This window comes from Pseudomonas chlororaphis subsp. piscium (genome assembly GCF_003850345.1).
In the GTDB taxonomy this organism is placed as follows: Bacteria; Pseudomonadota; Gammaproteobacteria; order Pseudomonadales; family Pseudomonadaceae; genus Aquipseudomonas; species Aquipseudomonas piscium.
In genome coordinates this window covers 573,127-1,495,872 of sequence record NZ_CP027707.1, presented here as the reverse complement: position 1 = coordinate 1,495,872, position 922,746 = coordinate 573,127, and the positions used below count along the sequence as shown (strand labels likewise).

The following is a 922,746-nucleotide window of genomic DNA, read 5'->3' as shown; positions in this document are numbered from 1 at the left end:
AAAACCAATAACAACAGGTTCGTCATCATGACCCCGCGCCCTGCCCGCTCCGGCTGATTCCGCTCCATCCACCCTCCCGGTTTCAACCTTGTCTGCAACCTGACGTTGCCGCAGCGCCCTGCCTCACCCCTAACAATTAGAGAGCCCGATCCATGAAGCCATCCATTCGCACTCCCTACTCCCTGCTGCCTGGCCTGCTGGCCGTCAGCGTTGCCGGCACGACCCTACCGGTCATGGCCGCGGAGTCCGGCTTTCTCGAAGACGCCAAGGTCAACCTGAACCTGCGCAACTTCTACATCAACCGCAACTTCACCAACCCGGGCAAAGCCCAGGGCAAGGCTGAGGAATGGACCCAGAGTTTCATCCTCGACGCCAAGTCCGGCTTCACCCAGGGCACCGTCGGGTTCGGCATGGACGTGCTGGGGCTGTACTCGCTGAAGCTCGATGGCGGCAAGGGCACCGGCGGCACCCAACTGCTGCCCCTGGATCACGACGGGCGTCCGGCCGACCACTTCGGCCGCACGGGCGTGGCGTTCAAGGCGCGCCTGTCGCAGACCGAAGTCAAGGTCGGCGAATGGATGCCGGTGCTGCCGATCCTGCGCTCGGACGACGGTCGCTCCCTGCCCCAGACCTTCCGCGGCGGCCAGATCACCTCGAAGGAAATTGACGGCCTGACGCTCTACGGCGGCCAGTTCCGCGCCAACAGCCCGCGTGACGACAGCAGCATGAGCGACATGTCGATGACTGGCAAAGCGGCCTTCACCTCCGACCGTTTCAACTTCCAGGGCGGCGAATACAGCTTCAACGACAAGCGCACCCAGGTCGGCGTGTGGAACGCCCAGCTCAAGGACATCTACAGCCAGCAATACCTCAACCTGATCCACAGCCAGCCGCTGGGCGACTGGACCCTGGGCGCCAATATCGGCTTCTTCTACGGCAAGGAGGATGGCAGCGCCCGCGCCGGCGACCTGGACAACAAGACCTGGTCGGGCCTGTTCTCGGCCAAGTACGGCGGCCACACCTTCTACGTCGGCCTGCAGAAACTCACCGGCGACAATGCCTGGATGCGCGTCAACGGCACCAGCGGTGGCACCCTGGCCAACGACAGCTACAACGCCAGCTACGACAACGCCCAGGAAAGATCCTGGCAACTGCGTCACGACTACAACTTCGTCGCTGTCGGTGTACCCGGCCTGACCCTGATGAACCGCTACATCAAGGGCAGCAACGTGCACACCGGCACCATCACCGACGGCAAGGAATGGGGGCGCGAGACCGAGCTGGCCTACACCGTGCAAAGCGGCACGCTGAAGAACCTCAACGTCAAATGGCGCAACTCGACCATGCGCCGCGACTTCAGTACCAACGAGTTCGACGAGAACCGCCTGATCATCAGCTACCCGATCAGCCTGCTGTAAGCACACTCGATCGGCATAGCCAGAACCAAGGCCAGCCCCATTCCCCGGGACTGGCCTTGTTTTTGGTAGGAGCGAAGCTTGCTCGCGATGATCGTCAACGATGGCACGTACTGACGGGCCAAACGCGGCGCTCTCAGGTTCATCGCGAGCAAGCTCGCTCCTGCAGGGAAAACGCAGCGGCGCCGAGTTTCTTTACAGGTCGTGGGTATCAGCCGCGGGATTCGACGCCCAGCTCGTCCCACACCGACTCGGCCAGGTGGAAGGTCGCGTTGGCCGCCGGAATGCCGCAGTAGATCGCGCTCTGCATGATCACTTCCTTGATCTCGGCGCGGCTCACGCCGTTGTTGGCGGCGGCACGCAGGTGCAGCTTGAGCTCTTCGTTGCGGTTCATGCCGATCAGCATGGCGATGGTGATCAGGCTGCGGGTGTGGCGTGGCAGGCCCGGACGGGTCCAGATATCGCCCCAGGCGTGCCGGGTGATCATTTCCTGGAACTCCGAGTTGAACTCGGTCAGGGTATTCAGGCTGCGATCGACATGGGCGTCGCCCAGCACCGCGCGACGTACTTGCATGCCTTCGGCGTAACGTTGTTTCTCGTCCATCGGGGCTTCCTCAAATGTTCTGGTCAGCCAGCAGAAATGCCACGACTCGCTCGCTGAACGCAGCACCGGCCTGGACGTTGGACAGGTGCGCCGCATGGAACTCGGCATATTCGGCGCCGCGCACGCGCTCCTGAATGAAATGCCCACCGGATGGCGGCGTGACCGCATCTTCGGTGCCGGACACCACCAGGGTCGGCGCTTCGATCGCCGACAGTTGATCGCGGAAATCCGCATCGCGCACCGCCGCGCAGTTGGCGGCATAACCCTGGGGCGAGGTGGCCGCCAGCATGTCGGTGATCAGCTTGGCCTGATCCGGGTGCGCCGCGGCGAAATCCGGAGTGAACCAGCGGGCGATCGAGGCATCGCGCAATGCGACCATGGCCGCCTGGCCGTCGCGCAGCACAGTCTCGATGCGCGGGTTCCATACCGACAGCTCGCCGATCTTCGCCGCGGTGTTGCACACCACCAGCTTGTGCAGGCGCTCGCCGGCATTGATGCCCAGCCACTGGCCAATCAGCCCGCCCATGGACAGGCCGCAGAAATGCGCGCGCTGGATATGCAGCGCGTCCAGCAGCGCCAGCACGTCACGGCCCAACTGCTCGATGCTGTAGGGCCCTTCGGTGACCAGGGACTTGCCGTGGCCACGGGTGTCGAAACGCAGTACCCGGAAGTGCTTGGTAAAGGCCGGAATCTGGATGTCCCACATGTGCAGGTCGGTACCCAGGGAATTGGACAGGACCAGCACCGGCGCATCGGCCGGGCCATCCAGTTGGTAATGCAGTTCGCCATCGGCGAGTTGTACGAATCCCACGGCAGTCTCCTTCAGGCGTTCAAGGCAAAATGTTCGGCCACGGCGCGCTCGACCCAGGCTTGCGCCTGGCCGAGGTAATGCGCCGGGTCCAGCAGGCGATCCAGTTCTTCCGCCGACAGCTCGGCGGTCACTTGCGGCTCATCCCCCAGCACCGCGCGCAGATGCCGCTGTTCGGCCACCGCGCGCTTGCAGCATTGCTCCAGCAGATGGTGCGCGGTCTCGCGGCCCAGGCGCTGGGCCAGGGCGATGCTCACGGCTTCCGCCAGCACCAGCCCCTGGGTCAGGTCGAGGTTCCTGGCCATCCGCGCGGCGTCGACTTCCAGCCCATCGGCCACCAGCAGCGCCTGTTGCAAGGCACCGGACACCAGGCAGCAGATCTCCGGCAGGGTTTCCCATTCGGCGTGCCACAGGCCCAAGCTGCGTTCGTGCTCCTGGGGCATGGCGCTGAACATAGTCGCCAGCAGCCCGGGAACCCGGGTCGCCGCGCCGATCAACACCGCCGCGCCCACCGGGTTGCGCTTGTGCGGCATGGTCGAGGAGCCGCCCTTGCCCGGCGCCGACGGTTCGAAGACTTCCGCCGCCTCGGTCTGCATCAGCAGGCTGATGTCACGGCCGAGCTTGCCGAGGCTGCCGGCGATCAGGCCGAGCACCGAAGCGAACTCCACCAGTCGGTCGCGCTGGGTGTGCCAGGGCTGTTCCGGCAAGCTCAGTTGCAGCTCCTCGGCCAGGGCCTGGGCAATGGGCAGTGCCTGCTCGCCCAGGGCCGCGAGGGTGCCGGAGGCACCGCCGAACTGCAGCACCAGCAAGCGCGGCTTGAGCTGCGCCAGACGCTCGCGGCTGCGGGTCAGCGCCCCCAGCCAGCCAGCGATCTTCATGCCAAGGGTGACTGGCGTGGCGTGTTGCAGCCAGGTGCGGCCGGCCATCGGGGTGGCGGCATAACGCTGGGCCTGCGCGGCCAGGATGCCGCCGAGACGCGCCAGGTCGTTGTCGATCAGGTTCAGTGCATGCCGCAGTTGCAGGACCAGCCCACTGTCCATCACATCCTGGCTGGTGGCGCCCAGGTGCACATGACGCTCGGCGCTGGCATCGCTCTTGGCGATCTGTTTGCCCAGGGCCTTGACCAGCGGAATCGCCGAGTTGCCCGCTGTGGCGATAGCCTGGCCAAGGGCAGAAAAATCATAGAGTCCGGCCCGGCAAGCCGCCTCGATCGGCGCCACCGCCTCGGCCGGTATCACCCCAACCCGAGCCTCGGCCCGGGCCAGCGCGGCCTCGAAGTCGAGCATGGCCTGGACCCGCCCCTGGTCGCAGAACACCGCGCGCATATCGCGGGTGGTGAAGTAGGCATCGAACAGTTGGTTGCTCGCCGGTGTACTCATAAACAATCCTTTGGGGCGTGCGTCCGCGACGGACGCACGCGGACAGGTCAAAGATCGTGGTGCAGGTACGCCGCCTGTTTAGGCAGACGCAGGCTGAACAGGAAGGCAATCGCCATCATCGCCGTCACGTACCAGTAGAAGGTGTTTTCCATGCCCAGGGATTTCAGGCCCAGGGCCACGTATTCCGCCGAACCGCCGAACAGCGCGTTGGCCACCGCATAAGCCAGGCCTACCCCCAGCGCCCGCACTTGCGGCGGGAACATCTCGGCTTTTACCAGGCCACTGATGGAGGTGTAGAAACTGACGATCGCCAGGGCCAGGGTGATCAGCACAAAGGCCAGGAACGGGCTGCTGATGGTTTTCAGGGTCAGCAGGATAGGCACGGTGCACAGCGTGCCCAGCGCGCCGAACCAGAGCATCGAGTTACGCCGGCCGATCTTGTCCGCCAGCATGCCGAACAGCGGCTGCATGCACATATAAAGGAACAGCGCGCCGGTCATGATGTAGCTGGCGGTCTTGGCGTGCATGCCGGCGGTGTTCACCAGGTACTTCTGCATATAGGTGGTGAAGGTGTAGAAAATCAGCGAGCCACCAGCGGTGTAGCCGAGCACGGTGACAAAGGCCTTGGAGTGATGCTTGAACAGCGCGGCAACGCTGCCGGCGTCCTTGTCTTCACGCATTTCCTTGCTGGTGGTTTCTTTCAGCGAGCGCCGCAGCAGCAGGGAGATCAGGGCGGCGATGGCGCCGATCACGAACGGAATCCGCCAGCCCCAGGCCTTGAGCTCCGCTTCGTCGAGAAACTGTTGCAGGATCACCACCACCAGTACCGCCAGCAGTTGCCCGCCGATCAGGGTCACGTACTGGAAGGACGCGAAGAACCCGCGCTGGCCCTTGAGCGCGACTTCGCTCATGTAGGTGGCGGTGGTGCCGTATTCCCCACCCACCGACAGGCCCTGGAACAGCCGCGCCATCAGCAGCAGTGCCGGTGCCCAGGCACCGATGCTGGCGTAGGTCGGCAGGAAGGCGATGACCAAGGAGCCTGCGCACATCATCAGCACCGAGATCATCATGGAATTCTTGCGCCCGTGCTTGTCGGCCACCCGGCCGAACAGCCAGCCGCCGATAGGACGCATCAGGAACCCGGCGGCGAACACGCCGGCGGTATTGAGCAGTTGCACCGTGGGGTCGTCGGAGGGGAAAAACGCCGGGGCGAAATAGATCGCGCAGAAGGCGTAGACGTAGAAGTCGAACCATTCGACCAGGTTACCGGAGGAGGCGCCGACGATCGCGAAGATCCTCTTGCTGCGTTCCTCGGTCGTATAGTGACTGGTTAACGTTGTCATGGCTTTTCACTCTTTGGGGACGTGGTGAGTCTAGACATACTTTGTAACAGTCCCGCTCCGCAAGACGACCTTGGGGGGAGCGGCCGGTTCAGCCTTATCGCGAACCAGCCCGCTCCCCCGGGCACACTCAATAATCGAAGAACACCGTTTCCGCGTCGGTCCCCTGCAGGATCACGTTCCACTGGTAGTGGCCCGCGGCATCGGCCTTGGCCAGCAAGGTGGCGCGACGCTCCTCGGGTACGCAGGCCAGCAGCGGATCGGTCGCGTTGGCCGGTTCGCCGTCGAAGTAGATGCGAGTCAGCAAGTGCTTGACCAGCCCCCGGGCAAACACCAGTACCACCAGGTGCGACGCCTGGGTCGAACCCTGCAGGCCAGGCACGGTGCCCGGCTTGATGGTGGTGAAGCGGAAACGCCCTTCCCCATCCACCGGCACCCGGCCGAAGCCCTGGAAGTTCGGGTCCAGGGCCTTGTCCTGATCGTCTTCCGGGTGGTCGTACTTGCCGACCGCGTTGGCCTGCCAGATTTCCAGCATGGCGTCGTTGACGAAATCGCCGTTGCCATCCACCACCTGGCCGCTGATCGCCACCCGCTCGCCGAGGGTCTCGGCCTGGGTCAGGTCTTCGCGGTTCAGCCAGGTCAGGCCGATGTGGTAGTAGGGGCCGACGGTGTGGGACGTGGTCGCAGTCAGCGTCATCTTATTTCTCCATCGGCGTGGCATCGCGGCCGCGCAAGACGATGTCCCAACGGTAGCCGAGGGCGTAGGACGGAATGGTTTTCTCCAGGTCGAAGCTGGCGATCAGGCGTTCCTTGGCGCTGGTGTCCGGCACGCAGTTGTAGATCGGGTCATAGGCCAGCAGCGGGTCGCCGGGGAAATACATCTGGGTCACCAGGCGCGTGAGGATGCTCGGCCCGAACAGCGAGAAGTGGATATGCGCCGGACGCCAGGCGTTGTGGTGGTTACCCCAGGGATAGGCGCCGGGCTTGATGGTCTGGAACTGGTACCAGCCATCGGCGTCGGTGACAGTGCGCCCGGTGCCGGTGAAGTTCGGGTCCAGCGGCGCATCGTGCAGGTCACGGTCGTGGTTGTAGCGACCGGCGGCGTTGGCCTGCCAGATCTCCACCAGGATCCCCGGCACCGGCAGGCCGTTCTCGTCCAGCACCCGGCCGTGGATGATGATGCGTTCGCCCTGGGGCTCGCCGGCATGCTGGGCGGTCAGGTCGTTATCCTTGTCCTGCAGGTAATCGGCGCCGATGGTCGGGCCGGTGATTTCCGACAGCGAATGGGGCAGGAACACCAGCGGCTTGGACGGCGAGCGGGTGTTGGTGGATTTGTAGGCCGGGTGCAGGTACTCAGGCTGAGTACCTGGTTGCGGGCGCCGGTAACCGGGCTTGTCGGTCATGCTCGATCCTCGTTCTTGTAAGAAGCGCGTCAGACGCGCTCAATGGCCAATGCCAGGCCCTGGCCGACACCCACACACATGGTCGCCAGGCCTTTCTTGCCACCGGTTTTTTCCAGGTGGTGCAGCGCGGTCAATACCAGGCGCGCGCCGCTCATGCCCAGTGGGTGGCCAAGGGCGATGGCACCGCCGTTGGGGTTGACCTGTGGCGCGTCGTCCGCCAGTCCCAGTTCGCGCAACACCGCCAGGCCCTGGCTAGCGAAGGCTTCGTTGAGTTCGATCACATCAAAATCGCTGACCGCCACGCCCAGGCGTTCGGTCAACTTGCGCACCGCCGGCACCGGGCCGATGCCCATCACCCGTGGCGCGACGCCGGCGCTGGCCATGCCCAGCACTCGGGCACGGGCAGTCAGACCGTGCTTTTTCACCGCCTCGGCCGACGCCAGGATCAGCGCCGCCGCCCCATCGTTGACACCCGAGGCGTTGCCGGCGGTGACGGTCTTGTCCGGGCCGTTGACCGGCTTGAGTTTGCTCAGGGTTTCCAGCGAGGTATCGGCCCGCGGATGTTCGTCCTGTTCTACAACGGTCTCGCCCTTCTTGTGGACGATACGCACCGGGACGATTTCCTCGGCGAAGAACCCGGCGGCCTGCGCCGCGGCGGTACGCTGCTGGCTGCGCAGGGCGAACGCGTCCTGGTCGGCGCGCGACACCTGATAGTCATCGGCGACGTTGTCGGCGGTTTGCGGCATGGCATCCACGCCGTACTGGGCCTTCATCAGCGGGTTGATGAAACGCCAGCCGATGGTGGTGTCTTCCAGCTTCATGTTGCGCGAAAAGGCGGTGTCGGCCTTGCCCATGACAAAGGGCGCGCGGGACATCGACTCGACGCCGCCAGCGATGGCCAGCTCCATCTCGCCGCTGGCGATGGCGCGGAAGGCGGTGCCGATGGCATCCATGCCCGAAGCGCACAGGCGGTTGAGGGTCACGCCCGGAATGGTTTCCGGCAGCCCGGCCAGCAGCAGCGCCATGCGCGCCACGTTGCGATTGTCTTCGCCGGCCTGGTTGGCGCAGCCGAGGAACACCTCGTCCACCGCGCTCCAGTCCACCGACGGGTTGCGCTCGATCAGCGCCTTGATCGGCGCAGCGGCCAGGTCGTCGGCACGGACGGTCGACAGGCCGCCACCAAAGCGGCCGATGGGGGTACGAATGGCGTCACAGATAAACACTTCGCGCATCAGGCTTCTCCCGGGGTTTGACCATGGGCCGCGGCGGTGCGGGCTTCCAGGTCGCGCAGGGCGGTCAATTCGATCTCGGTCGGCGCGGCGGTTTCCGCGACCTGGTCGGCGAAACGGATCGCCCAGCCGGTGGCGGCGACCACCTGCTCGCGGGTCACGCCCGGGTGCAGCGAGGTGACCACGAACTCATGGGTACCGGCTTCGGGCTCCATGATGCACAGGTCGGTGATGATCCCCACCGGCCCGGCCCCTGGCAGGCCCAGGCGTTTGCGCGAATCGCCGCCTTCGCCGTGACCGACCGAGGTGATGAAGTCGAGTTTGTCGACAAAGGAACGCGACGACTGCTTGAGGATGATCAGCACGCTCTTGGCCGAGCCGGCGATCTCCGGCGCACCGCCAGCACCTGGCAGGCGGACTTTCGGCTGGTGGTAGTCGCCGACCACCGTGGTGTTGATGTTGCCGAAACGGTCGACCTGGGCGGCGCCGAGGAAACCGACGTCGATACGCCCGCCTTGCAGCCAGTAGCGGAAGATCTCGCCGGTCGGCACCACGGTGTCCGCGGTCTCGGCCAGTTCGCCGTCACCGATGGACAGCGGCAGCACGCTAGGCTTGGCGCCGATCGGGCCGGATTCATAGATCAGCACCACGTCCGGCGACGAGGTCAGGCGCGCCAGGTTGGCGGCCTTGGACGGCAGGCCAATCCCGACAAAACACACCGAGCCGTTCTGCAGACGGCGGGCGGCGGCAACGGTCATCATTTCATTGGTGGAGTAAGTCATTATTTGGCCCCCGTTGCTGCGGCCAGCTTGGCCTGGAATTCGCTGAAGTCGGCGCTGCCGCGGATGTATTCGTTGATCCAGGCGGTGAAGGTTTCACGGTCGCGGGCGATCGGGTCCCAGGCCTGGTAGAAGATGTTGTCGCGCTCGGTGTAACCGTGGGCGTAGGACGGATGGGCGCCGCCCGGTACGTGGCAGACCGCGCTCAGGGCCCAGGTCGGCAGCACGCAGGCGTTCATCGGGGCGTTCAGGTCGTCGACGATTTCTTCCACGGTGACGATGCAGCGTTTGGCGGCCAGGGCTGCCTCCTTCTGCACGCCGAGGATGCCCCACAGCAGCACGTTGCCCTTGCGGTCGGCTTTCTGCGCATGGATCACGGTGACGTCAGGGCGTACCGATGGCACTGCCGCCAGCACTTCACCGGTGAATGGGCAGGTCACGCTCTTGATCAGCGGGTTGACCTTAGGCAGGTCGGAGCCGGCATAAGCGCGCAAGACCGCGAATGGCAGGCCAGAGGCGCCCGCCACGTAGGCATTGGCCAGGTCGGCGTGGCTGTGTTCTTCGATTTCCAGGGCATGGGGCCATTGCTTCTCGACCGCGTCCCGCAGGCGATGCAGGGAACCCACGCCCGGGTTGCCGCCCCAGGAGAAAATCAGCTTGCGGGCACAACCGGCACCGATCAACTGGTCGTAGATCAGATCAGGGGTCATCCGTACCAGGGTCAGGTCTTTTTTGCCCTGGCGAATGATTTCGTGACCCGCGGCCGTAGGGATCAGGTGGGTGAAGCCTTCGAGCGCGACGGTATCGCCGTCGTTGACGAACTGCTTCACCGCGTCGTGCAGCGAAAGGATTTCAGCCATGGAGGGATCTCCCGATTGTTATTGAGCGACTGGAAGAAAAAGGCGCATGGAATGCTGCCTGAGTGACTGAAGATTAAGCCGGGGGAAAAACCCAAACAATCCGATAATCGACTGAGCGTTCGTTTATCGAACGGATTGTTGTCTGACTATCGATTGCGCTGCAGCCGCTGCCGCAGGCTGCGATAAGGCCGAAGGCCTTCAGCGATCCAAAGATCTTCGCGACCGTTCTCCGAACGCGGCCCGGGTCGATCGCAGCCTGCGGCAGCGGCTACAGGTATTCAGCGCTCCCTTCAGGAGCGCTCATTCGCTCAGGTCGCATCCGCATGGCTGACCATGCCCTTGATCACCACCGCCGTGGTCGCCAGCGCCGCCGGGATCACCAGCGCGGTCAGCACCTGCTCGAAGTTCCAGCCCAGCCCCAGCAGCGTGGCGCCCATCCAGGCCCCGAGGATTGCCCCGAAGCGACCGATGCCGAGCATCCACGACACGCCAGTGGCGCGGCCCTGGGTCGGATAGAAGCGCGCGGCCAGGGACGGCATCGCCGACTGCGCACCGTTGACGCACATGCCGGCGACCAGTACCAGAGTCGCCAGCAAGGTGATGTTGCCCAGGCTTTGCCCGACCGCGTAGGCGAAGACCCCGGCCAGCAGGTAGAAGGTGCCGATGACCTTGTGCGGGTTGAAGCGGTCCATGGCCCAGCCCACCGCCACGGCGCTGAGTACCCCACCGAACTGGAACAGCGCGCCGATAAAGGCCGCCTGCTCCATGCTCGCGCCGCTGTCGCGCATCAGGGTCGGCAGCCAGCTGGTCAGCAGGTACACGATCACCAGCCCCATGAAATAGGTCAGCCACAACAGCAAGGTGCCAGCGCTGTAGGTGCCGGAGAAAATCACCGCAAACACGTTGCGCGCCTTCACCGTCTTCTGTTCCGGCACGCTGAAGCTCGCGGCCTGGCCGACCGTGCCTGGCTCGATTGGCGCCAGGGCCTTGCGCACCTTGTCGGTGCCACGATTACGCACCACCAGGTAACGCGCCGACTCCGGCAGCCAGGCCAGCAACACCACTGCCAGGATCAGCGGCAGGACCCCGCCGATCAGCAGCAGGCTGTGCCAGCCGAACGCCGGAATCAGCTTGGCGGAAATGAAACCGCCGCCGGCCATGCCCAGGTTGAAACCACAGAACATGCTGGTTACCAGCAACGACTTGTGGCGTTCGGGGGTGTACTCGGAGAGCAGCGTGGTGGCATTCGGCATGCCGGCGCCCAGACCCAGGCCGGTGAGGAAACGCAGTACCAGCAACTGGTCGACATTGCTGCTGTAGGCCGACGCCAGGCTGAAGGCCCCGAACAGCAGCACCGCCCCCACCAGCACCACTTTGCGCCCGAAGCGGTCAGCCAGCGGGCCGGAGCCCAGCGCCCCGAACACCATGCCGATCAGCGCCGCACTCATTACCGGGCCGAGGCTGGCGCGATCGATACCCCAATCCTGGGACAGCGCCGGCGCGATAAAGCCCATGGCCGCGGTATCGAGGCCATCGAGGAAGACAATCAGGAAACACAGGATCACCACCCGCCACTGATAGCGCGACAGCGGCTGGGCATTGATAAAGGACTGCACGTCGAGGCAGTTCCCTACAGCGGATTGAGGCTGGTTCATTATTTTTATTCCACGCGAAAAACGCAGGCGAACAGGTGCCAGCCAGGGCTGGTCGGTTCAGATCGAAAAGGGTCTTGCGGGATCAGGCCATCGGCAGGCGAAGGCAGGATAAAGGGGCGCGGCTGGACGCGCGGGCGATGCTCATGGGGGTTGGCCTCTTCATTATTATGGGGTCGCCACACGACCATTGGAGAGGCAGAGCTCCAATGGCCGGATGACGCTGCCGCGACATTAATGAGGCAAGGGAAAGAGCGTCAATTAAGCAAGCGCGTATCTGTGCGTTTATCGAACAGCTTAAGCAGGCAGCCTTCAAGCGAACAATTGGGCGCTGAGGTCGCGACTGGCGCTGAGCAGGCCCGGCAAAAAGCGCTGCTCCAGCTCGGCACGGCTGACGCGGCCGGCATGGGTACTGACGTTGAGCGCGGCCAGCACCTGGCCCGAGGCGTCGTACACCGGTACGGCGATGGAGCGCAGGCCTTGCTCCAGTTCCTGATCGACGATGCACCAGCCCTGCTGCCTGACCTGTTGCAGGCATTCGAGCAGCGCCTCCGGCGTGTGCAGGGTACGACTGGTCTTGGCTTGCAGGTCGGCATGGTCGAGGTATTCGCGCAACGAAGCGTCATCCAGCGCCGCCAGCAGGATCCGGCCCATGGATGTGCAGTAGGCCGGCAGGCGCCCACCGACCGAGAGATCGACCGAGATCAGGCGCTGGGTGGTGGCCGAACGGGCGATGTACAGAATGTCGTCGCCTTCCAGGGTGGCCATGTTGCAGGCTTCGTGCAGTTGCTCGCTCATGCGGTCCAGGTAAGGCTGGGCCGACACCGCCAGCGGCGTGGAAGACAGATAGGCGTGCCCCAGCGTCAGCACCTTGGGCAGCAACGAATAGGTCCGGCCGTCGGTGGTGGCGTAACCGAGCTTGATCAAGGTGTGCAGGCAGCGGCGCACGGCGGCACGGGGAATCTCCGTGCGATGGCTGATCTGGGCGATGGTCAGATGGCGCTTGCGCTCCTGAAAGGCCTGGACCACTGCCAGGCCGCGAGCCAGAGAGGTCATGAAATCCGGATCCCCCGTCAGCGCCTGAATCCGCTTGGCCGGCGAAGCGACAATCGGTGGCGCGGCGGAAGCGAAGGAATTACGCAATTGATCGTTCATTTCAGGTTCTCTGCGACGGAAGTCTGGCTTATTACAAGCCGTACTGGAAAGGATGCACAAGCCTGCACGGCCAACATTGGGCGATTATCGAACCGTCGACCGGTAATCGCAATCCATCCCGGGAGCGCTGCCTGCCCGACGCGACTTTTTTCCGCCGCCAATAAAACTCTCATGCCATGTGTTAGTTCGTGCAACTTGTCAGGCCTTGTTACAGAACTGCTGGATGACCACTCTCGTCATCCGGATTAAAACTTTCGTGTAACAAAACCCTGATATCAAGTTGATGATTTTTAACTTATTGCCGATAGAGTTATTCATGGCCGCCGCTATAATGAGTAGAGTGATCACCGACGCTTTTCTGCATTCGGCAGTATCATCAGGTGCGTCCAGGTAAGTGACGCTTCCTGCAGCAAGCGCTTGACGCTCATTCCAATATGCCCGGCCAATGCGTTTGCAAAAAAGAAACTGTTGCTACGACAGCTGTTCTTATCCGGTGGCGTGGCCGCATGCAACAAGAAGCGGTTTAGCGAACCCCATCGCACTCCTGGCTCCGTTAATCGAGGCGGGTACGCGGCGGTTTGATAAACCCGATCGAGGCAATGCGTATCGCCGGAATTATCTCAACTCAATTAGGTAACACTGTGACGAAAGACGAACTGCGCGCGGAACTTGAGCGCCAGGAACAACGTTACAAGGAAGTTTACGGAGGCGAAGTCACCACCTACGCCGCCCAGCCTGAACCGGAACGCAAACCTTGGCGCAAGCGCGCCAGCATTCTCGACCAGGCATTTACCCAAGAACTGCAAAAGATGGAAAAAGAGCTCAAGGCAGAACAGCCGTGATGCTGTTCGCCTGAAGCTTTCGCATTGCTCGGTGCCCTTGCGGATTAATGCCGATCGCAAGGCCGGGCAGGTGCCAGCCGCATAGCAGCGAATGGGCCTCAAGGACTCAAAAAGTGTCATGGAACTGAAATTTCATACAAGCGTTTGAGACGTTTGGCTGAGCATTGCGCCCCTGACCTTGAGGATGAGCCCCAGTAAAATCAATGGCTTGCCCATGCCCCGAAAAAAGGCATGGCCATTGGCCTGCCTCCGGTTTTTTCGTTGAAGAATGTTACCAACCAGCACCTAGTGCATCGATTACCAGGGTTTTCTGGCATAATCGCGCCCCCTTATGACCGGGTCAGAAAACCTTCATGATCGATTTATTCAGCGGACTGGATGCTTGGGTGCTTGTGAGCCTCTTGCTCGCCCTGGCTTTTGTCCTCGCCTACGAGTTCATCAACGGCTTTCATGACACCGCAAATGCGGTTGCCACTGTTATCTACACCAAAGCCATGCCGCCGCACCTGGCCGTATTCTTTTCCGGTGTATTCAATTTCCTCGGTGTGCTGCTGGGCGGCGTCGGCGTGGCCTATGCCATCGTCCATCTGCTGCCGGTCGAGCTGCTGATCAATGTCAACACCGGCCACGGCCTGGCCATGGTCTTCTCGTTGCTGGCCGCGGCCATCACCTGGAACCTGGGCACCTGGTACTTCGGTATTCCCGCCTCCAGCTCCCACACCCTGATCGGTTCGATCCTCGGCGTCGGCCTGGCCAATGCCCTGCTCAACGACATCCCGCTGGGCGATGGCGTGAACTGGCAGAAGGCGATCGACATCGGTGCTTCCCTGGTGTTCTCGCCAATGGCCGGCTTCCTGATCGCCGCCCTGGTGCTGATCGGCCTGAAGTGGTGGCGCCCGATCTCGAAGATGCACAAGACCCCGGAAGACCGCCGCAAGATCGACGACAAGAAACACCCGCCCTTCTGGAACCGCCTGGTCCTGGTGATCTCGGCCATGGCCGTGAGCTTCGTGCACGGCTCCAATGATGGCCAGAAAGGCATCGGCCTGATCATGCTGGTACTGATAGGTATCGTGCCCGCACAGTTCGTGCTCGACCTGAACAGCACCACCTACCAGATCGAACGTACTCGCGACGCTACCCTGCACCTGAGCCAGTTCTATCAGCGCAACCAGGACTCCCTGGGCGAGTTCCTGGCCCTGGGCAAAAGCGTGAAAGACGACCTGCCAGGCAAGTTCCGCTGCAACCCGCAGCAGACCGAACCGACCATCGAGGCGCTGCTGGGCACCCTCAAGGGCGTTGCCGATTACCACTCGCTGCCGGCCGAAAGCCGCATCGAAGTGCGTCGCTACCTGCTCTGCCTGGATGACACCGCGAAGAAAGTCGGCAAGCTGCCGAACCTCGCGGCCCGTGAAAAGGCTGACCTGGACAAGCTGCGCAAAGACCTGACCGCCACCACCGAATACGCGCCGTTCTGGGTGATCCTGGCCGTGGCTCTGGCCCTTGGCCTGGGGACCATGATCGGCTGGAAACGTGTGGTACAGACCATCGGTGAGAAGATCGGCAAGCAAGGCATGACCTATGCCCAGGGCATGTCGGCGCAAATCACCGCCGCTGGCCTGATCGGCATGGCCAATATCTTCAGCCTGCCGGTATCGACCACCCACGTGCTGTCTTCGGGTGTGGCCGGGACCATGGTCGCCAACAAAAGCGGCCTGCAAAGCGGCACCGTGCGCACCATCCTGCTGGCCTGGGTGCTGACCCTGCCGGCGACCGTGGCGCTGTCGGCCGGCCTGTTCTGGCTGGCCTCGAAAGCCCTCGGGACCTGATTCGCTCAGCCCGCGACAAAAAAGGTGCGCCCCTCGGGTCGCACCTTTTTTATGCCTGAAAGAAATGATCGGCTTCTGTAGGAGCGAGGCTTGCTCGCGATGGGCGGCAAGGCAGCCCTGAAACCTGGTTCCGCGTTCTACCTGGAGACCTGTATCGCGCAAACGGACGCCATCGCGGGCAAGCCTCGCTCCTACAAAACACGCAGGCAAAAAAAAGGGCAACCGAAGTTGCCCAAAATGCCTTGCGTGCTCGTTACCGGAAAGACTTAAGGTTTTTTGCGTTTATGCGCATCTTTCCAGATGAAAAATCCAAACCCAGCGAAAAACAGAACCATGAGGCCGACAGTCAGCACTCCGGCGATCACCACATTGTCGAAAAACATGACTGGCCTCCTGCTCTTGCCCTGTTGCGATGGGGCTAAGTTAACCAAAGAGGCGGCGGGGAAAATTGACCGGGGTCAATGGTCGCCCACGACAGGACGACAGGGAGGGGAAATAACTGACTTACATCAACAGATCGCGCCCGGTTCAGCGCTTTTTCGGCTTTTTCGGCTTCTTCTTCGGCTTGCCCAGGGGCATTGCCTGCTCGAATGCCTGGCGCACTTCATTCAGGCGCTTTTCCTTCAAGTCATGCACACGCTTGGTACGTTCGGCGTTCAGGTCGATCAGATTGTCGTCTTGGCTCATGGCGTTGGCTTGCATCATTCAGGTCAATGTCGACCGGAGCCTCTATATATAGATAGCGCGGCTACGGCCCTTGCGGGTTTGCCAATAATGCGGCGTGACGCGGCGGCTGACCAGTGATCGGCAGCTATTGAGCGCAATTAAAGGTGGAGGTCCGCCGCTTGACCAGCATCGCGCGGATTGCGGCGTGTGACTCCTCGTCCTGCTGTTGCAGGCATTAAAGAGCGGTATCTAGACCTCGACGTCGACCCACAGCCCCTGGCGTGGCGCGTCCTCGATCAGCGGCACCACCGGCACGGTGTTGTCGGCATTCAACTCGTCCCCGGGCACCGCCAGGTGCAGTTCGGGATCGTCCTCGGCTTCGGCTTCGCGCTGGCGTTTGTGTTTTTGCTGCTGGCGCTGCTGCTCTTCCCGCAGCAGCAGCGCCGACTGTTCGGCATCGCGCTTTTGCAGGTCGATGGTGCTTTCGTTGGAACTCTGTTGCACCGGTACCACCGGCGGGATATCCGGGCGCGGCCGGATCGGATCCTGCTGGGAGGTCACGGGCACGGCACTCAAGGGCAACATCGGGGGCAGCATATTATTGGTCTCCTGTCGGCAGGCTGTCGGCTGCTGCGGGGGCGACTTGAGCCATCGGTCGCAAACTTGTGACCCAGTCGTCACCCGATAGTGCCCCGAGCCCCGACAAATGCGCCCGATACGCTACCTTCCAGCGTAGTTGTTTTTGTTAGAGTCCTTTGGCCTGAGGGCGCCGATCCGTTAACATAGTCGGCTTTTTCAAGGCGGGAGTCAGGCAGCATGGCGCAGCAGTATCAACCGGGGCAACGCTGGATTAGTGACAGCGAAGCCGAGCTAGGTCTAGGCACCGTTCTGGCACAGGACGGCCGCTTGCTGACCGTGCTCTATCCGGCCACTGGCGACACTCGCCAGTATGCGCTACGGAATGCGCCCCTCACTCGCGTGAGGTTTTCCCCGGGTGACACCATCACCCATTTCGAAGGCTGGAAAATGACCGTGCGCGAAGTCGACGACGTCGACGGCCTGCTGGTCTACCACGGCCTCAACGGGCAGAACGAAGTCGTTACCCTGCCGGAAACCCAACTCTCGAACTTCATCCAGTTCCGTCTGGCCAGCGACCGTCTGTTCGCCGGGCAGATCGACCCGCTGGCCTGGTTCTCCCTGCGTTACCACACCCTGGAACACACCAGCCGCCAGCTGCAATCGTCGCTGTGGGGCCTGGGTGGCGTACGCGCCCAGCCGATCGCCCACCAGTTGCACATTGCCCGCGAAGTCGCCGACCGTATCGCACCGCGGGTTCTCTTGGCGGACGAAGTGGGCCTGGGCAAGACCATCGAAGCCGGCCTGGTGATCCATCGCCAGCTGCTGTCGGGCCGCGCCAGCCGCGTGCTGATCCTGGTCCCGGAAAACCTGCAGCACCAGTGGCTGGTGGAAATGCGCCGGCGCTTCAACCTGCAGGTCGCGCTGTTCGACGAAGAACGTTTTATCGAAAGCGATGCCGCCAACCCCTTCGAGGACACCCAGCTCGCCCTGGTGGCCCTGGAATGGCTGGTGGACGACGAGAAGGCCCAGGACGCGCTGTTCGCCGCCGGCTGGGACCTGATGGTGGTCGACGAAGCGCACCACCTGGTGTGGCATGAAGACCAAGTCAGCCCGGAATACGCGCTGGTGGAACAGCTGGCCGAGGTGATCCCGGGCGTCCTGCTGCTCACCGCCACCCCGGAACAGCTGGGCCAGGACAGCCACTTCGCCCGTCTGCGCCTGCTCGACCCGAACCGTTTCCACGACCTGGCCGCCTTCCGCGCCGAGAGCGAAAACTATCGCCCGGTGGCCGAAGCCGTGCAGGAGCTGCTGGATAAAGGTCGCCTGTCGCCAGAAGCGCACAAGACCATCCACGGTTTCCTCGGCAACGAAGGCGAAGCCCTGCTCGCCGCCGTCAACGAAGGCGATAGCGAGGCCAGCGCGCGCCTGGTGCGCGAGCTGCTGGACCGCCACGGCACTGGCCGCGTGCTGTTCCGCAATACCCGCGCCGCGGTGCAAGGCTTCCCCGAGCGCAAGCTGCACCCGTACCCGCTGCCGTGCCCGGACGAATACCTGGAACTGCCGCTGGGCGAGCACGCCGAGCTGTACCCGGAAGTCAGCTTCCAGGCCCAGCCGGACGCCAGCGAAGAAGAGCGCTGGTGGAAATTCGACCCGCGCGTCGAGTGGCTGATCGACCAGCTGAAAATGCTCAAGCGCACCAAGGTCCTGGTGATCTGCGCCCACGCGGAAACCGCCATGGACCTGGAAGACGCGCTGCGCGTGCGTTCCGGCATCCCGGCCACGGTGTTCCACGAGGGCATGAACATCCTCGAGCGTGACCGCGCCGCCGCCTACTTCGCCGACGAAGAATTCGGCGCCCAGGTGCTGATCTGCTCGGAAATCGGCAGTGAAGGTCGCAACTTCCAGTTCGCCCACCACCTGGTGCTGTTCGATCTGCCGTCGCACCCGGACCTGCTGGAGCAGCGGATTGGTCGTCTCGACCGGATCGGCCAGAAACACGTGATCGAACTACATGTGCCGTACCTGGAAACCAGCCCGCAAGAGCGCCTGTTCCAGTGGTACCACGAAGCGCTGAACGCCTTCCTCAACACCTGCCCGACCGGCAACGCCCTGCAGCATCAGTTCGGCCCACGCCTGCTGCCGCTGCTGGAAGAAGCCGACGATGGCGAGTGGCAAGCGCTGATCGACGAGGCGCGCACCGAGCGCGAGCGTCTGGAAGACGAGCTGCACACCGGTCGCGACCGTTTGCTGGAGCTCAACTCCGGTGGCGCTGGCGAAGGCGATGCGCTGGTGGAAGCGATCCTTGAGCAGGACGATCAGTTCGCCCTGCCGATCTACATGGAAACCCTGTTCGACGCCTTCGGCATCGACAGCGAAGACCATTCGGACAACGCGCTGATCCTCAAGCCGAGCGAAAAAATGCTCGACGCCAGCTTCCCGCTGGGCGACGACGAAGGCGTGACCATCACCTACGACCGTAACCAGGCGCTGTCTCGCGAAGACATGCAGTTCATCACCTGGGAACACCCGATGGTGCAAGGCGGCATGGACCTGGTCCTGTCCGGCTCCATGGGCAACACCGCCGTGGCGCTGATCAAGAACAAGGCGCTGAAACCCGGCACCGTGTTGCTGGAACTGCTGTACGTCAGCGAGGTGGTAGCACCGCGTTCGCTGCAGTTGGGCCGCTACCTGCCACCGGCCGCCCTGCGTTGCCTGCTGGACGCCAACGGCAACGACCTGTCGGCACGCGTCGCCTTCGAGACCCTCAACGACCAGCTGGAAAGCGTGCCACGGGCCAGTGCCAACAAGTTCATCCAGGCCCAGCGCGACCAGCTGACGCCGAAGATCAACGCCGGCGAAGCGAAGATCGCCCCGCGTCACGCCGAGCGCGTGGCCGAGGCGCAACGTCGCCTGGCCGCCGACACCGACGAAGAACTGGCGCGCCTGACCGCGTTGCAAGCGGTCAACCCGACCGTGCGCGACAGCGAGCTGGTGGCCCTGCGTCAACAACGCGAACAAGGCCTGGCCATGCTTGAAAAAGCCGCGCTGCGCCTGGAAGCGATCCGGGTACTGGTAGCGGGCTGATCCCCCTGCTCTCCCGGTAAATGAAAAGGCCCGCACAATGCGGGCCTTTTTTATCGGCTTCTGTAGGAGCGAGGCTTGCCCGCGATGGGTACGACGCGTTCCATCCGGCTCACCGCGTCATCGTTCATCGCGGGCAAGCCTCGCTCCTACAAAGCACTGTTCAAGCTGCAACCGCAGCCCCCGCCGGCGCGCCCGGCACCAACCCGTCCTTCATGCGCTGCGCATCGCGCACAAAGCAGCGCGAAGCCAGGAACAGGAACAGCATGGTCAGCAGCAACGCCACCGGGATCAGGTACATGGCGTCATGCAGGCCAACCGCCTTGAACGCCTCGGTCATCTGCTCGGCCCCGGCGGCGTACATCGCCGCATGGGCGAAGTGATCGGACAGCGCCCCCACCACCACCGGCCCCAGGCCACCGCCCAACAGATACAGGCCAGCGAAGAACAGCGCCATGGCCGTGGCGCGCAGGCGTGGTTCGACCACATCCTGGATCGCCGTGTAAACGCAGGTATAGAAGTTGTAGGCGAACAGCCAGCCGACACTGAACACCGCGACGAACACCCCGATCTCGACGCGCCCGGCATGCAGGGCCCAGGCGGTGCACAGGGTCGAGACCAGCATGCTAAAGGCGGCGAACAACAACCGACCGTTGGCGACACGCTGGTGAATCTTGTCGGCGACCCAGCCCCCCAGGGTCAGCCCAAACAGGCCGGTCACCCCGACTATCACCCCGGTCGCCACCGCGGCGTCCTGCAAGGGCATCAGGAAATAACGCTGCAGCATCGGCACCAGGAACGAGTTGCAGGCATAGGTGGCGAAGTTGAAGGTCAGCCCGGCCAGCACCAGCCAGAGAAAGGTCGGGATCGCCAGCACCCGGCGGATCGGCCGGTCGACGCGCTCCTGGGAAACCTTGACGGTTTCCGCCGCCCCGCGCTTGGGCTCCTTGATGAAGAACATGAACACCGCCAGCAACAGGCCCGGCACCGCGGCGATAAAGAAGGGTGCGCGCCAGCTGTCGAAGGCCTTGACCATGGCGCCGATGGTGAAGAACGCCAGCAACAGGCCCAGGGGCAGGCCGAGCATGAAGATGCCCATGGCCCGGGCCCGGCGATGAGCCGGAAACAGGTCGCCGATCAGCGAGTTGGCGGCTGGCGCATAGCTGGCTTCGCCGATGCCGACGCCCATGCGCACGATCAGGAAACTCCAGAAACTGCCCACCAGGCCGTTGACCGCGGTCAGCCCGCTCCACACCGCCAGGCCCCAGCCCATGAGTTTGCTGCGCGAGCCGGTATCGGCCATGCGCCCTAGGGGCAGGCCGGCAATGGCATAGACGATGGTGAAGGCGGTGCCGATGATGCCGATCTGGAAGTCGCTCAGGTGCCATTCCATGCGGATCGGCTCGATGATGATGGCCGGAATGGTGCGATCGAAGAAGTTGAACAGGTTAGCCAGGAACAACAGGAACAGAATGCGCCAGGCATTCGCCGCTTGGGTCGAGTTCTGCATGGGTCGGTCTCTTTATTGTTATTCGGCCAGACGCAACCGAGCCTGGAAGTTGCAATCTAATCAGCCCCGCCGCGGTTGTCTGTAATGATTCGTAATGCTGATATCAGGCAATCCGAAGCACAGGTCGTCGACCGCGCCCGACAGCCGCCCGAACGGCGCCAGCGCCCCCGCCAAAACCGCAGCAAGCCCCCGGATACCGGGGCTAAAACCAGATTTTTCAAGGGCTTGCACAGGGCCTGAAAAATACCTCGCGCGCCCCCTTCCCAAGGCCGTTGCGAAGCCTAGAATAGCGGCCTTGCTGCCCCCCTCATCAACCTCCTCCCCTTTGAATACGCCCATGTCCGAAGCCAGTCCGTGTCTGAATTGCGGTGCCTGCTGTTCACACTTTCGTGTGTCTTTTTTCTGGGGTGAATGCGCCTCTTCCGGCGGTACGGTCCCCGACGATCTGGTGGCGTCCATCAGCCCCAGCCGGGTCGCCATGCTCGGTACCGATTGCAAGCCGACCCGCTGCACCGCGCTGACCGGCGAGGTCGGCAAGGAAGTCAGCTGTTCGATCTATCACCAGCGTTCCAGCACCTGCCGCGAGTTCGAGGCCTCCTGGGAAAATGGCCAACAGAACGTCGATTGCGACGCCGCGCGCGCGGCATTCGGGCTCGCGCCCCTGGAACCGGCGCAGTACTTCGAACAGAGCGCTTAGCTCGATTGGCTATGAGCTGAATTCCAAAATCATTTAAGTCAATTTGCCACCATCGCTCCCGTCCTCGGCTCGGCTTCCTATACTCAGCCCCATTGGCCAGCTACCCAGTGCTGGCCTTGGATGACTCAAGAAACGGGGCATGCGATGGAATGGCTTGGTCTGCATTTTTTTACCGAGCTCCCCGAAGGCGGGCAGGTATTACTCACCTGCAACCACAACCCCGTGCTGGTGATCCTCGCCTATCTGGTGGCCTGCGCCGGCAGCTTCGCTACCCTGGACATGGCCGAACGGGTGCGCCACGTCGACCTGGCAGCGGCCCAGCAGCGCTGGCGCTGGGTCGGCGCCTTCTGCCTGGCCGGCGGCATCTGGGCCATGCACTTCATCGGCATGCTGGCGCTGCAGATCCCCATCGAAACCCATTACGACCTGCCCATGACCCTGCTGTCGCTGCTGATCGCGGTGGTTGCATCCTGGCTGGCGATGAAGACCCTCAGCCATGTCCAACTGCAGCTGTGGCGCTACCTGCTGGCGTCGATCTGGATCGGCCTGGGCATCTGCGCCATGCATTATGTCGGCATGGCGGCCATGCGCTCGCAAGCCACTGCCTACTACCAGCTCGACCTCTTCGGCCTGTCGATTGCCATCGCCATCAGCGCGAGCCTGGTCGCCTTGCTGTTGTCCCGCTACTTGAGCAACGGCAGCGGCATGTTCCACCAGTTGCTCAAATACGCGGCCAGCCTGCTGCTGGGGGGCGGCATAGTCGCCATGCATTTCACCGGCATGTGGGCGTTGAAACTGGTGATGCCAGCGGCGGGCACGCCCTCGATAGCGGTGGACGACAACCCCTTGCAACTGGGCCTGACCATCGCCGTCATCGCCCTGCTGATCATTGGCAGCAGCATCAGCGCGGCCCTGGCGGACAAGAAACTGCAGCACAAGGAGCAGGACCTGCGCCGGGTCAACACTCTGCTGAGCCAACTGGACCAGGCCCGGGTGGCGCTGCAACAGGTGGCGCATTACGACGCCCTGACCAACCTGATCAATCGTCGCGGCTTCAATCAGCTGTTCGCCGAAAAACTCATCGAAAAGACCGTGCAGGGCGGCATGCTGGCGGTGATGTTCCTCGACATCGATCACTTCAAGCGGATCAACGACAGCCTCGGCCACGATGCCGGCGACGAACTGTTGAAGGTGATTGCCGGCCATATCAAGAGTTCCACCCGCAGCCATGAAGACGTGGTGGCGCGTTTCGGCGGAGACGAGTTCTGCATCCTCATGAGCTTGAACGACCGCGACGAAGCCCAGCACATGGCGCAACGCATCATGAGCAAGATGAAGGAGCCCATCGAGCTGGCGGGACGGCGCATGGTGATGACCACCAGCATCGGCATCAGCGTCTTTCCCGACGATGGCAAGACCAGCGAAGAACTGCTCAAGCATGCCGACCTGGCGCTCTATCAATCCAAGGGCAGCGGTCGCAACAGTCTGCATTTCTTCAGCACCAACCTGAAGACCCGGGCGAGCCTGGAACTGCAACTGGAGGAAGAGTTGCGCAACGCCCTGCGCAACGAAGCCGGATTGACCCTGTATTACCAGCCCATCTACGACCTGAACAGCCGCAAGGTCAGCAAGCTTGAAGCGCTGGTGCGCTGGCGGCATCCGTTGCACGGGTTGCTGGCTCCGGATCGTTTCATCGGGATCGCCGAAGCCAACGGGCTGATTGCCGAACTGGACAACTGGGTCCTGCGCAAGGCCTGCGAGGACCTGGCCGCCCTGTCCCGCCACGGCTTTGCCGAGCTGAAAATCGCGGTGAACTGCTCGGCCCTGAACCTGGCCCGGGAGGAGTTGGCCGAGGAGATCGCCAACGCCCTGAGCAGCGCCGGTGTCGCGCCCCAGCGCCTGGAACTGGAGGTCACGGAAAACGCCCTGATGGGTAACATCGACAGCACCGTGGCCCTGTTGCGACAGATCCGCAATCTCGGCGTATCACTGTCGATCGACGACTTCGGCACCGGTTACTCGTCCCTTGCCTACCTCAAGCGCCTGCCGCTCAACACCCTGAAGATCGACCGTTCGTTCATCCAGGACGTGCCCCAGTCGACCCAGGACAAGGAGATCGTCCAGGCAATCATCGTCATGGCCCATACCCTGCACTTGCAGGTGGTGACCGAAGGCGTCGAGAGCGTGCAGCAGTACGAGTTCCTCGCCCAATACGGCTGCGACTTCATCCAGGGCTACCTGCTCAGCCGCGCAATGCCCCTGGAAGAGTTGCCCGGGATAATCGACGAGATCGAGCAGCGCATGCTGCCCACCGTTGGCGCGGTCAGCCCTCTGACGCCGGTTCGCGATACAGGCGGATCAGGGTCGCGGGATCCTGCTCCAGATAGCCCTGGCCGCCATGCAGGCGCATCAGTTGTGCGGCCAATCCGCTGATCGGTGTGGCCGAGCCCTGCTCACGGGAGAACTTTACCGCACCGTCCAGATCCTTGAGCAGGGTGCGCACATGCCATTTGATCGGTTCGAAGCGGCTTTCGGCCATCTGCGGGGCGAGAATCTGCAACGGCCTGGAATCGGCAAAACCACCGGCCAGCGCCTCGGCCAGCAATGACGCATCGACCCCGGAACATTCGGCCAGCGCCACCACTTCGGCGATCACCAGCGCATTGCAGGCGACGATCATCTGGTTGCAAGCCTTGGTCACCTGGCCGGCGCCGACACCGCCCATATGGGTCACCCGTTGCCCCAGATTGAGCAGGACCGGCCGAACCCTTTCGATATCCGCCGCCTCGCCGCCGACCATGATCGCCAGGCTGCCGGCCTCGGCACCGGGCGTGCCGCCGGACACCGGGGCATCGACCCAGCCCATGCCGGTGCTGCTCGCCAGTTGCGTGGCCATTTCCCGGGTGGCGGTCGGTTCCAGGCTGGAGAGGTCCACCAACAACTGGCCGGCCCGGGCTCCCTGGGCGATACCCTCGGCACCGAACACCACCTCACGCACCACCTCGGTGTTGGCCAGGCACAGCAGCACCAGGTCCGCTGCCTCGCACAGCCGGGCCGGGGTCTCGGCCAGTTGCGCGCCTGCTTCCAGCAGCGGCGAGCATTTTTCCCGGTTGCGGTTCCACGCCACCAGGGGATAACCCGCCGCCAGCAGACGGCGACACATGGGCAAGCCCATCAGGCCAATACCGGCGAACCCGAGGGTGGGTAACGTAGCCATCATCTTGCCTCCTTTTGATTAAAGATCACCGAAAACTGGCCGATTCATCTGAACTTAGGAAAGGATTCCCCCTAGCGGCCATCAGACTTATCCCTATCGCTGGGGCCAATATCGCACTGTAAAGTCGCGAGAACCCACTTGATGGCTCTTTGATATCTTGTCACCGAGCCGACCAGTCCAGGCACACGGCGCACAATGACTTCTAAAAACAATTCTGCCAACGCAGTATCCGAACTGACGCTGACCCCGGGCAGCCAGAGCTTTTCAGATTCGAAGCCATTGTCCAGCTCGCGCCCTCAGGCGCCCCAGCAGTACCTCTACTTCACCGAAACCAACACCGACCGCATCCTCGACAACCTCGACGGCCTGCGCGACTCGGTATTCCCCCGCGCGCCGCACCTGGAAGACGAACTCGAGGCGCGCCGCGAGCAGGAGTTTCCCTCGGTCTGCCTGATCGGCCTGGGCCGCTGCGGATCGAACATCGCCCTGGATGTGGCGGAGCTGGTGTACAACGCCCGCAAGTTCTATCTCAACGAGTTCAACAACGACGACAAGGCCTATGCCGACAAGGGCTACAGCCCCGCCCAGTGGATCCGCCACAACCTGCGCCTGGGCCAGAACAAGGCCAGCAAACCGGTGTTCCTGGTCGAGCCCCTGGTGATGCTGGGCGACCTGGACAAGGACATCGCCGGGCGCATCCGCTTCTCGCGCAAGGGCGAAAAAAGCGGCTTCATCCGCGACTACAGCAAGATGAAGATCATGGACCTCTCGGAAGTCCATGCCGGCGGCGCCGGTAACGCGCCGATCCTCGGCCAGTACCTGGCCAAGATCATCCTCAACAAGGACACCCAGCGTTTCTCCAGCCCCGACTGGAAAATGATCCACTCGTACCTGATCGACTCCTGCGGCATCAAGGCCAACCAGTCGCGCCTGTACTTCTCGATCTTCAGCGCCGGCGGCGGTACCGGTTCGGGCATGGCCTCGGAGTTCGGCCTGGCCCAGCAGTACTCGTACATGAACAAGACGTTCGACACCAAGCCGATCGACGAGCACGACAGCAAGAGCGGCCACTCCTTCGTCTTCGAGCCGATCTTCACCAGCGGTATCTGCGTACTGCCGAATATCTCCGACCACCGCAGCGAAATGTCCGAGGCGCTGCACATCAACGCCGGACGCCTGCTGTGCAAATACCTGTCGGAAGAATGGGACTTCTCCTACAACTTCGATAACGAAGACAGCAGCGAAGCCAGCGTCATGGGGCGCATCCGCCCATGGAACGCGATGATGCTGATTTCCAACGACATCATGCGTTATGCCGAAGAAAGCGATGACGGCAACATCCAGAACATCGACGTCAACGCCATGGAAAAGCACGCCAACCAGTACATCTCCCAGCAGATCTTCAACATCCTCACCGCCCAGGCGGTGACCACAGACTACGACCAGAACTACTTCCGCCGCGCCGGCATCGACATCGGCGAGACCATCCGCCTGGATGCCAACGACCTGTTCATGAGCCTGGCCGGCCCGGTGGCGATCGCCTATGCCGAGTCCGTGGTTCCGGAAACCCCGGTGCCGACCGGCGACAAGTTCAAGGTGTTCGAGAAAGAGCCGCAGCGCCTGAACATCGACGACCTGTTCTTCCGCTCCATCGACCTGCCGCACTTCAACAAGGTGACCCAGGCCATCGAAGGCATCAGCCTGCTGCCGATCGAGTCCAAGCGCTATCGCGCGGCGCTGGAGCAATACAAGGCTTCCGGTTACGACGCGGCCGCGCTGCACGACCTGCACTTCTTCAAGAACTGCTCGTCGGTGGTGTCGATCGTCTCCCTGCCAAAGGACTACAAGCTGTCGTACATGGACCTGAACCGGCTCAAGACCCACCTCAACAGCCTGTTCCCCAACACCACCCTCAAGCGTTATGCCCTGGTGATCGGCGCCTCGGCCAACCTGTCGCTGACCACCCTGATCGCCAAGAGCCCGTGCCTGTCGGACGACTTCCTGACCCTGATCGTGGCCTTTATCAAGCGTTGCTTCGCCCGCAACCCGTACCGCTTCGACGAGACCCTGGACAACTCGATCCTCGATTTCATCGTCAGCGAGGAGTTCGATGAAAGCCGCATCGACGAGCTGCTCAACGAGTTCGAGAACCCGGCGAAGATCCTCGATACCAACTGGTACGCGATCAAGCCGATGTACGAGAAGAAGTACCGCGAGCTGATCAACGACAAGGACAAGTTCGTCTCGATCAACGACATCCGCCTGTCCCGCGATTGCGTGAAGAAAGCCATCAAGTACCTGCGCGAGATCTATCGCCACCGCATCGGCAAGACCAAGGTCATCTCGCTGAACAACCATACGGGCAGGACGGCGTACTGAAAGCTACCCGTTCTCTTCTGTAGGAGCGAAGCTTGCTCGCGATAGCGTCCTGCCAGCCGACATCGCTTGAGCTTGATGCCGCTGATCGCGAGCAAGCTTCGCTCCTACAGGGGAATGGCGTTTACAGGGAAGTGTGTTAATACCCGGAAACAATCAGGCCGCCCTCAGGCGGCCTTGAAAACTGTTCCCATTCCGCTTACGTCACCGTCAGCCTGAAACGGGTGGGGCCTTTCTCCACGGGCAACTTGCCATCACCGTGATCGCGGTTACTCGGCTACACACTTTTAGCCGGAAAAACCAGGCACCATTTTGGCGCTCAACCTTCGGTCTGCGCCCTTTCCTGGACCAGAATCCACGGCGAAACCACCACCGCCCACAGCAGCGGATCACGCTCCACCAGATCCAGCGCCCGCGTCGCAGACACCTTGCCAACCTTCTCGGCGGCCAGCCAGGCAGAGACTTTCTCGGCCTGGTTCTCGGCCATGGCCTCGGCTACCTCGATCAAATCCAGGCCGGCGTCGACCCACAATAGGGCACCCTTGGCGAAGAACGGCTCCAACTCCTTCCAGGTAATAGATGCGGTTTCACCAAGCAGCTTGGCATAGAGGGTGCTAGGTTCTTGAGTCATGGGCCTGTCCCGAAAAGAAATCGGCGCAATGATAACGTCGGTGCTCTGGCAGACAAACCCGGTTGCAATTGCGTCAACGATAGAGAAGTGCAGGAGAGCCAAGGATTGCTCGCTGAATACGGTCAAAACCCCGCCGCGATTCTGTCTTTTTCTTTCAATAAAGCGACACCCCCTGATTTTGCCCCCTGGCGCCAGCTTCCCAGGCTAACAATCGGCGCTCTACACTGTACCGGTACAGTTGCCGGGGGCATTTTCCGGGGATATCCAAGAGATATCTGACCCGGTTCTGCAGCTACGGCGCCAGGACTATAAAAATTACAACAGTAAGAGTGGAGCACTATGAATAAGGCTACTAAGCAGATTTCCAAACTGTTTGCCGCTATGGTTCTGGCCGGAGTCGCCAGCCATTCGTTCGCAGCTGACACCATCAAGATCGGCATCGCCGGCCCCAAGACCGGCCCTGTAGCCCAGTACGGCGACATGCAGTTCAGTGGCGCGAAAATGGCCATCGAACAAATCAACGCCAAGGGCGGCGTCGATGGCAAGCAGCTCCAGGCCGTTGAATACGATGATGCCTGCGATCCGAAACAAGCCGTCGCCGTAGCCAACAAAGTCGTCAACGACGGCGTCAAGTTCGTGATCGGTCACCTGTGCTCCAGCTCCACTCAACCGGCTTCGGACATCTACGAAGACGAAGGCGTGGTCATGATCACCCCCGCCGCCACCAGCCCGGACATCACCACCCGTGGTTACAAGATGGTGTTCCGCACCATCGGCCTGGACAGCGCCCAGGGCCCTGCCGCCGGCAACTACATCGCCGACCACGTGAAACCGAAAATCGTTGCCGTGCTGCACGACAAGCAGCAATACGGTGAAGGCATCGCCACCGCCGTGAAGCAGACCCTCGAGAAGAAAGGCACCAAGGTTGCCGTGTTCGAAGGCATCAACGCCGGCGACAAAGACTTCTCCTCGATGATCGCCAAGCTCAAGCAAGCCAACGTCGACTTCGTCTACTACGGCGGCTACCACCCGGAGCTGGGCCTGATCCTGCGTCAAGCTCAGGAAAAAGGCCTGAAGGCCAAGTTCATGGGTCCGGAAGGCGTGGGTAACGACTCCATTTCGCAGATCGCCAAGGATGCTTCCGAAGGCCTGCTGGTGACCCTGCCGAAATCCTTCGACCAGGATCCGGCCAACGTGGCCCTGGCGGATGCGTTCAAGGCCAAGAAAGAAGACCCGAGCGGTCCGTTCGTGTTCCCTTCCTACTCCGCGGTTGAAGTCATTGCCGGCGGTATCACCGCCGCCAAGAGCGAAGATCCGGCCAAAGTGGCTGAAGCCATCCACGCCGGTACTTTCAAGACCCCGACTGGCGACCTGAGCTTCGACGCCAAGGGCGACCTGAAAGACTTCAAGTTCGTGGTCTACCAGTGGCACTTCGGCAAACCTAAAACCGAAGTCTCGCCTCAATAAGGCCCTGCCTTACTGACTGCCAATAAAGCCCACGGCGTGCCGTGGGCTTTGTTTTACGAACGTATTGGGCCTGTTTTCCGTGATCCGGAAGCCCGCCCACCTGAAAATCTCAAAACCGTCATCAGCGGTTCGCTGGCAAAACCTGACCCGAAGTGGATGCAGATCCACGGGGCGCAGGCGGGAAAATGACTCCACCAGTGAAATGCGTATCAGGTTTTTAGGAGCGCTGTAATGCCTGACCTCTATCACTTTTTCCAACAGCTGGTTAACGGTCTCACCGTTGGCAGCACGTATGCCCTGATCGCCATCGGCTATACGATGGTTTACGGCATCATTGGAATGATCAACTTCGCCCACGGCGAGGTGTACATGATCGGTTCCTATGTGGCGTTCATCGCCATCGCGGGCCTGACCATGATGGGACTCGACAGTGTCCCGCTGTTGATGACCGCGGCCTTCATCGCGACCATCGTCGTTACCAGTGCCTACGGCTACAGCATCGAACGGATCGCCTACCGCCCCCTGCGCGGCAGCAACCGTCTGATCCCGCTGATCTCGGCCATCGGCATGTCGATCTTCCTGCAGAACACGGTTCTGCTGGCGCAGGACTCCAAGGACAAATCCATCCCCAACCTGATCCCGGGCAACTTCTCCATCGGGCCAGGTGGCGCACATGAAGTGCTGATCTCCTACATGCAAATCGTGGTGTTCGTGGTGACGCTGATCGCCATGCTCGGCCTGACCCTGTTCATCTCCCGTTCCCGCCTGGGCCGCGCCTGCCGTGCCTGCGCCGAGGACATCAAGATGGCCAACCTGCTGGGTATCAACACCAACAACATCATCGCCCTGACCTTCGTGATCGGTGCCGCGCTGGCGGCGATCGCGGCCGTGCTGCTGAGCATGCAATACGGCGTGATCAACCCCAACGCCGGCTTCCTGGTCGGTCTCAAGGCCTTCACCGCCGCGGTACTGGGCGGCATCGGCAGCATTCCGGGCGCCATGCTGGGCGGCCTGGTACTTGGGGTGGCGGAAGCCTTCGGTGCCGATATCTTCGGCGACCAGTACAAGGACGTCGTGGCGTTCGGCCTGCTGGTTCTGGTGTTGTTGTTCCGGCCAACCGGCCTGCTGGGCCGTCCGGAGGTTGAGAAAGTATGACTAGGAATCTTCGACAGGCGTTCTTCAGCGCCTTGCTGGTGTGGGCCGTCGCCTATCCGATACTCGGTTTGAAACTGACCATCGTCGGCATCAACCTGGAAGTCCATGGCACCAGCCCCACCACGCTGATGATCATCGCCGCGTGTTCGGTGCTGATGTTTCTGCGGGTGCTGTTCGACCATCAAATCAGCGCGGCCTGGAAGGCCTCGCCCAATATGCCGGTGATTCCGGCCAAGGCCAGTAACTTCCTGACCCTGCCGACCACCCAGCGCTGGGTCATCATTGCGTTGATCATCGGTGCGCTGGTCTGGCCGTTCTTCGGCTCCCGCGGCGCGGTGGATATCGCCACCCTGGTGCTGATCTACGTGATGCTCGGCCTGGGCCTGAACATCGTGGTCGGCCTGGCCGGCCTGCTGGACCTGGGGTACGTCGGCTTCTACGCCGTGGGCGCCTACAGCTACGCGCTGCTGTCGCACTATTACGGGTTGAGCTTCTGGATCTGCCTGCCTATCGCCGGCCTGATGGCGGCCAGCTTCGGCTTCCTGCTGGGCTTCCCGGTATTGCGCCTGCGCGGTGACTACCTGGCGATCGTGACCCTGGGCTTCGGTGAAATCATCCGCTTGTTCCTGCGTAACCTGACCGGCCTCACCGGTGGTCCGAACGGCATCAGCAACATCGAGAAACCGACGTTCTTCGGCCTGACCTTCGAACGCAAGGCGGCCGAGGGCCTGCAGACCTTCCACGAGTACTTCGGCATCGAATACAACTCGATCAACAAGGTGATCTTCCTTTACCTGGTCGCGCTGTTGCTGGCGCTGTTCGCCCTGTTCGTCATCAACCGCTTGCTGCGCATGCCCCTGGGGCGTGCCTGGGAAGCCCTGCGTGAAGACGAAATCGCCTGCCGGGCACTGGGCCTGAACCCGACCGTGATCAAGCTGTCGGCCTTCACCCTGGGTGCCTGCTTCGCCGGTTTCGCCGGCAGCTTCTTCGCCGCGCGCCAGGGCCTGGTGACGCCGGAGTCCTTCACCTTCATCGAGTCCGCGACCATCCTCGCCATCGTGGTGCTGGGCGGCATGGGCTCGCAGTTGGGCGTGGTCCTCGCGGCCACCGTGATGATCCTGCTGCCTGAACTGATGCGCGAATTCAGCGAATACCGCATGTTGATGTTCGGCGCCATGATGGTGCTGATGATGATCTGGCGTCCTCAAGGCCTGCTGCCCATGCAACGTCCCGTCCTGCAACTGAAAGCGGAGCCGCGCAAATGAGCCGTGAGATCCTCAAAGTAACGGGCCTGAGCATGCGCTTTGGCGGCCTGCTGGCGGTCAACGGCGTGGCCCTGACCGTCAAAGAGAAACAAGTGGTATCGATGATCGGCCCAAACGGCGCAGGCAAGACCACGGTGTTCAACTGCCTGACCGGTTTCTACCAGCCCACCGCCGGCAGCATCCTGCTGGACGGCGAGCCGATCCAGGGCCTGCCCGGCCACAAGATCGCCCTCAAGGGTGTGGTACGGACCTTCCAGAACGTGCGGCTGTTCAAGGACATGACCGCGGTCGAGAACCTGTTGATCGCCCAGCACCGTCACCTGAACACCAACTTCCTGGCCGGCCTGTTCAAGACCCCGGCGTTCCGCAAGAGCGAGCGCGAGGCCATGGAATACGCCGAGTACTGGCTGGAAAAGGTCAACCTCAAGGAGTTCGCCAACCGTCCCGCCGGCACCCTGGCCTACGGTCAGCAACGGCGCCTGGAAATCGCCCGCTGCATGATGACCCGTCCGCGGATCCTCATGCTCGACGAACCGGCCGCCGGCCTCAACCCGCGGGAAACCGAAGACCTCAAGGCGCTGATCGGCGTGCTGCGCGAAGAGCACAACGCCACCGTGCTGCTGATCGAACACGACATGAAGCTGGTCATGAGCATTTCCGACCACATCGTCGTGATCAACCAGGGCACGCCCCTGGCCGACGGCACGCCGGAACAGATCCGCGACAATCCTGAAGTGATCAAAGCCTACCTGGGGGAAGCGTAAATGCTGCAGTTCGAAAACGTTTCCACCTTCTACGGCAAGATCCAGGCGCTGCACAGCGTCAACGTCGAGATCCGCCAGGGCGAGATCGTCACCTTGATCGGCGCCAACGGCGCCGGTAAATCCACCCTGCTGATGACTCTCTGCGGTTCGCCGCAGGCCCACAGCGGCAGCATCCGTTACCTGGGTGAGGAACTGGTGGGGCAGACCTCCGCGCAGATCATGCGCAAGAGCATTGCCGTGGTGCCGGAAGGTCGTCGGGTCTTCGCCCGCCTGACCGTGGAGGAGAACCTCGCCATGGGCGGGTTCTTCACCGACAAGGGCGATTACCAGGAGCAGATGGACAAGGTCCTGGGCCTGTTCCCGCGCCTCAAGGAACGCTTCAACCAGCGCGGCGGCACCATGTCCGGCGGCGAACAGCAGATGCTCGCCATCGGCCGCGCGCTGATGAGCAAGCCCAAGCTGTTGCTGCTCGACGAACCGTCCCTGGGCCTGGCGCCGATCATCATCCAGCAGATCTTCGACATCATCGAACAGCTGCGCCGTGACGGCGTGACGGTGTTCCTGGTGGAGCAGAACGCCAACCAGGCGCTGAAGATCGCCGACCGTGCCTATGTACTGGAAAACGGCCGGGTGGTGATGCAAGGCACCGGTGAAGCCCTGCTGACCGACCCCAAGGTGCGCGAAGCCTATCTGGGCGGCTGAGCACCTGCTGCAACAAAGAACGGCCCTTCGGGGCCGTTTTTTTTTGCCTCGCAAGACCATGAGAAATCTGGCTGCCGATGCATCCCATCGCGGGCAAGCCTCGCTCCTACAGGCCCGCGCGCCCCGCTTCTGTAGGAGCCAGGCTTGCCGGCGATGCAGGCGCCACGGCCTCCCGGACTGACTCCCAAGGCAGGCAAACCTCGCACCGCTGAATATTTTTCAGCGCTCGCTGTAACAAACCCCATCGGCCTTTCTCTAGAGGGATAAGCAGGCACACATGCCTGCCTTCCCAAATACCTTTTCTGGAGAAACACCATGACCGCTACCACTCGCACCCTGTCCGCCGCCGCCCTGGCCCTGGCCCTCGGTTCTGCCTTGAGCATGGCCGCGCTGCCGACCACCGCCCAGGCCGCCGACGACATGGAGAAATGCTTTGGCGTCGCCATGAAAGGCAAGAACGATTGCGCGGCAGGCGCGGGCACCACCTGTGCCGGTACTGCCAAGGTCGACCACCAGGCCAACGCCTGGAAACTGGTTCCTAAAGGCACCTGCGAGAAAACCGCCAGCAACACCTCGCCTACCGGTTTCGGCCAGCTGCAAGCCTACAAAGCCAAGTCGTAAGCCACCTGCCTGAGTGTCGATGATGAACATGGCCGTACCACTCCCCTTGCGTCCCGCCACTCAGGCGACCGCCTCCAGCCTGCCGCAACGCGCCGGGCTGGGGCTCAAGACCGAGCACTTTCGCCAGATTCTGAGGGAACAGCCCGATATCGGTTTCTTTGAAGTCCATGCGGAAAACTACATGGTCGCCGGCGGGCCGTTCCATCACTACCTGGGGCTGATCCGCGAGCAGTACCCGCTGTCGCTGCACGGCGTCGGCCTGTCGATCGGCGCTGAAGGTCCGCTGGACCAACAGCACCTGAAACGCCTGGCCGTGCTGATCGAGCGTTATCAACCCCAGTCCTTTTCCGAACACCTGGCCTGGTCCAGCCATGGCCCGGTGTTTCTCAATGACCTGCTGCCCCTGGCCTATGATCGGCCGACGCTGAACCGCGTCTGCGAACATATCGACCAGGTGCAGAGCACATTGCGCCGCCCCATGCTGCTGGAGAACCCGGCGACCTACCTGGAGTTTCGCCAGTCGAGCATGGACGAGGCCGAATTCATCCGCGAGGTGATAGGCCGCACCGGCTGCGGCCTGTTGCTGGACGTGAACAATGTCTACGTGTCGTGCATCAACCACCGACGCGACCCGCTGGCCTATATCGATGCCCTGCCGTTGCACGCGGTGGGCGAGATCCACCTGGCCGGGTTTGCCGAAGACACCGACAGCCTGGGCGACCGCTTGCTGATCGACGATCACGGCGCGCCAATCGATAACGCCGTGTGGGCGCTTTACCTGCGGCTGCTGGAGCGGATCGGACCGACCGCGACCCTGATCGAGCGCGACAACCAGGTCCCGGCGTTTTCCGTGCTGCACGCCGAGGTGCGCCAGGCGGATGAGCTGCTGCAATGCGCCAGGAGGCTGCCGTGAACACCCAAGCCAGCTTCGCCAGCGCCCTGCTCGACCCCGACCAGCCCTGCCCCGCGGACCTGTACTGCGGCAACGGCGCCGACCCGGCCAGCCGCTTCGCGGTGTACCGCAACAATGTGCAGAGCTCGTTGATCAATGCCCTGGCCGACGCCTATCCGGTGGTGGCGCAACTGGTGGGCGATGAGTTCTTCCGGGCCATGGCCGCGCTCTACGTCAGGCGCTTCCCGCCCACCAGCGCCGTGCTCAGCGACTATGGCCATGACTTCGCCGATTTCATCGGCGGCTTCCCTCCCGCCGCCGGCCTGCCTTACCTGGCCGATGTCGCGCGCCTGGAGCGCCTGCGGGTCACCGCCTATCACGCCGCCGACGCCTGCCCGGTCCAACCGCAGCAGATCGCCGCGGCCATGGCCGAGCCTGCGACCCTGGGGCAATTGCGCCTGGAACTGCACCCTTCGCTCGGCCTCCTGCAATCGGCCCACCCGGTGGTCGCCCTATGGGCCGCCCACCAGGGCGATGGCGACTGGCAGGCGATCGACCTGCAGCAAGGACAAAACGCCCTGGTACTGCGTCACGACCTGGAGGTCGAGGTGTTCGCCATCGACGCCGGAGTCGCCTGCTTCATCCACAGCCTGCACCACTCACAACCGCTGCAAGTCGCCGCGGCCAATGCCTTGGCCGCCGATCCGGCATTCGAGCCGAGCCAGGCCCTGGCACTGTTGATCGGTCGCGGCGCCATCACTCGCCTGTCTCCCCATTCCGAGGTCTGAACATGCACACCCACTGCACCAAACACCACACGCTCGCCCACGGGGTGAACCGGCTCATCCAGCTGCTGGAGCGTATTCCCCACAGCCTGATCGCCTTTATCGCGCGCTTCTCCATCGCCGCGGTGTTCTGGAAATCCGGCCAGACCAAGGTCGAGGGCCTGGCCATCGATCTGTTCTCCGGGACGTTCGAACTCGGTATGCCGCGCCTGGCCGACTCGACCATTCCCTTGTTCCAGAGCGAGTACCGGGTACCGCTGCTCTCCCCCGAACTGGCCGCGCACCTGGCGGCATTCGCCGAGCATCTGTTCCCGCTGCTGCTCCTGGTCGGTTTCGCCACACGCTTCTCGGCCCTGGCGCTGCTGGGCATGACCCTGACCATTCAGTTGTTCGTCTACCCCGACGCCTACCCGACCCACGGCACCTGGGCGGCGGTCCTGCTGTACCTGATGGCCCGCGGCCCCGGCAAGTTGTCCATCGACCACCTGATCGCCCGCCGCTACCAGCGACCTTGACCTTCTGTCCCTGTAGGAGCGCAGCTTGCGCGCGATGAACGATAATGCGGTTTTTCAGACAGTCCGCGGCGCCGCCATCGCGAGCAAGCTTCGCTCCTACAGAAGCAGTGTGGCGGAGAGATTGAGGGTTACAGGCGATCCAGCGCTTCGCCGCTGCGCTTGAACCAGCCGATCAGGTAATCGGCCAGGACCTGGGTGCGCTTGGGCAGTCCGCCCTGATACGGATGCACCAGGTACATCGGCATGCTGCGGGTCTGGTAATCGCGCAGCAGCCCGCGCAAACGCCCGTCGGCCAGTTCCGCCTGCAGCAGGTAGGACGGCAGTCGGGCGATCCCGGCGCCCACCAGCGCGGCCTTTTTCAGCAGGTTGTAGTGATTGCTGGCGAAAGGCCCCGACACCCGCACCCGCAACAATTCATGCTGCTGGTGATAGAGCCACTCCTCACGACCGCTGTAGTGGCTGTTGAGCAGGCAACGATGCTCGGCCAAGTCCCTGGGGGTCCGCGGCTCGCCATACTGTTCCAGGTAGGCCGGGCTGGCGCAGGTCATTTCGTGCCAGGCCAGCAGCGGCCTGGCCACCAGCCGCTGGTCATTGCCAACCTCCGAGCGGATCGCCAGGTCGAAACCGTCCCGGGTCAGATCGCGGTAGTTGTTGTTCAGCTCCAGCTCGATCTGCACCTCGGGATACTGCCGGGAAAACTCCAGCAACAGGCCTTCGAAGAAGGTCTCCCCCAGGGACACCGGCACCGTCAGCCGCACCGGCCCGGCCATGTCGTCCTTGAGCCGCGCCAGGGCCTGACGCGCCCGCTCGACCTGGACCAGCAGCGCCTGGGCCTGGGGCAACAAGGCGGCGCCCGCCGCGGTCAGGCTCAAGCGGCGCGTGGTGCGCTGCAACAGCACGACCGAGAACTGCGCCTCCAGGGCGCTGATGCGCTTGGACAATTGCCCCTTGCTGCAGCCCAGTTGCTGGGCGGCCAGGGTGAAACTGCCGGCTTCGATCAGCACGGCGAATGCCGCCAGGTCATCCATTTCGCTCATGGATTGTTTCCATTTGAAAACCAAAGGTTGCCTATTAGTGCGCTAATCAACAGGAAAAACCAGCACTAGACTGCAACCTCGTTCAACCCACGCGAGGAACAGCCCCATGAAAATTCTTCTGATCGGCGCCAACGGCACCATAGGCTCAGCGGTCGACAAAGAGCTGTCGCAACGTCATGAAGTCATCCGCATCGGCCGCACCAGCGGCGATTTCCAGGTGGACATCAGCGACAGCGCCTCGATCCGCGCACTCTTCGAGAAAACCGGCAAATTCGACGCGCTGATCTGCGCCGCGGGCAATGTCACCTTCGCGCCGCTGGGCGAGATGAGCGAACAGCACTTCGCCCTGGGCCTGCAAGACAAGCTGATGGGCCAGGTCAACCTGTTGCTGATCGGCCGCGAGTTCGCCAACGACGGCGCCTCGTTCACCCTCACCTCCGGCATCCTCAACCGCGACCCGATCCGCAGCGGCGCCTCGGCAGCCCTGGTCAACAGTGCCATCGACGGCTTCGTCCGCGCCGCCGCCATCGACTTGCCACGCGGCCTGCGGGTGAACTCGATAAGCCCGACCGTGCTGGTGGAGGCCATGGACAGCTACGCCCCGTACTTCCGTGGCTACAAACCGGTTCCCGGCGCCGACGTGGCACTGGCGTACGCCAAGAGCGTGGAAGGCCTGCAAACCGGCCAGACCTATATCGTCGGCTGACCCACATGCCTCTGTAGGCGCCAGGCTTGCTCGCGATGGCGCTGCACCAGGCACACCGCAGCGCCTGGATCGCCGGCAAGCCTGGCGCCTACAGAGACATGAGTGGATCCAGGGTTGTGATGAACGGTCAGGCTGCGTAACGTGGCGGCACTTGATTGGAGACCCGACGATGCGTGCCGCCCGTTCCCTTGTTTGTATTGCCCTGCTCCCCCTGTTTGCCGGTTGCCAGATGCTGTCGGTGTTCGATGGCCAGCCCCGGACGCAGTCCCAGGCCGGTCAGACCCGCATGCAGGGCACGCTGACCGCCGCCGACGGTCAACTGCTGTTCAAGCCTTGCGTCGGCGAGCAGCGTTATGTGGTCAAGGACAACGGCGGCACCAGCATCCTCCAGGAAGCCGCCAGCCTGGCCGACCAGCAGGGCACGCTGTTCGCCGACCTGCGTGGGCATTTCTCCCCGAGCAAGGCCGGCGGCGCCGACAGTGAAGTCGCGCTGAGCCAGCTATATCGCGTCGAACGCTCGAACGATGCCTGCGGCGATCCCGACTTCCCGCGCCTGATCCTGCGGGCCAGTGGCAAGGCTCCGGACTGGAACGTCGATGTCAGCGCCAAGGGCATGCGCATCGAACGCGCCGGCCAGCCGGCGCTGGCGCTGCCCTACTTGGAAGAGCAGCTGGGCGACGGCCGTTTCAACCTCAGCAGCGAAGCCAACAACCGCCATGTCGAACTCTGGGTTGCGCCGCAGCGCTGCGTGGACAGCAAGACCGGCAGCGTGCAACACCTGACCGCGGAACTGCGGGTCGATGGCCAGGTCCAGCGCGGTTGTGCCTATTTCGGCGGCTCGCGCAGCGACTGAGGCGACGGACAACCGTTTTAACCTCACGGGGTCCGGGCTTTGCGGCTTATAATCGCCGGTTTGTAAAACCGCCCTGACGCATTGGTGCGTCCCGCGAACCGGACCCTGTCATGTTACGAATCACCGAACTCAAGCTGCCGATCGACCATCCCGATGAAGACCTGCGCCCTGCCATCCTGCAGCGCCTGGGCATCGCCAGCGAGGACCTGCTCGACTTCACCCTGTTCAAGCGCAGCTACGATGCGCGCAAGAAGTCGTCCGAGCTGTGCTTCATCTACACCCTCGATCTGAACGTGCGTGACGAGGCCAAACTGCTGCACAAGTTCGCCGACGACCGTAACGTCAACCCGGCGCCGGATGTCAGCTACAAGGTCGTCGGCCAGGCGCCCGCCGACCTGGAGCAGCGCCCGATAGTGGTGGGTTTCGGCCCCTGCGGGATTTTCGCCGGCCTGCTGCTGGCGCAGATGGGCTTCAAGCCGATCATCCTCGAGCGCGGCAAGGAAGTGCGCCAGCGCACCAAGGACACCTGGGGCCTGTGGCGCAAAAGCGTGCTCAACCCGGAATCCAACGTGCAGTTCGGCGAAGGCGGCGCGGGGACCTTCTCCGACGGCAAGCTGTACAGCCAGATCAAGGACCCGAAACACCACGGCCGCAAGGTCCTGCACGAGTTCGTCAAGGCCGGCGCGCCGGAAGAGATCCTCTACGTCAGCAAGCCGCACATCGGTACCTTCCGCCTGACCGGCGTGGTTGAGAACATGCGCCAGCAGATCATCGCCCTGGGCGGTGAAGTGCGCTTCGAGCAACGGGTAACCGACGTGCTGATCGAAGACGGCCAACTGGTCGGCGTCGAGTTCAACAGCGGTGAACAGATTCACTCGAAACACGTGGTCCTGGCCCTCGGCCACAGCGCCCGCGACACCTTCCGCATGCTCCACGGCCGTGGCGTGTACATGGAGGCCAAGCCGTTCTCCGTGGGTTTCCGCATCGAACACCCGCAGTCGCTGATCGACAGCGCGCGCCTGGGCAAGTACGCCGGTCACCCGAAACTCGGCGCCGCCGACTACAAGCTGGTGCACCACGCGAAGAACGGCCGTTCGGTCTACAGCTTCTGCATGTGCCCGGGCGGCACCGTGGTGGCGGCGACCTCCGAGCCGAACCGCGTGGTCACCAACGGCATGAGCCAGTACTCGCGTAACGAGCGCAATGCCAACTCCGGCATCGTGGTCGGCATCACCCCGGAAGTGGATTACCCGGGTGGCCCGCTGGCCGGTATCGAGCTGCAAGAGCGCCTGGAATCCCACGCCTTCGTACTCGGCGGCAGCAACTACGAAGCCCCGGCGCAACTGGTCGGCGACTTTATCGCCGGTAAGCCGTCCACCGCCCTGGGCAGCGTCGAGCCATCCTACAAGCCGGGCGTCGCCCTGGGCGACCTGGCCCTGGCCCTGCCGGACTTCGCCATCGAGGCGATCCGCGAAGCGCTGCCGGCCTTCGAGCGGCAGATCAAGGGTTACTCCCTGCATGACGCGGTACTGACCGGGATCGAGACCCGCACCTCGTCGCCGCTGCGCATTACCCGCGACGAATCGATGCAGAGCCTGAACGTGAAGGGCCTGTACCCGGCCGGTGAAGGCGCCGGTTATGCCGGGGGCATCCTGTCGGCCGGGGTCGACGGGATCCGTATCGCCGAAGCGGTGGCACGCAACATCCTCGGCATCGAGGCGTAAAAAAGGCCCCTTTACAGGGGCCTTTTCACAAGCAGGCTCGCTCCCCAGGGAGCGGGCTTGCAGCCTCAGATGCCAGCGCGCAATACGCTGGCCGGCAACGGCTCACCCCGCTCCACACTCGCTGCCACCACCTCGATCAAGGCCGTCAACTGGTAACCCTGAGCGGTCAGCCAGTCCTGATCGTAATAGGTGGTCGCATAACGCTCGCCACCGTCACACAGGATGGCGACGATCGAACCACTCTCCCCGGCCTGTTTCATCTGCTGCGCCGCCATCAGCGCGCCGATCAGGTTGGTACCGCTGGAACCGCCCACCCGCCGTCCCAGGCGCTGCGCCAGGTAATGCATGGCCGCCAGCGACAGGGCATCCGGCACCTTGACCATCGCATCGATCACCTTGGGCAGGAACGACGCCTCGACCCGTGGCCGGCCTATCCCTTCGATGCGCGAGCCACAGTCCAGGCGCAGGCTGGCGTCACCGCTCTGGTAGTAATCGAAGAACACTGAACGCTCGGCGTCGGCGCAGAGTACCCGGGTGCAATGCTGGCGATAGCGCACATAACGCCCCAGGGTGGCGGTGGTGCCGCCGGTGCCCGGGCTGGAGATCAGCCATTTGGGCTCCGGGTAACGCTCGAAGCGCAGTTGCTGGAAGATCGACTCGGCGATGTTGTTGTTCGCCCGCCAGTCGGTGGCGCGCTCGGCGTAGGTGAACTGGTCCATGAAATGCCCGCCGCTCTCCCGGACCAGGCGCTCCGACTCGGCGTAGATCTGCGTCGGGTCCTGCACCAGGTGGCTCTTGCCGCCGTAGAAGGCGATCTGCGCGATCTTTTCCTGGGACGTGGTGGCCGGCATCACCGCAATGAACGGCAAGCCCAGCAGGCGCGCGAAATAGGCTTCGGAAATCGCCGTCGAACCGCTGGACGCCTCGATCACCGGCGCCCCGGGCTTGAGCCAGCCGTTACACAGCGCATAGAGGAACAACGAACGCGCCAGGCGATGCTTGAGGCTGCCGGTGGGATGGCTGGACTCGTCCTTGAAATACAGCTCGATGCCCGGCAAGCCTGGCAAGGGCAAGGGGATCAGGTGGGTGTCGGCGCTGCGCTGGAAGTCGGCTTCGATGATCCGGATGGCCTCACGGGCCCACTGACGGTTGTCGCTCATGGTGTTTTCTCATTGGCTCGAACGCCACACAGGACGCAAAAAGATGAAGTGCACCCAGCATAGGTGATCCAGGCACAAGGAAAATCAGGCGCTGCAACAGGCAAAAGTCCCCGGCCCGTCGGGCTGGGGCCGGACATGTTAGGAAACATCCCCGGTCTCTCACAGGTACAGTTTTGAATCAATTGGATACACAACTGCTAGGCTGGTTTTCCAGCAGGCCGCTGCTCTGCTACATATAACAAAAAAGAATATAACTTTTGTTTTAACAACTAACAGTACGGGTTAGGGTGTGCCACCTTTTTAGTTTTCTGATGGAGAGCGACCTTGCCTCTGCGTAGCACTTTCACGCGTTTCTTTCAGTTGGAAGCTGCCAGCGGTCTGTTATTGATTGCCGCTGCCGTGCTTGCCCTGATCATCAACAACTCACCACTGTCCTGGCTGTACAACGGCCTCCTGGACACTCCCGTGGTCGCCCAGATCGGCGCCCTGAAAATCGCCAAGCCCCTGCTGCTGTGGATCAACGACGGCCTGATGGCCATGTTCTTCCTGCTGATCGGCCTGGAGGTCAAGCGCGAGGTTCTCGACGGCCATCTGTCCAAGCCTTCGCAGATCGTCCTGCCGGGCGCCGCCGCCATCGGCGGCATGGTGGTGCCGGCGCTGATCTACTGGTTCCTCAACAAGGACAACCCGCCGGCGCTCAGTGGCTGGGCGATCCCCATGGCCACCGACATCGCCTTCGCCCTCGGCGTGCTGGCCCTGCTGGGCAAGCGGGTGCCGGTGTCGCTGAAGCTGTTCCTGATGACGCTGGCGATCATCGATGACCTGGGGGCCATCATCGTCATCGCGATTTTCTACTCCGGCGCCCTGTCGACCCTGTCGCTGATGCTCGCTGCGGCCTGCCTGGTGGCGCTGGTGGCAATGAACCGCCTGGGGGTGGTCAAGCTCGGGCCGTACATGATCATTGGCCTGATCCTCTGGGTCTGCGTGCTCAAGAGCGGAGTCCACGCGACCCTGGCCGGCGTGACCCTGGCCTTCTGCATCCCGCTGCGCACTCGCAATGCCGAGCCTTCGCCGCTGCTGAGCCTGGAGCATGCGCTGCATCCGTGGGTGGCCTACGGCATCCTGCCGCTGTTCGCCTTCGCCAATGCCGGCCTGTCGCTGCAAGGCATCACCGTGGAAAGCTTCACCCATTACGTGCCCATGGGCATCGCCATCGGCCTGCTGCTGGGCAAGACCGTCGGCGTGTTCGGCCTGACCTGGCTGGCGGTGAAGATGGGCCTGGCCGCCCTCCCCGGCGGCGCCAACTGGGGCCAAGTACTGGGCGTGGCGATTCTCTGCGGGATCGGCTTCACCATGAGCCTGTTTGTCGGCTCCCTGGCCTTTGTGCCCGGCAGCAGCGAATACGCCGGCATGGACCGCATGGGCATCCTCACCGGCTCGCTGTTCGCCGCCCTGATCGGCTACGCCGTGACGGCCGCGGCCAGCCGCAAGAACCCACAATTGCCGGTGTAACCACCGGCGTTGCCAGGGCTGAAAACACAAAACCCCGACCAGTTGCCTGGCCGGGGTTTTGTTTTGTAACGGTTAACGCTTAGTGGGCGACACGGCTGGTGCCGTTGACACTCATGATGCGCACGCGCTCGCCGACGCGGAACACTTCGTTTTCCTGAACCTGCTGCACATAGGCACGCATGCTGCCGTCGTCTTCACGCACGGTGATTTCCACGCCCTGGGTACGGGTCAGGCCTTCCTCTGTGGCGGAACCGATCAGGCCGCCAGCCACCGCGCCGACAACTGCCGCCACGATGCTGCCTTTACCGCCGCCGATGGCGCTGCCGCCAACGCCGCCGACCGCTGCACCGGCGAGGCCGCCGATCGGGGTCTTGGTGCCTTCGATTTTCACCGGACGCAGGGATTCGATGGTGCCCATGCGAACGGTCTGTACGCGACGCGCTTCGTCACGGGAGTAAGAGTCACCGGACAGGTTGGATTGGCAACCGGTGAGCAACATGGCCATCGTGGAAAAGGAAGCAACCAGCAAAACAGACTTACGCATAGGATCAACTCCAAAGGACAGATAATCATTAAACTCCGCAGCTTGACGCCTGTCACGGCATCGCCCGGATAAAATTGGTTCCATTCAGCAGCAGTACAGACTGCGCGAGTAGAAAAAACTCTTCACACGGTAGCGCTTATTTCCCGAGTTGCGCCACCGACCAAAGGATTTTCTATGGATTACTTCATCATTGTCGTGACCACCGTTGCCGGCCTGTACTTCCATTGGTGGCTGTATGTACGGATCAAGCGCTGGATGGACAGGGACCTGGCGCTGTCGCTGGCCGGCGGGGACGAGAAGAAAAAATCCTTCATGCTGCAACAGCTGGCGAATGCCCATCGCCAGAAAGTAAAACGCCGGGACCTGCCACGGTGGCTTGAAGCCGCCGCGGCCGGTTATCCCGGCGAATGACCTGACTCGTTCAGGGGGCCAGGCGCTCACGCACCCAGTCGGCACCTTGCAGGCGGTAGTTCAGGCGATCGTGCAAACGGCTCGCGCGCCCTTGCCAGAACTCGATGCGCTCCGGTAACAGGCGATAACCACCCCAGTGCTCGGGGCAATGGGGCTGGGTATCGCTGAAGCGCTCCTCGGTGTTCTTGAGCAAGGCTTCCAGCTCCTGGCGATCGGCAATCACCTGGCTCTGCGGCGATGCCCAGGCGCCCAGGCGGCTGCCCAGCGGGCGGACCTGGAAGTAGGCATCGGACTCCTCGGCGGTAACCTTGACCACCCGCCCCTCGATACGCACCTGACGCTCCAGGGCCGGCCAGAAGAAGGTCATGGCGGCAAAAGGCCGTGCGGCCAGTTGCTGCCCCTTGGCGCTGTCGTAGTTGGTGAAGAAGGTGAACCCCTGCGCATCCAGCCCCTTGAGCAGCAGGATGCGGCAATGGGGGCGCCCCTCTTCGTCAACGGTCGCCAGGGTCATGGCATTGGCCTCGACCGGCGGTTGTTCGGTTTTCAGTGCCTCCGCGAACCACCGATGAAACAGCGTGAAGGGCTCGACCGGAGCCTGGGCTTCGGTCAGTCCGTCACGGATGTAGTCGCGGCGCATGTCCGCCAGTCCCTGGGTCATTGCAGGTTCCTTTTACCCGATGCCTGATGAATCAGTTCTTCGCCTGTTCGGTCGCTGCCTTGGCCGGAGCCTTGGCAGTGGTGGTCTTCTTGGCGGTTTCTTTCTTCGCTACAGGCTTCTTGGCTGGAGCTTTTTTCGCCGGAGCGGCTTTCTTCGCGGCGACGGCTTTCTTCGAGGAGGCAGCAGGAACGACTGGTTTCACATCCTGCACGGCAACCAGTTCAGCCTCGGACGGGGTCGGCTGGTTGTACTTGCTCAGCAGGGCCAGCATGGTGCTGCGCTGGGTGACGATGATTTCCACGCGACGGTTCAGCGCACGACCTTCGACGCTGTCGTTGGCAGCGCGAGGCATGACCGAACCCATGCCACGCAGCATCAGGCGATCGCGCTTCAGGCCAGTGAGGCTGAAAATCGCGGCAACGGACTGCGCGCGGTCACGGCTCAGCTTCTGGTTGGCCGCCGCGGCACCGGTGGTGTCGGCATGGCCCAGTACCAGCACGGAAGTCTTGGCGTCGGTACCCACGGCCTTGGCCACGCGGGTAAACGGGCTCAGGGTGACCGGCAGCAACATGGCCGGGCGATCCGGGTTGAACGAACCGTCGACTGGAGCGGTCACCACCAGGGTGTTCTCGCGACGCTCCAGTTGCAGGCGGCTGTCCTTGATGGCTTCACGCAGGCGCGGCTCGTAGTCGTCCAGCCAGGCCTGGGTGATTTTCGGGTCCGGCATCGGAATGTCTTTAACATCTGCCTTGGTCGGAGACGTGGGCTGCTGATTGAAAGGCCACCACCAGTTGCCAGTCTCGGTCTTGGCGACCTTCGGCGCTGCGGTCGCGGCATCCGCCTTGGCCTTGGCGTCGGCTAGCGGCTCTTTGGCGGCGTCTTTGCTGGTGTCCTTGGAAGGGAACGGCCACCACCAGTTGGTGGTTTCGGCCTTGGCGGCCGGAGCAGCGGCGGAAGCGGCTACGGTTTCGACCTTGGCCGCGGTAGGAGCGGTCGCGGACTTGGCGGTGGATGTGGCGGCGGACTTGGCCGCGGAAACCTCGTTGGCAGCTACTTTTGCTACCGGTTGCACCGCTTCCTTGCTGGCGGCCTTATCGGAACCGAAAGACCACCAGTGCCCTCCTTCTGCGTCATTTTGTGGAGTTTGTGCACAACCGGTGACAGTGAGGCAAAGAGCCAAGGCTAAAGACTTGTTCGACGACATGGGATATCCACAAAATGAGATCAAAAATTACGGTCTCTACGAACCGTACAAACAGACGCTTTGAAAGTATAAAAGCCACAGGGTTCCTTTCTGATGCTTTTACTCATGTTTAGGCAAAAAAAATCCTGACAGCAACTTTTTTACAGACAATCCGACAGAACCCTCACTAACTTCTGCGCTCTTGGATCCATCAGCACGTACGGCCCCAGGGTATTGGTGACAAAACCGAAGGCCACATCGTACTCAGGATCGGCAAAACCGATGGAGCCACCCGCTCCCGGATGGCCGAAGGCCCGTGGGCCGAGACCGAAGGTCGCGTTGGCCACCTGCGGCTGGTCAAGCATGCAACCCAGGCCGAAACGGGTCTGGGTCAACAGGGTCTTGTCCATGCCGACGCTGTGTTCGCGCGTCAGCTCTTCGAGCATGTCCGCTTCCAGCAGGCTGCCATCGAGCAGGCCGCTGTAGAAGCCAGCCAGGCTACGGGCATTGCCATGGCCATTGGCCGCTGGCTGTTGCATGCGCCGCCATTCCGGCTTGTTGGTACTGGTCATGATCGACGGCGGGTTGGTGAACGCCCGGGTGGTCATGGCCGTGGGTTCGCGCATGGTCACTTGCAGCAGGCGCTGCGCGGCCGCGTCGCCGACATTGCCCTTGCCCCGGGCGATATGCGCCACCCGATAAAACTCCTCGTCGGGCAGGCCAACGAAGAAGTCCAGCCCCAGCGGTCTGGCGACCCGGGCCACGATGGACTCGCCGGGACCGCGTCCGTCAGCCCGACGCAGCAGCTCACCCACCAGCCAACCATAGGTAATGGCCGCATAACCGTGGCCTTCGCCCGGCGTCCACCAAGGGGCCTCCGCCGCGAGGGCATCGACCATGGTTTGCCAATCGTAGAGCGCTTCCGGCGCCAGCAGCTCACGCAAGGCCGGCAGCCCGGCCTGATGGCAGAGCAACTGACGCAGGGTGATCGCTTCCTTGCCGGCCGCGGCGAATTCAGGCCAATACCGGGCAACCGGCGCGTCCAGCTGCAACTTGCCTTCGGCCACCAGTTGCAGGGCGGTGACCGCGGTAAAGGTCTTGGTGCAGGAAAACAGGTTGGCGATGGTATCGCTGTGCCAGGCCTCGCTGCCGTCCTTGTCGGCGGTGCCGGCCCAGAGGTCGATCACGGTTTCCCCGCCGATCTGAATGCACAACGCCGCGCCGCGCTCCTGGGGATCCTCGAAGAGTGCCGCAAAGGCTTCGCGCACCGCTTCGAACTTAAGCTCGTAATGACCCTGAATCTGCACCCGTAACTCCCCGGACCATGCTCTACAAAGTGGTGCGCATTGTTCCAGCCCTTGAGGGTTTTGGGAACAGAAGCGAGCCCGGCGGCGATCCACCGGAAGAATTATTCAGAAATAGACGGGCATTGAACGCACCGCGGGCCGGCCCGCCCCTACGAGCGAGTGTAGAGGCGGACCGGCCCGCGGCACGATAAAGGCCCGGTTCAGCGATTAATGGCCATTGCCCGAATGACCGCCCGCATGGCCGCCGCCCTGCCCTGCGCCCTTGCCATCATGGCCCGGCTTGCCGCCGTCGGCGGCATGAGCAGCGGCCTTGTCAGCCTCTGCCTTGGCCTTCCCGGCTTCCTTGCCCAACTGCTCGAGGGCCTGCTGGTTGCTCTTGCGCACGCTGTCGACAAAACCCTGGTACGGCACATCGGTGATGCCCACCAGGCCGAAATGGCCGTTCTCGCCATCCAGCAGACGACCGGTGACCGGCTGATCGAGGTACTGGAACCAGTGCACGCCGACAATCGACGGCTCGCTCAGCGCCTGCTTGAGGAACTGGGCATAGGCCGGACCGCGGTCCTCTTCCCGCGCCAGCTCGGTCACGCCGCCCCAGAACGGGCCGCGATCCCTGGAGCCAAAGTTGAACTCGGTGATCAGTACCGGCTTGTCCAGGGTGTTCAACCGGGCAAAGTCGTAACCGTCCTGCGGCTTGAGGGTGTACATGTTGAAGCTCAACACATCGCAATACTGGGCGCAGGAAGCCACGGCCTCGGGGGTGCTGATGGCGAAGCGCCCGCCCAGCAGCAGGTGGTTCGGCGCGTGCCATTTCAGCGAATCGGAAATGGTCTTGAAGTAAGTGTCGGCAAAGACCTTCTGGAAGTATTTGAAGTCGGCTTCGATCTCCGGATGCTCAGGGCTAGGCAAAGGCGGCTCGAACCCCGGGTCTTCCATCAGCTCCCAGGCGGTCAGGTTGATGCCCCAGGCCTTCGACAGGCCCTCCTGGTTGCGGTATTTGTCACGCAGTTGCTTGAGGAACGCACGCTTGGCCGGCACGTCGGTGGTCATGCGCAACGTGCCGTAGGCCAGGGCATAACGCGCCTTGGGGTCATCGCCGGGACCGGCCCAGGCCAGTTCGTTGTCGGCGAAGTAACCAATCAGCCATGGATCGTCGCGGTGATCGCGGGCGGCAATGGCCACGGCACGCTCGGTGGCCATGGCGAAACGCGGATCGAACGGATCGGGCATGCCGCCCCACCAGTCGGTGCCGGTGCTGATGCTTGCATAGTCACCGACGATCGACAGCGGCAAGGTGTAGGGCACACGGTCGCTAAGGCCCAGCGCCGGCGCGCTCCAGTTGCCGATGGTGTTGAAGCCCCAGGCTTGCAGGCGATCCAGGGTATGGCTGGCCCAACGCTTCTGGTCCAGGCCTGCGACAGGACAAGCTGGCGCGGCTGGCGGCTCGGTGCCCGGCCCGGCCTGGGCCTCCTGGGCGTCGGCCTTGCTGGCATCCGCCACACCGGCCTTGGTTTCGCTACCCGGGGTGCACGGTACGCCGTAGGTGCGCTGCAGGTTGGCGCCATAGAAATCGTACCAGCGGCCGGCGTTATAGGCGCGGCCCTGGTCGGCGCCATTACCGCCGCGGTTGTCGCCTTCGCCGTAATAGCCGGCCAGCGGCTCGTCGGCGCTGGGCAGTGCCGCGAACATCCATTCACGACCGGCGACATAGGTCTGGCTGTTGTCCGCCGCGACCGTATTGACCCCCAGGGAATAGAACGGATGCCCCTGGGGCGTCACCAGATACCAGCGGCCATCGCGTTTCTCGGTACGAAAGAAACCACTGGCCTTGAAGGTCGGCCCGTTGCTCCAGCCACCGAAGGTGTCCAACGAGGCACGCTCGCGTTCGGCCAGCCAGGTTTTCAGCTGCTGCTGTTCCTTGGTCGCAGCGGCCTTGAGCTGCTCGTCGCTGGCGATCTTTTCCGGCCACTTGGCGCGGGTCGACTGGCCATAGGCATCCACCAGACCACCGTAGGCCGCCTTGACCACCGCCTCGCCGTCCTGCACGCCAAAACGTTCGAGCAGGATGCTCTGGGCGGCTTTCGGCTGATCCATGGACAAGGTCACCGACACCACCTGGCTGCGGTCCAGCTCGCCTTCGCTGTTGGCCAACAGCACGCGCTGGCCCTCGAAGGTCATCGGCATCGGCGGACCGGCCTTCATGCCCTGGCTCAGCGGCGAACTGGCAACCAGCGGCACCAGCAGGGTCTGCGCCGGGCCAGCCGGCAGGTCGATACGGCTGACCAGGGTCTTGCCGTCATTGCTCTGGATCTTCACGTACAGGGTCAGGGCCCAGTTCATCGCGCTCTGGATCCGCAGGCTCATGACCCCGGACTGCGACCAGTCCCAGGCACCGGTCTGCGGGGTCAGGCGCAAGCTGGGTTGAATCGCCGAATTGAATGTCACCCGGCGCAACACTTCGCCCTCGGCTGTCTGCTCCGCGTTGGATTGCGGCAGGCTGGCATCCTGTGTCGCCACCTGCACCACATCGGCAGGCCGGACAAAGTTGAACAGCGTCTGTTGCCCTGTGGGCGCGGCAAGCAGCGGCGTAGCGAACAACAAAGCAAAGACAGCGGGTAACGAACGGCGAATCATAGGGACCTGGTGCTCCTTAACGACCGATGAACGGTCTGTGCGCAATCAGTGACATGCAATAGACAACACGACCGGCCCACAGACCGGCCGCGCTCAGGAAATTTCCCGACGGAACGGCGGCAACGCATTGAGAATAGCCTTGCCATAACGCTGGGTGACCAGGCGCCGGTCCAGCAGGGTGATGGTGCCGCGGTCCTGTTCGGTACGCAGCAGGCGACCGCAGGCCTGGACCAGCTTGAGCGAGGCGTCCGGCACCGAGATTTCCATGAACGGGTTGCCGCCCCGGGCTTCGATCCACTCGGCCAGCGCGGCCTCCACCGGATCGTCCGGCACCGAAAACGGGATCTTGGCGATCACCACGTGCTCGCAGTAGGCACCGGGCAAGTCCACACCCTCGGCGAAGCTGGCCAGGCCGAACAGCACACTGGAATCGCCGCCATCGACCCGCGCCTTGTGCTTGTTCAGGGTTTCCTGCTTCGACAGGTTGCCTTGAATGAACACCTGCTTGCGCCAGTCGCGGTCGAGGCCGTCGAACACATCCTGCATCTGCTTGCGCGACGAGAACAGCACCAGGGTGCCCCGCGAACCTTCCACCAGCTCCGGCAGGTCACGGATGATCGCTGCGGTGTGAGCCGGCGCATCCCGTGGGTCGGCGTGCAGGTCGGGGACCCGCAGCACCCCGGCATCGGCGTGATGGAAGGGGCTGGGCACCACCGCGGTCACGGCCTTTTTCGGCAACCCGGCACGCATGCGGAAGCGATCGAAAGTGCCCAGGGCGGTCAGGGTGGCGGAGGTCACCAGCGCGCCATAGGCCACGTTCCACAGGTTTCGACGGAGCATCTCCGCGGCAAGGATCGGGCTGGCGTTGACCTCGATGTCGAACAGCGAGCCGCTTTCCGCCAGGGTCAGCCAGCGCGCCATCGGTGGGTTGTCTTCCGGGTCTTCGGTGGTGAAGGCGGTCCATAGCTCCCAGTTGCCCGAGGCGCGGGACAGCAGGCTGCCGAACAGCGGGTACCACTCTTCGGCCTGGTTGCTGGCGATGCCGATGTTGACCTCGCCGTCCATGCCTTCCTTGAGCAAGTCGGTCAGACGGGTGAACAGGTCGGTCAGGCGCGAAAAGCCTTTCTTCAGCTCGATACCCATTTCCCGCATATGGTCGGGGATCAGCCCGCCGACGAAACGATGGCGCGGCCGCTCGCGGCCTTCCATGTCTTCGCCGGTCTTGAAGTCGGCCAGCTGTTCGCAGGCGGTGAACATGAACTGCTGCTGGGTCTTGATCTCCCGCGCCAGCTCTGGCACCTGCTCGATCAGCTTGCCCAGGTCGCCCGGCAGCGGGTGCTGGGCCAACAGTTTGGTGAGGTTCTTGGCGGTCTGCTCCAGCCAGTCGGCGGTGGAACGCAGGCGGGTGTAGTGGGCGAAGTGGCCGATGGCCTTGTCCGGCAGGTGGTGGCCTTCGTCGAACACGTAAAGGGTATCGCGCGGGTCCGGCAACACCGCGCCACCGCCCAGGGCCAGGTCGGCCAGGACCATGTCGTGGTTGGTGACGATCACGTCGACCTTGCCCATGCCTTCGCGGGCCTTGTAGAAGGCGCACTGGCCGAAGTTCGGGCAATGGCGGTTGGTGCACTGGCTGTGATCGGTGGTCAGGCGCGCCCAGTCGGCGTCTTCCAGGGCGGTGGGCCAGCTGTCGCGGTCACCGTCCCATTTATTGCCAGCGAGCTTCTCGATCATGCTGGTGAACAGCTTCTGGCTGGCCTCGTCGACCTCGATCTTGAAGCCTTCTTCTTCGAATAGCTGGGCGGTGGCGGTTTGTGCGTGGCCTTCCTGCAGCAGCATGTCGAGCTTGGACAGGCACATGTAGCGGCCACGGCCCTTGGCCAGGGAGAAGGTGAAGTTCAGCCCGCTGTTGCGCATCAAGTCGGGCAGATCCTTGTAGACGATCTGCTCCTGCAGGGCGACGGTGGCGGTGGCGATCACCAGGCGCTTGCCAGCAGCCTTGGCAGTCGGGATCGCAGCCAGGCTGTAGGCCACGGTCTTGCCGGTACCGGTGCCAGCTTCCACGGCCACCACGGCCGGGTCGCCGGAACGCCGGCCTTCGTCATCGGTATCGACATCGCCCAGGACCTTGGCCACTTCGGCGATCATCAGGCGCTGGCCGTAACGCGGTTTCAGGCTCTTGGCTTCGAGAAAACGCGAGTAGGCGCCCTGGATCGTGGTTTTGAGTTCGTTGCTGATCATGGTTCTTCGGGCGCGAGAAACGCTGGATAAATTTTCAGTGGTTCGGATCGGCCGCTATCATACCCCGCTAATTCATCCCGCGCAGAACGGAGTACCCGAATGACAGCCTTTGCCCTTGCCTACACCCTGCATGTCCTGGCCGCCCTGGTCTGGGTCGGCGGCATGTTTTTCGCCTGGATGGTGCTGCGTCCGGCGGCGGTGGCCGCCCTTGAGGGCCCGGCGCGGTTGAAGCTGTGGGCAGCAGTGTTCCCACGTTTTTTCGTCTGGGTCTGGGTGGCGGTGGTGCTGTTGCCGATCAGCGGCGTCGGCCTGATCCACCTGCGTTTCAGTGGGTTCGAGACCGCGCCGCGTTATGTGCAGGTGATGATGGGCCTGTATGTGGTGATGACCGCGCTGTTTATCCGGATCCAGTCGTTGCAGCTGCCAGTGCTGCGTCAGGCGGTGGCGGACGAGGACTGGCCGACGGGCGCTACGACCCTGGGCAATATTCGGAAATTGGTGGGGATCAATCTGATCATTGGTCTGTTGCTGGTGGCCGTGGCGGCGGCTCGACCGATGTTCTAAAGGCGGATAGCGGGAAAAGCATCGCGGGCAAGCCTCGCTCCTACAGGGTTGTGTTGTCTGTAGGAGCGAGCGGGCGGCGATCCGACTTGCCCGCGATGGCGCTGGAATCAGCGCCGCCTATTTAAGGACTGTTTACAGGCGCTGTACCGTGACCGAACCCGCAGGGCCTGCCGGCCCTGGGTGGCCTTCGGCGCCAGGACGGCCGCTCTTGCCACCGTCGGCACGATAGACGAAGCAGCCCTTGGACTTGCCGCCGGCCCCGGGTTTGCCGCCAGCACCGGCCACACCGCCGGCCCCGCCATCAACCCAGACCTTGATCTGCTCCGCCGGGTAATCCCGCGGCAGCTCGACCCGCACCTGGGCTCCCGCCGCCCCCGGCTGGCCGTCACCGCCGTTGTCGCCATCGGCGCCACGCCCGGCCTGGCCCCAGGTGCAACCCGGCTCCTCGCCGTTGGCGCCATCGAGGCCGACATAACCCGGCGCGCCGGTGCCGCCGCGCGCATCCACCGAGAGTTCCCCGGCCTGCAGCGAGGTGATACGCAGAGTCAGGTTGCGCCCGGGTTTGGCCGCCTTCAGGTAAGTTCCGGGAGCCCCGCGAGAGGTGATCTGGCTGCCAGCCTCCAGATCGGCACGGGCGACGTTCAACTGCAGGCTTTGTTCGCCAGGAACGATAGTGATCCGCGCCTCGCGCCCCAGGCGCAACTCGCCGACCTTGACCTCGGTGACATTGGAAGGAATCAGCAAAGTGCCGTAATCGGCCACTTCCAGGCGTTCCAGTTGCAGGTTGCTGGTGGTGTTGGGCAGGCGCATCAGGGAGTTGGTCTCGACCGTCACCACCTGGGCCTGGGCCAGCGGGCTGCACAGTACCGCGAGCAGACAGAGCTTACGCATGGCCGACCTCCACAGGCTTCGCCGCCTTGAAGGTCTGCAGGTGGAAAATGCCGGTCAGGAGGATCTGCAGGCGGTCTCGCCAAGGGTGGGCGCGGCCCTTGAGGCTGCCGTTGAACAGCAACAGCTCCATCAGGTGGGTCAGCAGCAACAGGCTGCCTGCCAGATTGATCAACAGATGAATCGGATTAATCAGCGGGCTGACCAGATTGACCAGCACCAGCAACCAGAACAACAGCGTCAACAACTTGCCCAGCCCCCAAAACACCTTCATATGCCCCCCCTTTGCGAACTTTTTCTTTGCGCGCACAGTAACGACTTCGGCGAGGGATAAGCCAGAGGGCGGCGAAAATTCTCCCGCCGCCCCCTGTCAACCGCCGGATCGATGCTATTCGTCGCTCCGGCGCCTACGGCTCAACGCTGAATGTGCAGCTCCACCCGGCGGTTCTTCGCCCGCCCTTCTTCGGTATTGTTATCGGCGACCGGCTCGCTCTCGCCCTTGCCCTGGCTGGTCAGTTTGTCCGGCGCCAGGCCCTGGTTCAGGAGAAACGCGACGACGCTACTGGCGCGGCGTTCGGACAGTTTCTGGTTGTATTCATCCGCCCCCCGACTATCAGTGTGTCCGACCACCTTGATGCTCTGCACGTCGGCGCCCTGAAGCTTGGCCAGCAGCCCTTGCAGCTGGTTTTGAGCTTCCGGTGTCAGCTCCGCCGAGTCGAAGGCAAACAGCACATCGCCCTGATCGCTGAGGGTGATCACCTCGGATTGCGCCGCCGGCTCGGCTGCTGGTGCAGCCGGGTATTGCGGCAATGGGCAGCCACGGTTGTCGACCGGGGTATTGGCCGGGGTATCCGGGCAACGGTCACGGCGGTCGAACACGCCGTCATCGTCCTTGTCGCCATCCTGGGCGTAGCAGATCAAGCCGCCGGTCACCAGGCCCAGTGCCGCGCCACCCGCGGCCCAGCCGCCACTTTCAATGGCGCCCAGGCCGCCGCCCACCAGGCCGCCGAGCAGGCTGCAGATTGGCCATGTACGCTGGTTGAGGGGGGCAGTGCCGTCGCTGTGGGTAGCACAGCCTGTGAGCAGGCTGCCGAGCAGTAGAACCGGCAAGGCGGCTCGCGAGAGAAGACTCATCATGAATGCTCCTGTGTCACCGGCCCATACCGGTCACACAGGAGTAAAGACCCGCATGGGCGGCTGCACAAGCCGCCCATGCCAGGCAATCAGCGGTTGATTTTGATTTCCGTGCGACGGTTCATCGCCCGGCCGTCGGCGGTCTTGTTATCCGCGACCGGTTGGCTCTCGCCGGCACCGACTACCGAAACGAAACTGCTGCGGGGTACGCCCGCGCTGATCAGGTACTCGGTCACCGAGCGCGCGCGTTTTTCCGAGAGGCGCTGGTTGTAGGCGTCGCTGCCCACGCTGTCGGTGTGCCCGGTCACGCGCAGTTGCGCACTCGGGGCTTCCTGTTTCAGCCGCGTGGCGATGGTGTCGAGCTTGGTTTTGTCGGCGGCCGTCAATTTGGCCGAGTCGAATTCGAAATGCACGTCACGGATGACAATGGTCTCTTCCTTGACCACCACCACTTCCTCGACCACTGCCACAGGCGCTGGTGGGCAACCGTTGGCGTCCACCTGCACGCCTTTAGGCGTACCAGGGCACTTGTCGCGACTGTCCGGCACGCCATCGCCGTCTTCGTCGCCATCACCGTGCACCCAGCAATAACCGGCCGCGACACCCGCACCCAGCAAGGCGCCGTAACCTGCCCAGGACGAACTTTCAATCGCGCCCAACGCGGCCCCACCGACACCCCCGACAGCAGCGCAGGTTGGCCAATCGGTTTTCTGCAAACCTGCGCAACCAGTCAACACACTGGTTAGCAGAACCAAGGGTAATGCTGTCCGAACTATGCTCATCTAGTTATCTCCTGAGGGAATCGGCTTAGAACCGATTGGGGGAGTAAAGACCTGGCTTTAAATCTCCGCCAGCATGAGGCTGGCGGGCCTTCCCCCTGGATTTGCCCAGGAACGGCTGTCATTTCAGACAAAACGGCTCTAGGCCCGCGGGTCCGGGCAGGCTAGTCTTTGCCACTCAAAGATTGAGGAACTTCGATGACCGCAGGTATTTCTTCGCGCACGCCCCAGCAGGCCCTGGCCGCCCTGCTCGACCGCTACGCCCCACGACAGCTACTGCTGATCGGTGCCAGCGGGTTTCCGGCCCTGGAAGCGTTTCGCCAGGCACACCCCGAAACCGTCATCGCCCAGGTCACACCCGGCCCGTTGCCGGTGGAACTGGCGGCGCGCCGTTTCGACCTGGCGCTGGCGGTCGATTGCCTGGAGCATTTGCCCAAGCGCGACGGCCTGAACCTGCTCGGCGGGATCCGCAACCTCAACGCCAGCCGCATCGCGGTATTGGCCGACCTGAATGCCTGCGGCTGGAAGGAGACCGACTTTTTCTCCCTGGCCCTGCAGGCCAGCGAACGTTTCCAGCGCGACGAACAGGTCCTGACCCTGTTTACCTACGATCTGCTTGAATACAAACAAGTGCCCGACTGGCTCAACTCCAGGTTCTGGGCGAATCCGGAAAACTTCGGAAAGTACTGGTGGTAATGCGATGAGTACCTCTATTTGCCCCTGCGGCAGCGGCAACCTGCTGGACGCCTGCTGCGGCCACTACCACGCCGGCCACCCCGCACCCTGCGCCGAGGCCCTGATGCGCTCGCGCTACAGCGCCTACGTGCTGGGCCTGGTGGACTACCTGGTGACCACCACGCTGCCGGTGCAACAGAACGGCCTGGACCGCCAGTCCATCAGCGACTGGAGCGCGCAGAGCACCTGGCTGGGCCTGGAAGTCGAAAGCTCGGAAGTCTTCGGCGGCCAGCCGGAACACGCCTTCGTCACCTTCACCGCACGCTGGCACGACAACACTGGCGAACACAGCCATCGCGAACGCTCATCCTTCGTGCAGAACAGCGGGCACTGGTATTTCATCGACCCGACCGTGCAACTCAAGGCCGGCCGCAACGACGCCTGCCCCTGTGCCAGCGGGCAGAAATTCAAGAAGTGCTGCGCCAGCTACTTCGCCAGCTGAATACCCGCCCCTGAGCCTGTCCTTGCGCGCGCTCCACGGTTGCCAGGGTCTGTACGAAAAGTCGGCGAGCGAAGGTCAGGCAAGGCAAAAACAGGCGAGGAAGCGGAGTTTAGGTTCCTAAATGAGCATTCCGAGCCTGTTTTTAACGCAGCATGGCCTGCGTAGCGCCGAAGGCGCCCAGCGCGCAGCCACTTTTCGTACAGAGCCTAGACTGGGAGTTCAAACGGAGTAACCCCATGGTCGTTCAGCTGCGCGCACTACGGACCCTCGGACTGCTCACGGTGCTGGCGCTTTCGGGCTGCGCCTCGTGGTTCGTCGACGACACCCTCGACCCGCAGGTGCACCTGGTCAAGGTCGAGGTGATCAAGGCGAATTTGCTGGAGCAGCGTTTGCGCCTGCACTTTCGTGTCGACAACCCCAACGATGCCGACCTGACTGTCCGCGCCCTGGAGTACCGGATTCATCTCGGCGACGTGTTGCTGGCGGAGGGTGAGCATGAACACTGGTTCACCATCAGCCCCAAGCACAGCGCCTATTTCCAGGTCCCCGTGCGCACCAACCTGTGGCCACAGATACGCCAGGTGGTGAAATGGCTGAAGAAACCGCAACAACCGATCCCCTATCGTCTGGACGGTTTGCTGGAAACCGGATTATTCATCGGCCATGACGTGCACCTGACGCGCAAAGGCGAGATAATTCCCGCCGATTTTATTCCGGAGCAACCTCGATGACCCAGCAACCCCATGTCCATGGCCCTGACTGCAACCACGATCATGACCACCACGATCACGACCACGGCCATGTTCACGGTCCGCATTGCAACCACGCTCACCAGGAGCCGGTGCGCAACGCCTTGAAAGATGTCGGCCGCAACGACCCTTGCCCATGCGGCAGCAGCAAGAAATTCAAGAAGTGCCACGGCGCCTGATGCCGTAACGCCGTGCCTTCCTGCTTTTATGCAGGAGCAAGGGGGGGCCCAGCTCTTGCTCGCGATGCGGGCGACTCGGTTAATCAATGTGATCGAGTCGATTTCATCGCGAGCAAGCTTCGCTCCTACAGATCGCGTTGCAGGATCTGTCTCGAATCGATCACCGTCGCATACTCGCCATGCAGGTTGCCCAGCGACATCGCATGCACCTCCTCGGCACTGTGGGCCTGGCCGAAAAAGTCGGCCTTGTCGAAGGTGTAGCAGGCGTCTTCCACCACCCAGGTATCGAACCCCAGATTGCCGGCAGTCCGCGCCGTCGATTCCACCGAGTTGTGGGTCGCCACACCGACAATCACCAGTTGGCCGATCCCGGCCTGGCGTAAATCGGCCTCCAGGGTCGTGGCGCAGAAGGCGTCCGGCACCTGCTTCTGGATCACCGCCTCAGCGCCCCGCGGCATGAACCGCTGCTGAAACTCCACCCCCGACTGCCCCGGCCAGAACACCGACTGCTCGCTGTGGGACAGGTGCTGCACATGGATCAGCGGTCGCGCCGTCTGGCGCCAGTAAGCCAGCAACTCGGCGATGCGCTCCTCGGCCTGGGGGTTGTTACGCCGCCCAAGCCTGGGATGCAGGATGCCCTGTTGCTGATCGATCAGGATCAGCGCTGCATTGGTCTGAAGCTCCATGCTGACTTTTCTCATGTTGGGTCATTGAATTCCACGCACTTCAACATCACCTCTCCAGACAGGCAAGCCGTCGAACGTAGACCGGACGACCGAATACCGCTGTTGGCTATCCGTAACAGAATGTCCTTCGTTTACCTGGAGAGTTCCATGATCGATCTGTATTACTGGACCACCCCCAACGGCCACAAGATTTCCCTGTTCCTCGAGGAAACCGGCCTGCCCTACAGCGTGCACCCGGTCAATATTGGCCAGGGCGAGCAGTTCAAGCCCGAGTTCCTGAAGATCGCGCCGAACAACCGGATCCCCGCCATCGTCGACCATCAGCCGGCCGACGGCGGTGCGCCGCTGTCGCTGTTCGAGTCCGGGGCGATCCTGCTGTACCTGGCGGAAAAGACCGGGCAGTTCCTGCCCAAGGACCTGCGTGGCCGCCAGGAAGCCCAGCAGTGGCTGTTCTGGCAGATGGGCGGCCTGGGGCCGATGGCCGGGCAGAACCACCATTTCAGCCAGTTCGCCCCGGAGAAGATCCCCTACGCGATCAAACGCTACGTCGATGAAACCGCGCGCTTGTACGGGGTACTGGACCGACGCCTGGCGGACCGGGATTTCGTCGCCGGCAGCGAATACAGCATCGCCGACATGGCGATCTATCCGTGGGTCGTCTCCCACAAGTGGCAAAGCCAGAACCTGGAAGACTTCCCCAACCTGCACCGCTGGTTCAACCGCATCCTCGATCGCCCGGCGACCGCGCGCGCCTACGCCATCGCAGCGCGGATCAACCCACCCAAATCCTGAGGCCCAATAGTCCATAGCCGGCCAGCAAACAGCGGTGACTGCTCTGTTTCGGGCAGCCACCGAACGGCTGGCGCGGGCTATTTATCCGGCAACGCAGAAATACTCTCAGCCCCTGCTTGCGCGGCACTCGCCTGCTCACTAACGTAGCGCCTTTATCGACGCTACCCCCCCGCAGGAGCTTTGCCATGGCCTCGCCAGCCCTCTCACATTTTCTTCCCCGGTTCGGCGTTGCCGCGGCAGTGGCCGGCGTTCTCAGCCTGGCCGGTTGCCAGTCATGGAACACCCAGGACAGCCTGCCGCCGACTTCCGGCGTGCAACCGCTCAAGGGCCTGGCCCAGAACGTTTCGGTCCGCCGTAATGCCATGGGCATGCCGCTGATCGAAAGCAACACCTTCCACGATGCACTGTTCGCCCTGGGCTACGTGCACGCCAGCGACCGGATCAACCAGATGGTGACACTGCGCCTGCTGGCCCAGGGCCGGCTGGCCGAGATGTCCGGTGCCGATGTGCTGGACGTCGACCGCTACATGCGCGCGGTCAACCTGAAGAACAGCGCCGGCGAGCTGTACAAGGCCTCGTCCCCGCGGATCAAGCGCTTCTTCGAGGTCTACGCCCGCGGGGTCAACGCCTACCTGTTCCGCTACCGCGACAAGCTGCCGCCGGACCTGGCCGCCACCGGCTACAAGCCCGAGTACTGGAAACCGGAAGATTCGGCGCTGATCTTCTGCCTGCTGAACTTCAGCCAGTCGGCCAACCTGCCGGAAGAAATCAACGCCCTGGTGCTGGCGCAGAAAGTCGGCGCCGACAAGCTCGCCTGGCTGACCCCAAGCTACCCGGATGAAGCGCTGCCGCTGGCCGAGAGCGACAAGCTCAAGGGCCTCAACCTGAATGTCCCGGGCCTGAGCGAAATCAGCAACGCTGCCGGCAAGCTCGGCGAACTCAACCCGCTGAGCGTGGCCGGCGCCAGCAACTGGGCCATCGCTCCCCAGCGCAGCCGCGGCGGCAGAAGCCTGCTGGCCGCCGACAGCCACTCGCCGGCGTGGAACCTGGTGCAGATCCGCGCGCCCAAGTACCAGGCCGCGGGCGCTTCGATCGCCGGCCTGCCGATGATCGTCCAGGGCTTCAACGGCAAGGTGGCCTGGAGCATGACCTCGGTCGCGGGCGACAACCAGGACCTGTTCCTGGAAAAACTCAAGCGCCAGGGCAATGCGCTGTATTACGAAGCCAACGGCAAGTGGCTACCGGCTGTGGTGCGCAACGAAACCTACTTCGTCAAAGGCCAGCGGCCGATTCGCGAGGCGGTCTATGAAACCCGTCACGGCGCCCTGCTCAACAGCGCCAGCAACCTGAGCGGTGGCTACGGCTTGGCCCTGCAACAGCCGGACCTCAAGGACGACAAGAGCCTGGACGCGTTTTTCGACCTGTCGCGGGCGCAGAACGTGGAACGGGCCTCCGACGCCAGCCGCGAGATCCGCGCCATCGGCCTGAACATGCTGTTCGCCGACGCCAGCAATATCGGCTGGCAGGTCACCGGCCGCTTCCCCAACCGCCGTGAAGGCGAAGGCCTGCTGCCGTCGCCGGGCTGGGAAGGCTGTTACGACTGGGACGGTTATGCCGACCCGATGCTCCACCCCTATGACCAGGACCCGGCCCAGGGCTGGCTGGGCACCGCCAACCAGCGGATCATCCCCCACGGTTACGGCATGCAGTTGTCCAACTCCTGGTACTACCCCGAGCGTGGCGAGCGCCTGGCCGAACTGGCCGGCAGCGGCAAGCACGACGGGCGCAGCATGATCGCCATGCAGTACGACCAGACCACTACCTTCGCCGCCAAGCTGAAGAAGATGTTCGAAGCCCCTGGCATGGCGCAGCCCCTGAAGAAGGCCATCGACGCCCTGCCCGAAGCAGAGCGCAGCAAGGCCCGCGAGGCTTACAGCCGCCTGATGGCGTTCGACGGCAAACTCAGCCCGGTGTCGGCCGACGCGGCGATCTATGAACTGTTCCTGCAGGAAAGCGCCCGGCAGATCTTCCTCGACAAACTGGGCCCGGAATCCAGCCCGGCCTGGAAAGCCCTGGTGGCCAACGGCGCGCTGTCCTATTCGGCCCAGGCCGACCACCTGCTGGGCCAGGAAGACAGCCCGTTCTGGGATGACAGCCGCACCCCGCAGAAAGAAGACAAGCCGGCGATCCTCGCCCGCAGCCTGGCCGCCGCCATCAGTGCCGGTGAAAGCCTGCTGGGTGGCGACCGCAGGGCCTGGCAGTGGGGCAAGCTGCACAGCTACAACTGGAAGAACGCCAATGGCCAGGTCGTTCGCGGGCCGCTGCAGGCCGGTGGCGATCACAGCACCCTGAACAGTTCGCCGTACCGCTGGGGCCAGGACTTCAATGTGACCGAGGCTCCGGCGCTGCGCCTGATCGTCGATTTCGGCCAGAGCGAACCGCTGAGCGTCATGAACAGCAGCGGCCAGTCCGGCAACCCGGCCAGCCCGAACTACCTGAACGGCATCGACGCCTGGCTCAAGGGCCAGTACCTGAGCCTGCCGCTGCAAACGCAGAACTTCGACCGCCTCTACGGCAAGACCCGCCTGACCCTGGTGCCAGGCAAGTAACACCGGCCAGCCCGCCCCTCTGCACAAGGGGCGGGCTTGAGCCCTGTAGCGCTTCACCCCCCTCGCTGATCCCGCATTGCCACACTCCCGGCAGCCGCGCCCCTTCCTGCTTGAAATCTCCCACGCGCCCTATTGATGCAAGGCTTCCGGCACGCTCTTTTTTGGGGCGCGGCCGACGCACGGCAGGCTCTCGCACCACCTTTTAAAACACTTGTTCGGGACTCTGGTTCGGAAATTGCTACTTTCATTAAGTCTGATGCGTTGCAGTAACAGTACTAATGCGCCACAAGCGCTCATATTGGTTTTTAGGGATTTAATAATGAAAAAAGCATTGCTGACCCTTTCTGCACTGGCTCTCTGCATGGCCGCCGGTTCCGCGCTGGCCAAGGAATACAAGGAACTGCGCTTCGGCGTTGACCCGTCCTACGCACCTTTTGAATCCAAGGCCGCCGACGGCAGCCTGGTCGGCTTCGACATCGACCTGGGCAATGCCATCTGTGCCGAACTGAAGGTCAAGTGCAAATGGGTCGAAAGCGACTTCGACGGCATGATCCCGGGCCTCAAAGCCAATAAATTCGACGGTGTGATCTCGTCCATGACCGTCACCCCGGCCCGTGAGAAAGTCATCGACTTCTCCAACGAACTGTTCTCCGGCCCGACTTCCTTTGTGTTCAAGAAAGGTTCCGGCCTGACCGAAGACACCGCCTCGCTCAAAGGCAAGACCGTCGGCTACGAGCAAGGCACCATCCAGGAAGCCTACGCCAAGGCGGTGCTGGACAAGGCCGGGGTGAAGACCCAGGCCTACCAGAACCAGGACCAGGTGTATGCCGACCTGATCTCCGGGCGTCTCGATGCCTCGATCCAGGACATGCTGCAAGCCGAGCTGGGCTTCCTGAAGTCGCCACAAGGCGCCGATTATGAAGTGAGCAAGCCCGTGGACAGCCCGCTGCTGCCCGCCAAGACAGCTGTCGGTATCTCGAAAGGTAACAAAGAGCTCAAGGCCCTTCTGGATAAAGGTATCAAAGCGTTACACGACGATGGCACCTACGCCACCATTCAGAAAAAGCACTTTGGCGACCTGAATCTCTACAGCGGTAAATAAGGTCCTGGCGCCCATCCTCGATGGGCGCCTTTTTTATCGCCACAGGTCTCTGATTTATGTTCGAAGAACTTCTGCAAACCCTTGGGCTTTCTGCCTTCAGCCTCAAGGGGTTCGGTCCGTTGTTGCTGGAAGGCACCTGGATGACCATCAAACTCTCGGTATTGTCGCTGCTCCTGAGTGTCCTGCTCGGCCTGATCGGCGCCAGCGCCAAGCTCTCCCGACTGGGCCTGCTGCGCCTGCCCGCCCAGCTCTACACCACGCTGATCCGCGGCGTACCGGACCTGGTGCTGATGCTGCTGATTTTCTACAGCCTGCAAACCTGGCTGACCACCTTCACCAACTTCATGGAATGGGAATACATCGAGATCGACCCGTTCAGCGCCGGGGTCATCACCCTGGGCTTCATCTATGGGGCCTACTTCACCGAAACCTTCCGTGGCGCCATCCTCGCCGTGCCGCGTGGGCAAATAGAAGCCGCCACCGCCTACGGCCTCAAGCGCGGCCAGCGTTTCCGCTTCGTGGTGTTTCCGCAGATGATGCGCTTTGCCCTGCCGGGTATCGGCAATAACTGGATGGTGATGCTCAAGGCCACCGCGCTGGTGTCGATCATCGGCCTGGCCGACCTGGTCAAGGCGGCCCAGGATGCCGGCAAGAGCACCTATCAGCTGTTCTACTTCCTGGTCCTGGCAGCGTTGATCTACCTGGTCATCACCAGCGCCTCCAATGTCGTCCTGCGCTGGCTCGAACGCCGTTATGCCGCGGGCTCGCGGGAGGCGGTGCGATGATCGAGCTCCTGCAGGAATACTGGAAACCCTTCCTCTACAGCGATGGCTACAACGTCACCGGCCTGGCCATGACGATGTGGCTGCTCAGCGCCTCGATCTTCATCGGTTTCCTGGTGTCGATCCCGCTGTCCATCGCCCGGGTCTCGCCCAAGCTCTATATACGCTGGCCGGTGCAGTTCTATACCTACCTGTTTCGCGGCACGCCGCTCTATATCCAGCTACTGATCTGCTACACCGGGATCTACAGCATCGCCGCGATCCGCGCCCAGCCCATGCTCGATGCGTTCTTTCGCGACGCGATGAACTGCACCATCCTCGCCTTCGCCCTGAACACCTGCGCCTACACCACGGAGATTTTCTCCGGGGCGATCCGCAGCATGGCCCACGGCGAGGTCGAAGCGGCCAAGGCCTACGGCCTCAGCGGCTGGAAGCTGTACGCCTACGTGATCATGCCCTCGGCCCTGCGCCGCTCGCTGCCCTACTACAGCAACGAAGTGATCCTGATGCTGCACTCGACCACCGTGGCCTTCACCGCGACCATCCCGGATGTGCTGAAAGTCGCCCGCGACGCCAACTCGGCGACCTTCATGACCTTCGAGTCCTTCGGCATCGCCGCGCTGATCTACCTCACCGTGACTTTCGCCCTGGTCGGCCTGTTCCGTCTCGCCGAACGTCGCTGGCTGGCCTTCCTCGGGCCGACCCACTAGAACAAGGCAAATCATTATCCATGCGCCAACAGACTCATGATCTGCTCGCCCCGCTGCCGGGGACCTCGCGCCAGATCCACAGCTTTCACTTCGGCCCCGAGCGGGCCGAAGGCAAGATCTACATCCAGTCGTCGCTGCACGCCGATGAACTGCCCGGCATGCTCGTGGCCTGGCACCTCAAGGCGCGCCTGGCGGAACTGCAGGCCCAGGGCCGCCTGCACAGCGAAATCGTTCTGGTGCCGGTGGCCAACCCGGCCGGCCTGGAACAGGTGTTGATGGACGTGCCGCTGGGCCGCTACGAGCTGGAAAGCGGGCAGAACTTCAATCGCTGGTTCCTCGACCTTGGCGAAGAGGTCGGCAACGACATCGAAGGCCAACTGGGCGACGATCCGCGGCACAACCGCGAAATCATCCGCGCCAGCCTGCGCAATGCCCTGGCGCGGCAGACCGCCGGCACCCAGTTGCAATCCCAGCGCCTGACCCTGCAGCGCCTGGCCTGCGACGCGGACATGGTGCTGGACCTGCACTGCGATTTCGAAGCCGTGGCCCACCTGTACACCACCCCCGAGGCCTGGCCGCAGGTCGAGCCGCTGGCCCGCTACATCGGTTCGGAAGCCAGCCTGCTGGCCACCGACTCCGGCGGGCAGTCGTTCGACGAATGCTTCACCCTGCTCTGGTGGCAATTGCAGCAGCGGTTCGGCGAACGCTTCGCCATTCCCCAGGGCTGCTTCTCGGTCACTGTCGAGCTGCGCGGCCAGGGCGATGTCAACCATGGCCTGGCCAGCCTGGATTGCCAGGCCATACTGGATTACCTGACCCATTTCGGCGCCATCGCCGGCGAGGCTCCGCCCATGCCCGAGCTGCCCTACCCGGCCACGCCGCTGGCCGGCGTCGAACCTGTGGCCACCCCCGTGGGCGGCCTGCTGGTGTTCACCGCGCTGCCCGGGGAATACCTGGAAGCCGGGCAACAGGTGGCCGAAGTCATCGACCCGATCAACGATCGCGTCACCCCCATTCATTGCAGCTGCGCCGGCCTGCTCTACGCCCGCTCACTGCGCCGCATGGCCACGGCCGGCATGGTGATCGCCCATGTCGCCGGCCGCGAAGCCTATCGCAGCGGCTACCTACTTTCGCCTTGAGGATGCATGCCCCATGTACAAACTGACCATTGAAGGCCTGCATAAATGCTACGGCGACAATGAAGTGCTCAAAGGGGTTTCGCTCAAGGCGAAGACCGGTGACGTCATCAGCCTGATCGGCGCCAGCGGCTCGGGCAAAAGTACCTTCCTGCGCTGCATCAACTTCCTGGAAACCCCGGACGACGGCGCCATGAGCCTGGACGGCCAGCAGATCCGCATGGTCAAGGACCGCCACGGCATGCACGTGGCCGACGCCGACGAGCTGCAACGGATTCGCACGCGCCTGGCCATGGTGTTCCAGCATTTCAACCTGTGGAGCCACATGACGGTGCTGGAGAACATCACCATGGCCCCGCGCCGGGTACTGGGGATCAGCAAGAAGGACGCCGAGGAGCGCGCCCGGCGTTACCTGGACAAGGTCGGCCTGCTCCCCCGGGTGGCCGACCAGTACCCGGCCTTTCTCTCCGGCGGCCAGCAACAGCGGGTGGCGATTGCCCGGGCCCTGGCGATGGAGCCGGAAGTGATGCTGTTCGACGAACCCACCTCGGCCCTCGACCCGGAACTGGTGGGCGAAGTGCTCAAGGTGATCCAGGGCCTGGCCGAGGAAGGCCGGACCATGATCATGGTCACCCATGAAATGAGTTTCGCCCGCAAGGTGTCGAGCCAGGTGCTGTTCCTGCACAAGGGCCTGGTGGAAGAGGAAGGCGCGCCGGAAGAAGTGCTAGGCAATCCGAAGAGTGAGCGTCTGAAGCAGTTTCTCAGCGGTAACCTGAAGTAAGCCAGGCGCCTCTATAGACGAAGGCCAGCCCGCCGGTGGAGTCCGGTGGGCTGGCCTTTTTCGTGGGGTGGCGTCAATCAGGCGACAGGAGCGGGAGGAGGCTCGTCCGGCAAGGTCGGTTCGCCAGGTTCGCTCGGCTCGGTAGGTTGCGGGGTATCGGGGTCGGGTTGACCGGGAATGCCGCCTGCCGCGCTGGGGTGCGCCAGCAATGACCAGGCCAGGACGCCGACCTGATTGGGCTCAAGTCTGGCAAGTGTGGCGCTTATAAGCGGATCGATCTTCATGGGGCACTCCTGAGCGATGCACGATCCGCTGTGCGCAAACCGGGGCAGTCCTCTGGTTAGAGTATCTGCCCGCTGAGGAATTCCCGCTATTCGTCAGATCAGGTACGCGGCAGGGTCACGCCACGCTGGCCCTGGTATTTGCCGCCACGGTCCTTATAGGACACTTCGCACTCTTCGTCGGACTCCAGGAACAGCATCTGCGCCACGCCTTCGTTGGCGTAGATCTTCGCCGGCAAGGTGGTGGTGTTGGAGAATTCCAGGGTCACGTGGCCTTCCCACTCAGGCTCGAGCGGGGTGACGTTGACGATGATGCCGCAACGGGCGTAGGTGCTTTTGCCCAGGCAGATGGTCAGCACATTGCGCGGAATACGGAAGTACTCGACGGTGCGGGCCAGGGCGAAGGAGTTCGGCGGAATGATGCACACGTCGCTCTTGATGTCGACGAAGCTGCCGGCGTCGAAGTTTTTCGGATCGACGGTGGCCGAATTGATGTTGGTGAACACCTTGAACTCATCGGCGCAACGCACATCGTAGCCGTAGCTCGAGACACCGAAGGAAATCAGCCGATCAGAGCCTTCGCCACGCACCTGGCGCTCCACGAAAGGTTCGATCATGCCGTGTTCTTGCGCCATGCGGCGAATCCACTTGTCCGATTTGATGCTCATGGCGGGTGTCCTGAAATAGCGAGGTGGAAAAATTCTGTCCGGCATCTTACCGGGGTGCGCCTGCGGGTTCAAAGTCTGGACCGCTTTTCTCGCTGAAAGCCGCAATACTTGCGGGCTGGAGGGTATGTACGGCACCGCCAGTCACTAAAAGCGCGAATCCTTCGCAAAGAACATTGGCAGGTTCCGGAAAAAGGGTTAAGGTGGCGTCACTGTGCTGCTTGTGTCACTGAGAATCTCTACACGATGTTGAATTTCGATCCAACCATCTCCAAGAATTTTTCCTGCTCTTTGCACTCAGTCTCGGCCAGGGCTTTTCCTGAGTCGCAGTTAACTTTGTCCAAGGAGATACACCATGTCTAATCGCCAAACCGGTACCGTTAAGTGGTTCAACGATGAAAAAGGCTTCGGCTTCATCACTCCACAATCCGGTGACGACCTGTTCGTACACTTCAAAGCTATCCAATCCGACGGCTTCAAAAGCCTGAAAGAAGGCCAACAGGTTTCTTTCATCGCTACCCGCGGTCAGAAAGGCATGCAAGCTGAAGAAGTTCAAGTTATCTAACTTGTACTGAAACAGTAAAAAGCCCCGCCCTCAAAGCGGGGCTTTTTTGTGCCCGGATGTTTTTGCTTAATGGCACCCAGGCTATATGATCCGCCCCCTCGGACAATCATATGGAAACAGCAGGATGCCGTTCAGACACTGGAAGTTGTTGAGCGCAGCGGTGCTCACACTCACCCTCCCTCTCGCACTCAACGCCACGCCTCGCCCCGACCATCCAACGGTCATCGTCAGCATGGACAGCGGCGCCAGCTACATTGCCAAGGACTCGAAACAACAACCCGAGTTGCGGCGCGCAGTACTGCTGGAACTTTCCAACGCCCATCGTTGTGGCAGCAACGAGGTTTACCTCACGCCTGAATCTTCAGGCATCCCCACGGAGTCCTTCGGTCAGGCCCTGGAAGAAATCCAGCAACTGATCGATGACCAGACCCCACTCTTGCTGACACTTTCAGACTGCGACGGAAAACGAGCCTTTTTCGAAAAGGTCCGGCCCTGCACCGCCCAGGAATGCGCAGAACTGACTGCATCCCCGGTCGACGGCAAGCTCTACCTCGACGAGCAGTATGCCCCGACAGGCCAAGGCCAGGCCTCGTACTTCCTGACGATGCCGATGAGCTACGACGACCGGCAAAAGGCCTGGAACGCGAAAGTCTTCTACGTCGATTCAGGCGCCCTGCGCCGGGACTATTTCGTCAGCGCCAAGGACTTCGTTTCGGGCAAGGCCGTTCATGCCTCGAAAACCTACTATCCGGACGGCCAGGTCCGCCACAGCGCTCGCTATGACATCAATGGCAAACGCCAGGGAGAAGCGCTGACCTACTCCGAGAGCGGTGTCGTGGTTAAACGCTCGAACTATCGGGACGGACTCCTGGAGGGTTGGCAAAGCACTTACCACGACAATGGCAAAATCGCCGAGTCCTACAACTGGAGCCAAGGCAAACGAGTCGACGGCGAATACCATGAGTACGACGAGAACGGCAAGCGGGTCGGGCGCATCACCTACCGGGCGAATCTGCCGGACGGCCCAATTACCAGCTACTACCCGGATGGCAAGATCAAAGACAGCGGACAGTTCGTTGCCGGCAAGAAAGTCGGCCCCAGCCCGTCCTATTACCCTGACGGCACACTGGAAAGCACCGTCGATTACGTGAACAACCAGCCCGTGGGCTGGCAAATCCAGTACCACCCCAACGGCAAGGTAAAACAGAAGCAATTCAACGACGAACACGGCACCCAGCGCAGTTATGCCCTCTGGAACGAACAGGGCGTGCAAACCCTCCAGTGGCAATGGGATGAACAGCACCGCGAGCAGGGTGATTTCAAAGCCTGGTACGACAACGGCCAGCTCAAGGACCACAAGATCTACAAGGACGCGAAACTCGAAGGCCCCGCCGTCACCTGGTACGAAAGCGGACAGATGGAATCATCCACGGATTACCTGGATGGCAAAGCGCACGGCTGGATGCGCCTCTGGAACGAGGACGGCAGCCTGCAGAGCGAATGCCAGTACCAGACGGGCAGCCGTCATGAGGCATGCAGTTGAGCCGGGCATAACACGGCGCTATTGAGACAGCACTCTTCCCGCAGCCAAACAAAAAAGTCCCGCCGGTGCAAACCGCGGGACTTTTTCATTTCCAGGCCTGCGAGCTTACCAAGCCACGCCAAACCCCGCGGTATAACGGGTCTTGTTGAGGTCGCTGTCCTTGGTGCCGCTGATGATGTCCCGTTCGGCCTTGAGGTTGAGCGACGCCCATTCCGTGACCTTGTAGCGCAGGCCGATCTCGGCATCCAGGGCGTAATCGGCAATATTGGACAGTGGCCTGCCCACCTCGCCATTGGTAAACAGCTCGACCCGCTTGCCAATCAGGTAACGGTTGTAGTCCCACTTCATGGCCAGGGAATAGAAGTTGTCCTTGCCGCCGTCCTTGTACTCGTAGTCCGTGCGGTTGAGCAGCGAACCCAGGGAGAACGCACCCAATTCGTCATCCCAGAACTGGTAGCCCGGACCGGTACCCACCACGCGCTGGCGCGCCAGCTCCTCGACCTTGTCACGCTTGTAATTCAGCCGCCCCTGCCAGAACCACTTATCGGTGAGGAAGCGGTCCAGCGCGTATTCGGCGCGCCAGTTGTCGGTGGTGACCACATCGTTCTGGAATTCGCGGTTGTACTCGCCCTCCGCCGTGTGCCGCCATTTGCCGTGGCGCGCCGAGGTCTTGAAGTCGATGTCGTAGTCGTCGGTATCCTTTTCCGCCCGCTGATAATCCAGCGCCATGTCGACATTGCCCTTCCACACCAGATCCTCGACCACCGGCTTGGGCTTCATGATCTGCTGGATGCTCGCCAGCTCGACGGTCTTCGGCGTCTCGCCGTTGGCCAGGGTGACCTTGCCATCTTCCGCCGCCTGCAGGGATTTGGCCTTCTCGCCGGTGTAGGCATCCTGCTTGACCAGCAGCTCCTGATCGCTCTCCAGCGTCTTGACCTGCTTCCAGTCGATCGGGATGGCCCCGGCATACTCGGTCTGGATCAGTAATTTGCCGCCATCGAAGACTTTGATCTTGCCGCTCAGACGGTCACCGTTCTTCAACCAGACGGTATCGGCGAGCAAAGGCGTGGAGGCACTGAAAACGGCAAGGCACAACAGGGCTCTGGACAACATAAACAGATACAGGACTCGAGTTTGCGAAAAAAACCGGCATTATCCACATGAATAAAACCTCAGGTAGGGACTGACTCGACTATCTATAGTGAGTTCAATCCTCAACGGTTAATAAACCCTTTGTCCTACAGACGGTTTACAGGCCTGCATCAGGAACCCCCGAACGTGATCGAACCGCCCGACACCGGTCAAAGCCCCGCCGAAATCCGACGCACGGCGCTCTACCTGACCCTTGCCCAGGTCCCGGAAGGCAAGGTGGTCAGCTATGGGCAACTGGCGGAAATGGCAGGCCTGGGTCGCGCCGCGCGCTGGGTTGGGCGGACCCTCAGCCAGCTGCCCACCGACACCAGCCTGCCCTGGCACCGCGTACTGGGCGCGGGCGGGCGTATCAGCCTGCCCGTGGGCAGCGCATCGGGCGACGAACAGCGCGCGCGACTGCGTATGGAAGGTGTCTCGATCCTGAACAATCGTGTGGATATTCAGCGCCATGGCTGGCGCCCGGTAGAGCACAGCGGTTAGAGTGCGCGCTTTGTTTCCGTAATTCTTGAGGCAGACTCCAGCCCATGCCCCGTAAAACCTGGCGCGCCGCGCTCGCCGCCTATGCCAGCCCCTCGACGCTCGTGCTGTTGCTGCTTGGTTTCGCCGCCGGCCTGCCCTACATGCTGGTGTTTTCGACACTTTCAGTCTGGTTGCGCGAAGCCGGTGTGGCCCGCGAGACCATTGGCTACGCCAGCCTGATCGGCCTGGCCTACGCCTTCAAATGGGTCTGGTCGCCCTTGCTCGACCAATGGCGCCTGCCCCTGCTGGGCAAGCTCGGGCGCCGCCGCTCCTGGCTGGTCCTGTCGCAATCGCTGGTGCTGCTCGGGCTGATCGGCATGGGGTTCTGCGATCCGCAAAAACACCTGTCCTGGCTGATCGCCATTGCCGTTATCGTCGCCTTCGCCTCGGCCACCCAGGACATCGCGGTGGACGCCTACCGCCTGGAAATCGCCGAAGACAACCGCCAGGCTGCCCTGGCCGCCGCCTATATGTCCGGCTACCGCGTCGCCGCCCTGCTGGCCACCGCTGGCGCCCTGTTCTTCGCCGAAGGTTTCGGCTCCACCGGTTTCAGCTACAAACACTCGGCCTGGACCGGCACCTACGTGCTGTTCGGCGTACTGATGATTCCAGCCCTGCTGACCACACTGTTCATGCGCGAACCGCCCGTGCCACTGCGTACCCAGTTGTCGGCCGGGCGCTACAGTTTCCTGCACCAGCTGGTGTCGGTGTTCGTGCTGATCGTGCTGCTGGTGTCCGTGCCGGCGATGTTCACCCAGCTGTACAACACCGACTTCGCCAGCGTGCTGTTCGAAGGCGCCAGCCTGCTGGACCTGTTGCTGGAAGACCGGGCCTTCCTGCGCGCCATTCTCTACATCATCCTGACATCGCTGTGCCTGTCAGCCATGGGCCGCCGCGGCCTGGCTCCGGTGCTGACGCCTGTCAACGACTTCATCCTGCGCTATCGCTGGCAAGCCCTGCTGCTGCTGGGCCTGATCGCCACCTACCGGATGTCGGACACGGTGATGGGCGTGATGGCCAACGTGTTCTACATCGACCAGGGCTTCACCAAGGACCAGATCGCCAGCGTCAGCAAGATTTTCGGCCTGATCATGACCCTGGTCGGCGCCGGCATGGGCGGCCTGCTGATCGTGCGCTTCGGCATCCTGCCGATCCTGTTCATCGGCGGCGCCGCCTCGGCCGCCACCAACCTGCTGTTCCTGATGCTGGCCGACATGGGCCCCAACCTGCAGATGCTGGTGGTGACCATTTCCCTGGACAACTTCAGCTCGGGGCTGGCCACCTCGGCCTTCGTCGCCTACCTGTCGAGCCTGACCAACCTGAAGTTCTCGGCGACCCAGTACGCCCTGCTCAGCTCGATCATGCTGCTGTTGCCGCGCCTGATCGGCGGTTATTCGGGAGTCATGGTGGAGAAGTTCGGCTATCACGACTTCTTCCTGATTACCGCCCTGCTCGGTGTGCCGACCCTGATCCTGATCGCCCTGCACTGGTTCCAGGAAAGCCGCCGCGCCGAACCGCCGGAAACACCCGAAGCCGCACCGCCGGCCACTCCACCCACTACTGCGGTCAGCGAAGAACCCTAGGAAACCCCGGGGCGCACCGGCACTCATCCGGCGCCCCGACCTCCCCCGGCCGCAATCCTGTACGCCAAGGGTTCTCGCCCGTACAATGCTTCGTCACTTCTAGTCTTCAGCAACCGACAACGGCCTACCATGCGCACCAGTCAATTTTTGCTCGCCACACAGAAAGAAACGCCTTCCGATGCGGTCGTGATCAGCCATCAGCTGATGCTGCGCGCCGGCATGATCCGCAAACTGGCCTCGGGCCTGTACACCTGGCTCCCGATGGGCCTGCGGGTGATGCGCAAGGTCGAAGCCATCGTTCGTGAAGAAATGAACGCCGCCGGCTCGCTTGAAGTGTTGATGCCGAGCACGCAACCGGCTGAACTGTGGCAGGAATCCGGTCGCTGGGAGGAGTACGGCCCTGAACTGCTGCGCTTCAAGGATCGCCATGGTCGCGACTTCTGCGCCGGCCCGACCCACGAAGAAGTGATCACCGATCTGGCCCGCAACGAGCTGAGCAGCTACAAGCAGCTGCCGATCAACCTGTACCAGATCCAGACCAAATTCCGCGATGAAATCCGTCCACGCTTCGGCTTGATGCGCGGTCGCGAGTTCATCATGAAGGATGCCTATTCCTTCCACGCCGACCAGGCATCGCTGCAGGTCACCTATGACCGCATGCACCAGGCCTACTGCAACGTGTTCACCCGCCTGGGCCTGAAATTCCGTCCGGTCGAAGCGGACAACGGCTCCATCGGCGGCGCCGGCTCCCACGAATTCCACGTACTGGCCGAGTCCGGCGAAGACGACATCGTTTTCAGCAACGGCTCCGACTACGCGGCGAACATCGAGAAAGCCGAAGCCGTGCCACGGGAAACCTCGCGTCCGGCGCCGAGCGAAGAACTGCGCCTGGTCGACACCCCTGACGCGAAAACCATCGCGCAGCTGGTGGAAGGCTACAACCTGCCGATCGAAAAGACCGTCAAGACCCTGGTGGTGCACGCCGAGGAAGCCGGCAAGCTGATCGCCCTGATCATCCGTGGCGACCACGAGTTGAACGAAATCAAGGCCGCCAACCAGCCTGGCGTCGCCAGCCCGCTGGTCATGGCTTCGGAAGCCGAGCTGCGTGACGCCATCGGCGCCGGCGCCGGCTCCCTGGGCCCGCTGAACCTGCCGCTGCCCATCATCGTCGACCGTTCGGTGGCCCTGATGAGCGACTTCGGTATCGGCGCGAACGTCGACGACAAGCACTATTTCGGCTTCAACTGGGAACGCGACATGCCGGTCCCTACCGTGGCCGACCTGCGCAACGTCGTCTCCGGCGACCCGAGCCCGGACGGCAAGGGCACCCTGGAAATCAAGCGCGGCATCGAAGTCGGGCACATCTTCCAGCTGGGCAACAAGTACAGCAAGGCGATGAAGTGCGAAGTGCTGGGCGAGAACGGCAAGCCGGTCACCCTGGAAATGGGCTGCTACGGCATCGGCGTGTCCCGCGTGGTGGCTGCGGCCATCGAGCAGAACAACGACGAGAACGGCATCATCTGGAGCGACACCCTGGCCCCGTTCCAGATCGCTCTGGTACCGCTGCGCTATGAAACCGAGCAGGTTCGCGAAGCCACCGACAAGCTGTACGCGGAACTCACCGCCGCCGGCTTCGAAGTGCTGCTGGACGACCGCGACAAGAAGACCAGCCCGGGCATCAAGTTCGCGGACATGGAGCTGATCGGCATTCCACACCGGATCGTGGTCAGCGACCGCGGCCTCGCCGAAGGCAACCTGGAATACAAGAGCCGTACCGAAGCCGAGGCGCAAGCGCTGCCAGTGGCGGACGTGCTGTCCTTCCTCCAAGCCCGTATCCGTCGCTGAAACCAGATAGAGAAGTCATGTTCAAGCGAAACACCTTAAGCCTCGGTGGCGCCGCCTTGTGCGGCGCCCTGTTGCTCAGCGGCTGTGCCAACCAAATGTCGCAACGCAGCGAGCACGAGGAACGCGTCGAGCGCAAATTGCTCGACCACAGCCTGCAGATCGATGTCGGTGAGCCTAAGGTGCTTGAGCTGCCGCAACGCCGGGTACGCATCCACGAGCAGAAGACCTTCGAAGTCACCGAGTTCGAAGTCACGCGTCGCTACGATCGCTACACGCCCTATCAACCCTGGCGGGAGATCTACGAGATCCCGCTGGGCGCGGTAGCCGTGGTCGCCGGTATCGGCGCCAACGTGGTCAATGTGTTTGCCCTGGGCAACCTGCCGGACAGCGTCACCAAGGACTGGATCAGCTACGGCGTGGCCGGGCTCAACCCGTTCATGAACGTGCAGTCCCATGGTCGGGCGCAACAGAACCTGGCGGGGATCGATGAAGTCCAGCGCGACAAGCGCGTGGAGTATTCGAGCCTGCCCTGGAGCGAACGCCCGGTGCAGGTCAAGGCCGGCAAGGAAACCCATGAGCTGAGCACCGACCGCAACGGCATACTGCGCCTGAACCTGTTGGACAGCCCGTTTTCCGAGCAGGACCTGAACCACATCGGCAAGCTGCAGATCAGCGTCGCGGATGCCCAGGACGACGTGCATTCCGACTCGTCGCTGGCCATCAGCAACACCCTGCGCGGTAAGCTGCTGGAAGCGCACAACCTGATCTACGACGACCTCGAGGATGACGAAGTGAGCCAGTGGGTGCACCGGGTCAAGCGTCTCTCCGAACTGGGTCTGGAAGAAGAAGCCAGCGAACTGGAACAGAGCCTGATCGAGCTGACCCGCAACGATCCGGAGCTGCAAAGCGAATTTCTCAAGTCGCTGACCAAGAACGCCGGCCGCCTGGTCGCCGATCCCGGCGCCAATTGATCTGCAAGCCATCGCGAGCCAGCCTGCACTGCAGGAGTGGGCTGGATCGCGATGCTTTTTCAGGAACGGCTGAACAACTCCAGCTGTTCATGCCCGCCACGCATATCCTGCAAACGCACACCAATCCCCAATAGCCGCACCGGCCTGTCCCCGCGCTTGAACGCCTGGGTCAAAAGCTGCCGGTAACTCTCCAGGTCCCGCCCTGCCCCCGCCTGTTCGAGCGTGGTCTGGGTGAAATCGTGAAACTTCACTTTGACGAAGGGCTTGCCCGGACGATAACTGCTGTCGATTCGTTCGATCCGCCCGGCCAGGGTCTGCATCAGCTCCGGGAGTTTATCCAGGCAGCTCTGCAGATCGGGCAGATCGACGTCGTAGGTGTTTTCCACACTGATGGACTGCCGGCGGCTGTCGTTCTGCACCGGCCGCTCATCGATGCCCCGGGCCAAGTTCCACAGGCGCTCGCCAAAACTGCCGAACTCGCGCACCAGCGCCAGCTTGCTCCAGTCGCGCAACCCCTCGCAGTTGACGATACCCAGGCGTCCCAGTTTGTCGGCCGTGACCTTGCCCACGCCATGCAGCTTGTTCACCGGCAAGGCCGAAACGAAGTCCTCGACCTGGTCCGGGGTGATCACGAACAGGCCATTGGGCTTCTTCCAGTCGCTGGCGATCTTGGCCAGGAACTTGTTCGGCGCCACCCCGGCCGACACGGTGATATGCAGCTGGTTGGAGACCCGGCGGCGAATATCCTGGGCGATGCGCGTGGCGCTGCCGGCGAAGTTGGGGCTGTCGGAGACGTCCAGATAGGCCTCATCCAGGGACAAGGGCTCGATCAGGTCGGTGTAGTCGCGAAAGATCACATGAATCTCTTTCGACGCTTCCCGGTAGGCCTCCATGCGCGGCTTGACGATCAGCAAGTCGGGGCACAGCGTCAGCGCATGCCGCGAAGACATGGCCGAACGCACGCCAAAGGCGCGGGCTTCATAGTTGCAAGTGGCGATCACCCCGCGTCGCTCCGCCGAGCCACCCACCGCCATCGGCCTACCGGCCAATTGCGGGTCGTCGCGCATTTCGATGGCGGCGTAGAAGCAATCGCAGTCGATGTGGATGATTTTGCGCTGCGTCATATAAAGGCAGAGTTCATGGAAGCAAGAGGTCAATCGTGAGACAGGGCGACAGTATCTCACCGAGAACTGTATATAGCACCAGTAGTTTGATTTCTCCTGCCTGCCACCAGAAAAATCGGAAGATGAATTTATTTTCTCAATCGGTCAAAGCCCCTCAATAGAGCTGAAAGCCTTGTGTGGCATGCCCCCGAGGCCGATTCAAGGGCTGTCCTTTCAAGCTAAGCGATTGAACGAGAACAGTTTTTTTCGCCTGATCGGTTGACAGCCCGGCGATCCTCTGTAGAATGCCGCCACACAGACGCGGGATGGAGCAGTCTGGTAGCTCGTCGGGCTCATAACCCGAAGGTCGTCGGTTCAAATCCGGCTCCCGCAACCAAACATCAAAAAAGGCTACTCGAAAGAGTGGCCTTTTTTGTGCGCACCCGTTTTATCGCCGTGCCTTGCGCGAGTGTCGCGCAAAAAACAAAACCCTTTGCAGCTCCGGGACTTAACCCGCCCTGGGAGTCATTCAACACTTATTTGACTCAATGGACCATTAACGGTTGACACTCCGGCGTTCGTCTGTAGAATGCCGCCACACAGACGCGGGATGGAGCAGCCTGGTAGCTCGTCGGGCTCATAACCCGAAGGTCGTCGGTTCAAATCCGGCTCCCGCAACCAAACATCAAAAAAGGCTACTCGAAAGAGTGGCCTTTTTTGTATCTGTCGAAAAAATCTTTTCGCAACAATGACCTGGCAATCTCCCGTGAACCGTCAGTCACCTCCCCCACTCTTTCCAACCCGCTATGCTCATTGGCAGTCTGTCGCTTGAAAACGCTGGCCGTCCGGGCTCGCAGGGCCATGGTGAGACGCGTTAATATTTGAAACTATTTTTTCTGCAGGGATTGGTAACTTGGCTGGATACCCCCATCCTGTCGCGCACAATCCACGAGGTGATTGATGCGCGCCAACTCGTCTGATTCACAAGACACCGATACCGTTGCAGCGAACCCACCGGTTGCGGCCACCCGCTTGCGCTGGCTGGAGCTGTTGAGCAAATACCGCCAGCCCATCGGCATGGTCGTGACCCTGCTGCTGTTCGGCATCGCCCTGATTGCCTGTCGTCACCTGCTCAGCGAGCTGGATCTGTATGCCCTGCATGACTCGATCCTCGACGTGCCCAAACCGGCCCTGCTCGGTGCCCTGGCCGCAACCGTGGTCGGCTTCGTCATCCTGCTCGGCTACGAATGGTCCGCCAGCCGCTACGCCGGGGTGAACCTGCCGCCACGTACCCTGGCCCTGGGTGGCTTCACCGCTTTTGCCATCGGCAACGCCATCGGCCTGTCGCTGCTCTCCGGCGGCTCGGTGCGTTACCGACTGTATGCCCGGCATGGTGTGGGCGCCGGCGACGTCGCCCATATGACGCTGTTCGCCAGCCTGTCCCTGGGCTGCGCCCTGCCACCGCTTGCCGCCCTGGCGACCCTGAGCAACCTGCCCGCCGCCTCCGCCGCCCTGCGCCTGTCCGAAGGTCTGCTGGCCAGCATTGCCGGCGCCGTACTGCTGCTCTGCGCGATCCTGGTCATCGGTATCTACCGGCGCCGCCTGCCCGAACAGCCATTGCCGGACAATCTGCTGGTCAAGGCCGGGCGCCGCACCCTGCGCCTGCCGGGACGCCGCCTGACGCTCCTGCAACTGCTGATCACCGCACTCGACGTCGCAGCAGCAGCCACAGTGCTCTATCTGCTGCTGCCCGAAGCGCCGCCTTTCGGCGCTTTCCTGCTGGTCTACCTGCTGGCCCTGGCGGCCGGCGTGCTCAGCCATGTACCCGGTGGAGTCGGGGTGTTCGAAGCCATTCTGCTGGCCGCCTTCGCCGACAAACTCGGCGCGGCGCCACTGGCCGCCGCCCTGCTGCTGTACCGGTTGATCTACGTGATCCTGCCGATGCTGGTGGCCTGCGTCCTGCTGCTGATCAATGAAGCCCAGCGCCTGTTCCAGACCCGTCAATCGCTGCGGGTGGCCTCGGGCCTGGCGGCACCGATCCTCGCGGTGCTGGTGTTCCTGTCTGGCGTGGTGCTGCTGTTTTCCGGCGTGACCCCGGAGATCGACACCCGCCTGCAACACATCGGTTTTCTGATCCCGCACCGCCTGGTGGATGCCTCGCACTTCGGCGCCAGCCTGATCGGGGTGCTGTGCCTGCTGCTGGCCCAGGGCCTGCGCCGGCGCCTATCCGCGGCCTGGATACTCACCACCATCCTGCTGCTGGCCGGCGCCGTGCTCTCGCTGCTCAAGGGCTTCGACTGGGAAGAAGCCAGCCTGATGACCCTGACCGCCAGCCTGCTGGCGGTCTTCCGGCGCTCCTTCTACCGACCGAGCCGCCTCACCGAACTGCCGTTCTCGCCGCTGTACCTGGTGGCCAGCGTCTGCGTGCTGGGCGCCTCGATCTGGCTGCTGCTGTTCGCCTATCAGGACGTGCCTTACAGCCATCAGCTGTGGTGGCAGTTCACCCTCGACGCCGACGCCCCTCGGGGCCTGCGCTCGCTGCTGGGGGCCGCGGTACTGCTGGTGGTGGTGTCCCTGACCTGGCTGCTGCGCACCGCGCGCCCGGTGATTCACCTGCCCAATGGCGAGGAGCTGGACCGCGCGGCGAAGATCCTCATGGCCTCTTCCCAGCCCGACGGCGGCCTGTCCCTGACCGGCGACAAGGCCCTGCTGTTCCACCCCAACGACGACGCCTTCCTCATGTATGCGCGGCGCGGCCGCAGCCTGGTGGCGCTGTACGACCCGATCGGGCCGACCCAGCAACGGGCCGAGATGATCTGGCAGTTCCGCGACCTGTGCGACGTCCACCATGCGCGTCCGGTGTTCTATCAGGTGCGCGCGGAAAACCTGCCGTACTACATGGACATCGGCCTGACTGCGATCAAGCTCGGCGAAGAAGCCCGGGTTGACCTGAATCGCTTTGACCTCGAAGCCAAGGGCAAGGAGATGAAGGACCTGCGCTACACCTGGAACCGCGGCACCCGGGACGGCCTTGCCCTGGAAATCCATGAAGCCGGGCACGCGCCGATGGACGAGCTGAAAGTCATTTCCGACGCCTGGCTGACCGGCAAGAATGTCCGCGAGAAAGGTTTCTCCCTGGGACGTTTCAGCGAGGACTACCTCAAGCATTTCCGTATCGCGATCATCCGTTTTGAAGGACGTCCGGTGGCCTTCGCCAACCTGCTCGAGACCTACAGCCATGACCTGGCCAGCCTCGACCTGATGCGCGCCCACCCGGAGGCTCCCAAGCTGACCATGGAATTCATGATGGTCGGCCTGATCCAGCATTATAAAAACCATGGGTATGCCCGCTTCAGCCTGGGGATGGTGCCGTTGTCGGGCCTGCAACCCCGGCGTGGCGCGCCACTGACCCAGCGCCTTGGATCGATGGTTTTCCGTCGGGGTGAGCAGCTGTACAACTTCCAAGGGTTGCGCCGTTTCAAAGACAAATTCCAGCCTGACTGGGAACCTCGTTACATGGCCGTGCCCGCCGGACTGGATCCGCTGGTGGCACTGGCCGATACCGCCGCCCTGATTGCGGGCGGCCTGACTGGATTGGTGAAACGCTGATGATTCAACGCTCCTGGCGGTATGTATTAGCCACTCTGGTGGTGTTTGCCCTGATAGCGGGAGGCGGCTACTGGTACTGGAATCGTCCAGCGCCCCAACCGACCCTGGAACACCTGGCCCAGACCGATGGCTCGACCCTGACCCGTGTCACCCCGGCCACCCAGGCCAAGGCCCGGGTCGCCGTGGCCGTCCTCGCCGACGAAGCCCTGACCGATACCCAGCTCCTGGCCCTGAGCCGCGGCGGCGCGGCGCAGATCGTCCAGGTGATCCTGCCCAAGGACGACTGCAAGCTGCAGGAACAAGCCCTGCAAACCGCCCTTGGCCAACTCAAGGGCCCGGCGACCCTGGTCAGCGGCATCGGCCCTGGCGCCGCCCTGGCCTGGCGCTGGATCGCCACCCAGAACGACGACAAGGCCCAGGCCGTGTCGGTGGGCTTTACCATCAACCCGGCTCCAGGCTGCACCGATCCATTGCCCAAGACCCTGGCCCACGGCCATTGGCTGGTGGCCTGGAATGACAACCCGGATGACGAAAGCGCCGGTTTCGTGCGTGACACTCCCAATGCCAGCACCAGCATCAGCGACTACGACATTCACCTGCCCCAGGTGCTGAACAACGAGCTGCGCAAGCTGCTGGTGGGTTCGGACAACGGCGGCCTGAACATCCCGGTGGTCGAAGTGCCGGCCGGCCAGGCCAAGGACACCGTGACCCTGTTCCTCTCCGGTGACGGCGGCTGGCGCGACCTGGACCGCGACGTGGCCGGCGAGATGGCCAAGATCGGCTACCCGGTGGTCGGCATCGACACCCTGCGCTACTACTGGCAGCACAAGACCCCGGAACAGAGCGCCACCGACCTGGCCGAACTGATGCAGCACTACCGGCAGAAATGGGGTACCAAGCGCTTCGTGCTGACCGGCTACTCGTTCGGCGCCGATGTCTTGCCAGCTATCTACAACCGCCTGCCGGAAGCCGAGCAGCAGCGGGTCGACGCAATTATCCTGCTAGCCTTCGCCCGCACCGGCAGCTTCGAGATCGAAGTCGAAGGCTGGCTGGGCAACGCCGGCAAGGAAGCCGCCACTGGCCCGGAAATGGCCAAGCTGCCAGCGGCCAAGGTGGTGTGCATCTACGGTGAGGAAGAAGTCGACGAAAGCGGTTGCACCGACAAGACCGCCGTCGGCGAAGCCATGAAGCTGCCGGGCGGCCACCACTTCGACGAGAACTACCCGGCCCTGGCCCAGCGCCTGGTCAACGTCATCGAGAAGCGCCAGGGCAAGGACAAGGTCGCCGAAGAATGATCTGAGTGCCGTTGTATCAAAAGCCCCTGCAGCCTGATGGTTGCAGGGGCTTTTTTACGCCTGCTGAAAACTCAAGAGCGACCCGGTCTCCAGCACGGCTGGGCCATCCCGCCAGCATGCTGCCGGAACGCCTCAAGGCGCCAAACGAGGGCGGAACATCGCAATGCCGGATGACTCCCGCAGAGGTTGTAGGCAAACTCCGAACATTGCGTAAGGGGATGCGCTAGAGCACTTTGCTGCCTTGTTGGCCTTCGCTTCGACGGGATAGGCTCCAGACGTCGCTGACTATTCAGCGATCGGGCTTGGAAACCCGTTGAATACTAGCCGCAACAGCGCCCCATCACGATTACAGACATTCTTTGTGATCCTGAGTTATGGCAGCTGTGCGTGGGACGCCTTAGGGCGTGCCGGTTCCTAGTTTCCGGTTTTCCAACCTGCGTACAGCTGCCACCCATTTGCTTGGAAACGAATGCGGCAGCTCCTTAACTAGGAGTTTGATCATGTCCCAAACAAATCCGCCTGCACCTTGTGAACTGAAAACCATCGGCCTCACCCCTTTCATCTACCGCTCAGACCAGCCGCTGTTTCACGTCAGCGCCGGCGTCCCCATTGGCGACGCCCTGGCCCAAGCCTCCGACCTGTTGTTCCTCGCCAAGGCACTTGCCGAGGATGCCGCCTACACCAAAGACACCGACCGCCACGCCTGGGCCGCGCATTACCTGACGGCCATGAGCAAGGCGGTGATTGACGATGTAGTGCAGGTACTGACCCCGTAGCGCGAATCCATGCAGCTGCGGCCTGAAAGCCACTCAAGGCTCTGAAACGAAAAAGCCCCCGCTGCCGCAAGGCAACGGAGGCTTTTCGTTTTTGATTGGGCCTACATCTCGATCTGGGTACCCAGCTCGATCACCCGGTTCACCGGCAGCTTGAAGAAGCGCAAGTTGCCGTTGGCGTTCTTGAGCATGAAGGCGAACAGCGTCTCGCGCCAACGCGCCATGCCGACGATCTTGGAGGTGATGACCGTCTCGCGGCTGAGGAAGTAGGTGGTGCGCATCGGGCTGAAGTCCAGCTCGTCCAGATGGCACAGCTTCAGCGCTTCAGGCACGTCCGGCTCGTCGGTGAAACCGAAGTGCAGGATCACCCGGAAGAAGCCTTCGCCATAAGAGTCCACCTCGAAACGCCGTTGCGTCGGCACCCGTGGGATATCTTCATAGACCACGGTCAGCAACACCACTTGCTCGTGCAGCACCTGGTTATGCAGCAGATTGTGCAACAGCGCATGGGGTACGGCGTCGGAACGCGCGGTCAGGAACACCGCGGTACCCTGGACCCGATGCGGCGGTTGCACACGGATGCTGTTGATAAAGATCGGCAGCGGCAACGCGCCCTCGCCAAGGCGCTCCATCAACAGTTCCTTGCCGCGCTTCCAGGTGGTCATCAGGGCGAACAGCACAATCCCCGCCAATACCGGGAAAGCACCGCCCTGGAAGATTTTCGGCACGTTGGCGGCGAAGAACAGCCCGTCCACCAGCAGGAAGCCCACCAGGATCGGCACCGTCAGCACCGGCGACCACTTCCACAGCAACAACATCACCGCCGACACCAGGATGCTGGTGATCAGCATGGTCCCGGTCACCGCCACGCCGTAGGCCGAAGCCAGTGCGCCCGAGGACTCGAAGCCCAGCACCAGGAGGATCACACCGACCATCAGCGCCCAGTTCACCGCGCCAATGTAGATCTGTCCCTGCTCCGCGCTGGAGGTGTGCTGGATGTACATGCGCGGGATATAACCCAGCTGGATCGCCTGGCGGGTCAGGGAGAACGCGCCGGAGATCACCGCCTGGGAGGCGATCACGGTAGCCAGTGTGGCCAGCACTACCAGCGGGATCAGGGCCCAGCTCGGTGCCAGCAGATAGAAGGGGTTACGCGCCGCTTCCGGGTTTTCCAGGAGCAAGGCGCCCTGGCCGAAATAGTTGAGCACCAGCGCCGGCAGCACCAGGGCGAACCAGGCGCGGGCGATCGGCTTGCGGCCGAAGTGGCCCATGTCGGCGTACAGCGCTTCGGCGCCGGTCAACGCCAGTACCACGGCGCCCAGGATGGCCACGCCCATGCCCGGATGCACGATGAAGAACCGCACGCCCCAGACCGGGTTCAGCGCCTGCAGCACTTCCGGATGCTGGGCGATGCCGTAGACCCCCAGCCCGCCCAGGGTCACGAACCACAGGACCATCACCGGCCCGAACAGCTTGCCGATGCGATCGGTACCGTGTTTCTGGATCAGAAACAGCGCCACCAGCACGATCAGCGCCAGCGGCACGACCCAGTGCTCAAGCCCGTCGAAGGCGATCTCCAGCCCCTCTACCGCCGACAATACGGAAATCGCCGGGGTGATCATGCTGTCGCCATAGAACAAGGCCGCGCCGATCAGGCCCAGGATGACCAGGACCATCCGCAGCCTCGGATAGGGCGTCGACGCCCGCCGGGCCAGGGCGGTCAAGGCCATGATGCCGCCCTCGCCCTGGTTGTCGGCCCGCAGGATGAACAACACGTATTTGATCGAGACCACCCAGATCAGCGACCAGAAGATCAATGCAAGAATGCCGAATACACCGTCGTGGTTGACTGGAACCCCGTAATGCCCCGCGAATACCTCCTTCAAGGTATAAAGCGGGCTGGTCCCGATGTCGCCATAAACCACCCCGACCGCCGCCACCAGCATCCCCAGGGGCCTGGCCCTGGAATGCTCGCCGCCCACCGCCTGACTACTTGCCTGACCCATCCACCACTCCTACTACCCAGATCGGGGCTTCTTATAAAAGGCATGACATTCAAGACAACACTAAGCTTGCAAGACTCTCGTGAATGCCAATGCAGCATGCACCCATTTACTTACAGTTACAGACGTTCTGTTGACTATAAGAATTCACCTGGGCGCAACGGCGCGAAGCATAGCGCAGCACTCGTCGTATTTCCCTGCATAAAGCTGGTCAAGTGCGCCGGCCATCGCTAGAATTGCGCACTTTTTGATCAGAGGCGCCCCTAGCGCCCGTTCGTCGCCAGCGGTTTTATCCAAATCGCCGAGCGACCCGACACCTATACCGAGGTTAGACATGTCCACCCCTACCGCGCCAGCCAACCCCAAGGTCGGCTTCGTTTCCCTGGGTTGCCCGAAAGCGCTGGTCGATTCCGAGCGCATCCTCACGCAACTGCGTATGGAAGGTTATGACGTGGTGTCCACCTACCAGGACGCCGACGTCGTGGTGGTCAACACCTGCGGCTTCATCGACTCGGCCAAGGCCGAATCCCTGGAAGTGATCGGTGAAGCCATCAAGGAAAACGGCAAGGTCATCGTCACCGGCTGCATGGGCGTGGAAGAAGGCAATATCCGCGACGTGCACCCGAGCGTACTGGCCGTGACCGGTCCGCAGCAGTACGAGCAAGTGGTCAGTGCGGTGCACGAAGTGGTGCCGCCGAAACAGGACCACAACCCGCTGATCGACCTGGTACCGCCACAAGGTATCAAGCTGACCCCGCGCCACTACGCGTACCTGAAGATTTCCGAAGGCTGCAACCACAGCTGCAGCTTCTGCATCATCCCGTCGATGCGCGGCAAGCTGGTCAGCCGCCCGGTCGGCGATGTACTGGACGAGGCCCAGCGCCTGGTGAAGTCCGGGGTCAAGGAACTGCTGGTGATCTCCCAGGACACCAGCGCCTACGGCGTCGACGTCAAGTACCGCACCGGTTTCTGGAACGGCGCGCCGGTGAAAACCCGCATGACCGAGCTGTGCGAAGCCCTCAGCACCCTGGGCGTCTGGGTCCGCCTGCACTACGTCTACCCGTACCCGCACGTCGACGAGCTGATCCCGCTGATGGCCGCCGGCAAGATCCTGCCGTACCTGGACATCCCGTTCCAGCACGCCAGCCCGAAAGTGCTCAAGGCCATGAAGCGCCCGGCCTTCGAAGACAAGACCCTGGCCCGGATCAAGAACTGGCGCCAGATCTGCCCCGAGCTGATCATCCGTTCGACCTTCATCGTCGGCTTCCCCGGCGAAACCGAAGAAGACTTCCAGTACCTGCTCGACTGGCTGACCGAAGCCCAGCTCGACCGCGTCGGCTGCTTCCAGTACTCGCCGGTGGAAGGCGCGCCGGCCAACGACCTGGACCTGGAAGTGGTCCCGGACGAGGTCAAGCAGGACCGTTGGGAGCGCTTCATGGCGCACCAGCAGGCAATCAGCTCGGCGCGCCTGCAACAGCGCATCGGCAAGGAAATCGAAGTGCTGATCGATGAAGTCGACGAACAGGGCGCCGTGGGCCGCTGCTTCTTCGACGCCCCGGAAATCGACGGTAACGTGTTCATCGACGGTGCCGGCGACCTCAAACCAGGCGACAAGGTCTGGTGCCGGGTCACCGACGCCGACGAATACGACCTGTGGGCCGAAGTCCTGTAAGGCGTAAAAAACCGCAAAGCCCCGCTCTCTTCGCGAGATGCGGGGCTTTTTTACGTCTATCGTTTGCTCAGGACCACGGATGCGTCACCACACAGGAGCAGGCGGCATGCGCCATCATTCGGTCATCCATACCCCGAAACACAGTGACTACCCGGAACTGACCCGGGTCTGGGAAGCCTCGGTACGCGCCACCCACGACTTCCTGCCGGACAGCTACATCGAACTGCTGAGAAACCTGGTGCTGAACCGCTATCTGGATGCGGTGATGCTGATCTGCACCCGGGATCAGCGCCAGCACATCACCGGCTTCGCCGGGGTCGCCGCCGGCAAGATCGAAATGCTCTTCATCGACCCCGACCATCGCGGCCAGGGCCTGGGCAAGCAATTGCTCAGGTACGCCATCGAACACCTGAACGCCGACGAACTGGACGTCAACGAGCAGAACCCGCAAGCCCTGGGCTTCTACTTCAAGCAGGGCTTCGAGATCATCGGCCGCTCCGAGCACGACGGCATGGGCCAGCCCTACCCGCTGCTGCACATGCGTTTGAAACAGCCCCAGCAGCAGGCAGTGCGCGGCTAAAAGCCACAGCGGGCAAATGGACCCGCGATTAACCGGCGCCGGGCAGGTACAATGCCTGCCCCCTTTTGTTACGGCCCCTGTCATGACTGACCCGATTCGTCTCTCCAAACGCCTCATCGAACTCGTCGGCTGCTCCCGCCGGGAGGCTGAGCTGTTCATCGAGGGCGGCTGGGTCACCGTGGATGGCGAGGTCATCGACGAGCCGCAGTTCAAGGTCGACACCCAGAAAGTCGAGCTCGACCCGCAGGCCAAGGCCACCGCGCCAGAGCCGGTGACCCTGCTGCTGAACGTGCCGGCCGGCCAGGATGTCGACAGCGCCATGCAGTCGCTGAGCGCCGCCAGCCTGTCCGAGGAACACCGCTTCGGCAAACGGCCACTCAAGGGCCACTTCCTGCGCCTGACCGCCAGCGCCGACCTGCAAGCCAACGCCAGCGGCCTGCTGGTGTTCACCCAGGACTGGAAGATCCTGCGCAAGCTGACCGCCGACGCGGCCAAGATCGAGCAGGAATACGTGGTCGAGGTAGAAGGCGAGATGGTCGCCCACGGCCTCAACCGCCTGAACCACGGCCTGACTTACAAGGGACGGGAACTGCCGCCGGTCAAGGCCAGCTGGCAGAACGAAAACCGCCTGCGCTTCGCCATGAAGAACCCGCAACCGGGCGTGATCGCCCAGCTCTGCGAAGCGGTAGGCCTGAAGGTCGTCGCCATTCGCCGCATCCGTATCGGTGGGGTTTCCATCGGCAAGGTGCCGGTCGGGCAATGGCGCTACCTGTCCGCCAAAGAGAAATTCTAGGCCGACACCCATTCAGACGCCGCGCTTGCCTGCGGCGCTCAACGTGAACAGACCAGGACTGTAGACATGATTCATAACGATGTACTGCGCAGCGTGCGCTACATGCTCGACATCAGCGACAAGAAGGTCGTCGAGATCATCAAGCTCACCGGCTTTGAAGTGAGCCTGGACGACATCGTCGGCTACCTGAAAAAGGACGAGGAAGAAGGTTTCGTGCATTGCCCGGACGAGGTCATGGCGCACTTCCTCGACGGCCTGGTGATCTTCAAGCGTGGCAAGGACGAAAGCCGTCCGCCGCTGCCGATCGAACTGCCGGTGACCAACAACATCATCCTGAAGAAGCTGCGGGTCGCCTTCGAGCTGAAGGAAGACGACATGCACGCCATCCTCAAGGCCGCCGACTTCCCGGTGTCCAAGCCCGAGCTGAGCGCGCTGTTCCGCAAGTTCGGCCACACCAACTACCGCCCCTGCGGCGACCAGTTGCTGCGCAACTTCCTCAAGGGCCTGACCCTGCGCATTCGCGGCTGACTCCCCCTCGATCCGCGGTGGCCACCCTCGGCCACCGCCATGCATGATCCTTCATTCCCCCGCACAATAATGGCTCCGCTCACCGAGACTGACGACTAGGGTATGCACTGACCCTCAGCCCTCAGGATTCGCCATGCATCCCTACTTTTCCCTGCAAGGCCGTACCGCCCTGGTGACCGGCGGCACCCGCGGCATCGGCAAGATGATCGCCAAGGCGTTTGTCGAGGCCGGTGCCACTGTCTATGTCTGCGCCCGCGATGCCGAGGCCTGCCAGCAGACCGCAACGGAGCTCGGGGCCCTGGGCAGTTGCCATGCCCTTTCCGCCAACCTGGCGAATGAAGAAGGCATACAGCAACTCGTCTCCCGCCTCGAAGCCCAGGTCGATCGACTGGATATTCTGGTGAACAACGCCGGCACCACCTGGGGCGCGCCGCTGGAAAGCTACCCGGTCAAGGGCTGGGAAAAGGTCATGCAATTGAACGTGACCTCGGTGTTCAGCTGCATCCAGCAATTCCTGCCGCTGCTGCGCAAGGCGGGCTCCGCGGCCAACCCGGCGCGCATCATCAATATCGGCTCGGTGGCCGGGATCTCCTCCTTTGGCGAGCAGGCTTATGCTTATGGCCCGAGCAAGGCCGCGCTGCATCAGCTGTCACGGATCCTCGCCCGCGAACTGGTCAGCCAGCACATCAACGTCAACGTGATCGCCCCCGGGCGCTTTCCGAGCAAGATGACCCAGCATATCGGCAACGACGAGCAGGCCCTGGCCGAGGATACGGCGCTGATCCCGATGAAACGCTGGGGTCGCGAGGAAGAAATGGCCGCCCTGGCCATCAGCCTGGCAAGCACCGCCGGGGCCTATATGACCGGGAACATCATTCCATTGGATGGTGGCTTCAGCCTCTGACTCCACCTGTAGCCGCAGCCTGCGGCAGCGGCTACAGGTCAACGCGGGTTATCATGGCGGCCCCTACCCCGTCTCGACCCCAGACCATGACCTACAGCGTTTCCCCCATCGGCTTCGTACGCTCCTGCTTCAAGGAAAAGTTCGCCATCCCGCGCCAGCCGCAACTGGCCCCGGCGGCCCGTGGCGTGCTGGAGCTGGTGGCGCCCTTCGATCAGGGCGACGCGGTGCAGGGCCTGGAACAGGTCAGCCACGTCTGGCTGTTGTTTCTGTTTCACCAGGCGCTGGAAGACAAACCGCGGCTCAAGGTCCGCCCGCCGCGCCTGGGCGGCAACAAGTCCATGGGCGTATTCGCCACCCGCGCTACCCATCGACCTAACGGCATAGGTCAGTCGGTGGTCAAGCTGGACAAGGTCGAGGCCAACCGCCTGTGGATCTCCGGCATCGACCTGCTGGACGGCACGCCGGTTCTCGATATCAAGCCCTACGTGCCCTATGCCGACATCATCGACAGCGCGAGCAACAGCATCGCCAGCGCGGCGCCGGAGCTGATCCCGGTGCAGTGGAGCAACAACGCCCTGCAACAGGCCCATACGCACGCTCAACGCCTGCAGGAGCCACTGGTAGAGCTGATCGAACAATGCCTGGCCCAGGACCCGCGCCCGGCCTACCAGACGCCCACCCCGGAACGGGAATATGGCGCGCAGTTCTGGGACCTGGACGTGCGCTGGCATTACCCGCAGCCGGGCCTGATCCAGGTCCTGGAAGTGGTTCCCGCGCGCTGAGCGCCAGCCGGAAACGAAAAAGCCCGCGCTGCCTTCTTAGGCAACGCGGGCTTTTTCAGTGCTGCGAGTCGCTTACTTCTCGACGAAGGCGCGCTCGATCAGGTAGTCACCCGGCTCGCGCATGCGTGGCGAAACGGTCAGGCCGAAGCTATTGAGCACTTCGCTGGTCTCGTCGAGCATGCTCGGGCTACCGCACAGCATGGCGCGGTCGTCCTGCGGGTTGATCGGCGGCAGGCCGATATCGCTGAACAGCTTGCCGCTGCGCATCAGGTCGGTCAGGCGGCCTTCGTTCTCGAACGGCTCGCGGGTCACGGTCGGGTAGTAGATCAGTTTTTCACGCAGCGCTTCGCCGAAGAACTCGTTCTGTGGCAGGTGCTCGGTGATGAACTCGCGGTAGGCGACTTCGTTGACGTAACGCACGCCGTGGCACAGGATCACTTTTTCGAAACGCTCGTAGGTTTCCGGATCCTGGATGACGCTCATGAACGGCGCCAGGCCAGTGCCGGTGCTGAGCAGGTACAGGTGCTTACCAGGCTTCAAGTCGTCCAGTACCAGGGTACCGGTGGGCTTCTTGCTGATGATGATCTCGTCGCCTTCCTTCAAATGCTGCAGCTGGGAAGTCAGCGGACCATCGGGAACCTTGATGCTGAAGAACTCGAGATGCTCTTCCCAGTTCGGGCTGGCAATCGAGTAAGCGCGCATAAGCGGGCGGCCGTTGGGCTGTTGCAGGCCGATCATCACGAACTGACCGTTCTCGAAGCGCAGGCCCGGATCGCGGGTGCACTTGAAGCTGAACAGAGTGTCGTTCCAGTGATGAACACTGAGGACACGCTCGTGGTTCATGTTGCTCATGTACGGGGGACTCCTGGGAAGTTGTCGGCGCCTGCTCTGCGACAAGCGAGCCGAGCGCAATTGCACAGCATTCTAATGGCGGCGACAATATCTGTTAACTGGATTATTAAGATAAGGGTTATCGGTTATATCGATATGCGATTTACTCTCCGTCAACTGCAAGTATTCGTCGCCGTCGCCCAGCAAGAGAGCGTTTCTCGTGCTGCCGGCCTGCTGGCCCTTTCCCAATCGGCGGCGAGCACTTCGATCACAGAACTCGAACGGCAATCCAGTTGCCAGTTGTTCGATCGCGCCGGCAAGCGCCTGAGCCTCAACGCCCTGGGCAAGCAGCTGCTGCCCCAGGCAGTGGCGTTGCTGGACCAGGCCAAGGAAATCGAAGACCTGCTCAACGGCAAGTCCGGCTTCGGCTCGTTGTCGGTGGGTGCGACCCTGACCATCGGCAACTACCTGGCGACCCTGTTGATCGGCAGCTTCATGCAGGTCCACCCGGAGAGCCAGGTCAAACTCCATGTGCAGAACACTGCGCATATCGTGCAACAGGTCGCCCACTACGAAATTGACCTGGGTCTAATCGAAGGCGACTGCAGCCACCCGGACATCGAAGTGCAAACCTGGGTCGAGGATGAGTTGGTGGTGTTCTGCGCCCCGCAGCACCCCTTGGCCAAACGCGGCCATGCGAGCATGGAAGAGCTGACCCACGAGGCCTGGATTCTGCGGGAACAGGGCTCGGGAACGCGCCTGACCTTCGACCAGGCCATGCGTCATCACCGCAGCGCGCTGAATATCCGGCTCGAGCTGGAACACACCGAAGCGATCAAGCGCGCGGTGGAGTCGGGGTTGGGGATTGGCTGTATTTCCAGACTGGCGCTGCGCGACGCCTTCCGTCGCGGCAGCCTGGTTCCGGTAGAGACGCCGGACCTGGACCTGGCCCGGCAGTTCTACTTCATCTGGCACAAACAGAAGTACCAGACGTCGGCGATGCGCGAGTTCCTCGAACTCTGCCGCGCCTTTACCGCTGGGGTACAGCGCAGCGACGAGATCGTGCTGCCGAGCATTCCCTAAATCAGGATGACTGCCCAGACCACGGTAATCATGCTCAAGGCCACGAATTGCGCGGCGCTGCCCATGTCCTTGGCATTTTTCGACAGTGGATGGCGATCCAGGGAGATGCGGTCGATCGCCGCCTCGACCGCCGAATTGAGCAATTCGACAATCAATGCCAACAGGCAGACCGCGATCAGCAACGCCCGCTCGACCCGGCTGACATCCAGCAGGAAAGATACGGGGATCAGAATCGCGTTGAGCAGCACCAACTGACGGAACGCTGCTTCGCCGATGAAGGCGGCCCGCAGGCCATCGAGGGAATACCCCGAGGCATTGAGGATGCGTTTAAGACCGGTTTGACCTTTGAAAGGCGACATAAATTAGGCAACTAGAACAATAAGGAATGGGAAAGCTAGTTCAACCAAAGTCAAAAAAGCGTGAAGAAAGAGCCAGTTACTGGCTGGAAATTGACTCAAGTTGTTGCAGGAGCAGTGCCGCCTGAGTGCGGGTACGCACCCCCAGCTTACGGAAGATCGCCGTCACGTGGGCCTTGATGGTCGCTTCCGAAACGCTCAGTTCATAAGCGATCTGCTTGTTCAGCAAGCCCTCGCAGACCATGGTCAGCACGCGGAACTGTTGTGGCGTCAGGCTCGCCAGGCCTTCGCTGGCCGCCTTGGCCTCGGCGGAGACGCTGACTTGTTCAAAGGCCTGCGGCGGCCACCAGACGTCGCCGTCGAGCACGCTACGCACAGCCTGTTGAATGACTTCGAGAGAACTGGACTTGGGAATAAAACCGCTGGCACCAAATTCACGTGAACGCACCATCACTGATGCTTCTTCCTGTGCCGACACCATCACCACTGGAATCTGCGGGTACTGGCCGCGCAACAGCACCAGGCCGGAAAAACCGTAAGCGCCAGGCATGTTCAGGTCCAGCAGCACCAGGTCCCAGTCGGCCTTTTCGGTCAGGCGGGCTTCCAGTTCGGCAATGCTCGCCACTTCCACCAGACGGACATCCGGGCCGAGACCCAGGGTCACCGCCTGATGCAGTGCGCTACGAAAGAGGGGGTGGTCATCGGCAATCAGGATTTCGTATGTGGCCATTTTTCAAATGATCCTGTTTTTTATGGGAGAACCGATGCATTCGGTCCTCGCCAAGGCAACACAGGTGTCAGCCAGAATGCTGCACCCAAAGAGCACGATCAACGCCAAGAGCCCGGAAATGCGGTGTTTCAAGGATAGGTCGCGCCCTAATCGGCGCCAAGCATGCCCAGCGAAGCCGGGGTGGTCAAGCTTCGGGCTGTGCGGCATCTTAGCTTGCTAACTAACAAGAGTGCCATCATGCAAAGCCACGCCCTGCGCGGCTGTGCCTCGATGCCGAGCGGGATACTGATGGCGCAACTTTGGCCGGAAAAACTCCAGCCCCTTGCCTCAGGCCTTACAGAAAAGGCTTGAGGCGTGTGTGCGTATCGTCGTCCGGGTTGATCTCAAGCTGAAACTTGGCCGACAGATAATGAGTGCTGAACACATCCAGATAAGCATCCAGCACTTCGCCGGCCTGCCGGTCCGCGGCCAGTTCCAGACACAACGCCGCAACCTCCGCAGTACAGAAATGATCGTCGCGCTTGGAACGCCGCAGCTTGTAGCGCGACAACTGCTCGGGCTCCAGGCTCAATACCGGCAAGTGCTCAAGATAAGGGCTTTTGCGAAACATCTTGCGTGCTTCGCTCCAGGTCGCATCCAGCAGGATAAACAGCGGGCGCTTGCCCTCTTCCAGGCGGACTTCGCTCACCACCCGCTGAGGCGCGACAAACTCCCCGGGGAACACCACATAAGGCTGCCACTGGGGATCGGCCAGCAAGGCCAGCAACTGGGGATCGACCTCCGTCCGCGACCAGGGGAACGCCATGGTGTCCTCTATGACATCGGCGATCAGCCAGCCGGTATTGCTCGGCTTCATGGGTTCGACGTCATGCATGATCAGGCACATCGCCGATTGCGCGGAAACCTTGGGGCGCCAGGCGCACATGCAGTGGCTGGGAATCACCCGACAGCCCGCACAGCGTTCCGCCCGGGAACCCCGCGCGGTAAAAGGTCTGACAGCACGTGCGAGACGCTGGGCGCGCAGGCGGGAAACGGCGTGACTCATTAGAAGCCGCCCTGACAGAAAGAAGGAATCGACACGAAAGGAACTCGGAAAGCTGAAAATTCGCACAAGTTTATCAGAGCTCTCTGCTCAAACCTGTACCGCCTACCCTCGCTCCCCTATAATTCGCCGCCACTGAACGCACAGTCACGTGACTGGTCGAAGCATCAGTCACTGAACCAGGAGAGTTTCATGTTACGCTTTATCGTTCCCACCGCCGCCCTTCTGCTGGCCTTGCCGTTCAGTGCTCAGGCTGCATCGCTGCAAGACTTCGAACTGAACAAGACCCTGCAGAAAACCGCCGAGGAAAGTAACGTCGGCACGCCCCGGGAAGTCAACGAGAACATCCTCGACCAAGGTTATACCGTCGAAGGCAAGGAGCTGATCAACCACCTCAGCGTCCAGGCCGAACACGCTGAAAAAATGCGCGCCAACCCCAAGGCGGTGTACCTGCAACTGGGTGCCAGCGTTTGTCGTGACCCGAACTACCGCAAGCTGATGGCCAAGGGCGCGATCATGCGCTACGAATTCACCGAAAACCGCACCAACCGCCCGGTCGCCTCGGCGCGCTTCCAGGAGTCGGACTGCCCGGCCCCGACCAAGAAGAAAAAGTGATTCAGTGTCCTGCTGCGTGCCGCTGTTGATCATCGGCCCGCAGCTCCGCTAACAGGGCCTGCAAATAGCTCGAACGGCGCTCCCCACCTTCAAGCCGGCGTCGACACTCCTCTTCAAGAGTCAGATGATTGGCGTCTGCCGCTGACTTCAGCAGTTGATACAGCTGCGCATCTATATCCAGCACGACTTTGTGCATGACCAGCCTCCGTGCCCCCACTCGCCATTACCTGCGCGACAACCCCGACCCGTGCATCCTGACCTTTGACGCCAAGCTGTCTTGCTGGCGCTGTAACCTAGTAAATCAGAGCCTCCTGCGGTCGGTACGCGTTCAGACAGGCGGTGAAAACACTACGCGCCACCGTCAATAAGTGATTGCCAGCCCCGACTTTCAAGGGCCATGATCAAGTCAGCGCGAATCATCATGAAGGTCTAGATTTCAAAGTGTTCATGTTGAATTTTCCTGGGTGGATCCGGAGGCTGCCCAAGCGCGTCTTGCAGTGCAGATGCTTTCTAAATCAAGGAATAGCAGAACCTGTATGGATGGCCCGCTGGCCACGACAGGGTTTTTCCACCCTGGCGAATCAGCCGCCAAAACCGGGCTGACAGCGACACATGCAGTGTCGTGATACCAACGAATGCTTCGTTCGTGTCAAAGGTTCTGTGCAGAAGGAGAAGTTGAATGCCTTACGAACCGAATGACCTCCTCAGTCGTCATTTTCAGAGCAACGGTATCGACCTCAGCAAGGTCGAAGAACAACTCAACCTGATCGCCCCCAACAGCCCCAATATCCCTCTTTACCGCGACATGATTCTCACCGTCCTGCGCATGGCCCAGGACGACCTCAACCGCTGGAACGCAAAAATCACCCTGCAGGCCCTGCGCGAACTGGAACATGCTTTCCGTGTACTGGAACAGTTCAAGGGGCGACGCAAGGTGACGGTATTCGGCTCCGCGCGTACACCGATCGAACACCCGCTGTATGGCCTGGCGCGAGAACTCGGTGCAGCCCTGGCCCGCTCCGACCTGATGGTCATCACTGGCGCTGGTGGCGGCATCATGGCCGCGGCCCACGAAGGTGCCGGTCGCGATCACAGCCTGGGGTTCAATATCACCCTGCCCTTCGAGCAGCATGCGAACCCGACGGTGGACGGCACAGAGAACCTGCTGTCCTTCCACTTCTTCTTTACCCGCAAGCTGTTCTTCGTCAAGGAAGCCGATGCCCTGGTGTTATGCCCGGGTGGCTTTGGCACGCTTGATGAGGCGCTGGAAGTACTGACCCTGATCCAGACCGGCAAAAGCCCGCTGGTACCGGTGGTGCTGCTGGATGTCCCGGGAGGGACCTTCTGGCAAGGGGCGCTGGACTTTATTCACAACCAGCTCGAGAACAACCGCTACATCCTGCCAACCGACATGAAGCTGATGCGCCTGGCGCACAACACCGAGGAGGCGGTGAAGGAAATCAACCAGTTCTACAGCAACTTCCACTCCAGTCGCTGGCTGAAACATCAGTTTGTCATTCGCATGAATCACAAGCTCAGCGAACCGGCGCTCGAGCAGATGCAGACGGCTTTCGCCGACCTGTGCCTGAGCGATCGCTTCCATCAACATGCTTACAATGTCGAGGAACACAACGAACCGGAGTTCAGCCATCTGGCACGCCTGTCGTTCACCTTCAACGCCCGCGACAATGGTCGCCTGCGCGAACTGATCGACTTCATCAATTTGCCGGAAAACTGGGCGGTGAATCAGGCCAGGACGCCACAACGCAGCAGAGAACCGATCAAGGTCACTTGAACGGAAAAGCAGCGGCCCGCGCATTCGACTCGCGGGCCCTACAGGTCAGTCGTCCACCCTTCGGCCGCTCAACAAGCGGCCGATCATGTCCATCGAATATCCCCGATAACCCAGAAAGCGGCCTTGTTTGGCACGCTCCTTGGCATCTATCGGGAAATGCCCGGCAAACTTGCGCCGCCAGACCTCTTCCAGTTGCGCTTGCCAGTCGATACCGCTCTCACGCAAAGCGAGTTCGATATCGGCGCGCTGCAAACCGCGCTGGCTGAGTTCTTCGCGAATACGCATGGGGCCGTAGCCGGAACGGGCACGATAGGAAACGAAACTTTCGAGGTAGCGGGATTCGGATAACAGCCCCTCTTCCGTCAAACGGTCAAGGGCTGTTTCGATCATTTCGGGAGGGGCGCCGCGCTGACGCAGTTTACGCGTCAGCTCGACTCGACCATGCTCGCGTCGCGCGAGCAGGTCCATTGCGGTTCGCCGCACCGCGACGAGGGTATCGAGTACGGCGGTCATCGGATCGATCAGATATCCGCGTCGGCCATGTCATCGATGGTCTCGTTGACGGGCAGAGCCTTGGTATCTCCGCTCGGAGCCAGCAGCTTGTCGCGAATCTGCTTCTCGAGGGCATTACCGATTTCCGGATTGTCCTGCAGGAACTTGGCCGAGTTGGCCTTGCCCTGACCGATCTTGTTGCCCTGGTAGCTGTACCAGGCACCGGATTTCTCGAGGAAACCGTGCAGCACGCCCAGATCGATGATCTCGCCGTTCAGGTAGATACCCTTGCCGTACAGGATCTGGAATTCAGCCTGACGGAAGGGTGGAGCCACCTTGTTCTTGACGATCTTGACCCGGGTTTCGCTACCGACGACTTCGTCACCTTCCTTCACCGCGCCAGTACGACGGATATCCAGACGAACCGAAGCGTAGAACTTCAGCGCGTTACCACCGGTGGTGGTTTCCGGGCTGCCGAACATCACGCCGATTTTCATACGGATCTGGTTGATGAAGATCACCAGGCAGTTGGCGTTCTTGATGTTACCGGTGATCTTGCGCAGCGCCTGGGACATCAGGCGAGCCTGCAGGCCCACGTGCATGTCGCCCATCTCGCCTTCGATCTCGGCCTTGGGTACCAGTGCCGCCACGGAGTCGATCACGATCACGTCGATGGCATTGGAGCGCACCAGCATGTCGGTGATTTCCAGCGCCTGTTCGCCGGTATCCGGCTGGGAAACCAGCAGGTCGTCGACGTTGACCCCCAGTTTGCCGGCGTATTCCGGGTCCAGTGCGTGCTCGGCGTCGACGAAGGCGCAAGTGGCGCCCATCTTCTGTGCCTGGGCAATCACCGACAGGGTCAGGGTGGTTTTACCGGACGATTCCGGACCGTAGATTTCAACAATACGGCCTTTTGGCAGACCACCGATGCCGAGTGCGATGTCCAGACCCAGAGAGCCAGTGGAAATGGCCGGGATCGCCTGGCGATCGTGATCGCCCATACGCATTACGGCACCCTTGCCGAATTGACGTTCGATCTGACCCAGGGCCGCAGCCAAGGCTTTCTTCTTGTTGTCGTCCATTAAAGTCCTCACGTAATCAATAAGGCCTGACGGCCAACACCTGTATAAGTAGCCAGTATTATTCCACAGCGTTCGTGGATCGCCTACCCCTGTTTTGAGATTTCTGCCGCGGCATGTTGCAGCAAGCCCTCTAGCGCGGCCTTCACCGTTTGTCGGCGGACTTCGTCCCGATTCCCGGCGAAGTGTCGGCACTCGGTCGTTACCGCCTCTCCGACGCCCCAGGCCAGCCATACGGTGCCCACCGGCTTCTGCGGCGAACCGCCATCCGGGCCGGCCACCCCGCTGACCGCCACGGCATAACGCGCCCTGCTTTTGCCCTGCGCGCCCCGCACCATCGCCTCGACCACCTCGCGGCTGACCGCGCCGACGGAAGCGAAAAGTACTTCCGGCACCCCCAGTTGCTGGGTCTTCTGCCGATTGGAGTAGGTCACATAACCCGCCTCGAACCAGGCCGAACTCCCGGGAATGCGGGTGATGGCCTCGGCAATCCCGCCACCGGTGCAGGACTCGGCGGTGGTGACGTGGGTATTCAGAACCTGCAAGCGTCTGCCAAGTTCAGCGGCAAGCTGGGTGATTTCGTTCACGGTCCTCTCCTGATCGGGTTGGCGGAGGTCTTACCGTACACGAGCGATACGCGCTTGCAAGGCAGGGAGCGGATCAAAATGTTTAGCGGCCCAGCGCCCTGACATAGGCCTGACACGCCTGCAGGGCGATCAGTCCCTGGTCGCCGGCATCGGTGATGGCGACAATTCGTTGAGCATGCGCCGGGTCAAGTCGGGCTCGCGGGGCTCCATGAACCAGGCCGCCGGTGGCGGGGGTGGCAGGCACTGTGCAGCCGGCGGCGCTGTCATGGGCGTCGAGGAGGACTGACAGGCGCAGATCAGCAGTGGCAAGACGGTCGCGCAGGCGACCTTGATCACGTTGTGCATCGCTCAGGGCTCGGTAATGGGTTTGATCGCTGGCTTGTAGCTGTCGCTCCAGGGCCAGGCGTTTGTCCTGCTCGCCCCGCTGCCGGGCAGCGGCCGCCAGGTTCAGCTGATTCAGCGCGTCATCGTGCAGCCTGGCCTGCTCCGCCATCTGCCGACCAAAGCGCCAATCCTGAACCTGCCAGGCCAGTATCCCGGCAACGCCGGCCACCACGGCCAGCAACACGACGACAGCCATTGCCCGGTAAGACAGAGGCATCAGGCCGAAGGCTGGCATAACACCTCCCGCGCCCGCGCCCAGAGCTGCAGACGATCCTCCAGCCCGTTCAAGCCGCCGTTGATGCGCCGGGTGATGCTGTTGAACTGGTCGCGGTCGGCCAGCTCGTTAAGGCCGTTCTGCTGCCAGAACCAGGCGGCAGACTCGGCGGCCCATTGCGGCTGTTCCAGCAATTGCGGCAACGCCAGCAAACGCTCGTCGCCGAACAGGCCGAGGCTGCATTGCCGGTAGTTGTTGCGACCGGTGACCTGGATCAGACCCCGGCCCCGGTATTTCTGGCCGTCGCCATCGGCCTCCGGGGTATTGCCCAGACGGGCCGCCAGGCTGCCGGTGTCGTATTTGCTCAGGTACTGGTCATTGCCCAGCTCCCGCACATAACGCAACTGCCCCGACTCATGGCCAACCTGCGCGAGGAACGCGGCCATGCGCTTGGGTGTGTTGATATAGCGGTGCGCCATGGCGGTGTTAAGCGCAGAAACAAAAACGCCCGCTTGGGAGCGGGCGTTGGGCATGATCTTGAGGAGTTGTCCCTCGGTCACAGACATTAGTCTCTCCCTGACTTGGGTTCATTTACTACGGAAGAAGGAGCGCAGTGTTTTCAGCGGGCCGCGGGGGGCCTCAAGGTTGAGCACTGGCCACTCAACTTCAAACGGATAGCCCGGCTGCTGCTCGATACGGTTCAAGGCAACGCAATAGCGTTTCCACTCCAGCAAGGCGGATTGTTCCTCGGACGAGGCCTCTCCCAGCTCAAGGGCATATTGAAGTGGGGCTATGCGTAACGACGCTTCACGTAAACGACTATCGCGCTCCGCCTGGGCGTTTTTGCTCTCAGCAGCAGATTTCGCCACTTCATCCAGCTTCCAGTCACCCTCTACCCATATAAAGTGCTTACCCGGCCAAGGCTTGTCGGTAAAACCAACAGGTAACTCCCCGAGTTCTGTCCATTGCGTCAATGTGCCCGTTTGCATGTGGTAGATCGCGCCGCGCCGATCAGGCAACTGTATTGGAGCATTATCTATCCACGCCCATACGCAACCACTTTCAGGCTCCGGAAGCTCATGAGGCAGCTCCACCGCGTTACTCGGTAACTGCACTCCGAGACCGGGAATCGATGGAAACGTCACCGGCCCCACTAAGGCTTGTACTTGATTGATTAAATAATTAGCCATAAATATCTCAAATAAGCTTGATTCGCCCCGGATAGGCAATATTTCGAGGGCGAGCAACGCCACTGTGATTCATCAACTCCAAATCCGGTAGTTGTGTTACACCCGCCTGATCCGGCCAGATGTATTTAACGGTACATCCCGGATATGCAGCCAAATAGCCAATATCGAAGCCCAGTTGCTTCCTCTGGTTAAGCATGTCGGAGGCAAATATGATGTTATTTCCGATGCCATTGTCCCCATGCACCAGGGACCCCGCCTGCCATGAACCTGGAGTACGACCGGAATCGACTGTATTGTCCTCGGACCAGACCCGCAGAAACTCACCACGCGCCTCGGGTGTCCGGAAAGTAGTAGCCCCATCCCCGGGAGACCAAGCCCCAGCGCGATCACTTTCAGGACGTAACATTCCAGACTGCTGGGCGTGATCCCACAACCAGGGCCATTCCGTGCGCTTCAGGGTTGATCCATTCAAGGCACCATACCCACCAGGGGCCAGAACCACCGTAGTTTCAAATACAGGTCGTCCCAGAGCGGTGCCATCAAATCGTCCGACCGGCCACCAACTACCGCTCCCATCACTGCGTAAATGCCACCAGTCACCAGCCCCCATAAGCACCAGGAAGGGATAACCGGCAGAACGCAAATGAGTGTGGAACTTGATGTTGTCAGTCCCCGAACATTGCACGACCAAGCGGTTGCCGCTGTTGTCCACGCGACGCACAACAACGTCACGCACACCTAAACCTGCGTTGCTGGGAGGAAGCGTTATCGACACCGTATCTGCCGCACCATTGATGAGTAACAAACCCAGTTCGTCAGACCCCAGCGATCTGGAAACTGCAATATTTTTCACGACTGAAAGCATCGGGCTTGCTTTACCAACAATAACTTGCAATGCCTTCAGCAACTGAGCGTTATCGTTCTCATTCGGTGCTATTCCTGCGCTTTTTACTACCGACAGTATCTCTTGAGTTACACCATTGCCCCATGCTGCAGGAATCAATGATCCTGGAACACCAGAAATGGCATTTTCATCGATAAATCGGCCATCTACCAAGCCAACACTTGGAACACTATTCGGATAATCCATTATTTAACCTTCTGCCTCGAATATGACTGATATTACCCAGACAACTCCCCTCCGCCAGAACTGGTACGCATGAAACATGCTTCAACCCAGCAATACCATCGGACAAGAACGAATCAACCAGTACATCTGGGTAGAAAGTCCAGAAATCATTCAAATAAAAATACTAATATCCCGGCAACCACTCGGGTGGCGCTGGACGACTTTCTGGATTTGGAAAAACTGGGAGTGGGGCCAGTCACGTAAAGACTGAATACAATTCAGAAACTCATAAAGCTGAGCCTCGGGATGCGTTGTATTTCGATTAATCAGCTATTCATCAATATGGCATTCGCAAAGCGGGTTCAGTAATCAGCATGGATGAAAGTCCTCCAACGCAAACGCCTGCAGGCTGACCTTACTCACCGGGAGCCTCGGGCCACTCGACAACCGTTGGAAACCCTTCTTGCTCCTGCACCCGCGACAGCAGCACCCGGTACTTTTTCCAGGCACTCAGAGAGACCTTCTTGGTGGCCAAGGCTGCGATTTCCTTATCCGTGGCAATTTCAAGTTCCACGGAGTCTTGCAAGATATTCACGTCGACCTGCAATTTCTCGATCACGGAGTTGGCGACAGCCGTCAGCTCGGCGCGTTGTAGCAGCATATTGCCCTTAATCATATCCACCCCCGGCTCGGCGATATCACCAAATTCCAAAGCCACTGCACGATCAAATAAGTCCCGACCATGAGATTCCGGGTCATTTGGAGAGGCGGTAAATATGATTTCGCCAAGAGAGTCCTTGGTATCTTCAAATGTCACATACAGGTTAAGCGTTGTATGTGCCACGTCATTCCAGCAAGGTGTGTGAGCACTTAGTACTTTCATCATCTCAAGAAACCCTCAAGCATAGAGTTGTAGAATCGGAGCTCGCGCCGTCTGTATTTCTGACCCCACCCATAATTCGCCAAGTGCCAGCAGGTGCGCCGCCCCAGTCATTGCCATCCGAAGCGGCGTACCTGCAATTCACACCCGCCACGAGAGAGCTAGGCCCTATACCACCACCGCCGCCAAGAAGCAGGAGCGCATAGGAGCCAACCGCGCCCGTACCGGCCGTGGCCTGCGCAGCTACCGCCTTCCAGTTACCAATATGGTCGGTCCAGATAGCCCCAAGATCGGTAGCATCGACTTGCGCCTTGAGACCCGAGCCGTCGGACCAGCCCAGCATTACCACATTAGAAGTCTGACCATTCCCCCCACCCTGGCGTACCGGAGTAAAACCAAGCCGTGGCTGAAGATGATAAACGCCATTATCGGAAGCTCTTCTGAAGTAAGGGTAGTTCGGATCGTTACTTGCAAAGCCGGCATAGGTAATCGCATCCCTTAGAACGCGCTCACCTAAAAGCGAATCAACTTTAGCCGCTGTGTATGCGTCGGCAATGCCATACCCACCCAAAGTAGTCGCAGCCCTGGCCAGCCCCACATACTCGTTATTATTTTTATTGCGCATATAAGGAGCTGCCGAGTTACCGCTGGCAAAACCGGCAATAGAGCAAGCATCGGAACTGATCTTGGCATCCAGCAACGCATTGGCCGCTGTTTTGCTGTACACCTCGGAAACATCGGCCTTTTTGGCAGGGTCGAAGTTTCTCGAACACCACAGGTTGCCAAAGTTGGTGGCATCGACCTGGATAAGAACGTTCTGCCCATCCCAACCGATATAAACAGCGTTGGTTAATTGGGTACCGATCCCACCTTGCTTGACGAAGGCATTGTTCGCCGCCGTTTTGCTGTAAGCGTCAGTAATCGCATAACCGTCCAGGGTGGTCGGATTCGATCCCGACGTGACTTGGCCGCGTGCATTGACCGCTACTTTCCGATACTCCCCGGCAGCCACACCGGTGGCCCCGGCCATCAGTTCGAAAACCAAAGGCGTGGCACCGACGGTAATCGGCCCAGGAGTGGTCATTTGCCAGATACGCGACTTGTTAACCTGACCTTCATCCGTCCCGACAATAAAGTTAGAGGTCACCTGATAATCCAGCGCCGCATCCGGTGCTCGTGACCAGGAATCGGCCGAAACGATATAAAGCCCGTTCTGCGCCGCATTAGCCTGGTCCTTGACCAGCACACGATCGGCGACCGTGAGCTGCACGCCATCGATGGCTTGCAGACCGCTCAAGGCAACGGAGCCCGTGGTGGCAACACGCACGGAGTCCTTGAAATCTCGGGCAGCGAAACTCTGGATCGCCTGTAGCAACTGAGTGGTCGATGCCTCGTCGGGGACCAGACCGGCCGATTTGATGACGTTCAGGATCTCCTGGGTAACCGCATTGCCCCAGATAGCGGGAATCAATGATCCCGGGGTACCTGCCACCGGATTTTCGTCGACAAACTTCCCATTCAGCAGCCCGACACCGGGCACGCTCTTTGGATAATCCATTGCTCTATTCTCTAGTCATGATTGATGTTCACCAGCCCATGGGCCGGAGCACTGTGTTGAATCAGGTATTGCAGAGCACTGCCAGTGCCTGTCACGAAGCGCTGGGGCCGAAACGGCGGCCCGGCGACAGCTATCCGCCGGCGTTGAGGGGGCAAGTGAATTGCGCCCCAGGTACCGAAATGATCGAGCGCCCCATGCGAGGCGCATGGAGCCCGATAACAGAAGCGCTCGGATAACCCAGGCTGCGGGCAATTTCGACGAAGTACGCCGTGCTCTGATTGCCTATGGCGAGCAGACGCCGCGCCAACTGAAACTCACAGAACCGCTGGCCGCCTGGGTGGTCTTGGACGGCTGCTTGAAACGCAACACGGCGATCCAGATCAGTCGCTGGCAACCTTGCGAATCGCCTCAATCGCCGCCTCGCAGACGTCTTTCGCAGCCTCCTGCTTGCCCTTGCCGGCCTGAGCCCGGATGCGCTCTTTTGCCTGCAACCGCAGCGTGCGAAGTGTGAGCAGCTTGCTGTTGAGCTCGGCTGCCTTGTCGAGAATCTGGTCGGCCGCATCCTTGGCGGTACGACCTTTCACCACCCAGGCGCTTACCGCGAGGGGCACCGCCTTTTTCGGGTACCCGGCCTCCTTGAATGCCTGGGCGTCGCTGGCGGCCTGGGCATACTCCATGGCACGCAGCGGGTCACCGCCGATCACCTGCCGGGCGGTGTCAGCCTCCGCGTCCACTCGCAGGCAAAGTTGCTCCATCTCCTGTTCGGCGATTGCCGCGGCCTTCAGGGAGTCCAACGACCACTGGCTACCGTCCCAGTGGTGAGCGGCAGAGGGTGGAGGGACATCGACCCGAGTCAGCTCGCCATCCAGCACGAAATGCAGCGCGTCTTTGTGCTTCCATTGCTCGGCAGTGACCGGCAGCACCTTCATGGCCGGAGCAGGCGCGGCATAGGCAAACTGATCGAGGTCCTGCCAATCGATGACCATTCCCGATGTCACGCAATAAAGAATTTGTTTGCTCATGTTTTCACCACTCGATCAGCATGAAGCCGGGTGCCCCATTGCCACCTGGCTGGGCAAGACCGGCACCCGCGATGTAATAGCCACCCGCGCCGCTACCACCCGCGCCATAGCCGTAGGCGGGCTTGCCCGCGTACCCGGAAGTTGTGCCGGATCTGGAGATGCCCCCACCCGCACCATACGGACCACTTGCCCCCGGACCACCAATGCCGGCGACAGTGTTGGGTGAAACATCCGTGGCATCACCTCCCGCAGGAAAACCCGGTCCGCCCGGAGCACCAGGGACATAGCCGGAGAGATTGATCCCAGGGGCAGCTCCGTTCCCGCCAGACAGCGACAGCAGGGAGCCGGCTGTACCGACCAATGTATTTCCCCCACTGGTCGCCAATACCGCGCCATTGCCACCCACCCCGGCCGCCCCGATCACCACGGGAATGACCTGCCCCGGCGTCACGGTGACAGGAAAGCGGATAACCGGCTGCCCGGCACCGCCTCCACCGCCACCGGAAGACGTCGCACTCGTGCCTCCCGGGCAGGCGCCGCCGCCACCCCCACCCGCACACCCACTGAGCCAGATCTTCGTCACACCCTCCGGCACGGTGAAGCTGCCATTGGCGGTGAAGCGCTGAATGCCGAGCCCCGCGCTCTTGCGGCTGATGCTGCGGATCGCGCTCAGCAGTTGCGTCAGGTTCGCCTCGCTGGGCGTCAGGTCAGCCGCCGTGATCACGGCCAGCAGTTCCTGGGTCACCCCGTTGCCCCAGTCCGCCGGAATCAGCGATCCCGGCGTACCGGTCAGCGGGTTCTCATCGACGAACCTGCCATTGACCAACCCCGCACTGGGCACACTCTTCGGATAATCCATCGGTCTATCCCCTAGTCATAATTGATGTGCACCCGCGTATGGGCCGGAGCACTGCGGTGGATCTGGCACTCCAGGGCCGAGCCCGGGTTCATGCCGAAGCGTTCGCCCCAGTAGCTGGCGTTGAAACGCCGGCCCAGGAGCAGTCGCCCACCGGTATTGAGCGTCCACATGAATTGCGCCTGCCAGGTGCCGAAATGCGCTTCACCAAACCGTGCGCGACCCATGCGGGGGGCTTCGTGCTCGGTGATGGTGGCGTTCGGATAACCCTGGCTGCGGGCGATCTCGACGTAGTAGGCGAGCGCCTGGCTGCCGACGGCCAGCAGCCGCCGGCGCACGGCCAGGCGGCGGTCGTCGAACAGCGGGGTCGCACCCAGGCAGGGATCGGGCAGGTTCATCACCCGCTCCCAATCCGGTACCAGCTCGCTGGCGCCCGCCGGGTCCATTTCGTTGAGCAGGTCGGCGGCGCGGGCGTCGAGGCGGGCCAGTTCCTGGGAGATGCCTTCGAGCACCTCCTCGAGTTCCGGCACCCGCTCCGGGTCCCAGGCCGGGCCGCTGGGCAGCAGGCTGCGCAGCTGGCTCTGGTACTGCGCGGCGGTTCTTACTCCAGCCATACGCAACCTCCGAACGTCAGCAACTGGTTACTGGCGGCGGGGACATCCGCGGCCGGTGCGCTGAGCCGGTGATCGTTCTCGCCGGCGGCACTGCTGATGGCCTCGCGGATATGGCTGATCAGCAAGGTGTCGCCCAGGCCGGCCTCGCGGTTGTGCAGATCGCGCAACTGGGCCTCGACCGCCGCGCGTACCGCGCTGGTGTCCGGCGACAGCCGCAGGCTGTAGGTCACGGGCGACTGCTGCGGCGCCAGCACATGCAATTCGGCCGTCACCGGGCGCAGCGGTTCGATGTAGGCCTTTACCTCCGCCAGTTGCTCGGCATTCGGGATAGGTTGCGCATCGTCGTCGCGCATCACGAACAGCCCCACGGTGCCCGGCCCCAGGTAGCTGCCACGGCACCAGGCGCGGGTAATCCCCGGGCACTCCAGCGCCCAGGTTTCATAGTCCTGGGCCGAGCCGCCGTGAGGGATAATGCGGTAGGAGCGAATCACCCGCGCGCGCAGCGATTCCAGGCTTTCCGCGGCGACGCCGCCGCTCAGGCCGGGGGCGAGCACGGTGAAGCTGTTGCCGATGCCCTGGATCGGTTGCACCGGGATCAGCTCCAGGCCGGCCTCGGCATTGCCCAGGGTGCCGGCGTCGAGGGCCTGGACGGTGGTGCTGTTGTTGCCGGCGCTGGTGGTGCGGGCGGCGGTGACTTTGTAGGTGCGGCCGTCACTGGCCTGCAGCAGGGTATCGACGTCCAGCACCGCGCCTGCGGCGGCGCTGAAGCTCACCGAACCGCTGGCCGCCTGGGCGGCCTTGCGCGGCTGGTTGAGACGCAGCGCGGCGATGCGCTCCAGGGTCGACTCATCGGCCTTGTCCGGCAGGATCTGATCGGCGATCCAGTCCAGGTAACCGTAGAGGCCATAGGCGGCGCCACCGAGGGTGCGGGCCAGCACTTGCGCATCGGACTGGCGCAGCGCATCGCTGGCCAGGTCGCTTTGGGTGCGCTTGATCAGCACCGGCAGCGAAGGGGTATCAAAGGGCATAGGTCACCTGCCAACTGTTATCGGGGTTGATGTCCAGGCGTTCACCGTTGGCCAGGACCAGCGTCGTGCGCAGGTTCAGGCGCTGGTCGTCGAGACGTTCGCTGATGATCTCGACCGCGCTGCAATGGCCATCGTCGATCAGCCATTGCAGGGCTTCGCGGGCATAGAACTCGGCGTCGAGCTGGGTCTGGCGGGTGAGCTTGACCCGACGCAGCAGCCACAGCCGCGAGCCGATGCAGTCGTCGGCCACGGTGGGAAAACTGTCGCCCCACCAGCCGAAGCGCTCCTCGTCGTCCAGCGGGTCGTCGTCCGCCGCGCGGCGCCAGGTGAACAGGCTGATCAGTACGGAACGGGTCAGTGCGCGGTGCAGGTCTTGGCTGATAAACATCATTGGCCTCCCGCCGGCGCGCCGGTCTGCCCGCTACCCGACTGCACGCCGCCATGCACGTGCTTGATCTGGCTGATGCCGCCAGCGACCTGATCGCCCTGGGAGACGATCTTGCCGGTCTGGGTCAGGGTCGGGGTGTCGATGTGCACCGCGCTGCTGGCGCGGATATTGAGGGTGGCGGTCTCGATGTCGATGATTCGCCCGCGCTTGAAATGAATCTTGTCGCCTTCGTCGGTGTAGATCGCCACTTCGCCGGGGGCCAGGGCCTTGAGGCGGAAGCGGCGATCGGCGACCACCAGCACGACGGCATGGGAGCGGTCGCCGCCCAGAAAGGTGGCGATGCCTTCGGCGCCGGCCAGCGGGTTGCTGGTGAAGCCGTAGGGCTCGAAGTGCTCCATGTCGTCGTTCACTTCGCCGGCGGTCAGGCGCATTTGCAGCGATTGCAGTTTGTTGGCCGAGTTGGCGAGCACGACGGTGCCGCGCGCCAACAGGCGTGTCAGTAGGCTCATGGAAATGTCCTTGGCGGCGAAGCCTGCGCTTTCTGCAGGAGCGACTCCTGCAGATAGGGCGGCATCAGGTTTTGGGTGGCACGGGGCTGGCGTCGAAGGTATGGGGCGGCGCCACCTGCAGGGTGGTGATCGAGCCCTGCTCGGAGAGCGAATAGGTGACCTTGGAAATCAGCAGGTCCTGGTCGAAACCCAGCACCGGGTCGATCACCCGCACCAGGGTGTTGTGGCGCCACAGGTCACCGTTGCTCTGGCGCCAGCCCTGCACCTTGTAGGTGCTGGTCAGGGCCTTGCCGGTGCGAATGGCGCTTTCCCAGTCGGCCCGTTGCTGGGCCAGCTCCTGGGTCAACTGCGCCGGCTCGTTGATCACCGTGACCCGCTTGCGCTTGGCCGTGCTGTCGCTGGCCACGCCCGACACTTCGCTGACCGCGGCGCCGCTTTTCTGGTCGTTGCCCTTGTGCTGGCCGATCACCCGGTATTCGGAAAACACCTGGCTGAAGTCCATCGGCGCGCTGGCCGAGAGGATATTCTTGCCCAGTTCCAGCACATCCACCGCACGCCCGCCGCTGCCCGGCCGGGCCAACAGCACCCGGCCTTCGGCGTCGTCGGTGGAGAACACCCGGAACAACGTCAGCAGACGGTCGATGGACTGGAACACGGTTTCCCCGGGCACGATGCTGTGGCTGCTCAGCCGCGTGGTTTCGGCGATCTCGCTGACCACCCCGACGCCATAGGACGCGGCCAGGGCCTGGACGATTTTCAGCAGGCTCTGTTCGCGCCATTGGCCGGGCTGGTTGATCGCCGCGCAATCCACCAGGTCCTGGGTCAGGGAACTGCCCTCGATGCTCAGGCCGATCTGCCGACCGTCATAGCTGATCGGCGCCTTGAACACATGGCCGCTGAGCAACAGGTCGGCACCGATGCGCACCTGGCACTTGGCGCCGGGACGGATGCGCTGATCCAGGGTCTGCCCCGGCCATTGCCAGGTCACGTCGAGCTTGAAGGTGCGAAACTGGCGCTCCAGGTCGGCGCTGATTTCGACGCTTTTCCAGCCGCCGTAATCCTGGCCGTCCACCGTCAACAGCACCCGGTTATCGAAGTTGCTCATGGCTCACTCCCCCGCCACTTTGACGTTGGTCGGCGGCAGGAACCCGGGATGGGCCACGCCGTTGCGCTGCTGGACTTCGGCCGCCCGGGTGGCATCGCCAAACAGCCGATAGGCGAGCACCACCGTCGGCAGGCTCTGCATCGGGTTCTTGACCACCAGCCGCACGCCGGACGAAGCCACCGCGGTGAGGTGGCCGTAGACCAGCTGGCGCAGGCCGTTGAGCACCTCGTAATGCAGGGCGTCGGCTTTTTCCGCCGCCTGCCAGATCGCCTCGTTGATCGAGTTGCGCAGCGCCAGCACCTCATCGGCCACCGGCACTTCCGCACGGGTCACCGGCTGGATCGCCTGCTTGGCCAGCGACGGCGTGCCGCTGAGCTTGACCGCCGGGGTCGCCACCGGCAGCGACGCCACGGCCTGGGCGATCCGCACCAGCACGGCGTCCTGCACCAGGTCCGCCATGGCTTGCGCCGCGGCGGTGGTGTCCTTGCCGGTGGTGAGTTTCGGCGTGTCGATCTTCTTCACCGCCTCGACCTGCTGCGAGACGTTGGCCAGCACGCCGCGATAACCGTTGCGCGCATAGTCCTTGAGGTCCTTGATGTCCCCCAGCAAGCCCTTGAACTCGGCGCTCACTTCCTTGGGCAAGTCCTTGATCGCCCGCACCAGCAGGTTGAGATCACGGTAGGTGTCGATCAGCGGCTTGAGCTCCTGCTCGATGGTCTGGTAGACCTCCTTGAGGCTGTTGCGCAGATCGGCGATGCCGATGCGCGCGGCCTTGACCAGGGTCATGGCCTCCTCGAAGCGGCGCACTGCCGAGCCGATAAGGCTGTCGGCCGACACCAGCAACAGCTGGCGGGTGTTGACCGTGGCGCTGGGGAACTGCAACGGCTGGTCGGGGTAGAACTTCAGGGTGAAAGTCACCAGGCCGCCGTCCTGACGGCTCTGGGTCATCTCGCATTCGCCGACCTTGACCTGCAGGCGCCCCAGCCACGGGTGCACCAGCTCACCACTGCCCTCCTCCAGCGCCTTGAGCAGCTTGTCGCGCTGCTCCAGGCAATCGGCGCCGACGATGAACGCCGTCAGGTCGTGGGTCCGCGCCTGCCGTCCCAGGCTCTCGTAGAACGGCAGGTCACGCTGCGGGTACTCGTGCAACTGGCCCTTGTGGCCGACCGGGGTTTTCGCCTGGTCGACCCAGAACCCGACGCCACGAAACGACGCCGGCAACAAACGATCACGCCAGCTCATTGGAACCTCCTAGCGAAAGTGAGCGGTAGCCGACACGCGACGACAGCGCCACGCCGGGCTGGTTGATTTGCGGCGCGCTGGTACGCAAGCCCGCCGGGGCGTTTTCGAAACTCACCGTCAGCCCGCCCTGCAATTGCGTGCGGTTGTTGGCCGCGCTCTGTTGCAGCAGCGAGGTGGAGCTTTGCGACAGGCTGCCGGAAAGCGCCGAAGAACCCGGCGCCGGCTGGCCACCACCAAAAAACGCCGGCGCCAGCGCGCCTTTGCCTTCGGCATTGGTTTGCCGCTGTGCCTCGGTCAGGCTTTCGACCTTGCCGGTGACGCGGGCGACGAAGCCGGCGAAACCGCCGTCGAACAGTTCCCTGATCGGTGCGATCACCGCCTGCAGCCGTTGCCACAGGCCGCTGAACCACTCGGTGATCGGCTCCCAGTTCTTGATGATCTGCCCCAGGGGCGACCACTCGAACATGCCGCGCATAAACTCGATGGCCGGCGCCGCCAGGGCTTTCAACACCTCCCAGAGGGCCGCGAACACATCGCTGATGGGCTGCCAGTTGGCGATGACCTGCCCCACGGGCGACCACTCGAACAGGGTGACAAAAAAGTCCTTGATGACCTGCGCCGCGCTTTTCAGGGTTGCCCAGATGGAGTCGAAGTAGGTGCTGATGACGCCCCAGTTGTTGATCACCATCCCCAGTGGCGAGCTGTCGAACAGCCCGATGAAGAAGGCCTTGACCCGTTGCGCCGGACCTTGCAGGCCGGCCCAGAACGAAGCGAAGTAGGCGCTGATCGCGCCCCAGTTGTTGATCACCATCCCCAGCGGCGAGCTGTCGAACAGCCCGATGAAGAAGGCCTTGAGCCGTTGCGCCGGACCTTGCAGGCCGGCCCAGAGCGAGGCGAAGAAACCGCTGATCGCTCCCCAGTTGTTGATCACCATCCCCAGCGGCGTCCAGTCGAATAGACCTTTGAGGAAGTCCATCGCCGGAACGGACAACGCCTTGAGCAACTCCCACAGCGCCGAAAACAGGCCGCTCAGGGGCGTCCAGTTTTCAATCACCAGCCCCAGCGGCGTCCAGGAAAACACGTGCTTGAAGAAGTCGACCACTGACGCGGCCATCGTCTTGAGCTGTTCCCAGAGACCGGCAAAAAAGCCGGTGATCGATCCCCAATTGGCGATCACCATTCCCAGCGGGGTCCAGCCGAAGACAGTCCTCAACCCCGCCATCAGTTGCGTGGCGGCGTCCTTGATGCCCGCCCAGAGGGTGACAAAAAACGCCGACAGCGGCTCCCAGTTGGCCACGATCAGGCCCGCCGCCACCGCGATCCCCAGGGCGATCAGGCCGATGGGCGAGGCCAGCAGGCCGCTGCTGAACAGAGTCACGGCGGACGAGGCCAGGGTCATGGCGCCGCGGATCGCAGTGAAGGCCAGGGCCCCGGCGGCGAGGCCCTGGACCAGCTGCGGGTTGCTTTCAATGACCTTCGCCACAAAGCCCAGCAGCGGCTGCACGGCGGTCACTACCGAGTTGACCGCCGGCAGCAGCGCGCTGCCGAACTTTTGCGAAATATCGTCGACGCTGTCGCTGAACGCCTTCAGGTTGGTGCCCGTCTCGCCCAGCACATCCTTGGGCGGTTCGATGCCCTGCGCCACCAGCTTGGCCCGCGCCGCCTGGTTCTCGAATTCGATGGCGGAATTGACCCCCGCCACGAAGGGCGCGGCCAGGCCACCGCCCTTTATCAGGCCGGAAAAATCCAGCCCGCCCAGGCCGCTGTCTTCGATGCTTTTCTTGAAGTTGCTGACTTTCGAACGAACCTCGCCCAGCTCGGCGTCCAGTTTCTGCATGCCTTGCATGACCACCAGCATGTTCACCGTGGTCTGCACATTGGTCACGCTCAGGCGCTGTTTGATGCTCGTCTGATTCAAGCTTTGATTGATGTTCGCCATCACTGCACCTGCTGCATCGCATTGATCCGTTGCGCGTGCTCCAGGGACTCCCGGAGCACATCCAGTGGCCTGGCCATCATCTGTTCGGGGTCAACCTTCCAGAACCAGGCCAGGTCATAGGCAACCGCGATCAGGTCGCTGATGGCTCCGATGCCGCACTCATGAAAAAACTCGCGACCGCCCAGCTCAGGGCGTTGAGGTCAGCCAGGTCCAGCTGGTTGACCGAGGACGGAGGAATGCCGGCACAGACCGCGATGTACTTGGCCGCGACGTCCATGTCGAGGCTGACTTCTTCGCTCTTGTCGATCTTGTACGGCAGCGCCTTGATCGCCCGCACTTCCTGCACCGTCGGGCGGCGCAGGGTCAGTTCGGTCAGCGGTTCGCCGTGGGCTTCGATGGCCACACGCAGCTTTACGCTATCGCTCATTGCCAGGTCCCCTTGATGCCTTCGAACTTCAGTTCGATGCTCGCGTCGTCACCCTTGGAAACCGGCTCTTCCACCAGGTAGGCGCCGGCCAGGACGTAGACCTTGCCGTTGCTGAATTCGCAGGTGACGGTCATGTCGGAACCGGCCACCAGCTGCTTGAGCGGGAAGTCCGGGGTGTGCAGCGCCGTGACCTTGAAGGACGGGGCAATGTCGGTTTCCTTGTAGAAACCCGGCACGATGGTTTCCCGTTTCACGGACATCAGCGGTGCTTCGCAGCCGCCGTTGATGGTCAGTTGAGCGCCGTCCACTTTGACGTAGCAGGTGCCCGCAATCAGTTGACCCATGGTGTTTCTCCCAAAAAATGAGCCCGCGCGAGGCGGGCTGGAAAAGCGCAGTGAAAGAGGCTCGGCTTAGGCCGCCGCGTCGTACTGCAGACGGAATTGGTTGAGCAGCGCGAACACTCGCAGGCCGTTGATGTAGTCCGGCGGGAACAGCACGTTGACCCGGCTCGGGTCCTGGCTGTCGCGCTCGACGATCAGGTGCTCGGCGAACAGCTCGGCGTTCTCCACATGGCCTTCCAGTTCCAGCTTGGCGTACTGGGCGATCAGCTCGCCGCGGATGGTGCTCGGAGTCACGATCGGCTGGCCGGCGCCGAAGCGGGTACCGTCGGCGGCCAGTTTGTGGCGCCCGTACTTGCTGGTGATCACGCTTTGCAGGCGGCGCACGATAAAGGCCGACTGGTGCATGGTTTCGCTGTCCAGGTAGGAGTTGTCGGCCTGGCCGTAGGCGTTCTTCTGGTAGGTGGTGATCGAGCGCTGGATGCGCACGTAACCGCCTTCGTAGTAGGCGGTGGCGATGCCGTAGCTGAGCAGCGACTGACGCTCGGTCAGGGTGAAACGCTCGCTGGCCGGCGCCGGATCGACACCCGGCAGGCTGCCGCTCTGGGTCGGACGGCTGGCATCGGCGGAGATGAACACCGAGGTGCGCGCGGCCAGTGCGGCGGCCTGCACCCAGAACGGTTGCGGTACGCCCGGCTCCAGGGCCTGGATGGTGATGTGCTGGTCGTTGCGGGCCTGACCGGCCGCCACCAGGGTGCCGACGGTGCCGCGCTTGGCGCTGTAGACATGACCGAACAGTTGCTTGGCCCAGGACCAGCGACCGGTGCTGTCATCCATGACGGCTTGCCAGGCGTTGAGGGTCGCGGTGTCGGTCCACGGCATGCAGATGAACTCGAAAGGTTCATCGCCCAGGGCCGCCAGGGCAGCGACCTGATCCGGCACGCCGGCACCGCCGGCCATTTTGCCGACAGTCACGCTCAGGCCGGCCGGGGTTTCTTCGCCATTGCTCTTGCCCAGGCGGTTGAGCTGCAGGCTGATGTCGTTAGCGCTATCGCCGGTCCATTTGGCGGTCAGCGTCAGGGTGCCTTCGACCGCGGCGGCGCTCACCGGCAGGTCGGCGGCGGCATTGATTTTCAGCGCCAGCGCGCTGGCGGCCTGAGCCGCGGTGGCGGCGTTGACGATGGCGGCCTGAACCCGCACACCACCGACATACAGGTTGAGCACGCCGCTTTCGCTGGCGGCGCCGGTGAACTTCAGCTCGGCCTTGGCCACGCTGCCTTCGACGTTGTGCAGCGGCAGGCACCAGATCTCACCGATCGGGTCGGTCTTGCGCCAGGTCTCGTACATGGAGGCGAGCATCGAGCCCTGACCGCCGATGCTCTTGGCCAGCGCGACGCTGGACACCAGCACCAGCTTGCCGGTTTCGGCAGGCGCCACATTGTCGTTGACCTGGGCCACGATCAGTCGGCGCATGGCCGAAGAAGCGCTATTGGCCGCCGAATTGTCCATCTCGGCGTAGAACAGCGGCACACGAATGTCCGCCGGAATATTGCTGAATCCGATCGCCATTATTTGGCTCCTTGTGGTTTGGCCGCCTTCGCAGACTTGAGGGTGATATCGCCATCGGCCAGACGCCGGCGCCACCAGGCGTTGTCGTCGACTTCACGGCCTTCGAGGGGCAGCAGGTCGCCGGCTTCGGGGTCCGGCACGGCGCGGCCCGCGGCCGGCAGCACAGTGATGCGGTTGCTCATTGCGTTACGTCTCCAGAGAAAGTCAGTTCCAGGCGCCCGTCGGGCCCCGGGTGTTTCAGGTTGGGGTCCGCCGGGTCGATGGCATCGACCCGCACCGTGACCCCGGTAAAGGACGGCAAGCCGTCCAGTTCACGCTCACGCCAGGTTTCCGCCGGCTGGCTGGCCAGGTTGCGTCCCAGCTGGAACTCGGCGAAAAAGCGCAGCTGATAGAGCAACCGCGTGGCGCTGAGCGAAACCAGCTCGCCACCGTCGTATTCGATCGGGTTGTAGTCCGCGCCCGGCTTGAACCCCACCAGCGCCCGCCACGACTCGGCACGCAGGCCTTCGAGTTGCTCCAGGGCCTGCCGGCCGTCGCTGGCGTCCAGTACCAGGGTGATCACAAAGCGGTCACGGATGGCCTGGCGGGTAGCGTTCTGCACGGTGCTCGGGCTGGCCAGATCGGCGATCGGCGTCACATGGGCACTGGGGGTGGGCAACGCGGTATTGCTTTGCAGCAGCGCGAGATCGACGCCGACGGCCACCTGATTGGCCAGGCCGGGGCAGTGATCGCGCAGTTGCGTGAGGATCGGAGTGATCTTCATGAAGAAGCTCCAAAACTGAGTGAATGGGAAACCATCAGGCGCGGCCACAACGGATCGCCCAGGCAACGGGCGCCCGGGCAACAGGACGGAGTCGTAGAAAAAAGGACGCGGGAGAACAGGATGCCGAGCAAGGCCCGGCAATTAAGGCTGCTGCTCCAGGCAGGTTGCCTCGATCATGCAGCGATAGTTTTTCTCGCGACTGCCGCTGGCAGTCACCTTGTCGATCGACCAGGTGCCCTGCATGAACGCTGGCCAGCTGTTGTCCAGCAACACCAGTCCCTCGGCCGACAGGGCCGGATCGCCGGGACAGTCGAGCTTGAGCTTGATCGCTTCGCGCTCGATCCGGCGCATCGCCCCTTGGGCTGCGCTACGGGCCTCGCCCTCCCCCGGGTAACGCTGGCGCAAGGTCTGGAAGGGGGCCTGCCCCAACTTGACCACACGCTCCTTGCCGGCCGCCGAATCCCACCAGGTGGCCTGGCAGCCCTTGTGCTTGGCCCGGCCGTTCTCATCGATGCCGGCGGAGATGAACGCCGGATCCCCCGGGCGGTTATCCCGGGTGACGCTCAAGCGCACCGGTGAAAGGATTTTCCCCGAGAGCGACTTCGCCTGCCCCCGCAGCGCCAGCACATACATCTCGTTGAGCGGTTTGGTAACGGCATCGTGCGGCCGCGCAATGCGCGTCAAGAAGCTCATGTCGGTCTCGTTGCACTGATCGACATGCGGGACAGGTATCGAGTCCAGTTCGGGCGCCACCCGGGGTGAAAAACCGTGCCGGGAGGTCAGCTGGCGAAACAGTGCGCCGAGGGTCGTGGGGCCATGACTGGCGGAGCGGCGCTGCTTGAAGCCGGTCGCGTCCGCCACCTTGAAGGGTGCTGCCGTGGCCACCAGGGTCAGGCGCGGCGGAAACAGGTTGGGCGTGCGCCGGGTGATGATGAACTCGCCACGATCCACCAGTCCCGACTCCAGATAACCCACCCGCAGTCCGACTTTCCCACCCAGCTCGGGGAGCCCTTCCAGGCCTTCGATATCGAGGGTCAGCGTGAGCTGGTCGGACTCGATACCTGCCGCATCGATGTGCGTCCAGCTGATCAGTCGTTGGTTGAGGCGCGCGGCATTGGCGCCGTAGAGCTCAATGCTCGGGGTGAATCCCAGGGTCATATGCCCTCCTTAGTCCCAGGCCGAGACCGGGGTCGCGGCAACCGGCCGGGACTCGATCTCTGGCACTATCACCCAGACACCCGCCGGCAGCACCGGGCCCTTCTCGGCCAGCAGCGGATTGAGGCGCCAGAGCGCCTCCTCGACCGCATCGTCGCAACGCCCCACCTCGCGGTAGAGCAGCAGGTTGACCGAATCGCCGGCAATACTTCGAACCCTACGCATTGACGAATTCCTCGAGGTTGATGGTCCAGTTGATTACCAGCGCGGTGCCGTCATCGATGATGGAGGTCTGCACCTCCGTCACCAGGTTGACGCGCCAGCGCCCCCAGTTGCGGCCGATGCCATCCACCAGCGGCAAGGGCACACGGGCGGCCTGCAACTCGCGCAGCTGGTCCAGGCGCGCCATGCCCGTGGCGTACATCGACTTGCCACTGATCTGCAGCGTTTCCAGCTTCTGCCCGGCCTGCTGCGATTTCGGCTTGCTGGTGATGATGTCGATACTGGCCCAGCCACCGTCCGTCTTGCGTTCAAGCCGGTCGTAGGCGAAGCCGGTGGACAAGCCGAAAATGAAATTGCCCAACGCCATCTGCTGTCGCATCACATCACTCCATCGGTCAGGGCCACATCGCGCCGTACCGCGAGCGGGTTGGTCATCATCAGAGGCATGACCTGCATCTGCATTTGCTGGATCACCATGTCCACCAGTTGCCTGGAGGTAGCCTGATCCTGGCCATAGATATTGATGACCGGGGCGAAGGTAACCTGCTGGCAGGAAGTCGAGCTGGCTGCGAGGTTCTTGCTCACTTCATCCGGCGACTTCAAGCGGTCTCCAACCTCGCCCCCCAGCCGACTGAACGCCTCGCTGCCAAGCCATCCGCCAATGGCTCCACCCACCAGCCCGCCGACAGCCGTACCGAGGATCGGCACGACGCTGCCCAGGGCCGCTCCGAGCGCGGCACCGGATGTGCTGCCGGCCCAGGCGCCACCCAGGGTCCCCAGGCCGGAACCAATGGCCTTGGGATCGCGGTTACGCACGCCCCTGAACACATTCAGGCCGGCCCTGAGCAGCTTGAGCGGTCGACTGGCCACCCCGCCGGCCACGGAGCGCAGACCGGCGAAGCTGCCGCTCAATCCGCGGCCAATGCGCGAGATCAGGCCGGCGCGCGGTGCAGCTGCAGAGCTGGTTTTTGTTGCGGACCTCGCCGTATTGGCTTGGTTCTTTTGCCTATCTTTCTTTTCTTGCCTGTCCCGTTGCCTTCGCTCTCTTCTGTTAGGGCCGCGGGTTTCACCACCGCCCGGAGGGCCGCCGCAGCAGCCTCCGCCTTCGCCAAACAGCTTGCCAATACTCGACGGCAGGCGCGGAGCCGCGAGACTCAAGAGTTTCTTCGCCACCTGGGTAAAGACTTCGTCCAGCACCGACTTGAGCAAGCGCCCCACCACCGGTGCGATGGCCGCCCCAGCCAAGGCCAGGCCGGCGGCGATCTTCGGAAACTCCGTAGCCAGGCTGCTCAAGCCATCGACCACGCCACCGATAGGCACCATCGCCCCTTCCGCCACTGGCGCGAGGGCGGAGCCGAACGCGGTGTTCATCCGGTTCAAGCGGGCATCGAAGGTATTCGCCTGGGCCGATGCGGACTGACGTACCGAGCCCTTGTCGCCCAGCTCGGAGGTGGCGTACTGCTTCTTGTCGGCGACCTGCACCAAGGCCTTTTGAACTTCAGGCAGTTGTTGCGCCAGGCGCAACGCAGCTTCATTCGCGCTGCCGAACAGGGTAGCGGCCAACGCGGAGCGCTCCCGGCTCGACACGTCGGGCGCTTGCAGCGCCTCCAGCACCTTGGTCAGACCACCTGCCCCATCCAGCTTCAGCGGGTCGATGTGCAACCGTTGCAAGGCCACTTGCTGCGCCTCGGTCTTGGGTTCGCCCTTGCCCAGCACGGCAGCGATACCTTTCAGCGCGGCCCCGGCATCGGCCTTTTGCGTGCCGGTGTTGAGCAGTGCCGCCGTCAGTGCCGCCGCCTGCTCCGGGGCCAGCCCCGCCGCCGTGGCGGCAGCGCCATGCCGTTGCAGGATCACCCCGATGTCAGCTGCCTCCGCGTCTCCCGGACGCTTGCCGAGGTGGTTGGTCGCGTCCGCCAGATCGAGGGCCTGGTTGCGATCCAGGTTCATCGAGGTGCGCCAGCCGGCCAGCATGTCCCCGGCATCCTTGCCCGGCATCTTGAACGCGGTTGCCATGAGCGCAGCATCACCGCCGAATGCCGTCAGGGTCTGCCGTCGGGACGCGCCTTTATCGTTCTCGATCCCGGCCTTGGCAGCGGCGTATTCAAGCTTCGCCAGATCGACCGCCGTGGTTCCACCCGCGGCGATGCCTGGATAACTGGCCATGCGGTAGTTGTCTTTCGCGAGTTCCTCGCGTTCATTGCCGGGGAGAGAAACCACTCTTCCCAGATCGGCCAGCGCCGCATCCATCGCCATCGCCGACTTGAACAGGTCAGGCGCTTGAAGCCCACCAGAGGCCTTGTCCGTGGCTTTGGCGCCGCTCGCCTCGGTCTTGGCGCTGCCGGAGGATGCCAGCTGCAACGGGCGTTGCGACGACAGCGTCAATTTCAACGAGTCGATGGCCGTGGTCAGCAGACGAATGTCCACGCTGGCGGTATTCAGGGCCAGGATGAAACTGATGGATGACAGGCCGGCATTTGCCGGGCTCGCCACGGCTGTGCTCCGGTCATCTGGCTGGCCGGTACCGACAGGCGCCAGCCAGGACGGCTCCATGCTGGCGTTCTTGAGCGAAAACTGATTGTTCGCCATCCCGCTCTACTCCTCTTTCACGCCAAGGCGAGTAATCGCGATGTCGTAGCGGCGCAAGGCCTTGCCAGCGTCCCACTCCAGGATTTCCGCCTCACTTACCGAGTAAATGAGCGGCACCACATCGAGAATCACTTCGATGTCGCGCTCCGAAAGAAGGCCGCCGGTTTGTTTAAAAAATCGTCGATGCGCTCTTGCAACTGCGTCCAGTCAGGCACGCTGAGCAACGCCAGGTCGGGCAGCATCAGGCCGGTGCAATGCGCGGTGATGAATTCGGCGCGTTCCTTGGTGGTCTTGAGCTTCTTCATCACCTTGGTCGCTCGCAGCGCGGGCATTTCCAGAGTCAGGGAAGTCAGGCGCTGGCCCGCCACATCGAGTGGCAACAGCAGGTTCACCTGGTCCAGGTCATCCTGCGCCGGCCCATCGTCGAGGGTATCGCTGGCCGTTTCGGACTCGACACCCTGCTGGAGGAAGTACGCAGCCGGGCGTGTCGACATGTCATGGACGTATTGAGCGATGCTCACGTAGTCCGGACGCTTGAGCTGATCGAGCTCATTGGCCGACAGTCCGGTCGCCAGCTTGGCCAGCTCGAAGAACTGATCGTCCTCGTCGTCGCCGGCGCGGGCCAGCGCTTCTTTCTGCGCGGCGTAGAACAATGGCTTGAGCTGAATCTGCGCGATCTGCGACTCGTCGTCGGCAGTGATCGGGCACAGCAGGGCATGGATCGGAGGCGTCCAGGACATGAATGAATTCCTATGTAAAAGGTAGGAGCGAGCAGGCTCGCGATAGGAGATGAACAGCGCTTGCGATGCGGGCTGTCAGGCCGTCATCGCGAGCCGCTCGTGCCTACAGAGGGGAAGTGTCGCGGGTTACGGCATCAGTACGGCGCGACGGGCGTCGCCGAGAATGTCGACGCCGCTGAGCACGAACTTCTGGGTGCGCACGTCGATGTCGATCACCGGCACGCCGTTCTCGATGCGGTTGTAGGTACGGCAGGAGAGTTCCAGGGTGGTGGTGGGTTTTTCATTCATCTTCATGGCCGTTTCGGCCAGGGATTTCAGCTTGCCGCCCACGGTGTGGTAGGTGAACCAGGTCTTGCCATCCTGATCCTGGCCCGCCTCGCGGACATTGAGCAGGATGTCGTCACCCAGCTTTACGCCCAGCGCCAGCATGATTTCCGGCCCCAGTCCCTGCAGCTTGAGGGTGGCCGTCAGCGCCTTGCCGCTCTTGGCCATTTCTTCAGCGATGAAGCGTCCACCGGTCATCGCTTCCATTTCGAATTCGATCTTCGGCGGGGTGAACTCTTCCACGGTCGCCGACAACGGCAGGCCTTGCAGGGTGGCCGCGATGGCCTGTCTTACGCGGTTGGTAAACATTAGAGAACATCCTCCAGGAACTGCTCGATGATTTCATCGCGGGCGTTGAGCTGATACACCATGTGCTCGTTCGGCGCGTAGCGGCCGTAGTCGATGACCACGTACCAGGTACCGTTCTTGTACTTCTCGACGCTGTTCAACTCGGGGTGCAGGTACACGCTGCCGCCCGGGATGGTTTCGTCGGCGACCAGGGTCTGCAGCCAGTCGTTGATGCGCTTGACCTCCTGGTCCATGAAGGACTTGGTCAGGTTCTTGGCCATGGCTTTCTGCCCGGCCTTGACCAGCTTGCGGCTGATGGCGTCTTCCAGGCCGACATAGCTGATGAACTTGCCGGTGATGGAGCGGTTACCCAGCAGCGAGAAACCGCCGAGCACGGTGCGGGCGTAGTAGCTGACGCCGTAGCGGTTGAGCAGGTCGCCCTCGGTCGAGGTGTCGAGAATGTTGTATTCCACGGTGCGCGAAACGTCTTCGGCGTAGGTTACCTGGTTGCCCGGGCTCTCCCACTGCTTGACCTTGGCCAGCGCGGCGATGGCCAGGCTCGACGGCGCCAGGAACACGTTCTTCTTGGCCGCCTTGGAGTACACGGCCGGCATGTTGTGCACCACCAGGCAGCGGTCGAAACCCAGGTCCGCGCCGCCCAGCTCCTTGCTGTAAGTCACCTGGTCGGCGACCGAGGCGTCCTTGCCATCCAGCACCACACGGGCCTTGATGCGCTTGCCGAAGGAAGCGAACTCACCGGCCACCGCCTTGGTACCGGTGAAGCCCGGCGCGCCGATGATGGTCAGGTCTTCCGGGACGCTGCCCAGGGCAGCCAGGCCGAGCTTGCGGCCGGTGGTGGCGTCGACGCCGCCGATCACGTTGTTAACGGTGTCGGCCGGGGTCGCGCCCTCTTCGACGATCACCACATAGACCGGGACCTTGACCACTTTGAGGATCTGGTACACCGCCTGGAACAGGGTGCCTGACTCGGCGCCAGTCGGGTCCAGCAGGGCCTGGGTGGTGAAACTGTTGATGCGAAATGGCGCATTGCGCGGAATCAGCGGGTCGGCCTTCGGCGCGGTGCCGACCAGACCGATGACGTTGTCACCCAGGCCACCCATGGCCTCAGGGGATTCGGTGGCATTGACGGTAATGCCGTTGTGCTCGAAGTTCAGAACCTCAGCCATGGTTATTCAGCCTTCTTGGCAGCGGCCTTCAAGGCCTTGGTGGATGGGGTGGCCAACTCGGCCTGTTGGCGCGTTTCAAGAACGCGGGTCAGCTCCAGGCGGCCGGCGGCACGTAGGGCACTGGCCTCGACATCGAGCAGTTCCAGTTGCTGGCCGACGCTCGACCAGTGGCCACCACCGGTGGGGAACGGCACCAGGACGGTGTATTGCTGGCGGATGGACATGTGCGAATTTCTCCAGACACAAAAGCGCCAAAGCCCCTCGGCGGGGCTTTGTGCAGGCGAAAAAAAACCGCTTTCGCGGTGGAGGTCTTACTTCAGGAAATCCGGCTTGACCGGCCAGGCAACCGCATCCGGATCACTGCCCTGATCGGGAATATCGCGCAGCCCCTGACGATAGGCGGCAAACGCCGGACGATTGGTCTCGTTCATGGGGTAGTCGGGCATGGCCGCGTAATCACTCGCCGCCAAGTCTTCATCGCGAGCCTTGCGAATCATTTCCCACTTGATGATCGGGTGCAGTTCAGCAGGTACAAAAGTTGGTTTCATTGTGCTTTTCCTTAACTAATAGCGAGCATGGTGCCCCAGTCGCCCGGGTCGGTGACTACGCCGGTGCAGGCACCGGCCAGCATGATTTCAATCAATCCAGTGCTCGAAGTACGCATCGGGTGCAGGTGGAAATAGGCACCGAATGCTCCGGAAGGAGAAACCACCGCGGAGCACCAACGCCATTTGCCTTTCTGCGAGCCGATGCTCCAGGCGCCACTGACCGAGCCATCAACGACACGCACGAAAGCGCCCAGGGTCAGATAAGAGTTCAATGGCACCGCGGCGGCGCCATTGGCCAGCGTCTGGTCGGTGGCATAAGGAAAGGCGAGCCAGGGACTGCTATCGGCCTCCGTCCATTTCATTTGCCAGACGTTGATCGCCCCGCGCCAGTAGTCCGTTGCCCGGATATCAAAATTGGGGAACTGCTCCCGCACGTCGGCCTGGACCTTGAGCATGAACTCAACGTCTGCTGCCGGCCGACCGACTGCTTGGGACACCGAGGTGATCGAACGCAACTTCGTCGTGGTGACCTGCCCATGAATACCCCAGCTGTCAATCAACGTCCCGGCGGTATTGGGCAACAGGGTGAAGTTCTTGGTGACCGCCAGCCGCGGCAGTCGGCTTTTCAGATCCAGAAGCTGCGCATCGTATTGCAGCCTGGCATCCGCCAGTGCCTTGTCGATCTCGCCAACCTTGCCCGTGACAGTGTTGGTCAAATTATTCGCCGCGCTTACCACCGCGGCCAGTTGCTGTTCTGTACTCAAAGTCTTAACTCCTTAGATTCCATTGATCTTGCTCACAACGACACTTCCCATTCGGAGCCAAAGGACAGGCCATCGGCACCTGCGAAACCTGACTTGCTGATTTTCAAATGACCTTTTCTTCCAGCGCTCTCACACGAAAGAGCACCCCAAGCCCACGGGCCATGTTGTCGATGCTGGCCGCCGAAAGAGTGGCCAACTCCTCTGCCAGCAAGATGTTGAGATTCTCGGATCCCACCACTACCGTCACACTGTCCGCAGGCAACGGCGAAATATCCAGGGTGAACTTTTGCAGCACCCGTGCAGCAGCAGCCTTGTAAGTCAACAGCTTGCCGGCAACCGAATACACCGCCAGCAGGGTGCCACTGGCCAGGTAGAAACCGAACTCGCCGATCTCGTATTCGTCCGGACCGTCGAACAGCGCCGCCATCCGCAGCTGGCGCGAACCCAGGTCCTCGTAATCCACGATCGCCACTCGCTGGCGCTCGTTGCGCAAGGCGGTTTCCGTGCCGTCCGGGTTGTAGCGGCCGGTGCCGGCGCCGATGTGGGTGATCTCACCTTTCAAGCCTTGGTTCTTTGCCGCCAACACTTCATCCAGACCGGCGGAAGTGAAGCGAACCAAGCGCGTAATGTCTTCTGTCATAGCTGCGCCCTGAGGTCGTAGTCGTTAATGGTGTAGTGCTGGGAAACCCCGGCACTGTTAAACCGAGCGCCGAGCCCGAATTCAGGCAGTGCTCCGTCAAGACAGAGTTCGCCATCGCTCAGCGGTGTATATGCAACGCAACTCATGCTCAGCGATCCGTGCAGCTTGACCTCGGGCAAGGCCCCAGGCTGGCTGTCATCGCTGACGCTCAGGCCAGGATCGGCGCCAGCGGCCAGTCGCAACCCACCCGTGGTTTGATGGACGATGGTGATAGTGCCGTCGTCGCGCTCGCTCTTGGCGGCGTTGATGCGGCGTATCAAGCGATTGTGATCACCGCTGGACCAGTCCCGGACGATGATTGCCTGCACATCGAAGGTGTAGGGCTTGCCCAGCGGTCGCTGCTCATACCAGGCGGCGATGTTGGGCATGAAACCCAGGGATTCGACAGCGTGGCTCAGGGCCTTGTTGGTCCCGGCCTGCCGCTGGATCTGCCAGGACAGCGAGACGGTCAGGCGCTTTTCGGCCTCACTGGCCTCCGCGTCCCATTCGCTGACCCCGCGATCTGCCGCCAGATAAGGCAGGAAATACACAGGGGTCTGGGCAGGGCTCATCAGTTCGGGAAAGGGCGGATCCACACGTTCGAGCAAGCGGGCGAAACCGAGATCGAGTGCCTTCTCCAGCGCCGAGCTGTTGGCCGGCAGCAGGCTCAAGCGAGCAGTGTCGTCACTCATAAGATGCGCACCTCCACTTCAACCCCCGTGCAATACGGTGCCTGGAAAGCCGTGGTCACGATCGGTTGCAACGGCTCGAGAATCTCCAGCTGTACCGCACCCGCCGTATGCAGCGTGTAATCGATCCAGCTCGGATCCACCCGCCCTTCCAGGCGATGACAGCTGTCCGCGTAGGCCTGCAGTTGCCGCTGTGTGGCGACCTGGGTCAGCCCGGAATCGGGGCCCGGGTTGATCTTGGCCACCACGCGGATCTTGTAGGGTTTGATCTGCGCCGCCTGCACCGTCACCCGATCCGTTTCCGGCTTCACGTCCGGTCGGGCAAAGTGTCGGCGTACGCCTTCGAGCAGGTCCTCGGACGGCGTGCCGTCGCCTTCCCGGGAGAGCACGGTGACCTGCACTTCGCCCGGTGCGGTGCGGCGGCCGTTGCCATCCTTGACCTGAGCGGCGAAGCTGTCCGGATCGAAGGTGTAGGTGACGGTCACCACGCCCGCATCGGTGGAGTCCACCTTCACTGTCGGTCGCTCGCCGAGGGTGAAGACTTCGCGGCGGTACTGCATGCGCGAACCGGCGGCCGGCGCGTGGGGCGCCAGGTAGTAGCGCAGGCGGGCATCTTCGTCGCTTTCGTAGACCGCGGGGACCGGTGGAAAGGCCGCCGGGTCGCCCGGGTCGAGCAACTGCCGCTCCAGGCCCATGTCCGCCAGGCGCGCATCGAGGTTGCTGCCGGTGGCCCACCAGGCCAGCATCTGCTTGATGCGGGCGTTGTACTTGCGCTCATGGGTTTGCAGGCGCAAGCAGAAGGCTTCCAGCGCCAGGGTCAGCAGCTCGCTTTCGTTGGCCAGGCTGGCCTGTAGTTTCTGCGCATTGGCGGGGGAACGCTGGGCCACGTAATCGACGACAAAGGTCTTGAACTCGGCGAGCAGCGTCTCGAATTCTTCGACTGTGACAATGGCCGGCTCGGCCAACTGGTGTTCACCGGGTATCAGCATGCTCATGTCACGACCTCGAACGTCTGTTGGCGGTTTTTCCAGGTGCCGGCGAAACGCAACAACAGCCCGGCGCCGCGCCGGCTGGCGACTATGACCTGCGGCTCGAAATCGCCGATGCCGTTCTGCTCGTTGTAGAACGCCTGCGCGGCATGGCTTTGGGCGAGGATCAGCAGGTCATCGCCGAGGTTCTGGCCCAGCAGCTCGGGAATCAGCGAACCGTACAAAGGGCGTTTCTGCCGGGTGCCCAGCGGCGTGGTCAGGGCACGGGTCGCGCGCTGCACGAACTGCAGCCAGTCATCGACCGCGGCGCCGGTGTTTCTATCGACTCCAATCATGGAAAGCCTCTTATCAAGGGCTGATAACGCGGCCCTGGTGTTCCACCAAAGGGCCGCTGAAGTGGATGCCGGCGCTGTCGAGCAAGATGCCCACCGCGCCCAGCCGCAGCTCGATCGCTTCGGATCTCATCGCCAGCCGGGCGGGACCGATGCTCAACTCGACCGCCTCGCGAGAGGCGGTGAGCGCGGTCGGGCCGTTGCTCCAGCTCAAGACATGACCGGCATCGTCATAACTGCTTTGGGTGCCATCGGTATATTGGCGGCGGGTCAGCTCGGCCTGGGTCGACACCGGTGGAAAGCGGTCGCAGTTGAGGCCGAACAGCGCCACCGATTGAGCACTGCCATCGCCGCCACCGTAGTTGAACAGCAGGCACTGCTCGCCCACGGAAGGAATGCGCGATTCGCTTTGCGCGCCGGCACTGGGGTTGAAGAACCTGATCGCCGGCGTCAACAGCTCTCCATGGCTGACCCGACAAGTGTTACTGACCACATCGACCGACTGGCACACACCGATACGGCAGTGGTTTTCCGCGCGCCGGTGCAAGTCATCGAGTTCGGTTTCCATTTCGGCCAGGCGCTCGATGATCGGGCCCAACTGCATGCGCAGCAGCTCGTCAAACATGGCTCAGCCCTCAAGTACTTGGTATTGGTCGGGGTCATCGATGTTCGAGACTTCCCAGGTGCGGGCGAACTTCGGTATGCCGGTCGGGTCGTCCAGCAATGTCTGCCCGAGGTACAGCGTCTGGGTGAACGACAGCGTCCAGGCCGCGTATTGCTGATCGCCGCGAATCAGGGTCGAAGGCAGGCCCTCGAGGTTCATGGGCAGGTCGCACTGCGCTGCCGGTAGGCCCCAGCGGTTATCCGTGGCCAGGTCCTTCAGAGCACTCGCCAGATCGCAGGACTCGAACCCGGACCGCTCGGCCCCCACAGCCGCCACAGCTTGCAGCGAGACTGTCAGGACATGGGCGATACGCCCTTCCTGGCTGCGCATGCCCGGAGCATTGCGCTCGATCGCAATCAACACCCAGGCCTGGTCGAGCACGGCATCGAAGTCCTGGTGACTGCCAACCTTGAGGCCAAGGCCCGCCCCTCGCAGGATCTCGGCAATGGCGAAAAACAGTTGCGACGGCTTGTCGATGACGGCGGGCATAGGGGGGGCTTCCTGTTCAGATAGCAGGGTTGAGATTGCGCGGGGGTGTTGCGAATGTGGCGTGATATGGAGGGGCGACGAACGTCGGTTTGCCGCGTGTCGCGACACGACTTGATTGACTCGAGAAACGTGTCGCGACTTACGCTGGGGGCTCAAACAGCGTCGTTCTCAGCCGCATGGACAGGCGCACCCTCTTTCACCTGGAGCGCACTACATCCTGATGCGACGGAACATGACCTTGATCAGTGGGTGATCAGCATGTCGATGGTGCTGGAATCGCAGACGTAGTTAGCCTTCTTGTCGAGTACCAAATAAATGGCAGACGACTGGGTGACAGGCACTTTACTGGCCGAAAAAACAGCACCGGTGCCTCTGACCAAGCTTCCAGACTGAAGCACTGTGTCGCCCAGATTCAGGGACCAGGCCACGCCATCACCGCAGGAATCGTGGATGCTATTGACGCGCCCGAGGATGTTTATCTCTCCAGCCACGGGGCTCGCCCAGCGGATGACTGTCTGACTGTTCTGGCCAGGGTGAAAAGCAACGTTGCCGGCCGCGATCGAAAAGGTGCCGTTCGCGGTGTAGGTATAGGGTTTGAAATGAACCGACACATGAGCCCCAGATACCGGATCTTGCCAGCACGTCGCAGGCAAGCCGCTGCACGTATCGGCCTTGAAGTAGGGTAGCGCGGTGTAGTTTTCAGCCTTGTTCACCCCGGAAGAATTCTGCATGAACGACCAGGTAGAGTTCGGAGGAGAGCTCTCCTTCGCCAGGATTACATCCCTAGCCAGGTTCCAGGACATGGCGGTGTCTGCCGAAGCGTTCATGGCGGTACCCAAAAGCACCAGCAAGCCGAGCAGTGAGGCACTGACAACTTTCTTCATATTGGTTCACCTACTGAATCGAATGATTGGTTGCGGAGAACTCCGCTCTCATGTCGCTCACAGGCGATGGAGTTGAGTTCTCGGCTCTGAGATTCGAGGGCTAGACGCTTATCGCAACGAATCCGAAAGGGCGTAGCCCGACCAGGTCAGCTGATAAAGCTGCACACCATCGACGCCAAACCCGGTGTACGTGATATAGCCGGCATCAAGCAGCAGCTTCAGGTGCGCGTACTCGCTTTCATTGCCGTTGCGACCAAATTTGTTCTTGAAAACCGCGAGCGCGTCGACACCGCCGATTGGCGCGACAGTGCGGAAACCTTCCAAGATGTTCTTTACGGTGCTGGGGAAACGATCCATGTGTATCTCCTTAGAGTTGTCCCAGTCAGCCCTATGCCGAAAGGGGATCTGCAGTGTTAACCGCAGACAGGTCGCTCAAAGGCGATCGCTCGAGGCTCGTGGCCTTCTCATGATTCAACGTCCCGCATCGGGAACATTTGATCTGGAGCTCGGTAAACTCACCCACGCGGGCGAGAAGTCGTTTGCAATTACCGCATCTGCATTCTTTCAACATCTGCAAGTCCATTTGATTTGCTGCCATCCACCCCGCTCGTGCGAGCAGTGAAGGCCTTGGCAGGCTTGCAGGCTATCTCTGCGATCTGGCGTCTCTTTTGGGTGTTCATACCCCCTATTGAGTCGCCCTCTCTATTTTCCCGCGCTAACGAAAGCCCCGAACTTGTCGGGGCTTTTTGCATTCTTGCAGGCACAAAAAAACCCGACCCGAAGGCCGGGCTTTTTGTGTGGTGTCGCGCTGTAATAGCTGAACACCGGGCTATAAAAACTCAGGCGTACTTCTCGTTCAGCGCATAAAGAATCGCGCAGGTTTCCACGTCCAGTTTCCCGGTGTAATTCTTCGGCCTGAAGTGCATCTGGAATGCCCGCACCAGGGACTGGTAGAAGTCATCCGTTGCCTGGGCCGGCACGCCATAGCCGTAGGTGGCGAAGGCCTTGAGCACGTCGGCACGCTCGGGCAGCCCGGCAGCGCGGAATTGCTGGACGTATTTCTTCTTGGTCGGCTCGTCGTACCAGGCGCCAATCCCGGCTTTGTAGAGTTCTTTCCAGGGCAGCTTGGGGCCCGGATCGGATTTGCGGCCCACCGCGATATCGGAGTGGCCCACCACATTCTTCGGCGACATGTCCGGATAACGCTGGAGAATATTCAGGGCCAGCTGCTTGAGCGCCTCGACCTGGGAGCCTTCGTAATCCGGGAAGGTGAAGACACCGTTGACGTCGGTGGCCTCGTTGACGATCTCGATGCCGATGGAGGTGTCGTTCAAGCCGCTGCGACCGGCCCAGTCACTGACACCGGCATGCCAGGCGCGGTCTTCTTCGGCCACCAGGTTGAAGATTCGTTGTTCCTGGAAACCCGCGGCCTGATACGTCGGATCCTGCACCGCCGGGATCAGGTAATGGGCGCTCGCCGCGCCGGTGGTCAGGGCCTTGACCGACGCCTCGAAGTTCAGGGCCGTGTAATGCAGCACCAGAAAACGCACCCGCTTGTTGTAGGGTGCAAGGGTGCGATAGCTGTTGTAGTCGATTGGGATCATGGTTTGCCTCTCTTTAAAACGGATGGACGGACGGCGCTGGGCCGTACCTGGCGCCTCCCTGCCGGGAGGGCTGATTGAGCTCGTTCAATACGAGTACGCGTCCTGCGTCAGGCGGGTCTCACGGCAGCGTCGACTCAATGAATCGACGATCTGTTTTGGTCGTTATTCAGGAGTCCGAGCGGGAGTCCTTGGGCGGCACTTCGCACACACCCAGCCGCTTGGCCGCCCAGCGCTCGTAGAGCCCGATGGCCACGTCGGCGCCCGCCATGGCGGTCAGGCAACCGAAGGCGCCGGCGGTCCAGATCGATACGCCGGCGGCGTACAGCAGCATGATGGTCGAGACCCCGCAGATCACGCAGGCCCCGGAGCGCAGTGCCAGGCGCCTCAGCAGCAACCAGCCACGGGCGCCCTCCTTGTCGGCGCGCCACATTTCGCCGGACACCCCACCCACCAGGGCGAGGACGATGACAAGCCAGATCGGCATGTCCAGCAACGCTTGTTGCTCGTTTGTCATGTCACGCCTCCTGGGAGCGTTGATGAGTGCAGGGATTGAGTGCAAGACAGCACCGGGTCACCGGCGCTGTCTTCAACCCTGGAAAAGTCCGCTGAACGGGAGTTACAGACGTTCAACAATGACGTTGTCGATAAAGGCAAAGTTGGCGTACGGATTCTGCTCGTTGGAGAACGCCAGAGTCGTTTGCGTGGTAGTGGCCGTGAAGTCGTAGGTCAGGGTGCTCCACTCGATCGCAACGCCTTTGGCGGTCGGGGTATTGAAAGTGGCGGTTTGGCCAGCCACTTTGACCTGTACCACACCGTCGCCCGAACGACCGGCGAACTTCGAATTGCCGGCGCTGAACGTCAGTCGGTACTTGGCGCCAACGACAGTGGCAAAGTTCTGTTGAATGCCCCCGCCGTTGCCATAGACATAGTTCGCCAGGTCAACAATCACCAGACCATCCGCGGCTACGGAGCCGCCAATCGAAGCCGGCACGTTGAAGTACTCGGCACCGGACAGGAATGTCGTCCAGCCGGTAATGAAGTTGGTTTTTGCCGGGGTATCCAGAATACAGCTACCACTGCAACCGGGCTGTTCAAAGCTGCCGTTGACCAGCAGGTTGGCCGCAACAGCATTGGCTGCGGAGCCCAGCAGCACAACGGCGGCCAGAATGGGAGCGACGTATTTTTTCAAAACTTTCATGTGTTCACCTATGGCTGTGATTGATTGGGTCGTGCCGTCGAAGCAGCATTCATGTCGCTCACAGGCGATCGCTCGGGGCTCGCGGCCCTCACATGATTCAGCGTTCCACATCGGGAACATTTGATCTGGAGCTCTGCATACTCGCCGATCCGGGCGAGCAGTCTTTTGCAATGTCCACATCGGCAATCTTTCAACATCTGCAATGCCTTGTGATGTTCATCGGATCCTTCCTTTTGCATTGGCCATCCAGCGATGAAGCCTGATATGCCTGTGCGCTTCAGGTAGGCATTCCAAAAAGCCCGGCAATCCACCGGGCTTTTCAGAATGCGATCCTTCGCCTTCCTTTCATCCTGTGAACAAAAGGAAGCTGACTTTTCGGCGCTACTGGCGCGGTACGAGTCCATTCAAATTGTTTTTCCGACCGCGGTCCCTGCCCGCCGGATAACTGTTCACGGTGCTTTACGCTGCACACCCGGGTCAGTTGCCAACCCTCTGAACCGTCGAGGCCGGTTCATCGCTGCCTTTGCTTTTGCCACTAAAGAGCGGTGTTGCTCGCCGCTGTCGGGCGGCTTGGAACGAATAATATGCATGGATGCATATACAGTCAATGCACAAATGCATTTATTTATGCGAAAGAAATGCATGCGCGCATGAGAGCCGCATAAATAAAGGCGTGGGGGTTTTCCGCAGGCACAAAAAAGCCCGCTCGATGGCGGGCTTTGACGTTATGGGCTGCGGTTAACGGGCGTACATGCCCCACCAGAAGACGTGACCGAGGATGACGATCTGCTCTTCCTGCATTTCCTGGAAGCTGTAGTCCTCATCCGGGTGTTCGTCGCGGTTGAAGCTGCGCAGGCGAATACCGGAAGGCAGGCGATAGAGCTGCTTCACTCGCAGCTGGCCGTTGTGGTTGATGGCATACAGGTCGCCGTCGATGATGTCGCCGATACCGCACTTGCCGGCATTGACCCCCACCGTGGCGCCGTCACGCAGCACCGGCAACATGCTGTTGCCGCGTACCGTCACGCATTTGGCCTGGTCGAACTGCACGCCATTATGCCGCAGGCTGCGCTTGCCGAAGCGCAGACTGGAGCGCTCGCTTTCCTCGATGACGAATCTTCCTGATCCCGCAGCCAATTCAACCTCGCGAAGAAAGGGGACCGACACCTCGTCGTCATCGACGGGGGTATCGTCGTCCCACAGACTTATGTCCTTGAGTTCCGAATGCGGATCGGCCGACCGGACAGAGGCGACAGCCGCGCGCCCGCGCAGTTGATCGGTGCTCACCTGGAAGTACTCGGCGATCCGCGAGATGTGTTTGTCCGAAGGATCGACAATCTTGCCGCTGAGGATCCGCGAAAGGGTGGATTGAGGCACGCCGGTACGCCGATGGAGTTCCGTGGGGGAAATGCCATCGCGATCGAGCAGCTCTCTTAAGACGGTAGAAACGTTGCGCTTTTGCATAACGCGCATATTGCGGGTTATTTTCGCCGATGACAAATGCTAAAATGCATATTTCTGCATAAAACACCCGAAATCCAGCTGGGTTCATCCCTGCGAAGGTCGGACCGCCCATGGTAACCTTGCGCCCATCGCGAAAAAGCCGGGCCCATGCCCTCTGCTTTTGCCCACCCTTTCAACGAATCAACCTGACGACCCGATGAATAAAGCGCTCACCGATCTGTCCTCCCACACGCCGATGATGCAGCAGTACTGGCGCCTCAAGAACCAGCACCCTGACCAGCTGATGTTCTATCGCATGGGCGACTTCTACGAAATCTTCTATGAAGACGCAAAGAAGGCCGCCAAGTTGCTGGACATCACCCTGACCGCGCGCGGGCAGTCGGCTGGCCAGGCGATTCCGATGTGCGGGATTCCTTATCACGCCGCCGAAGGTTACCTGGCCAAGCTGGTGAAGCTGGGTGAGTCGGTGGTGATCTGTGAACAGGTCGGTGACCCGGCCACCAGCAAGGGCCCGGTGGAGCGCCAGGTGGTGCGGATCATCACCCCGGGGACAGTCAGCGACGAGGCCCTGCTCGACGAGCGCCGGGATAACCTGATCGCGGCGGTGCTGGGCGACGAGCGTCTGTTCGGCCTCGCGGTGCTGGATATCACCAGCGGCAACTTCACCGTCCTGGAAATCAAGGGCTGGGAAAACCTGCTGGCCGAGCTGGAACGCATCAACCCTGTGGAACTGTTGATCCCGGATGACTGGCCACAAGGACTGCCGGCGGAAAAACGCCGTGGCGTGCGCCGTCGCGCGCCTTGGGACTTCGAGCGCGACTCGGCCCACAAGAGCCTGTGCCAGCAGTTCTCCACCCAGGACCTCAAGGGCTTCGGCTGCGAGAACCTGACCCTGGCCATCGGCGCCGCGGGCTGCCTGCTGGGCTATGCCAAGGAAACCCAGCGCACCGCCCTGCCTCACCTGCGCAGCCTGCGCCACGAACGCCTGGACGACACCGTGGTGCTCGACGGCGCCAGCCGGCGCAACCTGGAGCTGGACACCAACCTCGCCGGCGGTCGTGATAACACCCTGCAATCGGTGGTCGACCGTTGCCAGACCGCCATGGGCAGCCGCCTGCTGACCCGCTGGCTGAACCGCCCGCTGCGTGACTTGAAGGTCCTGCAGGCGCGGCAGACCTCGATCGGTTGCCTGCTGGACGGTTACCGCTTCGAAAGGCTGCAACCGCAGCTCAAGGAAATCGGCGACATCGAGCGGATCCTCGCCCGTATCGGCCTGCGCAACGCCCGTCCCCGCGACCTGGCGCGCCTGCGCGATGCCCTGGCGGCGCTGCCGGAACTGCAAGTGGCGATGACCGAGCTCGAAGCCGAGCACCTGAGCCAACTGGCCGTGACCACCAGCACCTACCCGGAACTGGCCGCGTTGCTGGAAAAAGCCATCATCGACAACCCGCCGGCGGTGATCCGCGACGGCGGCGTGCTGAAGACCGGCTACGACTCCGAGCTGGACGAACTGCAATCGCTGAGCGAAAACGCCGGCCAGTTCCTCATCGACCTGGAAGCCCGGGAAAAGGCCCGTACCGGCCTGGCCAACCTGAAAGTCGGCTACAACCGGATTCACGGCTACTTCATCGAACTGCCAAGCAAACAGGCGGAACAGGCCCCGGCGGACTACATCCGGCGCCAGACCCTCAAAGGCGCCGAACGCTTTATCACCCCGGAGCTCAAGGCTTTCGAGGATAAGGCGCTGTCCGCCAAGAGCCGCGCGCTGGCTCGCGAGAAGATGCTCTACGAAGCCTTGCTGGAAACCCTGATCGGTCACCTGCCGCCCCTGCAGGACACCGCCGGTGCCCTGGCCGAGCTGGACGTGCTGAGCAACCTGGCCGAGCGAGCGCTGAATCTCGACCTCAATTGCCCGCGTTTCGTCAGCGAGCCCTGCATGCGCATCACCCAGGGCCGCCACCCGGTGGTCGAGCAGGTCCTGACCACGCCGTTCGTGGCCAACGACCTGAGCCTGGACGATCAAACCCGGATGCTGGTGATCACTGGCCCGAACATGGGGGGTAAATCCACTTATATGCGGCAAACCGCACTGATCGTGCTGCTGGCCCATATCGGCAGCTTCGTGCCGGCGGCGAGCTGCGAGCTGTCGCTGGTGGATCGGATCTTTACCCGGATCGGCTCCAGTGATGACCTGGCCGGTGGTCGTTCCACCTTCATGGTGGAAATGAGCGAAACCGCCAACATCCTGCATAACGCCACCGAGCGCAGCCTGGTGCTGATGGACGAAGTGGGTCGCGGCACCAGTACCTTCGATGGTCTGTCCCTGGCCTGGGCTGCGGCAGAACGTCTCGCCCAGCTGCGGGCGTACACCCTGTTCGCCACCCACTACTTCGAGCTCACCGTCCTGCCGGAAAGCGAACCTCTGGTCGCCAACGTGCACCTCAACGCCACCGAGCACAACGAACGCATCGTGTTCCTGCACCATGTGCTGCCAGGTCCTGCCAGCCAGAGCTATGGCCTGGCCGTGGCCCAGCTGGCGGGGGTTCCGAGCGATGTGATCGTCCGTGCCCGCGAGCACCTGAGTCGCCTGGAGACCACCAGCCTGCCCCATGAAGCGCAGTCTCCGGTATCGGGCAAGGCTTCAGTCCCGCAGCAAAGCGACATGTTCGCCAGCCTGCCGCACCCGGTCCTCGATGACCTGGCCAAGCTCGATCTGGATGACATGACCCCGCGCAAGGCACTGGAAATGCTCTATACATTGAAGACACGCATCTAACGCTGATGCTTTCAAGCTGTTAGAATCTCGCGCGGTTTGGGATGCTGCGGACTATTAGCCTGGTCCGCAGACTATCGCTCCCGAACCTGGCGACCCCGTCCTGAAGGGGCTCCGCTGCCGCCGCCTGAGGAGAGAATTAGAAATGACCTTCGTCGTCACCGACAACTGCATCAAGTGCAAGTACACCGACTGCGTAGAAGTCTGTCCGGTGGACTGCTTTTACGAAGGCCCGAACTTCCTGGTGATTCACCCGGATGAGTGCATTGACTGCGCGCTGTGCGAGCCTGAATGCCCCGCTGTAGCGATCTTCTCCGAGGACGAAGTTCCGGAAGAGATGCAGGAATTCATTCAGTTGAACGTTGAGCTGGCCGAGATCTGGCCCAATATCACTGAAAAGAAAGATTCCCTGCCCGATGCCGAAGAGTGGGATGGCGTCAAAGGCAAGATCAAAGATCTCGAACGCTGATCACCTCGCGTTCCCCAAAAAGGCCCCTTGTGGGCCTTTTTGCTGTTCCGGATTCATTTTTACGCAGGCAAAAAAAAGGGGCGGTATGACCCGCCCACCTTTTTTCCCTAGTCCCTGTGTTCCTTTTCATCGTCCTGATGAATCGCGTCCTGCGATGTCCTGACCATCATCCTTGATGGCTGTGTCTATCCGTCGACACAGGGCTGATATTAGAGAGTTTCCATGACAGAGCAATGGCACTGACAGCCAGAAAAAGTGTCGAGTACAGCTCTGAAACTTAAAATAATCCCTTATTAATCAACTAGATAACTAAAAACCTCAGGCTAAACAGACAACTTTCATACCGCATAAAAACCGAACACTTACGAAAGAGTAAGCCTTTACTTACATGCTCTTTCAGCTATTGAACATCCGCCTGCGAATTTCATCTGATGCCTATCGATCCCCCAATAAAAAGCCCCGAACCTGTCGGGGCTTTTCACGGCAGGATTGCTCGTACCGTTACTGGAACAGCGACTCGCTGGACAGGCCATTCTTCTCGAGGATCTCACGCAGACGCTTGAGACCTTCGACCTGGATCTGGCGTACCCGCTCTCGGGTAAGCCCGATCTCCAGGCCCACATCTTCCAGGGTGCTGCTCTCATGGCCGCGCAAGCCGAAGCGGCGAACCACCACTTCACGCTGCTTGTCGGTCAATTCGGAAAGCCACTGATCGATGCTTTGCGACAGGTCGTCATCCTGTAGCAGCTCGCACGGATCGGTAGGGCGATCGTCGGTGAGGGTGTCCAGCAGGGTTTTATCCGAATCCGGACCCAGCGAGACGTCGACTGAAGAAACCCGCTCGTTCAAGCCCAGCATGCGCTTGACCTCACCTACCGGTTTCTCCAGCAGGTTGGCGATTTCTTCAGGGGAGGGTTCATGGTCGAGTTTCTGTGTCAGCTCCCGTGCTGCCCGCAGGTAGACGTTGAGCTCTTTGACCACATGAATCGGCAGCCGGATAGTCCGGGTCTGATTCATGATTGCCCGTTCGATGGTTTGACGGATCCACCAGGTGGCATAGGTCGAGAAGCGGAAACCGCGCTCCGGATCGAACTTCTCCACCGCCCGGATCAAACCGAGGTTGCCCTCTTCGATCAGGTCCAGCAGCGAAAGCCCACGATTGACATAACGTCGGGCGATTTTCACCACCAGACGCAGGTTGCTTTCAATCATGCGCTTGCGCCCGGCCGGATCACCACTTTGCGACAGACGCGCAAAATGAACTTCTTCTTCCGGAGAGAGCAATGGGGAAAAGCCGATTTCATTGAGGTACAGCTGCGTTGCGTCGAGCGCTCGCGTGTAATCAATGTACTTGTGTTGTTTCAGTGAAGCGGAGTGTTTGGATTTGGCACGAACTGAAGGTACAGCAGATCCCTCATTCGACATCGAATCAGTGGCGATATCCGTCTCCATAAGGAGAACTTCATCGTCGATGTCAAACTCCGGCACTTCTTTACTGAGAGCCATTGTTATAGTCCTTTGGTGAGTTCGACCTCAGGCTCAAGCGACGCCTTTATCCTTGGCAACGCTGGAACCTGTTCCCTCTACGTGACGGAACAGGCTTGGTAACGGATCAACGACGTGGCAGGAATTGCAGCGGATCCACAGGTTTACCTTGTCGGCGAATCTCAAAGTGCAGTTTCACCCGGTCTGTACCAGTTGATCCCATTTCGGCAATTGTCTGTCCGACTTTGACCTGCTGCCCCTCCCGAACCAACAGCCTACGGTTGTGGCCGTAAGCACTGACGTAGGTATCGCTGTGTTTGATGATGACCAGTTCGCCGTAGCCCCTTAAGCCACTCCCGGCGTAAACCACCGTCCCATCAGACGCAGCTAAAACAGGCTGTCCCAAATCCCCGGCGATATCAATGCCTTTATTCAAACTACCGTTTGAAGAGAATTTTCCAATCAGAATACCGTTCGCAGGCCAGCCCCAGCCCTTTGGCGCGGGGCCTGCAGGCGGTAATGGAGCCGGCGCGGGCTGGCTCGCAATCGTTGGCGCGGCCCCTGCCGGACGACGAATTACCGTGGTTTTACTTGAAGAAGATGCACTGGAAGCCGACTTTGTAACCACCGCTGTCGGTGCCGAACCCGAGCGACCGTCGAAGCGGATGGTCTGCCCCGGGTGAATGGTGTACGGCTCGGCAATATTGTTGCGCGCGGCCAGGGCCTTGTAGTCCCAGCCATAACGAAAGGCGATCGAGAACAGGGTGTCGCCGCGACGAACCGTGTATTGCCCGGTGGTCACCGTCGGGCGCTGCGGTACCGCACTCGTACGATCGACGACCCGGGCGCTGCTCGACTTATTGCTCGAACACCCGACCAACAGAGAACTCAAGACAAGGCCAATCACCAGTCGCTGAAAGCTTGTTGTACCCATACGCTGCGCAATGACTGTGAGACTCACCCGCCGCTCCCTTTGTGGTGGTTGAAGATAAATAGTGCCTGGCTAAGGCATGAAATGTCGCAAGTATAACCGGCCATCCGCGCTTTACTCCCGGCAAAGCGAAATCGGCAGGTACTGGCTTATCGATCAGGGTTCAACGTTACTTAACCGATTGATCAAGCTGTAAGACCAAGCCGATCAAACAGAATTCACCCGTTCCAAACAAATGCTCAGGCCAACGGCCCGTTGAGCAAGGGAACGAAGCGAACCGCGCCGAGAACCTGCCGCGAAAACCCCTGCTCTTCACGAATGACCAGCATCAGTTGCTGTACTTCGCCGGCACCGACCGGAATCACCATCCGCCCCCCCGGCGCCAATTGGTCCAGCAGGGCCTGAGGGATGTCGGTGGCGACCGCCGTCACGATGATCCCGTTGTACGGCGCCAGCGCCGGCCAGCCTTCCCAGCCGTCGCCCCAGCGGAATACCACGTTGCGCAGGTTCAGCTCGACCAGACGTTCCTTGGCCCGGTCCTGCAACACCTTGATGCGCTCGACCGAGAACACCCGCTCCACCAGCTGCGACAACACCGCCGTCTGGTAACCCGAGCCGGTGCCGATCTCCAGCACCTTGTCCAACGGGCCGGCCGCCAGCAGTAGTTCGCTCATGCGCGCCACCATATAAGGCTGCGAGATCGTCTGGTTGTGCCCGATCGGCAAGGCCGTGTCTTCATAGGCCCGATGCGCCAGGGCCTCGTCGACGAACAGATGCCGCGGCGTACGCCGAATGACTTCCAGCACCTGGGTGTTGGACAGGCCTTCATCGTAAAGACGCTGGATCAAGCGTTCGCGGGTACGCTGGGAAGTCATCCCGATACCGCGACGCAGCAAATCGTCCTGTTCGCGAGCCATCAGCGCAGCCCCTCCAGCCAGCCATCAAGACTTCTGAAAGCATCGTTGAAGGTGCGATCGAGCTGCAACGGCGTGACCGAGACATAACCCTGCATGATGGCGTGGAAGTCAGTCCCCGGGCCGCCGTCCTCGGCATCCCCCGCCGCGGCGATCCAGTAACCGGCCTTGCCGCGAGGATCGACCGTCTTCATCGGCGCCGCCGCACGGGCACGGTGGCCCAGGCGGGTCAGCTGAATGCCGCGAATGTGGTCGAGGGGCAGATTGGGAATGTTCACGTTCAGCACGGTACGTGGTGGAAGGTTCAGCTGCCCATGGGCCTCGACCAGTTTGCGGGCGAAATAGGCAGCCGTCGGCAGATTATCCACCTGACGCGAGACAAACGAAAAGGCAAATGCCGGAAGCCCCAGAAAACGCCCTTCCAGGGCCGCGGCGACAGTGCCGGAATACAGCACGTCGTCACCCAGGTTCGCCCCGAGGTTGATTCCGGATACGACCATGTCCGGATCGCGTTCCAGCAGCCCGTTGAGGCCCAGGTGCACGCAGTCGGTGGGGGTGCCATTGATACTGATGAAACCGTTACTCAAGGTGTGCGGGTGCAACGGCCGGTCGAGCGTCAGCGAGCTGCTGGCGCCGCTTTTGTCCTGGTCCGGGGCGATCACCACACACTCGGCGTAATCCGCCAGCGCAGCATGAAGCGCGGCGAGACCGGGTGCTGTTACACCATCGTCGTTAGAAATCAGAATACGCATGGGCTGTCCGTCTGCCCCACCGGCACCAGATCGACGAGTTCACGCACCAATACGGTGGCGAAGCATCCGGCCGGCAGGACGAATTCCAGTTGCAGAATGTCAGGCTCGGGATAATGCCACGTCAACCCGCCAATGGGCAGCCGCAGGATGCGACGTTCGTGGCTCATTCCGGCTTTAATCAACCAATCGCGCAGATCCGCTTCGTCGGCAGCCACCTGCTGTTCCAGCAGATGAGTCGCCCCGCCGGCAGGCGACTCGCCTTCACCCCACTGCGGGCCGGTCGGGTGCAAGTCGAGGATGTCCAGGCGCGGATCGCTGCATTCGGCTTCGCCGGCCGGGAAAAAACTGCGGCTGTCGGTGAAGGCCAGCAGGTCGCCGACCTGGGCCCGCTGCCAACTGCCATCGGCCACTCGCGCCGCCAATACCCGGTTGAACAGGTAACTGCGCGCGGTGGAAAGCAGCCGCGAACGCACGTTGCGCTGTTCCGGCAAGGCATTGCGGGCGGCCCAATCGCGGGCATCGACCAGGTTGCCACCGTTATGGCCAAAACGTTGGGCGCCGAAGTAATTGGGAATGCCCTGTTTGGCGATCGATTGCAGGCGTTCTTCGATCCCCGCCTTGTCTGCCTTCAATTCGGTCAGGCGCAAGGTAAAGCCGTTGGCCGCGTGGGCGCCGCGTTGCAGCTTGCGCTTGTGGCGGGTCAGCCTGAGGATCTTCAGCGTGTCGTTTTCAGCAGCCGACAGATCGGGGTCGGCCTTACCGGGCAACTGCACGCTGAACCACTGCCGGGTCAGCGCCTGGCGATCCTTCAAGCCGGCATAGCTGACGGTGCGCAACGGCACACCCGCGGCCTTGGCAATCCGCCGCGCCGCTTCTTCAGTGTTCAGGCCGCGCTTTTCCACCCACAACCACAGGTGTTCGCCTTCGCCGGTCAGGGGAATGTCGAGGACTTCGTCGACCTGGAAGTCTTCAGCGGTGGCCTTCAGTACCGCGCTGCCCAAGGCTTCGCCATAGGCCCGCGGGCCCAACAGTTGCAGTTCGTTCATGCGCGCAGCAACAAGGCAACGGAATGCACGGCGATGCCTTCTTCGCGCCCGACGAAGCCGAGCTTTTCGGTGGTGGTGGCCTTGACGTTCACTTGATCCAACTCGACTTGCAGATCCGCGGCAATCAGCGCGCGCATCGTTTCAATATGGGGAGCCATCTTCGGCGCCTGGGCCACGATGGTGTTATCGACGTTGCCGACCTTCCAGCCCTTGGCATGGATCAGTGCGACGACATGACGCAACAGCGCGCGGCTGTCGGCGCCCTTGAACTGCGGATCGGTGTCCGGGAAATGTTTGCCGATGTCGCCCAGTGCGGCTGCCCCCAGCAAGGCATCGCTCAGAGCGTGCAACAGCACGTCGCCGTCGGAGTGGGCGAGCAGCCCGAAGCTGTGTGCAATACGCACACCGCCCAGAGTGATGAAGTCGCCTTCAGCGAAACGGTGCACATCGTAGCCGTGGCCAATACGCATAAAAAAACGCCCTGATTGAGTCAGGGCGTGATTCTACCTGCTTTGGCGGACATTAGGCGCTCAGAGCGCGCGCATGATGCTGCAGGTGGTCGCCAATGAAGCTGGCGATGAAGAAATAGCTGTGGTCGTAGCCGGGTTGCAGGCGCAACGTCAGCGGATGACCCGCGGCTTTCGCCGCCTGTTGCAGCACTTCGGGCTTGAGCTGATTGGTCAGGAAATCGTCACGATCGCCCTGGTCTACCAGCAACGGCAGCTTTTCGCTGGCCTCCTGGATCAGCACGCTGGCATCCCATTCGCGCCAACGGGAGCGCTCTTCGCCCAGGTAGCGGGAAAAGGCTTTCTGCCCCCACGGGCAATCCATCGGGTTGCTGATCGGCGCGAAGGCCGATACCGACTGGTAACGCCCCGGGTTGCGCAACGCGCAGACCAGAGCACCGTGGCCGCCCATGGAGTGCCCGCTGATGCCGCGCTTGTCCGAGGCCGGGAAATGCGCCTCGACCAATGCCGGCAGCTCCTGCACCACATAGTCATGCATGCGGTAATGCTCGGCCCAGGGCTGCTGGGTGGCATTCAGGTAGAACCCGGCACCCAGGCCGAAGTCCCAGGCGCCATCCGGATCGCCCGGCACACCAGGGCCGCGCGGGCTGGTATCCGGCGCGACGATGATCAACCCCAGCTCGGCGGCCAGGCGCTGGGCGCCGGCCTTTTGCATGAAGTTCTCGTCGGTGCAGGTCAGGCCGGACAACCAGTACAGCACCGGCAGCTTGCCACCCTGCTCCGCCTGCGGTGGCAGGTACACGGCAAACACCATGTCGCAACCCAGCACCTCGGAATGATGCTTGTAGCGTTTGTGCCAGCCGCCGAAGCTTTTCTGGCAGGACAGGTTTTCCAGACTCATGGCCGACCTCAGAAATGAATGACGGTACGGATGCTCTTGCCTTCATGCATCAGGTCGAAGGCCTTGTTGATGTCCTCCAGCCCCATGGTGTGGGTGATGAAGGTGTCCAGGGGGATTTCACCGGTCTGGGCCATTTCCACATAGCTTGGCAACTCGGAACGCCCACGCACGCCGCCGAATGCCGAACCGCGCCAGACGCGGCCGGTCACCAGCTGGAACGGACGGGTGGAAATTTCCTGGCCGGCACCGGCCACGCCGATGATCACCGACTCGCCCCAGCCCTTGTGGCAGCACTCCAGCGCGGCACGCATCAGTTGTACGTTGCCGATGCACTCGAAGGAGAAGTCCACACCGCCGTCGGTCATATCGACGATGACCTCCTGGATCGGCCGATCGAAGTCTTTCGGGTTCACGCAATCGGTAGCGCCCAGCTGTTTGGCGATTTCGAACTTGGCCGGGTTGATGTCTATCGCGATGATCCGGCCAGCCTTGGCTTTCACAGCACCGATCACCGCCGACAGGCCGATACCGCCCAGGCCGAAGATAGCCACGGTGTCGCCGGCCTTGACCTTGGCGGTGTTGATCACCGCGCCGATCCCGGTGGTGACGCCGCAACCCAGCAGGCAGACTTTTTCCAGAGGCGCTTCTTTAGGGATCTTGGCCACCGAGATTTCCGGCAACACGGTGTACTCGGAAAAGGTCGAGGTGCCCATGTAGTGGAAAATCGGCTGGCCTTTATAGGAGAAACGGGTGGTGCCGTCCGGCATCAGGCCTTTGCCCTGGGTGGCGCGGATCGCCTGGCACAGGTTGGTCTTGCCCGACAGGCAGAATTTGCACTTGCCGCATTCCGGGGTGTACAGCGGGATCACATGATCACCCACGGCCACCGAGGTCACGCCCTCGCCGATGGCCTCGACCACGGCACCGCCCTCGTGACCGAGGATCGACGGGAAGATGCCTTCCGGGTCGGCGCCGGACAGGGTGTAGGCGTCGGTGTGGCAAACGCCGGAAGCGACAACCCGCAACAACACTTCGCCGGCCTTGGGCATGGCGACATCGACTTCAACGATCTCAAGGGGTTTCTTGGCCTCGAAGGCAACGGCAGCGCGCGACTTGATCATCCTGGGTCTCCAGCGAATAAAAACGAGACAGGGAGTGTAAAACAGCGCCTGGCGATGAATAATCCGGACAAAAGCAAAACATTATTGCTGTACAGGGATAATCGTCATGAATGAGAACCGCTGGGAAGGTATCGATGAGTTCGTCGCCGTGGCCGAGTGCAGCCAGTTCACTGCCGCCGCGGAACGCCTTGGGGTGTCGTCTTCCCATATCAGCCGGCAGATCGTCCGCCTGGAAGAGCGGCTGCAGACGCGCCTGCTGTATCGCAGTACCCGCCGAGTAACCCTGACCGAAGCCGGGCAGACTTTCTTGCAGCATTGCCAGCGTCTGCAGGACGGGCGCGAAGAGGCGTTGCGCGCCGTCGGCGACCTGACCAGCGAGCCCAAGGGCATGCTGCGCATGACCTGCGCGGTGGCCTACGGCGAGCGCTTCATCGTGCCGCTGGTTACCAGTTTCATGGGGCTTTATCCGCAACTGCGGGTGGATATCGAACTGAGCAACCGCCCCCTGGACCTGGTGCACGAAGGCCTGGACCTGGCGATCCGCCTCGGCCGCCTGCAGGACTCACGGCTGGTGGCGACCCGCCTGGCGCCACGCCGCATGTACCTCTGCGCCTCGCCGTCCTACCTGGAGCGCTACGGTCGCCCTCACAGCCTGTCGGAGCTGAGCCGCCACAACTGCCTGATCGGCAGCTCGGACATCTGGCAGCTGGAGCAGGACGGCCGCGAGTTCTCCCAGCGGGTGCAAGGCAACTGGCGCTGCAACAGCGGGCAAGCCGTGCTGGATGCGGCGCTGCAGGGGGTGGGCCTCTGCCAGCTACCGGATTATTACGTGCTGGAGCACTTGCATCAGGGCACCCTGATTTCCCTGCTCGAAGCCCATCAGCCGCCAAATACCGCGGTGTGGGCGCTGTATCCGCAACAACGGAATCTGTCGCCCAAGGTGCGCAAGCTGGTGGATTATCTCAAGGAAGGGCTGGCCAAGCGGCCGGAGTACAAGGATTGATCTGTAGCCGCTGCCGCAGACTGCGCTCGGCTACGTAGTAGCCGTCGTAGCGGACAACGCGGCCGATCGGCTTGAAGGACCTGCCAAAAGCGCGTCCCGTTCCGGGCCGTTCACAGCCTGCGGCAGCGGCTACAGGGGCCAGCGAAACCTACGCTCAGCGGCGATTGGCCCAGCGCTGGCGCAACCACTCCAGATCTTCCGGACGGGTCACCTTGAGGTTGTCCGAACGTCCTTCGATCAATCGTGGTGCCTGACCGGCCCACTCCATCGCCGACGCCTCATCGGTAATCGCCACATCCGCCACCAGGCTGTCGGCCAAGGCGCGATGCAAGGCGCCCAGACGGAACATCTGTGGCGTATAGGCTTGCCAGATCAGGCTGCGATCCACGGTTTCCAGCACTCGCCCGTGCTTGTCGATCCGCTTCAGGGTGTCACGGGCCGGCACGGCGAGCAGGCCGCCCACAGGGTCATCCGCCAGTTCACTCAGCAACTTGTCCAGGTCATCCCGGGACAGGTTCGGCCGTGCGGCATCGTGGACCAGCACCCAGTCTTCATCGGCAGCGCCCTGGGCGTGCAGATGGAGCAAGGCATTGAGGACCGATCCGGAACGCTCCGCGCCACCTTCGACCCGCTGGATCCGTGGATCGTGGGCACAAGCCAGGGTCGGCCAATAAGGATCGTCAAGCGCCAGGCTGACCACCAGCCCCTTCAGGGAAGGATGGTCGAGGAAACAGCCGAGGCTGTGTTCGAGAATAGTGCGCCCGCCCAGTTGCAAGTATTGCTTGGGACGGTCCGCGGCCATACGGGCACCGACGCCCGCGGCAGGAATCACGGCCCAGAAGGCCGGTAACGACTGGATCATTGGGCCAACTGGTAGAGGGTTTCGCCCTCCTTGACCATGCCCAGTTCATGACGAGCCCGCTCTTCCACGGTCTCCATGCCTTTCTTCAATTCCATGACTTCCGCGTCGAGTACACGATTGCGCTCCAGCAGGCGCTCGTTTTCAGCACGCTGATCGGCAATTTGCTGAGTCAGGTCGGTTACCTGCGCCAAGCTGCCATTCCCCACCCACAGGCGGTACTGCAGGCCAGCCAGCAGCAAGAGCAAGACGAGGAACAACCAATTGGGACTGCGCATCGAATATCGGGTATCCAGTGAAAAAAGACAGCCATGCCAACAACTTCGAACCTACTGACAGCACGAAGCCTGGAAGAACCAGGCTTGTGCTCTTAAGGCATCAGATTAGTGGCAAAAACCTCGCTGATGCGATTTTTCTGACCCAATCCGGTGTCTTTGTACCATCTACCGCTTAACCGCGAAACTCGCTGCGGCCGTTGTACTTGGCTTTGCCATTCAATTGCTCTTCGATACGCAGCAATTGGTTGTACTTGGACACGCGGTCGGAACGGCACAGCGAACCGGTCTTGATCTGGCCAGCCGAGGTGCCCACGGCCAGGTCGGCAATGGTCGAATCTTCGGTTTCGCCGGAACGGTGCGAAATCACTGCGGTATAACCGGCAGCCTTGGCCATCTGGATGGCTTCCAGGGTTTCGGTCAGGGTGCCGATCTGGTTGAACTTGATCAGGATCGAGTTGGCGATCTTCTTGTCGATGCCTTCTTTCAGGATCTTGGTGTTGGTCACGAACAGGTCGTCGCCCACCAGTTGGGTCTTCTCGCCGATCTTGTCGGTGAGGATCTTCCAGCCAGCCCAGTCGGACTCGTCCAGACCGTCTTCGATGGAGATGATCGGGTAACGCTCGGTCAGGCCTTTGAGGTAGTCGGCGAAACCTTCAGCGGTGAACACCTGGCCTTCGCCGGACAGGTTGTACTTGCCGTCTTCGAAGAACTCGCTGGCCGCGCAGTCCAGAGCCAGGGTCACGTCGGTGCCCAGCTTGTAACCGGCGTTGGCCACGGCTTCGGAGATCACTTTCAGGGCGTCTTCGTTGGAAGCCAGGTTCGGCGCGAAACCACCTTCGTCACCCACGGCGGTGCTCAGGCCACGGGCCTTCAGCACGGCTTTGAGGTGATGGAAAATCTCGGTGCCCATGCGCAGGCCTTCGGAGAAGGACTTGGCGCCCACCGGCTGCACCATGAATTCCTGGATGTCGACGTTGTTATCGGCGTGCTCGCCACCATTGATGATGTTCATCATCGGCACCGGCATCGAGTAGACGCCCGGAGTACCGTTCAGGTTGGCGATGTGCGCGTACAGCGGCAGGTCCTGGTCCTGTGCTGCTGCCTTGGCCGCGGCCAGGGAAACGGCGAGGATCGCGTTGGCGCCCAGGGTTGCCTTGTTTTCAGTACCGTCCAGCTTGATCATCGCGTGATCGAGGGCCTTCTGGTCGCTTGGGTCTTTACCCAGCAGCAGGTCACGGATCGGACCGTTGATGTTGGCTACGGCCTTCAGTACGCCCTTGCCCAGGTAACGGCTCTTGTCGCCATCACGCAGCTCCAGCGCTTCACGCGAGCCGGTGGAGGCACCGGACGGCGCGCAGGCGCTACCGATGATGCCGTTATCGAGAAGCACGTCCGCTTCGACGGTGGGGTTGCCACGGGAGTCGAGAACTTCACGACCTTTGATGTCGACGATTTTTGCCATTGTTGTAAACACTCCAAAGTTGACGAAAACGACGCAGCTGAAGGGAATCTCTTTACCGCCGGCAAGCAGGGAACAAGGGGCAGACTTGCGGACGATAAGGCTCAAGCCCGAGGGCCTGAGCAATTAATCGTGCGGTACTTTACCGGAGAAATCGGCTTTACGCGGTCTCTACCGTCGGAAAACTCTTAACCAGTTCGTCCAGGGCCTTGAGCTGGGCCAGGAAAGGTTCGAGCTTGTCCAGACGCAGGGCGCATGGACCGTCGCATTTGGCGTTGTCCGGATCTGGATGGGCTTCCAGGAACAGGCCAGCCAGGGACTGGCTCATGCCGGCCTTGGCCAGGTCGGTGACCTGGGCGCGGCGACCGCCGGCCGAATCGGCACGACCGCCGGGCATTTGCAGCGCGTGGGTCACGTCGAAGAACACCGGGTATTCGAACTGCTTCATGATGCCGAAGCCGAGCATGTCCACCACCAGGTTGTTGTAACCGAAGCTCGAACCACGCTCGCAGAGGATCAACTGATCGTTACCCGCTTCTTCGCACTTGCTCAGGATGTGTTTCATTTCCTGGGGCGCGAGGAACTGGGCTTTCTTGATGTTGATCACCGCACCGGTCTTGGCCATCGCGACCACCAGGTCGGTCTGGCGCGACAGGAAGGCCGGCAGCTGAATGATGTCGCAGACTTCAGCGACGACCGCAGCCTGATGCGGCTCGTGGACGTCGGTGATGATCGGCACGCCGAAGGCTTGCTTGATGTCCTGGAAGATGCGCATGCCCTCTTCCAGGCCAGGACCACGATAAGAGGTCACAGAAGACCGGTTGGCCTTGTCGAAACTGGCCTTGAACACGTAAGGGATACCGAGCTTTTCGGTGACCTTCACGTACTCTTCGCAGACCTGCATGGCCATGTCACGGCTTTCCAGCACGTTCATGCCGCCGAACAGCACCATGGGCTTGTCGTTGGCAATCTCGATGTCGCCGACGCGGATGATCTTCTGTGCCATCGGGGTTACGCCTTCTTCTGGTGTTGAGCCAAAGCCGCCTTGACGAAGCCACTGAACAGCGGATGGCCGTCACGTGGAGTCGAGGTGAACTCAGGGTGGAACTGGCAGGCGACGAACCATGGATGGTCCTGCGCCTCGACCACTTCAACCAGCGCGCCATCGCCGGAACGACCGGAAATCTTCAGGCCGGCGTCAATCAGCTGTGGCAGCAGGTTGTTGTTCACTTCGTAGCGGTGACGGTGACGCTCGACGATCACGTCCTTGGCGTAGCAATCGTGCACCTTGGAGCCGGCTTCGAGCAGGCATTCCTGAGCGCCGAGACGCATGGTGCCGCCCAGGTCGGAGGCTTCGGTACGGGTTTCGACGGCACCGGTGGCATCTGCCCACTCGGTGATCAGGCCGACAACCGGGTGACCGCTGGCGCGATCGAACTCGGTGGAGTTGGCGTCTTTCCAGCCCATGACGTTACGAGCGAACTCGATCACCGCCACTTGCATGCCCAGGCAGATACCCAGGTAAGGCACCTTGTTTTCGCGAGCGTACTGGACGGCGGTGATCTTGCCTTCCACGCCGCGCAGGCCGAAACCGCCTGGAACCAGAATCGCATCGACGCCTTCGAGCAGCGCGGTGCCCTGGTTCTCGATGTCTTCGGAGTCGATGTAGCGCAGGTTGACCTTGGTGCGGTTGGTGATGCCGGCGTGGCTCATCGCTTCGATCAGCGACTTGTAGGCGTCCAGCAGCTCCATGTACTTGCCGACCATGGCGATGGTGACTTCGTGCTCGGGGTTGAGCTTGGCGTCGACCACTTTTTCCCACTCGGACAGATCGGCACCGTTGCATTGCAGGCCGAAACGCTCGACGACGAAATCGTCCAGACCCTGGGCGTGCAGCACGGCCGGGATCTTGTAGATGGTGTCGACGTCTTCCAGGGAGATCACCGCACGCTCTTCAACGTTGGTGAACAACGCGATCTTGCGACGCGAGGACACGTCCACCGGGTGGTCGGAGCGGCAGATCAGCACGTCCGGCTGCAGGCCGATGGAGCGCAGCTCTTTCACCGAGTGCTGGGTCGGCTTGGTCTTGGTCTCGCCAGCGGTGGCGATGTACGGAACCAGGGTCAGGTGCATCAGCATCGCGCGCTTGGAACCGACTTCGACGCGCAACTGGCGGATAGCCTCGAGGAAAGGTTGCGACTCGATGTCACCCACGGTGCCGCCGATCTCCACCAGGGCCACGTCGGCATCGCCGGCGCCCTTGATGATGCGACGCTTGATCTCGTCGGTGATGTGCGGAATCACCTGGATGGTGGCGCCCAGATAATCACCACGGCGCTCTTTGCGCAGCACGTGCTCGTAGACACGACCGGTGGTGAAGTTGTTGTTCTGGGTCATGGTCGTGCGGATGAACCGCTCGTAGTGGCCCAGGTCCAGGTCGGTCTCGGCGCCGTCGTGGGTGACGAACACTTCACCGTGCTGGAACGGGCTCATGGTGCCCGGGTCGACGTTGATGTACGGGTCCAGCTTGAGCATGGTGACCTTAAGTCCCCGCGCCTCCAGGATGGCCGCCAATGAAGCCGAGGCAATGCCTTTCCCCAATGAAGAAACAACACCGCCCGTGACGAATATGTAGCGCGTCATGAAAAACCCTAGAAGTCTGCGTTAAAGCGGTCCGAGCCGCCGGGGAAAGCGAAGGAAGGCCGAAGCCCCCGATCACCTGCATTAATCACAGTGCACCTTTCAAAAAAACCGCCGCGTTGGGACAGACCGGAAGAGAAAACACCGGTACGTTGCTCGCTACACATTTTTTGGAATCGCCCAGCAAAGACTGCTTGGTAATCGGCAACTCCTGCAATTCAGGCGAATCCACAGAAGTTGTATCAAGAAGGGAGCGTAGTCTACCGGAAAGGGACTTTCAGCTCAAACCTTGATCGCTCGAAGGCGGCTGCCAATGCAATTGCCAGCCTTCATGGGCATTTGCGTCAAGACCTGGCAGGTTCGCCACCGCGAGCAATTCTTCGCCTCGATACAGCAGCGGCAATCTGCCACGGGCGAAGGCTGGCAGACCCGCCTCGTTGAGCAGGCGCTTGAGGTCGCGGTGGCCGCGTCCGGGCAGTTGCATCACCTCGCCCCCCTGGCGGTAACGCACCTGCAAGGGCCCTTGCGGCGCCCCCCCGGTGAACTGCAATTGACCATTGCCCGGCAACGGCAGAGGCGCAGCGGTATCGACCCAGCTCGGTGCAGACAGCACGGGTTGCAGCCAGCTATCCGACAACCACCAGACACGCCCCGCCGCCCGCCGCAACTCGCCCTGCCCCAGCCGCCATACCGGACAGCTGTCGCCCGCGGCATCGCGCAGCGTCTGCCAGCCCGCCCAGTGGTCGCTGTCGGGCAATGTCGTAAGCTTGCTCAGCCAGTGGCTCAGGGCATTGCGCTGACGCGCCTCCGACAAGCCGACCAAAGGTGCCAGCGCCAGGGACGGCAACCCCAGCCACTCGAACTCGACGCCCAAAGCAGCGGCCTGCAGATCAATGATCGCCAGCTCATCCAGCAACTCCCGGGCCTCACGCAAATGCGCCGCGCTGCGCGCCATGCTGCTGGCCGCCTGCGGCCAACGAGCGGTCAGCAATGGGAACACCTGATGACGCAGGTAGTTGCGGGAGAACTGCCGATCCTGGTTGGAGGGGTCGTCGATCCAGTGCAACTGATGATCACGGGCATAACGCTCCAGCTCGTCGCGGGAGACGTCGAGCAAGGGCCGCAGCAAATGCCCCTGCCCCAGCGCACGCGACGCCGGCATGGCGGACAGTCCCCTGACTCCGGCCCCACGCAGCAGACGAAACAACAGGGTTTCCGCCTGATCGTCACGGTGCTGGGCGGTCAGCAACAGTTCATTACCGCCGGTAGCCTCTTCGAACGCGGCATAACGCGCTTCCCGCGCCGCGCGTTCGAGACTGGCCCCTGGTTGCACCTGTACCGCCACTATTTGCAACGGCACCCCCAAAGCCTCGCACTGGGTTCGACAATGCTCCGGCCAGGCGTCAGCCGCAGCCTGAAGGCCGTGATGCACATGGATGGCGGTCAAAGGGGGAAGTCTGTGTCGCTGCCTGAGTTGGGCAAGCAGGTGAAGCAGGACGGTGGAGTCGAGACCACCAGAGAACGCGATGCGCCAGGCCGATCGGTCCAGCCAGGGCAGGAGGCGTTGCAGCAGTTTTTGCGTAAGGACTGTATCGAATGGGCTCATGAATGGACCGGATCCTGAATAGAGACCGAGCTTGCTCGCAGTGCCTGAATGGCCGAGACGCCCATTTCGCGAGCAAGCCCGCCCCTACAAGGAGCGTCGATCTGTCAGAGACCGTAGCTCATCAGGCGATCGTAACGACGCGCCAGCAGGGTGTCGTTATCCATCTTCTTGAGCATCGCCAGCTGGGAAGTCAGCTCGGCGCGGATCAGGGCAGCAGCGGCAGCCGGATCACGGTGCGCGCCACCCAGTGGCTCTCCGATGACTTTGTCGACAATACCCAGGCCTTTCAGGCGCTCGGCGGTGATGCCCATGGCTTCGGCGGCATCCGGAGCTTTCTCGGCGGTTTTCCACAGGATCGAGGCGCAGCCTTCCGGCGAGATCACCGCGTAAGTGGAGTACTGCAGCATGTTCAGCTGATCGCAGACACCGATGGCCAACGCACCGCCGGAACCACCTTCACCGATAACAGTGGCGATGATCGGAGTTTTCAGGCGCGCCATGACGCGCAGGTTCCAGGCGATGGCCTCGCTCTGGTTGCGCTCTTCGGCGTCGATGCCCGGGTAGGCGCCCGGGGTGTCGATGAAGGTCAGGATCGGCATCTTGAAGCGTTCGGCCATTTCCATCAGGCGGCAGGCCTTGCGATAGCCTTCAGGACGCGGCATGCCGAAGTTGCGACGGACTTTCTCGCGCACTTCGCGGCCTTTCTGGTGGCCGATGATCATTACCGGCTGGTCGTCCAGACGGGCAACACCGCCGACGATCGCGGCGTCGTCGGAGAAGTGACGGTCGCCATGCAGCTCGTCGAACTCGGTGAAGATGTGCTCGATGTAGTCCAGGGTGTACGGACGACGCGGGTGACGCGCCAGGCGTGCGATCTGCCAGCTGGTCAGCTTGCCGAAGATGTCTTCGGTCAGGGTGCTGCTCTTGTCTTGCAGGCGGGAGATCTCATCGCCGATATTCAGCGAATTGTCATTACCGACCAAGCGCAACTCTTCGATCTTGGCTTGCAGGTCGGCGATCGGCTGTTCGAAATCAAGAAAATTCGGGTTCATAGGCGTCCGTCTTGGGTCGACGTCCAAGAGAGCTTGGGCCGGCCGGTTGTCTATTCGCGCCCTACCTTAAGGGAGAGGCGCGTTCAGGTCGAGATTAAAAATTCGGGTCGAGATCGGCGCACTTTTATGGCGCCTGACCGTCAACGGTATTGGAGGAAGACGTTGTCTCGCCCGAACTGGTCACGCAGGGCTTGAATCAAGGCATCCGCCGGGTCGATCCGCCAGGCTTCGCCGAACTGCAGCAAGGCCTTGGCGTCCTCCTTGGTGTACTCCATGGAGATCGGGCAAGCGCCGCGATGGCGTTTGCACAGTTCCCCCAGCCAGCGTAGCTGATCGCCCTTGAGGGCTTCGGTATGCACCTTCAGGCGCAGGCTTTCTGCCAGGTTGGTGCGGGCATCTTCCATGCTCATCACCCGCTTGACCCGCAGGCGCAAGCCGCCGGAGAAGTCGTCGTTGCTGACCTCGCCCTCGACCACCACCATTGCGTCGGTCTGCAGCAGGGACTGGGCCGAATGGAAGGCATCGGCGAACAGCGAAGCCTCGATCCGCCCGGAACGATCGTCAAGGGTGATGAACCCCATCTTGTCGCCCTTTTTGTTCTTCATGACCCGCAGGGCAATGATCATGCCGGCGACGGTCTGGGTATCGCGCGCCGGCTTCAGGTCGACGATGCGCTGGCGGGCGAAACGCCGGATCTCACCTTCGTATTCGTCGATCGGGTGCCCGGTCAGGTACAGGCCGAGGGTATCTTTCTCCCCTTTCAGGCGCTCCTTGAGGGTCAGTTCCTTGGCCTTGCGATGATTGGCGTAGACATCCGCATCCTCTTCGACGAAGACCCCGCCGAACAGGTCGGCGTGGCCACTGTCGGCGGTTCGCGCGGTCTGCTCGGCCGCCTTGACCGCTTCCTCCAGGGCCGACAACAGCACCGCGCGGTTGCGGTCGATGTTGGCCTGGTAGGCTTTGATTTCGTCGTGGAAGTGAGGCCCCAGGCGGTCCAGGGCACCACTGCGGATCAACGCATCGAGGGTACGCTTGTTGATGCGCTTGAGGTCGACACGGCTGCAGAAGTCGAACAGGTCCTTGAACGGGCCGCCTTCGGCACGGGCCTCGACGATCGCCTCCACCGGCCCCTCGCCCACGCCCTTGATCGCTCCCAGGCCATAGACGATGCGGCCGTCGTTGTTGACGGTGAACTTGAAGTCGGAACTGTTCACATCCGGAGCATCGAGGCGCAGCTTCATGCTGCGCACTTCTTCGATCAGCACCACCACCTTGTCGGTGTTGTGCATATCCGCGGACAGTACCGCCGCCATGAAAGGCGCCGGGTGATGCGTCTTGAGCCATGCTGTCTGGTAGGACACCAGCCCGTAGGCGGCCGAGTGGGACTTGTTGAAACCGTAGCCGGCGAATTTTTCCACCAGGTCGAAGATGTTGCCCGCCAGGTCGGCATCGATACTGTTGTTGGCGCAACCTTCGATGAAGCCGCCGCGCTGCTTGGCCATCTCCTCGGGCTTCTTCTTACCCATGGCACGACGCAGCATGTCGGCCCCGCCAAGGGTATAGCCAGCCATTACCTGGGCAATCTGCATCACCTGTTCCTGATACAGGATGATGCCGTAGGTCGGAGCCAGTACCGGCCGCAGGCCCTCGTACTGGTAGTCCGGATGCGGATAGGCCAGTTCGGCGCGACCGTGCTTACGGTTGATGAAGTCGTCCACCATGCCCGATTGCAACGGACCGGGACGGAACAACGCCACCAGTGCGATCAGGTCTTCCAGGCAGTCAGGCTTGAGCTTCTTGATCAGCTCCTTCATGCCTCGGGATTCGAGCTGGAACACCGCGGTGGTCTCGGCCTTCTGCAGCAGCTCGTAGGTCTTCTTGTCGTCCAGCGGGATGAAGTCGATGTTGACGTCGGGCAGGTTCTTTTTCACCTGCTCGCGGTTGATGGTCTCCATCGCCCACTTGATGATGGTCAGGGTCCGCAGGCCGAGGAAGTCGAACTTCACCAGGCCGGCGGCCTCGACGTCGTCCTTGTCGAACTGGGTCACCAGGCCGTCGCCGGCTTCGTCGCAATAGATCGGCGAGAAGTCGGTCAGCTTGGTCGGGGCGATAACCACGCCACCGGCGTGCTTGCCAACGTTACGCACCACGCCTTCGAGCTTGCGCGCCATCTCCCAGATTTCCGCCGCTTCTTCATCGACCTTGATGAAGTCGCGCAGGATTTCTTCCTGCTCGTAGGCTTTTTCCAGGGTCATGCCGACTTCGAAGGGGATCATCTTCGACAGACGGTCAGCCAAGCCGTAAGACTTGCCCTGAACCCGCGCCACGTCCCGCACCACAGCCTTCGCGGCCATGGAACCGAAGGTGATGATCTGGCTTACCGCGTTACGGCCATATTTCTCGGCCACGTAGTCGATAACCCGGTCACGACCGTCCATGCAGAAGTCGACGTCGAAGTCGGGCATGGAAACCCGTTCCGGGTTGAGGAAACGTTCGAACAGCAGGTCGTAGGCCAGCGGGTCGAGGTCGGTGATCTTCTGCACGTAGGCCACCAGGGAGCCGGCACCCGACCCCCGGCCTGGCCCCACCGGCACACCGTTGCTCTTGGCCCACTGGATAAAGTCCATAACGATCAGGAAGTAACCGGGGAACCCCATCTGGATGATGATATCCAGCTCGAAATTCAGCCGGTCGACATACACCTGGCGCTTGGCTTCATAGTCTTCGGTGGTGTCCTTGGGCAGCAGCACGCTGAGGCGCTCGTCCAGCCCGTCGAAGGAAACCTTGCGGAAATATTCATCGATGGTCATGCCATCGGGAATCGGATAGTCAGGCAAGAAGTGCTTGCCCAGCTTCACTTCGATATTGCAGCGTTTGGCGATCTCGACCGTGTTTTCCAGGGCCTCGGGCAGGTCGCTGAACAGCTCGGCCATTTCCTCGGCGCTTTTCAGGTACTGCTGATCGCTGTAGTTCTTCGAACGACGCGGGTCGTCGAGGGCGCGGCCCTCACCGATGCAGACCCGGGTTTCATGGGCCTCGAAGTCTTCGCGCTTGATGAAGCGCACATCGTTGGTCGCCACCAGCGGCGCGCCGATCTTGTCCGCCAGGGCCACGGCTGCGTGCAGCTGCTCTTCGTCGTTGGGACGGTTGGTACGCTGCACTTCCAGATAGAAACGGTCCGGGAACACCGCCATCCACTCGCGGGCCAGGGTTTCCGCTTCTTGCAGGTCGCCAGAAAGCAAGGCGATACCGATCTCGCCCTCTTTCGCGGCCGAGAGCATGATCAGGCCTTCGGCGGCCTCGGCCACCCACTCGCGCTCAATGATGATCTGGCCATTACGCTGGCCATCGATGAAACCACGGGAAATCAGCTCGGTCAGGTTGCGATAGCCCACGGCATTCATCACCAGCAGGCTGATGCGGCTCAGCGGGTTCTCGGGGTCCTTGTTCGACAGCCACAGGTCGGCGCCACAGATCGGCTTGATCCCGGTGCCCATGGATGCCTTGTAGAACTTGACCAGGGAACACATGTTGTTCTGGTCGGTAACCGCCACCGCGGGCATGCCCATGCCGGCCAACGTCTTGACCAGCGGTTTGATCCGCACCAGACCGTCAACCAGGGAATATTCAGTGTGCAGGCGTAGATGAACGAATGAAGCCGGCATAGTGATCCTGTAATGAGCGCAAAAACAACAAGGCCCGGATTGTACCGGGCCTTCGCTAAAACATCAGCCTCAGGACTGAATCTCGCCCGCGTTCTCACGGGCTTCATAGGCTTGGCGCACCGGTGCGAACGAGCGCCGGTGAATCGGCGTCGGCCCCAGGCGGGCCAGCGCTTCCAGATGAACGGGCGTCGGATAGCCCTTGTGCCCGCCGATGCCATAACCGGGGTAGATCAGCTCGAACGCCGCCATCTCGCGATCCCGGCTGACCTTGGCCAGAATCGATGCCGCGGCGATCGCCGGCACCTTGCTATCGCCCTGGACCACGGCTTCGGCAGGCATCGACAGTTTCGGGCAACGATTACCGTCGATCATCGCCAGTTTCGGGGTCACGCTCAGCCCTTCTACCGCGCGCTGCATGGCCAGCATGGTGGCATGCAGGATATTCAGTTCGTCGATTTCCTCGACTTCGGCGCGGGCAATGCACCAGCTCAGGGCTTTCTCACAAATCTCGTCGTAGAGCTTTTCGCGACGGGCCTCGGTGAGTTTCTTCGAGTCGTTCAGGCCAATAATCGGCCGATTCGGATCGAGAATGACCGCGGCCGTGACCACCGCGCCGCACAAGGGGCCGCGCCCTACTTCGTCGACACCGGCCACCAGGTCTTCGGCATCGGCCACCAGCGAGAAATCCAGTCCCATCTGCATCTTTTCGTTACTCATGCCGGTTTGCCAATCAGGTTCAACACCGCTTCAGCCGCCTGGTTGGAGGCGTCCCGGCGCAGGGTACGATGGATCTCGTCAAACCCGCGAGTCTGCTCCTGGCCATCTTCGATCAAAGGCGACAGGGTCTGGGCCAGGGCCTCTGCAGTGGCGTCGTCCTGCAGCAGCTCAGGAACCAGCAGGCGTTGGGCCAGCAGGTTCGGCAGGGAAATATAAGGACTCTTGACCATGCGCTTGAGAATCCAGAAGGTCAGCGGCGCCAGGCGATAGGCGACGACCATCGGGCGCTTGTACAGCAGCGCCTCAAGGGTCGCGGTGCCGGAAGCGATCAATACCGCGTCGCAAGCCGCCAGCGCCTGATGCGACTGGCCGTTGAGCAGGGTCAGCGGCAGGTCGCGACCGGCCAAAAGCTCTTCCAACTGAACGCGCCGTTCGGGACTCGCGCAGGGCATGACGAAACGCACCCCTGGACGCAAGGCGCGCAGGCGTTGCGCGGCATCGAGGAACAAGGCCCCGAGGCGCCCGACTTCGCCACCACGACTGCCCGGCATCAGGGCCACCAGCGGCCCCTCGGGCAAGCCCAGCTCAGCGCGAGCCGCGGCCCGATCGGCCTCCAGCGGAATGGCGTCAGCCAGGGAGTGCCCGACAAACCGCACCGGCACGCCCTTCTCTTCATAGAATTTGGCTTCGAACGGGAACAGCGTCAGCATCAGGTCGCAACCTTCGCGGATCTTCAGCACGCGCTTTTGCCGCCAGGCCCAGACCGAAGGGCTGACGTAGTGCACGGTCTTGATGCCGGCCTGACGCAACTGGAGTTCGATATTCAGGTTGAAATCGGGGGCGTCGATGCCGATGAATACGTCCGGCTTCTCGGCGATCAGGGTCTGAACCAGTTTCTTGCGCCGGGCCAGCAGTTCGCGCAAGCGTCCCAGGACCTCCACCAGCCCCATGACCGCCAGGCGCTCCATTGGGAAGTAAGAGGTCAGCCCTTCGGCCTGCATCAGTGGGCCACCGACACCGATAAATTCAACGGCGGGATGCTGGGCCTTGAGCGCGCGCATCAAACCGGCGCCAAGAATGTCGCCGGAAGCCTCGCCAGCCACCAGCGCAATACGCAGTTTGCTCATGATTAACGGGTGATGCCGCGAGTCGAAGACTGGATCGAGTCACGAAATACCGCGACTTCGGGAAATTGTGCAGCAGCCTCTGCCAGCTCGGCGAGTGCCTGGTCGACGGTCAAACCCTGGCGATAAACCACCTTATAGGCTCGACGCAGGGCGTGAATCGCGTCTTCGCTGAAACCACGACGGCGCATACCCTCGAAGTTCATGCTGCGTGCTTCGGCCGGGTTGCCAAAGACTGTGACAAAGGCCGGAACATCCTTGCCGATCGCCGTCCCCATGCCGGAAAAGCTATGGGCGCCGATATGGCAGTACTGGTGAACCAGGGTGAAGCCGGACAGGATCGCCCAGTCGTCCACATGTACATGGCCGGCCAACGCTGTGTTGTTGACCAGGATGCAATGGTTGCCGATCACGCTGTCGTGACCGATATGGGCGTACGCCATGACCAGGTTGTGATCGCCGAGGGTGGTCTCGGAACGATCCTGGACAGTGCCACGGTGAATGGTCACGCCTTCACGAATGACGTTGTGGTCACCAATTACCAGGCGGGTTTCCTCGCCCTTGTACTTAAGATCGGGAGTGTCTTCGCCTACCGAGGAGAACTGGTAGATACGATTGTGCTTACCGATCCGGGTCGGGCCTTTGAGAACCACATGCGGCCCGATCACCGTACCCTCGCCGATTTCCACACCGGCGCCAACGATCGACCACGGGCCAACCTCAACGTCGTCGGCCAGAATGGCCGTCGGATCGATGATTGCGCGAGGGTCAATCAAACTCATAGTTTGCGTTCCGCACAGATGATTTCAGCGGAGCAGACTGGCTTGCCGTCGACCGAGGCCTGGCATTCGAATTTCCAGATCTGGCGCTTGCAGCTGATGAACTTGGCTTCCAGGATCAACTGGTCGCCCGGCAGTACCGGCTGGCGGAAGCGCAGCTTGTCGGAACCGACGAAGTAATAGAGGGTGCCATCGGCCGGCTTCACGTCCAGCATCTTGAAACCAAGAATGCCCGCAGCCTGAGCCATGGCTTCGATGATCAGCACGCCCGGCATGATTGGATGCGCGGGGAAGTGACCATTGAAGAAAGGTTCGTTGATGCTGACATTCTTGTAGGCACGAATGCACTTGCCTTCAACATCCAGGTCCACCACCCGGTCCACCAACAGGAACGGGTAACGGTGAGGCAGGTATTCGCGAATCTCGTTGATGTCCATCATTTCGGGGGGAAGCCTGTAGTAAAGATTGGGAGCGCGCGACTAACGCACACTCCTCTAGCAAATCAAGGAGGCAGTCTAACGGCTGTGCACACTTGATATGGAAATGGTATCAGCCATCTGATGAAGCTTTACCGTCGGGGGTCACGTCCCCTACGCGCTTTTCCAGTTGTCGCAGGCGTCGCGCGAGATCATCGAGCTGACGGATGCGTGCCGCGCTTTTGCGCCACTCGGCAGCAGGCTGCATGGCTGTACCGGAAGAGTAGGAACCCGGCTCGGTAATCGAGTGGGTCACCATGGTCATCCCGGTCAGGAAAACGTTGTCGCAAATATCGATGTGGCCAACCAGCCCGACACCGCCGGCGAGCATGCAGTGCTTACCGATCCGGGTGCTGCCGGAAATACCGACACAGGCTGCCATGGCGGTGTGATCACCGACCTGGACGTTGTGGGCGATCTGAATCTGGTTATCCAGCTTCACACCATTGCCAATGACGGTATCGGCCAGCGCACCGCGATCGATAGCAGTATTCACGCCGATCTCGACATCATCGCCAATGGTGACACCACCAACCTGCGCGATCTTCTGCCAGATGCCCTTCTCGTTGGCGAAACCGAAACCTTCGCCACCAAGTACCGCACCGGACTGAATGACCACACGCTTGCCGATACGCACATCGTGGTAAAGCGTCACACGCGGAGCCAACCAGCCGCCCTCGCCAATCTGGCAACGAGCACCGATAAAACAATGAGCACCGATCGTCACACCCGCGGCGATTTGCGCGCCGCTCTCGATGACCGCAAACGCGCCAATACTGGCAGCCGTGTCGACCACAGCATCCTCGGCAATGACCGCAGTCGGATGAATACCGGCTGGCGCCTTGGGCTTGGGATCGAACAGGTGGGAAATCCGTGCGTATGACAGGTAGGGATCGGCCACTACCAAGGCATCACCGGCATAACCTTCGGCATCCGCCGCCTTCAGCAGCACGGCTCCTGCCTGACTGTCCGCCAGGTACTTACGGTATTGGGGATTTGCCAAAAAGCTCAACTGAGCTGGGCCAGCCTCCTGCAAGGTGGCTAGCCCAGTGATTTCTTTCTCTGCGGAGCCACGTAAAGTGGCTCCGAGGAACTCGGCCAGCTGGCCGAGCTTTATAGTCGCTGTCATGGGTTACTTCAGCTGATTCATGCGCTCGATAACCTGGCGAGTGATGTCGTACTGAGGTTTGACATCAATCACTGCACCGCGCTCGAACACCAGGTCAAAACCACCTTTCTTGATGACTTCTTCCACGGCGCTGTCGAGTTTCGGCTTCAGTTGCTTGAGCATTTCACGATCGGCAACGGCCTTGGCTTCGTTCAGTTCCTTGGACTGGAACTGGAAGTCGCGGGCTTTCTGCTTGAATTCGAGCTCCAGGCGCTCACGCTCGCCTTGCTGCATCTTGTCGCCACCGGCAACCAGACGATCCTGGATACCCTTGGCGCTGCTTTCCAGGGTTTTCAGCTTGTTCAACTGCGGGCCGAACTTCTTCTCGGCATCCACTGCATATTTCTTCGCAGCATCGGATTCCAGCAGAGCCATCTGATAGTTCAGTACGGCGATTTTCATGTCGGCGAAGGCCGGACCTGCTACCAGGACAGTCGCCAGGAGAACCAATTGAGTCAACTTACGCACGATGCACTCCTACAAAATCCATTGTCGTTATCTTGGGTCGGACTCTTAGAAAGTCTGACCGAGGGAGAATTGGAACACCTGGGTTTCAGCGTCGTCAGGTTTCTTGATCGGCATCGCCAGAGCAAAGCTCAGCGGGCCCAGAGCGGTTACCCATGTCACGCCGACACCCACGGAACTGGCCAGATTGCTCAGGCTGATGTCGTTACATTCTGTGTTGGCCGACGACGAAGCAATAGTGTTCGTAGTCTTCGTGCACTTGGAGTCAAACACGTTACCCACGTCCCAGAATACGGAAGTGCGCAGGGAGCGCTGATCCTTGACGAACGGCATCGGGAACAGAACCTCGACACCACCTTGAATCAGCACGTTACCACCGAACGGCAGCGGATCCTGATCGGGATCGCGCGAAGTACCAGCGTTACCTGTCACATCCGCACCACGACTCGGCGTACTACGCGGGCCCAGGGTACTGTCCTTAAAGCCACGAACCGAGTTGAAACCACCAGCATAGTAGTTTTCATAGAACGGCAAGCCGTCGGTCGAACCATAACCGTCGCCATAACCCAGCTCGGTGTGCAGGCGCATGGTGTATGTGTCAGTCAGCGGTTGGAACAACTGGCCACGGTAGTCGAGCTTGAAGAACGACAGGTCGCTGCCCGGAGTAGTGGTTTCCAGTACCAGGCTTTGGGAGTGACCACGGGTCGCCAGAACACCTTTGTTCAGGGTCGACTCGGACCAGCCGGCCGAAGCCTTGAAGTTCAGGTAGTTGTCGCCTTCGCGGTTAACGAAGTCGAAGATCTCGTCGACGGTATAACGACCGGTCTTGATCTTGTCTTGCTGTGCGGTCAGGCCGAAGGTCAGACGCGAAGTCTCGCTGATCGGGTAACCAACGCTGACGCCAGCACCCAGGCTGTCTACCGCATAGCTAGCCACGTCGACATCGAGGTCGTCGTAGTCAGTGGTGCGATAGAACGCGTTGTAACCCAGGCTCACGCCATCGGCAGTCCAGTAGGGGTCGACATAACCGAAGTTGTAACGGCTCTGGTATTCGCTGCGAGTCAAACCGATGCTGACCTTGTTACCGGTACCCAGGAAGTTGTTCTGGGTGATCGAGCCACCGAGGATCAAACCAGCGCTCTGGGCGAAACCGACGCTGGCGGTAATCGAACCGGAAGCCTGCTCTTCAACCGCGTAGTTGACGTCTACCTGGTCGTCGACACCTGGCACGGCCGGGGTTTCGACGTTGACTTCCTTGAAGAAGCCCAGGCGTTCCAGACGGGTCTTGGACTGGTCGATCAGGTAGGTCGAAGCCCAGCCACCTTCCATCTGACGCATTTCGCGACGTAGCACTTCGTCTTCGGACTTGGTGTTGCCGCGGAAGTTGATGCGGTTCACGTAGGCACGCTTGCCGGGATCGACCACGAAAGTGATATCGACCGTGTGATCTTCGTCGTGAGGCTGCGGAACGCCGTTGACGTTGGCGAAGGTATAACCCTCGTTGCCCAGGCGACGGGTGATCAGCTCGGAAGTGGTGGTCATCAATTTACGCGAGAACACCTGGCCCTTCTCGACCAGCAGCAGCGACTTGACCTGGTCTTCAGGCACTTTCAGGTCACCGCTGAGCTTCACGTCACGAACGCTGTACTTCTCGCCTTCGTTGACGTTCACAGTGATGTAGACGTGTTTCTTGTCCGGGGTGATCGAAACCTGGGTCGAAGCGATATCCATGTTGATATAGCCACGGTCCAGGTAGTAGGAGCGCAGGCGCTCCAAGTCACCGGAGAGTTTCTCACGGGCATACTTGTCGTCGTTCTTGAAGAACGACAACCAGTTGGTGGTTTTGAGTTCGAACAGTTCGACCAGGTCTTCGTCCGGGAATACGGTGTTGCCCACGACGTTGATGTGCTGGATGGCAGCTACGGTGCCTTCGTTGATATTGACCTTCAACGCCACACGGTTGCGCGGCTGTGGAACCACTTCGGTATCGACGGTGGCCGAGTAACGACCCTGAGCGACATATTGGCGCTGCAGTTCGTTACGAACACCTTCAAGGGTCGCACGCTGGAAGATTTCGCCTTCTGCGAGACCGGATTGCTTGAGGCCTTTCATCAGGTCTTCAGTGGAAATCGCCTTGTTGCCTTCGATTTCGATACTGGCGACGGATGGACGCTCGACTACCGTGATGACCAGGACATTGCCATCGCGGCCCAGCTGGATATCTTGAAAGAAGCCGGTTTTGAACAGCGCACGAGTGGATTCCACCAGGCGACGATCATCCGCCTGCTCACCGACGTTCAACGGCAAGGCCCCAAAGACGCTACCCGCGGAGACCCGCTGGAGGCCATTGACGCGGATATCGGAGATAGTGAAGGACTCGGCGTGAACTTCGGCGATCATCAATACGGAGAGAACCGCAGTTAGCAGCAGACGTTTCATGAAGTCCTTTCTTATTCCAACTGGCAATAAAGAAACTGCCGCAAAATGCGGCAGATTCGCAATTCAGCGAAGCGTTACAGACGACCCAGATCGTTGACCAAGGCAAGCAACATCACCCCGACCACCAAACTGATACCAATCTGTATCCCCCAACCTTGCACCCGATCCGACAAGGGACGACCACGCGCCCACTCGATCAGATAAAACAACAGATGCCCCCCATCCAGTACAGGAATGGGCAGCAAGTTCAGAACCCCTAGGCTAATACTCAGATAAGCAAGGAAATTCAAGAAATCAGCAACGCCCGACTGGGCAGAAGCGCCCGCCACTTTAGCAATGGTTATCGGTCCACTCAAGTTTTTTACCGAGAGCTCGCCGAACAACATTTTCTTCAGTGAATCGAGGGTCAGCACGCTCATGGTCCAAGTACGCCGGGCTCCCTCGCCAATGGCGGCCAGCGGACCATAACTGACCTCGCGAAGCATTTCCGGTGGCCAATCGACCGCCTTCACCCCAGCCCCAAGATAACCACTGGCAACCTTCTCTTTACCACGCGCGGCCAGGGTCACCGGGACGTCGATTTGAGCACCATCACGCTCGACGCGCAGCACAATTTTGGTATCAGGACGTACACGCACCCAGTCGACGACCTGCTGCCAATCGGTCAGCGCCTGACCATCCAGCGCCAGCAAGCGATCGCCGGTTTTCAGGCCAGCCGCCTGGGCCGGGCCTTTCGGATCGAGCTCGGCCAGAACGGGGGCGAGCGCCGGGCGCCAGGGACGAATGCCCAGGGAACGAATAGGATCAGGCTCATCGGTCCCCTTGAGCCAGTTGTCGAGCACCAGTTCGCGTGGCGAATCGGCGGTCGAACCCTGCTCGCGCACCAGCAACTGCAAGGTGCCGCTTTCGCCCAGACGCCGAATCAGCTGCAGGTTGACCGCCGACCACCCCACGGTGGGCTCGCCATCTATTGCAACAATTTCCTGACCAGAACTCAGGCCAGCCTTGGCGGCAATGCTTCCTGCCTCGACGCTGCCGATGACCGGACGCACCTGCTCGGCACCGAGCATCGCCAGCCCCCAGAAGAACACCAGCGCCAGTAGGAAGTTGGCGACAGGACCGGCAGCAACGATGGCGATACGCTGGCGCACTGACTTGCGATTGAATGACTGATCGAGCTGGTCGACGGGCACTTCACCTTCGCGCTCGTCGAGCATCTTCACGTAGCCGCCTAGCGGAATGGCGGCAATCACGAACTCGGTACCTTGCCGGTCATGCCAACGCAGCAGCGGCATGCCGAAGCCCACGGAGAAACGCAGAACCTTGACGCCGCAACGACGCGCCACCCAGAAGTGACCGAATTCATGGAAGGTGACCAGCACACCCAGGGCAATCAGGGTGCCGACAATCATATAGAGCGCGCTCATCTACTTTCTCCGCAATCCTATCCAGTACCGATACGCTCGGGCTTGTCGCGACTTTACCGGCTGTTGCGACCCAGCCACTGCTCAGCCAGGGCACGGGCTTTGGCGTCCGCCGCGAACACGGCGCTCAGCTCATCGACTGCAACAACCGGTTCAAGGCTTAATACTTCTTCGATGATACTCGCGATCTCGGGGTAGCGGATGCGCCGTTCGAGAAACGCGGCAACAGCCACCTCGTTGGCGGCGTTCAGCATGGCCGGCGCGCTGTTGCCAGCCTCGGCGGCCTGGCGCGCCAGGCGCAAGCACGGGAAACGCTCTTCATCAGGCGCCTGGAAATCCAGGCGCGCCACGGCGAACAGGTCCAGTGGCGGCACGCCGGAGTCGATCCGCTCCGGCCAGGCCAGGGCATTGGCGATCGGCGTGCGCATATCCGGGTTGCCCAACTGGGCCAGCACCGAACCATCCACATAGTCGACCAGCGAATGAATCACACTTTGCGGATGAATCACCACCTCGACCTGGGCAGGCTTGGCATCGAACAGCCAGCACGCCTCGATCAACTCGAGGCCTTTATTCATCATGCTGGCTGAATCGACGGAGATCTTGCGCCCCATGGACCAGTTGGGGTGGGCACACGCCTGCTCCGGCGTTACCTGCTCCAACTCGGACAGCGGAGTTTGCCGGAACGGACCACCGGAGGCAGTCAGCAAAATGCGTCGCACCCCCACATTGCTCAACCCGCGGGAAAAGTCCGCGGGCATGCACTGGAAGATGGCGTTGTGCTCACTGTCGATGGGCAGCAGCACCGAACCACTCTTGCCCACCGCTTGCATGAACAGCGCGCCAGACATGACCAGCGCTTCTTTATTAGCCAGAAGGATTTTCTTGCCAGCCTCGACGGCGGCAAGGGTCGGACGCAAGCCCGCGGCACCGACGATAGCCGCCATGACCGCGTCGACTTCAGGGGCGGAAGCCACTTCACACAAGCCCTCCTCGCCCACCAATACACGGGTGCGCGAGCCGGCATTGCGCAAATCTTCCTGCAGACTGCGCGCGGCAGCGATATGCGGGACGACGGCAAAACGGGGAGCGTGACGGATACAGAGCGCCAGCAACTCGGCCAGGCGACTGAAACCGCTCAGGGCGAAGACCTGATAACGCTCGGGATGACGGGCAATGACGTCCAGGGTGCTGAGGCCGATAGAACCAGTGGCCCCGAGAACCGTAATCTGCTGTGGGCGACTCACAATGCAGCCATCCACAACAGCACCGCGAATACCGGAATGGCCGCGGTCAGGCTGTCGATACGGTCGAGCACGCCACCATGACCCGGCAGCAGGTTACTGCTGTCCTTGATCCCGGCCTGGCGCTTGAACATGCTTTCGGTCAGGTCGCCGACCACCGAGATGAACACCACGACAGCTGCGCCCAGCAAGCCAAGGATGATCTGCCCGACGGACCAGCCTGCAACCAGACCGACCACAGCAGCGATCACCAGGCTCAGTAGCAGACCGCCATACACCCCTTCCCAGCTCTTGCCCGGGCTGACCTGCGGCGCTAGCTTGCGCTTGCCGAACGCCTTGCCGGAGAAGTAGGCGCCAATATCAGCGCCCCAGACCAGCACCATCACCGCCATGATCAACCAGTTACCCAAAGGCTGCTGCTTGATGAAAACCAGGCCTTGCCAGGCCGGCAGCAGAATCAGCAGACCGATCACCAGCTTGGCCGCGGCACCCGCCCAATGCTCGCTGGTACGCGGATAGGTGAGCACCAGGAAAGTCGCCAGCCCCCACCAGAGCACCGCTGCACCGAGCACCCAGGGCGCGATACCTGGCAACAATTGCATCAGGAACAACAGCGCAGCGACCACTACTGCATAGGCAATACGCGTCGGCTGAGCCTCGAAACCCGCCAGGCGCGCCCACTCCCAGGCCCCGAGGGTCACCACCAGCCCGATAAACAGGGCGAAGGTGGAACCTTCGAGCAGGAAAAAACCGCACAAGGCGATCGGCAGCAGGATCAGCGCAGTGATGATTCGTTGTTTGAGCATTAAACCCGGGCTCCAGCCTCGACCTGCTCGCTCGTTTTACCGAAGCGGCGCTGGCGAGAAGCGTAATCGGCCAGCGCAGCGCGCATGGCATCGTGTTTGAAGTCCGGCCAGAACAGGTCGGAGAAGTACAGCTCGGCATAAGCCAGCTGCCAGAGCAGGAAATTGCTGATGCGGTGCTCGCCACCCGTACGGATGCACAGGTCCGGCAACGGCAGGTCGCCAGTCGCCAGGCAGGCTTGCAACAACTCAGGGGTAATGTCGTCAGGACGCAGGTGCCCTGCCTGAACTTCCCGCGCCAGGCGCTGAGCGGCCTGAGCGATATCCCACTGACCGCCATAGTTGGCAGCGATCTGCAGAATGAAGCGGTCACTCCCCGCGGTCATCGCTTCCGCCTCGCGCATCGCCGCCTGCAACTCGGGATGGAAGCGCGAGCGATCGCCAATGATGCGCAGGCTGATGTTGTTTTCGTTGAGGCGCTTGGCCTCACGGCGCAACGCCTTGAAGAACAGGTCCATCAAGGCACTGACTTCATCGGCCGGCCGCTGCCAGTTTTCACTGGAGAAGGCGAACAGCGTCAGCACCTCGACCTTGGCCTCGGCGCACACTTCGATGACCGCACGAACAGCATCGACACCCGCTTTATGCCCGGCGACACCCGGCATAAAGCGTTTTTTTGCCCAGCGATTGTTGCCATCCATGATGATCGCGACATGGCGCGGCACCGAAGACGGTACAGGCTGCTTGGTCTTGTCCATGAAAACGTCCTGACCCTTATACGGCCATCAGGTCCGCTTCTTTTTGCTTCACAGCGACTTCAATTTCCGCCACGAACTTGTCGGTCAGCTTCTGGATGTCATCGGCGGCGCGACGCTCGTCGTCTTCGCTGATTTCTTTCTCTTTGACCAGGTCCTTGAACTGACTCAGCGCGTCACGACGCACGTTGCGCACGGCAATACGAGCGTCTTCGGCCGCTTCGCGAGCCTGCTTGGTGAAGCCCTTGCGGGTTTCTTCGGTCAGCGCTGGCATGGAGATCAGCAGCAGCTCACCCAGGTTGGTCGGGTTGAAGCCCAGGCCGGAGCTCTGGATCGCCTTGTCCACCGCCGCCAGCATGTTGCGCTCGAAGGCCACGACCTGCAGGGTGCGAGCATCTTTCACGGTGACGTTGGCCACCTGGTTGATCGGGGTATCAGCGCCGTAGTAAGGCACCATCACGCCAGCCAGGATGCTTGGGTGAGCCTGGCCGGTACGGATGCGGCTGAATGCATGCGCCAAGGATTCCAGGGACTTCTTCATGCGCTCTTGAGCGTCTTTCTTGATTTCGTTGATCATTGTTCGCCTTCCTCGATCAGGGTTCCTTCAGCGCCGCCATGCACGATGTTCAGCAGGGCGCCGGGCTTGTTCATATTGAATACGCGCAACGGCATCTTATGGTCGCGGCACAGGCAGATCGCCGTCAGATCCATGACACCCAGCTTGCGATCCAGCACTTCATCGTAGGTCAGATGATCGAACTTCTCGGCATGCGGGTCTTTGAATGGGTCTGCGGTGTACACACCGTCAACCTTGGTTGCCTTGAGCACTACGTCGGCATCGATCTCGATCGCCCGCAAGCATGCTGCGGAGTCGGTGGTGAAGAACGGGTTGCCGGTACCGGCAGCGAAGATCACCACTTCCTTGGAGTTCAGATGACGCATCGCCTTGCGACGGTCATAGTGATCGGTCACACCCACCATGGAAATGGCCGACATGACGATAGCCGAGATATTCGCACGTTCCAGCGCGTCGCGCATGGCCAGGCCGTTCATCACAGTGGCCAGCATGCCCATGTGGTCGCCTGTCACCCGATCCATGCCGGCCGCGCTGAGCGCCGCGCCGCGGAACAGGTTGCCACCGCCGATGACCAGGCCGACCTGAACACCGATGCCAACCAGCTGGCCGACTTCCAGCGCCATGCGATCCAGCACCTTAGGGTCGATCCCGAACTCTTCCGAGCCCATCAGGGCCTCGCCGCTAAGCTTGAGTAGAATGCGTTTATAGCGAGCTTGATAACCACTGCCCTGCTGAGCCATTGCGAATCTCTCCTGCGGCGTATTTAAAAAATTCTTTGCAAGCTGTTTGCAGCCTGCGTTCACTCTAGCTTGACGCTGTCACAGCGCCATCAGAACACGACTTTGTAAACCGGTTCCGAAGGCAACCAATTAAATTGGTTACCGCATTTGAAAAGAGGCTGCGCGCGTGAGCGGGCAGCCTCTTTCGGGCGACAGTTGAAAAACCGTCTTACTGTTGCTTGGCAGCAGCCAGTTGTGCGGCAACTTCTTCAGCGAAGTTGTCTTCTTTCTTCTCGATGCCTTCACCTACTGCGAAGCGGGTGAACGAAACGATTTCAGCGCCGCCTTTCTTGGCCAGGGCACCTACGGTGACTTCTGGATCCTTGACGAAAGCTTGCTCAACCAGGCTGGCTTCGGCCAGGAACTTGCTGATACGGCCGCCGATCATTTTTTCAACGATTTCGGCTGGCTTGCCTTTCATCTTGTCTTCGTTCAGCTGCAGGAACACGGCTTTTTCGCGTTCGATGGCTTCAGCGGAAACTTGCGATGGCAGCAGGAACTCAGGGTTGCTTGCAGCCACGTGCATGGCGATGTCCTTGGCCAGTTCTACGGAACCGCCTTTCAGGACAACCGCAACACCGATCTTGTTACCGTGCAGGTAAGTACCGACCACGTCACCTTCAACGCGAGCCAGACGACGGATGTTGACGTTCTCGCCAGTTTTACCAACCAGAACCAGACGGTCAGCTTCTTGAGCTTCGATCAGCGGAGCGGCGTCGGTCAGCTTGTCAGCGAAAGCTTTTTCCACGCTGGCAGCAACGAATGCCTTGAAATCGTCCTGCAGAGCCAGGAAGTCGGTCTGCGAGTTGACTTCCAGCAGAACGGCGGCTTTACCGTCGTCCTTGATGGCGATGGCGCCTTCAGCAGCGATGTTGCCTGCTTTCTTGGCAGCCTTGATGGCGCCCGAAGCACGCATGTCATCAATGGCTTTCTCGATGTCGCCGCCAGCCTTGGTCAAGGCTTTCTTGCAGTCCATCATGCCTTCGCCGGTACGCTCGCGCAGTTCTTTAACCAACGCTGCAGTAATCTCTGCCATTTTCAAATTCCTCTTGGATAGGTTTTCAACCATTCCACCCGACTCAACGGGCGATCGATTCTTGAGCTGCGCTCTCGAAAACCCTTGATAGCCGCCACACATGACAAGAACTGCAGGGGCGCCATCGGTAAATGATTTTCGAGGTGGCAAAAAGGGGGCCTAGCCCCCTTTTTGCGTACTGAGTAAACGCTAAGCGTCAGTTACTCAGGCTTCAGCTGCCGGCGCTGGAGCGTCTTCAGCGAATACTTCGGTGCCGCCAGCAACGTTGTTGCGGCCACGGATCACGGCGTCAGCCATCGAACCCATGTACAGCTGGATGGCGCGAATGGCGTCATCGTTGCCTGGGATGATGTAGTCAACGCCTTCCGGGCTGCTGTTGGTATCGACAACGCCGATGACCGGGATGCCCAGCTTGTTGGCTTCGGTGATCGCGATGCGCTCGTGGTCAACGTCGATTACGAACAGTGCGTCAGGCAGACCGCCCATGTCCTTGATACCACCCAGGCTACGATCCAGCTTTTCCAGATCGCGAGTGCGCATCAGCGCCTCTTTCTTGGTCAGCTTGGCGAAGGTGCCGTCTTCCGACTGAACTTCCAGGTCACGCAGACGCTTGATGGAAGCACGGATGGTTTTGTAGTTGGTCAGCATGCCGCCCAACCAGCGGTGATCGACGTACGGCGAACCGCAACGTGCTGCTTCTTCAGCAACGATCTTGCCAGCGGAACGCTTGGTGCCGACGAACAGAATCTTGTTTTTGCCCTGGGCCAGACGCTCTACGAAAGTCAGAGCTTCGTTGAACATTGGCAGGGTTTTTTCAAGGTTGATGATGTGAATCTTGTTACGCGCGCCGAAAATGTACTTGCCCATTTTCGGATTCCAGTAACGGGTTTGGTGACCGAAGTGCACACCGGCCTTCAGCATATCGCGCATGTTGACTTGGGACATGATAGTTCCTTAATAAGTCGGGTTAGGCCTCCACGTATCCCAATGACCAACCAACAGCTTGTGCTGAGGGCACCCAGGTCATCGTGTCGACACGTGTGTGGGTTTAGGCTTTTCGGGGCATCCCCGGAAAGCGGCGCATTTTATACCACAAGAAGGCTAAAAACGGAACCAGGATTCTCATTTCCCCCGGAGCGCTTTTTTGCTCCCCCCTTGGAATCGGGCCAGAATGCTCCACTGTTATAGAAAGAAGCGACGCACAGAGCCTCAGATTTGCCCCGGGGCTCTGTTAGAATCGCACCTTTGAGGCTTTTGAAAGCGCGGCGACCCCACAGCGGGTTCAGCCTTCGATACACCGTTTTCAAGCCATTCCTTGTTTATCCGCGCCACTGAGCGTCAAGAGAGCCTGTATGACCGTCACCCTCAAAACTCCCGAGGACATCGCAAAAATGCGTGTCGCCGGCAAACTGGCCGCCGAAGTGCTGGAAATGATTGCCGAGCATGTCAAACCCGGTGTGACCACCGAAGAGCTGGACCGCATCTGCCACGACTACATCGTCAATGTGCAGCAGGCGATTCCCGCGCCTCTGAATTACAAGGGTTTCCCCAAGTCCATCTGCACCTCGATCAACCACGTGGTGTGCCACGGCATCCCGAACGAGAAGCCGCTGAAGGATGGCGACACCCTGAACATCGACGTCACCGTCATCAAGGACGGTTACCACGGCGACACCAGCCGCATGTTCCACGTCGGCACCGTGCCGGTCTGGGCCGAGCGCCTGTCGCAGATCACCCAGGAATGCATGTACAAGGCCATCGAACTGGTCAAGCCGGGCTGCCGCCTGGGCGATATCGGCGAAGTCATCCAGAAGCACGCTGAAAAGAATGGCTTCTCGGTGGTTCGCGAGTTCTGCGGCCACGGTATCGGCAAGGTGTTCCACGAAGAGCCGCAGATCCTGCACTACGGCCGCGCCGGCACCGGCATGGAACTGAAAGCCGGCATGACCTTCACTATCGAGCCGATGATCAACCAGGGCAAGGCCGACACCAAGGTGCTGGGCGACGGCTGGACCGCGATCACCAAGGATCGCAAGCTCTCCGCACAGTGGGAACACACCCTGCTGGTGACCGAGACCGGCTACGAGATCTTCACCCTGCGCAGCGATGACACCATCCCCCGCGTCTCGGCCTGATCCACGCAACTGCGCCCTACCTATTAGATAGAAAGGAAAGCCAATCGATGCCGCAGGTGGATCCCGAATTGTTCGACCGCGGCCAGTTCCAGGCGGAACTGGCCCTGAAGGCAAGCCCTATCGCCGCCTTCAAGAAAGCCATTCGTCAGGCACGTGAAGTGCTCGACGAACGCTTTCGCAGCGGACGGGATATCCGCCGGCTCATCGAGGACCGCGCCTGGTTCGTCGATAACATCCTGCAAAAGGCCTGGGACCAGTTCGACTGGAGCGAAGACGCCGACATCGCCCTGGTGGCGGTCGGCGGCTACGGTCGCGGCGAACTGCACCCCTACTCCGACATCGACCTGCTGATCCTGCTGGACAGCGCCGACCACGAGATTTTCCGCGACTCCATCGAACGCTTCCTGACCCTGCTCTGGGACATCGGCCTGGAAGTCGGGCAAAGCGTGCGCTCGGTGGAAGAATGCGCCGAAGAGGCCCGCGCCGACCTGACGGTGGTTACCAACCTGATGGAAAGCCGCACCATCTGCGGCCCCGAACGCCTGCGCCAACGCATGCTCGACGTCACCAGCACCGCGCACATGTGGCCGAGCAAGGATTTTTTCCTGGCCAAGCGCGCCGAACAGAAGGCGCGGCACCACAAGTACAACGACACCGAATACAACCTGGAACCCAACGTCAAAGGCTCGCCCGGCGGCCTGCGGGACATCCAGACCATCCTCTGGGTCGCCCGTCGCCAGTACGGCACGCTGAACCTGCGGGCCCTGGCCGGCGAAGGCTTCCTGGTGGAAAGCGAGAACGCGCTGCTGGCCTCGTCCCAGGAGTTCCTGTGGAAAGTCCGCTACGCCCTGCACATGCTCGCCGGGCGCGCCGAAGACCGCCTGTTGTTCGATCACCAGCGCTCGATCGCCAAGCTGCTGGGGTTCGAAGGCAACGATGCCAAGCAGGCCATCGAAAGCTTCATGCAGCAGTACTACCGGGTGGTGATGAGCATTGCCCAGCTCAGCGACCTGATCATCCAGCACTTCGAGGAAGTCATCCTCGCCCCGGAAGACGAAGCGCCACCGCAGCCGATCAACTCGCGTTTCCAGCTGCACGATGGCTACATCGAGGCGATCAACGCCAACGTGTTCCACCGCACGCCGTTCGCCATGCTGGAAATCTTCGTGCTCATGGCCCAGCACCCGGAGATCAAGGGCGTACGCGCCGACACCATTCGCCTGTTGCGCGAGAATCGCCACCTGATCGACGACGATTTCCGCCATGACATCCGCAATACCAGCCTGTTCATCGAGCTGTTCAAGTGCGAGATCGGCATTCACCGCAACCTGCGGCGGATGAATCGTTACGGTATTCTCGGACGCTACCTGCCGGAGTTCGGCCATATCGTCGGGCAGATGCAGCACGACCTGTTCCACATCTATACGGTCGACGCCCACACCCTGAACCTGATCAAGCACCTGCGCAAACTGCAGTACACCCAGGTTTCGGAGAAATTCCCGCTGGCCAGCAAGCTCATGGCCAAGCTGCCCAAGCCCGAGTTGATCTACCTGGCCGGGCTCTACCACGACATCGGCAAGGGCCGGCACGGCGACCACTCGGAAATCGGCGCCGTGGACGCGGAAGCCTTCTGTATCCGCCACCAGTTGCCGCTGTGGGACACCCGTCTGATCGTCTGGCTGGTGCAGAACCACCTGGTGATGTCGACCACCGCCCAGCGCAAGGACCTGTCCGACCCGCAAGTCATCCATGACTTCGCCCAGGTCGTGGTCGACCAGACCCGCCTGGACTATCTGTACGTGCTGACGGTTTCCGACATCAACGCCACCAACCCGACGCTGTGGAACTCCTGGCGCGCCAGCCTGTTGCGCCAGCTCTACACCGAGACCAAGCGCGCCCTGCGCCGCGGCCTGGAAAACCCAGTGGACCGCGAAGAGCAGATCCGCCAGACGCAAAGCGCGGCCCTGGACATCCTGGTCCGCGCTGGCACCGATCCGGACGACGTCGAGCAGCTCTGGGCGCAACTGGGGGACGACTACTTCCTGCGCCATACCGCCGGCGACGTGGCCTGGCACAGCGACGCGATCCTCCAGCAGCCGGCCGACGGCGGCCCGCTGGTGCTGATCAAGGAAACCACCCAGCGCGAATTCGAGGGTGGCACGCAGATCTTCATCTACGCCCCGGACCAGCACGACTTCTTCGCCGTGACCGTGGCCGCGATGGACCAGTTGAACCTGAACATCCACGACGCCCGGATCATCACCTCGAGCAGCCAGTTCACCCTCGACACCTATATCGTGCTCGACAACGACGGCGGCTCGATCGGCAACAACCCGCAACGCGTCAAACAGATCCGCGATGGCCTTACCGAGGCCCTGCGCAACCCTGACGACTACCCGACCATCATCCAGCGTCGGGTACCGCGTCAGCTCAAGCACTTTGCCTTCCCACCGCAAGTGACTATCCACAACGACGCCCAGCGCCCGGTCACCGTGCTCGAACTGAGCGCTCCCGATCGCCCCGGCCTGCTGGCGCGCATCGGCAAGATCTTCCTGGAGTTCGACCTGTCGCTGCAAAACGCCAAGATCGCCACCCTGGGCGAGCGCGTGGAAGACGTGTTCTTCATTACCGACGCGAACAACCAGCAACTGTCCGATCCCCAGTTGTGCAGCCGACTGCAGGACGCCATCGTCGAACAGCTGAGCGTCAGCCACGAACCGCCTACCGCCTTGACGCGCCTGAGCATCTGACCACGCGCCACGACCCGCTTTGAGTGAGACACCGCACCGATGAACAACGCTCTGAACCAGCTGCAGCCTTACCCGTTCGAGAAACTCCGCGCCCTGCTCGGCGGCGTCCAGCCCAACCCGGCCAAGCGCCCTATCGCGCTGTCCATCGGCGAGCCCAAGCACCGCTCGCCAAGCTTTGTCGCCGAAGCCCTGGCCAACAACCTCGACCAGATGGCGGTATATCCGACGACCCTGGGCCTTCCGGCCCTGCGCGAAGCCATCGCCAGCTGGTGTGAACGGCGCTTTGGCGTGCCTGGCGGCTGGATCGACCCGGCGCGCAACGTGCTGCCGGTCAACGGCACCCGGGAAGCGCTGTTCGCCTTCACCCAGACTGTGGTCAACCGCGGCGACGACGCGCTGGTGGTCAGCCCGAACCCCTTCTATCAGATCTACGAAGGCGCCGCCTTCCTCGCCGGCGCCAAGCCGCACTACCTGCCATGCCTGGATGAAAACGGCTTCAACCCGGACTTCGACGCGGTACCGGCCGAGATCTGGCAGCGTTGCCAGATCCTGTTCCTGTGCTCGCCGGGCAACCCGACCGGCGCGCTGATCCCGATCGACACCCTGAAGAAACTCATTGCCCTGGCCGACCAGTACGACTTCGTGATCGCCGCCGACGAGTGCTACAGCGAGCTGTACTTCGACGAGCAGACCCCGCCACCCGGCCTGCTCAGCGCCTGCGCCGAGCTGGGACGCCAGGACTTCAAGCGTTGCGTGGTGTTCCACAGCCTGTCCAAGCGCTCCAATCTGCCGGGCCTGCGCTCCGGTTTCGTCGCGGGCGACGCGGATATCCTCAAGGGCTTCCTGCTGTACCGCACCTACCATGGCTGCGCCATGCCGGTTCAGACCCAGCTGGCCAGCATTGCCGCCTGGAACGACGAAGTGCATGTGCGCGCCAACCGCGCGCTGTATCGCGAGAAGTTCGATGCGGTACTGGAGATTCTGGCGCCGGTGCTCGACGTGCAGCGCCCGGACGGCAGCTTCTACCTGTGGCCGAACGTGGCGGGCGACGATACGGCGTTCTGCCGCGATCTGTTCGAACAGGAGCACGTGACCGTGGTGCCGGGCTCTTATCTTTCGCGCGACGTCGACGGCAGTAACCCGGGAGCCGGTCGGGTGCGCATGGCCCTGGTGGCGCCATTGGCCGAATGCGTGGAAGCGGCCGAGCGGATCCGGGATTTCGTTCAGCGCCGTAAATAACTCACGCCCCTGTAGGAGCGAGGCTTGCCCGCGATAGAGACGACGCCGTACACCTGATACACCGCGTTATCCTTCATCGCGAGCAAGCTTCGCTCCTACAGGAACAGAGGCGTTATTTCACCTGCCCCAGATTGGCCTCGCTGAGGTCCAGCTCGCCCAAGACCTCGCGCAACACGTCGTCGCCGATCTGGTGCTGGCGGCTCAACCGATACAACTCCAGCCGCTGCGCCCGCAGCGCCTTCAAGCGCAACTTGCGCTCCAGCAAGTCCATCTGAAACGCCAGCGCCTGGGCTTCGGCGGAATCGTTGAACACCTCCAGTTGATGGCGATACTCCGACATCAGCCGCCCCTTGAGCTCGGTGGCCAGCGCCGACTGGGCCGCATCCGGCGAATTCGCTGCGTCAGCCACTTCCTCGGCCTCCAGGGCATGGATCGCCGCCTCGGCGGTTTTGCGCCAGGCGTCACGCACTTCGGCATGGCGCTTCTCGTCGGGGCTCTTCTGGATGCCCCGCAGCAACAGCGGCAAGGCGATACAGGCGGCGATCAACGACAACAGGATCACCCCGGCGGCAATGAAGATCAGCAGGTCGCGCTCGGGAAAGGCTTCGCCCGCCCCCAGCAACAACGGCACCGACATGACACCTGCCAGGGTCACCGCCCCGCGCACCCCGCCCACCGTCAGCAACCAGCAGGAACGCGCGGTCGGCACCAGCGTCAGCTCGCCCTTGCCACGCCAGCGGCGCAACAGGCCGGACAGGCGCCAGATGCTTTGCACCCAGATAAACCGCAGTACCAGCAGCACCAGGAAAATCGCCCCGACATCCAGGCAGCGATAGAACAGGGTCGGCCACAAGGTGGTTTCGTGGCTGACCACGGCCTTGATGATGTCGGGCAGTTGCAGGCCCAACAGCAGAAAGATCAGGCCATTGAAGGCGAACTCCAGCAACGACCAGACACTGCGGTTGAGCAAGCGCGTGCTGGTCTGCCGTGGCAACAGATCGAGCCAGCTCTGCATCATCCCCGCCGCCACCGCCGAGAGAATGCCCGAGGCACCCAGGCGCTCGGCCAGCACGTAGGCGGCGAACGGCAGCAACAGCATGAACACCACATGGGTCGCCGGGTCATCCCAGCCGCGGGCGATCATCCAGGCACGCAAGCGCCCCACCAGCCAGCTCAGAGCCACGCCGACCGCCAGGCCACCCACGGCCACCAGGACAAAGGTCAGGCTGGCATTGGCCAGGGAAAACACCCCGGTCACGGCCGCCGCCAGGGCGAACTTGAAGGTCACCAGGCCAGACGCGTCGTTCATCAACGCCTCGCCCTGGAGCATGTGCATCAAGGGCGTCGGCAGGCGATTCTGGGAAATCGCCGAGACCGCCACCGCGTCGGTGGGCGACAAGACAGCCGCCAGGGCAAAGGCTACTGGCAAGGGAATGGTCGGCAGCAACCAGTGAATGAAATAACCGGCGCCCACCACGGTGAACAGCACCAGGCCCACGGCCAGGGTCAGGATCGGGCCGCGCAAGCGCCACAGGTCACGCTTGGGCATGCGCCAGCCATCGGAGAACAGCAGCGGCGGCAGGAACAGAAACAGGAACAACTCAGGGTCCAGGGCCACGTGCAACCCCAGGGTGGGCCAGGCCAGCAAGGCCCCGGCGGCGATCTGCAGCAGCGGCAACGGTAGCGGAATCACCCGTCCGACCAGCCGCGAGAGGCTCACCAGCATCAGCAGGATAAGGACGGTATAAGCGGTTTGCATAAAGCGGTTTCCCAATCGATCAGCAGCAGACTTCAGGCAACAGGTTACCGTCGAAGTGCCATATTAGCCGCTTAAGCTCGGGCCTCGCCGCTGCACAAAAGTCGCAAGCGGTCCATGCTGCTGTCACACAAAGCTACAAAGCCGGGCCTTCGCCGACGCCGAACCGGCGCGAGCATGGCATAATCCGTGACCTTTAACTCCAGCATCTCAAAAGGGGGCAATTCCTTGACCGCTTCAAGCAAAACGTTGCACCTTTTCGGCATCAAAGCCTGCGACACCATGAAAAAGGCGCGCACCTGGCTCGATGAACACGCTGTCAGCTACGACTTCCATGACTACAAAGCGGTCGGAATCGACCGCGAACACCTGGCCCAGTGGTGCAACGAGCACGGCTGGCAGGTGGTGCTGAACCGTGCGGGCACGACCTTTCGCAAACTCGACGACGAACGCAAAGCCGATCTCGACCAGGCGAAAGCGATCGAACTGATGCTCGCACAACCCTCGATGATCAAGCGCCCGGTGCTCGATCTCGGTAACCGAACCCTGATTGGCTTCAAGCCCGATATCTACGCGGCAGAAATCAAATAACGCCTGCCCGTTCAATTTTGTAAGAGGTAACAGCATGTCCACTACCCTGTTCAGCCTGGCCTTTGGTGTCGGCACTCAAAACCGTCAAGGCGCGTGGCTGGAAGTGTTCTACGCCGCTCCCCTGCTCAAGCCATCCGCGGAAATCCTTGCCGCCATCGCCCCGGTGCTGGGCTACAGCGAAGGCAACCAGGCCATCGCCTTCACCACCGCCCAGGCCTCGCAACTGGCCGAAGCGCTGAAAAGCATCGACGCCACCCAGGCCGCGCTACTGACCCGCCTGGCCGAGAGCCACAAGCCGCTGGTCGCCACCCTGCTGGCCGAAGACGCCCAGCTGACCTCCACCCCGGAGGCCTACCTGAAGCTGCACCTGCTGTCCCACCGCCTAGTCAAGCCGCACGGCCTGAACCTGGCCGGGATCTTCCCGCTGCTGCCGAACGTGGCCTGGACCAACCAGGGCGCGGTAGACCTCGGCGAACTGGCCGAGCGTCAACTGGAAGCCCGCCTGCGCGGCGAGCTGCTGGAAGTGTTCTCGGTGGACAAGTTCCCGAAAATGACCGACTACGTGGTACCGAGCGGCGTGCGTATCGCTGACAGCGCGCGTATTCGCCTGGGCGCCTACATCGGCGAAGGCACCACGGTGATGCACGAAGGTTTCGTCAACTTCAACGCCGGCACCGAAGGCCCGGGCATGATCGAAGGCCGGGTTTCCGCGGGCGTATTCGTCGGCAAGGGTTCCGACCTGGGCGGCGGCTGCTCGACCATGGGCACCCTGTCGGGCGGCGGCAACATCGTGATCAAGGTCGGCGAAGGCTGCCTGATCGGCGCCAACGCCGGTATCGGTATCCCGCTGGGCGACCGCAACACCGTGGAATCGGGCCTGTACGTGACCGCCGGGACCAAGGTGGCGCTGCTGGACGAGAACAACCAGCTGGTCAAGGTGCTCAAGGCCCGCGAACTGGCCGGCCAGCCGGACCTGCTGTTCCGCCGCAATTCGGAGACCGGTGCCGTGGAGTGCAAGACCCACAAATCGGCCATCGAGCTGAACGAAGCGCTGCACGCTCACAACTAAGCAGCGATTCGGTTCCACTGCGACCGGCCGGGCGCTTATCATCGGCGCCCGGCCTGTTCAAACGAGTTCTGCCACCATGCTTGTAGCCTCCCCCTGGCGTGCCGACTTCCCGGCCATCGCCGCCCTGCAACGGCAGGACCAGACCTACCTGGACAACGCCGCCACCACGCAAAAACCCCAAGCCCTGCTGGACGCACTGACGCACTACTACGCCAATGGCGCGGCCAACGTGCATCGCGCGCAGCACCTGCCCGGCGCTCACGCCACCCAGGCGTTCGAGAACAGCCGGCACAAGGTGGCGCAGTGGCTGAATGCCGGTGACAGCGGGCAGATCATCTTTACCCACGGCGCGACCTCCGCGCTGAACCTCCTGGCCTATGGCCTGGAACATCAATTCAACCCGGGCGACGAGATTGTCATCAGCGCCCTGGAGCATCACGCCAACCTGCTGCCCTGGCAGCAACTGGCACACCGTCGCAGCCTCAACCTGGTGGTCCTGCCACTGGACGACGACGGCCTGATCGATCTCGGCGCCGCGGCCCGCCTGATCGGCCCACGCACCCGGCTGCTGGCCGTCAGCCAGCTGTCCAATGTGCTCGGTGCCTGGCAGCCCCTATCGCAGCTGCTGGCCCTGGCCAAGGCTCACGACGCCCTGACCGTGGTCGACGGCGCCCAGGGCGTGGTCCACGGCCGCCACGATGTGCAGGCGCTGGGCTGCGATTTCTATGTGTTCTCCAGCCACAAGCTCTACGGCCCGGACGGCGTCGGCGTGCTCTACGGGCGCACCGAGGCGTTGCAAGGCCTGCGCCACTGGCAGTTTGGCGGCGAGATGGTCCAGCTGGCCGAGTACCAGCACGCCAGCTTCCGCCCTGCCCCACTGGGTTTCGAAGCCGGTACTCCGCCGATCGCCAGCGTGATCGGCCTCGGCGCAACCCTGGACTACCTCAGCGGCCTGGATCAGGACGCCGTCAGTGCCCATGAAGCCGCGCTGCACGACTACCTGTTGCACGGCCTGCTGGCCCGCAAAGGCCTGCGCCTGCTGGGCAAGCCGCAGCTGGCGCTGGTCAGCTTCGTGGTCGATGGCGTGCACAACGCCGACCTGGCCCACCTGCTGACCGAGCAGGGGATCGCCGTGCGCGCCGGTCATCACTGCGCCATGCCGCTGCTGAAAAGCTTCGGCCTGGCCGGGGCGATCCGCGTGTCCCTGGCGCTGTACAACGACTCCGAGGACCTGGAGCGCTTCTTCGAGGCCCTCGATCAGGCCCTGGAGCTGTTGCGATGAGCCTGCCCGCCGAAGCCCTGGCCGCCCTCGACAGTTTCCAGGGCGCTCCCGGCTGGGAACAGCGCGCACGCTTGCTGATGCAATGGGGCGAGCGCCTGGCGCCGCTGGCTGAAGCCGACAAGGTCGAGGCCAATCGGGTGCATGGCTGTGAAAGCCAGGTCTGGCTGGTGGGCACCTTGCAGGACGGTCACTGGCAGTTCGCCGCCAGCAGCGATGCGCGCCTGATCCGCGGCTTGGTGGCCCTGCTGCTGGCGCGGGTCAACGGCTTGTCCGCCGAGGAGCTGCAACGGGTGGATTTGCCGGACTGGTTCAATCAGTTGGGCCTGTCGCGCCAGCTGTCACCGTCGCGCAGCAATGGGCTGAATGCGGTATTGCAGCGGATGCGCGAACTCTCAGCCTGACACCCATCCCTGTAGGAGCGAGGCTTGCCCGCGAAATGCAGTGTGTCAGGTACACCGCTATCGCGGGCAAGCCTCGCTCCTACAGAATCAACTTGCTGCAGGCTTGACCCGATCCGCCGGGCGCCGCACCCCAGCCACCAGCTTGTCCACCGCCTTGGTCGCCGCGACCATGCCGAAGGTCGCGGTCACCATCATCACCGCGCCAAAACCGCCGGCGCAGTCGAGCTTCACGCCATCGCCGACAAAGCTCTTCTGCAGGCAGATGCTGCCGTCCGGTTTCGGGTAGCGCAGCTGCTCGGTGGAAAACACACAAGGCACGCTGTAGTGACGGGTCACGGTGCGGGAAAAACCGTAGTCGCGGCGCAGGGTCGAGCGCACTTTCGAGGCCAGCGGGTCGTTGAAGGTCCGGTTCAGGTCGCAGACCTGGATCAGCGTCGGGTCGATCTGCCCACCTGCGCCGCCAGTGGTGATGATCTGGATCTTGCGCCGCTTGCACCAGGCGATCAGCGCCGCCTTGGCGTTGACGCTGTCGATGCAGTCGATCACGCAGTCGATGTTTGGCGTGATGTATTCGGCCATGGTCTCGCGAGTGACGAAGTCCGCTACCGCGTGCACGGTGCAATGCGGATTGATCCCGCGCAGGCGCTCGGCCATGACCTCGACCTTGGCCTTGCCCACCGTGCTGTCCAGGGCGTGCAACTGCCGATTGCTGTTGCTGACGCAGACGTCGTCCAGGTCGAACAGCGAGATCTCGCCCACGCCGCAACGAGCGATGGCTTCCGCCGCCCAGGAACCGACACCGCCGACCCCGACGATCGCCACATGGGCGGCGCGCAAGCGTTCCAGCCCCTCGATGCCATACAAACGGGCGACGCCAGCAAACCGCGGATCTTCTGTACTCATGACCATTACCCCAAAAACCGGCGCGCATTATAGGGCCGATGCCCGCCAAGAGCATCTTTGCCCTATGAATGGCAGTCAGGGCTGCTTTAATGAAGGAACAATCTGAAAATTTCGTCGCCGAGAACTTAAATCGAGTTGGATTGCCCAACCTGCGGCTTTCCCCTGTGCGCTGTACGCTCAGTCGAAGGCCAGTGTAGGATGCGCGCCGCTTGGCGCATGCCGACCGTTCCCCCGTTCCACACCCTTTGGAACCCGAAATAGCTATGTCATCGCGTAAATTTGGACTCAACCTGGTGGTGGTTCTGGCAATCGCCGCCCTGTTCACCGGCTTCTGGGCACTGGTCAACCGCCCGGTCTCCGCCCCCAATTGGCCTGCACAAATCTCCGGCTTTTCCTACTCGCCTTTCCAACTGGGCCAGTTCCCGCAGAAAGACCAGTTCCCGACCGACGATGAAATGCGTCGCGACCTGGAGATCATGAGCAAGCTGACCGACAACATTCGGACCTACTCAGTCGATGGCACGCTGGAGAACATCCCCAAGCTGGCGGAAGAGTTCGGTCTGCGCGTGACCCTGGGGATCTGGATCAGCCCGGACCTGGAGCGCAACGAGCGTGAAATCACCCGCGCCATCGACATCGCCAACAACTCGCGCAGTGTGGTGCGCGTGGTGGTCGGTAACGAAGCCATCTTCCGCAAGGAAATCACCGCCGACCAGTTGAGCGTGCTGCTCGATCGCGTGCGCGCCGCGGTCAAGGTGCCGGTCACCACGTCCGAGCAGTGGCACGTCTGGGAAGAACACCCGGAACTGGCGCAGCACGTCGACCTGATCGCCGCCCACGTTCTGCCCTACTGGGAATTCATCCCGATGGACAAGGCCGGGCAGTTCGTCCTCGACCGCGCCCGCGACCTGAAGAAGATGTTCCCGAAAAAACCGTTGCTGCTGTCCGAAGTAGGCTGGCCGAGCAACGGCCGCATGCGTGGCGGCGCCGACGCCAGCCCGGCGGATCAGGCGATCTACCTGCGTAACCTGGTCAACAAGCTCAACCGCCAGGGCTACAACTACTTCGTGATCGAGGCCTTCGACCAGCCGTGGAAGGCCAGCGACGAAGGTTCGGTGGGCGCCTACTGGGGTGTGTTCAACGCCGCGCGCCAGCAGAAATTCAACTTCGAAGGCCCGGTGGTGGCAATCCCGCAATGGCGCGTGCTGGCCATCGGTTCGGTGGTCCTGGCGCTGCTGTCCCTGACCCTGCTGATGATCGACGGCTCGGCCCTGCGCCAGCGTGGGCGGACCTTCCTGACCTTCATCGCCTTCCTCTGCGGTTCGGTGCTGGTGTGGATCGGCTACGACTATAGCCAGCAATACAGCACCTGGTTCAGCCTGACGGTGGGCTTCCTGCTCGCCCTGGGTGCGCTCGGGGTGTTCATCGTGCTGCTCACCGAAGCCCATGAACTGGCCGAGGCGGTCTGGGTGCACAAGCGTCGGCGCGAGTTCCTTCCGGTCGAAGGCGACTCCAACTACCGGCCGAAAGTCTCGATCCACGTGCCGTGCTACAACGAGCCGCCGGAGATGGTCAAACAGACCCTCAATGCCCTGGCCAACCTCGACTATCCGGACTTCGAAGTCCTGATCATTGACAACAACACCAAGGACCCGGCGGTCTGGGAGCCGGTGCAGGCCTATTGCGAAACCCTCGGCCCGCGCTTCAAGTTCTTTCACGTCGCCCCCCTGGCCGGCTTCAAGGGTGGCGCGCTGAACTACCTGATCCCGCACACCGCCAAGGACGCCGAAGTGATCGCGGTGATCGACTCGGACTACTGCGTCGACCGCAACTGGCTCAAGCACATGGTGCCGCACTTCGCCGACCCGAAAATCGCCGTGGTGCAATCGCCACAGGACTACCGCGACCAGAACGAAAGCACCTTCAAGAAGCTCTGCTACGCGGAATACAAAGGCTTCTTCCATATCGGCATGGTCACCCGCAACGACCGTGACGCGATCATCCAGCACGGCACCATGACCATGACCCGCCGTTCGGTCCTGGAAGAACTGGGCTGGGCCGACTGGTGCATCTGCGAAGACGCCGAGTTGGGCCTGCGGGTGTTCGAGAAAGGCCTGTCGGCCGCGTACTACCACACCAGCTACGGCAAGGGCCTGATGCCGGATACCTTCATCGATTTCAAGAAACAGCGTTTCCGCTGGGCCTATGGGGCGATCCAGATCATCAAGCGCCACACCGCCAGCCTGCTGCGCGGCAAGGACACCGAGCTGACCCGTGGCCAGCGCTACCACTTCCTCGCGGGCTGGCTGCCATGGGTGGCGGACGGCATGAACATCTTCTTCACCCTCGGCGCCCTGCTCTGGTCGGCGGCGATGATCATCGTGCCGCAGCGCGTCGATCCGCCGTTGCTGATCTTCGCGATCCCGCCCCTGGCGCTGTTCGTGTTCAAGGTCGGCAAGATCATCTTCCTCTACCGCCGTGCGGTCGGGGTCAACCTCAAGGATGCGTTCTGCGCGGCCATTGCGGGCCTGGCGTTGTCCCACACCATCGCCAAGGCGGTGCTGTACGGCTTCTTCACCAGCAGCATTCCGTTCTTCCGCACGCCGAAGAATGCCGACAACCACGGCTTCTGGGTGGCGATCTCGGAAGCCCGGGAAGAGCTGTTCATCATGCTGCTGTTGTGGGGCGCGGCGCTGGGTATCTACCTGGTGCAGGGTGGCCTGCCGAGCAACGACATGCGCTTCTGGGTGACCATGCTCCTGGTGCAGTCGCTGCCGTATGTGGCGGCGCTGGTCATGGCCTTCCTGTCGTCGCTGCCAAAACCGCTTGCCGAAAGCGAACCGGTGGCGGCTGCATAAATCGCGGCAAAGCACTAAACGGCGGCCTCTAGCCGCCGTTTTGCTTTAAGATATCCGCCATTTTGCGCGCCTTGCCCATTACCGTAGGAGCGAGGCTTGCCCGCGATGAGAACCCTGCGGTGCCTCAGGCAAACCGCGTCGCGGCCATCGCGGGCAAGTCGGATCGCCGCCCGCTCGCTCCCACACATATACGCCTTGCACCGGAGTTTCCCCATGACGGCCCACGCCGACCTTTCGCCGACCCTGCAACTCGCCTGTGACCTGATCCGCCGCCCGTCGGTGACGCCGGTCGACGCCGACTGCCAGAAGCTGATGATGCAGCGCCTGGGCGATGCCGGCTTCAAGCTGGAGCCGATGCGCATCGAGGATGTGGATAACTTCTGGGCCACCCACGGCAAGCACGAAGGCCCGGTGCTGTGTTTCGCCGGCCATACCGACGTGGTGCCCACCGGCCCGGTCCAGGCCTGGCAGAACGACCCGTTCGACGCGCTGATCGACGAGCACGGCATGCTCTGCGGGCGCGGCGCGGCGGACATGAAAGGCAGCCTGGCGGCGATGCTGGTGGCGGCCGAGCGTTTCGTCGCCGACTACCCTGACCACAAAGGCTCGGTGGCCTTTCTGATCACCAGCGACGAAGAAGGCCCGGCCCACCACGGCACCAAGGCCGTGGTCGAGCGCCTGGCGGCGCGCAAGGAGCGCCTGGACTGGTGCATTGTCGGCGAGCCATCGAGCACCAGCCTGGTCGGTGACGTGGTCAAGAACGGCCGTCGCGGCTCCCTCGGCGCCAAGCTCAGGGTGCGCGGCGTGCAGGGCCATGTGGCCTACCCGCACCTGGCCAAGAACCCGATCCACCTGGCCGCCCCGGCCCTGGCCGAACTGGCCGCGGAACATTGGGACGACGGCAATGCCTTCTTCCCGCCCACCAGCTTCCAGATTTCCAACCTGAATTCCGGCACCGGCGCGACCAACGTGATCCCCGGCGAGCTGGTGGCGGTGTTCAACTTCCGCTTCTCCACCGAATCCACGGTCGAAGGCCTGCAACAGCGCGTGGCTACCATCCTCGACAAGCACGGCCTGGACTGGCATGTGGAGTGGGCGCTGTCGGGCCTGCCGTTCCTCACCGAGCCGGGCGCCCTGCTCGACGCGGTGTCGGCCAGCATCAAGGATGTCACCGGCCGCGAGACCAAGGCTTCCACCAGCGGCGGTACCTCCGACGGGCGTTTCATCGCCACCCTCGGCACCCAGGTGGTCGAGCTGGGCCCGGTCAACGCCACCATCCACCAGGTCAACGAGCGGGTGCTGGCCAGCGACCTCGACGTGCTGACCGAAATCTACTACCAGACCCTGATCAAGTTGCTCGCCTGATGCTTGCCTGCCCTATCTGCGCGGCGCCCCTGAGCGCCGTCGACAACGGTGTCGTGTGCCCGGCCGGGCACCGCTTCGACCGCGCCCGCCAGGGTTACCTGAACCTGTTGCCGGTGCAGCACAAGAACAGCCGCGACCCGGGCGACAACCAGGCCATGGTCGAAGCCCGCCGCGACTTTCTCAATGCCGGCCACTACGCACCGGTGGCCAAGCGCCTGGCCGAACTGGCCGCCGAGCGCGCCCCGCAGCGCTGGGTCGATATCGGTTGCGGCGAGGGTTACTACACCGCACAGATCGCCCAAGCCCTGCCCCAGGCGGACGGTTATGCCCTGGACATCTCCCGGGAAGCGGTCAAGCGCGCCTGCCGCCGTGCCCCGCAGCTGACCTGGTTGATCGCCAGCATGGCCCGGGTGCCCCTGGCCGACGCCAGCTGCCAGTTCCTCGCCAGCGTCTTCAGCCCGCTCGACTGGCAGGAAGCCAAGCGCCTGCTCAGCCCTGGCGGCGGCCTGATGAAGGTCGGGCCGACCAGCGGTCACCTGATGGAATTGCGCGAGCGCCTGTACGACGAGGTCCGCGAATATACCGACGACAAACACCTGGCGCTGGTGCCCGCGGGCATGGCGCTGCAACACAGTGAAACCCTGGACTTCAAGTTGACGCTGAGCAATCCACAGGATCGCGCCAACCTGCTGGCCATGACGCCCCACGGCTGGCGCGCCAGTGCCGAACGCCGGGCCAGCGTGATCGAGCAGGCCGAGCCCTTCGAGGTTAGCGTGTCGATGCGCTACGATTACTTCGTTCTGCAGTAACCCATTAATCCAAGGCCTCGAGCAGTGTCTCGAGGCCGAATAAATCCGCGAATGGATTTTTCAGACCCGCAGTGAGGACATCCATGCGCCAACCGGATATCGAGATTTACCTGAAAGACGCCGACGTCGACCACAAAGCCATCGCCGCCTGGCTCGGCGCAGCCCTGGGTCCGTGCAGCGACTGGGTACAGAAAGGCCAGACCTACAAATGCAAGGCCGGCAGCGTGCCGGTGACCTGGCTGCCGAAAGCCGTGGGCAAGTGGAACAGCCTGTACCTGGAAAGCGACCAGACGCCGTGGGACGACGACATCGCCTGCGCCCGCGCCGCCTTCGCCGCGCTGAACGTCGAAGTGCGCTGCGCACCGGGCAGCTGGGTCGAGGAAGAAGGCGAAGAATCGGCCGACCGCTGGATTCGCATCAGCGCCGACGGGGAAGAAGAGATTACCTGGCGTACCGCCTGAATCGCTTTGATCGAACCTGTAGGAGCGAGGCTTGCCCGCGATAGCGTCGTGTCAGGTAAAACGCTATCGCGAGCAAGAACTAGGCGTCCCCCTGCTCCTACAAAGGCATAACGCTTACAAGCCCACTACATCCTCTGCCTGCAACCCCTTCTGCCCCTCTACCACGGCGTATTCAACCTGCTGCCCTTCGGTCAGCGAGCGGTGGCCTTCACCACGAATAGCACGGTAGTGGACAAATACATCGGCACCACCTTCACGCTGAATGAAGCCGTAGCCCTTGGCGTCGTTGAACCACTTCACGCTGCCGGTCTCGCGAGTTGCCATCAATCCATCCTCCGTCTTTTTATTATCAGTCGGCTTACTGAAACGAAGCCGTGAGAACTTTCGCCTGGACCTGGGTTTCTCATTGATGGGTCCTGCATGCCCAGGCGTCAGTCGGGCGAGTATATGACAGGCACAAAAACTCTCAACTCAATCTTGTTTGCCGCTTTTTTGCCGATTTTCGGTGAATCCGGCACACTAGCCGCCCCGAGCAACTGCTCGGTTTTTTCCACTAAAGCAGAAGCCGTATGACCCGCTCCCCGTTCCGCCGTCTTGTGTTTGGCACCTTGCGCCGACTGTTGTACCTCTGGGTTCGCTCGGAGACGATCAACCAGTCGTCCTTCACCCTCAACCTCGACCGCAGTCGTCCGGTGTTCTACGTCCTGCAAAACCCTTCGCTCACCGACCTCGCCGTGGTCGATACCGAGTGCACCAAGGCCGGGTTGCCGCGCCCGGTGCTGCCGGTCTCGGTGGGCAACCTGCTGGAACCCGCCGCATTCTTCTACCTGACCCCGGCTCCAGACTGGCTCGGTCGCCAGGACAAGCGCGGCGCGCCACCGACCCTGACCCGCCTGGTCAGCGCCCTGAGCCAGAATGCCGCCGAAGACGCGCAGATCATTCCGGTCAGCGTGTTCTGGGGCCAGTCGCCAGACAGCGAATCGAGCCCGTGGAAACTGCTGTTCGCCGACAGCTGGGCAGTCACCGGGCGCCTGCGCCGGCTGCTGAGCATCATGATCCTGGGCCGCAAGACCCGGGTGCAATTCTCCGCGCCGATCCACCTGCGCGAGCTGATCGAGCACAACAAGGGCCACGAACGCACCGTGCGCATGGCCCAACGCATCCTGCGGGTGCATTTTCGCAACCTGAAGGCCGCGGTGATCGGCCCGGACATTTCCCACCGGCGCAACCTGGTCAAGGGCCTGCTGAACCAGCCGCTGGTCAAGCAGGCAATCCTCGACGAAGCCGAACGGGAAAAGATCTCCCCGGAAAAAGCCAAGGCCGTGGCCCTGCGTTATGGCAACGAAATCGCCTCGGACTACACCTTCACCGCAATCCGCTTCCTCGAAGTGGTGCTGAGCTGGTTCTGGAACAAGATCTACGACGGGATCAAGGTCAACCACATCGAAAGCGTGCAGAAAGTCGCCCCGGGCCACGAAGTGATCTACGTGCCCTGCCACCGCAGCCACATCGACTACCTGCTGCTGTCCTACCTGCTGTTCCGCAACGGCCTGACCCCGCCGCACATCGCAGCCGGGATCAACCTGAACATGCCGGTGATCGGCAGCCTGCTGCGAAGGGGTGGAGCCTTCTTCATGCGCCGCACCTTCAAGGGCAACCCGCTCTACACCTCGGTGTTCAACGAATACCTGCACACCCTGTTCACCAAGGGTTTCCCGGTGGAGTACTTCGTCGAAGGCGGGCGCTCGCGCACCGGGCGCATGCTGCAACCGAAAACCGGGATGCTGGCCATCACCCTGCGCAGCTTCCTGCGCTCCTCGCGCATGCCGATCGTCTTCGTGCCGGTGTACATCGGCTACGAGCGCGTGCTGGAAGGCCGCACCTACCTGGGCGAACTGCGCGGCGCGAGCAAGAAGAAAGAGTCGATCTTCGACATCTTCAAGGTCATCGGCGCCCTCAAGCAGCGCTTCGGCCAAGTGGCGGTGAACTTCGGCGAGCCGATCAAGCTGGCCGAGTTTCTCGATCAGGAACAACCGGGCTGGCGCGCTCAGGAACTGGGCCCGCAGTTCAAGCCGGCGTGGCTCAACGAAACCACCAACCGCCTGGGTGAAAAAGTCGCCCAGCACCTGAACGAAGCAGCGGCGATCAACCCGGTCAACCTGGTGGCCCTGGCGTTGCTCTCCACCAGCCGCCTGGCCCTCGACGACCGTGCCATGGCCCGGGTCCTGGACCTGTACCTGGCGCTGCTGCGCAAAGTCCCCTACTCGCCCCACACCACCCTGCCGGAAGGCGATGGCCGGGCCTTGATCGAACATGTGAAGGACATGGACCTGCTGTCCGAGCAGAGCGATGCCCTGGGCAAGATCCTCTACCTGGACGAGCAGAACGCCGTCCTGATGACCTACTACCGCAACAACGTGCTGCACATCTTCGCCCTGCCGGCGCTGCTGGCGAGCTTCTTCCAGAGCTCGTCGCGCATGAGCCGCGAACAGATCCTGCGCTACACCCGGGCGCTGTACCCCTACCTGCAGTCGGAGCTGTTCATCCGCTGGTCCCTGGACGAGCTGGACGGGGTGATCGACCAATGGCTGGAGGCCTTCGTCGAGCAAGGCCTGCTGCGCTTCGAGAAGGACCTGTACCTGCGCCCGGCGCCGAGCTCGCGGCACTTCGTGCTGCTGACCCTGCTGTCCAAGAGCATCGCCCAGACCCTGCAGCGCTTCTACATGGCCATCTCGCTGCTGCTCAACAGCGGCCAGCGCAGCATCAGCGCCGAGGAGCTGGAAGACCTGTGCACGGTCATGGCCCAGCGCCTGTCGATCCTGCACGGCCTGAATGCCCCGGAGTTCTTCGACAAGAGCCTGTTCCGCCACTTCATCCAGACTTTGCTGGAGCAGGACGTGCTGCGCCGCGACGAAGCCGGCAAGCTGAGCTACCACGAACTGCTCGGCGAACTGGCCGAAGGCGCGGCCAAGCGCGTGCTGCCGGCGGAGATTCGCCTGTCGATCCGCCAGGTGGCCCTGCATCGCAGCGAAGATGCCGCCGAACAGGTCGCCGCTCCGCAGCAAAGCGACTAGATTCTTATCGGCGCCAGGCGGTTTCTGGCGCCCCCCGATACGGAGATCCGTCATGAAAAAGCTCAGCCTGCTCGCCCTTACCACCCTGCTCGGGGCCTGTAACAGCATGCAACCTGCCAGCAAAGCCAGCCTCGATGGCGAAGTCTTCTACCTGCAACGCATCGCCCTGCCGCCGGCCGCCACTCTGAGCGTCAGCCTGCAGGACGTGTCGCTGGCCGACGCCCCCGCGGTGCTACTGGCCGAACAGAAGGGCCCGGTCAAAGGCCAGGTGCCGCTGCCCTTCCACCTCAGCTACGACCCGGCCCAGGTCAAGCCCGGGCACCGTTATTCGGTCAGCGCGCGGATCGAAGTGGCCGGCAAACTGCTGTTCATCACCACCGAGCACAACGGGGTGAAACTCGACGGCAGCGACCCGCAACCGCTGAAAATCCGCGTCGACGCGGTTCGTTAATCCCTTTTCTCGAACAAGGAAGCTGCCATGCTCCGTTCTTCCCTTCGCTTCACCAGCCTGTGCGCCGGCCTGCTGATCTCCGCCAGCGCTCTGGCGCTGTCCCTCGGCGACCTATCGCAACAAGACGCCACTGGCGGCCTCAAGGATGCCCTGACCCAGGGTGCCCAGGTCGCGGTCAAACAGCTGGGTACCGCCGGCGGTTTCAGCAACAACCCGGACGTGCGCATCGAACTGCCGGGCAACCTCGGCAAAGTAGCGAAGAAAATGAAGCAGTTCGGCATGGGCGCCCAGGTCGATGAGCTCGAGACCAGCATGAACAAGGCCGCAGAGGCCGCCGTGCCGCAGGCCCAGGCGCTGCTGGTGGATGCCGTGAAGAAGATGAGTGTGGAAGACGCCAAGGGCATTCTCAGCGGTGGCAAGGATTCCGCCACCCAGTACCTGAGCAAGACCAGCCGCGAGCAGATCCGCGTGAAGTTCCTGCCGATCGTCAAGCAGGCCACCGACCAGGTGGGCCTGGCCAAGCAGTACAACGCCTTCGCCGGCCAGGCCGCCACCCTCGGCGTGCTGGATGCGAAGAACGCGAATATCGAAGGCTACGTGACCGAACAGGCGCTCAACGGCCTGTTCGAGATGATCGGCAAGCAGGAAGCGACTATTCGCGAGAACCCGGCGGCAGCGGCCACCAGCCTGGCGAAGAAGGTGTTCGGTAGCCTGTAAAACCCTACCTGTAGGAGCGGTCGGTCGACGCTCGATTGCTCGCGATCTAGGCGCTGCGGTGTGTCAGGCACACAGCGGCGTCTAGATCGCGAGCAAGCTTCGCTCCTACAAACGCATCAGGTTTTCTTGACCCGGAACCAGGCCGCATACAACGCCGGCAAGAACAGCAGGGTCAGCGCCGTCGCCACAATCAGCCCGCCCATGATCGCCACCGCCATCGGCCCGAAGAACACGCTGCGTGACAGCGGGATCATCGCCAGTACCGCCGCCAGCGCGGTCAGCACGATCGGCCGGAAGCGCCTTACCGTCGCCTCGATGATCGCCTGCCACGGCTTGAGCCCGGCGGCGATGTCCTGCTCGATCTGGTCCACCAGGATCACCGAGTTGCGCATGATCATCCCCGACAGCGCGATGGTGCCGAGCATGGCCACGAAGCCGAACGGCTGGCGGAACACCATCAGGAACAGGGTCACCCCGATCAGCCCCAGCGGCGCGGTGAGGAACACCATCGCCGTGCGCGAGAAGCTGCGCAGTTGCAGCATCAGCAGGGTCAGCACCACCACGATGAACAGCGGTACGCCGGCCTTCACCGAGTTCTGCCCGCGGGCCGAGTCTTCCACGGTGCCGCCGACGTCCAGCAGGTAACCGTCCGGCAGTTCGGCGCGGATCGGCTCCAGGGTCGGCAGGATCTGCTGCACCAGGGTCGCCGGTTGTTCCTTGCCATAGATATCGGCGCGCACAGTGACGTTCGGCAGGCGGTTGCGGTGCCAGATGATGCCTTCTTCGAAGCCGTACTCCAGGGTCGCGACCTGCGACAGCGCCACGCTCTTGCCGTTGTCGGTAGGCACCGCCAGGCTCGACAGCAGCGACAGCTCGGTACGTTCATGCAAGGTCCCGCGCAGCAGGATCTCGATCAACTCGTTGTCTTCGCGGTACTGGCTGACGCTGGAGCCGGTCAGCGAGCTTTGCAGGAACTTCGCCAGGTTGGCCGTGCTCACGCCCAGGGCCCGCGCACGGTCCTGATCGATATTGAGGTAGACCACCTTGCTCGGTTCTTCCCAATCCAGGTGCACGTTGGTCACATGGGGGTTCTCACGCACCTTGGCCGCCACCTTGCGCGCCAGGGCCCGCACTTCTTCGATGTGCTCGCCGGTGACGCGGAACTGCACCGGGTAACCCACGGGCGGGCCGTTCTCCAGGCGAGTGACCCGTGAACGCAGGGCCGGGAACTGTTCGTTAAGGGTTTCGATCAGCCAGCTGCGCAGGCTTTCCCGCTCCTCGATGGTCTTGGCCAGCACCACGAATTGGGCGAAGCTCGCCGCCGGCAGTTGCTGGTCCAGGGGCAGGTAGAAACGTGGCGAGCCGGTGCCAACGTAGGCCACGTAGTTATCGATGCCCGCGTGATCCTTGAGCATCGCCTCCAGGCGCTTGACCTGATCGGCCGTGTTGCTCAGGGACGCACCCTCGGCCAGCTTCAGGTCGACCATCAGCTCCAGTCGCCCGGAAGCCGGGAAGAACTGCTGCGGCACGAAGCGGAACAGCATCACCGAGGCGATGAACAGCAGCACGGTCAGGGCAATCACGGTCTTGCGCCGGCGCACGCACCACTCCACCATCCGCCGCACCCGCTGATAGAACGGCGTGCCGTACGGATCAGGCTGGCCGTCGCCATTGCCGTGCTTGGCCGCGTGCAGCTTGGCCAGGTCCGGCAGCAGCTTCTCGCCCAGATAGGGCACGAACACCACCGCGGCGATCCACGAAGCCAGCAGGGCGATGGTCACCACCTGGAAGATCGAACGGGTGTATTCGCCGGTGCCGGACTGCGCCGTGGCGATCGGCAGGAAGCCCGCGGCGGTGATCAGGGTACCGGTGAGCATCGGGAACGCGGTGCTGGTCCAGGCATAGCTGGCGGCCTTGAGCCGGTCGTAGCCCTGCTCCATCTTGATCGCCATCATCTCCACCGCGATGATCGCGTCGTCCACCAGCAGGCCCAGGGCCAATACCAGCGCGCCGAGGGAGATCTTGTGCAGGCCGATCCCCAGGTAATACATAGTGGCGAAGGTCATCGCCAGCACCAGCGGAATCGCCAGGGCCACCACCATGCCGGTGCGCACACCGAGGGAGAAGAAGCTCACCAGCAGCACGATCGCCAGGGCTTCCACCAGCACCTGGACGAACTCGCCGACGCCGGTCTTCACCGCGGCCGGCTGGTCGGAGACCTTGCGCAACTCCATGCCAGCGGGAAGGTTTTTCTGGATCCGGGCGAACTCCAGTTCCAGCGCCTTGCCCAGCACCAGAATGTCGCCGCCGTCCTTCATCGCCACCGCCAGGCCGATCGCGTCCTGGCCCATGAAGCGCATGCGCGGTGCCGGTGGATCATTGAAACCGCGACGCACGTTCGCCACATCGCCGATACGGAAGGTACGGTCGGCCACCCGGATCGGGAAATTGCTGATCTGCTCGACGCTCTGGAAATTACCGGACACTCGCAGTTGCAGGCGCTCGCTGCTGGTCTCGAAGAAACCGGCGGTGGACACCGCGTTCTGCTCCTCCAGGGCCTGCTGCACCGCCGCCAGGGGCAGACCGAGGGTCGCCAGCTTGACGTTCGACAGCTCGATCCAGACCTTCTCGTCCTGCAGGCCCAGCAGGTCGACCTTGCCCACGTCCTTGACCCGCTGCAGCTGGATCTGGATGCGGTCGGCGTAATCCTTGAGCACCGCGTAGTCGAAACCGTCGCCGGTCAGCGCATAGATATTGCCGAAGGTGGTGCCGAACTCGTCGTTGAAGAACGGGCCCTGGATACCCGGCGGCAAGGTATGGCGGATATCGCTGATCTTCTTGCGCACCTGATACCAGAGCTCGGGGATCTGGTTCGAGTGCATCGAGTCGCGCGCCATGAAGGTCACCTGGGACTCGCCCGGGCGGGAAAACGAGACGATGCGCTCGTACTCGCCGGTTTCCATCAGCTTCTTTTCAATGCGCTCGGTGACCTGCCGGGAAACCTCCTGGGCCGTGGCGCCCGGCCAGTTGGTGCGGATCACCATGGCCTTGAAGGTGAAGGGCGGGTCTTCGCTCTGGCCCAGCTTGGTGTAGGACAACGCCCCGACAATGGCCAGCAACAGCATCAGGAACAGCACGATCTGGCGGTTACGCAACGCCCATTCGGAAAGATTGAAACCCATCGGGGATTACTCCTTGGCCGCCAGATTGACCACGCGGTTGGAGCGATCCACCGGGCGTACCTGCTGCCCCTCATGGAGCACATGCACACCCGCCGCCACCACCCAGTCGTTGACCCCGAGGCCTTCGAGTACCGGCACGCTCTTCTCGCCGAAGGCGCCGAGACGTACCGGGGTCTTTTTCAGGGTGTTGTTGGCGTCGACCCGCCAGACGTAGGCGGCACCGTTTTCCGCGGTCACCGCCGACAACGGCACCGACAAGGGCACACTGGCCGCGGCCTGGATGAACACCCGGGCGCTCTGCCCCAGTTCGGCCGGGACCTTGCCAGCGGTAAAGGCGATGCGGGCGGCGAAGGTACGGGAGCGTGGGTCGGCGGCCGGCGACAGCTCGCGGATCTGCCCGGCGAAGCGCTGGTCGGGCTGGCTCCACAGCTCCACCGATACCGGCTGGCCGATGTGGAAACGGCCGAAACCCTGCTCCGGCAGGCTGATCAGCACTTCTCGCTCGCCGTCGGTGGCGAGGGTAAAGACGGTCTGGCCGGCGGCGACTACTTGGCCGACCTCGACCGTACGCCGGGCCACGACGCCATCCTGGGGGGCGCGCAGCACGGCGTAACCGGCCTGGTTGCTGGCCACGTCGAACTCGGCCTTGATCTGCTTGAGCCGGGCCAGGCCGGAGCGATACAGATTCTCGGCGTTGTCGTACTGGGAACGGCTGACCAGTTGCCGATCCATCAAGGTCTTGTAGCGGTCGCGCTCGGAGCGCACCAGGTTCAGGTTGGCTTCGGCCGCCGCCACCTGGGCCCGGGTGGCTTCCAGTTGCAGCCGCACGTCCTGCGGATCGAGCTCGGCCAATGGCTGGTCGGCCTTCACCCGCTGCCCCTCATCGACCAGTCGTCGGCTGACCTTGCCCCCGATCCGGAACGCCAGGTCCGGTTCGTAACGCGCGCGGACCTCGCCGGGATAGCTGTCCATGGCCTGCGCCGCGGGCTCTGGTTGCACCACCATGGCCGGGCGAACGGTGGTTTGCGCCGTTTCTTCATGGCCGCACGCGGACAGCAGAACGGCCAGGCTGACTGGCAACGCGAGGGATAAGGCATAGCGGAACATGGTGAGGGACCTTTCGCTAAGGGTGCTTCGAATAATTATACTGACGGGTATGTTATTAATAGCAAACTCACCAGTCCAGTATTAAAGCGAAGAATGTCCGACAATCTTTCTACCCCAAACGGCCCCGGCCGCCCCAAGGATCTGGCAAAACGCCAGGCCATCCTCGAAGCCGCGAAAACGCTGTTCCTCAGCAATGGCTACGCCAGCACCAGCATGGACGCGGTGGCGGCTGAAGCCGGTGTTTCCAAGCTGACGGTGTACAGCCATTTCAACGACAAGGAGACCCTGTTCTCCGCCGCGGTGATGGCCAAGTGCGAGGAGCAGTTGCCGACGCTGATCTTCGAGCTGCCTGCCGGCATGCCGATCGAAAGCGTGTTGCTCAACATCGCCCGGGGCTTTCACCTGCTGATCAACAGCGAAGAATCCTTGAACCTGCATCGCCTGATCCTGGCCCTCGGCAGCCAGGACCCCAAGCTCTCGCAGATCTTCTTCGAGGCCGGCCCCCAGCGCATGCTGCAAGGCATGGAACGGCTGTTGGTCCGGATCGACCAGTGCGGCGCCCTGAGCATCGACAAACCGCGCAATGCCGCCGAGCATTTCTTCTGCCTGCTCAAGGGTGCGGCGAACTTTCGCCTGCTCTTCGGCTGCGGCGAGCCACTGAGCGACAAAGCCGCCGAGGAGCATGTGCGGGAAGTGGTGGGGTTGTTCATGCGGGCGTATCGGCCGGAGTCGGCCTGAGGTTGGGTGACGACGCAGCGAGCAGGACGCCAGATCCCTGCTCGCTATAAAGGCCCGAAAGCCCTGATGAAGATCAGGCCTTGAGCGCCTTCTTCGGATAGATATCGTAGCGGCTGGATTTGCCGTCCAGCGCATGGCTCGGCTTGGGGCCGGCGATGCACGGTGCCTTGCGCGGGCGCTTGACCACCACCCGGTGGCTGGCCAGGGCCAGGGCGGCCTCCAGCAGCGCCGGGGCATCCGGGTCGTCCCCGACCAGCGGGCGGAACAGGCGCATTTCCTTTTTCACCAGTGCGGTCTTTTCCCGATGCGGGAACATCGGGTCCAGGTAGATCACCTGGGGCGGCTCGCCCTCCCAGTTGCGCATCACCTCGATCGAGTTGCCCTTGAGCAGGCGCATGCGGGCCACGATCGGCGCCACCTCGAAATCCTCTCCCGCCCGGGCCAGGCCGTCTTCCAGCAAGGCGCCGATCAATGGCTGGCGCTCGATCAGGCTCATCTCGCAGCCCAGGCTGGCCAGGACGAACGCATCCTTGCCTAGCCCCGCCGTGGCATCCAGGATCCGCGGACGCACGCCCTGGGCGATCCCCACCGCCTTGGCGATCATCTGCCCGCTGCCACCACCGTACAGACGTCGGTGCGCCGCGCCGCCTTCGACAAAGTCCACGCGCACCGGCCCTGGCGCGTCGGCCCCGAGCTGCTGCAGCTGCAAACCCTGCTCGCCGACCTGGAGGGCGAACTCCGCCTCGTCGATCTGCAACGGCAGCCCCAGTCGCTCGGCCCAATGCGCCGCCTGCGGCTGGAATGCCTCGGCCAAGGCCTCGACTTTGATGCGGCAGGCCGCTGGTTGCTCACTCATCTGAAAACACGCTCAAAAAATTAATGATCGGCAAAAACTGCCGATAAAAGAACTATCCGGCATTTTGCCAGAGCTGAGCGTCGACCCGAGAGAAATGTCAGACATTCGAAGCCTATCCATTGGCGTCATATCGCCCCACGGCGATTACGGCCTCAAAAACTCCCAGGCACTGAGCGGCGTCAGCCATCTGTGGCAGGATTTTTTTGCCCAGGCGTTGGCCGAGCAACGCGGCGATGGCACGAAGGTCACTGACGACAATTCTCTGGTGGCGGTGGACGGCCCGACCGAACCCCATGGCGGCAGCGACCTGCTGACGCAAATCGTTACCCAGCGTCATTGCGACGTCCAGGACACCGAGATCCGCCCACCGGAGCCGCTGTTCCTGCCGATCGCCGAGTTCGAGACCGAGCTGCTGGACAAACCCTTCCCGCCCTTCCCGCCTGAAGAAATCGTCGCCCAGCAACACCAGCAAAACTTCGAAAGCGGCTGGGTACGCCCTATCGTCCTCAATGCCGGCCAGCCTGCGCCTGAGCCGAGCCCGGCGCCGCAACCACGGCCGTTGCACCTGCCGATTGCCGAATTCGAAATGGACCTGCTGGACAAACCCTTTCCGCCCTTCCCGCCGGAAGAGCTCATCGAGCAACAGAAACAGTTCGATTTCGATACCGGCTGGGCGCGTCCGCTGATCCTGCAGAACCTGCGGATCGCCGCCTAAACCTCAAGCTGCCACTACCTCAATGGCGCCCAGCGACAGCCTGGCCGCTCAGCCCTTGAACAACTGGTTGATCTGCCCGAACGGTATGGCCCGGTCGGCGAAGTCGAAGCTGCCGTGGTCGCGAATTTCCTGCGCCGCCTGGTAGAAGGCGCCATAGGCGGCCCGCGCCAGGGCCGAACCGACGCTGATCCGCTTCACCCCCAGCTCGCTCAACTGCGCCTGGGTCAATTTCAGGCCGCCCGACATCAGCACGTTGACCGGCTTCGGCGCCACCGCCCGGACCACCGCAATGATTTCCTCCGCCGAGCTCAGCCCAAGTGCATACAGCACATCGGCGCCGGCCTCGGCGTAGGCTTGCAGGCGGCGAATGGTGTCCGGCAGGTCCTGCCGGCCATGCAGCAGGTTCTCCGCCCGCGCCGTGAGCACAAAGGGAAAAGGCAATTGCCGCACCGCGGCGACCGAGGCCTCGATACGCTCGACCGCCAGCTTGAAGTCATAGATCGGATCATTGGCCCGCCCCGTGGCGTCTTCGATGGAGCCGCCCACCGCCCCGCTGGCGGCCGCTTGGCGCAGGGTCCGGGCACAGCCTTCGGGACTGTCGGAAAAACCGTTTTCCAGGTCCACCGCCACCGGCAGGCTGCTGGCCCCGACTATGGCGCGAACGTTGCCCAGGGTGTCCTCCAGGGACAAGGCGCCTTCAGCGTCGGGGCGGCCCAGGGAGAACGCGAAACCGGCGCTGGTGGTCGCCAGGGCCTCGAAGCCGAGGCTGGCCAGCATCTTGGCGGAACCCGCGTCCCAGGGGTTGGGAATCACGAACGCCCGATCACGCTCATGCAGGGCCTTGAAGGTTTGGGCACGGAGGGTTTGCGCATCCATTGGCGGACTCCTGGGCAGGAAAATGATTCCGCCTCAGAGCAAGCCGAGTTGCTCCGCGGCGGGCTCTCTGTATAGCTCAGGCAAGGCCGGCAATCCAGGCAGGCGCTCCATCAGGCGCGCGTGGAAACGCCGCGCCAGCTCGGCGGCCAGGCGGTTATCGGCGGTGTGCAGGAAGATGTAGGGGGTTCGCCCTTCCTCGATCCAGCCGGCAACCTTGTCGATCCAGGGCACCAGGAACGGATCGTTGGCCTCGAGCTCCGGATGGCCGATAAAACGTACCTGGGGAAACTGGGTGAAGGCGGCCGGGCGCGGCGGCACCTTGGGTTTCTTCGATTGCGCATGGAGCACGGACGGCTCGCTGGAAGTGCAACTGAACAAGGCGCGCGGGTCGAGGCAGATACGCTCCACGCCGCGATCCAGCAACAGGCGATTGAGCATGCGCTCGGCATCGCCCTTGGCGAAAAAGTCCCGATGCCGGACTTCCACCGCCAACGGCCGCTCCAGGCCATCGATAAAGCCCGCCAGCTCGGCCAGGCGTTGTGGTGTGAAGCTCGCGGGCAGTTGAAGCCACAGCGGCGAAACACGCTCGCCCAGCGGGCTGAGCAACTGCAGGAAGCTCTCGGCCGCGCCCAGCTGCTCGCGCAGATCGCCACCATGGCTGATATCGCCGGGAAACTTGGCGGTGAAGCGAAAATGCTCGGGCATGGTCAGTGCCCAGCGCTGCACCGTGGCCTCGGCGGGGCGCGCGTAGAAGGTGGTATTGCCTTCCACGGCATTGAAGACCTGGCAATACAGGCCGAGAAAATCCGTCGGGCGCGCGCTTTCCGGATACAGGTACTCACGCCAGGCGTTTTCGCTCCAGGAAGGACAACCGAGGTAATAAGGCAGCAACATCAGATATGCAGGTCGAGACCCACCACTTCCATATCCCAATCGACGAAACCGGCGGTGGTCAGGTAGCTGGCCAGGGCATTGGCCACGCTTCTTTTCATGGCGCGATGGAAGATCATGTCCTGCGGACGGGCGGGAAGATTGCTGGTGCTCCCAGCGGACTGGGAACGCGCCTGGGCAGGAGTCTCGGGTTGGACTTCGACGGCATCTGCGTCCTCCAGCGAGTCGTCCAGCAGCACGCCGCCTTTGCGAGGCTTGCGCTTGATGGGGTAGGACTGAGAGGAAATGCCGTCTATGCGCATAATCACATGCTCGATATCAATGATGGCAATTTAGCGGCACCTAGCCGACTACGCAAATGCCCGAGTGATAACTAGAACACAGAAAATGCAAAAGGTTTAAAAGCCGCCGGAAACGGCCACGAAAACCTGACGATTGGCACGCTCATCGCACGGATTCGTGCTGGCAGATGGCCCTGTAGCGCGGTCAGCGCGCCTTCGGCGTCGCCACCTTGTCCCGCAGGTACACCGGTTGCGCCTCGTCCGCCGGGATCGCCTCGCCGCGCTCCCAGGCGAAACGCGCCAGGCTCAGCAAATCTTCGGCGTGGGGCAGCATGCCCGCGTCCTGGCCGCTGAGATTGACCCCGATACGCTCGGCGTAGCCCCAGCCGGTGCCCGCGCCGAACCAGTCGCCGCTGGCGTCCGCCGGCAACGCGGCGGCTTCTGGCGGCAACACCGCTTCGGCCCCTGCCAGGCGCATCTCGCCGGCCACTTCGCGATAGCAACCCCAGTAGACCTCATCCATCCGCGCATCGATGGCAGCAGCCACCTGGGTCGCGCCGTGTTCGCGCAACGCCCGCTGCGCCAGCACCGCCAGGTTCGACACCGGCAGCACCGGGCGCTCCAGGGCGAAGGCCAGGCCCTGCACCACGCCGATGGCGATCCGCACACCGGTAAAGGCCCCCGGCCCGCGACCGAAGGCAATGGCATCGACGGCCTGCAGGCTGGTGCCGGCATCGGCCAGCAGTTTCTGGATCATCGGCAGCAGCTTCTGTGCATGCAGGCGCGGGATCACCTCGTAGTGGCTCGTCACCTTGCCGTCGTGCAGCAAGGCGACCGAGCAGGCTTCAGTCGCGGTGTCCAGGGCCAGCAAGGTGCTCATCGATGTTTCCATAAGGCAGAGGGAGTTGAAAAAAGTGACGCATTATAAACAGCAACGGCCCGCAAGCGGGCCGTTGAAGATGAAGCAAATCCGACTGATCAGTTCAGCGCTTCGAGCACCTTGCCGGTGATCGACTCGACCGAGCCGACGCCCGCGATGTGGCTGTACTTCGGCTTGCCCTGATTGGCGGCCAGGCCCTGGTAGAACTCCACCAGCGGCTTGGTCTGGGAGTGGTAGACCGACAGGCGATGACGCACGGTTTCTTCGGTGTCGTCTTTACGCTGGACCAGGTCTTCACCAGTGATGTCGTCTTTACCGGCGATTTTCGGCGGATTGTAGACGGTGTGGTAAACGCGGCCCGAGGCCTCGTGCACACGGCGACCGGCGATACGCTGGACGATCTCTTCGTCATCGACAGCGATTTCGACCACGTTATCCAGCTCGACGCCGGCTTTGACCAGCGCTTCGGCCTGAGGAATGGTGCGCGGGAAGCCGTCGAACAGGAAACCCTTGGCGCAATCCGCCTGGCTGATGCGTTCCTTGACCAGGTTGATGATCAGGTCATCGGAGACCAGACCACCGGCGTCCATCACGCTCTTGGCTTTCAGGCCCAGCTCGGTGCCAGCCTTGACCGCTGCGCGCAGCATGTCGCCGGTGGAGATTTGCGGAATGCCGAATTTTTCGGTGATGAACTTTGCCTGAGTACCTTTACCGGCCCCGGGAGCTCCCAGCAGAATTACGCGCATCGATGTGCTCCTCAATTTTTTATTTAGAAACGCTCGGATTCGCCTCGTGGGGCCAATCTCGGAAATGGGATAGTGGCCGCCCAAACGGCCAAAGGCTGATCAAGATACACAGCCGACACAGCGCACACAAGCAGCCGAAAGTCGGAGCAACCCGCTGCCTTTATGCCCTGGCGACAGGGTATTGCTGGTCGCAACCCCATAACAAAGTGTCGCCTGGCAACGGTCGCCAGCCCTTTCGGGCCAGCGCTCGAAGTACCGTGCCAAGCCACTGAAAACCCCGGCAATTACCTTAGCCGGTATTACGCAAACCGGCGGCAATCCCCGCCACAGACACCAGCAGCGCCTGTTCCACCGGGCTGTCCTGGGCGCCGTCCTGGCGTCGCGAGCGGGCCAGCAGTTCGGCCTGCAATAGATGCAGCGGGTCCAGGTAGGTGTTGCGCAGGCGAATGAACTCCAGGGTGTCAGGGCTATGTGCCAGTAACTGCGACTGACCGGTCAGCCCCAAGACCACCGAACACGCCTGCGACAATAAGTCGCGTAAATGCGCACCCAATGGCAGCAGCGCCGGTTCGACCAATCGCTCGTCGTAGGAACGGGCGATATCCGCGTCGGCCTTGGCCAGCACCATCTCCAGCATGTCGATGCGCGTACGGAAAAACGGCCACTGTTCGCGCATCTGCCCCAGCAACTCGCCTTCCCCGCGTTCCAGGGCCTTGCTCAAGGCGGTTTCCCAGCCCAGCCAGGCCGGCAACATCAGGCGCGTCTGGGTCCAGCCGAAAATCCACGGAATGGCCCGCAGGCTTTCGATGCCGCCGGCGCGACGCTTGGCCGGCCGACTGCCCAATGGCAGGCGCCCCAGCTCCTGCTCCGGCGTGGACTGGCGGAAATACTCGACGAACTGCGGGTTCTCCCGCACCACCGCGCGATAGGCCTTCACCCCATCGGCGGCCAGCTCGTCCATCAGGTCGCGCCATGCCGGCTGCGGCAGGGGCGGTGGCAGCAAGGTCGCTTCCAGCACCGCCGCCAGGTAGAGATTGAGATTCTGCTCGGCGATGTCCGGCAGGCCGAATTTGAAACGAATCATTTCCCCTTGCTCGGTGGTGCGGAAGCGCCCCGCCACCGATCCCGGCGGCTGCGACAGGATCGCCGCGTGGGCCGGGCCGCCGCCACGCCCCACGGTGCCACCGCGACCGTGGAACAGCAGCAGCTCGACCTGCTGCTCGCGGCAGATATCCACCAGTTTTTCCTGGGCCCGGTACTGCGCCCAGGCGGCCGCGGTGGTGCCGGCATCCTTGGCCGAGTCGGAATAACCGATCATCACTTCCTGCGGCCCCTGCAAGCGCGAGCGATAGCCCGGCAGAAGCAGCAACTGCTCGATCACCGGGCCGGCGTTGTCCAGGTCGGCCAGGGTTTCGAACAGCGGCACCACGCGCATCGGCCGCAGCACACCGGCTTCCTTGAGCAGCAGTTGCACGGCGAGCACATCGGAAGCGGCGCCGGCCATGGAGATGACATAGGAGCCCAGCGACGCCGCCGGGGCCGCGGCGACTTCCCGGCAAGTCGCCAGCACTTCGGCGGTATCGGCCGATGGCTTGAAGTAACCGGGCAGCAGTGGACGACGGCTGCCCAGTTCGCGCATCAGGAAATCGATGCGCTGCTCCTCGCTCCAGTCGCCGTAGCGTCCCAGGCCCAGGTAGTCGGTGATTTCGGTCATGGCCGCGGTGTGCCGCGAGGAGTCCTGACGCACATCCAGGCGCACCAGGAACAGGCCGAAGGTCACCGCGCGGCGCAGGCAGTCGAGCAGCGGACCGTCGGCGATTACCCCCATGCCGCATTCATGCAGGGACTGATAGCAGAGCTCCAGCGGGTCCAGCAGCTCGCGGTTGTTCTGCAACACCTGGGCAGTTGCTGGCACGCTACCGCTCAACGAGGCCTGGGCCCAGTTGCGGGTGGCCCGCAGGCGCTCGCGCAACTGCTTGAGCACCGCGCGATAGGGTTCGGCGCTGTCGCCGGCCAGGGTCCGCAGCGCCGCGTTGGCCTGCTGCATGGACAGGTCGGCAGCCAGTTGATCGACATCGCGCAGGTACAGGTCGGCGGCCATCCAGCGCGCCAGCAACAGCACCTCGCGGGTCACCGCCGCGGTGACATTGGGGTTGCCGTCCCGGTCGCCGCCCATCCACGAAGCGAAGCGGATCGGCGCCGCCTCCAGGGGCAAGTGCATGCCGGTGGCCGCATGCAGGGCCTGGTCGGCCTTGCGCAGATAGTTGGGGATGGCCTGCCACAGCGAGTGTTCGATCACTGCGAAGCCCCACTTGGCTTCGTCCACCGGGGTTGGCCGGGTTCGGCGGATTTCTTCGGTGTGCCAGGCCTCGGCGATCAGGCGCTGCAGGCGGGTCTGGATCTGCGCGCGCTCGGCCGAGGTCAGGTCGCGATGGTCCTGGGCGGCCAGTTGCGCGGCGATGGCATCGTATTTCTGGATCAGCGTGCGGCGGGCGACTTCCGTGGGGTGGGCGGTCAGCACCAGCTCGATCTCCAGCCGCCCCAGCTGCCGGGCCAGCGCCTCGGCGCCATGGCCTTCGGCCCGCAGGCGCGCCAGCAGTTCCGGCAGCACCCGCGACTCGAACGGCGCCGGCTGCGACTCTTCGCGACGGTGAATCAACTGGTACTGCTCGGCGATGTTGGCCAGGTTGAGGAACTGGTTGAACGCCCGCGCCACCGGCAGCAGTTCGTCCTCGCTGAGCTGGTTGAGGCTGGCGCTGAGCTCGGCATCCAGCGAACCGCGCCGGTCGGCCTTGGCGCCCTTGCGAATCTGTTCGATCTTGTCGAGGAAACCCTCGCCATACTGTTCACGAATGGTGTTGCCCAACAGCTCACCCAGCAGGTGAACATCTTCGCGCAAGCGCGCATCAATATCGGTCATCTACCTGTTCTCCAGCGGACTTGGGGCTCCTAGTAAGCCCCAAGAGTGCCGCCAGCACATGGCTATTAGCAAGGGCGGTCTTGACGCGAACGGGTCCGGGCAAGGCCGGCGCACGACGAAGCGCCTTTAAACCTTGCGTGATGGAGCTAGTCTCAAGAGTAAGCCGCACAACGGCTTAGCGCCGGCACAGGCCGGTCACTCACCAGGCCCTGCCACAAGCAGGCGTTCATTGAGGTTGCCATGAAAATCCGTGAGCTCGCGCAACACTGGGAAGAAAACGCCAAGGGTCGCCTGACCAAGACCGGCTACACGATCTATCTGGACGTCGAAGCCGCAGCACGCCTGGCGGCGATTTCCGAGATGTACCCCAAACGCCAGACCGAGGAACTGCTCGGCGAACTGATCGGGGCTGCCCTGGAGGAACTCGAAACCAGTTTCCCTTATGTCCAGGGCCAGCATGTGGTCGCCACCGACGAAGAAGGCGATCCGCTCTACGAGGACATCGGTCCTACCCCGCGTTTTCTCGCCCTGTCGCGGCGTTATCTGCACGATATGTCGGCTCAGGCCGAAGAACAGAAACACTGATCCACTCCCGCATTTCTCACCGATAAAAGCGTTATTCCTGACCCCGAATCGGGTCAGGAGTACCCCTGCGCATGGCAAAAGTTCCCGATTTAGAGCCTTGTCTTCCCGGTCAGAAAGTTTCTCGGCGACTGGCCATATTCTCTGAACTATTCAAAAAAGCTTCCGGTCACACCCAGTAACCATCACTGGAACGGCCGTTTCAATTCAGCACCCTCGGCAACACCGTCACTCAGCGTTACGGCAGCGGAACCGGGATGGTTTTGATGTTTTTCAGGAGTTATCCAATGGAGTTGAAGACCATGAAGATCAGCACTGCCAAATCCTCGTCAAACCCTCTGCGCGGGCTGAAGCTGGCCGCGCTGGCTCTCGGTAGCAGCCTGGTCCTGGCCGGTTGCGCCGGTAATCCGCCGAGCGAGCAATACGCGGTGACGCAATCTGCGGTCAACAGCGCAGTCAGCGCGGGCGGTACCGAGTTTGCCGCCGTGGAAATGAAGTCGGCTCAGGACAAGCTCAAACAAGCCGAGCTCGCCATGCACGACAAGAACTACGACGAAGCCCGGCGCCTGGCCGAACAGGCCGAATGGGACGCCCGCGTCGCCGAGCGCAAGGCCCAGGCCGCCAAGGCCGAACAGGCATTGAAGGACTCTCAGAAAGGCGTTCAGGAACTGCGCCAGGAAGGCATGCGCAGCGTGCAATGAGCCACGGGCGCCAATTCCCACGTATTCGCCATCGATAAAAGGACGAACCCATTATGCGTAAACAACTGATGATCCCTGCCCTGTTGGCCCTGAGCGTGGCGCTGGCGGCATGCTCCACCCCGCCTAACGCCAACCTGGAAAACGCCCGGACCAACTACTCCGCCCTGCAGGCCAATCCGCAGGCCACCAAGGTGGCGGCCCTGGAAACCAAGGACGCCAGCGAATGGCTGGACAAAGCCGACAAGGCCTACCTGAACAAGGAGGACGAAAAGAAGGTCGACCAACTGGCCTACCTGACCAACCAGCGGATTGAAGTGGCCAAGCAGACCATCGCTCTGCGCACCGCGGAAACCCAGCTCAAGGACGCCGGCGACCAGCGCGCCAAGGCGCTTCTCGATGCCCGTGACGCGCAGATCAAGCAACTGCAATCGAGCCTCAACGCCAAGCAGACCGACCGCGGTACCCTGGTGACCTTCGGTGACGTGCTGTTCGCCACCAACAAGGCCGACCTGAAGTCCAACGGCCTGGTCAACATCAACAAGCTGGCGCAGTTCCTGCGCGACAACCCTGACCGCAAAGTGATTGTCGAGGGCTACACCGACAGCACCGGCAGCGCGGCCTACAACCAGTCGCTGTCCGAGCGTCGCGCCACTTCGGTGCAGGTCGCCCTGATCAAGATGGGTGTCGATCCGGCACGCATCGTTGCCCAGGGTTACGGCAAGCAATACCCGGTTGCCGACAACGGCAGCGTTTCCGGGCGCGCCATGAACCGTCGCGTGGAAGTCACCATTTCCAACGACAACCAGCCGGTCGCGCCACGTTCGGCCATCAGCGCCAACTGAGGCCGGCCCCGCGCGATAAACCGTGCACCCAATAAAAAGCCCCGCCTTGATCGGCGGGGCTTTTTTATTGCGGCAAACGGATCACGGCTTGCGCTGGCAAGTCGTTCGATCACTGCTCCAGCTTCGGTGTTTCCTGGCCCATGCAGCGCACGGCGCGCTTCTTGTTGTTGACCAGCACGCCGGTCAGCCCCTTCTGCTCGGTGTCGAACAGCACCAGCACGCCATCGACGCACTGCGCCACCTCGGCCGCCGGCTCCAGGGAGACCTTGTAGTCCTCGCCGGGCACGGTCTTGAGCATGGTGAAATCGTTGAGCAGCAACGCATCCTCCGGTTTGGCGAAATGCAGGTAGCCGTAGTACCACAGGCACGCCACGGTGCCGAGGATGCTGCAGATACCGGTGATGATCATGGGGATGGCGTTACGTTCTTCGCTCATTGCGGACTCTCTGGAGGTTCTACGACTGGATTCAAAGGTGCGGGGTAATTCGGGATTTCGCCCAGGCGGCGCAAGCCGTTGAAATGCTGCGGATCTTCAAGGTAACGCAGCATCACCTGGCGCCAGACCGGGTCGGCGAAGGTCTGCACATGCCCGCCACGGGTCAGCTGCAGCACCCTGGGCGGGGGCGCAGCTTGATACAGACGGATGCCGTTGGAAAGCGGTACGAGGGAATCGTCGATGCTGTGGTAGATCAGCTTGGGCACACCATCCAGGCGCGCCATGGCCTTGATTGCACTGTCGCCATCCGGCACCAGCCAGGACAGCGGCACCTGGAACGGCCAGGTCATCCAGGACGTGCTCAGGGCAAAACGGCCCACCTCGCGGTAACTGGCCGGCACGCCGTCGAAGACGATGGCCTTGAGCTGGCGCTGGCGTTCCGGATGCTGCTCCACCAGATAGTGGATGGCCAGGGCGCCGCCCAGGCTCTGGCCCAGGACGATCAGCGGCTTGCCCTGGACTTCGGGCGCCCGGTCCAGCCACTGGAAGGCCGCGTCGACGTCCTGGTAGATCGCCGGCAGGCTCGGTTCGCCTTGCGACACCCCGTAGCCACGGTAGTCCACCAGCAGCACCTGGTAGCCCTGCTCCGGCAACCACCAACTGCCGCCGAGGTGCCCGGACAGGTTGCCGCCATTGCCGTGCAGGTGCAGCACCGTGCCCTTGACCGGCACCCCGGCCTTGGCCGGCAGCCACCAGCCGTGCAGGCGCGTACCGTCGGCGGCGGTCAGTGTGACGTCGCGGTAATCGAGCCGGGCCTTGTCCGGGGTGAACGGCAAGCCGCGCTCGGGATAGAACAGCAGCGAGCTGCAACCGCTCAAGGTCAGTAGCAGGCAGACAATGCTGAGGACTCGCATCCGTTTGAAGCCTCGCGACAGGGGGTGAAAAGGATACTGCTGCAGGAGCGAGGCTTGCCCGCGATAACCAACGATGCGGTGATGCAGAAAAACCGCGGCGCCTTTATCGCGGGCAATCGAACGTCGACCGGCCGCTCCTACAGGTATGCGTCAAAGGATGTTGGAGTAATCCGCCTCGATCCGGTCCAGGCTCAGGTGATTGAGGAAGTTGGAGAAGCACATCCAGGCCGACAGCGCGTTCATGTCGCGGAACTGGTCCGGCAGGTACTTGGGCGGCACCACCAGGCCTTCGTCCACCAACTGCCGTAGGGTACGCATGTCCTCCAGGGTGGTCTTGCCGCAGAACAGCAAAGGCACCTGCTCGAGCTTGCCCTTGCGCACGGCCAACTGAATGTAGTTGTAAACCATGATGAAGCCCTTGAGGTAGGACAAGTCTTTGGTGAATGGCAGGCCCGTCGGCACCGAACCGCGGAACACCCGGCTGGCGTTGCCATAGCTTTCGGCCATTTCGAAACCCTGCTCGCGGAAGAACTCGAACACCTGCATGAAGTCCGCGCCCTCTTCCACCATGTGAATGGCGCGGGTGCGGTTGGTCAGCTTGCGCAGACGGCTCGGGTAGGAGGCAAAGGTGATGATCTCCATCAGGATCGCTAGGCCTTCCTGGGTCACGGTCGACGAGGGCGGGCCCTTGGACAGGAAGGTGCAGATCGGCTGGTTCAGGCCGTTGAGGGTGGTGCCCACGTGCACCAGGCCTTCATGGACTTCCAGGGCCCGCACATCGCGCTCGTTGAACATGGCGTCGGCGCGGATCTTGATGTAGTCGGCGCCGGCCGCCGCGTCCGCGACTATGCCGTCGGACTCGAAGACCCGGATGGTTTCCTCGGCCTCGCCGAACACCTTGTTCAGCCGGCTTTGCAGCAGGTTGACGGCTTCCTTGGCGCTCAGGGTCTTGGGTTCGTCCTTGAGGTCGCCACGGCCGTCGATGTTGTTCAGGTAATCCGAGAGCATCAGGCCCAGGTCGGCCAGGGTCGGGTCGCCGGCATGAAAGGCGTCGGAGGCCGCGCCGTAGAGTTCCTGGGAAATCAGCCCGAAATCCTCGGTGCCACGGGCCTCGAGCATCCGCACCACCATGCGGTACTCCTTGCACATGCGCCGCATGATCTGCCCCACCGGGTTGAACTGGCCCAGTTGCCGGGTGATGTCACGCTCGATGTTCTGGAACTCCAGCTTCACCGCGCTGGAATCGAAAGACAGCGCCCGGCCTTCGTAATAGGCGCGGTCCACCGCCGGCATTTCCTTGCCCTTGGCCTTGAGGAAACCTTTGCGGATGTTGTCATCCCATTTCACCGCATCCAGTACGCGGATCGGCGTCTGTGCCAGCACAATGCGATCGGACAAGGTGCGTATCGTCTGCTGGTAATCGTCCACCACAAACTCCTGTTAAAACGTCTGTACTGCGTTTACTTGCCCGCCCGCTGGAAGCGCGCCGCCTCGACGAACACGTCGGAGTTGGCGGGGTCGTCCAGATAGGCGAAAACCTGTGGCAGCGCGCTGTCGATCAGCACGCCCTCGCCGTCCTTGGTGTCGAACGGCTCGCCCCGCAGGGCGTTCTGCCCGCGGGCCTGATTGATCTGCTCGAGATCGAGCTGGTAGAGCACCAGTTCGTGTTCGTCGGTCAACTCGAAACCGGCGATGGTGAAGTGCCCACCGAGCGCCTGGGGCACAGCCGCCGAGAGATACCAGCGGCTGCCATGGCGGGACACGGTAAATTCGTAAGTATCGTGCTGTTGCGGCCTGGCCTTGACGGAAGTGACGGCCTTGTAGCGGTTGTTGCCGGTGCGGCTCAGCTGCAGGGTGAGCGGTTCGCCCCAGGCATTCTTGCTGGTCCATTTGCCCAGCAACGCCGCGGGCGCTGCCTGATCGGCCGGCAAGGGTTCCTTGAAGGACACCAGGCAGCCACTGAGCAGCAGGAACGACAAGGCGATCACAACACGCCAGGCTTTCATTCAACACTCCCTATCAGCAGTCGACCGGTAACCGCTGGCGAAGCCTGCGTTCGGGCAGGCGGATCACACCGAGGCCAGAACCAGGTGCATGTACCGAGTAAGAATGCCCAGCATGTCTTCGTCGGCCTGAGGCTCTGCCCCGTTGAGCAGGCCCTGATATTCCATCCGTCCGATTATAGACGTCAACACTTTGGCATCCTGTTGCGGCTCGCGGGAACCCAATACCTGGAAAAACTGGCAAGTACCGTGCAGCAGGATCTGCTGGTGGGAACGCACCAGCAGCGCCAGGCGCGGGTTGAGCAGCGCTTCCTGGCGAAACGCCTGTTCGGCCATCAGATGCTCGCGGCGGTTGTGCAGTTGGCGCTGCACGTAGTCGGCGGTCAGGCGGGCAATGTCATCGGCCAGTTGCGCACGGGATTCCGGGCTGCCATCGCCATAGGCGACCATTTCCCGCAGCAAGCCCTCGTTGTTGGCCCAGAGCTTGGCCATGAAGGCGGCGCTGCGCTCGACGTATTGGGCGAAGGTATCGGTGAGCAGGTCATCGATATCCTTGAAGTAGTAGGTGGTGGCCGACAGCGGCACACCGGCTTCGGCGGCTACCGCGCGATGGCGCACAGCCCGCACGCCATCGCGCACGACAATGCGCATGGCCGCGTCGAGAATATCCTGGCGACGTTGCTCACTGCCCTGTCGGCTGGCCTTGCGACCCTGGTACTGAACACTTTCAGCGACCGCAGTGGCGATGCCAGCTGCACCTTCTTGAGCAATTGCACGGTTCACGACAGGTATTCCTCTCACATAAAAATGAAAAAAGCAGTACGTCAGTGCCACACAGACAATAAAAAGCCGCCTGTTAGCGGCGGCTTTTTATTCAACATATTTACGCTTGCGGCCGCATGTGCGGGAACAGGATCACGTCGCGGATCGACGGGGAGTTGGTCAGCAGCATCACCAGGCGGTCGATGCCGATACCTTCACCGGCGGTCGGCGGCATGCCGTACTCCAGGGCGCGAACGAAGTCGGCATCGTAGTGCATGGCTTCGTCGTCACCGGCGTCCTTGTCGGCCACCTGGGCCATGAAACGCTCGGCCTGGTCTTCCGCGTCGTTCAACTCAGAGTAGGCGTTGGCGATTTCACGACCACCGATGAACAGCTCGAAACGGTCGGTCACGTTCGGGTTCTCGTCGTTGCGACGGGCCAGCGGCGAGACTTCGAACGGGTACTGGGTAATGAAGTGCGGCTGCTCCAGCTTATGCTCGACCAGCTCTTCGAAAATCATCACCTGCAGCTTGCCCAGGCCTTCGAAGCCGAGCACCTTGGCACCGGCTTTCTTGGCGATGGCGCGAGCCTTGTCGATGTCGTTCAGGTCATCGGCGGTCAGCTCGGGGTTGTACTTGAGGATCGAATCGAACACCGACAGGCGCACGAACGGCTCGCCGAAGTGGAACACCTTGTCGCCGTACGGCACGTCGGTGCTGCCCAGGACCAGTTGCGCCAGTTCGCGGAACAGTTCTTCGGTCAGGTCCATGTTGTCTTCGTAGTCGGCGTAGGCCTGGTAGAACTCCAACATGGTGAATTCAGGGTTGTGCCGGGTCGAAACGCCTTCGTTACGGAAGTTGCGGTTGATCTCGAACACTTTCTCGAAACCACCGACCACCAGACGTTTCAGATACAGCTCCGGGGCGATACGCAGGAACATTTCCATGTCCAGGGCGTTGTGGTGGGTCTCGAACGGCTTGGCCGCCGCGCCGCCAGGAATGGTCTGCAGCATCGGCGTTTCCACTTCCAGGAAGTCACGCTTCATCAGGAAGCTGCGGATGTGGGCGATGACCTGGGAACGCACGCGGAAGGTTTCGCGTACGTCTTCGTTGACGATCAGGTCGACGTAGCGCTGGCGATAGCGCTGCTCGGTGTCGGTCAGGCCGTGATGCTTGTCCGGCAGCGGGCGCAGCGACTTGGTCAGCAGGCGCACGTTAGTCATTTCGACGTACAGGTCGCCCTTGCCGGAACGGGCCAGGGTGCCTTCGGCGGCGATGATGTCGCCCAGGTCCCAGGTCTTGACCGCGTTCAGGGTCTCTTCCGGCAGGGTCTTGCGGTTGACGTAGACCTGGATACGCCCGGTCATGTCCTGGATCACCATGAACGAACCACGGTTGAGCATGATGCGACCGGCAACCTTGACCGGAATCGCCGCCTCGGCCAGCTCTTCCTTGGTCTTGTCCGCGTACTGTTTCTGCAGGTCGTTGCAGTAGTTGTCGCGGCGGAAGTCGTTGGGGAAAGCCTGACCCTTGGCGCGCTCGGCAGCAAGCTTTTCCTTGCGCAGGGCGATCAGGGTGTTTTCTTCCTGTTGCAGGGCCTGGTCGAGTTGTAGGTCGCTCATGTCTTTAAAATTTCCATCACAGGTTCGTTGCCCCTTGCCTGTGGCAAGGGATCGCGGGCCAGCCTCGCTCCTACAGAAGCGCGCCGTGCCCGCGGCATGGGTGTCGCGGCTTACAGCCCCGATTTCAGGCTGGCCACCAGGTATTCGTCGATGTCGCCGTCGAGCACCTTGTCGCAGTCACTGCGTTCGATGTTGGTACGCAGATCCTTGATCCGCGAGGCATCGAGCACGTAGGAGCGGATCTGGTGACCCCAGCCGATGTCGGACTTGCTGTCCTCCAGCGCCTGGGAAGCGGCGTTGCGCTTCTGGATCTCCTGCTCGTACAACCGGGCCCGCAGCATCTTCATGGCGGTGTCCTTGTTGGCGTGCTGGGATCGTTCGTTCTGGCAGCTGACCACGGTGTTGGTCGGTACGTGGGTGATACGTACAGCCGAGTCGGTGGTGTTTACGTGCTGACCACCGGCACCGGAGGAACGGTAGGTGTCGATCCGCAGGTCGGCCGGGTTGATCTCGATTTCCACCTTGTCGTCGATCTCGGGCGACACGAACACGGCCGAGAACGAGGTGTGGCGGCGGGCGCCGGAGTCGAACGGGCTCTTGCGCACCAGGCGGTGCACGCCGATCTCGGTGCGCAGCCAGCCAAAGGCGTACTCGCCCTTGATGTGCACGGTGGCGCCCTTGATGCCGGCGACTTCGCCTTCGGACAGCTCCATGATGGTGGCGTCGAAGCCACGCTTGGAGGCCCAGCGCAGGTACATGCGCAGCAGGATGTTGGCCCAGTCCTGGGCTTCGGTGCCGCCGGAGCCGGCCTGGATGTCCAGGTAGGCGTTGTTCATGTCCATCTCGCCGCTGAACATGCGACGGAATTCCAGCTTGGCCAGGGCTTCGTCGAGACGGGTCAGTTCGGCGACCACATCGCCCACTGTGCCTTCATCGTTCTCTTCGACGGCCATGTCCAGCAGATCGCGGCAATCGGCCAGGCCACCGGACAACTCGTCCAGGGTCTCGACGATCTGCGCCAGCGCAGCACGTTCGCGGCCCAGTTCCTGGGCGTATTCAGGTTTGTTCCAGACGTTCGGATCTTCAAGCTCGCGATTGACTTCGGTCAGACGCTCATGCTTTTGATCGTAGTCAAAGATACCCCCGAATAGTTTCGGAGCGCTCGGACAGGTCCTTGATAGTGTTAAGGATCGGGTTGATTTCCATGGCAGGCAGCACTCGTTGGCGAACTTTTGAAAGCCGGCGAGTATAACGTAATCAAGCTGGCGCGGCAGCCCGCCTGGCGGCTTTAGGCCCCCGCGGTGGTGGTTTTTTTCACTCGATCCCCACCTGATTGCGACCATTGTGCTTGGCCAGATACAGGCCTTTGTCGGCGGCCGAGATCAATTGCCGGCAACTGGTGCTCGGCTGCGGCGTCATGGTGGACAGGCCGATGCTGATGGTCAGGCTGGCCCCTTCGGTCGGCGCGATATGCGGAATCTTCAGGGCGGCCACGGTCTGGCGCAGTTTCTCGGCCACCAGCCGCGCCCCGCCGGGCGAGGTGTTCGGCAGTACCAGGGCGAACTCCTCCCCGCCATAACGCGCCGGTAAATCCGACGGTCGGCTGCTGGCCTCGCGGATCGCCGTCGCCACCTTGCGCAGGGCTTCATCGCCTTCCAGATGACCGAAATTGTCGTTGTAGGACTTGAAGTAATCGACATCGATCATCAGCAGCGACAACTGGGTCTGGTCACGCATTGCCCGGCGCCACTCCAGCTCCAGGTACTCGTCGAAATGCCGGCGGTTGGACAGGCCGGTCAGGCCATCGGAGTTCATCAGGCGCTGCAGTACCAGGTTGGTATCGAGCAGCTGCTGCTGGCTGACCCGCAGCGCGCGATAGGCCGCATCCCGCTGCAACAGGGTCATGTAGGAGCGCGAATGGTAGCGAATGCGCGCCACCAGCTCGATGTTGTCCGGCAGCTTGACCAGGTAATCGTTGGCCCCGGCCGCGAAGGCCGCACTCTTGATCAGCGGGTCTTCCTTGGTCGAAAGCACGATGATCGGAATGTTCTGGGTAGCCGGGTGGTTGCGGTACTCGCGCACCAGCGTCAACCCGTCCAGGCCCGGCATCACCAGGTCCTGCAGGATCACCGTCGGCTTGATGCGGATCGCCTGGGCAATGGCCTGGTGCGGGTCGGCACAAAAGTGGAAGTCGATGTTTTCTTCATTCGCCAACCCACGCCGCACAGCCTCACCGATCATTGCCTGGTCGTCGACCAGCAGCACCATCGCAGCATTTTCATCGGTTTTAAAATCGTCGAGCTGTAAATCATTCATGGGTTGTCACCTGAGTTGCTACCTGGCCAGGACAGCTGCGTTTGTCGGTCATTTGGCAAATATCTCCAGCAATCGTGGAGCGATCTTGTCCAGTGGGCGAATCTCTGTGGCAGCGTCGATGGCAGCGGCCGCCTTGGGCATGCCATACACCGCACTACTATTCTGGTCCTGAGCGATGGTCAGATAACCTTGGTCGCGCATCAGTTTCAGGCCCTGGGCGCCGTCGCGGCCCATGCCGGTCAGCAGTACGCCGACCGCATCGCCATTCCAGTAACTGGCGACGCTTTCAAAAAACACATCGATCGATGGCCGATAGATCTCGTTTACCGGCTCGGCGGTGTAGGCCAGGGCGCCGTTCTTCAACAGCCGGATATGGTGGTTGGTCCCGGCCAGCAGCACCGTACCGCTCTGCGGTGGCTCGCCTTCGCGGGCCAGGCGCACCTTCAGCCCGGAAGCACTGCTGAGCCACTCAGCCATACCCGCGGCAAACACCTGGTCGACGTGCTGCACCAGCACGATGGCGGCCGGAAAATCGGCAGGCAACCCCTTGAGCAGCACTTCCAGCGCCGCCGGGCCACCGGCGGACGAACCGATCGCCACCAGGCCCTGGCGTTGCGCCATGGTGCGCATCGGCACCGGCGCCGAACGCACGTGGCTGCCGCGCTGCTGGCCGATCAGCCAGCCGATGTTGAGGATCTTGCGCAATAAGGGCGCCGCCGCTTCCTGCGCATTGCCGGCACCCAGGGCCGGTGTGTCGACCACGTCCAGCGCGCCATGGCCCATGGCCTCGAACACCCGATGCACGTTCTGCTGGCGGTCCACCGTGACGATCACGATGGCGCAAGGGGTTTCGGCCATGATCCGGCGGGTCGCTTCCACGCCGTCCATCACCGGCATGATCAGGTCCATCAGGATCAGGTCGGGCGTCAGCTTCGCGCAGTACTCGACCGCCTCGGCGCCATTGGTCGCGACCCACACCACTTCGTGCGCGGGCTCGAAGGCCAGGGCCCGGCGCAGGGCCTCCACGGCCATGGGCATGTCATTGACGATCGCGATTTTCATGCCCGCGCTCCTCCAATCAGCTCCACCACCGCATCCAGCAGGGCGTCATCATGGAAACTGGCTTTGGCTAGATAATAGTCGGCTCCGGCATCCAGTCCACGGCGCCGGTCCTCTTCGCGATCCTTGTAGGAAACCACCATCACCGGCAACGACTGCAGGCGATTGTCACGGCGCAGGAGTGTGACCAATTCAATCCCATCCATTCGGGGCATATCGATGTCGGTGATCAGCAGGTCGAAGTCTTCCGAACGCAGGGCGTTCCAGCCATCCATGCCGTCGACGGCGACCGCTACGTCATAACCACGGTTGAGCAAAAGCTTGCGTTGCAGCTCACGCACGGTGAGCGAGTCGTCGACCACCAGGATGCGCTTGCGCGCCGTCTCGGCCTGATGGCGGTTGTGGCGGGCGATGCGCTCCAGGCGGCCGGTATTGAGCAGCTTGTCCACCGAACGCAGCATGTCCTCGACATCGACGATCAGCACCACGGAGCCATCATCGAGCAAGGCCCCGGCGGAAATGTCCTGGACCTTGCCCAGGCGATCGTCCAGCGGCAGCACCACCAGGGTCCGCTCGCCGATGAAACGCTCGACCGCCACGCCATAGACCGCGTCGCGCTCGCGAATCACCACCACCTTGAGTGTGGATTCATTGTTCTGCCCCGCCGGGCGTTGCAGCAACTGGCTGGCCGCGACCAGGCCGACATGGCGGCCTTCGTGCCAGAAATGCTGGCGCCCTTCCAACTGGACAATATCGTCGGGCTCCAGGTCGCACATGCGTTCGATATGCGCCAGCGGGAAGGCGTAGGCCTCTTCGCCGACCTCCACCACCAGGCTGCGCACCACCGACAGGGTCAGCGGCACTTCGAGGTGGAAACGACTGCCCTGCCCCGCCACCTGCTCCAGCTGCACCGCGCCGCGTAGCTGGCGCACCATGTGCTGCACCGCGTCCAGGCCGACCCCGCGCCCGGAGACCTCGGTGACCTTGTCCCGCAGGCTGAAGCCCGGCAGGAACAGGAAGGTCAACAGTTCTTCTTCGCTCAACTGGGCAGCGGTCTCGGCCGGGGACAGCTGGCGCTCGACGATGCTCTGGCGCACCCGCTCCAGGTCGACGCCGTTGCCGTCGTCGCTGAGTTCCAGCACCAGCAGACCGGCCTGGTGCGAAGCGCGCAGGCGAATCAGGCCCTCGGCCGGCTTGCCCGCCAGCAGCCGCTGCTCGGGCGTTTCGATGCCGTGATCGACTGCATTGCGCAACAGGTGGGTCAGTGGCGCTTCGAGTTTTTCCAGCACGTCGCGATCGACCTGGGTCTTCTCGCCCTCGACTTCCAGGCGCACCTGCTTGCCCAGGCTGCGCCCCAGGTCGCGGACCATCCGCACCTGGCCCACCAGCACATCGGCGAACGGCCGCATGCGACAGGCCAACGCGGTGTCGTAGAGCACCTGGGCACGCTGGCTGGCCTGCCAGCCGAACTCATCCAGCTCGGCGGTTTTCTCGATCAGCAACTGCTGGGACTCCGCCAGCAGGCGCCGCGCATCTTCCAGGGCTTCGAGGGCCTCCAGGCCCAGCACCTGCTCCTTGAGATGCCCATTGAGGTTTTCCAATGCTCGCAGCCCGTTGCTCTGCATGCGCTTGAGGCGCTGCAGGGCCGCCAGGTAAGGCTTCAGGCGCTGGGTTTCCACCAGCGACTTGCTCGACAGATCCAGCAGGCTGTTCAGGCGTTCGGCCGTGACCCGCAATACCCGTTCACCACCCTCGGCGAGCTTCTTACCCTTCTGCGGAGTCGCCACGGATGCCTCTAGCGGCGTCTCCTGCAGGGGCTCCAGCGGCAGCTCGAACGGCGGGACCTGCGGTTCGGGCTCGACCCGCGGAGCTTGCAGCTGCAGCTCGGCCATGGGCGGCAGGCTCGGCTCGACCCTGGGCAGGCCAACGCCCGCCGCCGCGCCCGGCGAGCCGATCAACTGCTCCATGAGCGCCACGTAGCCAGCAATGTCCTGCTCACCCACCTGGCTGCTGCCCGGCGTGGCGATGCGCATCAACAAATCGGTGCCCTGCAACAGCGCATCGATATGTTCGGGACGCAGGTACAGCCGCCCTTCCTGGGCGCTGACCAGGCAATCTTCCATTACGTGGGCCACGCTGACCCCGGCGTCGACCCCGACGATCCGCGCCGCGCCCTTGAGCGAGTGAGCGGCGCGCATGCAGGCTTCCAACTGGTCGGCCTGGGTCGGATTGCGCTCCAGCGCCAGCAGGCCGGCACTGAGCACCTGGGTCTGGGCTTCGGCTTCCAGGCTGAAGAGTTCGAGCAGCGAGGCGTCGCGCATTTGATCGGGGGTCATGTCAGGCTCCGGGTCACGGCGGACAACAACTGCTCTTCATCCAGCCAACGCAGGCTGCGGCCCTTCCATTGCAGGACGCCACGGGTGTACTTGGCACTGGCCTGCTGGCCGGAAACCGCGGCGGCATTCAGGGTGCGCTCGTCGATGGCATGGATGCCCTCCACCTCGTCCACCGGCACCACCACCGGGCCGCCCTGGGCGGCGATGATCAACATTCGCGGAATGACCCGCGCACCCGGGGCGACCGTGCCGGTAGCGTCCAGCCCCAGCAGTTCCACCAACGACAGGCACGCCACCAGCGCGCCACGCACATTCGCCACGCCCAGCAAGGCCCGCGAGCGCTGGTGCGGCAAGGAATGGATCGGCTGCAGCGGCGCCACTTCCACCAGGCAGCGGGTGGCAATGCCCAACCATTCCTCGCCCAGGCGAAACATCAGTAACGAACGGGTGACGACATCCGTATCGGCCTCGACCGATTGCTCATGGCGCTCCTGCTGCAACGCATAGCGGTCGAGCAGACGGGTGGCCGCGGCGGAATACACCGAGCAGTTGCGGCAATGCACATGCCCGGCCAGCAACGGGCAACTCTTGTCGCCATGGATACCGATGCGGTTCCAGCAGTCGTCGATGGCCTGCGCATCTTCATGGGTCACGTTCAACGAAACAGAGCCGCTCATGATTTACGCTCACTGTCTGCTGCACGGCCGCTGCGGGCCGCACGCTCCTGCAATCGACGGGCCCCGGCCACGTCTCCCTGGGAGGCCAGTAAAGCAGCCAGGTGCACCAGCGCCTCGGCGTGCTGCGGGTCCAGGTACAGGGCCTTGCGATAGAAACCCTGGGCTTCCAGGGCGCTGCCCGCCACATCGCTGAGCAGCCCCAGCCAATAGAACACCTGCGCCACCGGTTCGTGGGTGTCCAGATAATGCTCGCACGCCACCCGGGCCTCGGCGCTTTTGCCTTCGTTGGCCAGGGCCGCGATGCTGGCCAGCAGGGTCGTGGCGTCGTTGGCCGGCCTGGTCGGCGCAGGACTTGGGCTCGGCGCCGCACTGGCAAACGGCCGGCTGCGCACAGGCGGCGCGATGCTGCGCACCGGTTGGCGCACCGGCAATGTGCTCGGTACGAAGACCGGTGCGGGCTCGGGCTCAGGTTCGGTATGCCGGCTGAAGGCAAAGGACTGGGCAATGCCGATCGAGCGCATGCCCAGGCGGCCCAGCAGGCTGCCTTCGGCCGGGCCGATGAACAGCACGCCTTCAACGTGAGTCAGGCGCTTGAGCACTTCGCACACCTGGCGCTGGGTCGGCTGATCGAAATAGATCAGCAGGTTGCGACAGAAGACAAAATCGTAGGGCGGCTCATTGGCCAGCAAGGTCGGGTCCAGCAGGTTGCCGACCTGCAGGCGCACCTGCTCGCGCACCCGCTCGCTGAGGCTGTAGCGCTCATCCTCGGCGGTGAAATGCCGCTCGCGAAAATCGCTGTGCTGGCCGCGAAAGGAGTTCTTGCCGTACACCGCCTGCCTGGCCCGCTCGACCGACAGCGGGCTGACATCGAAGCCATCGACCTTGAATTGATGGGGCGCGAGCCCGGCATCGAACAGCGCCATGGCAATCGAGTACGGCTCTTCGCCGGTGGAGCACGGCAGGCTGAGGATGCGCAATGCGCGCATGCCCTTGAGTTCGGCAAGGCGCGAGAGGGCGAGTTTGGCCAGGGTCGCGAAGGACTCCGGGTAACGGAAAAACCAGGTCTCCGGAACGATCACCGCCTCGATCAGGGCCTGCTGTTCATCCCGCGAGCCTTGCAGGGTCTGCCAGTAATGGTCGGTGCTGGGCGCCTGCTGGGCGATGCTGCGCTGGCGCACCGCGCGCTCGATGATCGCCGGCCCCACCGAGGCCACATCGAGGCCGATGCGCTCCTTGAGAAAATCGAAAAATCGCTGGTCGCTGCTCATGACGACTCCCCGAGCAGCGCCAGGTCCAGTGGCGGAGAAGGAAACAGCAGCGCGCGCACCTCGGCATCCAGCAGGTCGTCGACCCGCACCCATTGCAGCAGGCCCTGGGCGTCTTCATAGACCGGCCCCAGGTACGGCGCACTGCGGTTATCCAGGCCGTAGGCCTTGAAGTCCTGCGGGTTGCAACGCAGGGTATCGGTGGCCTGCTCGAGGATCAGCCCCAGCAACCGCGCAGGCTCTGCCGCCTGCGGGCGGTAGTGCACCAGCACCAGGCGGGTGCTGGTGCGCTCCTGCGCCGGCTCGCCAAAGGTCAGGGCACTCAGGTCGAGCACCGGCACCACCGTACCGCGATGGGCAAAGACCCCGGCGACCCAGGACGGCGCCTGGGGAATCGGCTTGAGCTGCAGGCGCGGCAATACCTCGACCACCTCGACGGCCTGCAAGGCGTAACGTTCGGTGCCGATGCGGAACACCAGGAACAGCGCGTCTTTGGCCGCCGTCCCTGCGCCGCTTTTCGCTGCGAGCTCGTTCATCAGACTTTGAAACGCGAGACGCCGCTACGCAGCCCCACCGCCACCTGGCTCAGTTCATCGATGGCGAAACTGGCCTGGCGCAGCGACTCGACGGTCTGGCTGCTGGCGTCGCCCAGTTGCACCAGGGCGTGGTTGATCTGCTCGGCACCGGTGGCCTGGGCCTGCATGCCTTCGTTGACCATCAACACCCGCGGCGCCAGGGCCTGGACCTGATGGATGATCTGCGACAGCTGCTCGCCGACCTGCTGCACCTCGGCCATGCCGCGGCGCACTTCTTCGGAGAACTTGTCCATGCCCATGACCCCCGCCGAAACCGCCGACTGGATCTCCCGGACCATTTGCTCGATGTCGTAGGTAGCGACCGCGGTCTGGTCCGCCAGGCGCCGCACTTCAGTGGCCACCACGGAAAAGCCGCGACCGTACTCGCCGGCTTTCTCGGCTTCGATCGCGGCGTTGAGCGACAGCAGGTTGGTCTGGTCGGCGACCTTGACGATGGTCACCACCACCTGGTTGATGTTACCGGCCTTCTCATTGAGGATCGCCAGCTTGGCGTTGACCAGGTCGGCCGCACCCATCACCGAATGCATGGTTTCTTCCATCCGCGCCAGGCCTTGCTGGCCGGAACCGGCCAATACCGACGCCTGGTCGGCGGCGGTGGAGACTTCGGTCATGGTGCGTACCAGATCGCGCGAAGTGGCCGCGATCTCCCGGGAAGTCGCGCCGATTTCGGTGGTGGTCGCCGCGGTCTCGGTGGCGGTCGCCTGTTGCTGCTTGGAGGTGGCGGCGATCTCGGTGACCGAGGTGGTGACCTGGACCGAAGAGCGCTGCGCCTGGGACACCAGGGAGTTGAGCTCGGTCATCATGTCGTTGAAGCCGGTTTCCACTGCACCGAATTCGTCCTTGCGCTCCAGGTTCAGGCGGCTGGTCAGATCGCCCGTGCGCATGACGTCGAGGATCTTCACGATACGGTTCATCGGCGCCATGATCGCGCGCATCAGCAGCAGGCCGCACAGGCCCGCCGCCAGCACCGCCACCAGTAGGGAAACGCCCATGGTGACTTTGGCCGCGGCCACCGCATCGTCGATCTGCAAGGCGGCCGAATCGGCGACCCCTTTGTTCTCGTCGATGATGTCGTTGAGTTTCATCCGACCGGCGATCCAGGTGGGCGTCAACTGGTCATGGAACACGCGGACAGCCTCGGCTTCCTGATTACGCCGATGCAGATCCAGGACCGTAGCCTGGATCTTGAGAAATTCCTGATGGTGTTTTTCAAACTCTTCGAACTCCTGCAGGTCGCTACCACCGCGAAGCGTGTCCTTGTAGCTGGCCATGTGTTTCTGCAGGCGTTGCTCGAAGCTCTTGAAATCGGCCTCATCCTTGGCACTGACGCCCTTGCCTTCGTTGAGGCCGATGATTTCCTGGGTGTGCAGGAAACTGTCGACCCACGAACCACGAATCATCGAACTGAAATAGACCCCGGGAATGGCATCGGAGCGCATGCGGTCTTCGCCGGCCTCGATCTTCAACAAGCGGGAGTACGAGGCTATGACCATCAGCAGCATGATGGTGATAATCACCGCAAAGCTCGCCAAAATGCGTTGGCGCAACGTCCAGTTCTTCACAGTCAGTCCTCGGGGCCATTCAAATGGTGGGGAGTATAGCCGAGGGCGTGCCATCATTTATCAGCGTATTGCGCACCACGTCTCACTCAGAGCGAAAGGCAGGGGCCGCTCTGGAGGGCTACTTTCCGCCAGATGACTCGAGCGCCGCCAGTGACGATCCGGCACAAGCAGAGGGCATTTCAGCCATCAGAAAGGGCGTGCGGAGCTTTCTCCAGCGCACGCCCGATTGGCGTCAAAAACTGGCCTGGCGAACCTGCTTTTCCAGTTCGAGTTTCAACCCCGGTTCCAGCTTGAGCTGACGCGACAGCTCATCCAGATACGCCTTCTCCATGAAGTTTTCCTCATCCACCAGCATCACGCTGGCGACGTACATTTCCGCGGCCATTTCCGGCGTGCCGGCGGCCCGCGCCACATCCGCCGGGTCCAGGGGTTTGTTGAGTTCGGCGTGCAACCAGTGTTGCAGCTCCTGGTCGTTGTCCAGCCTGGTGAACTCGCCTTCGATCAGGGCGCGCTCGCGCTCATCGATATGGCCATCGGCCTTGGCCGCGGCCACCAGCGCCTTGAGGATCGCCTGGCTGTGTTGCTCGACCTGCTGCGCGGGCAGGCGGTCGAGGGTCTGCGGCTCGCCTTTCGGCGCACCGGCCTGCTGCGCCTGCCAGTTGCCGTAGGCCTTGTAGGCGATCACGCCCAACGCCGCCAGGCCGCCATAGGTCAGCGCCTTGCCGCCGAACTTGCGGGCCTTTTTATTGCCCAGCAGCAAGCCCATGGCGCCGGCTGCCAGCGCGCCGCCTCCGGCGCCGGACAGCAGGCTACCCAGAGCCCCGGAGCCACCGCCCAGTAACCCGCCCAGCGCGCCCTTGTCGGCGCCGGATGCCTTGTTCTGCTGCGCCCCGGCCTTGTTCTGCAACAGTTCCTGGCCAGACTTGAGCAATTGATCGAGCAATCCACGGGTGTTCATCCAAACCTCCAGCAACTTGAGTTGATCGAATCAATAAGGCCATCAGCCTAGATCGAAGTGCCCCGATCCTGGGCTCGAGTGTGCTTCCAGATGTTGCTTCGCCGGGGCCGGCCATACGCCCGGGCGGTCCTTCGATTAAAAAGATATACACTCGAAAAAATCGACAAAACCGCCTAACCGGTGATTGCCCATGATGACCTTGCGCCAGATCCGTCACTTCATCGCCGTGGCCGAGACCGGCTCGATTTCGTCCGCCGCCCAGGCCGTGTTCATTTCCCAGTCGACCCTGACCCTGGCGATCCAGCAGCTCGAACAGGAAATCGGCGTCAGCCTGTTCAACCGCCATGCCAAGGGCATGACCCTGACCCACCAGGGCCACCAGTTCCTGCGCCAGGCGCACCTGATCCTGGCCACGGTGGACAACGCCAAGCGCAGCCTGCAGCAGAGCACCGACCAGGTGGCCGGCCAATTGATCGTCGGCGTGACCAGCCTGGTCGCCGGTTACTACCTGGCGGACTTGCTCACACGTTTCCAGCGCGCCTACCCCAATGTGGAAATCCGCGTGATGGAAGATGAACGCCCGTACATCGAACACTTGCTGGTCAGCGGCGAGATCGACGTCGGGGTGCTGATCCTCTCCAACCTCGAGGACCGCCACGCCCTGCAGACCGAAGTGCTGACTCACTCCCCCCACCGCCTGTGGCTGCCCGCCCAGCACCCGTTGCTGGAACACGACAGCATCAACCTGGCGGATGTCGCCCGCGAGCCGCTGATCCAGCTCAACGTCGATGAAATGGACCGCAATGCCCAGCGCCTGTGGTCCGGCGCCGGCCTACAACCGCGCGTCACCTTGCGCACCGCCTCCACCGAAGCGGTGCGCAGCCTGGTGGCGGCCGGGCTCGGGGTGTCGATCCAGCCGGACATGACCTATCGCCCCTGGTCGCTGGAAGGCGACATCATCGAAGCCCGGCCCATCGCCGACCTCAGCCAGACCCTCGACGTCGGCCTGGCCTGGCGTCGCGGCACGGCGCGCCCGGCGCTGGTGGACCCGTTCCTGACCGTGGCCCGCGAACAGCCCCACGGCGGGCGCAAGCCATCTATTTAATCGAACGCCGCATTCAGTATTTAGTATTTGTCGAGCACAGGCCCCGCCACTAGTCTCTGATCATCCGTCCAGAGAGGGCCGGCCCTCCGTCACTGGGGAGCACCATGGCCATACAAGAAAAGAGAACCCGGAAAATGGCTGGCGCGCAGACTCCGTTGTCCACCGCTTTGTTGATCGATGGCGAATTGGTCGCCGGCCAGGGTCTTGTCGAGCCGATCCTCAACCCGGCCACCGGCGAAGTACTGACCCAGATCGCCGAAGCCAGCACCGAACAGGTGGAAGGCGCGATCCTCGCCGCCCATCGCGCCTTTGCCGACTGGTCGCGAACCACGCCTCAGCAACGCTCGAACATCCTCCTGGCGATTGCCGATGCCGTGGAAAAGCAGGCCGACCACCTGGCTCGCCTGGAATCGCTGAATTGCGGCAAACCGCTGCACCTGGCGCGCCAGGATGATCTCGGCGCCACCGTCGACGTGTTCCGTTTTTTTGCCGGCGCCGTGCGCTGCCAGACCGGCCAGCTGGCCGGCGAGTACCTGCCGGGCTACACCAGCATGGTGCGGCGCGACCCCATTGGCGTGGTGGCGTCCATCGCGCCATGGAACTACCCGATCATGATGGCCGCCTGGAAGATCGCCCCGGCCCTGGCCGCCGGCAACACCCTGGTATTCAAGCCGTCGGAGCACACCCCACTGTCGATCCTGGCCCTGGCGCCAACCCTGGCCGAACTGCTGCCGCACGGTGTGCTGAACATTGTCTGCGGCGGTGGCGAAGGCGTGGGCAGCCACCTGGTCAGCCACCCCAAAGTGCGCATGGTGTCGCTGACCGGCGATATCGTCACCGGGCAGAAGATCCTCCAGGCCGCCTCGAAAACCTTGAAACGCACGCACCTGGAACTGGGCGGCAAGGCCCCGGTGATCGTCTGCAACGATGCCGATCTGCAGGCCGTGGTCGAAGGCGTGCGCAACTACGGCTATTACAACGCCGGGCAGGACTGCACCGCGGCTTGCCGGATCTACGCCCAGGCCGGGATCCACGATCGTCTGGTGGCCGAGCTGGGCGCCGCCGTCAGCAGCCTGCGGTTCGCCGGCAAGCGCGATGCCGACAACGAGATCGGCCCGCTGATCAGCCCCCGCCAGCGCGACCGCGTGGCCAGTTTCGTCGAACGCGCCTTGGGCCAGCCGCACATCGAACGGGTGACCGGCGCCGCGGTGCATTCGGGCGCCGGCTTCTATTACCAGCCGACCCTGCTGGCCGGCTGCCGGCAAAACGATGAAATCGTCCAGCGCGAAGTGTTCGGCCCGGTGGTCACCGTCACTCGCTTTGACGAACTGGCGCAGGCAGTGGACTGGGCCAACGACTCGGAATACGGCCTGGCCTCGTCGGTCTGGACCCAGAGCCTGGACAAGGCCATGCAGGTGGCGGCCCGCCTGCAATACGGCTGCACCTGGATCAACAGCCATTTCATGCTGGCCAGCGAAATGCCCCACGGCGGCTTGAAGCGCTCCGGCTACGGCAAGGACCTGTCCAGCGATTCGCTGCAGGACTACAGCGTGGTGCGGCACATCATGGCGCGCCACGGCAATGACCTGAAATAACGCACAAGGCGCTGTACGCAAAGCCGGCGCCAGCCACTTTTCGTACAGCGCCTAAGCTAATAACAAGCCATCACGGCGCGTTCCACCGTGTTCACAACTGCCCCGACCATAATTTGAAAAAGAGGGTTTTCCCATGTTCGTGCACAAGACCGCACTGCTCAGTGCAATCACCACCGCCCTGCTGGCCAGCGCCAGCCTCCAGGCCGCCGAACCGCTCAAGGCCGTCGGTGCCGGCGAAGGTCAGCTGGATATCGTGGCCTGGCCCGGCTACATCGAACGTGGCGAAAGCGACAAGAACTACGACTGGGTCACCGGCTTCGAGAAGGAGACCGGTTGCAAGGTCAACGTCAAGACCGCGGGCACCTCCGATGAGATGGTCAGCCTGATGGCCAAGGGCGGCTACGACCTGGTCACCGCGTCCGGCGACGCCTCCCTGCGACTGATCGTCGGCAAGCGCGTGCAGCCGATCAACACCGCGCTGATTCCCAACTGGAAAAACCTCGACCCACGCCTCAAGGACGCGCCCTGGTACGTGGTCAACAAGCAGACCTACGGCACCCCCTACCAGTGGGGCCCGAACGTGCTGATGTACAACACCAAGGTCTTCAAGCAGGCACCGACCAGCTGGAGCGTGCTGTTCGACGCGCAGAACCTGCCGGACGGCAAGCCCAACAAGGGCCGCGTGCAGGCCTATGACGGGCCGATCTACATCGCCGACGCCGCGCTGTACCTCAAGAGCACGAAACCGGAACTGGGGATCCAGAACCCCTACGAACTCACCGAAGCCCAGTACAAGGCGGTGCTCGAGTTGCTGCGCGCCCAGCAGCCGCTGATCCACCGCTACTGGCACGACACCACGGTACAGATGAGCGACTTCAAGAACGAAGGCGTGGTCGCCGCCAGCTCCTGGCCGTATCAGGTCAACGGCCTGATCAACGAGAAACAGCCGATCGCCTCGACCATTCCCAAGGAAGGGGCCACTGGCTGGGCCGATACCACCATGCTGCACAGCGAGGCCAAGCACCCCAACTGCGCCTACAAGTGGATGGACTGGTCGCTCACACCGAAAGTCCAGGGCGACGTCGCCGCCTGGTTCGGCTCGCTGCCAGCGGTGCCGGCGGCCTGCAAGGAAAGCGAGCTGCTGGGCGCCGAGGGCTGCAAGACCAACGGCTTCGACCAGTTCGACAAGATCGCCTTCTGGAAAACTCCGCAGGCCGAGGGCGGCAAGTTCGTGCCGTACAGCCGCTGGACTCAGGACTACATCGCGATCATGGGCGGACGATAACCCTGTAGCCGCTGCCGCAGGCTGCGCAAGGTCCGCAGAACCTTCTGCCCCCCCAGGATCGCCGCGCCCCTGCGGGGCGATCGCAGCCTTCGGCAGCGGCTACAGGCTCCTGCGCCAGGCCAGCTCCAGCAGGAGCGGCCTTCGCCGCCAGACCTGATCCCGCTTATTTCGACAGCGCGCTTTCCCGGAGCACCGCACCATGACGCTTGCAGTCCAGTTCACCAACGTTTCCCGGCAGTTCGGCGAGGTGAAGGCCGTTGACCGGGTTTCCATCGATATCCAGGACGGCGAGTTCTTTTCCATGCTCGGCCCTTCCGGCTCGGGCAAGACCACCTGCCTGCGCCTGATCGCCGGTTTCGAACAGCCGAGCGCCGGCTCGATCCACATCCACGGGGCCGAAGCCACTGGGTTGCCGCCCTACCAGCGCGACGTCAACACCGTGTTCCAGGATTACGCGCTGTTCCCCCATATGAACGTGCGCGACAACGTGGCCTACGGCCTGAAAGTCAAAGGCGTCGGCAAGGCCGAGCGCCTCAAACGCACCGAAGAAGCCCTGGCCATGGTCGCCCTGGAAGGCTACGGCGAGCGCAAGCCGGTGCAGCTGTCCGGCGGCCAGCGCCAGCGCGTGGCCCTGGCCCGGGCGCTGGTCAATCGGCCGCGGGTCCTGCTGCTGGACGAACCCCTGGGGGCGCTGGACCTGAAGCTGCGCGAACAGATGCAGGGCGAACTGAAGAAGCTGCAACGCCAGCTCGGCATCACCTTCATTTTCGTCACCCACGACCAGACCGAAGCCCTGTCGATGTCCGACCGCGTGGCGGTGTTCAACAAGGGCCGCATCGAGCAGGTCGACAGCCCGCGCAACCTGTACATGAAACCGGCCACCACCTTCGTCGCCGAGTTCGTCGGCACCTCCAATGTGATTCGCGGCGAACTGGCCGAACGCCTGAGCGGCAGCCAGAAGCCCTTCTCGATTCGCCCGGAACACGTGCGTTTCGCCGAAGGCCCGTTGAGCAGCCACGAGATCGAAATCAGCGGCCTACTGCACGATATCCAGTACCAGGGCAGCGCCACCCGCTACGAACTGCAACTGGACAACGGCCAGACCCTCAGCATCAGCCAGGCCAACGACCAATGGCTGGACAGCAGCGCCCAGCACCAGACCGGGCAACGCCTCAGCGCGCGCTGGGCCCGCGAGGCGATGATCCCGCTGACCGATACCCTGGCGAGCGGGGTATGACATGAACACCCTGGCGATCACTCCCCAAAGCCCCGGCGGCTCGCTGTTGCGGCGCTTTTCCAACCTGCTGTACCGGCGGCCGAACCTGTACCTGGCGCTGCTGCTGGTACCGCCGCTGATCTGGTTCGGCGCGATCTACCTGGGCTCCTTGCTGATCCTGCTCTGGCAAGGCTTCTACACCTTCGACGACTTCACCATGGCGGTCACCCCGGACCTGACCCTGGCCAACTTCGCCGCACTGTTCCAGCCATCGAACTTCGACATCATCCTGCGCACCCTGAGCATGGCCATCGCCGTCTCGCTCGCCAGCGCCGTGGTCGCCTTCCCCATCGCCTACTACATGGCGCGCTACACCAGCGGCAAGACCAAGGCGTTCTTCTATATCGCGGTGATGCTGCCGATGTGGGCCAGCTATATCGTCAAGGCCTACGCCTGGACCCTGCTGCTGGCCAAGGGCGGCGTGGCCCAGTGGTTTGTCCAGCACCTGGGGCTGGAGCCGTTGCTGCAGTTCATCCTGGGGATTCCCGGGGTCGGCGGCAGCACCCTGTCGACCTCGCACCTGGGGCGTTTCATGGTGTTCGTCTACATCTGGCTGCCGTTCATGATCCTGCCGATCCAGGCCTCCCTGGAACGCCTGCCGCCGTCCTTGCTGCAAGCCTCCGCCGACCTCGGCGCCAAGCCGCACCAGACCTTCATGCAGGTGATCCTGCCGCTGTCGGTGCCGGGCATCGCCGCCGGCTCGATCTTCACCTTCTCCCTGACCCTGGGCGACTTCATCGTGCCGCAGCTGGTGGGCCCGCCCGGCTACTTCGTCGGCAGCATGGTCTACGCCCAGCAAGGGGCGATCGGCAACATGCCGATGGCCGCCGCCTTCACCCTGGTGCCGATCGTGTTGATCGCCATTTATCTGTCCATCGTCAAACGCCTGGGGGCCTTCGATGCGCTCTGATTCAGCCAAGCACGGAGAACAAGCCTCGTTGGGCCTGCGCATCGCCGCGTGGGGCGGGCTGCTGTTCCTGCATTTCCCGATCCTGATCATCTTCCTCTACGCCTTCAACACCGAAGACGCGGCCTTCAGCTTTCCGCCCCAGGGCTTCACCCTGAAGTGGCTCAGCGTGGCCTTCGCTCGCCCCGACGTGCTGGACGCCATCAAGCTGTCGCTGCAGATCGCCGCCATCGCCACCCTGATCGCCCTGGTCCTTGGCACCCTGGCCTCGGCGGCACTGTACCGCCGGGACTTCTTCGGCAAACAGGGGATATCGCTGATGCTGATCCTGCCCATCGCCCTGCCGGGGATCATCACCGGTATCGCCCTGCTGGCGACCTTCAAGACTCTGGGGATCGAACCGGGGGTGTTCACCATCATCGTCGGCCACGCGACCTTCTGCGTGGTGATTGTCTACAACAATGTGATCGCCCGTCTGCGCCGCACCTCCCACAGCCTGATCGAAGCCTCGATGGACCTGGGCGCCGACGGTTGGCAGACCTTCCGCTACATCATCCTGCCCAACCTCGGCTCGGCGTTGCTGGCCGGCGGCATGCTGGCGTTCGCCCTGTCGTTCGACGAAATCATCGTCACCACCTTCACCGCCGGCCATGAACGTACCCTGCCGCTGTGGCTGCTCAACCAGCTCAGCCGGCCGCGGGACGTACCGGTGACCAACGTCGTCGCCATGCTGGTGATGCTGGTGACCATGCTGCCGATCCTCGGCGCCTATTACCTGACCCGCGGCGGCGAGAGCGTGGCGGGCAGCGGCGGCAAATAACCCCAGCTTGGAAGCCAGGTCTGTAGGAGCGAGGCTTGCCCGCGAAGAGGCCTGCACATTCGACATCGATGTTGACTGGTAACGCGTTTTCGCGGGCAAGCCTCGCTCCTACAGAGGCTCGTTTCCATAGAAAAACAATAGCTTCGAAGAGGACACGAACATGCAAACCAAACTCTTGATCAACGGCCAACTGGTCAGCGGCGAAGGCCCTGCCCAGCCGGTATTCAACCCCGCGCTGGGCAAGGTGCTGGTGGAAATCAACGAGGCCAGCGAAGCCCAGGTCGATGCCGCGGTGCGCGCCGCCGACGCGGCATTCCATAGCTGGTCGCAAACCGTGCCGAAAGAACGTTCGCTGCTGTTGCTCAAGCTGGCCGACAGCATCGAAGCCCACGGCGAAGAGCTGGCCCGGCTGGAGTCGGACAACTGCGGCAAGCCGCTGAGCGCGGCCTTGAACGACGAGATCCCGGCGATTGCCGACGTGTTCCGCTTCTTCGCCGGCGCCAGCCGTTGCCTCAACGGTTCGGCCGGCGGCGAATACCTGCCGGGCCACACCTCGATGATCCGTCGCGACCCGGTGGGGGTGATCGCCTCCATCGCGCCGTGGAACTACCCGCTGATGATGGTCGCCTGGAAAATCGCCCCGGCCCTGGCCGCCGGCAACACCGTGGTACTCAAGCCCTCGGAGCAGACCCCGCTGACCGCCCTGCGCCTGGCCGAACTGGCAGCCGGGATCCTTCCCGCCGGCGTGCTGAACCTGGTATTCGGCCGTGGCGCCACTGTGGGCCAGCCGCTGGTAACCCATCCGAAGGTGCGCATGGTGTCGCTCACCGGCTCCATCGCCACCGGCTCGAACATCATTTCCAGCACCGCCGACAGTGTCAAACGCATGCACATGGAACTGGGCGGCAAGGCGCCAGTGATCATCTTCGACGACGCCGACATCGACGCCGCCGTGGAAGGCATCCGCACCTTCGGCTTCTACAACGCCGGCCAGGACTGCACCGCCGCCTGCCGCATCTACGCGCAGGAGGGCATCTACGAACGCTTCGTCGAGAAGCTCGGCGCGGCGGTCGCCAGCATCAAGTACGGCCTGCAGGGCGACCCGGACACCGAGCTGGGCCCGCTGATCAGCGCCCAGCACCGCGACCGGGTGGCCGGGTTCGTCGAGCGTGCCATCGCCCAACCGCATATCCGCCTGGTCACGGGTGGCAAGACGGTGGACGGCAACGGCTTCTTTTTCGAACCGACGGTGCTGGCCGACGCCCAGCAGGACGACGAAATCGTCCGCCGCGAAGTGTTCGGGCCGGTGGTCTCGGTCACCCGCTTCGCCGACGAAGCCCAGGTCCTGGGCTGGGCCAACGACTCGGACTACGGCCTGGCATCCTCGGTGTGGACCGCCGATGTCGGCCGCGCCCACCGCCTCTCGGCGCGCCTGCAATACGGCTGCACCTGGGTCAACACCCACTTCATGCTGGTCAGTGAAATGCCCCACGGCGGGCAGAAGCTCTCCGGCTACGGCAAGGACCTGTCCCTGTACGGGCTGGAGGACTACAGCATCGTGCGCCATGTGATGTTCAAGCACTGATCCAAGGCATCGCTCCTACGGATAGCCCTAGCCCGTAGGAGCGAGCGGGCGGCGATCCGACATGCCCGCGATGGTCGCGACACTAATCAAAGAACGATGTGGCAAGGCCGCCTGCCCTGCTAGAAACAGTTGCCGTCGGTTTCCTGGCAAAACTCGTAGGGCGTGTTGCTGATGAACCAGTCGAGCCAGTGGTGTTGCCAATCCGGCCACTGAATGATGTAGGTCTTGGTGGCCTTGATGAATTCCAGGCCAAAGATGCTGATGCTTTTGTCGTCCTCGTACATCCGCAGGTCCAGCGACCAGTCCCGGATCAAGGGCGTGCGATAGACCCGCTGCGGGTCCTCGAGGTCGATGACCTGCAAATAGCCCTTACCGCCGAAAGGCACCAGCAGCCCCCCGGCCGAGGCATGCTGCAGCAAGTAACGACCGGAGGGGCTGGTCGCCGAATAGGGCTCGCGTTCGAGCATTGTGTAAAGTGCGCTGATGAACACCAGCGCACAGGCCCCCAGCAGGCCTCCCACGACCGCCAGGGTCTTCTTGTACTTCATCGTGCGCGCACCGAAAAACCGCAATTCATTTGCCTGATCTCCTTGAAAGGCGGCTATTGAACGAGGTCTGGCCAAGCCGATCAAGTTGCGGCACCATCCGCCGCCAGAAAGCCCCCGGCTGCCCAGCCCGCGGCGCTGAAACTTCTTCGGCAGCAAGGATGCGCCCATGCCCTCGCGAATCGTCAGCCTGATGCTGCAAGTGGCCGTCTGGCTGGTGCTGCCGTTCGCCGCCCTGCAACTGGGCCTGGTATTGACCCGCGCCGTCGCCGCGCCCTTTGTCTCGGCCCTGGCGATTCCCACCGGGGTCCTGTCCCTGGTGCTGATCCAGATCACCCTGGTGTATGCCGCCGCCAAAGGCTGGCACGCCTGCGGCATGCCTGCCCACTATCGCTGGCTAGGCCTGTGGCTGGGTTGCGTGCTGGTGCTGTATGCCGTGCCGCGGTTCATGCCGTTGGCAGGCAGCGGCCTATGAATCACCGGACTCACGGGTGCCTTGTCGATCCTCCTGCTCGGCCAGCGATAGACCTGGGAACACGTGACGGAAGTCATCCCGTCGACTGTTTTTTTTGCAGCCAAGGCTTGCCAAGCATTCAGGTTCATCCTTTAATTGAGTGGCCAGTCAATTAACTAATGAGCCCACATGCGCCCTGCCAATCCCCTGCAACGCGAAGCCAAGCGAACCGCCCTGCTGGATGCCGCTGCCCAGTGTTTTGCCGAAGCCGGTTTTGTCGCCACCCGCACCGCTGACATTTGCAGCACCGCGGGCATGAGTTCCGGCAATCTGTTCCATTACTTCAGCAGCAAGCACGAACTGCTGTTGGCGCTGATCGCCCGGGAAGGCGAAGAGACCGCCGCCGCGATGGCGGCACTGGTCGCGGCTGAAGACCCGATGGCGGCGCTATCGGGCTTCCTCGATCACGTCTGCCAACTGGCCAGCGACCGCCATTACGCCGGCCTGGCCCTGGAGATTTCCGCCCTCGGCCACCGCGACGAAGCCGTGGCGCACCTGGTCAAGGCCAACGACCTGGTGTTGCGCGAAGGGCTCGCCGCCCTGGTGGACGCCGCAGGCCGAGCCGGGCAATTGCACACCAACCTGAGCCCCGAGCAGGCCGCCACCTGGCTGGCCGCCCTGATCGACGGCCTGTTCGCCCGGGTCGCCGCCGACCCGCTGTTCAACCCGCAAGACCAATCCCAGGTGCTGCAACAACTGGTGGCCCACCTGCTGCAAGGACGCTGACCCAGATGAACAGCCCCGCTCGCCCCGGCCCCGAGAAAATCACATCAACCACTCGCCTGCTGCATATCGATGCCCTGCGCGGGTTCGCCTTGCTGGGCATCCTGGCGGTGAACATCTGGGTGTTCACCGACCCTTACTACGGCGCCTCGGTGAGCAATCCGGCCTACCCCGCCGCCATCGATCACGCCATCCGCTTCCTGATCTCGACACTGTTCGAAACCAAGTTCTACCTGCTGTTCTCCTTTCTTTTCGGCTACAGCTTCACCCTGCAACTGGCCTCGGCGCAGCGCTCGCAGAACGCCTTTGTGCCGCGCATGGTGCGCAAGCAACTGGCGCTGCTGGCGATCGGGCTGATCCACGGCGCCGTGCTGTTCTACGGTGAGATCCTGTCTCTCTACGCGGTGCTCGGCCTGGTATTGCTGGGGCTGCGCAACCTTTGCCCGCGACGCGCGCTCAAGCTGGCGGTGGGACTGCTGGTGTGCTCGGCGCTGATTTTCATGACGCTGGGCCTGCTGCAACTGGCCGAAGGCAATTACGTCGGCAGCATGGAATGGGAACCCGTGGACAAGGCCTTCCTGCTCGGTTCGAGCGCCTTGGGCACCTTGAGCTTCAACCTCAGTCACCTGCCAGAGACCATCCTGGCGTTATGGCTGTTGCAGGGCCCCAGTACCTTGGCGATGTTCCTGTTCGGCTATGTGGCCGGACGCCGCAGCTGGCTGGTGGCGCCCTACGTCTTCGACGCCTGGAAGGACAGGTTATTGAGCCTGATGCTGCCCATCGGCCTCGGCGGCGCGCTCATCTATGGCTATACCGCCGCCTATGCCCCCGGCGCCGGCCTGGAAGCCCTGGGATACGGCATAGGCCAGTTGACCGCGCCCCTGCTCAGCACAAGCTACGTGCTGCTGCTCCTTGGCGCGTTCAACTCGCCCCTGGGCGAACGCGTGTGCAGGTTGCTGGCCCCCATGGGACGCATGTCGCTGAGCAACTACCTGCTGCAATCCTTGCTCCTGAGCCTGATATTCACCGGCTACGGCCTGGGCCTGATCAACCAGCTGGACTCGGCCTGGATCCTGCTGATCGTGATCGCTCTCTACGCGCTGCAACTGTGGCTCAGCACCCTGTGGATGCGCAGCCATCAATATGGCCCTTGCGAATGGCTGTTGCGGGCCGTAACCATCCTCGCCTGGCCGGCCTGGTGCAAAACCCGCTGAAGATCAGGCCAGCCTGAGGTACAGATGGATGTCCTCGGGCTCCAGGCGATGCAGCTCTGGATCGGGGGCCGACAACAGCTCGCAACCCAGGCGGCGGTAGAAATCCACGGTATTGCGTGACGGCGTGGCCGAGACATACAGCCCTTCGCCGCCCATGCGCCGCGCCTGCTCGGTGGCCAGGCCGAACAGCCGCTGGCCCAGGCCGCGCCCGCGATAAGCCTGGCTGACATGCAGGAACTTCAACTGCCGCAGTTGCAAGCCGGCGTTGTGGATAACCAGGCAATCGACCACCGCCGCGGCCACCAGCCGCTGCTCGTCGAATACCCCATACAGCCAGCCCCCGCGCTGGTCACACGCCTGCAAGACCAGCGCGTCATGCTCGGCCTCGCCGGGCGGCCAGCCGCTCACCACTTCGCGCTGGAGATAACACAGCAATTGCCCGTCCTGCAGGCGGTAGAACGCTTCGATCAGTTCCGCGCGGTCGATGAGTTTGAACAGGGGGATGTCCTGCGCGGTCAAAAGGCGCTCGTTCAGCATGTCGGTTGTCCTGAAGCCGTCCGTGGTTTTATGTATCGATAGCTGGGCATTTTTTGCCTCGGGCGAACCGATCATTCTATCCGCCCGCTGTTAAAAGTCCGTTGAGTTTGGCCGAAGGCATGACCGAACCTCCATTTCCGATCCAGTGCAGCCAGGAAGGGCTCGGGATCTCCTGACAAGGTTCACTTATGCATCGCAGGCATCTTCTGAAAGCATCCATGGCGCTGGCAGCCTACACCGGCCTGTCGGCCACGGGTCTGTTGGCCACCCGGGCCTGGGCCGGCGCCGCCGACGGCGAAGCACAGGCCTTCGATTTCGAGATTCTCAAGGCCCAGGCCAAGCAATTGGCCGCCAAGCCCTACGTGGACACCAAGCAGGTGCTGCCGCCGACCCTGGCGACCATGACCCCGCAGAACTTCAACGCTATCCAGTACGACGGCAACCACTCGCTGTGGAAGGAGCTGAACGGCCAGCTGGACGTGCAGTTCTTCCACGTCGGCATGGGCTTCAAGCAGCCGGTGCGCATGTACAGCGTCGACGCCAAGAGCCGTCAGGCGCGGGAAGTGCATTTCCGCCCGTCGCTGTTCAACTACCAGAACACCAGCGTCGACACCGCGCAGCTCAAGGGCGACCTGGGTTTTGCCGGCTTCAAGCTGTTCAAGGCCCCGGAACTGGACAGGCACGACGTGGTGTCCTTCCTCGGCGCCAGCTATTTCCGCGCGGTGGACAAGACCGGCCAGTACGGCCTCTCGGCCCGCGGCCTGGCGATCGATACCTACGCCAAGAAACGTGAAGAGTTTCCCGACTTCACCAAGTTCTGGTTCGAGACCCCGGACAAGGACAGCACCCGCTTCGTGGTCTATGCCCTGCTCGACTCGCCCAGCGCCACCGGCGCCTACCGCTTCGACATCGACTGCCAGGCCGAGCGCGTGGTGATGGATGTCGACGCGCACGTCAACGCCCGTACCGCCATCGAACAGCTGGGCATCGCGCCGATGACCAGCATGTTCAGTTGCGGCACCCATGAGCGGCGCATGTGCGACACCATCCATCCACAGATCCACGACTCGGACCGCCTGGCCATGTGGCGCGGCAATGGCGAATGGATCTGCCGCCCGCTGAACAACCCGGCGACCCTGCAGTTCAACGCCTTCGCCGACAAGGACCCGAAGGGCTTCGGCCTGGTGCAGACCGACCATGAGTTCGCCAACTACCAGGACACCGTGGACTGGTACAGCCGGCGCCCGAGCCTGTGGGTCGAGCCGACCACCGCCTGGGGCGAAGGCTCGGTCGACCTGCTGGAGATCCCCACCACCGGCGAGACCCTGGACAACATCGTGGCCTTCTGGACCCCGAAAAAGCCGCTGGCCGCCGGGGACTCGCTGAACTACGGCTACAAGCTGTACTGGAGCGCCCTGCCACCGGTGGGCACGCCGCTGGCGCGGGTCAACGCCACCCGTTCGGGCATGGGTGGCTTCGTCGAAGGCTGGGCCCCGGGCGAGCATTACCCGCCGGTCTGGGCCCGGCGCTTCGCCGTGGACTTCAATGGCGGCGGCCTGGACCGGCTGCCGGAGGGCACCGGCATCGAACCGGTGGTCACCGCGTCGAACGGCCAGGTCAAGGATTTCCATGTGCTGAAGCTGGACGAGATCCAGGGTTATCGCGTGCTCTTCGACTGGTACCCGACCAACGACAGCGTCGATCCGGTGGAGCTGCGGCTGTTTATCCGCACCAACGATCGCACCCTGAGCGAAACCTGGCTGTACCAGTACTTCCCGCCGGCACCGGACAAGCGCAAGTACCCTTGACGAGGATAATTGGCGTTTGATCGATCGCTATCGCGGGCAAGCCTCGCTCCTACAGAAGCATGCGATCAATGTTTCTGTAGGAGCGAGGCTTGCCCGCGATGACGTCGTCATAGCCAACACAGCTCCCGAATCCAGACACAAAAAAACCGGCCCTCACAGGCCGGTTTTTTTATGCCTCGCTCACCTCACTCACGCAGATCCGACTCGTGGATCGGCTGGTCGCGATGGGTCGCGCGCTGGTATTGCGCCGGCCAGATCGCCTTGTGTCCGCTCAGGTCGTCGTCGGCGTGCAGCGGCCAGTACGGGTCGCGCAGCAGCTCCCGGGCAAGGAAGATGATATCGGCCTGACAGGTGCGCAAAATGTGCTCGGCCTGGGCCGGCTCGGTGATCATGCCCACGGTACCGGTGGCGATCCCCGACTCTTTGCGCACCCGCTCGGCGAAACGGGTCTGGTAGCCCGGGCCGGTGGGGATCTCGGCATTGACCGCGGTACCGCCCGACGAGACGTCGATCAGGTCCACTCCCAAGGTCTTCAGGCGGCAGGCCAGCTCGACGGTTTCGTCCGGGTTCCAGCCGTCCTCCACCCAGTCGGTGGCCGAAACCCGGACGAACAGCGGCAACTCTTGCGGCCAGACCGCCCGCACCGCCTCACACACCTGCAAGACCAGGCGAATGCGGTTATCGAAGGAGCCACCGTACTGGTCGCGGCGCTGATTGCTCAGGGGCGAGAGGAATTGATGCAGCAGGTAGCCATGGGCGGCATGCACCTCGACCACCTTGAAACCGGCGACCAGGGCGCGTTTGGCCGAGTCGACGAAAGCCTGGACGATCGCGGCGATCTGCGTCTCGTCGAGCTGGGTCGGTGGCGTATGTTGCGGGTCGAAGGCAATCGGCGAAGGGCCCACCGGCACCCAACCGCCCTCCGCCGGCTTGACGCTGCCATGCTTGCCCAGCCATGGCCGATGGGTGCTGGCCTTGCGCCCGGCGTGGGCCAGCTGGATGCCGGCGACCGCGCCCTGGGCGGTGATGAACCGGGTGATGCGTTGTAAGGGTGCGATCTGTTCGTCGTTCCACAGGCCGAGGTCCTGGGCGGTGATGCGCCCGTCGGCGGTGACCGCCGTGGCCTCGGTGAAAATCAGTCCGGCGCCGCCCACGGCACGACTGCCGAGGTGCACCAGGTGCCAGTCATTGGCCAGTCCATCTACGCTGGAGTACTGGCACATGGGCGATACCGCGATGCGGTTGAGTAAGGTCAGTTGACGAAGGGTATAGGGTTCAAGCAGCAGACTCATGGGGCACCTCTCGATCAGTGGTCAGGCTCCAGGGTTCTGTTTGAAAAGTCGACGAGTGACTGGAAAGGAACAGCGCCCGCCCCCGCGGGAGAAAAAGGACAAAACGTCACAAGGCCAATCAAGCAGTGTTTAGAGACTAGTCGACAATGGGGAAGGAAGCAGGTTCCTGTGCCCGGATCAGGCCCTGCCCGCCTTGGAGTGGTTCCTGAAGCACCGCGATGCCTGCATCGCCGGCAAGCCTGGCTCCTACAGAAGCAGAAGCAGGATCGCCATGGACCTGTAGGAGCGAGCGGGCGGCGATCCGACTTGCCCGCGATGGAGTCAGTCCTGACGCATCGCGGTGCCTGCATCACCGGCAAGCCTGGCTCCTACAGAAGCCAGGGGGCGCCGCGGGCCATCAACGCGGTTCGATATGGGCGATCATCAGTTGCACCGTTTCCTGGCCGCGGAACTCGTTGAGGTCCAGCTTGTAGGCCAGTTCCACCCAACGGATGGTCGGGTTCGGCCAGATATCGCGGTCGATGCCGAAGGCGATGCCGTCGAGCTTCACCGAGCCGCATTCGCTGCGCAGCACCACCTTGAGGTGGCGCTCGCCGACGACCCGCTGTTCCACCAACTGGAACACGCCATGGAACAGCGGCTCGGGAAAGTGCTGGCCCCAGGGCCCGGCATGACGCAGGGCGCGGGCCAGTTCGAGGTGGAACTCTTCCACCGCCAGGGTACCGTCCGACAGCAGGCGCCCGGTCAGGTCTTCCTCGCGCAGCTGGCGGCGCACCTCGGTATCGAAGGCCTCGGCGAAGGCCGGGAAGTTCTGCTCCGGCAGCGACAGGCCGGCCGCCATGGCGTGGCCGCCGAACTTGCTGATCAGGTCCGGATGCTTGGCCGCTACCGCGTCCAGGGCATCGCGGATATGAAAGCCCGGCACTGAGCGCGCCGAACCTTTGAGCATGCCTTCGCCGGCGTCGGCAAAGGCGATGGTCGGCCGGTGATAACGCTCTTTCAACCGCGAAGCGAGAATCCCGATCACCCCCTGGTGCCAGTCGGGCTCGAACAGGCACAGGCCGAACGGCATCGACTCCACCGGCAAGTCCTTGAGCTGGGCCAGGGCTTCGCGCTGCATGCCCTGCTCGATGGACTTGCGATCCTGGTTCAACTCGTCCAGCTGGCTGGCCATTTCCCGCGCCAGGGCCATGTCATGGCTGAGCAGGCATTCGATGCCCAGGCTCATATCGTCCAGGCGCCCGGCGGCATTCAGCCGCGGGCCAAGGATGAAGCCCAGGTCGGTGGAGGTGATGCGCGACGCCTCGCGCTTGGCCACTTCGAGGATCGCCTTGATCCCCGGCCGCGCGCGCCCGGCACGAATCCGCTCCAACCCCTGGTGCACCAGGATGCGGTTGTTGGCATCCAGCGGCACCACGTCGGCGACGCTGCCCAGCGCCACCAGATCCAGTAGCTCGCCGATGTTCGGCTGCGGCTTGGTTTCGTACCAGCCAAAGCTGCGCAGGCGGGCCCGCAGCGCCATCAGCACATAGAAGATCACCCCGACACCGGCCAGGGCCTTGCTCGGAAACTCGCAGCCGGGCTGGTTCGGGTTGACGATGGCATCGGCCGCCGGCAACTCGTGGCCTGGCAAGTGGTGGTCGGTGACCAGCACTTTCAGCCCGGCCGCCTTGGCCGCCGCCACGCCCTCGACACTGGAGATGCCGTTGTCCACGGTGATCAGCAGCTGGGGCTGGCGCTCCAGGGCCACCGCGACGATTTCCGGGGTCAGGCCGTAGCCGTATTCGAAACGGTTCGGCACCAGGTAATCGACATGGGCCGCGCCCAGCAGGCGCAGGCCGAGCATGCCCACGGTACTGGCGGTGGCGCCGTCGGCATCGAAGTCGCCGACGATCAGGATGCGTTCGCGCTGCTCCAGCGCCGTCACCAGCAGATCCACTGCCGCCTCGATGCCCTTGAGCTGCTGGAACGGGATCAACCGCGCCAGGCTCTTGTCCAGCTCGGCCTCGGACTGCACGCCACGGGCGGCGTACAGGCGGGTCAGCAACGGCGGCAGATCACCGAGAAACGGCAGGGTGGCGGGCAACTCACGAGGTTCGATACGCATGGGGTGACAGAAGCTTCTCTTCGATACAAGGGATACAGCGAAACAGCGCGCGGCGTGGCGAACTCAGCGCTCGCCCAACAGCCATTCCAGCTGGACTTCGTGCTGGCCACGATCGTCGGTGACGAAGATCGTGCCTTCGCTGATCATCACGTCCCACTTGATAACGCGTGGCATGTCCTTGGCCAGGACTTCCAGGACGTCCTGGGGCACGCCGGCGATATTGAGGTTCTTCAGGTTCTTCACCGCGTCCACCACCCGGGTCTGCCACACGCGCAGGCTGCCGTAAGCCAGCAGGCTGGTGCGCTCGGTACGGCGCGAGCACCAGGTCAGGCGCTCGGCGTCCGGCTGGCCGACTTCGATCCAGTGCAGCACACGGTCGTCCAGGCTTTTTTCCCACAGGGCCGGCTCATCCACTTCCGACAGGCCACGACCGAACGACAGGTGTTCGTTGTACCAAAGGGCGTAGGCCAGCAGACGCACGGTCATGCGCTCTTCGGTTTCCGACGGATGGCGGGCGATGGTTTGCTTGACGCTTTCGTACACCCCGCGATCGAGGTCAGTCAGGTTCAATTCAAACTTGTAGGTGGTAGACGGCTGGGCCATGGACGGGGCTTCTTGATACGAGGAAAGGCGGCAAGTCTAACCGATGCACGAGCCAATCCACGAATCGCGCACCATCATCCTTTGGCGAGGGAGCGCCGGGCTATGTTAAAACGCTCTACCGTCCAATCTTTGTCCTACAAGGATCTTCCATGCCGCTTACCGCCAAACCCCTTGCCGGCCTGAAAATCGTCGAACTCGGTACCCTGATCGCCGGCCCGTTCGCCTCGCGCATCTGCGCCGAATTCGGCGCCGAGGTGATCAAGGTCGAATCGCCCGATGGCGGCGACCCGCTGCGCAAGTGGCGCAAGCTGTATGAAGGCACTTCGCTGTGGTGGTTCGTCCAGGCGCGCAACAAAAAGTCCCTGACCCTGAACCTCAAGCACCCGGACGGCCTGGAGGTGCTGAAGAAGCTGTTGGCGGAAGCCGACATCCTGATCGAGAACTTCCGCCCCGGGGTCCTGGAGAAACTCGGCCTGGGCTGGGACACCCTGCACGCGCTCAATCCCAAGCTGGTGATGGTGCGCCTGTCCGGCTTCGGCCAGACCGGGCCGATGAAGGACCAACCCGGGTTCGGCGCGGTTGGCGAGTCCATGGGCGGGCTGCGCTACATCACCGGTTTCGAGGACCGTCCGCCGGTGCGCACCGGCATTTCCATCGGCGATTCGATTGCCGCCCTGTGGGGCGTGATCGGCGCGCTGATGGCCCTGCGGCACCGTGAGGTCAACGGTGGCCAGGGCCAGGTGGTGGACGTGGCGTTGTACGAAGCGATCTTCGCCATGATGGAAAGCATGGTCCCGGAGTTCGACGTCTTCGGTTTCATCCGCGAACGCACCGGCAACATCATGCCCGGCATCACGCCCTCCTCCATTCACACCAGCGCCGATGGCAAGCACGTGCAGATCGGCGCCAACGGCGATGCGATCTTCAAACGCTTCATGCAGGTAGTCGGCCGCGACGACCTGGCCAACGATCCGGCCCTGGCCAGCAACGACGGCCGCGACAGCCGTCGCGACGAGCTGTACGGGGTCATCGATCGCTGGGTCAATTCGCTGCCGCTGGAGCGCGTGATCGAATTGCTGAACCAGGCGGAAGTCCCCGCCAGCCGTATCTTCAGCGCCGAGGACATGTTCAGCGATCCGCAATTTCTCGCCCGGGAAATGTTCCTCCAGGCCAAGCTGCCGGACGGCAAGGCATTCAAGATGCCCGGCATAGTGCCGAAACTCTCGGACACCCCGGGCTCGTCCGAATGGGTCGGCCCAGCGCTCGGCGAACACAATGCCCAGGTGCTGGGCGCCCTGGGCTACGACGAGCAACAGATCAAAGGCCTGCGTGACAACGGCGCGATCTAGTTTTGAAAACGATGCTTTTTACCGACAAGGATCAGCAGCCTGATGACCCCATGCCGTAGCAGGCGAATGATTCGTGGCATACGCCTGTTGTCGATGCTGCTGGTGCTCGGCGCCTGGTCACCGGCCAGCCAGGCCCGGGACACACTGATCTGGGTATTGCGCGACCTGCCGCCGATGACGATTTTCGAAGGTCCGCAAAAAGGCCGGGGCGTGATCGACCAGGCCCTGCCCGCGCTGCTGGCCAGCCTGCCGGAGTACGACCATCAGTTCGTGCACGTCAACCGCGCCCGGGCCATGCAGATGCTCCGGGAGCTGCCCTTCGTCTGCGACCCGGCGCTGCTGTTCACCCCGCAGCGGGCGCAATGGCTGGCGTTTTCCATCACCACTTTTCGCATGTTCAGCAACGGCCTGGCGGTACGCCGCCAGGATCGTCCCGGCCTGCTGCCGTTTATCCATGACGGCCAGGTCGACCTGGGCGCGCTGCTGGTCAGCCCCCTGCACAATGTGGGCGTGGTGGCCGAACGCAGTTATGGCGAACCGATCGACAGCCTGCTCAAACAGGCTCCGCTCGGCACGCTGATCGCCCACTACGGCAACAGCGCCATCGGCAACCTGCTGCAGATGCAACGCCACGGGCGCCTGAAAGCCCTGATCGGTTACCAGACGGAAATTCGTTTCCAGGCACGACAGCAAGGCATCGACCCCGATGACCTGGAGTTCTACCCGATCCAGGGCATGCCCAAGTATCAATCGGTGAACGTCGGCTGCTCGAACACCCCGCAGGGCCGGCAGGCGGTGGAGCGCATCAACCGGGCGCTGCTCGAACTGCGCCCGGACACTTTGCTGGAGCTTTATGCCCAATGGCTGGAACCGTCGCTGCGCGAGCAATACCGCAGCGATGCCCTGGCATTTTTCCACGACGCGCCGCAGCGCTAGAAAATCCGGGCAAAAAGAAACCCCGAGCAGTGGGGAGACGGCTCGGGGTTAAACCTGGTCTGAAACCAGACCCGTGCAACAAGCGACAAGCACCGGAGCACAATGCTCGATCCTGTTGCCAAGGGTCTGACTGATGGGCTGAAGCGAAGGTTCCCGAAAATTTCCAATCAGCGTGCGCTGTCGAACGCCTTCTCCTGGGCCACATTGCGCAAGGCCGCGATGACACAGGGTTCCAGGCGACCTTCGGCGATCAATACGTCGCGATGCAGGCCGTCGACGACATCGGTCAACTGGCGCTTGTCGGTCAACTGGGCCTGACTGAATTCACGCTCGACCACTATGGCCCCCAAGGCATTCTTCAGGGTCACCAGGCATTCCCCCTGCGCGCGGGGGGTCAGAGTTACCTGATACGGGCTCAAGGCTTCACCCAACAATAGGCTGATACTTTCCATCTCGATCACCACTCAATAGCTGGAATTAAGGCTCGAATACACCAATGCCGGTAGCTTTCTGGCATTCAAGTGACCATCGCCCAGAGAAGAAAGTTCGCAACCGCCGAGGGTTGCCGACCTGAGTTGATCCAGCATGCCCGCAAAACATGACAGATAAAAAACAGCCCATATCAGACTAGAATCGGCACTTCAAACCAGAAACGAACGCGAGGGTGCCGGCTGATCGATCAGCGCCTCGACCTTCTTGTAGCGCGATACCGCCTGTTGGCAAGAGTAGCGCCGAGGGTCGATCCGGACCGGCATCGCAACCTGCTCCCGGGGCGGATTTTCAGGCCTTGTGCAGGTCTTTCTGGCAGGTGGGGGTGTGGCCATGGGGGCCCTCTCCTCAAGCGGTTGGCAAAGCCCGGCGGCGCAGCGATGACGGTTGCCCGGCTGCAGGGCCTGTCCGAAATGCTGCCTTCTCACCGGAGCGAGTCTTGAATCAAACATCCAATAAAAAACTGCGGATCGTCCTGGCCGACGACCACCCGATTTTTCTCATCGGCCTGCGGGCCGTCCTGGAGCGCGACTACAACCTGGAGATCGTCGGCGAAGCCAGCTCCCCGACAGCCCTCATCGAACTGCTGCAAAGCTGTCCCTGCGAAGTACTGGTCACCGACTTCATGATGCCGGGGGAACAGCAGAACGATGGCCTGCGCCTGATCGAGCAACTGCGCCGGCATCACCCCGAGCTGCCGATCGTGGTAGTGACCATGCTCAACAATGCCGGGCTGTTCCGCTCGATTCTCGACCTGGGCGTCATGGGCCTGCTGAGCAAGGCCAGCCTGGCCGATGAACTGCCGGCGGCGATCAGCCATGTGCGCCGGGACAAGGTGTTCGTCGCCCAGGCCATCCAGCAACTCCTCAGCCTGGCGGGCGAGGTCGGGCCGGACCGCTTGTTGTCCGGGGAACAGCTGTCGCCCCGCGAGCTCGAAGTGATCCGCCTGCTGGCGGCCGGGATGACGGTCGGGGAAATCGCCGCGAAGCTCAGCCGCAGCAAAAAGACCGTCAGCACCCAGAAGGTCAGCGCCATGCGCAAGCTCGGCCTGTCCAGCGCCGCGGCGCTGTACATCTACGTGCAGGAACACGGGCTCGCCTGAGTACGGGCTCAGCCAGCCAGTTCGTCGAGGTCGTCACGCAAGCGCCGGGCGATCCACTGGCGCACGGCGACCGCGCTCATGGGTTCGGCGATGAAGCAGCCTTGCAGGCGCGCCTGCCCCAGCTTTTTCGCCGCCTCATAGTCGGCGGCGCTCTCGATACCGGCCAGCACCAGGCCCAGCGACATGCGCCGGGCCATGCTCATGGCGCCGGCCACCACCGCCGACTTGCGCTCATCGGCCGCCAGCCCGCAGACGAAGGCCGGTGGGATCTTCAGCTCGGTGAACGGCAGCTCCAGCAGACGCTGCAGGCTGGTGCCGCCGGTGCCGAAGTCGCCAATCGACAGCTTGCAGCCGATCATGCGCAGTCGCAGCAAGGCCTCCACATGGGCGGTATCGGTTTGCAGCTCGGTGGTCTCGACGATTTCCAAGGTCAGCAGCCGTGCCGGTACTTCAAAACGGCGCAGCAGGGCTTCCAGCTGGCGCGCGAAGTTCGGCAGTTCCAGCATGCCCACCGGGATGTTCACCGAGATCGCCAGCGAACGGCCCATGACCAGGCGCACCCCGGCCGACAGCTGCATGGCCTGCTCCAGCATGAGCCAGGTGAAGGCCTCCTCCAGCCCGGCGAACTCGATCACCGGCAGGAACTCGGCGGGCAGCATCAGGCCATGCTCCGGGTGCTGCCAGCGCGCCAGCGCCTCGACGCCCTGGACCTCGCCGTCCTGGCTGACCACCGGCTGAAAGTGCGCGACCCCATGGCGCAGTACCGCCGCCTGCCCTTCCTCGGCAGTCGGCACTTCAGGCTGGAATACATCCAGCCCCAGGGTTTCGCGCACCTGGGCCAGAGACAAGGCTTGCGGGCCCGGCTCGAAACATTGCTGGTACAGGCTCAGCAGTTCATTGACCAGGGTGACCGAGGCCGGCTTGGGCAGGCAGCCCAGCACATTCAGGCCCTGCTGTCGGGCCATGGCCGCGGCGCCTTCGCGGACATCCGCTTGCGCGTCGCTGAGAATGATCAGCGCCTTCGCCCGTTGTTGCTCCGCCAGGTAACGAATCAGTTCCAGCCCGTCGGCCTGCTCCAGGTACAGATCGCAGATGGCGATGTCCACCGGCCCCTTGCTGTCCAGGGATTGCCGGGCGGCGGCAACGCTTTCGGCGTTCAACACGTTGAACACGCCGTTGGCGTTGAGCATCTGGTGCAGGGCCATCAACTGGAACGAATTGTCTTCAAGAACGAGCACTTTCAACGAGTGCATGCAACGACCTCCGATACGGCGAGAGCGGCGAGAATCCGCAGCGGGCCGGTACGTTAATCGCAGAGGGCAGGTCGCCCCATAAGACAAGTCTTAATCGCTACCCAGGTGCGGCTCGATATCGCTGCGCAAGCAGCCGATGGCTTCCTTAAGACGCAGCCAGTGCTCCGCCAGCACCGCCGTCGAGCGGGCCCGGGCAACGGCCTCCAGCTCGATGCAGACCTGGGCCAGCGGCAGCGCGTCGATCAGGCAGCACACACCTTTGAGGCGGTGCGTGGACGCGCCGATACGCCCCCAGTCCTGCTCCAGCACCGCCGACTCCAGGGCCGCCTGCTCCTGCCCCAGGTTGTTCCACAGCTCGCGCAGCATGCGTTGCAGGATCGGCTCGTCGGCCTGGGTCATGGTGCGCAGGGTCTGGATGTCGAAGGATGGCGGCGGCAAGAAGCGCGCAAGCATCTGCGCCAGCCGGTTCAGGGTCACCGGCTTGACCAGCAGCTCATCCATGCCGGCCTGCTCGCAGCGCTGTTGTTCATCCTCGAAGGCATTGGCGGTGCAGCCGATCAGCGGGCAGGCGTCATGCCCTTCCCGGGCCTCGATCTCACGTATCGCTTCGCTCAGCTGATAACCGCTCATGCCCGGCATGTGGCAGTCGGTCATCACCAGGTCGAACGTCTCGCCCTGCCAGCGCGCCAGCGCCGCCTCGGCACTGTCGAGCGCCACCACCTTGTGCCCGAGGAACATCAGTTGCTGGCTGAGCACCATGCGATTGGCCCGCACGTCGTCGACCACCAGCACCGACATGCGACGGCTCTGCGGGCGTTCGCTGGTCACCTGGGGCGACTGGCTGAAAGCCTCGACCACCTGTTCCGGGTAGAGTTCGAGGGTCACGGTGGTCCCCATGCCGGGTTGGCTTTGCAGCAGAATACGGCCGCCCATCAGTTCCACCAGTTGCTTGCAGATGCTCAGGCCCAGGCCGGTTCCGCCCTGCTCCGGCGTCGTCTGCACATGGGCCTGAATGAACGGATCGAACAGGCTCGCCTGCTTCTCCGGGCTGATACCCGACCCGGTGTCGGCCACGCTGATGCACAAGCGGTCGGCGCCATGTTCATCGGCCTGGCGCTCAACGGACACCCGCACCTCGCCGGCCTGGGTGAACTTCAGGGCGTTGCTCAGCAGGTTGTGCAGCACCTGGCGCAGGCGCAATGGGTCGAGCCAGTAGAACCCGTCCGCCGCCTTGTCGAAGGCCAGCGTCAGGTGCAGCCCCTTGTTGCGCGCGGTGACCTCGAACAATTGCTGTATGTCTTCGAAGAAGCCTCGCAGGGCCACGGTCTGCGGCGCCAGCTGCATATGCCCGGCCTCGATCTTGGCCAGGTCGAGGTTGTCGCCCATCAGGCCGACCAGCTCCTGCGCCGACTGATAAGCCACGCGCAAGGCATCGGAAAACGGCATGCCGCGCAGGCGTGCCTGTTCCTTTTCCAGCTCCAGCAAACCGATGATCGCGTTCATCGGCGTGCGAATTTCGTGGCTCATGGTCGAAAGAAAGGCGCTCTTGGCGTAGTTCGCCCGATCCGCCGCGCGACGCGCCTCCAGCAGCTCCTCCTCGAGACGCTTGCGCTCGGTGATATCGATCCAGCCCCCCAGCAGACCCTGCAACTCGCCCTGGGCACTGTAGAACGGCACCGTCCATTGATAGACCTGCACCGGTCCGTTCCTGGATTCGATCTGACGGTCGGCGAACACCGACGCCTGGGACTCCAACTGCTCCAGGAACTCGCAGTGCAGCTGTCGGGCCGTGGCCTCGGGCAGCACGTCCAGCTCGGTCAGGCACAGCCCCTTGATCTGCTCCAGGTGCATGCCGGTCTGGGTTTCGTAGCTTTTGTTGCAGGTGATCAGGCGCCCGGCCAGGTCGCGGACGAAGATCGGGTTGGGGATGCCGTCGAGCAAGGCGCGCTTGAACGCCAGCTGGTCGTTGAGCCGCTGCTCGGCTTGCAGGCGTTGGCGGATCTGCCCCTTGAGCCGGGTGTTCCAGGCCAAAGACAGCAAACCGAACAGGATCGCGGTGAAGGTGACCCAGTAGATCCACACCGGCACCCGCTGCCACATGGGCACCGGCACCGGCGTCACCCCCAGCCATTTCAGGCGGATGGCGCTGAGCTCGGCCACCGGGAAGGCTTCCAAGGCCTTGTTCAGGATACTCAGCAGCTCGGGCTGATCCCGGCGCACCGACAACTCGTCGGCCGACCACTTGCCCTCGACGCTGCGACCGATGCGCAGCCCGTTCGCCGGGTAGCCCTGCACCTCGACTTCGTTCTGGATGGTCGCGTCGGCTTCGCCGCTGGCCACCAGGGCCCGCGCATCCAGGTAAGTGTCGACCAGACGCAGGTGGACCTTCGGGTAGTTCTGCCGGACGTAACTCTCCAGCGCATGCTTGGCCGGAAGCGCCAGCACCTTGCCGGCCAATTGGTTGAAGGTATTGAGCTGGATGTCGTCGGCGCGGACCACGAACACCCAGGCCGAGCCGCCAAAGGCATGGGTGAAGTCGAGGAAGCCACAGCGCTCATCGTTGGCCGACAGCGTGGTGTTCATCTGCGCCCGGCCCTTGAGCAGCAGGTCCAGGGTGTGGGCCGTGGAGAAGGTTTCCTCCTGGACGAACTGCAGGCCGGTCATGCGCGAAATCCGGCTGAGCAGGTCGATGTTCAACCCGGCCCACTGGCCGTCCTTGTCCTTGAACACGTAGGGCGGAAACTGCTGGGACGCCACCACCACATGCTGATGTTCGAGCAGCCAGGCGCGCTCCTGCTTGCTCAGTTTGATCCGCTCGTCGCCGGTGCTGGCGCCCAGCCCGGTGGTCCAGCGGGCCAGGATCTCCCGCCGCGTGGAGTCGTCGATACTCTGTAGCGCCTGTTCGATCAGGCGGCCGAGCAGCGGGTCGGTCTGGCGCGTGGCGAAGGCAAAGCCGATCGGCGGCAGCCGGCTTTCAGTGCGGACCTGCAACCCCAGGTAAGGGCGCAGCGCCTTGTAGGCACGGACGATCACTTCATTGCCGATAAAGGCATCGACATCCCCCTGTTTCAGGGCTTCCAGGCCGCTGTACAGATTGGGCGAAAGAATGATCTGGCTGTTGGGATAGGCGGCATGGGCGATCTTGGCGTCCGCATAGCCCTCCAGCAGCACCACTTTCTTGCCGGCCAGGTCTTCGGGCATTTCCGCCTCGTCCCTGCGCACCACCACGACTGCGCGGTCGGGCATGTAGTCACTGGAAAAATGCAGCCCCGCGGCGCCACGCTCGTAGCCGTTGGCGCTGGTCAGGATGTCGATCGCCCCAGTGCGCAACGCTTCCACCGCCTGTTCGCGCTCGGAGAACCCCAGGACTTCCAGGGACACGCCCAGGCGTTCGCCCACCAGGCTCAGGTAGTCGGCGCTGATGCCCTGGTAACGGTTGCGGTCGCGGGTGATGTCGATCGGCTGATAGTCGTCGATCGAGATGCCCACCTTCAAGGTGCCATGGCCCGCCAGCCATTGCCGTTCGGCCGGTGCCAGGGTGAGCGGCTGCAGCTCGACGAAGGCCGGCACCAGCTTGAAGGGCAGGTTCTGCGCCGCCATCAGGCACGGGGCCAGGGACAGCATCGCCAAAACCATCAATGTGCGGAAAACCGGGCGCAGCAACATAAGCATCCTGTGAGTGATCCTCGACGCGGCGTCGCTCTGTCCTTGTGCTCTTTCCTTGAGCCCCGTCCTTAGAAGCCGCGCCGCGATAAACAGCCTGTGTATAAAAAGACAAGGCCCGTCAGAGACGGGCCTTGTTGACGATCGATGCCACTCGATCAGAGCGGTTTGCCGCGATTGCCGTGCTGGCTGACGAAGGCCTGGACAGCCTTCAGGTCGTTGGCCAGGACGGTGCAACGCTCTTCGCGCTGGAACAGATCGGACAGGTGCGCCGGCAACTCCAGGGCCTTGCCGACCCCGGCCTGCTCCACCGCTTCCGGGAACTTCACCGGATGCGCGGTGCCCAGCACCACCATCGGGATGTCCAGGCTGCGACGGCACTCACGGGCGGCTTTGACGCCGATCGCGGTGTGCGGGTCGAGCACTTCGCCGGTCTGGGCGAAGACTTCGGCGATGGTCTCGCAGGTCTGGGCGTCGTCCACGGCCAGGGAATCGAACAGCTTGCGGGCTTCGGTCCAGCGCTCCTGCTCGACGCTGAAACCGCCACCTTGCTTGAAGGAATCCATAAGCGCGGCCAGCGCGGCACCGTTGCGGCCGTGCAGGTCGAACAGCAGGCGCTCGAAGTTCGACGAGACCATGATGTCCATCGACGGCGACAGGGTGGCGTGCAGGGTTTCCTTGACGTACTGGTTGCCGCTCATGAAGCGGTGCAGGATGTCGTTGCGGTTGGTGGCGACGATCAGTTGGTTGATCGGCAGGCCCATGTTGCGGGCCAGGTAACCGGCGAAGATATCGCCGAAGTTGCCGGTCGGTACCGAGAACGCCACCGAACGCGCCGGGCCGCCCAGCTGCAGGGCCGCGTGGAAGTAGTAGACGATCTGGGCCATGATCCGCGCCCAGTTGATCGAGTTCACCGCCACCAGGCGAGTGCCTTTGAGGAAGCCCTGGTCGGCGAAGCTGGCCTTGACCATTTCCTGGCAGTCGTCGAAGTTGCCTTCGATGGCGATGTTGTGGATGTTCTCACCGAAGATGGTGGTCATCTGCCGACGCTGCACTTCGGACACACGGTTGTGCGGGTGCAGGATGAAGATATCGACGTTGTCGCAACGCTTGCAGCCTTCGATGGCGGCCGAACCGGTATCGCCGGACGTGGCGCCGATGATCACCACGCGCTCGCCGCGCTTCTCCAGCACGTAGTCCAACAGGCGACCCAACAGTTGCAGGGCGAAGTCCTTGAACGCCAGGGTCGGGCCGTGGAACAGCTCCAGGACCCACTCGTTGCCGTTCAGCTGGCGCAGCGGGGCAATGGCGTTGTGGGAAAACGCACCGTAGGTTTCCTCGAGGATTTTCTTGAAGTCGGCATCCGGAATGCTGCCGGTGACGAATGGGCGCATCACCCGGAAGGCCAGCTCGTGATACGGCAGGCCGGCCCAGGAAGCGATTTCCTCCTGGGTGAAACGTGGCAGGTTTTCCGGTACGTACAGGCCGCCGTCGCTCGCCAGGCCGGCCAGCAGGACGTCTTCGAAATTCAGGGCCGGTGCCTGGCCGCGGGTGCTGATGTAACGCATGACTGGCTCCTCTAAAAAGAGTTCTCAAGCGGGAGCCGCCGGGGCTCCCGCAACGAAGCGGATTAGTTCAGGTGCTCGACGCGGATCCGTACGACCGGACCGACCACGCCCTGCAGGGCCTCCAGCGCGGTGATCGCATCGTTGATGCGCTGTTCCACCACACGGTGGGTCAGCAGGATCATCGGCACCAGGCCGTCGTGTTCCTCGACCTCTTTCTGCATGATCGACTCGATGTTGATGCCACGCTCGGACAGGATGCTCGCCACCTGGGCCAGTACGCCCGGGTGATCCTTGGCCTGGATCCGCAGGTAGTAGGCACTTTCGCAGGCCTCGATCGGCAGGATCGGGTGCGCCGACAGTGAGTCCGGCTGGAAGGCCAGGTGCGGCACACGGTTTTCCGGGTCGCTGGTCATGGCGCGAACCACGTCCACCAGGTCGGCGATCACCGACGAAGCGGTCGGCTCCATGCCGGCGCCGGCGCCGTAGTACAAGGTCGAGCCGACGGCGTCGCCGTTGACCATCACCGCGTTGAACACGCCATTGACGTTGGCGATCAGGCGATCGGCCGGGATCAGCGTCGGGTGCACGCGCAGCTCGATGCCGGCATCGGTACGGCGGGCCACGCCCAGGTGCTTGATGCGATAGCCCAGGGCCTCGGCGTAGTTCACGTCGGCGGTGGTCAGCTTGGTGATGCCTTCGGTGTAGGCCTTGTCGAACTGCAGCGGGATACCAAAGGCGATGGACGCCAGGATGGTCAGCTTGTGCGCAGCGTCGATGCCTTCGACGTCGAAGGTCGGGTCGGCTTCGGCGTAACCCAGGGCCTGGGCCTCGACCAGCACGTCTTCGAAGGTGCGACCCTTCTCGCGCATTTCGGTGAGGATGAAGTTGCCAGTGCCGTTGATGATCCCGGCCACCCAGTTGATGCGGTTGGCCGCCAGGCCTTCGCGGATCGCCTTGATGACTGGAATACCACCCGCCACGGCGGCTTCGAACGCCACGATCACACCCTTCTCACGGGCCTTGGCGAAAATTTCGTTACCGTGTACGGCGATAAGCGCCTTGTTGGCGGTGACCACATGTTTACCATGCTCGATGGCCTTGAGTACCAGCTCGCGGGCAACGGTATAGCCGCCCATCAGCTCTATGACGATGTCGATCTCAGGGTTCGTGGCCACTTCGAACACATCGTTGGTAATCGCAATACCGGTCGTTTGGAACTGAGGCTTTGGCGTGCGCATGGCAATTTGTGCCACTTCGATTCCACGCCCGGCACGACGAGCAATTTCCTCGGCGTTGCGCTGAAGTACATTGAAGGTACCGCCACCGACGGTACCCAGCCCACAGATGCCCACTTTGACCGGATTCACTCTGAACTCCCCATGAAACGGCCGACACTAGGTCGGCCGTGGAAAACAGCCGCAAACCACACGGCTCTCTATTAATGACGCGTCGGCCACAACCGCCGCGCCATGATCGTCAAAGGCTCGACGACGCAGGATTATTTCGCGCCCAGCGCCAGTTTGGCGACTTGTGGCGCAGGCTGGTAGCCCGGAATCACTTGGCCGTCGGCCAAAACGATGGCCGGCGTACCGTTCACACCGATCGACTGGCCCAGGGCGAATTGCTTGGAAACCGGGTTGGCGCACTTGGCGGCCTTGATTTCCTTGCCATCGACCATCTTGTCCATGGCCGCTTTCTTGTCGGCCGAGCACCAGACCGCCTGCAACTGCTCGTCGCCCGGCGAACCCAGGCCCTGGCGCGGGAAGGCGACATAACGCACTTCCACGCCCATCTTGTTCAGCTCCGGCACTTCGGCGTGCAGCTTGTGGCAGTACGGGCAGGTGGTGTCGGTGAAGACGGTGATGTGGGTCTTGGTTTCGCCGATGGCCGGGTAGACCACGGTTTCAGCGACCGGAATGGCATTGATCAGCTTGGCCACGCCCAGGCGCTCGGTTTTTTCGGTCAGGTTGACCGGCTTGCCGTCCTTGAGCTGGAACAGGTAGCCCTGCATCACGAACTGGCCGTCGGCGCTGGCGTACAGCACTCGGCTGCCCTTGAGCTTGACTTCATAGAGGCCGGGCAGCGGGCTGGCGCTGATGCTTTCTACCGGGACTTCGAGTTGCAGGCCCTGGAGGCTTTTACGAATCGCTTTTTCGGCGGCGTCATCGGCCATAACAAAGGTACTGGCCAACGCAACGGCTGCGGCGGCGATAATCTGGGTCACGCGCATTGGGAACTCCTGAAGGCGGACAAATGGGACGGTCAGAACGCCCGTACTGGAACACCGGGTCATAACGGCCCACTTTGCAAACCGGCAAAGCCTACCACATAAGGCCCGCCTGGCGGGCTCCCGCTGAGCCAAGCCGGTCATTTGCCGATCGGCGCGGAGCCGCTGCCGGGTCATGACCGACACCTCACTCAACCGCGGGGATGGTGCTTGGCGTGCAGGTCCTGCAAACGGGCCCGGGCGACATGAGTGTAGATCTGGGTGGTCGACAGGTCGCTGTGGCCGAGCAGCATCTGCACCACCCGCAAGTCCGCGCCGTGGTTGAGCAGATGGGTGGCGAAGGCGTGCCGCAAGGTATGGGGCGACAGCGACTTGCCGATCCCGGCGACCTTGGCCTGATGCTTGATCCGGTGCCAGAAGGTCTGCCGGGTCATCTGCTCGCCGCGCAGGCTGGGGAACAGCACGTCGCTGGGCCGCCCGCCGAGCAGCTCGCCACGGGCATCGCGCATGTAGCGCTCGACCCAGACAATCGCTTCCTCGCCCATCGGCACCAGGCGTTCCTTGCTGCCCTTGCCCATCACCCGCAGCACGCCCTGTCGCAGGTTGACCTGCTCCAGGGTCAGGCTGATCAGCTCGGTCACCCGCAGGCCACAGGCATACAGGACTTCGAGCATGGCGCGATCGCGCTGGCCGATGGCCTCGCTGAGGTCGGGAGCGGCCAGCAGGGCTTCGACATCAGCCTCCGACAGGGACTTGGGCAACGGCCGCCCCAGCTGCGGCATATCGACTTGCAGCGTGGGGTCCACGGCAATCAGTTTTTCCCGCAGCAGGTAACGATAGAAGCCACGCACCCCGGAGAGAAAACGCGCGGTCGAACGCGGCTTGTAGGCTTGCTCTACCCGCCAGGCGAGGTGGTCGAGAATCAGCTCGCGGCCGGCACTCACCAGCTCCAGCCCCTTTTCCTGCAGCCAACCGTTGAACAACGCCAGGTCGCTGCGATAAGCCTCGCGGGTGTTGTCCGAAAGGCCCTTTTCCAGCCATAGCGCATCGAGGAAACGGTCTATCAGGGGATGGTCGATGGCGGGCATAAATACTCGAAAGGCGCGGGCTTGAGGCCGGGCGCAAATAAATAGTGAACTGTGCAGAGGGTCGCTAGTCTTTCATAGCCCGCTATTTCAAGGAACAGGGAGCTTCAATGAACGAGCAACAGATTCTGTTGGCCTTTGGCGGCATAGGCGTGGCGGCAGTAGGCTGCCAATGGCTGGCCTGGCGCCTGAAACTGCCAGCCATTCTGTTCCTGCTGTTGAGCGGCATTCTCGCCGGCCCGGTCCTGGGCTGGCTCGACCCACAAGAGTTGTTCGGACCGCTGCTGATGCCGCTGGTGTCGCTGGCGGTGGCCTTGATCCTGTTTGAAGGCAGCCTGACCCTACACCTGTCGGAATGGCGCGAGATCGGCAAGGTGGTGCACCGGCTGGTGACCATCGGCGCCCTTTCGACCTGGGCGGTGATCACCCTGGCCACCCACTGGCTGCTGGGTTTCGACTGGCTGCTGGCGCTGCTGTTCGGCACCTTGACCCTGGTCACCGGGCCCACCGTGATCGTGCCCATGCTGCGGGTGGTCCGGCCCAAGGCGTCGATCGCCAACATCCTGCGCTGGGAAGGTATCGTCATCGACCCGATCGGCGCCCTGCTGGCGGTGGTGGTCTACAGCTTCATCATCGCCAGCGCCGAGGGCCAGGGCCTGCAGCACAGCCTGATGACCTTCGGCGGGGTGATCCTCTGCGGCAGCCTGTTCGGCATCGTCGGCGGTTGGGTGCTGGGCACCGTCATGCGCCGCCAGTGGCTGCCGGAATACCTGCACAACCTGGCCACGCTCGCGGCGGTGCTGGGCATCTTCATCGGCGCCAACCAGGTGATGCATGAGTCCGGGCTGCTGGCCGTGACCCTGATGGGCATGTGGATGGCCAACATGAAGGACGTCGACGTCCGGCACATCCTGCACTTCAAGGAAAACCTCAGCGTGCTGCTGATTTCCGGGCTGTTCATCCTGCTGGCGGCGCGCCTCGACCTCAACGCCCTGATCGCTCTGGGGCCGCTGGTGTTGATTCTGCTGCTGGTGATCCAGTTCATCGCCCGGCCCTTGAACGTGCTGCTGTCCACCGCCGGCTCCAACCTGAGCTGGCGCGAGCGCGCCTTGCTGGCCTGGATCGCGCCGCGGGGCATAGTTGCCGCGGCTGTCTCGGCGATCTTCGCCATTCGCCTGGACCAGGCCGGCCATGAAGGCGCGCTGTTGCTGGTGCCGCTGACCTTTGCCGTGATCATCGGCACCGTGGTGCTGCAAAGCGCCACCGCGCGGCCGCTGGCCCGCCTGCTGAAGGTCGCGGAGCCGGCGCCGAGCGGCTTCCTGATCGTCGGGGCGAACGCTCCGGCGCGGACCATCGGCAAGGCCCTGCAACAACTGGGCAGTCGCGTGCTGCTGACCGATTCGAGCTGGGAAAACATCCGTGCCGCGCGCATGGACGGCCTGCCGACCTACTTCGGCAACCCCGCGTCGCAACACGCCGATGCCCACCTGGATCTGGTTGGGCTTGGCCATCTGCTGGCGCTGTCGCCCTCCGGCGAACTGAATACCCTGGCCTCCATGCGCTTCCGTCATGACTTCGGCCATCAGCGCCTGTTCGGCCTGGCCAACAGCCAGGAAAGCCGGCGCACCGACAAACACCGAGCCAGCCATGAACACCGCGGGCATCTGCTGGGTAGCGAGGCGCTGTCCTACAGCAAACTGGCCAGCCTGCTGGGACAGGGTGCGGAGTTGTACAGCACCAACCTGACCGAGGGTTTTGGCTGGGAGGATTACCAGGCGCTGCATGGTGAGCGGGCGACCTTGCTGTTCGCTCGCGACAACAGCGGCTGGGTGCATGTGGTGACGCCGGGCAGCGCCCTCAAGCCCACAGCGGGCTGGACCCTGGTGGCCTTGATTCAGAAGGATACGACGGCCTGATAGCCCATCGCGGACAAGCCTCGCTCCTACAGAAGGGTGAAATCCCGCAGGAGCGAGGCTTGCTCGCAATCAGTCCGCAAACCCCGGCAGCACCGGCACCGGGCGCTTGTCGTCATCGATGGCGACGAAGCTGAACAGGCCATGGATGGCCTTCTCCCGACCATCGCAACTCATGCTCTCGACGAAGACTTCAACCTCGACCTTGAGGCTGGTATTGCCGACCTTCACCACCCTTCCCACCAGCTCGACGATGGAGCCCGCGGCAATCGGGTGATTGAAGTCGATACGGTCGGTGGACACGGTGACCAGCGGCAGCCGGCAGAAACGAGTCGCGGCGATGAACGACACTTCGTCCATCCAGGCCAGCGCCGTGCCGCCGAACAGGGTGTTGTGGTGATTGGTGGTCGACGGGAATACCGCCTTGGTCACGCGGGTGACCGACAGCTCGGTCCGGCGTTGGATTTCTTGCTCGCGGGGGCTCATGGTTCTACTGCCTGAAACACAATTCGGGGATAAATGACGGGCAACAAAAAAGCAGCCCGTAGGCTGCTTTTTTCTGCATCGGAAGCTGGACTTAAGCCAGTTTTTCCTTGATGCGAGCTGCTTTACCCGACAGGTCGCGCAGGTAGTACAGCTTGGCTTTACGTACGTCACCGCGACGCTTGACAGCCATGCTGTCGATTTGCGGGCTGTAGGTCTGGAAAGTACGCTCTACGCCAACACCGTTGGAGATTTTACGAACGGTGAATGCACTGTTCACGCCGCGGTTACGCTTGGCGATTACAACGCCTTCGAACGCTTGCAGACGGGAACGATCGCCTTCCTTCACTTTCACCTGAACGACAATGGTGTCGCCCGGGGCAAAGGCTGGGATCTCTTTGGTCATCTGCTCTGCTTCGAGTGCAAGGATGATTTTGTTGGTCATGCTGTGCTCCTAAGGTAAATCGTCGGATCTACCATCGATACGTTGTTAACTATCGTCCCGCTCGCAGATGTATTCCTCGAGCAGCTTCTTCTCTTCTCCAGAAAGCGAGCGGCTTTCCAGAAGATCGGCGCGTCGTTCATAGGTCCGACCAAGGGACTGCTGTAAACGCCAACGCCGGATGTGTGCGTGGTTGCCACTCAGCAACACGTCGGGAACACGCTGATCCGCATACACCTCCGGTCGGGTGTAGTGCGGGCAATCCAGCAGACCATCCGTGAAGGAATCTTCCTCCGCGGAATCCGCATGCCCTAAAGCTCCGGGCAGCAGTCGCGTAACCGCATCAATCAGGACCATCGCCGGCAGCTCGCCACCGGAGAGTACATAGTCGCCAATCGACCACTCTTCATCGACATGAGCTTCAATAAAACGCTCGTCAATGCCTTCATAACGACCGGCAATCAGGATCAATGCATCCTCATTCGCCAACTCGCGTACCGCCGACTGAGTCAGTTTGCGGCCTTGGGGCGACAGGTAAATCACCTTCGCGCCCTCCCCGGCTGCCTGCCTGGCCTGAACCAGAGCATCTTCCAGGGGCTTGATCTTCATCACCATGCCCGGGCCACCGCCAAATGGGCGATCGTCCACAGTGTGATGTCGATCCGTGGTGTAGTCTCGCGGATTCCAACAGGTCAGCTGCAAGAGCCCCTGTTTCACCGCGCGGCTGGTTATGCCGTAGTCGCTGATGGCGGAAAACATCTCGGGAAACAAACTGATCACTTCTACGCGCAGGCTAGCCACGTTCAGAAGTCCGCGTCCCAATCCACCTTCATCTCGCCCGCTGCCAGGTCGACGGCCAACACGCATTGCTCGGTATAGGGCAACAGGCGTTCGCGATCATCCAGGCTGCCAGCGCAAGGCTTGACCACCATTACATCGTTCGAGCCGGTCTCCAGCAGGTGATCGATCTTCCCGAACAGTTGTCCGTGAGTGTCGATGACCTTGAGACCTTGCAGCTGGTACCAGTAGTACTCGCCGTCGGTCAGTTCAGGGAACAGGTTACGCGGCACGCAGATCTCATAACCGGCCAGAAGACGCGCTTCTTCACGATCATCGAGACCCTTGAGCTTTGCGACCAGGAATTTTTCATTCCCGCGTCCGCTGACCAGCTCAACCTGTTTCACGCTACCTTCGCGCTTGAGCGTCCAGGTTTTGTAATCCAACAGGTTTTTAATCGGATCAGTAAAGGAATAAACCTTCACTTCGCCGCGAACGCCGTGAACAGAGTAGATTTTGCCGATAACGATCAAATCATCAGCAGGAGCAGGCGTCGCGTTCATAGGGTTCAGGCTGCAGCCTTAGCCGATTCCTTCAACAGCTGAGCAACGCGCTCAGACGGTTGTGCACCAACGCTCAGCCAGTAGGCTACGCGCTCTTGGTTCACGGACAGGCGGACTTCTTGACCACGAGCGATCGGGTTGAAGAAGCCAACTTGTTCTTTGTGCGAACCGTCGCGTGGGTTGCGGCTGTCGGTCACGGTCAAGTGGTAAAACGGGCGCTTTTTGGAGCCGCCAAGGGCAAGACGGATTGTTAGCATGTGAACATCGTTCCTGTAGTCGGTGCTGCAAATCTAAATGCACAGCGGGCATGGGTGCCCGAAAGGCCGCATATTCTAAGGAATATCCGGACTTTTGCAAATGACTTTTTCCGGCGCCTACCGGCTGCCATCCAGATTTGCTATAGGGCCGTTGGCAACAACGGCGAGTCAGCTCCCGCCAAACGCGGGTTTGCTGGAGGTCCCGCGTCCCCGCGGGAAACGCCGGCATGGCTGCCGGCGCGGATTCTTCAGATCTTCGGCATGCCGCCGCCGGGCAACATCCCGCCCATGCCGCGCATCATTTTCGCCATTCCGCCCTTGGCGGAGAATTTCTTCATCATCTTCTGCATCTGCTTGTGCTGCTTGATCAAGCGACCGATGTCCTGCACCTGGGTGCCGGAGCCCATGGCGATCCGACGCTTGCGCGAACCGCTGATCAGCTCAGGGTCGCGGCGCTCGGCCGGGGTCATGGAGTTGATGATGGCTTCCATCTGCTTGAACTGCTTCTCGGCTGCGCCCTGGGCATTGCCCATTTGCGCCAGGTTCACGCCACCGATATTCGGCAGCTTGTCCATCAGGCCGCCGAGGCCGCCCATGTTTTTCATCTGTTGCAGCTGATCGCGGAAGTCTTCGAGGTCGAAGCCTTTGCCTTTTTTCAGCTTCTTGGCCAGCTTGTCGGCTTTTTCCTTGTCGAGGGTCTGTTCGGCCTGCTCGATCAGGCTGAGCACGTCGCCCATGCCGAGGATGCGCGAAGCGATACGCTCAGGGTGGAACGGCTCGAGCGCCTCGCTCTTCTCGCCCATACCGATGAACTTGATCGGCTTGCCGGTGATCGCACGCACCGACAGCGCGGCACCGCCACGGGCATCGCCGTCGACCTTGGTCAGGATCACGCCGGTCAGCGGCAGTGCGTCGCCAAAGGCCTTGGCCGTGTTGGCGGCGTCCTGGCCGGTCATGGCGTCGACCACGAACAGGGTTTCCACCGGCTTGACCGCCGCGTGCAACGCCTGGATCTCGTCCATCATGTCGGCGTCGATGTGCAGACGACCGGCGGTGTCGACGATGACCACGTCGATGAACTTGAGCTTGGCTTCCTTAATAGCTGCTTCGGCGATCGCGACCGGCTTCTGGCTCAGGTCGGACGGGAAGAAGGTCACACCAATGTCGTTGGCCAGGGTTTCGAGCTGCTTGATCGCCGCCGGACGGTAAACGTCGGCGGACACCACCATCACGCTCTTCTTCTTGCGCTCTTTAAGGAAGCGCGCGAGCTTGCCGGCGGTGGTGGTCTTACCGGCGCCCTGCAAACCGGCCATCAGCACGACGGCAGGCGGTACGGCGCTCAGGTTCAGGTCTTCGTTGGCCGCGCCCATCAGGCTTTCGAGTTCGGCCTGGACGATCTTCACGAACGCCTGGCCCGGGGTCAGGCTGCGCGACACTTCAGTGCCGACGGCACGTTCCTTCACCGAGTTGACGAAGTCCTTGACCACCGGCAGGGCAACGTCGGCTTCGAGCAACGCCATGCGCACTTCGCGCAGGGTGTCTTTGATGTTGTCCTCGGTCAGCTTGGCCTTGCCGGTGACATGGCGCAGCGTCTGCGAGAGACGGTCGGTTAGGTTTTCAAACATGCGCGATCCTTTCAGGCCCTAAGTAGACCGAGGTAATGGCGGCTCGGGCCCCTTATATAAAGAGGTGCTCCGTGGGCAGGTCGCGGATTATAGCGAAGACTGCGTGCGGCGCACAGCCGCCGTCTGGTTGCGCGGTCTTTCGTGTTTTGGCGGTTCTATGCCAAACTCAACGACTTTCGGGCTTGCCTAACAGGATTTATGCTCCCCTTGTCACCCAGCTTGCTAACCACTCTCGCCGCCGCCTGTCTCTATGCCGCTGCGACCCTCTATCAAGGCACTCGTCTGGCCCAAGCCGCCAAGACGAACAAGCGCCTGCTGGTCTCGCTCGGCATCCTTGCCCTGCTCGCCCACAGCGCCAGCCTGCTGACCCACCTGATGACGCCCGTGGGCCTGGGCCTGGATTTCTTCAGCGCCGCCAGCCTGATCGCCGCCGCGGTGATTGCCCTGACCCTGCTGGCCTGCTCGCGCATTCCGGTGGAGAACCTGCTGGTCCTGCTGTTTCCGCTGGGAGCGCTGACCGTGCTGCTGGCGCAGTTCGTGCCCACCGGCACGGTGCCGGTGATCGACGAAGAACCGGGCATCCTCGCCCATATCCTGCTGTCGATCCTCGCCTACGGCATGTTCACCATCGCCGTGTTCCAGGCCCTGTTGCTGCTGGTGCAGGACCACCAGCTCAAGCACAAGCACCCGTCCGGGCTGATCAAGAACTTTCCGCCGCTGCAGACCATGGAAAGCCTGCTGTTCGGCTTCCTCTGGGCCGGCTGGACCCTGCTTTCGCTGTCGCTGATCTCCGGCTGGCTGTTCGTCGAGAACCTGTTCGCCCAGCACCTGGTGCACAAGACCCTGCTGGCGTGCCTGGCCTGGGTGGTGTTCAGCGTGCTGCTGTGGGGCCGCAACCGCCTCGGCTGGCGCGGACACAAGGCGATTCGCTGGACCCTGGCCGGTTTCTGCCTGCTGATGCTGGCGTACTTCGGCAGCAAGCTGGTCCGTGAATACATCCTGCACATCTGACGAGCGGCGATAATGGACAACCTGCCCATAGAGCCGATGCTCGTGGTCCTGGCCTTGCTGGTGCTGTGGTCGGGGCTGTTCACCGCCATCGAAGCCGCCCAGCAACACCTGCTGACTCTGCGCACCGCCTCGCGCTCCGGCGACAAACCGCTGGCGCGCCTGAGCTTCCCGCGCGACAGCCTGATTCTCTGCAACACCCTGTGCCGGGTGCTGGCGGTCATCATCAGCACCTTGCTGGCACTCTTGCAGTGGGCGGAAAACGGCCCCTGGCTGGCCTGCCTGATCGCCACCAGCGTGTTGCTGGTACTCGCCGACTACCTCCCGCGCACCCTGGCTACCCGTTATCCAGACGCCATCCTCAGCCTGGGCAATACCCTGTTGGGCGTGCCGCTGAAGATCATCTACCCCGCGGCCTGGCTGCTCGACAGCATCAGCCAGCTGTTGCTGCGCCCCTTCAGCCGCAAGGCCGGCGCCGTCAAGCAGAGCGAAGACGAGCAGGCCGCCGACCCGGACGACGCCGAGGAACATGCCAACGGCCGCCCGCACCCGGTTTCGGGCATCCATGCGCTGGACAACATCACCGTCAACGACATCCTGGTCCCGCGCAGCGAAGTCGACGGGATCAACCTGGACGAGCCTATAGGCGAGATCATCGAGCAGCTGCGCCTGTCCAAGCGCACCCGCCTGCCGGTGTTCCACAGCGATATCAACCAGGTCGAGGCGGTCCTCAACACCCGGCAGATCCGCCATCTGCTGCCGGATGCCAGCCTGACCAAAGAGGCACTGCTGGCGGCCTGCCACGAACCTTACTTCGTGCCGGAAAGCACCCCGCTGCAGCTGCAACTGCTGAACTTCCATAAACAGCAGCGCCGCCTGGGCATGGTGGTGGACGAGTACGGCGAAGTGCTGGGCATCGTCACCCTGGAAGACATCCTCGAAGAAATCGTCGGCGAATTCGAAAGCGAACACAGCCTCGACAACCCGCATATCCACCCCCAGGCCGACGGACGCTTTGTCATCGAAGGCGCCGCCTCGATTCGCGAGCTGAACAAGAGCCTGGGCTGGCACCTGCCCTGCGACGGCCCGAAAACCCTCAACGGCCTGGTCACCGAAGCGCTGGAGACCATTCCCGACAGCGCCGTCTGCCTGAAGATCGGCCGCTACCGCCTGGAAATCCTCGAAACCGAGGACAACCGGGTCAGCCGTGTGCTGATCTGGCACACCAAGCCGGTCACCTCCCCGACTCTGTAGCCGCTGGCGAAGCCTGCGATCGACCGCAGAGCGGGCGCTGGCAGGGGCAGCGCAATCCGACGGAAGTACCGCGCCGCCTGGTTTACGACGGCTGCGCCGCCGATCGCAGCCTCGCGGGCTCGGCAGCGGCTACAGGGCGGCAAGTCGCGCTTGTTCGATCGTTAGGGGCCTTCCTATAATCGATCCGCTTACCCAAGCCCCGCAGCACCCGCGTGCTACCCGCACCCAGCGGCTTCTGCCCTGCTCCGCCCGCTTCTGGCAGGCTTCGCTCCCACCCCGAGCCACGCCCGCGCCAAACCCACATCCCTGGGTGCTCGACCATAATAATTCGCTCCGATGGAGCACATGACTGTCAGGGATAACCGCATGACGACCAGCACCACTTACAGCGCCTCCGTGCCTGCCCAGCCGACCAACTCCGCCAGCCGCGTGGCCACCGCCAGCTTTATCGGCACCGCCATCGAGTTCTATGACTTCTATGTGTATGCCACCGCCGCCGCGCTGGTGATCGGCCCGGTATTCTTCCCGCAGACATCCGGCACCGCCCAGATGCTCTCGGCCTTCCTGACCTTTGGCATCGCCTTCCTCGCCCGCCCCCTGGGCTCGGCGCTGTTCGGCCACTTCGGCGACCGGATCGGCCGCAAGTCGACCCTGGTGGCATCGCTGCTGCTGATGGGCGTGTGCACCACGCTGATCGGCGTGCTGCCCGGCTATGACAGCATTGGCGCCTGGGCCCCGATCCTGTTGTGCCTGCTACGTTTCGGCCAGGGCCTGGGATTGGGTGGCGAATGGGGCGGAGCCGCGCTGCTCGCCACGGAAAATGCACCCAAAGGCAAACGCGCCTGGTTCGGCATGTTCCCGCAACTGGGGCCATCGATCGGTTTTCTCGCGGCCAACGGCCTGTTCCTGACCCTGGCCATGAGCCTGAGCGACGAACAGTTCCGCTCCTGGGGCTGGCGGATTCCGTTCCTGCTCAGCGCCGCGCTGGTGCTGGTCGGCCTGTATGTGCGCCTGAAACTGCATGAAACCCCGGTATTCGCCAACGCCATCGCCCGCCAGGAACGGGTCAAGATGCCGCTGGTCGAGCTGTTCAGCCAGTACTGGCTGCCGGTGCTGCTGGGCGCCTCGGCGATGGTGGTGTGTTACGCGCTGTTTTATATCTCGACGGTGTTCTCCCTGAGCTACGGCGTCGCGACCCTCGGCTACAGCCGCGAAACCTTCCTCGGCCTGCTGTGCTTCGCGGTGCTGTTCATGGCCGCGGCCACGCCGCTGTCGGCCTGGGCCAGCGACCGTTATGGACGCAAGCCGGTGCTGATCATCGGCGGCCTGCTGGCGATTCTCTCCGGCTTCACCATGGAACCGCTGCTGACCCAGGGCTCGACCTGGGGCGTGGCGCTGTTCCTGTGCATCGAGCTGTTCCTGATGGGCGTGACCTTCGCCCCGATGGGTGCCCTGCTGCCCGAGCTGTTCCCGACCCACGTGCGTTATACCGGCGCGTCGGCGGCCTATAACCTGGGCGGCATTGTCGGCGCCTCGGCGGCACCCTTCTTCGCTCAGAAGCTGGTAGCGATGGGGGGATTGAGTTGGGTTGGCGGCTATGTATCGGCGGCAGCGGTGCTCAGCCTGATCGCTGTGCTGTGCCTGAAGGAAACGCGCAATAACGACCTGAATCAGGTCGGCTGACAGAACGTCATCGCGGGCAAGCCTCGCTCCTACAGAAGAGCACGCATTTTCTTCTGTAGGAGCGAGGCTTGCCCGCGATGCTTTTACAGCTCTACAACGACCGCCTGGGAAGCACGGGTCGCCTTGGCCCGGGCGGCCTCGATCGACTCGTCGCGCGCCAGGGCCACGCCCATGCGGCGCTGGCCGTTGACTTCAGGCTTGCCAAACAGACGCAGGGCAGTGTCCGGCTCGCTCAGGGCCGCGCCCAGGTTGGCGAAAGCGGTCTGGGTCGACTGGCCTTCCACCAGGATCACCGCCGAAGCCGATGGGCCGAACTGACGGATCAACGGGATCGGCAAGCCGAGGATCGCCCGCGCATGCAGGGCGAACTGCGACAGGTCCTGGGAAATCAGGGTCACCAGACCGGTGTCATGGGGACGCGGCGACACTTCGCTGAACCAGACCTGGTCGCCCTTGATGAACAGCTCAACGCCGAACAGGCCACGACCACCCAGGGCCTCGGTCACCGCCTTGGCCACGCGCTCGGACTCGGCCAGGGCTTTTGGACTCATGGCCTGGGGCTGCCAGGATTCCTGGTAGTCGCCCTTCTCCTGACGGTGGCCGACCGGCGCGCAGAAGGTGGTGCCGCCGACATGGCGCACGGTCAGCAGGGTGATTTCGTAATCGAAATCGATGAAACCCTCGATGATCACCCGACCCTTGCCGGCACGCCCGCCTTCCTGGGCATAGTCCCAGGCCTTCTGCACGTCGTCGACGCTGCGCAGCAGGCTCTGGCCCTTGCCCGAGGAACTCATCACCGGCTTGACCACGCAGGGGAAGCCCAGGTCGTCCACCGCCTTGCGGTAGTCTTCGAAGGTATCGGCGAAGTGGTAAGGCGAGGTCGGCAGGTCCAGCTCTTCGGCGGCCAGGCGGCGGATGCCTTCGCGGTTCATGGTCAGCTGGGCGGCACGGGCGGTCGGGATCACGGTGAACCCTTCGGACTCCAGCTCCACCAGGGTGGCGGTGGCGATGGCTTCGATCTCCGGCACGATGAAGTGCGGCTTCTCCGCCTCGATCACCGCACGCAGCGCGGCGCCGTCGAGCATGTTGATCACATGGCTGCGATGGGCCACCTGCATCGCCGGCGCATTGGCGTAGCGATCCACGGCAATCACCTCAACGCCCAGGCGTTGCAGCTCGATCACCACTTCCTTGCCCAACTCACCACAGCCACACAGCAAAACGCGGGTCGCGGTTGGCGACAATGGAGTTCCGATACGGGTCATCTGAAGGTCCTCAAAAAGGAGCGGATCATCGAGGGTCGCGCACCAGGCGGGCGGCCCATGGGGAAGAAAGCGCGGCATTTTACATGAACCGCGCGCTTTGGCCTCAGCTGGCGCACGTCGCCTTGCGCAAACGCCAGGCCATGGCCAGCCAGACCACGGTCACGCCGGCGAACTTCGACCCCAGCGCCGTGAGGATCACGCCCGGGGTCAAGGCGTCGATCAGTCCGAAAAAGATAAAGGTGTCCAGGGGAATGCTCAACGCCGAACTTATCCACAGGCGGTCGTGCAGCGGGCGCTTGGTAATGCTGAACACCAGCCAGTCGATGCACTCGGAGACCGCGAACGCCGTGGCGCTGGCCAGGGCGATGGCCGGCTCGGAGGTCACGTAGGACAGCACCAGCGCCACCAGCATGGCGACGAGCGCGCCATGGCCGAAGCGGGTCTGCACCATGTCCCGCAGGACGAACACCAGCCCGCCCCAGGCCGACCAGATGATGTCCAGGTGCGGAGCGGTGGAAAAGGCGTAGTTGATCAGTACGACACTGCCGATATAGGCGATCAGGAAGAGCATGGGGCGAAAAGTACCTGTCAGTAAGGCGCACAGGGTACTTCAGGTGGGTGGGATGGACCAGACAGGAGCTGGCGCCGATATCGCGGGCAGGCTCGCTCCTGCTGGGGCAAGCCTGCTCGCGACAGCCGTTTAGCCGGGCTTGCTGCCGATCATCCACAGCAGCCCGCTGGACTTGGCGCGCTCATGACACAGCGCCAGCACCTCGCGGCGCTCGGCGTTGTCCATGCGGCTCCAGCGGGTGATCTCGCTCACCGTGCGCTGGCAGCCGGTGCAGATATCATCATCGTCCAGCGCGCAGATGCTCACGCAGGGCGAGGGAACGGGTCTTTCGGGGGTGGTCATTATTCTTGCTCGGCCAGGTCGCGGGCGTAACGCTGGGAATTATGCACATAGTGCGCGGCGCTGGCTTCGAGCATCTTCTTCTGCAGCTCGGTCAACTCGCGCACCACCTTGCCCGGCGAGCCCATCACCAGCGAGCCGTCGGGGATTTCCTTGCCTTCGCCGATCAGCGAGTTGGCGCCGATGATGCAGTTCTTGCCAATCTTCGCGCCGTTGAGAATCACCGCGTTGATGCCGATCAGGCTGTAGTCGCCGACAGTGCAGCCATGCAGCATGGCGTTGTGGCCAATGGTCACGCCAGTGCCGATGGTCAGTGGAAAGCCCATGTCGGTGTGCATCACCGTGCCGTCCTGCACGTTGCTGTTCCTGCCGATCAGGATCAGTTCGTTGTCGCCACGCAGCACCGCGTTGAACCAGACGTTGGCCCCCTCCTCCAGCTTGACCTTGCCCACCAGCGTGGCATTGGGTGCGACCCAGCTTTGCGGGTGGGTTTCGACGCGGGCGTCGCCCAGGCGATATTTCATATTGTTGTCCTCAAGACCAGGCAGGTTCAGGTACACAGCAGGGTTCAGGCCATACGAGCGATGGCTTCAAATATTGATAAAGCTTTTGGGCGGTTGGTGCAGGCTGATCCTGGCGTCATACAGCAGGTTGATCAGGTCGACGATCATGATCGCCGTCAGGCCCCAGATCTTGTACTCGCCGAAGCGGTAGCTCGGCACGTACCAGCTGCGGCCCTGATAATCGATGCGGTGGGTATGTTCGCGCGGGTCCTGGCGGAAAAACTCCAGCGGCACGCTGAATACCGCGGCGATCTCGGCGTCATTGGCCAGGTATTCGACATAATCGGGAATCACCCCGACATAGGGCGTGACCTTGATCCCGTGCAGGGAAATCAGCGGGCTCAAAGGGCCGATCACTTCCACCAGCCCGGGAGGCAGGCCGATTTCCTCTTCGGCTTCGCGCAGGGCGGTAAAAACCAGGTCGGGATCTTCCGGGTCGCGGCGGCCGCCGGGGAAGGCCACTTCGCCGCCGTGGGTGGACAATCCTTTGGCACGCAGGGTCAGCACCAGCTCGGGCTCGTCACTGCGGGTAATGGGCACCAGCACGGCGGCCTCGGGGAAACGTCGATCCGTCTCCAGCGGTCGCGGCGTATGGTTGCTTACCCGGTGCAGTAGCTCGTCCAGCATGAGTCTTCTCGGTCTGTGCGCTACCCTGCATCATGCACCAAACAAACCGACCGCCCAACCCCCGATCCACGCCATGTCGCGTAACGACAACTTGCCGACAAAGCCCCGTGCACGCCAAGATAGGCGCAGCCTTTTCGGATACCCAGCATGAAATTCTGCAGCCAGTGCGGTCACCCGGTCACCCAGCGCATTCCCGAAGGCGATTCGCGCCTGCGTTTTGTCTGCGACAACTGCCAGACCATCCACTACCAGAACCCGAATATAGTCGCTGGCTGCCTGCCCACCTGGGGCACCCAGGTGCTGCTGTGCCGGCGCGCGATCGAGCCGCGCCGTGGTTACTGGACGCTGCCGGCCGGTTTCATGGAGAACGGCGAGACCGTCGAACAGGCGGCGATTCGCGAGACGTTCGAGGAAGCCTGCGCCCGGGTCCGCAACCTGAGCATCTATACCCTGATCGACGTCCCGCACATCAGCCAGGTGCATGTCTTCTTCCGCGCCGAGCTGGCGGACCTGGATTTCGCCGCCGGCGAAGAGAGCCTGGAAGTCCGGCTTTTCGAAGAAGCCGACATTCCCTGGTCCGAGCTGGCTTTTCGCACGGTCGGGCGTACCTTAGAATGCTTCTTCGCTGACCGGCGGAACGAGCAATACCCTGTGCGTTCCGAGTCCATTCCGCCCCTGGCTCAGCCGGCCCTCACTTAAACAACAAAACGTACGCGGCACCTGTGTACTCTTAGGGATATCGTTTCATGCGCTGGTTGCTCGCCCTTTTCTGCTGCTCGGTTATCGCTATCTCCCACGCCTCCGCGACGGATACCCTGGACGGCAAGGTCATCGAAAAAGTCCTGGTCCTCAAGTCGGCCCATCAGTTGCAACTGATCAACGACGGCAGACCCTTCAAGACCTACCGCATTTCCCTGGGCAAACAGCCCAAGGGGCCGAAGCTCATGGAAGGCGACAAGCGCACGCCGGAAGGCTTCTACTGGCTGGATTGGCGCAAGACCAGCGACCGCTTCAACCTGGCCATGCATATCTCCTACCCGAACATCAGCGATTCCGCGCGTTCGCGTCGCGAAGGCGTGGAGCCCGGCGGCATGATCATGATCCACGGCACCCCGGACAGCGAAGACTACCCCGAGCAGTACTTTCATACCCTGGACTGGACCGACGGCTGCATCGCCATGCGCAACATCGACATGCGCGAAGTCTGGGGCCTGGTCCCGGACGGCACGATGATCGAAATCCGCCCCTGATTCCTCGCTGAAACGCCGCTAAAACACCTCAGTTACAAAAAAAATCGCAGGTCGCGCCGGCTTCGAAAGGTGAATACCAATTCCCCCTCGAAGAACCGCCGCCCCTGCGATTTTCGCATTCACGGCCAGACCGCCCTAATACCACTTCGCCAAACCATCCCCACCACCCCCCGTAAAGCGCCCATTTTCGTGCGCTATCGCCGTACTACTGGCGTTGACATGGTATTTAAGTGGTATTAGTTTTCGCCACATTACCGGGCGACAACAAACCAATAACGCATCGGAACCTCGACAGATGAACCACATCCTGGCCCTGCGCCCCGACGATACCCAGCCGACCCCGCTGTACCTGCAACTGGCGCGCAACCTTGAAGCCGCTATCCATGCCGGCCAGTGGAAAGCCGAACAGGCCCTGCCCTCGGAACGCAACCTGAGCGAGATGCTCAACATCTCCCGGGTGACCGCGCGCAAGGCCCTGGAAGTGCTGTTCGAACAAGGCCTGATCCGCCGCAGCCAGGGCTCCGGCACCTTCATTACCCCACGCCTGGAACAACCGCTGTCGCGGCTGTCCGGCTTCAGCGAAATGCTCCGCCTCAAGGGCTTCGTGCCCGGTTCCCAATGGCTGGAGCGGGAAATCACTACGCCGACCCACGAAGAACTGATCCGCCTCGGCCTGTCGCCGAACGACAAGGTGGCGCGCCTCAAGCGCCTGCGCAAAGCCGACGACACCGTGATGGCGATCGAAATGAGCACCCTGCCGGCCTCGATCATTGCCCAGCCGGACGCCGTGGGCGATTCGCTCTACGCCTACCTCGATGGCATCGGCCGCCCGGTGGTCCGTGCCCTGCAGCACATCCAGGCGATCAACGCCTCCGCCGAGTTCGCCGCCCTGGTGGGCATCGCCCCCGGCACCGCGATGCTGCTGATGACCCGCGTCGGCTACCTCGAAGACAACACCCCGATCGAAGTCACCGACACCTATTGCCGCAACGACTACTACGACTTCGTCGCCGAGCTACGTCGCTGAGCCAGGCCACCGAGCCAGCCGCCGAGTCGCCAAGAACCCGTCCCAGAGAGCTGCCCATGTCCGAACACAACATCCTCACCCCACAAGGCTGGATTCGCGGCCGTCTGAACCACCGGGACGGCAAGGTCACCGGCATCGAAGGCAGCCCCTGCGACCCGGCGGACAACGACCTGCCGTACCTGCTGCCGGGCTTCATCGACCTGCATGTGCACGGCGGCGGCGGCAAGGACATCATGGAAGGCGCCCCGGCGTTCGAGACCATCACCCGCACCCATGTACGTTTCGGCACCACCTCGCTGCTGGCCACCACCATGACCGCACCGACCGAGGAGATCACCCGGGTCCTCGGCGCCATCGGCGAATACTGCGAGCAGCGTCCCAGCGGCAGCGCCCGGGTACTCGGCGTGCACCTGGAAGGTCCGTATATCAATCCAGGCAAACTCGGCGCCCAGCCCAATTTCGCCCATACCGCGCTGATGGCCGAAGTCGAGGCCTACCTGCGCCTGGCGCCGATCCGGGTGATCACCATCGCCCCGGAAATCGCCGGCCATGACGCGCTGATCCGCGCCCTCAGCGCCCGCGGCATCCGCATGCAGATCGGCCACACCCTGGGCAGCTACGAAGAAGGCGTGGCCGCGCTCGACGCCGGGGCCACCAGCTTCACCCACCTGTACAACGCCATGAGCCCGCTGCATCACCGCGAGCCGGGCATAGTCGGCGCCGCCCTGGCCCACGCCCAGTACGCGGAACTGATCCCCGACCTGCTGCACGTGCACCCTGGCGCCATGCGCGTGGCCCTGCGCTCGATCCCCTGCCTGTACTGCGTGACCGATTCCACCGCGGCCGCCGGCATGCCGGACGGCGAATACAAGCTCGGCAGCCACACCGTGACCAAATGCCTGGGCGGCGTGCGCCTGCCGGACGGCACCCTGGCCGGCAGCACCCTGACCATGGATCACGCGCTGCGCAACCTGGTGAAGATCGGCCTGCCCCTGGCCGAAGCTTCGCAACGCTTGTCACAGTTTCCCGCTGATTATCTCGGCCTGGCCGAACGCGGGCGTTTGCAGGTCGGCAGCTGGGCCGACTGCGTGTGCCTGGACCGCTCACTCACACTGACCGCCGTCATGGTCGAAGGAGAAGACATTGACTTCAAAAATGCTTGAAGAGGCGCTGTCCTCTGCCGCGGCCGTCGAAGGCCAGTTGCAGCACCTGGACCCGCAACTGATCGAAGTGGCCGGGCGCCTGAACCGCCAGCCGCCGCAAGTGGTGATGACTGTCGCCCGCGGCAGCTCCGACCATGCCGCCAGCTACTTCGCCTACCTGACCATGCAGCAGCTGGGCTTCCCGGTCGCGTCCTTGCCGATGTCGGTGGTGACCATGCAACAGGCGCCGCTGCGGGTCAGCGGCCAGGTGGCATTCGCCTTTTCCCAGTCCGGGCAGAGCCCCGACCTGGTCAACAGCATGCGGCTGCTGCGCAAGCGCGGGGCCTTGAGCGTGGCCATGGTCAACGCCCAGGACACCCCGCTGGAAGCCGCCAGCGAGTTCTGTCTGCCGCTGTATGCCGGCGCCGAACGCAGCGTGGCGGCGACCAAGAGCTTTATCGCCACCCTCAGCGCCAGCGCCCGCCTGATCGCCCACTGGAAACAGGACGCGCAGTTGCTGGAGGCCGGCCTCGCCCTGCCCCAGGGGCTGCGCGAAGCCGCGACCGCGGACTGGAGCCCGGCCGTCGAGGCTCTGCGCGATAGCCAGCGGCTGATGGTGATCGGCCGTGGCGCCGGTTTCGCCATTGCCCAGGAAGCGGCACTGAAACTCAAGGAAACCTCGGCGATCCAGGCCGAAGCCTTCAGCAGCGCGGAAGTTCGCCACGGCCCGATGGCGCTGATCGGCGACAACTACCCGCTGCTGGTGTTCGCCCCACGGGGCGCGGAACAGGCCGGCCTGATCAGCCTCGCCGCCGACATGCGCCAGCGTGGCGCCCGGGTGCTGCTGGCGGCGCCGGACGACATCGCCGAGCGCGACCTGACCCTGAGCCGGGCCGAACACCCGGCGCTCGATCCGATCCTGGCGATCCAGAGTTTCTACGGCATGGCCGCAAGCCTTGCCGAGGCCCGCGGCATGGACCCGGACCAGCCACGGCACCTGAGCAAAGTGACCCGCACCCACTGAGCCTTTCCTTCAACGGATGAGTACTGCGCCATGCACAACAACAATAAAGACCTGACGCTCGGCGCTCCCTTGAGCGGCCCGGTGCTCACCCTCGCCAGGGTCCCCGACCTGGTGTTTTCCAGCGGAGCCATGGGCGACGGGATCGCCATCGACCCGCTGAACAACACCCTGCACGCCCCCTGCGCCGGCGTGGTGGTGCATGCCGCCCGCACCGGCCACGCGGTGACCCTGCGCGCCGACAATGGCGCGGAACTGCTGCTGCACCTGGGCCTGGACACCGTCCAGCTGCAAGGCGAGGGTTTCTCCATGCTGGTGCAGGAAGGCGCCCGGGTCAGCAGCGGCCAGGCCCTGCTGCGCTTCGATCTCGATCAGGTCGCGCGGAACAGCAAAAGCCTGATCAGCCTGATGATCCTGACCAACGGTGAACACTTCCAGACCCTGCCCATCACCCTGAAATCGGTGAAAGTCGGCGAACCGCTGCTGCACATCGTGCCTCGCGCGACCAATGGGGCCCAGGCGCAAGCCAGCGACACCTCGACCGACGCGGTCGAAGGCCAGACCCGGGTCAATCACCGCGGTGGCCTGCATGCCCGGCCCGCTGCGCTGATCCGCCAGACCGCCCAGGGTTTCAGCAGCAAGGCGCAACTGCATTTCAACGGCAAGTCGGCGTCCTGCGACAGCCTGGTCAGCCTGATGGGGCTGGGGGTTGGCGAGCAGGACGAGGTGCGGGTCAGCTGCCAGGGCAAGGATTGCAAGGCCGCCCTGCTGGCCCTGCTGGACGCCCTCGCCACCCCGCTGGCCGAAGACGCCCATGCCGCGGCACCAGCGTTGAAGGCCGTCACCCCCCAGCGCCCCGCCGAAGCCGGGGTGATCCAGGGTGTCTGCGCCGCCTCCGGGCTGGTCTGCGGGCCGCTGTTTCACCTGACCGCCATGACCTTGCCCGAAGACCGCGGCGGTCACCCGCCACAGGAACAACTACGGGCGCTGGACCAGGCCCTGGAAAAGGTTCGCAGCGACATTCGTGGCACCCTGGACCACGCCCGGCAACGCAAGGACAGCCAGGAAGAAGCGATCTTCGCCGCCCACCTGGCCCTGCTCGAAGACCCGGCGCTGCTGGATGCCGCCCGCCAGAGCATTGGCCAGGGGCGCGCCGCCACCCACGCCTGGAGCGACGCCATCGGCGAACAGTGCGAGATCCTGCTGCAACTGGGCAATGCCCTGCTCGCCGAACGCACCAACGACCTGCGCGACCTGCAACAACGGGTGCTGCGCGCCCTGCTCGGCGAGGCCTGGCATTACCAGCTGCCGGCCGGTGCCATAGTCGCGGCCCACGAACTGACCCCGTCCGACCTGTTGCAACTGAGCGAGCAAGGCGCTGCCGGCCTGTGCATGGCCGCTGGCGGCGCTACCTCTCATGTGGCGATCCTGGCCCGGGGCAAGGGCCTGCCCTGCCTGGTGGCCCTGGGCCCGGAGCTTCTCGATGTGCCTCAAGGCCAGCCAGTGGTGCTGAACGCCGATAACGGTCGCCTGGAGCTGACGCCGGACAGCGCGCGCATCGAACAGGTGCAGCAGAGCCATCTACTCCATCAGCAGCGTCGCGAGCAACAACAGCAACAGGCCCATCTGCCGGCCAGGACCCTCGACGGCCTGGCGATCGAAGTCGCCGCCAATGTCGCCTCCAGCCAGGAAGCCCAGGGCGCCCATGCCAACGGCGCCGACGGCGTCGGCCTGTTGCGTACCGAGTTTCTGTTTGTCGACCGGCATATCGCCCCCGATGAACAGGAGCAGCGCCAGGCCTATCAGGCCGTGCTGGATGCCATGGGCGACAAGGCGGTGATCATCCGCACCATAGACGTCGGCGGCGACAAGCAACTGGACTACCTGCCGCTGCCAGTGGAAGCCAACCCGGTGCTGGGCCTGCGCGGCATTCGCCTGGCCCAGGCCCGCCCGGAACTGCTGGACCAGCAACTGCGGGCCCTGTTGCAGGTCAGCCCGCTGCAACGCTGCCGCATCCTGCTGCCGATGGTCAGCGAGCTCGACGAACTGCTGCATATCCGCGAGCGCGTCGATTGCCTGTGTGTCGAGCTGGGGATCAGCCAGCGCCCGGAACTGGGGGTGATGATCGAAGTCCCGGCCGCCGCCCTGCTCGCCGAGCAACTGGCCGAATACGCCGACTTCCTCTCCATCGGCACCAACGACCTGTCGCAATACACCCTGGCCATGGACCGTGACCATGCCGGCCTGGCCGCGCGGGTCGATGCGCTGCACCCGGCGCTGCTGCGGCTGATCGCCCAGACCTGCGCCGGTGCGGCCAAGCACGGCCGCTGGGTCGGTGTGTGCGGCGCGCTGGCCTCCGATCCGCTGGCGACGCCGGTGCTGGTCGGCCTGGGGGTCCGCGAGCTGTCGGTGAGCCCGCCGCAAGTGGGCGAAATCAAGGAGCGGGTCCGCCAGCTGGACGCCGCCGAATGCCGGCGCCTCAGCCACGACCTGCTGAACCTGAGCAGTGCCTCGGCGGTGCGCCATGCCTGCCACCAACACTGGCCCCTGAGCTGAACAACAAGAACACCGGGAGACACGCCATGTACCAATTATTCATCGAAGGCCTGCAGCGCCTGGGCCGGGCCCTGATGCTGCCGATCGCGATCCTGCCGATCGCCGGCCTGCTGCTGCGCCTGGGCGACACCGACCTGCTGAACATCGCGATCATCCACGATGCCGGCCAGACCATCTTCGCCAACCTGGCGCTGATCTTCGCCATCGGCATCGCCGTGGGCTTCGCCAAGGACAACAACGGCACCGCCGGCCTGGCCGGCGCCATCGGTTACCTGGTGATGGTGGCGACCCTCAAGGTGCTCGACGCCAGCATCAACATGGGCATGCTCGCCGGGATCATCAGCGGCCTGCTGGGCGGTGCCCTGTACAACCGCTTCAAGGACATCAAGCTGCCGGAATACCTGGCGTTCTTTGGCGGGCGGCGCTTCGTGCCGATCGTCACCGGCTTCAGCGCCGTCGGCCTGGGGGTGGTGTTCGGCCTGATCTGGCCGCCGATCCAGCATGGCATCAACAGCTTCGGCGCCCTGCTGCTGGACAGCGGCAGCTTCGGCGCCTTCGTGTTCGGTGTGTTCAACCGCTTGCTGATCGTCACCGGCCTGCACCATATTCTCAACAACATGGCCTGGTTCGTCTTCGGCAACTTCACCGACCCGACCACCGGTGCCCTGGTCACAGGGGATATCTCGCGCTACTTCGCCGGCGACCCCAAGGGCGGCCAGTTCATGACCGGCATGTTCCCGATGATGATCTTCGGCCTGCCCGCCGCCTGCCTGGCGATGTATCGCAACGCCTTGCCGGAGCGGCGCAAGGTGATGGGCGGGATCCTGCTGTCGATGGCCCTGACCTCGGCCCTCACCGGGGTGACCGAGCCGGTGGAGTTCGCCTTCATGTTCCTCGCCCCCTTCCTCTACCTGGTGCATGCCCTGCTGACCGGCCTCGCCATGGGCCTGACCAACTTCCTAAATATTCACCTGGGTTTCACCTTCTCCGGCGGCGCCATCGACATGGCCCTGGGCTGGGGCAAGTCCACCAACGGCTGGCTGATATTCCCCGTGGGCCTGCTCTATGCGGTGGTCTACTACACGGTCTTCGACTTCTGTATCCGTCGCTTCAACCTGAAAACCCCGGGCCGCGAAGACACCCCGGGCACCGAAAAAGCCGCCATGACCAACAATCAGCGCGCCGGTGCCTATATCCAGGCCCTGGGCGGCGCGGACAACTTGATTACCGTCGGCGCCTGCACCACCCGCCTGCGCCTGGAACTGGCCGACCGCACCAAGGCGTCGGACAGCGACCTCAAGGCCCTTGGCGCCATGGCCGTGGTGCGTCCCGGCAAGGGCGGCAGCCTGCAAGTGGTGGTCGGCCCACTGGCCGACAGCATCGCCGATGAGATTCGCCTGGCCATGCCCAGCGCCGGCAAGCCACTGGAGCAGCCAGGCCCGGCCGCCGCGGACTTCGAAGCACCGCCAGCGGTGAGCATTGCGCCCCAGGAAGCCGTGAAATGGCTGGACGCCTTCGGCGGCAGCGACAATGTGCTGCAACTGGACTGTGTGGCCATGACTCGTCTGCGGGTGCAACTGGGCGACAACAAGGCGCTGTCGGAATATCAGCTGAAGAACCTCGGCTGCCAGGGCTCGAGCCAGCTCGACGATGGCGTCTGGCACCTGCTGATCGGGGAACGGGCCGCAAGCCTGAGCCAGGCTCTGGACAGCCTGATCAACCGCAGCGAGGTCAGCGCGAAGGTCTGACGGGCTCGCATGCTGTAGGAGCGAAGCTTGCTCGCGATCAGGTCCACAGTGAAGAAGATGGCGCCTGGACGGGCGCTATCGCGAGCAAGCTTCGCTCCTACGGGGTTGGCGGCGAACCGGCACAAAAAAGCCCGCTGACCGTTACCGGTTCAGCGGGCTTTTTCATGGGTGGGGCCTTAGAAGTCTTCCAGACGCCAGACTTCGTAAGCCGGTGTCTCGTAGGGATGGCTCTGCTTGAGGGCCATCACCACGCTACGGATCAACTCATCGGCCACCACCAGCTCGACTTTCCATTCCTGCACCTGCTCGACCTGGCCGGTCTGCCCGAGAAACGGCTGGCTGCCGTCCAACGGGCGGAACTGGCCCTGGCCCAACACCTGCCACGCACACTGGTCGTAAGCGCCGATCCGTCCGCCACCGGCGGCGAATACAGCGTTCTTGACCACTTCCACGTGGCTGGGCGGGACAAAAAAGCTGAGCTTGTACACGGGCCTTAGTTCACCCACACACGAGCGTTACGGAACATGCGCATCCACGCCGCATCTTCGTTCCACTCTTCCGGACGCCAGGAGTTCTGCACGGCACGGAATACCCGCTCAGGGTGCGGCATCATGATGGTGACGCGGCCGTCGCGGCTGGTCAGGCCGGTGATCCCGCGCGGCGAGCCGTTCGGGTTGGCCGGATAGCTTTCGGTGACCTTGCCGTGGTTGTCGACGAAGCGCAGGGCCACGCAACCGGACAGGTCGGCTTCGAGCAGGGCTTCTGCGCTTTCGAATTCCGCATGGCCTTCGCCGTGGGCGATGGCGATCGGCATGCGCGAACCGGCCATGCCCTGCAGGAAGATCGAGTTCGACTCCTGGACCTGGACCATCGCCACACGGGCCTCGAACTGCTCGGAACGGTTGCGCACGAAGTGCGGCCAGAACTCGCTGCCCGGGATCAGCTCGTGCAGGTTGGACATCATCTGGCAACCGTTGCACACGCCGAGGGTGAAGGTGTCGCTGCGCTCGAAGAAGCCCTGGAAGGCGTCGCGGGCACGGCTGTTGAACAGTGCCGACTTGGCCCAGCCCTCACCGGCGCCGAGTACGTCGCCGTAAGAGAAGCCGCCGCAGGCAACCATGCCCTTGAACTCGTTCAGGTCGACACGACCGGCGAGGATGTCGCTCATGTGCACGTCGATCGCGTTGAAGCCGGCACGGTCGAACGCCGCGGCCATTTCCACCTGGCCGTTGACGCCCTGCTCGCGCAGCACGGCAACCTGAGGACGCACGCCTTTCTTGATGTAAGGCGCGGCGATGTCCTGGTTGACGTCGAAGCTCAGCTTGACGCTCAGGCCCGGGTTGTCTTCTTCCAGCAGGACGTCGAATTCCTGCTCGGCGCAGTCGGCGTTGTCGCGCAGGCGCTGGATCTGGTAGCTGGTTTCAGCCCACTGGCGCTGCAGCAGGCGACGCTCGCCGGCGAAAACCTCTTCGCCGTTGAAGCTGATGTTGATATGGCCGTTGTTGACCGGCTGGCCGATCACCGCCACGCAGTCGCCCAGGCCGGCGGCGCTGAATTGCGCCAGCACGTCCGGGGTGGCGTCCTGGCGCACCTGGATCACCGCACCCAGTTCTTCGTTGAACAGGATGGCGGCGATCTCGGTCGAGGTCTCGGCCAGGGCGTCGAGGTTCAGGTTCAGGCCGCAGTGACCGGCGAAGGCCATTTCCACCACGCTGGTCAGCAGACCACCGTCGGAACGGTCGTGGTAAGCCAGCAGGTGACCGTCGGCGTTGAGGCCCTGGATCACCGCGAAGAAGGCTTTCAGGTCTTCGGCGTCATCGACGTCCGGGGCCTGCTTGCCGAGCTTGCCGTGCACCTGGGCGAGGATCGAGGCGCCCATGCGGTTCTGGCCGCGACCGAGGTCGATCAGGATCAGGTCGGTGGTGCCCTTGTCCATGCGCAGTTGCGGGGTCAGGGTCTGGCGGATGTCCGCCACAGGCGCGAAACCGGTCACGATCAGCGACATCGGCGAGGTCACGGTTTTTTCTTCACCGTTGTCGTTCCAGCGGGTGGCCATGGACATGGAGTCCTTACCCACCGGAATGGTGATGCCCAGCTCAGGGCACAGCTCCATGCCAACCGCTTTCACGGTGTCGTACAGACGTGCGTCTTCGCCCGGGTGACCAGCCGCGGACATCCAGTTCGCCGACAGCTTGATGTCGGAGATCTTGTTGATGCGCGAAGCGACAATGTTGGTCAGGGTTTCGCCAATGGCCATGCGGCCCGACGCCGGAGCGTCCAGCAGAGCCAGCGGAGTCCGCTCGCCCATGGCCATGGCTTCACCGGTGTAGACGTCGAAACTGGTGGCGGTGACGGCAACGTCGGCCACCGGAACCTGCCATGGACCGACCATTTGGTCACGGGCCACCAGGCCGGTGATGGTGCGGTCGCCGATGGTGATCAAGAAGCTCTTGCTGGCCACGGCCGGGTGATGCAGGACGCGCTCGATGCTTTCGCCGATGTCGAGGTTCGACGGATCGAAATCGTCGCCCAGCTCGGCTTCGCGAACCACCGAACGGTGCATGCGCGGCGCCTTGCCCAGCAGCACTTCCAGTGGCATGTCCACCGGGTTGTTGCCGAAGTGGCTGTCGGTGACAGTCAGTTGCGGTTCGGCGGTGGCTTCACCCACAACGGCAAACGGGCAACGCTCACGCTCGCAGATCGCCTGGAAGCGCTCGAAATCGGCCGGGCCGACTGCCAGGACGTAGCGCTCCTGGGATTCGTTGCTCCAGATTTCGTGCGGGGCCATGCCCGGCTCGTCGTTTGGAATGTTGCGCAGTTCGAAGCGGCCACCGCGGTCGCCGTCGTTGACCAGTTCCGGGAAGGCGTTGGACAGACCGCCCGCGCCGACGTCGTGGATGAAGCTGATCGGGTTCTTGTCGCCCAGCTGCCAGCAACGGTCGATGACTTCCTGGCAACGGCGCTCCATTTCCGGGTTTTCACGCTGAACGGAAGCGAAGTCCAGATCCGCCGAGCTGGTGCCGGTGGCCATGGAGGAAGCGGCGCCGCCACCCAGGCCGATCAGCATCGCCGGGCCACCGAGGACGATCAGCTTGGAGCCGACGACGATCTCGCCTTTCTTGACGTGCTCTTCGCGGATGTTGCCCATGCCGCCGGCCAACATGATCGGCTTGTGGTAACCACGAACCTCATCGCCGTGCGGGGTGTTGATGGACTGTTCGAAGGTACGGAAGTAGCCGGTCAGCGCCGGACGACCGAATTCGTTGTTGAACGCGGCACCGCCCAGCGGGCCTTCGATCATGATGTCCAGCGCGGTCACAATGCGCTCAGGCTTGCCGTACGGCACTTCCCACGGCTGTTCGAAGCCCGGGATCTGCAGGTTGGATACGGTGAAACCGGTCAGGCCGGCCTTTGGCTTGGCGCCACGACCGGTCGCGCCTTCATCGCGGATCTCGCCACCGGAACCGGTGGATGCGCCCGGGAACGGGGCGATGGCGGTCGGGTGGTTGTGGGTCTCGACCTTCATCAGGATGTGCACCGGCTCCTGCACCGCGCCGTACTGGCGGGTTTCAGGGTTCGGGAAGAAACGGCCGGCGACATTGCCGACGATCACCGAGGCGTTGTCCTTGTAAGCCGACAGCACACCTTCGTTGTGCATCTGATAGGTGTTCTTGATCATGCCGAACAGGCTTTTTTCCTGGCTCTGGCCGTCGATATCCCAACTGGCGTTGAAGATCTTGTGGCGGCAGTGCTCGGAGTTGGCCTGGGCGAACATCATCAGTTCGATGTCGTGCGGGTTGCGCTTGAGGCCCTGGAAGGCATTGACCAGGTAATCGATTTCGTCTTCGGCCAGGGCCAGGCCCAGCTCGGTGTTAGCCTGCTCCAGCGCGGCGCGGCCACCACCGAGGATGTCGATGGCGGTCAGCGGCTTCGGCGTGGCATGGCTGAACAGGCCGGCAGCCTGCTCCAGGTTGCCCAGCACGATCTGGGTCATGCGGTCATGCAGCACATCGGCAATAAGCTGCGCTTGTGCGTCGTTGAATTCACCGGCCACGTAGAAGGCAATGCCGCGCTCCAGGCGCTGGATCTTGCTCAGGCCACAGTTGCGGGCAATATCGCTGGCCTTGCTCGACCATGGCGAGATGGTGCCGAAACGCGGCAGCACCAGGAACAGACGACCGGTAGGTTCTTGCACCGGTACGCTTGGGCCGTACTTCAGAAGGCGCGCAAGCACCTGCTGTTCGTCGCCGGTCAGGACGCCGGTAACTTCGGCGAAGTGAGCGAATTCAGCATACAGGCCACTGACAGCTGGAACCTTCTGGCTCAGTTGCTCAAGGAGTTTGCTGTGGCGAAAGGCAGAAAGGGCAGGAGCGCCGCGCAGGATCAACATCTTCGGGACAGCCTCGGGAAGGGGGTGTGCTTTGAGGCCGTGCATTCTAGCCTAAACCGCCCGCGACGGCACCCGAAACGGCACGCCCGAGCGCGGCCAGACGTCGGCCCGTGTGCAGCCCCCCTGTGACAAAGGCTCATCCGGACCATTCAGAAGGGTTATTTCACCCCTTCCAGCGAGCCGCGAAGGCCCATTCCCAAGCGCTCTGACGGGGGCCCGAAACCTCTAGCAGACAAGCCCTTCGCTGTCGAGATATGGCGGTTGTTGTCCTTTGCGTATACTGCGCAGATGTTTTCCCCAATGGCTTTACGTCCGCGCCGTGCCAGATGGCTCATCGCAACCGGACTCTTCCTGATGCTCAGTGCCTGCGTTGAGAAACCCAGCACACTGGAGCGAGTAAAGGAGGATGGCGTGCTGCGGGTGGTCACCCGTAACAGCCCGGCCACCTACTTTCAGGATCGCAACGGTGAAACCGGCTTCGAATACGAGCTGGTGAAACGCTTCGCCGACGATCTGGGGGTGACGCTGAAGATCGAAACCGCGGACAACCTCGACGACCTCTTCGACCAGTTGGGTAAACCTAACGGCCCGGTGCTGGCTGCTGCCGGTCTGGTCAGCAGCGAGAAACGCAAGCAGCAAGTCAGGTTTTCCCACACCTATCTGGAAGTCACCCCGCAGATCATCTACCGCAACGGCCAGTCCCGCCCCACCGATGCGGGCGACCTGGTCGGCAAGAAGATCATGGTGCTCAAGGGCAGCACCCACGCCGAGCAACTGGCCGAACTCAAGCTGAAATACCCCGGCATTCAATATGAAGAGTCCGACGAGGTCGAAGTGGTCGACCTGCTGCGTATGGTCGACGAAGGGCAGATCGACCTGACCCTGGTGGATTCCAACGAAGTGGCGATGAACCAGGTGTATTTCGCCAATATCCGCGTCGCCTTCGACCTTGGCGATGCCCGCAACCAGAGCTGGGCAGTGGCCGCCGGCGACGACAACAGCCTGCTCAACGAAATCAACGACTTCCTCGACAAGGTGCAGAAGAACGGCACCCTGCAGCGCCTGAAGGACCGTTATTACGGGCACGTGGACGTCCTGGGTTATGTCGGCGCCTACACCTTTGCCCAGCACCTGCAGCAGCGCCTGCCCAAATACGAGAAGCACTTCAAGGCCTCGGCCAAGGAAGAGAAGGTCGACTGGCGCCTGCTGGCGGCCATCGGCTACCAGGAATCCTTGTGGCAACCGAGCGTCACCTCCAAGACCGGCGTCCGCGGCCTGATGATGCTGACCCAGAACACTGCCCAGGCCATGGGCGTGTCCAACCGCCTGGATGCCAAGCAAAGCATCAAGGGTGGCGCCAAGTACCTGGCGTACATGAAGGATCAACTGGACGACAAGATCGAAGAGCCGGACCGCACCTGGTTCGCCCTCGCCGCCTACAACGTCGGCAGCGGCCACCTGGACGACGCCCGCAAGCTGGCGCAAAAGGAAGGGCTGAACCCGAACAAGTGGCTGGACGTGAAGAAAATGCTGCCGCGTCTCTCGCAGAAGCAGTGGTACAGCAAGACCCGCTATGGCTATGCCCGGGGTGGCGAGCCGGTGCATTTCGTCGCCAACATCCGTCGTTACTACGACATCCTGACCTGGGTCACGCAGCCGCAGCTGGAAGGCGACCAGGTGGCCGAGGGCAATCTGCATGTGCCGGGCGTGGACAAGACCAAGCCGACCCAGGAAAACCCGCCGCTTTAAACCCTCTGTTGTAGCCGCTGCCGAAGGCTGCGACAGGTCCGCAGGACCTGCACGACCGTAAAATCGGTTCCGCTCGATCGCAGCCTGCGGCAGCGGTTACAGAGCTTTCGTCAGGCCTTGGCCGCCGCCAGGATCAGCGCCTTCATCTCCGCTACCGCACCCTTGAAGCCGACGAACAGCGCATGGGCCACCAGCGCATGGCCGATGTTCAGCTCGTTGATGCCCTTGATCGCCGCGACCGCCTCGACGTTGTGGTAATGCAGGCCGTGCCCGGCATTGACGATCAAGCCCTGGCCCAGGCCGAAAGCCACGCCGTCGGCCACGCGCCGCAGCTCCTCGGCCACCTCGCTCGGCGTTTCGGCATCGGCATAACGCCCGGTGTGCAACTCGATGGCTGGCGCGCCCACGCGGCGAGAGGCAGCGATCTGCCGCTCATCGGCGTCGATGAACAGTGACACTTCGGCGCCGATCTTCGACAGCCGCTCTACCGCCGCCTTGATCCGTGCCTCCTGCCCGGCGACATCCAGGCCGCCCTCGGTGGTCAACTCCTGGCGGGTTTCCGGAACCAGGCAGATGTGCGCCGGACGGATGCGCTCGGCGAACGCCATCATTTCCTCGGTGACGCCCATCTCGAAGTTCATGCGGGTTTGCAGCACGTCCTTGAGCAGCAGCACGTCGCGCTCCTGGATATGCCGGCGGTCCTCGCGCAGGTGCACGGTAATGCCGTCGGCCCCCGCCTCTTCCGCGTCCAGCGCCGCCTTGACCGGGTCAGGGTAACGGGTGCCCCGGGCCTGACGCAGGGTGGCTACGTGGTCGATGTTCACGCCAAGAAGAATGCGATTGCTGGTGGTCACGGAAGCGCTCCTGAGGAGTTAGAGATTCGGTGCACAGCATATAGTGTCCGCTCGCGAAAATAACTGCCGGCTTTCGGCCGTGCAGCCATCAGGTCGTAGCAAGCCAGCCAGGATTCGAGCGTATAGGTGCAACGGGACGGCTAGGGCTTGCGAAACAACTCGCGACTGACCAATGGCCGACCGCCCAGGTGCACCGCCAGCGCCTGGCGCATCAGGCGCTTGGCCGCCGCCAGCGCGCCAGGGGCGCTCCAGTCGGCCTGCGCCATGGCCAGCAGCTCGGTGCCGTTGAACAGGCCCGGTTGCAACAGGTGAACCTGCTCCAGGCCGGCATCCACCTGCAGGCGATACATGCCCTGCGCCTCAATCGGCGCGCCGTGGATATCCATGTCCAGGGCGAAGCCATAGCCCAGGTCGTCCAGCAGGCGCCACTCGAACGCACGCAGCAAGGGCTCGAGGGCCCTGCCCTCGGCCAAGGCCAGCAAGGTTGCCGCATAGTGCTCGAAGATCGCCGGATGCGGGTCTTCGGCGGGCAGCAGGCGGATCAGCAGTTCGTTGAGGTAGAGGCCGCTGAACAGCGCCTCACCGTTGAGCCAGGTGGAGGTTCCCGCGCTTTCCATGCGCCCGACGTTTTTCAGCTCGCCGCGCCCGCGAAACTCCACTTCCAGCGGCACGAACGGTCGCGCCAGGGTCCCGGCCTTGCCCCGCGCGCCACGCAACACCGCGCGCAGCCGCCCTTGGGGCGTGAGGAAGTCCACCAACGCACTGCTCTCGCGATAGGCGCGACTGTGCAGGACGTAAGCGGGCTGGCCGATGGGAGGGTTACTGGACATAGGTGTCGGGGATCTCAAGGCTTGAGAAAGTGACAGGTCCGCGGGGAGGTTCGTTGAACCTATATCGCCAGCGGCTCCCCCCTGCATGTTGCAGGAGCGAGGCGCTGGCGACGGGCAGGATTACAGGTCGCCGTAGCCCAGCGAACGCAGGGCGCGCTCGTCGTCGGACCAGCCGCCTTTGACCTTGACCCACAGGTTGAGCATGACCTTGGAGTCGAACAGCAGCTCCATGTCCTTGCGCGCTTCCATGCCGATGCGCTTGATGCGCTCACCCTTGTCGCCAATGATGATTTTCTTCTGGCCATCGCGCTCGACGAGGATCAAGGCATGAATGTGCAGGGTCTTGCCCTGCTGCTTGAACTCTTCGATTTCCACGGTGATCTGGTACGGCAGCTCGGCACCCAGCTGGCGCATGATCTTCTCGCGCACCAGTTCGGCGGCGAGGAAACGGCTGCTGCGGTCGGTGATCTGGTCTTCCGGGAAGAAATGATCGTTTTCCGGCAGGTGCTTGGCGATCAGGCCTTCCAGGGCTTCCAGGTTGTGACCCTGCTGGGCCGACACCGGAACGATCTCGGCATTCGGCAACTGCTCCTGCAACCAGGTAAGGTGCGGCATCAGCTCGGCCTTGTCCTCGATGCGGTCGGTCTTGTTGATCGCCAGGATCACCGGGCCCTGCACGTACTGGACGCGTTCCAGCACCAACTGGTCTTCATCGGTCCACTTGGTGCGATCGACAACGAAGATCACCACGTCGACGTCTTTCAAGGCCGCCGAGGCGGTCTTGTTCATGTAGCGGTTAAGGGCTTTCTCGTTGCTCTTGTGCATGCCCGGGGTGTCGACGTAGATCGCCTGGATGGCGCCTTCGGTCTTGATGCCGAGCATGTTGTGACGAGTGGTCTGCGGCTTGCGCGAGGTGATGGCCAGCTTCTGTCCCAGGATATGGTTCAGCAGCGTGGACTTGCCCACGTTCGGACGGCCGACGATGGCGACATAGCCACAGCGTGTTGCGGTTGTATCAGTCATGGCCATTCTCCACGCCCAGGGCAATCAGTGCTGCGGCGGCCGCTACCTGTTCGGCAATACGACGGCTCACACCCTGACCTCGGCTTTTTTCGTTCAGTAGGGTGATTTCACATTCGACGAAGAACGTCCGGCAATGGGGCTCACCCTGGATATCCACCACTTCGTAGCGGGGCAATTCACAGGCACGCGACTGCAGGAACTCCTGCAGGCGGGTCTTGGGGTCCTTGTTGGTGTCGACCAGCGTCAGGCTGTCGAACTCGGACGTCAGCCAGGACAGCACGCGCTCACGCGCGACTTCCATGCCGGCATCCAGGTAGATCGCACCAATCAGCGCTTCCAGGGCATCGGCGAGGATCGACTCACGGCGGAAGCCGCCGCTTTTCAACTCACCGGAACCCAGGCGCAGGTATTCGCCCAGATCGAAACCGCGGGCCAGTACGGCCAGGGTTTCACCCTTCACCAGGCGCGCGCGCAGACGCGACAGCTGGCCTTCGCGAGCCTGGGGAAAACGCTCGAACAGCGCTTCGCCGGCGACGAAGTTGAGGATGGCGTCACCGAGGAATTCCAGGCGTTCATTGTTGCGCCCGGCAAAACTGCGGTGAGTGAGGGCCAGGACCATCAGTTCCTGGTCCTTGAAGGTGTAACCGAGCTGACGCTCGAGACGGCTCAAAGAAACGCTCACGGTTTACCCACGCTGAGTTCGTGGTTGAATTTCACCACCTTGGAGACGAGGCACGAGGTGCCTGTGGCAATTAACGCTGTGTTCAAATCCACATCCTGAATATCGTTGACTGCTGCTTCTGGTGACGCCTGGGAGGCTGCCGAACCTGGCGGGCCGGTGTTCTACAAGATCCAGAAAAGCATTCGGCGCTGTGTTCAACAGCGCCGTGTGTGATTACTTGATCAGGCCAACCCGCGAGAAATTCGGCAGGTGGCTGAGTTTCGGTTCGGGCCAGCTCATCCAGACTGCGAAGGCCTTGCCGACGATATTTTTGTCGGGAACCATGCCCAGCAGGTCCTTGGGAATGCTCGGGTCATCCCAGTAGCGGCTGTCGTTCGAGTTGTCGCGGTTGTCACCCATCATGAAGTAGTGCCCGGCAGGCACGGTCCACTGACGGTCCGGGGTCGCCCGGTAGCGGCTCATTTCCTTGCGGATCAGGTGCTCGGCGGCGCCGAGTTTTTCCTTGTAGAGCTCCGCGCTGCCCAGGGTGCCCGGCTCGGAACCGACCAGCTGTTCGGCGACCGACTGGCCGTTGACGAACAGGCGCTTGTCGCTGGTGTAGCGCACTTCGTCGCCCGGCAGGCCAACCACACGCTTGATGTAGTTGACGTTCGGATCGCTCGGGTAGCGGAACACCATCACATCGCCGCGCTGCGGATCACCGACCTCGATGACTTTCTTGTCGATCACCGGCAAGCGGATCCCGTAAGAAAACTTGTTCACCAGGATGAAGTCGCCCACATCCAGGGTCGGTTTCATCGATCCCGAAGGAATCTGAAACGGTTCCACCAGAAACGAACGCAGCACCAGCACGATGAACAGCACCGGAAAGAAGGATTTGCCGTACTCGACCAGCATCGGCTCCTTGTTCAGTTTCTCGATGACCAGTCCATCCGGCTGGCTGACGCTGCCCTGATAGTTGGTAATGGCGGCACGCCGACGCGGCGCCAGAAAGACCAGATCGAGCAACGCCAACAGACCGCAGACGGCGACGGCGATGACCAGCAACAGCGGGAAATTTAGCGACATAGGACCTAACTATCCAACCTGAGCACGGCAAGGAAGGCTTCTTGTGGAATTTCCACGTTACCCACTTGCTTCATGCGTTTCTTACCGGCCTTCTGCTTTTCCAACAGCTTGCGCTTACGGCTAACGTCACCACCGTAGCATTTGGCCAGTACGTTCTTTCTGAGCGCCTTGACGGTTGTCCGCGCCACAATCTGCCCGCCAATGGCGGCCTGGATTGCCACGTCGAACATCTGCCGAGGAATCAGTTCCTTCATCTTCTCGGTCAACGCACGCCCTTTGTAGTGCGCGTTGTCACGATGCACGATCAATGCCAGGGCGTCGACTTTCTCACCGTTGATCAGCACATCCAGCTTGACCAGATTAGCCGATTGGTAGCGATCGAAATGATAATCCAGCGAAGCATAGCCACGACTGGTGGATTTGAGGCGGTCGAAGAAGTCCAGGACCACTTCGTTCATCGGCAGGTCGTAGGTCACCTGGACCTGGCTACCGAGGAACAGCATGTCGTGCTGTATGCCGCGCTTCTCGATGCACAGGGTAATGACGTTACCCAGGTGCTCCTGCGGCACAAGAATATTGGCCCGCACGATCGGTTCGCGCATATCTTCGATGGACGACAGATCCGGCAACTTCGATGGGTTATCGACGTAGATCGTCTCACCATTCTTCAGTTGCAGCTCGAAAATCACCGTCGGCGCCGTGGTGATCAGGTCCAGGTCGTATTCGCGCTCCAGGCGCTCCTGGATGATTTCCATGTGCAGCATGCCGAGGAAGCCGCAACGGAAGCCAAAGCCCAGTGCGTCGGAGCTTTCCGGGGTGTATTGCAGCGACGAGTCGTTCAGCGTGAGCTTTTGCAGGGCTTCGCGGAAGTCTTCGAAGTCGTCGGAGCTGACCGGGAACAGGCCGGCGTAGACCTGCGGTTGAATGCGCTTGAAGCCGGGCAGCACTTCGACATCGGGAGTCGAGCTCAGGGTCAGGGTGTCACCTACCGGTGCACCGTGAATGTCCTTGATACCGGCGATGATGAAGCCTACTTCACCGGCCTTCAGGTCGGTGGTGGCGGTGTGTTTCGGGTTGAATACACCGACGCTGTCCACCAGGTGGATCTTGCCGGTGGATTTGACCAGGATCTTGTCGCCCTTCTTCACGCGGCCATGGCGCACGCGAACCAGGGACACGACGCCCAGGTAATTGTCGAACCAGGAGTCGATGATCAACGCTTGCAACGGATCCTCGATGTTGCCGGTCGGCGCGGGAATGGTGGTTACCAGGCGCTCCAGCACCTCGTCGACACCCAGGCCGGTCTTGGCGCTACAGGTCACGGCGTCGGTGGCATCGATACCGATGATCTTCTCGATCTCTTCCTTGACCCGGTCCGGATCGGCCTGCGGCAGGTCGATCTTGTTCAGCACCGGCATGACCTCCAGGCCCTGCTCGATGGCGGTATAGCAGTTGGCAACCGATTGCGCTTCCACGCCCTGGCCAGCGTCGACCACCAGCAAGGCGCCTTCACAGGCTGCCAGCGACCGGCTGACTTCATAGGTGAAGTCCACGTGGCCTGGGGTGTCGATGAAGTTCAGCTGGTAGGTGATACCGTCGCGAGCTTTGTAATAGAGGGTAACGCTGTGGGCCTTGATGGTGATCCCGCGTTCACGCTCAAGGTCCATGGAGTCCAGAACCTGGGCCTCCATTTCGCGCTCGGCCAGGCCGCCGCACATCTGGATGAAGCGATCGGCCAGAGTCGACTTGCCATGGTCAATGTGGGCGATGATGGAGAAATTGCGGATATGACTCAAATCACTCACGGATCAACACTCAAAAAGGCTGCAGGCATAGCCCGCCGAAAAATAGCCGGGAATTGTACCTGATAGACGACGCGAGCGTCACGTTCGCCTGTCAGTGGTGCATAAACGCAAAACGCCCCGGTCTTTCGACAGGGGCGTTTCTCTTGCGAGTGGCGTCATTGGCGCCGGTCAGCCGGCCCGGCGCAACAGCCAGAGCCCGGCCAGGGCGCAGATCCCGGCGGGAACCAGCACCGCGAACAGCGGCGAGAAGCCGAATACCAGGCTCGACGGACCCAGCAGGTCCTGGGCGATGCGGAAGGTGAACCCCACCAGCACGCCGGTGAATACCCGCTGGCCGAGCGTCACGGAACGCAACGGGCCGAAAATGAACGAGATCGCCATCAATACCAGGGCCGCGGTGACCAGCGGTTGCAACACCTTGACCCAGAACGCCAGCCAGTAGCGACCGTTGTTCAGGCCCTGGTCGGCCAGGTAGTGGATGTAGCCCCACAGACCGCTGATCGACAGGGATTCCGGCGCCATCACCACAGTACTCAGCAATTGCGGGCTCAAGGCCACGTCCCAACGTTCCTGCGGGACGCTGATGACCTCGGTATGGCCTTCACGGAAATAGGTGGTGGTGACGTCGCTCAGTTGCCAGTAGCTCTCTTCGAAGCGGGCCTGGCGGGCGAAACTCGAGGACAGCATGTGCCGCTGATCGTCGAAGTGATAACGGGTCACGCCATACAACAGGCCGTTGGGCTGCACGGCGTTGATGTGGATGAACTCCTCGCCCTGACGGTGCCACAGGCCGTGCTTGGAGCTTTGCGCATCGCCCGAACCCTGGGCCAGCGCCCGGCTGGCCTGTGCCTGGCTTTCCGTGGCGGGAGCGACGTACTCGCCGATCAGCACGCCCGCCACCATCAGGAACAGCATCGGCTTCATCACCGCCCAGACGATCCGCCCGACGGATACACCGGCGGCGCGCATGATGGTCAGTTCACTGTTGCTGGCCAGGCTGCCCAAGCCGATCAGGCAGCCGATCAGGGCCGCCATCGGCAGCATTTCGTAGAGCCGGCGAGGCGCCGTCAGCGCGACGAAACTCAGCACGTCCATCACGGTGTAGCTGTCGCTGACACTGCCCATCTCGTCGATGAAGGCAAACAGCGATGCCAGGCCGAGAATAATCCCCAGTACTGCCAGAATGGCCAGCAGGACACTGCTACCGATGTAGCGATCGAGCTTAACCACGAGCCACCTCCTTCATGCTGCGGCGGCTCGCCAGTTTCAGACGCAAGGGTTCCCAGTACAGCAATCCGAGGCCAATCAATAGAAACAGTCCGTGTACCCACCACAGGCCCAGTGCTTGCGGCAGCTTGCCTTTTTCCAGCGAGCCACGGGCCGCGATCAGGATGGTCAGGTAAGCCATATAAAGAAGAATCGCCGGCAGCAGTTTGAGGAAGCGGCCCTGGCGCGGGTTCACCCGGGACAGCGGAACCGCCATCAGGGTCACGACAAACACCAGCAACGGCAGGGAAATACGCCATTGCAGCTCGGCATGGGCGCGCAGGTCCGGGTTGCCGATCAGGTCGCGGGTAGGCATGGCGTCGCGATCGGTGACTTCGTCGCTGACGTCCGGCTTGGCCAGCAACACGCCGTAGGTATCGTATTTGATGACCCGGTAATCGGCCTGGCCCGGGTTGCCGTCGTAGCGATAACCGTTTTCCAGAATCAGGTAACGGTTGCCGTCCGGGCGAATGTCCTGGTGCCCCTTCTCCGCCACCAGCACCGAGATGCCCTGATCCTTCTTCTCCTGGCTCAGGCGTTTTTCCGAAATGAACACGCCACCGAGGTTGGTCCGGTCATCGGACAGCTGCTCGGTGTAGGTCACCCGCGTGCCGTCGTTGAGGGCCTGGAAGCGGCCTGGCACCAGGGTGTCGAATTCGGTCAGTGCATCCTGCTTGTTGAGGATCAGCTGGAACTGGTTGGCCCCCTGGGGCGCCAGGCTCAGGCTCAGCCAGGCCACGATCAGCGCGACCAGGGTCGCCGGAATCATGGTCATGCCCAGCAGGCGCTGCTGGCTCATGCCGGTGGCCGAGAGCACGGTCATCTCGCTTTCAAGATAGAGACGGCCATAGGCCAGCAGAATGCCGAGGAACAGCCCCAAGGGCAGGATCAATTGCAGGAAGCCCGGCATGCGGACCCCCATGATCAGGAACAGCGAGCCTGGGTCCAGTGCGCCCGAGGCCGCTTGCGCGAGGTATTTGACGAAGCGTCCGCTCATGATGATGACCAGCAGAACAGCACTCACGGCGCTCAGGGTCAGCAACACTTCGCGGGATAGATAACGGAAGACGATCAAACCAGACACTCCAGGGTTGTCAGGCTAAGGCGGCCAAACAAGCAAACACGGCCCGTGAAGCCGAGCCGCCGAAAAAGATGGCGCATTATCCTGTGATTGCATGCGCCTGTCACTGCGCATGCTCACGCAGGCCTCTAAAGCGGCGAAGTTCGCTCATGGGAGGGTTGTCAGCCTCGACCGCCCGGGTTCAAACTGGCGGCCCTGTCGTTGGCCACTGCCGACGCCTCTTCTCTTAATAAAAGCTGCATACATGACAAGCCTGGCGCACGGCATAGGCCCTGCGCTCTTTGACCATTAATTCAGGGACCCGGACATGGAACTGGTTGTAAAAAGCGTTAGCCCGGAAACGTTGAAGACCGCCACCCTGGTGGTCGCCGTCGGCGAAGGCCGCAAGCTCGGCAGCGTTGCCAAACAACTCGACGAGCTCAGTGGCGGCGCCATCAGCGCGGTACTCAAGCGCGGCGACCTGGATGGCAAGGTCGGCCAAAGCCTGCTGCTGCACGCCCTGCCGAACCTGAAAGCCGAACGTGTCCTGCTGGTCGGCACCGGCAAGGACGCCGAACTGGGCGACCGCCCGTTCCGCAAAATCGTCAGTGGCATCCTCAATACCCTCAAGGGCCTGGGCGGCAGCGATGCCGCACTGGCGCTGGACGAAATCGTGGTCAAGGGCCGCGACAGCTACGGCAAGACCCGCCTGCTGGCTGAAACCCTGGTGGACGGCGAATACAGCTTCGACCAGTTCAAGAGCCAGAAGGCCGAACCCCGCGCCCTGAAGAAAGTCACCCTGCTGACCATCAAGGCCGCGCAGGCCGAAGTCGAGCGCGCCGTGGCCCACGCCAAGGCCATCGCCAACGGCATGGCGTTCACCCGCAACCTGGGCAACCTGCCACCGAACATCTGCCACCCGACCTTCCTCGGCGAACAGGCCAAGGCCCTGGGCAAGGAATTCAAGGCCCTGAAAGTCGAAGTCCTCGACGAGAAGAAGATCAAGGAACTGGGCATGGGCTCGTTCTATGCCGTGGGCCAGGGCAGCGCCCAGCCGCCACGCCTGATCGTCATGCAATACAACGGCGGCAAGAAATCCGAGAAGCCGTACACCCTGGTCGGCAAGGGCATCACCTTCGACACCGGCGGCATCAGCCTCAAGCCTGGCGCCGGCATGGATGAAATGAAGTACGACATGGGTGGCGCCGCCAGCGTGTTCGGTACCCTGCGTGCCGTGCTGGAACTCAAGCTGCCGATCAACCTGGTGTGCATCCTGGCCTGCGCCGAGAACATGCCGAGCGGCACCGCTTCGCGTCCGGGCGATATCGTCACCACCATGAGCGGCCAGACCGTGGAAATCCTCAACACCGACGCCGAAGGCCGCCTGGTGCTGTGCGATGCCCTGACCTACGCCGAGCGCTTCAAGCCACAGGCGGTGATCGACATCGCCACCCTGACCGGTGCCTGCGTGGTCGCCCTCGGCGCCCATACCTCGGGCCTCCTGGGCAACAACGACGAGCTGATCGGCCAGTTGCTGAGCGCCGGTGTTCAGGCTGACGACCGTGCCTGGCAACTGCCGCTGTTCGACGAGTACCAGGAACAGCTGGACAGCCCGTTCGCCGACATCGCCAACATCGGTGGCCCGAAAGCCGGCACCATCACCGCTGCCTGCTTCCTGTCGCGCTTCACCAAGCAGTACAACTGGGCGCACCTGGATATCGCCGGTACCGCCTGGACCAGCGGCGGCAAGGACAAGGGCGCCACTGGCCGTCCGGTTCCCCTGCTGACCCAGTACCTGCTGGACCGCGCCAAAGCCTGAAACCTATGACCTCGGGGTGCGTCGCCCACACGCGGCGCACTCCCGGGTTCAGGAACCGCAATGACCAAAGTCGACTTCTATATCCTTCCCAGCGCGGATCCTTCGGCGCGCCTGGACTTCGCCTGCAAGCTCACCGACAAGGCCTGGCGCATGGGGCATCGCATCTACCTGCATTGCAGCGACGCGGCCCAGCGCGATGAACTCGATGCCCGGCTGTGGCGCTTCAAGGGCGAAACCTTCGTGCCTCACGGTCCTGCCGAAAGCGAACCGGATGGCCTGATTGTTCTCGGCCTCGGCGACGACCCCGGCGAGCACCATGACCTGCTGGTCAACCTGGACCTGAAGGTCCCGCCATTTGCCCAGCGTTTTGCCCGCATCGCCGAAGTGGTGGTGGAAGACCCGACTATCCGCCAGGCTGCTCGCGAGAGTTTCCGTTTCTACCGCGAACAGGGCTATCCTCTGCAAGATCACCGTTTACAGCGACTCTGAGCCATCGATGGACACTCCCAAACCGCTGCAAAAGTCCGCGCACCTGCTGGATGACCTCGAGTCCATCCGCCAACTGCTCGGCGATGACGACCTGCAACCTCCGCTGCTGACCGAGACCGTCGACGGCGAAGTGCAGATACCACTGCTGTTCGATATGGTCGGCGGCAAGCCTGCCGTCGAAACCCTCGAAGAGGCGCCGGCAGAACCACAACCAGCCCCCGCTCCGGTAGCCGAACCGCAACCTGCTCCCGTAGTTGCCGCCCCACCCCCTACACCGGCACCGACACCAAAACCCGCACCAGCGCCAGCGCCCAAGAGCCAGGATGCCCTGCTGCACCTGGACAGCGAACTGCGCGCCGCCGCGCAACTGATCATGCAAGACGTGATCGACGACTTCGCCCCGCATATCGAAACCGAGATCAAGCGCCGCCTCGACGCGCGAATGGATCGCCTGCTGAGCCAGTACGACGCCTGACCCCCTGCCTTATTCAGCGGACAAACCTCGCAGCTACAGGTCACCAGCCATCTGTAGGAGCGAGGCTTGCCCGCGATAACGCCGGATACCAAGCAAAAATCCCCGTTCATCGAGTACTTTTCGCCCTCCCGCCGTCAGCCTGCTCTACGCGCATCGGTTCATCCCCGCTATACTTCCCGGCTTTTCCTGAATAAATGCCAATAGGGTCCCGCCGCGCATGGATAAGACCTACCAGCCGCACGCCATTGAAACTTCCTGGTATCAGACCTGGGAGTCAGAGAATTACTTCGCCCCGCAAGGCGCGGGCGACTCGTACACCATCATGATTCCGCCACCGAACGTCACTGGCAGCCTGCACATGGGCCATGGCTTCAACAACGCGATCATGGACGCCTTGATCCGCTTCCGCCGCATGCAGGGCCGCAACACCCTGTGGCAACCGGGTACCGACCACGCCGGTATCGCCACCCAGATGCTGGTGGAGCGTCAGATCGAAGCCCAGGGCCAGAATCGTCACGATCTGGGCCGGGAAAAATTCCTCGAGAAAGTCTGGGAGTGGAAGGATCAGTCCGGCGGCAACATCAGCCGTCAGATCCGCCGCCTGGGCTCGTCCGTGGACTGGAGCCGCGAGCGCTTCACCATGGACGACGGTCTTTCCGAAGCCGTCAAAGAAGCCTTCGTGCGCCTGCACGAAGACGGCCTGATCTACCGCGGCAAGCGTCTGGTCAACTGGGACACCAAGCTGCACACCGCGATCTCCGACCTCGAAGTGGAAAACCACGACGAAAAAGGTTCGCTGTGGAACCTGCGCTACCCGCTGGCCGACGGTGCCAAGACCGCTGAAGGCCTGGACTACCTGATCGTTGCCACCACCCGTCCGGAAACCATGCTCGGCGACTCCGCCGTGGCCGTTAACCCGGAAGACGAGCGTTACAAGGCGCTGATCGGCAAGTTCGTCGAACTGCCGCTGGTGGGTCGTCGCATCCCGATCATCGCCGACGACTACTGCGACCCTGAGTTCGGCACCGGCTGCGTGAAGATCACCCCGGCCCACGACTTCAACGACTACGAAGTCGGCAAGCGTCACAACCTGCCGCTGCTGAACATCTTCGACAAGAATGCCGAAGTACTGCCTGCCGCCCAGGTGTTCAACCTGGACGGCACGCTGAACGAAAGCATCGACGGCAAGATCCCGGCCGAGTTCGCCGGTCTCAACCGCTTCCAGGCGCGCAAGGAAATCGTCGCTGCGTTCGACGCCGCCGGCCTGCTGGTCAGCGTTGACGACCATGCCCTGAAAGTGCCGAAAGGCGACCGCTCCGGCACCATCATCGAGCCGTGGCTGACCGACCAGTGGTACGTCTCCACCAAGCCCCTGGCCGAGCCGGCCATTGCCGCCGTGGAAGACGGCCGCATCGCCTTCGTGCCAAAACAGTACGAAAACATGTACTTCTCCTGGATGCGCGATATCCAGGACTGGTGCATCAGCCGCCAGCTGTGGTGGGGCCACCGCATCCCAGCCTGGTACGACGAGTCGGGCAAGGTCTATGTAGGCCGCGACGAAGCCGAAGTGCGCGCCAAGCACAACCTCGGGCCTGAGATTGCACTGCAACAGGACAACGACGTCCTCGACACCTGGTTCAGTTCGGGCCTGTGGACCTTCTCCACCCTGGGCTGGCCGGAGCAGACCGAGTTCCTCAAGACCTTCCACCCGACCGACGTGCTGGTGACCGGTTTCGACATCATTTTCTTCTGGGTCGCCCGGATGATCATGCTCACCATGCACCTGGTGAAGAACGAAGACGGCACACCGCAGGTTCCGTTCAAGACCGTGTACGTACACGGCCTGGTACGCGACGGCCAGGGCCAGAAGATGTCCAAGTCCAAGGGCAACGTCCTTGACCCGCTGGACATCATCGACGGTATCGAGCTCGAAGCCCTGGTGCAGAAACGCACCACCGGCATGATGCAGCCGCAACTGGCGAAGAAGATCGAGAAGCAGACCCGCCAGGAGTTCGCCGACGGCATCGCCAGCTACGGCACCGACGCCCTGCGCTTCACCTTCTGCTCGCTGGCATCCACCGGCCGCGACATCAAGTTCGACATGGGCCGCGTCGAAGGCTATCGCAACTTCTGCAACAAGATCTGGAACGCCGCACGCTACGTGCTGGACAAGGGCGAAGACTGCGGTCAGAACGGCGAAGCCTACGAGCTGTCGCTGGCCGACCGCTGGATCATCTCCCAGCTGCAGCGCACCGAAGCCGAAGTGACCCGCCAACTGGACCAGTTCCGTTTCGACCTGGCGGCCCAGGCGCTGTACGAGTTCATCTGGAACCAGTACTGCGACTGGTACCTGGAATTGTCCAAGCCAGTGCTATGGGACGAAAACGCGCCGGTCGAGCGCCAGCGCGGCACCCGTCGCACCCTGGTGCGCGTGCTGGAAGTGGCGCTGCGCCTGGCCCACCCGTTCATGCCGTTCATCACCGAAGAAATCTGGCAGCGCCTGGCGCCGCTGGCCGGCATCCAGGGCAAGACCATCATGCTGCAACCCTGGCCGGTGGCCGTTGAAGCGCGCATCGACCAGGCCGCCGAAGACGACATCGAATGGCTCAAGGGCCTGATGCTCGGCACCCGTAACATCCGTGCCGAAATGAACATCGGCCCGGGCAAGCCACTGGCGTTGTTCCTGAAGAACGTCAGCGCCGAAGACCAGCGCCGCCTGAGCGAAAACGAGACCCTGCTGAAGAAGCTGGCCAAACTCGAATCGATCACCGTGCTGCAAGCCGGCGACGAAGCACCGCTGTCCGCTACCGCCCTGGTCGGCGAGATGGAAGTGCTGGTGCCGATGGCCGGCCTGATCGACAAGGGGGCCGAACTGGCGCGCCTGGACAAGGAAATCCAGCGCCTGCAAGGCGAAGTGCAGCGGGTCGGCGGCAAGCTGTCCAACGCCGCCTTCGTCGACAAGGCCCCGGCCGAAGTGATCGACAAGGAACGCGCCAAACTGGCCGAAGCCGAACAGGCTCTGGGCAAGCTGGCCGAGCAGCACGCACGGATCTCCAGCCTGTAACGGCAATTCGAGCGGTAAGAAAAAGGGAGCCCTGCAAAGGGCTCCCTTTTTTGTGCCCGACCGAAAAGCTGATGCCTCTGTAGGAGCGCAGCTTGCTGGCGATAAAGGAAAACGCGGTGTGCCAGGGATAACGCTTCGCGGGCAAGCCTCGCTCCTACAGAGGCCACGTCACCGAGGCAGATATGGGACAATGCGCGCCACTTTGAGCCATACCCGAACCGATTTCGCCCATGACCGCCCCCCGCCCTCCCAAAGCTCCGCGCAAAAAGCCTCAACCCGCTGCTCCGGCCAAGGCCGTCGCGCCACGGGAAAAGGCCAGCCTGCACCCGCGCAATCGCCATCAAGGCCGCTACGACTTTCCGCAGTTGATCAAGAGCACCCCGGAGCTGGGGGCTTTCGTGATCATCAATCCCTACGGCAAGGAGAGCATCGACTTCGCCAACCCGGCGGCGGTGCGGGTGTTCAACCGGGCACTGCTCAAGGCGTTCTACGGCATCGCCCATTGGGACATTCCGGCCGACTTCCTCTGCCCTCCGGTACCCGGTCGCGCCGATTACGTGCACTTCCTGGCCGACCTGCTGGCCGCGCATAACGAAGGTGTAATTCCCCGTGGCGCGGCGGTGCGGGTGCTGGACATCGGGGTCGGCGCCAACTGCATCTACCCGTTGATCGGCCACTCCGATTACCGCTGGCAGTTCCTCGGTTCCGACATCGACACCACCGCCCTCGCCGCCGCCAAGGCGATCGTCCAGGCCAACGGCCTGAACAAGGCCATCGGCCTGCGCCAGCAAGCCAACCGCAAACAGATCCTGCTGGGGCTGCTGGAAAGCGACGAACGCTTCGACCTGACCCTGTGCAATCCGCCGTTCCATGCCTCCCTGGAGGAAGCCACGCGCGGCAGCCAGCGCAAATGGCGAGCCCTGGGCAAGGCCGATCCCAAGCGCAAGCTGCCGGTGCTGAACTTTGGCGGCCAGGCCGCGGAGTTGTGGTGCGAAGGTGGCGAAGCGCGCTTCGTGACCCAACTGATCGGCGAAAGCACCCAGGTGGCGCAACAGGTGTTGTGGTTCAGCACCCTGGTGTCGAAAGCCTCGAACCTGCCGGCGATTCAGACCGCGCTGAAAAAGGCCGGGGCACTGGAGAGCCAGGTAGTGGAGATGTCACAGGGGCAAAAACAGAGCCGCTTCGTCGCCTGGACCTTCAAGGACAAGGCACAGCAACAGGCCTGGCGCCAGGAGCGTTGGGTTCAGAGGGATAGTACGAGGGGAAAAACGGCGATTTACCTTGCGTAAATCGTTGCGGCCTTAAAGCCTAAAAACCGTGCCCGGAAGTGTTCCGAGGCACGGTCTTACTGCAGTCTTACTTGTTGATCGAGTCGGTCAGGCCTTTAGCCACAACCAGCTTGATAACTTTCTTGGCAGCGATTTCGATGGCAGCGCCAGTCGATGGGTTACGGCCAGTACGGGCAGGACGCTCGGTCACTTTCAGTTTGCCGATACCTGGCAGAGTGATTTCGCCGCCATTTTCCAATTGATCAGCAACGATTTGGGCCAGTTGGTCCAGAGCGTTACGCGCGGTGGTTTTCGGCGCGTCGATAGCTTCAGCGATATCAGCGATCAGTTGGTCTTTAGTAATAGCCATTGTGGTGTTCCTTCCCTATCAAATTCATTTGGATTGCAGAGTGCAGTGTCAGCCATCGAGCCAGATCTTGTGGATCTGGCACCCCGGTCACAACCACGAAAGATCGGGGTTATAGATACCGAAATCAGGGTTTGGTTCGACCTGACAAATGCTGAATGCACGCTTAACGCCGAGACATCGCGTAAGACGGGGCAAAACTAGCACAGAGACGGGGAAATATCCGCCTCTACCTAGCCATTTGGTCAGCTTTATTGCTCTAAATCCGAAAAAAAATGCATAAGCTTGACCCAAGCCGCCTTCCACACCCTTCAAACAGCGCCAAAACCAGCGGGTGCGGTACACTGGGCACTTTTTCGGGGAGCCACGCCCTCTCCCGCCAACCAGCCGAGAAGCCCATGCCGATCCGCCATTGCATCGTCCACCTGATCGACAAAAAACCCGACGGCACACCCGCAGTTCTGCACGCCCGCGATTCCGAACTGGCTGAATCCGCGGCCATCGAGAACATGCTCGCCGATCTCAACGAAAGCTATAACGCCAAACAGGGCAAAGCCTGGGGCCTGTTCCACCCGGAGTCCGGCGCGTTTCCCTTCAGCGGCTGGCTGAAGGAATACCTCGACGGCGGCCAGGACTTCACCGCCTTCAGCCGCGTCGCGGTCGAGCACCTGCAAAAGCTGATGGAAGAATCCAACCTGTCGGTCGGCGGCCACGTGCTGTTCGCTCACTACCAGCAAGGCATGACCGACTACCTGGCCATCGCCCTGCTGCACCACAGCGAAGGCGTGGCGGTGACCGACGAGCTGGACGTAACCCCATCCCGCCACCTGGACCTGGGCCAGCTGCACCTGGCCGCGCGGATCAACGTCTCCGAGTGGCAGAACAACAAGCAGTCGAAACAGTACATCTCGTTCATCAAGGGCAAGAACGGCAAGAAAGTCTCGGAGTACTTCCGCGACTTCATCGGCTGCCAGGAAGGCGTCGACGGTCCGGGCGAGACCCGTACCCTGCTCAAGGCGTTCAGCGACTTCGTCGAAAGCGAAGACCTGCCGGAAGACTCCGCCCGGGAAAAGACCAAGACCCTGGTGGACTACGCCAGCAGCCAGGCCAAGCTCGGCGAACCCATGGGCCTGGAAGAGCTCTCGGAGCTGATCGACGAGGACCGCCCCAAGGCGTTCTACGATCACATCCGCAACAAGGACTACGGCCTGTCGCCGGAGATCCCGGCGGACAAGCGTACCCTCAACCAGTTCCGCCGCTTCACCGGCCGGGCCGAAGGCCTGTCCATCAGCTTCGAGGCGCACCTGCTGGGCTCGAAGATCGAGTATGACGAGGAAGCCGGGACCCTGATCATCAAGGGCCTGCCGACCCAACTGACCGATCAGCTCAAGCGCCGCAACTGATGCTGCAGGGCGTGCTGAAGAAATTCCTGCTGATCCTGCTGGTGGTCGTGGCGTACCAGAACTGGGGCAAGCTCGAGCGCCTGTTCACCCCCTCGCAGGCCGCCTCGGAGCAGGTCCGGGCCAATGCCCGGGTGGTGCTCTACGCCACCGACTGGTGCGGCTACTGCAAGGCCACCCGGCGCTTTCTCGATCAGAAGGGCATTGCCTTTCGCGAGTTCGATATCGAGAAGGATGCCGAGGCGCGCAAGGCCTATGAAGCCCTGGGTGGACGGGGAATTCCGATCCTCGATGTGAACGGCACGCTGATCCGCACCTACGACCCGGATCAGATCATGGCCGCGTTGCAGCGCTAGAACTCTCACCGCTCGCGCCTACAGATTCGCCACATTCCTGTAGGCGCGAGCTGGCTCGCGATAAGTCAGCAGCCTTACAGCGCCTCGATGCGGAACCCGAAACGCGGGAAGTGCGCATGCACCACCCCGCCGCGCGGGTCTTCGCGACGCAGGATCAACTCCTCGCGCCCGGCGAACAGCAACTCCCCCTCCACCGGATCGACGCCATAGTCGGTCGCCGCGATCCGCACCCGCTGGCCAGCCTGGAAACCGTTCGGATCGATGAAGACTTCATCCGGCAAAGCTGCCGGTGTAGCCCTGCGCGCCACTTCCAGCGCCTCTTCGGAGGTCATGGCACTCGAAGCGCCATGACCGAAACCGAGCACCCGGGCCAGCCATGCCGCCACCGCAGGATAGGCGTCCACCAGCGGCGCGGTCACCGGCGTGCCCTTGAGGAACCACAGGGGATGGGCCATGGCGAAGTCGGCAATCGACGGATCGCCGAACAGGAAGTCGCCCTCCTCGCGCTGCAACTGCTGCTCCAGGCGCGCCATGAGCGTCGGCCATTGATGCTTGGCCAACTCCAGCGGCACCCGGGTGGAGTTGCCACCGCTGAACAGCCCGGCGCGGTCAGCCATGAAGGCCTTGACCGCTTCCGGCGGCAAATGGCCGAAACGCACGGCCGCCGACTCAGGCTGGAACACCAGGCTCACCGCATGCTGGAACACCACCGAGTCGGCCCAGGCCGCGAAGGTCGCGCTGACCATTTCCCGTCCTTCGGGAAACAGCGCCGGCGAGGCCTTTTCCTGCTCCAGCCGCCGGGCGATCAGCGCCGTGTCGCAATAGATGTCGGCTCCGACCTGCAACACCGGGGTCTTGCGGTAACCGCCGGTGAGCGCGGTGAGATCGGGTTTGGGCATCACCGGCGAGATCTTCACCGAGCGCCAGGACAAGCCCTTGAAGCCGAGCAACAGCCGGGCTTTTTCCGCGAAAGGAGAGGTCGGGTAATGATGCAGAATCAACTCTGACATGCTGGGGTTCCACCGGATAAGTAGGAATAACCAGCTTAGCGTGCAAAGACCGGACAGCCTATATAACCTGTCTGATCACCATCCATCACCGACACTGATCGGGCACCGCGCTTCACCAGACCAGCAGCCTGAGCATGATAGGGAATCCAGCCTTTGGCCATTAAGCACAAGAAACCCGTACTGGCGTATTACACCCGCTTTTTATTCCTACTCACTTGCAAGTTCCCCAAACTATTTACTTACTCGTTCAAGAGCCATTTCTTCTTCTGTTCAACAGACCTTCTTTACCCGAAGGTGAATACGGTTGTTTATGACCAGGCAAGTATTCTGGAGGGGCCAGGACAATGGAGAGCAGTAAATATCATCACCCCCATCACTCCTAGCGAATTGATGTCTCTTCGCGAATGGTTTCAGAAAAAGGAGTTCCCTCACCATGAGGAAGGCCCTGAAAGTTCAATCCCGCACACCGAGACAGCTATTTTTGCGGTTAAAGGACTTGGCTATATCCCCTTCAATGACACCTACCCTTATGACCCAAGTCGGATATCCGTAAAGACCAAGGCCTTCAGGACCTGTACTATCACTACCATTGAGCTGACCAACAGCGTCACCTATCTATCGCTCGACTTTTTCTTGAGGGCCAATTTCCAAAATAAACTGTTCAACATAAACACGTCAAAAATCATCGACTACCATGCCTTCAAAACAGCAAATCCCTTCTCGCGAAACTTCCGAATCGTTCGCTCCAGTCACTATGTAGAGGAACAACTGATTCAGGGAGTTAACAAGATTGTCGGTGATGCTCATCAGGTCGCAGAAAAACTATTCAAGCTTTGGTCTATCAGCTCAGAAATACGAACACGGATCACCACTGGGCAGCTCAAAAGCGAGTACCCTGATCAATATATTAACCGCTACGCCAGCAGTGACTATAACCATTACAACCTGATCAGCCGGTACCCTAGCGCCGAATACAACCATTACAGCGACGAGACATGCTTCGCCAACTATATATATGACTTATCCTTAAGCTCATTAAACATAGATGCATTCTTCATTGATAGCCTCGTTGACCCTGACAACATAAGAGACTACTTAGCCGACCATCTAAATTTATCATTAATAAAGGAAGTCTGGCATCAGTACAACCAATGCCGAGACATTGTAAACCCTGTCCTTTCGACCATAAGCCAGAACACCTCCGAGAGCCTGCAAGTTCTACTGGAAGCGAATCTACAGATTGAACGCATCGAGGAAAAAATAGAGGCTTTGATGCAGTTCACCGAGCAATACTATTGCCGGGTCTTTCGAGCCGAAGCAGAAGACGAACTGAACAGACTGACCGCGAAAGTCGAAGTACTGAAAAAACGCATTGCTCAACGAAAGTCACTCAGCAACGATCAAGTGCAATTTGAAAATCTGAAGTTCAATCGATTCTATGCCTGGATAGTCGGCGGCCTGGCCTTTCTTCAGGTTTTCCTGGCCGCTATCGTCATCGACTGGAGCCAAGCACTACAAAGTAACAATCCGGTTCTGAACAATCTAAAAGCCCTGCTGCGCTGGCTTCAGGGGTGAGAACCCGGCTCCGGCGGGATCAGATGGCCAGGCCCGAACTGGCCACCAGGCACTCCTTGGCGCTTTTCCGGAGTTTCTTGATCAGACGTTCCTGGCGCAGGGCTTCGCTCTTGTCGCGGCAGGCTTCGGTGTAGACCAGCGCGACGGCCGGGCTGGAGAGGAAGAAGCGCGCGCCCTTGCCGCTCTGGTGCTTGGCGAAACGCTTGACCGGGTCGTCGCTGATGCCGCAGTACAAGGCACCGTTGGCGGCGCGCACCAGGTAGACAAACCAGGGTTTGCTCACCACGGATACAGGCTCGAAGTCGTTGGCGGGGGATTCGCTGGAGCGGGTCACGGTGATCGCGGCGTGTGGATAACAAGCCGCGATCTTACCAGAGGCGAGGATTCAGCGGCCGGCCTGGAAGGCTTTCAGGCCTTTGCGGGCCTGGGCGCGCACGGCGTTTTTCAGCAGCGGGGTCCAGCCGAGGATCAGTCCCTTGGTGCCCAGGGCCTGGCGAGCCCAGCGCCACATATTGAAATGATCGTGGTGCTCGCAGATCTTGCCGTCACGGAACACGAAACGCGCCTGGATATCGTTGACCACGGTATTGCCGGTCTGGCTGAACAGGTAGGTCGCCACCCAGTGGGCTTCGCCGCTGCGCTCGTCGGCGCGGACCTTGTCGAAGGTCAGGGAGAAGTCCTTGGCCCGGGTAGTGAGCATGCGCCACATGTCACCGGCATCGCGACCACGCAGTTCGCCGAACGCTGGATCACTGAACAGCACATCCTCGGTGTAGCAGGCGGCCATGGCCTCGGCATCCAGACGCTGGAAGGCGCTATAGAACTCAGTGATCAAGGCGCGGTGGGCATCACTCATGAAACAGGCTCCGACTCAGGGAAAGATGCCTGCACGATAGTCTGCAAACCCGGGAAACACTATCGGCATTCGCCACGCAAATACCGACAGTGGGGTGGGTCAGATCTTTTCGCTTTCGACCTGTACATAGAGCGAACGCCCAGCGCCCAGGCCGGCGACTATGGCCCCCAGGCCGATCACCGCGAAAATCCAGCCCAGGGCCGTCCAGCCACCGGTCCAGTCATGCACCAGGCCGACCGCGAACGGGCCCATGGAGGCCAGGGTATAACCGATACCCTGGGCCATGCTCGACAGGTTGGCCGCCACATGGGCGTCCTTCGAACGTAAAACGATCAGAGTCAGCGCCAGGCTGAAGGTGCCGCCCTGCCCCACGCCCAGCAGGATCGCCCAGCCCCACAGGCCGTCGATCGGGGCATACAGGCAGCCGAACAGACCGCCGAGGGTGAGCAGCATCACCACCACGATCGCCAGGCGCTGGTCCTTGCCCCGCGTCGCCAGCCAGGGCGCGGCCAGCGAACTGGCGAGCTGGACGATCACCGAACCGGACAGCACCAGCCCGGCCTGGGTCGGGCTCAGGCCGCGACCGATAAGGATCGATGGCAGCCAACCGAACACGATATAGGCCAGCGAGGATTGCAAACCCATGTACAGCGTCACCTGCCAGGCCAGCGGGTCGCGCAGCAAACCACGCACCCGATAGGCCACATGGTGCGCGCCCTGCCGCTTGCCGACCTGGGGCAGCCAGAACAGCGCCGCCGCCAGCGCCGGCAACGCCCAGAAGCCGAGGCCCAGCGCCCAGCTGCTATCGAAGTGCTGGCTCAAGGGCACGGTCGCCCCCGCGGCCATCGCCGCGCCCAGGCACAGGGCCATGGTGTAGACCCCGGTCATGGTGCCCGCGTGTTTGGCGAAGTCGCGCTTGACGATGCCCGGCAGCAACACCCCGATCACGCCGATGCTGGCGCCACCGAGGATGCTGCCGGCGAACAGCCCGACGTCCCCCAGGGAACTGCGCAGGATGATCCCGCACGCCAGCGTCAGCAGAATGCCGAGCACCACCCGCTCGGCACCGAAGCGCCGCGCCAGCACCGGGGCCAGCGGGGCGAACAGACCCAGGCACAGCACCGGCAAGGTGGTCAGCAGGCCGGCCTGGGCCGCCGACAGCCCGAGGCTGCGCGACACCTCGCTGAGCAGCGGCGCCATGCTCGACAGCGCCGGGCGCAGGTTCAGCGCCACCAGGATCAGCCCCAGCAGCAACAGCCACGGGCGACTCGGCGCCGGGTGGCCCTGCTGGACCTCGGCATCGTCGGCCTCGGCGTCGATCAACAGTTCTTCGAGCTCGGCCTCGCGTCGAGGGACGGCAATAGGTGGCGGGTTATTGGCCTGGTGGCTGGACATGGTGCTCTCGGTCTCAAGGTTCATTGATCAGTTGCCGGGAAATGGCCTTGGCCCGCTCCGGGTCACGCTGCTCGACGGCATCCAGCAGGTCGATATGCAGATCGAACACAGCCTGGCGCCGGGGATGGATGCTCAGGGTCTGGCGCAGTTGCGCGCCGACCACGCTGGAGAAATAGCGGTACAGCTCGCTGAGGGTGGGGTTATGCGCGGCGTCCACCAGGCGCCCGTGAAACACCAGGTCGCAGGCGATGTAACTCTCCAGATCACCGTGATAGTGATCGCCGCTGAGGGCCAGGGCTTCGCGCAACGCCAGCAGATCCTGGTCGGTACGCCGCAGGGCCGCCAGGCCGATGGCCTCCGTCTCGATGATCTGCCGGGTTTCCCGTGCCTGCTCCAGGGAGCACTGGGACAGGGCCTTGAGGGTGTCCAGCGGATCGACCACCGCGCGCAGGTAACTGCCGTCGCCCTGGCGAATCTCCACCAATCCGGAAAACGCCAGGACCCGCATGGCTTCGCGCACGGTATTACGGCTGATGCCCAGTTCCGCCGCCAGCTCCGGCTCGGTCGGCAGGCGCTGGCCGATGCTCCATACACCGTCATTGATGCGCTGGCGCAGCTGTTCCAGGGCCTGATCGACCAGGGAACGCTTAATCAAAGGAGAAACTTCTGTCATATGCCGTCGCCTTTTCATCCAATCATCGGATGAATTTTTTTGGCATATTAGTCAGCTTCGCGTGGGTGAACAACAAAGCCGATGCACGAAGGTAGCAAGCGGAAAGGAAATCCGATTGCCAAAAAAACCCTTTAAGGGTAATTTCATCTCGACTCCAGGTGTCTTATGGAAAAGCACACACCTCATTACGACCTGTCGGTGATCAAGGCGGATGTCGCCCGGCTAGGGGCCGCAGCCTTTACCCGAACCGCCCTGGTCAGCGGCCGGCACCTCGGCCTGACCTGCCGGGACATGCAGCAGGTGGTTGCCGGGCTGCAGGGGAAAATGCTCTACAAGTCGATGACCAGCTATCTCGATCATCGAATCTGGCAGGACGTGTATTACACCCACATCGATTCCGTGGAACTGTACATCAAAGTCACTTATCGCCCCGGCGGCGGTCCCCCAGTGATCTCCTTCAAGGAGAAACACCCATGAAACAAAGACAATGCGTCAGCTGCGGTGCCCCGACCGGCATGCAGCCGTTCAACAATCGCAGCGAGCTGATCGATTACAAGCACCTGCTGCGGCAGGTCGACGGCCTGGATGGTTGGGAATGCCAGGCCTGCGGGGAAGTCGAATTCGACGCGGCCAGCGCCGAACGCTACGCCAGCGCCGGCGACCAGTTGCTGGAGGACTGCCGGCAGTTCATGGCCAGCGAGATGAAGCGCATCCGCCGCAAACTGCACCTTTCGCAGAAGGATGCAGTGAGGCTGCTCTCCGGCGGCGGGCATAACGCCTTCTCCCGCTACGAACGCGGCGAGGTCGCCCCGCCCCAGCCGCTGTTCATGCTGATGCGCCTGCTCGATCGTCATCCCGAACTGATGGCCGAGGTGCATGCCCTCAGCGCGCAGCAGGCCCCAGCGGCGACCGACAACGAGCCACAGCAGCCGCGCCTCGCGACTTCATGAACGCCAGGCAAAAATAAACCCGGCGCCAGGCCGGGTTCATTTTCCAAGCCAATGCCTGGATCAGTGCAGGATCTGGCTCAGGAACAGCTTGGTCCGCTCGTTCTGCGGGTTGTCGAAGAAGTCGTTAGGCGCCGCCTGTTCGACGATTTCGCCCTTGTCCATGAAGATCACCCGGTTGGCCACGGTGCGGGCGAAGCCCATTTCGTGGGTCACGCAGAGCATGGTCATGCCGTCTTCGGCCAGGCCGATCATGGTGTCCAGCACCTCTTTCACCATCTCCGGGTCGAGGGCCGACGTCGGTTCGTCGAACAGCATGATCTTCGGCTTCATGCACAGCGCCCGGGCAATCGCCACACGCTGCTGCTGACCGCCAGAGAGCTGGCCCGGGTACTTGTTCGCCTGCTCCGGAATGCGCACGCGCTCCAGGTAATGCATGGCGATTTCCTCGGCCTTGCGCTTGGGCATCTTGCGTACCCACATCGGCGCCAGGGTGCAGTTCTGCAGAATGGTCAGGTGCGGGAACAGGTTGAAGTGCTGGAACACCATGCCGACTTCACGGCGGATCGCTTCGATCTGCTTGAGGTCGTTGGTCAGCTCAACGCCATCGACCACGATGCGGCCCTGCTGGTGTTCTTCCAGGCGGTTCAGGCAGCGGATGGTGGTGGACTTGCCCGAGCCCGAAGGCCCGCACAGGACGATACGCTCGCCCTGCTTGACGTTGAGGTTGATGTCCTTAAGCACGTGGAACTGGCCGTACCACTTGTTCACGCCCTGCATCTGAATAATGCCTTCAGGGCCCACAGGCTTTTTGATCGCTTCACTCATGGAGATACTCCTAACGCTTGTGGCCTGTGTCCAACTTACGCTCCAGATGCATGGAGTAGCGGGACATACCAAAACAGAAAATCCAGAACACCAGGGCCGCGAAGACATAACCTTCGGTGGCCATACCAAGCCATTTCGGGTCGGCGGCGGCTTGTTTCACGCTGTTGAGCAGGTCGAACAGGCCGATGATGATCACCAGGCTGGTGTCCTTGAACAGGGCGATGAAGGTGTTGACGATGCCGGGAATCACCAGTTTCAGGGCTTGCGGCAGAATCACCAGGCCCATGCTGCGCCAGTAGCCCAGGCCCATGGCCGCGGCCGCTTCGTACTGCCCCTTGGGAATCGCTTGCAGGCCGCCGCGCACCACTTCGGCGATGTAGGCCGACTGGAACAGGATCACCCCGATCAGCGCCCGCAGCAGCTTGTCGAAGTTCATGCCTTCGGGCAGGAACAACGGCAGCATCACCGAGGACATGAACAGCACGGTGATCAACGGCACGCCACGCCAGAACTCGATGAAGGTCACGCAGACCACACGAATCGCCGGCATGTTCGAGCGTCGTCCCAATGCCAGCACGATGCCCAGCGGCAAGGCGCCGACGATGCCGACAGTGGCGATCACCAGGGTCAGCATCAGGCCGCCCCATTGACTGGTCGCCACGTTGCTCAGGCCGAGATAGCCACCGTGCAGCAGGCTATAGGCAATGATCGGGTACAGCACCAGGAAGCTCAGGCCATAGATGGCCTTGTGCGGAACCCGGGCGATGAACAAGGGCGCCACGCCAATCACCGCCAGCCACACGGTCAGGTCCACGCGCCAGCGCAGGTCCACCGGGTAGTAGCCGTACATGAACTGGCCGAAGCGCTGCTGGATGAACACCCAGCAGGCGCCGTCCTTGGTGCAGTCGGCGCGGGTGGTGCCCACCCAGTTGGCGTCGAAAATCGCCCAGCTGAGGATCGGCGGTACCACCAGGTAGATCAGGTAGAAGGCGAACAGGGTCAGCAGGGTGTTGATCCAGCTGGAGAACATGTGTTCCCGCATCCACGCCACTATCCCGATGCTGCTGTGAGGGGGTGGCATGTCGGGTTTGAAAATATGAGTGCTCATGCGCGTTTCCTCACCGCTCGATCAGCGCAATGCGCTTGTTGTACCAGTTCATCAGCAGGGAAATGCTGATGCTGATCGCCAAGTACACGCTCATGGTGATGGCAATGACTTCGATGGCCTGGCCGGTCTGGTTGAGCACGGTACCGGCGAACAGCGAAACCATTTCCGGGTAACCGATACCGGCCGCCAGGGACGAGTTCTTCGCCAGGTTCAGGTATTGGCTGGTCAGCGGCGGAATGATCACTCGCAAGGCTTGCGGGATGATCACCTTGCGCAGGGTCGGACCGTTGCGCAGGCCGAGGGAACGGGCCGCCTCGGTCTGGCCATGGCTCACCGACTTGATCCCCGAACGCACGATCTCGGCGATGAACGCCGCGGTGTAGACGGTCAGGGCCAGGGTCAGGGCCAGCAGTTCCGGGATCAGCACCCAGCCACCGACGAAGTTGAAGCCCTTGAGCTCCGGCATTTCCCAATGCAGCGGGGCGCCGAATACCAGCGTGCACAGCGCCGGGATCACCAGGAACAGCGCCAGGCCGGTCCAGAACTTGTGGAACGGCACGCCGGTTTCTTCGAAGCGCTTGTTGGCCCAGCGGCACATCAGCACGATGGCGACAATCGCCACCACTAAGCCGATCACGAACGGCCAGAAACCGTCGGCGATCAAGGCCGCCGGCATGTTCAGGCCGCGGCTGCTGACGAAGAAGGTGTCACCGAAGTTGTGGCTGTTGCGCGGCCCCGGCATGGTCAGGAACACCGCGAAATACCAGAACAGGATTTGCAGCAGCGGCGGAATGTTGCGGAACACTTCCACATACACGGTCGCCAGTTTGCTGATGATCCAGTTCTGCGACAGGCGCGCCACACCGATGATGAAACCGAGGATGGTCGCCAGGATCACGCCGATGAAGGTGACCAGCAGGGTATTGAGCAGGCCGATCACGAACACCCGGGCATAGCTGTCCGCTTCGGTGTAGGAGATCAGGTGCTGAGCGATGCCGAAGCCGGCGCTGCGCTCGAGGAAGTCGAAACCGGAAGTAATCCCCCGGTGCGCGAGGTTGGTTTGAGTGTTGTTGAACAGGAACCAGCCCAGCGAGATCACCGCGACAATCGTGACGATCTGGAATAACCACGCACGCACTCGTGGATCGCTGAGACTGAGCCTCTGCTTTGGTGCGCCGATTGAATTTTGCATGAAGTGCCCCAGGAATAATGGAACAGAACATCACCCGGTGGTTGGCCCACCGGGTGATAGAACCATCAGCGCACAGGTGGTGCGTATTGAATGCCGCCGTTGTTCCACAGCGCATTCAGGCCGCGGTCGATGGCCAGTGGAGTGCTCTTGCCGAGGTTCTTCTCGAACACTTCACCGTAGTTGCCGACTTGCTTGACGATCTGTACTACCCAGTCCTTGCGCAGCTTCAGGTCCTTGCCGTATTCACCGTCGGTGCCCAGCAGACGAGCGACATCCGGGTTCTTGGTGGACTTGGCTTCGGCCTCGACGTTTTTCGAGGTGATGCCGGCCTCTTCGGCATTGAGCATGGCGAACAGGGTCCACTTGACGATGCTGAACCACTCTTCGTCGCCTTTACGCACCACCGGGCCCAGGGGCTCCTTGGAGATGGTTTCCGGCAGCACGACGTAGTCGGTCGGGGTCGCCAGCTTGCTGCGCTGTGCGTAGAGCTGGGACTTGTCGGAGGTCAGCACGTCGCAACGGCCGGATTCCAGCGACTTGGCGCTTTCATCGGAGGTGTCGAAGGTGATCGGGGTGTATTTCAGGCCGTTGCCACGGAAGTAGTCGGACACGTTCAGCTCGGTGGTGGTACCGGCCTGAATGCAGATGGTCGCGCCGTCCAGTTCCTTGGCGCTCTTCACGCCCAGCTTGTTGTTCACCAAAAAGCCGATGCCGTCGTAGTAGGTCACGCCGGCGAACACCAGGCCCATGCCCGAATCGCGGGAGCTGGTCCAGGTGGTGTTGCGCGACAGTACGTCGATCTCGCCCGACTGCAGCGCGGTGAAGCGCTCCTTGGCATTCAACTGGCTGAATTTCACTTTGGTCGCGTCGCCGAATACCGCGGCGGCCACGGCGCGGCAGACGTCGGCGTCGATGCCGAGGATCTTGCCGGTGGCGTCCGGTACCGAGAAGCCCGGCAGACCGTCGCTCACACCGCACTGCACGAAGCCTTTCTTCTGCACGGCATCCAGGGTCGCACCCGCCTGTGCGAAGCCACTCATGCCCAGTACCGCGGCGGCCGTGACCACAGCCAGGGTGGATTTCAACATCTTCATTCAAACCTCCAGTTTTGCTCTTGTTGTGTCGGAGCTTGAGTCCTGCCGCACCCTTATGAGGCGCTGTTGACCCGTGTTGGCTTTTTATGGGGTCAAGCGGCGTAGGACTTTAGCTATGAGTCTAGTAGGAGAAAATCCATTTAAGAGAAAACCCATACTCACCAAGCGACCGAACGGGCTGTAGCCCTTGCATGTTCGCGAAGCCCGTAGCGGCCACTGGCGAACGTCCATCATCGGATCTTTGCTATCCCACACCCGCCAGTAGCCTGATAGTGTTACCGGCAGAGTGAACGCAATCACTTCACGCAACGGCTATAGCAAAGCCCGTACCAGAGTGCCGGCTAAAGCGGTTCCGGCAGGGGTCAAGAGCAAAACTTGCAGCCTTGCGACATCTTCTTCACTGATCAACCGACCGCGCACCTCGATCACGCACCGCCTGGGCGCGTGCGCACACATTTGGAGCAACCATGACCGAGCCCTTGATTCTTCAGCCCAGCAAGCCCGTCGATGCCTGTGTGATCTGGCTTCATGGCCTGGGCGCCGACCGCTACGACTTCCTGCCGGTGGCCGAAGCACTGCAGGAAAGCCTGCTGACCACCCGCTTCGTCCTGCCCCAGGCACCGACCCGCGCCGTGACCATCAATGGCGGTTATGCCATGCCCAGCTGGTACGACATTCTGGCCATGAGCCCGGCGCGCGCGATCAACCGTGAACAGCTGGAGGAGTCGGCAAAACGCCTGTCCGACCTGATCGAAGAACAGCGCGCCAGCGGAATAGACCCTTCGCGGATTTTCCTCGCCGGTTTTTCCCAGGGTGGTGCTGTCGTCCTGCACACCGCCTTCCTTAAATGGCAGGGTCCGCTGGGTGGCGTACTTGCCCTCTCCACCTATGCCCCGACCTTCAGCGATGAACTCGAACTGTCGGCCAGCCAGCAGCGGATTCCGACCTTGTGCCTGCACGGCCAGTACGACGAAGTGGTGCAGAACTCCATGGGCCGTACCGCCTACGAGTACCTGAAGCACCATGGTGTCACCGCGACATGGCATGAATACCCAATGGGGCACGAAGTGTTACCCGAAGAAATTCGCGATATCGGCGCCTGGCTCGGCGAGCGTTTGCGCTGAATCGATAAGTTCGGTAGCCCGTTGAGCAATCCACTACGCCGCGCCCGATTCTTGCATTACACTGCCCGGCGTACATTCCTTAACCAATTGATGAGATGACCGTGCTCAAAGCACTCAAGAAAATCTTCGGTAAAAGCGAGGCTGAGCAGCTCGCGCCAGGCTCCAGCCCATCTTCCTCCAGCCCCAGCAGCCGTACCGACGGCCATCAGCCGGAACGGACCGCGCCTGCCCCCGTGGCCAAGCCAGAGCCGGTGACCCCAGCCGCCCCGACGGCCCAGACCGCGCCGCGCAGCGACAAGCCCAAGGCCGAACAGCCGCGCCGCCCACGTGCACCGAAACCACCGGTGAGCACCTGGAAACTGGAAGACTTCGTCGTCGAACCGCAGGAAGGCAAGACCCGCTTCCACGACTTCAAACTCGCGCCGGAACTGATGCACGCGATCCACGACCTGGGTTTCCCCTACTGCACGCCGATCCAGGCGCAGGTACTGGGTTTCACCCTGGCCGGCAAAGACGCCATCGGCCGCGCCCAGACCGGTACCGGCAAGACCGCCGCGTTCCTGATCTCGATCATCACCCAGCTGCTGCAGACCCCGCCGCCGAAAGAGCGCTACATGGGCGAGCCGCGGGCGCTGATCATCGCGCCAACCCGCGAACTGGTGGTGCAGATCGCCAAGGATGCGGCCAGCCTGACCAAGTACACCGGTCTCAATGTGATGACCTTTGTCGGCGGCATGGACTTCGACAAACAGCTCAAGCACCTCGAAGCCCGCCATTGCGACATCCTGGTGGCCACCCCGGGCCGCCTGCTGGACTTCAACCAGCGCGGCGACGTGCACCTGGACATGGTCGAAGTGATGGTGCTGGACGAAGCCGACCGCATGCTCGACATGGGCTTCATCCCCCAGGTACGCCAGATCATTCGCCAGACCCCGCCGAAAAGCGAACGCCAGACCCTGCTGTTCTCCGCCACCTTCACCGACGACGTGATGAACCTGGCCAAGCAGTGGACCACCGACCCGGCGATCGTCGAGATCGAAGCCGAGAACGTGGCCAACGCCAATGTCGAACAGCACATCTACGCGGTGGCCGGCGCCGACAAGTACAAGCTGCTGTACAACCTGGTCAACGACAACGGCTGGGAACGGGTCATGGTCTTCGCCAACCGCAAGGATGAAGTGCGGCGCATCGAAGAACGCCTGGTACGCGACGGCGTGAACGCAGCCCAGTTGTCCGGCGACGTGCCGCAACACAAGCGCATCAAGACCCTGGAAGGCTTCCGCGAAGGCAAGATCCGCGTGCTGGTGGCCACCGATGTCGCCGGTCGCGGCATCCACATCGACGGCATCAGCCACGTGATCAACTTCACCCTGCCGGAAGTGCCGGACGACTACGTGCACCGTATCGGCCGTACCGGCCGGGCTGGCGCCGACGGCGTGTCCATCAGCTTCGCCGGCGAGGACGACTCCTATCAGTTGCCGTCGATCGAAGCGCTGCTGGGCCGCAAGATCAGCTGCGAAATGCCGCCGACCGAGCTGCTGCGCCCCGTGGAGCGCAAACGCCCAAAAACCTGAGCAGCGTCGTTGTAGGAGCGAAGCTTGCTCGCGATGAACGATAACGCGCAGTGTCAGCAATGACGCCTCGCGGGCAAGCCTCGCTCCTACAGATACAAGCCTGCCCGCAAAAAAACGCAGCCCGACCACAGGCTGCGTTTTTTTTCGCCTGGATATTGCCCGACAAAACTAAAAGTCCATAATGGACAAATTAGTTTATTTCTTGGGAGCACCCGCATGTCCAGCACGCCTTCCGTGATTACCCAGTCTCAAGCCCGCCAGTTGCTGGCGCAGGTCGACGTCCCGCAGATCCTGCGCAAGCTGTTCCACGACCTGGCCGCCGGGCTTGCCGTGCAGCCGGCGCAGCAACTGGTGGAGTTTCCCCAGGGCGCCGGGGACTTCATCAACTACCTGGGCGTGCTGGCCGAAGACCGGGTCTACGGGGTCAAGACCTCGCCCTATATCGTCCGCGCCGAAGGTCCGCTGGTCACCGCCTGGACCCTGCTGATGTCCATGGACAGCGGCCAGCCGCTGCTGCTGTGTGACGCTGGCGAATTGACCACCGCGCGCACCGCGGCCACCACCGCCGTGGCCGTCGATGCCCTGGCGCCGGCCGCTGCCCAGCACCTGGCGATCATCGGCAGCGGCCCCGTGGCCCAGGCGCACCTGCATTACGTGAAAGCCCTGCGCGAGTGGCAGTCCATCCGCCTGTACTCCCCTGGCCTGGCCGGCAAATCCGCCGAGGACATCGCGCACCTCAAGGCCCTCGATCCGCGCCTGCAGATCGTCAGCCAGCTCGATGATGCCCTGCAGGACGCCGACGTCATCATGCTCTGCACCTCCTCCGCCAGCCCGGTGATCGACCCGCGAACCTTGCACAAGCCAGCGCTGATCACCTCCATCAGCACCAACGCGCCGCGGGCCCATGAAGTACCGCCCGCCGCGCTGAAGGACATGCAGGTGTATTGCGACTATCGTCAGACCACCCCCGGCTCGGCCGGCGAGATGCTGATCGCCGGCGAACGGCATGGCTGGGACAAGGCCGCGATTCTCGGCGACCTGCCCGAACTGCTCAGCGACCTGGCCCAACGACCGGAGCCGGGGCGCCACGTGTTCTTCCGCTCCATCGGCCTGGGCCTGGAAGACATTGCCCTGGCCAATGCGCTGTACCGCTTGCAGTGCACTCACTGAATACCAATGGAACATCTGTAGCAGCGAAGCTTGCTCGCGATAGACAGCCTCGAGCAAACCACCGTGACAGGCTCAAGATCGATCGCGGGCAAGCCTCGCTCCTGCAGAAGCGCGTTATCCCCTTTTTACGGAGGCTCGAATGACCCAGGCAGACTTCATCATCATCGGCGGCGGTATCGCCGGGGCATCCACCGGTTACTGGCTGTCGCGCCATGGCCGAGTGCTGGTGCTGGAACGCGAATCGCACCCGGCCTACCACTCCACCGGGCGCTCCGCGGCGCTCTATACCGCAGCCTATGGCACGCCCCAGGTGCGCGCCCTGACCCTGGCCAGCCGGGACTTTTTCGATGCCCCGCCGGAAGGTTTCTGCGAGCACCCGCTGCTGAGCCCGCGCGGTGAAATGACCGTGGACTTCACCGGCGACCCCACCGAGCTGAACAACCAGTACCTGAGCGCCAAGGCCACGGTGCCGGAGATGCAACTGCTGAGCGCCGACGAAGCCTGCGCGCGCCTGCCGATCCTGCGCCGCGAGAAGGTCCATGGCGCACTCTACGACCCGAGCGCCAGCGATATCGATACCGACGCCCTGCACCAGGGTTACCTGCGCGGCATCCGGCGCAACCAGGGCGAGGTGCGTACCGACTGTGAGGTGCTGGGGCTGAGCCGTGACGAACAGGGCCAATGGCAGGTCCAGACCGCCGGCCAAACCTTCAGCGCGCCGATCCTGATCAACGCCGCCGGCGCCTGGGCCGACCAGGTCGGCGTCATGGCCGGCGCCCGGCCCCTGGGCCTGCAGCCGAAACGCCGCGCGGCCTTTATCTTCGCCGGGCCCGAAGGTGTCGATATCCATCACTGGCCGATGCTGGTGAGCCTGGACGAGTCCTTCTACATGAAGCCCGACGCCGGCATGTTCCTCGGCTCGCCGGCCAACGCCGACCCGGTAGAGCCCCACGATGTGCAGCCGGAAGAGCTGGACATCGCCATGGGCATCTACCAGATCGAAGAGGCCACCACCCTGACCATTCGCCGCCCGACCCGCACCTGGGCCGGCCTGCGCAGCTTCGTCAGCGACGGCGACCTGCTGGCCGGCTTCGACACCCAGGTACCGGGTCTGTTCTGGGTCGCCGCGCAAGGCGGCTATGGCATCCAGACCTCGCCGGCCATGGGCCAGGCCAGCGCGGCCCTGGTGCGTGGCGAAGCCTTGCCCGAGCAACTGGCACGCTTTGGCCTGGACGCCGCCATGCTCTCCCCTGCCCGCCTCGGCTGACCCGTTCAGGTGACGCGCCCCAACGATTGCGGCACACTCGCAGCGCCCTGCCTTGCAGGGCGCTGACACCGCCTGGAGAACCACCCATGACCTCACCCGCGCAGGACCCTGCCCTGGACAACTTCCGGGCGATCGCCGACGCCATCGCCACGCTGTTCTTCCCCCATGCCGAGGTGGTGCTCCACGACCTGCGCACGCAGAAGATCGACTACATCGCCAACAACATCTCCAAGCGCGAGGTGGGCGACGATGCGGCCCTGGACGACATGCTCGGCGAGGACAGCAACGAGCGGAATATCGGCCCCTATGAAAAGCTCAACTGGGACGGCCAGAAAATCCGCAGCCTGAGCAGCGTGCTGCGCGACAGCAACGGCCAGCCGCTGGCGGTGCTGTGCATCAACCTGAATATTTCGCTGTTCGAGAATGCCAAGGCGGCGCTGGACCTGTTCCTCTCGCCAAGCAAACTGATCCCGCAACCGGACTCGTTGTTTCGCGATGATTGGCAGGAGCGTATCAACACCTTCCTGCACAACTGGCTGCGCGAACGGCAGCTGGGACTGAACCTGCTGACCCGCGAACACAAGCGCGAACTGGTGCTGGCGCTGCACGCCGAAGGCGCATTCAAGGGCAAAAGCGCCGCCAACTATGTGGCCAATGTGCTGAACATGGGGCGGGCGACGGTGTACAAGCACCTGAAGGAATTGAAGGGCTGACGGCCCTGAAAAGCATCGCGGGCAAGCCTCGCTCCTACGGTTAGGTGCAAGACTTGCCCGCGATGGCGTTCTCACGAACGCCACACGGCATCAGTCGCCGTAGATGTCGGACTTGAAGTACTTCTCGGAAATCTTCTGATATTCGCCACTGGCGCGAATGCCATCGATGGCGGCATTCAACTGGCTGACCAGCTCGGCATTGCCCTTGCGCACCGCAATCCCCGCACCCTCACCCACGTATTTCGGGTCCTTCAGCTCCGGCCCGACAAATGCATAGCCCTTGCCGCGCGGCATCGACAGAAAGTCATTCAACGGAATGGTGTCGGCGAAAATCGCATCGAGGCGCCCGGCCGCCAGGTCCATATAGATCTCTTCGTTGTTGCTGTAGCGCTTGACGTTGATGCCCTTGGGCTCGAACACCTCGGTGGCGTAGCGGTCGGTGGTGGTCGCCCGTTGCACACCGACATTCTTGCCCTTGAGGCTGGCGTACTGGTCATCGACCGTCGCACCTTCCTTCATCACCAGCCGCGAGGAAGTGAAGTAGTACTTGTGGGTGAAGTCGACCGACTTCTTGCGGTCTTCGTTGATGGTCATCGACGACAGCGCCATGTCGATTTTCTTCACTTTCAACGAAGGAATCAGGCCGTCGAATTCACCCTCGACCCATAGGCACTTGACCTGCATCTGCGCGCACAAGGCATTGCCGATGTCGTAGTCGAAACCGACGATCTCACCTTTGTCGGTTTTCGAGGCGAACGGCGGATAAGCCGCCTCGATGCCGATGCGCAGGGTTTTCTCGGCGGCGAACAGGTTGCCGCACGCCAACAGGCTAAGGACCAGGCCACTGATGAGGGGGAGTTTCTTCATATTCGTTCTCTCGCGGGTTGTTGTTGGTTTGGCAAGACAGAAGAAAGGAGTGAAACGGTGAAGCCTTGTTTTGTACTTGTAAATCCATACTGGACTTTTACGTATATTTCGTCAACGGAGCGGATGCCCTTCGTCCCGCCTTTGGTCGCGAGGCAGAAATGGGGAAAAGCAGGGAAATTGAGGCTGTAGCTGAGGGCCCTATCGCGGGCAATCGAGCGTCGACCGGCCGCTCCTACAGACGGTGCCGACCGTAGGAGCGAGGCTTGCCCGCGATGGCGGACTTGCGGTCAATACAGAGGGATCAGGCCGTCACTCTTTCCAGCGATCCGCCGCCGCATGGTCACTGTCGCGCCCTTCCACCCAGCGCGGGCCGTCGGCGGTGGTTTCCTTCTTCCAGAACGGCGCGCGGGTTTTCAGGTAGTCCATGACAAAGGCACAGGCATCGAATGCCGCCTGGCGGTGGGCGCTGGCGGCACCGACGAAGACGATCGGCTCGCCCGGGTCCAGCGCACCGATGCGATGCAGCACTTCCAGCTTGAGCAGCGGCCAGCGCTGTTCGGCCTCGGCGGCGATCTTGCCCAGGGCCTTTTCGGTCATGCCCGGGTAATGCTCGAGAAACATCCCCGCCACATCCAGGCCGTCGTTGAAATCCCGCACGTAGCCGACAAAGCTCACCACCGCGCCGACGCCGACATTCGCCGCATGCATCGCGTTGACTTCCGCCCCCGGATCGAAGGCGCTGGCTTGCACACGAATCGCCATGTCAGCCCCCGGTCACGGTAGGAAAAAACGCCACTTCATCACCGTCGCTCACCGGCTCGTCGAGCTGGCAGAGATCTTCGTTGCGGGCGCACATCAGGTTCTGCTCGCTGAGCACCTCGGCGCCCTCACGCTGGGCCAACAGCGCGCGCACATCGTCGACCGTGGCGAAATCACCGGCGACCCGCAGCGAATCCACGCCCAGCGCCTCGCGGTAGCGGGCGAAAAACTTCACGGTCAGGTTCATTGCTCGTCCGCCTGGTAATGGCCGCTCTTGCCGCCCAGTTTCTCCAGCAGACGCACGCCTTCGATGGTCATGCCGCGGTCCACGGCCTTGCACATGTCATAGATGGTCAGGGCGGCGACGCTGGCGGCGGTCAGGGCTTCCATTTCCACCCCGGTCTGCCCGGCCAGCTTGCAGCGGGCAACGATGCGCACCGTGTCCTCGCCTTCGGCGCTGAGCTCGACCTTGACGCTGGTGAGCATCAGCGGATGGCACAGGGGGATCAGATCGCTGGTCTTTTTCGCCGCCTGGATACCGGCGATGCGCGCCACGGCGAACACATCACCCTTGGGGTGACCGCCGCTGACGATCATTTGCAGGGTTTGCGGGAGCATGCGCACCCGGGCTTCGGCCGTGGCTTCGCGGGACGTCACGGCTTTGTCGGTGACGTCGACCATATTGGCGCGACCTTGGGAATCGAGATGAGTCAGCACAGCCTTACTCCTGATCAGGAAAGGCGATTGTAAACCCGAGGGTCAATTTTCCGCACGCCTGATTATCCGCGCCCCGATCCTGTAGGAGCGAGGCTTGCCCGCGATCCAGGCAACGCGGTACAGCAGGGCAAGCGCGGTGATGCCATCGCGGGCAAGCCTCGCTCCTACGGGAGATAGATTTTCTTCAGGCACAAAAAACGGGCGGCCTTGCGGCCGCCCGTTTTTGTGAGGGGTTACAGATGGGATTCGGCGTATTCGGCCAGAATCGAGCGGGGAACCCCTTGCAGGGTGATGTGCACCCCGTTGGGGAAGTCCTTGAAGCGTTCAGTCAGGTAGGTCAGCCCGGAGCTGGTCGCGGACAGGTAAGGGGTATCGATCTGCGCCAGGTTGCCCAGGCACACCACTTTGGAACCGGCGCCGGCACGGGTGATGATGGTTTTCATCTGGTGCGGGGTGAGGTTCTGGCATTCGTCGATCAGGATCAGGCTCTGCTGGAAGCTGCGGCCACGAATGTAGTTGAGGGATTTGAACTGCAGCGGCACCTTGCTGAGGATGTAATCGACGCTGCCATGGGTATTTTCGTCATCCATGTGCAGGGCTTCGAGGTTGTCGGTGATGGCGCCGAGCCAAGGCTCCATTTTTTCCGCTTCGGTGCCCGGCAGGAAGCCGATCTCCTGGTCCAGCCCCTGCACGCTGCGGGTGGCGATGATGCGCCGATAACGCTTGCTGACCATGGTCTGTTCGATGGCCGCGGCCAGGGCCAGGATGGTCTTGCCCGAACCTGCGGCCCCGGACAGGTTGACCAGATGGATGTCCGGATCGAGCAAAGCGAACAGCGCCAGGCCTTGATAGATGTCGCGCGGTTTCAGGCCCCAGGCTTCCTGGTGCAACAGGGGTTCCTGATGCAGGTCGAGAATCAGCAGCACATCGGCGCGAATCTCCTTGATCCAGCCGACGAAACCCTGCTCGTCGATGATGAACTCGTTGATGTGCACCGCCGGCAGGTTGTCGGTGAGTTGCACCTGGTGCCAGGTGCGGCCGTGGTCCTGGCGGGTTTCCACCTTGCTCACGCGGTCCCAGAAGGAGCCGGTCATGTTGTGGAAGCCGTTGGGCAGCAAGGCCACGTCGTCGACCAGTTGGTCGGTGCTGTAGTCCTCGGCGGCGATCCCGCAGGCGCGCGCCTTGAGGCGCATGTTGATGTCTTTGGTCACCAGCACCACGCGCAGCTCCTTGTTGCGCGCATGCAGGTCGATCAACTGGTTGATGATGATGTTGTCGTTGAGGTTTTCCGGCAGCAGGCTGTTGGGCTCCGAGCGTTTGCTCATGAGAATCGACAGCAGGCCTTTGGGGCCGCTCTTGCCACGCTGAATAGGCACACCCAGCTCGACATCTTCCGGCGAGGCCTCACCCAGGGTCTTGTCGATCAGGCGAATGGCCTGGCGGCATTCCGCTGCAACGCTGTGATGGCCGCTCTTGAGCTTGTCGAGTTCCTCCAGGACGATCATCGGGATCGCCACATGGTGTTCTTCGAAGTTCAGCAGGGCGTTTGGATCGTGAATCAATACATTGGTATCGAGTACATAAAGGATTGGCTGGTTGGAGGAAGGGCTACGTCCGTGGTCATCCATACTCGGTCACCTTATGTGGGGGCCAGTCGACGCAATACCATGGCGGTGCTGCGCCTCGAATTGACCGTCGAATTCACCCGCTGGGGTTCGAGTGAAATGCACACAAAAGGAGTCTTGGGAGACGCCACCTGTGTTGCAGGTTTCGGCGGTCTGACTTCGTAATACTCCAAAACCTGTGACAGGAAAAAGCACTTTGACGCTTTTTTTAAGTTTATTTTGCAGAGTGACGAATAGCCCTTGGCGCGCTGCCCCGGCACCGTTAAAGTCGGAAGTCCGCCTGCCTCGAAATCCTTGCCAAAATCGGCAAAAAACACTCCTCGCCCCGCAAATACGGACCTTTCGTCGTTTCTAGCGAAACGCGTCCTGACAATCCTCCCAACCGATTCCGCTCTGCGCCGTCTGCGTCAGCAACCAGGGCAACGCCGTCTTCACCGCGTCCTGCCGGGCGTTGAAATTGATCACCCCGTGCCGCCACAACAGCATCAGGGTCAACACCCGCTGGCCGCTCTGCTCGCCCTTGAGCTTGCCGGCACCGTCCTGCGGATCGATGTCCCACAGTGCCACCTGCAAGCCCTGTGCATTAAAGAAGGGCTGCGCGTCGGCCCGGCGCTGACCGTAGGGCGGACGAAACAACGGCACGTAGTTTTCCGGCAGCTTGCCCTTGACCAGTTCGACGCTGCGTTCGATCGAGTCCTGCCAGTCCTGCCAGTGGCTGTGGGAGCGATACTCCCAGCCCTGGACGCCCACGCACTGCTGCGAATACAGGGCCTGCAGGCTGGCCACCGAACGTTGTTCCAGGCGGCTCTGCACCTCGCTGCCGAGCACAAAGAAGGTGCCGTTCATGTTCGACTTGCGCAGGTATTCGGTGAGCCAGGGGGTGTTGTCCGGGGCGAGATTGGCGGCGCTGTCGAAGGTCAGCAAGAACAGCCGGTCATTGAGTTCGTCACCGTTGCGCTCGTAGTCGCCAAAACGCTCAATCTCGCTGGCGGTCTGGGGAAACAGCGCAGCCTTGCGCAGCAATTCGTCCAGGTACTGCTCATGGAAGGCCCGGCTCGGCTCGGCCCAGCGAGCGTAATAAGAGTTGTCGCCCAACTGGAACTTGCCGGCCTGCTCGCGCAGGGTGTCCATGTCTTCCACCAGGAAACAGAAGGAAGCGTCCTGGTCGCAGCTCTGCTGGGCGAAGTTGTAGTTGGCCAGCAATTGCTGCCAGAGCCGCTGGCGAACGGCATCGATCGACGCCATGTTGATGATCCGCAGGCCCAGGCGCTGTTTCAACGAGGCTTCATCCCAGGCCTCGCTGACCAGCAAGGCACGGGCAAAGGTGAGGATCTCCGCCCGCGACGCCACATCGAACAGGGTCGGGTTGCTGAGCTGTTCCGGCCAGGTGCTGCGATCCAGGGTCGCCACATCGCTCGGGGCCGCCAGGGCGCCGAAGCTCAACAGCCAGATAGAAAGAAAAAACGCGCTGCGCAAAGGGATGTCTCCATAACAAAACCCGCGCGGCACTATAGCCGATGCGGCGTCCCGCCCCTATTGCCGGCAAGCCGCTCCCCTTCCCTTTATAGAGAGCAGGCTCGCGCCTCCATGCAGCAGGCCATCGCCGCTCGACGGACGACCGGCGGCATGCCCTATTGCCTTCATAGGTGGAGTCAAACCGCCCAAGCCCCTAGAATCCCCCGACGCTTACAGGAGACGACTTCATGCTGATGGTGATTTCACCCGCCAAGACCCTCGATTTCGAGACCCCGCCCGTCACTCAACGCTTCACCCAGCCGCAGTACCTCGATCACTCCCAGGAACTGATCCTGCAATTGCGCGAACTGAGCCCGGCGCAAATCAGCGAACTGATGCATGTCTCCGACAAGATCGGCGGCCTCAACGCCGCGCGTTTCGGCAGCTGGACCCCGGCCTTCACCCCGGCCAACGCCAAGCAGGCGCTGCTGGCGTTCAAGGGCGACGTGTACACCGGCCTGAACGCCGAAACCCTGAGTGAAGCCGATTTCGACTACGCCCAGCAGCATCTGCGCATGCTCTCCGGCCTGTACGGCCTGCTGCGCCCGCTGGACCTGATGCAGCCTTATCGCCTGGAAATGGGCACCAAGCTGGCCAACGCCCGCGGCAAGGACCTGTACGCCTTCTGGGGCACGCGCATCAGCGAATGGCTCAATGAGGCCCTGGCCGAACAGGGCGACGACCTGCTGCTCAACCTGGCCTCCAACGAATACTTCTCGGCGGTCAAGCGCACGGCCCTGAACGCCCGGATCATCAATACCGAGTTCAAGGACCTGAAGAACGGCCAGTACAAGATCATCAGCTTCTACGCCAAGAAGGCCCGAGGCATGATGAGCCGCTTCGTCATAGAAGAACGCATCAACGACCCGGCGACACTCAAGCAATTCGATGTCCAGGGCTACCGCTACAGCGCCGAACAGTCGAAACCCGACAATCTGGTTTTCCTGCGCGATCACGCACCGGAATAACGCACTCGGTCGACGCACTGGTTTCGCGCAAACGAGTGCGTCGACGAGCGGTCACTTTCCTCTTTGACTCCCGCCAAAACGCCAAACAATTGGCGCCAAAATATTTTCTTCTGAATTTATAACTTTTGTTTCACTCGACAGAGGTCATTTTTTTCAGTAGTGGCACGCAAAATTTTTATCGGTAGTGGCATAAAAATATCCCCGCGCTTTAACTCCCCATAACTACAGGCTGAAATGGTAAGTGCTATCAATATGAAAGCAGTGCCATCTTTTGCAATATTTCAAGAAATTTCAGAAAACAGGATCAGCGGTCTGGAACTATGTCCTGAACCACCGCTCATACCACCGGTAACGATTCTCGACGAGTTTGTAAGAGATGACTTACATGGGATCCAAAGACAGTAGCGAAGTTGTCATATTGTCCTGACCTACTGCTCAAGGGTTCGAACTTAGGGTCAATACACAGGAGATAATGCATCATTACTATCCCCTACAAGGCCATGGCATAGCCCGCCTTAAACGCTTCCGGGAGCGTGTAACTACCTGATTACTATGGGCCTGCGCCTATAAATCAGGATTATCGCCAACCTCGGAGCAGCCTTCCAACAGGAAGGACGGCAACATTTAAGGGCAGCCCCTACAACAAGGCCAAGTTGCGCACAACTTGAGTGCACTTATTTAGACACTCGGAACTTAGTCTGCCTGCACTGGATATCTCAACGCTTGTTCGTTGAACTTCCGAGTGCGTAATTACAGCTGGCAAACATTAACTCCGGCCATCTAATGGCGTGAATAACACAGAGGTAAATGCGATGCGCATCAGCATATTTGGTTTGGGTTACGTCGGCGCGGTATGTGCCGGTTGCCTGTCTGCACGGGGCCATGAGGTCGTTGGCGTCGATGTTGCCAAGGACAAGATCGACATGATCAACGCAGGCCGTTCGCCGATCGTTGAACCGGGTCTGGGTGAACTTCTGGCGCAAGGTATTCAGACCGGTCGTCTGCGCGGAACCACCAACTTCGCCGAGGCGATTCGCGACACCGACTTGTCGATGATCTGCGTCGGCACGCCAAGCAAGAAGAACGGCGACCTGGAACTCAACTACATCGAAGCAGTATGCCGCGAGATCGGTTTTGTCCTGCGTGACAAGACTTCCCGCCACACCATCGTAGTGCGCAGTACCGTACTGCCGGGCACCGTGGCCAACGTGGTGATTCCGATTCTCGAAGACTGCTCCGGCAAGAAGGCCGGCGTCGACTTCGGCGTCGCGGTCAACCCTGAGTTCCTGCGTGAAAGCACCGCGATCAAGGACTACGACTTCCCACCGATGACCGTGATCGGCGAGTTCGACAAAGCCTCGGGCGACGTCCTGCAATCGCTGTACGAAGAACTCGACGCACCAATCATCCGCAAGGACATCGCCGTCGCCGAGATGATCAAGTACACCTGCAACGTGTGGCACGCCACCAAGGTGACCTTCGCCAACGAGATCGGCAACATCGCCAAGGCCGTCGGCGTCGACGGTCGTGAAGTGATGGACGTGGTCTGCCAGGACAAGACCCTCAACCTGTCCCAGTACTACATGCGTCCAGGCTTCGCCTTCGGCGGTTCCTGCCTGCCCAAGGACGTGCGCGCCCTGACCTTCCGCGCCGGCTCCCTGGACATCGAAGCGCCGCTGCTCAACTCGCTGATGCGCAGTAACGAGTCGCAGGTGCAGAACGCCTTCGACATCGTCTCCAGCCACGACAAACGCAAAGTCGCCCTGCTCGGCCTGAGCTTCAAGGCCGGTACCGACGACCTGCGCGAAAGCCCGCTGGTGGAGCTGGCGGAAATGCTGATCGGCAAGGGCTTCGACCTGAGCATCTACGACAGCAACGTCGAGTACGCCCGCGTCCACGGTGCCAACAAGGACTACATCGAGTCCAAGATCCCCCACGTCTCGTCCCTGCTCAACGCGGACTTCGACTCGGTGATCGACAACTGCGACGTGATCATCCTCGGCAACCGCGACGAGAAGTTCCGCGCCCTGGCCGAAGACGTGCCGCATGGCAAGCAGGTCATCGACCTGGTCGGGTTCATGTCCAAGGCCACCAGCGCGAGTGGCCGGACCGAAGGCATCTGCTGGTAACCAGCGGCATCGGGGGCAGTCCCTCGTTCCTGTAGCCGCTGCCGCAGGTTGCGATCGAACCCGAAGGGTCGCGACGCACCTGCAATCGCCGGAGGTCCTACGGACCTATCGCAGCCTCCGGCAGCGACTACAGGAATGTGCCCCTTTGGCTTTTTTGCCTGCCTTAACCCCATCGGGCCACCCCACAGGCTCGCCCGAGATCGAGACGGATGCAGATTATGCACAGGCTAAAGCACGGCCTACTCCAGGCCGCAGGTTGGCTGTTTTTCTTGAGTTTACTGATGGGGCTCGCCCTGGCGTTGCCCGCGTCCACCTTCGACTCCGAATCGAAGGACTTCATCTTCCTGATTGGCGCCGTGGGCATCTGGCGCTACTCGATGGGTGCCACGCATTTCGTGCGCGGCATGCTGTTTCTCTACGTGGTCTACCCGCACCTGCGCCGCAAGGTCCGCAAGCTGGGCAAGGCCGCCGATCCGTCCCACGTGTACCTGATGGTCACCAGCTTCCGGATCGACGCCCTGACCACCGCCCAGGTCTATGGCTCGGTAATCCGTGAAGCCATCGACTGCGGCTTCCCCACCACCGTGGTCTGCTCGATCGTGGAAATGTCCGACGAGCTGCTGGTGAAAAGCCTCTGGGCCCGCATGAACCCGCCGGCCCACGTCAAGCTCGACTTCGTGCGCATCCCCGGCACCGGCAAGCGCGACGGCCTGGCCTTCGGTTTCCGCGCCATCTCCCGCCACCTGCCGGACGACCGTGCCGTGGTGGCGGTGATCGACGGCGACACCGTGCTCGGCGAAGGCGTGGTGCGCAAGACCGTGCCCTGGTTCCAGTTGTTCGGCAACGTCGGCGGCCTGACCACCAACGAGTTCTGCGAAGTGCGCGGCGGCTACATCATGAGCGAGTGGCACAAGCTGCGCTTCGCCCAGCGCCACATCAACATGTGCTCCATGGCCCTGTCCAAGCGCGTGCTGACCATGACCGGACGCATGTCGGTGTTCCGCGCCAGCGTGGTCACCAACCCGGACTTCATCGCCGACGTGGAAAGCGACTCGCTGCAACACTGGCGCCTGGGCCGCTTCAAGTTCCTCACCGGCGACGACAAGTCCAGCTGGTTCAGCCTGATGCGCCTGGGCTACGACACCTTCTACGTGCCCGATGCGGCGATCAACACCGTGGAACACCCGCCGGAGAAGAGTTTCATCAAGGCCAGCCGCAAGCTGATGTTCCGCTGGTACGGCAACAACCTGCGGCAGAACTCCCGGGCCCTGGGCCTGGGCCTCAAACGCCTGGGGCTGTTCACCAGCGTGGTGCTGTTCGACCAGCGCGTGTCGATGTGGACCTCCTTGCTGGGCCTGACCGTGGCGCTGATCGCCAGCTTCAAGTACGGCACCGCGTTCATCCTGGTGTACCTGCTGTGGATCGGTATCACCCGCCTGCTGCTGACCCTGCTGTTGTCCTGCTCGGGGCACCGGATCGGCCCGGCCTACCCGGCGATTCTCTATTACAACCAGATCGTCGGGGCCCTGGTGAAGATCTACGTGTTCTTCCGCCTCGACCAACAGTCCTGGACCCGCCAACCGACTGCTCTGTCCCGTGACCTCGCCAGCTTTCAACGTTGGTTCAACACCTGGTCGTCTCGGACCATGACCTTCTCCGCCGGCAGCATTTTCGTCGCCGCGCTGCTGATGATGGTCTGACCCACCTTGCCTGAATTAACTAGGAAATCGCCCTTATGAACACCGCCGTGAACGTCAACGTAGTGCATGAATCCGAAGCCCAACGCCAACACGCCCGGGTCAAAATCCCGGCCAAGCTGCGTTTCTTCGGCCCCGACCGGACCCCGGTCGAAGCGCGGGTCATCGACCTCTCCGCCGGCGGCCTGAGCTTCAACTGCGGGCAGCTGCCGATCAAGGTCGGCGACGTGCACAAGGGTCGCCTGCAGTTCGTCATCGACAACCTCGGGCTGGCCATGGACGTGGAGTTGCTGGTGCGCTCGGTGGACCGCCCGAGCGGCCGTGTCGGTTGCCAGTTCCAGAACCTCGAGCCCCGGGACATCTCGACCCTGCGCCAGCTGATCACCTCGCACCTGGCCGGCGACATCGTGACCATGGGCGACGTGCTCGCCACCCTGCAGCGCGACAACTTCACCAAGGCGCGCAAGACCAAGGACGCCGGCCACGGCATGAGCGCCCTGGGCCGCCTGCGCGCGGTGACCTTCAGCGCCGGGATCTTCGTCGTTGGCCTGGCGGCCTTCGGTTTCATCCTCAAGTCGGTGTACGGCATGTACTTCGTCAGCCACGCCCAGGCCGGCCTGGTCAGCGCGCCGGGGATGAACGTCACCATGCCGCGCGACGGCACCGTGCAGAGCCTGATCCAGGCCGACGGCGTAGCCGCCAAGGGCGCCCCGCTGGCGACCTTCAGCACCAGCATGCTCGACGTGCTCAAGGGCCACCTGAACGAAGACCAGCTGCAACCGGCCAAGGTCGAGGAACTGTTCGGCAAGCAGATGACCGGCACCCTGACCTCGCCCTGCGACTGCACCGTGGCCCAGCAGATGGTTGCCGACGGCCAGTACGCCAGCAAGGGCGACGTGATCTTCCAGCTGGTGCCGCGCAACAGCCAGGCCAACATCGAGGCGCGTTTCTCCTACCGCCAGTTCGCCGACGTGCGTCCGGGGACCAAGGTCAGCTTCCAGATCGCCGGCGAAGACGAGGTGCGCACCGGCACCATCGTCAGCAGCACCAGCCTCAACAGCAGCGACCTGTCCTCGGACATTCGTGTGCAGATCAAGCCCGACGCCCCGCTGAGCAGCGCCTTCGCCGGCCGCCCGGTGGAAGTCAGCAGCGACCGCGGCCCATCCGTGAACTGGCTGATCGACAAAGCCATGGCTGCCGGTCTCTAAGCGGAGGACATGCCTGTGACTAGCCTTCCCCTCGACACGCGCAGCGCTCGCGACCCATTCCCGGGTCGCCGCGCGCTGGCCCTGTGCTCGCTGGCCCTGGCCGTGAGCCTGGCCGGTTGCGCCGGCCTGCCCGACCAGCGCCTGGCCAACGAAGCCCTGAAGCGCGGCGACACCGTGCTCGCGGAGCAGAACTACCGGCAACTGGCGGACCTGGGCTACAGCGACGCCCAGGTCGGCCTGGCCGATATCCAGATGGAAACCCGCGACCCGGCGAAGATCAAGCAAGCCGAGGCGACCTACCGCGCCGCGGCCGACACCTCGCCGCGGGCCCAGGCGCGCCTGGGTCGCCTGCTGGTGGCCAAGCCCGGCTCCACCGAGGCCGAGCATCACGAAGCCGAAGGCCTGTTGAAAAAGGCCTTCGCCAACGGTGAAGGCAACACCCTGATCCCACTGGCGATGCTCTACCTGCAATATCCGCAGAGCTTCCCGAAGGTCAACGCCCAACAGCAGATCAGCCAATGGCGCAGCGCCGGCTACCCGGAAGCCGGCCTGGCCCAGGTGCTGCTGTACCGTACCCAGGGCACCTACGACCAGCACCTGGCCGAGGTGGAAAGCATCTGCAAGGCGGCGCTGAACGTCACCGACATCTGCTACGTCGAACTGGCCACTGTCTACCAGAAACGCGGCCAGCCGGAACAACAGGCCGAGCTGCTGAAACAGTTGCAGGCCGGCTACGCCCGCGGCGCCATCAGCGCGCAACGAGTGGACAGCGTGGCCCGGGTGCTGGGCGATGCCAGCCTGGGCAAGACCGACGAGAAAACCGCGCAGGCGCTGCTGGAGCCGATCGCTCCCGGCTACCCGGCTTCCTGGGTCACCCTGGCGCAACTGCTCTACGATTTCCCCGAGCTGGGGGACCTCGACAAGATGATGCAGTACCTGGACAACGGTCGCGCCGCCGACCAGCCCCGCGCCGAACTGCTGCTGGGCAAGCTCTACTACGAAGGCAAGATGGTCCCGGCCGACGCCAAGGTCGCCGAAGAACACTTCAAGAAGGCCCAGGGCAAGGAAGTCGCCGCCGACTACTACCTCGGCCAGATCTACCGCCGTGGCTACCTGGGCCAGGTCTATCCGCAAAAGGCCCTGGACCACCTGCTGACCGCCGCGCGCAACGGCCAGAACAGCGCCGACTTCGCCATTGCCCAGCTGTTCTCCCAGGGCAAGGGCACCAAGCCCGACCCGCTCAACGCCTATGTCTTCAGCCAGCTGGCCAAGACCCAGGACACCCCGCAAGCCAACGAGCTTGCGCAACAACTCGAAGCCCAACTGCCGCCAGGCCAACGCGCCGAGGCCCAACGCCTGCTGCAACAGGAGCAGGCCGTGCGTGGTGCCTTGAGCCAGAACACGTTGGAACTGCACGCGTTGCAGGAAGAAGACGGTGAGGAATCCCTATGAAGTTCACTCCACTCAACAACGCCGCCCCTACGGAAAAACTGTTCAGCCTGTCGAAGCTGGGTGTGGCCCTGGGTTTTGCCCTGCTCTGGTCCAACCCGACGCTGGCGGCTGTCACCGATACCAAGAACTTCGGCCTGGAAGTGAAGATCACCGGCCAGTCCGAAGACGATCGTGACCTCGGCACCCTGGGCGGCGGCGACGTCAACGGCGTCGGCCTCGACCTGCGTCCCTGGGTGTACGGCGAAAGCGGCAACTGGAGCGCCTACGCCATGGGCCAGGCGGTGACCTCCACCGACATCATCGAGACCGACACCCTGCAGCAGTCCGACGGCGCCAGCACCGAAAGCAGCAACAACAGCGACCGCAAGAGCAAGAAGAACTACCTGGCGATGCGCGAGTTCTGGATCGGCTACAGCGGCCTCACCCCCTACCCGGGCGAGCAATTGAAGTTCGGTCGCCAGCGCCTGCGCAACGATGACGGCCAATGGCGCGACACCAACATCGAAGCCCTCAACTGGACCTTCGACACCACCCTGCTGCGCGCCAACGCCGGCATCGCCGAGCGCTTCAGCGAATACCGCACCGACCTCAAGGAGCTGGCGCCGGAAGACAAGGATCGCCTGCACGTCTACGGCGATGTGGCCTACCAGTGGACCCCGGGGCATTGGGCCGGCGTCCGCGCCCACCACAGCCACGACGACGGCAAGCTCGACTACCCGGTTCCGGGCGAAGCCACCGACTCCCTGGACAAGCGCCAGAACGGCGACCTGACCTGGCTCGGCCTGGAAGCCAACAGCGACGCCTACAACTGGCGCAACACCAACACAGTCAACTACTGGGCGAGCATCACCGGCATGAGCGGCGACCGCGACAAGGTCAACGCGCTGAACGCCGACGGCACCCGCCCGGCCCAGGCCAAGAGCGGCGAGAACCTCGATGGCTGGGCCACCGACATCGGCGTGCGCCTGCGCCTGGACCCGAAATGGCAGGTCGGCGCGGCCTACGCCCGCGCCAGCGGCGACTACGAACAGAATGGCCTGGAAAGCAACCGCTCGAACTACACCGGGACCCGTTCGCGGGTGCACCGTTTCGGCGAAGCCTTCCGCGGCGAAATGAACAACATGCAGACCGCCACCCTGTTCGGTTCCTGGATGCTCGCCGACGAATACGACGCCAGCCTGATCTACCACAAGTTCTGGCGCGTGGACGGCAACAAGCCGGTGGGCAGCAACGGTATCAACGCCGTGGAAAACAACTACGACGACGCCACCGGCGCCCTGCTCTCCAGCTCGTCCCTGCCACTGCGCGATGGCGAGAAAGACCTCGGCCAGGAAGTGGACCTGGTGGTCACCAAGTATTTCAAGCAAGGCCTGCTGCCGGCCGCGCTCAGCCAGTCGATCGACGAGCCTTCGGCGCTGGTGCGTTTCCGTGGCGGCGTGTTCAAGCCGGGCGATGCCTACGGCAAGAACGTCGACTCGTACATGCACCGCGCCTTCGTCGACGTGATCTGGCGCTTCTGATGCGAGCCGCCAAGGGAGTGCCTGAGATGAACAGCCCGATGAACAGCCCAGCGATGAAAGGCTCGATCAGCCTGCTGGCCGGCGCGCTGCTGCTGGCCAGCAGCGCCGCCTTCGCCAATGTCGAACCAGTCCCGGCGACAACCCCAGGCAAGCCATCGACCGTGGCCAAGGGATTGCAACAGGCCAAGACCTACACCGTCAGCAGCGCGCCGACCGCGCCGCTGAACCTGGCCAAGCCGACCCTGCCCGACCTCTCCGGCTACACCGCCGAAGCGGCGGCGGCGAAGATCGTACGCAGCAAGCCCGGCAAGATCAGCGTGCGCCGCATGATGCAGGAAGACGCGTTGAAGGACTTTATCGGCGGTGACAACAAGATGGCCGAATGGGTGGTGCGCCAGCACGGCATCCCCCAGGCGATCTTCATCGACGACGGTTACGTCAACCTCAAGGAGCTGGCGAAGAAGCTGCCCAAGCAGTACATCAGCGAAACCTCGCCGGGCGTGTACCTGGCGCGGCTGCCGATCGTGGTCGGGCGCAACGGCATCCTGGAAATCGACAAGCAGACCCAGGAACTGCGCCTGTCCCAGGAAGGCGGTTCGTTCCTGGTCAACGACGGCCAGCTGTTCGTGCGCGATACCAAGGTCACCGGCTGGCGCGAGAAGGACAACGGCCCGGCGACCTTCAACTCGCCCAAGGAGTTCCGTCCGTTCCTGCTGGCCTGGGGCGGCACCGAGACCTACATCGTCAACAGCAAGATGGCCAGCTTCGGCTACGCCAACAGTAAGTCCTATGGCGTGAGTATTTCCCAGTACACGCCGAACATGGCCAAGGTGCTCAAGCGCCCCGAACCCACCGGCTGGATCATCGATTCTGCGTTCTCGGACATGTGGTACGGCTTCTACTGCTACGAGACCCGCGACTTCGTGGTCAAGGGCAACACCTACAAGGACAACATCGTCTACGGCATCGACCCCCACGACCGTTCGCACCGGCTGATCATTGCCGACAACACCGTCTACGGGACCAAGAAGAAGCACGGGATCATCATTTCCCGGGAAGTGAACGACAGCTTCATCTTCAACAACCGCAGCTACGACAACAAGCTGTCGGGCCTGGTGATCGACCGTAACAGCGTGAACAACCTGATCGCCGACAACGAGATCTACCGCAACCACACCGACGGCATCACCCTCTACGAGAGTGCCGACAACCTGCTGTGGGGTAACAGGGTGATCAGCAACCGTCGCCACGGCATCCGTATTCGCAACAGCGTGAACATACGCCTGTACGAAAACGTCGCCATGGCCAACGGCCTGACCGGCGTCTACGGCCACATCAAGGACCTGTCCGACACCGACCGTGACATCAAGCTCGACCCGTTCGACGCCCAGGTGTCGCTGATCGTGGTCGGCGGCGAGCTGGCGGCCAACGGCAGCGGCCCGATGTCCATCGACTCGCCATTGAGCGTCGAGCTGTACCGCGTGTCCATGCTCGCCCCGACCAAGAGCAGCGGCATCAGCTTCTCGGGGATCCTCGGCGAGCGCCAGGACGAAATTCTTGACCTGCTGGTGCGCCAGCAGAAAGCCGTGCTGATCGACCCTGTCGAACGCCAGACCGAAATGCGCGATTGAGGATGACTGTCATGCGCCCACACCTGATCAAACTCTTGAGCCTCTCGGCACTGACCGCGGGCATTCTCGCCGCCGGCAACAGCGCCCGCGCCGATGATTCGCAAGCACCAAAATTCACCGCCGAGCCCTGCTGCAGCCTGTGCCCGGCAGCCTTTGATGCGAAGAACTACACCACCCGCTACCAGCAGAACTTCACCACCCTGGTGCAAGCCCAGGGCGACTGGCTGTTCCGCACCCGGGAAGACCTGCGCACCGAATTCAACACCACGCCGGAAGGTTATCGCCGCCTGCAACAGCTGCACGACGCCTTCAAGAGCAAGGGCGTGGAGCTGGTGCTGGTCTACCAGCCGACCCGTGGCCTGGTGAACCGCAACAAGCTCAACCCGCAGGAGAAGGCCAGCTTCGACTACGACAAGGCGCTGAAAAACTACCAGGGCATGCTCGGCCGTTTCGCCCAGATGGGCTACGTGGTGCCGGACCTGTCGCCGCTGACCAACGAGCAACTGCCGGAAACCCTGCCGGCCCACGATTTCTACTTCCGCGGCGACCAGCACTGGACCCCCTACGGCGCCCAGCGCACGGCGAAGATCGTGGCGCAGAAGGTCAAGCAGCTGCCGGCCTTCGCCGACATTCCCAAGCGTGAGTTCGAGACCCACAAGTCCGGGCGCATGGGCAAGACCGGCACCCTGCACAACATGGCCGGCCAGCTCTGTGGCACCAGCTACGCGATCCAGTACATGGACCAGTTCACCACCGAACCCAAGGGCGAAGCCGGCGACGGCGACCTGTTCGGCGATTCCGGCAACCCGGAGATCACCCTGGTGGGCACCAGCCACAGCGGCAAGAACTACAACTTCGCCGGCTTCCTGCAGGAAGAAATCGGCGCCGACATTCTCAACGTCGCCTTCCCCGGCGGTGGTTTCGAAGGCTCCATGCTGCAGTACCTGGGCAGCGAGGAATTCCAGACCAAGCCACCGAAGATCCTGATCTGGGAATTCTCGCCGCTGTACCGCCTGGATCAGGAAACCATCTACCGGCAGATGATGGCCCTGCTCGACAACGGCTGCGAAGGCAAGCCGGCGCAAATGAGCGCCAGCGCCACCCTCAAGCCCGGCAAGAACGAGCTGATGGTCAACAGCAAGAACATGGACCTGCGCAACAGCAGCCACCAGGTCGATATCCGCTTCGCCGACACCTCGGTGAAAACCCTGCAAGCCACCCTCTGGTACATGAACGGGCGCCACGAGGACATCAAGATCGACAAACCGGAAACATCCGACACCGACGGGCGTTTCGCCTTTGAACTGCGCACCGACGAAGACTGGGCCTCGCAGAACCTGCTGGCGGTCGAAGTCCAGGGTCCGGAAGCGGGCGCCGCGGCGCAAAAAGTCGAAGCGAAAATTTGCAAACGCAACGTATTCCCGGACGCCGGTCAACGCACCGCGCAAATCGGGCAATGAGGTTCCTATGCAAAGCAAAACGCTGAAACAGTTATTGGCCCCGAGCCTGTTGAGCCTGGCGCTGTTGGCCGGCGCAACCCAGGCCGCGGCCCCACTGCGCCCGCCCCAGGGTTATTACGCGCCGGTGGATAAATTCAAGAGCGGCGACCACAGCGAAGGCTGCGACGCCATGCCCGCGCCTTACACCGGCTCGCTGCAATTTCGCAGCAAGTACGAAGGTTCGGACAAGGCCCGCGCGACCCTCAACGTGCAATCGGAAAAGGCCTTTCGCGACAGCACCGCCGACATCACCAAGATCGAGCGCGGCACCAGCAAGCGAGTGATGCAGTTCATGCGCGACGGTCGTCCAGAACAACTGGACTGCACCCTGAGCTGGTTGACGGCCTGGGCTCAGGCGGATGCGCTGATGTCCAAGGACTTCAACCACACCGGCAAGTCCATGCGCAAATGGGCCCTGGGCAGCATGGCCTCGGCCTACCTGCGCCTGAAGTTCTCCGACTCCCATCCGCTGGACACTCACCAGCAGCAAGCGCAACAGATCGAGGCCTGGTTCAGCAAGATGGCCGACCAGGTGGTCAGCGACTGGGACAACCTGCCGCTGGAGCAGACCAACAACCACTCGTACTGGGCTGCCTGGTCGGTGATGGCCACCGCCGTGGCGACCAACCGCCGCGACTTGTTCGACTGGGCCGTGAAGGAATACAGGGTCGGCGCCAACCAGGTCGATGCCGACGGCTTCCTGCCCAACGAACTCAAGCGCCAGCAACGCGCCCTGGCCTATCACAACTACGCCCTGCCGCCGCTGGCGATGATCGCCAGCTTCGCTCAGGTCAACGGCGTCGACCTGCGCCAGGAAAACAACGGCGCACTGAAACGCCTGGGCGAGCGGGTGCTGGCCGGGGTGAAGGATCCGGATGAGTTCGAGGAGAAGAACGGCAAGGAACAGGACATGACCGACCTCAAGGTCGACTCGAAATTCGCCTGGCTCGAACCCTTCTGCAGCCTCTACACCTGCGCCCCGGATGTGCTGCAGCTCAAGCACAAGATGCAACCGTTCAAGACCTTCCGCCTGGGTGGCGACCTGACCAAGGTCTACGACCCCTCGCATGAGAAGGGCAACAAGGGTTCGTAACCCGTAGGAGCGAGGCTTGCCCGCGATAAAGGCACCTCGGTCCGACTGCCAGTCCGCGTCATCGTTCATCGCGGGCAAGCCTCGCTCCTACAGGGGCGTTGTGATGGTCAATACGGACGCCAGACGGCGTCGGTGAATGCAATACGCCTCCCCGGTTTTTCACGGGGGGGTTTGGGGGGGGCTCCGGCCCTTTACTGTTGGTCAAACATGGAGAGATCGGGATGGTTTTCTCATCCAATGTGTTCCTGTTCCTGTTCTTGCCGATCTTTCTCGGCTTGTACTACCTGAGCGGGCAACGCTATCGCAACCTGCTGCTGCTGATCGCCAGCTACGTGTTCTATGCCTGGTGGCGGGTGGACTTCCTGGCGCTGTTCGCCGGCGTCACCCTGTGGAACTACTGGATCGGCCTGAAAGTCGGCGCCGCCGGGGTCAGGACCAAGCCGGCCCAACGCTGGCTGCTGCTCGGCGTGGCCGTGGACCTGTGCATCCTCGGCTACTTCAAGTACGCCAACTTCGGCGTGGACAGCCTCAACGCGATCATGACCTCCATGGGTCTGGAGCCGTTCATCCTGACCCACGTGCTGTTGCCGATCGGTATCTCGTTCTACATCTTCGAGTCCATCAGCTACATCATCGACGTCTACCGCGGCGACACCCCGGCGACCCGCAACCTGATCGACTTCGCGGCGTTCGTGGCGATCTTCCCGCACCTGATCGCCGGCCCCGTGCTGCGCTTTCGCGACCTGGCCGACCAGTTCAACAACCGCACCCATACCCTGGACAAGTTCTCCGAAGGCTGCACGCGCTTCATGCAGGGCTTCATCAAGAAAGTGTTCATCGCCGACACCCTGGCGGTGGTCGCCGACCATTGCTTCGCCCTGCAGAACCCGACCACGGGCGACGCCTGGCTGGGCGCCCTGGCCTACACCGCGCAGCTGTACTTCGACTTCTCCGGCTACAGCGACATGGCCATCGGCCTGGGGTTGATGATGGGTTTTCGCTTCATGGAAAACTTCAAGCAGCCCTACATCAGCCAGTCGATCACCGAGTTCTGGCGGCGCTGGCACATCAGCCTGTCCACCTGGCTGCGGGACTACCTGTACATCACCCTGGGCGGCAACCGCAAAGGCACGCTGATGACCTATCGCAACCTGTTCCTGACCATGCTGCTCGGTGGTCTGTGGCACGGCGCGAACATCACCTACGTGGTCTGGGGCGCCTGGCACGGCATGTGGCTGGCGATCGAGAAGGCCCTGGGCATCAACACCACCCCACGCAGCCTGAACCCGATCCGCTGGGCGCTGACCTTCCTGCTGGTGGTGATGGGCTGGGTGATCTTCCGCGCCGAGAACCTGCACGTCGCCGGTCGCATGTACGGCGCCATGTTCAGCTTCGGCGACTGGTCGCTGTCGGAACTCAACCGCGCCAGCCTCACCGGCCTGCAAGTGGCGACCCTGGTCGTGGCCTACGCCACCCTGGCGTTCTTCGGCCTGCGTGACCTGTATCGCAACCCGATGCCGGTCAAGAGCAAGCCTGAAGTCAACACCGAGGCCGACGGTCCGGCCACCGCCCAGCCGGGCCTGATCAAGGCCGTACCGGGGGACAAACCGGGCAGCATCCACCAGCCGGGCTACAGCGTGGGCGTCGAAGCCCAGGTACAGCCGGCCTATTGGGTCGCCGACTGGCCGCGTTATGTGATGCGCACCCTGGTGTTGCTGCTGTTTATCGCCTCGATTCTCAAACTCTCGGCGCAAAGCTTCTCGCCGTTCCTTTACTTCCAGTTCTGAGGGATCCGACCATGACCCGCTCATTACGCGTCTTCTACATCGCCCTGTTCCTGGTGACCCTGATGGTCCTGGGCCTGTGGTCGGTGCGCAGCTTCTTCGGCTTCAGCACCAGCAACGACGCCACCGTGCTCAACGGTCGCTGGGCCAAGGCCGTGGAAACCCACTACGACGACGAGTTCCCGATCAAGCGCCTGGGCACCAACCTGTGGGCGGCCCTGGACTTCAAGCTGTTCAACGAAGGTCGTCCGGGCGTGGTGCTCGGCCGCGACCAGTGGCTGTACAGCGATGAAGAGTTCCACCCGATCGTCAACGAAGAACTCAACCTGCAAGGCAACTACGCGCTGGTCGAAGGCGTGCGCCAGGCCCTGAAAGAGAAAGGCGTGAAACTGGTGATGGCGATCGTGCCGGCCAAGGTGCGCCTGTACCCGGAACACCTGGGCGACGTCCAGCCAGCCAGCATCCACGCCAACCTCTATAAGGACTTCCACGCCCGCGTGGCGGCCGACAAGATCCTCGCCCCCGACCTGCTGGGCCCGCTGCAACAGGCCAAGCAGAACGGCCAGCAGGTGTTCCTGCGCACCGACACCCACTGGACCCCGGCCGGCGCCGAAGTCGCCGCCAACCAGTTGGCCAAGGCGATTGCCGAAAAGGCACCGCTGATGGGCCAGCCGCAACGCTTCGTCACCGAAGCCGAGCAGACCGTGGTGCACAAGGGCGACCTGCGCCTGTTCCTGCCCCTGGACCCGCTGTTCGAGGACCTGATGCCGGCCAAGGAACCGCTGCAAAAACGCGTGACCCGCGCCGCCGACGATCAGCCGGCCGCCGACGACGCACTGTTCGCCGACAACGAAGTGCCGGTGGCCCTGGTGGGCACCAGCTACAGCGCCAACCCCAACTGGAACTTCGTCGGCGCGCTCAAGCAGGCCCTGCACAGCGACGTGGTCAGCTACGCCGAGGACGGCCACGGCCCGGTGCTGCCGATGCTCAGCTACCTGAAAAGCGATGCCTTCAAGAACAGCCCACCCCAGGTGCTGATCTGGGAATTCCCCGAACGATATCTGCCGGTCAATAACGATATCGGCGACGCCGACCCGCAGTGGGTCGCAGAGCTCAAACAAGCCGGCGCCCGCCAACAGAACGTAGCTGCACTCAACAAATCCGAGACGCCCGATCGGGCGCAAAACTGAAAGAGAGGTGACACCCATGACTTTCACTATCACTGCGCGTTGTCTCGCCAAGGCAATCACACTGGCTGCCGGCATGAGCGTCCTGTCCCTGCCCGCCTTCGCCGGTGGCGACGCCGCGCTGTATGGCCCGACCGCGCCCAAGGGCTCGTCCTTCGTGCGCATCTACAACGCCAGCAACCAGGAAGTCAGCGCCACCGTTGGCACCACCAACGTCAGCGACGTCGCGCCGCTGGCCAGCAGTGACTTCAGCTTCATGCCCGGCGGCGACTACACCGCCAAGGTCGGCAGCCAGAGCCTGCCGGTGAAACTCGCCGCCGACCACTATTACACCCTGGTCAACAACGCCAGCGGCCAGCCGCAGCTGATCGAAGAACCGCCGTTCAAGAACAAGCAGAAGTCCCTGGTCCGGGTGCAGAACCTGAGCGACAAGGCCCTGACCCTGAAGACCGCCGACGGCAAGACCGACGTGGTCCAGTCGGTGGCCGCCAAGGGCCGCGGCGAACGTGAAATCAACCCGGTGAAAGTCAGCTTCGCGCTGTACGAGGGCGAGAAAAAAGTCAGCGACCTCAAGCCGGTCGCCCTGGAGCGCGGCGAAGCCGCGGTGCTCTACGTCACCGGCAATGGCAGCAGCCTGTCGCCAGTCTGGGTCAAGCGCCCGGTCTCGACCCGCTGATGGATTTTCCGGATTGACGCCCCCGCGGAACACCGGGGCGTCGGTCTGGAACAGGAACAAAAACAAGAGAGTGAAACGACAGAACGCAGTAGCTCTAACCCAAACGATTTTTGAAGGAGTAACAACATGATTCCGGTGATCTTGTCAGGTGGTAGCGGCTCACGTCTTTGGCCGCTTTCGCGCAAGCAATTCCCTAAACAGTTCCTCGCCCTGACCGGCGAACACACCTTGTTCCAGCAAACCCTCGAGCGCCTGGTGTTCGAAGGCATGGACACACCGATCGTGGTCTGCAACAAGGACCACCGCTTCATCGTCAACGAGCAACTGGCGGCACGCAAACTCGAAGCCCAGCGCATCCTGATGGAGCCGTTCGGGCGCAACACCGCGCCGGCCGTGGCCCTGACCGCGATGATGCTGGTCAACGAAGGTCGCGACGAGCTGATGCTGGTGCTGCCGGCCGACCATGTGCTGGAAGACCAGAAAGCCCTGCAACGCGCCCTGGCCCTGGCCACCGTGGCTGCCGAACGTGGCGAGATGGTGCTGTTCGGCGTGCCGGCGACCAAGCCGGAAACCGGTTATGGCTACATCAAGTCGACCAACGATGCACTGCTACCGGAAGGCGTGAGCCGCGTCTCGCACTTCGTCGAGAAACCCGACGTCAAGCGCGCCACCGAGTTCGTCGAGGCCGGCGGCTACTTCTGGAACAGCGGCATGTTCCTGTTCCGCGCCAGCCGCTTCCTCGAAGAGCTGAAAAAGCACGACCCGGACATCTACGACACCTGCCTGCTGACCCTGGAACGCAGTACCCAGGACGCCGACACCGTGGACATCGACCCGGCCACCTTCGCCTGCTGCCCGGACAACTCCATCGACTACGCGGTGATGGAAAAGACCCAGCGCGCCTGCGTGGTGCCGCTGAGCGCCGGCTGGAGCGACGTGGGTTGCTGGTCGTCGCTGTGGGACGTGCATGAAAAGGACGCCAACGGCAACGTCAGCAAGGGCGATGTGGTGATCCAGGACAGCCGCAACTGCATGATCCACGGCAACGGCAAGCTGGTGTCGGTGATCGGCCTGGAAAACATCGTAGTGGTGGAAACCAAGGACGCCATGATGATCGCCCACAAGGACAAGGTCCAAGGCGTGAAGCAACTGGTCAACACCCTCAACGAACAGGGCCGCAGCGAAACCCAGAACCACTGCGAGGTCTACCGTCCGTGGGGTTCCTACGACTCGGTGGACATGGGCGGGCGCTTCCAGGTCAAGCACATCTCGGTCAAGCCGGGCGCGTGCCTGTCCCTGCAGATGCACCACCACCGCGCCGAACACTGGATCGTGGTCAGCGGTACCGCCGAAGTCACCTGCGACGAAAACGTGTTCCTGCTCACCGAAAACCAGTCCACCTACATCCCGATCGCCTCGGTGCACCGCCTGCGCAACCCAGGCAAGATCCCGCTGGAGATCATCGAAGTGCAATCGGGCAGCTACCTGGGCGAAGACGACATCGAACGCTTCGAAGACATCTACGGCCGCTCCACTCCAGTGGAACGCGGCATCTCGGTGAAAACCATCGCCCAGTAACCCGCCAAAACAAGAAGCCCCCGTCCAGCCGACTGCGTCCCCTATCCGCAGCCGGTTGGGCGGGGGCTTTTTTATGCCCGGGCGCCTGCCCTCCTCTTGCGCGAACGGTCCCCTGTAGCCGCTGCCGCAGGCTGCGATAAGGCCGAAGGCCTTCCTGCGATCTCAACATCCTGCGCCTGCTACGCAGTCGATCGCAGCCTTCGGCAGCGGCTACAGAGGGTGCTTTCCCCCATTCCTACATGACATTTAGAAAGCGCCACTGGGCGTTTCAGATAGCTCTCAACGACTTCATCCCTGTCGCTGCTTAGTGTTTCGCGAGGCTAGAAAACACAGCGAAAACAGCGATGGCCGAGCAACCCTCCGGCAACAAATACACCACCGACTCCCGTGGCGAACCGACACCGATGCCTCGTGTGCTGCGCCCCGCCAACCCGAATCCACCACTGCCGGGTGCACGGATAAAGAACACCTCGATACTGACCACGCCTCAAGGCCTAGACGCTCCTGCGAAACCCTCACAGGTCCAGCCCTCTACACCTGTCGCCCCCGGTTTCTACATCGTGCCCCGGAGCATGCCGCTGAGCGAACTGCAGCGCCGCCTGTTCGACAGCCCCTCACCCGGCGTCCTGGCCAAATACCTGTCGCTCAATCCAGGCCTTGGCGATACGGTCAAGGCCGGCAGCCTGATCGTGCTCAGCGATCCGGCCAACCACGCTTGCACCTACGAGGAAGCGCAACTCATGCTCGCCGCCGAGCAGGTCAGGATCGTCCTCGCCCCCCTGACACCCGAAACCGCCGACTTCATGGTTCGCCATCAGGCCGAGATCGTCAGCTTCACTAGCCAGGCCTCGACCTGGCTGGGCATCGGCACCTCGGTGCTGGGCAAACACCTGGACAAACTACGCGAGACCTTGCAAGACATGGAACGCCTGCATCAGGCCAGCTACCGCCAACACGGCCACCTCAGATCCCCCGATTTCCTCGCCCGGCGCCGGCGCCTGCTGGCGCAGCTGGACGCACAACTGCTGACCTCCACCCGCCTGCGCGGCTACACGCCCCTGGGCGACCACCCCAAACTGAAAACCGTCCTGGGCCTCTCCAGCCGCAGCCTGGTACACCACTGGAACAAATCCGGTGCCCCCGGCCAGATCCCGGGATACGCCACCCACGTGAACACCGTCAGCCGCGCGGCGAAGTACATGCAGATGGGTGGGTACATTGGTGTTGCGATTGGCGGGGTGTCGTCGGCGTTGAGGATTCAGGAGGTTTGTCAGGCGGGTTCGGGTGAGGAGAGTTGCAGGAAGGTGATGTTTACGGAGACGGGGAAGTTTGCGGGTTCAACATTTGGAGGAAGCATGGGAGCGCATGTTGGATATGCAGGCCGCGGTTTTGTATGCGCGGCGCTCGGGGTTTCTACCGGGGTAGGTGGAGTCATATGCACAGCAGCCCTGATAGGAACTGGTGCATGGCTGGGTACAAATATTGGTGATGATTTTGGAGAAAAAGCAGGCCAGATTCTTTACGAGAGCACACTGCCATGATGGGGCAACTATTCTGGAGTTCCTGGCTCGCCTTTGGACTTTTGGTATGTCCGATTCTGTTATGTGCGGTCAGTCTCGCGTACAGCTACTATTTGAGCCGACGCTACCTGAGGGAAATGTTGGAGGCCCTACAGCGGAGTGAATACTTCTATCGATGGACTGAAAGGCTTCAATACAAGGGATGGTTCGAGCACTTTCTGATGTCTGCCAGTGTTCGAGGAATGATGCTCTGCCCCGGTCCAGGACTACGTAAAGGACTACTTTCTCCGGAGGATGTGCACAACTTCCCTCCCCGACTCAAACGCCTTCTGACCATACAGAACAGGTTGGACGGTATTCTTTTCGTCTGGTCCGCAATTATGTATGCGTTGCTGAAGTTGACGGGCTGACGATGCACACGCTCCCTCCGCTAATCGCCCTTATTTTGACTGGCGGCCTGCTTCTACTTGCCCTCATCAGTCTCCTCTTCAGCTACTACATGAGTCGGCGCTACCTCGGCGAGATGCTGGGTGCGCTAAAGGGGAGTAACTATTTCGCAGGCTGGGCAACCTACCTGCCTCATCAGGGATGGCATCCTCGCTATCTGATGTTCGCGAAACTCAGAGGCATGATGTTCTGGCCTGGGCCGGGAATACGCAGGGGGATAATTTCCCCAGACGATGTGCGCAACTTCCCACCGCAGTACAAGCGCCTTTTAAAAACACAGAACGTGCTCGATGGCGTGATTATCGTGTGGGGCGCGTTTGTGTACCTGCTGATAAAGCTTTAGTCACTCATCTGCAACCACTGACCAGTGCACCTTCCCAACTATCCATGGAAAGCTTTTATGCATGCACAAGATCTTTGCGAACAGACATCGCCATGATAGGGCAACAATTCTGGCATTCCTGGCTCGCCTTCATCCTTTTGTTATGTCCATTGCTGCTGGCCGTGATAAACCTCTCCTTCAGCTACTACCTAAGCCGGCGATACCTGAAAGAGATGCTGGAAGCCCTGCGGAGAAGCCAGCACTTTTATCGCTGGACCGACAGCCTTCCTCACGAGGGATGGTTCACGCATTTTCTAATGTTGGCCGCCGTTCGAGGATCGATGCTTTGGCCTGGCCCTGCGGTTCGCAGAGGTTTTCTTTCCTCGGAAGACATAGACAATTTCCCTCCCCATCTCCAGCGCCTGCTGACCATCAGAAACTGGATGGATGTCGTGCTTCTGGTCTGGGGTTCGATCATGTATGCGCTGTTGAAACTGACTAAGCACTGAGGTATGGCACGGGTACGGAGGCAGCCGCAGCCCACCACAACCATGGCCATTACCACCTACGCTTAGGTAGGATGGCTGCACTATTTCCCCCGAGGCTCACCTCATGTTCATCGGCGTTCTGCTGGTTATCACCTGGCTGATCCTGCTGGTCCGCTACCCCGCCAAGGCCTTGCCGGTGTCCATGGCCGCCGCTTTCGGCCTGGGCCTGGTGGCGGTGTGGGTGGTCTGGCTGGACAACCGCGAAGCCCAGCAACTGGCGCGCCTGGAATTGCGTATCAGCTACGCCCCCGAGCATTGCCCGGCGGATCGTCCCCTGCTGCTGAAGATGAACAACGGCAACGATGTGCCGCTGACCGAACTGCGCTGGCGCATCGCCGCTTACGCGCCGGGCGACACCGTGAACCTGGCCGACAACCAGTACAGCGCCCCACGTTATCGCGGCCCCGGCGAGTTGCAGGCCGGCGCCAATTGGGAAGACTGCCTGCCCCTGCCGCCGCTGCGCCCCGGCTATCGCCCGCAAACCCTGGAGTTTCGCGCCGAGCGCTTGCAGGGTAGTTTCTCCGACTGACTCCCCCTTCCCTCTTTTTGCACAAGGACCGCGCCATGCCCGTTGCGCTGATCACCGGTTGTTCCAGCGGCATCGGCCGCGCCCTGGCGGATGCTTTCAAGGCCGCCGGCTTCACCGTCCTGCCCACCGCCCGCCGGGCCGAAGACGTGGCCATGCTGCAAGCCGCGGGTTTCGACGCGGTGCGACTGGACGTCAACGACGGCCCGGCGCTCATCGCCCTGGGCGAGCGCATCAACCAGCAACACGGCGGCCTCGACCTGCTGATCAACAATGCCGGCTACGGTGCCATGGGCCCGCTGCTGGATGGCGGTGTCGACGCCATGCAGCGGCAGTTCGAAACCAATGTGTTCGCCCTGGTCGGCGTGACCCGGGCGCTGTTCCCGGTGCTGCGCCGCAGCCGCGGGCTGGTGGTGAATATCGGCAGCGTGTCGGGCGTGCTGGTCACGCCTTTTGCCGGTGCCTACTGCGCCTCCAAGGCGGCGGTGCATGCCCTGAGCGATGCGCTGCGCATGGAGCTGGCGCCGTTCGGCATCCGGGTGATGGAGGTCCAGCCAGGGGCCATCGCCTCGAGCTTCGCCAAGAATGCCGGGCATCAAGCCGAGCAATTGCTCACCGAACAATCGCCCTGGTGGCCGCTGCGCGAAGGCATCCGCGCACGGGCCAGGGCCTCCCAGGACCACCCGACGCCCGCCAGCGAATTTGCCGCCAGGCTGCTCAAGGCGGTGCAGCAGGACAAGCCCGCGCGTCTGGTTCGGATTGGTAATGGCAGCCGCGCGTTGCCCTTGATGGCCAGCCTGTTGCCCAGAGGCTTGCTGGAGAAGGTGCTGATGAAGCGTTTTGGCCTGGGCGCAAAGCTGTAACAGCCGATCACTGGCAGCGGAATGTCGCCGGCTGCTCCCACAGCTTCTAGAAAACGTATTTTAGTAGCCGGCATCACAGCCCCTGCGGTTCAGGTTGTACCCACCCCCAATCCCAGTAGAATGCGCGCACTCGAGGCCTCCAGGGCCTCGATCAGGCCGCATGGATCGCTGGCGAACCGCTGAAACTCCCCCCCTCTTCCATGCTCGCCGCCACTCAATCGTCGATCAGGGAATATCCATTGAAACCTCAACACCTGCTGCCGCTGGCCTTGGCCACTGTATTGATCGGCTGCGCGCCGTCGCCAGACGAGGAGCTGAACGCCACCCTGCCCCAGCTCAGCCTCAAGGAGCTGTTGCCGCAAGCCGTCGCCAACGAGTACTGCAACCCCAAGCTGGACAGCGATCTGCTGTATGGCATCGGCTACCAGCTGTACAACGACGACAAACCCGAGCAAGCCCGCAGTTGCCTGATCATGGCCGCGCCCACCCACGACCGGGCCCTGTGCTACCTGGCGAGCATCGCGGAACAGGACAGCAGCAAGGACAGCGCCGAGCGCGACCGCCAAGCCTTCGGCTACATGGCCTATTCCGCAGTGAAAAATGACTCCTGCGCCGAGTTCGGCATGTTCCAGAACTTCACCTACGGCATGCGTGGGCAGACCCCGGACAGCGACCTGGGCCTGCGCTGGCTGGAACGCTCCGCGCGTCACGGCGATGCGGATGCGCAACAGACCCTGGTACGCCTGCACAGTAACAAGGGCAATCTGCCGCTGGCCTACAGCTGGGCCAAGGTCCTCGATGACCAGGCACAGATCGACGCCTTGAAACAGCGGATGAACCCACAACAACTCAGCGAAGGCGAACAAGGCTTCGAACAACTGGGCAAGATCGTCACCAGCAAGGACACCGTGCGCAAGGAAGCCCGCGAGGAGAACATCGCGGTGTACTCGGCGAACATCCATATGGAATACCCCGAGACCTTCAAGGGCCTGTCCGTGACCGAGCGTCATGCGCTCATGGAGCAGGCCGTGGCCACGGTGAGCGCCCGTCCCGAGTTCAGCACCCGTGGCCAGCTTTACGCCTATGTGATCATCGCGCGGCAGGCCCAGTTGAAGCAGGCCGGCGTCGATGTTCTGCAGAACCCGCGGATTGTCGAGCTGCTCAGCGATACCGAGCTGGAAGTGAGTGAGGCGGTAAAGAAGGCCGACGCGATCCTCGGCCAGGCTGCCCTGTAACAGCACCTTCGCTGGCAAACGGAACTCCACCCGGCCGCGCCTACGGGGGCTTTATGCATGGCCGCTGTCTTGTAGGCGCCGGCTTGCCGGCGAAGGGGCCCGCGAATTCGCCGCAAGCCCTGGAGTCGCCTTCGCCACCCGGCTGTTCCTACAGCGCTGCTGCCCTCCGCGATTGAGGTTGTGCCTCCCCGCAATCCCAGTAGAATGCGCGCCTCTTGAGCGCTTGCGCTCAACACAGCATGGAATCGCTGGCGTCGACACTGAAGCACGGAACTGCTCAAGCTCCCCCCTCTCCCGTCCTGCCCCTGCTGCATTCCATGCGCCTCTTCATTCAATCGCAGATCAGGGAATATCCATTGAAATTGTTCAACGTGCTGCCACTGGCATTGGCTGTCTTGCTGGCGGCTTGCGCCACTCCGGCCCCCGAAAAAACCGAGCCGAAAGTCCCCGAACTGAATGACACCCTGCCCAAGCTGACGCTGGAAAGTGTCTTGCCCAAGGTCAGTGCCAACGAATACTGCAACCCGGCCATGGACGCCGATGTGCTGTACGGCGCCGGTTACAAACTCTACGAGGCCGAGGACTACACGAACGCCAAGAGCTGCTTCGCCATGGCCGCGCCGAACTACACCCGGGCGTTCTGCTACCTGTCCACCAGCACCGATCAGGAAACGGACAGACCCAAGGCTGAGCGCGACCGCGAGTCCTTCAACTACATCGCCTACTCGGCGGCGCAGAACGATTGGTGTGCCGAGTACGGCATGTACGCCACCTACTGGTTCGGCGACAAGGACATCCCTCAAGACAAGCATCTGGCCGTCCGCTGGCTGGAGCGCTCGGCCCTGCATGGCAACCCGGAACCGCAGCAGAGCCTGGCCGACGCCGCCGAAGAGTCTGGCGACCTGGTGAAGGCCTATGCCTGGCTGAAGGTCATCGATAACACCGAAGACACCAGCCAGCTGGATGCCTTGAAAGGCAAGATGAGCCCGGAGCAACTGGCCGAAGGCGAACAACGCTTCAGCGAGCTGAAGGCGCGCGTGACCAGCAAGCAGGTGATGTACGACGAGGCGCGGGCTGAGGAGGTCGCCATTTTCTCGGCCGAGATCCATTTCGATATCCCCGACCTGTTCAAGGGCATGACGACGGCCGAGCGCCAGGCCTTTGTCAAAGCGGCCATCGCCAAGGCCCGGGACAGCGGCAAGTTCAAGCTGCATTACGCGGTGACCCAATACATCATCGTCTCGCGGCTGGCCCAGCAGCGTTACCCCGGTGTCGACGTGCTGCAGAACCCGAAGCTGGTGGTCGCCATCAACCACGTTGACGACGGCTTGGAAGCTACGGCGAAGAAGTCCCTGGCGATCATGCAGAAAAGCTACAAGTAACCCTGGTTCTCCGGCGCGGCAGCACCTGGTCGCCCGCCGGCTCCCGCAAGATATCGCGGGAGCCGGCTCGCCAGAGATGCCGCCCAGGCACGCCCGGCAGCAGCCCGATCACTGTGCCTCCCCGCCCTCCTTCACCACCACTGTGCAGGTAATCCCCGCCGCCAGCAGCACGCCCTCCGGCACTTCATCGATATGGATGCGCACCGGCACGCGCTGGGCCAGGCGTACCCAGTTGAAGGTCGGGTTGACGTCGGCGACCAGTTCGCGGCTTTCCGGGTTGTCACGATCGTAGATGCCGCGGGAAATGCTCTCCACATGGCCCTTGAGCACCTCGCCGCTCATCAGTTGCATATCGGCCTTATCGCCGACGCGCACATGGGGCAGCTTGGTCTCCTCGAAGAAGCCGTAGACCCAGAACGAATGCATGTCGACCACCGCCATCTTCGGCTCGCCGATGCGCGCGTAATCGCCGCGGTGCACGTTGAGGTTGGTCACATAGCCATCCACCGCGGCGCGTACCTGGGTGCGCTTGAGGTTGAGTTCAGCGGCCTCCAGTTGGGCCTGGGCCTGCTGGTAGTCGGCCAGGGCCGAGTCAGCGATGTTGCTGGCGTCGTCGCGGTTTTCCTTGGAGATCACCAGGTTGTCCAGGTCGGCGCGGCGGTGGGCGTTGACCTTGCGCATCTCCCAAGTGGCCTTTCTCGAAGCCACCAGCGACTGCGCCTGCTTGACCGCGATCTGGTAGTGCTCGGGGTCGATCTGCATCAGCAGGTCGCCCTTTTTCACCAACTGGTTGTCGCGCACCGGCACGTCCACCACTTCCCCGGTGACGTCGGCGGCGACGTTGATGATGTCGGCGCGCACCCGACCGTCGCGGGTCCACGGCGTGTTCATGTAATGCACCCACAGGGTGCGGCCGATCCACAGGGCCAGGGCCAGCACCAGCAGGGTCGCGAGCAGGCTGAAAAACTTTTTCATCGTGGGACTCTCAACGGTAAACAGTGAGCGCCATGGCGCCGAACAGACAGCAGAACAGGCTCAGGCGCAGCAGCGCCGGGTGCCAGAAAAAACGGTACAGGTCATAACCCGAGATGAAGCGGTCCAGGGCCCAGGCCAGGGCCGCGGCGATGAAGAACATCAGGGTCATGGTCGGCATGTACACGCCGTGGAAGGCGATTTCACGAGGCATGTTCAAGTCCTTGGATCGGGGCCTGTACGGCTGGCGGCGCGGCATAGGCGGCCAGCGGCGATTGCGGGTCGAGCAATGAGCTGCGGATGAAGTGTAGGTAGCTCTTCACCCGGCGCAAGACCGAGGTATCGAAGTGCGGGGCGAAGGGTTCGTCGCTGGCCTGGACCCGGCTGATCGCGTGATCGACCGCGACCAGCGCGCGCTCCAGGTTGCTCTGGCTCGGTTGCAGGAACAGCCGCACCAGGGAGCGGCCCATCACCCGGATCGCCTGGCGCCACGGCTGGGATTCGGCGTAGGCCGGGTGCACCGGCAGGATCGCCTGCTCCTTGCGCAGCTCGATGATGGCGTGCCCCACCTCCAGCACTACGAACATCCAGCGCAGCAGTTCGCGCTGCACCTGCGGCTGCCCCGCCGCCAGGCCATAGGCCTGGTGCAGCAGATCGCGGGTGCTGCTTTCGAAGCTCGACGCCAGGCCCTTGAGCTTGCCGCTGATGGCGTACACCACCTGGCCGCGCAGGTCCTGCTCCAGGCGGCGCCACAACCAGCGGCTGTTGGGCGGCAGGATGATCGCCCCGGCGGCGGCGCAGACCAGCATGCCCATGACCATGGCGATGTAGTCGTTGATGAAGGCGTAGGGGTTGTAGAGGGTCAGGTTGTCCGGCACCGAACCGGTGCTGAAGAAGATCAGCAGGCCCAGGCCCACGCCGGCGTACTGCGGGCGTGAAGCAAGGAACGAACCCAGCACTATCACCGGCGCCAGCATTACGCACAGCAGCGCAAAACCGTCGATCCAGGGGAACACGAAGAACATCTCGACGAAGCCGACCACGGCCCCGATCAAGGTGCCGCAGGCCATCTGGAAGGCCATGCGTTTCGGGTTCGGCGTCGCCGCCGAGAGACCGACGGTGGCCGCCGCGATCAGGGTCATGGTGGCGCCGCTGGGCCAGGCGGTGGCGACCCAGTAACTGCCGAGCACGATCAGGATGAACGAGGCGCGGATCCCCGAGGCGGCCGAGGCCAGCCAGTTGGTCTGCGGGGTGAAGGGCTCGTCCCAGCGCTCGCGTTCATGGCTGTGTTCGGCCAGGGACGCATGGGTCTGGGCATAGCTGTGCAGCTCGTCGACGAAGCGATAAAGCAGCTCATAGGCGGTGTGGAAATCCAGCTGCTCGGCATCGCTCGGCTCGTGCTCCTGGAACAGCGCGCGCATGCTGCGCACCCGCGCCGGCAGCTCGGCCTTGTAGCTCGCCAGCTGTTCGGCCAGGCGCGCGGCATCGGGGCTGGTCAGGGCGCGGCCGGAGAAACCGTCCAGCAGTTCGGCGAGGTCCTGCAACCCGGGTTTGGTCGCCGCCAGCACATACTCGGCGGCGCTGCTGCGCAGGCGTTCGAGCAACTGGTGCAGGGCGTTGAAGCGGGTGGTGATGCCCATGAACTCGCTGTTCAAACGACTCAGGCGGCCGTTGCGCCGGCGCATGTGCGGGTCCTCGAACACCGTGACGCTGCGCAGGCCTTCCAGGCCCACCGCTTCGGCGATGAAGCGCACGTTGCCGCTCTCGAACGCATCGCGCTGGCTGCGGCCGCGCAAACCGTCGGTGACGAACAGGGCGAACACCCCGAAGCGCTGGTACAGGGCGTTGCGCATCGCCGCGCTGGCGGTCTGCGGCAGGATCGCGGCGCTGACCAGGGTGGAGCAGAGAATCCCCAGGGAGATCTCCAGCACCCGCCACACCGCCGCCATAAAGGCGCCATCCGGATGGGCCAGGGCTGGCAAGCCGACCATTGCTGCGGTGTAGCCGGCAAGCACGAAGCCGTAGGCGCGGAAGTTGCGATAACGGGCGGCGCCGGCCGAGCAGATGCCGACCCAGATCGCCAGCGAACCGAGGAACAGTTCGGTGTTCTGGGCGAACAGGGCGATCAGCGCCACCATCACCGCCGACCCGGCCAGGGTGCCGAGAAAGCGGTAGAAGCTCTTGGCGAACACCTGGCCGCTCTGCGGCTGCATGACGATGAACACGGTGATCATCGCCGTGCGCGGTTGCGGCAGCTCCAGACGCATGGCCAGCCACAGGGTGAGGAACGCGGCGGCCAGGACCTTGAAGATATAGACCCAGGTCACGCCGTCGCTGCGCGCCCAGTCGAAGAAGCCCCGGCGCCATTCAAGGGAGTACAGCCAGCGCAAGGGTGCAGGCAAGGGAGTCATGGGGTCTTACTCAATGATCAGCACTTGGGGGTCGGTTCTAGTGGTCAAGCAGGGTCAGCGCCGCCGGAGTCTTGCTCGGTTGGGTCTGGCTGTCCTCGGGCACGTCCCGCCCTGCCTCCAGGCCACCGCCCAGGGCCGTCACCAGTTCGGCATGGGCGCTCAGGCGCGCGGCCTGGACCTGCTGCTGGATCTGCTGCTGGCGGAACAGCATGCCCTGGGCATTGAGCACATTGAGGTAGTCGGTGAGGCCGCGCTGGAAGGCGACCATGGCGATGTCGTAGGTCTTCTGCGCCGACGCCACCGACTCGGCGGCGAACGCGGCCTGCTTGTCCATGGACTCGCGGCGGATCAACTGGTCGGAGATGTTCTTCAGGGCGTTGACCAGGGTCTGGTTGTAGTGGGCCACGGCAATGTCATAACCGGCCGCGGCCTCGCCCAGTTCGGCGCGCAGGCGGCCGCCGTCGAAGATCGGCAGGCTGATGGCCGGGCCGACGTTGTAGTTGAGCTTCTTGCCAGTGAGGAACTCCAGCGCCCCGCCGCCGGTGGCCATGTAGCCGAGGCTGCCCACCAGGTCGACATTGGGGTAGAAACCGGCGTGGGTGACATCGATGCCACGCGCCTGGGCCGCCACCTGCCAGCGGCTGGCGACCACGTCCGGGCGCTGGCCGAGCAGTTCGGCGGGCAGCGCCGACGGCAGTTTCAGCGGCGCGGCCAGGGACAGGCTCGGCCGTTGCAACTGCGCGCCCGCCCCCGGTCCCTTGCCGGCCAGGGCGGCGATCTGGTTGCGGCCCAGGGCGATTTCTTCGTCCAGGGCGTCCAGCTGGCGATGGGTTTCCGGCAGCGGGGTCTGCGCCTGGCTGACTTCGAAGTGGGTTCCGATACCGCCGGCCAGGCGTTTTTGCGCCAGTTCGAGAATCTGTTCCTGCTGCTTCAGGGTGGCCAGGACGATGTCGCGCTGGGCGTATTGCAGCGACAGCTGGATATAGGCGCGCACGACATTGTTCTGCAGCTCCAGCTGGGCCAGGCGCGCTTCGGCGGCGCTCATGTGCGCCAGGTCCACGGCACGCTCGCTGGCATTGCTTTCCCGACCCCAGAGATCGAGGGCGTAGCTGAAGCCGAGCGCGGCGTTGTTGTCCCAGGTGGTGCTGTTGGCCAGCTCGCCCGGGCCGTAGAACTGGTCGGTGGGCCAGTTGTGGCGCTTGAGGGTGGCGTCGCCCTTGATCTGCAGCGACTCGGCCGACTCGGCGATCCCGGCCATGGCACGCGCCTGGCGCACCCGGGCGGCGGCCATGGCCATGCTCGGGCTGCCCTGCACGGCCAGGTTCACCCACTGGTTCAACTGCGCATCGCCATAGGCCTGCCACCACTGGGCGGCGGGCCAGCGGGCGTCGCGCGCGGCGCTCTGGATCGCTTCGTCGGTGGCCAGTGTATTGGCCGGTAGTGCCTTGCCTTGTGGGGCAATGCCCCCGGTTCCGATGCAGCCGCTGATTGCTAACGATAAAGCCCAAACACTGAGAGTCTTCAGCTCTCTGCTGATGCGACGCGGCACTGCTGCGAATTCCTGAAATAGGGAGGGAGGCGATTCTGTGCGGGAGCCGGTCGCTCGCGAGGCGGCGTCTCTGAAACACCGCGTTGCGGGATCGCCAGCGCGGCGGGCCCTACAGATCGGCGCAATTCTAGGCGGCGGGCTTTACGGCGATAAGCTGGGATTCCTGTGAATCTTTATTACCGTTAACGCGATAATCCCTTGGTGGAATAGCCAACAATCTGTTACTTCGTGTCACAATTTGCCATCTTCCGAGAGAGCACCTCATGGACACTTTGCAAAACATGCGCGCCTTCAGCTGTGTCGCCGAAGCCGGCAGCTTCACCGCCGCCGCTGTCCAGCTCGACACCACCACGGCCAACGTCTCGCGCGCGGTCTCCAACCTGGAGGCCCATCTGCAAACCCGCCTGCTCAACCGCACCACCCGCCGCATCGCCCTCACCGAGGCCGGCAAGCGTTACCTGCTGCGCTGCGAGCAGATCCTGGCCTACGTCGAAGAAGCCGAGGCCGAGGCCAGCGACGCTCACGCGCGCCCGTCCGGGCAGTTGAAAGTGCACACCATGACCGGCATCGGCCAGCACTATGTGATCGACGCCATCGCCCGGTACCGCAAGTCGCACCCGGACGTGACCTTCGACCTGACCCTGGCCAACCGCGTGCCGGACCTGCTGGACGAGGGCTACGACGTGTCCATCGTGCTGGCCAGCGAACTGCCGGACTCGGGTTTCGTCTCCCAGCGCCTGGGCATCACCTACAGCATCGTCTGCGCCTCGCCGGCCTATGTGAAAGCCAATGGCTGCCCGAGCAGCCCCAGCGACCTGTCGAACCATGCCTGCCTGCGCCTGGTGAGCCCGGTGATCGCCCTGGACAAATGGCTGTTCGACGGCCCCGAGGGCCAGGAAGGGGTCACCCTCAATGGCTCGCCGTTCCTGGTGAACTCCGCCGACGCGCTGAAAACCGCGATCACCAGCGGCATGGGCCTGGGCGTGCTGCCGGTGTACGCGGCCATCGAAGGCCTGCGCAACGGCACCCTGGTGCGGGTCATGCCCAAGTACCGCTCCCAAGAGCTGAACCTGTACGCCATCTACCCATCGCGCCAGTACCTGGACGCCAAGATCAAGACCTGGGTCGAGTACCTGCGCAATACCCTGCCGGAAATTCTCGCCGCCCATCAGGCGGAGCTGGTGGCCTATGAACTGAGCGGTGGCCTCAGCGGTGTGCGCCTGACCAGTTGAGCCAAGCCCTTCGGGGCTTTGTCATGCTTCCCCCATCCCTGTAGCCGCTACCGCAGGCTGCGATAAGGCCAAAGGCCTTCGGCGATTTCAAGAGCACGTCTCCTGCGGAGCCGATCGCAGCCTTCGGCAGCGGCTACATACCCAGAACCTTCTTGCCCTCACAACCCTGCGGCAGCCGCTACAAAAAGCCCGTGGGGAATGTTAGCTTGCTTGGCATTCTCCCCCGCCTGACGAGCTTTCCCGCGATGAAAAAGACCGTACTTGCCTTCAGCCGCATCACCCCGGACATGATCGAGCGCCTGCGCCAGGACTTCGAGGTGATAGTGCCCAACCCCAAGCTGGGCGATATCGGTGCGCAATTCAACGAAGCCCTGCCCCACGCCCACGGCCTGATCGGCGTCGGTCGCAAGCTGGGCCGCGCGCAGCTGGAAAACGCCAGCCAGCTGGAAGTGGTCTCCAGTGTCTCGGTGGGCTACGACAACTATGACCTGGCCTACTTCAACGAACGCGGGATCATGCTCACCAACACCCCGGACGTGCTCACCGAAAGCACCGCCGACCTGGCCTTCGCCCTGCTGATGAGCAGTGCCCGGCGCGTCGCCGAACTGGACGCCTGGACCAAGGCCGGGCAATGGCAGGCCAGCGTCGGCGCGCCGCTGTTCGGTTGCGATGTGCATGGCAAGACCCTGGGTATCGTCGGCATGGGCAATATCGGCGCGGCCATCGCCCGACGCGGTCGCCTGGGCTTCAACATGCCGGTGATCTACAGCGGCAACAGCCGCAAGCCCGCGCTGGAGCAGGAGCTGGGCGCGCAGTTGCGCAGCCTCGAGCAGTTGCTGGTCGAAGCGGATTTCGTCTGCCTGGTGGTGCCGCTCAGCGAAAAGACCAAGCACCTGATCAGCCACCGCGAACTGGCGCTGATGAAGCCAGGCGCAATCCTGGTGAACATCTCCCGCGGTCCGGTGGTGGATGAGCCGGCGCTGATCGAAGCCCTGCAGAACGGCACGATTCGCGGCGCCGGCCTGGACGTCTACGAGAAGGAGCCGCTGGCCGAGTCGCCGCTGTTCCAGCTGAAAAACGCCGTGACCCTGCCGCATATCGGCTCGGCCACCCATGAAACCCGCGACGCCATGGCCAACCGCGCCCTGGCCAACCTGCGCAGCGCCCTGCTCGGCGAACGCCCGCAGGACCTGGTCAACCCGCAGGTGTGGAAAGGCTGAAACCCGCACGGTCCTCTGTAGGAGCGAAGCTTGCTCGCGATAGCGGTGCCTCAGGTACACCGCGTCGTGCCTATCGCGGGCAAGCCTCGCTCCTACAAAAGCCCCGCCCACCTACACACCCGCACACCCTGTAGCCGCTGCCGAGCCTGCGAGGCTGCGATCGGCGGCGCAGCCGTCGCAAAACCAGGCGACCTGATCTGGTAGGTCAATTGTGGGCAATTACCTGGCGAGGGCTACGTCGGAATGCCGCCCACCTCATTCGCAGCCTCGCAGGCTCGGCAGCGGCTACAGGGGCGAGTCGGATCAGGCGAGCCGAGGCCCGGGGGCGGCCAGCGGCTTCGGCTTGCGGAACACCAGCACGTTGCCCAGCATCACCAGGACCAGCCCGGCCAGCGCCGGGGCGGTCCACTGGTAACCCTCGGCGAAGGCCGAGATGTTCAGCGCCACCACCGGGAACAGCACCGTGCAGTAGGCCGCCCGCTCCGGGCCCATGCGGCCGACCAGGGTCAGGTAGGCGGTGAAGCCGATCACCGAACCCGGGATCACCAGATACAGCAAGGAGCCGATGTAGCGCGCGTTCCACTCCATATCGAAAGGGATGCCCTCGACCAGGCAATAAGCCGCCAGCATCGCCGCGCCATAGGCCATGCCCCAGGCATTGGTAGTCAGCGGCTTGAGGCCGGCCTTCTGTTGCAGGCTGGACAGCATGTTGCCCGCCGAGAAACACAGCGTGCCTAACAGCGCCAGCCCCAGGCCGAGCAAGGTTTGCGGGCTGGCGCTATGGCCCGCCAGCTCCGGCCAGAACAGCAGGCCCAGCCCTAACAGCCCCAAGCCCCCACCCAGCAATACATTGCGGGCGATCTTCTGGGCGAAGAACACCCGGGCATTCAGGGCGTTCCACAGGGTCGCAGTGGAAAACACCACCGCCACCAGGCCGCTGGGAATCCACTGGCTGGCATGCAGGAAACACATGAAGTTGATACAGAACAGGCACAGCCCCTGGGCCAGGCAGATCAGGTGCCCGCGGCGGTTCATCACCTGCAGCTTGCGGCTGAGCAGCAGCATGACGAACAGCACCAGGGCCGCCAGGGCAAAGCGATAGACGATGGACACCGGAATCGCCACCACCCCCAGCTGCCACTTGAGGGCGATCCAGGTGGTGCCCCAGATCAGGACGGTGAGCAGATAAAGCGAGAGGTTCATGGCGCGGGACTCCTGTGCAGGGCAACCCAGTCTCAGGCCATTGCGTGCCCGGGCGCTTGCATAAACTTGCGCTTTTATCGGTTGCCGGGCTGGCAGCGCGCGGCCTACAGAGTAGGATGCAGAGCATCGTGTAGCCGCTGCCGCAGGCTGCGATAGGCCGGGGTCGCGCTCGACCCGCAGGACCTTCTTGCGATCTCAAAAGCGCGTCTCCGGCGGAGCCGATCGCAGCCTGCGGCAGCGGCTACAACGTGCCACCCTTTATCGAATCAAAACCATGTCTACCCTGGAAACCCTGCAAGTCTTTCAAGCCCTGAACCGCTCGCCCAATGCTCGCCTGGAGCACAGCGCCGAGCTCGGTGACGGCTTGGCCGCGGCCTTGTGGAGCAACCATCACGACGCCCAGGACTACGAAGCGCCGAGCCATCACACCCTGTCGTGCTACATCGCCGGCGGCACCGGGACCTTTCGCCGCGGCCAGCCGGGGACCAAGGGCGGCCCGGACAAGCTGTGCATCTTGCCCGCCGAGCACCGTTCGGCGTGGGTGATCAACGGCGAGATCCGCCTGGCCCACCTGTATTTCAGCCCGGAGCAATTTGCCTTGGGCTGCGTGACCCTGCTGGACCGCGAACCCCGCGAGCTGCAATTGCAGGAAAACACCTTCCTCGACGATCCGCAGCAGGCCAAGCGCTTTCGGCAACTGATCCAGCTGAACTGGGACGAACCCGGCGAACGCCTGCTGACCAGCAGCCTGGCCCACGAAATGCTCAGCCACGCCCTGCTGACCCAGGTCGGCCAGCGCCAGGGCCTGCGCCTCAAGGGCGGGCTGGCGGCGCATCAGCGTCGGCAACTGGTGGAATACATCGACAGCCAGCTGGCCGAGCCGATCAGCCTCGGGCAACTGGCCGCGCGCTGCGCCTTGTCGGAATACCACTTCGCACGGATGTTCCGCGCCAGCTTCGGCCTGCCGCCCCATCAATACCTGCTGGCGCGGCGCCTGAAGCATGCCCGCGACCTGCTGCGCGGCACCCGCCTGCCCCTGGGCGAGATCGCCCTGGCCTGCGGCTTCGCCAGCGCCAGCCACTTCACCAACCGTTTTCGCCAGGCCCTGGGCGGCACGCCCGGGGAATATCGCCAGGCGTTTCTTGGCTGAGTACAACCGCCAGTTACACCGCATCGCCTTCATCGCGGGCAAGCCTCGCTCCTACAAAAGCAGCGTTCGTCTTCTGTAGGAGCGAGGCTTGCCCGCGATGGCGATATGTCAGGCAAACCCGATCCCCAGTCTTATTGCAACAGCACCTGCGTCACCCGGTCTTCCAGGGCCTTGATGCGCGCCCCATCGACCCGGTAGTTGTTCGACAGCATCACCAGCACCAGCCGGCGGCCATCGGCCGCGCGCAGATACCCGGACAGCGACGACACACCCTGCATCGAGCCAGTCTTGGCATGCAGGTTATCCACAGCCCCTGTGCCTTGCAGGCGATAACGCAGGGTGCCACCGGTCATGCGCTGGGCATCGCCAGCCACCGGCAACGCCGCGTACCAGGTGGCGAACCAGGGCTGCTTGCGCGCCACCAGCAACAGCTCGCTGAGGCTCTGGCTGGAAATCTGGTTGCGCCGCGACAGCCCCGAACCGTCCACCTGCACCAGCCCTTGCGGGCTCAGGCCCTGGCGCCGCAGGAAGGCCTCGATGGCCGCCACCCCGGCAGCGGCGGTGCCGGCATTGGCGGTCTTGCGGCCCATGGCCTTGAGCAGCACTTCCGACATGTTGTTGTTCGACAGCTTGAGCAGCGGTGTGATCAAGCCCGCCAGCGGCATCGACGAGTGGCTGGCCAGTACCCGGGCAGAGGATGCCGTGGGTTGGCCGATGCGCACCTGGCCCTGCACCGTCACACCCTGTTCGGCCAGGGCCTGCTGGAACACGTCCGCCACCAAGCGGGTCGGCTCCCACACGCTGACCCAATTGCGCCGCGCCTGCCCCGGCGGCAAGGCGCCGCTGACCAACAGCAGGTTGCTGCCATGCTCACGACCGACCTGCAGGCTGTCCGTCGCTCCGACCCGGCCCTGATTGCGCAGGCTCATCAGCCGGTTTTCCGGGCTGACGCGAACCGCCAGCGGCGCTCCCGGCATCGCCGGCGCCGTGACCGACACCAGCACGCTGCCGGCGTCGAAGTCGTCGTTGGGGGAAATATTGAGGGCGGAAATCTGCGCCGCGTAATACAGGCTTTCATCGTCGCTGGCCCAGTCGACGCCGAGCCGCTGGTTGTCGAAGGCGGTGTCGTCGAGCACCAGGTCGCCCGCGACCTGACGAATGCCGGTGCGCGCCACCGCCGCCGCCAACTCCCGATAAGCCTTGGCCTGCATGCTCGGATCGCCCGAACCGCGCAGGTAGAGATTGCCCTGCAGGCGCTCGCCCTGCTGGGCACCGTCGCCCAGCACCTCGGTGGCGAAACGGTAGTCGGGGCCGAGGACGTCCAGCGCGGCGGCGGTGGTCAGCAGCTTGAGGCTCGAAGCCGGGATCAGGCGACTGTCGGGGTTGTGCTGATACAAGGCCGCACCGCTCTCGGCATCGCGCACCGTCAGCGATACCGTGGCGCCCTGGAGCGCCGGGTCGGCCAGGACCTGATCCAGGTTGGCGGCGTAACGGGCGCCGGGATGGCTGGCGCAAGCCGCCAGCGACAAGGCCAGGAACAACCCCAGCCCGCGAGTGTAAAAACGATGTGCTGAACCCATGAAAACCGTATTTCCTTGATGACCTCGAACTCGCGCCAACAGCCTTGCAGCGGCTGCGACGGGCGCCCAGATAACGATTGGCGAGGGGGTTGTGTCAACGAACAATCGAAGCCGGCCCCTCAGGCCGGGCGTTGCGGAGCGCTTATTGCGCCAACGCGGCCAGCGGGCTGACCAGCAGTCCCAGCCCGGCCGCCAACAACGCCAGGCGCGGTTGATACGGCAGCAACAGCACCAGCGACAAGGCGCTGAGCATCAAGGCCGCGCACCACTGCACCAAGCCCAGGCCCCAGCCGGCCGCAGCGATCGCCGCCCACAGCGAACCGGCCAGCAGCAGCCAGCCGCCAATGCGCAGGCCACCGCGGCGACGGGCCGTGGGTTTGTAACCCAGGAGGTCGGCATGATGACGGTCCATCGACAGGCACAACCCGGCAAAACCGGGGTAACACAGCAACAGCGCCAGGAGCATTCAGTTCACCTCGGTTTCAAGGGCGGCCCGTCGCGTGCGGGTGGCAGGCTGGACGACAGGACGCGACATCTTCCAGGCCCCCCAGGCCAGGAACAGCCCCGCCGCCAGGCAGGTCAGGTCGAACCCGGCCCGGACCCAGTCGCCGTGCACCAGGAAACCATCCAGCACATCCGGCATCGTCAGCGCATCGAGCAGCGGCACGCTGGCCAGCAGCAACGCCGCCAGGCCCAACTGCTCGACCCAGGCCTTGCGCCCGCGACGCAGCGCGGCGTGCAGCAGGCTCAGACCCCAGACGATAAAGAAGCTGTTCACTTCCCAGTCCGCCCGCTCGGCAAGGCTCACCGGCAACAGGCGGTTGGCCCAGAAGAAGGCGGCGACGGCCAGCACCAGGCCGGACATGCTGGCGATGTTCAGCACTTCCACCAGGCGCAGTTCGAAGGGTGTCACTCCACTCTTGGCATGCTTGAGCTGGCGCTTGCCCAGCCAGATCACCAGCCCGGTGCCGATCATCGCGGTGGCGGCCAGGCCGCAGATAAAGTACAGCCAGCGCAGCAACGGCCCGGCGAAGAGGCCCATGTGCAGCCCGTAAAAACTGCCGTTGATGGCCAGGGCCGTCGATTGCGGCGGCGACACCTGCAACAGCTTGCCGCTGACCCCGTCGAACGTGACCACGTTGCCAAAGTCGCGGACCACCTGGTCGCCACCATGGCGCATGACATTCACCGAGGCATTGGCGTCCCCCGGATTGTTCACCGTGATCCGCCCCACGCGACCGCCCGGCCACTGTTCGCGGACCTGCTCCAACAGCGGTTCAAGTTGCACCAGGTGCGCCGGCTTGCCAGCGGCCGGGGCGGTTTTGCTGGCGGGAAACACCTCGTTGAAATACGCCCGGGTGTCGTCGCCGTAGGTGGCCAGGATGCTCGCCGGCATGACCATCGACATGAAGATCACCAGGCTGCTGTAGGTGATCATCAGGTGGAACGGCAGCACCAGCACGCCCACCGCGTTGTGCCCGTCGAGCCAGGAGCGCTGGCCCTTGCGGGGGCGGAAGGTGAAGAAGTCCTTGAAGATTTTCTTGTGGGTGATGATGCCGCTGATCAAGGCGACGAACATCAGCATGGCTGCCGCGGTGGACAGCCAGCGCCCCCACGGATGAGGCATCTGCAACTGGAAATGGAAACGGTAGAAGAACTCGCCGCCGCGGGTATCGCGGACCTGCAGCTCGGCGCCGGTGGCCGGGTCCAGCAGTTTCTGGGTGAAGGCACCGCGCTCGCCGGGCTTGCCCGGGAACTGCCACATCACCGACAGCCCCGGCTCACGGGCATCGGGCAGGTTGATGAACCAGCGCGAGGCGCCCTGGGCGTGCTGCTGCAGATAACTCTGGGCGAGGATCAGGCTGGTCTCGTTGCTGACCGAGCGCGACGGCACTTCGGGCTGCATCCAGTGGCTGATTTCGTCCTTGAAGTAGGCCAGGGTACCGGTCAGGAAAATCGCCAGCAGCAGCCAACCGAATACCAACCCGGCCCAGGTGTGCAGCCAGGCCATGGACTGGCGAAATCCCTCCTTCATGAGAGATTCATCCAGTGCGCCAACGCAGAAATCGCCGCCAACACCAGCGCCGGCAGCAACAAACCGAGCCAGGCCTGCCAGGCCGTGCGGCAGGCAAAGCACCAGAGCACCGCCACCAGGTAGAACAGGAAGGAGGTCATCATGCCGCCGACCACTGCATCGGCGCGGGAGACAGGGAGCAGCAGGGTCATGCAGACGCTGGACAACGCCGCCAGCAGGTAACCGCCGAACACCGCGGCCAACACCCGCGACGTCACGGCCAGACGATAGGAAAAGGGGATCGCGGCAACTTTGCTTTTCATGTTTCGACCTTGAAACCAGGACCGCCCGGCGCAGGGTATTCCCCCCACCCGGACTCAAGTCGGCGCAATATTAATGATAAATATTCTCATGTGCAAAAAATCACCGACCAAGCGCGGGATCTTCCGCCGGTCCGGGTTGATTGCCGAATGCCATGCCAGGCCACTACAATGCGAACAATTCTTGTTCTCTTAAGCATCTTCATGCTGTCGGAGCATTCGGCTTGGCCCACTCCTCTACCGTCGAAGTCCTCTATCACGCCCATCACAGCTGGCTGAACGGCTGGTTGCGGCGTCGGCTCGGCTGCCCCGACAGCGCCGCGGACCTGGCCCAGGACACTTTCATGCGGGTGCTCAGCGCCCGGGAAACACCCTCGATCGTCGAGCCACGGGCCTTCCTCACCACCATCGCCAAGCGGGTGCTGTGCAACCATTACCGGCGCCAGGACCTGGAACGGGCCTACCTCGAGACTCTGGCGCAGATGCCGGAACTGTTGGTGCCGTCCGAGGAGGACAAGGCGATCATCCTGCAGACCCTGCTGGAGCTGGACCAATTGCTCGACGGCTTACCGCGCCTGGTGAAACGCGCGTTCCTGCTGGCCCAGGTCGATGGCCTGAAACACGGCGAGATCGCCCGCGAACTGGGGATCTCCATCGCCACGGTCAAGCGCCACCTGCACAAGGCAGCCCTGCGCTGCTACTTCGCCCTGTGAACACGGCCCTCCCCCGCCCGCCGGACATCGGCCCCCAGGTCGCCGAACAGGCCGTGCACTGGCTGATCGAAATGCAGGCGGGGCCACTCAGCCCACGCCAGCAACTGGCCTGGCAGCAGTGGCACGACGCCCATAGCGAACATCAACGGGCCTGGGAACATATCCAGCGGGTCAACTCGCGGCTGCGCGGCCTGTCTTCGCCCCTGGCCCATGCCGCGCTCAACGGGTCTAAGTCCTCCAGCCGGCGCCAGGCGCTGAAACTGCTGCTGATCCTCGGCGCCGGTTCCGCCGCGGCCTGGGGCTTGCGCGAACACAATCCGCTGACCCCGCTGATGGCCGACTACCGCAGCCCGGTGGGCCAGCGGCGCACGCTGCAACTGAGCGATGGCAGCCAGCTGCAGCTCAATACCGACAGCGCGGTGGATGTGAGTTTCGACGGCCAGCAACGACTGATCCGGCTATTGGCCGGGGAGATTCTGCTGACCACCGCGGCCGACAGCCGGCCGCTGCTGATTCAGAGCGCCCAGGGCGTTTTACGCCCGCAAGGCGCACGGCTGAACCTGCGCCAGTTCAGCCAGCGCACCCAGCTGGCGGTGTTCGAGGGCAACATCAGCCTCAGCCCGTCGGATTATTCGGGAGCGCCGTTGCGGGTAAGCAAGGGACAACAATTGAGCTTCACCCGCAGCGTCTGGGAAAACCCGCGGCCGCTGGACGCCGGCAGCGGCGCCTGGAGCGAGGGCATGCTGGTGGCCGCCCACATGCGCCTGGCGGACTTCCTCGACGAGTTGGGCCGCTACCGTCGCGGCCAGCTCAACTGCGATCCACGGGTCGCCGACCTGCTGATCTCCGGCAGTTATCCACTGGACGACAGTGAGCGGATTCTCGATCTGCTGGAAATCAGCCTGCCAGTGAAGGTCAGGCGCTTCACCCGTTATTGGGTGACGGTCGAAGCCCGTGCCTGACTGGGTAGCCGCTGCCGTAGGCTGCGATCGGCCCCGAAGGGGACGTGCTCTTAAGGCCCTCGAAGGCCCTTCGGGCCTTATCGCAGCCTTCGGCAGCGGCTACAGGTCGACGCCGATTTAATGTTTTTCCCCGACGCCAGATTTTTTTCATTTTGTGTGAGCCGTTTTCCAGCACTCGCGTGACAGAGAAGGAAAGCCCCCTTGACTGCAACCTTCTCAGGATCGATGTCCATGCCCCAGCAACCCACCCGCCTTACGCCCCTTGCCCGTACCTTGCGCCAGTTGCTGCTGGGCGCCAGCCTGAGCTTGGCCGCCCTGCCGCTGGCCATGGCCGCCGACGGCCCGGCGCGCGACTATCACATCGCGGCGTCGTCGCTGGAAAACGCCCTGAACCAGTTCGGCCGTGAAGCCGGGGTGCTGATTTCCTTTGGCTCCCAGGTCGCCAGCGGCGTACAGAGCCAGGGCCTGGAAGGCAGCTACACCACCGAAGAAGGTCTGAATGCCTTGCTCAAAGGCACCGGCCTGCAAGCCCGCGCCGAAGGCGGCAATGCCTTCAGCCTGCAACCGGTGAGTGCCGAGGGCGCACCGGCCGCCCTGGAGCTGGGTGCGTCCAGCGTGGTCGGTGACTGGCTGGGCGATGCGGCGCAGACCAACGTCTTCGAACACCCGGGTGCCCGTGACGTGATCCGCCGCGAAGAGTTCGAACGCCAGGGCGCGACCCAGGCCCGCGATGTGCTCAACCGCATTCCCGGGGTCAACGCCCCGGAAAACAACGGCACCGGCAGCCACGACATGGCGCTGAACTTCGGCATTCGCGGGCTCAACCCGCGCCTGGCCTCGCGCTCCACGGTGCTGATGGACGGCATTCCGGTACCCTTCGCGCCCTATGGCCAGCCGCAGCTGTCCTTCGCCCCGATCAGCATGGGCAACATGGACGCCGTGGACGTGGTGCGTGGCGGTGGCGCCGTGCGCTACGGGCCGCAGAACGTCGGCGGCATCGTCAACTTCGTGACCCGCGCCATCCCCGACGCGCCAACGGTCAAGGGTGGCTTCCAGACCGAGACCAGCCCATCCTCCAGCCACGATGGCTTCAAGACCACCGGCAACCTGCTGGCCGGCGGCACCGCCGACAACGGCCTGGGCGGCGCCCTGCTGTACTCCGGCACCCGTGGCGGCGACTGGCGCGAACACAGTGACACACAGATCGACGACCTGATCCTCAAGGGCCACTACCAGCTCGACGACGCCAACAGTTTCAACGCCATGGCCCAGTACTACGAGGGCGAGGCTGACATGCCCGGCGGCCTCAACGTTGCCGACTACAAGGCCGACCCGTATCAGTCGACCCGCCCGTACGACAAGTTCTGGGGCCGTCGCACGCTGATCAACTTCGGTTATCGCTACCAGGAAGACCGCCGCGAATTCACCGTCAACAGCTTCTTCACCAAAACCCTGCGCAGCGGCTACCTGGACCAGGGCAGCTTCCTGTCGCTGTCGCCACGCGAATACTGGGTGCGCGGCATCGAAACCCGCTTCGCCCAGGGCTTCGACCTCGGGCCGACCAGCCATGAGCTGGGCATCGGCTACCGCTACATCAACGAAGCCGGTCACGAGTTGCGCTACCGCACGCCGATCAGCGCCAACCAGCAACTGCCGAACACCAGCAGCCGCAACGACCGCGATACCCGCGGCGGCACCGAGGCCAATGCGTTCTTCGTCGACGACCGCATCGACATCGGCAAGTGGACCCTCACCCCGGGCATCCGCTACGAGATGATCGAGTCCCAGCAGACCAACAACCTGACCAACGTCAAATACAAGGGCGACTACAACACCGCACTGCCGGCGCTGAATGTGATGTACCACCTGACCGACAGCTGGAACCTCTACGCCAACACCGAGGGTTCGTTCGGCAGCGTGCAGTACAGCCAGATGCCCAACCGCGTGAGCAGCGGCGAAGTGAAACCGGAGAAGGCCCGCACCTGGGAAGTGGGGACCCGCTATGACGACGGCAGCCTGCGGGCGGAGATCGGCGCGTTCCTGATCAACTTCGACAACCAGTACGACAGCAACCAGACCAACGACTCGGTGATCGCCCGTGGCGAAACCCGCCACCAGGGCATCGAGACCAGCGTCAATTACGCGCTGGACGGCCTGAGCCCGGCGCTGGCCGGTTTCGATCTGTACGCCACCTACGCCTACGTCGACGCCACCATTCGTGAGGACGGGCCGAACAAGGGCAACCGCGTGCCGTTCTCATCCAAGCACAAGGGCACCCTCGGCATCGGTTATACCGAGGGCCCGTGGAAGCTGAACTTCGACAGCAGCTACCAGAGCAGCCAGTTCGCCGACAACGCCAACACCTCCGCCGAAAGCGCCGACGGCAGCACCGGACGGATTCCCGGCTACATGCTGTTCAGCAGCCGCGCCGCCTACGACTTCGGCCCGCAACTGTCGGACCTCAACGTAGCGGTCGGGGTGAAGAACATCTTCAACCACCAGTACTTCACCCGCTCGTTCGACGACAACAACAAAGGCAAGTACGTGGGCGAACCACGGACCTTGTACGTACAGACCTCCGTGGCGTTCTGAGCCAACGCGCTCCTACAGAACAGCACGTCCCCTTGCTTCTGTAGGAGCGGCCGGTCGACGCTCGATTGCTCGTGATGGCGCCCGGCCTGACACACCGCGGCGTCTGCATCGCGAGCAAGTCGGATCGCCGCCCGCTCGCTCCTACAGAAACGCGGCACAAAAAAGGGCCTGCATTTGCAGGCCCTTTTTGTTGGGTGGTTCTTCAGTTGGGTACTTGCGCCGTCAGCTATTGAGCGCGGCCTGTTCGTTTTCCAGGAATTCCTCTTCAAGCAAGGCGTCGGCCTGGCCTGCGCGGGCGCTTGGCGCTGCCGCGGCGCGCTTGTTGCGCAACCGGCCGAACAGGTGTTCCAGGGAATTCTCCAGCTTGGTGGCCGCTCCTTCGATGGCCAGTTCCAGGGATTCGGCTTTGTGGGTCACGGAAATCGGTTGATGGCCTTTTGGCCGCGCCTCCAGTTGGCAGCGCAAATCGTGGGGACCGGGCTTGTCGCCGTTCTCGTCCCGCAGATGAACCTCGACTCGGGTCAGGTCCTCCTCGTAGCGTTCGAGCGTGCTCTCAATGGTAGTACGTACCCACTCCTCCAGTCGGATGCTGCTTTGAATATGGTTATCGCTATTGACCTGGATTTGCATAGTTCTTCCCTTATTTCAGCTAGCTCGCGAGAGGAACCGCGTGCCCCTGAGGGCGTACTTTTTGCGGCCTCTTGCTTACAGAGTTGGGCAGAGCGCAGAACAATTCAACCCCTTAAAAAAGATAAATATCTATTCGCAAATAAAGCCGGACAAAGCGCAAAAGCGCTGTTAATGTCGGGAGTTGGGTCGCCCCACGCCCCTGTCCTTTCTGCTTACCCGTGTCCCCCTCCCAGCGGGTGCAAACCGCGAAATATCTCCGCCTCTTCCACCAGCCAGTCGTGCACCGCGCGCACGCCCGGATGGCTCAGCGCGCCCGGCGCATACAGCAGCACATAACGCTTGTGATTGGGCACCGCGAGGCCAAACGGCACAATCAGGGTGCCGCGCTCCAGTTCATCGTTGAGCAGTGTACGTCGGGCAATCGCCACCCCCATCCCGGCAGTCGCCGCCTCGATGGTCAGGTGGTTGCGGTTGAAGGTGTGCCCACGCCGCACATCCGCGCCCTCGAAGCCTATGGCGTTGAGATAGAACTCCCACTCCGCGTACTCATAGCTGCCGCGCCAGGCGGTGATGTCGTGCAGCAACGGGAAATGCACCAGGTCCGCCGGACCGTGCAGCGGCGGCCGTCCGCGCAACAGGCCCGGGGCACAGACCGGAAAGATCTGCTCGTCCAGCAAGGCTGTGGATAACAACCCCGGATAACTGCCGTCGTTAAGGTCGATGGCCAGGTCGAAATCGCCCTCATGCAGGGCCACGCTGCTGTCCTCGGCCACCAGCCGCAGCTGAATATCCGGAAAGCGCTGCTGCAGCCGGGGCAAACGCGGGGTCAGCCACTTGCCGAGGAACGACGGGATCGAGCGCAGGCGCAAGGTCCCGCTGATCATCCCGGCATCCAGTCGGCGCAGTTCGGCGTCGATGCTGCCATAGGCCTCGTTCACCGTGATCGCCAGCCGCTGCCCCTCGGCGCTCAGCTCCACCCCACGGGCGCGGCGGTGAAACAGGCGAAAGCCGAGCCGCTCTTCCAGCAGGCGGATCTGCTGGCTGACCGCCCCCGGGGTGATGTGCAGTTCTTCCGCGCAACGGGTGAACGACAAGTGCCGCGCGGCACAGGAAAACACATGCAGCCAGACGTAGGTCTGGGCATGAAACTGACGACTCATCGTTTAGTCCTGCTAAAGGCTGTCTTAGGAAAATTCGTTGGTCAGTATTGACCGAGCTAGGCAGTATCGCCGACCTAACGCTCGGCCTACAAAAAATGGCAGCGATTTCTCTTCCATTGCTTGTAAGGCTTTAGCATGGCTATCAGTGTTTTCGATCTCTTCAAAGTCGGTATCGGTCCATCCAGCTCCCACACCGTCGGCCCGATGCGCGCCGCCGCGACCTTCGCCCAGGGGCTGTTCGAGCAAGGGTTGCAGGAGCAGGTGCAGCGGGTGGAAATCCGCCTGTACGGCTCGCTGTCCGCCACTGGCGTCGGCCATGCCACCGACCGCGCCTGCGTCATGGGCCTGATGGGCGAATGGCCCGACAGCATCGACCCAAGCAGCATCGGCCCGCGCATCCAGCAACTGCGCGAAAGCGGCGAGCTGAGCCTGGGCGGGCGCTCGAGCATCGCCTTCGACTGGCACCGCGACCTGCTGCTGCTCGACGAAAGCCTGCCCTACCACCCCAATGCCATGTCGCTGTCAGCCTTCGGCGCGGACGGCCTGCTGTGGCAGCAGACCTACTACTCGGTGGGCGGCGGTTTTATCGTCGAGGAAGCCGAAGTGACCGAAGGCGCCCCGGCGGCCAACAGCGTCGAACTGCCCTACGACTTCAACAGCGCAGTGGAACTCCTGGCCCTGTGCCAACGGCACCAGTTGCGGGTCTCGGAACTGATGATGGCCAACGAACGGGCCTGGCGCAGCGATGCCGAAATCCGCAGCGGCCTGTTGCACATCTGGTCGGTGATGCGCGAATGCGTCGAGCAGGGCCTGCGCCACGAAGGCACCCTGCCCGGCGGCCTGGATGTGCCGCGCCGCGCGGCCAAGCTGCACCGCAACCTGCTGGAAATCGGCAAGCCCAACGTCATCAGCTCGACCCTGTCGGCCATGGAGTGGGTCAACCTGTTCGCCCTGGCGGTGAACGAGGAAAACGCCGCCGGCGGACGCATGGTCACCGCACCGACCAACGGCGCGGCGGGGATCATCCCGGCGGTGCTGCATTACTACATGAAATTCAACCTCGAAGCGTCGGACGACGACGTGATCGACTTCTTCCTCGGCGCCGCCGCGGTGGGCATCCTCTGCAAGAAAAACGCCTCGATCTCCGGCGCCGAAGTCGGCTGCCAGGGCGAGGTGGGTTCCGCCTGCGCGATGGCCGCCGCGGGCCTGGCCGAGGTGCTCGGGGCCACGCCGGAACAGCTGGAAAACGCCGCCGAAATAGGCCTGGAACATAACCTCGGCCTGACCTGCGACCCGGTCGGCGGCCTGGTGCAGGTGCCCTGCATCGAGCGCAACGCGATCGCCGCGGTGAAGGCGATCAACGCCACCCAGATGGCCCTGCGCGGCGACGGCAAACACTTCATTTCCCTGGACCGGGTGATCCGCACCATGCGCGATACCGGCGCCGACATGCACGACAAATACAAAGAAACTTCACGGGGCGGCCTGGCCGTGAGTTGGGTGGAGTGCTGAGGAGCATTCCCCCAGGCCGTATGAAAACTACTGCGCTCGGCAATACTGCGTTAAAAACAGGCTCGGAATGCTCATGTAGGCCCCTACACTCCGCTTCCTCGCCTGTTTTTGCCTTGTCTTGCCTTCGCTCGCTACGTTTTCAAACGGCCTGACCGTCCGCCCCACGTGAGCCCGAGCAAAAATAATAACGAGGCGATACCGATGACCGATGTACGAACACCCGCTGCCGAAAACCCTGCTGTAGAGACTGCCCGCGACACCACAACCACCAGCAAGGGCTGGAGCAAACACGACACCACCTGGATGCTCGGCCTGTACGGCACCGCCATCGGCGCCGGCACCCTGTTCCTGCCGATCAACGCCGGGGTCGGCGGCTTCTGGCCGTTGATCGTGCTGGCTCTGCTGGCCTTCCCGATGACCTTCTTCGCCCACCGCGGGCTGACCCGTTTCGTGCTGTCCGGGCGCTCCGGCGACATCACCGAAGTGGTGGAAGAACACTTCGGCATCGGCGCCGGCAAGCTGATCACCCTGCTCTACTTCTTCGCCATCTTCCCGATCCTGCTGGTGTACAGCGTGGCGCTGACCAACACCCTGGGCAGCTTCATGGAACACCAGCTGCACATGACGCCACCGCCGCGGGCGATCCTGTCCCTGGTGCTGATCCTCGGCCTGATGGCCATTGTGCGGTGCGGCCAGGGCGTGATCGTGCGGGCCATGAGCGTGCTGGTCTATCCCTTTGTCGCCGCGCTGTTGCTGCTGGCCCTCAGCCTGATCCCGAACTGGAACGGCGCTTTCTTCGCCTCGGCCAGTGACGGCATGTCCATGCCGCTATTCCTCAAGACCCTGTGGCTGGCGATCCCGGTGATGGTGTTCTCGTTCAACCACTCGCCGATCATCTCGGCCTTCGCCGTCGACCAGAAGCGCCACTACGGCGCCCAGGCCGAACGCAAGAGCAGCGGCATCCTCGCCGTGGCCCACGGCATGATGGTGCTGACGGTGATGTTCTTCTGCTTCAGCTGCGTGCTGGCCCTGTCGCCGGCCGACCTGGCCGCGGCCAAGGCGCAGAACATCTCGATCCTGTCGTACCTGGCCAACCACTTCCAGACCCCGGTGATCGCCTATGCCGCGCCGCTGATCGCGCTGGTGGCTATCACCAAATCCTTCCTCGGCCACTACATCGGCGCCAGCGAGGGTTTCCAGGGGCTGATCGTGAAAAGCCTGCGCAGCCGTGGCCGGACCCTGTCGTCGCGCTGGCTGGAGCGTTGCACCGCGCTGTTCATGGTCCTGACCTGCTGGGCCGTGGCCACCTTCAACCCGAGCATCCTCGGCATGATCGAAACCCTGGGCGGGCCGGTGATCGCCTGCCTGCTGTTCCTGATGCCGATGTACGCAATCCGACGGGTGCCATCTCTGCGCCAGTATTCGGGCCAGCTGTCGAATCTGTTCGTGGTGCTGATCGGCCTGATCGCACTGTCAGCGATCATTTATTCGTTCATGCCCTGAAACGGGTAGCCAAAGAAAAACGGACCATTTGGTCCGTTTTTTTTCGCCCCCGGGTTTATTGGTCGGCGGTTTTCCCGGCATGCCCTTTGCTTTGCAAGACCTGAGGAATACGGACGTTAACCAGCCTCAGCGAACGGCCTGCCAGTGGTCTGGACATGCGAACTAATCCCGATCCCGGCCGGTCAATGACTGCACGATCCAATCAAGCGGTGACGCACATGGACAACCCTTTTCAGCTGATTACCGATGCCTTCGCCCCGGAATACCGGGTCAACCTGAGCATCCAGGGCCTGGACGGCAGCATCATGCTGACCCTGTCCAAGGCCAGCCGGGTCGTGGCCAAACGCATGATCAGCGCCGAGCAGCGCAACGATCCGCAGCGGCTCAAGCGCCTGGTGCAAAGCATTCAGTTCGGCATCGCCATCGAGCAGGGCCACAGCGCCGTGGCCATCCTCGAAGCCATGACCAACAGCGACAGCTTCAAGCTGCCGCTGCCGGCCGCCAAGGGCCGGCCCGCTAACCGGCCGCCCCTGACCCTGGCGATTTAAAGCTCGCCCTTCTCCACTTCCGGATGCTCGCTGGAACCCGCGCCGACCTTGCGTTGCGGGTGTTCGATCTTCACCGACGGGAACTGCGACGAGGCATAGCGCACCACCAGGATGGAGAAGGCCAGCAGCAGGATGCCGCCACACAGGTAGATGATCCCCAGGTCCGGCGGGTTGTGGTGCGACACGTTGGAGATCAGCAGGCGGGTCAGCGCAGTGATCGCCACGTAGATCAGGAAGCGCACCGGCATGTGGTTGGTCTTGAAGTAGATGCCGACCATGGCGCCCAGTTCGAGGTAGATGAACAGCAGGAGAATGTCATCGATCTTGATATGACCTTCTTCGAGCATCCCGAGAAACTCCATCACCGCCGCCCAGGCCGTCACCGCGCCGATGGCGAACAGCGCCAGGTAGTGAAAGGTCTCGACGAACAGGTTGCCCAGGGACTCGGCCAACTGATGGACGTTCTGCCGCAGTTTCTCGGCCCAATTGATTTTCACGATGGTTTTTCCTTAGGTCGACTCGACCGGATGATGCGGGTTGGACGTGACGGTTGTTCTGCATGCAGAAAAAAGGCCAGCGTCTGGGAAATGAGATGGCGGCCGGGGTCGACTGGACACTTCTGTGGTGCTCTCAAGGGCGTCTTCGCGGGCAAGTCGGACGCCGCCCGCTCGCTCCTACAGATTGCATGGTCTGTAGGAGCGAGGCTTGCCCGCGATGGGGATCGACGCGTAATCACCTGACAAACCCTGAAACCCGGCTAGATTAAAAAGCCACTATTCAAAGCAGCAGGATTCGCTTATCCTGAGCGCTGTATATAAATACAGTAGTAGCAAAGACCCATTATCGTGAAGGCATGTGAGGTGGTGAATGGCCGTCGAAGTGGTATACCGCAGCAGCCGAGATCTGGAGCGCTTGTTCATGGATAAAGCCGAAGCTGACCGTCATGACAAAATGCTCGAACTGGCTGAATTGCTGGCGCAAGTGTTGCAAAAAGCTGTGCCGTCCCTGAGCGAGCAGCAGGTGGAAGAAGCCGGGATCTACATGGCGAAGAACCGCGATGTATTCGCCAAGGCCTTCAAGAGCCAGCCGGACGCCCTGTCCGAACTGCTCAGCGCGCCGGTTGCGGCGGCCGAGCCAGAGGCTCCGCTGGCAGCGCCCGAAGCCGCGGAACCCGCAGCACCGGCCAAGCCCGCCAAGGCGAGCAAAGCCGCCAAGTAAGCAGGCTCGAATTGAACAGGCCCTGAGTCTTTGGCTCAGGGCCTTTTTCATGCCTGTGGAAAACTAAAGCTCGGGTTGCTCCAGCGCTTCGACCAACGCCTTGAAGAAGCGCGCCGCCTCGCCACCGGTGACCACCCGATGATCGAAGGTCAGGGACAGCGGCAGCAGCGGATGCACCGCCACCGCGCCGTTCACGGCCACCGGCTCGTCGCGGATCACCCCGGCGGCAAGGATCGCCACTTGCGGCGGCACCACCACCGGGTTGGCGTAGCGCCCGAACAGAGTGCCGAAGTTGGACAGGGTCAGGGTCGCGCCCATCATCTCCTTGGGCGGAATCGAGCGTGCCTGCACATCGGCGCGCAAGCGCGTCACCCCCGCCTTGAGGTCCACCGCGTCGCGCTGGCCGACATTGCGCAGCACAGGCACGAACAGGCCATCGGGGGTGTCCACGGCGATGCCCAGGTCGAGGTGCTGGTGCTGCTTGATCGACAGGGTCTTGCCGTCGAACGCGCTGTTGAGCACCGGTTCCACCGCACAGGCCGCCGCCAGCGCCTTGGCCAGGCGGATCAGCGGATCGCGGGCCTGGCCCCAGCGATGCAGGTCGGCATCGCCATAAATCGTCACCGGCACCACCTCGGCATGGGAGCGGGCCATGTTCAGCGCCATGCTGCGGCGTACCCCACGCAGCCGGTCGCCGCCGAACCGCTCGCGCTCCTGCTGCGCGGCGCTTTCCACATCGCCGCGGGTGATCAGCCCGTCCTTGGTCGAACCGCTCAAGGCATTCACATCCACGCCCAATTGCCGGGCCAGTTGGCGCACTGCCGGCGTGGCGCGGACTGCCATGTGTTCACGGGTCGAGGGCGCGGCGCCGACAAAAAACCGGTCTTCCTGACTGGCCCCACCACCTTCGAGGCGCCCGACCACGGTGCCGGCATCCGCCTCGCCTTCGTAGCCGAGCAAGGGTTCGCCGACATGCAGGATGTCGCCCGGCGCGCCGTAGGTTTTCGCCACCACGCCGTCATAGGGCGCGGGAATGTCCACCAGGGCCTTGGCGGTTTCCACCGACACCAGCAACTGATCGGCCTTGACCACATCGCCGGCCCTGACGTGCCATTCGACGATCTCCGCTTCCTGCAGGCCTTCGCCCAGATCGGGCAGTTTGAAATATTTCATCGCAGCCTCCTCAGGCGAAGTTCAGGGTGCTGTCGCAGGCGTGAAGAATGTCTTCGACGCCGGGGATGTACAGCGATTCCAGGCGATACAGCGGCGGTGGAATGTCCGGCGCGGTGACCCGCAGGATCGGCGCCTGCAATTCCAGCAATACCCGCTCGTAGAGGCTGGCGGCGATTTCCGCGCCGACCCCGCAGGTGCGCGGCGCCTCGTGCACGATCACGCAGCGCCCGGTCTTGCGCACCGAGGCTTCCAGGGTGTCGAGGTCCAGTGGCTTGATGCAGGCGACATCGATCACCTCCGCCGACACGCCCTGCTCGGCCAGCGCGCTGGCAGCCTGCAGGGTCTCGACGATGCTCGCGCCCCAACTGACCAGGGTGATGTCGCTGCCTTCACGCAGGGTGAAACAGCTGTCCAGCGGCAGGCGCTTGCCGTCGTCCATCAGCGGTTGCGGGTTCATGCGGTAGAGCCGGGTCGGCTCGAGGAACAGCACCGGGTCGGGATCGTCGATGGCCGCCAGCAGCAGGCCGTAGGCCCGTGCCGGCGAGGACGGCACCAGCACCCGCAGCCCCGGGATATGGGCGAACAGCGCCTCGGTGCTTTCGCTGTGGTGCTCCGGCGCGCGAATGCCCGCGCCCATGGGCGTGCGCAGCACCATCGGGCAGGTGATGCGCCCGCGGGTGCGGTTGCGCATGCGGCTGGCATGGGACACCAGGTGCTCCATGGTCGCGTAGATAAAGCCCATGAACTGAATTTCCACCACCGGCTTCAAGCCTTGGGCGGCCATGCCGATCACCAGACCGCCGAGCATGGTTTCCGCCAGTGGCGAATCGATCACCCGCTTGAAGCCGAAACTGTCGCGCAGCCCCAGGGTGGCGCGGAACACCCCGCCGTTCACCCCCACGTCCTCACCCAGGACAATCACGTTCTCGTCCTCGGCCATGGCCCGGTGCAACGCCAGGTTCACCGCTTCCAGCAGGCTGAATGTGCCGTTACTCATGGTCCGTACCTCCCGCACGCCGCGCCAGCCGTTCGAGGAACATCTCGCGCTGTTCGGCCAGGGCCGCCGGCCACTGTGCGTAGACATGGTCCAGTATCGACTCGGGGGCCTGGGTGCCCGCCGCCTCGAAGTTATCCACGGCACGCTGCACCAGCGCCTGGCATTCCACCATCAGCGCCTGCTCGCGGTTTCCCTCCCAGACACCCTGCCCGACCATGAAGCGTTGCAGGCGCTTGATCGGCTCTTCCAGCCAGGCCTGCTTGACCTCATCCGCGGCGCGATAGCGCGTGGAATCGTCGGCGGTGGTGTGGTCGCCCAGGCGATAGCTCAGGCATTCCAGCAGCACCGGTCCCTTGCCATGCCGGGCGCGCTCCAGGGCCACCTGCACCCGGTCGTACACCGCGAGCATGTCGTTGCCATCGACCTGTTCGCCGTGGAAGCCGGCGCCGATGGCCTTCTGCGCCAGGGTCGGCGCGCCGCACTGGATACGCCGTGGCACCGAGATCGCCCACTGGTTGTTGTTGACCACGAATACCACCGGCAATTGCCAGGTGCCCGCCACGTTGAGGGCCTCGAGGAAGTCGCCCTTGCTGGTAGCGCCGTCGCCACAGGTGGTCACCACCACCCGATGCTCGCCACGGATCTTGAACGCGCTGGCCACGCCGCAGGCATGCAGGGCCTGGGTGGCGATCGGCACGCAGATCGGGAAATCCTCGGCCACCGCCGGGTCGACGAAATCGCTGCCGCGCTCGTCGCCGCCCCAGTACAGCAGGATCTCCTCCATGCGCACCCCGCGCATCAGCTGCACGGCGGTGTCGCGGTAATAGGGCACCAGCACGTCTTCGGGCCGCATCAGGCTGCCGATGGCCACGCCAATGGCTTCCTGGCCGAGGGTCGGCGCGTAGGTGCCGATGCGTCCGGTGCGTTGCAGGGCCACGGCTTTCTGGTCGAACAGGCGGGTCAGGACCATCTGCCGGTAGAGCCGGGTCAGCAGATTGAAGTCGTCGGCCCAGGCCGGCAGGTCGCCGAGCAACTGGCCGTCCGGGGACAAATAGCGGGTATAGGGAAGTGCAACCTTGTGAGGCATCACATGGCTCCTGGCACGCCGGGTCAGCGTGCGGTCGTTGCGCCTCGCGCTTGTGGCGCGGGGCCTACAGGGCGCAATGGCCGGGTAAGGCCTTCGCCCCTAGCGGTACAGCACGCGCTCCGCCAAGTCGTCGGCCACCCGCGCCGGGGAGCGCTTTTCAGCCTGGGCGTGGGCGAAGACTTCGGTGAGCCGCTGGCTGATCTTCGACAGGTGGGCGGTGATGGTCGCCAGGTCTTCACCGCGATGCTTGAGCGAAACGTAGATCAGCCCGCCGGCGTTGATCACGTAATCCGGCGCGTAGAGGATGCCGCGGTTTTCCAGTTGGTCGGCGACCTGCAGGTTGGTCAACTGGTTGTTGGCCGAGCCTGCCACCGCCGAGCAGCGCAGTTGCGCCACGCTGTGGCTGTTGAGCACGCCGCCCAGCCCGCAGGGCGCGAGGATGTCGCACGGCGTGCTGAGCAAGGCTTCGTTGGCGATCGGATGGGCACCCAGTTGCTCCATGGCCAGTTGCACCTTGCCGGAATCGATATCGCTGACCAGCAACTCGGCACCCGCGGCATGCAGCTGTTCGGCGAGGGCAAAGCCGACATTGCCCAGGCCCTGGATAGCGACCCGCAAGCCTTCGAGGTTGTCGCTGCCGAGGCGGGCCATGGCGGTGGCGCGAATGCCGGCGAACACGCCCATGGCGGCATGCGGTGCCGGGTCGCCGGAGGCGGTGGTGCTGGTGACGTGCTGGGTGGTTTGGGCGATGCAGTCCATGTCGGCGACCGAGGTGCCGCTGTCGATGGCGGTGATGTAGCGGCCATCGAGTTGCTCGACGCAGCGACCGAAGGCTTCGAACAGCGCGGCGCGGCTTTCGACGTGGGGCGGACGGATGATGACGGCCTTGCCGCCGCCGTGGGGCAAACCAGCCAGGGCGGCCTTGTAGCTCATGCCCTGGGCCAGGCGCACGGCATCGACCACGGCACTTTCGTCGTCGGGGTAGGCAAGGTAACGACAGCCTCCCAGGGCAGGCCCCAGGCGACTGCTATGAATGGCGATCACCGCCTTCAACCCGGTGGCCGAGTCAACGCTCAGGTGCAGCGATTCAAGGCGAGTGCTTTGCATGAGAGCGAACATCGTCGGGCTCCCGAATCACTTCTTGTAGTCGCCAGTATAGGCTTGTGCATGAAAATTGCTGGAGCGCGCGGGAATAAGCCGAACACCTTTTCAGGCTTTAGGAAATAACCTGCTACGACATGTGTGCGGCACTGGACGAACGCTCGCGACGGGGCTAAAACGAGGCATTCGCCGGAGATTTCGATGAACCCGCGTCAAGCTTTTTTCGCCTGCCTGCAACAGTCCCCGCCCGCCCTTTTCGAGGCGGCACTGTGGATCGCTGCCGAACACGACACCGAGGTATCGACCGAGCAGTTGCTGCAGGATTTCAAGGAGCTGCAACAGCGGGTCAGCTCCGGCTTGCCGTTGCTGCCGGTCAGCGAACTGGGCCAGCCGCTGCTGCGGCGCATGAACGACCTGGGTTTCCAGCAGGACGAGTTCCTGCCGCTGCGCCCACAGGCGGCGCTGCTGGACAAGGTGCTGCACACCCGGCGCGGGCAACCGCTGGCGCTGGGACTGATAGCCCTGGAGCTGGCACGGCGCCTGGAAATCCCCATGGTCGGGGTCAACTTCCCGGGGCACTTTCTGTTGCGCGTGCCCGGCGCCGATCACCTGCTCGATCCCTGCGGCGGGCGCCGCCTGTATCCCAACGACTGCCGTGAACTGCTGGAGCGCCAGTACGGGCCGAACATCAAGCTGACCGCCGAGCACCTGGCCACGGCCAGCCCACAGCAGATGCTCCAGCGCCTGTCGCGCAACCTGCGCCAGTTGCACCTGAGCCACGACGACCACCTCAATGCGCTGATCGATGCCGAGCGGGTCCTGGAACTGGGCAACGGCAGCGCCTCCGACTACCTGGCCCGCGCCAGCCTCTACCAGCACCTGGACTGCCCCAACGCCGAACGCTTCGACCTGGAGCACGCCCTGCTGCTCAGCGAAGACCCGATCCAGCGCCTGCGCCTGACCGAACGCCTGGGGCACCTGCCGCCCAATACCATCGTGCACTGATGGGGCGCTCTGCCTCCCATGCCACAATGCCCGGCGACGACTCTCCGTTTGCTTCAAGGATGAACAGCATGAACAGCGCCGAACGCTTTCTTCAGGACTTTCACCAGCGTCGCCCCGGCACCACGCCGCCGGCCTTTTCCGGGCTGAGCCTGCCGGGGCGCGGTTCATCCTACGAGATGCTGGCGGCCACGCTCGCCACCGCTCAGCTTCGCGCACGGGTGCTGGACCTGGGCTGCGGCGACGGTTTCCTGCTGGATCTGCTGGCCAGGGAGTATCCCGAAGCCCGGTTGATTGGCGTGGACATGAGCGCAACCGAACTGCAGGCAGCACACACCCGCCTGGCGAACCGCAGCGTGCTGCTCAATGAGCGGGCCCAGTGCCTGTCGATTGCCAGCGGCAGCGTCGATGCCGTGGTATCGCACCTGGCCCTGATGCTGATGAGCGATATCGAACAGGTGCTGGAGGAGATCCATCGGGTCCTGGCCAAGGGCGGGCAGCTTTCGGCCATCGTCGGCCGGGCCTTTCTGTTGGGCGAGCCGGGCCAGCGCTACTTGCAGGCCTTGCGCGCCGCCGCCCGACGCGACCAGCTCCGTCCCCTGCCCCTGGTGGATCCCCGTACTCAGTCACAGAGTGGATGGCGGGCACTGTTGGGCCACCGCTTCACCTCACTGCAATTCGAGGAACTGGGCCTTGAGTGGACGCCCACCTTCGAGGAGCTCTGGGACTCGTTGGGAGAAACCTACGACCTGGACCGCCTGACACCCGCCAATCGCGCATTGATGAAGAGCGAACTGCGCACGGCCATACACCCCTTGCTACGGGCGGACGGCACGCTGCTGACCGGCTGGGGGCTGCTGCTGATCCAGGCCAGGGCTGCATGACAGCCCCGCCCGGGCTCTGGCAGGATGCTCGGCTCACACCAGGGAATGGGCACAGCATGCTGATCAGAAAAGCTCATGGCGACGACGCGCAACGCGTCTTCGTCATTCGCAACCAAGCCATCAACCACCAGTGCAGCGGCCATTACCCCGCCGCCGACCTGCAAGTCTGGACCGCTGGCAGCCTGGGGGACTACTTCATCGAAGTCCTGGAGAAGACCGGGCACGTAGCCGTCATCGACGACCAGATCACCGCCAGCGGCATGCTCGACCTGGAGTCGGGGCAGGTCGATGCGGTGTTTGTCGATCCGGCGTACATGGGCCGCGGGATCGGCCGGCAGATGATGAACTACCTCGAACAACTGGCACTGCAGGCCGGCCTGCCGCACCTGATCCTGGACTCGACCCTGAACGCCGCGGACTTCTATCGCCACTGCGGCTTCGTCGGCGAACGGATTGCCCAGTACCAGTCGCCCCGTGGCCTGACCCTGGCCTGCGTGCCGATGATCAAGCATCTGGCACGCTGAGCCCGCGCTCGTTCAGGGTTTGAGCGGTGCCTGCAGTTCCGGGGCCGGTCCCGCGCCTGCCGAAGAAGCCTCGGACGGCGAGCGCACCTGGATGATCAGCAGCGCCGCAATCACCGCCGGAATCGCGCAAAAGAAGAAGATCTGCTGCACCGGGATGTGCATCGCCAGCAGCAGGCCGCCGAACAGCGGGCCGAGGATCGAGCCGAAGCGGCCGACACCCAGGGCCCAACCAGTGCCGGTGGCGCGCACATGGGCCGGGTAGAAGTTGCTGGCGAAGGCATTGAGGGTCAGTTGGCCGCCGATGATGCAGAAGCCGGCGGCGAAGACGAAGGCCACCAGGTAGCGCGGGTTGTCGTGGTTCAGGCCCAACAGAATGGTGCACAGCGCCGCCCCGGCCAGCACCGCCGAAAGCAGCCGTACCTTGCGTTTCAGGCGGTCGGCGAACCAGGCCATGCAGATCGCCCCCAGGGTACCGGCGAACAGGAACATCGAGGTCACCAGGTTCGCTTCGTTCAAGCCAAGGCCACTTTCCAGCAGCAGCGACGGCAACCAGCTGATCATGAAATACAGCAGGATCAGGCTGACGAAAAAGGTCGACCAGATCAGCAGCGTCGGGCGCGCATAACCGTGGCGGAACAACTCGATCACCGTGAGCTTGCTGCCCTGCTCGGCTTGGTTATGCGCGGCCGAGGCGGCCGGTGGCTGCCAGTCCGGCAACATGCGCGCGGTGACCTTGCGCAGGCGGGCATAAGGCGGCTGATCGCGCAGCAGGCGCGGCAGCGATTCGGGCAGGAACCAGGCAAGGAACGGGAACAGCAGCAACGGCGTGACACCGCCGGCGAGGAACACCGCCTGCCAGCCGAAGCTGTCGATGAAGCCTGCGGCGACAAAACCGCCGGCCGCGCCGCCGAAGGAGAAACCGCAAGCGGCCAGGGTCACCATCAGGGTACGCAGACGCGGTGGCGAGTATTCCGACATCAGCGCCATGGCGCTGGGCATCGCCCCGCCCATGCCGATGCCGCAGATAAAACGCGCGACCATCAGGCTGTTCAGCGAATCGGCGAACACCATCATCACGGTGAGGCTGGCGTAGATCAGCACGCAGGCCAGCAGAATCCGCCGCACGCCAAAACGGTCCGCCAGCGGCGTCACCGCCAGCGAGCCCAGGGTCAAGCCCAGCAGGTTGGCACTGAACACCGGACCGAACGCAGCTTTCTCCAGGCCCCAGTCCTGGGCCAGGGCCGGCACCACATAACCCAGCACCTGGGCGTCGTAGCCGTCGGTGACCAGCAACAGGGCCAGAAGCAGAAGAAGCAACCACTGATAACGCGACACGGGACGTGCGTCGAGCGCCGCCCGGAAGCTGGCAATCTGATTGTGCATCGCAAGGTACCTGCTGGTTTTTATGGTTATGGGAGCCGGCAGACCGTCATTGCTCTTGGGCGGCAATGATCGGTCTTGTGTACGTCTTCAGGTGCAGGAGCGGGCTTGCACCTACGGGCATATCTTCTATTGCGGCTGCCACAGGCCGTGGCAGCGGCAATAGAGGTCAGGCAGGCGTATCGGGCTGGTTGGCCGGATGGGCCTTCTGGAACGCCGGGTGTTCGGCGGCCAAGGCGGCGACCCGGCGAATCCGCGGGTAGGCGTCCAATGGCACCTTGAAGCGCTCGGCCGCGTACAGCTGGGGAATCAGGAAGGTGTCGGCCAGCCCCGGTTGTTCGCCGAAGCAATACCCCTGCTCGCCGATCAATTGCTCGACCGCCGCCAGGCCGTTGCTGATCCAGTGGCCGATCCACTCCAGCACCCGGGCCTCGTCGTAGCCCCACTGACGCAACAGGTTCTGCGTGCTGGAGTTGTGCAGCGGATGGATATCGCAGCCGATCAGCAATGCCACCGCCCGCTCGTGGGCGCGGGCCGCCAGCTCCTGGGAGAGCAGCGGCACCTGTGGATAACGTTCCTCCAGGTACTCGATGATGGCCAGCGACTGGATCAGCAACTCGCCGTCATCGGTACGCAAGGCCGGCACGCGGCCTTGGGGGTTGATCCGCAGGTATTCCGGCTGGCGATTCGCACCGCCCCCGGCTGCCAGCAGATTGACTGGCAGCGCCTGGTAATCCAGGCCCTTGAGCGCCAGGGCGATGCGCACCCGGTAGGAAGCGGTCGAGCGATAGTAGGTATAGAGCTCCATGACGCGCACCTCTTCTTAACGGGCAGGCAGGATTTTGCCGCGGCATTCGCCGAAACCTATGGAGGCAAAACCCTCACGGCGGCAGCGACCGCGCAGGATGATTTCGTCGCCGTCCTCGAGGAACTTGCGCACTTCGCCGGAGGCCAGCTCGATCGGCTTCTTGCCGCCTTCGGTGATCTCCAGCAGGCTGCCGAACTGGCTGCTTTGCGGGCCCGACAGGGTGCCCGAACCGAACAGGTCGCCGGCCTGCAACTGGCAGCCGTTGACGCTGTGGTGGGCGACCATCTGCGCCACGGTCCAGTACATGTACTGGGTGTTGCTCAGGGTCAGGCGGTGGGCCGGCAGGCCTTGCTCGCGCATCTTCTCGGTGAGCAGCAGCACTTCCAGTTCGATATCGAAACCACCGGCGGCCTGGTCGCGCTTGTCCAGCAGATACGACAACGGCTGCGGGTCGCCTTCGGGACGTGGCGTCTGGGCACGGCGGAACGGCTCCAGGGCTTCGGCCGTCACCACCCACGGCGAGATGCTGGTGATGAAGCTTTTCGACAGGAACGGGCCCAGCGGCTGGTATTCCCAGGCCTGGATATCCCGCGCCGACCAGTCGTTGAGCAGGCAGAAGCCGGCGATGTGCTCGGCGGCGTCGCCAATGGCAATCGGCTCGCCCATTTCATTGCCCTGGCCGATCCAGATACCCAGCTCCAGCTCGTAGTCCAGCCGCGCGCATGGGCCGAAAGTCGGCTCGCTCTGGCCGGCAGGCAGGGTCTGGCCCTTGGGCCGGCGTACGTCGGCACCGGAAGTACGGATGGTGGACGCGCGGCCGTGGTAACCGATCGGCACGTACTTGTAGTTCGGCAGCAGCGGGTTGTCCGGGCGGAACAGCTTGCCGACGTTCTGCGCGTGCTCGATGCCGACATAGAAGTCGGTGTAGTCGGTGATCTTCGCCGGCAGGTGCATCTGGCAATCGGCAGCCAGGGGCAGCAGCTTCGCCCCCAGGGCCTCGACCTTGCCGCGCAGGCTGCTGCCTTCGCCGAGCAACTCCAGCAGGCGCTCGCGCAGGGCGACGCGGGCCGGGCGGCCCAGTTCGAAAAAGGCATTCAACTGGCCGCCACGGGTGGCTTCCACCGCGGCCTTGGCCGGGCCCTCGAACAGCCCGGCGTCGAGCGCCGCTTCCAGGTCGAAGATGTGCTCGCCGATGGCCACGCCGCTGCGTGGCGCCGAACCCTGGAGGCTGAACACCCCCAGCGGCAGGTTCTGCAACGGGAAGTCGGCATGATCGTTGGCGGAGGCAACCCAGCTGCGGGTGATGGTTGGCTGATTCATGGGTTATTTCCGATTCGGGTTGAAGGTGGCGGGCAGCGATGCCCAGCAAGCATCGTAGTCGTTCTGCAATTGCGGGCACTCCAGGGCGAACTGGCTCGGGCGCAGCACCTGGCTGGTCTCGAACATGAAAGCCATGGTGTTGTCGATCTTGGCCGGTTGCAGCTCGGCGTTGATCGCCTTGGTGCAGCTTTCGCCATCCGGGCCGTGGGCGCTCATGCAGCTGTGCAGCGAAGCGCCGCCGGGCACGAAACCTTCGGCCTTGGCATCGTAGGCGCCCTGGATCAGGCCCATGTATTCGTTCATCAGGTTGCGGTGGAACCACGGCGGCCGGAAGGTGTTCTCGGCCACCATCCAGCGCGGCGGGAAGATCACGAAGTCGAGGTTGGCCAGGCCGTGCACGCTGGTGGGCGAGGTCAGCACGGTGAAAATCGACGGGTCCGGGTGGTCGAAGCTGACGGTGCCGATGGTGTTGAAACGGCGCAGGTCATATTTGTACGGCACATTGTTGCCGTGCCAGGCCACCACGTTCAGCGGCGAATGATCCAGCTCGCAGCCCCACAGCTCGCCGAGGAACTTCTGCACCAGGGTGGTCGGCTGCTTGAGGTATTCGTAGTGGGCGACCGGGGTCAGGAAGTCCCGCGGGTTAGCCAGGCCGTTGCTGCCGATCGGCCCCAGGTCGGGCAGGCGCAGGGGTGCGCCATGGTTTTCGGCTATATAGCCACGAGCCTGTGGGTCCAGCAGTTCGACGCGGAATTTCAGGCCGCGGGGCAATACCGCGATCTCCAGCGGCTCGACCTCCAGTACCCCCAGCTCGGTGGCAATGCGCAGGCGGCCCTGTTCGGGCACCAGCAGCAACTCGCCGTCGGCGTTGAAGAACACCCGCTCCATGGAGCGGTTGGCGCGGTAGGTGTAGATGCTGATTCCGGCCGGTTTCTGCGCCGCCGAGTTGGCGACCATGTTCACCAGGCCGTCGATGAAATCGGTCGGCTCACTCGGAATATCCAGCGGGTTCCAGCGCAACCGGTTGGGCGTGATCTCGCCCAGCGGCCCGCCCGCCAGTTGGCGGTCCAGCTTGACGAACGCCGGGTGGTTGGCCGATGGCTGGATGCGGTACATCCAGGTGCGCCGCGCTTCGCTGCGGACCATGGTGAAGGCCGTGCCGGAGAAGAGTTCGGTGTAGAGGCCGTAGGGGGCTTTTTGCGGGGAGTTCTGGCCGACGGGCAAGGCGCCTGGCAGGGCCTCACTGGAAAACTGGTTGCCGAAGCCCGACTGGTACGCAAGCCCGGACGCCGTGGAATCGAGGTTCATGGAGCCTCCTGGAAGTGGAGTTGGCAGCGGCCTGCGACTCCATGGGAAGAGCTCTGGGCACGCTTGCGTTATTTTTATCGTAATCCAATTACGGATAACGTAATTTGATTGGTATTGACCGTCAAGCTATAAAGACGCCCATTCGTCCCGGGATCACACCGCCTCCATGGAAAAGCCGCGCAGCACCAGCGACAGCAACGGTAAACAGAAAGTCCGCTCGGCCGAGGTCGGCACCGACATCCTCAAGGCGCTGGCCGAGCTGTCGCCGGCCACCTCGCTGTCACGCCTGGCCGAACACGTGCAGATGCCGGCGAGCAAGGTCCACCGTTATCTGCAAGCGCTGATCGCCAGCGGCTTCGCCGAACAGAACACCGCCACCAACCACTACGGTCTGGGCCGCGAGGCCTTGCGGGTGGGCATGGCCGCGCTGGGCAGCATGGACGTGTTGAAGGTCGCCGCCCTGCCCCTGGCCGAGCTGCGGGATGAGTTGAACGAGACCTGCTTTCTCGCGGTATGGGGCAACCAGGGCGCGACCGTGGTGCATATCGAACCCGCCGTGCGCGCGGTGACGGTGGTGACGCAACTGGGCTCGGTGCTGCCGCTGCTCAGTTCATCCACCGGGCTGGTGTTCGGCGCCTACCTGCCGAACCGCGAAACCGTCGATTTGCGCGAACAGGAACTCAAGGCCCACGCGCCCCATGCGCTGGCGGACGACCAGGTGTATGCCGCCCTGTGCGAACAGATTCGCCAGCGCGGCCTGCACCATGTGCATGGTCTGCTGATGCCGGGCGTGGATGCCTTGTCGGCGCCGGTGTTCGACGCCACCGGTAAGGTCGCCGCCGTGCTGACGGTGGTCGGCCCGACCTCGCTGTTCCACGCCGACGAAAACGGCCCGGCGGCGCAGCGCCTGCTGGCGGCGTCCCAGGCGGTGAGCTGGCGCATGGGCTACCAACCCTGAAGCCCCCTGTAGCCGCTGCCGCAGGCTGCGATCGACGGCGCAGCCTTCGCCACCCCTGACGACGCGGTACCTCCGATAATTCGCAAAGCCTTCTGTTATGACGGCTACGTCGGAATGCCGCCCACGCCGATCGCAGGCTCCGCCAGCGGTTACAGCATCAACCCCAACGTCTTGGCCTTGGCCACTGCCTGAGTGCGACGCTCCACCCCGAGCTTGCTGTGAATGCGTCGCGCGTGGGTTTTCACCGTGTGCAGGGAAATGAACAACTGCTCGGCGATCTGCTGGTTGGAGCTGCCCAGGGCAATCAGTTGCAGCACCTCCAGTTCCCGCTGGCTCAGCGGGCTCTCCCCTGCCGCCGGCAGCAGTACCGACGTTTCGAGTTCGGCCACCGGCTGGAGGTCAAACATCCGCGGCTGACGCAGGCGCAACTCATGCAACGCCTGGTGCAGGTTGCAGCGCGCACCGAGCTCCAGCCCCTCCTGCAAGGCACCGTCGGACAACGCCCGATCCCCCAGCAGGAAAGCGACCTCGGCCAGGGCCAGGTGCAACTCGGTCTGCAGGCATAACATGCCCCGTTGCCGGGCCTGTTCGAGCAGGCGCTGCAAGGTTGCCACTGGTGCCTCGGCGCGCTGCAGGTACACCTCGGCCAGCACCAGCAGGTACTCGATACGTGGAATCAGCTCGAGGCTGGCCGGTGGCGCCTGGCGCGCCTGTGGTCCACGGTAGTGACGCAGCACCCGCCTCAAGGCCTCCTGGACCAGTTCCGGCCGCCCCTGCTGCAACCAGAACACGCTGCTGACCTGCAGCAGCACGGCGCGGTACACAGTGTCGGGAATCTGCCGCTGCTGCATCAGTCGCTCGGCATCGCGCAGGCGCACAAAGGCATAGGCGTAATCGCCCTGGTTGGCGGCCAGAAACGCCTGGCCGAGAAATCCGTACAAGGCGCGTTTGTCATGGCTGAGCAGACAGAGCTCGAGCCCGTTCTGGAAATGCCCGGCGGCCTGTTCCGCCTGGCCCTGACGCAAGGCCAGGCGCCCGCGGCGCAAGGCGATACGACCCAGCAGCGGACCGATCCGATAAGCCTGGCGACTCAACAATTGCTGCACCTCGTCCAGCAGGCTCTGCGCCCTGTGGGGCGCCCCACGCTGCTCCAGCAACTGCGCATGGTCCAGCTCCAGCAGCGCTTCGAACACCAATGAATCCTGGGCCCGAGCCAGGCACAGCGCCTCGCGGCTGAGCATCTGCGCCACGTCCAGCTCGCCCCTGAGCAAGGCCTGCTGGGTCAGCCCCGAAAGGCACAGCAGGCGGGTCGGCCAGGCATGGGCCGGCAGTTCGGTCAGCGCCTCGAGAAAATGCATCCGCGCCGGTTCCATCAACCCTTGCAGATGCAGCAGCCACCCTTGCTGCGCCTGCCAGCGCGCCACCAGCTGCCGCTGTCCGGAGGCCGTCGGCTGCGGCGCGAAACGCGCCATCTGCGCCACACAATGTTGCGCCTGGTCGAAGCGCCCGGCGAACAGCAAGGCCGCCGTCAACAACCCCACCAACTGCGGGCTGCCGAGCAGCAACTCGTCGCCCTGCTGCTCATGCAGACGCAACAGCAACACCACGTTCTGCTGCTCGAACAGCTGCTCGAAGCTGAAGTGCTGCAACAGGCTGACCGCCACTTCGTATTCCTGCGCCAGCAACGCCTGCTCGAACGCTGCCTGCCAGTCCTCCTGCGCGGCGAACCACTGGCAGGCCCGGCGATGCCAGGAGCGTCCCGCCGGCCAGGGCTCGTCGCGCATCAGCCGGGCCAGGGGGGCGAACACTTGCAGCCACTCCGGCGCTGGGTCCCAGGGTTCGATAAAGCAACCCAGCTCCTGCAGCGCCCGCAGGTACTGGGCGCCCTCCCCGGCGCCGAACAGGTGCTCGCACAACGCCGCATTGAAACGCGGCAGGTGCGCCAGCACATGCCAGACCTCGGACAGTTCCGCCGGCAACACGCTGAACAGCTCGTGCTCCAGGTATTCCAGCAGGGTATTGGGCCGCCCCTGTCGGCACGGCGAGGCCGCCAGGTCGCTGCCTTCGAGCAGGGCGATGCGCACGCCGGCGCACCAGCCGGCACTGCGCTGGAAAATCCGGCTGGCGGTGTGGATCGACAAGGGTTGCGGCAGTTGGCGCAGCAGTCGCTCGATGTCCTCCTGGGTGAAGGCCAGCTCGGGCCCCGTGCATTCGTAGAGCTGGTCGTCGAGCAGCAGCCGCGGCCAGTTGCATTGCGGTCGGCGGCGGCCGCCCAGCCACCAGGTCAGCGCCGGGTTGCCGATCGCCAGCAGGCGGTCGAGCAGCAGGTCCAGCTGCGGCGCCGCGACCCGGCAGTAGTCGTCGAGGAACAGCCAGGTCGGGGTCTGCACATGTGCCAGGTGGTCCAGCACCGCAGCCTCGTCCGACGCGGCCAGGCCCAGCGCCCGCGCCAGCTCGCCGCACAGTTGCAGCGGTGTCTGCATCGCCCCGGCCTGGGGCAACCAGCACACCCGGCATTCGGCCGGCGCCTGCAACAGGCACTCGGCGAGCAAGGCCGTCTTGCCGCTGCCGGCCGGCGCACAGAGCAGTTTCACCCGCGCCGGCGATGCCAGAAGCGGGGCACTCAGACGGCTGCGGGACAGGTGGTGGGAGGACAAACGAGGCAGGAATCCAGGACAGGGGGTCATGGCGGTCATTGCGGCGTGCCTTTTTATAGTTTTAGCCTGCGTGCCCTCACCCTAGCCTTGTCGCCGGTGCTTGTTGAGAAGTATTCAGCGCGCTGATCCGCGTCCATAAAAAAGGCGACCGATCGGTCGCCTTTTGCCATCGTTTGTATCCTGAGCCTTACCGAACACCGGCTGCGCGGAGGGCGGCCGGGGTGTAGTCGGCGGCCTTGGCGGCGAAGCCGAACTCGAAGCTGTGCTTCTCTTCGTTCTTCATCCCCAGGGCGATGTAACGCCCGGCGATGATGTCGTACAGCGCTTCGAGGGTGTAGGCCGGCACCTGGGCGTTGTAATAGAACTGCGCATGCCCTTCGGCCACTCGCCACAGCTGGCCGCGACCGTCGTAGTGATCCACCAGGGCCACCTGCCAGCTGTCCTCGTCGATGTACATGTGGCGCTTGGCATAGATATGCCGCTCGCTGGGCTTGACCGTGCCGATCACTTCCCAGACCCGGTGCAGCTCGTAGCGGGTCAGGTCCTGGTTGATATGCCCGGCCTTGATGATGTCGTCGTACTTGAGGCTCGGCGAATCCAGCTTGTAGCTGTTGTAGGGGATGTACATCTCCTTCTTGCCCACCAGCTTCCAGTCGTAGCGGTCCGGCGCGCCGGAGAACATATCGAAGTTGTCCGAGGTGCGCAGGCCGTCGGCGGCGGTGCCCGGCCCGTCGTAGGCCACTTGCGGGGCGCGGCGCACACGGCGCTGGCCGGCGTTGTAGATCCACGCCAGGCGTGGTTCCTTCACTTGGTCGAGGGTTTCGTGCACCAGCAGCACGTTACCGGCCAGGCGCGCCGGGGCGGTCACCGCCTGCTTGAAGAAGGTCAGCACATTGGCGCCTTTTTCCGGGTCCAGGTCCGGGATCTGCTGCGGCACCGCCACTTCTTCCTCGAAGCGGATCGGCGTGTAGCTGCCGTTGGTCTGTGGCGTGGCCTGGGTGATGATCCGGCGTAGGTTGCCGCCGCGATAACGGGTGGTGTGGTTCCACAGCACTTCCACACCGGTCTTCGGAATCGGGAAGGCGTAGTAGCGGTTGCCGGTGAAGTTGGCCAGGCCGTTGCCTTCGTTGATCGAGGTGACGTTCAGCGCGCTGCGCTTGGCCGACTCGTAGATGTCCGCCGGCAGGCCGACCGTGCGATGGGTCGGGTAGACCGGGATCTTGTAGGTTTCCGGGTAACGCTTGAACATCGCCACCTGGCCGTCGGAGAGCTTGTCCTTGTATTTGTCGACAGTGGCCGCGGTGATGGTGAACAGCGGCTTCTCGCTGGCGAACGGGTCGGCAAGAAAACCCTTGGCGTCCACCGCTCCAGCGTTCTTGCCGATGCCGCCGGTCCAGGCCGGGATCGAGCCGTCGGCATTGCCGGCCTTCTCCGCACCGAGCGGGGTCAGGCTGGTGCCGAGCTTGTCCGCTTCCTGCGGGGTGACCGCCGCCATCACGTTGACCGCCAGCAGGGTCAAGGCCAGGGCACCGCATTGCAAAATCGTCTTGCGCATAAAGTTGTCCTTCCTGGGTCGGGTCAGAAGTTCACGCCAAAGCTCAACGCGAGGAAATCGCGGTCTTTGAGGGTGTTGTAGTCGCCGCCGAAAAAGTCGGTGTAACTGAGGCTGGCGGTGTAGGTGTTGCGGTAGTCGGCATCGACCCCGAGGCTCACCGCCTTGGCGCCTTCGTTGAACAGGCCGTTGGGCCCGTAGCCGTTGACGTCGTGGGACCAGGACAGGTTGGGCTTGAGGTTGATCCCGGCGATCAGGTTGTTGTAATCGAGGATCGCCCGGGCGCGATAACCCCAGGACGTGGCCGTGACGAAACCGTCGGTATCGCCGCCGAAACCGTACTGGCCGTAGACCGAATCGCGGCCGTAGCGCAGCTGGCTTTTCGACTCCAGGCCACCGACATGCACGATGGCCGCCTCGCCCACCAGGGTCAGGCGGTCGGCGCCCAGCACCTGATCGAAGAACTGGGTCAGGGTGCTCTGCACCTGGGTGATTTCCTTGCGCCGGTAACCGGTGTTGTCGGCCCCCGCCGAGGTCCGCACCGGCGATGCCAGGCCACCGGCGATGGGGTTGACCAGGGCCAGGGTCAGGTCGTTGGTGTTGACCTGCACCGGGGCATTGGGCCGGTAGCTGATCTCGCCGGTCCAGGCGGTACCGGTGGGCAGCGTGGTGGAGAAGCTGGCGCCGTACAGGCGGATGTCTTCCGGGTATTCGAGGTAGTACTGGCCGCGCCCGAGCATCACGCTCTGGGCCAGGGCCGAACCGGTGCCCGGGGCGATCCTGTTGGCGGTGCTGACGATCCCCGGGATGCTCGCCAGGGTGCTGCTCCCGGCGGTGATGGTGCCGACCGTCGGGGTGCGCGCGTGGTAGTTCATGAAGTACAGGCCGTACTCGGTGTCGGCGCCGAGCCAGCGCAAAGCGGTGCCCCACTGCCCGGAGTCGCGGGCATCGCGGTCGCCGGCGCGGCCGATCACCACGCCTTCGGGGGCCACGGTGAAGCCCTGGCCGAACGCCGCGGCAATCGGTTGCAGCGGCCGGATCGCCGGGCTGCCGACGGTGTAGCCAGTGGTGCAGCCGTCCGCCACCACGTCGTTGCCGAAGAAGGTGCCGCAGTTGTCGACCACGGTCTGGTCCCACTCCAGCTGATAGAAACCTTCCACGGTCAGTTGGTCGGTCAGGCCCTGGGAAGCGAACAGCATGTTCACCGGGATCAGGCCTTCCTTGATCTCGGCACCCGGGCGGCGAAACGCCGAGACGTCGATCGGGTTGATGCTGTTGATCGAGTTGCCGATGAAGGTGCTCTCGCCCCAACTGACCACCTGCTTGCCGGCGCGCACGGTGCCCGGCAGGTCGGCGATGGAGTAGTTGTGATAGATGAAGGCGTCGAGGATCTGCCCGCCGGAAGACTTGGCGCCCTCCTTGCGGTTGTGGTCGCTGATGGGTTTGAACTCGCGGTCTTCGTCCTTGAGTTCGAAGTCGTACCAGTATTTGCCCCGGACGAAGACACCGGTGTCGCCGTACTTCAACTCAAGGTCGTGGATGCCCTTGAAGATCTTCGAGAAGGTCTCGCCCTTCTTGAAGTTCAGGCGCCCGTCGTCGCCAGTGGAGGACTGCCCGCGACCGCCGTTGGACACACCCACCAGGTCCTTGTCGGCATCGCGCATGCCCCAGCTGGCGCCGATGGACAGCGAAGAATCGAACTGCCCCTCGATCTCCCCGATGTTGAATGAAACGGCCTGCGCCTGGGCGCAGCCCCCCAAGGCCACCGCGACGGCTAGCGCCCGCGGTGTGAAGATGGCGCGCATTGTTGTTTTTGTCATGCGTCTTCCCCGGTGAGTGACAGAAGGCCTCACCCTACTGCCGGCGCACAGGAGCGATAAGCGCACCAAGGAGGTATTCGCGTTGTCGCCCGAAAGGATGAATGCCCTCGCCAGCCGGGCCTTTGCGCGGTACATCGACGGGCTGGATGGATGGGTATCAGGTGGATGGATTGCGCCCTTGCCGGGCATATCCGCGCGGTGTGCACTACTATTGCCCAGGCTGTAACAGTCCTTGTCCGCAATCGCTATTTTTCATTGAGCAGCCAGCCCTTATTCTGGCCTCGCTCTCACGGCAAACAGCCACGCGGAGTCGCCCAGAGGTGTGATCACGCCACCTTGGAGGCAAGAGGATTCAGAAGGTTTGAAGCAAGGATATTCAGATCTTCACCGGGTGTTCACTGACGTTGATTTGTTGCTCCTTGATCTAACGTCTTCTTTCGGCCGCTGCCTTGCAGCGGCCTTTTTTATGCCCGGGAGAAAGTCCGGTTGGCGCTCAAGGCGCCTGGTCGCCGTCGCAATGGAAACGATGCAACAAACGATGGGCCACCGGCGCCAGGATCAGGCCGAAGGCGGCGACGAACACCAGGTTGGTATAGAGGCCGTAGCTGGCGAAGAACAGCTTGCCCCCCGCCGTGGCGGGCATGGCCGCGGGCCCGATGCCGCCGAGCATCATCGCGGCGTTGAACAAGGCGTCGTAGCCGCTGACACCCGGCTCGAAATACAGATGCCCGGCGATCCCCAGCAACAGCGAGATACCGATCAGGCCCAGGGTGGCCAGGACGTGCAGAAACAAGCGGCGCAGAAACAACAGGCGCGATAACAGCGGCTGGGTCTTGGATTCGTACATGGGCTGCGTGTCCTTATGCGGTCGATATCCGACGAGCATAGTGATCCACGCATAAGGCGTACAGCCGCGCGGGCCACGGCTGTACGGGTCGGCCGGCGGGCTGCTTCAGATCGTGTATTTCTGCAGGTTCTGCATCATCTCTCTCAGGGCTTCGATATTGTCCTTGGGGTGCGCCGCGCCTTCGAAGTCGCAGATCTGCTGCCAGTTGGCGGCGACATCTTCCGGGGAGAAACCTTCACGCGGATCGAAGCCCAGGCCCAGGCTGCGCTCCCAGCGCACCTTGCCCATCCAGCCACCGCCGACTTCGAACAGACCGGACGTCTCCTGGCAGTTCTCGCTGCCCAGGTACACCACCAGCGGGCTGACCAGCTCCGGCTTGAGTTGCTCGAACACCTGCGGCGGGATCAACCCTTCGGTCATCCGCGTGCCACCGGTTGGCGCGATGGCGTTGACCAGGATGTTGCTCTTGCGGCCTTCGATGGCCAGGGTGCGGGTCAGGCCGTAGAGGCCGAGCTTGGCCATGCCGTAGTTGGACTGGCCGAAGTTGCCGTAGATGCCGGACGTGGACGCGGTGAAGATCACCCGCCCATAACCCTGCTCGCGCATGTGCGGCCAGGCGGCGCGGGTCACCTTGTAGGCGCCTTCGACGTGGACGCGGTACACCAGGTCCCAATCGGCGTCTTCCATCTTGTGGAAGGTCTTGTCGCGCAGGATGCCGGCGTTGTTCACCACCACATCCACGCGGCCGAAGGCATCCAGGGCGTTCTGCACGATCTTGTCGCCGTCGGTCACCGAGTCGTGGTTGGCCTCGGCGATGCCGCCGGCTTCGCGAATCTGCGCCACCACCCGGTCCGCCGCCGAGGCATTGGCGCCCTCGCCCTGGGTCGAGCCGCCCAGGTCGTTGACCAGGACCTTCGCCCCGTGCCTGGCGAACAGCAATGCGTGAGCCTGCCCCAGACCGCCGCCGGCACCGGTGACGATCACGACTTTATTCTCGAAGCGCACAGACTCACTCATACCGAACTCCCACAGGCCAGATGGACAACAGACGGACAATGGCTTCGAGTGTCAGGCACACGGCTGGCGGTCACAATAAACACGGCTGAAGCTGAATGGTGCGCAATAAGGCAGGGGGATGATCGAGGGGTAACGATGTGGCGGGGCGCACTAGCGCCTGGCGTTTACAGGCCAAGGTCGCAGAACGGCGGTCGCTAGGGACAGCGCGGGTCTCTCAGGAGCAGGCCCGCTTTTGCGGTGGAAACTCCAGGCTGTCGCGAAAGGCCAGATAGTGCTTGAGCACCTGGACCGGTGCTTCGGTCTGCGGGTAGTGGCCGATACCGGCCAGCAGCACGGTATCCGGGGAGGGGATCAGTTCGCAGTAACGCTCGACCATGTGCGCCCCGGAAATCGGATCCACCGCGCCGTCGATCACCCGTAGCGGCACCTCACCGCGCTGCATCGCACTCACCCAGCGGTCGCGCTGCACCCGGCGCTCGGGAATGTAGCCGATCAGCTTGTGCAGGATCCGCGGCCCGTTATTGGCCTCCACCAGGCTCCAGAAATCATCCAGCGCGCTTTCACTGGGCCGGGTCTGCGGGCCGAAGATCTGGGTGAAACTCTTGGCCAGGCCCTCACGGCTGAAGACGCGGCCAAGCATCCAGCCCAACGGGCTGAGCAGCAGCTTCTGCGTCAACACCGGACGATGGGTTTCCGGGAACAGGCCGCCATTGAGGAAGACACAGCTGGCCATGTCGCAGCGGTCTTCGTAGCGCCGGGCGAGCATTTCCTGGGCGACGCTGTCGCCATAGTCGTGGGCCAGCAGGTGTACGGGGCTATCGACACCCAAGTGTTCGAGCAAGGCCTGTTGCAGGTCCGCCTGTTCCAGCAGGCTGTACTCGTGGTTCCGCGGCTTGGCCGAATCGCCAAACCCCAGCATGTCGCAGGCGATCACTCGATAGCGCTGGGCCAGGGGTTGCCAGAGGTAATGCCAGTCCCAGGCAGCGGTGGGAAAACCGTGGATCAACAGCAGCGGCTCGCCCTGCCCCGCGGTCCAGTAGCGAATGGCATGGCCGCGAAACACGAAGCTATGTCCGCGCTTGCGCCACACGCACAGAGGAATCTCGGCCATAGGCATCAGAGTTTATAACCCATGTCTTGTTTATCGAGTTTGCGCAGCAGTGCCGGCCATGCCAGCGCGCCGCCCATGCCTTGAGCGCTTTTGGTGACCCCGGCGATCATCGCCTTGGCCCCGGCCAGAATCTGCGGCTCGATGGCGATCAGTTGCGCCGCGCCGTTCTGCGCCAGCACCTGGATCTCGCAGGCGCGCTGGAAGGTGAACATCATCAGGAAGGTGTCGGCGATGGTGCCGCCACAGGTCAGCAGACCGTGGTTGTGCAGCATGAGGAAATTGTTGTCGCCGAGGTCGGCCTGCAGCCGGGCTTTTTCCTCATGGTTCAGGGCCACGCCTTCATAGGCGTGATAGGCCAGGCTCGACAGCACGAACAGCGATTGCTGGCTGATGGGCAACACCCCCTGCTGCTGCGCGGACACCGCGACCCCGGCCGCGGTGTGGGTGTGCAGCACGCAGGCCACATCGTGCCGCACTTCGTGCACGGCGCTGTGGATGGTGTAGCCGGCGGGGTTGATCTCGTAAGGGCTGTCCATCAGCTTGTTGCCGGCCTGGTCGACCTTCACCAGGCTGGAGGCAGTGATCTCATGGAACATCAGGCCGAATGGGTTGATCAGGAAATCTTCGGTGCCAGGGACCTTGGCGGAGATATGGGTGAAGATCAGATCGTCCCAGCCATGCATCGCCACCAGGCGATAGCAGGCGGCCAGATCGACGCGGGTTTGCCATTCGGCGGCACTGACCAGGTCTTTCACACTCGATGTCGGCTGAACGGAGGATAGGCTCACGGCAAGGACCTCAGTGACGGCAGTTTTTATTATTTTTTTTGGACGTGGGGATCAGTCTAGTCAGCCCCTCGGGTTCAGGTAGTTGCCTTGGCAGCCAGCTTACTGACCGAGCGAGTCAGTGGTCATTTTAGTTCCAATTGGTACAGGTCAAACGTCAAAGCAACGACGCCAATAAAGGGGCGGCGAACAGGTTCAGCAGGCCTGTGAGAACCATCACCAGCCCCGCCACCGAGCCCTCTTCACCACCCACTTCATGGGCGCGGCTGACCCCGGCGCCGTGGGCGCCGACCCCGAACAAAGCACCGCGAGCCAGGGCGCTGCGCAGCGGTAGCCACTTGAGCAAGACACCGCCGAGCATGGCGCCGAACACCCCGGTGAACATCACGAACACTGCCGTCAGTTCGGGCACGCCGCCCAGGTCATGGGCCAGCGGCATGGCGAAGGGAGTGGTGATCGAACGCGGCACCAGGGACATAGTCACCGAGCTGTCCAGGGCCAGCACCCGCGCCAGTCCGAAGGAGCTGGCGATGGACGCCGCGCTGCCCGCCAGCATGCCCAGGAGCAATGCCGACCAATGACGCATCAACAGTTGCCGCTGCTGCCAGATCGGCACCGCGAAGGCCACGGTGACCGGCCCCAGCACCAGCATCAGCCAGTGGGTATTGGCGGAGTATTCGGCATAGGCGGTGTGCAGCGGCAGGGCGATCGCCAGCAACAGGGCCGGCACCAGGATCAGCGGCGACAGCAGGTAGCGCCCGGTGCGCCGGTAGATCCAGCGACTGAACAGATAGGCCGCGAGTGTCAGCAACAGCCAGAACATCGGCATGGGCTCAAGCGTCATGGCGCATTCTCCAACGGCACACCCATTCCACCGTGAACGCGGTGACCAGCATCACCATCAGCGTACTGACGCCGATCACCAGCAGGATCCGCCAGCCGTCCTGGCGCAGCAGGCCGCCGTAGTCCAGCAGGCTCATCAGCGCCGGAATGAAGAACAGCAGCATCTCGGCCATCAGCAGGCCCGCGCCCATCTGCAATGCCGCCGGCTTGACCCAGCCCAGGGCGAACGTCAACAGCAGCAGGGCCAGGCCGATCACCCCGCCAGGAATCGGCCACGCCAGCCACCCGGCCAGCTGGCAGCCGAACAGATAAATAGCCAGCAACACCGCCAGTTCGGATAACAGGCGACCCAGGTGTTTCAAGGTGGAAGCGTTCATGGAATTCGGTCCTCGCAGGCCTGCATTTTATGCAAGCACCTGCCATCACCGAAGCGAATTGTTAGACTGGAAGTCATTCCAGAATGGAATTCAGAGCACGGACCCAAAACATGGACTTCAAACAGCTGCGCAGCTTTGTCGAAGTGATTCACCAGGGCGGCTTCACCCAGGCCGCCAAGACCCTGCACATCAGCCAATCGGCGGTGAGCAAGCAGATCGCCCAGCTGGAGCAGAGCCTGGGCACACCATTGCTGGATCGACAGGGCTCGCACATTCACCTCACCGCCGCCGGCAGCGTGGTGCTGCAACGCGCCGAAGGCATGCTGCGCCTGCGCAACGAGTTGCTCAGCGAGTTGGACGACCTGAGCCTGTTGGCCCGTGGGGAATTACGCCTGGGTCTGCCCCTGCTGGGCAGCGACGCACTGTTCGCCAGCCTGTTCGCCGAGTACCGCCGACGCTACCCGAACATCAGCGTGCAGCTGCTGGAAGGCGGCAGCCTGAACATCGAGCAGGCGGTGCTCAACGGGGAATTGGAAATCGGCGGCAGCCTGACGCCCAAGGATCCGACCTTCGCTTACCAGCCGTTCTGCGACGAACCGCTGGATGCCTTGCTACCGGCCGATCATCCGCTGGCGATCAAGGCCCAGGTGCGCCTGGAGGAGTTGGCAGATACGCCGTTCCTGCTTTATCAGCGTAGCTTTGTGCTCAACGACCGGTTGTTGCAGGCCTGTCAGCAGGTGGGGTTCACCCCGAAGGAAGGTGGGCGCAGCGGCCAGGCGGACTTTCTCGCCGCCCTGGTGGCCGCCGGGCAAGGCGTGGTGCTGTTGCCCAGCGTGGTGGCGCGCGGCCTGGTCCGGCCCGGCGTGGTGCGCCTGACGCTGAAAGCACCCGACTACCTGCGCTGGGACATCGCCTTCATCTGGCGTCAGGGCGCCTATCTGTCCAAGGCCGCGCAAGCCTGGCTAGCGCTGCTGCGCGAGCGGCCGGTCAGCCGCGCAGAGCGCTGATCAGTTCGGCCAGCCAAGGCTCGGCGTCGGTTTCCGGGGTCACGCTTTCGCTGGCGTCCAGGCGCAGCATTTCCAGCACTTCCCGCACGCCCAGCTCGGCGAACAGCTCGCGCATCTGCTCGCCACCGCCACAGAAGGTGTCGCCATAGCTCGAATCGCCCAGGCCGATCACCGCGCCGGGCAAACCGCGCCAGGCCGCCGGCAGTTGATCGCGAATGGCCGAATACAGCGGCAGCAGGTTGTCCGGCAGCTCGCCCATGCCGGTGGTCGAGGTCACGGCCAGGAAAGCCTCGGGGCCGAATGCCTGGACGTCCGCCAGGGTCGCGCGCGGGTTGTGCCAGGCCTCGAAACCTGCGGCATTGAGGAGCTTGGCGGCGTGCCGGGCGACTTCTTCAGCCGTGCCGTACACCGAGCCGGAAAGGATGGCGACTTTCATCAATCTGTTCCTGAAGCTGAGTAAAAGACTGGGATATTAACAGTTGCGCGAAAAAATCCAGCCTTGTAGCGCGATTTACCCATAATGGCCAGTGGACAGCTTCGCGCCATGTCTTAGAATTGCCGCCACCTGCCGATCGCTTGCGGAAGCTCCCGATGATCAACGCCCACCTGCTGCAACTGGTGATCAACGCCTCCAATGACGGGATCGTCGTTGCCGAACAGGAAGGCGAAGACAACATCATCATCTACGTGAACCCGGCGTTCGAACGACTCACCGGCTACAGCGCCGACGAAGTGCTTTATCAGGACTGTCGCTTTCTCCAGTCGGGCGACCGTGATCAACCGGGAATCCCGCTGATTCGCCAGGCCCTGGAGAGCGGCCAGCCCTGCCGCCAGGTGCTGCGCAACTACCGCAAGGACGGCAGTCACTTCTGGAACGAGCTGTCGATCACTCCGGTGTTCAACGAAAGCGACCAGTTGACCTATTTTGTCGGTGTGCAGAAAGATGTGACGGCCCAGGTCAAGGCCCAGCAACGGCTGGCGCAGGTGGAAAAGGAGCTGGCCGAAGCCCGTGCGGAACTCGCCGTTTTCCAGGCGACGAGCGGCTCTAACAAGATGCCGAATTAGTTGTCAGTACGCTTAATCACCAATGATTTTGTCACTTTCTCCTTCGAGCAACATCATGCGCCGTGACGCTCTCCTCACCCAGGATGAACTGGACTTCATTCAGACCATGCAGCACAACCCGCAACTCAACGTGCGGGATGCGAACTCGAGCCTGCTGGTCAACGGGGGCTCACAAATCCGCGACCTGCTCACCCGCCTGGCGGCCAACGAGCAAGTGACCATCCAGGCGCATTTTGAAAACCAGCAGATGACCTTTCCCCTGCACCTGGTGGAAGACGAATTCCACGCCCTGCATCTGCGCCTGGGCGTGCCGAGCATCTTCGAGGACGGGCCGAGGGTCCGCCCATGGCGCCTGACGCTGGACGAGCCAGTGGCCTTGGAAAACGCCAAGGGGCAGCCCACCGCGCTGTGGGTGCATGAAGTGTCGTTCAACAGCGTGTTGCTGGAGATTCGCAACCGGGCCAAACCACCAAAACAGTTCGCCCAGTGGTTCAGCCCGTCGGGCTACGAGCGCATCGCCCTGCGTGGCCGCCTCGAACGCCAGACCGACGCCGGCTTCTATGCCTATAGGTTGAACCAGAGCGACACGGATGAAACCGAGCGCCTGCGCCAGTTCATCCTGCAGCAGCACCGTCTGGCACACCCCAACCTGCACGTCTGAGGTCGCGTTTTTCGCGACTTGGGCATGAGCTCAGGTATCGAGCGTACCGCTGAGAAACTGCCGCAGGCGCTGCATCATCAAACGCCCGTCATTGCCCAGGCAGCCCACCGGCGAAGCGCTCAGGCTGTCCTGGGCCAACTCGGCGACATCCCCCGCCAGCATCAGCGGACACTCCAGGGTCAGCGCCAGGCGATTCAAACGCCGAGGCAGTTCCGGCGCCGGGGCGTGATTGGAAAACAGCACCAGCGCCTGGGGCTTGATCTTCTCGCAGACCAGGGTCAGTTCGTCGAACGGCTGCCCCAGCGCCAGCACCCGGACTTCCACTTCAGCACTGCCCAGCATCAGCGCCGCCACCAGCAACTCCAGCTCCCGGCATTGCCCGGCAAGCGCCGCCAGCAGCACCGGGCGCGCCTGGTTGCCGCGCTGCAACAGCAGGCGCTGGGAGATCCTCGAACGCAGGAAGTTATCCAGGAACAGCCATTCGCTGGTGTGGCCGTAAGGCTCCTGGTGCTGCGCCAGCTGCCGCCAGAACGGCATGAGGATGTCCTGGAACACCACCGACAGCGAATAGCTGGAGAAGATCTGGCCGTACAGCCGCTCCAGGTGCGGTTCGTCGAACCCGCCGACCGCCCGCTTGAGCTGCCCCTGCCACTGCAGGTAATCGCCCGATTCACTGTCGCCCGGCAGGGCCTGCGGCACCTCGCGGGCGGCCCGGGTCTTGGCGAGGATCTTGCCGACCTTGCTGACCGCGACACCACGGTCGATCCAGCCAAGAGTCTCGCGGACTGTCTCAACATCGTGCATCGAATACAAACGATGCCCACTTTCGGTGCGCGTCGGCTGGATCAGCCCATAACGACGCTCCCAGGCCCGCAGGGTCACCGGGTTGATCCCCGTAAGCCGTGAAACTTCCCGGATTGGAAACAGATCGTCCTGCGAGGCTTGGCCAAGGGGCTGTGCCGGGCGGGCAAGTTCAGTAATGACGGGCATCTGGGCAGAAAACACCGATGGATAAAGTGACGGCCATTCTACCCCCCATCGGTGACAGTTCCTCAACACAGGGCAAAGCGACCGCTGCCTCTGGTGTATTTGTCACAATCAGGAATAATCCTTGCTTGCTTCCAAGACGCAGCCCAATACCCCGGTGCTGCGTCCGGCGTATTGCCTTACCCAGGCAACGCATTGGTTTTACGGAGATACATAATGTCTACCTCACCCGTCACCCTGATGGTCGCCCGGCGTGTCGCCGATGGCCGTTACCAGGACCTGATCGCCTGGCTGCGCGAAGGCGAACAATTGGCTACCGACTTCCCCGGTTATCTCGGCTCCGGCGTGCTCGCTCCGCCGCCCGACGATGACGAATTCCAGATCATCTTCCGCTTCGCCGACGAGCAGACCCTGCACGTCTGGGAACACTCCGCCTCGCGCACCGCCTGGCTGGCCCGCGGCAGCGACCTGTTCGCCCATCCCCATGAACACCGAGTCAGCGGCATCGATGGCTGGTTCGGCGCGGTCGGCCAGCGCCCACCCCGCTGGAAGCAGGCGGTGGCCATCTGGCTGGCCTTCTTCCCGGTGTCGCTGATCTTCAACTTCATCCTCAACCCGCTGCTGGGCGAACTCAGCCTGGTGCCGCGCGTGCTCGTCAGCACCCTGGCCCTGACGCCGCTGATGGTCTACTGGTTCATTCCGCTGTCCACCCACCTGTTGTCCGGCTGGTTGAACAGCACGCCGGCCCGTCCACTGCCGACAGCGCCGTCCCCACAGAGCCACCTGTAGGAGCCGGCTCGCCGGCGACGAAGGATAACGCGGTCTGCCAGACAGGCCGCGGAACCATCGTCGCGGGCAAGTCGAATCGCCGCCCGCTCGCTCCTACAACGGCTTGGGCGAACCCGGCCCGGCGCTGGTATAGTTTTGCTCTACCTGCGACGCGAGCCGTTCATGACTACTTCCCCTGCCCCGATCCTGATCACCGGCGCCGGCCAGCGTGTCGGCCTGCATTGCGCGTTGCGCCTGCTGGAAGAGGGTCACCGGGTGATCATCAGCTACCGCACAGAGCGCCCGGGCGTGCAGGCCTTGCGCGAGCGTGGCGCGATTGCCCTGTTCGCCGACTTCTCCAGCGAAGCCGGGATCCAGGCCTTCATCAGCCAATTGCACGAGCACACCGACAGCCTGCGGGCGATCGTGCACAACGCCTCGCAATGGCTGGAAGAAACCCCCGGCCAGGAAAGCGCGGCCTTCGCCGACATGTTCAGCGTGCACATGCTCGCGCCCTACCTGATCAACCTGCATTGCGCCGACCTGCTGCGACACTCCAGCCCCGCCGACATCGTGCACATCGGCGACGACGTCACCCGCCGCGGCAGCAGCAAGCACATCGCCTATTGCGCCACCAAGGCCGGCCTCGACAGCCTGACCCTGTCCTTCGCGGCGAAATATGCCCCGACGATCAAGGTCAACGGCATCGCCCCGGCTCTGTTAATGTTCAATTCCGACGACGACGCGGCCTACCGCGCCAAGGCCCTGGCCAAGTCCGCCCTGGGCATCGAGCCCGGTTGCGAGGTGGTCTACCAGAGCCTGCGTTATCTGCTCGACAACCCTTATGTCACCGGCACTACCCTGACCGTCAACGGCGGGCGGCACCTCAAGTAAGGCTTCCCGCGAGGACGTTACATGACGCTTTCCCTGCCCCAGCATTACCGCGAGATCCTCAAGGATCTCGGCGAAGACCCCGAGCGCGAAGGCCTGCTCGACACCCCGCAACGCGCGGCCAAGGCCATGCGGTACCTGTGTCATGGCTACAGCCAGTCGGTGGACGAGGTGGTCAATGGCGCGCTGTTCGCCTCCGACAACGATGAAATGGTCATAGTCGCCGACATCGAACTCTATTCCCTGTGCGAACATCACCTGCTGCCCTTCATCGGCAAGGCCCATGTGGCTTATATTCCCACCGGCAAGGTGCTGGGCCTGTCGAAGATCGCCCGGATCGTCGACATGTTCGCCCGCCGCCTGCAGATCCAGGAAAACCTCACCCGGGAAATCGCCGACGCGGTGCAGCGGGTGACCCAGGCCGCCGGGGTCGCGGTGGTCGTCGAAGCCCAGCACATGTGCATGATGATGCGCGGCGTCGAGAAGCAGAATTCGACCATGCACACCTCGGTGATGCTCGGCGCCTTTCGCGAGTCGAGCACCACACGCCAGGAATTCCTGCAATTGATCGGACGGAGCAAGTAGCAATGCCACAACTTCAGCCAGGAATGGCTCGCATCCGGGTCAAGGACCTGTGCCTGCGGACCTTCATCGGAATCAACGAGGACGAGATCCTCAACAAGCAGGATGTGCTGATCAACCTGACCATCCTGTATGCCGCGCAAGAAGCCGTGCGCGACAATGACATCGACCATGCGCTGAACTACCGCACCATCACCAAGGCGATCATCGCCCACGTGGAGGGCAACCGCTTTGCCCTGCTCGAGCGCCTGACCCAGGAAATCCTCGATCTGATCATGGCCAACGAATCGGTGCTGTACGCCGAGGTCGAAGTCGACAAACCCCACGCCCTGCGTTTCGCCGAGTCGGTGTCGATCACCCTCGCGGCCAGCCGCTGATATCATCCGCGCCACATTTGATTGCACAGAGCCGAACATGACCGAGCAACAACGCCTGGAACTCGAAGCCGCCGCCTTCCGCCGCCTGGTCGCGCACCTGGACAGCCGCAAGGACGTGCAGAACATCGACCTGATGAACCTCGCCGGCTTCTGCCGCAACTGCCTGTCCAAGTGGTACAAGGCCGAGGCCGACGAGCGCCAGATCGAGGTCAGCCTCGATGACGCCCGTGAAGTGGTGTATGGCATGCCCTACGCCGAGTGGAAGAATCTCTACCAGAAAGAAGCCAGCGCCGAGCAGCAAGCGGCGTTCGCCAAAGGAAAACCCCATGACTGACCTGAACCCCCTGCGCGCCAGCCTCAAGAGCGGCGAGCACGCCTTCGCCGACACCCTGGCCTTTATCGCCGCCGGCTACGACTACCAGCCACAGGCCTTCAACAACGGCGGCGTGGAAAATGCCGCCGGGCAGAACGAAGGTTCGTGCAAGACCCTGGGCCTGGCCCTGCTGGAAGGCTTGAGTGACGAAGAAGCGCTGTTGGCGTTCGGCGAGCATTACCGCTCGGTGCTGGCCACCCCTGAAGGCAGCGACCACGGCAATATCCGAGCGCTGATCGCCCATGGCCTGGCGGGTGTGAAGTTTGCGCAGCAGCCACTCAAACGCCGCTGACCTCTGTAGGAGCGAGGCTTGCCCGCGAAGGGAGACACTGAGGGCTATCTGAAGCACCGCGTTGTCTGGATCGCGGGCAAGTCGGATCGCCGCCCGCTCGCTCCTACAGAAGAAGCAGATACAAAAAAACCGGCCTGAGCCGGTTTTTTCATTTCAAGGGTCTGAGAATCAAGCGTTCTGCAGATCGTCCAGGTAACGCTCGGTGTCCAGGGCAGCCATGCAGCCGGCACCGGCCGAGGTAATGGCCTGACGGTACACGTGGTCGGCCACGTCGCCGGCGGCGAAGATGCCCGCGATGCTGGTCGCGGTGGCGTTGCCTTCACGGCCGCCCTGCACCACCAGGTAGCCGTCCTTCAGCTCCAGCTGGCCTTCGAACAGCGAAGTGTTCGGAGTATGGCCAATGGCGATGAACACGCCGTCGACCTTGATCTCGTCGAAGCTGCCGTCGTTGTTCTTCAGGCGCGCACCGGTGACACCCATGTTGTCGCCCAGCACTTCGTCCAGATTGGCGTTCAGCTTGAGCTCGATCTTGCCTTCGGCAACCCGGGCATTGAGCTTGTCGATCAGGATCTTCTCGGCGCGGAAGGTATCGCGACGGTGGATCAGGGTGACCTTGCTGGCGATGTTGGCCAGGTACAGGGCTTCTTCGACAGCGGTGTTGCCGCCACCGACCACGGCCACTGGCTTGTTGCGATAGAAGAAACCGTCGCAGGTCGCGCAGGCCGATACGCCCTTGCCCATGAAGGTTTCTTCCGAAGGCAGGCCCAGGTAACGGGCGCTGGCGCCGGTGGCGATGATCAGGGCGTCGCAGGTGTAGGTCGCGCTGTCGCCGGTCAGGGTGTAAGGCTTGGCGGCGAAGTCCACGGCATTGATGTGATCGAAGACGATTTCGGTCTCGAAACGCTCGGCGTGCTCACGCATGCGCTCCATCAGCGCCGGGCCGGTCAGGCCGTGGACGTCGCCCGGCCAGTTGTCGACTTCGGTGGTGGTGGTCAGCTGACCGCCGGCCTGCATGCCGGTAATCAGCAGCGGCTTCAGGTTGGCGCGGGCGGCATAGACCGCGGCGCTGTAACCGGCAGGGCCGGAACCGAGAATAATCACACGCGAATGACGTACATCAGACATGACTCACTCCTATCGACCGGCCCGGATCACTGGCGCGGAACGCCGGATTGCCGGCTGGAATAAAAAAGGACGGCGAAAGCACTTGGGGAAGGCTTCAGGTTCGCCCGTCCGAAAAATAATGGGTGCAGCGTATAGAGGGGGCGAAGATTAAGGAAATACGGTTTAACAATCCAGCTCATAGGAGGTCTCTATCCGGTATCGGTGTATTTACCGGCGCCTTTGTTACAGTTGATGTCGACCTAACGACCGTGCTTTCGCCGGTGGGGCAAAGCCGGTAAGGTCGGCGCGTTTTCCCCCTTGCACGGAGCTCCCTATGCCCGCCCCCGTTCTGTCCGGCCCGCAATACCTGCGCGAAGGCCTCAAGCTGGTGCTCAGCCCCGGCCTGCGTCTGTTCGTCCTTTTGCCCCTGGCCATCAACCTGGTGCTGTTCGTCGGATTGATCTATTTCGCCGGCCATCAGTTCAGCCTGTGGGTCGACACCCTGATGCCTTCTTTGCCGGACTGGCTGAGCTTTCTCAGCTACATCCTCTGGCCGCTGTTCGTGGTGCTGGTGCTGCTGATGGTGTTTTTCACCTTCACCATGCTGGCCAACGTGATCGCCGCGCCCTTCAACGGTTTCCTCGCGGAAAAAGTCGAAGTGGTGGTCCGCGGCACCGACGACTTCCCGCCCTTCAGCTGGGCCGAACTGCTGGCCATGATCCCGCGCACCCTGGCCCGGGAAATGCGCAAGCTGGGTTATTTCCTGCCGCGGGCCATCGGCCTGTTCATCCTGTCCTTCATTCCGGTGGTGAACCTGGTGGCCGCGCCGCTGTGGCTGCTGTTCGGCGTGTGGATGATGGCGATCCAGTACATCGACTACCCGGCGGACAACCACAAGCTGGGTTGGAACGAGATGCTCGCCTGGCTGCGGGAAAAGCGCTGGCAGAGCATGAGCTTTGGCGGGATCGTCTATCTGGTGCTGCTGATCCCGGTGGTCAACATCCTGATGATGCCGGCGGCGGTGGCCGGCGCGACGCTGTTCTGGGTGCGTGAGCGCGGCGCGGAAAACCTGGTGGCCCAGCAACGCTGAGCGGGTCACAAATCCATCATCGCAACGTCACAATGACGACATGGCCTCGGCTGACACTGAGGCCATGACGACAGCTCTGCATATCACTCTGATCACCGAAACCTTCCCACCGGAAATCAATGGCGTGGCCAATACCCTTGGCCGCCTGTGCGATGGATTGCGCGCCCGTGGACACCAGGTGGAACTGATTCGCCCGCGCCAGGGCAGCGATCAGAGCCGGATCAGCGACGAAGGTCTGCTGCTGTGCCGTGGCTGGCCGCTGCCGGGTTATCCGGGGCTGCAATGGGGCCAGTCGTCGATGCACAAACTGTTGCGACGCTGGAAACGTCATCGCCCGGATGTGCTGTACATCGCCACCGAGGGCCCGCTGGGCCTGTCCGCGCTGCGGGCGGCGCGGCGCCTGGGGATTTCCGTGGTCAGCGGTTTCCACACCAACTTCCAGCAGTACTCCAGCCAGTACGGCCTGGGTTTGCTGACGCGCCTGCTGACCCACTACCTGCGCTGGTTCCACAACCGTTCCAAGTTGACCCTGGTGCCCAGCGCCAGCCAGCGCCTGGAACTGGAGCGACGCAACTTCGAGCGCCTGGCGCTGCTGTCGCGCGGGGTCGACAGCCAGCTGTTCCACCCGGCCAAACGCCTCAACGAGCTGCGCGAAAGCTGGGGCCTGGGCAACGACGATATCGCGGTGATTCATGTCGGCCGCCTGGCGCCGGAGAAGAACCTGGGCCTGCTCAAACGCTGCTTCACCCAGCTGCAGAACACTTATCCACAGCAGGCCATGAAGTTGATCGTGGTGGGCGATGGCCCGCAACGCGCGGTCCTGCAGAAGGAGTTGCCGGACGCCGTGTTCTGCGGCTCGCAACGCGGCGAAGCGCTGGCCAGTCACTATGCGTCGGGGGATCTGTTTCTGTTCCCGAGCCTGACCGAAACCTTCGGCAACGTGGTGCTCGAGGCCCTGGCCTCGGGGCTGGCCGTGGTGGCTTACGACCAGGCCGCGGCGGCCCAGCATATTCGCCATGGCTACAACGGTGTGCTGGCGATGCCCGGGGACGAATGCGCGTTCTGCGATGCGGCCAGTTGGCTGCTGGAAGAGCCCGAGACCCTGCGTCGGGTGCGCCTCAATGCCCGCCAGCACGCCAGCCGCCAGGGCTGGGCGGCGATCATCGAGCAGTTTGAAACCCAGCTGCGTGGTGCCTGCACGGAAGAAGTGGTGGTACCTCAAGGGCGTTTGTTGCCCTAGCGCTGAAAACATCAGAGCCAAAAGCATCGCGGGCAAGCCTCGCTCCTACACGGACGGTGATCCTGTAGGAGCGAGGCTTGCCCGCGATAGCATTCCAGAGTCTGAGCTTAAACTAGCGTCATCAACGCCTCACGGCTGAACGGCAGGATGTCCTGCTCGCGGCCGTCACGCACCTTCTGCGCCCAGTCCGGGTCCACCAACAATGCGCGCCCTACGGCCACCAGGTCGAACTCATCGTTGTTCAAGCGCTCCAGGAGCTTTTCCAGGCTCGCCGGCTGCGCCACCTTGTCGGTGTTGACCATGAACTGCAGGAACTCGCCGTCGAGGCCGACGCTGCCCACGGTGATGGTCGGCTTGCCGGTGAGCTGGCGGGTCCAGCCGGCCAGGTTCAGCTCGGAGCCCTCGAACTCCGGCTCCCAGAAACGCCGGGTGGAACAGTGGAAGATATCCACACCGGCGTCTGCCAGCGGTTTGAGGAACTCGCCCAGGGCCTCGGGGGTTTGTACCAGGCGGGCGCTGTAGTCCTGCTGCTTCCATTGCGAGAAGCGGAAGATGATCGGGAAGCCAGGCCCCACCGCGGCGCGTACAGCCTGGATCAGCTCGATGGCAAATCGCGAACGCTGGGCCAGGTCACCGCCGTACTCGTCGGTGCGCTGGTTACTGCCCTCCCAGAAGAACTGGTCGACCAGGTAGCCGTGGGCGCCGTGGATCTCCACGCCGTCCATGCCGATGCTCTGGGCATCCTTGGCGGCCTGGGCGAAGGCGGCGATCACTTCGCGGATGTCGTCCTGGGTCATGCCATGGACCACCACCTGGCCGTCCTTGAGTTTTTCCGACGGGCCGTAACCCGGCACGCTGGCATCCGGCTCGGTGCCCAGGCGGCGCACGTTGCCCACATGCCACAGCTGCGGAACGATCTTGCCGCCTTCGGCGTGCACCGCGTCCACCACCTTCTTCCAGCCGGCCAGGGCCGCTTCGCCATAGAAGCGCGGCACGTTCGGATAACCGTTGGAGGCCTTGTGCCCGACCGTGGTGCCTTCGGTGATGATCAGGCCGACCCCGGCCGCGGCGCGACGACGGTAGTACTCGATGACTTTCGAGTTCGGCACGCCACCCGGGGAAAACGACCGAGTCATCGGCGCCATCACCACACGGGTCGACAGCTCCAGGGCACCCAGCTGAAAGGGTTTGAACAAGGCTTGAACGGGCATGCTGTACTCCAGGGCTGAGGGTCTGAATCGCGGGAAGCGGCAGGTCGAGCGGGTGCGCCGACGGCCTTATGATGGCGATAATATTCCGAGCCCCAGGCAACGCCCAGCACTATTGATCAGGGTGATTAAGGTGCCAAAGCGCAGAGAAGCGAGAGGTGCGCGAACGCGCGGTAAAACTGGCCGGGCAGCGGGGCCCGGCGTGCAGATTCAGCTCAAGGCTTTTTCGATGGCCTGGACCACGGTCGGATCATCGGGTGCGGTGCGCGGGGAGAAACGCGCCAGGACGCGGCCGTCCTTGCCCAGCAGGAACTTCTCGAAGTTCCAGGTGATATCGCCCGGAAATTCCGCCCCTTCGCCCGCCAGCAGACGGTACAACTGATGGCGCTCCGGACCGTTGACTTCCAGCTTGCCGCTCAACGGAAAGGTCACCCCGTAGTTGAGGCTGCAGAACTCCTGGATCTCCTGCTCGGAACCCGGCTCCTGCCCGGCGAACTGATTGCACGGCAGGCCCAGCACGCTGAACCCCTGGCCCTTGTATTGCTGGTAGAGGTTCTCCAGCGCCGCGTATTGTGGTGTCAGACCACACTTGGAGGCGACGTTGACCACCAGCACGACGTGCCCCTTGAAAGGCGCGAGCGGTAGCTCCTGACCATCCAGGGCTTTCAATTTAAGGTCGTGAAAAGCACTCATGACGAACTCCAAATTCCCGTGTTCTTCCAGAAAACAGCCACTCGACAGTACCGCCTGTTGCCCGGCAAGAAAAGTCGCCGACTAAAAAGGCGCCCTCGGGCGCCTCTCCAGTCAGACTTGAGCTTAGCGCAGAAATCAGTGGTGATGGCCACCTTCGCCATGGACGTGACCATGGGCGATTTCTTCCTGGCTGGCGTCACGGATGTCGACAACCTTGACCTTGAAGTTCAGGCGCTGGCCGGCCAGCGGGTGGTTGCCGTCGACGGTCACGTCGTCGCCGTCCAGGTCGCGGATGGTGACGATCTGCATCTGGCCGTCCGGAGCGGAAGCGTGGAACTGCATGCCCACTTCCAGTTCGTCGACGCCTTCGAACATGCTGCGGCTCAGGGTGCTGACCAGTTCGGCGGCGTATTCGCCGTAGGCATCTTCCGGCTCAACGGCAACGCTCAGCTCGTCGCCGACGTTCTTGCCTTCCAGGGCCTTTTCCAAGCCTGGAATGATGTTCCCTGCGCCATGCAGGTAGACCAGCGGGGCGCCGCCGGCAGAGCTGTCGATGACCTCACCAGCGTCGTTGGTGAGGGTATAGTCGATGGAGACAGCCTTATTGGCGGCGATCAGCATGGGGCGAGACCTTTTGCATAAGAATGAAGAACGTCCAAGTTTAGCGAAGCAATCGCCCGAAAGCGAACGGAACCCGGACAAACGGAACTTAACGCCAGGCCCGACTGTCGTCGGCTTTCATCAGGATGAGGACGGCCACTGGGTCGTCGAGCTGTCCTGTGGCCATACCCAGCACCTGCGCCACCAGCCGCCCTGGCAATCCCGGACCTGGATCCTGGATCCGCGCAAACGCAGGGAAAAAATAGGCCAGCCCTTTGCCTGCGGTTGGTGCGCTCAAGGCTCGGTTAGCGCTAACCTTGGCGCCTGAATTTCCGGTAGAGCATTAAACCTAAGCGCCTCACCGTTGCCATGCACCCGTCGAGAATCCGCATGCAAACTTTTTTTATCGCGCCCACCGATTTTGGTGTGGGTCTGACCTCCATCAGCCTCGGGCTGGTGCGTACCCTGGAACGGGCCGGCCTCAAGGTCGGCTTCTTCAAACCCATTGCCCAGCCTCACCCAGGCGATACCGGCCCTGAGCGCTCGACCGAGCTGGTGGCCCGCACCCACGGCCTGAAACCGCCGCAGCCCCTGGGTCTGGCCCATGTCGAACGGATGCTCGGCGACGGCCAACTGGACGAGCTGCTGGAAGAAATCATCACCCTCTACCAGCAGGCGGCCGTCGGCAAGGACGTGCTGGTGGTCGAAGGCATGGTGCCGACCCGCAGCGCCAGCTATGCCGCGCGGGTCAACCTGCACCTGGCGAAAAGCCTGGATGCCGAGGTGATCCTGGTGTCCGCGCCGGAAAACGAAGTGCTCACCGAGCTGTCCGGTCGCGTGGAGCTGCAGGCGCAGCTGTTCGGCGGCCCGCGCGATCCGAAAGTGCTGGGGGTGATCCTCAACAAGGTGCGGACCGACGAAAGCATGGAGGCCTTTTCCGCTCGCCTGAAAGAGCATTCGCCCCTGCTGCGCAGCGGCGACTTCCGCCTGCTCGGCTGCATCCCCTTCCAACCGGAACTGAACGCACCGCGCACCCGCGACGTGGCCGACCTGATGGGCGCCCAGGTGCTCAACGCCGGCGACTACGAAAGCCGGCGCATGACCAAGATCATCATCTGCGCGCGCACCATGCGTAACACCGTGGAGTTGCTCAAGCCCGGCGTGCTGGTGGTGACGCCCGGCGATCGCGACGACATTATCCTCGCCGTGAGCCTGGCAGCGATCAACGGTGTGCCCCTGGCCGGGCTGCTGCTGACCAGCGACACCCTGCCCGATCCGCGGATCATGGAGCTGTGCCGCGGCGCCTTGAATGCCGGCCTGCCGGTGCTGTCGGTGAGCACCGGCTCCTACGAGACCGCCAACCAGCTGAATGGCCTGAACAAGGAAATCCCCATCGATGACCGCGAGCGCGCGGAGATCATTACCGACTTCGTCGCCAGCCACCTGGACGCCAAGTGGCTGCACCAGCGCTGCGGCACGCCGCGGGAAATGCGCCTGTCGCCAGCGGTGTTCCGCTACCAGTTGATCCAGCGCGCCCAGGAAGCCAACAAGCGCATCGTCCTGCCCGAAGGCAGCGAGCCGCTGACCGTACAGGCCGCGGCGATCTGCCAGGCGCGCGGCATCGCCCGTTGCGTGCTGCTGGCCAAACCCGCGGACGTCGAGGCGGTCGCCCGGGCCCAGGGCATCGAGTTGCCGCCTGGCCTGGAAGTCATCGACCCGGACCAGATCCGCGAACGCTACGTCGAGCCGATGGTGGCGCTGCGCAAGAGCAAGAGCCTCAATGCGCCGATGGCCGAACAGCAACTGGAAGACCCGGTGGTGATCGGCACCATGATGCTGGCCCTGGACGAAGTCGATGGTCTGGTGTCCGGCCTGATCCACTCCACCGCCAATACCATCCGCCCGGCCCTGCAGCTGATCAAGACCGCGCCGGGCTGCACCCTGGTGTCGTCGGTGTTTTTCATGCTGTTCCCCGAGCAGGTGCTGGTCTACGGCGACTGCGTGATGAACCCGCACCCGAGCGCCAGCGAGCTGGCCGAGATCGCCCTGCAAAGCGCCGACTCGGCGGCCGCGTTCGGCATCACCCCGCGGGTGGCGATGATCAGCTATTCCAGCGGCGAATCGGCCAGCGGCGAAGAAGTGGAGAAAGTCCGCGAAGCCACCTTGCTGGCCCATGAAGCCCAGAGCTCGCTGCTGATCGACGGCCCGTTGCAATACGATGCCGCGGCCAACGAGGCCGTGGCCCAACAACTGGCACCCAACAGCCAGGTCGCCGGCAAGGCCACGGTGTTCGTGTTCCCCGACCTGAACACCGGCAACACCACCCACAAGGCCGTGCAGCGCAGCGCCGACTGCGTCAGCCTCGGGCCGATGCTGCAAGGCCTGCGCAAGCCGGTGAACGACCTGCCCCGTGGCGCCCAGGTCGACGACATCGTCTACACCATCGCCCTGACCGCGATTCAAGCCGCCAACCGACCTCTGGATGTGTAAATGCTGGATTTTCTACCTGCACCGCTGCGCGGCGTGATCGCCTCGCTGTTGTTGGCGCTCAACACCATCGTCTGCTGCACCCCGCTGTTCGTGGTGGCGATCTTCAAGTTGCTGCTGCCCTTCCCGGCGGCCCAGCGCTTCACCGACTGGCTGATGAGCCACATCCATGAAGCCTGGATCAGCAACAACAAGGCCTGGATGAGCCTGCTCGGGCACACCCGCTGGCACCTCAGCGGGCTCGACAGCCTGGACTACCGGCACTCGTACCTGATCACCAGCAACCACCAGAGCTGGGTCGACATCATGGTCCTGCAATACGTGCTCAACCGCCGTATCCGCCCGCTGAAGTTCTTCCTCAAGCAGGAACTGATCTGGGTCCCGGTGATCGGCCTGGCCTGGTGGGCCCTGGGTTTCCCCTTCATGAAGCGCTACTCCAAGGCCTACCTGGAAAAACACCCGGAGAAAAAGGGCAAGGACCTGGAGACCACCCGCAAGACCTGCGCGAAATTCCGCGACAACCCGGTGGGCATCTTCAACTTCGTCGAAGGCACACGCTTCACCAAGGCCAAGCATGCGCAACAGGCCTCGCCGTTCCGCTACCTGCTCAAGCCCAAGGCCGGCGGCATCGCCTTCGTGCTGGATGCCATGGGCGAGCAACTGGAATCCATCGTCAACGTCACCATCCACTATCCGGCAGGCCAGCCGGGTTACTGGGACCTGCTGTGCGGCAAGGTCAATGAGGTGGTGGTGCATTTCGAGGAGCTGCCGATTCCACCGCAGTTCATCGGCAAGAACTACGACCAGGATGGCGTGTACCGCCTGGAGTTCCAGGGCTGGATAAACCAGCTGTGGCAGAACAAGGATGCGCTGCTGGAACAGATGCATCGGGAGTATCCGGGGAAGTGATGAAGCGCCTGTAAGGGCCTCATCGCGGGCAAGCCTCGCTCCTACACAGGAGCAACACGCTCGCTTCTGTAGGAGCGAGGCTTGCCCGCGATAGCTTTCTCAAGGCCACAAAAAAGCCCGCCGTCGATCACTCGACGGCGGGCTTTTTACTGACCGCTAAGGCTTAGATCGCGCCGCGCTTGCGCAGCAGTTCCAGCACTTGCTTGACGCCCTCTTCCAGCGACACGGACTGGGTGTCGATCACCAGATCGGCATCCAGCGGCACGTCGTACGGGAAGGACTCGCCCGGGATGTTATCCCCACCAGCGGCGTACAGGCCCTGCGGATCACGCTCGGCACAGGCCGCTGGCGAAGCCTGGACGTAGACCGTCAGCAGACGCTCCTTGCCGATCAGGTCCCTGGCCTGTTCACGACCTTCCGCACTCGGTGCGACGAACGCCGCCAGGGTCAGCAGGCCGGCTTCGTTGAACTGACGCGCCACGTGCGCGGCACGCCGCCAGTTCTCGGTACGTCCGGCGCGATCCTGGGGCAGGCCCTTATTCAGGTCGTGACGCAGGTTCTGGCCGTCGAGGACGAACACCGCACGACCCAGGTCGAACAGCTTGCGCTCGACCGCGTAGGCCAGGGTGCTCTTGCCAGCGCCGGACAGGCCGCTGAACAGCACGGTAGCCGGTTGCTGGCCGAAGCGCTGGGCGCGCTCCTCGGTGGCTACATGGGCCAGCTTGCCATGGTGCGTGGCGCTGCCATGCACCACAGGCTGGGCGACGATCATGCCGGCGCCGACGGTGCCGTTGGTCAAGCGGTCGATGACGATGAAGGCACCGGTGGTGCGGTTGCTGTCGTAACCGTCGAGGGCGATCGGCGCGTCGAGGGCGATCTTGACCTTGCCGATTTCGTTCAGCTGCAGAGCGCTGGCCGGACCTTCTTCAAGGGTGTTCACGTCGACCCTGTTGACGATGCTGGCGATGGAGCCCGGCACGTAACTGGTGGCGCGCTTGATGTCGTATTTCTTGCCCGGCAGCATCGGCTCTTCGGCCATCCATACCAGCATGGCTTCGAAGCTGTCGGTCACCGGTGGTACGTTGTCGGCATGCACCAGCAGGTCGCCACGGGAGATGTCGATCTCGTCTTCCATGGTCAGGGTCACGGCCTGGCCCGGGCCGGCATGCTCCAGCTCGCCTTCGAAAGTGACGATGGATTTCACCCGGCTGCTCTTGCCCGACGGCAGCACCACGACTTCGTCGCCCTTGTGCACGATGCCGCTGGCCAGGGTCCCGGCGAAACCACGGAAGTTCAGGTTCGGACGGTTGACGTACTGCACCGGGAAGCGCAGGTCGGTGAAGTTGCGATCGCCCGCCACTTCCACGGTCTCGAGGATTTCCATCAGCGACTGGCCGGTGTACCACGGCGAGCGCTCGGACTTGTTCACCACGTTGTCGCCCTTGAGGGCCGACATCGGCACGAAGTGCAGGCTGGTGGGCTTCATCTTCAGGCCTTCGGCGAACTTCAGGTAGTCGGCCTTGATCGACTCGAACACGCCCTGGTCGAAGTCCTTGAGGTCCATCTTGTTGATGGCCACGACGATGTGCTTGATGCCCAGCAGGGAGGCGATGAAGCTGTGGCGACGGGTCTGGGTCTGCACGCCGTAACGGGCATCCACCAGGATGATCGCCAGGTCACAGGTGGAAGCACCGGTGGCCATGTTGCGGGTGTACTGCTCATGGCCGGGGGTGTCGGCGATGATGAATTTGCGCTTGGCGGTGGAGAAGTAGCGATAGGCGACATCGATGGTGATGCCCTGCTCACGCTCGGCCTGCAGGCCGTCGACCAGCAACGCCAGGTCGATGTCGTCACCGGTGGTGCCGACTTTTTTCGAGTCGCGGGTAATGGCTTCCAGATGGTCTTCGTAGATCATCTTCGAGTCGTGCAGCAGGCGCCCGATCAGGGTGCTCTTGCCGTCGTCGACGTTACCGCAAGTCAGGAAGCGCAGCAGTTCTTTGCGTTCGTGCTGGGCCAGGTAGGCGAGGATGTCCTCGCTGATCAATTCGGATTGATGCGACATGTTAGACCCTACTTAGAAATAGCCCTGACGTTTCTTGTCTTCCATGGAACCGGCGCCATCGTGATCGATGACCCGGCCCTGGCGCTCGGAAGTTCGCGTCAGGAGCATTTCCTGAATGATGTCCGTCAGGCTTTCGGCCTCGGACTCCACCGCGCCCGTCAACGGGTAGCAGCCAAGGGTACGGAAACGCACCTTCTTCTTGACGATGCGGGCCTTCTCCTCGTCGGAGAGGTGCTCAAGAATGCGCTCGTCGTCGATCATGATCAGGGTGCCGTTCTTCTCGATCACTTCGCGCTCGGCGGCGAAGTACAGCGGCACGATCGGGATGCCTTCGAGGTAGATGTATTGCCAGATGTCCAGCTCGGTCCAGTTCGACAGCGGGAAGACGCGGATCGACTCGCCCTTGTTGACCTTGCCGTTGTAGACGTTCCACAGCTCGGGGCGCTGGTTCTTCGGGTCCCAGCGATGCTTGCTGTCGCGGAACGAGTACACGCGCTCCTTGGCGCGGGATTTCTCTTCGTCACGCCGGGCACCGCCGAACGCCGCATCGAAACCGTACTTGTCCAGCGCCTGCTTGAGGCCCTCGGTCTTCATGATGTCGGTGTGCTTGGCACTGCCGTGGGTGAAGGGGTTGATGCCCTGCGCAACGCCTTCCGGGTTGACGTGGGTGATCAGTTCCAGGCCCAGCTCTTCGACCATGCGATCGCGGAACTTGTACATCTCCTGGAATTTCCACTGGGTGTCGACGTGCATCACCGGAAACGGCAGCTTGCCCGGGAAGAACGCCTTGCGCGCCAGGTGCAGCATCACGGCGGAGTCTTTACCGATGGAGTACAGCATCACCGGGTTGTCGAACTCGGCGGCCACCTCGCGGATGATGTGGATGCTTTCCGCCTCCAGCTGTTTCAGATGCGTCAGTTTGTCGACCATGGCTACTCACGAAAGCTTTCTTATGGACGGCCTGCGGGCCGTGTTCGAGCGGGGCATGCTAGCACAGCGACCTCTTCTAATCAGGACGCCGACTAGATCGAAACGGTATATGAATATACCCGCCTGTTTGTTGTGTTCAGGTCCTTCTGTAGCCGCTGTCGCAGGCTGCAATCGACTGCGCGGCAGTGTGCTCTTGAAGGTCCTTCGACCAGCGTGGCCTGGGCCATCGCAGCCTGCGGCAGCGGCTACAGGACAAGGCTTTATATAGGGTTCGGGCAGTCGATGAACAAGTGCTCGAGGGCGAAGCGTCGGGCCAGGTAATCCCCCAGCGCCTGCACGCCGTAACGCTCGGTGGCGTGATGACCGGCGGCGATAAAACTGATGTCGTTTTCCCGGGCGCTGTGGAAGGTCTGCTCCGACGCTTCGCCGCTCAGGTACAGATCGACGCCGGCCAGCACCGCCTGATCGATGTAGCCCTGGCCGCCACCGGTGCACCAGCCGACACGCCGGATCATCTTGCTGCCTTCGACCACCAGCGGCTCGCGCCCCATCACCTCCTGGACCTTGCGCGCGAAGTCCCGTGCGGTCATGGGCTCGGCGAGGGAACCGACCAGCCCGACGATCTTCAGGTTGTCCGGGTCCAGCGGACCTTCCACAGTAATATCCAGTTGCCGCGCCAGTTGCACGTTGTTGCCGACGTCCGGGTGCAGGTCCAGCGGCAGGTGATAAGCCAGCAGGCTGATATCGTGCTTGAGCAGGGTTTTCAGCCGGCGCTGCTTCATGCCGGTGATGCAGGGGTTCTCGCCTTTCCAGAAATAGCCGTGATGCACCAGCACCAGATCGGCATTGGCCTCCACCGCGGCATCGAGCAACGCCTGGCTGGCCGTGACGCCGCTGACAATGCGCATCACCTGTGGCCGGCCTTCGACCTGCAGGCCATTGGGGCAGTAATCGGCGATTCGCGAACTGCCCAGGTAGCGGTCCGCCTCCTCTACCAGAGTGCTCAGGGCAACGGCCATAAAAGACTCCTAAATATCCCGTTCAGAGGCGCGCGCGGCCTCGTATAATGCGCGACATTATGGGCCGTCCCGGGCGGCCTGCAACCTCTCAGGACTTGCTCAATGCTCAAGGCTCTGCGTTTTTTTGGCTGGCCGCTGTTGGCCGGCGTGCTTATCGCGTTGCTGATAATTCAGCGTTACCCGCAATGGGTCGGCCTGCCCAGCCTGGACGTCAACCTGCAGCAAGCCCCGCAAACCAAGGCGCTTCGACAAGGCCCGGTGTCCTATGCCGATGCCGTGGCGATCGCTGCGCCGGCGGTGGTCAACCTGTACACCACCAAGGTCATCAACAAACCGGCGCACCCGTTGTTCGAGGACCCGCAGTTCCGCCGCTTCTTCGGCGACAACCTGCCCAAGCAGCAGCGCATGGAGTCAAGCCTGGGTTCCGGGGTGATCATGAGCCCCGAAGGTTATCTGCTGACCAACAACCACGTGACCTCCGGCGCCGAACAGATTGTGGTGGCGCTCAAGGACGGTCGTGAAACCCTGGCCCATGTGATCGGCAGCGACCCGGAAACCGACCTGGCGGTCCTCAAGATCGACCTGAAGAACCTGCCCTCGATCACCGTCGGACGCTCCGACAGCATTCGCATCGGCGACGTGACCCTGGCCATCGGCAACCCGTTCGGGGTCGGCCAGACCGTGACCATGGGCATCATCAGCGCCACCGGGCGCAATCAGCTGGGCCTGAACAACTACGAAGACTTCATCCAGACCGACGCGGCGATCAACCCGGGCAACTCCGGCGGCGCGCTGGTGGATGCCAACGGCAACCTGACCGGGATCAACACGGCGATCTTCTCCAAGTCCGGCGGCTCCCAGGGCATTGGCTTCGCCATCCCGATCAAGCTGGCCATGGAGGTGATGAAATCGATCATCGAGCACGGCCAGGTGATTCGTGGCTGGCTGGGCATCGAGGTGCAGCCGCTGACCCAGGAACTGGCCGAGTCGTTCGGCTTGTCCGGGCGCCCGGGCATCGTGGTGGCGGGGATTTTCCGCGACGGTCCTGCGCAAAAGGCCGGCATGCAGTTGGGTGACGTGATTCTCAGCATCGATGGCGAACCGGCCGGCGATGGCCGTCGCTCGATGAACCAGGTGGCGCGGATCAAACCCAGCGACAAAGTCAGCATCCAGGTAATGCGCAACGGCAAGGAGCTCAAGCTCACCGCCGAAATCGGCCTGCGCCCGCCACCGGCGCCGGTCAAGGAAAAAGAGTAAAAGCATCGCCAGCCAGCTCGCTCCAACAGGAGAGGGCTGGCTCGCGCTAGGGCTTACAGCTCGCCCAGGCCGTCGATCAGGGCCTGGTTCTGCTCCGGCGTACCGATACTGATTCGCAGGAACTGGGCAATCCGCTCCTGCTTGAAGTGCCGGACAATCACCCCCTGCTCCCGCAGCTTGGACGCCAGGCCCGCCGCATCATGTCGTGGGTGACGGGCAAAGATGAAGTTGGCAGCCGACGGCAGCACTTCAAAGCCCTTGGCGCGCAACTGCGCCACCACCTGCTCGCGACTGTCGATCACCAGCTGGCAGGTCTTGGCGAAGTACTCGCGATCATCGAACGCCGCCGCGGCGCCAACTATCGCCAGGCGATCCAGCGGGTAGGAGTTGAAGCTGTTCTTGATCCGCTCCAGCGCCTCTATCAGGTCCGGGTGCCCCACCGCCAGGCCGACCCGCAGGCCAGCCAGGGAACGGGACTTGGACAGGGTCTGGGTCACCAGCAGGTTCGGATAGCGGTCCACCAGGCTGATGGCGGTTTCACCGCCGAAGTCGATGTACGCCTCGTCCACCACCACGACCGAATCCGGGCTGGCCTTGAGGATCTGCTCGACGGCCTCCAGGGCCAGCAGGCAGCCGGTCGGCGCGTTCGGGTTGGGGAAGATGATCCCGCCGTTCGGCCTGGCGTAATCGGCTGGGCGGATCTGGAACTGCTCGTCCAGCGGCACCGCGTCGAAGTCGATGCCGTACAGGCCGCAATACACCGGATAGAAGCTGTAGCTGATGTCCGGGAACAGCAGCGGTTGGTCGTGCTGCAGCAAGCCGTGGAAGATGTGCGCCAGCACTTCGTCGGAACCGTTGCCGAGGAACACCTGGTTGCTCTGTACCCCGTAATACCGGGCCACCGCCTGCTTGAGCAGGTCGCTGTTGGGGTCCGGGTACAGGCGCAGGTTGTCGTTCAGTTCGCCCTGCATCGCGGCCAGAGCCTTGGGCGACGGGCCGTAAGGGTTTTCGTTGGTGTTGAGCTTGACCAGCCTGGTCAGCTTCGGCTGTTCGCCCGGCACATAGGGCACCAAGTCCTTGACGAATGGACTCCAGAATTTACTCATGCTTATTGCCCCTGTTCCTGGTCAGCGATGATCCGGTATTCCGCACTGCGGGCGTGGGCGCTCAGCGACTCGCCACGGGCCAGCACCGAGGCGGTCTTGCCCAGTTCGGAAGCGCCCTGCTCGGAGCAGAAAATGATCGACGAACGTTTCTGGAAGTCATACACCCCCAGCGGCGAGGAGAAACGTGCCGTGCCGGAAGTCGGCAGCACGTGGTTCGGGCCCGCGCAGTAGTCGCCCAGGGCCTCGGAGGTGTGACGGCCCATGAAGATCGCGCCGGCGTGACGGATCTGCGGCAGCCAGGCCTGGGGATCGGCGACGGACAGCTCGAGGTGCTCCGGAGCGATGCGGTTGGCCACGTCAATGGCCTGTTGCATGTCACGCACCTGGATCAGGGCGCCACGGCCGTTGATCGAGGTATTGATGATTTCCGCGCGCTCCATGGTCGGCAGCAGCTTGGCGATGCTGGCGGCGACCTGGTCGAGGAACGCCGCGTCCGGGCTGACCAGGATCGCCTGGGCGTCTTCGTCGTGCTCGGCCTGGGAGAACAGGTCCATGGCGATCCAGTCCGGATCGGTCTGGCCGTCGCACACCACCAGGATCTCCGAAGGACCGGCGATCATGTCGATGCCGACCTGGCCGAATACGTGGCGCTTGGCGGTGGCCACATAGATGTTGCCCGGGCCGACCACCTTGTCCACCTGAGGCACGCTTTCGGTGCCGTAGGCCAGGGCGGCAACGGCCTGGGCGCCACCGATGGTGAACACCCGGTCGACGCCGGCGATGCAGGCCGCAGCCAGCACCAGTTCATTGACCTCGCCACGCGGGGTCGGCACCACCATCACCACTTCGGTGACGCCAGCGACTTTGGCCGGAATGGCATTCATCAATACCGAGGATGGATAAGACGCCTTGCCGCCCGGCACATACAGGCCGGCGCGATCCAGCGGCGTGACCTTCTGGCCCAGCACCGTGCCGTCGGCCTCGGTGTAGCTCCAGGAGTCCTGTTTCTGTTTTTCGTGGTAGCTGCGCACCCGTGCCGCGGCCTTTTCCAGGGCTTCGCGCTGGGCCGCGGTGATCCGGGTCAGGGCCAGTTCCAGGCGCTCGCGCGGCAGGATCAGGTCGGCCATGGACGCCACTTGCAGGCCGTCGAAACGCTGGGTGAATTCCACCAGCGCCGCGTCGCCGCGCTCGCGCACCGCCTTGATGATGTCCAGCACCCGCTGATTGACCGAGTCGTCAGACACACTTTCCCAGCTCAGCAGATGATCCAGATGATGCGCGAAATCCGGGTCAGCAGCGTTGAGTCGGCGAATTGCAGTGGGAGCGGTCATAGCGAGGGCCTCATTGAATAGCTAATGCTCAGGCACCCTAAGCTACCAGTCCATTCGCGCGGGCACCTGAGAAAATTGGCTATGACACGGATAGACGGGCGCGGCTAGCGCCGCGCGAGTGAATCAACCGCGGTGTCGCGACTCCACTGCTTTGCGCAGGGTGTCGATCAGTGCCTGGATGCGGGCGTGCTGCATTTTCATGGAGGCCTTGTTGACCACCAGACGGGAACTGATCATGGAAATCAGCTCCTGGGGCTCCAGGCCGTTGGCCCGCAGGGTGTTGCCGGTGTCGACCACGTCGATGATCTTGTCCGCCAGGCCGATCAGCGGCGCCAGCTCCATCGAGCCGTACAGCTTGATGATGTCGACCTGGCGACCCTGCTCGGCGTAGTAGCGCTTGGCAACATTGACGAACTTGGTGGCGACACGCAGGCGGCCCTTGGGCTCGGCCGCGCCGATGGCACCGGCGGTCATCAGCTTGCACTGGGCGATCTGCAGGTCCAGCGGCTCGTACAGGCCCTGGCCGCCGTATTCCATCAGCACATCTTTACCGGCAACGCCGAGGTCGGCGGCACCATGTTCGACATAGGTCGGCACGTCGGTGGCGCGCACGATCAGCAAGCGCACATCGGCCTGGGTCGTGGGGATGATCAGCTTGCGGCTCTTGTCCGGATTCTCGGTGGGCACGATGCCGGCTTCAGCCAGAAGCGGCAAGGTGTCATCAAGGATGCGGCCCTTGGACAGTGCGATGGTCAACATGGGAAACGTAAGTCCTTATCAGGATACTCATGCCCGGTCGCAAACGGCGCCAGACACGCATCGAGCCTGAACACAGGCTCGACTTGGAACGAAACCTTGGGGCACGTCCCTGTGCCCATCACGCAAACTAGCCCGGTACGCGGCGGATCTTGGCGCCGAGCATCTGCAGCTTCTCTTCGATGCACTCGTAACCACGGTCGATGTGGTAGATGCGATCGATCAGGGTGTCGCCTTCGGCCATCAGGGCCGAGATCACCAGGCTGGCCGAAGCCCGCAGGTCGGTGGCCATGACAGGGGCGCCCTTGAGGATTTCGGTACCGGTGACGATGGCAGTGTTGCCTTCGACCTGGATCTTCGCGCCCATGCGGTGCAGTTCGTAGACGTGCATGAAGCGGTTTTCGAAGATGGTCTCGATCACTGCGCCCGTGCCTTCGGCAATGGCGTTGAGGGAGATGAACTGGGCCTGCATGTCGGTCGGGAACGCCGGGTACGGCGCGGTACGCACATTGACCGCCTTCGGACGCTTGCCGTGCATGTTCAGCTCGATCCAGTCCTCGCCGGTGGTGACTTCGGCGCCGGATTCCTTGAGTTTTTCCAGGACGGCTTCGAGGATGGTCGGATCGGTGTCCTTGACCTTCACGCGACCGCCGGTCACGGCAGCGGCGACCAGGTAGGTGCCGGTTTCGATGCGGTCAGGCATGACCTTGTAGGTCGCCGAGTGCAGGCGCTCGACACCGTCGATGGTGATGGTGTCGGTACCGGCGCCGGAAACCTTGGCGCCCATGGCGTTGAGGAAGTTCGCCAGGTCGACCACTTCAGGTTCGCGGGCAGCGTTCTGCAGCACGCTGCGGCCTTTGGCCAGCGCGGCGGCCATCATGATGTTCTCGGTACCGGTCACACTCACGGTATCGAAGAAGAAGTGCGCACCGCGCAGGCCGCCTTCAGGCGCCTTGGCCTTGATGTAGCCACCTTCGACGTCGATCACCGCGCCCATGGCTTCCAGGCCGCGGATGTGCAGGTCGACCGGACGCGAACCGATGGCGCAACCGCCAGGCAGCGCGACTTCGGCTTCGCCGAAACGGGCAACCATCGGGCCCAGCACCAGGATCGAGGCACGCATGGTCTTGACCAGCTCATAAGGAGCAACCAGGGTCTTGATGGTGCGTGGGTCGATTTCGACGCTGAGCTTCTCATCGATCACCGGCTCAATGCCCATGCGACCGAACAGCTCGATCATGGTGGTGATGTCGTGCAGGTGCGGCAGGTTGGCGACCGTGACCGGGCCATCGCACAGCAGGGTTGCCGCCAGAATCGGCAGGGCAGAGTTCTTTGCCCCGGAAATGCGGATCTCGCCATCAAGACGAACGCCGCCGGTAATAATCAATTTATCCATAAGAATCTCGACGCCCTTGGGCTCAGGTGCGCTCGGCCCAGGCCGCGCTGCTGAAAAATTTCATAGTGACCGCATGGATGCTGCCATCGGCGATCCACGGGTTCAAATGGGCATAGATGCTCTGCTGACGCTTGACCGGACTCAAGGCCACCAGTTCGTCACTGATCACGTTCAACTGAAAGTTGCAGCCTTCGCCCTCAACTTCTACCTGAACGGATGAAAGAGTCTCGGACAGCTTTCCTTCAAGGAAGCTCTTCACTTCGTTGGCCTGCATGCTCAACCTCAATCGGCGCCCTGTGCGCGCGGGTCGGACATCATACAAAAAAGCCCCGCGCCTGCGAACCCCGCATAGCAGGACTCTGACGGGGGGCTTGCTTGTCGATGGGTTGCTAAGGCTGCGCCAGCAGCTCGGTCAAACCGGAAACCTCGGCGATTTCGCGCATGTCTTCGGGCAACGCGCGGATGCTGACGGCCTTGCCGGCCGCCGCGGCATCGCGCATGAAGGCCAGCAGCAACGACAAGCCGACGCTGCTGGATTTCTCTACCGCCGAACAGTCGAGCACCAGCGCCGCCGCGGTGCTGGAGGCGATCAGCGCCTGCCCCTGCTTGCGCAGGCCCGGGCCGGAGCGATAGTCCAGCACACCGCTGATCAGCAGGTCGCCGGCTTCACCCAGACGGACGGCCGACTCACTCATTTCGTGACCTTCTCAGGCGAGTTTTCGGTTGATTCCTTGGCCTTGGCCACTTCGCCAGCCCAGTTGTTGATGGTCTTGTCCAGGTCGTTGCCGTTGCGCTGCATGGCATCGGCGAACTGATCGCGGAACAGCTTGCCGATATTGATGCCGTTGATGATCACGTTGCGCAGCTTCCACTCGCCGTTGATCTTCTCCAGCGTGTAGGACACAGGATAGACCGCGCCGTTGCTGCCCTTGACCGTCATGCCGACGCTGGTACGGTCTCCCGACTCGTCCTTGGCAGGATCAACGACGATGCCCTGGTTGTTGTACTCCAGCAAAGCGTTGCCATAGAACTGGAACAGGCCCTTCTTGAAGTTTTCCTCAAAGGTGCGCATTTGCTCCGGCGTGGCCTTACGCGAGTACTTGACTGTCATGATGCTCTTGGAAATACCTTCGGCATCCACGACCGGACCCACGATGCTGTTCAGCGCCGTATAAAAGTCCTGCGGGTCTTGCTTGTACTTTTCTTTGTTGGCGGCCAGGTCGGCCAGCAGACGGCTGGTGGTGTCCTGTACCAGATCATGCGCGGAAGGCGCCGCCACGGCGTGAGCCATCAACGGCAACGCCGCCAGTAATACCAACAGGCTACGTCGCAAGGTAGAGATCATGAAAAAGTCCTCATTTGGCGTCTTTGCTAACGGTATTGAGCAGGAATTTACCGATCAGGTCCTCAAGTACCAGTGAAGACTGGGTGTCGTGGATGGTCCCGCCATCCTTGAGCAACGTGTCTTCGCCGCCGACGCTGATACCAATGTATTTCTCGCCAAGCAGCCCAGCGGTCAGGATAGATGCAGTCGAGTCGGTCGGCAGGTTATCTACGCGTTTTTCCAACTGCAGCGTGACCCGACCGGTGAAACTGTCGCGGTCCAGATCGATAGCCGTGACCTTGCCGATGGTCACACCGGCCATGGTCACTTTAGCTCTGACCGTCAAACCGGCGATATTGTCGAAATATGCGTAAAGTTTATAAGTATCGGTGCTCGAGGTCGGGGACAAGCCACTGACCCGCAAGGCAAGCAACAACAAAGCCAGGATGCCAGCCAGCAGGAAAAGGCCGACACCGATTTCCAGGGTGCGGTTTTGCATCAGAAATCTCCAAACATCAAGGCGGTCAGAATAAAGTCCAGGCCGAGTACGGCCAACGAGGCGTACACAACGGTCTTGGTAGTGGCACGACTGATCCCCTCTGAAGTGGGCTCGCAGTCATAGCCTTGGAATACGGCGATCCAGGTCACGACAAAGGCGAAAACGATGCTCTTGATGATGCCATTGAGCACGTCATCGCTGAACGTCACACTGTTTTGCATGTTCGACCAGTAGGAACCTTCATAGACCCCCAGCCAGTCGACGGCCACCCACGAACCGCCCCAGATGCCCACCACGCTGAAAATGATCGCCAGCAACGGCAGGGAAATGAAACCGGCCCACAGACGTGGCGCGACAATGTATTTGAGCGGGTCGACACCGATCATCTCCAGGCTGGAGAGCTGTTCGGTGGCTTTCATGTTGCCGATTTCCGCGGTCAACGCCGAACCGGCCCGGCCGGCGAAGAGCAATGCCGTGACCACCGGCCCCAGTTCACGCAGCAGGGTCAGGGCGACCATCTGCCCCACCGCCTGCTCCGAACCGTAGCTGGACAGGATATTGAAGCCCTGCAGCGCCAGCACCATGCCGATGAATATCCCGGAGACCACGATGATCACCAGGGACATCACGCCCACCGAATGCAGCTGCTTGACCAGCAGGCCGAAGCTGCCGCCGATACTGCCGCGGCCGAACAACACATGAAACAGCATCAGGCTCGAACGCCCGAGCACCGCGAGAACGTCGATGCCCGAGCGACCGAACAGACGAATTCGCTCCAATAAAGATACTTTGCGCATCAGCGCTTCCCCAGAAGATCTGCGCGGTAGTCCGGCGCTGGAAAGTGAAAGGGTACCGGACCGTCGGGGTCGCCTTTCATGAACTGGCGGATCCGCGGGTTATCGGAATCCATCAGTTCGTCGGGCGTACCCTGCCCCAGCACCTGGCCATCGCCCACCACATAGATGTAGTCGGCGATGCTCGCGGTTTCCGCCAGATCATGGGAAACCACGATGCTGGTGATACCCAGCGCGTCGTTGAGCAGGCGGATCAGGCGCACCAGCACGCCCATGGCGATGGGGTCCTGGCCTACGAACGGCTCGTCGTACATGAGGATCTGCGGGTCCAGGGCGATGGCCCGGGCCAGGGCCACACGACGCTTCATGCCGCCGGACAGCTCGTCGGGCATCAGGTCGATGGCACCGCGCAACCCGACCGCCTGCAACTTGAGCAGGACGATATCGCGGATCATTTCATCCGGCAGCTGGGTATGAACGCGCAGCGGAAAGGCGACGTTCTCGAACACATCGAGATCGGTAAACAGCGCGCCGCTCTGAAACAGCACGCCCATCTGCTTGCGGGCGTCGAACAGATCGCCACGCGACAATTTGGGCAGGTTCTGGCCGTTGACCCAGACTTCACCGCTGCTGGGGCGCAACTGCGCGCCCATCAACCGCAGGAGCGTGGTCTTGCCGCAACCGGAAGGCCCCATGATGCCGGTGACCTTGCCCCGTGGAATACGGATATCGACATTATTGAAGATGCTGCGCGCACCGCGCTTGAAGGACAGTCCCTTCAGCTCGACCGCGTAGGCGTTATCGGCACTCATCTAAACTCCTTGCGATGCAGCCTCACACTCGGACGCTTGGCTCCCTGCCGGGAGTACATGCACCCAGGGCAGGCCGAACTGGCGGCGAACTATATCACTGCTGATACGGAGCCCCCAAGGCCGAAGCCATCTGTGTTCAGGTTCACGACAGGCTAAAACGGGCTTTACAGAACAATTCCAGCCTATAGAAGGACAAAGGCTGACGAACTTGCGTGAGGGAATCGATCATTACCGCTATAATCGCCGCCTTTTCATCAGGCTATACGATTTCTGACATGAGCCAATCCAGCGACCTGATTCAATCGGCACAACGCACCATCCGCCTCGAGATAGAAGCCGTACAAGGCTTGCTGCCACATATCGACGCAGATTTCGTACGCGCTTGCGAGATGATTCTGGCCAGCAAAGGCCGCGTAGTAGTGGTCGGAATGGGCAAGTCCGGGCATATCGGCAACAAAATCGCCGCCACCCTGGCCAGCACCGGTACCACTGCGTTTTTTGTCCATCCGGCCGAAGCCAGCCATGGCGACATGGGCATGATTACCCGGGACGACGTGATCCTCGCCCTGTCCAACTCTGGCTCGACCAATGAAATCGTGACCCTGTTGCCGCTGATCAAGCGCCTGGGCATCCAGTTGATCAGCATTACCGGCAACCCTGACTCACCGCTGGCCAAGGCCGCCGAGGTCAACCTCAACGTCCAGGTCGAGCAAGAGGCCTGCCCGCTGAACCTGGCCCCGACCTCCTCGACCACCGCCGCCCTGGTCATGGGCGACGCCCTGGCCGTGGCGCTGCTGGAAGCCCGCGGCTTCACCGCCGAAGACTTCGCCTTCTCCCATCCGGGCGGCGCCTTGGGCCGTCGCCTGCTGCTGAAGGTCGAGAACGTCATGCATGCCGGCGAACAGCTGCCACAGGTCCAGCGTGGCACCCTGCTCAAGGATGCCTTGATGGAAATGACCCGCAAGGGCCTGGGCATGACCGTCATTGTCGAAGCCGATGGGCGCCTGGCCGGAGTCTTCACCGACGGTGACCTGCGCCGCACCCTGGACCGCACCATCGACATTCACCACACCACCATCGATGAAGTCATGACCGTTCACGGCAAGACCGCCCGCGCCGAAATGCTGGCGGCCGAAGCCCTGAAAATCATGGAAGACAATCGAATCAACGCACTGGTCGTGGTGGACAAGGACGATCGCCCGATCGGCGCCTTCAACCTGTCCGACCTGCTGCGCGCGGGAGTCATGTAATGAGCACGGATCTGCTGCAACGCGGCAAGAACATCAAGCTGGCGGTATTCGACGTCGACGGCGTACTGACCGACGGTCGCCTGTACTTCCTCGAAGACGGCAGCGAGTTCAAGACCTTCAACACCCTCGATGGCCAGGGCATCAAGATGCTGATGGCCACGGGCATACAGACGGCAATCATCAGCGGACGCAAGACGCCGGTGGTCGAGCGTCGGGCGAAGAACCTGGGGATTCCCCATCTGTTTCAGGGCCGCGAGGACAAACTGGTGGTGCTGGACGGGCTTCTTGCCCAACTGGGCCTAAGCTATGAGCAGGTCGCCTACCTGGGCGACGATCTGCCGGACCTGCCGGTGATCCGCCGGGTCGGCCTGGGCATGGCCGTCGCCAATGCCGCCAGCTTTGTCCGTGAACACGCCCATGGCGTCACCCAGGCCCGTGGCGGCGAAGGTGCCGCCCGCGAGTTCTGCGAGCTGATCCTGCGCGCCCAAGGCAGCCTTGAAGCGGCCCACGCCGCCTACTTATAGAGCCTCCCATGCTGAGCAAAAAGATTCGCAACATCCTGATCTTCGGCATCATCACCGCGCTGTTCCTGGCGGTGGGATACTGGAACATCAGCCCGGAACGCTTCCTCGACAAGCCGGTTGCGCAGGTCGACGAAAGCGCCATCGACTACTACGCCATCAACGCCCATAGCGTGCAGTACCTGCCTGACGGCAAGCTGCAGTACGAAATGACGTCCGACAAGGTCGAACACCTCAAGGCCACCGAGGTGACACTGCTGACCAAGCCGGACCTGCAGATGTATCGCGGCACCGCCTTCCCCTGGCACGTCCAGAGCGAACACGGCGAAGTCAACCCGGACGGCACCCAGGTCGAGTTGATCGATTCGGTACGGGTTTCCCGCACCGACGAGAAAAATCGCAACCTGCTGATCACCACGACCCGCATGACAGTATTCCCGCAGAAGCAATATGCGCAGACCGATCAAGACGTTAGAATCGACGGCGCCGGCGGCGTGACGACTGGCAAGGGAATGAAAGCGTATTTGAAAGACGGCAGGATGAACCTGCTATCGAACGTAAGAGGACAGTATGAGGCTCGTTAAAACCCTCCCTATTTTGCTCGGTCTGGGCGCAGCACTGGGAAGCGTGAGCGCCTGGGCTCTGCCGAACGATAGCCAGCAACCCATCCGCATCCAGGCCGACGACGCTCAACTGGACGACAAGAATGGCGTAGCCACCTACAGAGGCGACGTGATCATCACCCAGGGCTCGATGAAGGTCACCGGCAATACCGTGACCATCACCCGCACCCAGACCGGTGACATCGACGTGGTGACCTCGGTGGGCAACCTGGCCTACTTCGAACAGATTCAAACCCAGGGCGACACCAAGCCGGTCCAGGGCTACGGCGTGACCATCCAGTACCACGCTGCGCAGAACCGCGTCGTGCTGATCGACCGCGCCAAAGTCGTCGACAAGGACGGCAACATCACCCAGGGCGAGAAGATCGTCTACGACACCGACAAGAAGCTGGCCAGCGCCGGTCGCGCCACCGGCAGCAAGGTCACCGAGTCGCGTCCACGGATCGACATGGTCATCCAGCCGAAAAAGAAAACTGACGAAAAGGCCCAGTAATGGCAACTCTGAAAGCTCAGCACCTGGCCAAGAGCTACAAGAGCCGCCAGGTCGTGCGTGACGTCAGCCTGTCCATCGACAGCGGCCAGATCGTCGGCCTGCTCGGCCCCAACGGCGCCGGCAAGACCACCTGCTTCTACATGATCGTCGGCCTGGTCCAGGCCGATCAGGGACGCATCCTGATCGACGACCTGGATGTCAGCCACCAGCCGATGCACGGCCGCGCCCGCGCCGGGATCGGTTACCTGCCGCAGGAAGCCTCGATCTTCCGCAAGCTCTCGGTGGCCGACAACATCATGGCCATCCTCGAGACCCGCAAGGAGCTCGACAAGGCCGGCCGTCGCCAGGAACTGGAAAGCCTGCTGCAGGAATTCCACATCAACCATATTCGCGACAACCTCGGCATGAGCCTCTCCGGTGGTGAACGTCGCCGTGTGGAAATCGCTCGCGCACTGGCCACCGCCCCCAAGTTCATCCTGCTCGACGAACCCTTCGCCGGCGTGGACCCGATCTCGGTAGGCGACATCAAGCAGATCATTCACCACCTGAAGGCCAAAGGCATCGGGGTGCTCATCACCGACCACAACGTCCGTGAAACCCTGGATATCTGCGAAACCGCCTACATCGTCAACGACGGCCAGCTGATCGCCGAAGGCGACGCCGAAACCATCCTCGCCAACGAGCTGGTCAAGGAAGTGTACCTGGGCCATGAGTTCCGCCTGTAAGCCCTGAGGTGTTTGGCTGGTCGCCAGAGCGCCCGCCCCAATAAAACCCTGCTGTTTTTATTGTTACAGCGCTCTAGGCAAACACTTCAGTTTCAGGCATATAATTTGCTTATGTTTGGCGCTCACGCGCCCTGTAGTGGATGGCGCATGTGCGCCGGCGAATAAGGTGTTAAGCCCCTGCCATGAAACCATCGCTAGTCCTCAGAATGGGCCAGCAGCTGACGATGACACCGCAGCTGCAACAGGCCATCCGCCTGCTCCAATTGTCGACCCTGGACCTGCAACAGGAGATCCAGGAGGCCCTGGAGTCCAACCCGATGCTCGAGCGCCAGGAAGAAGGCGACGACTTCGATAACACCGATCCGCTGGCCGACAACGCCGAGCAGAAACCCAATACCGATATCCAGGAACCCTCCTACCAGGAAACCGCCCCGACGGTGGACAACCTCGAGGACGGCGAATGGAACGAACGCATTCCCAACGATCTGCCAGTCGATACCGCCTGGGAAGACGTCTACCAGACCAGCGCCAGCAGCCTGCCCAGCAACGATGACGACGAGTGGGACTTCACCACCCGCACCTCGGCCGGCGAAAGCCTGCAGAGCCATCTGCTCTGGCAGTTGAACCTGGCGCCCATGTCCGACACCGATCGCCTGATCGCCGTGACCCTGATCGACTGCATCAACAATCAGGGCTATCTGGATGAAACCCTCGAGGAAATCCTCGAAGCCTTCGATCCGGAGCTGGACATCGAACTCGATGAAATCGAGGCCGTCCTGCACCGCATCCAGCAGTTCGAGCCCGCCGGCATCGGCGCCCGCAACCTGGGTGAATGCCTGCTGCTGCAACTGCGCCAGCTACCCGCCAAGACCCCCTGGCTGACTGAAGCCAAGCGCCTGGTCACCGACTTCATCGACCTGCTCGGCAGCCGCGACTACAGCCAGCTGATGCGGCGCATGAAGCTCAAGGAAGACGAACTGCGCCAGGTCATCGAGCTGGTACAGAGCCTCAACCCACGGCCGGGCTCGCAAATCGAATCCACCGAAGCCGAATACGTGGTCCCCGACGTCATAGTGCGCAAGGACAACGAACGCTGGCTGGTGGAGCTGAACCAGGAGTCCGTGCCGCGCCTGCGCGTCAACCCGCAGTACGCCGGCTTCGTGCGGCGCGCCGACACCAGCGCCGACAACACCTTCATGCGCAATCAGCTGCAGGAGGCCCGCTGGTTCATCAAGAGCCTGCAGAGCCGTAACGAAACCCTGATGAAAGTCGCCACCCAGATCGTCGAGCATCAGCGCGGCTTCCTCGAGTACGGCGATGAAGCGATGAAACCGCTGGTCCTGCATGACATCGCCGAAGCGGTGGGCATGCACGAATCGACGATTTCACGGGTGACCACGCAAAAATTCATGCATACCCCACGGGGCATTTATGAACTGAAATACTTTTTCTCCAGCCACGTAAGTACCTCCGAAGGCGGTGAATGCTCGTCCACGGCGATCCGCGCGATCATCAAAAAACTGGTCGCCGCGGAAAATCAGAAAAAGCCGTTGAGTGACAGCAAGATCGCTGGTTTACTGGAGGCACAAGGCATTCAGGTAGCCCGTCGTACCGTCGCCAAGTACCGCGAATCCCTGGGGATCGCGCCTTCCAGCGAACGGAAGCGGTTGATGTAACCGCCGGGCTCGCCACAGCGTTTCAGTGGCAGGTCAATCGACCTGCCGCTTTATGCACTGGCAACGAAGGAGAAGCTGTATGCAAGTCAACATCAGTGGACACCAACTGGAAGTGACCGAACCCCTGCGCGCTTACATCGGCGAAAAACTCGACCGACTGGAGCGGCACTTTGACAAGATTACCAATGTGCAGGTAACGCTGGCCGTCGAGAAACTGAAGCAGAAAATCGAGGCCACGCTGCACATCCATGGTGGGGAAGTCGTCGCCAATGCAGAACATGACGACATGTATGCCGCAATCGACTTGCTCACGGACAAGCTTGACCGCCAACTGAAAAAGCATAAGGAAAAGCAACTCCACCTTCTCCAAGGCACGGGTCGCTAACACTCCCCTCCCATGATCCGACTTGAAAGCATCCTGACCCCCGGCCGTTCCCTGATGAACGTGCCGGGCGGCAGTAAAAAACGCGCCCTCGAACAAATTGCCAACCTGATCAGCCGCGAAGTGCCCGATCTGGAGATGCAAGATGTCTTCGAAAGCCTGATTGCCCGTGAAAAACTGGGTTCCACCGGTTTTGGCAACGGCATCGCCATTCCACACTGCCGCCTCAAAGGCTGTGAGTCGCCCATCAGTGCCCTGATGCACCTGGACGCTCCCATCGATTTCGACGCCATCGACGGCGCCCCGGTCGACCTGCTGTTCGTACTACTGGTCCCGGAAGCCGCCACCGATGCGCACCTGGAACTGCTCCGGCAGATTGCCAGCATGCTGGACCGCAAAGAAGTGCGCGACAAGCTGCGCAGCGCCAGCAGCAACGAAGCCTTGTACAAGGTTGTCCTGGACGAACAGAACGGTCAGTAATCATGCGTTTGATCATCGTCAGCGGCCGGTCCGGCTCAGGTAAAAGCACTGCCCTCGATGTACTCGAGGACAACGGCTACTACTGCATCGACAACCTGCCAGCCGGGCTGTTGCCCGAACTGGCCGAGCGGGCGCTGATCCATACCGAACTGACACAGCCACTGGTCGCCGTGTCGATCGACGCCCGTAACCTGCCAAGCCACCTGTCGCGCTTCCCCGAACTGCTCGAGGAAGTACGCAGCCGGCATATCCAGTGCGATGTGCTGTACCTGGACGCTGACGAAGAAACCCTGCTCAAGCGCTTTTCCGAGACCCGCCGTCGCCACCCCTTGAGCAGCAACAACCGCTCGCTGGCCGAGGCGATCCAGGACGAAAGCCATCTGCTGGGTCCGATTGCCGACCTGGCCGATCTCAAGGTCAACACCACCAACCTGAACCTGTATCAACTGCGCGATACCATCAAGTTGCGCCTGCTGAACCAACCGGAGCCAGGTACCGCCTTTCTGGTGGAGTCCTTCGGGTTCAAGCGCGGCATGCCAGTCGATGCCGACCTGGTGTTCGATGTGCGCTGCCTGCCCAACCCCTACTGGAAGCCCGAATTGCGCGACCAGTCCGGGCTCGACCAGCCGGTCGCCGAATACCTGGCCGCCCAGCCGGACGTCGAGGAAATGTTCCAGGACATCTCCAGCTACCTGCTGAAATGGTTGCCCCGTTTCGCCGCCAGCAACCGCGCCTACGTCACTATTGCCATTGGCTGCACGGGCGGCCACCACCGCTCGGTCTACCTGACCGAACGCTTGGGCCAAGTCCTGCAAAAGTCCCTGAAGAACGTCCAGGTTCGCCACCGCGACCTTAGCTGAAAGGATCTACCCCGCGATGCCTGCTCTGGAAATTGAAATCATCAACAAACTGGGTCTGCATGCCCGTGCCTCGGCAAAATTCGTCGGCGTGGCCGGTCAGTTTCCTTGCCAGATCCGCGCCGGGAGAACCCCGGAGTCGATGGTCGACGGCAAGAGCATCATGGCAATGATGATGCTGGCCGCCGGCAAGGGCACCAGGATTCATCTGAAGACAGAAGGTGACCAGGAGCAGGAGGCGCTTGAAGCGCTGGTGGCACTGATCAACAACTTCTTCGACGAAGGCGAGTAAGGCCGGCAGGGCAAACCTGCCGCCAGGCACTCAAGCGAGTGCCGTGTCCATGACCATCATCAGGCAAAAACCGACGCACAAGCCCAGGCTGGCCAGCTTTTCATGACCGTTGCGGCGTGATTCGGGGATTACCTCATGAGTGACCACCAGCAGCATGGCCCCCGCCGCCAGCGCCAGCCCGAGCGGCAACAGCATCTCGGCCAGGCTCACCAGCCACGCACAAAGCAAAGCGAACACCGGCTCCACCAGGCCTGAAGCGGCACCGATCAGGAACGCCTTGACCCTGGACATGCCCGCGCCAGCCAGCACAAGGGCAATCACCAGGCCTTCCGGCACGTCCTGCAAGGCGATCCCCATAGCCAGGCTGTCCGCCTCCGGCATGCCGCCACCCGCGGAAACGCCTACGGCCATTCCTTCGGGAATGTTGTGGGCGATGATGGCAAATACAAACAGCCAAATGCGCGGCGGGATGACCGGGTACTCAAGGGTGCCTACCAACTTCTCCGGGTTGCCCCCCGACACCTTGCGATCCACCAGAAACAGCCCCAAGGCACCCAGCATGATGCCGAAGCTGATCAGGCCACTCGAAGCCCAGGGCGACAATCCGAGTTTTTCCGCCGCGGCGATACCGGGCACGATCAGCGAAAATGCCGTGGCCGCCAGCATCACCCCGGCGCCGAACCCCAACAGGGTGTCGCTCAGCGCCAGCGGCATCTTGCGAATCACCAGCACCGGCACGGCCCCCAGCGCGGTTCCCAGGGCACAGACCGCCCCACCCTGTAATGCACGCAACAAGCGAGGTTCCAGGTCCAGCCAGGACAAACCCTGGGCAACCAGCAATGCAGTACCCGCCAACAGCAACAGCGAACCGAACGCGTAACGAAACATCCGTCCGCTGCTGATCGTCAGTGTTTCAGTGCCCATAGTCAGCCTTAGGTCTTTTTATCGGTGGGGGCTCAAACCAGCGCGGCCTGATAGCGCTGGGCTACTTCAGGCCAATTGATCACGTTGTAGAACGCATTGATGTATTCCGGCCGCCGGTTCTGGTAACGCAGGTAATACGCGTGCTCCCACACGTCCAGACCGAGAATCGGGGTATTGCCGTTCATCAACGGGCTGTCCTGGTTGCCGCTGCTCTCGACGATCAGGGTCTTTTGCGGGGTCACGCTGAGCCAGGCCCAACCGCTGCCGAAACGCGTGAGCGCGGCCTTGGTGAAGGCCTCCTTGAAACTCTCGAAACCACCCAGTTGCTCATCGATTGCCTTGGCCAGCGCACCGTCCGGCTTTCCTCCTCCGGTCGGCGCCATCACTGCCCAGAACAACGAATGGTTGGCATGGCCGCCGCCCTGGTTGATCACCGCTGCACGCAGTTTCTCCGGCAGCTGCTGGACCCCGGCCACCAGTTTCTCCACCGACCAGTCGGCCCATTCGGTACCTTCCACGGCCGCATTGAGGTTGTTGATGTAGGTCTGGTGGTGCTTGGTGTAGTGAATCTCCATGGTCTGCGCATCGATGTGCGGTTCCAGGGCGTCGTAGGCGTAGGGCAATGCAGGCAAGGTAAAGGACATATCAATGTGCTCCGTAATGAGGGGCATTCGGGGTCGCGGTGCCGGAAGTCGATTGCGCGACATTGCTCTCCAGCAGGCGATGGGTACGGGGGTATTCACCGTGCTCACCGATGAAGTTGAGCAACTCGACATAGGTCTTGCTGCTCTGGCGCAGCGCGGCTTCCCGCAGTGCCGGCGCCAGGCGGTTGTCCTGCATGGTCTGCAACAGCCGCTGGTGAATGGCGCAGAGGTATTCCGCGCTCTCCTCCGGCTGGTTCAGGCGCAGGTGCAGGTCCGCCAGGTTGTGATGGGAGATGACACAGGCCGCCACCGCTTCGTCGGCATCGCTCCAGCGCTCGAACAGCACCTGCGCCAGGGCCAGGGCCTGCAAGTAATACTCACGGGCATCCACCAGGTCGCCCTGCATGAAGAAACGGTTTGCCCTTTCGATCGTGCGTTTCCAGTGCTCCATGGTGAACCTCCAAAGCAATGTCGGGATTTACACGCCGCCCGCGGTGAGTTTTTCCGGGTCGAGCAGGATCTCCAGCTGGCTGCGTGACAGATCAGTGTGTTCAAGGGCGACGTCGATCACCGGGCGCCCCTGCTTGTAGGCGGTCTTGGCGATTTCAGCGGCCTTCTGGTAACCGATGATCGGGTTGAGCGCCGTGACCAGGATCGGGTTGCGCGACAGCGCCTCCTTGAGCTTGGGCTCATTGACCTTGAAGCTGGCGATCGCCTTGTCCGCCAGCAGGCGGCTGGAGTTGGCCAGCAGCTCGATGCTGCTCAGCAGGTTCTGCGCGATGATCGGCAGCATGACGTTCAGCTCGAAGTTGCCCGACTGCCCCGCCACTGTGATCGTGGTGTCGTTGCCGATCACCTGGGCCGCCACCATCGCCGTGGCTTCCGGAATCACCGGATTGACCTTGCCCGGCATGATCGAAGACCCCGGTTGCAGCCCTTCCAGCTCGATTTCGCCGAGACCGGCCAGCGGCCCCGAGTTCATCCAGCGCAGGTCGTTGGCGATCTTCATCAAGGTTACGGCGCTGGCCTTGAGCTGGCCGGAAACCGCCACCGCAGTGTCCTGGGAACCGATCAGGGCAAACAGGTTCTTGCCCGGCGTGAACTGCACCTGGGTCAGGCTGCTCAATTGCCGGCTGAAACCCGCGGCGAATTGCGGGTGAGCGTTGATTCCGGTGCCCACCGCGGTACCACCTTGCGCCAGGGATTGCAGGCTCGGCAGCAGATCCTGCAGGTGGCCGATATTGGCCTTGAGCTGCTGCGCCCAACCTTCCAGCACCTGGCTCATGCGCACCGGCATCGCGTCCATCAGGTGGGTACGGCCGGTCTTGATGAACGGATGGACCTCCACCGCCTTGCGCTCGATGACCTGTACCAGATGCACCAGCGCCGGCAGCAGTTGTTCGTGCAAGCCCAGCGCGGCGCTGACGTGAATAGTGGTCGGAATGATGTCGTTGCTGCTCTGCCCACAGTTCACATGGTCGTTGGGGTTGACCGGCTCGCCGAGCAGACGGCTGGCCAGGGTGGCGATGACTTCGTTGGCATTCATGTTGGAACTGGTGCCGGACCCGGTCTGGAAGATATCCACCGGGAAGTGCTGCATGAAGTCGCCTTCCAGCAGGCCCTGGGCGGCGTCGACTATGGCCTTGCCCTGGGACTCGCTCAGTTGCTTGAGTTCGACGTTGGCCTTGGCCGCGGCCGCCTTGGCCAGGATCAGCGCGCGGATAAACTGCGCCGGCATGCGCTGGTGACTGATGGGAAAGTTATCCACTGCACGCTGGGTCTGTGCGCCATACAGCGCCTGCTCCGGAACATGCAGTTCGCCCATGCTGTCGCGTTCGATACGGGTATTACTCATCGGGAAATCCTTGCACCAGTTCGATAAGAGGAATGGATGGCAGCAACGAGCAGGTCGCCAGTTGCCAGGCATGGCTTTGCCAGCGCTTGAGCCGGCATTTGCAGAAAGACAGGCGTTCCAGGTCACGCAACGGGCGCCAGGCCTGGTCCAGGCACTGGCTGCGCCAATGCCAGGGCAGCGCGGTATCGGTGGCGGTGTCGAACAACAGGCGGAATGAGGTTTCGGCGATCAGCCAGGGCGAGGTGGCGGTGCAACACGCCAGGTAGCGCCCTTCGGCCAGGTAATGCTCGATCAGGCGCGGTTCGTCCGGATCGAGGGCACAACGGATCTGGCGGCTCATCCAGCGCCAGCTTTCGAGGTAAGGCTGCTCGTGCAAGGCAGAACTCATGACCTGGGCTCATTCGATAATGAGATTTATTATTATATGATATTGAGAATCAAAACAAGTTTAAGACCAAGCTCCCCTGCACAGGTCGCTACGGTTCGTCAGTGACCGAAACCCAGGCAATAAAAAAGCGCGCGCCCCAGACGGGACGCGCGCTTTCGTTGACGCTGTTACGACTTAGCTGCCAGCGACCGTCATGCGTTCGATCAATACCGAACCGGTGCGGATATTGCTGCGCAGTTCCAGATCGTTACCGACGGCAATGATCTGCTTGAACATGTCGCGCATGTTGCCGGCAATGGTGACCTCCTGGACAGCGAACTGGATTTCGCCATTTTCGACCCAGAAACCGGCCGCGCCCCGAGAGTAATCGCCGGTGACCATGTTCAGCCCGTGGCCCATCAGTTCGGTGACCAGCAGGCCCCGGCCCATACGCCGCAGCAAGGCCGCCTGGTCTTCCTCGCCATGGGTCACGAACAGGTTGTGCACGCCACCGGCGTTGGCGGTGCTGGGCAGGCCGAGCTTGCGCCCGGAATAAGTCCCCAGCACGTAGGACACCAGCTCGCCGTTCTCGACGAAAGGCTTGGCGTAGGTGGCCAGGCCATCGCCATCGAAGGCCGAACTGCCCAGCGCGCGCATCAAGTGCGGACGCTCATCGATGGTCAGCCACTCGGGGAACAGCCGCTGCCCCAGCGCGCCCTCGAGGAAGGATGACTTGCGGTACAGGTTGCCGCCGGAAATCGCCCCGAGGAAGCTGCCGAACAGACCGCCAGCCAGTTCCGCAGAAAACAGCACCGGCACTTCGCAGGTCGGTACCGGGCGCGCGCCCAGGCGGCTCGCGGCACGTTGCGCGGCGCGCTGGCCGATGGTCACCGGGTCCGTCAGCAGATGGCCCTGGCGATTGACGTCGTACCAGTAGTCACGCTGCATCTGGCCGTCGGCCTCGGCGATCATCACGCAGCTCAAGCTGTGGCGAGTCGAGGCGTAACCGCCGATAAAACCGTGGCTGTTACCGTACACACGGCAGCCTTGATGGGTACTCAGGGTGGTGCCGTCGGCGTTCTTGATCCGGCTGTCGGCGGCAAAGGCCGCGGCTTCACAGGCCAGCGCCCGTTCGATGGCTTGCTCCGGGGTAATGTCCCAAGCGTGAAACAGGTCGAAGTCCGGCACGTCCCGGGCCATCAGGGCGGCATCGGCCAGCCCCGAGCTTTCGTCTTCCGAGGTGTGCTTGGCGATGGCCAGGGCCGCAGCGACGGTTTCGCGAATCGCTTCGGGACCACTGGCCGAGGTGCTGGCCGAGCCCTTGCGCTGGCCGACGTACAGCGTGATACCAAAACCCTGGTCGCGATTGAATTCGACGGTTTCCACTTCCCGCTGGCGAACCGAAGTCGACAGGCCCTGCTCCAGAGAAACCGCCACTTCGCAGGCACTGGCGCCCTGGCGCTTGGCCTCGGCGATGATCTGCTCGACTTGTTCCTGCAGTGCCGGCAAAGCCTGCGGGCCGACGCTTTGTGCTGCACTCATGGTTTTCTCCACTCAAATTCTGCTTTCGGTTAAGGCCTTCGAGCGACCGGGCCGGACAAGCGGCCCCCGACTGGTTATCATGGCGGCGTTTCTTTGCGGACTGCCACCATGGTTGATTCTTACGACGACTCCCTCGATGGGGAGAAAAGCAAATCCCAGGTCAAACGCGAGCTGCATGCTCTGGTTGACCTCGGCGAGCGCCTTACAACACTCAAGCCCGACTTGCTGAACAAACTGCCGTTGACCGACGCTCTGCGCCGGGCCCTGGCGGATGCGCCCAAGCATGTCGCCCATATCGCGCGTAAACGCCACCTGCAATTCATCGGCAAGCTGATGCGCGATCAGGACACCAGCGCGATCCTGGTGCTGCTGGACCAACTCGATGCCTCGACTCGCCAGTACAACGAACGTTTCCATGGCCTGGAGCGCTGGCGCGATCGCTTGATCGCGGGCGATGACGCGGTCCTGGAGAAGTTCGTCACCGACTATCCGGAAGCGGATCGTCAGCAGCTGCGCTCCCTGATTCGTCAGGCCCAGCATGAGGTGGCCCATAACAAGCCGCCTGCCTCCAGCCGTAAAATCTTCAAATACATTCGCGAGCTGGACGAGACTCAACGCGGTCTGCGCTGAGCCTCGACTCGGGTGGGTTGCCCTGCAACTCACCCGCCGCTTCACGCCTCAAGCGCCCGTGCCACCCACGGTGATCGCATCGATCTTCAAGGTCGGCTGGCCGACCCCCACCGGTACCGACTGCCCATCCTTGCCACAGGTCCCCACGCCGCTGTCCAGCGCCAGGTCGTTACCGACCATCGACACTCGACTCATGGCTTCCGGCCCGTTGCCGATCAGGGTCGCGCCTTTGACCGGCGCGGTGATCTTGCCGTCTTCGATCAGATAGGCCTCGCTGGTGGAGAACACGAACTTGCCACTGGTGATGTCCACCTGACCGCCACCCAGGTTGGCGCAGTAGATGCCTTTTTTCACCGAGGCGATGATTTCCGCCGGATCGCTTTCGCCACCCAGCATGTAGGTGTTGGTCATGCGCGGCATCGGCAGGTGCGCATAGGACTCGCGACGACCGTTACCGGTGCGGGCCACCCCCATCAGGCGGGCATTGAGCTTGTCCTGCATGTAGCCCTTGAGCACACCATTCTCGATCAGGGTGGTGCATTCAGTCGGGGTGCCTTCGTCGTCGATACTCAGGGAACCACGCCGCCCGGCCAGGGTGCCGTCGTCGACGATTGTGCAGAGTTTCGAGGCCACCATCTCGCCCATGCGACCGCTGTAGGCCGAGCTGCCCTTGCGGTTGAAATCGCCTTCCAGGCCATGGCCTACCGCTTCGTGCAACAGCACGCCGGACCAGCCGGAACCCAGTACCACCGGCAGAGTGCCAGCTGGCGCAGGGATGGCTTCCAGGTTGATCAGGGCCTGACGCAAAGCCTCACGGGCATACCCCATGGCGCGGTCTTCACTGAGGAAATAACGGTAATCGGTACGCCCGCCGCCGCCATGACCACCGCGCTCGCGGCGGCCGTTCTGCTCGACGATCACGCTGACGTTGAAGCGCACCAAAGGCCGCACATCCGCCGCCAGGCCGCCGTCGGTGGAGGCCACGAGAATGCGTTCCCAGACCCCGGCCATGCTGACGCTGACCTGCTGGATGCGTGGGTCGAGGGCACGGGTCGCGGCATCGACACGCTTGAGCAGCTCGACCTTTTCCGCGCGACTGATGACTTCCAGGGGGTTGTCCGGCGCATACAGCTGGGCCACGTCCTGGGTGGTAAAAGCCTGCACGGTGCCGTTCTGCCCGGCACGGGAAATCGAACGCGCGGCCCGGGCAGCCAGGCCAAGCGCTTCGAGGGTGATGGCATTGCTGTAGGCAAAACCGGTTTTCTCACCCGACTGCGCCCGCACGCCAACGCCCTGGTCCAGATTGAAGCTGCCTTCCTTGACGATGCCGTCTTCCAACGACCAGGACTCGGAAATCTGCCCCTGGAAATACAGGTCGGCGGCATCGATACCTGGGCCGGCCAGATCGCCCAGCACGCCCTGCAGGCTTTCCAGGGTCACGCCGCCGGGCGCCAGAAGGTGTTCACTGACTGAAGATAACAACCCGCTCATATGCTTTACGCCTTAAATTCGTCGTTCTTAAGCAAGTCGCTGCGCGCCTTGCGAGAAAAAGCGCCGGTGACTGGCCACCGGCATGCGCGCCCGGATGGACGCCTGTTCGCTGCTGTCGCGCTCGGCCAGCAGCACGGCCTCGCCTTGATCCTGTTGCGCCAGCACCCGTCCCCAGGGGTCGACGATGGCCGCATGGCCGAAGGTCTCCCGGGGTCCCGGATGAATGCCGCCTTGCGCCGCCGCCAGCAGGTAGCACTGGGTCTCGATGGCCCGGGCACGGATCAATACGTCCCAATGCGCCGCGCCGGTCACCGCGGTGAACGCCGAAGGAGCGCTGATCAGTTCCGCCCCGGCGGCTCGCAATTCGCTGTACAACTCGGGGAAACGCAAGTCGTAGCACACGGTCAGGCCAACCCGGCCCACCGGCGTATCCGCGACCACCACCCGCTCTCCATGAGCATAGTCATCCGACTCCCGGTAACGGCCGCGATTGTCGGCCACGTCCACGTCGAACAGATGCAGCTTGTCATAACGCGCCACTTGCTCGCCGTGCTCGTCGATCAGCAGCGAGCAGGCACGGGCCTTGGCCTCAGGCTGCTCCACCGGAGGCAGCGGCAAGGTGCCGGCGACTATCCATAACTTGAGGTCGCGTGCGGCTTGTTTCAACCAGGGCAGGATCGGACCTTCGCCCCGGGCCTCGGCACGGCCGATGGCCGCCGCGTCGCGGCGTCCCATGGCAGCGAAGTTCTCCGGCAACACCGCCAGTCGCGCACCGCCGGCAGCAGCCTGTTCCAGCAGGTTTCGCGCCTGCTGCAAATTGGCCAGCACGTCGCTCTGGCTGACCATCTGAATCACCGCAAGAGACATGGCGCACTCCAGGTTGGATATATGGCCATGCTACTCCATAGGCCGGGGCCAGGGTTTTTCAAAAAGGCTTGTCGAAGGTGATTTTCGGGTCCTTCCAGGGCCCCTTGACGCTGTACTGGACGCTGGCGAAACGCGACACCCGGTCACCGATCAGCTTGTCGATCAGAAACAGCGCCCCGCCGACCGCCGGTGCACCGACGATCAGCGCGGCGATCGGCAGGTTGTTGGTCACCGGCAGCGTCACCAGCAGCTTCGAATCCACCTGGTCGGCCACCAGGTCCAGGGTGCCATTGAGTTCCAGGTTGCTCGACGGCCCGGTCAGGGTGATGGGTTCGCGGGTCACGTAGACGCCGTTGCTGGCCACCAGCAACCCCTTGACCCGGTCGTAGCTCAGGCCCTTGCCGAACAGGTCGGAGAAGTCCAGGCGCAGGCGCCGGCCGATGGAGTTGAAGTTCAGCAAGCCGAATACCCGCAGGGCCTGCGCCCCGCCTTCGACTTCCACGAACTGGCCTTTGCGCAGGGTCGCATCCAGGCTGCCCGAGAAACGCTTGGGCCCGACCCAGGCCGGCGAGCCAGGCCAGCGCCCGTCCACATCCAGGTGGAACTCTTCGCTGGTCACGGTCGGCGCAAAGCCCCAGCCCTTGAGCACGTCCGCCAGGTTCTTGCCGCCCAGGCGGCCCTTGTACCAGCTGGTGGCCGCGCCGGGTTCGCCTTCCCAGCCGCCGGCGCCCTGCAGGACCATGCCCTTGAGGCCCAGGTCGAGGCTGTTGAAGGCCATGCCCTTGGCGGTCGGGCGTACTTTCAGCGACCAGGCGCCGATCAGGTCGTTGCCCTGGTACAGCTGATTGATCGAGAGATCCAGCGCCGGGACCTTCTTCGGGTCGACCGAGGCCAGTGGGTCCGGCGCGTTTTCGTCGGCCTGCACCGTTGGATCGGCGGCCGGCAGGCGCACGTACTGCAGATTGATCGCCATCGGCGCGGCCTTGGCATCGGGAATCGCCACGTTGCCCTTGGCCTGCTGACTGTCGAGCTGCAAGGCCCAAGAGGATGGTTTGCGCGTCAACTGCACACGAGCCTCGTTCAGGGTCGTGCCGAAACCAATGAGCTTGCCAACCCTGAAGTCGGCGCCGCTGAGCAGTTGCTTGGCGCTGCCGCCCGCGTCTTGCCCGGCATAACGATCGACCAGCGTCTTCCACGGCTCCACATCCAGTTCCGACAGCACACCGCGCACCCGCAGGCCCTTGCCTCCCGGCAGCACGGCATCGCCCTCGCCGAGGAACAACTCGCCACGGCCATCGGCAAAATTGCCGCTCGGCGCGGCGAAGGTAAAGTTGGCCAGATCGCCATAATCGAACCAGTAACGCCGCTCGGCGCCCTGCAAGGTCATGCGGAATACGCTGTCACGCCCCTGGCTGGCCGCCATGCCGAAAGGCGCGGGCAAGTCGACGGCCACCCCTTTGAGGTTGGAGCTGACCATCAGTTGGCTGTCCGCGCCATCGAGGTTGAGCTGCAACTGGTAGGGAATATCACCGGAAACCGGCAGCGGCTGGTTGTATTTCAGCCATTGCGTGAGTTTATTGACCGACACCTGGCCCTTGGCGACGACCCGGGTATCGAGCTTGCCGGGACGGCCGTCGGCAAAGATCTGCGCGGTCACCGGGCGCTCGAAGGCCTGGGCGCTGATGCCCTGGCCGCTCAAGCCCTTGCTGCTGTCAAAACGGAAATCGCCCTTGAGCTGGCTCAACTCCAGCTCTGGCTCGCTCAACTTGAGCCGTGCCTTGTTGGTCTTGAAGTCCACCAGCACCTTCGGTTCTTCGCCCTTGACCAGCGGGATATCCAGCTTCAGCTTGCCCTGCAGGTCGCCATCGCCCTGCCAGCCGGCAAAGGTCGGGCCCGTGCCGATCGGCGCTTCCTGAAGAATCTTCAAGCCATCGCCCAGGCCGCCGGCGAACTCGCCGTCGATGAACATGTGGCTGCTTTGCCCCGCGGGCACATGGGGAATATTGACGTAGACATCCTTCACCTGGGTGTCGAGCAACTGGCCCTTGCTGGCCAGAATGCGCACACCGCTATCCTCGATGAACACATCGCCAGTGACCTTGCTGATGTGCGGCCAACCCGGCTGGAAGGCCAGCTCGGCATCGTGCACCTTGAAGAACAGGCTGATACTGCGCGCGGTGTCGGCCGCGCCATGGTTCAGCGAACCCTGGTACTGGAAGAAACCTTCATCCACCGCGCCCTTGAGGATTGCCGTGCGCAGCCACTCGTCCAGCGCCGGGCTGAGCACCTCGGGCAGGTACTTGGCGGTATAACGACCGTCACCATCGACCAGACCGACTCGCAGGTCCATGTAGTCTTCCTGGGTGTGGTCGAAATGCAGGCGGATCAGGAAGTCGCCGGCGATCTTGCCCTCCTCGCCCAGGACCTTGAGGTACGGCGCGATCAGGGTGAAGCCTTGCTGATCGAGCTTCCAGGTCAACCGGGCATTGGCCTGGAGGTACTGCCAGGGCTTGGCGAAGATCGGGTCCAGGTGCAAGGCAAAGTCCTTGCTGTCCATGCGCAGTTCGCCCTGCCCCAGGTCGCCGCTGATGCTGCCGCTGACATTACGGGCCGCTGGCGCGCCGTGGTAGGCGTTGAACCCCACCTGCTCCAGGTTGGCGGCGAAACTCAGTTGCTGATCGCCGCTGACCTGCGGCCGGAAGTCGAACAGGATGTTACGCAGCGCACCCGTGACCTTGAGGTTGTCGATGATGGTCGCGACCTTTTCCGGCAACGGCGCCCAGGCATCCAGGACCGGCGTGAGCGGCGTCAGGTCGAGGCGGTCGGCCTGCAGGTGCCAGAGTTCTTCGGCGCTGTTGACGGTACCGGTCTGTTGCAGTTGCAGACGTGATTCCCAGCGCGTCTCACCGAGGTTCATGGCCAGCGAATCGAAGATAACGTTGAAGCCCTGCTCGTCGCGCTGGAAGTAGGCATTGAGCGCCAGGTTCTTCACGGTGATCGGTTTGCGCTCGTCATAGGCCCCGCTGACCTGCGGCGCGTTCAGACGCGCCACCATGCTGCGTAGCAGGCCATCGCCCCAGCTGATCCAGAACTCGCCACCGGCCTTGAGTTCGGTGAACGTCCACTGCTGGGTCACACGCGGCGGCAGCCATTTCGCCCAGTCGCTTTGCGGCAGGCTCAGGTAGGCGTCGGCCTGCCCTTCGCGCCAGGCGCTGGCACGGACTCGAGTGCGCAAGCTGACAGCCAGAGGCTGGCCGTCCGGCAGGGTCAGGCGCGCATCCAGGCGTTGACGGCTGGGGCCGACACGCAGATTGAGGCCGACGTAGGTCAAGGCAATCGCGGGATGATCGAGCGGTTGCAGGGTCACCTGGCTGTCGAGCACCGATAGTTCGCTGAGCATCTGCATGCGGTTGAGCAACTGCTCGGGGTCGATAGGCTGGTTATCCTGCACCGGCAGGCCTTCGAGCGCCCAGCGCCCATCCGGGCCTTCCTTCAGGCTCAGGTTGAGGCCACTGAATTCAAGATGCTTGACCCGCAGTTGGCGCGCCAGGGCGCTGCCTGGCAGATCGGGCGCCACCCGCACCTGATCCAGGCGCAAGGCGTTGGCGCCCTCGCCGACTGTCACGTCGTGAGCCAACAGGACGGGCGAGAAACCGCTCCAACTGCCTTCCAGGCGGCCGATCTGCACCGGCATGCCCAAGGCTTCCTGAGCCTTGGCCTGGACCTCGGCCCGATATTCAGCCACCAGCGGGGTCAGTTCCCGACCCAGGCTGACGTACAAGGCCGTCAGCACCAGCAGCAACGCACAAAGCCCCAGCCCCCAGCGGGTCAGAGCAGCGAGAAAGCGCATCAGACGCTCCATGTCAGTTGGCCCCCGTGGCAAGAGTGATGCACAAATCGAGGCCAGCTGTATCCGGTAAATGTAGGGTACGCGGACTCAGAGCAGCACCACGTCGTATTGTTCCTGGGAATACATGGTTTCGACCTGAAAACGGATGGTCCGGCCGATAAAGGCCTCCAGCTCCGCGACGTTGCCCGACTCTTCGTCGAGCAGCCGGTCGACCACTTTCTGATTCGCCAGGACCCGATAACCTTCGGCCTGATAGGCCCGCGCCTCGCGCAGGATTTCCCGGAAGATTTCGTAGCAGATGGTTTCCGGGGTCTTCAGCTTGCCCCGGCCCTGGCAGCTGCTGCAGGGTTCGCACAGCACCTGCTCCAGGCTCTCCCGGGTACGCTTGCGGGTCATCTGCACCAGGCCCAGCTCGGTGATGCCGATGATATTGGTCTTGGCATGATCGCGCTCCAGCTGTTTTTCCAGGGTGCGCAGCACCTGGCGCTGGTGCTCTTCATCTTCCATGTCGATGAAGTCGATGATGATGATCCCGCCCAGGTTGCGCAGGCGCAGCTGGCGGGCAATGGCGGTCGCCGCCTCGAGATTGGTCTTGAAGATGGTTTCTTCGAGGTTGCGGTGACCGACGAAGGCCCCGGTGTTGACGTCGATGGTGCTCATGGCTTCCGCCGGGTCGACCACCAGGTAACCGCCGGACTTGAGCGGCACCTTGCGCTCCAGGGCTTTCTGGATTTCGTCTTCGACGCCATACAGGTCGAAGATCGGCCGCTCGCCCGGATAGTGCTCCAGGCGATCGGCGATTTCCGGCATCAGTTCGGCGACGAACTGCGTGGTTTTCTGGAAGGTTTCCCGGGAGTCGATGCGGATCTTCTCGATCTTCGGGCTGACCAGGTCACGCAGCGTACGCAGGGCCAGGCCCAGGTCTTCGTAAATGACACTGGGGGCGCCGATGGTCTTGATCTGCGCGCCGATCTGATCCCACAGGCGGCGCAGGTAACGGATGTCCATCATGATTTCGTCGGCGCCCGCGCCCTCGGCGGCGGTACGCAGGATAAAACCACCGGCTTCCTTGATGCCTTCCTGAGCCACGCAATCGCTGACCACCTGTTTCAGGCGCTCGCGCTCGGCTTCGTCCTCGATCTTCAGCGAGATACCGACATGGGCGGTACGCGGCATGTACACCAGATAACGCGAAGGGATCGACAGCTGGGTGGTCAGGCGCGCGCCCTTGGAGCCGATCGGGTCCTTGGTCACCTGCACCACCAGGCTCTGCCCCTCGTGGACCAGGGCACCGATGCTTTCCACCGCCGGCCCTTCGCGCAGGGAGATTTCCGATGCATGAATGAACGCCGCGCGATCCAGGCCGATATCGACGAACGCTGCCTGCATGCCAGGCAGAACCCGGACCACCTTGCCTTTATAGATATTGCCGACAATTCCGCGACGCTGGGTACGCTCGACATGGACTTCTTGCAGCACACCGTTTTCGACCACCGCCACGCGCGACTCCATCGGCGTGATGTTGATCAGAATCTCTTCACTCATGGCAGGGTCTCGTTCAGGCATATTCACTATGGTTGGCCGCATCAGTCAGGTACGGCGCTTAGCGCACTGCAAGGTTTTGCCAACAGGGTATGCCGAAATGGCCAAGTAGTTCTGCGGTTTCGCATACCGGCAAGCCGACGACAGCGGAATAACTGCCATTGAGCCCTGCCACGAATACCGCCGCAAGCCCCTGGATGCCATAGCCGCCAGCCTTGTCGCGGGGTTCGCCGCTGGCCCAGTAGCGGGCTGCCTCGTCATCGCCGATCGCCCGGAAGCGCACCAGGCTGCGTACCACCCGCGACTCGCAGCGCTGGCCATCGAGCACGGCAATGGCGGTCAACACTTCATGTTCGCGATCCGACAGGGCCATGAGCATCGACTGTGCATCGGCCTGATCCAGGGGTTTGCCAAGAATTCGCCCATCGAGGACCACCGCGGTGTCGGCACCCAGGACACAGGCCGCGGACTGGCCATCGCCGATCAGCGAATGCCCGGCCGCCGCCTTGTCGCGCGCCAAGCGCTCGACATAAGCCACGGGGCTTTCATCGGGGAGAGGGGTTTCGTCGATATCCGCGCTGATGGCGGTAAAAGGCACGCCGATCTGCGTGAGCAGTTCGCGTCGACGCGGCGAGCCTGAGGCGAGGTAAAGCGATTTCATCAAGACATCTCCCTGTCGAGGTACGGGCAAATGCCTGACCGAATCAGTTGATTTTGAAACGTCGACGCAACCCGCGCAAACCGAAGCTGACCCAAGGCCAGAGCAAGGCACTGACCAATGCCGGCAGAACCAGCGCGAGGGTCGGCTGACGATTGCCGGTCAAGGCGCTGAGCCACAGTTGAACCAGTTGCGCCAAGCCGAAGATCACCAGGATCACCAGGCTTTGCTGCCACATCGGGAACATGCGCAGGCGCTGTTGCAACGACAGCACCAGGAAGGTAATCAGGGTCAGGATCAGCGCGTTCTGCCCCAGCAATGTACCGTACAGCACATCCTCGGCCAGCCCCAGGCACCAGGCCGTGACCATGCCGACCTTATGCGGCAGGGCCAGGGCCCAAAACGCCAGCAGCAAGGCCAGCCAGAGCGGGCGCAGGATTTCCATGAACTGCGGCAAAGGGGACACGCTGAGCAGCATGCCGATGGCGAAGGTCAGCCAGACCATCCAGCCGTTTCGGGACATTATTCTCTTCCTCCCGTGGAGGCCGGGGCCGCTGCAGGCGGCTTGGGCGCGGCGGGTCTGGTGGCGGCTGGCTTGACCGGAGCCGGATGGGCCACGGGTTTGACCGGCGCGGTGGCGGCTGGCGTGGCGGGGGCTGCTGCCGGTGTGGCAGGAGCGGTCGCGGTGGCCGGCGTCGCGGGCACGACAGGCTTGGGCACGGTCGCCGGAACCACTGGCGTGACAGCACCGCCCTGCTGGTCCTGCGCTTCCTGAGCCTGGGCAGCGTCGTTGGCACGCTCTTCGGCGGTGCGGTTATCGCTGAACACCAGCAACAGGTAACGGCTGCGGTTCAAGGCCGCCGTCGGCACGGCACGCACTATGGCAAATGGCTGGCCGGAGTCATGGATCACTTCCTTGACCGTCGCCACCGGGTAACCCGCCGGGAAACGCTGGCCCAGGCCGGAGCTGACCAGCAGGTCGCCTTCCTTGATGTCCGCGGTGTCGGCCACATGACGCAGCTCAAGGCGCTCCGGGTTGCCGGTGCCGCTGGCAATCGCCCGCAGACCGTTGCGGTTCACCTGGACAGGAATGCTGTGGGTGGTGTCGGTAAGCAGCAGCACGCGGGAGGTGTAAGGCATCAGCTCGACCACCTGCCCCATCAGGCCGCGGGCGTCGAGCACTGGCTGCCCGAGCACCACGCCGTCGCGCTCACCCTTGTTGATGATGATGCGATGGGTGAAGGGGTTGGGGTCCATGCCGATCAGCTCGGCCACTTCGACCTTCTCGTTGACCAACGCGGAGGAGTTGAGCAACTCGCGCAGGCGAACGTTCTGCTCGGTCAAGGCGGCGAGCTTTTGCATGCGGCCCTGGAGCAACAGGTTTTCGGTCTTGAGTTTTTCGTTTTCGGCGACCAGCTCGGTGCGGCTGCCAAACTGACTGGCCACACCCTGCCATAGCCGTTGCGGCAGGTCGGTGATCCAGTAGGACTGCATCAGCACCAGCGACATTTGGCTACGCACTGGCTTGAGCAGTGTGAAGCGGGCATCGACCACCATCAGCGCGACCGATAGCACGACCAGCACCAACAGGCGTACGCCCAATGAGGGGCCTTTGGCGAAAAGCGGTTTAATAAGCCGCTCCTCCCAGGCAAATGTTCTCTTTATTCATACGGCTTCAAACCGGCCTGGAGCAGAATGACAGAAGATAAACGCCAACAGGCAGCACTGCAAAGTGCTGCCTGCGAGCGGAACACATGGACGCATCCGGCGCGATTATTCGCTGGAGAGCAGGTCCATGGTGTGTTTGTCCATCATTTCCAATGCACGGCCACCGCCGCGGGCTACGCAGGTCAGCGGGTCTTCGGCGACGATCACCGGCAGACCGGTTTCCTGGGCCAGCAACTTGTCCAGGTCACGCAGCAGGGCGCCACCACCGGTCAGCACCAGACCGCGCTCGGCGATGTCCGAAGCCAGCTCCGGAGGCGATTGCTCCAGCGCGCTTTTCACGGCCTGAACGATGGTTGCCAGGGACTCTTGCAGAGCTTCCAGCACTTCATTGGAGTTCAGAGTGAATGCGCGTGGCACGCCTTCGGCCAGGTTACGGCCACGAACGTCGACTTCACGGACTTCGCCGCCCGGGTAGGCAGTACCGATTTCCTGCTTGATGCGCTCGGCGGTGGATTCGCCGATCAGGCTGCCGTAGTTGCGACGTACGTAGGTGATGATCGCTTCGTCGAAACGGTCGCCGCCGACACGCACGGATTCGGCGTACACCACACCGTTCAGGGAGATCAGGGCGATCTCGGTGGTACCACCACCGATATCCACGACCATCGAACCGCGGGCTTCTTCGACCGGCAGGCCGGCACCGATCGCAGCAGCCATAGGCTCTTCGATCAGGAACACTTCACGGGCACCGGCGCCGAGGGCCGATTCACGGATGGCACGACGTTCAACCTGGGTGGACTTGCATGGAACGCAGATCAGCACACGAGGGCTGGGCTGCAGAAAACTGTTTTCGTGAACCTTGTTGATAAAGTATTGCAGCATCTTTTCGCAGACACTGAAGTCGGCGATCACGCCGTCCTTCATCGGACGAATGGCAGCAATGTTGCCCGGAGTACGACCGAGCATGCGCTTGGCTTCGGTACCGACAGCCACAACACTTTTCTGATTACCGTGGGTCCGAATGGCCACAACCGATGGTTCATTCAGGACAATACCGCGCTCGCGCACGTAAATAAGGGTGTTGGCAGTGCCCAGGTCAATGGAAAGATCGCTGGAAAACATGCCACGCAGTTTCTTGAACATGGGAAAGGGACCCTAGGCAACGCGTGGGTAAAAAAGTGCGGCAAACTCTAACAACGACAGGGATTTTGGGCAAGGCGCCAATATGTTAAATTGACTGCTTTTCTGTGCACCAACCCCCACAATCGCGGCCATAAGACCGTAGAAATGCGGTAGTGTTCCGACAATCTAACACACGGACGAGATCCGTTCTGTTTTCCACTGGAGAATCCCATGGCGCTTGAACGCTCCGACGTGGAAAAAATCGCTCATCTGGCCAGCCTTGGCCTCAATGAAGCCGATATTCCACACATCACCTCCGACCTGAACAGCATTCTCGGGCTGGTGGATGCAATGCAGGCAGTCGATACCGACGGTATCGAGCCCCTGGCCCACCCGCTGGAAGCCAGCCAGCGCCTGCGCGCAGACGTTGTGACCGAGTCCAATCATCGCGAGGCCTATCAGTCCATCGCACCAGCGGTCGAAAACGGCCTGTACCTGGTTCCGAAAGTCATCGACTAAAGGGAAAGAGCCTGCAATGCATCATATGACTCTGGCTGAGATCGCCCGCGGACTCGCCGACAAGAAGTTTTCCTCCGAAGAGCTGACCAAGACCCTGCTGGCGCGTATCACCCAGCTCGACCCGCAGCTCAACAGCTTCATCAGCCTCACCGAAGATCTCGCGCTGCAGCAGGCCAAGGCCGCTGACGCCCGTCGTGCGAACGGTGAGAGCGGCGCCCTGCTCGGCGCGCCGATCGCCCACAAGGACCTGTTCTGCACCCAGGGCATCCGCACCAGCTGCGGCTCGAAGATGCTCGACAATTTCAAGGCGCCCTACGACGCCACCGTGGTCGCCAAGCTGGCTGCTGCCGGGACCGTGACCCTGGGCAAGACCAACATGGACGAATTCGCCATGGGCTCGGGCAACGAGACCAGCTATTACGGCGCGGCGAAAAACCCGTGGAACCTGGAACGCGTTCCGGGCGGCTCGTCCGGCGGTTCGGCCGCTGCGGTGGCCGCGCGCCTGCTGCCTGCCGCCACCGGCACCGACACCGGCGGCTCGATCCGCCAGCCGGCGGCGCTGACCAACCTCACCGGCCTGAAACCGACCTACGGTCGCGTTTCGCGCTGGGGCATGATCGCCTACGCCTCCAGCCTCGATCAGGGCGGCCCGTTGGCACGTACTGCCGAGGACTGCGCGATCCTGCTGCAAGGCATGGCCGGCTTCGACCCGCAGGACTCCACCAGCATCGATGAACCGGTACCGGACTACAGCGCCAGCCTCAACGGCTCGCTGCAGGGCCTGCGCATCGGCGTACCCAAGGAATACTTCAGCGCCGGCCTCGACCCGCGCATCGCCGAGCTGATCCACAACAGCGTCAAGGAGCTGGAAAAGCTCGGCGCGGTGATCAAGGAAATCAGCCTGCCGAACATGCAGCACGCCATCCCGGCGTACTACGTGATCGCTCCGGCGGAAGCCTCCTCCAACCTGTCGCGCTTCGACGGCGTGCGGTTCGGCTATCGCTGCGAAGATCCGAAGAACCTCACCGACCTGTACAAGCGTTCCCGTGGCGAAGGTTTCGGCAGCGAAGTGCAGCGCCGGATCATGGTCGGTGCCTACGCCCTGTCAGCCGGTTACTACGACGCCTACTACCTGAAGGCGCAGAAGATCCGTCGCCTGATCAAGAACGACTTCATGGCTGCCTTTAATGAAGTCGACATCATCCTTGGCCCGACCACGCCGAACCCGGCCTGGAAAATCGGCGACAAGAGCAGCGACCCGGTCGCTGCGTATCTGGAAGACGTTTACACCATCACCGCCAACCTCGCGGGTCTGCCGGGCTTGTCCATGCCCGCCGGCTTCGTCGACGGCTTGCCGGTCGGCGTGCAACTGCTCGCCCCGTATTTCCAGGAAGGCCGTCTGTTGAACGTTGCCCACCAGTATCAGTTGCACACTGACTGGCACACCCGCACACCAACCGGCTTCTGAGGAGAAACACATGCAATGGGAAGTCGTGATCGGGCTGGAGATTCACACCCAGCTCACCACCAAATCGAAGATTTTCTCCGGTAGCTCCACCGCCTTCGGCGCCGAGCCCAACACCCAGGCCAGCCTGGTGGACCTGGGCATGCCCGGCGTACTGCCGGTGCTGAACCAGGAAGCGGTGCGCATGGCGGTCATGTTCGGCCTGGCCATCGACGCCGAGATCGGCCAGCACAACGTGTTCGCCCGCAAGAACTACTTCTACCCCGACCTGCCCAAGGGCTACCAGATCAGCCAGATGGAACTGCCGATCGTCGGCAAGGGCCACCTGGACATCCCGCTGGAAGACGGCACGGTCAAACGCGTCGGCATCACCCGCGCGCACCTGGAAGAAGACGCCGGCAAGAGCCTGCACGAAGAGTTCAACGGTGCCAGCGGCATCGACCTGAACCGCGCCGGTACCCCGCTGCTGGAAATCGTTTCCGAGCCGGACATGCGCAGCGCCAAGGAAGCCGTGGCCTACGTCAAGTCGATCCACGCCCTGGTGCGTTACCTGGGGATCTGCGACGGCAACATGGCCGAAGGCTCCCTGCGTTGCGACTGCAACGTCTCGGTACGCCCGAAAGGCCAGGCCGAGTTCGGCACTCGCTGCGAGATCAAGAACGTCAACTCGTTCCGCTTCATCGAGAAAGCCATCAACTCGGAAGTCCAGCGCCAGATCGAGCTGATCGAGGACGGCGGCAAGGTCATCCAGCAGACCCGCCTGTACGACCCGAACAAGGACGAGACCCGTCCGATGCGCAGCAAGGAAGAAGCCAACGACTACCGTTACTTCCCCGACCCGGACCTGCTGCCAGTGGTCATCGAGGATTCGTTCCTCGACCAGGTACGCGCCACCCTGCCGGAACTGCCACCGCAGAAACGCGAGCGCTTCCAGGAGCAGTTCGGCCTGTCGGTCTACGACGCCAGCGTGCTGGCTTCGAGCCGCGAGCAGGCGGACTACTTCGAGCAGGTGGTGAAGATCGCCGGTGACGCCAAGCTGGCGGCCAACTGGGTCATGGTCGAGCTGGGCAGCCTGCTGAACAAGCAGGGCCTGGAAATCGACGAGGCACCGGTCTCGGCCGAGCAACTGGGCGGCATGCTGCTGCGTATCAAGGACAACACCATCTCCGGCAAGATCGCCAAGACCGTGTTCGAAGCCATGGCCAATGGCGAAGGCCAGGCCGACGAGATCATCGACAAGCGCGGCCTCAAGCAGGTCACCGACACCGGCGCCATCTCCGCCGTGCTTGACGAAATGCTGGCGGCCAACGCCGAGCAGGTCGAACAGTATCGCGCCGCCGATGAAGCCAAGCGCGGCAAGATGTTCGGCTTCTTCGTCGGCCAGGCGATGAAGGCTTCCAAAGGCAAGGCCAACCCGCAACAGGTCAACGAACTGCTGAAAAGCAAACTCGAAGGCTGATAGCGGCGTGGATGGCGGGCATTCGATAGTGCGCCGCCCTGTGCAGGAGCGAACTTGCTGGCGATACGTTGTCTCAAACACAACGCTATCGCGAGCAAGTCCGCTCCTGCATTTGCATTTAGGGCTCCCTTTTATGAAGTCGCTACTGGCTGCCTGTTCCCTGCTCTTTCTCCTGGCCGGCTGCGCCAGCCATGTCATCGACCCGCGGGGTTACGACAAGACCGGCGTCGCTTCCTATTACGGCGCCAAACACCACGGCAAACGCACCGCCAGCGGCGAACCCTTCAACCAGCACGGCATGACCGCCGCGCACCGCGAGCTGCCGTTCGGCACCCGCGTCAAGGTCACCAACCTCAATAACGACAAGAGCGTCGTGGTCCGGATCAACGACCGTGGCCCGCATACCCGCGGCCGCCTGATCGATTTGTCGCGTGCCGCCGCGCAACAGTTGGGTATGATCAGAAGCGGCACCGCCAAGGTGCGCGTGCAAGCCATCAGCGACTGACCCACGGAGCCCTGATCATTTTCGGATTAACCGATTTACCGCTGCTCAGCGTCCTCCAGTTGTTCAGTGGCCTGGTCCTGCTGGTCGCCGGCGCCGAATTGCTGGTACGCGGCGCGGTCCGCCTCGCCGCCCGCCTGCGTGTACGAGCGCTGATCATTGGCCTGAGCATCGTCGCCTTCGGCAGCAGCGCCCCGCAGATGGCCGTCAGCCTGCAAGCCACCCTGGCCGAAAACACCGACATCGCCGTCGGCAGCGTGATCGGCAGCGGCATCTTCAACATCCTGGTAACCCTCGGCCTGTCCGCCCTGATCATTCCGCTGCGGGTATCGCGCCAGCTGGTGCGGTTGGACATCCCCTTGATGATCCTCGCCAGCCTGCTGGTGTTCGCCCTGGCCTACAACGAAGAACTGACGCCCCTCGATGGCCTGATCCTGCTGGCCACCCTGATCCTCTACCTGGGGTTGCTGCTGCACCAGTCGCGGCACTCGGCGCGCCCGCCTTTCCAGCAAGATCCCGACGCGCCCCGCCCGCACTGGCTGAGCAGCCTGCTGTGGATGATTGGCGGCCTGCTCCTGCTGGTGTTCGCCGGCCATCTGTTGCTCGAAGCAGCGGTGGAAGTCGCCACTGACCTCGGGCTGTCCGAGCGCATCATCGGCCTGACCATAGTCGCCGTCGGTACTTCCCTGCCGGCCCTGGCCACCTCGCTGATTGCCGCCTTGCGTGGCCAGCGCGACATTGCCGTGGGCAACGTCATCGGCAGCAACCTGTTCAACCTGCTCGGGGTCCTGGGTTTCACTGCCCTGGTGGCGCCGACGCCCTTGTCGGTATCGCCCAATGCCGTGGACTTCGACCTGCCGGTGATGCTGGGCGTCGCCGTGCTGTGCCTGCCAGTGTTCTATTCGGGTTATCGGGTCACCCGCGCCGAAGGCCTGCTGTTTCTCGGTCTGTACCTGGCCTATGGGCTGCATGTGGTGTCCTTCACCACCGGCATGCCGCTGGCTGGCAAGCTGGAAGACTTGATGCTGTTTTTCGTCCTGCCAGTGCTGGTGGCGTTCCTGCTGTTCAGTTCGCTGCGAGCCTGGCGCCGCCAACATAAAAAAGGGGAAGCGCAATGACTGAGAATAAAAAGCAGGGCGTGGAAATGCGCCGCCAAGTGATGGGTGACGCCTTCGTCGATCGCGCCCTGGGCAACGCCACCGAGTTCAGCCAGCCGCTGCAGGATTTCGTCAACGAGCATGCCTGGGGCAGTGTCTGGAACCGCGAAGGCCTGCCGCTGAAAACCCGCAGCCTGATCACCCTCGCTGCCCTGACCGCGCTCAAGTGCCCGCAGGAGCTCAAGGGCCATGTCCGTGGCGCCCTGAATAATGGCTGCACGGTAGAGGAGATTCGCGAGGCGCTGCTGCATTGCGCGGTGTACGCCGGCGTACCGGCGGCGATCGACGCGTTCCGCGCCGCCCAGGAAGTGATCGACACCTACCAGAAACCCGAGTGATCTGTAGGAGCGAGGCTTGCCCGCGATAGCGGTCTGCCTGATACACCGCTATCGCGGGCAAGCCTCGCTCCTACAGAAGAGGGCTAGATCCACCCGCCCCACTGCAGCAGGAAGATCCCGATATTGGTGGTCACCGCCGCCATCAACGTGGTGATGACGATGATCGCCGCCGCCAGCTCATGATTGCCATTGGCCGCCCGGGCCATGACAAAGCTCGCCGCCGCGGTCGGGCTGCCGAAATACAGGAACAGAATCCCCAACTCCGCCCCGCGGAATCCACAGAGCCAGGCCCCCAGGGTGGCGAGGATCGGCAGCCCGATCATTTTCACCAGGCTCGAACTCAAGGCCAGGTCTCCACTCTCGCGCAGCGCCGCCAGGGACAGGGTGCCGCCAATGCAGATCAATGCCAGCGGCAGGGTCATCTGCGCCAGGTACTGGCCGGACGTCTCCAGCCAGGTCGGCAGGCCGATCTGGAAAACCGCGAAAGGCGTTGCCGCCAGGACGCTGATGATCAACGGGTTGCTGACCACGCTTTTGCAGATGCTCCACGGATCGGACTTGATCACCGGGCTGTACACCGCCAGGACGATGGTCGACAGAGTGTTGTAGAACAGGATCACCAGCGCCGCGAGAATCGCCCCAAGGGAAATCCCGTAGTCGCCATACATGCTGGCCGCGAGCGCCAGGCCGATGACCCCGTTGTTACCGCGAAACGCGCCCTGAGTGTAGATGCCCCGGTCTTCCCGTGGGCAGCGCCAAATCGCCCAGCCCCAGGCGAAGGCAAAGCTGGCCAGGGTGGCCACGGCGAAATAGATCAGCAGCCCGGGCTTGAGCGCCGAATGCAGGTCGGCATGGAGAATCCCGAGAAACAGCAGCGCCGGCATGGTGACGTTGAATACCAGGGACGACGCCGTGTGGATAAAACCGTCGTTGATCCAGCCGATGCGCTTGAGCAGCACACCGAGAAACAACATGGCGAATACCGGCGCGGTGATGTTCAGCGTTTCGAGAAAAATGGCCAGCATGCCGGGTCAACCTTGAGCCTGTCGTTAGGCGGCTAATGATAAGCCAGGCCGCGCCCTTAAGCCCGATGGATTTGCCCGGACCGAGAGCAGATCGGCCGCAGGAATTCGACGCTATCAAACCCCACGCCCGCGCTGCGGTCGATCGCAGCCTTCGGCAGCGGCTACACGGATTGCGACATGCCCTTCAATTCGTCACCCCTCCATCAAAATGCGCGGCAAAAAATACCTGCTTGACGAGTCAGGATTTTGCTTTATGCTCGCAAACAACTGTATATGCATACAGTTAATTTATGAAATACCTACGACATATCAAGGAGCTAGAAATGTCAGGTCTACACACTCAGCAGCGGGAACAGCTGCAGCACAAAAGCCAGATCGTTGCCGATCTGGACAGTCTTTTCAGCGAACGCGGCATTGCCATTTCCGGTGACGGCGACCACCTGGTACTGATCGCCGACGGCCATCACACCATCAAATACCACAAGCCCGGGATCCTTCCCGCGGCACCGGGCAAAAACCTCAAGGCCCTGCCCCAGCTGCGCTTCGAGGGTGGCGAGCACACCGCCATCGGCGACGCCACCCTGTTGCGTTTCGTCAAGGGCGCCCCTGGCATTCCGGCCTGGCAGGTCGAATTGCACCTGCCCAATGGCCTGGCCCTGAGCTACGGCCAGGTGGTGGCGCTGGGCGGCGATTTTTATGGCATCCCCGACCAGCCGATCTGCGAAGGCGCGACGCCGGCGGATCGTTTGCAGCGTTTTACCGCCGCGTTCAACTCCCTCGCCGTGTTGCCGGCGGCCAAGGACGAGGCGAAACAGATTCTCGCGGTGATGCAGAAGGAAATCGCCGCCGCCAACCAGGCACTCAAGGACGGCCGGCAACCTCACGAGGCGTATGACGCCCTGGGAGATACCTTGTCCGAGGAGTGGAACAAGATCACCGGCGGCGGCAGTTTCGCCTCGGCCCTGTTCCCCCTGGGTCGCTACCTGAAGCTGGCGGCCAACAATGCCGACCATTTCGGCGAATGGGCGCTGCTGGCTTACATCGCCGGGCACACCGCCGCCTTGCAGCAGGCGGTGCTGGCGCACAAGAACGCCGACGAGAAGCAACTGGAACTGGCCTACGCCATGAACGCCTTCGCCGATCACTTCCTCACCGACCTGTTCTCCGCCGGCCATGTGCGGGTACCGCGCAAGCAACTGGCGGCAGTGGTCACGCCGAGTGACCTGGGTTCGCTGATCACCCGCTTCATGCACGACGAAGACAGCAAGTTCGGCCTCAACGTCAGCAACGCCCAGGGCGACCGCTGGCATGCCTATGGCGACAAGCGTTATTTCGACACCATCGACAGCAACAACCGCAAGCAGGTCAAGCTGGCGGTGCAGCGCTCGGCGGACGAGATCTTCGAAAGCTACCTCAGCGGCACGACCCCGACGCCCGGTAACTTCACGGCGCTGAAGCTGCTGCCGGACCTGAACGCAGCCAAGAGCGGCAACTTTTCACCGCTGTTCGTGATGCAGGGCGACAAGGTGCTGCGACGCAGCGACGTGAACAACCTGAACGATACCAAGACCATCGACAACTGGTGGGGCTGGAGCACTTACCTGCTGCTCAAGGACTACAAGCCCAACAAGCCGGCGGGCTACCTGGAAGCACCGACGCTTGCCCCGAGCATCCAGGCCAATGGCTGGCAGAGCCAGACACCCAGCGAGCCCAACTGGCTGCCAGGCAATGCCGTGCGTTATGCCTTCAGCTACACCAACGGCTTGAACGAGTCGTACATCGGCCCCTGGTCCGCCTACGCCGAACTGAGCGAACGCTTCCAGCCAACCCTGAATGTACCGGTGGATACCGGCAGCGGCTCCAGCGGGCGCAACCTCTTCCGCCAGTTCCGCGGCGGCTCGCCGGAGCTGATCGCTTCGCTCGACAAGACCGCCACCACTTACATCGACCGCAATGCCTGATAAGGACATCGACATGGCTATCAATCTGACTCTAGAACTGGCCTCGGGCCAATCCCTGCAGGGCGCGCCCCTGGAACTGCTGGTCAACGGCGCTCCCGTCGCGCGGGCAACCATCGACAAGCAAGGGCGCGTGGCCTTCGATGCCAAGCCCGCTGCCGGAAAACTGGCTGTAAGGGTAGATCGCTCGATTCTCAACGGCCGCTAAAAGCATCGCGAGCAAGCTTCGCTCCTACCGAAGACAAGCGGTGTTTCTGTAGGAGCGAGCGGGCGGCGATCCGACTTGCCCGCGATAACGTCACGACAACATGACACAGGCGCCAAACCTCCCCGGGTTTGGCGCCTGTTGCGTTTATCAGCGCTGCGCCTGGGGCCTTTCACGGGCATGGCGCAGCCGCTCGGGCCGCATCCGAATCCTGGCGGGTACGCAGTTCAAGAATCGCCAGCACATCACGCAAGGTCACCACGGTCGCCGGATGGGCTCGGCGTGTCGAGCACAAAGGGCCGCTATAGCTCAGCCGGGTTACACGATCACTGCTGACTACACCGTCACCGCTTGGTCGACCAGATGCCCACGCTCGATACGGATGTGTCGCGGGTGGAAACGCTTGAGGCTGCTGCGATGCCCGACGCTGACAATGCTCAGCCCCGGAAGCTGGTCGATCAGCGCCTGGTACAGGGTCGCTTCGTCCTCTTCGTCCATGGCCGAGGTGGCTTCATCCATGTACAGCCATTGCGGCGCGTAGAGCAACGCACGGGCAAAGGCCAGGCGCTGTTGCTCGCCCGGGGACAACATGCGCTGCCAGTGATTGCTCTCGTCCAGGCGGGACACCAGGTGCGGCAGGCGACAGGTTTCCAGCACCTGCATATAACGCTCGTGCGGGTAGGTGTCGCCCGACTGTGGATAACTCAAGGCTTCGCGCAGGCTGCCGATCGGCAGGTAAGGCTTTTGCGGCAGGAACAGATAACGCTCGGCGGGCATGCGGATGCTGCCGTGACCGGCCGGCCAGAGCCGCCCCATCGCCCGCAGCAGGGTACTTTTGCCGCTGCCGGAACGGCCGCTGAGCATCAGGCGCTCACCGGCCGTCACGGTCATCTCGGCACCGGCCAGCAGGTGCCGACCGTCCGCCAGATCCAGGCCAAGGTTATGCACCTGCAGGGTTTCGCCCTGGCTTTGCACGTCGATGGCTGGCGCACGCTCTTCGTTTTCGCTCATGGCCTGGCGGAAGCTCAGCAGGCGGTCACAGGTGGCGCGCCATGCCGCGAGCTCGGAATAAGCGGTGATGAACCAGCTGAAGTTCTCCTGGACGTTGCCGAATGCCGAGTTGATCTGCATCAGCTCGCCCAGCTCGATCTTGCCCGTCAGGTAACGGGGAGCCGCGACGATAAAGGGGAAAATGATCGCGATCTGGCCGTAGCCCGAGGTGAAGAAGGTCAGGCGCTTGGACACCTTCATGATGTCCCAGAAGTTGTGCCAGACCATGCCGAAACGGCCACTCAGGCGCTTGTTCTCATTCGGTTCGCCGTTGTACAGGGCGATGCTCTCGGCGTTCTCGCGCACCCGCACCATGGAGAAACGCAGGTCTGCCTCGAAACGTTGCTGGTTGTTGTTCAAGCCGATCAGGCGGCGGCCGATCAGGTGGGTCAGCCAGCTGCCGACGGCGGCATACATCAGGGCGCACCAGAACATGTAGCCGGGAATGGTGTAGCCGAAGACTTCGATACTGCCCGACACGCCCCACAGGATGATCGAGAACGACACCAGGCTGACCACGGTACGCAGCAGGCCCAGGGCAAGCCCCAGGGTATTGCTGGTGAAACTGTTGAGGTCTTCGGAAATCCGCTGGTCCGGGTTATCGGTGTAGCCGCCCTGCTCCAGCTGGTAGTAGTTCTTGTGGCCCAGCCAGCGGGCGAAGTGTTTTTCCGTGAGCCAGGCCCGCCAGCGGATGGTCAGCATCTGGGTCAGGTAGAGCCGGTAGACCGCGGCGAGGATGGCCACCGCGGCAATCCCGCAGAAGTACAGTATCAGTTGCCAGAACGCCGCTTCATCCTTCTTTTGCAGGGCGTTGTAGAAGTCCTTGTACCAGCTGTTGATCCACACCGAGATCGCCACGCTGAACAAGGTCAAGGCGACCACCGCGAACAGCAGCAACCAGGCCTTGCCCTTCTCCTCACTGCGCCAGTAAGGCGTAGTCATTTCCCAGACACGACGGAAAAACTGCCCGCGCACAGCATCGTTGACCGCGGAATACTCAGCGTTCTGATTCATCATCAAGGCTCGATTGGGATAGGGACAAGCATCGAGCCGATCATAGAGGATCGGCTCGCTTTTTCACTTGTCCCGAGGACATTCGTTCAGTCGCGGTTCAGCGACGAACCGGGCGCTTCTGCAACTTGCGCTGCAGCGTTCGGCGGTGCATGCCCAGGGCGCGGGCAGTGGCGGAGATGTTGCCTTCGTGTTCGGTCAGCACCCGCTGGATGTGCTCCCATTGCAGGCGATCCACCGACATCGGGTTTTCCGGCACCAGGGTGTCGAGGTCGGCGTGCTCGGAGAGCAGCGCGGCCAGCACGTCATCGGCGTCGGCCGGTTTGCACAGGTAGTTGCAGGCGCCGCGCTTGATCGCTTCGACCGCGGTGGCGATGCTCGAATAACCGGTGAGGATCACCACGCGCATTTCCGGATCGAGTTCGAGCAGCTTGGGCAGCAGCACCAGGCCGGAATCGCCGTCCATCTTCAGGTCCAGCGCGGCGAAGTCCGGCAGGTCCTGCTGGGCGAGGGCCAGGCCTTCCTCGGCCGAACCCGCGGTGCTGACGCGAAAGCCACGACGGCTCATGGCCCGCGCCATCACCCGGGTGAAGGTGGCGTCGTCATCCACCAGCAACAGATGCGGCAGTTCTTCGCCTTCGACTTGAATTTCGTCACTCATGTTGGTCTCCTCGGGCGCCGTGGGGCAGACGCAGCTCGGTGAGCGTGCCGCCTTCCTCATGACTGTAGAGTTTCACTGAGCCGCCGGCGCGTGTCACGCTGGCTTTGCTCAAAAACAGGCCCAGGCCGAAACCTTTGCCCTTGGTGGTAAAAAACGGTTTGCCGATCTGCTCGGCGATGGCCAGCGGCACACCGGCGCCGTGGTCGCGAATGCTGATGGTCAGGGTCTCGGCGTCCCAATCCAGCTGTACTTCCAGCCCTTCCGGGCAGGCGTCGGCGGCATTGTTCAGCAGGTTGAGCAACGCCTGGGTCAAGTCCGGCGGCGGCGCTACCCGCGGCATCGGGCCCTGGCCCAGCAACTGGAAACGATAGGTGGCTTCGGGGCGCATCAGGTGCCAGCGGTTCAGCGCTTCATCGAGCCAGACGGTGACATCCTGCATCTCCACGGCCATCCGGCGATTGGCCTCGGCGGCGCGCACCAGTTGCTGCAGGGTTTCCTTGCACAGCTTGACCTGATCCTGGAGCACGCCCAGATCATCTTGCAGCAGCGGGTCGAGGTTGTCCTGGCGCATTTCCTTGAGCAGCACGCTCATGGTCGCCAGGGGCGTTCCCAGTTCGTGGGCGGCGCCAGCGGCCTGGGTCGCGACAGCCAGCAACTGCTGGTCGCGCAGGCCCTCTTCGCGGCGGATCGCCCGCAGCTCCTCCTGCCGTCGCAGCTCCTCGGCCATTCTCGCGGCGAAGAAGGTGATCACCGCCGCGGCCAGGGCGAAGCTCAGCCACATCCCATAGATCTGCAGGTTTTCCCGGGCGATGGGGAAAGTCTGCAGCGGGTAGAACTGCGCCAGCAGCAAGGTGTACATGGTCAGCGCGATGCCGGAAAGAACCACCGAGTAACGCCATGGCAAGGTCACGGCGGCGATGGTCAGCGGCACCAGGTAATAGGAGACGAAGGGGTTGGTCGAGCCACCGGAGAAATACAGCAGGGCACTGTGGATAAACAGGTCACAGGCCAATTGCACGGCGTATTCCAGCTCGGTGACCGGCCACGAGGTACGCAGGCGAATGGCGGTGAAGGCGCAGAGAATCAGCGACAGGCCCAGGGTGACGGCCAGTTGCAGCCAGGGCAGCGGCAGCAGGTCGAACCAGTAGGCGAGCCCCACCGAACCGGCCTGTGCGGCCAGAACCAGGATGCGGATGAAAGTCAGACGCCAGAGGTTCTGACGAGTAGCGGAAAGCAGTTGTACGGGGGCGAGCATGAGCTCTCCTGATGAGCGCTCCAGGCGGATCGCGACGAGTATAACCAAGCAGCGGCCCAGACAGGCAAAACTGCGGCAAACCGCCACAGTTTTGTGTAACGGCCTATCGCGGGCAAGCCTCGCTCCTACAGATACGCGGCGCTTTGGTAGGAGCGAGGCTTGCCCGCGATAGAGCGCAAAGCGCTGACCATCCCGATCTCGGAGTCTGACTCAAGAACAGATTACGACTGCTGCGCAGTCGAGCGCAGGCTTCGCCAGCGGCTACAAAAGCCCCCACAATTGGCGTTGGGAGATAGATGTATAGAAGTTGTTAACGGGCCGAACCAGACAATAAAAGCTAGAGTCTGATGGTTTCACGCAGGCTGGGACCCAATACCTGCGGACCGTACTCAAGGAGTTTTCATGCACACATTCAGTCGCAGCGCCGCCCTTCTCGCCCTCAGTGTCGGCACCCTCGCCAGCCTGCCGGCCCTGGCCGCCGATGAGCTTCATTACAACCAGATCTCCCTGCGCGCCGAAGTCAGTCAGGAAGTGGCTCGCGACCTGATGATCGTCACCCTCTACAGCGAATCGCAGAACGCCGACCCGGCCAAGCTCGCTGCGGAAATCACCACCACCATGAACAAGGCCCTGGGCCAGGCACGCCAGGTCAAGGACATCACCTTGCGCCAGGGCAGCCGCAACAGCTACCCGATCTACGACACCAAGGGCCAGAAGATCATCGGCTGGCGTGAACGCGCCGAGCTGCGCCTGGAAAGCTCGGATTTCGCCGCGCTGTCCAAGCTCACCGGCGAACTGCTGACCGACCTGAAGATGGGCGGCATGGACTTCGCCATCGCCGACCCGACCCGCAAGGCCAGCGAAGACAAGCTGCTCAAGGAAGCGGTCGACGCCTTCAAGGCACGCGCGCAACTGACCACCGAGGCACTGGGCGGCAAGGGCTACAAGATCGTCAACCTGAACCTCAACAGCAACGGTTATCCACAACCGTACCTGCGTGGCCAGATGATGATGAAAGCCGCGAGCATGGATGCCGCGCCGGTCACTCCGGAAGTCGAAGCCGGCACCAGCCAGGTCAGCATGACCGCCGATGGCTCGATCGAAGTCCTGATGCCGTAACGTTTTTCCCTACCTTCCCAGACGGCGGTAACCTCCACCACAAAATCAGGTTACCGCGGTTTTTTACCAACTATTTCAACCCGAGCCTGAGGGACTCGCCTTGGGGAGGGTTGAGTTCAGCCTCGTCGGTGATGCTAAAGTCACGGACCTCGGTATTGCGCCTATCAGACGTCATTGACGGCCACCGGGTATACTGCGCCTTTCCTATAAGAGTCTCTCCAATGACCGCAGACCGCATCGGCGAACGCCTGCGTCGCTATCGCCGCGCCGCCAAGAAAACCCTGCGCCAGATTGCCAGCGAATCCGGTCTGACCGCCAGTTTCCTCTCCCAGGCGGAACGCAATCTCACCGGAGTCTCGATCTCCTCCCTGGTCAACATTGCCAAGTCTCTGAACGTTCCGCTGAACGCCCTATTCGACCAGCCGACCCAGGCACAACCCGACTCCCACGACGGCAAGCGGGTGCGCTACACCATCGAAGGCCAGCCCCTGGCCTACGAGCGGCTGTCCAGTTCCTTTCCCGGCAACCTGATCAACGCGGTGAAGATGAACATACCGGTGGGCTACCAGTCGGAACTGATTTCCCATGATGGCTCCGAGTTCTCCTACGTTCTTGCGGGGCAGATTGTCTACACCATCGAGGGGCACCAGTATCCCCTCGGCGCCGGCGACTCGGTGCACTTCGACTCGACCAAACCTCACTACCTGGCTAACGCCGGCAACGGCCCGGCGGAAGTATTGACCGTCACGACCATGGGCCTGTTCGACGACCATTCAGCGGCCTGAACCCGGCCCGTGGCCGCCTGCGCAACCTCACAGACACCCCGTGCGCAAGAGAAATGTAAGTCACGCTTAATTTTCGTTGACCACGATTTCAGCATGACTTAATTTCGGCATCGGCGAATCGTCAATCAACCACATAACAAGCGATCGCCGTCGCCGCACAGGGTCCATGGGGCTGCATCCACTCCCCATAGAAGGCGAGTTGCCCCGGCCCACAAGGCCAATCCTCAGATACGCCCTAGAAAAAGAAAAAATGAGGTTTGCATGCGTAAGACCTTTCCGCTCCAGGTTTGGCAGACAGCGGGGCTGATCCTCGGCATCCCACCGTCACACGCCACCCGCAACCTCCACAGTGACAACTTCACTGCGAGCCACAACGTCAACACCGCCGGCGATGTGCTGTTCACCCGCCATCGCCTGCAAGATCCCGGGCATCCGTTCTCCACGGCCTCCCCCAGCAAGTCGCCCTACTTCATCCGGTCAACCCAATGCACCAAACATTTGCGCCAGGCAGGCCAGGCCAGACAGCTCAACCAGAAGCCGGTCGACACCTGCTCCAGCAACGCACCAACCGGAGGCACGACTCGCCCTGACTGCCCCGTAAGAAGGCAACCCATGCACCAGAAAAAACCAGCGCATAGGGTCAAATTCGTCAATATTTATACAAATGCGTCATTCCTGTACGTTCGTTCCACTCCTTGATACTTGTGACGGCCCCGCATCTTGCATTGGGTATGGGGCCTGCATAAGTATCGGCGGGTCGACTCATAAGGTCGCCCTCTACACCAAAAATGACAACAAATCATGAGGCAACCATGTTCAAACAAGCAGTCATTCCGCTTTTAGTCAGCGCCGGCTTGCTCGCCAGCGCCCCCTTCGCCCAGGCGGCGACTAACCTGGTGTTCTGCTCCGAAGGGAGCCCGGCCGGTTTCGACCCAGGCCAGTACACCACCGGAACCGACTTCGACGCCTCAGCAGAAACCATGTTCAACCGTCTCAGCCAGTTCGAGCGTGGCGGCACCGCCGTCGTTCCTGGCCTGGCGACCAGTTGGGACATTTCCGACGATGGCCTGACCTACACCTTCCATCTGCGCGATGGGGTGAAGTTCCACACCACGCCGTACTTCAAGCCGACCCGTGATTTCAACGCCGACGACGTGCTCTTCACGTTCAACCGCATGCTCGACAAGGACATGCCGTTCCGCAAGGCGTACCCGACCGAATTCCCTTACTTCACCGACATGGGGATGGACACCAACATCACCAAAGTCGAGAAAGTCGACGACAAGACCGTCAAGTTCACCCTGAAAACCGTAGACGCAGCGTTCATCCAGAACCTGGCGATGAGCTTCGCCTCCATCCAGTCCGCCGAGTACGCCGACCAACTGCTCAAGGAAGGCAAGCCGGGCGACATCAACCAGAAGCCGATCGGCACTGGCCCGTTCGTGTTCAAGAGCTACCAGAAAGACTCCAACATCCGTTACACCGGCAACAAGGAGTACTGGAAGCCTGAAGACGTGAAGATCGACAACCTGATCTTCGCCATCACCACCGACCCGTCGGTACGCATCCAGAAGCTGAAAAAGAACGAATGCCAGGTCACCCTGTTCCCGCGCCCGGCCGACCTCAAGGCCCTGGGCGAGGACAAGACCCTCAAGCTGCCGCAACAGGCCGGCTTCAACCTCGGCTACATCGCCTACAACGTGATGCCTGTGCTCAAGGGCCGCACCGACGCCAACCCGCTGGCCGACCTCAAGGTCCGTCAGGCGCTGGACATGGCGGTGAACAAGCAGCAGATCATCGACTCGGTCTACCAGGGCGCGGGCCAGCTGGCGGTCAACGCCATGCCACCGACCCAGTGGTCCTATGACAACACTATCAAGGATGCCAAGTACGACCCTGAGAAAGCCAAGGCGCTGCTCAAGGAAGCCGGCATCAAGGAAGGCACCCAGATCACCCTGTGGGCCATGCCCGTGCAGCGTCCGTACAACCCGAACGCCAAGCTGATGGCTGAAATGCTGCAGTCCGACTGGGCGAAGATCGGCCTGAAGGTCAACATCGTCAGCTACGAATGGGGCGAGTACATCAAGCGTTCCAAGGGCGGCGAGAACCAGGCGATGATCATCGGCTGGAGCGGTGACAATGGTGACCCGGACAACTGGCTCGGCACCCTGTTCGGCTGCGACGCCATGAACGGCAACAACTTCTCCAAATGGTGCGACAAGCCGTACGACGCATTGATCAAGCAAGCCAAGGCCACCCCGGACGTGGCCAAACGCACCGAGCTGTACAAGCAGGCGCAACACCTCCTCAAAGACCAAGTCCCGATGACACCTATCGCCCACTCGACGGTGTTCCAACCCATGCGCGCCAACGTGCAGGACTTCAAGATCAGCCCCTTTGGCCTGAACTCGTTCTACGGCGTCAGCATCAGCAAATAAGGGTCCGCAACGGCGACGTCATCTGACGTCGCCGTTGCCTTACCTGCCAGGACTGCCGGAACTCGAACGCTCTTCCTCTTGCTGCGCCCCATCGTGGTGAGTACGGGCATTTCGGAAGTTCCCTACATGTCTTTCAGGCTCTTTGGCATTTACTACCCATGCGGCGACCCCTACCGTCAAAGCATGGAGTGGTGCATCCATTGCCCGGCATTTGCTGCAAGCGAGACTTGGGACCGATGACATGACCGCCTCCGGATGGGGCGACTGCTCATCGATCAAAACAATAAAAAAGGAGAGGGATCGTCATGCGTCATCCCCTGGTTTTATCCGCCCTGCTGGGCACCGGTCTGTTGACCGCGACCTCCGCCAGCCTGGCGGCCAGCAACAGCCTGGTGTTCTGCTCCGAAGGCAGCCCGGCCGGTTTCGACACCGCGCAATACACCACCGCCACCGACAATGACGCGGCGGAGCCGCTGTACAACCGGCTGGCGGAGTTCGAAAAGGGCGCGACCAATGTGGTGCCGGGCCTGGCCACCCGTTGGGATATTTCCGCGGACGGCCTGCAGTACACCTTCCACCTGCGCGAAGGGGTGAAGTTCCATACCACGCCGTACTTCAAGCCGACGCGTGATTTCAACGCCGACGACGTGGTCTTCACCTTCACCCGCATGCTCGACGCCGAGCACCCTTTCCGTAAGGCCTACCCGACCGAGTTTCCCTACTTCAACGGGATGAGCCTGAACAAGAACATCGCCAAGGTCGAGAAGACCGGGCCGCTGACCGTGGTGATGACCCTGAACTCGGTGGACGCCGCGTTCATCCAGAACATCGCCATGAGCTTCGCCGCGATCCTCTCGGCCGAATACGCCGACCAGTTGCTCAAGGCCGGCAAGCCCAGCGAGATCAACCAGAAGCCGGTCGGCACTGGGCCGTTCGCGTTCAAGAGCTACCAGAAAGACTCGAACATCCGCTACACCGCCAACAAGCAGTACTGGGACCTGAGCCGGGTCAAGCTCGACCAGCTGATTTTCTCCATCAACACCGATGCCTCGGTGCGCGTGCAGAAGCTCAAGGCCGGCGAATGCCAGATCACCCTGCACCCGCGGCCAGCCGATGTCGAAGCACTGAAAAAAGACCCGAAACTGCAACTGATCGAAAAGCCTGGCTTCAACCTCGGCTATATCGCCTACAACGTTCGCCACAAGCCCTTCGACCAGCTCGAAGTGCGCCAGGCGCTGGACATGGCGGTGAACAAGCAAGGCATTCTCAACGCTGTGTACCAGGGCGCCGGCCAACTGGCTGTCAACGCCATGCCGCCGACCCAGTGGTCCTACGACACCAGCATCAAGGACGCCGCCTACAACCCGCAAAAGGCCCGTGAGCTGCTCAAGGCCGCCGGGGTCAAGGAAGGCACGGAAATCACTCTCTGGGCCATGCCCGTGCAACGTCCCTACAACCCCAACGCCAAGCTGATGGCCGAAATGCTCCAGTCCGACTGGGGCAAGATCGGCCTGAAAGTGAAGATCGTCAGCTACGAATGGGGCGAGTACATCAAGCGCACCAAGAATGGCGAGCACGACATCAGCCTGATCGGCTGGACCGGCGACAACGGCGACCCGGACAACTGGCTCGGCACCCTGTACAGCTGCGACGCCATTGGCGGCAACAACTATTCCATGTGGTGCGACCCGCAGTACGACAAGCTGATCAAGCAGGCCAAGATCGTCACCGATCGCGAACAGCGCACGGTGCTCTACCAACAGGCCCAGCAGTTGCTCAAGCAGCAGGTACCGATCACCCCTGTCGCCCACTCGACGGTCAACCAGCCGTTGAGCGCCAAAGTCGAAGGATTCAAGGTCAGCCCCTTCGGCCGCAACGTGTTCTCGGGCGTCAGCATCGACCAATAAATGATTAACCAGGCCGCTGGGGGCGACATTCGCCCCCACGCAAATCTGTTGCCTGAATTCGGCGATCAAGCCTCATGCAAACGTTTGCGATGCCTTGAATGAGTTGTAAACCAAAAGCCGGTCAACCCAAAAAGACCGACATAAAAATAAAGAAAGCAAAGGAGCTTCACCCATGAAACCGAGCAACACCGCGTTACTGGCCCTGGCCATCAGCAGCATCACGGCCATGGCCCATGCGGAAAGCGTGAGCCAGGAATTCATTCCGACGACCCTGGTCGGCACCAATGCCCAAAGTGAAGCCAAGGGTTTCATTGACGGACAGAGCCTTGGGGGCACTACCCGCAACTGGTATGCCAATGAACTGAAGCGTCGTGACGACCGGTTCAGCTACAAGAAAAACAGCGTCAAAAACGATCCCACTGCACCCAAGACCCCGACCGCCCGTCGTATCAACTGGGTCCAGGGCACCATCCTCAATTACACCTCGGGCTTCACCCAGGGCACCGTTGGCGTCAGCACTGAAGTGGCTGCCTACAACGCCATCGCGCTGGATCGTGATCGCAAGGACATTGCCGGTGGCTCCAACCGTACCCTGGCGGACTCCAACGGCGACGCCGTAGATCAGTGGAGCAAACTGGGCCTGGCCAACGTCAAGTTCCGGGTATCGAATACCACGCTGACCGCCGGTCGTCAGAACTTCAGCACCCCGATTGTCGACGTCATCGGCAACCGTGCGCTGCCTTCCAGCTTTGAAGGCATCAGCCTGCACAGCGAAGAACTGAACAACCTGTCGTTCGACCTGGCCGGCTTCGATCGCGTTTCGCCACGGAGCGAACAGAGCCTGTCGAAATTCCGTACCGAGTACTCCGCCACCGGCGTGGAAACCGACAAGGTCTACACCGCAGGTGTGAACTACCAGCCGTTCAAGAGCTTGAAGACCAGCCTGTATGGCGCCAAGGTCGAAGACTTCTGGAACCAGTACTACTTCGGCGCCACCCATGAACTGGGTGATAGCCAGGTACTGAGCCTGACCACCGGCCTGAACTACTACAAGACTGTCGACGAAGGCAAAAAGCTGATGGGCGAGATCGACAACGACACCTACTCGCTGTCGCTCGGCCTGGCTCACCAGGCTCACAGCCTGACCTTCTCGTACCAGGAAGTGAACGGCGACACCTACTTCGACTACCTGCACGAAACCAACGGCATCTACCTGGCCAACTCCCTGCTCTCGGACTTCAACGGCCCGAACGAGAAATCCTTCCAGATCGCCTACGGCCTCAACATGGCCGAATACGGTGTACCGGGCCTGAAGTTCAACATCTACCAGGCCCGTGGCTGGGGCATTGACGGTACCCACTACCGCGGCACCGCCTACACCGACCCGGGCGCCCAGCGTGGCGACCTGAGCCTGATGGATGGTGAAACCCACTACGAATACGGTATTGGCGCGTCTTATGCAGTTCAGAGTGGTCCGCTCAAGGCCACCGCCATTCGTGCGACCTACACCACGCACCGGGCCAGCGAACATCAGGCCGACGGCAACATCAACGAGTTCCGCCTGGTCACCACCATCCCGTTCAACATTCTCTAAAAACACACCGGCTGGATGGCGAACTCATGACGAATTCGCCATTCCAGCTACTCTGGTTCAACCGATTGCAGAGGGTTCTAGATGAAAATGCTTCCCCTAAGAGCGGCCATCGCTGCCGCACTGCTGAGCGTCGCCGCAGGCGTCTCGGCCAAGCCCTTGGTGGTCTGTACCGAAGCCAGCCCGGAAGGCTTCGATATGGTCCAGTACACGACTGCAGTCACTGCCGACGCGGTGGCGGAAACCATCTTCAACCGCCTGGTGGACTTCAAGCCCGGCACCACGGACATCGAGCCGGCCCTGGCCGAGTCCTGGGAGATCAGCCCGGACGGCCTGACCTACACCTTCCACCTGCGCAAAGGCGTCAAGTTCCACAGCACCGATTACTTCACGCCGACCCGCGAGATGAACGCCGACGACGTGCTCTGGAGTTTCCAGCGTCAGTTGGACCCGAAACACCCGTGGCATGACAAGTCCAGCGTGGGCTTCCCCTATTTCGAGAGCATGGGCTTCAAGGAGCTGCTCAAAAGCGTCGAGAAAACCGACGACCACACCGTGGTCTTCACTCTGACCCGTCGTGAAGCACCTTTCCTGGCCGACGTGGCCATGGCCTTCGCCTCGATCTTCCCGGCCGAATACGCCGACCAGTTGCTCAAGGCCGGCAAACCCGGCGAGCTGAACAGCAAGCCGATCGGCACCGGCCCGTTCGTCTTCCAGCGCTACGCCAAGGACGCCCAGGTGCGGTTCAAGGCCAACCCGGACTACTTCCGCGGCAAGCCGCCAGCCGACGCGCTGATCCTGGCGATCACCACCGATAACAACGTGCGCCTGCAGAAGCTCAAGGCCAACGAGTGCCAGGTCGCCCTGTATCCGAAACCCGACGACATCCCGAGCATCAAGGCCGATACCAACCTGAAGGTCGACGACCTGGCCGCCATGACCGTGGGCTACGTGGCCCTGAACACCACCAAGAAGTACATGAGCGACCCGCGTGTCCGTCAGGCCATCAACATCGCCTTCGACAAGGAAGCCTACGTCAACAGCCTGTACGGCAAGGGCAACGCGGTGGTCGGCACCGGTCCCTACCCGCCGACCCTGCTGGGCTTCAACGCCAGCCTGGGCAACCCGGCCCGCGACCTGGACAAGGCCCGCGCCCTGATCAAGGAAGCCGGCGTGCCGGATGGCACGGTCTTCACCCTGTTCACCCGCAACGGCGGTGGCCCGACCAACCCCAACCCGCTGCTTGGCGCGCAGATGATGCAGTCCGACCTGGCGAAGATCGGCCTCAAGATCGATATCCGCGTCATGGAATGGGGCGAGATGCTCAAGCGCGCCAAGAACGGCGAGCACGACATGGTTTCCGCCGGCTGGGCAGGGGATAACGGGGACCCGGACAACTTCCTGACCCCCAACCTCAGTTGCGAGGCCGCCAAAAACGGCGAAAACTACGCTCGCTGGTGCAATAAAGCGTTCCAGAACCTGATCGATCAGGCCCGCGCCGAATCCGAGCCGGCCAAACGGACCGCACTCTATGAACAGGCCCAGGACATTTTCGACAAAGAGCAACCCTGGATCCCCATGGCCTATCCGAAAATGTTCACCGCAATGCGCAAAAACGTCGAGGGTTACCACCAGAGCCCCCTGACCACCAACAACTTCGCTACCACCCAGGTGAAGTAGATAAGAAACGCCCGGCATCCCTGACCCTGGGATGCCGGACACGCCTAACCGGCTGATGAGGTACACCAGAAGATGTTTAGTTTTATTGCCCGCCGTGTGGGGTTGTTGATTCCCACATTCTTCGGCATCACCTTGCTGACGTTCGCATTGATTCGCATGATCCCCGGCGATCCCGTGGAAGTCATGATGGGCGAGCGCCGGGTCGACCCTGAGATGCATGCCCAGGCAATGGAACGCCTTGGTCTGAACAAACCGCTGTACGCCCAGTACCTGGACTACATCGGCAAACTCGCCCAGGGCGACCTGGGTGAATCCCTGCGGACTCGCGAGAGTGTGTGGAGCGAGTTCACCTCCCTGTTCCCGGCGACCCTGGAGCTGGCCTCGGCCGCGATGCTGTTCGCCGCCGTGATCGGCCTGCTGGCCGGGGTGATCGCCGCGCTGAAACGAGGATCCCTGTTCGACCACGGGGTGATGGGCATCTCCCTCGCGGGCTATTCGATGCCGATCTTCTGGTGGGGCCTGATCCTGATCATGTTCTTCTCCGTGAGCCTGGGCTGGACCCCGGTTTCCGGGCGGCTCGACCTGCTCTACGACATCGAGCCGAAAACCGGCTTCATGCTCATCGACACCCTGCTGGCCGATGACACCAGCGCCTTCTTCGACGCCCTGCACCACCTGATCCTGCCGGCCATCGTGCTCGGCACCATTCCGCTGGCGGTGATCGCCCGGATGACCCGTTCCTCGATGCTCGAAGTGCTGCGCGAAGACTACATCCGCACCGCCAAGGCCAAGGGCTTGTCGCCCGCCCGCGTGGTGTTCGTGCACGGCCTGCGCAACGCGCTGATCCCGGTACTGACCGTGGTCGGCCTGCAAGTCGGCACCCTGCTGGCCGGCGCGGTCCTGACCGAAACCATCTTCTCCTGGCCCGGCATCGGCAAATGGCTGATCGAAGCCATCGGCGCCCGGGACTATCCCGTGGTGCAGAACGGCATCCTGTTGATCGCCTGCCTGGTGATCCTGGTCAACTTCGTGGTGGACATCCTCTACGGCTTTGCCAACCCACGCATTCGCCACCAGCGCTGAGGACAATACTCATGAGCACTCCAACCTCCTCAGTAGCCGTATCCGCCGTGGCCGTGGATCAAAGCCTGCTGTACCCCTCGCCGTACAAGGAATTCTGGCAGGCGTTCTCGCGCAACAAGGGCGCGGTGGCCGGCCTGCTGTTCATGCTGCTGGTGATCTTCTGCGCGATCTTCGCGCCCTGGGTCGCCCCGCATAACCCGAGCGAGCAATACCGCGACTTCCTGCTGACCCCGCCGGTCTGGCTCGAAGGCGGTCAATGGCAATTTATCCTCGGCACCGACGAACTGGGCCGCGACCTGCTGTCGCGCCTGATCACCGGTTCGCGCCTGTCGCTGCTGATCGGCCTGTCGTCGGTGGTCATGTCGCTGATCCCGGGCATCCTCCTGGGCCTGTTCGCCGGGTTCTTCCCGCGCTTGCTCGGCCCGACCATCATGCGCCTGATGGACATCATGCTGGCCCTGCCGTCCCTGCTGCTGGCCGTGGCGATCGTCGCCATCCTCGGCCCAGGCCTGATCAACACCGTGATCGCCATCGCCGTGGTATCGCTGCCGTCCTACGTGCGCCTGACCCGCGCCGCGGTGATGGGCGAGCTGAACCGCGACTACGTGACCGCCGCGCGCCTGGCCGGTGCCGGCCTGCCGCGCCTGATGTTCATCACCGTGCTGCCCAACTGCATGGCGCCGCTGATCGTCCAGGCGACCCTGAGCTTCTCCTCGGCAATCCTCGATGCCGCGGCCCTGGGCTTCCTCGGCCTTGGCGTCCAGCCGCCCACCCCTGAGTGGGGCACCATGCTGGCCTCGGCCCGCGACTACATCGAACGCGCCTGGTGGGTCGTGAGCCTGCCCGGTCTGACCATTTTGCTCAGCGTGCTGGCAATCAACCTGATGGGCGACGGCCTGCGCGATGCGCTGGACCCGAAACTCAAGAACGCCGCCTGAGGAGATTCCCATGTCACTGCTAGAAATCAAGAATCTCAACGTGCGCTTCGGCGACGCCCAGGCCGTTCCCGTGGTGGATGGCCTGGACCTGAACGTGGACAAGGGCGAAGTCCTGGCCATCGTCGGCGAATCCGGCTCCGGCAAATCCGTGACCATGATGGCGCTGATGGGGCTGATCGAGCATCCCGGCATCGTCACCGCCGACGCCCTCAGCTTCGACGGCAAGGACATGCTCAAGCTCAGCGCCCGGCAACGCCGGCAGATCGTCGGCAAGGACCTGGCCATGGTCTTCCAGGACCCGATGACCGCGCTGAACCCGAGCTACACCGTGGGCTTCCAGATCGAGGAAGTGCTGCGCCTGCACCTGAAGATGTCCAGCAAGGCGGCCCGCAAGCGCGCCATCGAACTGCTGGAAAAAGTCGAGATCCCAGGCGCCGCCAGCCGCATGGACGCCTACCCGCACCAACTGTCCGGCGGCATGAGCCAGCGTGTGGCGATTGCCATGGCGATTGCCGGCGAGCCGAAACTGCTGATCGCCGACGAACCGACCACCGCCCTGGACGTGACCATCCAGGCGCAGATCATGGACCTGCTGCTCAACCTGCAACGCGAGCAGAACATGGGCCTGGTGCTGATCACCCACGACCTGGCCGTGGTTGCCGAAACCGCCCAGCGCGTGTGCGTGATGTACGCCGGGCAAGCGGTGGAAGTGGGCAAGGTGCCGGAGTTGTTCGACATCCCCGCCCATCCCTATACCGAAGCACTGTTGGCGGCGATTCCCGAGCACAGCATGGGCGCCGCGCGCCTGTCGACCCTGCCGGGCATCGTTCCCGGTCGCTACGACCGTCCGCAAGGCTGCCTGCTGTCGCCACGCTGCCCGTACGTGCAGGAAAACTGCCGTCAGCACCGTCCAAGCCTCGATCCGAAAGCCGCCAGCCTCGCGCGCTGCTTCTACCCGCTGAATCAGGAGGTGGCGTAATGGCCGTCGTTCTTACCGCCCGCAACCTGACCCGCCACTACGAAGTGTCCCGCGGCCTGTTCAAAGGCCATGCGACCGTGCGCGCCCTCAACGGCGTGTCGTTCGAGCTGGAAGCCGGCAAGACCCTCGCGGTGGTCGGTGAATCCGGCTGCGGCAAGTCCACCCTGGCCCGCGCCCTGACCCTGATCGAAGAGCCGTCCTCCGGGTCCTTGAAAATCGCCGGCCAGGAAGTCGCCGGCGCCGACAAGGCCCAGCGCAAGCAACTGCGCAAAGACGTGCAGATGGTGTTCCAGAGCCCCTACGCCTCGCTCAACCCACGGCAGAAGATCGGCGATCAGTTGGCCGAACCGCTGCTGATCAACACCAAGCTGTCGGCCAGCGAACGGCGTGAAAAGGTCCAGGCGATGATGAAGCAGGTGGGCCTGCGCCCCGAGCATTATCAGCGCTACCCGCACATGTTCTCCGGTGGCCAGCGCCAGCGTATCGCCCTGGCGCGGGCGATGATGCTGCAACCGAAAGTGCTGGTGGCGGACGAACCGACCTCGGCCCTCGACGTGTCGATCCAGGCCCAGGTGCTGAACCTGTTCATGGACCTGCAGCAGGAGTTCAACACCGCCTACGTGTTCATCTCCCACAACCTGGCGGTGGTGCGTCACGTCGCCGACCACGTGATGGTGATGTACCTCGGCCGTCCGGTGGAAATGGGCCCGAAAGAGGACATCTACACCCGTCCCCTGCACCCCTACACCCAGGCGCTGCTGTCGGCTACGCCGACCATTCACCCGGACCCGGACAAACCGAAGATCAAGATCGTCGGTGAATTGCCCAACCCGTTGAACCCACCATCCGGCTGCGCTTTCCACAAGCGCTGCCCGTATGCCACCGAGCGTTGCAGCACCGAAGAGCCGGCCCTGCGCCTGCTTGATACGCGCCAGGTGGCCTGCCATTACGCCGAGCAGTTCCTCGGCTGATCCGGCAAAAAAAGGCGCCGCGGTTGCCCGCGGCGCCTGATCCGTGTTGACCAAACCCTTTCTGTCGGATTGCGCATCAGTCCGGCAGAAGGGGTTTTCTTTTTTCCGCAGACGCAAGCTCAGCCCTGGTTAGCCTCGTCTTCGCTGTCGGTATCCGGCTCGTCGGTGGTCGAATCGTCATCGCCCTCGCTGCCACCCTGCCCCTGATCGCCCGGCTCGGATTCCGATTTGGCGATCATCTGCATCCCGCCCTGCAGATGCCCCGGCACCCAGAAGCCTGGCACCCGCGCCGCCTGGTCGTTGGCCCAAGCCGCAGACATTCCCAGTGACAACAGCACCAGCACCTTGAGCAACAGCACAACCCGTTGGAAAACATTCATGTTGATTCCGTCCCTTTGCGTAGGTGAATCAATAATGGCCACAGGCCCTGACCTGCAAGGCGAGGCTTAGTATGAAACCTAGTCCCGAAGCCGGTGCTTTGCCAGATAGGGAGCTAGCTATTCGCCCACTGGATAGACAGCTTTCGACTAGGGCTTAAAACCTCCGGTTATGCCTCGCTCCTACGGGGACATGCGGGATTTGATTCGCGATCTACAGGCACACCACGCTTCTGTAGGAGCTGCCGGTCGACGCTCGATTGCCCGCGATGGCATTCGTTCGGGCAATGGGATTCCCGGCAGAATAGTGGTGGCAGGTTTTGGGGCTGCTACGCAGCCCATCGCGAGCAAGCTTCGCTCCTACAGAAGTATGCGCAGTTCGATCCATGCCCCACAGGATGGGCGGGCATCGCCTATCCACGGACATAAAAAAGCCCCGCGGTTTGGGCTGCGGGGCTTTTGGGTGAGGCTTGGCTCAGACCTTAGTGATGCTCGCGGGTCGCGCGGAATTTCACGTCGGGCCAGCGCTCTTCCATCAGCGCCAGGTTGACCCGGGTCGGGGCCAGGTAGGTCAGGTGACCGCCACCGTCCAGCGCCAGGTTTTCCACGGCCTTGTTGGAGAATTCCTCGAGCTTCTTCTTGTCGCTGCAATCGATCCAGCGCGCGGACCACACGGTGATCGGCTCGTAGGAGCACTCGACCTTGTATTCCTCTTTCAGGCGGCTGGCGACCACATCGAACTGCAGCACACCGACGGCGCCGAGGATGATGTCGTTGCTGCGCTCGGGGAAGAACACCTGGGTCGCGCCCTCTTCGGCCAACTGTTGCAGGCCCTGGCGCAGCTGCTTGGATTTCAGCGGGTCGCGCAGGCGCACGCGGCGGAACAGCTCCGGGGCGAAGTGCGGGATACCGGTGAAGCCCAGGGCCTCGCCTTCGGTGAAGGTGTCGCCGATCTGGATGGTGCCGTGGTTGTGCAGGCCGATGATGTCGCCGGCGTAGGCTTCTTCGAGCTGTTCACGCTCGGAGGAGAAGAAGGTCAGCGCATCGCCGATGCGCACGTCCTTGCCAGTGCGCACGTGGCGCATCTTCATGCCTTTCTCGTACTTGCCCGAGCAGATGCGCATGAAGGCGATACGGTCGCGGTGTTTCGGGTCCATGTTCGCCTGGATCTTGAACACGAAGCCTGTGAACTTCTCTTCCTGCGGCTCCACGCTGCGCTCGTTGGCCACGCGCGCCAGCGGCAGCGGCGCCCAGTCGACGACGGCGTCGAGCACGTGGTCGACACCGAAGTTGCCCAGGGCGGTACCGAAGAACACCGGGGTCAACTGGCCGTCCATGAACTCCTGCTGGTCGAACTCATGGCAGGCGCCCTGCACCAGTTCCAGCTGCTCGATGAAGCGCTCGTACTCGTCGCCCAGGTGGGCACGGGCTTCATCGGAATCGAGCTTCTCGATGATCTTGGTTTCGGTGCGCTCATGGCCGTGGCCGGCGGTGTAGACAATGATGTAGTCGCCCGCCAGGTGGTACACACCCTTGAAGTCGCGGTAGCAACCGATCGGCCAGGTGATAGGCGCCGCCTTGATCTTCAGGACCGCTTCGATTTCGTCGAGCAGTTCGATCGGGTCGCGGATATCGCGGTCGAGTTTGTTGATGAAGCTGACGATCGGCGTGTCGCGCAGACGGCAGACGTCCATCAGGGCGATGGTCCGTGGCTCTACGCCCTTACCGCCGTCGAGCACCATCAGCGCCGAGTCCACCGCGGTCAGGGTGCGGTAGGTGTCTTCCGAGAAGTCTTCGTGGCCCGGGGTGTCGAGCAGGTTGATCATGTGTTCGCGATAAGGGAACTGCATGACCGACGTGGTAATGGAAATACCCCGCTGCTTCTCCATCTCCATCCAGTCGGAGGTGGCATGGCGGTCGGACTTGCGGGATTTCACCGTACCGGCAACGGCAATCGCCTTGCCCATCAGCAAGAGCTTCTCGGTGATGGTGGTTTTACCCGCATCCGGGTGGGAAATAATGGCGAAAGTGCGGCGTTTCGCGACTTCGGCGGCCTGTTTGGTCATGGGAAATCGCCTGGCAGGTGATTCAAAAAAAGGGCGGCGAGTATAGCGCAAAGCAAGCTCCACGGACCACCGTTCGGCCTGGAGCCTCTGCAACCCTTGCCCTGTAGCCGCTGCCAAGCAGCGCGAGGCTGCGATTGGCCCGGGCGGCATTCCGATGCGCTCTGTCAGGTATGTCAAGGAGGCAGGTTTTGCGACGGCTGCGCCGCCGATCGCAGCCTCGCTGCGCTCGACAGCGGCTACAGACGCCAGGTATCAGAGATATCGGAGTTACGGGATCGAGGGTGGCCAAACGCGGCCAAATATGGAACCTTTTAAAAGGTGGAGGCGTCCACTCCCCTGTTACGAGCTTTTGTCAGGGGTAGAAAAATCAGCAAGTTAGCCTGACGAGGCTATGCGTATGGCTCGATCCCGCGCTGTTTCCAGCGCAGCGACGAGCTGCTTCTCGCGACCGTTCTTTTGGCAGCCAGGTATGGCCTTGCCACACGAAAGAAGGCTCGCCGACATAAAAAAGGAGTCCGCCTGTGGCTATTCGCTATGGCAAAGGGCTGATAGGAGGCGCGGCGGTCATCGCTCTCCTGGCCCTGCTGGTCCACTGGATCGGCATCAGTACGATCGAACACTACCGCGACGATCTGTTGTTTTACCTGCAAGCCCATCTGTACCTGGTACTCGCTTCAATGTTCGCCGCCCTCGTGGTGGGGATACCCGCCGGCATCTTCCTCAGCCGACCGCAGATGGTCGGGCGTGCCGAGCGCTTCATGCAGCTGTTCAACATCGGCAACACCGTCCCTCCCCTGGCCGTCCTGGCCATCGCCCTGGGGATCCTCGGCATCGGCAGCGGGCCGGCCATCTTCGCTTTGTTCCTCGCCTCCTTGCTGCCCATTGTGCGCAACACCTACGAAGGCCTGAAAAACGTCCAGGGTTCCCTCAAGGAAGCCGCCGTCGGCATCGGCATGACGCCGCGCCAGGTGCTGTGGAAAGTCGAGCTGCCCAACGCCGTGCCGATCATCGTCGGTGGCGTGCGCGTGGCCCTGGCGATCAACGTCGGCACCGCGCCGCTGGCCTTCCTGATCGGCGCCAACAGCCTTGGCAGCCTGATCTTCCCTGGAATCGCCCTGAACAATCAGCCGCAACTGCTGCTCGGCGCGGCCTGCACCGCCTTGCTGGCCCTGCTGCTCGACGGCCTGGTGACACTGGCCAGCCGCCTCTGGCTGGAACGCGGCCTGCGCCCGTCTTAAGCCTGCGCGAAGGAATTCACATGAAAAAAATAGCTTTGATCATAGGCTGCGTCCTGCTGTGCGCGGGAATTGCCCAAGCCGCGCAAAAGCCGGTGATCCGCATCGGCGCCCGGGTCTTCACCGAGCAGACGCTGCTGGCGGAAATCACCTCGCAGTACCTGCGCGGCAAGGGCTACGACACCCGGGTCACCGGCGGCCTGGGCAGCAACCTGGCGCGCAGCGCCCACGAAAGCGGGCAGCTGGACATGCTCTGGGAATACACCGGGGTGTCCCTGGTGGCCTACAACCACGTGACGGAAAAACTCGACAGCCAAGAGTCCTATGAACGGGTCAAGGAGCTGGACGGGAAAAAAGGCCTGGTCTGGCTGACACCGTCGAAGTTCAGCAATACCTACGCCCTGGCCCTGCCGAAAAATGTCGCGGAGCAATACCCGCAGATCAACAGTGTCAGCGACCTGAAAAACGTCCTCGACACCGAGCGCCAGGACAACCACCTGATCGCCCTGGACACCGAGTTCGCCAACCGCTCCGACGGCCTGCAAGGCATGGTCAAGCTGTACGGCATGGACCTGACCCGCAGGAACATCCGGCAGATGGACGCGGGGCTGGTCTACACCGCCCTGCGTAACGGCCAGGTGTTCGCCGGCCTGGTCTACACCACCGACGGCCGGCTCAACGCCTTCAATCTGAAACTGCTGAACGACGACCTGCATTACTTCCCCGACTACACCGCGGCCCCCGTGGTGCGCCAGGCCTACCTCGACGCCCACCCGCAACTGGCCGCCGACCTCAAGCCGCTGGCCGAACTGTTCGACGACCAGACCATGCGCCAGCTCAACGCCCGGGTCGACGTCGACCATGAAAGCCCATCCGCCGTTGCCGCAGATTTCCTGCGCCGGCATCCACTGAATTGAGGGAGGAAAAAGCCATGGAATTGCTCAACGCCTTTTCCCATCTCGACTGGCAGCACGTCATCCAGCTGACCTGGCAGCACATCACCCTGGTGGGCATCGCCGTGACCCTGGCGATCCTCTTCGGCGTGCCCCTGGGCATCCTGATGACCCGCTTCCCGACCCTGGCCGGCCCGCTGCAAGCCAGCGCCACCGTGCTGCTGACCATTCCGTCGATCGCGCTGTTCGGCCTGCTGCTGCCGTTCTATTCCAAGTTCGGCCAGGGCCTGGGGCCGCTGCCGGCGATCACCGCGGTGTTTCTCTATTCCCTGCTGCCGATCATGCGTAACACCTACCTGGCGCTGACCGGCGTCGAGCCGGGGATCCGCGAAGCCGCCCGCGGCATCGGCATGACCTTCGGCCAGCGCCTGCGCATGGTCGAGTTGCCGATCGCCGTGCCGGTGATCCTCGCCGGCGTGCGCACCGCCGTGGTGATGAACATCGGTGTGATGACCATCGCCGCCACCATCGGCGCCGGCGGCCTGGGTGTACTCATTCTTGCTTCCATCAGCCGCAGCGACATGTCGATGCTGATCGTCGGCGCGGTGCTGGTCAGTCTCCTGGCCATCTTCGCCGACCTGCTTCTGCAATGGCTGCAACGCTCCTTGACTCCAAAAGGACTGCTCAAATGATCGAACTTCAAAACCTGACCAAGACCTTCCAAAGCAACGGCAAGACCATCACCGCCGTTGATTCCGTAAGCCTGACCGTCAATGAAGGCGAGATTTGCGTGTTCCTCGGGCCATCGGGCTGCGGCAAGAGCACCACGCTGAAAATGATCAACCGCCTGATCATGCCCACCTCGGGCAAGGTGCTGATCAACGGCGAAGACACCACCGGCCTGGACGAAGTGACCCTGCGCCGCAACATCGGTTACGTGATCCAGCAGATCGGCCTGTTCCCCAACATGACCATCGAGGAAAACATCGTGGTGGTGCCGCGCCTGCTGGGCTGGGACAAACAGAAATGCCACGAGCGCGCCCGCGAGCTGATGAGCATGATCAAGCTCGAACCCAAGCAGTACCTGCATCGTTATCCGCGAGAGCTGTCCGGTGGCCAGCAACAGCGGATCGGGGTGATCCGGGCGCTGGCGGCCGATGCGCCGCTGCTGCTGATGGACGAACCCTTCGGCGCGGTCGACCCGATCAACCGCGAGATGATCCAGAACGAGTTCTTCGAGATGCAGCGGGCGCTGAACAAGACCGTGATCATGGTCAGCCACGACATCGACGAAGCCATCAAGCTCGGCGACAAGATCGCCATCTTCCGCGCCGGCAAGCTGCTGCAGATCGACCACCCGGACACCCTGCTGGCCCATCCGGCGGACGACTTCGTCAGCAACTTCGTCGGCCAGGACAGCACCCTCAAGCGCCTGCTGCTGGTGAAGGCCGAGGACGCTGCCGACAACGCACCCTCGGTAAGCCCGCAAACTCCGGTGGCCGATGCCCTGGAACTGATGGACGAACACGACCGCCGCTACCTGGTGGTGACCTGCGCCGAGAACAAGGCCCTGGGTTATGTGCGCCGCCGCGACCTGCACCGCCAGGCCGGCACCTGCGCCCAGTACCTGCGCGAGTTCAACGCCACCGCGGCCTACGACGAACACCTGCGGATCCTGCTGTCGCGGATGTACGAGTTCAACCGTTCGTGGCTGCCGGTGCTGGATGCCGAGCGGGTGTTCCTCGGCGAGGTGACCCAGGAATCGATTGCCGCCTACCTCAGCTCCGGGCGCTCGCGGGGGATGAAGACCAATATCGTTTCCCCAGCGGAAGCCGTGCTCGCCTGATAGCGCAAATCGCCCGGTAAAAATGCAAAAACCTGTAGGAGCCAGCCCGCTGGCGATAGGGCAATGTCAGTCAAAGCTGTCTTGATGATGAAACTGTCATCGCCAGCAGGCTGGTTCCCACAGGTTCGGGGCGATTTTTCAGTGCGCCACGGACCGGAAAAAAATATCAACACCCATCCCCGTGAAAGCTGTCCGAAAATTCCTTCCGAAACAGTCAACCCCCTCTCCACACCCTTCTCTCGCCGCCAACGTCGCCGATGTTGACGCCATCGTACTTATCTATGACTTGGCAGACAAAAGCATCGAACGTGCAGGTATTTTTAACACTTCAAAATTCCCGGGGAACATCTGTCCGTCATCTAGGTCGGCTACAAAGAGTGATGCCCGCGTCGCACGTCAGAAGCGTGCAAAAACGCGACATTTTTAGTTGATCTCAGGCCCCTCACGCCCTAAAGTTCGCGCCGAACGTCCATGCTGGAAACGATCCATCCGGCTCAAGTACTGACGACGAGACAGCAAGGCCAAGGGCAGCGACCCATGGCCTTTTTGCTTTCGGCGACATGCCTTGGGAAGTAGGCGAACCAAAGTGGGGATACGGAGGACGTTCATTTGCACCCATTGTTTTTACCCGTTTGCCATTAGGAGCTCCCAGGTATGTCGATTCAGGTCGAAGACTATTTCGCGCGCGAAACCTTTCAGAAAATGAAGGCGTTCGCCGACAAGCAAGAAACCCCGTTCGTGGTCATCGACACCCAGATGATCGCCCAGGCCTACGATGACCTGCGTGCCGGTTTCGAGTTCGCCAAGGTCTACTACGCTGTAAAAGCCAACCCGGCCGTCGAAATCATCGACCTGCTGCGGGAAAAAGGCTCGAACTTCGACATCGCCTCGATCTACGAGCTGGACAAGGTGCTGAGCCGCGGCGTCAGCCCGGACCAGATCAGCTACGGCAACACCATCAAGAAATCCAAGGACATCCGCTACTTCTACGAGAAAGGCGTGCGCCTGTATGCCACCGACTCCGAAGCCGACCTGCGCAACATCGCCAAGGCCGCGCCAGGCTCGAAAGTCTATGTGCGGATCCTCACCGAAGGCTCGACCACCGCTGACTGGCCGCTGTCGCGCAAGTTCGGCTGCCAGACCGACATGGCCATGGACCTGCTGATCCTCGCCCGCGACCTGGGCCTGGTGCCTTACGGCGTGTCGTTCCACGTGGGTTCGCAACAGCGCGACATCAGCGTCTGGGACGCGGCGATCGCCAAGGTCAAGGTGATCTTCGAACGCCTGAAGGAAGAAGACGGCATCCACCTCAAGCTGATCAACATGGGTGGCGGCTTCCCGGCCAACTACATCACCCGTACCAACAGCCTGGAAACCTACGCTGAGGAAATCATCCGCTTCCTCAAGGAAGACTTCGGCGACGAGCTGCCGGAAATCATCCTCGAGCCAGGCCGTTCGCTGATCGCCAACGCCGGTATCCTGGTCAGCGAAGTGGTGCTGGTGGCGCGTAAATCCCGTACCGCCGTGGAGCGCTGGATCTACACCGACGTGGGCAAGTTCTCCGGCCTGATCGAAACCATGGACGAAGCCATCAAGTTCCCGATCTGGACCGAGAAGAAAGGCGAGACGGAAGAGGTGGTGATCGCCGGCCCGACCTGCGACAGCGCCGACATCATGTACGAGAACTACAAGTACGGCCTGCCGCTGAACCTGGCCATCGGCGACCGCCTGTACTGGCTGTCCACCGGTGCCTACACCACCAGCTACAGCGCAGTGGAATTCAACGGCTTCCCGCCACTGAAATCCTTCTACGTGTAAACGCCACGCCGTAACGAAAAAGCCCATGACTGGTCATGGGCTTTTTTATGCCTGCGCGATGGCGGTGGCTTACGCCAATGTAACGAACGCGTTGCCTCTGTAGGAGCGAAGCTTGCTCGCGATAGGCCGAAGGCCGGCGACGGCCTTGATACCGCCATCGCGGGCAAGCCTCGCTCCTACAGAAGCTGTTGGGCTAACGCCTCGCGGTCGGTTTCATTCCCTAACTGCGCCGCACGCTGGTGATACGCCAGGGCCAGGCCACGAATCTCTGGATGGGCCGCCTGTAACAAAGCGCCACGGGCGACCCGCAGGAAGTTCAGGTTGCCGCCTTCCAGGGCCTTGTTTAGCCAACCCAGCGCCTCATCGATACGCCCGGCATCGGCCAGCACCGCGGCATGGCTGAACTGCCCACGGAAATCCCCGCCCTCGGCGGAACGGCGATACCAGTCGCAGGCCGCTGCAGCATCCCTGGAACAGTGACGCCCCTCCTCCAGATAACGGCCCAGCAGGTTCATGGATTTGGCATGGCCCATGGCCGCCGCGCGACGGTAGCAGTTCAAGGCCAAAGCATGGTTTTCAGCGACCCCGCGACCGGTGGCCAGCAGGTTGGCGTAGTTGTACAGCGCCCAGTCCAGCCCGGCTTCGGCCGCCTGGCGATAATGCCCGGCAGCCGCCTTGGCATCGGCCTCACAGCCCCAGCCATGCTCGCAGCAGCGCCCCAGCATATTGCGCGCCATCAGGTGCCCGCCCTTGGCGGCGATCTCAAACCAGCGCAGCGCCAGCACCTGGTCGCGTTCGATGCCCAGGCCGTCGAGCAGGATCTGCCCGAGCAGCGCCTGGGCATCCAGCACACCCTCCCCGGCCGCCAGCAGGATCGCCTGGGCGGCCCGGGCCGGGCTCTGTTCGAGCATGGCGCGCAGCTGCTCGCCGTCGAGGACTTCCTCGCGGCGTAACTGGAAACTCACGGTTTAAACCTCGACCCAGCGACGCAACAGGTTGTGGTAGGTGCCGGTCAGGCGGATCAGCGACGGATGCTCCGGCATGTCGCGGGTCAGTTGCTGGATCGCCTCGTCCATCTCGAACAGCAGGGCGCGCTGGCTGTCTTCGCGCACCAGGCTCTGGGTCCAGAAGAACGACGCATAACGGGTGCCGCGGGTGACCGCATTGACCTTGTGCAGGCTGGTGCCCGGGTACAGCACCATGTCGCCGGCCGGCAACTTCACCCGCTGGGTGCCGAAGGTGTCCTGGATTTCCAGCTCGCCGCCGTCGTAGTCCTCCGGGTCGCTGAAAAACAGGGTCGACGACAGGTCGGTGCGCACCCGCTCGACGCTGCCCTTGGGCTGGCGCACGGCGTTGTCGATATGGAAGTCGAAACTGCCACCGGCGGTGTAGCAGTTGAGCAGCGGCGGGAAGACCTTGTGCGGCAGCGCGGCCGACATGAAGCGCGGATGCTGCCACAGGCGCTCGAGCATCGCCGCGCCGATCTCCTGGGCCAGCGGGTGGCCTTCGGGCAGTTGCAGATTGTGCTTGGCCTTGGCCGACTGATAACCGGCGGTGATCTTGCCGTCGGCCCAGTCCGCCTGCTCCAGGGCCTCACGGATACGCAGCACTTCTTCACGGGAGAACAGGCCGGGAATATGCAGGAGCATGAGGCAATACCTGAAAGCAAAGGGGTGCAAATGATATTGATTCTTATTGAAAATGTAAAATGCGCAGACGAATGAAAACGTAAAAACCGTAAAGGGAGATTGTAAAGAATGTAAATTCCATGCGAATAGCAATATTTCGCAATTGATACAAATACTTGTTCGCCTTATATTCCGCCGCCTCAAATCCTTGGGGAGGGGAATCACCATGTCGCGCCAACAACCACAATTACCGCTCGGTTCACCACGCCTGCTGGCGTCTGCAATTGGCGTGGCGATCACCGCCGGCTCCGCAGCCCACATGGCTTTTGCCGCGGAAAACACCGAGAAGAAAGCCGCGGGCAATGCCATTTCCCTGGATGCCACCAGCATCACCGGTGAAGCCCAGGACCAGACGTCCTACCAGGTCGAAAAGGCCTCGTCGCAGAAGTACACCGCGCCGCTGGTCAACACCCCGCGCTCGGTCACCGTGGTGCCTCAACAAGTCCTCAAGGACACCGCCGCCACCTCGCTGCAGGACGCACTGCGCACCGTGCCGGGCATTACCTTCGGTGCCGGCGAAGGCGGCAACCCGCAGGGCGACCGTCCGTTCATCCGTGGCTTCGACGCCCAGGGCGACACCTACCTCGATGGCGTGCGCGACACCGGTGGCCAGAGCCGCGAGATCTTCGACATCGAATCGATCGAAGTCAGCAAGGGCCCCAACTCCTCCTTCGGCGGTCGCGGCTCGGCCGGTGGCAGCCTCAACCTGGTGAGCAAGACGCCCAAGCAGCAAGACTTCCTCAACGGTGGCTTCACCTATGGCTCCGACCAGACCCGCCGTTATGTGCTGGACGTGAACCGCCAGTTCCTCGACAGCGCCGCCTTCCGCCTGAACCTGATGAGCCACGAGCAGAACGTGGCCGGTCGCGACGCCGTCAACTACGACCGCTGGGGCGTGGCACCGTCCCTGACCTTCGGCCTGGGCACCCCGACCCGCGTCAACTTCAGCTACTACCACATGGAAAGCGACGACCTGCCGGACTCGGGCATTCCCTACGGCTACAGCTCGGCCAGCGCCACCGCCCACAAGCACGACAAACCGACCGACGGCGGCGACAGCGACAACTTCTATGGCTTGAAGGATCGTGACTTCCGCAAGACCCGCGCGGACATCAGCACCATCTCCATCGAGCACGACCTGAACGACAACATGACGCTGAAAAACACCCTGCGTCATGGCAACACCGGCCAGGACTACATCCTCACCCAGCCTGACGACAGCAAGTTCAACGTCAACAAGTACGGCACCGTGTGGCGTCGCGCCAACTCGCGGGTGTCCACCACCGAAACCACCACCAACCAGACCGACCTGTTCGGCGAGTTCCAGGCCCTGGGCTTCAAGCACAACTACTCCACCGGCCTTGAGTTCACCGGCGAAGAGACTCGCGTCAGCAGCTACAACATCGCCGGTAACACCGCCAAGGTCTGTAATCCGGGCAGCATCCCGAGCTGCACCTCGCTGAGCAACCCGAACCCGGACGATGCCTGGACCGGCGCAATCAGCCGCAACTACTACGGCACCAACACTAAAGCCACCAGCCGCGCGGCCTATGTGTTCGACACCATCGAACTCGACCCGCAATGGCTGCTGAACGTCGGCCTGCGCTACGACACCTTCGACACCGTGGCCAATACCGACACCGCCACCGGGCGCACCAAGATCAAGGACGACAGCCAGTTCTGGAACTGGCAGGCCGGCCTGGTGTGGAAACCGACGGACAACGGCAGCATCTACGCCTCCTATGCCACCTCGGCCTCGCCAGCGGGCGGTTTGGTCGGTGAAGGCGCGGACGGTAACCCGCTGTCCGCCGGCGCCAGCGTCAGCGACCTGCAACCGGAAGAAACCGTCAACTACGAGCTGGGCACCAAGTGGGACGTGTTCAACGACCGTCTGTCCCTGACCGCCGCGGTGTTCCGTACCGAGAAGAAAAACACCCGCATCCTGGTGGACGCCATGACCTACCAGAACGCCGGTGAATCCCGCGTCGACGGCCTGGAACTGTCGGCCAGCGGCAAGATCACCGACAAGTGGCAAGTCTTCGCCGGCTACAGCTACCTGAAAAGCGAGCTGGTGGACCCGGGCTTCAACGGTCGTAACGGGGTGATCAGCGCCGGCTCGAACAAAGGCAATGAAATGCCGAACACGCCGAAAAACAGCTTCAGCCTGTGGACCACTTATGAAGTGATGCCGAAGCTGACCGTCGGCGGCGGCGCGTTCTATGTCGACGAGGTGTATGGCGACGCCGGCAACACCGTGTATGTGCCGTCCTACACCCGCTACGACGCCATGGCCAGCTACAAGCTGAGCAAGAACGTCGACCTGCAGCTGAACGTGCAGAACCTGACCGACAAGACCTACTACGACAAAGCCTACTCGGCGCACTTCGCCAACCAGGCAGCCGGCCGTACCGCCTTGTTCACCACCAACTTCCACTTCTGACGAGGTGGAACGCGACGCCTGGCGCATCCGGGCGTCGTAGCGGTAACCACCTGAGCCCCACGCATTTCGATGAGTGGGGCTTTTGTGCGTAAGAAAGAATGTTTCTCGACAACTCACGGCATAATGCGCGCCGTGCACAGACTTAAGAACCAACGAGGCGGTCGATGTGTTGAAGAAAACCCTGTTCCAGTTGCACTGGTTTTTCGGCATCAGCGCCGGCCTGGTCCTGGCCTTGATGGGCATTACCGGAGCGACCGTGTCGTTCCAGGATGAAATCCTGCGTGCCCTCAATCCCTCCACACTGCAGGTGGAAAAACAGCCGGCCGGCGTCCTGCCACCCGCCGAGCTGGTGGAAAAAATCCAGGCCGCCTCGGGCAAGACCGTGTCGATGCTCACGGTGGAAGCCGACAGCGGCAACGCCGCCCGCGTCTGGTTCACCCCGCCACCGGGCCAGCGTCGCGGCGAGATGCGTTATTTCGACCCCTACACCGGCGAGTTCATGGGCGCGGCCCTGGGCCAGGACTTCTTCGGCCTGATGCTGCAACTGCACCGTTTCCTGGCCATGGGCGACAGCGGCCGGCAGATCACCGGCGCCTGCACCCTGATCCTGATCTTCTTCTGCCTGTCCGGCCTCTACCTGCGCTGGCCGCGCCAGGTGGCGAGCTGGCGCGCCTGGCTGACCCTGGATTGGGCGAAAAAAGGCCGTGGCTTCAACTGGGACCTGCACGCCGTGGCCGGGACCTGGTGCCTGCTGTTCTATCTACTGGCGGCGCTGACCGGTTTGTCCTGGTCCTACGAGTGGTACAACAAGGGCCTGAACAAACTGCTGGCCGACTCGCCACAGAGCCAGCGCATGAAGGGCAGCCGGGGCGCGCCGCCCCAGGGCCCGGCGCCGACCGCCGACTACAACGCCATGTGGCTGGGTATCTACAGCACCGCCGGCAAGGACCTGAGCTCCTACAACATCCGCATGCCAGCGGTGGCCGGCCAGCCGGCGACCGTGTTCTATCTGTTCAAGAACTCGCCCCACGACCGGGCGCTGAACCAGATCACCATCGACCCGAACAGCGGCGTGGTCAGCCGCCATGACCGCTACAGCGACAAGAGCCTCAAGGCGCAGTTGCTGACCAGCATCTATGCCCTGCACGTGGGCAGCTACTTCGGCATCGTCGGACGCATCCTGGTGACTATCGCTTCGCTGACCATGCCGCTGTTCTTTATCACCGGCTGGCTGCTGTACCTGGATCGCCGGCGCAAGAAACGCCAGATCAAGGATGCGCGCCAGGGCCTGAGCACCGACACCGGCGATGCCTCGGCCTGGCTGATCGGCTTCGCCAGCCAGAGCGGTTTCGCCGAACAACTGGCCTGGCAGACCGCCGGGCAATTGCAGGCCGCGGGCGTACCGACCAAGGTCCAGGCGCTGGCCAGCGTCAGCGAGCAAGACCTGCTGAATACCCAGAACGCATTGTTCGTGGTCAGCACCTTCGGCGACGGCGAAGCGCCGGACAGCGCCCGGGGTTTTGAACGCAAGGTGCTGAGCCGCGCCTTGTCCCTGGACAACCTCAAGTACGGCGTACTGGGCCTGGGCGACCGGCAATACCCGCACTTCTGCGGTTTTGCCAAGCGCCTGCATGGCTGGCTGGCCGAGCATGGCGGCAACACCCTGTTCGCTCCGGTGGAAGTCGACAGCGGCGACAGCTACGCCCTGCGCCACTGGCAGCAGCAACTGGGCCAGTTGATCGGCCAGGCGCCGGTGGACCTGTGGCAGGCGCCCGCCTACGACAACTGGACCCTGAATCAACGCCTGCTGCTCAACCCCGACAGCAGCGGCTCCGGCGTCTACCTGCTGGGCCTCACCCCACCGCAACCGAGCAGCTGGCTGGCCGGCGATCTGGTGGAAGTGCTGCCGCGCAACTGCGCATGGGCCATCGAGTTCTTCCTCGACGGCCTGGGCCTGGACGGCAGCGCCACGGTGCAGCTCGACGGCCTGACGGAAACCCTGACCCAGGCCCTGGCCAGCCGCCAGCTCCCGGAAAACCGTGCCCATCTGGTGGGCCTGCACGCCCAGGCGTTGGTGGATGCCCTGGTGCCGCTGGCAATGCGCGAATACTCCATCGCCTCGCTGGCCAGCGACGGCCAGCTGGAACTGCTGGTACGCCAGGAACGCCACCCCGACGGCAGCCTGGGTATCGGCTCCGGCTGGCTCACCGAGCATGCGCCGGTCGGCTCCAGCATCAGCCTGCGGGTGCGGCGCAACAGCGGCTTCCATCCGCCGGCCGAACCTTGCCCGCTGATCCTGCTGGGCAACGGCACTGGCCTGGCCGGCTTGCGCAGCCTGCTCAAGGCGCGCATCGCCGAGGGCCAGCAAGACAACTGGCTGATCTTCGGCGAGCGCAACGCCGAGCATGATTTCTACTGCAAGGACGAGCTGCAGGAATGGCTGACCGCCGGCGATCTGCGCCGCCTGGACCTAGCCTTCTCCCGCGATCAGGCCGAGAAGATCTACGTCCAGGATCGCCTGCGCCAACAGGCCGAACGCCTCAAGCAATGGCTGGCCGACGGCGCCTCGATCTATATCTGCGGCAGCCTGCAAGGCATGGCGTCGGGGGTGGATCAGGTGCTCAACGAAGTACTGGGCATCGAGGTCGTCGAACGGCTGATCGAGCAAGGCCGCTATCGCCGGGATGTCTACTGATCTGTAGGAGCGAGGCTTGCCCGCGATTGAACGATAACGCGGTGTCCCAGACAGTCCGCGTCGCGCCCATCGCGGGCAAGCCTCGCTCCTACACCGGCTGCAACTTGCGCTCGAACACCGCCACCCCGTCCAGGTCCCGCAGGATCACGCTCAACTCCCCGCTCTGCCCTTCGATCTGCACTTCGCCGAAGAACTGGAACCCGGCGAACGGCGAGGTGTTCTGCGCCGGCGGCGCCTTCTGGAACACCACCTCCGGGCCGAAGGTCTTGTCCAGCGCGTTGGGCCCGAAACTGCCGGCATTCAAAGGCCCGGCGACGAATTCCCAGAACGGCTCGAAGTCCTGGAACGCCGCGCGGTCCGGGTGGTAGTGGTGCGCCGCGCAGTAGTGCACATCCGCCGTCAGCCACACATGGTTGCGCACCTTGTGCTTGCGCAGGAACGCCAGCAACTCGGCGATCTCCAGCTCGCGGCCCTGGGCCGGGCCCGGATCGCCGTTGGCGATCGCCTCCCAGCGCGGTACGCCGGGGCTGACCTCGCCGTCCGGCACGCCGAGGCCGATGGGCATGTCGGCCGCCACCACCTTCCACTGCGCCTTGGAGTGCTTGAGCCCCTGCTTGAGCCAGTCCAACTGCTCGCGGCCGAGGAACGGCTTGGCCGCACCGAGGTTGTCGTCATTGCCGCCGCGATAGCTGCGCATGTCCAGCACGAACACATCCAGCAGCGGCCCGTAGCTCAGCTTGCGATAGATCCGCCCGCCCTGGTCGGCGCTCTGCAAGCGCATCGGCGCATATTCCAGCCAGGCCTGCCGCGCGCGGCCCACCAGGGTGTGGATATCTTTGGTGGTGTAACGCTCATCCAGCACCTTGCTCGGCGACCAGTTGTTGACCACCTCGTGGTCGTCCCACTGCCAGATCTGCGGCACCTCGGCATTGAAGCGCCGCACGTTCTCGTCCAGCAGGTTGTAGCGGTAGTTGCCGCGGTATTCGTCGAGGGTCTCGGCGACCTTGCTCTTGGCCTCGGTGGTGATATTGCGCCACACCCGGCCATTCTCGGTGGTCAGCTGCGCCGGCACCGGGCCGTCGGCGTAAATGGTGTCGCCGCTGTGGATAAAAAAGTCCGGCAGGCGCCGGCGCATGGCCTCGTAGATGCGCATGCCACCGATGTCCGGGTTGATGCCGAAACCCTGGCCGACAGTGTCGCCGCTCCACACAAAGCGGATATCGCGACGGGTCTGCGGCACGCTGCGTAAGTGGCCGAACCAGGGTTTACTGCGCACGCCGGTCTGGGCGTCCTCGAAATACACCCGATAAAAAATCGCCTGGTCGGTGGGCAGCCCGCCCAACTCGACCCGCGCGGTGAAGTCGGTGCGGGCATCGGCCAGGGGTGAGACAAACTTGCGCGGGTTGCTGAACAGGCTGCGGGTATCCCACTCCACCACCATCCGCGCCGGGCGGTCGGTACGGCTCCAGACCATCGCCCGGTCGCCGAGCAGATCCCCGGACTGCACACCATCGACCATCTTTGGCCGGTCCTTGCCCGAGGCAATCACCGCCGGCGCCAACCCCGGCAGCAACAGCCCTGCCCCCGCCACCTGAATCAAACGCCGCCGACCGAGAGTGAAATCGCTCATCGTGGATCCCTCCGACATAAACCGAAAAAGCAAACCTTAGTCAGCAGGGATGAAGCCCGTATGACAACGTGCATTCCAGGGCGCTGCGCGACACAGGGTGGGAACCGCCGGCTGATGGATAACTTTCGCTCCGCCTGTGTCGCTTGTGCAAGGCCGCTTGACTCGCTCGGGATAAACCTCCAGACTTTTCAGGAACGATCATTCCAATACGGTGAATCCCGTGCGCGCTAAAGAGTTTGAGCCAGACGAAGTCGCTGACTCCGCCATGCAGGTGTTCTGGCAGCGGGGCTACGCCGCCACCTCGATCCAGGACCTTGTCGAAGGCACCGGCCTGTCGCGAAGCAGCCTGTACAACACCTTTGAAAGCAAGAACGGCCTGTACCAGCAGGCCCTGCGCCGCTATCACCAACTGACCCAGGCCAATGTCGACCTGCTGTCCCAGTCAGAACCGGCAGAAGCGCTGGTTCGCCAACTGCTGATGCGCATCGTCGAGGACGAAATGGGCGACCCCCGCCAGCGCGGCTGCCTAGTGGCCAATGCCACGCTGGAACTGGCGGCACAGGACCCGGCGGTCGCCGCCCTGGTGAGCCAGAACTTCCTGCGCCTGGAGAATGCGCTGGAACAGCTGCTCAGCCGTGGCCAGCAGGAAGGCACCCTCGCCCCCGATAAAAAGCCGCGCGCCCTGGCACGCTTCATCGTCAACACCATCCAGGGCATGCGCGTCGTGAGCAAAGGCAGCCCGCCGCAGGAGCGGCGCGAACGCCTCATGGATGTCCTCGAGATAGCGCTGGAAGCGCTCTGACCAACACCTGACTGCTGCGCCACACCACGTTGCGCGGCCCTCGGGTTTTTATTCGCCTAGTTTTGGACTGATCGTTCCAGTTAAGCATTCAGCCATTTTCCAACCCTCGGAGTTACCCCATGACTATCGACCGCAAGCCTCTCACCCTCGCCGTCCTCGGCACTGGCCTGATCGGCGCGCCCGTAGCCCGCAACCTGAGCAAGCACGGCTTCCGGGTGAACGCCTGGAACCGCACGGCCGCCAAGGCACAAGCGCTGACCCCGGACGGCATCCAGGCGCTCCCCAACCCAGCTGACGCAGTACAAGGCGCGGACATCGTCCTGACCCTGCTCAAGGACGGCCCCAGCGTGCTGCAAGCCATGCAGGCCGCCGCCCCCACGCTGTCGAAAGGCACCCTCTGGCTGCAACTGAGTACGGTCGGCATCAAGGACACCGCCACGCTGGCCGCGTTCGCCGCCGAGCACGGCCTGGTGTTTTACGACGCCCCGGTCCAGGGCACCCGACAGCCCGCGGAACAAGGCCAACTGGTCATTCTGGCCTCTGGCCCCGCTGCGGCGCGCGCGGATGTGCAGCCGGTCTTCGATGCCATTGGTAAGCGCACCCTCTGGGTCTCCGAGCAGGTCGGCGCCAGCAGCCGCCTCAAACTGGCGCTCAATAGCTGGGTCTTTGCCTTGACCCACGGCATCGCCGAAAGCATCGCCATCGCCAAGGGGCTGGGCGTCGATCCGGCCCTGATGGTCGATGTGGTCAAGGACGGGCCGCTGGACAGCGGCTACTTCCGGCTCAAAGCCGCCGCAATCCTGGCGGACGACTACAGCACCAGTTTTTCCATCGCCAACGCAGTGAAGGACGCCCGCCTGGTGGTCGATGCCGCGCTCCAGGCCGGCGTGCGGGTGGACGCAGCCCAGGCCGGGTTGTCGCGTTTCGAACGTGCCCTCGAGGCCGGCCATGGCGACAAGGACATGGCCGCCTCCTACCTCGCCTGACCCCACGGCGCCTGCAAGCACTCACCGCTTTGCGGGCGCCCGGCACACATCCATAGACAGAGAGATTGCGTATGAGTACTCAGGGCAACGACGGCGCCCTTGCGGCGGCCCCGTTCGACACGCTTGATCAAGGGCTTCCCGTGTGGAAGTTGCTGGCATTCACCATGGCGGGCTTCATCGCCATCATGACCGAAACCATGCCGGCCGGGCTGCTGCCACAGATCAGCCAGGGGCTGGGCGTGTCCGAGGCCCTGGCCGGGCAGTTGGTCACCCTCTATGCCCTCGGCTCGGTGCTGGCGGCCATCCCGGTCATCGCCATCACCCGCAGTTGGCGGCGACGGCCGCTATTCCTGCTGGCCATCGCCGGGTTGCTGGTGTTCAACAGCGTCACGGCCCTGTCCACGGACTACCAGGTGACACTGGTGGCACGCTTTATCGCCGGCATGGCGGCCGGGGTGATCTGGGGCCTGCTGGCCGGTTACGCGCGGCGCATGGTGCCCCACCATCTGCAAGGCCGCTCGCTGGCCGTGGTGGGGATCGGACAGCCCATCGCCCTGTCCATCGGCGTGCCCCTGGGCACCTGGCTGGGCAGCTTGTTCGACTGGCGCGGCGTGTTCTGGATCATGTCGGCCCTGGCCCTGGTGCTACTCGCCTGGGTCCGTTTTACCGTGCCGGACTTCGCCGGCCAGACGCAGCGCCAGCGCCTGCCGATCCGACGGATCTTCCTGATGCCGGGCATACGTCCGCTGCTGTTGACGCTGTTCGCCTGGATACTGGCGCACAACATCCTGTACACCTACATCGCGCCCTACCTCACCTCCGTGGGCCTGGGGCAACGGGTAGACAGCGTGCTGTTGCTGTTCGGGGTCGCCTGCATCGTCGGCATCTGGATCACTGGCCTGCTGGTGGATCGCTGGCTGCGCCGGCTGACCCTGCTCAGCCTGACGGTATTCACCCTGGCCGCGCTGATACTGGGTTTCGCCAATGGCTCCGCGCCCCTCGTACTGCTGGGCATTGCGACCTGGGGGATCACCTTCGGCGGCGCCCCCACGCTGCTGCAAACGGCGATTGCCGATACCGCCGGTGATAACGCCGACGTCGCGCAATCCATGCTGGTGACCGTGTTCAACTTCGCCGTGGCAGGCGGCGGCATCGCCGGCGGCCTGCTGCTGGAGCACATGGGCACGGCATCCTTCCCCTGGGCCCTGGCCTTGCTCGCCCTACTCGGGCTGGGCGTAGCCTGGTCAGCCCGCCGCCAGGGCTTCCGCCCCGGTCAGCGCACTATCGCGCCTTGAGGCGCTTAGTAGCCTAGCCATAAATGAGAGCGCCCCAGCCGGAGCGCTCTGCCTTATCGGGTGGCGGCTGGACGTGGGTTAGCAGACCAGGGCCCAGGAACCCGGCTCACCCGAAGGTGCCCCACGTACAGCCACCATAACAAACCAGCCAGAACCAAACCGCCCGGATCGATCACCACCTGCAGCAGCGATTGCAGCTCAGAGACGATTGCCATCGAGCAAGGCATCCACCACACCACGCGCCATCTCCACGGAATGCATCAGCGACCAGATCAGGTCACGCTCGATACCGCTGGCGTGTTCAGTGATTTCATCGGAGACCTCCTCGGCGGATTTGAGCAGCATGGAAACGTGAAGCAACGCCTCTTCGGCGCTGATGCCTGGGCGGACGCTGAAGAGCGAGTTGTTGCCGATGGTGGCGCAGGCTGTTTCTTTAAGCGCTTTAAGCACCGAGCGGTTGGCCTCATCGTGCTTGAAATCGCACAAGCGACGAGCGCGAGAAACCTGGGGGGCAGAATTTGGGCTTTTCATGATGCTCCTCCGAATAAATGGAGTCGCCATGACTCATCAGAACAAGTGAAACACCGAACGATGAACACGGGACCGAAATCCCCTGACCCGGGCTGCTAGTCCCGATCACCTAAAAGTCAGTGACAAACCCGAGGCTAGACAGCGCCACTCCCAGACGCAAGCGGCCGGGAGCTTCTCGGAAAAGCCTTACAAAGGAAAGCGAAGCGCCTCACTTTCAGACAGCGTCTTACACAACAAAACTGTCATCCATAGGACCTGATACACACGATCCCTGTAGCCGCTGCCGCAGGCTGCGATAGGACCGAAGGTCCTCCAGCGGTCTCAAAATCCTGCGCCTGCTGCGCAGTCGATCGCAGCCTCGCAGGCTCGGCAGCGGCTACAGAGTTTGCGTCAGACATCCAATTACCATCACGCTGCAATATCGCTTTTGCTCTGGCTCTGGCTCTGGCCTTCGCTTTTGATCTTGCTTTTGATCCACCCGCCCCATCGGGAGGCCGAGTGGAGGTGTTCATCAGGGGGATGGCGCGCAGCGCCCCTCGACGCAGTCGAGGACATCGTATGGAGGTCGAAGCGAAGCCGACCGGAGTCGATGCCCCCTGATGGACGCCGGAGCGAGGGAACCTGAGCGCAGCGAAGGCCGTACGCAGGGGCAAGCGTTTTTGCTTACTTTTTAGGCGTTTGTAAAAAGTGAGTCGCCGTAAGGGCGAAACCATAAGTGGCCGTTACCGCAGGAATGGATATGTACACCGGCCGAAAAATGCAGCGCCAACGAGGACGCTGTCGCGGGCAAGCCTCGCTCCTACAGAAACGAAGCAAGCCCGCCTGAGGCAATCAGGCCTTGACCGGCTCCAACGCCAGCTCGGTCGCCTCCGGCCGCTTCACCACCGCATACACCACCGCCGTCAACAAACTCCCCGCCACAATCGCCAGCAAATACAACAACGCATGGTTGATCGCATTCGGAATCAGCATCACAAACAACCCACCATGGGGCGCCATCAGTTTGCAGCCGAAATACATCGACAGCGCCCCGGTCAGCGCGCCGCCGGCGATGCTCGCCGGGATCACCCGCAACGGGTCCTTGGCAGCGAATGGAATCGCGCCTTCGGAGATAAAGCACAGCCCCAGCACCAGCGCCGCCTTGCCGGCTTCACGCTCGGTCTGGGCAAACTTGCGACGGGCGATAAAGGTGGCGATGCCCAGGCCAATCGGCGGCACCATGCCGGCGGCCATGGTCGCCGCCATCGGCGCGTAACTCTGCGATGCCAGCAGCCCCACGGAGAAGGCATAGGCCGCTTTGTTGATCGGCCCGCCGAGGTCGACGCACATCATGCCGCCGAGCAACACCCCCAGCAGGATCGCGTTGGTGGTGCCCATGCTATCGAGGAAATGGGTCAGGCCGGAGAGCATCCCGGCCACCGGCTTGCCCACCACATAGATCATCACCAGGCCGGTGAACAGGCTGGCCAGCAACGGGATGATCAGGATCGGCTTCAAGGCCTCCAGGCTCTGGGGTAAGCGCGCGTATTTGCTGATGGCTTTGGCCGCATAACCGGCGATGAAACCGGCAATGATCCCGCCGATAAACCCCGCCCCCAGGGTGCTGGCAAGCATGCCGCCGATCATCCCCGGCGCCAGGCCCGGCCGGTCGGCGATGGAGTAGGCGATATAGCCGGCCAGCAGCGGCACCATCAGCTTGAACGCGGTGTCGCCGCCGATCTGCATCAGGGCCGCGGCCAGAGTGCCCTCTTCCTTGAACGCGGTGATACCGAAGACGAAGGACAAAGCAATCATCAGACCGCCCGCCACCACCATCGGCAGCATGAACGACACACCGGTCAGCAGGTGCTTGTAGACACCGGTTTTCTCCTGCTTGGCCGGGGCTGCGGCAGCGCCCGCAGCTGCCGATTCCACCTGGCCTTCGGCCAGGGCCTTGTTCAGGGTGGCCTCGGATTGCTTGAGGGCGATGCCGGTGCCGCAACGGTAAATCTTCTTGCCGGCGAAGCGCTCGGTGGGTACTTCGATATCCGCCGCCAGCAGCACCACGTCCGCCGCGGCAATGGCCTCGGCGCTCAACGGGTTGCGTGCGCCGACCGAACCCTGGGTTTCCACTTGCAGCTCATAACCCAGGCGCTTGGCAGTCTGTTGCAAGGCCTCGGCCGCCATGAAGGTATGGGCCACGCCGGTCGGGCAGGCGGTGACCGCCACCAGCCGGGGCGCGCTTTTGCTGGCCGGTGCCGGCTCGGCCACGGCTTCGGCCGCGACATACACCTGGGCCTCCACAGCGCCGCGCCGCAGCACGCCATCGACGTCCTGCAGGGCCACGGAGGGCGAGCTCTGGAACACCCGTTTGCCGACAAACCGCGACATATCCACAGGCCCGGTGCTGACCACCAGCACCCACTCGGCCGCTTCAAGGGTGGCGGCCGACAATTGCCGTTCCGGGTGCGCCTCGTCATGCACTTCGACGCTGGTGCTCCAGCCCTGGCGCTGGGCCGCGGCGTCCAGCAACCGGGCACACAGCACACTGGTGACCATGCCGTTCGGGCAGGCGGTAACAATGGCTAACTTCATGACCAACCCTCTTATTGTTCTATGAGGGGATGAACGCGCACCCCCTGTTCAAGCTGTGCCAACTGCGCGGTATCGGTAATGCCAAAACCGATCTGGGTCACGGCCATGGCGGCGATGGCCGTGGCGGTGCGCAGGGTCTGTTCAAACGCGTGGGCGCTGAGCAGGCCGTGGAGCATGCCGGCCAGCAACGAGTCGCCGGCGCCGACGGTGCTGGCCACGCTGACCTTGGGCGGCAGCGCCTGCAAGGCCGGCGCGGCACTGAACCAGTTCACGCCTTCGGCGCCGTGGGAAATCACCACATGCTCGACGCCTTGGGCGTGCAGGCGCCTGGCGGCTTCGGCCTGGGTCGCCAGCGACAGCACCGGGCTGTCCAGGGCTTCGGCCAGTTCCTCGGTATTGGGCTTGACCAACCAGGGTCCGGCGGCCAGACCGGCACGCAGGGCTTCGCCGCTGGTGTCCAGCGCCACTTTCAGCCCCAGTGCCTTAAGACGGCTCAGCAAGGCGTGCAGCCATTGCGGGCTGACGCCGCGCGGCAGGCTGCCGGCCACCACCACCGCGTCATGCCCCGGGGCGATCTGTTCCAGGCGTGCGAGCAAGGCCTGTTGCGCCGCTTCGTCGACCTCCGGGCCGGGACCGTTGAGATCGGTGATGCGCCCGTCCTGTTCGGCCAGCTTGATGTTGCTGCGGGTTTCCCCGGGCACACGGACAAAGGCGTCGATAAAACCGCGACGGGCGAACAACGCCTCGAACGCCTGGGGATTGTCTTTACCGAGGAAGCCGCTGACGGTCAGTTGATGGCCAAGGTCGGCCAGCACCTGGGCCACGTTCACGCCCTTGCCGGCGGCGTGGGTGTGCATGGCTTCGCTGCGGTTGACCTGCCCCGGCTCCAGGCGCGCCAACTGGACGGTGAGGTCCAGCGCCGGGTTCAGGGTCAGGGTAAGAATCTTTGCCATTACATGGCCTCCACAAGGGCGCGCACATCGTTCGCGCTGCCGACGGCCAGGGCCTGCTCCGCAAGGGTTTGTGCCTGGGTCAGGCTGAGCTCGCGAATGCGTGCCTTGACCTCGGCGATGCTGCGTCCGGAGACGCTCAGTTCGTCCACACCCAGGCCGACCAGCACCGGCACCGCCAGCGGATCGGCCGCCAGCTCGCCGCACACGCCGACCCACTTGCCGTGGGCATGGGCCGCGCGCACGGTGATGTCGATCAGTTGCAACACCGCCGGGTGCAGACCATCGGCCTGGGCTGACAGGGTCGGGTGACCGCGGTCGATGGCCAGGGTGTATTGGGTCAGGTCGTTGGTGCCGACGCTGAAGAAGTCCACTTCCTTGGCCAGCACCGGCGCCAGCAAGGCGGCGGACGGCACTTCGATCATGATCCCCAGTTGCAGGTCGGCCACCGGGATTTCCTGGCGCAGGCGCTCGGTCATGTCGCGGGCGGCGCGCCATTCATCGACGCTGCCAACCATGGGGAACATGATCCGCAGCGGGCGGTTGTCCGCCGAGCGCAGCAAGGCGCGCAGCTGGGCTTCCATGATCTGCGGACGTTGCAGGGTCAGGCGGATGCCACGCACGCCGAGGAAGGGGTTTTCTTCCTTGGCGATCGGCCAGTACGGCAGCGGTTTGTCGCCGCCGACATCCAGGGTGCGCACCACCAGCGGCCGCCCGGCCAGGCCATCGAGCACGCGGCGGTATTCGGCTTCCTGGGTGGCTTCGTCCGGCGCTTGCGGGTGGGCCATGAAAATCAGTTCGGTGCGCAGCAGGCCGATACCTTCCGCGCCGTTTTCCACGGCGCTGACCACCCCGGCGCTTTCGCCGATATTGGCGAAGACTTCGACGTGATGGCCGTCGGTGGTGTGCGCCAGTTGATGGCGTTGTTCGGCGGCGGCCTTGAGCCGTTGTTCGCGGGTGTCGCGCTCTTCGGTGGCCCGTTGCAGGGTGCTGGCATCGGCATCCACATGCAGGCGACCGCGCTGGCCATCGAGCAGCAGCGGCGTGCCCGGCTTGAGCAGCAACACGCCGGCACCGGCACCGACCAGCGCCGGAATCCCCAGGGCACGGGCGACGATAGCGCTGTGCGCAGTGGCGCCACCACGGGCGGTGAGAATGCCGGCGACCCGCGCCGGATCGAGGCGCGCCACGTCCGACGGGCCGACTTCATCCATCACCAGGATGTAGGGCTCGTCCGGCTCGGTCGGGGTTTCAATGCCACACAACTGCGCCAACACCCGCCGGCCGATGTCCCGCAGGTCGGCGGCGCGTTCGGCCAGCAGAGCGTCGTGCAGGGCTTCCTGCTGCCGGGCGGCGGCTTCGATCACGGTCATCCAGGCCGCTTCGGCGCTTTCGCCCTGCTTGAGGCGGGTGTCGACTTCGTCGGTCAGTTCCGGGTCGTCGAGCATTTCCTGGTGGGTCACGAAAATCTCGCGAATGGCCTTGGCCTTGCTGCGCTGGATCAGCCCGTCGATGTCATGCCGGACCTCGGCCAGGGCTCGTTGCAGGCGCTCGCGCTCGATGGCGGTGGACTCTCCGCGCAACGGGTAGTCGAACGGCTGGATCACCTGGATATGCGCCGGGCCGATGGCGATGCCGGGGGCCGCCGGGATGGCCTGGACCAGGCTGCCGGAAGCCGGCGCGCTGATGGGCACCTCGACTTCTTCTGGTACTTCCTGAGGCGCGCAGGCTTCTGGAACCGGCTCGACTTCTTCCCCCAGCCCTTCGGCGATGGCCGCCAGCAAGGCTGGCAGGGCGTCGGCGGCGATGTTCGGTTCGGCGATCAGCTCCAGGGTCTGACCACGGCGGGCGCCGAGGCTCAACAGCTTGCTCAGGCTTTTCACCGAGACCGCGGAACCCGGTGCGTCGAGGATCCGCACACGGACCTCACCCTCGAAGCTTTTCGCCAGTTGCGCGAGGATCTTCGCCGGGCGTGCATGCAAGCCGTGGGCGTTGGCCAGGACGATGCGCGCACTCGGCCAGTCGGCCGGCAGTTCGCCGCCCAGCACTTCCAATACCGCGCGGCTGCTGGTGGCCCGGCCCAGTTCATGGCCACGGCCTTCGATCAACAGCGCGCACAGACGCTCAAGCAGGGCCTGATGGGCCTCGCCCAGGCTGGCCAGGCAGAACAGCCCGGCCAATGGCTGGCCCAGGTAACGAATCGGTTTGTCCGGGGTGACGAAGGCCAGGCCCGGGCGCTTGACGGTCTGCTCGCTGTGCAGCCACCACAGGCCATCGCCCAGGGGCAGCGCCTCGACCTGTTGCAGCACCGCGGCAAAACCGTTGCTGACGCAGTCGGCCTGGCGCAGCAGACGGGCGCCGCGCCACACCAGCTCTTCGAAATCTTCGGCGGCCACGCCCAGGCCGATCATCTGCGCATCCAGCGCCAGTTCCTGCGGCGCGCCTTGCAGCAGTTTCAGCAGGGCTTCCGGCGAGCTGGCGCGGCGCAGGGCCTGACCAAGGTCGGTTTCGCCGAGGGCGCGGGTCAAGAGTTGCAGCAGGCGCAGGTGTTCGTCGGATTTGGCGGCGATGCCGATCGCCAGGTAGACGATCTGGCCATCGCCCCAGTCCACGCCCTCGGGAAATTGCAGCAGGCGCACGCCAGTGGCGAACACTTGATCGCGGGTTTGCGGGGTGCCGTGGGGGATGGCAATACCTTGACCGAGAAAGGTCGAGCCCTGGGCTTCGCGGGCCTGCAGGCCGGCCAGGTAACCTTCGGCGACCAGGCCGTCGGCCACCAGTTTGTCGGCGAGCAGGTGCAGGGCCGCAGACTTATCCACAGCCGACTGGCCCATGGATATCTGCTCAATAGTGAGCTCGAGCATGCTTTCTCCTATTTAGCGCCGGGGCGCTAGGTATTGTTTTGAGTGAATCAGTCAGGCGGCTTTAATGCCACAAACGGGACCGCCGGCTTGGCAAGGCCCTGTTCCCGTCTGCCCATATCCCTAGAAAATACGCGTGCTGAAACGTTTAATCTAGAATATTGGGCACGTTACTCGATAATCTTCCATCCTTGAAGCCCTACCTGTCGGCTGCACGTTCCGACATTGGTCGCCTGCCTATATCGGTTAGGATTGGCGAAAATGTCGGGGCAAGCTCCAGAAAACAAGGAAAACCCGGGTTGAAACTCAGCGATATCGCCAGACTGGCCGGTGTGTCCGTCACCACCGCCAGCTACGTCATCAACGGCAAGGCCGAACAGCAACGCATCAGCAACGCGACCGTCGAACGGGTCCGGGCGGTGGTCGAGGAACATGGCTTCACGCCCAACCCTCAAGCCGCCGGGCTGCGCAGCCGGCGCACCCGGACCCTGGGCTTCATCCTGCCGGACCTGGAAAACCCCAGTTACGCGCGCATCGCCAAGCTGCTCGAGCAAGGCGCCCGCGCCCGTGGCTACCAACTGCTGATCGCCAGCTCCGACGATGCCCCGGACAGCGAGCGGCAGTTGCTGCAACTGTTCCGCGCCCGCCGCTGCGACGCGCTGTTCGTCGCCAGCTGCCTGCCGCCCGAGGATGACACCTATCGTCTGTTGCAGGCCCAGGGACTGCCGATCATTGCCATCGACCGGGTGATGGAGCCGGAGTTTTTCTGCTCGGTGATCAGCGACGATCAACAAGCCAGCCTGCACCTGACCCGCAGCCTGTTGCAGCCCCAGCCGCGGCAGATCGCCCTGATCGGCGCCCGCCCCGAGCTGGGCATCAGCCGCGAACGCGCCGCCGGCTTCAAGCAAGCGCTGGAAGGTTTCGACGGCCAGGTGCTGATCGAACAGGGCGAAGCCTTCAGCCGCGACTGCGGTCGCCAGTTGATGGAAGCGCTGCTGGAGCGCCTGGGCCACCTGCCGGATGCCCTGGTGACCACCTCCTACGTGCTGCTGCAAGGGGTGTTCGACGCGCTGCACGACTTTCCGCTCAAGTCGCGGCCACTGCGCCTGGGCACCTTCGGTGATACCCAGCTGCTGGACTTCCTGCCGCTGCCGGTGAACGCCATGGCCCAGCAGCACCAGTTGATTGCCGACAAGGCCCTGCAACTGGCCCTGGCCGCCATTGAAGAAGCCCATTACCAACCCGGCGTGCACGCCATCGCCCGGACCTTCAAGCAGCGCATTCACGAGGCTTGACCGTGGAGCTGATCGACAGCCACACCCATCTGGATTTTCCGGATTTCGACGCGGATCGTCAGGCGCTGCTGGCGGCCAGCCGCGCCCTCGGCGTGCGACGGATGGTGGTGCTGGGGGTTTATCAGCGCAATTGGCAGCGGCTCTGGGAGCTGGTGCAAAGCGATGCCGACCTGTATGCCGCCTTTGGCCTGCACCCGGTCTATCTCGACGAGCACCAACCGGCCGACCTGATTGAGCTGGGCGACTGGCTGACCCGCCTGGCGGGCCACCCGCAGCTGTGCGCGGTGGGTGAGATCGGCCTGGATTATTTTCTCGAACAGCTGGATCGCCAGCGCCAGCAGCAGCTGTTCGAAGCGCAACTGCAACTGGCCGCGGACTTCCAGCTGCCGGCCCTGCTCCACGTACGGCGCAGCCATGCCGCGGTGATTGCCACCCTCAAGCGCTTCAAGCTCAAGCGCGCCGGCATCATCCACGCCTTCGCCGGCAGCCGCGAAGAGGCCCGCGAATACCTCAAGCTGGGATTCAAACTGGGCTTGGGGGGCGCCGCGACCTGGCCGCAGGCGCTGCGCCTGCGCAAAGTCATCGCCGACTTGCCGCTGGACGCGGTGGTGCTGGAAACCGACTCGCCGGACATGGCGCCCGCCATGTACCCGGGCCAGCGCAACAGCCCGCAACACCTGCCGGAGATCTGCGCGGCCCTGGCCGAGATCATGGCCGTCAGCCCCGAACAGCTAGCGGCGGCCAGTACTACCAACGCCTGCGCGCTGTTCGGCTGGCCCCACAGCGCCTGAATCAGACCCGGAACGCGCTGATCAACTGCTTCAACTGCACCACCTGCGCCGACAGCTGGCGGCTGGCGTTTTCGGTCTGGTACGCGCCTTCGGCGGTGCGCTCGCCGGCGCGGTTGATCTCGACGATGTTCTGATCGATGTCGTGGGCCACCGCGGTCTGCTGCTCCACCGCCGCGGCGATCTGCTGGTTCTGGTCGACGATCATGCCCACCGCGCCGAGGATGTTCTCCAGCGCCTGCTGGACTTTCTCCGATTGCCCGACCGTGCCATTGGCCATCTGATGGCTGACGCCCATGGCCTTGACCGCCGCCCCCACGCCGCCGTGGAGCTTGACGATCATCTGCTCGATTTCCTCGGTCGATTGCTGGGTGCGCTTGGCCAGGGTCCGCACTTCGTCAGCCACCACCGCGAAGCCCCGCCCCTGCTCGCCCGCCCGGGCCGCTTCGATGGCGGCGTTGAGGGCCAGCAGATTGGTCTGTTCGGCGATGCTCTTGATCACCTCCAGCACCCGGCTGATGGCCTGGCTGTCGCTGGCCAGCTGATTGATCACCAGCACCGATTGGTCGATCTCGCTGGCCAGTTGGGCAATGCTGCCTTGCTGGGATTCCACCAGCCCGCGCCCGCTGATGGTCTCGTCGTTGACGCTATGGGCGCTGCTGACCGCGGCCGCGGCGCTGCGCGCGACTTCCTGGGACGTGGCGGACATCTGGTTCATCGCCGTCGCCACCTGCTCGATCTGGCTGCGCTGCCCGGCCACCGCCTGGTTGCTCTGGGCCGATACGCTTTCCACCTGCCCGGCCTGGCGCTCGACCTCGCCGACGGTCTTGCCCACCAGCTCGATCAGGTCGTGGATCTTCGCCACGGTGCCGTTGAACACCGTGCCCAGTTCCCCCAGCTCGTCACGGCTCTGGGCGTTGAAGGTGACGGTCATGTCGCCGGCCGCCACCTTGTCCATCACCGCGCCCAGGCGTTTGAGGGTGGTGCGGGTCGAGACGTAGAAACCACCGTAGAGATAGAAGATCAGCAGGAACACCGCCGCCAGCGCCACCACCAGCAGCACCATCTGCGTACGGTTCTGCCCCAGCCGCTGTTGCAGCTCCTCGCCGAGGAACTTCAGGGTCGCCTCGTTGAGCTGGTAGGTCTGCGCCATCAGCCCGCTGACCTGGTCATAAAAGCCCTGCCAGGGTGCATCCAGGGTATCGGCCATCACCACCTGCTCTTCGAACAGCTCGCTGGCTTGCTTGAGGCTGCCTTTGCTGGCGCTGGCCAGGCTGTCCAACGCGCCCTGGGCGGCCTTGCTCGAGCCCAGCGCATCCTGCAGTTTCAGGCCGTATTCGGCCTGGAGTTTTTCGATCTGCACCAGCAACTCGTCAAAGCGGGTGCTGGCGGATGAGTTGAGAAACCCCTGGCCCAGGGAATAGGCGCCCATCGCCCGGCCTTCGCCGAGGATTTGCGTGACCTGGGGCGTGACGCTGGTCACCAGTTCGCTCAACTGCCGCACATCGCTCTGGGTATCGCGGCTCAGGCCGGACTGGCTGGCGATGATCTGGCTGAAAATCTGCGCACTGCCCAAGAGTTTGCCGATCAGCGCGCTTTTGCTTTGCAGCGAGCTTTCCGCCTGTTGCGCCTTGAAGGCGGCGATCATTTCATCGCGCTTGCCGTCGAACACGCCGATCTGCTCAGGGTCCACGGTGACCGCGGCCAGGCCCTGCAAGCGTTCGAGCACGGACTTTTCCAGGGTGACTATCTTGCTTTCAATATCCCCGGCCTTGCCGGACTGCCCCAGGGTCGCGTTGATCTGCACCATGTTGTTCAGGGTTTCCAGATCGCGGCGCAGGGTCAGGCTGCTGCCCAGCAGGTCCAGGCTTTGCAGCTCGACCTGGGTGCCCTGGAATTCACGGTAGGAATCGCGCACCAGATAGAAGTTGGTGACCAGCATCGGCAGAAAGAACAGCACGCTGATCAGGCTGAACTTCATGCCGAAGCTCAGGCGGTTCATCAGGGCAATGGCGGGATAGAGCAAGCTCTTCACAAGAAGTCCCCCTTTTTTTGCTTTTATTTTTATTGGCAGGTGCGCGAACACGGCAGATAGCCACTATTTGGCGCTGCTTCTGTATAGCTCAAATCGGCAAAAGGGTTTGTAACTTAAGGTTAACCGCGGGGGCGACAGACAGAAGGACGGCTTTGTCTGCGCTGGCAAGACCGGGGAGGCTCGCCAGCGCTCACTCGCTGCTCGCCGTCAGGGCAGCACGGTCCACAGGGCAAAACCGGCGTACCAGAGCACCGCGGCCCGCAGCAACAGTTCCCAGATCCGGTCCAGGCTGAGAATGCCATCCGGCCCGGTGATCGGCGCGGGGATTTCAGCGGCGACCAGGCCGACCTTCTCCACCAGTTGCGCGGCGCTGATGTTCCAGTTCAGCAACTCGTGGAGCATCACCCGGCTGACCGCGACGAAGTTGCCCACCAGGGCGAAGCTGGCCGCCAGCAGGCGTACCGGCAACCAATCGAAGGCATGCCGCAGCTGCCCGGCGCGCTCGGCGACCGCCGGGTTCTTGCTGTGTTCGGCGGCCAGCGCCAGCAGGCGATAGCTCAATGCGGCCACCGGCCCCAGCAGGAAGTACCAGAAGATCACCGCGAAAAAGCTCTGGTAGGCCTGCCACAGCAGGTGCCCCTGAACCTGCCCGAGCAACTGCTCGCCACTGTCGGCGCAGATCTCCAGGTCGCGCTTGGCGACATGCGCCGCGGCTTGCAGGTCCTCGCGGCGCCAGGCATCGCGAAACGGCCCGAGTTCGCCCAGCAGGTCGCCCCGCCCCAGGCTGTAGATCACCACCAGCAGATGCACCGGCAACGCCAGCAGGCCATAGGCCAGCGGCTCCAGTATCAGCAACAGCAACCCCAGCAGCACTGCCGGCAGCAACACCAGCAGGGCCAGCACCCACCAGGGACGCTTGGCCAGGCGCGGGCTGGCCTCCTGCCGGAACAGTTGGCGCAACCACGGCTCGTCATGCTGAACGCGCTGGCGCAAGGCCGAGAATTTCTCGATCCATACCGCCAGCAGCAACACCAGAAAACTCATTGTCCTTCCCCTTCGTTCAGGGCCGCGCGATAGCGTACCCAGTCGAATCCGGGCCCCGGATCGGTCTTGCGCCCCGGAGCAATATCGCTGTGCCCACAAATCCGCTGTGGGGTGATGGCCTTGAAGGCCTGCCGCAACTGCCGGGTCAAGGCAATCAGCGCGTCGTACTGGGCATCGGTGAACGGTAGCTCGTCGGTGCCTTCCAGTTCGATCCCCAGGGAAAAATCATTACAGCTTTCGCGCCCGTCGAACCACGACACGCCGGCGTGCCAGGCGCGGTCCAGACAGGAGACAAACTGAGTGACGGTTCCGTCACGTTCGATCAGGAAATGCGCGGACACGCGCAGGTCGGCGATCCCGGCAAAATAGGGATGCTCTGTGACATCAAGACGGTTCTGGAAGAATTCCTGCACCTTGCCCGTCGCGAACTGGGCCGGCGGCAGGCTGATGTTGTGGATCACCAGCAGGGAGATTTCATCCGCGGGGCGTGCGTTGAAATTGGGTGACGGGCAATGGCGAACGCCGTGACACCAGCCGCTTGCGGGGTCCAACTGCATACCGATTCCTTCAACGAAGCCTGTGACGGCCCAGTATGCCGCGTTCCACGCCCAGGTTGCGATCACTTGCCGCGATTGAGTCGCTGCAAACTGCCAATCACCGACTCCAGCGCCCGGTCGAACAGCAAGGTGTCGTCCAGCTCACGCACCGCCCCGCGCTGAAACTCCAGGGCCAGGCCGACCCGGGTGCGCTCCAGGACCTTCATGCCCGTACGGTTGACGAAGATGTACTTGTCGCCGGGTTGCACGATGGCCGCCAGCTTGCAGCGCACGCTGTTGTCCTCGTCTTCGAGGAATTCGACCCAGGCCCCCAGCCGCAGTTGTTCGACCCGCAGCAACCCGGGATCGTTGGGCGCCAGCGCCAGGGGCGCGGCCTCCAGCGGGCCCTCCTCGGCACAGGGCAGGATGATGTGCTCCTCGACCGCGACCATCGCCGGCTGCTCGTCCACCAGGCCCGGCCAAGGCTGCCCGGCGTTCTCGCCGAAGCCCTCGAACACCTGCAGGTGCAGGGCTTCCAACTGGCTGAAGAACTCGCTGGTGGCGAACGGATCGAACGCCGCGCTGTTCAAGCCGTCGCGCAGCGCCTTGAGCAGGTCCGGCACCAGCGCCAGCAACTGCATGGCGGCATCCGGATCGGTGTGGAGCTGCACGCTCCAGATCAGTTGCTCCATGGTTTTCAGCCCTTCGCGCCATTCGCCGGAGTGCTCGCCATGCTTGAGACAGGTCAGCAGCAGGACCTTGCTCCAGGCCTGTTGCACGAACTCGACGACCGTCAGTGGCAGGACCTTGCCCCGCAGCCCCTCGTTCAGTGCCTGCTCGACGCGACGCCGCGCCAGCTCGGCCTTGGCCCGCCCCTCTTCGGCGTCACGGGTGCGCTGCTCCAGCAGCTCGCTGCGGCGGCGTTCGTCGCTGGTGAAAGCGAGAAACTCGGCGAGCAGCTCGGAAAAGATCGCCGGGTCGTCGACGAAGTCGCTCAACAACCGTTGCACCACCTGTTCGATGCGCAGGTACAGGCTGTCGCGCTGATAATCGTCACAGCTGCCCCAGCCCATGGCCGCGGCGGCGATTTCGTTGAGCAGGCGGCGGGCGGGATGGCTGCTGCGGCTGAAGAAGCTCTTGTCCAGCACCGCGACCTTGAGCATGGGGATCTGCAAGCGGCCGATCAGGGTCTTCAAGGATTCCGGCAGGTTGCGATCGGCCAGGATGAACTCGAAAAGCATAGCCACCAGGTTGATCACGTCCTCGTCGGCCACCCCGACCACCCGCGACTTGCCGCTCTTCACGCTGACCCGGGTCAGCAGCTGTTCCAAGTGGTTGCGCAGGTCGAAATCGTCCTGGGTGCCAGCCGGCACGTAGTGCTGCAGGTGAGACAACAGGCGCAGCAGGTCACGGGTGGAAATCGGCTGGGTTTCGGCGCTCGCCTCCAGGGTCGGCACCACGCTGCCGCGGACATGCAGCAGCAGCTCCTGCAAGGCGGCGAACACTTCCTGAACGCTCTCGTCCATCTGCGCCACGCCGGGCTCGGGCGTGGCCTGGATACTCGCGGCCGCCTGGTCGAGGGCCCGGCGCGCCGGCGCCGGCTTGAGCTCCGGCAATACGCCGGTGGCGGCCAGCAGCTGATTGGCTTCAGCGTACAGCTGGTCGGCCTCGCTGAGCACATAACGCTCGAACAGCTTGAGAATGATCAGCTTGACCTTGATCTCCACCCCCAGGTTGCGCCCGGATTCGAGGAAATACTCGCAGAGCATGGCCGGGCCCAGGGGGTTGCTGCGATCATCCAGGCGCTTGCCCAGCAGCACGTTCAGGCGCGCGGTGAGTTGGCCAAGGGCAAAGCCGTCACGGTTACCCGCCTTGGCGACCATCGCCTCGAGGGCCAGGGTGCGCTCCAGGTCGTCACGGCAGGTATCGGCGGGTGGAGCGTAGGCGACGGCCTGGGCGATCGCCGGCGCGGGGTCGTACTGGACCAGGCCGACAAAGGCCTCGAAGAGTTTTTCCAGGAAGCCGCGCTCGATGCTTTTGCGTTTCAGGCGCAGGTCGCGCATGGCTTCGAAAAAGGTGTTCTGGTCGACATTGTTCTGGGCCCGGTCGGCCATCTCGAACAAGGTGTCGTCGGCGTTATCGAACAGTTCCTGCAGGCCATGGCGCAGTTGCTGGGCGGCCTTGTCACGGACCTGAAGCAGAATCACAGGCAGGCGGGCGAGCGGCGAAGCGTTCGCCTGATCCGTAGCCGCCTTGTGCAAAGGCACTACATTCCCGTCGTTGTGCATCCAAGCCTCCTGAAAGGGTTTTCTCTGCCGCGCGATGAAAGGTCGGCCGACGCTCACAGTCGAGTCCCAGCGGGCATCGATACGCACCGCTGCATTTCAAATATCGGGGAGCCAAACAAACGTCAAAGCTATGACGTCAATTAGAAGTCGGATTATCTGGTAAAAGCCCCTTCTTGTGCCAGCAGACTCTGCGCGGGCTTTGAAATAGCGTTCATATAGCGACCGCCCTTTCTCGCAAACGGCTCATACCAGGCGACCAAATGCAGCTACGGGAGGGTGCTTGCCTTGGGTTCGCTTGCGCCATGGCCCTATAATCGGGCCACTTTGTTTGTGGAGCCCGCTATGCCGAATCTACGCCTCGCCGACCTGACCGCCGAAATCGAAGCCAACGTGCGCCGTGCGTTGCTGGAAGACATCGGCAGCGGCGATATCACCGCGCAACTGATCCCGGCCGAACGCCTGGCCAAAGCCACCATCATCACCCGCGAAGCGGCGATCATCAGTGGCACGGCCTGGGTCGACGCGGTGTTCCGCCAGCTCGACCCGCGGGTCGCCGTGCATTGGCAGGTGCGTGACGGCGAGCGCGTCAGCCCCAACCAGGTGCTGTTCCACCTTGAAGGCCCGGCCCGTTCGCTGCTCAGCGGCGAACGCTGCGCCCTGAACTTCCTGCAGTTGCTGTCCGGCGTGGCCACCCGCGCGCAGTACTACGCCGACTTCGTCGCCGATACCCAGGTCAAGTTGCTGGATACCCGCAAGACCCTGCCGGGCCTGCGCCTGGCACAGAAGTACGCGGTGACCTGCGGTGGCTGCCACAACCACCGCATCGGCCTGTACGACGCCTTCCTGATCAAGGAAAACCATATTGCCGCGTGCGGCGGCATTGCCCAGGCGATCAGCGCCGCCCACAAGATCGCCCCGGGCAAGCCGGTGGAAGTCGAAGTGGAAAGCCTGGAGGAACTCAAGGAAGCCCTGGCGGCGGGCGCGGACATCATCATGCTCGACGAGTTGAGCCTGGATGACATGCGCGAGGCGGTACGCCTGAATGCCGGCAAGGCCAAGCTGGAAGCCAGCGGCGGGATCAATGAAAGCACCTTGCGCCCGATCGCCGAGACGGGCGTCGATTACATTTCGATCGGGGCGATGACCAAGGATGTGAAGGCGGTCGACCTGTCGATGCGCTTGAGCCTCTGACTCTTTGCGCAGTACCCCGAAGAAAAACGCCAGCCCCTGAAAGGCTGGCGTTTTTGCATCAATCGTCGATTTCGTTGAGTTCCAGGTAGTCCTGAAGGTCCATGCCCAGGGCCTCGGCCACCTCCTGATGGACCTCCAGGCGCATGGCCTTGAGCTCCTCGGGCGACTCGGCCACCAACTCCAGCACCAGTTCCCACGGCTCGATGCCGCGCGACTCCGCTTCGTCCTCGAACGCCCACTGGGCCTGCTGCTTCTGCTCTTGCGGGCTCAGGGCGCTGATTTCTTCCTGCAAGGAAGGCGTGGCAGCCAGGTACTTTTCAAGGGCTACGTCAATTCTGGCTTCTTTAGGAATCATCTCGTTCTCTCTGATCATGGGAATGGAAGATGGATCTGGATCGTTGGGATCTCTTTGCCGCAAAAAAACGCTGTGAAAGCCGATTTATCTGGCCGTGAACCATTCGGGATCATCTGAAAGCCATTCAGACAGGCTGCGAATATAGGGCCTTTGCCTGCGGATGCCTACGAATCCTTACAGCGCACCGACAAAAAACCTGTCCGTTCGCTCAAGGCACTTTGATGAAAAATACGTTGTTACATTCCTCTCCCCGCCCCGCCTTCTTGCCCCTGGAACAAGCAGGCAAGAACGCAGTCATAGCGATGTGCCATATCGGCACTTCACAAGGAAACCCAGTGATGTTCAGCCGCACTCAGCGTTCGTCCGCCTTCCTCGCCACCAGTCTCTCCACCCTGATCCTCAGCAGCCTGTCACTCCCCGCCCAGGCCGTCGAGTTCAACTCCAGCAGCGCCTCGTACTCGGACAGGATCTCGGCCCTGCACCAGGAAGTGGACCTCAAGTTCAGCGTGCGCCCCAGCGGCTTCACCGTGGATGACCTGCAAAAGCTGCAGGACGGCCTCAAGAGCAGCACCGCCGAGCTGGAAAAGCTCAAGGACCTCGTCAACAGCCAGGCCCGCCTGATCGAAGAACTCAAACGCAACACTGGCAGCAGCTCCAGCTCCAATGCCAGTGAGGTGAGCAACCTCAAGAAAACCACCGGCGAGCAAGCCAACCAGCTGAAAAAACTGGAAACCCAGCTTGAAGAGTTCAAGCGTAACAACGGTACAAGCTCCAGCTCGAACGCCAGTGAAGTGAACAACCTCAAGCGCGTTACCAGCGACCAGGCCAGCGAACTGGACAAACTCGGCAAGCAGATCGAGGAACTCAAACGCGGCAACAGCTCAAGCTCCAGTTCGAGCTCCAGCGAACTGTCCAGCCTCAAGAGCACGGTCAGCAGTCAGGCCAGCACCCTGGATAAGCTGGCGAGTCAGATCGACGACCTCAAGCGCGGCAGCAGCTCAAGCTCCAGTTCGAGCTCCAGCGAACTGTCCAGCCTCAAGAGCACGGTCAGCAGTCAAGCCGGCACCCTGGACAAGCTGGAAAGACAGATCGATGACCTCAAGCGTGGCAGCAGCTCTAGCTCCAGTTCGAGCTCCAGCGAGCTGTCCAGCCTCAAGAGCGAGGTCAGCAATCAGAGCCAGAACCTGGACCAGCTCAAACGCAGCCTCGAGGACCTGAGAAGCAAGGTGAAGTGATTCAAGGCCGGTAAAAACGACAAAGCCCGCTCGATGCGGGCTTTGTCGTTCGTGCGATTTGAGATCGCCGATTGTCGACTATGGACACTGGATACAGGCTCAGAGGTACACAAGAGAAACAGAGAAACCACAACCCTGTGTACTCTCACCTTCGTTCATGACCTACCAAAACTCTCCTGTCCCTACATTTCCTATTCGTCTGTATCAAGCTCCCTACTGGCCGGCTACCCCTGCCTACATAACCGACAAAAGGAACACACGATGTACAAGGGTATCCTCGCAAGAACCCTGTACGGTACCGCCCTCCTCTGCATCCTCATTGCCTACTAGATATTGCGCCCAGCTATCTGGACGTCCTGACATTGAGCTATTTCGAATGTAGAATTCGGCCGCGTCCATTGCGTCGGTAGCGACTCAAGCATGTCACGGCTCGAGGCGCTTCCCTTTACACAGAATTGAAGGATCGAACATGAAAATTTATGCAATCGTTGGTGCTGGTGGCTTTGGGCGTGAGGTAGCACCTCTAGCACAAGAAATGATTAGCATGCGTAATGAAAAAGAGTTCCAGTTAATTTTCGTTGACGATAACCAGACAGAAAAAAACATCAACGGAATTAACCTCGTGGATACCGCCAGCTTCTTGAACATGGATGGCGAAAAGTTCTTCAACATCACAATCGCCAACAGCAAGATTAGACAGAAAATTGCTGAGCAATTTATCGCCTCAGGCATAAAACCCTTCTCTATATCTGCAACCAACTCAGTAAAACTGAGCCATAACATCATAGGGGAAGGCGGGATATTTTGCCCATTCACGACGGTTACAGCCAACGCCAAGATAGGCAAGTTTTTTCACGCAAACATCTATTCGTACGTAGCACATGATTGCGTGATTGGTGATTACGTGACGTTCGCACCCAATGTTCAATGCAATGGTAGCGTGGTCATTGAAGACCACGCTTATATTGGGACTGGCGCAATGATTCGCCAAGGAACACCAGACAGGCCGATAGTTATCGGCGAAGGCGCAGTGGTTGGGATGGGATCCGTTGTAACAAAAAGCGTCGCCCCCTATACAACAGTGTTCGGCAATCCAGCGAAGCCTCTAAACAAAATTTCCAAATAAGGACTCCTTGCAGCATGAAAGAAATTAAAGTTGCGGTCATTGGGTCTGGGACGATGGGAAAAGGGATCGTCCAGATTCTGGCCCAGTCCAATATCATCCATTCGTTGGTATGGCTTGGCCGCTCCGAATCCGGCTGCTGCTCCGCGCTTGATGATCTGAACTCCCAATGGGAAAGGATGATCAATAAAAAGAGGCTTTTGCGTGAAGACGCCCAAAGTTACTCTGCCAAGATATCCGTTGCCGGCAGCTTCGAAGAAATTTCAAACTGCGACCTGGTTCTTGAAGCCATCACCGAGGACATGACGGCCAAACACGAAGTATTCCGAGAGATTGCCAAGCATGCCAATGCTCAGTCGGTGATCGCCACGAATACATCGTCGCTCTCCATTACCGAACTTGCGAGCATTACTAAAAACCCCGAGAACGTCGTCGGCCTGCACTTTTTCAACCCTGCACCAGTGATGAAACTGGTCGAGGTCATTGTCGGCCTATCTACTTCCAATGAAACCGCCACCTGGGCATTTAACTTCGCAAAAGAATTAAGCAAAGAGCCAGTACTGGTTAATGAAGCCCCTGGCTTTATCGTTAACCGAATGCTCATACCGATGATCAATGAAGCTATTGGCATATTGGCGGAAGGTGTGGCTAGCCCCGAGGAAATCGATAAAGCCATGAAGCTTGGTGCCAACCACCCTATTGGCCCACTGGCTCTTGCAGACCTAATTGGCAACGATGTAAACCTGTCGATCATGGAAACGCTTCACAACGAAACGGGCGACCCGAAATATCGAGCCCATCCATTATTAAGGAAAATGGTCAGAGCCAATCGACTTGGACGAAAAACAGGCATTGGGTTCTACAACTATTAGTTGATACTCCGACTTTCTTGGATCGAAGGCCACTTCACACCAAGAAGTTCGGGACACCTGATCCTGGCTTGTACGCTCCAACTCACCCAGTCACTTTCCATATGCACCTGACAGACGGCCTTGCAATTTAGTCCTAGGCCGCTGTCGATCATGGAACAGTGCGACTCAGTAATCACGTTACCAATTTTCAGAGCTGAAACCTCACTAATTAGCGGCATGAGGTCATGGTTCAAATTAGAAAACTAATTGCCTGAATCATCTGGACCTGCCCGATAAGAATGACAAAGCCCGCTCGATGCGGGCTTTGTTGTGCATGAAGGATCGAGTCAGATCCGCTCCCCTGGTCTTACGCCCCCCCAAAGCCATCTCACACCCGTGGCAAATGCTTGCTCACGCAATGAATGCCGCCGCCACCCGCGGCGATCGGGTCGATATTGAGCTGCTCCACCACCCGCCCCGGATAAAGCCTGGTCAGCAGGTCCTTGCAGTACTGGTCCGCCGCCGCGTCGCCAAACTGCGGGGCGATCACCGCGCCGTTGATCGGCAGGAAGTTGATATAGCCCGGCGCGAAATCCGGGTTGTCGCGGGTGTACTGGTTGCTGCGCATCTTGGTCGGCGGCGGCAGGGTGTGGACCACCAGCTTGCGGCCATCGGCGTCGGTGGCGGCGTTGAGGATTTCCAAGTGCTTGCGCGTCACGGCGTAGTCATAGGACTCGGGATCGTTGTCCAGGTTGGCGATCACTACGCCGGGTTTGACGAAGCGCGCATAAAAATCGACGTGGGCATCGGTGATGTCCTTGTCCTTGATGCCCGGCAACCAGATGATCTTGCGCAGGCCGAGGTTGGCCTTCAGCTCGGCTTCGATCTGCGCCTTGCCCAGCCCCGGGTTGCGGTTGTCGTTGATCCAGCAGCTCTCGGTGATGATCGCGGTGCCATGCCCGTCCACCTCGATGCCGCCGCCCTCGCCCACCAGCGCGCTGCGGATGTAGCGGGCTTCCATCTCTTCGCTCAGGGCGTCGGCCACGCGGGTGTCATTGGCCGAGGCCTGCTTGTCGCCCCAGCCGTTGAAGTTGAAGTCCACCAGGCCCAGGCCGCCCGCGCCGTCGACCACGAAGCAACCGCCGTAGTCGCGCACCCAGACGTCGTCCAGCGACAGGGTCAGGAAGTCGATATTGCTGGTGCCACACTTGCTCTTGGCCAACGACAGCTGGCTGGCGCGGCACAGCAGGGTCACCGGCTGGTACTTGGCGATGGTCCTGGCCAGCAGGGCGATGGTGTCGTTCACCGCGCCCGCCCAGTCCTCCCAGACCCGGGACGACGCGCCGAAGGCCAGGATCACCCGCTCCTGCGGGCCGTGCTCGTCGGGCATGTACCAGTTGCCGGCCGAGGCGGCGAAAATGCGCGGGGCGCCAAAGCCGAGGCCAAGGGAGGCGGCGGCACCGACTCCGCTGGCCGCCATCAGCTGCTTGATGAAGTCACGGCGTGTAGACATGAGGTGTTCTCTGTTGAGTGAATCTCGAAGGGCGTGGCCACCCGATTACCGGGTGCCCGCCCTGCTTTGGTGGTTGGCGGCTTCAGTCGTGAAGGCTGCTCTTGAAGGTGGTCCAGGCGCGCATTCGCGCCCGCATGTCGCGCTGCGCAATGTCCTTGCCGGGAATCAGCCGCCCGTAGGTGGCCTCGTCCACATAGATATCCGGATTATTGCGCATGTCGGCCGCCACCATCGGTCTGGCCTTGGCGCTGGAGGTGGGATAGCCGGTGGCGTTGCTGATCGCCGCCATGTTTTGCGGGCGCATGATGAAATTGATCAGCGCATAGGCGTATTCCGGGTGGCGGGCATCGGCCGGGATGGCCATGGTGTCCATCCATACCGTGGTGCCCTCCCGCGGAATGCGGTACTCAAAGCGCGTCCCCTTGCCGGCCTCGTCGGCGGTACGCTGGGCCTGGGTCATGTCGCCGCTGTAGCCAAGAGACAGGCAGATATCGCCGTTGACCAACTGGGTCACCGGCTGCGACTGGAACTTGCGAATGTACGGTTTGATGGCCTTGAGCAGCGCCACCGCCTCGGCCAATTCGTCCGGCTTGCTGCTGCGCGGGTCGTGGCCCAGGTAGTTGAGCACCACGGCCAGCACTTCGTCGGGCGAGTCGATCATGGAGATGCCGCAGTCGGCGAACTTCGCCGCGATCTCGGGCTTGAAGATCATATCCAGGCTGTTCACCGGCGCATCATTCAGACGCTTGTCGATCATCGCCTGGTTCCAGGTCAGGCCGATGGTGCCCCAGGTGTAGGGCACGGTGGCATGCCGCGAGTGCGGATAACGGGCCTGCAACGTACGCAAACCGGACTCGATGTCATCCAGGTGCTCGAGCTTGCCCTGGTCGAGCTTCTGCAGGGCACCGGCGCGCATCAGGCGTTCGGCCACGGTATCGCCGGGGAAGATCAGGTCATAACCACTGTGGCCGGACATCATCTTGGCTTCCAGCGTCTCGCTGCTGTCCATCACGTCGTAGATGACCTGGATACCGGTCTCGCGAGTGAAGGCAGCAAGGGTCTGCGGGGCGAAGTAGTCCGCCCAGTTGTACAGGCGCAGGACCTTGTCCTCGGCCTGCGCGGCGAATTGCGTGCAGCCCAGGCCAAGGCCCAGCGCAAGCACCGACAGCGTCTTGATGAGATTCATCTTCAGGCCCCCTGGCGCGACCAGTGTTCGTGGGTTCGGCAACCGTCCAGACCCAGCAGCGGGCCATACATTTCCGGGCGACGATCCCGGTAGATGCCCCAGCTCAGGCGCTCCTCGGCCATGGCGCCGAGGTCCAGCCGCTGCACCAGCACGCCTGTGGTGTCACGGTCGGCCTCGGCCAGCAGCTTGCCCTTGTGATCGGTGATAAAGGACGACCCGTAGAACTCCATCCGCAACTGCGGATCGGTGGTCGCCACCTCTTGCCCGATACGGTTGGCCGCTATCACCGGCAGGATGTTGGCGGCCGCGTGGCCACGCTGGGTCAGTTGCCAGTGGTCGCGCGAATCCAGCCCGACGGCGCCCGGCTCGGAGCCGATGGCGGTGGGATAGAGCAGCACCTCGGCGCCCATCAAGGCCAGGCAGCGGGCGGTCTCGGGGAACCACTGGTCCCAGCAGATGCCCACGCCTATGCGGCCGAAAGCGGTGTCCCAGACACGGAAGCCGGTATCGCCGGGGCTGAAGTATTCCTTCTCCTGGTAGCCAATGGCGTTGGGGATGTGGGTCTTGCGGTAGACGCCAAGCAGGCGGCCGTCGGCATCGGCCACCGCCAGCGAATTGAAGAAGGCATTGCCGGCGCGTTCGAACCAGCTCAGCGGCAGCACCACGCCCAGTTCCCGGGCGAGGTCGGCGAAGCGCTTGAGCACGGTGCTTTTGCCATATTCCTGGGCCAGGGCCAGGTGCTTGTGGTCCTGCTCGATGCAGAAGTACGGGGTGGCGAACAGTTCCTGCAGGAGGATCAATTGCGCGCCCTTGGCGGCGGCGTCCCGCACCAGCTGCTCGGCCTGGTCGAGGTTGTCCTCCAGGTTCCAGCTGCAGGCGAACTGGGTGGTGGCGACGGTCAGATGAGTCATGACATTACCCCTTCAGCGGCCAGGCCGGTTGCTGTTGGGTGATGCAGTGCACGCCACCGCCGCCGTGGGCCAGCTGGTTGATCCGCACCGGCACCACCTCACGCCCGGGGAACGCCAGGCGCAGGGTCGCCGCCGCCTCGTCATCGGCGCCGATACCGTAGGCAGGCATGATGATCGCGCCATTGGCGATGTAGAAATTGGTGTAGGACGCGCAGAACACCTCGGCCTCCTGGTCCACGGCATCGCTGGCCTCGAAGAGTTCGAGCATTTCGAAGCGACGTCCCTGGGCATCGGTGGCCAGTTCCAGGGCGCGGCGGTTCTCGCGCACGACTTCGGCGTACACCGAAGATGAATCCCGGGTCGCGTCCACCAGCAGCGCACCGGGCCGGGCGAAGGCGCAGACACCGTCGACGTGGCCATCGGTCATGTCGCCGGTCACGTAGTCGGGGTCGCCGGGCAGCCAGATGGTTTTCTTCACGCCCAGCAGGCACGCGAAGATCTCCTCCATTTCGGCCTTGCTCATGCCGGGGTTGCGGTTGCCGTTGAGCAGCACCGATTCGGTGGTGATCAGGGTGCCCTGCCCGTCCACATGGATGGCGCCGCCTTCGTTGGTCAGCGATGTGTCGAAGCATTGCAGGCCGAGGTTGTCGAGAATGCGCCGCGCCAGGCTTTGGTCCAGGTCGCAGGCGGACTTGCCGCCCCAGGCGTTGAAGCGCCAGTTGACCCCGGCCATGCCCAGGCGCGGATGGCAGACGAAACTCGGACCGGAATCGCGGCACCAGCTGTCGTTGATCGCCAGTTCGACCAGTTCGATATTCGCCGCGCACAACTCACGGGCTCGCGCCACCGCACAGGGGTCGACCACCATCTTCACCGGTTCGAAACGGGCGATGGCGTTGGCCACGCGGGCGAAGTCGACCTGCACATCGGCCAGGGTCACGCCCCAGCTGTTTTCCCACAGGGCCTGGTTATGGGGAAAAGCCATCCAGGTGGCGGCGTGCTGTACCCATTCGGCGGGCATGAGCCAGCCGTTCTGCGCATCGTTGAATTGCATACAAGTGCCTTCAGTTAAGATTTTGTTATCACTGAAAACCGCGACCGCAGTGATGACTTGTATGCTAGGCCTGTAAAAACGACTGAACAAACGATAGATTTTGTCGAATTCTGATTAGCTGGACTTATCGATCATGCTTAAACACTGGCCACCCCTGAATGCCCTGCGCGGCTTCGAAGCCGCCGCCCGCCTGGGCAGCTTCCACAAGGCCGCCGAAGAACTGCACCTCACCCAGTCGGCCATCAGCCAGCAGATCCGCAGCCTGGAAAGCTTCCTCGAACAGCCGCTGTTCTTCCGCAACGGCCGCAGCGTGGCGCTGACCGATGCCGGCTTCGACCTGCTCAGCACCACCCAGTCGCTGCTGCAGCAACTGGCCGTGGGCATCCGCCGCCTGGACCAGTACCGCAAGCCCAACCAGCTGGTGGTCAACACCACCCCGGCCTTCGCCCGCCACTGGCTGGTGCCGCGCCTGGCGGACTTTCACCGGCTTCATCCGCAGGTTGATCTCTGGCTGCTGACCACCGACGAAACACCCGACATGGCCACCCAGACCATCGACATCGCCGTGCGCGACGACCTCAGCGCCCAGGCCGAATGCAGCTTTCGCGTACTGCTGGAAGACCGCCTGTACCCGGCCTGCCATCCCGCCTTGCTGGAACAGGCAGCAGATACGCGCACCACCCTGCACGGCGAGCGTGAGATGGACTGGAGCCATTGGCAGGTACAGGGCGGCGCCGATGTCGGCCAGCACAGCCAGGGGCTGAACTTCTCCGACCCCGGCCTGCTGCTGGACGCCGCCAGCCAGGGCCTGGGGATAGCCCTGGTCAGCCAGCTGCTGGCCGGCCATGCCCAGGATCAGGGGCTGCTGGTGGCGCTGGCGGAGCAGAGGGTACGCGGCCCGAACTGGAGTTGGCTGGTGCACCGCGACAGCGAAGGCGATGCCCTCACCCGCGGCTTCTGCGACTGGCTGGCCGGGGCCCTTGGAAAAGCTTGAACAGGTTTCCTTTCAGAACCGGGACATCCATTAATCGCCCGGACACCAGTCATGAACGCCAGAAACGACAAAACCCGCACTGGGCGGGCTTTGTATGTATCTGACAGGCATTCATGGATTGCTTGAAACGGCTGACTGGTGCCCGAGACAGGAATCGGATTTGGCCCCCCTAAGCCATATCTACCGACTCTCTCCGGCTACGCATCAACAGCTGTATTAGCTAGTGTACCTTTTCACTGCTGCTGGGCGTTCATCAACTCGCCCGTTAATTGATCACAAGCCAGCTAGCCGGCCAAGCACAGGCCAAGCAAGTACCTACATGACACAGACACTGACACACCCGGCGTTCGCTTGTAGAATCCTCGACTATCCTCAGGCATCAATGTCGATGCTTAATGCAGGTACACTGGAGATCAAAGTGGTAGCGAGCAGCAGCTTGGACGCCAGAATCTACCGTGGCATTATTCGAGTTCAAGAAATCACAAGAAAATAAGTCTTTGAGCAATAACAACTAAAGGATTCCAGATAAAAATGAAACACTGGAAAGCGACAGTAAAAACTGACCCATAAAAGCCATGACGAAAGATAAACTTCAAGCTTTAGTGCTCTTCCTTATAGCGATGACCATAGCAACATTCACCCAATAATATTTAATTAGTGGTAGCCCAGTGACAGAAGAAGATTACATATTTAAGGTAGCGTCTATCGGGTTTAGTCTAGCGATGCTCTTGTCAGCATACATACTCAAAACCAAATGTAGATCTTGGGTAGCACCGCCCGTTGTATTTTCTTTGTTCTGGTTCTTTTTTACCTTCTTCCCATTAGTAGTAATGACTAACGTCCCATCAAACCCGATGGCAACGCTTTACATATTTGCTTGCACATTAGCGTTTTCCATACCTGCATTTCTTACAAACTGGAACAGCGCCAGAGAAGCAAACCATTGCAAGCAAACGACATCTCCAAACCTTTATAACAACCAAATACTAACACTAGGTTTTTTCTCAATGCAAGGAATCGTAATTCTTTGCATGCTTGCAAACTTAGCCATACAAGGCTACTCGCCTTATGAGTTTGTTACGGACCTAATAGGAACTGCAAACCGATACCTTAGTGACCGCTACAACGGGCATATTGAACCAAATATCTTTGCACAGATCGGCGTGATACTAAACTACACTGCAAACTGCATTGGCGGGTTAATTATCGCCAACAAAAGCAACATCAAGAGAGCCTTAATATTCCTTTGCAGCTTTATTCCTGCTGGACTTCACATGGTCATTTATGCCGACAAGGGAACCCTGTTCCTATGTGCAGCCTTTTTCTACTCGGGTGTATTAGTCGCAAGAATGCATGCAGGAAGCTACTCCCTTACAAACAAAGTGACCAACAAAGTAATATTTCTTTCTGTGATTTTGCTTTTCCCAATTTTAATAGCCTCATTTCTGGCGCGGGGCATTGGAGAAGGGACTATAGAGGAAACCATTAAGAAATTGGAATTCTATTTATCTTCATATGCCTTCGGTAGTTTTTATGCGTTCTCTGACTGGTTTTCCAGCGTTTATTTAGGTTACTCAAACATGGAGTACGCACTACTTAAACAAAACACATATGGGCTATACACATTTATGGCTATATTTAAAGCCATGGGTAACACGACGTACATCCCAGAAGGCTACTATGACGAGTACTACAACTATCACAACATAATACAGTCAAACATATACACTATGTTCCGAGGCTTGATTACCGACTTTTCTATCATTGGATCTTTAGTATATTTCACGCTCACTGGCTTTCTGTTCAACCTAGCATATTTCACGATGCTAAAAGCAAGAAAACCAGTCATCTCCGTCGCACTATATATGTGCTTTATAGCTTATACATATTCATCCTTCCTTATCAGTATTATGACATGGAATAGTATTTTTGCCGTATTTATTGCAGTGTGCGCCATCCTTGGCGTAAATAGCTACCTCAGCAACAAGAGATTTTATTTTATTAAGTCTTGATCCAGCCTACACTAGCAAGTCCGAAGGCCTTCCAAAAAATATGTTACTGGAAAGGTAGGCTTCCTATCCAATGAGTGCAACCAAGCCAAGTTGGTTGCACTTACACGCAACTCGCCATACCACACACAACTAAAAAGCGTCCAAATAAGCTTCTGCGTGGCTCTCGCAAAAGCTCACAAATCCAATGCAGACTTATTCATTGGACATCCCATACGGCTTCGTGCCAACCAGGTTCAAATTGCAGCGAGCGCTGATTGAAGTTTAATTCAGCCACTGTGCCTTTTGGCACATTGAATACTATTTTCCGTTTTGGATAATCGTACATGATATCGATCAATCCATGAGGAGTTGGTATCTTCGCTTTCGCGGAAAACGTCAGAACCTTCGATGGTTTTATTTCCCAGCGTGCCCAGCCAGGCTCGGTCGCGTTAATACCCAGGATGAACCGTGGAATGATATTGGCCGGCGCGGCTCCCCAAGCATGGGTCCAATCTTCGTTGTACTTGAACTGAACATCCCATGCCTCATGGGTAATGGTGGCATCATATTTGTTCAACATGTTCATCCAGCCGCGCTCAGTCTTATTCAGCATCAGCGCGAGAGCCAGATCGTCTTCACCCGATTCGAATAACCCTTCCAACAGATACTGGGCCGTGAAAACCGAGCCAGGGAAACCGCCACCATAACTTCCAACCTTCGTGGCCAGCGTCTTCAAGACATCACCACGCTGATTGTTATCAACCATGCCAAATGCCAAAGGGATAAACAAGCTATGGGCTGATGTATGCGTGGAACCAATGCCATCGACATACAACCCGTCCTGCCCCCTCACTTTAGCTTCCATGACAGCTTTCAGACTGTTGGCCAAATCGCTGAATCGACTACGATCCGATTCCTCTCCCAAAGCACGAGCGATATCCGCCATGCGCTTGAAGCCCATGTAGACAAATGCGTTGGTAACCGTGTTGTTTGCAAGCATTTCGTGACCGTCCCGTTGACTGGGTGGCCAATCCACAATGTCACCTAGTGGGTAGGTTACTTTGAGCTTCTCTTTCAACTCCGGAGAAATTTTCGTCACATCTACCATCCCTGACTCCGAGATGGCTTCCTCCAGGCTCAACGTTTTGAGCCAGTCATAATGCTTACGCAAGAACTTGATATCACCGGTCTGTAAATAGTCAGCCCATGCCATGAATATCATGTGTGCCTGCCACTCCGTTGGCCAGCTTGGATGCTTAACCAGGTACTCGAACGTTCGTCGAGGCACGGTAACGTCTCCAACGTTGGCAAACCAGCCAAGCTGGTTGATGTAAGCATCAGCCTCATACGGTAGCCGCTCTCGGTCCCCATCCACGAATACCCCCGCAAAACTGGTGGCTTCGATCGTATGGTTCGTCAACTCAAGGATTCGATTCAACTCATCAGCCGTTTGACCACCGGAAAAGCTGATAACGCCTCGGCTCTCATACTTCGATGAGCGAGAAAACTCGACTTTGATGAACTTTTCCGAAAAATCTCCCTTCCATCCATAGATATCAATGTAACGAAACGGCATTACAGCGCCGATGCTGGCAGGCATCAACCTCTTATCCGCGATAGGAAGCGGCAGCTCTTGTGGCCCTTTGCGCAAGGTAATGTTTTCTTCAAGGTAGCGGACGCCAATCTTTTCCGGACCTGTACTCGGAAGCGGATCTGGCTGACTACTTTCTCTTAACTTTATGGTTATCGCGCGACCGACATTCTCCAAGTTAGGGGTAATTGTCACCTTCGAAAAATATACTTTTCCATAGTCAATAGTGATTTTGTTCTCGCCAACATCTACCTTGACAGGTGCAAGCTTAAATAGTTTTACAGTTCCTTCTATACCCACCGGAAGTTCTTGCTCTGCAGCCGAAACCGATGAAAAAACAAGAGTAAAAACCAATATGCAGAACGACTTCATCTGTGCGCTTTCTCGTCTTTTTTCCGTAAATCAATTTGATCGGGGGGTCTTAAACGATATCCCAATAGCCCGTCACTTTATGAAAGTTTCGGGGCAGCAGAACTTATGGCACGCATCATAGCGATGCACGCGGACATCATTTTAACTTTGCAAAACCCACCGAAACCCAATGAAAGTGAACATGGTGCCCGAGACAGGAATCGAACCTGCGACCTTCGCGTTACGAGTGCGCTGCTCTACCGGCTGAGCTACACGGGCGGTGGGCTAAACCTAGCATTGCTATCGAGGTCCGGCAACTTCGCGCAATGTCTCGATGTTTCGCAGTCGCCTTCGAGGCTGTTGGCGCCCTTGATATCGGATCACGAGCAAGCTCGCGCCTGCAGGAGATTGCGGCCTGAGAAAAACAGGCACATAGCAAAACGCCCCGAACCAGTCGGGGCGTTTGCTTGTTCAGCTTAGTGCGTCGGGAGTCTTAAACGCCCGAAGCCTTGGCTGCTGCCACGTCTTTGATGGACAGCTTGATACGGCCGCGGTTGTCCACGTCCAGTACCAGCACTTCCACTTCCTGACCTTCTTTCAGGATGTCGGTCACTTTCTCGACGCGAGCATCGCTCAGCATGGAGATGTGAACCAGACCGTCCTTGCCAGGCAGGATGTTGACGAATGCGCCGAAGTCGACGATGCGCTCAACCTTGCCAACGTAGATCTTGCCGATCTCGGCTTCCGCGGTGATGCCCAGAACGCGCTGACGCGCGGCTTCTGCGGCTTCCTTGGTTTCGCCGAAGATCTTGATCGAGCCGTCGTCTTCGATGTCGATCGAAGCCTTGGTCTCTTCGCAGATCGCACGGATGGTCGCGCCGCCTTTACCGATGACATCACGGATTTTGTCGGTGTCGATCTTCATCGCGATCATGGTCGGAGCGTTGGCCGACAGTTCGGTACGCGACTGGCCAATGATCTGGTTCATCTGGCCGAGGATGTTCAGGCGCGCTTCCAGGGCTTGGCCCAGAGCGATTTCCATGATCTCTTCGGTGATGCCTTTGATCTTGATGTCCATCTGCAGCGCGGTGACGCCTTTGGCGGTACCGGCTACCTTGAAGTCCATGTCGCCCAGGTGGTCTTCGTCACCCAGGATGTCGGTCAGAACGGCGAATTTCTCGCCTTCCTTGACCAGGCCCATGGCGATACCCGCAACCGGTGCCTTCATCGGCACGCCAGCGTCCATCAGCGCCAGGGAAGCACCGCAAACGGAAGCCATGGAGCTGGAACCGTTGGACTCGGTGATTTCCGATACTACGCGGATGGTGTAAGGGAACACGTCAGCGGCTGGCAGCATGGCCTGGACCGAACGACGGGCCAGACGGCCGTGACCGATTTCACGACGACCAGCGCCGCCCATGCGACCACACTCGCCCACCGAGAACGGAGGGAAGTTGTAGTGCAGCATGAAGGGGTCTTTTTTCTCGCCTTCCAGGGTGTCCAGCAGCTGTGCGTCACGGGCGGTACCCAGAGTCGCGACTACCAGGGCCTGAGTCTCGCCACGGGTGAACAGAGCCGAACCGTGGGTCTTCGGCAGAACGCCGACTTCGATGTTCAGCGGACGCACGGTGCGGGTGTCGCGACCGTCGATACGTGGCTTGCCGTTGACGATGTTTTCGCGAACGGTGCGGTATTCGATTTCACCGAAAGCGGCTTTGACGTCGCTGGCGGAAGGCTGGCCTTCTTCACCGGACAGCTTGGCGACGACCTGGTCTTTCAACTCGCCCAGGCGAGCATAACGGTCGGCCTTGACGGTGATGGTGTAGGCCTGGGAGATCGCTTCGCCGAACTCGGAGCGGATAGCGCCCAGCAGGTCGGTGGCTTCTGGAGCAGGAGCCCAGTCCCAGGTTGGCTTGGCGGCTTCGGCAGCCAGCTCTTTGACGGCCTGGATAACGGCCTGGAATTCGTCGTGGGCGAACAGTACGGCGCCCAGCATCTGGTCTTCTGTCAGCTCTTTGGCTTCCGATTCAACCATCAGTACCGCTTCTTCGGTACCGGCTACGACCATGTCCAGGCTCGAAGCAGCCAGTTGCTCGTAAGTCGGGTTCAGCAGGTAGCCGGTGCTTTCGTGGAAAGCAACGCGGGCAGCACCGATCGGACCGTCGAAAGGAATGCCGGAGATGGCCAGTGCAGCCGAGGTACCGATCATCGCAGCGATGTCCGGATCGGTCTTCTTGCTGGTGGAAACCACGGTGCAGACAACCTGCACTTCGTTCATGAAGCCTTCTGGGAACAGAGGGCGGATCGGACGGTCGATCAGACGCGAGGTCAGGGTTTCTTTCTCGGAAGGACGGCCTTCACGCTTGAAGAAACCGCCAGGGATCTTACCGGCAGCGTAAGTCTTTTCCTGGTAGTGAACAGACAGAGGGAAGAAACCCTTGCCTGGATCGGCTTGCTTGGCGCCAACCACGGTCACCAATACGCTGACGTCGTCGTCAACGGTGACCAATACTGCGCCGGAGGCCTGACGGGCGATACGGCCAGTCTCGAGGGTAACGGTCGACTGACCGAACTGGAATTTTTTGATTACCGGGTTCACGGTGTCCTACCTTCTTTGTGGCTCTTGGGGGAACTGGTTTCTTGCGAAATTCTTGGGCAACTCCGGGAATCGGCCCGGCCAGATTGTCCAGGTAAAACTACTGTCCAGATAAAACTTGAGGCTGGGAGCCTGCCATGCGCCTGCGGGAAACCCACTGACGCACGGCAAACAACCAACCTCTAGCGCAATCGCTGATTAGCGACGCAGACCCAGGCGACCGATCAGAGCGCTGTAACGGCTCAGGTCTTTGCCTTTCAGGTAGTCCAGCAGCTTACGACGCTGGTTAACCATGCGGATCAGACCACGACGGGAGTGGTGATCTTTACCGTTGGCCTTGAAGTGACCTTGCAGTTTGTTGATGTTGGCGGTCAGCAGTGCAACTTGCACTTCTGGCGAACCAGTGTCACCAACAGCTTGCTGGTAGTCGGTTACGATTTGAGCTTTTTCTTCAACGCTGAGTGCCATTTGGCTTTCCTCTCAAAAGGCAACGTTCCGAGAAACGCCACCAACAGGCCAGGGACAAATCCCCGTATCTATAAATGAGCTGTGACCGTGCCTGTTAACAGCCACCCTCTCCAGCCTGCTGTTACACAGACTGGTTCCGGTCATTCCGACCGAATCAGTCGACGCGGCGCGATGCGCCCGTCTTCGCTCACTTCACCGATACCGATAAAGCGACCATTGTGATCCTGTACCCGCACCATGCCGAACTTCGGTGCATCGGGAGCCCGTACTGGCTGGCCGTTGAGCCAGTAGAACGCGCTGTGCTCCGAGAACTGCAGCAGCGGCCAATCCAGCAGGCCGCTGTCCGATGGCATCAGGAAGCGATCCACCGCTTCGTTGCCGCCTTCGGCATGTACCGCCTCAAGCTCTTCCAGCGTGACGGTCTGGGCCAGACTGAAAGGACCGGCCTGGGTGCGACGCAGTTCCGCGACGTAAGCACCGCAACCCAGCTTCTCACCGATATCCTCCACCAGGGTCCGGATATAGGTGCCTTTACTGCAGTCCACCGCTAGCCGCGCAGTATCGCCTTCAAAGGCCAGTAATTCCAAGCGCGCAATAGTAACAGAACGCGCTTCGCGCTCCACCACTTCGCCTGCACGGGCCAGCTTGTAAAGTGGCTGGCCATCACGCTTGAGGGCCGAGTACATCGGCGGTATCTGGCTGATTTGCCCGCGAAATTCCGGCAGCACCGCTTCAATATCGGCGCGACCAACGGTCACTTCGCGAGTCTGCAGGACTTCACCCTCGGCATCGGCCGTGGTGGTGGTCTTGCCCAACTGCATCAGGGTTTCGTAACCCTTGTCGGAATCGAGCAGGTATTGCGAGAACTTGGTCGCCTCGCCAAAGCACAACGGCAACACGCCAGTGGCCAGGGGGTCGAGGCTGCCGGTATGCCCGGCCTTTTCGGCGTTGAGCAACCAGCGGACTTTCTGCAGCGCCGCGTTGGAAGTGAACCCCAGCGGCTTGTCGAGCAGGATGATACCGCTGACGTTACGACGGATACGCTTGACCTGAGCCACCGCTTACTCCTTGGCGTCTTCGGGTGTAGCGGCGTGCTGGCTGTCTTCGGCCACGGCGCGCTCGATCAGGGCCGACAGATGCGCGCCCCGCACGACGCTTTCGTCGTAGTGGAAGTGCAGCTGTGGAACGCTGCGCAACTTCATCTCGCGAGCCAGCTGCATACGCAGGAAGCCGGCGGCCGAGTTGAGCACCTTGATGCTCTGGGCGATATCGTCAGCGTTGTCCTGGCCCATCACGGTGATGAAGATCTTGGCGTGACCAACGTCACGGCTGACTTCAACGGCGGTGATGGTGACCAGGCCGACGCGCGGATCTTTGACTTCACGACGGATCAGCTGAGCGAGCTCACGCTGCATCTGGTCGCCGATGCGTTGGGTACGGCTGTATTCTTTTGCCATGTCTTGTTACCTGTTGCTGCCTCGCGGTGAAACCCGCAAGGTCTGAAAGCGGCAAACGCCCGGCCTGACAGAAGCCAGACCGGGCGTTGCGTTTAGAGTCCGGACGATGCGCCGTGCATTTGCATGCGGCTGCCCATCATGGCTCTTGAAGTGCGCGAGTTAGAGGCTGCGAGCAACCTGAACCTTCTCGAAGACTTCGATCTTGTCACCGACCTTGACGTCGTTGTAGCTCTTCACGCCGATACCGCATTCCATGCCGGCACGCACTTCGGAAGCGTCATCCTTGAAGCGGCGCAGGGATTCCAGCTCGCCTTCGAAGATAACGATGTCTTCACGCAGTACACGGATTGGACGGTTACGGTGAACGACACCCTCGATCACCATGCAACCGGCGATCGCGCCAAACTTCGGCGAACGGAACACGTCACGAACCTCGGCAACACCCAGGATGTTCTCCCGAACGTCGCTGCCCAGCATACCGGTCAGGGCTTTCTTGACGTCTTCGATGATGTCGTAGATCACGTTGTAGTAACGCATATCCAGACCTTCCTGCTCGACGATCTTGCGAGCGCCGGCATCGGCACGCACGTTGAAGCCGAACAGTACAGCGTTGGAAGCCAGGGCCAGGTTGGCGTCGCTTTCGGTGATACCACCGACGCCGCCGCCGACTACGCGCACTTGCACTTCGTCGTTGCCCAGGCCGTTCAGAGCGCCTTGCAGAGCTTCCAGCGAACCACGGACGTCGGATTTGAGGACGATGTTGAGCGTCTTCTTCTCTTCCTGGCCCATGCTTTCGAAGATGTTTTCCAGCTTGCCAGCGTGAGCGCGAGCCAGTTTGACTTCGCGGAACTTGCCTTGACGGAACAGAGCCACTTCACGGGCTTTCTTCTCGTCGGCAACCACGCTCATCTCGTCGCCAGCGTCCGGGGTACCGTCCAGGCCGAGGATCTCGACCGGAATGGCCGGACCTGCTTCCTTGATCGGCTTGCCGTTCTCGTCGAGCATGGCGCGCACGCGGCCATAGTTCGAGCCGACCAGCACCATGTCGCCTTGACGCAGGGTACCGTCCTGAACCAGTACGGTCGCCACCGGGCCACGGCCCTTGTCGAGACGCGATTCAACCACGACGCCACGGCCAGGAGCCGAAGGCGTGGCGGTCAGTTCAAGAACTTCGGCCTGCAGCAGTACGGCTTCGAGCAATTCGTCGACGCCGGTACCCATCTTCGCGGAAACCGGAACGAATGGAGTATCGCCACCCCAGTCTTCGGAAGTCACGCCGTGAACCGACAGTTCGCTACGAATGCGATCGAGGTCGGCACCCGGCTTGTCGATCTTGTTCACCGCGACCACCAGAGGTACGCCAGCTGCCTGAGCATGCTGAACGGCTTCAACGGTCTGCGGCATCACGCCGTCGTCCGCTGCAACCACCAGGATCACGATGTCGGTCGCCTTGGCACCACGAGCACGCATGGCGGTAAACGCGGCGTGACCCGGGGTATCGAGGAAGGTGACCATGCCGCGTTCGGTTTCAACGTGGTACGCACCGATGTGCTGGGTGATGCCGCCGGCTTCGCCAGCCGCAACCTTGGCACGACGGATGTAGTCGAGCAGCGAGGTCTTACCGTGGTCAACGTGACCCATTACGGTCACTACCGGCGCACGAGGAACCGCTTCACCTTCGAACTTCAGGGACTCGGCCAGAGAATCTTCCAGGGCGGTGTCGCTGATCAGGGTCACTTTGTGGCCCAGCTCTTCAGCAACCAGCTGGGCAGTTTCCTGGTCCAGTACCTGGTTGATGGTGGCCGGGGTGCCCAGCTTGAACATGAACTTGATGATTTCAGCAGCCTTGACCGACATCTGCTGGGCGAGATCGCCAACAGTGATGGTTTCGCCGATCTTCACTTCACGAATGACAGGACCGGTCGGGCTCTGGAAGCCGTGAGCGTTACGCTTTTTCAACTTGGCCTTGCCACGACCACCACGACGGAAGCCATCGCTTTCTTCGTCGGTAGTACGTGGGGCAACGCGTGGAGCCGGTGCCTTTTCCTTGACGGAAGCACGATGCGGAGCGTTTTTACGCTCGCCATCGCCACCACGACGGTTGTCGTCGTTGCGGCTCTTGTCCGGGCGACGCTGCTCGTCCTTCTTGCGCACTTCAGCGACCGGTGCTGGAGCGACAACAGGGACGTCTTCAACAATCGGTTCGGCAACCACCGCAGGGGCGGCGACAGCTTCAACGACAGCAGGTTGCGCAGCAGCAGGCTGGCGACGCGCTTCTTCTTCGGCGCGACGCTTGGCTTCTTCTTCAGCCTTCTGACGGGCAGCATTTTCTACTGCGCGACGTTCTTCCAGTTCACGCTGGCGCTCGGCTTCGATTTCTTCCGGGCTGCGTTGTACGAAGACTTTCTTCTTGCGTACTTCAACGCTGATGCTTTTGCTGCCGGCAACACGCAGGGTGCTGGTGGTTTTACGCTGCAAAGTGATCTTGCGCGGTTCTTCCACTTTCGCCTTGTGGCTGCTCTTCAAGTGAGTCAGCAAGGATTGCTTCTCACTGTCGGTCACATGTTCCTCGGCGGCGGTGTGCGGCAGACCTGCCTCACGCATCTGCTGCAACAGGCGCTCTACCGGTGTTTTGACCTCATCGGCCAGTTGTTTCACCGTGACTTGCGTCATGCACTTCTCTCCTCAGGCCGCGCCTATTACTCGAACCAATGGGCTCGGGCGGCCATGATCAACTTGCCGGCACGATCATCGTCAATGCCGTCGATGTCGAGCAGGTCGTCAATAGACTGCTCGGCCAGGTCTTCGCGGGTAATTACGCCGCGCACCGCCAGTTCCATCGCCAAATCCTTGTCCATACCCTCAAGCGAGAGCAGGTCTTCGGCCGGATGGGCGTCTGCCAGCTTTTCCTCAGTAGCGATGGCTTTAGTCAACAAGCGATCCTTGGCACGAGCGCGAAGCTCGTTGACGATGTCTTCGTCAAAGCCGTCGATGTTGAGCATTTCTTCCAACGGTACGTAGGCAATCTCTTCCAGGCTGGTGAAGCCTTCATCAACCAGCACCTGTGCCAGCTCTTCATCGACTTCCAGCTCTTCGATGAAGTTGCGCAGGATGTCGCCGGTTTCAGCTTGCTGCTTAGCCTGGATGTCCGATTCGGTCATCACGTTCAGGGTCCAGCCAGTCAACTGGCTGGCCAGACGCACGTTCTGACCACCGCGACCGATGGCCTGAGCCAGATTGTCTGCGCCAACGGCGATGTCCATGGCATGGGCATCTTCGTCGACGATAATTGCCGCGACTTCGGCCGGCGACATGGCGTTGATCACGAACTGCGCCGGGTTGTCGTCCCACAGGACGATATCCACACGCTCACCGCCCAACTCACCGGAAACGGCCTGGACGCGCGAACCGCGCATACCAATGCACGCACCCTGAGGGTCAATGCGCTTGTCTTTGGAACGGACCGCGATCTTGGCGCGCGAACCCGGATCACGGGAAGCAGCCATGACTTCGATCAGGCCTTCGGCGATTTCCGGCACTTCGATACGGAACAGCTCGATCAGCATTTCCGGCGCGGTACGCGACAGGATCAACTGCGGGCCGCGGTTCTCGGTGCGGATTTCCTTGAGCAGCGCGCGAAGACGCACGCCAACCCGGAAAGTCTCACGGGAAATGATGTCTTCACGGGCCAACAGCGCTTCGGCGTTGTTACCCAGGTCGACGATCACGTTGTCGCGGGTCACTTTTTTCACGGTGCCGGAGATGATTTCCCCCAGGCGCTCGCGGTAAGCGTCAACGACTTGAGCGCGCTCGGCTTCGCGGACTTTCTGCACGATGACCTGTTTGGCGGTCTGCGCAGCAATGCGGCCGAACTCGATCGATTCGATCTTTTCTTCGACGACATCACCGACTTTGGCGCCCGGATGGGTTTCCTGGACCTTGCTCGGCCAGGTTTCCACGGCCGGATCGTCCAGGTCGGCTTCCTCGACTACCGTCCAGCGACGGAAAGTCTCGTAAGCACCGGTGTGGCGATTGATTTCCACACGCAGATCGACTTCGTCCTCGAAACGCTTTTTGGTAGCAGTGGCCAGAGCCAGCTCCAGCGCTTCAAAAATTACGCTTGCCGGTACACCCTTTTCATTGGATACCGACTCAACAACCAGCAGTACTTCTTTGCTCATCGTACGCCTCGCCTTTCGCAAGCCATTGGATCCGCGGGATCCGCGTCTCAGTCAAAACTGGGAATTATGTGGGCCTTGTCGATCATGTCGATCGGCAACAGAAACTCATGGTCTTCCACCTGCACCACGACGTCCTGCTCCTCCACCCCGCGGAGAAGGCCCTGAAAATTACGCCGACCTTCAAAAGGCGAGCGCAGCTTGATCTTCACTTGTTCACCGACATACTTGGCAAACTGTTCAAGGGTGAACAGCGGGCGTTCCATGCCAGGAGAGGAAACTTCAAGGGTGTATTCAACGGAGATCGGATCTTCGACATCCAGAACGCCGCTGATCTGACGGCTGACGATGGCACAGTCGTCCACCAGCACACCGCCTTCTTTATCGATATAAACGCGCAACAGTGAGTGGCGACCTTGAGCCGAAAACTCGATACCCCAGCATTCATAGCCAAGGGCCACGACCACCGGGGCCAACAAGGCCTGCAACTGTTCTAGCTTGCTCGACACCTGAACCCCCTCGTGCATGCTTGTGCAAATAAAAAATGGGCGAAGCGCCCATCCCGGAAACGCCGTTGAATAGCGGCGTTATAAAGTGTCCAGCTAACAAAAAGCCCCTGAAAAGGGGCTCCGCTAAAACTGGTTGCGGGGGCCGGATTTGAACCGACGACCTTCGGGTTATGAGCCCGACGAGCTACCAGACTGCTCCACCCCGCGACAAAGCTGGGGCGGAAGTATACGACTGATCCCTTTTTGGGTCAATGTAACCTTCCACCTACAAGAAAGCCCGCAACAGCGGGCTCTCCTGATAATTGGTACCGAGAAGGGGACTCGAACCCCTACACCCTATGGGCACAACCACCTCAAGGTTGCGTGTCTACCAATTCCACCACCTCGGCATAGACTGCGTTACTGCATGAAACTCTTCTTACTTCTGCTCTTGAGCTGGAGGTACGTCAGTCGCATTGGTTGCCGACTTTTGCTCTTGGAGCACCGGGACATCATCAGAAGCCGGTTTTTGCTTTGGCGCTTCAAGCACCGCTGGATCTGGCAAACCTACTTGAGTCAGCTCGTGAGCTTTCTCTTTAGCAAAGTAACCTAACCCTAAGCTGGTTATGAAAAAACCTGCGGCAAGTATAGCAGTAAACTTACTAAGAAAGGTAGAGGAACCTTGGCTTCCGAACACAGTATTTGAAGCACCTGCTCCGAAAGACGCGCCAGCGTCCGCACCTTTACCCTGCTGCAGCAATACCAGAGCTACTACGCCCAGCGCACCCAGCAGATGAAAAACGACTACGACTGTTTCCAGCATTTTTTCAGTTTCCCGCGGCGCGACAGATCGCACCGAACTCATCTGCATTCAGGGAAGCTCCACCAATGAGCCCCCCATCGATATCCGGCATGCCGAACAGTTCGACCGCATTGGCCGCCTTCACGCTGCCGCCGTATAGAAGCCGCACACCTCGTGCCACTTCAGAATTCTCTGCCGCCAACTGCGCCCGGATAGCTGCGTGCACATCCTGGGCCTGTTGCGGCGAAGCAGTCAGCCCGGTACCAATGGCCCAGACCGGCTCGTAAGCGATAACGGCATTGGCAAACGCACCAACACCCAACTCTTCGATGATGCTGCCCAGCTGACGCCCGACAACCTCAAGAGTCTTCCCGGCCTCGCGCTGCTCGAGGGTTTCCCCTACACACAAGACCGGCTTCAAGCCACAAGCCTGTGCTGCTGCGAATTTGCGATTCAGCGTACCGTCACGCTCACCCATCATCAGGCGACGCTCGGAGTGCCCAACCAGCACCAGGGAACAACCTGCATCCGCCAGCTGACTCGGAGCAATTTCTCCTGTCAGCGCACCTTGCATGGGTTCCACCGCAGAGTTCTGCGCGCCGACCGAAATCGACTTGCCTTTCAAGCCATCAATCACTTGATTGATATACAAGCAAGGCGGGAATACCGCGACATCAACACCGCTAGGCAAGGCCAGATGACGCAGGCCATTGATCAGCTCAGCGACGCTGGCGCGGGTACCGTGCATTTTCCAGTTACCAGCTACCATAGGGCGACGCATGCTGTACCTCGTCGGTCAAAGTGGGCGCAGATGTTACCCAACCGCATCAACACTGGCAAGCCGAAATCAGGCAGAAACTTCCGCAACCAGTTTTGCCAGTTCGTCGGCATAGCCACGGACCTGGGCTTCATCGTCACCTTCGACCATGACGCGAACCAAAGGCTCGGTACCCGACTTGCGCAGCAACACCCGGCCACGCCCAGCCATCGCGGTAGTGACGCGCGCGCAGGCCTCTTTCACAGCCGGATGCTCGACGGGATTGGCTCCGCCACCAAAGCGCACATTCACCAGAATCTGTGGACACTTACGCAGGGCCTGACGCGACTGCGCCAGACCTTCATCACGTCGCTTCAGCGCCATCAACACCTGTAGGGCGGCAATGATCGCATCGCCCGTGGTGGTGTGCTGGAAGCACACGATATGGCCGGAGTTTTCACCACCTACCAGCCATTGGCGCTCAAGCAGATCGGCAATGACATAGCGGTCACCAACGTTGGCACGCACGAATGGGATCCCCAGGTCAGCCAAGGCCAGCTCGAGACCCAGATTGCTCATCAAGGTACCAACCACGCCACCCTGCAGCTTGTTACGCGCATGCAGGTCTCGGGCAATGATAAATAACAGCTCGTCACCGTCGACGATGGCGCCTGTATGGTCGACCATCAGTACCCGGTCGCCATCACCATCAAAGGCGATACCCAGATCGGCGTGCTCGGCCAATACCGCAGCCTGCAACTGCCCCATATGGGTCGAACCGCAATTGTCGTTGATGTTCAGGCCATTAGGCTGTGCGGAGAGCACCACCACCTCAGCACCCAACTCACGGAAAACGCTTGGCGCCACCTTGTAGGTTGCGCCATGGGCACAATCAACCACGATTTTCAGCCCAGCAAAGCTGGTGCTGGAAGGAACGCTGCTCTTACAGAACTCGATGTAGCGACCCGAGGCATCATTGATGCGCGAGACCTTGCCCAGCTTGCTCGACTCCACCACGGTCATCGGCGCGTCCAGCAACTCCTCGATCATCAACTCGACCTCATCGGGGAGCTTGGTGCCTTCACCCGAGAAGAACTTGATGCCGTTGTCATCGTGAGGATTATGCGACGCGCTGATCACGATCCCCGCCTCGGCATGGAAAGTGCGGGTCAGGTAGGCGATGGCAGGAGTGGGCATCGGGCCCAGCAGCATTACATCCGCACCGGCAGCAGATAGACCCGCTTCAAGCGCGGACTCGAACATGTAACCGGAAATGCGCGTGTCTTTACCCACCAACACACGGCAAGCGCCCATGCTGCGGAAGGCCATACCCGCGGCCCAGCCCAGCTTGAGCATGAAATCGGGAGTAATAGGGTACACACCCACACGACCACGAATACCGTCGGTGCCAAAGTATTTCTTGCTCATAAGCGCTCCATCATTCTTATTCGGCTGATTCAACAGCTGTAATCATCCGCATCACATCCACCGTCTCGGCCACATCATGGACCCGCAGGATCTTCGCTCCCTTGGTCATGGCCAAAGCAGCAAGAGCCAGACCGCCATACAAGCGCTCTCCGACAGGACGGTTCAACGCCTGGCCTATCATGCTCTTCCGCGAAACTCCAACCAGCAAAGGCCGACCAAGGACATGCAGGGCGTCCATATGCTTGAACAGACTCAGATTGTGCTGCAGGGTCTTCGCGAAGCCAAAACCTGGATCCAGAATGATCCGCTCCGCCCCAATACCCACTGCAGCACACTGAGCCATACGCTCAACCAGAAACTCCCCTACTTCCTTGGTTACATCCCGATACTGCGGATTGTCCTGCATATCGCCAGGCTCGCCGAGCATATGCATGAGGCAAACCGGTAAACCTGTGGCTGCTGCCGCATCCAGCGCGCCATCCCGTCGCAACGATCGAACATCGTTGATCAAGCCCGCGCCAAGACGCGCAGTTTCGCGCATGACCGCAGGCGTGGAGGTATCGACCGAAATAATGACATCCAGTTCACGATGGATGCGCTCGACAATAGGCGCTACGCGCTCCAGCTCTTCAAGCGGCGATACCGCCCGCGCACCAGGACGAGTGGACTCGCCCCCCACATCGATGAGCGTCGCGCCCGCCTGCACCATGCCCTCGGCATGGCGCAAGGCAGCATCAAGCTGGCTGAAACGACCACCATCGGAGAAGGAATCGGGAGTGACATTAAGAATGCCCATGACATGCGTATGGGCCAAATCAAGAACCCGGTTGCCGCAAGGCAACCGGGTCGAGGACGACATAGAAGTCATTTCAAACCTTAGTGGTCAGCAGCCGGGCCGCCGATCGGTGTTTCTGGACGTTCATTCTGCACCACCGGAGGTGTGGTACCCGAACCGCCCTCCCAATCGCGAGGCTCGCGAGGGGTACGACCAGCCATGATGTCGTCGATCTGCTCGGCATCGATGGTTTCATACTTCATCAAGGCATCGGCCATCGCATCCAGCTTGTCGCGGTTATCCGTGAGGATCTGCTTGGCGGTGCCATAGCACTGGTCGATGATGCTACGAACTTCGGAGTCGATCAGCTTGGCGGTTTCCGCAGACAGGCTGGCATGCTGGCTGCCAGCACTGCGCCCCAGAAAGACCTCGCCCTCTTCTTCGGCGTACATCAACGGGCCCAACTTCTCGGAAAGCCCCCACTTGGTCACCATGTTCCGCGCAATCTGACTGGCGCGCATGATGTCGTTGGAAGCACCGGTAGTTACACCGTCAAAGCCCAATGTCATTTCTTCAGCGATACGACCGCCGTACAGCGAGCAGATCTGACTGATCAGCGCACGCTTGGACAAGCTGTAGCGATCCTCTTCCGGCAGGAACATGGTTACACCCAGAGCCCGACCGCGTGGGATGATCGAAACCTTGTAGACCGGATCGTGCTCAGGCACTACTCGACCGACAATAGCGTGGCCAGCCTCGTGATAAGCCGTGTTCTGCTTTTCCTTCTCGGACATGACCATGGATTTGCGCTCCGCGCCCATCATGATCTTGTCTTTTGCCAGTTCGAACTCTTTCATCTCGACGATGCGCTTGCCGCTACGGGCAGCGAAAAGCGATGCTTCGTTCACCAGGTTGGCCAGGTCGGCACCAGAGAAGCCGGGCGTACCACGAGCGATAACTGCCGGTGCGACATCCTCACCCATTGGCACTTTACGCATGTGAACTTTCAAGATCTGCTCACGGCCACGGATATCCGGCAGACCAACCACGACCTGACGGTCGAAACGACCTGGACGCAACAGCGCAGGGTCCAGCACATCAGGACGGTTGGTGGCGGCAATGACGATGATGCCATCATTCATTTCAAAGCCATCCATCTCGACCAGCAGCTGGTTGAGAGTCTGTTCACGCTCATCATGACCACCACCCATACCGGCACCACGATGGCGACCGACAGCATCGATTTCGTCGATGAAGATGATGCACGGAGCATGTTTCTTGGCCTGCTCGAACATGTCACGAACGCGGCTGGCACCTACACCAACGAACATTTCGACGAAGTCGGAACCGGAAATGGTGAAGAACGGAACCTTGGCTTCACCGGCGATGGCCTTGGCCAGTAAGGTCTTACCGGTACCCGGCGGGCCAACCATCAGCACACCACGAGGAATACGCCCGCCCAGACGCTGGAACTTGCCTGGATCGCGGAGGAACTCAACCAGCTCACCCACTTCTTCCTTGGCCTCGTCGCAACCCGCGACATCCGCCAGGGTGGTTTTCACCTGATCTTCGGACAACAGGCGCGCCTTGCTCTTGCCAAAGCTCATCGGCCCTCCCTTGCCACCGGCACCACCCTGCATCTGCCGCATGAAGAACATGAAGACGGCGATGATCACCAGGATCGGGAAGCTGGCGACCAGCAACTGGGTCCAGATGCTTTGCTGTTCAGGCTGTTTGCCTTCGACGACCACGTGGTTATCCACCAGGTCACCGATCAGGCCGTTGTCCTGAATCGCAGGACGAATGGTCTTGAAGCTATCGCCATCGTTGCGCTTGCCGGTAATCACATAACCATCAACGGCTACGCGCTCGACCTTGCCATCCTTAACTTGCTGGATAAAGTCGGAATAGTTGAGGGTCTGCGGCTCGTTAGGGCTGGAGAAGTTGTTCATCACCGTCACCAGGACAGCCGCGATGATCAACCACAGGATCAGATTCTTTGCCATATCGTTCAATTAACTACCCTCTGAAGCAAGCTCCGCTGCTGGCGCGCGCTTCGCATGATATTCACCGACCTAACTTACTACATTACCTACAGCTCTGGCAGGCGCTGTCTGTAACCCTTTGTGAAACCCAGATTACACAATATTCGCTTAAGCCCCCGGGGCGAAATACGAAAAAACTATCAACCCGGTCAAAAACAACCTTTACTCGATACGCCCGCGAAAGCCACGTCCCAGCAGATATTGCTCGCGAGAACGGTCACGGGAAGAACTCGGTTTACGCATCACTACCTTGTCGAACATCTTGCGAACATTCTTGTGGTATTCGTCGAAACCTTCTCCCTGGAAAATCTTTATCAGGAAGTCGCCGCCGGGACGAAGAACCCGCCCCGCCAAATCAAGTGCCAACTCGCACAGAAACATCGCCCGTGGCATATCTACGGCAGGCGTACCACTCATATTGGGGGCCATATCGGAAATCACAAGGTCAACCTGGGAATTTCCGACCGCCTCGAGAATTTGAGCCAACACAGCGTCTTCAGTGAAGTCGCCCTGAATAAAGGTCACATCAGGGATGCTGTCCATTTCCAGGATGTCGGACGCGATCAGCCGGCCCTGCCCGCCAATCAGACGACTGGTCACCTGCGACCAGCCTCCTGGCGCCGCCCCCAGGTCGATGACGCTCATGCCCGGCCGGATCAAACGATCCTTTTCCTGGATTTCCAGCAATTTGTAGCTGGCACGAGAACGGTACCCATCTTTTTGCGCCATTTTGACGAATGGGTCGTTGAAGTGCTCTTTCAGCCAGTTATGGCTTGTCTTGGAACGGGCCACGGGCCACCTCAAAAAATAAAACGGGTCGTGATTAACTGGGCGGTCCCGGACGCGCTCGGGTAAACTGGCCGCCGCTTTTTACAAGATCAGACGCAGGGGTCAGATTATGCCGCTCACTCAAGAGCAGAAGAAACAGTACAAATCCATTGGCCACCATCTGAAACCAGTATTGACTGTGGCTGACAACGGTTTGACCGAAGGTGTGTTGGCCGAACTTGAACGCGCCTTGAGCGATCATGAGCTGATCAAGATCAAGCTCAACATCCTCGAACGCGAGTCCCGCCTGGAAGCCATTGCAGAACTGTGCAAGGCCGGCAAAGCGGATCTGGTGCAGGTCATCGGCAAAATGGCGTTGATTTATCGCAAGAACGCCAAGGTAAACAAGCAACTGTCCAACGTCCATCGCTTCCACTGACGTCGACAGGGGTCAAGGGCGTGCTTCGCGCGCCCTGCCACTCCACCCAGGTACAGGCTGCAATACCAGCACCAGACCGGAAAAACCCAAGACAAGATAGCTGAACAACTGCCAGCGCTCGACATCCGACAGCCCTAAGCGCACCACGAAATACATCGCGCTCGCACATAACGCCACCAACAGCAACTGCCCTCGCATATCCCGCCACAGGCTCGCCAGCCCTTCAGCACGCACCAATACCAGCATCTGAAGAACGACGCATACCGCTGAAAAACCAACCAGCAGCGCACTCAGCACACCACCGATCTCTTCGATCAGCAACGGTGCCAGGCCAATCTGGCCCAGCACCGGCAATAAGCCGACATGCAACAACCACACACCGCCAACCCACAACATCTGGGTCAGTTGCCAAAGCATGGCGCCTGCATTCAGCAGGCGCCCTCGTTCAGATGTGGCGGACTTCGACAATCTCGTACTCGATCACGCCGCTAGGCGTTTTAACGGTAACCACATCACCCTCTTCCTTGGCAATCAAGGCACGGGCAATGGGCGAACCTACAGAGATCTTTCCGAGCTTGATGTCAGCCTCATCCTCACCAACGATCTGGTAGGTGACGCTCTCATCGGTTTCGACGTTGGCGATTTCGACAGTGGTACCGAAAATCACCTTACCGGAATGAGGAATGGTGGTGACATCGATGATCACCGCATTCTGCATGCGACCCTCGATATCACGAATCCGCGCCTCGACCATGCCTTGCTGTTCACGCGCGGCATGGTATTCCGCGTTTTCCTTCAAATCACCCAACTCGCGGGCCGTACCGATGTCCTGGCTGAGCTTCGGACGAACGACCTTGGTCAGGTGAGTCAACTCTTCTTCCAGGGCGCGAGCGCCCTGGACAGTCATTGGGTATTTGATCATGCCTTCAATCCTGCATGTAGATCCTGCAAGCGGCGCACGGTCTTTTCCGGACCGAACTTGAGCGCTTCGCAGATGGCCTCGCCCGCAGCAATGGTAGTGGTGCAGTAGATCTTGTGCTGCAAGGCGTTACGACGGATGGAGTAGGAGTCGGCGATCGACTGACGACCTTCGGTGGTGTTGATGATCAGCGTGACTTCGTCATTCTTGATCATGTCGACCACGTGTGGACGACCTTCAGTCACCTTGTTCACACGGCGCACCTTCAGGCCTGCCGCTTCGATCAGCTTGGCAGTACCGGCAGTGGCGACCACTTCGAAGCCCAAGTTGATCAGATCACGAGCCACGCCCGCAACCAGTGGCTTGTCATCGTCACGCACGCTGATGAATGCGGTACCGCCGGTCGGCAGCACTTCGCTGGCGCCCATCTGGGCCTTGGCAAAGGCTTCGCCGAAGGTGTCACCGACGCCCATCACTTCACCGGTCGACTTCATCTCTGGGCCGAGGATCGGGTCGACACCCGGGAACTTGGCGAACGGGAACACCGCTTCCTTGACGCTGTAGAAGTTAGGAATGATTTCCTTGGTGAAGCCCAGCTCTTTCAGGGTCTTACCCGCCATGACGCGCGCAGCGATCATTGCCAGGGAGACACCGATGCACTTGGAAACGAACGGCACGGTACGGGAAGCACGCGGGTTCACTTCGATGACGTAGATCTGCTCGCCCTGCAGGGCCAGCTGTACGTTCATCAGGCCAACCACACCCAGCTCCAGCGCCATCTTCTTGACCTGCTCACGCATCTCGTCCTGGATGTGCGCAGGCAGCGAGTACGGTGGCAGCGAGCAAGCGGAGTCACCGGAGTGCACGCCAGCCTGTTCGATGTGCTGCATGATCGCGCCGATCACCACATCCTTGCCGTCGCAGACCGCATCCACGTCCATCTCGATGGCGCAGTTGAGGAAGTGGTCCAGCAGCACCGGACTGTCGTTGGACACCTGCACCGCTTCACGCAGGTAGCGCTTGAGCTCTTCTTCTTCGTAAACGATTTCCATCGCCCGGCCGCCCAGCACATAGGATGGACGCACCACCAGCGGGTAGCCGATCTTGGCCGCGGCACGAATCGCTTCGTCTTCGCTGCGCACGGTGGCGTTTGGCGGCTGACGCAGGTTCAGGCGCTCGACCATCTGCTGGAAGCGCTCACGGTCTTCGGCACGGTCGATGGCATCAGGGCTGGTACCGATGATCGGCACGCCGGCCGCTTCCAGGGCACGCGCCAGTTTCAGCGGAGTCTGGCCGCCGTACTGGACAATCACGCCTTTTGGCTTCTCGACGCGGACGATCTCCAGCACGTCTTCCAGGGTCACTGGCTCGAAGTACAGGCGATCGGAGGTGTCGTAGTCGGTGGAAACGGTTTCCGGGTTGCAGTTGACCATGATGGTTTCATAACCATCGTCACGCAGCGCCAGTGCCGCGTGCACGCAGCAGTAGTCGAATTCGATGCCTTGGCCGATACGGTTCGGACCGCCGCCCAGGATCATGATCTTGTCGCGCCCCGAAGGCGCTGCCTCGCACTCTTCCTCATAGGTCGAGTACAGGTAGGCGGTATCGGTGGCGAACTCGGCCGCGCAGGTGTCGACGCGCTTGTAGACCGGGAACACTTCCAGCTTGTGGCGGTGGGTACGCAGGTTCTTCTCGGTCACGCCCAGCAGCTTGGCCAGACGCTGGTCGGAGAAACCTTTGCGCTTGAGGCGGAACATCAGGTCGCGGTCGATGGCCGACAGCCCCAGAGTCTTGACCTTCTCCTCTTCCTTGATCAGATCTTCGATCTGCACCAGGAACCAAGGGTCGATCATGTTCATACCGAAGATCTGCTCGACGGTCATGCCGGCACGGAAGGCGTCAGCCACGTACCAGATACGCTCGGCGCCCGGTACGGTCAGCTCGCGCTTGAGCACGTTCATGCTTTCCGGGTTGCTCAGGTCAAGCTTCGGATCCAGGCCGCAGACACCCACTTCCAGGCCGCGCAGCGCTTTCTGCAGGGATTCCTGGAAGGTCCGGCCGATGGCCATCACTTCACCCACCGACTTCATCTGGGTGGTCAGGCGAGCGTCAGCCTTGGCGAATTTTTCGAAGGCGAAGCGTGGCAGCTTGGTCACGACGTAGTCGATGGACGGCTCGAAGGACGCCGGGGTCTTGCCGCCAGTGATGTCGTTCGACAGTTCGTCCAGGGTGTAACCCACGGCCAGCTTGGCCGCGACCTTGGCGATCGGGAAGCCGGTGGCTTTCGAAGCCAGAGCCGAAGAACGGGATACCCGCGGGTTCATCTCGATCACGACCATGCGACCAGTATCCGGGCAGATGCCGAACTGGACGTTGGAGCCACCGGTTTCCACGCCGATCTCGCGCAGCACCGCCAGGGAGGCGTTACGCAGGATCTGGTATTCCTTGTCGGTCAGGGTCTGTGCTGGAGCCACGGTGATCGAGTCACCGGTGTGCACGCCCATCGGGTCGAAGTTTTCGATCGAGCAAACGATGATGCAGTTGTCCTTCTTATCGCGGACCACCTCCATCTCGTACTCTTTCCAGCCAATCAGCGATTCGTCGATCAGCAGTTCCTTGGTCGGCGAAAGGTCCAGGCCGCGGGCGCAGATCTCTTCGAACTCTTCACGGTTGTAGGCGATACCGCCACCGGTGCCGCCCATGGTGAAGGACGGACGGATAATGCACGGGAAGCCCAGCTTCTCGAGGACCGCATTGGCCTCGTCCATGCTGTGGGCGATACCGGAGCGCGGGCACTCCAGGCCGATCGCCTTCATCGCGGTGTCAAAGCGCGAACGGTCTTCGGCCTTGTCGATGGTGTCGGCGTTGGCGCCGATCATTTCCACGCCGAACTTCTCCAGAACGCCTTCGCGCTCCAGGTCCAGGGCGCAGTTCAGCGCGGTCTGGCCACCCATGGTCGGCAGCAGAGCGTCCGGACGCTCTTTCTCGATGATCTTGGCAACGGTCTGCCACTTGATCGGCTCGATGTAGGTGGCGTCGGCCATGGCCGGGTCGGTCATGATGGTCGCCGGGTTCGAGTTCACCAGGATGACCCGGTAACCCTCTTCGCGCAGAGCCTTGCAGGCCTGGGCGCCGGAGTAGTCGAATTCGCAGGCCTGGCCGATCACGATCGGGCCAGCGCCGAGAATCAGGATGCTTTTAATGTCTGTACGTTTTGGCATGGGTTGTCACTCAAATCCGCAGGTCAGTCGGCAAGCCGTCTTGATCAAATCTCTGAAGCGCTGAAGGGGCCGCCGATATCGGGGCCACCTTCAGTGGCGGGCACTCAGCGTCGCTTGGCCATCTCGTTGATGAAACGATCGAACAGCGGCGCCACATCGTTCGGGCCCGGACTCGCTTCAGGGTGACCCTGGAAGCTGAATGCGCTCTTGTCGGTACGCTCGATGCCTTGCAGGGTGCCGTCGAACAGCGACTTGTGGATCGCCCGCACGTTGCCCGGCAGAGTGGTTTCGTCCACCGCAAAACCGTGGTTCTGGCTGGTGATCATCACTACACCGCTGTCCAGGTCCTGGACCGGGTGGTTGGCACCGTGGTGGCCGTGGCCCATCTTCACCGTCTTGGCGCCGGAGGCCAGTGCCAGCAGTTGGTGGCCCAAGCAGATACCGAAGACCGGGATCTCGGTTTCCAGCACGTCCTTGATCGCCTGGATGGCGTAATCGCAAGGCTCGGGGTCGCCAGGACCGTTGGACAGGAACACACCGTCAGGCTTGAGCGCCAGGACGTCGCTGGCCGGAGTTTGCGCAGGCACTACGGTCACGCGGCAACCGCGCTCGACCAGCATGCGCAGGATGTTCAGCTTGACGCCGTAGTCATAGGCAACCACGTGGTATGGCAACTCGGAAGCCTCGATGGTCGGATGACTGTCGGTCTTCAGGTTCCAGACGCTGGAACGCCACTCGTAGCTTTCCTTGGTGCTGACGACCTTCGCCAGATCCATGCCTTTCAGGCCAGGGAAGCCGCGCGCAGCGGCAATCGCCGCTTCGTCGGAGATATTGTCGCCAGCCATGATGCAGCCGTTCTGCGCGCCTTTTTCGCGCAGGATGCGCGTCAGGCGACGAGTGTCGATACCGGCGATCGCCACGACGTTGTTGGCTTTCAGGTAGTCGGACAGGGACAGGGTGTTACGCCAGTTGCTCGCAACCAGCGGCAGGTCGCGAATCACCAGACCGGCCGACCAGACACGATCGGACTCGGCGTCTTCCGGCGTGGTGCCGGTGTTGCCGATGTGCGGGTAGGTCAGGGTAACGATCTGTTGGGCGTAGGAAGGATCGGTAAGGATTTCCTGATAGCCGGTCATTGCGGTGTTAAACACCACCTCACCAACGGTCTGACCGTCGGCTCCAATGGCTTCGCCGCGAAAAATGCTGCCATCAGCAAGGGCGAGTATGGCTGGCTTAGTCAAGAAGACCTCCCGTAAATAAAGCCTGAAAGGGCGATCGCAGGTTGTAAAAAAGCGGAGTGACGTATGGACACGTCACCCCGCTTCTTCACCGAATTATTCTGCGCGCTTTTAGTGGACACACTAAAGCTGTAGCTTACAGAAAAAGGCTTTTTTGGTCCACCGCTAAAGAGCCTTAAAGGCAGAGGAATGCGACAGAACATCGCTTAGCGGGTAAAAACAGGGCTCAAGCGCGAAGCTTGGCCCTGTTTTGGATGCATCTCAACGCAGATCCAGCACATCCTGCATGTCATAAAGACCCGCCGGACGACCGTCCAGCCACAACGCAGCACGTACCGCGCCCTTGGCGAAAGTCATGCGGCTGGAGGCCTTGTGGACGATCTCCAGGCGCTCGCCCTCGGCAGCGAACAATACGGTGTGATCACCAACCACATCACCACCACGAACAGTGGCGAACCCAATGGTTTCACGCTCGCGGGCACCGGTATGGCCTTCGCGACCATAAACCGCGACCTTCTGCAGATCACGCCCCAGCGCATCGGCAATCACCTCGCCCATGCGCAACGCGGTACCCGAAGGCGCGTCGATCTTGTGCCGGTGATGCGCTTCGATGATTTCGATGTCCGCATCATCGCCCAGCACGCGAGCCGCCATGTCGAGCAGCTTCAGCGACAGGTTGACGCCAACGCTGAAGTTGGCGGCGAACACGATCGGAATATCCTTGCCCGCCTCGGCCAGCATCTGCTTTTCCTTGGCGCCCAGCCCCGTGGTACCGATTACCATGGCCTTGCCTGCCTTGCGGCAGAATGCCAGGTTCTTCAGCATCACTTCCGGAAGCGTGAAATCGATCAATACATCGAACTCATCGGCGACCTTTTCCAGGCTGTCGGACATCGGCACACCGATGCGCCCCAGCGATGCCAGCTCGCCAGCATCGGCACCAACCAACGAACTGCCAGGCCGCACGATGGCCGCGGTAAGCCCGGAGAGCGGCGAGCGCTGTTGCACAGCCTCCACCAGATTCTTGCCCATGCGCCCTGCGGCGCCCATTACAGCTATACGTCGCATGCAGCGCTCCTTACAGGTCACCGAAGAAGCGCTTCACGCCTTCGAACCAGCCAGTGGTTTTCGGCGAGTGGGTATTGTCATCCGCCAGGGAGCCACGCAGCTCTTCGAGCAGCTCACGCTGACGACGACTCAGGTTCACCGGAGTTTCCACCGCAACGCGGCACATCAAGTCGCCAGCGCCGCCACCACGAACCGGGGCAACACCCTTGCCGCGCACGCGGAACTGCTTGCCGGTCTGGGTCCCCTCAGGAATCTTCAACTTGACCCGACCATCCAGCGTCGGGATTTCCAGCTCGCCGCCCAGCGCCGCGTCAACGAAGCTGATAGGCACTTCACAGAACAGGTGCTTACCGTCGCGCTGGAAGATCGAGTGCTCACGCACATTGATCACCACATACAGGTCGCCCGTAGGGCCACCCTGGGTACCCGCCTCTCCTTCGCCGGACAAACGAATGCGGTCGCCGGTATCGACACCCGCCGGCACTTTCACCGACAGCGTCTTGTACTCTTCGACACGACCTTCGCCGTGGCAGGAATCGCACGGGTCGGAAATGATCTTGCCCTGGCCATGGCAACGCGGGCAGGTCTGCTGCACCGAGAAGAAGCCCTGCTGCATGCGCACTTGGCCGATACCGCCACAGGTCGGACAGGTAACAGGCGAGGAGCCTTTCTTCGCCCCCGAGCCATCGCAAGGCTTGCAGTTGACCAGCGTCGGAACGCGGATATTCACGGTGGTACCGCGCACCGCCTCTTCCAGGTTCAGCTCCAGGGTGTAGCGCAAGTCGCTGCCACGCTGAGCGCCGCCACGGGAGCCGCCACGACCACCACCAAAGAAATCACTGAAGACATCGCCAAAGATGTCGGAGAAGTTCTGGCCACCGAAACCGGCACCACCACCGCCCATACTCGGATCGACACCGGCATGACCGTACTGGTCATAAGCCGCGCGCTTGCTCGAGTCAGACAATACTTCGTAGGCCTCGTTGGCCTCTTTGAACATATCTTCCGACGCTTTGTCGTCGGGATTACGGTCAGGGTGGTGCTTCATCGCCAGGCGACGGTAAGCCTTTTTCAGGTCGGCTTCGCTCGAGCCTCGCTCCACACCCAATACTTCGTAATAGTCACGCTTTGCCATAAGTCTTCACACTCTTAAGGACGTTCGACAGCGCTCTCCTGAGCCTCGTCAAACTCGTTGAGCCCCAATACAGGCCCGGACCCAACTCACGTCAATTCAACGATCCTGGTCTTGGATAGACGACCAACAGACTGGCCGACAATTGCGGTAATCCCGAACGGAAAGCAGGAGCATTTCCGACCGTACCGCCAGCGCGCGAAAAGAGCCGCACGCCGTAAAAAATTCGCTTGCTCCAGACACGCCAACGCGGGAGCAAGCTCCCGCGCGGCGACATCCTACCAGTCACCGCACAAAGGCAGTCAACCGGCCGACCAACAAGCAGTCTTACTTGTGGTCTTTTACTTCTTCGAACTCGGCGTCGACGACGTCGTCGGCTTTCTCGGCCGACTCGGCCTGCGAAGCTGCGCCTTCTGCCGGCTGAGCCTGCTCGGCGTACATCTTCTGGGCAACCGGAGCCGACACTTTCGACAGTTCTTCGACCTTGGCGTCGATGGCAGCCTTGTCGTCGCCTTTGATAGCGGCTTCAAGGGCAACCACGGCAGCTTCGATCGCGGCCTTCTCTTCAGCGGTCACTTTGTCGCCCGCGTCAGCGATCATCTTGCGAGTCGAGTGAACCAGGGCATCGCCTTGGTTACGCGCGCTGGCCAGCTCTTCGAACTTGCGGTCTTCTTCGGCGTTGACTTCAGCATCACGAACCATCTGCTGAATTTCTTCCTCGGACAGACCGGAGTTGGCCTTGATCACGATCGACTGGGTCTTGCCGGTCGCCTTGTCTTTCGCACCTACGTGCAGGATGCCGTTGGCGTCGATGTCGAAGGTCACTTCGATTTGCGGTACGCCACGTGGAGCTGGTGGAATCTCGGCCAGGTCGAACTTGCCCAGGGACTTGTTCTGCGCGGCTTGCTTACGCTCGCCCTGCAGCACGTGAATGGTCACTGCGCCCTGGTTGTCGTCGGCAGTCGAGAACACTTGCGATTTCTTGGTAGGAATCGTGGTGTTTTTCTCGATCAGCGCGGTCATCACGCCGCCCATGGTTTCGATACCCAGGGTCAGCGGGCTGACGTCCAGCAGCAGTACGTCTTTCACGTCACCGGCCAATACCGCGCCCTGGATGGCAGCACCCATGGCGACAGCTTCGTCCGGGTTCACGTCCTTGCGTGCTTCCTTACCGAAGAAATCGGTCACCAGCTTCTGCACCAGCGGCATACGGGTCTGACCGCCGACCAGGATCACGTCGTCGATCTTGCTGACGTCGATACCGGCGTCTTTCATGGCGATGCGGCAAGGCTCGATGGTGCGCTGAACCAGGTCTTCAACCAGCGATTCCAGCTTGGCGCGGGAGATCTTCACGTTCAGGTGCTTAGGACCGGTGGCGTCTGCGGTGATGTACGGCAGGTTGACGTCGGTCTGCTGGCTCGAGGACAGCTCGATCTTGGCCTTTTCAGCGGCTTCTTTCAGACGTTGCATGGCCAGCGGGTCACCCTTGAGGTTCATGCCGCTTTCTTTCTTGAACTCGTCCACGAGGTAGTCGATCAGACGGATGTCGAAGTCTTCACCACCGAGGAAGGTGTCACCGTTGGTTGCCAGTACTTCGAACTGGTGCTCGCCATCGACTTCAGCGATTTCGATCACGGAAACGTCGAAGGTACCGCCACCCAGGTCATAAACGATCACGGTGTGATCGCCCTTGGCCTTGTCCATGCCGTAAGCCAGAGCGGCCGCGGTTGGTTCGTTGATGATACGTTTAACGTCCAGGCCCGCGATGCGGCCGGCGTCCTTGGTCGCCTGACGCTGGCTGTCGTTGAAGTAGGCTGGAACGGTGATCACCGCTTCGGTCACAGCCTCGCCGAGGTAGTCTTCGGCGGTCTTCTTCATTTTCTTGAGGATTTCAGCCGAGATCTGTGGCGGAGCCATTTTCTGGCCGTTCACTTCAACCCAGGCGTCGTTGTTGTCAGCCTTGACGATCTTGTAAGGGACCATCTGGATGTCTTTCTGTACGACTTCTTCGTCGAAACGACGACCGATCAGACGCTTCACCGCGTACAGGGTGTTATGCGGATTGGTCACTGCCTGACGCTTGGCCGACTGGCCAACCAGAATTTCGCCATCGTTGGCGTAAGCGATGATGGACGGCGTGGTACGCGCGCCTTCAGCGTTTTCGATAACCTTTACGTTGCCGTTTTCAAGAATGGAGACGCAGGAGTTGGTAGTCCCCAGGTCGATACCGATAATTTTGCCCATGTTAACTCTCCCGAAACTTTGGATTTTGTTGCCGCAGCAGTGGTGGCCGACTGCGGTAGCACTTAAACGCTTGGCCTATAAATGGGGGCCCTGTGCGCGATTTCAAGCCTTCTCGTCAATCGAAGGCGAAACCGGTGCAGGTGCCTTGCTGACCACGACCATGGCCGGGCGCAGCAGGCGACCGTTGAGCTGATAACCCTTCTGGAACACCTTGAGAACGCTGTTCGGCTCGACGTCGGCACTTTCCTGCATGGCCATCGCCTGGTGCTGTTCAGCGTTGAACGGTTCGCCGTGCGGATCGATCGCTTCCAGTTGATAACGCTTCAGGGTGTCCTGGAACATCTTCAGGGTCAGCTCGATACCTTCACGCATCGGGCGAATGCTTTCGTCGTCCGGGCTGGACAACTCAAGACCGCGCTCGAGGCTGTCGATCACCGGCAGCAGGTCGCCAGCAAAACGCTCGAGGGCGAATTTGTGAGCTTTTTCTACATCCTGCTCGGCACGGCGGCGGACGTTCTGCAGATCGGCCGCAACACGCAGTGCCTGATCCTGAGCGCCAGCCAACTGCTCTTCGAGCACTTGCACACGAGCCGCCAGATCTTCGCCCGAAGCCTCAGGGGCCTGATTGGCGTCGGGGTTTTGCGTGTCCAGCGTCTGTTCGTCAGCCATAAAATTCTCCTTTCAATATCGTCCGCGAGCTCAACTCACGCTTCTGCCCCGGTATATGGGGTCGCATTTTTCAGGTTCAAGGGCCGCGCCCTCGGCAAAAATCATTGCGCGAAGCAAAACGCCGCTCACCAACCATTCCCACACGCGATAAAAAAATCCGCCAAACAAGCGAATCGAGCTAAGCCCAAGCATTGTCAGCCGAAAACAAAACACTGTATAAATAACCAGACCTAAAGCTTGGGAGCGGCCTTTATGCTGGTGCACCTGTCCGTACACAACTACGCCATCGTTGAACATCTCGATCTGGAACTGGATCGCGGGATGAGCGTCATCACGGGTGAAACCGGCGCCGGCAAGTCGATCATGCTCGACGCCCTGGGACTGACCCTGGGTGATCGCGCCGACAGCGGCGTGGTACGCCCAGGCGCCGACAAGGCCGACATCCTCGCCACCTTCGATCTCGAAGACATCCCCGAGGCCCGCACCTGGCTCGCCGAACGCGACCTGGATAACGACAGCCCGTGCATCCTGCGCCGGGTCATCACCGCCGAAGGTCGTTCCCGCGGCTACATCAACGGTTCCCCCTGCCCGCTAGGCGACCTCAAGGCCCTCGGCGAACTGCTGATCGATATCCACAGCCAGCATGAACACCAGTCGCTACTGAAAACCGACACTCACCGCCGCCTGCTCGACGAGTACGCCGGCGCCACCGACCTGGCCCGCCAGGTATCGCTGGCGGCCCAGCGCTGGCGCCAGACCCGCCAGGAGCTAGAGCGCCTGTCCAACTCCGGGGACGAGCAGCGGGCTCGCCACCAGCTCCTCAGCTATCAGCTGGAAGAACTGGAGAACCTTGCCTTAGGCGAAAACGAACTCGAGCAACTGGAACTCGAACACAAGAACCTGACCAATGCCGAAAGCCTGCTGGGCATCTGCCGGCAGGTCGTCGAGCATTGCAGCGAAAGTGATTCGGGTAATGTCCTCAGCGCCCTGACAGTGAGCCTCAATCGCCTGTCGAGCATCGGCAACAGCTCCGGCGCCCTGGCGGAAGCTACCAACCTGCTGGCCAGCGCGCAGATCCAGGTCGAAGAGGCCGTCGGCGAACTGAATCGCTTCGTCGACCATTTCGATGCGGACCCGGCGCGCCTGCAACAACTGGAAGAGCGGCTGGACGCTATCTACACCCTGGCTCGCAAACACCGGATCCAGCCCACCGAGGTGGCGGCCATGCAGCAGAAACTGCTGGAGGAAATCGAAACCCTGGATGCCAACGACGAGTCCATCGAGCGCCTGGGCGACGAGTTGAAGTCCTTTGCCCGGCACTATCACGAAAAAGCCAGGGAGCTGAGCGAGCTGCGCCAGCAGGCGGCAACCAGCCTGGCCAGCGCCGTCGAACAGGAAATCCAGCGCCTGGGCATGCCCGGGGGCCGCTTCACCATCGAGCTGCGCGCCAACAGCAGCGACGAGCTGCAGCCCAACGGCCTTGAGCAGGTCGAGCTGCTGGTCAGCGCCAACCCCGGCCAGCCGCTCAAGGCCCTGGCCAAAGTGGCATCCGGAGGCGAGCTGTCGCGGATCAGCCTGGCGATCCAGGTGATTACCGCGCAAACCTCTCGCGTCCCGACCCTGGTATTCGACGAAGTGGACGTCGGCATCGGCGGCCCGACCGCGGAAATCGTCGGCCAGTTGCTACGCCGCCTCGGTGAGCGCGGACAAGTCTTGACGGTCACCCACTTGCCGCAGGTGGCAGCCCAGGGCCATCAACATCTTTTTGTGCACAAGGTGCGCGGCAGCGATGCGACTCACACCGCGGTTTCCAAACTGGGCAAGACCGAGCGGATCGAAGAGGTGGCACGCATGCTGGGCGGCATCGACCTGACCAAGGAGTCGCTGGCCCACGCGAAAAAAATGGTGGTTACCGCCAAGGCTTGACTCCCCGCCCCTTTAATAAAGAGCAGAAAGCACGAAGGCGACCCTTGGGTCGCCTTCGATCGTTTCGCGGACAGCATCCGCGCGACATGCTTATTTCTTCGTGCGTACGTACAGCACCAAGTTGTGATCCACCAACTCGAAGCCATGCTTCTCGACAATCGCCTTCTGAAGCTTCTCGATTTCTTCGTCGAAGAATTCGATCACTTCACCGGAATCCACGTTGACCATGTGGTCGTGGTGACCGCCGTCAGCCAGTTCGAATACAGCATGACCGCCATCAAAGTTGTGGCGTACCACAAGGCCTGCTGCTTCAAACTGGGTCAGAACACGGTAAACCGTGGCCAGACCGACATCCTCGCCAGCTTCCATCAGCGCCTTGTAAACATCCTCGGCGCTCATGTGTCGCTGCTCGGCGGAATCGAGCATTTGTAGAATTTTGACCCGTGGCAGAGTCACTTTAAGGCCGGCTTTACGTAGTTCGCTATTTTCAACCATGGTCAGCTTTCTCGCGGATGCTGCTTCGCAGCTTCTCTTAATGCGGGTATGATCGGGGTTTACGTTGTCCCAGCCAAGATAGTGGAAGTCGCCCACCGATGCAAAACACCAAGCTCTTGCTAACCAGTTTCACCTTCGTGGGACTGCTCGCACTCGCCGGTTGTTCATTCCCCGGGGTTTACAAAATCGACATCCAGCAGGGCAATGTCGTCACGCAGGACATGATAGACCAGTTACGCCCGGGAATGACCCGCCGGCAAGTACGGTTTATCATGGGCAACCCTCTGTTGACCGACACGTTCCACGCCGATCGCTGGGATTATCTGTACAGCCTGCAACCAGGTGGCGGTGAACGCCAGCAGGAGCGCGTCAGCGTTATCTTCAACGGTAACGACCAACTGGTCAGCCTTTCCGGTGACTTCATGCCTGGCGTAAGCCGCGACGAAGCCATCCTGGGCAAGGACAGCGGCACTACCGTGACCACCCCTGCCGCAAACGCCGAGCAGCCAAAACCGGAAAAACCGGCCAAGCCTGGCTCTCTGCTCGATCAGATCCAGAAGGACGTCGACAACGTCGAGACCGTTCCGGTGCCAACACCAGAACCTCTGGATACCTCGCCGCAATAATTTGTGGTGGAATAAAAAAGCCCGGCGAGCCCGGGCTTTTTGTTGTCTGTCGATTTGTTCAGGACTCTGAAGTACGAGCCCGGGCCTGCGCTGCCTTTGCCGCGCGCAGACGTCGAACCTCTTTGGGATCGGCCAGCAATGGACGGTAGATTTCGATGCGATCGTCCGCCCGAACCACCTGAGTCCCAGGGTCCGCAACTGCTTTGCCAAAGATCCCCAGTGGACAGCTGTCCAGGTCTAGCTCTGGAAATTGTGCACCTATTCCAGAGCTTTTCACTGCCGCACGGACAGTAGTCCCCGACGGCACAGCAACGCTGAGCAATAGCTGCCGGTCGACCGCGGCATACACCACCTCGACTTCAATCATGGGCTCAAGCATGCAGCTGTTTGGCCCGCTGACAAAACGCATCGACCAGGGTATTGGCCGCCTGATTGAACAGCGGCCCCAAGGTCGCGCGAACCAGTGGACCGGCATAGTCGAACGACAAATCCAGGCTGATCTTGCAGGCCTTCTCACCCAGCGGCTTGAAAACCCACACGCCGTGCAACTGGTTGAACGGCCCTTCTTCCAGGTTCATCTCGATCGACTGCCCCGGCACCAGGGTATTGCGCGTGACGAAATGCTGGCTGAGCCCGCCCTTGGCAACGGCCAGGCTGGCGCGCATCTGCACCTCGCTGCTCTCCAGCACTTCGGCCGACGAGCACCAGGGCAGAAACTCCGGGTAGCGCGCCACGTCATTGACCAGGTCGTACAAAAACTGCGCCGGATAAGGCAGCAGGGCCGAGCGTTGAATATGTGTCGTCATGTCAGCGTCATTTCCACAACTGGGCGGCAAACACTATAAGAATGCCGATGGGCGCCACATAGCGCATCAAAAACAGGGTGAGGGCAAAAAGCAGCGGGCTGCGAATCGACAGTTCATCACAAACCGCCTCGCGCCCCATCACCCAACCCGCGAACACCACAAAGCAGAGGCCACCCAAGGGCAACATGATCCGCGAGGTGAAGAAATCGATCACCCCGAAGAAATCCAGACCACCCGCCGCCCCCCATTGGTAGAGGTGGAAAGCCCCGCCTTCGTTCACGAAAAACTTGGCCTGCTGCCAGATATTGAAGGAGAACACCGTTCCCAATCCGACGAACCAGCAGGTAAACGCCAGCCAGAATGTCACCCAGCCACGACGGACTCGAGTCCGCTCCACCAGGTAAGCCACCATCGGCTCCAACAGCGAAATCGCCGAGCTCCAGGCGGCAATGGCCACCAGGACAAAAAACACCACGCCCATCAACTGGCCGAACGCCACATTACCAAAGGCAAAAGGCAAACTGACAAACATCAGCCCCGGACCTTCACTCGGGTTCAGCCCGGCGGCGAACACGATCGGGAACAGCGCCAGCCCCGCCAGCAGCGAAACGAAGGTATCCAGCAGCGCCACGCCGACAATAGTGCCGGAAATGGATGAATGCTTCGGCATGTAAGCGCCGTAGATCATGATGGAACCGACACCGACGCTCAGGGAAAAGAACGCATGCCCCATGGCCGGCAACAGGCCGTCAAGCAGCTTGTCGGTGCTGAAATCGAACATGAAATGCACGCCTTCCATGAAATGCCCGGTGGTCATGCTGTAACCCAGCAGAATCACCAGCATCACGAACAGCAGCGGCATCATGATCCGCAGGCTGCGCTCAAGCCCGGCCACCACCCCTTGGGCGATGACGGCCGCCGACAACAACATGAACAGCGTGTGCCACAGCGTCAGCCGCCAGGGGTCGGCGATCACCTTGCCGAAATAAGCGCCGACCTGATCCGCCGTCACACCCTGGAAATCGCCACGGCCCATATCGATGATGTAGTCCAGCGACCAACCACCAACCACGCTGTAAAAGGAAAGAATCAGTAGGGCGGTGATCATCCCGGCGAACGCGCCCCAGGACCACTTGGCCGAATGCCCGGCTTCCAGGGCCAGCGCCTTCAAGGCATTGGCCGGGCTTTGCCGGGCGCGACGTCCGATCAGGGTTTCCGCCAGCATTACCGGCACGCCGATCAGTGCGATGCAGGCCAGAAATACCAGGACAAAGGCGCCACCACCGTAGACGCCGACCATGTAAGGGAATTTCCAGATACTGCCCAGGCCCACGGCAGAACCAGTCGCAGCGAGTATGAAAACCCAGCGACTGGCCCAGCCGCCGTGGACAGAAACCTTGTCCGTCGACATCAAAAACGCGCCCAACCGAGAAAAAAGAGCGCGCATTGTCCGGGATTCACTCAACCTGCTCAAGCACGCAGCTTCACCGTAGCCGACACGCGTGCAACTGCCTATAATGCCGCCCCTATGGCTAAACAGAAGAAACACCCAACAGGGACCATCGCGCAAAATAAAAAGGCGCGTCACGATTACTTCATCGAACATCGGTTCGAGGCTGGCATGGTCCTGGCCGGCTGGGAAGTAAAGAGTCTGCGTGCAGGCAAGGCACAACTGGTCGACAGTTACGTGCTGCTCAAGGACGGCGAAGCCTGGCTGCTGGGCAGCCACTTCACGCCGCTGACCACCGCCAGCACCCATGTGATCGCCGACCCCGTGCGCTCGCGCAAACTGCTGCTCAACAAGCGCGAGCTGGAGAAGCTGTTCGCTGCCGTGCAGCAGAAGGGTTATGCCTGCGTGTGCCTGTCGCTCTACTGGAGCAAGCACATGGTCAAGTGCGAGATCGCACTCGGCAAGGGCAAGAAGGAATACGACAAGCGTCACACCGAACGCGAGCGCGACTCCGATCGCGAGCTGCATCGCGCGGTGCGCAACAAGGGCAAGGAAGAGTAACGCCCTTCTGCCTTGATGCCATGATCGCGAGCCAGCTCGTTCCTACCAGGAGCGAGCTGGCTCGCGATGAATCCCACCCAGACTAAATCCCCTTGCGCCGCTCCGCCCGGGCCACGCGCTGCACTTCCTGACGCACCTCTTCCAGCACTTCCTGCACATACAGAATGTGCCGGCTGGAGACTTCGCGCGCCTGCTCGGCACGCCCTTCGATAATTGCCTGGTACAGATCGCGATGCTGGCTGATCAGCATGTCGCGGGTTTCGCTGCGCTGCTTGTACATGCCGCCAATGTTGGTCACCACGTTGCGCTTGAGCAGATCGAACAGCCCCCGAATGGTGTGCAGCAATACGGCATTGTGGCTGGCCTCGGCAATCGCCAGGTGAAATTGCGCGTCCGCCGCACCCTCCTCCGCCCGGGTCGCATCGCCCGCCCGGGAATAGCAGTCCTGCAATTCCTCGAAGGCGGCCGTGAGCCGTTCACGGTCCACATCGGTGGCACGCAACGCAGCGTAATAGGCACATGAGGCTTCCAGGGTGTGGCGAAACTCCAGCAAGTCGCGCTGGGCTTCAGGATTGCTTTCCAACAACTGCAGCAGCGGATCGCTGAAGGTCGAACCCAGCGACTCCACCACATAGTTGCCGCCGCCCTGGCGACTGACCAGCAAGCCCTTGGCCGTCAGTTTCTGGATCGCCTCGCGCAACGAAGGCCGCGAGACACCGAACTGCTCCGCCAACGCACGCTCTGCCGGCAGGCGCTCACCGGACTTCAGCGTGCCCTCGAGGATCATCCCCTCGAGCCGCTCGACAATGTCGTCAGACAAACGGCGCTGACGAATCTGATCAAACCCCATAACTCACTCTCCACGATCCCGACCGCGCGCCGGGCTCTCTATTCTGGCCTATCGGGGCTGCGCCAGCACCTATCAGAACGCAAGTCGGCAAGCGGATCAGAAGTCATCTGCACCGCACCTTCGACAAAAATTTTAGGGCGGCAAATTGACACACCGCTCACAAGGCTTTTACCCTAGCCAACAGCGATTGTAAATTGGTATTACCAATTAACCAAATACGCTGACCAGTGCCTGACCAACAACAATTAGGGGCCACCCCATATGCAAACCTGGCAACAGCTCTACAGCCCGCTCGGCAGCCTCGGCCTGTCCGCCCTCGCCGCCGTCATCCCGATCGTCTTCTTCTTCCTGGCTCTGGCCGTGTTCCGTCTCAAAGGACACGTCGCCGGCAGCATCACCCTGGCGTTGTCGATCCTGGTGGCGATCTTCGCCTTCCAGATGCCTGCCGACATGGCGCTTGCCGCCGCTGGCTATGGATTTGCCTACGGCCTGTGGCCAATCGCCTGGATCATCGTCGCCGCCGTATTCCTCTACAAACTGACGGTCAAGAGCGGCCAGTTCGAGGTCATCCGCAGCTCGGTGCTGTCGATCACCGACGACCAGCGCCTGCAGGTGCTGCTGATCGGTTTCTGCTTCGGGGCCTTCCTCGAAGGCGCCGCCGGTTTCGGCGCGCCGGTCGCCATTACTGCCGCGCTGCTGGTGGGCCTGGGGTTCAACCCACTGTACGCCGCCGGCCTGTGCCTGATCGCCAACACCGCCCCGGTGGCCTTTGGCGCCCTGGGTATTCCGATCATCGTGGCTGGCCAGGTGACCGGCATCGATGCCTTCAAGATCGGCGCCATGACCGGTCGCCAACTGCCGCTGCTGTCGCTGTTCGTACCGTTCTGGCTGGTGTTCATGATGGACGGCCTGCGCGGTGTCAAAGAGACCTGGCCCGCAGCCCTGGTGGCCGGCCTGAGCTTTGCCGTGACCCAGTACTTCACCTCGAACTTCATCGGCCCGGAACTGCCGGATATCACCTCGGCCCTGGCCAGCCTGATTGCCCTGACCCTGTTCCTCAAGGTCTGGCAACCCAAGCGTTCGTTCGCCGCGGCCACCGCCAGCGTCGGCGCCGCGGTCGTGCAGAATGGTGGCTTCGGCCAGCCACGCACGACTCAACCTTCGCCTTACAGCTTCGGTGAAATCTTCAAGGCCTGGTCGCCGTTCCTGATCCTCACCGTGCTGGTCACCATCTGGACCCTCAAGCCGTTCAAGGCGATGTTCGCCGCTGGCGGCTCGATGTACAGCTGGGTATTCAACTTCGCGATTCCGCACCTGGACCAACTGGTGATCAAGAGCGCGCCGATCGTCGCCACCCCGACCGCGATTCCGGCGGTGTTCAAGCTCGACCCGATTTCCGCGACCGGCACGGCGATTTTCTTCTCCGCGCTGATCTCGATGCTGGTGCTGAAGATCGATTTCAAAACTGGTCTGACCACTTTTAAAGAGACCTTCTACGAACTGCGCTGGCCGATCCTGTCCATCGGCATGGTGCTGGCCTTCGCCTTCGTCACCAACTATTCCGGCATGTCTTCGACCATGGCCCTGGTGCTGGCCGGCACGGGCGCGGCGTTCCCGTTCTTCTCGCCGTTCCTCGGCTGGCTGGGGGTGTTCCTGACCGGTTCGGACACTTCGTCCAACGCCCTGTTCAGCTCGCTGCAAGCCACCACCGCGCACCAGATCGGCGTCAACGACACCCTGCTGGTGGCGGCCAACACCAGCGGCGGCGTGACCGGCAAGATGATCTCGCCGCAATCGATCGCCGTGGCTTGCGCCGCCACCGGCCTGGTGGGCAAGGAATCGGACCTGTTCCGCTTTACCCTCAAGCACAGCCTATTCTTTGCCACCATCGTCGGCCTGATCACCCTGGCCCAGGCCTACTGGTTCACCGGCATGCTGGTGCACTGATAGCAACACCGAAAGAACCGACGCCGGACCACACGTGCGGCGTCTGCAACTCACAACCCGGTCTGCAAGGCTGCTGAAAGCTTGTCTCTCTATATTCAGCAGCCGCGGCAGACGGATAACCGGGACCACCCGGAGACACGCCTGATGAGCGAGCTTTTTTACAACGCCGTGCCTAATGCGACCCGTGTCGCACCGCCCTTGGCCGAACCGCGCCAGTACCCCAGCGAGAAACCGTCGCGGGTCTACCTGTTCGGCACCTGCGTGGTCGACCTGTTCTACCCCGAAGCCGGGATGGATGCGATTCACCTGCTCGAGCGCGAAGGCATTCGCGTGGAGTACCCGCAAGGGCAAAGCTGCTGCGGACAACCGGCCTACACCTCGGGTTACACCGAGCAGGCGCGCACCGTGGCCCGCTCGCAACTGGCGCTGTTCGCCGGCGACTATCCGGTGGTGGTGCCGTCGGGTTCCTGCGCGGGGATGATTCGCGAGCACTACGCGGACTTGTTCAAGGATGAGCCGCAGACTTTGAAGCAGGTGCAGGCCCTGGCCGAACGCACCTACGAGCTGGCGGAGTTCCTGTTGCACGTATGCAAGGTGCAGCTCAAGGACAGTGGCGAACCGGTCAAGGTGGCGTTGCACACCTCCTGCTCGGCACGGCGCGAGATGAACACCCACCTGCACGGTCGTGAGCTGCTGGCACAACTGGGCAACGTGGAGCGGGTAGAACACGACCACGAAAGCGAATGCTGTGGCTTTGGCGGGACTTTCAGCGTCCGAATGCCGGACATCTCCGGCGCGATGGTCGCGGACAAGACCCGCGCGCTGAAGGAATCCGGCGCCCACCAGGTGCTGAGCGCCGACTGCGGCTGCTTGATGAACATCAACGGCTCGCTGGAGAAACAACGGGAAGCGCTGCGCGGCCAACACCTGGCCAGCTTCCTCTGGCAGCGTACCGGAGGTGCCGCATGAGCGCCCCGGAGCTAATTCCGACCCTGACCCTGTCGGACGATTTTCGTACCCGGGCCCACCAGGCCCTGGGTGACCAACAACTGCGAAACAACTTTCGCAGTGCCATGGATTCCCTCATGGCCAAACGTGCGGCGTCGTTCAGCGATGCCCACGAACGCGAACACCTGCGAGCCCTGGGCAATGCGATCAAGGCCCGTGCGTTATCCAAGCTGCCCGACCTGCTCGAGCAACTTGAACAGAACCTGACCCGCAACGGTGTGACAGTGCACTGGGCGGAAACGGTGGACGAGGCCAATGGCATCGTCCTCTCGATCATCCGGGCTCACGAGGCGCGGCAAGTGATCAAGGGCAAATCGATGGTCAGCGAAGAGATGGAGATGAACCATGTCCTCGCTGAACAAGGCATTGAATGCCTTGAGTCGGACATGGGCGAGTTCATCGTCCAGCTCGACCACGAGAAGCCTTCACACATAATCATGCCGGCGATCCACAAGAACGCCGGTCAGGTCGCGTCCTTGTTCCACGACAAACTCGGCGTGGAGTACACCAAGGACGTTGACCAACTCATTCAGATCGGTCGCAGGGTCCTGCGGCAGAAATTCTTCGAAGCGGACATCGGCGTCTCCGGCGTCAACTTCGCCGTGGCCGAAACCGGCACCCTGCTGCTGGTGGAAAACGAAGGCAACGGCCGCATGTCCACCACGGTGCCGCCGGTGCACATCGCCGTCACCGGCATCGAGAAAGTCGTCGAGAACCTGCGCGACGTGGTGCCGCTGCTGTCGCTGCTGACCCGCTCGGCGCTGGGCCAGCCGATCACCACCTACGTCAACATGATCTCCGGCCCGCGCCAGGAGCATGAGCTGGACGGCCCGCAGCAAGTGCACCTGGTGCTGCTCGACAACGGCCGCAGCCAGGCCTTCGCCGACAGCGAATTGCGCCAGACCCTGAACTGCATCCGCTGCGGCGCCTGCATGAACCATTGCCCGGTCTACACCCGCATCGGCGGCCACGCCTACGGCGAGGTCTACCCCGGCCCGATCGGCAAGATCATCACCCCGCACATGGTCGGCCTGGCCAAGGTGCCAGACCATCCGAGCGCGTCTTCGCTGTGCGGCGCCTGCGGCGAAGTGTGTCCGGTGAAGATCCCGATCCCGAGCCTGCTGCGCCGCCTGCGCGAAGAGAACGTCAAGGCCCCGGACAGCCCCCATCAGGTGATGCGCGGCCAGGGCAGCAAGTACTCGCGCAAGGAACGTTTCATCTGGAACGCCTGGGCCAGGCTCAACAGTTCGCCGACCCTGTATCGCCTGTTCAGCCTGGCGGCCACCCGCCTGCGCGCGCTGACCCCGAGCAATGTCGGCCCCTGGACGCAAAACCACAGCGCACCGAAACCCGCCGCCCGGTCCTTGCACGACCTGGCCCGCGAGCATCTGGCCAAACAGGGAGAACGTCGATGAGCGCCAAACAGAACATCCTCGGCAAGCTGCGCAGCAGCCTGACCGGTACCACGCCGATTGTGGATAACTTCGATGAGGCGCTGGTCACCGAGCCTTATACCTACAGCCCGGAACAGCGCATCCCGCAGCTGCGCAAGCAGATGGAAGCGGTGCACACCGAGATTCACCAGACCACCGCCCAGGACTGGCCGGCGCTGCTCGCCCGCCTGCTGGGCGAGCGCCAGTTGCCGAGCCTGCTGATCGCCCCGACCACGCCCCATGGCCAGCGCGTCAGCCAATACTGGGCCGAGCATCCCGGGCTGCCGACGTTGAAGGCCTACGATCGGCCGATCGAGGAATGGAAAGCCGAGCTGTTCAACGACACCCCGGCCAGCCTCACCACCACCCTCGGCGCCATCGCCGCCACTGGCAGCCTGATCCTCTGGCCGACCCGCGAAGAGCCGCGGCTGATGAGCCTGGTGCCGCCGGTGCATTTCGCCCTGCTCAAGGCCAGCGAGATCCGCGACAACTTCTATCAGGTCCAGCAGGAATACGCCTGGGCCCAGGGCATGCCGACCAACGCCCTGCTGGTGTCCGGCCCGTCGAAGACCGCCGATATCGAGCAGGTCCTGGCCTACGGCGCCCACGGCCCGAAAGACCTGGTGGTGCTGATCCTGGAGGACCAATGAGTCTACCGGCGGCTTTTCTGCGTGATGCGCAACAACTGATTCCCCAGGAGCGGCGTTTCGACGATCCGCTCTCCACCCTGGCCTTCGGCACCGACGCGAGTTTTTATCGGCTGATTCCGCAACTGGTGATCCGCGTCGAGTCCGAAGACGAAGTGGTGGCCCTGCTCAAACTGGCCCAGCGCGACCGGGTGCCAGTGACCTTCCGCGCCGCCGGCACCAGCCTGTCGGGACAGGCCATCAGCGACTCGGTGCTGTTGGTGCTCGGCGACAACTGGAATGCCCGCGAGATCCGCGACCAGGGCCAGCAGATCCGCCTGCAACCGGGGGTAATCGGCGCCCAGGCCAACGCCTGGCTGGCGCCGTTCGGGCGCAAGATCGGCCCCGACCCGGCCTCGATCAACGCCTGCAAGATCGGCGGCATAGTCGCCAACAATGCCAGCGGCATGTGCTGCGGCACCGCGCAAAACACCTATCACACCCTGGCCGGCCTGCGTCTGGTGCTGGCCGACGGCACCCGCCTGGACACCGAAGACGCCGCCAGCGTCGCGGCCTTTCGCGCCAGCCACGGCGAGCTGCTGGAACGCCTGGCCAGCCTGGGCCGCGAGACCCGCGCCAACAGCGAACTGGCGGCGAAGATCCGCCACAAGTACCGCCTGAAAAACACCACCGGCCTGTCCCTCAACGCCCTGGTGGATTTCGATGAGCCGCTGGACATCCTCAGCCACCTGCTGGTGGGCTCCGAGGGCACCCTGGGCTTTATCAGCGCGGTGACCTACGACACGGTGATCGACCACCCAAACAAGGCCTCGGCACTGATCGTCTTCCCGGATGTGGAAACCTGCTGCAACGCGGTGACCGTGCTGAAAAGCCAGCCGGTATCCGCCGTGGAACTGCTGGATCGCCGCAGCCTGCGCTCGGTGCAGGACAAACCCGGGATGCCAGCCTTCGTCCAGCAGCTGTCCGCCAATGCCTGCGCGCTGCTGATCGAATCCCGCGCCGCGTCTTCCGCGCTGTTGCAGGAACAACTGGCGCAGATCATGGCGTCCCTCGCCGCTTTCCCGGTGGAGAAGCAGGTCGACTTCACCGAAGACCCGAAGGAAAACGCCAAGCTCTGGGCGATCCGCAAGGACACCTTCCCCGCCGTTGGCGCGGTGCGCAAGACCGGCACCACGGTGATCATCGAAGACGTGACCTTCCCGGTGGAACAGCTGGCCATCGGCGTCAATCGCCTGATCGCGCTGTTCGATAAACATCACTACGACGAGGCGATCCTGTTCGGCCATGCGCTGGAGGGCAACCTGCATTTCGTCTTCACCCAGGGCTTCAACAGCGCCGAGGAAGTGACGCGCTACCAGGCCTTCATGGATGACGTGGCGCAACTGGTGGCGGTGGAGTTCGGCGGCTCGCTCAAGGCCGAACACGGCACCGGGCGCAATATGGCGCCCTTCGTCGAGCTGGAATGGGGCAGCGATGCCTACCAGTTGATGTGGCAACTCAAGCGCCTGCTCGACCCCAACGGCATCCTCAACCCGGACGTGGTGCTCAGCGCAGACCCGCAGATCCACCTCAAGCACCTCAAGCCGCTGCCGGCGGCCGACGAGATTGTGGATAAGTGCATCGAGTGCGGCTTCTGCGAACCGGTATGCCCATCCAAGGGGCTGACCCTGAGCCCACGCCAGCGCATCGTGATCTGGCGCGATATCCAGGCGCGCAAACGCGCCGGCGTCGACACCAGGGAACTGGAAGCGGCCTATCAATACCAGGGCCTCGACACCTGCGCCGCCACCGGCCTGTGCGCCCAGCGCTGCCCGGTGGGCATCAACACCGGCGAGCTGGTGAAGAAACTGCGCAGCCAGCACGCCACCCACGCCAAGGCGGCCGATTGGATTGGCTCGCATTTCGCCGCCACCTTGCAGGGCGCGCGGTTCACCCTACATGTGGCCAACGGTGCGCGGATGCTGCTGGGGGCGCCACGCCTGGCCAGGGTTTCGGCGACGCTGAGCAAACTGTCCAAGGGCCAGGTGCCGCAATGGACCAGCGCCATGCCGCAGCCGGAACGGGCCATTCGTTTCAGCCCGGCGGTCAGCGACCAGCGGCCACGGGTGGTCTATCTGGCGGCCTGTGTGTCGCGGGTCATGGGCCCGGCGGCCGGGGACAACGAGCAAAGCTCGCTCTACGACAAGACCCGCGGCCTGCTGGAAAAAGCCGGTTACCAGGTGGTGATCCCGGACAACATGGAGAACCTGTGCTGTGGCCAGCCGTTCGCCTCCAAGGGCTACGCGGAACAGGCCGAGCACAAGCGCCAGGAACTGATCGGCGCCCTGCTCCACGCCAGCCGCGGCGGCCTCGATCCGATCTACTGCGACACCAGCCCCTGCACCCTGCGCCTGGTGCAGGACCTGGGCGACGTACGCCTGGACCTGTACGACCCGGTGCGCTTCATCCGCACCCACCTGATGGACAAGCTCGAATTCACCCCTCAGGAAGCGCCGGTCGCCGTGCACGTCACCTGTAGCACCCAACACCTGGGCGAGAGCCAAGCGCTGATCGATCTGGCGCGGCGTTGCAGCAACAACGTGGTGATCCCGGAAGGCATCCATTGCTGCGGATTCGCCGGCGACAAGGGCTTCACCACGCCCCAACTCAACGCCCACGCCCTGCGCAGCCTCAAGGACGCGGTGCAGTATTGCAGCGAAGGCATCTCCACCAGCCGCACCTGTGAAATCGGCCTGAGCCAGCATGGCGGGATCGATTATCACGGACTGGTGTACCTGGTGGATCGGGTGACGCGGGCCCGGCAAGCCTGATCGGCACGGCAAAAAAGGGGGCGTTTCGCCCCTTTTTTGTACCTGGATGTGCAGTGACGCCGGTCAGAAAAATAGAACCCTGCCCCGGCACCGCAGTCCACAGATCGAGCTTCCCAAAACGGGAGTTTCCCGAGAACTCGGCAGTCCGTGCTGATGGCCAGCAGCGCTAGGCCCTTCAGCTCAAGGAGACGCATATGAAACGTTCTGTACTGTCAGGCCTGTTCGTCACCGCTTCGCTCCTGGCCTCCCCCAGCTTCGCCGGGAACCAGGAAGACCTGTGCCAGATGAATCTGCAAACCATCCGCGACGCCCGGACCAGCATCCAGGCCGCGGACCTGCAGGCCAACATCGACGCCACCGTGCAACAAGCCCAGGCAGCCCAGGCGAAAAACACCGAGGAAGGCACCAAGGAATGCATCGCCCTGACCACCCGCGCGATCCAGAGCATCCAGAACAGCGCCAAGGGCGAACACTGATACACGCAAGGCCAGCCTTCGGGATGGCCTTGCGGGCCATTTTGGCGTAGACTCTACAAACCTGCTGGTAATGCACAGCAGGTTCGGGGCCGTTTAGGATTCGACGCCGGTTGCGAAACTTTAGGTGCATGCCGAGTTGGTAACAGAACTCGTAAATCCACTGTTGCAACTTCCTATAGTTGCCAATGACGAAACCTACGGGGAATACGCTCTCGCTGCGTAAGCGGCGCTAGCCTTCCTTCTGGTACCTTCGGGTCCAGCAATCATCAGGGGATGTCTGTAAACCCGAAATGATTGTCATACAGAACAGAATCGCCGTGCAGTACGTTGTGGACGAAGCGGCTAAAACTTACACAACTCGCCCAAAGCACCCTGCCCGTCGGGTCGCTGAGGGTTAACTCAATAGACACGGCTACGCATGTAGTACCGACAGCGGAGTACTGGCGGACGGGGGTTCAAATCCCCCCGGCTCCACCACTTCATCATCTAAAGACGTCCACGGACGTCTTTTTTTGTGCCTGAAATCCAGTAAATACGGGGGTTTCAGCTCTTTTGGGGGCTTTGGAGGATTTCTGAGTTCCAGGCGCTTTGGTATCCCAGGTGGTATCCTGGACTACCAAATGCTATTTTCAGGATACCAAAACGGTGCTGGAGGTAGCCCCCATGCCTACTAACGCAACCCGCCTCTCCGATCGCCAGCTCAAGGCAGTCAAGGCAACTGGTAAAGACTTCGTCCTCAGCGACGGCGATGGCTTGCAGCTTCGAGTACGCGCGAGCGGCTCGATGATGTGGAATTTCAATTACCGCGAGCCGTTTACCAGAAGCCGTATCAACATGGCGCTTGGTCCATACCCCGACCTCTCGTTAGCCAACGCCCGGAAGAAAGCCGCAGAGGCGCGTGAGTTGCTTGCTTTGGGCACTGATCCCAAAACCCAGCGTGATGAGGTAAGGCAAGCCAAACTTGCTGAGACTGAACACACGTTCGAGAAGGTGGCCACTGCCTGGTTCGAGCTGAAGAAAGACTCCGTAACCAAAGCCTACGCCGAAGACATTTGGAGATCGCTGACGCTCCATGTTTTCCCAAGCATGAAAACAACGCCGCTCTCTCAAATCACTGCTCCGATGGTTATCAAGATCCTTCGCCCAATCGAGGCCAAAGGGAGCCTCGAAACCGTGAAACGATTGAGCCAACGACTCAACGAGATCATGACCTACGGGGTCAACGCTGGGCTGATATTTGCGAACCCCCTCAATGGAATTCGGGCGGTGTTCAAGAAACCCAAGAAAGAGAACATGGCTGCGCTACCACCTGAGGAGCTTCCCGAGCTCATGATGGAAATCGCGAACGCCAGCATCAAGCGCACGACCCGCTGCCTGATCGAATGGCAGTTGCACACGATGACCCGTCCTGCCGAAGCAGCTACCACACGATGGGCAGATATCGACTTCGACAAGCGCATTTGGACCATTCCGCCAGAGCGCATGAAAAAGCGTCGGCCGCACACAATCCCTCTTACCGATCAGGCACTTTCGTTACTGGAGACGCTCAAGCAACTCAGCGGTAACAGAGAGTACGTGTTCCCCTCAGATAGAAACCCCCGCACCCATGCCAATAGCCAGACCGCCAACATGGCGTTGAAGCGCATGGGCTTTCAGGACCGTCTAGTCAGCCACGGCTTGCGCTCGATGGCGAGCACCATCCTGAATGAGCATGGCTGGGATCCGGAGCTGATCGAGGTCGCGCTGGCGCATGTCGACAAGGACGAAGTTCGTAGCGCCTACAACCGAACGGATTACATTGAACGCCGGCGTCCGATGATGGCCTGGTGGAGTGAACATATCCAGAAGGCGGCCATCGGCAGCCTGTCGGCATCGGCCATCAATCAAACCAGAGATCGCAACGTCGTACCGATTCGCTGAACATCCAAAAGGTACGCGCCACCGGCTACGATCCGTGTCGTGTAGCAGGGCGAAAGGAGTGACGACAGTCGCCAGATCTCTGGTATGCCTGTGCCTCTTCAGCCAAGCCCCTGAGTATGGGAAGGCTCCGCATTCCCATACTCAGGGGCTCACGCTTAAAGGTCTATCAGGCAACCACGACTTTTGCTTTTCTACGGCGGATCAACCCTGCTGTTAACTCGTAGTAGTAGATGGTAGCTGGAGCTGAGCATCGCAAATAGTGCTCCAGAAACCATCTCACGTGCTTTTCTCTCCAGGACCAGGGAGTCGCGCAACCCCAGCGTTCACGAATCACCTCGTGCATCCTTTCTGCTTGCCTGATGTGCCGCTGCTGCGTGGCATGTGCACCTTTGAGCACGGGGCCCAGGAACAACGCTATGTCGAACTCGGCCGTCATCGCCGACCTCCGATGTAGGCACTCACCACATCGATGCGGTTATGTCCCAATTCGTGGCTGATCTGCTGTCGTGCACGCTGATCAAGCTCTAGATCTTCTCGATGAACACGACCGCCATTGACGGGTGCATTCAAGCCAGTCAGTTGCTCATAGCGCTCACAGGCGTAAGCCGCCCGTAGCTCATGAAAGCCTTTCAATCCATGCTCATGCAAGATGTCCCGTGCCGGTCGCACAACTGACTGCATAAACTCTTTGTAGCTCTCGTTGGGGGCCAACAGGTTCCGACTGACACTGGGTGAAGCCTCCCAGGCCCTATCCAAGGCGCCACGAATTTGATCAGTAACCGCGATCCAACGCGGTGCTGACGCGCCTGATCGACCGCCTTTGGTGCCGTCCTGGATGTTGATCTTGTCCAGTTGCCTGGCCTCACGTTGCAGTCGGGGCAGGTCCGCCAAGATCGCTTCACGCAGGCGCATACCAGTATCCCGGGCCAGATGCACAATTGCGGCCACACGTTGCTGACCTCGCTCTGACAGTACGAGTGCGATCAACTCGATCTGAGCACGATCTTGGCCTTGCGGTGCCTCACTACGCACGCTCGAACGATGTAGGCCTAGCGCCTTGCTCGGACTGGGGATTTTGACGTACTGATCACCGCGCAGCGCGGCCATCGTGCGGTTCACGCTCGACAGGCGGTTCTGCGCGGTGGCGATGCCGACGCTGCCCTGATCAACCTCCTCCCGCACGTGGACGGCGTACCGCATGAGAATCTCGCGGTCGATCTGGCGCGCGTCATTGAGTCCCGGTCCTTCATCCGATCGACACCACTGCACGAATGCCTGCCAGCGATCGCTATGGGCTTTGACGGTAGCAAAATGGCCGTCGCCAAACAGATCTTTCAAGGCTTGCGGTCCGGCATAGCTGAGCTGGCGACCGAAGCCGAAATTGCGCCCAGCTCGCTTACCGACCCGAGCCATTGCTCTGCTCCTGATCGACTGCAGCGAGATCATTCAAGAGGGCTCGCCAGTGCGCATTCACGATGGCGAACTGGGCCCAATCAGTCGGGCGAAAATACAGCGAGTTATTCATGACGAAGAGGATCGCACCCTCCTCTTTCAACCTTCGGATGATGGCTGTCGTAGAGGTGATAGTTTTACGGGTGTTGGCGACATCGGCGACAGCGGCGACAACCCTTGCCCTGCCTGGCTTTGAGCGTGGCGACAAAGTGGCGACACCAGCGGCGACAAACCGCGTTTTTGGCTCCTTTTGGCGCAGAGCCAGATGGTTGCGCAGGGCCTCATCAAGATTGAACATGGCGCACCTCGAAGGTGTGGCCGTCGGTGATCAGCCACTGATGATCAATCAACTCGACCAACAGCTTGGCGGCATAGCGACTGCTCTTACGGGCAAAGCGGGGACCATTGCGATTCAGGTCTCTAATACTGAAGCACTTCCAATCCTTGACCTGCAGCCAGCGCAGCAGCCGGTCCGCCTCTTCCTTTACCCGGCATACTGGTTCCTGTTCGGTCAGACGCTGGATCTCGGTGAGGTAGTAGCCAACTAAGGTCGAGGCCCGTTGGATATGGTCGACCTCCACGACACTGCTCTCCTCCACCACGGCCAAAATACCGGCGACTCGCAGCAGGTTGTCGGCGGCCTTCGATCCGCTGGGCCGCACGCTGGCCAGCTCACCAAACTCACCCAACTGGGCTTCGATGGCATCATGCAGATCAATCCAGCGACGGCGGGCCAACGGACTGAGCGTCAGCGGTGATAGCTGCAGAGCACCGTCAGCGGAAAGTGACCAAGGCTGATAAAACAGGGCCGAAAGACGGTGGTGATATCGCTTTATGGTGGCGTCTTTGGACAAGTCGACAGCCTGGTAGCTGCGTTGTCCGGCCAGGCTGGTGGGCCAAGTCATCAGGCAGCGACCGAGAATGCCTTGCCCCTGCAGCAACGGGTCACTGAATAACTGCATGGCCAAGTACGGCTGCAACATCAGGTGCAGGCTCAAGCGCCGGTCATAAGCCCGCAGGCTTTCGCCGACCATGGATCGAGCGCGATCAATTGGGCTGCCGTCCCAGAGTGACGACAAGGTCGTGATCGCTTTCAAACGGTTATCCCGACTCATGGTACTGCTGCCGAGAAACTGTCCTCCTTCATCGCAGAACAACCCCATGCTGGGCAAGTCATGACAGAGCCCCTTGATCAGGGCCTCGATAGTCGGGTCTGTGGTGATCATTCGGGGTGCAGAGGGCTCCGCTTCAAGCGGTACGCCGTTTGCGGAGTCGGGATCAGCAGAGCAGATACGCTGCGCCTGTCGCTGCGCGGCATGGTACCGAGCAAGTTGTTCACGGTAGCGCTGCCACTGTTCACGCTCCCATTGCCGTGCTGGTAGCAAGGCAAATCGGTCCGCCGCCGTCTTGCGATCCCCTGACGCGGCCACAGTGATCAGGTATAGCGACAATGGGTAATTTCTCCCGTCGAGGTATAAGCCCGCATGACCTTGAGTGGCGAGCGCCGAGGCAGCCAACACCGATTGCGCAGCCAGTGCCTGGGGCACACCGATCACTTCGGCCATGCGCGCCACCGCGGGGCCAAGAACTCCACCCAGCGCCTGGACCGGATAGGGATCAGCCACAGGATTCGATTCAATAAGCGGTCGAGGGTGTCGTGGTAGTTCAAGCTTCGGATCTAACTGCTGCATGGGCCCTCTCCTCGGTGATTGCTGGTTGTCCTCACGTAGTCCCGCCACGGCTGTTGAGTGTTATCAGGGATCAAGGCCCCTGCGGCCTGTGAGGTGTTCACTGACGCGGAACGAACGGCTCCTTACGACCGGGAGCGAGGGCATGAACCCATGATCTGGCCTCCTTGGCGCATCCGAAAATGCGGGCGGGCGGAGACTGTGACGACTGACGAGCTCGGCACCTGGAGATCATGGGTGGGAGAAGGCAAAGACATGGACACCTGGGGCATGCCTGACTGTCAGTCAGGTGCAGCTCGTCCATGAGCTGCGGCACCGATGCCTGTGTCGTTGTGGATGGCGACGAATCGGAGTTGTCAGGCCGATTGTCACGAGGAGAGTTGCAGCAGTGCCTTGTACGACGAGGCTTGCAACAGTGGTTCGAGCGCCCGTCTCTTTTCAGCAGAAAGAGACGGGCGTGGTCTGGCGCAGCGAAGTGTGCCGAAAGGTGAGGTTGCTGCAGCGCAGAGAGGAAGTTCCATCGTCTGCCGCAGTGGGCAGATAAGTCGAGTAGGCATCCATCACTCTTAAGGAGTGACCGTGCGAGCCGCCGGACGCTAATCGCACTTCGGGAGAACCACCATGCAAGTGGCGTAGCCTTGAAGGTTCTGGCTACCTGGGCTGGTGCTGTCAACGACAGCGGTCCGTGCGTCAATTTTTATACCCACTCGAAAAGACGGTCAAGCGTTACGGGCAAAGCGTGCAAAAAGTGGCGACTGTCGCCACTTATGTCGCCATGCTCCAGGCCCCGTTCTGTATGGGTTGTCGCCGTTGTCGCCGGTGTCGCCATCTCTCCAGCCATAGCCCTACGACAAGCTCTGCTTTGACGTTGAAACTGCGTTGCGCTCGATAGAGATCGAGGGCAATTACTCGGGTAAAAGATGTGGCGCTAATCAAATTTGAAATAGGAGGGTGGAACGAGGCGGCTTCGAGAAAAAGCGAGTGAACCCTCCGATCGGCGCGATCAAAGATCGCTGGATCGGAGGGTTTGGCGGGAAAAGCAAATCTCAAACGTCAAGTACAGCCTCAAGCATCAAAGTTGGCTGATTGAGAGGTGGCGGCTTCACGCCGCATGATCAGTGTCTGCTGCAAGCGCAGCAGAAAACCGGCCTCAAACGCTTCCTGAGAATCCCCTGGGCGATGACGCTTTCGGCTCTGCGCCAGTGCCCACCATAACGGCAGTGATGAGCCGTCAAGCCAAGTCTCCGCACAACGAACGCCGTCCTCAATCATTGGGCCGAATTCATTGCCCCATGGGGTCCGGATACCAGGACAACCTTCAACAGACGGGATAGAAAAGTACTCACCGATCTGCTGATGAACGCGCTGAGCGGGGATGCCGGTCAGATATCGAAACGCTTTGTCGAACAACACTGCGGCATCATCCAGCAGCTCTACAGCCAGCTCAACGTCCTGCGGAAAATGAAGCAGGATGCTTTGTGCTCCATTAAGCCGAAGAGTGGCAGCCTGTCGAAGTTTAACTGCGGCATCTTCAGGGGTAAGCGATGCCGTATCGATGGTGTTGGGTTTGGGGAGGCCGATTAGAAGCGAGAGATCAAACATCTCGGAATCCTCCGAGATAGTTTGCAGAACGAAACAAACGGCCAGGGCGGCGCACGAGCTTAAAAGGGGGACAGGTCATTTTCCTTATCTCCTCGGACAGTTAAGGAGCCATCCACCCAACCGTTCTGACACGAAATGGGTGGCGGACCGTACGGGGGTCAGAAACCGGCGTCCGAGGGAACCGGCCAGGCCGAAGCCTGCCCCGCACGGACCGCCATAGAAAAGCAGCAGCTAAGCCTCTGTAAGCACTTATTCGCTGGCTATGGCGCTATGCGCCTCGAACAATTCAGGTTCTGACACCCGGCCACGGGATTGACCGCGACGGGGCAAAGCGTAAATGTGAAGCCGCAACAACACAAGCATGCAGCATCAATAAACTCAGCACCCAAATGGAAGCTGCCGGCCAGACACTAACGCTCGCCAATAGCAGGATGGCTCTGCCAATACAGATCTGATCCAGCAACTCTTTACTATAACTCCCGGTCACGCTGATAGAATCAGTATCGCTATACATGACACACTTCTGAGAAATGATATGAATACAGAGTTGACGGAAGAAGAGATGCGTCGTGCGCTATTCGGTGGGCCTGAATCCCCTGCCCCGGCAATTAACTCACACGCGCAAGACACCGTACGGGATGTCGCGATCGTGCAACCGGTAAAGGTAGCGAAAAAACAGAAAGCCTCAAAAGGCTTCACACCCAGGCTGAGAGTCACGCTGCGAGTCGGAAATGAATTTGAAGGCAAGACGCACGAGATCGTACATGAGGCCGATACGCTGAGCTCCCTAGTCGCGGAGCAAGAAGCTACTAGGACGGCCAGAAAAAAATTTAGATTTGTGGAAGTGGTATCGGTCAAGTCTATGTAAGTGGCCCTATCACTTGGCTCACTCACCAGGCATTAAACCACCTTCAGTTACCGCGAGTCACCCGTCCTACCGGCTTGTGTTGACTGAGGCCTCAAACTGCAGGTGCAGTAATCGTATCGCGACCTAGCTCCAACACTATTACTCAATTAAAAATCTCAATACTTAACAGCCCACCAGTCAAAGCTTCGTAGCTTTTAAATTTTTGAATCAATCGAAACTTCAGTCTCAACATGTGCCGCAATTCTGTTAGCAATTTCAGTATATAATTGCACATCTTCGCCTTCTGAAGAAATTGAGATAATGAGACTGTAACGAGCATTAGATCGATATCTATTCAAATGCGCTCTGTAACGCCACCATCCCGACACAGGATAAATGGCTATTTTATCTCTGGCGGCCAAATCAATCGCATGGCCAATCCAAACATCGCTATGTACTGAACCTGCCGCAACGCTTTTTGATCCGAAAGTCCAGTTGCTATCGACTTCCGCTGGCTGAGGTTTTATTTCTGCTTTTTCAAGTTTGTTTATTCGATGTCTGAAATCAGAGTCAGTATCTGATTTTTTCTTCAGTTCAAAACGAAGACCGTATGACTGATATCGGGCGGGTACAACCTGCGCCATCTCGCCGGGACTGGGCTCAATAAAATATGATAGCGTGATCTTCAGCTGTACCTCCCGGTTTTCCAATCGTTCAAGCTCGCTTTTTGGCCATGGAAGATTGTAATAATGAACCTCGTTAAACGATGGAGCCCCGACCTCTCGCCCTTTATCATTCACGTCTTTTTTGAAGGGCTGAATATACGCCTCGGAAATTAATGCGAGATCATTTTGCGCAGATGCAAGAGCACGCTCTAGCTGCGGTACACCATACCCAAACTGGCGTGCAAGCATAATGCATTCTTTTTTTGTTTTTCCCCGAAGCTTGGCTAGCATTGCCGGAGTCCACTGGGCACTATGAATAATAAGAGCCCTTATAGTTTCTGGCCAAAGATCTGGAAACCGCGCCATAATCTCCGCTGCGAGGCCCGCAGCTTGCGCGGTCGCAGAGCTAGTAGCCCAAAACTCTTCAATGGGATTTTTTGTGAAGTTCTTCCCAGTAGTCAGTATAGAAAGTGCTGGCACGCCAGATAGTAGTTCCCGTCCATCAGGGCTAATAGCTTTGTTTCCTGCCTCAAATACAATTTCTGGCTTAATTGGGCTTCGTGAATGCTCCCAGTCTGTACTTATACGACTATAAGGGCTATGGTCGCCGACCTCAGCAAGAGTTCTCCAACCATCCATTTTCGGTTGTTCAGACAGATCTATCTTGTCTGTAAAACCACCAACAGCAATAGCATTCCATGACTGGCCTGGGTCTTCTATTGGGAACTCATCAAGATCAGAGACATCATCTGGATTCGATGAGTCTGGGATATTTCCTGCTGAAAGAATGAATAACCGTTTAGGGCCTGACCGGTCGTCATCTTCGTTATCGAAGTCACCAAGCATCGAGCCTGAGCAAATCTGGTCAATTGCGGAGCTCCATGTTGTTGGCCGCTCGCCGGATACATCCTCGTTGGAGATTGCCATGCAAAAGACACGCTTTCGACCTGGTGCCCGAGCTTCCGCAAGGGCAACAGCTGCCTGAGTGATAACGCCATAACTGGACGGCTCGTTTCTTGACCAGTTAGGTGGAGGAATAAATTTTACAGATTCTAACCGCGTGTTTAAGCCTATATTTCGTTGATCCGCCAAGGCAAATGTGAGATCGCCATACAGCGCAGCGCCGGCCATATTGGTCCCATGGCCGTGATGGTCATCACTTCCCCAGTCCGGATGTATAGCCTGGCAATCTTCTGATGCTAAAGCGTATTGGAGGAGAGGATGAGCTTGATTCACCCCGTTATCAAGTACGCATACCGCTGGACAATTGATGGCGGGGGGGACTACTCGAGTTACCAAATCAGCAATCCAGCTTTCTCTTTCCGCAGAGGTTAATCTTGTAAAAAAGTAGGGGTTGTCCGTTGCTTTTCGTAGTTCTTCAATTGCGTCAGTGTTGCTAATGAGTATGCTCATCTCAAGTGGATTAGCATAAACCAATAAAATCTCCGTATCTGGAAATCTCAACGCCGCTTCGTTTACGCGTAGCTTTAACTTATGAGCCACTCTGCGAAGTTTCTCTGACCTGGAAGATACACACCAACATTCCCACCACAAATTATTCGACATATCCCGGGGGAAGGATCGCGAGTCTGTCCAAAGACTTTCGATATCGCCTATCGTAAAATTTTCGACTGGCGCAAACTTCAACTCATTTTTTGCTTTTCCTGACTCGACTGTTTCTTCAGCGTACTCCTGAACCTTTAAGGTTAGAAACTCTACGGCGTCTTCGGGGACATATAGAGCGCCAATAATTTCGCCATCGTCAGCTACTCTCAATGCCGAAAACCTTATATCCTGACTTTTCCAATTCAGATCCGGAATGGCCGAGTCGGCAGAGATTAAAACCTCCAGATATATTGCCGGACAGCTTTCACTTATATCAGAGCTATAAAAACCATTATTTCCAGCTGCAGCCTGGAAAGCTAAAGCTAGTTTGTCGCGAAGCTTTTTACCATGAGAGACTCCCCGACTGGACGTCATGCCACTTAAGTCTTTATTAGGCCGTTGATAAAGGTGGTCACTCTGAAAGCCTTCGACGCGGAAATGTGGAAGGCTATAGTGTAAGGCCTTAGTCGCATCGTCCATAATTCTACGCCTCCTGCCTGCACTCACTATTTAGTTAGGGGTCAACCCAGACATAGTTTCTCTAAGAGCATGACGTTCTTTAAGGGCATTTATTATTATTTCGGCTGAGACCTGTTTCATATCTCCCAGAATCATGCCCTTTATAACTTCACTTGCTGCCCTGCTGAGCTCGGCCTGACTTAAGCCTGTAGCTTCATCAACAATTTTCCCCCAAGAAAAACGCTTGGGCAAGTGAGAACATAAAAAAGAACTCAGCACTGCTTTGATGCCGTCCGAATCGGGAAGATCATACTCTAATATGTCATCGAATCTACGAAATAACGCGCGATCTAAAAGCTCTGGGTGATTAGTTGTAGCAACTACAAGACTATCCGTACTATTTGACTCCTCAAGAAATTGCAGGAAAGAGTTCAGCACCCTCCGCATTTCTCCAACATCATTGTCCGCGTTGCGGCGCCCACCGATAGCATCAAACTCATCAAACAGATAAACAGCACGAACAGATGCGATCTGATCGAAAATCAAACGTAACTTAGAAGCAGTCTCACCCATGAATCGTGTAATAACCGTTTCGAGCCGAATTGTAAAAAGCGGTAATTGCAGCTCGCCAGCCAATATCGAAGCAGTCAACGTCTTACCCGATCCGGGCGGTCCCACGAGAAGCAAACGAGAGCTAGGTGGAAGACCGTGATGTCGCAATCGGTCACGCTGCCTTTGTTGATGAATCAACCGTTTTAACCGATCCCGCATAGAGTCTTGTAAGATCAAGTCTTGAATTTGCGTTTTTGGGTATGAAACAGACAGGAGATTCTCGAGATCGCCTCGAGGTTTGGAGATTGGAATCGCAACTTCGCTTCCTACGCGACCAGACACACTTCGGATAGAAGTTTTACGTTTGCGTGCGGCATCCACTAGGGTCTTCAACTCGTCTGCGACTTCCTGACGGCCACGACGTGCTTCCGCGGCCGCAACTTGGAGAGCGATCGAGAGGAATTGCTCCTCGTCCCCCTGATTGTGGCTGCTGAGCAGTGCGATAATTTGTCGGGCCGTAGCCATAGGAGCGTCTTCCCTGTCCGGTCTATGGGCTGCTGCTTGGATTCAACCAGCAGTTTAGACGATCATCTACCCCCAAGCCTACTCACGGTCGTCAGATAAAGCTCTCCTGGAATCTCTCCGGTAAGAAAAGCTGAGAGCTACAGTGTAACAATCTCAGCTTTCACTCATAGGTGCTGGCTAAGATTGAGAGTGGTGGCGCAGATGTGATCCCGCCTAGGTTGCTGATTTTAACTGCTGAGAACTGGTATGGGCCAAGGATTTTCGGCAGCTTGGATCAATCGCGTCATCTCCAACACTTCGATAATAAACACACCGCTCAAGCCGAAAGCAGCCAGGCCTGGCAGTCTGGCTTACAGACGTGGGGCTTGCGACATAGGAAAGCGTCGTCACGCGCGAGGCGCAGTATTCCGGCGTGTCGCTTTCGCAACAGAGGGCTACGAAAATAGGGGCGGCGGGGTTCATTACCGATCAGAGCCCACCTAAAGAGGGTACCTGCCGTGCTGCTCATTGTGCACGCGTACTGAGCCATATTTAAAGGTTGAGCGCATTACAATGTCGGAAGGTGGTGTTATAGATCGGGGGTTTTTTACTTCGATAGGGTTGCAGTGCGAAGATTCCAAGCTCCCATTCGTCCCAGGATATGACCGGTTTAGCAAAAATCGATAATTTACTCGACACTCACACTCGACTTCATATTAGTCCCTAGCTAGAGCCTTTTCATATTCGGAAAGAGTTTATTTACGATCCCGGCAATATAAGCACGGCATGGTAGAAGCGTGCCTTAGTATCATTTTATGAGCAGAAAATCTCTGACGGGAGACGTATTGCGTTTACAAGTTCATCTACCGACGTCAAAATTCGGTGGCAGCTTTCAGTGATCATGGGATTGTCGCCAGTGCTAAGTAAAGTTCGGTCGTCAGTTTTTAGTCCAATACATAATTTTCCAAGTGCGTAGCCATACCCTAGCTCAAAAGCGACACCTTCATCTACTGTGCGTCCGTCCAATACTGCAATGATAATGTCAGAGTTCGCTATAGCGTCAACGTCTTTCTTGAAGACGTATTTTTTTGCTAAGTTGAGCGCCATTCCATCTGCTACAAGTTTTGTAAGCAACCCTCCATCTCTCTGTGGTAAAAACACATCAATAAATGGGGCTAGCATTAACTCAATATTTGCATTAAAACTCCGCTCCATTTCGTTGAAAAGAGGTGCGGCTAAGTATGCGCGAGGCTTTCGTGAGACTTTGAAATTAAACATGTCGCTCCATGACCTCTGTCAGATTGGTAGGGTCGTAGGTTTTGAGCAAAACCTTCCTGACAACTCTTTTGGCTATCTGCCCTGGTGTTTGACCTTCAGTATTGAAAATAAATTTCGGACTATATATCTCTTTCAATGCGCTTGTTTGATTATCAAGATAATCTTCTTTTCCAGCCTGTTCTGGCGATCTGCCCCGAGAATAGTTTCTTGATACCAAAGTTGTTCCCTTTGCCTCTAAGAAGATGATTTCTCCATTTTGCCAGTCTCGATGACGCGTAATGATGCTTTTCATGTCAGACGTTTTTTTCTTGTTTTCATCTACGTCTTGGGAGAACGCATACAAATCAAGGGGGCCTCGATCCATGAAATGGAAACCTACCCCTGCCGAATGCATCCGGTTATTTTTTTCCTTTAGTTCGCCATAAACGAAACTGTCTATTTTCTCAGCTTCATCTTTGCTCAATGTTTTAGAGGACCTGTACATTTCAGGGGGCGGTGGTTGCGTCCACTCTTCATGAGTGTCGAAACAGCGAAGATGTTCCAACAAGGACGATTTGCCCGCCGCTACTGGTCCAACTATATAATAGTGCCAGCGAGAACGTCGATCTTCCCCCATCTCGTCAAGTCTGTCGCTAAAGCGACGCTGATCTAAATTCAACAAAGAAAAGAACGACTTCATTTCAGTGGAAGTCAAAAAAATAGTAAAAACGTTATACAGATCAAGATTTGCATTAAATATGTCGGATTGTTGTTCACAACTTAGTGAAAGTCCGTCCTTGATCCAGTGAATCATATAGTGATGGTTTGCGGGGCTTTTATCCCGATTAAGCCGCAGATAATTTTTTAATGAGGCATCAGCTAGCGAGTGACCTACTATTAGCATTGTATTCTGAACAAAACGCATAAAAATATATTCTGCACTAACTCCAGGCGCCCTTGCCATTGCGTCGGCAAACGAGTCTTCCGTAAAAATTAGCTTGGGGCTTCTTTTCTTTAATGAAACTTGAGGCAGTAGTCCGTTGACGTGATATATAGTTGTGTGATTGGGACGATCTAGTAGGGCGGGGCGCCATTCAACAGAGTATGACCGGCTTTGATTGTCACGCGCGGGATTGTAGCTAACGGCCTGTGCCAAAATATCGTCGAAATTAAAGTTGATTACAAAGGACACTTTTTTAGCTAGATCTTTGAGCTCGAACAAGTAGGGATGTTTGACAAATAGCTCTGCTAAGTTCGCAGGAACATCTTTATAGATGGCTTCGTGGATTGAAGCCGCCCAGTCGTGGTTTATTGTCGCTTCTTCGGAGGCGCTGAAATTATCATCTTCAGCATTGCGACGGCGATTATAAATAATTTGGCCTAGATATTCTGGGGTGAGCCCGGCAGTCTTATGAGCTATATAGTCACCTGCCAATGCGGAAGGTGTTGCAGCGAGACGCTCGAGTAATCCATACCAGTTGGGGACTCCAGCATCGATTGAAATTCCTGCTCCCGTCACAAGATTCAACCGCTGTTGCTGGAGGCGTTGATAGAGATGGCACAGGAAGCGTGGCAATGCGGGTTGGCGAAGAGTCGCTGCAGTCAGGTCGTCCATTACTTGTCGCTCTCTTGCATAGATATTAAGTGGGCTACTGAGCCAAGACCATCTGGTTTATATTTTTTTGCCACATCACGTAGATTCCACAATCCAGATTTGACTATCGGGGGCATGGGAGAATGATGGCCAAGCCAATTGGTTTCAGATGTGTCAATGGTTTCAAAATTTTCTGTGCAAAGCGCTATAAGTTGTGTCTCGATATGAGCCCTCAAGCTATCTTTGGACGGTTCATCATCAACTGGAATGACGAAAACTTCTAGGGTGCTTAGGTACGTACTAACCTTTCGCTCAAGCTCAACTTCCTCCTCGCGGATTTCGGCTGGCGCGTGCTGGCCTTCTCCCCAAGACTCTTTCTGAAAACTTAACTCTCCAGATTCTAAAAGGGCTCTGCCCACATGAAGCCGAAAAATAGAACCGCGGTGATTTCCCCCTCCATCCATCTGACCAAAATGGCTTCGTAGCCGAGTTCTTAGAGTGGATTTAGATTCAAAACTGACTGCGTGAGTGCCAATCCGGACAATCCTTGGCCCCTTGCTCAGGAAGTTTTCCTCGCGCGGATCTAAAAAAATGTAAACTCCCCGCTTCGCAAGTTTGCTGTTGGGGAGTTCTGAGAACTTAAAGGTGAGTCCTTTTTTTCTTGCTGTATCAATGTATAGGTATAGCTTTCTCAAGTCTCTGATGCGTATGCTGACTCGCTCGGCTTGCTCCAGCCAAAGCGGTATATTCTCCGGGGGCAACTCCGTGAAAGGAGTTATAATTTTAATGTTATAGTCAGCCTCTGAGTTGCAAGCTATAAGTGGAAGTACGTAATCTTTCTCGGCCAAGATCGTGACTGCCGCGCCATTTCTAAAGGTGGCGATAGACTTTAATACGGACTCTGCCCATAGGATTTTTTTTTGCTCGTCCAAAGTGGAAATTTCAACATCATATGGTTCAACTATTTGATTCGGCTCAAGAAGACCATGTTTCGCTGAAAGCACAAAGAAATTGGCTTCAATATTGGTTGCTATTGCTTTTGAGCGCTTGAATCTCTCTGAGGTATATAAATCCTTAGCGAGTGTAGGAGACTTCTTTTTGTGACGTCCACAACCAATCACGATAATAGGAGGCTTACCATCATCATTTAACAGCGAAGCCAGCGGCTCAAAGGCTGGAAGCGCGAAGAGATCACCCTGAATGCCGTCTTCGATTTTCATTTTTTCCACACGATGGTGTCAGCTTTCTAGGATTTTAGCGGATTACGATTAGCGATTCTACGGGTAACCTCATTACAGGTTGGTTGGTTGATTTGCAATGAAACTTATTAGAATCATCCTACCTCTTCAGGTGCTACCTTGAGCTAGAGTGAGATCCGGGCAGGAATGAGGCGCTCGCATGCTCATCTGACCAGTTCTAGGTCATCGCCGCTGCCCCCTTTGATCCTCACTTTCACCCCGCTAACCTTCCTTGGTAGCTTTCAATCCAGCGGCCAGTTTTGGTCACCTGTAAGAAATCTGAGCTCCCCTCGAACAATGGAGCGTTAGGTAAAAAACAACCCCGATTCTTCCCTTACCACCGACATCAACATCACCTTAGGCACTTGCGGCAATATCCATTCGCCTCTGCTTGCGATACGTGCCTGAGGCACTGGTCGCAGTCTGGGGCCGCGACAAGTTTGGCAGAAGGGCCTGCCTGTTATCTGTTGCCCCGGCAGCCCTTCATGGATGGGAAGCACTCTAGCTAGTGCGGATCTGAACAGTTGCCGGAGCAAATATAGGTGGACGGTCAGATGGAGTGCAATTTCGCTATGTATTCCAGCTGGTATTCCAACCAAAAATAAAAACGGATATTAACTATAAAAATCAATATGATAAGAACGAGATTCAGATTACCCCGGCCCACCAAACAAGCTAGACAAGAAAGGCACTAGGCGATTCTCGCAAGCGCCTTTCTTGTGCCTGAATGAACAGCTCTGGCTCGTCCATGCCAGCCCAACTGCGTCACTCCCCTGACATACGCCTGACACGCCACCAACGCGATTACTTCTTGGTCGCCGGCGTCTACGATGCCGATCATCGGTTTTGTTCAGTTCTACCTCGCAACAACGAATCGCACTGCTAGCCTCCTTGCTCAGCACCAACCCACACAAGGAGAAACAAAAATGCCAGATGATCTCACCAAACGTCGGCCCCAGGACTCATCAAAAATCAACGTACATGAACCCTATGAGTTGAATTATTGGTCTGATCACTTCGGTGTATCAAAGGAGAAGATCAAGGATGCAGTCAGGGTAGTTGGTGTCATGGTCGACAAAGTAAAAGCTTATTTAGGTAAGTGATTACCTGAGCGGAGGACCGTCAGGTCTTCCGCTTTGTCATCGACAAACAGCCGTAGTGGAAAACAACTCGCGCTCACAGCCGATCCAAACCTGCGCTCTACCAGCAATTTTTCCAAGACCTACACTTTTACTGGTCCAGCAGACTGTTATCTCTTTCTGCACATCTCAACGTCACCCAGGGCTTTCAAATCAGTTGCAATACCGAACCTATATCTGTAGTAGTCCATGATTTATTTTCGCTCCTCCTCTATGAGGTGTTCGACTTTCCTTATCTCTCCATCATTGGCGTGGATATTGTAAAACTTCGCCTGAAAGACCGGGCGTTTCTTGTAAAATAGAATCTCCTCAAGGCCACATCTTCCAGAGCTTCGTAGTAGCCGATATAAAGAACAAGGCCAGTAACGCCAGCACTGTGGTGATCAATAGCTTTTTCATTCTTTCGGCGCTGGTGGAGTCATCAGTTTAGTTTTGGCTCTAATATTTCTAACCAATTCCACCCCGATATTCCCAGAGCAGATCTTTCCTTCCGAGGATTGGGTTTCTTTTCGACTTTGAAAAAACGATTGCCCAGAATCTTTCGTACACACAAAGCAGACATTCCTTACAGCCTTTAAGCCCTCAATGAACTGACGCAATTAAAAACGCTGAGATAACCTTAAATAGTCGCGAATACCAGCGACCGGCTTTGACAGGCCAAAAAAGTGTAACCTTCCGCACCGCCCCAAAAGACGGCATGCTTTCGCTCGCGCAGTTCTCTATGGCGGCTGTGCGTGGGGCATCCTTGGATGCGCCGGGTTCCTACACTTCCGGTCTGTCAACCCGCGTACAGCTGCCACCCAATCCTGTTTGACAGCAGGGAGTGGCCGCTTCTTTCGACAGTGTAGGAACTTGACCATGAAGAAGATCACGCCCAATCCGCCCTGCCCCAGCGCCTCCGATTTTTTCGCGAGCCTCGTGTTTTCAGAACCTTCAAAACTGGACGCCATCAGCCAGCCAATGCTCGACGTCAAGTCAGCAGCGCAGGACGGAGACTCGCATTCACTCTTTGTCCTGACACCCAACATCGATACGGAAACGCTGTTGGTGCATACCCGCGAGAACCTTGCCTCGCTCAATGCGCTGAGCGACGACCTGATCGCCGGACTCGGAGGCCAGCAGCGCAGCAAAGCTCTGGCAATCCAACAGTTCGTCATGCTGAGCGAGTTGTTGATAAACAGGGCTCTCGAACAGGTTGCCCCGTCTCATTCAACACCTGCTCATGCAGCCTGAATGGAGAAGACGCCATGGTCCGCTACATGCCCATCACTGGCCTGGACTGCACGATCCCAGCCTTGCTTATCGATACGGAAGCTCCTCTGGACGTGCTGCATGAAAACGCGGCCTATCGCATCCGTTGCGCCACCCAACTGCTAGAGCAACTGGCGACAGACAACACTCTGCAAAGCAATGCAGTCACCGTGAACGAACTGGCGCAGTTGTTAGTGATCCCCCTGCGCGATGGTTGTGACCTGCTGGATATCATCGGGCGACGTTTACAAGCCGAGGTTCTCTCGACGTAAGTAAATAGGGCGGCTTCCGAGCCGCCCGCTTTCATCAAGACAGCCCCCATTTTCTCCCCCCACACACCTATCGCCCTCCAAAAAGCACCTTCAACTCCACCCCCTCCGCCATCGCCTTATTACCCGCATCCCCCGGATGCAGGTGATCTCCCGAATCGATCTGCGGTAACAACCGAGTTGGATGCCGCGGATCGCGGGTCATCTGATCAAAGTCGATCACCGCATCAAATGCCTGGCTGGTGCGTATCCACTGGTTGAGCGCCTGGCGCAGTTGTTCCTTTGGGGCGCTGTGGTAGTGCTCGATGATGCTGCCCTGCAGGGCGCCTTCGAAGGGCAGCAGGGTGGTGCCGATGATGCGGAGGTTGTGGCGATGCGTCTGGTCGATCAGTTGTCGATAGCCGGCGATCAGCTTTTCCAGCGACGGCAAGGGTGCGTTCGGCGCGAAGGCGGTGCCGGGCCAGCTGATGTCGTTGATGCCCAGCATCAGCACTACGGTTTTCACTCCGGGTTTGCCCAGCACGTCGCGCTCGAAACGCGCCAGTGCACTGGCGCCCATGCCGTCTTCGAGCAGGCGGGCGCCGGATATGCCGCCGTTGAGCACCGCGACGTTCTCTCTGGCCAGGCGCTGGGCGAGGAAGTCGGGCCAGCGTCGGTTGCTGTCCAGGGTCGAGCCGTTGCCGTCGGTAATGGAGTCGCCGAGTACCACCAACGCACGGCTGTCGAGCGGGGCGTCTACCAGGATGTCGCTGAGGAACAGCCGCGCCTCCACCTGTTCCTTGCCTTCCAGCCGCTGCGCGTTGACCTGGTTGCCCGGGCTGATAAACGCGGTTTGCTTGCCGTCCCAATGGAAGGTGGTCAAGGGCGTGCGCTGCGGCAGGTACAGCGAGACCACCAGTTCATCCAGGTCCGATACCGCCAGCGCCACAGGGTCACTGGTCCGGGTTTCGCCCGGCGCGAGGCTGACCTGCTCTTGGCCGCCGAACTTCAGCACCTGCCCGGCGCCCTCCGGGGCAGCGACCCGCGCGGCCCCGATCAGCAGTGGCTGCTGGCCATACTCGTTGGAAACCACCACCCGTACCTGGCTGCCACCAACGCTGACGCGCAGCTTCTGGTGAATAGTGCTGTCGGCCAGGGCCTCGGGAATCCGCGTGGGCAGCGGCAACTCGTTGCCCCAGGTCGGTTGCGGGCTGGCCATCCAGGTGGTGAGCCAGTTGTCCTGGGCCAGGGCAGGACCTGCGGCAAGCAGGGCCGTGACTATCAGTGGTAGGGAAAATCTTGAGTGCAGGGCTTTCATCCGGGTAGCTCCTTGACGCAGTAAGGCTGAGGCGAGCCAGATTGCCCCATTCGAAATAACCGTGATAGAAGGCATAACTTCATACAGCCCATTCCGATATCGAATACCCCATGGACAGCCTCAAAGCGATGCACTGCTTCGTCCGCGCCGTCGAGCTGGGCAGCCTTTCCTCCGCCGCCCGGGAGCTGGGCAGCACGCAACCCACCGTCAGCAAGCTGGTGGCGGCCCTGGAAAAGCAGTTGGGTACCCGCCTGCTCACCCGCGGCACCAGCGGGCTAACGCCCACCGAACAAGGCAAGCGTTTCTACGAGCGGGCGAAAGCCGTGCTGGAGGAATATAGCGAAGCAGTGGCCGAAGTACGCGGCCTGACCGAGCGCCCCGAGGGCGTGCTGCGGGTCAATGTGCCGGTGAGCCTGGGGGTGTTACACCTGAATGCATTGCTGCTGGCGTTCATGGCGCAATACCCGGACATCGAGGTGGAGCTGATCCTCAACGATCGCTTCGTCGACCTCACCGAGGAGAACGTCGACCTGGCTCTGCGTCTCGGTGGTGACTTGCCGCCAAACGCCATCGCCCGGCGCATCGCAACGTCGCCACGCTACCTGGTGGCGGCGCCGGAGTACCTGCGCCAGCATGCGCCCTTGAACAGCCCGGCCGACCTGAGCGCACACAACTTCCTGCGCTTCGCCTGGCTGGCGGCGGGCGACCGCCTGGAGCTGAGCGGCCCGAGCGGCGAAAAGGTCAGCGTCACCGCCCAAGGGCGCTACCGGAGCAACAGCTCATTGGCCATTCGCGACGGCGTACTGCAAGGTGCCGGGCTCTGTATCACCCCGGCCTGGCTGGTCAGCGACCTGCTGGAAAGCGGGCAGCTGGTGCGGGTCCTGCCCGACTGGAGCGGGCCACCCAACGAGGCCTTCCTGATCTACCCCGAGCGCCGCTACCGGCCCCTACGCGTGCGCTTGCTCATGGAATATCTGGCCGAACGGGTACCGCAGCTACCCGGCTTCATTGCCTGACCCGATAAACATCGATACCCGCCCCGGACACGATCAATGGCCATTACGATCCCCTTTTGGCCAACCCCGTGCTGTGAATCCCAGGGGCCGTCGGCAAGAATCGAACCCGGACCGCTGGCTCAGTGACCCAGGCTGTCACCAGAACCGCCCTTGTGAACCTTGACCCTCTTTGTCCTTTGCCCTTTTAAAGGACCGCCTGCCGCGTACAGAACATAAAAACCATCGCCACGCTGGGGAAAAAATTCATGGCCACTATGAAACGCATACTGAGTGCCACCGTTTGTGGGCTGTCGCTGCTGGCCGCCGCGGCGCAGGCCGAGCAGCGCGAGCTGCGGGTGTACAACTGGGCCGACTACATCCTGCCGTCGGTGCCCAAGGACTTCGCCAAGAACAGCGGGATCAAGGTCACCTGGGACACCTTCGACACCAACGAGTCCCTGGAAGCCAAGCTGCTGACCGGCAACTCCGGCTATGACCTGGTGGTGCCGTCGAACCAGTTCCTCGATACCCAGATCAAGGCCGGGGTATTCCAGAAGCTCGACAAGTCCAAGCTGCCCAACTGGCAGCACCAGGACCCGGCGCTGCTCAAGCTGCTGGACAGCAACGACCCGGGCAACCAGTACGGCGTGCCCTACATGTACGGCACGGTGCTGATCGGCTTCAACCCGGCCAAGGTCAAGGCAGCGCTGGGCGACAACGCGCCGGTGGACAGCTGGGACCTGGTGTTCAGGCCCGAGAACATGGAGAAGCTCAAATCCTGCGGCGTGGCCATGCTCGACTCGCCGTCGGAAATCCTGCCGCTGGCCCTGCATTACCTGGGGCTGGACCCCAACAGCCAGAACCCGCAGGACTACGAAAAAGCCAAGGAGCTGATGCTGAAAATCCGCCCCTACGTCACCTACTTCAACTCGGCCAAGTACATGACCGATATCGCCAACGGCGACATCTGCGTGGCCATCGGTTACTCCGGCAGTTTCTACCAGTTCGGCAATCGCGCCAAAGAGGCCGGCAACGGCGTGGTGGTGGACTGGCGCCTGCCCAAGGAAGGCGCGCCGATCTGGTTCGACACCTTCGCCATTCCCAAGAGCGCGAAGAATGTCGCCGAGGCCCACGAGTTCCTCAACACCCTGCTGGACCCGAAAGTCATCGCGCCCATCAGTGACTTCCTCGGCTATCCCAACGCCAACAAGGACTCGATCGCGCTGATCGACAAGGCCATCACCGGCAACACCGACCTGACGCCCACCAGCGAGGCGCTGAAGAAGCTCTATGTGGTGCAGCCGCTGCCGCAAAAGCTGGAGCGGGTGCGGACCCGGGTCTGGACCAGCATCAAGTCGGATAAATGATCCAACCCCTCGGCCAGCCCCACCTCAGGGCTGGCCTCACTGGAGCTGGAACACCAGGCAGGGATTGTTATTCAAGCGCCCCTCGAACACCGGGGTCGCCTGCTCCAATGCAGTCCCCGCCAATAACGCCTGATCCTTGCGCGCCAGGATCACCCAGGCCGGACGCGGCAACGACGCCAGCGGCGACAGATCGTCCTTGCTGATAAACCGCGGCTGCTCGTCGTGGTCCAGGTTCATCATGTAGCGCACCGCCCAGGTGTCTTTGCCCAGGTTGAGAAACACCAGGGTTCCGCGGTCCTCCCCACGCAGTTGCTCGACCTGCCTGACAAAACCCCGAGTGTCGAATTGCAGGTCCTTGGCCGGTTCGATCACCTTCACCAGCAGCCACCATTGCGCCGCCAGGGCCAACAGGCTGAGCAGCACCAGGCGCCGTCCCGGCAAGTCGCGAGTGGTTCGCCAGCAGTACAGCGCCAACATCTGCAAACCGAGAAAGACCGCGATCATCAGCGGCAATGAAAGCGCCGGCCAATAACCGTGCTTCTGCCAGCTGTGCCGACAGACCAGCAGTACCACGACACACAGCCCCGGCAACAGCGCGACCAGACCGAGATAAAACCGCCGCGCCCCAACCAGCCAACACTGCGGCTTGAGCAGGCCGTAAGCCGCCACCGCCGCGAACATCGGCACCATGGGCAGGATGTAATAAGCGCGCTTGAAGTGCGGCACCGACAGGCCCAGCAGGATCATCAATCCACAGGCCCCCAGGCGCACCAGCAGTTGCAGCTGATCGTCCGCATGCCGCGCGGACCATTGCCGGCGCAGGACGAACAGGGTCGCCAGCGCCAGCGGCACCACGGGGAAGTAACGGTAGAGGCTGAGCTGAAAGTAGAAGTAGAACGGCTCGCCGCTTTCATCGAGGCGCCCGCTCACCTGCATCTGGTAGACCTGCCGGGCGAAGGCTTCGCCACCGCTGAACTGCGCCAGCTGCATCAGCAGCCACCAGCAGGCGGCCAGCAGGAGCAGGCCGATCACCCCGTGGACGATCACCTTTCTCGCCAGCCGCCAGGCGTCGTCCCGGGAACGGTAACGGCCGAGCGCCCAATAGGTGCAGGCCACGCCGCAGACCTCGATCAGCCCCAGGGGGCCACGGATGGCGAAGGCAATAACGAACAACGGGAAAATCGCGTACTGCCGCCATTTAGAGCCCATCTGCTCGCCGCTGTGCAGCAGGTAAAAACAGCCCAGGCAGAGCAACGAAACCATCTGGTCCAGGCACACCGAGCGCGACTTCTCCAGCAACTGAGTGGTCAGCGCCGTCAGCAGCACCGCCAGCAGCGCCCAGCTTCGATCCAAGGGCGCCAGCAGCCGGTACAGCAGCGCCAACACCCCGGCCGAAGCCAGCGCCGTGGGCAGGATATTGGCCAGTTGGTTGGGCGCACCGAACAGCTGGGCAAAGCCATAGCTGAACAAGGTGGCGGTGCCCGGATAGTCCGGGTAAGGCTCGCCGTAGGTGGTGGGAAACAGGCTCGCGCCGTGGCGGAACATCTCCTGCAGGAACAACCACCAGCGCCCGTCGAAGCCTTGCGCTGGCTGGTCCCAGATGCCGAACGTGAACAGGAACAAAGCGAGCAGAAAGACGCCCAACATCTCGATGCGAATGCGGTGGTGGTCCATGGTTGATCCGTCAGAGGGTGCATTGCCCGAAGGCTTGGGCATGCCGGCTGCCATGTTGCAGCCGCAGGCCCTGAACCATCCCTGAACAGGCCGCAAAAAAATCCCGGCCCTTCCATCAGCCCTACTCGCAAAGACAGGCTGACGCCCCACTCAGCCTGGCGTACTCAGTCCTCCTGCCGAAGAAACGGCAGCAGATGAGCAATAAAGGCCTCGGGCGCCTCCTCGGTGATGAAGTGACCACACCCCGGCACTATCGCCCCCTGAAGATTCAGCGCGTTGCCCTTCATCGTCAGCAGCGGCGCATCGTGGGTGGCATGTTCGGCGCCAATGGCCAGGACCGGCATTTCCAACGGACGGCGGGCGCGCTCGCGGTTCTGCCGGATGCTCTCGGGGATGGCCCGGTAATAGGCGAACCCGCCCCGCAGCCCACCGGGCACCGAGTAGGCTTTGACATAGGTCTCGACCGCGACCCGCTCCTGATGCACCGACCACTTTTCGAACATGTAGGCCAGGTATTGCGCCTCGCGCCCGGCGATCAGCATTTCCGGCAGGTCCTGCAGCTGGTTGAACATGAAGTGCCAGAGAAAGATGTTCTGCCCTGGCGGCGCGAAGATCACCGGCGCCTCGGCCAGGCCGGGAATCACCGCTTCCGTCAGGGCCAGTTTCGCCACCGCCTGCGGATAGTCGCAGGCCAAGGCGTAGGCCACCCACATGCCGACGTCATGCCCCACCACCGAGTACTGGCCGTACCCCAGCTCCAGCATCAGGGCATGCAGGCGAGACGCCGTGGTGCCGGTGTCGTAGCCCTGCTCGGGGCGATCGGACAAGCCCATGCCAGGCAGGTCGACCGCGATCGCCCGATAACCCTGCCCGGCCAGCGCCTGCATGACATGGCGCCAGGTGAACCAGGTTTGCGGCCATCCGGGGATCAACAGCACAGGCCGGCCCTGGCCCTCACTGACATAGTGAATGCGCCCGCCGTCCACCTGTACGTAGCCATGGCGGTAGTCACGCCCGGCAAACGCCTGCTGCTCGAAAAGATCCATGGTCAGCGTCCTTGCAGAGAGGGTTGAGTAATGCCCAGCAGCCGGTTGATCTGGCTCTGGTCCACCGGCGCGCCGGCGAAGTCGTCGAAGACTTTGTCCGTCACCTGGATGATGTGCTGGTTGATAAAGGCCACGCCCTCGCGCGCGCCCTGTTCCTGGTCCTTCAGGCAGCACTCCCACTCCAGGGTCGCCCAGCCGGCATAGTCATAGAGCGCCAGCTTGGAAAAGATCCCCTTGAAATCCACCTGCCCGTCGCCCAGCGAACGGAACCGCCCGGCCCGGTCGGCCCAGGGCTGATAACCACCGTAAATGCCCTGGCGGCCGCTGGGATTGAACTCGGCATCCTTCACATGAAACATGCGAATGAACTCGTGGTAGATATCCAGGTAGTCCAGGTAGTCGAGCTGCTGCAGGACAAAATGGCTGGGGTCGAAGAGCATCTTGCAGCGCGGATGGTTGCCGACCCGCTCCAGGAACATCTCGAAGGTCACGCCGTCATGCAGGTCCTCGCCCGGGTGGATCTCATAGCACAGGTTCACCCCCTGCTCGTCACAGGCGTCGAGAATCGGCAGCCAGCGCTTGGCCAGCTCATTGAACGCCGAGTCGACCAGGCCTTCCGGACGCTGTGGAAAGGGAAAGAAATAGGGCCAGGCGAACGAGCCGGAAAAGGTCCCCATATCGCTGAGGCCCAGCCGGCGAGACGCCTTGGCGGACAGCTTCAGCTGTTCGAGGGCCCACTGGGTCTTGGCGCCACTGTCGCCCCGCAGGGCCGCCGGGGCGAAGCCGTCGCACAGGGTGTCGTAGGCGGGATGCACGGCCACCAACTGGCCGAACAGGTGGGTGGTCAGTTCGCTGATCACCAGGCCATGTTCGGCCAGGGTGCCGCTGACCTCATCGCAATAATCCTGGCTGCTGGCCGCCAGGCGAACGTCAAACAGGCGCTCATCCCAGGCCGGTACTTGCAGCGCCTTGAACCCCAGCCCCGCCGCCCAGGCGGCAATCGCGGGCAGGGTATTGAATGGCGCTGCCGCGTCACTGAATTGAGCCAGGTGCAGGCTCGGTCCCTTGAGGGTTTTCATCGTCAACCTCCTATTATTTGTCGATCGACAAACAATAGGGTGAGCCTCGACACGCCGTCAATACGACGGCTTGATTTTTTTGTCGATCGACCAATAATTGGCACCACTCCCTTTGCATCGAGAACTGGACATGGCTGGCAGACCCCGCGAATTCGACCGAAAGCAGGCCCTGTACAAGGCACGTGATGTGTTCTGGCAGCGCGGCTTCGAGGCCACCTCCATGTCCGACCTGGTGGACGCGCTGGGCATTGCCTCGGCGCGCATCTATGCGGCCTTCGGTTCCAAGGAAGCGCTGTTTCGCGAGGCCATCGAAGCCTACGAGTCGGGCGACGGCGCCTTTGCCGATGCCGCCCTAGGCGACGACATCAGTGCCCGCGATGCCATCGAGCGCATGCTCAGGGAAGCCGTCGAGCTCTATACCCAGCCCGACCGCCCACAGGGCTGCATGGTGGTGTCCTCCGCCACCAACTGCTCGGCGGACAACGACGGCATCAGAGAATGGCTGGCCGAACACCGCCGCGACAGGACCCGCTCCATCATCGAGCGCCTGGAGCAGGCCGTGCGCTCTGGCGAGCTGCCCAAGCGCACCGACGTGATGTCCCTCGGGGACTGCTATGCCACGGTGCTGCATGGGCTGTCGGTGCAGGCCCGGGACGGAGTCGGCAGGTCGCGACTGCTGGCGATGATTCCCATGGCCATGGCGGCCTTCGATGCGCAAACCGAAGCGGCCACATAGCACTCGCCCAACCGCCAAACAGCAGACAAAAAAACGGCCCGGCGGGATCACCGCCAGGCCGCATTCGAGTCATAACGCGAGTTACAGAAAGACCGCCGAGAGCATGCCCAGCGCGCCCAGACAACAGCCGATCAAGGTGCCGCGTCCCGGCAACTCACGGAACACCGACCAGATCACCAGCGGTTCGAGCAGCAACAGCGAGGTCACCGACACCACCGTGATCATCCAGATATCGCCGACCGCCAGGTAGCCCAGCCAATAGGCGCCAATCAGACAGATACCGGCGAAACACATGATCAGCACGGGCAACGCCAGGTCCGGCCATGACGTATTGCCCGTATGCGCCAGGCGGGCGGCGACCACTTCGCTGTAGATCGCGCAAAACTCGCCCAGCACCATCAGCCCTACAGCAGAAACTCCGAGTAATTCTTTGGACATATGACAAACCCCTTGGTATTGAGAGCCAGATTTTTCAGCTCCCAGGCAGCAATGGCTCCGCTGACGGAGCCGCCATGACGATGCCGAGGGGTTTGCTCTAATTCAGTGACCGTGAGGAACCTGAACATGTCCATCTCCTGCGTGGTGGGTGGTACGGGCGCCCGCTGGCGCCATGGGCGGTTGCGGGCCGCTATCTGTATAGGGTATTTCCGGGGCGGTCGACACGGCTTTTTTGTAGGGCATTTGTGGGTTCGCCACCACAGGGGCCGCTGCCGCCAGCCTGAAAGGCTGCGCTACTCGGCCCGGAAGTTCCAGACGATCTCCACCAGCCGCACCGCCAGGATCAGGTACAGCAGGAACAGCGCGACCTGCAGCACCCGGTGATAAGGCAGCTTGGCCAGCCGGCGCAGGCCGTCGCTGACATTCAGCAGCATCAGCAGCGCCGACACCGCGATCAGCCCCCAGCCGGTCAGGCGAGAGCCGAACAGGCCCATGAACACATGTTGCTCGCTGTGCAGCGCATTGGTCCCGGCGGCGAACAGCAAGGCGCAGACCAGCAGGTTCTTGAAGTTGTCGAAGACCCGCGTATTCAGGTCGCCGTCCAGCAGATCCAGATACTTTCGCCACAGTTTGCGCATGTTCAGGGCACCTGTTCAGCCGCGGGGAAGAAAGGCGCCCGGAGCGTTTTCAGGGGCCTGAAGGCCCGCCGGGCGCACCTTCCAGCGTAGTGACGATTGCCGCAATCTGCTTGCGATCCGCGGCCCGCCTCAGACCCGCAGGCGCACGGTCTCGAACAGCGCCCGGTCCTCTTTACGCGCCGAGCGCGCGTGCCGGCGGATCACCTGCAGCAGGCAGTCGGTGAAACACAGCGCCGGGTTGCTGAGGGCGACGTTGCAGCGTGTGACGATGCTCAGGTGCCGGGGTTCGAACTGCTCCTCCAGTTGCAACGACACCAACCGCCCGAGGAATGGCGGCGCGGTGCTCATGATGGTCGGGCCCCAGGTACACATGTCGGCGTGCTCGACCAGCATTTGCAGGATCGCCAGGGAATGGGCGCGGACGATGCGGCGCTCGTCGATCTGCGCGCCGTGGCGCCAGAACAGGTCCTGCATCAGCGCGTCGTGGCCGTCCGGGGCGTAGTTCAGGGTCCATTGCTGATCGAGCAGTTCGTGGATCGAGCGGGCATCCTGCCGGGCATGGCCCTGGCGCACCAGCACCGAGGTCTGGTAGTCCAGCAGGGTCTCGCAGGAAAAGTCCTGGGGCGCCTGGGACGGGTGCAACTGGCCGATGGCGAAGTCCATGCTGCCGTCGCGCAGCAGCGGCTGGGCCACCGCCATCAGGCTTTCGAACAGCTCCAGGCGCACCTCTGGCATGCGCTGGCGAAACTCCAGCACCACTTCCGGCAGCAGGGTCAGGGCGATCCACGGCGTGACCCCGACACACAGCCGGCCGCTGTTTTTCCCGCGCAACTGATCCAGCTCGGCCTGGGCATGCTCCAGTTGCTTGAGCACCAGCCGGGCGTGGGTCAGCAGCACCTTGCCGTACTCGGTGAAGTTCAGGCCGCTGGGGGTGCGGACGAACAGCGGCAACTGCTGGGCGGTTTCCAGCTCGCGCAGCGCCTTGGTCACGGCCGCCTGGGACAGGTTCAGCGAACGCGCGGCGCCACGAATGCTTCCGGTCTCGGCGCTGGCGATCAAGGCTTGGAGTTGATGCAATTTCATCGGCGTGCCCAGGTGACAACTTCGGGTTGTCATCATAACCAAACTGAGCCTCCCCGACAGGCCGCCCGATGCCTAAGATCAGCCCAACAGCGCCTCGACGATTCGCCCGACGGGTCCGAGCTGGCGAGCGACCTTAGCCGAGGAACCCCACCATGAACGCCCGTTACGTGCTACCCGAGATAGCCGAACAGCAGAACGCAATGATCGCCCTGCGCCGCCAGATCCACGCCCACCCCGAACTGGGGTTCGAAGAGTTCGTCACCAGCGCACTGGTGGCCGGGCAATTGCGTGAGTGGGGTTATGAGGTCAGCACCGGGGTCGGCCGCACCGGCGTGGTCGCCACCCTGAAAAACGGCGAAGGCCGCGCGTTGGGCCTGCGCGCCGATATGGACGCCCTGCCGATCCAGGAAACCAGCGGCGTGCCCCACGCCAGCCGGATCGACGGGGTGATGCATGCCTGCGGTCACGACGGCCATACCGCCACCCTGCTGGCGGCGGCGCACTACCTGGCGCGCTCGCGCAACTTCAAGGGCACCCTGCAACTGATTTTCCAGCCCGCTGAAGAGGGCCTGGGCGGCGCCCGGGCGATGCTCGATGACGGCCTGTTCGAGCGTTTTCCCTGCGACGCGGTGTTCGCGATGCACAACGTGCCGGGCCATCCCACCGGGCACCTGGGCTTCTACAGCGGGCCGTTCATGGCCTCGGCCGACACCGTGACCGTCAAGATCATCGGCCACGGCGGCCACGGCGCGGTGCCGCACAAGGCGATCGACCCAGTGCTGGTGTGCGCCTCGATCGTGGTCGCCCTGCAAAGCATCGTCGCGCGCAATATCAACCCCCAGGACACAGCCATCGTCAGCGTCGGCGCGATCCATTCCGGCACCGTCTCGAATGTGATCCCGGCCTCGGCCGACATGAGCATCAGCGTGCGCGCCCTGACGCCGGAGGTCCGCCAGTTGCTCGAACGGCGCATCACCGAGCTGGTGCACGGCCAGGCCGCGAGTTTTGGCGCCCAGGCGCAGATCGACTATCAGCACTGCCATCCGGTGCTGATCAACCACCCCGAGGAAACCGCCCTGGCCCGGGAGGTGGCCCGCGAGTGGCTGGGCGAAGAGCAGTTGATCCACGACCTCAAGCCGTTCACCGCCAGCGAGGACTTCGCCTTCATGCTCGAACGCTGCCCCGGCAGCTACCTGGTGATCGGCAATGGCCAGGGCGAAGGCAGTTGCCTGCTGCACAACCCGGGCTACGACTTCAACGACCACTGCCTGCCCATCGGCGCGACCTACTGGGTCAAGCTGGCCGAGCGTTTTCTCGGCCCAGTGGGCAGGTAGCGACAAAAGGCTGTAGCAGTGTCATCACTGACGTAGCCGGCGATTAACCGAGGAAAAAACAATGAAAAAAATGATCGCTGCGGTTTCATGGGTGCTGTTGTCGGTGTCGGCCAGCGCCGGCGCGGCCGACTGGTCGGGCAAGGTGCTGAAGCTGGGTGTGGATCCGACCTACCCGCCCCTGGAATACAAAGACCCCGACGGCAAGCTGAGCGGGTTTGGCATCGACATCGCCGAAGCCCTCTGCGCCGAGCTGAAAGCCCGTTGCGTGTGGGTCGAAAGCAGCTGGGACGGAATGATTCCCGCCCTGCTGGCGCGCAAGTTCGACGCCATCGCCTCGTCGATGACCGTCACCCCCAAGCGCATGACCCGCATCGCTTTCACCGACAAGATCTCCAACGCCCCCGCGCGGCTGATCGCCAAGCGCGGCTCGGGCCTGGTGCCGACCCTCGACTCGCTCAAGGGCAAGCGGGTCGGCGTCGAGCAGGGCTCGGCCCAGGAGGCCTATGCCAAGGCCAAGTGGGGCGCCCAAGGGGTGCAGATCCTGTCCTATCAGAGCCAGGACCAGGTGTATGCCGACCTGCTCGTCGGGCGTCTCGACGCCTCGTTGCAGTCGTCGATCCAGGCCAGCTACGGCTTCCTGTCCAAACCCATCGGCAAGGATTTCGAGTTCGCCGGCGACACCCTCGCCGACACGGAGTTTTTCGGCGTCGGCGACGGCATCGGCCTGCGCAAGGACGATGTGGAATTGCGCGAAGACCTGAACAAGGCGCTGGCGACCATCCTGGCCAATGGCACCTACGCCAGGATCAACCGCAAATACTTCGACTTCGATATCTACGGCGGGCCCTGACCCCGATACCGCACCCCAAGCGCGACGCCCGCCGCCACGGCCGCGTCGCCGCCTTTTTCAGCTCACTCTAATAACAACAAGGGGCGTGAAATGCTTCTGGAAGGTTTTGGCCCGCAGATTCTGCAGGGCACCCTGACCACCCTCAAACTGGCCCTGTCGTCACTGCTGATGGCGGTGCTGCTGGGGCTGCTCGGCGCCAGCGCCAAGGCCTCCGGCAATCGTGCCTTGCAGGCGGTTGCCGGCGGCTACACCACGCTGATCCGCAGCATGCCGGACCTGGTGATCATGCTGCTGTTGTTCTTCAGCCTGCAGATGCTGCTCAACCAGTTCACCGACTGGCTGGAGATGGCGCAGATTGACATCGACCCGTTCCTGGCCGGGGTGCTGACCCTGGCCTTCATCTACGGCGCCTACTTCACCGAAACCTTTCGCGGCGCCTTCCAGGCGGTGCCCCCGGGCCAGCAGGAAGCGGCCAGGGCCTATGGCATGAGCCGCGCCCAGAGCTTTCGCAAAGTGCTGTTTCCACAGATGCTGCGCCATGCCCTGCCGGGCATCGGCAACAACTGGCTGGTGCTGATCAAGTCCACGGCGCTGGTGTCGATCATCGGCCTGAGCGATGTGGTCAAGGCCACCCAGGACGCCGGCAAAGGCTCGATGCAGTTCTTTTATTTCACCCTGGTCGGCGGCCTGATCTACCTGGCCATCACCAGCCTTTCCAACCTGGTGCTGATCTGGCTGAGCCAGCGTTACTCGGTGGGCGTCAAGAGGGCTTCGCTATGACCGGCATTCTCGAAGACTACTGGCAGGCCTACCTGTGGAGCGATGCCGCACAGCTGTCCGGGCTGGCCATGACCCTGTGGCTGCTGGTGCTGTCGGTGCTGATCGGCTTCACCCTGGCGCTGCCCTTGTCCCTGGCGCGGGTCAGCCGCAACCCGCTGCTGCGCACTCCGGTGTGGCTCTACACCTACGTGTTTCGTGGCACGCCGTTGTATATCCAGCTGCTGTTCTTCTACGCCGGCGTCTACAGCCTGAGCGTGGTGCGCGCCCAGGACTTTCTCGACGCGTTTTTTCGCGACGGTTTCAACTGCACGGTGCTGGCGTTCGGGCTCAACACCTGCGCCTACATGACGGAGATCTTCGCCGGCGCCATCCGCTCCATCGCCCATGGCGAGGTGGAAGCGGCCAAGGCCTATGGCATGAGCCGATTCACCTTCTACCGACGCATCCTCCTGCCGTCGGCGCTGCGCCGGGCGCTGCCGTCCTTCAGCAATGAAGTGATCCTGATGCTGCACTCCACCTCGGTGGCCTTTACCGCCACGGTGCCGGACCTGCTGAAGGTCGCCCGCGACGTCAACTCGGCCACCTACGCCGCCTTCAGCGCCTTCGGCATTGCCGGCGTGCTCTACGCCTGCAGCGCTTTTGTCCTGATCTGGCTGTTCCGCCGCGCCGAACTGCGCTGGCTGGCCTACCTCAAGCCACAGACCCATTGATCTCCAACGGAGAGGCTCGCATGTACCCATTGATCGTCGAAGACCTGCACAAGAACTACGGGAGCCACGAGGTGCTCAAGGGCGTGTCGCTCAAGGCCAGGGCCGGCGATGTGATCAGCATCATCGGCTCCTCCGGCTCCGGCAAGAGCACCTTTCTGCGTTGCATCAACTACCTCGAACAACCGTCCGGCGGACGCATCCTGGTCAACGCCGAGGAGCTGCGCACCCGCAGGAACCGCTTGGGCGAGCTGTGCGCGGCCGACCCGAAGCAGCTACAGGCGATGCGCAGCAAACTGGCGATGGTGTTCCAGCACTTCAACCTGTGGAGCCACATGACGGTGCTGGAAAACATCATCGAATGCCCGATCAATGTGCTGGGCATCACCCGGGACAAGGCTATCGAACGGGCCCGCAAGTACCTGGACAAAGTCGGCCTGCCGACCAAGGTCGAGGCCCAGTACCCGTCCTACCTGTCCGGCGGCCAGCAACAGCGCGTGGCCATCGCCCGGGCGCTGGCCATGGAACCGCAGGTGATGCTGTTCGACGAGCCGACCTCGGCCCTCGACCCGGAGCTGGTATCGGAGGTGCTGCGGGTCATGCAGCAACTGGCCGAGGAAGGCCGGACCATGGTGGTGGTCACCCACGAAATGGCCTTTGCCCGCGAGGTCTCCAACCACGTCATGTTCCTGCATCAGGGCCGGGTGGAAGAGCAAGGCCCGCCCGCTCGGGTACTGGAAGCCCCCAGCAGCGAGCGCTTGAAGCAGTTCCTTTCCGGCAGCCTCAAGTAACCGCCCGGTCGCTCAGCGCCGATCCGCGGCGGCCTGCGTCTCGGGCAGCAGGCAGCCATTGGCCAGCCACTGGCAATTGCGCGCCCACTGGTAACGCTGCTCCAGTTGGCTGCCCTCGTCGTAGTAGCTCAGGCGCAGTTGGCTGGCACTGAAATCGAGCTTGGCGAAACCGGCGCGCGACGCCGAAAAGCGCGTGTCGTCCCGCGGCGCCCCCAGCGCATAGAGCTTCTGCCCGCCTGCACCGGAAATCACCCAGGCCGGCTCGCCGGGGCGCAGGATCAGTTGCTGGTTGTGGTCATGCCCGGCCAGAAACAGATCGACCTGGCTGCGCTGCAAGGCCGGCAACAGCGACGCCAGCAAGGCGTCATCGTCGCCATGCAGCCCCTCGTTGCGCAGCGGGTGGTGGGCCGCGACCACACGCCAGACCGGTTCGGACCCCGCCTGCTGGAAAGCCTGCTCGATAAACGCGGCCTTTTGCGCCAGGGCGTCACGGGGCGCCGCGGTGTCGAGAAACACCATCCGCAGCAGCGGGCGGCCATCGACCTCACCGAAGTCCTTCACATAGTCGTGCGCCGGCATCTGCCAGCGCCCCGAACCGACATGCTGCCGGCAGTAGTCGAGCTCGACCTCCTGGGACACCGGGTAATCGTGGTTGCCCAGCACCGCGTAGAACGGCACGTGGCTGAGCCAGCGCCCCCAGTAGACCCGCTCGAATTTCATCTCCCAGTTACGGTCCGCGGTGCCGGTCAGGGACTTGCCATAGAAGTTGTCCCCCAGCAGCACCACCAGGTCCAGGCGCCCGTCCCGTTCGGCCACCTGCTCCATGGACTGCGCGACCATCCACTGTTGCAGCCTGCCACTGCCCTGGTCGCCCAGCGCTATCAACGACACGCTGGATGGGGCCAGGCCGGTCAATGGCACGTAGGGCGCGGGCGGTGTCAGCAGCCAATACGCGGCGAGCAGCACCAGCAACGACAGCAAGGCCATGGCCACACCGATCCGGCGCAGGTTTCTTTTAACGACGGGGACATTGTTCAAGGCAAGCGACTCGGCGAACGGCGGGCAGGACACCGGAAAAGCGGCGTCGGATGACAGCACCACTAGATCACACCCGTTGTTCACGATTTGTTAAGAAACCACCCCGTATACTTTTTTCATGCCCGCCTCTTGCTCGGCCTCTTTTTCCCCACCGGTAGCTCTCAGCCCATGTCACGCCCCGCCCCGCTGTTGCTTCTGCTTGCCGCTCTGCTGTTCTTCTTCGCCCTGGGCAACCACCAGTTGCAAGGCTCCACCGAAGCCCGGGTGGCCGGGATCGCCATGCAGATGCACCTGGACAATGACTGGGTGACGCCGCGCCTGTTCGGCCAGCCCTTCCTGGAAAAACCGCCACTGAGCCTGTGGCTCGACGCCAGCGCCATCCGGGTATTCGGTGGCACGCCGTGGGCGGTGCGCCTGGCATCGGCCTTTGCCGGGCTGTTCAGCGTGCTGCTGCTGTACGCCATGCTGCGTCGCTTTGGCCGCCCGAAAGTGGTGGCCTGGGTGGCCGGCGCCATGCTGGCGACCATGGCCAGTTACTGGAGTAACGTGCGCGGGGTCGGTGAAGACGCCCTGCTCAGCCTTGGCGTGACCCTGGCGCTGCTGGCGTTTTTCCAGACGCAACAGCGCCAGGCCGAACAGCAGCCGGCCACCCTGAGCTGGCTGCTGTTCGCCCTCGGCATCGCCATCGCCACCCTGAGCAAGGGCGTGCTGGGCCTGGCGATGCCGGGCGTGGTGATCTTCGCCTACCTGCTGGCCGACAGCCTGATCGAAAAGCGCTTCGCCCTCGGCCACTGGCTCAAGCCCGGCCTGCTCACCCTCCTCGGCCTGGTACCGCTGCTGATCTGGCTCTACCTGTTGTACCAGCGTGGCGGCCTGCAGGCCCTGGGCGAAGTGCTGTGGACCAACAGCGTCGGGCGGTTCGATGGTTCCTTTGAAGAGGCCGGGCATTACGAACCCTTCTATTACTACCTGGCCAAACTGCCGCAAGCCTTCCTGCCGTGGAACATCCTGGTCTACCTGGGCCTGTGGCACTTTCGCAAAAGCCTGGTGAAAAACCGCTACCTGCTGTTTTTCAGCCTGTGGCTGGTGGCCCAGTTCACCCTGCTGTGCCTGGCGTCGAGCAAACGCACCGTGTACCTGATGTCGCTGACCCCGGCCGCGGCGGTGCTGGCGGCCGAATACGCGGCGGTGCTGTACGAGCGCCTGCGCCTGCGCGCCGCCGGTGAGGGTTTCTTGGGTGTTGTGGGGCGTCAGCGGCGGGGCCTGGCCATTGGCGTGCTGACACTGGTGGTGGGCAGCTACCTGGCGGCCGCGCAATGGGTCGCGCCGCGCGCCGATCGCCAGCTGTCCTTCGTGCCGCTGATCACCGAGATTCAGACGCTGCAGGCCGCCGGCCAGCAGGTGGCGCTGTATCAGGCCAACGAGCGCGCGGGCGGCGCCAGCGTGTTCTACACCCAGAGCCTGCTCAAGGACGTGCAGACCGAAGCCCAGTTGCAGGAATACCTCAGCGCCTCGCCGAACAACGTGGCGGTCATGGCCCTGCAGGAAGACCCCACGCCACCGCTCAAGGTACTGAAGAAGGTCACGGTCAGTCGCCAGGCCTACTACTTTGTCAGCCAATGACCGGCACAGTGAGCACCCATAAAAAAGGCACCCTCATGGGTGCCTTTTTTTATCTCGTCACCAGGCTTTCGCGCTGGCGGCGCCATGGCTCACTGAACGGTTTTCAGCTTGACCACATCGCCGGAGACCTTGGTGGTGTAACCGCTCAGTACCCAGGCCCAGAACCAGTTTTCCTGGATCTGGGTGTTGATCATTGCGTCACCGCCCTTGGCCTGGATGGCCGCGGTCTGGGCGCGGACGAAGCGGTTGTTCTGCCGGATTGGAATGACCCCGAACAGCATGATGCCGGTAGCCGTTGCTTCGCTGTGACCGACCACAGTGTACTGGCTACTATCAAGTTGCTGAGTTTTCATCGCGGTGCCGGTGCAGCCAGCCAGGGCCAGGACAACCAGCGCGGAGGCGGCGATTTTGCTCAAGTGTTTCATGCATGACTCCATAAACCAGGAACCCGGGAACTCTTTTCTCCGGGGCGCGCACCCTAACAGTTCTGATCAGCAAAAAAACACCGACAAGCGCCAAAAATTGCCCTTTGGCCCTCTCCCGCCAGGCACCTGGCAACGACGATTGGGTCAGCTACTGACGCAACGTTAGCGGTCCGCCGCTGCGGTTAGCGCTGCGGACGGGTTGGGCCCCGGTTCGGTGCGTGCCAGCACCGGCTGTTCCAGGCGCGCGCGGCCATAGAACAGCAGCGCGACCAGCAGGCAGGTCAGCCATACCACGATGCCCGCCCAGAAGGTATGGGACATGTAGTGCCAGCCCTGCAGCACCCGGGTGGTGCCATAGACGAAGCCCAGCAGCAGCGAGCCGTGCAGCAGCGCCTTGGAATGGCGCCAGCGATAACGCCGGGCCACGAAATACAGCGCCAGCATGGTGAAACCGCCGGAGGCATGGCCACCCGGCCAGCAGCGGCCGTCACCGGCGGTCTTCAACAGCTCGAAGTTCTGGTACCACTCCTTGTGCTCGATCTTGCCCGCGTACTGGGTGGTTTCCACCGGGCAGTACACGCTGGTGTGGCCCTTGAGGTAGTGAATCGCCCCGGTGCACAGGGCGAAGGCCACCACCACGAACAAAAAGTCCCGGCGATGGCGCGCGGTAAAACGCAGCACCGGCGCTACCCGGATCTTCTCCAGCAAAGCCTTGCCGCGGCCGAACCGTGCGCCCTTGAACAGCGGCCAGACGAATGACAGCAGCAGCCCGATGAGCGCCAGTTCAGCGGTCCAGTTGGGAATGATCCGCGCCCATTTGTGGGTGATCTTCTCGAACAGATGGGAGTGATCCAGCGGGAAGGTCTGGCTCACCGGGTCGTAGAACAGGTCGCTGAAGGCGATGTCGATCTTGGTCATGTCGAACATCAGGAACACCAGCGCCGCGCACAGCAGCGGGAGGCCAAGGTTCCACAGGTAAAAGCGGGAACGGGAAAGCGCCTGCATAGTCAGGGTCTCGGGCAAGGGACGGTCAGGGACGATTGAAGGCAACGGAGCGCCAGTCGCTGGCTTCGATGAAGCCGAGCATGTGCGGACGCCCGCCTGGGGTATCGGTGGAGACGAACAACGAGGCGCCATAGCCCAGGGTCGAAGACGGCAGCTTCAGCGCCTTCTCCAGCGCGGCCATGCATTCGCTGTGGGTCACCAGCACCAGGTTGCGCCCGGCCACTTTGTGCGCCAGGGCATCGCGCAACATGCTGCGTTTGCAGTTGATCAGCCAGTCTTCGCCACTGCCGGCCTTGCTGAACATATAGCCCGAGGTCTGCACCGCGCGGGTCAGCGGGCTGTGATAGATGTCGGCCTTGTCCAGCCCCAGGTGCTCGAACTGCGCGCCAACACCCACCGCCACATCACGGGCACGGTCGGTGATGCCATCGGGCACGTTCAGGCAGGCGGCGTTGGAATGGTCGCAGCGCTCGACGTGACGAATCAGCACAATCATCTGGCCCTTGGCCCAGGCCGCGCTCAGCGCCTTGGCCCCGGCCAGGTTGCCGTGGGCCAGGTCCGGCACCGCCGCGGGCTTGAGCAGAAAGAACACCAGCGGCAGCACCAGCAAGGCCACCAGGCTTATCACCAGGGTATTGCGATAACGGGCAAAACGGCTTGCGACAAGCGCAGGTTTTGCCACCGGAAGACTGAGTCCTGACGTCACGTGCGAGCCGCCCCTATATGACCACCAGACATTGAGTTGAGCAGCGCAGCAGAAGCTAACCGCCGCTCATGACAAATCGAGTGCGTGGCACCCGATCGAGGGTCGGACTTTAGGCAGTGAGGCGTGGCCGCCCAGTGAAACGGATGTGAAAAAAATCTCAATCGGCCAGGCGGTTTCCGTAGGGAAATCAGGCCCTTGGAAAGCCCCAAAATGGTGCACAAAACTAATCCGATGAAATCGTTTCAGCTATTGCCCTTGCCGCCGATACACACCTGCGAACAAATCCTTGCTGGCCACCAATAACAACAATCTTCCAGCGATACACGATCAAGAAGCACAACGTTCCTGGAGGAATTGCATGAATAGCTGGTTCGGCAACATCAGCGTCAATCTCAAGTTAGGCCTGGGCTTCGGCCTGGTCCTGGCCCTGACTACCATCCTCGCCATCACGGGCTGGACCAGCCTGGGCGGTCTGATCGACCGCAGCAACTGGATGAGCGACATCACCCAATTGAACGCCGGGCTGACCAAGCTGCGCGTGACCCGCCTGCAATACATGCTGACCAACGGCGACGAAACCGCCGCGCAGAATGTGCAGACCACCCTGGACGACTTCTCGGCCCAGCAGCAGAAGCTGCAGAACAGCTTCAAGAACCCGGCCAACGTCAAGCTGCTCAAGGAACAGGGCGCCACCATCAGCGCCTACCAGGCGTCCCTGAACAAGATGCGCAACGCCTACCGCAACGCCAATGCCGCCCGCCAGACCATGAACGGCAACTCCGAAGCGGCGCGCAACCTGATCGACACCATCACCACGCACGTGCAGCAGATGCCCCTGAGCGACCAGCGCTTCGAGCAGTTCCGGGCCATTACCAAGGCCCGCGAAGAGTTCCTGCTGGCGCGCTTCGAAGCCCGTGAATACATCTACAACAGCACCCTGGACGCCGAACGCAACGCCGTCGCGCAAATGGACGCCGCGATTGCCGCACTGGGCCCGCTGGACAGCCATTTCAGCAGCACCCAGGGCGATGCCCTGCGTCAGCTGAAAGCCGCCCTGAGCGACTACCGCACCTCCCTGCTGACCTTCAAGACCGCCGTCGGCGAAGCCGGCCAGGCGCGCAAGGAAATGACCGAACAAGGCGCCCTGATCGTCAGCCAGAGCGAAGAGCTGTACCAGTTCCAGCTCGACCGCCGCGACGAAGAAAGCGTCCAGGCCCGCAGCCTGCAAATGATCAGTACCCTGCTGGCGCTGCTGGTGGGCATCCTGGCCGCGGTGATCATCACCCGCCAGATCACCCGTCCACTGCGTGAAACCATGACCGTGGTCGAGCGCATCGCTTCCGGCGACCTGACCCAGGACGTGCGCGTCACCCGCCGCGACGAGCTCGGCGTGCTGCAACAAGGCATCGGCCGCATGGGCGTGACCCTGCGCGAACTGATCGGTGGCATCCGCGACGGCGTGACCCAGATCGCCAGCGCCGCCGAAGAACTGTCGGCGGTGACCGAAGAAACCAGCGCCGGGGTCAACAGCCAGAAGATCGAGACCGACCAGGTGGCCACCGCCATGCACGAGATGACCGCCACCGTGCAGGAAGTCGCGCGCAACGCCGAAGAAGCCTCGCAAGCCGCCTCCGCCGCCGACGGCGAAGCCCGCGAAGGCGACAAGGTGGTGGCCGAAGCCATCGCCCAGATCGAACGCCTGGCCAGCGAAGTGGTGCGCTCCACCGACGCCATGACCGTGCTGCAACAGGAAAGCCAGAAGATCGGCAGCGTCATGGACGTGATCAAGGCCGTGGCCGAACAGACCAACCTGCTGGCCCTGAACGCCGCCATCGAAGCCGCCCGCGCCGGTGAAGCCGGTCGTGGTTTCGCCGTGGTCGCCGACGAAGTCCGCGCCCTGGCGCAACGCACACAGAAATCCACCGAGGAAATCGAAGGCCTGGTGGCCGGCCTGCAGAACGGCACCCAGCAAGTGGCCCTGGTGATGAACAACAGCCGCAGCCTGACCGACAGCAGCGTCGACCTGACCCGCAAGGCCGGTGCCTCCCTGGAGAACATCACCCGCACGGTGTCGAACATCCAGTCGATGAACCAGCAGATCGCCGCCGCTGCCGAAGAACAGAGCGCCGTGGCCGAGGAAATCAGCCGCAGCATCATCAACGTGCGCGACGTCTCGGAACAGACCGCCGCCGCCAGCGATGAAACCGCCGCCTCCAGCGTCGAACTGGCCCGCCTGGGCAACCAGCTGCAAATGATGGTCAGCCACTTCCGCGTCTGACCCTCGCCTTCCCACCACGGGAAAAACGAGGCGCCCACAAGGAAGTGGGCCCCCATCACCACCGCGCAATCACCCCTCCCGCAACACCCCCTGCCGGCCCGCGCCATCCAGCAACGCATCCACCACCGCCCGCGCCATCTCCACCGAATGGATCATCGACCAGATCAAGCCACGCTCGATGCCGCTGGCACTGGTGATCTCATCCGCCGTCTCCTCGGCACACTTGAGCAACAACGACACATGCAACAACGCCTCCTCGGCACTGACCCCGGCACGCACCGCAAACAACGGCCGACCGTTACCGTCGCGACAACCGAAAGAAGCACTGCCGGTTTCCTGCAAAGCACAATGCAAAGGCTCCCCCTCAACACGACTTTCCAGCGCCTGACGAAGGGTTTGATTGGGGATTTCCAGCTGAACGATCCGTTCGCGACTGGGCGAAAGCATGGGCGGATCGGGGACGAGCTTTTTCATGGTGGATCCTCTTGGAATGGAGCCACCACCTACCGCTGCTAAACGAATGAGGGTGGCAGCTGTACGCGGGTTAGCAGACCGGTCCAAGAATCCCGGCGCACCCGAGGGCGCCCCACGCACAGCCGCCATGACAACAACCAAAAAAGTTGGTTGAGCTGACAGCGATACCTGCGTGACTTGGAAGCGAGCTGCTAAACCCGATCACCGAAAAACCAGTGACGAACCCGAGGCTAGACAGCGCCCTTCCCAGACGCAAGCGGCCCGGAGTTTCTCGGAAAAGCCTTACAAAGGAAAGCGACGCGCCTCACTTTCAGACAGCGTCCTACACGACAAAACACGTCATCCAAACGAGCTGATGTACACGATCCCTGTAGCCGCTGCCGCAGGCTGCGATAAGGCCGAAGGCCTTCGGCGATCTCAAAACCTTGCGCCCCCTTCGGGGTCGATCGCAGCCTCGCAGGCTCGGCAGCGGCTACAGGGCTCAGCGCCGACCGGCAGGTCGCACCCGGCTTTGGCTTTGGCTTTGGCTTTGGCTTTTGATCTACCCGCCCCATCGGGAGGCCGAGTGGAGGTGTTCATCAGGGGGATGGCGCGCAGCGCCCCTCGACGCAGTCGAGGACATCGTATGGAGGTCGAAGCGAAGCCGACCGGAGTCGATGCCCCCTGATGGACGCCGGAGCGAGGAAACCTGAGCGCAGCGAAGGCCGTACGCAGGGGCAAGCGTTTTTGGTTCCTTTTTAGGCGTTTGTAAAAAGGGACTCGCCGTAAGGGCGAAACCATAAGTGGCCGTTACCGCAGGAACGGATATGTACACCATCCAAAAAATGCAGCGCCAGAACTACCGCTATCGCGGGCAAGCCTCGCTCCTACAGAAGCACGCTGTACCTGCGCTACTCGATCCGCCAGATCCGCACCGTGGCGTTCTGCAACTCCAAGGACCACTCCTCTTCCGACAAACGAAGCCGCCGCAGCACCTCCCCCATCTCCGTCTCAGCCACGTAATCCTTGGCAATCACCAGAACAAGAAACTTGTTCCGAACCACCTCCATCCGTTGCAAGCGGCGAAGGTCCGCAAATACCGACCACTCAACGGACTCATCCGGGTCAACCTGCGGAAACCAGAGCCGCCCATCGCCATCCTCTCGAAGAACGGATCGGGTCTCGGCCATACCCTTGCCCATCAGGCACTTGGCAAAAGACACATCCCCCAGGCATTTCACCTCGGCCGCCATGTCGAGATCTTCCGTGTACAGGTCGACTTTCGTGCGTCCTCCGGCCTTACCGCTGGTCCAGATATCCGGATAACCCTGCTGCCAGGCATACAGGCTGAGTTCCGCCTGAATCCAGTGCTCCCGGCAATCGCTCAGTTCCAGTACCTGCGCCATGCGCTCGCTGATCGCAGCAAAAGCCCCGAGAAAAACCTCCGGCCACACCATGGGTGCATTCATCGTTGAATTCCGTTCCTTGAAGGATGAAGGGAGCCATCGAGCCCCCATAAGTGGGTCAATCCCTGCTACATACCCACCCCTCACAGATCGGCCATCGGCCGGCAGTCTTGAACCCATCACCGCCTGTGAGCGCAGAAACGGACGCCACCGCGGGCAATCGAGCGTCGACCGGCCGCGCCAACAAGGCTAGCGTTGCACCAACGATCCCGGCCCATTACCTTTACCCTCAAAAAGCGCGCCCACCGCCAGGAACCCCACCATGCAGCCCCTTGGTTACACCTCGGTCCCACCGCTGCTCAAATACCTGCGCCACGCCGAACACCTCGGCCTGCCCACAGCCCCCGCGCTGCACGCCGCGGGCCTTGCCGCCGAACAACTGAACGACAACAGCCTGCGCCTGCCCGTCGAGGTCCACGAACGCCTGCTGGGGTATTTCTGCCAGCACTCCGGCGACCCGCTGTTCGGCCTCAACGCCGCCCGTTACGTGCTGCCCAACTCCTGGAGCGTGCTCGGCTACATCACCATGAACTGCGCGACCCTGGGCGAAGCCATGAGCCGGATCATGCCGTTCGAGAAACTGGTGGGCGACATGGGGGTGAGCCGCATCGAGATGGCCGAGGAGCAGGTCCGCCTGATCTGGAACTGCCGCCTGCCGACCTCCGACACCCGCCGCCAGCTGGTGGAAAACGTGCTCGCCTCCTGGCTGCTTTATGCCCGCTGGATCGCCGACACCCAGCTCTCACCGAGCGCCGTGTGGTTCGAACACCCGCTGCCGGCCGGCACCAGGCTGGAACAATACGAAGCGTTTTTTGCTTGCCCGGTGCTGTTCGAACAAAGCTGCTCGGCCTTGCTGGCGCCGCTGAGTTACCTGCAACTGCCGTTGCGCCAGGCCGACGCCCAGTTGCTGCGAACCCTGGAAGAACACGCGATGAGCCTGATGGCGTCGCTGGAGGAAGCTCCGCTGGCGCTGCAAGTGAAAAACGCCCTGCGCCAGTTGCTCAAGGAGGGTTTACCGCGCAAGGAGCAGGTGGCCGATCTGCTGGCGATGTCGCCGCGCACCATGCAACGCCAACTGCAGCAGGCCGGCACCTCCTACCAGCAGATCCTCGACGACCTGCGCCAGGAACTGGCCGAGCATTACCTGCTGCACAGCGACCTGCCGATCCAGGACATTTCCTATTACCTGGGCTTTACCGAACCGCGGTCGTTTCACCGCACGTTCAAGGGGCGGACGGGGATGACGCCGGGGGAGTTTCGGCAGCGCGGCAAGTGAGAGTTTTGGGTGTTCTTACGGGCCCTATCGCGGGCAAGCCTCGCTCCTACAAAGTACGCGGTGCTCTTCTGTAGGAGCGAGGCTTGCCCGCGATAGGGACTTCGAACTACACGCAAATGGCGTTGGTAAACACCAACCGATTGCCGAACGGATCGAGCACCGTCATGTCCTGGCTGCCCCAGGGCATGGCCTGGATCTGCGGGTGGGCGAAGCGGTAATCCTTGGCCAGCAACTGCTGCTGGAAGGCCTCCAGCTCGTCGGTCTCGATGCGCAACGCGGAGCCCGGCGTGCTGTCGCCATGATGCTCCGACAGGTGCAGCACACACTCCCCGCGCGACACCTGCATATACAGCGGGAAGTTGTCTTCGAAGCGGTGCTGCCAGTCGAGCGTGAAGCCCAGGAAGTCGATATAAAACTCCCGCGCCTTGGCCTCGTCGAAGATCCGCAGGATGGGGGTGGTTTTGCCAAAGCTCATTGCGCGACTCCCTGATGAAAGATGTCCACGGTATAGCAGGTGGATGTCAGCACTTCGGCTAGGCCAAGGCTTTCTTTAATATCATCAGGCCATCACTGTGACGGCGTTCACCTATTCGGCGCCACGCGCCTTCAGCCGTTGAACCCTTCGCGCAAATCCCCTTCCCGCGCCAGGAAGCGCCCTTGCCTGCGGCCGTTGGCCTGGCCTTCGGCATAGCTGCGCACGCCGTTGACCCACACGCCCTCGATCCCCTCGGCGGCCTGTTGCGGGCTTTTGAAGTCGGCGACGTCGCGGACCCGGGCCGGGTCGAACAGCACCAGGTCGGCCCAATACCCTTCGCGGATTTCGCCGCGCTGCTTGAGGCCGAAACGCGCCGCCGACAGGCCGGTCATCTTGTGCACGGCGGTGTGCAGCGGGAACAGGCCGAGGTCGCGGCTGAAGTGCCCGAGCACCCGCGGGAAAGCGCCCCACAACCGTGGATGGGGGAACGGGTCTTCCGGCAGGCCGTCGGAACCTATCATCGACAGCGGGTGGGAAAGGATGCGCCGCACATCGGCTTCGTCCATGCCGTAGTACACCGCGCCGGCCGGTTGCAGGCGTCGCGCGGCCTCAACCAGGGTCGTGCCCCACTCGATGGCGATGTCCATCAGGTCGCGGCCGCCCAGTTCCGGGTGCGGGGTGGACCAGGTGATGGTGATGCGAAAAGCGTCGGTGACCTGCTTGAGGTCGAGGGTCGAGGAACTGGCCGCGTAGGGGTAACAGTCGCAGCCTACCGGATGGTCTTTCGCCGCCTGCTCCAGGGAGGCCAGCAACTGCGGACTGCGCCCCCAATTGCCCGCTCCTGCGCATTTGAGATGGGAAATGATCACCGGCGCCTTGGCGTGGCGGCCGATCAGGAAGGCTTCGTCCATGGCCTCCAGCACCGGCTCGAATTCACTGCGCAGGTGGGTGGTGTACACCGCGCCGAAGGCGCTCAGTTCCTCGGCCAGTTGCAGCACCTCGTCGGTCTCGGCCGAGAAGGCGCTGGCGTAGGCCAGGCCTGTGGATAAGCCCAGGGCACCGTCTTCCAGGCTGGCGCGCAGTTGCTCGCGCATGGCGGCGATTTCCTCGGCCGTGGCGGTGCGATACAGGTCGTCCAGGTGGTTGCTGCGCAGCGCCGTGTGGCCGATCAGCGCCGCCACGTTGACTGCCGGTTGCGCGGCGTCCACCGCGTCGCGGTAGTCGCGAAAACGCGGGTAGACAAAGGCCGCCTGGCTGCCCAGCAGGTTCATCGGGTCGGGCGGGTCGGCGCGCAGACTCACCGGCGCGGCGCTGATGCCGCAGTTACCGACGATCACCGTGGTCACGCCCTGGCTGAGCTTGGGCAGCATCTGCGGCTGGCGGATCACCACGGTGTCGTCGTGGGTGTGCACGTCGATAAAACCAGGGGCCAGCACCTGCCCGGCGGCGTCGATTTCTTCAGTGGCGCGGGCGCCTTGCAGGTCGCCGATGCAAGCGATGCGGCCATCGAGCAACGCGACATCGGCGGGGTAAGCCGGACGGTCGCTGCCGTCGATCACCAGGGCATTGCGGATCAGGGTGTCGTAAAACATGTCAGTCTCCCAGCGGCAGGCAATCGTCGCCGCCGCGGTAATCGTCCAGGGCCAGTTTGATCCGGCGCAGGCGTTCCTGGTTGTCTTCGGGCAGGGCCAGCGCCAGCTCGGTGGCCAATACATCAATGGCCAGCAACATGCCGTAGCGCGCGGCCGTGGGTTTGTAGATAAAGGAGGTCTCGGCGCTTTGCAGCGGCAGCAGCACGTCCGCCAGCTGCGCCAGCGGCGAGTCGGCCAGGGTGATGGCGAGCACGCTGGCGCCGTAGCTGCGGGCCAGTTCGACGGTCTCCAGCAATTCGGGGGTGATGCCGGTCAGGGAGCAGGCGATCAGCGCGTGTTGCGGGCCCAAAGCCGCGGCGGTCACCCGCATCATCACCGGGTCGTGGCAGGCGGCGATGGGGTAGCCGAGGCGCACCAGGCGCACCTGCAATTCGTCGCTGCACAAGGTGGAACAGCCGCCCATGCCGAAGGCGTGGATCATCTGCGCCTTGCCCAGCAAACGCACCGCGTCGCGAAAGCGCGACTCGTCGAACCCCGCCAGGTGCTGGTGCAGGGTCGACTCGATATCGCCAACGATCTGCCGGTAGAAACCCGACTGCTCCGGGGTGCCCGCCGGGTCGAGAAAACGGCTGCCGACCCCACTGGCCTGGGCCAGTTGCAGGCGCAGGTCGCGCAGGTCGCGACAACCCACGCTGCGGGCAAAACGCGACAGGGTGGCGGCGCTGACTTCCGCCTGCTGCGCCAGCTCTTCCAGGCTGGCCGAGGCGGCGAAACCGACGTCATCCAGCATCAAGCGGGCGATGCGGCCTTCGCCGGCGCTGAAGGAATCCTGGCGGGAACGGATCTGGTAGAGGATGTCCATGGGCGGCACCTGGGCTCAAAGCAGTTGGGCAAGACCGACGGTCAGGGCGAAGGCGACCACCGAGATCAGGGTCTCCAGCACCGTCCAGGTCTTGAAGGTCTGGGTCACGGTCATATTGAAGTATTCCTTGATCAGCCAAAAGCCGCCGTCGTTGACGTGAGAGAAGATCACCGAGCCGGCGCCGGTGGCCAGCACCAGCAGTTCCGGATGGGGGTAACCCAGGCCGATGGCCACCGGCGCCACCACGCCCGAGGCGGTGGTCATGGCCACGGTGGCCGAGCCGGTGGCGATGCGCATCAGCGCGGCGAACAGCCAGCCCATCAGCAGCGGCGACAGTTGGAACTCATGGGCCAGGCCGACGATCTGGTCGGTGACCCCGGCGTCCACCAGGATCCGGTTCAGGCCGCCACCGGCGCCCACCAGCAGGGTGATGCTGGCGGTCGGCGCCAGGCATTCGTTGGTGAACCTGAGGATCGATTCGCGGTTGAAGCCCTGGGCCAGGCCAAGGGTCCAGAAGCTCAGCAGGGTCGCCAGCAACAGGGCGATCACCGAGTTGCCGATAAACAGCAGGAACTGGTTGAGGCCACTGCCCGGGGTGGAAATCAGGTTGGCCCAGCCGCCGATCAGCATCAGCACCACCGGCAACAGGATGGTGGCCATGGTGATCGCAAAACTGGGCAGGCGGGTGCGCGGCTCACGGTCGATGAACTGGCGCGCCAGCGGGTTTTCCGCCGGCAGCTGGATGCGCGGCACGATGAATTTGGCGTACACGGGACCGGCGATGATCGCCGTGGGAATGCCGATCAGGATCGCATACAGCAGGGTCTGCCCCACCGATGCCTGATAGGCCTGCACCGCCAGCATCGCCGCCGGGTGCGGCGGCACCAGGGCATGCACCACCGACAGGCCGGCGACCATCGGCAGGCCGACCATCAGGATCGACACGCCGACACGCTTCGCCACGGTGAAGGCAATCGGCACCAGCAACACGAAGCCGACCTCGAAAAACAGCGGCAGGCCCACCAGGAAGGCGATGCAGACCATCGCCCAATGCGCGTTGCGCTCGCCGAAACGGTCGATCAGGGTCCGCGCCACCTGCTCCGCGCCGCCGGACTCGGCCATCATCTTGCCGAGCATGGTGCCCAGGGCCACCACCAGGGCAATGTGCCCGAGAGTCTTGCCGACACCCGCCTCGTAGGCCCCGACCACGCCGGACGGCGGCATCCCGGCCATCAGCGCCAGGCCCACCGAGACCAGGGTGATGACAATGAACGGGTTGATCCGGTAACGCGCGATCAGGACGATCAGCGCGATGATGGCGATGGCGGCATAGCCCAGCAGCCAGTAGCCCAATGCAGGTGTCATGCGGTACTCCTCGAAAAAGGGTCACGTCGAATGCTTGTGAAACTCATAAATCATTTCGTGACCGGATTTTCAAACCGCATGAAAGTAACTTTCGTATAGAGACAAGCTTTGTCGCGGACAGACAAGTCGTGTCGCGAATAATGAAAATCGGCGAGGGGTATTTTCATCCGCTGTAGCGGAAGGAGCAGGCGCCTGTTTCTGTAGGAGCGAGGCTTGCCCGCGATAGCGTCGCTCCTGACCCACCGCGGTGCCCCAATCGCGAGCAAGCTTCGCTCCTACAGAAGCTTGCTCGCGTCGATGGGTTATTTGACGACTTTGCCCACGCCGCGCCCGCGCGGGTCGGAGGCCGTTTCCAGCTGGCTGCCGGTGACCCGGATCGCCTGGATATCGCCCATCTCCCAGCCCTGGTCTTCCAGGGTGTAGCCCATGGCTTTCAGCTCGTCGGCGACCTTGCCGCTGAGCGGTGCGTAGGCGTCGTAGTAAATGGTGTCCTTGGGCAGCAACTGGTGATGCACGCGCTGCGCGGCCACGGCTTTTTCCAGCGGCAGGTTGAAGTCGTAGAGGTTGTTCAGCACCTGGAAGATCGAGGTGAAGATCCGCGACCCGCCCGGCGTGCCCAGCACCAGGGTGACCTTGCCGTCGCGGGTCACCAGACTCGGGCTCATGGACGACAACATGCGCTTGCCCGGCGCGATGGCGTTGGCATCACCGCCGACTACGCCAAAGGCGTTGGCCACCCCGGGCTTGGCGCTGAAGTCGTCCATTTCGTCGTTGAGCAGGAACCCCGCGCCCTTGACCACCACGCCGCTGCCATAGTCCCAGTTAAGGGTGTAGGTATTGCTCACCGCGTTGCCGTCGGCGTCGACGATGGAGAAGTGGGTGGTCTGGTGCCGCTCCAGGCCCGGGCGGACTTTTTCGGTGGGCGAGATGGCCGTCGGGTTGATCTCGGCGGCGCGTTTTTTCAGGTAGGCCGGGTCGGTCAGTTGCTTGACCGGCACCTCGGAAAACGCCGGGTCACCGAGGTAATCGGCGCGGTCGGCGAACACGCGCTTTTCGATTTCCGCCAGCAGGTGGATGTACTTGGCCGAGTTCAGCTCGACGCCCTTGAAGTCCGCCGTGCGTTCTTCCTTGATGGTCATCAACTGCGCCAGGGCGACGCCACCGGAGCTGGGCGGCGGCGCGGTGTACAGGGTGTTGCCGCGCCAGTTGACCTGCAGCGGCTCACGCCAGGCGACCTTGTAGTCCTGTAGGTCCTGCTTGGTGATCAGGCCTTTGTCGGCCTGCATCTGCGCCACCAGCAGGTCGGCGGTCTTGCCTTCGTAGAACTCCTTGACGCCCTGGTCGGCGATGCGTTCCAGGGTCGCGGCCAGCTCCGGCTGGCGGAAGGTTTCGCCCGATTTCATGCTGCCGAAATAGTCGCCGAAATTGGTGCTGTCCTTGAACAGCTTCAGCGCGTCCTCGCGGTACTGGTACTGCTTGTCGGCGACCTTGAAGCCGTTCTTCGCATAGCCCACCGCCGGGGTGATCAGCTCGCTCCAGGGCAGCTTGCCGAACTTCTTGTGCGCTTCCCACAGGCCCATCACCGTGCCCGGCACCCCCGCGGCGCGCGCGCCGACCAGGCTGAGGTTTTCGATGACCTCGCCTTTTTCATTCAGGTACATGTCGCGGGTCGCGGCCTTGGGCGCGGTTTCGCGGTAGTCGAGGAAGTAGGGTTTACCGTCGATGAACAGGGTCATGAAACCGCCGCCGCCAATGTTGCCGGCCTCGGGGTAGGTCACCGCCAGGGTGAAGGCGGTGGCGACCGCGGCATCCACCGCGTTGCCGCCTTTCTTGAGAATCTGCGCCGCGACGTCGGCGCCATACTGGTTCGGCGCGGCGACCGCGCCCCCTTCCAGCAGCGCGGCGAAAGCCGGCGAGCTGGCGGCGATGGCCACTGTCAGAGCCAAGGTCTTAAACAGAACAATGCGCATAAGGTCCGTCCTTTTATTGTTTTTGGCAGGTCGAACGATAGGGGCAAGATCGGGGGCGGAGCAATCGGCAAATAAAAACGGCCGCTTGAAGCGGCCGTCTGGCGAGGGGAAGAGTGACGGTGGCTACGGTGCCGCGCTTGAGGTCGTCACGACCGTACCGGTCGATCGTCCGAACGCGGCCCGAGCCTGCAGCAGCGGCTACAGGATCACGCTGCCCGTGTAGCCGCTGCCGAGCCTGCGAGGCTGCGATCGGCAACGCCGTTGCCGCAAAACCTGAACCCGCGAACTGCCTGGAAAAACGCACCAGCCGGTTTACGACGGCTACGCCGCCGAGCGCAGCCTCGCTGGCGCTCGGCAGCGGCTACAGGGATAGCGGGTCAGACCATCTCGTGGCGAATCCACTCCAGCACCGAGGTGCGCCGCGGTACCCAGCCCAGCTGTTCGCGGGCTTTCTTGCCGCGTACGCGGCTGTTGGAGCCCAGACCGTAGTTGGCCATCTCGTAGCCCCATTCGGCTTCGGCGTCGGCCAGCGGCCAGTCCTGCGGCGGGTCGAGGCGCAGGGCTTCGGCCATGGCAGTGGTCATGTCGATGAAGGAGGCTTCACCGCTTTCGACGAAGTAGAAAGTCCCTGGAATGTTGCGGGTCAGCGCCAGCAGGTACAGCGCCACCACGTCTTCGATATGCACGTTGGACCAGATGTTCTGCCCCGGCCCGACATGCCGCACCACGCCGCTTTTACGTGCCTGCTTGAGCAGTCGCGGCAGCTGCACGCTGTCGCGTTTCACCCCGAGGCTGTGGCCGTAGATCAGGGTGTTGCAGAGCACCGCCGAGTTCACCCCGTCCTTGGCCGCGGCCAGCACCAGGTTGTCGATGGCCACCCGCGCGGCCTTGTCGACGGTGGGCTCTGGCAGGTTGTTTTCCTGGTAGATCACGTCGCTGACCTTGCCGCCCGAGGCATCGCCGACGATGCTCGAACCGCTGGTGTGCAGGAAGACCTTGTTCGAACCCTTGAGGGCCGCGAGCAGGACTTCCACCGCGCCACGATGGTCGCTGCTGGCGGCGTTGATCACCGCATCGGCGGCGCGGGCCTGCTCGATCAGCACGGCGCTGTCGTCCAGGCTGCCGAGCACCGGCTTGATGCCCAGGGCAGTGAGTTCGGCGGCCTGCTCGGCACTGCGCACCAGGCCGGTGACTTGATGGCCGGCCTGGACCAGGCCGGTGGCGATGGAGCCGCCGATAAAACCCGCGGCGCCGGTGACGAATACATTCATGGAGAAACTCCCTGGGTGGATAAGTGATGGCGCCAGTATCGGCGGCGACTCCTGCCGAAACAGGCAGGCTGGCCCAAATCACTCTTGCGCAGGGGTCACGAATCAGGGATCAGCCTTCCCACGGGAGTTGACCGCTGCTGGAGCTGGCTTGCCAGCGACGGCACCTGCCCGGGCGGTGCAAGGCACCCGGCCCTATCGCCGGCAAGCCGGCTCCTACAGGGACAAGGCCTCAGCCTTCGAACAGCGGGTTGGCGTAATCGGCCAGCTTGCCCTGGATAAAGTCGAGGAAGCACTGGATGCGCAGGGCCAGCTGCGAGTTGCGGTAGTACACGGCGTTGATCGGCTGGCGATAACCGCTGTTGAACTGGGCGAGGATCGGCGTGAGGCGCCCGGCGCGGATGTCGTCGATGGTCATGAAGTGCGACAAGCAGGCGATGCCCTGCCCTTCCAGCGCCAGGTGACGCACCGTCTCACCGCTGGAGGCGCTGATGCCCGGCTGGATCGGCCAGCGGTCGCCGTGCACATGGCGCAGCGGCCAGTGGTTGAGGGTTTCGGTCTGGGTGAAGCCCAGCAGGGTATGTTCGCTCAGCTCGGCCACGGTGGCGGGTGTGCCGTGCTGCTTCAGGTACGCGGGGCTGGCGAGGATATGCAGCGGGCTGCAACCGAGCGAACGCGCATGCAGGGTCGAGTCCGCCAGGGTGCCAATGCGGATCGCGATATCGGTGCTCTGTTCCAGCAGGTCGATGATCAGGTCGTTGCTGTTGAGCTCCAGCTGGATGTCCGGGTACAGGCTACGGAACTCGGCGATGTAGGGCACGATGGCGTGCAGCATGAACGGCGAGGCAGCGTTGATCCGCAGGCGCCCGGACGGTGTCTGCTGGCGGGACGACAGGCGTTCTTCGAGCTCGTCCATCTGGTCGAGGATCAGCTTGGCCTGCTCGAAAAAGTACTTGCCCTCTTCGGTCAGGTCCATGCGCCGTGTGGTGCGGTTGATCAGTGTGGTATCGAGCTTGGCTTCCAGGCGCGACAGGGTCCGGCTGACCGCCGACGGCGTCTGCCCGACCTGCTCGGCCGCCGCGGAAATCGAACCGCACTCGATGACGCAGACGAAGATCTGGAGTTCGTCGGATCTGGCTTTCACGTAAGTCCTCTATCTCGGTTGGGCGCCTGTAGCCGCTGCCGCAGGCTGCGATAAGGCCCGCAGGACCTTCGAGGGCCTCAAGAGCGGCACCCGCTCCGTCGGAGTGCCGCCCAAGTCGATCGCAGCCTGCGGCAGCGGCTACACGGCACGCCACCGATAGTAGCCGGATTTACGCGGGGAGGTTGAACACCGCCTTGAGGTGTTCTTCGTAACGCTGCACATCGGCTTCGATGTTCGGGCGCTTCATCACGTCGACGCAGAGGAAGGTCGGCAGGCCGCTCATCCCGAGGAACTGGTTGGCCTTGTGGAACGGGAAGTACACCGCATCCACACCCTTGGCTTCGAAGAAGTCGGTCGGGTCGTCGAAGGCTTGCTGCGGAGCGTTCCAGGTCAGCGACAGCATGTACTGCTTGTCGTGGATCAGGCCGCCGCTGCCGTATTTCTGCGAGGCGTCGGAACGGGTGCGGCCGTCGCTGGCGTAGAGGCTGCCGTGGCCTTCGGTGAAGACTTCATCGATGTACTTTTTCACGGTCCAGGGCGCGCCCATCCACCAGCCCGGCATCTGGTAGACGATCACGTCGGCCCAGAGGAACTTGGCCACTTCCTCCTTGATGTCGTAGCCCTCGTCGATGTGGGTGACTTTCACGTCCATGCCGCCACGGTCCAGCACCGCCACCGCGGTTTCATGCAGGGTCGCGTTGTAGCGGCCGTCGGAGTGGGCGAACTTCTTGCCACCGTTGAGCAACAGTACTTTTTTCATGATCCAGCCTCATCAGGAACAACCCTTTGGCGCTGCTCTGCAAGGCCGGGTCGAGAAGATTAAAAACGATGGGGCGGAGAATATCGTCGAAAGACGATATGAATAAGCGCGGTCCAGGCAAAAAACATTTGACCAATACGCACGAATAGGCGGCGGATTCGTGTCGTAGAATTTTTAAAAACTCCCTTACCCAGGAACACAGCATGTCCGAACAGCACGGTTTTATCCTCCACGCCAAAACCCGCCCGGAAATGTCCGAAGCCTTCGAAGCGCTGTTTCGCGCCTATGTCGAGCCAAGCCGCGCCGAGCCCGGCTGCATCGAATACCACATGCTGCGCGACCAGCAGGACCCGAGCCTGTTCATCTTCTACGAGATCTGGGAATCCCAGGCGCACTTGGAGGTGCACTCCAACCTGCCGCACATGAAGGCCTTCTTCGACAAGCGCATGGATTACTTGGAACGGGACTTCGATATCCGCCGCATCGATATGCTCAGCCCGTCGTCCGCTAACCGCTGATCAACAGGTGGCCGCCGAGCAACCCAAGGCCACAAAAGAACACCCGCTTGAACAGCACCGCGCTGATGCGCTGGCGCAACGCCTGGCCCAGCCACATGCCGAGCAGGGCCGGGATCAGCGCCAGCAACGAGGCGCTGAGCTCGCCGCCACCCAGGGCGCCGCGCCAGTACAGGCCGGCCGCCAGGGCCAGGGTCGAGACGGTGAACGACAGCCCCAGGGCCTGCACCAGCTCATCCTTGTGCAAGCCCAAGGCTTGCAGATAAGGCACCGCCGGAATCACGAACACCCCGGTGGCCGAAGTGATGACGCCCGTCACCAGGCCACAGGCCGGGCCCAGCCAGGTTTCCATTCGCGGCCGCAGCCGCAGGGTCGGCAGCAGCAATCCGCTCAGGGCATAGAGCAATAACGCCGCCCCCAACGCCCGCACCACCCAGCGCCCACCGTCGATCCCCAGCCACAGGCTGCCCAGGCCGGTGCCGATAAAGATCGCCAGCAGCATCGGCCACAAGCGCTTGAGCAGACCCAGCAGGTGCCCACTAAAGGCCAGTTGCCAGACATTGGTCAGGGTCGCCGGAATGATCAGCAAGGCCGCAGCCTGCGTCGGTGCCATAGCCAGGCCGAGCAGGCCCATGGCGATGGTCGGCAGGCCGAGGCCGATCACGCCCTTGATCATGCCAGCCAGGACAAAGGTGCCGATCACCAGCAGGGACAGGAGCAAACCGAGGTTCTGGTAAAACGCGAGGGAAGTGTTCATGGCGTTATTCTGCGCCGGCGGCGGTGGGCTGAAAATCTGCCATATACTGAGGCAGCCTCTTGCCTGGCGAGAGGCTGTAGATTTTCAGTGGCTGTAATGGCCCTATCGCGGGCAAGCCTCGCTCCTACAGGTATTGCACTGTCCTTGTAGGAGCGAGGCTTGCCCGCGATAGCCGCGCAGCGGCGCTTTCAAGGGACCCGCCCCATGCACTTCGACCTGACCGACCTGCGCCTGTACCTGAACATCCTCGACGCCGGCAATATCACCGCCGGCGCCAGCCGCAGCCATTTGTCCCTGGCCGCCGCCAGTGCGCGAATCCGTGCCATGGAGGCCTCCCTGGGCACCGAGTTCCTGCAGCGCGGCCGCCGTGGCGTCAGCCCGACACCCGCCGGCAAGGCCCTGGCCCAGCATGCGCGCGGCCTGCTGCAACAGGCCGAACACCTGCGCCAGGACCTGGCCGAATATGCCCGGGGCGTCAAAGGCCAGGTGCGCCTGCTGTGCAATACCACGGCAATCACCGAATACCTGCCGGAGCCGCTGGCGGACTTTCTCTGCGCCCACCCCAACCTGGATATCGACCTGCAGGAACTGCCCAGCCTGCGCATCACCCACGCCCTGCGCCAGGGCGCGGCGGACCTGGGAATAGTGTCCGACGCGGTGGACACCCAGGACCTGCAGACCCAGGCCTTTCGCGACGACCCGCTGGTGCTGGTCCTGCCCGCCCACCACCCGCTGGCGGACGGTCGGGCGGTGAGTTTCAGCGACAGCCTGCACCACGACTATGTCGGTCTCGCCGCCCACAGCGCCCTGGCCGTGTACCTGGAAGAACAGGCCTTGCACCTGGGGCTGCGGATGCCGATCCGCATCCGCGCTGATGGTTTTGACGGGGTGATGCGCATGGTCGCCCGGGGCGCCGGGCTGGCGGTGGTGCCCCGGGCCGCCGTCGAACGCCGGGGGCCGGACCCATCGCTCAAGGTGCTGCCGCTGCTGGAGGCCTGGGCGCAACGCAAGTTGCTGCTCTGCGCCCGGAATTTCGAGCAGTTGCCCGCCTACGCCAAGGCCCTCCTGGAAACCCTGGGCCAACCGTAGGAGCGGCCGGTCGACGCTCGATTGCTCGCGATAGCGTTCGTCGCGACGCTGCTGTGAATGGCCGCTGCGCGGATCGCGAGCAAGCTTCGCTCCTACAGGTTTTGGGTCAGACCTTGGACAGCGCCCCCGCCGGCGCCCGGGACTTCCTGAAGAACAGCCAGTAGGCCAGGGTCAGGATCGCCAGGAAGGGCACGCCGAACACCAGGGTCATCTTGAAGGCCTCGGTGAAGTAGGTGGTGATCATCACCGCGCCCATCAGCACCAGGCCCAGCAGTGTGCTCCAGGGGAACAGGCGCATGCGGAACGACAGCTGCTGCTCGCCATGGCGCTGGTGGTAACGCCGGAAGCAGTAGTGGGTGAGAAAGATCATGAACCAGGTGAAGATCGCGCCGAACATCGAGATCGCCATCATCAGGGTGAACGAGCTTTCCGGGTACAGCACGTTGATCAGGGTCGCCAGGCCGATGCCCGAACTGGACAGCAGCAAGGCGTTCAGCGGGATCCCGCTCTTGCTCAGGGCGCCCATGGACTTGGGCGCATACCCGCCGCGGGACAGGCTGAACATCATGCGCGTGGTGATGTACAGCTGGCTGTTCATCGCCGACAACGCGGCGATCAGGATCACGAAGTTCATCACCCCGGTGGCGCCGGGAATGCCGATGGTCTGCATCACCGTGACGAACGGGCTCTGCGCCTTGCCGGCCTGGACCCAGGGCACGATGGCCAGCATCAGCGCCAGGGTCAGCAGGTAGAACACCACCAGCCGCACCATGGTCGCGCGAAAGGCCTTTTTCACCGCCCGCTGCGGGTCCTCGGCTTCGCCGGCGGCCACCGCGATCATCTCCACGCTCAGGTAGCTGAAGATCGAGACGATCACCGCGATCCACATGCCCTGCACGCCGTTGGGGAAAAAGCCGCCGTGGGCGCTGTAGTTGTGCAGGCCGTAGTCGGCATTGCCGGAGCCGAACACCACGTACACCGCGAGGATGATGAAGCCGACGATGGCGGCGATCTTGATGGTGGAGAACCAGTACTCGAAGTTGCCGAAGGTTTTCACGCTGATGGCGTTGAGCAGGATCAGCACGCTGGAGAACGAGACGATCCACACCCATTCCGGCACGTGGGCGAACCAGTACTTCATGTACATGGCGATGGCCGTGACCTCGGCGCCGACCGCCAGCACGATGGCCGCCCAGTAGGCGTAGCGCACCAGGAAACCGGCCAGCGGGCTGATGTAGAACTCGGCGTAGGCGCCGAAGGAGCCGGAGGTGGAATGGGCCACGGTCATTTCCGCCAGGCAGCCCATCAGCAGCAGGGTGATGACCGCGCCGATGGCGTAGCTGAGCAGCACGCTGGGCCCGGCGTAACCGATGGCGTAGGCACTGCCCATGAACAGCCCGGTGCCGATCGCCCCGCCGATGGCGATCATGCTCATCTGCCCGGCCGTGAGCTGGCGGCGCAAGCCCTGTTCACGATTGGAAATCGCTGCAAAACCCTTGTTGGTCGTGGTCACGTTCATCAGCCTCTTATTATTGTGTGCACGCGTTGATCGGTGTCGCGAGCCGTCCCTGGCCGGTTCTGGTATCGCCCTGTAGCCGCTGCCGCAGGCTGCGATCGAGGCCGCAGGACTCGCATTTCCAGGTGCCGCGGTCTATCAGGCAGACCGTGGCCTCCATCGCAGCCTGCGGCAGCGGCTACAGGTATCGGGCTTCAGGTCACGCTGTGGCGGATCTGGAACTGCGGCTGGGCCCAGGTCTTTTCGTCGAGGATTTCACCGAGGATCTGCACCGCGTCCCAGACTTCGCTGAAGCGGGTGTACAGCGGCGTGAAACCGAAGCGCATGATCCGCGGTTCGCGGTAGTCGCCGATCACGCCCCGGGCGATCAGGGCCTGGATCACCGCATAACCTTCGGGGTGTTCGAAGCTGACATGGCTGCCGCGCCTGTCGTGTTCGCGCGGGGTGACCAGCTTCAGGCCATGGGCCGCGCAGCGCTGCTCCACCAGTTCGATGAACAGGTCGGTCAGGGCCAGGGACTTGCGCCGCAGGCTGGCCATGTCGGTCTGCTCGAAGATCTCCAGGCCGCACTCGACCATGGCCAGCGAGGTGATCGGCTGGGTGCCGCACAGGTAGCGGGCGATGCCGCTGCTCGGCCGGTATTGCGCTTCCATGTCGAACTGTCGTGCATGGCCGAACCAGCCGGACAGCGGCTGCTTGACCAGGTCGCAGAGTGTCGGCGAGACCCAGGCGAAGGCCTGGGAGCCCGGGCCGCCGTTGAGGTACTTGTAGGTGCAGCCGATGGCGTAGTCGGCGCCGGCCTGCTTCAGGTCCACCGGCACCGCGCCAGCGGAGTGGGCCAGGTCCCACAGGCTCAGCGCGCCGCACTCGTGGGTCAGCGCGGTCACCGCCGGCATGTCGTGCATGTAGCCGGTCTTGTAGTTGACGTGGGTGAGCATGACCACCGCGGTGTCTTCGCCAATGGCCTGGGGCAGCTCCTCGGGGCTGTCCACCAGGCGCAGGGAATAACCCTGCTGCAGCATCTCGGTCAGGCCTTCGGCGATGTACAGGTCGGTGGGAAAGTTGCTGCTCTCGCTGACGATCACCCGCCGCTGCGGCGCCTTGAGCGCCTGCACGCGCAAGGCCGCGCTAAGCACCTTGAACAGGTTGATCGAGGTGGTATCGGTGATCACCACTTCGTTGGCATCGGCGCCGATCAGCCGGGCCAGGCGGTCGCCGAGGCGCTGCGACAGGTCGCGCCAGCCGGCGGTGTTCCAGCTGCGGATCAGGCCATTGCCCCACTCTTCGGCAATCACCTGTTGCGCCCGTTGCAGGGCCGCCACCGGGCGCGCGCCGAGGGAGTTGCCGTCGAGATAGATCACCCCGTCGGGCAGCGCGAACTGGTTGCGCAGCGGCGCCAGCGGGTCCTGTTCGTCGAGGGCCAGGCAGTGGTTTCTTGTTGTCATGGGAGGTCCTGTTTTCACTATGGCATGCGGCAACGCACGCAATGCCGAGGGAGGTATCGGCGGCTGCACGGTGAAGAAATAATGAACGAAGCCCTGGAGAATTTTCGTGCAAAATGCGCTATGAGAGCGGCACAGCCTCGAAGATTATTCGACTACAACTTAAAAAAACGCGGATAAATGCCAACCATGATTCTCGACTCGACAGACCTGCGAATCCTGCACTTCCTGCAACAGGACGGCCGTATCAGCAACCAGGAGCTGGCGGAGAAAGTCGCCCTCTCGCCCTCGGCCTGCCTGCGGCGCCTGCGCCTGCTGGAGGGCGAAGGCATCATCAGCGGCTATCGCGCGGTGCTCAACGCCGAGCGCCTGGGGATCGAGCTGGAGGCCATCGTCCATGTGTCGCTGCGCCAGGACGTGGCGGACTGGCACGAGACCTTTATCAAGAAGGTCCAGCAGTGGCCGGAAGTGGTGACCGCCTATGTGATCACCGGCGCCAGCAACTATGTGCTGCGGGTCCAGGCGCGCAACCTCAAGCACTTCTCGGATTTCATCGTCAATCACCTGAACCGCACGTCCGGGGTCACCGACATCCGCTCGGAAATCGTCCTGCAGAAAATCAAGGAACAGGACGGCCTGCTGGACCTGGTGCTGCGCAAGTAAAACGGGTGGCCTGTGGGGTACAGGCCACTAGAAACCGCCCAGGCGCCGCGCATCGTGGCGCTGCAGGGTGACGCTGGGCGACTCGCCGAACAGCTTGCGGTATTCGGCGGAGAACCGCCCCAGATGGCTGAAGCCCCAGCCCAGGGCGATCTCGGAAATGGTCCGCGCCGAGCCGTGTTCGAGGATTTCCTGGCGCACCGCGTTGAGCCGGTACTTCTTCAGGTAGACCATCGGCGACAGGGCGAAATACTTCTTGAAGGCCTCGAACAGCTTGAAGCGCGAGACCCCGGCGGCGGCTTCCAGGTCCTCCAGGCACAGCGGTTCGCGGGCGTTGGCGTGAATGTATTGGCGGGCGCGGACCAGGTAGTGAGGCAACTTGACCTCCAGCACCTCGCGCAGCTCCGCCGAGTAGTTGTTCGGCTGGGCGAGGATCAGGCCCTTGATCAATGAGCTTTCCAGGTCGCGGGTGAAGGCCAGCTGTTCATACAGCTCGCTGCTGCGCTCCAGTTCGGCGATGAAATAGCGCGCCATGCGCCACCAGGACGCCGAGGCCCCTTCCACCGCATCCATCACCGCCTCGAAGCGCAGCGGCGCTTCCGGTGGCCGTTGCAGCAAGGCCTCCAGCGCTTCGCTCATGGCCGCCCGGGTAATCACCACCTGGACTTTGCGGCAGTCGCCGGAGATCGCCAGCATCTGACTCTCGTTGGGGGCGATGATCACCCCCTGGTCGCGGTTGGAACGCAGCAGCCGGCCGTCCTTGCTCAGTTCCTGATCGCCGCTCAGCGGCAGGCTCAGGCTGTAGCTGCTGAAATGCTCGGCGTCTTCGATGTCGATAGTGACGTCGGTGCCGTACTCGATGGTGCCCAGGGTGGTGGCCCGCGACTTGAACACGTTGGCGCTGTGATGAAAGCGGATGCGCTCGGGGGTGCTGGTCTCGAGCCGGTGCGGCCCGCAAATGCCGGACATCCAGCTTCTCGCCCCCTCGAGGTCGTAGCGATCGATACGAATATCGCGAAACTGCGAATCAGCCTTGCTATTCATCACGGCGCACCCACGGCAATATTTTTTTGCGCGCTCTGACGGCGCGTCTGATTTGAAGTACTGACCTGCAAGAGCAAGTTTTGCGCCACCGCCCGGGACTGCCAACCGACTGGATAGCAATCGCCAACTAAGTGGATAGAACCCGTCCACCCGGAGCGCATAACCCACGCAAGACTGCGCCCAACAGTAGCTCATCGCGACATCGCGGTGCAGCCGTTGATCGCCTGGGGCGCCGGCCGTGGGTATTCAGCCCCCAGGTGTTACCCCTCGCGCCCGTGGGAGCGAGGCTTGCCCGCGATGGGTACGGCGCGCTTTGGCGGATGCACCGCGTGATCCTTTATCGCGAGCAAGCTTCGCTCCTACAGAAGCCCTCAGCGCCATTCAATTTTATGGATGGCCTTGGCCGACTAAGCGGATAGCCACCCCTGCCCCGCACTCCCTCTAATGCACCCACTGATTGGCCTGAATAAAACCGCATCTATAAAAAAGGTAATCACTCATGAGTGGTGCAAGAAACGCAGAACAATGGAAAAGCTTCATCGACGGCTGCCTGGACTTTCGTCCGGACGACGGCGTATTCCGCATCGCCCGGGACATGTTCACCGAACCCGAGCTGTTCGACCTGGAGATGGAACTGATCTTCGAGAAGAACTGGATCTACGCCTGCCACGAAAGCGAGCTGGCCAACAACCACGACTTCGTGACCATGCGCGCCGGGCGCCAGCCGATGATCATCACCCGTGACGGCGAAGGCCGGCTCAACGCACTGATCAACGCCTGCCAGCACCGCGGCACCACCCTGACCCGGGTCGGCAAGGGCAACCAGTCCACCTTCACCTGCCCGTTCCACGCCTGGTGCTACAAGAGCGACGGGCGCCTGGTGAAGGTCAAGGCGCCGGGGGAATATCCCGAAGGCTTCGACAAGGCCACCCGCGGCCTGAAGAAAGCCCGCATCGACAGCTACAAGGGCTTTGTCTTCATCAGCCTCGACGTCCACGCCGACAACTCCCTGGAGGACTTCCTCGGCGACGCCAAGGTGTTCTTCGACATGATGGTCGCCCAGTCACCCACCGGTGAACTGGAAGTCCTGCCCGGCAAGTCCGCCTACACCTACGACGGCAACTGGAAACTGCAGAACGAGAACGGCCTCGACGGTTATCACGTGAGCACCGTGCACTACAACTACGTGGCCACGGTGCAGCACCGCCAGCAGGTCAACAGCGAAAACGGCGGCGCCAGCGCCACCCTCGACTACAGCAAGCTCGGCGCCGGCGACGCCAACACCGACGACGGCTGGTTCGCCTTCAACAACGGCCATAGCGTGCTGTTCAGCGACATGCCTAACCCTTCGGTGCGCTCCGGCTACGCCACCATCATGCCGCGCCTGGTGGAGGAATACGGCCAGGAAAAGGCCGAATGGATGATGCACCGCCTGCGCAACCTCAACGTCTACCCGAGCCTGTTCTTCCTCGACCAGATCAGCTCGCAGCTGCGGATCATCCGCCCGCTGGCCTGGAACAAGACCGAGATCATCAGCCAGTGCATCGGGGTCAAGGGCGAGTCCGACGCCGACCGGGAAAACCGCATCCGCCAGTTCGAGGACTTCTTCAACGTCTCGGGCATGGGCACCCCCGACGACCTGGTGGAATTCCGCGAAGCCCAGCGCGGTTTCCAGGGCCGCCTGGAACGCTGGAGCGACATCTCCCGCGGCAGCCACCGCTGGGCAACCGGGCCGACCCGCAACAGCGAGGCCATCGGCATCCAGCCGGCCATGACCGGCACCGAATTCACCCACGAAGGGCTGTACGTCAACCAGCACCGCAACTGGCAGAAATTCCTCCTCGACGGGCTGGCCAGACAATCCCTGAAACTGCGTGAGGTGTGAACATGAGTGCGCAACTGCAATACCGTATCGAGCAGTTTTTCTACCGCAAGTCCGAGCTGTGCGACGCCCAGGACTGGGACGCCTACCTCGAACTCTTCGACCCGCAGAGCGAGTTCCACCTGCCGCAGTGGGACTCCGAGCATGTCTACACCACCGACCCGAAGCGCGGCATGTCGCTGATCTACTACGCCAACCGCTCGGGCCTGGAAGACCGGGTGTTCCGTATCCGCACCGGCAAGGCCGCCTCGACCATTCCTATGCCGCGCACCCTGCACAACATCAGCAACGTGCGGATCGCCGAACAGGCCGATGGCAGCCTGCAAGTGCGGCTGAACTGGCACACCCTGTTCTATCGCCTGGCCACCGCCGAGCAGTTCTTCGGCAATGCCACCTACAACCTCAAGGCCCACGGCGACAGCTGGCTGATCACCCGCAAGCATGCGCTGCTGCTCAACGACACCATCAACTCGGTGCTCGATTTCTACCACCTCTGACGGAGACCGGGCATGAACCACAAGGTCGCGTTCAGCTTTGCCGATGGCAAGACGCTGTTCTTCCCCGTACACGCCAACGAAATACTGCTCGATGCCGCCCTGCGCAACGGCATCAAGATCCCCCTCGACTGCCGCGAGGGCGTCTGCGGCACCTGCCAGGGCCGCTGCGAATCGGGCAACTACAGCCAGGACTACGTGGACGAGGAAGCCCTCTCCAGCGCGGACCTGGAGCAGCGCAAGATGCTCAGTTGCCAGACCCGGGTGCAGTCCGATGCCACTTTCTATTTCGACTTCGATTCCAGCCTGTGCAGCGCCGCGGGGCCCGCACAGCTGAGCGGTACGGTCAGCGAGGTGCGCCAGGTCTCCGACAGCACGGCGATCCTGCAACTGCAGCTCGACCAGGACCAGGCGGCGCTGGACTTCCTCCCGGGGCAATACGCCCGACTGTCGGTCCCCGGCACGTCGAGCAAACGTTCCTACTCGTTCGCCAACCGCTCGGGCAGCCAGCAGCTGCAATTCCTCGTGCGCCTGCTGCCCGACGGGGCCATGAGCAACTACATCCGCGAACGTTGCCAGGTCGGCGACCGTATCGAGCTGGAGGCGCCGCTGGGGGCCTTCTACCTGCGCCATATCGTCCGGCCGCTGGTGCTGGTGGCCGGCGGCACCGGGCTGTCGGCGCTGCTGGCGATGCTCGAACAACTGGTCGCCGACGGCTGCACCCAGCCGGTGCACCTGTACTACGGAGTGCGCAACGTCGCCGACCTGTGCGAAACCGCGCGTATCGAGGCCTATGCCGGCCAGCTGCCGGGCTTTCGCTACACTGCGGTGATCAGCGAGCCGACGGCGGACTGGCCGGGCAAGCGCGGCTATATCGCCGAGCATTTCGACTGCAGCGAACTGCGCGATAGTCCGGTGGACATGTACGTCTGCGGACCGCCACCGATGGTCGAGTCGATCAAGAACTGGTTGCAAGATCAGCGACTTGAGAGCGTTCAGCTGTATTACGAGAAGTTCACCGAGAGTAATATCTGATCCGTCCGCAGTCAGCCGCGATCTGGCCGCGAACACGGACAGATCCGATAACAATGAGAAGAGAGCGTGATTAGTGGATGAAATCCTGAAACCCGGCGAACTCAAGCGTGGCTTGAAGAACCGCCATATTCAGCTGATTGCCCTGGGCGGGGCGATCGGCACCGGACTGTTCCTGGGCTCCGCCGGCGTGCTCAAGTCCGCCGGCCCTTCGATGATCCTCGGTTATGCGATTGCCGGGTTCATCGCCTTCCTGATCATGCGCCAGCTCGGCGAAATGATCGTCGAAGAGCCAGTGGCCGGGTCCTTCAGCCACTTCGCGCACAAGTACTGGGGCGGTTACTTCGGCTTTCTCGCCGGCTGGAACTACTGGGTGCTCTATGTGCTGGTGGGCATGGCCGAACTCACGGCCGTGGGCAAGTACGTGCAGTTCTGGTGGCCGGAAATCCCGTCCTGGGTCAGTGCGGCGGTGTTCTTCGTGCTGGTCAACCTGATCAACATGATGAACGTGAAGTTCTTCGGCGAAGCCGAGTTCTGGTTCGCCATCATCAAGGTGGTGGCCATCATCGGCATGATCGCCCTGGGCTGCTACATGCTGGCCAGCGGCAGCGGCGGCCCGCAGGCCGCGGTGAGCAACCTGTGGAGCCACGGCGGATTCTTCCCCAACGGCAGCACCGGCCTGCTGATGGCCATGGCCTTCATCATGTTTTCCTTTGGTGGCCTGGAACTGGTGGGCATCACCGCCGCCGAGGCCAGCGAGCCACGCAAGGTGATCCCCAAGGCGATCAACCAGGTGGTGTACCGGGTACTGATCTTCTACGTCGGCGCCCTCACCGTGCTGCTGTCGCTGTACCCCTGGGACCAGCTGCTGCAGACCCTCAACGCTTCCGGCGATTCCTACAGCGGCAGCCCGTTCGTGCAGATCTTTGCCCTGATCGGCAGCGACACCGCGGCGCATATCCTTAACTTCGTGGTCCTGACCGCGGCGCTGTCGGTCTACAACAGCGGCGTGTACTGCAACAGCCGCATGCTCTACGGCCTGGCCGAACAGGGCGACGCGCCCAAGGCGATGATGAAGCTGAACAAACAGGGGGTGCCATTGCTGGCCCTGGGCGTTTCGGCGCTGATCACCCTGCTCTGCGTGGTGGTCAACTACCTGGCGCCGCAGGAAGCGCTGGAACTGCTGATGGCCTTGGTCGTTGCCTCTCTGATGATCAACTGGGCGCTGATCAGCCTGACCCACCTGAAGTTCCGCAAGTCCATGGGCCAGCAAGGCATAGTGCCGTCGTTCAAGACCTTCTGGTTCCCGTTCAGCAACTACCTGTGCCTGGCCTTCATGCTGATGATCGTCAGCGTGATGCTGATGATTCCCGGGATACGGGTTTCGGTCTACGCCATCCCGGTGTGGGTCGCGCTGATCTGGGTGTTCTACCGCCTGCGGGTGGCCAGGACTGGTACTCGGGCGGTGGTCTGACAGGACTGCGGCGCGCCCATCGCGGGCAAGCCTCGCTCCTACAGAAGCGGAGCTTGCTCGCGATGAACATCGTTACCGTAGGAGCGAGGCTTGCCCGCGATGAACGATGACGCGATGGCCCTGATTACAACGCCCCGTGTTCAGCCAACAAAAAGGCCCGGCATTCGATGAATGCCGGGCCTTTTTATTGGCCTGTCGCTTACAGCGTCGAACGCACGCGCCACAACTCGGGGAACAATACGGTGTCGAGCATCTTGCGCAGGTAGCCGACGCCTTCGGTGCCGCCGGTGCCGGGCTGGAAGCCGATGATGCGTTCCACCGTAGTCACATGGCGGAAGCGCCACTGGCGGAAGGAATCCTCCAGGTCGATGAATTTCTCCGCCAACTGGTACAGGTCCCAGTAGCGCGACGGGTCGGTGTAGACCTCGCGCCAGGCGGCTTCCACCGACGGATCATGCTGGGTCGGCGTCTTGCTGTTCAGGGCCAGGCGCTCGGGGTCGATGGCCAGGCCGGCCTTGGCCATCAGGCCGATGGCTTCGTCGTACAGCGACGGCGTGGCGAGCGCCAGCTCCAGTTCCTTGAGCAGTTCCGGACGATGGGCATGGGGACGCAGCAAGGTCTCGCTCTTGTTGCCGAGGATGAACTCGATCTCGCGGTACTGGAACGACTGGAAGCCCGACGAGTGCCCCAGGTAGGGCCGGATCGACTTGTACTCGGACGGGGTCATGGTCGCCAGCACCGCCCAGGCATGCACCAGTTGGTCGAAGATCCGCGACACCCGCGCCAGCATCTTGAACGCTGGCTGCAACTGACCCTGATGCACATGCTCGCGAGCCGCATTGAGCTCATGCAGCATCAGTTTCATCCACAGCTCCGAGGTCTGGTGCTGGATGATGAAGAGCATTTCGTTGTGATCCGGCGACAAGGGATGCTGGGCATTGAGGATGCGCCCCAGGTCCAGGTAGTCGCCGTAGCTCATGGAATTGGAAAAATTCAGCTCGGCGTTATGCCAGCCATCGGGCGGCGGGTTGCTCGAATAGGGACATTGACTCATCGCGTGGGCTCCTCATATCAGGTCGCGGCTGGTCGATCACCCGGAGCTGGCCCTGATCGAGGGCGCGCGGGGTCGAAGCTTTGTTGTTGTAAATACTATTGTAGGAATTATCGCGACAAAGGCCGCAGGATGGCGCGCACCGGGCTCGCATCCAGATGAGCGAAACGCAGGGGCAGCGCGATCAGTTCGTAGTCACCCTCGGCCACCTCGTCGAGCACGATGCCTTCGAGAATCGCCAGGCCATGGCGGGCGACGGCGTTATGGGCGTCCATGGTTTTCGATTGCTGCGGGTCGAGGGACGGGGTGTCGATACCGATCAGGCGCACACCGTGGCTGGCCAGCAGCTCGACGGTTTCCTTGGCCACGGCGCTGAAGTCCGGGTCCCAGGTGCTCAACGGCGCCTGTCGATAGGTGCGCAACAGCACCCGCTCGGGCAGGTTGTCCAGGTGGCCTTCCAGGTGTTGGGGCAATACCAGCGGGCCACAGCCCAGGCAATGCACGACCCGGCACGGGCCGAGGTAGACGTCCAGTGGCACCTCGCCGATCGGCGCGCCATCGGCGCTGTAATGCAGCGGCGCGTCGACATGGGCACCGGTGTGCGGCGACAGGGTGATACGCCCGACATTCACCGGGCACTCGGGTCCGTACTGCCAGACCCGCTCTTCCTGGAACGGCGTGTCGCCGGGCCAGGTCGGGGTCGCGGTACTCAGGGGCGGGCTGATGTCCCACCAGCTTGGGGTTGTGTTCATAGTGCTGCTCTCGGCCACTTCGACCTGAATCATACGAGCGATACCCGTGAAGATTCTTGCGAAATGCTCCGGCGACCGCCGAATCTTTCGCAAGAACTGCTAGGAAATCACTGATTCACGCTTGGAAATTTCAATGCAAACCGCGGCAACACTTCGCGGGCGGCTACTGCGTTTCTGGGCACCCCGATGTCGAGTACAGACAACTGATGGGGCGCCGGGCGCTATAGGGTGCGACTTCAGTTCTCAGCCAAGACCCCGGAGTCCTCATGACCGCGACTGCCCCCATCACCGTTCTGCGCGACACTCACCCGCTGCCGGTGCTCGATGCCTGCAAATGGGAAAAACTCGAAGGCGACCCGCACACCGTCAACCTCAACGCCTACACCAGCGAAGACGGCAGCAAGATCATGGGCACCTGGATCTGCACGCCCGGCAAATGGCGCGTGGACTACGTGAAATGGGAGTACTGCCATTTCCAGGAAGGCTACTGCGTGATCACTCCCGACGGCATGGACCCGATCCACCTGCGCGCCGGCGATATCTTCGTGGTCGAGCCGGGGATGAAAGGCACCTGGGAAGTGGTCGAGACCGTGCGCAAGTATTTCGTTTTCGCCTGATACCCGAAGATTCAGGCCACAGTTCTGCAAATGCCTGATCGGCCCGGCGAAGGACTTTTCGCGAAACATCAAGAGGCGCTCATATCATTGAAGAGCGCCTCTTTTTTATAAAACCACAGCAATAAGGCGCACGCCCGCCATGCACTTCCCGGCCTAATGATATTGGCCAGCCAGAAGTTTACTCATCTCATGCCTAGCGAATGCAGACAGCCCATTTAAACTTCCAGCAAGCTTGCTTAAACAAAAAAACCAAGCAGACAACCCGCATTTAAAACTTTAGAAAGTCTATTAATCCAACGACTAAAAAGGGGACGTCTCAACGTCCCCTTTTGCACATCCAAGTGCCTGGCGGTGTATCGGGCACTTAGTCTTTGGCTTTCGAGATTTTCCATGAGCCGGTATTGCCGTCCCGATTCAGATAAGGGGTCGTCGATACCGCATATTTGACGCCCTCGCCACTGGCATGCCCACAGGTATCCAGAAATCCGCCGCGCACATCGTTGTAGCCATTCAGGAAGTGCACGACATCCCCTTCTCTCACCTTGAAATCCTTGGGATCTGAGGTATCGGCAAAGATTCGCCAGTGCAGGGTATCCGCCGGCCGCGATTCCTTGAGGGCTGTGACCACGTTATAGATCGACGGTTTTGTCGCGTGGCCATTGGTGTCCAGGTAACCACCCTCGTTCTTGTAGAGGTTCCACAGCAGGATCACATCGCAACTTTCAACCTCGGTCCCTACCGCCTTGCCTGTCGCGGACTCGATGACCCAGGTGCCAGTACCCGGGCCGCGATGAGGAGTGGTTGCGGTGACTACGCCGTAAAGGCTGTTCGGGGCGGTCGCATGATTACAAGTATCGAGATAACCGCCATCCCAATTGTTGTAACCATTCTTGATATGAACCTTGTCTCCGTATTTCAGAACATCTGCCATGGTCTATCTCCCTGATAAAACCTCATATACATGCCATATCCATGACATGCCGTTATTCGACAGAGATGCTGTCGACACGAATCACCTTAGCTATCAATCCCGATACTGCCAGGGCATGCCTTATACATTGTCGCGATAACACCACTTGCGAACACTTCATCCCTACTCGGCAAATATTACGGACGATATTCGATTGTAAAATTGTCATAAATCGATGTTTTTTTCTGAACAAACGCGATTGCCAAGGACGGCGCACTCGATCCCGGCCTGTGCCAGCGGCTACAGGGGAGCGAGGTCCATTGAAGTGAGGGAGATGGCAAAAAAACCGGGAGCCCGCCCGACGCGAGCTCCCGGAAAAACCCCTATTGGGGTTTGCGATAGCTGTTGACGATAGCCGAGAAGTCCATGCCCCCTTCCCCGCGCAGGCTCATGGCCTGGTACAGCTGCTGCGCCACGGCGCCCAGCACCACCGGCTGGTGCGCCTGGCGGGCGGCCTCGGTGGCCAACCCCAGGTCCTTGAGCATCAGCTCGGCGCCGAAGCCGCCGGTGTAGCCACGGGCGGCCGGTGCGGTTTCGATCACGCCGGGCCAGGGGTTGTAGGTGTCGGAACTCCAGCAGCGCCCGGTGGAGCTGTTGATGATGCCCGCCAACACCTTGGTGTCGATGCCCAGGGCATCGCCCAGGGCCATGGCTTCGCTGACACCGATCATCGAAATGCCCAGCAGCAGGTTGTTGCAGATCTTGGCGATCTGCCCGGTCCCCACTTCACCGCAGTGCACGATATTGCGGCCCATCTGCGCCAGCACCGGCTGCAGGGTGGCGAACAGTTCGGCGCTGGCGCCGACCATGAAGGTCAGGGTGCCCGCCGCCGCGCCGCCGGTGCCGCCGGATACCGGCGCATCGGCCACGGCCACGCCCTGCTTGGCGGCGGCCGCGGCCACGTCGCGGGCGGTCTGCGGGTCGATGGTGCTGCAATCCACCGCCGGCGTGCCACGGGCGATACCCGCCAGCACCCCGTCGTCACCCAGCCAGACGCTGCGCACATGGGGCGCGGCCGGCAGCATGGTGATCACCAGCTCACTGTCTTCGGCGGCGGCGCGCGGCGAGGTACTGATGCTGCCCCCCAGTTCGGCCAGTTCCTTGAGCACGGCCTGGTTCAGGTCGAACAGGTTCAACTGATGCCCGGCCTTGAGCAGGTTGCGCGCCATGGGTGCGCCCATGTTGCCCAGACCGATGAATGCGATTTTCATGAGCCGACTCCTCAACGCAAATGGATGGTGGTATTCACGCCATCGTTGACGCTGTCATCGTCGAACCAGCGACTGGTGACAGTCTTGGTCTGAGTGTAGAACTGCACCACTTGCTTACCGTAAGGGCCCAGGTCGCCCAGCTTGGAACCGCGGGAACCGGTGAAGCTGAAGAAGGGTACCGGTACCGGAATCGGGATGTTGATCCCGACCTGGCCGACATCGATTTCGGTCTGGAACTTGCGGGCCGCCGCGCCGCTCTGGGTGAACAGGCCGGTGCCGTTGCCGAAGGGGTTGCTGTTGACCAGGGCGATGGCCTGGTCGAGGGTGTCCACTTCCAGCACCACCAGCACCGGGCCGAAGATTTCCTGGGTGTAGATCTGCATGTCGGTGGTCACCCCGGAGAACAGGGTCGGGCCGACGAAGTTGCCCTGCTCGAAACCCGGCACCTTGACGTCGCGACCGTCCAGCTCCAGCTTGGCGCCTTCCTTGATGCCGCTTTCGATCAGGCTCAGCACCCGCTCCCTGGCCCGCTTGGAAATCAGCGGCCCGACATCGGTGCCCGGCTCGCTGCCGGCATTCACCTTAAGTTTCTGCGCCAGCGCCTTGAGGTCCGGCAGCCATTGTTTGGCCGCGCCCACCAGGACCACCACCGAGGTGGCCATGCAACGCTGGCCGGCCGCGCCGAAACCGGCACCGACCAGGGCATTGAGCGCCTGTTCGCGGTTAGCGTCGGGCAGCACCACGGCGTGGTTCTTCGCGCCCATCATCGACTGCACGCGCTTGCCGTGTTTGCCCGCCAGGTCGTAGACGTGGGTGCCCACCGCCGTGGAGCCGACGAACGACACCGCCTTGATGTGCGGGTGGGTGCACAGCTTGTCCACCACGTCCTTACCGCCATGCACCACGTTGAGCACGCCAGGCGGAACCCCGGCTTCCAGCGCCAGTTCCACCAGCAGCATGGTCGACAGCGGGTCCTGCTCCGAAGGCTTGAGGACGAAGGTGTTGCCGCAGGCGATGGCCATCGGGAACATCCACAATGGAATCATCGCCGGGAAATTGAACGGGGTGATCCCGGCGCAGACGCCGATCGGCTGGCGCAGGGTGTAGGTATCGACGCCACCGGCGACGTTCTCGGCGAACTCGCCCATCTGCAGGCTGCCGATCGAGCAGGCATGCTCGACCACTTCCAGGCCACGGAAGATGTCGCCCTCGGCATCGGCGATAGTCTTGCCCTGTTCGGCGCTGAGCACCTGGGCAATGCGCTTGGAGTGTTCGCGGATCAGCGCCTGCAGCTTGAGCATGATGCGCATCCGCGCGCCGATCGGGGTCAGTTTCCAGGTCTGGAAGGCGCGCTGCGCGGCTTCGATGGCGGCGTCGACTTCATCCGCCGTGGCGAAAGGTACCTTGGCCAGCACCTGCTGGGTGGCCGGGTTGGTGATGTCGTGCCACTCGCTGGTCCGAGATTCGACCCACTGGCCGTCGATCAGCAGCTTGACCTGCTGCAAGGTGGTGCCGTCGGGCGTGAGGGATGCGTTCATACGGGTCTCCTGACTTCTTGAGGTTCTTATGCAGGGAGCCAAGGCGTGGGACCGCCTTGAAATGAGGCGTGCGTCGCGAGTTGGTTGTCGGACTGTTTTTGGAGTATAGATGTGCAAACTTCTAATAAGAACGCACATAAAAGCCGGTCCATCATGCAAAAAAACATCACATCCCTCGGCTCGCTGAACTGGGACGACCTGAAGTTTTTCCTCGAAGTGGCTCGCACCCGCAAGGCTAGCAGCGCGGCCAAGCGCCTGGCGGTGGACTACACCACGGTGTCGCGGCGCATCGGCTCGCTGGAAGTCGCGCTGGGCACCCTGCTGTTCGAAAAGTCCCGGACCAACGGCTTTGTCCTGACCGCCGAGGGCCAACGCCTGCTGGGTTATGCCGAGTCGATCGAAAGCACCCTGCACATGGCCTGCGAGCAGGTTTCAGGCTCGGGCGTGGCCCTGTCCGGCCATGTGCGCATGGGCTGCACCGAAGGTTTCGGCAGCTTTTTCATCACCCCGCAGTTGAGCCATTTCGTCGACGCCTACCCGGCGATCTCGGTGGACATCCTGCCGCTGCCGCACTTCATCAGCCTGTCCAAGCGCGAAGCCGATATCGTCATCGCCCTGGAGCGCCCGGAACATGGCCCCTATGTCTGCTGCAAACTCTGCGACTACCGCCTGCAGCTCTATGCGACCCAGGAATACCTCGACCAGCACCCACCGATCCGCCGCCCGGCGGACTTGAGCGAACATCAATTCATCAGCTACGTGGACGACCTGGCGTTCAGCTCGGAGCTCTTGTACCTGGCCAATGTGCTGCCCGGCGCCAGCGCCAACCTGCGCAGCACCAGCGTGATCGCCCAGTACGTGGCGGCGCAGCAAGGGCGCTCGCTGGCGATCCTGCCCTGCTTCCTGGCAGCCCAGGACCCACGCCTGCTGCCAGTGCTGCCGGAGGAAATAGACATCACCCGGCAGTTCTGGATGTACTGCCGCGAAGACCTGCGCAAGCTCAAACGGATCACCCTGCTGTGGGACTACATACGGGAGATCACTGAGCTGAACCGCCCGTTATTATTGGGCGAAACGCATGTCCTTCGGTTCGCAGACTGAGCATCTGCAAGGAGTAAGGGAGCCGCATCGTAGCGAGGTCAGCAGGCTCTTGGCAACGGTTTATGACAGGACTTGCTACGCCATTTGTGACACCGGAGAGCATCCCAGCTCACCGAGAAGGCTCAACTTCCAGAGGCGCGCAGGCACGCCATAAAGACCCCATGCGGACATGCGCGACAAGGCTCAGACGCACTGTGAGCTGGCGAGCAGCTAACGAGGGCCTACGGGGGAACCTGCGACCGCTGAAGCATTGAGGTGGTCACTCCCAAATTTTCTGTACTTTTCCGTTGAAGCCCTTCTGGCAGAAAGTGACGACATGGGCAAGGTTAAATCGCCTTGAGACCAAGCGAACGAGCCGCTGAAGGAGTCAGGTGGCCGAGCTCCACGGCAGCCCTCAGCCCTCTCTGGGTGTTCTTGTGGGACTTTTTGATGGGCGCCCAGTCACAGCGCTCGTTGAATACGTGACGCTCAAGAATAGCGGCGCTCTGGTCATTACCAAGAAACCTCATCTTCTCAGCGACCAATTGGGCCGCATCGGGCATTTCAAGGACGGCCTCAAAGGCGTCATAGACCATCGTTTCGAACTCAGGGGAGACCCATGCTGCGTACTTCAGTGCTGCTCTCTTGGTTGCCTTCGTTACCGGAGTAGCACCATCGCCTACCGTGTCCAAATTGTGGATACGCTCCATAGCCTTGGCATCCTTGTCACGCCACCGGCTTGGTCGTTTCGTCTTGGGTAACTTCAGGGTCTGCCAGATGTCGGTCAGGTTCCACATACCGGCGTCGTTTGCCTTGAACGATTGCCCCTCGATGATGATTAGGTGGTCAGCATGTTTGTGTCTGATGTTGATGCTGTTCATATTTTCATGATCTCCATATTGGTTTGCCTTCTGGCCGACCTCCACGACTCAGCAACTCGACCTCATGAAAAGGGCAGAGCGTGGTTCCAGAAGGCAAGCCAATAGGGCGAGTAGGTTGCTGTGCGAGGGACCCAGAGCAGGCGGTCGGGCCTGTAAGTGTCCTTTGTGATGAAGGGAATCATGGTCGCAAGACCGTTCCCATGCTCAATGGATAGCTCAAGGAGCAGTCTTAAAGTTCTTCTCTGCGGTGGGATGTTGTTATCACAACCCTCATCCCTCCAGACAGGATTCCTGTAAGACAAGAAGAAACCCGCTGAGGTGTCCAAAACGAGGGTCTGGAAGTTCTCTATATAAATGCGGGTTTAATTCGATTGCCCCAGGGGGCGGAGGTCGTGGTGCAATTTGGCCAGCGCATCGGGTATCGGAGTCAACAGTTCATCGGTCCATGGGCTCTCTCCGGGCAGGAGGTCACCGTTCATGTCTGCAATCAAACTTGGTGGTCTGGCTTTCATCATAAATGGGATTGCCAGCTCCATGGCCTTCATGTAGCGCTGAGCCTGTGATTGGCTGTAGCTGAAGAGTTCTTGTACGCCTACGGTGGTCACCTCGTCGAGCATCTCAAGAATCACAAAGCACTTCCGAACGGACAACGGCATGGATTTTCCGCCACTGTCGATGGGGCGAGCATGCCAGTCCAATCGTGCGACGCCCTCTATAACGTCCTGTGCGAACCCTGGGTATCGACCGTAAGCTGTCGTCGGGCCAATGTAGGTGAAGAATGGATTCTTGATTACTTTGGGTCTACGGCCTCGGGTGCTGGCCTTGGAGATGGTCTTCGTGATTGCTTTCGGGGGGATCTGGCGGCGCCCAATGTTGTTAGCAATCCAACGATCTGTTCGAGCGCCAATACGTTTGTCCAACTCGAACACCTCGGCAGGTGTAAGCATAATAAAAGCTCCTCATTAGTAAGGAGTCGGACGAGATGTCCTCCTTCCCTATGTAGTGAGGGCTTTTAAATCGCCCCAGCTAAACGGCACCTCTGCTTGAAAATCGCTGTTACCGGATCAACGCCGCGACGCTTAATCCAGCGGATTCTGAACAAATGACAATTCAGACGGCTTTTAGGACATTTCCTACATCCCTTCTTCTTCCTGCTTGTTAACGTGAATCGATTTAGCTTTCCACAAGCTCACAGGCGCACTGTTCGCCTACTCCGTATATGTGGGTTCACGTGAAATGATTGGAAAAGGAACATGGGATGTTCAACGCAAGTCCGCAGACGCATTTCAGTCTGACCATCAATGACTTCAAGCACGACCTTCAGGTCCTTTCGTTCACCGGCCAAGAGTCCATCAGCGCACCCTTTTCCTTTGATCTGGAGCTGGTCAGTGAGCGGCCCGATCTGGACATCGAAAGCCTCTTGCACAAGCAAGCCTTTCTGGCCTTCAACGACCAAGGCGCCGGTATTCATGGACAGGTCTACCGCATTGCGCAAGGTGACTCAGGTAAGCGATTGACCCGCTACAGCCTGACCTTGGTCCCGCAGTTAGCCTATCTGGCGCACCGAACCAACCAACGAATATTCCAGCAGCGAACCGTCCCGCAGATCATCGCGCAAGTTCTTGAAGAACACGGTATCCAAAGCGACGCCTACCAGTTTCAGTTGGGGTCGATCTATCCCGCACGGGACTACTGCGTCCAGTACAACGAATCTGACCTCTACTTCATTCAGCGTCTGTGCTGGGAAGAAGGCATCCATTACCACTTTCAACATTCGCAACAAGGCCATGCACTGGTATTCGGCGACGACCAGACGATATTCCCCAAGCTGGGCAGGCCGACAGCCTATGTGCAGGACAGTGGTCTGGTTGCCGATGAACCCGTGATCAAACGTTTTAACCTGCGTTTTGCGACCCGCACCAGTCGAAGCACACAACGCGATTACGACTTTGAGAAAGCCCGCATGACGCTGGAGGCCGACTATCGCCCAGCGACCGAAAACGGACAGCCTGATCTGGAAGATTATCAATACCCTGGTGGGTTCCTTCAGCGCGAACGGGGCAAACTGTTGAGCCAGCGGGCTCTGGAAGGCCATCGTGCAGACTACCGTCAGGCCGAAGGTAAAAGCGATCAACCCATGCTGGTCAGCGGTCACTTTCTGGAGCTGTCCGAACACCCACGCCAGGAGTGGAATGACCTCTGGTTGCTGACCTCGGTTCGCCACGAAGGCTTACAACCTCAAGTGCTGGAAGAGAGCCTTCCCAGTGACACCAGCGAGCGCAAGGACGATTTCCATCAGGGCTACCGCAACACCTTCACGGCCACTCCGTGGGATGTGTTCTATCGCCCACAACAGGCCTACGAGAAGCCTCGGATCTTCGGCAGTCAGACGGCAGTGGTCACCGGTCCCAAAGGCGAGGAAATCCACTGTGACCAGCACGGGAGGGTCAAGGTCCAGTTCCATTGGGACCGCGAAGGCCTGATTGATGACAAAAGCAGTTGCTGGCTACGTGTCGCCTCCAGTTGGGCAGGAACCAGCCACGGCGCGGTGACCATCCCTCGGGTCGGCATGGAGGTACTGGTTTCATTCCTTGAGGGCAACCCGGATTCCCCCTTGATCAGTGGCTGTCTCAGTAACAGCGCTAACCCTGTCCCCTACGAGCTGCCCGCTCACAAGACCCGCAGCGTCTTTCGTAGCCGCAGTTCACCCGACAGCACCGGCTTCAACGAGTTGCATCTGGAAGACCGTAGCGGCCAAGAGCTGATCTACCTGCGGGCTCAGCGCGACATGGAACAGAAGGTCGAAAACGATAGCCGCTTGGAAGTCGGTAACGAACGCAAGGAAACCATCAAGGGTAACAGCATTGCCGTATTGGAAGCCGAAGACCACCGCACCGTCACCGCTGACCGCAAAGTCCAACTCAAGGCCAACGACTACTTGTTGGTCGGTAGCAGCAGCCATACCCGCGTAGGCCAAACGCTGGTCGCCGAAGCCGGGCAGGAGGTCCACCTTAAGGCCGGGGCCAACCTGATTCTGGATGCGGGCGCCAGCATTACCTTGAAGGCCGGTGGTCAACACATCGTGATTGGCCCTGGTGGGATCTTCAGCAGTTCCGATATTCAAATCGGTGGCGCCCCGGTAGGAGGCACAGCAGCTAATCCAATATTGCCAGGGGCACTGACAGCCCTAATGGCCCCTCCTGCACTCCCGCCGATGATTGCCCCGTCCCAGAATGCCCTGATGGCCGTCTCCAGGGTGAAAAGCCCTGACTTCTGTCCGATCTGCGAGGCCTGCAAAAATGGTCTGTGCTTGACTGAGGGAGCCACGGCATGACCCGCACGACGCCTCAGCAATGGATGATTGAACAACGCCGCCTTGGGCACGCCCTGTGCCTGATCCTGGATTCTGACGGGGAACTCAACACACGCCAGCTGCTATTAGGCAACCTGGAGGCCAGCCAGTATTGCAGTGTGTACAGCGAGACGCCCGTCTCTGATCTGGCGGATGCCGGGCCCTTTATATTTCTTATCGACAACCCGGAAGATGGACGCTTGAACGAGTTGCTCAAGGCGCCTGAAAGGAACTGGGGTTGGCTGGCCAGTGTTGCGCCTGAGGCAGGACTAAACGAGCTGGCCAGACATTGGCGCGAACGGCTGATTGTCGGGATACGCCCCCATCAGGCCCTTTACCGTTTTCACGATAACCGTGTGCTGAGCCGCGCACTGGGGCACTTGACCCCTGAGGTCCTTCCTGAATACCTCGGGCCCGCAATCAGCGTCTGCTACTGGCAGGGAGAACACTGGCAAGCCCTTGGCAATCCAGCCCCAGGCAACCATCCAGTCCCCAAGAACCCTGCATGGTGCAACGTGCCCGCTGAAGGCGACCAATCGGCTCACCTACGCGAAGTCAATGCCCGCCGCTATCTACTGGCAGAGCATATGGAGGCCTACGCCCGCATTGCCGAGCAACAAGCCCCCAACCTATGGCTTGGCGCTCAGTTGGCCTTGGCGGACACCTGGGGCTGGCAATTGCCGGAGCAACTGGAGTTCTTGTTGGTCCAGAGTTTAAAGGAAACAGACGGTACACTTGCCGAGCGCTGGCAGGCGCACCCTGATGAAACTCCGACAACTCATTTCCAGCGGGTTTATCAGGCAACGCAATTCTGGCAAGGAGACGCCTCGTAATGACACGAACAGTTAAAAGCCTGCTTTTGGGTTTCGGCATGGCCCTAGTAGCAGGGTGTGCGATTGGTCAATCGGAAAGTTTTACCTTTACGGCTGATCTACCGCCTAACTTCGCTTATTACGCGATAGCTAAATATGCACCTGCCGAGGGAGAAACCTGTACGGTCACTCTCGACGATAATCCATACCTGGGTTTTAACAGGGAGTGGCGCACCGAATACAAACCAGAACATAAAGTTCCAATTTACCGAACAGTTAAAGGCTGCCGACTGGCCATCTACAAGATCGACTTAGAAATCAACGCTACCTACGGCAAAGACCGTGGAGACTTTAGCGGTGATACAACGGCAATCGCTATTAGGAAGGAGTTGGAAGAGAAATATAAAGGAGTTTTTGATGCCGCCGGAGAAAGTTCTATAGATGGTCAATGTCAATGGTCGTTCCGTACATCAGGGAAGACTCGCGTCCTTAGAAAACTCCTCGAATGCAAAAAAGTTGACGCTCAGGGCATGGTGACGAAAGGGCGTCCCGTTGGGGCTTACACCTTGGATCAACTACCGGGAAAGACCGTGAAACTGAATATCAAACTGGCTGATGAGGAAAAGCCATCTATAGGTGATACGTGGGTCAAGGTCCCTGGTGGCTGGAAGCGTTGCATGGGCAAAAGCTTTGAAGACCAATATGCATTCTGCTTCGGGAACTATAAAGACTTCAGTACATTCCGCATGCCCGATGGCAAGCAATGCTCCATTTACCCTGGCTGCACAGAATAAGGAAATCACTTAATGGCTACTTTGGATGAAGAACTGAAGCACCCACTAAACAGCCGTATATTTACCTGCCCCGTACAAGGTAAATGGACCAGCTTTCAGTTAGTGGATGAGTTCGGCGAGGGGCAACCATACGCTGGGCTGTCCTATAAAGTCATCGATGCTGAAGGCTACACATACACCGGAAAACTCGACGACACAGGCAAAGGTAAAGTAGATAATCATTTTGCTGGTCCAATAGCATTAATTATCGAAGAGAAGTATCAAGGAGGCAATGAGTTTTACACCTACCTACAACAAAGGCAGTTCTACCCACTCCCAATAACCGAACTTCAGGTCCGCGCCGAGCAAACCCGTTACTTTCATAAAGACGGCTCACGAACCCAAAGCAACCCGGCGCAAGCCTGTGCGGATTTCTTCTGCCAAGTCGAAGTTCGTCATTTCGTCGAACATGGCGCGCATTTACCACCTGAGGTCGAGTGTCACTACCCACTCCGTCCGGGATGGGCCAAGCTAATGTGCGAGTATGGCGAGCGCGGTGTCTGCCTGCTTCCCAACAAGCACAATGTGCTGGAAGTTCGCCCTTTACGGGCCTTGCGCCCGATGCTCTCCACCGATTCGCAGTTCTGTGCATTGAATCTGTATCAACTCGCCATCATGGCCACCCTGAGCTACAACCCGTTTGGCCAGGAGCCCGATAAGACGCCAATCAGCGAGAAGGAAGTTCGCTTCCCGCAGAAGCCGAGCATGGGTAACTGGTTTGGTGACGCCCTGGCCAAGTTCGATGAAATCTGGAAGGTGGACCCTGGGCAAGCCAAGGCGTACTACCCACTCTACGAAGACGTGCCGTACTCCAAGCGCCTGGAGATCGCGCCGTTTGATCCTGACCTGTACCCATCGAATAGCCCGGATTTAGAAGAAAATCAGGAACACCCGGCCAAAATTCATTTTCTTGATGACCGAGGCCAGAACAAGGACACCGACACCCAAGCGTTTATCACGCATAACGATGAACTGATCCTGATTGCAGTACGCGGCACCAACGAAAAATTAGCGGATGGACTCCGTGATGCAGATGCGCTTCAAGTCCCCTTTGTGGAAGGCGTGGGCAAGGTGCACCGAGGATTCTATGAGGCCGCGCTGAAAGTCTATGATCTCGCGACCAACTATCTCGAAAAGTTTTACACCGGTCAGAAACTGATCATTTGCGGCCATAGCCTGGGCGGGGCAATCACCTTGCTGCTCTCGGAGATGCTACGTCGTCGAGCTGACCGCTATGACATCGTGCTGTACACCTACGGCTCCCCAAGAGCTACCGACGCGACCTTCGTAAAAGGTGCTGCCGACTTGGTGCATTACCGCATGGTCAACCATAACGACCCAGTGCCAAGTGTGCCGGGAACCTGGATGAACACCAAGGCATCGGTCTATGGCACAGGGGCAGCCTTGACCTTCGTCAACGTCCCCTTGGGCATCTCGGTGTTCGTAGCAGGCATTACTAACCTGAGCGGCGAACCCTATGAGCATCACGGCACGTTGTACCACTTCTTCCCCGTAGACCTGGGAGGCCAGGAGAAATCCGCCATCCTCTGGGAGCCAGGGTGCGACACCATTACCCAGCATGCGGCCTGTACCCTGGCGATCCAACAGAACAAAGGGTTGCCTGAAAGACCGGGGTTGATTTCGCAGATCCTGGACGCGGGTAATCATTCAATGGTCGGTGGCTATATCCCTGGTTGCTGGGCGACATTGCGACGCTGGCAGGAGGCCCTGGAACTCAAGCGTTCGCGAGTGACTGACGGAGAAGTCGAGCGGGTCAAGGGGGACCTGACAAAGATCACCGACCAATTGCGCCTCAAGCGCCGCATGCTCAACGGTAACCTTAGTCCCTATGGCCGATCCCATGAACTGGCCATCGAGGCACTCAATCGCGAGGTCGATAAGGTGCAAATGACCCTCAAGCGGTTGGAGACCCTGCGCGGAGTGACGATTGACGAGAAGTCTGTTTACGGCTCGGTCGCAACACAGCCTAACCTGCTGACCGAGAGCCTACCGCGCTGGAATGCCCACCCGGAAAACAGAGTGGTCGAACAGCTGGCCATGGCCCCCGCTGCGAATACAGATGATGGTCTGATGGCTTCGATCTACGGACACGCCATTGGTGCGCCACATACGCTCGATATCGACTCGATAATCTAAATAGCAGAGAGGCAGCAGGCAACGCTACTGAATGGTTGCCTGCAAGGATATCCGGCCTGAATCCCTACGGTTTAAAGAGCCCTTCAAGAACCTTCGCCACGGTCTCAACGGGCACTCCAGAGCCGTAGATGTCAAAAGTAATCGTCCCCGAAGCGTGCCCCATCACCGCCTGAGCGTGAGTCGTGGGGACTCCTCTGGCCTGCATCAATGACGCCAATGAATGACGCAGGGAATGGAACGTCAGACCGGGGCCATAAGAATCACCAAGAGCCGCAGGAATTGCCTGCTGGTTCGCCCATTCACCCGCAGTCTTGTAGCCAATCTGGGCCAACGAATCCGAGCCTTTGAGCTTGCACGCCTCGACGTACCGCAAGAAAGCCGCAAGGTCGAACCCATAGGCGCCATTCGTCAACGGGACCAGTCGTTCACTACGTTTGTTCTTGATGGATTTCCCTTCACCAGCCTCGTTAATATGGATAGCAGTGATACCCGACGTAAGGGTTTGAACATCCGTTACCGTCAACTGTGAGATTTCGTTGAGGCGCCCCCCAGTGATAGCCCCGAGACTCAGCAGCCAACGCTTCCACGAGGTCTCAGGGAGCTTGTTGGCGTAGATCATGAGGTCGCCTACCTGATCCTGCGTAAAGGCCCTACGGCTCGACTCAAGGCCCTTTGTGAGCTTCAGTTTCTTGTCGTATGCCTTGAGTATGTGGCCGTTTTCAACTGCCCATGCAAGCACCGCTGATAGCTTAACGAGCAGTTTATTGACCGTTGCAGGTGCACGTCCTTTCGAAAGGCGATCCCGCAGGGCAACAAGGTCGGCCCTTGAATGATTCCGCATATCCAACTCGCCAAGGGCCGTGGAGATTGTCCCATGGCAAAGCTTGGTTTCCTTTCGCGTTGACTCCTTCTGCTCTTGCCCACGGTCGGCCATGTAGAGCGCTGAAAGAGCCGCGAAGGTCAGCACAGGAGCGTTTACAGATAAAGACAGGGATACGTCGCTTTCCTGCTTCATGCTCCCGCCCAAACTGCCCTCAAGCTCACGAATAATATTCGCCAATGGAACTGAGTCACCCTGAAGCCGGTCCTGAGCAGCGCACATCACCTGCTTAGACTTCGCTACATGCTCGTGCTGGTTAAGGGTCAGTGGCAACGTAGCGGCTATCTCAGAGAGATTCATCCCCACGTCTTCGTACAGGTCCCCCCAGTGACGCAACGAATGGACATCATGAGCAGACGACAGCAGGCCCTCGGCAATTTCCAAAAGATGCTTTCGTAGCTCATGCCAAGTGGCTGCGTGGTGGTCCAAATGAAAAGCCTTGATGGTCTCAGCAAGGCGTCGAGAAGCATCCATAGCGATCTTTCTGTCAGTAGTTCTGAGTGAAACGGAAACAGTACGTGTAAGGCTGCCGGTTTCGCGAAGGCGCAGATAGTAAATGCCATTACGTCGATAGTGGTAGAGCTTGGCGAGTTTCGTTCTTGGTCTGAGGGAAATCAGGGAGTTTGTGACGTTTTTTGTGACAGCAGGTCGAGCTGCAAGGGAAGTCATGGCGGTTAGCCCCCGTAATCATTGGGTTAACCCTTACTTTCCTTGCAGTTCTGGATGTACTGCCGCGAAGACCTGCGCAAGCTCAAGCGGATCACCCTGCTGTGGGACTACATCCGCAGCGTGACGGAACAGAATCAGGGCCTGCTGATGGGGCAGACCCGGGGGATGGTGTTTGCCGATTAGTCGGCGATGACCACGATCGAGACGCGACGGTTTTCGGTACGTCCGGCCACCGTGCTGTTGGAGGCCACCGGTTCGCTGCTGCCGAGGCCGCGCAGTTGGATGTTTTCTTCGCGCATGCCCGTGGCCACCAGCACCTTGCTCACGCTTTTCGCGCGACGCAGGGACAGTTGCTGGTTGTAGCTTTCCCTGCCGGAGCCATCGGTGTGGCCATCGACCCGGACCTTGTCGATGTGCACGCTGACCAGGGCCTTGCCGATACGCTCGACGATCTCGGTACTGGCGGCATTCAGGGTCTCGATATCGCTGCCGAACAGCACCTTGCCGGACAGGCCGAAGGCCCAGCCCTCATCCGTCAGCTCGAAGCCCTCCTGCTTGAGCACCGCCACTTGCTGCGGGGTCAGCCCCTTGGGCGGCACGCTCTGGCAACCGGTCAATGAGAGCAGCGCCAGCAGCAGGCCGGTGGTGAAAAGTCGCAAGAAAGGTCGAGTCAGTGAAAACAAAGAATTAGCTCCTGGATTGAACGTGAACGACGGGGGGCTCCGACCCCGCGGTGTGTTGCCCGCCTCGAGAGACACGCTTGGCCTGATACATCGCCGCATCGGCGGCGTTGAGCAGGGCACCCGGGGTGGTCCCATGATCAGGGTAGACGGCAATACCGATACTGAGCGAAGTCAGTACCGAAGTACTGCCTGGCAAGGCAATCGGCAGCTCCATGCTGGCGATGATTTTTTCGGCGATACGCTCGGCGTCCTCGATGCGGTGCAGCGGGGTCAGCAAAATGGCGAACTCGTCGCCCCCCAGGCGCGCCACCAGGTCTTCCTCGCGCAACTGCGCCCGCACCCGCGATGCCACCGCCATCAGCACCGCATCGCCGGCGGCGTGACCGAAGCTGTCGTTGATGCCCTTGAAGCGGTCGCTGTCGAGAAACAGTACCGCCACCCGTTCGTTGAGCTTGCTGGCGCTGCGCAATGCGCGGATCAGCCGGCCCTCGAAAAACGCCCGGTTCGGCAATCCGGTCAGGCTGTCGTGGCTGGCCTGGTGGGCCAGGGTTTCGTTTTCACTCTGCAAATGGGTTTGCCAGGCTTCCAGCTCATCGAGCAGGGCATTGAAGTCGTTGCCCAGGTTGTCCAGCTCGGCAATTTCCGCCGGCGGCACCCGTACGTCGAATGCCCGCTCGCGACGCGCGGCATGGGCCACATCGGCCAGGCTGCGCAGCGGCCCGGTAATGCCGCGCAACTGACGGCGCGCCAGGTACAGCGCCACCCAGGCGCTCACCGCGATACACAGGACAATCCCCACCAGCCCACTGAGCAGGAAGCGCAGCAGGCTGCCGCCGTGCCCGGTCAAGGCGATGCTGCCGATTTCCTGGCCCTGATGCATGATCGGCACTGTGATGGGCTTCTCGAGAAAGGCCCGGGCGATCTGCATTTCCAGATCGGTCAGCAAACCGGTTTCCGGCCGCTCCCAGTGAGCCAGCACGCGGCCCCGGGCGTCGAGCACCTGGGCCTCGGCCACCTCTTCGGTGGAGGCAATCAGGGCCAGGGCTTCGGTCGCCGCGGCGCTGTCGTTGAACACTACCGCCGCTTCGACCGTGTAATTGATCGAACGCGCGATCAGGTGCAGGTTGTGATCGGCATACACCCGCAACGCCAGCACCCCGAGCAATGTCAGGGACAGGCTGGCCATGGAAATGGCCAGCAGGGCGACAATCAGATGCCCGCGGCCAATGACCGAACGCAATGTAGGGCGAGCAGGCGACTTGAAGAAGCTCATGGTGCCGCCGGTCGACGACGGGAAAGTTGCAGCACGCTTGGATGAATCCGTACGCCACTGCGGGCCACCGAATCCAGGTTGACCTCGAATGACACCTGATTGTCACTGACGCGCAGGCAGAATAGGCTGCCGACCGTGCACTGGTCACCGCCCTCGCTGATGCTCAACACCGGATGACCGACCAGGGAAGTGAACAGGCGGGCGCGCTGGTCGTCGGTCAGCTTGCCGATGTACACCGCATCGCACTCGCTGACGATGGTCGGGTTGTCGGCCAGCAAGCGCCGCACCAAGACCGGGCGGCCAGTGGCCTGGGTCGTGCCCTTGACCAGATCGTCGGTGTATTCGGTCGGCCCCACCACGCACAGACGCAGCTCTGCCGGCTCCACCGGCCAGCGTGCATAACTGAGGATGCCCAGCACCACTTGAGTCACTGCCTTGGCGCGCTGGTCCGCCAGGCTGACAGCGGCAGGCTCGGGTTGCGCGACGGCAAAAGTGCTCAGCAGACAGACCAGGGCGGACAGCAGTACCTGCCTCCAGCCCGAAAAGCGCTCTGTCGCCGAGACAGCCACGTTCATGCAGGGATTCTCTTTGATCTTCATACAATGATGCCGCAACGATAGCACAGCCGGTGAAATGGCCGCGAGGCTCCCAGGCATGCAGAGTGGGCTATCGGGGCAGAAAAAAACGCAGTTCCGATTTGAGTCTTCCTGTTCTTCATAGCCTGCATTTTGCCCACCCAAGATCAGCGCCAGAATGAGCCGCCCGCATCACCCTCGGCCATGTGCCGCTGCGGAACCAAGACCTCTTTGAGGTTAGCCGATGCAACTGGAAATATTCCGCGCATTCAAGGGTTATGGCGCCAGCAAGGCCAGGCAATCGATGAAGCGCTGGCGGCGGGTTCGACGGTAGGGAAGCCCGCAGCCCTTTGCAAGCTCGCCAACACGGCGAATTCGGCCTTTTCTGCGGGACAATCGCCTTGGGATCGGGGGCGCCACTGATCTGACGCCCGATGCTCAACCCAGGTCGAGCATCAACCCGCTCAAACGCTTGACCTTGCGCCGCACCGCCTCTTCGAATACCCCGGCCCGCGGCTCGATCAGGCTGAACCAGTCCTTGGCCCGGGTGATGCCGGTGTAGATCAGTTCCTTGGTCAGCACCGGGTTCAGCGCCTCGGGCAGAATCAGCGCGGTGTGGGCGAATTCCGAGCCCTGGGATTTGTGCACGGTCATGGCATACACGGTTTCCACATCGTTGAGCCGGCTCGGCAGCACGAAACGCACGCCACCCTGGCCGTCGTTGCGCGGGAAGGCCACCCGCAGCACCAGGCGCCCGTCCTGCGTGCCTTCGTGCTCAGGCAGTTTCAGGGCAATGCCGATATCGCCGTTCATCAAGCCCAGGCCATAATCGTTGCGGGTCATCAGCACCGGACGACCTTCGTACCACTGCTGATCGCTTTCAATCAGCCGCGCCTTGAACAGGGCGGCGGTGATCCGCTGGTTCAACCCCTCGACCCCCCAAGGCCCCTTGCGCACCGCGCAGAGCAACTGGAACTGGTCGAAAGCCAGCAACACATCGCGGGCCCAGGCGGTCCAGCGCGGATCCTCCAGCGCAGTATCGGCGGACGGGCGCTGGCCACGCAGCAGGCTCAGGTAATGCCGATAACCCTGCGGCCCGTCGCCGTGGCCTTCGAGCAGCAAGCGCTCCAGGGCACGATCCTGCTCGCCTTTGAGGCTCAAGCCGTACAGGTCGGCATGGCTGCGGGCGGCCAGCAGGCGGCGCGCTTCCTCGGCCTGCTGCTGGTTGACCCAGCGCGCCAGTTGGCCGATACCGCTGCCTTCGCCGAAACGCCGGGAGTGACGCAGCATCACCACCTGTTGGGCCAGCGGGTGGGTGCCCGCGCTGTCTTCCTGCAAGCCGCTGTCGGCCAGGTGTTCGCCGCTGACTGACTCCAGCCAGCGGCGCGTCTGCGGGCTGTACCAGCCGGCTTCGGCATCGCGACACAGATCGCCGAGCACCGCGCCGGCCTCCACCGAAGCCAGTTGGTCCTTGTCCCCCAGCAACACCAAGCGTGCATGCACCGGCAGGGCATCGAGCAGGTTGGCCATCATCTCCAGGTCGATCATCGAGGCTTCGTCCACCACCAGCACATCCAGCGGCAAGCGGTTGCCGGCATGGTGGCGGAAGTGCCGGGTACCCGGGCGATTGCCCAACAGCCGGTGCACCGTGGTCACCTCGCTGGGGATCTTCTCGCGCACGCTGTCAGCGACCGACAGCGAACGCACCTGCAGGCTGATGGATTCGGTCAGGCGCGCCGCCGCCTTGCCGGTGGGCGCCGCGAGGCGGATACGCAAAGGCTTGCCGGCTTCGACAGCCGGCGCCTGAAGCAAGGCCAGCAGGCGCACCACAGTGGTGGTTTTACCGGTACCGGGCCCACCGGTAATGATGCTGAATGCGCCACGGGTAGCCAGAGCACAGGCGAGCTTCTGCCAGTCGACCGGCCCTGTCGCCTTGGCCGCGCCGAACAAGCCGCCGAGGCGCTCGGCCAGGTCCGCGGGGGTTTCCTCCTGCACCGCCAGGCGCTGGCGCAAGGCATTGTCGATGCGCCGCTCATAGGCCCAGTAGCGGCGCAGGTACAGGCGTTTGCCCGATAACACCAAAGGCCGCTGGCGGGCCTGCTCGCTCTGGTCGGCCGCCAGCGCCACCAGGCGACTGGCTGCCAGGGCCTTGCACCAGTGCGCCCCGTCCAGCGTCGCCAGTACCTGCGACGGCAGTACCGCCGCGGTGCTTTGCAGATCGCCTTCCGGCGGCAGGGACAGGGCGAAGTCCGGTTCCTTGAGGGTTTCGAACAGATCCAGGCAGACATGACCGTGGCCCAGCTGATGGCTGGTCAAGGCCGCGGCCATCAGCACCAGTGGATCGCCTTGCGGCTCCAGTTCATGCAGGAAGCCTACGAAGGCCTTGTCCAGGGCACGCAGCCAGCCGCGCTCGACCCAACGGTCGAGCAACAGCAGCAGATCGACAGCCCGTACCAGGGGCGCCAGGTCGGGCTGGGGCTGGGGTTGCAGCGGCGTCAGCAGGTCCTCGATCACAGCAATACTCCCTGTTCCCACGCCGGCTCGGCCCTGGGCTGCTCAGGCTTGCCCTGGAACAGGCGGTCCAGGCGCTCGATCAGCTCACGGGGTGGCCGGGTAAAAAACACTCCACGGCTGGCCGAGCCCGTGCCGCGCAAGAACAGATACAGGGCGCCGCCCATGTGCCGGTCGTAATCGTAGTCCGCCAGACGCGCCCGCAACTGGCGATGCAGGGCCAGCAGGTACAGCACGTATTGCAGGTCGTAACGGTTGTCGAGAATCGATTGTTCCATGGCCTGCTCGGTATAGGCGGCGTCATCCACGCCCAGCCAGTTGGATTTGTAGTCGGCCACGTAATAGCGCCCTTCATGCTCGAAGGTCAGGTCGATAAAGCCCTTGAACATGCCATTGAGCAGTACCGGTTCGGCGGTCACCCGCGGCACGCCTTGATGGGTGTACTGGCGCACCAGTTCGTCGAGCTTGAGCACATCGACCTTGTGGCTGGCGAACCAGAACTCCATCTCGACCCGGTACTGGGTCAATTGCGCGAGCACCACCGGTGATCGTTCCGCACCGACTGGCAAAGGCAGTTGCAACAGGTGCCGCAACCAGTCGCTCAATGTGCGAATCCAGCCTTCCCAACCGCGGCGATTACAGCGACGACCAATGGCATCCTCGATGGCAGCGGGGTCGGCGGCGAAACCCTCGTCACCGGCCCATTCCAGCAGGCCATGGAGGAAAGTCCCGGGGTTCGGTCCACGGGGGAAACGATGGATGTCCGCGCCGCTGGCCACGACTTCACGTGGGGCATCAGGGTCGAGGCGTTCGTCGTCGAAGAGTTTCTGCGCCTGCGGGCTTTCCGGGGCCTCGGTATTGCCGGCCCCCAGGCTGTCGCTGATGCGCAGGGCGCTATAGGAAGCGATCCACCAGTTTTCCGCGGCACGCCGCTTGGGAGCCAGGGGCGCCAACAGGGTGGCGTCGTTGCGCGGTGGATGGAAGCGGCTGTCGGTGGCGCTGGGCATTTCGCTGACACTCATGGCCTCGCAGCCTTGTTGCAGGTCTTGCAGCCAGCGAGCCAGACCGCTCGACTCGCTCAACAGCGCACCGCCGCCCAACAGGTAACCCAGGGCAGAGAGGTGCAACACCGAGCTGTTGTGGTTGCCGCGCTTGAGGTCGGCCACCCCCAGCCAGCAGGCATGCTGGGCGCGAGTCAGGGCCACGTAGAGCAGGCGCAGGTCCTCGGCCAGGCGTTCATCGTCGGCCTGGGCAATCAGCTCCGGGGTCGGCCGCAGCGTCACCTGGGCCTTGCCCGACTCATCGTGGTAGTGCAGCGGCAGGCGACTGCCATCCACAGGTTTGGCCGAACAGATGAATGGCAGGAACACCAGCGGGTACTCCAGGCCCTTGGACTTGTGGATGGTCACCACCTTGACCAGTTGTTCGTCGCTTTCCAGGCGCAGGATCTGTTCTTCACCGGCCTGCCCGGACAAGGCCAGGTGCTCGGCCAGGTGGCGGATCAGCGCTTGTTCGCCGTCCAGCTCGGCAGCCGCCTGTTGCAACAGTTCGGACAGGTGCAGCAGGTTGGTCAGCACCCGTTCGCCATCGCTGCGAGCGATCAAGGCCTGGGGCAACTGGAAGTCGTGCAGCAGGCGCCGCAGCATCGGCAGCACACCCTGGGTGCGCCAGATCAGGCGATAACCGCGGAACTGCATGACCCGGCTCTCCCAGGCCAATTCGTCCTGGTTCAGGCGCTCCAGCTCAACTAGCGGCAGGTTCAGGGTGATGGAGGCCAGCGCGGCACGCAGCGGACGCTCGATATCCGGCTCGGCACAGGCCTTGAGCCAGGCCAGCAGGTCGTGGGCTTCCTGGGCGGCGAACACCGAGTCCTTGTCCGACAGGTACACGCTGCGCACTCCGCGTGCAGCCAGCTCGCCACGCACCGCCTGAGCCTCCTTGCCATCGCGGACCAGAATGGCGATGTCCGCCGGCAGCAGCCCCTTGAAGGGCTGGCCGTCTCGGGCGAAGCCGGCGCTGGCCTGCTGCCCGCCGTTGAGCAAGGCGACGATTTCGCTGGCGCAGGCCGCCGCCAGTTGCTGCCGGTACAGCGCACCGGAAATAGATTGCTCCGTGGCCAGGTGCCAGATGTTCAGCGCCGGCACCACCTGCCCTTCTCTCTGTAACTGCTCTTTGCGCCCCTGGGATGCCACCGACAGGAACGGCACCGGGTTCTCTCCGCTTTTCTCCCGGAACAGGAACGCGCCGCGCCCTTGCTCACGGGATTCGGCACGTTCGAATACGTGGTTCACCGCCTTGACCATGGCGTGGCTGGAACGGAAGTTGGTGCCCAGGGTATGCAAACGGCCGATGGTGGCCTGGCGGGCGCGCAGGTAGGTGTAAATGTCCGCGCCGCGGAAGGCATAGATCGCCTGCTTGGGGTCGCCGATCAGGAACAGCCCGGTCTCGGGGTTGTTGTCCTCGATGCGGTAGATGCTTTCGAAGATCCGGTACTGCACCGGATCGGTGTCCTGGAATTCGTCGATCAGGGCCACCGGGAACTGCTCGCGAATCAGCGTCGCCAGCCGCTCGCCGCCATCGGCCTGCAACGCCGCGTCGAGGCGCAACAGCATGTCGTCGAAGCCCATCTCGGCACGCCGACGCTTCTCCTCCTCGAAGCGCGCGCCGACCCAGCGCGCGGCGTGTTGCAACACCGCGGCGTCGGGGCTCGGCAAGGCATCGAGCGCGGCCTTGAGCCCAGCCATGGCCTCCAGCGCGGGATGATCCGGCGCATCGCCCTTCCAGGCCTCGGCCATGCCTTCAGGGGTCAGGCGGCTGAAGCCGGTGCCGATGTCCAATTGCTCTATGGATTCGTCTTCGGCCCAGGCCGTGATCTTTTCAAACCAGGGCTCGAAGTAACGCGCCTGCATCTTGCGGCCATCGACCACCTTGCTGGCGACGCCCTGCAAGCAGATCTCCCGCAGCTGCGCGGCCCATTGCAACCAGGGTGCCTTGAGCTGCACCAGGGCAGCGCGGCGCTCCAGCAGGCAGGCTTCGATCAACTGCGCCGGGGTCTGCTCCTCGTCCACTTCACGCTCGCTGCCAAACAGCGCACGTACCCTGGGCAGCAAGGCCGCGGGCCCGCCCCAATTGGCCCGTACCCAGTTCAGTGCATCGCCCTGCATCGGGTAGCAAAACAGGCGCCAGTAGTCACGCAGCACTTCGCCCAGCAGATCGCTGTGGTCGGTTTCCAGGGTCTGGGTAAACAGGCTGCCGCTGTCGAACGCGTGCTCGCGCAGCATGCGCTGGCACCAACTGTGGATGGTCGAGACCGCCGCCTCGTCCATCCATTGCGCAGCGATATCCAGGCGGCTGGCGCAACCCGGCCATTGCTCGGCGGCGAACTGATCGCGCAACTCGGCAATCAGCGCGTCAGGCGCGGCGGTTTCCTCGCGGAAGAAGCGCGCGGCTTCAGCCAGGCGGGTGCGGATCCGTTCGCGCAGTTCCTTGGTCGCCGCGTCGGTAAAGGTCACCACCAGAATCTGCGGTGGCAACAACTCGCGGCCGAACCCGGCCTGCTCGCCGCCGTGCCCCAGCACCAGGCGCAGGTAAAGCGCCGAGATGGTAAAGGTCTTGCCAGTACCGGCGCTGGCTTCGATCAGTTGGCTGCCCCTTAGCGGGAACGCCAGGGCCAAAGGTACTTGCCGGGTCATGCGTCAGACTCCCCATTGGCCGCGGAGCGCCAGGGTGCTTGTAGTAGTGGGCGGTACAACGCATCAACCCAGCCGCTGAAGGTTTCATCGGCGATCAGCGCGTTGTAGTCCGGGTACTGGCGCGCCAGGGCCGGGTTTTCCCGGCGCTCGCCATCGCTGGTCTGGCCGTCACCTTCATAAGCTTTACGCGCCGCCGCGTCGGCCTTGCCCGGATCGCTCTGGCCCAACCAGGCAAAAGCGGTTTTCACGGCTACCGACAGCGGCTGGCACATGCCCGACTGCCAGGCCAGCAGCAGATCGCCGAGACTTTGCAGCGCCGATTCACGGTCCAAAGGTGGCAGCAATAAGGTGTCGTCGCTGGCCACCAGCGCGGTGGTCAAGGTATAGCCGCTCGCACAGGCCACCAGGTGATTGACCCAGGGCCGGGTCAGGCGGTGCCATTTGCGAGTCTTGAGCGAGCCAATGCTGTTGGGGATGGTGGTGACCGACAGCAGCCCGCCATCGCCGCGTTGATGCAGGCCGCTCAGCCAGCCTTCGAGTTTCACATCCTTGAGTTCAAGGGTAATCGGCAAGGCACTGGTGACAGGAGTTGGCCATAACTCCAGCAATTGCCGATAGCGCATCAGCAGATCCGGCAAGGGCTCGATCAGCTCTCTTTGCAGGCTCTCACCAAAACCGGCCATAGGCAGCAAACCGCTGGCCTGCAGCCGTTGCGCCTGGGCTTGCAAGGCCTGGTCCGGATCATCAGCGCTGTTCAACGCCGCCTCAAGCAGGCTGTCGCTCAGGCTGTAGCGTTGCAGCGCGTCGAGCACAAAGGGCTCTTCGTCGGCCAACGGCGCATCGGCCGCCTCGAAGAACACCTTGAGGCGCTGGCTGAAGAAATGCCGCACCGGGTTGCGCAGGAAGTCCTGCAACTGCCCCAGACTCAAAGGCTCCTCCTGGACATAAGGCGCCAGAAGCTCGACTGCTTGAGGAGCCGCTTGAGCCTGGTGCAACAGCTGCCACTCCCGGGCATAGCTGAACAGCCCATCGCCTTCATGGAAGTAGCGGGCACTGAAAGGCTGCAGCGGGTGCTCCTGAGTCATGGCGTCGAGCAGGTCGTCCTGGTCATTCGCCAGCTTCCAGCCACTGGCCAGGTGATCGCGCAACTGGCCAATCAGCACCGAGGCCGGACGTTCGCTGTTGTCGCGAATGCTGCGACCGACCCAACTGACGTACAGCTGATCCCGCGCCGAAAGCAGTGCCTCCAGCAGCAGGTAACGGTCGTCCTCGCGCCGCGAGCGGTCGCCGGGGCGGTAGTCGCTGCCCATCAGGTCGAAGTCCAGCGGTGGTTGTGCCCGCGGGTAGTCACCGTCGTTCATCCCCAGCAGGCATACCAGCTTGAATGGAATCGCACGCATCGGCATCAGCGTGCAGAAGTTCACCGCACCGGCCAGGAAGCGCTGGGACAAACGCCCCTGGTCCAGACCGGCCAGCCAGGCCTCGCGGACCACGGTCAGCGGCAGCTCATCGTGCAGGCCGACCGACTCGCAGGTTTCCAGCCAGGTTTCGCGCAAGTCTTCAAGTTGGCTCAGTAGGTAGTCGTCATGCTCGGTACTGGCCAGGAAGAACTGCTGCGTGAGGGCTTGCAGGCGCTCGCCCCACTGTGGCGGCGAAGCCGGCAAGGTGAGGTTCTGATACGCCGTCTCCAGTGCATCGAGCAAGGCCACCAGCGGCCCGATCAGTGCCGCGTCCAGGCCACCGATTTCATCGTAAGGCTCGATTCCTTCACAGGCATCGGAACGCCCCACGGCGTACCCCAGCAACATGCGGCGCAGGCCAAAACGCCAGCTGTTTTGCTCCAGTTCTTCTGGCAGTCCCAGGTCGGCCCGTTGTTCCGCGTTCATGCCCCAGCGGATGCCGGCACCTTCGATCCAGCGATGCAAGGTCGGCAGATCGGCTTCGTCCACAGCAAAGCGTGCGCGTAATGCCGGGACATCCAGCAGGTCGAGGATTTCACTGACGGGGAAACGGCTGTCCGGCAGCTTGAGCAGATGCTCCACGGCAATCAGCAATGGGTCGCGGCCACGTTGGCCCTGATCCGTCAGGGTGAACGGAATGAAACGCCGATCGTCACGCTCCAGCTGGCCGAAGACCGCGCGAATATGCGGCGCGTAACTGTCAATGTCCGGAACCATCACGATCACATCCCGCGGACGTAATTCAGGGTCCTCACTGAAGCGCGCAAGCAGTTGGTCGTGGAGAATCTCCACTTCGCGCTGGGCACTGTGGGCAATGTGAAAACGGATCGACTTGTCCTGCTGCAAATCGATCGCCGGCCATAACTGACGGGTCTCCTCCAGCGGGCGCAATTCGAGAATATCGTCTTGCAACTGGTTCAGCAGGGTCTGCGGCTGACTCTCACTGAACAGGTCAATACGGCCGTCGCGAAAGGCCGAACGATAGCTGTTGGGATCGTCGTAGCTGTCGAGCAGGTTGATGTAGTCACGGCCCTGTTTACCCCAGGCGGCGAGCAGCGGGTGGGCATGTTGATGCAGGGTCTGCGGGTCGAGTACCGCCGGCATTCCCGCCTTACGCGCCTGGCGTTTGTATTGATGGCGCAACAGGTCCTTGTCGGCGACGATATCCGCCCAATGGTGACGGCAGGGGTTGTGTACACACAGCAGGACCTGACTGAAGCGGGCCAATCCGGCCAAGGCTTCAAGGGCTTGGGCCGGCAGAGAGGAAATCCCGAAAACGATCACTCGCGAGGGTAATCCCTGGGGCGCCGTTTCCAGGCTGAGAATACGTTCGATGAACCGTTGGTGAACGCCGGCGCGACTCTGCGCCATGCCCTCCTCCCCCACATCCAGCAACAATGCACGCCACAGTTCGGCCTGCCAGCAGTTGGCGGGGGTCAGGGCCTTGGGCTCGCCTCGAGCACTGCGCAACTGATGTCGTCCTGCGGCCCAGTCTTCCAGCCAGTCGGCGCGATAGACCTGATATTGGTCGAACAGGTCAGCCAGGCGCTCGGCCAATTGATAGCGCTTGCGCAGATCCGTATCGTGAGTGAGGAAGCGTCGCAGCGGTTCGAAGTGCGGCTGATCGATCAGCTCGGGCAAGAGCCGCATCAGGCGCCAGGTCAGCGGTGCTTTATCCAGCAGGGATTTGGGCGGAATTTCATCCCGTCCCAGCACCATGCGATAAAGCTGCCACATGAAACTGCCGGGGAGCTGCACGTCGATGGCGGCGGCGATGCCGCAGCCACCCATGTCGTCTTCCTCTGGATCCTCAGCCAGTGCCAGCTTCAGCCATTGGGCAATGCCGTTGCTCTGCACCAGGGCGATCTCATTCTCCAGAGGCGCCAAGGGATAACGCCGCATCCAGCTAACCACCAGACTGCGCAACTCGTCCAGGCGGTTACCGTGAACCACCATAAAACCAGCGCTGAGGGACGTGGCGTCCGGCATAAGGGTTTCCTTGGAAAATGCAAAAGCTAGGGCCGAACCTTAGCACTGTCGCGCAGCGGTGACAGCTGAGAGGACCAACGTGAGTGTTGCGAGGAATGAAGCATTTTTTGCGCACAAAAACAAAACCCCAATTGCTTTCGCAATTGGGGTTTCGGAATTTAATCTTGACGATGACCTACTCTCACATGGGGAAACCCCACACTACCATCGGCGATGCATCGTTTCACTACTGAGTTCGGGATGGGATCAGGTGGTTCCAATGCTCTATGGTCGTCAAGAAATTCGGTGTGCCGATTCGTCTTTCGACGCTTCAGCAAATTGGGTATGCGATAGTTTGTGTGTTTTCTCGAACTTTCGGTTCGTTTCGTCTTCACACACCGCAACTTGCTTCTAAGCAAATTGCTTGGGTGTTATATGGTCAAGCCTCACGGGCAATTAGTATTGGTTAGCTCAACGCCTCACAGCGCTTACACACCCAACCTATCAACGTCGTAGTCTTCGACGGCCCTTCAGGGAACTCAAGGTTCCAGTGAGATCTCATCTTGAGGCAAGTTTCCCGCTTAGATGCTTTCAGCGGTTATCTTTTCCGAACATAGCTACCCGGCAATGCCACTGGCGTGACAACCGGAACACCAGAGGTTCGTCCACTCCGGTCCTCTCGTACTAGGAGCAGCCCCTCTCAAATCTCAAACGTCCACGGCAGATAGGGACCGAACTGTCTCACGACGTTCTAAACCCAGCTCGCGTACCACTTTAAATGGCGAACAGCCATACCCTTGGGACCGGCTTCAGCCCCAGGATGTGATGAGCCGACATCGAGGTGCCAAACACCGCCGTCGATATGAACTCTTGGGCGGTATCAGCCTGTTATCCCCGGAGTACCTTTTATCCGTTGAGCGATGGCCCTTCCATACAGAACCACCGGATCACTAAGACCTACTTTCGTACCTGCTCGACGTGTCTGTCTCGCAGTCAAGCGCGCTTTTGCCTTTATACTCTACGACCGATTTCCGACCGGTCTGAGCGCACCTTCGTACTCCTCCGTTACTCTTTAGGAGGAGACCGCCCCAGTCAAACTACCCACCATACACTGTCCTCGATCCGGATAACGGACCTGAGTTAGAACCTCAAAGTTGCCAGGGTGGTATTTCAAGGATGGCTCCACGCGAACTGGCGTCCACGCTTCAAAGCCTCCCACCTATCCTACACAAGCAAATTCAAAGTCCAGTGCAAAGCTATAGTAAAGGTTCACGGGGTCTTTCCGTCTAGCCGCGGATACACTGCATCTTCACAGCGATTTCAATTTCACTGAGTCTCGGGTGGAGACAGCGCCGCCATCGTTACGCCATTCGTGCAGGTCGGAACTTACCCGACAAGGAATTTCGCTACCTTAGGACCGTTATAGTTACGGCCGCCGTTTACCGGGGCTTCGATCAAGAGCTTCGCGTTAGCTAACCCCATCAATTAACCTTCCGGCACCGGGCAGGCGTCACACCCTATACGTCCACTTTCGTGTTTGCAGAGTGCTGTGTTTTTAATAAACAGTCGCAGCGGCCTGGTATCTTCGACCGGCATGGGCTTACGGAGCAAGTCCTTCACCCTCACCGGCGCACCTTCTCCCGAAGTTACGGTGCCATTTTGCCTAGTTCCTTCACCCGAGTTCTCTCAAGCGCCTTGGTATTCTCTACCCAACCACCTGTGTCGGTTTGGGGTACGGTTCCTAGTTATCTGAAGCTTAGAAGCTTTTCTTGGAAGCATGGCATCAACCACTTCGTCACCTAAAAGGTAACTCGTCATCAGCTCTCGGCCTTAGAATCCCGGATTTACCTAAGATTCCAGCCTACCACCTTAAACTTGGACAACCAACGCCAAGCTGGCCTAGCCTTCTCCGTCCCTCCATCGCAATAACTAGAAGTACAGGAATATTAACCTGTTTTCCATCGACTACGCTTTTCAGCCTCGCCTTAGGGACCGACTAACCCTGCGTCGATTAACGTTGCGCAGGAAACCTTGGTCTTTCGGCGTGGGTGTTTTTCACACCCATTGTCGTTACTCATGTCAGCATTCGCACTTCTGATACCTCCAGCAAGCTTCTCAACTCACCTTCACAGGCTTACAGAACGCTCCTCTACCGCATCACTTACGTGATACCCGTAGCTTCGGTGTATGGTTTGAGCCCCGTTACATCTTCCGCGCAGGCCGACTCGACTAGTGAGCTATTACGCTTTCTTTAAAGGGTGGCTGCTTCTAAGCCAACCTCCTAGCTGTCTAAGCCTTCCCACATCGTTTCCCACTTAACCATAACTTTGGGACCTTAGCTGACGGTCTGGGTTGTTTCCCTTTTCACGACGGACGTTAGCACCCGCCGTGTGTCTCCCATGCTCGGCACTTGTAGGTATTCGGAGTTTGCATCGGTTTGGTAAGTCGGGATGACCCCCTAGCCGAAACAGTGCTCTACCCCCTACAGTGATACATGAGGCGCTACCTAAATAGCTTTCGAGGAGAACCAGCTATCTCCGAGCTTGATTAGCCTTTCACTCCGATCCACAGGTCATCCGCTAACTTTTCAACGGTAGTCGGTTCGGTCCTCCAGTCAGTGTTACCTAACCTTCAACCTGCCCATGGATAGATCGCCCGGTTTCGGGTCTATACCCAGCGACTAAACGCCCTATTAAGACTCGCTTTCGCTACGCCTCCCCTATTCGGTTAAGCTCGCCACTGAATATAAGTCGCTGACCCATTATACAAAAGGTACGCAGTCACAGAACAAAGTCTGCTCCCACTGCTTGTACGCATACGGTTTCAGGATCTATTTCACTCCCCTCTCCGGGGTTCTTTTCGCCTTTCCCTCACGGTACTAGTTCACTATCGGTCAGTCAGTAGTATTTAGCCTTGGAGGATGGTCCCCCCATATTCAGACAAAGTTTCTCGTGCTCCGTCCTACTCGATTTCATGACTAAGAGATTTTCGCGTACAGGGCTATCACCCACTATGGCCGCACTTTCCAGAGCGTTCCGCTAATCTCAAAGCCACTTAAGGGCTAGTCCCCGTTCGCTCGCCACTACTAAGGGAATCTCGGTTGATTTCTTTTCCTCAGGGTACTTAGATGTTTCAGTTCCCCTGGTTCGCCTCTTGCACCTATGTATTCAGTACAAGATAACCATCTTATGATGGCTGGGTTCCCCCATTCAGACATCTCCGGATCAAAGTCTGTTTGCCGACTCCCCGAAGCTTTTCGCAGGCTACCACGTCTTTCATCGCCTCTGACTGCCAAGGCATCCACCGTATGCGCTTCTTCACTTGACCATATAACCCCAAGCAATCTGGTTATACTATGAAGACGACATTCGCCGAAAATTCGCGATTAAACTCACAAATTTTACCTTAGCCTGAATAAACACCAGTGAAAGTGCTATCCAGTCTATCTTTCTATCACATACCCAAATTTTTAAAGAACGATTCTGATAAAGATCAGAAATCAACATTCATCGCCGTTTTGGCGGAATGCTCATTTCTAAGCTTTAAACGATGGAGACCAATCTGTAATGGTGGAGCCAAGCGGGATCGAACCGCTGACCTCCTGCGTGCAAGGCAGGCGCTCTCCCAGCTGAGCTATGGCCCCGTATCGCTACAGGGTGCACCAGTAATTGGTGGGTCTGGGCAGATTCGAACTGCCGACCTCACCCTTATCAGGGGTGCGCTCTAACCAACTGAGCTACAGACCCAATCGTCTTCTTCAATGAATCAAGCAATTCGTGTGGGAGCTTATGAAGCAGCTGATGTCGTCGATTAAGGAGGTGATCCAGCCGCAGGTTCCCCTACGGCTACCTTGTTACGACTTCACCCCAGTCATGAATCACACCGTGGTAACCGTCCTCCCGAAGGTTAGACTAGCTACTTCTGGTGCAACCCACTCCCATGGTGTGACGGGCGGTGTGTACAAGGCCCGGGAACGTATTCACCGCGACATTCTGATTCGCGATTACTAGCGATTCCGACTTCACGCAGTCGAGTTGCAGACTGCGATCCGGACTACGATCGGTTTTATGGGATTAGCTCCACCTCGCGGCTTGGCAACCCTCTGTACCGACCATTGTAGCACGTGTGTAGCCCAGGCCGTAAGGGCCATGATGACTTGACGTCATCCCCACCTTCCTCCGGTTTGTCACCGGCAGTCTCCTTAGAGTGCCCACCATTACGTGCTGGTAACTAAGGACAAGGGTTGCGCTCGTTACGGGACTTAACCCAACATCTCACGACACGAGCTGACGACAGCCATGCAGCACCTGTCTCAATGTTCCCGAAGGCACCAATCCATCTCTGGAAAGTTCATTGGATGTCAAGGCCTGGTAAGGTTCTTCGCGTTGCTTCGAATTAAACCACATGCTCCACCGCTTGTGCGGGCCCCCGTCAATTCATTTGAGTTTTAACCTTGCGGCCGTACTCCCCAGGCGGTCAACTTAATGCGTTAGCTGCGCCACTAAGAGCTCAAGGCTCCCAACGGCTAGTTGACATCGTTTACGGCGTGGACTACCAGGGTATCTAATCCTGTTTGCTCCCCACGCTTTCGCACCTCAGTGTCAGTATCAGTCCAGGTGGTCGCCTTCGCCACTGGTGTTCCTTCCTATATCTACGCATTTCACCGCTACACAGGAAATTCCACCACCCTCTACCATACTCTAGCTCGCCAGTTTTGGATGCAGTTCCCAGGTTGAGCCCGGGGATTTCACATTCAACTTAACGAACCACCTACGCGCGCTTTACGCCCAGTAATTCCGATTAACGCTTGCACCCTCTGTATTACCGCGGCTGCTGGCACAGAGTTAGCCGGTGCTTATTCTGTCGGTAACGTCAAAATACTCACGTATTAGGTAAGTACCCTTCCTCCCAACTTAAAGTGCTTTACAATCCGAAGACCTTCTTCACACACGCGGCATGGCTGGATCAGGCTTTCGCCCATTGTCCAATATTCCCCACTGCTGCCTCCCGTAGGAGTCTGGACCGTGTCTCAGTTCCAGTGTGACTGATCATCCTCTCAGACCAGTTACGGATCGTCGCCTTGGTGAGCCATTACCTCACCAACTAGCTAATCCGACCTAGGCTCATCTGATAGCGCAAGGCCCGAAGGTCCCCTGCTTTCTCCCGTAGGACGTATGCGGTATTAGCGTCCGTTTCCGAACGTTATCCCCCACTACCAGGCAGATTCCTAGGCATTACTCACCCGTCCGCCGCTCTCAAGAGAAGCAAGCTCCTCTCTACCGCTCGACTTGCATGTGTTAGGCCTGCCGCCAGCGTTCAATCTGAGCCATGATCAAACTCTTCAGTTCAAACATCTTTGGGTTTTGAGAAAACCCTAAACTTGGCTCAGCAATCGTTGGTTACATCTTTGATTTCTCGCGGAGTAACTTGTGATGCTGATAATCTTTCTGACTATCAGTCTGACTCCACAAGCACCCACACGAATTGCTTGATTCAGTTGTTAAAGAGCGGTTGGTTAAGCCTTTCGTCTCAACCGAGGCGCGCATTCTACAGCAGCCTCTGCATCTGTCAAGCGGTTATTTTAAGAAGTTTTCAAAGTTTCCTTTGCAACTTCAACCACTTGCGCTTCCGATCTCTCGTCAGCGGGAGGCGAATTCTACAGCGTTACACGCTGCTGTCAACACCTCTTTTTCTCCGCTTTCGACCGAGAAGATCGAATCGTTAATAAGGCGAAAACAAGACACCTTACCAACTCCTTCAGGCTTCGATGAACTGAAGCTTAACCGCTGTCGAAAACCGTGTAACTCATTGAATCTCAAGGAGTTTTCCGTTTCGACTGCGCCGGAAGTGGGGCGAATTATAGACCTGTAGAATCTGCCGTCAACACTTATTTTCACAAATCTGTCATATCAGTCAAAAACGCCCCTAAAAGCAAAGGCCGCCCCCAAGGGGGCGGCCTTAAATACCCTTCTACTTACTACAAGCTAGGGAAGGCGAACTGCGATGCCTCATGACTGGCACGCTGCGGCCAACGCTGAGTGATCGCCTTGCGACGGGTATAGAAGCGCACACCGTCCGGACCATAGGCATGCAAGTCACCAAACAGCGAACGCTTCCAACCGCCAAAGCTGTGGTAAGCCACCGGCACCGGCAGCGGTACGTTGACACCCACCATCCCGACCTCGATCTCGTCACAGAACAGACGCGCCGCTTCACCGTCACGGGTAAAGATGCAGGTACCGTTGCCGTACTCGTGATCGTTGATCAGTTGCATGGCCTCCTCCAGGCTGTTCACCCGCACGACGCACAGCACCGGCCCGAAGATCTCTTCTTTATAGATGCGCATTTCCGGGGTGACGTTGTCGAACAGGCAGCCGCCGAGGAAGAAGCCTTCTTCATGGCCCGGCACGCTCAGGCCACGGCCGTCGACCACCAGCTTCGCGCCCGCCTTCACGCCATCCTCGACATAACCGCTGACCTTGTCCCGCGCCTGACCTGTGACCAGCGGCCCCATGTCCAGGCCACAGGAAGTGCCGGCACCAATTTTCAGCGCCTTGATCTGCGGTACCAGCTTGGCCACCAGCGCATCGGCCACCTGGTCGCCGACACACACGGCAACCGAGATCGCCATGCAGCGCTCGCCGCAGGAACCGTAGGCCGCGCCCATCAGGGCACTGACCGCGTTATCCAGGTCGGCATCCGGCATCAGCACGGCGTGGTTCTTCGCCCCGCCCAGCGCCTGCACGCGTTTGCCGCGCTTGGTGCCTTCGGCGTAGATGTATTCGGCAATCGGCGTCGAACCGACGAAGCTCAGTGCCTTGACCTCCGGCGCTTCGATCAGCGCGTCCACCGCGGTCTTGTCGCCGTGCACCACACTCAGCACGCCTTTCGGCAGGCCGGCTTCCAGCAGCAGCTGGGCGATCAGCAGGGTCGAGCTCGGGTCACGCTCGGATGGCTTGAGGATGAAGCAGTTGCCGCAGACGATCGCCAGCGGATACATCCACAGTGGCACCATCGCTGGGAAGTTGAACGGGGTGATGCCGGCAACCACGCCCAGCGGCTGGAAGTCGGACCAGGCATCGATGTTCGGGCCGACGTTGCGGCTGTACTCGCCCTTGAGGATTTCTGGAGCGGCACAGGCGAACTCGACGTTTTCGATACCACGCTTGAGCTCACCGGCAGCATCTTCCAGGGTCTTGCCGTGTTCTTCGCTGATCAACTGGGCGATGCGCGATTCGTTCTGCTCCAGCAGTTGCTTGAAGCGGAACATCACCTGGGCACGCTTGGCCGGCGGCGTGTTGCGCCAGGCCGGGAAGGCAGCCTTGGCGGCATCGATGGCGCTCTGGATGGTTTCGCGGCTGGCCAGCGGCAGCTTGTGGATCGCCTGACCGGTGGACGGGTTGAACACATCGACCGCGCGACCGTTCTCGGTCACCAGTTCACCATTGATCAAATGCGGGATAACGCTCATCGGGGAACTCCTGAAGTTGTCCACAGGCGCTCGCCCAGGGGCGCCTGCTCTATATAGATGACTTTGAATATGAGCCAAACCACGATGGCGCCTATAAGTACGCCATCGCGAGCAAGCTCAGCTCCTACAGTTTTGGGGAATCAGTCGAGCTTGTTCAGCACTTCGCCGACGGCATCGAACAGGCGGTCCAGATCCTGCGGCTTGCTGTTGAAGGTCGGGCCGAACTGCAGGGTGTCGCCGCCGAAACGTACGTAGAAACCGGCTTTCCACAGGGCCATGCCCGCTTCGAACGGACGCACGATGGCGTCGCCGTCCCGTGGGGCGATCTGGATGGCGCCGGCCAGGCCGAAATTACGGATGTCGATGACATTCTTCGTGCCCTTGATGCCGTGCAGTGCCTTCTCGAAATGCGGCGCCACCTCAGCGACGCTCTGCACCAGATTTTCCTTCTGCAACAGATCCAGTGCCGCCAGGCCGGCCGCGCAGGCCACCGGGTGCGCCGAGTAGGTGTAACCGTGAGGGAATTCCACCGCGTACTCAGGGGTCGGCTGGTTCATGAAGGTCTGGTAGATCTCGGAACTGGCAATCACCGCGCCCATCGGAATCGCGCCGTTGGTGACTTGCTTGGCGATGCACATCAGGTCCGGGGTCACGCCAAAGCTGTCGGCACCGAACATCTTGCCGGTACGACCGAAACCGGTGATCACTTCGTCGAACACCAGCAGGATGTTGTGCTGGTCGCAGATTTCCCGCAGGCGCTTGAGGTAACCCTGTGGCGGCACCAGCACGCCAGCGGAACCGGCCAGAGGCTCGACGAACACCGCGGCGATGTTGGAGGCGTCATGCAGTTCAATCAGCTTGAGCAGCTCGTCGGCCAGGGCGATACCGCCCTGCTCCGGAATGCCACGGGAGAACGCGTTGCTTGCCAGCAGGGTGTGCGGCAGGTGGTCGACATCCATCATCGCCTGGCCGAACAGTTTACGGTTGCCATTGACCCCGCCGAGGCTGGTGCCGGCAATGTTCACGCCGTGGTAGCCACGGGCACGGCCGATCATCTTGGTCTTGGTCGACTGGCCTTTCAGGCGCCAGTAGGCGCGCACCATTTTCACCGCGGTATCGGCACATTCGGAACCGGAGTCGGTGAAGAATACATGGTTCAGGTTGCCCGGGGTCAGCGCGGTGATTTTCTCGGCCAGCTGGAACGACAGCGGGTGACCGTACTGGAAGCCCGGCGAGTAATCGAGGGTGCCCAATTGCTTGGCCACCGCTTCCTGGATCTCCTTGCGGGTGTGGCCGGCGCCACAGGTCCACAGGCCGGACAGCGAGTCATAAACCTTGCGCCCCTTGTCGTCGACCAGCCAGCTGCCTTCGGCGGCGACGATCAGACGTGGATCGCGCTGGAAGTTGCGGTTGGCGGTGTAGGGCATCCAGTGAGCATCGAGCTTGAGCTGGCTGGCCAGGGAAGCTGGAGCGTTTTCATGCATGTTCATGGGGCAAAACCTCGCAGGGCAATAAGCGGCGCAGGGATCGGAAAGCGTTGTTGCAGCTAAGTTGCCACGGCTATAAAGTCGGTGAAATCCAACTTTTATAACCTTCAGTCAGTGGTTCACTAAACTATGAGCAGCCGTCGCGCCGACCCGCTGGCGCAAGTCAGCGACTTCGATATCCGTCTGCTGCGGATCTTCCGCAGCGTGGTCGAATGCGGTGGTTTCTCCGCCGCGGAAACCGTGCTCGGCATCGGCCGCTCGGCCATCAGCCAGCAGATGAGCGATCTCGAGCAACGCCTGGGCCTGCGCCTGTGCCAACGTGGGCGCGCCGGCTTCTCGCTGACCGAAGAAGGTCGCGAGGTGTATCAATCGGCCCTGCAATTGCTGAGCGCCCTGGAAAGTTTTCGCACCGAGGTCAATGGCCTGCACCGCCACCTGCGTGGCGAACTGATCATCGGCCTGACCGACAACCTGGTCACCCTGCCCCACATGCGCATCACCCATGCCCTGGCCCAACTGAAGGAGCGCGGGCCGGACGTGCAAATCCAGATCCGCATGATCGCCCCCAACGAAGTCGAACAAGGGGTGCTCGACGGTCGCCTGCATGTCGGCGTGGTGCCCCAGGCCAGCGCCTTGTCCGGGCTGGAATACCAGCCGCTGTACAGCGAACGCTCACTGCTTTACTGCGCCGTCGGCCACCCGCTGTTTTATGTCGACGACAAGCAACTGGACGACCAGCGCCTCAACGAACAGGACGCCATCGCCCCGACCTTCCGCCTGCCCGCCGAGATCCAGGCCCATTACCAGGCGCTCAATTGCACCGCCAGCGCTTCGGACCGCGAAGGCATGGCGTTCCTGATCCTGACCGGACGCTACATCGGTTACCTGCCGGACCATTACGCCAGCCTCTGGGTCCAGCAAGGACGACTGCGCGCGCTCAAACCCGATTCACGCTTTTATGACCTGAGCCTGGCATCGGTCACGCGCAAGGGCCGCCGCCCCCATTTGGTGCTGGAAAGCTTCCTGGATAGCCTGGCGGCCACCCGCTGAAAAAACAGAAGATGCCATAAAAGCCCCAGAATCATTGGCTTACAACGGAGATAACACACAATAACCTGAGCACATGGACAGCTTTTTGCAGGGCACTAGGACCTTGAACCCTCAGCCCTGAGTTCCCAGTCCATGCAGCCAGACACTTCCAGCCAAAGCGATCTGATCTACGGTCTCGACGATCGCCCGAAACCCCTCGCCGCGATACTCGCCGCCCTGCAGCATGTGCTGGCAAGCTTCGTCGGCATCATTACCCCGCCGCTGGTGATCGGCTCGACCCTGGGCCTGGGCGCCCACCTGCCCTACCTGATCAGTATGGCGCTGATGGTTTCCGGCGTCGGCACCTTCATCCAGGCGCGCCGGCCATTCGGGATCGGCGCGGGGATGATCTGCCTGCAAGGCACCAGCTTCGCCTTCCTCGGCGCGGTGCTGTCCGCGGGTTTTCTGGTCAAGCAACGGGGCGGCAGCCCGGAAGACATCCTGGCGATGATTTTCGGTGTGTGCTTTTTCGGCGCGGCGGTGCAGATCGTCCTGAGTCGATTCATCGGCCAATTGCGCCGGGTCATTACCCCGCTGGTCACCGGCATCGTGATCACCCTGATCGGCGTCAGCCTGATCAAGGTCGGCATCACCGACCTGGGTGGCGGTTTCAATGCCGCGGACTTCGGCGCGCCGGGCAACCTGGCGCTGGGGCTGTTCGTGCTGTTGACGATCATCCTGCTGAACCGCTCGAACACGCCCTGGGTACGGCTGTCGGCGATCATCATCGGCCTGGCCCTGGGCAGCCTCGCCGCCTGGTTCAGCGGCAAGCTGGTGCCCCAGGCGTTGCCCGACCTGCCGCTGATCAGTCTGCCGACGCCCTTCCGTTTCGGCTTCAGCTTCGACTGGACGGCGTTCCTGCCCGTGGCACTGATCTACCTGATCAGCACCATCGAAACCGTCGGCGACCTGACCGCCAACTGCATGCTCGCCCGTCAGCCCATCAGTGGCCCTTCTTATATAAGCCGGCTCAAGGGCGGCATTCTCGGCGACGGCGTCAGTTGCATGATCGCCGCGACCTTCAGCGCCTTCCCCAACACCACCTTCGCCCAGAACAACGGGGTGATTCAGCTGACCGGCGTGGCCAGCCGCCATGTCGGCCTGTACATCGGCCTGTTGCTGTTTTGCCTGGGCCTGTTTCCATTGATCGGCGCGGTGCTGCAGCAAATCCCCAAGCCGGTGCTGGGCGGCGCCACCCTGGTGATGTTCGGCAGCGTTGCCGCGGCCGGCGTGCGCATCCTCGCCCAAGCGCCGCTGGACCGACGCAGCATGCTGATCATCGCCACCTCCTTCGGCGTCGGCCTGGGGATCGCGGCGCAACCGAACCTGCTGCATTTGTTACCCAAGGTGGTGCAGAACCTGTTCGATTCGGCGATCACCAGCGGCGGCCTGACCGCGATCCTCATGTGCCTGTTGCTGCCGGAAGACCGGGCCGCGCTGCGTGGCGCAAATCCGGCTCGCGAAAGCGACACCCTGGAACCGCTTTGAGGGTTTTCTGCCCATTAAGACTTGTCTGAGGCCTGTGGGTGCGCTATCAACGCACTGGTTGCACCCACAGAACAGCTCGGAAACGCCTATGACCCTTGAAGTCCCAGCCCACGCCGGCCCTCAAACCGCCAAGCCCGCCAGCCGCATTCGCCAGAAAAACGAAGAAGCGATCATCAAGGCCGCCGAAGACGAGTTCGCCCGTCACGGTTTCAAAGGCACCAGCATGAACACCATCGCGCAGAATGCCGGCCTGCCCAAAGCCAATCTGCACTACTACTTCACCAACAAGCTTGGGCTGTATGTCGCGGTGTTGAGCAACATCCTCGAGTTGTGGGACAGCACCTTCAACACCCTGACCGCCGAGGACGATCCGGCCGAAGCGCTGACCCGCTACATCCGCGCCAAGATGGAGTTCTCCCGGCGCCAGCCGCAGGCCTCGCGGATCTTCGCCATGGAGATCATCAGCGGCGGCGAATGCCTCAGCGAATACTTCAGCCAGGACTACCGCGCCTGGTTCCAGGGGCGCGCCGCGGTGTTCCAGGCCTGGATCGACGCCGGCAAGATGGACCCGGTGGACCCGGTGCACCTGATCTTCCTGCTGTGGGGCAGCACCCAGCACTACGCCGACTTCGCCACCCAGATCTGTCGCGTCACCGGTCGCAGCAAGCTGACCAAGCAGGACATGGAAGACGCCGGCAACAACCTGATCCGCATCATCCTCAAGGGTTGCGGCCTCAAGCCTGCCTTATAAAGAACACAGCGCATGCCCTTTACCCTCGCCGGCCTTTGCGAATACCGCGAAGAGATTCGCAAAAGCCGCTTTATCGCCCTCGCCGCGCCGATCAACAGTGCGGCCGAGGCCCAAGCCTTTATCGAACAGCACAGCGATCTCAACGCCTCCCACAACTGCTGGGCCTGGAAACTCGCCGACCAATATCGCAGCAGCGACGATGGCGAACCCGGCGGCACCGCCGGCCGCCCGATCCTCTCGGCCATCGAAGCCCAGGACTGCGATCAGGTCGCGGTGCTGGTGATTCGCTGGTACGGCGGTATTCAACTGGGCACCGGCGGCCTGGCCCGCGCCTATGGCGGCAGCGCCAACAAGTGCCTGCAAGGCGCCGAACGCATCGAGCTGGTCAGCCGGGTAGCCCTGCGTTGCGCCTGCAGCTTCAGCGAGCTGGCCCTGGTCAAGCTGCGGGTCGCCGAACTCGGCGGGCTGCTGGTCGAGGAGCAATTCACGGCCAACGGCGTGGAACTGCAACTGGCCCTGGGCGAAAGCCGGATCGCCACCTTGCAAAGCCAGCTGGCCGACCTGAGTCGCGGGCGCATCCTCTTGCAGCGCTGAGTGCACCAACACCGCACTCACGCCTCGAAATCATCCTGTGCACAACGGCCCGGTGGATAGCCAACTTGCCCACACCTGCTGTGTACCCGACTGTGGATAACCTGAGCACACTTGCCTGTACCCCTTTTGCAACGTGGCTTTGCGGTGGTTGTTCACTTTTCAGCCAATCGGTCGTCAGAAATACTTTTTTCAAGCTAAAACAGTAAGTTAGCTCCGTTTATCGCCTTTAGAAGAAAGCCACACAGTGCTTATGCCCGACCTTTGGGCTTGCGCACAAATACTGTGGAGCAAGCTGTGGATAACCCGTGCAAGGCTGCGCCAGCCGCCGATACGGCAAGGCTTGCAGGCTGCTGATCACTTTTCGACCAACCTTGCGCTGGCAAAACCGCCACCCTTTCAAACACCCTGCCCCGAACTGGTGCCAGGTGCCGGTGCGGTGGACGACCTGAAGGTGCACAAGACCGCGGTTCATCGCGACCCGGAGGCTTTCCTGACTCACTGGCCAGGAAATTGCTTTATCCACAGGCATAACGTTCAGCGACCCGAGTCCGTCATGCCCAACCCCGTTCCCATCCCCGATGCAACACCCCGCCTGCAACTGCGCAGGATCACCAAGCGTTATCCCGGTTGCCTGGCCAACGACGGGATCGACCTGAGCATCCAGCCCGGGGAAATCCAGGCCCTGCTCGGTGAAAACGGCGCCGGCAAAAGCACCCTGATGAAGATCATCTACGGGGTGACCCAGGCCGACTCGGGCGAGCTGATCTGGCAAGGGCAGCGTCAGCTGATGCGCAATCCGGCCCAGGCGCGCAGCCTGGGGATCGGCATGGTGTTCCAGCATTTCTCGCTGTTCGAGACCCTGAGCGTGGCGCAGAACATCGCCCTGGCCATGGGCGCCGCGGCCGGTACGCCGAAGCAGCTGGAGCCGAAGATCCGCCAGGTCTCGCAGCGCTACGGCATGGCCCTTGAACCGGAACGCCTGGTGCACAGCCTGTCCATCGGCGAGCGCCAGCGGGTGGAGATCATTCGCTGCCTGATGCAGGACATCCGCCTACTGATCCTCGACGAACCGACCTCGGTGCTGACGCCCCAGGAGGCCGACGAGCTGTTCGTCACCCTGCGCCGCCTGGCCAGCGAGGGTTGCAGCATTCTGTTCATCAGCCACAAGCTCGGTGAAGTCCGCGCCCTGTGCCACAGCGCCACGGTGCTGCGCGGCGGCCGGGTTGCCGGGCACTGCATACCGGCCGAATGCTCGGACCAGGAACTGGCGCGGCTGATGGTCGGCGAAGCCGCGGGCCTGATCACCGACTACCCGAAGGCCAGGGGCGGCGACGCCTTCCTGCAGGTCCAGAAGCTGTCCTGGCCCAATCCGGACCCGTTCGGCTGCTCGCTCAAGGACATCGACCTGGAAGTACGCAGCGGGGAAATCGTCGGCATCGCCGGGGTCGCCGGCAATGGCCAGGACGAACTGCTGGCCCTGCTCAGCGGCGAACAGCGTCTTGATCGTGCCGCGGCTGCCACCTTGCGCTTCGCCGGTCAGTACGTCGCCCACCTGCGCCCCGATGCCCGCCGTGGGCTGGGCCTGGCGTTCGTCCCGGCCGAGCGCCTGGGCCACGGCGCCGTGCCGGAGCTGAGCCTGGCGGACAACGCCCTGTTGACCGCCTTCCAGCAAGGGCTGGTGAGCAAAGGCCTGATCCAGCGCGGCAAGGTGCTGGCCCTGGCCGAGGACATCATTCGCCGCTTCGCGGTGAAAACCCCGGACAGCCAGACCACCGCCCGCAGCCTGTCCGGCGGCAATCTGCAGAAATTCATCCTCGGCCGGGAAATCCTCCAGCGCCCCAAGCTGCTGATCGCCGCGCACCCGACCTGGGGTGTCGACGTCGGCGCCGCCGCGACTATCCACCGGGCCTTGGTGGCCCTGCGCGATGCGGGGGCGGCGATCCTGGTGATCTCCGAAGACCTCGATGAACTGTTCCAGATCAGCGATCGCCTGGCGGCCCTGTGCAGCGGTCGCCTGTCGGCGCTCAAGGCCACCGCGGACACCAGCCTGATCGAAGTCGGCGGCTGGATGGCCGGCCAGTTCGATGCCCCCGCCCACTCAACTGCTCAGCCGGCGTAACGGAGCTATTTATTTATGCTGCTTTCTCTCGAACCCCGCGGCCAGCAATCGCGCCTGATGCTCTGGTGCTCGCCGCTGCTGGCCGCCGCCCTCACCCTGGGCTGCGGCTCGCTGCTGTTTGTCGCCCTGGGCCACGACCCGCTGGAAACCCTGCACACCTTGCTGATCGCCCCGATCAGCGACCTGTACGGCGTCTCCGAACTACTGGTCAAGGCACTGCCAATCCTGCTCTGCGCCCTCGGCCTGGCCGTGGCGTATCAGGCGCGGATCTGGAACATCGGCGCCGAAGGCCAACTGCTGCTCGGCGCCCTGGCCGGCAGCGCCCTGGCGGTGAACATCATCGACCTGCAAAGCCGCTGGGCGCTGGTGCTGATCCTGTTCACCGGCACCCTGGCTGGCGCCGCCTGGGCCGGCCTCACCGCCTGGTTGCGCACCCACTTCAACGCCAATGAAATCCTCACCAGCATCATGCTCAACTACATCGCCCTGAACCTGCTGCTGTATTGCGTGCACGGGCCGTTGAAAGACCCGGCCGGGTTCAACTTTCCCGAGTCGGCGATGTTCGGCGATGCCAGTCGCCTGCCGCTGCTCCTGGAAGATGGCCGGGTGCACGCCGGGGTGTATTTCGCTCTGCTGGCCCTGGTGGCGGTGTGGGTGCTGCTGCAAAAAAGCTTCGTCGGGTTCCAGATCAAGGTGCTGGGCCTGGACAAGCGCGCCGCCGGCTTCGTCGGCTTTCGCGAGAAGCGCCTGATCTGGCTGGCGCTGCTGATCAGCGGTGGGCTGGCCGGCCTCGCCGGGGTGTGCGAAGTCACCGGCCCTATCGGCCAGCTGGTGCCCCAGGTGTCGCCCGGCTACGGCTATGCAGCGATCACCGTGGCCTTTCTCGGCCGTCTGCACCCCATCGGCATTCTGTTTTCCAGCCTGCTGATGGCGCTGCTGTACATCGGTGGCGAGAACGCGCAGATGAGCCTCAACCTGCCGCAAGCCATCACCCAATTGTTCCAGGGCATGATGCTGTTCTTCCTGCTGGCCAGTGACGTGCTGATTCTCTATCGGCCGCGCCTGAACCTGCGTTGGGCACGTCGCGCCGCCACCCCTTCCGTGCAGGCAGGAGCGCTGTGATGGACATCGATCTGTTGAGCAATATTTTCTACGCCATGGTCCGTTGCGGTACGCCGCTGCTGCTGGTGGCCCTGGGCGAGCTGATCTGCGAAAAGAGCGGCGTCCTCAACCTCGGCCAGGAAGGCATGATGCTGTTTGGCGCGGTGATAGGTTTTATCGTCGCCCTGAACAGCGGCAACCTGTGGCTCGGCGTGCTGCTGGCGATGCTCGCCGGGATGCTGCTGTCAGCGCTGTTCGCTTTGGTGGCGCTGGTGTTCAACGCCAATCAGGTGGCCACCGGCCTGGCCCTGACCATCTTTGGTGTCGGGCTGTCGAGTTTCGTCGGCGCCAGTTGGGTCGGTAAACCCCTGGCCGGATTCGAGCCCATGGCGATTCCGCTGCTGAGCGAGATCCCGCTGATCGGGCGCATGCTGTTTGCCCAGGACCTGCTGGTCTACCTGTCCTTTGCCCTGTTCACCCTGGTGGCCTGGGTGATCCTGAAAAGCCGGGTCGGCCTGATCATCCAGGCGGTCGGTGAAAACCCCGACGCGGCCAGCGCCATGGGCCTGCCGGTGCTGCGGGTACGCACCCTGGCGGTGCTGTTCGGCGGCGCGATGGCCGGCCTGGCCGGGGCTTACCTGTCCCTGGCCTACACACCGATGTGGGCGGAAAACATGAGCGCCGGTCGCGGCTGGATCGCCCTGGCGCTGGTGGTGTTCGCCAGCTGGCGGGTGTGGCGCCTGCTGCTCGGCGCCTACCTGTTCGGCCTCGCCAGCATCCTGCATCTGGTGGCGCAAGGGCTGGGCCTGGCGATCCCCTCGAACCTGCTGGCGATGCTGCCGTATGCCGCGACCATCCTGGTGCTGGTACTGCTGTCCCGAGATGCGCTGCGCACCCGCCTGTACGCGCCGGTGTCGCTGGGGCAGCCGTGGTAGGCGGGGCGTTAGGCGGCGTCCATACGGACGTTATCGCGGGCACTCGAGCGTCGACCGGCCGCTCCTACAGAGGCTGATGGCTGGCGATGGGCTCACGCTCACCCACCGGCCACAACTGCGCCACCGCCCAGGCCAGTTCGAAAAACAGGATCACGCCGATCAAGGCCGTGCCGCCATGGGCCAGGGCGTAGATCTGCCAAGTGGAAAACAGCAGCCGCCCGGCGGCGTCGTAACGCCCGAAGGCCAACTGCGGATCGCGGATGCGCAGCACCGACCAGACGCAGACGATCGAGCCCATCAGGTTGACCATCAGCATATGCATGGGCTCGAACGGCGGCAGTTCGCCGGGCAGGTTGAGGGCCTGATTCCACTGCTGCATCAGCCCGTGCAGGGCGAGAAAACTCCAGGGGGTGACAAAGGCGGCGGTGACGATCAGGTCGTACCAACCGCTGGCCCGCACCAATTGACGGTATTGCGCTGTGCTCCACATAAAGGACCGCTCCGGATATTCAAGGAGCACACAGGCTAAAGCCTGGAGTATGCTCCAGGGTCAAGCCCTCCCGAGACTCCAGCATGCGCATCGGTGAACTTGCCCAGGCCTGCGCCGTCAGCCGCGACACCCTGCGCTTCTACGAGCAGCGCGGATTGATCGCGGCACAACGCACCGCCAACGGCTATCGTGATTACCCCAGCGACATGGTGCAGCTGGTGCTCTACATCAAGACCGCGCAACGCCTGGGCTTCAGCCTCGGCGAGATCAGCAGCAGCGTTGCCGCGCTGTGGCAGTCGAGCGATCCGGACAGCGCAGTGACGCAACTGCTGCAAGACAAACTGACCCTGATCGAGACCCGCATCAGCGAACTGGGCGAGTTGCGCCAGGAGCTGCAACAACGGCTCGGCCAGCGTTGCCCATTAAATCCATGATCTTCACTCATCAAGGAATTCCCGCATGTCTACGCCAAAAACCGCACTGATCATCGGCGCCTCCAGAGGCCTGGGCCTGGGCCTGGTGCAACGTCTGCTGGACGCTGGCTGGCAGGTCACCGCCACCGTGCGCAACCCGCAAAAAGCCGAGGCGCTCAAGGCCCTGGGCCCGGTCCGCATCGAGCAGTTGGACATGGACGATCAGCAGGCGGTGATCGCCCTGAACCAGAAGCTCAAAGGCGAAGTGTTCGATCTGCTGTTCGTCAACGCCGGGGTCAAGGGGCCGGACGACCAGACTCCGGGCAAGGCGACCCTGGCGGAAGTCGGCCAGCTGTTCTTCACCAACGCCGTGGCGCCGATCAACCTGGCCCAGCGTTTCGCCCCGCAGATCCGACCGGACAGTGGTGTGCTGGCGTTCATGAGTTCGGTGCTGGGCAGCGTGACCATGCCCGACGCGCCGGAGCTGGCGCTGTACAAGGCCAGCAAGGCGGCGCTGAATTCCATGACCAACAGCTTCGTGACCCAGCTCGAGCAGAAGCTCACCGTTTTGTCGCTGCACCCGGGCTGGGTGAAGACCGACATGGGCGGCGAAGGCGCGGACATCGACGTCGAGACCAGCACCCGCGGCCTGATCGAGCAGATCAATGCCTATACCGGCAAGGGCGGGCACCATTTCGTGAACTACAGGGGCGAAACCATTCCCTGGTAAGCCCGCACCTGTAGCCGCTGCCGACATCGCGGGCAAGCCTCGCTCCTACAGTCACCGCCGTGTGTAGGAGCGAGGCTTGCCCGCGATAGACCGCGCAGCGGTCTCCCCGTAAACTGCGCACCTCGCCCCCGTGGCGACCCTGGATCAGCAGACAGGGCAACACTGAGCTGGCTAACCTGAACCCACTTTCAGAGGAGCCGGCCACCATGCCTGCGACCCGTACCTGGTTAAAAAATCCCCTCGCCATTTTCACTGGCAATGCCCTCGACGCCCGTGGCGGCCTGGTGCTGCAAGACGGCCTGATCGTCGAAGTGCTCGGCGCCGGCCAGCAACCTGCCCAGCCCTGTGGACAGGTCTTCGATGCCCGCGAGCATGTGCTGCTGCCGGGGCTGATCAACACCCACCACCACTTCTATCAGACCCTGACCCGCGCCTGGGCGCCGGTGGTCAACCAGCCGCTGTTTCCCTGGCTGAAAACCCTGTACCCGGTCTGGGCCCGGCTGACCCCGGAGAAACTCGCCCTGGCCAGTAAAGTGGCGCTGGCCGAACTGCTGCTGTCCGGCTGCACCACCGCCGCCGACCACCACTACCTGTTCCCCGCCGGCCTGGAAAACGCCATCGACGTGCAGGTGGCCAGCGTGCGCGAACTGGGCATGCGCGCCATGCTCACCCGCGGTTCCATGAGCCTCGGCGAAGCGGATGGCGGCCTGCCGCCGCAGCACACCGTGCAGCAGGGCGAGGTGATTCTCGCCGACAGCCAACGGCTGATCGCCGACTACCACGAACGCGGCGCCGGCGCGCAGATCCAGATCGCCCTGGCGCCCTGCTCGCCGTTTTCGGTGACCCCAGAGATCATGGCGGCCAGCGCCGAGCTGGCGGAAAAACTCGACGTGCGCCTGCACACCCACCTGGCGGAAACCCTCGACGAGGAAGACTTCTGCCTGCAACGTTTCGGCCTGCGCACCGTGGACTACCTGGACAGCGTCGGCTGGCTCGGCCCACGGACCTGGCTGGCCCACGGCATCCATTTCAACCCGGATGAAATCGCCCGCCTCGGCGCGGCCGGGACCGGCATCTGCCATTGCCCGAGCTCCAACATGCGCCTGGCCTCGGGCATCTGCCCGACCCTGGAGCTGACCGAAGCCGGCGCGCCCGTCGGCCTGGGCGTGGATGGCTCGGCCTCGAACGACGCCTCCAACATGATCCTCGAAACCCGCCAGGCCCTGTACCTGCAGCGCCTGCGTTACGGCGCCGAGAGGATCACCCCGGAGTTGGTGCTGGGCTGGGCCACCCAGGGCTCGGCACGGTTGCTGGGGCGCAACGATATCGGCGAGTTGGCCGTGGGCAAGCAGGCCGACCTGGCGCTGTTCAAGCTCGATGAGCTGCGCTTCTCCGGCAGCCATGATCCGTTGTCGGCGTTGTTGCTGTGCGGCGCGGACCGGGCGGACCGGGTGATGGTCGGCGGCCAGTGGCGGGTGATCGATGGGCAGCTCGAGGGCCTGGACCTGAAGGGGTTGATTGCCGATCACAGCCAGGCGGCCCGACAGCTGATCGCAGGCGCCTGACCGGACGCGTTCGCGGGCAGCCGCGCTCCACACATCGGTAGGAGCGAGGCTTGCCCGCGAAGCTTTTACAGCCCCAACAGCGACAACATGATAAAGGTCGCGAACAGCACAAAGTGGGTCATACCTTCGATGGCATTGGTCTCACCGTCGTTGAGGTTGATCGCGCTGACGATCAGGGTGATGAAGATCATCACGGTCTGCACCGGGGTCATCGCCATCTGGAACGGCTGACCGGTGTAGAGCGCCATGGCTTCCATCACCGGCACCGTCAGGATCACCGTCGACAACGACGCCCCCAACGCAATATTGACCACCGACTGCATGCGATTGGCTAACGCCGCGCGCAGGGCCGTGAGGATCTCCGGCGCCGCGGAAATCGCCGCCACCAGGATCGCCGTGATCACCGGCGGCGCGCCTGTGCCTTCCAGCCCCAGGTCGAGGGTCTTGGACATCACCTCCGCCAAGGCGCCGATCAACACCACGCCGAACACCAGGGTGGCGATGGAAAACGCCAGGCTGACAGGCGTTGGTTCGTCTTCCGTCGGTTCTTTCTTGCGGCGTTTTTCCGGGTAGCTGTAGCTGAAGAAGTAGCTGTGGGCGCCGACCTGCATGCGCAGGAACAGGGTGTACAACAGCACCATCGCGCCAATGGTGAAGGCCGAGTAGAGCTTCCATTTCGACTCGGGAATGAACTCCGGCACCACCATCGACACGCCCATGGCGGTGAGGATCATCACGCTGTAGGAGCGGGCCGAGTCGTCGTTGTAGGCCTGCTCGCCATGCTTGATCCCGCCCATCAGCGCGGCCAGGCCGAGGATGCCGTTGATGTCGAGCATCACCGCCGAATAGATGGTGTCGCGCACCAGGGTCGGCGAAGCCTCGTTGCTCATCATGATCGCCAGGATCACCACCTCCACCAGGACCGCGGCGAGGGTCAGGATCATGGTGCCGTAAGGGTCGCCGACCTTCTCCGCCAGCAGCTCGGCGTGATGGGCGACGCGCATCGAGGCGGCGACGATGAAACCGATCAGCACCAACCCGGAGATCAGCGCCACGCCCTGGCCGCTGTTGAGCAACGCATGCTCCAGCGGATAGGCAACCAGCGCCGCGAGCAGCGCCAGCAACAGAAAACTTTCTTGCTTGAGTGAAGTGAACATTGCAGTCCTTTGACCGGATAAATCGAGCAGTAAGAGATGAGCTAAGGACTGCATGGAGTCACTAACGTTTCGTTACACCTTAGTGCACCAGGGGTTGGCATGGAGTGGGCATGGCGCACCGGGTTGGCTCTTGGGCGGCCTTGAGATTGATCGCGGGCAAGCCTCGCTCCTACAGGTTTTACGCCATGCCGGATCCCATGATCGCCGCGACTCTGTAGGAGCGAGGCTTACCCGCGAAGGCTTCACCCTGGCCCCCGAAAATTTTGTTGTCTTGTTGGTCAGCTATTTGCATTGAGCCATTCAAGCCTCAGAGCCCAGCCTCGCCCCACAACAAAATGGAGTCCGGATTCATGCATAAACGTCCGCTGCAAAAACTGCTGTGCGCCCTCACCGCGGCCATCGGCCTGAGCGTCTCGCTGGGCGCCAGCGCCGCCGATCCGTTGAAGGTCGGCTTCGTCTATATCGGCCCGATCGGCGACCACGGCTGGACCTATCAGCATGAACAGGGGCGCCTGGCGCTGGTGGAGAAGTTCGGCGACCGGATCAGGACCAACTACGTGGAGAACGTCGCCGAAGGCGCCGACGCCGAGCGGGTGATCCGCAACATGGCCAAGGACCAGTACGACCTGATCTTCACCACCTCCTTCGGCTACATGAACCCGACCCTGAAAGTCGCCAGGCAATTCCCCAAGACCACCTTCGATCACGCCACCGGCTACAAACAGGACAAGAACCTCGGCACCTACCTGGCCCGCACCTATGAAGGTCGCTACGTCGGCGGTTTCCTCGCGGCGAAGATGACCAAGAGCAAGAAGGTCGGCTACATCGCCTCCTTCCCGATCCCGGAAGTGATCCGCGACATCAATGCCATCCAGCTGGCCCTGAACAAGTACAACCCGGGCACCGAGATCAAGGTGGTATGGGTCAACTCCTGGTTCGACCCGGGCAAGGAAGCCGACGCCGCCAATGCCCTGATCGACCAGGGCGCCGACGTGATCTTCCAGCACACCGACAGCCCGGCGCCGATCCAGGCCGCCGAACGCCGTGGCGTATATGCCGTGGGCTACGCCTCGGACATGGCCCACTTCGGGCCGAAAGCGGTGCTGACCTCCATCGTCAACAACTGGGGCCCGCACTACATCCAGGCCACCCAGGGCGTGCTCGACCACAGCTGGAAATCCCAGGACTACTGGGGTGGCCTGAAGGAAGGCACGGTCCAATTGCCGATCAGCGACCTGGTGCCAGCCGAGGTCAAGAGCGAGGCCGAGCAGATCATCGCCGATATCAAGAGCGGTGCCTTCCACCCATTCACCGGGCCGATCAAGGATCAGGCCGGCGTGGAAAAACTCGCCGCCGGGGTCAGCGCCAGCAATGCAGAACTAGCGTCGATGAACTATTACGTGGAAGGCATGAAGGCCGACATTCCGAAATGACTCGCCTGTAGCCGCTGCCGCTGGCTGCGCCAAGGTCCGAAGGACCTTTGCTCGATCTCAAGAGCACGCCCCCTCCGGGGTCGATCGCAGCCTGCGGCAGCGGCTACAGGGCAGTGGCTACCTTGAGAGCATTTATATGAACCAGCTTCCAATCATCGACATCAGCCCGCTCTACGGCGACGACGCCCACGGCTGGAACAGCGTTGCCCAGCAGATCGACCGCGCCTGCCGCGAATGGGGTTTCTTCTATATCAAGGGCCACCCGATCACCTCCGCGCGCATCGGCCAATTGCTCGACGCCGCCCGGCAGTTCTTCGCCCTGCCGGCCGCCGAGAAACTCAAGATCGATATCACCCAGACCCGCCACCATCGCGGCTACGGTGCGATCGCCACCGAGCAGTTGGACCCGAACAAGCCCAGCGACCTCAAGGAAACCTTCGACATGGGCCTGCACCTGCCGGCCGAACATCCCGAGGTGCTCGCGGAAAAGCCGCTGCGCGGCAGCAACCGGCACCCGGATATCGCCGGCTGGGAAACCTTGATGGAGCAGCACTACCTGGACATGCAGGCCCTGGCCCAGACCCTGCTGCGGGCCATGACCCTGGCCCTGGGCATCGAGCGCGACTTTTTCGACAGTCGCTTCAAGGAGCCGGTCAGCGTCCTGAGCCTGATCCATTACCCGCCGCGACACACCGCCAGCAGCGACGAGCAGCAAGGCGCCGGCGCCCACACCGACTACGGCTGCATCACCCTGCTCTACCAGGACAGCGCCGGCGGCCTGCAAGTGCGCAACGTCCAGGGCCAGTGGATCGACGCCCCGCCCATCGAAGGCACCTTCGTGGTCAATCTGGGCGACATGATGGCCCGCTGGAGCAACGACCGTTACCTGTCGACGCCGCACCGGGTGATCAGCCCGCTGGGGGTGGACCGCTACTCGATGCCGTTCTTCGCCGAACCCCATCCGGATACCCGCATCGAATGCCTGCCTGGCTGCCAGGATGCCGAGCGTCCGCCGAAGTACCCGGTCACCACCTGCGCCGAATTCCTCTTGTCGCGGTTTGCCGATACCTATGCCTATCGCCGGGAACTGCAAGCGTCCTGATCGCCCGGCTGGTCAGGTTTTGCCGAATAGTCCGCGTGCGCCTGTAGAATGCCAGCCCTTATGGGCGCGGTGAAACCTGACGCGCCCGCGCAGCCCTGGGGAAACCCGGGGCCAGCGCCTGTCATCGCACCTTGCGGTCGGCTTTTCGCCGCAGGATGATGGAGCGCAACACGTTCACGCAGCGCTCGACTGCACCTGATGAGATCACACCCATGTACGACTGGCTGAACGCCTTGCCCAAGGCCGAACTGCACCTGCACCTCGAAGGATCCCTCGAGCCCGAGCTGCTGTTCGCCCTGGCCGAACGCAACAAGATCGCCTTGCCCTGGAGCGATGTGGAAACCCTGCGCAAGGCTTATGCCTTCAACAACCTGCAAGAGTTCCTCGACCTGTACTACCAGGGCGCGGACGTACTGCGCACCTCCCAGGATTTCTACGACCTGACCTGGGCCTACCTGCTGCGCTGCAAAGCGCAGAACGTCATCCACACCGAACCCTTCTTCGATCCGCAGACCCACACCGATCGCGGCATCCCTTTCGAAGTGGTGCTCAACGGCATCGCCAGCGCGTTGAAGGATGGCGAGCAGCAACTGGGTATCACCAGCGGCCTGATCCTCAGCTTCCTGCGCCACCTGAGCGAAGACGAAGCGCAGAAAACCCTCGACCAGGCGCTGCCGTTCCGCGAAGCCTTTGTCGCGGTCGGCCTGGACAGTTCGGAAATGGGTCACCCGCCGAGCAAGTTCCAGCGGGTGTTCGACCGGGCCCGCAGCGAAGGTTTCCTCACCGTCGCCCACGCCGGTGAAGAAGGCCCGCCCGAGTACATCTGGGAAGCCCTCGACCTGCTGAAGATCCAGCGCATCGACCACGGCGTGCGCGCCTTCGAGGACGAGCGACTGATGCAGCGCATCATCGACGAGCAGATCCCGCTGACCGTCTGCCCGCTGTCGAACACCAAGCTCTGCGTGTTCGATCACATGTCGCAGCACAACATCCTCGAGATGCTCGAGCGTGGGGTGAAGGTCACTGTGAACTCCGATGACCCGGCCTACTTCGGCGGCTACGTCACCGAGAACTTCCACGCCCTGTACACCCACCTGGGCATGACCCAGGATCAGGCCAAGCGCCTGGCGCAGAACAGCCTGGATGCGCGGCTGGTCAAGCCGTAAACCCCATCGCGGGCAACCTGCCCGCGATAACCCTGTAGCCGCTGCCGAAGGCTGCAATCGACCGGAACGGTCGCAGCGATCTCAATGACGCCGGAGGTCCTGCGGACCTAACGCAGCCTTCGGCAGCGGCTACAGATCAGAAGCTCAAACGCCGACTTCGCTCAACTCTTCCAGCGTCTTGCCCCGGGTCTCCATCCCGAACAGCCAGACCACCGCCGCGGCGACCGCGAAACACAGCGCGCCCAGGGCGAATACCCCACCCTGCCCGGTCATAGGGAACACCACGCCGGTCACCAAAGGCCCGAGCAACGAACCGATGCGCCCCACCGCCGAGGCGAACCCGGAACCGGTAGCCCGCGCCGAGGTGGGATACAACTCAGGCGTATAGGTGTAGAGCACCGCCCACATGCCGAACAGGAAGAACTGCATCAACAGGCCGGAGCTGATCAACAGTGCCACGTTGCCGCCGAACACCGCGCTCTGCCCGTAGAAAAACGCCATGACCCCACCGCCCAACAGGGTGAACACGCACACCGGCTTGCGCCCCCAGCGCTCCACCAGCCAGGCGGCCATGAGGAAACCGGGAATCCCGCCGAGGGAAATCAGCACCGTGTAGTACACCGACTGGGTCACGGCGAAACCCGACTGCTGCAACAGGGCACTGAGCCACGAGGTCAGGCCGTAAAAACCCAGCAGGGCAAAGAACCACACGCTCCAGATCATCATCGTGCGTTGGCGATAGAGCGGCGACCAGATCTCGCGCAAGGCCGAGAAGAAATGCCCCGGCACGCTTTCTACCCGCGGCAGGCGCACCGGCTCGGGCAGATCCACGCGCTGCAACGAGGCGCGGACCTTATCCTCGATCCGCCGCAGCACCTGGTCGGCATCGGCGTGCCGCCCGGCCTGTTCCAGCCAGCGGGGCGACTCGGGAATGAAGAAACGGATCGCCAGCACGAACACCGCCGGGATCGCCAGGACCAGGAAGATGTCGCGCCAGCCGATCAGTGGCAGCAGGAAGTAGGAGAGCACGCCCGCCGCGACGAAACCCAGCGGCCAGAAGCCGTCCATCAAGGCGATATAGCGCCCGCGCCGCTTGGCCGGGATCATCTCCGACAGCATCGACTGGGCAATGGGAAACTCCATGCCCATGCCGATCCCCAGCAGCACCCGGAACAGGGTCAGGCTGTCCACCGTCTGCGCCGTGGAGCACAGGTAACTGGCGATGCCCCAGAGCACGATGCTCCACTGGAACACCGGCTTGCGCCCGAAGCGGTCGGCGAGCATGCCCGACAGTGATGCGCCGACCACCATGCCGAAGAAACTCGAACTGGCCAGCAGGCCGGCCTGGGCCGTGCTCAGGCCGAACTCGGCTTTGATCGAGCCGAGCAGGAAGGTCATCATCGCCAGGTCCATGGAGTCGAAGAAAAACGCCAGGGCGATGATGATGAAAATGACTCGGTGATAACCGCTGATGGGCAAGCGTTCCAGACGCTCCGCCGCACTGTATCCCTGACTTGCCATGCCCCGTCCCCCCGATTGAATGGTCTGCAATCGAGTGTGCAAGATCGACGCCGCCGCTCAGTGCTGGATACGACCTGCCCGCACCCCGCAACGACGCCGCCGGCCAGGGTCATTGATCGGCGTGGGTGGGCTTGGGGTAATGCGCGGAAATTTCAGCGCAGCGCGCCTGCAACATGTCCCGCAGCAGCTTCACCGGTTTGCTCAACTGCGCCCGATGGGCGCACAACAGGTTCAGCGGTGCCCGTTCGCAGCGCAGCTCCGGCATCAGCACCCTGAGCCGCCCGGCCAGCACATCGGCCGCCACGTCGAGCCAGGACTTGTAGGCGATGCCCCGCCCCGCCACGGCCCACAGGCGCACCACATCGGCATCGTCGCTGAAACGGTCGCCGCTGACCGTCAGGCCGACCTCGCGCTTGCCGTCATGGAAACTCCAGTGGTCGTGCACCCGGCTGCCGAGCATGTAGAGCAGGCAATTGTGCTGGGCCAGTTGCTCCAACTGACGCGGCTCGCCATGGCGGGCCAGGTACTCGGGGGCGGCCACCAGCACCCGGCGGTTCTGCGGCGCGACCGGCAGGGCCACCAGGCTGGAGTCTTCCGGTTCGCCGTAACGCAGGGCGATGTCCACCGGTTGGCGAAACAGGTCGGCGATGCGGTCGCCCAGCAGCAGGCGCACAGTCAGCCGGGGATGTTCCTGCTGGAATTGGTCGAGCCAGGGCAGCAACAGGTTGCGGCCGAAGTCCGAAGGCGCGGACAGCTGGAGAACGCCGCTGACCTGATCCTGCCCGCTGGCCAGCAGGCGCCGCCCCTCCTCCAGGTTGCTCAGGGCCGCGCGGGCGTATTCGAGAAACCCTTCGCCCTCGGCGGTCAGGCGCAGGCTGCGGGTCGAACGTGCCAGCAGCCGGGCGCCGAGTTGCTGCTCGATACGCTTGAGGGCGGCGCTGGCCACCGCCGCCGACAGGTCCATGACCCGCGCCGCGGCGGACAGGCTGCCGAGGTCGGCGGCGCGCACGAACAATTGCAGGTCATCGAATCGCAGCATCTGGCTCACCGGGCATTATCAAAAAAACATTGAAAGAGACTGCTGTTTTAGCCGGTTTTATCTGCCAGGGAAATGGCCAATGATCAGCGCACTCTTACACCAGCCCGTCATACCCGCCCTGAAGGACACCGCCATGTCGCAAGCCTTTACCGCCATTGCCACCCTTGTCGCGAAGAGCGGCCAGCAAGCCCTGCTCCAACGCGAACTCACCGCCCTGGTGCAACCAAGCCGTGAAGAAACCGGCTGCCAGTACTACAACCTGCACCAGGATGCCGAAGACCCAGGCACCTTTTATGTACTGGAGCGCTGGGACGGCGAGGCGGCCCTGGAGTTTCACAACGCCACGGCGCACTTCCAGCACTTTCTCAGCCAGACCCGCGAGGTGATCGAGCACTTCGAACTCAAACGCCTGCTGCTCCTCTGACCCAACCTTCATCTTCATCAGGAAAACTCACCATGAAAGCCATCGCCTACTACGCCTCCCTGCCGATCGACAATCCCCTGTCCCTGCAAGACATCGAACTGCCGGAACCGGTCGCCGGCCCGCGCGACCTGCTGGTGGAAGTCAAAGCCATCTCGGTCAACCCGGTGGACACCAAGGTCCGCCAGAACGTCCAGCCTGAAGGCGGCGCCGCCAAGGTGCTGGGCTGGGACGTGGCCGGGGTGGTCAAGGCGGTGGGCAGCGAAGTCAGCCTGTTCAAGGCCGGTGACAAGGTGTTCTATGCCGGCTCGATCGCCCGCGCCGGTGGCAACAGCGAACTGCATGTGGTGGACGAACGCATCGTCGGCCATATGCCCAAGAGCCTGGGGTTCGCCGAAGCCGCCGCCCTGCCGCTGACCGCGATCACCGCCTGGGAACTGCTGTTCGAGCGCCTGCAAATCGCCGAAGGCCCGGCCGATCAGCAGCAGAGCCTGTTGATCGTCGGCGCGGCCGGCGGCGTGGGTTCGATCCTCACCCAACTGGCCAGCCAGCTCACCGGCCTCAAGGTCATAGGCACTGCCTCGCGCGCTGAAACCCAAGGCTGGGTGCGGGAGTTGGGTGCCGACCTGGTGATCGACCACAGCCAGCCGCTGAGCCAGGAACTGAAGAAGGCCGGCCAGGCCAGCGTCACCCATGTCGCCAGCCTGACCCAGACCGACGCGCACCTGGACGAACTGGTCGAGGCCCTCGCGCCACAGGGTCGGCTGGCGCTGATCGACGATCCGAAAACCCTCGACGTGACCAAGCTCAAGCGCAAGAGCCTGTCGCTGCACTGGGAGTTCATGTACACCCGCTCGCTGTTCGAGACCGCGGACATGCAGGAGCAGCACAAGCTGCTCAACCGCGTCGCCGAGCTGATCGACGCCGGCACCTTGAAGACCACCCTCGGCGAGCACTTCGGCACCATCAACGCGGCCAACCTGCGGCGCGCTCATGCCTTTCTGGAAAGCGGCAAGGCCAAGGGCAAGATAGTGCTGGAAGGGTTCTGAGACGAGGGTCGGACGGCGTCCTGCCTGTGCCCAAAAGGGGCAGGATGCCGTCAGTCCGACAGTTGATCCTTGTCATACTTGTGACCGTATTCAGGTCTACACTGGGGGCCTTTGCAGTGCAAATCTTTTACCCGAGGAGGTCAGCAATGAAGATCCTGATAAAAGAATTGGCAAAATCCCAAGGCACCCAATGGCAGGTTCAACTCGACCAGCATGCGGTGACCTTCCGCAGCGAGGCCGAAGCCCGAGCCTTCGCCAATACGCTGGAAACGCGTTTGCACGCCCCCCATCGATTCCCCGAAAGCCAACAGCGCGCCGCCGGCTGATTACAGCTGAGCGGCTTGCAGCGCCCTGGCGTTCTGCAATTTCCGGGTGACCATCGCCAGCGTCACCACCAGAATCCCACACAGGCTGATGACCGTCGCCATCGGCACGGCGCTGCCGTCGTGCAGCACGCCCACCAGCGCCGCGGCGCCGGCCGCCACGCTGAACTGCAGGCAGCCGAGCATCGCCGAGGCACTGCCGGCCCGTGCGCCCTGACCGTTCATGGCACAGGCCGAGGCATTGGGAATGATGCAACCCAGGCTGGCGATGCAAATGAACAGCGGCACCAGCAGCGGCCAGAGTTGTGCCGGGTGCAGCGAACTGACGGCGAGCAGCGCCAGACCGCCCAACAGGTAGAGCCACACCGTGCGTGCCAGCAGGAAGGCAGGACCGCGCTTGGCCAGCAATCGCGCATTGATCTGCGCCACCAGGATGAAGCCGCCGGCGTTGATCCCGAAGAACCAGCCGAAGTGCTCGGCCGGCACGCCGTAGAGTTTGATAAAGACGAAAGGCGAACCGGCGATGTAGGCGAACATCCCGGCGATGGCGATGCCCCCAGTCAGGGCATGGCCGAGAAACACCCGGTCAGCCAGCAGCCGACCGTACTGACGCAAGGCCCCGGACAACGGCTGGCGCGGCACCTGGGCCGGCAGGCTTTCCGGCAAGCCCAGCGCCACCGCCAGGCCGGCCATGGCGCTGAACAGGGTCAGCATGATAAAGATCGACTGCCAGCCGTAGAGATTCACCAGCAGACCGCCGAGCATCGGCGCCAGGATCGGCGCCAGGCCCATGACCAGCATCAGCTGGGAAAACACCTTGGCCGAACCCACCGCATCGCACTTGTCGCTGACCACCGCCCGGGAAATCACCATGCCCGCGCAGCCGCCAAGCGCCTGGACAAAGCGCGCACCGATCAACCACTCCAGGTTCGGCGCGTAGGCACAGGCCAGGGACGCCAGGGTGAACAGCCCCACCCCGACCAGCAACGGGATGCGCCGGCCAAAGCGGTCAGCCACGGGGCCGTAGGCCAGCTGGCCGATGGACAGGCCGAGGAAGTAGGCCGCCAGGGTCAGCTGGACGTGTTTTTCATCGGTGCCAAAGGCCAGCGCCATCGCCGGGAACGCCGGCAGATAGAAGTCGATGGCCAGAGGACCGAAGGCGCTCAAGGCGCCGAGAATCAGGATTGTGCGAAGGTTCATCAGGCATCCAGGTGCGGGTCGGTCGGCAGTCCGACAGTTTATCCGCGCTTGGAGGCCTTGAACATTCCGATAGGTCGCTAACTATTAAAAAGACCAGGTAAATCCGTCAGGCCAGCTTGACCGCATAGCCTTCTTCGCTGATCAGGCTGATCACCTCGTCGGCGGACAAGCGGCTTTCCACACCCACTTCCCTGGCCCCGAGATCGACCTTGACGCTGGCCGCCGGATCCTTGCTCTGCACCGCCTGAGTGATGGCCCGGACGCAGTGACCGCAGGACATACCTTCGACATTGAACACTTGCATGACGCTTCTCCTGTTGTGAGGGTTGTCGCCAGTCTTGGCCTTGCCACCATGGCAAGGTCAAGTTCCGGATACATCTGCCGGGCTGGCAATAGTCCACGCGCTCGGCCAAGCTTCACCCTCAATGACACGACACTAGGAGATTCAGCCATGCGCTGGTCGGTTATCAGCCTGTTCAGCCTCCTCGGCCTGATCGCGGCCACCCCTTCGGTCAACGCCGCCGGCGAGGACTACGGCGTCCTGATCATTTCCCGGGAACGACTGGAAGTCGCCACGTCCTGCGAAATCGGCCTGTACATCGAGGACCAGCTGGCGGGCCGGCTGTTCCAGGAACAAGCCACGTCCTTCAACCTGCCGCCGGGCAAAGTCTCGTTGCGCCTGAAACTGCTGCCGGGGCAGGTGCCGGGCTGCAACCCGGGCATGCTCGCGCCGGGCTCCCAGGACATCAGCCTCAAGGCCGGCGACGTACTGAAGTTCCGCATCGCCATGAGCCCGTCGGGCCTGAACCTCCAGCGCACCGGCCTGGGATATTGAGGCACCGGGTCGTCGCCTGCGCCCTGTCCCTCCCCGGAACCGGCACGGGCGACGATTCAGATTTACCCCCCGAGACAGATTGAAGCACCCCGCACCATGGCGCTTGACCTTGCCAACATGGCAAGGTTGATCCTGTAGACAACCGTTTACAGGGAGTGTCAGTGATGTCCGAATCAACCACTTTTGACCTGCCGATTGCCGGCATGACCTGCGCCAGCTGCGCCGGGCGCGTGGAACGCGCCTTGAGCAAGGTCGCGGGCGCCATGGCCGTCAGCGTCAACCTCGCCACCGAACAGGCCCGTGTCCAGGCGCCCAGCGACAGCCTGCCGGCGCTGATGGCCGCCGTGCAGGACGCCGGCTACAGCGTGCCGGCCCACAGCCTGGAACTGAATATCGGCGGCATGACCTGTGCTTCCTGCGTCGGCCGTGTGGAACGCGCGCTGAACAAGGTGGCGGGGGTCACTCGGGTCAGCGTCAACCTGGCCAACGAACGCGCGCACGTCGATCTGCTGGGGCATGTCGATAGCGCCGACTTGATCGCCGCCGTCAGCAAGGCGGGCTACTCCGCCACCCTGTGGCAGGCCGAACACCCCGAACGCGACGATCAGGAACAACGCCTGCGGCGCGAACGCTGGTCCCTGGTGCTGGCGATCCTGCTGGCCCTGCCGCTGGTGCTGCCCATGGTGGTACAACCCTTTGGCCTGCACTGGATGCTGCCGGCCTGGGCGCAGTTCGTCCTGGCCACGCCGGTGCAATTCATCTTCGGTGCGCGTTTTTATGTCGCCGCCTGGAAAGCCGTGCGTGCCGGCGCCGGCAACATGGACCTGCTGGTGGCCCTGGGCACCAGCGCCGGTTATGGCTTGAGCCTGTACCAATGGGCTATCACCCCCGCCGGCAGCATGCCGCATCTGTATTTCGAGGCCTCGGCCGTGGTGATCGCCCTGGTGCTGCTGGGCAAGTACCTGGAAAGCCGCGCCAAGCGCCAGACCGCCAGCGCCATCCGCGCCCTCGAAGCCTTGCGCCCGGAGCGGGCGATCCTGGTCGTCGATGGCCGTGAGCGGGACGTGGCGATCAGCGCCCTGCGCCTGAACGACCTGGTGCTGGTCAAGCCCGGCGAGCGCTTCCCGGTGGACGGTGAAGTGGTCGAAGGCCAGAGCCATGCCGACGAAGCCCTGATCAGCGGCGAGAGCCTGCCGGTGCCGAAACAGCCTGGCGACCCGGTTACCGGCGGCGCCATCAATGGCGAAGGCCGGCTGCTGGTGCGGACCCTGGCCCTCGGCGCGGAAACCGTACTGGCGCGCATCATCCGCCTGGTGGAAGACGCCCAGGCCGGCAAGGCGCCGATCCAGAAACTGGTGGACAGAGTCAGCCAGGTGTTCGTGCCGGCGGTACTGGTGCTGGCCCTGGCGACGCTGATCGGCTGGTGGCTGTATGGCGCGCCGCTGGAAACCGCGCTGATCAATGCGGTGGCGGTACTGGTCATCGCCTGTCCCTGCGCGCTGGGGCTGGCCACGCCGACCGCGATCATGGCCGGCACCGGCGTCGCCGCCCGCCACGGGATTCTGATCAAGGACGCCGAAGCCCTGGAGCGCGCCCATGAAGTCAGCGCCGTGGTCTTCGACAAGACCGGCACCCTGACCTCAGGCACGCCGCGCATCGCCCATCTGGATGCGGTCGATGGCGATGAAGACCGCCTGCTGCAACTGGCTGGCGCCCTGCAACGCGGCAGCGAGCACCCGCTGGCCAAGGCCGTTCTCGACCTGTGCGCCGAACGCCAACTGGCGGTGGCCGACGTCAGCGCCAGCCAGTCCCTGACCGGTCGCGGCATCGCCGGCACCCTGGACGGCCGCCAACTGGCCCTGGGCAACCGGCGCCTGCTGGAAGAAAGCGGCCTGCAGGCCGGCGACCTGGCAGCCTCGGCCCAGGCCTGGGAAACCGAAGGCCGCACCCTGTCCTGGCTGATCGAACAACAGCCGCAACCCCGTGTACTGGGTCTGTTCGCCTTTGGCGACACCCTCAAGCCCGGCGCCCTGCAAGCGGTGCAACAACTGGGCGCGCGCCATATCGGCAGCCACCTGCTGACTGGTGACAACCGCGGCAGCGCCAAGGTGGTCGCCGAGGCCCTGGGCATCACCAACGTGCACGCCGAAGTGCTGCCCGCCGACAAGGCCGCCACGGTCGCCGAACTGAAAAAGACCGGCGTGGTGGCGATGGTCGGCGACGGTATCAACGACGCCCCGGCCCTGGCCGCTGCCGATATCGGCATCGCCATGGGTGGCGGTACCGATGTGGCGATGCACGCGGCGGGGATCACCCTGATGCGCGGCGATCCGCGCCTGGTGCCGGCGGCCCTGGAGATCAGCCGCAAGACCTATGCGAAAATCCGCCAGAATCTGTTCTGGGCCTTCGTCTACAACCTGATCGGCATCCCGCTGGCGGCGTTCGGCCTGCTCAACCCGGTGCTGGCCGGGGCGGCCATGGCGCTGTCCAGCGTCAGCGTGGTGAGCAATGCGCTACTGTTGAAAACCTGGAAACCCAACGACCCGGAGGACGCCCGATGAACATCGGCCAAGCAGCCCGCAAGAGCGGCCTGAGCGCCAAGATGATCCGTTACTACGAGTCCATCGGCCTGCTCAGGCCGGCCCATCGCAGCGACAGCGGCTACCGCCTGTACGGTGACGACGACCTGCACAGCCTGGCGTTTATCAAGCGCTCGCGGGACCTGGGGTTTTCCCTGGAGGAAGTGGGCAAGCTGCTGACCCTGTGGCAGGACCGCCAGCGCGCCAGCGCCGATGTCAAAGCCCTGGCCCGCCAACACATCGACGAGCTCAACCGGAAAATCGCCGAGCTGGCCGGGCTGCGCGACACCCTGCAGGACCTGGTGCAGCACTGCCATGGCGACCACCGCCCGGATTGTCCGATTCTCAAGGACCTTGCTTCGGGTGGGTGCTGCGCTTGATGTAGCGGCTACCGTGGGCTGCGATCGGTCTGGGCGGCATTCCGTGCGAAGAGGACGTGTTCTTCGAGATCGCTGGAAGGCTCTTCGAGCCTTATCGCAGCCTATCGGCAGCGGCACGTGATTCACGGGCACAAAAAATCCGGCTTTGGCCGGATTTTTTGTGCCCGTGAATCACTGCATCCAGGGTGGAGGCGGTGGCTCCTCGGACTTGGTCGGTGGCGCGTCGTCGGCCAGGCGCATGGCCTGGCGCCGCTCCTCGTCCAGGCGCGCCGCCTCGATTTCCCGCAGCACGCCGCCGACATCCGCCAGTTCTTCCGGATCATCGAACTCGCCGGTCAACACGCTGGCCGGGTGCAGAGTGCCGGCTTCGTACAGCGCCCACATCTCCTTGGCGTAACGAGTGCGCTTGAGCTCCGGGGCAAAGCGCCCGAAGTAGGACGCCATGTTGCCCACATCCCGCTCCAGCATGCTGAAGGCGTGGTTGTTGCCCGCCGCATCCACCGCCTGGGGCAGGTCGATGATCACCGGACCGTCGGGGGTCAGCAGCACGTTGAACTCGGATAGGTCACCGTGCACCAGGCCGGTACACAGCATCAGCACGATCTGGGAAATCAGGAAGGCGTGATATTCGCGGGCCTGATCCGGCTCCAGCACCACGTCATTCAGACGCGGCGCGGCATCGCCGTATTCATCCGCCACCAACTCCATCAGCAGCACGCCTTCGAGGAAGTCGAACGGCTTGGGCACCCGCACGCCGGCGTTGGCCAGGCGGAACAGCGCCGCCACTTCGGCGTTCTGCCAGGCGTCTTCGGCCTCCTTGCGGCCGAACTTGGACCCCTTGGCCATCGCGCGAGCCTGACGGCTGTTGCGCACCTTGCGGCCTTCCTGATACTCGGCCGCCTGACGAAAACTTCGTTTGTTCGCCTCCTTGTAAACCTTGGCGCAACGTAATTCGTTGCCGCAGCGCACCACATAAACAGCTGCTTCTTTACCACTCATGAGTGGGCGCAGCACCTCGTCGACCAGACCGTCCTCGATCAGGGGTTCAATGCGTTTTGGAGTCTTCATCAGCTTTTATCAGGGGTCCTTTATTACCAAACACGCGAATGTCACTCGTTATACGGCAATCCTCGCACCACGGGGAGAGGTTACCGACCTGCGACCGGACGGATGCACTCAATGTGCCAGATCGCCACGCCCTGCCGAATCGCCCGACCGAGCAGAATCATAGTCGAACGCGCACCAACTGCCCGTCGACCAAGATCGGCGCCGCTGGGACCAAAGCAGGAACACCGGCGTTTTTTTGCCGCTGCCTTTTCTTTTTCCCGGCCCTCAATTTTCCCTTTCGGCGGCCGACGTTATCAGAACAAAAGGAGCTTGTTCGACAATCTGCAAGAAACAGCACCACCAGGGGGTTACCCGGCACCCGGCACAAAGGACGCCACGCCACTGCAAGATTCCAAGGCTGCCACCAATCCGCGAGTCATTCGAGCATCGTGGGCATACAAGAAAAATTATGGAGCGCGGATGAACATCAAACAGAAACTGACCTGGGCGTTTGCAATCATCGCCTGCTTGCCAGTGGTGCTGGTCGCCACCCTTGTGGTTCTCAATCTGCGCAGCGATGCCAAGGATGATTTCGTCGATAGCAGCGGTCGCGAGATCCGTCAGGTCAGCAATGCCATGCAGATTTTCTTCGACAGTATCAGCCAGAACGTCGACTACCTGGCCTCCCAGCCGTTGATCGCCAATACCGACGACAGCCTGAAGAACTACAGCAGCGCCAACGCCGAGCAGATTCCCCAGGGCGACATGGACAAGCAGGTGTTTGCCCTGCTCGAGCGCCTGGGCAGCAGCCACCCGGCCTACGCCTATGCGATCGTCGGCACCGATGCCGGCGGCTACGTGTCCTGGCCGGACGACCCCAAGCTGAACAACTACGACCCGCGCCAGCGCCCCTGGTACAAGACCGCCATGGCCAACCCGGGCAAGCCGATCCGCACCGCGGCCTACTACTGGGCCACGGATGACGCGACCTATGTCAGCACCGTGCGCACCATCGCCAACAAACTGGGCAACCCGGGCGGCGTGGTCAGCATCGACGTGACCCTCAAGCAGCTCACCGAAATCGTCAAACAGATCAAGCTCGGGGAAACCGGCTACCTGATGCTGCTGGAAAACAGCGGCACGGTGCTGGTGGACCCGAAACAGCCGGAGCACAACTTCAAGGCCCTGGGCAGCCTGGGCGAGGGTTACGCGCAATTGGCCAAGGCCGGCAAGGGCCTGGTGGAAGTCGAACTCAACGGCGAGCGCTACATGGCCAACGTCTGGCCATCGGAGCAACTGGGCTGGACCTTCATCGGCCTGATCAAGCAGAGCGAAGTGATGAGTTCGGCGACCCAGCTGACCTGGCTGGTGGCGATCATCGCCGGGGTCCTGGCGCTGGTCTTCGCGGTGGTCGGCGCCAGTTTCGCCAGCCTGATCGTGCGGCCGATCCGCAGCGTGGCCAGCGGCCTGGAAGACATCGCCCAGGGCGAAGGCGACCTGACCCGCAACCTGGACATCCGCGGCCGCGACGAAACCGCGCAACTGGCCAGCTGGTTCAACCAGTTCCTGGCCGCCATCCGCAACCTGATCCAGAGCATCGGCCAGGCGGCGCACAGCATCCTCGCCACCTCCCACAGCTCGACCCAGGTCTCCAGCGACATGGCCGAAGCCGCCGGCCGCCAGCGCGAAGCGGTGGACATGGTCTCGACCGCCTTCCACGAGATGGTCGCCACCGCCAACGAAGTCGCTCGTTCCTGCAGCCAGGCCGCCGAGTCGGCCGACAGTGGCCAGCGCCAGGCCCGCGAAGGCCAGCAACAGATCGATGCCGCGGTGCACAGCGTCGACCAGTTGAGCCAGGAAATCGAACAGTCGGCGCAATCGATGCAACAACTGGAACGCGACAGCAACGACATCCAGTCGATTCTCGGCACCATCCGCTCGATCGCCGAGCAGACCAACCTGCTGGCCCTCAACGCCGCCATCGAAGCAGCCCGCGCCGGTGAGCAGGGTCGTGGTTTCGCGGTGGTCGCCGATGAGGTCCGCGCCCTGGCCAAGCGCACCGCCGACTCCACGGCCGAGATCGACAGCCTGCTGGGCAACCTGGCCAAGCGCACCAGCGCGGTGACCCAGCAGATGCATGCCAGCCTGGAAGTTTCCCAGGAGTCGGTGAACCGCATCGGCCTGGCGCGCGAAAGCTTCGGTCAGATCCGCGAATCGGTGGACGTGATCCGCGACATGAACACCCAGATCGCCACCGCCGCCGAAGAGCAGCATCAGGTGGCCGAGGACATCAACCGGCACATCAGCCAGATCCATGGCGATGCGCAGTTGGTGGCGGAACTGGCGAACTCGGCGCGCCTGGATTCGCAGAGTCTGGTGGGTCTGTCCAACGAACTGGACAGCCTGGTACGGCGCTTCAGGACCTGACGAGCGCTGCAGTGCTCGCTCCTCCTGGAGGAGCGAGCCTGTCACCAGCACAACGCCTGGGCCCTCAGCGCTCGATAATCGCCGTCACGCCCTGGCCACCGGCGGCGCAGATCGAAATCAGGCCACGCCCCTTCCCTGCCACCTCCAGCAGCTTCGCCAGGTTGGCGACAATACGCCCGCCGGTGGCGGCGAACGGATGCCCGGCCGCCAGCGAACTGCCTTTGACATTCAGCCGGCCGCGGTCGATGGAGCCCAAGGGCGCGTCCAGCCCCAGGCGGCTCTTGCAGTAGTCCCCATCCTCCCAGGCCTTGAGCGTGCACAGCACCTGCGCGGCGAAGGCTTCATGGATTTCGTAGTAGTCAAAGTCCTGCAGCGTCAGGCCGTTGCGGGCCAGCAAACGCGGCACCGCGTAGACCGGAGCCATCAGCAGCCCCTCCGCGCCGCGGACGAAATCCACCGCCGCCGCTTCGCCGTCGCGCAGGTAGGCGAGGATCGGCAAGCCACGTTCCTTCGCCCATTCCTCGCTGCCCAGCAGCACCAGGGACGCACCATCGGTCAACGGCGTGGAGTTGCCCGCGGTCAGGGTGCCCTTGTCGCTGCGCTCGAACACTGGCTGCAATGACGCCAGCTTTTCCAGGGTCAGGTCCGGGCGCAGATTGTTGTCGCGAGTCAGGCCGAGGAAGGGGGTCATCAGGTCGTCGTGCCAACCCTCGGCATAGGCAGCGGCCATTTTCTGATGGCTTTCCAGCGCCAGTTGATCCTGCTCGTCGCGGGGAATGTTCCAGGTCTGCGCCATCAGCTCGCAGTGCTGGCCCATGGACAAGCCGGTACGCGGTTCGCCATTGCGCGGCAGTTCCGGCTTGAGGTGCTGGGGGCGCAGTTGCAGGAAGGTCTTGAGTTTGTCGCCCAGGGTCTTGCCGCGGTTGGCCTGCAGCAGGATCTTGCGCAGCCCTTCGTTGACCCCGATCGGCGCGTCCGAGGTGGTATCGACGCCACCGGCGATGCCGCAGTCGATCTGCCCCAGGGCGATCTTGTTGGCCACCAGCAACGCCGCTTCCAGGCCGGTGCCACAGGCTTGCTGGATATCGTAGGCCGGGGTGGTCGGCGACAGCCGCGAGCCGAGCACGCATTCGCGGGTCAGGTTGAAATCCCGGGAATGCTTGAGCACCGCGCCAGCGGCCACCTCGCCCATGCGCAGGCCGTGCAGGTTGTAGCGTTCGATCAGGCCTTCCAGGGCCGCGGTCAGCATGGCCTGGTTGCTCGCGGTGGCGTAAGGACCATTGGAACGGGCAAAGGGGATGCGGTTGCCGCCGATAATCGCAACACGACGCAGCTGAGTCATGGAAAGCTCCCTATTCTGTGAATGGCACAACCGACAAGCGTAGGTTGTATCTCAAGGATCGAACGACCTAAGACCCTTCGTGGTCCACACTTTGAACCCCAGTTCCTGGAGAGTGTTCCATGTCAGATCGTTACATCGACTTCGCCAACTCGTCCATCGGCCACCGCCTGGTCGGGGCCCTTGGCCTGCCGTCGCCGGTACGTCTGGAGCGCTGGCAGGCCGGCCGCATGCGCCCGGTCGAGGGGGCGCTGCTGATCGGCGGCGGCCCGCTGACCCAGCAGGTCGGCGCCATCGCCTCGCGGCTGACCGAGAGCATCTACAGCTACGGCACCGATCCGACCCTCGCCACGGCCTGGATTCCCGGCCACGGCCCCAGGCTCAAGGCCGTGGTGTTCGACGCCAGCGACATCCTCCAGACCGACCAGCTCAAGCAATTGCGCGAATTTTTCCAGCCGTTGATGAAGAACCTCGAACCCAGCGCGCACCTGGTGATTCTCGGCCGCGCCCCGGAAACCCTCGGCGATCCGTTCGCCGCCAGCGCCCAGCGCGCCCTGGAGGGCTTCAGCCGGTCGCTGGCCAAGGAGCTGCGCGGCGGCGCCACCCTGCAATTGCTGTACGTCGGTGACGGTGCCGAAAGCCAGCTGGAAGGCGCGCTGCGCTTCTTCCTCTCGCCGAAAAGCGCTTACATCTCAGGCCAGGCGATCCGCCTGAACCCCTGCGCCACCCAGGTCCAGGACTGGACCCGGCCCCTGGCCGGCGCGCGGGCCCTGGTCACCGGCGCGGCGCGCGGCATCGGCGCCTCGATCGCCGAGACCCTGGCCCGGGATGGCGCCCAGGTGGTGCTGCTGGACGTGCCCGCCGCCAAGACCGACCTCGAAGCCCTGGCCGCGCGCCTGGGCGGCCACGCGATCACCCTGGATATCTGCGCCGAAGACGCCGCGACCCGGCTGGTGGAACAGTTGCCGGACGGCATCGATATCCTGGTGCACAACGCCGGGATCACCCGCGACAAGACCCTGGCCAACATGACCCCGGAATTCTGGGACGCGGTGCTGGCGGTCAACCTCAACGCCCCGCAGGTGCTGACCAAGGCACTGCTGGACAACGGCACCCTGCACGACAACGGCCGGGTGATCCTGCTGGCGTCCATCAGCGGCATCGCCGGCAATCGTGGGCAGACCAACTATGCGGCGAGCAAGGCCGGGCTGATCGGCCTGGCCCAGTCCTGGGCTCCGCTGCTGCAGGAGCGCGGCATCAGCATCAACGCCGTGGCCCCGGGCTTTATCGAAACCCAGATGACCGCGCACATTCCGTTCGCCCTGCGCGAGGCCGGGCGGCGCATGAGTTCGCTGGGGCAAGGCGGCCTGCCGCAGGATGTCGCCGAAGCCGTGGCCTGGCTCGGCCAGCCGGGCAGCGGCGCGGTCACCGGACAAGCGCTGCGAGTCTGTGGGCAAAGCGTATTGGGAGCCTGAACATGAGCCTGCAATGGAATGAGCTGGATACCCCGCCGAACCTGCCCGAGCTGTACTGGAAGGCCGCGACCCGCCGCAAAATCACCGGCACCGAGCTGCCTGAATATGGCCTGCGCCGCCAGGTGAGCGTGCAACCGGCGAAGCTTGCGGCCTATCGCCAGGTCTGCGGTTTTGCCGAGAACGGCCTGCTGCCGCCGACCTACCCCCATGTGCTGGCATTCGCCCTGCAGATGCAGTTACTGACCGCCAAGGACTTCCCCTTTCCGCTGCTGGGGCTGATCCATCTGGCCAACCGCATTCGCATCCTGCGGCCCATGGGCGGGGTCGGCGACCTGAGGGTCGGGGTGCGTGTGGACAACTTGCAGCCCCATGCCAAAGGCGCGGTGTTCGATCTGTTGACCAGCGTCGAGGACGCTCTCGGGCCTCTGTGGGAAGCACAAAGCCGGATGCTCTGTCGGGGTGTGAAACTGTCGGGCGAGGCTCCTGCCGAAGAGCCCCAGGACGAGGCCAGCCTCAGCGAGCTGACGCGCTGGCAAGCCCCCGCCGATATCGGCCGGCGTTACGCCCGGGTGTCCGGCGACTACAACCCGATTCACCTGAGCGCGGTGAGCGCCCGAATGTTCGGCTTCCCCCAGGCCATCGCCCACGGCCTGTGGAACAAGGCGCGGACCCTGGCGGCGTTGAGCGAGCATTTGCCGGCGGCCAATATCGAGATCGCCGTGGACTTCAGAAAGCCGGTGCGCCTGCCCAGCGAGGTGTGTCTGCTGGCAAGCGCCGCGGGTTCGAGCGGTGACCTGCGCCTGACCGGCGCGGGCGACCTGGAGCATATGAGCGGGCATTGGCAACCACTGGCCTGAGCCTGCCTCAACCGCGACGAATCAGGAACACCCCTGCCAGGATCAGCACCAGCCCGGCAATTTTGCCGAGGCTGATGGGCGCCTCGCGAAAACCCGCCCAGCCGAAATGGTCCAGCGCCAGGGCCATGCCCAACTGCCCGGCCAGCACCAGGGCCATGAACAGCATGGCGCCGATCCGCGGGCCGGCGAAGGCCGCGGTGGCAATGAAAAACGCCCCCAGCAGACCGCCGCACCAGTGCCACCAGGTCAGGCTCTTCAAGGCCGTCAGGCCGGGCACTTCGCGCTGGGCCATGGCCAGGATCAGCAAGGCCACAGTACCGACAAAAAACGAGATCAGCGCCGCCGCCAGCACGCTGGAAACCTGCTTGGCCAATTGGCCGTTGATTCCCGCTTGCAGGGGAAGGAAAGCACCGGCAATAACCGGCAGGCAAAGCAGCCACCAGACAGGGGCAGGCATAAAGTTTCTCCATAGAAAAAGCCAGGCTACGGATTATAAGCCAAGTTGACGCCAAATCCGTGGCGGGGCCGCCAGACAATTAATTGTATATATATAACTTTCGTCAAGGCACCCTGAGACCTCGAAAATGAAAAACACAAAACACTGATTAGTAAGGACTTACTAAAAACATTTCCGCCCACCACACCTTTGGCATTAGTCCCTCCGCAGGAGCAAAAACAGCCGATATATAAGTTGTTAATACCAAGTTGAGAATGGTGAAAAAAAGTACTTGGACCTTTGATAGCGACAACGGACGAAAACATCTCCAGCAACAGAACTGGGGAGTTATCGAAAACAACAAAACGTTGTAACAGGTGCAAGGAATCTCACTCATGAAAACTCAAGTCTGGTTGAAAACAAGCACAGCACTGGCCCTGATCCTGGCCCTCGGCCTGACCGGCTGCAGCAGCGGCGGTGGCGGCCACAAGAGCAGCTCCGGCAGCTCCTCGCCTGACAGCGCGGCAGGTACCGACAGCGGTGCCGGTGGCTCTGGCGGGTCCGGCGACGGTTCGGGTGGTACAGGCGGATCCGGTGGTGGCACTGCTGGCACTGGCGGTACTGGCGGAACGGGTGGCGGTACCGCAGGTACAGGCGGGACCGGTGGAATCGGCGGTGGTACAGGTGGGACCGGCGGTGGCACCGCAGGGACGGGTGGCACTGGCGGGACCGGAGGCACGGGTGGCGGTACCGGTGGAGGTGGCGGTACCGATCCGACCAACCCAACCAATCCGACCGACCCGACGACACCCACCACCACCCCGTTGGTCAGCTCGACCCTGGTGTCGGACCTTGGCACCACCATCAGCGGTGTCGGCGATGGCGTCAGTAACCTCAGCAACGCATTGACCCCGCTTCCGGTGGTCGGCGGTGTACTGCAGAGCGCAGTGAATACCACCGGCAATGTGGTCGATACCGTGGGCGATGGCCTGACCAACGGCCTCGGCCAACTGGGCAGCGATCCACTGGCCTTGACCAAGACCACAGCCATAGTCGGCAACGTAGTGACCGATGTCGGCGGTGGCGTCTCGGACCTCAGCGGCAAATTGAGCACCGCGACCAGCAGCATTCCCCTGGTCGGCGGTGTGGTCACCAAAGTGGCCCCGGTGCTCGATGGCGTCGGCGACAAGGTCACCATGCTGGGCAACACCCTGAACACCATCACCGGCAGCGGTCCGTTGGGCTCGCTGACCAACAGTGTGGGCAACAATGCCCTGGTCCCGGTAGTGACCCTGACCGAAGGCCTGACCGCCAAGGTGGCCAGCGCCACAGGCCTGAGCGCCCCGGTCAGTGGCCTGATCGCCAAGGTGGCGACGACAGTCGATGGCCTGGGCGACAAGGTTACCGCCACCGGTAATGGCAACCCATTGACCAGCACCCTGGGCGGCACCCTGAACAACGTCGCCACCACCCTTGGCAATACCGGGGGCCTGGCGACCACGACCGCTCCAGGCACCGGTGGGGGAACCATCGGTGGCACCGGCCTGCTGGAAACCGTCGGCGGCGCGGTGGTCAACCTGGGTAACGGCTTGAATGCCGGCAACACCAACACCCTGGTCAGTGCCGCGGGCGTAAGTGGTGCCTCGGTCGGCAACGTAGTGGCCTCGGTGGGTGGAGCCCTGGGCGGTACCGGTGTGGCCAATGTCGGCGCCACCGCGCCACTGGCCGGCGTCGGCGCCACGGTCGGCGCGGCGTTGAACCCGGTCACCACTACCGTCACCGGCCTGACCCAACAAGTAGGCGCCACAACCGCAGTGGGCAGCCCCGTCGCCGGTCTGCTCACCCAGGTAGGCGGCGCCGTCAGCACGGTAGGCAGCACCATCACGGCCAGCGCTCCCAACCCTGTGGTGAGTACCGTCGGCCAGACCGTCAACACCCTGGGCGCTACCGTCGCCACGGTCGGCACCCTGGTCAACGGTGGCACCACCAGCGGCAGCGGGACCACGGGCACCACCGGCGCGCTGGGCGGTGTGCTCGGTGGCTTGACCGGAGCCCTGGGCGGCACCCGATAAGCGTTTTGCACCTGGCCGATTCGACGGCCCTACCTACAGCGCCTACGCTTGGTTGGAGACGAGGGATTCGATTGAGTCTCTCGTCTTTTTCTTGTCTGGAGCATGACGGTTGCAGTACTTGATCAAGGCCAAGACCCTGACAAGCGCCGCCGACTGAAGTACCTCTCGCGTTGCTGTGACTTGACCATGGAGTGTCCTATGCGCGCTTTGGCTCCCTTGCTGTTAGTCTCGCTTTGCTCATACGTCCACGCCGAAAACCTTCCCAGCTTTCTCAATAGCAACGAAACCATCCGCAACCTGCCGGTGCCCAACCTGCCGGCCGACGCCTATCGCCCCACGACCCCGGCGCCCAAGCTGGTGCCACCCACGGTGCCCCAGGCCCAGCCCCTGATGATGGGCACCACCATCAACGTCAGCACCGTGCAGATCGAAGGCGGCACCCTCTACCCGCTGAACGAGCTGGCGGAGATCTACAAGCCGCTGATCGGCCATGAAAGCACCCTGGGACAACTGATCGAAGCCACCCGGGAAATCACCCGCCGCTACCAGCAGGACGGCTACCTGTTGTCCTATGCGTTCCTGCCGCAACAGAGCTTCGACCAGGGCACCGTGCGCGTGGTCCTGGTGGAGGGTTACATCAAGGGCTATCAACTGCAGGGCGATATCGGCCCGGTCTCGGCCTACCTCGACAAACTGGTGGCAAAACTCAAGGCCGAACGGCCGCTGACCCGCAAGACCTTCGAGCACTACACCACCCTGATGAGCCGCATTCCCGGGGTCACCCTGCAAGCCCAGGTGCCGCCACCGGGAACCACCGACGGCGCGGCCTACCTGATAGCCCAGGCCAGCCGCAAACCCTTCACCAGCAGCCTCAGCACCACCGACGACAACCGCAATGGCCTGCAAGCCCTGCTGGCGGTCAGCAGCAACTCGCAGACCGCCATGGGCGAGCAGGTAACCCTCAGCGGCCTGTTCCCGCCGGGGGACGATCACGAGCACTACTACCGCCTGGACTACAACCAGTTTCTCAATGACGAAGGCACCCAACTGAGCCTGTACGGCACACGCTACCGCGCCGACCCGGGGACCAATGTGCAGCTCACCAACGGCCTCGAACTCAAGCCCCATCGGGAGAACGATCGCTACTCCATAGGCTTGAGCCACCCGGTCATCGCCGCGCCCAACGAGCTGCTGATCCTGGGTTCGCGCCTGTATGCGGTCAACGACAAGACCCGCTATCAAGTGGTGGGTTATCCACAGAGCGTCGAACTGAAAACCGACATTCGCGCCCTGGCCTTCGAGGGCGACTGGCGCAAGGCCAACGAACGCCAACTGCGGATTCTCAGTGCCGGGGTGTACCAGGGGCTGGACGCCCTGGGGGCGAAAACCAATGACGACCTGTATGACCTGGACTTCTTCCGCGTGCGCCTGTCCGGCGTGCAGAGCGACAAGTTCTTCGACAACTGGCAAGGGGTGCTGTCGGCGGCCCTGTACTGGAGCCGCGACAACCTGCCCGACAGCGAGCGCGCGGTGTTCGGCGGACAGAACTTCGGCCGCGGTTACCCCGACGACCAGGCGTCCGGCGACAAGGGCTGGGGCGTGGCTTACGAGGTGAACTACAGCTTCAATCGCGAAGACCGCTGGCTGCGAATCCTCCAGCCATACGTGGTACTGGATCGCTCGCGTACCTGGTTCAACGAACTGCCGGTCAAGGACAACAGCCTGTCATCGGCCGCCGTTGGCCTGCGCTTTGGCGACGCCAAGTACTACAACATCTCCCTCGAAGCGGCCAAGCCGATGTCCGATGAAGCACTGGACACCCACAACCGCCGCCCGCGCTACACCCTGAGTTTCAGCTACCAACTGTAGGAAGCCCCTCAAGCCAAACGAAAACGACCCGCTCGAAGGCGGGTCGTTTGGTTCAGGCGAGCGTCAGAAGTCGTAGCGCACCTTGGCGGTGAAGGTGTCGGCGGAGAAGTCGGTCTTGGTCAGGTAGTTGTAGGAACCGCCCAGGCTCCAGGCACCGACACGATAGGTCGCGCCCAGGCTCGTTTCATAGCTGTCGCGTACCGGCGATGCACCGCTGGTGGTGAATGGCGTGCCCCCCAGGACAAAGGTCGAGGTGGTGTTGGCCTTGTCAGCGATGAAGTCGTGCCAGGCCATGACCTTGGCCTCCGGCTCCAGACTGCCCTGGCCCAGATCGAACGCGGCGGCCAGGCGCGCGCCGATGCCCATCTCGCCCACTTCATAACGCTGGCTGGCGACATTCAAGGCCGCCGAGCTGCCTTTTTCCCGGTACGAATCGATCATCACGTTGGCGTAACGGGCACCGATCTGCGGTTCGAGCAGCAGGTGCCGGTCAAGGCGCAGGCTGTAGCCGGCCAGGGCATTGACGCCGAAGATTTCACTGTCGTAATCGCCCTTGGCGCGGGTGCCGGCGACGTAACGTTTGGACTCGTTGTCGTTCCAGCCGTACATCAACGATGCGTCGACGAAGAAGTTGTCGTGGGTCCAGTCGCCATACAGGGTCAGGGCATGGCCGGTGACATCGGTCTTGTTGCCACTGGAGGATTTCACGTCGCTGTCCAGATAGCTGTAGGCCAGGCCCAGTGTCGTATCAGCGTTGAGCTGGCCATCGGCACCCACGGCGATCCCGTGGCTGTTGGCGTCATAGCCCTCGACGCCCTTGCGGCTGTCCTGGTCAGCGTCACTGGACAATGCCTGGAGCCACACGCCCTTCTCGGCCAGCACGTCGCCCGAAGACAAGCCATTGCGAGCGCTGCTGGAACGGTTGGTGATCACGTTGCTGACCAGGTTCTGGCCGTTGGTGGCGGCATGAATCACGCCACCGCTGACATCCGGGCTCAGGGTCTCGGAGAGCCTGGCCAGCTCGGCATCCGACGAAGCGCTGGCAAACGAGCGGAACACCGGATCCTGTTCATCGAGCCGAGTCATCAGGCTGTTCGACAGCGGCTTGATGGCGTTCGCAGCATTCTGCGAGCCGTCCGCCTGGATGATGTTCTCCTCGACCACCGCAGCATTCTTGGTGGTAACCAGCGCCTTCAGGTCATTGCCTTCGATGCCGAAGCTTTTGACTTCCAGCAACGCGGACGACGACACCACATTGGCGTTCTGCGGCTCTTCCCAACTGCCGGTGTTGATCAGGGTGTAGCGGGTGCCATCGGCGCCGGTACGGAAATCGTTGGAGCGCGCCGCCAGCTCGATGCGGCTGCCTTCGCTGAAATAGGTAGCGCCCGTGACCTTGAGGATCGGCGTCGTCGGGTTGGTATCCTTGTCCAGCAGCAAGCGCAGGATGGCGGTCGAAGAGTCCAGGTCGAGCCCGCCATCGAGGGTGGTTTGCGGATGCAGCAACGTCAGGCGGCCGCCATCGATGTCCACGTAACCGGCACGAATGGTCGAACCGTCGAAGGCCACATCGCCTTTGACCAGCACACCGGAAAGCCCGAGCAGATCGCCTTTGACCTGACCGCCTTTCCAGTAGAAATAGGCGTTCTTCTGATCCGCCTGGATCGCCGCGGTGCCCCCTTCGATCAGGCCGGCGGTCTGGGTGATGGAGAACAGCGGAGCCGTGTTGGCGAAGCTGATCAGATGTACGCCAATACCATCGGCGGCAATGGTGCCGCTGTTCTTGATAGCGCTGGAAGCACCGATGGCTGACCCGCCGCTGGCGGTGGCATTTTCGATTTCGATGCCCTTGGCATTCTGTCCACGCGCAGTGATGGTGCCGGTATTGTCGATGCCGGTTTGGGTCGCGAACATCAACAGCCCGTAGGCGCCCTCGCCCTTGACCGCAATCGTGCCCTTGTTCAGTACCTGGCCGGTGATGCTCGACTGGTAGAGATCCACACCCACGGCGCTCGGGGCCGACACGGAAATATCGCCTTCGTTGATCAGGTTGCCACCGATGCGGCTGCCGGAATGCAGGATGCCGCTCGGCAAGGCAGACGTATCCAGACCGTCGATCCGGACCGAACCGCGGTTGATGAAATCGCCGGCAAAGGTCGAAGCGGTCGACGCCTGAGAAGCGAAGAACAACCCGGCCTGGGTCGAGCCGCTGCTGAAGTTGACCACTCCGTCATTGATAAAACTGCCCTGGACCGTCAGCCCCCTGAAATCCGCACCGCTGTTCTGCGAGGTCCCGCTCAACAGTACATTGCCGAAAGTCTGCAGCGTGCTGTTCAAGGCACCGCCACCGAGGTCGTAGTTCAGGTCCGCAGCCACCGACGATGGTGCATGGGTCGCGGCGGCAGCCACAGAGAGCGCCAACAACGAGCGGCGCAGGAATGAAGTATTCAAGGAGATATCCCTTCCAGAAACGCGAACGACAGGTTTCAGCAGGCGCGCCGGTGTCTTCCAGGCATCCCTACCGGCTTGTCGGCAAACGCCCGGACAAGCGGCGGCAAATGTACAGGAGCCATCATTATGACACCATCGAAAAGTCAAACCGAAGGCGCCAAAAACCGGGCATAGGGAAGACCGCGAAGGTTCAGGGACTGACCAGGTGGATGCGCGGCTGCGGGAACAGGGTGTTCAGGGTTTCCAGCAGGCGCACGTGGTAGATGGGTTTGCGGAACAGGTCCAGCACTTGAAGGCGCAGCAGGTCGCTGACGTCATCCATGTCGGCATGACCCGAGGTGACGATCACCGGCAGGTGCTGGCGGGACGTGTGATCGCGCAGTCGCCTGATCAGCGACAGGCCACTCTCCTCCGGCATGCGCAGGTCGGTGATGACCAGCGCGATGTCCGGGTGTTGAGTGAGATGGGCCAGGGCGAGCTTGACCGAGGTCGCGGTGAAGCAGCAAAAGCCTTCACCTTCCAGCAACTCGGCCAACTCAAGCAGAGCGTCCTCTTCATCGTCCACGAGAAGAAGCTGCTGGCGTGGAAACGAAGAGGAGCTCATGGGCAATACCTGAAAGTGGCTGCGTACTGAGAGTATCGACGCCTCGATAAAGCCTTGAGGACCTGTGTTACGGGGTACTAGGAGCAGCGGCAGTATCGCCCTCCAGCGCCGCTTGCAGGGTCGTGAAGGTGTTGGTGATGGCGAGCGAAATGTCAGGTACAAATGCCGCGATGGCCACGGCCACCATACCGGCGATAAGCGCGTATTCGATCCCTGACGCCCCCTCGTTGTTCTTGAGGAACCGCAGGAGCCGGGAGGCCAGAAGGGTGATCCATTGGGTAGCGAGAATGAAGAACATCTAGTTTCTCCTCAATGCATCGGGTGTTGCAGCGTTGCAACATGATTCCCCTGTGCCACCACAGCATTGTCAACAAACTTCCAGCCAACAACTGTAAGAACTGATTAATCATTAAGTATTAGTTCGTCCCTTTGACGTCAAAAAAACGCGACATCGGACAGAGGTGCGGATGAACCCAGTTATTTTCTCAACAGTAATGGCGTTTTGTTGCAGCTGTTCTACCTTCAAATAGCGAAATAGTTGCATGTTCATAGCTGCCTGATTGCGAAATTGACTCGTTGGAATCTGCGAGTCGGTGATGCAGCGGGAAAGGGAGAGCCGTCATGAACAGTCGTATCACTATGGGGTTGGCTGGGGTGTTTCTGGTGGGGGCCCTCATTGCCGGTTACTGGGGTGTGGCATTGAGTCGCCGGCCCGCAGCGGAACCTGTAGCGCAGCCTTCCCTCGCCGTCGTGCAAACCGTCACCGCTTCCGCCGAAGATGCGACCCGCCAGCCCGTCGCGGTGCTGGTACGCGACATACCTCCGTTCGTTCCCATCAAGGCCGGCGATGTCACTCTGGAGCGGCTGCACACCGCCCCCGCCGGCAGCCTCAAGAGCCTCGATCAGGTCGTCGGACGCACCCCATGGCGGGCGCTGTCGGCGGGGACCTGGCTGAGCGAGGAAAGCTTCGAAGCCGGTGGCAGCGTGGCCCGCATGATCCGTCCCGATGAGCGCGCCCTGGCCGTCGCGGTAGACGAAGTCATCGGTGCCAGCGGACAACTGAGTCCTGGCGACTACGTCGATGTGCTGCTGTTCCTGCGCCAGGACAGCAACAACCTGCTGCCCTCGGCCCAGGTCGTGGTGCCGGCCCTGCGGGTGCTTGGCATCGGCGAGCAACTGGGCCTGACCAACGATGGCAAGCCGGGTTCGCCGCCCGCGAGTCCCGAGGAAAAACTCAAACAGGATCAGCGTCGCCTGAACGCGCGCAGCGTGTTGCTGGCCGTCCCGGAACCCTTGCTGAGCCGCTTGATGCTCGCGGCTCAAGCCGGCGTTCTGCGCCTGGCGGTACGCAGCGCCGACGAGAAACGCCTGGCGCATTACTGGGCAGGCGAAAAAAGCGCATCGAAGCATCTGCAAAACGTCGACAGGTCCCTGGTCCAGTTCAACCAGCTGGCCCTGTCCACCCCTCCTCCTTCCAGCGCCAGAACCTTCGACGCCGCAGCGCGTCGCGCCCAGATAGAAGTCATACGCGGTATCGAAGCGAGCCAACAAACACCCTGATCATGCAAGGACACTTCTTCATGTCCAATGATTGCCAGCCCCTGTGCAAAGGCCTGATCCGGGCCCTGATGTCGAGCGGTGTGCCTGTCCAGGCTGGCATACCGCTGCGCAACCACGACCCGAACGGGTACTCTCCGTACTCCCTGGAAAACCGCAACTTCAATCAACGCAGTGGGCTATCGCAATGAGTCAGAACCTGAGCCAGACCTTCCTCGCGATCACCCGCAACGGCACCGACCTGGAATGGTTGCAAGGCGCCCTGGCGCCACTCGGGCAGGTGGTCAGCGCGGGCAGCGGCAGCCTCGACGAGTTGCTGGCGCTGGTGGATGTGACGTGCGCCAGCCTGGTCTTCGTCGGGCTCGATCGCGAGCATGTGGTCACCCAGGCGGCGCTGATCGAGGGCGCCCTGGAGGCCAAGCCGATGCTGGCCATCGTCGCCCTGGGCGACGGCATGGACAACCAACTGGTACTCAATGCCATGCGCGCCGGGGCCCGGGATTTCGTGGCCTACGGCTCGCGCTCCAGCGAGGTGGCCGGCCTGGTGCGGCGCCTGAGCAAACGCCTGCCCCAGGTCACGCCGAGCACCCAGCTCGGCGGCCTGACCGTGCTCTACGGCACCCAGAGCGATGCCGATGGCGCCCTGCTCGCCAGCCATCTGGCGCTGGTGGTACAGAAGAGCGGTCAGCAGACTCTGCTGCTCGACCTCGGCCTGCCGCGCGGCGACAGCCTGGCGCTGCTGGGGCTGGACAGTTCGTTCCACTTCGGCGATGCCTTGCGCCATCTGCGACGCCTGGATGCGACCCTGATCGACAGTGCCTTCACCAGCACCGAAGCCGGGCTGCGGATCCTGGCCTATGCCGACCATGACGAGCCCCTGGAACGCACCAGCGCCGCCGAGCTGTACATGCTGCTCAGCGCCCTGCGCCAGCACTTCCAACACATCGTGGTGAACCTCACCGGGCAACCGGACAGCGAAGCCCTGCGTACCTTCGTCGGCCACTGCGACAAGTTGCTCTGGTACACCGACCAGAGCGTGCTCGACTGCCGCCGCAACCTCGCGGTGCTCAACCTCTGGCGCGAAAAAGGCATGAAGCTGGAACACGCCCGCCTGCTGCTCGACCGCTACCTGCGTGGGGTCGCGCCAGATGCGGAAACCTTGGGCAAGACCTTTGCCCTGGAAGTGATCGCGGTCCTGGCCTATAGCCCCGAGGTGCGTCTCAACGCGAAAAACCAGGGCGTCACGCTGTTCGAACTGGCCCCCCGCGAAGGCCTGACCCAAGCCCTGAAGACCCTCGGCGAGCGCCTGGCCAGACGCTCCCAAGGGCTGCCCACGGCAAGGCCCGGCTGGTTCGAGCGCCTCAGGGGAAGTAGATGAGCAGAGAAAAACTGTTCGGCGCCCAGCCCCACAACACGGTCGGCAACACCGATCACGAGGGCCTGAAGCTGGTGCTGCATCGCTACGTTATCGACGCCATCGAAGAGTCGGGGAAAAACCTGCTGGAAGGTTCGCGCCAGGCACTGGCGCACTTCATCACCGACAAGGTGGCCGAGTACATCTCCCGCCTGCACCTGGCGATTTCCCGCTATGAAATGGAACAGTTGGCCGAAGAACTGGTGGATGAACTCACCGGTTTTGGCCCACTGGAAGTCTTGCTGCGCGATCCGGCGGTGACCGAGATCCTGGTCAACGGCCCGCACCGGGTGTTCATCGAGCGCGATGGCGTGCTGCACCAGAGCGACCTGCGTTTCATCGACGCGCACCATGTGGAGCGGGTCATGCAGCGCATCCTCGCGCCCCTGGGCCGACGCCTCGACGAGTCCTCGCCCATGGTCGACGCGCGGATGCCCGACGGCAGCCGGGTCAACGCGATCATCCCGCCGATCGCCTTGGATGGCCCCTGCCTGTCGATCCGCAAATTCCGCAAGGACATGCTCAAGAGCAGCGACCTGATGGCCATGCAAACCATCGACCAGGCGATCTTCGAATTCGTCCAGGAGGCCGTGGGCAAGCGTTGCAACATCCTGATCAGCGGCGGCACCGGCACCGGCAAGACCACCTTGCTGAATATTCTCAGCCAGTTGATCAACCCTCACGAACGCCTGGTGACCATCGAGGACGTGGCCGAACTGCAACTGGGCCATCCCCATGTGGTGCGCCTGGAAACCCGCCCGCCGAACGCCGAAGGGCATGGCGAGGTCAAGGCCAGCGACCTGATTCGCAACGCCCTGCGCATGCGCCCGGACCGGATCATCCTCGGCGAGATCCGCGGCGTCGAAGTGCTCGACGTGCTGACGGCGATGAACACCGGCCACGACGGTTCCATGAGCACCGTGCACGCCAACAATGCCCAGGATGCACTGCTGCGCCTGGAAACCCTGGTGGGCCTGACCGGGCGCCAGGTGGCCGAACGCACCCTGCGGCAGATGATCTGCGCGGCCCTGGACGTGGTGATTCAACTGACGCGCCTGCCCGATGGCCGACGCTGCGTCAGCGAGGTGGTGGAAGTGGTCGGCGTGCGCGAGAACATTTACGTCACCAACACCCTGTTCCGTCTGAACCGACGTAGCGGTTTCGGCTTTCTGCGCGAAGCGGCCAACCCCGCTGGCGACAAGCTGCGACGCGACGCCGACCTGCCCGTGAATTGAGCCTGGGAGCGCCATCGCATGCTAGGTCCCGTGCTGCTTGCCCTCCTGTGCCTGACCCTGCTGGGGCTGTCGGGCTGGATGTTCTACAGCGGCCTGCGCCAGGCCCGCACCGCCCGGGTGCTCGACCGCCTGGCCCAGGGGCAACCGCAACCGAGCGTGGAAAAGACCTCCTGGTACCGGCTCGAAAGGGCCTTTCTGCGCGCCGGCCTCGGTCGTCCCACCGAACGCCTGGGGCTATGGCTGGTGCTCTGGGCGGTGGGCTGCTTGCTCGGGTATGGGCTGGGCAAATGGCCGGGGCTGCTCGCCCTGCTCGTCGCACCGCCGCTGCTGCTGCGCCTGTATATCAGCTGGCTGTACCGGCGGCGCCTCAAGCGCATGATCGAACAGCTGCCGCCATTGCTCGACCATGCCGTGCGCAGCCTCAAGTCGGGACGCACCCTGGCCGACGCGGTGCTGGGCGGCATCGAGGCCGCCGACAATCCGTTGCAGCACGCCATGGGCCGGGTCCAGCGCAACGTGCTGTTGGGGGTCAACCTGCCGGATGCGGTGGCGGACTTCGCCGAACTGTACGAGCGCGATGAACTGCGTCTGTTCGCCCTCGGGCTCAAGGTCAACCACCGCTATGGCGGCAATGCCAGCGAGCTGCTGGAAAACCTGATCAAGCTGATCCGCGAACGCGACCAGGCCGCCCGGCAACTGCGCGCCATGACCGGCGAAACTCGTGTCACCGCGATGGTCCTCGCGGCCCTGCCGGTGTCACTGGCCGGCTATTTCCTGATAGCCAACCCGACCTACCTGATGAGCATGTGGAACCAGAGCGGGGGCCGGATGATGCTGCTGCTCGCCTTCGGTTTGCAGGTCGTCGGTTGCGCGCTGCTCTGGCGCATGCTGCGGAGTGTTTGACATGACAGCCTTGCTGATCAGTGCACTGTTGTTTCTCGCCGCCATGCTGCTGATGCTGAGCAGTTGGCTGGAACAGCGTCGGCGAACGCGTCAGGTGACCGAACGCCTGCAGGGGCACCTGGCGCGCGACAACACTCTGGGCAACTGGCTGCACGTGCTGGGCGACAGCAAGATCGGCCAGCATGCGGTCAGGCTCGACAACGAAACCCAGTTGCTGCTCAACCGCCTGGGCTGGCGCAGCGCGCGGCAACGCTCACTGTTCGCCGCCTGCCAGATCGGCGTACCCGTGCTCGCCCTGGGCCTGACCCTGGTAATCCAGGGGGTGTTTTTCCCGGCGGCGAAAAACCACTGGGTCGCCCCGGTGTTCGCCCTGAGCCTCGGCTACCTGTTGCCCAAGCGTCTGTTGGCCATGGCCGCCAGCAGACGGCAGAAACAACTGGCGGTCGATATCTCCACCTTCATTCCCCTGGTGCGCATCCTGTTCGAGTCGGGCATGGCGGTGGAACAGGCCCTGCGGGTGTTGAGCAAGGACGCGCAGAAACTGCTGCCGGCCCTGACCCAGGAGCTGCGCATGGTGCTGGCCCGGGTGGATTCCGGCCTGGAACTGGGGGAAGAACTGAACAAGTCCGCGCGGCTGCTGGCCGTCGATGAGTTCACCGACACCTGCGTGATCCTGCAACAACTGATCCACCAGGGCGGTGGGGCGATGAAGTCGTTGCAGTCGCTCAAGCTGCTGCTCGATGACCGGCGCCTGACGCGCCTGCAGGAATACATCTCGAAGATGTCGGCGAAAATGTCCGTCGTGATGATGCTGTTTCTCTTCCCGGCGTTACTGATCGTCCTCGCCGGACCTGGGGTCAGCGCCATTGCCCGGGCTTTCGCCCAATAGATAGAAGGAAGCAGCGGCTCACACTGAATGGCAAAAGTCGGCATGCAGGACGCAACAAACCCTCGGTGCCGGGGTTTGCTGCGCGTTGGAAGAAGTCAGTGTGCAGTCACGCGCTGGCGCAACCCCGAGTTGCTGGGTGCCAGTGCCAACGCCAGCTGGGTACGGTTGTGCATATGGGTCAGGCGCAGCACCTGGGACACGTAGAGCTTCACGGTGTTTTCCGTGATCCCCAGTTCACAGGCGATCTGGTAGTTGGTCTGCCCCTTGCCTACCAGGCGGGCCACATCCAGTTGCCGGGGCGACAGCTGGCTGAAGATCGCCGGGATTTCGATCTGCTCCACCTCGCCGCCGCCCTGGTCCGACGCCTGTGTCGTCGGTGATGCGAGTGGTGCGCGACGTACTTTGTCCAGGTCCTGGTAAAGGTCGTCGATGGATTCGGAAAGGAACTGCAGCTTCTGGTTCAGATGCCCCAGCTGCAGGTTTTTCTGCCGCTCCTGCAACGCCGCCTCCTGGCGTTGCAGGCCAGCCAGCAGCTCATCGAGGTCGATCGGTTTCTGGTAGTAGTCGGCGATGCCGGCGCGCAGGGCCTTGATCACATCCTGCTTGTCGGCCTGGCCGGTGAGCATGATGGCCTCGAAGACCCGATGCTTGCCGGCGATACGCTGCAGTTCCTGCACCAACTGGATGCCATCGAGATCGGGCATGTGCAGGTCGCACAGTACCAGGCCGATTTCGGCATCTTCATTGAACTGCTGGATCGCCTGACGACTGGATTCACAAGGGACACAGCGATAACCGCTGCCTTCAAGAAACTCGCAAAGCTCTTCGACTATCAGCGACTGGTCGTCGACCACCAGTACTTTGATGCGGGATATAAGCTTGTTCATGCGCAACTCCATGCCTGGCAAGCCCAAGACGAATGCTCCTGCCCTGCCGCGTCCACCTCGGGCAGGTACAGAATAAACGTAGACTACTTTCCGACTATGTACATAGAGATAGGCGGCACGACGACTAGCGGGTCCACAGCAGGGTCAGGGCCATGCCGATAAGGACAAAAGGGGCAAAGGCATAGGTTTGCCCCTGCCGCGGATCGAGGTGGCGCAAGGACCTTGCCAGCGGTTGGTCGACAGCGGGCAACAGCCTGGGCGCGAGCAGCCACCACAGGCCGCTGGCCAACGCGGCGCCGATGAAGGTGCCCAACAGGTGCAAAGGGTCGGACGCCAGCCCCAGGGCCGCCAGGAGCTTCACGTCGCCGCCGCCCATCCGGCCCAGTACATAGCCCGGCACGGTCAGCAGCAACGCCAGCAACAGCGCCTTGCCCCCTTGTATCGCGTCGGCGCCCAGCCAGGTGTTGCCGGCCCACAGCAAGTAACCCAGCGCCAGCAGCGCGACCCCCAGGGTCAAGCCGTTGGCGAGATGGCGCTGGCGGATATCCTGCACCGCACACAGCCCCAGCCAAGCCAATAGAATCCAATGCTGCATCGGTTAAAAAACATCCCTTCTGGCTGAATGACTCTATGCTGACATGACCTACTAGCAGTCAGGGTAGACGCCGCCGTGAAAGTGAACCTGCCTGAAAAACAAAAAGGTGCCGTGGCCATCGAATTCGCCATGGTCTTCATCATCTTTTTCGCCGTGTTTTATGGCCTGGTCAGCTACAGCGTGCCGCTTTTGATGGTGCAGTCCTTCAACAAGGCCACTGCCGAAGCGGTGCGGCGCAGCGTCGCCCTGGACCCCACCATGCCCGGTTATGACGCCGCCCTGATCGCACGCGCGAAGAACACCTTGCGCGAGCAACTGACCTGGATTCCGGAGGCCTTCGGCTTCGACGCCAACAGCGCCAGCGATGCCAGCGTGACTTACGCGGGCGGCCTGCTCACGGTGCGGGTCCACTACTCCACCGACAAGCTCAGACAGGTCATCCCCTTCCTCGTGCTGCCGGGCCTGGGCAGCGTGCCCGCCCTGCCAGCGAACCTCAGCGCCCAGTCGAGTCTGCAATTTTGAACTCGGGCGACAAACTCCTCGGGCGTTTTCTCGGCCGGACGACGCCCCAGGCGCTTCCTCCCGCGCCGCCCCTGGCCACGCCCGGGGTCGGCCTGCTGGTGCACTTGGACCACAACGCCCAGGTGCTGCAAATGACCGGCCCGCTGCGCCACGCCCTGGCCCAGCCGCCGGCAGCCGAAGGGCCGGTGCCACTGCTGGATTACCTGCTGGCGCACAGCGCACTGAGTGTCGAAGGCACTCCTGGCGACTGGCAGGGACACGTACTCGACCTGGACTTCCATGGCGCTGGCGGGCAAACCCTGCACCTGCGCGGCTGGGTACAACCCTCCACCCAAGGCTGGCTCCTGCACCTGCTGGATATCGGCGACCTGTTGCTGGAACGCCAGCAGGCGCAGCAACGCCAGGATTGCCAGCAGTTCGCCGCGCAGATCAGCGAGCAACTGCGCCTGTGCAGCCTCTTCCGCCTGCCCGAGGTGCTGCATGAGCAACTCCATGCCCTGGCCCAGCACTGGCATATCCCCTGCCTCGCCCTGGCGCTGCTCGACGACCAGGAACAGGGCTGGCACATCCATGGTGTGTATCAGGCGCCCGATGCACCGCAGCTGTGGCACAAGGGCCAGGTCCTGGGCACCGGGCTGGACAGCCTGAACGGCAATACCCCGCAAGCGCTGACCTTCACTCAAGGCCTCGGCGACTATCCACGCCTGCAACGAGCATTCGGCAACAGCGAGGGTTTTGTCGTGCCCTTTCGCGACGATCACGGCGTCGCGGCCTGGCTGCTCTGCGGCTTCTACCCGGTGCGCCAGCTGGCACCGCAGTTGAGCGAGCGGGATTGGCTGCAATTGAGCGCCGCCCTGGCCGGGCCCTTGCTCGGACGCTTGCGCGAACAACAGCACCATCACCAGCTGGAGCGCCTGGAGGCCTTGCAAGGCTTGCTCGGCACCGGTTGGTGGGAGCTGTTCCCGCAGGACAACGAGATCCAGCTGGCACCGCAATTGGCCCTGAACCTGCTGCTGGAACCACAGACCCGGCGCCTGTCGCTGCAGGCCTGGCTGGCCCTGATCCACCCCGCCGATCGCCAGGAGCTGAGCAGCCGCCTGCAGGAGTTGCGACAGGGCAAACCCCTGCTGCTCTGCGTACGCTTGCAGCGGGCCGACCCACAGTTGCCGGCCATCTGGTACCGCCTGCAGGGACAGGCCTTGGGCATTGGCCAGAACCAGCGTTTTGTCGGCTTCATGCTAGACATCAGCGACATCAAGAACCAGGAACAACAGGCGGCCGCGGCCCATGCCCGGCTGGACAACCTGATCGCCCATTCGCCGGCGGTGATCTATGTCCAGCGCTATGTCGAGGGCGCGCTGCAGCCGACATTTTTCAGCGACAGCCTGCAACCGCTGCTCGGCTGGACCCTGAACGACTGCAAAGACGGCGCCCTGGCGGAACGGGTGCATGCTGACGACCGCGACCGCTACTTCGAGCGCAACCGGCAACTGCTGCGCGAAGGCGCGGTACGCAGCCGCTATCGCCTGCTCGACAGCCGTGGCGAATACCACTGGGTACTCGACGAAGCCAGGCTGCTGCGCGACGACCTGGGCATGCCGGTCGAGGCCGTCGGCCTGTGGCTGGACGTCACCGACGCCACCCTGGCCGCCGAGCAGATAAGACTCAGCGAGGAGCGCTACCGGATCCTGGTGGAAGACTCCCCGGCGATGATCTGTCGCTACCTGCCCGACCTGACCCTGACCTTCGGCAACCGGCCCCTGGCGACCTACCTGGAATGCCCGCCCGAACAACTGGCCGGGGCCAACCTCGGTGACTGGCTGTCCGCCGAACAACACACTGCCTTCGTGCAACGCATCCGCCAGCTGACCCCGGAATTTCCGGTCAGCACCGCGGAAATCAACCTGCAACTGCCGGGGCGCGAACATGCCTGGTGGGTCTGGTCCGACCGTGGGGTGTTCGACGCGCAAGGGCGCCTGCGGGAGATCCAGGCCGTCGGCCGCGACAACACCGAAGTCCGGCGCTCCCAGCTGCAACTGATGCAAAGCGCGAAGATGGCCACCCTGGGTGAAATGGCTACCGGGCTGGCCCATGAAATCAACCAGCCGCTGAATGTCATGCGCATGGCCATCGCCAACGTGCTCAAGCGCCTGAACAACGGCGACGTGCAACTCGACTACCTGCAGGACAAGCTCAAGCGCATCGATGCCCAGGTCCAGCGGGCCGCCCGGGTGGTGGACCATATGCGGGTGTTTGGCCGCAGCTCGGAAATCGAGCAACAACCTTTCGACCCGACCCAGGCGGTGGAAGGCTGCCTGTCGCTGCTGGCCGACGGCATGCGGGGCAAGGGCGTGGAGTTGCGTATCGCGCCAATCGACTTCAACGTGCAGGTCCGCGGCCATGTCGATCAGCTTGAGCAAGTCTTGATCAACCTGCTGGTCAATGCCCGGGATGCGCTGCTCGGCCGGCGCGAGCAGGATCCGGACTGGCGGCCCTGGATCGCGATACGCGCCGAGCATGACCCGAAGTGGATGCGGCTGCTGGTCGAAGACAATGCCGGCGGCATCGACCCGCGCCTGCTGGGGCGCATCTTCGAACCCTTCTTTACCACCAAGCCGGTCGGCGTGGGCACCGGGCTCGGGCTCTCGGTGAGCTACGGCATAGTCGAGAACATGGGCGGACGCCTGAGCGTCAGCAACACCGACGCAGGCGCCTGTTTCTGCATCGAACTGCCGTTGGTACAGAGCGATCAGATCACCAGATAAGCCCGGCCGGTCTGGCCGCAGGTGAGGTTGGCGCCAACCTCGACCTTACCCAGATCGATGCCCAGCACCGCCAGGACATTGTTCAACAGCGGGTCCAGCAACGGGCCAAGCAAGGCACCGATGGCCGTGGCCAGCAGGCTGACCACGCTGTTCAATGCCGTCAGCAAGGTATTGAGCACCACGCCGAGCAGACTGCCGATGGTGGGCGGATGCTGAATCAGCGAGATCCCGGTCAGCGACGCGCGCAGGCTGCTGACCACATTGGATGCGATCACGCTGTGCCAATCGTCGTCCGCCAGTTCCTGCTTCATTTTCGGTGGGTTGACGAAGGTGAAATTCGGCTCGTGGGTGCCGGCGATCGAGGTGTCGATCATCACCTCGCTGCCGCCGCCGGCAAACGAGACGCGCGCCCCGCAAGGGCCAAACAGCCCCTGGCAGGTCCTCGCGCCGATATCCACCAGCGGCAAGGGGCTCACGCTGACCTGAGCGGTCGAAGACGCCCAGTTGCTGGCGTCCACCCGACCGACCTTGAGCTTGACCGCGGAGGTGGTGGTGTCGACGGAAAGGCTGTTGTCGCTGTCGCTGACGCAGGTATAGCCGGTGACATGACTGTCGCCAGCCGCCACTTCGAGGCTGACATCCAGGTTCGCGCCGTTCGGCAGGATCATCAGGTCGGTCTTTACACAGGGACCACCGAGCACACAGCTGAGATTGGCGCTGAGCACCGTATTGAGCGTGACCACCACCGGCGACAGCAGGGCATTCACTGCCTGCAACACGCTGTTGATCAGCGAGAGATCCACCGTCAGCAACGCACGCACCTGGGCGGTACGCACATAGATGCGATTGGGCCCCAGCGGGTCGGCGGCGGCCAGTTCCGGGTTGCCGATGGCGAACTCGGGAGGTGACACAATCTTGACCCGGGTGGTGACGCCCGCCAGCCCCAACACACTCACCGGCAGCGTGACAGCCGCGGCGCTCTGGCTGCTGGCCAGTTGCAGGAACGCCTCGACCAGGCTCAGCAGCTGGACGTTGGCATCCAGCCCGGAGTCCGCGGTGCCGGTCTGCAGCTTCAACAGCTCACCCAGCTTCACCGGAACGGTATTGATGGCCGCCGCCTTGATACTGCCCAGGGCCGTCAGGACCTCCGCGGTGGCGCCGTTCTTCTGGGCCACGGCGATGCTGGTCTGGAGCAGTTGGGTGACGTCGGTATCGACGTCGAGCAGTTCACTGTAGTTTCCGGCGCTCACATTCAGGTCGATGGCCAGCTGATTCAGGTAACTCAACAGGCTGATATCGGTATCGACCAGGCCTTGCCAACCGAGCAGGCTGACATTGATCGCGCTACCCGCGAGGCCGCTGAGGGCGCCGTTCAACAGGTTGAGATCGGCCAGCGTGCTGCGAATCGTCAATTGCGCCAGCGGCGGCTTGGGCTGAGCCGCCACCGCCGTGGCACTCAACGAGGTCGTGGTGCTGACGGGATTGTCGGAAAACAGATTGGTTACACCGAGGGCAATGCTGGTGGGCACCCTTTCACTGACCACCACCCGGATGGCGCTGGCCTGGCTGGCGTTGGGGCTGAAGGTGCGCAGGTTGTCGGCACCGGTCCGTAGCGAGCCACAGGTGGCTGTCAGCGGTCTGTCGTCTCCCACCGCAAAGCCGTTGCGCGCCGCGCTTTCTCTGGCGAATGCCGCCGCGCTGAGCCCCGCCTGGCAATTGCCACCCCGCGCCACCGCCTCCAATGCAGCGTTATCGGCCACCCGCTGCAACTCACGCTGATCCAGGTACAGGCGTCCGCTGTCGACCACCACCAGCGTGCACAACACCGCCGTGCCCAACGCCAACGCCCCTATCAGACCAATAGCGCCACGCTGCCGAGCCGGTCCGGAAAACTGCGTGCGGGAAAACATGGAGCACTCCTTTGCCGGCGCACTGCCGGGCGCAACCTCCGCTGGGTGAAAGGAGTGTAGTCAAGGCTGGAACACAACGCTGGCGACTTGCCAGCGCTGTGTCTGGGGAATCTGCCGTGTAGGGGCGAGGGCCGTGCAGCCCTCGCCCCGTGACGGAATGCAGCGGCTTACTTGGGCGGATAGTTCGCCAGGATCCGGCCGACGGTCTCCCTGATCGCCGTGCTGCGATCGGCGGGGTTCGGCGTGCTGCTGAGTATCTGCTCGTCGCTGCCACGCCACACCAGCTTGCCGTCCTTGCCATCGAGCAGGTCGATCTGGATGGTGGCGACCTTGTAGGTGATGTTGCGGGTTTCGTTGTACATCGGCGCGCCCCAGTAGCCGTTCCACGGGCCACCCCAGCCGCCGCCGTAATTGGTAGTGACCTGCTGCTGGCGGTTCTCGACGATCAGGTAAGTCTGAACGTTGAGATCAGCCTTTTTGCCCGCCGCAGCCGGACGCAGGCCGCGCTGGTCCAGCTGATCGCTGACCGCCTGGCGGATGCGCTGTTCGGTCAGGTCACTCTTGATCCGCGGATCGTCGGGGCGGTACTGCAGGGCGGGTTCCTTGAAACTCCAGCTGCGATAGGCCGCGAAGTCGCGACTGGCATCGAAGTCATGGTTGACCTGGTTGGCGGCGCAGGCGCTGAGCAGCGCGGCCAGGGCCAGTGAAGCAAGAGGGCGGAACATGATGTGTCTCCAGAAGAGCAAATGCACCTGAAGGGATGTCGCTAGGGTCTGTACGAAAAGTCGGCGGGCGAAGGTCAGGCAAGCCTGTTTTTAACCCAGCCCAGCGTGCAGCCACTTTCCGTACAGAACCTAACTAGGAGGATACGCCGCCATGGCCTTTTCCACAGCCTCGCGCAACGCATCGGCGCGCTCGCTCAGGCTGCCCTGGCTCGAGGTTTCCGCGCTGGCGCTCCACACCGGCTGGCCACTGCCGCCGTCGAACAGGTTGACCCGTACCACCACGACTTCCACCTCGTAGGTACGCACCACCGGCACTGTGTTGTACATGCCGTAGCCGGGGCCGTAGCGGTTGTAGCCATAACCTCCGTAACCGTAGCCGTAGTCGTCCTGCACCTGGCGCAGGCGCTTTTCCAGGTGCAGGTCGGCGCTGACCCACAGGTCCGCCGGGCGATTGTCGTGCAGCGGGCGCAGGCCGCGCTGGTCAAGGGCGTTGCTGACCGCCTCGGCGACCTGCGCCGAATCGGCCCAGGCCGAGCCGTTGGGCAGGCGCCCGTCGCGCCAGGCCCAGTTGCGATAGCGGCCATAGTCGCGCTGGGGCGCCGGATAGGCGCTGCGGTCGAAGGTGCCGGCCGCCTGCGCAGGTGCCGGCGGCAACGGATTGGAACTGGCGACATAGGGGTTGGGGCTCTGGCAGGCCGCCAGCCCCAGGGACATCACAAGCAAACCAGCGTGGCGTTTCATTTCGGGCTCCGCTCAGACCGGACGGCAAATCCAGTGCAGGTAACGCCCAAGCCCGGCAAAGCTTGGGTGACGACGATGGGCCAACTCCATTTCCAACAGATCCAGCAACTCGGCGCGGGCCTGGAACTCCACTGGCATGTAGTCATGGAAAACCCGTACCCCGCTCTGTGTTTCGACCTGCCACAAGCCGTCGAGTTGCGCGGCCAGTTCCCGTGGATCAAGGGGCTGTTGCGGGGTCAGGCTCTGCTTCTCGCCGGCCATGTCGTTCTTGCGCATCTTGCGAAAGTGGCCCTTGAGCAGGTTGCGATAGATCAGCGCATCGCGGTTGTAGAAGGCCAGCGACAGCCAGCCGTCCTGAGTGGTCAGTTGATGCAGCACCGGCAGGATCGCGTGGGGCTCGGCCAGCCATTCCAGCACCGCATGGCACAGCACCAGGTCATAGGGCTCGGTGAGCTGGCCCAGCAGGTCTTGCCAGGGCGCCTGGATAAAGGTCGCCTGCTGGCCGGCCTCGGCGAAGCGCTGGCGGGCGCCTTCGAGCATCGGTTCGGCCGGTTCGGCCAGGGTCACCTGATGGCCACGCTGGGCCAGCCACAACGACATGTGCCCCAGCCCGGCGCCGATATCCAGCACCCGCAGCGGCCGGTCCGGCAAGGCTTCGGCCAGGTCGGCCTGGAGCACCGCCAGGCGGATCGCGCCCTTGGCGCCGCCGTAGATCTTTTCCGCGAAACGGGTCGCCAGCTGGTCGAAATGACGGTCGCTCATCAGCTGAACCGCCGTTCGCTGTCGGCCAGCTTGCTGCGCACCACCTGCTCCAGGTCCAGCCCCAGTTCACTGCACAGCAGCAACAGGTACAGCACGATGTCACCGACCTCCTGGCCGGCGTGGGCCAGCTTGTCGGCCGGCAGTTGCCGCGACTGGTCTTCGCTCAGCCACTGGAAGATTTCCACCAGCTCGGCCATCTCCACACTGGCGGCCATGGCGAGGTTCTTCGGGCTGTGAAATTGCCGCCAGTCATTGCGGTCGCGAATGGCGTGCAGGCGTTGGGTCAGTTCGTCTAGGTTCATCGGGGTCTCCTGAAGGCGTATAGCTTCGGGGGGATGGCGAATGAAGGCAAGGCCCGCACCCTCCCCTCAATCGATAACGCTGAACTCGACCCGCGCCGTCTGCCCGCCTTCGTCCAGCACGCTCAGTTGATAGGGCCCCAAGCGTTCGAAGCTGGCGTTGATGCTGTCCTGGTTGGCACTCTCGCCCAGCGGCTCGCCGTTGACGAACCACCAGCGCCGGCCGCTGCCGCCCAGGGCCGACAGCTTGAGCCGCAGCAGTTCCTGGCTGGCCGCCGGGCGGCGCAGCCGATCGCCCTCGCGCACGCCGACGATGGACAAAGGCGCGGCCGCCGCCAGGGCCGGCCCCGGGCACTCCGGGTCGTTGGCCGGCAGGCGCGCTTCACGCCGTTCGATGCGTGGCAGCCAGGGCTCCAGCGGCGCCGGCCACAGCGCGATATCCCGCGCCTGCGCCCCGGGGCACTTGGCGTCGACCCGCAGGCCCCTGGCATTGACCCAGACTTTTTCCAGCAGGCCGACGCCCAAGGGTTGATCCGCCGCCTGCAAGGTCGGCGGCGTGGTGCCGTCCAGGGTCCAGGCGAAACGCTGGCGGCGGCAGTTCGGATCGCTGCGGCTCATGGGCTGGCCCAGTGGCCAACAGATCGCCGCCACCCCGACATTCATCGGCACCGGCTGCACCGGCGCGCTGATGCCGCGCTGGCTGTCGCGGTTGATCAGCACATCGTGCACTTGCAGCATCAAGGGCGCCGCCGAGGCCAGGCCGAACTGCCCCGGCACCGGGGTGCCGTCCGGGCGGCCGATCCAGATGCCGATCAGGTAGCGCGGCCCGACGCCAATCGCCCAGGCGTCGCGAAAGCCGTAACTGGTGCCGGTCTTCCAGGCCAGCACCGGGCGCTGCACCAGCTCGGCCCGCGGGTCGCGGTCCGGGCGCGCCTGACCGCTGAGAATGCGCCGCACGATCCACGCCGAACCGGGGGACAGCAAGGGCCGCTCGCGCAACTCATCGTCCGGTTGCAGGCGGATGTTGGCGCTCTTGCCGCCACGGGCGAAGGCGCTGTAGCCGCTGACCAGGTCCTCCAGGCGGCTGCCGGCGCCGCCGAGAATCAGCGCCAGGTTCGGCTCGGCCAGCGCCGGCAGGGTCAGGGGCATGCCGCCGATGCGCATCTCGGCGGCAAAACGTTTCGGCCCGTAGGCTTCCAGCAGTTGCACCGCCGGCAGGTTCAGCGAGGTGGCCAGGGCCGTGCTGGCCGACACCGCGCCGCTGAAGCCCATGGAGAAGTTGCCCGGCCGGTAGTCGCCATAACGCCGTGGCACGTCTTGCAGCAGTGATTCGGAATGGATCAGCCCGGCATCCAGCGCCATGCCATAGAGGAAGGGCTTGAGGGTCGAGCCCGGCGAGCGCATGGCGCTGATCATGTCCACATGGCCGAAGCGCCGCGCGTCGTTGATATCCACCGAGCCCAGGTAGGCCCGCACGGCCATGCTCTGCGCCTCGACCACCAGAATCGCCGCCGAGGTGTGTTCCGGCAGGCGCGCGCGCCAGCCCAGCAGCAGGTCCTCCAGGCGCCGTTGCAGGTTGGCGTCCAGGGTGGTGCGGATCAGCGGCGGGCTGTCCGGATGGTTCAACCGACGCGCGAGCAAGGGCGCCAGGCTCGGCTCCAGGCGCGGCGCCAGCAACAGGGGTTCCTGCGAGGCTTCGTCCACCGCCGACTGCGGCCAGACCTGGAACTGCGCCAGGCGTTGCAGCACCTTGTCCCGGGCCGCCTGTGCCCGCGCGGCATGCCGGTCCGGGCGCAGCCGGCTCGGCGCCTGGGGCAGCACCGCCAGCAGCGCGGCTTCGGCGTGGGTCAGGTGCTGCGGCGACTTGCCCAGATAAGCCCAACTGGCCGCGGCCACCCCTTGCAGGGTGCCGCCGAACGGCGCGCGGTTGAGGTAGAGCGTGAGGATCTGTTGCTTGCTCAGGTGCCATTCCAGCTGCGCGGTGCGCCACAGCTGGAGCAACTTGCCGTGCCAGGTCCGCGAATGCGGGTCGAGTAGGCGCGCCACCTGCATCGACAGGGTGCTGCCGCCGGACAGCACCCGCCCGCCGGTGAGGTTCTGCCAGGCAGCGCGCGCCAGCGCCATCGGGTTGACCCCGGGATGGCTGTAGAACCAGCGGTCTTCGTAGGTCAGCAGCGCGTCCAGGTAATAGGGCGAGACTTCGTCGGTGCGCACCGGATAACGCCAGACGCCATTGGCATCGGCAAACCGCCACAGTGGCGTGCCATCCTCGGCCAGCACCACCCGCGCCAGGTCATCCTTGGGCAGCGGCAGCGGCCAGATGCGGTCGGCCAGCCAGAGCGCGACCCACAGCAGCAACAGACCGCCCAGCACGATCCGCAGGATTCGCCAGCCACGGCGGCCGCCCGGTTGCGCCGATGGCAAGTCGGGCGACCTGGCCTGGCCGGATATTCGCCACCAGAAACTGCGCAGGCGCGATACAACTAATCGAAAAATCAAACCCGCGAACCTCTATGCTTGAACGGAACTCGCCAGCGCGATTGATGGCCAAAGGCTCAGGTCTGGCAAGCACGCCAACTTTTTCATCAGGATGCACGCATGCAGGTAGAAAGCTTCTTTGAATGGCTCGGCCAGGCGCTGGGCTCGGTCATACGGTTTATCGTCGATGGCCTCAGCGGTCTGTTCAACGCCCTGACGAATGCCGGTGGCAACTTTATCGACGGCCTGTCGCGGGCGCTGGGCATGGACACTTCGGTCATCAGCATCATCACCCTGATCGTCGGGCTGATGCTGCTGTACTCGGCGGTCCGCGCCTTCATGCGCGCCTCGATCGTCATGGGCATCATCTGGCTGCTGCTGGGGTTGTGGCTGCTGAGCTGGGTGGTGCACTGACCGCCAGACAGTTGATCGCCAGCAAGCTCGCTCCTAGCGGGGCGAGCCTGCCGCAATCCCCCTCTCAACGCCCCTTGATCACCATCTCCGGCAGGGTTTCACCTACGGCCTGCCAGTTCGGCCGGTACATCGACTCCACTTGCGGCGGCGGCACACGATAGGTGCCGGGCGTGACCGCGCGTGCCAGGTACAGCAGGTGCGTGACGCTGTCGTAGCCATCCAGGTTCAACGCCGCCACGTAGCGGTCATCGCGGAATTCCTGGTGCTTGAGGCTGGCGTTCTGCATCGATTCACGCCATTCCTTGACCTGGCTGCTGGCGTTTTCCAGGCTGGCGGCGCTCTGTGCCAGGTTCTGGTTTTCCAGTTCCAGGCCGGCCGGCAGCAGGTCCACCACCAGGGCATCCGGCACCCGTTGCTTGGCGCTGACCGCCAGGTGCACCAGCACCAGATCGCCGCTGCCCAGGGCCCGCAGGTCCAGTGGCTGGCCGTTCATCCCCAGGTATTCGCGACGAATGCTCAGGTTCTCGCCACCGGCCAGCGGCGCATGCTGTGGATAACCGGAAATGGTCAGTTGCTGATACACCGGCTCGCTGCCTTGATTGCGCACCGACAACGGCGACGCCAGCAACGCGCCTTGCAGTTTCAGGCCCGGCTGGCCGTTGTTCAGCTCGCGGCTTTCGGCGCCGCTGCTCAGTTGCGCGGTCCAGTTGGCTTCCGGCTTGCCCAGCAGGCCACGACCGGCGAGGAACAGCGAGTTGCGCTCCTGGGTCGACAGGTATGGGCTGGCCGCCAGCTGGTCGGACAGCTCGAACAGCCGCTCCTCGCGCTTGCCCTGGGCCAGGTCGTTCTCTTCCAGCAGCGCCAGGATCAGTGCCTGGTCCCGTAGCGGGCTGCCGTAGTCGGCCAGCCAGTCCTTGCTGTTGCGCGAGGCCGCGAGGCCCGCGGTCAAGGCCTGCTCGGCCCGTGGCTGGTCGCCCATTTTCTGCAGGGCGATGGCCAGTTGCACCAGCGGCAGGCCGGAGCGGGCATCGGTACGCCGTTCGAACAGACTGCGCAGCGCGCCCAGCGGCGCCTGTTGACTGCGTGCCAGCACCAGCCCGGCGTAGGCCTGCACGGCAAAGCGCGTGTGCTCGGCGTTTTCGCTGTAGTTGACCTCGATCAGGTTGCGCTCCTGCAGGTAACGCAGCAGGCGTTCGTTGGCCTTCTTCAGCGCCTCGGCCGGCACCGCGAAGCCCTGGTCGCGGGCCCGCAGCAGGAAGTCGGTGACGTAGGCGGTCAGCCAGTATTCTTCTTCGCCGTCCGCGCCCCACAGGCCGAAGCTGCCGTTGTAGCGCTGCATGCCCAGCAGGCGTTCGATGCCCAGCTCGATCTTGCGCTTGCGCTCGGCATCCGGCTCACCTTCCAGGCCCAGGCGTTTCAGGCTGACGGCATCGGCGTACAGCGCCGGGTACAGGCCGCTGGTGGTCTGCTCCAGGCAGCCATAGGGGTAGGCCTTGAGTGCGCGAATCTGCTCGCCGAGGTTCAACGGCGGCCGGCTCGACAGGCTCAGCAGCGCTTCCCGCCCGGCCGGCTCGAACGCCGCCAGCTCGCCTTCCGGCAGGCTCCACGGCTGATCCTTGAGCACTGCGCGGTAATGCCTGAGCAACGCCGGATAGGCCGGCCGCACCCCCAGGGTCCATTCGCGGCTGAACGGCGGCAGGCTCTCGCCGGGAAGATCCAGGCCATTGACCAGCACCTTGACCTTGCCCTGGCCGAAGCCGCCCAGCGCCCGCACCGGGATACGCAGCGTGGTGCGCTGGCCCTGGGTCAGCTGCACGCTCTGCTGGGTCTGGTTGACCAGCGCCAGCTGGCCTTCGGCGCTCAGTTGCACATCGAGTTTCTGCGCCTTGCCCGAAAGGTTGGACAGGTCCAGCGCCAGGGTGGTCTGGTCGCCGCCGGCGAGGAAACGCGGCGCCGACAGCTCGGCGATCAGCGGCGCGGCGATCACCGTCTTGCCTTCGGCCATGCCATAGCGCTCGTCGGTCCAGGCCTGGGCCATCAGGCGCAGCTCGCCGTTGAAGTCGGGAATGTCGACGCTGACTTCGCCTTCGCCCAGTTCGTTGAGAGTCACCGGGGCGCTTTGCAGGGCGACGATGGTGACGCTGGTGTCCGGACGCTTGCCGCCCTTGGCCAGCGCCGCGTCACCACCGAAGGCCAGGCTGGCCAGGCGGCCCTGGCCGGCTTCGATCAACTGGCCGTAGATATCCAGCTGGTCGGCACCATAGGCCTTGCGCCCGAACAGGCTGGAGTACGGGTCCGGGGTCGGGTATTCGGTGATGTTGAGGATGCCCACGTCCACCGCCGCCAGCAGCACATGAGCCTGTTTCGGCACGCTGCCATCGGCGTTCTTCGCCTGGATCTTCACCTTGAGCGGCTGCTTGGGACGCATTTTTTCCGGCGCGCTCAGGGTCAGGCCAAGCTTGCGCTGGGTGCGATCCAACGGCAGGTGCAACACGCCCACCGCGCGTTTCGGGGTGATGTTGGCCTTGCGTTCGCCGGGGCGGATGACCAGCGCACTGACGTACAGGTCGTGCCGCGCCCACTTCGGATCGAGCTTGATCCCATAGCTCTTGCCTTCGGCCGGCACGTCGATTTCCTGCCACCACAACGGACCGTCACTGGACTCCACCAGCAGGTAACCCTTGCCGGCGGCCGGCGGGGTTACCGTGACATTGGCGGTGTCGCCGTCTCCGTACAGCGGCTTGTCCAGCGCCAGCTTGACCTGGTCGGGGCGCACCGCGCCGCCTTCGGCGTTGTCCTGGGAGTGGTAGCCGGCCCAGAAACGCAGGCTGCTGACCAGCCCGGTCTGCGGGTCCTCGACTTCGACGCGATAAGGGCCCCACTCCACCGGGAAGCTGACCTTCGCGGTAGCGCCGGCCTTGATGCTCAGGGTCTGCTCGTCCTGGGTGAGGAATTTCTCGTTGAAGTGGTAACTCCAGCCGTCGCTTTCCGAGTAGTTCCAGTAGTAGTCGCGGCGCTCGCGCACCAGGCGCACCTTGAGGTTGTCCGCGGCCAGCTTCTGGCCTTCGTTGTTGGCCACCAGCAGTTCGAGCTCGGCCGGGCCATCGCCGTCGATTTCCGCGCCGTCGAACAGCGCTCGCAGCCCCGGCAACCGGTCCGCCGGCCACACCGGCAGCACCACCCGCCGGGTGATCGGGCGACCGCCCGATTCCTGCAGGCTGCCCTGGACAATCAGCTGCAACGGCGAACGGGCCCCGGCCCATTTGCTTTCCATGGCGATCACTTCTTCGCCGTTTTCATCCAGCGTCGACTCCTCGATCTCCAGGTCCTGGCTCAGCTCTTCTTCGGTGAGCGAGCCGAACTGGTAGCCCGGCAAGGCCTTGACCGCCTCGCGCAGCGGCCGCACGTAGATTTGGCCGCTCAGGCGATTGCCGGCGGCCGGGGCGCCATACAGGTAACGACCGTTGATGCTGATCTCGACGGTCTCGTCCGGTTTGAGCGGTGTGTCGCTGCCCTTGAGTTCCAGCGCCAGGCGCTCGGGCAGGAAATCTTCCACAAGGAATTCGTACAGCTGCGGCTTGCCGTCGCCGAGGTCGAACACCAGTTGCCAGCGCCCGGTCGGCGCTTCGCCGGCCAGTTGCAGCTGGTACTGATAGAGCCCCGAGGCATCGGCGTCCCAGACGAACTTGCGGCTGACCTGCTCATCCGGCCGGCGCACCTCGACGCTCACCGGCTGCGGCTTGACCGCATTGCCATCCTTGTCCCGCAGCAGCGCGTTGAGCAGCACGGTTTCACCCGGGCGATACAGGTCGCGGGGGCCGAACACGAAGAACTGCAACGGATGGGGCTGGGGGCCGCCGATATTGAATTCGGCCAGGTCCAGGGCGGCGCCGTTCAAGCGCAGCAGGCTGGTCTGCTCACCCTGGTGAGCCAGCAGCACTTCGGCTTTCTTCGGCAGCGGCAGCTCGGCATGGCCGCCCTTCTCGGTCTTGCCCTGGCCAAGCACGCGGCCATCGCCATCCAAGAGCTCCAGGCTGACACCGTCCAGCGCTTTGCCGCCTTCCAGGGCCTGGGTGAATACATCCAGGCGATTCTGGTAACGGTGCACCGACAGGCCGATGTCGCTGAGGGTGAACAGGGTCGCCGGTTGCGAATAGTTGTAGGTGCCCGAAGCACGCATCACCGCCAGGTACACGCCCGGCTGTTGCAGCGGCTTGAGCCCGGCGATCGGCAGCAGCAGGGTTTCCCGGGTGTTGCGCGCCGGGTTGAGGTCGAAGCGGCCGCCATACACCAGGTCGGCCATCGGCAGCAGCTCGCGGGACTCGTAACTGTGCAGGCTGTTATTGCGCCCCCACTGGGCGAGGAACACTGGCAGTGACTCAGGCTTGATGCGGAAAAACTCGACATCGACCTTGTCGACGTTCAGCGCGATCACCGGCAGGCCTTCGGCGAGGCGGGTCGGCAGCAGGGTACCGCGGCTGGCGAAACCGACCGTGGCCTGCAGGTCGCGGGTTTCCAGGCGGCTAACGTACTCGGCGGCCAGGGTCGCGTCGTTCACCCCGCGCAGCCCAGCGTCGACGGTCAGCACCAGTTTGCGCTGCGGCTCCAGGTGGCGCAGGCGCAGCTCCATGAAGTTGTCCGACAGCTCCCAAGCGCCGTCGACCTTGCCGCTCTTGCTGTCCACCAGATGCAGCTTGTCGGCGAACTTCTGCTGCGGGTCCAGGGGCACCGAGAAACTCACCGACAGGGTGCTGGCCCCGTCGAGCTGCACCTCGGACACGTCCACCACGCTCAACTCGCGACCGGCGTAGCGTTGCTTGAGGACTGCGACATCCTGTACGGGCCGGGCCTTGGCCGCGGGCACCGCCGCTGTCGGAGCCGAAGTGGTCGCCGCCTTGTCGGAGGTCGAGGAATCGCAAGCGCTCAGCAAGGCCAGCGCACAGGCCAGGAACAATCCTTTGTTAAGCATGGGGCACTCATTGGCAGGAGTATCGAAGGGTTGAACTATATCTCACCGCCGTCCGGCTGGCTGTGGCGCAGTGCACATTGATCGACAGAGGGCCTATCATCCGCAGCTTCTTTGCAGGAACGAAGCTTGCTCGCGATCAACCGCGAAGCGGCGCTCTCAAACCCGCGCAGATCCATGAGGGGCGGTGAAAGTGCCGACGCCAATCGCGAGCAAGCTTCGCTCCTACAGGATTTGGGGCGTGATTGGGATGGCATGGCCGGGTGGGCAAGCGGCTACAATGCCCGCTCTCAAGGAGCCTGCATGCCCAGCCTGATTTCTGCCTGGCGCCACCGTCCGACCCATGGTCGGGTGTGGGCGCTGGCCGCGCCGATGATTCTTTCCAATATTTCCGTGCCGCTGGTGGCACTGGTCGACAGCACCGTCATCGGCCATTTGCCCCACGCCCATCAGCTCGGCGCGGTGGCAGTCGGTGCCAGCCTCTATACCTTCCTGGCCTGGGCCATGGGTTTTCTGCGCATGGGCGCCACCGGCTTTGCCGCCCAGGCCGCCGGGCGCGCCGACGGTGCGGCGCTGCGGCAGATCCTGGCGCAAGGCCTGCTGCTGGCGATGGGACTGGCCTTGCTGCTGGGTGCCATAGGCGTGCCGCTGAGCGGCGCGGCCTTGCAGTTGATGCAGCCTTCGGCCGAGCTGGACGAGATGACCCGGACCTTCTTCCATACCCGCCTGCTCGGGCTGCCGGCGGCATTGGCCAGCATGGCCCTGGTCGGCTGGTTCCTCGGTACCCAGAACGCCCGGGCGCCGCTGGCGATCCTGTTGAGTACCAACCTGATCAACATCGCCCTCAACCTGTGGTTCGTGCTGGGCCTGGACTGGGGCGTGGCCGGCTCGGCCAGGGCCTCGGTGATCGCCGAATGGACCGGTGCGCTGATCGGCCTGGCCATGACCCGCCCGGCCCTGCGCGCCTATCCGGGGCGGATTGCCTGGGCGGCGCTGCAGCGCTGGGCCAGCTGGCGACCGTTGCTGGCGGTCAACCGTGACATCTTCATTCGCAGCCTGGCCCTGCAATCGGTGTTCTTCCTGATCACCGTGCAAGGCGCGCGCCTGGGGGACGCGACCGTGGCCGCCAACGCCCTGTTGCTCAACGGCCTGTTGCTGACCGCCCACGCCCTGGACGGCCTGGCCCATGCGGTGGAAGCCCTGTGCGGCCACGCCATCGGCGCCCGCGATCGCCTGGCCCTGCGCCGTTCGCTGGTAGTGGCCGGCGGCTGGTCGCTGCTGGCCAGCATCGGTTTTGCCGTGTTGTTCCTGTGCGCCGGGCACCTGTTCATCGAGATGCAGACCGACATCGCCGAAGTGCGCCAGACCGCCTTCATCTATCTGCCTTACCTCGCCGCCCTGCCGCTGATCGCGGTCTGGAGCTACCTGCTGGACGGCCTGTTCATCGGCGCCACCCGCGCCCGGGAAATGCGCAACGGCATGCTGCTCAGCGTGCTCATCACCCTGCCCTGCGCCTGGGCCTTGCAGGGTCTGGGCAACCACGGCCTGTGGCTGACCTTCCTGCTGTTCATGCTGGTGCGCAGCCTGACCCTGCTTGCCTTCGCCCTGGGGCTGCGCCGGCACGACGGCTGGTTCGCTCCGGCCCGCTGAGCCTTCCGGCGAGCATAAAAAAACCACCGCAAGCGGTGGTTTTTTTTTCGAACGGTCGACCTATCAGGAAGACAGGTACGACGAGCGGGTCAGGCCCAGACGCAGGGCGTCGAGGAACTGGGTACGCTCGCTGGCGCTGATCTTCGCGCTGGCCACCTTGTCGCGGTAATGAGTCATCAACTCCTCCGGCGACAAGTGCACGTAACGCAGCATGTCTTCGATGGTGTCGTGGGTCTCGATGCCGGCGTGGTACACGGTGCCGTTCGGGTTCTGGTAGATGTTCACCGAGTCGGTATCGCCGAACAGGTTGTGCATGTCGCCGAGGATCTCCTGGTAGGCACCCACCAGGAACACGCCCAGCAGATAGTCCTCACCCTCTTTCAGGCCATGCACCGGCAGGCTGGTCTCGATGCTCTGCTCGTCGACGTACTGGTTGATCTTGCCGTCGGAGTCGCAGGTCAGGTCTTGCAGCACCGCGCGGCGCATCGGCTCTTCGTCCAGGCGATGCAACGGGATGATCGGCAGGACCTGGTCGATGGCCCAGGTATCCGGCAGGCTCTGGAACACCGAGAAGTTGCAGATGTATTTGTCGGCCAGCTTGTCGTTGAGTTCGTCCAGCACCTGGCGGTGCGAGCGCTGGCGCGCCTTCAGCGAGTTGTGCAGGCGCCGGCACACGGCGAAGTAGCACTGCTCGGCCAGGGCTTTTTCGGCCAGGGTCAGCTTGCCGTCGGCGTACTGGGCGGCCACGTCGCTCATGTAGTGGGTGGCGCGCCAGTAGGTTTCGGTGACCATCTCGATGTCGGTCGGGCCCAGCAGGTCCACCAGCCATTGCACGGTTTCCGGCAGGCTTTCCTTGTTCTCGATCAGCGGCACGTCGTCGTTGTGTTTCTCGACGTCGGTCACCTGCACCACCAGCATGGCGTGGTGCGCGGTCAGCGAGCGGCCGCTCTCGGAGAAGATGTGCGGATGCGGCAGGCTCTGCGCGTCGCAGAATTCCTTGAGCATGCCGACCACGACACCGGCGTAGTCGTCCATGTCGTAGTTGATCGAACTGGCGTTGCGCGAGTGGGTACCGTCGTAGTCCACGCCCAGGCCGCCGCCGACGTCGATGTGATCCACCGGCAGGCCGAGGTTGCGCAGCTCGCCGTAATAACGGATGGCTTCCTTGAAACCGTGCTGGTAGTCCGCCAGGTTGGCGATCTGCGAGCCCATGTGGAAGTGCAGCAGGCGGATGCCCTGGTCCAGGCCGGCGCTGCGGAAACGCTCGACCACCGACAGCAGCTGCGCCGCCGACAGGCCGAACTTGGATTTCTCGCCGCCGGTGTCGGCCCACTTGCTCGACGCCAGGGACGACAGGCGCACGCGCAGGCCAACCTGCGGCTTGACCTTGAGCGAGGCGGCCTCTTCGATCACCAGGCCGACTTCGGATTCCTTCTCGATCACGATGAATACGTTGTGGCCCAGCTTCTGGCCCATCAGCGCCAGGCGGATGAACTCACGGTCCTTGTAACCGTTGCAGACGATGGTCCCGCCTTTCGGCGCCAGCGCCAGCACCGCCAGCAGCTCGGGCTTGGAGCCGGCTTCCAGGCCGATGGAGACGTTCTGGGTGGCGATGATGTTCTCGATCACCGCTTCCTGCTGGTTGACCTTGATCGGGTACAGCGCGGTGTACTTGCTCTGGTATTCCAGGCGCTCGATATTGGCGTCGAAGGCACCGGTCAGCTGGCGCACGCGGTCCTGCAGGATATCCGGGAAGCGCACCAGCAGCGGCAGGGACAAGCCGCTCTTGCGCAGCTCCTCGACTTGTTCGAACAGGTCGATAGGCGAACTGTTCGGGCCGTTCGGACGAACTTCGACGCGACCGGCGTCATTGATCGCGAAATACCCGGCCCCCCAATGGCGAATCCCATAAACACTGCGGCTGTCCGCAACTGTCCATTGGCTGCCATCGTCTTTGCGTGTGCGTCGTACGGACATCGAAGTCCCCTATAAAGAAGTCATAGAGCGCCACCCCGGTCCGGGGCTGGCGCAGTCTAAAGAATGAAAATGACGATTAGCCTGCAACGAAGGCGTAGACCTCGTTTACAGCGCTGAGTTTAGAAACCGGTCATGAACAGGCTCTGTGAAAACCATGAAGACGACGGCAAACCTGAATCGGATCAAGGCTGCATCAAGTCGGGGGTGGTTTTCACAGAGGCTGCTAGCCGCCGGACTTCTTCGCCTTGAAACCGTGCTTGATCAGCTCTGCCAAGAGTAGCTCGACATGATCGCCCTGGATCTCGATGACGCCGTCTTTTAGCGCGCCACCTGTGCCACAACGTTTCTTCAACGTGGTCGCCAGCTCCTTGAGCGCGTCTTCGGCCAACGGCACGCCGGTGATGGTGGTCACCGTCTTGCCGCCACGACCCTTGCTTTCGCGGCGCACGCGAGCGATGCCGTCGCCGGCAGGGATAACGGTTTGTTTGCAGATGCAGGCTGCCACCGGCTGGCTACAGTCCGGGCAATGTCGACCTGCGTCGGTGGAAAATACCAGGCCACCAAGGGCGGCGAAGGATGCGGCTTTTTTGGCCACCGGCAATCCTCTTGGGAGGACAAAGACTGGTCGAAGCACATGGCCTGTGCCATCGACCGCGAAGCCCCACTCAGGCAGGGGCAGCGCTACTGGACCGACTGTGCTTATAAAGGCAGCGCCGGCTCAGCTTGAAAAAGGTCGCGCAGTGTAACGGCAAAAAGCCGACTTGCTAAGAGCCTAACCGCGCCAATTTATACAACTTTAACGACGCCGCGCCAGATAGCGCTGCAAGGCCGCCAGGGAGTCCGGGCAATAGGGCTTTTCGGTGATTTCCCGCATCACTTCGTCGATCGAAATGAAGCGCGCCTCCAGCACCTCTTCCGGCTGCAGGCGCAGAGACCCGTCCCAGACCGCCGAAAAGGCCGAACACCAGAGGCGATTGCCGGTGTCTTCGAAAAAGAAGTGGTCGTGGGCGGTCAATTCCACCCCGCTCACCCCCAATTCTTCCTCCAGCTCACGGGCCGCCGACTCGGCGTAGCTCTCGGTGGCCAGCACCATGCCGCCCGCGGCCACGTCCCAGTAACCGGGGTAGAGGGCCTTGCTCAGGGTGCGCCGATGCACGCACAGCTCACCGGCGGAATTGAACAGCAGGATATAGGTGCCGCGCCCGATCAGGCCGCGCTCGCGCAACTCCGAGCGGGCCAGCGCGCCCAGCAACTGGTCTTCACCATCGACCCAGGCGACTTGTTCGGCATCGGAGGCCGCGCGATGCGCGGCCTCATTGGAGGTAACCACCATGAATCAACCCTGGTTGAGCAATTGACGCAAGTCGATGACAGCCGCGTTGGCCCGGGAAATATAGTTGGCCATGACCAGCGAGTGGTTGGCCAGCACGCCAAAGCCGCTGCCGTTGAGAATCATCGGGCTCCACAGCGTTTCCTGGGACGCCTCCAGTTCACGGATGATCTGACGCACGCTGACCGTGGCGTTCTTCTTGGCCAGTACGTCGGCGAAGTCGACCTCGATGGCGCGCAGCAGGTGCGACAGGGCCCAGGCCTGGCCGCGAGCCTCGTAGAACACGTTGTCGATCTGCATCCAAGGGGTTTCCACCACCTCTTCGTCAACCTGCGGCGACTGGCCCGGCGCCGGGGTTTCGGTTTTCAGCGCGGTGTTGAGCTTGACCCGGCCAACGCTGGCCGACAAGCGCTGGGACAGCGAACCCAGGCGGGTCCCGACATCACCCAGCCAGTTGTTCAGGTTGTCGGCACGGGCATAGAACAGCGCGCTCTTCTGCTCCGGGTCGGACAGGCGAGCCTGGTAGCGGCTCAGGGAGTTGATGCCTTCCTGGTACTCGGACTCGCTGGACGGCAGCACCCAGCTCTTGTTGTCGAAGTTGAAGCGCGGCTCGGCCTTGGCCAGGTCGGCGTCCTCGGCGGACTGCGACTGGGAACGGGCGAAGTCCTTGCGCAAGGCGCGGGTCAGGTCGCGGACCTGCACCAGCACGCCGTATTCCCAGCTCGGCATGTTGTCCATCCACAGGCCCGGCGGGAAACGGTCGTTGGAAATATAGCCACCCGGCTTGTTCAGCAGGGTGCCGGCCACGGTCTTGAGGGTTTCCACCGTGGTGTAGCCCACCACCATCTGCTTGCCTTCCTTCTCGGCGGCAATCTGCGCGCTTTGCTGGACCGGGAACAGCGACGGCTCCTGGCTCCAGTACCAGCCCAGGGCACCGGCCACCAGCAGGTACAGGGCCAGCAGGGTGCCCAGGGCGCGGCTGAACAGCAGGCCACCAAAGTAGCTGCGTGTCGCCGACTTGGGTTCGGCAGCACGATCCGGCGCGCTGCCCGCGCGGTTCTTCCAGTCCAGCATGGCTATATCCTTTCAATCACTTGGGTTCATCGGTTCGACCACAACCCTACTCCATCGTGCCTCGAACCGAGCGGATTAAAAAACCATCCACCGCACAAGGCGCCACATGCCGGGTGTACATCGAGCGGCCACTATAAATGAAGCACAGTTCAGAACCTATGCGACCAGTCGGTCGGGAACTGAATAAGGTCGCTTTGCAGATTGTTGACGTACGACACTCGTACAATCCATAAGAGGTGCTAGCATAGAGCCACCAGTCGATCTCAGCATGCACCCTAACTAGTAGTCAGGATATGACCGAGCCAGAAGACCCCAGCCGTGAGCGCCTCAAGCACCACTTTGCCCAGCGGGTAATTCACCAGGCTCGTCAGATCCTCGAGATATGGCAGCGCCTGCAGCGCAGCGAATGGTCGACCGCCGACATGTCCGAACTCAGCGAGGCCAACCTGCGCCTGCTGCGTTTCGCCGAACGCTTCGAGCAACCCGAGCATACCCAGCTGGCACGCAGCATCAGCGATTCGCTGGAAGCCGTGGACGCCAACCGTGGGCGCCTGAGCAGCGGCCTGATCACCGATCTCAACCGCCTGATGCAACGCCTGTCGCGCACCGGCCTGCGCCATGGCGACCAGCTGGAACAGACCTTCCTGCCGCCCCTGCGCAAGCCGATCTACGTGATGCTGCAAGATCACGATCGCGGCGAGCGCCTGGCCAAGCAGCTGGAATTCTTCGGCCTCAGCGCCCAATCCCTGGACAGCATCGCCGCGTTTCGCTCCTCGATGGTCGAGCGCCTGCCCGCGGCGATCGTCATCGACGTCGACTTCTGCGGCAACGGCATGGGCCTGCAACTGGCCGCCGAAGCCCAGGAAGGCCTGGAGCAGAAGCTGCCCCTGCTGTTCTTCAGCCTCCACGAGACCGACACCCCGACCCGCCTGGCCGCCGTACGCGCCGGCGGCCAGGAGTTCCTCACCGGTACGCTGGAAGCTTCGAGCCTGCTGGAGAAGATCGAAATCCTCACCTGCGTCGCCCAGTACGAACCTTATAAAGTGCTGATCATCGACGACTCCCGCGCCCAGGCCCTGCACACCGAACGCCTGCTCAACAGCGCCGGGATCATCACCCGGACCCTGATCGAGCCGATCCAGGCCATGGCCGAACTGGCCGATTTCCAGCCGGACCTGATCATCCTCGACATGTACATGCCGGCCTGTACCGGCACCGAACTGGCCAAGGTGATCCGCCATAACGACCGTTATGTCAGCGTGCCGATCATCTACCTGTCGGCCGAAGACGACCTGGACAAGCAGCTGGACGCCATGAGCGAAGGCGGCGACGACTTCCTGACCAAGCCGATCAAGCCGCGCCACCTGATCACCACCGTGCGCAACCGCGCCGCCCGCGCGCGCAACCTCAAGGCGCGCATGGTGCGCGACAGCCTCACCGGGCTGTACAACCACACCCATATCCTGCAACTGCTGGAGGACTGCAGCTTCCGCGCGCGCCGCGAGAACAAGCCGCTGAGCTTCGCCATGCTCGACATCGACCACTTCAAGCGGGTCAACGACAGCCACGGCCACCCCATGGGCGACCGGGTGATCAAGAGCCTGGCGCTGTTCCTCAAGCAGCGCCTGCGCAAGACCGACTTCATCGGCCGCTACGGCGGCGAAGAATTCGCTATCGTCATGCCCGACACCGACCTGGAAGCGGCCTGCAAGGTGCTGGATGAAATCCGCCAGCGCTTTGCCGAAATCCACTACCCGGCCCAGCCGCAGGACCTGTGGTGCACCTTCAGCGCCGGGGTGGTCGAGCTGCGGGAAGATTCCGACAGCCTGATGATGGCCAGCCAGGCCGACGAAGCGCTCTATCGCGCCAAGGACGGGGGACGTAACCGGGTCCAGGCGGCGCGCCATCAAAGCGCCACTTTTTCACCGGAATCCACCGATTCGGTCATAACCCTGTAATACAAACGCAATAAATTCAGGCGCTTACCATTCAAGTCGTTGGTAGAACGCAATGCGCCTGAAGCTGCTGACCAATCTCAATACCCTGCTATTAGTTGCCGTTTGCCTGGCCCTGGGCGCAACGCTCTGGTGGTCGCAACGTGCCCTCGAGCGCCCCTATCTGTTGATGGAGCGTTACCTGGGGTTGTCCCAGCAGTTCCAGAACCAGGCGGCGCGCAACATCGAGGATTACCTGGCCAGCGGCGACGCCCTGCGCCTGAGCAGCGCCAGCCAGGCCATCGAAACCCTGCAAGCCCAGCTCGGCGAACTGCCCGCGGAACTGGCGCAAAGCCTACGCCCAAGCCTGTCGGGCCTGGCCGAGTTCAGCAAGACCGACCTGCTGGCCGCCGGCAAACTGGCCGGCGATCCACAAGCGTTGCTGCTGCAGGCCGAGCGCGAGCTGGGGGCCAGCCTCGAACAACTGAGCCAGTACGCGACCGGGGCGGCCAGCAATCAGAGTGCCGCAACCTACCTGCCGCTGCTGCTGACTGCCTCCCAGCACCTGGGCAAGCTGTCCCTGGCCCGGGAAAAACTGGTGAGCAGCGGCCGCAGCGAGCTGGCCGCCGATGTCGAGCGCGAAGTGAGCAACATGCGCGCCCAGGCCGAGCAGCTGGAAGCCCTGCCCTTGCTGGGTGTCGCGGCCAGCAACGAATCGAACACCGATGACTTCGCCGCCATGATGGGCCTGGAGAACACCGAGAAGGCCGCCGCCGAAGACGCCGGCATCGGCCTCAAGCGCGAACTCAACAGCCTGCTCGGCCGCTATCCCGCCGAGCTGAACCGCACCCGCGAGCAAATCCAGAAACGCACCGACCTCAGCGCCGCCACCCACCTGAAAATCACCGCCGTGCAGCAAGCCATCGCCGAACTGGAACCGGTGGTGCGCGCCCAACATGGGCAGATCCAGAGCGAAGTGCGGCTGATGCAGGGCCTGATGATCGGCCTGATCCTGCTGATCGCCTTGGTCATCGATACCCTTCAGCGCCGCCTGGCACGGGTTCTGACCAATCTGGCGCCGGCCCTGTCGACCTGGGCCGAAGGCGACTTCAGCCGCGACATCCAGCTGGGCCGGACCAACCGCGAACTGCACGACATCGAAGAATCCCTGAACCGTCTGCGCGCCTACCTGGTGGATCTGGTGGGCACCATCCGGCAGAACGCCGAACAGGTCGCCGGCAGCAGCCGCGCCCTGGCGGACCTGAGCACTGGCCTGCACGGCGGCGCCGAGCGCCAGGCCGGCGATACCGCGCAGATCCGCGACGCCCTTGGCGAACTGGAAGCGACCATCCAGCAAGTCGCCGGCGATGCCAGCCAGGCCGCCGACGCCAGCCGCAGCGCCGGGCTGGCGGTGGAACAGGGGCAGAAAGTGATAGGCCTGAGCCTGACCGGGTTGCATGCCCTGGTCGGCGAAGTGCAGGGCAACGCACAAATGATCGAACAGTTGGCCGAAGAGTCGGCGACCATCGGCGGCGTGCTCACGGTGATCCGCTCCATTGCCGACCAGACCAACCTGCTGGCCCTGAACGCCGCTATCGAAGCCGCGCGGGCCGGGGAAATGGGCCGTGGTTTCGCCGTGGTCGCCGAAGAAGTGCGCTCCCTGGCCCAGCGCACCGCTGGTGCCACTGCCGAGATCCAGACCCTGATCGCCGGCCTGCAGGCCGCTGCCCGGCAATCGGTGGAAGGCATGCGCGCCCAGGTCGAACATGCCGAAGCCACCGCCAGCCAGGCCCAGGCCGCCGACGGTGCGCTGGATGAAATAGTCGGGGCGATCCAGACCATTTCCGACACCGCCATCCGCATCGCCGATGTCACGGCCCAGCAAAGCGGCGCCGTCAGCGAAATCCGCGACCACAGCGAGCGCATCCATCAACTGGGTGGGGATAACCTGCAACGCATCGGCGAAGGCCGCGAACAAGGCGAGAACCTGCTGGCTCTGGGCGGCCAGCTGCACACGGCGGTGCAGGCGTTCCGCGTCTGACTCGAGCCTTATCGCGGGCAAGCCTCGCTCCTACAGATGACGCGAACCTGTAGGAGCGAGGCTTGCCCGCGATCAAAAGCAACCCAGGCCACCCGCCAGCCTGCGAACCCCGCCGCTCTCCGCTATCATGCGCACACCTTCGATTCGCGAGATTGCCATGCGTCGCCTGCTTTGCCTGATGCTGTTCGTGCTTGCCCTGCCGGCGACCGCTGCCGGGCTGCTGGACAGCCGCCCCAGTTCGACCCTGGGCTCGATCAACAACAGCGCCGACTTCCTGCCGGTGCGCGAAGCGTTCCAGCTGAGCCTGCTGCAAAGCACGCCGCAGTCGATCACGCTGCGTTTCGTCGCCACCGAGGGTTATTACCTCTATCGCCACCGCTTCCAGTTCCGCGCCGAGCCCGCCGAGATCGCTCTGGGTGCCGCCCAACTGCCCAAGGGCGAACAGAAACATGACGAGTTTTTCGGCGATGTCGAGGTCTACCACGGCATTGTCGATGTCGAACTGCCGCGCAGCGCCACGGATCAACGGGCCTTCACCCTGGCCGTGACTTACCAGGGCTGCGCCGACAAGGGCCTGTGTTATCCACCGGAAACCGAGCGTTTGCAGATCGATGGCGCGGCCTCTTCTGCCAGTGTCTCAAGTGCCGGTAGCCCCGCTACCGACAATGGGAAAACCGGCTGGAGCTGGCGCGAACTGGCGCTGTTCTTTCTCGCCGGCATCGGCCTGACGTTCACCCCCTGCGTCCTGCCGATGCTGCCGATTCTGTCCGGCGTGGTCCTCAAGGGCCAGGTTGGCGGCTGGCGTGGTTTCAATCTGTCGCTGGCCTATGTGTTGCCGATGGCCGCCTGCTTCGCCCTGCTCGGCGCCTTGATGGGGCTGTTCGGCGCCCAGCTCAATTTGCAGGCGCGCCTGCAATCCGCCTGGGTGCTGGTGCCCTTTGCGCTGTTCTTCGCCGTGTTCGCCCTGGCGATGTTCGACGTCTTCGAACTCAAGCTGCCGCGCTTTATCAGCCAGCGTCTGGAACGCATTGCCGGGCGCACCGAAGGCGGCTCGCTGTGGGGCGCGGCGGTTCTCGGGGTGGTGTCCAGCCTGCTGGTATCGCCCTGCGTTTCGGCGCCCCTGGCGGGCGCCCTGCTGTATATCAGCGCCAGCGGCGACGCCCTGGGCGGTGCCCTGAAGCTGTTCGCCCTGGGCCTGGGCATGGGCGCACCGCTGTTGCTGGTGGCCACCGGTGGCGCGGCCTGGCTGCCGAAAAGCGGGCCATGGCTGGTCTATGTGAAAAACGCCATTGGCGTGCTGTTGCTCGGCCTGGCGATTGGCCTGCTGAGCCGGGTCTTGCCGGGCCAGGTCAGCCTGCTGCTGATTGGCGCGCTGGCGGCGGGTGTCGGTCTGTTTCTCGGCGCCCTGGAGTTTGTCTACAAGGCACCCCGCGCGCGCCTGGCGCAGCTGTGCGGGCTGTTCCTGCTGGTGTATGCCCTGGCCTGCTGGTACGGCGCATTCAGCGGCCAGACCGATCCGCTCAGCCCGCTCGCCCGCCCGCCAGTCGCGACCACCAGCAACAGCCCTGAGAAAACCAGCGCCGGCCAGTGGCAGACCGTCACCACCCCGGGCGAGCTGGACCAGGCCCTGGCCGACGCCCGAAACGCGGGCGCCCCACTGCTCCTCGACTGGTACGCCGACTGGTGCATCAGTTGCAAAGTCATCGAACGCGAGGTGCTCAACGACCGCCAGGTGGTCGAACGCCTGCGGGGCTATCGCCTGGTCCGCTTCGATATCACCGCCAGCAACCGCGAACAGCGCGCCCTGCTGGACCGTTACCAACTGTTCGGCCCGCCGGCGCTGATGTTCTTCGGCAAAGATGGCGTCGAACGCCCCGATGTGCGCGTGGTTGGCGAAATCAGCGCCTCGGACTTCGCCGAACGCATTGCCGCAGCGAATGACCGGATTTAGTCAGTTGGTCACATATTTCGCGTAAACATCGGTCAACGTGCTGCCTATTGCAGAGAACTGGACAGTCACAAAGGCTTTGCGGCATAGTCGCCGGGTTCTGATAACAGCACCTTCTAATCACTGCGCAATAACAAGGAACGGCAGATGGCGACCCTACTGGTTCTTCACGGACCCAACCTGAACCTGCTCGGCACCCGTGAACCGGGGGTCTACGGTGCAGTCACCCTGGCTGAGATCAACCAGGACCTGGAACGCCGGGCCCGCGAGGCCGGCCACCATTTGCTCTACCTGCAAAGCAACGCCGAGTATGAATTGATCGACCGTATCCACGCCGCCCGCGATGAAGGCGTGGACTTCATTCTGATCAATCCAGCAGCTTTTACGCATACAAGTGTCGCATTACGTGACGCGCTGCTGGCGGTGAGCATCCCATTCATCGAAGTGCATTTGTCTAACGTGCACAAACGCGAACCTTTCCGCCATCACTCCTACTTCTCCGACGTTGCGGTGGGAGTGATCTGCGGCCTTGGCGCCAGCGGTTACCGACTGGCCCTGGAGGCCGCCTTAGAGCAGCTTGAACAACAAGCTAAACGCCCCTGACCGACCCTTGGGAGTTGATGATTCATGGATATCCGTAAAGTTAAGAAACTGATCGAACTGCTGGAAGAGTCCGGCATCGACGAGCTCGAGATCAAGGAAGGCGAAGAGTCCGTACGCATCAGCCGCCACAGCAAGACTCCAGCCCAGCAGTACTACGCACCGGCACCGATGGCTGCTCCAGCCGCCGCACCTGCCGCTGCCGCCCCGGCCGCCGCCGCTGCCCCAGCAGCTCCAGCTGCCCCAGCGCTGAACGGCACCGTTGCCCGTTCGCCGATGGTCGGCACCTTCTACCGCAAATCCTCGCCAACCTCGCCAGCCTTCGTTGAAGTCGGCCAGAGCGTGAAGAAAGGCGACACCCTGTGCATCGTCGAAGCCATGAAGATGATGAACCACATCGAAGCTGAAACCAGCGGTGTGATCGAATCCATCCTCGTCGAAGACGGCCAGCCGGTTGAGTACGACCAACCGCTGTTCACCATCGTTTGAACCGCGGAGAGCCAACGATGTCTGCGAAGTTGGAAAAAGTTCTGATCGCCAACCGCGGTGAAATCGCCCTGCGGATCCTGCGTGCCTGCAAAGAGATGGGTATCAAGACCGTCGCCGTTTACTCCAAGGCCGACAAGGAACTGATGCACCTGGGTCTGGCAGACGAATCCGTCTGCATCGGCCCGGCCTCCGCCGCGCACTCCTACCTGCACATTCCGGCGATCATCGCGGCCGCCGAAGTGACTGGCGCCACCGCCATTCACCCAGGCTACGGCTTCCTCGCGGAAAACGCCGACTTCGCCGAGCAGGTCGAGAACTCCGGCTTCGCCTTCATCGGCCCGAAAGCCGAGACCATTCGCCTGATGGGCGACAAGGTATCGGCCAAGCACGCCATGATCGCTGCCGGCGTACCTACGGTTCCCGGTTCCGACGGCCCGCTGCCGGAAGACGAAGAAACCGCGCTGCGCATCGGCCGTGAAGTCGGCTACCCGGTGATCATCAAGGCCGCTGGCGGCGGCGGTGGTCGCGGCATGCGCGTGGTGCATAAAGAAGAAGACCTGATCTCCTCGGCCAAGCTGACCCGCTCCGAAGCGGGCGCGGCGTTCGGCAACCCGATGGTCTACCTGGAGAAGTTCCTGACCAACCCACGTCACGTGGAAGTCCAGGTGCTGTCTGACGGCCAGGGCAACGCGATCCACCTGGGCGACCGCGACTGCTCCCTGCAGCGTCGTCACCAGAAGGTGCTTGAAGAAGCGCCGGCCCCGGGCATCGACGAAACCGCTCGCCAGGAAGTCTTCGCTCGCTGCGTCAAGGCGTGCATCGACATCGGCTACCGCGGCGCCGGCACCTTCGAGTTCCTGTACGAGAACGGTCGTTTCTACTTCATCGAGATGAACACTCGTGTGCAGGTAGAGCACCCGGTATCGGAAATGGTCACTGGCGTCGACATCGTCAAGGAGATGCTGAGCATCGCCGCTGGCAACAAGCTGTCGATCTCCCAGAAGGACGTAGTCATCCGTGGCCACGCCCTGGAATGCCGGATCAACGCAGAAGACCCGAAAACCTTCATGCCAAGCCCAGGCACGGTCAAGCATTTCCATGCTCCGGGCGGCAATGGCGTACGCGTCGACTCGCACCTGTACAGCGGTTACGCGGTTCCACCGAACTACGACTCGTTGATCGGCAAGCTGATCACTTACGGGGCAACCCGTGAAGAAGCCATGGCGCGCATGCGCAATGCGCTGGACGAAATCGTGGTCGACGGGATCAAGACCAACATCCCGCTGCACCGCGACCTGACTCGTGACGAAGGCTTCTGCAAAGGTGGTGTGAACATTCACTACCTGGAGCACAAGCTGGCCGGTCAACACTGATCGACACCGCACCAGACCGACAAGGCCGCTTTCGAGCGGCCTTGTCGTTTCTGCGGTTTCCTTAGGTTGCAGAGGCGATATCGGCGCACGGAAATGGCGCCTGGCGTGTCGTCTTCTGCTTCCTGCTCGCGTAAACTTGCGCGCTTCTCGCAGCCCGCTAGGCTGCACATTACATATTTCAAAGGTGCCCGCCATGCCTTGGCTGCAAGTCCGTCTCGCCATCAGCCCAGAACAAGCCGAAACCTACGAAGACGCTTTTCTCGAAGTCGGCGCCGTTTCGGTGACCTTCATGGACGCCGAGGATCAGCCGATCTTCGAACCGGAACTCAACACCACCCCGCTGTGGAATCACACTCACCTGCTGGCCCTGTTCGAAGGCGGCACCGAGGCTGCCAGCGTGCTGGCCCACCTTGAGTTGCTGACCGGCAGCCCGCTACCCGAACACCACAGCGAAGTGATCGAAGACCAGGACTGGGAACGCAGCTGGATGGACAACTTCCAGCCGATGCGTTTCGGCCGGCGCCTGTGGATCGTCCCGAGCTGGCACGCCGCCCCCGAGCCGGACGCGGTCAACCTGCTGCTCGATCCGGGCCTGGCCTTCGGCACCGGCACGCACCCGACCACCGCCCTGTGCCTGGAATGGCTCGACGGTCAGGACCTGAAAGGCTGCAACGTGCTGGACTTCGGTTGCGGCTCAGGGATCCTGGCGATCGCCGCCCTGCTGCTGGGTGCCAAACAGGCGGTGGGCACCGACATCGACGTGCAGGCGCTGGAAGCCTCCCGCGACAACGCCGGGCGCAACAACATCGCCAAAGCGCTGTTCCCACTCTACCTGCCGGAAGACCTGCCGCAGGTCCAGGCGGACGTGCTGGTCGCCAACATCCTCGCCGGCCCGCTGGTTTCACTGGCGCCGCAGCTGTCCCGCCTGGTCAAGAGCGGCGGGCGCCTGGCGCTGTCGGGCATCCTCGCCGAACAAGGTGAAGAAGTCGCGGCGGCCTACGCTCAGGACTTCGAGCTGGATCCAATCGCCAACCTCGATGGCTGGGTACGCATCACCGGCCGTCGGCGCTAGAATGGCCGCCTGCATGAACCGGATCGCCGCATGACCGACAGTTTCGTCACCCAGTGCCCGCATTGCCAGACCAGCTTCCGCGTCAGCCACGCTCAGTTGAGCGTGGCCCGGGGCGTGGTGCGCTGCGGCTCGTGCCTGCAGGTGTTCAACGCCGCACGGCAGTTGCTTGAGCAACGCGCTGGCAAGGACGCTGTCGCTGCACCTTCCACACCGGCTACCCCTGCCGAACCGCTGACCCCGCCGCCACCGCGCGCCATCAGCCAGAAGCAGTGGAGCGCCACCGAACTCGACCTGGACAGCCTCGACCTGGACGAGGAACTGGCCAAGCTCGAACAGCGGGAAATCCAGCCAACCAAGGCCTTCGGCCAGGAGCGCGCCGCCAGGGAAGACACCCTCAGCGCCCGCCGCGACCAGCCGGACGCCGAAGAGGAACACTGGCCCGACAGCCTGTTCAGCCAGCCACCCGGCACCAGCGACGACCTCGACGAAAAACCCGAGCAGCCAGCCGTTGACGCTGGTCGCTCCGGGCGTACCGAACCGTCGCTGTCCTTTAACCTGGATGATCTGGAAGACGAACCCAAGGCGCCCTCCCTGCTCCTGGACGACGACCTGGAGCCCATGCCAGCGCACGACTCGCTGAAGGCCGACGAGCCCGATGAGATCGAGCCGCCAGCCAGCCCGGCGCCACGCAACAAGCGTGGCCGCGCCGAGCCCGAGGCGCCGGACGCCGTGCTGCTGGACCTGGAAGACGACCCGATCCAGCTGGACTGGCAGAAGCGCCGCTCGCCCTGGGGCCGCCGCTTGCTCTGGAGTTTGCTGATCCTGCTGGCCGCCGCCGGCCTGGCGGGTCAGTACATCGCCTATCACTTCGACGAACTGGCGCGCCAGGACCAGTACCGCCCCTGGTTCCAGCAACTGTGCCCGGAACTGGGTTGCACCGTGCCCTCGAAGGTCGATATCGGCCGCATCAAAAGCAGCAACCTGGTGGTACGCAGCCATCCGGACTTCAGCGGCGCGCTGGTGGTGGATGCGATCATCTACAACCGCGCGTCGTTCTCCCAGCCCTTCCCGCTGCTGGAGCTGCGTTTCGCCGACCTCAACGGCCATCTGATCGCCAGTCGTCGCTTCAAGCCCGGCGAATACGTCAAGGGTGAACTCGAGGGCGTGTCGGAGATGCCGCCGCAGACGCCGATCCATATCGCGCTGGACATCCTCGATCCGGGCCCCAAGGCCGTCAACTACAGCCTAAGCTTTCACTCGCCCGAGTAAGACGGGCCATCCGAGCAAAGGCCGCTCTGGATTGACGACGGTTTTCTGACTGCTGCCCAGCGGACCAAACCCTTGGCAATAACAGAATAACTGTTCAGATTTTATCCAATTCAGCCTTTATCCGGTCATCGAGAGCGGGTATCATGCCAACCCTTTTTCGAACTCTCATGATCCGGCCCCACAACAGGGAAGTCCTATGTCGGCGGTACGCATCGGCCCATATACATTGCACAACGGCTTGATTCTCGCCCCCATGGCGGGTGTCACCGACCAGCCCTTTCGTCAGCTTTGCAAGCGGTTGGGTGCAGGCCTTGTAGTCTCGGAAATGGTCACCAGCGACATGAGTTTGTGGAACAGTCGCAAATCGCGTCTGCGCATGATCCACGAGGGTGATCCCGAGCCGCGCTCGGTACAGATCGCCGGTGGCGATGCACAGATGCTGGCGGATGCCGCCCGCGCCAACGTCGAGTTGGGCGCACAGATTATTGATATCAACATGGGTTGTCCGGCGAAGAAGGTCTGCAACAAGGCCGCCGGCTCCGCGTTACTGAAAGATGAAGATCTGGTGAACGAGATCCTGCAGGCCGTGGTGGCCGCAGTCGATGTGCCGGTCACCCTGAAGATCCGTACCGGCTGGGACCGGGCGAACAAGAACGGCCTGACGGTGGCGAAGATCGCCGAACAGGCAGGTATCACGGCATTGGCGGTCCATGGCCGGACCCGGGCCGACCTGTACACCGGTGAGGCCGAGTACGACACCATTGCCGCGATCAAGCAGGCGGTGTCGATCCCGGTCTTCGCCAACGGCGATATCGACTCGCCCGGGAAGGCCCGCTACGTCCTCGACGCTACCGGTGCCGACGGGCTGTTGATTGGCCGGGCCGCTCAGGGGCGGCCATGGATTTTTCGTGAAATCGAGCATTTTCTGCGTACCGGTCAAACCCTGCCGGCACCTGAGCTGTTCGAGGTGGAACGTATTCTGCTTGAGCATCTGGCCGCGCTGCATGCCTTCTATGGCGATGTCATGGGCGTACGCATTGCTCGCAAGCATGTGGGCTGGTATCTCGCAACTCTGCCGGGCGCCAGGGAGTTTCGCGCCCACTTCAATCGTTTGGAAGATACGGAAGCACAGTGCGCCAACGTTCGTGAGTTCTTTGCCGAGCGTTACAAGAGCCTGGTGACAGGGGACGGAGAGGGGGTGGCCGCATGACGATGATGACCGAGACTTTAGTGAGTGGAACAGCACCCGTGAGCGACAACGTGAATTTGAAACAGCACCTCAATACACCGAGCGAAGAAGGCCAGACCCTTCGCGGGAGTGTCGAGAAGGCGCTGCACAATTATTTCGCCCACCTTGAGGGCGCGGCCGTCACGGACGTGTACAACCTGGTGCTCTCCGAAGTCGAGGCTCCGTTGCTCGAAAGCGTGATGAACTACGTCAAGGGCAACCAGACCAAAGCCAGCGAGCTGCTCGGTCTGAACCGCGGCACCCTGCGCAAGAAACTCAAGCAGTACGATTTGCTGTAAGCATTCAATCAAACCAGAAAGGCGCCCGCGTAAAACCGGTCGCCTTTTTTGCTGACTCCTTTGCTTTTGATGGAAATTGAGATGACCGACCAGACTACCCGCCTGCCGATCCGCCGCGCCTTGATCAGTGTTTCCGACAAGACCGGGATCCTCGAATTCGCCAAGGAGCTGGAAGCCCTGGGCGTGGAGATCCTCTCCACCGGCGGGACCTTCAAACTGCTGCAGGACAACGGCGTGGCCGCAGTGGAAGTCGCGGATTACACCGGTTTCGCGGAAATGATGGACGGCCGGGTGAAGACCCTGCACCCGAAAATCCACGGCGGTATCCTCGGTCGTCGCGGTATCGACGACGCCATCATGAACGAGCACGGCATCAAGCCGATCGACCTGGTAGCGGTCAACCTCTACCCGTTCGAAGCCACCATCTCCAAGCCGGGCTGCGACCTGCCGACCGCCATCGAGAACATCGACATCGGCGGCCCGACCATGGTCCGCTCGGCGGCCAAGAACCACAAAGACGTGGCCATCGTGGTCAACGCCAGCGACTACGGCCAGGTGCTGGAAAGCCTGAAGGCCGGCGGCCTGACCTACGCCCAGCGCTTCGACCTGATGCTCAAGGCCTTCGAACACACCGCGGCCTATGACGGCATGATCGCCAACTACATGGGCACCGTGAACCAGGCGGCCGAAACCCTGACCACCGAAGGCCGCAGCGAATTCCCGCGCACCTTCAACAGCCAGTTCATCAAGGCCCAGGAAATGCGCTACGGCGAGAACCCGCACCAGAGCGCGGCGTTCTACGTGGAAGCCAAGCCTGCCGAAGTCGGCATCGCCACCGCCACCCAGCTGCAAGGCAAGGAACTGTCGTACAACAACGTGGCCGACACCGACGCCGCGCTGGAATGCGTGAAGAGCTTCGTCAAGCCGGCCTGCGTCATCGTCAAGCACGCCAACCCGTGCGGCGTGGCCGTGAGCCCGGACGCTGAAGGCGGTATCCGCCAGGCGTATGAGCTGGCTTACGCCACCGACACCGAATCGGCCTTCGGCGGCATCATCGCCTTCAACCGCGAACTGGACGCCGAGACCGCCAAGGCCATCGTCGAACGTCAGTTCGTCGAAGTGATCATCGCCCCTTCGGTCAGCGACGAAGCCCGCGCCATTGTTGCCGCCAAGGCCAACGTGCGCCTGCTGGCCTGCGGCCAATGGTCGGCGGACCGTGTTCCGGCCTGGGACTACAAGCGCGTCAACGGTGGCCTGCTGGTGCAGAGCCGCGACATCGGCATGATCGGCGCCGACGACCTGAAAGTGGTGACCAAGCGCGCCCCGACCGAACAGGAAATCCACGACCTGATCTTCGCCTGGAAAGTAGCCAAGTTCGTCAAATCCAACGCCATCGTCTACGCCAAGAACCGTCAGACCATCGGCGTCGGCGCCGGCCAGATGAGCCGCGTGAACTCCGCCCGTATCGCCGCCATCAAGGCTGAACACGCCGGCCTGCAAGTGCAGGGCGCGGTCATGGCGTCCGATGCGTTCTTCCCGTTCCGCGACGGCATCGACAACGCAGCCAAGGTCGGCATCACCGCGGTGATCCAGCCAGGCGGCTCGATGCGCGACAACGAAGTGATCGCCGCCGCCGACGAGGCCGGCATTGCGATGGTATTCACCGGTATGCGCCACTTCCGCCACTAATACGGCAACGGTCGCACTGACGCCGGCATCTGCTGCGTTGGAGCCCACCCCGATGATGCTCATTGCCAGAAGGCAACTCCGCTCATCGAGGTGGGCTCCGCCTTGCATCTACCGGCGTCATTGCAACCTCCCAGCGCGTGAAACGCTTTGGGCTCCAAACAGAATTAGCGTCATCCGAGGTTTTTGAAATGAATGTACTGATCATTGGTAGCGGCGGTCGTGAACACGCCCTGGCCTGGAAAGTCGCTCAAGACCCACGGGTCGAGAAAGTCTTCGTTGCTCCGGGCAACGCCGGCACCGCCATCGAAGCCAAGTGCGAGAACGTGGCCATCGACGTATTGGCCCTCGAACAGTTGGCCGACTTTGCCGAGAAGAATGTTTCCCTGACCATCGTCGGTCCGGAAGTCCCGCTGGTGGCCGGCGTGGTCGACCTGTTCCGCTCCCGCGGCCTGGACTGCTTCGGTCCGACCGCTGGCGCGGCCCAGCTGGAAGGTTCGAAAGCCTTCACCAAGGACTTCCTGGCTCGCCACAAGATCCCGACCGCCGACTACCAGAACTTCACCGAGATCGAGCCGGCCCTGGCTTATCTGCGGGAAAAGGGCGCGCCGATCGTGATCAAGGCCGACGGCCTGGCCGCCGGTAAGGGCGTGATAGTCGCCATGACCCTGGCCGAAGCCGAAGACGCCGTGCGCGACATGCTGGCCGGCAATGCCTTCGGCGACGCGGGTTCCCGTGTGGTAATCGAAGAGTTCCTCGACGGCGAGGAAGCCAGCTTCATCGTCATGGTCGACGGCAAGAACGTGCTGCCCATGGCCACCAGCCAGGACCACAAACGCGTCGGCGACGGCGACAGCGGCCCGAACACCGGCGGCATGGGTGCCTACTCCCCTGCCCCGGTGGTCACCGCCGACGTGCACCAGCGCGTGATGGACCAGGTGATCTGGCCGACCGTGCGCGGCATGGCCGACGAAGGCAACGTCTACACCGGTTTCCTGTACGCCGGTCTGATGATCGACAAGGCCGGCAACCCGAAGGTCATCGAGTTCAACTGCCGCTTCGGCGACCCGGAAACCCAACCGGTGATGCTGCGCCTGCAGTCGAGCCTGGTGCTGCTGGTCGAGGCCGCTCTGGCCCAGGCGCTGGACAAGGTCGAAGCGCAATGGGATCCACGTCCGAGCCTGGGCATCGTCCTGGCCGCCGGCGGCTACCCTGGTGACTACGCCAAAGGCGCGGTGATCGAAGGCCTGGACGCAGCCGCCAAACTGGAAGGCAAAGTCTTCCACGCCGGTACCGCACTCAAGGACGGTCAAGTGGTAACCTCCGGCGGCCGCGTGCTCTGCGCCACCGCCCTGGGCGAAAGCGTGGGTGCCGCGCAGCAGCAGGCTTACCAACTGGCGGCTAAGATCGATTGGCAAGGCTGCTTCTATCGCAAAGACATCGGTTACCGGGCCATTGCCCGCGAGCGTGGCGAAAGTCAGGAGTAATCCTGTCTTCCGGTCAGGCCAGGGCCCCAGGCCCTTGCCTGACTGCTCCAGCGCCGCGCATAGTTATAATCTGGCATCAACCTACGAAGGGATTTCGCCGTGCGCTGGCTCAGGACTGCCATAGGTTTCACCGTCACTCTGCTGACCCTGCTCTGCTTGATCCCGGCCCAGGCCGCACAAGGCAGTAACTGGGCCGTTTTGCTCGATGAACAGGCCGACCTGCAACTGAGCGATATCCGCTCCCCGCGCTACACCAATCAATTCAGCCCGATCGAACTGGAACGCATCACCGCCGCCGAACCCGGAGGCGCATTATGGTTGCGTTTCAAACTGCAACCGGGCCAGCACGAACAACTGCTGCGGATCTTCGCGCCCGACCTGTCACGTCTGGACATGTATGTGCTGGACGGCGACAACCTGGTCGAGCAACTGACCTCCGGCACCCAGCAGCCCCAGGCCGAACGGCCTTTGCCCAGCAGCGACTTCATGCTGCCGCTGCCGCAGAACCAGAAGACCCTCGATGTCTATCTGCGCCTGGTCTCCGATCATCAGTTGCGCCCGTACATCACCCTGCAATCGGCGGTCATGACCGCGGCCAATCAGGGCCAGAGCGTGCTCTACGGCCTGCTGTTCGGCTGCATGGGCATGCTGATGCTGCACAACCTGGTGCGCTACGCCTACACCCGCTCGCGCAGCAGCCTGTGGCTGGCGTCCTGCGAAGCATTGGTAATGCTCAGCCTGGCGCTGATGCTCAACCTGTTCGGCCCCTGGCTGCCGGACTGGCATGCGATACAGACCCCTGGCGCCTACCTGGCGCTGCTCTTGACCACCCCTTGTGGGCTGATGTTCGTCTATCGCTTTTTCGCCCCGCTGGGTCCGCATCCGCTGAACAAGCTGCTGCTGGTCGACATCCTGATGGTCGGCCTGTGCAGCCTGCTGCTGCTGTTCGTCGATTCGCTGCCGCTGAATCTCATCACTTACGGCCTGGTGGCCCTGGTCGGCCTGAGCATGCTGTTCATCGCCGGTTATCACTGGCACAAAGGCTACCACCCGGCGCGCTACTTCGTAGCCGGCATGGGCATCTTCAACATCGGCGCGCTGATCGTGCTGCCAGCACTGCTGGGGCTGACCATGGTCGCACCCCAGGGGCTGATCATCACCCTGCTGGTGACCATGTGCCTGAGCGGGTGGGCGATGAGCATCGCCCTGGGCGAGCGCCAGCGCAGCATCACCGAGGATGAATTCAGCGTCAGCCGCGACCTCGCCGCCAGCAACGCCGAGGTCAATGCCAAGGCCGAGTTCCTGGCGAAGATCAGCCACGAAATCCGCACACCGATGAACGGTGTGTTGGGCATGACCGAACTGCTGCTGGGCACGCCGCTGTCAGTCAAACAGCGCGACTACGTGCAGACCATCCACAGCGCCGGCAACGAGCTGCTGACCCTGATCAACGAGATCCTCGACATCTCCAAGCTCGAGTCCGGGCAAATCGAGCTGGACGATGTGCAGTTCGACCTCAATGCCCTGATCGAAGACTGCCTGAGTATTTTCCGCGCCAAGGCCGAGCAGCAGAACGTCGAGCTGATCAGCTTCATCCAGCCGCAGGTGCCGCGCGTGATCAGCGGTGACCCGACCCGCTTGCGCCAGGCCATGCTCAGCCTGTTGGAAAACGCCCTGAAGAAGACCGACGAAGGCGAGGTCCTGGTGGTGGTCGCGCTGGACGAGCGCACCAGCAAACCGCGCCTGCGTATCGCCGTGCAGGACAGCGGCCAGCCGATGGAAGCCGAAGAGCGCGATGCCCTGCTGCATTCGGAACTGCACAGCAAGAACTTCCTCGCCAGCACCCGCCTGGGCGGCAATCTCGGCCTGGTCATCGCTCGCCAGCTGATCCTGCTGATGCATGGCGAGTTCGGGATCAAGACCAGCGCCAACCAGGGCAGCACCCTGTGGCTGACCCTGCCGCTGGACCCGGAGCGCCTGGAGCATCCGACCTCCGACCTGGATGGCCCGCTGCAAGGAGCGCGGGTGCTGGTGGTGGACGACAACGACACCTGCCGCAAGGTCCTGGTGCAACAATGCAGCGCCTGGGGCCTGAACGTCAGCGCCGTGCCTTCGGGCAAGGAAGCCCTGGCCCTGCTGCGTACCAAGGCGCACCTGCGCGACTACTTCGACGTGGTGCTGCTCGACCAGAACATGCCCGGCATGACCGGCATGCAACTGGCGGCCAAGATCAAGGAAGACCCGAGCCTGAACCACGACATCCTGCTGATCATGCTCACCGGCATCAGCAACGCGCCGAGCAAGGTCATCGCGCGCAACGCCGGGGTCAAGCGCATCCTCGCCAAACCTGTGGCCGGCTATACCCTCAAGACCACCCTGGCCGACGAACTGACCCAGCGCAACAAGGGCCAGTTCGTGCCGCACCAGCCCCATGCGCTGAGCGGGGTTCCGGTGCCGGTCAAGGTGCCAAGCGACTTCCGCATCCTGGTGGCCGAGGACAACAGCATTTCCACCAAGGTGATTCGCGGCATGCTCGGCAAGCTCAACCTGCAGCCCGATACCGCGAGCAACGGCGAGGAAGCCCTGCAAGCGATGAAGGCCCAGCGCTACGACCTGGTGCTGATGGACTGCGAAATGCCGATCCTCGACGGCTTCTCCGCCACCCAGCAGCTGCGGGCCTGGGAAGTCGGCAACCAGCGCGTGCGCACGCCCGTGGTGGCACTGACCGCGCACATCCTCACCGAGCACAAGGAACGCGCGCGGCAGGCCGGCATGGACGGGCACATGGCCAAGCCGGTGGAGCTGTCGCAACTGCGCGAACTGATCGAGCACTGGGTGGCGCAGCGCGACCTGCAGAACCGCACCACGGCGCAACCGTCCTGAGCCGACAGCACGACAAACGCCTGTTAAACTCCGCTCGCCCTCCCTCGCTGTGAGTTTGCGCCATGCTCCATGTGCTGTTCAGCGTGTACCTGAAGATGCTGGTGCTCTACAGCCCCTTCTTCGTCCTGTCCTGCTTCATCAGCCTGACTCGCGGCTACTCCAACAAGGAACGTCGGCGCCTGGCGTGGAACGTCGCCCTGGCGACCCTGGCCTCCAGCGTGCTGCTGTACCTGTTCGGACGGGTGATCTTCAGTGTGTTCGGCATCACCGTGGATGCCTTCCGCATCGGCGCGGGCAGCGTGCTGTTCATCTCGGCGCTGGGCATGGCCCAGGGCAAGTCGGCGATCCAGACCGACAACGTGCAGCAGGACGTGACCATAGTGCCGCTGACCATCCCGCTGACCGTCGGCCCCGGCACCATCGGCGCCCTGCTGGTGATGGGCGTCAGCCAGCCGCACTGGGACGACAAACTCACCGCGATCCTCAGCATCGCCCTGGCCAGCTTCACCGTCGGCGTGGTGCTGTACCTGTCCAACCGCATCGAGCGAATCCTGGGTGACCAAGGCTTGCAGATCGTCAGCCGACTGATGGGGCTGTTCGTCTGCGCCCTGGCGGCGCAGATCATCTTTACCGGGGTCAAGGGGTATCTGGGTTAGAGGCAGCTGCAAGCAGCAAGCTACAAGCTGCAAGAACAAGCAGGCTCACTGGGGACAGTGAGCCTGTGCTGTTTCTGGGGTAGGGGTTTTTAAGCGTCCAGGCGCCACTGCAAGGCATCCAGGGCATCGCAGCCGTCTTGCAGCAACAGGTGGGCAGCGTTGACGAAGTGACTCAGGTCGCGCTCGCTCACGCCTTTGAGGCTCAGGCAGTTGAGGCTGCAGATCCCGCGAGGCCTTGATGCGCTGCACCGCGCCGCCATGCAGATCGGCTGCGGGCGCGTTGCGATCGAGGTGGAACACCGGGGTGGGGGTGAGATTGCTTTGTAGGGGGATGAAGTCGGTCATTGGGAAGCTCCATGGTTAGCATTTCTGCACTCATAGGCTCGCTTTCCGACCGGCTAAGATCGGCCGCCGATGCGTCGGCGACCGGACAACTATGGCGATACAGGAAATCAGCGACAACCCTTAATGTGTTGCTATTACCTTCTGCAAAACCAGACCTGCCTCCCAGACACCCCCACGCCTGTAGCCGCTGCCGAGCCCGCGAGGCTGCGATAGGACCGAAGGTCCTCCAGCGGTTTCACAATCCCTGCGCCCCCTTCGGGGTCGATCGCAGCCTCGCAGGCTCGGCAGCGGCTACAGGGCTCAGCGCCGACCGGCAGGTCGCGCCCGGCTTTGGCTTTGGCTTTGCTTTTGATCTTGATCCACCCGCCCCATCGGGAGGCCGAGTGGAGGTGTTCATCAGGGGAATGGCGCGCAGCGCCCCTCGACGCAGTCGAGGACATCGTATGGAGGTCGAAGCGAAGCCGACCGGAGTCGATGCCCCCCTGATGGACGCCGGAACGAGGGAACCCGAGCGCAGCGAGGGCCGTACGCAGGGGCAAGCGTTTTTGGTTCCTTTTTAGGCGTTTGTAAAAAGGGACTCGCCGTAAGGGCGAAACCGCCAGCCGCCGTTACCGCAGGAACGGATATGTACACCGTCCAAAAAATGCAGCGCCAGCACGGACGCCATCGCGGGCAAGCCTCGCTCCTACAAAAACATGCCCTCGCCATAACGGCGGAACCATACAGCCGCCCGGGAGCAAGGCAGGTCTATGGCTTCTCGCCGTACCACCTCGGCGTATACACCCACTCCCCACCTCCAGCCTTGGGGAATACGCAGGTGGTGGAAGAACCCACCAACACCATGGTGCGCATATCCACCTGCTCCGGGGTCAGGGTGCCGAGGGTGGTGACCCTCAGGGTCTGCCCCGGGCGGCCGATATCCCGCCCCAGCACTACGGACGTATCCGCGGTGCGGTGCTGGCGCACGATCTCCAGTGCGCGCCCCAGTTGCCAAGGGCGCGAGCGCGAGATCGGGTTGTAGAAGGCCAGGGCCAGGTCGGCCTGGGACGCCAGGTCCAGGCGTTTTTCGATGATTGCCCAGGGCTTGAGGTTGTCCGATAGGGACAGCACGCAGAAGTCGTGGCCCAGGGGCGCGCCAGCCTGTGCAGCGGTGGCCAGGGAAGCGGAAACCCCGGGAAGAATTTCCAGCTCGACCTGATGCCAGCTCGACTCGCTGGATTCGTGCAGCGCTTCCAGCACCGCCGCGGCCATGGCAAAGACACCCGGATCGCCGGAGGACACCACCACCACCGAACGGCCCTGGGCGGCGAGTTCGAAGGCGTGGCGGGCACGCTGCATTTCTTCGCGGTTGTCGGTGCAATGCATGACCTGGTCGGCACGGAACGGGCCGGCCATACGCACATAGGTTTCGTAGCCGAGGATATCGTTGGCCCGCGCCAGTTCGGCTTTCACCGCCGGCACCATCAGCTCGGCGGCGCCAGGGCCCAGGCCGATCACTGCCAGGCGACCACGAGGGCGGCCAATCTGCTGCGGGTCCAGCGGCTGGCTGGCCACGGCAATGGCGATGTCTTCACCCACGCTCAGCGGAGGCAGCAGTTGCGACACGGCCTGTTGCGCCAGTTCGGCCACACTGCTGGCAGCCGGGGCGAAACGCAGGGGCACACCCAGCTCGGCGGCGGCTTCGCGCAAGACCGGGCTGGCCATTTCACTGTCGGCGGCCAGCAGGCAGGCGACGGATTGCACCGCAATTTTCTTCTGATGCAAGGCATCACGCAGGGCATCGGCGCCAGTGATCTTGCCGTTGCAGGCAATCAGCACACTGCGCGGATAGATCAGCAGCTCGTTGGCGGCCGGCTCACGCTCGGCCGAGCCGACGCGGATGGTCAACCGGGCTTGCTGGTCCTGCGGCAACCGGGCCTCGGCCAGCCAGGGCGCGGCACCTTCGATGCGCACGCTTTCACCGCCCAGCAGGTCGGAAACGAAACGCTTGCCCAGCTCCAGATCGCCCAGGGCATAACCACTGGGCGGATTGAGCAGGCAGGTGCCGAAGCGCAGTTCGCCGCTGGTGGTGATGGCCGCTGCCACACCCAGTCCCGCGGCGATTTCCCGGGCCATGACGTTCACCCCGCCCAGGCCACCGAGCAACGGCACCACCGCGCTGCCGTCTTCGGCCACGGCCAGTACCGGCGGCTCCGCGCCCTTCTCCAGCAACAGCGGGGCCAGGGTGCGGATGACGATGCCCGCGGCGCACAGGGCGATGATCGGCGTGTCCTGTTGATACAGCTGGCGCAGGGTCGCGCCGAACTCCTGGTACGGACGGTCAGCGCCCTCGACCCGTTCGGCCAGGCCATGGATCAGCGCATCCGGGTACAGCCGTTGAAGTTTGCGCGCAGTCGCCAGGCTGCCTTGGCCAAGGATGACGATGGCCGGTGCGGAACGGACCATCATCCTTGCCACCTTTCGCCGGGCACGATGATCAGCGAGAAATACGGCGAAGACATCGGCTCCACTTCATCCAGCGGCACGATTTTCTGGTTGGCCATGGTCGCGCGCTCGACGTACAGCGCGCGCTCGGCCAGGCCCAGTTCTTCGAGCACCTGGCGCACCTTGGGGAAGTTGCGCCCCAGCTTCATCACCACCGCCGCGTCGGCATCGGCCAGACGACGCTTGAGTTCGTCATGGGGCAGCACGCCAGACAGCACCGACAGGCTCTGGTTGCGATACACCAGCGGCGCGCCCAGCACCGAGGCGCCACCGAGCATCGAGCACACCCCCGGCACCACTTCGGCCTCATAACGCTCGGCCAGGCGGTCGTGCAGGTACATGTAGGAGCCGTAGAAGAACGGATCGCCTTCGCAGATCACCGCCACGTCGCGGCCGGCGTCCAGGTGTTCGGCCAGTTGCTCGCTGGCGCTGTCGTAGAAGTCGCTGATCACTTGCTCGTAGGACAGCGGCGCCGGCAGCACTTCGGTAGTTACCGGGTAGACCAGCGGCAACAGGGTCTGCGCGCCTTGCAGGTGCGCTTCGATGATGCCGAAGGCATTGCCCTTTTTACCCTTGGCGACGAAGTACGCCACCACCGGCGATTCGCGCAGCAGGCGCAGGGCCTTGAGGGTAATCAGTTCCGGATCACCGGGGCCGACGCCCAGGCCGATCAAACGTCCAGGTTGCTGCATCATTCGATCTCCGTGGCCAGGGCGTTGACGGCGGCGGCGGCCATGGCGCTGCCGCCCAGGCGACCTTGCATGATCACAAAAGGCACGCCGCGGCTGTCGGCGGCGAGCATCGCCTTGGACTCGGCCGCGCCGACGAAGCCTACCGGGAAGCCGAGGATCAGCGCCGGTTTCGGTGCACCGGCGTCGAGCATCTCCAGCAGGTAGAACAGCGCGGTCGGGGCGTTGCCGATCACCACCACGCTGCCTTCCAGGTACGGCCGCCACAGCTCCAGGGCCACCGCCGAGCGGGTGTTGCCCAGCTCGCGGGCCAGCTCCGGCACGCTCTCGTCGCGCAGGGTGCAGATCACCTGATTGTTCGCCGGTAGACGGGCGCGGGTAATGCCTTCGGACACCATGCGCGCATCGCAGAGGATCGGCGCACCGGCGGCCAGGGCAGCGCGCCCGGCCTGGCCCGCGCCTTCGGAGAATTGCAGACCGTCGATGGCATCGACCATGCCGCAGGCATGGATCACCCGCACCGCGAGTTTTTCCAGGTCCGCGGGGATGCGATCGAGCCTGGCCTCCTCGCGAATGATCGCGAAGGAGTTGCGATAGATCTCCTGACCGTCGCGGATGTAATCAATCATCAAGGGTGCTCCGTGGGCGGGCATCGAGCAATGCGCCGGCCGCTTCAAGGGAAAGGTTGCGTGCGTGCAGCGTGCCGAAACCCGGCTGCGCGGCATCGCGAAAATAGAGGTCGTAACGACCGGGGGCGACGGCCAGCAAAGTGGCCGGTGCCACATGGGCGGCGGCGCAGGAACGCGAGCAGCCGGACAGGTGGACGTCCAGGCGCTGGCCGTGGCGCTGGAGCAAGGCGGCCAGCTTTACCGCGTCGCCCTTGGTATCGGCCAGGGCCTTGCCGCAGCCACTGGAGCCGGTGCAGGCAATCAAGTGGGCCAGGGTTTGCTGTGGCGAACAGGGAAACCCCAGCTGTTGCAGGCGGCGCGTGACTTCAGCTGCGTCTTCGCCCCGCAGGTTCGGCAGCAACAGGCTTTGCCAGGGGGTAAACCTCAGGCTGCCGTCGCCCCATTGCTCGGCCAGTTGCGCTGCGCCGCGCAGCATCAGCGGGTCCAGCCGCCCCAGGGGCGTGACGGCGCCGACATAGACCTGGCCCGGTTGCCGCTGTGGATAAGTACCGATATGCAGCGACTCGGAAGGGGCAGTACGCTGCCAATCGCCCACCTTGATCACCGGCCCCGGCAAGCGCGCGGACACCTGCGCCAGCAGCGCGTCCGCCGAGTGCTCCGCCAGCAGCTGGCGCATGCGGGTCTGTTCGGGGCGGGCCAGGTCGAGAAACAACTCCAGCACCGCCACCACCAGGGCCAGCCCATCCTCCAGCGCCACGCTGGCCAGGGGCCGGTCCCCAGGGCAACCGGCCAGGCCGAAGGCCAGCCAAGGCTCGCCCGCGCCTTCGAACGCCGAGAGCCACAGGTCATGGGGATGTTCCAGCATGGCCAGGGCTTCGCCACCGTCGAGCTGCACGGCGAACTTGGGCGACAACTCATGAAAACGCGGATGGCTCTGCAAGGTGGCAAGAATCTGCCCGGCCAGGGGACGGGTGTCGATGATCATCTGCCGGTCGATCCCGGCCGTGGGGCTGAGCATCAGGTTGCGCACATCGTCGCCGGCCGCGGTGGCCGGTCCCAGGCCGGCGGCCAGCAGATCGGCGATCAGCGCCTGATGCTCGGCGCCAATGCCGCGGATCTGCAGATTGGCGCGGTTGGTCGCCTCGATCACCCCGTCGGCATAACGCTCGGCCGCAGCGGCCACCGCGCGGGCCTGGGCCGCGCTGATCGCCCCACCGGCCAGCTTGATCCGGCAGATACCGCCGTCCAGCGCCGGGACGATACGCAGCAACCCCGGACAGGCCGAGGGGCGTAAGGCGGTGGACATCGGGCGTTCGTTCAAGGGGGTGACCGGCTGTGTGGGAAAGGCGCTTCGCGGGCGAAGGCGCGGTATTATGCCTGCTTTGTCCGAAGGCATGAAAAGCCTGCCTGTCGGAAGAACAGGTTTTACCCTCGAGGAATAGCGATGTCGCCCTGGCTGACAGTAGTGGGAATCGGTGAAGACGGCTTCAAGGGCCTGGGCAAGAACGCCCGGCGCGCCCTGCTGGGCGCTTCGCGGATCGTCGGCGGCCAGCGGCAACTGGACCTGCTGCCGGTGTGCATCCGCGGCGAGCGGCAGTTGTGGCCGAGCCCCTTCTCACTGGAACCGGTACTGGCCAGGCGGGGCGAGCCGGTGTGCGTGCTGGCCAGCGGCGACCCGATGCTGTTCGGCGTCGGCGCCAGCCTGGCGCGCCAGGTGGCCCAGGAGGAAATGCACGTCCTGCCCTCGCCCTCCTCTTATTCATTGGCCGCCGTACGCCTGGGCTGGCCGCTGCAAGAGGTGGTGACGCTCTCGGTGGTCGCGCGCCCCGTGGCGGCCCTCAGCGCCCAGCTGTTCAGCGGCGTGCGCCTGCTGGTCCTGAGCAATGACGGCCTCAGCCCCTCGGCCATCGCCGCGCTGTTGCGCGAACGCGGCTTCGGCCCGAGCCGGCTCAGCGTGCTCGAGCATCTGGGTGGCGAAGCCGAACGGCGGATCGACGGCAGCGCCAACGACTGGAGCGACCCAGCCATCGCCGACCTCAATCTGGTGGCCATCGAATGCCTGGCCGAACCCGATACGCTGCGTCTGTCGCGCCTGGCCGGCTTGCCGGACTCGGCCTTCCAGCACGACGGCCAGTTGACCAAGCGCGATGTCCGCGCCATTACCCTGGCCCGTCTGGCACCGACTCCTGGCGAACTGCTGTGGGATGTCGGCGCCGGCAGTGGCTCGATCGGCATCGAATGGATGCGCGCGCACCCCAGCTGCCGGGCCCTGGCCATCGAAGCCGACCCAGGCCGCCAGCAACTGATCGAACACAACCGCGACGTCCTCGGCGTGCCCGGTCTGCAACTGATTCGCGGCAGCGCGCCCCAGGCCTTGGACGGGCTGGAAGCCCCGGACGCGATCTTCATCGGCGGCGGCGTAACGCGCCCCGGTGTGCTCGACACCTGCTGGGCCCGGCTCAAGCCCGGTGGCCGGCTGGTGGCCAACGCCGTGACCCTGCAAAGCGAAACGACCCTGATGGCCTGGCGCGAACGCCATGGCGGCGAGCTGACCCGCATCCATGTCGCCCAGGCCCTGCCGCTGGGGGATTTCGACACCTGGCGCCAGGCGCTGCCCATTACCTTGCTCGACCTCGTCAAACCGCTATGAGCGCCCTTCATCTCCCTGCAGGCGCGGACATGCGCCGGTACAAGGCCGCGCAGCATGCGTGAAGAAACGGCGGAACAACCCGCCCCGCTGCGCAGTGGCCTGACCACCGGCAGCTGCGCCACCGCCACCAGCCTGGCGGCGGCGCGCCTGTTGCTCGAGGGCACCAGCGCCGATGCGGTGGAGATCGTCCTGCCCAAGGGCAAGCAGGTGCAGATGCGCCTGGAGTTCTGCCGCCTTACCGACAACGGCGCCGAAGCCGGCACGATCAAGGATGCCGGCGACGACCCCGACGTGACCCACGGCGCCCTGCTCTATTCCCAGGTGCGCCTGAGCCCGGGCAGCGGCATTCGTTTCATCGCCGGCAAAGGCGTGGGCACCGTGACCCGGCCCGGCCTGGTGCTGGGTGTGGGCGAGCCGGCGATCAATCCGGTGCCGCGCCGGATGATCAGCGAGCACCTGGCAACGCTGGCCCGGGAACGGGGCTACCAGGGCGGCTTCGAGGTCACGGTCAACGTCGAGGACGGCGAAGCCCTGGCGCTGAAAACCATGAACCCGCGGCTGGGCATTCTCGGCGGCCTGTCGATCCTCGGCACCAGCGGCATCGTGCGGCCGTTTTCCTGCGCGGCCTATATCGCCTCGATCCACCAAGGCATCGACGTCGCCAAGACCAACGGCTACCTGCACATCGCCGCCTGTACCGGCAACGCCAGCGAAGACACCATGCGCCGCGTCTACGACCTGCCAGAAATCGCCCTGATCGAAATGGGCGACTTTGTCGGCGCCGTGCTCAAGCACCTGCGCAAAGTGCCGGTGGACAAGCTCAGCCTGTGCGGCGGTTTCGGCAAGATCAGCAAGCTCGCGGCCGGGCATATGGACCTGCACAGCCGCCATTCCAGCATCGACCTGCCGCAACTGGCCGAATGGGCCGCGGCGGTCGGCGCCGACCAGGCACTGCAAAGCGCCATCCGTGGCGCCAACACCAGCCAGCAGGCCCTGGCCATGGCCAGCGTCGCCGGCATCGCCCTGGGCGACGCGGTGTGCCAGCACGCCCTGGACTTCGCCCGTAGTGTGGTGCCGCCACAGGTCCAGGTCGAAGTCTTCGCCATCGATCGCCAGGGCGGCATCGTCGGCCATGCCGGAGCTTTTCGATGAAACCCATACTACTGCTGGGCGGCGTGACCGAAGCCCTGGCCATCGCCCGGACCCTGGGGCCGGAGCACATCTATAGCCTGGCGGGTATCGGGCGCGTGCCCGCTGACCTGAACTGCCAGGTGCGGGTCGGCGGCTACGGCGGCGCCGAGGGCCTGGCCCGGTTCATCCGCGAGCAAGGCATCGAGCTGCTGCTGGACGCCACTCACCCCTACGCCGCCCGGATCAGCCAGAACGCCGCCACGGCCGCGCGGCTGTGTGACATCCCCTGCTGGGCCCTGCGCCGACCGGCCTGGCAAGCGCAGGCCGGTGACGACTGGCGCGAAGTCCGCGACTGGGCCGAACTGGTCCAGGCACTCCAACCCTTCAAGCGCCCGCTGTTCACCCTGGGCCGCGAACCCTTGCAGCATCTGCATGAGATCCCCGCCGAGCAGTTCTGGACCCTGCGCGCCCTCGACCAGTACCCCGGCAATGAGCGGTGCGAAGTGATAGGCGCACGCGGTCCCTTCCTGATCGACAGCGAGCGCGAACTGTTCGAACGCCGCCGTATCGACGTGCTGATCAGCAAGAACAGCGGCAGCAGCGCCACCGAACCCAAGCTGGAAGTGGCGCGCGAACGTGGGGTGCCAGTGCTGATCCTGCAGCGGCCGCCATTGCCACCCGTCGATCGGGAATTCCATGACCTGGGCGAGTTGCTCCAGGCCCTGCACTGACCTCCTGGCCGCGCAAAAGCGCGGCCGATACATCGAGTTACCAAGTCTCCCGCTGAACGGCAAGGCGCAGCCCTGGCCGCCGCGCCACGGGCCCTTCGCGTATTGAAGACAGAGGAAACACTTGCGGCGTTGGCCACGAACAGGCCTTGCGTCACGATCAAAGGCCTACCCACTTAGTAACTTATTTGTTACCTTTAAGGCCGACGATGATCACAGTCGAGGAATACCAGCAAGAGAACCAGCGCAGCCCCTTCGCTCGCTGGTTCGAAACGCTGGATACCCAGGCAGCCGTCAAGGTTTCCACCGCGCTGCTGCGCCTGGAAATGGGCAACACGTCCAACATCAAGTGGTTCGACGGGCTTGGCGAATACCGCATCGATTGGGGCCCGGGCTACAGAATCTACCTGATCCAGGAAGGCAGGCACCTGGTGATCCTGTTTGGCGGTGGCGACAAATCCACCCAGCAGGCAGACATCAGGCAGGCGAAAAAACTGATCGCCGAATTCCATCACCGCAAGAAGGCCGAACCGAAAACGAGGTGACACCCATGGCACTGACTCGAAGCTTCAAGCACAGCATTGCCGAACGCGCCGAGCGCGACCCGGCGTTTTCCCAGGCGCTGCTGGACGAGGCTGCTACGCTGTTTCTCAACGGCGAACCGGAGATGTCGCGGATCATTCTGCGCGACCTGATCAACGCCACCGTTGGCTTCGAAGCGCTGGCCCGGGAGACCGCCAAGCCGAGCAAGAGCCTGCATCGCATGCTGTCCGCCAGCGGCAACCCGAGCATGGACAACCTGGCCGCGATCTTTGCCGCCATCCGCGCCAAGCTCGGGGTTGCCATCGAGGTCCGCGCGGTACCGGCTCACTGAGGAACGGCAAATCCAGGTGGCGCTGCGACACCACACCGCACGACGCCTTTTTACTTATCCACAGCGATCAGGCTAAATACCCCCTGTTCGCTCAACCTGACGGATCGTCACCATGTCCCGACAACGGCTCGCATTTGCCTGGATCGCCTGCTTCGCAGTGCTGTTCAACATGCTTGCCATGCCGCTTTCGGGAGCCATGCAGCAGACCGACCGAGCGCCTGCCGAGCAGCTGTTGTGGGGCAGTTTCTGTTCCTCCAGCGGCACCAAGCTGGTGGCGATTTCCCTGGGCAAGCTGGAGCAGCAAGCCCCACAGAACGACGATCACTCCACCATGCAGCACTGCTGGTGCTGTTCCGGCTCGGCGCCCCTGGTCGCCCTGCCAGGCCATGCGCCGCAGTTGTATTTCGCCCGTTTCGAGTCCAACCGCAGCGTCGCGCCACCCGCGCTGGTCATGCCTACGCCGCGCCAGCAATGGCCGAGCCTCAATCCCCGCGCCTCGCCTCTGGTCTGATTCCACCTCGCAATTGATCTGCGTGTTGAATCGTTCTGGAGAACTGCCATGTTGAAATCCGTACAGGCCTTGCAAGCTCTGCTGCTGGCCGCTCTGCTGTTGCCCGCTGGTTTTGCCGCCGCCCATGAATACAAGGCCGGCGAGTTGCAGATCGCCCACCCCTGGTCGCAGGAGCTGCCGCCCAATGCACCGACGGTGGCGGCCTATTTCGTCATTCACAACACCGGCAAGAATGCCGACCGCCTGCTCGGCGTCGACTCGCCGATCTCGGGCAAGGCCGAGCTGCATGAACACGTGCAGCAGGGCGACCTGATGAAGATGCAGCAGGTGCCCAATGTGGCGATTGCCCCAGGCGAAACCCTCACCTTCGCGCCCATGGCCTATCACGTGATGCTGCTGGAGCTCAAAGATCGCAGCCTGCTCAGCGACGGCAAGCGCTTCCCGCTGACCCTGCACTTCGAGAAGTCCGGCGACGTCACGGTCGAGGTGGCGGTGCAGAAGCAGGCGCCCGCGGGCACCCAGGAACACATGCACGCCCAGTAAGTACCGGCCGTCATTACCGTGAACTCCCTGCGCTCGCCTGGCATCCGGCGATCCGTGCGCACGCCCCTGAAAGTACGGCGCGGCAGCTGGATCAGCCTGTTCGCCATGCTGATGATCTTTATCGGTCCGCTGATTTCCCAGTCGATGCCGATGGATCAGGCCATGCCGATGAACATGTCCATGTCGATGGACATGAACATGGGCGAGCCCGGCTGCCACGGTGAAAACCCGCACGGCGCAGAGCACGGCAAGGTCCAGGGCGAACACCATGCGCTCTGGGAAAAGTGCGGTTATTGCAGCCTGCTGTTCAACTGCCCGGCACTGCCTGGCAGCCTGTCGTTCACGGCGCTCGACAGTTCGCCGTCCAGCCACTTCCTCACCCCCTCGCCGCGCCTGGGCCATGCCCGGCAGACGGTGTTCCCCGGCGCCCGGACCCGCGCCCCGCCAGTCATTGCGTAAACCCCTCAACCGCACTTCACCCGGCCGACTGTAGAAAAGACAGCCGCAGGCTGCTGGCCGTGTTGTTTACGAAATGATTGATGGAACCTTTATGTCCAGGTTTTCTGCTGACACTCGCCTGTGCTCTGCCCAGGCCCCCGCTACCTTTGCCCTGAACGAACCTCGCGTACGTTTCAGCCATGCCATAGCCGTACTGTGCGGCGCCCTGCTCACACCACTGGCCCTGGCGGCCGAACAGCCGGTCGATCACAGCCAGCACGGCGAAGAACTGAGCCCGACGGTGATCACCGCCATCGCCCCCAGTTCGCCGCTGACCGTGGTCACCAACCCGAAAGACCCGCGCCAACCGGTCCCGGCCAGCGATGGCGGCGACTACCTGAAGACCATCCCCGGCTTCGCCCTGGTGCGCAACGGCGGCACCAACGGCGACCCGGTGCTGCGCGGCATGTTCGGCTCGCGCCTGAACATCCTCACCAACGGCGGCATGATGCTCGGCGCCTGTCCCGGCCGCATGGACGCGCCGACCTCCTATATCTCACCGGAAACCTACGACAAGCTGACGGTGATCAAGGGCCCGCAAACCGTGCTCTGGGGCCCGGGCGCTTCGGCCGGGACCATTCTCTTCGACCGTGAGCCGGAAAACTTCGGCGAGCTGGGTACCCGAGTCAACGCCAGCGTCCTGGCCGGCTCCAACGGCCGCTTCGACAAGGTGGTGGATGCCGCCGCCGGCGGACCGCTGGGCTACGTGCGAGTGATCGGCAACCAGGCCCATTCCGACGACTACAAGGACGGCAACAACGACACCGTGCCGTCGCGCTACGAGAAGTGGAACGGTGACGTCGCCCTGGGCTGGACCCCGGACGCCGACACCCTGCTGGAACTCACCGCCGGCAAGGGCGACGGCGAAGCACGTTACGCCGGGCGCGGCATGGACGGCTCGCAGTTCAAGCGCGAAAGCCTGGGGCTGCGCTTCGAGCGCTCCAACATCGGCGAGGTGCTGGATAAGGTCGAGGCGCAGGTCTACTACAACTACGCCGACCACGTGATGGACAACTACACCCTGCGCACGCCGTCCGGCACCGGGATGATGGCCGGCCCCATGGCCAGCAACGTCGATCGCCGCACCCTCGGCGCGCGGATCAAGGCCACCTGGCGTTGGGCCGATGTGCAGTTGATCAGCGGTATCGATGCGCAGACCAACGAACACCGCCAACGCAGCGCCATGGGCATCGACACCTACAAGGACCAGCCGCGCACCAAGGACGCCGACTTCCACAACTACGGCGCGTTCGGCGAGCTGACCTGGTACGCCGCCGACCAAGACCGGTTGATCAGCGGCGCCCGAGTGGACCGTGCCTCGGCCAAGGACTACCGCCAGAGCATCGGCTCCGGAATGATGAGCCGGCCCAACCCGACCGCTGGCGATACCCGCGCCGACACCCTGCCCAGCGGTTTCATCCGCTACGAGCATGACCTGTCCGACAGCCCGACCACGGTCTACGCCGGCCTCGGCCACACGCAACGCTTCCCGGATTACTGGGAGCTGTTCTCGCCGAAAATGGGCCCGGCTGGATCGGTCAACGCCTTCGATTCGATCAAGCCGGAAAAAACCACCCAGCTCGACTTCGGCCTGCAATACAAGACCGCGGAGCTGGAGGCCTGGGCCTCGGGCTACATCGGCCAGGTACGTGACTACATCCTGTTCAACTACCGCCCGGGGATGATGGGCATGACCTCGCAAGCCGAGAACATCGACGCACGCATCATGGGCGGCGAACTCGGCGCGGCCTACAAGCTGACCGACAACTGGAAGGCCGACGCCACCCTGGCCTACGCCTGGGGCAAGAACAGCAGCGACGGCACGCCACTGCCACAGATGCCGCCGCTGGACGCGCGTTTCGGCCTGACCTACAGCGAGGACAACTGGAGTGCCGGCGCCTTGTGGCGGGTGGTGGCGGCGCAAAACCGCATCGACGAAAACAAGGGCAACGTGGTCGGCAAGGACTTCGGCAAGAGCGGTGGCTTCGGCGTGTTCTCGCTCAACGGCGCCTATCGGATCAACAAGAACCTGAAGGTCAGCACCGGCGTCGACAACCTGTTCGGCAAGGCTTACGCCGAGCACCTGAACCTGGCCGGCAACGCCGGGTTCGGCTACCCGGCCAATGACCCGCAAGCCATCAACGAGCCGGGGCGCACGCTCTGGACCAAGGTGGACTTGAGCTTCTAAACACAACAAGAAATGGAGCCGCTGCCGACAGGCTGCGAAAAGATCCGCGGGATCTTCACGATGTCGATCGTTGCGTTCGATCGCAGCCTTCGGCAGCGGCTACAGAGACAATTGCCCATGCGGAGCATTCCCTGATGAGCCAACCCAAAGTGTCTTTCTACAACCTGGCCTGGCGCTGGCATTTCTACGCCGGGCTGTTCGTAGCCCCTTTCATGGTGATGCTGTCCCTGACCGGGATCATCTACCTGTTCAAACCCCAGCTCGACCAACTGATGTATGACAGCCTGCTGCAGGTGCCGGCGGGGCACCACATTCTCAGCGCCGATGAGCAGCTCCAGCGGGTCCAGGCCGCTTATCCCCAGGGCCACGTCAAACAGTACCTGCCACCGCTCGAAGCCGGACGCAGCGCGCAGTTCGTGGTGCAGAAGGAAGGTGGCGAACTCAATGTGTTCGTCGACCCTTACCACGGCACTATCCTTGGCGAGCAGGACGCCAAGAACAATCTGCAAGCCATCGCCCGGGCCATTCATGGCGAGCTGATGATCGGCACTCTCGGCGATCGGCTGGTGGAGCTGGCGGCGAGCTGGGGCATCGTCCTGGTGGTGTCCGGGCTGTACCTGTGGTGGCCGCGCGGCAAGTCTTCGGCCGGGGTGTTGTGGCCACGCCTGGGTAGCCGCGGCCGCGTGCTGTGGCGCGACCTGCATGCCGTGGTCGGCTTCTGGGGCGCGGCGTTCCTGCTGCTGATGCTGCTCAGCGGCATGACCTGGACCGGTTTCTGGGGCAAGCAATACGCCGAACTGTGGAACCGCTTTCCGGCGGCGATGTGGAATGACGTGCCCAAGTCCGACCAGCAGGCCGGCGAGCTCAACACCGCCAGCCGCCAGACCGTACCCTGGGCCATGGAGAACACGCCGCTGCCGATGTCCGGCAACCACGCCGAACACATGGCTCACGGCGCCGCGCACGAAGGTCCGGCCGCTCCTGTGATCAGCCTGCAGCAGGTGCAGGACATCGCCACCCAACGCAAGGTCGAAGCCGGTTACAGCATCACCCTGCCGACCACCGCCAGCGGCGTGTTCACCATTGCCGTGTTCGCCAACGATCCGCGCAACGACGCCACCCTGCATGTCGACCAATACACCGGCAAGGTCCTGGCCGATGTGCGCTGGCAGCAGTACAGCAACGTCGCCCGCGCCACCGAAGTCGGGGTGATGCTGCACGAAGGCAAGATGTTCGGCCCGTTCAACCAGATCGCGGTGCTGCTGATCTGCCTGATGATCCTGCTGAGCGCCGTCAGCGGCCTGGTGATCTGGTGGAAGCGCCGCCCCCAGGGGCGCCTCGGTGTACCGCCGCTGCGCCACGACCTGCCGAAATGGAAAACCGCGATGGCGATCATGCTGGCGCTGGCCGTGGCCTTTCCCCTGGTCGGAGCCTCGCTGGTGGCCGTGTGGCTGCTGGATCGCTTGCTGTTGTCGCGCTGGAACCGCTCGGCTGAATCGGCCTCATCTTCATCATGAATCAGGCGAGATGCGCGGTTTAGAGGGATCTGTAGACTGCTGTCGCTTCAATTTCCGACACGCATAATGTTACTTTATAACACTTGCATGTATGATCCCTGCTCGCGGCCACCAAGGCCGCGGGTATTCCTCCCGAAGAAGCGATTCAACCGCCCCAATGAACTGCCCCTCAATAAATAGGTACCTTGCGTCCAGCCTCTGCCTGCTGGCCCTGAATCAGCCCGCCCAGGCCGACGAGGCGCCCCTGACGCTGCCCACCGGCACCATCAGCGCACCCGCCATCGACGCGCAGGACATCAGCCTGCAGACCCCGACCAGCGCCGGTTCGCGCCTGGGCCTGAGCGCCCTGGAAACCCCGGCCAGCACCGAGAGCCTGAGCGGCGAGCGCATTCGCCAGCGTGGCGACCGCAGCGTGCAGGACGCGGTGTCGCGCAGCACCGGGATCAGCCGCACTGGCACCCCCGGCGACGGCGGCACTTCGTTGTCGGCCCGTGGCTTTACCGGCCAGGGTTCGGTAATGCAGTTGTATGACGGCAATCGCCTGTACAGCGGCATGGGCACCGTGACATTCCCGGTGGACACCTGGTCGGTGGAACGGGTGGATGTGCTGCGCGGCCCGGCCTCGGTGCTGTATGGCGAAGGCGCCACAGGCGCGGTGGTCAACGTGATTCCGAAGAAACCCTTCACCGGAGAAATCGAAAACCACCTGCGCCTCGGCTACGGTTCCTACGACAGCCAGCAGCAGGCCCTCGACAGCGGCGGTTCGCTGAGCGACACCCTGAGCTATCGCCTGAACCTCAACCGACTGCGCAGCAACGGCTGGATCGATCGCGGCGACAGCGCCAGAGACTTCATCAGCGCGGCGCTGCGCTGGCAGGCCACGGACGACCTGGCGTTCACCCTCGCCCATGACTACGGCGACCAGCAGCCGATGAATTATTTCGGCACCCCGCTGGTCAATGGCCGCTTCCACGAGGGCCTGCGGGACAAGAACTACAACATCGGCAACGACAAGCAGCACTACAACGATCAGTGGACGCGCCTGACCAGCGAGTGGCAGATCTCCGACAGCCTCAGCGCCAGCAACGAGCTGTATTACCTCAAGGCCCAGCGCCGCTGGCAGAACGCCGAAAACTATAACTGGGACACCGCCGGCCAGCAGTTGCTGCGCAGCGGTAACTTCGCCATCAAGCACCAGCAGGAGCAGGTCGGCGATCGCCAGACCTTCACCTTCAAGCACAGCCTGTTCGGCCTCGACAGCCAGACCCTGGCCGGGGTCGATTACAACCGCATCCGCTTCCAGCTCAACAGCAACTCGCCGTTCAAGGATGCGCTGCCGGATGGCCAGCCACTGGATCTGCAACACCCGGACAAGGGGCATTTCGACAGCGCCTCGGCCTATCGCCCGCAGTTCCAGAGCACCACCAAGCAAATGTCGGCCTTCGCCGAAAACCGTACCCAACTGAGTGAGCGCTGGTCGCTGGTGACAGGCATACGCCGCGACTACGTGCAGGTGGATCGCGACAACCTGGTGGACGGCAGCCGGAACGACAAGACCCTGACCGGCAACAACTGGAAGGCCGGCCTGGTGTTCGCCCTGACGCCGGACACTTCGTTCTACGGCCAGTACGCCACCAGCACCGACGGCGTCGGCGGTCTGATTTCCCTGAGCCCGAGCCAGCAGCAATACGATCTGGCCCGCGCCCGGCAGAGCGAGATCGGCCTCAAGCAGATGTTCTGGGACCAGCGCGGCGAGTGGACCCTGGCGGCCTATCACATCGTCAAGAAGAAGCTGCTGACCGACGACCCGGGCAACCCGACGCTCAAGCAGCAAGTCGGCCAGCAGTCGTCCCGCGGCCTGGAAGCCAGCCTCGACCTGCAATTGCCGCATGCCTGGCAACTGCAAGCCAACGCCGCCATCGTCAAGGCCGAGTACGACGACTTCGAAGAACGAGTCGGCAACCAGTTCGTCTCGCGCAGTGGCAATCGCCCGGTGGACGTGCCGCGGCGCACCGCCAACCTGTGGCTGAACAAGGCCGTGACCGATAAGCTGCGAGCCGGCGCCGGGGTGCGTTATGTCGATGCCCGTTACGCCGACCTGGCCAACCGCAACGAGCTGCCCAGCTACACGGTGGTCGATGCGGTGCTGTCGTGGCAGGCCTTGCGCAACACCACCTTCGGTTTGCAATTGAACAATCTGTTCGACCGGCAGTACGCGCAAAGCCAATACAATGAGGGCCAGCAGTGGATCCTCGGCGAACCGCGTTCGTTTTTCGTGACCGCCGATTATCAGTTTTGAGCCGATGGCCCCATCGCGGGCAAGCCTCGCTCCTACAGAGCGGGCGGCGATCCGACTTGCCCGCGACGACGCCTGTCGCATCACCCCGTATTCAAGAGCAACCGCATGACCTCGCTGAACCTCACCAACCTGGCCTGGACGCCCCTGGGCCAGGGCCACTGTCATCACCAGTTCCAACTGCGTGAGGCCAGCCTGCGAGTGGCGCCGGGGGAGTTCGTCGGGCTGATCGGCCCCAACGGCAGCGGCAAGACCAGCCTGCTGCGTTGCAGCTATCGCTTCAGCCGGCCGGACCAGGGCGAAGTCCTGCTCGATCACTACAACGTCTGGAAGCAGACGCCGCGCTGGTGCGCGCAACGCATCGCCGTGGTGTTGCAGGAGTTTCCCGATGCCTTCGGCCTGACCGTCGAAGAAGTGGTCGCCATGGGCCGCACGCCGCACAAGGGCCTGTTCGACGCCGACAGCGCCGCAGACCGCGCCATCGCCCGCCAGGCGCTGGAGTCGGTGGGCCTGCTGGGCTTCGAGGCGCATGCCTTCGCCACCCTGTCCGGCGGGGAAAAGCAGCGGGTGATCCTGGCCCGCGCCCTGGCCCAGCAACCGCAACTGCTGATCCTCGACGAGCCGACCAACCACCTCGACCCGCGCTATCAACTGGAGCTGCTGCAACGGGTCAAGCGCCTGGGCATCGGCACCCTCGCCAGCATCCATGACCTGAACCTCGCCGCCGCTTTCTGCGACCGCCTGTACGTGATCGATCACGGACGCATCGTCGCCAGTGGCACGCCGGCCGAAGTGCTGACCCGCGAACTGCTGCAGCAGGTATTCGGCGTCCAGGCCCTGGTCGACCAACACCCGCTGTCCGGCTACCCACGAATCACCTGGATAACCCAACCATGATCCCGCGCGTCTCACTCAACAGCCTGTTTCGCTCCAGCCTGTGCCTGGCCCTGTCGCTGCTCGCCGGCCAGGCCTGCGCCGAAGCCACCCGTTACCCGCTGACCGTCCACAGCTGCAACCGCGAGGTGACCTTCAAGGAGGCGCCGAAACACGCCCTGAGCCACGACATCAACATGACCCAGATGATGCTCGCCCTCGGCCTCAAGTCGCGCATGGTCGGCTACAGCGGCATCAGCGGCTGGAAGGCGGTGACGCCCGAGATGCGGAGCATCCTCGACGGCCTGCCGGAGCTGGCGGCCAAGTACCCGTCGGTGGAAACCCTGCTCGACGCCAATGTCGACTTCTTCTTCGCCGGCTGGGACTACGGCATGCGCGTCGGCGGCGACCTGACCCCGCAGACCCTGACCCCGCTGGGCATCAATGTGCTGGAGCTGACCGAGTCCTGCGCCTTCGTGATGAAGCGCCCGCCGGCCAGCCTCGACGACACCTACAACGACCTGCGCAACCTGGGGCGGATCTTCGATGTGCAGGACCGCGCCAACCAGTTGATCGCCGACATGCAGCAACAGGTCGCCGCGATCCAGCAGGACCTGCCCACGGAAAAACCGCGGGTGTTCCTCTACGACAGCGGCGAAGACCGCGCCATGACCTCCGGACGCCTGGGCATGCCCCAGGCGTTGATCGACGCCGCCGGCGGGCGCAACATCCTCGACGACGTCGAGGCCAGCTGGACCCGGGTCAACTGGGAAACCGTGGTCGAGCGCAACCCGCAGGTGATAGTGATCGTCGACTACAGCGAAATCAGCGCCGAACAGAAGCAGCAGTTCCTGCTCAACAACAAGGCGCTGCAATCGGTGGACGCGATCCGCAACCAGCGCTTTATCGTGATCCCCTACGTGCAGGCCACGCCGGGCATCGATAACGTCGAAGCGGTGGAAACCCTGGCCAAGGGTTTCCACGGCGCATGATCGATCGTCGTTATGCCTTGTTGCTGACTGCCCTCGGCGCGTTGCTGCTGGCGTCCTGCGTGTTGTCCCTGGGCTTCGGCTCGGCGCGGGTGCCAGTGGACGTGGTCTGGCGCATCCTGCTGCACAAGGCCTTCGGCCTGGGCGAGGTGGACTGGAGCGCCGGGCAGGAACATATCGTCTGGCTGATCCGCGTGCCGCGCATGCTGCTCGGAGCCCTGGTCGGCGCCGGGCTGGCGTTGATCGGCGCGGTGCTGCAAGCGGTGACGCGCAATCCGCTGGCCGACCCGCACCTGCTCGGCGTGACCTCCGGCGCCACCCTGGGCGCGGTGATCGTGGTGCTGCATGTGGGTGAAATCGTCGGCCTGCTGACCCTGCCCATCGCTGCCTTTATCGGCGCCCTGGCGAGCATGCTGCTGGTGCTCGGCATCGCCGCGCGCCATGGCCGGCTCGACAGTGACCGCCTGCTGCTGTGCGGGGTGGCGGTGTCCTTCGTGATGATGGCGGTGGCCAACCTGCTGCTGTTCATGGGCGACCACCGCGCCAGCTCGGCGGTGATGTTCTGGATGCTCGGCGGGCTGGGCCTGGCGCGCTGGGAACTGCTGGCGGTGCCGGCGGCCAGCGTAGTGCTCGGGCTGGTCCTGCTGCTGGGCATGGCGCGGCCGTTGAACGCGCTGATGGCTGGCGAGCAGACCGCCGTGACCCTCGGTTTGAATGCCCGCAACGTGCGGCTGCGGGTGTTCCTGATCGCCTCGCTGATGACCGGGGTACTGGTGTCCATCAGCGGCTCCATCGGCTTCGTCGGGCTGATGGTGCCGCATATCGCCCGGCGTCTTGTCGGTGCCGAGCATCGTCGGCTGTTGCCGGTGTGCGTGCTGCTGGGCAGCGTGTTCCTGGTGTGGGTCGATGTCGCCGCCCGCACCCTGATCGCCCCCGAAGACCTGCCCATAGGCGTGGCCACGGCGGCCATTGGCGGGTTGTTTTTCATCGGCCTGATGCGCCGCCGCTGAAAGGTGTTTGTAGGAGCGAGGCTTGCCCGCGATGGCGATCGTCAGGCCGAAAACGTACTCCTTGAGGACGCTATCGCGGGCAAGCCTCGCTCCTACAGAAAAGCCACACCGGGCTGCCTCCACCCGGCACCAACGAAGCGCATTCGTCCGCACCAAAGACGCCTGATGGCCCCGCATTGGTGCGCCAGCTTTCTCCCCCACTCCGTAAAAGCGACGTTTTCATGCCCTGTGCCGACTAGGCACACCCCTTGCAAAACAGCCCTTCAGTAGTCCGCATCTGCCAACCAAGAAAATTCATAAGTTCATGGAGATCGCACAATGAAGCGTCGCAGCTTGATCAAGGCTTTCACACTCACGGCAAGCATTGCCGCGATGGGCATGACCTGGACCGTCCAGGCCGCCGAGACCATCAAGGTCGGTATCCTGCATTCGCTGTCGGGGACCATGGCGATCTCCGAAACCTCGCTCAAGGACATGGCGCTGATGACCATTGACGAGATCAACGCCAAGGGCGGCGTCAACGGTAAAAAGCTCGAGGCGGTGGTGGTCGACCCGGCGTCGAACTGGCCGCTGTTCGCCGAGAAAGGCCGGCAGCTGCTGACCCAGGACAAGGTCGCCGTGGTGTTCGGCTGCTGGACCTCGGTGTCGCGCAAGTCGGTGCTGCCGGTGTTCGAAGAACTCAACGGCCTGCTGTTCTACCCGGTGCAATACGAAGGCGAAGAGATGTCGCCGAACGTGTTCTACACCGGCGCGGCGCCTAACCAGCAGGCGATCCCGGCGGTGGAATACCTGATGAGCGAAGACGGCGGCAGCGCCAAGCGCTTCTTCCTGCTCGGCACCGACTATGTCTACCCGCGCACCACCAACAAGATCCTGCGCTCCTTCCTGCATTCCAAAGGCGTGGCCGACAAGGACATCGAAGAGGTCTACACCCCGTTCGGCCACAGCGACTACCAAACCATCGTCGCCAACATCAAGAAATTCTCCGCCGGCGGCAAGACCGCGGTCATTTCCACGGTCAACGGCGACTCCAACGTGCCGTTCTACAAGGAACTGGCCAACCAGGGCCTGAAAGCCACCGACGTACCGGTAGTGGCTTTCTCCGTGGGCGAGGAAGAACTGCGCGGCATCGACACCAAGCCGCTGGTAGGCAACCTCGCGGCCTGGAACTACTTCGAGTCCGTGGAGAACCCGGTGAACCAGAAGTTCGTCGCCGACTGGAAAGCCTACGCCAAGGCCAAGAAGCTGCCGGGCGCGGATAAAGCCGTGACCAACGACCCGATGGAAGCCACCTACGTCGGCATCCACATGTGGGCCCAGGCGGTGGAGAAAGCCAAGTCCACCGACGTCGACAAGGTCCGCGAAGCCCTGGCCGGCCAGACCTTCGCCGCGCCGTCGGGCTACACCCTGACCATGGACAAGACCAACCACCACCTGCACAAGCCGGTGATGATCGGCGAGATCCAGCCGGACGGTCAGTTCAGCGTGGTCTGGCAGACCGAAGGCCCGATCCGCGCCCAACCATGGAGCCCGTTCATTCCGGGCAACGACAAGAAGCCGGATTACGCGGTGAAGAGCAACTGATCGCCGCATCCATCCTTCTGTAGGAGCGAGGCTTGCCCGCGATAGCGGTGTACCTGATGGGCCGCCATCGCGAGCAAGCTTCGCTCCTACAGGGTTCTCTGTCGCACTCAAGGACGTCACCATGTCCCTTTTTCGCCTGCTTCTGGCCTGCCTCCTGTTGTTGCCGATCGCCGTCCACGCAGGAGACGCCGAAGACTTCGTCGCGGCCAATCCCACGCAACAGGCCAGGCTCCTGGAAAGCTGGGCCGCGCAGCCCGACCCGGCGCGCCTCGAACTGCTCGGCGCCTTGCAGCAAGGCCAGCTGACCGTCGATGGGCAAGCCAAGACCTTGCGCCTGAACAATCGCCTGCGGGGTCTGATCGACACCGCCATGGCCAGCCATCAACTGCTCGCCGCCGACGCCAGCATCCGTCTGGCCGCCGCGCAGCAGTTGCAGAAAAGCGCCAAGCCGGCGCAGTTGAAATTCCTCGATGCCAGCCTGGCCGCCGAACAGGACCAGGCCGTGCACGACGCCCTGAGCCTGGCCCTGGCCAACCTGCAACTGGTGGACAGCGACCCGGCCGTGCGCCTGGCCGCGGTACGCCTGCTGGGTGAAACCGGCGACCCGCTGGCCCGCACCCGCCTCGAAGGCCTGCTCGAACCCGGTGTGGAAGCCGATGCAGGGGTACGCACCGCCGCCGAAACCAGCCTGGCCCAGGTCAAGCGCAAGCTGCTGGTGGGCGAAGTGCTGGGCCAGGCCTTCAGCGGCATGTCCCTGGGCTCGATCCTGCTGCTGGCGGCCCTGGGCCTGGCGATCACCTTCGGCCTGCTCGGGGTGATCAACATGGCCCACGGCGAGATGCTGATGCTCGGCGCCTACTCCACCTACATGGTGCAGTTGCTGTTCCAGCGCTACGCCCCGCAGGCCATCGAGTTCTACCCGCTGATCGCGCTGCCGGTGGCGTTCTTCGTCACCGCCGGCATCGGCATGGCCCTGGAACGCACGGTGATCCGCCATCTCTACGGCCGGCCCCTGGAAACCCTGCTCGCCACCTGGGGCATCAGCCTGATGCTGATCCAACTGGTGCGCCTGGTGTTCGGCGCGCAGAACGTCGAGGTGTCGAACCCGGCCTGGCTGTCCGGCGGGATCCAGGTGCTGCCCAACCTGGTGCTGCCCTACAACCGCATCGTGATCATCGCCTTCGCGTTGTTTGTCGTCGTACTCACCTGGCTGCTGCTGAACAAGACCCGCCTGGGCCTGAACGTGCGTGCGGTCACCCAGAACCGCAACATGGCCGCCTGCTGCGGCGTACCGACAGGACGGGTCGACATGCTCGCCTTCGGCCTCGGCTCCGGCATCGCCGGACTCGGTGGCGTGGCCCTGAGCCAGATCGGCAACGTCGGCCCGGACCTGGGCCAGAGCTACATCATCGACTCGTTCCTGGTGGTGGTGCTCGGCGGCGTCGGCCAGCTGGCCGGTAGCGTGTTCGCCGCGTTCGGCCTGGGGATAGCCAACAAGATTCTCGAACCGCAGATCGGCGCCGTGCTCGGCAAGATCCTGATCCTCGCGCTGATCATTCTGTTTATCCAGAAACGTCCGCAAGGCCTCTTCGCACTCAAGGGACGGGTGATCGACTAAGCGGGGCATGCTCACGCCCATTGACGACCGCGCCGCTGCCTCGCTGGTGGCGGCACCGAGAAGGAAGATGAAGATGTTTGCCAACAGCCATATCGAAACAGGCCTCGCCACCATCGAGGCAACGACCCTGCGGGGTGCGACTGTCGACGCGCCATGCCGCGTTGCGGGTCTTGCCGAGGGAACAACCATCACCTGCGCCCCGCGCCTTGCCTGGCACGCCGACAGCCTGCACCGCGGTGCGTCCCTGGACGCGAGCACGCCCCGATGAATCAACCATTGCTCATTACCGCCAGCCAGAAAGCCGGCCCCAAGGTTTCCGTCGCCGTCGGCGCACTGATCCTGGTGGTGCTGCTGGCCCTGCCGCTGCTCTCGCTGCTGGCGCCGGACAACCCGCTGCATGTCTCGGCCTACACCCTGACCCTGGTGGGCAAGATCCTCTGCTACGCCATAGTCGCCCTGGCCCTGGACCTGGTCTGGGGTTATGCCGGGCTGCTGTCCCTAGGCCATGGCCTGTTCTTCGCCCTCGGCGGCTACGCCATGGGCATGTACCTGATGCGCCAGGCCGCGGGGGACAGCCTGCCGGCGTTCATGACCTTCCTCTCGTGGAGCGAACTGCCCTGGTACTGGAGCGGCACCGGCAGCTTCCTCTGGGCGATGTGCCTGGTGGTCCTGGCGCCAGGCTTGCTGGCATTGGTGTTCGGTTTCTTCGCCTTCCGTTCGCGGATCAAGGGCGTGTATTTCTCGATCATGACCCAGGCCCTGACCTTCGCCGGCATGCTCCTGTTCTTTCGCAACGAGACCGGCTTTGGCGGCAACAACGGCTTCACCAACTTCCGCACCATCCTCGGCTTCGGCATCACCGAGCCGGGCACCCGCGCGGTGCTGTTCCTGGCCACCGTGCTGTTGCTGGTGGCCAGCCTGTACATCGGCTGGCGCCTGGCCCGGAGCAAGTTCGGCCGGGTGCTGACCGCGCTGCGCGATGCGGAAAACCGCCTGATGTTCTGCGGCTACGACCCACGCGGCTTCAAGCTGTTCGTCTGGGTGCTGAGCGCGGTGCTCTGCGGCCTGGCCGGCGCCTTGTATGTGCCGCAGGTGGGCATCATCAACCCCAGCGAAATGTCGCCGACCAACTCCATCGAGGCCGCCGTGTGGGTCGCCCTGGGCGGTCGCGGCACGCTGATCGGCCCGCTGCTCGGCGCCGGCGTGGTCAACGGCATGAAGAGCTGGTTCACCGTGGCCTTCCCGGAATACTGGCTGTTCTTCCTTGGCGCGCTGTTTATCGTCGTGACCCTGTACCTGCCCAAGGGCGTGATCGGTTTGCTGAAGAAAAGGGGCGAATCATGAGAATCACACCGACGGCCGACTTCATGCTTGAGCCCATCCTCGAACCCAACAAGGACGCCGGTAGCAGCCGCGACGCCATCGGCCTCGGCCAGGCCGCCGGCAAGGGCCTGAACACCCGCCACGGCACCATCCTGACCCTGGAAGACATCAGCGTCAGCTTCGACGGTTTCAAGGCGCTCAACGACCTCAACCTGTACATCGGCGTCAGCGAGCTGCGCTGCATCATCGGCCCCAACGGTGCGGGCAAGACCACCCTGATGGACGTGATCACCGGCAAGACCCGGCCCACCCAGGGCAAGGCCTGGTTCGGCGAAACCCTGGACCTGACGCAGATGAGCGAGGTGCAGATCGCCCAGGCCGGGATCGGCCGCAAGTTCCAGAAGCCCACGGTGTTCGAAGCCCTGAGCGTGTTCGAAAACCTGGAGCTGGCACAGAAGACCGACAAGTCGGTGTGGGCCAGCCTGCGGGCGAAACTCTCCGGCGAGCAGAAAGACCGGATCGACGAAGTGCTGGAAACCATTCGCCTGACGGCGTCAGTGGAGCGCCAGGCCGGCCTGCTGTCCCACGGCCAGAAGCAGTTCCTGGAAATCGGCATGCTGCTGATGCAGGACCCGCAACTGCTGCTGCTCGACGAGCCGGTGGCGGGCATGACCGACGCCGAGACCGAGTTCACCGCCGAGCTGTTCAAGCGCCTGGCGGGCAAGCATTCGCTGATGGTGGTGGAGCACGACATGGGCTTCGTCGGCTCGATCGCCGACCACGTCACCGTGCTGCACCAGGGCAGCGTGCTGGCCGAAGGGTCGCTGGAACAGGTGCAGGAAAACGAACGGGTGATCGAGGTGTATCTCGGCCGCTGATCCCACGAACGCCACATGATCCTGTAGCCGCTGCCGCAGGCTGCGATAGGCCGGGGTCGCGCTCGACCCGCAGGACCTTCCGAGGCCCCCAAGAGCACGTCCTCTTCGAGGCTGATCGCAGCCTTCGGCAGCGGCTACAGTAATCGGCGCAAGCCAGAAGGAACCCGACATGCTGCAAGTCGACAAGCTGCACCAGTACTACGGCGGTAGCCACATCCTGCGGGGCCTGAGCTTCGAGGCGAAGGTCGGCGAAGTCACCTGCCTGCTCGGGCGCAACGGGGTGGGCAAGACCACCCTGCTCAAATGCCTGATGGGCCTGCTGCCGGCCAGGGAAGGCGCGGTGAACTGGGAAGGCAAGCCCATCACCGCCTACAAGCCCCATCAGCGGGTGCATGCCGGCATCGCCTACGTGCCCCAGGGCCGGGAGATCTTCGGCCGTCTGACCGTGGAAGAAAACCTGCTGATGGGCCTGTCGCGTTTCCCCGGCTCCGAAGCCAAGGAAGTGCCGGCCTTCATCTACGAGCTGTTCCCGGTGCTGCTGCAAATGAAACAGCGGCGCGGCGGCGACCTGTCCGGCGGCCAGCAACAACAATTGGCCATCGGCCGGGCCCTGGCCAGTCGGCCACGGCTGCTGATCCTCGACGAGCCCACCGAGGGCATCCAACCGTCGGTGATCAAGGAAATCGGCGCGGTGATCAAGAAACTCGCGGCACGCGGCGACATGGCGATCCTCCTGGTGGAACAGTTCTACGACTTCGCAGCCGAACTGGCCGATCAGTACCTGGTGATGTCCCGGGGCGAAATCGTCCAGCAGGGCCGCGGTGAAAATATGGAAGCCGAGGGTGTACGAGGACTGGTTACGATCTAACCTGTAGCGTCCGGACACTAAGCACGAATCATGAATCTGCCTGCCCACACCGCCCTGTTCACCCCCAGCTGGCATGCCGAGCTGGAACTCGGTTACGCCCGCTTTGGCGACAGCACGCGCCCGGTGCAGCGCCGGCACAAGGGCCCGCTGCGGGTGCAGAAGCATCTGTACGCCGAAGGCCCCGAAGTCTGCCAGCACATCATCGTCCATCCGCCCGGCGGGATTGCCGGCGGCGACCGCCTGCAGATCCGCGCCAGCGTCGACCGCGATGCCTGGGCGCAACTGACCAGCCCCGGCGCCGCCAAGTGGTATCGCGCCGCCGGGCCGGCCTATCAGACCCTGGAACTGAACGTTGCCGCCGGCGCTACCCTGGAATGGCTGCCCCAGGAAACCATCGTGTTCAGCGCCGCCCAGGCCGAGTTGAGCACCCGCATCGAGCTGCAAGGCGATGCCCGGCTGTTCTACTGGGACCTGGTGGCCCTCGGCCGTCCCGCCAGCGACGAACGTTTCGACCTCGGGCATTTCCAGTCGCACCTGGACATCCGCCGCGACGGCCAGTTGCTCTGGCATGAACGCCAGCGCATTGTCGGCGGCGACGGCTTGCTCGACTCACCGATCGGCCTGGACGGCCAGCCGGTCTTCGCCACCTTGCTGGTTACCGGGGAGATCGACAGCCAGTTGCTGGAGCGCTGCCGTGCGTTGCCTCATGCCGTGCGCGGCGACCTGACGCAACTGCCCGGCCTGCTGGTGGCCCGCTGCCTGGCCAGCGAAGCGCTGCTGGCCCGCGCCTGGCTGATCGACCTGTGGCGCCTGTTGCGCCCCGCCCTGCTGGGCCGCGAGGCGCTGCCACCGAGGATCTGGAGCACATGACACAGCTACCCGTAGGAGCGAGGCTTGCCCGCAACCCAGGCGCCGCAACGTTGCCGGCACACCGCGTTATCGTTCATCGCGGGCAAGTCTCGCTCCTACCAATGTTTTTCAAACTGCCCAACGACGGATTTTGAACGATGGACCTGACCCCACGCGAAAAAGACAAACTGCTGATCTTCACCGCCGGCCTGGTGGCCGAACGGCGCCTGGCCCGGGGTGTGAAGCTCAACTATCCGGAAGCCATGGCCTACATTTCCGCGGCGCTGCTCGAAGGCGCCCGCGACGGCCAGACCGTGGCCGAGCTGATGCACTACGGCACCACCCTGCTGAGCCGCGAACAGGTGATGGAAGGTATCCCGGAGATGATTCCGGAAATCCAGGTGGAAGCGACCTTCCCCGACGGCACCAAGCTGGTCACCGTCCATCAACCGATCGCCTGAGGCTGCGCCATGACGTATTCCATCCGCGATGCCGTGCATGCCGACCTGCCGGCGATCCGCGACATCTATAACGACGCCGTACTCAACACCACGGCGATCTGGAACGAGCAAGCCGTGGACCTGGGCAATCGCCAGGCCTGGTTCAGCGCCCGCCAGGCCCAGGGTTATCCGGTGCTGGTGGCGGTCGACGCCGACGACAGCGTGCTCGGTTATGCCTCGTTCGGCGACTGGCGGCCCTTCGACGGTTTCCGCCATACCGTCGAGCACTCGGTCTATGTGCGCAACGACCAGCGCGGCAACGGCCTCGGCCCGCGCCTGATGCAAGCGCTGATCGAACGCGCCAGAACCTGCGACAAACACGTGATGGTCGCGGCCATCGAAAGCGGCAACGCCGCCTCGATCCGTCTGCACGAACGCCTGGGTTTCGTCACCACCGGACAGATGCCGCAAGTGGGCACCAAGTTCGGGCGCTGGCTGGACCTGACGTTCATGCAGCTGACCCTCGATCCGGGGGCGCTACCGCCCACTATCCACAAGGAGTGATACCCGATGAACGCCGCCCAACTGCGTCGAGTCCATGCGGAGAGCTTTGCCCACTATCGCCAGGGGTTGATTGATCTGTTGTTCGACGCCGTGGGCCACGGCGCCTCGGTGGGTTTCATGGCCGACCTCGACGAGGAACAGGCCCGCGCCTACGTCAACGGCGTCCAGGCCAGCGTGACCGATGGCAGCCTGCTGCTGTGGGTGGTGGTGCAGGACGAGCGGGTCCTGGCCAGCGTGCAACTGGCGCTGTGCCAGAAGCCCAACGGCCTCAATCGCGCCGAGGTGCAGAAACTGCAGGTGCGCCACGACGCCCGCCGCCGTGGCCTGGGTCAGCAGTTGATGCATGCCGTGGAACAGGAGGCGCGCCAGCACAAGCGCGGCCTGCTGTACCTGGACACCGAAGCCGGCTCGGACGCCGAAGCCTTCTACGGCGCCCTCGGCTACACCCGCGTCGGCGAACTGCCGAACTACTGCCAAAGCCCGGACGGCACCTACACCCCGACCGCCATTTACTTCAAGACTCTGGGGCAACCCGTATGATTCCAGGCCAATACCAGATCCAGCCCGGCGACATCGAACTCAACGCCGGCCGCCGCACCCTCAGCCTGAGCGTCGCCAACAGCGGCGACCGGCCGATCCAGGTGGGCTCGCACTATCACTTTTTCGAAACCAACGACGCCCTGACTTTCGACCGCGCCGCCAGCCGAGGCATGCGCCTGAATATCCCGGCCGGCACCGCCGTGCGCTTCGAGCCGGGGCAGACCCGCGAGGTGGAACTGGTGGACCTGGCCGGGCATCGCCGGGTGTTCGGTTTTGCCGGGCGGGTCATGGGCGACCTTTAAGGTGCATTGCCTGTTCTGACGCCATCGCGGGCAAGCCTCGCTCCTACAGGGGAACGCGATCGAATGTAGGAGCGAGGCTTGCCCGCGAATAGCGAGCTACGCGAACGGTCTCAAATCCAATTGAATCCCAAGGCAAGCACATGAAGATTTCAAGACAAGCCTACGCCGACATGTTCGGCCCCACCGTCGGTGACAAGGTGCGCCTGGCCGACACCGAGCTGTGGATCGAAGTCGAGAAGGACTTCACCACCTACGGCGAAGAAGTGAAGTTCGGCGGCGGCAAGGTGATCCGCGACGGCATGGGCCAGGGCCAACTGCTGGCGGCCGAGGTGGTCGACACCCTGATCACCAACGCGCTGATCATTGATCACTGGGGCATCGTCAAGGCCGACGTCGGCCTGAAGGACGGGCGCATCGCCGCCATCGGCAAGGCCGGCAACCCGGACATCCAGCCCGACGTGACCATCGCCGTCGGCGCCAGCACCGAAGTGATCGCCGGCGAAGGCATGATCCTCACCGCCGGCGGCATCGACACCCATATCCACTTCATCTGCCCGCAGCAGATCGAAGAGGCGCTGATGAGCGGCGTCACCACCATGATCGGCGGCGGCACCGGGCCGGCCACCGGCACCAACGCCACCACCTGTACCTCGGGGCCCTGGCACATGGCGCGCATGCTCCAGGCGGCGGACTCGTTCCCGATGAACATCGGCTTCACCGGCAAGGGCAACGCCAGCCTGCCGGAGCCCTTGATCGAACAGGTCAAGGCCGGGGCCATCGGCCTCAAGCTCCACGAAGACTGGGGCACCACCCCGGCCAGCATCGACAACTGCCTGAGCGTCGCCGACCAGTACGACGTGCAGGTGGCGATCCACACCGACACCCTCAACGAGTCGGGCTTCGTCGAAACCACCCTCGGCGCGTTCAAGGGCCGCACCATCCACACCTACCACACCGAAGGCGCCGGCGGCGGCCACGCCCCGGACATCATCAAGGCCTGCGGCTTCCCCAACGTGCTGCCAAGCTCGACCAACCCGACCCGGCCGTTCACCCGCAACACCATCGACGAACACCTGGACATGTTGATGGTCTGCCACCACCTCGACCCGAGCATCGCCGAGGACGTGGCCTTCGCCGAAAGCCGCATCCGCCGCGAGACCATCGCCGCCGAGGACATCCTCCACGACCTGGGCGCCTTCTCGATGATCAGCTCCGACAGCCAGGCCATGGGCCGGGTCGGCGAGGTCATCACCCGCACCTGGCAGACCGCCGACAAGATGCACCACCAGCGCGGCCCACTGCCGGGCGACGGCGCCGGCAACAGCAACTTCCGGGTCAAGCGCTACATCGCCAAATACACCATCAACCCAGCGATCACCCACGGCATCAGCCATGAAGTGGGCTCCATCGAAATCGGCAAATGGGCCGACCTGGTGCTCTGGCGTCCGGCGTTCTTCGGGGTCAAGCCAACGCTGATCCTCAAGGGCGGGGCCATCGCCGCCAGCCTGATGGGCGACGCCAACGCCTCGATCCCGACCCCGCAGCCAGTGCATTACCGGCCGATGTTCGCCAGCTACGGCGGCAGCCGGCACGCCACCAGCCTGACCTTTATCAGCCAGGCCGCGCTGGAGGCCGGGGTGCCGCAGCAACTGGGGCTGAAAAAGCAGATCGCGGTGGTCAAGGGTTGCCGCGATGTGCAAAAGACCGACCTGATCCACAACGACTACCTGCCGGATATCGAGGTCGATCCGCAGACCTATCAGGTCAAGGCCGACGGTGTGCTGCTGTGGTGCGAGCCGGCGGACGTGTTGCCGATGGCGCAGCGCTACTTCCTGTTCTAGAAACCTGGGTCCAACGGGCGCCCCTCCGGGCCGCCCAACGGTCAGCAAAGCCGGACGGCTTACCCTGTTGAGTGGCTGAATCGAGACTAAAATTCAACAGGCCGTCCTCACTCTTGCTGCCTGACAAGGTTCCCGGCCATGCGTCTCTCCGATTTCATCGTGCAACAGGTTGATCGCATCGTTGATGAGTGGGAGCAATTCGCCCGGTCCATCGCCCCCGAAACCGACTCCCTGACCCGCCTGCAATTGCGCGACCACGCCAAGTCCATCCTGCTGGCCGCCGCTCGCGACATGCGTACCGCCCAGACCGCCAGCGAACAGGCGGCCAAGGCCAGGGGCGAAGGCCCGGAGAAAACCCCAAGCCTCGACGAGGCCGCCGCCAGCCATGGCGAGTTGCGGCACAACGTCGGCTTCGACCTGGTGCAGATGACCTCGGAATTCCGCCACTTGCGTGCTTGTGTGATCCGCCTCTGGGTCGCCAGCCTGGAGTCGCCGGAGCTGGCCTATTTCCAGGACATGGTCCGTTTCAACGAAGCCATCGACGAGGCGCAAGCCGAGTCCACCGCGGCCTATGCCGAACAGGTCAACCGCTCGCGGGATATCTTCCTGGCGATTCTCGGCCACGACCTGCGAACCCCCTTGCAGGCGGTGAGCATGTCCACCGAGATGCTGACGCGCAAAGTCGCCCTGGACGCTGATGCACTGACCTACGTGTCGCGGATCAAGAGCAGCTCCCGGCACATGGCGGCGATGGTCGGCGACCTGCTGGAATTCGTCCGCTGCCGCCTGGGCAGCAGCTTGCCCATCGAGCCGGCGCCCATGGACCTGGCCAGTGCCGCCAAGGCGGCCATGGACGAAGCCTGCGCCGGCCAGCCGGACTGCACGCCGGCGCTGAACTTCCATGGCGACAGCCATGGCATCTGGGATCGCGGGCGCATCGAGCAGATGCTGCAGAACCTGATCGGCAATGCCCTGCAGCACGGCAGCGGCAACCGCACCGTGACCCTCACCCTCACCGGCAGCGCCGAGCAGGTGCTGCTGACCATCCACAACTACGGTCAACCGATTCCCAAGGAAGCCCTGCCCACCCTCTTCGACCCGCTGGTGCGCAACGCTGGCGAAGAGCTCGGCGGCCCCTCCACCAGCCTCGGTCTGGGCCTGTTCATCGTCAAGGAAGTGGTCAGCGCCCACCAGGGCAGCATCGAGGTCAGCTCCAACGAGAGCGATGGCACCACCTTCAGCGTGACCCTGCCGCGGGTATCGCGCGCCGAACCGTTGTAGATACAGAAGCCCCTGTAGCCGCTGCCGAGCTCGCGAGGCTGCGCTCGACCGCGAAGCGGTCGTGAACCGGGCACTGCTTTCCTTCAGGTAAACCGCTTATGCAGGTTTTGCGAGGACTCCGTCCTCGAACGCAGCCTCGCAGGCTCGGCAGCGGCTACAAACACACACCTGTAGGAGCGAAGCTTGCTCGCGATGAAGGATAACGCGGAGGGTCTGCAGAAACGCGGTGTCCCTATCGCGGGCAATCGAGCGTCGACCGACCGCTCCTACAGAACAATGGATCATTCAACCAGCAGGCGCCCCAGGCGCTGCTTGAGCATCTGGTTTTCCGTGCGCAACTCGCGCACTTCGTCGAGCAGTTCCAGCGCCAGGGCGACGCCTTCCCACTCCAGTTCCAGATCGCGCCGCAACTTGGCGGCGCGCTTGGCCACCGCCAGTTCATAGTCGGTGAAACGCCAGTCGCGGGGTGCCGAGCCATGGGGATCGAGGATCCCGTGCTCGACGATTTCCATCACATAGGCGGCCGGCAGATCGGCCACCTCGCAAAACTCTTCCATATCCAGCTGAACGATCAGGGTGCTCATGGTTAGCGACTCCTTGTTTCAGATCAGAATGGGTTGCGGATCAGAAATGCTCCCGCGGGTTGAAGGCAGCCTTCTTCGCCAGCTCCTGCCACAACGCCTTGACGTCGTCGCCGGAAGCCTTGGGCATGACTGCCTTGAGCTGCACGAACAGATAACCGCGATGCCCGGCCTTGTTCAGCAGGCCATGGCCCTTGGCGCGCATGCGCTGGCCGTTCTGGCTGCCGGCCGGCACCTTGAGGTTGATCTTGCCGGTCAGGGTCGGCACCGCGACCTCGGTCCCCAGCGCCAGCTCCCAAGGGGCCAGCGGCAAGGTGATGATCAGGTTCTCGCCCTCGATATCGAACTTCGGATGGGGCGCGAAACGAATGGTCAGGTACAGGTCGCCATTGGCCCCGCCACCGGCACCCGGCGCGCCCTGGCCCTTGAGGCGAATCCGCTCGCCGTCGCTGACGCCGGCCGGGATCTTCACGTTCAGGCTCTTGCTGGTGTTGCTGACGTGCTGACCCGCAGCGTTGTACTGCGGCACCTTGAAGCTGACCTTCTTCGACTCGGCCGACAGGGTCTCTTCCAGGAAGATCGGTAATTCCATTTCCACGTCTTGCCCTCGGCGCCCGGCGCTACGCGATTGTCCACCGCCGAAACCCGGCCCGCGGTTGCCGAAGATCGAACTGAAGAAGTCCGAAAAGTCCCCGCCATCGCCGAACCCGCCGGTATCCGCGCGTCCCTTCCAGCCCGGTGGGCCCTGGAACGGCTGGCCGTGCTGGCCATAACGCCGCAGGTCGTCGTATTCGGCCCGCTTGTCCGCGCTTTTCAGCGCTTCATAGGCTTCCGACGCGTCCTTGAATTTGGCTTCGGCGTCTTTTTCCTTGCTGACATCGGGGTGGTATTTGCGCGCCAGCTTGCGATAGGCGGCCTTGATCGCCTTGTCGTCCGCCGTCGGCTCCACTCCGAGAATCTTGTAATAGTCTTTGAAGTCCATCTAAGGATCACCATCCGTTATCAATGTGGCGCGGCGTGACGTACAGCATGCACGCTTGAACAGCGCCAAGGCTGATCGGTCTCGATACTGTGACTCACGCGGCGCAGCAGAAGTTTATCGGCAGCTGGCGGCGGTTCTTGCGACCGCCCGATGGCTGCCCGGCCCATGCCTGCAAGTTTGGGGGTGAAGAATAGTCTTTCAAGGCTTGCGGGTTTCGATTTAGCGGATAGTCGGCCTTCGATTCTGCGAACGACTGGCATACACTGCGCGGCCGTTTTTTCTAACCGGAACTCGAAAGACATGAAAAACGCATCTGCGGCCCGTGCCTGCGGTATCGACTTCGGCACGTCCAACTCCACTGTCGGCTGGCTGCGCCCCGGCATGGAAACGCTGATTGCGCTGGAAGACGACAAGATCACCCTGCCGTCGGTGGTCTTCTTCAACATCGAAGAACGCCGTCCGGTGTATGGCCGCCTGGCGCTGCACGAGTACCTGGAAGGCTACGAAGGCCGGCTGATGCGCTCGCTGAAGAGCCTGCTGGGTTCCAAGCTGATCAAGCACGACACCAGCGTGCTGGGCACGGCGATGCCGTTCAAGGACCTGCTGGGCCTGTTCATCGGCCAGCTCAAGAGCCGCGCCGAAGCCGCCGCAGGGCGGGAGTTCGAGGAAGTGGTGCTGGGCCGCCCGGTGTTTTTCGTCGATGACGACGCCGCCGCCGACCAGGAGGCCCAGGACACCCTGGTGGAAGTGGCGCGCAAGCTGGGCTTCAAGGAAGTCTCCTTCCAGTACGAGCCGATCGCCGCGGCCTTCGACTACGAGTCGACCATCGAGCGTGAAGAGCTGGTGCTGATCGTCGACATCGGCGGTGGTACCTCCGACTTCTCCCTGGTGCGCCTGTCGCCCGAGCGCCGTGGCCTGGACAACCGCCACGAGGACATCCTCGCCACCGGCGGCGTGCACATCGGCGGGACCGACTTCGACAAGCAGTTGAGCCTGCAGGGCCTCATGCCGCTGTTCGGCTACGGCAGCCGGATGAAGAGCGGTGCCTACATGCCCACCAGCACCCACATGAACCTGGCGACCTGGCACACCATCAACTCGGTGTACTCGCAGAAGTCCCAGCTGGCCCTGGGCAGCATGCGCTACGACATCGAAGACACCGGCGGCATCGACCGCCTGTTCAAGCTGATCGAGCAGCGCGCCGGGCACTGGCTGGCAATGGAAGTGGAAGAGACCAAGATCCAGCTGACCCACGCCGACAACCGCCTGGTGCCCCTGGACCGCATCGAGGCCGGCCTGAGCGTGGACCTGAGCCGGGCGCTGTTCGAGTCGTCCATCGACAGCCTGCTGGAGCGCATCCGCGGCAGCGTCACGCAGTTGCTGGGTGATGCCAATGTCGGCGTCGGCCAGGTCGATACGGTGTTCTTCACCGGCGGTTCCAGCGGCATCCCAGCCCTGCGCCAGAGCGTCTCGGACATGCTGCCCAACGCACGCCACGTCGAAGGCAACATCTTCGGCAGCATCGGCAGCGGCCTGGCGATCGAAGCGAAGAAACGCTACGGCTGATCAAGGATCGGGGCGCGCCCATCGCGGGCAAGCCTCGCTCCTACAGAGACTGCGAGCGCTTTGTCTTCTGTAGGAGCGAGGCTTGCCCGCGATAGCGTCAGATCGGTCCCACGCAGCTCAAACCAACCCCGCCAGCTTCAACTCACTCTTCAGGTAGGCGTAATAGATCGGCCCGGCCACCACCCCCGGCAGGCCGAACGCCGCCTCGAACACCAGCATCGCCAACAGCAGTTCCCAGGACTTGGCACTGATCTGCCCGCCGACGATCCGCGCGTTGAGGAAGTATTCCAGCTTGTGGATAAAGATCAGGTAGCCCAGCGCCGCCGCGGCCACCCAGATCGACAGCGACATGCCGACGATGGTGATCAGGGTGTTGGAGATCAGGTTGCCGATCACCGGCAACAGCCCCAAGAGGAAGGTCAGCACGATCAGGGTCTTGGTCAGCGGCAGCTTGACGCCGAACATCGGCAGGACCAGCGCGAGGAAGATCCCGGTGAAGAAGGTGTTGAGCAGGGAAATCTTGATCTGCGCGAACACAATGTTGCGAAAGGCCTGGACCAGCAGGTGCAGGCGGTCGAACAGCGCGGCCGCCAGCGGCTTGCGCTTGGTCAGGTCGGGCACGCGCTGCAAGGCGATGATCGCCCCCAGCACCATACCGATCAGCAAGGTCACGAACATGTGCGCCGCGTCCTTGCCCACCAGTTGCAGCTCGCTCAGGTGCTTGCTGGCCCAGGCGCCGATGGCCACCTGGAACTCCGCCGCGCTGGCCGGCAGATAGGAGTCGAGGAACGGCGGCAGCTGGCCGCGCGCCTTGTCGACCACCGTCATGAATTTGTCCAGGGAAGCCCCCGGGTTCTCCGCTTCGTGCAGCAGGAAGCTGATGGCGCCGGCGAACAGCAGGGTCAGCACGCTGACCACCAGGGTGCCGAGCAGGGCCACCGCCAACCAGCGCGCCCGCCGACCTTCGATCAGCCGTTGCAGTTGCGGGGTCAGCATGTTGACCAGTTCGAACACCAGCAGGCCCGCCAGCAGGCTCGGTAATAGCCGCAACGGGATTATCAGCAGCAGGCCGCCGAAGATGATCACCCAACTGAACAACAACAGATGACGCTGAGAAAACGTTGGCATACAGCCTCAAACAAACAGCGTGAAAGGATTGGCAGTCTGCCAGCGTTGCACTGACGATGCGAGGCCGACAGGCGCGGGTTTGCTGGCGATCAACGATACAGAGTGTGTCAGGCAAACCGCCGCGACCGGATCGTGAACAAGCTCGCGCCTGAGTGGGAGAAGGTGATTACTTCTTCAGGCACGTGCTCATGAAGGCCTTGCGCTCATCACCCTTGAGGGCCTTGGTGGTGGCGTCGGCGTTGCAGGTCTTCATCTTTTCCTGTTGCGTGGCTGGGGCGGCGGCCGCGGCCGGGGCGGCTTTTTTCAGGCAGGTGCTCATGAAAGCCTTGCGCTCGTCCCCCTTGAGGGCCTTGGTGGTGGCTTCGGCATTGCAGGACTTCATTTTTTCCTGCTGGGCCTGTTGGGCGGCGGTGGCGGCAAATCCTTGAGAGCAGAGCAGCAGACCGACCATCAACAAAGGGATACGCAGCATCTTCATGGAGTTTTCTCCTTGTTACCGCACCGACGGGCGCGGCCTCCAGCGCAGTGTAGACAAACCCTGTTACAGGTTCACCTGTTCTGTAGGCTGGTGCGCCGGTACTGCTCGGGGGTGCAACCGGCCTGGCGCTGAAACATCGCGATAAATGCCGAAGCGCTGCTATAGCCCATGTCGAACGCCACCTCCTGGACACTGCGCGCACTATCCAGCGCTTCGATGGACGCCAGGAAGCGCAGGCGCTGGCGCCACTCGCCGAAACTCATGCCCAGTTCGCGCACGAATTGCCGGGCCAGGGTGCGTTCGCTGACATGGATCTGCCGCGCCCAATCGGCCAGCGCGCGGTTATCCCCCGGGGCGGCCTGCAACGCCTCCAGCACACCAAGCAAGGACGGGCTGCTGGCATAAGGCAGGTAACCGTCATGCACCGGGGCCTGTTGCAACTGGTCGAGCATCACCTGGGCCAGGCGGCTGTCCGCCTCCTGCTCGGGGATCTGCACGTCGCGCGCGGCGAAGTCCTTGAGGATCGCCTTGAGAATATCGCTGATGGCCAGGGTGCAGGCCTGCTGCGGCAGCACCCGGCACAGCTCCGGGGCCAGGCACACGGCGCGGTACACGATCGGCTGCGGGCTGTAGAAGCTGTGCTCGGTGCCCGGCGGAATCCAGATGGCGTACTGCGGCGGCGACATAAAGCGCTGGCCGGCGATCTCCATGTGCATCACGCCATGGGCCGAATATTCCAGGCAACCCCAGGGGTGGCGATGTTCCAGCGCATGGCTGTGGGCATCGAAATCGGCATAACGAAAGTACACCGGGGCCGGCAGACCGCTGAAGGGCAGCAGGTCGATGTGTTTTTTGCTCATGCTGTCCGGATTCAGGGGCGGGTTGTCTGGATCGAAGTATAGGCCTGGATCCAGACAGAGGGATAATCACCCTTCATCAACGTTCTGGTTGTCCTCATGCAATACGCTTATCCGTTACTGGCCGTCTTTATCTGGGCCGGCAATACCGTCATCAACAAGCTGGCGGTCGGGGCGATCTTCCCCGCGGAGATCGGCTTCTATCGCTGGCTGCTGGCCGGTCTGTTGTTCACGCCCTTCATGCTCAAGGCGGTGGTCGCCCAGTGGGCGGTGATCCGTCCGAACCTGGGCAAGATCTTCATCCTCGGCGTGCTGGGCATGGCGGTGTATCAGAGCCTGGCCTACTTCGCCGCGACACTGACCTCGGCCACCAACATGGGCATCATCCTCTCGCTGATGCCGCTGATGTCGCTGGCCATGGCGATCGCCAGCCTCGGCCAGCGCCTGACGGCCGGCGCCCTGGTCGGTGCGGTGCTGTCGTTTGCCGGGGTGCTGGTGGTGGTGTCGTCCGGCAGCCTGGCCGCTCTGCTGGAACACGGGGTGAACCTGGGTGACGCGATGATGCTGATCGCCACCCTGGCCTATGCGATCTACAGCACCCTGCTGAAAAAATGGCAGCTGCGCCTGCCGCCACTGGTGCTGTTGTACCTGCAGGTGCTGGTGGCTGTGGTGGTGCTGTTTCCGCTGTTTTTGGCCTCGCCGAAAACCGGCCTGACCCTGCACAACATTCCCCTGGTGCTCTATGCCTGCCTGCTGGCCTCGATGCTCGCGCCGCTGGCCTGGATGCAGGCGGTGGTGCGCCTGGGGCCGAGCCGCACCACGCTGTTCTTCAACCTGCTGCCGCTGATCACCGCGCTGATTGCCGCAGTGGTGCTGCATGAACAGCTGGCGCTGTATCACTTGGTGGGTGGGGTGCTGACCCTGGGCGGGGTGATTCTGTCGGAACGCTGGACCACAGTGCTGGGACGCAAGGCCAGCGTCGTCTGACGGATCGTCATCTCAAGACCTCTCTGGCTATACCCCCGCCGCTTTCAACCGCTGCGCATGCTCGACGAACAGCCGGATCGGCTCGGCGCCCCGGCCCACCAACCCCAGCGACTGGTTGACGATATCGAAGTGGTCCAGGGGGTAATCGTCGCCAATCACCGTGCCCAGGTGCGAGCTGTAGCGGCCGACCATGCCATCGCACTGCCCGGCCTCGCGGACAAAGGTCCTGGCGAACAGCCGGCAGCTGCGGTTGGTGCCGTCGAACAGGTTGCGCCCGCGATTGGTCTTGCCCGGCTGCAAGGTGCCGGACCAGGAGTAGTAACGCACCCCGTTGACCTCTTCCGGCCCCTGCCCGCCCCAGGTCTCCGGCAGGCCCTGGGGGTACTGGCGGTTGAACAGCGCCACGCCCTCGCTGGTCAGCGAACGGTGCGAGGCATGGATATCCGCCGGCAGCTTCGGCCCGCGATAGCCGGTGTCCAGCCAGCTCATCAGCACGGCAATCATTTGCAGGATAAAACTCAGCACGCGCCCGCGCAGGGTGTCGATGGAATGGTGGCGCTCGATGTAGTCGGCCAGCTCCGAGCCATGGTTGGGCCCGGCCACCGAGGTCACCGAGGCCACCCACTCCGGCCGTTTGGCCGCGGCGTAGCGGGCGGTGAGCGCCCCCTGACTGTGGCCGATCAGGTTGACCTTGTCGGCGCCGGTTTCACGGCGGATCTCCTCGATCCGCGCCAGCAACTGCTCGCCGCGCACCTCGGTGCTATGCAGCGGCGAAACCTGCACGGCAATCACCGTGGCCCCGCCGCGGCGCAACGCCGACTCGATGCCGAACCAGTAGGAGTACAGCACCAGCCGGATAAACCCCAGCATGCCGGGGACCAGGACCAGCGGGTAACGCGTGGCAAGCTCTTGGGACATGGGAACATCCTTGTGATCGGACTGGTATCAGGGACAGCGGCGCCCAAGGCTGGATGCGGGACAACAGCCAAGAGCATCGACAGCCAAGATGACAGCTTCGCGACCACTGTATGACATTCCCCCAAGGCTAACGCGAGCAAGCTCGCTACAGGGGATTGGCAATAAATAGATCGCCCCGGGTCTGTAGGAGCGAAGCTTGCTCGCGATAGCTCCGGTTCAGGCAATGGATTTCCTCCAGTAAAACCGAAGCGGGTTTGGGGCTGCTACGCCGCCCATCGCGAGCAAGCTTCGCTCCTACAAGGGATAGGCTATTTCAACCCCACCACCCCGGCCACGATCAGCCCCACCGACACCAGCTTGACCAGCGTCAGGCTCTCCCCCAGCAAGGCAAAACCGAGGAACACCGTGCCCAGGGAGCCGATGGCGGTCCAGATCGGGTAGGCGATGCTCACCGGCAACTCACGCATCGCCAGGGTCAGGAAGTAGATGCCGCCCAGCGCGGCCACCACCGTCAGCAGCGACGGCCATAACCGGGTGAAACCCTCGGCGTACTTCATGCCCATGGCGAAGGTGACTTCGAAGGCAGCGGCGATCAGCAAGAACAGCCAGGCCATATCGCCTCCTCAGAAGGTCCGCGCCAGCGCCAGCAAGCGTTGCTCGGCTTCGGCGCAGGACACCTGGAACGTGCGCTCGGCCGATTCCTCGCCTTCCGCCGCGACCACCGTGACGTCGTCGATGCCGATAAAACCCAGCGCGGTGCGCAGCCATGGGTCGGCATGGTTCATGGCCTCCAGCTCGCCGCCCGGGCCAAAGCCGAAGCCGCCGCGGCTGGTGACGATCAGCGCTTTCTTGCCCCGCACCAGCGGCTCGTACTGGGCGATGCCGTTGTCCTGGACGGTATTGAAGGTCAGGCCCAGGCGCACGATCTGGTCGACCCAGGCCTTGAGGCCGCTGGGCACGCTGAAGTTGTACATCGGCGCCGAAATCACCAGCAGCTCATGCTCCAGCAACTCGGTCACCAGCTCGTCGCTCAAGGCCAGGTCGGCCTGCATCGACAGGGGCCGCGCCTGGGGTTCGGGATAAAACGCCGCGGCGACGAAGGCCTCGCTGACATGGGGCAGCGAGGCCCGGCCGACTTCCCGACGGGTCAGCTGGCCCTGGGGATGGGCCTCGAGCCAGGCCTGGAGAAAGCCTTCCGTCAGCCGCCGCGAATGGGAGCGTTCGCCACGGGGGCTGCCATGTACTGCTAGAATTCTGCTCATCTGTCATTCCTCATCCTGGATAATTGCGGAAGACCGTAAAAGCCTTCCTGGGTGGGAATAAAACTATTGATGCCGGCCCCCGTGAACAAATGAGCAATAGTTGATCAGGATGAATCCATTTCACCCATAAGGTGACCCTTTATGTTTGCCAACCTGCCGCTGACCGCTTTGCGCGCCTTCGAATCGGCGTCCCGGCTCCTGAGTTTCAAGGCCGCCGCCGAGGAACTGTCGGTTACGCCCACGGCGATTTCCCACCAGATCCGCTCCCTGGAAAGCTGGCTGGGCGTGCCGCTGTTCCAGCGCCTGCCGCGCCAGGTGCGCCTGACCGAATGCGGCGAACGCCTGTTCCACAGCCTGCACGGCGCCTTGCTGGAAGTGGCGCAGAGCGTCGACAGCCTGCGCCCGCAACGCAGCGGCGCGAACCTGATGATCTCCACCACGCCGGCCTTCGCCGCGCTGTGGCTGGTGCCGCGCCTGGGGCGTTTTTATGCCCGGTACCCGAACATCAACCTGCGCCTGGACACCAATTGCGAGGTCATCGACCTGCAGCAGGATGCGAGTGTCGACCTGGTGATCCGCTACAGCCTGGACAACTACCCGAATCTCTACGGGCTGTGCCTGTTCGATGAGTGCTTCGCGGTCTACGGCTCGCCGGAGCAGGTGGCCCAGGCCCACCAGCAAACGCCGACGCTGATCAGCGTGCGCTGGCACAACTCCAAGCTCTACGCCCATGGCTGGGAGGCCTGGTGCGACAAGGCGCAGGAAAGCTGGATGCAGGACCGCCCGGTGTTTCGCGAATACGACGAGGAACACTACGCCCTGCAAGCGGCCATCGCCGGCCAGGGCCTGGTGCTGGCCAGCAATATCCTGGTGTCGGAAAGCGTGGGCAGCGGCCTGCTGGTGCCCTATCGCCCCGAGATCCATGTCGACGGCGCGGGCTACAGCGCCTTGTGCGTGCCCGGGCGCGAACGGCATCCGCCGGTGCGGGCGTTTTTCCAGTGGCTGCGCGAAGAAGCCCAGGCGGCCGGGCATCCGATGCTCGCCGCTGGCTGATGCCCTCCTACGCTGGATGCGTGGGGTCATCCGTCCCCGTAGGAGCGAGGCTTGCCCGCGATCCAGGCACCGCGGAGTGTCCGTAGTACCGCGTTATCGTTCATCGCGAGCAATCGAGCGTCGACCGGCTGCTCCTGCGAGGAAGGCGTTGCTCGCGATAAGGTCGCTCGCTTAACGGGTCGCCTTGACCGCCACCGGCGCCTTGCCCGAGCGCATCTGCTGAAGCAGCGGCGCGCACTGGTTCGGCTCGCCGCCGCTCGGTGCCACCAGCGCCAGCAGCCCGGCCGCCGGCCCGGCGATCACCCCGAGCGCCACCATGCCGGCCCCGCGCAACATCAGCGGCACGGCCTTGACCCCGGCCTCCGGCTTGATGAACTTACCTTGCACATAGAGCGGCGAACGCAGGGAGAACAGGCGCAGGCCCTTGGATTCCGGGGTGATGGTCAGGTCCAACCGCTCGCTGGCCATGTTCGCGGTGCCGTCGATGTAGATGATCGCGTTCTCGGTATCGAACACGAACAGGCGACTGGTGGCCAGGCCGGTCTTGATGCCGAAGTCGGCGGCGGCGCAATTGATCTTCACTTCCTTGTCGCCAAACATCTTGCCGATCACATAGTTGCCGACGTTGAGCCCGGCGATCTCCATCAGGCTGCGGCTGATGGCGCCGTCGTTGATCAGCATCTTCAGCTCGCCGTTGGCGCTGCCGAGCAGGGCCGCCACCGAATTGCCGCGCCCGGCGATATCGGCATCGCCGTTGAGTTCGCCGAAGCTGGTTTTCATCGGCTCGAAGGTCGGGAACAGCTGCTTGAGCTTGAAGTTGCGCGCGGTCAGCTTGGCTCGGCCTTCCAGCGGCGTGGCCTGGCCGTTGAGGCGAATCTGCGCGTCCAGCTTGCCGCCGGCCACGCCGAAACGCAGCGGCTCCAGGCTCAGGCGCCCGTCGTCGAGCACCAGGTGGGTGTACAGGTCGGTGAAGGGTAAATCGGCGCTGTGGACGATGCGCTTGCCGGTGAATTCGACATCGGCGTCCATGTCACGCCAGCGCTCGGTGCGGAACTCTTCCACCGGCAGCACCTTGTCCGCCGGCTGCTTGCTGTCGCCGCCACGGGCCTTCTGCTCGGCGTTGGAGTCGGCGCCGATCAGCGGCGCCAGGTCGCTGAACAGCAACTGATTGGACACCAGCGCGCCACTCAGCTTGGGCCGTGGCTGGCTGGCGACGTAGGTCAAGTTGCCGTGAATGTCGCTGTCGCCGATCTTGCCGTTGAAGTCTTCGTACTGGAACTTCGCCCCGGACGGATCGCGCAGCTGCGCGGTCAGGTGGCCATCGGTGGCATAGGCCGGCGAGTCCGGCAGGGTCACACCGGTCAGCGGGTACAGGTTGCCCAGGCTGGTGCCGGCGAGCTTCATGCGCAAATCCAGAGCGCCGAGGTTCAGCGGGTCGGTCAGGGTGCCGGCCAGTTCGACGCGGGTATCGCCGATCGTGGCCTGGACCTGCAGCGGGAACGGCTTGTTCGCCTCCTGCAGCGCCAACAGGCCGCCGATCTTGCCGGAGCCGGCCAGCGCCTGGCCGTGATACTGCCCCTTGGCCTTGAAGGCAAAGGCATAGGACTGGGGCGCGGAGCCTTTCTCCTCGGCTTTCTTCGCCGCCTTGTCGCCGACGATGTCGCTGAATGGAATCGGCTTGCCCAGCGGATCGACCAGCAGGTCGAGGCGGGTTTTCAGGTTTTGGTCATTGAGGGTGATATGCCCTTTGTCGAAGCCGATGGCGCCGATATCCACCACCCAGTTGGAGGGTTCGGCGTTCGGGTCTTTCGGGTCGAACTGGAAAGTCCAGTTGGCGCGGCCGTCGGCCAGGCGCTCGAGGGCGGCATTCGGCTCGGTGAGGTCGATACGCGGAATGCGCACGCGCTGCGCCAGCAATGCCAGGGGTGAAATACGCAATTCGACGCGCTTGAGGCTGACCATCTGCGGCGCCTTGGACCACTCGGGGTTGCCCAGGGTCAGGTCTTCGGCCACCACATGCGGCCACGGCACCCAGGCCCGCCAGCCGCCTTCGTCGGGCTCGCGCTGCCAGATCACCGCCAGGTTGCCGTTGATGGCGAAGGGGCGATGCAGCTCTTCGGAGACTTTGGCATTGAGTGGCGGCTTGATCCGGTTCCAATCGAAGAACGCGATGATCAGTACCAGCACGGCCAGCAGCAGGAAAAGGCTACCGACTGTCCAGGCGAGAATTTTACGGGTGCGCGTCATGCACAGGGCTCCTGACTACTGACGGGCGCCTGGATGGCGACGCCCTCATGAACTGCCGGGGTTGAAATCCACCGGTCATGAAAACTAGGACTGACAAACGGCCCGCAGGTTTAACCCAAAGCCGCGAATCAGACACACAAGCACGGATTTTTCTGACCGAAGCGCCAGCTTGGCGTTACCGCCGCCGCACTTTTGCGAGGCGCAGATGGGTCGAAAATACCCACCCCGGTGCAAAACCCTTCTTCGAAAAGGCCCGTTCTAGAGCCCTCGGGCCGAACAATCAATTCTGTTGATTATTACCATTGTCTTTATGAACTTTTATATCGAATTAGCGCGCGTAACATTGGCTCCGTACCCACTTTATCGCCCTCCCAAGGAGCAACTCATCATGAAACGCCAATTACTGCTTAGCCTGACCCTCTCGATTCTGGCAGCCAACGCTTTCGCCCTGCCAGCCGCCGAACAGGCTACCCCACAAGTCAAGGCAAGCACCTCGGTATTCACCCAGACTCTGGCTGCCGATGGTGGCGACCGCACTCCACAAGGCCAAACCCTGGCTTCCGATGGCAGCGACCGCACCCCACAAGGCCAGACCCTGGCTTCCGACGGTAGCGACCGCACCCCACAAGGCCAGACCCTGGCTTCCGACGGTAGCGACCGCACTCCACAAGGCCAGACCCTGGCTTCCGATGGCAGCGACCGCACTCCACAAGGCCAGACCCTGGCTGAAGACGGCTTCGATCGCACTCCCCTGGGCCAAGCTGTAGCTGAAGGCGGCCGTGATCGCCTGGAAGAGAAAGGTCTGGTTTAAGACGGCAACGACCGTTTGGCCTAACGCAACCCAGCTGTGAGTCAAGCCTATGATGCCTCTACAGAAAAGCCCGGTCCCTGGATCGGGCTTTGTTTTTTCCTGAACTGCTCCGCTTTTTCTGCGCCCACCGTTCCGATCCAAGCCTCGCCTTCAACCCACCGCCCCCACCAGGTTCGACGCCGGCAAAGTTGATTTGCTAGAGTGCGCCGCTCTTTTGATCAGAAACCAGTCAGCCGATGCTGCCCCGCGCCGAACAGAAACAACAGACTCGCAACGCTCTGATGGACGCTGCCCGCCACCTGATGGAATGCGGCCGCGGATTCGGCAGCCTGAGCCTGCGCGAAGTGGCGAAAACCGCCGGCATAGTGCCGACCGGTTTCTACCGGCATTTCGCCGATATGGACCAGCTCGGCCTGGAGCTGGTCAGCGAAGTCGGCCAGACCTTCCGCGCAACCATCCGCCTGGTGCGCCATAACGAATTTGTCATGGGCGGCATCATCGATGCCTCGGTACGGATCTTTCTCGACGTGGTAGCGGCCAACCGTTCGCAGTTCCTGTTTCTCGCCCGCGAGCAGTACGGCGGTTCGCTGCCGGTGCGCCAGGCGATCGCCAGCCTGCGGGAAAACATCAGCGCCGACCTCGCGGCCGACCTGACCCTGATGCCCAAGCTGCAACACCTGAACATCGCCGACCTGACGGTGATGGCCGACCTGATCGTCAAAAGTGTGTTCGCCACCTTGCCGGACATCATCGACCCGCCTGCCGAAGCCCTGCCCGAGCACCTCACGCCCCAGGCGAAAATCACCCAGCAGCTGCGTTTCATCTTTATCGGCCTCAAGCATTGGCAGGGGCTGGGCAGCACGGAATAAGCCCGCCGCTTCGCTCAACCGCACCACCTCCTCCACCGCCTCACATGCCCGCTATGGCCTGCGCCAGAGCGGCGCTTTGCCGCGCATCAAAAAACAGCACAGCGCACCAAGTCAGTGCTATAAATCAGATCGAACCCTGAATTTGTAACAAAATAAAACAGAAGCCTGCCCCATTTTCAGGCGCTTCCCACCTGTTTCCGATCAGACCGGGCGATTGGCAAGGCACTTGCTCTACACCCTGCATCGCTCATAGCTGGAAGCCTTCCAATGCTGGTGATTCATCGCAGAATCGCGCCGCAACCCGACTGGTCCGCCGAGTTGCACCTGACCTTCGAAGCCCGCAGCAAAAGCCGTTTGCGCTGTTTTAGTGCCGACGGCGAAGACGTCGGGCTGTTTCTGGAGCGTGGCCAGCCGCCGCTGCACGACGGCGAATACCTGCAAGCCGAGGACGGCCGGATCGTGCGGGTCTGCGCGCGTCCGGAAACCCTGCTGCATGTCACCTGCCGCAATGCCTTCGAACTGACCCGCGCCGCCTACCACCTGGGCAACCGCCATGTTGCCCTGCAAGTCGGCGATGGCTGGCTGCGCCTGCTGGACGACTATGTGCTCAAGGCCATGCTCGAACAGCTCGGCGCCAGCACCGAAACCATCGAGGCACCGTTCCAGCCGGAACACGGCGCCTACGGCGGTGGCCACCATCATTCCCGCCACGGCGACGAGGACTTCAACTACGCGCCGCGGCTGCACCAGTTCGGCGTGCGCCCATGAATCCGGCCTGGGCCCTGCTGCGCCTGGCCAGTCCACAGCTGCCGATTGGCGGCTACAGCTATTCCCAGGGCCTGGAAATGGCTGTGGAACAGGCCACCGTCAAGGATCCGCACAGCGCCCGGCGCTGGATCGGCGATCAGTTGCTGCTCAACCTGGCGCGCTTCGAAGCGCCGCTGCTGCTAGCCCATTGTCAGGCGGCCGCCGATGAGGACTGGGCGCAGCTGCTGCAGCTGTGCCAGGAACATCGCGCCAGCCGCGAAACCCGCGAGCTGCACCAGGAAAGCCGGCAGATGGGTTACTCCCTGCAACAGTTGCTGAACGGCCTGCCCGAGCTGGATGTGCCGGCCCGCGCCTTTCTCGAGCAGATCGCCGAGCCGCACCTGGCCCTGGGCTGGGCCCTGGCCGCGCGCGCCTGGCGCATCAGCCCCCAGGACGCCCTGGCCGCATGGCTGTGGAGCTGGCTGGAAAACCAGCTGGCGGTGCTGATGAAAACCCTGCCCCTGGGCCAGCAGGCCGCCCAGCGCCTGACCAGCGAACTGCTGCCGCTGTTGCAACAGGCCCAGAGCCATGCCTCGAGCCTCGACCCCGAACATTACGGCAGCGCCGCCTTCGGCCTGTCCCTGGCGTGCATGGCCCATGAGCGCCAGTACAGCCGCCTGTTCCGTTCATAAGTCCTTTTATTTTGGTGCCTTTATTTTGGAGAGCCGCATGAACACACAACCTCTGCGCGTCGGCATCGGCGGCCCGGTGGGCTCCGGCAAGACCGCCCTGACCCTGGCCCTGTGCCTGGCCCTGCGCGAACGCTACAACCTGGCGGTGGTGACCAACGATATCTACACCCGCGAAGACGCCGACTTCCTGGTGCGCAACGAGGCCCTGGCGCCCGAGCGCATCATCGGTGTGGAAACCGGTGGCTGCCCGCACACGGCGATTCGCGAAGACGCCTCGATCAACCTCGAAGCGGTGGATCAATTGAATCGGCGTTTTCCCGGCCTCGACCTGATTCTGGTGGAGTCCGGCGGCGACAACCTGTCGGCGACCTTCAGCCCGGAACTGTCCGACCTGACCATCTACGTGATCGACGTGTCGGCGGGCGACAAGCTGCCGCGCAAAGGCGGCCCGGGCATCTGCAAGTCCGACCTGCTGGTGATCAACAAGATCGACCTGGCGCCCCTGGTTGGCGCGTCGCTGGAGATGATGGACGGCGATACCCGGCGCATGCGCGGCGGCAAGCCGTTCGTCTTCAGCAATCAGAAGACGGGCCAGGGCCTGGAGGAAATCATCGCCTTTATCGAACGCCAGGGACTGCTGACCGCGGCCTGATCGCACTTTTCAAACTGCTCAACAAGGAAGCCTGCCCATGACCCTCAAACGCATTTTCGGCACCCTCGCCCTGCTGCTGACTCCCGCCCTGGCCTTCGCGCACCCGGGCCACGGCGACAACGGCCTGATCGCCGGTATCAGCCACCCGATCGGCGGCCTCGACCACTTGCTGGCGATGGTTGCGGTCGGCCTGTGGGCCGCGCAGCAACAAGGCGCGGCGCGCTGGGCACTGCCCTGCACCTTCGTCGGCACCATGCTGATCGGCGGCGTGCTGGGTTTTGAAGGGATGAACCTGCCGGCCCTGGAAAGCGGGATCGCCGCGTCGGTCCTGGCCCTCGGCCTGGCCGTGGCCCTGGCGGTGCGCCCGCCGCTGAGCCTGGCGGTGGCCGCCACCGCGCTGTTCGCCCTGTTCCACGGTGTGGCCCACGGCCTGGAACTGCCGGACATGTCCAGCCCCTGGACCTATGCCGCTGGCTTCGTCGCCGCCACCGCGGCACTGCACGCGGCTGGTTACGCCGTGGTACGGGTCCTGCCACAAGCCGCCGCGCCGCTGGTGCGCCTGGCGGGTGCGGCGTCGGCCGCTACCGGCGCCTGGTTGCTGGCAGGCTGAAACGGCCCCTAGTAGGAGCAAGGCTTGCCCGCGATGCGTTCTTGGAGACAGACCGCATCGCCTGCATCGCGAGCAAGCTTCGCTCCTACAACCAAACGTCCACCCCCGCGTACCACGATCCCCGGGGCCTTCTCTGCTACCATGTCGCGCATTCCACCCTGCCGTGACGACGCCAGCCAATGCCCGATGTTTCCAGCCCCACTTCCCCGCCTGAATCGACCGCTCTGTTCAAGGCCGTGCAGCAGCATTTCCACACCGTGATCGTGCCGCTCTGGCAGGGGCCGGGCTGGAATCCGGAGCTGGCGCTGCCCTTCGAGGCGCTGGACGCCGAGCATGCCCCGCTGCCGCCGCAACGTTATCGGGCCATGGCCTGCGCCCGGCAGCTGTACCTGTTTTCCAGCCTGATCGGCGATGGCCGCACGCCGCTTGCCGAAGCGCGCGCCGCTGCGCTGTTCCGCTCCCTGCAACGGCACTTCCACGACGCCGAGCATGGTGGCTGGTTCTACAGCATCGATGCCCAGGGCGCGCCGCTGGACAGGCGCAAGGACCTCTACACCCACGCCTTCATCATCTTTGCCTGCGCCCATTACTGGGCCAAGGTCCGCGAGCCGCTGGTGGAGTCGGTGCTCAATGCCGCGCTGAAAGTGGTGGCCGAGCGCTTTGCCAGCAGCGATGGCCTGTACGAGGCGGTCCTCGCCGAGGACTGGTCGTCCCTGGCGTCCGGCCCCTTGCAAAACCCGCTGATGCACCTGGCCGAAGCCTTCCTCGCCACCCTGGCCGTGCGTGACGACGCCGCCGTGCAAGGCGCATTGCTGGCCCTGTGCGAGGCCATACAGCAGCGCTTCATCGAGCCGCAGCATGGGCTGATGATGGAGAAACCCCTGGGAGCTGTGGATAACTGGTTCGAGCCGGGGCACCAGTTCGAATGGTTCTTCCTGCTGCAGTCCTCGGCCCTGCTGCGTGGCTGCCCGTTGCACGCCTCGCTGGTGCGAGCCTTCGCCTATGCCGAGCACGTCGGTGTGGATAACCACAGCGGTGCGGTGAGCGGGATGTTGAGTGTCGAGGGCAGCGTGCTCGACCCGACCCAGCGCATCTGGGCCCAGGCCGAATACCTGCGCGCCCTGACCTTGCGCCAGGACAGCGCCGAACGCCTGCAACGCCAGTTGCTGGCGCTGCAAAAACACTTCCTGCATGCCAAAGGCTGGAACGAATGCCTGGACGCCCATGGCGTGCTCAGCCGCCGGGACATGCCGTCGACCACGCCTTATCACCTGGCGACCTGCTACCTCGGTTTGGCTGAATACTTCGGCTGACCTTCAGTACGCTATCGCGAGCAAGCTTCGCTCCTACAGAGAAACGCGAAGCTTGCTCGCGATTGAGCGCCTGCGCTCAGGAAGGCCTCAGGCAATCCACTTGCGATCCCCGGTGAAGCTGATGGTCAGCCAGCGCGCGGCATCCGCCTTGCCGAGCTGTGTGGATATCTCCTCGCGCAGCTTGTCCAGCGTCGCCACGCCCTGCAACGGATAGTCCGCCGGCAGCACGATGTGAATCTCGATGAACCGCGCCCGTCCGTGCTTCTGCACATACGAGACGTAGTCGGCAAAGCCGTGCTCGACTTTCGCCTCGTCCATCACTTGGCGAACCTTGTCATCCAGTTGGTCCGGGACAATTCCCAGTACATCGCGTAACGCCGGCTTGAGAATATTGAAGGCCGGCGCCAGCATGCTCAGGGCCAGCAGGATCAGGATTGACGGGTCGACGTAAGCGGCCCACTGGCCATACCCCTGGGTCTTGAGCAGCAACGCGATGAGAAAGCTCACCAGCAAGCCGACCGAGAGCATCGCGTCCACCAGCCAGCTGACGTTGTCGAACTGGATCAACGAGGATTTCAACGTGCGATTGCGATAACGGACGTAGAAGAAATAGGCGAAGCAGACGACGCTAAGCACCGTCGCAAAAGGAATCACCAGGCCCAGTTCGATCTCGCGGCCACCGTTGATGATGCCGAACATGCCGCTGAGAAAGGCGTAGATCGCAATCAGCAGCAAAAAGCTGCCTTCTATCAGCAGCACCATGGGCTCCAGGTGCCAGAAGCCGAACTGAAAGCGCTGGTTACTTTCCTTGGCGATCAGCTTGGCGGTGATCAGCATCAGGACCTTGATGACGGTCGCGATCAGCGAAAAAAAACCATCGAACAGAATCGATTGGGAACCGGAAAAAAAACCCGTGACGATCGCGGCGATCGCCACGGCGAACATCAGGATGGTCGATTGTTTGAGCAGTACCTGCTCACCTCGGTTACTCACATTTCCTCCTCGAGAACCTTTGAAATCGCAGCCTTGATGCAGGCCGCGGTGGGTTGCGGAGCGGGAGTCTACCTTGTGCGGGCTGATTCGGGCCTGAACGACTGTGTTGCCAAACGCATCGGCAGGTGAGGTGTTGCAGTGTAGAACGCAATCGCGGGCAAGCCTCGCTCCTACAGAAATCGCGCCTGTAGGAGCGAGCGGGCGGCGATCCAACTTGCCCGCGATCCACCGCGACGCGGTCTCAGCCCTTGGCGTTGCGCTCGATGGCGAAACCGGCCCAGGTCTGGCTCACCGGCATCAGCTCCAGGCTGTTGATATTGACGTGGGCCGGGGTGTTGAGCACCCAGAAGATGGTGTCGGCGATGTCCTGCGGCTGGATCGGCTCGGCACCGGCGTAGGTGGCGTCATAACGCTCCTGGTCGCCTTTGAAGCGCACCAGCGAGAACTCGCTTTCGCACAGGCCCGGCTCGATGTTGGTCACCCGCACACCGGTGCCTTGCAGGTCGCAACGCAGGTTCAGGGAGAACTGTTTGACGAACGCCTTGCTTGCGCCATACACGTGGCTGCCCGGATAGGGGTAGTTGCCGGCGATGGAACCGAGGTTGACGATGCCGGCGCCGCGGCCATGGGCGATCAGCCGTGGTAGCAGCAGGCGGGTGCTGTACATCAGGCCCTTGATGTTGGTGTCGACCATGGTGTCCCAGTCGTCCAGGTCGCACTTGGGCGCCGGGTCGACCCCCAGGGCCAGGCCGGCGTTGTTGATCAGCCCGCGCAGCTTGGCAAAGGACGGCGGCAGGTTGGCGATCGCTTCTTCCATGGCCTTGCGGTCCCGCACATCGAGCACCAGGCCATGCACTTCGGTCTGCTTCGACAGTTCGGCGCACAGGGCGTCGAGACGCTCCTCGCGGCGCCCGGTCAGCACCAGCGACCAGCCGGCCTCGGCAAAACGACGGGCACAGGCTTCGCCAAAACCGGAGGTCGCGCCGGTAATAAACAGGGTGGAAGTCATGGTGTTCTCCTTGCTGGGCGTCGAACCGCCGTGGAAATGAAAAATCGTTTCGCAGCATGCCCGGCCTGAATCGCAGCGGCAACCGAGTGTTGCTCATGGGCAGAATGAACGACCTTCGCTTAGTGGAAAATCTCTGTCATCGCCCAGTGACTGTACAAAAAACAACCAACCACCGCCAAGCCAGGCAGGTCGTGGCCCGCAGCCATATGCACGCACCTTATCCACAGGACGCTCCACAGTCTTTGGGGGCAAGTGCAAAAGTCTGCAAGCCGCTATCCACAGGGGCTGCAGGCGGTTTTAGAAAGTTTTTTGCTTGACCCGGGCATGGCGTCCATGCAGCCCCGGCCGACGAAGGCGACCGGGCGGTCAGGCGAGGGATGGCTTCAAGCCAGTAACGACGCTGCCTGGACGAGTCTTTCCAGAGTTTAATCACAGACTTATCCACAGGCTTATCCAGGGTGTTTTCGCCCTTTGCCTGCGACAATAAAAAGGTTGACAACGGCTGCTCGAGGTCCGGCAAAAATGCCTGATCAAAAAACGATCACACGCCTGTAGGCCACGCCGATCAAGGCGTCCAGCCAGCTACTCCCACGTTACCCACAGCCAGTTCCACAGCAAACGGGGACAAGTCAAAACCGTGGCAAAACAACTATTTGCAGCGTCTTTATGCCGCGCTTTGCCAGCTTGCGCAGAATGTTTTCCACAATTTGCGGTTTCTGCTGTGGACAAGGTCATCCGCAGCCGCCGGCTTCTGTAGGAGCGGCCGGTCGACGCTCGATTGCCCGCGATCAGCTCACCGCGTGAGTTCGGTACACCGCGTTATCGTTCATCGCGGGCAAGCCTCGCTCCTACAGGACGGGGTGTGGATAAAAAATGCCCCGCCGGAATAAACCGGCGGGGCATGTTTCAGCCAGCGCAAACAGGCTCAGTGACCGCCCAGATACGCGTTGCGCACCTCCTCGTTGACCAGCAGTTCCTTGCCGGTGCCGCTCAGGCGGATCTCGCCGTTGACCATCACATAGGCCCGGTCCGACAGTTTCAGCGCGTGGTTGGCGTTCTGCTCGACCAGGAAGATGGTCATGCCGGTGGCGGCCAGCTCGCGCAGGGTGGCGAAGATCTGCTTCACCACGATCGGCGCCAGCCCCAGGCTCGGTTCGTCCAGCAACAGCAGCTTGGGACGGCTCATCAGCGCACGGGCGATGGCGAGCATCTGCTGCTCGCCGCCGGACATGGTCATGGCCCGCTGGGTCCGACGTTCCTTGAGCCGCGGGAACAGTTCGAACATGCGCTGCATGTCTTCGGTGGCGTACTTGTCGCCGATGGGGATAGTGCCCATCAGCAGGTTCTCTTCCACCGTCATGTCCGGAAACACCCGGCGCCCTTCCGGCGACTGGGCGATGCCGTTGGAGGCGATGTAGTGCGAGGACTTGTGGGTGATGTCCACCCCGCGATAGATGATCTGCCCGGACTCGGCCCGCGGCTGGCCGAAAATCGACATCAGCAGCGTGGACTTGCCGGCACCGTTGGAGCCGATCAGGCTCACGGTTTCACCTTCGTTGATGTGCAACGAGACTTTCTTCAGGGCCTGGATCGGCCCGTAGTACACGTCCAGGTCCTTGAGTTCGAGGATAGGTGCAGTCGTCATACCAGCTCCTCTTCGTCCGCACCCAGGTAGGCGGCAATCACTTTCGGGTCGTTGCGGATCGCTTCGGGCCCGCCCTCGGCGATCACGTTGCCGTGGTCGAGCACCACGATATGGTCGGAAATACTCATCACCATGCCCATGTCATGTTCAATCAGCACCACGGTCAGGTCGTGCTCGTCGCGCAGCAGCCGGATCATCGCACTGAGCGCTTCGGTTTCCTGGGGGTTGAGGCCAGCAGCCGGTTCGTCGAGGCAGATGATCTGCGGCCGGGTGCACATGGCGCGGGCGATTTCCAGGCGGCGTTGCTGGCCGTAGGACAACTCGCCGGCCAGGCGGTTGGCGCAGTCCACCAGGTCCACCACTTCCAGCCAGTAGAAGGCGTGGTCCAGGGCATCGCTTTCCGCTTTCCGGTAACCCTTGGTGTTGAGGATGCCGGACAGCAGGTTGCGGTTGACCCACATGTGCTGGGCCACCAGAAGGTTCTCCAGCACCGACATTTCCCTGAACAGGCGAATGTTCTGGAAGGTCCGCGCCAGGCCCGCCCGATTCACCAGGTGGGTGCCGCCGAACATCTTGTAGAACAGCCGGCTGGCAAAGCGCTTGGGCGACACGAAGTCGGTCACCCGGAACGGCTCGCCCAGCAGCTTGATGACGTTGGTCGGCGTACCCCGGGTATTCAGGGCGATGTGCCCGCCCGTGGCTTTGTAGAAACCGGTCAGGCAGTTGAACACCGTGGTCTTGCCCGCGCCGTTGGGGCCGATCAGGGCGAAGATGGCGTTGCGTTTGACCTCCAGGCTGACGTCGCTCAGGGCCTTGATGCCACCGAAGTGCATCATCAGGTTCTCTACCTTCAGGATCACTTCATCGCTCATGATGCGCTCCTCTCGGTCAGGGCACCCTTGCGCGGGGTCACGCCGGTGCGGCTGATACGAATCAGGCCCCGGGGTCGCCAGATCATCATCAACACCATGAGGATGCCGAACAGCAGCACCCGGTATTCGGAGAAGCTGCGCAGCAACTCCGGCGCCACGGTCAGCACGAACGCCGCGATCACCACGCCCACGGTCGACCCCATGCCGCCCAGGACCACGATGGCCAGGATCAGCGCCGACTCGAAGAAGGTGAAGGACGAGGGGTTCACGAAACCCTGGTAGCTGGCGAAGAACACCCCGGCCAGGCCCGCGGTAGAAGCACCGATAGTGAAGGCCGAGAGTTTCACCAGCACGTGGTTCAGGCCCATGGCGCGGCAGGCGATCTCGTCTTCGCGCAGTGCTTCCCAGGCCCGGCCGACCGGCATGCGGGTCAACCGGTGCTTGATGTAGAGCACCAGCAGCACCACGATGAACAGCACGATGTAGATGAACAGGAACTTCAGGTTGGGGTTGTATTCCAGGCCGAAGAACTCGTGGAACGGCACCCCGCCATCCTTCGCCCGCCGTCCGAACTCCAGGCCGAAGATGGTCGGCGACGGCACCGGCATGCCGTTCGGACCGCCGGTGAAGGACAGCCAGTTGTTGAGGATCAGGCGGATGATCTCGCCGAAGCCCAGGGTCACGATGGCCAGGTAGTCACCGTGCATGCGCAACACCGGGAAGCCGAGTATGCACCCTGCCAATGCCGCGGCGAGGGCCGCCAGGGGCAGCACCGTCCAGAAACCCAGGCCCAGGTACTGATAACCCAGCGCCAGGCCGTAGGCACCGATGGCGTAGAACGCCACGTACCCCAGGTCGAGCAGCCCGGCCAGGCCAACCACGATGTTCAGCCCAAGGCCGAGCAGCACGTAGATCAGGCCGAGGATGACCACGGTCAACAGGTACTTGTTGGCGAAGAACGGGAAGACGATGGCGATCACGATCAGCGCCGGGATGATCCAGCGCAGCCGCGACTTGTAGTCCGGCGCCCGCACATGCACACCGGAGCCGCTGCTTTCGAAGCCCTGGAGGATCTTCAGGCCCTTGGGCGTCTGCAGGAACAGGCTCAAGGCGAAGCGGCCGATCATCACGATCGCCACCAGCCAGCCGACGCGGGCCGGTTGCAGGTTGAAGCTGTAGCCCTCGAGTACCACACCCACGATAGGACCGAACACGATCAGCGAGATCAGCCCGGCCAGCACGGCGTCGATGACGCTCTTTTTGATATCAATCGGTTTATTGGCAGCAGACATACTTATACCTTCGCCACGAGTGGGCGACCCAGCAGGCCTTGGGGACGGAAAATCAGAATCAGCACTAGCAGCGAGAAACTGAACACGTCTTTATAGTCGGAGTTGATCAGACCAGAGAACAGCGACTCGGAGATCCCGAGGATGATCCCGCCGAGCATCGCGCCCGGCAGCGAACCGATGCCGCCGAGTACCGCCGCGGTGAACGCCTTGATGCCGATGACGAAGCCGGCATAGAAGTCGAACGTGCCGTAGTTCATGGTGATCAGTACGCCCGCCAGCGCAGCCATGGCGGCGCCGATGATGAACACGTAGGAAATCACCCGGTCGGTGTTGATCCCGAGGATCGAGGCCATCTTGCGGTCTTGCTGGGTGGCGCGGCACATGCGGCCGAGCTTGGTGTACTTGATGATGTAGGTGAGCAACGCCATGCCGGCGAATGCCGCCACCAGGATGAAGATCTTGGTGTAGGTGAGCTGGACGAAACCGGTGCCGATATCGACCTTCCAGGCGCCGGCCAGCAGCGTCGGTACACCTTGTTGCTTGGCGCCCTGGCTGATCTGCGCGTAGTTCTGCAGGATCAGCGAGATACCGATGGCGCTGATCAGCGGCGCCAGGCGGGTGGAGTTACGCAGGGGTTTGTAGGCGACGCGCTCGATGACCCAGCCATAGATCCCCGTCACGACGACGGTGAAGACCAGGGTACCGAGAATGAGCAGCGGGAAGGATTCGATGCCGAAGTAGGCCAGCAGAGCCAGACTGATTGCCGCGAGGTAAGCGGAAATCATATAAACCTCGCCGTGGGCGAAGTTGATCATGCCAATGATGCCATAGACCATTGTGTAGCCGATGGCGATCAGACCATAGACAGACCCGAGGGTCAGTCCATTGATCAGTTGCTGCAGGAAAATACCATCCATAACGCAATCTCACGCATTTGAGAGACTGCACACAGCGGATACGACGGCCTGGGGTTCAACCACCCGCGCAACACGACAGTTGTGCAGCTCTACGAGAAAAGACAGGTACTGCACGGACACGCATGCAGCAGGCCTGCGCCCTCCCCTGGAGGAAGGGCCGGCCTGCCCGGACGCTCATGTCACTTCTGTTTTTCCAGCTGGTGGTATTTGCCGTCCTTGTCCCACTGGTAAACCACGTAGTCGGAGACTTTCAGGTCGCCCTTGGCGTCCCAGGTCTTCTCGCCCATCACGGTTTTCACCGGGTTGGCCTTGAGCCACTTGGCGGCGTCCTCGCCCTTGTTGGATTTGGCGCCGTTGAAGCCGGCAGCCAGGGCCTGGACCGACGCGTAGGCATACAGGGTATAGCCTTCAGGCTCGGTGCCGGCCTTGCGGAAAGCGTCGACCACGGTCTTGCTGTCCGGCAGCAGGCGCGGGTCGGCGCCGAAGGTCATGTACACACCGTCGACGTACTGCGGGCCGCCAGCGGTGGTCACCAGTTCGTCGGTGACGATACCGTCGTCGGACATGAACTTGACGTCTTTCAAGCCCTGCTCGCGCAGCTGGCGGACCAGCGGGCCGGCTTCCGGGTGCAGGCCGCCGAAGTAGACGACATCGGCACCGGCGGCACGGATCTTGGTGACCACGGCGCTGAAGTCTTTTTCGCCACGGGTCAGGCCTTCGTACAGCACAGGCGTTACGCCGCGCTTGGTCAGCTGTGCCTTGGTGGCGTCCGCCAGGCCCTGGCCGTAGGTGTCCTTGTCGTGCAGCACCGCGACTTTCTTGCCCTTGAGCACGTCGACGATGTAGTCGCCGGCGACGATGCCCTGCTGGTCGTCACGCCCGCACATGCGGAACATGGCGGAGAGGCCACGTTCGGTGACCTGCGGGTTGGTGGAGCCCGGGGTGATGGCGATCACGCCAGCTTCGTCGTACACCTCGGAAGCGGGGATGGTGTTGGAGGAGCAGAAGTGCCCGACCACGCCGATCACCTTGTCCTGGTCGACCAGGCGGTTGGCTACGGCCACGGCCTGTTTCGGTTCGCAGGCGTCGTCGCCCTTGACCAGTACGATCTTCTCGCCGTTAACGCCGCCCTTGGCATTGATTTCGTCAGCCGCTGCCTGTGCACCCTTCATGTACTGCTCGCCAAATGCCGCGTTGGCGCCTGTCATGGGACCCGCTACGCCGATCTTGAGGTCGGCCTGAGCAAACGCAGAAACACCCAACGCAGCTGCCACTGCGAGGGCCAGAAAGCCTTTCTTGTAAAACGTCTGGGACATGAGGTGGTGCTCCAAGGTTTTTTTAGTTGGCACTGCGACTTCACCGAATGCTCAGAGCAAGGGCCGTGCCATTGGTTTTTTATTCTGAAAAAAGTCGCTCTTTTATTGTTATTTCGACTGTTTCGAGCCCTTTTTTATTGGGCGTGCAACCGTCTAAACCGCGGAAGGTGAAACCTTACAAAACATCAGGCGCAACCCGCCTGCGCCATCATTGCAACCGCGGCGCAAATCAACGTGCAACCAGCCTGTAACAGCCTGCGTAACCGAACTGCACACTACTGGTGCGGGACTGCTACGCCCCGCACCACTACAGGCTAGTCGCTGCGCCGAAAAGCGCCGCACCGCGCAACATATTTCCTCTGTCAGATAACGATGCGCAGGCACTGGCCCGCGTGATACAGCGAGAACCCGGCCTCGTACAGGCAACTGCGCAAGCCCACGCCGGCCAGGGGCTGCATGGGGGCGAAGGGAATCGGCAAGGCCTGAGGATTTCCGTTACACAGGTAATCGGCGAACGCCTTGCCGACCACGGTGCCAGTGGTCACGCCCCGGCCGTTGTAGCCGGTGACGGCCACCAGGCCGGGCGCCGGCTCGAACAGGCGCATCAGGTGATCGGGGGTAAAGGCGATGCAACCGGTCCAGGTGCATTCCCACTCCACCGCTTTCAGGTAGGGGAAATAATGCTGCTGCACCCGGTCGGCCCAGGCCTTGAGGAACCAGGCCGGCTTCTGGTTGCCATTGCCCAGGCTGCCCAGCAACAGGCGGCCGTCGGCGTCCCGGCGAATGCTGCTGAGCACCTGGCGGGTATCCCAGGAGCCCTGGCCACCTGGCAGGATCCGCTGCGCGGCTTCCTCGGTCAGCGGCCTGGAAGCGACCTGGTAGTAGTAACCGGGGAAAAAATTGCGCCGCAATTCGGTCCAGTCGCCCTCGGTGTAGGCGTTGGAGGCAATCACCACTTGCTCGGCCAGCACCGAGCCCTGCGCGGTCTGCACCGACCAGCGCTGGCCCTGGCGTTCGAGACGGGTCACCGGCGAGTGGTCGAACAACTGGCCCCCCAGGTCGACTGCGGCCTTGGCCAGGCCACTGACATAGGCCATCGGGTTGACCGTGCCGGCCCGGCGATCGAGCAAGGCGGCGGCGATCTTCCTGGTGCCGGTGGCGGTTTCACAGGCCGCCCCGGTCAACAGCTCGACCGGCGCGCCCCGGCGCTTCCACTGGGCTTCCCGGCTGCGCAGGTCGGCCTCGCCCCGGGCGTTGTGCGCCATGTGCAAGGTGCCTTCGCGGCGCAGTTGGCAATCGATGCGGTATTTGTCGATCAGGCTGAACACCAGGGCCGGCGCCGCCCCCAGCATGCGGTTGAGCTGGCTGCCGACCGCCTCGCCGAAACCGGCTTCGATCTCGTCCGGCGGGATCCACATCCCGGCGTTCACCAGCCCCACGTTGCGCCCCGAACCTCCGTGACCGGTGCGGTGGGCTTCCAGTACACAGACCCTTTTGCCCTGCTCCAGCAGGTGCACGGCGGCCGACAGGCCGGTAAAACCCGCGCCGATCACGCAGACATCCACAGTGACCTCGCCCTTGAGCGCGGCATTGTCAGGCCTTTGCGGCGTCAGTTGTTCCCATAGGCATTCTTCGCGTAACGGCATTGCCAAGCTCCACAGTGAAACCCAACAAACAAAAACACAGCATCGCGGGCAAGCCTCGCTCCTACAGAACACCATAGGAGCGAGGCTTGCCCGCGATCGGGGTCGATCAATCGAAGGTAATACCCTGCGCCAATGGCAACTCCAGCGAGTAGTTCACGGTGTTGGTCTGCCGACGCATATAGGCGCGCCAGGCATCGGAACCGGATTCGCGGCCGCCGCCGGTTTCCTTCTCGCCACCGAACGCCCCGCCGATTTCCGCGCCGCTCGGGCCGATGTTGACGTTGGCGATGCCGCAGTCGCTGCCCACCGCCGACATGAACTGCTCGGCCTCACGCACATCGGTGGTGAAGATGCAGGACGACAGGCCTTGCGGCACGGCGTTGTTCAGGCGCAGCGCTTCGGCGAAATCGCTGTAGCCCACCACGTAGAGAATCGGCGCGAAGGTCTCGCTACACACCACGTCGCTCTGCTCCGGCATCTCGACGATCGCAGGCGATACGTAATAAGCGTTGGGGAACTGGTCTTGCAGCTGGCGCTTGCCGCCGAACACCCGGCCGCCCTCGCTCAGGGCCTGCTCCAGGGCATCCTGCATGTTGTCGAAGCTGTGCTTGTCGATCAGCGGACCGACCAGGTTGCCTTGCAGCGGATGACCGATGCGCACCTTGGAATAGGCGGCCTTGAGGCGGGTGACGATTTCTTCCTTCACCGATTCATGGGCAATCAGCCGGCGCAACGTCGTGCAGCGCTGGCCAGCGGTACCGACGGCGCTGAACAGGATGGCTCGCACGGCCATGTCCAGGTCGGCGCTCGGCCCCAGGATCATCGCGTTGTTGCCGCCCAGTTCGAGGATGCTGCGGGCGAAACGAGCCGCGACTTTCGGCGCCACTTCGCGGCCCATGCGGGTGCTGCCGGTGGCGCTGATCAGGGCCACGCGCGGATCGTCCACCAGCGCTTCGCCAGCGTCGCGCCCGCCAATGATCACCTGGCTCAGGTATTCGGGGGCGTCGCTGAAGTTCTTCAGCACACGCTCGAACAGCGCCTGGCAGGCCAGGGCGGTCAACGGGGTCTTTTCCGAGGGCTTCCAGATCACCGGGTTGCCGCAGACCAGCGCCAGGGTGGTGTTCCAGGCCCAGACCGCGACCGGGAAGTTGAACGCACTGATCACCCCGACAATGCCCAGCGGGTGCCAGGTTTCGCGCATGTGGTGGCCTGGGCGCTCGGAGGCGATGGTCAGGCCGTACAGCTGGCGCGACAGGCCGACCGCGAAGTCGCAGATGTCGATCATTTCCTGCACTTCGCCCAGGCCTTCCTGGGTGATCTTGCCGGCTTCCCAGGACACCAGCTCACCCAGGTCGGCCTTGTATTCGCGCAGCACCTCGCCGAACTGGCGCACCAGCTCGCCGCGACGCGGCGCCGGCACCTTGCGCCACAACTCGAATGCATGCTCCGCGCGACTGACCTGCTGCTCCACCTCGGCTGCGCCCTGCCAGTTCACGGAGGCGATGCGGCTGCCGTCGATCGGCGAATGCACGGGCTGCTTGCCCGATTGATACAGGGCCGGGTTCACACCAAGACGATCAAGCAATGCGGCAACCATGGGTCACTCCTTACAGATGGAAAGCAAAAAAATCGCAGCCGCTGACACGGCTATTCAGATCTGTAGTTGTAGCCGGCCCGAGACTTGCCAACAAACGACGATTAGGCGAGATATCATTCCGTTTATTCATGCTGCGCAGCCGAGACAAGAACAAGGAACCCTCGATGCTGAATAAACGCTACCTGCCCTCGATCACCGCCCTGCAGTGTTTCGAGGCCGTCACCCGGCACCTGAGCTTCACCCGCGCCGCCGAAGAACTGAACCTGACCCAGAGCGCGGTCAGCAAGCAGGTCGCGCAGCTGGAAGAACTCCTGCAGCACCTGCTGTTTCGCCGGGTACGCCGGCGCCTGCAGCTGACCCCGGCCGGAGATCTGTACCTGGTGGAGGTGCGCAAGATCCTCTCGCAGATCGAGATGTCGACCCATTACCTGCGTTCCTACGGTGGCGAAACCGAAGTCCTGCGGGTGTCCACCCCATCGACCTTCGGCGCGCGCTGGCTGGTGCCGCGCCTCAAGGGCTGGCGCCTGCGCCACCCGCAGATCCACCTGGACCTGTGCAACGAACAGGAAGCCGACGACCTGCTGCAGGGCCGCAGCGACATGGCGTTCTACTTCGGCCAGGGCTCGCGCCCCGGCACCGAGTGCCTGAAGCTGTTCGGCGAAGAGCTGGTGGCGGTCTGCGCCCCCGGCAGTCTGCCGGACAAGCCGTTCACCGACCCGACGCAGCTGGCCGAACTGGTGCTGCTGCAACTGGCCTCGCGGCCGCAGGCCTGGCATGACTGGTTCGACAGCCAGGGTTACCACACCGAGCACAGCTATCACGGCCCACGCTTCGAAACCTTCTATATGTGCATCCGGGCCGCCCAGGTCGGCTGCGGCGTGGCCCTGCTGCCGCGGTTCCTGGTGGAGGAAGAGCTGGCCGAGGGCAAGCTGGTGCTGGCCTGGGACTACGCGATGCCCAGCCACGATGCCTATTACCTGGCCTACCCTGAACATGCGGCTGAAGTGCCCAAGGTGCGGGACTTCGTACGCTGGATGCTGGAGCAGATCGACAGCCCGACGCCGGCCTGATCCGGGACGGGTGCAGACCGCACGGGCGCTATCGCGGGCAAGCCTCACTCCTGCAAGAGCAGCACCGTACCCGTAGGAACGGGGCTTGCCCGCGATGAGGCCAGCAGCCCCGACAGTGCCTTCAAGCAAAAAACGCTGGCAAAACCCACAGCGGATATGCGCCACTACTGCCTTTATTGAACAAGCTGGAAAGCCGCGCCCTTGATCGCGGCCAGCATGGAGATTCCCGTTATGAGCGAGAGTGTGTTTGCCGATCGCATCGTGCAGAACCTGCTCGACACCGACTTCTACAAACTGACCATGATGCAGGCGGTGCTGCACAACTACCCCAATGTGGAAGTCGAATGGGAATTCCGCTGCCGCAACAGCGAGGACCTGCGCCCCTACCTGGCGGAGATCCGCTATCAGTTCGAGCGCCTGGCCGACCTGAGCCTGAGCGCCGACCAGTTGAGCTTTCTCGAACGCATCAGCTTCCTGAAACCGGACTTCCTGCGCTTTCTCGGGCTGTTCCGCTTCAACCTGCGGTATGTGCATACCGGTATCGAAAACGGCGAGCTGTTCATCCGCCTGCGCGGGCCCTGGCTGCATGTGATCCTGTTCGAAGTGCCGATGCTGGCGATCGTCAGCGAGGTGCGTAACCGCTATCGCTACCGCGAAGTCGTCCTGGAACAGGCCCGCGAACAGCTATATCGCAAGTTCGACTGGCTGAGCGCCAACGCCAGCGCCGATGAATTGTCGCACCTGCAGGTGGCCGACTTCGGCACCCGCCGACGCTTCTCGTACCGGGTCCAGGAAGAAGTGGTGAACGTGCTCAAGCACGACTTCCCCGGACGTTTCGTCGGTACCAGCAACGTGCACCTGTCCCGCGAGCTGGACATGAAACCCCTGGGCACCATGGCCCACGAATGGATCATGGCCCACCAGCAACTGGGGCCGCGGCTGATCGACAGCCAGATCGCCGCCCTCGACTGCTGGGTCCGCGAGTACCGTGGCCTGCTGGGGATCGCCCTGACCGACTGCATCACCACCGACGCTTTCCTCAACGACTTCGATCTGTACTTCGCCAAGCTGTTCGACGGTTTGCGCCATGACTCGGGCGATCCGATCGTCTGGGCGGAAAAAGCCATCGCCCACTACCTGAAACTGGGCATCGAGCCGATGAGCAAGACCCTGGTGTTCTCCGACAGCCTGACGCTGCCCAAATCCCTGGAGATTTTTCGCGCGTTGCATGGTCGGATCAATGTCAGCTTCGGTATCGGCACCAACCTGACGTGCGATATTCCTGGTGTCGAGCCGATGAGCATCGTGCTTAAAATGGCCGCCTGCAATGGCCAGCCCGTCGCCAAGATCTCCGACGAAGCGGGCAAGACCCATTGCAAGGATCCCAACTTCGTCGCTTATCTGCGCCACGTTTTCCAAGTACCTGCCGCCCTTTCTGGCACATCAAGCAAGGAGTGAATCATGCAAGCCGTACAGCGTGAGATTGCTGAACAGCTCAAGGTCCAACCCCCTTTCAAGGACCAGGCCGCTCTCGAGGCAGAAGTCGCCCGGCGGGTCGCGTTCATCCAGCAATGCCTGCTCAATTCCGGGCTCAAGACCCTAGTGCTGGGCATCAGCGGTGGCGTCGACTCCCTGACCGCGGGCCTGCTGGCCCAGCGGGCGGTGCGCGAACTGCGCGCCAGCAGCGGCGACCAGGGCTATCGTTTCATTGCCGTGCGCCTGCCGTACGACGTGCAGTTCGACGAACACGATGCCCAGGCCTCGGTGGACTTCATCGAACCCGACGAGCGCCACACCGTGAACATCGGTCCGGCGGTCAAGTCCCTGGCCAATGAAGTGGCGGCCTTCGAAGGCCATCAGGCGGTAACCCGGGACTTCGTCCTCGGCAACACCAAGGCGCGCATGCGCATGATCGCGCAGTACACCATCGCCGGCGCCGCCCATGGCCTGGTGATCGGCACCGACCACGCCGCCGAAGCGGTGATGGGCTTCTTCACCAAGTTCGGCGACGGCGCCTGCGACCTGGCGCCGCTGAGCGGGCTGGTGAAGAACCAGGTGCGGGCTATTGCCCGGCATTTCGGCGCGCCGGAGTCGCTGGTGGAGAAGATCCCTACCGCCGACCTCGAAGACCTGTCTCCCGGCAAGCCGGACGAAGCCTCCCACGGCGTGACCTACGCCGAGATCGACGCCTTCCTCCATGGCCAGCCGGTGCGCGAGGAAGCGTTCAAGATCATCTGCAACACCTACAACAAGACCCATCACAAACGCGTGATGCCGTTCGCGCCTTGAGGTGATGAGGTGACGCAAAAGCCCGCCGCGGGAAATCCTCGGCGGGCTTTTTGTTGGGTGTTGGCTGGGCTGGCGCTATCGCGAGCAAGCTTCGCTCCTATAGAAGCTTGTGGGTGCCAGGCTTGCCCGCGATGAACGATGACACGGACCGCCCGCCCACAAAAAAGCGCCCCGAAGGGCGCTTTTTCATCACACGGGATCAACCGATCACTTCAGCACCACGGCGCCTTTCATCATCGAGTTGTGGCCCGGGAACGAGCAGAAGAATTCGTAGCTTTCGCCGGCGGTCAGCTTCGACACGTCAAAGGTCACCGAGTCTTTTTCGCCAGAGCCGATGATCTTGGTGTGGGCGATAACGCGGCTGTCGCCTGGTTTCAGGTAGTCCTTGTCGATGCCGGCAGCCATGCCGTCGGTCGCGATGCCGACCATGTCCGCGCTTTTGCTCAGAACCCAGTTATGACCCATGACGTTCTTCGGCAGGCTGCCGGAGTGGGTCAGGTTCACGGTGAAGGTCTTGCAGCTCTTGTCGATGGTGATTTCCTTCGTGTTGAAGGACATCTGGTCGGTAGAGTCGACATCGACCTTGCATTCGGCGGCCATCAGCTGGCTGCTGGCCAGTGTCAACAGGGATACCGCAACGAGTTTGGCAAACATGGTGAATCTCCAAGGCAGGGTTAACAAAATCCATCTGAATCCATGGAGGTGAAGACTGCCTGAATTTTTCACAAGTTCCTATGATTCAAATCAAGAAATTGTATACAACTTTGCGCTATCGGCCTGATCGAGAGAATCAAACAGCCAGCCCGCGGCCCCGGGCCTATGCTCGGCGCACATCACTATCGGAGTGTCCGCCATGCACCTCAACAGCCTGTTCCGCAGCCTGCTCGCCGCCTACGCCTGTGGCGCCAGCGGTACCTATGAAAGCCCCCGCCGCGAGGATTGACCCTTGGAGCGCGGCCGGCCAGCCATTACTCTGTGGCCCTCACTGACCATGGAGTAAGGTATGTCTTTAACGTCTGTATGCGTGTTCTGCGGTGCCAGCACCGGCACCAACCCGGCCTACCGCGAGGCCGCCGAAGCCCTCGGGCGCCATCTGGCCGAACGCAAGCTGACCCTGGTCTATGGCGGTGGCGCCGTCGGCCTGATGGGCCTAGTCGCCGACGCCGCCCTGGCGGCCGGAGGCGAAGTCATCGGCATCATTCCCCAGAGCCTCAAGGACAAGGAAATCGGCCATCCGGGCCTGACACGCCTGGAGGTGGTCGACGGCATGCACGCCCGCAAGGCGCGCATGGCCGAGCTGAGCGACGCCTTTATCGCGCTGCCTGGCGGCCTGGGCACCCTGGAAGAGTTGTTCGAGGTCTGGACCTGGGGCCAACTGGGTTACCACGCCAAGCCCCTGGGGTTGCTGGAAGTGAATGGCTTCTACGAGAAGCTCACGGGTTTTCTCGATCACATCGTCGGCGAAGGCTTCGTTCGCGCCCCGCACCGTGACATGCTGCAAATGAGCGAATCGCCGCGCAAACTGCTGGATGCCCTGGAGGCCTGGCAACCCACGGTAGCCCCCAAATGGGCCGAGCAAAAACCCGATTAACCGCCGGGCTCCGATACAAGGCAGAATACGCGCCGCTCAACCTCACCTTCGACCCTAGAGGATCGCCCATGGCTAAACCCAATTACTCCTTCGCCAAACGTCAGCGAGACCTGGCAAAGGAGCAGAAGAAAGAGGAAAAGCTGCAACGCAAGAAAGCGGCCGCTGAAGAAGCCGGCGCACCGAGCCCGGATACAGAAGACGAAGTGGCCGTCGACGACGCCAATACAGCAGACGATCAGGCCCCCAAGGCCTGAGACCCGCCAGGCCTGATACTCCTATCAGGCCCTCGGGATCTGGGGTCGGCCATCCGTTGCCGACCCTCGGATACCCAAGGCTTTGACAATCGAATCGCGATAACCCCGTGGCAAGTTGGCCGGTAGCTGGTCAGCTGCGAACAGGCCGATTTCCTTGTGCTCGTGGCTGACGGTTGGCACAAACTCGCCAAGGAGCCGGCAGCGATAGGTCGAGATAAACACATGCTTGCCGGGGATGACCTCGAACAGGTACGAATCCAGCGGTTCCTCCACCATCACCTGCACGTCCAGCTCTTCCTCGATCTCCCGCGCCAGGCATTGCGGCGCCGTCTCCCCCAGCTCGATCCGCCCGCCGGGCAGCTCCCATTCGTCACGCTCGTTGAGCATCAGCACCACCAATCCTTCGGGGGATTGCAGCACGCCCTTGATCGATACCGGGAACATAAGTAACTCCTGTAGAGCCTGTAGCCGCTGCCGAAGGCTGCGCTCGGGCGCGTAGCGGCCGTGTTTTTTAGACCGCTGGAAGGTTCTGCGAACCTTATCGCAGCCTGCGGCAGCGGCTACAAAGAGATCCGTTCATTCAGCGGCATCACCGTCACCCGTACTTCCGGGTCGTGGCTGCCGCCGCCGAGAATCACCCCGCGCAACGGCGAGACGTCGGAAAAGTCCCTGCCCCAGGCCAGGGTGATGTGTTCCAGTGCCGGCTGCACGTTGTTGGTCGGGTCGAAATCCACCCAGCCGAGCACCGGGCAGAACACCGAAACCCAGGCATGGGAGGCATCCGCACCGATCAAGCGTGGCTGCCCCGGTGGCGGCTGGGTCAGCAGGTAGCCGCTGACATAACGCGCCGCCAAACCGCGGGAGCGCAAGCACGCCAGCATCAGGTGGGCGAAGTCCTGGCAGACCCCACGCCGTCGCTCCAGCACTTCCACCAGCGGCGTCGCCACCTGGGTGGCTTCGGCATCGAAGGTGAACTCGCTGAAGATCTTCTCCATCAACGCCTGTACCCCCAGCAACAGCGGACGCCCGGCGGGGAAACAGCTTTCGGAAAACTCGACGAAGCTCTTCTTCAGGTGCACATAAGGCGACTCGAAGCGATAGCGGCACGCCTCCATCAAGGCTGCGGACAACGGCCGGCTGCTGTAGGTCAGTGCATTGCGGGTGGCATCCCAGGGCAATGACCGGCTGAAGTCCAGCGCTGGCCTGGCCAGCACCTCCACCGTCAACTGCGCATTGACCAGCAACTCGTCATGGGGGCGCTCGAACGCCAGCCGGGTCAGCGGATTGCCGAACACATCCAGCTCGTCGCGGCGGGTGGTGGGGTCGGGGCTGATCAGCAGTTCCTGCTGGCTGCAATGCTGCCAGGCGCACGCCCGCGGCCACAGGTGCGCCAGTTGCTGGGCCAGGGAAACCGGGCTGTCGTAGTGGTAATGGGTATCGTGGAAGATCTGGTAATGAGCGCTCATCAGACGGATACCGTTTGTTGGCTGACATCGTCGACATGGGCGAAATGCCGCAGCGCCAGGCGGTCGGAAACCTGCCCGCTGGCGTCGGCGATTTCCTGCAACAGGTCGGCCAGGCCTTCGAGTGCCGCGCGCACGCTGGCCTCGCCGAACAGAGGGTTCTCCAGGCAAGCCAGGTCGAAGCGCGACAGGCGCTTCACCAGCACGGGCAAGCCGGCCTCGCGCGGTACGCCAAAGTCGTCGTTCAAGCGATTGAGGGTCCGGGTCACCAGCTTCAGCTGGAATAGCACCGCGTGGGGGTTCTGCTCATCGAGCAGCAACAGGTCGAGCACCGGAATCAACTGCGCCACCGCCAGGTAGCGGGAACGGTAGGTGATGCTGCTGTTGCCCAGCTCCAGCAGCCACTCCAGCCCGGCCTGGTCGGGCGCGGAGGAATCGCGCAGGAAGGCCGCCAGGCTGCTGCTGAGGAACTGTAGGCGCTCGATGCGCCGGCCGATCATCAAAAAGCGCCAGCCTTCGTCGCGGGTCATATCGTCCAGGGCAAAGCCCGACAGGGCCGCCAGGGACATCACCAGGCGGTTGAGGAAATCCAGCAACTCGCCGAAGTCCGGTTCGCGGGCTTCCAGCGCCAGGGCTTCGCGCTGCAATTCCACCAGCGCCTGCCAGTTTTCCCGCGAGAGCTTGCCGCGCACCTGGGACGCCGCCCATTGCAGGCGTTGCAGGTTGGAGCGCAGGCTGAAGGACCAGTCGTCCCCCTGCAGGGCCGCCAACAGACGCTCGGGCAGCTCGCCTTCGTCCGGCAGCAGCATCAGGCTTTCGCCCAGGTCGACCGCCGCCTGCAAGGCCTGCGGGTCATCGCCGTCGACATAACGCGCCAGCATGATCCGCAACAACCGGGCGCTGCCATCGCAACGCTCGCAGTAGCGGCCGAACCAGAACAGGTTTTCCACCACCCGCGACGGCAGGTACGGATCGCGCCGCACCAGGTCATGCACGCCGATGGTCCGCTGGCCCTTCCACTGTTCGCCGCTGGGCGCACGCTCGCCCAGCACCCAGGTGTCCTTGCTGGCGCCACCGCGCTGCATCGACACCACTTCGGCATCGGCCTCCGCGGCCACCCGGGTCAAGCCGCCCGGCAGCACCCGATAACCGTCGCGGCTGGCCACGGCATACACCCGCATGCCGATGGCCCGCGGTTGCAGCTGGCTGTCCTCGGCCTGCCAGACCGGCGCCTGGGACAGCTGCGCCAGTTCCTGGGCGACATAGGCATAAGGCCGCGCCCGCATGCGCTCGGCCAGGGCCTGGCGCTCTTTCTCGCAGAGGTCGCGGCCGAACAAGGGGGCAAAACTCTGGGACGGGAACGCCGGCTTGATCAGCAGCTCCGGGAGTTTCTCCAGGGCCTGGGCCAGCACCGGCGCCTCGCCGCACCACCAGGTGGCGACGGACGGCAGAATCAGTTCTTCGCCGAACAAATGCTCGCTGATCTTCGGCAGGAAACCCAGCAGACCTGGCGACTCCAGCACGCCGCTGCCCAAGGCATTGGCCACCAGCACCCGGCCTCGCCGCACCGCCTCCAGTAGCCCCGGCACGCCCAAGGCCGAGTCGGTGCGCAGTTCCAGCGGGTCGCAGAAGTCGTCGTCGAGCCGGCGCATGATCGCGTGCACCCGCCGCAGGCCGCTCAGGGTCTTGAGGTAGACCGTGGCGTCGCGCACCGTCAGGTCGCCGCCCTCCACCAGCGGATAACCGAGCTGGCGCGCCAGGTACAGGTGCTCGAAATAGCTCTCGTTGAAACGCCCCGGGGTCAGCAGCACGATCAGTGGTGCTTCGTCGTCCCGGGGCGCCTGGCGGGCCAGGGTTTCCTGCAGGGTGCGGAAAAACCCGGCCAGATGCTGCACCTGCAGGTCGCGGTACAGGTCCGGAAAGGCCCGGGACACGATCATGCGGTTTTCCAGGGCGTAGCCGGCACCGGAGGGCGCCTGGGTACGGTCGGCGGTGACCCACCAGCGCCCGTCCGGGGTACGCGCCAGGTCGACCGCGTACAGGTGCAGGAAGGCGCCGTCCGGCGGCTGGATGCCCTGGCACAGCCAGAGAAAGTTGTTATGGCCGAACACCAGTTCGGCCGGCAGCAGGCCTTCGCTGATCAACCGCTGGGGGCCGTACAGGTCGGCCAGTACCGCATTGAGCAAACGCGCCCGCTGGGCGATCCCGGCGGACAGCTGCTGCCATTCATCGGCGGCGATCACATGGGGTAGCAGGTCCAGCTCCCACGGCCGGTCGGCGCCCTTGGGGTCGGCATAGACGTTGTAGGTGACGCCATTTTCCTGGATCTGCCGGGTCAGCAGGGCCTGGCGCTGCATCAACTGCGCCGGCGTGCTGCGCTGCAACTGGTCGAACAGCCGGCGCCAGTGCGGGCGCACCGCGCCGCTGGCGTCGAGCAGTTCGTGGTAGGTACCCGCCGTCAGCGGGTAGTGGTCAAGCAGGTCAGGCATGGAGAGCTCGGCAGACGGCAAGGTAAGTCAGATTAACGCAGACACATGACACCCGGATATGCGAAACATCCGGGCGTCGCGTCTGCTTTAGAAACGTCGCAAATCGAGTGTCATCGGCAACTCGTCGTTGATCGTCAGGCTCGGCACCGACAAGGTGCCGGGGCTATGCCCCAGGCGGAAGAAGCGCGCCATGCGGCGGCTTTCGGCCTCGTTGGCATTCACCGGCAGGCTGTCGTAGTTGCGCCCGCCCGGGTGGGCCACGTGGTACTGGCAACCGCCCAGGGAACGCTGCATCCAGGTGTCGAGCAGGTCGAACACCAGGGGCGCGTGCACCGGGATGGTCGGCTGCAGGCAGTTGAAGGGCTGCCAGGCCCGATAGCGCACACCGGCGACGAACTCCCCGACCCGCCCGGTGGGCTGCAGCGGCACCGCGACACCGTTGCAGGTCAGCAGGTAGCGCTGCGGCGCCAGCCCGGTGAGCTTGACCTGCAGACGCTCCAGCGACGAGTCGACATAACGTACCGTGCCGCCAGCGGAGCCCTCCTCCCCCAACACATGCCAAGGCTCCAGGGCCTGGCGCAGCTCCAGCTCGACACCGCCGACCGCGTAATCGCCGACCTTGGGGAAACGGAACTCCAGGTGCGCGGCGAACCATTCGGCGCGCAGGGGGTAGCCGGCGGCGTTGAGCTCGACTATGACGTCGGCGAAGTCCTGCTCGATGAAGTGCGGCAACAGGAAGCGATCGTGCAGCTCGGTGCCCCAGCGCGCCAGCTTGGCCGGTGCATAGGGCTCGCGCCAGAAGCGCGCGACCAAGGCCCGCAGCAACAGTTGCTGGGCCAGGCTCATGCGCGCATGGGGCGGCATTTCAAAGGCGCGCAGTTCCAGCAGGCCCAGGCGCCCGGTGGCGCCGTCCGGCGAGTACAGCTTGTCGATGCAGAACTCGGCGCGGTGGGTGTTGCCGGTGACGTCGATCAACAGGTTGCGCAGCAGCCGGTCGACCAGCCACGGCGGGCACTCCTCGCCCGGCTCAGGCATCTGGGCGAAGGCAATTTCCAGCTCGTACAAGGCATCGTTGCGCGCCTCGTCGACCCGCGGCGCCTGGGAGGTGGGGCCGATGAACAGCCCGGAGAACAGGTAGGACAACGACGGATGGTTGTGCCAATAGCTGATCAGGCTGCGCAACAGGTCCGGCCGGCGCAGGAAGGGCGAGTCCGCCGGCGTCGCGCCGCCCAGCACGAAGTGGTTGCCGCCGCCGGTGCCGGTGTGGCGCCCGTCGATCATGAATTTCTCGGTGGTCAGGCGGGTCTGCCGGGCTTCCTCATAGAGGAATTCGGTGCGCTCCACCAGCTCGTCCCAACTGGCGGACGGCTGCACGTTGACCTCGATCACGCCCGGATCGGGGGTGACGCGGAAGTTGCTCAGGCGCGGATCGCTCGGTGGCTCGTAACCCTCCAGCAACACCGGGCAATGCAGCTCTTCGGCGGTGGCCTCGATGGCGCTGACCAGCTCCAGGTAATCCTCCAGGCGCTCCAGGGGCGGCATGAACAGGTACAACCGCCCGTCCCGCGCCTCCGCGCAGAACGCGGTGCGGGTCAGCCAGTCGGCGGACTGGTCGACCTGCGGCACTCGCTCATCGGCCTCGGCCGCCTCGCCATGCTCACGCAGTTGCGCGCTGTCCGGCAGCTCGGGCAGGTCCTGGTTCGGGTCGGTGGGGTGCACATAGGGGTATTCCGCCGCCGTCACCCAGGGCTGGGACGCCAGCGGCAGGCGATAGCCCAGGGGCGAATCCCCCGGGACCAGCCGGCAATGGGTGTCACGCAGGTACCAGCGGCCGCTCTGCCACTGGTCGCCCTTGGCGGTACGGGCTAGCGGCAGGATCTGGCCGATGACCTTGTCCAGGCCCTGGCTGAACACCTTGCGCAGGCGCGCCCGCTCCAGCTCGTCCGCCAGCCGTGAATCCTCGGCGCTGACGTTCTGCGGCAAGCTGCCTTCGCGCCACAGGTAGTAGAAGTTGTCTTCGTAGGCCGGGAACACGAAGCGCGGCGCCAACTTCAGGCGTTCGGCGACACTGGCCAGGAAACGCCCGGCCAGTTCGCTGTCGGCGCCGTAGTCTTCGTGCTCGTCGGCAATCAGCGCGGCGTTGTGCCAGACCGGCACGCCATCGCGGCGCCAGTAACAGTTCAGCGACCAGCGCGGCAGTTGCTCGCCCGGGTACCACTTGCCCTGGCCGAAATGCACCAGGCCCTTGGGCCCGTAGTGGTTGCGCATGCGCTGGAACAACTCGGCGGACAACCGGCGCTTGTTCGGCCCGAGGGCCGCGGTGTTCCATTCGGCGCCATCCGGGTCGTCGATCGAAACGAAGGTCGGTTCGCCGCCCATGGTCAGGCGCACGTCGCCCTCCAGCAGGTCGGCATCGATCTGCCGGCCCAGGGCCTGGATCGCCAGCCATTGCTCTTCGGTGTAGGGCTTGGTAACGCGTGGCGCTTCCCAGACCCGCTCCACCGACATCTCGTGGCTGAACTCACATTCGCAAGGCTCCACCAGGCCGCTGATCGGCGCCGCCGAGGACGGATCGGGGCTGCACGCCAACGGGATATGCCCTTCCCCGGCAAACAGCCCGGAAGTGGCGTCCAGGCCGATCCAGCCGGCACCGGGCAGGTACACCTCGCACCAGGCGTGCAGGTCGGTGAAGTCCACCTCGGTGCCGGACGGGCCGTCGAGGGATTTGACGTCGGCGGTCAGCTGGATCAGGTAGCCGGAAACAAACCGCGCCGCCAGCCCCAGGTTGCGCAGCAGTTGCACCAGCAGCCAGGCGGAGTCGCGGCAGGAGCCGGAAGCCTTGTCCAGGGTCTGCTCCGGCGTCTGCACGCCCGGCTCCATGCGGATCAGGTAGCCGATGTCTTCGCTCAGGCGCTGGTTCAGGCCCACCAGGAAATCCACCGCCGGCAGCGGCGTGCGGTCGATGCCCTCCAGATACGCCTTGAACTTCGGCGTCAGCGTCAGGGTTTCCAGGTACGGCGCCAGCTCCCGCTGCTCATCGGCGGCGTAGGCGAAGGGGATCTTCTCCGCATAGGGCTCGAGGAAGAAATCGAACGGATTGAACACCGCCATCTCCGCCAGTAGATCGACTTCGATGCGTAGCTCGTCGGTCTTTTCCGGGAAGACCAGGCGCGCCAGGTAGTTGCCCTGGGGATCCTGCTGCCAGTTGATGAAGTGCTGCTCGGGCTGAACCTTCAGCGCATAGGAGAGAATCCGCGTGCGGCTATGGGCCGCCGGACGCAGGCGAACGATCTGCGGGCCGAGTTCGACCGCGCGGTCGTAGCGGTAATGCGTGACATGGTGCAATGCGACATGGATCGACACGGCGTGCCTCCTGCGGGCCTGAACGTACACGAAAGCGCGCAAGACTTATGCCAGAGCACCAGTCCCGGCGCTTTCCCCAACGGCTGTGGGCAGTACAGCACCAAAAGCGCGCGGCGCGTGCTTTGGCGTGCGCAGGGTTGCACATAAATGTGGCGACAGGATGTAACCGGTGGTCAGCGCACCCGCTTCAGGCCGGCTTCCAGTTGCCGCAGGCGCCGACGTTTGCGCGCCGCCACTTGCAGCACCTTGAGCCCGCGCTGGTAACGCCGGGTGCTCATCAGGTACAGGCCGGTCAGGGGGATGCACAGGACAAAGGCCGGGAAGAGTCGCTGGCGGGAATCCAGCAGGACCAGCAGCGCGCACGCCAGGCAGAACACCAGCGCGCCGAACAAGGCCCAGGCCCCGCGCGGGTAACCGCGGATCACCAGCAGGAAACACAGGCTCATCAGCAGGCCAACGCCCAGCATGGCCATCGCGGCGTAGTTGGCGACCTGGAAGTCCCGGGGAAAATACAGATGGGGCACCTGCGCGGCGGTCAGCGAGATGCTGAAGACTGTCGTCATCATCACCGCGATATGAATCACCCCGAAGCGCCGCACATAGGGCTGCCAGGCGAGCCACTCGGCGGTCTTGAGACGCAGCAGCTTGTCTTCGATCTGCTGTTGTTGCGGGGTTTTCCTGCGACGTAACACGCTGCTCTTCCTTGAGTCGATGCCAATCCAGGGGCGCACCTTAACAAACCCGAATCGCGAAATGCACAACGCCAACCCTGGGGTTGGCGTTGTGTCTGTACAGCAGCTGCCTTAGCGGGGCACGACCGGTTTGCGGGTCGGCTTCTTGCCTTTGCCCTTGGCCGCATCCGTGCGTTCCTTGGCGGCCTGCTTGTTGCGGGCCATCGCGGCGGCCTTGGCCTGTTCGCGCTTGTCCCACGGGTTGCCGCCGTCGCTGCCACGCGGCGGCAGGCCGGTGTGCTGAGTGAGGATCCTGGTGGTTTCCTTGGCCACTTTGTGGCTGCCAGCCGGCGTCGAGTTCTTGCGACGGGCGCTCTGGTAGCTGTCGGTAGCCGGCTGATGCAACGGAATCAGCTGGTGCTTGCCCGGCCCGATCAGGTCGGCGCGGCCCATGTGGGTCAGTGCTTCACGCAGCATCGGCCAGCCTTTCGGATCGTGGTAACGCAGGAACGCCTTGTGCAGACGGCGCTGCTCCTCGCTCTTGACGATAGTCACCCCGTCACTCTTGTAGGTGACCTTGCGCAGCGGGTTCTTGCCCGAGTGGTACATGGCGGTGGCAGTGGCCATCGGCGACGGGTAGAACGCCTGCACCTGGTCGGCGCGGAAACCGTTGCCCTTGAGCCACAGGGCCAGGTTCATCATGTCTTCGTCGGTAGTGCCCGGGTGCGCGGCGATGAAGTAAGGAATCAGGTACTGCTCCTTGCCTGCTTCCTTGGAGTACTTCTCGAACATCCGCTTGAACCGGTCGTAGGTACCGATACCCGGTTTCATCATCTGGTTGAGCGGACCTTCCTCGGTGTGTTCCGGGGCGATCTTCAGGTAGCCACCGACGTGGTGGGTCACCAGTTCCTTGACATACTCCGGCGACTCGACCGCGAGGTCGTAGCGCAGGCCGGAAGCGATCAGGATCTTCTTCACCCCCGGCAAGGCGCGGGCGCTGCGATACAGCTGGATCAGGGACGAGTGATCGGTGTTCAGATTCGGGCAGATGCCTGGGAACACGCAGGACGGCTTGCGGCATGCGGATTCGATTTCCGGGCTCTTGCAGGCGATGCGGTACATGTTCGCGGTCGGGCCGCCGAGGTCGGAGATGACGCCGGTAAAACCTGGAACCTTGTCGCGAATCTCTTCGATCTCGCGAATGATCGACTCTTCGGAACGGTTCTGGATGATGCGGCCTTCGTGCTCGGTGATCGAGCAGAAGGTGCAGCCGCCAAAGCAGCCACGCATGATGTTCACCGAGAAACGGATCATGTCGTAGGCCGGGATTTTCTCCTTGCCATACGCCGGGTGCGGGATGCGCTGATACGGCATGCCGAACACGTAGTCCATCTCTTCGGTGGTCATCGGGATGGGTGGCGGGTTGAACCAGACATCGATCTCGCCATGCTTCTGCACCAGCGCACGGGCGTTGCCCGGGTTGGTTTCCAGGTGCAGCACGCGGTTGGCGTGGGCGTAGAGCACCGGATCGTTACGCACCTTTTCCATCGACGGCAGGCGGATCACGGTCTTGTCCCGGGTCATCTTCGGGCTGGCCAGGATCTGCACGACCTTGGCTTCCTGAGGATCCTCGACCGGACCTTTTTCCTGCTCGATGGCGCAAGCCTGGGTGTCCTGGGTGTTGACGTAGGGGTTGATGATCTTGTCGATCTTGCCCGGACGGTCGATACGCGTGGAGTCCACTTCGTACCAGCCCTGCGGCGTGTCACGGCGAATGAACGCGGTGCCGCGCACGTCGGTGATGTCTTCGATCTTGTGCCCGTAGGACAGGCGCTGGGCGACTTCGACAATCGCCCGCTCGGCGTTGCCGTAGAGCAGGATGTCGGCGCTGGCGTCGATCAGGATCGAGTTGCGCACCCGGTCCTGCCAGTAGTCGTAGTGGGCGATGCGGCGCAGGGAGGCTTCGATGCCGCCCAGGACGATCGGCACGTGCTTGTAGGCTTCCTTGCAGCGCTGGCTGTAGACCAGGCTGGCGCGGTCCGGACGCTTGCCCGCCAGGCCACCCGGGGTGTAGGCGTCGTCGGAACGGATTTTCTTGTCCGCGGTGTAGCGGTTGATCATCGAGTCCATGTTGCCGGCCGCGACGCCGAAGAACAGGTTCGGCTCGCCGAGCTGCATGAAGTCGTCTTTGGATTGCCAGTTCGGCTGGGCGATGATCCCGACGCGGAAGCCCTGGGACTCCAGCAGCCGGCCGATGATCGCCATGCCGAACGACGGGTGATCGACGTAGGCATCACCGGTGACAATGATGATGTCGCAGGAATCCCAGCCGAGCTGATCCATCTCCGCCCTGCTCATCGGCAGGAACGGTGCCGGTCCGAAACATTCGGCCCAGTACTTGGGATAGTCAAATAACGGCTTGGCTGCTTGCATGTCGATGACCGGTATAGGTGTAGATAAGGGCGCGTTTATTTACAGAGAAATTCGCGGGCGCGGAATATAGCACAAAAAATGACCAATTCCGACGACCATGGTCGGAAATCGGTGGGGCGCTTATCGCGAGCACGCTCGCGATAAGGCGGGTTCAGGCACTGCGACGTTATTCGTCGTCGTCGAAGTTGTAGCTGCCCGGCGCAAGGTTCTCGAAGCGGGTGTACTTGCCGATGAACGCCAGGCGGATAAAGCCGATCGGGCCGTTCCGCTGCTTGCCGATGATGATCTCGGCAATGCCCTTGTGCTCGGTCTCGGGGTGATACACCTCGTCCCGGTACACGAACATGATGACGTCGGCGTCCTGCTCGATCGCTCCGGATTCCCGCAAGTCGGAGTTCACCGGACGCTTGTTCGGGCGCTGCTCGAGGGAGCGGTTGAGCTGGGACAGAGCAACCACCGGGCAGTTGAATTCCTTGGCCAGGGCCTTGAGGGAACGGGAGATCTCGGAAATCTCGTTGGTCCGGTTGTCACCGCTGGAACCCGGGATCTGCATCAGCTGCAGGTAGTCGATCATGATCAGCCCGATGTCACCGTGCTCACGCACCAGGCGGCGGGTCCGCGCGCGCATTTCCGAGGGGCTGATACCGGCGGTGTCGTCGATGAACAGCTTGCGGTCGTTGAGCAGGTTGACCGCCGAGGTCAGGCGCGGCCAATCGTCGTCTTCCAGCTGGCCGGAACGGACCTTGGTCTGGTCGATACGGCCAAGGGACGACAGCATACGCATGATCAGCGATTCGCCTGGCATCTCGAGGGAGTACACCAGCACCGCCTTCTCGCTGCGCAGCACGGCGTTTTCCACCAGGTTCATGGCAAAGGTGGTCTTACCCATCGACGGACGGCCGGCAACGATGATCAGGTCGGCTGGCTGCAGGCCGCTGGTCTTCTCGTCGAGGTCGGTATAGCCGGTGGACAGGCCGGTGATGGCGTTGTCAGTGTTGAACAGGGTATCGATGCGGTCGATGGCCTTGGTCAGCAACTCGTTGACGCCCACCGGGCCACCGGTCTTCGGACGCGCTTCGGCGATCTGGAAGATCTGCCGTTCTGCTTCGTCGAGGATCTCTTCGGCGGTGCGGCCTTCGGGGTTGAAGGCGCTGTCGGCGATCTCGGTGCTGATGCCGATCAGCTGGCGCAGGGTAGCGCGCTGGCGAACGATCTGCGCATAGGCCTTGATGTTGGCCACCGACGGCGTGTTCTTCGCCAGCTCACCCAGGTAACCCAGTCCGCCGACCTGGGACGTCTGACCTTCCTTGTCCAGCTGCTCGGACAGGGTCACGACGTCGATTGGCATGTTCTGATCGGCCAGCTTGGCGATCGCACGGAAGATCAAACGGTGGTCATGCCGATAGAAATCGCCGTCGGAGACTTGATCGAGCACCCGCTCCCAGGCGTTGTTGTCCAGCATCAGACCACCGAGCACGGCCTGTTCGGCCTCGATGGAATGTGGCGGCACCTTCAGGGCAGCGGTTTGCAGATCGTATTGCTCGGGAGCGGAGATATCGTTCATGGCCACTTGGTTTTTTAGGAAAAGCAGGGGTTTGAAAAACTGAGGGTACAGAAAGACAAAGGGCACGACCTGTAAACAGGATCGTGCCCGATGTTACCGGCTAGCTCCCAAGGGTGCCAGCCGACAAGTACTGCTTAAGCTGCTACCACGACAACGCGTACGGTGGCTTCAACTTCGGCGTGCAGGTGCACGGCTACGTCGAATTCACCTACGTTGCGGATGGTGCCGTTCGGCAGACGAACTTCGCTTTTTGCAACTTCAACGCCGGAGGCGGTCAGTGCATCAGCGATGTCGTGGGTGCCGATCGAACCGAACAGCTTGCCTTCGTCACCAGCGGTGGCAGTGATAGTCACTTCCAGCTCAGCCAGTTGGGCAGCGCGAGTTTCGGCAGAAGCCTTTTTCTCTGCAGCCAGTTTTTCCAGCTCGGCACGACGCGCTTCGAACGCAGCCAGGTTGGCAGCGGTAGCAGCGGTGGCTTTGCCGAAAGGCAGCAGGTAGTTACGGCCGTAACCAGCCTTAACGTTTACCTTATCGCCCAGGTTGCCCAGGTTGGCGATTTTTTCCAGCAGGATCAGTTCCATTTGGTAATAACCTCTTAACTTTTAACCTTCACCGTTCGCAGAGCCGTTATCAGCGTCTTTCGGCGCCGAACGACCGCGAAAATCAATCAGGCTGTCGACTATGGCCAACACCACGAGCAACGGATAGATCAGCTGCATAAACAGCAACAGCGTTACGTACAACCCCACCAGCCAGAACCTGGCCAGTCGCCCTTGCGCCACCAGCCCGTGAATCAGGGCCAGCCCGGCGAACACCAGCGGTACGCTGCACAACGGCGTCAGCATCGCCATCTGTGGACCGAGATTCGGTCCCAGCAGCATGCAGGCCAGCAGCAACATCGCCAGTCCCAGCGGGAGCTTGATAGCGCGAAACTCGCGCCCAAAACCACCCGGGTTGTACAACAACGCCTGCCAGTAGCGCCCGACAATCAGGCTCAGCACACTGACGACCTGCAACAAGGCCGCTATCAGGCCGGTCAGGACCGGTGCAATCAGTGAGGCGAGACGAGCCCGCTCCTCAACCGACAACTGCTGGTAGAGATCACCGAGGGCCAGCGGCAGGATTTTTACCAACTCCTGCGAGAGCATCTCGATCTGGGGGCGGTAAGCCACACCCAGCACTCCAGCAAACACCAGGCCCAGCGCTATGCTGACCAGCAGCACACGGTTCCAGGATTCGCTTGCGCGCAAAACCAACGCAAGGCCCGAAGACCCCAGCAGCACCATGAGTGCGCGTGGATCGCCGGAATACAGCCACCAGAACAATGCCGGCAGCAATCCCAGGGCGAGGACACCAAGGGCGTCGCTCAAACCGCGCCGCAGGAGCACCAGGCTTCCCGCAGCAGCACCCAACCAATACAACAACGGCAATGCCGCACATCCGGCCACTACCAGAGTGGCCTGCATACGGCCGCGCATGATGAACTCAGCTAAGGCGCGCATGCATTCAATCCCTTACTACTTGTCGACTGCCCGGTCTCAGCGGCCGTGGCTGTCGGTGTAGGCCAGCAGGGCCAGGAAGCGGGCGCGCTTGATAGCGGTGGCCAGCTGACGCTGATAACGAGCTTTGGTACCGGTGATACGGCTTGGAACGATTTTGCCGGTCTCGGATACGTAGGCTTTCAGGGTGTTGAGATCTTTGTAATCGATCTCTTTCACGTCTTCAGCGGTGAAGCGGCAGAATTTACGACGACGGAAGAAACGTGCCATGTAATTGGCTCCTCAAAAGGTCCGTGGATTACTCGTCAGCGTTATCGCTGGCGTCGCTGTTATCGCTGTCATCGCCATCGGCGCTGTCAGAATGCTCAGGACGGTCACGACGCTCACGGCGCTCACTGCGGTTCTCTTCAGCCTTGAGCATCTCGGATTGGCCAGTGATGGCTTCTTCGCGACGGATGACCAGGTTACGGATCACAGCATCGTTGTAACGGAAGTTGTCTTCCAGCTCAGCCAGGGCTTTACCGGTGCACTCAACGTTCAGCATCACGTAGTGAGCCTTGTGAACATTGTTGATTGCGTAGGCCAGTTGACGACGGCCCCAGTCTTCCAGACGGTGGATTTTGCCGCCGTCTTCTTCGATCAGCTTGGTGTAACGCTCAACCATGCCGCCGACTTGCTCGCTCTGGTCAGGGTGGACCAGAAAGATGATTTCGTAATGACGCATGAATGCTCCTTACGGGTTGTAGCCTGCCGCTCAAAAGCGGTCAGACAAGGAGTGAATGACACTTGTGTGTCTTGCCAGAGATAGGCACATATGCGCCTGCCGCAACGGCAAGGGGCGCAATTGTAGAGAAGGGGCAACAGCGGCGCAAGGCAATTGGTGATTATTTGAACAATTGGGCGCCAGGGCACGCCAAACCTGCCGGACGGCCTGCTCACGATTGCGACACCTCAGTCGGGCCGCAATCGCGAGCAAGCTCGCACCTGCATGGAGGGAGGAGACTCAGGCCTTCTTGGCTGCGCTCTTGGCCTTGGCCGCACGCTGGCGCGTGGCTTCGAACAGGCACACGCCGGTAGCCACGGAGACGTTGAGACTGCTGACGCTACCGGCCATCGGCAGGCGCACCAGGAAGTCGCAATGCTCGCGGGTGAGGCGACGCATACCCTTGCCTTCGGCGCCCATGATCAGGATGGTCGGCCCGGTCAGGTCCTGGTCATACAGTTCCTGCTCGGCTTCGCCAGCCGTGCCAACGACCCACAGGCCGCGCTGCTGGAGCTTTTCCAGGGTGCGCGCCAGGTTGGTCACGGCCACCAACGGAATCACTTCCGCGGCGCCGCACGCCACTTTACGTACAGTCGGGGTCAGGGTCGCCGATTTGTCTTTCGGCACCAGCACCGCCAGCGCGCCAGCCGCATCGGCGGTACGCAGGCAGGCGCCGAGGTTGTGCGGGTCGGTCACACCGTCCAGCACGAGAAGCAGCGGTGCGCCTTCGGTACGGTCGAGCAGCTCATCGAGCATCGCCTCGCCCCAGACCTGGCTTGGACTCACTTCAGCCACGACACCCTGGTGAACACCTTCGACCCAGGCGTCCATTTCGCGACGCTCGGCCTGACCGACCGCCACGCGATTCTGCCCAGCCAGGTCCACCAGCACCTGCACCCGCGGATCGCTGCGGCCTTCGGCCAGCCAGATCTGCTTGACGCGCTTGGGGTGGTGACGCAGCAATGCTTCTACAGCGTGCACGCCGTAGATCTTTTCCAACTGACTCATGACTTGGCCTTGGGTTTACGCGCCCCGCCGCTTTTCGCCGCAGGACCTGCGCCCGCTTTCGGCGGACCTTTACGATGTTTGCTCGGCTTGGACGCCGGCTTTCCGGACTTTCCCCCAGACGCCGCTTTACCGCCGCTTTTGGCTTCGGCCAGCAACGCCTGCTTCATTTCACGGCTCTTGCGCACTTCGGCGTTTTTCACCGCGGCATCGCTGGAGCGGTAGGCCTCGACCGGCTTTTCCTTGGCCGGGCCACGACGGCCGGTCTTGGCTGGAGCAGGCTCGGCAGCAGTCTTGGCTGGAGGCACATCGACAGCGCCGCGTTTTTTGCGACCGATCGGCGCGCTGATGGTTTTTTCCGCCATCTCGAAGTCGATCTTGCGCTCATCCAGGTCGACGCGCATGACCCGCACTTCCACGCTGTCACCCAGGCGGAAGCTGCGGCCGGTACGCTCGCCGGCCAGACGGTGATGCACAGGATCGAAGTGGTAGTAGTCACCCGGCAGAGCCGTGACGTGCACCAGACCTTCGACATAGATATCGGTCAGCTCGACGAACAGGCCAAAACCGGTCACCGCGGTGATCACGCCTGGGAACGACTCGCCCACGCGATCCTTCATGTACTCGCACTTGAGCCAGTTCACCACGTCGCGGGTCGCTTCGTCGGCACGCCGCTCACTCATCGAGCACTGCTCGCCAAGCTGCTCGAGAACCGCCTCGTCATACGGATAGATGCGCGCCTTCGGAATGGTCATCGCACCGGCACGACGCACGTGAGGGGTGTTCTGCTTGGAGTGGATGACACTGCGAATCGCCCGGTGCGTCAGCAGGTCCGGGTAACGGCGAATCGGCGAGGTGAAGTGGGTATAGGCTTCGTAGTTCAGGCCGAAGTGGCCCTGATTGTCAGCGCTGTACACCGCCTGGCTCAACGAACGCAGCATCACGGTCTGGATCAGGTGGAAATCCGGGCGGTCCTTGATGTTTTCCAGCAATGCCTGGTAATCCTTCGGCGTCGGGCCGTCCTTGCTTTTATGCAGGGACAGGCCAAGCTCGCCGAGGAAGGCGCGCAGTTTTTCCAGGCGCTCTGGCGGCGGGCCGTCGTGGACGCGGTAGAGCGCAGGGATTTCGTGCTTCTTGAGGAATTCAGCGGTGGCCACGTTGGCCGCCAGCATGCATTCCTCGATCAGCTTGTGCGCATCGTTGCGAGTAGTCGGGCGAATTTCGGCGATCTTGCGCTCGGAACCGAAGATGATCCGGGTTTCCTGAGTCTCGAAGTCGATGGCGCCACGGGTATGGCGGGCACCGAGCAGCACCTTGTACAGCGCATAAAGCTGCTTGAGGTGCGGCACGACATCGGCGTACTCGCCACGCAACTGCTTGGCTTCGCTGGTTTTCGGCTGCTCGAGGATGGTGCTGACCTTGTTGTAGGTCAGGCGCGCCTTGGAGTGGATCACCGCTTCGTAGAACTGGTAGTCGGTCATCTCGCCGGATTTGGAGATGGTCATCTCGCACACCATGGCCAGACGATCGACTTTCGGGTTCAGCGAGCACAGGCCATTGGACAGCTGCTCCGGCAGCATCGGCACCACGCGCTCGGGGAAGTACACCGAGTTGCCGCGCACCTGAGCCTCGGCATCCAGCGCCGAACCGATCTTAACGTAACTGGAAACGTCGGCAATCGCCACGTACAGCTTCCAGCCACCGCCGAACAGGCGCAACTTGCCAGGCTTGGCTTCGCAAAAGACCGCATCGTCGAAGTCGCGAGCGTCTTCACCGTCGATGGTGACGAACGGCAGATCGCGCAGGTCGATGCGTTTCTCTTTGTCCTTCTCTTCGACTTCCGGCTTGAGCTTGCCGGCTTCCTTTAGCACGGCCTCAGGCCAGACGTGAGGAATATCGTAGGTGCGCAAGGCAACATCGATTTCCATGCCCGGGGCCATGTAGTTGCCCACGACCTCGACCACGTCGCCTTGCGGCTGGAAGCGCGGAGTCGGCCAGTGGGTGATCTTCACCTCGACGAACTGGCCAATCTTGGCGCCGGCATTGCGGCCCGGGGTCACCAGCACTTCCTGCTGGATCTTCGGGTTGTCCGCCACCACAAAACCAATGCCGCCCTCTTCGAAGTAACGGCCGACGATGCTTTCGTGAGCACGGGACACCACTTCGACGATCATGCCTTCACGGCGACCACGGCGATCCAGGCCGGAAACCCGGGCCAACGCGCGGTCGCCATCGAACACCAGACGCATCTGCGCCGGGCTCATGAACAGGTCGTCGCTGCCGTCATCGGGAACCAGGAAGCCGAAGCCGTCACGGTGACCGCTGATGCGGCCGAGGATCAGGTCGAGCTTATCCACCGGCGCATAAGTGCCACGACGGGTGTAGATCAGTTGAGCATCGCGCTCCATGGCGCGCAGGCGGCGACGCAGGGCTTCGATCTGGTCTTCTGTGGTCAGACCAAACTCTTCGACCAACTGTTCGCGGTTAGCAGGCGAACCCCGATCAGCAAGGTGCTGAAGGATCAGTTCGCGGCTAGGGATAGGGTTTTCATATTTTTCCGCTTCACGAGCGGCCTCGGGATCGAGGGACTGCCAATCGGCCATTAGATAAATTTCACCTTGTCTATATGCGGGTTAGTTTGGCATACGCGTATTGAAACGGGAAATTTCAGGCTAAGACAGGCCCCGAAAAGTCCTTTCAAGGCTTCAGAAGCATCCTGTAAAAGCCGTCGGCGAATTTTTTTCAATATTTTCAAGATCAGGGGTTTACAGCTCAAAAGGTGGTCCGTATAGTGCGCGCCATCGACGACGGAGACGTTGCCGATACTGCCCAGATGGTGAAATTGGTAGACACGCCAGCTTCAGGTGCTGGTGGCCGCAAGGCCGTGGAAGTTCGAGTCTTCTTCTGGGCACCAATTCAGAGCTGCAGATCGTTTGAATCTTCAGGCTCCCCCAAAAACCCGCGAAAGCGGGTTTTTGCATTCTAAGTGTTTGATTTATTGAATCTAAGTCAAAACAGGGCTTTACAGATTCAAAGACGCTCCGTATAGTTCGCCCCATCAACAGCGGCAACGTTGCTGATACTGCCCAGATGGTGAAATTGGTAGACACGCCAGCTTCAGGTGCTGGTGGCCGCAAGGCCGTGGAAGTTCGAGTCTTCTTCTGGGCACCACATTCAAGTTTCACAGCATAGCTGTGAAGCCTCACAAAAACCCGCGAAAGCGGGTTTTTGCGTTTCTGGCCTATGACAATCATTCCCCATCGCCAAAGCGCCCCTCCTCCAGGGCTATCCAGCCCGCCAAGCCGCACATGAGAAACAATATCGTTTATGATTGTTACAAGTTTTTGCGGCACCACAGTGAGGAACCCTGCGAATGATGTTTAGAAACACCGCCCTTCCAACATCCCTTCTGCGTGGCTTGACCATCACTTTGCTGGGCCTGACCCTGGCATCTCCACTCACTCAAGCAGCCGATCCGGTTTCCCTGACTCTGTACAACGGCCAGCACAAGGAAGTCGGCGACGCCATCGCCAAGGCTTTCGAGGCCAAGACCGGTATTCACGTCAATGTACGCAAAGGCAGCAGCAACCAACTCGCCAGCCAGGTCGTGGAAGAAGGCGAGCGCTCCCCCGCCGACGTGATCTACACCGAAGAATCGCCGCCCCTGAACAAACTCGGCGAGCAAGGTTTGCTGGCCAAGACCGATGCCGCAACCCTTGAAGTCCTGCCCAAGGATTACGTCGCCGGCAACGGCACCTGGATCGGCATCACCGCCCGCGTCCGCGTGGTGGCGTTCAACCCGAAGCTGGTCGATGAAAAGGACCTGCCCGCATCGGTGATGGAATTCTCCCAGCCACAGTGGCAAGGCAAGGTGGGCTTCGTTCCTACCAGCGGTGCGTTCCAGGAACAGGCCGTGGCAATCATCAAGCTGCACGGGATGGACGCCGCCGAGGAATGGCTGACCGGCCTGCGCGCCTTCGGCAAGACCTACAGCAATAACATGGTGGCCTTGAAGGCCGTGGAAAACGGCGAAGTCGCCACCGTGCTGGTGAACAACTATTACTGGTTCGCCCTGCAACGCGAAAAAGGCCAGCTGGACTCGAAGCTGCACTATTTCACCGGCGGCGATGCCGGCGGGCTGATCACCGTATCCAGCGCCGCAGTACTCAAGTCCAGCAAACACCCCAAGGAAGCCCAGCAATTCCTCGCCTATATGGCCAGCGAAGAAGGCCAGCGCGTGATCACCCAGACCACCGCCGAATACCCACTGCGCAAAGGCCTGGAGTCGGATCGCGGCCTCAAGCCGTTCAGCGAGCTGGACGCACCGAAAGTCACCCCGGCCGATCTTGGTAACGCCGAAGAAGCCCTGGAACTGGAACGCGAAGTCGGCCTGAACTGATGAGCACATCGCTGCCCACCCCCGCCTCGCGTACAACCTACATACCGAGGCGCAAAGGACCATCGATCTGGCTGCTGCTACCGGTCCTGCTGCTGGTCGGACTCAGCCTGCTGCCATTGCTCTATGTCGGGCTCAAAGCCTGGCAGGCCGGCTGGGCCGAAGCCCTGCACCTGCTGTGGCGCCCCTATGTCTTCGGCCTGCTGCGCAACACCCTGCTACTGCTCATCGGCGTGACCGTCACCTGCGCCATCGTCGGCCTGTCCCTGGCCTGGCTACTGGAGCGCAGCGACTTGCCGGGGCGGCGCCTCTGGGGTGTGATCCTGTGCCTGCCCTTTGCCGTACCGGCTTTCGTCAGCAGCTTCACCTGGGTTTCCCTCAGCGCCAGCTTCGAAGGCCTGGGCGGGGCCATCCTGGTCATGAGCCTGTCCAAGTACCCGCTGGTATTCCTGCCTGTCGCGGCCACCTTGCGCAATCTCGACCCCTCCCTGGAGGAGTCGGCCCGCACCCTCGGGCAGAATCGCTGGGGCGTGTTCTTCAGGGTCACTCTACCCCTGCTCTGGCCGGCGCTGCTGGCCGGCTCGCTGCTGATCGCCCTGCACATGCTGGTGGAGTTCGGCGCACTGTCGATCATTGGCCTGCAAACCTTCACCACCGCGATCTATCAGCAGTTCGAACTGGAGTTCAGCAATGCCAACGCAGCGATGCTGTCCGCCGTGCTGCTGGCGCTGTGCCTGGCCCTGCTGTGGCTGGAGTTGCGGGTTCGCGGCAAAGGCCGCCACGTACGAACCGGCCAGGGCGCGGCGCGACATGCCGAGCAGGTACGCCTGGACAAGTGGGCGATTGGCGGGCAACTGTACTGCGCGCTACTGACCCTGATCGGCAGCGGCATTCCGCTGGGCATGCTGGCGTACTGGCTGGCCGTCGGCTCATCGGCCGCCTTCCCGGTGGCCGCCATCGGCGAAGCCTTGCTCTCCTCCCTGGCGCTGTCGCTGGGTGGTGCGGCGCTGTGCCTGGTGTTGGCGGTGCCGGTCGGGCTGCTGGTGGTGCGCCACAAGGGCCGCCTGGCACTCTGGGCCGAGCGCCTGCCTTACCTGCTGCACGCGCTGCCAGGCCTGGTGATCGCCCTGACGCTGGTGTTCTTTGCCCTGCACTATGTGCCGGCGCTGTATCAGACCTCGGCCCTGTTGCTGATCGCCTACGCCCTGCTGTTCCTGCCCCTGGCGCAGGCGCCGATACGCACCGCCCTGAACAAGGCAGCACCGCAACTCGAGGAAGCCGCCCGCACCCTGGGCGCCTCTTCATTCACAGCCTTCTGCCGCGTGACTTTACCGATCATTTTCCCCGCACTGGGGGCCGCCTTCGCCCTGGTATTCCTGGATGCCATGAAGGAACTGACGGCTACCCTGCTGCTCAGCCCGACCGGGCTGAATACGCTGGCAACGGAAGTCTGGGCGCATACGGCGAATGTGGAGTTTGCAGCCGCAGCGCCTTATGCGGCGCTGTTGATTCTGGTATCGGGATTGCCGGTCTATCTGCTGACGACGCGGATGTATCTGAGCCGCTGAGCCCGCTCCTACAGAAAGCCTTCTGTAGGAGCCCCACCCCAAGCATTCAAGCCTTGTGGAAACTCAAGCCCGGAATTGCCCCAGACTGGCCTTCAGCTGCGCTGCCAGGCCATCCAGCACCTTGCCACTGGCCGTGGTCTCCACCACCGCCTGAGCCGCACGCTCGGCCTGGGCATGGATGGTTTCAACCCGACCGCGCACCGCTTGCGCACCCTGAGCCTGATGGGCCGCCGCCTGGGTCGCCAGGCCAATCGCCGCGTGCACCTGCTCCACCGATGACTGCACCGACTGCTGCAACCGTGCACTGTCACGCAACACCAGCAGACCTTCGCTGGCCTGCCTTCCGGCCTGGCCGATCGCCGCCACCGCCTCGCGCGCGCCCTGCTGCAGAGCTCCAATGTGCGCCTGGATATCCCCGGTGGAGCTTTGCGTCTTGCTCGCCAACGCCCTGACTTCGTCGGCCACCACCGCAAAGCCGCGCCCTGTTTCCCCGGCCCGCGCCGCTTCGATGGCCGCATTCAAGGCCAACAGGTTGGTCTGTTCGGCTATGCCGTGAATCACCGTCAACACCACCTCGATCTGCTCGCTCTGCTGCGCCAGACGCTCGATGACCTTGGCCCCCGTGTCGACCTGCCCCGCCAGCGCCTCGATCAGGCCGCCCACCTGGGCCGAGGTCCGGGTGTTTTCGTCGGTTGCCTGGCGGATCTCCACCACCTGCTGCAAGGCTGCCTGCATCGCCTGGCTTTCCGCCTGGGCTTCGTCAGCCATCTGCGACAGCGCCCTCAAGCTTTCCGCCACCTCGTCACGCTGAGCCTCGGCCGCGGCATCCGCCCCGGCATTACGCAGGCTCATCGCACCGATTTCGACACCGGTGCGCTGCGCCACATCGCCCGCCTCACGTACGATCGGCTGCAACTTGTCGACAAAGCGGTTGACCGCCGACGCCATGTCGCCAATCTCATCATTGCTGTTGAGTTGGACCCGTTTAGTCAGGTCGCCCTCACCGGCCGCCAGATCGTTCAACGCGGCGATCAGTAGATGCAGCTTGCTGACCACTCGCCGCCCCAGCACCACCGCCAGCAACAGCAAGACCCCGCAGCCCACCAGCGCCAGGCCCATGCCGATGCGCCAGCGCAGGGTGGCCGCCGCATCCTGCACAGTACCGGCGGTATTGGCCTGCATGTCCGAAGCCGTGGTCTGCGCCGACTGCAGACGCGCGCGCATGGCCGCCGAACTGTCCGCCGAAGCGCCCTTGAGGCTATCGCCGACCAGCTGGTCGCTGCTGGCAATCAAGGCTGCGAAACGCTTGTCCAGCGCCACCACGTCCGCCTCGACCGACGCCGTGGAGACCCCCATCAGCACCTTGCCGATCTCCACGCCGTTAGGACTGATGGAAGCCTCCAGGTAGTAGACCGATGGATCGTTCTTGGCCGCGTCCAGCACCTTGTCCAAAGCGCGGTCGCCCTTGCCCTTTTCCAGCAGCGCCTTGTTGATCGGGTTTTCCCGGTTCAGATAGCGGGTCAGGTGCTCGCCATTGGCGTCGTCATACACCACGAACAGCACATTGGGATTGCGCTGGGCGCGCCGGGCAAACTCGGAAAGGGTCGGGACGTCGCTGTCCCACATGGCGCGCGGCGCCACCGAAGCAAGCAGTTGGGCCATATCGTTGGCCGAATCCTTGAGATCCTTCTCCAGCGTCGCTCGCAATTGCACCTGCTCTTCCTCCAGGCGCGAGGACAGCCCGGCGGTCAATCGTTGCCGAGTACTGCTGGAAAGGCTTTCCAGGCTCGAGGTGACTTCGCGAGCCGCCTGCTCCAGTTCGCCGGACAGCTTCTGGCTGTCGACGCCCAGACGAGCGGCCAGGTCGGCCTCCAGCGCCGTCACCGTGCTCCGGGTCAGGGCAACGGCAACCAGCACCTGCACCAAAAGGGCGATACCAAGGGTAACGAACACAGGCCGCAACAGACGGCTTTGTAACAGTGAGAGAACGGCCGACACAGGAAATCCCTCTACTTCAACGCCATCAAACTGATGGCACTTTGGAAGAAGAAATCACAGCAAGGGTCGTGCCGCCTGGCAGGCAGAAACGACAAAGGCCCCTGAAGAGGGGCCTTTGTTTTTTACATCAACGACTTATCAAGCAAACGGGTGACGCAGAACGATGGTCTCGTTGCGGTCCGGGCCTGTCGAAATAATGTCGATCGGCGCGCCGACCAGCTCTTCGATACGCTTGATGTAGGCACGGGCAGCGGCCGGCAACTCTTCCAGGGTCTTGGCACCCAGGGTCGACTCGCTCCAGCCTGGCATCTGCTCGTACACCGGCTCCAGGCCGATGTAGCTGTCGGCGTCGGTTGGTGCGTCGATGACTGCACCATCCTGGTTCTTGTAGCCCACGCAGATGTTGATGGTTTCCAGGCCGTCCAGCACGTCCAGCTTGGTCAGGCACAGGCCCGAGATGCTGTTGACGTCGATGGCGCGACGCAGGATGACGGCGTCGAACCAGCCGCAACGACGGGCACGCCCGGTGGTTGCACCGAACTCATGGCCACGCTTGGCCAGGAAAGCGCCCACGTCGTCGAACAGTTCGGTCGGGAACGGACCCGAACCCACGCGAGTGGTGTAAGCCTTGGTGATGCCCAGGATGTAGTCCAGGTACATCGGGCCCACGCCCGAACCAGTGGCGATGCCACCGGCAGTGGTGTTGGAGCTGGTGACGTACGGGTAGGTACCGTGGTCGATGTCCAGCAACGAGCCCTGGGCGCCTTCGAACATGATGTCCTTGCCCGCGCGACGCAACTGGTGCAGCTCGGCGGTCACGTCCAGCATCATCGGCTTGAGCAGCTCGGCGTATTCCATGCACTCGTCGAGCGTCTTCTGGAAGTCGATGGCCGGCTCTTTGTAGTAATTGACCAGTACGAAGTTGTGGTAGTCCAGCAACTCGCCCAGCTTCGCGGCGAAACGCTCGCGGTGGAACAGGTCGCCGATACGCAGACCGCGACGAGCGACCTTGTCTTCGTAAGCCGGGCCGATGCCGCGACCGGTGGTACCGATCTTCTGCTCGCCACGGGCTTTTTCACGCGCCTGGTCCAGCGCTACGTGGTAGGACAGGATCAGCGGGCAGGATGGGCTGATACGCAGGCGCTCACGCACCGGTACGCCTTTCTCTTCCAGCTTGACGATCTCACGCAGCAAGGCGTCCGGCGCAACCACCACACCGTTGCCGATCAGGCACTGAACGCCTTCGCGCAGCACACCCGAAGGGATCAGGTGCAAGACGGTTTTTTCGCCGTCGATCACCAGGGTGTGGCCAGCGTTGTGGCCACCTTGGTAGCGCACTACGGCGGCAGCATGTTCGGTCAGCAGATCAACGATCTTGCCTTTGCCCTCATCACCCCACTGGGTGCCCAGGACTACGACATTCTTACCCATAACACTTGTCCTCATTCGCGCAAACTTGGTGCCGGCAACGGCCGGCGGGAAAACTCAAGAAGCCAGCGGCAATACTTGCCAAAGCCCGTTCTGCTGAATCAATTGCCGGTCGCAGTCCGCTTCACGGGCGGCGGCCAATGGTTGTCCAGGCAAGGCCTGAACCACGCGCTGACCCTCACTGCGCAACCGGCAAACCTGCTGCCAGAGGGCTGCATCCGTACTGTCCGGCATCCAGATACCGCCAGACGGTAGCTCGATCTCAGCACGCCCCAGGGTCACCAGGGTTTTCAAATCGGTAGAGAAGCCAGTTGCCGGACGGGCGCGACCGAAGTCGGCGCCGATGTCGTCGTAACGACCGCCCTGGGCAATGGACTGGCCAACGCCCGGCACGAACACTGCGAACACCACACCGGTGTGGTAGTGGTAACCGCGCAGCTCGCCCAGGTCGAAGTACAGCGGCAGTTCAGGGAAACGCACGGAAAGACGCTCGGCAATCGCCAGCAGGTCGTCCAGGGCCGCCAGCACCGGCGCCGGCGCATTGGCCAGACGCTCGCGGGCCGCAGCCAGCACTTCACGGCCGCCGCACAGATCGACCAGCGCCCGCAGCATGCCGGACAGATCGGCCGGCAGGCCTTCGGTCAAGGTAATGACCTCGTCGATGGCCTTGCGTTGCAGGGCATCGAACAGTTGCTGTTCCACTTCGCCGGAGAGGCCGGCCGCACGGGCCAGGCCACGGTAGATACCGACATGCCCCAGGTCCATGTGCACATCCGGCACATCGGCCAGTTGCAGCATCGCCAGCATCAGGCTGATGACTTCCACGTCGCTGCTCGGGCTCGCGTCGCCGTACAACTCGGCGCCCAGCTGGATCGGGCTGCGCGAGGACGACAAGGCGCGCGGCTGCGCATGCAGCACGCTACCGGCATAACACAGGCGGCTTGGACCTTCACGACGCAGGGTATGCGCATCGATGCGGGCCACCTGCGGCGTAATGTCGGCGCGGAAACCCATCTGCCGACCCGATTGCGGGTCGATGACCTTGAAGGTACGCAGGTCGAGGTCCTGGCCCGCGCCAGTCAGCAAGGATTCCAAGTACTCGATATGAGGGGTCACGACGAACTCGTAACCCCAGCTCTGGAACAGATCCAACACCTGACGACGCGCAACTTCAATGCGCGCCGCCTCAGGTGGCAGTACTTCTTCGATGCCATCTGGCAGCAGCCAGCGGTCTACCGTTGCCATTACGCCATTCCCCTGTGATCCAGGCGGCCAGCCTATGGGCGGGCCTTGAGTGAAGCAGAAAATGATCGGCTCATGCGCAAACCACGCGCATGGGCGACGGGGCGAAAAGCCTGAAACCGGCTTCGCCACTCACTTTCCTCGAAAAAACCTGTCGAGTCGTTCAACTCGCCGTCTTGCACCAACAACCACAATCAAACGTGCAGACGCAAAAAAGCCGGGAATTTCCCGGCTGCCGCATCATACACTCGTTTTCCCAAAGGATCACCCCGCCAGACACTTTAGCCGCCGGGCGGGGCGATTCAGGTCAACGTCGCATCAAGGCTTGGCCTTTTCCAGGTAACGGAAAAAGTCGCTGCTTGGGTCGAGGACCATGACGTCGGATTTGTTCGCGAAGCTTTCACGATAGGCACGCAGGCTACGGTAGAAACCGTAGAACTCCTGGTCCTGACCGTAGGCCTTGGAGTAGATGGCTGCGGCCTGGGCGTCGCCATCACCGCGAATCTCCTCGGACTCACGATAGGCTTCGGCCAGCAGTACGCGGCGCTGACGATCGGCGTCGGCACGAATACCTTCCGCCAGCTCGTTACCCTTGGCGCGGTGTTCGCGAGCTTCACGCTCACGCTCGGTGCTCATACGCTCGAAGACGCTGCGGTTCACTTCCTTCGGCAAGTCGATGGCCTTGACCCGGACATCGACCACTTCGATGCCCAGCTCTTTCTCGGCCATCTTGTTGAGCGAAGCCGTGATATCCGCCATCAGCGCATCACGCTCACCGGAAACCACTTCGTGCAGGGTGCGCTTACCGAACTGGTCACGCAGGCCCGACTCCAGACGACGGGAAAGACGCTCGTCGGCGATCTGCTTGAGGCCGGAAGTCGCAGTGTAGAAACGCTCCGCATCCTTCACGCGCCATTTGGCATAGGCATCGACCATCACGGCTTTCTTTTCCAGCGTCAGGAAACGCTGGGTCGGTGCGTCCAGGGTCATCAGGCGAGCGTCGAACTTACGCACCTGGTTCACATAGGGCACTTTCACATGCAGGCCCGGCTGAACGTCAGCCTGGACCACACGACCGAACTGCAGCAACACCGCACGCTCGGTCTGAGCCACGATGTAGAAGCAGTTCCAGGCAGCGATCGCCACGACGACGCCGACGATAAGGGCGATCAGCGATTTATTGCTCATCAGCGACTCTCCCTGGTACGCGCTTGCTGTTGCTGCAGATCAGCTGCCGCACGCGCATTCGCTTCGTTGCTGCTGGCTGCTGCGCCGGTCACCGGAGCATTGGTGCTGCGGCCACTCTCGACCATCTTGTCCAACGGCAGGTACAGCAGATTGCTCTGGCCGTTCTTGTTGCCGGTCACGAGAACCTTGCTGGTATTGCTGAAGACTTCCTGCATGGTGTCCAGGTACAGACGCTCACGAGTGACCTCAGGCGCCTTGCGGTACTCGGCCACCAGCTTGGTGAAGCGATCGGCCTCACCCTTGGCGCGGGAAACCACTTCGCCACGGTAGCCGTTGGCATCCTCGATGATGCGCTGGGCCTGACCACGGGCTTCCGGCACGACGCCGTTGGCGTAGGTTTCAGCCTGGTTGCGCGAACGCTGCTCATCTTCACGGGCGCGGATCACGTCATCGAAGGCTTCCTGCACTTCACGCGGTGCCGCTGCGCTCTGTACGTTCACCTGGGTAACGGTGATACCGGTGCGATAGGTATCGAGGAAACGCTGCAGACGCTCCTTGATCTCGCTGGCCATCAATTCACGACCTTCGGTCAGCACCTGGTCCATCGCGGTGGAACCCACTACGTGGCGCAGGGCACTGTCGGTGGCGTGCTGCAGGCTGATTTCCGGCTGATCGACGTTCAGCACGAAGTCCTGCAGGTTGCTGATCTTGTACTGCACGGTCAGCGGCACTTCGACGATGTTTTCGTCTTCAGTCAGCATTTGACCCTGCTTGGTGTAGGCACGCTCACGCGTGACGTTTTCCATGTACTTGCGATCAATCGGCGGGAAGTAGATGTTCAGGCCCGGGCCGACGGTTTCGTAGTACTTGCCGAAGCGCAGCACCACAGCCTGCTCCTGCTCGTCCACGACATACACCGCGCTGTACAGCCACACGGCCGCCAGCACGGCCAGACCGATACCGAGCAGGCCGAGACCGCCGCCCTTACCGGAACTGCCACCGTCGTCACCACGTTTCTTACCACCACCGAACAACCCATTCAGGCTTTCCTGCAGCTTGCGGAAGGCCTCGTCGAGATCCGGTGGCCCCTTGCGGTCGCCATTGTTGCGGCGCTTACCACCCCAAGGATCCTGATTATTCGAGTTGCCACCCGGCTCATTCCAAGCCATAGCGCTCTCCATCTGATAAAGCAAAGACGCACCCACGGCGCGCCGACCAATGCTACAGAATGCCTGCTACAGCGGCACAACCGCTTTCTCAGGCTTTTATTGCAAAGTGTGTTGCTCGATGAACTCCAGCGGCTGCATGCCTTCGCGGCTTACCAGTCGATTCAGCTCGACTCGTGGCAAGCGGACAGCCAGCAGGCTGACGCCTTCCTCGTCGTGATCTTCTTTCTGCACTGCGCCCAACTCGAAGAACTGCGCTCGCAGTCGAGCAAAACGCTGCGGCAAGCGCAAGGTGCCGACAAACAAATCCTCGCCCAGCAGTTCGGCAATGGCCTGCTTGAGCAGGTCCAGCCCCTGCCCCTCACGGGCCGACAACCAGACTCGCTGCGGCTTGCCGTCGGCATCGCGCTGGATCTGCGGGTCTACCCCCTCGAGCAAATCGAGTTTGTTATAGACCTCCAGTATCGGCAAGTCCTGGGCCCCGATCTCGCCGAGCACCACCATGACCTGTTCGATCTGGGCCATGCGCTCGGGCTCATGGGCATCGATCACATGCAACAGCAGGTCGGAGTTGCTCGACTCTTCGAGCGTAGCCCGAAACGCCTCGACCAGTTTGTGCGGCAGGTGACGAATGAACCCCACGGTGTCGGCCAGCACGATCGGCCCCAGATCGTCCAGCTCGAGCCGGCGCAGGGTCGGATCGAGGGTGGCGAACAGTTGGTCGGCCGCGAATACATCGGACTCGGTCACGGAGTTGAACAAGGTGGATTTGCCGGCGTTGGTGTAGCCCACCAGCGAGACCGAGGGAATATCGGCACGCTTGCGCCCACGACGGGCCTGCTCGCGCTGGCTGCGAACCTTCTCCAGCCTGGCCTTGATCTGCCGTAGGCGAATCCGCAGAAGTCGCCGGTCGGTCTCGAGCTGGGTTTCACCCGGGCCGCGCAACCCGATACCACCTTTCTGCCGCTCAAGGTGAGTCCAACCACGAACCAGACGCGTACTCATATACTCAAGCTGGGCCAGTTCTACCTGGAGCTTGCCTTCGTGAGTGCGGGCGCGCTGGGCGAAAATGTCGAGAATCAGACCCGTGCGGTCAATCACGCGACACTCGAAAATGCGTTCGAGGTTACGTTCCTGACTGGGTGTGAGGATGTGATTGAAAATCACCAGGTCGACCTGTTCGGCTTTGACCAGGTCGCGTAATTCTTCGACCTTGCCGCTGCCAACCAGGTACTTGGCGGTTGGCCGATGACGCGGCACGTTAACAAACGCGACGGTCTCGGCGCCGGCCGATATTGCCAACTCCTGAAACTCCTGCGGATCTTCGCGCGCCTCAGGGTCCTGACCATCCAAGTGAACGAGAATTGCACGTTCACCACCACCGTGGCGCTCAAAGAACAAAGGAGACTCCTATCAGGCGTTACCTGGCTCAGCGTCACCCTGTTCGGATTCGGATGCGCTAGGCAGGCGAATTGGACGAACCGGTACCACTGTCGAGATAGCGTGCTTGTAAACCATTTGGCTGACGGTGTTCTTCAGCAGGATAACGAACTGGTCGAAAGACTCGATCGTACCTTGCAGCTTGATCCCGTTGACCAGATAGATGGAAACCCCAACTTTCTCTTTACGTAAAGTATTCAAGTAAGGGTCTTGTAGCGAATGCCCTTTTGACATGTGCCGCACTCCTTTAAGGATCAATAATAAAAAATCGGAAAACAGATGGCTAAAACCGCCCCACCCCCAAGGATAGACGGCAATTGCAAGGACTCAGCTCAATATGGAGACCGTTCCCAGGTATTTCAAGGCGCGTGGCAGATTGTCGCAATCCAGGCTGTCCAGCCAGTGTAAATCAGCCCAGCTGCGTAACCAGGTGAACTGGCGCTTCGCCAATTGGCGCGTGGCAATGATGCCGCGCTCCTGCATCTCGGCGAATGTCAGCTTGCCATCCAGATGATCCCAGGCCTGTCGGTAGCCTACAGCACGTATAGACGGCAACCCGGCATGCAGGTCACTTCTAGAACGCAGAGCTACGACCTCGTCGACGAATCCCTGTTCCAACATAATTGTGAATCTTTGTGCAATACGCTCATGCAGTACCTGACGGTTTGCCGGGGCAATGGCCAAGTTCGCGACAGTATAGGGCAATTGTCCCCGTCCCGAAGCGGCTGCTTCAGTACTTTGCGCAGATTGTCGCAGTCTGTGGGCGGTCATGCTCAGGCCGCTGACCCGATAGACTTCCAGCGCCCGGGTCAGGCGCTGCGGATCATTGGGATGAATCCGCGCCGCCGATTCTGGGTCGATTGCCGCCAGTTGGTCGTGCAGGGCCTGCCAGCCAAGGCGCGCAGCTTCTTCTTCCAGCTCGGCGCGAACCTGTGGGTCGGCCGGAGGCATGTCTGCCAGGCCTTCGAGCAAAGCCTTGTAATAGAGCATCGTGCCGCCTACCAGCAGCGGAATCTTGCCACGCGCGGTGATATCGGCCATCGCCGCCAGCGCGTCGGTACGGAAATCCGCCGCCGAATAGCTCTCGGCCGGGTCGAGGATATCGATCAGGCGGTGCGGAAATTCGGCCAGGATTTCCTTGGAAGGCTTGGCGGTGCCTATGTCCATGCCACGGTAGACCAGCGCCGAATCGACGCTGATCAGCTCGCAAGGCAGAACCTTGGTGAGTTCGATGGCCAGGTCGGTCTTGCCAGCGGCAGTCGGGCCCATCAGGAAGATCGCTGGGGGAAGCTGGCTCATCAACGACCGCGCAAGAAGAGTTTGTCCAGATCGTCCAGGCCCAGCTGGGTCCAGGTCGGTCGGCCATGGTTGCATTGACCGCTGCGCTCGGTGTTTTCCATATCGCGCAACAAACCGTTCATTTCCGGCAGGGCCAGACGGCGATTGGCCCGGATCGCGCCGTGGCAGGCCATGGTGCCCAGCAACTCGTTGAGGTGCGCCTGGATACGGTCGCTGGTGCCGTATTCCATCAGGTCGGCCAGGACGTCATGCACCAGGCGGTTGGCTTCTGCCTGCTTGAGCAAGGCCGGAATCTGCCGGATCGCCAGCGACTCCGGGCCCAGGCGCTGCAACTCGAAGCCCAGGCGCTGGAACCAGCTGACGTGCTCTTCGGCACAGTCCGCTTCGCGCTGGCTGACAGCGATCGACTCTGGCACCAGCAGCGGCTGGCCGCTCAGGCCTTCGCTGGCCATCGCCACCTTCAGGCGCTCGTACATGATTCGCTCGTGGGCCGCATGCATGTCCACCAGCACCAGACCCTGGGCGTTTTCCGCAAGGATATAGATGCCTTTGAGCTGCGCCAGCGCATAGCCCAGCGGCGGGATATCGCCCTGAGCATCCGGCAAGGCCGCCGCCCCGGACTCAGGCAAGGGCGCGAAAAACTCGCGATAGGCGCTTTGCGCCTCGGCTGCCGGCAGTACTGGCTGCGGACGCGGTGTGTACTGGTACTGATAACCCGCGCCTGAACCGGTCCCGGGAGGATTGAAGGCCGGTTGGGCCTGCGGCTGTTCCAGCGTCATGTTCGCCGCCAGGCGCATTTCACCCTGAGGGCCGAACTCGCCGGCCTCGATACCGCTCGGCCGCACTATGCCGGCGACCGCTGCCGGCGCCGCCAGATGGTCTTCCGGCCGCACATCGCCCAGGGCGCGGTGCAGGGTGCCATACAGGAAGTCGTGGACCATGCGCCCGTCACGGAAGCGCACTTCGTGTTTGGTCGGGTGCACGTTGACGTCGACCACCGCCGGATCGACTTCGAAGAACAGCACAAAGGTCGGATGCCGACCGTTGAACAGCACGTCGCGGTAGGCCTGGCGCACCGCGTGGGCCACCAGCTTGTCGCGCACCGCGCGACCGTTGACGTAGAAATACTGCAGGTCCGCCTGGCTGCGGGAAAAGGTCGGCAAGCCCACCCAGCCCCACAGATGCAGGCCATTACGCTCGACTTCAATCGGCAGCGCCTGCTCGAGAAAGCCCGAACCGCACACCGCAGCGACTCGCCGCGCGCGCGCCACATCATCGTTGGCTTCATGCAGACTGAGGACACTTTTACCGTTGTGGCGCAGGTGAAAAGCCACATCGAAACGCGCCAGCGCCAGACGCTTGATCACTTCCTGCAAATGATCGAACTCGGTTTTCTCGGCCTTGAGAAACTTGCGCCGGGCCGGGGTGTTGAAGAACAGGTCGCGGACTTCCACCGAAGTACCAACCGGGTGCGCCGCCGGCTGCACGCGCGGCGCCATGTCGCGGCCTTCGGTTTCCACCTGCCAGGCCTGATCGGCCTCGCGGGTGCGGGAGGTCAGGGTCAAGCGGGCGACCGAGCTGATGGACGCCAGTGCCTCACCACGAAAGCCCAGGCTCATGACCTGCTCCAGGTCCTCGAGGTTGCGGATCTTGCTGGTGGCGTGGCGCGCCAGGGCCAGCGGCAGATCGTCCGCGGAAATCCCGCTGCCGTCGTCGCGCACCCGCAGCAGTTTGACGCCCGCCTGCTCGACATCCACATCGATGCGCTTGGCGCCGGAGTCCAGGCTGTTCTCCAGCAACTCCTTGATCACCGAGGCCGGACGCTCGACCACCTCACCGGCGGCAATCTGGTTCGCCAGTCGTGGGCTGAGCAGCTCGATGCGGGCGCTGCTGATTACTGCGTCATTCATTCCTTGGCCGCCAGTTCTGTACCCGGGATGGTGAGGGTCTGACCGATTTTCAACTCATCGCTGCTCAGGTTGTTGGCGCTGCGCAGGGTGGCGGCGGAAACCTGATAACGCACGGCGATCATCGCCAGGGTTTCCCCCGGGCTCACGCGGTGGTCGCGAGGCCCCTGGGCAATCTTCCCGGAATCACGCAGCCAGGCGATGTAGGTGCCCGGTGGAGGGTTCTGCTGGAAGAACTGCCGCACGCCACTGCTGATGGAGCGCGCCAATGCCTGCTGGTGGCTGGTGGTGGCCAGCTTCGAGGCTTCGTTGGCATTGGAGATAAAGCCGGTTTCCACCAGGATCGACGGAATGTCCGGAGACTTGAGCACCATGAACCCGGCCTGTTCGACGCGCTGCTTGTGCAGCGGGGTGACCCGGCCGATGTTGCTGAGCACTTTCTGGCCAACGTTGAGGCTAGAAGTCAGCGAAGCGGTCATGGACAGGTCCAGCAATACGCCGGCGAGCATCCGGTCCTTGTCATCGAGGCTGACGTTGCCGGCCCCGCCGATCAGGTCGGAACGGTTTTCACTGTCCGCCAGCCAACGGGCCGTCTCGGAGGTGGCGCCACGGTCGGAGAGCGCGAACACCGAGGCCCCGAAGGCCGCGCTGGACGGTGCCGCGTCGGCGTGGATCGAGACGAACAGGTCGGCGCCTTTCTTGCGGGCGATCTCGGTACGACCGCGCAGCGGGATGAAGTAGTCGCCGGTCCGGGTCAGCTCGGCGCGGAAGCCCTTGAGGCCGTTGATCTGGCGCTGCAGCTCACGGGCGATGGCCAATACCACGTCTTTCTCATGCTGGCCGCGAGAGCCGGACGCACCCGGGTCCTCGCCACCGTGACCGGCATCGATGACCACGACGATATCGCGCTTGCCGGCCGGGGCCGGTGGCAGCTTGATCTCAGGCTTGGCCGGCGTTACCGGGACGGCTGGCACGGTCGCGACATTCGGCGCGGGTGGCGGCGTCGGCGCGGCGTCCGCCGGGTTATCGAACAAGTCGACCACCAGGCGGTTGCCGTATTGGGCATTGGGCGCCAGGGTAAAGCTCTTGGGGGTGACAGCCTTTTTCAGGTCGACCACCACCCGCAGGTCGGAGGGCGTGCGCTGGGCCGAACGCATGGCGGTAATCGGCGTATTCGCCGTGGAGACATTCAGCGGCCCGCCGAGGGTCGCACCGTTGATATCGATCACCAGACGATCAGGGGCCGTCAGGGTGAAGACGCTGTGCTGCACCGGACCGGACAGGTCGAATACCAGTCGAGTGTTATCCGGTGCCCGCCACAGGCGAACGCTGCGGACCTGTGTAGCGGCCAGAGCGTCGACGGCCAATGCCGTAAGCAACAGTCCTACGACAGCAACCAACGCGCGAATGCGCATACCTAACCCCATCAATTATTTGAATTCCAACGCCAAAGCGGCACACCAGGCCTCGCCACGCGAGCCTTGAGACAACAAATGCAGGGAACGCCCGCTGTTATGCGGGCTAATGGTAATGGTCAGGTCCGGCTTTGGCAAAAACCCCGCACCACGCTGGGGCCACTCGATCAGACACAGTGCATCACCCTCGAAGTAATCGCGGATGCCGAGAAACTCCAGCTCCTCAGGATCGACCAGGCGATAAAGATCGAAGTGAAAGGCCCGCACATCGCCGATCTCGTAGGGCTCGACCAGGGTAAAGGTCGGGCTTTTCACCGCGCCGGCATGTCCCAGGCCACGGATGAGGCCCCGGGACAGCGTGGTTTTCCCCGCTCCCAGATCGCCTTCCAGAAAGATCACGCCCAGCCCTTGAGTGATCTGTGCTAGGCGCGCGCCAAAGGCGATCATGGCGTCTTCGTCTGCCAGATACAGGGTTATTTCAGACACGGTGCTTGCTCCTCCAGCAACTGACGAATGGCCGGAATCAGATCGCTGGCCGCCAGCCCCCGGCCCAATTTACCTTGATGCTCGCCCGCGACGGCATGCAGCCAGACCGCCAGGCAAGCGCTATCGAACGCCGGCATCCCCTGGGCCAGCAGGGCCCCGACCAGACCGGCCAGCACATCCCCCAGCCCCGCCGAGGCCATGGCCGGATGCCCCCGGTCGCAACGAGCCAGACGGCCGTCAGGGCTGGCAACCAGGCTTCCTGCGCCCTTCAGGATGGCGACAGCTGTGTATTTTTTGCTCAGCGCCCGAGCTGCGGCCGGGCGATCCTCCTGCACCTGCGCGGTGGAAATCCCCAGCAGCCGCGCAGCCTCCCCCGGATGCGGGGTGATCACGCTACCTGGCGGCAAGGTCAAACCGCCCTTGGCCAGCAGATTGAGCGCGTCGGCGTCCCAGACCTGGGGTCGTGGCGCATTGGCGGCGGCAGATAAAAGGCTGTGCCCCCAGGCCGCCTGGCCCAGCCCGGGCCCGGCCACGATGATCGAGGCCTGCTCCAGCAAGCCCATCAACTGGTTGGCCGAGTCCGTGCCCAAGGCCATGACCTCCGGGATCCGCGCCAGAGCGGCCACAACGTGCTCGCTGCGCGTCGCCAGAGACACCATCCCGGCACCGCTGCGCAAGGCACTCTCAGCGCAGAGCAGCGCCGCACCGCCAAACCCGCGATCGCCGCCGATCAGCAACAGGTGCCCGAACTGGCCTTTATGGGCGCTTGGCGAACGGGCGGCCAGCCGCGGCAATGTGCCGGGCGTCAGCAACTGAATGTCGGGTAAAGGGTGTTTTGTCTGCGGCATGCGTCTTCGGGCTCCGATGTCTGGCAGAATTATACGCACCTCAGCCCCGGTTTCTCTCGCCTCATGCCTGCCATTACCACCGATCTGCCCGCCCTCGCCCAATCGATCAAGGATTGGGGCCGCGAGCTGGGCTTTCAGCAAGTCGGCATCAGCGGCCTGGACCTGGCCGAGCATGAACAGCACCTGGAGCGCTGGCTCGAAGCGGGCTACCACGGCGAGATGGACTACATGGGCGCCCACGGCAGCAAACGCTCCCATCCGGACGAGCTGGTGCCCGGCACTCTGCGCGTGGTGTCCCTGCGCATGGATTACCTGCCCGGCGATACCCAGATGGCGCAACGCCTGGCCCAGCCGGAAAAAGCCTATGTCTCGCGCTACGCCCTGGGCCGCGATTATCACAAGCTGATCCGCAAGCGCGTGCAGCAACTGGCCGAGCGCATCCAGAAGGAAATCGGCCCGTTCGGCTATCGCGCCTTCGTCGATAGCGCCCCGGTGCTGGAAAAAGCCATCGCCGAACAGGCCGGGCTCGGCTGGATCGGCAAGAACACCCTGGTACTCAACCGCAAGGCTGGCAGTTACTTCTTCCTCAGCGAACTGTTCGTCGACCTGCCATTGCCGGTGGACGAACCCCACGCCAGCGAGCATTGCGGCCGCTGCACGGCGTGCCTGGACATCTGCCCGACCAATGCCTTCGTCGGCCCTTATGTACTGGACGCCCGGCGCTGCATTTCGTACCTGACCATCGAACTGAAAAACGCCATTCCCGAGGACCTGCGCCCACTGATCGGCAATCGGGTGTTCGGCTGCGACGACTGCCAGATCGTCTGCCCGTGGAACCGCTTCGCCCGCCCTTCCGGCGAAGGCGACTTCAAGCCGCGCCACAATCTCGACAATGCCGAGCTGGCCGAACTCTTCATGTGGGACGAGGACAAATTTCTCAGCAGCACCGAAGGCTCGCCGCTACGCCGCGCCGGCTACGAGCGCTGGCTGCGCAATCTGGCGGTAGGGCTGGGCAACGCGCCGTCGAGCATTCCGGTGCTGGAAGCCCTGAAGGCCCGTCGGGACTACCCGTCAGAACTGGTGCGCGAACACGTGGAATGGGCGCTGAAGCAGCATGCCAGCCGTCACTGCTCGTCGTTGTAGACGAACTTGGGCATTTCCCAGTGAAAGCGGATCGCCAGCAGACGCAGTAGGAAACCACCGAACAGGGTGATCAGGATCGACTGCTCGCCGGGCAATTGCAGATAGATGCAGAGCATGTAGCACCAGGCCGCGGCGAACGAGACGCTGGCATACAGCTCGCGACGGAAGATCAACGGAATATCGTTGCAGAAGATGTCCCGCAGGATGCCGCCGAACACCCCGGTAATCACCCCGCTGACCGATGCCACCACCATGCCGTGGCCCATTTCCAGGGCGGTCATGCAACCGATCAGGGTGAAAGCCACCAGCCCCACGGCGTCGAGCACCAGGAACAGCGAACGCAGATGGCGCATCAAGGGCGCGATAAAGATGGTCACCAGGGCCGCGACCGAGGTCAGCACCAGGTATTCCGGGTGCTTGACCCAGGTCAGCGGGTAATGCCCCAGCAACACGTCACGCACCGAACCGCCGCCCAGGGCCGTGACGCAAGCGATCAACACCACCCCGAACCAGTCCATGCCGCGACGACCGGCAGACAAGGCGCCAGTCATGGCTTCGGCGGTAATGGCAATCAGGTAAAGCATCAGCAGCATGATGGCGGTCCTTACAGGAAGGCGCGCAGTCTACTCAGTTGCTGCTGGCACCAAAAGGGGGCGCCAGCTGGAATTGCTGGAGACTCCGGCGCGAGCTATCGCGGGCAAGCCTCGCTCCTACGGATCACTCGGACTTGTAAGAGCGAGGCTTGCCCGCGATGAATTCAACGCCAAACCATCAGAGCTTGATGAAGTGCTTGCGGTAATGCTGCAGCTCGGCGATGGACTCGCGGATGTCGTCCAAGGCCAGGTGGGTGCCGCCTTTCTTGAAGCTGTCGCGCACGTCCGGCGCCCAGCGGGCCGCCAGTTCCTTGAGGGTGGAAACGTCAAGGTTGCGGTAGTGGAAGTAGCTTTCCAGCGCCTTCATATGGCGATACAGGAAGCGGCGATCCTGGCAGATGCTGTTGCCACAGATCGGCGACTTGCCCTTGGGCACCCACTGTTCCAGGAAAGCGATGGTCTGCGCTTCGGCTTCAGCCATGCTGATGCGGCTTTCACGCACGCGCTGGGTCAGCCCAGAACCGCCATGCTGACGGGTGTTCCACTCATCCATGCCGGCGAGAATTTCATCGCTCTGGTGGATGGCGATGACCGGGCCTTCAGCCAAGGTATTGAGATTGCTATCGGTGACGATGGTCGCCATCTCGATGATGACGTCGGTATCAGGGTTCAGACCGGTCATTTCCAGATCGATCCAGATCAGATTCTGCGGGTTTTGCATGTGTGGGCTCCTCGGCGTAGTTGCGCAGTTTAGCCTAGAGGGACCTGCTGGCGTGCTAAACTCGCGGCCGTTTTACCTAACCGCCGCATTCTCGACACGGAACACCAATGGCCAAACGCCAGCTCAATCGTCGCCAAAACTGGCGCATCGAAAAGATTCAAGGCGAACGCGCCGCCCGCGCCGCCAAACGTGAATCCTCTGCCGTGGAAGCACTGGAAGGCGGCGATCTCGGCCCCGAACAGACCGGCCTGGTGATCGCTCACTTCGGCGTGCAGGTCGAGGTCGAGGCGCGCGAGGGCGAACTGGCCGGCCAGGTGTTCCGCTGCCACTTGCGCGCCAACCTGCCGGCGCTGGTGACCGGCGATCAGGTGGTCTGGCGCCCGGGCAACCAGGGCATCGGCGTGATCGTCGCGCAACTGCCGCGCCACACCGAACTCTGCCGTCCGGACAGCCGCGGCCAGCTCAAGCCGGTCGCTGCCAACGTCGACATGATCGTGATCGTCTTCGCCCCGCTGCCCGAGCCCCATGCCAACCTGATCGACCGTTACCTGGTAGCGGCCGAACATGCCGGCATCCGCCCGCTGCTGCTGCTCAACAAGTTCGACCTGATCGACGAGCAGAACGCCCCTGCCCTGAACGCCCTGTTGGCGGTCTATCGGCAACTAGGCTATCCGGTGCTGGAAGTCTCGGCCCACCACGGCAATGGCATGGAACAGCTGCAAGCGCAGCTGGACGGGCGGATCAGCGTGTTCGTCGGCCAGTCTGGCGTGGGCAAGTCGTCGCTGGTGAACAGCCTGCTGCCGGACGTCGAAACCCGCGTCGGGCCCTTGTCGGAACTGTCCGGCCAGGGCACCCACACCACCACCACCGCGCGCCTGTTCCACTTCCCGGGCGGCGGTGAACTGATCGACTCCCCGGGGATTCGCGAATTCGGCCTGGGCCACGTCAGCCGCGCCGATGTCGAAGCGGGTTTCATCGAGTTCAACGACCTGTTGGGCACCTGCCGCTTCCGCGACTGCAAGCATGACCGCGAACCGGGCTGCGCCCTGCTCAAGGCCCTGGAAGACGGCCGGATCCAGCAGCAACGGATGAACAGCTATCGCTCGATCATCGCCAGCCTGCCGGACAGCAGCTATTAATAGGTAGCACCACGCAGAAACAAAAAAGGCCGCGATGATCGCGGCCTTTTTTATCAAGCACTCTTTAACAGAACCTGCTGTTACCCATCACCGCGCAGCGGGAGGCGTAGCTGCGGGTGCAGCCGCACCTTCGGTCTTCGGTGCAGCGTCGTCGAAGATATTCAGGCGCTCGCGCAGCTCATGGGCCGGCAAAGGCTCCTGCTCCGGCGGCAAGGCGTTCGGATCGACCGGCACTTCACCCGGGGCGCCCTGGCCCTGGGTTGGCGCCGGAGCCTCGGGAGCGACTTCACCTTCGATCGCGCGCTGGGCCTTCTTGGTCAGCACTACGATGTCGATACGCCGGTTGATCGGATTGAACGGATCCTTGCGATCGAACAGCGACGACGAGGCATAACCCACCACACGAGCCACCTGACCGTCCGGATAGCTGCCCGCCACCAGCGCCCGACGCGCGGCGTTGGCACGGTTGGCCGAAAGCTCCCAGTTGCCGAAATCGCCAGTGCCCGCGTAAGGCTTGGCATCGGTGTGACCGCTGATGCTGATCTTGTTCGGCACCGCCTTGATGGTGTCGGCCATGGCCAGCAGGATGTCCTCGAAGTACGGCTTCAGACGCGCACTGCCGGAGTCGAACATCGGCCGGTTTTCCGAATCGATGATTTGGATACGCAGGCCGTCCGGAGTGATCTCGAACAGGATCTGGTCCTTGAACTTCTGCAACTGCGGGTTTTCTTCGACCTTGTTCTGCAACTCCTGCAGCAACAGTTCCAGACGCTCTCTTTCAACCTGCTCGGCCATGCTCTCGACCTGATCGGTGTCGACCGTAACCTTGTCCGGCTGCGGCTGCGACTTGATCTCGGGGTTGAGCGTATTTTCCGGTGCCAGCTCGGGAGAACCGCCCAGGTCGATGATGTAGGGCGTGCCGCTTTCCGAGAAGCCGATCGGGTCCTTGAAGTAACCGGCGATGGCGATCTTCTGTTCCGGGGTGGCGGTGGACAACAGCCACAGCACCAGGAAGAACGCCATCATCGCCGTGGCGAAGTCGGCGAAAGCGATCTTCCACGCCCCGCCGTGATGCCCGCCGGCAAAGCGCTTGACGCGCTTGATGATAATCGGCTGATTGTTTTCCATGGCTTAGCGACCGCGAACCGCTTGTTCCAGCTCGGCGAAGCTCGGACGGTGCGCCGGGTACAGCACCTTGCGCCCGAACTCCACGGCCAGCGATGGCGGCATGCCGGAAGCCGAGGCCACCAGGGAGGCCTTGATGGCTTCATAGACGTTCAGCTCTTCCTTGGCGTCGTGCGCCAGGGAATGGGCCAGCGGGCCGAAGAAGCCGTAGGCCGCGAGAATACCGAAGAAGGTACCGACCAGCGCCGCACCTACGTGCAGGCCGATGGACTTCTGGTCGCCATCGCCCAGGGACGCCATTGTCACCACGATACCCAGTACCGCCGCGACGATACCGAAACCCGGCATGCCGTCGGCGATGCCGTTGACCGCATGGGACGGATGCTCGAGGTCTTCCTTGAGGCTGAACAGCTCCATGTCGAACAGGCCTTCCAGCTCGTGGGGAGCCATGTTGCCGGAGGACATGATGCGCAGGTAGTCACAGATGAACGCGGTCATGCGCTCGTCTTTGAGTACGGATGGGTACTTGGCGAAAATCGGGCTGGCGGCGGCATCTTCGATATCGCCCTCGATCGCCATCATGCCTTCGCGGCGGCTCTTGTTGAGGATCTCGTAGATCAGCCCCAGCACTTCCAGGTAGAAGGTCTGGGAAAAACGCGAACCGAACATCCCCAAGGACTTCTTGAGCACGTGCATGGTCATGTAGCCGGGGTTCGCCTGCAGGAACGCCCCCAGCGCGGCGCCACCGATAATCAGAACCTCGAAAGGCTGGATCAGGGCGGCAATCTTGCCGTGAGAAAGCACGTATCCGCCGAGCACGCTCGCGAACACGACGATGATGCCGATAATTTTAGCCATAGGTAGGAAGGTACTTACTGAGTCGGGTTCAAGGTCATATTCGGAAGTTCTTAAAACTCTTCTTCTACTTATCGGCAAAACTGCGCCAGACTATAGGCCGTTAAGGCGAAAAGCCAGTTTGGCCCGCTCTGGGCGTGTTTACAGCAGACGATGATTGCGCCCAGCCATGTCTAATGAAACGACAGTCCCAACTACCGCTCCCCACTCCCTCGAATCCTGGATAAAGCTGCTTGACGCGGTCCACCTGCCGGTGCCGCAAGCCAGCCACGACCGGGTCTGCAAAGCCATCAGGGACAATCGCAGCTCGTTGCGCGACATTGCCGACCTGATGCAGGACAGCCCCGCGCTGGCCTTGAGCGTGATCCGCGAAGCCAATCGCCACACCCACGGCAGTATGAGCGAGCCGGCCGAGAACCTCGAGATCGCCCTCAACCGCCTGGGCCTCGCGCGTACCGAAGAATTGCTCGCCCGCCTGCCCGCCCAGCCCGAGCAGGAGATCCCGGTCGGGCTGCGCCAGTTGCAACTGATCAGCCAGCACGCGACCCAACAGGCCAACGGCTTTTTCGCCGGGCGCCTGGCCAGGCTCTGGCAGGACATTCACTGGGGCAGCCTGCTATTTCTCTCGCCGCTGTGGCCCTTGGCGCTGACCTATCCAAAACTGCTCGAAGAGTGGGAGCTGCGTGTCATCCACAAGGCCGAGCCGGTCCAGGAGGTCGAGCAGCAACTGTTCGGCGTCGGCCTGCTTCAGCTGGGCCAGGCCCTGGTGGAGGTCTGGCACTTGCCGATCTGGGTACAGCAAGGCTACCGCCTGCTGATCGACGAGCAGGACCAGTTGGTCAAGGCCCTGCATATCGCCCGGGACAACGCCCACCCGTTGCACCAGCAGCAATGCCTGGATGCCGATCCGGCCCTGCAACGCTGGCTGAACCAACCGGCCAACAGTGTGTTGCTGGCCAACGCCCTGGCCCTCTCGGCGCAAGAGTCCTGGACCGGCCCGCACTGCATGCGCTGGCAATACCTGACCAGCCTGTACCTGCAGATGTCGATGGATGAGCTGCAGCAACAGCTGCACCAGCAAGCCGCGCAGAGTGCCCGGCATCACCACATGCCCGACCTGTGGCACCCGGCCGAGGCACTGCTCTGGCCCTGGGAGGCCCGTCGCGTGCATCGTGGTGAACTCCCGGTCGCCGCGCCAACCACCGAAGACCTGACCAAGTGGCGCAAGCAGTGCAGCGAATTGCTGGTGGAACCCAGCCGTTTCAGCAATGCCATGCACCTGACCACCTTTGCCCGCGACGCCCTGGTGGCGTGCGGCATGCGCCGGGTGATGCTGCTGATGGTCGACCGCACGCGGACCCAGTTGCGGGTGCATCAGATCGCCGGGCTGCCTGCGCCAGCCTCGAGCCTGACGTTGACGATCAGTCAGAGCAGCGTATTGCAGCGACTGCTGGACGCCCCGGCGCAAGTGCGCCTGACGCCGACCAACAACGCCCAGCTCTCCGCCCGCCTGCCCGCCAGCCTGCGCACGCTGTTTCGTGGCGAGCACTTGCTGATGCGCTCGGTACCCAGCAATGGCCGGGTGATCATGCTGATCGTCGCCGACCAGGGCGGCCAACCCTTCTCGGAAATCTCCGTACAGGCGTTCGGCAAGACCGCCCAGTGCATCGAAAAGGCCCTGCACAGCTTTACCAACCGCAGCCGCTGACGCTTGCGCTACAATCCCTCCCTTTGTGCCCTGGAGACCTCACATGCCTGACTTCTCTGGCTTGCCGCTGGTGATCGAGCCGAGCGACCTGCTCCCTCGCCTGGACGCCCGCGAACTGATCCTGGTGGACCTGACCAGCGCCGCCCGCTATGCCGCGGGCCACATCCCCGGCGCGCGTTTCGTCGACCCCAAACGCACCCAGCTCGGTCAGGCGCCGGCGCCAGGGCTGATGCCGCCACAGGCGGCCCTCGAAGCCCTGTTCGGCGAACTGGGGCATAACCCGGACGCGGTCTACGTGGTCTACGACGACGAAGGCGGTGGCTGGGCCGGGCGGTTCATCTGGTTGCTGGATGTCATCGGCCACTCCCGCTACCACTACCTGGACGGCGGGCTGCTGGCCTGGCTGGCGGACGGCCTGCCGGTCTCGAACGAAGTCCCGGCAGCCGTCGGCGGCCCTGTCACCCTGACCCTGCACGACGAGCCGACCGCCACCCGCGAATACCTGCAAAGCCGTCTTGGCGCGGCCGACCTGGCGATCTGGGATGCCCGCGGACCGCTGGAGTACTCGGGGGAGAAAGTCCTCGCCGCCAAAGGTGGGCATATTCCCGGCGCGATCAACTTCGAGTGGACCGCTGGCATGGACCAGGCGCGTAACCTGCGGATCCGCGGCGACATGCCGCAGATCCTCGAACAGCTCGGCATCAGCAAAGACAAAGAAGTGATTACCCACTGCCAGACTCACCATCGCTCTGGCTTCACCTATCTGGTGGCCAAGGCGCTCGGTTATCCGCGAGTCAAAGGCTATGCCGGTTCCTGGGGCGAATGGGGCAACCACCCTGACACGCCCGTAGAGATTTAAAGGTTTAAGGACAGTTAATGAAAAAGCGTTTGTTTATCCTCAGCCAGCACCTGCTGCCTCACCACCTGCTGTCGCGCCTGGCCGGCTGCATCGCCGAGTGCCGCGTGCGCTGGTTCAAGAATGCCTTCACCGCCTGGTTCGCCAAGCGTTATCAGGTGGACATGTCGCAAGCGCTGGTGGAAGACCTGACCGCCTATGAGCACTTCAACGCCTTCTTCACCCGCGCCCTGAAAGACGGCGCCCGCCCGCTGGACCAGACTCCGGGAGCGATCCTCAGCCCGGCCGACGGCGCGGTCAGCCAGCTCGGCCCGATCGAACACGGCCGGGTATTCCAGGCCAAGGGCCACAGCTTCAGCGTGCTGGAACTGCTGGGTGGCGATTCGGCCCTGGCAGCCCCGTTCATGGGCGGCGATTTCGCCACCATCTACCTGTCGCCGAAGGACTACCACCGCGTGCACATGCCGTTGGCCGGCACCCTGCGGGAAATGGTCTACGTGCCGGGGCGGATCTTCTCGGTCAACCAGACCACCGCGGAAAACGTGCCAGAGCTGTTCGCCCGCAACGAGCGCGTGGTGTGCGTTTTCGATACCGAGCGCGGCCCGATGGCCGTGGTACTGGTGGGCGCGATGATCGTGGCCTCGATCGAAACCGTCTGGGCCGGCCTGGTGACTCCGCCGAAGCGCGAACTGAAGACCGTGCGCTACGACGAAGCCGCCCGCGCACCGATCCATCTGGAAAAAGGCGCCGAATTGGGCCGCTTCAAGCTGGGCTCCACCGCGATCGTGCTGTTCGGGCCGGAGCAAGTGCAGTGGGCCGAAGAACTGGCGGCTGGCTCGCCGGTGCAGATGGGCCAGGGCATGGGTCTACCCAAGGCCTGAGCTTTGGGCATAAAAAGCCGGACATAAAAAACGCCGCAGATCGCGGCGTTTTTTTTACCTTGGGTTCGGCTCAGAGCTGACCGTCGCGATCGCGGAAACCCAGCAGATAAAGCACACCATCCAGGCCCAGGGTGGAAATCGCCTGCTTGGCCGACTGCTTGACCAGCGGCTTGGCGCGGAAGGCCACGCCCAGGCCGGCAATCGCCAACATCGGCAGGTCGTTGGCGCCGTCGCCGACCGCGATGGTCTGCTCCAGGCGCAACCCTTCCTTGGCGGCCAGCTCGCGCAGCAGATCGGCCTTGCGCTGGGCGTCGACAATCGGCTCGACCGCGACACCGGTCACCTTGCCGTCGACCACTTCCAGCTCGTTGGCGAATACGTAGTCGATCCCCAGCTTGGCCTGCAATTGCTTGGCGAAGTAGGTGAAGCCACCCGACAGGATCGCGGTCTTGTAACCCAGGCGCTTGAGTTCGGCGAACAGGGTCTCGGCGCCTTCGGTCAAGCGTAGCGATGCGCCAATGGAGTCCAGCACCTTGATGTCCAGGCCCTGGAGCAAGGCCAGGCGTTCCTTGAAGCTGGCCCGGAAATCCAGTTCGCCGGCCATGGCCCGCTCGGTGATTTCCGCTACCCGGTCACCCACGCCGGCCGCCTTGGCCAACTCGTCGATGACTTCCGCCTCGATCAGCGTCGAGTCCATGTCGAACACCGCCAAGCGGCGGTTACGACGGAACAGCGAGTCTTCCTGGAAGGCGATATCGACGTTCAGCTCCTGGGCAACGCTCAGGAACTCGGCACGCAACGCCTGCGGATCGGCCGCTTCGCCGCGCACGGAGAACTCGATGCAGCCCTTGCCCTTGTCGGCCGGGGTATCCAGCGGCATGCGCCCGGAGAGGCGATCGATATGGTCGATGTTCAAGCCGTACTTGGCGGTGATCGAACTGACGCGCTGCAACTGCTCGGCGGTGACCTTGCGGGTCAGCAAAGTGACGATATGGCGCTTCTTGCCCTGGCCACCGACCCACTGCTGGTAATCCGCTTCGGAAACCGGCGTGAAACGGACCTGCTGGTCCAGCTCATAGGCGGTGAACAGAATGTCCTTGAGCACCGACGAGCTCTGCTCGTTGTCCGGAATTTCAACCAGGATGCCGAACGACAGAGTGTCGTGAATCACCGCCTGACCGATGTCGAGAATGTTCACACCACCCTGGGCCAGAACGCCGGTAATGGCCGCAGTGAGACCCGGACGGTCCTCACCAGTGATGTTTATCAGGACGATTTCGCGCAAGGCGCACCCCCGCAGGTGGAAAAAAACCGCATTCTACCCACTTTCAGTGACCATCGGGCACAGCCAGCGCTTTGCCGGTCTAGGGCCTGTCGCTATACTGCGCCTCAACTTCACGGACAAAAGAGCCGAGCTCAGTGAACCGGCCCACGCCAGTTAAAACCGATAACTTCTTCCTGCTGATCTTCCGTGCACTGCGCCATCGCCGTGTACCGATTGCATTGCGCATTGCCAGCCATAACGTGATCCTGGTCGCCCTGGCCCTGGTGATCTATGCCTGCGTGATGGGGCTGCAATTCAAGCAGGCCATGCACGAGCAAGCCGACGCCCTGGGTCAGAGCCTGACCACCCAGACCGCGACCTCGGCCACCGAGCTGTTGGTGTCCAACGACATCCTCAGCCTCAACGTGCTGCTGAACAACCTGACCAAGAACCCGCTGGTGGCCCACGCGGCGATCTACAGCGTGGACAACCGCATCCTCGCCGAAGCCGGTCAGCGCCCGAAAAGCAGCCTGCTGGGTGAAACCGAAGGCGTCTACCAGACCAAGATCACCTTCCAGGACGTAACCGCGGGCAACCTGCGCATCAGCCTGGACATGGAACAATTCCAGCAGCCGATGACCATCAGCCTGCAGAGCATGGGCATTCTCAGCGCCATCCTGCTGGCCTTGGCCCTGGCCTTGAGCCTGCGCCTGGGGCGGCACATCTCCACGCCGCTGATGCAACTGCGGGTCTGGCTGCGGGATATCGACGAGCACACCCCGGCCACCCAGCGCCAGGACGAGATCGGCGACCTGGCGCGCCAGCTGCACGCCAGCTTCGCGCCGGAGAAGGTCGAACCGGAGCCCGAACCGGAAGCCGAGCTCGACGACACCGACTACGACGACAGCGAAGACGCTGAACCGAGCTTCGAGGTGCGCAACCTGCGTGACCCGAGCTTCGATGAAAGCAGTCCGGTGGCCGGCCTCAAGCCCGCGCCGCGGCATGTGGTCAACGCCGAAGAGGATCTGGCCGACGATGAAGACCCGTTCGCCGATCTTCGCGACAGCTCGTCCAGCGCGACCGCTGCCAAGCCGATTGTAAAACCAGCAGTACCGGCACAACCGCAGCACAGCGCGGTACTGGCCGTGCAACTGGGCGCCCAGGAGCAACTGCGCCGCCTGCCCCGCGCCCGCCTGACGGAATTGCTGGAGCGTTATCGCGACTGCCTCGACCAGGCTGCCTCGCTGTACCAGAGCGAACTGCACACCCTGAACGACGGCAGCACGCTGATGCTGTTCCACAGCGAAGACAGCGGCGACGACTACCTGACCAACGCCATCTGCTGCGGCGAATTGCTGCGCGCCTTGGGCCACGCCTTGCAAATCGAAGTGGCCGACAGCGGCATCACCCTGCAGCTGCAACTGGGCCTGACCCTGGGCGAAGAGCTGTTCGGCTTGAGCCAGATCGACCTGCTGCTGACCGAGACTGCCCAGGACGCCCTGGCGTTGTCCCAGCACAGCCGCAACCTGCTGCTGGTCGAGCGCAAGATCAACGATGACGCCCTGATTCGTCAGCGCGCGCGCATCCGTCCGATCGCCAGCCCGGAAGGCGCCTGCTGCGTCGAGCGCCTGATGGAGCCTTATCCATCGATGCTGGAGCGGCAACTGGCGCGCATGCACGAGACCCGGGCCAAGCTGTAAGCCAGCCGCCCAACAAAAAGCCCGCAGCGATGCGGGCTTTTTGTTGGGCATTGATCGGGCTGACGCCATCGCGGGCAAGCCTCGCACCTACCTGCTTCTGTAGGAGCGAGGCTTGCCCGCGATAGCAATCTGCATAACACCGCAGAGCGCCCGAGCTACCGAACAACTCTCCAGAAACGACAAAGCCCGCTAATCAGCGGGCTTTGTCCTGGAACCGCAACACTCAGAAGCGGAACACTTCCATATCCGTGCGGATTGGTGTGGCCATCGGAATCTTTGGCTGTTTCTCCTGCTCGACCGGCTTTGCCGCCGGCGCAGGCGCCGCCTTGCGTGGCACCTCGGCTACCGCAGGCTGGTTGGCCAGCGGCTTGAGGGCACCCGACAGCTGCTCGGCCAGGCGTTGCAGCAACACACCCTGGGCCTGGACCTGGGACGCGGTGGTACCGGCATGCTGCTCCTGCAGATGGACGATACGGTTATCGCGAACCTGTCCACGGCGATCGATCAGGCGCCATTGCGCATCGAGAACCGCCGGTTGCGACGCCCCCGAATCCAGGCGAGTGATCGACAGCAGCACCTGCACATCCGGAGTGAAGCCGGTGCTTGCCGGCGCCAGCACTACACGCTGGCTGTCCAGCTGGCCGGCGACCTGACGCAACAGCAACTGATCGATATCGGAAGACAGGCTGCCGGCCCAACGACCGTCGGTTGAAGCCTGCAGGCTGCCGTCGCTCTGACGTTGCAGCAAGGTTTCACGTTGCAGATAGTCGGCAACCAGTACCGGGCCCAGCAATACGGCCATACCGGCACTTTGCGCCGGTTGAGCTGGACTTCCGCTGTCCAGCTGATACAGCGACACCGGCTGGTGTACGCTGCAACCCGCCAGGCCAAGAACGCCAGCGAGCAAGAAAACAAGAGGAAGGCGCAGAGCAGTCATCATTCCATCCAGGTGGCGGCCACAAGGCTAGCCACAGTGTAAATACTCAAAATAACCCTGAATAACGCTCAGCCACGCCGGCGCTTGAAAGCGCATATCATCCGTGAATATGCGCCATGACTCCAGTGTTGTAGAGCCGATCTACCGGTTAAATCGCAGATCGGACGCTCTAGACCGCATCAATTGAGAGTTTCTACCAACAACGCATCCACTCGCTGGAAGCCTCGTGGCAATTTGTTACCCCGGCGACCGCGCTCGCCCTTGTAGTGCTCAAGATCATCGGCCTTGAGCGACAGGGTACGTTTTCCGGCCTGCAACACCAATGTCGCACCTTCCGGCAGGACCGCGATATCGGTCACGTACTCCTCGCGACTGGCCACCCGCTCACCCGGAATCCCGATGATCTTGTTGCCCTTGCCTTTGCCCAACTGCGGCAGGTCGCTGATCTTGAACACCAGCAAACGCCCTTCGGTGGTCACCGATGCCAGCCAGTTCTGTTCACGATCGCTCACCGGCCGCGGCAACAACACCTTGGCGTTGTTCGGCAGGCTCAACAGCGCCTTGCCGGCCTTGTTCTTGGCTTGCAGATCCTCACCCTTGACCACGAAACCGTAACCCGCGTCGGACGCGATCACGTACAGCGCCTCGTCGTCCGGCAACAATACGCATTCGAAACTGGCACCAGGTGGTGGCGTCAGACGTCCGGTCAGCGGCTCACCCTGGCCACGGGCCGATGGCAGCGTATGTGCCGCCACCGAATAACTGCGCCCGGTGGAGTCGATAAACACCGCGAACTGGTTGGAGCGCCCGATGGCCGAGGTCTTGAAGCCGTCGCCAGCCTTGTAGGACAGGCCCGTGGCGTCGATATCATGCCCTTTGGCGCAGCGTACCCAACCTTTTTCCGACAGAACGATGGTGACCGGCTCGGTCGGCATCAGCTCGTTTTCCGACAAGGCCTTGGCCTCGGCGCGCTCAATGATTGGCGAACGACGGTCGTCGCCGTAGGTTTCGGCGTCCTGCAGCAATTCGGTGCGCACCAGCTTCTTCAGCTTGGCTTCGCTGTTGAGCAGGGCTTGCAGCTTGGCCTGCTCCTTGAGCAATTCATCCTGCTCGGCGCGCAGTTTCATCTCTTCCAGACGCGCCAACTGACGCAGGCGGGTATCGAGGATGTAGTCGGCCTGCACTTCGCTCAGGGCAAAACGCTCGATCAACTTGGCCCGCGGCTGGTCCTCGGTACGAATGATGTGGATCACTTCATCCAGGTTGAGGTAGGCGATCAGCAAGCCGTCCAACAGGTGCAGGCGGCGCTCGACCTTGTCCAGGCGGAACTGCAGGCGGCGGCGCACCGTCAGTACGCGGAACTCCAGCCATTCCACCAGCAGGGCGCGCAGGTTTTTCAGCTGCGGCTTGCCGTCCAGGCCGATGATGTTGACGTTGACCCGGTAGCTGGATTCCAGCTCGGTGGTGGCGAACAGGTGTTGCATCAGCTCGTCGGGATCGACCCGGTTGGAGCGTGGAATGATCACGATCCGGCAGGGGTGCTCGTGGTCCGACTCGTCACGCAGGTCGGCGACCATCGGCAGCTTCTTGGCCTGCATCTGCGCGGCGATCTGCTCCAGCACCTTGGCGCCGGACACCTGGTGCGGCAGCGCGGTGACGATGATGTCGCCATCCTCGATGCGATAGACGGCACGCATGCGCACCGAACCGCGACCGGTTTCGTAGATTTTCAGCAGGTCCGCGCGCGGCGTGATGATTTCCGCTTCGGTCGGGTAGTCCGGACCCTGAATGTGCTCGCAGAGCTGTTCGACCGTGGCCTTGGGCTCGTCCAGCAGGCGCACACAGGCCGTGGCGACTTCCCGCAGGTTGTGCGGCGGCACGTCAGTGGCCATGCCCACGGCGATACCGGTGGTGCCATTGAGCAGGATATTCGGCAAACGTGCCGGCAATACCAGGGGTTCCTGCAGGGTACCGTCGAAGTTCGGCCCCCAGTCCGCGGTGCCCTGGCCCAGCTCGCTGAGCAGAACTTCGGAGTAACGCGACAGGCGCGCCTCGGTGTAACGCATGGCGGCGAAGGACTTGGGATCGTCCGGCGCACCCCAGTTACCCTGGCCGTCCACCAGGGTGTAGCGGTAGCTGAAAGGCTGCGCCATCAGCACCATGGCTTCGTAGCAGGCCGAGTCGCCGTGGGGGTGGAACTTACCCAGCACGTCACCGACCGTACGGGCGGACTTCTTGTGCTTGGAATCGGCATCCAGCCCCAGCTCACTCATGGCGTAGACGATACGCCGCTGTACCGGTTTCAGGCCGTCGCCGATATGCGGCAAAGCACGGTCCATGATCACGTACATGGAGTAGTTGAGGTAGGCATTTTCGGTGAAGTCAGCCAGCGATCGGCGTTCTACGCCATCCAGGCTGAGATCCAGGGAGTCGCTCATGCGGGCCTCATCAGTTCGTTGTCTGGCGCAGCAGCAAGGTGCCGCCGCGCTGGGTAAATTCAAGTTTTTTCAAAGCGCTCATGCCCAGCAACACCTGATCGCCGCCCAGGCCCGGCGCGACCAGCGCACGGACATCCCGCAGGACGATATCGCCCAGTTGCAGGCGGTCGAGGCGGGTTCGATAACCCTCGCTACGACCGTTGGCGGTACTCAGGGTCACCGGTGCGCCCTTCTCCAGGCCAAGACGCTCGGCCAGCCCGGACGGGATCGACACATCGGTCGCTCCGGTATCGAGCATGAAACTCACCGGCTGGCCGTTGATCTGACCGCTGGCGACGAAATGCCCCTGGCCGTTGCCGACCAGTTTCACTTCGATGTAACCCTCATGTTGTTGCGAAGTGACGACAGCATTGGGGTTCTCCTGACGCTGTTCCCACTCGCCGAAAAACCGTGTCGCCAGGAAGAGCCCGGCGCCCCAGGCCAGCACCAGCAGCACGCGCCCGGCACGTTTGCCCGGTGGCTGCTGGCTCACGGCTTGGCCCCCCAACCGCCCTCGGGCGCGTCGAAGCGCCAGATGATCGGGCGTTTTTCACCGTCTGCACGGGCTCCGGTGTTGTTATCCACACCGATCCAGGCGCCTTCGGCATCCACCACCAGCGCCTCGGTCAGGCCATAGTCCTGTGGATAACGCCGGTGTTCCTGCAACGCCTCGGCGGCAAACGACCAACAACGCTCGACCTTGGCCGTCGCCGCATCGCGACGACAGACCTGAAACGCATTGCGCTCGAGGGTGAACAACTTGCCCTCGAACAGCGACAGGTCGGCGAAATCCCGAGACACCGCCTTGGCCTTGGGCATCTGCGGGGGCTGCATTTCCAGCCCGGCCTCGCTGAGCAGCACACAGCCGCCGTCGCAGTCCCAGACACTCTGCTGGCGCTTGATCAACAGCAGCCCGCGGCGCTCGCGCTCGGCGGCCAGCCAGATCTTGTCGCCGGCCGGGTTGACCGCCAGGCCTTCGAACAGGGCATTGAAGTGCAGCAACATACCGCTGGCCCGCGCCTCGCGCACCATGATCGGCGAAATCTTCAGCCAGGCGGCCGAACCCGTCGGCGGCAGTTGCAACACCGCCGCGTGAGATTCGCTGACCACATACTTGTTGCCGGCGCTGTCGCAGGTGATGCCCTCGAAATCCAGGTCGCCGCCGCGCACGAACGAAGCGACCCAGGTGCGTGAGTTCAAACCCCAGGGCAAACCGCTGTCCGGCACCGGCGGCACGTCGATGCGCACGGTTTCGGCCTGCCAGACCCGGTCGCTGGTATCGAGCCGATAGATCTGGTCATCGTCACGGTCGGATACCGTCCACAGCTCCTTGCCGCACAACGCCAGCCCCGACAGGTTGCCGCCGCGCATGCCGTCCACCGGATGCTCGGCCAGCAGCCTCAACTCGGGCAAGGGGTCGGCCATCGCCGAGGTCGCCAATAGCAGTAACGCCAGGGCAAAGCCTCTGCGCATCAGGCCAGAACCTCGGCCAGGTTGCCCTTGGACTCCAGCCAGCTCTTGCGATCGCCGGCGCGTTTCTTCGCCAGCAGCATGTCCATCATTTCCGAAGTCGCGGCGAAGTCTTCACCAAGGGTCAACTGCACCAGGCGCCGGGTGTTCGGGTCCATGGTGGTTTCGCGCAGTTGCGGCGGGTTCATTTCACCCAGGCCCTTGAATCGGGTGACCTGCGGCTTGCCACGCTTCTTCTCGGCCACCAGGCGATCGAGGATACCGTCGCGCTCGGCTTCGTCGAGGGCGTAGTAGATTTCCTTGCCCAGGTCGATGCGGTACAGCGGCGGCATCGCCACGTAGACGTGACCGGCGTCCACCAGCGGGCGGAAATGCTGGACGAACAGCGCGCAGAGCAGCGTCGCGATGTGCAAGCCGTCGGAGTCGGCGTCGGCGAGGATGCAGATCTTGCCGTAGCGCAGCTGGCTCATGTCCTCGGCGCCCGGGTCGACTCCGATGGCCACGGCGATGTTGTGCACTTCCTGGCTGGCCAGGACTTCGCTGCCGTCGACTTCCCAGGTGTTGAGGATCTTGCCGCGCAGCGGCAGGATCGCCTGGAATTCCTTGTCCCGCGCCTGCTTGGCCGAACCACCAGCGGAATCACCTTCCACCAGGAACAGCTCGGAACGCATCGGGTCCTGGCCAGCGCAGTCCGCCAGCTTGCCTGGCAGTGCCGGGCCCTGGGTAATGCGCTTGCGCTCGACCTTCTTGCTGGCCTTGAGGCGACGGCCGGCGTTGCTGATGGCCAGCTCCGCCAGTTGCATGCCCAGCTCCGGGTTGGCGTTGAGCCACAGACTGAACGCATCCTTGACCACGCCCGAAACGAAGGCGGCCGCCTCGCGGGACGACAGGCGTTCCTTGGTCTGGCCGGAGAACTGCGCGTCCTGCATCTTCATCGACAGCACGAAGGCGATGCGCTCCCAGACGTCTTCCGGCGCCAGCTTCAGGCCACGCGGCAGCAGGTTGCGGAATTCGCAGAACTCGCGCATGGCGTCCAGCAGGCCCTGGCGCAAACCGTTGACGTGGGTACCGCCCTGGGCGGTCGGGATCAGGTTGACGTAGCTTTCCTGCACGCTGTCGCCGCCTTCCGGCAACCACAGCAGAGCCCAGTCCACCGCTTCCTTGTTACCCGCCAGACTGCCGCAGAAAGGTTCGGTCGGCAGGCGTTCGAATTCGCTGACCGCGTCCACCAGATAGGAACGCAGGCCGTCCTCGTAATGCCACTCGACCTTCTCGCCGGTGCCTTTGTCTTCGAAGCTGACCAGCAGCCCCGGGCACAACACGGCCTTGGCCTTGAGCACATGCTTGAGGCGGCTGACGGAGAATTTTGGCGAATCGAAGTATTTCGGATCCGGGGCGAAATACACGCTGGTCCCGGTATTGCGCTTGCCGACGCTGCCGACCACTTCCAGTTCGGTGGCCTTGAAGCCGTCGGCGAAGGTCATCTGGTATTCGTTGCCGTCCCGCTTGACACGCACCCGTACCTGGTTCGACAGGGCGTTGACCACGGAAATACCCACCCCGTGCAGACCGCCGGAGAACTGGTAGTTCTTGTTGGAAAACTTGCCGCCCGCATGGAGCTTGGTGAGGATCAGCTCGACACCGGACACGCCCTCTTCCGGGTGAATGTCCACCGGCATGCCGCGACCGTCATCGGACACTTCCAGGGAATGATCGGCATGCAGGATGACCTGGATCGACTTCGCGTGCCCCGCCAGGGCTTCGTCGACACTGTTGTCGATGACTTCCTGGGCGAGGTGGTTCGGCCGGGTGGTGTCGGTGTACATGCCCGGGCGTTTGCGCACCGGGTCGAGGCCCGAGAGGACTTCGATGGCGTCTGCGTTATAAGAGCTAGCGCTGGGAGTGGCCATGGGGTCTCGTCGTTAGTCGTTCAATGAAATAGAAGCGAGGTTTCACAGCGAGGTGAAATCGATCGCCTGGTACTGATCCGGGCCGATGCCGGCAAAACTCAACAACGCCGGCAATTGTCCGGCAAAACCCTGGAAACTATGGTCGCCGCCGGCCTGGATGCGCAAGGCACAGGCTCGGTAATACAGCTGGGCGCTGCGATAGTCCAGCGTCTCGTCACCTGTCTGCAGCCAGACCTGGAACCGCTGCGGGTCCTGGGGCGCCGGCACTTCCAGTTCGGCCAGGGCCGTCACGTGGTCATGGGTCAATTCCCAGGTTTCCCCGGTGTAGAGGTTGGTCTGCGTGCCCAGAAAACCGTCGAACATCCGGTGCGGACTGACCGCGGGGTTGATCAGCAGGGCTTTCAGGCCATGGCGCTCGGCAAGGTGAGTGGCATAGTAGCCGCCGAGAGAGCTGCCGACCAGCAGCGGCCGTCCGAGTTCGGCAATCGCCTGCTCCAACTGGCCAATGGCCTCGCGAGGATGATGATGCAGGGCCGGCACACGCAACTGTTCACCGCGGCCGATCGCCTCCATGACAGCGATCAACTGGCTAGCCTTCTTCGACGCCGGCGCGCTGTTGAAGCCGTGGATATACAGGATCGAACCGGACATGCGCACTCCCTTTGCATCGTGCAAAAAGGCGCAGTTTACAGGGTGTATCGCCGCTTGACTTGTGTTCAGGTGTATCCCTTTGTCCTGCCGCCTCGGACTGCGGCTCCGGGGCGGAATCAGTAGCCGTCGCTGCCGTAATCGACCTCGAAATCGAAGCCGGTGACCCGCTCGACACCGGTTTCCAGGCGTCCATCGGGCAGCAGACGCAGCCAGCGATAACCCGGCGCGGTTTCGCCGACCTTGAAATCCTCGCTGCCCGGCTCGAACTGAATGCAGGTCGAGGGCGACGCCAGCAGGCGCAAAGGCCCCTGCTGACGGTCGATTTCCTGATGCACATGGCCCCAGAGCACCGCACGCGCCTGCGGAAAACGCTCCAGCACGGCGAACAGCGCATGCGGATTGCGCAGCCCGATGGGTTCCATCCAGGCACAACCGATGGAAACCGGATGATGATGCAGGCACACCAAATGATGGCGTTCGGGGGCTTCGCTCAGGGCACTGGCCAGCAACTGCAGCTGCTCGTCCTGCAGATAGCCCGGTACCGAACCCGGTACGGCCGAGTCGAGCAGGGTGATCCGCCAGTTGCCGATGTCCACCACCGGCGCCAGCAACGAACTCTGGGTCGCCGCCTGCGCCATGATCTGCGGCTCGTCGTGGTTGCCGGGAATCCAGCGCGCCGGCGCCGGAATCTGCCGGGTCATGTCACGAAATAGCTGATAGGACTCCAGCGTACCGTCCTGGGACAGGTCGCCCGTGGCCAGCATCAGGTCGATCCGCGGCTGCTGCTCCAGCACCAGTTCGATCACCCGCTGCAGGCTGTCGCGGGTATTCATGCCCAGCAGCGTACCGTCCGCTTCGGCGAACAGATGACTGTCGGACAGCTGCACCAGCAACACGGGATCGTCGGTGGTCAGAGTGGATGCGCTCGGCAAGGCGGCCTCCCAGGGCGTGTCACGGGAAGTGAGGAATGGAGGCAATTATGCTGGGGGAAATTCAAAAGAGGAAACCGGCGAACCGGACGCAGTTCACATCTATCGCACGGCCTCGAACTCATGACCGCAAGCCAGGCAGTGGCTCAGCCATTCGCCGAGAAACACATTGAGCTGGGCCTTCTCGTCCGGCTGGTGCATGAAGGCGTTCGGATACGGGTAGATGCCACGAAAGCGCCGGGCATGCTCGGCACTGATGACCTCGGCCATGCGCGCGTCGTGGTAGACCTGCACTTCCAGCTGCGGCACCGGCAGCCAGGGCAGGCTGTGTTCCTGGCGCACCTGCAGGGTGGTGGTGTAAGGACAGGCCAGCAACACCTCCAGCGCCAGCACGCCGAGCATCTGGTCACCCTGGGTCACCGCGATCCGCCGCGCCACCGGCTGGTTGCGCATGTCGGGCAACAGGCGCATCAGCCGGGCATAGTTGGCCTCGCAGGACGCTTGCAGCCCCACGAGATCGACCCGATAGCGATCGCGCACTTTGTTTACGACCATAACCCCCTCACTTCAACGCGGTTCAAAGCCAGCCATTGCAAGGCAATAATGCTCGCCGCGTTGGAAATCCGCCCATCCCTTACCGCCTGCAGTGCGTCTTCGAAAGCCCAGACCGACACGCGGATATCCTCCGCCTCTTCCACCAGCCCGTGCAGGCCACCGGCACCGCTGCTGTCGCAACGCCCCAGGTACAGATGCACGAATTCGGTACTGCCCCCCGGCGACGGGAAATACTGGGTCATCGGCCACAGCGCGGAGAATGTCAGCCCAGCTTCCTCCTGCGCCTCGCGGTGAGCAACTTCTTCCGGCTGCTCGTCCTTGTCGATCAGACCGGCGACCAGTTCGATCAACCAGGGGTTGGCGGTCTTCCCCATGGCGCCGACGCGAAACTGCTCGATCAAGACCACTTCATCGCGTTGCGGATCGTACGGCAGGACGCAGACAGCATCATGACGCACAAAGATTTCACGACTGATCTCGCGCCCCATGCCACCGGCAAACAGCTCGTGGCGCAGTTGCACCCGGTCGAGCTGATAAAAACCCTGGAAGCATTTCTCGCGCCGAACGATATCGACAGTGGTCGGCGTGGTGTTGGCAAAGTCCGTCATAGCAATCCTCGTTTCCTGCAATCCGATCCGAGGCTCCCCCTCGACTTCGCGCCATCCTAACGCGCCGGTGACCGATGATGCAGCCCCTTTGCCATCAGCGGGATAGACGGCAAGGGGGCAAACCTAATCTAATTGCCTCTATTGAGCTTAGTGGCGAACTGATTGCCCCGCAGGCAGTCGAAGCCGGTAACTTTTGCCTACCTCTGGTTTATCAAGGACGCACATGTCGCTTCTTAAAATCGCTTCCGTGGCTTGCCTGGCCCTGACCCTGGGCGCCTGCCAAAGCCTGTTCCAACCCAGCTATCAAAAGCCCCTGCAAAGCACCAGCGACAAGTCGGAACAGATCAAGCCCGGCTGCAGCAATCAGGATTGCCCGCTGGTGAACATCGACACCGTGCACTTCGCCGACGAGCCGCAGCTCGATGCGCTGATTGAAAAGCGCCTGCTGCAGATGACCCGCGCCACTGCGGACCAGGCCGTGCCAGCGACGCTGAGCGCCTACCGGGAGAAGTTCCTGCGCGAGGCCGACAGCCGCAACAGCATGTACCTGCAAGCCAAGGTACGCGAACAGCATGACGGCCTGGTGATCATCGAACTGGCCAGCTACCTGGACACCGGCGGCGCCCACGGCACGCCCGGCCGCGGCTTCATCAACTACTCCCGCGAGCTGCACAAGGAACTGACCCTGTCCGACATGCTGCGCCCGGGCCAGGAAGCCGCGTTCTGGAAGGCCGCCCAGGTGGCCCACAACAGCTGGCTGATCAGCACGAAGCTGGACCAGGAGCCGGAGTTCATCAAGACCTGGCCGTTCCAGAAAACCCCGAACGTGGCGCTGACCTACGGCGGCGTGATCCTCAAGTACAACGTATCGGTGATCGCGCCTTACGCGCTGGGCCATATCGAACTGAAGATCCCTTACAACCGCCTGAACGGCATTCTCAAGCCCGAGCTGTTTCCTGGCCGTGGCTGAAAGCCCGTCCCAGCAGCCCTTGCAGCAGCCCTGCCAGCACCAGTGACGGCAGGGTTGCGCCAACATCCGGGTAGAAGTTGGCCAGCAGGTGATAGGTGCTGACCCCACCCAGCCAGGCCAGCAACGCCGGCCAGCGCCACCCCACGGACAGTTCCTGTGCACTGCGCTTGCGCAGGATGAAGTGATCCACCAGCACCACGCCGAACAGCGGCGCGAACACCGAGCCGATCAGCAGCAGGAAGTTCTGATACTGGGCCAACGGCGCCAGGCAGGCGATCAGGGTGCAGAGCACGCCAATGGCCAGGGCCAGGTGCTCGACTTTCAGGCGCAGCAGAATGCCGCTGGAGACCGCGGCCGAATGGATATCGGCAAAGGCGTTTTCCGACTCGTCCAACAGGATCAGCAACAGCGGAATCCCCAGGCCCGCGCCGGCCAGGGCCAGCAACAGAGCATTGACTTCACCGCTCGGCGCAAAGGCCAGGGTGTAGGCCACGCCCAGGCTCATCAGCCACAGGTTACCGATAAAGAATCCCAGCGCCGTACCGCCAAAGACATTGCGTGCCCGCTTGCCGAACCTTGAGTAGTCGGCGATCAGCGGCAACCACGACAACGGCATGGCGATCGCGATATCGAAGCCCACGCCGAGCGGCATGGAGCCGTCGCCGGCCTGGGCCCAGAGCGCGGCCAGATCGGCCTTGGCGAACAGGTTCCAGGTCAGCCACAGGCAGGCCGCCAACAGCAGCCAGATGCCCCACTTGCGCAGGATTTTGCGCACGAAGGTCAGCGGCCCGCTGACCGCGAGCAAGGTCGCCAGCGCGCCGAAAAACAGGGTCCAGAGCAAGGGACTGGCCAGCAGGCTGCCTTCGCTGAACGCACGGCCGCCCAACAGGCTGGCGGCATCGCGCATGACGATGATCTCGAACGAACCCCAGCCCACCAGTTGCAGCAGGTTGAGCAACGCCGGCAGGCTCGCGCCGCGACTACCGAGGCTGAGTTTGAGCGCCGCCATGGACGACAGCCCCGTATCGCTGCCGATCACCCCGACCGCCGCGAGCAGCAAGACGCCGACCGTCGTACCGAGAAAGATCGCCAGCAAGGCGCCGGACAGGCCCAGGCCTGGCGCCAACAGCGCGCCGGTCTGCAACACCATCAGGCCGATGCCGAGGGAAAACCACAGGGAAAACAGATCGCGCGCGCCGAATACACGTCGCTCGGCAGGGACCGCGAGATCGGGAGAGTAAGTGTTGCTGGATGTGCTCAAGGGTGCTATCTCGAAGGGACACAGTTGGAAAATCACCCACCCGTAGGAGCGAGGCTTGCCCGCGATTACGTTGTGACTGACACGATGCTGTCGCGGGCAAGCCTCGCTCCTACCCGGTGGGGAGTGATCGCTTGGCGAAGCGATCACCCGCGCAGGATCAAACCTTCTTGTACAACTGGCTGCCTTCCTGCTTGAAGCGCTCGGCCTGCTCCGCCAGCCCCTTGGCGACCTCCACGTCCACCGCTTCGATGCGCTGGTTGGCCGCGTACTCGCGGACCTCCTGGGTGATCTTCATTGAGCAGAACTTCGGTCCGCACATGGAGCAGAAGTGCGCGACCTTGGCCGAATCCTTGGGCAGGGTTTCGTCGTGGTAGGCGCGTGCGGTGTCCGGGTCGAGGCCGAGGTTGAACTGGTCTTCCCAGCGGAATTCGAAACGCGCCTTGGACAGTGCGTTGTCACGGATCTGCGCGCCCGGGTGTCCTTTTGCGAGATCCGCAGCGTGCGCGGCGATCTTGTAGGTGATGATCCCGGTCTTCACGTCATCCTTGTTCGGCAGTCCCAGGTGTTCCTTCGGCGTCACGTAGCAGAGCATGGCGCAGCCGAACCAGCCGATCATCGCCGCGCCGATACCGGAAGTGATGTGGTCGTAGCCCGGAGCGATGTCGGTGGTCAGCGGGCCGAGGGTGTAGAACGGCGCCTCGTCGCAGCACTCCAGCTGCTTGTCCATGTTCTCTTTGATCAGCTGCATCGGCACGTGGCCTGGGCCTTCGATCATGCACTGCACGTCATGCTTCCAGGCGATCTTGGTCAGCTCGCCGAGGGTCTCCAGTTCGCCGAACTGCGCTTCATCGTTGGCGTCGGCAATCGAGCCCGGACGCAGGCCGTCGCCCAGCGAGAAGCTGACGTCATAGGCCTTCATGATTTCGCAGATTTCGTCGAAGTGGGTGTAGAGGAAGTTTTCCTTGTGATGCGCCAGGCACCACTTGGCCATGATCGAACCACCGCGGGAAACGATGCCGGTCACGCGCTTGGCGGTCAACGGCACATAACGCAGCAGCACGCCGGCGTGGATGGTGAAGTAGTCGACGCCCTGCTCCGCCTGCTCGATCAGAGTGTCGCGGAACAGCTCCCAGGTCAGGTCTTCGGCCACGCCGTTGACCTTCTCCAGTGCCTGGTAGATCGGCACGGTACCGATCGGCACCGGCGAGTTGCGGATGATCCACTCGCGGGTTTCGTGGATGTGCTTGCCGGTGGACAGGTCCATGACGGTGTCCGAACCCCAGCGGATGCCCCAGGTCAGTTTCGCCACTTCTTCTTCGATGGACGAGCCCAGGGCGCTGTTGCCGATGTTGCCGTTGATCTTCACCAGGAAGTTGCGGCCGATGATCATCGGTTCCAGTTCGACGTGGTTGATGTTGGCCGGAATGATCGCGCGACCGCGGGCGATTTCCTCACGGACGAACTCGGGGGTGATTTCTTTCGGGATGCTGGCGCCGAAGCTGTGGCCGGCGTGCTGCTGATCGAGCAGTCCCGCGGCGCGGGCCTCTTGCAGCTTCATGTTTTCGCGGATGGCGACGTATTCCATCTCGGCGGTGATGATGCCCTTGCGCGCGTAGTGCATCTGGCTGACGTTGGCCCCGGCCTTGGCCCGGCGCGGATTGTTGACGTGAGCGAAGCGCAGCTTGGTCAGCTCGGGATCGGCGAGGCGTTCCTGACCGAAGTTGGAGCTCAGGCCGGGCAGGCGCTCGGTGTCGCCACGGTCGTCGATCCAGGCCGAGCGCACATCGCCCAGGCCTTTGCGCACGTCGATCACTACATTAGGGTCGGTGTACGGACCGGAGGTGTCATAGACGGTGACGGGCGCGTTGATCTCGCCACCGAAGTCGGTCGGGGTCACGTCGAGGCTGATTTCGCGCATCGGCACGCGGATGTCCGGGCGCGAACCCTGGACATAGATTTTTTGCGAGCGGGTAAAGGGCTGAACCGACTGCTCATCGACCTTGGCCGATTCGCTAAGGTGGGTAGCGTTTTTTAATTTTGTAGTCATCACAGGCTCTCCAGACAGCATCCAGGCAGTGGATTTTTGTCGGAGCGAACCTGTAACGAACGGACGCAGCCATAGCTGGAGCCAGGGGCGAAAACCAGCTGGTGCAGTGCTTGGTGCTCGAGGGGTGTTCGATTGTCGAACAACATCCCGGACGAAGCACAAGAGGACTCGCCGGGTGACGAGAAATCTTGTTCCCTACGCAGGCGCTAACCTGATCAGGTTCAACGGGATCCGGATTATCCGATCTCAGCCTCATAGCAAGGCACCCCGACAAGAACCCGGCCAGTCTAGACAAAGCCGGCACAGAACGCCAACACCACGGCAAACAGCGTGATGAATGGCGTAAATGCAGGATTGTTGCCCTGCGCAGGCGCATCTACACTCGGTGGGTTGCGTCGAACCTTGACGCTGTACAGGCCGAGACTTAGCCTTGGCGCCAGAATTATCCTCGTAATATCAACTCTAGGGATCGCCGAATGCTGCGCAAACTCTCACTGGCCATCGCCGTGTCTTGTGCGTCCAATGGAATGGCCTGGGCAGCAGAAGCGCCCTTGACCACTAAAACCGACCTGGTCAGCGTCTACCAGGAGGCCGTGGACAACAACGCCGACCTCGCCGCCGCCCGCGCCGATTACGACGCACGCAAAGAAGTGGTGCCACAGGCTCGCGCCGGTTTGCTGCCCAACCTCTCGGCCGGTGCCGACCTGAACAACACCCGGACCAAGTTCGACGAACCCTCGATGACCGCCACCCGCAGCGGCACCGTGTATCAGGCGACCCTGGCCCAGCCGATTTTCCGCGCCGACCGCTGGTTCCAGCTGCAAGCGGCCAAGGACGTCAACGAGCAAGCCGCGCTGGAGCTCTCGGCCACCGAACAGAACCTGATCCTGCAAAGCGCCGAAAGCTACTTCTCGGTGTTGCGCGCCCAGGACAACCTGGCCTCGACCAAGGCCGAAGAAGCCGCCTTCAAGCGTCAACTGGACCAGTCCAACGAGCGCTTCGATGTGGGTCTGTCGGACAAGACCGACGTCCTGCAATCCCAGGCCAGCTACGACACCGCGCGGGCCAACCGGATCCTCGCCCAGCGCCAGGTGGATGACGCGTTCGAAGCCCTGATCACCCTGACCAACCGCCAGTACAACTCGATCCAGGGCATCGTTCACAGCCTGCCGGTGCTGGCACCGACCCCGAATGACGCCAAGGCCTGGGTCGATACCGCGGCCAAGCAGAACCTCAACCTGCTGGCCAGCAACTACGCGGTCAGCGCCGCCGAGGAAACCCTCAAGCAGCGCAAGGCCGGCCACGCCCCGACCCTCGACGCGGTGGCGCAATACAAGAAAGGCGACAACGACGCCCTCGGCTTCAGCAACCCGGCCCCACTGGGCCAGCGTTATGGCAGCGACGTCGAACAACGCACCATCGGCCTGCAACTGAGCATTCCGATCTACAGCGGCGGCCTGACCAGCTCCCAGGTCCGCGAGTCCTACTCGCGCCTGAACCAGAGCGAGCAACGCCGTGAGGCCCTGCGCCGCCAGGTGGTGGAGAACACCCGCAACCTGCACCGCGCGGTGAACACCGATGTCGAGCAGGTCCAGGCCCGACGCCAGTCGATCATCTCCAACCAGAGCGCCGTGGAAGCCACGGAAATCGGTTATCAGGTCGGTACGCGCAATATCGTCGACGTGCTCGATGCCCAGCGCCAGCTGTACACCTCGGTGCGCAACTACAACAACAGCCGCTACGACTACATCCTCGACAACCTGCGCCTCAAGCAAGCCGCCGGCACCCTCAACCCGGGCGACCTGCAGGACCTGTCGCGCTACCTGAAAGCCGACTACAACCCGGACCGCGACTTCCTGCCGCCGGACCTGGCCAAGGCCGCGGCGGAACAGCTCAAGGCCCGGCCGGTTCAATGAGCCTGTAGCCTCATAGCTGTAGGACAAACAAAAAGGCCACCGCCATTCAATTGAATGGCGGTGGCCTTTTTTACGACCGTTCCGGTCGATCGCAGCCTGCGGCAGCGGCTACAGCAAACGACCCAGGCCGTCGAGCAGGCGCTGCAGGGCGCCCTGATTGCTGCGCATCACCCGCAGCCCGGCATCGGCCATCTTCTGCGCATCCCGGGGCAACTCGAACAGGCGCTGCACTGCCACGGCCAAGCCATGGGCATCGTCCACTTCCTGCAGGGCACCCGCCTCGCGCAGCATCGTCGCGATCTCCAGGAAGTTGAACAGGTGTGGCCCGCTCAGCACCGGCTTGGCCAGGGCCGCCGGCTCCAGCAGGTTGTGGCCGCCATTGGGCACCAGGCTACCGCCGACAAAGGCGCTGTCCGCCAGGGCATAAAGAAACAGCAGCTCGCCCATGGTGTCGCCCAGCAGCACCGAGGTGCTGGCGCTGACCGGCTCGGCGCTGGAGCGGCGAATAGTCGCGAAACCTTGCTGCCGGCACAGCTCGAACACCGGATTGAATCGCTCCGGATGACGCGGCACCAGGATCAGCAAGGCATCCGGGTGGCTGGCCAGCAGTTGGCGATGGGCATCCAGCACCACGGCGTCTTCGCCTTCATGGGTACTGGCGGCGATCCACACCGGGCGTTCGCCGGCTTGCCATTGCTGGCGCAGCTCGCTGGCGCGTACCAGCAGTTGCGGGTCGATGCTCAGGTCGAACTTGATCGAGCCCGTCACCTCGACCGTTTCCGGTCGCGCACCCAGCTGGCGAAAACGCTCGGCCTCGGCTTCGGTCTGCACCGCGAACAGGCTCATTTCCGCGAGCATGGGCGCGGTCAGTTTGTTGAACCGGCCATAACCTCGGGCCGAGCGCTCCGACAACCGCCCGTTGGCCAGCGCCACGGGAATCCCGCGCTTGGCGCACTGGTGAATGTGATTGGGCCACAGCTCGGTTTCCATGATCACCGCCAGCTTCGGCCGGGCCCGATCGAGGAAACGCGCGGCGGCGCAAGGCAGGTCGTAGGGCAGGTAGCAGTGCTGGATGCGTGGCTCGTTGGCGAACAACGCCTGGATACGTTCCGAGCCGGTGGGGGTCATGCAGGTGACCGTGATCGGCAGCTGTGGATAACGCGCCAGCAAGGCACGGATCATCGGCGCGGCAGCGATGCTTTCGCCCACCGACACCGCGTGCACCCAGATGCCGCCTGGCTGCATCGCCGGCAGCCCCCAGGAAAAACGTTCGCCAACCCGCCTGGCATAGGCCGGCACCTTGCGCGCCCGCAGCCATAGACGAATCGCCACCAATGGCAGCCCCAGGTAAAACAGCGCGGTGTAGAGAGTTCTATTCATGGCGGCGGAGTTTATCGGCTTTTTCAGCCAATCGCCCGCAAGTGCACGGCAAAACGCTCCGCCAGCCAATGCGCCGCCGGCCCCAGGGGCTCATCGCGGCGCCAGACCAGTTCCACCACCAGCGCCGGCGGGGTCCACTCGCTGGCCAACTCGACCATCTGGTTCTGATAGGCCGGGTACTGCACCACATGCCGTGGCAACCAGGCCCAGCCCAGGCCGCGCATCAGCAGCTCGGCCATCGCGTAGAAGCTGTCGGCGCGCCAGACTTGCGGGCTGAGCTGCTCGCCACTGGGGTAAGTGCTCAACTGCGGGGAAATCAGCAACTGCCGATGACGCCCCAGTTGCTGACGGTCGACCTGTTTCTCGCCGGCCAGCGGATGCCCGACCGCGCACACCGTGACCATCTCGACGCTGCCCAGGGCCCGCCGTTCGAGGGCCTCGGACATCTGCTCATGGTGAAACAGCAAACCGAGGTCGGCTCGACGATCCAACAGCTTGCGCGCCACATCACCCTGGGCACTGCTGGCCAACTGGACCTCAAGACTGGGGAAACGCTCGGACAAGGCCTCAAGGCTATCGAGCACCGGCTGGAAAGGCATCGCCTCGTCCAGCGCCAGCCGCAAGCGCGCCTCCTCCCCCCGCATCAACGCCAGCGCCCGCCCGTTCAAGCGTTCGCACTGGCGCAACACTTCCCGCGCCTCCGCGAGCAAGGCACGGCCGGCCTCGGTGAGTTTCGGCTGGCGACCGCTGCTGCGCTCGAACAAGAGCACGCCGAGATCGGCCTCGAGCAGCGCAATCGCGCTGCTGACCGCCGATTGCGCCTTGTGCTGGTCACGGGCCACCGCCGAAAACGAACGCTGCTCGGCGACGCTGACGAACAGCCGCATCTGCTCCAGATTCCACTGCACATTCATGGATCAACCCATCTTCAAAACAGATAGGTAATGACTTTACCCCATCTGCACAACCTCTAGAATGCCGACCTCATCAAGCAAGCCCAAACACGAGGACTCTCCCATGAACGCTTACACCTACCTGGCCATCGCCATCTGCGCCGAAGTGATCGCCACTGTTTCGATGAAAGCGGTCAAAGGCCTGAGCACTCCACTGCCCCTGCTGCTGATCATCGTCGGTTACGGCGTGGCCTTCTGGATGCTGACCCTGGTGGTGCGCACCGTGCCGGTGGGCGTGGCTTACGCGGTCTGGGCCGGCATGGGCATTGTCATGGTCAGCGTGGCCGCGCTGTTCCTCTACGGGCAGAAGCTGGATATCCCGGCGATGCTCGGCATGGCCCTGATCGTCCTGGGCGTGGTGGTGATCCAGCTGTTTTCGAAGACCGCCGGGCACTGACCCACAGATCGACGTAAAAAAGGCCACTGCGCTTCAACTGAAACGCAGTGGCCTTTTTGCATGGCTCGCGACCGCAATCCGCAGCAACGGCTATATCGGCACGCCTTGATCGGCGACAAGCCTGCGCGGCTCGAGCCTGTATACTGCGCCCCTAGTCTTGAACACTGAGGTCGCTGCATGCCATCCGTTATTTCCACCGACGTGCTGATTGTCGGCGCCGGAGTCGCCGGCCTCTGGCTGAACGCCCGCCTGCGTCGCCAGGGCTTTTCCACTGTGCTGGTGGAGAGCGCCAGCCTCGGCGGCGGACAAAGCGTCAAGTCTCAGGGAATCATTCACGGCGGCGCCAAATATGCCCTGCACGGCGCCCTGACCGGCGCCTCGGAAGCCATCGCCGACATGCCGCGCCGCTGGCGCGAGGCCCTGGCCGGCAACGGCGAACTGGACCTGTCCGGTGTGCGCCTGCTGTCCGAGGCCCATTATCTGTGGTCCCCCGGCACCCTGGCCGGCAACCTCACCAGCTTTTTCGCCAGCAAGGCCGTGCGCGGCCGCGTCGATCAGGTCAAGGGCGACCAGTTGCCGCCAGCCCTGCAGGACCGTCGCTTCAAGGGCAAGGTCTATCGCCTGGCCGAGTTGGTGGTGGACGTGCCGAGCCTGATCGGGCGGCTGGCCGAACTGGGTGGCGATAGCCTGCTGGCCGGGCAGAAGATCGAGCCCGTGCTGGAAAACGGGCAATTGGTGGGCCTGCGGGTCGACGAGCGGGAAATCCGCGCGCAACGCATCGTCCTCAGCGCTGGCGCCGGCAATGCCGAGCTGCTGAGCAGCCTCGGCCTGAGCCAGCCGGCCATGCAACGCCGGCCGCTGCACATGGTGATCGTCAAGGGCCCGAGCCTGAAACCGCTGTACGCCCACTGCCTGGGCGGCGGGCCGAAGCCGCGCATCACCGTGACCACCCACCCGGCGGCCGACGGCCAATGGGTCTGGTACCTCGGCGGCGACATCGCCGAAGCCGAGGGCGTGGCTCGCGAGCCGGCGGCGCAGATTGCCGCCGCCCAGAAAGAACTTGGCAACCTGTTGCCATGGGTCGACCTCAGCCAGGCGCAATGGGCCACCCTGCGAGTGGATCGGGCCGAGCCCGCGCAATCGGGCCTGACCCGTCCGGACAACGCCTTCCTCGCCGAGCAGGACCGTCTGCTGGTCGGCTGGCCGACCAAGCTAGCCCTGGCCCCGGACTTCGCCGACCGGGTGTTCGCCGCCCTCGAGCGCGACGGTATCAAGCCAGGCCCCGCAGCCCCGTTGCCGGTGCTGCCGAAACCCGCCATTGCCCAACCGGCGTGGGAGCAACTGCTGCCATGAGCCAAGCGACCCTGCACGACCTGCATCGCCCCTTCGGCAGCACCGGACTGCTGGTGTCCCCACTGGGCCTGGGCACCGTGAAGCTCGGACGCGACCAAGGGGTGAAGTACCCCAACGGCTTCCAGATTCCGGATGACACCGAAGCCCGCATGTTGCTCAAGCTGACCCGCGACCTGGGCATCAACCTGATCGACACCGCGCCGGCCTATGGTCGCAGCGAGGAGCGCCTGGGCCCGCTGCTACGCGGACAACGCCAGGACTGGGTGATTGTCAGCAAGGTCGGCGAAGAATTCGAAAACGGCCTGTCGCGCCACGACTTCAGCGCAGCGCATACCCGCTTGTCGGTGGAGCGCAGCCTGCAACGCCTGGAAACCGACTTCATCGACCTGGTGCTGGTGCATTCCGACGGCAATGATCTGCACATCCTCGAGCAGTGCGAGGTGTACCAGACGCTCGCCGAGCTCAAGCAGGAAGGCAAGATCCGTGGCTTCGGCCTCTCCGGGAAAACCGTCGCAGGGGGCCTCAAGGCCCTGGAGCAAGGCGACTGCGCCATGGTTACCTACAATCTGAACGAACAGAACGAGAGAGCCGTCATCGATTACGCCGCGGCCCATGGCAAGGGTATTCTGGTGAAAAAAGCCCTGGCCAGTGGCCATGTTTGCCTGAGCCCGGGTGTCGACCCGGTGCGCGCCAGCTTTGAACTGCTGTTCGACCAGCCGGGCGTCGCCAGTGCTATTGTCGGAACCATCAATCCGTTACACCTGGCCCATAATGTTGCCACTGTCGCGCAGGTGTTGCGCAAAAACTGATGCCGCCCACGCGGCCGACCCCGACGCAAGAAGGAGCCGACATGCCGCGTACGCTCATAAGAAAGAACCCCAGCAACTTCAAGACGCTGCCCCTGTTCGTCGAAGCGACGCCCGAAGGCCTCAGCTACCAGAGCGTCGGCATGCCGCTGAACTTTGCGCAGACCCTGCAGCGTAGGCGTCCGGTCACGGTGGCCAATGCCGAACGCTTCGCCCTGGAACTGGCCAACCTCGGCGTCTCGGTACGCCTGACCCTGCATTGGCAGAACCGCGACTATTGGGTGCTGGTCCGCCAGCGCCGGCAGGACCGCGGCGATGTGGTGCTCAAGCTGATTTCCGGCTACGTCCCGGCCCACGAACTGAACCTGCCGCTGCATACCGCCATCCAGGAAATCGCCGAGGAATGCCTGCTGGAAACCCCGGAAGGCTGGCTCGGCGGGCGCTTCAACGACACCTGGCTGCCGGCGCCTTACTCGGCGGCCCTGCATTATCGCGAAGCCCTGCCCTTTCGCCTGACACCGCTGTCGGGCGCGGCACGCCCGGTGCGCTGCGCCAACCTGCATCTGCTGGAACGGCCGCGGGCTTATGTGCATCTGCCCACCGCGTCGCTGCAGCTGATTTATGACCTGCGCCTGGACGTGCCGAAAGAAGCCAAGTCCCTGAGCCTGTTCCATGTCGACGAACGCCTGGAAGGCGACCAACTGGTGGCGCGCCTGGATCGCAAGCGCCCGGACCTGTACCTGATGCCGCTCAAGGACGGGCAGCCGTGCGCCGAGCTCTATACCTTGAAGAAGGATCAGCTGCACCCGGCGAGTACTCGCGGCCTGTATCTGGCCGAAAGCTTCGCCCAGCAGCAAGGCTGGCTGGTGCGTGACGAACGGATTCGCTGGAAGGACTGGCTGAAGCAGCAGGGATTGAGCGTGCCGGAGAAGGACTCCAAGCTCCAGCGTCTTACCGGCAAGGCGCGGCAGATATTGCGCAAGATCGTCCCGGCCAAGGCCAGCCGGCAACGTTGATTGCCAATCCGCCCACTCCGGGTTTCGCAGGAGCGGGCAGATTGGCGAGCAGCATCATTCGGTCTTGCGGATCTTCTCGACTATGGCCGTGGTGGAACTGTTCTCCACCAGCCCCAGCACCTTCACCGTGCCGCCATAAGCCTTGACGATATCGGCGCCGACCACCTGGTCGACCGAGTAGTCCCCGCCTTTGACCAGCACATCCGGCTTGACCTGGGCCAGCAGGTTTTCCGGCGTGCCCTCGGGGAAACTGATGACCCAGTCCACCGCGCCCAGACCGGCCAGTACCGCCATGCGCCGGTCGACGCTGTTGATCGGACGACCAGGCCCTTTCAGGCGACTGACCGAGGCATCGTCGTTGATCGCCACAATCAGGCGATCGCCTTGGGCCCGCGCCTGCTCAAGGTAGGTCACATGGCCGGCATGGAGGATGTCGAAGCAGCCGTTGGTGAAGACGATCTTCTCTTTGTGCGCACGCGCATCGTCGATCGCCAGCAGCAGCTGGTCGAGGCTCAGCACACCGCGCTCGGAACCCTCTTCACGCTGGATCGCGCGACGCAGCTCCGGTGCGCTGATGGCCGCGGTACCCAGCTTGCCGACCACGATGCCGGCAGCCAGGTTGGCCAGGGCTACCGCGTGCGGCAGTTCTTCGCCCGCCGCGATCGCCGCCGCCAGGGTGGAAATCACCGTATCGCCGGCACCGGTGACGTCGAACACTTCACGAGCGCGGGCCGGCAAATGCAGCGCCGGGTGATCGGGACGCAACAGGGTCATGCCGTGTTCGCCACGGGTCACCAGCAAGGCGCCCAGCTCCAGGTCGTGCATCAGCTTCGCGCCTTTGCTGACCAGGTCGTGCTCGTCGACGCAACCGCCGACTATGGTTTCGAACTCGCTGAGGTTCGGGGTGATCAGGCTGGCGCCGCGATAAATCGAAAAGTCCTTGCCTTTCGGGTCCGCCAGCACCGGGATGCCACGGGCACGCGCGGCCTGGATCAGCGCCTGATGGTTTTTCAGGGCACCCTTGCCGTAGTCGGACAACACCAGCACCTTGATGCCGTCCAGCAACTGGTCGACTTCAGCACCCAACTTTAGGGCGTCGGTGGCGAAGGGTTCTTCGAAATCGATACGCAGCAGTTGCTGGTGCCGGCTCATGACCCGCAGCTTGACGATGGTCGGCTGATGGGCAATGCGCTGGAACAAGGCGCGTACGCCTGCGCCCTCAAGACTGTTGGAGAGACTGTTGGCAGCCTCGTCGTCACCGGTGACGCCAACCAGCGAGGCCGGTGCGCCGAGCGCGGCAATGTTCAAGGCAACGTTCGCGGCACCGCCCGGGCGGTCCTCGATTTGCTCGACCTTGACTACCGGTACCGGCGCCTCAGGGGAAATCCGTGAGGTACCACCATGCCAGTAACGGTCGAGCATGACATCGCCGACCACCAAGACAGGGGCTTGATCGAATCGCGGCATGGACAACTTCATGGAGCAACCCACATACAAAATGAACAGGGGCGCGATATTAACACAGGGTGAACGCTGCCTAGTTCTACCGCTGCACGAGTATTCGCGATCGCCCCAAACTGTTCATTTATTGAGCAAAAGCGCCATGAGCCGGTCTGTCGCGCAGGCCAGCCCGACCGTTTCGGTATCGATCTCGCAGTCGGGATAAAGCGGTGCTTCGTAGGGGCTGTCGAGCCCGGTGAAGTCCCGGATACGCCCTTCGCTCGCCGCCCGATACAGACCCTTGGGGTCGCGCCGGGCACAGGCAGCGAACGATGTACTCACGTACACCTCGAGAAATTCGTCCACCGCGAACAAGGCCCGGGCAGCAGCACGCTCCGCGCGAAACGGTGAAATCGCCGAGACGATCACGATCAACCCCGCCTCCACCATCAACCTCGCCACCTCGGCCAGGCGCCGGATGTTCTCCTTGCGCGCCTCGGCGCCCATGCCCAGGTCACGACACAGGCCGCCGCGCACGTTGTCGCCATCGAGGACGAAGGTATGCAGGCCCTGCCCGCTCAACCGCAACTCCAGCAGGTTGGCCAGGGTCGATTTGCCGGCGCCGGACAAACCGGTCAGCCAGAGGCAACACGGACGCTGCCGCTTGAGCGCCGCCCGCTCGGCAGCGGTCAGGGACAGGCTGCAGGGGCGGATATCCGCTTGCGGGCAATGCGGCGACAAGGGTTCATTCATAGCCAAGCATCTCGTAGTCGCGCTGGTACGCCCGACGCACCAGCCGTCGGGTGCGCACAGAGCAGAAGTCCCGGGCAGGCGCCTGGTGCCGCTGCCGCGATTCGTTGAGGTGCGGCAGGGCCCTGCTCACCCCCAGATGCTCGCTGAGCAACTGATAATCTCGCTGCAGGTGCTCCTGATAACCGATGAAGTCCATGTCCAGGCGCCCCATGGAGTCCACCAGGAAGTCGGTCTGCGGGGCGAAGTGCAGTTGCTTGTGGATATTTTCCGGATGCAGCCAGCGGCCGACAAAATCGTCGAAATCGCGATAGTGGCTGACCAGCCGCTGGGCGGCCTGGTCGCGGCGACTGAGTTCGTTGCCACGCAGGAAGGCATAGGCCGAATAGGCCCGCTCCAGGGGATCGCGGACCACGGCGAACTTGAAACTGCTGGCGAACTGCTGGGGAAACTGTTGCTCGTACCAGTACAGGGGCAGGTGGCCCGGCGTCCAGCCGTCGAACAATGCCGAACACAGGCTGCTGCCCGCGCACTTTGGCACATGGATGAACACACAACCGTGCTGACGGAACGGCGCCGGAAAACGGACGTTGGCTGACATGGCCTTGTTCACCACCTGCCGGTCCACCACAGACAGGCGCCCAAGCAAAAACGCCCGTTGCGACTTGGGTAATAACTTCCACAGATAACGTTGCAGCATTCCAGTACCCGCGCGACGGGGTTGGCCCCCTCGATTCAGTCGACGATTGAGGCTGGAACCATAACAAGCGCGAGACGCTGAATTATTTAGGCTTGGTCAAGACTGTAAGGGGCGGGATACAAAGACCGGCCGGCGCATTGCACGCCGGGGCCGTTCCAGGGTGGGCAGTGCCCACCCTGGAGTTGGGTCAGGCAATGCCTTCGGACGCGGGCTCGTCCAGGCCCATGGCATGCAGGCGCGAGTAATAGCCGTTCTGCGCCAGCAGGTCGACATGGGTACCGCGCTCGACAATCCGCCCCTGGTCCATGACCAGAATCAGGTCGGCCTTCTCGATGGTCGACAGGCGGTGCGCGATCACCAGAGTGGTACGGCCCTTCATCACCTTGTCCAGGGCCGCCTGTATATGCCGCTCGGACTCGGTATCCAGGGCCGAGGTGGCCTCGTCGAGAATCAGCAGCGGCGCATTCTTCAACAGGGCCCGGGCAATCGCCAGACGCTGGCGCTGGCCGCCGGAGAGCAGCACGCCGTTCTCGCCGACCTGGGTGTCCAGGCCTTCGGGCAGTTGCGAAATGAAGTCCATGGCATAGGCATCCGCCGCCGCCTTCTCGATATCTTCCCGCGGTGCCCCGGCCAGGTCGCCATAGGCGATGTTGGCGGCCACGCTGTCGTTGAACAGGGTCACATGCTGGGTCACCTGGGCCACATGCCGACGCAGGTTGCGCAGACGGTAATCCTCGATCTCCACGTCATCGAGGAAAATCTGCCCCGTTTCGTGGTGATAGAAGCGCGGAATCAGGCTGGCCAGGGTCGACTTGCCGCTACCGGAGCGACCGACCAGCGCGATCATCTGACCGGGAGCCGCGGAGAAGCTGATGTCCTTCAGCACTTCGCGCTCGGTGCCCGGATAGGTAAAGCTCAGGTTGCGCACGTCGAGGCGCCCCTCGATACGCTCACGCTCGACCTGGCCCCGATCGACTTCAGGCTCGACGTCCAACTGCTCGAAGATGCTTTCCGCGCCCGCCACGCCTTTCTGGATGGTCGAACTGACTTCCGAGAGCTGGCGAATCGGCTTGGGCAACAGGCCCGCCGCGGTGATATAGGCCACCAGGTCGCCCGCGGTAGCATCGCCACGCAGGAACAGCACCAGGAACATCAGCACCGCCATGGCGGAGTAGATCACCAACTGCAACATCGGCGTGTAGACCGCGCCGGTCTTGGTCATGCGCAGCTGTTTGTCGGTGTTGCTCTGGCTGGCGTCGACGAAACGCTGCTGCTCATAGCTTTCGCCGCCGAAGCTGCGAACCACGCGATAGCCTTGAATGGTCTCGGAAGCCACATGGGTCACATCGCCCATCGCTACCTGGATCTTCTTGCTCTGCTTGCGGAATTTCTTGCTGGTACTGCCGACCATGATCGCAATCAACGGCAGGATCGCCAGCATCACCAGGGTCAGCTTCCAGTTCATCCACAACAGGTAGATGAACAGGAACACCACCGTCAGGCCTTCGCGAATCACCACCTTGATGGCGTCGGTGGCGGCACCGGTGACCATGGTGACGTTGAAGGTGATGCGGGAAATCAGATGCCCGGAGTTATGGGTATCGAAATAGCGGTTCGGCAGGACCAGCAGCTTGTTGAACAGCTCGACCCGCAGGTCATGTACCAGACCCAGGGAAACCTTCGCCAGGTAGTAGTTGCCGAGGAAGGAGCCGAGCCCCTGCCAGGCCGCGATCAGGATGATCAGCAGCGGCACCGCCATCAATAGCTGCAAGTCGCGCAGATAGGGGACGTTGGGGAAGAGCACCGCTTCGGGATTGCTCAAACCGTCGACGAAATATTTGAGAATGCCCGCCAGCATCGGCTGGGTGGAAGCAAATATCACGAAGCCCACGATACTCAGCAGGAAAATGCCTATGTAGGGTTTTACATACCCCAACAGCCGGAAATAGATTTTCAGGCTGGAATCCTGTTCCGCTTTGGGCGGTGCTTCACTCATCGTCGAGCTCACTGTTTAGGAGGAACGCGGGATTTTATCACAGCCTGTGTGACCGCCCCGTGCCCAGACCAAAACAGTGGCCAAACCGATCGGCAGCCAACTGATGAACCATTCGGCGCGAGGGGTTCCGGTCAGGCTGGCGGCATCGAACTGCATGGCCAGGAAGGAGAACAGCCAGATCCCGATAACGCCTCGGCCATAAAGCGTTTCGCGGGCGCGCCAGGCTTCGCGCAGGACGGCAAACCAGGCCACGATCCAGAGCAGCAGCCCGGGGACTCCCAGTTCAATGGCAATGTGGGTGAATAGGTTGTGGGCGTGATCGAACGAAAACCCTTCAGCCGATACGTTATAGCTCGAGCCCAGACCAAGACCTGTCCATGGGTGCTCGGCGATCATCTGCAGGCTGGCCATCAGGATCTGCGGGCGAAAGGAAACACCACGCGCCAGGACCAAGGGTTCGAGAAACCAGAACGCCAACATCGCCAGCAGCAATGCCGCTGCCGCGAAAATTCGACTGGCCCGGTCGCGACACCAGATCGGCATCGCCAGCACGGTCAGGAACAGGGCCAGGGCAGCACCGCGACTCTGACACAGTACGACAAACCCACCGAGCACTGCCAACGCCACCAGCCATACGGCTTGAAGGCCGCGAGTACGCGGCACCCAGTGCAGCAGCCAGATGGCGGTCAGACCGATGACATACCCCCCCAGGATCGGATGCGCCAGCTCCCCCAACCCTACAAGGCGCGCCCACCAGACATTTCCGTTGATCCAGTAGAACTGGATGATGGCCATCAGTGCTGTCACCGCCAGCCCCAGCCCACCCCACTGCATGACGCGGATCACCCGCTCAGGCCGGGCATTGGCAAAAATCGGGAAAAACAGCAGGAACACCGCGATGTATAGCAGGCGCTTGGCCTCGCGCGACGGGTCCGGCGCCTGGGTCCACAACAGACTGATCAGGCCCCATATCGCCAACCCCAGCAATGCCAGGCCAAGCCAGCGCTGGGCATGCCACCATTCGACCAGACGCTCACGCGCGGACCAGGCCAGAATCATCGCCGGCAGCCACAAAAATGCCACCAGCCCCTGTTGGTAGAGCTTGTTGGTGGGCGCTAGTGCAATGGCCAGCAAAAACCATAGCAACCCGATTGTCATCCATACTTGCGCCCAACGTGTGGCCTGCATCTATACACTCCTAAATGGTTCACCAGCCAACCCGGCATGGTTAAAACAACAACTTTTCGGCATCATTGCCCGCCACTGTGCCCGCCACTTCGACAAGGCTTCCTACGATGCAATGCTCCCGGCTTCCCCAAGCCACTTTGAATCAGATGATTGAAGGCGCCAGAATTCTGGAGGCCGACAGTTACGGCCCAAAAGTCTACCTGTTGCAGGATGGGAATATTCTGAAACTGTTCCGGCGCAAGCGTCTTTTTTCATCCGCCCTGTTTCGGCCCTATTCGAGGCGCTTCATCGACAACGCCGCACGCCTGGAACAACTCGGCGTTCCCACGCTGCAGGTTCTGGACTTCTACCGCCTGGAACAACCCGGCATGACCGCGGTGCTCTACCAACCGCTGCCAGGCGAAACCCTGCGCCAGGTCGCCAGCAAGGAAGGCTTCGACTGGCAACAGTCCTTGCCGGCGTTGGTTGAGCTGATTCGTAGCCTGCATAGCTCAGGGATTTACTTTCGCTCGCTGCACCTGGGCAACATCGTCATTACCCCGGATAACCGCTTCGGCCTGATCGATGTGGCCGACATGCGCTTTTTCCGCGGACCGTTGCCGCGCCATCTGGTCAAACGCAACCTGCAACACTTCGCCCGCTATATTGCCCGGGAGAAGCTGAACGGAAGCTTTCCGATACAAGCGCTGGAGCAGGCCCTACTCTCGGCATGACAGCAGGGTGGTGGCGGCCTGGCTGAAGCGCTGCCAGGCCATGTCAGGGGCCAGCGCAGCATACTGATCCGCCGCGATGCTCTGGGCGGGCAGGCCGAGGGCCTGAAGAATGGTCTCCTGCCAGGCGTCGATGTCATTCACCGGTGCATAACGCCCGGTTCCAGCCAATTGCTCACGGAACACTGGCAAATCGCTGGTCAATACCGGCACACCAGACATTACTGCTTCCTGCAGGATCAGCCCCAGGCCCTCGTCCAGCGACGGGATGGCCACCCAGTCGAATGCCTTGTAAAGCATCGCCGCATGCTTCAGATGTCCAGGCAGCAAAACCCTGTCCTGCAGGCCCAGCAGGTTGATGCGGGCCTCGAGCGTTGTGCGATTCGAGCCCTCGCCGATAATCACCAGACGCATCTCCGGCCGGCTCGCCAGGGCCTTGGCGAAGGCCTCCAGCAGGCAAGCAAAACCTTTATCGTCCACCAGACGCCCGACCGCGCCGAATACCGGAACATCATCTGCAGGCAAGCCGAGGGTAGCTCGTGCCTCGGCACGCGGTAGCAGTCTTGCGTTGAACTCGTGCGGATCGAATGCGCTGCGCAAGGCCGTCACCGGCATCTGCAAATCGTATTCGAGGGATGAAGCCAGGGTCTGCGAAACGGCCGCGAGGGTCAGTTGCGAGGCGGGGAACTGCCGGAACAGCTGCTGATCCTTGCGATGCAAGCGCGTGGAGCCATGGATCACCACCACCGCACGCATGTGCGGCAATGACTTGAGGACCGGTAGCAAGGTACGCGCTACCCCCAGGCCATCGAGCAACAGCACCTGGGCATCACTCTCTTGCAGCGCCTTGCGAAAGCGAGCCCGCAGCCAGGGCTTGAGCAAGCGCCAGAAATGCTTGCCCTTCAGACGCGCCGACGACAGGTTCCACTCCCGGCACTCACCCACTTCGGCAACGCATCCGGTGGACGGGCCTTGCAACAGCCAGGTCTTGACCACAGTGCCTGGCTCGGACTGAGAGAGGATCTGCTGGTGAACCTTGTGAACGGAGGCAAACGCACTGCCGCCTGCCCACATGACGTTGAGAATGCTCATTGGGCAGATAGCCCTTTCGCGGTATTCGGGAAAGTGAAACCGGTAGAACTAATTGATAAACCAGCCAATACCGACTCCAACCAACAGGACTAAAACCAGCTTGATTTGCTCACGACGACTACGCCGAGCCTTACGCTGCCGCTCGGCGGCAGTCTCCACATGCAGACCGAAGCCTGTATGCAACACCGCGTCACCTTCCAGAGTGACAGCTGTCAGGTTCAGCTCAGCATAGCGCTTGGACAGCGCCTTCTCGCCGCCGTGCCCGGCAAAAGGCGCACACAGTCGATATTCCGCCATCCGGCGCAGCCCCGGGTTCAGGGAAAAGCTCTGCCACTCGGGTTTGTCGGAGATCAGCGGATAACAGGGCACACCGCCGATCAACTCGCGGGTACCCAAGTGGATGTAAGGACTATGAACTCGCAGGTCATGAGCATAACTGCGCAACCAGACCTGCAGGATGTCCGGGCGCTGCTCGAGAATTGCTTTCGAATCCTCGACAAAACCCGGGCGATAGAACTCCCAGTCGTCTTCGCAATGGAAGATATAGGAGGTCTTGACCTGCTCGTAGGCGAGGTCGATCGACGCCAACTGTCCGAGCTTCGGCCGGTTGACGAAGAAGGTACAGTGATCCCTCCAATGGGCGGGCACCGCCGTGCGCACCCGCTCGTCGCCAGCATCTTCGGTGATGAAGACTTCGCGGATCGGCGCACTGTTGAAGCGGTCGAAACTCTCCAGCGTGAGCTTGAGCAGGTCCAGACGACCGCAACTGGTGACCACCAGCGTGATGTCACTCTCTTGACTAAACTGCACTTGATTCTCACCTACGACAAAGTGCCATCACTATTCAGGGCTCAGTGATCGCTGTCAAACACCCAGCTTCGAGCGTACGCGCTCGATAACGCTCAAGGGTGCACGAGGCCGCAATGCGGGCTGAAGTTCCTCGACAATACGCTGACCGATACGGGCGAAGCTGAACTGAGAGACCGCCAGATCGCGGCCGTTTCGCGCGATGCTCTGCGCCAGGGCCGGATCGGCGCGCAGCATGGCGAGCTTTTCCTGCAATTGCGGGATGTTCTGATAAAAGACCACGTTGTGCAGGTCCTGCAAGCCCAGCGCACGGTTTTCCGCCTCACCCTGGTCGAATGCCAGCAACACGCAGCCACAGGCCATGGCCTCGAAGTTCTTGATCATGTATTCGCCCATGCCGACGTCGGCACTGACGAAAAAGCGGATGCGATTGAGCGTGTCGCAATACTCTTCGCCCGACTTGGTCCGCGTCACCACCAAGGGTTCGACCTGACCGAGTTCGTCGAGCAGCGCCTTGCGCCCGCTGTAGGCCACGCTGTTGGTGCTGCCGACGAATGCCAGTTCGATATCCCGCTCGCGGTCCTGATCCTGCAGCAGGGTCTGGTCGTAGCCCTTGGGCACGAATACCGCGTCGAAACCTTCCTGGCGCAAGCGCTCGCTGACCATGAACCCCGAACTGATCACCCGTGCCCACGGCAGGCGGCGGTAATGGGCGCTGAACTTGCCGGTGTACTTGCAGGGAATGTAGTTCTGGTAGGCGTCGTGCTCGAGGATCACCAGGTTGGGAATGCTGCGGATGAAACTCGCCTGACGGATTTCCTGCTTGAAACGCAGGAAGAACACGATGCGGTCGTAGCGCGATACATCCACCTCACGGCGGAAATAGCCACGCAGGTTGCGCTGCTCGTCACTGCTCAACCACCGCAGGTCGCATTCACAATAAGCGGCAACGCCTTCGTACAGACGGTCCAGAATGGCCCGCTGTTCTTTCTGCACCAGAAATAGAACCTTCATCATCTTCCTTGCAGCCGTGAGCAACCGGACAAAAGAGCGAAACTACCCTGGCCGACAGGCAAAAGGGTGTCATGCAATATCAATTTACAAACGCCAGAACAGCTCATGCCGGCGTACCGCCTTGCGGAAAAACTCGTTCTCGCCATAAGGCGAACCGGCACGACCGGCCAGCACCCGCTGCAGGACCCGGCGCAGGCGGCGCTTGAACGGCGCTCGCGGCTGCAGGTCGTGCATCATGCCCAGGGCCATCGCCTTGTCGCGTTGCTGTTCGGTCGACAGCGGCAAGCTGCAGGGCCTGAGTACCTGGGCCGGGTCGAACACCGGCGGCAGGGCGATGCCCGTCCCCGAATCGCCCATCGGCCAGCGGTCGTTGTCATGCAAGTGGTTGGCATAACCGAGCAAGGTGGTCGGCTGCCACTCCAGCCCCTGCAACGCCTCCAATACCGCCTGCTGGGCGCAGATATGGTCCGGGTGCGGGTCGAGTGTAGGATGCGGCAGCACTATCACCTCGGGACGGGCCTTGAGCAGCAGCGCCCGCAGGTCGGCCAAGAGGTTGTTCCAGGTCGGCGCGCCATCGACATCCGCCGGCAGGGGGAACGGATTGAACTGGCGGAACAGGCGGATATCCGACAGCTCGGCCTCGCGGGACGCCACAGGCCGATTCGGCGCCGCTTGCATCGCCGGCAGTTGCAGGCAGAAATACCCCAGCTGCACACAACGTTCCTCGGCAACCCCGGCCCAGCGCGGCACCGCGATGCTGTCCCAAGCCCGCAGCCGGCCCTTGATCCGCGCCGCATCGGCGCCGTTCATGCCCATCTGCCGGTAATGCTCGGCCTCGATCTCGCCAGCAGTCAGCGTGACGATCCAGGCTTCGTCGGCCTGGCTATACAGGCCAAAGGCGGCCAGTTCGGCGTCGTCGGCATGGGGGGCGATGACCATCACCCGCTGGTGGCGATAGTCCGGCTCACGGAACACCGACAACAGCGGCTCGCCCTGCACCCGGCAGAAACGTCCGCGCAGTTGCAGCTCGCCGCTGGCCAGAGGCCGCGCCAGCCCGCTGAGATTGAGGTAACGCAAGCCGTTCACGCCGCGCTCGAACGTCTGCCGATCCTGCCCCGCCAAGGAGACGGAGGGGTCGAAAAAGCGCCCTAGCCAGGTGCTGCTGACCTTTACCGCGAGGATCAGGGTTTCATCCCCCGCCAGATCGATCGCCTGGTCCAGCACCAGCCGCTGCTTGTCCAGATGGACCTTGGGCTGCTCGGTGCCGAACGGAAAGCTGTACTGATAATCGTCCCGAGGCGAATAGAACAGGTGGTCGGCGAACCAGGCTTCATGGGCCACCCAGGCCAGCACCGCGAGCAGCAGCGGCAACCACCAGGCCATCAGCACACCGACAGCCACCAACAGCAGCAGGCCGATCAGCAGGCCCAGGCGCTTCTGCCGACGATGGCGTTTGAGCAACTGTTGCTTGCGACTCGGTGGCTGATTCATACCCTGAACACCGGAACGGGGTTGCACCAGCGATCCTTGTACTCGCGATCGGCGCGACCGAAGGAGAAACGCAGCGGCTTGTCGATGGCCCGCGCCTGCTCCCAGGCACTTTGCGTGTTGAGGAAGCTCAACACGCTGCCGGGGCTGAAATCACGGGTTTCAGGATCGACGCCACCGTTGATGTATTCGACGCTGATCCACTCCGGCGCTTCGACCCGGTACACCAGCTGAATGGCAATCGGGGCATCGTTGAGGAAAATCACCGAGCCGATCAGCAACTCGCGCAGCAACTCGATGACTTCGGCCATGCGCTCGGCGCCGGTGGCCGGAAAACCCCAGCGCCGCTGGAACAGATCGCAGTATATGGCCGCCAGATCCTGGCTGGAGAACTCACTGACCGGGCGCGCCACGCCGCCCGCCTCTTCCAGCAGGCGCAGTTCGCGGCGCTGGTTGTAGCGAAACTTCTTCGACAGTTCTTCAGGCGTGCGGGCCATGGCCAACTGCTCGGCCTGAGGCTTGAGGCTGCTGAAACGGCCCTGGTTCAAAACCGACAGATAACGGCCGCGATGGCGCAGCGGGGCCTGGGTCTCAGGCGCGGCCGGCAGGATTAGCTCGGCGTTGCCCAGGTCGAACAGGCCTTTCTTGCCACGACGCTTGAGCACGTCCTTGGACAACGCCAGGTCGCGCCCCCAGGTCGGGATCGCCGCCTGCAGTTCGCCAGCTTGTTCCCAGCCCAGGTAGCGGACCGGAATGCCCGCCAGGTTCGCCAGGCGCTCCACCACCAGCGGATGGGTGGCGACGCTGCCGCCAAAACGCTGCCAGGCGGCGGCATAAGTCGAGGCGTCGACGACCGACCAGCCACGCTCGCGCCAGCCTTGGAATCGATTGAGCATCAGGGCCTCGCGGTCAGATCGGTAACTTGCGGCAGACGCCAGAAGGCATCGCGTACGGCGCGGTCGGAGAATCGCTCGCGCAGGCGCTCGAACATCAGCTCGGCGCACAGCAGGTGCTGGTTCTCGTCCATCCCGGCCAAATGTTGCAGGCCCTGGGCCATATGCTCGGCATCGCCCAACGGAAACAGGATGCCGACGCCTTCGACCACTTCCTTGGCCCCGCCACACGCCGTCGCCAGCAGTGGCACGCCAGCGGCCATGGCCTCCAGCAGCACCATGCCGAATGGCTCGTGATCGGAACTCAGGGCAAAGGCATCGAAAGCACGGAAGTAACGCCGGGCTTCTGTGACCTGGCCGAGGAACAGCACGCGGTCGGCAATGCCCAGCTCGCGGGAAAGGTCCTTGAGGTTCTGCTCCAGGCGCCCGCTGCCGAGAATCGCCAGTTGGCTTTCCCGAGGCAGCCCCGGCAAGGCCGCGGCAAACCCGCGCAACAGGGTGGCCTGGTCCTTGTCCGGGTGCAGACGCCCGACATTGCCGACGATCCAGGCGGAAGACGACAGCCCCAGTTCCTGGCGCGCTTCGGCCTTGGGCAGCTGGGTAGCCTGCAAGGCTTCGACGTCGATCCGGTTGTACAGCGTCTGGATCCGCGCCGCCGGCCACTGCGGCAGGCAGCCGCGCATGTCGTCGCGCACCGCGTCGGACACGCCGAGCAGGCTCAGGCGCTTGCGGAACAGGTTGGCAAACAGACGGCGACTGCCGCGCTGGTAATCGCCGAAAGCGTGATGCACACCGATCACCGGCAACGAGGTACCCAGCAATGCGATGTAGATCGGCTTGAAACGGTGGGCGATGCAGAAGCTGAAGTTGCGCGACGCGGCGATTTTGCGCAGATCGCGTATCGCCCCCAGCTTCAGCCCACGAATGGCCTTGGAGCTGTATTCCATGAACAGCACTTCGTCGCTGGCGCAGGCATCGGCCACCTCGGCATCGGCAACCCCGGTGAGGAACACCGTGGTCACGCGATAGCCGCTGCCCGCGAACAGGCTGGCGTATTGCCGGGCACAGTCCAGGAACGGCCCGTCATAGCCGTGGCAGAACTGCAGGACGTGGCGCTCAGCCGAGCGTGTCATAAGGATCCACGCCGTCTTTGACCACCAGGATGTCTTCCATGATCAGGTACTGCAGATCGGAGCCGAAGAACATGTTCAGGGCGTCGGTCGGCGAGCAGATCATCGGCTCGCCACGGCGGTTGAGCGAAGTGTTCAGCGACACGCCGTTGCCGGTCAGGACTTCCAGGGCCTTCATCATGTCGTAGTAGCGCGGGTTGTATTCGCGCTTGAGCACCTGGGCCCGGGAGGTGCCGTCTTCGTGGACCACTTCCGGCACGCGGGTCTTCCACTCTTCCGCCACTTCGAAGGTGAAGGTCATGAACGGCGCCGGGTGATCGACCTTGATCATCTGCGGACCGACGGTGTCCAGCATCGACGGGCAGAAAGGCCTCCAGCGCTCGCGGAACTTGATCTGTTCGTTGATGCGGTCGGCCACGCCGGTTGCGCTCGGGCACCCGATGATCGAACGACCGCCCAGGGCGCGCGGACCGAACTCCATGCGACCCTGGAACCAGGCCACCGGGTTGCCGTCGACCATGATCTTGGCGATACGCTCGGGGGTGTTGTCGATCTGGCGCCAGGCCGGTTTGTTCGGGTGACGGGCACAGGCGGCGATCACGTCTTCGTTGCTGTAGGACGGGCCGAGATAGACGTGTTCCATCTTCTCCACCGGCACGCCGCGAGCGTGGGAAACATAGGCCGCGGCACCGACCGCGGTACCGGCGTCGCCGGATGCCGGCTGCACGAACAGCTCTTTGACTTCCGGACGGGCAATGATCTTCTGGTTCAGCTTGACGTTCAGCGCACAGCCGCCGGCGAAGGCCAGCTTGCCGGTTTCCTTGAGGATGTCGCCCAGGTAGTGGTCGATCATCTGCAACGCCAGCTTCTCGAACAGCGCCTGCATGCTGGCCGCGTAGTGGATGTACGGCTCGTCGGCGATATCGCCTTCGCGCTTCGGACCCAGCCACTCGATCAGCTTCGGCGAGAAGTAGAAGCCCTTGCCCTTCTCTTTATAGCGGCGCAGGCCGATGACGTTGGCGTAATCGGTGTTGATCACCAGTTCGCCGTTTTCAAAGCTGGCCAGGCGGGAGAAGTCGTATTTGCTGGCATCGCCGTACGGCGCCATGCCCATGACCTTGAACTCGCCGTCGAGCATTTCGAAGCCGAGGAACTCGGTGATCGCGCCATACAGGCCGCCCAGGGAGTCCGGGTCGTAGAATTCCTTGATCTTGTGGATCTTGCCGTTTTCGCCGTAGCCGAAGAAAGTCGTGGCGTACTCGCCCTTGCCGTCGATCCCGAGGATCGCGGTTTTCTCCTTGAAGCCGGAGCAGTGGTAGGCGCTGGAAGCATGGGCCAGGTGGTGCTCGACCGGCTCGATCTTGATCTTCTTCGGATCGAAGCCCAGTTGTTCGAGGCACCAGACGATCTTGTTGCGATAACGCTTGTAGCGACGGTTGCCCATCAGGATCGCGTCGAGGGCGCGGTCCGGGGCGTACCAGTAACGCTTGGCGTAGTGCCAGCGAGCCTTGCCGAACAGGCTGATCGGTGCGAACGGAATCGCTACCACGTCAACGTCGGAGGGCTTGATGCCGGCCTGTTCCAGGCAGAACTTCGCCGATTCGTAGGGCATGCGGTTCTTTGCATGTTTATCGCGTACGAAGCGCTCTTCTTCAGCAGCCGCCACCAGCTTGCCGTCGATATACAGCGCTGCGGAAGGATCATGGCTAAGGGCGCCGGACAGGCCAAGAATCGTCAATGCCACAGGGGTCTAGCCTCTTAAGTCTGCATGCAGGCGACGTGCGCCTGGAATTAATGTGCTCCCCGCCACGGGCGAGAAACAGCTAAAGGGCGGGATTATAGCGTAAACCTGCCGCGGGATGATCCTCGGCATTCGTCGCCGATGCCGCAGGTCGCGGCAGCGGCTACAGGCCTCAGCCCACGGACGATTCGGCGGTTTTAGGCAGGCGCTGGTCGATGACCTGATACAGCGCGCTGCTCTGCGGCCAGTTACGCATGAAGCGCGCACGGTCGCGGGCGTAGGCCGGGGCGAAGCTGCCGAGGCTGTGGTGCTGGCACATGGAGTCCAGGTCGATCAGCGCCCAGCGGTCCTGTTGCCAGAACAGGTTGTGCCCCTTGAAGTCGCCATGGCTGATGCGTTCGCGGATCAACTCGGCAAACAGCCGGTCCAGCGCCTGCAACTCGGCCTCTGGAGCCGCGCCGCTGTCGATATAGGGCGCGAAGCGCTCGATGATATCCGGCCCGGTCAGGCACTCGGTCACCAGGTAGGCCCGGCTGCGCAGCCAGAGGAAACGCTTCTCCAGCAAGGCCAGCGGCTTGGGCGTGGCAATGCCGAGGAATGCCAGGCGATTGCCTTCCTGCCACGAATGCCAGGCCCGGCTGGGGCGCCAGAAGCGCTTGAGCCAATGGGCAAAACCCTTGATGTTGTAGCGCTTGACCACCAGGGTGCGGCCCGCCACTTCGACCCGGCCGACGCTGGCGGCGCCACCGGTCTTGTATAGATGCCCTTGATCGAGCAGCGCGTCGGCCTGCTCCAGCACCGGCAACATCGCCGCCTCTTCCTCGCGTCGAATCGCCCGCAAGGCGAAGGGGCCGCGCAGCACACTGAACAGGGTGCACTCGCGACCGACCTTGTTGAGAAAGTCCTTCAAGCGCCAGCTGCGCACCTTGTCCACCTGCTTCTGCAAGGCCTCCAGCGGCAAGGCATGCTCGGCATTGTTCAGCAGGTAATGCACCAGCAGCTCTTCGGTGAAGGACTCCAGGCTCTTGGGCAACTGGGCGAAAAACACCCCGAGATTTTCCAGGACCTTCTGCCGGGACAGCGGTTTGCCCGCCTGCTCCACGCAGATCCCGGCGCCATCGATCAGATACAGCTTGCCCTGATGACGCAGCAGGTTGTCCAGATGCAGGTCTTCCTGCCACAGGCCCTTGCTGTGCAATTCGGCGATGGCGGCCAGGGCTTCGGCGAGTACCGCCTGCTGTTCATCGGCCAGCGCCGGCAACGACTCCACCTGTTTCCAGGCATCGCCCAGGCTCTCGGAGCCTTCCAGGAACTCGAACAACAGCCAGCCGCCCTCGCCTTCCTTCAGGCCGTCGGCCAGCAACAGCGGCGTGGTCATGCCCTGCTCTTCCAGCAAGCGCACGCCTTGCAGCTCACGCTGGAAATGCCGCGCCGCCTTGGCGCCCACCAGCAACTTGGCCAGCACTGGACGCCCGCGCCAGACACCGGCGCCGACGTAGCGCTGCCCAGGCAGTACCCGCAGCAGGCTGAGCAACTGCAGCGTGGCCGGTCCGGCAGCGTCGGCCAGCTCCAGGCTCAACGGCAGGCTTGGCGCGCGGCCGGCCCGTTCAAGTTCGGACAAGCGCATCAGCGAGTCTCCTTGTGGCTGCGGCGTGCACTCAGGCGGTTCAGCCAGGCATCGACCAGCGAGCTGTCCTGAGGCTGATCCAGATAGGTCGCGAGCAAGGCGCGCACCTCGTTCTCGCTCCAGACCGGGGCGCGACGCAACAGCGGCTCCAGGTCCTTGACCCGGTCACGCTGGCCGAACAGCAGCGGACGGGTCTTCTCCAGGTCGATCAATTGCGCCTGGTAACCGTCGCCGGTGGCCCGCAGAAAAATATGCTTGGGATAAAAACAGCCGTGCACCTGGCGCACCGCGTGCAGCTGGCGCGCCAGCAGGCCACAGGCCCGCAGGATCGCCGCGTGCTGGTCCGGGCTGAGCTGCGCCCACTGCTCCAGCAGCGAGTCCAGGTCGTTCCAGCCGTCCAGCGCCCGGGTCAGCAGGATCGCCCGGATTTCGCCAGCCACCTTGCGCTCGCCAAAGAAGGCCGCCTGCAGCGCCGGAATGCCCAACTGCTGGTAGCGGCTGATATTGCGAAACTCGCGGGCGAAGCTCGGTTCGCCAAAAGGCCGGTGCAAGGTCCGCGTCAGGTAGTTGCTCTGGCGCTTGAGGTAGTAGCCGTGGCCTTCCAGGTCGAGGCGATACACGCTGCTCCAACCCCCACCGTCGGTATTGGGCTCGTCCACTGCCTCAAGCTGCTTGGCCCACAACGCGTCGAAGCTGTCGAGGCCGTGGCGCTCCAGCAACGCACGGTCCTGAGCCGCCAGGAAATCGGTCATTCGCGTCCCTCGAAAAATCTCAGCACATGCCGGATACGGCATTTGTCCGCGGCATTCAGCCGGGTGCGCTGGCGGTACTGCAAATAGAAGCGCAGGCGCTGGGTAGCCGACAAATGATACTTGGCCACCTTGTCCAGGCACGCCAGGTCCTTGGTGATCCGGTACTTGAGCCAGAAACCGCGCCAGAAATCGCCATTGGGGCAATCGATCAGGTACAGCCGGACATCGTCGTCGATCAGCAGGTTGCGCCACTTCAGGTCGTTATGGGTGAAGCGGTGCTCATGCATGATCCGCGTGCAGCGCGCCAGTTGCTGGCTAACCCGGTCCACCCAGGCACGGTCGGCCAGCAGCGGATCGTTGCGCTCGGCCAGGACCGACAGGTCTTCGGTATGCGGCAGCTCACGGGTGATCATCGCCCCGCGGTCGTAGGCCAGGCCACGGCGCTCCAGGCCCCAGGCCACCACCTCCGCCGTGGGAATGCCCCACTTGGCGAAACGCTTGAGGTTCTGCCACTCGGACTTGACCCGCGGCTTGCCCAGATAACGCCGCAGGTTCTTGCCGGCGCCGGTGTAGCGCTTGACGTAATAGTTGATGCCGTTGCGCTCGACACGGATCACCTCCGACAGCGGGTCGCGGGTCAGGTGTTCGCCTTTGAGGGCAAAGACCGCATCCAGGCTGCCAAAGTCCTGCGCCAGCTCCCGATACCCAGGTTCAAGGTTCCAACCCGCCATCAGAGCGCATCTCCGTACCGCTGCTTGCGTGCGTACAGCTTGTTGGCCTTGCCCTCCAGCCAGGTCAGCAACGCCGCCTCGTCGCTCAGGACCTGCCGCAGCGGCTGCTGGAAATAGCCCTTGAGGAAACGCAGCTTGTCGCGCCGGGTCAGACCGATATCCAGGGCCGAGAAATACAGCGCCGCCAGATCCTTGTCGCGCCAGCGCCGGGTGATGGCCGGGCGGGTCTGGGCGCGGTGCAGGTCGATCACCGAGAGCTTGAAGTCATCGGGTGTCACCGGCTTGTCGGTGTGCAGCAGGAAGTGGCAGATGTAGCAATCGCGATGGTTGACCCCGGCGCGGTGCATCATGCCGGTCATGCGCGCCACTTCGGCGATCAGCGCGCGCTTGAGCCTGGGCTGCGGCGGCTGCTTGACCCAGTCGATGCTGAAGTCTTCGAGGCTGACGGTCGGCGCCAGCTCTTCGGTGACGATAAACGAATGCTGGTTGGCCGGGTTGCTGCCGCGCTCGCCATAGGCCACGGCGGTCATGGTCGGCACGCCGGCTTCCTGCAGGCGCTGGATGGCCTGCCATTCCTGGCCCGCGCCGAGCACCGGCAGCTTGGCGGTGAGCAGGTTCTTGAAGATCTCGCCCCAACCGATACCGCGGTGAATCTTTACGAAGAACCCTTCGCCAGCCACCTCGGTACGCAAGGTACGGCGGGCTTCCAGTTCACGGTAGACCTGGCCGTCCAGACGCTCGACTTCGGCGAACGCATCGCGTCCGACCCAAAGGGTCTTGAACGGTTCGGCAAGAATCAACTTCATCAGTGCTGCTCCGCCAGAATCACATCCGCAGCGTGCTGCGGCATGCTATAGAGGTCGGCCGTCTCGGCGAACGCCAGGCCGTTACGGCTCCAGGTCGCGCGTGCAGCGTCGTCGGTCAACATGGTGTTCAGGTATTGATTGAGCTGTCCTTGCTCCAATGGCTCGTCCAGCACCAGGCCGCTGTCGGCCTCGGCGATGTAATGGGCATAACCGCAGACCGCGCTGACCAGCACCGGCAAGCCGGCCACCAGCGCTTCCAGCAACACGGTGCCGGTGTTTTCGTTGTACGCCGGGTGGATCAACAGGTCGGCGCCCAACAGGAAACGCGGGATATCACTGCGCCCCTTGAGGAACTGCACATGCTCGCCCAGGCCCAATGCGGCGCTCTGCAATTGGAATACTTTGGGGTCGTCCTGGCCAATTACAAATAGCCGGGTGCGTTTCTTCAGTTCCGGCGGCAATGCGGCCACGGCCTTGAGGCTGCGATCCACGCCCTTGGTCTTGAACCCGGAACCGATCTGCACCAGCAGCAAATCGTCGTCTTTCAGGGCGAACTCGCGACGGAACTCGGCGCGGATCTCGGCCGCGTTGGCCGGCGCGCGACGGTCCTGGGCGATACCTGGCGGCAGCAGATGGAAACGCTCCACCGGGGTGTCGTAATGCTTGATGAACAGCGGCTGCTGGACCTCGGAAATCATCAGCACTTCGGTCTTCGCGTCCCGGGCGAACACCGCCCGCTCGTATTCGGCGAAGTGCCGGTAGCGGCCCCAACGACGGTACAGCGAATGGCGCAGGTTCTGCGCCTTGTCTTCGAAGCAGCCGTCGGCGGCGTAATACACGTCCAGCCCGGGCATCTTGTTGAAGCCGATCAGGCGGTCCACCGGGCGCTTGGCCAGGTCGGCCTCCATCCAGGCACTGAGTTTCTCGTTACGGCGATGGTTGAAGAACGCCTTGACCGGCGCCACCAGCACTTCGAAACCCGGCGGCACATCGCCTTCCCAGATCAGCGTATAGACGCGGATCTGGTGCCCGCGTTTCTGGCACTCCAGGGCGATGCGCATGAAGTCCCGCTGCAGGCCGCCGAACGGGAAGTATTTATAAAGGACAAAAGCCAATTGCATCAGCGCAGCTCCTCAGCCAGTAACAACCTGCTCAGCCGGCTGGCGACACGCTCAGGATTCAGACGCGTGAAGCACAACGGCCACTCGCGTTTCAGGTCGAACCGCCGCTGATCTTCAGCCGTCGGTTGATAGGTGCATTTTTTCTGCAGGCATGGCGCGCAAGGGAAGTCGCTGGCCATATGGATCTGCGCCTTGCCATAGGCACCGGTCAGCCCTGGGTTGGTCGGGCCGAACAGGGAAATGGTCGGCACATCCAGCGCCGCGGCGAGATGGCCCAGCCCGGTATCCACCGCGACGCAGGCCTGGGCTTGCGCCAGCACCTTGGCGACACCCGCCAGGTTCAGCTTCGGCAGCACCGTGGCGTTGCCCAGGCCCTTGGCAATACGCTCGGCCCGAGCCTTCTCCGCCGGGTTGCCCCAGGGCAGCTTGACCTCGACGCCCAGCTGGCCCATGCGCTCGGCCAGCTCACGCCAGTAGGCTTCCGGCCAGTGCTTGGTGTCCCAGGTGGTGCCGTGCAGGAACACCACGAACGGCTTGGGCCGCGGCAACTCCACCAGTTTCTCGACGCTCAGGCCGTAATCGCCCAGCCCCTGGGGCAAGTCATAACCCAGGGCCACGGCGAACAGCTGGCGCACCCGCTCCACGGCATGCTGGCCGCGGGCGACGGCCAGGCGCCGCGAGTAGAAATGAGCCGCCAGGGGCTCGCGCGCGGACTGTTTGTCCAGGCCGGCCACCGGCGCCTTGACGTAGCGCGTCAACCAGGCGCTTTTCAGCAAGCCCTGGGCGTCGATCACCAAGTCGTATTTAGTCGCACGCATGCTCTGCTTGAAGCGTCGCCACTCGCCACTCTTGATGGTCTGCCAGATGTTCTTGCGCCAGCGGCGAATCGCCACCGGGATCACTTTATCCACAGCCGGGTGCCAGGTCGGGATTTCCGCGAAACCCTCTTCCACCACCCAGTCGAACTTGATCCCCGGAATCGCCCGCGCCGCATCGGTCAGCGCCGGCAGCGCATGGATCACGTCACCCAGGGAGGAGGTCTTGATCAACAGTACCCGCACTTACCGAACCTCGACCGCGGTGCCTTGCAACCGCTGCAAGGCCTGCTCCACCGAGTCGGGCAACAGCTGGCGCAGGCAGTTGTAATGGCCAAAGCGGCAGGTGCGATCGAAGCACGGGCTGCACTCGATGCCCAGGCGCACGACTTCGACCTGATCGGCCAGCGGCGGGGTGAAACCCGGCGACGTCGAGCCGTACACCGCCACCAGCGGGCGATTCAGCGCCGCCGCCACGTGCATCAGCCCGGAGTCGTTGGACACCACGGAATCGGCGCAGGATAGCAAGTCGATGGCCTCGGCCAAAGAAGTGCCACCGCAGAGGTTGACCGACTCTTCGCGCAGCCCCGGAATCAGCCGGGCGCGAATGTCTTCGCCGACCACGTGATCGTTCTTCGAACCGAACAGCCAGACCTGCCAGCCTTCGCGGATCTTCAGCTCGGCGACCTTGGCGTAATGCTCGGACGGCCAGCGCTTGGCTTCGCCGAACTCGGCCCCCGGACACAGCGCCAGCACCGGGCGGTCCAGGGTCAGGCCGAACTTGGCCAGCGCCGCTTCGCGGCTGGCCGGGTCGATCTGCAGGTCGGGACGCGGATACGGCTTGGGCAACTCGGCGCCAGGCTCGTAAGCCAGCGCCATGAAGCGCTCGATCATCAGCGGATAACGTTCTTTGTCCAGCGTGCGCACATCATTGAGCAGGCCGTAGCGGAACTCGCCACGCCAGCCGGTGCGTTGCGGGATGCCGGCAAAGAACGGCACCAGCGCCGACTTCAACGAGTTGGGCAGCAGGATGGCCTGGTCGTACTGGCCGGCCAGGGATTTGCCGATACGCCGGCGGGTCGCCAGCTCCAGCACGCCGTGGCCGAGCGGGAAGCTCAAGGCCCGCCGCACTTGCGGCATGCGCTCCAGGATCGGCCGGCTCCACTCGGGGGCCAGCACGTCGATCTCGCATTGAGGATGGCGTTGTTTCAGGCACTGGAAGAGTGTCTGCGCCATCACCATGTCACCGACCCAACTGGGCCCAACGATCAGAATATTCATGTGGTTTCCAAAAACGAACCGGGGAGGCTTACGCCTCCCCGCCTCGAGAATCCAGCCCTGCGGCATTCACCGCCAGCTCATTGTGGACGAGCCGCAACAGGGCTCGCCGGATACATTTGTGGCAACGCAGCGCGCTGCCTAGCTTAGCCCCAGCTCGCGCCAAATCCGCAATACCTCCCGTCGCTCGCTGGCGAACTGGTCGCCGGCGATGACCCCGGCCTCGTTCTGCAAGGCCTGGCGGTGAGCCGCGGAACGGTAGGCCTTGTAGACCTCGCGCAGCAGACTGGCGTCGGTCGCGGGCATCAGCCCGACTTCCTCCAGACCTTCCAGAATGCGGATATTGTCGGTGTAACGCAGCAATGACGGGTGCTCTTGCGACCACGCCAGGGCCGCGTATTGCACCATAAATTCGATGTCGACGATACCTCCGGCGTCCTGCTTGAGGTCGAACGGCGCCGTGGCCTCGAAGGCATTTGCCGCGGTTCCGGCAGCCGTCGCCTTGGTCCCCAGGTTGTCGCGCATCTTGGCCCGCATCTCGCTGACCTCCTGCTGCAACTTGGGCAGGTCACGGGCATGCCCCAACACCGCCGCCCGCACTTTCTCGAAGGCCTGGCCGACATCCTGGCTACCCACCAGCACCCGGGCGCGCACCAGCGCCTGATGTTCCCAGGTCCAGGCTTCGTTCTCCTGATAACGGGCGAACGCCCCCAGCGAACTCACCAGCAAGCCCGACGCCCCGGATGGCCGCAGGCGCATGTCCACTTCATACAGCTGGCCGGAGTTGGTCTGGGTGGTCAGCAGGTGAATGATCCGCTGCCCCAGGCGGGTGAAGAACTGCGCGCCGTCGATCGGTTTCGGGCCATCGGTTTCCGCCTGCGGATCGCCGTCATGGATGAATACCAGGTCCAGGTCGGAACCATGCCCGAGTTCCAGGCCGCCGACTTTCCCGTAACCGACAATAATGAAGCCGGGATCGCACAAGGTGCCATCGGTGCGCTGCGGAGCACCGTATTTGGCCACGGTCTGGCGCCAGGCCAGGGCCAGTACCTGTTCGAGGATCGCCTCGGCCAGCCAGGTCAGGTAATCGCTGACCTTCATCAACGGCAGGCTGCCGGCGATTTCCGAAGCCGCCACCCGCAGGCGGTGAGCCAGCTTGAAGTGGCGCAGCGCCTCCATCTGCTGTTCCAGATCGTCCTCGGGGATGCGCGTCAGGCGCTCGCGCAGCTCGGCGGCCAGCTCCGGCGCCAATGGCGGCTTGAACAGCCGGCCTTCGTTGAGCAACTCATCGAGCAGCAGCGGGAAGCGGGTGATCTGCTCGGCGATCCACGGGCTGGCGGCACACAGGGTCAGCAGGCGGCGCAAGGCCCCGGGGTTCTCGGTGAGCAGCACCAGGTAGGCGGAACGTCGCGCCACCGCCTCGACCAGCGGCAACACGCGCTCCAGCACCAGGTCCGGATTAGCATGCTCCACCGCCTGGGCCAGCAGGCGTGGAATAAAGGCATCGAGGCGTTCGCGCCCCAAACGCTGCATCGCTCGCAATTGCGGGCTGCCACGCAGGCCGGCCAGCGCCCTGAGCGCCTTGGGCGCGTCATTGAAACCGCCTTCCTGCAGTTGCCGGCAAGCAGCATCTTCATCCTGGGCTTCTTCCCACAGCGGCAGCCATTCACCGCCGACCACCACTTCGCATTCGTTGCCTTCGTCTTCATCCGGGTCGGCGATCACCTGGCGGAAATGCCATTCCACCCGCCCGCGCCAATACATCAGGCGCTCATGGAACGCCGCCCAGTCGGCAAAACCCAGCATGAAGGCGATACGCGCCTGGTCCTGTGGATTGTCCGGCAGCATCTGCGTCTGCCGGTCGGCGATCGCCTGGATCGCGTGCTCGGTGTAACGCAGGAACTCGTAACCTTCACGCAGCTCGGCGATCACCGCGGGCGGCAGATACCCCTGCCCCTCCAGAGTGGTCAGCACCTTTAATAGAGGACGCTGCTGCAGGCTCAGGTCGCGCCCGCCATGGATCAGCTGGAAAGCCTGGGCGATGAACTCGACTTCACGAATCCCACCGGAGCCCAGCTTGATGTTGTCGGCCATGCCCTTGCGCCGCACTTCCTGCTGGATCAGCTGCTTCATGGTGCGCAGCGCTTCGATCGCCGAGAAGTCCAGGTAACGCCGGTAGACAAAAGGCCGCAACATGTCGAGCAACTGCGCGCCGGCGACCTGGTCGCCCGCCACCACCCGCGCCTTGATCATCGCGTAGCGTTCCCAGTCGCGGCCCTGATCCTGGTAGTACTGCTCCAGCGCATTGAAGCTCAGCACCAGGGCACCCGCCGAACCGTAGGGCCGCAGGCGCATGTCGACACGGAACACGAAACCGTCGACGGTCATCGGGTCCAGCGCCTTGATCAGGCGCTGGCCCAGGCGGATGAAAAACTCCTGGTTATCCAGCGCCCGCTTCACACCCACGGTTTCCCCGCCTTCGGGGTAGGCGAAGATCAGGTCGATGTCGGACGACAGGTTCAGCTCGACGGCGCCCAGCTTGCCCATGCCGAGGATGACCATTTGCTGCGGCTCGCCACTGCGCCGACCGGTGGGAACACCGAACTGCTCACAGTGGCGCTGGTACAACCATTGATAGGCCTGGTCGATGCAGGCGTCGGCCATGTCCGACAGGTCGCGACAGGTCTGCACCAGATCCGCCTGACGCGTCAGGTCGCGCCAGATGATCCGCACCTGATGACGATTGCGCTGACGCCGCAGCACTCGCCCCAGCTCGTCTTCGCTGGCGGCCTGCTGCACCGCCGCGGCGATCTGCGCGCACAACTCGCCCGGGCCGAAGCCGCGGTCGAGTTCGCCGCCGCGCACCAGCTCCAGCAACATCAAAGGGTCACGAAGGCTCTGTTCAATGAAAAAGTCGCTGGCGGCGCTCACCCGGGCGAACTCGGCCCAGCGCTCGGGGGTCCAGGCGGCGAGCCCGTGATCGTCATCCAGGGTCGCCACGGCGTTACGGAACGACTGCTCCGCGCGGCTGACAAAAGGCAGGAGAATCGCTGGGAGTTCGGCAAGCGCGGGCAGGCTCATGGGCTATCCTTGATCGGCGTAGAAAGGGGCGGTCGGGGCAAATTCTGCGGGCGCGGCCCTTGAAGGACTGTCGAACAAAAGTTAGAAATAGCTGAAATTTTTATTATTTTGGCAGCCAGCATCAAATTCTTACCCATTGGTGTTGGAAATCGACCAACAGTAACGATTATTCTCACAACGCAGCAGGAGGCCACAAGCCAATCTTCTGTAGTTTTACTACTCGTCTATACATTCGAAAGGCTGAAATGGCCGACGATTTGTAGTAAAACTACACGCCGCCGTATCAACCTTCGGCAATCCAAGAATTTTATCGTCTGCCCACAAGGCCAGTCGCAAACTCAGGCAACCGATTCTGGAAGCCTTTCCGCCCTGGAGCAAGCCATGCAAGACCTCGATCCCGTCGAAACCCAGGAATGGCTGGACGCCCTGGAATCGGTTCTCGACAAAGAAGGCGAAGACCGTGCTCACTATCTGATGACCCGTATGGGCGAACTCGCGACCCGCAGCGGCTCGCAACTGCCCTACGCCATCACCACGCCGTACCGCAACACGATTCCCGTCACCCACGAAGCACGCATGCCTGGCGACCTGTTCATGGAACGCCGCATTCGCTCGCTGGTACGTTGGAACGCGTTGGCCATGGTCATGCGTACGAACCTGAAAGATTCTGACCTGGGCGGTCACATCTCCAGCTTCGCTTCCAGTGCGACTCTGTATGACATCGGCTTCAACTACTTCTTCCAGGCGCCAACCGAAGAACATGGCGGCGACCTGATCTACTTCCAGGGCCACGCTTCCCCTGGCGTCTACGCTCGCGCTTTCATGGAAGGCCGCATCAGCGAAGACCAGATGAACAACTTCCGTCAGGAAGTGGACGGCAACGGCCTGTCCTCCTACCCACACCCATGGCTGATGCCTGACTTCTGGCAGTTCCCGACCGTATCCATGGGTCTGGGTCCGATCCAGGCGATCTACCAGGCGCGCTTCATGAAGTACCTGGAAGCCCGTGGCTTCATCCAGCCAGGCAAGCAGAAAGTCTGGTGCTTCATGGGCGACGGCGAGTGCGACGAGCCGGAATCCCTGGGCGCGATCTCCCTGGCCGGCCGCGAGAAGCTGGACAACCTGATCTTCGTCATCAACTGCAACCTGCAGCGCCTCGACGGCCCGGTTCGCGGCAACGGCAAGATCATCCAGGAACTCGAAGGCGTGTTCCGTGGTGCCCAGTGGAATGTGAACAAGGTCATCTGGGGCCGTTTCTGGGACCCACTGCTGGCCAAGGACACCCACGGCATCCTGCAACGCCGCATGGACGAAGTCATCGACGGCGAGTACCAGAACTACAAGGCCAAAGACGGCGCCTTCGTGCGTGAGCACTTCTTCAACACGCCAGAACTCAAGGCGATGGTCGAAGACCTGTCCGACGACGAAATCTGGAAACTCAACCGTGGCGGCCACGACCCGTACAAGGTCTATGCGGCCTACCACGAAGCGGTCAACCACAAAGAGCAACCGACCGTCATCCTGGCCAAGACCATCAAGGGTTATGGCACCGGCGCCGGCGAAGCGAAGAACACCGCGCACAACACCAAGAAAGTCGATGTCGACAGCCTGAAGCTGTTCCGCGACCGCTTCGACATTCCGGTCAAGGACGAAGAAATCGAAAACCTGCCGTTCTTCCGACCGGAAGAAGGCAGCGCCGAAGCCCGCTACCTGAGCGAGCGTCGTGCCGCACTGGGCGGTTTCGTGCCTCAGCGTCGCGCCAAGAGCTTCAACATTCCGACCCCGCCACTGGAAACCCTCAAGGCTATCCTCGACGGCTCGGGCGACCGCGAAATCTCCACCACCATGGCCTTCGTGCGGATCCTCGCGCAGTTGGTCAAGGACAAGGAAATCGGCCAGCGCATCGTGCCGATCATCCCGGACGAAGCCCGTACCTTCGGTATGGAAGGCATGTTCCGTCAGTTGGGCATCTACTCGTCCGTCGGCCAGCTCTACGAGCCAGTCGATAAAGACCAGGTGATGTTCTACCGCGAAGACAAGAAGGGCCAGATCCTCGAGGAAGGCATCAACGAAGCGGGCGCCATGAGCTCCTTCATTGCAGCCGGTACTTCGTACTCCAGCCACAACCAGCCGATGCTGCCGTTCTACATCTTCTATTCGATGTTCGGCTTCCAGCGTATCGGCGACCTGGCCTGGGCCGCTGGCGACAGCCGTACCCGTGGCTTCCTGATCGGCGGTACCGCCGGCCGTACCACCCTCAACGGTGAAGGCCTGCAGCACGAAGACGGTCACAGCCACATGCTGGCGGGCACCATCCCGAACTGCCGTACCTTCGATCCGACCTACGGCTACGAGCTGGCGGTGATCATCCAGGACGGCATGAAGAAGATGACCGAAGAGCAACAGGACGTCTTCTACTACATCACCGTGATGAACGAGTCCTACCAGCAGCCAGCCATGCCGGCCGGTGTCGAGGAAGGCATCATCAAGGGCATGTACCTGCTCGAGGAAGACACCCGCGAAGCGGCGCACCACGTACAGCTGATGGGCTCCGGCACCATCCTGCGCGAAGTCCGTGAAGCGGCGAAGATCCTGCGTGAAGAATTCAACGTGGGCGCGGACGTCTGGAGCGTTACCAGCTTCAACGAACTGCGTCGCGATGGCCTGGCAGTCGAGCGCAGCAACCGTCTGCACCCGGGCCAGAAGCCTAAGTTGAGCTATGTCGAAGAGTGCCTGAGCGGCCGTAAGGGTCCGGTCATCGCTTCTACCGACTACATGAAGCTGTTCGCCGAACAGATTCGTCAGTGGGTCCCGTCCAAGGAATTCAAAGTCCTGGGCACCGACGGTTTCGGCCGCAGTGACAGCCGCAAGAAGCTGCGTCACTTCTTCGAAGTCGACCGTCATTTCGTGGTGTTGGCAGCCCTGGAAGCCTTGGCTGACCGTGGTGACATCGAACCTAAGGTCGTGGCCGAGGCCATCACCAAGTTCGGCATCAACCCGGAAAAACGCAACCCACTGGACTGCTGAGGAGATTTTTTGTGAGCGAACTCATTCGCGTACCTGACATCGGCAGCGGTGAAGGTGAAGTAATCGAACTGTTTGTAAAGGTCGGCGACCGTATCGAAGCCGACCAGAGCATCCTGACGCTGGAATCGGACAAGGCGAGCATGGAAGTTCCGGCGCCTAAAGCCGGCATCATCAAGAGCCTGAAAGTGAAGCTGGGCGACCGCCTGAAAGAAGGCGACGAGCTGCTGGAACTGGAAGTCGAGGGTGCCGCTGCCGCGGCGCCAGCGGCCGCCGCTCCGGCTGCCAAGGCCGAGGAAAAACCAGCTGCAGCGCCGGCTCCTGCCGCCCCTGCCGCTGCGCCTGCCGCCGCTTCGACCCAGCAGGTCCACGTGCCGGATATCGGTTCGTCGGGCAAGGCCCAGATCATCGAGATCCAGGTCAAGGTCGGCGACACCGTCGAGGCCGACCAGTCGCTGATCACCCTCGAATCCGACAAGGCCAGCATGGAAATCCCATCGCCAGCCGCTGGCGTGGTCGAGAGCATCAGCGTCAAGCTCAACGATGAAGTTGGCACCGGCGACCTGATCCTGGCCCTGAAAGTGGCGGGCGCTGCCCCTGCTGCCGCTGCGCCTGCCCAGGCCGCCGCTCCGGCCGCTGCTGCTCCGGCACCGGCTGCCGCCCCAGTGGCCGACAGTGTTCAAGACATCCATGTCCCGGACATCGGTTCGGCCGGCAAGGCCAAGATCATCGAAGTCCTGGTCAAGGCTGGCGACAGCGTTGAAGCCGACCAGTCGCTGATCACCCTCGAGTCCGACAAGGCCAGCATGGAAATCCCATCGCCAGCCGCCGGCATCGTGGAAAGCGTTGCGATCAAGCTGGACGACGAAGTCGGTACCGGCGACCTGATCCTCAAGCTGAAGGTCAAGGGCGCTGCCCCAGCGGCCGCCCCTGCACCTGCCGCAGCCCCGACTGCCGCCAAGCCTGAAGCCGCTCCTGCGGCCGCAGCGGCGGCACCTGCTGCTCCAACTGCCGCCCCGGCCCAGCCGGGCGCGAAAGTTCATGCCGGCCCTGCCGTGCGTCAACTGGCGCGCGAGTTCGGCGTCGAGCTGAACGCAGTGAGCCCGAGCGGTCCGCACGGTCGCATCCTCAAGGAAGACGTGCAGGTCTACGTCAAGGCCATGATGCAGAAGGCCAAGGAAGCACCGGCAGCTGCCGGTGCAACCGGTGGCGCGGGCATCCCGCCGATTCCGGTGGTGGACTTCAGCCGCTTCGGCGAGATCGAAGAAGTGCCGATGACCCGCCTGATGCAGGCTGGCGCATCGAACCTGCATCGCAGCTGGCTGAACGTGCCTCACGTCACCCAGTTCGACTCGGCCGACATCACCGAGCTGGAAGCCTTCCGGATCGCCCAGAAAGCCGTCGCAGAGAAGGCAGGCGTCAAGCTGACCATCCTGCCGCTGCTGCTGAAATCCTGCGCGCACCTGCTCAAGGAACTGCCGGACTTCAACAGCTCACTGGCGCCTAGCGGCAAAGCGATCATCCGCAAGAAGTACGTGAACATCGGCTTCGCGGTCGACACCCCGGATGGCCTGCTGGTACCGGTGATCAAGAACGTCGACCAGAAGAGCCTGCTGCAACTGGCTGCCGAAGCCGCTTCCCTGGCTGAAAAAGCCCGGACCAAGAAGCTCTCGGCAGACGACATGCAGGGCGCCTGCTTCACCATCTCCAGCCTCGGTCACATTGGCGGCACCGGCTTCACGCCGATCGTCAACGCACCGGAAGTGGCGATCCTCGGCGTTTCCAAGGCGACCATCCA

At 62.5% G+C, this 922,746-nt stretch carries 824 protein-coding genes, 9 tRNA genes, 3 rRNA genes, 1 other RNA gene, 6 pseudogenes and 1 riboswitch (1 of these 844 only partly in view); of the genes and pseudogenes, 366 read left to right on the top strand and 477 right to left on the bottom strand.

The window, feature by feature from the left end:
• Positions 1-233: 233 nt before the first annotated feature.
• On the top strand, positions 234-1,418 hold the full coding sequence (locus C4K38_RS06835) for an OprD family porin (RefSeq protein ID WP_414860340.1): 1,185 nt from the start codon (positions 234-236) through the stop codon (positions 1,416-1,418).
• 208 nt (positions 1,419-1,626) lie between these two features.
• Here the strand turns inward: C4K38_RS06835 and pcaC are convergent, their stop codons facing one another.
• The 11 genes from pcaC to pcaR all read right to left on the bottom strand — a co-directional run bounded on the left by pcaC (position 1,627) and on the right by pcaR (position 12,624).
• Complete coding sequence (pcaC, locus tag C4K38_RS06830) at positions 1,627-2,019, bottom strand: 4-carboxymuconolactone decarboxylase (RefSeq protein ID WP_025806762.1); 393 nt, start codon at positions 2,017-2,019, stop codon at positions 1,627-1,629.
• 10 nt (positions 2,020-2,029) lie between these two features.
• Complete coding sequence (pcaD, locus tag C4K38_RS06825) at positions 2,030-2,830, bottom strand: 3-oxoadipate enol-lactonase (protein WP_053277743.1); 801 nt, start codon at positions 2,828-2,830, stop codon at positions 2,030-2,032.
• An 11-nt stretch (positions 2,831-2,841) separates the two neighbouring features.
• Positions 2,842-4,206, bottom strand: coding sequence for a 3-carboxy-cis,cis-muconate cycloisomerase (locus C4K38_RS06820; protein WP_053277742.1), 1,365 nt, complete (start codon positions 4,204-4,206; stop codon positions 2,842-2,844).
• Between the two features lie 47 nt (positions 4,207-4,253).
• The gene (locus C4K38_RS06815) at positions 4,254-5,549 is read right to left on the bottom strand and encodes an MFS family transporter (RefSeq protein ID WP_009047405.1); all 1,296 of its coding nucleotides are present in this window, start codon (positions 5,547-5,549) and stop codon (positions 4,254-4,256) included.
• A 127-nt stretch (positions 5,550-5,676) separates the two neighbouring features.
• Entirely contained in the window at positions 5,677-6,243 is a 567-nt protein-coding gene (gene pcaG / locus C4K38_RS06810) for a protocatechuate 3,4-dioxygenase subunit alpha (RefSeq protein ID WP_053277741.1), read from the bottom strand.
• Position 6,244: 1 nt separating this feature from the next.
• Entirely contained in the window at positions 6,245-6,949 is a 705-nt protein-coding gene (pcaH, locus tag C4K38_RS06805) for a protocatechuate 3,4-dioxygenase subunit beta (RefSeq protein WP_053277740.1), read from the bottom strand.
• Between the two features lie 29 nt (positions 6,950-6,978).
• Positions 6,979-8,184 (bottom strand): 3-oxoadipyl-CoA thiolase, encoded by a 1,206-nt coding sequence (gene pcaF / locus C4K38_RS06800; protein WP_172667003.1) that lies wholly within the window; start codon positions 8,182-8,184, stop codon positions 6,979-6,981.
• On the bottom strand, positions 8,181-8,963 hold the full coding sequence (locus C4K38_RS06795) for a CoA-transferase subunit beta (protein ID WP_172833204.1): 783 nt from the start codon (positions 8,961-8,963) through the stop codon (positions 8,181-8,183). The genes pcaF and C4K38_RS06795 overlap by 4 nt, the downstream gene beginning before the upstream one ends.
• On the bottom strand, positions 8,960-9,817 hold the full coding sequence (locus C4K38_RS06790) for a CoA transferase subunit A (RefSeq protein ID WP_009047400.1): 858 nt from the start codon (positions 9,815-9,817) through the stop codon (positions 8,960-8,962). Before C4K38_RS06790 ends, C4K38_RS06795 begins: the two co-directional genes overlap by 4 nt.
• A 308-nt stretch (positions 9,818-10,125) precedes the next feature.
• On the bottom strand, positions 10,126-11,472 hold the full coding sequence (gene pcaK / locus C4K38_RS06785) for a 4-hydroxybenzoate transporter PcaK (RefSeq protein WP_053277739.1): 1,347 nt from the start codon (positions 11,470-11,472) through the stop codon (positions 10,126-10,128).
• Positions 11,473-11,781: 309 nt separating this feature from the next.
• On the bottom strand, positions 11,782-12,624 hold the full coding sequence (gene pcaR, locus C4K38_RS06780; protein ID WP_025806753.1) for a pca regulon transcriptional regulator PcaR: 843 nt from the start codon (positions 12,622-12,624) through the stop codon (positions 11,782-11,784).
• A gap of 641 nt (positions 12,625-13,265) precedes the next feature.
• On the opposite strand from pcaR, the gene C4K38_RS06775 reads away from it, so the two are divergent.
• Positions 13,266-13,466, top strand: coding sequence for a hypothetical protein (locus C4K38_RS06775; protein ID WP_009047397.1), 201 nt, complete (start codon positions 13,266-13,268; stop codon positions 13,464-13,466).
• 353 nt (positions 13,467-13,819) lie between these two features.
• Positions 13,820-15,295, top strand: coding sequence for an inorganic phosphate transporter (locus C4K38_RS06770; protein ID WP_053277738.1), 1,476 nt, complete (start codon positions 13,820-13,822; stop codon positions 15,293-15,295).
• A 266-nt stretch (positions 15,296-15,561) separates the two neighbouring features.
• Here the strand turns inward: C4K38_RS06770 and ccoM are convergent, their stop codons facing one another.
• The 3 genes from ccoM to C4K38_RS06765 form a co-directional block, all read right to left on the bottom strand.
• Positions 15,562-15,678 carry a cytochrome c oxidase subunit CcoM gene (gene ccoM, locus C4K38_RS32690; protein ID WP_007926603.1) on the bottom strand — a complete coding sequence of 39 codons (117 nt, stop codon included), beginning with the start codon at positions 15,676-15,678 and terminating at the stop codon, positions 15,562-15,564.
• Between the two features lie 145 nt (positions 15,679-15,823).
• Complete coding sequence (locus C4K38_RS32255; protein ID WP_164485749.1) at positions 15,824-15,982, bottom strand: hypothetical protein; 159 nt, start codon at positions 15,980-15,982, stop codon at positions 15,824-15,826.
• A gap of 228 nt (positions 15,983-16,210) precedes the next feature.
• Positions 16,211-16,558: a hypothetical protein gene (locus C4K38_RS06765; RefSeq protein WP_053277736.1), complete on the bottom strand. Its 348-nt coding sequence runs from the start codon at positions 16,556-16,558 to the stop codon at positions 16,211-16,213.
• A 219-nt stretch (positions 16,559-16,777) separates the two neighbouring features.
• Here C4K38_RS06765 and rapA point away from each other — a divergent pair, with 219 nt between their 5' ends.
• A complete protein-coding gene (rapA, locus tag C4K38_RS06760; protein WP_025806749.1) occupies positions 16,778-19,624 on the top strand; it encodes an RNA polymerase-associated protein RapA in 2,847 nt (948 codons plus the stop codon).
• Between the two features lie 160 nt (positions 19,625-19,784).
• Here rapA and C4K38_RS06755 read toward each other — a convergent pair whose 3' ends face one another.
• Complete coding sequence (locus C4K38_RS06755) at positions 19,785-21,131, bottom strand: spinster family MFS transporter (protein ID WP_053277735.1); 1,347 nt, start codon at positions 21,129-21,131, stop codon at positions 19,785-19,787.
• Between the two features lie 337 nt (positions 21,132-21,468).
• Between C4K38_RS06755 and C4K38_RS06750 the strand changes: the two genes are divergently transcribed.
• Together C4K38_RS06750 and C4K38_RS06745 are read left to right on the top strand one after the other, a co-directional pair.
• Positions 21,469-21,828, top strand: a complete 360-nt coding sequence (locus C4K38_RS06750) for a YkgJ family cysteine cluster protein (RefSeq protein WP_038581620.1) — start codon at positions 21,469-21,471, stop codon at positions 21,826-21,828.
• Between the two features lie 144 nt (positions 21,829-21,972).
• Entirely contained in the window at positions 21,973-24,261 is a 2,289-nt protein-coding gene (locus tag C4K38_RS06745; protein WP_053277733.1) for a putative bifunctional diguanylate cyclase/phosphodiesterase, read from the top strand.
• On the opposite strand, the gene C4K38_RS06740 is transcribed toward C4K38_RS06745, so the two are convergent.
• Complete coding sequence (locus C4K38_RS06740; protein WP_053277732.1) at positions 24,152-25,048, bottom strand: NAD(P)-dependent oxidoreductase; 897 nt, start codon at positions 25,046-25,048, stop codon at positions 24,152-24,154. The genes C4K38_RS06745 and C4K38_RS06740 overlap by 110 nt on opposite strands.
• A gap of 192 nt (positions 25,049-25,240) precedes the next feature.
• On the opposite strand from C4K38_RS06740, the gene C4K38_RS06735 reads away from it, so the two are divergent.
• On the top strand, positions 25,241-27,424 hold the full coding sequence (locus tag C4K38_RS06735; RefSeq protein ID WP_025806744.1) for a hypothetical protein: 2,184 nt from the start codon (positions 25,241-25,243) through the stop codon (positions 27,422-27,424).
• A 316-nt stretch (positions 27,425-27,740) separates the two neighbouring features.
• On the opposite strand, the gene C4K38_RS06730 is transcribed toward C4K38_RS06735, so the two are convergent.
• Complete coding sequence (locus C4K38_RS06730) at positions 27,741-28,052, bottom strand: DUF2288 domain-containing protein (protein WP_053278328.1); 312 nt, start codon at positions 28,050-28,052, stop codon at positions 27,741-27,743.
• A gap of 339 nt (positions 28,053-28,391) precedes the next feature.
• Between C4K38_RS06730 and C4K38_RS06725 the strand changes: the two genes are divergently transcribed.
• The 9 genes from C4K38_RS06725 to C4K38_RS06685 all read left to right on the top strand — a co-directional run bounded on the left by C4K38_RS06725 (position 28,392) and on the right by C4K38_RS06685 (position 36,218).
• On the top strand, positions 28,392-29,519 hold the full coding sequence (locus tag C4K38_RS06725; protein ID WP_028681803.1) for a branched-chain amino acid ABC transporter substrate-binding protein: 1,128 nt from the start codon (positions 28,392-28,394) through the stop codon (positions 29,517-29,519).
• A 231-nt stretch (positions 29,520-29,750) separates the two neighbouring features.
• Positions 29,751-30,674 carry a high-affinity branched-chain amino acid ABC transporter permease LivH gene (livH, locus tag C4K38_RS06720; protein WP_007926616.1) on the top strand — a complete coding sequence of 308 codons (924 nt, stop codon included), beginning with the start codon at positions 29,751-29,753 and terminating at the stop codon, positions 30,672-30,674.
• Positions 30,671-31,939, top strand: coding sequence for a high-affinity branched-chain amino acid ABC transporter permease LivM (locus C4K38_RS06715; RefSeq protein WP_053277731.1), 1,269 nt, complete (start codon positions 30,671-30,673; stop codon positions 31,937-31,939). Before livH ends, C4K38_RS06715 begins: the two co-directional genes overlap by 4 nt.
• On the top strand, positions 31,936-32,703 hold the full coding sequence (livG, locus tag C4K38_RS06710; RefSeq protein WP_007926620.1) for a high-affinity branched-chain amino acid ABC transporter ATP-binding protein LivG: 768 nt from the start codon (positions 31,936-31,938) through the stop codon (positions 32,701-32,703). The genes C4K38_RS06715 and livG overlap by 4 nt, the downstream gene beginning before the upstream one ends.
• On the top strand, positions 32,704-33,405 hold the full coding sequence (locus C4K38_RS06705) for an ABC transporter ATP-binding protein (RefSeq protein ID WP_007926621.1): 702 nt from the start codon (positions 32,704-32,706) through the stop codon (positions 33,403-33,405).
• Between the two features lie 315 nt (positions 33,406-33,720).
• A complete protein-coding gene (locus C4K38_RS06700) occupies positions 33,721-34,026 on the top strand; it encodes a BufA1 family periplasmic bufferin-type metallophore (RefSeq protein ID WP_053277730.1) in 306 nt (101 codons plus the stop codon).
• Positions 34,027-34,054: 28 nt separating this feature from the next.
• Positions 34,055-34,939, top strand: coding sequence for an MNIO family bufferin maturase (gene bufB, locus C4K38_RS06695; protein WP_172833182.1), 885 nt, complete (start codon positions 34,055-34,057; stop codon positions 34,937-34,939).
• A complete protein-coding gene (locus tag C4K38_RS06690) occupies positions 34,936-35,706 on the top strand; it encodes an HvfC/BufC N-terminal domain-containing protein (RefSeq protein WP_053278327.1) in 771 nt (256 codons plus the stop codon). The genes bufB and C4K38_RS06690 overlap by 4 nt, the downstream gene beginning before the upstream one ends.
• Positions 35,707-35,708: 2 nt before the next feature.
• Entirely contained in the window at positions 35,709-36,218 is a 510-nt protein-coding gene (locus C4K38_RS06685; protein WP_053277728.1) for a DoxX family protein, read from the top strand.
• Between the two features lie 128 nt (positions 36,219-36,346).
• Here the strand turns inward: C4K38_RS06685 and C4K38_RS06680 are convergent, their stop codons facing one another.
• On the bottom strand, positions 36,347-37,255 hold the full coding sequence (locus C4K38_RS06680) for a LysR family transcriptional regulator (protein ID WP_053277727.1): 909 nt from the start codon (positions 37,253-37,255) through the stop codon (positions 36,347-36,349).
• Positions 37,256-37,361: 106 nt separating this feature from the next.
• Between C4K38_RS06680 and C4K38_RS06675 the strand changes: the two genes are divergently transcribed.
• The 3 genes from C4K38_RS06675 (at position 37,362) to C4K38_RS06665 (ending at position 40,538) form a co-directional block, all read left to right on the top strand.
• The gene (locus tag C4K38_RS06675; protein ID WP_053277726.1) at positions 37,362-37,961 is read left to right on the top strand and encodes a short chain dehydrogenase; all 600 of its coding nucleotides are present in this window, start codon (positions 37,362-37,364) and stop codon (positions 37,959-37,961) included.
• Between the two features lie 169 nt (positions 37,962-38,130).
• Positions 38,131-38,814, top strand: coding sequence for a COG3650 family protein (locus C4K38_RS06670; protein ID WP_016702049.1), 684 nt, complete (start codon positions 38,131-38,133; stop codon positions 38,812-38,814).
• 110 nt (positions 38,815-38,924) lie between these two features.
• Complete coding sequence (locus tag C4K38_RS06665; protein WP_053277725.1) at positions 38,925-40,538, top strand: NAD(P)/FAD-dependent oxidoreductase; 1,614 nt, start codon at positions 38,925-38,927, stop codon at positions 40,536-40,538.
• A 65-nt stretch (positions 40,539-40,603) separates the two neighbouring features.
• On the opposite strand, the gene C4K38_RS06660 is transcribed toward C4K38_RS06665, so the two are convergent.
• Positions 40,604-41,698 carry a PLP-dependent cysteine synthase family protein gene (locus C4K38_RS06660; RefSeq protein WP_053277724.1) on the bottom strand — a complete coding sequence of 365 codons (1,095 nt, stop codon included), beginning with the start codon at positions 41,696-41,698 and terminating at the stop codon, positions 40,604-40,606.
• A gap of 324 nt (positions 41,699-42,022) precedes the next feature.
• Here C4K38_RS06660 and nhaA point away from each other — a divergent pair, with 324 nt between their 5' ends.
• Complete coding sequence (nhaA, locus tag C4K38_RS06655) at positions 42,023-43,210, top strand: Na+/H+ antiporter NhaA (RefSeq protein ID WP_053277723.1); 1,188 nt, start codon at positions 42,023-42,025, stop codon at positions 43,208-43,210.
• A 79-nt stretch (positions 43,211-43,289) separates the two neighbouring features.
• On the opposite strand, the gene C4K38_RS06650 is transcribed toward nhaA, so the two are convergent.
• The gene (locus tag C4K38_RS06650) at positions 43,290-43,754 is read right to left on the bottom strand and encodes an outer membrane lipoprotein (protein WP_053277722.1); all 465 of its coding nucleotides are present in this window, start codon (positions 43,752-43,754) and stop codon (positions 43,290-43,292) included.
• 174 nt (positions 43,755-43,928) lie between these two features.
• Here C4K38_RS06650 and C4K38_RS06645 point away from each other — a divergent pair, with 174 nt between their 5' ends.
• A complete protein-coding gene (locus C4K38_RS06645; RefSeq protein ID WP_053259856.1) occupies positions 43,929-44,165 on the top strand; it encodes a hypothetical protein in 237 nt (78 codons plus the stop codon).
• 10 nt (positions 44,166-44,175) lie between these two features.
• On the opposite strand, the gene pdxH is transcribed toward C4K38_RS06645, so the two are convergent.
• From pdxH to dinG, 5 genes are all read right to left on the bottom strand, one after another.
• Positions 44,176-44,823, bottom strand: coding sequence for a pyridoxamine 5'-phosphate oxidase (gene pdxH, locus C4K38_RS06640; RefSeq protein WP_053277721.1), 648 nt, complete (start codon positions 44,821-44,823; stop codon positions 44,176-44,178).
• A 31-nt stretch (positions 44,824-44,854) separates the two neighbouring features.
• Positions 44,855-46,027, bottom strand: coding sequence for an OmpA family protein (locus C4K38_RS06635; protein WP_053277720.1), 1,173 nt, complete (start codon positions 46,025-46,027; stop codon positions 44,855-44,857).
• Between the two features lie 140 nt (positions 46,028-46,167).
• Entirely contained in the window at positions 46,168-47,313 is a 1,146-nt protein-coding gene (locus C4K38_RS06630) for a serine hydrolase domain-containing protein (protein ID WP_053277719.1), read from the bottom strand.
• Positions 47,314-47,520: 207 nt separating this feature from the next.
• Entirely contained in the window at positions 47,521-49,947 is a 2,427-nt protein-coding gene (locus C4K38_RS06625) for a beta-galactosidase (RefSeq protein ID WP_053277718.1), read from the bottom strand.
• Between the two features lie 93 nt (positions 49,948-50,040).
• A complete protein-coding gene (gene dinG / locus C4K38_RS06620; protein WP_025806728.1) occupies positions 50,041-52,185 on the bottom strand; it encodes an ATP-dependent DNA helicase DinG in 2,145 nt (714 codons plus the stop codon).
• Positions 52,186-52,284: 99 nt separating this feature from the next.
• On the opposite strand from dinG, the gene C4K38_RS06615 reads away from it, so the two are divergent.
• A complete protein-coding gene (locus C4K38_RS06615) occupies positions 52,285-52,749 on the top strand; it encodes a CopD family protein (protein ID WP_053277717.1) in 465 nt (154 codons plus the stop codon).
• 132 nt (positions 52,750-52,881) lie between these two features.
• On the opposite strand, the gene C4K38_RS06610 is transcribed toward C4K38_RS06615, so the two are convergent.
• From C4K38_RS06610 to C4K38_RS06595, 4 genes are all read right to left on the bottom strand, one after another.
• Positions 52,882-53,640, bottom strand: a complete 759-nt coding sequence (locus C4K38_RS06610) for a hypothetical protein (RefSeq protein ID WP_053277716.1) — start codon at positions 53,638-53,640, stop codon at positions 52,882-52,884.
• Positions 53,633-53,911: a DUF1145 domain-containing protein gene (locus C4K38_RS06605; RefSeq protein WP_053277715.1), complete on the bottom strand. Its 279-nt coding sequence runs from the start codon at positions 53,909-53,911 to the stop codon at positions 53,633-53,635. The genes C4K38_RS06610 and C4K38_RS06605 overlap by 8 nt, the downstream gene beginning before the upstream one ends.
• Before the next feature lie 140 nt (positions 53,912-54,051).
• Positions 54,052-54,771 carry a PA1041 family peptidoglycan-binding anchor lipoprotein gene (locus tag C4K38_RS06600; protein WP_053277714.1) on the bottom strand — a complete coding sequence of 240 codons (720 nt, stop codon included), beginning with the start codon at positions 54,769-54,771 and terminating at the stop codon, positions 54,052-54,054.
• Positions 54,772-54,860: 89 nt separating this feature from the next.
• Complete coding sequence (locus C4K38_RS06595; RefSeq protein ID WP_053277713.1) at positions 54,861-55,553, bottom strand: PA1041 family peptidoglycan-binding anchor lipoprotein; 693 nt, start codon at positions 55,551-55,553, stop codon at positions 54,861-54,863.
• A 195-nt stretch (positions 55,554-55,748) separates the two neighbouring features.
• Here C4K38_RS06595 and C4K38_RS06590 point away from each other — a divergent pair, with 195 nt between their 5' ends.
• The 4 genes from C4K38_RS06590 to C4K38_RS06575 all read left to right on the top strand — a co-directional run bounded on the left by C4K38_RS06590 (position 55,749) and on the right by C4K38_RS06575 (position 57,655).
• On the top strand, positions 55,749-56,246 hold the full coding sequence (locus tag C4K38_RS06590) for a DUF6231 family protein (protein ID WP_053277712.1): 498 nt from the start codon (positions 55,749-55,751) through the stop codon (positions 56,244-56,246).
• A 4-nt stretch (positions 56,247-56,250) separates the two neighbouring features.
• A complete protein-coding gene (locus C4K38_RS06585; RefSeq protein ID WP_053277711.1) occupies positions 56,251-56,727 on the top strand; it encodes a YchJ family protein in 477 nt (158 codons plus the stop codon).
• Between the two features lie 236 nt (positions 56,728-56,963).
• Positions 56,964-57,458: an LEA/WHy family protein gene (locus tag C4K38_RS06580; RefSeq protein ID WP_053277710.1), complete on the top strand. Its 495-nt coding sequence runs from the start codon at positions 56,964-56,966 to the stop codon at positions 57,456-57,458.
• On the top strand, positions 57,455-57,655 hold the full coding sequence (locus C4K38_RS06575) for an SEC-C metal-binding domain-containing protein (protein WP_007923047.1): 201 nt from the start codon (positions 57,455-57,457) through the stop codon (positions 57,653-57,655). Before C4K38_RS06580 ends, C4K38_RS06575 begins: the two co-directional genes overlap by 4 nt.
• A 125-nt stretch (positions 57,656-57,780) precedes the next feature.
• Here C4K38_RS06575 and C4K38_RS06570 read toward each other — a convergent pair whose 3' ends face one another.
• Entirely contained in the window at positions 57,781-58,341 is a 561-nt protein-coding gene (locus C4K38_RS06570) for a cysteine hydrolase family protein (RefSeq protein ID WP_053277709.1), read from the bottom strand.
• 147 nt (positions 58,342-58,488) lie between these two features.
• Here C4K38_RS06570 and C4K38_RS06565 point away from each other — a divergent pair, with 147 nt between their 5' ends.
• The 7 genes from C4K38_RS06565 (at position 58,489) to C4K38_RS06535 (ending at position 66,253) form a co-directional block, all read left to right on the top strand.
• The gene (locus tag C4K38_RS06565) at positions 58,489-59,133 is read left to right on the top strand and encodes a glutathione binding-like protein (RefSeq protein ID WP_053277708.1); all 645 of its coding nucleotides are present in this window, start codon (positions 58,489-58,491) and stop codon (positions 59,131-59,133) included.
• 185 nt (positions 59,134-59,318) lie between these two features.
• Positions 59,319-61,742: a penicillin acylase family protein gene (locus C4K38_RS06560; RefSeq protein ID WP_053277707.1), complete on the top strand. Its 2,424-nt coding sequence runs from the start codon at positions 59,319-59,321 to the stop codon at positions 61,740-61,742.
• Positions 61,743-62,061: 319 nt separating this feature from the next.
• Entirely contained in the window at positions 62,062-62,844 is a 783-nt protein-coding gene (locus tag C4K38_RS06555) for a transporter substrate-binding domain-containing protein (RefSeq protein WP_053277706.1), read from the top strand.
• Positions 62,845-62,900: 56 nt separating this feature from the next.
• Entirely contained in the window at positions 62,901-63,629 is a 729-nt protein-coding gene (locus C4K38_RS06550; protein WP_053277705.1) for an ABC transporter permease, read from the top strand.
• Positions 63,626-64,336, top strand: a complete 711-nt coding sequence (locus C4K38_RS06545) for an ABC transporter permease (RefSeq protein WP_053277704.1) — start codon at positions 63,626-63,628, stop codon at positions 64,334-64,336. Before C4K38_RS06550 ends, C4K38_RS06545 begins: the two co-directional genes overlap by 4 nt.
• Positions 64,337-64,356: 20 nt before the next feature.
• Positions 64,357-65,475 (top strand): succinylglutamate desuccinylase/aspartoacylase family protein, encoded by a 1,119-nt coding sequence (locus tag C4K38_RS06540; protein ID WP_053277703.1) that lies wholly within the window; start codon positions 64,357-64,359, stop codon positions 65,473-65,475.
• Positions 65,476-65,488: 13 nt separating this feature from the next.
• The gene (locus C4K38_RS06535) at positions 65,489-66,253 is read left to right on the top strand and encodes an ABC transporter ATP-binding protein (RefSeq protein WP_053277702.1); all 765 of its coding nucleotides are present in this window, start codon (positions 65,489-65,491) and stop codon (positions 66,251-66,253) included.
• Between the two features lie 77 nt (positions 66,254-66,330).
• Here the strand turns inward: C4K38_RS06535 and C4K38_RS06530 are convergent, their stop codons facing one another.
• Together C4K38_RS06530 and dcd are read right to left on the bottom strand one after the other, a co-directional pair.
• The gene (locus tag C4K38_RS06530; RefSeq protein ID WP_053277701.1) at positions 66,331-66,537 is read right to left on the bottom strand and encodes a hypothetical protein; all 207 of its coding nucleotides are present in this window, start codon (positions 66,535-66,537) and stop codon (positions 66,331-66,333) included.
• A gap of 98 nt (positions 66,538-66,635) precedes the next feature.
• Complete coding sequence (gene dcd, locus C4K38_RS06525; protein WP_025806712.1) at positions 66,636-67,202, bottom strand: dCTP deaminase; 567 nt, start codon at positions 67,200-67,202, stop codon at positions 66,636-66,638.
• A gap of 352 nt (positions 67,203-67,554) precedes the next feature.
• Between dcd and C4K38_RS06520 the strand changes: the two genes are divergently transcribed.
• Positions 67,555-67,764 (top strand): cold-shock protein, encoded by a 210-nt coding sequence (locus C4K38_RS06520; RefSeq protein WP_002554837.1) that lies wholly within the window; start codon positions 67,555-67,557, stop codon positions 67,762-67,764.
• Between the two features lie 148 nt (positions 67,765-67,912).
• Entirely contained in the window at positions 67,913-69,307 is a 1,395-nt protein-coding gene (locus C4K38_RS06515) for a toxin-antitoxin system YwqK family antitoxin (protein WP_231998564.1), read from the top strand.
• Between the two features lie 105 nt (positions 69,308-69,412).
• On the opposite strand, the gene C4K38_RS06510 is transcribed toward C4K38_RS06515, so the two are convergent.
• Positions 69,413-70,420 carry a DUF481 domain-containing protein gene (locus C4K38_RS06510; protein ID WP_053277699.1) on the bottom strand — a complete coding sequence of 336 codons (1,008 nt, stop codon included), beginning with the start codon at positions 70,418-70,420 and terminating at the stop codon, positions 69,413-69,415.
• Between the two features lie 165 nt (positions 70,421-70,585).
• Between C4K38_RS06510 and C4K38_RS06505 the strand changes: the two genes are divergently transcribed.
• The 4 genes from C4K38_RS06505 to C4K38_RS06490 all read left to right on the top strand — a co-directional run bounded on the left by C4K38_RS06505 (position 70,586) and on the right by C4K38_RS06490 (position 75,377).
• Positions 70,586-70,939, top strand: coding sequence for an MGMT family protein (locus tag C4K38_RS06505; protein ID WP_053277698.1), 354 nt, complete (start codon positions 70,586-70,588; stop codon positions 70,937-70,939).
• 44 nt (positions 70,940-70,983) lie between these two features.
• The gene (locus C4K38_RS06500) at positions 70,984-72,561 is read left to right on the top strand and encodes an AmpG family muropeptide MFS transporter (protein WP_053277697.1); all 1,578 of its coding nucleotides are present in this window, start codon (positions 70,984-70,986) and stop codon (positions 72,559-72,561) included.
• Positions 72,562-72,690: 129 nt separating this feature from the next.
• The gene (locus C4K38_RS06495) at positions 72,691-74,406 is read left to right on the top strand and encodes a proline--tRNA ligase (protein WP_053277696.1); all 1,716 of its coding nucleotides are present in this window, start codon (positions 72,691-72,693) and stop codon (positions 74,404-74,406) included.
• Positions 74,407-74,423: 17 nt separating this feature from the next.
• Complete coding sequence (locus C4K38_RS06490; protein WP_053277695.1) at positions 74,424-75,377, top strand: hypothetical protein; 954 nt, start codon at positions 74,424-74,426, stop codon at positions 75,375-75,377.
• Between the two features lie 59 nt (positions 75,378-75,436).
• Here C4K38_RS06490 and dinB read toward each other — a convergent pair whose 3' ends face one another.
• Entirely contained in the window at positions 75,437-76,501 is a 1,065-nt protein-coding gene (gene dinB / locus C4K38_RS06485; protein WP_053277694.1) for a DNA polymerase IV, read from the bottom strand.
• Between the two features lie 299 nt (positions 76,502-76,800).
• On the opposite strand from dinB, the gene C4K38_RS06480 reads away from it, so the two are divergent.
• From C4K38_RS06480 to C4K38_RS06460, 5 genes are all read left to right on the top strand, one after another.
• Positions 76,801-76,877 (top strand) — tRNA-Met (locus C4K38_RS06480).
• A gap of 207 nt (positions 76,878-77,084) precedes the next feature.
• Positions 77,085-77,161 (top strand) — tRNA-Met (locus C4K38_RS06475).
• 279 nt (positions 77,162-77,440) lie between these two features.
• Complete coding sequence (mprF, locus tag C4K38_RS06470) at positions 77,441-80,089, top strand: bifunctional lysylphosphatidylglycerol flippase/synthetase MprF (RefSeq protein ID WP_053277693.1); 2,649 nt, start codon at positions 77,441-77,443, stop codon at positions 80,087-80,089.
• Positions 80,089-81,384 carry a virulence factor family protein gene (locus C4K38_RS06465; RefSeq protein ID WP_053277692.1) on the top strand — a complete coding sequence of 432 codons (1,296 nt, stop codon included), beginning with the start codon at positions 80,089-80,091 and terminating at the stop codon, positions 81,382-81,384. Before mprF ends, C4K38_RS06465 begins: the two co-directional genes overlap by 1 nt.
• Positions 81,385-81,884: 500 nt before the next feature.
• Positions 81,885-82,160 carry a DUF3077 domain-containing protein gene (locus tag C4K38_RS06460; protein ID WP_053277691.1) on the top strand — a complete coding sequence of 92 codons (276 nt, stop codon included), beginning with the start codon at positions 81,885-81,887 and terminating at the stop codon, positions 82,158-82,160.
• 101 nt (positions 82,161-82,261) lie between these two features.
• Here C4K38_RS06460 and C4K38_RS06455 read toward each other — a convergent pair whose 3' ends face one another.
• Positions 82,262-84,163: a potassium transporter Kup gene (locus C4K38_RS06455; protein WP_053277690.1), complete on the bottom strand. Its 1,902-nt coding sequence runs from the start codon at positions 84,161-84,163 to the stop codon at positions 82,262-82,264.
• A gap of 331 nt (positions 84,164-84,494) precedes the next feature.
• On the opposite strand from C4K38_RS06455, the gene rimO reads away from it, so the two are divergent.
• The 6 genes from rimO (at position 84,495) to tsaA (ending at position 89,419) form a co-directional block, all read left to right on the top strand.
• Positions 84,495-85,832 (top strand): 30S ribosomal protein S12 methylthiotransferase RimO, encoded by a 1,338-nt coding sequence (gene rimO / locus C4K38_RS06445; RefSeq protein ID WP_007923924.1) that lies wholly within the window; start codon positions 84,495-84,497, stop codon positions 85,830-85,832.
• Positions 85,833-85,938: 106 nt separating this feature from the next.
• On the top strand, positions 85,939-86,412 hold the full coding sequence (locus C4K38_RS06440; RefSeq protein WP_025806692.1) for a GNAT family N-acetyltransferase: 474 nt from the start codon (positions 85,939-85,941) through the stop codon (positions 86,410-86,412).
• Between the two features lie 82 nt (positions 86,413-86,494).
• Entirely contained in the window at positions 86,495-87,205 is a 711-nt protein-coding gene (locus C4K38_RS06435) for an rRNA pseudouridine synthase (protein ID WP_025806691.1), read from the top strand.
• 66 nt (positions 87,206-87,271) lie between these two features.
• Complete coding sequence (locus tag C4K38_RS06430; protein ID WP_053277688.1) at positions 87,272-87,733, top strand: YehS family protein; 462 nt, start codon at positions 87,272-87,274, stop codon at positions 87,731-87,733.
• Positions 87,734-87,866: 133 nt separating this feature from the next.
• A complete protein-coding gene (locus tag C4K38_RS06425) occupies positions 87,867-88,637 on the top strand; it encodes an SDR family oxidoreductase (RefSeq protein ID WP_053277687.1) in 771 nt (256 codons plus the stop codon).
• 86 nt (positions 88,638-88,723) lie between these two features.
• Positions 88,724-89,419, top strand: a complete 696-nt coding sequence (gene tsaA, locus C4K38_RS06420; RefSeq protein WP_053277686.1) for a tRNA (N6-threonylcarbamoyladenosine(37)-N6)-methyltransferase TrmO — start codon at positions 88,724-88,726, stop codon at positions 89,417-89,419.
• A 72-nt stretch (positions 89,420-89,491) separates the two neighbouring features.
• On the opposite strand, the gene fpr is transcribed toward tsaA, so the two are convergent.
• Positions 89,492-90,271, bottom strand: coding sequence for a ferredoxin-NADP reductase (gene fpr, locus C4K38_RS06415; protein ID WP_007923929.1), 780 nt, complete (start codon positions 90,269-90,271; stop codon positions 89,492-89,494).
• 135 nt (positions 90,272-90,406) lie between these two features.
• Between fpr and C4K38_RS06410 the strand changes: the two genes are divergently transcribed.
• Entirely contained in the window at positions 90,407-91,333 is a 927-nt protein-coding gene (locus C4K38_RS06410) for a LysR family transcriptional regulator (protein WP_007923931.1), read from the top strand.
• On the opposite strand, the gene C4K38_RS06405 is transcribed toward C4K38_RS06410, so the two are convergent.
• The 3 genes from C4K38_RS06405 to C4K38_RS06390 form a co-directional block, all read right to left on the bottom strand.
• On the bottom strand, positions 91,330-91,692 hold the full coding sequence (locus C4K38_RS06405) for a diacylglycerol kinase (RefSeq protein ID WP_053277685.1): 363 nt from the start codon (positions 91,690-91,692) through the stop codon (positions 91,330-91,332). The genes C4K38_RS06410 and C4K38_RS06405 overlap by 4 nt on opposite strands.
• 76 nt (positions 91,693-91,768) lie before the next feature.
• Positions 91,769-92,419, bottom strand: a complete 651-nt coding sequence (gene erdR / locus C4K38_RS06400) for a response regulator transcription factor ErdR (RefSeq protein ID WP_009047330.1) — start codon at positions 92,417-92,419, stop codon at positions 91,769-91,771.
• A 334-nt stretch (positions 92,420-92,753) separates the two neighbouring features.
• Positions 92,754-93,464: a tRNA-uridine aminocarboxypropyltransferase gene (locus C4K38_RS06390; protein WP_053277683.1), complete on the bottom strand. Its 711-nt coding sequence runs from the start codon at positions 93,462-93,464 to the stop codon at positions 92,754-92,756.
• A 189-nt stretch (positions 93,465-93,653) separates the two neighbouring features.
• On the opposite strand from C4K38_RS06390, the gene C4K38_RS06385 reads away from it, so the two are divergent.
• Positions 93,654-94,076 (top strand): PA3611 family quorum-sensing-regulated virulence factor, encoded by a 423-nt coding sequence (locus C4K38_RS06385; protein WP_009042441.1) that lies wholly within the window; start codon positions 93,654-93,656, stop codon positions 94,074-94,076.
• Between the two features lies 1 nt (position 94,077).
• Here the strand turns inward: C4K38_RS06385 and C4K38_RS06380 are convergent, their stop codons facing one another.
• Positions 94,078-94,272, bottom strand: coding sequence for a hypothetical protein (locus tag C4K38_RS06380; RefSeq protein WP_025806685.1), 195 nt, complete (start codon positions 94,270-94,272; stop codon positions 94,078-94,080).
• Positions 94,273-94,755: 483 nt separating this feature from the next.
• On the opposite strand from C4K38_RS06380, the gene C4K38_RS06375 reads away from it, so the two are divergent.
• Positions 94,756-95,871 carry an LOG family protein gene (locus C4K38_RS06375; protein ID WP_025806684.1) on the top strand — a complete coding sequence of 372 codons (1,116 nt, stop codon included), beginning with the start codon at positions 94,756-94,758 and terminating at the stop codon, positions 95,869-95,871.
• A 45-nt stretch (positions 95,872-95,916) separates the two neighbouring features.
• Here the strand turns inward: C4K38_RS06375 and recX are convergent, their stop codons facing one another.
• From recX to C4K38_RS06135, 47 genes are all read right to left on the bottom strand, one after another.
• On the bottom strand, positions 95,917-96,384 hold the full coding sequence (recX, locus tag C4K38_RS06370) for a recombination regulator RecX (protein ID WP_025806683.1): 468 nt from the start codon (positions 96,382-96,384) through the stop codon (positions 95,917-95,919).
• An 8-nt stretch (positions 96,385-96,392) separates the two neighbouring features.
• Positions 96,393-97,445 carry a recombinase RecA gene (gene recA / locus C4K38_RS06365; protein WP_053277682.1) on the bottom strand — a complete coding sequence of 351 codons (1,053 nt, stop codon included), beginning with the start codon at positions 97,443-97,445 and terminating at the stop codon, positions 96,393-96,395.
• A gap of 83 nt (positions 97,446-97,528) precedes the next feature.
• Positions 97,529-98,029 carry a CinA family protein gene (locus C4K38_RS06360; RefSeq protein ID WP_053277681.1) on the bottom strand — a complete coding sequence of 167 codons (501 nt, stop codon included), beginning with the start codon at positions 98,027-98,029 and terminating at the stop codon, positions 97,529-97,531.
• Between the two features lie 82 nt (positions 98,030-98,111).
• Entirely contained in the window at positions 98,112-98,648 is a 537-nt protein-coding gene (locus C4K38_RS06355; RefSeq protein ID WP_053277680.1) for a lysis system spanin subunit, read from the bottom strand.
• Entirely contained in the window at positions 98,630-99,193 is a 564-nt protein-coding gene (locus C4K38_RS06350) for a glycoside hydrolase family 19 protein (protein WP_053277679.1), read from the bottom strand. Before C4K38_RS06350 ends, C4K38_RS06355 begins: the two co-directional genes overlap by 19 nt.
• 21 nt (positions 99,194-99,214) lie before the next feature.
• Complete coding sequence (locus C4K38_RS06345) at positions 99,215-99,817, bottom strand: tail fiber assembly protein (protein ID WP_053278326.1); 603 nt, start codon at positions 99,815-99,817, stop codon at positions 99,215-99,217.
• A 7-nt stretch (positions 99,818-99,824) separates the two neighbouring features.
• On the bottom strand, positions 99,825-100,907 hold the full coding sequence (locus tag C4K38_RS06340; RefSeq protein ID WP_081001440.1) for a phage tail protein: 1,083 nt from the start codon (positions 100,905-100,907) through the stop codon (positions 99,825-99,827).
• A gap of 394 nt (positions 100,908-101,301) precedes the next feature.
• Positions 101,302-101,772, bottom strand: a complete 471-nt coding sequence (locus C4K38_RS06335) for a tail fiber assembly protein (protein WP_231998565.1) — start codon at positions 101,770-101,772, stop codon at positions 101,302-101,304.
• Between the two features lies 1 nt (position 101,773).
• Positions 101,774-103,324, bottom strand: a complete 1,551-nt coding sequence (locus C4K38_RS06330; RefSeq protein ID WP_053277678.1) for a hypothetical protein — start codon at positions 103,322-103,324, stop codon at positions 101,774-101,776.
• Positions 103,325-103,704: 380 nt separating this feature from the next.
• On the bottom strand, positions 103,705-104,346 hold the full coding sequence (locus C4K38_RS06320) for a hypothetical protein (protein ID WP_081001439.1): 642 nt from the start codon (positions 104,344-104,346) through the stop codon (positions 103,705-103,707).
• Positions 104,347-104,350: 4 nt separating this feature from the next.
• Entirely contained in the window at positions 104,351-105,205 is an 855-nt protein-coding gene (locus C4K38_RS06315; RefSeq protein WP_053277677.1) for a glycine-rich domain-containing protein, read from the bottom strand.
• A gap of 11 nt (positions 105,206-105,216) precedes the next feature.
• Positions 105,217-105,816 (bottom strand): YmfQ family protein, encoded by a 600-nt coding sequence (locus C4K38_RS06310; protein ID WP_053277676.1) that lies wholly within the window; start codon positions 105,814-105,816, stop codon positions 105,217-105,219.
• Positions 105,804-106,844 (bottom strand): baseplate J/gp47 family protein, encoded by a 1,041-nt coding sequence (locus tag C4K38_RS06305; RefSeq protein ID WP_053277675.1) that lies wholly within the window; start codon positions 106,842-106,844, stop codon positions 105,804-105,806. The genes C4K38_RS06310 and C4K38_RS06305 overlap by 13 nt, the downstream gene beginning before the upstream one ends.
• Complete coding sequence (locus tag C4K38_RS06300; RefSeq protein ID WP_053277674.1) at positions 106,834-107,232, bottom strand: phage GP46 family protein; 399 nt, start codon at positions 107,230-107,232, stop codon at positions 106,834-106,836. Before C4K38_RS06300 ends, C4K38_RS06305 begins: the two co-directional genes overlap by 11 nt.
• On the bottom strand, positions 107,232-107,741 hold the full coding sequence (locus C4K38_RS06295; RefSeq protein ID WP_025806669.1) for a phage baseplate assembly protein V: 510 nt from the start codon (positions 107,739-107,741) through the stop codon (positions 107,232-107,234). The genes C4K38_RS06300 and C4K38_RS06295 overlap by 1 nt, the downstream gene beginning before the upstream one ends.
• A gap of 64 nt (positions 107,742-107,805) precedes the next feature.
• The gene (locus C4K38_RS06290) at positions 107,806-108,846 is read right to left on the bottom strand and encodes a phage baseplate assembly protein (protein WP_053277673.1); all 1,041 of its coding nucleotides are present in this window, start codon (positions 108,844-108,846) and stop codon (positions 107,806-107,808) included.
• Between the two features lie 3 nt (positions 108,847-108,849).
• Positions 108,850-110,088 (bottom strand): DNA circularization protein, encoded by a 1,239-nt coding sequence (locus C4K38_RS06285; RefSeq protein ID WP_053277672.1) that lies wholly within the window; start codon positions 110,086-110,088, stop codon positions 108,850-108,852.
• A complete protein-coding gene (locus tag C4K38_RS06280; protein WP_081001438.1) occupies positions 110,075-112,027 on the bottom strand; it encodes a phage tail protein in 1,953 nt (650 codons plus the stop codon). The genes C4K38_RS06285 and C4K38_RS06280 overlap by 14 nt, the downstream gene beginning before the upstream one ends.
• A 130-nt stretch (positions 112,028-112,157) precedes the next feature.
• Positions 112,158-112,454 carry a phage tail assembly protein gene (locus C4K38_RS06275; protein WP_007923972.1) on the bottom strand — a complete coding sequence of 99 codons (297 nt, stop codon included), beginning with the start codon at positions 112,452-112,454 and terminating at the stop codon, positions 112,158-112,160.
• Complete coding sequence (locus tag C4K38_RS06270) at positions 112,451-112,798, bottom strand: phage tail tube protein (protein ID WP_007923973.1); 348 nt, start codon at positions 112,796-112,798, stop codon at positions 112,451-112,453. The genes C4K38_RS06275 and C4K38_RS06270 overlap by 4 nt, the downstream gene beginning before the upstream one ends.
• Positions 112,799-112,864: 66 nt before the next feature.
• Positions 112,865-114,361, bottom strand: coding sequence for a phage tail sheath subtilisin-like domain-containing protein (locus C4K38_RS06265; RefSeq protein ID WP_053277671.1), 1,497 nt, complete (start codon positions 114,359-114,361; stop codon positions 112,865-112,867).
• Positions 114,361-114,543: a DUF2635 domain-containing protein gene (locus C4K38_RS06260; protein WP_053277670.1), complete on the bottom strand. Its 183-nt coding sequence runs from the start codon at positions 114,541-114,543 to the stop codon at positions 114,361-114,363. The genes C4K38_RS06265 and C4K38_RS06260 overlap by 1 nt, the downstream gene beginning before the upstream one ends.
• On the bottom strand, positions 114,540-115,124 hold the full coding sequence (locus C4K38_RS06255) for a phage tail terminator protein (protein WP_053277669.1): 585 nt from the start codon (positions 115,122-115,124) through the stop codon (positions 114,540-114,542). Before C4K38_RS06255 ends, C4K38_RS06260 begins: the two co-directional genes overlap by 4 nt.
• 141 nt (positions 115,125-115,265) lie before the next feature.
• Positions 115,266-116,282, bottom strand: a complete 1,017-nt coding sequence (locus C4K38_RS06250; protein WP_053277668.1) for a phage tail protein — start codon at positions 116,280-116,282, stop codon at positions 115,266-115,268.
• Between the two features lie 9 nt (positions 116,283-116,291).
• Positions 116,292-116,504, bottom strand: a complete 213-nt coding sequence (locus C4K38_RS06245) for a tail protein X (protein ID WP_009042420.1) — start codon at positions 116,502-116,504, stop codon at positions 116,292-116,294.
• Positions 116,497-116,880, bottom strand: a complete 384-nt coding sequence (locus C4K38_RS06240; RefSeq protein ID WP_016702001.1) for a phage tail protein — start codon at positions 116,878-116,880, stop codon at positions 116,497-116,499. Before C4K38_RS06240 ends, C4K38_RS06245 begins: the two co-directional genes overlap by 8 nt.
• Complete coding sequence (locus tag C4K38_RS06235; RefSeq protein WP_053277667.1) at positions 116,880-119,087, bottom strand: phage tail tape measure protein; 2,208 nt, start codon at positions 119,085-119,087, stop codon at positions 116,880-116,882. Before C4K38_RS06235 ends, C4K38_RS06240 begins: the two co-directional genes overlap by 1 nt.
• A 128-nt stretch (positions 119,088-119,215) precedes the next feature.
• Positions 119,216-119,827: a phage tail assembly protein gene (locus tag C4K38_RS06230; RefSeq protein ID WP_016701995.1), complete on the bottom strand. Its 612-nt coding sequence runs from the start codon at positions 119,825-119,827 to the stop codon at positions 119,216-119,218.
• Between the two features lie 126 nt (positions 119,828-119,953).
• Entirely contained in the window at positions 119,954-120,460 is a 507-nt protein-coding gene (locus C4K38_RS06225; RefSeq protein ID WP_038581734.1) for a phage major tail tube protein, read from the bottom strand.
• Entirely contained in the window at positions 120,460-121,626 is a 1,167-nt protein-coding gene (locus C4K38_RS06220) for a phage tail sheath protein (RefSeq protein WP_016701993.1), read from the bottom strand. Before C4K38_RS06220 ends, C4K38_RS06225 begins: the two co-directional genes overlap by 1 nt.
• A 2-nt stretch (positions 121,627-121,628) precedes the next feature.
• Positions 121,629-121,850 carry a hypothetical protein gene (locus C4K38_RS06215; RefSeq protein ID WP_053277666.1) on the bottom strand — a complete coding sequence of 74 codons (222 nt, stop codon included), beginning with the start codon at positions 121,848-121,850 and terminating at the stop codon, positions 121,629-121,631.
• An 87-nt stretch (positions 121,851-121,937) separates the two neighbouring features.
• Positions 121,938-122,174, bottom strand: coding sequence for a tail fiber assembly protein (locus C4K38_RS06210; RefSeq protein WP_028681841.1), 237 nt, complete (start codon positions 122,172-122,174; stop codon positions 121,938-121,940).
• Between the two features lie 11 nt (positions 122,175-122,185).
• On the bottom strand, positions 122,186-122,938 hold the full coding sequence (locus C4K38_RS06205) for a hypothetical protein (protein ID WP_053277665.1): 753 nt from the start codon (positions 122,936-122,938) through the stop codon (positions 122,186-122,188).
• A gap of 103 nt (positions 122,939-123,041) precedes the next feature.
• Positions 123,042-123,578: a tail fiber protein gene (locus tag C4K38_RS06200; protein WP_028681843.1), complete on the bottom strand. Its 537-nt coding sequence runs from the start codon at positions 123,576-123,578 to the stop codon at positions 123,042-123,044.
• On the bottom strand, positions 123,575-124,309 hold the full coding sequence (locus C4K38_RS06195) for a phage tail protein I (RefSeq protein ID WP_053277664.1): 735 nt from the start codon (positions 124,307-124,309) through the stop codon (positions 123,575-123,577). Before C4K38_RS06195 ends, C4K38_RS06200 begins: the two co-directional genes overlap by 4 nt.
• On the bottom strand, positions 124,306-125,301 hold the full coding sequence (locus C4K38_RS06190) for a baseplate J/gp47 family protein (RefSeq protein ID WP_053277663.1): 996 nt from the start codon (positions 125,299-125,301) through the stop codon (positions 124,306-124,308). Before C4K38_RS06190 ends, C4K38_RS06195 begins: the two co-directional genes overlap by 4 nt.
• Positions 125,298-125,630, bottom strand: coding sequence for a phage baseplate protein (locus tag C4K38_RS06185; RefSeq protein ID WP_053277662.1), 333 nt, complete (start codon positions 125,628-125,630; stop codon positions 125,298-125,300). Before C4K38_RS06185 ends, C4K38_RS06190 begins: the two co-directional genes overlap by 4 nt.
• A 13-nt stretch (positions 125,631-125,643) precedes the next feature.
• On the bottom strand, positions 125,644-126,252 hold the full coding sequence (locus C4K38_RS06180) for a phage baseplate assembly protein V (RefSeq protein ID WP_053277661.1): 609 nt from the start codon (positions 126,250-126,252) through the stop codon (positions 125,644-125,646).
• A gap of 3 nt (positions 126,253-126,255) precedes the next feature.
• Positions 126,256-126,780 carry a hypothetical protein gene (locus C4K38_RS06175; protein WP_053277660.1) on the bottom strand — a complete coding sequence of 175 codons (525 nt, stop codon included), beginning with the start codon at positions 126,778-126,780 and terminating at the stop codon, positions 126,256-126,258.
• Positions 126,781-127,022: 242 nt separating this feature from the next.
• On the bottom strand, positions 127,023-127,664 hold the full coding sequence (locus tag C4K38_RS06170) for a hypothetical protein (RefSeq protein ID WP_053277659.1): 642 nt from the start codon (positions 127,662-127,664) through the stop codon (positions 127,023-127,025).
• A 108-nt stretch (positions 127,665-127,772) separates the two neighbouring features.
• Positions 127,773-128,021 (bottom strand): hypothetical protein, encoded by a 249-nt coding sequence (locus C4K38_RS06165; protein WP_025806648.1) that lies wholly within the window; start codon positions 128,019-128,021, stop codon positions 127,773-127,775.
• A 31-nt stretch (positions 128,022-128,052) separates the two neighbouring features.
• Entirely contained in the window at positions 128,053-128,235 is a 183-nt protein-coding gene (locus C4K38_RS06160) for a Com family DNA-binding transcriptional regulator (protein ID WP_081001459.1), read from the bottom strand.
• A gap of 268 nt (positions 128,236-128,503) precedes the next feature.
• Positions 128,504-129,268 carry an N-acetylmuramoyl-L-alanine amidase gene (locus C4K38_RS06155; protein WP_053277658.1) on the bottom strand — a complete coding sequence of 255 codons (765 nt, stop codon included), beginning with the start codon at positions 129,266-129,268 and terminating at the stop codon, positions 128,504-128,506.
• 166 nt (positions 129,269-129,434) lie between these two features.
• Complete coding sequence (locus tag C4K38_RS06150; RefSeq protein WP_053277657.1) at positions 129,435-129,782, bottom strand: phage holin family protein; 348 nt, start codon at positions 129,780-129,782, stop codon at positions 129,435-129,437.
• A 102-nt stretch (positions 129,783-129,884) separates the two neighbouring features.
• The gene (locus C4K38_RS06145) at positions 129,885-130,466 is read right to left on the bottom strand and encodes a DUF642 domain-containing protein (protein WP_053277656.1); all 582 of its coding nucleotides are present in this window, start codon (positions 130,464-130,466) and stop codon (positions 129,885-129,887) included.
• Between the two features lie 8 nt (positions 130,467-130,474).
• Positions 130,475-130,663 carry a Com family DNA-binding transcriptional regulator gene (locus tag C4K38_RS06140; RefSeq protein ID WP_081001458.1) on the bottom strand — a complete coding sequence of 63 codons (189 nt, stop codon included), beginning with the start codon at positions 130,661-130,663 and terminating at the stop codon, positions 130,475-130,477.
• A 541-nt stretch (positions 130,664-131,204) separates the two neighbouring features.
• Positions 131,205-131,939, bottom strand: coding sequence for a LexA family transcriptional regulator (locus C4K38_RS06135; protein WP_164486997.1), 735 nt, complete (start codon positions 131,937-131,939; stop codon positions 131,205-131,207).
• Positions 131,940-132,126: 187 nt separating this feature from the next.
• On the opposite strand from C4K38_RS06135, the gene mutS reads away from it, so the two are divergent.
• Together mutS and fdxA are read left to right on the top strand one after the other, a co-directional pair.
• Positions 132,127-134,706, top strand: a complete 2,580-nt coding sequence (gene mutS / locus C4K38_RS06130; RefSeq protein WP_053277654.1) for a DNA mismatch repair protein MutS — start codon at positions 132,127-132,129, stop codon at positions 134,704-134,706.
• A 142-nt stretch (positions 134,707-134,848) separates the two neighbouring features.
• Positions 134,849-135,172, top strand: a complete 324-nt coding sequence (gene fdxA, locus C4K38_RS06125) for a ferredoxin FdxA (RefSeq protein WP_007924025.1) — start codon at positions 134,849-134,851, stop codon at positions 135,170-135,172.
• A 501-nt stretch (positions 135,173-135,673) separates the two neighbouring features.
• On the opposite strand, the gene rpoS is transcribed toward fdxA, so the two are convergent.
• From rpoS to C4K38_RS06085, 8 genes are all read right to left on the bottom strand, one after another.
• A complete protein-coding gene (rpoS, locus tag C4K38_RS06120; RefSeq protein WP_007924026.1) occupies positions 135,674-136,678 on the bottom strand; it encodes an RNA polymerase sigma factor RpoS in 1,005 nt (334 codons plus the stop codon).
• 106 nt (positions 136,679-136,784) lie between these two features.
• Positions 136,785-137,618: a peptidoglycan DD-metalloendopeptidase family protein gene (locus C4K38_RS06115; protein WP_025806643.1), complete on the bottom strand. Its 834-nt coding sequence runs from the start codon at positions 137,616-137,618 to the stop codon at positions 136,785-136,787.
• Positions 137,619-137,827: 209 nt separating this feature from the next.
• Positions 137,828-138,463, bottom strand: coding sequence for a protein-L-isoaspartate(D-aspartate) O-methyltransferase (locus C4K38_RS06110; protein WP_169916052.1), 636 nt, complete (start codon positions 138,461-138,463; stop codon positions 137,828-137,830).
• A gap of 41 nt (positions 138,464-138,504) precedes the next feature.
• The gene (gene surE / locus C4K38_RS06105) at positions 138,505-139,254 is read right to left on the bottom strand and encodes a 5'/3'-nucleotidase SurE (protein ID WP_053277653.1); all 750 of its coding nucleotides are present in this window, start codon (positions 139,252-139,254) and stop codon (positions 138,505-138,507) included.
• Positions 139,242-140,300 carry a tRNA pseudouridine(13) synthase TruD gene (gene truD / locus C4K38_RS06100; RefSeq protein WP_053277652.1) on the bottom strand — a complete coding sequence of 353 codons (1,059 nt, stop codon included), beginning with the start codon at positions 140,298-140,300 and terminating at the stop codon, positions 139,242-139,244. Before truD ends, surE begins: the two co-directional genes overlap by 13 nt.
• Complete coding sequence (gene ispF / locus C4K38_RS06095; protein WP_007924033.1) at positions 140,297-140,770, bottom strand: 2-C-methyl-D-erythritol 2,4-cyclodiphosphate synthase; 474 nt, start codon at positions 140,768-140,770, stop codon at positions 140,297-140,299. Before ispF ends, truD begins: the two co-directional genes overlap by 4 nt.
• 52 nt (positions 140,771-140,822) lie before the next feature.
• A complete protein-coding gene (gene fghA / locus C4K38_RS06090; RefSeq protein ID WP_053277651.1) occupies positions 140,823-141,668 on the bottom strand; it encodes an S-formylglutathione hydrolase in 846 nt (281 codons plus the stop codon).
• Positions 141,669-141,676: 8 nt separating this feature from the next.
• A complete protein-coding gene (locus C4K38_RS06085; protein WP_016705316.1) occupies positions 141,677-142,789 on the bottom strand; it encodes an S-(hydroxymethyl)glutathione dehydrogenase/class III alcohol dehydrogenase in 1,113 nt (370 codons plus the stop codon).
• Positions 142,790-142,895: 106 nt separating this feature from the next.
• Here C4K38_RS06085 and C4K38_RS06080 point away from each other — a divergent pair, with 106 nt between their 5' ends.
• Positions 142,896-143,792, top strand: a complete 897-nt coding sequence (locus C4K38_RS06080; protein WP_053277650.1) for a LysR substrate-binding domain-containing protein — start codon at positions 142,896-142,898, stop codon at positions 143,790-143,792.
• A 154-nt stretch (positions 143,793-143,946) separates the two neighbouring features.
• On the opposite strand, the gene ispD is transcribed toward C4K38_RS06080, so the two are convergent.
• The 23 genes from ispD to rpsB all read right to left on the bottom strand — a co-directional run bounded on the left by ispD (position 143,947) and on the right by rpsB (position 170,082).
• Positions 143,947-144,654, bottom strand: a complete 708-nt coding sequence (gene ispD, locus C4K38_RS06075) for a 2-C-methyl-D-erythritol 4-phosphate cytidylyltransferase (RefSeq protein ID WP_023969802.1) — start codon at positions 144,652-144,654, stop codon at positions 143,947-143,949.
• A complete protein-coding gene (ftsB, locus tag C4K38_RS06070; RefSeq protein ID WP_007924039.1) occupies positions 144,651-144,929 on the bottom strand; it encodes a cell division protein FtsB in 279 nt (92 codons plus the stop codon). Before ftsB ends, ispD begins: the two co-directional genes overlap by 4 nt.
• A gap of 172 nt (positions 144,930-145,101) precedes the next feature.
• The gene (gene eno, locus C4K38_RS06065) at positions 145,102-146,391 is read right to left on the bottom strand and encodes a phosphopyruvate hydratase (protein ID WP_053277649.1); all 1,290 of its coding nucleotides are present in this window, start codon (positions 146,389-146,391) and stop codon (positions 145,102-145,104) included.
• A gap of 157 nt (positions 146,392-146,548) precedes the next feature.
• Positions 146,549-147,394, bottom strand: coding sequence for a 3-deoxy-8-phosphooctulonate synthase (kdsA, locus tag C4K38_RS06060; protein ID WP_007924043.1), 846 nt, complete (start codon positions 147,392-147,394; stop codon positions 146,549-146,551).
• Between the two features lie 5 nt (positions 147,395-147,399).
• Positions 147,400-149,031 (bottom strand): CTP synthase, encoded by a 1,632-nt coding sequence (gene pyrG / locus C4K38_RS06055; RefSeq protein WP_007924045.1) that lies wholly within the window; start codon positions 149,029-149,031, stop codon positions 147,400-147,402.
• A 274-nt stretch (positions 149,032-149,305) separates the two neighbouring features.
• On the bottom strand, positions 149,306-150,634 hold the full coding sequence (tilS, locus tag C4K38_RS06050; RefSeq protein ID WP_053277648.1) for a tRNA lysidine(34) synthetase TilS: 1,329 nt from the start codon (positions 150,632-150,634) through the stop codon (positions 149,306-149,308).
• A gap of 104 nt (positions 150,635-150,738) precedes the next feature.
• Entirely contained in the window at positions 150,739-151,686 is a 948-nt protein-coding gene (locus C4K38_RS06045) for an acetyl-CoA carboxylase carboxyltransferase subunit alpha (RefSeq protein ID WP_053277647.1), read from the bottom strand.
• A gap of 140 nt (positions 151,687-151,826) precedes the next feature.
• Complete coding sequence (gene dnaE, locus C4K38_RS06040) at positions 151,827-155,351, bottom strand: DNA polymerase III subunit alpha (protein WP_053277646.1); 3,525 nt, start codon at positions 155,349-155,351, stop codon at positions 151,827-151,829.
• A gap of 69 nt (positions 155,352-155,420) precedes the next feature.
• Positions 155,421-156,053: a ribonuclease HII gene (rnhB, locus tag C4K38_RS06035; protein WP_053278322.1), complete on the bottom strand. Its 633-nt coding sequence runs from the start codon at positions 156,051-156,053 to the stop codon at positions 155,421-155,423.
• An 11-nt stretch (positions 156,054-156,064) separates the two neighbouring features.
• Positions 156,065-157,195, bottom strand: coding sequence for a lipid-A-disaccharide synthase (gene lpxB, locus C4K38_RS06030; RefSeq protein WP_053277645.1), 1,131 nt, complete (start codon positions 157,193-157,195; stop codon positions 156,065-156,067).
• A gap of 2 nt (positions 157,196-157,197) precedes the next feature.
• The gene (lpxA, locus tag C4K38_RS06025) at positions 157,198-157,974 is read right to left on the bottom strand and encodes an acyl-ACP--UDP-N-acetylglucosamine O-acyltransferase (protein WP_025806631.1); all 777 of its coding nucleotides are present in this window, start codon (positions 157,972-157,974) and stop codon (positions 157,198-157,200) included.
• Positions 157,971-158,411, bottom strand: coding sequence for a 3-hydroxyacyl-ACP dehydratase FabZ (gene fabZ, locus C4K38_RS06020; protein ID WP_007924058.1), 441 nt, complete (start codon positions 158,409-158,411; stop codon positions 157,971-157,973). Before fabZ ends, lpxA begins: the two co-directional genes overlap by 4 nt.
• A 109-nt stretch (positions 158,412-158,520) precedes the next feature.
• Positions 158,521-159,576 carry a UDP-3-O-(3-hydroxymyristoyl)glucosamine N-acyltransferase gene (gene lpxD / locus C4K38_RS06015; protein WP_053277644.1) on the bottom strand — a complete coding sequence of 352 codons (1,056 nt, stop codon included), beginning with the start codon at positions 159,574-159,576 and terminating at the stop codon, positions 158,521-158,523.
• 3 nt (positions 159,577-159,579) lie between these two features.
• Complete coding sequence (locus C4K38_RS06010) at positions 159,580-160,083, bottom strand: OmpH/Skp family outer membrane protein (protein WP_007924063.1); 504 nt, start codon at positions 160,081-160,083, stop codon at positions 159,580-159,582.
• Between the two features lie 45 nt (positions 160,084-160,128).
• Positions 160,129-162,519, bottom strand: coding sequence for an outer membrane protein assembly factor BamA (gene bamA, locus C4K38_RS06005; protein WP_053277643.1), 2,391 nt, complete (start codon positions 162,517-162,519; stop codon positions 160,129-160,131).
• A 74-nt stretch (positions 162,520-162,593) separates the two neighbouring features.
• Entirely contained in the window at positions 162,594-163,946 is a 1,353-nt protein-coding gene (gene rseP, locus C4K38_RS06000; protein WP_053277642.1) for a sigma E protease regulator RseP, read from the bottom strand.
• Between the two features lie 53 nt (positions 163,947-163,999).
• On the bottom strand, positions 164,000-165,190 hold the full coding sequence (gene ispC / locus C4K38_RS05995) for a 1-deoxy-D-xylulose-5-phosphate reductoisomerase (protein ID WP_053277641.1): 1,191 nt from the start codon (positions 165,188-165,190) through the stop codon (positions 164,000-164,002).
• On the bottom strand, positions 165,187-165,993 hold the full coding sequence (locus C4K38_RS05990; RefSeq protein ID WP_053277640.1) for a phosphatidate cytidylyltransferase: 807 nt from the start codon (positions 165,991-165,993) through the stop codon (positions 165,187-165,189). Before C4K38_RS05990 ends, ispC begins: the two co-directional genes overlap by 4 nt.
• The gene (gene uppS, locus C4K38_RS05985) at positions 165,993-166,748 is read right to left on the bottom strand and encodes a polyprenyl diphosphate synthase (protein WP_053277639.1); all 756 of its coding nucleotides are present in this window, start codon (positions 166,746-166,748) and stop codon (positions 165,993-165,995) included. The genes C4K38_RS05990 and uppS overlap by 1 nt, the downstream gene beginning before the upstream one ends.
• Before the next feature lie 16 nt (positions 166,749-166,764).
• Positions 166,765-167,322: a ribosome recycling factor gene (frr, locus tag C4K38_RS05980; protein ID WP_053277638.1), complete on the bottom strand. Its 558-nt coding sequence runs from the start codon at positions 167,320-167,322 to the stop codon at positions 166,765-166,767.
• Entirely contained in the window at positions 167,319-168,062 is a 744-nt protein-coding gene (gene pyrH / locus C4K38_RS05975) for a UMP kinase (protein WP_007924076.1), read from the bottom strand. Before pyrH ends, frr begins: the two co-directional genes overlap by 4 nt.
• 208 nt (positions 168,063-168,270) lie before the next feature.
• On the bottom strand, positions 168,271-169,137 hold the full coding sequence (gene tsf, locus C4K38_RS05970; RefSeq protein WP_007924077.1) for a translation elongation factor Ts: 867 nt from the start codon (positions 169,135-169,137) through the stop codon (positions 168,271-168,273).
• Between the two features lie 204 nt (positions 169,138-169,341).
• The gene (gene rpsB / locus C4K38_RS05965) at positions 169,342-170,082 is read right to left on the bottom strand and encodes a 30S ribosomal protein S2 (protein WP_007924078.1); all 741 of its coding nucleotides are present in this window, start codon (positions 170,080-170,082) and stop codon (positions 169,342-169,344) included.
• A gap of 407 nt (positions 170,083-170,489) precedes the next feature.
• On the opposite strand from rpsB, the gene map reads away from it, so the two are divergent.
• From map to dapC, 3 genes are read left to right on the top strand one after another with little or no spacing between them, the layout of a single operon-like run.
• The gene (map, locus tag C4K38_RS05960) at positions 170,490-171,272 is read left to right on the top strand and encodes a type I methionyl aminopeptidase (protein WP_023969788.1); all 783 of its coding nucleotides are present in this window, start codon (positions 170,490-170,492) and stop codon (positions 171,270-171,272) included.
• A gap of 47 nt (positions 171,273-171,319) precedes the next feature.
• A complete protein-coding gene (locus C4K38_RS05955) occupies positions 171,320-174,022 on the top strand; it encodes a [protein-PII] uridylyltransferase (RefSeq protein WP_025806621.1) in 2,703 nt (900 codons plus the stop codon).
• Between the two features lie 39 nt (positions 174,023-174,061).
• Positions 174,062-175,261, top strand: a complete 1,200-nt coding sequence (dapC, locus tag C4K38_RS05950; RefSeq protein ID WP_025806620.1) for a succinyldiaminopimelate transaminase — start codon at positions 174,062-174,064, stop codon at positions 175,259-175,261.
• A gap of 112 nt (positions 175,262-175,373) precedes the next feature.
• Here dapC and C4K38_RS05945 read toward each other — a convergent pair whose 3' ends face one another.
• On the bottom strand, positions 175,374-177,020 hold the full coding sequence (locus C4K38_RS05945; protein ID WP_053277637.1) for a Na+/H+ antiporter: 1,647 nt from the start codon (positions 177,018-177,020) through the stop codon (positions 175,374-175,376).
• A gap of 279 nt (positions 177,021-177,299) precedes the next feature.
• Between C4K38_RS05945 and C4K38_RS05940 the strand changes: the two genes are divergently transcribed.
• From C4K38_RS05940 to C4K38_RS05925, 4 genes are all read left to right on the top strand, one after another.
• Entirely contained in the window at positions 177,300-177,608 is a 309-nt protein-coding gene (locus tag C4K38_RS05940) for an arsenate reductase (RefSeq protein ID WP_231998625.1), read from the top strand.
• 34 nt (positions 177,609-177,642) lie between these two features.
• Positions 177,643-178,677, top strand: a complete 1,035-nt coding sequence (gene dapD / locus C4K38_RS05935) for a 2,3,4,5-tetrahydropyridine-2,6-dicarboxylate N-succinyltransferase (RefSeq protein WP_053277635.1) — start codon at positions 177,643-177,645, stop codon at positions 178,675-178,677.
• Positions 178,678-178,753: 76 nt separating this feature from the next.
• Positions 178,754-179,959, top strand: coding sequence for an aminotransferase class V-fold PLP-dependent enzyme (locus C4K38_RS05930; protein WP_053277634.1), 1,206 nt, complete (start codon positions 178,754-178,756; stop codon positions 179,957-179,959).
• Complete coding sequence (locus tag C4K38_RS05925; RefSeq protein WP_009047204.1) at positions 179,956-180,360, top strand: SufE family protein; 405 nt, start codon at positions 179,956-179,958, stop codon at positions 180,358-180,360. Before C4K38_RS05930 ends, C4K38_RS05925 begins: the two co-directional genes overlap by 4 nt.
• An 87-nt stretch (positions 180,361-180,447) precedes the next feature.
• Here C4K38_RS05925 and tcdA read toward each other — a convergent pair whose 3' ends face one another.
• On the bottom strand, positions 180,448-181,263 hold the full coding sequence (tcdA, locus tag C4K38_RS05920; RefSeq protein WP_164486996.1) for a tRNA cyclic N6-threonylcarbamoyladenosine(37) synthase TcdA: 816 nt from the start codon (positions 181,261-181,263) through the stop codon (positions 180,448-180,450).
• Between the two features lie 263 nt (positions 181,264-181,526).
• On the opposite strand from tcdA, the gene C4K38_RS05915 reads away from it, so the two are divergent.
• The 4 genes from C4K38_RS05915 (at position 181,527) to C4K38_RS05900 (ending at position 186,756) form a co-directional block, all read left to right on the top strand.
• Positions 181,527-184,121: a glycosyltransferase gene (locus tag C4K38_RS05915; RefSeq protein ID WP_053277632.1), complete on the top strand. Its 2,595-nt coding sequence runs from the start codon at positions 181,527-181,529 to the stop codon at positions 184,119-184,121.
• Positions 184,122-184,334: 213 nt separating this feature from the next.
• Positions 184,335-185,486 carry a succinyl-diaminopimelate desuccinylase gene (gene dapE / locus C4K38_RS05910; RefSeq protein ID WP_053277631.1) on the top strand — a complete coding sequence of 384 codons (1,152 nt, stop codon included), beginning with the start codon at positions 184,335-184,337 and terminating at the stop codon, positions 185,484-185,486.
• The gene (locus C4K38_RS05905; RefSeq protein ID WP_025806612.1) at positions 185,486-186,295 is read left to right on the top strand and encodes a putative RNA methyltransferase; all 810 of its coding nucleotides are present in this window, start codon (positions 185,486-185,488) and stop codon (positions 186,293-186,295) included. Before dapE ends, C4K38_RS05905 begins: the two co-directional genes overlap by 1 nt.
• Before the next feature lie 83 nt (positions 186,296-186,378).
• Complete coding sequence (locus C4K38_RS05900) at positions 186,379-186,756, top strand: hypothetical protein (protein ID WP_007927921.1); 378 nt, start codon at positions 186,379-186,381, stop codon at positions 186,754-186,756.
• Between the two features lie 114 nt (positions 186,757-186,870).
• Here the strand turns inward: C4K38_RS05900 and C4K38_RS05895 are convergent, their stop codons facing one another.
• A complete protein-coding gene (locus C4K38_RS05895; RefSeq protein ID WP_007927922.1) occupies positions 186,871-187,080 on the bottom strand; it encodes a cold-shock protein in 210 nt (69 codons plus the stop codon).
• A 245-nt stretch (positions 187,081-187,325) separates the two neighbouring features.
• Between C4K38_RS05895 and plsB the strand changes: the two genes are divergently transcribed.
• Genes plsB through C4K38_RS05880 form a run of 3 tightly spaced genes read left to right on the top strand, consistent with a single transcriptional unit; the run spans position 187,326 to position 190,998 of the window.
• On the top strand, positions 187,326-189,830 hold the full coding sequence (plsB, locus tag C4K38_RS05890) for a glycerol-3-phosphate 1-O-acyltransferase PlsB (protein ID WP_053277630.1): 2,505 nt from the start codon (positions 187,326-187,328) through the stop codon (positions 189,828-189,830).
• A 52-nt stretch (positions 189,831-189,882) separates the two neighbouring features.
• Positions 189,883-190,281 carry a YbaY family lipoprotein gene (locus tag C4K38_RS05885; protein WP_025806609.1) on the top strand — a complete coding sequence of 133 codons (399 nt, stop codon included), beginning with the start codon at positions 189,883-189,885 and terminating at the stop codon, positions 190,279-190,281.
• Positions 190,282-190,308: 27 nt separating this feature from the next.
• Positions 190,309-190,998: a DUF4197 domain-containing protein gene (locus C4K38_RS05880; RefSeq protein WP_053277629.1), complete on the top strand. Its 690-nt coding sequence runs from the start codon at positions 190,309-190,311 to the stop codon at positions 190,996-190,998.
• Between the two features lie 116 nt (positions 190,999-191,114).
• Here the strand turns inward: C4K38_RS05880 and C4K38_RS05875 are convergent, their stop codons facing one another.
• Positions 191,115-194,180, bottom strand: a complete 3,066-nt coding sequence (locus C4K38_RS05875; protein WP_053277628.1) for an efflux RND transporter permease subunit — start codon at positions 194,178-194,180, stop codon at positions 191,115-191,117.
• A 6-nt stretch (positions 194,181-194,186) separates the two neighbouring features.
• Positions 194,187-195,287 (bottom strand): efflux RND transporter periplasmic adaptor subunit, encoded by a 1,101-nt coding sequence (locus tag C4K38_RS05870; RefSeq protein WP_053277627.1) that lies wholly within the window; start codon positions 195,285-195,287, stop codon positions 194,187-194,189.
• Positions 195,288-195,380: 93 nt separating this feature from the next.
• Here C4K38_RS05870 and C4K38_RS05865 point away from each other — a divergent pair, with 93 nt between their 5' ends.
• The gene (locus C4K38_RS05865; RefSeq protein ID WP_053277626.1) at positions 195,381-196,025 is read left to right on the top strand and encodes a TetR/AcrR family transcriptional regulator; all 645 of its coding nucleotides are present in this window, start codon (positions 195,381-195,383) and stop codon (positions 196,023-196,025) included.
• 73 nt (positions 196,026-196,098) lie between these two features.
• Here the strand turns inward: C4K38_RS05865 and C4K38_RS05860 are convergent, their stop codons facing one another.
• Entirely contained in the window at positions 196,099-196,881 is a 783-nt protein-coding gene (locus C4K38_RS05860) for a class I SAM-dependent methyltransferase (RefSeq protein WP_007927935.1), read from the bottom strand.
• Between the two features lie 94 nt (positions 196,882-196,975).
• Between C4K38_RS05860 and C4K38_RS05855 the strand changes: the two genes are divergently transcribed.
• Positions 196,976-197,596: a hypothetical protein gene (locus C4K38_RS05855; protein WP_053277625.1), complete on the top strand. Its 621-nt coding sequence runs from the start codon at positions 196,976-196,978 to the stop codon at positions 197,594-197,596.
• A gap of 48 nt (positions 197,597-197,644) precedes the next feature.
• On the opposite strand, the gene C4K38_RS05850 is transcribed toward C4K38_RS05855, so the two are convergent.
• The 6 genes from C4K38_RS05850 to ppc form a co-directional block, all read right to left on the bottom strand.
• Complete coding sequence (locus C4K38_RS05850; RefSeq protein ID WP_053277624.1) at positions 197,645-198,472, bottom strand: isocitrate lyase/PEP mutase family protein; 828 nt, start codon at positions 198,470-198,472, stop codon at positions 197,645-197,647.
• A gap of 33 nt (positions 198,473-198,505) precedes the next feature.
• The gene (locus tag C4K38_RS05845) at positions 198,506-199,366 is read right to left on the bottom strand and encodes a DUF72 domain-containing protein (protein WP_053277623.1); all 861 of its coding nucleotides are present in this window, start codon (positions 199,364-199,366) and stop codon (positions 198,506-198,508) included.
• Positions 199,366-199,665 (bottom strand): hypothetical protein, encoded by a 300-nt coding sequence (locus tag C4K38_RS05840; protein ID WP_025806600.1) that lies wholly within the window; start codon positions 199,663-199,665, stop codon positions 199,366-199,368. Before C4K38_RS05840 ends, C4K38_RS05845 begins: the two co-directional genes overlap by 1 nt.
• A gap of 184 nt (positions 199,666-199,849) precedes the next feature.
• A complete protein-coding gene (gene tsaB, locus C4K38_RS05835) occupies positions 199,850-200,524 on the bottom strand; it encodes a tRNA (adenosine(37)-N6)-threonylcarbamoyltransferase complex dimerization subunit type 1 TsaB (RefSeq protein ID WP_053277622.1) in 675 nt (224 codons plus the stop codon).
• A 98-nt stretch (positions 200,525-200,622) separates the two neighbouring features.
• Complete coding sequence (adk, locus tag C4K38_RS05830; RefSeq protein WP_025806598.1) at positions 200,623-201,270, bottom strand: adenylate kinase; 648 nt, start codon at positions 201,268-201,270, stop codon at positions 200,623-200,625.
• A 289-nt stretch (positions 201,271-201,559) separates the two neighbouring features.
• Positions 201,560-204,190, bottom strand: coding sequence for a phosphoenolpyruvate carboxylase (gene ppc / locus C4K38_RS05825; RefSeq protein ID WP_053277621.1), 2,631 nt, complete (start codon positions 204,188-204,190; stop codon positions 201,560-201,562).
• Positions 204,191-204,430: 240 nt separating this feature from the next.
• Between ppc and C4K38_RS05820 the strand changes: the two genes are divergently transcribed.
• The 3 genes from C4K38_RS05820 (at position 204,431) to lptF (C4K38_RS05810) (ending at position 206,315) form a co-directional block, all read left to right on the top strand.
• Positions 204,431-204,775: a hypothetical protein gene (locus C4K38_RS05820; RefSeq protein ID WP_025806596.1), complete on the top strand. Its 345-nt coding sequence runs from the start codon at positions 204,431-204,433 to the stop codon at positions 204,773-204,775.
• A gap of 284 nt (positions 204,776-205,059) precedes the next feature.
• Complete coding sequence (locus C4K38_RS05815) at positions 205,060-205,473, top strand: DUF4398 domain-containing protein (protein WP_025806595.1); 414 nt, start codon at positions 205,060-205,062, stop codon at positions 205,471-205,473.
• Positions 205,474-205,526: 53 nt separating this feature from the next.
• Positions 205,527-206,315: a lipotoxin F family OmpA-related lipoprotein LptF gene (lptF, locus tag C4K38_RS05810; protein ID WP_053277620.1), complete on the top strand. Its 789-nt coding sequence runs from the start codon at positions 205,527-205,529 to the stop codon at positions 206,313-206,315.
• Between the two features lie 109 nt (positions 206,316-206,424).
• On the opposite strand, the gene C4K38_RS05805 is transcribed toward lptF (C4K38_RS05810), so the two are convergent.
• From C4K38_RS05805 to C4K38_RS05735, 15 genes are all read right to left on the bottom strand, one after another.
• Positions 206,425-206,751: a PA3694 family proteiin gene (locus C4K38_RS05805; RefSeq protein WP_053277619.1), complete on the bottom strand. Its 327-nt coding sequence runs from the start codon at positions 206,749-206,751 to the stop codon at positions 206,425-206,427.
• The gene (locus tag C4K38_RS05800) at positions 206,748-207,665 is read right to left on the bottom strand and encodes an alpha/beta hydrolase (protein ID WP_053277618.1); all 918 of its coding nucleotides are present in this window, start codon (positions 207,663-207,665) and stop codon (positions 206,748-206,750) included. Before C4K38_RS05800 ends, C4K38_RS05805 begins: the two co-directional genes overlap by 4 nt.
• Positions 207,666-207,815: 150 nt before the next feature.
• Positions 207,816-209,093: a flavohemoglobin expression-modulating QEGLA motif protein gene (locus C4K38_RS05795; RefSeq protein WP_053277617.1), complete on the bottom strand. Its 1,278-nt coding sequence runs from the start codon at positions 209,091-209,093 to the stop codon at positions 207,816-207,818.
• A 32-nt stretch (positions 209,094-209,125) separates the two neighbouring features.
• Positions 209,126-209,671, bottom strand: a complete 546-nt coding sequence (locus C4K38_RS05790; protein ID WP_053277616.1) for a hypothetical protein — start codon at positions 209,669-209,671, stop codon at positions 209,126-209,128.
• Positions 209,672-209,734: 63 nt separating this feature from the next.
• Positions 209,735-210,451: a TetR/AcrR family transcriptional regulator gene (locus tag C4K38_RS05785; protein ID WP_053277615.1), complete on the bottom strand. Its 717-nt coding sequence runs from the start codon at positions 210,449-210,451 to the stop codon at positions 209,735-209,737.
• A 100-nt stretch (positions 210,452-210,551) separates the two neighbouring features.
• Positions 210,552-212,051: a lysine--tRNA ligase gene (gene lysS, locus C4K38_RS05780; RefSeq protein WP_025806589.1), complete on the bottom strand. Its 1,500-nt coding sequence runs from the start codon at positions 212,049-212,051 to the stop codon at positions 210,552-210,554.
• Positions 212,052-212,161: 110 nt separating this feature from the next.
• A protein-coding gene (prfB, locus tag C4K38_RS05775; RefSeq protein ID WP_097305473.1) for a peptide chain release factor 2 occupies positions 212,162-213,257 on the bottom strand; the annotation gives its coding sequence in 2 pieces (ribosomal slippage) (positions 212,162-213,184 and positions 213,186-213,257; 1,095 coding nt in all).
• A gap of 108 nt (positions 213,258-213,365) precedes the next feature.
• The gene (locus tag C4K38_RS05770; RefSeq protein ID WP_007927977.1) at positions 213,366-214,367 is read right to left on the bottom strand and encodes a response regulator; all 1,002 of its coding nucleotides are present in this window, start codon (positions 214,365-214,367) and stop codon (positions 213,366-213,368) included.
• Between the two features lie 48 nt (positions 214,368-214,415).
• The gene (cheB, locus tag C4K38_RS05765) at positions 214,416-215,429 is read right to left on the bottom strand and encodes a chemotaxis response regulator protein-glutamate methylesterase (RefSeq protein ID WP_053277614.1); all 1,014 of its coding nucleotides are present in this window, start codon (positions 215,427-215,429) and stop codon (positions 214,416-214,418) included.
• Positions 215,426-217,762: a hybrid sensor histidine kinase/response regulator gene (locus tag C4K38_RS05760; protein WP_053277613.1), complete on the bottom strand. Its 2,337-nt coding sequence runs from the start codon at positions 217,760-217,762 to the stop codon at positions 215,426-215,428. Before C4K38_RS05760 ends, cheB begins: the two co-directional genes overlap by 4 nt.
• The gene (locus C4K38_RS05755; protein ID WP_053277612.1) at positions 217,759-218,439 is read right to left on the bottom strand and encodes a chemotaxis protein CheW; all 681 of its coding nucleotides are present in this window, start codon (positions 218,437-218,439) and stop codon (positions 217,759-217,761) included. The genes C4K38_RS05760 and C4K38_RS05755 overlap by 4 nt, the downstream gene beginning before the upstream one ends.
• Positions 218,436-219,707, bottom strand: a complete 1,272-nt coding sequence (locus tag C4K38_RS05750; protein WP_053277611.1) for a CheR family methyltransferase — start codon at positions 219,705-219,707, stop codon at positions 218,436-218,438. Before C4K38_RS05750 ends, C4K38_RS05755 begins: the two co-directional genes overlap by 4 nt.
• Positions 219,704-220,240, bottom strand: coding sequence for a chemotaxis protein CheW (locus C4K38_RS05745; protein ID WP_053277610.1), 537 nt, complete (start codon positions 220,238-220,240; stop codon positions 219,704-219,706). Before C4K38_RS05745 ends, C4K38_RS05750 begins: the two co-directional genes overlap by 4 nt.
• A complete protein-coding gene (locus C4K38_RS05740; protein ID WP_053277609.1) occupies positions 220,240-221,862 on the bottom strand; it encodes a methyl-accepting chemotaxis protein in 1,623 nt (540 codons plus the stop codon). Before C4K38_RS05740 ends, C4K38_RS05745 begins: the two co-directional genes overlap by 1 nt.
• 232 nt (positions 221,863-222,094) lie before the next feature.
• Complete coding sequence (locus C4K38_RS05735; RefSeq protein WP_053277608.1) at positions 222,095-222,820, bottom strand: tellurite resistance TerB family protein; 726 nt, start codon at positions 222,818-222,820, stop codon at positions 222,095-222,097.
• A gap of 190 nt (positions 222,821-223,010) precedes the next feature.
• Here C4K38_RS05735 and C4K38_RS05730 point away from each other — a divergent pair, with 190 nt between their 5' ends.
• The 7 genes from C4K38_RS05730 (at position 223,011) to C4K38_RS05700 (ending at position 231,393) form a co-directional block, all read left to right on the top strand.
• Positions 223,011-223,925 (top strand): LysR family transcriptional regulator, encoded by a 915-nt coding sequence (locus tag C4K38_RS05730; RefSeq protein WP_053277607.1) that lies wholly within the window; start codon positions 223,011-223,013, stop codon positions 223,923-223,925.
• Positions 223,926-224,029: 104 nt separating this feature from the next.
• Positions 224,030-225,520, top strand: a complete 1,491-nt coding sequence (locus C4K38_RS05725) for a gamma-aminobutyraldehyde dehydrogenase (protein WP_081001435.1) — start codon at positions 224,030-224,032, stop codon at positions 225,518-225,520.
• Between the two features lie 133 nt (positions 225,521-225,653).
• Positions 225,654-226,805, top strand: coding sequence for a putative ABC transporter substrate-binding protein YdcS (gene ydcS, locus C4K38_RS05720; protein WP_053277605.1), 1,152 nt, complete (start codon positions 225,654-225,656; stop codon positions 226,803-226,805).
• Between the two features lie 199 nt (positions 226,806-227,004).
• Complete coding sequence (locus tag C4K38_RS05715) at positions 227,005-228,042, top strand: ABC transporter ATP-binding protein (RefSeq protein WP_053277604.1); 1,038 nt, start codon at positions 227,005-227,007, stop codon at positions 228,040-228,042.
• 1 nt (position 228,043) lies between these two features.
• Entirely contained in the window at positions 228,044-228,991 is a 948-nt protein-coding gene (locus tag C4K38_RS05710) for an ABC transporter permease (RefSeq protein WP_053277603.1), read from the top strand.
• Complete coding sequence (locus C4K38_RS05705; RefSeq protein ID WP_053277602.1) at positions 228,981-229,808, top strand: ABC transporter permease; 828 nt, start codon at positions 228,981-228,983, stop codon at positions 229,806-229,808. Before C4K38_RS05710 ends, C4K38_RS05705 begins: the two co-directional genes overlap by 11 nt.
• A gap of 160 nt (positions 229,809-229,968) precedes the next feature.
• On the top strand, positions 229,969-231,393 hold the full coding sequence (locus C4K38_RS05700) for a gamma-aminobutyraldehyde dehydrogenase (protein WP_053277601.1): 1,425 nt from the start codon (positions 229,969-229,971) through the stop codon (positions 231,391-231,393).
• A gap of 119 nt (positions 231,394-231,512) precedes the next feature.
• Here the strand turns inward: C4K38_RS05700 and C4K38_RS05695 are convergent, their stop codons facing one another.
• Positions 231,513-232,109 carry a hypothetical protein gene (locus C4K38_RS05695; protein ID WP_231998566.1) on the bottom strand — a complete coding sequence of 199 codons (597 nt, stop codon included), beginning with the start codon at positions 232,107-232,109 and terminating at the stop codon, positions 231,513-231,515.
• On the opposite strand from C4K38_RS05695, the gene C4K38_RS05690 reads away from it, so the two are divergent.
• The 3 genes from C4K38_RS05690 (at position 232,108) to C4K38_RS05680 (ending at position 234,389) form a co-directional block, all read left to right on the top strand.
• Positions 232,108-232,413 carry a hypothetical protein gene (locus C4K38_RS05690; protein ID WP_053277599.1) on the top strand — a complete coding sequence of 102 codons (306 nt, stop codon included), beginning with the start codon at positions 232,108-232,110 and terminating at the stop codon, positions 232,411-232,413. The genes C4K38_RS05695 and C4K38_RS05690 overlap by 2 nt on opposite strands.
• Positions 232,414-232,581: 168 nt before the next feature.
• Positions 232,582-233,178, top strand: a complete 597-nt coding sequence (locus tag C4K38_RS05685) for a TetR/AcrR family transcriptional regulator (protein ID WP_053277598.1) — start codon at positions 232,582-232,584, stop codon at positions 233,176-233,178.
• Positions 233,179-233,183: 5 nt separating this feature from the next.
• Positions 233,184-234,389 carry a DUF418 domain-containing protein gene (locus tag C4K38_RS05680; RefSeq protein WP_053277597.1) on the top strand — a complete coding sequence of 402 codons (1,206 nt, stop codon included), beginning with the start codon at positions 233,184-233,186 and terminating at the stop codon, positions 234,387-234,389.
• 3 nt (positions 234,390-234,392) lie between these two features.
• On the opposite strand, the gene C4K38_RS05675 is transcribed toward C4K38_RS05680, so the two are convergent.
• A complete protein-coding gene (locus C4K38_RS05675) occupies positions 234,393-234,926 on the bottom strand; it encodes a GNAT family N-acetyltransferase (protein WP_053277596.1) in 534 nt (177 codons plus the stop codon).
• 188 nt (positions 234,927-235,114) lie between these two features.
• On the opposite strand from C4K38_RS05675, the gene C4K38_RS05670 reads away from it, so the two are divergent.
• A complete protein-coding gene (locus tag C4K38_RS05670) occupies positions 235,115-236,734 on the top strand; it encodes a glucan biosynthesis protein D (protein WP_053277595.1) in 1,620 nt (539 codons plus the stop codon).
• Between the two features lie 185 nt (positions 236,735-236,919).
• Here C4K38_RS05670 and C4K38_RS05665 read toward each other — a convergent pair whose 3' ends face one another.
• The 3 genes from C4K38_RS05665 to C4K38_RS05655 form a co-directional block, all read right to left on the bottom strand.
• Entirely contained in the window at positions 236,920-238,026 is a 1,107-nt protein-coding gene (locus C4K38_RS05665) for an NADH:flavin oxidoreductase/NADH oxidase (protein WP_053277594.1), read from the bottom strand.
• Between the two features lie 397 nt (positions 238,027-238,423).
• Positions 238,424-240,133: a single-stranded-DNA-specific exonuclease RecJ gene (recJ, locus tag C4K38_RS05660; protein ID WP_053277593.1), complete on the bottom strand. Its 1,710-nt coding sequence runs from the start codon at positions 240,131-240,133 to the stop codon at positions 238,424-238,426.
• 63 nt (positions 240,134-240,196) lie between these two features.
• Positions 240,197-240,736, bottom strand: a complete 540-nt coding sequence (locus C4K38_RS05655) for a YaeQ family protein (protein ID WP_007923023.1) — start codon at positions 240,734-240,736, stop codon at positions 240,197-240,199.
• A gap of 149 nt (positions 240,737-240,885) precedes the next feature.
• Between C4K38_RS05655 and C4K38_RS05650 the strand changes: the two genes are divergently transcribed.
• Positions 240,886-242,085, top strand: a complete 1,200-nt coding sequence (locus C4K38_RS05650) for a CaiB/BaiF CoA transferase family protein (protein WP_053277592.1) — start codon at positions 240,886-240,888, stop codon at positions 242,083-242,085.
• 66 nt (positions 242,086-242,151) lie between these two features.
• Positions 242,152-243,021 (top strand): TIGR02285 family protein, encoded by an 870-nt coding sequence (locus tag C4K38_RS05645; RefSeq protein WP_414860338.1) that lies wholly within the window; start codon positions 242,152-242,154, stop codon positions 243,019-243,021.
• Between the two features lie 167 nt (positions 243,022-243,188).
• On the opposite strand, the gene C4K38_RS05640 is transcribed toward C4K38_RS05645, so the two are convergent.
• The gene (locus C4K38_RS05640; RefSeq protein ID WP_037004520.1) at positions 243,189-243,473 is read right to left on the bottom strand and encodes a DUF3509 domain-containing protein; all 285 of its coding nucleotides are present in this window, start codon (positions 243,471-243,473) and stop codon (positions 243,189-243,191) included.
• A gap of 476 nt (positions 243,474-243,949) precedes the next feature.
• Here C4K38_RS05640 and C4K38_RS05630 point away from each other — a divergent pair, with 476 nt between their 5' ends.
• Complete coding sequence (locus C4K38_RS05630) at positions 243,950-244,612, top strand: response regulator (protein WP_053277590.1); 663 nt, start codon at positions 243,950-243,952, stop codon at positions 244,610-244,612.
• 8 nt (positions 244,613-244,620) lie between these two features.
• Here C4K38_RS05630 and C4K38_RS05625 read toward each other — a convergent pair whose 3' ends face one another.
• The 6 genes from C4K38_RS05625 to xerD form a co-directional block, all read right to left on the bottom strand.
• Positions 244,621-245,865: an EAL domain-containing response regulator gene (locus C4K38_RS05625; protein WP_053277589.1), complete on the bottom strand. Its 1,245-nt coding sequence runs from the start codon at positions 245,863-245,865 to the stop codon at positions 244,621-244,623.
• Positions 245,866-245,955: 90 nt separating this feature from the next.
• Positions 245,956-249,531, bottom strand: a complete 3,576-nt coding sequence (locus tag C4K38_RS05620) for an ATP-binding protein (RefSeq protein WP_053277588.1) — start codon at positions 249,529-249,531, stop codon at positions 245,956-245,958.
• Positions 249,532-249,686: 155 nt separating this feature from the next.
• Entirely contained in the window at positions 249,687-251,096 is a 1,410-nt protein-coding gene (gene thrC / locus C4K38_RS05615; protein WP_053277587.1) for a threonine synthase, read from the bottom strand.
• Positions 251,097-251,158: 62 nt separating this feature from the next.
• Entirely contained in the window at positions 251,159-252,463 is a 1,305-nt protein-coding gene (locus C4K38_RS05610; RefSeq protein WP_009047147.1) for a homoserine dehydrogenase, read from the bottom strand.
• A 131-nt stretch (positions 252,464-252,594) separates the two neighbouring features.
• Positions 252,595-253,326, bottom strand: a complete 732-nt coding sequence (locus tag C4K38_RS05605) for a thioredoxin fold domain-containing protein (RefSeq protein ID WP_053277586.1) — start codon at positions 253,324-253,326, stop codon at positions 252,595-252,597.
• A 188-nt stretch (positions 253,327-253,514) separates the two neighbouring features.
• Positions 253,515-254,411, bottom strand: coding sequence for a site-specific tyrosine recombinase XerD (xerD, locus tag C4K38_RS05600; protein ID WP_053277585.1), 897 nt, complete (start codon positions 254,409-254,411; stop codon positions 253,515-253,517).
• Between the two features lie 107 nt (positions 254,412-254,518).
• Here xerD and C4K38_RS05595 point away from each other — a divergent pair, with 107 nt between their 5' ends.
• On the top strand, positions 254,519-256,324 hold the full coding sequence (locus C4K38_RS05595; RefSeq protein WP_053277584.1) for a cation:proton antiporter: 1,806 nt from the start codon (positions 254,519-254,521) through the stop codon (positions 256,322-256,324).
• A 69-nt stretch (positions 256,325-256,393) separates the two neighbouring features.
• Here the strand turns inward: C4K38_RS05595 and C4K38_RS05590 are convergent, their stop codons facing one another.
• The 6 genes from C4K38_RS05590 to ffh all read right to left on the bottom strand — a co-directional run bounded on the left by C4K38_RS05590 (position 256,394) and on the right by ffh (position 260,468).
• Positions 256,394-256,807, bottom strand: a complete 414-nt coding sequence (locus C4K38_RS05590) for an acyl-CoA thioesterase (RefSeq protein WP_025806556.1) — start codon at positions 256,805-256,807, stop codon at positions 256,394-256,396.
• 91 nt (positions 256,808-256,898) lie between these two features.
• Positions 256,899-257,249 (bottom strand): 50S ribosomal protein L19, encoded by a 351-nt coding sequence (gene rplS / locus C4K38_RS05585; RefSeq protein WP_009047143.1) that lies wholly within the window; start codon positions 257,247-257,249, stop codon positions 256,899-256,901.
• 45 nt (positions 257,250-257,294) lie between these two features.
• Positions 257,295-258,005, bottom strand: coding sequence for a tRNA (guanosine(37)-N1)-methyltransferase TrmD (gene trmD / locus C4K38_RS05580; protein WP_231998626.1), 711 nt, complete (start codon positions 258,003-258,005; stop codon positions 257,295-257,297).
• A gap of 44 nt (positions 258,006-258,049) precedes the next feature.
• Complete coding sequence (rimM, locus tag C4K38_RS05575; protein ID WP_007927679.1) at positions 258,050-258,586, bottom strand: ribosome maturation factor RimM; 537 nt, start codon at positions 258,584-258,586, stop codon at positions 258,050-258,052.
• 5 nt (positions 258,587-258,591) lie between these two features.
• Positions 258,592-258,843: a 30S ribosomal protein S16 gene (gene rpsP, locus C4K38_RS05570; protein ID WP_007927680.1), complete on the bottom strand. Its 252-nt coding sequence runs from the start codon at positions 258,841-258,843 to the stop codon at positions 258,592-258,594.
• A gap of 248 nt (positions 258,844-259,091) precedes the next feature.
• A complete protein-coding gene (ffh, locus tag C4K38_RS05565; protein WP_007927681.1) occupies positions 259,092-260,468 on the bottom strand; it encodes a signal recognition particle protein in 1,377 nt (458 codons plus the stop codon).
• 198 nt (positions 260,469-260,666) lie between these two features.
• Between ffh and C4K38_RS05560 the strand changes: the two genes are divergently transcribed.
• The 3 genes from C4K38_RS05560 (at position 260,667) to C4K38_RS05550 (ending at position 264,413) form a co-directional block, all read left to right on the top strand.
• The gene (locus C4K38_RS05560) at positions 260,667-261,479 is read left to right on the top strand and encodes a cytochrome C assembly family protein (protein WP_007927682.1); all 813 of its coding nucleotides are present in this window, start codon (positions 260,667-260,669) and stop codon (positions 261,477-261,479) included.
• Between the two features lie 12 nt (positions 261,480-261,491).
• Positions 261,492-262,730, top strand: a complete 1,239-nt coding sequence (locus C4K38_RS05555; RefSeq protein ID WP_053277583.1) for a transporter associated domain-containing protein — start codon at positions 261,492-261,494, stop codon at positions 262,728-262,730.
• 366 nt (positions 262,731-263,096) lie between these two features.
• On the top strand, positions 263,097-264,413 hold the full coding sequence (locus C4K38_RS05550) for an MFS transporter (protein WP_025806553.1): 1,317 nt from the start codon (positions 263,097-263,099) through the stop codon (positions 264,411-264,413).
• A gap of 83 nt (positions 264,414-264,496) precedes the next feature.
• Here C4K38_RS05550 and purT read toward each other — a convergent pair whose 3' ends face one another.
• From purT to C4K38_RS05525, 5 genes are all read right to left on the bottom strand, one after another.
• On the bottom strand, positions 264,497-265,678 hold the full coding sequence (gene purT / locus C4K38_RS05545) for a formate-dependent phosphoribosylglycinamide formyltransferase (RefSeq protein WP_007927694.1): 1,182 nt from the start codon (positions 265,676-265,678) through the stop codon (positions 264,497-264,499).
• A gap of 103 nt (positions 265,679-265,781) precedes the next feature.
• On the bottom strand, positions 265,782-266,249 hold the full coding sequence (locus C4K38_RS05540; protein WP_053277582.1) for a VUT family protein: 468 nt from the start codon (positions 266,247-266,249) through the stop codon (positions 265,782-265,784).
• A 129-nt stretch (positions 266,250-266,378) separates the two neighbouring features.
• Positions 266,379-266,591: a DUF1289 domain-containing protein gene (locus tag C4K38_RS05535; protein ID WP_053277581.1), complete on the bottom strand. Its 213-nt coding sequence runs from the start codon at positions 266,589-266,591 to the stop codon at positions 266,379-266,381.
• Positions 266,591-267,112, bottom strand: coding sequence for a gamma carbonic anhydrase family protein (locus tag C4K38_RS05530; RefSeq protein WP_025806549.1), 522 nt, complete (start codon positions 267,110-267,112; stop codon positions 266,591-266,593). Before C4K38_RS05530 ends, C4K38_RS05535 begins: the two co-directional genes overlap by 1 nt.
• A 66-nt stretch (positions 267,113-267,178) precedes the next feature.
• A complete protein-coding gene (locus C4K38_RS05525; protein WP_053277580.1) occupies positions 267,179-267,778 on the bottom strand; it encodes a CoA pyrophosphatase in 600 nt (199 codons plus the stop codon).
• Between the two features lie 147 nt (positions 267,779-267,925).
• On the opposite strand from C4K38_RS05525, the gene C4K38_RS05520 reads away from it, so the two are divergent.
• The 7 genes from C4K38_RS05520 (at position 267,926) to nagE (ending at position 276,522) form a co-directional block, all read left to right on the top strand.
• Positions 267,926-268,477 carry an NUDIX hydrolase gene (locus tag C4K38_RS05520; protein ID WP_009042316.1) on the top strand — a complete coding sequence of 184 codons (552 nt, stop codon included), beginning with the start codon at positions 267,926-267,928 and terminating at the stop codon, positions 268,475-268,477.
• A gap of 47 nt (positions 268,478-268,524) precedes the next feature.
• On the top strand, positions 268,525-269,028 hold the full coding sequence (locus tag C4K38_RS05515) for a L,D-transpeptidase family protein (RefSeq protein ID WP_053277579.1): 504 nt from the start codon (positions 268,525-268,527) through the stop codon (positions 269,026-269,028).
• Between the two features lie 295 nt (positions 269,029-269,323).
• A complete protein-coding gene (locus C4K38_RS05510; protein ID WP_053277578.1) occupies positions 269,324-270,055 on the top strand; it encodes a GntR family transcriptional regulator in 732 nt (243 codons plus the stop codon).
• A 56-nt stretch (positions 270,056-270,111) separates the two neighbouring features.
• Positions 270,112-271,218: an N-acetylglucosamine-6-phosphate deacetylase gene (gene nagA, locus C4K38_RS05505; RefSeq protein WP_053277577.1), complete on the top strand. Its 1,107-nt coding sequence runs from the start codon at positions 270,112-270,114 to the stop codon at positions 271,216-271,218.
• Positions 271,199-272,221 (top strand): SIS domain-containing protein, encoded by a 1,023-nt coding sequence (locus C4K38_RS05500; protein ID WP_124345260.1) that lies wholly within the window; start codon positions 271,199-271,201, stop codon positions 272,219-272,221. The genes nagA and C4K38_RS05500 overlap by 20 nt, the downstream gene beginning before the upstream one ends.
• A gap of 30 nt (positions 272,222-272,251) precedes the next feature.
• Positions 272,252-274,774, top strand: coding sequence for a phosphoenolpyruvate--protein phosphotransferase (ptsP, locus tag C4K38_RS05495; protein ID WP_053277575.1), 2,523 nt, complete (start codon positions 272,252-272,254; stop codon positions 274,772-274,774).
• A gap of 26 nt (positions 274,775-274,800) precedes the next feature.
• Entirely contained in the window at positions 274,801-276,522 is a 1,722-nt protein-coding gene (gene nagE, locus C4K38_RS05490; RefSeq protein ID WP_053277574.1) for an N-acetylglucosamine-specific PTS transporter subunit IIBC, read from the top strand.
• Positions 276,523-276,698: 176 nt separating this feature from the next.
• Here nagE and C4K38_RS05485 read toward each other — a convergent pair whose 3' ends face one another.
• A complete protein-coding gene (locus C4K38_RS05485) occupies positions 276,699-277,010 on the bottom strand; it encodes a YqfO family protein (RefSeq protein ID WP_009047129.1) in 312 nt (103 codons plus the stop codon).
• Positions 277,011-277,015: 5 nt separating this feature from the next.
• On the bottom strand, positions 277,016-280,912 hold the full coding sequence (purL, locus tag C4K38_RS05480) for a phosphoribosylformylglycinamidine synthase (protein WP_053277573.1): 3,897 nt from the start codon (positions 280,910-280,912) through the stop codon (positions 277,016-277,018).
• Positions 280,913-281,200: 288 nt separating this feature from the next.
• On the opposite strand from purL, the gene mltF reads away from it, so the two are divergent.
• Positions 281,201-282,661 carry a membrane-bound lytic murein transglycosylase MltF gene (gene mltF, locus C4K38_RS05475; protein ID WP_053277572.1) on the top strand — a complete coding sequence of 487 codons (1,461 nt, stop codon included), beginning with the start codon at positions 281,201-281,203 and terminating at the stop codon, positions 282,659-282,661.
• A 110-nt stretch (positions 282,662-282,771) separates the two neighbouring features.
• Here the strand turns inward: mltF and pdxJ are convergent, their stop codons facing one another.
• From pdxJ to lptF (C4K38_RS05435), 8 genes are all read right to left on the bottom strand, one after another.
• Positions 282,772-283,515 (bottom strand): pyridoxine 5'-phosphate synthase, encoded by a 744-nt coding sequence (gene pdxJ, locus C4K38_RS05470; RefSeq protein WP_007932164.1) that lies wholly within the window; start codon positions 283,513-283,515, stop codon positions 282,772-282,774.
• A 140-nt stretch (positions 283,516-283,655) separates the two neighbouring features.
• Entirely contained in the window at positions 283,656-284,345 is a 690-nt protein-coding gene (gene recO, locus C4K38_RS05465) for a DNA repair protein RecO (RefSeq protein ID WP_053277571.1), read from the bottom strand.
• Positions 284,346-284,465: 120 nt separating this feature from the next.
• Positions 284,466-285,368, bottom strand: a complete 903-nt coding sequence (gene era / locus C4K38_RS05460; protein ID WP_007932155.1) for a GTPase Era — start codon at positions 285,366-285,368, stop codon at positions 284,466-284,468.
• On the bottom strand, positions 285,361-286,050 hold the full coding sequence (rnc, locus tag C4K38_RS05455; protein WP_009042306.1) for a ribonuclease III: 690 nt from the start codon (positions 286,048-286,050) through the stop codon (positions 285,361-285,363). The genes era and rnc overlap by 8 nt, the downstream gene beginning before the upstream one ends.
• Before the next feature lie 213 nt (positions 286,051-286,263).
• Positions 286,264-287,118, bottom strand: coding sequence for a signal peptidase I (gene lepB / locus C4K38_RS05450; protein WP_053277570.1), 855 nt, complete (start codon positions 287,116-287,118; stop codon positions 286,264-286,266).
• A 5-nt stretch (positions 287,119-287,123) separates the two neighbouring features.
• Positions 287,124-288,923 carry a translation elongation factor 4 gene (lepA, locus tag C4K38_RS05445; RefSeq protein ID WP_007932152.1) on the bottom strand — a complete coding sequence of 600 codons (1,800 nt, stop codon included), beginning with the start codon at positions 288,921-288,923 and terminating at the stop codon, positions 287,124-287,126.
• A 168-nt stretch (positions 288,924-289,091) separates the two neighbouring features.
• Positions 289,092-290,153: an LPS export ABC transporter permease LptG gene (gene lptG, locus C4K38_RS05440; protein WP_053277569.1), complete on the bottom strand. Its 1,062-nt coding sequence runs from the start codon at positions 290,151-290,153 to the stop codon at positions 289,092-289,094.
• On the bottom strand, positions 290,146-291,264 hold the full coding sequence (gene lptF, locus C4K38_RS05435; RefSeq protein WP_053277568.1) for an LPS export ABC transporter permease LptF: 1,119 nt from the start codon (positions 291,262-291,264) through the stop codon (positions 290,146-290,148). Before lptF (C4K38_RS05435) ends, lptG begins: the two co-directional genes overlap by 8 nt.
• 313 nt (positions 291,265-291,577) lie before the next feature.
• Between lptF (C4K38_RS05435) and C4K38_RS05430 the strand changes: the two genes are divergently transcribed.
• The 5 genes from C4K38_RS05430 (at position 291,578) to rlmF (ending at position 298,385) form a co-directional block, all read left to right on the top strand.
• Positions 291,578-293,068 (top strand): leucyl aminopeptidase, encoded by a 1,491-nt coding sequence (locus C4K38_RS05430; RefSeq protein ID WP_053277567.1) that lies wholly within the window; start codon positions 291,578-291,580, stop codon positions 293,066-293,068.
• Between the two features lie 60 nt (positions 293,069-293,128).
• Complete coding sequence (locus tag C4K38_RS05425; RefSeq protein ID WP_053277566.1) at positions 293,129-293,557, top strand: DNA polymerase III subunit chi; 429 nt, start codon at positions 293,129-293,131, stop codon at positions 293,555-293,557.
• Between the two features lie 7 nt (positions 293,558-293,564).
• Positions 293,565-294,032: a hypothetical protein gene (locus C4K38_RS05420; protein WP_053277565.1), complete on the top strand. Its 468-nt coding sequence runs from the start codon at positions 293,565-293,567 to the stop codon at positions 294,030-294,032.
• A 217-nt stretch (positions 294,033-294,249) separates the two neighbouring features.
• Positions 294,250-297,096 (top strand): valine--tRNA ligase, encoded by a 2,847-nt coding sequence (locus C4K38_RS05415; RefSeq protein ID WP_053277564.1) that lies wholly within the window; start codon positions 294,250-294,252, stop codon positions 297,094-297,096.
• Between the two features lie 230 nt (positions 297,097-297,326).
• Entirely contained in the window at positions 297,327-298,385 is a 1,059-nt protein-coding gene (gene rlmF / locus C4K38_RS05410; protein WP_053277563.1) for a 23S rRNA (adenine(1618)-N(6))-methyltransferase RlmF, read from the top strand.
• Positions 298,386-298,452: 67 nt separating this feature from the next.
• Here rlmF and C4K38_RS05405 read toward each other — a convergent pair whose 3' ends face one another.
• Positions 298,453-298,734, bottom strand: coding sequence for an HU family DNA-binding protein (locus C4K38_RS05405; protein ID WP_007932138.1), 282 nt, complete (start codon positions 298,732-298,734; stop codon positions 298,453-298,455).
• Positions 298,735-299,129: 395 nt separating this feature from the next.
• Between C4K38_RS05405 and yejK the strand changes: the two genes are divergently transcribed.
• On the top strand, positions 299,130-300,134 hold the full coding sequence (gene yejK / locus C4K38_RS05400; protein ID WP_053277562.1) for a nucleoid-associated protein YejK: 1,005 nt from the start codon (positions 299,130-299,132) through the stop codon (positions 300,132-300,134).
• Positions 300,134-300,487: a glutaredoxin family protein gene (locus tag C4K38_RS05395; RefSeq protein ID WP_053277561.1), complete on the top strand. Its 354-nt coding sequence runs from the start codon at positions 300,134-300,136 to the stop codon at positions 300,485-300,487. The genes yejK and C4K38_RS05395 overlap by 1 nt, the downstream gene beginning before the upstream one ends.
• Positions 300,488-300,561: 74 nt before the next feature.
• On the opposite strand, the gene C4K38_RS05390 is transcribed toward C4K38_RS05395, so the two are convergent.
• Complete coding sequence (locus tag C4K38_RS05390) at positions 300,562-301,497, bottom strand: glutathione S-transferase family protein (protein WP_053277560.1); 936 nt, start codon at positions 301,495-301,497, stop codon at positions 300,562-300,564.
• Between the two features lie 153 nt (positions 301,498-301,650).
• Here C4K38_RS05390 and C4K38_RS05385 point away from each other — a divergent pair, with 153 nt between their 5' ends.
• Complete coding sequence (locus C4K38_RS05385) at positions 301,651-303,072, top strand: hypothetical protein (protein WP_053277559.1); 1,422 nt, start codon at positions 301,651-301,653, stop codon at positions 303,070-303,072.
• A gap of 19 nt (positions 303,073-303,091) precedes the next feature.
• On the opposite strand, the gene C4K38_RS05380 is transcribed toward C4K38_RS05385, so the two are convergent.
• The 4 genes from C4K38_RS05380 to C4K38_RS05365 all read right to left on the bottom strand — a co-directional run bounded on the left by C4K38_RS05380 (position 303,092) and on the right by C4K38_RS05365 (position 305,996).
• Entirely contained in the window at positions 303,092-303,406 is a 315-nt protein-coding gene (locus tag C4K38_RS05380) for a GIY-YIG nuclease family protein (RefSeq protein ID WP_053277558.1), read from the bottom strand.
• Positions 303,407-303,457: 51 nt separating this feature from the next.
• Positions 303,458-303,928: a nuclear transport factor 2 family protein gene (locus tag C4K38_RS05375; RefSeq protein ID WP_009047112.1), complete on the bottom strand. Its 471-nt coding sequence runs from the start codon at positions 303,926-303,928 to the stop codon at positions 303,458-303,460.
• A 99-nt stretch (positions 303,929-304,027) separates the two neighbouring features.
• Positions 304,028-305,347 (bottom strand): CynX/NimT family MFS transporter, encoded by a 1,320-nt coding sequence (locus C4K38_RS05370; RefSeq protein WP_053277557.1) that lies wholly within the window; start codon positions 305,345-305,347, stop codon positions 304,028-304,030.
• On the bottom strand, positions 305,337-305,996 hold the full coding sequence (locus C4K38_RS05365; RefSeq protein ID WP_053277556.1) for a FadR/GntR family transcriptional regulator: 660 nt from the start codon (positions 305,994-305,996) through the stop codon (positions 305,337-305,339). The genes C4K38_RS05370 and C4K38_RS05365 overlap by 11 nt, the downstream gene beginning before the upstream one ends.
• Positions 305,997-306,161: 165 nt before the next feature.
• Here C4K38_RS05365 and C4K38_RS05360 point away from each other — a divergent pair, with 165 nt between their 5' ends.
• On the top strand, positions 306,162-306,473 hold the full coding sequence (locus C4K38_RS05360; protein ID WP_053277555.1) for a type II toxin-antitoxin system MqsR family toxin: 312 nt from the start codon (positions 306,162-306,164) through the stop codon (positions 306,471-306,473).
• Positions 306,470-306,946, top strand: a complete 477-nt coding sequence (locus C4K38_RS05355) for a type II toxin-antitoxin system MqsA family antitoxin (RefSeq protein WP_053277554.1) — start codon at positions 306,470-306,472, stop codon at positions 306,944-306,946. The genes C4K38_RS05360 and C4K38_RS05355 overlap by 4 nt, the downstream gene beginning before the upstream one ends.
• A 60-nt stretch (positions 306,947-307,006) precedes the next feature.
• Here C4K38_RS05355 and C4K38_RS05350 read toward each other — a convergent pair whose 3' ends face one another.
• The 4 genes from C4K38_RS05350 to C4K38_RS05335 all read right to left on the bottom strand — a co-directional run bounded on the left by C4K38_RS05350 (position 307,007) and on the right by C4K38_RS05335 (position 311,165).
• A complete protein-coding gene (locus C4K38_RS05350) occupies positions 307,007-307,771 on the bottom strand; it encodes an amino acid ABC transporter ATP-binding protein (RefSeq protein WP_009047107.1) in 765 nt (254 codons plus the stop codon).
• A 10-nt stretch (positions 307,772-307,781) separates the two neighbouring features.
• On the bottom strand, positions 307,782-308,879 hold the full coding sequence (locus tag C4K38_RS05345) for an amino acid ABC transporter permease (protein ID WP_053277553.1): 1,098 nt from the start codon (positions 308,877-308,879) through the stop codon (positions 307,782-307,784).
• Between the two features lie 10 nt (positions 308,880-308,889).
• Positions 308,890-310,071: an amino acid ABC transporter permease gene (locus C4K38_RS05340; RefSeq protein ID WP_053277552.1), complete on the bottom strand. Its 1,182-nt coding sequence runs from the start codon at positions 310,069-310,071 to the stop codon at positions 308,890-308,892.
• Between the two features lie 65 nt (positions 310,072-310,136).
• Positions 310,137-311,165: an amino acid ABC transporter substrate-binding protein gene (locus C4K38_RS05335; RefSeq protein ID WP_053277551.1), complete on the bottom strand. Its 1,029-nt coding sequence runs from the start codon at positions 311,163-311,165 to the stop codon at positions 310,137-310,139.
• Positions 311,166-311,632: 467 nt separating this feature from the next.
• On the opposite strand from C4K38_RS05335, the gene C4K38_RS05330 reads away from it, so the two are divergent.
• The 5 genes from C4K38_RS05330 (at position 311,633) to C4K38_RS05310 (ending at position 317,013) form a co-directional block, all read left to right on the top strand.
• Positions 311,633-312,289 (top strand): alpha/beta hydrolase, encoded by a 657-nt coding sequence (locus C4K38_RS05330; RefSeq protein ID WP_053277550.1) that lies wholly within the window; start codon positions 311,633-311,635, stop codon positions 312,287-312,289.
• Between the two features lie 95 nt (positions 312,290-312,384).
• Positions 312,385-313,863 (top strand): ATP-dependent RNA helicase RhlB, encoded by a 1,479-nt coding sequence (gene rhlB / locus C4K38_RS05325; protein WP_053277549.1) that lies wholly within the window; start codon positions 312,385-312,387, stop codon positions 313,861-313,863.
• Positions 313,864-314,079: 216 nt separating this feature from the next.
• Positions 314,080-315,033: an ornithine cyclodeaminase family protein gene (locus tag C4K38_RS05320; protein ID WP_053277548.1), complete on the top strand. Its 954-nt coding sequence runs from the start codon at positions 314,080-314,082 to the stop codon at positions 315,031-315,033.
• Between the two features lie 139 nt (positions 315,034-315,172).
• Positions 315,173-316,300 (top strand): NAD(P)/FAD-dependent oxidoreductase, encoded by a 1,128-nt coding sequence (locus C4K38_RS05315; RefSeq protein WP_053277547.1) that lies wholly within the window; start codon positions 315,173-315,175, stop codon positions 316,298-316,300.
• A gap of 86 nt (positions 316,301-316,386) precedes the next feature.
• Entirely contained in the window at positions 316,387-317,013 is a 627-nt protein-coding gene (locus C4K38_RS05310) for a helix-turn-helix transcriptional regulator (RefSeq protein ID WP_053277546.1), read from the top strand.
• 90 nt (positions 317,014-317,103) lie between these two features.
• Here C4K38_RS05310 and C4K38_RS05305 read toward each other — a convergent pair whose 3' ends face one another.
• The 6 genes from C4K38_RS05305 to C4K38_RS05280 form a co-directional block, all read right to left on the bottom strand.
• Positions 317,104-317,880 (bottom strand): ABC transporter substrate-binding protein, encoded by a 777-nt coding sequence (locus tag C4K38_RS05305; RefSeq protein WP_053277545.1) that lies wholly within the window; start codon positions 317,878-317,880, stop codon positions 317,104-317,106.
• A 309-nt stretch (positions 317,881-318,189) separates the two neighbouring features.
• The gene (gene moaE / locus C4K38_RS05300; protein WP_053277544.1) at positions 318,190-318,642 is read right to left on the bottom strand and encodes a molybdopterin synthase catalytic subunit MoaE; all 453 of its coding nucleotides are present in this window, start codon (positions 318,640-318,642) and stop codon (positions 318,190-318,192) included.
• 1 nt (position 318,643) lies between these two features.
• Positions 318,644-318,886 (bottom strand): molybdopterin converting factor subunit 1, encoded by a 243-nt coding sequence (gene moaD, locus C4K38_RS05295; protein ID WP_007932097.1) that lies wholly within the window; start codon positions 318,884-318,886, stop codon positions 318,644-318,646.
• Positions 318,883-319,356, bottom strand: a complete 474-nt coding sequence (moaC, locus tag C4K38_RS05290; protein ID WP_053277543.1) for a cyclic pyranopterin monophosphate synthase MoaC — start codon at positions 319,354-319,356, stop codon at positions 318,883-318,885. The genes moaD and moaC overlap by 4 nt, the downstream gene beginning before the upstream one ends.
• A 233-nt stretch (positions 319,357-319,589) precedes the next feature.
• Positions 319,590-320,984 carry a PhoH family protein gene (locus tag C4K38_RS05285; protein WP_009047096.1) on the bottom strand — a complete coding sequence of 465 codons (1,395 nt, stop codon included), beginning with the start codon at positions 320,982-320,984 and terminating at the stop codon, positions 319,590-319,592.
• 348 nt (positions 320,985-321,332) lie between these two features.
• On the bottom strand, positions 321,333-322,457 hold the full coding sequence (locus C4K38_RS05280) for a polysaccharide deacetylase family protein (protein WP_053277542.1): 1,125 nt from the start codon (positions 322,455-322,457) through the stop codon (positions 321,333-321,335).
• A gap of 227 nt (positions 322,458-322,684) precedes the next feature.
• On the opposite strand from C4K38_RS05280, the gene yaaA reads away from it, so the two are divergent.
• The 21 genes from yaaA (at position 322,685) to C4K38_RS05170 (ending at position 347,761) form a co-directional block, all read left to right on the top strand.
• The gene (gene yaaA, locus C4K38_RS05275; RefSeq protein ID WP_007929391.1) at positions 322,685-323,464 is read left to right on the top strand and encodes a peroxide stress protein YaaA; all 780 of its coding nucleotides are present in this window, start codon (positions 322,685-322,687) and stop codon (positions 323,462-323,464) included.
• An 812-nt stretch (positions 323,465-324,276) separates the two neighbouring features.
• Positions 324,277-325,593, top strand: coding sequence for a nucleotide sugar dehydrogenase (locus C4K38_RS05270; RefSeq protein WP_053277541.1), 1,317 nt, complete (start codon positions 324,277-324,279; stop codon positions 325,591-325,593).
• A gap of 218 nt (positions 325,594-325,811) precedes the next feature.
• Positions 325,812-327,293: a mannuronan synthase gene (gene alg8, locus C4K38_RS05265; RefSeq protein ID WP_371860308.1), complete on the top strand. Its 1,482-nt coding sequence runs from the start codon at positions 325,812-325,814 to the stop codon at positions 327,291-327,293.
• 35 nt (positions 327,294-327,328) lie between these two features.
• Positions 327,329-328,498 (top strand): alginate biosynthesis protein Alg44, encoded by a 1,170-nt coding sequence (locus tag C4K38_RS05260; RefSeq protein ID WP_025806509.1) that lies wholly within the window; start codon positions 327,329-327,331, stop codon positions 328,496-328,498.
• 75 nt (positions 328,499-328,573) lie between these two features.
• Positions 328,574-329,950, top strand: coding sequence for an alginate biosynthesis TPR repeat lipoprotein AlgK (gene algK, locus C4K38_RS05255; protein WP_124345333.1), 1,377 nt, complete (start codon positions 328,574-328,576; stop codon positions 329,948-329,950).
• Positions 329,947-331,470, top strand: a complete 1,524-nt coding sequence (locus C4K38_RS05250) for an alginate export family protein (RefSeq protein ID WP_053277539.1) — start codon at positions 329,947-329,949, stop codon at positions 331,468-331,470. The genes algK and C4K38_RS05250 overlap by 4 nt, the downstream gene beginning before the upstream one ends.
• A gap of 38 nt (positions 331,471-331,508) precedes the next feature.
• Complete coding sequence (gene algG / locus C4K38_RS05245) at positions 331,509-333,101, top strand: mannuronan 5-epimerase AlgG (RefSeq protein ID WP_172833205.1); 1,593 nt, start codon at positions 331,509-331,511, stop codon at positions 333,099-333,101.
• A gap of 11 nt (positions 333,102-333,112) precedes the next feature.
• A complete protein-coding gene (locus C4K38_RS05240) occupies positions 333,113-334,561 on the top strand; it encodes an alginate O-acetyltransferase (protein WP_053278320.1) in 1,449 nt (482 codons plus the stop codon).
• Between the two features lie 7 nt (positions 334,562-334,568).
• Positions 334,569-335,693 carry a mannuronate-specific alginate lyase gene (locus C4K38_RS05235; protein ID WP_053277537.1) on the top strand — a complete coding sequence of 375 codons (1,125 nt, stop codon included), beginning with the start codon at positions 334,569-334,571 and terminating at the stop codon, positions 335,691-335,693.
• A 221-nt stretch (positions 335,694-335,914) separates the two neighbouring features.
• Complete coding sequence (locus C4K38_RS05225; RefSeq protein WP_053277536.1) at positions 335,915-337,480, top strand: MBOAT family O-acyltransferase; 1,566 nt, start codon at positions 335,915-335,917, stop codon at positions 337,478-337,480.
• Between the two features lie 11 nt (positions 337,481-337,491).
• Positions 337,492-338,667 (top strand): alginate O-acetyltransferase, encoded by a 1,176-nt coding sequence (locus tag C4K38_RS05220; RefSeq protein WP_053277535.1) that lies wholly within the window; start codon positions 337,492-337,494, stop codon positions 338,665-338,667.
• Positions 338,668-338,683: 16 nt separating this feature from the next.
• Positions 338,684-339,340 carry an alginate O-acetyltransferase AlgF gene (locus C4K38_RS05215; RefSeq protein ID WP_053277534.1) on the top strand — a complete coding sequence of 219 codons (657 nt, stop codon included), beginning with the start codon at positions 338,684-338,686 and terminating at the stop codon, positions 339,338-339,340.
• 126 nt (positions 339,341-339,466) lie between these two features.
• Complete coding sequence (locus tag C4K38_RS05210; RefSeq protein WP_053277533.1) at positions 339,467-340,918, top strand: mannose-1-phosphate guanylyltransferase/mannose-6-phosphate isomerase; 1,452 nt, start codon at positions 339,467-339,469, stop codon at positions 340,916-340,918.
• Between the two features lie 344 nt (positions 340,919-341,262).
• Positions 341,263-342,459, top strand: coding sequence for a hypothetical protein (locus C4K38_RS05205; RefSeq protein ID WP_081001434.1), 1,197 nt, complete (start codon positions 341,263-341,265; stop codon positions 342,457-342,459).
• Complete coding sequence (locus tag C4K38_RS32500; protein WP_053277531.1) at positions 342,456-342,848, top strand: hypothetical protein; 393 nt, start codon at positions 342,456-342,458, stop codon at positions 342,846-342,848. The genes C4K38_RS05205 and C4K38_RS32500 overlap by 4 nt, the downstream gene beginning before the upstream one ends.
• A gap of 2 nt (positions 342,849-342,850) precedes the next feature.
• On the top strand, positions 342,851-343,228 hold the full coding sequence (locus tag C4K38_RS05195) for a hypothetical protein (RefSeq protein WP_053277530.1): 378 nt from the start codon (positions 342,851-342,853) through the stop codon (positions 343,226-343,228).
• 92 nt (positions 343,229-343,320) lie between these two features.
• Positions 343,321-343,716, top strand: a complete 396-nt coding sequence (locus C4K38_RS05190) for a hypothetical protein (protein WP_053278319.1) — start codon at positions 343,321-343,323, stop codon at positions 343,714-343,716.
• A gap of 103 nt (positions 343,717-343,819) precedes the next feature.
• The gene (locus C4K38_RS05185; RefSeq protein ID WP_053277529.1) at positions 343,820-344,284 is read left to right on the top strand and encodes a hypothetical protein; all 465 of its coding nucleotides are present in this window, start codon (positions 343,820-343,822) and stop codon (positions 344,282-344,284) included.
• 35 nt (positions 344,285-344,319) lie between these two features.
• A complete protein-coding gene (locus C4K38_RS05180; RefSeq protein WP_053277528.1) occupies positions 344,320-345,144 on the top strand; it encodes an SDR family oxidoreductase in 825 nt (274 codons plus the stop codon).
• A gap of 239 nt (positions 345,145-345,383) precedes the next feature.
• A complete protein-coding gene (locus tag C4K38_RS05175; protein WP_231998569.1) occupies positions 345,384-346,379 on the top strand; it encodes an SEL1-like repeat protein in 996 nt (331 codons plus the stop codon).
• A 356-nt stretch (positions 346,380-346,735) separates the two neighbouring features.
• Positions 346,736-347,761 carry an SEL1-like repeat protein gene (locus tag C4K38_RS05170; RefSeq protein WP_231998570.1) on the top strand — a complete coding sequence of 342 codons (1,026 nt, stop codon included), beginning with the start codon at positions 346,736-346,738 and terminating at the stop codon, positions 347,759-347,761.
• A 108-nt stretch (positions 347,762-347,869) separates the two neighbouring features.
• Here the strand turns inward: C4K38_RS05170 and C4K38_RS05165 are convergent, their stop codons facing one another.
• From C4K38_RS05165 to C4K38_RS05150, 4 genes are read right to left on the bottom strand one after another with little or no spacing between them, the layout of a single operon-like run.
• Positions 347,870-348,736, bottom strand: a complete 867-nt coding sequence (locus C4K38_RS05165; protein ID WP_009047068.1) for an efflux RND transporter periplasmic adaptor subunit — start codon at positions 348,734-348,736, stop codon at positions 347,870-347,872.
• Positions 348,737-348,746: 10 nt separating this feature from the next.
• Positions 348,747-348,947 (bottom strand): DUF1656 domain-containing protein, encoded by a 201-nt coding sequence (locus C4K38_RS05160; RefSeq protein ID WP_007930063.1) that lies wholly within the window; start codon positions 348,945-348,947, stop codon positions 348,747-348,749.
• Positions 348,937-351,144: an FUSC family protein gene (locus tag C4K38_RS05155; protein WP_053277525.1), complete on the bottom strand. Its 2,208-nt coding sequence runs from the start codon at positions 351,142-351,144 to the stop codon at positions 348,937-348,939. The genes C4K38_RS05160 and C4K38_RS05155 overlap by 11 nt, the downstream gene beginning before the upstream one ends.
• Positions 351,145-351,181: 37 nt before the next feature.
• Positions 351,182-352,693, bottom strand: coding sequence for an efflux transporter outer membrane subunit (locus C4K38_RS05150; RefSeq protein ID WP_053277524.1), 1,512 nt, complete (start codon positions 352,691-352,693; stop codon positions 351,182-351,184).
• 263 nt (positions 352,694-352,956) lie between these two features.
• Here C4K38_RS05150 and C4K38_RS05145 point away from each other — a divergent pair, with 263 nt between their 5' ends.
• Both C4K38_RS05145 and C4K38_RS05140 read left to right on the top strand, forming a co-directional pair.
• Positions 352,957-353,925 carry a LysR family transcriptional regulator gene (locus tag C4K38_RS05145; protein WP_053277523.1) on the top strand — a complete coding sequence of 323 codons (969 nt, stop codon included), beginning with the start codon at positions 352,957-352,959 and terminating at the stop codon, positions 353,923-353,925.
• A 245-nt stretch (positions 353,926-354,170) separates the two neighbouring features.
• A complete protein-coding gene (locus C4K38_RS05140; RefSeq protein ID WP_053277522.1) occupies positions 354,171-355,145 on the top strand; it encodes a 2-hydroxyacid dehydrogenase in 975 nt (324 codons plus the stop codon).
• 303 nt (positions 355,146-355,448) lie between these two features.
• Here the strand turns inward: C4K38_RS05140 and C4K38_RS05135 are convergent, their stop codons facing one another.
• Positions 355,449-356,348, bottom strand: a complete 900-nt coding sequence (locus C4K38_RS05135; protein ID WP_053277521.1) for a DMT family transporter — start codon at positions 356,346-356,348, stop codon at positions 355,449-355,451.
• A 274-nt stretch (positions 356,349-356,622) separates the two neighbouring features.
• Between C4K38_RS05135 and C4K38_RS05130 the strand changes: the two genes are divergently transcribed.
• Entirely contained in the window at positions 356,623-357,498 is an 876-nt protein-coding gene (locus C4K38_RS05130) for a helix-turn-helix domain-containing protein (protein ID WP_053277520.1), read from the top strand.
• Positions 357,499-357,629: 131 nt separating this feature from the next.
• Here C4K38_RS05130 and dacB read toward each other — a convergent pair whose 3' ends face one another.
• From dacB to C4K38_RS05110, 4 genes are all read right to left on the bottom strand, one after another.
• Positions 357,630-359,078, bottom strand: coding sequence for a D-alanyl-D-alanine carboxypeptidase/D-alanyl-D-alanine endopeptidase (gene dacB, locus C4K38_RS05125; protein WP_053277519.1), 1,449 nt, complete (start codon positions 359,076-359,078; stop codon positions 357,630-357,632).
• Positions 359,079-359,220: 142 nt separating this feature from the next.
• Positions 359,221-359,544, bottom strand: a complete 324-nt coding sequence (locus C4K38_RS05120) for a DUF3325 domain-containing protein (RefSeq protein ID WP_053277518.1) — start codon at positions 359,542-359,544, stop codon at positions 359,221-359,223.
• Positions 359,545-361,113, bottom strand: a complete 1,569-nt coding sequence (locus tag C4K38_RS05115) for a PepSY-associated TM helix domain-containing protein (protein ID WP_053277517.1) — start codon at positions 361,111-361,113, stop codon at positions 359,545-359,547.
• Positions 361,110-361,415, bottom strand: a complete 306-nt coding sequence (locus C4K38_RS05110; RefSeq protein ID WP_053277516.1) for a DUF3649 domain-containing protein — start codon at positions 361,413-361,415, stop codon at positions 361,110-361,112. Before C4K38_RS05110 ends, C4K38_RS05115 begins: the two co-directional genes overlap by 4 nt.
• A gap of 221 nt (positions 361,416-361,636) precedes the next feature.
• Between C4K38_RS05110 and C4K38_RS05105 the strand changes: the two genes are divergently transcribed.
• From C4K38_RS05105 to fecA, 3 genes are all read left to right on the top strand, one after another.
• Positions 361,637-362,125 carry a sigma-70 family RNA polymerase sigma factor gene (locus C4K38_RS05105; protein WP_053277515.1) on the top strand — a complete coding sequence of 163 codons (489 nt, stop codon included), beginning with the start codon at positions 361,637-361,639 and terminating at the stop codon, positions 362,123-362,125.
• Positions 362,122-363,087 (top strand): FecR domain-containing protein, encoded by a 966-nt coding sequence (locus C4K38_RS05100; RefSeq protein WP_053277514.1) that lies wholly within the window; start codon positions 362,122-362,124, stop codon positions 363,085-363,087. Before C4K38_RS05105 ends, C4K38_RS05100 begins: the two co-directional genes overlap by 4 nt.
• 231 nt (positions 363,088-363,318) lie before the next feature.
• On the top strand, positions 363,319-365,679 hold the full coding sequence (gene fecA, locus C4K38_RS05095) for a TonB-dependent Fe(3+) dicitrate receptor FecA (protein ID WP_053278318.1): 2,361 nt from the start codon (positions 363,319-363,321) through the stop codon (positions 365,677-365,679).
• Positions 365,680-365,901: 222 nt separating this feature from the next.
• Here fecA and C4K38_RS05090 read toward each other — a convergent pair whose 3' ends face one another.
• A complete protein-coding gene (locus tag C4K38_RS05090; RefSeq protein ID WP_009047054.1) occupies positions 365,902-366,309 on the bottom strand; it encodes an HPF/RaiA family ribosome-associated protein in 408 nt (135 codons plus the stop codon).
• Between the two features lie 212 nt (positions 366,310-366,521).
• A complete protein-coding gene (locus C4K38_RS05085; protein WP_007932401.1) occupies positions 366,522-367,469 on the bottom strand; it encodes a LysR substrate-binding domain-containing protein in 948 nt (315 codons plus the stop codon).
• 135 nt (positions 367,470-367,604) lie between these two features.
• Between C4K38_RS05085 and C4K38_RS05080 the strand changes: the two genes are divergently transcribed.
• The 3 genes from C4K38_RS05080 (at position 367,605) to C4K38_RS05070 (ending at position 371,032) form a co-directional block, all read left to right on the top strand.
• A complete protein-coding gene (locus C4K38_RS05080) occupies positions 367,605-368,981 on the top strand; it encodes an L-serine ammonia-lyase (protein ID WP_053277513.1) in 1,377 nt (458 codons plus the stop codon).
• 201 nt (positions 368,982-369,182) lie between these two features.
• Positions 369,183-370,484 (top strand): serine/threonine transporter, encoded by a 1,302-nt coding sequence (locus C4K38_RS05075; RefSeq protein ID WP_053277512.1) that lies wholly within the window; start codon positions 369,183-369,185, stop codon positions 370,482-370,484.
• A 218-nt stretch (positions 370,485-370,702) separates the two neighbouring features.
• Complete coding sequence (locus C4K38_RS05070; RefSeq protein WP_053277511.1) at positions 370,703-371,032, top strand: DUF3509 domain-containing protein; 330 nt, start codon at positions 370,703-370,705, stop codon at positions 371,030-371,032.
• On the opposite strand, the gene C4K38_RS05065 is transcribed toward C4K38_RS05070, so the two are convergent.
• On the bottom strand, positions 371,029-371,529 hold the full coding sequence (locus tag C4K38_RS05065; protein ID WP_009042237.1) for a phosphate-starvation-inducible protein PsiE: 501 nt from the start codon (positions 371,527-371,529) through the stop codon (positions 371,029-371,031). The genes C4K38_RS05070 and C4K38_RS05065 overlap by 4 nt on opposite strands.
• 370 nt (positions 371,530-371,899) lie before the next feature.
• Here C4K38_RS05065 and C4K38_RS05060 point away from each other — a divergent pair.
• A pseudogene (locus tag C4K38_RS05060) lies at positions 371,900-372,157 on the top strand (YebG family protein); the annotation flags it as partial.
• Positions 372,158-372,313: 156 nt separating this feature from the next.
• Here C4K38_RS05060 and C4K38_RS05055 read toward each other — a convergent pair.
• From C4K38_RS05055 to C4K38_RS05040, 4 genes are all read right to left on the bottom strand, one after another.
• The gene (locus C4K38_RS05055; RefSeq protein ID WP_053277510.1) at positions 372,314-373,423 is read right to left on the bottom strand and encodes a dihydrolipoamide acetyltransferase family protein; all 1,110 of its coding nucleotides are present in this window, start codon (positions 373,421-373,423) and stop codon (positions 372,314-372,316) included.
• 10 nt (positions 373,424-373,433) lie between these two features.
• Positions 373,434-374,420 carry an alpha-ketoacid dehydrogenase subunit beta gene (locus C4K38_RS05050; protein ID WP_053277509.1) on the bottom strand — a complete coding sequence of 329 codons (987 nt, stop codon included), beginning with the start codon at positions 374,418-374,420 and terminating at the stop codon, positions 373,434-373,436.
• Entirely contained in the window at positions 374,413-375,507 is a 1,095-nt protein-coding gene (gene pdhA, locus C4K38_RS05045) for a pyruvate dehydrogenase (acetyl-transferring) E1 component subunit alpha (protein WP_053277508.1), read from the bottom strand. Before pdhA ends, C4K38_RS05050 begins: the two co-directional genes overlap by 8 nt.
• A 99-nt stretch (positions 375,508-375,606) precedes the next feature.
• A complete protein-coding gene (locus tag C4K38_RS05040) occupies positions 375,607-376,626 on the bottom strand; it encodes a Leu/Phe/Val dehydrogenase (protein WP_025806470.1) in 1,020 nt (339 codons plus the stop codon).
• A 183-nt stretch (positions 376,627-376,809) separates the two neighbouring features.
• Between C4K38_RS05040 and C4K38_RS05035 the strand changes: the two genes are divergently transcribed.
• The 3 genes from C4K38_RS05035 to C4K38_RS05025 all read left to right on the top strand — a co-directional run bounded on the left by C4K38_RS05035 (position 376,810) and on the right by C4K38_RS05025 (position 379,018).
• Positions 376,810-377,613, top strand: a complete 804-nt coding sequence (locus C4K38_RS05035) for a SirB1 family protein (protein WP_053277507.1) — start codon at positions 376,810-376,812, stop codon at positions 377,611-377,613.
• A gap of 68 nt (positions 377,614-377,681) precedes the next feature.
• Positions 377,682-378,494 carry a class I SAM-dependent methyltransferase gene (locus C4K38_RS05030; RefSeq protein WP_172833183.1) on the top strand — a complete coding sequence of 271 codons (813 nt, stop codon included), beginning with the start codon at positions 377,682-377,684 and terminating at the stop codon, positions 378,492-378,494.
• 56 nt (positions 378,495-378,550) lie between these two features.
• On the top strand, positions 378,551-379,018 hold the full coding sequence (locus C4K38_RS05025; protein ID WP_025806467.1) for a GNAT family N-acetyltransferase: 468 nt from the start codon (positions 378,551-378,553) through the stop codon (positions 379,016-379,018).
• A 12-nt stretch (positions 379,019-379,030) separates the two neighbouring features.
• Here C4K38_RS05025 and C4K38_RS05020 read toward each other — a convergent pair whose 3' ends face one another.
• The 4 genes from C4K38_RS05020 to hmgA form a co-directional block, all read right to left on the bottom strand.
• Positions 379,031-380,401, bottom strand: coding sequence for an MFS transporter (locus C4K38_RS05020; RefSeq protein ID WP_053277505.1), 1,371 nt, complete (start codon positions 380,399-380,401; stop codon positions 379,031-379,033).
• A gap of 166 nt (positions 380,402-380,567) precedes the next feature.
• Entirely contained in the window at positions 380,568-381,206 is a 639-nt protein-coding gene (maiA, locus tag C4K38_RS05015) for a maleylacetoacetate isomerase (protein ID WP_053277504.1), read from the bottom strand.
• 15 nt (positions 381,207-381,221) lie between these two features.
• Positions 381,222-382,526 (bottom strand): fumarylacetoacetase, encoded by a 1,305-nt coding sequence (gene fahA / locus C4K38_RS05010; RefSeq protein ID WP_053277503.1) that lies wholly within the window; start codon positions 382,524-382,526, stop codon positions 381,222-381,224.
• A gap of 3 nt (positions 382,527-382,529) precedes the next feature.
• On the bottom strand, positions 382,530-383,834 hold the full coding sequence (gene hmgA, locus C4K38_RS05005; protein ID WP_053277502.1) for a homogentisate 1,2-dioxygenase: 1,305 nt from the start codon (positions 383,832-383,834) through the stop codon (positions 382,530-382,532).
• 166 nt (positions 383,835-384,000) lie between these two features.
• On the opposite strand from hmgA, the gene C4K38_RS05000 reads away from it, so the two are divergent.
• Positions 384,001-384,792 carry an IclR family transcriptional regulator gene (locus C4K38_RS05000; RefSeq protein ID WP_009047039.1) on the top strand — a complete coding sequence of 264 codons (792 nt, stop codon included), beginning with the start codon at positions 384,001-384,003 and terminating at the stop codon, positions 384,790-384,792.
• A 149-nt stretch (positions 384,793-384,941) separates the two neighbouring features.
• Here the strand turns inward: C4K38_RS05000 and C4K38_RS04995 are convergent, their stop codons facing one another.
• The 9 genes from C4K38_RS04995 to C4K38_RS04955 all read right to left on the bottom strand — a co-directional run bounded on the left by C4K38_RS04995 (position 384,942) and on the right by C4K38_RS04955 (position 395,801).
• A complete protein-coding gene (locus C4K38_RS04995; RefSeq protein ID WP_053277501.1) occupies positions 384,942-387,488 on the bottom strand; it encodes a LuxR C-terminal-related transcriptional regulator in 2,547 nt (848 codons plus the stop codon).
• Positions 387,489-387,636: 148 nt separating this feature from the next.
• The gene (locus tag C4K38_RS04990; protein WP_053277500.1) at positions 387,637-389,004 is read right to left on the bottom strand and encodes a DUF1329 domain-containing protein; all 1,368 of its coding nucleotides are present in this window, start codon (positions 389,002-389,004) and stop codon (positions 387,637-387,639) included.
• A 23-nt stretch (positions 389,005-389,027) separates the two neighbouring features.
• Positions 389,028-390,821 carry a DUF1302 domain-containing protein gene (locus tag C4K38_RS04985; protein WP_025806460.1) on the bottom strand — a complete coding sequence of 598 codons (1,794 nt, stop codon included), beginning with the start codon at positions 390,819-390,821 and terminating at the stop codon, positions 389,028-389,030.
• A 493-nt stretch (positions 390,822-391,314) separates the two neighbouring features.
• Entirely contained in the window at positions 391,315-391,668 is a 354-nt protein-coding gene (locus C4K38_RS04980) for a hypothetical protein (protein ID WP_053277499.1), read from the bottom strand.
• Between the two features lie 105 nt (positions 391,669-391,773).
• Positions 391,774-392,685: an SDR family oxidoreductase gene (locus C4K38_RS04975; RefSeq protein ID WP_053277498.1), complete on the bottom strand. Its 912-nt coding sequence runs from the start codon at positions 392,683-392,685 to the stop codon at positions 391,774-391,776.
• Between the two features lie 214 nt (positions 392,686-392,899).
• The gene (locus tag C4K38_RS04970) at positions 392,900-393,802 is read right to left on the bottom strand and encodes an alpha/beta fold hydrolase (protein WP_053277497.1); all 903 of its coding nucleotides are present in this window, start codon (positions 393,800-393,802) and stop codon (positions 392,900-392,902) included.
• Positions 393,802-394,584 carry a class II aldolase/adducin family protein gene (locus tag C4K38_RS04965; RefSeq protein WP_053277496.1) on the bottom strand — a complete coding sequence of 261 codons (783 nt, stop codon included), beginning with the start codon at positions 394,582-394,584 and terminating at the stop codon, positions 393,802-393,804. The genes C4K38_RS04970 and C4K38_RS04965 overlap by 1 nt, the downstream gene beginning before the upstream one ends.
• 154 nt (positions 394,585-394,738) lie before the next feature.
• Complete coding sequence (locus C4K38_RS04960) at positions 394,739-395,425, bottom strand: LrgB family protein (protein ID WP_053277495.1); 687 nt, start codon at positions 395,423-395,425, stop codon at positions 394,739-394,741.
• Positions 395,415-395,801 carry a CidA/LrgA family protein gene (locus C4K38_RS04955; RefSeq protein ID WP_053277494.1) on the bottom strand — a complete coding sequence of 129 codons (387 nt, stop codon included), beginning with the start codon at positions 395,799-395,801 and terminating at the stop codon, positions 395,415-395,417. Before C4K38_RS04955 ends, C4K38_RS04960 begins: the two co-directional genes overlap by 11 nt.
• Before the next feature lie 110 nt (positions 395,802-395,911).
• On the opposite strand from C4K38_RS04955, the gene C4K38_RS04950 reads away from it, so the two are divergent.
• Positions 395,912-396,808, top strand: a complete 897-nt coding sequence (locus C4K38_RS04950) for a LysR family transcriptional regulator (RefSeq protein ID WP_053277493.1) — start codon at positions 395,912-395,914, stop codon at positions 396,806-396,808.
• Here C4K38_RS04950 and C4K38_RS04945 read toward each other — a convergent pair.
• On the bottom strand, positions 396,789-397,244 hold the full coding sequence (locus tag C4K38_RS04945) for a flavodoxin (RefSeq protein ID WP_016701722.1): 456 nt from the start codon (positions 397,242-397,244) through the stop codon (positions 396,789-396,791). The genes C4K38_RS04950 and C4K38_RS04945 overlap by 20 nt on opposite strands.
• A gap of 155 nt (positions 397,245-397,399) precedes the next feature.
• Between C4K38_RS04945 and C4K38_RS04940 the strand changes: the two genes are divergently transcribed.
• Positions 397,400-397,873, top strand: a complete 474-nt coding sequence (locus tag C4K38_RS04940) for a PAS domain-containing protein (protein ID WP_053277492.1) — start codon at positions 397,400-397,402, stop codon at positions 397,871-397,873.
• 55 nt (positions 397,874-397,928) lie between these two features.
• Positions 397,929-398,534, top strand: coding sequence for a hypothetical protein (locus C4K38_RS04935; RefSeq protein ID WP_053277491.1), 606 nt, complete (start codon positions 397,929-397,931; stop codon positions 398,532-398,534).
• A 30-nt stretch (positions 398,535-398,564) separates the two neighbouring features.
• Here the strand turns inward: C4K38_RS04935 and C4K38_RS04930 are convergent, their stop codons facing one another.
• Positions 398,565-399,524: a MerR family transcriptional regulator gene (locus tag C4K38_RS04930; protein ID WP_053277490.1), complete on the bottom strand. Its 960-nt coding sequence runs from the start codon at positions 399,522-399,524 to the stop codon at positions 398,565-398,567.
• A 213-nt stretch (positions 399,525-399,737) separates the two neighbouring features.
• Between C4K38_RS04930 and C4K38_RS04925 the strand changes: the two genes are divergently transcribed.
• The 6 genes from C4K38_RS04925 (at position 399,738) to C4K38_RS04900 (ending at position 402,804) form a co-directional block, all read left to right on the top strand.
• Positions 399,738-400,310, top strand: coding sequence for an antibiotic biosynthesis monooxygenase (locus tag C4K38_RS04925; RefSeq protein ID WP_025806449.1), 573 nt, complete (start codon positions 399,738-399,740; stop codon positions 400,308-400,310).
• 162 nt (positions 400,311-400,472) lie between these two features.
• Positions 400,473-401,183: a dihydromonapterin reductase gene (gene folM, locus C4K38_RS04920; RefSeq protein ID WP_053278317.1), complete on the top strand. Its 711-nt coding sequence runs from the start codon at positions 400,473-400,475 to the stop codon at positions 401,181-401,183.
• Positions 401,184-401,204: 21 nt separating this feature from the next.
• On the top strand, positions 401,205-401,765 hold the full coding sequence (gene folE / locus C4K38_RS04915; protein ID WP_053277489.1) for a GTP cyclohydrolase I FolE: 561 nt from the start codon (positions 401,205-401,207) through the stop codon (positions 401,763-401,765).
• Between the two features lie 2 nt (positions 401,766-401,767).
• Positions 401,768-402,139 (top strand): dihydroneopterin triphosphate 2'-epimerase, encoded by a 372-nt coding sequence (gene folX / locus C4K38_RS04910; RefSeq protein WP_007929829.1) that lies wholly within the window; start codon positions 401,768-401,770, stop codon positions 402,137-402,139.
• Between the two features lie 37 nt (positions 402,140-402,176).
• Entirely contained in the window at positions 402,177-402,473 is a 297-nt protein-coding gene (locus tag C4K38_RS04905) for a DUF1244 domain-containing protein (protein ID WP_007929830.1), read from the top strand.
• Entirely contained in the window at positions 402,466-402,804 is a 339-nt protein-coding gene (locus C4K38_RS04900) for a HopJ type III effector protein (RefSeq protein WP_053277488.1), read from the top strand. The genes C4K38_RS04905 and C4K38_RS04900 overlap by 8 nt, the downstream gene beginning before the upstream one ends.
• Positions 402,805-402,972: 168 nt before the next feature.
• Here C4K38_RS04900 and trxB read toward each other — a convergent pair whose 3' ends face one another.
• Positions 402,973-403,929 carry a thioredoxin-disulfide reductase gene (trxB, locus tag C4K38_RS04895; protein ID WP_053277487.1) on the bottom strand — a complete coding sequence of 319 codons (957 nt, stop codon included), beginning with the start codon at positions 403,927-403,929 and terminating at the stop codon, positions 402,973-402,975.
• Positions 403,930-404,242: 313 nt separating this feature from the next.
• On the opposite strand from trxB, the gene cysZ reads away from it, so the two are divergent.
• A complete protein-coding gene (cysZ, locus tag C4K38_RS04885; RefSeq protein WP_009042209.1) occupies positions 404,243-404,998 on the top strand; it encodes a sulfate transporter CysZ in 756 nt (251 codons plus the stop codon).
• A 40-nt stretch (positions 404,999-405,038) separates the two neighbouring features.
• Complete coding sequence (locus C4K38_RS04880) at positions 405,039-406,238, top strand: glycosyltransferase family 4 protein (protein WP_053277486.1); 1,200 nt, start codon at positions 405,039-405,041, stop codon at positions 406,236-406,238.
• Between the two features lie 107 nt (positions 406,239-406,345).
• Here C4K38_RS04880 and C4K38_RS04875 read toward each other — a convergent pair whose 3' ends face one another.
• The 3 genes from C4K38_RS04875 to C4K38_RS04865 all read right to left on the bottom strand — a co-directional run bounded on the left by C4K38_RS04875 (position 406,346) and on the right by C4K38_RS04865 (position 408,760).
• Complete coding sequence (locus tag C4K38_RS04875) at positions 406,346-407,449, bottom strand: NADH:flavin oxidoreductase (protein WP_053277485.1); 1,104 nt, start codon at positions 407,447-407,449, stop codon at positions 406,346-406,348.
• A 207-nt stretch (positions 407,450-407,656) separates the two neighbouring features.
• Positions 407,657-408,139 (bottom strand): glutathione peroxidase, encoded by a 483-nt coding sequence (locus C4K38_RS04870; protein WP_053277484.1) that lies wholly within the window; start codon positions 408,137-408,139, stop codon positions 407,657-407,659.
• Between the two features lie 135 nt (positions 408,140-408,274).
• Positions 408,275-408,760 (bottom strand): FKBP-type peptidyl-prolyl cis-trans isomerase, encoded by a 486-nt coding sequence (locus C4K38_RS04865; RefSeq protein WP_007929845.1) that lies wholly within the window; start codon positions 408,758-408,760, stop codon positions 408,275-408,277.
• Between C4K38_RS04865 and C4K38_RS04860 the strand changes: the two genes are divergently transcribed.
• The 3 genes from C4K38_RS04860 (at position 408,729) to C4K38_RS04850 (ending at position 412,135) form a co-directional block, all read left to right on the top strand.
• The gene (locus C4K38_RS04860) at positions 408,729-409,067 is read left to right on the top strand and encodes a DUF3565 domain-containing protein (RefSeq protein WP_081001433.1); all 339 of its coding nucleotides are present in this window, start codon (positions 408,729-408,731) and stop codon (positions 409,065-409,067) included. The two genes, C4K38_RS04865 and C4K38_RS04860, sit on opposite strands and share 32 nt — an antisense overlap.
• Positions 409,068-409,129: 62 nt before the next feature.
• Positions 409,130-411,229 (top strand): phosphate acetyltransferase, encoded by a 2,100-nt coding sequence (gene pta, locus C4K38_RS04855; protein WP_053277482.1) that lies wholly within the window; start codon positions 409,130-409,132, stop codon positions 411,227-411,229.
• Positions 411,230-412,135: a 1-acylglycerol-3-phosphate O-acyltransferase, YihG family gene (locus C4K38_RS04850; protein ID WP_053277481.1), complete on the top strand. Its 906-nt coding sequence runs from the start codon at positions 411,230-411,232 to the stop codon at positions 412,133-412,135.
• A gap of 163 nt (positions 412,136-412,298) precedes the next feature.
• Here C4K38_RS04850 and cysN read toward each other — a convergent pair whose 3' ends face one another.
• From cysN to C4K38_RS04830, 3 genes are all read right to left on the bottom strand, one after another.
• Entirely contained in the window at positions 412,299-414,197 is a 1,899-nt protein-coding gene (gene cysN / locus C4K38_RS04845) for a sulfate adenylyltransferase subunit CysN (protein ID WP_053277480.1), read from the bottom strand.
• A gap of 12 nt (positions 414,198-414,209) precedes the next feature.
• A complete protein-coding gene (cysD, locus tag C4K38_RS04840; RefSeq protein ID WP_007929849.1) occupies positions 414,210-415,127 on the bottom strand; it encodes a sulfate adenylyltransferase subunit CysD in 918 nt (305 codons plus the stop codon).
• Positions 415,128-415,387: 260 nt separating this feature from the next.
• Positions 415,388-416,146, bottom strand: coding sequence for a Nif3-like dinuclear metal center hexameric protein (locus C4K38_RS04830; protein ID WP_009042201.1), 759 nt, complete (start codon positions 416,144-416,146; stop codon positions 415,388-415,390).
• A gap of 102 nt (positions 416,147-416,248) precedes the next feature.
• Between C4K38_RS04830 and algW the strand changes: the two genes are divergently transcribed.
• Positions 416,249-417,403 (top strand): Do family serine endopeptidase AlgW, encoded by a 1,155-nt coding sequence (algW, locus tag C4K38_RS04825; protein ID WP_025806436.1) that lies wholly within the window; start codon positions 416,249-416,251, stop codon positions 417,401-417,403.
• A 53-nt stretch (positions 417,404-417,456) separates the two neighbouring features.
• On the opposite strand, the gene hisC is transcribed toward algW, so the two are convergent.
• The 10 genes from hisC to C4K38_RS04775 form a co-directional block, all read right to left on the bottom strand.
• The gene (gene hisC / locus C4K38_RS04820; RefSeq protein ID WP_053277479.1) at positions 417,457-418,509 is read right to left on the bottom strand and encodes a histidinol-phosphate transaminase; all 1,053 of its coding nucleotides are present in this window, start codon (positions 418,507-418,509) and stop codon (positions 417,457-417,459) included.
• A 2-nt stretch (positions 418,510-418,511) separates the two neighbouring features.
• Positions 418,512-419,840: a histidinol dehydrogenase gene (gene hisD, locus C4K38_RS04815; RefSeq protein WP_053277478.1), complete on the bottom strand. Its 1,329-nt coding sequence runs from the start codon at positions 419,838-419,840 to the stop codon at positions 418,512-418,514.
• A 123-nt stretch (positions 419,841-419,963) separates the two neighbouring features.
• Positions 419,964-420,599, bottom strand: coding sequence for an ATP phosphoribosyltransferase (gene hisG, locus C4K38_RS04810; RefSeq protein WP_025806433.1), 636 nt, complete (start codon positions 420,597-420,599; stop codon positions 419,964-419,966).
• Positions 420,600-420,726: 127 nt separating this feature from the next.
• Positions 420,727-421,992 (bottom strand): UDP-N-acetylglucosamine 1-carboxyvinyltransferase, encoded by a 1,266-nt coding sequence (murA, locus tag C4K38_RS04805; protein WP_007929859.1) that lies wholly within the window; start codon positions 421,990-421,992, stop codon positions 420,727-420,729.
• 22 nt (positions 421,993-422,014) lie between these two features.
• Entirely contained in the window at positions 422,015-422,266 is a 252-nt protein-coding gene (locus tag C4K38_RS04800; RefSeq protein ID WP_007929860.1) for a BolA family protein, read from the bottom strand.
• 115 nt (positions 422,267-422,381) lie between these two features.
• Positions 422,382-422,687, bottom strand: coding sequence for an STAS domain-containing protein (locus C4K38_RS04795; RefSeq protein WP_053277477.1), 306 nt, complete (start codon positions 422,685-422,687; stop codon positions 422,382-422,384).
• Positions 422,684-423,337 (bottom strand): MlaC/ttg2D family ABC transporter substrate-binding protein, encoded by a 654-nt coding sequence (locus tag C4K38_RS04790; RefSeq protein WP_053277476.1) that lies wholly within the window; start codon positions 423,335-423,337, stop codon positions 422,684-422,686. Before C4K38_RS04790 ends, C4K38_RS04795 begins: the two co-directional genes overlap by 4 nt.
• A 10-nt stretch (positions 423,338-423,347) precedes the next feature.
• The gene (mlaD, locus tag C4K38_RS04785) at positions 423,348-423,815 is read right to left on the bottom strand and encodes an outer membrane lipid asymmetry maintenance protein MlaD (RefSeq protein WP_007929863.1); all 468 of its coding nucleotides are present in this window, start codon (positions 423,813-423,815) and stop codon (positions 423,348-423,350) included.
• Positions 423,815-424,612: a lipid asymmetry maintenance ABC transporter permease subunit MlaE gene (mlaE, locus tag C4K38_RS04780; RefSeq protein ID WP_053277475.1), complete on the bottom strand. Its 798-nt coding sequence runs from the start codon at positions 424,610-424,612 to the stop codon at positions 423,815-423,817. The genes mlaD and mlaE overlap by 1 nt, the downstream gene beginning before the upstream one ends.
• Positions 424,612-425,421, bottom strand: coding sequence for an ATP-binding cassette domain-containing protein (locus tag C4K38_RS04775; RefSeq protein WP_009042197.1), 810 nt, complete (start codon positions 425,419-425,421; stop codon positions 424,612-424,614). The genes mlaE and C4K38_RS04775 overlap by 1 nt, the downstream gene beginning before the upstream one ends.
• A 275-nt stretch (positions 425,422-425,696) precedes the next feature.
• On the opposite strand from C4K38_RS04775, the gene C4K38_RS04770 reads away from it, so the two are divergent.
• From C4K38_RS04770 to C4K38_RS04725, 10 genes are all read left to right on the top strand, one after another.
• A complete protein-coding gene (locus tag C4K38_RS04770; RefSeq protein ID WP_007929866.1) occupies positions 425,697-426,671 on the top strand; it encodes a KpsF/GutQ family sugar-phosphate isomerase in 975 nt (324 codons plus the stop codon).
• Positions 426,671-427,195 carry a KdsC family phosphatase gene (locus C4K38_RS04765; protein WP_053277474.1) on the top strand — a complete coding sequence of 175 codons (525 nt, stop codon included), beginning with the start codon at positions 426,671-426,673 and terminating at the stop codon, positions 427,193-427,195. Before C4K38_RS04770 ends, C4K38_RS04765 begins: the two co-directional genes overlap by 1 nt.
• Positions 427,196-427,203: 8 nt before the next feature.
• Positions 427,204-427,776, top strand: a complete 573-nt coding sequence (gene lptC / locus C4K38_RS04760) for an LPS export ABC transporter periplasmic protein LptC (RefSeq protein ID WP_053277473.1) — start codon at positions 427,204-427,206, stop codon at positions 427,774-427,776.
• On the top strand, positions 427,763-428,308 hold the full coding sequence (gene lptA / locus C4K38_RS04755) for a lipopolysaccharide transport periplasmic protein LptA (protein WP_053277472.1): 546 nt from the start codon (positions 427,763-427,765) through the stop codon (positions 428,306-428,308). The genes lptC and lptA overlap by 14 nt, the downstream gene beginning before the upstream one ends.
• Positions 428,308-429,033, top strand: coding sequence for an LPS export ABC transporter ATP-binding protein (gene lptB / locus C4K38_RS04750; RefSeq protein ID WP_007929870.1), 726 nt, complete (start codon positions 428,308-428,310; stop codon positions 429,031-429,033). Before lptA ends, lptB begins: the two co-directional genes overlap by 1 nt.
• A gap of 182 nt (positions 429,034-429,215) precedes the next feature.
• Positions 429,216-430,709: an RNA polymerase factor sigma-54 gene (locus tag C4K38_RS04745; protein WP_009047001.1), complete on the top strand. Its 1,494-nt coding sequence runs from the start codon at positions 429,216-429,218 to the stop codon at positions 430,707-430,709.
• A 79-nt stretch (positions 430,710-430,788) separates the two neighbouring features.
• Entirely contained in the window at positions 430,789-431,094 is a 306-nt protein-coding gene (gene hpf, locus C4K38_RS04740; protein ID WP_007929872.1) for a ribosome hibernation-promoting factor, HPF/YfiA family, read from the top strand.
• A gap of 12 nt (positions 431,095-431,106) precedes the next feature.
• Complete coding sequence (ptsN, locus tag C4K38_RS04735; protein ID WP_053277471.1) at positions 431,107-431,571, top strand: PTS IIA-like nitrogen regulatory protein PtsN; 465 nt, start codon at positions 431,107-431,109, stop codon at positions 431,569-431,571.
• A gap of 2 nt (positions 431,572-431,573) precedes the next feature.
• Positions 431,574-432,431, top strand: coding sequence for an RNase adapter RapZ (gene rapZ / locus C4K38_RS04730; protein WP_038630614.1), 858 nt, complete (start codon positions 431,574-431,576; stop codon positions 432,429-432,431).
• A gap of 16 nt (positions 432,432-432,447) precedes the next feature.
• On the top strand, positions 432,448-432,720 hold the full coding sequence (locus C4K38_RS04725) for an HPr family phosphocarrier protein (protein ID WP_025806425.1): 273 nt from the start codon (positions 432,448-432,450) through the stop codon (positions 432,718-432,720).
• A 30-nt stretch (positions 432,721-432,750) separates the two neighbouring features.
• Here the strand turns inward: C4K38_RS04725 and C4K38_RS04720 are convergent, their stop codons facing one another.
• From C4K38_RS04720 to pmbA, 6 genes are all read right to left on the bottom strand, one after another.
• Positions 432,751-433,644, bottom strand: coding sequence for a ZIP family metal transporter (locus C4K38_RS04720; protein ID WP_053277470.1), 894 nt, complete (start codon positions 433,642-433,644; stop codon positions 432,751-432,753).
• A gap of 32 nt (positions 433,645-433,676) precedes the next feature.
• Entirely contained in the window at positions 433,677-434,288 is a 612-nt protein-coding gene (locus C4K38_RS04715) for a superoxide dismutase (RefSeq protein WP_053277469.1), read from the bottom strand.
• Between the two features lies 1 nt (position 434,289).
• Positions 434,290-434,739 carry a DUF2753 family protein gene (locus C4K38_RS04710; protein WP_053277468.1) on the bottom strand — a complete coding sequence of 150 codons (450 nt, stop codon included), beginning with the start codon at positions 434,737-434,739 and terminating at the stop codon, positions 434,290-434,292.
• Between the two features lie 27 nt (positions 434,740-434,766).
• Positions 434,767-436,143, bottom strand: a complete 1,377-nt coding sequence (locus C4K38_RS04705; protein ID WP_053277467.1) for a class II fumarate hydratase — start codon at positions 436,141-436,143, stop codon at positions 434,767-434,769.
• Positions 436,136-436,531: a hypothetical protein gene (locus C4K38_RS04700; RefSeq protein WP_053277466.1), complete on the bottom strand. Its 396-nt coding sequence runs from the start codon at positions 436,529-436,531 to the stop codon at positions 436,136-436,138. The genes C4K38_RS04705 and C4K38_RS04700 overlap by 8 nt, the downstream gene beginning before the upstream one ends.
• 174 nt (positions 436,532-436,705) lie before the next feature.
• On the bottom strand, positions 436,706-438,052 hold the full coding sequence (gene pmbA / locus C4K38_RS04695) for a metalloprotease PmbA (RefSeq protein WP_009046994.1): 1,347 nt from the start codon (positions 438,050-438,052) through the stop codon (positions 436,706-436,708).
• Between the two features lie 108 nt (positions 438,053-438,160).
• Between pmbA and yjgA the strand changes: the two genes are divergently transcribed.
• Complete coding sequence (gene yjgA / locus C4K38_RS04690; protein WP_025806420.1) at positions 438,161-438,682, top strand: ribosome biogenesis factor YjgA; 522 nt, start codon at positions 438,161-438,163, stop codon at positions 438,680-438,682.
• A 48-nt stretch (positions 438,683-438,730) separates the two neighbouring features.
• Here the strand turns inward: yjgA and tldD are convergent, their stop codons facing one another.
• The 8 genes from tldD to mreB form a co-directional block, all read right to left on the bottom strand.
• On the bottom strand, positions 438,731-440,173 hold the full coding sequence (tldD, locus tag C4K38_RS04685; protein ID WP_053277465.1) for a metalloprotease TldD: 1,443 nt from the start codon (positions 440,171-440,173) through the stop codon (positions 438,731-438,733).
• 27 nt (positions 440,174-440,200) lie between these two features.
• A complete protein-coding gene (locus C4K38_RS04680) occupies positions 440,201-441,040 on the bottom strand; it encodes a carbon-nitrogen hydrolase family protein (protein ID WP_053277464.1) in 840 nt (279 codons plus the stop codon).
• 58 nt (positions 441,041-441,098) lie between these two features.
• Entirely contained in the window at positions 441,099-444,902 is a 3,804-nt protein-coding gene (locus C4K38_RS04675; protein ID WP_053277463.1) for a YhdP family protein, read from the bottom strand.
• A gap of 75 nt (positions 444,903-444,977) precedes the next feature.
• Entirely contained in the window at positions 444,978-446,435 is a 1,458-nt protein-coding gene (rng, locus tag C4K38_RS04670; protein WP_007929907.1) for a ribonuclease G, read from the bottom strand.
• 58 nt (positions 446,436-446,493) lie between these two features.
• A complete protein-coding gene (locus C4K38_RS04665; protein WP_053277462.1) occupies positions 446,494-447,093 on the bottom strand; it encodes a Maf family protein in 600 nt (199 codons plus the stop codon).
• A 43-nt stretch (positions 447,094-447,136) separates the two neighbouring features.
• Positions 447,137-447,613 carry a rod shape-determining protein MreD gene (mreD, locus tag C4K38_RS04660; RefSeq protein ID WP_009042183.1) on the bottom strand — a complete coding sequence of 159 codons (477 nt, stop codon included), beginning with the start codon at positions 447,611-447,613 and terminating at the stop codon, positions 447,137-447,139.
• Positions 447,613-448,692 (bottom strand): rod shape-determining protein MreC, encoded by a 1,080-nt coding sequence (gene mreC / locus C4K38_RS04655; RefSeq protein WP_231998571.1) that lies wholly within the window; start codon positions 448,690-448,692, stop codon positions 447,613-447,615. Before mreC ends, mreD begins: the two co-directional genes overlap by 1 nt.
• Positions 448,693-448,863: 171 nt before the next feature.
• Positions 448,864-449,901 (bottom strand): rod shape-determining protein MreB, encoded by a 1,038-nt coding sequence (gene mreB, locus C4K38_RS04650; protein WP_002555108.1) that lies wholly within the window; start codon positions 449,899-449,901, stop codon positions 448,864-448,866.
• A gap of 210 nt (positions 449,902-450,111) precedes the next feature.
• Between mreB and gatC the strand changes: the two genes are divergently transcribed.
• The 6 genes from gatC to C4K38_RS04620 all read left to right on the top strand — a co-directional run bounded on the left by gatC (position 450,112) and on the right by C4K38_RS04620 (position 455,320).
• Positions 450,112-450,399, top strand: coding sequence for an Asp-tRNA(Asn)/Glu-tRNA(Gln) amidotransferase subunit GatC (gatC, locus tag C4K38_RS04645; RefSeq protein WP_053277461.1), 288 nt, complete (start codon positions 450,112-450,114; stop codon positions 450,397-450,399).
• A 16-nt stretch (positions 450,400-450,415) separates the two neighbouring features.
• Positions 450,416-451,867, top strand: coding sequence for an Asp-tRNA(Asn)/Glu-tRNA(Gln) amidotransferase subunit GatA (gene gatA, locus C4K38_RS04640; protein WP_053277460.1), 1,452 nt, complete (start codon positions 450,416-450,418; stop codon positions 451,865-451,867).
• A gap of 10 nt (positions 451,868-451,877) precedes the next feature.
• Positions 451,878-453,323, top strand: a complete 1,446-nt coding sequence (gene gatB / locus C4K38_RS04635; RefSeq protein WP_016701701.1) for an Asp-tRNA(Asn)/Glu-tRNA(Gln) amidotransferase subunit GatB — start codon at positions 451,878-451,880, stop codon at positions 453,321-453,323.
• Positions 453,324-453,456: 133 nt separating this feature from the next.
• Positions 453,457-453,828, top strand: a complete 372-nt coding sequence (locus C4K38_RS04630; protein WP_009046986.1) for a septal ring lytic transglycosylase RlpA family protein — start codon at positions 453,457-453,459, stop codon at positions 453,826-453,828.
• 59 nt (positions 453,829-453,887) lie between these two features.
• Positions 453,888-454,943 (top strand): calcium/sodium antiporter, encoded by a 1,056-nt coding sequence (locus C4K38_RS04625; RefSeq protein WP_053277459.1) that lies wholly within the window; start codon positions 453,888-453,890, stop codon positions 454,941-454,943.
• Positions 454,940-455,320, top strand: coding sequence for a carboxymuconolactone decarboxylase family protein (locus C4K38_RS04620; RefSeq protein ID WP_038582098.1), 381 nt, complete (start codon positions 454,940-454,942; stop codon positions 455,318-455,320). Before C4K38_RS04625 ends, C4K38_RS04620 begins: the two co-directional genes overlap by 4 nt.
• 83 nt (positions 455,321-455,403) lie before the next feature.
• On the opposite strand, the gene C4K38_RS04615 is transcribed toward C4K38_RS04620, so the two are convergent.
• The gene (locus C4K38_RS04615) at positions 455,404-456,345 is read right to left on the bottom strand and encodes an AEC family transporter (RefSeq protein ID WP_053277455.1); all 942 of its coding nucleotides are present in this window, start codon (positions 456,343-456,345) and stop codon (positions 455,404-455,406) included.
• A 323-nt stretch (positions 456,346-456,668) separates the two neighbouring features.
• Here C4K38_RS04615 and C4K38_RS04610 point away from each other — a divergent pair, with 323 nt between their 5' ends.
• Entirely contained in the window at positions 456,669-458,306 is a 1,638-nt protein-coding gene (locus C4K38_RS04610; RefSeq protein WP_053277454.1) for a hypothetical protein, read from the top strand.
• A 13-nt stretch (positions 458,307-458,319) separates the two neighbouring features.
• Positions 458,320-458,511 (top strand): hypothetical protein, encoded by a 192-nt coding sequence (locus C4K38_RS04605; RefSeq protein WP_053277458.1) that lies wholly within the window; start codon positions 458,320-458,322, stop codon positions 458,509-458,511.
• Positions 458,512-458,692: 181 nt separating this feature from the next.
• Here the strand turns inward: C4K38_RS04605 and C4K38_RS32850 are convergent.
• The 4 genes and pseudogenes from C4K38_RS32850 to C4K38_RS04590 all read right to left on the bottom strand — a co-directional run.
• Positions 458,693-458,804, bottom strand: a pseudogene (locus C4K38_RS32850) (GntR family transcriptional regulator); the annotation flags it as partial.
• Positions 458,805-458,844: 40 nt separating this feature from the next.
• Entirely contained in the window at positions 458,845-460,572 is a 1,728-nt protein-coding gene (locus C4K38_RS04600) for an ABC transporter ATP-binding protein/permease (RefSeq protein ID WP_053277457.1), read from the bottom strand.
• A gap of 97 nt (positions 460,573-460,669) precedes the next feature.
• Positions 460,670-461,230, bottom strand: a complete 561-nt coding sequence (locus C4K38_RS04595) for a response regulator transcription factor (RefSeq protein WP_009046975.1) — start codon at positions 461,228-461,230, stop codon at positions 460,670-460,672.
• Positions 461,223-462,485, bottom strand: coding sequence for an ATP-binding protein (locus C4K38_RS04590; protein ID WP_009046974.1), 1,263 nt, complete (start codon positions 462,483-462,485; stop codon positions 461,223-461,225). Before C4K38_RS04590 ends, C4K38_RS04595 begins: the two co-directional genes overlap by 8 nt.
• A 402-nt stretch (positions 462,486-462,887) precedes the next feature.
• Here C4K38_RS04590 and C4K38_RS04585 point away from each other — a divergent pair, with 402 nt between their 5' ends.
• From C4K38_RS04585 to C4K38_RS04535, 11 genes are all read left to right on the top strand, one after another.
• Complete coding sequence (locus C4K38_RS04585; protein ID WP_053277453.1) at positions 462,888-463,604, top strand: SIMPL domain-containing protein; 717 nt, start codon at positions 462,888-462,890, stop codon at positions 463,602-463,604.
• Positions 463,605-463,825: 221 nt separating this feature from the next.
• Positions 463,826-464,389, top strand: a complete 564-nt coding sequence (locus tag C4K38_RS04580; RefSeq protein ID WP_053277452.1) for a cupin domain-containing protein — start codon at positions 463,826-463,828, stop codon at positions 464,387-464,389.
• A gap of 261 nt (positions 464,390-464,650) precedes the next feature.
• On the top strand, positions 464,651-465,088 hold the full coding sequence (locus C4K38_RS04575) for a hypothetical protein (protein ID WP_081001430.1): 438 nt from the start codon (positions 464,651-464,653) through the stop codon (positions 465,086-465,088).
• Between the two features lie 113 nt (positions 465,089-465,201).
• Positions 465,202-466,827 carry an ABC transporter substrate-binding protein gene (locus tag C4K38_RS04570; RefSeq protein ID WP_053277451.1) on the top strand — a complete coding sequence of 542 codons (1,626 nt, stop codon included), beginning with the start codon at positions 465,202-465,204 and terminating at the stop codon, positions 466,825-466,827.
• Positions 466,828-467,132: 305 nt separating this feature from the next.
• A complete protein-coding gene (locus C4K38_RS04565) occupies positions 467,133-468,734 on the top strand; it encodes an ABC transporter substrate-binding protein (protein WP_053277450.1) in 1,602 nt (533 codons plus the stop codon).
• A 172-nt stretch (positions 468,735-468,906) separates the two neighbouring features.
• Positions 468,907-470,328 (top strand): OprD family porin, encoded by a 1,422-nt coding sequence (locus tag C4K38_RS04560; RefSeq protein WP_053277449.1) that lies wholly within the window; start codon positions 468,907-468,909, stop codon positions 470,326-470,328.
• Positions 470,329-470,409: 81 nt separating this feature from the next.
• Complete coding sequence (locus C4K38_RS04555; RefSeq protein ID WP_053277448.1) at positions 470,410-472,005, top strand: ABC transporter substrate-binding protein; 1,596 nt, start codon at positions 470,410-470,412, stop codon at positions 472,003-472,005.
• 72 nt (positions 472,006-472,077) lie between these two features.
• A complete protein-coding gene (locus tag C4K38_RS04550; RefSeq protein WP_023969582.1) occupies positions 472,078-473,088 on the top strand; it encodes an ABC transporter permease subunit in 1,011 nt (336 codons plus the stop codon).
• 11 nt (positions 473,089-473,099) lie between these two features.
• Positions 473,100-474,026, top strand: a complete 927-nt coding sequence (locus C4K38_RS04545; RefSeq protein ID WP_007927027.1) for an ABC transporter permease subunit — start codon at positions 473,100-473,102, stop codon at positions 474,024-474,026.
• A 10-nt stretch (positions 474,027-474,036) separates the two neighbouring features.
• The gene (locus C4K38_RS04540; protein ID WP_053277447.1) at positions 474,037-475,005 is read left to right on the top strand and encodes an ABC transporter ATP-binding protein; all 969 of its coding nucleotides are present in this window, start codon (positions 474,037-474,039) and stop codon (positions 475,003-475,005) included.
• Positions 475,005-475,976 (top strand): peptide ABC transporter ATP-binding protein, encoded by a 972-nt coding sequence (locus C4K38_RS04535; RefSeq protein ID WP_053277446.1) that lies wholly within the window; start codon positions 475,005-475,007, stop codon positions 475,974-475,976. The genes C4K38_RS04540 and C4K38_RS04535 overlap by 1 nt, the downstream gene beginning before the upstream one ends.
• A gap of 119 nt (positions 475,977-476,095) precedes the next feature.
• Here the strand turns inward: C4K38_RS04535 and C4K38_RS04530 are convergent, their stop codons facing one another.
• The gene (locus C4K38_RS04530; RefSeq protein ID WP_053277445.1) at positions 476,096-476,356 is read right to left on the bottom strand and encodes a hypothetical protein; all 261 of its coding nucleotides are present in this window, start codon (positions 476,354-476,356) and stop codon (positions 476,096-476,098) included.
• Positions 476,357-476,835: 479 nt separating this feature from the next.
• Entirely contained in the window at positions 476,836-478,419 is a 1,584-nt protein-coding gene (locus C4K38_RS04525; RefSeq protein ID WP_053277444.1) for a peptide chain release factor 3, read from the bottom strand.
• A 521-nt stretch (positions 478,420-478,940) separates the two neighbouring features.
• On the opposite strand from C4K38_RS04525, the gene C4K38_RS04520 reads away from it, so the two are divergent.
• The 5 genes from C4K38_RS04520 to C4K38_RS04500 all read left to right on the top strand — a co-directional run bounded on the left by C4K38_RS04520 (position 478,941) and on the right by C4K38_RS04500 (position 484,211).
• On the top strand, positions 478,941-479,657 hold the full coding sequence (locus C4K38_RS04520; RefSeq protein WP_025806390.1) for an ABC transporter permease: 717 nt from the start codon (positions 478,941-478,943) through the stop codon (positions 479,655-479,657).
• Positions 479,658-479,677: 20 nt separating this feature from the next.
• Positions 479,678-480,571, top strand: a complete 894-nt coding sequence (locus tag C4K38_RS04515; RefSeq protein WP_053277443.1) for a glycine betaine ABC transporter substrate-binding protein — start codon at positions 479,678-479,680, stop codon at positions 480,569-480,571.
• A gap of 14 nt (positions 480,572-480,585) precedes the next feature.
• Positions 480,586-481,239 (top strand): ABC transporter permease, encoded by a 654-nt coding sequence (locus C4K38_RS04510; RefSeq protein WP_053277442.1) that lies wholly within the window; start codon positions 480,586-480,588, stop codon positions 481,237-481,239.
• Positions 481,236-482,393, top strand: a complete 1,158-nt coding sequence (locus tag C4K38_RS04505) for an osmoprotectant ABC transporter ATP-binding protein OsmV (protein WP_053277441.1) — start codon at positions 481,236-481,238, stop codon at positions 482,391-482,393. Before C4K38_RS04510 ends, C4K38_RS04505 begins: the two co-directional genes overlap by 4 nt.
• Before the next feature lie 654 nt (positions 482,394-483,047).
• The gene (locus C4K38_RS04500; RefSeq protein WP_025806386.1) at positions 483,048-484,211 is read left to right on the top strand and encodes a type III PLP-dependent enzyme; all 1,164 of its coding nucleotides are present in this window, start codon (positions 483,048-483,050) and stop codon (positions 484,209-484,211) included.
• A 176-nt stretch (positions 484,212-484,387) separates the two neighbouring features.
• Here C4K38_RS04500 and C4K38_RS04495 read toward each other — a convergent pair whose 3' ends face one another.
• Both C4K38_RS04495 and C4K38_RS04490 read right to left on the bottom strand, forming a co-directional pair.
• Positions 484,388-485,176 (bottom strand): tetratricopeptide repeat protein, encoded by a 789-nt coding sequence (locus tag C4K38_RS04495; protein ID WP_053277440.1) that lies wholly within the window; start codon positions 485,174-485,176, stop codon positions 484,388-484,390.
• Positions 485,177-485,179: 3 nt separating this feature from the next.
• On the bottom strand, positions 485,180-485,860 hold the full coding sequence (locus C4K38_RS04490; RefSeq protein WP_009042146.1) for a Fe2+-dependent dioxygenase: 681 nt from the start codon (positions 485,858-485,860) through the stop codon (positions 485,180-485,182).
• Positions 485,861-486,065: 205 nt separating this feature from the next.
• Between C4K38_RS04490 and C4K38_RS04485 the strand changes: the two genes are divergently transcribed.
• The gene (locus tag C4K38_RS04485) at positions 486,066-488,339 is read left to right on the top strand and encodes a TonB-dependent receptor (RefSeq protein ID WP_053277439.1); all 2,274 of its coding nucleotides are present in this window, start codon (positions 486,066-486,068) and stop codon (positions 488,337-488,339) included.
• Positions 488,340-488,505: 166 nt separating this feature from the next.
• A complete protein-coding gene (locus C4K38_RS04480) occupies positions 488,506-491,034 on the top strand; it encodes a PepSY domain-containing protein (RefSeq protein WP_053277438.1) in 2,529 nt (842 codons plus the stop codon).
• An 88-nt stretch (positions 491,035-491,122) separates the two neighbouring features.
• Here the strand turns inward: C4K38_RS04480 and C4K38_RS04475 are convergent, their stop codons facing one another.
• Positions 491,123-492,664 carry an alkaline phosphatase D family protein gene (locus tag C4K38_RS04475; RefSeq protein WP_025806381.1) on the bottom strand — a complete coding sequence of 514 codons (1,542 nt, stop codon included), beginning with the start codon at positions 492,662-492,664 and terminating at the stop codon, positions 491,123-491,125.
• Between the two features lie 220 nt (positions 492,665-492,884).
• Between C4K38_RS04475 and C4K38_RS04470 the strand changes: the two genes are divergently transcribed.
• From C4K38_RS04470 to C4K38_RS04460, 3 genes are all read left to right on the top strand, one after another.
• Positions 492,885-493,466: a TetR/AcrR family transcriptional regulator gene (locus C4K38_RS04470; protein WP_053277437.1), complete on the top strand. Its 582-nt coding sequence runs from the start codon at positions 492,885-492,887 to the stop codon at positions 493,464-493,466.
• A gap of 119 nt (positions 493,467-493,585) precedes the next feature.
• On the top strand, positions 493,586-494,452 hold the full coding sequence (locus tag C4K38_RS04465; RefSeq protein ID WP_053277436.1) for an NAD(P)-dependent oxidoreductase: 867 nt from the start codon (positions 493,586-493,588) through the stop codon (positions 494,450-494,452).
• Positions 494,453-494,523: 71 nt separating this feature from the next.
• A complete protein-coding gene (locus tag C4K38_RS04460) occupies positions 494,524-495,747 on the top strand; it encodes an MFS transporter (protein WP_053277435.1) in 1,224 nt (407 codons plus the stop codon).
• A gap of 198 nt (positions 495,748-495,945) precedes the next feature.
• On the opposite strand, the gene C4K38_RS04455 is transcribed toward C4K38_RS04460, so the two are convergent.
• The 4 genes from C4K38_RS04455 to ptsP (C4K38_RS04435) form a co-directional block, all read right to left on the bottom strand.
• Positions 495,946-496,278 (bottom strand): DUF6124 family protein, encoded by a 333-nt coding sequence (locus C4K38_RS04455; RefSeq protein WP_053277434.1) that lies wholly within the window; start codon positions 496,276-496,278, stop codon positions 495,946-495,948.
• 831 nt (positions 496,279-497,109) lie between these two features.
• Positions 497,110-498,852: a PTS fructose-like transporter subunit IIB gene (locus tag C4K38_RS04445; protein WP_053277433.1), complete on the bottom strand. Its 1,743-nt coding sequence runs from the start codon at positions 498,850-498,852 to the stop codon at positions 497,110-497,112.
• Positions 498,853-498,863: 11 nt separating this feature from the next.
• Entirely contained in the window at positions 498,864-499,805 is a 942-nt protein-coding gene (pfkB, locus tag C4K38_RS04440) for a 1-phosphofructokinase (protein WP_053277432.1), read from the bottom strand.
• On the bottom strand, positions 499,805-502,666 hold the full coding sequence (gene ptsP / locus C4K38_RS04435) for a phosphoenolpyruvate--protein phosphotransferase (RefSeq protein ID WP_053277431.1): 2,862 nt from the start codon (positions 502,664-502,666) through the stop codon (positions 499,805-499,807). Before ptsP (C4K38_RS04435) ends, pfkB begins: the two co-directional genes overlap by 1 nt.
• Before the next feature lie 296 nt (positions 502,667-502,962).
• Here ptsP (C4K38_RS04435) and cra point away from each other — a divergent pair, with 296 nt between their 5' ends.
• Positions 502,963-503,958, top strand: a complete 996-nt coding sequence (gene cra / locus C4K38_RS04430) for a catabolite repressor/activator (protein WP_053277430.1) — start codon at positions 502,963-502,965, stop codon at positions 503,956-503,958.
• A gap of 2 nt (positions 503,959-503,960) precedes the next feature.
• Entirely contained in the window at positions 503,961-504,749 is a 789-nt protein-coding gene (locus C4K38_RS04425) for a TatD family hydrolase (RefSeq protein ID WP_053277429.1), read from the top strand.
• A gap of 1 nt (position 504,750) precedes the next feature.
• Here C4K38_RS04425 and C4K38_RS32845 read toward each other — a convergent pair whose 3' ends face one another.
• From C4K38_RS32845 to C4K38_RS04405, 4 genes are all read right to left on the bottom strand, one after another.
• Positions 504,751-505,455: a methyl-accepting chemotaxis protein gene (locus C4K38_RS32845; RefSeq protein ID WP_371877868.1), complete on the bottom strand. Its 705-nt coding sequence runs from the start codon at positions 505,453-505,455 to the stop codon at positions 504,751-504,753.
• 1,533 nt (positions 505,456-506,988) lie between these two features.
• The gene (ampE, locus tag C4K38_RS04415; RefSeq protein ID WP_053277427.1) at positions 506,989-507,825 is read right to left on the bottom strand and encodes a regulatory signaling modulator protein AmpE; all 837 of its coding nucleotides are present in this window, start codon (positions 507,823-507,825) and stop codon (positions 506,989-506,991) included.
• Positions 507,822-508,382 (bottom strand): 1,6-anhydro-N-acetylmuramyl-L-alanine amidase AmpD, encoded by a 561-nt coding sequence (gene ampD, locus C4K38_RS04410; protein ID WP_009042134.1) that lies wholly within the window; start codon positions 508,380-508,382, stop codon positions 507,822-507,824. Before ampD ends, ampE begins: the two co-directional genes overlap by 4 nt.
• 62 nt (positions 508,383-508,444) lie before the next feature.
• Complete coding sequence (locus C4K38_RS04405; RefSeq protein ID WP_053277426.1) at positions 508,445-510,649, bottom strand: DUF1631 domain-containing protein; 2,205 nt, start codon at positions 510,647-510,649, stop codon at positions 508,445-508,447.
• Positions 510,650-510,991: 342 nt separating this feature from the next.
• Here C4K38_RS04405 and nadC point away from each other — a divergent pair, with 342 nt between their 5' ends.
• Positions 510,992-511,840, top strand: a complete 849-nt coding sequence (nadC, locus tag C4K38_RS04400; protein ID WP_053277425.1) for a carboxylating nicotinate-nucleotide diphosphorylase — start codon at positions 510,992-510,994, stop codon at positions 511,838-511,840.
• Positions 511,841-511,898: 58 nt separating this feature from the next.
• Here the strand turns inward: nadC and C4K38_RS04395 are convergent, their stop codons facing one another.
• Complete coding sequence (locus C4K38_RS04395) at positions 511,899-512,195, bottom strand: DUF6388 family protein (RefSeq protein WP_007922267.1); 297 nt, start codon at positions 512,193-512,195, stop codon at positions 511,899-511,901.
• A gap of 338 nt (positions 512,196-512,533) precedes the next feature.
• Between C4K38_RS04395 and C4K38_RS04390 the strand changes: the two genes are divergently transcribed.
• The 3 genes from C4K38_RS04390 to C4K38_RS04380 all read left to right on the top strand — a co-directional run bounded on the left by C4K38_RS04390 (position 512,534) and on the right by C4K38_RS04380 (position 515,425).
• Complete coding sequence (locus C4K38_RS04390; RefSeq protein ID WP_053277424.1) at positions 512,534-513,430, top strand: hypothetical protein; 897 nt, start codon at positions 512,534-512,536, stop codon at positions 513,428-513,430.
• A gap of 469 nt (positions 513,431-513,899) precedes the next feature.
• On the top strand, positions 513,900-514,556 hold the full coding sequence (locus C4K38_RS04385; RefSeq protein WP_053277423.1) for an acetyltransferase: 657 nt from the start codon (positions 513,900-513,902) through the stop codon (positions 514,554-514,556).
• A 14-nt stretch (positions 514,557-514,570) separates the two neighbouring features.
• Complete coding sequence (locus tag C4K38_RS04380) at positions 514,571-515,425, top strand: 3-hydroxyacyl-CoA dehydrogenase family protein (protein WP_197678039.1); 855 nt, start codon at positions 514,571-514,573, stop codon at positions 515,423-515,425.
• A gap of 367 nt (positions 515,426-515,792) precedes the next feature.
• Here the strand turns inward: C4K38_RS04380 and C4K38_RS04375 are convergent, their stop codons facing one another.
• The 4 genes from C4K38_RS04375 to C4K38_RS04360 form a co-directional block, all read right to left on the bottom strand.
• The gene (locus C4K38_RS04375; RefSeq protein WP_053277422.1) at positions 515,793-516,917 is read right to left on the bottom strand and encodes an agmatine deiminase family protein; all 1,125 of its coding nucleotides are present in this window, start codon (positions 516,915-516,917) and stop codon (positions 515,793-515,795) included.
• An 82-nt stretch (positions 516,918-516,999) separates the two neighbouring features.
• A complete protein-coding gene (locus tag C4K38_RS04370; RefSeq protein ID WP_053277421.1) occupies positions 517,000-518,103 on the bottom strand; it encodes an extracellular solute-binding protein in 1,104 nt (367 codons plus the stop codon).
• A gap of 2 nt (positions 518,104-518,105) precedes the next feature.
• The gene (gene aguB, locus C4K38_RS04365; RefSeq protein WP_053277420.1) at positions 518,106-519,014 is read right to left on the bottom strand and encodes an N-carbamoylputrescine amidase; all 909 of its coding nucleotides are present in this window, start codon (positions 519,012-519,014) and stop codon (positions 518,106-518,108) included.
• 4 nt (positions 519,015-519,018) lie between these two features.
• On the bottom strand, positions 519,019-520,068 hold the full coding sequence (locus tag C4K38_RS04360; protein WP_053277419.1) for an agmatine deiminase family protein: 1,050 nt from the start codon (positions 520,066-520,068) through the stop codon (positions 519,019-519,021).
• Positions 520,069-520,201: 133 nt separating this feature from the next.
• Here C4K38_RS04360 and C4K38_RS04355 point away from each other — a divergent pair, with 133 nt between their 5' ends.
• Positions 520,202-521,062 carry a LysR substrate-binding domain-containing protein gene (locus C4K38_RS04355; protein WP_053277418.1) on the top strand — a complete coding sequence of 287 codons (861 nt, stop codon included), beginning with the start codon at positions 520,202-520,204 and terminating at the stop codon, positions 521,060-521,062.
• Between the two features lie 668 nt (positions 521,063-521,730).
• Positions 521,731-523,074 (top strand): O-antigen polymerase, encoded by a 1,344-nt coding sequence (locus C4K38_RS04350; protein WP_124345257.1) that lies wholly within the window; start codon positions 521,731-521,733, stop codon positions 523,072-523,074.
• A 196-nt stretch (positions 523,075-523,270) separates the two neighbouring features.
• Here the strand turns inward: C4K38_RS04350 and C4K38_RS04345 are convergent, their stop codons facing one another.
• From C4K38_RS04345 to rlmE, 17 genes are all read right to left on the bottom strand, one after another.
• Complete coding sequence (locus C4K38_RS04345; protein WP_053277413.1) at positions 523,271-525,016, bottom strand: alpha-L-rhamnosidase-related protein; 1,746 nt, start codon at positions 525,014-525,016, stop codon at positions 523,271-523,273.
• Between the two features lie 182 nt (positions 525,017-525,198).
• Positions 525,199-525,274 (bottom strand) — tRNA-Thr (locus tag C4K38_RS04340).
• Between the two features lie 214 nt (positions 525,275-525,488).
• Positions 525,489-527,594: a polyribonucleotide nucleotidyltransferase gene (gene pnp / locus C4K38_RS04335; protein WP_025810051.1), complete on the bottom strand. Its 2,106-nt coding sequence runs from the start codon at positions 527,592-527,594 to the stop codon at positions 525,489-525,491.
• Between the two features lie 195 nt (positions 527,595-527,789).
• The gene (gene rpsO / locus C4K38_RS04330) at positions 527,790-528,059 is read right to left on the bottom strand and encodes a 30S ribosomal protein S15 (protein WP_009042128.1); all 270 of its coding nucleotides are present in this window, start codon (positions 528,057-528,059) and stop codon (positions 527,790-527,792) included.
• A gap of 140 nt (positions 528,060-528,199) precedes the next feature.
• Positions 528,200-529,117 (bottom strand): tRNA pseudouridine(55) synthase TruB, encoded by a 918-nt coding sequence (gene truB, locus C4K38_RS04325; protein ID WP_007920884.1) that lies wholly within the window; start codon positions 529,115-529,117, stop codon positions 528,200-528,202.
• A gap of 3 nt (positions 529,118-529,120) precedes the next feature.
• A complete protein-coding gene (gene rbfA, locus C4K38_RS04320) occupies positions 529,121-529,516 on the bottom strand; it encodes a 30S ribosome-binding factor RbfA (protein ID WP_007920881.1) in 396 nt (131 codons plus the stop codon).
• A 159-nt stretch (positions 529,517-529,675) separates the two neighbouring features.
• Positions 529,676-532,189, bottom strand: a complete 2,514-nt coding sequence (gene infB, locus C4K38_RS04315; protein WP_053277412.1) for a translation initiation factor IF-2 — start codon at positions 532,187-532,189, stop codon at positions 529,676-529,678.
• Positions 532,190-532,215: 26 nt separating this feature from the next.
• Positions 532,216-533,697: a transcription termination factor NusA gene (gene nusA / locus C4K38_RS04310; protein WP_009046934.1), complete on the bottom strand. Its 1,482-nt coding sequence runs from the start codon at positions 533,695-533,697 to the stop codon at positions 532,216-532,218.
• Between the two features lie 47 nt (positions 533,698-533,744).
• Entirely contained in the window at positions 533,745-534,203 is a 459-nt protein-coding gene (gene rimP / locus C4K38_RS04305; protein WP_007920877.1) for a ribosome maturation factor RimP, read from the bottom strand.
• A 130-nt stretch (positions 534,204-534,333) separates the two neighbouring features.
• A tRNA-Met gene (locus tag C4K38_RS04300) sits at positions 534,334-534,410 on the bottom strand.
• Positions 534,411-534,506: 96 nt separating this feature from the next.
• Positions 534,507-534,592 (bottom strand) — tRNA-Leu (locus C4K38_RS04295).
• Positions 534,593-534,621: 29 nt separating this feature from the next.
• Complete coding sequence (gene secG, locus C4K38_RS04290) at positions 534,622-535,005, bottom strand: preprotein translocase subunit SecG (protein WP_009042126.1); 384 nt, start codon at positions 535,003-535,005, stop codon at positions 534,622-534,624.
• A 4-nt stretch (positions 535,006-535,009) separates the two neighbouring features.
• A complete protein-coding gene (gene tpiA, locus C4K38_RS04285) occupies positions 535,010-535,765 on the bottom strand; it encodes a triose-phosphate isomerase (protein WP_053277411.1) in 756 nt (251 codons plus the stop codon).
• Positions 535,766-535,831: 66 nt separating this feature from the next.
• Entirely contained in the window at positions 535,832-537,169 is a 1,338-nt protein-coding gene (gene glmM / locus C4K38_RS04280) for a phosphoglucosamine mutase (RefSeq protein ID WP_053277410.1), read from the bottom strand.
• A gap of 16 nt (positions 537,170-537,185) precedes the next feature.
• Entirely contained in the window at positions 537,186-538,037 is an 852-nt protein-coding gene (gene folP / locus C4K38_RS04275; protein ID WP_053277409.1) for a dihydropteroate synthase, read from the bottom strand.
• An 8-nt stretch (positions 538,038-538,045) separates the two neighbouring features.
• The gene (gene ftsH, locus C4K38_RS04270) at positions 538,046-539,950 is read right to left on the bottom strand and encodes an ATP-dependent zinc metalloprotease FtsH (protein WP_009046930.1); all 1,905 of its coding nucleotides are present in this window, start codon (positions 539,948-539,950) and stop codon (positions 538,046-538,048) included.
• Positions 539,951-540,151: 201 nt separating this feature from the next.
• On the bottom strand, positions 540,152-540,781 hold the full coding sequence (gene rlmE, locus C4K38_RS04265) for a 23S rRNA (uridine(2552)-2'-O)-methyltransferase RlmE (RefSeq protein ID WP_007920869.1): 630 nt from the start codon (positions 540,779-540,781) through the stop codon (positions 540,152-540,154).
• Positions 540,782-540,887: 106 nt separating this feature from the next.
• Here rlmE and C4K38_RS04260 point away from each other — a divergent pair, with 106 nt between their 5' ends.
• Positions 540,888-541,196 (top strand): YhbY family RNA-binding protein, encoded by a 309-nt coding sequence (locus C4K38_RS04260; protein WP_007920867.1) that lies wholly within the window; start codon positions 540,888-540,890, stop codon positions 541,194-541,196.
• A gap of 12 nt (positions 541,197-541,208) precedes the next feature.
• Here the strand turns inward: C4K38_RS04260 and C4K38_RS04255 are convergent, their stop codons facing one another.
• The 8 genes from C4K38_RS04255 to grpE all read right to left on the bottom strand — a co-directional run bounded on the left by C4K38_RS04255 (position 541,209) and on the right by grpE (position 551,687).
• On the bottom strand, positions 541,209-541,613 hold the full coding sequence (locus tag C4K38_RS04255; protein ID WP_053277408.1) for a hypothetical protein: 405 nt from the start codon (positions 541,611-541,613) through the stop codon (positions 541,209-541,211).
• Positions 541,614-541,641: 28 nt separating this feature from the next.
• On the bottom strand, positions 541,642-542,118 hold the full coding sequence (gene greA, locus C4K38_RS04250; protein WP_025810040.1) for a transcription elongation factor GreA: 477 nt from the start codon (positions 542,116-542,118) through the stop codon (positions 541,642-541,644).
• Positions 542,115-545,336, bottom strand: coding sequence for a carbamoyl-phosphate synthase large subunit (carB, locus tag C4K38_RS04245; protein ID WP_053277407.1), 3,222 nt, complete (start codon positions 545,334-545,336; stop codon positions 542,115-542,117). The genes greA and carB overlap by 4 nt, the downstream gene beginning before the upstream one ends.
• A 104-nt stretch (positions 545,337-545,440) precedes the next feature.
• The gene (carA, locus tag C4K38_RS04240; protein ID WP_053277406.1) at positions 545,441-546,577 is read right to left on the bottom strand and encodes a glutamine-hydrolyzing carbamoyl-phosphate synthase small subunit; all 1,137 of its coding nucleotides are present in this window, start codon (positions 546,575-546,577) and stop codon (positions 545,441-545,443) included.
• A 258-nt stretch (positions 546,578-546,835) separates the two neighbouring features.
• Positions 546,836-547,642 carry a 4-hydroxy-tetrahydrodipicolinate reductase gene (gene dapB, locus C4K38_RS04235; protein ID WP_053277405.1) on the bottom strand — a complete coding sequence of 269 codons (807 nt, stop codon included), beginning with the start codon at positions 547,640-547,642 and terminating at the stop codon, positions 546,836-546,838.
• A 10-nt stretch (positions 547,643-547,652) separates the two neighbouring features.
• Positions 547,653-548,777, bottom strand: a complete 1,125-nt coding sequence (dnaJ, locus tag C4K38_RS04230) for a molecular chaperone DnaJ (protein ID WP_053277404.1) — start codon at positions 548,775-548,777, stop codon at positions 547,653-547,655.
• 324 nt (positions 548,778-549,101) lie between these two features.
• On the bottom strand, positions 549,102-551,018 hold the full coding sequence (dnaK, locus tag C4K38_RS04225; protein ID WP_009042117.1) for a molecular chaperone DnaK: 1,917 nt from the start codon (positions 551,016-551,018) through the stop codon (positions 549,102-549,104).
• 102 nt (positions 551,019-551,120) lie between these two features.
• Positions 551,121-551,687 (bottom strand): nucleotide exchange factor GrpE, encoded by a 567-nt coding sequence (gene grpE / locus C4K38_RS04220; RefSeq protein ID WP_053277403.1) that lies wholly within the window; start codon positions 551,685-551,687, stop codon positions 551,121-551,123.
• Between the two features lie 252 nt (positions 551,688-551,939).
• Between grpE and recN the strand changes: the two genes are divergently transcribed.
• On the top strand, positions 551,940-553,613 hold the full coding sequence (gene recN / locus C4K38_RS04215) for a DNA repair protein RecN (RefSeq protein WP_053277402.1): 1,674 nt from the start codon (positions 551,940-551,942) through the stop codon (positions 553,611-553,613).
• 90 nt (positions 553,614-553,703) lie between these two features.
• Here recN and fur read toward each other — a convergent pair whose 3' ends face one another.
• Positions 553,704-554,108 (bottom strand): ferric iron uptake transcriptional regulator, encoded by a 405-nt coding sequence (gene fur / locus C4K38_RS04210; RefSeq protein ID WP_007920840.1) that lies wholly within the window; start codon positions 554,106-554,108, stop codon positions 553,704-553,706.
• A gap of 98 nt (positions 554,109-554,206) precedes the next feature.
• On the opposite strand from fur, the gene C4K38_RS04205 reads away from it, so the two are divergent.
• A complete protein-coding gene (locus C4K38_RS04205) occupies positions 554,207-554,734 on the top strand; it encodes an outer membrane protein assembly factor BamE (RefSeq protein WP_025810030.1) in 528 nt (175 codons plus the stop codon).
• 58 nt (positions 554,735-554,792) lie between these two features.
• On the opposite strand, the gene C4K38_RS04200 is transcribed toward C4K38_RS04205, so the two are convergent.
• The 3 genes from C4K38_RS04200 to C4K38_RS04190 are packed head-to-tail and all read right to left on the bottom strand — an operon-like array spanning position 554,793 to position 556,951.
• Complete coding sequence (locus C4K38_RS04200) at positions 554,793-555,113, bottom strand: RnfH family protein (protein WP_053277401.1); 321 nt, start codon at positions 555,111-555,113, stop codon at positions 554,793-554,795.
• Positions 555,106-555,540 (bottom strand): type II toxin-antitoxin system RatA family toxin, encoded by a 435-nt coding sequence (locus tag C4K38_RS04195; protein WP_053277400.1) that lies wholly within the window; start codon positions 555,538-555,540, stop codon positions 555,106-555,108. The genes C4K38_RS04200 and C4K38_RS04195 overlap by 8 nt, the downstream gene beginning before the upstream one ends.
• A 7-nt stretch (positions 555,541-555,547) precedes the next feature.
• Entirely contained in the window at positions 555,548-556,951 is a 1,404-nt protein-coding gene (locus tag C4K38_RS04190; protein ID WP_053277399.1) for a sodium-dependent transporter, read from the bottom strand.
• A 117-nt stretch (positions 556,952-557,068) separates the two neighbouring features.
• On the opposite strand from C4K38_RS04190, the gene smpB reads away from it, so the two are divergent.
• Complete coding sequence (gene smpB / locus C4K38_RS04185) at positions 557,069-557,551, top strand: SsrA-binding protein SmpB (protein ID WP_009042112.1); 483 nt, start codon at positions 557,069-557,071, stop codon at positions 557,549-557,551.
• An 82-nt stretch (positions 557,552-557,633) separates the two neighbouring features.
• Here smpB and C4K38_RS04180 read toward each other — a convergent pair whose 3' ends face one another.
• Positions 557,634-558,401: an FCD domain-containing protein gene (locus tag C4K38_RS04180; protein ID WP_053277398.1), complete on the bottom strand. Its 768-nt coding sequence runs from the start codon at positions 558,399-558,401 to the stop codon at positions 557,634-557,636.
• 261 nt (positions 558,402-558,662) lie between these two features.
• On the opposite strand from C4K38_RS04180, the gene C4K38_RS04175 reads away from it, so the two are divergent.
• The 8 genes from C4K38_RS04175 (at position 558,663) to C4K38_RS04140 (ending at position 568,642) form a co-directional block, all read left to right on the top strand.
• Complete coding sequence (locus C4K38_RS04175) at positions 558,663-560,348, top strand: lactate permease LctP family transporter (RefSeq protein ID WP_053277397.1); 1,686 nt, start codon at positions 558,663-558,665, stop codon at positions 560,346-560,348.
• 144 nt (positions 560,349-560,492) lie between these two features.
• The gene (locus C4K38_RS04170) at positions 560,493-561,317 is read left to right on the top strand and encodes a (Fe-S)-binding protein (protein ID WP_028681631.1); all 825 of its coding nucleotides are present in this window, start codon (positions 560,493-560,495) and stop codon (positions 561,315-561,317) included.
• Positions 561,314-562,771, top strand: a complete 1,458-nt coding sequence (locus tag C4K38_RS04165; RefSeq protein WP_053277396.1) for a LutB/LldF family L-lactate oxidation iron-sulfur protein — start codon at positions 561,314-561,316, stop codon at positions 562,769-562,771. Before C4K38_RS04170 ends, C4K38_RS04165 begins: the two co-directional genes overlap by 4 nt.
• Complete coding sequence (locus C4K38_RS04160; RefSeq protein ID WP_053277395.1) at positions 562,768-563,439, top strand: LutC/YkgG family protein; 672 nt, start codon at positions 562,768-562,770, stop codon at positions 563,437-563,439. The genes C4K38_RS04165 and C4K38_RS04160 overlap by 4 nt, the downstream gene beginning before the upstream one ends.
• Positions 563,436-566,246 (top strand): FAD-binding and (Fe-S)-binding domain-containing protein, encoded by a 2,811-nt coding sequence (locus C4K38_RS04155; protein ID WP_053277394.1) that lies wholly within the window; start codon positions 563,436-563,438, stop codon positions 566,244-566,246. The genes C4K38_RS04160 and C4K38_RS04155 overlap by 4 nt, the downstream gene beginning before the upstream one ends.
• A gap of 194 nt (positions 566,247-566,440) precedes the next feature.
• Positions 566,441-566,722, top strand: a complete 282-nt coding sequence (locus C4K38_RS04150) for a PA2433 domain-containing protein (RefSeq protein WP_053277393.1) — start codon at positions 566,441-566,443, stop codon at positions 566,720-566,722.
• Positions 566,723-566,807: 85 nt separating this feature from the next.
• Positions 566,808-567,199: a transfer-messenger RNA gene (gene ssrA / locus C4K38_RS04145) on the top strand.
• A gap of 186 nt (positions 567,200-567,385) precedes the next feature.
• Positions 567,386-568,642 (top strand): integrase domain-containing protein, encoded by a 1,257-nt coding sequence (locus tag C4K38_RS04140; protein ID WP_053277392.1) that lies wholly within the window; start codon positions 567,386-567,388, stop codon positions 568,640-568,642.
• Positions 568,643-568,808: 166 nt separating this feature from the next.
• Here C4K38_RS04140 and C4K38_RS32495 read toward each other — a convergent pair whose 3' ends face one another.
• The 5 genes from C4K38_RS32495 to C4K38_RS04115 form a co-directional block, all read right to left on the bottom strand.
• A complete protein-coding gene (locus C4K38_RS32495) occupies positions 568,809-569,078 on the bottom strand; it encodes a hypothetical protein (RefSeq protein ID WP_053277391.1) in 270 nt (89 codons plus the stop codon).
• Positions 569,075-570,055, bottom strand: coding sequence for an integrase domain-containing protein (locus tag C4K38_RS04130; RefSeq protein WP_053277390.1), 981 nt, complete (start codon positions 570,053-570,055; stop codon positions 569,075-569,077). Before C4K38_RS04130 ends, C4K38_RS32495 begins: the two co-directional genes overlap by 4 nt.
• Positions 570,039-570,392, bottom strand: a complete 354-nt coding sequence (locus C4K38_RS04125; RefSeq protein ID WP_053277389.1) for a hypothetical protein — start codon at positions 570,390-570,392, stop codon at positions 570,039-570,041. The genes C4K38_RS04130 and C4K38_RS04125 overlap by 17 nt, the downstream gene beginning before the upstream one ends.
• Positions 570,379-571,785 carry a YfjI family protein gene (locus C4K38_RS04120; RefSeq protein ID WP_053277388.1) on the bottom strand — a complete coding sequence of 469 codons (1,407 nt, stop codon included), beginning with the start codon at positions 571,783-571,785 and terminating at the stop codon, positions 570,379-570,381. Before C4K38_RS04120 ends, C4K38_RS04125 begins: the two co-directional genes overlap by 14 nt.
• 1,062 nt (positions 571,786-572,847) lie before the next feature.
• Positions 572,848-573,384 (bottom strand): LasR-specific antiactivator QslA, encoded by a 537-nt coding sequence (locus C4K38_RS04115; protein ID WP_053277387.1) that lies wholly within the window; start codon positions 573,382-573,384, stop codon positions 572,848-572,850.
• A 535-nt stretch (positions 573,385-573,919) separates the two neighbouring features.
• Between C4K38_RS04115 and C4K38_RS04110 the strand changes: the two genes are divergently transcribed.
• Positions 573,920-574,252, top strand: coding sequence for a hypothetical protein (locus C4K38_RS04110; protein ID WP_053277386.1), 333 nt, complete (start codon positions 573,920-573,922; stop codon positions 574,250-574,252).
• Positions 574,253-574,446: 194 nt separating this feature from the next.
• On the opposite strand, the gene C4K38_RS04105 is transcribed toward C4K38_RS04110, so the two are convergent.
• From C4K38_RS04105 to C4K38_RS04085, 5 genes are all read right to left on the bottom strand, one after another.
• Positions 574,447-576,981, bottom strand: coding sequence for a S8 family peptidase (locus C4K38_RS04105; RefSeq protein ID WP_081001424.1), 2,535 nt, complete (start codon positions 576,979-576,981; stop codon positions 574,447-574,449).
• A gap of 30 nt (positions 576,982-577,011) precedes the next feature.
• Positions 577,012-578,037 (bottom strand): AAA family ATPase, encoded by a 1,026-nt coding sequence (locus C4K38_RS04100; protein ID WP_053277384.1) that lies wholly within the window; start codon positions 578,035-578,037, stop codon positions 577,012-577,014.
• Positions 578,038-578,829: 792 nt separating this feature from the next.
• Positions 578,830-579,294 carry a nucleoside 2-deoxyribosyltransferase gene (locus C4K38_RS04095; protein WP_053277383.1) on the bottom strand — a complete coding sequence of 155 codons (465 nt, stop codon included), beginning with the start codon at positions 579,292-579,294 and terminating at the stop codon, positions 578,830-578,832.
• Positions 579,287-580,888, bottom strand: coding sequence for an SIR2 family protein (locus tag C4K38_RS04090; protein ID WP_081001423.1), 1,602 nt, complete (start codon positions 580,886-580,888; stop codon positions 579,287-579,289). The genes C4K38_RS04095 and C4K38_RS04090 overlap by 8 nt, the downstream gene beginning before the upstream one ends.
• On the bottom strand, positions 580,888-582,087 hold the full coding sequence (locus C4K38_RS04085) for a GIY-YIG domain-containing protein (protein WP_124345256.1): 1,200 nt from the start codon (positions 582,085-582,087) through the stop codon (positions 580,888-580,890). Before C4K38_RS04085 ends, C4K38_RS04090 begins: the two co-directional genes overlap by 1 nt.
• Positions 582,088-582,935: 848 nt before the next feature.
• Here C4K38_RS04085 and C4K38_RS32490 point away from each other — a divergent pair.
• From C4K38_RS32490 to C4K38_RS04060, 3 genes are all read left to right on the top strand, one after another.
• Positions 582,936-583,208: a DUF3606 domain-containing protein gene (locus C4K38_RS32490; protein WP_231998572.1), complete on the top strand. Its 273-nt coding sequence runs from the start codon at positions 582,936-582,938 to the stop codon at positions 583,206-583,208.
• Between the two features lie 894 nt (positions 583,209-584,102).
• A complete protein-coding gene (locus tag C4K38_RS04065) occupies positions 584,103-584,477 on the top strand; it encodes a DUF6124 family protein (protein ID WP_053277382.1) in 375 nt (124 codons plus the stop codon).
• 14 nt (positions 584,478-584,491) lie between these two features.
• Positions 584,492-584,767: a hypothetical protein gene (locus C4K38_RS04060; protein ID WP_053277381.1), complete on the top strand. Its 276-nt coding sequence runs from the start codon at positions 584,492-584,494 to the stop codon at positions 584,765-584,767.
• Between the two features lie 67 nt (positions 584,768-584,834).
• On the opposite strand, the gene C4K38_RS04055 is transcribed toward C4K38_RS04060, so the two are convergent.
• Positions 584,835-586,061: an SGNH/GDSL hydrolase family protein gene (locus C4K38_RS04055; protein WP_053277380.1), complete on the bottom strand. Its 1,227-nt coding sequence runs from the start codon at positions 586,059-586,061 to the stop codon at positions 584,835-584,837.
• Between the two features lie 110 nt (positions 586,062-586,171).
• Here C4K38_RS04055 and C4K38_RS04050 point away from each other — a divergent pair, with 110 nt between their 5' ends.
• Positions 586,172-587,077, top strand: coding sequence for a LysR family transcriptional regulator (locus C4K38_RS04050; RefSeq protein ID WP_053277379.1), 906 nt, complete (start codon positions 586,172-586,174; stop codon positions 587,075-587,077).
• A 245-nt stretch (positions 587,078-587,322) separates the two neighbouring features.
• Positions 587,323-588,423, top strand: coding sequence for a polyamine ABC transporter substrate-binding protein (locus C4K38_RS04045; protein WP_053277378.1), 1,101 nt, complete (start codon positions 587,323-587,325; stop codon positions 588,421-588,423).
• A 36-nt stretch (positions 588,424-588,459) separates the two neighbouring features.
• On the opposite strand, the gene C4K38_RS04040 is transcribed toward C4K38_RS04045, so the two are convergent.
• The 3 genes from C4K38_RS04040 to C4K38_RS04030 form a co-directional block, all read right to left on the bottom strand.
• Positions 588,460-590,097, bottom strand: coding sequence for a glycosyltransferase family 39 protein (locus C4K38_RS04040; RefSeq protein ID WP_053277377.1), 1,638 nt, complete (start codon positions 590,095-590,097; stop codon positions 588,460-588,462).
• A 164-nt stretch (positions 590,098-590,261) separates the two neighbouring features.
• Entirely contained in the window at positions 590,262-591,143 is an 882-nt protein-coding gene (locus C4K38_RS04035; protein ID WP_053277376.1) for an alpha/beta fold hydrolase, read from the bottom strand.
• Positions 591,144-591,145: 2 nt separating this feature from the next.
• Positions 591,146-592,222: a sugar phosphate isomerase/epimerase family protein gene (locus tag C4K38_RS04030; RefSeq protein ID WP_053277375.1), complete on the bottom strand. Its 1,077-nt coding sequence runs from the start codon at positions 592,220-592,222 to the stop codon at positions 591,146-591,148.
• Positions 592,223-592,352: 130 nt separating this feature from the next.
• Here C4K38_RS04030 and C4K38_RS04025 point away from each other — a divergent pair, with 130 nt between their 5' ends.
• Positions 592,353-592,958: a TetR/AcrR family transcriptional regulator gene (locus C4K38_RS04025; protein ID WP_053277374.1), complete on the top strand. Its 606-nt coding sequence runs from the start codon at positions 592,353-592,355 to the stop codon at positions 592,956-592,958.
• Positions 592,959-593,039: 81 nt separating this feature from the next.
• On the opposite strand, the gene C4K38_RS04020 is transcribed toward C4K38_RS04025, so the two are convergent.
• The 3 genes from C4K38_RS04020 to C4K38_RS04010 all read right to left on the bottom strand — a co-directional run bounded on the left by C4K38_RS04020 (position 593,040) and on the right by C4K38_RS04010 (position 595,153).
• A complete protein-coding gene (locus C4K38_RS04020; protein ID WP_009046893.1) occupies positions 593,040-593,357 on the bottom strand; it encodes a hypothetical protein in 318 nt (105 codons plus the stop codon).
• Positions 593,358-593,689: 332 nt separating this feature from the next.
• Positions 593,690-594,034 carry a hypothetical protein gene (locus C4K38_RS04015; RefSeq protein WP_053277373.1) on the bottom strand — a complete coding sequence of 115 codons (345 nt, stop codon included), beginning with the start codon at positions 594,032-594,034 and terminating at the stop codon, positions 593,690-593,692.
• Between the two features lie 129 nt (positions 594,035-594,163).
• Entirely contained in the window at positions 594,164-595,153 is a 990-nt protein-coding gene (locus C4K38_RS04010) for a LysR substrate-binding domain-containing protein (protein ID WP_164486995.1), read from the bottom strand.
• A gap of 116 nt (positions 595,154-595,269) precedes the next feature.
• Between C4K38_RS04010 and C4K38_RS04005 the strand changes: the two genes are divergently transcribed.
• The 5 genes from C4K38_RS04005 to C4K38_RS03985 all read left to right on the top strand — a co-directional run bounded on the left by C4K38_RS04005 (position 595,270) and on the right by C4K38_RS03985 (position 599,579).
• Positions 595,270-596,451, top strand: a complete 1,182-nt coding sequence (locus C4K38_RS04005; RefSeq protein WP_053277372.1) for a M20 aminoacylase family protein — start codon at positions 595,270-595,272, stop codon at positions 596,449-596,451.
• 61 nt (positions 596,452-596,512) lie between these two features.
• Positions 596,513-597,301: an ABC transporter substrate-binding protein gene (locus C4K38_RS04000; protein WP_053277371.1), complete on the top strand. Its 789-nt coding sequence runs from the start codon at positions 596,513-596,515 to the stop codon at positions 597,299-597,301.
• Between the two features lie 90 nt (positions 597,302-597,391).
• Positions 597,392-598,081, top strand: coding sequence for an ABC transporter permease (locus C4K38_RS03995; RefSeq protein WP_053277370.1), 690 nt, complete (start codon positions 597,392-597,394; stop codon positions 598,079-598,081).
• Positions 598,078-598,791 (top strand): ABC transporter permease, encoded by a 714-nt coding sequence (locus C4K38_RS03990; protein WP_053277369.1) that lies wholly within the window; start codon positions 598,078-598,080, stop codon positions 598,789-598,791. The genes C4K38_RS03995 and C4K38_RS03990 overlap by 4 nt, the downstream gene beginning before the upstream one ends.
• 20 nt (positions 598,792-598,811) lie before the next feature.
• Positions 598,812-599,579 (top strand): ABC transporter ATP-binding protein, encoded by a 768-nt coding sequence (locus C4K38_RS03985; protein WP_053277368.1) that lies wholly within the window; start codon positions 598,812-598,814, stop codon positions 599,577-599,579.
• 12 nt (positions 599,580-599,591) lie between these two features.
• Here C4K38_RS03985 and C4K38_RS03980 read toward each other — a convergent pair whose 3' ends face one another.
• Positions 599,592-600,617 (bottom strand): metallophosphoesterase, encoded by a 1,026-nt coding sequence (locus C4K38_RS03980; RefSeq protein ID WP_231998573.1) that lies wholly within the window; start codon positions 600,615-600,617, stop codon positions 599,592-599,594.
• 168 nt (positions 600,618-600,785) lie between these two features.
• On the opposite strand from C4K38_RS03980, the gene C4K38_RS03975 reads away from it, so the two are divergent.
• The gene (locus C4K38_RS03975) at positions 600,786-602,240 is read left to right on the top strand and encodes an ArnT family glycosyltransferase (protein ID WP_053277367.1); all 1,455 of its coding nucleotides are present in this window, start codon (positions 600,786-600,788) and stop codon (positions 602,238-602,240) included.
• Positions 602,241-602,329: 89 nt separating this feature from the next.
• Here the strand turns inward: C4K38_RS03975 and C4K38_RS03970 are convergent, their stop codons facing one another.
• The 3 genes from C4K38_RS03970 to pmrG form a co-directional block, all read right to left on the bottom strand.
• Positions 602,330-602,665, bottom strand: coding sequence for a hypothetical protein (locus tag C4K38_RS03970; protein WP_028681622.1), 336 nt, complete (start codon positions 602,663-602,665; stop codon positions 602,330-602,332).
• Positions 602,666-602,827: 162 nt separating this feature from the next.
• Positions 602,828-603,670 (bottom strand): phosphatase PAP2 family protein, encoded by an 843-nt coding sequence (locus C4K38_RS03965; RefSeq protein ID WP_053277366.1) that lies wholly within the window; start codon positions 603,668-603,670, stop codon positions 602,828-602,830.
• A 25-nt stretch (positions 603,671-603,695) separates the two neighbouring features.
• Positions 603,696-604,352, bottom strand: a complete 657-nt coding sequence (gene pmrG / locus C4K38_RS03960) for a lipopolysaccharide core heptose(II)-phosphate phosphatase PmrG (protein ID WP_053277365.1) — start codon at positions 604,350-604,352, stop codon at positions 603,696-603,698.
• Positions 604,353-604,734: 382 nt separating this feature from the next.
• Here pmrG and C4K38_RS32840 point away from each other — a divergent pair.
• Both C4K38_RS32840 and C4K38_RS32835 read left to right on the top strand, forming a co-directional pair.
• A pseudogene (locus C4K38_RS32840) lies at positions 604,735-605,748 on the top strand (methyl-accepting chemotaxis protein); the annotation flags it as partial.
• A gap of 42 nt (positions 605,749-605,790) precedes the next feature.
• Positions 605,791-606,654, top strand: coding sequence for a methyl-accepting chemotaxis protein (locus tag C4K38_RS32835; RefSeq protein WP_371860276.1), 864 nt, complete (start codon positions 605,791-605,793; stop codon positions 606,652-606,654).
• A gap of 69 nt (positions 606,655-606,723) precedes the next feature.
• On the opposite strand, the gene C4K38_RS03950 is transcribed toward C4K38_RS32835, so the two are convergent.
• Positions 606,724-607,128, bottom strand: coding sequence for a DUF3077 domain-containing protein (locus C4K38_RS03950; protein WP_053277363.1), 405 nt, complete (start codon positions 607,126-607,128; stop codon positions 606,724-606,726).
• An 890-nt stretch (positions 607,129-608,018) separates the two neighbouring features.
• Positions 608,019-608,576 carry a hypothetical protein gene (locus C4K38_RS03940; RefSeq protein WP_053277362.1) on the bottom strand — a complete coding sequence of 186 codons (558 nt, stop codon included), beginning with the start codon at positions 608,574-608,576 and terminating at the stop codon, positions 608,019-608,021.
• Between the two features lie 259 nt (positions 608,577-608,835).
• Here C4K38_RS03940 and gliR point away from each other — a divergent pair, with 259 nt between their 5' ends.
• Positions 608,836-609,849 (top strand): AraC family transcriptional regulator GliR, encoded by a 1,014-nt coding sequence (gliR, locus tag C4K38_RS03935; RefSeq protein ID WP_053277361.1) that lies wholly within the window; start codon positions 608,836-608,838, stop codon positions 609,847-609,849.
• Between the two features lie 106 nt (positions 609,850-609,955).
• Here gliR and C4K38_RS03930 read toward each other — a convergent pair whose 3' ends face one another.
• The 8 genes from C4K38_RS03930 to mdaB all read right to left on the bottom strand — a co-directional run bounded on the left by C4K38_RS03930 (position 609,956) and on the right by mdaB (position 619,285).
• Complete coding sequence (locus C4K38_RS03930; RefSeq protein WP_009046877.1) at positions 609,956-610,324, bottom strand: glyoxalase superfamily protein; 369 nt, start codon at positions 610,322-610,324, stop codon at positions 609,956-609,958.
• Between the two features lie 131 nt (positions 610,325-610,455).
• A complete protein-coding gene (locus C4K38_RS03925) occupies positions 610,456-611,916 on the bottom strand; it encodes an N-acyl-D-amino-acid deacylase family protein (RefSeq protein ID WP_053277360.1) in 1,461 nt (486 codons plus the stop codon).
• A gap of 1 nt (position 611,917) precedes the next feature.
• A complete protein-coding gene (locus C4K38_RS03920; protein WP_053277359.1) occupies positions 611,918-612,778 on the bottom strand; it encodes a MurR/RpiR family transcriptional regulator in 861 nt (286 codons plus the stop codon).
• 15 nt (positions 612,779-612,793) lie between these two features.
• Complete coding sequence (locus C4K38_RS03915) at positions 612,794-614,143, bottom strand: GntT/GntP/DsdX family permease (RefSeq protein WP_053277358.1); 1,350 nt, start codon at positions 614,141-614,143, stop codon at positions 612,794-612,796.
• Between the two features lie 302 nt (positions 614,144-614,445).
• Positions 614,446-616,113, bottom strand: coding sequence for a gamma-glutamyltransferase (ggt, locus tag C4K38_RS03910; protein WP_053277357.1), 1,668 nt, complete (start codon positions 616,111-616,113; stop codon positions 614,446-614,448).
• 377 nt (positions 616,114-616,490) lie between these two features.
• A complete protein-coding gene (locus tag C4K38_RS03905; protein ID WP_053277356.1) occupies positions 616,491-617,384 on the bottom strand; it encodes an NAD-dependent epimerase/dehydratase family protein in 894 nt (297 codons plus the stop codon).
• A gap of 229 nt (positions 617,385-617,613) precedes the next feature.
• Positions 617,614-618,525 (bottom strand): LysR family transcriptional regulator, encoded by a 912-nt coding sequence (locus C4K38_RS03900; RefSeq protein ID WP_053277355.1) that lies wholly within the window; start codon positions 618,523-618,525, stop codon positions 617,614-617,616.
• A gap of 169 nt (positions 618,526-618,694) precedes the next feature.
• Complete coding sequence (gene mdaB, locus C4K38_RS03895; protein ID WP_053277354.1) at positions 618,695-619,285, bottom strand: NADPH:quinone oxidoreductase MdaB; 591 nt, start codon at positions 619,283-619,285, stop codon at positions 618,695-618,697.
• Between the two features lie 203 nt (positions 619,286-619,488).
• On the opposite strand from mdaB, the gene C4K38_RS03890 reads away from it, so the two are divergent.
• A complete protein-coding gene (locus C4K38_RS03890) occupies positions 619,489-619,803 on the top strand; it encodes a putative quinol monooxygenase (RefSeq protein WP_053277353.1) in 315 nt (104 codons plus the stop codon).
• On the opposite strand, the gene C4K38_RS03885 is transcribed toward C4K38_RS03890, so the two are convergent.
• On the bottom strand, positions 619,793-620,557 hold the full coding sequence (locus C4K38_RS03885; RefSeq protein ID WP_053277352.1) for a sulfite exporter TauE/SafE family protein: 765 nt from the start codon (positions 620,555-620,557) through the stop codon (positions 619,793-619,795). The genes C4K38_RS03890 and C4K38_RS03885 overlap by 11 nt on opposite strands.
• 204 nt (positions 620,558-620,761) lie before the next feature.
• On the opposite strand from C4K38_RS03885, the gene C4K38_RS03880 reads away from it, so the two are divergent.
• A complete protein-coding gene (locus C4K38_RS03880; protein ID WP_053277351.1) occupies positions 620,762-621,646 on the top strand; it encodes a LysR family transcriptional regulator in 885 nt (294 codons plus the stop codon).
• A gap of 106 nt (positions 621,647-621,752) precedes the next feature.
• Here C4K38_RS03880 and C4K38_RS03875 read toward each other — a convergent pair whose 3' ends face one another.
• Complete coding sequence (locus C4K38_RS03875) at positions 621,753-623,165, bottom strand: amino acid permease (RefSeq protein WP_164486994.1); 1,413 nt, start codon at positions 623,163-623,165, stop codon at positions 621,753-621,755.
• A 191-nt stretch (positions 623,166-623,356) separates the two neighbouring features.
• Positions 623,357-624,607 carry a kynureninase gene (kynU, locus tag C4K38_RS03870; protein ID WP_053277350.1) on the bottom strand — a complete coding sequence of 417 codons (1,251 nt, stop codon included), beginning with the start codon at positions 624,605-624,607 and terminating at the stop codon, positions 623,357-623,359.
• A 186-nt stretch (positions 624,608-624,793) separates the two neighbouring features.
• On the opposite strand from kynU, the gene C4K38_RS03865 reads away from it, so the two are divergent.
• Positions 624,794-625,267, top strand: coding sequence for an Lrp/AsnC family transcriptional regulator (locus C4K38_RS03865; RefSeq protein WP_009046863.1), 474 nt, complete (start codon positions 624,794-624,796; stop codon positions 625,265-625,267).
• Between the two features lie 27 nt (positions 625,268-625,294).
• Here the strand turns inward: C4K38_RS03865 and C4K38_RS03860 are convergent, their stop codons facing one another.
• Positions 625,295-626,308 (bottom strand): AraC family transcriptional regulator, encoded by a 1,014-nt coding sequence (locus C4K38_RS03860; protein ID WP_053277349.1) that lies wholly within the window; start codon positions 626,306-626,308, stop codon positions 625,295-625,297.
• 499 nt (positions 626,309-626,807) lie between these two features.
• On the opposite strand from C4K38_RS03860, the gene antA reads away from it, so the two are divergent.
• From antA to C4K38_RS03840, 4 genes are all read left to right on the top strand, one after another.
• Positions 626,808-628,193 carry an anthranilate 1,2-dioxygenase large subunit gene (antA, locus tag C4K38_RS03855; protein ID WP_053277348.1) on the top strand — a complete coding sequence of 462 codons (1,386 nt, stop codon included), beginning with the start codon at positions 626,808-626,810 and terminating at the stop codon, positions 628,191-628,193.
• A gap of 2 nt (positions 628,194-628,195) precedes the next feature.
• Complete coding sequence (gene antB, locus C4K38_RS03850) at positions 628,196-628,687, top strand: anthranilate 1,2-dioxygenase small subunit (RefSeq protein ID WP_053277347.1); 492 nt, start codon at positions 628,196-628,198, stop codon at positions 628,685-628,687.
• 12 nt (positions 628,688-628,699) lie between these two features.
• Complete coding sequence (antC, locus tag C4K38_RS03845; protein ID WP_053277346.1) at positions 628,700-629,719, top strand: anthranilate 1,2-dioxygenase electron transfer component AntC; 1,020 nt, start codon at positions 628,700-628,702, stop codon at positions 629,717-629,719.
• Positions 629,720-629,792: 73 nt separating this feature from the next.
• Entirely contained in the window at positions 629,793-631,190 is a 1,398-nt protein-coding gene (locus tag C4K38_RS03840; protein ID WP_053277345.1) for an amino acid permease, read from the top strand.
• A 199-nt stretch (positions 631,191-631,389) separates the two neighbouring features.
• On the opposite strand, the gene kynA is transcribed toward C4K38_RS03840, so the two are convergent.
• Complete coding sequence (gene kynA / locus C4K38_RS03835) at positions 631,390-632,244, bottom strand: tryptophan 2,3-dioxygenase (protein ID WP_053277344.1); 855 nt, start codon at positions 632,242-632,244, stop codon at positions 631,390-631,392.
• Between the two features lie 107 nt (positions 632,245-632,351).
• Positions 632,352-632,993 carry an arylformamidase gene (gene kynB, locus C4K38_RS03830; RefSeq protein ID WP_053277415.1) on the bottom strand — a complete coding sequence of 214 codons (642 nt, stop codon included), beginning with the start codon at positions 632,991-632,993 and terminating at the stop codon, positions 632,352-632,354.
• 266 nt (positions 632,994-633,259) lie between these two features.
• Between kynB and C4K38_RS03825 the strand changes: the two genes are divergently transcribed.
• Positions 633,260-633,610 (top strand): cupin domain-containing protein, encoded by a 351-nt coding sequence (locus C4K38_RS03825; RefSeq protein WP_007922165.1) that lies wholly within the window; start codon positions 633,260-633,262, stop codon positions 633,608-633,610.
• Between the two features lie 364 nt (positions 633,611-633,974).
• Here C4K38_RS03825 and C4K38_RS32485 read toward each other — a convergent pair whose 3' ends face one another.
• From C4K38_RS32485 to C4K38_RS03810, 3 genes are all read right to left on the bottom strand, one after another.
• Positions 633,975-634,541, bottom strand: a complete 567-nt coding sequence (locus C4K38_RS32485; protein WP_231998574.1) for a hypothetical protein — start codon at positions 634,539-634,541, stop codon at positions 633,975-633,977.
• A gap of 362 nt (positions 634,542-634,903) precedes the next feature.
• Positions 634,904-635,791 carry a 3-hydroxyisobutyrate dehydrogenase gene (gene mmsB / locus C4K38_RS03815; RefSeq protein ID WP_053277343.1) on the bottom strand — a complete coding sequence of 296 codons (888 nt, stop codon included), beginning with the start codon at positions 635,789-635,791 and terminating at the stop codon, positions 634,904-634,906.
• An 11-nt stretch (positions 635,792-635,802) separates the two neighbouring features.
• Positions 635,803-637,329: a CoA-acylating methylmalonate-semialdehyde dehydrogenase gene (locus C4K38_RS03810; RefSeq protein WP_053277342.1), complete on the bottom strand. Its 1,527-nt coding sequence runs from the start codon at positions 637,327-637,329 to the stop codon at positions 635,803-635,805.
• 153 nt (positions 637,330-637,482) lie between these two features.
• Between C4K38_RS03810 and C4K38_RS03805 the strand changes: the two genes are divergently transcribed.
• Positions 637,483-638,430, top strand: coding sequence for a LysR family transcriptional regulator (locus C4K38_RS03805; protein WP_053277341.1), 948 nt, complete (start codon positions 637,483-637,485; stop codon positions 638,428-638,430).
• A 326-nt stretch (positions 638,431-638,756) separates the two neighbouring features.
• Here the strand turns inward: C4K38_RS03805 and C4K38_RS03800 are convergent, their stop codons facing one another.
• Together C4K38_RS03800 and C4K38_RS03795 are read right to left on the bottom strand one after the other, a co-directional pair.
• A complete protein-coding gene (locus C4K38_RS03800; protein ID WP_053277340.1) occupies positions 638,757-639,290 on the bottom strand; it encodes a KilA-N domain-containing protein in 534 nt (177 codons plus the stop codon).
• A 362-nt stretch (positions 639,291-639,652) separates the two neighbouring features.
• The gene (locus C4K38_RS03795; protein WP_053277339.1) at positions 639,653-640,237 is read right to left on the bottom strand and encodes a hypothetical protein; all 585 of its coding nucleotides are present in this window, start codon (positions 640,235-640,237) and stop codon (positions 639,653-639,655) included.
• Positions 640,238-640,548: 311 nt separating this feature from the next.
• On the opposite strand from C4K38_RS03795, the gene C4K38_RS03790 reads away from it, so the two are divergent.
• From C4K38_RS03790 to C4K38_RS03775, 4 genes are read left to right on the top strand one after another with little or no spacing between them, the layout of a single operon-like run.
• The gene (locus C4K38_RS03790; RefSeq protein WP_053277338.1) at positions 640,549-642,624 is read left to right on the top strand and encodes a type VI secretion system Vgr family protein; all 2,076 of its coding nucleotides are present in this window, start codon (positions 640,549-640,551) and stop codon (positions 642,622-642,624) included.
• A complete protein-coding gene (locus C4K38_RS03785) occupies positions 642,621-643,475 on the top strand; it encodes a DUF4123 domain-containing protein (protein ID WP_053277337.1) in 855 nt (284 codons plus the stop codon). Before C4K38_RS03790 ends, C4K38_RS03785 begins: the two co-directional genes overlap by 4 nt.
• A complete protein-coding gene (locus C4K38_RS03780) occupies positions 643,475-644,248 on the top strand; it encodes a hypothetical protein (RefSeq protein ID WP_053277336.1) in 774 nt (257 codons plus the stop codon). Before C4K38_RS03785 ends, C4K38_RS03780 begins: the two co-directional genes overlap by 1 nt.
• A 12-nt stretch (positions 644,249-644,260) precedes the next feature.
• Positions 644,261-646,444 (top strand): lipase family protein, encoded by a 2,184-nt coding sequence (locus tag C4K38_RS03775; protein ID WP_053277335.1) that lies wholly within the window; start codon positions 644,261-644,263, stop codon positions 646,442-646,444.
• A gap of 64 nt (positions 646,445-646,508) precedes the next feature.
• Here the strand turns inward: C4K38_RS03775 and C4K38_RS03770 are convergent, their stop codons facing one another.
• A complete protein-coding gene (locus C4K38_RS03770) occupies positions 646,509-647,993 on the bottom strand; it encodes a tyrosine-type recombinase/integrase (protein WP_231998575.1) in 1,485 nt (494 codons plus the stop codon).
• Positions 647,994-648,029: 36 nt separating this feature from the next.
• On the opposite strand from C4K38_RS03770, the pseudogene C4K38_RS03765 reads away from it, so the two are divergent.
• Positions 648,030-648,176, top strand: a pseudogene (locus C4K38_RS03765) (LysR family transcriptional regulator); the annotation flags it as partial.
• Here C4K38_RS03765 and yfiB read toward each other — a convergent pair.
• The 13 genes from yfiB to aptA all read right to left on the bottom strand — a co-directional run bounded on the left by yfiB (position 648,173) and on the right by aptA (position 669,116).
• On the bottom strand, positions 648,173-648,676 hold the full coding sequence (yfiB, locus tag C4K38_RS03760; protein ID WP_053277333.1) for an outer membrane lipoprotein YfiB: 504 nt from the start codon (positions 648,674-648,676) through the stop codon (positions 648,173-648,175). The pseudogene C4K38_RS03765 and the gene yfiB sit on opposite strands and share 4 nt — an antisense overlap.
• A gap of 4 nt (positions 648,677-648,680) precedes the next feature.
• Entirely contained in the window at positions 648,681-649,949 is a 1,269-nt protein-coding gene (dgcN, locus tag C4K38_RS03755) for a diguanylate cyclase DgcN/YfiN (RefSeq protein WP_025809933.1), read from the bottom strand.
• On the bottom strand, positions 649,946-650,524 hold the full coding sequence (yfiR, locus tag C4K38_RS03750) for a regulatory sequestration protein YfiR (protein WP_025809931.1): 579 nt from the start codon (positions 650,522-650,524) through the stop codon (positions 649,946-649,948). Before yfiR ends, dgcN begins: the two co-directional genes overlap by 4 nt.
• A 438-nt stretch (positions 650,525-650,962) precedes the next feature.
• Positions 650,963-653,038 carry an exodeoxyribonuclease V subunit alpha gene (recD, locus tag C4K38_RS03745; protein ID WP_053277332.1) on the bottom strand — a complete coding sequence of 692 codons (2,076 nt, stop codon included), beginning with the start codon at positions 653,036-653,038 and terminating at the stop codon, positions 650,963-650,965.
• Positions 653,035-656,727, bottom strand: a complete 3,693-nt coding sequence (gene recB, locus C4K38_RS03740; protein ID WP_053277331.1) for an exodeoxyribonuclease V subunit beta — start codon at positions 656,725-656,727, stop codon at positions 653,035-653,037. The genes recD and recB overlap by 4 nt, the downstream gene beginning before the upstream one ends.
• A complete protein-coding gene (gene recC, locus C4K38_RS03735) occupies positions 656,724-660,176 on the bottom strand; it encodes an exodeoxyribonuclease V subunit gamma (RefSeq protein ID WP_053277330.1) in 3,453 nt (1,150 codons plus the stop codon). The genes recB and recC overlap by 4 nt, the downstream gene beginning before the upstream one ends.
• A gap of 162 nt (positions 660,177-660,338) precedes the next feature.
• Positions 660,339-660,454 (bottom strand): 5S ribosomal RNA (gene rrf, locus C4K38_RS03730).
• 136 nt (positions 660,455-660,590) lie between these two features.
• A 23S ribosomal RNA gene (locus C4K38_RS03725) occupies positions 660,591-663,482 on the bottom strand.
• Between the two features lie 240 nt (positions 663,483-663,722).
• Positions 663,723-663,798 (bottom strand) — tRNA-Ala (locus C4K38_RS03720).
• A 26-nt stretch (positions 663,799-663,824) separates the two neighbouring features.
• Positions 663,825-663,901: transfer RNA gene (locus C4K38_RS03715), tRNA-Ile, on the bottom strand.
• Between the two features lie 65 nt (positions 663,902-663,966).
• A 16S ribosomal RNA gene (locus tag C4K38_RS03710) occupies positions 663,967-665,503 on the bottom strand.
• Together the 16S, 23S and 5S rRNA genes with 2 tRNA genes alongside form the textbook arrangement of a ribosomal RNA operon.
• 629 nt (positions 665,504-666,132) lie before the next feature.
• Positions 666,133-667,626 carry a CoA-acylating methylmalonate-semialdehyde dehydrogenase gene (locus tag C4K38_RS03700; protein ID WP_053277323.1) on the bottom strand — a complete coding sequence of 498 codons (1,494 nt, stop codon included), beginning with the start codon at positions 667,624-667,626 and terminating at the stop codon, positions 666,133-666,135.
• Between the two features lie 140 nt (positions 667,627-667,766).
• A complete protein-coding gene (aptA, locus tag C4K38_RS03695) occupies positions 667,767-669,116 on the bottom strand; it encodes an omega-aminotransferase AptA (protein ID WP_053277322.1) in 1,350 nt (449 codons plus the stop codon).
• A gap of 126 nt (positions 669,117-669,242) precedes the next feature.
• On the opposite strand from aptA, the gene C4K38_RS03690 reads away from it, so the two are divergent.
• The 7 genes from C4K38_RS03690 to C4K38_RS03660 all read left to right on the top strand — a co-directional run bounded on the left by C4K38_RS03690 (position 669,243) and on the right by C4K38_RS03660 (position 677,190).
• On the top strand, positions 669,243-670,163 hold the full coding sequence (locus tag C4K38_RS03690) for a LysR family transcriptional regulator (RefSeq protein WP_025807899.1): 921 nt from the start codon (positions 669,243-669,245) through the stop codon (positions 670,161-670,163).
• Positions 670,164-670,295: 132 nt separating this feature from the next.
• A complete protein-coding gene (locus C4K38_RS03685; protein ID WP_053277321.1) occupies positions 670,296-671,690 on the top strand; it encodes a uracil-xanthine permease family protein in 1,395 nt (464 codons plus the stop codon).
• 88 nt (positions 671,691-671,778) lie between these two features.
• Entirely contained in the window at positions 671,779-672,441 is a 663-nt protein-coding gene (locus tag C4K38_RS03680) for a TetR/AcrR family transcriptional regulator (RefSeq protein WP_007930696.1), read from the top strand.
• 12 nt (positions 672,442-672,453) lie between these two features.
• Positions 672,454-673,035 (top strand): IMPACT family protein, encoded by a 582-nt coding sequence (locus C4K38_RS03675; RefSeq protein WP_053277320.1) that lies wholly within the window; start codon positions 672,454-672,456, stop codon positions 673,033-673,035.
• A 553-nt stretch (positions 673,036-673,588) separates the two neighbouring features.
• Positions 673,589-675,154, top strand: coding sequence for an ABC transporter ATP-binding protein (locus C4K38_RS03670; RefSeq protein ID WP_053277319.1), 1,566 nt, complete (start codon positions 673,589-673,591; stop codon positions 675,152-675,154).
• Positions 675,155-675,169: 15 nt separating this feature from the next.
• Entirely contained in the window at positions 675,170-676,276 is a 1,107-nt protein-coding gene (locus tag C4K38_RS03665; protein WP_053277318.1) for an ABC transporter permease, read from the top strand.
• Entirely contained in the window at positions 676,276-677,190 is a 915-nt protein-coding gene (locus C4K38_RS03660; RefSeq protein WP_053277317.1) for an ABC transporter permease, read from the top strand. The genes C4K38_RS03665 and C4K38_RS03660 overlap by 1 nt, the downstream gene beginning before the upstream one ends.
• A 64-nt stretch (positions 677,191-677,254) precedes the next feature.
• Here the strand turns inward: C4K38_RS03660 and C4K38_RS03655 are convergent, their stop codons facing one another.
• On the bottom strand, positions 677,255-677,680 hold the full coding sequence (locus C4K38_RS03655; RefSeq protein ID WP_053277316.1) for a hypothetical protein: 426 nt from the start codon (positions 677,678-677,680) through the stop codon (positions 677,255-677,257).
• Between the two features lie 83 nt (positions 677,681-677,763).
• On the opposite strand from C4K38_RS03655, the gene C4K38_RS03650 reads away from it, so the two are divergent.
• The 3 genes from C4K38_RS03650 to C4K38_RS03640 all read left to right on the top strand — a co-directional run bounded on the left by C4K38_RS03650 (position 677,764) and on the right by C4K38_RS03640 (position 680,388).
• Positions 677,764-678,114: a MerR family transcriptional regulator gene (locus C4K38_RS03650; protein WP_053277315.1), complete on the top strand. Its 351-nt coding sequence runs from the start codon at positions 677,764-677,766 to the stop codon at positions 678,112-678,114.
• 25 nt (positions 678,115-678,139) lie between these two features.
• Positions 678,140-678,823 carry an SDR family oxidoreductase gene (locus C4K38_RS03645; protein WP_053277314.1) on the top strand — a complete coding sequence of 228 codons (684 nt, stop codon included), beginning with the start codon at positions 678,140-678,142 and terminating at the stop codon, positions 678,821-678,823.
• Between the two features lie 206 nt (positions 678,824-679,029).
• Positions 679,030-680,388: an 8-oxoguanine deaminase gene (locus C4K38_RS03640; protein WP_053277313.1), complete on the top strand. Its 1,359-nt coding sequence runs from the start codon at positions 679,030-679,032 to the stop codon at positions 680,386-680,388.
• Between the two features lie 65 nt (positions 680,389-680,453).
• Here C4K38_RS03640 and C4K38_RS03635 read toward each other — a convergent pair whose 3' ends face one another.
• The gene (locus C4K38_RS03635) at positions 680,454-681,545 is read right to left on the bottom strand and encodes a calcium:cation antiporter (protein ID WP_053277312.1); all 1,092 of its coding nucleotides are present in this window, start codon (positions 681,543-681,545) and stop codon (positions 680,454-680,456) included.
• A gap of 350 nt (positions 681,546-681,895) precedes the next feature.
• Between C4K38_RS03635 and C4K38_RS03630 the strand changes: the two genes are divergently transcribed.
• The 3 genes from C4K38_RS03630 (at position 681,896) to C4K38_RS03620 (ending at position 685,246) form a co-directional block, all read left to right on the top strand.
• Positions 681,896-682,978, top strand: a complete 1,083-nt coding sequence (locus C4K38_RS03630) for a BMP family ABC transporter substrate-binding protein (protein WP_053277311.1) — start codon at positions 681,896-681,898, stop codon at positions 682,976-682,978.
• Positions 682,979-683,114: 136 nt separating this feature from the next.
• Positions 683,115-684,080: a 2-oxoglutarate and iron-dependent oxygenase domain-containing protein gene (locus tag C4K38_RS03625; protein ID WP_053277310.1), complete on the top strand. Its 966-nt coding sequence runs from the start codon at positions 683,115-683,117 to the stop codon at positions 684,078-684,080.
• Positions 684,081-684,292: 212 nt separating this feature from the next.
• Positions 684,293-685,246, top strand: a complete 954-nt coding sequence (locus tag C4K38_RS03620) for an adenosine deaminase (protein ID WP_053268142.1) — start codon at positions 684,293-684,295, stop codon at positions 685,244-685,246.
• A 144-nt stretch (positions 685,247-685,390) separates the two neighbouring features.
• Here C4K38_RS03620 and C4K38_RS03615 read toward each other — a convergent pair whose 3' ends face one another.
• Positions 685,391-686,767: an MFS transporter gene (locus C4K38_RS03615; RefSeq protein WP_053277309.1), complete on the bottom strand. Its 1,377-nt coding sequence runs from the start codon at positions 686,765-686,767 to the stop codon at positions 685,391-685,393.
• A gap of 109 nt (positions 686,768-686,876) precedes the next feature.
• Positions 686,877-687,806, bottom strand: coding sequence for a transcription regulator VimR (locus tag C4K38_RS03610; protein WP_053277329.1), 930 nt, complete (start codon positions 687,804-687,806; stop codon positions 686,877-686,879).
• Positions 687,807-687,939: 133 nt separating this feature from the next.
• On the opposite strand from C4K38_RS03610, the gene C4K38_RS03605 reads away from it, so the two are divergent.
• From C4K38_RS03605 to C4K38_RS03595, 3 genes are all read left to right on the top strand, one after another.
• Positions 687,940-688,230 carry a putative quinol monooxygenase gene (locus C4K38_RS03605; RefSeq protein WP_053277328.1) on the top strand — a complete coding sequence of 97 codons (291 nt, stop codon included), beginning with the start codon at positions 687,940-687,942 and terminating at the stop codon, positions 688,228-688,230.
• 32 nt (positions 688,231-688,262) lie between these two features.
• Positions 688,263-689,276, top strand: a complete 1,014-nt coding sequence (locus C4K38_RS03600; RefSeq protein WP_053277308.1) for a zinc-binding alcohol dehydrogenase family protein — start codon at positions 688,263-688,265, stop codon at positions 689,274-689,276.
• Between the two features lie 146 nt (positions 689,277-689,422).
• Positions 689,423-689,602, top strand: coding sequence for a hypothetical protein (locus C4K38_RS03595; protein ID WP_053277307.1), 180 nt, complete (start codon positions 689,423-689,425; stop codon positions 689,600-689,602).
• Here the strand turns inward: C4K38_RS03595 and C4K38_RS03590 are convergent, their stop codons facing one another.
• Together C4K38_RS03590 and C4K38_RS03585 are read right to left on the bottom strand one after the other, a co-directional pair.
• A complete protein-coding gene (locus C4K38_RS03590) occupies positions 689,603-690,799 on the bottom strand; it encodes a multidrug effflux MFS transporter (protein ID WP_053277306.1) in 1,197 nt (398 codons plus the stop codon).
• A 106-nt stretch (positions 690,800-690,905) separates the two neighbouring features.
• A complete protein-coding gene (locus C4K38_RS03585; RefSeq protein WP_007923288.1) occupies positions 690,906-691,103 on the bottom strand; it encodes a heavy-metal-associated domain-containing protein in 198 nt (65 codons plus the stop codon).
• Positions 691,104-691,250: 147 nt separating this feature from the next.
• Between C4K38_RS03585 and C4K38_RS03580 the strand changes: the two genes are divergently transcribed.
• From C4K38_RS03580 to cueR, 3 genes are all read left to right on the top strand, one after another.
• Positions 691,251-691,634 carry a hypothetical protein gene (locus tag C4K38_RS03580; RefSeq protein WP_053277305.1) on the top strand — a complete coding sequence of 128 codons (384 nt, stop codon included), beginning with the start codon at positions 691,251-691,253 and terminating at the stop codon, positions 691,632-691,634.
• Positions 691,635-691,798: 164 nt separating this feature from the next.
• A complete protein-coding gene (locus tag C4K38_RS03575; protein WP_053277304.1) occupies positions 691,799-694,195 on the top strand; it encodes a heavy metal translocating P-type ATPase in 2,397 nt (798 codons plus the stop codon).
• Positions 694,192-694,593 carry a Cu(I)-responsive transcriptional regulator gene (gene cueR / locus C4K38_RS03570; RefSeq protein WP_009046808.1) on the top strand — a complete coding sequence of 134 codons (402 nt, stop codon included), beginning with the start codon at positions 694,192-694,194 and terminating at the stop codon, positions 694,591-694,593. The genes C4K38_RS03575 and cueR overlap by 4 nt, the downstream gene beginning before the upstream one ends.
• Before the next feature lie 171 nt (positions 694,594-694,764).
• Here cueR and C4K38_RS03565 read toward each other — a convergent pair whose 3' ends face one another.
• On the bottom strand, positions 694,765-695,661 hold the full coding sequence (locus tag C4K38_RS03565) for a PA4780 family RIO1-like protein kinase (RefSeq protein WP_053277303.1): 897 nt from the start codon (positions 695,659-695,661) through the stop codon (positions 694,765-694,767).
• A 102-nt stretch (positions 695,662-695,763) separates the two neighbouring features.
• Here C4K38_RS03565 and C4K38_RS32830 point away from each other — a divergent pair.
• Together C4K38_RS32830 and C4K38_RS32825 are read left to right on the top strand one after the other, a co-directional pair.
• Positions 695,764-697,161, top strand: a pseudogene (locus C4K38_RS32830) (cache domain-containing protein); the annotation flags it as partial.
• Positions 697,162-697,299: 138 nt separating this feature from the next.
• On the top strand, positions 697,300-698,067 hold the full coding sequence (locus tag C4K38_RS32825; protein WP_414860335.1) for a methyl-accepting chemotaxis protein: 768 nt from the start codon (positions 697,300-697,302) through the stop codon (positions 698,065-698,067).
• Between the two features lie 64 nt (positions 698,068-698,131).
• Here C4K38_RS32825 and C4K38_RS03555 read toward each other — a convergent pair whose 3' ends face one another.
• Positions 698,132-699,409 carry an acetyl-CoA C-acetyltransferase gene (locus C4K38_RS03555; RefSeq protein WP_053277301.1) on the bottom strand — a complete coding sequence of 426 codons (1,278 nt, stop codon included), beginning with the start codon at positions 699,407-699,409 and terminating at the stop codon, positions 698,132-698,134.
• 119 nt (positions 699,410-699,528) lie between these two features.
• Between C4K38_RS03555 and C4K38_RS03550 the strand changes: the two genes are divergently transcribed.
• Positions 699,529-700,881, top strand: coding sequence for a 3-oxoacyl-ACP reductase (locus C4K38_RS03550; RefSeq protein ID WP_053277300.1), 1,353 nt, complete (start codon positions 699,529-699,531; stop codon positions 700,879-700,881).
• A 2-nt stretch (positions 700,882-700,883) separates the two neighbouring features.
• Entirely contained in the window at positions 700,884-701,738 is an 855-nt protein-coding gene (locus C4K38_RS03545; RefSeq protein WP_053277299.1) for a MaoC family dehydratase, read from the top strand.
• 7 nt (positions 701,739-701,745) lie between these two features.
• On the opposite strand, the gene C4K38_RS03540 is transcribed toward C4K38_RS03545, so the two are convergent.
• The gene (locus tag C4K38_RS03540) at positions 701,746-702,195 is read right to left on the bottom strand and encodes a DMT family transporter (protein WP_053277298.1); all 450 of its coding nucleotides are present in this window, start codon (positions 702,193-702,195) and stop codon (positions 701,746-701,748) included.
• A 374-nt stretch (positions 702,196-702,569) separates the two neighbouring features.
• Here C4K38_RS03540 and C4K38_RS03535 point away from each other — a divergent pair, with 374 nt between their 5' ends.
• On the top strand, positions 702,570-704,246 hold the full coding sequence (locus tag C4K38_RS03535) for a collagen-like triple helix repeat-containing protein (protein WP_053277297.1): 1,677 nt from the start codon (positions 702,570-702,572) through the stop codon (positions 704,244-704,246).
• 198 nt (positions 704,247-704,444) lie between these two features.
• A complete protein-coding gene (locus C4K38_RS03530) occupies positions 704,445-706,115 on the top strand; it encodes a ShlB/FhaC/HecB family hemolysin secretion/activation protein (RefSeq protein ID WP_053277296.1) in 1,671 nt (556 codons plus the stop codon).
• 63 nt (positions 706,116-706,178) lie between these two features.
• Here C4K38_RS03530 and C4K38_RS03525 read toward each other — a convergent pair whose 3' ends face one another.
• From C4K38_RS03525 to C4K38_RS03515, 3 genes are all read right to left on the bottom strand, one after another.
• Positions 706,179-708,563: an autotransporter family protein gene (locus C4K38_RS03525; RefSeq protein ID WP_053277295.1), complete on the bottom strand. Its 2,385-nt coding sequence runs from the start codon at positions 708,561-708,563 to the stop codon at positions 706,179-706,181.
• Between the two features lie 190 nt (positions 708,564-708,753).
• A complete protein-coding gene (locus C4K38_RS03520; protein WP_009042004.1) occupies positions 708,754-709,167 on the bottom strand; it encodes a response regulator in 414 nt (137 codons plus the stop codon).
• A 67-nt stretch (positions 709,168-709,234) separates the two neighbouring features.
• Entirely contained in the window at positions 709,235-709,465 is a 231-nt protein-coding gene (locus C4K38_RS03515) for a Flp family type IVb pilin (protein WP_053277294.1), read from the bottom strand.
• A 323-nt stretch (positions 709,466-709,788) separates the two neighbouring features.
• On the opposite strand from C4K38_RS03515, the gene cpaB reads away from it, so the two are divergent.
• The 6 genes from cpaB to C4K38_RS03490 are packed head-to-tail and all read left to right on the top strand — an operon-like array spanning position 709,789 to position 715,165.
• Positions 709,789-710,727: a Flp pilus assembly protein CpaB gene (gene cpaB / locus C4K38_RS03510; RefSeq protein WP_053277293.1), complete on the top strand. Its 939-nt coding sequence runs from the start codon at positions 709,789-709,791 to the stop codon at positions 710,725-710,727.
• A gap of 20 nt (positions 710,728-710,747) precedes the next feature.
• The gene (locus C4K38_RS32250) at positions 710,748-710,915 is read left to right on the top strand and encodes a hypothetical protein (protein WP_164486993.1); all 168 of its coding nucleotides are present in this window, start codon (positions 710,748-710,750) and stop codon (positions 710,913-710,915) included.
• The gene (locus tag C4K38_RS03505) at positions 710,912-712,102 is read left to right on the top strand and encodes a CpaE/TadZ family protein (RefSeq protein WP_053277291.1); all 1,191 of its coding nucleotides are present in this window, start codon (positions 710,912-710,914) and stop codon (positions 712,100-712,102) included. Before C4K38_RS32250 ends, C4K38_RS03505 begins: the two co-directional genes overlap by 4 nt.
• Positions 712,099-713,373: a TadA family conjugal transfer-associated ATPase gene (locus tag C4K38_RS03500; RefSeq protein WP_053277290.1), complete on the top strand. Its 1,275-nt coding sequence runs from the start codon at positions 712,099-712,101 to the stop codon at positions 713,371-713,373. Before C4K38_RS03505 ends, C4K38_RS03500 begins: the two co-directional genes overlap by 4 nt.
• Before the next feature lie 18 nt (positions 713,374-713,391).
• Positions 713,392-714,276 (top strand): type II secretion system F family protein, encoded by an 885-nt coding sequence (locus C4K38_RS03495; RefSeq protein ID WP_053277289.1) that lies wholly within the window; start codon positions 713,392-713,394, stop codon positions 714,274-714,276.
• A gap of 1 nt (position 714,277) precedes the next feature.
• Positions 714,278-715,165, top strand: a complete 888-nt coding sequence (locus C4K38_RS03490; protein WP_053277288.1) for a type II secretion system F family protein — start codon at positions 714,278-714,280, stop codon at positions 715,163-715,165.
• A gap of 95 nt (positions 715,166-715,260) precedes the next feature.
• Here the strand turns inward: C4K38_RS03490 and C4K38_RS03485 are convergent, their stop codons facing one another.
• Together C4K38_RS03485 and C4K38_RS03480 are read right to left on the bottom strand one after the other, a co-directional pair.
• Positions 715,261-716,052 (bottom strand): response regulator transcription factor, encoded by a 792-nt coding sequence (locus C4K38_RS03485; RefSeq protein WP_053277287.1) that lies wholly within the window; start codon positions 716,050-716,052, stop codon positions 715,261-715,263.
• Between the two features lie 124 nt (positions 716,053-716,176).
• On the bottom strand, positions 716,177-716,647 hold the full coding sequence (locus C4K38_RS03480; protein WP_053277286.1) for a prepilin peptidase: 471 nt from the start codon (positions 716,645-716,647) through the stop codon (positions 716,177-716,179).
• Positions 716,648-716,722: 75 nt separating this feature from the next.
• Here C4K38_RS03480 and C4K38_RS03475 point away from each other — a divergent pair, with 75 nt between their 5' ends.
• Positions 716,723-717,169, top strand: a complete 447-nt coding sequence (locus C4K38_RS03475) for a TadE/TadG family type IV pilus assembly protein (RefSeq protein ID WP_053277285.1) — start codon at positions 716,723-716,725, stop codon at positions 717,167-717,169.
• The gene (locus tag C4K38_RS03470) at positions 717,166-719,934 is read left to right on the top strand and encodes a PAS domain-containing sensor histidine kinase (protein ID WP_053277284.1); all 2,769 of its coding nucleotides are present in this window, start codon (positions 717,166-717,168) and stop codon (positions 719,932-719,934) included. The genes C4K38_RS03475 and C4K38_RS03470 overlap by 4 nt, the downstream gene beginning before the upstream one ends.
• On the opposite strand, the gene C4K38_RS03465 is transcribed toward C4K38_RS03470, so the two are convergent.
• The 6 genes from C4K38_RS03465 to pbpC form a co-directional block, all read right to left on the bottom strand.
• Complete coding sequence (locus C4K38_RS03465) at positions 719,919-721,844, bottom strand: TadG family pilus assembly protein (protein WP_053277283.1); 1,926 nt, start codon at positions 721,842-721,844, stop codon at positions 719,919-719,921. The two genes, C4K38_RS03470 and C4K38_RS03465, sit on opposite strands and share 16 nt — an antisense overlap.
• 167 nt (positions 721,845-722,011) lie before the next feature.
• A complete protein-coding gene (locus tag C4K38_RS03460) occupies positions 722,012-722,569 on the bottom strand; it encodes a DUF4136 domain-containing protein (RefSeq protein WP_053277282.1) in 558 nt (185 codons plus the stop codon).
• Positions 722,570-722,698: 129 nt separating this feature from the next.
• Positions 722,699-723,310 (bottom strand): DUF4136 domain-containing protein, encoded by a 612-nt coding sequence (locus C4K38_RS03455; RefSeq protein ID WP_053277281.1) that lies wholly within the window; start codon positions 723,308-723,310, stop codon positions 722,699-722,701.
• Between the two features lie 12 nt (positions 723,311-723,322).
• A complete protein-coding gene (locus C4K38_RS03450; protein ID WP_053277280.1) occupies positions 723,323-724,072 on the bottom strand; it encodes a methyltransferase in 750 nt (249 codons plus the stop codon).
• Positions 724,072-724,374, bottom strand: coding sequence for a MazG-like family protein (locus tag C4K38_RS03445; RefSeq protein WP_009041990.1), 303 nt, complete (start codon positions 724,372-724,374; stop codon positions 724,072-724,074). The genes C4K38_RS03450 and C4K38_RS03445 overlap by 1 nt, the downstream gene beginning before the upstream one ends.
• A 66-nt stretch (positions 724,375-724,440) precedes the next feature.
• Entirely contained in the window at positions 724,441-726,795 is a 2,355-nt protein-coding gene (pbpC, locus tag C4K38_RS03440) for a peptidoglycan glycosyltransferase PbpC (protein WP_172833160.1), read from the bottom strand.
• Between the two features lie 174 nt (positions 726,796-726,969).
• On the opposite strand from pbpC, the gene C4K38_RS03435 reads away from it, so the two are divergent.
• Positions 726,970-727,263: a hypothetical protein gene (locus C4K38_RS03435; protein ID WP_053277279.1), complete on the top strand. Its 294-nt coding sequence runs from the start codon at positions 726,970-726,972 to the stop codon at positions 727,261-727,263.
• A 64-nt stretch (positions 727,264-727,327) separates the two neighbouring features.
• Here C4K38_RS03435 and C4K38_RS03430 read toward each other — a convergent pair whose 3' ends face one another.
• The gene (locus C4K38_RS03430) at positions 727,328-732,232 is read right to left on the bottom strand and encodes an alpha-2-macroglobulin family protein (RefSeq protein ID WP_053277278.1); all 4,905 of its coding nucleotides are present in this window, start codon (positions 732,230-732,232) and stop codon (positions 727,328-727,330) included.
• A gap of 300 nt (positions 732,233-732,532) precedes the next feature.
• Here C4K38_RS03430 and C4K38_RS03425 point away from each other — a divergent pair, with 300 nt between their 5' ends.
• Positions 732,533-733,879: an MATE family efflux transporter gene (locus tag C4K38_RS03425; RefSeq protein ID WP_053277277.1), complete on the top strand. Its 1,347-nt coding sequence runs from the start codon at positions 732,533-732,535 to the stop codon at positions 733,877-733,879.
• Between the two features lie 63 nt (positions 733,880-733,942).
• On the opposite strand, the gene speA is transcribed toward C4K38_RS03425, so the two are convergent.
• The 4 genes from speA to C4K38_RS03405 all read right to left on the bottom strand — a co-directional run bounded on the left by speA (position 733,943) and on the right by C4K38_RS03405 (position 738,260).
• Positions 733,943-735,856 carry an arginine decarboxylase gene (gene speA / locus C4K38_RS03420; RefSeq protein ID WP_053277276.1) on the bottom strand — a complete coding sequence of 638 codons (1,914 nt, stop codon included), beginning with the start codon at positions 735,854-735,856 and terminating at the stop codon, positions 733,943-733,945.
• A 223-nt stretch (positions 735,857-736,079) separates the two neighbouring features.
• On the bottom strand, positions 736,080-736,451 hold the full coding sequence (locus C4K38_RS03415; protein WP_007921638.1) for a translation initiation factor Sui1: 372 nt from the start codon (positions 736,449-736,451) through the stop codon (positions 736,080-736,082).
• A 201-nt stretch (positions 736,452-736,652) separates the two neighbouring features.
• Entirely contained in the window at positions 736,653-737,189 is a 537-nt protein-coding gene (locus tag C4K38_RS03410) for an NUDIX hydrolase (RefSeq protein ID WP_053277275.1), read from the bottom strand.
• Positions 737,190-737,192: 3 nt separating this feature from the next.
• Positions 737,193-738,260, bottom strand: a complete 1,068-nt coding sequence (locus tag C4K38_RS03405) for a DUF2333 family protein (RefSeq protein ID WP_025807961.1) — start codon at positions 738,258-738,260, stop codon at positions 737,193-737,195.
• Between the two features lie 293 nt (positions 738,261-738,553).
• Here C4K38_RS03405 and C4K38_RS03400 point away from each other — a divergent pair, with 293 nt between their 5' ends.
• The 14 genes from C4K38_RS03400 (at position 738,554) to C4K38_RS03335 (ending at position 757,225) form a co-directional block, all read left to right on the top strand.
• Positions 738,554-740,218 carry a response regulator gene (locus C4K38_RS03400; protein WP_053277274.1) on the top strand — a complete coding sequence of 555 codons (1,665 nt, stop codon included), beginning with the start codon at positions 738,554-738,556 and terminating at the stop codon, positions 740,216-740,218.
• A 1,468-nt stretch (positions 740,219-741,686) separates the two neighbouring features.
• Positions 741,687-742,235, top strand: a complete 549-nt coding sequence (locus C4K38_RS32820) for a methyl-accepting chemotaxis protein (protein WP_404940395.1) — start codon at positions 741,687-741,689, stop codon at positions 742,233-742,235.
• Positions 742,236-742,392: 157 nt separating this feature from the next.
• Positions 742,393-744,186, top strand: coding sequence for a protein-disulfide reductase DsbD (locus tag C4K38_RS03390; RefSeq protein ID WP_053277272.1), 1,794 nt, complete (start codon positions 742,393-742,395; stop codon positions 744,184-744,186).
• Positions 744,187-744,330: 144 nt separating this feature from the next.
• On the top strand, positions 744,331-744,786 hold the full coding sequence (aroQ, locus tag C4K38_RS03385; protein WP_007921644.1) for a type II 3-dehydroquinate dehydratase: 456 nt from the start codon (positions 744,331-744,333) through the stop codon (positions 744,784-744,786).
• Between the two features lie 24 nt (positions 744,787-744,810).
• A complete protein-coding gene (gene accB / locus C4K38_RS03380) occupies positions 744,811-745,272 on the top strand; it encodes an acetyl-CoA carboxylase biotin carboxyl carrier protein (protein ID WP_009046774.1) in 462 nt (153 codons plus the stop codon).
• 17 nt (positions 745,273-745,289) lie between these two features.
• On the top strand, positions 745,290-746,645 hold the full coding sequence (accC, locus tag C4K38_RS03375; protein WP_007921646.1) for an acetyl-CoA carboxylase biotin carboxylase subunit: 1,356 nt from the start codon (positions 745,290-745,292) through the stop codon (positions 746,643-746,645).
• A 193-nt stretch (positions 746,646-746,838) separates the two neighbouring features.
• On the top strand, positions 746,839-747,717 hold the full coding sequence (gene prmA / locus C4K38_RS03370; RefSeq protein ID WP_053277271.1) for a 50S ribosomal protein L11 methyltransferase: 879 nt from the start codon (positions 746,839-746,841) through the stop codon (positions 747,715-747,717).
• Positions 747,718-747,747: 30 nt separating this feature from the next.
• Positions 747,748-748,986: a DUF3426 domain-containing protein gene (locus C4K38_RS03365; protein ID WP_053277270.1), complete on the top strand. Its 1,239-nt coding sequence runs from the start codon at positions 747,748-747,750 to the stop codon at positions 748,984-748,986.
• 196 nt (positions 748,987-749,182) lie between these two features.
• Complete coding sequence (gene dusB / locus C4K38_RS03360; RefSeq protein WP_053277269.1) at positions 749,183-750,196, top strand: tRNA dihydrouridine synthase DusB; 1,014 nt, start codon at positions 749,183-749,185, stop codon at positions 750,194-750,196.
• Positions 750,193-750,513: a DNA-binding transcriptional regulator Fis gene (gene fis, locus C4K38_RS03355; RefSeq protein ID WP_007921650.1), complete on the top strand. Its 321-nt coding sequence runs from the start codon at positions 750,193-750,195 to the stop codon at positions 750,511-750,513. Before dusB ends, fis begins: the two co-directional genes overlap by 4 nt.
• Positions 750,514-750,594: 81 nt before the next feature.
• The gene (gene purH, locus C4K38_RS03350) at positions 750,595-752,202 is read left to right on the top strand and encodes a bifunctional phosphoribosylaminoimidazolecarboxamide formyltransferase/IMP cyclohydrolase (RefSeq protein ID WP_025807973.1); all 1,608 of its coding nucleotides are present in this window, start codon (positions 750,595-750,597) and stop codon (positions 752,200-752,202) included.
• Between the two features lie 188 nt (positions 752,203-752,390).
• Positions 752,391-753,686, top strand: coding sequence for a phosphoribosylamine--glycine ligase (purD, locus tag C4K38_RS03345; protein ID WP_053277268.1), 1,296 nt, complete (start codon positions 752,391-752,393; stop codon positions 753,684-753,686).
• Positions 753,687-753,785: 99 nt separating this feature from the next.
• A complete protein-coding gene (locus C4K38_RS03340) occupies positions 753,786-756,569 on the top strand; it encodes a hybrid sensor histidine kinase/response regulator (RefSeq protein WP_053277267.1) in 2,784 nt (927 codons plus the stop codon).
• 62 nt (positions 756,570-756,631) lie between these two features.
• Positions 756,632-757,225: a MarC family protein gene (locus tag C4K38_RS03335; RefSeq protein ID WP_053277266.1), complete on the top strand. Its 594-nt coding sequence runs from the start codon at positions 756,632-756,634 to the stop codon at positions 757,223-757,225.
• A gap of 89 nt (positions 757,226-757,314) precedes the next feature.
• Here C4K38_RS03335 and C4K38_RS03330 read toward each other — a convergent pair.
• From C4K38_RS03330 to cobG, 5 genes and pseudogenes are all read right to left on the bottom strand, one after another.
• Positions 757,315-757,570: pseudogene (locus C4K38_RS03330) on the bottom strand (hypothetical protein).
• Between the two features lie 747 nt (positions 757,571-758,317).
• Positions 758,318-760,015, bottom strand: coding sequence for a precorrin-3B C(17)-methyltransferase (cobJ, locus tag C4K38_RS03320; protein ID WP_053277326.1), 1,698 nt, complete (start codon positions 760,013-760,015; stop codon positions 758,318-758,320).
• Complete coding sequence (locus C4K38_RS03315; protein WP_025807979.1) at positions 760,015-760,746, bottom strand: precorrin-2 C(20)-methyltransferase; 732 nt, start codon at positions 760,744-760,746, stop codon at positions 760,015-760,017. Before C4K38_RS03315 ends, cobJ begins: the two co-directional genes overlap by 1 nt.
• Positions 760,746-761,372, bottom strand: coding sequence for a precorrin-8X methylmutase (locus tag C4K38_RS03310; RefSeq protein ID WP_053277264.1), 627 nt, complete (start codon positions 761,370-761,372; stop codon positions 760,746-760,748). The genes C4K38_RS03315 and C4K38_RS03310 overlap by 1 nt, the downstream gene beginning before the upstream one ends.
• On the bottom strand, positions 761,365-762,678 hold the full coding sequence (gene cobG / locus C4K38_RS03305) for a precorrin-3B synthase (protein ID WP_053277263.1): 1,314 nt from the start codon (positions 762,676-762,678) through the stop codon (positions 761,365-761,367). The genes C4K38_RS03310 and cobG overlap by 8 nt, the downstream gene beginning before the upstream one ends.
• Positions 762,679-762,816: 138 nt before the next feature.
• Between cobG and C4K38_RS03300 the strand changes: the two genes are divergently transcribed.
• The 27 genes from C4K38_RS03300 (at position 762,817) to C4K38_RS03170 (ending at position 789,268) form a co-directional block, all read left to right on the top strand.
• Entirely contained in the window at positions 762,817-764,022 is a 1,206-nt protein-coding gene (locus C4K38_RS03300) for a bifunctional cobalt-precorrin-7 (C(5))-methyltransferase/cobalt-precorrin-6B (C(15))-methyltransferase (protein WP_053277262.1), read from the top strand.
• Positions 764,023-764,076: 54 nt separating this feature from the next.
• Complete coding sequence (locus tag C4K38_RS03295) at positions 764,077-765,174, top strand: cobalt-precorrin-5B (C(1))-methyltransferase (RefSeq protein WP_053277261.1); 1,098 nt, start codon at positions 764,077-764,079, stop codon at positions 765,172-765,174.
• Complete coding sequence (locus tag C4K38_RS03290) at positions 765,171-765,884, top strand: cobalt-precorrin-6A reductase (RefSeq protein WP_053277260.1); 714 nt, start codon at positions 765,171-765,173, stop codon at positions 765,882-765,884. Before C4K38_RS03295 ends, C4K38_RS03290 begins: the two co-directional genes overlap by 4 nt.
• Before the next feature lie 206 nt (positions 765,885-766,090).
• Entirely contained in the window at positions 766,091-766,426 is a 336-nt protein-coding gene (locus C4K38_RS03285; RefSeq protein ID WP_053277259.1) for a type II toxin-antitoxin system RelE/ParE family toxin, read from the top strand.
• 5 nt (positions 766,427-766,431) lie between these two features.
• The gene (locus C4K38_RS03280) at positions 766,432-766,755 is read left to right on the top strand and encodes a helix-turn-helix domain-containing transcriptional regulator (RefSeq protein ID WP_009046758.1); all 324 of its coding nucleotides are present in this window, start codon (positions 766,432-766,434) and stop codon (positions 766,753-766,755) included.
• A 112-nt stretch (positions 766,756-766,867) separates the two neighbouring features.
• Positions 766,868-767,266, top strand: coding sequence for a DUF2946 domain-containing protein (locus C4K38_RS03275; RefSeq protein ID WP_007932873.1), 399 nt, complete (start codon positions 766,868-766,870; stop codon positions 767,264-767,266).
• Positions 767,267-767,314: 48 nt separating this feature from the next.
• Entirely contained in the window at positions 767,315-767,809 is a 495-nt protein-coding gene (locus C4K38_RS03270) for a copper chaperone PCu(A)C (RefSeq protein WP_053277258.1), read from the top strand.
• Positions 767,810-767,914: 105 nt separating this feature from the next.
• Positions 767,915-768,268: a DUF2946 domain-containing protein gene (locus C4K38_RS03265; RefSeq protein ID WP_053277325.1), complete on the top strand. Its 354-nt coding sequence runs from the start codon at positions 767,915-767,917 to the stop codon at positions 768,266-768,268.
• Between the two features lie 91 nt (positions 768,269-768,359).
• A complete protein-coding gene (locus C4K38_RS03260; RefSeq protein ID WP_053277257.1) occupies positions 768,360-770,495 on the top strand; it encodes a TonB-dependent copper receptor in 2,136 nt (711 codons plus the stop codon).
• A gap of 134 nt (positions 770,496-770,629) precedes the next feature.
• Positions 770,630-772,012: a PepSY-associated TM helix domain-containing protein gene (locus tag C4K38_RS03255; RefSeq protein WP_053277256.1), complete on the top strand. Its 1,383-nt coding sequence runs from the start codon at positions 770,630-770,632 to the stop codon at positions 772,010-772,012.
• 172 nt (positions 772,013-772,184) lie between these two features.
• Positions 772,185-774,311, top strand: a complete 2,127-nt coding sequence (locus C4K38_RS03250) for a TonB-dependent receptor (RefSeq protein WP_053277324.1) — start codon at positions 772,185-772,187, stop codon at positions 774,309-774,311.
• 105 nt (positions 774,312-774,416) lie between these two features.
• Positions 774,417-775,205 (top strand): ABC transporter ATP-binding protein, encoded by a 789-nt coding sequence (locus C4K38_RS03245; RefSeq protein ID WP_053277255.1) that lies wholly within the window; start codon positions 774,417-774,419, stop codon positions 775,203-775,205.
• A complete protein-coding gene (locus C4K38_RS03240; RefSeq protein WP_053277254.1) occupies positions 775,202-776,173 on the top strand; it encodes an ABC transporter substrate-binding protein in 972 nt (323 codons plus the stop codon). Before C4K38_RS03245 ends, C4K38_RS03240 begins: the two co-directional genes overlap by 4 nt.
• Positions 776,170-777,180 carry a FecCD family ABC transporter permease gene (locus C4K38_RS03235; RefSeq protein WP_053277253.1) on the top strand — a complete coding sequence of 337 codons (1,011 nt, stop codon included), beginning with the start codon at positions 776,170-776,172 and terminating at the stop codon, positions 777,178-777,180. Before C4K38_RS03240 ends, C4K38_RS03235 begins: the two co-directional genes overlap by 4 nt.
• A 318-nt stretch (positions 777,181-777,498) precedes the next feature.
• Positions 777,499-778,764 (top strand): urea ABC transporter substrate-binding protein, encoded by a 1,266-nt coding sequence (urtA, locus tag C4K38_RS03230; protein ID WP_053277252.1) that lies wholly within the window; start codon positions 777,499-777,501, stop codon positions 778,762-778,764.
• Positions 778,765-778,885: 121 nt separating this feature from the next.
• On the top strand, positions 778,886-780,382 hold the full coding sequence (gene urtB / locus C4K38_RS03225) for an urea ABC transporter permease subunit UrtB (protein WP_053277251.1): 1,497 nt from the start codon (positions 778,886-778,888) through the stop codon (positions 780,380-780,382).
• A 7-nt stretch (positions 780,383-780,389) separates the two neighbouring features.
• Positions 780,390-780,650 (top strand): hypothetical protein, encoded by a 261-nt coding sequence (locus C4K38_RS03220; protein ID WP_053277250.1) that lies wholly within the window; start codon positions 780,390-780,392, stop codon positions 780,648-780,650.
• Positions 780,647-781,726: an urea ABC transporter permease subunit UrtC gene (gene urtC, locus C4K38_RS03215; protein ID WP_053277249.1), complete on the top strand. Its 1,080-nt coding sequence runs from the start codon at positions 780,647-780,649 to the stop codon at positions 781,724-781,726. Before C4K38_RS03220 ends, urtC begins: the two co-directional genes overlap by 4 nt.
• On the top strand, positions 781,723-782,583 hold the full coding sequence (urtD, locus tag C4K38_RS03210) for an urea ABC transporter ATP-binding protein UrtD (protein WP_053277248.1): 861 nt from the start codon (positions 781,723-781,725) through the stop codon (positions 782,581-782,583). The genes urtC and urtD overlap by 4 nt, the downstream gene beginning before the upstream one ends.
• A gap of 169 nt (positions 782,584-782,752) precedes the next feature.
• Positions 782,753-783,451 (top strand): urea ABC transporter ATP-binding subunit UrtE, encoded by a 699-nt coding sequence (gene urtE / locus C4K38_RS03205; protein ID WP_053277247.1) that lies wholly within the window; start codon positions 782,753-782,755, stop codon positions 783,449-783,451.
• Positions 783,452-783,481: 30 nt separating this feature from the next.
• Complete coding sequence (locus tag C4K38_RS03200) at positions 783,482-784,321, top strand: urease accessory protein UreD (RefSeq protein ID WP_053277246.1); 840 nt, start codon at positions 783,482-783,484, stop codon at positions 784,319-784,321.
• A gap of 137 nt (positions 784,322-784,458) precedes the next feature.
• A complete protein-coding gene (gene ureA, locus C4K38_RS03195) occupies positions 784,459-784,761 on the top strand; it encodes an urease subunit gamma (protein ID WP_007937143.1) in 303 nt (100 codons plus the stop codon).
• A gap of 9 nt (positions 784,762-784,770) precedes the next feature.
• On the top strand, positions 784,771-785,304 hold the full coding sequence (locus tag C4K38_RS03190; RefSeq protein ID WP_009046742.1) for a GNAT family N-acetyltransferase: 534 nt from the start codon (positions 784,771-784,773) through the stop codon (positions 785,302-785,304).
• A 6-nt stretch (positions 785,305-785,310) separates the two neighbouring features.
• The gene (locus C4K38_RS03185; protein ID WP_053277245.1) at positions 785,311-785,844 is read left to right on the top strand and encodes a GNAT family N-acetyltransferase; all 534 of its coding nucleotides are present in this window, start codon (positions 785,311-785,313) and stop codon (positions 785,842-785,844) included.
• Positions 785,841-786,146 (top strand): urease subunit beta, encoded by a 306-nt coding sequence (locus tag C4K38_RS03180; protein WP_009046740.1) that lies wholly within the window; start codon positions 785,841-785,843, stop codon positions 786,144-786,146. Before C4K38_RS03185 ends, C4K38_RS03180 begins: the two co-directional genes overlap by 4 nt.
• 140 nt (positions 786,147-786,286) lie before the next feature.
• A complete protein-coding gene (ureC, locus tag C4K38_RS03175) occupies positions 786,287-787,987 on the top strand; it encodes an urease subunit alpha (RefSeq protein WP_053277244.1) in 1,701 nt (566 codons plus the stop codon).
• A gap of 138 nt (positions 787,988-788,125) precedes the next feature.
• On the top strand, positions 788,126-789,268 hold the full coding sequence (locus C4K38_RS03170; protein ID WP_053277243.1) for a sensor histidine kinase: 1,143 nt from the start codon (positions 788,126-788,128) through the stop codon (positions 789,266-789,268).
• A 281-nt stretch (positions 789,269-789,549) separates the two neighbouring features.
• Here C4K38_RS03170 and C4K38_RS03165 read toward each other — a convergent pair whose 3' ends face one another.
• Together C4K38_RS03165 and C4K38_RS03160 are read right to left on the bottom strand one after the other, a co-directional pair.
• Complete coding sequence (locus tag C4K38_RS03165) at positions 789,550-789,852, bottom strand: chaperone modulator CbpM (RefSeq protein WP_053277242.1); 303 nt, start codon at positions 789,850-789,852, stop codon at positions 789,550-789,552.
• Between the two features lie 40 nt (positions 789,853-789,892).
• On the bottom strand, positions 789,893-790,831 hold the full coding sequence (locus C4K38_RS03160) for a DnaJ C-terminal domain-containing protein (RefSeq protein ID WP_025808014.1): 939 nt from the start codon (positions 790,829-790,831) through the stop codon (positions 789,893-789,895).
• Between the two features lie 300 nt (positions 790,832-791,131).
• Here C4K38_RS03160 and C4K38_RS03155 point away from each other — a divergent pair, with 300 nt between their 5' ends.
• Positions 791,132-792,397, top strand: coding sequence for an Hsp70 family protein (locus tag C4K38_RS03155; protein WP_053277241.1), 1,266 nt, complete (start codon positions 791,132-791,134; stop codon positions 792,395-792,397).
• A 117-nt stretch (positions 792,398-792,514) separates the two neighbouring features.
• On the opposite strand, the gene C4K38_RS03150 is transcribed toward C4K38_RS03155, so the two are convergent.
• The 3 genes from C4K38_RS03150 to C4K38_RS03140 form a co-directional block, all read right to left on the bottom strand.
• Positions 792,515-793,525 (bottom strand): AI-2E family transporter, encoded by a 1,011-nt coding sequence (locus tag C4K38_RS03150; protein ID WP_053277240.1) that lies wholly within the window; start codon positions 793,523-793,525, stop codon positions 792,515-792,517.
• A 166-nt stretch (positions 793,526-793,691) separates the two neighbouring features.
• Positions 793,692-794,003, bottom strand: a complete 312-nt coding sequence (locus tag C4K38_RS03145) for a PsiF family protein (protein ID WP_053277239.1) — start codon at positions 794,001-794,003, stop codon at positions 793,692-793,694.
• A 71-nt stretch (positions 794,004-794,074) separates the two neighbouring features.
• Positions 794,075-794,863 (bottom strand): AraC family transcriptional regulator, encoded by a 789-nt coding sequence (locus tag C4K38_RS03140; protein WP_053277238.1) that lies wholly within the window; start codon positions 794,861-794,863, stop codon positions 794,075-794,077.
• Between the two features lie 96 nt (positions 794,864-794,959).
• Here C4K38_RS03140 and C4K38_RS03135 point away from each other — a divergent pair, with 96 nt between their 5' ends.
• Positions 794,960-795,847, top strand: a complete 888-nt coding sequence (locus C4K38_RS03135) for a DMT family transporter (RefSeq protein WP_053277237.1) — start codon at positions 794,960-794,962, stop codon at positions 795,845-795,847.
• 27 nt (positions 795,848-795,874) lie between these two features.
• Here the strand turns inward: C4K38_RS03135 and C4K38_RS03130 are convergent, their stop codons facing one another.
• From C4K38_RS03130 to C4K38_RS03120, 3 genes are all read right to left on the bottom strand, one after another.
• Positions 795,875-796,765 carry an esterase/lipase family protein gene (locus C4K38_RS03130; RefSeq protein WP_053277236.1) on the bottom strand — a complete coding sequence of 297 codons (891 nt, stop codon included), beginning with the start codon at positions 796,763-796,765 and terminating at the stop codon, positions 795,875-795,877.
• 308 nt (positions 796,766-797,073) lie between these two features.
• Positions 797,074-797,379 (bottom strand): DMT family transporter, encoded by a 306-nt coding sequence (locus C4K38_RS03125; RefSeq protein WP_009046729.1) that lies wholly within the window; start codon positions 797,377-797,379, stop codon positions 797,074-797,076.
• Positions 797,380-797,388: 9 nt separating this feature from the next.
• Positions 797,389-798,027, bottom strand: coding sequence for an FMN-dependent NADH-azoreductase (locus tag C4K38_RS03120; protein WP_053277235.1), 639 nt, complete (start codon positions 798,025-798,027; stop codon positions 797,389-797,391).
• 141 nt (positions 798,028-798,168) lie between these two features.
• On the opposite strand from C4K38_RS03120, the gene C4K38_RS03115 reads away from it, so the two are divergent.
• The gene (locus tag C4K38_RS03115) at positions 798,169-799,080 is read left to right on the top strand and encodes a LysR substrate-binding domain-containing protein (RefSeq protein WP_053277234.1); all 912 of its coding nucleotides are present in this window, start codon (positions 798,169-798,171) and stop codon (positions 799,078-799,080) included.
• A gap of 171 nt (positions 799,081-799,251) precedes the next feature.
• Here C4K38_RS03115 and C4K38_RS03110 read toward each other — a convergent pair whose 3' ends face one another.
• Complete coding sequence (locus tag C4K38_RS03110) at positions 799,252-801,327, bottom strand: AsmA family protein (RefSeq protein WP_053277233.1); 2,076 nt, start codon at positions 801,325-801,327, stop codon at positions 799,252-799,254.
• A 388-nt stretch (positions 801,328-801,715) separates the two neighbouring features.
• Here C4K38_RS03110 and C4K38_RS03105 point away from each other — a divergent pair, with 388 nt between their 5' ends.
• From C4K38_RS03105 to C4K38_RS03075, 7 genes are all read left to right on the top strand, one after another.
• Positions 801,716-802,138, top strand: a complete 423-nt coding sequence (locus C4K38_RS03105; protein ID WP_053277232.1) for a hypothetical protein — start codon at positions 801,716-801,718, stop codon at positions 802,136-802,138.
• Positions 802,139-802,374: 236 nt separating this feature from the next.
• On the top strand, positions 802,375-803,007 hold the full coding sequence (locus C4K38_RS03100) for a TetR family transcriptional regulator (protein ID WP_038582510.1): 633 nt from the start codon (positions 802,375-802,377) through the stop codon (positions 803,005-803,007).
• Positions 803,008-803,274: 267 nt separating this feature from the next.
• Positions 803,275-803,775 (top strand): urease accessory protein UreE, encoded by a 501-nt coding sequence (gene ureE, locus C4K38_RS03095; RefSeq protein WP_053277231.1) that lies wholly within the window; start codon positions 803,275-803,277, stop codon positions 803,773-803,775.
• Positions 803,772-804,446, top strand: a complete 675-nt coding sequence (locus C4K38_RS03090; RefSeq protein ID WP_053277230.1) for an urease accessory protein UreF — start codon at positions 803,772-803,774, stop codon at positions 804,444-804,446. The genes ureE and C4K38_RS03090 overlap by 4 nt, the downstream gene beginning before the upstream one ends.
• A 37-nt stretch (positions 804,447-804,483) precedes the next feature.
• Positions 804,484-805,098, top strand: a complete 615-nt coding sequence (gene ureG, locus C4K38_RS03085) for an urease accessory protein UreG (protein WP_009046721.1) — start codon at positions 804,484-804,486, stop codon at positions 805,096-805,098.
• Between the two features lie 37 nt (positions 805,099-805,135).
• On the top strand, positions 805,136-805,708 hold the full coding sequence (locus C4K38_RS03080) for a HupE/UreJ family protein (RefSeq protein ID WP_053277229.1): 573 nt from the start codon (positions 805,136-805,138) through the stop codon (positions 805,706-805,708).
• Positions 805,709-805,887: 179 nt separating this feature from the next.
• Positions 805,888-807,021, top strand: a complete 1,134-nt coding sequence (locus C4K38_RS03075; protein ID WP_053277228.1) for an AGE family epimerase/isomerase — start codon at positions 805,888-805,890, stop codon at positions 807,019-807,021.
• Between the two features lie 87 nt (positions 807,022-807,108).
• On the opposite strand, the gene C4K38_RS03070 is transcribed toward C4K38_RS03075, so the two are convergent.
• From C4K38_RS03070 to amaB, 9 genes are all read right to left on the bottom strand, one after another.
• The gene (locus tag C4K38_RS03070) at positions 807,109-808,014 is read right to left on the bottom strand and encodes a cation diffusion facilitator family transporter (RefSeq protein WP_053277227.1); all 906 of its coding nucleotides are present in this window, start codon (positions 808,012-808,014) and stop codon (positions 807,109-807,111) included.
• Between the two features lie 241 nt (positions 808,015-808,255).
• Positions 808,256-809,023 (bottom strand): SDR family oxidoreductase, encoded by a 768-nt coding sequence (locus C4K38_RS03065; protein WP_007925222.1) that lies wholly within the window; start codon positions 809,021-809,023, stop codon positions 808,256-808,258.
• 925 nt (positions 809,024-809,948) lie between these two features.
• On the bottom strand, positions 809,949-810,668 hold the full coding sequence (locus C4K38_RS03055) for an ABC transporter ATP-binding protein (protein WP_053277226.1): 720 nt from the start codon (positions 810,666-810,668) through the stop codon (positions 809,949-809,951).
• Positions 810,665-811,540, bottom strand: coding sequence for an ATP-binding cassette domain-containing protein (locus C4K38_RS03050; RefSeq protein WP_053277225.1), 876 nt, complete (start codon positions 811,538-811,540; stop codon positions 810,665-810,667). The genes C4K38_RS03055 and C4K38_RS03050 overlap by 4 nt, the downstream gene beginning before the upstream one ends.
• On the bottom strand, positions 811,537-812,832 hold the full coding sequence (gene livM, locus C4K38_RS03045) for a high-affinity branched-chain amino acid ABC transporter permease LivM (RefSeq protein WP_023970243.1): 1,296 nt from the start codon (positions 812,830-812,832) through the stop codon (positions 811,537-811,539). The genes C4K38_RS03050 and livM overlap by 4 nt, the downstream gene beginning before the upstream one ends.
• Before the next feature lie 2 nt (positions 812,833-812,834).
• A complete protein-coding gene (locus C4K38_RS03040; protein ID WP_053259441.1) occupies positions 812,835-813,749 on the bottom strand; it encodes an ABC transporter permease subunit in 915 nt (304 codons plus the stop codon).
• A gap of 179 nt (positions 813,750-813,928) precedes the next feature.
• Entirely contained in the window at positions 813,929-815,065 is a 1,137-nt protein-coding gene (locus tag C4K38_RS03035; RefSeq protein ID WP_053277224.1) for a branched-chain amino acid ABC transporter substrate-binding protein, read from the bottom strand.
• Between the two features lie 362 nt (positions 815,066-815,427).
• On the bottom strand, positions 815,428-816,711 hold the full coding sequence (gene amaA / locus C4K38_RS03030) for an L-pipecolate oxidase (protein ID WP_053277223.1): 1,284 nt from the start codon (positions 816,709-816,711) through the stop codon (positions 815,428-815,430).
• Between the two features lie 106 nt (positions 816,712-816,817).
• Positions 816,818-818,308 carry an L-piperidine-6-carboxylate dehydrogenase gene (gene amaB / locus C4K38_RS03025; protein WP_053277222.1) on the bottom strand — a complete coding sequence of 497 codons (1,491 nt, stop codon included), beginning with the start codon at positions 818,306-818,308 and terminating at the stop codon, positions 816,818-816,820.
• Between the two features lie 164 nt (positions 818,309-818,472).
• Between amaB and C4K38_RS03020 the strand changes: the two genes are divergently transcribed.
• From C4K38_RS03020 to nadE, 3 genes are all read left to right on the top strand, one after another.
• Entirely contained in the window at positions 818,473-819,378 is a 906-nt protein-coding gene (locus C4K38_RS03020) for a LysR family transcriptional regulator (protein ID WP_025808040.1), read from the top strand.
• A 231-nt stretch (positions 819,379-819,609) separates the two neighbouring features.
• Positions 819,610-820,836, top strand: coding sequence for a nicotinate phosphoribosyltransferase (pncB, locus tag C4K38_RS03015; RefSeq protein WP_053277221.1), 1,227 nt, complete (start codon positions 819,610-819,612; stop codon positions 820,834-820,836).
• A 3-nt stretch (positions 820,837-820,839) separates the two neighbouring features.
• On the top strand, positions 820,840-821,667 hold the full coding sequence (gene nadE, locus C4K38_RS03010; RefSeq protein WP_053277220.1) for an NAD(+) synthase: 828 nt from the start codon (positions 820,840-820,842) through the stop codon (positions 821,665-821,667).
• Positions 821,668-821,874: 207 nt separating this feature from the next.
• Here the strand turns inward: nadE and azu are convergent, their stop codons facing one another.
• Complete coding sequence (gene azu, locus C4K38_RS03005; RefSeq protein WP_053277219.1) at positions 821,875-822,321, bottom strand: azurin; 447 nt, start codon at positions 822,319-822,321, stop codon at positions 821,875-821,877.
• A 349-nt stretch (positions 822,322-822,670) separates the two neighbouring features.
• Here azu and C4K38_RS03000 point away from each other — a divergent pair, with 349 nt between their 5' ends.
• Together C4K38_RS03000 and C4K38_RS02995 are read left to right on the top strand one after the other, a co-directional pair.
• Positions 822,671-823,258 carry a cytokinin riboside 5'-monophosphate phosphoribohydrolase gene (locus C4K38_RS03000; protein ID WP_053277218.1) on the top strand — a complete coding sequence of 196 codons (588 nt, stop codon included), beginning with the start codon at positions 822,671-822,673 and terminating at the stop codon, positions 823,256-823,258.
• 68 nt (positions 823,259-823,326) lie between these two features.
• A complete protein-coding gene (locus tag C4K38_RS02995) occupies positions 823,327-823,512 on the top strand; it encodes a hypothetical protein (RefSeq protein WP_025808046.1) in 186 nt (61 codons plus the stop codon).
• A 24-nt stretch (positions 823,513-823,536) separates the two neighbouring features.
• Here C4K38_RS02995 and C4K38_RS02990 read toward each other — a convergent pair whose 3' ends face one another.
• From C4K38_RS02990 to rnr, 13 genes are all read right to left on the bottom strand, one after another.
• Complete coding sequence (locus tag C4K38_RS02990; protein ID WP_053277217.1) at positions 823,537-823,956, bottom strand: NUDIX hydrolase; 420 nt, start codon at positions 823,954-823,956, stop codon at positions 823,537-823,539.
• Positions 823,957-824,072: 116 nt separating this feature from the next.
• A complete protein-coding gene (locus C4K38_RS02985) occupies positions 824,073-824,978 on the bottom strand; it encodes a transglutaminase family protein (protein WP_053277216.1) in 906 nt (301 codons plus the stop codon).
• On the bottom strand, positions 824,978-827,464 hold the full coding sequence (locus tag C4K38_RS02980; protein ID WP_053277215.1) for a circularly permuted type 2 ATP-grasp protein: 2,487 nt from the start codon (positions 827,462-827,464) through the stop codon (positions 824,978-824,980). Before C4K38_RS02980 ends, C4K38_RS02985 begins: the two co-directional genes overlap by 1 nt.
• An 87-nt stretch (positions 827,465-827,551) precedes the next feature.
• Entirely contained in the window at positions 827,552-830,827 is a 3,276-nt protein-coding gene (locus C4K38_RS02975; protein WP_053277214.1) for a transglutaminase family protein, read from the bottom strand.
• Positions 830,828-831,000: 173 nt separating this feature from the next.
• Entirely contained in the window at positions 831,001-831,519 is a 519-nt protein-coding gene (locus C4K38_RS02970) for a hypothetical protein (RefSeq protein WP_053277213.1), read from the bottom strand.
• A gap of 111 nt (positions 831,520-831,630) precedes the next feature.
• Positions 831,631-833,931 (bottom strand): YgiQ family radical SAM protein, encoded by a 2,301-nt coding sequence (locus tag C4K38_RS02965; RefSeq protein ID WP_053277212.1) that lies wholly within the window; start codon positions 833,929-833,931, stop codon positions 831,631-831,633.
• A 166-nt stretch (positions 833,932-834,097) separates the two neighbouring features.
• Positions 834,098-835,495 carry a replicative DNA helicase gene (dnaB, locus tag C4K38_RS02960; RefSeq protein WP_053277211.1) on the bottom strand — a complete coding sequence of 466 codons (1,398 nt, stop codon included), beginning with the start codon at positions 835,493-835,495 and terminating at the stop codon, positions 834,098-834,100.
• A 134-nt stretch (positions 835,496-835,629) separates the two neighbouring features.
• Positions 835,630-836,076, bottom strand: a complete 447-nt coding sequence (gene rplI / locus C4K38_RS02955; protein WP_007921484.1) for a 50S ribosomal protein L9 — start codon at positions 836,074-836,076, stop codon at positions 835,630-835,632.
• Positions 836,077-836,097: 21 nt separating this feature from the next.
• Complete coding sequence (locus C4K38_RS02950) at positions 836,098-836,997, bottom strand: hypothetical protein (RefSeq protein ID WP_038582557.1); 900 nt, start codon at positions 836,995-836,997, stop codon at positions 836,098-836,100.
• A 36-nt stretch (positions 836,998-837,033) separates the two neighbouring features.
• Positions 837,034-837,264 (bottom strand): 30S ribosomal protein S18, encoded by a 231-nt coding sequence (gene rpsR, locus C4K38_RS02945; RefSeq protein ID WP_002551829.1) that lies wholly within the window; start codon positions 837,262-837,264, stop codon positions 837,034-837,036.
• A 28-nt stretch (positions 837,265-837,292) separates the two neighbouring features.
• The gene (gene rpsF / locus C4K38_RS02940; RefSeq protein WP_007921481.1) at positions 837,293-837,718 is read right to left on the bottom strand and encodes a 30S ribosomal protein S6; all 426 of its coding nucleotides are present in this window, start codon (positions 837,716-837,718) and stop codon (positions 837,293-837,295) included.
• A 279-nt stretch (positions 837,719-837,997) separates the two neighbouring features.
• Positions 837,998-838,765, bottom strand: coding sequence for a 23S rRNA (guanosine(2251)-2'-O)-methyltransferase RlmB (rlmB, locus tag C4K38_RS02935; RefSeq protein ID WP_023970226.1), 768 nt, complete (start codon positions 838,763-838,765; stop codon positions 837,998-838,000).
• Positions 838,762-841,365: a ribonuclease R gene (gene rnr / locus C4K38_RS02930; RefSeq protein ID WP_053277210.1), complete on the bottom strand. Its 2,604-nt coding sequence runs from the start codon at positions 841,363-841,365 to the stop codon at positions 838,762-838,764. The genes rlmB and rnr overlap by 4 nt, the downstream gene beginning before the upstream one ends.
• Positions 841,366-841,589: 224 nt before the next feature.
• On the opposite strand from rnr, the gene C4K38_RS02925 reads away from it, so the two are divergent.
• From C4K38_RS02925 to C4K38_RS02910, 4 genes are all read left to right on the top strand, one after another.
• A tRNA-Leu gene (locus C4K38_RS02925) sits at positions 841,590-841,676 on the top strand.
• A 170-nt stretch (positions 841,677-841,846) separates the two neighbouring features.
• Positions 841,847-841,933: transfer RNA gene (locus C4K38_RS02920), tRNA-Leu, on the top strand.
• A 202-nt stretch (positions 841,934-842,135) separates the two neighbouring features.
• Entirely contained in the window at positions 842,136-843,161 is a 1,026-nt protein-coding gene (locus tag C4K38_RS02915) for an extracellular solute-binding protein (RefSeq protein ID WP_053277203.1), read from the top strand.
• The gene (locus tag C4K38_RS02910; protein ID WP_053277202.1) at positions 843,161-844,726 is read left to right on the top strand and encodes an ABC transporter permease; all 1,566 of its coding nucleotides are present in this window, start codon (positions 843,161-843,163) and stop codon (positions 844,724-844,726) included. Before C4K38_RS02915 ends, C4K38_RS02910 begins: the two co-directional genes overlap by 1 nt.
• Positions 844,727-844,789: 63 nt before the next feature.
• On the opposite strand, the gene C4K38_RS02905 is transcribed toward C4K38_RS02910, so the two are convergent.
• The 12 genes from C4K38_RS02905 to C4K38_RS02850 all read right to left on the bottom strand — a co-directional run bounded on the left by C4K38_RS02905 (position 844,790) and on the right by C4K38_RS02850 (position 859,143).
• Entirely contained in the window at positions 844,790-846,724 is a 1,935-nt protein-coding gene (locus C4K38_RS02905) for a methyl-accepting chemotaxis protein (RefSeq protein WP_053277201.1), read from the bottom strand.
• Between the two features lie 138 nt (positions 846,725-846,862).
• On the bottom strand, positions 846,863-848,155 hold the full coding sequence (locus C4K38_RS02900) for an adenylosuccinate synthase (protein WP_009041907.1): 1,293 nt from the start codon (positions 848,153-848,155) through the stop codon (positions 846,863-846,865).
• A gap of 54 nt (positions 848,156-848,209) precedes the next feature.
• A complete protein-coding gene (locus C4K38_RS02895; RefSeq protein ID WP_053277200.1) occupies positions 848,210-849,397 on the bottom strand; it encodes an ATP phosphoribosyltransferase regulatory subunit in 1,188 nt (395 codons plus the stop codon).
• A gap of 315 nt (positions 849,398-849,712) precedes the next feature.
• The gene (gene hflC, locus C4K38_RS02890; RefSeq protein ID WP_038582569.1) at positions 849,713-850,582 is read right to left on the bottom strand and encodes a protease modulator HflC; all 870 of its coding nucleotides are present in this window, start codon (positions 850,580-850,582) and stop codon (positions 849,713-849,715) included.
• A complete protein-coding gene (hflK, locus tag C4K38_RS02885; RefSeq protein ID WP_053277199.1) occupies positions 850,582-851,751 on the bottom strand; it encodes an FtsH protease activity modulator HflK in 1,170 nt (389 codons plus the stop codon). The genes hflC and hflK overlap by 1 nt, the downstream gene beginning before the upstream one ends.
• A 96-nt stretch (positions 851,752-851,847) precedes the next feature.
• A complete protein-coding gene (gene hflX / locus C4K38_RS02880; RefSeq protein ID WP_025808077.1) occupies positions 851,848-853,149 on the bottom strand; it encodes a ribosome rescue GTPase HflX in 1,302 nt (433 codons plus the stop codon).
• Between the two features lie 12 nt (positions 853,150-853,161).
• Entirely contained in the window at positions 853,162-853,422 is a 261-nt protein-coding gene (gene hfq, locus C4K38_RS02875; protein ID WP_007921378.1) for an RNA chaperone Hfq, read from the bottom strand.
• A gap of 93 nt (positions 853,423-853,515) precedes the next feature.
• Positions 853,516-854,487: a tRNA (adenosine(37)-N6)-dimethylallyltransferase MiaA gene (gene miaA / locus C4K38_RS02870; RefSeq protein ID WP_053277198.1), complete on the bottom strand. Its 972-nt coding sequence runs from the start codon at positions 854,485-854,487 to the stop codon at positions 853,516-853,518.
• Positions 854,487-856,397, bottom strand: coding sequence for a DNA mismatch repair endonuclease MutL (gene mutL, locus C4K38_RS02865; protein ID WP_053277197.1), 1,911 nt, complete (start codon positions 856,395-856,397; stop codon positions 854,487-854,489). Before mutL ends, miaA begins: the two co-directional genes overlap by 1 nt.
• Positions 856,394-857,821 (bottom strand): N-acetylmuramoyl-L-alanine amidase, encoded by a 1,428-nt coding sequence (locus C4K38_RS02860; RefSeq protein WP_197678052.1) that lies wholly within the window; start codon positions 857,819-857,821, stop codon positions 856,394-856,396. Before C4K38_RS02860 ends, mutL begins: the two co-directional genes overlap by 4 nt.
• Before the next feature lie 3 nt (positions 857,822-857,824).
• Positions 857,825-858,295 carry a tRNA (adenosine(37)-N6)-threonylcarbamoyltransferase complex ATPase subunit type 1 TsaE gene (gene tsaE, locus C4K38_RS02855; protein WP_025808080.1) on the bottom strand — a complete coding sequence of 157 codons (471 nt, stop codon included), beginning with the start codon at positions 858,293-858,295 and terminating at the stop codon, positions 857,825-857,827.
• The gene (locus C4K38_RS02850; protein WP_053277195.1) at positions 858,283-859,143 is read right to left on the bottom strand and encodes an NAD(P)H-hydrate dehydratase; all 861 of its coding nucleotides are present in this window, start codon (positions 859,141-859,143) and stop codon (positions 858,283-858,285) included. Before C4K38_RS02850 ends, tsaE begins: the two co-directional genes overlap by 13 nt.
• 63 nt (positions 859,144-859,206) lie before the next feature.
• Here C4K38_RS02850 and queG point away from each other — a divergent pair, with 63 nt between their 5' ends.
• The gene (gene queG / locus C4K38_RS02845; protein ID WP_025808083.1) at positions 859,207-860,286 is read left to right on the top strand and encodes a tRNA epoxyqueuosine(34) reductase QueG; all 1,080 of its coding nucleotides are present in this window, start codon (positions 859,207-859,209) and stop codon (positions 860,284-860,286) included.
• On the opposite strand, the gene C4K38_RS02840 is transcribed toward queG, so the two are convergent.
• Positions 860,268-860,882 (bottom strand): trimeric intracellular cation channel family protein, encoded by a 615-nt coding sequence (locus C4K38_RS02840; RefSeq protein ID WP_169915460.1) that lies wholly within the window; start codon positions 860,880-860,882, stop codon positions 860,268-860,270. The two genes, queG and C4K38_RS02840, sit on opposite strands and share 19 nt — an antisense overlap.
• Positions 860,883-861,057: 175 nt before the next feature.
• Positions 861,058-861,600 carry an oligoribonuclease gene (orn, locus tag C4K38_RS02835; RefSeq protein WP_053277194.1) on the bottom strand — a complete coding sequence of 181 codons (543 nt, stop codon included), beginning with the start codon at positions 861,598-861,600 and terminating at the stop codon, positions 861,058-861,060.
• A gap of 107 nt (positions 861,601-861,707) precedes the next feature.
• Here orn and rsgA point away from each other — a divergent pair, with 107 nt between their 5' ends.
• On the top strand, positions 861,708-862,739 hold the full coding sequence (rsgA, locus tag C4K38_RS02830) for a small ribosomal subunit biogenesis GTPase RsgA (protein ID WP_009046685.1): 1,032 nt from the start codon (positions 861,708-861,710) through the stop codon (positions 862,737-862,739).
• Between the two features lie 87 nt (positions 862,740-862,826).
• Here the strand turns inward: rsgA and motB are convergent, their stop codons facing one another.
• Both motB and motA read right to left on the bottom strand, forming a co-directional pair.
• Positions 862,827-863,867, bottom strand: a complete 1,041-nt coding sequence (gene motB, locus C4K38_RS02825) for a flagellar motor protein MotB (RefSeq protein WP_009046684.1) — start codon at positions 863,865-863,867, stop codon at positions 862,827-862,829.
• Positions 863,868-863,870: 3 nt separating this feature from the next.
• Positions 863,871-864,722: a flagellar motor stator protein MotA gene (motA, locus tag C4K38_RS02820; protein WP_007921402.1), complete on the bottom strand. Its 852-nt coding sequence runs from the start codon at positions 864,720-864,722 to the stop codon at positions 863,871-863,873.
• 166 nt (positions 864,723-864,888) lie between these two features.
• On the opposite strand from motA, the gene C4K38_RS02815 reads away from it, so the two are divergent.
• The 3 genes from C4K38_RS02815 to asd are packed head-to-tail and all read left to right on the top strand — an operon-like array spanning position 864,889 to position 868,164.
• On the top strand, positions 864,889-866,427 hold the full coding sequence (locus C4K38_RS02815; RefSeq protein WP_053277193.1) for an HDOD domain-containing protein: 1,539 nt from the start codon (positions 864,889-864,891) through the stop codon (positions 866,425-866,427).
• A gap of 43 nt (positions 866,428-866,470) precedes the next feature.
• On the top strand, positions 866,471-867,286 hold the full coding sequence (gene rhdA, locus C4K38_RS02810) for a thiosulfate sulfurtransferase (RefSeq protein ID WP_053277192.1): 816 nt from the start codon (positions 866,471-866,473) through the stop codon (positions 867,284-867,286).
• A 17-nt stretch (positions 867,287-867,303) separates the two neighbouring features.
• Positions 867,304-868,164: an archaetidylserine decarboxylase gene (asd, locus tag C4K38_RS02805; RefSeq protein WP_053277191.1), complete on the top strand. Its 861-nt coding sequence runs from the start codon at positions 867,304-867,306 to the stop codon at positions 868,162-868,164.
• A 70-nt stretch (positions 868,165-868,234) separates the two neighbouring features.
• On the opposite strand, the gene serB is transcribed toward asd, so the two are convergent.
• The gene (serB, locus tag C4K38_RS02800) at positions 868,235-869,449 is read right to left on the bottom strand and encodes a phosphoserine phosphatase SerB (RefSeq protein ID WP_053277190.1); all 1,215 of its coding nucleotides are present in this window, start codon (positions 869,447-869,449) and stop codon (positions 868,235-868,237) included.
• 134 nt (positions 869,450-869,583) lie between these two features.
• On the opposite strand from serB, the gene C4K38_RS02795 reads away from it, so the two are divergent.
• Positions 869,584-871,128 carry an AhpA/YtjB family protein gene (locus tag C4K38_RS02795; protein WP_053277189.1) on the top strand — a complete coding sequence of 515 codons (1,545 nt, stop codon included), beginning with the start codon at positions 869,584-869,586 and terminating at the stop codon, positions 871,126-871,128.
• A gap of 223 nt (positions 871,129-871,351) precedes the next feature.
• Here the strand turns inward: C4K38_RS02795 and C4K38_RS02790 are convergent, their stop codons facing one another.
• The 9 genes from C4K38_RS02790 to C4K38_RS02750 form a co-directional block, all read right to left on the bottom strand.
• Positions 871,352-872,065, bottom strand: a complete 714-nt coding sequence (locus tag C4K38_RS02790; RefSeq protein WP_053277188.1) for a PqiC family protein — start codon at positions 872,063-872,065, stop codon at positions 871,352-871,354.
• Positions 872,066-872,244: 179 nt separating this feature from the next.
• Positions 872,245-874,503, bottom strand: coding sequence for a DNA topoisomerase IV subunit A (gene parC, locus C4K38_RS02785; protein ID WP_007921416.1), 2,259 nt, complete (start codon positions 874,501-874,503; stop codon positions 872,245-872,247).
• Positions 874,504-874,513: 10 nt separating this feature from the next.
• Complete coding sequence (locus tag C4K38_RS02780; protein WP_053277209.1) at positions 874,514-875,035, bottom strand: retropepsin-like aspartic protease family protein; 522 nt, start codon at positions 875,033-875,035, stop codon at positions 874,514-874,516.
• Positions 875,032-876,015 (bottom strand): esterase-like activity of phytase family protein, encoded by a 984-nt coding sequence (locus C4K38_RS02775; RefSeq protein ID WP_053277187.1) that lies wholly within the window; start codon positions 876,013-876,015, stop codon positions 875,032-875,034. Before C4K38_RS02775 ends, C4K38_RS02780 begins: the two co-directional genes overlap by 4 nt.
• Positions 876,015-877,922 (bottom strand): DNA topoisomerase IV subunit B, encoded by a 1,908-nt coding sequence (gene parE / locus C4K38_RS02770; protein WP_053277186.1) that lies wholly within the window; start codon positions 877,920-877,922, stop codon positions 876,015-876,017. Before parE ends, C4K38_RS02775 begins: the two co-directional genes overlap by 1 nt.
• 42 nt (positions 877,923-877,964) lie before the next feature.
• The gene (locus C4K38_RS02765; protein ID WP_053277185.1) at positions 877,965-878,573 is read right to left on the bottom strand and encodes a YqiA/YcfP family alpha/beta fold hydrolase; all 609 of its coding nucleotides are present in this window, start codon (positions 878,571-878,573) and stop codon (positions 877,965-877,967) included.
• A gap of 116 nt (positions 878,574-878,689) precedes the next feature.
• Positions 878,690-879,505, bottom strand: a complete 816-nt coding sequence (cpdA, locus tag C4K38_RS02760; protein ID WP_053277184.1) for a 3',5'-cyclic-AMP phosphodiesterase — start codon at positions 879,503-879,505, stop codon at positions 878,690-878,692.
• Between the two features lie 99 nt (positions 879,506-879,604).
• Complete coding sequence (locus tag C4K38_RS02755; protein ID WP_007921426.1) at positions 879,605-880,057, bottom strand: DUF1249 domain-containing protein; 453 nt, start codon at positions 880,055-880,057, stop codon at positions 879,605-879,607.
• On the bottom strand, positions 880,048-880,665 hold the full coding sequence (locus C4K38_RS02750; protein ID WP_025808097.1) for an NUDIX domain-containing protein: 618 nt from the start codon (positions 880,663-880,665) through the stop codon (positions 880,048-880,050). Before C4K38_RS02750 ends, C4K38_RS02755 begins: the two co-directional genes overlap by 10 nt.
• Positions 880,666-880,888: 223 nt before the next feature.
• On the opposite strand from C4K38_RS02750, the gene C4K38_RS02745 reads away from it, so the two are divergent.
• Entirely contained in the window at positions 880,889-881,635 is a 747-nt protein-coding gene (locus C4K38_RS02745) for an RsiV family protein (RefSeq protein ID WP_053277183.1), read from the top strand.
• On the opposite strand, the gene cytX is transcribed toward C4K38_RS02745, so the two are convergent.
• Both cytX and thiC read right to left on the bottom strand, forming a co-directional pair.
• Positions 881,604-882,896: a putative hydroxymethylpyrimidine transporter CytX gene (gene cytX / locus C4K38_RS02740; RefSeq protein ID WP_053277182.1), complete on the bottom strand. Its 1,293-nt coding sequence runs from the start codon at positions 882,894-882,896 to the stop codon at positions 881,604-881,606. The two genes, C4K38_RS02745 and cytX, sit on opposite strands and share 32 nt — an antisense overlap.
• A gap of 157 nt (positions 882,897-883,053) precedes the next feature.
• Positions 883,054-884,943, bottom strand: a complete 1,890-nt coding sequence (thiC, locus tag C4K38_RS02735) for a phosphomethylpyrimidine synthase ThiC (RefSeq protein ID WP_053277181.1) — start codon at positions 884,941-884,943, stop codon at positions 883,054-883,056.
• 175 nt (positions 884,944-885,118) lie between these two features.
• Positions 885,119-885,223, bottom strand: a riboswitch (TPP riboswitch).
• A gap of 196 nt (positions 885,224-885,419) precedes the next feature.
• Between thiC and C4K38_RS02730 the strand changes: the two genes are divergently transcribed.
• Positions 885,420-886,859: a TolC family outer membrane protein gene (locus C4K38_RS02730; RefSeq protein WP_053277180.1), complete on the top strand. Its 1,440-nt coding sequence runs from the start codon at positions 885,420-885,422 to the stop codon at positions 886,857-886,859.
• 108 nt (positions 886,860-886,967) lie between these two features.
• Here C4K38_RS02730 and waaA read toward each other — a convergent pair whose 3' ends face one another.
• Both waaA and C4K38_RS02720 read right to left on the bottom strand, forming a co-directional pair.
• Positions 886,968-888,239 carry a lipid IV(A) 3-deoxy-D-manno-octulosonic acid transferase gene (gene waaA, locus C4K38_RS02725; RefSeq protein ID WP_053277179.1) on the bottom strand — a complete coding sequence of 424 codons (1,272 nt, stop codon included), beginning with the start codon at positions 888,237-888,239 and terminating at the stop codon, positions 886,968-886,970.
• 23 nt (positions 888,240-888,262) lie between these two features.
• Complete coding sequence (locus C4K38_RS02720) at positions 888,263-889,147, bottom strand: LysR family transcriptional regulator (RefSeq protein WP_164487032.1); 885 nt, start codon at positions 889,145-889,147, stop codon at positions 888,263-888,265.
• Positions 889,148-889,256: 109 nt separating this feature from the next.
• Here C4K38_RS02720 and C4K38_RS02715 point away from each other — a divergent pair, with 109 nt between their 5' ends.
• From C4K38_RS02715 to C4K38_RS02700, 4 genes are all read left to right on the top strand, one after another.
• Entirely contained in the window at positions 889,257-889,589 is a 333-nt protein-coding gene (locus C4K38_RS02715; protein WP_007921448.1) for a DMT family transporter, read from the top strand.
• A gap of 177 nt (positions 889,590-889,766) precedes the next feature.
• Positions 889,767-890,942 (top strand): NAD(P)/FAD-dependent oxidoreductase, encoded by a 1,176-nt coding sequence (locus C4K38_RS02710; RefSeq protein ID WP_053277177.1) that lies wholly within the window; start codon positions 889,767-889,769, stop codon positions 890,940-890,942.
• Positions 890,939-891,751, top strand: a complete 813-nt coding sequence (locus C4K38_RS02705; RefSeq protein WP_053277176.1) for an aldo/keto reductase — start codon at positions 890,939-890,941, stop codon at positions 891,749-891,751. Before C4K38_RS02710 ends, C4K38_RS02705 begins: the two co-directional genes overlap by 4 nt.
• A 41-nt stretch (positions 891,752-891,792) precedes the next feature.
• Positions 891,793-892,764 (top strand): hypothetical protein, encoded by a 972-nt coding sequence (locus C4K38_RS02700; RefSeq protein WP_053277175.1) that lies wholly within the window; start codon positions 891,793-891,795, stop codon positions 892,762-892,764.
• 54 nt (positions 892,765-892,818) lie between these two features.
• On the opposite strand, the gene hldE is transcribed toward C4K38_RS02700, so the two are convergent.
• From hldE to C4K38_RS02670, 5 genes are all read right to left on the bottom strand, one after another.
• Positions 892,819-894,243, bottom strand: coding sequence for a bifunctional D-glycero-beta-D-manno-heptose-7-phosphate kinase/D-glycero-beta-D-manno-heptose 1-phosphate adenylyltransferase HldE (hldE, locus tag C4K38_RS02695; protein ID WP_053277174.1), 1,425 nt, complete (start codon positions 894,241-894,243; stop codon positions 892,819-892,821).
• A 102-nt stretch (positions 894,244-894,345) separates the two neighbouring features.
• The gene (cysC, locus tag C4K38_RS02685; RefSeq protein ID WP_053277173.1) at positions 894,346-894,957 is read right to left on the bottom strand and encodes an adenylyl-sulfate kinase; all 612 of its coding nucleotides are present in this window, start codon (positions 894,955-894,957) and stop codon (positions 894,346-894,348) included.
• Positions 894,950-895,654 carry a sulfotransferase family 2 domain-containing protein gene (locus tag C4K38_RS02680; protein ID WP_053277172.1) on the bottom strand — a complete coding sequence of 235 codons (705 nt, stop codon included), beginning with the start codon at positions 895,652-895,654 and terminating at the stop codon, positions 894,950-894,952. Before C4K38_RS02680 ends, cysC begins: the two co-directional genes overlap by 8 nt.
• Positions 895,655-895,841: 187 nt before the next feature.
• Positions 895,842-897,650, bottom strand: a complete 1,809-nt coding sequence (gene msbA, locus C4K38_RS02675) for a lipid A export permease/ATP-binding protein MsbA (RefSeq protein ID WP_053277171.1) — start codon at positions 897,648-897,650, stop codon at positions 895,842-895,844.
• A gap of 15 nt (positions 897,651-897,665) precedes the next feature.
• Positions 897,666-898,838 (bottom strand): O-antigen ligase family protein, encoded by a 1,173-nt coding sequence (locus C4K38_RS02670; protein ID WP_053277170.1) that lies wholly within the window; start codon positions 898,836-898,838, stop codon positions 897,666-897,668.
• Positions 898,839-898,945: 107 nt separating this feature from the next.
• On the opposite strand from C4K38_RS02670, the gene C4K38_RS02665 reads away from it, so the two are divergent.
• The gene (locus tag C4K38_RS02665; protein WP_053277169.1) at positions 898,946-899,551 is read left to right on the top strand and encodes a BUD32 family EKC/KEOPS complex subunit; all 606 of its coding nucleotides are present in this window, start codon (positions 898,946-898,948) and stop codon (positions 899,549-899,551) included.
• On the opposite strand, the gene C4K38_RS02660 is transcribed toward C4K38_RS02665, so the two are convergent.
• The 15 genes from C4K38_RS02660 to glnE form a co-directional block, all read right to left on the bottom strand.
• The gene (locus C4K38_RS02660; RefSeq protein ID WP_053277168.1) at positions 899,537-900,640 is read right to left on the bottom strand and encodes a glycosyltransferase; all 1,104 of its coding nucleotides are present in this window, start codon (positions 900,638-900,640) and stop codon (positions 899,537-899,539) included. The two genes, C4K38_RS02665 and C4K38_RS02660, sit on opposite strands and share 15 nt — an antisense overlap.
• Positions 900,641-900,688: 48 nt before the next feature.
• Positions 900,689-901,450 (bottom strand): hypothetical protein, encoded by a 762-nt coding sequence (locus tag C4K38_RS02655; protein WP_053277167.1) that lies wholly within the window; start codon positions 901,448-901,450, stop codon positions 900,689-900,691.
• Positions 901,451-901,504: 54 nt separating this feature from the next.
• Entirely contained in the window at positions 901,505-902,461 is a 957-nt protein-coding gene (locus C4K38_RS02650; protein WP_053277166.1) for a glycosyltransferase family protein, read from the bottom strand.
• Between the two features lie 84 nt (positions 902,462-902,545).
• On the bottom strand, positions 902,546-903,952 hold the full coding sequence (locus C4K38_RS02645) for a PIG-L deacetylase family protein (RefSeq protein ID WP_053277165.1): 1,407 nt from the start codon (positions 903,950-903,952) through the stop codon (positions 902,546-902,548).
• Positions 903,949-904,845: an antimicrobial resistance protein Mig-14 gene (locus C4K38_RS02640; protein ID WP_053277164.1), complete on the bottom strand. Its 897-nt coding sequence runs from the start codon at positions 904,843-904,845 to the stop codon at positions 903,949-903,951. Before C4K38_RS02640 ends, C4K38_RS02645 begins: the two co-directional genes overlap by 4 nt.
• Positions 904,845-905,975 (bottom strand): glycosyltransferase, encoded by a 1,131-nt coding sequence (locus C4K38_RS02635; protein WP_053277163.1) that lies wholly within the window; start codon positions 905,973-905,975, stop codon positions 904,845-904,847. Before C4K38_RS02635 ends, C4K38_RS02640 begins: the two co-directional genes overlap by 1 nt.
• Positions 905,959-907,716: a carbamoyltransferase family protein gene (locus tag C4K38_RS02630; RefSeq protein WP_009041869.1), complete on the bottom strand. Its 1,758-nt coding sequence runs from the start codon at positions 907,714-907,716 to the stop codon at positions 905,959-905,961. Before C4K38_RS02630 ends, C4K38_RS02635 begins: the two co-directional genes overlap by 17 nt.
• Positions 907,717-907,885: 169 nt before the next feature.
• The gene (locus tag C4K38_RS02625; RefSeq protein ID WP_053277162.1) at positions 907,886-909,340 is read right to left on the bottom strand and encodes a lipopolysaccharide kinase InaA family protein; all 1,455 of its coding nucleotides are present in this window, start codon (positions 909,338-909,340) and stop codon (positions 907,886-907,888) included.
• On the bottom strand, positions 909,340-910,092 hold the full coding sequence (locus tag C4K38_RS02620; RefSeq protein ID WP_053277161.1) for a lipopolysaccharide kinase InaA family protein: 753 nt from the start codon (positions 910,090-910,092) through the stop codon (positions 909,340-909,342). Before C4K38_RS02620 ends, C4K38_RS02625 begins: the two co-directional genes overlap by 1 nt.
• Complete coding sequence (locus tag C4K38_RS02615; protein ID WP_053277160.1) at positions 910,089-910,823, bottom strand: lipopolysaccharide kinase InaA family protein; 735 nt, start codon at positions 910,821-910,823, stop codon at positions 910,089-910,091. The genes C4K38_RS02620 and C4K38_RS02615 overlap by 4 nt, the downstream gene beginning before the upstream one ends.
• Positions 910,823-911,629, bottom strand: a complete 807-nt coding sequence (rfaP, locus tag C4K38_RS02610) for a lipopolysaccharide core heptose(I) kinase RfaP (RefSeq protein ID WP_053277159.1) — start codon at positions 911,627-911,629, stop codon at positions 910,823-910,825. Before rfaP ends, C4K38_RS02615 begins: the two co-directional genes overlap by 1 nt.
• A complete protein-coding gene (locus C4K38_RS02605; protein WP_009041865.1) occupies positions 911,629-912,750 on the bottom strand; it encodes a glycosyltransferase family 4 protein in 1,122 nt (373 codons plus the stop codon). Before C4K38_RS02605 ends, rfaP begins: the two co-directional genes overlap by 1 nt.
• Positions 912,750-913,811 carry a lipopolysaccharide heptosyltransferase I gene (gene waaC / locus C4K38_RS02600; protein WP_053277158.1) on the bottom strand — a complete coding sequence of 354 codons (1,062 nt, stop codon included), beginning with the start codon at positions 913,809-913,811 and terminating at the stop codon, positions 912,750-912,752. Before waaC ends, C4K38_RS02605 begins: the two co-directional genes overlap by 1 nt.
• On the bottom strand, positions 913,812-914,846 hold the full coding sequence (gene waaF / locus C4K38_RS02595) for a lipopolysaccharide heptosyltransferase II (protein ID WP_053277157.1): 1,035 nt from the start codon (positions 914,844-914,846) through the stop codon (positions 913,812-913,814).
• 138 nt (positions 914,847-914,984) lie between these two features.
• Complete coding sequence (glnE, locus tag C4K38_RS02590) at positions 914,985-917,924, bottom strand: bifunctional [glutamate--ammonia ligase]-adenylyl-L-tyrosine phosphorylase/[glutamate--ammonia-ligase] adenylyltransferase (protein ID WP_053277156.1); 2,940 nt, start codon at positions 917,922-917,924, stop codon at positions 914,985-914,987.
• A gap of 381 nt (positions 917,925-918,305) precedes the next feature.
• Between glnE and aceE the strand changes: the two genes are divergently transcribed.
• Together aceE and aceF are read left to right on the top strand one after the other, a co-directional pair.
• The gene (gene aceE, locus C4K38_RS02585; RefSeq protein WP_053277155.1) at positions 918,306-920,951 is read left to right on the top strand and encodes a pyruvate dehydrogenase (acetyl-transferring), homodimeric type; all 2,646 of its coding nucleotides are present in this window, start codon (positions 918,306-918,308) and stop codon (positions 920,949-920,951) included.
• 11 nt (positions 920,952-920,962) lie between these two features.
• Positions 920,963-922,746, top strand: partial view of a dihydrolipoyllysine-residue acetyltransferase gene (gene aceF / locus C4K38_RS02580; RefSeq protein ID WP_053277154.1) — the 5' portion only. Its footprint extends 151 nt past the window's final position; the window shows 1,784 of its 1,935 coding nt (coding positions 1-1,784); it begins with the start codon at positions 920,963-920,965; the stop codon falls past the right edge of the window.

Bases quoted from the DNA above. Each gene is read 5' to 3' on its own strand.
- C4K38_RS06500 (WP_053277697.1), top strand. From the start codon at position 70,984: ATGCCCCGTAAAACCTGGCGCGCCGCGCTCGCCGCCTATGCCAGCCCC.
- mlaE (WP_053277475.1), bottom strand. From the start codon at position 424,612: ATGCGCAAAGTATCTTTATTGGAGCGAATTCGTCTGTTCGGTCGCTCG.
- C4K38_RS06165 (WP_025806648.1), bottom strand. From the start codon at position 128,021: ATGGATCGTTTCCCCAGCACCGTAAAGAACATCTTGGAAGGTTTCCGC.
- C4K38_RS06580 (WP_053277710.1), top strand. From the start codon at position 56,964: ATGGTCGTTCAGCTGCGCGCACTACGGACCCTCGGACTGCTCACGGTG.
- C4K38_RS03635 (WP_053277312.1), bottom strand. From the start codon at position 681,545: ATGTTCACTTCACTCAAGCAAGAAAGTTTTCTGTTGCTGGCGCTGCTC.
- C4K38_RS03565 (WP_053277303.1), bottom strand. From the start codon at position 695,661: ATGAAGACTCCAAAACGCATTGAACCCCTGATCGAGGACGGTCTGGTC.
- purL (WP_053277573.1), bottom strand. From the start codon at position 280,912: ATGTTGATCCTGCGCGGCGCTCCTGCCCTTTCTGCCTTTCGCCACAGC.
- C4K38_RS03580 (WP_053277305.1), top strand. From the start codon at position 691,251: ATGCGCTGGTCGGTTATCAGCCTGTTCAGCCTCCTCGGCCTGATCGCG.
- C4K38_RS06300 (WP_053277674.1), bottom strand. From the start codon at position 107,232: ATGTTTATCAGCCAAGACCTGCACCGCGCACTGACCCGTTCCGTACTG.
- C4K38_RS06595 (WP_053277713.1), bottom strand. From the start codon at position 55,553: ATGAGCATAGTTCGGACAGCATTACCCTTGGTTCTGCTAACCAGTGTG.
- C4K38_RS04600 (WP_053277457.1), bottom strand. From the start codon at position 460,572: ATGAATCAGAACGCTGAGTATTCCGCGGTCAACGATGCTGTGCGCGGG.
- C4K38_RS03800 (WP_053277340.1), bottom strand. From the start codon at position 639,290: ATGAACAGCATCAACATCAGACACAAACATGCTGACCACCTAATCATC.
- ampE (WP_053277427.1), bottom strand. From the start codon at position 507,825: ATGAGTTTTCTGGTGTTGCTGCTGGCGGTATGGATCGAGAAATTCTCG.
- C4K38_RS02645 (WP_053277165.1), bottom strand. From the start codon at position 903,952: ATGAATCAGCCACCGAGTCGCAAGCAACAGTTGCTCAAACGCCATCGT.
- C4K38_RS03145 (WP_053277239.1), bottom strand. From the start codon at position 794,003: ATGAAGATGCTGCGTATCCCTTTGTTGATGGTCGGTCTGCTGCTCTGC.
- C4K38_RS03000 (WP_053277218.1), top strand. From the start codon at position 822,671: ATGTCTTTAACGTCTGTATGCGTGTTCTGCGGTGCCAGCACCGGCACC.
- C4K38_RS32835 (WP_371860276.1), top strand. From the start codon at position 605,791: ATGGGCGTGACCCTGCGCGAACTGATCGGTGGCATCCGCGACGGCGTG.
- moaD (WP_007932097.1), bottom strand. From the start codon at position 318,886: ATGAACCTGACCGTGAAGTTTTTCGCCCGCTACCGCGAGGCGCTGGGC.
- C4K38_RS03625 (WP_053277310.1), top strand. From the start codon at position 683,115: ATGAACCAGCTTCCAATCATCGACATCAGCCCGCTCTACGGCGACGAC.
- C4K38_RS06585 (WP_053277711.1), top strand. From the start codon at position 56,251: ATGAGTACCTCTATTTGCCCCTGCGGCAGCGGCAACCTGCTGGACGCC.
- C4K38_RS06610 (WP_053277716.1), bottom strand. From the start codon at position 53,640: ATGCGTAAGCTCTGTCTGCTCGCGGTACTGTGCAGCCCGCTGGCCCAG.
- fur (WP_007920840.1), bottom strand. From the start codon at position 554,108: ATGGTTGAAAATAGCGAACTACGTAAAGCCGGCCTTAAAGTGACTCTG.
- C4K38_RS06745 (WP_053277733.1), top strand. From the start codon at position 21,973: ATGGAATGGCTTGGTCTGCATTTTTTTACCGAGCTCCCCGAAGGCGGG.
- C4K38_RS03260 (WP_053277257.1), top strand. From the start codon at position 768,360: ATGTCCAGGTTTTCTGCTGACACTCGCCTGTGCTCTGCCCAGGCCCCC.
- C4K38_RS03645 (WP_053277314.1), top strand. From the start codon at position 678,140: ATGTCTACGCCAAAAACCGCACTGATCATCGGCGCCTCCAGAGGCCTG.
- recX (WP_025806683.1), bottom strand. From the start codon at position 96,384: ATGACCGCCGTACTCGATACCCTCGTCGCGGTGCGGCGAACCGCAATG.
- C4K38_RS05390 (WP_053277560.1), bottom strand. From the start codon at position 301,497: ATGTCAGAGTTGATTCTGCATCATTACCCGACCTCTCCTTTCGCGGAA.
- rseP (WP_053277642.1), bottom strand. From the start codon at position 163,946: ATGAGCGCGCTCTATATGATTGTCGGCACCCTGATTGCCCTGGGTGTG.
- hpf (WP_007929872.1), top strand. From the start codon at position 430,789: ATGCAAGTCAACATCAGTGGACACCAACTGGAAGTGACCGAACCCCTG.
- C4K38_RS05925 (WP_009047204.1), top strand. From the start codon at position 179,956: ATGAGCCTGCCCGCCGAAGCCCTGGCCGCCCTCGACAGTTTCCAGGGC.
- C4K38_RS05945 (WP_053277637.1), bottom strand. From the start codon at position 177,020: ATGCAAACCGCTTATACCGTCCTTATCCTGCTGATGCTGGTGAGCCTC.
- C4K38_RS05025 (WP_025806467.1), top strand. From the start codon at position 378,551: ATGCTGATCAGAAAAGCTCATGGCGACGACGCGCAACGCGTCTTCGTC.
- C4K38_RS06735 (WP_025806744.1), top strand. From the start codon at position 25,241: ATGACTTCTAAAAACAATTCTGCCAACGCAGTATCCGAACTGACGCTG.
- C4K38_RS03080 (WP_053277229.1), top strand. From the start codon at position 805,136: ATGACCCTCAAACGCATTTTCGGCACCCTCGCCCTGCTGCTGACTCCC.
- C4K38_RS05130 (WP_053277520.1), top strand. From the start codon at position 356,623: ATGTCTACCCTGGAAACCCTGCAAGTCTTTCAAGCCCTGAACCGCTCG.
- C4K38_RS06160 (WP_081001459.1), bottom strand. From the start codon at position 128,235: ATGTTGAAAGAATGCAGATGCGGTAATTGCAAACGACTTCTCGCCCGC.
- C4K38_RS03495 (WP_053277289.1), top strand. From the start codon at position 713,392: ATGCTAGGTCCCGTGCTGCTTGCCCTCCTGTGCCTGACCCTGCTGGGG.
- C4K38_RS06390 (WP_053277683.1), bottom strand. From the start codon at position 93,464: ATGAGTCACGCCGTTTCCCGCCTGCGCGCCCAGCGTCTCGCACGTGCT.
- C4K38_RS06770 (WP_053277738.1), top strand. From the start codon at position 13,820: ATGATCGATTTATTCAGCGGACTGGATGCTTGGGTGCTTGTGAGCCTC.
- C4K38_RS06375 (WP_025806684.1), top strand. From the start codon at position 94,756: ATGCCTTACGAACCGAATGACCTCCTCAGTCGTCATTTTCAGAGCAAC.
- C4K38_RS04665 (WP_053277462.1), bottom strand. From the start codon at position 447,093: ATGAAATCGCTTTACCTCGCCTCAGGCTCGCCGCGTCGACGCGAACTG.
- C4K38_RS03450 (WP_053277280.1), bottom strand. From the start codon at position 724,072: ATGAGCGACCGTCATTTCGACCAGCTGGCGACCCGTTTCGCGGAAAAG.
- C4K38_RS06665 (WP_053277725.1), top strand. From the start codon at position 38,925: ATGTTACGAATCACCGAACTCAAGCTGCCGATCGACCATCCCGATGAA.
- C4K38_RS06340 (WP_081001440.1), bottom strand. From the start codon at position 100,907: ATGGATTATCCGAATAGTGTTCCAAGTGTTGGCTTGGTAGATGGCCGA.
- C4K38_RS05345 (WP_053277553.1), bottom strand. From the start codon at position 308,879: ATGAGCACTCATATTTTCAAACCCGACATGCCACCCCCTCACAGCAGC.
- C4K38_RS05640 (WP_037004520.1), bottom strand. From the start codon at position 243,473: ATGGAAAGTATCAGCCTATTGTTGGGTGAAGCCTTGAGCCCGTATCAG.
- C4K38_RS03825 (WP_007922165.1), top strand. From the start codon at position 633,260: ATGACCGCGACTGCCCCCATCACCGTTCTGCGCGACACTCACCCGCTG.
- dapE (WP_053277631.1), top strand. From the start codon at position 184,335: ATGACGGCCCACGCCGACCTTTCGCCGACCCTGCAACTCGCCTGTGAC.
- pcaK (WP_053277739.1), bottom strand. From the start codon at position 11,472: ATGAACCAGCCTCAATCCGCTGTAGGGAACTGCCTCGACGTGCAGTCC.
- C4K38_RS04200 (WP_053277401.1), bottom strand. From the start codon at position 555,113: ATGCTTGAGCCCATGATTGAAGTCGAGGTGGTGTATGCCGCGGTCGAC.
- C4K38_RS06605 (WP_053277715.1), bottom strand. From the start codon at position 53,911: ATGAAGGTGTTTTGGGGGCTGGGCAAGTTGTTGACGCTGTTGTTCTGG.
- C4K38_RS04485 (WP_053277439.1), top strand. From the start codon at position 486,066: ATGTCGCGCCAACAACCACAATTACCGCTCGGTTCACCACGCCTGCTG.
- C4K38_RS02900 (WP_009041907.1), bottom strand. From the start codon at position 848,155: ATGGGTAAGAATGTCGTAGTCCTGGGCACCCAGTGGGGTGATGAGGGC.
- C4K38_RS06705 (WP_007926621.1), top strand. From the start codon at position 32,704: ATGCTGCAGTTCGAAAACGTTTCCACCTTCTACGGCAAGATCCAGGCG.
- C4K38_RS06570 (WP_053277709.1), bottom strand. From the start codon at position 58,341: ATGGAGCTTCAGACCAATGCAGCGCTGATCCTGATCGATCAGCAACAG.
- hldE (WP_053277174.1), bottom strand. From the start codon at position 894,243: ATGAAGTTGTCCATGCCGCGATTCGATCAAGCCCCTGTCTTGGTGGTC.
- C4K38_RS06135 (WP_164486997.1), bottom strand. From the start codon at position 131,939: ATGCGCGTTATGCAAAAGCGCAACGTTTCTACCGTCTTAAGAGAGCTG.
- alg8 (WP_371860308.1), top strand. From the start codon at position 325,812: ATGCACAGGCTAAAGCACGGCCTACTCCAGGCCGCAGGTTGGCTGTTT.
- C4K38_RS05075 (WP_053277512.1), top strand. From the start codon at position 369,183: ATGACCGATGTACGAACACCCGCTGCCGAAAACCCTGCTGTAGAGACT.
- C4K38_RS06145 (WP_053277656.1), bottom strand. From the start codon at position 130,466: ATGAAAGTTTTGAAAAAATACGTCGCTCCCATTCTGGCCGCCGTTGTG.
- C4K38_RS06435 (WP_025806691.1), top strand. From the start codon at position 86,495: ATGACTGACCCGATTCGTCTCTCCAAACGCCTCATCGAACTCGTCGGC.
- C4K38_RS04680 (WP_053277464.1), bottom strand. From the start codon at position 441,040: ATGTCTCTTGCGGTGATTCAGATGGTCAGCCAGAGCGACGTGCTGGCC.
- C4K38_RS05195 (WP_053277530.1), top strand. From the start codon at position 342,851: ATGCACACGCTCCCTCCGCTAATCGCCCTTATTTTGACTGGCGGCCTG.
- C4K38_RS05335 (WP_053277551.1), bottom strand. From the start codon at position 311,165: ATGAAGATGTTGAAATCCACCCTGGCTGTGGTCACGGCCGCCGCGGTA.
- msbA (WP_053277171.1), bottom strand. From the start codon at position 897,650: ATGAGTGAAGCACCGCCCAAAGCGGAACAGGATTCCAGCCTGAAAATC.
- infB (WP_053277412.1), bottom strand. From the start codon at position 532,189: ATGACGCAAGTCACGGTGAAACAACTGGCCGATGAGGTCAAAACACCG.
- C4K38_RS03165 (WP_053277242.1), bottom strand. From the start codon at position 789,852: ATGAGCACCCTGATCGTTCAGCTGGATATGGAAGAGTTTTGCGAGGTG.
- C4K38_RS06350 (WP_053277679.1), bottom strand. From the start codon at position 99,193: ATGTCTGTGACCGAGGGACAACTCCTCAAGATCATGCCCAACGCCCGC.
- rpsO (WP_009042128.1), bottom strand. From the start codon at position 528,059: ATGGCACTCAGCGTTGAAGAAAAAGCTCAAATCGTAACCGACTACCAG.
- C4K38_RS03185 (WP_053277245.1), top strand. From the start codon at position 785,311: ATGAACGCCGCCCAACTGCGTCGAGTCCATGCGGAGAGCTTTGCCCAC.
- C4K38_RS05620 (WP_053277588.1), bottom strand. From the start codon at position 249,531: ATGTTGCTGCGCCCGGTTTTCCGCACATTGATGGTTTTGGCGATGCTG.
- C4K38_RS03200 (WP_053277246.1), top strand. From the start codon at position 783,482: ATGAATCTGCCTGCCCACACCGCCCTGTTCACCCCCAGCTGGCATGCC.
- C4K38_RS06220 (WP_016701993.1), bottom strand. From the start codon at position 121,626: ATGGCTGAGGTTCTGAACTTCGAGCACAACGGCATTACCGTCAATGCC.
- C4K38_RS05135 (WP_053277521.1), bottom strand. From the start codon at position 356,348: ATGAACCTCTCGCTTTATCTGCTCACCGTCCTGATCTGGGGCACCACC.
- C4K38_RS05895 (WP_007927922.1), bottom strand. From the start codon at position 187,080: ATGGCAACTCGCGAGACCGGCAGCGTGAAGTGGTTCAACGACGCCAAG.
- C4K38_RS06175 (WP_053277660.1), bottom strand. From the start codon at position 126,780: ATGCCCGCCGTCATCGACAAGCCGTCGCAACTGTTTTTCGCCATTGCC.
- pmbA (WP_009046994.1), bottom strand. From the start codon at position 438,052: ATGAGTGCAGCACAAAGCGTCGGCCCGCAGGCTTTGCCGGCACTGCAG.
- C4K38_RS32485 (WP_231998574.1), bottom strand. From the start codon at position 634,541: ATGGCAGATGTTCTGAAATACGGAGACAAGGTTCATATCAAGAATGGT.
- C4K38_RS06410 (WP_007923931.1), top strand. From the start codon at position 90,407: ATGCGATTTACTCTCCGTCAACTGCAAGTATTCGTCGCCGTCGCCCAG.
- C4K38_RS04605 (WP_053277458.1), top strand. From the start codon at position 458,320: ATGGCTATCAATCTGACTCTAGAACTGGCCTCGGGCCAATCCCTGCAG.
- C4K38_RS05915 (WP_053277632.1), top strand. From the start codon at position 181,527: ATGTCATCGCGTAAATTTGGACTCAACCTGGTGGTGGTTCTGGCAATC.
- C4K38_RS05205 (WP_081001434.1), top strand. From the start codon at position 341,263: ATGGCCGAGCAACCCTCCGGCAACAAATACACCACCGACTCCCGTGGC.
- C4K38_RS02950 (WP_038582557.1), bottom strand. From the start codon at position 836,997: ATGCGCGCCTTAGCTGAGTTCATCATGCGCGGCCGTATGCAGGCCACT.
- C4K38_RS32820 (WP_404940395.1), top strand. From the start codon at position 741,687: ATGATCGAACAGTTGGCCGAAGAGTCGGCGACCATCGGCGGCGTGCTC.
- C4K38_RS02910 (WP_053277202.1), top strand. From the start codon at position 843,161: ATGAGCACATCGCTGCCCACCCCCGCCTCGCGTACAACCTACATACCG.
- C4K38_RS03155 (WP_053277241.1), top strand. From the start codon at position 791,132: ATGAAAAACGCATCTGCGGCCCGTGCCTGCGGTATCGACTTCGGCACG.
- C4K38_RS02990 (WP_053277217.1), bottom strand. From the start codon at position 823,956: ATGTTCCCGGTATCGATCAAGGGCGTGCTGCAATCCCCCGAAGGATTG.
- C4K38_RS04405 (WP_053277426.1), bottom strand. From the start codon at position 510,649: ATGCACAACGACGGGAATGTAGTGCCTTTGCACAAGGCGGCTACGGAT.
- C4K38_RS03690 (WP_025807899.1), top strand. From the start codon at position 669,243: ATGAGCAGCCGTCGCGCCGACCCGCTGGCGCAAGTCAGCGACTTCGAT.
- C4K38_RS05115 (WP_053277517.1), bottom strand. From the start codon at position 361,113: ATGAAGGAGGGATTTCGCCAGTCCATGGCCTGGCTGCACACCTGGGCC.
- C4K38_RS06495 (WP_053277696.1), top strand. From the start codon at position 72,691: ATGCGCACCAGTCAATTTTTGCTCGCCACACAGAAAGAAACGCCTTCC.
- C4K38_RS06645 (WP_053259856.1), top strand. From the start codon at position 43,929: ATGGATTACTTCATCATTGTCGTGACCACCGTTGCCGGCCTGTACTTC.
- C4K38_RS05165 (WP_009047068.1), bottom strand. From the start codon at position 348,736: ATGAAAAAGTTTTTCAGCCTGCTCGCGACCCTGCTGGTGCTGGCCCTG.
- xerD (WP_053277585.1), bottom strand. From the start codon at position 254,411: ATGCCCGCCATCGACCATCCCCTGATAGACCGTTTCCTCGATGCGCTA.
- C4K38_RS05865 (WP_053277626.1), top strand. From the start codon at position 195,381: ATGTCCGACAATCTTTCTACCCCAAACGGCCCCGGCCGCCCCAAGGAT.
- C4K38_RS03065 (WP_007925222.1), bottom strand. From the start codon at position 809,023: ATGACTTCCACCCTGTTTATTACCGGCGCGACCTCCGGTTTTGGCGAA.
- purD (WP_053277268.1), top strand. From the start codon at position 752,391: ATGAATGTACTGATCATTGGTAGCGGCGGTCGTGAACACGCCCTGGCC.
- C4K38_RS05530 (WP_025806549.1), bottom strand. From the start codon at position 267,112: ATGAAATATCGCCTGGGCGACGCCCGCGTCGAAACCCACCCGCAAAGC.
- plsB (WP_053277630.1), top strand. From the start codon at position 187,326: ATGACCCGCTCCCCGTTCCGCCGTCTTGTGTTTGGCACCTTGCGCCGA.
- C4K38_RS04975 (WP_053277498.1), bottom strand. From the start codon at position 392,685: ATGAGTGAGTCTGTGCGCTTCGAGAATAAAGTCGTGATCGTCACCGGT.
- C4K38_RS03400 (WP_053277274.1), top strand. From the start codon at position 738,554: ATGACCGAGCCAGAAGACCCCAGCCGTGAGCGCCTCAAGCACCACTTT.
- pyrG (WP_007924045.1), bottom strand. From the start codon at position 149,031: ATGACGCGCTACATATTCGTCACGGGCGGTGTTGTTTCTTCATTGGGG.
- C4K38_RS03505 (WP_053277291.1), top strand. From the start codon at position 710,912: ATGAGTCAGAACCTGAGCCAGACCTTCCTCGCGATCACCCGCAACGGC.
- C4K38_RS04940 (WP_053277492.1), top strand. From the start codon at position 397,400: ATGATCAACGCCCACCTGCTGCAACTGGTGATCAACGCCTCCAATGAC.
- C4K38_RS04160 (WP_053277395.1), top strand. From the start codon at position 562,768: ATGAGCGCCAAACAGAACATCCTCGGCAAGCTGCGCAGCAGCCTGACC.
- C4K38_RS32255 (WP_164485749.1), bottom strand. From the start codon at position 15,982: ATGAGCCAAGACGACAATCTGATCGACCTGAACGCCGAACGTACCAAG.
- C4K38_RS03315 (WP_025807979.1), bottom strand. From the start codon at position 760,746: ATGCAGCAACCTGGACGTTTGATCGGCCTGGGCGTCGGCCCCGGTGAT.
- moaE (WP_053277544.1), bottom strand. From the start codon at position 318,642: ATGGCGATTCGTGTGCAAGCCAGCGCCTTCGATCCGGGGGCGGAAGTC.
- C4K38_RS04775 (WP_009042197.1), bottom strand. From the start codon at position 425,421: ATGAGTGCCGATAACGCCTACGCGGTCGAGCTGAAGGGACTGTCCTTC.
- C4K38_RS03540 (WP_053277298.1), bottom strand. From the start codon at position 702,195: ATGCCTGCCCCTGTCTGGTGGCTGCTTTGCCTGCCGGTTATTGCCGGT.
- C4K38_RS04540 (WP_053277447.1), top strand. From the start codon at position 474,037: ATGTCACTGCTAGAAATCAAGAATCTCAACGTGCGCTTCGGCGACGCC.
- C4K38_RS06260 (WP_053277670.1), bottom strand. From the start codon at position 114,543: ATGAGCAACCGCATCACTGTGCTGCCGGCCGCGGGCCGCGCCGTGCCG.
- C4K38_RS04460 (WP_053277435.1), top strand. From the start codon at position 494,524: ATGAGTACTCAGGGCAACGACGGCGCCCTTGCGGCGGCCCCGTTCGAC.
- C4K38_RS03650 (WP_053277315.1), top strand. From the start codon at position 677,764: ATGCGCATCGGTGAACTTGCCCAGGCCTGCGCCGTCAGCCGCGACACC.
- C4K38_RS04545 (WP_007927027.1), top strand. From the start codon at position 473,100: ATGAGCACTCCAACCTCCTCAGTAGCCGTATCCGCCGTGGCCGTGGAT.
- C4K38_RS05690 (WP_053277599.1), top strand. From the start codon at position 232,108: ATGCCCTCGCGAATCGTCAGCCTGATGCTGCAAGTGGCCGTCTGGCTG.
- C4K38_RS05180 (WP_053277528.1), top strand. From the start codon at position 344,320: ATGCCCGTTGCGCTGATCACCGGTTGTTCCAGCGGCATCGGCCGCGCC.
- C4K38_RS04570 (WP_053277451.1), top strand. From the start codon at position 465,202: ATGTTCAAACAAGCAGTCATTCCGCTTTTAGTCAGCGCCGGCTTGCTC.
- rbfA (WP_007920881.1), bottom strand. From the start codon at position 529,516: ATGGCAAAAGAATACAGCCGTACCCAACGCATCGGCGACCAGATGCAG.
- pncB (WP_053277221.1), top strand. From the start codon at position 819,610: ATGAGCGAGAGTGTGTTTGCCGATCGCATCGTGCAGAACCTGCTCGAC.
- hflK (WP_053277199.1), bottom strand. From the start codon at position 851,751: ATGGCTTGGAATGAGCCGGGTGGCAACTCGAATAATCAGGATCCTTGG.
- C4K38_RS06345 (WP_053278326.1), bottom strand. From the start codon at position 99,817: ATGGCTAATTATTTAATCAATCAAGTACAAGCCTTAGTGGGGCCGGTG.
- aptA (WP_053277322.1), bottom strand. From the start codon at position 669,116: ATGAACATGCATGAAAACGCTCCAGCTTCCCTGGCCAGCCAGCTCAAG.
- C4K38_RS06275 (WP_007923972.1), bottom strand. From the start codon at position 112,454: ATGAGCGATAGCGTAAAGCTGCGTGTGGCCATCGAAGCCCACGGCGAA.
- dapC (WP_025806620.1), top strand. From the start codon at position 174,062: ATGAACAACGCTCTGAACCAGCTGCAGCCTTACCCGTTCGAGAAACTC.
- C4K38_RS04060 (WP_053277381.1), top strand. From the start codon at position 584,492: ATGGTCCGCTACATGCCCATCACTGGCCTGGACTGCACGATCCCAGCC.
- C4K38_RS03770 (WP_231998575.1), bottom strand. From the start codon at position 647,993: ATGACTTCCCTTGCAGCTCGACCTGCTGTCACAAAAAACGTCACAAAC.
- glnE (WP_053277156.1), bottom strand. From the start codon at position 917,924: ATGAGCCTGCCCGCGCTTGCCGAACTCCCAGCGATTCTCCTGCCTTTT.
- C4K38_RS04065 (WP_053277382.1), top strand. From the start codon at position 584,103: ATGAAGAAGATCACGCCCAATCCGCCCTGCCCCAGCGCCTCCGATTTT.
- C4K38_RS06820 (WP_053277742.1), bottom strand. From the start codon at position 4,206: ATGAGTACACCGGCGAGCAACCAACTGTTCGATGCCTACTTCACCACC.
- ptsP (WP_053277575.1), top strand. From the start codon at position 272,252: ATGCACAACAACAATAAAGACCTGACGCTCGGCGCTCCCTTGAGCGGC.
- pcaG (WP_053277741.1), bottom strand. From the start codon at position 6,243: ATGACGCTGACTGCGACCACGTCCCACACCGTCGGCCCCTACTACCAC.
- cheB (WP_053277614.1), bottom strand. From the start codon at position 215,429: ATGAAAATCGCGATCGTCAATGACATGCCCATGGCCGTGGAGGCCCTG.
- C4K38_RS04850 (WP_053277481.1), top strand. From the start codon at position 411,230: ATGCTGGATTTTCTACCTGCACCGCTGCGCGGCGTGATCGCCTCGCTG.
- C4K38_RS06535 (WP_053277702.1), top strand. From the start codon at position 65,489: ATGTACAAACTGACCATTGAAGGCCTGCATAAATGCTACGGCGACAAT.
- C4K38_RS02715 (WP_007921448.1), top strand. From the start codon at position 889,257: ATGAACGCTTACACCTACCTGGCCATCGCCATCTGCGCCGAAGTGATC.
- C4K38_RS05695 (WP_231998566.1), bottom strand. From the start codon at position 232,109: ATGGGCGCATCCTTGCTGCCGAAGAAGTTTCAGCGCCGCGGGCTGGGC.
- C4K38_RS06225 (WP_038581734.1), bottom strand. From the start codon at position 120,460: ATGTTTACCAACCGCGTAAGACAGGCCATCGCGGCCACCCTGCAAGGC.
- C4K38_RS03115 (WP_053277234.1), top strand. From the start codon at position 798,169: ATGTTTGCCAACCTGCCGCTGACCGCTTTGCGCGCCTTCGAATCGGCG.
- C4K38_RS03660 (WP_053277317.1), top strand. From the start codon at position 676,276: ATGGACATCGATCTGTTGAGCAATATTTTCTACGCCATGGTCCGTTGC.
- C4K38_RS03410 (WP_053277275.1), bottom strand. From the start codon at position 737,189: ATGGTGGTTACCTCCAATGAGGCCGCGCATCGCGCGGCCTCCGATGCC.
- C4K38_RS06085 (WP_016705316.1), bottom strand. From the start codon at position 142,789: ATGATCAAGTCGCGCGCTGCCGTTGCCTTCGAGGCCAAGAAACCCCTT.
- C4K38_RS04585 (WP_053277453.1), top strand. From the start codon at position 462,888: ATGCACACATTCAGTCGCAGCGCCGCCCTTCTCGCCCTCAGTGTCGGC.
- kynA (WP_053277344.1), bottom strand. From the start codon at position 632,244: ATGAGTCAATGTCCCTATTCGAGCAACCCGCCGCCCGATGGCTGGCAT.
- C4K38_RS03235 (WP_053277253.1), top strand. From the start codon at position 776,170: ATGATCGATCGTCGTTATGCCTTGTTGCTGACTGCCCTCGGCGCGTTG.
- C4K38_RS05240 (WP_053278320.1), top strand. From the start codon at position 333,113: ATGCGCCCACACCTGATCAAACTCTTGAGCCTCTCGGCACTGACCGCG.
- C4K38_RS03125 (WP_009046729.1), bottom strand. From the start codon at position 797,379: ATGGCCTGGCTGTTCTTGCTGATCGCCGCTGCCTTCGAAGTCACCTTC.
- dnaJ (WP_053277404.1), bottom strand. From the start codon at position 548,777: ATGGCAAAGCGTGACTATTACGAAGTATTGGGTGTGGAGCGAGGCTCG.
- C4K38_RS06625 (WP_053277718.1), bottom strand. From the start codon at position 49,947: ATGATTCGCCGTTCGTTACCCGCTGTCTTTGCTTTGTTGTTCGCTACG.
- C4K38_RS03920 (WP_053277359.1), bottom strand. From the start codon at position 612,778: ATGGACATCCTCTACCAGATCCGTTCCCGCCAGGATTCCTTCAGCGCC.
- C4K38_RS32495 (WP_053277391.1), bottom strand. From the start codon at position 569,078: ATGACGGCCGAGTTCGACATAGCGTTGTTCCTGGGCCCCGTGCTCAAA.
- C4K38_RS05735 (WP_053277608.1), bottom strand. From the start codon at position 222,820: ATGAACACCCGTGGATTGCTCGATCAATTGCTCAAGTCTGGCCAGGAA.
- rpsR (WP_002551829.1), bottom strand. From the start codon at position 837,264: ATGGCACGTTTCTTCCGTCGTCGTAAATTCTGCCGCTTCACCGCTGAA.
- ffh (WP_007927681.1), bottom strand. From the start codon at position 260,468: ATGTTTGAAAACCTAACCGACCGTCTCTCGCAGACGCTGCGCCATGTC.
- C4K38_RS03610 (WP_053277329.1), bottom strand. From the start codon at position 687,806: ATGCTGCGATTCGATGACCTGCAATTGTTCGTGCGCGCCGCCGACCTC.
- C4K38_RS06490 (WP_053277695.1), top strand. From the start codon at position 74,424: ATGTTCAAGCGAAACACCTTAAGCCTCGGTGGCGCCGCCTTGTGCGGC.
- lptB (WP_007929870.1), top strand. From the start codon at position 428,308: ATGGCAACTCTGAAAGCTCAGCACCTGGCCAAGAGCTACAAGAGCCGC.
- trxB (WP_053277487.1), bottom strand. From the start codon at position 403,929: ATGTCTGATGTACGTCATTCGCGTGTGATTATTCTCGGTTCCGGCCCT.
- C4K38_RS05715 (WP_053277604.1), top strand. From the start codon at position 227,005: ATGACGCTTGCAGTCCAGTTCACCAACGTTTCCCGGCAGTTCGGCGAG.
- C4K38_RS03365 (WP_053277270.1), top strand. From the start codon at position 747,748: ATGACCGACAGTTTCGTCACCCAGTGCCCGCATTGCCAGACCAGCTTC.
- tldD (WP_053277465.1), bottom strand. From the start codon at position 440,173: ATGAGCGGGTTGTTATCTTCAGTCAGTGAACACCTTCTGGCGCCCGGC.
- C4K38_RS04985 (WP_025806460.1), bottom strand. From the start codon at position 390,821: ATGACAAAAACAACAATGCGCGCCATCTTCACACCGCGGGCGCTAGCC.
- ureG (WP_009046721.1), top strand. From the start codon at position 804,484: ATGAACACACAACCTCTGCGCGTCGGCATCGGCGGCCCGGTGGGCTCC.
- C4K38_RS03220 (WP_053277250.1), top strand. From the start codon at position 780,390: ATGCTCACGCCCATTGACGACCGCGCCGCTGCCTCGCTGGTGGCGGCA.
- C4K38_RS05535 (WP_053277581.1), bottom strand. From the start codon at position 266,591: ATGACCACCCCCGAAAGACCCGTTCCCTCGCCCTGCGTGAGCATCTGC.
- C4K38_RS05905 (WP_025806612.1), top strand. From the start codon at position 185,486: ATGCTTGCCTGCCCTATCTGCGCGGCGCCCCTGAGCGCCGTCGACAAC.
- C4K38_RS06045 (WP_053277647.1), bottom strand. From the start codon at position 151,686: ATGAACCCGAATTTTCTTGATTTCGAACAGCCGATCGCCGACCTGCAA.
- recB (WP_053277331.1), bottom strand. From the start codon at position 656,727: ATGACCCGGCAAGTACCTTTGGCCCTGGCGTTCCCGCTAAGGGGCAGC.
- ispD (WP_023969802.1), bottom strand. From the start codon at position 144,654: ATGATCCAGTCGTTACCGGCCTTCTGGGCCGTGATTCCTGCCGCGGGC.
- fghA (WP_053277651.1), bottom strand. From the start codon at position 141,668: ATGAGTCTGGAAAACCTGTCCTGCCAGAAAAGCTTCGGCGGCTGGCAC.
- C4K38_RS32500 (WP_053277531.1), top strand. From the start codon at position 342,456: ATGATGGGGCAACTATTCTGGAGTTCCTGGCTCGCCTTTGGACTTTTG.
- yjgA (WP_025806420.1), top strand. From the start codon at position 438,161: ATGGTTGATTCTTACGACGACTCCCTCGATGGGGAGAAAAGCAAATCC.
- C4K38_RS04260 (WP_007920867.1), top strand. From the start codon at position 540,888: ATGCCGCTCACTCAAGAGCAGAAGAAACAGTACAAATCCATTGGCCAC.
- mprF (WP_053277693.1), top strand. From the start codon at position 77,441: ATGCGCGCCAACTCGTCTGATTCACAAGACACCGATACCGTTGCAGCG.
- C4K38_RS04115 (WP_053277387.1), bottom strand. From the start codon at position 573,384: ATGTTTGATCTCTCGCTTCTAATCGGCCTCCCCAAACCCAACACCATC.
- C4K38_RS05590 (WP_025806556.1), bottom strand. From the start codon at position 256,807: ATGAGCCCCCGCGAGCAAGAAATCCAACGCCGGACCGAGCTGTCGGTC.
- C4K38_RS05705 (WP_053277602.1), top strand. From the start codon at position 228,981: ATGCGCTCTGATTCAGCCAAGCACGGAGAACAAGCCTCGTTGGGCCTG.
- C4K38_RS05360 (WP_053277555.1), top strand. From the start codon at position 306,162: ATGGAAAAGCACACACCTCATTACGACCTGTCGGTGATCAAGGCGGAT.
- C4K38_RS06335 (WP_231998565.1), bottom strand. From the start codon at position 101,772: ATGATGAAAGTACTAAGTGCTCACACACCTTGCTGGAATGACGTGGCA.
- antC (WP_053277346.1), top strand. From the start codon at position 628,700: ATGAACCACAAGGTCGCGTTCAGCTTTGCCGATGGCAAGACGCTGTTC.
- rplI (WP_007921484.1), bottom strand. From the start codon at position 836,076: ATGGAACTGATCCTGCTGGAAAAAATCGCCAACCTGGGCAACCTGGGC.
- C4K38_RS03275 (WP_007932873.1), top strand. From the start codon at position 766,868: ATGTCCCGACAACGGCTCGCATTTGCCTGGATCGCCTGCTTCGCAGTG.
- C4K38_RS05645 (WP_414860338.1), top strand. From the start codon at position 242,152: ATGATTCGTGGCATACGCCTGTTGTCGATGCTGCTGGTGCTCGGCGCC.
- C4K38_RS05605 (WP_053277586.1), bottom strand. From the start codon at position 253,326: ATGCGCGTGACCCAGATTATCGCCGCCGCAGCCGTTGCGTTGGCCAGT.
- prmA (WP_053277271.1), top strand. From the start codon at position 746,839: ATGCCTTGGCTGCAAGTCCGTCTCGCCATCAGCCCAGAACAAGCCGAA.
- C4K38_RS03865 (WP_009046863.1), top strand. From the start codon at position 624,794: ATGATTCTCGACTCGACAGACCTGCGAATCCTGCACTTCCTGCAACAG.
- trmD (WP_231998626.1), bottom strand. From the start codon at position 258,005: ATGTTTTCCGCCATCAGCGACTACGGCATAACCAGCCGCGCGGTGAAA.
- C4K38_RS04555 (WP_053277448.1), top strand. From the start codon at position 470,410: ATGAAAATGCTTCCCCTAAGAGCGGCCATCGCTGCCGCACTGCTGAGC.
- C4K38_RS04925 (WP_025806449.1), top strand. From the start codon at position 399,738: ATGTCTACCTCACCCGTCACCCTGATGGTCGCCCGGCGTGTCGCCGAT.
- tilS (WP_053277648.1), bottom strand. From the start codon at position 150,634: ATGAGCCCATTCGATACAGTCCTTACGCAAAAACTGCTGCAACGCCTC.
- C4K38_RS05080 (WP_053277513.1), top strand. From the start codon at position 367,605: ATGGCTATCAGTGTTTTCGATCTCTTCAAAGTCGGTATCGGTCCATCC.
- C4K38_RS02775 (WP_053277187.1), bottom strand. From the start codon at position 876,015: ATGCGCAGAGGCTTTGCCCTGGCGTTACTGCTATTGGCGACCTCGGCG.
- recA (WP_053277682.1), bottom strand. From the start codon at position 97,445: ATGGACGACAACAAGAAGAAAGCCTTGGCTGCGGCCCTGGGTCAGATC.
- tpiA (WP_053277411.1), bottom strand. From the start codon at position 535,765: ATGCGTCGCCCTATGGTAGCTGGTAACTGGAAAATGCACGGTACCCGC.
- orn (WP_053277194.1), bottom strand. From the start codon at position 861,600: ATGCAAAACCCGCAGAATCTGATCTGGATCGATCTGGAAATGACCGGT.
- C4K38_RS03585 (WP_007923288.1), bottom strand. From the start codon at position 691,103: ATGCAAGTGTTCAATGTCGAAGGTATGTCCTGCGGTCACTGCGTCCGG.
- C4K38_RS04900 (WP_053277488.1), top strand. From the start codon at position 402,466: ATGACTGACCTGAACCCCCTGCGCGCCAGCCTCAAGAGCGGCGAGCAC.
- dgcN (WP_025809933.1), bottom strand. From the start codon at position 649,949: ATGAGCTTCTTCAAGTCGCCTGCTCGCCCTACATTGCGTTCGGTCATT.
- C4K38_RS03170 (WP_053277243.1), top strand. From the start codon at position 788,126: ATGCGTCTCTCCGATTTCATCGTGCAACAGGTTGATCGCATCGTTGAT.
- C4K38_RS05850 (WP_053277624.1), bottom strand. From the start codon at position 198,472: ATGGATGCGCAAACCCTCCGTGCCCAAACCTTCAAGGCCCTGCATGAG.
- C4K38_RS05370 (WP_053277557.1), bottom strand. From the start codon at position 305,347: ATGAACCTTGAGACCGAGAGCACCATGTCCAGCCACCAGGCCAATAAC.
- C4K38_RS04905 (WP_007929830.1), top strand. From the start codon at position 402,177: ATGACCGAGCAACAACGCCTGGAACTCGAAGCCGCCGCCTTCCGCCGC.
- C4K38_RS04140 (WP_053277392.1), top strand. From the start codon at position 567,386: ATGCCTACTAACGCAACCCGCCTCTCCGATCGCCAGCTCAAGGCAGTC.
- C4K38_RS04375 (WP_053277422.1), bottom strand. From the start codon at position 516,917: ATGTCTACACGCCGTGACTTCATCAAGCAGCTGATGGCGGCCAGCGGA.
- C4K38_RS03105 (WP_053277232.1), top strand. From the start codon at position 801,716: ATGAAACGCCAATTACTGCTTAGCCTGACCCTCTCGATTCTGGCAGCC.
- ccoM (WP_007926603.1), bottom strand. From the start codon at position 15,678: ATGTTTTTCGACAATGTGGTGATCGCCGGAGTGCTGACTGTCGGCCTC.
- C4K38_RS02985 (WP_053277216.1), bottom strand. From the start codon at position 824,978: ATGAGCGCTCATTACCAGATCTTCCACGATACCCATTACCACTACGAC.
- C4K38_RS04125 (WP_053277389.1), bottom strand. From the start codon at position 570,392: ATGTTCAATCTTGATGAGGCCCTGCGCAACCATCTGGCTCTGCGCCAA.
- C4K38_RS04165 (WP_053277396.1), top strand. From the start codon at position 561,314: ATGAGCGCCCCGGAGCTAATTCCGACCCTGACCCTGTCGGACGATTTT.
- C4K38_RS03670 (WP_053277319.1), top strand. From the start codon at position 673,589: ATGCCCAACCCCGTTCCCATCCCCGATGCAACACCCCGCCTGCAACTG.
- cobJ (WP_053277326.1), bottom strand. From the start codon at position 760,015: ATGGTCCGTTCCGCACCGGCCATCGTCATCCTTGGCCAAGGCAGCCTG.
- C4K38_RS03905 (WP_053277356.1), bottom strand. From the start codon at position 617,384: ATGAATGTATTCGTCACCGGCGCCGCGGGTTTTATCGGCGGCTCCATC.
- ureC (WP_053277244.1), top strand. From the start codon at position 786,287: ATGAAGATTTCAAGACAAGCCTACGCCGACATGTTCGGCCCCACCGTC.
- ptsP (WP_053277431.1), bottom strand. From the start codon at position 502,666: ATGCTCGAGCTCACTATTGAGCAGATATCCATGGGCCAGTCGGCTGTG.
- C4K38_RS03190 (WP_009046742.1), top strand. From the start codon at position 784,771: ATGACGTATTCCATCCGCGATGCCGTGCATGCCGACCTGCCGGCGATC.
- antA (WP_053277348.1), top strand. From the start codon at position 626,808: ATGAGTGGTGCAAGAAACGCAGAACAATGGAAAAGCTTCATCGACGGC.
- C4K38_RS06235 (WP_053277667.1), bottom strand. From the start codon at position 119,087: ATGGCGAACAATCAGTTTTCGCTCAAGAACGCCAGCATGGAGCCGTCC.
- C4K38_RS04505 (WP_053277441.1), top strand. From the start codon at position 481,236: ATGATCGAACTTCAAAACCTGACCAAGACCTTCCAAAGCAACGGCAAG.
- C4K38_RS06740 (WP_053277732.1), bottom strand. From the start codon at position 25,048: ATGATGGCTACGTTACCCACCCTCGGGTTCGCCGGTATTGGCCTGATG.
- C4K38_RS03390 (WP_053277272.1), top strand. From the start codon at position 742,393: ATGCGTCGCCTGCTTTGCCTGATGCTGTTCGTGCTTGCCCTGCCGGCG.
- C4K38_RS03600 (WP_053277308.1), top strand. From the start codon at position 688,263: ATGAAAGCCATCGCCTACTACGCCTCCCTGCCGATCGACAATCCCCTG.
- C4K38_RS05315 (WP_053277547.1), top strand. From the start codon at position 315,173: ATGACCCAGGCAGACTTCATCATCATCGGCGGCGGTATCGCCGGGGCA.
- dinB (WP_053277694.1), bottom strand. From the start codon at position 76,501: ATGACGCAGCGCAAAATCATCCACATCGACTGCGATTGCTTCTACGCC.
- lptA (WP_053277472.1), top strand. From the start codon at position 427,763: ATGAGGCTCGTTAAAACCCTCCCTATTTTGCTCGGTCTGGGCGCAGCA.
- C4K38_RS03885 (WP_053277352.1), bottom strand. From the start codon at position 620,557: ATGAACACTTCCCTCGCGTTTTACCAGAACCTCGGTTTGCTCCTGTCC.
- C4K38_RS06600 (WP_053277714.1), bottom strand. From the start codon at position 54,771: ATGAGTCTTCTCTCGCGAGCCGCCTTGCCGGTTCTACTGCTCGGCAGC.
- C4K38_RS04500 (WP_025806386.1), top strand. From the start codon at position 483,048: ATGTCGATTCAGGTCGAAGACTATTTCGCGCGCGAAACCTTTCAGAAA.
- C4K38_RS04930 (WP_053277490.1), bottom strand. From the start codon at position 399,524: ATGCCCGTCATTACTGAACTTGCCCGCCCGGCACAGCCCCTTGGCCAA.
- C4K38_RS03240 (WP_053277254.1), top strand. From the start codon at position 775,202: ATGATCCCGCGCGTCTCACTCAACAGCCTGTTTCGCTCCAGCCTGTGC.
- C4K38_RS02995 (WP_025808046.1), top strand. From the start codon at position 823,327: ATGGCTAAACCCAATTACTCCTTCGCCAAACGTCAGCGAGACCTGGCA.
- C4K38_RS04590 (WP_009046974.1), bottom strand. From the start codon at position 462,485: ATGCTCGCCCCCGTACAACTGCTTTCCGCTACTCGTCAGAACCTCTGG.
- secG (WP_009042126.1), bottom strand. From the start codon at position 535,005: ATGCTGGAAACAGTCGTAGTCGTTTTTCATCTGCTGGGTGCGCTGGGC.
- lpxB (WP_053277645.1), bottom strand. From the start codon at position 157,195: ATGAGCAAACTGCGTATTGCGCTGGTGGCTGGCGAGGCTTCCGGCGAC.
- kynU (WP_053277350.1), bottom strand. From the start codon at position 624,607: ATGACAACAAGAAACCACTGCCTGGCCCTCGACGAACAGGACCCGCTG.
- C4K38_RS05515 (WP_053277579.1), top strand. From the start codon at position 268,525: ATGCGCTGGTTGCTCGCCCTTTTCTGCTGCTCGGTTATCGCTATCTCC.
- C4K38_RS05285 (WP_009047096.1), bottom strand. From the start codon at position 320,984: ATGGATGACCACGGACGTAGCCCTTCCTCCAACCAGCCAATCCTTTAT.
- lysS (WP_025806589.1), bottom strand. From the start codon at position 212,051: ATGAGCGACCTACAACTCGACCAGGCCCTGCAACAGGAAGAAAACACC.
- C4K38_RS03700 (WP_053277323.1), bottom strand. From the start codon at position 667,626: ATGAGCGTTATCCCGCATTTGATCAATGGTGAACTGGTGACCGAGAAC.
- C4K38_RS05625 (WP_053277589.1), bottom strand. From the start codon at position 245,865: ATGCACTCGTTGAAAGTGCTCGTTCTTGAAGACAATTCGTTCCAGTTG.
- C4K38_RS03460 (WP_053277282.1), bottom strand. From the start codon at position 722,569: ATGTTCCGCCCTCTTGCTTCACTGGCCCTGGCCGCGCTGCTCAGCGCC.
- map (WP_023969788.1), top strand. From the start codon at position 170,490: ATGACCGTCACCCTCAAAACTCCCGAGGACATCGCAAAAATGCGTGTC.
- C4K38_RS06385 (WP_009042441.1), top strand. From the start codon at position 93,654: ATGTTACGCTTTATCGTTCCCACCGCCGCCCTTCTGCTGGCCTTGCCG.
- C4K38_RS02765 (WP_053277185.1), bottom strand. From the start codon at position 878,573: ATGTCCGGTTCGATCCTGTATATCCACGGCTTCAACAGCGCGCCGGCG.
- C4K38_RS03120 (WP_053277235.1), bottom strand. From the start codon at position 798,027: ATGAGCAGAATTCTAGCAGTACATGGCAGCCCCCGTGGCGAACGCTCC.
- C4K38_RS06685 (WP_053277728.1), top strand. From the start codon at position 35,709: ATGCACACCCACTGCACCAAACACCACACGCTCGCCCACGGGGTGAAC.
- C4K38_RS05185 (WP_053277529.1), top strand. From the start codon at position 343,820: ATGTTCATCGGCGTTCTGCTGGTTATCACCTGGCTGATCCTGCTGGTC.
- C4K38_RS04515 (WP_053277443.1), top strand. From the start codon at position 479,678: ATGAAAAAAATAGCTTTGATCATAGGCTGCGTCCTGCTGTGCGCGGGA.
- C4K38_RS03335 (WP_053277266.1), top strand. From the start codon at position 756,632: ATGCTCCATGTGCTGTTCAGCGTGTACCTGAAGATGCTGGTGCTCTAC.
- C4K38_RS03930 (WP_009046877.1), bottom strand. From the start codon at position 610,324: ATGAGCTTTGGCAAAACCACCCCCATCCTGCGGATCTTCGACGAGGCC.
- C4K38_RS03290 (WP_053277260.1), top strand. From the start codon at position 765,171: ATGAAACCCATACTACTGCTGGGCGGCGTGACCGAAGCCCTGGCCATC.
- mutL (WP_053277197.1), bottom strand. From the start codon at position 856,397: ATGAATGACGCAGTAATCAGCAGCGCCCGCATCGAGCTGCTCAGCCCA.
- adk (WP_025806598.1), bottom strand. From the start codon at position 201,270: ATGCGCGTAATTCTGCTGGGAGCTCCCGGGGCCGGTAAAGGTACTCAG.
- C4K38_RS04170 (WP_028681631.1), top strand. From the start codon at position 560,493: ATGAGCGAGCTTTTTTACAACGCCGTGCCTAATGCGACCCGTGTCGCA.
- C4K38_RS06700 (WP_053277730.1), top strand. From the start codon at position 33,721: ATGACCGCTACCACTCGCACCCTGTCCGCCGCCGCCCTGGCCCTGGCC.
- C4K38_RS32825 (WP_414860335.1), top strand. From the start codon at position 697,300: ATGGCCGAAGCCGCCGGCCGCCAGCGCGAAGCGGTGGACATGGTCTCG.
- purT (WP_007927694.1), bottom strand. From the start codon at position 265,678: ATGACCCGTATCGGAACTCCATTGTCGCCAACCGCGACCCGCGTTTTG.
- C4K38_RS04990 (WP_053277500.1), bottom strand. From the start codon at position 389,004: ATGCGCAAGACGATTTTGCAATGCGGTGCCCTGGCCTTGACCCTGCTG.
- C4K38_RS32845 (WP_371877868.1), bottom strand. From the start codon at position 505,455: ATGTCCGCCACGTCCCAGGAAGTCGCGCGCAGCGCCGCGGCCGCGGTC.
- C4K38_RS03795 (WP_053277339.1), bottom strand. From the start codon at position 640,237: ATGCTTACACCTGCCGAGGTGTTCGAGTTGGACAAACGTATTGGCGCT.
- fis (WP_007921650.1), top strand. From the start codon at position 750,193: ATGACGATGATGACCGAGACTTTAGTGAGTGGAACAGCACCCGTGAGC.
- C4K38_RS05815 (WP_025806595.1), top strand. From the start codon at position 205,060: ATGGAGTTGAAGACCATGAAGATCAGCACTGCCAAATCCTCGTCAAAC.
- C4K38_RS05310 (WP_053277546.1), top strand. From the start codon at position 316,387: ATGACCTCACCCGCGCAGGACCCTGCCCTGGACAACTTCCGGGCGATC.
- rapA (WP_025806749.1), top strand. From the start codon at position 16,778: ATGGCGCAGCAGTATCAACCGGGGCAACGCTGGATTAGTGACAGCGAA.
- smpB (WP_009042112.1), top strand. From the start codon at position 557,069: ATGGCTAAACAGAAGAAACACCCAACAGGGACCATCGCGCAAAATAAA.
- C4K38_RS04040 (WP_053277377.1), bottom strand. From the start codon at position 590,097: ATGGACCACCACCGCATTCGCATCGAGATGTTGGGCGTCTTTCTGCTC.
- recC (WP_053277330.1), bottom strand. From the start codon at position 660,176: ATGCCGGACGCCACGTCCCTCAGCGCTGGTTTTATGGTGGTTCACGGT.
- folX (WP_007929829.1), top strand. From the start codon at position 401,768: ATGCCACAACTTCAGCCAGGAATGGCTCGCATCCGGGTCAAGGACCTG.
- C4K38_RS05320 (WP_053277548.1), top strand. From the start codon at position 314,080: ATGTCCAGCACGCCTTCCGTGATTACCCAGTCTCAAGCCCGCCAGTTG.
- C4K38_RS06280 (WP_081001438.1), bottom strand. From the start codon at position 112,027: ATGGCGAACATCAATCAAAGCTTGAATCAGACGAGCATCAAACAGCGC.
- C4K38_RS03100 (WP_038582510.1), top strand. From the start codon at position 802,375: ATGCTGCCCCGCGCCGAACAGAAACAACAGACTCGCAACGCTCTGATG.
- C4K38_RS03615 (WP_053277309.1), bottom strand. From the start codon at position 686,767: ATGGCAAGTCAGGGATACAGTGCGGCGGAGCGTCTGGAACGCTTGCCC.
- thiC (WP_053277181.1), bottom strand. From the start codon at position 884,943: ATGACTACAAAATTAAAAAACGCTACCCACCTTAGCGAATCGGCCAAG.
- C4K38_RS05955 (WP_025806621.1), top strand. From the start codon at position 171,320: ATGCCGCAGGTGGATCCCGAATTGTTCGACCGCGGCCAGTTCCAGGCG.
- C4K38_RS05710 (WP_053277603.1), top strand. From the start codon at position 228,044: ATGAACACCCTGGCGATCACTCCCCAAAGCCCCGGCGGCTCGCTGTTG.
- C4K38_RS03135 (WP_053277237.1), top strand. From the start codon at position 794,960: ATGCAATACGCTTATCCGTTACTGGCCGTCTTTATCTGGGCCGGCAAT.
- C4K38_RS06245 (WP_009042420.1), bottom strand. From the start codon at position 116,504: ATGCGTAGGGTTCGAAGTATTGCCGGCGATTCGGTCAACCTGCTGCTC.
- C4K38_RS05820 (WP_025806596.1), top strand. From the start codon at position 204,431: ATGAAAATCCGTGAGCTCGCGCAACACTGGGAAGAAAACGCCAAGGGT.
- C4K38_RS05700 (WP_053277601.1), top strand. From the start codon at position 229,969: ATGCAAACCAAACTCTTGATCAACGGCCAACTGGTCAGCGGCGAAGGC.
- livM (WP_023970243.1), bottom strand. From the start codon at position 812,832: ATGTCTGCTGCCAATAAACCGATTGATATCAAAAAGAGCGTCATCGAC.
- cysZ (WP_009042209.1), top strand. From the start codon at position 404,243: ATGCCCGCCCCCGTTCTGTCCGGCCCGCAATACCTGCGCGAAGGCCTC.
- recN (WP_053277402.1), top strand. From the start codon at position 551,940: ATGCTGGTGCACCTGTCCGTACACAACTACGCCATCGTTGAACATCTC.
- C4K38_RS05650 (WP_053277592.1), top strand. From the start codon at position 240,886: ATGCCGCTTACCGCCAAACCCCTTGCCGGCCTGAAAATCGTCGAACTC.
- waaF (WP_053277157.1), bottom strand. From the start codon at position 914,846: ATGAATATTCTGATCGTTGGGCCCAGTTGGGTCGGTGACATGGTGATG.
- C4K38_RS04085 (WP_124345256.1), bottom strand. From the start codon at position 582,087: ATGAAAATCGAAGACGGCATTCAGGGTGATCTCTTCGCGCTTCCAGCC.
- C4K38_RS06405 (WP_053277685.1), bottom strand. From the start codon at position 91,692: ATGTCGCCTTTCAAAGGTCAAACCGGTCTTAAACGCATCCTCAATGCC.
- C4K38_RS02980 (WP_053277215.1), bottom strand. From the start codon at position 827,464: ATGCCTGACCTGCTTGACCACTACCCGCTGACGGCGGGTACCTACCAC.
- C4K38_RS02850 (WP_053277195.1), bottom strand. From the start codon at position 859,143: ATGCCGCAGACAAAACACCCTTTACCCGACATTCAGTTGCTGACGCCC.
- murA (WP_007929859.1), bottom strand. From the start codon at position 421,992: ATGGATAAATTGATTATTACCGGCGGCGTTCGTCTTGATGGCGAGATC.
- aceE (WP_053277155.1), top strand. From the start codon at position 918,306: ATGCAAGACCTCGATCCCGTCGAAACCCAGGAATGGCTGGACGCCCTG.
- C4K38_RS06190 (WP_053277663.1), bottom strand. From the start codon at position 125,301: ATGAGCATGCTGATACCCGGTGAACACCAGTTGGCCGAGCCGGCCATT.
- C4K38_RS06730 (WP_053278328.1), bottom strand. From the start codon at position 28,052: ATGACTCAAGAACCTAGCACCCTCTATGCCAAGCTGCTTGGTGAAACC.
- dnaB (WP_053277211.1), bottom strand. From the start codon at position 835,495: ATGAACGATATCTCCGCTCCCGAGCAATACGATCTGCAAACCGCTGCC.
- C4K38_RS04380 (WP_197678039.1), top strand. From the start codon at position 514,571: ATGAAAGAAATTAAAGTTGCGGTCATTGGGTCTGGGACGATGGGAAAA.
- accC (WP_007921646.1), top strand. From the start codon at position 745,290: ATGTCTGCGAAGTTGGAAAAAGTTCTGATCGCCAACCGCGGTGAAATC.
- rnr (WP_053277210.1), bottom strand. From the start codon at position 841,365: ATGGCCGATTGGCAGTCCCTCGATCCCGAGGCCGCTCGTGAAGCGGAA.
- C4K38_RS04865 (WP_007929845.1), bottom strand. From the start codon at position 408,760: ATGCTGATCGCCGCCAATAAGGCTGTCTCCATCGACTATACCCTCACC.
- C4K38_RS03535 (WP_053277297.1), top strand. From the start codon at position 702,570: ATGAAAACTCAAGTCTGGTTGAAAACAAGCACAGCACTGGCCCTGATC.
- C4K38_RS03280 (WP_009046758.1), top strand. From the start codon at position 766,432: ATGGCACTGACTCGAAGCTTCAAGCACAGCATTGCCGAACGCGCCGAG.
- C4K38_RS03130 (WP_053277236.1), bottom strand. From the start codon at position 796,765: ATGTCCCAAGAGCTTGCCACGCGTTACCCGCTGGTCCTGGTCCCCGGC.
- lptF (WP_053277620.1), top strand. From the start codon at position 205,527: ATGCGTAAACAACTGATGATCCCTGCCCTGTTGGCCCTGAGCGTGGCG.
- C4K38_RS05655 (WP_007923023.1), bottom strand. From the start codon at position 240,736: ATGGCCCAGCCGTCTACCACCTACAAGTTTGAATTGAACCTGACTGAC.
- C4K38_RS04345 (WP_053277413.1), bottom strand. From the start codon at position 525,016: ATGAAGTCGTTCTGCATATTGGTTTTTACTCTTGTTTTTTCATCGGTT.
- C4K38_RS04595 (WP_009046975.1), bottom strand. From the start codon at position 461,230: ATGAGTGACGAAATTCAAGTCGAAGGCGAAGAACTGCCGCATCTGTTG.
- C4K38_RS03500 (WP_053277290.1), top strand. From the start codon at position 712,099: ATGAGCAGAGAAAAACTGTTCGGCGCCCAGCCCCACAACACGGTCGGC.
- C4K38_RS05525 (WP_053277580.1), bottom strand. From the start codon at position 267,778: ATGCTGGACGAGCTACTGCACCGGGTAAGCAACCATACGCCGCGACCG.
- hisG (WP_025806433.1), bottom strand. From the start codon at position 420,599: ATGTTGACCATCGCACTGTCCAAGGGCCGCATCCTTGATGACACCTTG.
- C4K38_RS05855 (WP_053277625.1), top strand. From the start codon at position 196,976: ATGTCAGACATTCGAAGCCTATCCATTGGCGTCATATCGCCCCACGGC.
- pcaR (WP_025806753.1), bottom strand. From the start codon at position 12,624: ATGAACGATCAATTGCGTAATTCCTTCGCTTCCGCCGCGCCACCGATT.
- C4K38_RS05430 (WP_053277567.1), top strand. From the start codon at position 291,578: ATGGAACTGGTTGTAAAAAGCGTTAGCCCGGAAACGTTGAAGACCGCC.
- C4K38_RS06575 (WP_007923047.1), top strand. From the start codon at position 57,455: ATGACCCAGCAACCCCATGTCCATGGCCCTGACTGCAACCACGATCAT.
- C4K38_RS04790 (WP_053277476.1), bottom strand. From the start codon at position 423,337: ATGATCTCTACCTTGCGACGTAGCCTGTTGGTATTACTGGCGGCGTTG.
- C4K38_RS02660 (WP_053277168.1), bottom strand. From the start codon at position 900,640: ATGAGCATTCTCAACGTCATGTGGGCAGGCGGCAGTGCGTTTGCCTCC.
- C4K38_RS32490 (WP_231998572.1), top strand. From the start codon at position 582,936: ATGCCGATCATCGGTTTTGTTCAGTTCTACCTCGCAACAACGAATCGC.
- C4K38_RS02730 (WP_053277180.1), top strand. From the start codon at position 885,420: ATGCTGCGCAAACTCTCACTGGCCATCGCCGTGTCTTGTGCGTCCAAT.
- C4K38_RS03055 (WP_053277226.1), bottom strand. From the start codon at position 810,668: ATGACGACTGCACCTATCCTCGAACTCAAGGACCTGGACGTGTACTAC.
- speA (WP_053277276.1), bottom strand. From the start codon at position 735,856: ATGTCCGTACGACGCACACGCAAAGACGATGGCAGCCAATGGACAGTT.
- C4K38_RS04045 (WP_053277378.1), top strand. From the start codon at position 587,323: ATGGCCACTATGAAACGCATACTGAGTGCCACCGTTTGTGGGCTGTCG.
- C4K38_RS03685 (WP_053277321.1), top strand. From the start codon at position 670,296: ATGCAGCCAGACACTTCCAGCCAAAGCGATCTGATCTACGGTCTCGAC.
- parC (WP_007921416.1), bottom strand. From the start codon at position 874,503: ATGAGCGACTCCCTGGATCTCAGCCTGGATGGCGTAGAACGCCGATCG.
- dnaE (WP_053277646.1), bottom strand. From the start codon at position 155,351: ATGCCGGCTTCATTCGTTCATCTACGCCTGCACACTGAATATTCCCTG.
- C4K38_RS03575 (WP_053277304.1), top strand. From the start codon at position 691,799: ATGTCCGAATCAACCACTTTTGACCTGCCGATTGCCGGCATGACCTGC.
- C4K38_RS04000 (WP_053277371.1), top strand. From the start codon at position 596,513: ATGAAAAAAATGATCGCTGCGGTTTCATGGGTGCTGTTGTCGGTGTCG.
- C4K38_RS04030 (WP_053277375.1), bottom strand. From the start codon at position 592,222: ATGAAAACCCTCAAGGGACCGAGCCTGCACCTGGCTCAATTCAGTGAC.
- erdR (WP_009047330.1), bottom strand. From the start codon at position 92,419: ATGGCCACATACGAAATCCTGATTGCCGATGACCACCCCCTCTTTCGT.
- C4K38_RS06425 (WP_053277687.1), top strand. From the start codon at position 87,867: ATGCATCCCTACTTTTCCCTGCAAGGCCGTACCGCCCTGGTGACCGGC.
- C4K38_RS06180 (WP_053277661.1), bottom strand. From the start codon at position 126,252: ATGTTTGACGAGCTGCTGCGCATGCAGTTGGGCCCGATCATCGAGCGC.
- pcaH (WP_053277740.1), bottom strand. From the start codon at position 6,949: ATGACCGACAAGCCCGGTTACCGGCGCCCGCAACCAGGTACTCAGCCT.
- C4K38_RS06080 (WP_053277650.1), top strand. From the start codon at position 142,896: ATGAATGAGAACCGCTGGGAAGGTATCGATGAGTTCGTCGCCGTGGCC.
- C4K38_RS06835 (WP_414860340.1), top strand. From the start codon at position 234: ATGGCCGCGGAGTCCGGCTTTCTCGAAGACGCCAAGGTCAACCTGAAC.
- C4K38_RS04110 (WP_053277386.1), top strand. From the start codon at position 573,920: ATGAATACAGAGTTGACGGAAGAAGAGATGCGTCGTGCGCTATTCGGT.
- C4K38_RS06750 (WP_038581620.1), top strand. From the start codon at position 21,469: ATGTCCGAAGCCAGTCCGTGTCTGAATTGCGGTGCCTGCTGTTCACAC.
- C4K38_RS06615 (WP_053277717.1), top strand. From the start codon at position 52,285: ATGACAGCCTTTGCCCTTGCCTACACCCTGCATGTCCTGGCCGCCCTG.
- C4K38_RS04795 (WP_053277477.1), bottom strand. From the start codon at position 422,687: ATGAGTGAGTCGGCCGTCCGTCTGGGTGAAGCCGGCGACCTGCTGATC.
- tsaB (WP_053277622.1), bottom strand. From the start codon at position 200,524: ATGAGCACCTTGCTGGCCCTGGACACCGCGACTGAAGCCTGCTCGGTC.
- C4K38_RS06270 (WP_007923973.1), bottom strand. From the start codon at position 112,798: ATGGGTCAACTGATTGCGGGCACCTGCTACGTCAAAGTGGACGGCGCT.
- C4K38_RS04255 (WP_053277408.1), bottom strand. From the start codon at position 541,613: ATGCTTTGGCAACTGACCCAGATGTTGTGGGTTGGCGGTGTGTGGTTG.
- C4K38_RS05860 (WP_007927935.1), bottom strand. From the start codon at position 196,881: ATGAGTGAGCAACCAGCGGCCTGCCGCATCAAAGTCGAGGCCTTGGCC.
- C4K38_RS06295 (WP_025806669.1), bottom strand. From the start codon at position 107,741: ATGAGCCTACTGACACGCCTGTTGGCGCGCGGCACCGTCGTGCTCGCC.
- C4K38_RS02965 (WP_053277212.1), bottom strand. From the start codon at position 833,931: ATGCAAGCAGCCAAGCCGTTATTTGACTATCCCAAGTACTGGGCCGAA.
- C4K38_RS02790 (WP_053277188.1), bottom strand. From the start codon at position 872,065: ATGACTGCTCTGCGCCTTCCTCTTGTTTTCTTGCTCGCTGGCGTTCTT.
- C4K38_RS04770 (WP_007929866.1), top strand. From the start codon at position 425,697: ATGAGCCAATCCAGCGACCTGATTCAATCGGCACAACGCACCATCCGC.
- C4K38_RS05940 (WP_231998625.1), top strand. From the start codon at position 177,300: ATGAAAAAGGCGCGCACCTGGCTCGATGAACACGCTGTCAGCTACGAC.
- C4K38_RS03995 (WP_053277370.1), top strand. From the start codon at position 597,392: ATGCTTCTGGAAGGTTTTGGCCCGCAGATTCTGCAGGGCACCCTGACC.
- C4K38_RS05210 (WP_053277533.1), top strand. From the start codon at position 339,467: ATGATTCCGGTGATCTTGTCAGGTGGTAGCGGCTCACGTCTTTGGCCG.
- C4K38_RS02670 (WP_053277170.1), bottom strand. From the start codon at position 898,838: ATGCAGGCCACACGTTGGGCGCAAGTATGGATGACAATCGGGTTGCTA.
- C4K38_RS04955 (WP_053277494.1), bottom strand. From the start codon at position 395,801: ATGAACGCTTCCACCTTGAAACACCTGGGTCGCCTGTTATCCGAACTG.
- recO (WP_053277571.1), bottom strand. From the start codon at position 284,345: ATGTCCAGTAACCCTCCCATCGGCCAGCCCGCTTACGTCCTGCACAGT.
- C4K38_RS05425 (WP_053277566.1), top strand. From the start codon at position 293,129: ATGACCAAAGTCGACTTCTATATCCTTCCCAGCGCGGATCCTTCGGCG.
- C4K38_RS04025 (WP_053277374.1), top strand. From the start codon at position 592,353: ATGGCTGGCAGACCCCGCGAATTCGACCGAAAGCAGGCCCTGTACAAG.
- C4K38_RS02895 (WP_053277200.1), bottom strand. From the start codon at position 849,397: ATGGCAACGGTAGACCGCTGGCTGCTGCCAGATGGCATCGAAGAAGTA.
- C4K38_RS06460 (WP_053277691.1), top strand. From the start codon at position 81,885: ATGTCCCAAACAAATCCGCCTGCACCTTGTGAACTGAAAACCATCGGC.
- C4K38_RS05155 (WP_053277525.1), bottom strand. From the start codon at position 351,144: ATGACTCCCTTGCCTGCACCCTTGCGCTGGCTGTACTCCCTTGAATGG.
- motA (WP_007921402.1), bottom strand. From the start codon at position 864,722: ATGGCTAAAATTATCGGCATCATCGTCGTGTTCGCGAGCGTGCTCGGC.
- C4K38_RS03310 (WP_053277264.1), bottom strand. From the start codon at position 761,372: ATGATTGATTACATCCGCGACGGTCAGGAGATCTATCGCAACTCCTTC.
- yejK (WP_053277562.1), top strand. From the start codon at position 299,130: ATGCCGATCCGCCATTGCATCGTCCACCTGATCGACAAAAAACCCGAC.
- C4K38_RS02665 (WP_053277169.1), top strand. From the start codon at position 898,946: ATGCAATGCTCCCGGCTTCCCCAAGCCACTTTGAATCAGATGATTGAA.
- ureE (WP_053277231.1), top strand. From the start codon at position 803,275: ATGCTGGTGATTCATCGCAGAATCGCGCCGCAACCCGACTGGTCCGCC.
- lpxD (WP_053277644.1), bottom strand. From the start codon at position 159,576: ATGACAGCGACTATAAAGCTCGGCCAGCTGGCCGAGTTCCTCGGAGCC.
- rplS (WP_009047143.1), bottom strand. From the start codon at position 257,249: ATGACCAACAAAATCATCCTTGCACTCGAAGCAGAGCAGATGACCAAA.
- C4K38_RS04510 (WP_053277442.1), top strand. From the start codon at position 480,586: ATGGAATTGCTCAACGCCTTTTCCCATCTCGACTGGCAGCACGTCATC.
- C4K38_RS05070 (WP_053277511.1), top strand. From the start codon at position 370,703: ATGGACAACCCTTTTCAGCTGATTACCGATGCCTTCGCCCCGGAATAC.
- eno (WP_053277649.1), bottom strand. From the start codon at position 146,391: ATGGCAAAAATCGTCGACATCAAAGGTCGTGAAGTTCTCGACTCCCGT.
- C4K38_RS02615 (WP_053277160.1), bottom strand. From the start codon at position 910,823: ATGGCGGGTTGGAACCTTGAACCTGGGTATCGGGAGCTGGCGCAGGAC.
- rhlB (WP_053277549.1), top strand. From the start codon at position 312,385: ATGACCGTGCTCAAAGCACTCAAGAAAATCTTCGGTAAAAGCGAGGCT.
- pcaC (WP_025806762.1), bottom strand. From the start codon at position 2,019: ATGGACGAGAAACAACGTTACGCCGAAGGCATGCAAGTACGTCGCGCG.
- C4K38_RS02625 (WP_053277162.1), bottom strand. From the start codon at position 909,340: ATGCGCTTGTCCGAACTTGAACGGGCCGGCCGCGCGCCAAGCCTGCCG.
- C4K38_RS03975 (WP_053277367.1), top strand. From the start codon at position 600,786: ATGTCACGCCCCGCCCCGCTGTTGCTTCTGCTTGCCGCTCTGCTGTTC.
- C4K38_RS05405 (WP_007932138.1), bottom strand. From the start codon at position 298,734: ATGGCTATTACTAAAGACCAACTGATCGCTGATATCGCTGAAGCTATC.
- C4K38_RS04105 (WP_081001424.1), bottom strand. From the start codon at position 576,981: ATGGACGATGCGACTAAGGCCTTACACTATAGCCTTCCACATTTCCGC.
- C4K38_RS04710 (WP_053277468.1), bottom strand. From the start codon at position 434,739: ATGGAGCACTGGAAACGCACGATCGAAAGGGCAAACCGTTTCTTCATG.
- ydcS (WP_053277605.1), top strand. From the start codon at position 225,654: ATGTTCGTGCACAAGACCGCACTGCTCAGTGCAATCACCACCGCCCTG.
- amaB (WP_053277222.1), bottom strand. From the start codon at position 818,308: ATGGTTGCCGCATTGCTTGATCGTCTTGGTGTGAACCCGGCCCTGTAT.
- C4K38_RS04035 (WP_053277376.1), bottom strand. From the start codon at position 591,143: ATGGATCTTTTCGAGCAGCAGGCGTTTGCCGGGCGTGACTACCGCCAT.
- C4K38_RS03040 (WP_053259441.1), bottom strand. From the start codon at position 813,749: ATGGATGGTATTTTCCTGCAGCAACTGATCAATGGACTGACCCTCGGG.
- C4K38_RS05845 (WP_053277623.1), bottom strand. From the start codon at position 199,366: ATGTTGCTGCCTTATTACCTCGGTTGTCCTTCCTGGAGCGAAAACGCC.
- mutS (WP_053277654.1), top strand. From the start codon at position 132,127: ATGAATAAAGCGCTCACCGATCTGTCCTCCCACACGCCGATGATGCAG.
- C4K38_RS03530 (WP_053277296.1), top strand. From the start codon at position 704,445: ATGCGCGCTTTGGCTCCCTTGCTGTTAGTCTCGCTTTGCTCATACGTC.
- C4K38_RS05020 (WP_053277505.1), bottom strand. From the start codon at position 380,401: ATGCACAATCAGATTGCCAGCTTCCGGGCGGCGCTCGACGCACGTCCC.
- C4K38_RS04020 (WP_009046893.1), bottom strand. From the start codon at position 593,357: ATGGTGCTGGGCGAGTTTTGCGCGATCTACAGCGAAGTGGTCGCCGCC.
- C4K38_RS06680 (WP_053277727.1), bottom strand. From the start codon at position 37,255: ATGAGCGAAATGGATGACCTGGCGGCATTCGCCGTGCTGATCGAAGCC.
- hfq (WP_007921378.1), bottom strand. From the start codon at position 853,422: ATGTCAAAAGGGCATTCGCTACAAGACCCTTACTTGAATACTTTACGT.
- gliR (WP_053277361.1), top strand. From the start codon at position 608,836: ATGCAGCCCCTTGGTTACACCTCGGTCCCACCGCTGCTCAAATACCTG.
- C4K38_RS05745 (WP_053277610.1), bottom strand. From the start codon at position 220,240: ATGAACGAGCTCGCAGCGAAAAGCGGCGCAGGGACGGCGGCCAAAGAC.
- C4K38_RS06650 (WP_053277722.1), bottom strand. From the start codon at position 43,754: ATGCGTAAGTCTGTTTTGCTGGTTGCTTCCTTTTCCACGATGGCCATG.
- rsgA (WP_009046685.1), top strand. From the start codon at position 861,708: ATGGCCAAACGCCAGCTCAATCGTCGCCAAAACTGGCGCATCGAAAAG.
- C4K38_RS04765 (WP_053277474.1), top strand. From the start codon at position 426,671: ATGAGCACGGATCTGCTGCAACGCGGCAAGAACATCAAGCTGGCGGTA.
- cysD (WP_007929849.1), bottom strand. From the start codon at position 415,127: ATGGTCGACAAACTGACGCATCTGAAACAGCTGGAGGCGGAAAGCATC.
- C4K38_RS05050 (WP_053277509.1), bottom strand. From the start codon at position 374,420: ATGAGTAACGGCACATTCAGCCTGCTGGAAGCGGTGAACCTGGCGTTG.
- C4K38_RS03465 (WP_053277283.1), bottom strand. From the start codon at position 721,844: ATGTTTTCCCGCACGCAGTTTTCCGGACCGGCTCGGCAGCGTGGCGCT.
- asd (WP_053277191.1), top strand. From the start codon at position 867,304: ATGAAAAAGCGTTTGTTTATCCTCAGCCAGCACCTGCTGCCTCACCAC.
- yaaA (WP_007929391.1), top strand. From the start codon at position 322,685: ATGCTGATGGTGATTTCACCCGCCAAGACCCTCGATTTCGAGACCCCG.
- C4K38_RS03020 (WP_025808040.1), top strand. From the start codon at position 818,473: ATGCTGAATAAACGCTACCTGCCCTCGATCACCGCCCTGCAGTGTTTC.
- C4K38_RS06310 (WP_053277676.1), bottom strand. From the start codon at position 105,816: ATGGCTGGAGTAAGAACCGCCGCGCAGTACCAGAGCCAGCTGCGCAGC.
- C4K38_RS06305 (WP_053277675.1), bottom strand. From the start codon at position 106,844: ATGCCCTTTGATACCCCTTCGCTGCCGGTGCTGATCAAGCGCACCCAA.
- C4K38_RS05340 (WP_053277552.1), bottom strand. From the start codon at position 310,071: ATGCAAAATTCAATCGGCGCACCAAAGCAGAGGCTCAGTCTCAGCGAT.
- pta (WP_053277482.1), top strand. From the start codon at position 409,130: ATGCAAACTTTTTTTATCGCGCCCACCGATTTTGGTGTGGGTCTGACC.
- hisD (WP_053277478.1), bottom strand. From the start codon at position 419,840: ATGACCGCTCCCACTGCAATTCGCCGACTCAACGCTGCTGACCCGGAT.
- C4K38_RS04970 (WP_053277497.1), bottom strand. From the start codon at position 393,802: ATGCCTATGGCCGAGATTCCTCTGTGCGTGTGGCGCAAGCGCGGACAT.
- C4K38_RS06170 (WP_053277659.1), bottom strand. From the start codon at position 127,664: ATGAAGAAAGTTGTCAGTGCCTCACTGCTCGGCTTGCTGGTGCTTTTG.
- C4K38_RS05760 (WP_053277613.1), bottom strand. From the start codon at position 217,762: ATGACCCCCGATCAAATGCGCGACGCCTCGCTGCTCGAACTCTTCAGC.
- C4K38_RS03680 (WP_007930696.1), top strand. From the start codon at position 671,779: ATGACCCTTGAAGTCCCAGCCCACGCCGGCCCTCAAACCGCCAAGCCC.
- nagA (WP_053277577.1), top strand. From the start codon at position 270,112: ATGTCCGAACACAACATCCTCACCCCACAAGGCTGGATTCGCGGCCGT.
- ftsB (WP_007924039.1), bottom strand. From the start codon at position 144,929: ATGCGCAGTCCCAATTGGTTGTTCCTCGTCTTGCTCTTGCTGCTGGCT.
- C4K38_RS03890 (WP_053277353.1), top strand. From the start codon at position 619,489: ATGTCCGAACAGCACGGTTTTATCCTCCACGCCAAAACCCGCCCGGAA.
- C4K38_RS06555 (WP_053277706.1), top strand. From the start codon at position 62,062: ATGAAAAAAGCATTGCTGACCCTTTCTGCACTGGCTCTCTGCATGGCC.
- C4K38_RS06765 (WP_053277736.1), bottom strand. From the start codon at position 16,558: ATGCTGCCCCCGATGTTGCCCTTGAGTGCCGTGCCCGTGACCTCCCAG.
- gatA (WP_053277460.1), top strand. From the start codon at position 450,416: ATGCATCATATGACTCTGGCTGAGATCGCCCGCGGACTCGCCGACAAG.
- C4K38_RS05220 (WP_053277535.1), top strand. From the start codon at position 337,492: ATGACCCGCTCATTACGCGTCTTCTACATCGCCCTGTTCCTGGTGACC.
- gatC (WP_053277461.1), top strand. From the start codon at position 450,112: ATGGCGCTTGAACGCTCCGACGTGGAAAAAATCGCTCATCTGGCCAGC.
- C4K38_RS03140 (WP_053277238.1), bottom strand. From the start codon at position 794,863: ATGAGCAAAAAACACATCGACCTGCTGCCCTTCAGCGGTCTGCCGGCC.
- C4K38_RS05160 (WP_007930063.1), bottom strand. From the start codon at position 348,947: ATGCCTCGTGAAATCGCCTTCCACGGCGTGTACATGCCGACCATGACC.
- C4K38_RS03655 (WP_053277316.1), bottom strand. From the start codon at position 677,680: ATGTGGAGCACAGCGCAATACCGTCAATTGGTGCGGGCCAGCGGTTGG.
- rapZ (WP_038630614.1), top strand. From the start codon at position 431,574: ATGCGTTTGATCATCGTCAGCGGCCGGTCCGGCTCAGGTAAAAGCACT.
- C4K38_RS06715 (WP_053277731.1), top strand. From the start codon at position 30,671: ATGACTAGGAATCTTCGACAGGCGTTCTTCAGCGCCTTGCTGGTGTGG.
- thrC (WP_053277587.1), bottom strand. From the start codon at position 251,096: ATGCGTTACATCAGCACCCGCGGCCAGGCACCGGCCCTGAATTTCGAA.
- C4K38_RS05555 (WP_053277583.1), top strand. From the start codon at position 261,492: ATGGACAACCTGCCCATAGAGCCGATGCTCGTGGTCCTGGCCTTGCTG.
- cueR (WP_009046808.1), top strand. From the start codon at position 694,192: ATGAACATCGGCCAAGCAGCCCGCAAGAGCGGCCTGAGCGCCAAGATG.
- C4K38_RS04100 (WP_053277384.1), bottom strand. From the start codon at position 578,037: ATGGCTACGGCCCGACAAATTATCGCACTGCTCAGCAGCCACAATCAG.
- C4K38_RS04150 (WP_053277393.1), top strand. From the start codon at position 566,441: ATGAAACGTTCTGTACTGTCAGGCCTGTTCGTCACCGCTTCGCTCCTG.
- rpsP (WP_007927680.1), bottom strand. From the start codon at position 258,843: ATGCTAACAATCCGTCTTGCCCTTGGCGGCTCCAAAAAGCGCCCGTTT.
- C4K38_RS04360 (WP_053277419.1), bottom strand. From the start codon at position 520,068: ATGCAATTCAACGATGCGCAGAACGGCTGGCTCATGCCCGCCGAATGG.
- C4K38_RS05725 (WP_081001435.1), top strand. From the start codon at position 224,030: ATGGCCATACAAGAAAAGAGAACCCGGAAAATGGCTGGCGCGCAGACT.
- C4K38_RS03435 (WP_053277279.1), top strand. From the start codon at position 726,970: ATGCAGGTAGAAAGCTTCTTTGAATGGCTCGGCCAGGCGCTGGGCTCG.
- C4K38_RS05750 (WP_053277611.1), bottom strand. From the start codon at position 219,707: ATGAGCAGCGACCAGCGATTTTTCGATTTTCTCAAGGAGCGCATCGGC.
- carB (WP_053277407.1), bottom strand. From the start codon at position 545,336: ATGCCAAAACGTACAGACATTAAAAGCATCCTGATTCTCGGCGCTGGC.
- urtA (WP_053277252.1), top strand. From the start codon at position 777,499: ATGAAGCGTCGCAGCTTGATCAAGGCTTTCACACTCACGGCAAGCATT.
- livH (WP_007926616.1), top strand. From the start codon at position 29,751: ATGCCTGACCTCTATCACTTTTTCCAACAGCTGGTTAACGGTCTCACC.
- C4K38_RS02680 (WP_053277172.1), bottom strand. From the start codon at position 895,654: ATGCTGCAACGTTATCTGTGGAAGTTATTACCCAAGTCGCAACGGGCG.
- mlaD (WP_007929863.1), bottom strand. From the start codon at position 423,815: ATGCAAAACCGCACCCTGGAAATCGGTGTCGGCCTTTTCCTGCTGGCT.
- urtE (WP_053277247.1), top strand. From the start codon at position 782,753: ATGCTGCAAGTCGACAAGCTGCACCAGTACTACGGCGGTAGCCACATC.
- C4K38_RS03925 (WP_053277360.1), bottom strand. From the start codon at position 611,916: ATGTTTTACGACACCCTGATCCGCAATGCCCTGGTGATCGACGGCAGC.
- rpsB (WP_007924078.1), bottom strand. From the start codon at position 170,082: ATGTCCCAAGTCAACATGCGCGATATGCTGAAGGCCGGTGTGCACTTC.
- C4K38_RS05520 (WP_009042316.1), top strand. From the start codon at position 267,926: ATGAAATTCTGCAGCCAGTGCGGTCACCCGGTCACCCAGCGCATTCCC.
- C4K38_RS05250 (WP_053277539.1), top strand. From the start codon at position 329,947: ATGAAGTTCACTCCACTCAACAACGCCGCCCCTACGGAAAAACTGTTC.
- glmM (WP_053277410.1), bottom strand. From the start codon at position 537,169: ATGAGCAAGAAATACTTTGGCACCGACGGTATTCGTGGTCGTGTGGGT.
- C4K38_RS06155 (WP_053277658.1), bottom strand. From the start codon at position 129,268: ATGATCCCAATCGACTACAACAGCTATCGCACCCTTGCACCCTACAAC.
- C4K38_RS06200 (WP_028681843.1), bottom strand. From the start codon at position 123,578: ATGACAGAAGACATTACGCGCTTGGTTCGCTTCACTTCCGCCGGTCTG.
- C4K38_RS02745 (WP_053277183.1), top strand. From the start codon at position 880,889: ATGTCGCTTCTTAAAATCGCTTCCGTGGCTTGCCTGGCCCTGACCCTG.
- purH (WP_025807973.1), top strand. From the start codon at position 750,595: ATGACCGACCAGACTACCCGCCTGCCGATCCGCCGCGCCTTGATCAGT.
- C4K38_RS06315 (WP_053277677.1), bottom strand. From the start codon at position 105,205: ATGGATTATCCGAAGAGTGTGCCCAGTGCGGGGTTGGTCAATGGCAGG.
- C4K38_RS06670 (WP_016702049.1), top strand. From the start codon at position 38,131: ATGCGTGCCGCCCGTTCCCTTGTTTGTATTGCCCTGCTCCCCCTGTTT.
- C4K38_RS03940 (WP_053277362.1), bottom strand. From the start codon at position 608,576: ATGAATGCACCCATGGTGTGGCCGGAGGTTTTTCTCGGGGCTTTTGCT.
- tsaA (WP_053277686.1), top strand. From the start codon at position 88,724: ATGACCTACAGCGTTTCCCCCATCGGCTTCGTACGCTCCTGCTTCAAG.
- hmgA (WP_053277502.1), bottom strand. From the start codon at position 383,834: ATGAACCTCGATTCCACGGCGTCCGGGCTTGCGTACCAGTCGGGCTTC.
- C4K38_RS05330 (WP_053277550.1), top strand. From the start codon at position 311,633: ATGACCGAGCCCTTGATTCTTCAGCCCAGCAAGCCCGTCGATGCCTGT.
- C4K38_RS03950 (WP_053277363.1), bottom strand. From the start codon at position 607,128: ATGAAAAAGCTCGTCCCCGATCCGCCCATGCTTTCGCCCAGTCGCGAA.
- C4K38_RS06150 (WP_053277657.1), bottom strand. From the start codon at position 129,782: ATGACAAACGAGCAACAAGCGTTGCTGGACATGCCGATCTGGCTTGTC.
- C4K38_RS05375 (WP_009047112.1), bottom strand. From the start codon at position 303,928: ATGAGTGATGCCCACCGCGCCTTGATCACTGAGTTCTATAGCGCCTTC.
- C4K38_RS04610 (WP_053277454.1), top strand. From the start codon at position 456,669: ATGTCAGGTCTACACACTCAGCAGCGGGAACAGCTGCAGCACAAAAGC.
- nagE (WP_053277574.1), top strand. From the start codon at position 274,801: ATGTACCAATTATTCATCGAAGGCCTGCAGCGCCTGGGCCGGGCCCTG.
- C4K38_RS04630 (WP_009046986.1), top strand. From the start codon at position 453,457: ATGAAGTCGCTACTGGCTGCCTGTTCCCTGCTCTTTCTCCTGGCCGGC.
- C4K38_RS04390 (WP_053277424.1), top strand. From the start codon at position 512,534: ATGTTCAGCCGCACTCAGCGTTCGTCCGCCTTCCTCGCCACCAGTCTC.
- C4K38_RS05030 (WP_172833183.1), top strand. From the start codon at position 377,682: ATGAACAGCGCCGAACGCTTTCTTCAGGACTTTCACCAGCGTCGCCCC.
- hisC (WP_053277479.1), bottom strand. From the start codon at position 418,509: ATGAGTAAATTCTGGAGTCCATTCGTCAAGGACTTGGTGCCCTATGTG.
- C4K38_RS02620 (WP_053277161.1), bottom strand. From the start codon at position 910,092: ATGACCGATTTCCTGGCGGCTCAGGACCGTGCGTTGCTGGAGCGCCAC.
- C4K38_RS06545 (WP_053277704.1), top strand. From the start codon at position 63,626: ATGATCGAGCTCCTGCAGGAATACTGGAAACCCTTCCTCTACAGCGAT.
- C4K38_RS05730 (WP_053277607.1), top strand. From the start codon at position 223,011: ATGATGACCTTGCGCCAGATCCGTCACTTCATCGCCGTGGCCGAGACC.
- C4K38_RS04935 (WP_053277491.1), top strand. From the start codon at position 397,929: ATGCGCCGTGACGCTCTCCTCACCCAGGATGAACTGGACTTCATTCAG.
- C4K38_RS06550 (WP_053277705.1), top strand. From the start codon at position 62,901: ATGTTCGAAGAACTTCTGCAAACCCTTGGGCTTTCTGCCTTCAGCCTC.
- tcdA (WP_164486996.1), bottom strand. From the start codon at position 181,263: ATGAGTACAGAAGATCCGCGGTTTGCTGGCGTCGCCCGTTTGTATGGC.
- algW (WP_025806436.1), top strand. From the start codon at position 416,249: ATGCTCAAGGCTCTGCGTTTTTTTGGCTGGCCGCTGTTGGCCGGCGTG.
- C4K38_RS04565 (WP_053277450.1), top strand. From the start codon at position 467,133: ATGCGTCATCCCCTGGTTTTATCCGCCCTGCTGGGCACCGGTCTGTTG.
- C4K38_RS03455 (WP_053277281.1), bottom strand. From the start codon at position 723,310: ATGAAACGCCACGCTGGTTTGCTTGTGATGTCCCTGGGGCTGGCGGCC.
- C4K38_RS06755 (WP_053277735.1), bottom strand. From the start codon at position 21,131: ATGCAGAACTCGACCCAAGCGGCGAATGCCTGGCGCATTCTGTTCCTG.
- C4K38_RS04550 (WP_023969582.1), top strand. From the start codon at position 472,078: ATGTTTAGTTTTATTGCCCGCCGTGTGGGGTTGTTGATTCCCACATTC.
- C4K38_RS03805 (WP_053277341.1), top strand. From the start codon at position 637,483: ATGCAAAAAAACATCACATCCCTCGGCTCGCTGAACTGGGACGACCTG.
- fabZ (WP_007924058.1), bottom strand. From the start codon at position 158,411: ATGATGGACATCAACGAGATTCGCGAATACCTGCCTCACCGTTACCCG.
- fahA (WP_053277503.1), bottom strand. From the start codon at position 382,526: ATGAATCAGCCAACCATCACCCGCAGCTGGGTTGCCTCCGCCAACGAT.
- cysC (WP_053277173.1), bottom strand. From the start codon at position 894,957: ATGAATGAACCCTTGTCGCCGCATTGCCCGCAAGCGGATATCCGCCCC.
- livG (WP_007926620.1), top strand. From the start codon at position 31,936: ATGAGCCGTGAGATCCTCAAAGTAACGGGCCTGAGCATGCGCTTTGGC.
- C4K38_RS04860 (WP_081001433.1), top strand. From the start codon at position 408,729: ATGGAGACAGCCTTATTGGCGGCGATCAGCATGGGGCGAGACCTTTTG.
- C4K38_RS04530 (WP_053277445.1), bottom strand. From the start codon at position 476,356: ATGAATGTTTTCCAACGGGTTGTGCTGTTGCTCAAGGTGCTGGTGCTG.
- nusA (WP_009046934.1), bottom strand. From the start codon at position 533,697: ATGAGCAAAGAAGTACTGCTGGTTGTTGAGTCGGTATCCAATGAAAAG.
- C4K38_RS05900 (WP_007927921.1), top strand. From the start codon at position 186,379: ATGCGCCAACCGGATATCGAGATTTACCTGAAAGACGCCGACGTCGAC.
- C4K38_RS04725 (WP_025806425.1), top strand. From the start codon at position 432,448: ATGCCTGCTCTGGAAATTGAAATCATCAACAAACTGGGTCTGCATGCC.
- C4K38_RS05040 (WP_025806470.1), bottom strand. From the start codon at position 376,626: ATGTTCGCTCTCATGCAAAGCACTCGCCTTGAATCGCTGCACCTGAGC.
- surE (WP_053277653.1), bottom strand. From the start codon at position 139,254: ATGCGTATTCTGATTTCTAACGACGATGGTGTAACAGCACCCGGTCTC.
- grpE (WP_053277403.1), bottom strand. From the start codon at position 551,687: ATGGCTGACGAACAGACGCTGGACACGCAAAACCCCGACGCCAATCAG.
- antB (WP_053277347.1), top strand. From the start codon at position 628,196: ATGAGTGCGCAACTGCAATACCGTATCGAGCAGTTTTTCTACCGCAAG.
- mdaB (WP_053277354.1), bottom strand. From the start codon at position 619,285: ATGAAAAAAGTACTGTTGCTCAACGGTGGCAAGAAGTTCGCCCACTCC.
- rpoS (WP_007924026.1), bottom strand. From the start codon at position 136,678: ATGGCTCTCAGTAAAGAAGTGCCGGAGTTTGACATCGACGATGAAGTT.
- rlmB (WP_023970226.1), bottom strand. From the start codon at position 838,765: ATGAGTCAGTTGGAAAAGATCTACGGCGTGCACGCTGTAGAAGCATTG.
- C4K38_RS05675 (WP_053277596.1), bottom strand. From the start codon at position 234,926: ATGCTGAACGAGCGCCTTTTGACCGCGCAGGACATCCCCCTGTTCAAA.
- rpsF (WP_007921481.1), bottom strand. From the start codon at position 837,718: ATGCGTCATTACGAAATCATCTTTCTGGTCCACCCTGACCAGAGCGAG.
- C4K38_RS06285 (WP_053277672.1), bottom strand. From the start codon at position 110,088: ATGAGCTGGCGTGATCGTTTGTTGCCGGCGTCGTTTCGTGGCGTCGGG.
- C4K38_RS04055 (WP_053277380.1), bottom strand. From the start codon at position 586,061: ATGAAAGCCCTGCACTCAAGATTTTCCCTACCACTGATAGTCACGGCC.
- C4K38_RS05120 (WP_053277518.1), bottom strand. From the start codon at position 359,544: ATGCTCCTGGCGCTGTTGCTGTGTTACCCCGGTTTTGCCGGGTTGTGC.
- C4K38_RS05225 (WP_053277536.1), top strand. From the start codon at position 335,915: ATGGTTTTCTCATCCAATGTGTTCCTGTTCCTGTTCTTGCCGATCTTT.
- C4K38_RS03425 (WP_053277277.1), top strand. From the start codon at position 732,533: ATGCCCAGCCTGATTTCTGCCTGGCGCCACCGTCCGACCCATGGTCGG.
- C4K38_RS04120 (WP_053277388.1), bottom strand. From the start codon at position 571,785: ATGCAGCAGTTAGATCCGAAGCTTGAACTACCACGACACCCTCGACCG.
- C4K38_RS05260 (WP_025806509.1), top strand. From the start codon at position 327,329: ATGAACACCGCCGTGAACGTCAACGTAGTGCATGAATCCGAAGCCCAA.
- C4K38_RS02700 (WP_053277175.1), top strand. From the start codon at position 891,793: ATGCCGCGTACGCTCATAAGAAAGAACCCCAGCAACTTCAAGACGCTG.
- C4K38_RS05270 (WP_053277541.1), top strand. From the start codon at position 324,277: ATGCGCATCAGCATATTTGGTTTGGGTTACGTCGGCGCGGTATGTGCC.
- C4K38_RS05840 (WP_025806600.1), bottom strand. From the start codon at position 199,665: ATGCGCATAGACGGCATTTCCTCTCAGTCCTACCCCATCAAGCGCAAG.
- waaA (WP_053277179.1), bottom strand. From the start codon at position 888,239: ATGAATAGAACTCTCTACACCGCGCTGTTTTACCTGGGGCTGCCATTG.
- C4K38_RS06185 (WP_053277662.1), bottom strand. From the start codon at position 125,630: ATGATTGGAGTCGATAGAAACACCGGCGCCGCGGTCGATGACTGGCTG.
- C4K38_RS04995 (WP_053277501.1), bottom strand. From the start codon at position 387,488: ATGACCGCCATGACCCCCTGTCCTGGATTCCTGCCTCGTTTGTCCTCC.
- C4K38_RS05420 (WP_053277565.1), top strand. From the start codon at position 293,565: ATGGACACTCCCAAACCGCTGCAAAAGTCCGCGCACCTGCTGGATGAC.
- pyrH (WP_007924076.1), bottom strand. From the start codon at position 168,062: ATGGCTCAGCAGGGCAGTGGTTATCAAGCTCGCTATAAACGCATTCTA.
- C4K38_RS06660 (WP_053277724.1), bottom strand. From the start codon at position 41,698: ATGAGCGACAACCGTCAGTGGGCCCGTGAGGCCATCCGGATCATCGAA.
- C4K38_RS05930 (WP_053277634.1), top strand. From the start codon at position 178,754: ATGCTTGTAGCCTCCCCCTGGCGTGCCGACTTCCCGGCCATCGCCGCC.
- C4K38_RS06635 (WP_053277720.1), bottom strand. From the start codon at position 46,027: ATGTCGTCGAACAAGTCTTTAGCCTTGGCTCTTTGCCTCACTGTCACC.
- C4K38_RS05510 (WP_053277578.1), top strand. From the start codon at position 269,324: ATGAACCACATCCTGGCCCTGCGCCCCGACGATACCCAGCCGACCCCG.
- C4K38_RS06540 (WP_053277703.1), top strand. From the start codon at position 64,357: ATGCGCCAACAGACTCATGATCTGCTCGCCCCGCTGCCGGGGACCTCG.
- C4K38_RS04010 (WP_164486995.1), bottom strand. From the start codon at position 595,153: ATGATGACAACCCGAAGTTGTCACCTGGGCACGCCGATGAAATTGCAT.
- C4K38_RS03775 (WP_053277335.1), top strand. From the start codon at position 644,261: ATGGCTACTTTGGATGAAGAACTGAAGCACCCACTAAACAGCCGTATA.
- folP (WP_053277409.1), bottom strand. From the start codon at position 538,037: ATGACTTCTATGTCGTCCTCGACCCGGTTGCCTTGCGGCAACCGGGTT.
- C4K38_RS06430 (WP_053277688.1), top strand. From the start codon at position 87,272: ATGATTCATAACGATGTACTGCGCAGCGTGCGCTACATGCTCGACATC.
- C4K38_RS06455 (WP_053277690.1), bottom strand. From the start codon at position 84,163: ATGGGTCAGGCAAGTAGTCAGGCGGTGGGCGGCGAGCATTCCAGGGCC.
- C4K38_RS03520 (WP_009042004.1), bottom strand. From the start codon at position 709,167: ATGAGCTCCTCTTCGTTTCCACGCCAGCAGCTTCTTCTCGTGGACGAT.
- uppS (WP_053277639.1), bottom strand. From the start codon at position 166,748: ATGGACAAGACCAAGCAGCCTGTACCGTCTTCGGTGCCGCGCCATGTC.
- C4K38_RS06725 (WP_028681803.1), top strand. From the start codon at position 28,392: ATGAATAAGGCTACTAAGCAGATTTCCAAACTGTTTGCCGCTATGGTT.
- C4K38_RS03630 (WP_053277311.1), top strand. From the start codon at position 681,896: ATGCATAAACGTCCGCTGCAAAAACTGCTGTGCGCCCTCACCGCGGCC.
- C4K38_RS03810 (WP_053277342.1), bottom strand. From the start codon at position 637,329: ATGAACGCATCCCTCACGCCCGACGGCACCACCTTGCAGCAGGTCAAG.
- pdhA (WP_053277508.1), bottom strand. From the start codon at position 375,507: ATGCCTCACAAGGTTGCACTTCCCTATACCCGCTATTTGTCCCCGGAC.
- rlmF (WP_053277563.1), top strand. From the start codon at position 297,327: ATGACCGCCCCCCGCCCTCCCAAAGCTCCGCGCAAAAAGCCTCAACCC.
- kynB (WP_053277415.1), bottom strand. From the start codon at position 632,993: ATGAACACAACCCCAAGCTGGTGGGACATCAGCCCGCCCCTGAGTACC.
- ureA (WP_007937143.1), top strand. From the start codon at position 784,459: ATGGACCTGACCCCACGCGAAAAAGACAAACTGCTGATCTTCACCGCC.
- C4K38_RS02650 (WP_053277166.1), bottom strand. From the start codon at position 902,461: ATGAAGGTTCTATTTCTGGTGCAGAAAGAACAGCGGGCCATTCTGGAC.
- dapB (WP_053277405.1), bottom strand. From the start codon at position 547,642: ATGCGACGTATAGCTGTAATGGGCGCCGCAGGGCGCATGGGCAAGAAT.
- lptC (WP_053277473.1), top strand. From the start codon at position 427,204: ATGCTGAGCAAAAAGATTCGCAACATCCTGATCTTCGGCATCATCACC.
- C4K38_RS06440 (WP_025806692.1), top strand. From the start codon at position 85,939: ATGCGCCATCATTCGGTCATCCATACCCCGAAACACAGTGACTACCCG.
- dinG (WP_025806728.1), bottom strand. From the start codon at position 52,185: ATGATCAGCAACGAACTCAAAACCACGATCCAGGGCGCCTACTCGCGT.
- C4K38_RS02635 (WP_053277163.1), bottom strand. From the start codon at position 905,975: ATGACACGCTCGGCTGAGCGCCACGTCCTGCAGTTCTGCCACGGCTAT.
- C4K38_RS03480 (WP_053277286.1), bottom strand. From the start codon at position 716,647: ATGCAGCATTGGATTCTATTGGCTTGGCTGGGGCTGTGTGCGGTGCAG.
- C4K38_RS03545 (WP_053277299.1), top strand. From the start codon at position 700,884: ATGAGCCTGCAATGGAATGAGCTGGATACCCCGCCGAACCTGCCCGAG.
- C4K38_RS03110 (WP_053277233.1), bottom strand. From the start codon at position 801,327: ATGACGCGCACCCGTAAAATTCTCGCCTGGACAGTCGGTAGCCTTTTC.
- C4K38_RS03915 (WP_053277358.1), bottom strand. From the start codon at position 614,143: ATGACACCTGCATTGGGCTACTGGCTGCTGGGCTATGCCGCCATCGCC.
- fpr (WP_007923929.1), bottom strand. From the start codon at position 90,271: ATGAGCAACATGAACCACGAGCGTGTCCTCAGTGTTCATCACTGGAAC.
- C4K38_RS06215 (WP_053277666.1), bottom strand. From the start codon at position 121,850: ATGTCCATCCGCCAGCAATACACCGTCCTGGTGCCGTTCCCCACCGGT.
- ftsH (WP_009046930.1), bottom strand. From the start codon at position 539,950: ATGGCAAAGAATCTGATCCTGTGGTTGATCATCGCGGCTGTCCTGGTG.
- C4K38_RS05560 (WP_007927682.1), top strand. From the start codon at position 260,667: ATGCTCCCCTTGTCACCCAGCTTGCTAACCACTCTCGCCGCCGCCTGT.
- C4K38_RS04095 (WP_053277383.1), bottom strand. From the start codon at position 579,294: ATGTTTAATTTCAAAGTCTCACGAAAGCCTCGCGCATACTTAGCCGCA.
- C4K38_RS06355 (WP_053277680.1), bottom strand. From the start codon at position 98,648: ATGCCAGCCTTCGGCCTGATGCCTCTGTCTTACCGGGCAATGGCTGTC.
- C4K38_RS03285 (WP_053277259.1), top strand. From the start codon at position 766,091: ATGATCACAGTCGAGGAATACCAGCAAGAGAACCAGCGCAGCCCCTTC.
- C4K38_RS05880 (WP_053277629.1), top strand. From the start codon at position 190,309: ATGCTCCGTTCTTCCCTTCGCTTCACCAGCCTGTGCGCCGGCCTGCTG.
- C4K38_RS03860 (WP_053277349.1), bottom strand. From the start codon at position 626,308: ATGAATAGCAAGGCTGATTCGCAGTTTCGCGATATTCGTATCGATCGC.
- C4K38_RS02605 (WP_009041865.1), bottom strand. From the start codon at position 912,750: ATGCAATTGGCTTTTGTCCTTTATAAATACTTCCCGTTCGGCGGCCTG.
- C4K38_RS03785 (WP_053277337.1), top strand. From the start codon at position 642,621: ATGACCCGCACGACGCCTCAGCAATGGATGATTGAACAACGCCGCCTT.
- C4K38_RS04980 (WP_053277499.1), bottom strand. From the start codon at position 391,668: ATGTACGAATCCAAGACCCAGCCGCTGTTATCGCGCCTGTTGTTTCTG.
- gatB (WP_016701701.1), top strand. From the start codon at position 451,878: ATGCAATGGGAAGTCGTGATCGGGCTGGAGATTCACACCCAGCTCACC.
- C4K38_RS03180 (WP_009046740.1), top strand. From the start codon at position 785,841: ATGATTCCAGGCCAATACCAGATCCAGCCCGGCGACATCGAACTCAAC.
- C4K38_RS03035 (WP_053277224.1), bottom strand. From the start codon at position 815,065: ATGTCCCAGACGTTTTACAAGAAAGGCTTTCTGGCCCTCGCAGTGGCA.
- C4K38_RS05085 (WP_007932401.1), bottom strand. From the start codon at position 367,469: ATGAGTCGTCAGTTTCATGCCCAGACCTACGTCTGGCTGCATGTGTTT.
- C4K38_RS04560 (WP_053277449.1), top strand. From the start codon at position 468,907: ATGAAACCGAGCAACACCGCGTTACTGGCCCTGGCCATCAGCAGCATC.
- C4K38_RS02755 (WP_007921426.1), bottom strand. From the start codon at position 880,057: ATGGTCGTAAACAAAGTGCGCGATCGCTATCGGGTCGATCTCGTGGGG.
- azu (WP_053277219.1), bottom strand. From the start codon at position 822,321: ATGTTTGCCAAACTCGTTGCGGTATCCCTGTTGACACTGGCCAGCAGC.
- C4K38_RS03675 (WP_053277320.1), top strand. From the start codon at position 672,454: ATGCCCTTTACCCTCGCCGGCCTTTGCGAATACCGCGAAGAGATTCGC.
- C4K38_RS03405 (WP_025807961.1), bottom strand. From the start codon at position 738,260: ATGCTGGACTGGAAGAACCGCGCGGGCAGCGCGCCGGATCGTGCTGCC.
- recJ (WP_053277593.1), bottom strand. From the start codon at position 240,133: ATGCGTATCGAACCTCGTGAGTTGCCCGCCACCCTGCCGTTTCTCGGT.
- bamA (WP_053277643.1), bottom strand. From the start codon at position 162,519: ATGAAACGTCTGCTGCTAACTGCGGTTCTCTCCGTATTGATGATCGCC.
- C4K38_RS04155 (WP_053277394.1), top strand. From the start codon at position 563,436: ATGAGTCTACCGGCGGCTTTTCTGCGTGATGCGCAACAACTGATTCCC.
- C4K38_RS06255 (WP_053277669.1), bottom strand. From the start codon at position 115,124: ATGAAGATCACTCCGATCCTCACGCAACTGCGCGATCACTGCCCCGGC.
- C4K38_RS04675 (WP_053277463.1), bottom strand. From the start codon at position 444,902: ATGGAGCGTCTGATGCGCTTTCTCGCTGCTCTGACCCGCTGGGGGCTG.
- C4K38_RS03640 (WP_053277313.1), top strand. From the start codon at position 679,030: ATGCCTGCGACCCGTACCTGGTTAAAAAATCCCCTCGCCATTTTCACT.
- C4K38_RS04205 (WP_025810030.1), top strand. From the start codon at position 554,207: ATGCAAAACACCAAGCTCTTGCTAACCAGTTTCACCTTCGTGGGACTG.
- cysN (WP_053277480.1), bottom strand. From the start codon at position 414,197: ATGTCGCATCAATCCGAATTGATCAGCGAGGACATCCTCGCCTACCTG.
- C4K38_RS06250 (WP_053277668.1), bottom strand. From the start codon at position 116,282: ATGACCCTGGGATTCACCCCGAGCATTGAGCTCTACGGCGCCAATGCC.
- dusB (WP_053277269.1), top strand. From the start codon at position 749,183: ATGTCGGCGGTACGCATCGGCCCATATACATTGCACAACGGCTTGATT.
- C4K38_RS05540 (WP_053277582.1), bottom strand. From the start codon at position 266,249: ATGCTCTTCCTGATCGCCTATATCGGCAGTGTCGTACTGATCAACTAC.
- C4K38_RS03605 (WP_053277328.1), top strand. From the start codon at position 687,940: ATGTCGCAAGCCTTTACCGCCATTGCCACCCTTGTCGCGAAGAGCGGC.
- C4K38_RS04945 (WP_016701722.1), bottom strand. From the start codon at position 397,244: ATGAAAGTCGCCATCCTTTCCGGCTCGGTGTACGGCACGGCTGAAGAA.
- C4K38_RS05885 (WP_025806609.1), top strand. From the start codon at position 189,883: ATGAAAAAGCTCAGCCTGCTCGCCCTTACCACCCTGCTCGGGGCCTGT.
- cpaB (WP_053277293.1), top strand. From the start codon at position 709,789: ATGAACAGTCGTATCACTATGGGGTTGGCTGGGGTGTTTCTGGTGGGG.
- frr (WP_053277638.1), bottom strand. From the start codon at position 167,322: ATGATCAACGAAATCAAGAAAGACGCTCAAGAGCGCATGAAGAAGTCC.
- C4K38_RS04950 (WP_053277493.1), top strand. From the start codon at position 395,912: ATGGACTTCAAACAGCTGCGCAGCTTTGTCGAAGTGATTCACCAGGGC.
- C4K38_RS32250 (WP_164486993.1), top strand. From the start codon at position 710,748: ATGTCCAATGATTGCCAGCCCCTGTGCAAAGGCCTGATCCGGGCCCTG.
- C4K38_RS03515 (WP_053277294.1), bottom strand. From the start codon at position 709,465: ATGTTCTTCATTCTCGCTACCCAATGGATCACCCTTCTGGCCTCCCGG.
- C4K38_RS05805 (WP_053277619.1), bottom strand. From the start codon at position 206,751: ATGAGCGAAGAACGTAACGCCATCCCCATGATCATCACCGGTATCTGC.
- C4K38_RS04960 (WP_053277495.1), bottom strand. From the start codon at position 395,425: ATGACGCTTGAGCCCATGCCGATGTTCTGGCTGTTGCTGACACTCGCG.
- C4K38_RS04465 (WP_053277436.1), top strand. From the start codon at position 493,586: ATGACTATCGACCGCAAGCCTCTCACCCTCGCCGTCCTCGGCACTGGC.
- rimM (WP_007927679.1), bottom strand. From the start codon at position 258,586: ATGAACGCGACGCCTGCTCCTGCTGATGATTTGATCGTTATCGGCAAA.
- ppc (WP_053277621.1), bottom strand. From the start codon at position 204,190: ATGACCGATATTGATGCGCGCTTGCGCGAAGATGTTCACCTGCTGGGT.
- C4K38_RS06320 (WP_081001439.1), bottom strand. From the start codon at position 104,346: ATGAGCAAACAAATTCTTTATTGCGTGACATCGGGAATGGTCATCGAT.
- C4K38_RS03875 (WP_164486994.1), bottom strand. From the start codon at position 623,165: ATGAACGTGACCACGACCAACAAGGGTTTTGCAGCGATTTCCAATCGT.
- C4K38_RS04445 (WP_053277433.1), bottom strand. From the start codon at position 498,852: ATGAAGTTAGCCATTGTTACCGCCTGCCCGAACGGCATGGTCACCAGT.
- C4K38_RS03255 (WP_053277256.1), top strand. From the start codon at position 770,630: ATGAGCCAACCCAAAGTGTCTTTCTACAACCTGGCCTGGCGCTGGCAT.
- C4K38_RS06590 (WP_053277712.1), top strand. From the start codon at position 55,749: ATGACCGCAGGTATTTCTTCGCGCACGCCCCAGCAGGCCCTGGCCGCC.
- motB (WP_009046684.1), bottom strand. From the start codon at position 863,867: ATGGAAAACAATCAGCCGATTATCATCAAGCGCGTCAAGCGCTTTGCC.
- rhdA (WP_053277192.1), top strand. From the start codon at position 866,471: ATGCCTGACTTCTCTGGCTTGCCGCTGGTGATCGAGCCGAGCGACCTG.
- mltF (WP_053277572.1), top strand. From the start codon at position 281,201: ATGTTTTCCCCAATGGCTTTACGTCCGCGCCGTGCCAGATGGCTCATC.
- C4K38_RS02640 (WP_053277164.1), bottom strand. From the start codon at position 904,845: ATGCTCAATCGATTCCAAGGCTGGCGCGAGCGTGGCTGGTCGGTCGTC.
- C4K38_RS05305 (WP_053277545.1), bottom strand. From the start codon at position 317,880: ATGAAGAAACTCCCCCTCATCAGTGGCCTGGTCCTTAGCCTGTTGGCG.
- C4K38_RS06195 (WP_053277664.1), bottom strand. From the start codon at position 124,309: ATGAGTGACGACACTGCTCGCTTGAGCCTGCTGCCGGCCAACAGCTCG.
- C4K38_RS03990 (WP_053277369.1), top strand. From the start codon at position 598,078: ATGACCGGCATTCTCGAAGACTACTGGCAGGCCTACCTGTGGAGCGAT.
- pdxH (WP_053277721.1), bottom strand. From the start codon at position 44,823: ATGACCCAGGGACTGGCGGACATGCGCCGCGACTACATCCGTGACGGA.
- aroQ (WP_007921644.1), top strand. From the start codon at position 744,331: ATGGCGACCCTACTGGTTCTTCACGGACCCAACCTGAACCTGCTCGGC.
- mreD (WP_009042183.1), bottom strand. From the start codon at position 447,613: ATGTCCCGAAACGGCTGGATGGTCTGGCTGACCTTCGCCATCGGCATG.
- C4K38_RS05110 (WP_053277516.1), bottom strand. From the start codon at position 361,415: ATGAAAAGCAAAGTTGCCGCGATCCCCTTTTCCTATCGTCTGGCCGTG.
- C4K38_RS05000 (WP_009047039.1), top strand. From the start codon at position 384,001: ATGGAAAAGCCGCGCAGCACCAGCGACAGCAACGGTAAACAGAAAGTC.
- C4K38_RS03295 (WP_053277261.1), top strand. From the start codon at position 764,077: ATGCGTGAAGAAACGGCGGAACAACCCGCCCCGCTGCGCAGTGGCCTG.
- rfaP (WP_053277159.1), bottom strand. From the start codon at position 911,629: ATGAAGTTGATTCTTGCCGAACCGTTCAAGACCCTTTGGGTCGGACGC.
- greA (WP_025810040.1), bottom strand. From the start codon at position 542,118: ATGATCAAATACCCAATGACTGTCCAGGGCGCTCGCGCCCTGGAAGAA.
- C4K38_RS05035 (WP_053277507.1), top strand. From the start codon at position 376,810: ATGAACCCGCGTCAAGCTTTTTTCGCCTGCCTGCAACAGTCCCCGCCC.
- C4K38_RS03790 (WP_053277338.1), top strand. From the start codon at position 640,549: ATGTTCAACGCAAGTCCGCAGACGCATTTCAGTCTGACCATCAATGAC.
- C4K38_RS02750 (WP_025808097.1), bottom strand. From the start codon at position 880,665: ATGACGGACTTTGCCAACACCACGCCGACCACTGTCGATATCGTTCGG.
- C4K38_RS06140 (WP_081001458.1), bottom strand. From the start codon at position 130,663: ATGTTGAAAGATTGCCGATGTGGACATTGCAAAAGACTGCTCGCCCGG.
- miaA (WP_053277198.1), bottom strand. From the start codon at position 854,487: ATGAGCCAGCTTCCCCCAGCGATCTTCCTGATGGGCCCGACTGCCGCT.
- C4K38_RS03300 (WP_053277262.1), top strand. From the start codon at position 762,817: ATGTCGCCCTGGCTGACAGTAGTGGGAATCGGTGAAGACGGCTTCAAG.
- C4K38_RS03430 (WP_053277278.1), bottom strand. From the start codon at position 732,232: ATGCTTAACAAAGGATTGTTCCTGGCCTGTGCGCTGGCCTTGCTGAGC.
- C4K38_RS03270 (WP_053277258.1), top strand. From the start codon at position 767,315: ATGTTGAAATCCGTACAGGCCTTGCAAGCTCTGCTGCTGGCCGCTCTG.
- C4K38_RS02710 (WP_053277177.1), top strand. From the start codon at position 889,767: ATGCCATCCGTTATTTCCACCGACGTGCTGATTGTCGGCGCCGGAGTC.
- C4K38_RS06240 (WP_016702001.1), bottom strand. From the start codon at position 116,880: ATGCGACAGCAGATGGCGTTGGGCAATTTCATTTTCGGCTTGTCCACC.
- C4K38_RS03160 (WP_025808014.1), bottom strand. From the start codon at position 790,831: ATGGACTTCAAAGACTATTACAAGATTCTCGGAGTGGAGCCGACGGCG.
- C4K38_RS05215 (WP_053277534.1), top strand. From the start codon at position 338,684: ATGACTTTCACTATCACTGCGCGTTGTCTCGCCAAGGCAATCACACTG.
- C4K38_RS03485 (WP_053277287.1), bottom strand. From the start codon at position 716,052: ATGAACAAGCTTATATCCCGCATCAAAGTACTGGTGGTCGACGACCAG.
- C4K38_RS06520 (WP_002554837.1), top strand. From the start codon at position 67,555: ATGTCTAATCGCCAAACCGGTACCGTTAAGTGGTTCAACGATGAAAAA.
- hflC (WP_038582569.1), bottom strand. From the start codon at position 850,582: ATGAGCAATAAATCGCTGATCGCCCTTATCGTCGGCGTCGTCGTGGCG.
- C4K38_RS04615 (WP_053277455.1), bottom strand. From the start codon at position 456,345: ATGCTGGCCATTTTTCTCGAAACGCTGAACATCACCGCGCCGGTATTC.
- C4K38_RS04050 (WP_053277379.1), top strand. From the start codon at position 586,172: ATGGACAGCCTCAAAGCGATGCACTGCTTCGTCCGCGCCGTCGAGCTG.
- C4K38_RS04395 (WP_007922267.1), bottom strand. From the start codon at position 512,195: ATGATTCCTAAAGAAGCCAGAATTGACGTAGCCCTTGAAAAGTACCTG.
- ispF (WP_007924033.1), bottom strand. From the start codon at position 140,770: ATGCGTATTGGCCACGGCTACGATGTGCACCGTTTCGCTGAAGGCGAC.
- algG (WP_172833205.1), top strand. From the start codon at position 331,509: ATGAACAGCCCAGCGATGAAAGGCTCGATCAGCCTGCTGGCCGGCGCG.
- C4K38_RS05355 (WP_053277554.1), top strand. From the start codon at position 306,470: ATGAAACAAAGACAATGCGTCAGCTGCGGTGCCCCGACCGGCATGCAG.
- C4K38_RS05990 (WP_053277640.1), bottom strand. From the start codon at position 165,993: ATGCTCAAACAACGAATCATCACTGCGCTGATCCTGCTGCCGATCGCC.
- dnaK (WP_009042117.1), bottom strand. From the start codon at position 551,018: ATGGGCAAAATTATCGGTATCGACCTGGGGACTACCAACTCCTGCGTC.
- urtC (WP_053277249.1), top strand. From the start codon at position 780,647: ATGAATCAACCATTGCTCATTACCGCCAGCCAGAAAGCCGGCCCCAAG.
- rimO (WP_007923924.1), top strand. From the start codon at position 84,495: ATGTCCACCCCTACCGCGCCAGCCAACCCCAAGGTCGGCTTCGTTTCC.
- C4K38_RS03090 (WP_053277230.1), top strand. From the start codon at position 803,772: ATGAATCCGGCCTGGGCCCTGCTGCGCCTGGCCAGTCCACAGCTGCCG.
- C4K38_RS02860 (WP_197678052.1), bottom strand. From the start codon at position 857,821: ATGGGGTTAGGTATGCGCATTCGCGCGTTGGTTGCTGTCGTAGGACTG.
- C4K38_RS04575 (WP_081001430.1), top strand. From the start codon at position 464,651: ATGCGTAAGACCTTTCCGCTCCAGGTTTGGCAGACAGCGGGGCTGATC.
- C4K38_RS05550 (WP_025806553.1), top strand. From the start codon at position 263,097: ATGACGACCAGCACCACTTACAGCGCCTCCGTGCCTGCCCAGCCGACC.
- C4K38_RS04580 (WP_053277452.1), top strand. From the start codon at position 463,826: ATGACCGCAGACCGCATCGGCGAACGCCTGCGTCGCTATCGCCGCGCC.
- C4K38_RS06560 (WP_053277707.1), top strand. From the start codon at position 59,319: ATGGCCTCGCCAGCCCTCTCACATTTTCTTCCCCGGTTCGGCGTTGCC.
- C4K38_RS04800 (WP_007929860.1), bottom strand. From the start codon at position 422,266: ATGCAGGCCAACGAAGTGAAGAGCTTCCTTGAAGGAAAGCTGTCCGAG.
- C4K38_RS03595 (WP_053277307.1), top strand. From the start codon at position 689,423: ATGAAGATCCTGATAAAAGAATTGGCAAAATCCCAAGGCACCCAATGG.
- C4K38_RS06110 (WP_169916052.1), bottom strand. From the start codon at position 138,463: ATGACTTCCCAGCGTACCCGCGAACGCTTGATCCAGCGTCTTTACGAT.
- C4K38_RS05365 (WP_053277556.1), bottom strand. From the start codon at position 305,996: ATGACAGAAGTTTCTCCTTTGATTAAGCGTTCCCTGGTCGATCAGGCC.
- C4K38_RS03665 (WP_053277318.1), top strand. From the start codon at position 675,170: ATGCTGCTTTCTCTCGAACCCCGCGGCCAGCAATCGCGCCTGATGCTC.
- fdxA (WP_007924025.1), top strand. From the start codon at position 134,849: ATGACCTTCGTCGTCACCGACAACTGCATCAAGTGCAAGTACACCGAC.
- C4K38_RS06230 (WP_016701995.1), bottom strand. From the start codon at position 119,827: ATGTCCTGGACGCCTCCGATCCATGCCCTGCTGTGCCCGATCACTGCC.
- C4K38_RS03880 (WP_053277351.1), top strand. From the start codon at position 620,762: ATGCACTTCGACCTGACCGACCTGCGCCTGTACCTGAACATCCTCGAC.
- cobG (WP_053277263.1), bottom strand. From the start codon at position 762,678: ATGTCCACCGCCTTACGCCCCTCGGCCTGTCCGGGGTTGCTGCGTATC.
- fecA (WP_053278318.1), top strand. From the start codon at position 363,319: ATGCCCCAGCAACCCACCCGCCTTACGCCCCTTGCCCGTACCTTGCGC.
- ampD (WP_009042134.1), bottom strand. From the start codon at position 508,382: ATGCAGTTGGACCCCGCAAGCGGCTGGTGTCACGGCGTTCGCCATTGC.
- C4K38_RS04875 (WP_053277485.1), bottom strand. From the start codon at position 407,449: ATGCCCGTTCAAGCCTTGTTCAAACCCTTTCAGCTGGGTGCCCTGGAG.
- C4K38_RS06675 (WP_053277726.1), top strand. From the start codon at position 37,362: ATGAAAATTCTTCTGATCGGCGCCAACGGCACCATAGGCTCAGCGGTC.
- C4K38_RS05790 (WP_053277616.1), bottom strand. From the start codon at position 209,671: ATGAAAGCCTGGCGTGTTGTGATCGCCTTGTCGTTCCTGCTGCTCAGT.
- C4K38_RS03965 (WP_053277366.1), bottom strand. From the start codon at position 603,670: ATGCAGGCGCTTTCCCGTTCCCGCTTTTACCTGTGGAACCTTGGCCTC.
- C4K38_RS04385 (WP_053277423.1), top strand. From the start codon at position 513,900: ATGAAAATTTATGCAATCGTTGGTGCTGGTGGCTTTGGGCGTGAGGTA.
- dapD (WP_053277635.1), top strand. From the start codon at position 177,643: ATGTCCACTACCCTGTTCAGCCTGGCCTTTGGTGTCGGCACTCAAAAC.
- parE (WP_053277186.1), bottom strand. From the start codon at position 877,922: ATGGCCACTCCCAGCGCTAGCTCTTATAACGCAGACGCCATCGAAGTC.
- queG (WP_025808083.1), top strand. From the start codon at position 859,207: ATGCCTGCCATTACCACCGATCTGCCCGCCCTCGCCCAATCGATCAAG.
- C4K38_RS04015 (WP_053277373.1), bottom strand. From the start codon at position 594,034: ATGCGCAAACTGTGGCGAAAGTATCTGGATCTGCTGGACGGCGACCTG.
- C4K38_RS03265 (WP_053277325.1), top strand. From the start codon at position 767,915: ATGCTGATGATCTTTATCGGTCCGCTGATTTCCCAGTCGATGCCGATG.
- C4K38_RS04175 (WP_053277397.1), top strand. From the start codon at position 558,663: ATGCAAACCTGGCAACAGCTCTACAGCCCGCTCGGCAGCCTCGGCCTG.
- C4K38_RS03445 (WP_009041990.1), bottom strand. From the start codon at position 724,374: ATGAACCTAGACGAACTGACCCAACGCCTGCACGCCATTCGCGACCGC.
- dcd (WP_025806712.1), bottom strand. From the start codon at position 67,202: ATGAGCATCAAATCGGACAAGTGGATTCGCCGCATGGCGCAAGAACAC.
- C4K38_RS03970 (WP_028681622.1), bottom strand. From the start codon at position 602,665: ATGAAACACTTGAGCAAAATCGCCGCCTCCGCGCTGGTTGTCCTGGCC.
- C4K38_RS05415 (WP_053277564.1), top strand. From the start codon at position 294,250: ATGGATAAGACCTACCAGCCGCACGCCATTGAAACTTCCTGGTATCAG.
- ptsN (WP_053277471.1), top strand. From the start codon at position 431,107: ATGATCCGACTTGAAAGCATCCTGACCCCCGGCCGTTCCCTGATGAAC.
- kdsA (WP_007924043.1), bottom strand. From the start codon at position 147,394: ATGGCACAGAAGATCATCCGCGTCGGCGACATCGAGATTGCCAACGAC.
- C4K38_RS06465 (WP_053277692.1), top strand. From the start codon at position 80,089: ATGATTCAACGCTCCTGGCGGTATGTATTAGCCACTCTGGTGGTGTTT.
- truD (WP_053277652.1), bottom strand. From the start codon at position 140,300: ATGAACGAACTGCAACTGTTGGGCCCGCGGGCCTATGGCGAAGCCTTG.
- C4K38_RS04005 (WP_053277372.1), top strand. From the start codon at position 595,270: ATGAACGCCCGTTACGTGCTACCCGAGATAGCCGAACAGCAGAACGCA.
- C4K38_RS05670 (WP_053277595.1), top strand. From the start codon at position 235,115: ATGCATCGCAGGCATCTTCTGAAAGCATCCATGGCGCTGGCAGCCTAC.
- C4K38_RS05685 (WP_053277598.1), top strand. From the start codon at position 232,582: ATGCGCCCTGCCAATCCCCTGCAACGCGAAGCCAAGCGAACCGCCCTG.
- C4K38_RS03150 (WP_053277240.1), bottom strand. From the start codon at position 793,525: ATGCCAACGTTTTCTCAGCGTCATCTGTTGTTGTTCAGTTGGGTGATC.
- C4K38_RS04870 (WP_053277484.1), bottom strand. From the start codon at position 408,139: ATGAGTGCTTTTCACGACCTTAAATTGAAAGCCCTGGATGGTCAGGAG.
- mreB (WP_002555108.1), bottom strand. From the start codon at position 449,901: ATGTTCAAGAAACTGCGTGGCATGTTTTCCAGCGATCTTTCCATTGAC.
- mmsB (WP_053277343.1), bottom strand. From the start codon at position 635,791: ATGAAAATCGCATTCATCGGTCTGGGCAACATGGGCGCACCCATGGCG.
- maiA (WP_053277504.1), bottom strand. From the start codon at position 381,206: ATGGAGCTCTATACCTACTATCGCTCGACCGCTTCCTACCGGGTGCGC.
- C4K38_RS05595 (WP_053277584.1), top strand. From the start codon at position 254,519: ATGAACGAGCAACAGATTCTGTTGGCCTTTGGCGGCATAGGCGTGGCG.
- C4K38_RS05350 (WP_009047107.1), bottom strand. From the start codon at position 307,771: ATGAGTGAAGCGATCAAAAAGCCTGTGGGCCCTGAAGGCATTATTCAG.
- C4K38_RS04195 (WP_053277400.1), bottom strand. From the start codon at position 555,540: ATGACGACACATATTCAACGCTCGGCCCTGCTGCCTTATCCGGCGCAG.
- C4K38_RS03245 (WP_053277255.1), top strand. From the start codon at position 774,417: ATGACCTCGCTGAACCTCACCAACCTGGCCTGGACGCCCCTGGGCCAG.
- C4K38_RS06815 (WP_009047405.1), bottom strand. From the start codon at position 5,549: ATGACAACGTTAACCAGTCACTATACGACCGAGGAACGCAGCAAGAGG.
- C4K38_RS05870 (WP_053277627.1), bottom strand. From the start codon at position 195,287: ATGTTCCGCTATGCCTTATCCCTCGCGTTGCCAGTCAGCCTGGCCGTT.
- aguB (WP_053277420.1), bottom strand. From the start codon at position 519,014: ATGACTCATCTGACCGTCGCCACCACCCAGTTCGCCTGCAGCTGGAAC.
- C4K38_RS06565 (WP_053277708.1), top strand. From the start codon at position 58,489: ATGATCGATCTGTATTACTGGACCACCCCCAACGGCCACAAGATTTCC.
- folE (WP_053277489.1), top strand. From the start codon at position 401,205: ATGACGCTTTCCCTGCCCCAGCATTACCGCGAGATCCTCAAGGATCTC.
- C4K38_RS03620 (WP_053268142.1), top strand. From the start codon at position 684,293: ATGTACGACTGGCTGAACGCCTTGCCCAAGGCCGAACTGCACCTGCAC.
- C4K38_RS06380 (WP_025806685.1), bottom strand. From the start codon at position 94,272: ATGCACAAAGTCGTGCTGGATATAGATGCGCAGCTGTATCAACTGCTG.
- C4K38_RS05190 (WP_053278319.1), top strand. From the start codon at position 343,321: ATGATAGGGCAACAATTCTGGCATTCCTGGCTCGCCTTCATCCTTTTG.
- C4K38_RS04715 (WP_053277469.1), bottom strand. From the start codon at position 434,288: ATGTCCTTTACCTTGCCTGCATTGCCCTACGCCTACGACGCCCTGGAA.
- C4K38_RS04525 (WP_053277444.1), bottom strand. From the start codon at position 478,419: ATGACCAAACAGGCCGCCGAAGTCGCGAAACGCCGCACTTTCGCCATT.
- C4K38_RS04620 (WP_038582098.1), top strand. From the start codon at position 454,940: ATGACTGAGAATAAAAAGCAGGGCGTGGAAATGCGCCGCCAAGTGATG.
- C4K38_RS02705 (WP_053277176.1), top strand. From the start codon at position 890,939: ATGAGCCAAGCGACCCTGCACGACCTGCATCGCCCCTTCGGCAGCACC.
- lepB (WP_053277570.1), bottom strand. From the start codon at position 287,118: ATGTCGCTAAATTTCCCGCTGTTGCTGGTCATCGCCGTCGCCGTCTGC.
- pfkB (WP_053277432.1), bottom strand. From the start codon at position 499,805: ATGGCAAAGATTCTTACCCTGACCCTGAACCCGGCGCTGGACCTCACC.
- C4K38_RS06790 (WP_009047400.1), bottom strand. From the start codon at position 9,817: ATGGCTGAAATCCTTTCGCTGCACGACGCGGTGAAGCAGTTCGTCAAC.
- C4K38_RS04130 (WP_053277390.1), bottom strand. From the start codon at position 570,055: ATGGCTCGGGTCGGTAAGCGAGCTGGGCGCAATTTCGGCTTCGGTCGC.
- C4K38_RS05680 (WP_053277597.1), top strand. From the start codon at position 233,184: ATGAACAGCCCCGCTCGCCCCGGCCCCGAGAAAATCACATCAACCACT.
- C4K38_RS06210 (WP_028681841.1), bottom strand. From the start codon at position 122,174: ATGAAACCAACTTTTGTACCTGCTGAACTGCACCCGATCATCAAGTGG.
- C4K38_RS04490 (WP_009042146.1), bottom strand. From the start codon at position 485,860: ATGCTCCTGCATATTCCCGGCCTGTTCTCCCGTGAAGAAGTGCTGCGT.
- C4K38_RS04355 (WP_053277418.1), top strand. From the start codon at position 520,202: ATGCTTAAACACTGGCCACCCCTGAATGCCCTGCGCGGCTTCGAAGCC.
- nadC (WP_053277425.1), top strand. From the start codon at position 510,992: ATGCCGAATCTACGCCTCGCCGACCTGACCGCCGAAATCGAAGCCAAC.
- C4K38_RS04370 (WP_053277421.1), bottom strand. From the start codon at position 518,103: ATGAATCTCATCAAGACGCTGTCGGTGCTTGCGCTGGGCCTTGGCCTG.
- C4K38_RS03550 (WP_053277300.1), top strand. From the start codon at position 699,529: ATGTCAGATCGTTACATCGACTTCGCCAACTCGTCCATCGGCCACCGC.
- C4K38_RS06265 (WP_053277671.1), bottom strand. From the start codon at position 114,361: ATGGCGATCGGATTCAGCAATATTCCGGCGGACATTCGTGTGCCGCTG.
- C4K38_RS03555 (WP_053277301.1), bottom strand. From the start codon at position 699,409: ATGACTCAGCTGCGTCGTGTTGCGATTATCGGCGGCAACCGCATCCCC.
- urtB (WP_053277251.1), top strand. From the start codon at position 778,886: ATGTCCCTTTTTCGCCTGCTTCTGGCCTGCCTCCTGTTGTTGCCGATC.
- C4K38_RS04720 (WP_053277470.1), bottom strand. From the start codon at position 433,644: ATGGGCACTGAAACACTGACGATCAGCAGCGGACGGATGTTTCGTTAC.
- bufB (WP_172833182.1), top strand. From the start codon at position 34,055: ATGGCCGTACCACTCCCCTTGCGTCCCGCCACTCAGGCGACCGCCTCC.
- C4K38_RS06510 (WP_053277699.1), bottom strand. From the start codon at position 70,420: ATGTTGTCCAGAGCCCTGTTGTGCCTTGCCGTTTTCAGTGCCTCCACG.
- C4K38_RS03985 (WP_053277368.1), top strand. From the start codon at position 598,812: ATGTACCCATTGATCGTCGAAGACCTGCACAAGAACTACGGGAGCCAC.
- C4K38_RS04190 (WP_053277399.1), bottom strand. From the start codon at position 556,951: ATGTCGACGGACAAGGTTTCTGTCCACGGCGGCTGGGCCAGTCGCTGG.
- C4K38_RS02815 (WP_053277193.1), top strand. From the start codon at position 864,889: ATGTCTAATGAAACGACAGTCCCAACTACCGCTCCCCACTCCCTCGAA.
- tsf (WP_007924077.1), bottom strand. From the start codon at position 169,137: ATGGCAGAGATTACTGCAGCGTTGGTTAAAGAACTGCGCGAGCGTACC.
- C4K38_RS04475 (WP_025806381.1), bottom strand. From the start codon at position 492,664: ATGAGCGATTTCACTCTCGGTCGGCGGCGTTTGATTCAGGTGGCGGGG.
- C4K38_RS04745 (WP_009047001.1), top strand. From the start codon at position 429,216: ATGAAACCATCGCTAGTCCTCAGAATGGGCCAGCAGCTGACGATGACA.
- C4K38_RS05090 (WP_009047054.1), bottom strand. From the start codon at position 366,309: ATGCAAATCCAGGTCAATAGCGATAACCATATTCAAAGCAGCATCCGA.
- C4K38_RS05140 (WP_053277522.1), top strand. From the start codon at position 354,171: ATGAAAAAGACCGTACTTGCCTTCAGCCGCATCACCCCGGACATGATC.
- C4K38_RS05665 (WP_053277594.1), bottom strand. From the start codon at position 238,026: ATGAGTCTGCTGCTTGAACCCTATACCCTTCGTCAACTGACCTTACTC.
- C4K38_RS04535 (WP_053277446.1), top strand. From the start codon at position 475,005: ATGGCCGTCGTTCTTACCGCCCGCAACCTGACCCGCCACTACGAAGTG.
- amaA (WP_053277223.1), bottom strand. From the start codon at position 816,711: ATGCCGTTACGCGAAGAATGCCTATGGGAACAACTGACGCCGCAAAGG.
- folM (WP_053278317.1), top strand. From the start codon at position 400,473: ATGACTACTTCCCCTGCCCCGATCCTGATCACCGGCGCCGGCCAGCGT.
- C4K38_RS05395 (WP_053277561.1), top strand. From the start codon at position 300,134: ATGCTGCAGGGCGTGCTGAAGAAATTCCTGCTGATCCTGCTGGTGGTC.
- C4K38_RS04455 (WP_053277434.1), bottom strand. From the start codon at position 496,278: ATGAAAAGCCCAAATTCTGCCCCCCAGGTTTCTCGCGCTCGTCGCTTG.
- C4K38_RS02915 (WP_053277203.1), top strand. From the start codon at position 842,136: ATGATGTTTAGAAACACCGCCCTTCCAACATCCCTTCTGCGTGGCTTG.
- C4K38_RS06330 (WP_053277678.1), bottom strand. From the start codon at position 103,324: ATGGATTATCCAAAGAGCGTGCCCGGTGTCGGGCTGCTGAATGGGAAG.
- rng (WP_007929907.1), bottom strand. From the start codon at position 446,435: ATGAGTGAAGAGATTCTGATCAACATCACGCCGATGGAGTCGCGCGTG.
- C4K38_RS06290 (WP_053277673.1), bottom strand. From the start codon at position 108,846: ATGAGCAACTTCGATAACCGGGTGCTGTTGACGGTGGACGGCCAGGAT.
- C4K38_RS05145 (WP_053277523.1), top strand. From the start codon at position 352,957: ATGGACACTTTGCAAAACATGCGCGCCTTCAGCTGTGTCGCCGAAGCC.
- C4K38_RS05755 (WP_053277612.1), bottom strand. From the start codon at position 218,439: ATGAGCGGCTCTGTTTCGTTGAACGTGACCCATGAAGATGCGCAGGCC.
- C4K38_RS04090 (WP_081001423.1), bottom strand. From the start codon at position 580,888: ATGGACGACCTGACTGCAGCGACTCTTCGCCAACCCGCATTGCCACGC.
- nadE (WP_053277220.1), top strand. From the start codon at position 820,840: ATGCAAGCCGTACAGCGTGAGATTGCTGAACAGCTCAAGGTCCAACCC.
- C4K38_RS05235 (WP_053277537.1), top strand. From the start codon at position 334,569: ATGCAAAGCAAAACGCTGAAACAGTTATTGGCCCCGAGCCTGTTGAGC.
- C4K38_RS04705 (WP_053277467.1), bottom strand. From the start codon at position 436,143: ATGAGTAATACCCGTATCGAACGCGACAGCATGGGCGAACTGCATGTT.
- C4K38_RS04880 (WP_053277486.1), top strand. From the start codon at position 405,039: ATGGCCTCGGCTGACACTGAGGCCATGACGACAGCTCTGCATATCACT.
- C4K38_RS05875 (WP_053277628.1), bottom strand. From the start codon at position 194,180: ATGGGTTTCAATCTTTCCGAATGGGCGTTGCGTAACCGCCAGATCGTG.
- C4K38_RS03490 (WP_053277288.1), top strand. From the start codon at position 714,278: ATGACAGCCTTGCTGATCAGTGCACTGTTGTTTCTCGCCGCCATGCTG.
- lpxA (WP_025806631.1), bottom strand. From the start codon at position 157,974: ATGAGTTTGATTGACCCTCGCGCAATCATCGATCCGACGGCCATTCTG.
- C4K38_RS04830 (WP_009042201.1), bottom strand. From the start codon at position 416,146: ATGGCCGTTGCCCTGAGCACTCTGGTAGAGGAGGCGGACCGCTACCTG.
- ggt (WP_053277357.1), bottom strand. From the start codon at position 616,113: ATGCGCATTGTTCTGTTTAAGACCTTGGCTCTGACAGTGGCCATCGCC.
- C4K38_RS03075 (WP_053277228.1), top strand. From the start codon at position 805,888: ATGCCCGATGTTTCCAGCCCCACTTCCCCGCCTGAATCGACCGCTCTG.
- accB (WP_009046774.1), top strand. From the start codon at position 744,811: ATGGATATCCGTAAAGTTAAGAAACTGATCGAACTGCTGGAAGAGTCC.
- C4K38_RS04700 (WP_053277466.1), bottom strand. From the start codon at position 436,531: ATGAGTTCTGCCTTGCACGAGCAGCCTTACCTCGAAAGCTGGCGCTGG.
- C4K38_RS05770 (WP_007927977.1), bottom strand. From the start codon at position 214,367: ATGAATGATTTACAGCTCGACGATTTTAAAACCGATGAAAATGCTGCG.
- C4K38_RS03780 (WP_053277336.1), top strand. From the start codon at position 643,475: ATGACACGAACAGTTAAAAGCCTGCTTTTGGGTTTCGGCATGGCCCTA.
- yfiR (WP_025809931.1), bottom strand. From the start codon at position 650,524: ATGAACGTGGCTGTCTCGGCGACAGAGCGCTTTTCGGGCTGGAGGCAG.
- urtD (WP_053277248.1), top strand. From the start codon at position 781,723: ATGAGAATCACACCGACGGCCGACTTCATGCTTGAGCCCATCCTCGAA.
- C4K38_RS04180 (WP_053277398.1), bottom strand. From the start codon at position 558,401: ATGGGGTTTGATCAGATTCGTCAGCGCCGTTTGTCTGACGACATTGTC.
- C4K38_RS03590 (WP_053277306.1), bottom strand. From the start codon at position 690,799: ATGAACCTTCGCACAATCCTGATTCTCGGCGCCTTGAGCGCCTTCGGT.
- C4K38_RS06530 (WP_053277701.1), bottom strand. From the start codon at position 66,537: ATGAAGATCGATCCGCTTATAAGCGCCACACTTGCCAGACTTGAGCCC.
- dacB (WP_053277519.1), bottom strand. From the start codon at position 359,078: ATGGGTTCAGCACATCGTTTTTACACTCGCGGGCTGGGGTTGTTCCTG.
- C4K38_RS05800 (WP_053277618.1), bottom strand. From the start codon at position 207,665: ATGCGAGTCCTCAGCATTGTCTGCCTGCTACTGACCTTGAGCGGTTGC.
- C4K38_RS03050 (WP_053277225.1), bottom strand. From the start codon at position 811,540: ATGAGCGATGAAGTGATCCTGAAGGTAGAGAACCTGATGATGCACTTC.
- rnhB (WP_053278322.1), bottom strand. From the start codon at position 156,053: ATGCAGATGGGACTGGATTTCTCGCTGGTGGCCGATGCCGAAGACCTG.
- C4K38_RS05055 (WP_053277510.1), bottom strand. From the start codon at position 373,423: ATGAAATATTTCAAACTGCCCGATCTGGGCGAAGGCCTGCAGGAAGCG.
- era (WP_007932155.1), bottom strand. From the start codon at position 285,368: ATGACTGATACAACCGCAACACGCTGTGGCTATGTCGCCATCGTCGGC.